This window comes from Paenibacillus sp. FSL H8-0317 (assembly GCF_045040685.1).
In the GTDB taxonomy this organism is placed as follows: domain Bacteria; phylum Bacillota; class Bacilli; order Paenibacillales; family Paenibacillaceae; genus Paenibacillus.
In genome coordinates this window covers 2,479,874-3,402,619 of the sequence record NZ_CP150294.1, presented here as the reverse complement: position 1 = coordinate 3,402,619, position 922,746 = coordinate 2,479,874, and the positions used below count along the sequence as shown (strand labels likewise).

Genomic DNA, 922,746 nt, shown 5'->3' with positions numbered 1-922,746 from the left:
TGAATGAATTGGGGGGTATAAAACTCACCTCTAAATTCCTGAACTGCCCTCTCAGGACTGTTCGCTATAGGAATATGTATAGGTTCACTTAATCCCCAAACCTTGGATATCCGTTGATCGGCTAGGCCGCCAGCACGTTCATTCATATACATATATGCCAAGATTGACAGGGGCGATAGTAAAATTACCATTGCAGTGATTAGCAGTATTCTCCTGTTACGCTTGAACATCTCCATGTACACTCCTTATGATAACGATGAAATATTAAATACAATCACTCTGATATTACCATAATTAGCATGTGGATACTTGTTTCAGTACCACTCCCACATGCAAAAAGGCCGCCAAAGGCGACCTCCTAATGATTCCAATGAAGTTACTCTCCCAGAAAGATTACTTCGGTTTCCAATTCAACTTGGAACGTATCATATACTTTCTTCTGAATAAATTGGATCAGATCCATATAATCCTGGGCAGTAGCGTGATCCACATTTACGATAAAACCTGCATGTTTCATGGAGATTTCAGCACCTCCAATGCGAGTGCCCTGCAAGTTGCAATCCTGAATCAGTTTCCCTGCAAAATGTCCCTCGGGTCGTTTAAATACACTTCCACAAGAGGGGAATTCAAGCGGCTGCTTGGATTCTCTCAGGAACGTTAATTCCTTCATTTTGCTCGCAATATCTTCCTTGTTTCCTTTTTTGAGCCCGAATTCGGCCTCCAGTATGATATAGTGATCCATTTTGAAGAGACTATTTCGATAACCAAACTTCATCTCCTCTCGCGGGATCTCCAACACTGTACCGTCTTTGGTGATCACAGTCGCACGTTCAACAACATCGGCGATCTGACCGCCATAAGCACCGGCATTCATGTAAAGTGCGCCCCCCGTGCTGCCGGGAATACCGCAAGCAAACTCCAAACCGGTCAAGCTATGCTCCAAAGCAAGCCTGGAGACATCAATGATATCAACGCCGCTCTGCGCAATCATGCTGTCCTCACTTACTTTAATTTGATCGAAGTGGCTAAGAGAAATCGTTACTCCCCGGATGCCCCCGTCTTTAATAATGACGTTTGAGCCTTTCCCAATAACCGTCAGAGGTAACTGATGTAAGTTGGCAATTTCCACGATTTTAGTGATTTCGTCTATCGTTGTTGGATGGATGAGAATATCTGCGTTGCCACCTATTTTAATAAACGTATGATTTTTTAGCGGTTCATTGAATTTCACTTTTTCCAAAGGTATCTGATGCTCAAAAATATTCATGATTTTCTCTCCCTGAATTCATAAAGAAATGATTGCACCATCGCGAAAATGAGATGCTCCTTCTTTATTATATGCTAAATAGGAGATTTTGTTTGAAATTATGTTGTTTTCATTATAATTAATCGTATTCTCTTTAGATTTTGAACTTTTCCGTGAGCTCCTGCATGGAAGCAAGCCGTTGCTTTGTTGCCGCAACTACATGATTATGAGAGTTCTATGTCTGTTTGAGTCAGCTTGGCCGATAGCTCCCATAAACGAATAGCTTGCTCAGGGTCGATAGCATACTTCTTGACCCCGTAGAAACCTCCATCCTCTGGAGCCATTTCACTGATGTCACAATCCTCGCAGTAGACACCGCCTTTTCCCTCAAGCTGAGGTGAAGTTGCTGCCCAGACTTGCGTTGCTGCCCCCTGCTCAGGTGTTTTGAACGCAGGGTTGGCCACTTGTCCAGATTCATCAATCCAGCCCAGAGCAATCATTTCCTCTTTTGGCATATGACGCTGTAGTGGTGTCATAATTCCGCCTGGATGAACGGAGAAAGCCCGTACTCCGTGCTCCGCACCTCGACGATCAAGCTCAACGCTGAATAAAATCGTTGCTGTTTTGGACTGTCCATAGGCAGGGAATTTCTCATAGCCATGTTCATATTGGATGTCATCCCAACGAATCGGTGAGAAATGATGTCCCGCTGATGCCAAGGAAACAACACGTGCTCCCCCCTGACTTGCAAGTGCTGGCCATAACAGATTAGTCAGGGCAAAGTGGCCCAGATGATTGGTTGCAAATTGAGCTTCCCAGCCAGGACCAACCCGCGTCTCCGGGCAAGCCATGATGCCCGCATTAAGAATCAGCATGTCAATGTTCCGATCACTCGCCAGAAACCGCTCGGCAAAAGCACGAACGCTGGATAAATCAGCGAGGTCCAATGCATCTATTTCAACACCTTCCAGACCAGAAAGTGCTTCCTTCGCAACCGCTGGACGACGCGCAGTCACCACTACACGGGCTCCCGCGTTAACAAGCGCACGTGTCGTCTCCAACCCGAGGCCGGAATATCCACCCGTTACAATAGCAAGCTGTCCTGACAAGTCCAGATCCCTCAATACATCCTCCGCTGTACTATTATGGTTGAAGCCAGAGCCCATTTTATGTTGTAAAGTTCTAGTATTATTTTCCTGTGTCATTCTGTTCATCTCCTTTGGGATCGTTGCTGATGTTAGTCTACACCTTAGAGTGTGCTCTAAGTCAAATGGAAGTGAATATTTCATCTCGCAACTTCTCCATGCAATCTGCAAAAGTAAAAAAGCCGCCAGTTGGCGACCTTCGTTGAAAATATTATGGTCATCTAGTTACGAATCACCCTGAACGGTGGATAACGAAACAAGGACCGGGCTGGCGAAATCAGAGGCCTCTTCTCCTTTTGGATTATGAAGACGGAATAAAAACGCGTTCCCTTCTTCTGATTTCCAGACCATATAATCACTAATTCCTTCTTCACCTGAGGCCTGAAGATAGAGCTCGGCATAACCAAGCGGGTGTTCTACCAGTTCTCCACTATAATCGGATACCTTACCGGTTTTTTCTAATTCTTCTTTACCCGCTGTCTCCAATTCTGCCAGATTATAATCCGAAGGCAGTGGTTCAATATCCACATAATAGTCACCGTTACTAGTCAGTGACAGACGGCCTTGAGCAGCATCAAATGTGAATTTCTCGAATACGTACAAGGAAAATTCTCCTCCTTGTTGTAAGGTCGCCTCTAGTGATTGATTGCCATCTGCGGTCAACATTTCAAAACTTTCGGTCTGTGGACGCTTCGTTTCATTCGCTTCTTCTGTTCCACCTACTGGCATTGATGGTTCCGGGATAGCCGAAGGTTCATTACTACCAGAGCAAGCTGCAAGTGTTAGAACTATAACGATTAACGAGATGCTCATCATAATAGAACGTGGTTGAATCATCAGGTTCATTCCTCCCTGTCTATATTCTGCGCTTACATGTTATTACCCATGGCAAAGACTCGGAACCCATAGGTCCAACCTATGAGTTTATCCATAATCAGTATTTCCCTTGATCCCTTCCAGTTTGTAAAATATGGAGAAAACCTCAAGGAGTGATGAGCACATGGAATTCTCAGTAAAGCAGCTGTTTGATAAAGTAGCCCAAGATTATGATGTGCAGCGAAAGCAGCTTATCCCTTGTTTTGATGATTTTTATGGAATGGCTCTGGATCTAATGGAAAGCCCGCTCGATTCTCCACGTATTCTTGATCTGGGTGCAGGAACGGGACTGCTCTCCGGATTGGTCCTGCAAAAGTATCCCAACGCGCGATTAACCCTGATCGATATTAGTGATCAAATGCTCGAAGGAGCACGTCGAAGGTTTGCTGATGCAAACCAAGTACAGTATGTGATCGGGGATTACTCCAAGTACGATTTCACCAGTTCCTACGATATGATTATTTCCTCCCTGTCCATTCACCATCTGACCCACGCTGACAAGAAAAAGGTGTTTGATTCTGTACATAAGCTGTTAGAACCAGGCGGATGCTTCATCAACGCAGATCAGGTTCAGGGAAGAACCCCCGATACGGAGACCTATTACCGCAAGCGCTGGTTAGAAGCGATTCAACAAAGTGGTTTGTCTGAGGAAGCCATCTCGGCTTCGATCGAAAGACGCAAGGTGGATATCAATGCCACGCTGGAGGATCAATTGATGTGGTTGGAGGAAGCGGGGTTTCGCGTGGCAGACTGCATGTACAAGTACTTGGACTTTGCAGTGTTTTATGCGCAAAAATAAAAAAAAGACCGGATTATGGGCAGCTATACCATGATCCGGTCTTCTCACATGATTTTCGTTCAGCGGCATATGCGGGTAAATCACTTATTTCAGCGACGCTGGCAGCTTAACGCCGAGAAGTTTGCCTTCGGCTTGGATGATGATCATTCCGTTTGTCTTCAACGTCGTGTTGTGCAGATCTCCACCGGTGGAGACGCGGAAGACCGACTGACCCGACATCATGTTGAGGACAAGCAGTGTGCCGTTACGTTGTGCTCGATACATCCCTTTACCGTAAACATCAATCTGAGAAACGGGGGCATCACCATGCCACTGAACCTCCTGACCATTAGCCAGCTTAATGCCTGTGAGTTCTCCCGTGTTGTCGTTTTTGAAGATCAACCTTTCCTGTGTAATGCCAAGCCACACCATATTTTCTCCGTAAGGGCGCTGAAAAGTTCGAAGTGGCGCGGGACCCGGCTTGGTTGAGGTCAACGGATACTCCGCTATTTTATCCCCTTGTAAAATGTATAGTTTGTCTTTATTGGAAAATATCCCTCCATACCCATTCACATACGGTGGATCCCCCGGCATGGTCCACTTATACTCCTGACTTCCTTTTAACACACCGGTCTCCAGATTGTACGCATTCACTTTCCATTTGCGTTCTGGTGAAGACTCGTCATTTTCCAACATCGAAGAATAATAGTCCGCTGAGTATACAAGATCGTCTTTGATCTGAAGAGCTTCCCCCTGACCAAAATGACCCCATAACTTCTTGCCCGTTTTCTTGTCATATGCATTAAGCTGTAAGGATGTAAGTGCCCCTTGGACGAAAAAGGTTCTCAGCACCACACCATTAGATTCTCTCAGATACTCAGTACCATTACCTTCACCTAATGGTTCATCTGCTTCCCAGCGCAGTTTGCCTGACTGGATATCCAGTGCAAACGTTGTACTCCCCTTAATCACGTAGAGGGTATCCACCGTTGGAATCAGAGCTTCCGTACGGTTATACGTATCAATCCAGGTGGATGTGCCTGACTGCCATTTTGCTTTGCCTGTCTTCGCATTCAAGGCATATGGCTTGTGATCAATGGTCAGTCCGTAGAGAATCCCGCTTTGATAGGTAATATAAGGAGTCAGGTCTTTGCCGTAAGTCCACAGCCGTTTACCTGTTGTCGCATCAAGTGCAATCAGCTTCGATCCAGCAAACGTGAATACTTTTCCTTCTTCTGCGATGGCATTAGCTCCGATGTGCGTCTCGTTCATATTCAAATAGTTATCTACTTTTGCTGTCCAAGAAGGTTTCAGTTCAGGTACAGTGATTCGCTGATACGAATACCAGTTTCGAATGGATACATCCGATGCTTCCGCATGTGCCTGAGATGGCAACACGCCGATGACGCCGTGAACCATCAGCATTCCGGCAGTAATACCTGCAATGATGGGTCTTCCTGCTCTTCTTTTCCATTCCTTATTCATTTGACGTTTATGTATATTGACCATGGTAAATGAATTCCTCCTGTTATTAAAATCCTGAGATATAACTACATAAACATAACGCGTGATAGGTCCAAATAGTTACCGGATTGTTAAATTATTCAAAGAAAATATCAAAAAAGCCGCCACCAGGCGACTCCTTGATAACTGTATTTTTTCGGTGATAAGTTGCAAATGTGACTCATTAATGAAGTTTCTGCTTTACTTTAGTTGGATCTGGAATACATCACCGGCGTCCCCACCAAAAACGATAAAACCACTTTTCGGGAGCTTCGTCGATTCCTGATTGGTTGCTACAGAGAAGTCAACCATTTCCCCTTTATCATTATACACTGCATAACCTCCGGTCTTGGGAGAATCCACCGTGATGGATTTGTTACCCGAGCGGGCGTCGATCGCATACCACCGGGCTTGACCGTTTGCCGGAATAGTCGTAATTCCTTTTTTTCCACCAAAGATTGGAGTAATCGCATCCTCGGCAATGTATTCCTGCCCATCCTGGAGCAAAATCTCGGCGCCATTCTTTGTGTAAAATTGCAGATCAAACGCGTCTCTTCCGTTCATTACAGGAATCTCGGCGATATTCTCTGCGTTGTTTGCATCCATGATTTGCGTGCCATTAGCATAGCCATTTTTGGCATCAACAGACAGGTTCTTGATCAGCATTGATGGAAGCAGATAAAAGATCGACGTTATTTTTTCATCCAACGCGTAATATTTCGAGCTGTCACGAGCTATCCATTTCTCTTTCGTTGCTGCGTCAAGCGCATTATGATCCAGTTTTTGATAATCATACGTGTTCATTACCGTTTGGCCTATGCCGGGTAACGTTATCATGCCTTGAACTTTAACATACACCTTGTCATTACGTTCCTTCACAAAACTAGCTTTCACACTGCCATCCGCACTTGTAAAATGTTCGTCGCCTGTGTACACATATTTCTGCTCTGGAATCATTCCACCCAACAAGGCAGGCAGTTGCATCTCACCATCCTTAATCGTTATATCCAATGTCTCTCCTACCGTACCATAGAGACCGGAGTAAGCATTCAACTTCGTCGGCATCTTCACTTTGACAGGTGGTGAGAATTTCTGATCAGGCTGAACATCGTCGATGATGCCCTGATCCTCCAGAACGTCCAGCAGCACTTTGCTGGCAAACATCTGATTGTAGACGGAAGATCCGCCAGAGGATAGAACCGCCATTGAAATATCATGTTCCGGTATGGTGATTAACACGGCATGATATAGCATGGTGTCTCCGCCCTTGGCAAGCGCGGTAATCCCATAATCGCTGAACGGTGCAAGGTCAACCGCGTCCCAGCCCAAGCCATAATTGATCGTATTTTGTTCATCTGATACCCATATGCCATTACGATATTCATGAGATTGCATGGCCTTCACAGCAGATTCGGACAGAATATCCGGTCTGTTCCCCATTAAAACCTCTCCGAATTGACTCAATTCTTCTGCGGTAGAGTACACTCCGCCGGTGCCGATAATGTTAGCATTTTCGGTAGGCATCTTCATCTCAAGTGTAGGCCAATAGGTTTCGGATAACTGTGCTCTGTCAAAGGAATCTAGTGGTGTCTTCGTTGATTCCAACTTCAACGGCTCGCTGATATACTTGGCGATATATTCGCTGTAGCTCAAACCACTCACCCGTTCAACCAGGATTTCAAGCAATTGAAAACCGTCATTGGCGTAGACGGAGTATGCGCCAGGTTTGGATTTCAGTTTTTCGGACTGAAGCTTGAGCAATAACTCATCATGATTGCGGGTGTCGTTATCGTCAAACAACATGCTGTTTCCATAATGTGTACCGTAAAGACCGGATGAATGATTCATCAACATGCGCGGTGTGATTTGAGTATAGCGCGCATCTGCCATTTTAAAGTCCTTGATATACGAAGTAAGCGGCTCATCCAGATCTATTTTACCGGAATCAACCAGCTTCATGGCGGCTGCCGTAACAACCATTTTGCTAACCGAGCCTATGCCATACATGCTATCCTTGTCTATTGGCTTCTGTGATGCCTTATCGTGCAGTCCTACACTATCTGATAAAATGTATTCTCCTTCATCCATGATCGCATATTGCACACTGGTGACACCGTAGGTTTGCACCATCTCCTTGGCGATCTGCTCCGCCCGTGCCTCAATCGTTGCACTGTTATTCACCTCTGCGCTGACAGATGTCAGCGGCGTAATTACAAGCACCGCTGTACATAAAAGACTAATTAATTTCTTCATCCTATGTCCTCCCTCAAATGTTCTTATGAATGAATTCATCATATCCGGGAAGAGACTGTTCGAACGCAAACGGACCCTGAATGGAAAAAAACAACCCCTGAATGGTAGATTCAGGGGTTGTCGGTGTGGAACGGAAGTACGACCATGTTGTTAAATTTCCGATGCTGATGCTCAATACTCATATGTCCACCATATTTCTCGCACATTCTCGATATATTGGTTAGACCGATCCCATGGTACTCCGGATTGGGCTTGTCACTTTTCAAGTCAACTATCGGTTGCTCCACATGATTCATAATCTGGATGACAAGTGCAGATGATGTGGAGTGAATGGCAATCAGGATATATCGATCCTCGGCTTGTCTGACCTTCTTGGAAGCCTCGATCGCATTATCGAGCATGTTACCGAGCACCACGCACAGATCATATCGATCAATCTGCACATGTTGCGAGTGAAGCTGGATTTTGGTGTCGATTTTGATCCCGTTTGCCTGCCCCATAGCCAAGGTATTTGTAACGAGTGCATCAATGACTAGATTGCCGGAGTTCACCCGCTGGTAAGCACCTTCAATCGTATTCAGTGTAGATTTGATATGGTCACCTGCCGCCGCCAGTTCGTTACGTTGGATACATTCATCAATATACAGAAACTGCTGGTTAATATCATGGATGATGCTTTTAATGTTTTTGAAACTGTGAACGGTCTTCTCATAGTTGGCATCCTGATGATCCATCTGACGCTGTAACTGGGCATTTGCATGCGCAAGCTGTACCTTTTCCACCATATTATCGAACACATAGACTATGAACACATTGAGAAAAAGAGAGCCCAGTACAGAAAAGACGTAAAATATGTTCTTTTCACTGTATATGGAGGCCACATTGATCTGATAGATCGTAATGATCGGTACGATGAGAAACAGCAAATAATACCGATAGTGAACGGCAAAACTTCTACGTTTGGCGACGAGACGGACAACTTGAATGACAACGAACATGATGCTGCAACCAAGCAGCATAACCTTGGAGAGAACCCAGTGGTCTTCTCCGTTGAACTGATCCATTGAACTGTAATCCGCGGATTCCAAAACACCGAGAATATATACAGCGATGGCATTTGCCATAGTAATTAGAACCCCATACAGGATGGTGAAAACAAGTTTGATTTTGAACTCTACTTCATAGGATTGTGCCAGACTGAAGATTAATAGCAGAGCAACCGCAGTGGAACCAATATCAGAGAAGGAAGAAACCCAATAAAAATAACCCAACATGACAAATACCAAGAAATAGATCGCTCTACGCGGTTTACGGTTGGACTTGCCCAACACAGAATCAAAATAAAAATTCGCCTGAAATGCCATAAGTAAAGTCACGAAGAAGATAGAAAATATCATATACGTATCCATGTCATTGAATCCTCATAATCATGTATTTGGTATAGGCATCCTTGACTTCCTTGACCTTGGAGCGACCTATGGGCAGTTCCGTTCCATTCAACATGACGACTTGGGTGCCGGAAAACTTCTGAACATGCATCAGGTTAATGATAATTGAGCGATGAATCTGCAAGAAACCATGGTCTTTCAAACCGGTAGCGTAGCTGGATAAAATGCCTTTGGTCTCATATACATTTTCCTGAGTCACAAAATTCAACTTGTTCTTGATCGTTAAACTTTTGACGACCTCAATCCAGAGAATATCATCATATTTCAAAAGCAGTTCATCATAGTCTGATTTGATTAGTACATACTTTTTGTCCAATGCCTGAAAATATTGACACAGCTTAATCATCTTTTCCTCGAAAACTTGCGGCTGAATTGGCTTGATCAGATATTGAAAGGTCATGACATCAAAGCTCTCCACCATATATTCCGGGTAACTGGTCAGAAACATAATCTGTACATCCAGAAACTTCATGTTCCTGATCTCTTTAGCGGTCTGAATCCCGTTCATTCCGCCCATCTCGACATCCAAGATGAGAATATTGAATGTATCCCCAACCTCCCTGTAGTGCGAGAGCAGTTGTTCACCAGATGTGAATAGGCTAATTTGAAAATCAAAATTGGTTTTTAGAGATAAGGAGACCAGCATCGATTTAACACGTTCTCGCTGCTGCTCCTCATCATCACAGATTGCAATATTGAACATGGGGGAACATCCGCCTTTCATCGACATCGACTCTGAATTTCACTCTCGAATATACTATTTTAGCATAGGTTTGGGAGTCGAATTGGGATGAAATGCATTATTCCGACCCTCAAACGCAGATCAACAAAAAAAGTCGCCACATTGGCGACTCTTGAACTTGAAACCTTCTCCAGCCATTTCTATGAAAAGTGCGGTCTGTTATTTTGTTTTTTTGGGCACAGCATGGCGGTAATATCGTATTACCTTGCGATACATCGTCTTGTCCTTTAATTGATTGAATATATATGGGTCAGGTTTGACATTCACTTCAATAATCCAGGGTTTCAGACTGTGGTCAAGGCCGATATCTACACCAATTTGCTTAAGATGCGGGTACTTTTTTTTCATATGACGAGCTATGCGCAGGCTAAGCTCATTCATCTCCTGAACCAGTTCATTCCTGCGTTTGGTGGATGCATGTGATTGTAGCAGCTTGTTAATATCCATCGGTGTTCCACCACTATGATAATTGGTTACGATTTTCTTTGGATGGCCCAGTCGACCGATGATTCCGGTAGCTTCCCAATGTTTGGTCGGGCTTAGCTGTATCATGACACGGATGTCAAAACGTCTGTTATTGTGCTTAAGCAGATGGATTCCTCTCTGAATCAGATAACTTCTTTTATTCACCAGACGAGTCAGACTGTTATAAAACGATTCAAAGCTGTCAAACGTCAGGCGTTTTTGCTCTATCTGATAGACAAAATGTTGCTGACTTTCCATCTCTGCCTTAATAACACCCATCCCGAAAGTACCTCTCTCGGGTTTGACATAGACCATTCCATATTTGCTGATCATGGATTTCAGATTCGTCTTGTTATATTTCTGTGTGTCGGGGATAAACGGTTTAATTAATTCATTATTAATGATCAATTTTGTTTTTAACCACTTGCTTCTTAACGGCTGCAACTTATCAACTCCCATGTCGTAAACTCTCCCTTCAGCAACCGAATCAAAGCCTGCTGTTTGATCAAGATCCTGCAAGCATTATATGTAATACCGATAAAGGAACCCTCAACAAAAGCCCCTATTCGTAAAAATGTATATTTGCACATGCCCTGACCAAAACACTTTTGCACACATACCATATAATGAGTCATCACGATTTGTGCAAGGAGTTGAGAAGATGTCCGTCCTGCCTGGAATCCGGTTGAATAATGCGCCTAAGATTGATGTTCTTATACCAGCGATCGAGAAAGATTTGGCTACCCTTCCCCTCGTCATCGATAACATTCGCCGTTATGTAAAACATCCCATTGGAAGCATATATATTGTTTCTCCGGTCAGCACCAAAATCAGAAAACTCTGTTCCCTTAAAAACTGCATTTTTGTTAATGAGCGATCCGTCCTGCCTATAACCAAAAACGACATACACTACCAGTCCTCCCGATGGAATCGGTCAGGCTGGTTATATCAGCAGCTGCTCAAAATGAACGGAGATTCCATTGTGAAGGCAAAGTACTTTCTAGTCATGGATGCAGATACCGTACTGATTAAACCTCATTCATTTCTTGTAGAAGGCAAAACAGTCTTTTACTGCCGTGACTGGAGCCAGCCGGAATATTTCAATACCTACCGCAAGTTGTTAGGCATGAAAGCTCCGCGTCCCCGCTCTTTTGTCACTCATTATATGCTGTTCGACAAATCGAAACTCGCTGCCTTAAAACAGAAAATTGAAGCGGCTCATAAGCTGCCATGGTACAAAGCGATCATCTCCAATATCAATAAGAAGAAACAGTTTGGTTTCTCCGAGTATGAAACGTATGCCAATTTTATGTATACGAAAAACCCAGGCAGCATGGTCCTTAGAAGTTCCAAGAATAAAAGTCTGAATGTGAACGCTTCTTCGTTAAAAGAGCAACAAATCCGCAATCTGGCTCTTAAATACCGTTCTCTTTCCTTTCATAAACGGAAAATCTATAGTAAAGCTCCCTGAGCTTAAGGAGGAAGCCCATGCATATCGTACTGCTGGGCGGCGGCTCTGGCAAAAGGCTCTGGCCGTTATCCAATGAGCTTCGCTCCAAGCTGTTCATAGATATACTTCCATCACCCGCTGGAGGTAGGGAATCCATGATCAGCAGAGTATGCCGCCAGCTTGAAAGTTCATGCCTAACGGATTCAACACTCATTATTTCACATCAGGACCAGGCTAATATTACGGCTCGACATACTCAGGGCAAAATACCAGTCATCGGGGAACCTTATAAACGAGGCACTTTTACCGCGGCGGCCTTAGCGACGTTATATCTGCAATCCTTCCGAATGGCCAAAGATGACGATGTGATCTGTATCGCGCCAGCTGATGTGTTCGCAGGTGAAGATTTTTTCAGCAACTTCCAATTACTGCCGGATATATTGAAACATTCTCAAGCCGATATCGCTTTAATTGGGACAAGGCCTACACATGCTTCAGAGCAGTATGGATACATCCTGCCGGGTGGGGAAGAACGTAATGCTTATGCGCCCATAACACAATTTATAGAAAAACCCGAAGCCACCATTGCTGAAACTCTGCTACAACGTGGGGCACTATGGAACTGCGGTGTGTACGCATTCACCGTAGAGTTTATGATATCCCATATTAAAAAAATGGGGCTTCCGGTTAATTATGATCAATTGTCGTCCCTGTATGAAGCGTTGCCTGAACGCAGTTTCGACAAGCATGTTGCAGAAAAGGCACAGCGGGCCGTAGTCCGGCCTTATAAGGGAGTATGGCAGGATATCGGAAGCTGGGATACGCTGTGCGCACAGTTAGATACCCATGTAATCGGACACGGTGGAATCTCGGGTTCTTCCTCCAATTCCTACATTATTAACGAGCTTCCCTACCCCATCCAAGTCATTGGCGTGCCAGGTATTATCGCTGCCGCAAGTCCGGATGGCATTCTCATTGCCAACAAAAATAATTCAAATGAAATTAAAGCGCAATTGGGTAACTTGCCATTAAAACCGATGTATGGTGAAGCAACCTGGGGCAGTTATCGTGTCATTGAGAGTTCGTTAGACAATGAGAATACAACTGTAACCACATTAAACATAACGGTTCTACCGGGCAAACATATCGGGTTGAACTGGCATAGAACTGGGTGTAGAGCATGGACCGTGCTTGCAGGCAGTGGGCAAGTGCTTGTCAACGGAAAGGTCATGCAAGTGAATATGGGCAATCAGTTCGCGATTACCAAGGAGAGTCTCTTTTCTATTCTGGCTGAAGCCAGGATGGTGATCCTTGAGGTCCGGATCGGAGTAACAGAGGATAAAGACAACATACTTTTTGAAGAAGAAGATTGGAATGTAATCCTAAAAAGTGCAGGTTCATCTAACGCTTAATGGGAAAATGAACCGATTCATTCTGCATGTCTTATAGCCCCTTCCATTCGCGGAAGGGGCTCATTGGCATAATTAAGGGAAACCTGACACTTCTTCTCCCTATATCTTAGTTAAACAACTTGCGAAGTTCCTCTACTTCCAGACGTGCAACTGGCTGGTAAGCGGAACTTTGTACATAACGCTGGAAGCTGTATAACAACTGTCTGCCCTCCAATGTAGTCATCAGACGCTCCAGATTCAGCGCTCCCATCAGCACTCTCCCCTTCCGGACCCGACACTCCATCAACAAGCCGAGCTTGTGGTTTCGCTCAAAATTGTCAATGGTCTGCACGATCGGCGTAATTTCTGGCCCAAGTTCATCCAAAATCATCGAGGACGAGTTGGATACGATATTCCACCACGGATAGGTCGAGTAATCTTCCGTGACAAAATGTTCGAATGCTGGATGATCCCTCTGAATCAACAATCCCATTGTGCCCACGGGAACCTCTCTTTTCATATTCTCTGATATGGAACGAAACATAGGATAAGACCAGAAATCGGTGCTATAGAAACCTTGAATCGCATGTTGAATCTGGTCGGGATTTGGGAAAAGCATGATATCCTCTCCCTGCTCTAGCAACACCAGCGCTGCTTCGGAAAGTTCGGTAAAGAGATTTAATCCGGTCAATTCCACGTCCAGTTGGCTCGGATAGATCCACAGGTCGTAAGACTTACGGATATCCGTACCCGGAATGGACAGTCTAAGCTCCACTTTGGTCATATTGGAGGCCTCAGGAATGCGAATGCTGAGAACCGCGACATTCACATAATGTTCTCCATGGGTCGCTGGCAGGTCTGCTTTCCCTTCCAATAGGACGCTTCCTTCGATCTGCTCGCTTTGAATTTCCCACTTCAATTGAAGTCCATCCAATGCTTGTCTCCGGAAGTAACTTAGTTCAATGCGTGCTTCGAACAATTCACCCGCTTGATAATTATATTTGGGGAATCTCGCCAACAACACAGCGTCGGAACAGAACGTTCTCCACTCCTCAGGTGTAATCATGCCTTTGGAATCCATGAATGCGTCCAGTACACCCACCAGCGCTGTTCCCTGACCACTGAAATCCTGAAGATCCAGCAGCTGGAACCCGGCTAGTTGCTGCGAACGAAAAGCAGCTTCCAGTTCTTCCTTGTAACATGCGACCGCGAGTTTACCAGAGGCTCTGAAGTATGCTTCCGCCAGATGTCCCAGTCCTTTGGCATTCAGACGCTCTCGAAATACTTCGAAATTCTTGGCTTTGAGAGAACCCGTATACTTGTTGATCTCCTCGAAATTGGGAAACGTGGCGTACTGTCCAATTTCATGCGAGATGATTGGTACGTGTGAGACAAGTTGGTCACTTCCAGCTTCGGCCTGCACTGTTTTGGAACCTGTCCCATACTGAATCTGAATCTCTTTGTCCCCAGTCTGACCAGAAGGGTCAGCATCGCTGCCTTGCTCAGGTACAATGTTTGAATCGTAATCTTTTAATGTATTTGGCAGGTCGGTCTGCACGTGACCAAGCGGAGCATCACACATCGCATATGAACCTCTGAACAGGCGCTCTTTGGAGAAACGAACCCCGCAGAAGAATTCACTTTCCTCCAGAATGTCCGGCACAAACTGAAAGTTATTCGAACCTTCGGTGTATAGATGACGATGATCATATGCTTTGTATGCCTTCAGGATCGAATTCAATCTGTCCTTGCTTCCCCATAGTTCATTCCCCATGGACATCATGACAAACGAAGGATGATTACCAAAAGCACGCAGCATCGCAAATCCTTCGCTAATCAAGTAATCCTGCTCGGCTTGATTATGCCCATCCGAAGATTCATCCGTAATAGTTCCCCAGAACGGAAGTTCAGGCTCCATGTAGATGCCGAGCAGATCCGCTGCAATAAAAGCAGCCTCCGGAGGACAACAGGTATGGAAACGGTAGTGATTGATACCGTAGGACTTGGAGATAGCGAGGATACGAACCCACTCATCCACATCTGTTGGCGCGTATCCCGTGAGCGGAAAGATCAGCCCGTCATGTTTGCCTCGAAGAAACGTTTTGCGACCATTAATGGTGAATTTGTCTCCAGCAGCCCGGAATTCCCTTAATCCCGTCCATACTTCGGTGGAATCCAGCACTTCGCCGTTCTGATCTTGCAGATGAATATGAAGTTGGTACAGGTTAGGTTCATCATCACTCCATAACATCGCATCTTCGCCAATCTTGTACGTCAGCTGGATTTCCTGCGAATCCGGGGCGAAAATCTGTTCCTCGGTCGTATGAACTGGATCTGCACTGACAGCAACAGCTGATACCACGATTCGTACTTCTTGCAGGTCACCAACAAGTGCTGCCTTGATCTCGAAAGATCGAGTCGCAAGATCGGGATAGACCTGAACATTATCCAGGAAAACACGCTCGAAAAATTGAAGTTCCAATTTCCCGGTGATGCCGTTCCAATTCGTCTGCGTGTCTTCGGATGTAAGATGACCACCTTTGGTTGGATAATTGGTATTGTCCACTCGTATGGTAATTGTATGAGTCCCAGCGGTTAGCCCTGCCTCAATCTCGTAACGGTGAGGTGTGTTCAGACTGTTTTGTGTTCCGCATTCCACCCCATCAATCCAGACTGTGGTAACTCTTGTTCGTTCCAGATGCAAGAAGCAACATTTGCCAGCCAACTGTTCGGGAATTTCAATCTCTCGTGAAAACCAGGCATAACCCTCAAATAAGTACTCATCCGTCAGCGCACCGATTAACACATTCTCGTTTTTCTTGCCCTTGGCCGCATGAGATGTAGTATTTGGCAATGTAATAACGTCTGAGAAATTCAGACCACGTTCCACCTTATGTTCATCGAGTTGGAGTTTCCATATGCCTTCCAGATTTATTGCAGCTATCATGATAGTGTCCCCTTTTAGATTCATATAATCGATAAAAGTAATCGCTTCCAATGAACAGAAATCGTTTTCGAAAAACATACCTGTATTATAAACTTGATTGACGCCCTCGCATAGATCATTTACAAATAAAAAAGCCGCCAATGCTGGCGACATCTTATGGATACTATCCTGTATCCTGAACAATTTTAAAATATGGTGGGAACCATGCCCCCGTCCATCCGGATGGGAGAGCCTCTGAAGGCTGAAGCATATGGGCTGCATACAAATGCAGCGAGTCTGCCTATTTCACTTGGCTTGATGAATCGCTGTAATTCGGACTGTGGCAGATTACTCTTCATAAAATCTTTCTCTTTTTCCTCGAAAGTCAACGTCACATCAGGGTATATGCCCTCAATGATTTCTTGTACATTTTCGGAAAGTGTCGGCCCTGGCAGGATCGTATTGATCGTAACCTCGGTCCCTGCTGTCAGTTTGGACAAACTTTTGGATAATGACAGCAGCATTGACTTGGTCATGCAATACTGGGGCATCTGGCCTGAAGGCATAAGGGCTTCTTCACTTGCGATGAAAATAATACGCCCGTCATTGTTCTTCACCATTTTAGGTAAATAAAATTGAGACAAGCCATTGGCAGCAAGTACATTAGTACGGAAATATTTCTCCCACACTTCATCATTTATGTCTTCATAACTCATGATTTCATATATCCCCATGTTATTGATTAATATATCAACTTCAGGAAATTTCTCGAATAAAGCTTGGCGTTGCGCCAGATCCACAAGATCAGCGGTAGCCTTTTGCGGAGAGGTCTTTGGAAAAGTGGACTTGATTTCAAGAACTGTTCGTTCCACCTCTTCATCATTACGTCCATTAATGAGAACATTTACTCCTTCTCGGGCGAGTTCTATAGCAATCGCTTTACCGATCCCTTTTGTTGATCCTGTAACTAAAGCTGTTTTCTCTTTTAGTCCCATATCCATCCTGCATTTCTCCTTCATGATTACAACTATCCGGCAGCTGTTTCTTGACCATTGCCGACAGCTTCATACACCGGATAGATATAATATTAAGCAGTCTGAAGAGTCTAGTAACTAGCACTTTGCGCCAGAATTATTGCCTTACACGCCAATTGGAAGGTGTATCCCCTTCCCAGGTCTTGAAAGCACGATAGAACGAATTCTGATCTTCATATCCAACCAGAAATGCCACTTCTTTGATATCGAGCGAAGGATCTGCAAGGTACGCTCGGGCCTGCTCACGTCTGGCCTCCGTTAATAATTGCTTGAAGTTTGTGTTCTCCTCCGTCAGTCGCCGCTGCAAGCTGCGCTCACTCATGCGAAGCTCTTTGGCGACCGTCTGGATGTCAGGGCGCTTTCCTGTGAGGCTGCGTTTCATAATCCATTTGACCACTTCAGTAACGGAACGATTGCTCTCTTGTTCGTCCAGCGACCGATCCAGAGCCGGGGTCAGAATCTCCAGTAACTCCTCGTTATACGATAGAAATGGAAGACTCAGATCTTTCCGTTCCAGCGTCAGCCGATTATAGTTGGAATTTGTATCGACTCGGCAGCCGAAGTAAGCCTCAAGGGTTGCTACGTCACCCATCGGTTGGGAGAACTCAACCCGTTTTGCAGTCAAAGGTTGTCCTGTACCCCTCCGTCCAAGTTCGATCAGAAATGCCAGCGTAATACCCACCAGTAATGGCGGACCTTGTTGCTCCTTACGTAACCATTCGAGTTCAATGAACAATTCCTCACCTGCTTCGGTAATCTGCAAACTCTCGGGAGGACACATTTGCTTGTAACGCACCATGCGATTCAACGCATCACGATAATCACGAGCATGGTACATCGCCAGTACAGGCGGAGGATACTTCGATATTTCATATCCGGTTGCAAGTTTGATGATTCCTTCAGCGGTGTCCCCATTGAGATCAGAGTAGGCCTGCCAGATTGCGAAGTATTGAGATTGGGTCACTACAGGTTTATTTATTGTCTCAAGAGATAGTTGTGCTGTGCGAGCGATGTCGTCGGCACCAATCCCTAATTGATGTAATCCAGCCCAAAAGCCTGGATGAACTTTAATTCGATCATTCGGTTGAAGTTGCATGTATACATACTCCTTTAACTTGTTCTATTTTTATTCTGATTTCTAATTATAGAATGGATGTACCTATTTTTGAATCTTATCTCAGCGAGCCATTTCCGGATAATACGCAAACACGACTGCCCATGAATGGTCAGTCGTGTTCAAGTCAATCATTCACTATATTATGAAAGAATGCACATTTTGTATGTTCAGCTACTCATTCAATGCAGTTTTGATCAGGGCATTCACCCGTGAGTTAAACAGCAGACCGATATGGGATACGAGGGAAACCGAAACGTTGTTCGCCCCGTTCAACCGGGAAAGTACCGGGGACACAATCGTGTCACTGGTGGAATAGATCGAAGTCACCTTTATTCCACTCGGAGCTGTCGTTGTGGTCAATCGATTAGCCCCGCCAAGGGTAATCAACTTATCCACTTTGGAAGCGCCTCCACGGTTAAGTATGTAATAGAGACTATTAGCTCCACCCATGCTATGAGCTATAATATTGACTTTTGTATGACCCGTTTCGCGCAGAACATCATCTACGAATCGACTAATTGCTGCGGAGTTCAACAGCTGGTTTCCTTGTTTGCTAGGAAGGTCAATCGCAAATAATTCGTCTCTTGTCCACCCTTGGCTACGTAAATAACTCTCAATTGCTGTAAAATTGCTATCTGAACCAGTCAATCCATGTACCAATACAATGGGTGTACGTGCCGTAGCCGCAGAAGCCTTTGAACTCGATCCTATTCCAGTTATTGATAAGGCAAGGATCATACTCATGAATACAACAAGTATTAATTTGGTCTTTTTCACTTCATTACCCTCCTGTAAAATGTTTTATATTCCATATATTACAATCTAACATATGGAATATAAATGAACCTTTAGTCTCATTTTTACAGGAGTGTCTAAAGCAGACTACAACCAACATGGTTACGCTATTATCAAACTCTAGTTCTGTACTTCTTATCCTTCAACGATATCTGCACGTAGATCCGTTGCAATCTCAATCATTTTGGGAACAATAGCTTCGTTAGAAATAGCTACATACAGATCCCCCATGTACAAACGAAAAGCAATCTGTGCACCCTCAAGGTCCCACATAAAAAAGTCCCCCTCGATGGTCATGGTGCTCTCAGCTCCTACAATGTTAAGAACCGGTGAATAGGTAAAATCGGGTTGGGATTCGAAGTAGAGTTTGCACTCTTCCAGCGAGATGAATTGTTCCGCATTACTTTCTTGCATGGTTCGGGTAATTCGAAAACGCTGATTCATTGATTTGCCTCCAAAACTTTATTAATATATACATGTTCCACAGCATTATATTTTCTCATTTCCGTCTTCCACTGTCAAAACCAACCATGCTCTATTCTTTCAATTCATATATACTGAATACAGTGCACAACGAATTTCTACAATCAGGAGGAGTCAAATCAATATGTTGAAAACAGAATTCATTGATGTACTATCCATTGTCTCACATAAATTATATGATTCGGCTGCTAACGTCATGGACACGGCAAGCAGGTTAATTCCTGCAAATACGTTTTGTATTGCCCAGTTGGATCATCTATCTACCAAAGTTCTGAACGTATATAATCGTGACAAACTAATTCTGGGTGAGGGGCTGGTCGTTGATAACGCCGAGTCATACTGTGCACTTGTGACTGAACATTCCCAAGGCCCGTTAGTAATCAATAATAATCTAACCCATCCACTAACCAGACATATGGACGCAACCGAATTCGTAGGTGGATGCTCATTTGTCGGTGTGCCCATACATAATGAGAACGGAGAAATTTACGGCTCCCTCTGCTCATTTGATCAGGATTTCTATTCCTATCAACAAAAGGACGTGGATCTGCTTCTGGCCTTGTCTTCATTTTTCACGAGTCTTCTTGAGATGGAAACAACTCTGCAACAGTTAAAACAGGCGGAAGAGACCGCTGCAAAAGTGCTTGAAGAAAAGAAAAATTTGCTGGCCGTTCTCAGTCATGAAATCCGGACGCCAATGAATGGTGTTCTTGCAATGGCCAATCTGTTGCAATCGACCAGGCTGAGTGAGGATCAATCGTTATATGTTAATGTCATTGAGTCAAGTGGCGCCAGCCTTCTGTCGATGATGGATCAAATTCTGGACTACTCCAAAGCAGAAGCTGGTGCGATCTCTCTCGAGATCAAATCTTATAGTGTCACTGAAACAGTTGAACATGTATTACAATTATTCTCTTCTGAAGCACAGAAAAAAGGAATTAGGTTGTACGCAGAATACAATATTACTGATCATCTGATGCTTATGGGTGATCAGCACAAAGTTCGTCAGATTCTAATCAATCTCGTTGGGAATGCGCTTAAATTCACTGAAAAAGGGGAAGTATGCATCTCTACTGAGGTATCTGCTGATACAAAAGGTACTCTCCATGCATCCTACGAGATAAGAGATACGGGCATCGGTATCCCGCAGGATCTTCAGGATCTGTTGTTCAAATCCTATTCCCAGATTCATGGTAATTCAGGAAAGTATGGCGGAGCGGGGCTGGGCTTGTCCATCTGTAAACAACTCGCTGAATTAATGGGTGGCGTTGTATGGCTTAAAGAGTCCAGTCCTACGGGCAGTCGGTTTGTCTTTAATATCTCCAGCGCTGCACCCTCCGTCCATGCGAAAATCTGAATGATGAATATATTATTCTATCTGAACGGATAGGAGGTATATATGTTGACACAATTTCTGGATGCAAGATCATCGCAAAATGCTGCGTTGTTTAATTCTATTTCCATACCGATTCCAGTGATTAACACGCCTCAGTTATTCGGCCAGATTGGTCTGCAGACTGCCGGAGCGGGACCCAACCTAAGAGTCTCCCTAAAAGGAACCATAACGGTACAATTACCACTTGCCCTATTTCAAGTGAGGATTATTATTGTAAGAGGTACAGTTGCAACCGATCCGATTGTTTACTCCGGAAACTACACGTACGGTCTGAACGGTCTGCTTAACCCTGAAGTGATCGTTTTCTCTGCCAATGACTTTAACACACCGATCGTGCCACAATTAACCTACAGCGCATTTATCAGTACCAACCTGCTCGGAACGGTTCGAGTTGGCCCAGAGAGTTTCGACGGATTTGTCGTTTCGGATTAAAATGAACACCTCCACCCCCATACTCTTAATCTGTTTGTTCATAAAGATTAAGGTGTGGGGGTGTTCCAGTTTACATTGAATCAGTTACCAAAATAAACATCCAGCTTACCCGTGGGCGGCGTTGTGGCCATCCACACTGCTGCGAGATTATCCGGACTAACTGTAGCCGCAGTAATATAATCTCCAATGAGTACTGTGGGCATCGGAGAGTTGCCGTTTGGATTAAAAGATGTAGTTGTGATACGTCGATTGGAGAAGCTGGTCCCGCCATCAAATGATTCCGCAACAAAAACGTCCAGCAGGAATCCGTCAATTCGATTGGAGTAATAAATAACCCTGATCGTCCCTGCAAAAGGTGATACGGTTATCGACGGGAAAAAATTCTGTGTACCCGGTGGCGCGCCTGTGATACTGATGGGGTCTGACCATAAAAGGCCATCCGGAGATTCACAGAGTAAAACATCGGTATATCCGGCACGTGCATCATTCCAAACGGCATACACAGTTCCACTGTTAGGTCCAACGGAAATATCTGCTCCCAGACTTAGGTTGGTCTGCACTCGAAAAGCATAATTTGGCACAGGTAAAGGCGAAGGTGCCGGTACTACGGATGAAATAAACGTTGCCTGTCTTTCCAGAAGAGGTTGATAGGTAATGCCCCCATCGTACGAAATACGTAATAAAGCGGACGGACTGGCAGGACCCGTAATGATATATCCTGCATAGACTTGACCCGAGAATCCAACAGCCAACGCTGCCCGGTCATGAATTCCTCGCGGATTCGACTGTCGGTCAGGTGGCTCCCAGGTTATCCCCTGAGTGAGCGATCTTTGCGTAAATATAGCGGAAGATGCGGTAGCAAGCGGAGTATATCCGACATATGCATGGCCTCGATAAGGGCTACCTGGAGAACGATCAACAGCTATTAAAGGCTCATCATTATGAACAATAGTACCAAACCCCGCTTGGACGATAACCGGTGGCTGCCACGTAAGTCCATCATCAAAAGAAGTATAACTCGCAATCGTCCCATCATTGATCCCGTTAAACAAATGTACGGTAACGATAAAGGTATTCGGAAACGTATAGTCTATCGTAGGCGCCTCTGCTCCTGCATACCCTGCCGGTTGAGGAAGCACAGTGGTGGTCCAGGTACTGCCTCCATTAATGGAACGATAGAAACCAGTCAATGTTGGCCCGGTACTGGTATCCACAGCTACCACGCACATAATATTCGGGTTCAGCGTATTAACTGCAATTGAGGGTTCGAATTGACTGCCTGCCAAAGCCCCGGTAATATTCACAACTACCATCTGCTCACCTCGATTCCTTTAAGGGATATTTGTGAACCGGTCAATTAATGTCATCTCCGATTGAAGTACACGTTGGATGATCTGACCTGTAGAATTAACACCGTATACATGAATGATCGTACTTGTAGCACTAAAATAATCGCTTTGCACCTCGTAAAAAGCAGCATTGATCAATGGATAGATTAAGCTTCGGGTCGCTTGAGGTAGTAATTCAAACAGATCATGACCTATAGGTATGCGCGCAGTTTGAGTGGTGTCCCATCTGAAAATTTCCAACTCAATACTGACTGGAGCATTAAGGGAATCATTAATGCACGTTACAATGAGTTGAGTGGATTGGGTTTCACCCGATGTTGGATTGTAAATAAAACCCGTAGAGTTTGGCAAAAAGCACACTCCTTCCGCAATATATAGTAAAGTATATTCGTTTTTCTGCTACCGTTATGACTAGGATCTCAATTGAATATTGGATCTACTTGCAAATTTTGTTATGCTAGATTACTAGATTACTGTTCATAACAAAATTCTACTATCATGTTCGGAGTTGGAGGACACAAATCATGCTTATTAAACGTGTAGGAAAAATCGCCGCGGTTACTGTAATTGCTCTCTCTATCCTTGGAAGTACACCCAATATCGGTGGAGCCTATGCTGCCCCAGCCATTTCAGTACACTTGGATGATGTTCCCCTGAAGTTTGATGCAGCTCCACGAGTTGATAAAGGTGTCACTTACGTCCCGTTTCGGACGGTCGGGGAAGCCCTAGGTATCGATATTACCTGGAACAGCAGATCACAGACTGTAAAAGCAACGAACACTGTGAAAGGACAAACTACTGAGGTACTATTACAAGTTGGCAGCACCACAGCGACCGTAAATGGAAAAAAAGTTACACTTGCTGCAGCACCCGTTCAGCGCGAAGGACGCGTGCTTATTCCACTCAGTTCTTTTAGTAATCAATTCGGTGTAAGTGCAAGCTGGAATCAGGCAACCAAGACGGTCTCCCTTATCTCCCCACAACGCGAGATGCACCTGAGAGCCTTCTATGCATTGCAATCCTTTCAAGAAAAGGACCTTATTACTTCCATGAATTCCGTGGCCTTTGGCTGGAGCCGCATTGATCGTGAAGGTCAGTTCACGCTCCAAGGGGATGAGTACCGTCTCCCTGCTGCTGCGGGTGATGTTACACCGCAGTCTATCGTTGCTGACGCAGCAGATCAACAGATCCAACCACAGCTCATGGTGTATGCATTGGATGGAAACGGCGAACTGACCAAAGTTCTGAGCGACAGCAGTCTGCGGCAGAAATCGATTGAAGGTATAACTGCTGCTGTAGCAGAGCATGGTTTTGGCGGAGTTGTTCTGGATTTTGAAGGACTGGGCTTCAAACTGGATGCGGTAGAACAACAGAGGCTGCTCAATGCTTACGTGAAGCAATTAAGAAGCTCCTTGCCCCTCGACACAGCTTTATCTCTGGCGGTACCGCCGCTAAATAGTGCTTATAAAGGGTATGATTACAAAACACTTGCCTCCATCGCAGATGATCTGATCATTATGGCCTATCAGTATAATCCGGTTGGCACCAAATCTCAGGTACCTGAGCCAAATAGTCTTGTGGATCAGGCGATCCAATTAGCCATACAGGCCGGTGTCCCAAAGAACAAGCTTTTGCTCGGAATCAGTCTAAGCAGTGAAACGCCGTCCTCTGTTGATGATAAGCTCGGTCTCGCCAAACGTTATAACCTCAAAGGAGCCGCGTTCTGGCGTCTGGGTCTGTTCCGTTCCTACAATACGAAAATGGAAGATGCCGTGAATGCTTCTGTGATCAAAGAGTAAACATTCTGACTGGATACAGCTCACTTAAATAAAAGAATGACCACGCCTCTGGTACTCAGAGACTTGGTCATTCTTTCTCCATCATTTCACTTCATAAATTTATCCACACTTCCAAATAAAAACTTCACAATCTGGGTAGGACCAGGCAAACGGGGCTGAAAGAGAAGAATGATCCCAATTACTGCCGCCACTGCAGTAATTCCCGCGCTTACTATTCTGGCTCGCTTCTCTTTGCTGCTCTTCCACTCTCCATACACTATCGCAGTCGCCAGCATCAAAATCCCAAGGATTGAGCCTAGTTTCATGCAATCACCTCTATTCTCAGGCTTGTAACAGGAGCCATTTGTGTTCAACTTTCGTCCTCATCAGGTATCCCCTGTGGTCCTGTTGATTTTCCGGTACGTTCTACGTGTGCATCTACGTTGACTTCCACGTCCAATTCAGGATAAATGGTTTCCCAGTTCTTCTCCTGCGCCTTCCATTGGTGCGGATAATATCTGCGGAATTCAACTGCGAATTTAAAGAAATCGGAGCGCAGCTCTTTCTGAGACATGGCTAAAGCATCATGAGCCAAAGATGTGAGCTTAGCCGACCATTCCTTTTCCAGTTTAGTTAGTACAGCGGGATCAGTCAGATTGGCATCCGTCGTATTTAACACCACTTCTCCCCTGGTTTGGATGTCGACCTTCATACTCCACTGTTGGTTTACAATTCGCGGCTTCAAGGAGGTTTTATTTTCAAGGAGTCTTATCGAGAAAGAACCCTCTAACGGCTCAAACTCAACGGGCATGATAATGTTGTTCAGTTCTTTTGCAAGTAGTAATACACCTACGCTTAGTGGTTCTTTGATCGTCTTGACATAGCGATCCTTCTTATACATACTCAGGCCTTTCACATATGGCGTTGTCGTCAGTTTATCCTGATCGGGCTCCGGAGGTAAGATTAACATGCGAGACAAAATAGCGGAACAGCTCGGACCTTCAATAGATTTAGCCAGTTCAAGGGCAGTGACACGTGTACCTAACTTCAGATTGGCCATCTCACGTAGCGATTCAGCAGAACTTCGCTCCAGTGGATCAAGTAACGCAAGGATATCTTTCGCTGCCTTTTCGCTGGAAAAGACATATGCATGCTCCCTGAACTGAGGGTAACGCAGGAAAAAATCGATATACTCGCGGATACCGCGTTTGCCAGCTTGCTCACTAATGATGATGACTTCGCAGTGGCCCCAGAACATATTTCGTGGAACTTTACGTTGTAACCGATTCAATGCCTCGGCAATTGTACGTCCTTCCGCTGTTCGAATCATTGTTACCCCGCTTGGACTGCCTCCACTCCCACTGCTATCTCCTGCACTCGCCTTTCGCGGAATGAAAATCTGTGAAGTCAACTGTACTTTGCCATCTTCATAATCTATACCAGTAGCCAGCACGATAGCCAAATCGTTAATCTCGATACGATCCCAACATCCACTTAAAAGCACACAACACAATATTGGCATTAGTAGTACTCTAAATATTCGCAAGTGCTCCTCCCCCCATCAATCAGGTGTTCGCTCGATTCTTCCGAAAATGTGCCCACCCTTTCTTCAGCCATGCAACACCATAGATCATAGCCGGAAGGATTAATAAAATACTGATCGTATACAAATTGGCTGAAGCACTAACCAAACTGGAAACACCAGATCCACCGGACACAACCCAGTAAGCAAATACCATGCACAGAAACGAAAGTGGACCAACCACAGGTTTGTAGTCCCGCAAACCAAACCATTCCGCGGTTGATGTAGCAAAGATATATAGAAAAACGGAAATTTTAACGAAAATACCGAAAATCCAGATGGCAATAATAAGGGATTCGATATGCTGCAGAAAGTCTGCAATGGTTATGTATCTTGCTGCGATCATGACTGGAAATACAAATGTATCCGTCAAATCACCAATTAAAAACAGGCAAAACAGATTGGTAACTGTCATTGCAGTTGTTGTAAATACAAGGGAACCCAGCATGACCCGGGTTATTCGTTTTTTTTCATTCACATAAGGTAGCAGAAAAGCCAACACAATATACTCACTAAACCATGCAGCAGGTGCAGCAGCCCCGGTAATAATGGGAATTGGACCTTTCTCCATAAAAGGAAACAGCTCGGCAGGATTCAATTCACCAATCAACAATATAAAGATCAAAGCCAGCAGCACGATCAGCAGGGTAACAAACACCTGAGAGGTTCGTCCGACAACTTCAATTCCGAGTCTAACATTAATCGCACATACAACAACCATCGTACCCATCACAACAAACAAAGGTGTACGCGGAAGTGCATTATTGACAATGAATTCACCGTATTCCCGAATAATCAAGCCCGTCAGGTGGGGCAAGAAAGCGATATAGATCAGACCGAATAACTTGCCCGGAATCCGACCGACGATCAATACACTGGATTGAATGAGCGTTTTTCCTGGGTACAGACGATCAAGTCCAACGGAAATACCAATAGTAGCCAAACCAACGATAGAACCTATGATTGGAGTCATCCACATGTCATGTCCCGCATAGTGCATTGTAATTCCAGGCACAGATAAGATAGCCGTCGCGATAATGGCGGGAAAGACCATAAATGCCAATTGAGTCACCGATATTTTCCCTTTGTCCGTCAACATATGTAATCCCGCTCCCTGTTTGCTCGAATGTAGATTGTTCTAGTGTGGTTTGTTCCTTGGGGATGGACGCCACCATACATCCTTAAGTTCCTTAGCCATCGTAGGTGCTACCGGTGAGAGATAAGGTGTTCCAAATGAACGAAGACTGCTTAGATGAATGACAACCAAGATGACTCCCAGCATGACACCCGTGAGGCCCAGCGTTCCTGCCAGAAACATCATGGGAAAACGTAGCAGACGGGTCGCGATGCTGGCAGCATAGCGAGGGATCATGAAAGAAGCGATACCAGTAATCGCGACAATGATAATCATGGGGGCTGAGACAATTCCGGCACTCGTCGCCGCTTGCCCAATAATTAAGGCTCCCACGATACTGACCGCTGATCCGACCTGCTTTGGCAATCGGACGCCAGCCTCACGCAATGCTTCAAAGGCGATTTCCATAATGAGCGCTTCCACCAGTGCGGGAAAAGGGATCTCTTCTCTCGCCCGAGCAATACTGAGAAGCAATACGGTAGGAATCATCTCCTGATGAAACGTCGTAATCGCTACATAAGCCGATGGAAGCAGCATGGATAAAACAAAAAAAATGTATCGCAGCCAGCGTACAAAAACACTCATGAACACATTTTGATAATAATCTTCAGGGGATTGTAACATGGAAAAAATGGTTACTGGCGCGATAAGGGTAAACGGCGTTCCGTCAACGAGAATAGCAAACCGACCTTCCAGCAAGTTGGAAACAACGACATCCGGACGCTCCGTCGCAATCATCTGTGGAAATGGTGAATATCGCTCATCGACAATCCCTTCTTCAATGTATTGACTCTCCAGTACGTCTTGGAGCTTTAAATCGGCAAGTCGTGTCTGCACTTCCTTAACAAGTTTGGGGTCAATAATCCCCTCCATGTATACAAGTGAAATACTGGTGTTTGTACGTTCTCCCATGTTACGTGTATGAATCTTCAATGCAGGTGTCTTGAGGCGTTTGCGCAGTAAAGACATATTCATGGTCAACGACTCTGTGAACCCATCCCGTGCACCACGCACGGTCGATTCAGCTAACGGTTCCTCCGTTGAACGATTTGCAGCTTGGTATAGTGGGTATGTTGTTCCGCCTATCGAACCGTCCAGCAGTAACAGAGCTTCTCCTTCTAATATGGCCTGTACTGCCTGAGTAGTCGTTTCAACATGCTTAACTGAAGCTAGAGGAACTTGCGCAGCTTCGATCCCTGTTTCCTGAAGGGGCGTTAGTACCTGGCGTTCCAGCCGCTCCGTATCGCATACACCAACACAATATACGCATAATGCTGATGTAAGACACGCGGTTTGGAATGTATGAAATACAACGTCCGAGCAACCCGCAAAAACGGAGCGTAACATTTCTTGATCAATAGCAAGATTTCCGGTTAATGGCAGGTCCTGTTGTGTTATCTCTGATGTGTCCATGACGCCTCCCCTTTCCGTAAACACTCCGTCCAGATATTCTCAGTTAAAGGTATCCTTTACTTATCAGATGGGATATATACGCAAAATATAGAATGCCAAAAAAGCCGCCCTCATGAGCGACTCTGATGATATAAAACGTTAATCATTTCTGCGAATTCGTTGATCTTGCTCTTTGCAATTCCCTATTTTCTATTGATCACTATCCTTTCACAGCACCCAAAGCAACACTCCCAATAATCTGTTTGGAAAATATAGAGAATACAATAATAATAGGCAGGATTGAGATCGCTACCCCCAAATACAAGAGTCCATAATCCATCCCATAGTACCCCTGCACTAGCGCAACCAATACTGGGAGCGGATATTTATCCAGGGAGAAAAACAGCACAAGCGGTGTCAGGAAATTATTCCATGATCCGATAAACGTGAATATGCCAAGGGCGGCGATAGCCGGCCCCAGAATAGGCAGTACAATCTGATTGAACGTCCGGAACTCACCGGCACTGTCCACCCGCGCAGATTCAATAATCTCATCCGGGATGCTGCTCTCCATGAACTGCTTGATAAAAAATACATTAAACGCATTAGCCGCAGCAGGCAAAATAATTGCGGCATAACTATCCAGAAGTCCCATCATGCTGAATAGTCGATATACGCCAATCAGAGCCAGTTGACCCGGTACCATCATGGTTGCTAACAGAAACAGGAACAACCCGTTTCGTCCTTTGAATTTAAATTTGGCAAATCCATACGCAGTTAAGGCCCCAATATACAGAGACAATACGGTCGATGTTCCGGCAATAAATATGCTGTTGGCAAACCCACGCCAAATGTTGATTTTGGATACCATGTTCATATAGTTATCAATCAAGAATGATCCGGGAAGAAATGTAAACGTCGAAGCAATCGTTGCATTATTATGTGTGGAATAGATGAGCATCAGATAAAATGGAATAATGCAGAGCACGGCAAGACCTGTCAGCAACAGATAGATGATGATTTTACCTGCCGTCAGGCCCCTTGTATTGGCATATTGCTGAATCGCCGCATTTGGTTGTTCAACTGATTTTGCAGTTTGCATAAGAACTCCCCTCCCTATGAACGGCTCTTCCGCTGGGTCATGATGAAGGATGCAACGGACAACAATATGATGATAATAAACAGGCAAAATGCGATGGCAGCACCGTAACCAAATCGTGTGCTCTGAAATGCTACATTATAGAGATACATAATGCTCGTCATGGCTGCCCGGTCAGGACCGCCATTGCCGTTGGTTAGTGTAAATGGCTGATCGAAAATCTGGATGCCCCCAATAATGGATGTAATCATCTGAAACAGAATAATTGGACGGAGCATCGGCACGATTATATGAATGAAAATATGTTTCTTTTTCGCGCCATCCATCTGGGCAGCCTCCAGCAGAGAAGGGTCAATGCCCTGAAGACCAGCTAGGTAGATGACCATGGAATAGCCGAAGTATTGAAAAAACAAAATGGATGATACAATCAGACGCATAAACCAGGGGTCATTTTTCCAGTTAATTGGATCTTGTATTATGCCGGTCTGCACCAAAAAATGATTCAGTCCGCCAGACTGCCAGTCAAAAATCAGGCTGACAAGCAATCCAAGTGATGCCGCCGTAACGATGTTGGGAAAAAAGTATACGGCTCTGAAAAAGTCCCGTCCTTTGAGCAGCTTATCATTCAAGATAAAAGCCAACACAAGTGAGATTGTGAGCTGTGGAACTACAGATACGCCCCAGATGAATAACGTATTAAACAAGGTTTTGTAGAACAACGGGTCTTGTAATACGGCAACGTAGTTACCGATCCCTACAAAATCGGGTGTCGTGATCCCATCAAAGTTGGTGAAACTGATGTAGAGGGAATATAAAATAGGATACAGCCCAAAAGTGGTGAAAATAATAAAAAACGGAGCAATGAAGTAGTAGCCGTAATGGTCCTTGCGAATCGTTTTGGCAAACATGTTCTATCCCCCCCAGTTATCATCGGATGTGTATATTCATTCGCTTACTTCTAGGGCGTGTCTGAAAACTCCGAAGGAAGCAGATTTTGCCGAATTTTCGTTCCAAGCAAGGAAGTTTTCCGCAGGCGTGCCGGGGCACGTCAAGGGAAAGTGACACAGCATGGGGCGAAAAGGCGGTAAAAGATGCACTTCAGCGAGTTTTGAGACACGTCCTAAGCTAATGCACTTCCAGTTCCGGAAATCTCAAGGTAACATCACGTTTGATTCGCTTTACGACTTCATCTTTGGTCTGAATGTCCTTATTGAGATATAACTGGAGTACAATCTTGTAGATATCATTGTTAATCGTGGCATCATATTTGGTGCGTTCGTATACAGGTACCCGTTTTGCAGCCTCCGAGAAAAACTCGAAATGCTTTTGTCCTCCCAAATAAGACGATGAGAGAGACGGGGCAAGTTCATCATTCACAACCATGTTGCTGGTGAAATAATCCTGTTCTTTCGCTAACTCGGACAGAAAGTCGTGGTCAAAATTATAGAACTCAATAAACTTCCAGGCCAGATCCTTTTTTTCACTTTTACTGTACATCGCGATATAGGTTCCACCTGAACTAAAGGCTGACGGTCCCTGGGCTAAGCCCCACATGCCTTCGGTATCCGGAGCGTTCGCCTTGAACGTATATTGCAAACCCCAGGTTGCCCCGGGATAAAACATGACCTCTCCTTTTTGCATGGATGCAGCGTAACCGGCACTTCCATCTTCATACTCGGCAAGTACATTCCGCTCACGTGCTTCACGTACAAGATCGAGCACTTCCAAGTACGTTGGATCGATGACAAGTTTGCCGTCCTTCACCCAAGGTATACCATCATATGAATTTGATATAGCATTCCAATTCGCCAATGCATGTACTTTATTCCCGCTAAGTTGCTGCACCTTCTCTCCAATCTCGAAGATCTTCTCCCATGTATCGATCTGTGAACCCACCTGCTCAGGATCATCGGTGCCCAGATATTTCTTCGCCAAATCCCGACGATAGTAGATGCCCCCTGGTGTTCCCTGATAACCTATCGCTCTGACATTTCCCTCACTGTCCTGTTCATTGGCCTGAACAAAAGCATATTGTTCCTGGATAAGTTCATTGGCGTTATACGGCGAAGCTGATAAATTCTCCAGATATGGAACGTCAATCAGCTCTCGAATATTCGCATTTTCAATCATAAATACATCTGGAGCCTTCGAGGTTGTCTGTAGCGCAGATTTCAGCTTGGTGATATAGAAATTACCGGGGATGTTGACAAAGTTCACTTTGATGTCAGGATATTTCTGTTCGAATTTTTCGATGGCGTACCCTGCTTCATCCGTAAAACTCCACACAGTAATCTCCTGTTGCTTGGTTTGGCTCGATGGACTGAACTGACAACCAGCTAACAACATCGCTGCACATACCAATACAATAGTTGGCTTAAACCACTTCTTCATAGGCCCCCTCCTTCAAAAAGGAAACGCTTACAATTTATTAGAGTATATTGATTTTGGAGAGGGCTTTCTCCACAAATATTGTGCATTACCCTCCATATTTTGTGATATTCGTACGATGTTTCTTACGAAATTCGGAGGGTGTACAGTCATTATATTTTTTGAAAAGACGATTATAGGAGTTAACATTGTTAAATCCATGTCCAATCGCAATCTCCAGAATCGTATCCTGACGGAACAATAAGGCCCACTCGGACTTGATAATTCGAAAATGATTCAAGTATTCCATCAGTGTTACTCCCTTGATCTCTTTGAACAGCTTGCAGACATGGAACTTGCTAAATTTAATATGTTCCGCCACCTGTTCCAGCTTAATGGACTCAGCATAGTGCTCCTCCAGGTATTCACAGACCGATTCAAGGAATTCAAATTTTTTGGATGAAGTACATGCCCATCCTGAAGATGAAGATTCATCGGTGGTAACCGGTACTTTTGTACGCAATAAAAGTATGATGAGATCATACAACCTGGATACCATTAACCATCGGTATCCGGGCTTCTGATTTTTCTTCTCGGTAATGATATCATCTATATATTGAGTCAGATTGTTCTGACTTCCCGTATTCGAAGGAATAACTGTTGTTTTGTTGAAAAGTTGTCCGAGATCCTGAATTTCGGCTTCGGTCGTGAAACTCCCGGTTAACAATTCGAGTCGGAACAAGATAATGGTCAAATGTTCGGTCCCCGGCAAAAAGCAGTGCACATCCCCTGGTTTGATCAGCAGCACATCCCCTTTTTCCAACTCACACACGTGGTCGTTCACACCAATTCTGGCGCTTTTACCATTGACGAGAACCAGCTCAACCTCATCATGCCAGTGTGCAGCATAATTGAACTGATTTCCTGTATGAATTACCCGAATGGGAAAACCTTCTTGCATATGGCCTGTCTCCAAAAAAGTGGGTACGCCCATCGTATCACCCTCCATTTATTTCCAATGCAAATAACTCCTCGTCTTTATATTATGCATTAATGGCTACTCTCCTTTCTTTTTAAGTATTTAAAATTTCTATAGAATGAAAAAACTCCTCAACTCAGGTTGAGGAGCCGAACAGAATCACGTTCCACGCATTGGATGTCCAGTGTATATAACGTCTCTACGATCTCTCCATTCAGCAGTTGGAAGAGAACATGACCTGCAAGCTGGCCTGCATCCCTCTTCGGCTGACGAAATGTGGTTAGAGGTGGATTCATGTACTGAGATGCAGGTATATTGTCAAAACCAATTACGGATAACTGTTCAGGTATTGAGATATCATGCTCCCTGAAGGCTTCCAAGCCGCCGATCGCCATTTCATCATTTGCAAAAAATACAGCGGATGGCAACTCTCCTTCAAGCAGTTTCTTGGCTGCATTGTACCCATCTTGCTTCATGTATTGTCCGCCAATTTTCCATTCGGGGTTCTCTTCGATGCCTGCCTCCTTTAAGGCTTTCAAATAACCTTGATAACGATGGAGATTACATTCCGATTGTGACGGGCCACTAATATAAGCTATTGTCCGATGCCCTTTATCGATCAGATAACGGGTAGCCAAGTAACCGCCTTGCGTATCACTCATCAAAACCTTTACAATATGTTGAGCATCCAGATCCCGATCCATGACAACAATCGGAAACCCTGCTTCAGATGCTTCAACAAGCAACTGATCTTGAATATTCTGAGCGATAACAATAGCTCCGTCAATTCTTCGTTCACGAATGTAACGATGGGCTGTCGACTTCTCTCCACCCAACGAACTACATACGATCATATCGTATCCATGACTCATGACGACGGTTTCTATTCCGTTCACCAAATCCGAGAAATACGGACTGGACATGTCATGGACAATAACACCAATGGTTTGTGTACTATTTCGTTTTAATTCCGATGCAGGACCATGCCTAACGTAATTGAGTTGGCTCGCTGCCTCAATTACTCGGAGTCTTGTCGGCTCACTTACATTCCCTTTATCGTTGAGTACGCAAGATACGGTCGAACTGGCTACACCAGCCATCTTGGCTACATCTTTAATCGTTGTCATCATATATACTCCTCAAAGACAGTTTCATCTGTTTAGTCCATTATGGCGTAACACAGCAATACACATGGATAGTTCACTAGCATTTTAACACGTCAGTTCGGTCATGTCTCTTAGCAAAACATCAACTACGAAAAAACATATTAAAGAAACCGAGGTGCTTCATGAGATTTAGTGAATATGTAATAGGTCAGCGCTACGAAACCACATCCTTGGCATTATCCAAGCGTGATATTATTGAGTTTGCCACAATCTATGATCCACAGTACATGCATTTGGATGAGGAAAAGGCCAAGCAAGGCCGCTTCGGCAGTTTAATTGCTTCTGGCATGCAAACGATGAATATCTCCTTTAAATTATGGATTGAGGTCGGGGTCTATGGAGAGCATGTCGTGGCGGGCACCGGAATGAATAACATTCAATTCCTGAAACCGGTCTTTCCGGATGATGAACTTCATGTCATTGCAGAAGTTATTGGACTGTCTCCCAGACGCAAAGGAAATGGGATTGTTACGGTGCTGCTGAGTACTTTCAATCAGAAGAATCAAAAGGTATTTCAGGCAGAATTAAGTGCATTAATCGATAATTAAGGACGAGAAAAAGCCCAAAAAAGCCGCCAATTGGCGGCTTTTCGTAGATATATCACATTGAAGCATTTTTAAGCGTTATACCCTTTCAATACCTGCCCCAAAATCTCTACACCCTTGACAATCTGTTCGTCTGACGGGGTTGAGAAATTAAGTCTGATGGCATTACAAGGGTCTTGCTCGTTCACCAGGAATGCATTTCCCGGTACAACCGCAACCCCTTGAGCTGCCGCTGTCTTGGCATAATCAAGCATTGGCACATGTGCTGGCAGATCACACCAGAGGAACAGTCCACCATCCGGTTGGGTATAGGTAATGGACTCACCCATATGTTCTTGCAGCTTGTCCATCATCAATGTTGCTTTTCTCCGATATACCTCACGAATGCTGTTAATATGCCCCGCGTAGTCATACTCTGTCATGAACTTGTATGCCAGGATCTGTGGAAGCATGGCCGTATGTACGTCTTCTCCCTGTTTGGCAACAACCATCTTCTCCACGACTTCATGTGGCGCTTGTACAAAACCAACGCGCAGTCCAGCCGACAAAATTTTGGAGAATGATCCAACATAGATAACCAGACCCTCATCATCCATAGATTTAATGGTTGGCACATCGTCTCCATTGAATCGAAGTTCTCCGTACGGGTTATCTTCCAAAATCATAACGCCATACTTCTTAGCCAGCTCGTATATGGCCTTACGTTTTGTAAGACTTGTTGTTACACCGGTCGGATTCTGGAAACTTGGGATCACGTAGATCAGTTTCACATTAGGCTCCGTTTGCAGCGCCTGTTCCAGCTTCTCGATATCCATACCGTCCATCTCCATCGGAACACCGGCAAGCTTTGCACCGGATGCCCGGAAGGAGTTCAGGGAACCGATAAAGCTCGGGCTCTCACAGATGATCGTGTCCCCTTCATTACAGAACACTTTACAGGCCAGTTCAATCCCCTGCTGCGCTCCAGATACAATGAACAATTGATCGGATGGTTTACCGGTATCAAAACCTGTCTTCAAATGTTGAGTCAATGCTTCCCTGAGGGGAACATATCCTTCCGTTATCCCATATTGCAGAGCTGTGACCGGGTCATGCTCCAGAATGGATTGAGTGAATGTGCGAATCGCCTCGATAGGAAAGGTTTCCGGAGCAGGATTTCCCGCGGAGAATGGAATCACATTTTGTCCCGAAGAAGCCTTCAGAATCTCACGAATAATGGATGGTTGCAGTGCTGCGATACGATTGGAAAATGAATAGTTCATCTTAAATAGTGCCTCCCGACATTTCATCTGAATTAACTCTCTATCATTACATTAGATTCTATTATACGAGCATTTCCCGAATTTCCAAACTGTCTCCACAAAATTAATGTTTGTACGCCAAAAAAGAGGCCGCCGTCAGCAACCTCATTCGCATATATATTGAGCAAACTTTCAGCCTATTATCGCGCTGCGTTCATCTCGGATAACCGTGTGGCCTTCACAACATAAGCGGCTAGACCGGGGATCATCCGAGCCAGACCAGGATAGAACTTATTGGTCTTGGCAAAAGCCAGCTTTTGAATTCTTCTTGCACGTCTGAGCAATTGGGTGAATTCCCGGCTTGCTTCCAGCGTGTAATTACTTTGCCAATCGGCATGTTCAATATCGCCTTGCAGGTACTTGTCAGTCCACCTTGCACACAAGAGTGAGGAGCGAAGGGCAATGGACATTCCGTCTCCACATAAGGGTGGTATCATCAGCATGGCATCCCCAATATGCGGATATTGAGACCACGGCTCAGGAACGTTGGACAGATGCAACGGCGCAATTGACACTTGCGTTCCATCTACAGGCTTTCCTTCAGCTAAACGGGCCGCCAAACTCACGTTTGTCAGGGATGCCGCCTGTAAAATATCGTTTACAGACTTGCCACTTCCCTGGACGGTATCCAGTGTTAACAATGCGGCAACATTCACAATGCCATCCTCAATCGGAGAAATGCCCACGTAACCACCCCCGCAAAAATATAACTCTACCCGTGCGGGAATCTCTATCCCGCTGAAGTGAGACTTGACGCCAACGTATATGGTTTGGTCCCGCAGATCAGGTGCAGAAGCCATCCCGCGCGGCTTTTTGGTCCCATGTGCTCCGATAACGGCTTTGGCTCTGTAGCTGATCCGCTCATCTCCCTGTTTCACTTGAACCTCATAAGTGGCATCCTCAAGCTGCTCGATGCTCGTTATGGTCGCTTTGGTCACAATCTGGGCTCCGGCCTTCAGAGCCTTCTGATGCAAAATCTGGTCCAGCTCATATCGGCTAATGCCATATGCAAATCCCGGCAGCGGTGCTTCGATCACTCCGCCTTGTGGCATAACGATTTTGGCATGATCCATGGTGCTGGGTTTCTTCGACTGGTCCAGAAGGTGAATATCCAGAACTTCTAACATCTCCTTGGTTTCGGGTGACATGAACTCACCGCAGGTTTTGTGCCGCGGGAACTCCTGGCGATCCAGCAAAAGCGTCCGATGTCCTTTCCCTGCCAGTTGCATTGCACATGTACTGCCGGCAATTCCGGCTCCGATGACAATCACATCTATCGATTTCGACACGTAAGATCACCTGCCTTTCGTGGGAATAACAACAGAGTAACGGAATAAGGGCTTCCATTCATAGGTCATCGTATCATGATTTAGCCGTTGTTTAAGTTCCTTCCAATCCCTCCCTGTAAAACCTTTGGCTACGGAAAGAGGTCCATCATGACGAATGTACCGATTGCGCGAAATCATTCGTGTTGTAATCCAGACCGCCTTATAGGATACGGGATGGCGGTGAATATCATTAATAACGACACCGTATCTGGATGCTCGCAGCATATGAGAAACCATATCAACCAGTTGATCTCCGTCAAAATGATGTACAAACTGGGAACCTGTCACGATATCTGCTGAAGCATCCGGCAGTTGTGTAAGATCGGCACGTTGTACCCGGACTCGGGGTTCGTGACGGAATAGTTGTCTCGCTTCCTCACACGCCTCTTCCGTCAGATCAACCAGTGTAATCTCCAGCTGAACACCCTGACGATCCGCCCATTGTAGTAGTTTCTGGTTCACATCTCCTGAACCTGCGCCCACATCCAGCAGGGTAAGCTTATTCGGCTTACCGATGGAGTTCCATAACTTCTCTACACCAGCCAGAGTTGGGCCAGGTGCTGCAAATATTTTGTTAAGACGTCTCAGATGTCTAAGCGCTTCACGCAGCTCCTCCCCTCCCAGAGAGAAGTCATCCATCAGTTCATCTTCCTTGGCCCGAATGGACAATGTTCTAAAAAAGGACATGATCGTGCTCCTCCATCACTGAAGATAATGAGGGTACATAAGTGAATTGCATCAACTCTGCGGTGAGTCCCGGTCCAAATGCCATGGCTACACCATCTGTGGAGGATTGACCCTGTACCTTCATGTCCTCACGCATCGCGTTCAGTACAAACAGAATGGTATTGGAGGATAAGTTACCAAACATTCTGAGGACATCCCTGCTATACTTTGTTTGCTCGTCTCGAAGCTTCATTACATTCTGCACAGAGTCCACAATCCCACGTCCTCCCGGATGAATGGCCCACAGTTCAGGCAGCTGTTCACTTTGCAATAAGAGACGCAGTTCCTCTTCCAGGTGAACACCTAACAGTTTCGGAATACGTGGGGATAGATACAGGTCATACCCCAGATTCCCCACCTCCCAGGTCATATCTTCAGTCGAATCCGGAAGAAGCACAGAATAACCCGTTCCCAGACTCAGATAATGCTTGTGCCGAGATTCTGGTGTACCCACTACACAAGAAGAAGCAGCGTCTCCGAAGAATGAAGCTGCAAACAGCGCTTCCCGATCTTGAACGGGCTGAAAATGAATGGTGCACAACTCTACACAGACAACAAGGACCTGTGATCCCGGAGCACCCTGCACGACATCTCGTGCCATCTGAATGGCTTTCAACCCTGCGGCACACCCCTGAAAGATCAGCGGCAGTCGATTAACTCGGGCAGACAAACCCAAATGACGGATGAGCATAACATCAAGACCCGGAAGATATTGACCGGTGCAGCTGACCGTGATGATATGCGTGATGCTCTTAGGAGATACGCCTGAATCCTCCAGGGCTTTCTCTGCAGCCTCAATCCCGAGCGGAAGCGCCTCTCGCTTGTATGTATTCATTCGTTCTTCGGTTGTCGGGATGTCTGATCGCTCACCAGAGGGCAGATAACGGCATTCTTCCAGTGAACCCAGATAGCTCGGTTCCACAGTATATCGTGTTTCAACACCACAGGACTTGAATATTCGTCTGGCAAAACGGGCCAAATCTGGCCGATCCTGAAGAGAAGAAGCGATTAATTCTGCAATATCTGACTGTGCTACAGGGTGAGCAGGTAGAGCCGTTCCCATGCCAAGAATCGCAATATCGGATGGACTGTTATATTGGTTCATAATAAACCTCCTGTATTGGTCATTATTTCCTCTAATTTAACAACTCTTACCCTTAACGATAGCGTTATAATCTCAATCAGGCTCCTAATCTAGTTTATTAACACATCCGCAAGCTCAGAAGCTTGGTTTCACCAAGCCATTGAAGCAATCACACCAATGAACGAAAAAAGCCGCCATTAGGCGACTTCAAGGAAACCATATTCCTTCTAAGCATCACTTTTGATACACGTTATTTGGAAAATGCTTCTCTGATCTTGTCACTCATCAGGTACCAGGCATCCTCAGCCATCTGGAGATCCCCAGAATGCGTAAATCCATGAGCGGCTCCCTCGTACTCCTTAAGTGTCACCTTCACACCGCTTGCTTCCAGCCTTGCTGCATATGTTCTTGCTTCTTGGGCCAGTGAATCTTTCTCTGCAGTAATGATCAATGCTTCCGGAAGTCCCTTTAATGATGTTGCGAGCACAGGTGAAGCCAGCGGGTCTTGCGCATCTTCTGACGTTCCAAGGTACATGGCATTGAACGTTCTGGCGATATCGGCTGGAATGGCTTCTTCAAAACTCGGTTTCTCGGCCGGATCTGTAGCCACATCCAACACGGCATAATCGATAACTTGAAGTACAATAGGCAGCTCGCTTCCACGTTGCTGGTTCAATAAACATACTGCTGCAGCAAGATTACCACCAGCACTATGCCCCCCGATAGCGAATATAGACGAGTTAATCGATAAGGATTGCGGATTGGCGTGAACCCACTGTACAACGTCGTAACATTCATGAACTGCGGTTGGGAACTTATGCTCTGGTGCAAGACTGTAATCGATATTAACGACCACACAATCAGCACGGTCAGCGATCAGACGACACCATGGGTCATCCATCTCTGCTTGTCCCAAGATGAAACCACCCCCATGCATATTAAAGAAGACCGGCAGAGGCGCGGAATGATCCCTATCCGGTGTATACACAAGTACACGTGTATCACCTTTAGTCGTAGGAATCGTGACTTCTTTTACTGTGACCGCATACGTGGAACTGGGTTGAAGAGCTGCACCTGTACCGACGACATTTTGACGCATACGTTGTACCATTGCCAGTTGTTGTTGTTGATCCATAGATATCACTCCTTTAATGGATTGCCAATAATGCTTCAATGTTAACATTCAGTGCCAGGAGATTGATTTGGATCCGTGCTTGTTTCCCTTTTTTTGTGGAACATCATCCAGATACCCATCAAACAAAATAAAACGCTGCACCCCATGCCAAACAAGCTACTGGTTTTTAATGCAAGAGGTGAGCCTTGCATGGTAAGTAATGTCGCTTGGGTCACCACGATGGATACCATCGCATCGGTGAAGTTAATCATTTTCAATGTAGATATGATCGGGTTATGGAGATGACGGTTAGCCCAGGTACCATACACGGCAAAAACCAGCTTCGTCAAAGCGACTGTAGAAACGATATACACGATAATACCCTCATATATGAAAGCATCGCCGATTAGATACATTCGCAGGCAGACCATCGAATAGGACGCACCCAGTAAACACAGGAACAGACCCCCGCGCTTATATACCGAAAGCTCCAATCTGTATCTTTCTTCGGGAGAGTCCATTCTCTTGGTAACTGTATATTTATGGAGCACTTGGCCTTTCGCCACACACAGAATCAGATAATATACAGCATTTGTAATGAACCATCCCGAAAACAGATATATGCCCAGGATTAACTTGCCTATCCCTGTTACAGCATTGATAACAAGGGAAGCCACATTATACAAGGCCGTTCGATCTTGTTTATTTCCAAGGTAATGGAACCAAATGGACTTCAAATATGTCTTCATTTTCATAGGATATTCATTCTGTTGGAGAAGCAGACCATTAGCCTTTTACCTACCTCATTTATTTCTTCTTATCTCTTACCGTTCAGAGAATCCCGAATCCTTTTCGGAAGGGATTGGACAACCCTATCATAGGAGTGATCAATCATGACGTAGACATCTTCATCGGACAATGAACCATCCAGCGTAATGGTATTCCAGTGTTTTTTGTTCATATGATATCCTGGTCGAACCGCTTCATGCTGCTCTCTCAGGTTCTCTGCAATTATAGGATCACATTTTAAGTTTAATAGACCATTTTCTTCTTTGTCTTCGAAAAGTAATGCAAATATTTTCCCTCCGACCTTAATGGTTACAGGATCAGGACCAAATGGATAATCCTTGGTCGCACCTTTTTTCTTCAAACCGTATTCAATTATCGTATCCTTCAAGTCAGTACCTCCCTTTCACCAGTGAACGATATAATGATACCGAATGTAAGTTCGTATGTAAATAAGGTTGTTACACATAAAAGCACATAATAAAACCTCCTCCATATGAATGGAGAAGGTTTGGTCTGGATTTATTTAGATCTTAATTAGCTCTATCATTTCTAGTTTTGCTGCTGCGGCTGAATGAGCCATGGTTAGATTTACTGCTACTGCTGTTTGATCTACTGCTATTGGGTCTACCGTCGTTTGAACGACTACTGTTTGATTTACCACTCTTGGCAAACCATTCGGATTTTGGCTTGCGTGCCGGGTTAGCTTTGGACTTCGCCGGTTTGCCTGCAGCCGATTTGTTGAACGAAGGTTTACTGCCTGATGCTTTGCTGGTTTTATCAAACACAGGTACACCTGTCATTGGATACGGATGACCTTTCACTTCAGGAATCGTCTTTTTGATTACTTTCTCGATATCCTTCAGGAATGGAAGTTCGTCCTTCTCGCAGAACGAGATGGCCATCCCGCTTTTGCCTGCCCGCCCTGTACGGCCAATACGGTGAACATACGTTTCCGGAATGTTAGGCAGGTTAAAGTTAATGACATGTGACAGTTCCTCCACGTCAATTCCTCTTGCCGCGATATCTGTCGCAACTAATACACGTGTTGCACCACTCTTAAAGTTGTTCAGTGCCCGTTGTCTCTCGTTCTGAGACTTGTTGCCATGAATAGCCTGTGCCGTAACATTAACTTTGGCCAAATCACGTGTAACCCGGTCAGCGCCGCGCTTCGTGCGTGTGAACACCAATGCCGTGACGATGGATTTATCCTCCAAAATTTGGTTCAACATCTGTTGCTTCTTGCCGTTCTCCAGCAAATATATAGACTGCTCAATGCGGTCTACTGTGGAAGATACCGGTGTGATTTCTACTTTGACTGGATCAACCAGCAGGGTTTTAACCATTTTGGTGATTTCAGGAGGCATCGTAGCTGAGAAGAACAGCGTCTGCTTTTTGTTCGGCATTTTGGCAATGATTCTTTTCACATCATGAATGAAGCCCATGTCCAACATCCGGTCTGCTTCATCCAGAACCAGAATTTCAACCATCTTCAGATCAATACGTTTCTGGTTAATCAGATCGTTTAATCTACCAGGCGTTGCGATAATAATATCTGCACCTTGATTCAGCGCACGCTCTTGCACTTTTTGCGAAACGCCGCCAACGATTGCCGTACAACGAATGTCCGTATACCGGCTATATACCTTGATGTTATCCGCGATCTGAATAGCTAGCTCTCGTGTTGGTGTCAAAATTAATGAGCGAATATGTCGTACGGACTTTGATCCTTGTCCTTTGGATCTTTCGCTTAATAATTGAATGATCGGCACTGAAAATGCTGCCGTCTTGCCTGTTCCTGTCTGTGCACATCCCAGCAGATCTCTGCCAGCTAATACAGCTGGTATGGCCTGTTCCTGTATAGGGGTAGGATTAGTATAGTTTGCTTTGCTTAACCCTTCCATAATAGAGGGGATAATATTCAATTCCTTAAATGTCATGTTGTCTCCTTCATTTACGCACATCTATCAATAAGACGCATCTTTTATTTCACACGTAACGTATAAGGATACCATTAAAAACGTAATCTGTACATTATCTTTTTAATATCACTTTGTTTAACTGACCAATTTAAGGCCGACTGCTGATCCCAGCACCATAGCGATAAACAGAATTCTTAGGGCATTTCGAGGTTCTCCATAAAACACCATGCCCAGAATGGCACCACCGGAAGCCCCGATTCCCGTCCATACGGCATATGCTGTTCCCATCGGAAGAGTTTCCATTGCAATGGATAGGAACAGGAAGCTTAAACCAAACCCGGCTACCAATAGAACCAGTGAAATGAGATTACGGTCTTTGTGCAACTTGTTTATCATCAGCACTCCGATCATCTCAAATACCCCTGCCAAGATAAGAAATACCCAGTTCATTATAGCTGCACCTCCTTATTCTTCTCTTTGCTCAGCATTTTAAGACCGATTACGCCGAGTAAAAGTACACCAATGAGTACCATTTTTCCGGTTTGGACAGGTGCATTAAACAGAACAATCTCTGAAAGTACTGTACCTGCGGTACCCAGGCCAACAAATACTGCATACACGGTTCCCACAGGCAATGTCCGCGAAGCTGCAATCATCAAGGAGAAACTAATGATAATTGCAACCAACGTAACCCCCCATTCCAGCAGACCACTGGCATGTTTCAACCCAATGACCCAACCCACTTCAAACAACGCAGCAATCACAACCGACATCCACGTTTTATTCATTCATGTAACACTCCTTCTCTACTACATTTTTTTGTACAACCTGTAAAGGTTCATTAGCGAAAAAACAAAAAAGCCCGGGAAACAAACTGCATGTAGCAGTTCATCTCCCAGGCTTTTATCCCTCCGTGGCACAACCAACAGGTTGCGGGTTTTCTCTCGGACCAGACCGACACATCCATCGCGGAACCCTAGAAAACCTGTTTTTATTCTAATGTGTCTCCAATTATACACACTTCCACTACCTTGGCAACCCCTTATATGTGATCATGCCATTTATTTGATAATCAAACCCATTAATCCTACAAATGTGGCGGCTTGATGTGGTGAAATCACACAACCGTTGAGATCTTCCATGGTCAGCACCAAGGAGTCAAATTCGCAATCGCTAAGGTCCAAATCCTTCATTTTGGTCCCCGTTAAGGAAGCTTGGTCGATGTTACATTGACTGAACTCCATTTTTTGCAGCGCCAGATAGGCAAAGTCCGCACCAATCAAGGTACTTTCCGAGAAGGAGACCTGTTTCAGATGGGCAAAACGGAAATTGCTGTAGTCACCTAGACCATGAAGGAAACTGACATTTTGCAATCGGCTATTGGAAAAATCAGTTCCGACAAACTTGCAGTTAAGCCATTCGATCCGATGCATGAAGGCACCAGAGAGATTGACATTGGAGAAGTCACAGTGTTCGAACCGGACATCGGTGAATTCAAATTGTTCCAAGGTTGACTCCGAGATTGTCACATGTCTAAATACAACATTTTCAAAAGAAACCTTACTCGCTTCCTGTTGATCCAATGTAATGTTCTCGATCAGTTTGTAATTGGATTCCAGGAATGCCATCGTTTCCGGTTCGAGCAACTGCTCCTGAATCTTGGGTTTGTCCATTTTCATCCCGTATTCCCCTATTCTTTAATAGCTACAACTCGCAGTCGGCTTCTGTCCAGATACCACTGTCCATCCCGCATCAGTTGTGGCTGTATCCTTTTCTCAACAGCATCCATAATAACATCCTGTTCCGCAGGTGTGATACCACTGAATAAATACTCCGCGAAACTGGTCAACCACTTTCTGGCACCTGGCTTGAACGGAGTAAATTGGTCCACGTGCTGGACCAGACTAACTCGAAATCCGTGTTGCTCCAGAAGGTTAGCATATTCACCAAGGGTTGGATGATACCACGGATTCCGACCTTCCCATTTGTATCCACGGGCATCCAGTTCTTCCTGTACCGCTGTAATTAATATAGCGGTATTGCCATTTGCAGCAAACTCAGCCACGAATCGCCCGCCCGTCTTGAGCGCTAACTGTATTGATTGTACTACAGCTGGAGCATCCTTTATCCAATGCAGAACGGCATGAGAGAAGACAGCATCAAACGGTTCTTCTGTCCGATAATGACAAGCATTTGCTACATTAATATTCATATCAGGGTATTTCTGTTTAGCTTGCCTAATCGTCTCTTCTGAAAAATCTATGCCTGTTGGTAGCGCTCCTGCGGCTGCAATTTTGGCTGTCAGATCCCCATTGCCACAACCTACATCAAGGATTCGTTCACCTTGGGATGGCTGGAGCAAGGATAAGATATGTGTTTCCTGTAACGTAGCAAAAGGAGCGGAATGACCACTCCACGATTCGTTCGTTTGGCCGGATGAATGTCCGTTATTCATGGATTATAATCTCCTTTTCAATTAAGGATCTAATATATCTATAATAACTTCAATATAAAGGAACTGTCAATTCACTCATCAAATCACCATAAAAAAAGCCGCCAAATGGCGACTTTAACATTAAGAATTCGGATCAACTGAGATTTCGTGTTAGCCCACATATTCCATATTTCACACTCTCCTTGAATTTGTTCTGTAAACTGAAGTTCACTCGAAATCTTCGGTAACTAGCTCTAACCAGCATGTGAAGTATATCTCTCGATGTACGGAATTTTCTTCATACTTAATTTGTGATTCGAGCCTGTCAATCAAAATTTGCCTCACATGGTTTGATAACCACTTCTTCACCTTGTTCACCCAACTTTTCAAATAAACTTTAATCGCTTGGCTCTGTTAACATACTCTTAGTATGCCGAGTCATGGGCTGCAAGCGGTATATCAATCGTCTTAATTGATTGCCTGATCCTCTCAGGCCTCCTTTTGATTCTGTACGGTAAGCTTTATAATGTATGTAGGTTAAATCTGTGAGGAGGATACGTATGACCGAAGAATTATTTCAACCAAAACAGGAATTAAGTGACCTGATCGAACGCCATTCCCACCATAACGGTGCAATGGAAACAGCGATTCCTTCCTTGTTTGTCTATCACCATTCCAAGATTAGTGAGCCGGCATACAGAGTATATAAACCTTCATTTTGTGTAATTGTTCAAGGGTTGAAAGAAGTATTGCTCGCACAGGAACGTTATGAATATGGACCATCCAACTACCTGATTGCTTCCATGAATCTCCCGGTCATCGGGCAGATTATCAAGGCATCCGCTGATGCACCCTACTTAAGTCTCAAGCTTGAATTCACACCGAACCAAATTCTCGAAGTACTTAACGAATGCAATATCAAGGTAACATTCAACGAAAACGCCAGACGAGCCATGTTTGTAGGTCAGATGGAATCGTCCATTCAGGACGCTGTACTCCGACTTGTCCGATTGCTGGATACGCCGGGAGAGATACCGTTTCTGGCTCCGTTATACGTTAAAGAAATCCTGTTCCGCCTCCTTCAAGGGCCTTACGGAGGAGAACTGGCGCAGATTGCGGTTGAAGGTAGCAGCACTTATCGGATCAGAGAAGCGATTGAGTACATCGTTCATCATTGGGAACAGCCATTTCGTATTGAAGATCTGGCTCAGACCGCCAGCATGAGCGTCTCTTCATTCCATCGTCACTTCAAAGAGATCACAGCTATGAGCCCATTACAATTCCAGAAACAATTAAGGTTACAGGAAGCCCGCCGACTTCTGATGGCTGAATCTGCAGATGCGGCAGATGTAGCATTCCGGGTTGGATACGAGAGTGCTTCCCAATTTAGCCGCGAATATGCACGCATGTTCGGTGCGCCGCCAAGAGCCGATATCCGACGGTTGAAAGAGAAATATGACATGGCCTTTAGTGAGTAACCGAGTATGCACTCCATATCTCACAACTATCACACAGAAGGCAAACCAAAAAAGGACAACCACAATAGGTTGTCCTTCTAGATTAGACCAATGCTTCGACCCGTTCAGGAACCTTGATCTCTTCGTGCAATAATTGAGTGATATCACGAGTCAGTGCATCCACATTCTCCTGCTGCGTTGCCCAGCTGGTACAAAATCGCACCGCACTATGTGTATCGTCAACCTTTTCCCAGAAGGTGAACGTATAACCGCTGCGTAATTTCTCAAGCAAACGATCAGGCAGAATCGGAAACTGCTGGTTGGTTGGTGAATCGTACAGGAAGCGTACCCCCTGCTGTTCGAGTGAGTCATGAATTCTCAAGGCCATATCTACGGCATGGCGAGAAATATCGAGGTACAGACCATCTTCGAACAACGTTTCGAATTGGATTCCCAGCAATCTGCCTTTGGCAAGCAGGCCACCTTTTTGTTTGATCATATAACGAAAATCCGGTTTCAGCGCTTCATTCAGGATAACAACCGCCTCTCCCATCAATGCGCCAATCTTGGTTCCCCCGATGTAAAACACATCACACAAGCGCGCAAGGTCAGCAAGTGTCATATCACTATCGCGTGAAGCGAGTGCATATCCAAGACGTGCTCCATCCACGAAAAACGGAAGACCACATGCCCTGCTCACTGTATGCAATGCTTGCAGTTCTGCCTTGCTATACATCGTTCCATTCTCCGTTGGCTGGGATATGTAGACCATTCCTGGTTGAACACAGTGTTCCGGTGACGATTCATTCATGTGCGCATCGTAGACGGCTCTAACCTGCTCAGCCGTGATCTTTCCGTCCTCGCTTGGAACCGTGAGTACTTTATGTCCCGTTGCTTCAATAGCTCCGGTTTCATGAACCGCAATGTGTCCAGAGGTGGCAGCAATCACACCTTGATATGGACGCAAAATAGATGCAATCACCGTTGTATTTGTCTGTGTACCGCCAACCAAGAAATGAACATCAGCGTGCTCATTGTCACAGGCCTGACGAATAAGCATTCTCGCCCGTTCGCAATGCTCATCCGTACCATACCCGCTCGTCTGTTCCATATTGGTTTCCATCAGTCTTTGTAAAATTCGTTCATGTGCACCTTCGTTATAGTCACATTCAAATCGTATCATCGTGTGGTCTCTCCTGCCTTCTTGTTCAACTTCTCTTGTATGTTCATCATGGAGGTGTACACCTCTTGAATCTCTTCTTCATTCAATTCTTGCATCAGCTTCAGGATCTGTTGATCGGATCGATCATTCAATTGGGCATACAGTTCCTCACCCTTGGCTGTCAGACGAATCAGACTGACCCGGCTGTCGGCAGCAGAATTCACTTTCACCAGCAGTCCTTCCTTGGACAGCTTATTCACGATTCGGCTCATGTAACTGCGATCAATGGTCAGTGTATCTACCAGATTGTTCGCGATGCTCTCTCCCCGAATTCCAATCTCAATAATGACCCGTACTTCTGCAAACGAATACCCTGTTCCGAGAATATGCTTGTCGAGTACACCAAGAATGTTGGTATAAAAACGGTTAAAACGTCGCATGTCAGCCAGTATATCTGGATTTATGTACTGAGAGTTGATGTCAAACCCTCCTTTTTAGTGGACATTGTCAACATTATAATAGTCACGTTAGTGGACGTTGTCAACATTATATTTTGCATAGCATTTAAAACTTCATCTTTAATATCTAATCAATAAAAAAAGCCGCGCATATGCGCGGCAAGGTTGTTCTGTCATCGGAGTGACGAGTGTAATTATTTTTTGTTCAATTTATATGGATTAAGAGTGACTATATTGCACCTGATGAAGACGGCTGTATATCCCTCCAGCGGCGACCAACTCCTCGTGGTTACCCTGCTCAGCGATACCATCTGTGTTTACTACGATGATTCGATCTGCATTCTTGATAGTTGTCAGTCTGTGCGCAATCACAAGTGTTGTTCTGCCCACCGACAATTCAGCGAGTGATTGCTGGATCAGTGCTTCCGTTTCCGTATCCAGCGCAGAGGTTGCCTCATCCAGAATAAGAATGGGCGGGTTTTTCAAAAACATACGTGCGATGGACAAACGCTGTTTTTGTCCTCCGGACAGCTTGACTCCACGCTCCCCAATGACTGTATCCATACCGTCTGGCAACGTAAGAATTAATTCCTCCAACGAGGCACGACGGGCGGCATCCCAGATTTGTTCATCCGTTGCACTCAGATCACCATAAGCAATATTCTCCTTAATGGTCCCCGAGAACAAAAATACATCTTGTTGAACGATTCCGATATGCTTGCGCAAAGATTGAAGCTTAACGTTACGAATGTCCACACCATCTACAGTAATACGTCCCTCTTCTACCTCATAGAATCGGGGCAACAGGCTACAGATTGTCGTTTTACCTGCACCGGAAGGACCCACAAAAGCAACGGTTTCCCCTGGTCGAACAGATAGACTGATATCACTCAGAATACGCCGACTGGATTCATATCCGAACGAGACGTTCTCGAAGCGAATATCACCCTTCACACTTTCGAATTCAACGGCGTTTTTGCTATCAGCAATCTCTGGTTCCGTATCAATGATCTCCAGATAACGCTTGAAACCAGCGATGCCCTTTGGATAACTTTCTATGACAGCGTTAATTTTCTCGATCGGGCGGAAGAAGATATTGGACAGAAGCAGGAAGGCCATAAAGTCACCCATATTGATTCTGCCATCGATATAAAACCAGGCCCCGCTGATCATGACAAATACGGTAACCAGTCGCATCATCATATAACTCACCGAGATACTTTTCGCCATCGTTTTGTAGGCAAGCAGTTTGGTTTTACGGAAATTCTGATTGTCCACTGCAAAAAGTTCTTTCTCATGTTCTTCGTTGGCGAACGATTGCACAACACGCATACCGCCGACGTTGTCTTCAATACGCGCATTGAAATTGCCAACATCTCCGAAAAGTCGCCGATACGTCTTTGTCATCCGGCCACCAAATACGATAATGACCCAAGCCATAATTGGGATAATGATAAAGGTAAGCAGCGCAAGCTCCAGATTAATGTTAGCCATCAGCCAGAACGATCCAATTAATGTCATTACTGCGATGAATACATCTTCAGGTCCATGGTGAGCAACCTCGCCGATGTCGTTCAGATCATTCGTAAGATGACCAATTAAGTGGCCTGTTTTACGATTATCGAAGAAACGGAAGGACAGCTTCTGCAAGTGAGCGAACATCTTCTCACGCATGTTGGTCTCAATGTTAATGCCCAGCATATGTCCCCAGTATGTAACGACATAGTTCAATACAGTATTAAGTGCATAGATGGATAACAGCACAACACAGGCAAGCATAATGAGAGGCCAATCCTGACCTGGCAACAATTCATTAATGAATTTGCTGACGGCAAGGGGGAAAGCCAACTCCAGAAGACCTGCGAGTACAGCGCATCCAAAATCAATTAAAAACAGTTTTTTATAGGGACGATAATACGAAAAAAACCGACGAATCATACTTATTCACTCTCACTCTCCAGATTCTTATTGGGGTTTACATCTTCATTTTGCAGCTCGAATAGATGGATATACTCGTCGATGACCTGATCAATAGCTTTTAACTCCCCACTGATCACCGGGCGAATATGTTCATACTCCTCCTGTCCAAGTTGTCGGACAAGCGTTGTTCTCCGATTCTGCATTTGTTCCAGAAATACAAGAATTCGGCCGCGACGGAATGTTTGCGCTCCACGCCCCCGTTTTCCCTCATGTTCGCCATGCCCTTTACCACGTCTCGGACGCTCACCTTGACGTACACTTCCATCCATCTCTTCGATAGGACGATCTCTCATATTTGCCACCCCCATTACGTGTATACATATGTATACAATCGTATTCATGTATACGATTGTATACGCGATAAAAAGAAGTGTCAACCTAAATTTTCCAATAAAGTAACTACGCTTGTATGTTCATCATTTTGCCAACAGAAAAAAGCCGCGATTTCGCGACTTCTTTTGTTGGCGACACTATTTTATCTCACTCATAAACTTTCTATATTCTTGAACCATTTCTTTGGATCGGGTGTGATGCAAATAATGTTCTCCATCAAATGTCATCACTTTTCCATGCACAGAATCTTTGACTTGCTCTTCATGCAAGGGTATCCAGCCTTCCGTTTCCGTATCATTCGCTTGTAAGAAGAAAGTCACAGGAAGATCTTTGGGGAAGGACAGGTTCTCAGCTGCTTTGAAATTAGGACCAAAGTTTTCACCTTCATTCAGGTTGTTCGAATTAAACGTATTTTTGAGTGAAAGTATTCTAATTTGTTCTCTGGTCTCATCATCAACATCGGGTGCAATCAGTTGATCAGGGGCCAGTTTCATTAACAATCGGTAGAATCCTGATTTTTTAAGCAGTTTGTACGTTTCAGTTGGGAATGGATCATCGTTACCTCCCTGCGTTGGGACACTGCTCTCGATGCCGACAAAGGAAGTTACTTCGTTTGGATATTTGTTCACATAATCCAGTCCGTATATCCCTGAAATGGAGTGAGCCATGAGCGTGTAACGTTGAATACCAAGTTGCTGTAACGCTTCATGAATTTCACTAACCATATTTTCCGTGGTACGCTCTTTTTCAGTAATGTCACTTAATCCATAACCGAAAGGCTCAATGACAACAACTTTGTAAAATGGAGATAACTCATCGATCAGCGGTTTGAAATCAAGGGCTGGGGCAGGTGTTCCGTATCCAGGAAGCAATACGACCGTTTCTTTGCCTTCTCCTTGAATCAACACATTCATGTTTTTCCCGTCAACTGCTACAAACTGACCATAGGGTTTTATTTTCCCTTCTTCCGATTTGTTGCTAAATACATTAACAATAAAAACAGTGGCAATAAATAATGCAAAAGCGATAACGATGGCTCCGAATATTTTGAGCAAAATGATTAATATTTTTTTCATCATGATGGTTCTCTCCTGTTGAGTTCGTTTGGTGTTCAGCCGTTTGGAAATCCATTCATTTTATTTTTTTAATGAAATTTCGAATTTGGAGCCAACATCACTTGCAAATACAATACGGCCGTTTTCTGGTAAAACAACATCATTCTTACCGCTGACCACGCTGTGATTAATACAAATTCCAGTCTGATCATAGACAGCAAAGGCTCCATTTGCAGGCAACTTCACTGTCATGACTTTTCCTTTCGCAGTCGCTGGTACCGAAAACCATTTGGCATATCCATCTGCTTGAATGGTTGTTGCGGATTGTTTACCCGAATAGATTGGTTTTACCAGTTCCTCACTGGCGTATACATAACCTAAGGCTGTAAGATACTCTCCACCGTTCTTTTTAGAGAATTGAATGTCCATCGTATCACGTCCGGCAGTACCCGGAATTTGCAAAAGATTGGCTGCTTCGTTTGCTCCCATAATCTTATGATTGGACATATACCCTGGATTCTCTTTATTCATATGAATAGGCAGGATCGATGAAGCATTGAGATAAACCATTGATGTGTATTTCTCATTCACCAGATAATATTTTTTACCATCGCGCTTTGCCCATGCGGCATTAATCTCCTTGGATAATTTATTGGCTTCAAGCTTCTCCCCGTTATATTCTGAGAAAGCCAGCTGTCCGAGTCCTGGAACGGATATATAAGATCGTGACCACAAGTAGGTTTTCCCATTTTTCTCCACAACGAATTTCAACTTGTCTGTACCTTCGTTATTAACAAAAGTACCATCCGCTGTATAGGTGTATTCTTGAGCCGGATTACTCGGAGCAGTAAGTGAAGATACAGTCATTTGTCCAGCCGTATTTATTTTGATCTTCATAACCGAATTATTGCCGCCATATATACCTGCATACTTGGAGACTTCCTTAGGCATATTGGCCTTCACAGGTACGCCAAATGATTTTTCTGGCTTCCGTTCTGTAATGATGTCCTTTTCCTCAAGTGCGCCGAGTAATAATTCATTCGCAATGAAATTATTGGTTAAGCTTGACCCGCCTGAAGAGATAACGGCTGCAGCCATATTGTATTCCGGAAGTACCACTAATGAAGACTGATAAGATAACGTATCTCCACCTTTCATAACGGCCTTAATGCCGTATTCGTTGAATGGGAACAAGTTCACACTATCCCACCCCAATCCGTAAGACATCAGCGTATCGCTATCCTCTGGCCACATGCCTCTTTTATACTCTTCTTGCGCCATAACTTCTACAGACTTACTGGAAAGAATACCATCAACTTCTCCCGTGAAGATTCTTGAAAATTTGACCAGATCTTCAGCGGTGGAATACAGACCTCCAGTACCGATAATATTATAATTCTCTTTTGGAAGTGGTCCCTCATAAAAAGGGGAATAGATTGCCGCCATGTCTGACGGATTAACCACATCCTGTGGTGATTTGGTATGTTTCATATCCAAAGGCTCCGTGAAATACTTGTGTATAAATGCGGTATAACCGATGCCGCTCACTCTTTCGACCAGAATCTCGGCTAACGTAAAGCCATCGTTGCTGTAGACGGAGTATGCGCCGGGATCTGCTTTCAGGTTTTGATTCGCCAATTGCTCCAGAAACGTATCATGTGAATACGTGTCATTATCTCCGTACAATGTGGCATTGCTGGTTGAGGTGCCCAGAAGACCGGAGGAATGATTCAGCAACATACGGGGTGTGATCTGTTTGTATCGGGTATCTTTCATTGTAAAGTCAGGCATATAGTTCACAACAGGCGCATCCAAATCAATCTTGCCTTCGTCAACCAGCTTCATTACAGCGGCTGTAAGCATCATTTTACTGGTTGAACCAATGCCATAGACGGTGTTCGAAGTAAGAGGTACCTTGTCGTTTATATCGTTCTTGCCCGTCTGACCGGAGACCACAATCCCTCCACCATCGATGAGCGCATATTGCAGACTCGTCGTACCGTACGTCTCGGTCAGTAATTTGGCTTTTTCGATCACGGCTTTCTTTGTTGTCTCATACGTAAGGTTGCTGTTGTTCAGGGGAGCCGGTGCGGCCATTGCAGATAGCGGGGCTAACATCGTTAACACTAGGGTTAAAGCTGCAATTGAAGTTCGTTTTTTTATTGCTCTCTTGACCGCGTTCATTTTCTCTTGTTGTATCATCTGCATCTTCTCCTGTCAGTATCTCTTTATTAGAGTATCTTGCTTTGGCGCTAAAATAAGCTTAACCCATGTAAATGGACTGCTCGTGACGTCTATATGAACCGAATATGAACAGGCAAAATAATTTTAGTACATGATGATTTACAATTTAGTGCGTACCGGAAAACTTGTTTAAATGGAGATAATGCTTAGATTAGCGGCGGCGTTTTCACTCCAATAAATATGATTGACACAAAAAAGAGGCGGAATTATAATGGTCACAACAACTATAATCATGACGGTTATTTAGGAGGAAAACTTTGGAATTAGAAAAATATATCGGTGTTAATGTACAGCGCGCGGCACTTAAACTGAATAATTACTATCAAAAGGTAGTCACTCCGTTTGACATCACAGTGGATCAGTGGGAAATCCTGGTCGTACTATGGGAACAAGAAGGGATTACTCAAAAGGACCTTGCCGAGAGACTGCACAAGGACCAGACCAATGTTGCACGAATGCTGTTTAAGCTAGAAAAGAAGGAATTTATTTATCGTGTGATTCATGAGACGGATAGAAGATCTTTACGTGTTTATTTAACTCCTAAAGGACGAGATATGAAAGATGAAATTCTTGCTCCTTCCAAGGACGCATATAATAAAACGATCCAGGGATTATCCAAGGAGGAGGTTGAGATGTTTAGAAGGATTCTTACTGTAATGTATAACAACGTAAAAGATCTATAGTCCACAGAGGAGTCCTCTCCACTTTAAAGGGGGGGATAACTTTTTGGACATATAGTTGCTGCAGCAACTATGGTTGGGACTATTAAAATTTATTCTAAAAGGAGATTTTTAAAATGGATATAACACCAAAAGAAGCAGGTGTTTTCGACGCCAAGTACAGAGCATTGACCATTGGGATTATTCTTGCTGTCACTACCGTCGCATTTGAAGGTTTAGCAGTTGTTACGATTGCCCCAAGCCTGGCTCAAAAATTGAATGGGCTCCACTTGTACGGTTGGATATTCAGCTCTTTTCTTTTGGCACAAATCCTTGGAACCATGATCATTGGGGCGCGGATCAACAAAAACGGCGTATTCGCATCGTTTGGCATATCGATACTTTTTTTTGTGATCGGCATTGTGATTGCGGCTACTTCCGTGAATATGATTACCCTAATTATAGGAAGAGTGTTTCAAGGTTTTGGTGGAGGCGGGATCATTACGTGTGTGTATTACAGCGTTACTTTAGGTTATCCCGATAAGCTGAGAACAAAAATACTTGCTTTGTTTTCCGGCGCATATATTATACCTGCACTAATTGGCCCTTATATTGCTGGCCTTATAGCGGAGCATATATCTTGGAGAGTTGTTTTTTGGCTTGTGCTTCCCTTCATTGGTTTGGCTGTCATGCTGACTCTTCCTGCTTTCCGAAAATTTACAGTTAGAAGGAATACCCCTTCCAAGAATAACCGAAAAGAAGGTTATGCAGTGCTACTGACCATTGGAACGGGAATGTTGCTTGCTGGGCTAGGATTTATATCGGATTGGAGAGGAATTGTACTTTCGGTAGCAGGATTGCTTATCATGATTCAGCCTTTGCGAAAGCTGCTGCCTGAGGGAACTTTAAGTGCCAGAAGAGGTTTACCGGCCACGATTGCTTCAAGAGGATTCTTTGTTGCTAGTTATAATGCGACCGAGAGCTATGTTGTCCTGGCTTTGACAGATGTGAAAAAGCTCCCAGCAGATATGGCGGGATTAATTGTAGCTGCGGGTGCATTAAGCTGGTCAGCGGCAGCCTGGCTTCAGTCAAAGTTCGATGCTAAAGACCATGGGATGGGCCGAAAGAAACGGGTAACCATTGGTATAGGATTTATGATCATTGGAGTTGCTACGGTCATTCTTGCTGTTGGCCTCCCTGAAGGCGGGATCATATTTGCAGTAATTTCACAGCTTTTCACTGGATTTGGCATCGGTTTGGCACATCCCACGACCGGGGCGATTGCATTACAGCACACCAAAACGGGTGAAGAAGGAGAGATATCTGCCAGCCTTCAGTTTACAGATGCATTTAGTCCGGGGGTAAGCATTGGAATCGGCGGAGCGCTCATTGCCGTTAGTCATTCACTAAATTGGGGATTGTTGACCGGGATTATATTAGCTTTGTCTCTTCAATTGCTTTTCGTTCTCTTGAGCTTTACAATTTCCTTTCGGATCAAGCAGGCAAAAGCCTCGGAGGGGAATTAATTCCATCCTGAATTCCAAAATTTGAATACGCTCTGCAACAACAACATAAAACCTCCTCTACGTCATGGAAAAGGTTTTATGTCTTTATATTTTCATTGGATCAACGAACCAATCCATTTACTTTTTTAATGAAATTTCAAATGCGGAATCCACGTCACCTGCAAATACAATGCGGCCGTTCTCTGGTAAAACAACCTCATTCTCACCACTGACTACGGTATGATTAATACAAATACCCTTCTGATCATATACGGCAAAGGCGCCAGTTGCAGGCATTTTAACCGTCATGACTTTTCCTTTCACCGTTGCTGGTATCGAAAACCATCTGGCATATCCGTCTGCTTGAATCGTTGCTAGAGATTGTTTACCCGAATAGAGTGGTTGTACCATCTCCTCACTGGCGTATATGCTACCGACGGCTGTAATGTACTCTACTCCGTTCTTTTTAGCAAAATAAATCTCCTTTGTATCACGTCCAGCCAGGCCAGGGATTTGCAGCTCCGTGACTGCTTCGTTTGCTCCAATAATCTTAGTATTGGATACATACCCAGGGGTCTCTTTGTCCAAATGAATAGGGAGAATTGGTGCCGAATTGAGATAAACCGTTGATGTATATTTCTCATTCAGCAGGTAATATTTTTTACCTTCACGCTGCTCCCATGAGGCCGTTATATCCTGAGATAATTCATTAGCTTCCAGCTTCTCCATTTTATATTCGGAGAAAGCCAATTGTCCAAGTCCTGGCAAGGATATATAAGATCGATACCACAGATAAGTCCTTCCATTCTTCTCCTTAACAAATTTCAACTTTTCCGTGCCTTCATCGTTAACAAAAGTACCATCCGCTATATAGGTGTATTTTTGAACCGGATCACTTGGAGCTGCGGGTGTGGATACAGTCATTTGTCCAGCCGTATTCATTTCGATCTTCTTAACTGAATTATTGCCGCCATATATACCTGCATTCGTGGCTATTTCTTTAGGTATATCTGCCTTCACAGGCACACCAAATGATTTTTCCGGCTTCCGTTCTGTAATGATGCCCTTTTCCTCAAGTGCGCTGAGTAATAATTCACTCGCAATGAACTGATCTTTGGCACTTGTCCCACCTGATGAGGTAACGGCTGCAGCCAGATTATATTCCGGCAGTACGACTAATGATGAGTGATACGATATGGTATCTCCACCTTTTGTTACTGCCTTGATACCGTATTCACTGAATGGGTACAGATTTACACTATCCCACCCTAAACCGTAAGATATAGACGTATCGCCACCCTCTGGCCACATGCCTTTTTTGTATTCTTCTTGCGCCATGGCTTCTACAGACTTATCGGTAAGAATGCCTTGGACCTCTCCCGTGAAGATTTGTGAAAACTTTGCTAGATCTTCAGCCGTGGAATAAATGCCTCCAGTAGCGATAACATTATAATTCTCTTGTGGAAGCTGACCCTCATACATAGGAGAATAGATTCCCGCCATTGCTGCCGTGTCAACCACATCCTGTGGTGTTTTGGTATGTTTCATGTCCAAAGGTTCCGTAAAATATTGGTGTATAAATGCTGTAAAACTCATGCCGCTAACACGTTCAACCATAATCTCGGATAACGTAAAACCATCATTACTATACACCGAGAACGCGCCGGGATCTGCCTTCAGGTTTTGACTAGCCAATTGGTCCAGAAACGTATCATGTGAGTACGTATCATTATCCCCGTACAATGTGGCATTGCTGCCCGTGCTGCCCAGCAGACCGGAAGAATGATTCAACAGCATGCGTGGTGTGATTTGTTTGTAGCGATGGTCTTTCATCTGAAAATCAGGTATATAGTTCACAACAGGCAGATCCAAATCCACCTTGCCTTCTTCAACTAACTTCATAACAGAAGCTGTGAGGAACATTTTACTCGTTGATCCTATGCCATAGATTGTATCGGGCGTAAGAGGCACCTTGTTGTTTTTATCGTTTTTGCCCATCTGACCGGACACCACAATCTCGCCACCATCGATAAGGGCATATTGCAGACTTGTGATTCCATGTTTCTCGGTGAGTAACTTGGCTTTCTCCATCACCGTTTTCTTGGTTGGTTCATACGTATGATCACTGCTACTTGTAGCAGGCGCGCCCATTGCAGACATTGGAGCTAACATCGTTAATGCCAGCGTTAACACGGCGATTGAAGTGCGTTTTCCCTTTTGTCGTCCCATTCACATCATCTCCTGAATTTTAAGTGTTTTGGTTAGTTGATTTCTTCTGGGTCTACAAATTTCACCTCCGGATACAAGTCGTTTGGTCCCTGAATCAGATCTCCACCCGTTCCTTTCAGTTGCTTGTTAAAGAAATCGAGTACATATTGATTTACGATGTTTGCTCCTCTTTTACCATTGATATCTCCTGTAATGCCCGACAGTTTAATCAACTCCGAGTAGAATTGAAGATCCGTGAAATTGAAGTGCTGGGTTCCTTCTACATAGATCACTTTTCCCCCATGATTCATAACATTTTTCATAATGTGCAGCTCATCTGAAAGAAATTTAGTTACTTCATCATCCGAATTTCTATCCATTTCAAAGTTGGCGAACCAGTCTTCAAAACTTCCCGATCGGATGAACATAAACGGCTTGTTTATATCATCTCTATTTTCCACTTCATATAGTGACCCATCCATATTAACCCCGGCCTTGATTCTCTGATCTAAATACGTTGCATTAAACGCGGTTGCACCCCCAAAAGAATGCCCCATCGCGCCGATGTGATCTAGATCGATTTTTCCTTTAAACTGACTTTCGATTGCACCTGAATTCAGCTTTTCGATTTGATCGATTACAAACTCCACATCTTTCGTCCATATATCCCCTGTTTTTGTACGTTCATCTAGTGTAGTTGTACTTTTTTTATAATCCGTTACACGGCCATCTGGAAAAAGGGTAGCAAAGGTGCTATACGTATGATCGATGGTGAACACGATATACCCATGACTGGCCAGATTCTCGGCCTGTGATACATGTAGAACTCTACTGGTTCCCATACCATGAGATAGTAGTACCACGGGATAAGGACTTGAAGAAGGTAATATTTCTACATTTTCATAAGAGTTGGTTTGGCTATACTTCCAGTAGTCGAGCACAAATTCAGGTAGTTTTAAAGAAGCAGAGAAGCTCTGAATATACTTTTTGAACCTCTTTTTATCTTTTGGAAACAGCGTGTCACGCTTGTTATTATTGCTGTTTTCAGTTGGGTACCAAACTTGAACCATTAGTTCTCTCTTATCGCTTTGATCTTCAGTGAAGATTTCGTTTCTGTTCTGGTCTGTTAAATGAAATGTTTGAGTACCCACCTTCTCTGGACCATCAAGCTTTGGCAGATTAAAAACAGGTAAGTATACGGACAAGACGGTAGAACCAACAAGCAGAATAACGATTAAGGAAGATAAACTATATTTCAAGAACTTCCCTATTTTAAGATTCGCCATCTTATCGGAATGTCTGAATAAAACGATGATTATAAATAGAGCCGTCATGATATATACCACAAACAACTGCCATCTGTATTCCTCAACCAGCAATTGAACTACGAGTATAACGCTACTTCCTATTCCCAAACCCCAGCCTGTTTTCTTTGCACTTCTTTTAATAAATAGTAGGTCTACGAGTAAAGCAAAACAGGATAGAACTAACAGTATCTCAAATAATCTCAATTGAATTCCTCTCTCTCATCACGGATCATAAATGCTCTGACACCTTCAGCAATTTCTTTGGCATGGGAACGATACAAATAATGATTTGCTTCCAGCAGCACCACTTCACCACGCACAGAGTTCTCTAGTAACTTCTCGTGTTCCGGAACCCAATTGTCTGCTGCCGGATGATTCTTTTGAACAAAGAAAAGAACTGGAAGATTAACAGGGAACGTTAGTTGTTCAGCTGCTTTAAAGTTGGAATACATACTTTCTGCCTCATTTAATTGCGTGGTATTATACATATTTTTGCGTATCAGAATGTTCAATTGTTCTTTCGTTTGCTCATCATAAGGCAGTCCATCATAAGGGTCAGCACTCAGTTTCAGTTGCACTCGGGCGAAACCCAAGTTGCGGAACCATTTAATCGGTTGTGTGTCTGATGAATCAATCTTCTGTTCACTTATCGCTGGAACACTGCTATCCAACCCGACATATGCACTTACTTCATCTGCATATTTGTTCACGTAATCCAGGCTATAGATCCCCGAAATGGAATGACCCATGAGGATATAACGATCAATATGTAGACGCTGTAACGCTTCATGAATTTCACTGACGATATTTGCTGTGCTGCGTTCCTTTTCAGTCTGATCACTCAATCCGTAACCAAAGGGCTCAACAACGACAACTTTATAATATGGAGATAACTCGGAGATGAGAGGCTTAAAATCAAGCGCTGGTGCCGCTGTTCCAAAACCAGTCAGAAGCACAATTGTTTCCTCGCCTTCCCCTTGAATGAACACATTCATATTTTTCCCGTCTACGGATACATGTTGACCATACGGCTCCATTCTTTTTTGCTCCGAATAACTGCTAATTTTATTGACGGTATATACGATAGCTACAAAAAGTAGGATTGCTATAATGATTGCGCATAGTACTTTAAACAAAGTGCTTAACACTTTCTTGATTTTGCTTTTACTCTCTACTTCTTTGTCTGCTTGTTGTTTCACATTCATCTGCTCCTATCCTCATCTGTATATTGGCCTAACAGTCTTCTTAAGAAATCCTAATCAACAAAGATGTACTCCCCATGACCGGAATATGAACGGAGTATGAACAAGCAAAAAAAATGTCATGTGTAACATACAAGGAAGCTTGCATGTTACACATGACATGAACATTCGGTCTAGATACTCTGATTGATATTCAATTCATTTACCTATCCTGGGAGCCTAACTATCCGTTGGTGGATGGATTGGCAACGTGATCATAAAGGTTGTGCCTTGACCAGGTTCGCTTTCCACACGGATATCCCCCTGATGAAGGGACACGATCTGTTTAACGATAGCAAGTCCCATACCACTCCCGTCATATTTACGACTGTGGGAACGATCTGCCTTGAAAAAGCGCTCGAATATACGCTTCTGGTCTTCAAGGGGAATACCAATACCCGTGTCGGATATTCGAACAGTCACAGTTTTAATATCCACTTTGATACTGACTTTAATCATGCCGCCATCCTTGGAAAACTTGATGCTATTTCCGACGATGTTCGTCCATACCTGATTTAACTGGTCGTGATCAGCTGTTACCTTAACGTTCTCTAAATCAAGTTCGAAATGAATGTTGCGCTCAGACCATTGCGGTTGAAGCGCGACAATAACCCGCCTGATCTGTTCATCAAGGCTTAAGGAGCTCAGCCGTAGTTGCTGTGACTGCGATTCAAGCAAACTCAATTTGAGCAGGCTATCGCTCATTTTGGACATTCGTTTTGCTTCGGAGATGATAATATCCAGGTAACGGTTTCGCTCGTGTTCTGAGAGATTTACTTGCTTCAGTGCCGAAGCGTAACCGGATATCGAGGTGAGCGGAGACTGAACCTCATGCGACACATTTGTAACGAATTCCCTCCGCATCTGCTCCAACTGCTTCAGATCGCGCATCATTTCTTCAAAGCTCCGGGCCAACGTACCAATCTCAGTCGTTTGCTTAATGTTCAGCTTGACGTTGAAATCTCCAGCTGCAATCCGTTTGGTCGCTTGTGTCAATTTCTTGATCGGTCTCACCAGATATATAGAAGCAACCAGAATCAACAAACTTCCTGCAATCAACGAACAGCTTGCGAAGATTAAACCCCACTTAATCACAAAAGAGGTTGAAGGCGGTGAGAGTGTCTCCAAAAACATCGCTTTTGTTTCCATCTCCGTTTTCAACGGTAATCCTATGAACCCTGTAGCAATCCCATTCGTTGAGTCTTGAACAACGCCCCCAGCTAACACTTTCTTTAGTTGCTCGCTCGTCACTGTAGCAGATTTATGTCCGTTAAGTTTTCCATAAGTCTTGAACTCACCTGAAGCTTCGAAAATTCGAATATGATAGGAGCTGAGCTGCTTCATTCCACTTACGTACAAGTCCGCCTCACTCTCTGGCAGGGCCTTATAGATCTGCAAAACGTCTTGGCCGAAGTTGCGTAAGTTAATTTGCGCGTTTTCGTTCAATTTTTCTTCGAATATCCAAGTAGACACAAAAAATGAAATGACCGTACCAGCGATGACAGACCCCAAAAAGGTCAGGACCACACGAATATATATGGATCGGATCATTCATAGACCTCAAGTCTGTACCCTAGCCCACGCACCGTTTCAATCCGAAAATCAGGTGTTGTCGCGAATCGTTCGCGCAGGCGCTTAATATGTACGTCTATTGTTCGATCATCTCCCGCGTAATCAACACCCCATATCTGATCGATCAATTGCTCACGTGTATAGACTTGTCCTGGTGTTCCAGCAAGCTTATACAGCAATTCGAACTCCTTAAGTGGTAACGTAAGCGACTCTGTGCCTCTCATCACCTTATACGTCTGGCGGTCCAGAATGACGTTGCCAAACTGGATTATGTGAGTGGAGCCAATTTTGTATCGTTTCAGTAATGCTCGGACACGAGCGGTCAGCTCCAATGGATCAAACGGTTTGGTCAAATAATCATCCGTACCCAGTTCGAATCCTTTCACCTTCTCCCACGTCTCTCCTCTCGCCGTCAGCATGAGTAACGGAAGGTCGGGATTGGCTCTTCGGAGTTCTTTACACAGTGCCCAGCCGTCCATGACAGGCATCATAATATCTAGCACAACCAGATCCACTGGAGTTTCGCCATATATAGTGAGAGCTTCTTTACCGTCCGCAGCTTCCACTGTGGTGAATCCATCGTTTTTGAGAAATAGACAGACGAGTTCACGAATGTTCGCATCGTCGTCTGCAACGAGTATAGTAGCCATAGTTTTTTCTGTCCTCTCCGTTACGTTTAAATATATAGTTCAACTGATATAGTAAATGGTAAAACATCTTGCTTATAGTATATCCACAGCAAACATCGTATGTTCTTTCAACGTTCCCTGGATTGGCACAGGCTGCGACCCATTCTCCTTGAATCCTGCTTTTTGAAGGACACGGATGGAACCTGTATTATCGGGCACAGCGCCAGCTTCGATTCGAGTAATTTCAGTTTCGTGTTTGGCAAATTCCAGTACACATTGCAGGGCTTCGCTCATATATCCTTTTCCTTGATGAAGAGTATCCGTCACATAACCAACGATCCATTTTGGGGTAGAATCCAGTATGATCTCGAACACGGAAATCTCACCGACAAGTTCATCCGTTGTATGTAGAAAAATACCAAAGGAATAGCGATCTCCTTCTTCTCTCTTCTTGTTCCAGCTCTCAATGAGTGACCTTTGCCCCTCCAAGCTATAGAAAGACTCATCCCGATTACTCGCTGAGATTCTTTCAATTTCCGCACGGTTGCGAACCTGTAGATCCAGAAGCAATGAGGCATCTTCCACATTCCAAAATCTCACATAGATACGTTCTGCACTATATTTCATTACATTATTCCTCCTCTATTAACCTTAGGTGCAATTGTAGCATGATTATATCAGGTCATTATAAGAGTACGAGCGAATCAACGAGAATTGTTTAGCCAGGAAATGCGGTGAATAAGGCATATCATTGCGCAGCCAGGAAACAATGGTCCCAATCAGGGCCGAAGAACCGTACCAGATTGCGATTTCTTTGTGAATGCCGGACTCTTCCAGTTCATCCTCGATCTCCACCCGATCAATCTTGGCTTTGACCAGCGTACTTAACAATTTGAGCAGCCGTTCGGTAAAGATTGGTGTGCGCTTCGTGGCAAGTACCACCTGATAGAACGATGCGTTGTCTGCAAAATGCTCCAGCAACTTGACCAGAACAGGCCAAGCCTCTTCCGTTCTCTGTTTCTCAAAATGAGGGGCATATTCATCCACGATCCGTTCAATATGCTCGATCATCTCGTCAGCCATCTTCTCCATCATATCTGTAATATCCCGATAATGCAGATAGAAGGTTACCCGATTGATCGTCGCTCGTTCAGCAATTTTGTTGACTGACAACTTCTCAATATCCATTTCCTGCAGCAATTCAACAAATGCACCCCGGATTAACTGACGAGTTCGCAAAATCCTTGGGTCCACGGCCGATTTCTTCTCGTCTTTCACATGTATTCCTCCTTTAAATTTTAAACATTACAATTTTAAACGATAAGTCGTTTATTTTTGATTTACACAACAAATTTATTTTTTTTGTAAAATAAACAACGATAACACGCCATAACGTAAATTGTAATCTGTCCGAATATGTATATAATTTAATAAATACAATGTAAACTATACAACACGTTGTAAATTTAGTCACGTGTGGATTGAAAGGATGAAAAGGATTGAGTCAGGCTAGAGCACAAGAAGAATTATCCGTAAAGAAAGGCCCCATCCTGTTTATCATGATTTTGGGAGCCTTCCTTGCAACGTTGAATCAAACGATCATGAGTGTCGCTACACCGGAACTGATGGGTGATTTTAACATCTCCGCCGCAACAGCACAATGGTTAACGACAGGTTACATGCTGGTGAACGGGGTGCTTATCCCCATCACGGCCTACTTCATGCAACGCTTTTCAACCAAGCAATTATTCCAAGCTTCCATGTTTATTTTCCTGATTGGTACCATCGTATCCGCTCTTGCAGATAACTTTGGCACATTGCTGACAGGACGCATGATTCAGGCAGCGGGTGCCGGCATTATCATGCCGCTCTTAATGCACGTTATTTTGACCTTGTTTGCCCCTGAAAAACGAGGATCTGCAATGGGTATGGTTGGCTTTGCCATCATTTTTGCCCCTGCAATCGGGCCTACCCTTGCCGGTTATATCCTCGAGAACTACTCTTGGCAAACGATGTTCTACGGCATGATTCCATTAACTCTTATTGTCATTGCTTTTGCGTTTGTATACCTGAAGAATGTATCCGAACGGGTCAACACAAAGTTCGACACAATCAGTGTGGTGCTCTCCACGATCGGATTTGGCGCATTGCTCTATGGTTTCAGCAGAGCAGGAAGTCTGGGATGGTCAAGTGCAGAAGTTCTTATCTGCATTGGGGCTGGAATTGTTTCTCTTGCCCTGTTTACATGGAGACAGCTCGTTTCTGAAACTCCGCTGCTTGATCTGCGGGCATTCAAATACAACATGTTCTCCTTGACCACGGTCATTAGTATCGCGATTACAATGATCATGTATGCTGACATGATGTTGCTTCCCTTGTATCTCCAGAACGCACGTGGTTACACTGCACTGGAGTCCGGATTATTACTCCTTCCGGGTGCGCTTGTCATGGGCTTCCTGATGCCAGTAGCCGGAAAATTGTTTGACCGATTTGGAGCGAAATGGCTCGCTGTTATCGGGATGGTGATCACCATCGTGACGACCATTGGTTTCATCGACTTAACGGATTCAACCAGTTATGGTTACCTGGTATTAATGTCTACCGGCCGCCGAATTGGTATGGCTCTGCTCATGATGCCGATTCAGACTGCGGGACTTAACCAACTGCCACCAAGACTTGGTGCACACGGTACAGCTATCTCCAACACCGTCAGACAAGTGGCTGGCGCTGTAGGTACTTCATTGCTCGTAAGTGTCATGACCTCCCGTACAACGGCACACGTACAGGATATGATAGCGACTGGTGCAGCCAATGGTCTCAGTCAAAAACAGCTTGCTACAGAATCCATGATCCAGGGTATTAATGATGCATATGTTGTTATCATCGGTATCGCTGTTGTGGGATTGGTTCTTTCCTTCTTTATCAAACGTACCAAACAAGCGAAAGAGGAAGAAATTAAACAGGTTGTAAGACAAAAAGTTTCCATGAATTCAAATTAAGGTGTCCAGCCTCATACTTGCTTGCATAACAAAGCGGCAGATCAAGACGTTTACGTCTGATCTGCCGCTTTTTAGGTTGTATCCCGTATGAACCTTTCGCTCTAGCCAACTATCTTCACTGGCAGATGGATCAACGACTGCCCCGGAGCTGAAGTGGCCAGATTATTCTCCAGATCAAATGAATCCACTGGTTCAATCCGCGCAATTTTCTCCACAAATGCCGTCAAGGCAATGCTGAGTTCCATTCTTGCCAACGGGGCACCCAGACAAAAGTGTGGGCCATTCCCAAAGGTAAGATGTTTTTTGTTATTACGACGATGAATGTTTAACTCAAACGGGTCTTCAAACATCTGCTCATCCATATTGGCTGCACTCATCCAGGAGATCACAACATCACCTTTTTTCAAATCCACTCCGAGCAATTGATTATCCTGCTTCACTGTCCGATGTCGCTTGGCATTGTGGAACCGATAACGGAGCATTTCTTCGACTGCGAGCGGAACCAACTCGGGATTCTGTCTTAGTTGATCATACAAGCTGGGGTCATCATACAGGAATGAATAGAATGTATTTGAAACCATATGACTGGTTGTCTCAATTCCAGCTCCGAGCAACAGCATGGTTGTGCGAACAACCTCATCCTCCGTGAACTTCTCACCTTCAACATCAACGTTCAACAGGTCGGTAATGATATCCTCACCAGGGTGGGTCCGTTTATGAACTACAATGGGGTATAGGAATTGATAATACTCTTGCGCTGCAGTTTGTTTTTTCAGTTCACTCTCCTCAGCCGTCTTTGGATTGGAGGGCTGAAACAGAATATCTACCCAGTTCTTGAATCGATGGCTGTCTGTAAGGGGGATACCGAGCAGATCGGCCATAACCATCGAAGGCAGTGGAGCGGCCAACGCTTGAACAATATCAATGGTCTTATTTGGCTCAATATCTGCTACCAGCTGCTCTGCGATGTTGCGAATTCGTGGCTCCCAGTTTTTCAGACTACGCGGTGTAAAAGCAGCAGATAACAACGAACGACTCTTTTGATGACGGGGAGGATCAATACTTGACATATTGAATTTGTCTGGAGGTGTGCCTTCATTGTTCTTTGCTCCAACGGCAATGGTCGTCCGGTTTCCTTCGGCTGAAAAATATTCATGATTACTGAGGACCTGCTTCACATCATCGTATCTGAACACATTCCAGGTGTCTGTATCTTCGTGATAGTACACAGGATGCTCGGACAGCATTTTTCGAAACCAGTGAAGTGGGAAAAACTCTTCAGATCTGGACTGAAACCCCGTGATGTCCTCAACGCGTATCACTTCTTTATACATTTGGAATCCACCTCTCAGCATCGTTTTGTGATTGGTTACATGGGTACCTGAATTGACAGTTCAGCACCTGATTCCATTTTATACCATACGTTCATTTATTGATATAAACCATTTGAACTAAATCATAAAAACCCCTTAACATAAGGGGTTTTTGTTTTATACGTATCGTATATTATTTCTGTCGGTGTTTCAGAAAGATAAGCCATACGAACCGATCAATCGCCTAGTTTCGCCAATGCTTCCTGTAGCTGTTCCAGCTGTGCAGACAGGGTTTCAATCAAATTCTGCATTAGGCTTGCCTTCTCCATTATGATTTGCTCTTCAGAACTGTCTTCCGATGCATTCCAGATTGGTGATGACTTCAATGCCGACAATTCGCGTTTGTATGTTTCTTGTTTCTCCAAAGCTATGCGCAGCTTTTCTTTTGTCGTAACGATCTGATGCTCCAGATATATGATGTCGGACGAGTTCGCTCCATCGGATATACGTTGTGAATATGTCATGGTTCACCTCTTTCAATTTCATCCATTGCTTTGCCAACAGTATAGGGCTCAATATCGATATCCAGCTCCATGCCGAGAGCTAGTTTCGCCAGTTGACTCCCAATAAAAGGACCCATGGTCAATCCAGAGGCTCCAAGTCCATTTGCGGTAATCAGACCTTGCCATCCTGGAACACCCCCCATTACTGGTAGAAAGCCAGGTGTGAACGGACGGAACCCAACCCTTACTTCATGGAATGTGCTATTGGCTAGCCCCGGTGCCAATTCCAGACCTTTATTCAAAACTTCCTGCATGCCCCCTGCGGTTACTCTTGTATCATAACCTTCCACATCATTTTCATGAGTGGCACCAATCACAATCTTCTGTTGATCAAAGGCCAGCAGATATTGATCAGAAGGTGGCATGATTACAGGCCAGCGGCCTGTATCCTCCCCATCCGTGACATGCAGATGCATAATTTGTGCCTTTTGATAATGCACTTTAAAGTGTATGCCGAGTGGCTTCAGCAGTTCGTTGGCCCATGCACCTGCACAGACAACGACTTCATCTGCCAGGAAACTCTGATCATTAACACTCACACCAATGACCCGATCCGCTTCGAATTGAAGCGTGGCGTCTCCCTGGATCACTTCCGCTCCATTTCGCTGTGCAGACCGGATCAAGGCATCGCGCAGCGCTCTTCCATCTATACGTGCAGCACCACTGATATGTACCGATTGATAACGTTCATCCAGCAATGGAAAACGATCACGGGTTTCTTTGGCATCAACAGGTGTAATGTCACCAATCTCCGGTGCATCTGCTTTGCGTAGATGGGCCCGCTCTTCCATCTTGTTAATTTTGTCCACATCCGTATGAATACTAAGCGCGCCCACTTGAGCATAACCAGTTTCCGTTTCTCCTTCGCCTTCAAGCTCCGCTATGATGCCAGGATAGAACCGCGCACCAGCCTTGGCAAGCTGATACCAGTCCTGATTACGTCGCTGTGACAGCCATGGACAGATGATACCGGCAGCTGCATCCGTCGCCTGTCCTATATCTTTTCGGTCTATGATGACGACCTCTGCGCCATGTTTGGCTAATTGATAGGCTGTTGATGCCCCCAGAATACCCGATCCCACTACGATGACTTTCTTCATGTTTGCATCCCTTTCCTTAATCACTCATTCCTTATAGCGTATACCGTTTCGCATTCTGTTGGCAAGGCAGGCGTACTTTTAGATCCATAAATTGAGGCTGATCAGACCACAGTTCATACTCATTCATCCAATAAAGAATTGTTGAAGCATTCATATGAAAACGTTTTATATATTGCCCGTCATTCAATTAAAATTATTCCATTTATGTAATATAATTCTTTCTAGGTTTCTTTTAACGCTGTAACCACGCCACTTACGCACATGATCCTTTAACGAAAAGAGGAATAACACGACGATGCCGAAACCTAGTATGGGGAATCCGATGGATACCGATATGCCGCTCATGATTACAGGGCAAAACCAGTTGACCGTTGATGAATTGATGAATTGGAGCGACCATTCACGGGATTACAGCATTGTACAGTGCATCGGAGGAACAGGGCGAATCGCAGCAAAGAATCATGAATTTTCGATCAAAAAAGGGACCGCTCTCATTTTGTTCCCGGAGGTAACCTACCGTTACCACAATCTGAGTGATTCATTACGATTTGATTGTCTGTCTTTCAATGGCTATTTATTGCCACGGTTCTTGCATTCCTTGCAGATCGGGGAGCTGCGCGCCTTCAAGCCGGATGGAATGCTTCATATCCTGTTGCGTGAAATTACGTTGGCGCTGCAGTCCCGGCACAAGGATCAGATCTGGCACGTATCCGCATTACTGTACATGCTTTTGGTCAGATTAACCATTGAAGGTGAACGCTATAGTGCTTACGAACGTTCTGATGCCCGATTAAGATTGGATGAACTCATTACTTTTATCAAACAAAATTATCATCAGGATATCTCTCTCCCCATGTTGGCTGAGCAGATGGACGTTACCGAACAGCACCTGAATCGGATATTCAAAAAAGAATTTCAAATGACTCCATTGGAGTATCTGATGCGATATCGGCTGTTGAAAGCCAAGGAAATGCTCATCGAAAATAACGCTACGACCGCTCATGAAATAGCCAAAGCCGTTGGTTTCAACAGTGCCAGTTACTTTGGGTCAGTGTTCAAAAAATACGAAGGGATCTCCCCTATCGAGCTACGCAAGCAGTATCTGGATTAAAGCGCCTCCATATCGATCTCGGCCAGCGAGGATAACCGCAGTTCATGCATGGCGAATTCCAGACCACGCGTTACCTCGTTAGGCACGATGATACAACGAATACCTGCTGCATTGGCTGCCTTCAAGCCATTAGGTGAGTCTTCGAACACAATCGCTTCGGAAGCCTCGATCCCAAGACTCTGGAGAGCAAGAAGGTACAGTTCAGGGTCCGGTTTCACTCGCTTCACATCCTCGGATGTATGAACGACTGTGAAATAATCAAAAATGCCTAATTTCTGCAAGTAACCATGCACCCAATCTCGTGTGGAGCTGGAAGCAACCGCAAGCTGAATCCCCTTTTCCCTCGCAGACTGAAGCAATTCATGCACCCCTGGAAGAATAGCAGCTTGTCCCAGATAGACTTCGTATTTCTGTTCAGAGAGCAGTTTAATGTGATCATGATCTATCTTTTTTTGGAGCGCCTGCTCCAGATACAGAAATGGATGAAACTCCTCAAAGGATGTCCCCACATTTTTCGACCATAACTCCAGACCAAGTTCAACTCCGTGCTCTTCATAAATATCCCGAAACGCATAATACCAAGGTGTCTCTGTATCGACAATGAGTCCATCAAAATCAAATATAAATGCTTTTACCATGAACCTGTTCTCCCTCCAGTGATCGGCCAGGGGAGCGGATTAGAAACGTGCGGTCAAGTCCGGATGAGTAACGTTCACGGATAAAAAGTGACACGTACAGCCCGTTCCAGTAGGCGACTGAACAACTAATCCAGCTCGAAGTTCCCCTTGTATCGGCATGCCGAAATAACGAATTAGTTTCCACTCATCCCCATCGGGTGAATAAAAGAATGATATGCAGCCCTCTACTTTGCGTATACGCAGATAGGGATTAGGTACGGAGACTTCCACCGAATTACAATCATCGGATGAACCATCACGTGTCACCACCGACACGATGGTAGGCACTTTACCATCATACTCAAAACAAATTTTGCACCAGTTAAGATCATCCGCCATCACCATCAGACATCCGGAATCATATTGATTTTTCATATCTACGGTTAATTGGGTTGTGATTTCGAAATCGCCAGGCACAGGCATGGACAAGAAAGGAGCCGTTGCACGAATGTGCTTCCCCGCTGGATCTTGGAAAAAGTCGGTGTCTGCCTTCGCTTCCACCAGCACACCTCCCTGATCCGTATAAGACCAGATTTCGGGCTCGTTCATCCAACTCCATTGCTTCCGTGCTTCTGTTGTCATTACGTTAGTCATTTGTTAGCAGCCTCCCAAGTTAAAATATGTTCTAGAGGTAGTTCTAGTTTTTTTCTGTACTACATATTCGCTCCAGATACAGTAAACCCCTTTTTCTACATATTTTTGTAAGGTTCCAGCACTTGGGAGTGCTTTTGTGGATCTGGCAGGAAGAACATAATGACCATAAGAACGACGTATAGACCAAGAATGACACTGAACAATAGTGTTGGATTGTGATGATAGAGCAGGCCCGTCAGGTAACCGGATGGAATGGCTGTAAGCGTCATGACGGTCTGCACGGCCGAGAACATATCGGCTTTCTCATGCGTACCCAATCGGTTCATCAGCAGGGAATCCCGGTATGTCTGCAAAATGAAGTTACCCGCAGCGAGCACGATTAGCGTGAGAAACAACATGCCTATATTCCCCACAGGGATCAATAGAAACAGAATGGCTCCGGCCGTGCTAAGCACGATGGAAAAACCAACATACTTTTCTTCGGAACGCCGTTTCAGTCTCGGAATGATGACCAGATAGAGCAGCATGACGGTTACCGCAGTCACTACTGGGATAAACGAAATGACACGGTCATCAAATTTCAACTGTTCCTTGAAGAAAATGACCTGAAAGAAATTCAGCTGCAGAATCAGATTGGACAACACCGTGATCAGGATAATCGGAAAAAGTCTCCGTTTGTAGAACGATTTGCCGAACAGGCGCAGACTGGAACCCAAACTCTGAAGCACGCGGGTTTTACTATGCAATCCCATAAGTTCCTTGCCAACTTCAGTCTCATCCGTGTATCGGTTACGAATGAAGAACATCGCAGTCATCAGGATGCCCCCGACAAAGTAAATGCTGGCGAGTGTAGGCACAATACCATAATCAGCAATGACCACCCCGGCAATAGGTGTTAATACCCCGGCTCCTGTAATAATCATGTTGAGAATGGCAAACACCTTGGATCGTTTGTGTTCCTCTACATCCTCTATGATCAGACAGTTAAAGGCGACCGTTACAAACTTGGATGTTGCATTCAGTAAATAAGCGATCAGGAACAGCCAGAAGTTCTGGGAGAAGGCCCAGATGAACATGGGAACACTCCAGGCAAGCAGATCAAAGATCAGTGTTGTTCGTTTGCGCCCCAGCTTATTCGTAATGGAACCCGCAAACAATTGAAAGATAAAGGCAAAATAAAGATTCACCGAATTGATTAAACCGATTTCTATGTCCGAAAGTCCGGCTTCCTTCATATATAAAGGAGCGTAAAAGAGAACGATCGTGCCCGGAATGGCCCATACCGGTTCGAGTAAAATGGAGTAGCGTGGATTCTTCGGCAAATCTTGAAGCAATTTCAATCGATATCCCTTCCTTCTGCGGTTTTCACCGCTGCGAATTCCAACTTCTCGCAGCGGCAAACCCGCTAATGTCTACATGCTTATAGTACCTCTTATAGGATAAGAGCTGTTTTGACCGAATTCATCGGCAACTTCTCTCCAGTATGCATGTCGTAACCAATCGTTCCATTAAAGGCCTGTTCATAATCACTCAGCAGTTCCTTGGCTGTCACCATTTGCTCCAGTTCCGGGATGCTTTGGGCAAATTTCAGTGCCGTACTGATCATTGAGTGATTAGCAACTGCACCGATGATACTAATGCCATCATTAATCACGGCTGTTGATTTGAACGTCACCTCATAGCTGTCGTCATATCCCATAGGAATAATTTTGCCGCCTTTGGCAATCAGCTCAAACCCTACATGAAGCTGGTTACCAACCGCGTCCACTACAATATCAAACTTTTTGTTATTATTGATCTCGTATACTTTATCCAGTGTCAGATCCTGAGGATAGAACACATGATCCGCGATCCCTGAAGCGAACTCTTTGCGGTATGGATCAACTTCCGTGCCTACAGTAAGCCTTGCTAATCGTTTGCTTACAAGCTGACACAGGGAACCGATTGCACCAGAACCGAGGACCAGTACAGAGTCACTTGGCTTAGTCCCTGCTTTCATGAACGTCTGAAGTACACATCCCAGTGGTTCGATCATCATGGCTGTTTCCCAACTCATGGAATCCGGGATGGCATAGATATACTTTTCGTCCCCAACAAAATATTCAGCAAAGGTTCCGTGTGTCGTCATCCCTACTTGATAGTCATCAAAATTCTCGCAGTAGATAAACAGACCCTCACGGCAGTATGAGCAGGTACCGCAAGATTGCGTGGGATCAACCAATACCCGATCACCGATCTTGAAACCACGAACTTCGTCGCCCACTTCAACCACTGTGCCTACACCTTCATGACCAATGATCGTTCCTTTATTCGCTGGCACTTTGCCTTTGACAATATTCAGATCTGTACCGCAGATGCCGGAACCATAGATTTTAATTTTTACCTGGTTTGGCTTTTGAATGGTTGGCTCCTCAATCTCCTGGTAAGTCACCTGTTTGAGATCCTGATATACGAGTGCTTTCATTGAATAATTCCTCCTAGTCGATTATCGATTATGATCTATGGATTAAGCTTCAAACGTTTTCGAAAGTTGCATCGCATGAAGATGTTCCTGCTTCTGAATCTCTTTCCAGTCTGACAGGATCTGCAACAGCGCTTCCTCGACCCACAGCAATTCTTCCCGTGTATGGGCATCGGAGAAAATAAAGTAACCTTTGGTGAAAATGCCGAAGTGAGCCATTCTCTTCACCATGAACTCGCGGAAAGGGTCTGTCTGGAAGTTATCTTCAGCCAAGGATTGAATGCAGAAGCTTGCATACGTCCCCTTCACTTCCAATTGATCCGTCAATCCGAGCAACACAAGTTCAGATGCCAGACGATCCATGATCCGGGTTGCCGGATCTCGCCAAGTCGGCCATACTTTCGCATTCTTCATTAATCGTTCACAGGCGATGGCTGCCGCGAGCGCTGTCGTTTCGCTGGAATGGGCATTACTGAATCTGACCTGTCCTGACAAAGACATCAAGTGCTCCGGACCCATAACCGCTGCGAGTGGTAAACCGTTTGCCATACCCTTAGAGATACAGAGCAGATCAGGCCAGATGTCATATTCTCCTGCTGTAGCCTGCTTGCCCATTCGAATACCGGACGTTACCTCATCGAATATGATAATGATGTCCAGAGACCGACATAGGTTTACGGCTTGCTCCAGCGCGTCCTTTTTCCACTCGTTGGGGCATAGAACAATACATGCGATATCCTCGGGAGACGCGGTAATCTGAGCCTCAATTCGCTCCGCAGTAGGTTTGTTCACCCAGATCGTTGAACGCTCGATATCCACCGGGATGCCACGTTCTTTCGTCTGGCCACCATAATAGCCGTAGGCAGACCAGTCGTGCCACCCATGATACGCTGTTGCAATAACCTTGCTTTTGCCACTAGCGGCACGGGCCAGACGCACGGCCCCACTCACTGCATCAGCACCACTCTTGGTGAAGCGCAGCGATGGATAACGACCCTCGAACCGGTCCAGAATCAACTCGGCACATTCAAGCTCGATGTCGGCAGGTAAAGAAAAGCTTGTCCCTTTTTTCAACTGGTGAATGACGGTTAATTGGACTTCATGTCTGGCATGGCCCCATGACGCCGTACCCATGGCCATTTCACAATCCAGCCATTCATTCCCGTCGATATCTGTAAATCGGGAATTATAAGCCTCTGCACAACATACGGGTGTATGGCCCGGAAATAAACGTTCAGGTGCTTTGGCTAAAGTGCTGCATCCGCTCGGAATTACCTTTTCGACTTGTTCCAACCACTCCAGATTACGGGTAAATCGTACGGCACGATCAAGCGTGCTCTCTTTTTCTTTCACCTTAAGTACCTCCCTGTTTATTTTCGTTGTGAGTGAATTACCGAACTTTGGTTCCAGGCCAGCATCCATCGTAGATGCGATCCATCGTGATCACATTGCCATACAGGTCAATGATCAGATCCTTGGCTCGATGAGCATGTCTCATCTCAATCCAGTAGCGGTTCTCCAGCAAACGGGCGAAATTGTCCACCAAAAACAGTAACCGGTTCTCACTATGAATCAGTTCCTTGCCCAGTACCTGTGGCAGCCAGATGGCCCCATTGGAATTAAAGCGGTTTGAATAGTCCCGTACTTCGGCTACATTGGCAAATTCGGCTTCCTCCAGCTTGGTCCAGAATGTATCGGCATCACTTCGAACCTCGGCAAGGTCAATCCCGACAATCGGCAGATGCTGGTATTCCTCTTGGCTTTCCAGCTGTGCTTTCAGATGACTGAAAACGAAGGGCCACACATCAGCCTCGATTTGACCGCCCCACTTTTTCCAGAAGCGTGCGAGATTGTTCTTACGGTTGAAGTTGCGGTGAATGCCGCTGCTGCGTTCCCAGTGATACGCTTGAATATTTGGGTTGATGACCGTATCGTATCCGGCAGCTCGTGCCCGCATCTGATAATCAAAGTCCTCGTACCCGTTAAAGAACTTCTCATCGAGGTTGCCGATGGTCTCATACACCTCCCGCTTCATGCCAAACATGGCGAACACCACCAGTTGAACAGAGAAGGTTTCTTTTGGGATATCATCAGGAGATGCGTTCAGGAACAGGTGTCGGCCGATGGTGTCCGCAAAAGCAATGCCGCAATGCTGCACGCCTCCTGTTTGCGGATACAACAGAACCCCTCCAATCATGCCAATCGTAATATCGCTATCCAGTGTCTCTTTCATCATCGGTTGCCAGTTCGGTTGAAGAATGGTGTCAGAATCCAGGAAGAAAATGTACTCTCCCTTGGCAAGACTCAGTGCGCTATTAATCGACACGGCGCAACCGAGTGGAAAATCATGCTGAAGAATCTCGATGGTCACACCTTCTCTTACTTCTTGCTTCAGTTTATCCAGATGTTGAAAGACTGCTGAGCCGGAACCATCGTTGATGAAAATAATCTGAGTGGATGGGCTTACCGTCCGGAGCAGCGAATCTGTGAACAGGTTCAAAATGTTATAGTCCTGGTTGACTGGCACAATAATGGTGTAAAGCATGGAATCCCTCCTGATTTGGGTTGATGGAATGAGTACATAAGCTGATTCGAACTGCACAATTGCTGGTGTTTCTGTCCGGCCCCCCTTGCTTGAATATTTTGTCTTTATTTGGTAATGATTTGAATCTACTAGAAATTTATATCATTTTTTGTAAACTGGAAATCTTAAATTCTGAACGCTGTTAATATTTGAATATGTGAGAAAATCAAGTCTTTGCAGCTTGTGCACTGAGAAACGCTGTTGTGAACGCAAAAAAACACCCTCAAAGAGTCTGTGTATCTACCGATACAGTTGACTTTTTTGGGGTGTCATTCGTATTAAAATCTATTGTTTTTCATTGGATAGAGCCTGACCTAACGCTGCTTAAATCCATGATAAAACGTATCCACCACAAGTGCAGGGGCTGCTTTTCTCGCGATATGACCACTTACAACCTGCTGCCACGTCAGGAACATGATGGAATACAGCACATCGACAATCCAGGTTTTATCGAGATCGGAGCGGAAATAACCTTTCTGTTGTAACAGACCGACCGCATGCAATACAGGTTCTCTCAGTTTCAGATCTGCTCCCTCAATCTCGGGATTATAGTTAATGGTGGTGTCATGAGCCAGAAAATAAATTTTGTCGCCTAATGGAATCAGCGCCTCAATCAGCTCAGGTATGTACTTTTCACAGTGCTCCTCATCCAGTTGGATTTCTTTCATGGTCTCACTGACCACCTCGATTGCGCGTAATCCGAGATGAACCATGAGCTGTTCGCGGCTTTCCACGTATCGATGTAACGTCGCGATCCCGATTTTTGCAGATTCTGCAATTTCATTCATGGAAGCATTCGGTTTTTCAATCAGCAACTTGGTGGCCTCGTCCAAAATGGAATGCAGCCTGGTTTGTTTGATTGTTGTCATTTCCTTTTTCATTGGTATTACACCTCTTGGCGAATTAGTCTACAATTGATCTGATCATCCATCATATGATTGGATGAGATTATAAAATTATAGCATACTTCCTCACGAGTAATACTAAAAGCCGCCATTTGGCGGCTCTTAGCATGGTTATCTTTCACGTTACTTACAGTTCGATGATTCTCGTTGCGATATTTGTACAAAATTCACGATCATGCTCTACAAAAAGCAGGGTTGGCGAGTATTCCAAGAGTAAGTCTTCGATCTGCATACGTGAAATAACATCTACAAAGTTTAGTGGTTCATCCCAAATGTGCAGATGAGCTTTCTCACTAAGACTTTTGGCAATGAGCACTTTCTTTTTTTGCCCTGCGCTGAACGTTGAGATATCTTTCTCCAATTGCAGTCTGGAAAAATCCAACTTTCGAAGTATCGATTTAAACAGGCTTTCATCAATCCCCTGTGTGGCCGCATACTCAGATAAATGCCCTCCGAGATCGGACGTGTCCTGCGACACATACGAGATTTTAAGCTGATGATCCTTACGGAAAAGACCTGTATAAGGGATATCTTCACCACAGATCAGTTTAAGAATGCTTGATTTTCCAGATCCATTTTTACCGTATAGGGAAATACGATCCTCTTTTTCAACCGAGATACCGACATCCTTACACACCGTATTGGAGCCGTATGATATCGACACATGTTCCAATTCAACAAGTTCCTGCTTGTGAAACTCCAGCTGATGAATCTGTAAACGTTCTGCACTCTCGATATTTTTGAGAAGTTTGGATTTCTCTTGAATCGCAGATTGCTGCCTTTGTTCGATATTTTTGGAACGTTTCATCATTTTGGCAGCCTTGTGCCCAATATATCCTTTATCCACCTTGGAGCCGGAATTTCTCGTACCGTTTTTGGTTTTTTCAACTTCATGCGACCATCCACCGGTCCGTTTGGCTGAATCGGATAAACGCTTGATATCCTTTATTAATTTCTCATTACTCGCAAGTTCAAACTGATCTTGCCTTCTTTTATTTTCCCACCAAGCGGAGAAATTGCCTTTCTGAATCTCGATGTTACTTTTATTGATGGAAAGGATATGGTCCACGCTGTGATCCAGAAAGGATCGATCATGAGACACCAAAATAAATCCACTCTTGCTGCGGAGATAATCACCTACAATTTGTCTTGCATGAAGATCAAGATGATTGGTAGGTTCATCAATGAGCAGAAACCGATTATCCTTCAGGAACAAAGCAGCCAGCATCACCTTTGTTTGTTCTCCGTTGGATAACGTATCAAAAGGTCGATACAACACATCTTCTGACACTTTTAACAGGTTAAACTCCCGCACAACTTGCCAGTGCAGATATTCAGGATGAATCTCGCCGATGACATCAACGGTCATGGCTCCCTTATCTTCTACCTGGTAAGGAAAGTATTCAAAGCTAACATTCGCAGAGATATGTCCGCTGTATTCATATTTGCCGAGCAACAGATTAAGGAATGTCGTTTTGCCTCTGCCGTTCCTTCCGGTAAAACCCAATTTCCAATCGGAGTCCAACTGAAAACTAACATTTTCAAATATATTATCGTAACTGCCTTCATAGGCAAAAGTCAGGTTGGTAACGTTGATTAAAGACATGCATATCATCCTTTTTATGTGAAATATAAAAGTAAACTGACGGGATTTCACCATGGAACATGGCATGGATTCCCTCACTTTAATATTTAAACATAATCAGAATTTAGATTCGCTTATACAATAAAAGAAACCTGGCGATAAACCACTCAGCGCCAAGTAGATCTATGCATAGGAGGATAAAGTGTCAGATTCTGATTAGTCATATTGTGAACCATGCCACTGTTCATGTTCGTTGACAGGTCCACATAAACATCCACAACCTCTAATTCTGTCATCACTCCATACCCCCTTTGAAAACTCACAATTTATTACAGAAAACTTAACATGGAATACGACATGGGTCAAGGCAGTGCAGCCTCGATCTCATCTTCCATCCCCGTACCGTTAAACCATTGTGTTTTCTGGCTTACACACCTCTACGTAGATTTTGATGATGTACTCATCGGGATTACTTTCTGCGAAATAAGTGAGCAGGTCCAGTGCATACACATGTCCACAGACTCGCAGTCCCTCTTTTTCTATCTCCTCTTTCATGAGGGAATACGTCTCTGGCATGCTTTCGTATGAACCTCGATGATTCATGACGGCATACATCCCTTTTGGCTTAATCCATATCGTTTCCCCTGAAATGGGAGCTTTTATTTTGTTGCCAAAGTAATCCGGATAGTAATCTCCTGCCTCATAGTGCTCCTGAGTTAAGATCGTCCATACCGGAAACTCATAGTCGATCATCTGTTCATCACAATGGGTCCTGTATTCAATGAACTTACGGAAGAATTCCTTATCCCCATCCCCTTGTTCCAGTGGAACAGTAATAAAATACTCCAGCTCACATTGTTCGATATGCAGCCCTTCAGGAGAAGCATCCGTGGCTTGTTTCGTCATTTCAATGGCACCACTTAGCAGCTTTTGCATACGTTTGATTCGTTGTTGCTCCAACTCAAGTGCCTTTAATTTCTGTTCAAACAGCTCAATTAACAATGGTGTATTCTGATTTTGAATGAACGACTTAATCTCTTGGAGTGAGCTTCCTGCCTTCTTCAGCACATGTATGACATCCAGCACATACGTTTGTTGCATACCATAATAGCGGTAGCCCTTGGCATTGGTATATTCAGGTTTTAACAGCCCAATCTCGTCATAATGAAACAAGGTATGTTTGGTCACTCCGCAGATCTTGGCAAATTCACTGGTGGTAAAATGTTGTGCGTGATGTCCAGCCATCTATGGGCCCTCCATGTACATATGTAGTCTAAGTTTTATCAATATACATGCATTATAGTCTGTAAAGAAAAATTTGACTATAGGGTTACCCGATAGTTTAGTCTAAAATTGTAAGTTATTCATATCGCCGGAGGGAAACATGTCAAAATTCAAACGTTGGATGATTCTAGTTATTGTCTCAAGTGCACTATTACTCATTGTGATGGATATGACCATCCTGTACACCGCTTTACCCAGCTTGACCCATGATCTCGGTGCATCAGCTTCGGAGAAATTATGGATTCTGAACGGTTACTCCCTTGTCATGGCGGGTCTTCTTCCTGCAATGGGAACACTCGGAGACCGTCTTGGTCATAAAAAAATATTTACCCTGGGCTTGCTCGTCTTTTCTGCTGCTTCTCTTGCCGCTGCCTTTTCTCCAGTACCGGCTGTGCTAGTCATGAGCAGAATTCTTCTTGCCGTAGGTGCATCCATGATGATGCCAGCGACATTGTCGATTATCAGAGTTACGTTTACGAATGAGCGAGAACTCGCACTGGCAATCGGCATCTGGGGTTCCATTGCATCAGGCGGTGCTGGACTGGGACCGATTGTTGGTGGACTGCTTCTTCAACATTTCTGGTGGGGTTCTGTGTTTCTGATTAACCTGCCCATAGCCATTATCGCGTTTGTATTCGCCTTGAAAATGATCCCTAAACATCAAGGGGATACCTCGAAAAAGTGGGACTTCACCAGTTCTATTCAGATCATGATTGCCATGGTCGGAATTATCTATTCCATTAAGGAATTCACAAGACGCGAAGGATCTCTCACACTCGCTATCATTGCTGCTGTGATCGGTGTTCTGGCCCTGATCATCTTTATTCGCCGTCAGAATAACAGTCCCAATCCGCTGCTGGATCTATCCTTATTCAAAATCCCAAGATTCAGCACCGGCTTTATTACCGCACTGGTTGGCTTGTTTGCACAAATGGGTGTGCAATATATGGTCACTCAGCGGCTTCAACTGGTGGAAGGCATGTCACCTCTTCAGGCTGGACTATTCACCGTATCCATACCTGTTGCAGCACTCATCGCTGGACCTGTTACGGGGGCCATTATGCACCGTGTGGATGTTGTATATATCAAAAGCTTCACTCTTTTCATCGCTGCCCTTGGCATGGGGACGTATCTGATGTATTTCAATGCCGGGTTCACCGGGCAAATTCTCGGTTTGGCACTACTTGGTGCAGGTCTTGGATCAGGGATGACCGCTGCATCACATTCCATTATGAGTTATGCCCCACCACACAAAGCGGGTATGGCCGCTTCCATTGAGGAAGTAGGTTATGAGCTGGGCGGGGCATCCGGTATTGCAATCATCGGCAGTATGTCGACCCTTTTCTACACACTCGCTATGAAGATCCCTGTGGGAATTAGTGTGTCAGCCAATGCGAAAGACAGTCTGGATGAAGCACTTATCGCTGCCGAAAGCTTGCCTGCTGCGTCTGCTGAATCGCTCAAAAATGCCGCCTTTGCTGCATTTGACCAATCCTTCTTTGTTGTCATTGCAGGTGTGACCGTATTTCTGTTCATTGCTGCTCTGATCATGAGCTGGGTTGCTGTGCGGTTGAAACGAGCCCACAAGCACAGCGTTAAAACGTAATGAAATTCACTTCATGAAGAAAAGCGAGGTATATACGAAATATGTCAAAAGAAGAGGATTAACTCAATTAAATTAACGTTAAAAACCACTACCTGATTTGTTTCAGGTAATGGTTTTTGATATGCCTGATAACCGAAGCTTACCACCCTGCGGCACCTCACGGAAGGTAGGCATCCTGTACCTCAACTTTTCGTTCATTCCCCATCGCAATGTATCTTACGTTAATGACATTGCCTTTCTGAAAGTGGGGAATATGTGTGATTGGAATATAAGTCTCTACAATTGTTGGGAAGGTGCGGCCGTCAACTTGGGTTACAGTCAAATCCAATCGCACGCCAGGCCTTCCATCCATACTGGATGAAGTCTGTACAATATCATGAATTATTGCTTCTGCTGGAATTCCGTCCATCAGAATGCTCTTGCGAAGGTGATGTTGCTCTTTATTGTTACGTAGCAGTTTAAATACCATAATTGTAGTAATCGTGCCGGTTATAAGCCCAAAGACAATAATAGCAACAATAATAATTAATGTGACTGTCATGATAACCTCCTTTTAGTTGAAACTTATGTTAACTACTTCTTGTTTAGATCTCTTATTCCTGCCAATTTGTTTGAATTGGGAAAGCTTTAACGTCAAAAAAGCCGCCTCAAGGGCGGCTTGCTACTGTATATGTTCAACTTAATCTACTTTCGCACCATACGAGCGTACAAACAGAACAGCTTGTTCGCGATCCAAACGTACGCCTTTGATATCCAGCGATTTCAGATCGATTCCTTCCAGATTAGCCCCTCTAAGATCGGCCCCTTGCAGCTTGGCTCTGCTTAATATAACTCTGGTAAGATCACAGTCTCTCAAATCCGCTTTGGTGAAATCCGTGTCCGTAAAGTCAGCCTCGAAGAAACGAATTCCTCGCAGATCCTGTTTCCCCAAACGTGTATGTCTCAGATTGGTATAGGACCAATCGCCGTGACTTAGGGTGATGCCATCCATTTGCGCACCTGAAAAGTCTGAGCCTGTCATCTTGCAGGAGCTGAATTTGGAAGCAAAGAGATTCGCACCACCGAAGGTGCAGTTTTCAAAAGCCGATTCCGTATGAATCGAACCATTCATGGAAGCCCCTTTGAAGTCACACTCGATAAAACGACAGTTACTCGTTTCGATTTCTTCCATAGAAGCGTTCATAAATGTACACTGCTTGAAAACACAGCTTATGAGTTCTCCATAGCGCAGATCACGTCCCTCAAAATGTACTGCTTCATATTCCTGATCCTTATATTGATACACTGGTTACACCCCACATTGTATATTTCTCCGTCTTCTTCATTAAAAGAACTTTTTATACTATACCACACCCCTGTCAAGTACCTGCTTAATCACACACAAAAGTCAAGTTACTTTTTTTATGAGAAAAATCTGAAAACTAAAAAAAGGGACACATAAAGCGCCCCTCCAGCTCACACTTTTAACCGTTCCAATGTGGGCTTATATATGTGAAACTCTTCAGTTAGCTGCTTTTTCTATTCGTATCTGAAAACATTACACCAGTTTTTTGGACATTCTGTACAGGGATAACGAAGGTTTATTGATTTCCCCTACTCTCTGGTATCCCAAACGCTCGTAGAGTTTAATAGCTAGTATATTTTCCTTTTTAACCGTAAGTGAAGATTTGGACAGACCTTGTGTTATAGCTTGCTCCTCAGCAAATTGAATGAGTCGTGTCCCTACACCAAGTCCTCTGCTTTCAGGCAAGGTAGCTAATGTTCCGATGTGGTACTCGTCGTTCTCCGCTTCTTTTAATGTCACCATGGAGTAGAACTCTTTCCAGTGTTGGAGATTATACTTGATCAGGCTCCATTTCCGAAGTTCAAACAGCTTGGAGAACGTTGGTAAAGCAAGTTTGTTCATGATAGTGGTCGGATAACATACGATCATGCCCAGCGTTTGGTTACCCATTTTAGCTTCATAAGCATATTGGTGACTGAATCGGTTCTGATTCGAACGCCATAACTTGTTAAATGTTTTCTCTATAATGCCTTTATCCTTGGTACCTGCAAGCGAATAGGCCATATATTCAAGTGCCATCTGATTTAGCTGCCCGCCGACTAATGATTGTGGACTGGCTTTTGTTATGGAAATCTTATTCATCGCTGTCACTCCTCTAGGTAGCTGAAATTGAATTAAAGCTGGGCAGCAGGTTGGTTGAATGATAACCCCTCAACGATCACATTCACCGTATCAATGGTTAATCCGGTCAGCTGTTCCACATGCAATCTCACATTGTTTTGCAATTCCCTGCAGACTTCATGCACTTTCGTTCCATAACACACGACAACCTTTACGTTTATCTCCAGTCTTGATTCTACCTTGCGGATAGCTATGCCATTTTGCAGACTTTTCCCGCTCCACTTTTTGGTGATGCCTTCTACAAGTCCTGTCGACATGGAGGAAATCTCACTGGTAGTATTTGCAATCTTGCCGACAATTTTGGAGATCACATCATCCGATATTTGAATTTTTCCCAAAACATTTTGAATGGACATCCTAGGTCCCCCTCTTTGCGCCCGTATTTTTGATAGATAATATTATCATTTAATACAAATATAAATCATACGAAGTTCGATTTCAACTTTTGAATTCAGTCATCCACATTTCTACCTGTACATAGCAAAAAAACCGCGATCATCGCGGCTTCTTCTGGTCCATATTAAGGGAATTTTAATTGAATACGGACAGGAATGCAGGAAGATAACTCCCTATCTGTTCTGCCCTCTTCTGCTTGCTCTGTTTCTGCTTGCACGAGCCATTGTCTGCCAATTAACGATTGTAGCAATTCAATCTCTTCTGCGGTCAGTTGAATATGCTTCAGTGACAGTTCATCTTGTACGTAATCCCGATCCACCTTACGGTCAAACCGGAAATCGAGCAATCGTTTCAACCCGTTAATATGCAAAAACTTGAACTCATAACCTTGACGTATCGCCTTTTCCCAATCGTCTCCGATATCAGCTGCTGTCTGTAGTCTTTCATCAAAATCCATCGTGGATTCCTTAACCAGAGGCAACAACCGGGAATAGTCTCGACGTTGCAAACATTCAATAATCACTTCTTTTGATTCCCCGCTTGTCAGAACATTTTCTACAAGGAGGCCTACAGGAATGGACAGCTGAGTCTGACTCATTGCTCGCCCTCCTCATTCCCGAGGTACTGATTGAACCAGGCATTCACCTGTTCGAAGCTATCAATCCGAAGTGAAGGTTTACCGCTTTTCAGCAAACTGTGGTTGGAACCTGGATAACGAATCAGTTTGGTCTTTTTGCCATATCGTTTTAGCGTAGTATATAATTCCTCCGCTTGCGCAATCGGTGTCCGATAGTCCTGCTCTCCGTGCATGATCAGAAGTGGCGTCTCAATGTGATGTGCATGAGCTAGTGGTGAACGGGACCACAGGAATTCAGCGTTTTCCGCCGGATTACCACCAATGACTCCCTCGACATAGGAAATTCCAATATCGCTCGTTCCATACATGGACAACCAGTTGGAGATGCAACGCTGGGTTACAGCCGCCTTGAAACGGTGGGTATGCGCTACAATCCAGTTGGTCATCACTCCGCCATAACTGCCACCCGCTACACCCAGACGTGATGCATCAAGGAAATCGTATGTAGCCAGGGCATAATCAACAGCTTCCATCAGATCCCGGTAATCCCCTCCGGCAAAGTCACCACGGCAAGCTCTGGCAAACTCCTGACCGTATCCCATACTTCCGCGAGGATTGATCCACAGCACAGCGTACCCTTGCGCAACGAGTGTCTGCATTTCATGACTGTATGTACCCGTATACATCGCGTGCGGTCCACCATGAATCTGCAAAATCAATGGCAATTTCCCATTGGAGTCACGTATTGCCGGTGTGGCTAACCAACCTTGAAGCGGCCATCCATCAGAGGACTTAAACTCTACACGGATTGGCACATTTACAGCCAATTCAGCCATGAATTCATCATTTCGCCGGGTGAGTCTGAACATTTCACCACTGTCGATATCCACGCGATATAACTCTCCAGGGTGTTCAGCAGTCAACGCAGCGATTACCAGCGATGAACCATCTGGTGTTAAGGTATACTGATACACATCCTTCTCACCATCGCCCGTAACGGATTTACACTCTCCATTATCTTGAATATGATACACATCCACATTCCCGTTCTGTGTCCCAAGTACAAATACACCAACTTCCGAATGCTTATTATCCGTGAGCGGAGAAGGAGACGCACCTGCTGACTTCATATCACCAAGTGCCGCGTTACCAATCTGCATATCTACTTGGGGTGCGATTGGCCTGGGTATACCTCGATGAACGGGGACAGCGTATAAGCTGTTGTGGCTCCCACTTCCATACTCACGATCACTGGCGATCAGGATCAGCTGCTGCCCGTCGGGCGAATAGGAGAACTGGCTTATCGCCAGACTGGAATCCGTCACTTTGAAGAGATCACGCTCTCCCAATCGAACGCTGTATATATCCGTAAAGTACAGTAGATCTGCATCAAGTTCCTCATCCTCTACTTGCTTCGAAATGAAAGAAAGCTGCTTGCTATCTGGCGACCATGCTGGAGCACTGATATTCCATAGCCCGGAAGTCACCTGCGTGATCTCCCCGCTTTTACTCTCATATACAAACAACTGGCTGTATAGACCATCCCACCAGCCAGCACCTTCCGCCTTCGGCGTTGTACGCTCAAAGACTTTACCTCGCAGTGCAGGTGCAGGCTCCTGTTGGACGTCAGCTTTCTTCTGTTGGTCCTCCGGTTGTACTTTGCTGGTAAACGCAATGTACTGCCCGTTCGGAGACCAGATATAACTCAATATTTTACGTGCGGGAGATATCAGCATGACTGGCTCTTTTTGATCTGAATGGAGCGTCCATAGTCCTTTGCCACCATCCACTGAGCGAATGAATGTGAGTTGTGTGCCATCCGGCGACCAAGCAGGTGAGGAATCCTTTGTTCCATCCGAAAGTGCAATATCTTTATCACCATCGAGCGAAATTCCTCGAATTTGTGTGTTATATTCGTTTTTATCCTGATCTATGGTCTGTTCCACATAAGCTACTTGTCCGTTAGGACTGATCACCGGCTGACTGATCCAACGGTAGTGACTCAGATCCTCCGGCATAATGGGTCTTTGATTCATATTGATAGCTCCCTTCTCCGTTTATTTATGGGTTGTCTCCGTACGTGGATCAAGCACATCACGCAGCCAATCTCCAAGGAAAATAACACCGAGTACGGTAAATGTAATGGCTAGCCCCGGGAATGTAGCAACCCACCAGCTTGTAGCAACATATTGTCTGCCATCACTGAGCATCCCTCCCCAGGACACATCGGGTGGTTTGATACCCAGACCCAGGAAACTGAGTGAAGCTTCCATAATAATCGTTGTGCCGACATTCATACCGCAGATGACGATAAAGGATGACAGGATATTCGGCAGAATGTGTTTCAGAATCAATCTTCCATTTTTCGCGCCAATCGATCTGGCCGCATGAACAAAATCACGCTCCTTGATACTGAGAACCTCACTTCTTACCACACGGGTGAATGGAACCCAGTTCGTTACACCGATGACAAAGATCAGCGTTGTAATACCCGGACCAACAATCGCCATCACAACAAGCATGAACAGAATGGTTGGAATGGCCATGAATGCATCACCTACACGCATGATGACAGCATCCAGCCATTTCCCGTAGAATCCGGATACCAGCCCCAGAATCGCGCCAATGATTCCTGATACAATCACGGCACCCATCCCCACGATTAAGGAAACTCGAGCACCATATACAATTCGACTCCACATGTCTCTGCCGAGATTATCGGTACCCAGCCAGTATTCGGCCGTTCCGCCCTCAAGCCATGCTGGTGGTTTAAGTCGGTTGAGCGGATTAACTGCCGATGGATCATGACTCGTCAATAGAGGTGCACCTATGGCAATTAACACAACCAACAATACAAGCACAGCACCAAACATTCCGGTCTTGCTGATGATCAGTTGTTGCCAGATATAACGAAATCCCGTTGGTGCACGCCCATTGTCTTGTTCCTGTTCTGTACCCGGAATTGGCATTTCATTGCTGCCTGTCATATGATTGCACCTCCTTCTAGTCGTATTTGATGCGCGGATCAAGTAGCCTGTAAGCTACATCCGTCAAGATGTTGATTACCACAACGATAAAGGCAATGACAAACACCGCTGCCTGTACAATCGCCATATCATGGGTGTTGACTGCAACGACCAGCAATTGCCCCAGTCCAGGCCAGGAGAATACCGTTTCCGTAATCAAGGTTCCCCCGATCAGACTTGTAAACTGCAAACTCATAATCGTTACAACCGGAATCAATCCGTTCCGAAACGCATGTTTCACAATGACAACCATCCGGCCAAGCCCCTTGCTGCGGGCTGTTCGAATATAGTCCTGGTTGAGAATCTCCAGCATGCTGGAGCGAATCAGTCGGGTCATCTGCGCAGCCAGTCCAACGCCAAGTGTAAATGCCGGCAAGATCAGATGTGACAATCCTCCGCGACCGGATACCGGCAATACACCCAGCATGACGGAGAACAAGAGGATAAGCATAATCCCCATCCAGAAGTTTGGCATCGCCTTACCAATAACGGATATTCCTGAAATAATGAGATCGGTAAACGTATTGCGTTTGACAGCTGAAATGACTCCAAGTGGCACAGCCATAAGTACGGCAAAAAACATGGCGGCTACCGCCAGTTCAAAGCTGGCAGGCAATCTCTCCAACACAAGCTCTAATGCAGGCTGATTGTAGCGAAAAGACTGACCAAAGTCTCCCTGTATCGCACTGCCCAGAAACTTCACGTATTGCGTATATAAAGGCTGGTCCAAACCAAGTGCCTGCGTCAAGACAGCACGATCTTCAGCGGTAGCCGTTTCAGGCAACATTAGCGCAACCGGATCACCGGTGACTCGAACCAAAATGAACACAATTAATGAAACAATGAACAGTACCGGAATGATCTGCAGTAATGACTTAAGTACGTATTTGCCCATTCCTTGTTCACCTCCCTTATTAAAAAGAACGGCAGGAACATGGTTATCCAGTCCCTGCCGTTCACGGCCTATCTTTTCAATGACCGGTGTTATACCCGATGTTACTGTGCAACAGGTGCAATCTCGTCAGCATAGAACATCTCGTCACTGCGCGGCGCGAAGTTCACTTTATCATTTGTTCCGTATACACCTTCCATTTGGTACAGATATACGGCTGGACGCTCTTCAGAGAAAATCTGTTGTACTTGCTGATACTCTTTCTCACGAGACGCAGGGTCCATGTTCACCAATGCAGATTGAAGCAGTTTCTCTACTTCAGGATTGTTGTAATCCGACTCACCTTTCGCTTCTTCCAACATATAACGATTGTAGTTATTCGAAGCATCGAACAAGGAGTTACCAATACCAATCATGAAGATTTCTTTGAATGATTTGGAGCTGTAACGTTCACTGAATGCACTTGCTTCCAGGACATCCAGGTTGATTTTGAATCCGGCTTGTTCCAGCATCGCTGCGACAACTTCAGCCTGTTCTTTGTACTGTGCGGAAACGGAGATGGTCATCTCAGCTTCACCTTCCGCATAGCCAGCTTCTTGCAGGAGTTGTTTGGCTTTTTCCTGGTCATAGAGTGACGTTTTGTACAATGAAGGATCAGCACCGAAGTTGCCTGGTGTTACGGATGTGCGGGTTACGATACCTGCTCCGCCGGCAATGCTGTCCACAATGCCTTGTTTGTCGATAGCCAGGTCAATGGCTTCACGTACTTTTGGATCAGCTGTGATACTGCCTTCTGTCTGACGGAAGATCAACTGAAGAACACGCTGGATTGGCGCTTTGACAATCTTCTTATCTGCTTCGCCTTCGATCCGTGCAATGTCAGTGGACGGAATGGAAGAAGCCACATCTACACCACCAGCAAGCAATTCGGATACACGTGTGGAGGCTTCAGGAATAACGCGGAATACCACTTCATTCCATTTTGGTTCACCGTCGAAGTAGTTCTCGTTTTTCACAAGTTCCACACGATCATCTTTGGTCCATTTACTGAACTTGTAAGGGCCTGTGCCTACCGGTTGTTTCAGGAAAGCATCGAATCCTTTATCTGCAATATATTTTGCTGGCAGAATGCCTGCTCCCATTTTGGACAAACGATTCAGGAGCAACGGATCTGGACCATCCGTGATGATGTCTACGGTATAGTCATCCACCACTTTAACTTCTACGATATTTTTGAAATAACTGTTTTGTTTCAGTGTCTCGTCCTTGGCTACGCGCTCCAGCGTGTATTTTACATCTGCTGAAGTGAATGGATCGCCATTGTGGAAGGTAACACCTTCACGCAGCTTAAATCTCCACGTTGTATCATCAACCTGATCCCATGATGTCGCAAGTCCCGCAACTTTTTTCTGTTCACTGTCATTTTTGATCAGATAATCAAAAACGTTGACCAGAACCGCCTCACTGGAAGTGTTGTTGTTATTGTGCGGATCGAAACTCTCAATATCGGTTGCCGCAGCAACGGTCAGTGTTGTACTTGCGCTTCCACTGCCCGTTCCTTCTGTTGCGGAACCATCATTTGTGCTTGTCGATTTTCCTCCGCAAGCGCTGAGTACCATTACGACTGCCAGTAACGTGATCCACAAGCCTGTCCATTGTCTTTTTTTCATTGTGATTGCTCCCCCTCAGAAGATGTATTCCGTGCCAAAAATTCAAGTGCTACTGCAGACAACATGCCAACACCATAAGGCATCGCTGTCTCATCAAGATCAAACATGGGATGGTGGAGTGGATAACGAGTACGTTCCTCATCATTCCCAGATCCTAGTCTGAAAAACACACCCGGAACCTGTTCACAATAAAAAGCGAAATCCTCGCCCCCTGTGGAGGGTTTGATATAAGTCCATCCCTTCTCCGCATTAACCTGATCACAAGTCTCTGTTAGGAGGTCAACCATGCCGAGATCATTCACGACAACAGGGTATCCATCGCCGTAAACGACTTCGCATCCAGCTCCAAAAGAATCGCAGACCCCTTTTACAACCTGCTCGATCAGAGCTGGCATCCGCTCACGAATGGCAGGTGAGAGTGTACGAACCGTACCGATCATCTCCACTTCCGGGGCGATGGCTGTTCCCATATAACCTCCGGTGATCTTGCCAATCGTGACTACAGCCGGTTCAAGTGGATCAACCATCCGACTGACGATATTTTGCAATGCGGTGATGACCTGAGCGGATACCGCGATCGCATCAATACCCTCATGCGGACGAGCTGCGTGCCCACCTTTGCCAAACACCTTGATAATCAAGGGATCAGCTGATGCAAACGCAACGCCCTGACTTACACCCAAGGTTCCCGTGTTCTGTCCAGGTGTCATGTGTAATCCTGCGATGGCATCAACCTTCGGATTCTCCAGAACACCGTCCTGGATCATGGCTCTTGCACCTGCAAGTCCCTCTTCTGCTGGCTGGAAAATAAATTTGATATTGCCTGATTTCGGTCTTCCAAGACCAGTAAGCAGTTGGGCGGCTCCCATCAGGATGGAGGTGTGAGCGTCATGTCCACACAGATGCGCTTTGCCTTCCACTTGCGAGCGATATTCCACCGCTTTCTGATCCTGGATGGGCAGAGCATCCATGTCTGCGCGCAAGGCAAAGGTTGGTCCATCGGTCTCTCCGCGAAGCAGGCCTGTAACCCCGGTTTTTCCGACATTGCGTGTAACTTCGAGTCCCAGGCTTTCCAGATGCTCGGCTACGATAGCGGATGTGCGATGTTCCTCATAGCCGATTTCAGGATACTGATGTAAATCTCTGCGCCAAGCGCTTAACTGGGCTTGCAGTGGCTGAGCCAGCTGTATTAGTTCTGAACGATTCATTCGCTGTCATTCCCTTCATTTTCATCCGATTCAGAAACCAAACGGGCATAGATCGCGTCAGCCGAGAATTCGATATGTCTTTTCATCGTCTCCCGGGACTTGATGCTGTCATGTGCTTTCAGTGCTTGAAGAATCTCCATATGTACACCGTGATTGACGGAACGTATCCGGTCATCATAAGGCATCAAGTCCAGCGCCGGATTAATTTTGGTCCGAATCTGTCTGACGGCTCTCTCGCAATACGGATTGCCAGACGCTTTGGCAATAGTCAGGTGGAATTTTACATCCAGTGCCCTGAACCATTCCCTTGTACAGTCCGGTTCTATGCTTTGTGCCATATAGCCCTCAAGCAGCTCCAGTTCGCCTGCGGTGATCCGCTCAGCAGCGAGAAAAGCTCCCTCTGGCTCGATGATGGTTCGAAATTCAAACACCTTCAGCATCTGTGACCAATCCCGTTTAATTTCTTCTCTCGTGCGCTTATGCGAATTGGCTGTCAGAGGCAGTACAAATGTTCCACCTTTGGCACCCACCCTTTTCTCAATCAAGCCTTTCTCTTCCAGTGAAGAGAGTGCCTCACGAACGGTAATGCGGCTTACGTTAAAAATCGCTGCCAGATCTCGTTCGGCTGGAAGCTGTTCTTCACTCATTAATTCTTTCAGAATAATGGCTTCTTCCAATTGTTCCCTAATGAATTCACTAACCTTTTTGGTAGATACTTTCTCAAAACGAAATGAAAACGTACTGGACATCTAAACACTCCGATCTGTATATGGTCTAGACCTTATACCATTAATATAATTCCGACTAAACTTATATGCAATACTTTTTTTCAAGTAAATTCATATTTTTTTTCTCACCACCTCCAAATTGAACCATTTTGGCACAAAAAAGACGCATCTACATGCAGCAGATGCATCTTCGCTTTCGTTATTTGACGACACACATGAGCACTACGATTACAGACTATAACTTTTTATTAGAATAGGGTCTGAAATCCTCTGTAACCGCAAGTTTTTTGCTTCCCTCCAGGTAAAAGCTGTCATCCGCTCTCCAGGTATGACTTTTTTTGTTCTGTCTGCGGTGATAGACATAATTGTAAGGAGAGGTCGCGTACGCTTTGAATCCTCTTTTCCTGCATTGTCTCAGGAAGGTCACATCTTCCCCTATTGAACGGTCCGTGAAGCGGACTTTTTTCAAGATCTCTCTTTTGAATAAAATAGTGCCCCCTTGTACAAATTCAACCGGTTTATTTTTTTCAGCAGGAGATCTGACCAGCAGTGTCTTGGATGCGCCCAAATAGACGAGACACGAATGTTTGCCCACAATATCACTTTTGGTCCGTCTAAGTTCTCTCACCTGCTCTGTTAAATAATACGGCGAATAGTAGTCATCATCATCAAATTTGGCAATCAACGAAAAACGAGCCCTCGTCATGCCGGCGTTCAGGCTTTGTCCTAGGGAAATGCTCTCAGGAACTTGATATACATGAACATTCGCATATTTTCGAACCCGGTTTTGGTATAATGCCAGATTCATACTGTCATGATTCAGGACAATGATCAGCTCTTTGCTTTGATAACGCTGCCGACTGTAATTTTGCAGGATGTTATCAAAAAATTGCGGACGATTGGTACACACAACAATGGAAACACCGTGACCCGTTTTTTGTTTAGTCAAGACATACCCTCTTTTCAGCTCATTTTTCTCTCATCATATGTGCCGAAATAGAGTCTGGTATGGACCAATAGCTAGTAACCAAAACACCAAAAACCCTCTGTCCCCAAATAACAGGACAAAGGGTTCTGTAATCTAATTGTTTTATGTCTGTTTTATGCTTCGCTACCGTTATTCAAGTACACAGCCTTGCCTGTACGAGCAGATTCATAGAGAGCTTCCAGGATCTGAGATACAACCAGCGCTTGTTTCGGTGTAACGACTGGCTCCTGGTCGTTTTCAATCGCTTCAATCCACTTTCTCATCTCAACATCCGGTGCGCTCTCACTCTTACCATCGTAGAAAGCTACTCCGCCAGCACTCAGTTCAACCTCGTTGGTATATAGACGGCTGAATTTCTCACCATTGATGCGCAGTCCGTTCTTCATATCCGCACCCGCTTCGCTGCCGCTCAAGCTACATTTCGCCTCATCCACATCCAGTGAGTTCAGTGCCCAACTGGATTCCAACATGATCGTAGCTCCATTCTCCATCACAATCATGCCAAAGGCCGAGTCCTCTACAGAGAATTGTTTCGGGTCCCACGGGCCCCAGGCATTGGCCGCATTTTCACGTTGTGAAAGCTCATGATAGGTCGTACCCAGCACAACTTTTGGTTGATAGTTATCCATCATCCAGAGCGTCAGATCAAGTGCGTGCGTACCAATGTCAATCAGCGGACCGCCACCTTGTTTCTCCTCATCCAGGAAAACACCCCATGTTGGTACTGCTCTACGTCTAATTGCATGTGCTTTGGCAAAATAAATATTACCCAGGTCACCCGCTTCGCACACCTTCTTCAGATACTGACTGTCTTCTCTGAAACGGTTGTTGTATCCGATGGTCAGTTTTTTACCGGTACGTTCTGCCGCTTCCAGCATGAGCTGTGCTTCAGCAGATGTCTTCGCCATTGGCTTTTCACACATCACGTGTTTGCCTGCCTCCAGAGCAGCAATAGAAATCTCGGCATGAGAAATATTCGGCGTAAGCACATGCACAATATCCAAAGACTCATCCTTAAGCAATTCCTGATAATCCGTGTAGACTTCAGCATCAGTAGAGCCATATTTCTGTTTGGCTTCATCTGCACGTTCCTGAACGATATCGCAGAAAGCCACCAGTTCAACATTATCCAGTTTACTCAGACTCGGCAGATGTTTGCCATTCGCGATTCCACCACAGCCAATAATTCCGATACGATATACTTTACTCATATATATTCACCCTCACTTAAGTATTGGTTGTTTCATTTTGCGAAAAGCCGACGGGGTCATCCCCAGACGTTTGCGAAATACAGCATGCAAATAGTTGGCATTATTGAAGCCTGAAGCAAGAGCAATCTGTTCAATGGATACGTTACTTTCCTCCAGATTGCGGCACACGGCGCGCAGACGAATATCCTCCAGTACACGGCTGAACGGCATCTCCGGCTGTACTTGGTAGAAGATTCGCTGCAATTGTCTGCTGCTAATATGAAGTTTCTCAGCTACATGCTCCAGCGTGACCACTGTAGGGTGATTCGCCTCCATATACTGCACTGCATACTCATAGCGATACACCGACATATCCCGCACAGGGGCTTCCGGTCGATTCCCCCCGGTGTCGTATGCTCGCACGGTTTTGAGTAATATGCTGATAACCAGTTGCTTGATCGACGTATAATAACCTAACAATTTCTGATCACATGCCTCGTAGGCTTCCAAAAAACAATGCATCGCCCGATGATAGTCATTCACCGGAGTAAGCGGAAGCGTTCTCAGCTTTTCCATCGTTTCCTCGGATTCTGCTGCTTCCCAGGGATCAACATGTTCTCTTGGCTTGTGAACGATATCCACATGAAGACATAATTCATCCATGTCCTCTTTGGCATCAGCCTCCTGATAATGAACGACACCCGGTCCAGTCAAATAAAGCATACCTTCCGAGAGTGCATGTGTCTGATCATCGAGAATAACTTTGCCTTTACCTCTTGGGATAAAATGAAACTCAAACTCCGCATGATTATGGAAATCCACAACTCGGCCCGCTGGAAAAGAAGTCAGATGAAATCGCATCACGCGAATCTCATAATGTCCCCAAACCATTAGAATATCCAGTCTCTCCAGGAGATCCTGCCGTTCAAGCATTTTCTCATAAGGATACAGGCTCAAGATTGCACACCTCCTTAATAAAACCTAACCCTTCAACTCATTCAGAGTGATTCTGCGCCCTTCTTTGGCAGAGAGATTCGCTGCTTCCATCAAACGGGTCAGCTCCATAGCGATCTGCACGTTTTCAGTTGCATCCGTATCATTCTGTATATGTGCAACCCATTGATTGAATGCGCTTTCTCTTTGGTCTGCCAAAGGAAGTTCAGTCCACTCTTGATACTGTCCCTCTGCTGCTTTCGTGCGAATCAATAACTTTTCTTCGGGTGTTCCGTACAGAAGTGTACCTTCCGTACCATGAACCTCAATCGTAAATGGAGAATGGCTGTTCACAAAACCAGCTTCAACAACGCCGACTGCTCCAGAATCCGTAAACAAGGTTGCGACTGCATTATCTTCCACTTCTTTGCCTGTAATATATCCGAAGTTCGCGTTAACCGCTGTTACTTCCTGACCCAGAAACAATTTGGCGAGATACATGGGATGGCAGCCCAGATCAATCAGCGCACCGCCCTGACAATCCTTCAGATCATAGAAGTGTTCAGGCAACCAGTTCGAAATTGCTCCATCATGCGATAAACGCGCTCTAACATAAGTCACTTTCCCAAGTAATCCTTGGTTAAGTACATCCTGAATCGTTAACGTATACCCTGCATTCAGACGTGGTAAGGAAACTGTCATCTTGACGTTGTTTGCCTTTACCTCATTAAGGATTCTGTTAGATTCCGCCTGTGTTGATGCAATAACCTTCTCCGTGAAGATGTGTTTACCTGCTTTTGCAGCAGCGGTGATCACCTCTTCATGGATGCGGGTTGGCGCATCTACAATAACGGCATCGATGTCATCCTTGGCGAGCATATCTTCGAGTGAAGCATAGAATGGTACGTTTAAACGTTCAGCCGCTTCCTGCCCCCGCTTGGCATCGTCATCCCAAACAGCTGCGATAACTGTATCCTCATGTTCCTGTGCCTGCTTGATGTAATCCCATGCGTGAACATGCCACAAGCTAATTTTCCCAATTCGAATGGTCAATGTGTCTTACCTCCATACTATATAATATTCTGACATTTATCTATAAGTTATCACAGACTTAATCTATTTTTAATAGAAACTCACGACAATAAATGTATAAAATCGCGACATGTTTAACTTCTTCTATTCATTCATATAAAACCTCAAAGGATTTTTGATGATGATCACTTTCTCTTCTATCCATCTTTTTCTCGAAACGCAAAAAAAAGCGAAACTCCGTAAAGGAATTTCACTTTAGCTATCAGTTAAGAAAAAAATCTTATAAAATTAAGGGCTACGGCGCACAGTTTCACCATTTAATAAATTAACTTTTTGATCATTAATTGAAATTGTATGGTTATCAACCCATTCCAAGTCTACCTGATCCGTCTTTCCCTCATAATAAAATACTCTTTTAAACCAAAGTGGGCCTTTTAATTCCCCCATAACGCCAAACGATCCCATGGCTCCAGCGTCAGTTTTATAGAAACTTATTGTATAATGCTTATCTGGTGAATGTGTAGTCGTAAGTAATTGTTTGTACCCAGAAAATATCGATGTAAATGACAAAGCACCCAAAAGGATGAAGATCAATGCTAAGGATAGAACCGTTGAAATCCAACTTCTTACCTTCGTAGACTTGTTCAAATTATCTTTGAAACCAAGTATGGCTATAGCTAATACTAAAATAGAAAGAATTAGAATTACATAGTTGGGAGGACTAACTAGCCATTTATTATTCATATGAGAATATAGTGAGTACATCGAAACAAAGTACAAAATCAGGACTAAAATCAAAGCAATCCAGCTCATTTTTTTCACTAAAATTGAACCCCCTCTATTTTAAATTATCAATCGTATAGTAACAGGGTTATTTAAAATGATGACTTATTTATGTGTTAATTTATGAGAAAATCAAGTAATCCCTAAAGGAGATGCTTAATTGCAGACTCCTGTTTGTCTATGTAAAAGTCTTGTTTTATAGTGCTACCAAAGTTGTCTATTGAATTCGCTATCATTTCCACTTATAGTTTAATTATTCCCTAATTTGGTATAAATGAACTAAGGAGGTGCTGGTGTTAAATCTATAAATACTTTTTTAGGGCTAAATCAATATTACATAGGAAGGTGCCTAAACTGATGAGAATTTCTAAAACGTTTAAAAAAATAGTTCTTTTAGGGTTTTTCGTTGTTCCTTTGAGTCTAGGTTTACTACAAACGGATGCTGACGCGGTTCGATATTCTGGAGGCAGATCCACCGCCATAAATGATGTATGGTACTCAGATTCAGTTTCTTCTTATGGATATGTTTCAGCATTTGATGAAGCTCGATTTAGGTGGAATGAAACATCAAGCAAAGTTAATTTAAAAAGAGTGCTCTCATCAAGTGGGACTCCTGATAAATACTATGTTGGTGTAACCAGCATACCTTACCGTTTTGGTTACTACACTCCTTATAAATTATCTAGTTCAGGTGGCTATGTTGAAGCAAATCACAGTGATACTTGGGCTTTTAGTAACGTATCAATATATTATAATAACATGGAGCGCGCCGACTTTAAAACAGACGAGGTAATCTCGAATGCAGGTCATGAGATTGGGCATTCTATTGGTCTTGATCACACTCCATCAGATGGTGCAAATTCGATTATGAGATCTGGTATTCAAAATATTGGCCCTACAACCTATGACATAACTGAAATCAGATTAAAGCGTGGCAATTAATTTTTAGGGAGGTATATTATGTTTAAATCTCGATCTCTCATAATAGGTTTATCAATTTTAAGTTTATTTATTATATCGACAGGTTTGTACTATTTTCTTCAAGAAAAAGAACAAATGCAAATTAATGAAGTAATTGATATTTCAACTAATTCACTTACTTTTGAAGATGTAGATAGGCTGGACCAGTTCTCAGATCTAATCATTGTGGGATACGCTAAAGATGACTTTGAGAACAGAGAACATATAATCAGCAGTTATGAAGACGGTGCTCTTCAAGATTTCTACACTAAGACAGATATAATTATTGATCAGATCATAAAAAAACCTGACGATTTCCCAGAAAACTCGAAGGAAATAACTATTCTAGAACCTTTAAGTTTAAGAGAAGATAAAAAATTTACGGCTGATGGCTACACCGAGCTAGAGAAAGGTGATAATAATATTATTTTCCTGGCTCAAAACACTTTTGGGGATTACGGTTTAATAAACGGAAGCATGGGAAAATTCAGCCTGGAAAGCAACAGTGACGCAATGAGAACATTCACTACTCAAGAAAAAACACTCTACCAAAAACTTTTTGACTCAATACTCGATAAATATGATTTAAATTAATCAACAAAAAAAGGCTTCCTTTCTAATTAAAAGGAGTCTTTTTTGTATGAAAGACTGGGGGTCTGTCAATAATTTTGTGTAAACTCTTTTAGTCATAGATTCCCCCGGGGGGATAGCGAATTTACCGCAAGCGTAGACCGACCCTATCTGGGAAAAGACGGAAAGTTGGAGCAGCATTTGCCCCCAGTTTTGGACACGCCCTGTCCATTTCCGAGTGACGTCAATCGTTGCCAGGTAGAGCATCTTTAGCAAGGCTTCGTCTGTCGGAAATCGTCTCTGCGAATAGGTTTTTTAAGACATTTTGTGCATCTTGTGCAGAGACCAGATTGTTCTCAAAAATAAATTCCCGCAATTGTTGTTTTGTCCAAATTCCCAAGTGTTCTCCCAACCTTTCTCTTACTTCCATTTTAATGGGTTTGAGAGTTTACACAATATATTTTACAGACTCTCTCTCCACTTAAGTTATGTATGAACAGTCAACGGAATAAATCATTTTTCTATTAAATAATATGTATGTTCACTTACTCATCACTTTTTTCACATACTTTTCTGCCTTGTAATCTTTTCGAACCTCATGTAGCGTATTGCTATTCGCTTCCGACCAGGATTCAAGGATCATCCTAGGCTCCCCTTCAATGATGTCACGTGCTCCAATCATATCGCCGTCTCTAAAAGCCTCAATCACATGAATCAAGTCAGTTCGATCAATCAACTTTACAAAGTTTATACCAGCTAATGTCTCACACGACTCTGTGAAGTGGGATGAAGTAATTACGATTGCTTTCTTAGCCTTATAATATCTCATGCAAGAAAACACCTCTTGTACAGCGCTGATGCCAACTGGATACTCTGTTGAGTATCGTTTTGCTTGAATGACATTTCTAACACCTTCCCGATCAGTGAAAACTACGTCAGCACCAAAATCGCGACTTCCTAACGTTTTATAGACCCCTGAATAGCCCAACTCAATTAACAATCTGTACAAGTACATCTCGAAGCCAGAGCCATCCTCCATCCTGTCTATATCTGCGATAGTAATGGCTTTTAAGTCGTAATTCTCCTCAAAAAGCACCGCTGATCTCTTGTGTTTACGTTTTAAACTCAGAATCCAAAGACTAAGTGTAGCAACCAGTACAACGATGAATACAAATAAAATATAGATCATTAGGTCTACCTCCATTACAACAAACTAGCACAATAATACCACATTTTTATATCTTGGAAATTAATTATTTTATTGGATAAAAAGAACTTATAGCAAGCGATAAAGCCGTTATAGCCTTCAATAAGACAATATTTTGACTAACAAAAACCTCCTGTCCACACTACCGTGAACAGGAGGTTTCTATAATTATGATATGCAATAATTAACTCAACGTAAGCAATACCCTTGTGTAACGATTTTGTACCCGGATACCTTCTGGCTGTGCCCCTCCAACGTATCCTTAACCCGTTCCAGCACATCGCTCTCATAAACGGAGGCGCATTCAACTCCGGGCCGAACGTTCAATTCAACGGGTTCGGAGTTTAGATTATACCAGCGAGCAATCAAATCTCCTGTTTCCTCTGCGATCTTCAGTGTGGAGAATGCCAGTGTCGAACCTTGCGAATTCCACGCTAGCCATTGCTTCGATAGAGGTAATTCAACCTTCTGCCCATTAGCTCCGGCATGACCTTCTTGCTCAAATGTATACGCAAGTGTCCCTAGCTGCACAGTCGTCCACGGAATCGGATACGTATAGGCAGTTGCACATGCACCTGACTGCGCAGCATCACCGGCAAATGGTATAATCGCATATTCCACACTCTGATGTCCCAGACATTGGGCTTCCGGTGTTTCAAACACACCCCAATCTCCCAGCTCCGAAGAGGCACGCAGCAGCGTAATCGCAATCGTACTGCCCTCTTCATGCTGTAAAATCTCGTATTCATTCAACCCTTTGTTTGCAATCATCAAGCCATGGTCACCATCAGTCACATGTACAAATACTTGCTGATGCTGCGCATTACTTGGATTCACCCATTCTTTGGCCGGTGTATTGGAACGTTTGGCAATTTCAAAGATGGAATCTGCATAATGATTGTCTGTCACCAGTCCGGATGGAAAGAGTGCCCGCAGTCGATGATCCTTGGCCTGATTGTTAAATTCAGTCTTTACCTTGACCATATTACTGCCTGCTTCCAACGTATACGTTGTCGTAATCACAAGCGGAACGGTGTTCGGGGCTCGCTGCGCCTTTCGTTCTGTAAAAGGAACCATTTGGCGCTTCTCCAGCTCGAACAGTTCATCTGCTCCAGCCGGAATATCCCAGCGTAATACACTTTCCATAACTGCCCGGTACGGAGACTGCTCCACAATCCGCAGGTCTGCCTTCAGATGCTCCGTGGTCAGCGTTGTTTCTCCCTCAGGTTGACGATAGACGTATTCATTGCCGATATCACCGGTATTCTCATATGAATTCAATCCCCTGTATACAGCACCGGAGACCTTATCTTCAATCGTTACCGTACCATTCTCTTCAACCGTCACCCGCAATTGACCGTTCTCCATCATCATGCCCTGCACCTCGATGACGTCGCTCGTATCGGGCATCTCAGCAATCTCAGCAATCTCTGCTTGCTTCTCTACCCGAATAAGAGCATACGTCTTATAACCCAGAGAAGGTACATCCACCGCCTGGAAAGTCACTCTTACTTTACGAGCCATATAAGGCTGTCGGAAGCGATCCTTCGGAAGTTCATAGCCGAAATGTGCACCCAGATCCTTGATTTCTGCCGAATACGTACGTCCATCCGAATCGACCAGCTGATACACTGGCAGTGCGTCTTTTTCCACCTTCTGCGCAAGCGCCTGGGGATTAGGACCTTCTGGGAAAAATGCTTTGTCCACAATCAGGTCCATCTCGATGATTCCATTTCGATTCCACCCACTCGTGTTGAACACAGTGAACGGCACAGCTTCCTCTCCCCAAGCCTCAGCAGTTTGCACATGAATGGACTCAGCAATCGCCTGCGCACTCTGGGAAACCAATTTTTCTGCAAGTTGTCTGCTCTTGGCGAATCGGGTCACCATCTCACGGTGAACCTCATCGACACTGCACCCGCAGATGCTATCATGTGGGTGGTTCTGCATCAGCATCTTCCATGCATGCGTCAACAGATGGTGCGGATAATCTTTTACCCCGGCTATATGGGCCATGGCAGCGAGTGGTTCGGCTACTTTTTCAAGCAACGTCTGCCCCTGCTGATTCAACTGTTTCAGATACACCCGTGCGGATGCCGTATTCACCAGTGTTCCCCAACCATCCGTGTGCTGACTGCGAAGCTCGCCCTCAATAGTCGCCAGATGCTCAGGGACATTCTTCGTAACCGCGTCAATGTATTCGTCAAAATTGGAGTGGATAAATTCCACATCAGGATACAAGGCAGCTGCCGTGCGTAATGCCTCGGGAAGATCCGTCTGGATCGGCTGGTGATCACAACCATTCATGAACAACAGATGTGGAGTCGAGGCAAACTTCTCGGCATCCTCCAGATTTTTATCCCAATATACTCGGGCTTTCTCCGAATCAACGGGAACCTCCATCCCATTGCAGTACCAATTCGCGAACAAAATGCCGAGCACTTCCGAACCATCCGGCGAACGCCAGATCATCTCGGAATAGGGAGATTCGTAACTGTCTGCATCAACCACCGCATTATTGAATCCCGTAGGCTTTACCCCACGCCCAAAGATCGCGTTATGAATATCCGCCTGTTGCAGAATCTGCGGTGCCTGTCCCATATTTCCGAACGAGTCCGGGAAGTATCCCGTCTTGGATATCACACCCAAAGGTCGAGCATCACGATGCCCGATGAGCAGATTACGCAAGTTGGCCTCACTGCTGGTCAGAAACTCATCCTGCAACACATACCATGGACCAAAATGGATGCGTCCTTCACGAATATAACGGTCGAGCCTCTCCTGTTGTTCGGGCCGAACTTGCAAATAATCTTCACGAATAATCGTCTGCCCATCCAGATGGAAATAACGATATTCCAGGTCCTGATCAAGCGTGTCCAGCAGTTTATCCATCAGCTCAATGAGCAGTACATGATGGTGTTCATAAGGCATATACCATTCGCGATCCCAATGGGTATGCGAGATAAGATGTGCCGTCTTTTTGGTTGTCATGTTGCGTACCTCCTGTCGTTAACCTTTGGTTGCCCCGCCCATGCTGAAGCCCTTTGACATGTACCGCTGGGAGAAGATATATAACACAACCGAAGGCATTGTATAAAGTAGTGAGAATGCAGCCAATCTGCCGTATTCAACCATACCGTGACTGCCAAAGAATTGATAAATCGTGACTGATGCCGGAAGTTTCTCCGGTGTCTGGAGCAGGATGTATGGCACGAAGAAGTTGCCCCAACTTCCCGAAAAGGTAAATATCGCTATCGTTGCAATACCAGGCAACATCAATGGTGCCACAATTCGTCTCAATCCGTTCCACACGGATGCACCGTCGATCCATGCCGATTCTTCCAGATCAATCGGCACCGAATCCATGAAGTTTTTCATCATCCAGATACCGTAAGGAAGTGAGGATGCGGTCAGGAACAGCATCGTGGCAATGATGCTATTTTGCATTTTGAAGAACAGAAACATTTGAAATACCGGAACCATCACGGCAGTAATCGGAAGAGCTGTCATGAACAGAATCGATAACAGAAAGCTTTTTTTGAATCTCATTTCATAACGGGATAAAGGATAAGCAGCAAGAACTGATACCAGAACAACCAATATCGCTTGCCCTCCCGACAGAATAAGGCCTACACCGAATGAACGAAGATTGCTCGAATCCCCGAGCACATCCTTGAAATTTTGAATGGTCCAGGTACTGGGCATTTTGATGCCCTGTTGCGCGTTTGGGTCGAATGAAGCCAGAATGATCCAGAGCAGCGGCAATAAAAAACAGAGCCCTAGAAAGACTAGAATCCCGTACTGGATTTTACGTTGAAGCCCATGTTTGACCATTGGGATCGAACCTCCTTCATGGTTACACTTTCACTTTCATGGATCGCATGTAGAACAGGCTGGCGATAATACCGATGAACAACAGAACCAGAGATATGGCTGTGCCGTATCCAAATTGATAGTTCACAAAAGCCTGGTTGTACATGAAGATCGGCAAGGTTTGTGTCGAAGTACCCGGGCCACCACCCGTCATCGTATAGATCAGCGTAAATACACCCAGTGTCTGTAGGGTAACCAACATCATGTTGGTCACGATGGACCCTTTTACCATTGGAATCGTAATGTGTCTGACAATCTGGAACCCGGTGGCACTGTCAATAATCGCAGCTTCTTCAACTTCCTTCGGGATATCATCCAGTGCCGACTGATAGACCATCATTGAAAAGGCTGTGCCGTGCCAGATATTCGCGATAATGACACTCACCATAGGGAAACTGAACAACCAGGAGACTGGATTCGCTCCAAACCAGCCGAGGATCTGATTCAATGAACCATTGTCACTGAAAAAGGCCACCATACAGAAGGCCACGACAATCTCGGGTGTCACCCAACCGGCAATGACGATGATCCCGATGACCCGGCGGAACGTCACATTTTTCTCCTTCATTAGAAGGGCCAGTATGAACCCAAGCAACACCTGACCAATCACTGCGGAGAAGATGAGAAAAACCAGCGTGCGCCAGACACTAATCCGGAAGTCCGGATCATGGAACATATTAATGAAATTCTGGAATCCAACAAACTCCAAACTCTTGGCTGCCGCCCCGGTAAGAGCCATATTCGTAAAGGCAAAACAGATCGTCAGAATGATGGGAACAATGAAAAACACAAGTAATAACAGTACGGAAGGCATGAGAAACAGAAATGAACCTGGTGCTTTCCTTTTCATAAGTCACTCTCCATTCGAACCGGAAAAAGGGGAGATTTGTGCCTCCCCCTCCGAATATATCGATATCCTTATTTCTCTTCGATGCTTTCAGCGCCCAGGGAACGGGATACGTTGTCCTTCAATTGTGTAATTCCCTCTTCCGGCGTCAGCTTGCCAGAGGCAATACTCTCAACAATGCTTTGCAATTGTGCGGATACCGCTGCATATTGATCGTTCGCTGGACGGAAGTGGGCCACATTCAAGAGTTCCTGTGCTTCTTTGGTATATGGACGATCCGTATAACCTTCAACTTCCGTAGAATCATTACGTGGGCTGAGGCTACCTTCCGCTACTACGCGTGCAGTCGCATTTTCCTTATTCATCAGGAACTCGATAAATTTCCATGCTTCTTCCTTGTTCTTCGCCTGTGCAGGAACAGACCAAGCCCATCCTCCAGACATCGTAGTTGCTCCAGGTTCTTCCCCATTTTGTGTTGGGAATGGTGCAAAGCCTATCTTCTCTTCAACGTTGGCGATTGGAGCAGCACCGTTCTCGGCCCATGTCGAACCTGCCCAGCTACCATCTACAGCCATCGCCAGTTTGTCTTGCGGGAACTGTTGCTGGAATGCAATACTGCCAGCTTGTCCATTCAGGGCAACCTGCATGGTCGGACCAGTTTTATCCGTGTTAAACACTTGATCTATGAATTTGAAGGAATCCAGCAGCCCCGGGCTGTTCACGACCCATTTCTTGCTCGTGTCGTTATACAGCGTGTCCGCCGTACCATAGAGCAGCATTTCCAGTGTTTGCATGGTGACACCTTCCCCGTTTGCTTTGCCCACGATCATATTAAGTGGCGTCACACCCGGCAGCTTTTGCTTGATGGTACGTGCTGCTTCGAGTACTTCTGCCCAGCTTGCAGGTTTGAACGGAACTTCAAGTCCCGCCTGTTGAAACAGTTCCTTGTTGTACCAGATTCCGCGTGTATCCGAAGTAGCCGGAACGCCGTACACTTTGCCGTCTTCTCCGGTAACCCCTGCCTTCAGGTTGTCGATGATGTGATCTTCCCAATCAGACCATCCCTGAACCTGTGTATCCAGCGGCTCCAGATATCCCGCAGCAGCATCGGATTTGATGATGGATGTATCTTCGGCAATGACATCAGGCGCCGTATCCGGGGATTTCATCTGCAGAACCATTTTGGACGTATAATCACCCTCACTTGCCAGTACAGGCGCGATATTGATTTTGATATCCGGATTTTCTTTCTCGAATTGATCCACCAAGCCTGATTGGAAGAATTTCGTAAGTGTATCTTCAGATCCTGAAGAACGGAATGATACGGTTACTTCCTTCTTGCCATCACTGGTTGTGCCTGTACTTGAACTTCCACCCGAACAGGCTGTAGTAAGAATGAGCAAGGATGTCATAACTGCTGCTACCGGCATTTTCAATGATATTTTTCTCATGATTCGCTCTCCTCTTGTCGGAATTCAATGAACTCCGAACGTTATGATGTACTCGCAGGTTATCTCTTGCTTTCCTATCCTATTTCTGTACGCGGAATCCGCAATAATCCATCATCAGTTCACTAAAGAGCATGTTGGACCATGAAAACCATGGACGTGTATATTCATGTGGATTGTTGGCCGAAAAACCTTCATGGGTCAGTCCGGTATCCGCATCCGTCTTATGGATGAGCTGAAGCAATCGTAGTTTTTCATTGCGATCCTCCGTAGTCAGCCCCTGCATCGATAAAGCGATATGCCAGATGTACCCTTCCGGTGTATGCGGACTACCAATTCCCGCTGCTGCTGTTCCCTCATAAAAATACGGGTTGTGCGAGGATAGAATGAAACGGCGTGTATTCTGATACACCTCGTCGTTCTCCTCCACATATCCGAGATAAGGTAAAGACAGCAGGCTCGGCACATTGGCATCATCCATCAGATTGTAATTGCCTTTCCCATCCGTTTCGTATGCATATATGGTTCCATATTCCGGATGTTCAACGGTGCCATAATCCTGAATACCTATGTTGATCTGTTCCTCCAACTGCTGAGCAGTCGCTGCCAGCGTTTCATCCTCGAACACCGCTTCAGCAATTTCCTGTAGATATCGAAGCGCCACCACGGCGAACATATTGGATGGAATCAGATATCCATATTCACAGCGATCGTCGCTGGGACGGAATCCCGACCAAGTCATGCCTGTGTATACCGTTTCAGTACCTCGTCCCTCTCGGGTGAGCGTATCGGTTTCAGGAGCATCCAGACGTTGGAACGTGTAGGGTGATTTCGTCTCATGATGCTGTTCCACTTGCCATAACTGCATGATGACCTTGGCTGCTTTGCGGAACGTATCGTTGAATTGAGTTGTTCTGCCCGTGTTCTTCCACAAGAGGTAACTGAGTTGGATCGGGTAAGCCAGAGAGTCAATCTCATACTTCCGTTCCCAGATCCAATCATTCATCTGCGTCAGGTCTTGCTGATGTCCTTTTCCACTCTCCGTCTCATTAAAAGCGTTTGCATAAGGGTCCAGGAGAATATAATTCAGTTGACGTTCAACCAGTCCAGCGATCATGTCGGCAATATCTTCATCCTCTGAAGCGAGAACCAAATATGGTCTGACCTGAGCAGCAGAATCACGTAACCACATGGCAGGAATATCTCCCGTAATCACAAAAGTTGTTCCATCTTCTTTGCGCTGAATCGTGGTTGCCATCGTATTGGTAAAACAATTTTTGAACATTTGGTTAAGTTCCGGATATTCCGGCATACGTTTGTTAACCCGATCAATCATGTCGTATATCGAGGGGGAAATTTCTTGATCATCTCTGGGTGTCAGCATGTTGTCCTCCTTATGTAATCCAGTTTGTTAACCGCTTTCATCATCCTAAAACGAATATAATGTTATGTCAATATATTTATTTGTATATTAGCATGTTATTTTAATTTAACGGCATCAAATAACATACCATTCAAAGCAGTTCTCCCCATTTTATCCACACCAAAAAGAGGCCTCGTTTACACGAAGCCCCTGATTGAACACAATGAATATTAAGTTGCTATAATTAACCCTTTTGTTTCACCATACTCGTTGACTTACCCTTCACCAATTGGGCAGGCAAAACAACTCTGTTCACTGTCATTTCGTTATTTTGCATACTTTGAAGCACCATCTCAAATGCCTGTTTTCCCATATCAAACTGGCTTTGTCTCATATGGGTTACTCGGCTTCCTTCGGCAGCGTTTGGACTGTCAAAGCAAATGATGGACATATCTTCCGGGATTCTCAGACCAAGCCGATCCGCTGCCTGTTCTGCAAGTAAAGCAATATGATACTCCGCAGCAAAGAGTGCAGTAATCTGAGGGTATTTCTGTAAATGTTCCACCAGTGTCTCCACATCACGGACCTCGACTTGAGGATCAAACACACTTGGCAGTGTCGAAAGAAAAGATTCTAACCACAGTTCCCTGTTCACCAGAACTCCTTGATCATTGTGAGCCTCAATAATGCCTTCAATTCGTTCTTCGATCGGTGTAGTGTTCGCCGGAGGCTGCGTCAGAAAAGCGATGTGTCGGTGACCGAGATCGAACAGATAATTCGTCCCTTCTCGCGCCGCGCCTACATTATCCGTACTGACAGATGAAGCCGGGATGCCTTTCAAGTACCGGTCAATCAGGACAAACGGGAATTTATTAACGACCAGTTTAAGAATCTCATCGCTGAAATATTCACCCTGTGCCGGGAAAATAATCAATCCATCCACACCCAGTTCCAGCAGTTCCTGAATGCTCTGTTCCTCCTGTTCGGGAATCCCGAAGGAACGTCTAAGTACGAGAAAACAATCATGCTCTCGCGAAGCTTCTTCCATCCCATATAACAGTTCTGTACCATACATATCGCTGAAATTAGTAATGACCAGACCAATGAGCAGCTTCTTCTCTGGATCTTTGATCGCAGAACGCGGAGCAGGTCTGTTAGATCTTTCCTGTAACACATCTGCTGTGTCGGCTACAAAAGAACCCCGTCCCGGCTGACGAACAATTAATTGTTCACTCGCCAGCATCTCAAGCGCTTTTTTAGTTGTAATCCGGCTCACTCCGAATTCATCACATAATTCCTTCTCCGAAGGAACACGCTCACCCACTTGATATTGATGAAGCTGTATCCGTTCGCGCAAGGATTCAAAGATCTGTTCATACATCGGCTTGGATGCCGAATCTTTCCCCAATACAAGCACCTCCATAAATACCCATACTTCTCATGTTCTACATCCTAATATATCATGTTATATCATTAATGTGAAGAAAGGAGACAACTCACCTGCTTTCATGTGAGAACAAAAGAAAAAGCACCCCATGGATGCTTCATTTCCAAAAGTTTATTAATAAATTTATTTGGCGTAGATAAATTAGGCGTCAGATGTGAATCGAGATACAACAAAAAGCCGACAAGCCCTGATACCTCGGCTTATCGGCTTCTTGCTTACACGGTCAAAATGCAGTTATCGTCCAAGTCATACTTTGCATAATTAAGGTTGCAGACCCTCAGCGGACGGTGGACTCACTTCCGTTCCATTCTCTTCAGGGCTCGAATCTGGTTCTGGAACGGATTGTTCTTGTGCTGCGCTGACGAACAATCGTCCAGCTGCTTCCGCTTCTACTTTGTTGCCTGCTGCATCCTGAGCACGAATCACAATGACTCCACCATCCAGAACAAGGGATGAAGGTGTTGTGTACGTACCCGTGTAACGACCAGGTTCAGTCTCCAGCAATGGAATCTCTCCTGCGCCTTGGTCATTCAGATTCAAAGGTAACTGAATACGGAAAGATGCTTGCAGACCAGGTTTACTGTCAAATGAAACGGTAACACTCTCCCCTGATGTGATTCGAACATCCTCAGCCGGAGTAATATTCGTAAGTTCTGGCAACGCCGTTTCCACATAGACGGTGCGGGTTACAGTTGTTTTGTTACCAGCGATATCGGTTGCTGTAATGGTAATTGTGTTCTCGCCTTCATTGACCAATACACGGTGACTGAAGCTTCTGTCTTTACCCACTTGTACGGTTTGTCCGTTAACGGTTACCTTATCGAGGAATTGTTCCACGACATTACCCGTTACGTGAACCACTTCTGCATTGATGCGATCCCCTTGAGCTGGCGTGAGAATCGTTAACTCTGGTTTGGTCTGATCCAGAATAATGACTATGGGGAGTGAACGGTCCGTTGTTTTACCGTCTACCACTGCCTCCGCAGTAATCGCATTAATGCCAGAACGGAGCTTCACACCGTATGAGAACTTCCCATTTGCCACTGTTGTGGTGCCAGCCAGATCCTTGCCGTTGTAGATCTTGATCTGAGCTCCAGATGCCGGAGACGTTCCCGACACAGTAAAGGTCGATTGATTCGTATACGTGTTTGCAGGTACTGTGAGCACAGGTGCATTTACCGGATATCTCACGACTGCACGAATCATGTAATTGCCTTCTTCTACCGGTGAAGTACTCCATGCTCCGCTTACACGCTGCCAGCTTCGACCAGCATTCGTACCATTCTCATCGGTAGCGAGTCCCGGAGCACTTGTTCCGGCTACGCTTTGTACATACACGATATAGAAGTCACCCGTTACAATGACCGGTTCTGGGAATTCAACGGTTGTCCATTGATCGTTACGAAGTGCAGTACCGTCGAATGGTCCAGCCAGCTGTGGTCCTGGAGCTCCACCCGCACCCGATGCATCATATACGGCATATTGGAACGTTGTACCTCCAGGCACAGGCCACTCTGTGTTCCAGAATCGGAACGATGCACCTGTCAGTTGAGCGGTCTCCAGCTCTGGTGTCATTCGAACTGCCCAAGCGTTATCCGCAGCGTTAAAAGCTCGTGCGTTCTCTGCTGATCCATCATCATAAGCAATTTCCCCTGGGAAACCGATGAATGGTTTCAAGGCAACATTTGCCTCTGCTGTCCCATTACCAGGTACAGTTACAGTTACGGTTTTACTGTAATAATCCGCAGCCCGGATGGACAGGGTATAACTTCCTTCCAATACCTGAATATTGAAGCTGCCATCTGAACCTGTGCGAACTTCACCTATATTGGCATCTTCCACCACGAGGACGGAAGCATCAGCCAATGGTTGGCCTGTCCGCTCATCGGTTACTACACCTTCAATCTGCCCATGCGGGATTTCCTCCAGATTAAAGTTGGCTTTGGCACCATTGCCATCCGTGATCGTTACCTGCTGAGTTTGAGGATAATATCCATATGCTTCAGCTTTTAACGTGTAATCACCTGCTACGTGTGTGAAATTATACTTGCCTGTAGCTGGATCTGTCTTCACCGAACGTCCGGTTTCCAGTACGGTAACCGTTGCACTTGCAGGCAGGCTTTGTGGATTAACCGAACCTGTTTCTGGTTTTTCAACTTCCGGTTGTTGCTGTTTCGTTTTGTTAAATTCCGCTTTGTCTGTCCGCGAAATTTTGTACCATGGATTATCATAGGACGGTTTTGGTTTGTCATTGTTAAGCACAACCGCACTGTCCTCCGTTACCGTCTCCGCAGCAACTCCCAGTACACGGAAATCATCAATGAACCAGCCTGTCTTCACAACACTGTTGTCTGAGGTCAGGCGGAACCGGAATTGAACTTCATTACCGGTAAGTGCATCCAGATCATAAAATACGGGTGTCCATTGTTTACCGTTTGTAGTATGAGAGAATTTGCCCAATTCTGACCATGTGGTCCCACCATCCTTGGTGACTTCCACATATCCGTAGTCGTATCCACTCTCAATCTCGTACCAATGATTAAACGTAAGTGTTCCTTCGGATACATCCGTCAAATCAATGACCGGAGATACGAGTGAATAGTTGGAACCACTCTCGTACGTATTGTCGAGATCGGTCGCCCAGACATTCGGTGGAGAAACCGCGCTGGCAGGACCCGTTACCGGAATACCGCGTTCCCACTCATCTTTGGTTCCTGAATGAGTCCAGCCATTATCATCACTGCCATCGAAATGATCGATGTAGATATCCTGAGGCACCTCTACTGTAATGGAGACCTCATTCGATTTGTCGCTTTCATTGCCACTATAATCAAGTGCGGAAACGGTATAATAATACGTCGAATCTGTCACCGTAGCCGTATCTGTAAACGTTGTTCCTGTTGCAGTTCCAATGGATTCATAACCTGAACCTGCGGTTGTGGAGCGATATACGATATAGGATTCGAGATCCTCATCACTCGGACCCGTCCAGCTCAAGGCTACATTACCAAGAATATCGGCCGTCGCAGACAATCCGGCAGGTGCGCCTGGAGCAATCTCATCCAGCTCTTCTACAGCGAAATCATCAATGTACCAGCCAGCTTTTTGCAATGAATTATCGCTCGTCAGATTGAACTTGATGAACACCTGCTGTCCCGCGTATTCGCGAAGATCCACATATTGTGTCTTCCAATTGCCACCTGTACCCGTGAAGGTTAACAGCTCTTCGAACACATAATCGCTATCCTCGGAAGCGATGTATACCTTGCCGAAGTCGATGTTATTCTCCAAGTCATACCAGTGCTTGAAGGATAACAATGCCCCTTCCGGACTCTCGGTGAGATCAATTGGCGGCGCAAGCAGATATGCATTGCTATTCGCCACATAAGTTCCTTGCAGATTGGTTGCAATCACCTTGTCACCGGAGTATGCACTTCCAGGACCACTGGTTGGTGCTCCCCATACCCAAGTACTTCCGGTTCCGCCAGTCGTGAAGCCCAGCTGATCTTCTTCAAAATCCTGAAGGTACCCTGGCTGAACACCATTGGACACAGCCACTTTATATACCTGACTTTCGAATCCGTTGTTGCCGTAATCATTTACGCGGATATAATACTCTACACCTTGTGGCTCAATGAGAAAAGCAGGGATTGTCGCTGTATATGTCCCATCTTTGTTATCCCCAGCAATCCGGTTCATCGGTAGATAAACGTACTGGTTGGTACCTGTCGTTTTGGCAAAAGCCTCGACGGAGACTACTGCGACGTTATCTGTCACATGAGCGGTTAATGGTATATCAATGCCTGTAAAGGCTGAATTAACAGGGGTATGTGCCAGTACTGGCTCTTCCAGATCATCTCCGGCTGTAACCACTCTGCCGGATACTGTGCCGATCCCTTCGAGTACAGAACCCACAGCATCAAGGGCATTAATAATGCCGTGACCGTAGCCGTTATTAGGAGAGGTCGGATACTGACTATCCGTTCTCGGCGTGGCTGTATCTGTAATGATCTGCTCCAGCTGATCCACCGTAAGGGAATGATTGGCCTGAAGCAGCAGTGCAGCAAGTGCAGTTGTATGCGGGCCTGCCATGGATGTTCCGTTCCAGCCTCCCTCATATACTCCGCCCGGAACTGATGAACGGATATTCACCCCAGGGGCAGATACTTCCGGTTTGATCTCATCATACGGGGATGGGCCCAGCAGGGAGAAGGAACCCAGATTACCATTGATATCTGTGGCTCCCGTTGCGAAGCTTTCGGGATAATTGGCCGGGTTCGCAACGGAGCCGGGACCACCCGGATTCGTCAGTGTTACATTTCCCGCAGAGAATTCGGGAAAAATCTGCGCATCACGCCAGGCTTGAACCATAGGTCGGAACCATTCATCAAGTCCCGGGCCGCCGCCCCATGAGTTGTTGACGACATCCGGTGCAAGTTCAGGATGCAGATTGCCTTCCGCATCAACCGGAGCGATCAACCACTGTCCGCCATCCAGAATGATGGCATCTGTTGTCTCCGGATTGAATATCCGCACACCAATCCACTTCGCACCGGGAGCAACCCCGATCTGGTTGGTGCCATCTGCTTCAGAGCCAACCATCGTACCCATCGTGTGCGTACCATGCCCGTCTCCGTCCGCAGGGAGGGAAGCATTACTGTGCGGATCATACCAGCTCAGTTCGGGATCAACGATATTGCCTGAAGCATCCAGTCCCCGCCATTTGCTGCGAAGCGCCGGATGGGTATAATCTACACCACTGTCCAGATTGGCAACAACAATCCCTGTTCCATCGATGCCCCGATCCCACACGGCTGGCGCATTGATGTAATCCAGGTTCCATTCCACGTTTTCTGTCGCAAGCTTGTCTTTTGCAGCAGGCTCTTTGTCTTTGACTCCGACTGAAGAGTCTTTAGCTGGCGTTTGGACAGCATCTTTGCCTGATACCGCATTCGCCGGTTCTTTACTCACTTCGGCTTTCTGTAAGTATCGTGTCTCATTCGGTAGAATCTTCTCCACCTCAGGCAGCAGCGCAATCTGTTCCATGACTTCTTTGGTACTCGTTACTGCCAGTGAATTGACAATAAAATAGCTTTTATATTCTTTGACCTTGCCCAGGTCAACTTCCTTTTCCAGATAAGTTTCCAATGGATATTGTGTACGTGAGGCCGTTTCCCGCAGAGAGCTGACGACCGAATTCCGGACGGACAGCTTCGTTGCTGAAGCCGTTTGTTTGGCGATAGTCGCCTTTTCCAGGGCCTGTTTGGAGACTGCTGCTGTATCCACCTGTTCCTTCATTTTCACCAGATAGGTAACATATTCACTACCATCAAATTCTTTGGTCAACTTGGCGTTTACTTTGGACTCCGTAACTTTAGCAAGTCCAGATTTCATATCCAATTTGGATGATGTGGAGTTTTCAGCTGAAACCGGATGAATGATCGAAAATGCAAGGAGAAGCGAGAGCCCCATGGAGATGGGCTTGCGTAACCGATTAATCTTTATCAAACTTTTCCACTCCTTTTACCCGGTTTTTTGATTTAGTCTGGTACATATGCCCTTCTCTGCAGAATAAAACGGTAAAATAACCTTTATTGCGGACGAAATAGATACCCTGGATTTCACATAAAGCCTCACCTCCTTTACAGGTCTGGTTAGGAATCAATATGAGTCAGAAGAGATAACAGATCAGTCTATGTTTATTACTTGGAAGTTTAGGAGATTGAAAGAATCGGATTAAACCATGTGAGTGAATGTCTATAAGCATTCATGTGGAAGGGTAATCTGGAGCGTTAGCAGAACGCTTGCTAAGGAGTGGTGGATATGACTTTCGATCGTGATTCGAGTGAGTAGTCAAATATTTTAATTACATATAATAGTCGATTAGGAATTTAATTGGATTTTATTGGTATAGTATAAAATCATTATTCGATATATACAAGCACTTTATTGAAAAATATAGAAAATAAGTCTATTTAATGCTTTTATGTGTCTAATGTCGCTTACGTATTTCAGCTTATTTTTCGTATTTCTGCATGTTTTTGATGAATAATAGCTTTTCAAAGTTCTATATAACCAAGACTTTATGCTCAAAATTTCAAATCAAGAAAAAGAACGACATGAGAACTCCCATGTCGTTCATATCAAAATTTATATCTCATCATGTAATGTTCACGCCGCCACTTGCATAACCAACAACGGTATTCACAAGAGAAAGTCCAGTTGCCGTGGCGGAGAATACAAGCAGAAGACGTGTCTGTGCAGTCACCGGTATAGCCAATCCGGTTGTTATACCATTGGAGATACTACCCAATGCAATAATACCGGTGAGTGGAGGTGCCAGTGTAACGACCGCCCCCGGAACCGCAGTAAATGCATTATCAGGAGTAGGTGAACTGAATAATTGCGCAGTGATGGTCACCGTGGAACCAACCAGGGCCAAGGCTGCTGTGGTACTGAAATAGGCAGCAATGGAAGTTATAACGCCATCCCGTGGAACAGAGAACGCAAAGTTAATGAGTGGTCCAACAATCGTTCCCGTTAAATCAATGGTGCCACCCAGAATGCTGACTCCGGTTGCCGAGCTGCCGAAACCGATAAGGCTTGTCGTTCCGACCAGTCCACCAAGAACCGTTGTTAATATGGCAGGTCCGCCAGAAGCAAACGGTATAATGGCGCCCGAACCCGTAGCTCCTGTAACACCAGTGCTTCCAGTAACTCCCGCAATCCCTGTTGCGCCGGTAGCCCCGGTTACCCCTGCAATTCCGGCTGCACCCGTTGCCCCGGTGACTCCCGCTAGTCCAGCTGCACCCGTATTCCCTGTGACTCCGGTGACTCCTGCTACGCCAGGATCACCTGTTGCTCCTGTAACGCCCGCTGCCCCAACAGCTCCTGTACTCCCCGTTGCACCTGTGGCTCCTGTTGCGCCACCTGCTGGGCCTGCCGCACCCGTTGCGCCAGTAGCACCTGCTGGACCTACACCACCCTGAGAACCTGCAGGGCCAGCCGGGCCTTGTGGACCAGGTACGCCCTGAGGACCCGCTGGCCCTGCAGGTCCTACCGGACCTTGACTCCCTATGTTTCTAAGCCCTGTTGTGATAGCCAATTCGGTCGCCCGGATTAAAATGACCAGTTTATCTTTCTCGCACGAATCGATATTCCCCTGTAAAATGACAGATAGGAGCACATCCAGCAATTGCTGCAAATTGGTTCCCACACTGATCGGAGAAAATGGAACGGCCTCTACAGATACAATGGTAAGCTCCAAGACCGCTTCGAGGTCTGCCTTGGTTCCCTTTTTCAAATCCGAATGATGAACCAGAGCCAGTAATTTACGCAGTACCTCAATCAGAAGTGAAACATTGTGCGGAGTGGGATTGGCAAAAACCTGTACAATTGCGCCCTTCAACTCACCAATTAATTTGAGAAGCAATTCGGCTTCTTTGTCAAAACACTTATGATGATGGTTATTCTGGTGATTATGATGGTGCTCGTGATGGTGTTCTTGTTGCTGCTCTTGGGGATGGTCACAGTCCTCAGCTTTTTTTTTCTTAAATCCGCTCCAACCATATCTGATGCGTTTCTTTGGTTTCATCTTTTTTGCAGATCCTCCTTAGTGAGTCTCAATCATTCCATTACGGGCGAACATCATTGGTGTGATGGTATCAGTATATTAGCAAGTAAGAATTTCGTGATTATTATATGAGTAGTAGCCCAACCAAAAGAGCGCTATCCGATGAGTACAATACTCCTGGATGCGCCCTTTTTATATTTACAGTATTCAATTTATCTTTGTTGATTAGTCCAATTTAATTTTGAAAACAATAGGCGCATTACTTTTCACAGTTGTCGTTGTGATCGTCAGTGCGTCCGCTGTTCTCTCCCATTGCGGCTGTTCTTCATAGCCAAGTACCTGAATATCTTGAATGACCCCTTGATAATGGTGAGAATTTTCCTTCAGGGATTTAATCTGCACCACTCCGTTATCTGGATAAGCAAGAACCGTGGCATACAGACTGCTTTCTTTTAACGTAAACCGTATATCTTCACTCGTAAATATCTTCGTATCCCCATCCGTGAATTGCCCCTCCTTCACCTCTGTCGGACCCTCGCCAAACGTACGCCAGAATGACGTGTCATAGATCGCTTCCCCATTCACTTCCAGCCACTTGCCAATGCTCAGCAAAATGTCGCGATCTTCTTCCGGTATGCTGCCATCTGCTTTGGGACCAATGTTCAGCAGTAAATTTCCGTTTTTGCTTACAATATCGACGAGATCCCGAATGATCTCCTCAGCCGTTTTATAGTTATTATCTTCCGTATAACACCATGAGTTTTTAGCGACAGCTGTATCCGTTTGCCAAAAATAGGGCTTAAGCTCAGCGAACTGTCCCCGCTCCACATCCGGAACGGCAGTACCAAACATATAGGCCTCATGTTTATAATTGATAGCTACAGGCACACCCCATTCTTCACCTTTGTTATAATAATAGGCAGCAAATTTTTTAAGATAGGGTTTGAACGCAACCGTTTGAATCCACCAATCGAAATAGAAGACCTTTGGCTGATATTGATCGACCAGTTCACAGCAGCGAATCAACCAGTCCTCCAGATACTCCTCGGTTGGAGGTGAGTCATACAAGTCGAAGTGATCCTTGGGTTCAGGCATGGCAGGCCAATAGAAATCCCCACGCTCCAGGGGTTCCTTAATATCTGAATCAAACGCCTTCCCGTGAGACATGAAGAACCAGTGCTCGGCGCGGTGAGACGACACACATAAGGTCAGCCCCTGCTTCTCGTATGCAACCTTCATCTCACCCAGAAGATCCCGTTTGGGGCCCATTTCATATGTGTTATAGTGAGAGATAGAGCTTTTGTACATCTGAAAACCATCATGGTGCTCAGCCACAGGCATAACATATCTGGCTCCAGCCTGTTTGAATAACGTTGCCCATTCGTCTGCATCGAACTTCTCTGCACGAAACATCGGAATGAAGTCTTTATATCCAAAGTCCTTATGAGGCCCATACACCTCAAGGTGATGTTCATAAGCTTTGGTGCCTTGTATGTACATATTTCGCGAATACCATTCGCTATCATAGGCCGGTACAGAGTATAGCCCCCAGTGAATGAATATACCGAATTTCGCTTTTGGGTACCATTCGGGAACTTGAAAGGCGCTAAGCGAACTCCAATTGTCCTTGAATTTACCGCTCTTAATCGTTGCTTCAATCTGTTGCAAATATTCGTTTTTGTCCATGAGATGTTCTCATCCCTTCTGTTATTGTCTGTAGCTGTATTGTAGTGCTACAGCCGAAGGATAGACATGCAGAACACTAACTTTTAGATGGACAATAATAACCTTGTATGGAGATGAAAAGTATGAATCACCAAACTTTGCTTACGAACTACCTGTCCAATCTCCAAGTCGAATTATTTATGGTCAACTACAATCGGTGCGATACGGATTGGCGGGACCTGGATTACACGCCTGATTACAGCAAGTTTTATTTCATATGCGAAGGTGAAGGTTGGCTCAAAATTGGGGATGAGGAGTACTATCCTGCGCCTAATCAGCTTATTTTAATGCCAGAGGGGATCAAACAGTCTTATTCTGCCATTAACGACCGTCCTTTTCTCAAATATTGGTGTCACTTTAGCGCGAAGGTTGGGGGAATCAATTTGTTCCAAATTCTGAAATTCCCACACATCTGTACGATAGATCAACCTGAGTTGATTCAAGCAATCTTCAGCAGTATCCTTACATATGCAAAATCCGATGAAGTCTATGCCCATATGATGGCCAAGAGCAAACTGACCGAGTTACTATCCCACTATCTAATGAATCTGGATCTGGATCAGATCTCTTTTATTAACGTTCCTGTCATGGAGAAACTGTCTACCATCCTGGCTTATATTGATTCCAACATCGAAGAGAATATTTCGGTTCAGGATCTGGCTCAGATCGCCTACATGCATCCAAATTATTTCATTCGATTCTTCAAGCAGCAGATCGGAGTTCCTCCGATCCTCTATATTACTGGCAAAAAAATCGATAAGGCCAAGGAGTTGCTGGCCTGCACCCCGAACACAATAACTGCCATTGCCGAACATCTCGGTTTCAGTGATTTGTACTATTTCTCCAGACAGTTCAAAAAACATACAGGGTTAACTCCAACGGAGTACCGCAAACAAAAAACGTTACTTACAACGAAACATGGTCTGTAAACAACCTCAAAACAGAGAGAGTTCCCTCATTCGGAACTCCCTCCTACAGACTTGTTTCTGTTCGATTCATGCTGAGTTGCTTTCTTGAGTTCTCTCAAATAAGCATAACCATAGTTTTGATCCGGCTCAAGATATGCCCCTTCCGCCCACTCATTCCAGGCGTTAACAAAAAGGTATTCACTTTTGTACAGCGTCCTCGCTCGTTCCATCTGTCTGGATAGATACAGCCCAAACTTCTCTGGGGTGGACCCAAGCGTACTCTGTCCGTCAACGCCTCTCCGCGGTGTATTATCCCAATTGACAAAAGCTCCTGGATAGACAATTTCTCCGTTACGGTGTGGTGTTCGTTCGAGAATGGAGGACCATACCTTGTCGTAATTCACAGCAATATGCTGCTGTCCCTTGATGTTCATTTCGATCCAGATTCCATTCATATGTCCATGTGCAAACGTATAATGTGGTTCAAATTCCATACTCGCATCAAAAATCTGACGATTAAATGTAGGGAATCCACCAATGGTCTGCACAAAATGGATCCCTTTCAGGCCATGCTTCAGCGCCAATTCACGCCAAAACTGAATCATTTCCTCACATTGAGGAATACTGGCTGGTCGATAGATCAGAAATCAAGTTAATGGTAATCAAACCGTTGGTGTCGATCTAAACGTCAATGGCAGTCAGACCATAACAGGCAGCCTTCAAATCAACGCCAGCTCCTCGATTGTCAACCATTTGGGTGTAGGCGGAGTGATTGAATCTGGAGATAGCGTTAAGGCCGCTACACAATTAATGGCACTCAATCAACCTACTCTTCCAGTCTCCCTCCCCGTTTTGCAACAATTCAGATATTACAATCCTGGTGTTGCAGGTCAACCCGGTCTGGTCTTAACAGGGACAGCTGGCAACCAATATATACTGTTCGTTGATGAGAGTAGCGGGACACCCCATCTCGCTATTCAGCCCGTATAATATAACTCTGAATAGATGAATTTCACCAAAAAGAAGCGATATCCGTGTACACTCCGGATATCGCTTCTTTTTGTTTCTTTTCTGATGAAGCCTGGTTATAACTCATCAAATTTATCAATCTGTGATTAATACGGACAAGACACTTTTGCTTTCCAGCTGGAACTTCATCAATACATCGTCTCGCAGCTTAACCTGTATGTTGCCCGTCTCCTCCCCATCATTGAAGAGGACTAAACCTACGGAACCGTCGGCATTTTTAAAAGCCACAGAGCAAATTCCATCATCACTGGATGTTGTTTCGATCCGAACAGCCTTCGGACGGATCACAGCACTGAAATGAGCCAGAGCATAATAATCAAGTGTATACGTAAGTTCCTTTGTTTGCTGATTCACTTGCACGATACCACGACACGTACTGCGACCAAAACCAGGAACCGTAGGCCCATTATTCTCATCTAGTGCCATATTCCAAAGTACAAAGGACTTGCTGTAATTGCGAAGAATCTGAATTCCCGTTCGCATCACATTTGAGAAGGCTTGCTCAAATGGCGGAATCCACTCTCCACCCGAACCTTCAGTGAAATGCACTTCTTTACCTGCAAAAGCTTCATAAACCTTCGTTTGAGCAGAAGCATCGCCCCCGTACCAATGCCAGGCTACACCATCTACTTCCTCTCCCGCTTGTTCAATTACTGTCAGGGGATAGTCCGGTTGATCCCAGTTGTGATCGTAACAGAGAATCTTGGTTTGAATATCGTTTTGCACAAAGGCTGGTTTAAGATGGTTTTTGATAAAATCTGCTTGGGCCTCGGCTGGCATCAACATACCAGGATAGTGCCCTGGTTCATAAAGCGCCTCATTCTGTGGTGTAATGGCATGAATCGGTAATCCATGCTTGCCATACGCTTGAATGTATTTCACGAAATATTCAGCATAAACGGGATACCATTCCGTCTTTAATTGTCCGGTAATCATCGATCCGCTCGTTTTCATCCATCCCGGTGCACTCCATGGTGAAGCAAACAGCTTCAGTTCAGGATTCAATGCCAACGCCTTTTGCGTTAAAGGAATAACGTCCCCTTCATCATGTGCAATGCTGAATTGGGTTAATTCCGGGTCTGTCTGCTGTTCTGGCATATTGTTATAACTGTATACCGTTCTCGCATAGTCCGAAGCGCCCATCGGATTACGGATGACTGACAGCCCGATCCCTTTCTCCGGATGGAACAGTCGGGTCATGACCTCATCCCGTTGCTCCTCACTCAAGATTTGGTTGATCAAATAGGCAGATGAATCGGTAAAAGAAGCACCAAATCCGTCCATCTCCTGATACGTTAGCTGATCATCCAGATGGATGGTCGTTGTCTCCTTATCAGCATCCAGAGGCTTTAATTGTTCTCGGGAGAGAGATACAAATAAATTTTCTTCACCCGTGGATCTGTACATTTTGAATGTAGTCATAGGATTCTCCTTTGTATTTCTATTATTGAATGCCTAGTTTCTCTTTGTTCAATTTCATCTTTTCACTGCGTACCTTCACAATCTCTTCCCAACGGTTCTCACCTAAAAATGACTTGTAAGAAGCCAGTGCATTGTCATACGAGGCATCATCCTTGGAACGTACCATACTGACCAGTGTTGTATTCCACTTCGTATTGATTGCTGACAACGCACGAGCTTCAGGTGTACCTTGATCCGGGCTAATATTCTCCAGAATAAAGTGAGGTTTCAGCTTGCCTTTGCCCCACTCCTGCATCTGTTTAATGGCTTCCGGAAAAGCATCTGCACTGAGTGCTTTGTGGCGGTCATGACCGAAGAACATAAACTCACCCATCCGATAATCCTTCTTGAATTGATCTGCGTTATTGAGTTGCAAGTCTTTCACCGCTGGCAGCAATTCCACGCTACCGTCAGCTTTAGTTTGGAAGGTCTCCCCTTCGATCCCGTAATTCATAAGCGTCTGTCCTTCTTCACTCAACAAGTATGTGAATATCTGAATGGCCTTGGCCGGATCTTTACAGTCCTTGGAAACGAAATTGATCATCCACCCGGTTATTCCGGATTGATTCAATGTTGGTGCATTGCCTTTAGTGCTCTGCGGTCCATCAATGGCGATATATTCTTTGCCCGGATTGGCGCTCATGTAGATCTGCAGGTTCCCTCCTTGTTGAGGTGTACCGTCGAGCAGCATGGTTGCATATTTACCGGACTTCACTTTTTCTTCAAAAGCCGTGCCATCATCCGCGAAACTGTCATCACTGATATTGCCATCTCTGTACACGGTGTTCAATGTTTTCAACCACGTGAGGTAATCTTCATCCAGATTGCGATCATAGAATTCTCCTGATTCCGTCTCCAGCGGAACACCGATGAAATCTTGCAACGTATCCCCGAGTGAACCTGTTCCTTCACCAATGGAGTTGAACCCAAACGGAATCAGCGCAGGGAATTCTTGCTTAATTCGTTTCATCACACTCTGGAATTCTTCTGGTGTTCCAATGACAGGACTACCCAGTGCTTCATACACATCCTTACGAATGATAAATGCCGTTTTGGCAGGAATGTTACCGCTATCATAATCCTCTTGCGTATTGGAATAGTTCGGGTAACCATACGTTTTACCATCTGCCAACTGGAACCAGTTCAATGTATCGGCAGCCGCAACTTTATTGAAGTAAGGATCATATTTTTCCGCCAGATCGTTCAGCGGCATAGCCCAGGTTGCAGCTTTTTGCACCACTGGAGAATTGGAGTCAAATACGGTCAGCAAGTCAGGCATATCTCCACCTGCGAAAAAGGTGTTTAACTTGGTATCATCACCCGTGATGAATTTAATATTGATGTTCAGATCCTCTTTGATTTTCTTGGTGACAATATCCTTGCCAAAATCAGTGTTCCACCAGTCTGCATTGACGTACCAGGTCAGGTCGGTAGCCTCTTCTTTTTTATCCAACTGCCAAGCCGGCTTTTCCGGGTCAACCGTATAACGATCTTCAATGGATACCCAATTCCCTTCACTGGAGCCCCCCGATCCACCGCTGCAACCTGTAATCATAAGTACGGCTGTGAGCAGTGTTGCCAGCAATTTAATCCCTTTTTTGCCTGATGCCTTGTTCAACTTCAACATATTTTTGTTCCTCCTCAAAATGGGGTATTTGTTGCTCCTATTCCTTGACCGCTCCGAGCATCATTCCCGAGATAAAGTATCTCTGAACGATGGGATAGATCAGCACGATAGGGAGTGTTGTAATGACAATGGTGGCCAACTGCACGCCTTTGGTCGTTGTTTCAATGACAGCGGAACCCCCGACATTTTGCATGGATTGTGTCTGGGACTGAACGATAATCTCATACAGCATCATCTGGAGTGGATACAGTGACTGATCGGTAATATATAACTTGGTTGTCATGAAGTCGTTCCATTGCCCCACCCCATTAAATAGCGCAATTGTCGCCATGGCTGGCATGGAGAGCGGAATGAATATTTTCAGGAAAATATGCCAATCCCCTGCGCCGTCAATCTTGGCCGATTCTTCCAGCGAATCCGGGACATTCCGGAAGAAATTCATCAGAATCACGACATCATAGAAGCTGAATAGCGCCGGGATAATGTACACCCAGAAGCTGTTAAGCAAGCCAAGTGATTTGATTAACAGATACGTCGGGATCATACCGCCCGAGAAGAACATGGTAATAACACCCATGGCAACGTATAATTTACGGCCTCTTATGTACTTTTTGCTCAGACCGTAACCAACCATGGCACAGAAGAACACATGTGTAACAACGCCAATCGTTGTTTTGGACACTGATATGAAGAAAGCCTGCCAGATGCCCTGATCGTTGAATACAGCTCTGTAATTCTCCAGCGAGAATTCCGGTGACCAGAAGATGAATCCACCTTCCGCCAGCGCTTTGCCTGAACTAAAGGAAGAAATGATGACATTCCAGAGAGGAACGAGAATAACGACCGTACAGATGATTAGCAAAATCATATTTAAGGTATCAAAGATCCGACTATCGAGATCTTCTTTTGCCACCTTTCCATTCACGCGGGCTGCCTCCTTCTACAACACAGATTGATTATCGTTTAATTTGCTTGTGATTTTGTTTGCCGTGACGAGTAGAATGACAGAGATGATTGAGACACCCAAGCCAACGGCCGTTGCATATGAAAAGTCACCCTGAGACATCCCCATACGATAGACGTACGAATTGATGACTTCCGCTTTGTCGCGGTTCTGAGAGTTCATGAGAACCAGGGTCTGATCCAGATTCGACCCCAATAAACCGCTTACAGTTAGAATCAGATTTAGGCTGATGATTGATCTCATATTAGGCAATGTGATATTCCAGATCTGTCTGAGACGGCTTGCACCATCAATTTTGGCAGCTTCATAGTATGTTGGGTCAATCTTTGCCATGATCGCCAGATACAGAATCGTTCCCCAACCTGCTTCTTTCCAAATATCCGATAACGTAGCAATCCACCAATACTTACCTGCATCCAGCAAGATGTTCTGCGGTTGCGAGATCACTCCCAGGCTAAGTAACAACTGATTAAATAAGCCCGTGGTTGAAAACCACGTGATCAGCATTCCCCCAAGTACGATCCAGGACAAAAAGTGAGGTAAATATGAAACCGTTTGCACAAACTTCTTGAAGCGTCCGCTGTTTAACTCGTAGATCATGATCGCGAGAATGATCGGAATGACAAACCCGATACCTAATTTCAAAAAACTGATCCCCAGCGTATTCACGACCGCATCCCAGAAGTATTTGTCTGACAAAATGATTCTGAAATTATCCAGCCCTACCCAAGGAGCGGTAGCCAGCGTATCAATGACCGTGTAATTTTTGAAGGCAATTGTCAAACCGTAAATCGGGATATAACAGAAAATAATCATAAAAATAATGCCCGGGATAATCATCGATTGAATCTCCCATTGTCTCCGATAATCGACTATGAATTCTTTGATCCGTTGTCCGATGGGTTTCTTCCCATTGGGACTGATCGCATTTTTACCGGTTGATGTCTCTACGGCTAATTTATCCACGTTTTTTTACTCCCCTCCATCATGCATGCATGTTCATAAAAACGTTTTTATTTTTCGACATAAAAAACCCCTTTGTTTATATTTAAGTAAAAAAAGACCGGAGAAGAAGCTGAATCAACTTATGTACGGTAGTCTTTCCGGTCGATCTTCACATGGCTTGAACCTCTCACCACCAGCTCACCCGCCAATTTTTGTGCAGCACCTTGTTCTTTCTCCTTGATCATACCCACCAGTTGATTGATGGCCAGGATACCCTGTCTTGCAATTTGATTTCTTACCGTTGTAAGCGGTGGAGAAAAATACTGTGCGATATCAATATCGTCAAAACCCACGACACTAACATCTTGTGGCACTTCAAAACCCTCAGACTTCAACGCATGCATACAGCCAATTGCACTCAAGTCATTCCCTGCAAGAAATGCATCAGGCCGCTTGCCCGGGTGTAAGTGAAGAAAAGATTTTATCGCACTATACGTACTCTCCTCCTCAAAATACCCTTGTATAATGTAATCTTCATCGATTGGAAGCTGGTATTCACGCAAGGCAGCCAGATAGCCGTCTCTACGCTGCACACTGTCAAACATTGTGTCCACGCCCGAAATATAAGCAATTTTCTTGTGACCCAGCCCAATTAAATACTTGGTTGCTTCATAGGCCGCCACATACGAGTCAAAAATGACACTTCCCATCGTATCGCTCTGATAGACCCGATCCAGAAAAACAGCCTTGATCTTGTCTTTCTCCATGGCGATAATATCTTGCTCATCGATCCGAAGCTCTTCGTATATAATGACACCATCCACCCGCCGACCCAGAATATTACTCATAATTACGTGTTTATCCTTGGTCACAAATACATTCAGCCCGTACCCCAGACGATCACATTCGCGAGACATTGATTCAACCAGCTTATAGAAATACGGACCCGATACACTTGTAGTGAAAAAACCGAGCATTTTGGTTTGACCGGACTTCAACAGCTTGCCATTCAGATTGGGCACATAATTTAAACGCTCTGCCACCTTAAGAACATGTGATTTGGTCTCCGGGTTCAAGACATCCACACCATTTAAGGCGTTGGAGACAGTAGATATGGATACGCCCGCTTCCCTTGCTACATCTTTAATCGTTATCTTTGCCATAAGTTTTGTTCCTTTACTATAAAAACGTTTTTATAATGTTTAAATTATCATAAAACCGTTTTCATCGCAACACTTTAATTTGCGAGTTCAGGCATCATGTAACTTTGTTCATAGCTATACGCCACTGCGGGCGCAAAAAAACGGCTCATGTATGAGCCGCCGTTCATGAAGCTTTAGCTTCTATTCCTCATCCTGGATATACATGGATTGAATCTGTTGCAGCTGCTCTTCCAGACGTTCCAAGCGAACAAAACGATCCGCTCGAATATATTCCTTCTGCTCCACAAGCATGATCATTGTTGGAACGGTGAAAACAAGAAACTTGGATGCAACCTCTTCCACTTCATTAGCATTAATGTGACCCAGATATACCGATGGATAAGGTTCAAGCAATGCCCTGATCTTGGGGAGTAAAGCGTGACATACACTGCACTCTGGACGAGATACATACAAAAAAACCAATTCATGTTGTTGAATAGCTTCTTCAACCATTTCTATGGATGTTAACTCATGAATATCTTTCATAGAAGCTCAATCCTTTCAGTCATCAATAGCTTGCTCATTTTAAACTTTTTCTTTTCAAGTATAACCTATGTGCGTTAGAATCAAATGGAATATATCCCCATATGAAAGAGGTTATGGTATGAAAAAATCATTCGTATTTCTGTTCACTGCCCTGGTAGTTGTTACTTCCTTCTCGGCGTATGCACCTGTGTCAAATGCCTCTGGCGATATTGGCGTAAGCCTGCTGTCTGATCGTCAGCAAGGTACAGTAAAGTAGTACTTGTATAGAAAGTAACAGGCGACAATTCGGATAACATCTGAATTAGTCGCCTGTTTTCATTTTTTCTTATTGATCTTTATTTCCAATTTCTCTTCCGAAGATAAGATTCAAATACAAAAGTTCCAAACGGCAATAGACCGGCGAGTCCACCCATCAGGCAGCGCGTTATCTTCCACTTTTTGACCAGAGCCAAGTGAACTAGCGCAATAAGGTACAAGGGAAATAAAATACCATGAATCATGCCCATTACGGCTACAGCGGAAGAGATATCTGCAAAATATTTCAGAGGCATAGCAATAAAAATCAATAGAAGTAAGGATACACCCTCCCATATGCCCGCAATTCTGAATCGGCCTGTCACTGTCTTCATAAAGTCCATTCTCACCTTTCCCGCTAATCGTTTGTGAAATATGTAACTTGTAACATGATACAAAAAACCTCAGCGACATCTCTGTACAGATATGTCGTTCTAAAGCACATCTTCAGTATAACGTATGAGTTTGACTCGAAGATGCTTCAAATTTGAATAATTATTGAATCCATAAAACCAGATTCCAGCATCAGATCTTACGGATTCAAGTCGTCTCACGCTCAATCAGCTGGTATGTCAGCTGTTCGATCTGCAACTCCACTTTACCCAATACGGCCCACAATTGATGGAAAGCCTGGGTAGCTTGCTCCGCAATCGGATTATGTATGGTCGTGATTCCAAGAACACGGGAAAGCTCGATATCATCAAACCCCACAATGGCAAGTTGTTCCGGTACCTGAATATTTCGTCTGCGTGCTTCACTCAGAATGCCGATGGCTGCATAATCATTTGAACATAATACGGCCTGTGGAAGTTCTGGCCCCTCAGCCATTCTTCGCATCGCTTCTTCGCCATCGGAGGAGCTAAATACGGAATATTGATACGCTTCAGTCCACACATGCAACCCTCTGCTCTTCATGAAAGATTCATAGGCTTCACGGCGGCTCTGGGTATTCAAACTTTCAGCCCTGCCAAATGCATTCGCAATTCGGGTGTATCCTCTTGATACCAGATGCTCCAGAGCTAACTTGTATCCTTCTGCCTGATCCATCGCAACAGACGGAATCTCGTCATTCCCCATTCGCTGCCAGGAGACAATCGGACCGTATTCCATATACGCCTTTAATTTCCGAGGATCATTGACACAAGCAATAATAACTAGCCCATCGACTCGTTTACTGCGCAGATCTTCGAATGCCTGCAATTCAATCTCCGGATCTCCACGGGATGTATAGATAATCGTCTGAAACCCAAAATCCATGGCTGTATCAATGAATTGATTCATGAATGTAAGAATGATCTCACCTGTGGTAGAGGTCACAATTCCAATCTGCTTTGTCTGTCCTGTAGATAACGATACCGCATTCCGGTTGGGAATATAATTCAACTGTTTCATAATATCCGTTATGATCTGTCTTGCTTCATCACTAACATGCGGAGAATGATTAATCACGCGTGACACAGTCGCTTTTGAGTAACCGGACCGCTTCATTATTTCATCAAACTTGGACATCGGAGACTCCCTTCTTGCTAACGAACTATATAAGTTCAACTAAGATTATTTACACTGGCACTTCGATGACAGAACAACCTTCCGATCGCTGTTATCCCCAGATTTTTTGATTCCCTTATCTAAACGGGAAAATCCGGGGATAGCGTATGCTTCCGATGTAGCTTTCTTTCAGAAAGCTTTCAGGCGACCGCTTCGCTTCTTCTGGTTATTTCTGTCCTCTCCGTTTTCGTGTAAATTTAGTTGAACTTATTTAGAATAATAGTATGCATCAAATCTGGGTCAAAAGTAAAACTTGACGTGTAACCCGTTACAACGTTTAAGCTTTTTTTATGTCATACATGAACAACCTCTTAAAATCAATTTGATGAATGGAGCGATACACATGAGCAACTCTCAAAATCATACTTATCAATTCCCGGAAAATTTCCTGTGGGGTGGCGCAATTGCAGCCAATCAGGCTGAAGGTGCATACAATCAAGGTGGCAAAGGATTATCTACACAGGATGTAGCTCCCAAAGGCATCATGGGGCCAATCACGGAAGAACCAACCGAAGATAACATGAAACTGATCGGTATCGATCTATATCATCGCTACAAGGAAGATGTGAAACTGTTTGCCGAGATGGGCTTCAAGGTATTCCGTACTTCCATCGCCTGGTCCCGGATTTTCCCAAAAGGGGACGAGCTGGAACCAAATGAAGAAGGTCTGCAATTCTACGACGATCTGTTTGACGAATGTCACAAATACGGGATTGAACCACTGGTTACACTATCCCACTATGAGACACCTCTTCACTTGTCCAAAGAATACGACGGCTGGGTTAACCGGAAAATGGTTGGATTCTATGAGCGTTATGTAACTGCCGTATTTAAACGGTATAAAAACAAAGTAAAATACTGGCTTACTTTTAACGAAATCAACTCCATTCTTGAAGCACCCTTCATGAGTGGAGGCATCTACACGCCTAAGGAGAAGCTTAGCAAGCAAGATCTCTATCAGGCGATCCATCATGAGTTTGTAGCCAGTGCTTCCGCTGTGAAACTCTGTCATGAGATCATTCCTACGGCACAGATTGGTTGTATGATGCTCAGTATGCCTACCTATCCGCTGACACCAAATCCAGACGATATGATTAAAGTCATGGAATTCGAACATAGCAACTATTTCTTCGGCGATGTACACGTAAGAGGTCGCTACCCTGGTTATATGAAACGTTACTTCCGTGAAAATGGAATCGAGATTCAGATGGAAGCTGGCGACGAGGAAATGTTACTGAATACAGTAGACTTTATCTCTTTCAGTTATTACATGAGTATCTGTCAGACAGCAGACCCGGAGAAACAAATCGCAGGTGAAGGTAACCTTCTTGGGGGTGTACCAAACCCTTATCTGCCAGCAAGTGAATGGGGATGGCAGATTGACCCGCAAGGATTGCGTTATGTGCTTAACATGTTCTATGACCGTTATCAAAAACCACTGTTTATTGTAGAGAATGGCCTGGGAGCTGTGGACGAATTGATCACAGGTGCGGACGGTGAGAAAACAGTAGAAGATGACTACCGAATCCAGTATCTGAATGATCATCTGGTTCAGGTTGGCGAAGCCATTGAAGACGGCGTTGAAATTATGGGTTATACATCATGGGGTTGCATTGATGTTGTCAGTGCGTCTTCTGCCCAGTTGAAAAAACGTTATGGTTATATCTATGTGGATCGTCATGACGATGGATCAGGAACACTCGAACGTTATCGCAAGAAATCCTTCCATTGGTACAAAGAAGTGATCAGTAGTAACGGAAAAAGTTTGCAACGTTAAGGTTCTTTAAGCAAATGTAACAGATCCATTCTTCTATCCCCCAGACATTATCACATGAAAAAGTGTCGGTTATACGATACCTTGGCATGTTTTCTGTCTGGGGGATTTATTAAAAATACCCGATGATAAACATCGGGTATTCTCAATGGCTAATATAATATTCTTCACTATATGTTTTTTTTAAGTAAATGATTTTGTTTTGACATTTATCTAATCGATAAAGAGAACAAGTTCTGTTCCCTCTTGACTTACATTTAGGTAAGCTAACCTGCTATTAGCTTAATGAAACAGATTAAATATCCCACTCGACAGTTTGAAGTTCCCACTCTATTCAGAAGTGGAACGGAGATTTTGCCTTCAGAGAATGATTTGAGCCTTATCCCACCACATAATTTATCTCAAGATAATATTTAGATAACAATTTAATCCGCGATGACACAATGTTCTTGCCTTGGACAATTGAAATTGACTTTAAATATCCTTCGATTTCCAACTGTGTCGTGATGGGTACTTAACTATTCTGAACAAAAGCAGCTGATCACATTAATCAGCTGCTTTCTTTGTATTATAGAGCTATCGTTTCCCGTTAGCGTAATGATTTACTGTTGACACATTCATCGTGCTATCTTTAACGTCTAGTTTTTGGACTATGATTAATTCGAACGGTAGCTGCTGGACAATTTCACCTCCATCTCGTTTATTGCTTAAATCATTCTTCATTTTGATTCTTGACTTCCATTCCTCTTGTAAAAACACACGATACCAAACGCAGCAAAAGTTACATAATTACTTATTCTTGCTATGACCTCTTCAGCATCCTTAAAAAACCTTTTTCTGTGCAAACTCTCTCCTCACATATCTGTGTTTACCATGATTATACAACAACAAGTTTTTGGTTACCTTTGTTTTATGAATATCTCTGACCATTGATCGCTTAGGCATCTCGCTTACGGTATAATACAACAGAAAATATAATAAAGATCAGTGTCCATAACATTGAAATGCCTGTCCCTTGCATTGGTGTAAGGACATTCATTTCATCAGAGGAAAGCGACCTATACATATAATATCCTGCCGTATCCGGAAAAACATGTTTAATACCAGGCAGATAATTTCTTGCCAATGGACTGACAACAAAATAATACCCAAGCAGAATGACTAGTACAGGAGTCGTTCGTCTAATTAAAGCACCTATAGCTGCACTGAGAAGACTAGTCATTGTTAAATAGCCTGTTGCACCTACTAATGTTTTAATTAATGTGTTCATCTCAATCACTTTTGTGTCTCTCATCATAACAAAAGCATATAGCACACCTGATGCAACCATAATAAACGCCGCGGGAATAGCTATAATAGCCAATGCCAGATGCTTCGCGGATAATTGAAACCCACGCCAAGGTGTCACAGTTAAAGTGGTTCGAATCTGTCCGCCGGTATACTCCGAACAAGTTGTTAAGATTCCAAGAATAATGAACCCTGCTTGAAGATATCCCATAGACGCAAGTCCTGTATCCACCATCCTTTGAGTTCCTGCAGCCCCTTGTTGGCCAATAGAAGTAAACGCTACAGCTAGAACTAAATTGACAATGAACGCTCCCGTAAGAGTGAACCATATCCATGGTAATGTAACGAGTTTGCCCAGTTCAGCACTGAGAATTGGTGTTATCTTTTTACTAGAAGAGACACTCATGCTGCAACGTCCCTCCTATAGAATACAATAGCTGCAATAATGAAGAGAACAAATACCCAAGCAAACATGACTAAACCGCCTATGAACGGAGTGTGGAATCTGTCACTCATAGACATAAACATATCAATGCCAGCCCGATCGGGTAAGTACATCGCCAACGTCGTAATCTTAGAAAGCAGAACACTAAATGATACGATGGATGAGTTGATCATGAGCACAGCAAGAGGTATAACGCCATTTTTAGTTAGAACAGTGAACCCAACTGCTAAAAGAGCGGTAAATATCCAGTAACAAAGGGCACCGAACAGTCTGGACCATTCAAATGCAGGAGCATATTCATCAAGAATAAGATGCGTTGTTGGCACCATTATTATAATAGCAACCATACAAAGCAATGCGCTAATTACTGTTACGGCGCCTCCTTTTGCCAACAAAACATAAAGTCGGGATGAAACAACAGATAAACTGGTTGTCATCTGTTGTCCTCCACCAGATTCACTGTTCTCTGTCAAATACTCACTGCTTACAGCAAGCACACCAAGGATGATGACGCCTTGTACCCCAAAACCTAATCCAATATAGCCGACTTCCGCTAGGCGTGTGCTGATTCCAGCTATAATATCCGCTTTTTGTGTTAGACTATCCAATGCAGCAAAGACCGCTGGAGCAAATGCTCCAATAAAAAGAGCAAGCCAAATGCCCGGCAGGGAAAGTAATTTAGACAGTTCAGCGTTGATTGCTCTCATAGAGCATTCCCTGCACGTTCAGATGTCAGGGCAAAAAAGGATTCCTCTAGCGTGGAATGGGTACCTATGACTTCTTCCAATGTTCCATCTGCAACGATTTTCCCATGCTTAATAATCACCACATCATCAACCGTCTCTGCAAGCTCTCCCATTAGATGACTGGATAGTAACACGGTGTTTCCAGACGCGGCACGTTCACGTAAAAATGTCCGAATCCAGCGAATCCCTTCCGGGTCGAGCCCGTTTACGGGTTCGTCCAAAATCAATATTTTTGGATCGCCAAGTAGTGCAGCTGCCATCCCAAGTCTTTTCCCCATACCAAGTGAATAACTCCCGACTCTTTTGCCCGCCGCAGTAGTAAGACCTACTATTTCCAAAACTTCCTCGACACGTGAGCGAGGCAAGCCTGCGGCACGAGCAATCCAACGTAAGTGCGCCCGTCCTGTTCGCATGCGATGAGCTCCCGATCCATCCATTGCAGCGCCTACAGTTACTAAAGGATTGTGTAATTCTGCAAATGGCTTTTCATTAATTAGTGCACTCCCTGAGGAGGCACGATCTAATCCAAGCAGGATACGAAGTGTAGAACTTTTCCCTGCCCCATTTGGACCTAAAAAACCGGTGACTCTACCTGGTCTGGCTTTGAAACTGATACCTGATAAGATTTTTTGGGTTCCTCGGTGTTTGACTAAGTTATTAATGGTAATCAACCATAACACATCCCTTCTGTTATGGTTGTAATTATAAAGAAGCAAAGTTGCATCTCGGATATCATGTTGTTTACTTCTGGGTTAACTTTAGGTTAAGCCCTGCCAATAGCTATTCTTGTGCCATTTTTATTGGATGTAAAGACAGCTTTCAACTTCATTTTTTTCAACATATATTTTGAAGCCGATAAGCCAATCCCCACCCCGCGCTCATCGGATGAGTTATTCATACCCGGACCTCTGTCTTCAATAATAATCTGTTCATTTTCTATATCAACTACAATGTTTGCATATTCCCCCTTTGCTGCATGCCGAAGAACATTCTGAAATAAGTTATCCAGAACTCGTGTCATCCATTTAGGATCTACTTCCCAATAAAAAGTCTTCTCTGCCGGTAAATCAACATCGATCCGAATTGCTTGTTCTTCAAATGCAGGATACCACGCAGCAACTGATGCTCTTACTAAGCGTCCAATATCTGTTGAAGTCGGATGAAAAGGATGTTTCCCTGATGTAATCAAGGTATAAGAAAGTAAATCATCCATTAGCTCTCCGACTCTTGTAATTGTATGGTTCATTTCCGTTAATGAGTTTTGTCCTTCCAAACTAATTGATTCCTCATTTAACCTGGTGACATGTCCTCTCAAAATAGTAAGTGGCGTTCGTAAGTCGTGAGATAAATTCGCGATGAGCCGATGTCTTAATGATTCCTCTTCATTTTCCCGCTTGCGGCTGTCCTCAAGCTGCTGAATCATCCAATTAAAGGAACTCCCTAACTGGTCTATTTCATCCATGCGATCACTCTGAACCGATATTGGTTTAGGAAATGAGTGATTTGTAGCTGAAAACGACATGAATTCTTGTAAGTAGGTGAGACGTTTGCGAAGTTTCAAGAAGAACAACCAAGACAAAACAACAAATGCAACCATGATAAAACTAAATAATAGAACAGTGATATAAAATAAATTCAACGTATTCAGATCTTCTTCATGGATACTACCCGCAAACCCAACAAACGCACTGAAGAAAATAAGCACTATGGGAGGAAAAAAGATAAATAGAAAATGTACTTTTAGAAAACGGCGAAATAATGACCTATTCTGTCTCATAATTTCACCCGATATCCTATTCCCTTCAACGTTTCTATAATCTCCGGGGAATTTGGATTACGTTCCAACTTCTGACGCAGCCGACGGATATGTACCATTAATGTTTTATCACCAGTAATATAAGTTTCTTCCCAAATAGCCTCATAGATTTGTTCTTTTGGCAGAACTTGATTAGGGTGGCGTAAGAAGTACATTAATATTCGATGTTGTTTCCCTGTCAATATAATTTCTTCACCTGTGCGTTTATCAAATATCATTTTGACCCCTAGATCTACTTCAATATGATTTCCTAATGAAATGCGTTCGGAATGTATTCCGCCACTTCGCCGGATTAGTACTTCTAATCTTGCAACTAATTCATCTGTATGGAATGGTTTCGTTACATAGTCATCGGCAAATTGTAAACCATCTACCTTATCATCGATCGATGTTCGAGCAGATAACAGCAATATCGGAACATCAGGAGCTGCCTTTTTTAATCGTTTTCCCACAGTAAATCCATCTAAGCCAGGTAACATGATATCCAAAATAACGACTTCATACTGATGTACATCTTTTTCAGCTCCCTCACCACTAAGTAGCCATTGAACCGAAAAACCTCGCTGTTCTAATTCCTCCTTTACCAATTTGCCTATCTTCTCATTATCTTCGATGTATAATAAGTTTCTTCTCAAGTAACATCCCTCTCTCTGAATGGTGTCCACTATTAGACAGATTAACATAACGCATACCATCGTTTCCATTTAAGAAAATAAGTGCTCCTTCTATGTACCCGATCTTTTCACGAGAAATGGCCGTTAGTTGAAAAAAGCAACCGATCTCGTAAATCGACTGCTTTTTTGTTTCATAACGCTATCGATTCCGTTAGTTGAATGAATTAAGGGGAAAATAAAGATTAGTTATATGTCTAATCGGAAATAGGAACATGTTCTTGTACCGATAACATAAAAAAAGCCGCTAAAATAGCGACTTCAATGGGAATATGTTCTTGTCCCTCGACACTTCACTACATCCCTGCTGTACTTTGTTTTGTCTTCTTCCGTTATCTTGCGAATGACCCTGCAAGGATTACCCGCAGCAATCACACCAGACGGTATACTCTTGGTCACTACGCTCCCTGCGCCGATGATCGTATTATCTCCAATCGTCACACCAGCAAGAACTGTCACACCGCCACCGATCCATACATTATTGCCCACCGTGATGGGACCAACGATCTCCAGACCTTCATTGCGCTGCTCAACATCATAAGGGTGGCCTGCCGTATAAAATCCACAATTGGGAGTAACAAAAACGTTATCTCCAAAACTGATTTTTCCTCCATCCAGCATGACAATATTATGATTGCTGTAGAAGTTCTCACCAATTTCAATATTATAGCCGTAATCACATAAAAATGGCTGTTCAATCAGGAAACGATCCGTCGTTTTCCCCAGCAGTTTCTTGATTAACGCTTCTCTTTCATTGATCTTGGCTGGATGAAGCTGGTTATAATCGTAACAAAGTCCCTTGGCATGTAAACGCTCTTCAATTAACTCTTGATCATAATTGGCGTTATATAAGAGCCCTAATTGGGATTTTTCTTTTTCAGTCATCATTTCGTAAGCACTTCCCATCTTCTATCTAAAAATAAATTAAAGCTCAATCTCTCTAATGATTCTAGCAGGATTGCCGCCAACAATCATATTATCGGGAACATCCTTTGTAACCACAGACCCAGAAGCAATGACCACGTTGTCTCCAATGGTAACCCCCGGATTAATAACGGCTCTGCCACCAATCCATACATTATTGCCAATCGTGACTGGCTTGCCATATTCTGCACCCGTATTGCGTTCATGCGGATGGAGTGGATGAGTAGCCGTATAGATATGTACATCTGGCCCCATCAAGCAATGGTCTCCAATACGAACTTCACACACATCTAATATTGTACAGTTAAAATTGCTATAAAAATGATTGCCTACATGAATGTTATATCCATAATCCACATGAATATTAGGTTCCATACCCAGGTGTTCACCTGTAGATCCCAACAGTTCCTTCAATAACTTGGTGCGAAGCTCACCGTCCGTTTCCGTCGTTTGATTGAACGTCCGCGTCATTTTTCTTGCATACTCTCTATCCTCAGACAATTGAAGATCCGAAGCCATGTACAGCTCGCCATCCAGCATTTTTTGTTTTTCCGTCTTCGTAGTCATGATCACCGCTCCCTCTTTACACATCATGTAATTCAACATTAAATAACACTTTTTAAAACTCTTTTAATTATATAGATTACCATGAATAAAGCAAGTTTTTCTCGATATGAAAATGGTTTAATCTACTGACGCGTACTCTAGTGTATCAACAATAAAAAAACCTCTACACCCATTAGACTATGGGAATGCAGAGGTTCAAACCTTTTGTCCAATCTCCAATTTCTTTATTCTAAGCAACCGCCTGAACGGTTTTTTCCTTAACGCTAATGGCATAGATGGCAGACACCAAACCAAGCAAAACCAGCACAGAACCAACCCATCCAGTGTTCAGAATCGATGAATGATCAATTACCATGCCACCGATATAAGTACCCAGTGCAATACCTGCATGTGCAATTCCTGAATTGGTACTGATTAGCGTTTCAGCTGTTTCCGGCGAAGTTTTGATAATGAGACTATTCTGTACAGGCGTAACGGTCCAACTCAGTGCACTCCAGATGCTTAACAGCAGTAAGAAGGCGATCAAAGGCAATCCCACACTGAACGGAATGACAGCCATAGTCACAATAAAGGGAATCAGCACAATAACAATGGCTTTGGCAGGATGGAGACGATCAGATAACATGCCACCTATGCCTCCACCTGCAACAGCGGCGATCCCAAACATCATATAGATAAAGGTAACCATCGTGGCGCTGGCACCCAGCGTTTCTTGCAAAAATGGCGTGAAATACGCATATAAAGTCAAGTGCCCCGCCAGTACAAGCAAAGTTGTAGCATGGATTGCCAACATTTTTGGATTCCACAGAGCCGTAAGCTGTTTCTTCAGAGATACGGCAGGAATAGGCTGAACACGGTCCATTGCAATCCAGATGGCCATCATAACCACTGTGGTTAGAACAGCGATCAACATAAACACCTCACGCCAGCCTGCCAAGTTACCTACAAAGATACCAAGTGGTACACCCAGGATAAGCGATGCGCTGCCTCCCATGGTAATGATCCCCACGGCACGTCCTTTGTATTGTGGTTCCACAATACGTGCTGCAAGGGTCAGGGAGAGCACAAAAATAAGTGAACCCGTTGCGGCTCCGAGTGCTCTGCCCGCCATCAGCATATAAAAGCTGGTACTGAATGCAGAGATCAGGTTACTGATCAGAAAAACAAATAGTGTACACATATATACCTTTTTACGCTCGAATCTGGCCGTCATATTTAATAAAATCGGCGCAGACAACGCATAGACAAGTGAGAAAATAGAGATTAAATACCCGGCTTTCGCTAGGGAAAGATGAAGATCCGTAGCAATCAGGTCCAGAATCCCGCCCAAGATCAGTTCAACGGTTCCGACCACAAATGCTGCGATAGCAAGCACATATACTTTCTTATTCATTTTTGAATCCTCCTCAAAAAGTTACAACTACGATAGTAACCCATAAAAATGAAAGTTTCAATAGTTATTTTCATGTTTTTTTCAAACAAAGATATAACAAAAAAAACTATCCTGCGAGAGAATAGTTTTAATAGATCAACCTGGTGAGCAGTTTCTCGATTTCAGCATCCTGTAATAGTTGGTCACCGTATTTTTTGGTAATCTGAGTAAGTGCAACATCATGGTAGAAATAATCCGTCATCGCTTTAACAATCGGTTTGGACATCGTCTTGATCGCTCGCCATGAATCATGCTCCACACCGGCAAACAGCAGATATGCATGATCCACAATAAGCAGCTGTGAAGGTTCCGGTGCATCTAGCAATGGGATTAACGAGTATATCCGGTTTAAGGATGTCTCCATGCCCCCAACGGCAAGTACTTCAACGTATACGCCCTGCTTTTCCTTCTGCTCCAGCAGTTCACGATATTTCTCCATTCGCTCATTCCAGGCCAGAAAAAGAATTGATGAATCTGCTTCCTCGATAAGCTGTTCGATATTCGATGCGATGGACGACTCATCTTTTAACGTCCAGATATGTTCATCGGTGAATGTACGTTTGATTTTGTAACTTTTCAATTCCTCAATATCTTTCTCAAAATCAGCCTTGATCTTATGGATAATGGACTGAAGATCCACCGCCATATATAGTTTCTTCTTCCCATCCATCGTTGTCAGCACCGTTCCCTTGTCGATCAGGCGATTAAGCACTTCATAGATCTTGGCTTTGGGAACGTTGGAGTAATTTACAATCGATGTGGCATCAAGTGGTTCATCCTGCGCGAATATAGCCTCGTATACCTGACTTTCATATTGTGTAAACCCGAATTTCTGCAACATGGTATGGATCTGCGCATCCCTTCTTAGTGTGTCTGGTCTATCTAGTTTAGATGCATGAACCTCCCATGTCCAGTATGTCCCAACTGACCTAGGAATGTGGAATCAGAATTAAATTTAGCGATGTCACCAAAATAATATCACTTGCCAGTGGTTATATTAACAATCGGAATACACATTTTGCTTATGGAAGGAGCTGTAATTTACAATGGAAAGTACTCAAGATTTTGTGAAGAAAGTTAACGAAAATGCCGAAAAAGCGCGTCACAATAAAAACAACGGCAAGGGAACGCCAGGGGACAAGTTGCCATCCAAACAGCACTCAACGAATAAGTAGAGTCTATTTATTAAACATCATGTCTTCCGTCTAACACCCTTTCCTCTACTTTTCATCTACTATTAAGAACCTTTAATAGAAAAGAGATGATTAGTATGGCTCGTGTCAATGCTGTTCCACAACCGGATCTGGTATTAATCTACTGGTCTAGAAATCCGCTCATTCCCGGTTCTGCGCGCAGAATCCAAAGTGTGCGTGTAATTGGTAATACATCTCCATGTACATTCACACTGGTTCCTGGTGCACGGCTGATCAATGCACTGAACTGCTTGCTGGACAATGATATTGGATTCAAAGTGGTATACCGCTACAAAACGTCTGAAATCAGTGGGGTTCTGTTATTGAAACGCAGATAATCCCAATTAAAAAAACGGTGCCTCTCCTTAGGGGAGCGCACCATTTCTATTTTTTCTTTGATCTTATGAAGTTCAACCCTTTTATTGGTTAGCTGCGATGGTGTCGTTCACTTCTTGTGTGATCTGATCCCCGCCAAGTTTCTTCCAATTGGCTACAAAGTTATCGAACTCGTCAATCGACAAATTACCATAGATGATTTTCAGAAACGTCTCGGCTCTCAGTTTATCGAGTGTTGCCTGTTTGGTATTCATCGTTCTCGTTGGTGCATAGATGAATTCATTCATAACAATCAGGTCATTATCCCGATAGTATTTAATCACACCTTGTGAACTCTCTGGGCCAAAGATACGCTCCATATGCCACTTATCGAGATTCCCATTCCGATAATCCATAATATCGTCATAGAACAGCTTCGCTTCGAGTTCCAATCCAGAGGTATCTCCTGTTTTGAGCGCCTGCTCTACTTCATCCTGTGCTTTCACATTTTTGTTGGCTGGCAGGTTGGAGACTGTCGCATTATGAAAACCAAGACCTGTCAGTCCATTCAAATAAGCAGCCCGTTCTTCCTTGGCAGACTCACCGAACATTTTTTCAGCCTGAAAATTAAGAAGTTTAATCAACGCTTCTGGATGCTCGTAGCCTTTGCGAACGGCAAATATACCGCCCAGACTAAGATGATTCTGTGTTTTGGCTGGCTGATCATCAATCGATTGAACCGGGTAAGCCATCCAGTCTATGTTTTTGTCTTTCTTAATCATGCTGCTAACCTGAAATGGTGCCCATTGTGGCAGGAAGAACATGCCTGACTTGCCTGCATTCACATCCTCCATCATTTTAGCAAAATCCTTCACGCCAAATTCGGGATCAAGCACACCCTTCTGATACAGAGTCTGAAGTTCACGCAATCCTTCTTTCACTTCCGGTTGGATCGTTCCATTCACGACTTGACCTGAAGCATCCTTAATCCAGGTTTCGAGGTAACCATGATAACCGAGCAAGAACGCATTTATAGGTAAATCTTTGTTCAAGGCAATTCCGTACGTATCATCTTTGCCATTTCCGTCTGGATCTTCGAAGGTAAAGGCTTCTGCAATCTGGATGACATCCTGCATGGATTTAGGTGCCTCAAGACCGACCTTTTTTAGCCAATCCTGGCGTATCCAGATCATCTCAGAAGAATCCAGCGAGCCCGGGAAGCTTACCATGGCATATATTTTCCCATCCTTCGTTACCGGCTTCAGACCTGCTCCATCCTCAGCAGACATGAACTCCTTCACCAGTGCGGATGCATACTTGTCATATACTTCGGTCAGATCCTCCAGCATTCCCGCTTCATGAAGTTGTTCGAATTGAACAGCACTCACTTTCAGTACATCCGGCAGATCACCACTCGCCAGCGTGACATTCATCTTATCGTTATAATTGGCATCCGGAACGATCCATTCGTACGTTACATCAATACCGAGTTCATCCTTGTACCCTCTGGTCCAGATGTTGTTGGCGTGTGTATCTCCTTGGGCGAGCGATTCTTTCCCTGTTTCATTCATGGTGGAAGTCAATTTAATGGGTGGGTCATATTTCGTAAGTGGTCCTCCCGCATCCTGCTGTGTATTCGGCGCTGCTTCATTCTCGGCACTTCCCGCACCAGACGAACAGGCAGCAAGCGTGGTGGCCAGCACCATGGTTAATGTTAATAATGAGAACTTCTTGAATGATATTTTCATGCGAATCCCCCTTTTTTCTCCTCCCGTGAGGTATAATTTTATTTTATAAAGAAAGCGCTATCACTTCGAGTGTACCCCGTTGACATCTGGTATCTTTGATTTACCATTTGAAATATCATTTAACTTTTCTGATCCCGATACTCTTGAGGGGTGCAGCCTGTTGCTTTTTTGAAGAAACGATAAAAATAATGTTGATCACTAAATCCAACCTTCGCAGATATTTCATGCATCTTGCAAGAAGAACCCAGAAGCAACTCTTTGCTTCGCTCCACTCTACGGTCATGGATGTAGTCGGATATGCCTTTACCTGTAATTCGTTTATACCAACGCGACAGATAAGAAGGGTTAAGAGAGACTTCCTGTGCGATCCGTGTGAGTGAGAGGTCATCCTCCAGATGGTGCTTGATGTATTGATGGATCGTAATCAGAATCTGTGATTGGTCGTTCACGCGGGCATCGCTTCGTTTGGAGATCATCCATTCGTATGCCGATTGATAAAAGATGACCAGATCGGACCATGCCGTATGGATGTCAAAATGCAGCATTTGGGACAGCGATATTTCGTCCATTGCCGACTCGTACAACCCTAGTTCATGCAGGACTTCAATAAGTATACTTGCTGCACCCGTATACGTTTTCATACGAAAGAACGGATCTTGAAGTCCCTCCTTCGCCGCCTCGGTCCATTTATGGAATGACTCTATCCATTCCCGATCCCCGGCGGTTATTCGCTGTTTGATCTGATCCAGATGCAGCGCTACAACACCCTGTTGATTCATAATGCTAGGGGTGTATGGCAATTCATCCTGGATATTTACACGCAAGAGCTTCTCCATCCCAAACCCGGGGCTCTCATGAATCGACAGGCGTAACTGCGCGATCGCCTGATTAACCCTGCTCCATTCTACCGCTTGCTCGCTGACCATAATGGATACAGACAGGTTCAGGCAGTCCGCACAGGATTGCTGCACAGACTCCAGTGTGCCATAGACAAAACGAAGGGTCTGGTTCCAGCTGTCCAGCTGACTCCCTCGTTCCCCTTGCGTATTAGATACGTGTGACGAATGCGCCTCTTGCGATTGAATAAAACACGCGATGACCTGAGTGTCCAGATCAATCGCCTTCACCCTGGCCTTGTCTTGCAGCAGCTCCTCCGCAACATTGGCAACGGCATAGCGGATTAGACTGCGATCCGCCTGGGATTGATAGTTGTTCCATTCTTCTACCCGGATGATCACTGGAATAACGAGTTGATCGGATTCGAAAGGTAGCTGCACAGCATCCAGTTCTTCTTGAAGTGAAACGGTATCATGTCTATCCGTTCGCTTAAGTACATCCAGCAGCAATTGACGCTGTAACTGGGGCAGCGCTCGCGGTAATTTACTGCGAAACCAGGCAGCTTGGTAGCGAAAATCATTCTCTTCCGAGATCTGTGCTAATGCCCGTTCTACTGCAGCCCGAATGTGGTTCATGCCCTCTGTCTTTAACAGGTAATCAACAACGCAAGGATTTCGAATGGCTTGGTGTGCATAATCGAATTCGTTATGTCCCGTCAGTAATAGAACTTTGCATCGTGGCCACCGGTCCATAATCTGCTCAATCAACTGCATGCCATCCATGCCAGGCATACAGATATCGCTGAGTACAATATCAATCTTTACCGAGTTCAACCAATCAATAGCTTCATAGGCAGAGTATGCCTTGATTATCTCCATGTCCTGTAGATTTGCTTTTTGAAAGAACGCATACAGTCCGTCCAGAATAACAGGTTCATCATCGACAATAAGCATCCGCTGCATAATCCTACTCCCCTTTCCATGGAATCTTCACTATAATGCACAACCCACCGAGCTCACTTCGCTGCGCTGTAAGACCATAGGCAGCCCCGAATTTGATTCTTAATCGCTGATTCACATTCATGAGCCCGGTTATCTCTTCGTTTCCATGTTTCCGATCTGTCTCTTCGAAGGAGGATTGCAAGTAATTCAATGTTGCGTCGGTTAACTGATCCCCGTCATCCTCGATGCGAATAGACAGGTTATCCTGATCCTTTTGGTACGAAACCTGTAGAATACCTCCCTGGCTACGTTTGGCTAGTGCATGCTCAAACACATTCTCTACGATCGGCTGAATCATGACTCTGGGAACAGAAATAACTCTGTACCTTGCATCCAGATCCTCCAATTCCAATTGAATCCTCGAACCAAACCGGATTTTTTGAATGGACGCATAGACCAGCGCATGGTCAATCTCAGCCCCCAACGATACTTCCGTATGAGAATCACGGGACATATACCTGAAATATTGACCCAGGTAGTCGGTGAATTCCTGAATGAGCTCCACATTCTCCACTTCAGCCATTTGCTTGATGCTGAATAGACTGTTGTATAGAAAGTGAGGTTGAATCTGGGATTGCAGGTGCTTGAGTTCCGCTTCACTTGTTCGAATCCGTGCAACATAATTCTCATCGATCAAAATATGTAAGCGCTCTATCATATGGTTGAATCGAGAGTACAAATAGCCGAATTCATCCCGTCTGGATGAAGGAATATGTACGCTTGTCTGGCCCTGCTCTGCCATCCTGAATCCTCGAATGAGCACCGCTAAGGGTTGGTGAATCGATCTGTAGATCGAAAACGAGAAGACAACAATGATCACAACCGACATGAAGGTCACCATCCATAACCATACGTTGTATTGTTCCAGCGGTGCGCTCAGCACATCTTGCGGAATAGTGGCTGTCAGCGTGAACGAGTGATCCTTATCATGTAACGAATAATATAGATATGGATCAGATTGGAACTTCGTAACTTGCATGGACTCGGATGGTTCAGGTGAAACTGTTCGAATCGGGTTCACAGGTGCTGGCTGCTCTGAAGAAGAGATCACTACATGTTGCTGTTCACCAAAACTCAGTGTAATCTCACTTTCACCCGTTTCTGACAGCTGCTGCAAACGGTGTTTCAGTTCTTCAGCAGACAAGCGTATCCCTAATATGAAATTGGGTGGCTCCTCATGGTTCATGTTATACGGATTACTTTTCAGGAAATAGAGGTCGTTATTGGAATGCGATAATTCGCCATTCAGATTCCCCATCGTCGCGAGCAGATTCTTCCACTCGGTATCCTCCACATCCCGTATCCCATCCGCGGCACTGACTCGTTTATGCAGAGCGGGAACATAATACACCACATCACTAATGTAGGGACTCGTCACCATAATCTGACCCAGCTTATTGTGAATGTTGTTCAGACTGGACGTGACTTCATATCTGCTCATAATCGCGGCTCGTGTACTTAGCGTGGACATGGGTTCATCAAATGAAAATTCGGTAACCAGCGCACTCATTCGCTCCAATTCGAATTGCAGATGATTATGGTAGAAGTACAATTTGGACTCATGTGCTTTCTCCACCTCCGTCTGCATTTGTTTGGAGCTGAGTTGCGTAATCATAATGCTTATCCCGTACAAGGGCAGAATGACCAGTACAAAAGCAATCATCAGTTTGACGACAATGGATGACTCTCTCCATCTCCCCTGGATGACTCTCAATATTCCATCTCCCCTCTCCTCAATAGCAAAAAAGGAGCCAGTAATCGGCTCCTTCCATCGATCGGTTTTCCTCCTATCGATCTTATCCCTTTACACTTCCGACGACAAGCCCATGAACGAAATACCGCTGCAGGAACGGATACACGAGCAGAATCGGAATAACGGACAAAAAGATCTGGGAAGCTTGGGTTGTTCTATCCGATACCTGACTTAAGAGCGTTGCATCCTCTAGCGTCATCATCTCGCTCTGAATCATCGTCACCTGCTGTAACATGGACTGAAGATATGTAGCCAGCGGATAGCCTTCCGGGCTCTTCATGTAGATCATGCCATCGAACCAGGCATTCCAGTGTCCCACCATGGCAAACAGCGTAATGGTCGCGATACTGGGAAGAGAAATAGGAAGATAGATGCTGCATAGGGTGCGGAAATGTCCTGCCCCATCCATCCAGGAAGCTTCTTCAAGCTCCTTCGGCAATCCCCGGAAAAAATTAAGCATTAGAAGTACATTGAAGATCGGAACGGCGCCCGGTAGAATCAAAGCCCAGATGGAATCCAACAGCCCCGCTTCCTTAACCACCAGGTAACCCGGGATCAATCCTCCACTGAATAACATGGTGAATACGAAGATCCAGGCATAGAACGTTCTTGAACGGAATTTGGCAGCCTCTTTGGAGAGCGGATAAGCTACGAGAACCGTGAAGATCAGATTGGTTGTAACCCCCAGAACGACACGAAGAAGGCTTGTGCCGAATGAGTTCAGGAATTGCTGATTTTCCAGAATGTATTGATAGGAGGACAACGTGAAATCGACAGGCCAGAATGTGACGCTACCCGCTTTTACCGCATCACTTGAACTAAATGAAATCGCTAATATATTCACAATCGGGAACAGGCATAACAAGGCAAGAATCGTCAGGATGACGTAGTTAAACCCTAGAAACCACCGATAGGCTCTTGAAGCATGGTGCATGATTCTGCCTCCTTTCTAGAATATCCGATAATTCGCGAACCGATAGGCCAAGAAATAACCAAGTCCGATAAAAATGAAAGACACGACAGATTTGATCAGACCCAACGCTGTCGATACAGAATACTGAGCATCCTGCAATCCGATCCGGTAGATCATCGTATCCAGAATATCTCCTGATTCATATACCAATGGATTATAGAGGTTGAACACTTGGTCAAAGCCACCGTTAAGTACGTTACCCAGACTAAGCGTTACCATCAAAATGACGATCGGGCGAATGCCTGGCAGCGTGATATGCCATGTCTGCTTCCATCTTCCCGCACCATCCATAACAGAGGCCTCATACAGAGATTTATCAATATTAGTGAGGGCGGCCAGATAGATAATGGTCCCAAATCCGAATTCTTTCCATTGGTCTGTGATGACAAGTATGTAAGGGAACCACTCGTTACTGGCCAGGAATTGAATTGGGTCAATGCCCACGGCTTTCAGCAACATATTAACGATCCCGGTGCTTGGAGATAACACATCCACGATGATTCCCGCCAGAATAACCCATGAGAAAAAGTGAGGCATATAGATCACCGTCTGAATCGTTCGTTTAAATCCTGTCTTGCGAACCTCGTTGAGCAATAAGGCTACAAGTACCGGAATTACCAAGCCGGACACAATTTTCATCGTTGATATAAATACCGTATTCCATACAACCTGCGAGAACCCCGGCAGATCGAACAGATACCTGAAATTGTCCAAACCCACCCAATTTAGATTTTTGAATCCGGCAATGGGAGAGAAATTCTGAAAGGCAATAGAGAGACCTGCCATCGGAATGTAACCGAATACAATAATAATGAGCAGTCCAGGCAGAATCATAAGATGAAGCGGAACGTTTCGGATAAATTGTTTGTAGTTGGAACGCATAGCTGACTCCTCCTTCAACGTTTATTATAGGAGCAGCCAGATCACCGCAATAGTGTGGGCTATTTACTTTGGGTATCTTTTGTTGACTGCTTTCCACAGTTCAACAGCATATCCCATAAAAGAAACGAATCAGTTGCAATTCTATTCTTGAGGCATTAGAATGTACTCTTTTGAGATATCCTTAGACATAGACATGTTGGACAGGGTTTGGTAACTACAATATGAAACCTTACAATCCTGTGTACGTAATGTAATATTTACCTATTAGGATATAGAGGAAACCGTTATTTATTTTGATTACAATGAGGGATATTATGAAAAAACAGTTTATGGTACTTGGTCTTGGACGATTCGGTTCAAGCTTGACACACACACTCATTAAAAATGGGCATGAAGTGCTCGCAGTAGACAAAAGCGAAACTCTTGTTCAGGAGATTTCAACGGTAGCAACCCATGCCGTACAAGCAGATTGTACTGACAAATCAGTCCTTATGGAGCTTGGGGCAAGCAATTTTTCACACGCCATTGTTGCGATCGGCGAAGATCTGCAAGCAAGTATACTGACCACTCTGTTATTGAAAGAACTTAATGTGCCCAAAGTAACAGCCAAGGCCAAAAATGATAACCACGGTAGTGTGCTTAGCAAGATCGGTGCGGATCAGATTGTTTACCCTGAACGTGACATGGCCACGAGACTCGGTAATCAGCTTAGTTCAGACAACATCATAGATTCCATTGAATTGTCTTCAGATTATAATCTGGTCGAGATCAAAGCTCCCTTAAGTATGAATCAAAAAACATTGCTGGAACTCAATATTCGAGCTGAATATGGATGTACCGTTATCGCCATCAAAACGGGGAATAACCTGAATATCTCACCCATGGCGGAAGACATAGTCCGTGCGGGAGATATGCTCTTGTTAATAGGTAGTAACGATGACATTCGAAATCTGGAGAGTGATTATGAACCAAAGAGATAAACGTGTGACGGGAACTTCGGCTTTGACGAATATTGAATCGATTGTGAACAAGTTGAAAAATAATATGAGTCCTCCCCAACTCATCATGATGATCTTCTTCACTCTCATCTGGATCGGAGCCATATTGCTTGCACTGCCCATATCTTCAAGTACCGGGACTTCCATCGGTTTACTTGATGCCTTGTTCACAGCAACCTCTGCTATATGTGTAAATGGGCTGATTGTCTTGGATACAGGGAGTGTCTTTTCAACATTCGGACAGGTCATCATCATGATTTTGATTCAGGTTGGTGGACTGGGGTTCATGACACTAGGTGTAATGGTTGCCATTATTCTGGGGAAACGGATTGGCTTGAAACAGAGACTTCTTATTCAACAAGCCACCAATACCTCCTCTGCTCAAGGTCTGGTTAAGCTATCCATGTATATTGTACTTATAGCCTTTGCTTTTGAAGCTCTGGCTACAGTGGTTCTTACATTGCGCTGGCAGAGCGATTTGGGATGGGGACAAGCTTTCTATTACGCCATATTCCATTCCATCTCTGCCTTCAATAATGCGGGTTTCTCTCTTTGGAGTGATAGCCTTACTCCATTTGTTGGTGACCCGATTGTTAATCTTACGGTCATTACGCTCTTTATCATTGGCGGCCTGGGTTATATTGTGGTTGTGGATGTATTCCGCAAACGTTCATGGAGAAAGCTCTCCCTTCATTCAAAAATTGTGTTAATCGGTAGTTTTTCTCTGTACTTGTTTGGATTCCTCACCATTTTTTTACTCGAGAGTTGGAATCCTTCTACGTTCGCTGATTTATCTTACAGTGAACGTATATGGGCTTCTCTATTTCAGGGCACTGCCCCTCGAAGCTCTGGATTCAATACCATTGACATTGGAAGTATGTTGGCCACATCCCAATTTTTCATTATTATCCTAATGTTCATTGGGGCTTCTTCCGGCGGAACAGGGGGAGGAATTAAAATCAATACTTTTGTGGTCCTTGTTCTTGCCACCATACAAACATTTCGGGGCGGCGGACAGATTCATGCTTTTGAGCGTAAAATTGCAGAAGAAACAGTAATGCGTGCACTCGCTGTTGTCTTAAGTTCTCTCGCCTTTGTGCTTGGGATCTCCATTCTGCTATCCATATCCGAAGGCATTCTTGAAAATCATTTTCTGGATGTTCTGTTTGAAGCCACTTCAGCATTTAGCACCACAGGACTCTCGATGGGTCTGACAAGTGAGTTGAGTATTGCCGGTAAAATTATAGTCTCTATTACGATGTTTGCAGGACGATTGGGACCATTAACTCTGGCTTTTGCACTGGCTCAGAAGAAACGTACATCCAAAATCGGTTATGCAGAGGACCATGTCCTTATTGGTTAACATACCGTACTAAGGACATATTAACCCTTTTGTGGAAGAGTAATTGCTTTTTAGTTCAAAAGAAGTTCAATAGCAAAACGCCCCCTTATCGCAAACGACAGATGTCTTCTTAAGGGGGCCTTTATTTATATATTTTGCTTACAGAAGATCCATAATAAGAACATTTACCGAATGAGCTGACAAACCAACGATCACTGACTCACCATTCAACTTGATCTCCTGTTCTTGGGGAACCACTTTCTCATCATTCTTCTGATTCACATTCGGCACATGCACCAAATGATCTTCTCCAGTAAGTGTGATCAGTCTGGCTGAAGCATCCACCTTTAGATCCTGGAGGCAAATCCGGGTTGATTTATCCACGCCATCTGCATTCACCAGTTTCACATACACATGCCGTGCGTCCTTTGTAACAGAGTGGAATACTTCCCGGTTGTAAGCTTCCAGCTTGTAATCCAGAACCTTGCTGGTATTACGCCCATCTGTATAGGAGCAGACTAGATTCTTTCCTGTATCCCCACCATAGTTAACCGTGATCGTATAATCGGTCCCATTCTCGAGTGGTTCATAGTTGGCCGCTCTCAGGTTACCCGCTGCCGAACTGGATGAATAGTCTCCTAAGGTATAACCCTCAATCCCTTGTTTGTACACCTTCACCGCTGTGGCACTTCCCCCGTAACTGATTGCGTACTCAATGACATCCTTGTTCTCGGACGAGATATCTGTCAGTCCCACGCCGATGTAAAAACCATCCTCACCTGAAATTCTTTCAGCCTCAACCTGCACCTTGTAGTTAGTCCGTTCGTCATTCAACAGGTACAATCCATTCAATCCACTTGATTGTGCCTTCAAAATGAGTCCTTTTCCTTCGGCCAACGTGTATCCTTCCGATCCGGGAATCTGGTTCCATGCCTCACTAGGCTCTGTACGTACCCTGAAATCTTCATCTAGCAATATGGCGCCATCCACATTGGACGTGACCGTGACTCGTTTCACCACGATGTCTGCATGACCTGTTGCAATCTCGATGCCGCCACGCGGAATGAGATTCAGCGGTTTGCCTTTGCTATAGGTGGAGAATGAAGTCTCGAGCACCTGATCTCCTACATATTTTGCAAAAAGCTGCTGTACATAATAATTCGGTGTATACCATACCGTTTCATCATCAAACCAGATGCAGTCCGGCGTCCAGCGGTAGGTACCGTCCGTTAGTACTTTGTTGAACAATGGCGCATAGGCAGCCAAACGAACAACGTCTGCATTATTTTCAAATCCGGTCATGATCGCAGCTTCTGCGACCGCTCCTGCCAGCGTGTTTTTGTCCGTGGAAGCATATTCTCCCACAAATACTTTGGATGTTTCTTTCCAATCGATACTTCCGTCTTCAAGATAGGCCCGGTCATAGTAGTTGTAACGATCTACGTTATTCAGCAAATATTCATTAGATCGGTAGTAGTGCTCATCTGCGATGGTGTCCATGTAATTGTCCTGGTTCTCATACCAGGTTACGGTCTCCTCAATCACCTCAGTACCATCGGCAAAAGCCACTCGAGCTGATCCGGTCAGATTTCCGCTGAGGAACTTCCATCCTTCCTGATACGCATCATCATCTGCCTGAGCACCAACCGTCGAGATAATGTGCAGCTCATGATCAGGATAGTTCTGTTTCATGTACTCATCTATCGAACGTTTGAATACTTCGAAGTTGGCAAAAAATTCAGTGCCCCAGTTCTCATTGCCTACGCCCAGATAACGAAGATCAAACGGTTCAGGATGTCCCATCTGGCTTCGTACCGCTGCCCATTCGTTGTGTTCCAAGTCTGTACTGAGCGCAAAGTCAATCAGATCTGTAAAGTTGCGGATATAATAATCCCTTAAAGCGCCACCCGCAGGGTGGGCATAATCCGAGCGTGCCTGACACAACACACCGCAAGCCATGACTGGAACCGGAGCGGCATTGAGATCTTCCGCCAGTTGGAAGTACTCCATATAACCAAGGCCCATCGTCATCATGTAACCCCAGACATTATAATTCTCTTTGCGGAGCTCAACCGGACCCACAGAATCCTTCCAGTCGTATACGTTATCCCAGATAAAAGATCCCTCCGAGATACATCCTCCCGGAAACCGCAAGAACTTCGGATGCAGATCTGCGAGTGCCTGGATTAGATCTTTTCTCAATCGATAGTTCGGATTACCTGTGTAGTTGGCATGTGCTGTAGCCGATATGCCTTCTTCTTCCGGATCAGCTCCCCATACATTCTGAGGGACCAAGGACACCATATCGATGGAGATGTCACCTGCAAACGTAAGTACCAGTTGACCAAGTACAGTCTCCGTTCCGGTCAGAGACAAACCGTATTTCTTCCATGTGTTCCCGCCTTCAACATGCAGTGTTACCGAATCACTGATGGATATGTCCCTTCCATCCTGCAATTGAACGGTGATTGTTCCTGCCGATTCTGCTTTTGCCCATACGGTAAAGTCATAGGATTCACCCTGCTTGATGGACATGGCACAATGCTGGTTGGAGTCTGAGAATCCACGATTTCGAATCGTTGCCCCATCCTGAACCGTTACATAATAAGCATTTACTTCAGGGTCTTCCACGTTAAAATGAAAGTTTAGTCCATCCGTATGTTGTACGAGCATTTTCTCCGTATCGCCTGACCAGGCAAACAAAGGTTCACGATTTCGACCTGTCGAACAACCACATTCTCCAGAGTCATGCGAGTACGTATCAAATGCAAAAGATTCAAATGATCGATTCTGAACAAGCTCTGCATAGATTCCGCCATCTGCCGCGTTGTTAATATCCTCGTAGAACAGCCCATACATGACTTCACTGATATCAGCTACCTTCTGATCTCCATGGATGGTGACCGTATAAGGCGGGAGATGCGCGGGCACAACAGACACGTCAAAGCGTTGACTCTGCTCACTATCACCTCTGTTCAGAAGCGCACGGAGCGTAACCTCTTGTGCCGATGTGATTGCCTGGACCTCTCCGTTCTCGGTCAGGACTTCCGGCTTACTGGAACTCCATTCAACAGACACTTTACCACCCAACAAGTGTGCCGGCAGTGACACATCCTTGGTGATGATTCGGTTGGGGAAGGACAAGTACTTGTCCGCCGCAAGCTTCACAATCGCTTCATCTGTCAGTGATTCACACATGACTTCAATGACTTCATCCATGGTAAGCGCTGCTTGGTAGATCCGAAAGTCGGATAACGAACCTGCAAAGTCCACATCCGCTGCATACTGGGAACGTGCAATATAATTCTGGCTATAATTCTCAGAATCGGTGAAAGAGTCAAACCATTCGCGTAATTTGGCATAATTGCCACTGGACGTCTGACTGATCGATCCATCTGCCGCCTTCTCCCCGTTTACATATACAATTGGCCCTGCACTGCTCAACGTCCCCCCATGGCTACCTGTTACGGAGAGTGCAATATGTATCCATTCTCCACTTGCAACTCCCCGGCTTGGGTGGACAACCAGACTATCACCAGCGTATAACGTACCCAGAAGCTGACGTGTCAGAAATAAATACGGTCCCTTCTCCCCTTTACCAAAGTCAAAAATGCGTTCCCACACATTAGACCCCTTACCCAGAAACACCCAAGTGGCAATCGTAATTCCTGTGTTATCGCTTACATCCCGAAGCAGATCTGAAGGTAATTGCAGATAAGAAGTTCCATTCGCTCCCCCGTTGAAAGTTACCGCTGATCTACCTCTCACCTCGGATACCACAGGTAGGATTTCACCTTTGGCTATAGCATCATGTCCCTTACCGGAACTGTCCTTTCCGATCTGAACGGTATCCTCGAACGTGTATTGTGCGATTAATTGATTTTGATATGTGCTCATGTTCTTACCTCCTATGTAGTTGGGGATTGTCGGTTTACCCTTTTGATTCGCATTAATATAAAATGATTGATATATAGTTAAACACATTACTTAAACGTAATAATATCGCATCATCGATCCCAATTTCAATCCTAATTTGAGAAAGACAACTGATTTATTTGAGTGTAATGAGCCGTATCGGCTCTTCCCGTCTCTCTTTAATTATTCATTTTTAGTCTTATAAACTTTATATTTATGGTTTACAAACATATAAACCAATTGATAATATAACAAATGAAAGCGCTTGATTTAGGAGTTGCTCCAAAGGAGGGCTGCCAAACCTTATATCGTATGTTGCCAAGTATTGGTTAATTTTTCATTCCGGAAATAGGAAAGGGGAAACGTATGAAACGTTATTGGGTACGCGTACTTAACATTTCTGTACTAAGCACCGCATTAATTACTGCAACAACTTTGGCGCCGGTCTCGGTGTTTGCAAATGGTTTGGGGGCAACCTTGGGTAACTCGCAATCCTCCACCACAACTATCGCAACTCCTGCTCCTTCATTCAAAAATGTTTCCGTTCATGACCCTTCTGTCATTAAGGTGGATGATACGTTTTATATTTTTGGATCTCATCTGCAAGTAGCCAAGTCCAAAGACTTTTTGAACTGGGATTTGGTCGCATCCGGCGTTACAGATAACAATCCTGTTGTCCCCAATGTAACCAAGGAATTCGCTGAAGCGTTGGAATGGGCGCAGACGGATACGTTATGGGCGGCAGATGTCATTCAACTCGCGGACGGCAAATTTTATATGTACTACAATGCTTGTAAAGGGGACTCCCCGCGATCAGCGCTCGGCATTGCTGTCGCAGACAACATCGAAGGGCCTTATAAGGATCAAGGCATTCTGTTGAAATCCGGCATGTGGGATCAGATCAGTGAGGATGGGACCATTTACGATGCTACGATTCATCCCAATGTGGTTGATCCGGATGTCTTTTATGATAAAAACGGCAAGTTATGGATGGTGTATGGCTCATACTCCGGGGGGATTTTCATTCTGGAGATGGATGCAACGACAGGCAAACCACTCCCGAATCAAGGTTATGGCAAAAAGCTGACCGGAGGCAATCATAGTCGTATTGAAGCACCTTACATGCTCTACAGTCCCGAAACCGATTATTATTATCTGTACCTGTCTTACGGTGGACTAGGTGCTGATGGAGGATACAACATTCGTGTTGCTCGCTCCCAAACACCGGATGGGCCTTTCCTCGATGCGGAAGGAAACGATATGATCAACGTTAAAGCTGACAAGGATAAACCATTGTTTGATGATCGTTCTATTGAGCCTTTTGGAGTCAAATTAATGGGGAACTTCCTGTTCGAGAGACAGATCGGTGATCCGGGCACAGGCCTAGGTAGCGGCTATGTATCGCCAGGACATAACTCTGCTTATGTTGATCCGGAGACTGGCAAACAGTTTCTTATCTTCCATACCCGCTTTCCAGGGCGTGGCGAAGAACATGAAGTTCGCGTACATGAGATGCATATGAATCCAGATGGTTGGCCCGTTGTTTCTCCATATCGCTATGCGGCTTTGGGAGAGGATACAACGCAACTGACAACTCAGGATATCGCTGGTCAGTACCAATGGGTGAATCATGGTAAGGACATCACGGCGGACATTAAGTCATCCCAGACCGCTCAGTTCACGGCAGATGGGCAGATTCATGGTGCCGTGACAGGAACTTGGAGTCTTGACGCAGACAACAAGGTTCAGATCACTTCGAATAACGTTGTGTACAAAGGCGTTTTCACACATGAATGGAACTCGGAATCTCAAAGTACGGTTCTGACCTTTAGCGCCCTCTCCTCCTCCGGAATTGCCATCTGGGGAAGTCAAGGTGTTGAACGGAGTGATCAGGACATTGTAGATGCGGTGAAAAAGGACCTGAGCATTAGCAATACGGATCACGTGTTCTTCAATCTGTCTCTGCCTACCAAGGGAACAAGTGATGCAGACATTACGTGGAAAAGCTCCAATGCTTCGGCTCTATCCGCTACAGGTGTAGTGCAGCGACCACGCGCTGGTAAGGGTGATGCCAAAGTCAAATTAACCGCCACGATTCGTAAAGGAACTGCGGTAAGCTCCAAAACGTTTAACGTTATCATTCCACAGCAAGCGGTAAGCCCATTGCTCGGGGAGTATACTTTTGAACACAAGAAACTTGCCAAAGTCGCACAGGATTCCAGTAAAAACAAATATCACGGACAAGCCTTTAATGTGGTCAGTTCTACTGCTGGTGGCAAAAATCAGGCTGCCACATTTAACGGAACCGACAGTTACATTCAGTTACCTGGACTCATTACAGATACAACGGATTTCACGTTTAGCGCCTGGATCAATTGGGACGGTGGCGGGTCTTGGCAGCGTATTTTCGACTTTGGAAATGGCTTGACGAGGCATATGTTCCTTACTCCCTCCCAACATAATGGGGCATTACAATTCACCATCCATAATGAGGGACGGGATCAGAGCCTGATTGCAGCAAATCCACTGCCTGTTAAAGAGTGGGTTCATGTGGCTGTAACCCTTCAGGGCGATGTAGGAACTCTGTATGTAAATGGTACATCGGTTGCAAGCAGCTCTGAGATTACTTTTAACCCGAAAGATCTGCAGGTAACGGAAGCTTATGTAGGCAAGAGTCGTTATACGGCTGATCCGTTCTACAACGGAAGCTTGGATAATGTAAGAGTATATGATAAAGCATTAACAGCCAAGGAAATCCAGCGTCAGGCCAAAGAAAAGCCTTAACTCAGAGTCCCCTATCGCGAGCGGTTGGGCTCCATCATAGTGCACACATCAATAAAGCAGCCAATGTATTGAACCGAACCCTTTGTGAGACACAACTAACAAAGGAGTTTCAGTTCATTACATCAGGCTGCTTTATTGTCACTTTGAATAATGAATAACCATGTTCAATCTGTTCGACTTAGCACCGGAGTTAATATAGGTATGGGGCTTGTCTGCACGGAAACGGATCGACTCCCCTTGGTTCACCATATATTCTTCCGTCCCTACCCGAATCGTAACTTCTCCTTCAAAAACCATAATAAATTCTTCCGTACCTTCAATATGCGGTTCAGCATTCAACGCAGACTTGGGGTCCATATCCATCATGTACATTTCAAAGCGACGTCCTTCTTCAAAAGGAAAATGCGGATATATTCGAACCCTGCCCTCGTCTTCCATCAATACTTGAATATCATCGCCCGTTACAACGGTAGTATCTGACTTCGGCTCGTGAATCAAAGCAGTAAAGGAGGTTTTCAGGCCATTAGCAATCTTCCACACGGTTGCAATGGATGGATTGGATTCACCACGTTCAATCTGACCAAGCATGGTCTTGCTAATACCAGACATTTCGGCGACCTTGTCCAGACTGAGTTTTCGTTGTTCCCTAAGCTGTTTCAGGTTCTGAGCAAGAATACTATTAATGTTTTTCAAAATCCATCCTCCTCATTTTATATTTATGTGTTGTGCTTTATAACGTACATATTGTACAATAATAAAGACCGTACGTTATAACGTACATTTCAGTTCATTATATCACACAACTAAGAAAACGTGGAGGAACCATGAATATCATACCTTTAGTGACCTATGCAATCATTGCTTCATTTACACCCGGACCCAACAATATCATTTCCATGACACATGCCAGAAATCAGGGGTTCCTCAAGACCCTTCCTTTTATTAGTGGAGTTGCAACTGGCTGCCTGCTTATTATGTTTCTGTCCAGTTATTTCAACCTTATTCTTCATCAATACATTCCTAGAATCACACCTGTCTTGAACGTCTTAGGATGTGTGTATATGCTCTATCTGGCACTCAAAATCATGCGAAGTAAACCTGCAGATTCGCAAGACAACAAGGTCAATCATTATTCATTTCTATTTGGGTTCACCCTACAATTCATCAATCCCAAAGTCATTCTGTATGGGCTTACTGCCATATCCGTTTTTGTTCTGCCTCTTGGGCAGTCCCATGTTCATTTAATCGTATTTGCCTTGCTGCTCACCTTCATCGGTATTAGTGCCAATATGACCTGGGCGTTTGGTGGTATGTTATTCCAGAGCTTTTTATTAAGATACGAGCGTCCTGTTAATATCGTCATGGGTATGTTGTTAATTTACAGTGCACTATCGATCCTGATGTAAATGCAATAGAAAAAGCGTCCACTCATTCGATGAGCTGAACGCTTTTATTTTTATCCTAATTCCGGTCTCCACCATGGACGTGTAGGGTAATCCTCCTTATGAAGAACAACCTTCTCGCCGATTTTGGGAGTTGCAATCTTAACGTTCAAAGCATGTGCAGCCTTCGTAATCCGTTCAACCGGTTCATTCCAGGCATGATAGGCGAGCGTGAATGCGGCCCAATGAATCGGAATGAGCAACTTACCCCCTACATCCAAATGCGCTTGCACCGTTTCTTCCGGCATCATGTGAATGTTGGACCAACGCTCGTCATATTGCCCACACTCCATCAAGGTCAGGTCAAATGGACCATATTTACTGCCAATTTCCTTGAAATGAGGACCGTATCCGCTGTCACCACTAAAGAATACCTTTGTATGTTGTCCAGCGATGACCCACGAACACCATAAGGTAGAATTACGGTCGAATAATCCTCTGCCCGAGAAATGGCGAGCTGGCGTGCAAGCGAATGTTAAACCTTTGAACGATAACTCATCCCACCAGTTGAGCTCGGTAATCTGTTCTGAAGGCACACCCAGTTGAATCACTCGACGACGGACGCCAAGTGGCACGATAAATCGCTTTGTTTTATCCTTCAATCTGCGGATGGAGTCATAATCCAGATGATCATAATGGTCATGCGATATAATGATTGCATCAAGCGCCGGGAAATCCTCCGGTTGAATCGGTAGATTCGTGCTATAACGTTTGGTACCTACCCAGGATACGGGGGATGGACGATTGCCCAGCATCGGATCAAAGAGCAATCTGTGACCTTCAATCTCAAGCAAAAAGGCCGAATGACCGAACCATGTAACCTGTGGATTATCGGATGCATTCAAGGTTTCAGCAGGTTCACATATCTCCATAGGCATCGTGCCAGATGGCCTCCGCTCTACATTGCCACGCATGGAATCTCTCAATATACTGATTAGGGATTTGAAGTTCATGCCGGCTGATGTCGGAAGCTGATTTTCGTATTTTGTCATTATACATACCTTCTGTTCTATATAATCAATCTGTGATTCAACTTTTGTTTAAGATATATTCATATCGTAGCTATATATTAATTCATTGGCCGTTGATATACAATTTTCGGTTAATTAAGATAGAATTAAGACTCTGTTTTCTCTCGTATAAGATTAGGCATATATGATAGAGAAAATACATGGAGAGTATGTGAGAGAACATGAAGAAATGGCGCAAAAGATTAGTTAAGTTTTTGATATTTGACCTGGCAATAGTTCTGTTGCTTCTGGGTACTGGCGTGATCTACCAACAAGTGGGTTTAAGGCAGGATGCCAAAATACTCGTCCCCCCTGGAAAGCTCTACGAAGTCCATGGAGACAATATGCATCTATATACTGGAGGAGAAGGCGATGTAACAGTCGTCCTCGCCTCCGGCTGGGGTACTGCTAATCCCTATGTAGATTATTATCCATTATATGAAAAGCTTGCTCCCAACACTAAATTCGCTGTATATGATCGATTTGGCTATGGATATAGCGATCGGACCGATAAGAAACGTGATGTCGATACCGTAGCTGAAGAATTACACGAGTTATTGCAGGTATCTGGACAGAAGCCGCCTTATGTATTAGTTGGACATTCGCTCGGCTCGCTGGAGACCATCCGTTTTGCACAAAAATACCCGGATCTCGTGAAAGGCATCGTCATGATTGATGGCGGGAGTCCCGAATATTATTCGAATGACGATGACTCTTTGGCAGACACAATTGGTGGTTTTGCGAATAAATTACGTATCCAAACCGGACTATTCCGCCTCTCGATGCAATCTGACTTGGTTGTCGAAACTTCCAATGCCAATCGTAATGAATTGAAACTTGTACCCGACGATCTAAAAAAATTGGATACAACTGCGCTGTTGTACAACTATGGTAATGCTAACACGTTGGATGAATTACGTGAAATAGCTGCCAATGCCAAAGTGGTCGTAGATCACAAGCAAAAATTACCGTTTCCCCTCACCATACTGACCGCTGATTACCTCGGTGCCAGTGAACCCGAATGGGACAAAACTCAAGTTGAATTTAAATCCTGGTCGGATGATTCAAAACAGGTGACCATTAAAGATACCGATCACTACATCCATCAATATCGCCCGGACTTCGTTGCGGATGAGATATTGGCCCTGGTGAAGAAGTAACGTACACCCTGCTAAAGTAAGGCTATGTTATCTCATACTTAAAACCCCAAAGATTCTCTAATATCTTTGGGGTTTTAAGTATGAGATTTATTGTGCTATCGCCAGTCTTGGCCGTTGGGACCTGAAATCGCTGAAAGCTTGTTCGATCTCTAATGAAGTCAACTGGTGACGATAAAAGTACTTTTCCATCGCCTCCATTTCGGTTTGATCGCCCTTGTAGATGTTATCAATTCTTCGAATGATCTGGTTATATAAGCTCTCACGTCTGGAGTTCACAGGCTCACACAACCAAAAGTTCGTTCTCTTCACTTCACCTGTCTTGGTCCAGAGCAAATTCTCATATCGGATCACATCCCAGTCCCAATATCCAGCATGAATCTGCTGAAGTTCCGTCGTAAACATATCGTATATCAAGTTGGGAGGAATGTGTCCATATGTCACACGGTACTCTTTCAGTTTGAATGCTTCAATCCACTCTGTCAGGGTGTACTCACCTGGTGAATACGCATACAATTTAGGTGCATAAGGATTACTCTGCAATGCCCTAAGTGCCTCACTTTCCATCTCCCCATCCAATCTTGCACGTGAAGCATATACCTTGAGACAATAGTCTTGCAATCTATATACAACCGAGCGATTACTGATAAGCGAAGCCTGTAGAGTGAGATGGCCGTTTTTTTCGTAGTGCAACAGCATCTTTTCAATGTTATCGCCAATGGGATTAATGATGATCATAATGATGTCTCCTTGATTAAAAATAAAATATAAACCGTTTTCGAATTGGTTAAAAATTGTACTAATACATTCTATATTACCCTTTTATATTAGTATGAACATATACAATTTTGCCGGAACATGAAGTATTTGCTCTGAAATTCATTCTTTAAACCGCCGTATTCCGTCTACATTATTACTCTAATGGCTGTAACCCGTTTCACGTCAAGACCAAAAAAGGGCAATATGTAAAAACAAAAAAAACGATGGGCTCCTATACTAGGAACCCATCGCTCTTATATTATATCAATTATTCATGTTAGTTAATGGATTAATGCATAGGACCTTGTTGTCCTGGCGTTGATCCTACTTTGACCCGTTTCACAAAGAGTGAAGTAATCAGACCGATAATCGACAGAACTAATGCAAATACAAACGCATTCTGTACACCTGACGTGAAACCTGCCAGTTGATTTTCTGGACTTTCCGGGTTCGCCACTCCGCTCAAAAAGCGGGATTGTCCTGCGCTCAGTATACTTACCGCAACAGCCGTACCAATCGCTCCGGAAACCTGTTGCAACGTATTCATGATGGCAGTACCGTGAGGATAATACTCACGTGGCAATTGGTTCAGACCATTCGTCTGTGCAGGCATCATAATCATCGAGATTCCGACCATCATGAACACATGCAGCGTAATGATTTTCGCCAGTGTTGTTGTAGGTGTAATTCCAGTGTACATGAAGAGTACAACCGTTACGATAGCCAGACCAATAATCACAAGCCACTTCGGACCGAACTTGTCAAACAGTCGACCCATAACCGGAGACAGTAAACCATTCAGCAAACTGCCCGGCAATAGAACCAGTCCGGCAGTTAACGCTGTAACGGCCATACCTTGTTGCAGATACATTGGCAGGATCAGCATGGATGACAGCATCATCATCATACAGATGAATATCAGGATCAAGCCAATCGTAAACATCGGATATTTGAACGCTCGCAGATCCATCATTGGCTGTTTCATTCTCAGCTGACGGATGCTGAATAACAACAAGGACAGTGCGCCGATTACGATAGTGGAGATAACAACCGGACTTGTCCAGCCACCGCCAGTTTCTCCATGTCCTCCTGCACTACTGAAGCCGTATACGATACCACCAAAACCAAGGGTAGAAAGGATAATGGACAGTATGTCAATTTTGGGCTTGGTCAATTTTGAAATATTTGGCAAGAACAACAAGCCGCATACCAGTGAGATCAGGAAGAACGGCAAGGAGATCCAGAAGATCCAATGCCAGCTCAGATTAGCCAGGATCAGACCGGAGATACTCGGACCACTTGCTGGCGCAAACATGATAACCAAACCGATCAATCCCATGGCCGCTCCACGTTTTTCAATCGGGAAAATAACCAATATGGTGTTAAACATCAGTGGCAACAATAGTGCTGTACCTATCGCCTGTAGTACCCGTGCCACCAATAGAATTTCGAAACTAGGTGCAAGTGCAGCAACAAATGTTCCTGCAATCGAGAAAATCAAAGATGTTGTAAACAGCTGTCTTGTGGTAAACCACTGCAGCAGCATACCGGATACCGGTACCAGGATTCCCAACACAAGCAAGTAACCTGTAGTTAACCATTGAATCGTTGTAGGACCTACTTCCAGTAGAGCCATAAGTGGCGTCAATGCCACGTTTAATGCCGTTTCTCCAAACAGACCAATAAAGCCGCTCAGCAGCATCGCGAACAAAATCGGAAATACCTTGTATTGCTGTGTTTCTTGTTGATTCTGTGCAGAATCAGCCTTCATGGAAACCTCCACGATCCCATCCTCCTCAAACGTATCGAACTTTCTTTTTCTCTGTCTCTTGCTATAAATTATTGAACCTGTTTGGCGTTCTTCGTCACAACCGACAAATAATCAGCAGCCGTCAGCAGAGGCTGTTTATCCTGATTCGTCAGGCTGATAATCAGTGCTCCCTCCATCAAAGAAATGATCAGAAGTGCCGTCTCCCGCGCCTTCTCTTCACCAACGCCATCCAGAATCAGATGTTTCTTAATGACATCCTGCCAATCTGCAAATACACCCTGACATGCAATACGCAACTGCTGACTAATACACGATGTCTCCACAGCTGCCCAGAAGCTGAATGGCAGAAATCCGGTAAACCCGGCTGCTTCTGTTTCATGAGCCAAATCATGAATAAATCTCTGAATGGCGTCCCCCGTATTGTCATGGGCTGCAAATGTTTTCTCAAATGTCAGCAGGATATGTTCATTGGCTTTTTGAATACACTCGTGCGCGAGCTCTTCCTTGCCTTGCGGGAAATAATGATACAACGACCCTTTCGGCGTACTACTCTCTTTGATGATCTGATTCAGACCGGTCGCATGATATCCTTGTGAAAAAAACAGTCTCGCTGCTGTGCTGACAATAGACTCTCTAGCATTAGACTTTTCACTCAACGAAAGCCACTTCCTTCAAATAATTATAACAATCGGTCTATATAATTAAACCCGCTCAGATCGGCACTGTCAATCATTTTTATTTCAAATTTATTTGAAAGCATTTTCATATCAGAGTCATCATATTATCCTCTTTTTTAATTATTACCTTTTATACATTTGATTCTGAGAAAGTAGGGAACTTTTCCCTGTCTTCGAATAAACATACATCAGTGTGAGTCACACTTAATTTCGATTTTTGAGAAAAGGAGTGAGAAACTTGGCAGTCCTGCTAACTGGCCCTATTGATAATAGCCCCGTAAATGGGGTAAGGCCAACTCAGATCGTTTCCATTAAAATTGAAAATCAGAGTGCCGTGAACGCCGCAACTATACTTGTCCAGGGATATTCATTAATTACAAGCAGAGCTTTATACGTAAGTGAGCAATTCACAACCTTACCCGGTGCGGTTGCTACACGAGCTTATTTTGCCGATCTTAACAGTTTCGAATACGTTATTACAGTTACAGGAGCAGCCCCTGAGGACATTTTGGTTTCTTTTTGGGGGAAAAACAGTGCCGGCTCTTTGGTTGCTGCTCACCGACTCGTTTATTCCGAATTATTTGGCAGCGAGAATTTTAATGGAGCTACGGGGACGACAGGTAGCACTGGCTCCACAGGTGCCACAGGATTCACTGGAGTCATAGGGACGACCGGTGATACTGGCGCAACAGGTCCTACTGGACCTACAGGCATTACAGGCCCTACCGGAGTTACCGGAGATACCGGGATCACGGGTTTAACAGGAGTTACAGGTCCGACAGGCGCCACTGGAGATACGGGAACGATTGGTGTAACTGGAGCGACTGGCATCACTGGAGCCACAGGCGTGACTGGTTCAACAGGCCCTACCGGAGTTACAGGTAGTTCTGGTTCTACAGGAGTTACAGGTGCAACGGGAGATACGGGTCCATCCGGCGGTCCAGAAGGCCCTACCGGTGCAACAGGAGATACCGGAACTACTGGAACTACTGGAACTACCGGAGCTACTGGAGTTACCGGAGCCACTGGAGCTACTGGAGCTACTGGTGTTACGGGCGCTACGGGCACAGTGCAGCCCAATCCCTTTGATGTATATGTTTTGCAAGGTGCAGTTGGCGGGGACGGAACACAGGCCAGTCCTTTCGGAACGATTCAACAAGGTGTAACCGCGGTATCTCCAACAGGAACCGTTCATATTCTTGGTGGCACATACCCAATCACTGCGAACATTACCATTAATAAAGCAGGAATAACTCTAAAAGGCTATCCTAGTACAATCATCCTGTTACAAGCTGCTGTTATCCCTTTCACCATCATTGGAAGCGGAGTAACTGTAGACGGATTAACGATCACGAGTGATAATCCTTATGCTGTTGAATTTATTCAATTAGGCGGAACCAATCATACCGTAATAAATAATACGATATTCGGTCCTCCTCAAGCTGGCCCTTCTTCAGGTTGGGTTGTCAATCGAGGTCTCGTGACCCAAATCGGTAATATGACCGGCTTGCTTGTACAAAACAATATTTTTTATTCCCTACGTCAGCCAGCCTACTTTAACCCTAATACAACTGGGGAAGTTATTAGCAATGTTGTTTATAATACGAGAGGATTTGTTAATGACCAGGCCGTTATGGTCTTCTCTGGAAATTCATGGGGCAGTCCGGTCAATGCGGTGGATATTGCACTGCTCGTAGGTACAATAACAGGGCCGCCTTTCGATCCGATTTCCGCCCTGAGCGCCAACAACAGTACAGCAACGATTCAGGATTCCAGATAAGAATCATTACTCGTTCTTACAAAACACCTAATCAAAACAGCCGCTGATTTGGATGTGAAACTCCAGATCGAACGGCTGTTTTTGGATGATTAGTATTATTTCATTATTAATTAATAGGTTACATAACCTCCGTAGATCACGGTCCATGTATAACCTGTTTGACCATCAACTGATTGAAGTTGAAACTACTCTTTCATTTTAAGTTTTAATAGATAAGTTGAGAGGATTCAACCGTTCGTTTACCTGCCCACACGTCTTGCACGTAGCGTCCTTCGGCCTGAAGCTGAATGAGCCAGTCTTTCGCTTGCTGCATCGTTGCTCCCTGCACCTCCTGATATGCTTGCTGCAAAGTCTCTTCTACCGCAGGAGCCATCTGGCTTCCATCCCCGCATACGTAGAGCTTTCCTTTGTTCATTAGCATGTGAATTAACTGTTCGGAATTCTCTTTCATTAGATGCTGTACATACGTTTTGGGCTTGCCATCCGCACGAGAAAAAGCAGTGTGTAGCTTAATGATCCCTTCCCTTTCGTATTGCTCAAGCTCCTGACGATATATGAAATCTGAATAATTCCTGCACCCAAAGAACAGATGCGCCTCACTCAGTGGCAAACCTCTCTGTTTCATGACAGCTCTTGCCTGGAGGAAACCTCTGAACGGTGCAACCCCCGTCCCTGGTCCCACCATGATCATCGGAACATCAACCTCTTCCGACAGATGAAATTCGGATTCAGGTGTACGCACAAACATCAGAATATCTTCTCCGGATGGACAACCGGCGAGGTACGATGAAGCAACTCCCTGGTATTCGCCTTTGCCACTCCATGCAGGTTCTCTTACTACCGACACAGTTATGCTCGCTTGCTCGGAATTCAGGCTTGGCGAGCTGGATATTGAATAATATCTGGGCTTGAGCGGCGGCAATAGTTCAAGGAACCTTTCGAATGGCAGTTCACACGCCTCATACTTTTCTAGCAGGTCCAACATGGTGATTCGATTGGCAAGAATATCATCCCTGTAGCTGTTTTCGTCCAACATGCCTTCCAGTTCACGCTTATGAGGTGGACATACCGTATGATTAGCTAACTCCTGCAACTGTGTTCTGGAAACTGGTGTCTGCAATTCCACACAGTGAGTGAGTAACTCATGAATCTTGACGGGTCTGTTCAGTGGAAGGTGTGTAAGATGGCTGACGTCCGAAGTTAGTTGGATCGGAATATCCCCACGTAGTCCGAACCGACTGAGTACCCGATCCACATTCTGCTTCTGATTGCCAGGCAACACGCCGAGATGGTCGCCTTCTCTATAACTCATGCCTTCAGGCAGTAACACTTCGATGTGACGCGTGCTTCTTCCACTTCCCAGCGCCTGAAGCTCTTTATTGACTACAACCGTGGCATAGCTGGCATCATAAGTTCGTGCAAGTGGCATATCCGTTTTCTCGCGGACAAACTCCATGTGAAGTCTGCTTGTGCTTGGTATGGATACCTTTACCATTTCCTCGTTGATCCCTAAAGCTTTCAACACCTGAGGCCACAACATATGTTGCCACGCCTCGACTTGTTTCTCCATGTCACCTCCGGCATCGGCTTCACCGCGGGATAACAGTCTTTTACCTCCCCATTCTTCAAGCTTCTCATCTATCCATCGAGGAATGCTCTGGTACGTCCCGGACCAACTCCGATCTCCACAACCCAGAACGGCATAGTTTACATCCCGTGCTTCCTCTGACTCTGTTCCCTTTAACCAGTCTACAAATGCCGTAGCATTTTGCGGAGGTTTACCGTTATACGAAGCAGTGACGATGAGAACGACACCTTTGTGGGGAATGCGACCAACCCACTCATTCAGAGTGGCTGCTTCACTTGGGATTCCATAAGAACGGCCTTTCTCCGCAAGCTCTCGGGCAATGCCTTCAGCCGTTCCCAGATTGGAACCATATAACACCAGGAGCGAAGGTTTACCATCTGCTTCAACGGCCAGGATTTCTCCCCTCTGGCTGTCACTTGTTATATTTTTATGAACAACAGGAGCAGGTTTCTCTTCCACAGATCTGGTAGACTTATTCGTCTTTTGTGACACTTCGCGCGCTTTCACCTGGATCCGGAAGTCTCCCGGCTTCAATGTCAGTGTCTGTTTAACATCCAACTCATAGTTGCTATAATCGATCAGCTCAAAATGTTTAAGGACCATGCCAAGCACAAGTGTTGCTTCATATAAAGCAAACTGCATGCCGATACACGCTCTCTCCCCATTACCAAAAGGTTTATACGCATGATGAGGCACTTTCGCCGTATCTTCAAATCGCTCCGGACGGAAAAGCTCCGCATCCTCTCCCCATGCCTCTCTATCACGGTGTAGCTGGGGCAGAAGAATACTGCAACTTTCCCCTTTCTTCAAGGGATATTTGCCACCTATGACGGTGTCTTCTTTGGCATATACATCAAATCCCGGGGCTGTTGGCCAGAGACGAAGCGATTCACTAAGAATCATGCGTATATAGGAAAGCTGAAGAACTTCCTCGTACTGTGGTGAGTCACTGACCAATATCTGATCCACCTCGTCATACGCCTTTTGAAGCGATTCCGGATTTTTCAGTAGAAAGTAAAGAGCAAAAGATAATAAACCACTCGTCGTTTCATGTCCGGCAATGAGAAACGTAATAATCTGATAACGGATGTTCTCATCATCCAGCATTTCTCCAGTCTCCGGATCTTTACCATTCAACATACGTGCGAGCAAGTCGACCTCTTCGGGTGCTGAACTCGCTTTACGTTCTTCTATAATCTGATCTACCAGAGAGAACATCGTCTGAATATCCTCTTGGAACTGTCGTTTGGTTTTGACCATAAGCAGATTCTGAATTTTCAAACGTGAGCTCTTTTGCATTGCTTCATTTAATGCCCGAACCATGCTTTCAATAAAAGGACTGTGGTCCTGTCTGTAAAAACTGTTAAATCGATAATTGAATCCACATAGTCCAATGGTATCCAACGTCAGCCGTGTCATATCGTCCGCAACATCAATCGTATCGTTGGAATTGAGGCGTGCCCATTTGTTGATCAATTGTTCGGCAATATCAACCATCATGGGATGATAACCTTTCATGGCCTGTTTGCTGAAGGTGGGAAGCAGAATGTTATGGGCCTTTTTCCAATTGGGCTCCGATGTTCTGCTTGTAAATAAACCATCGCCGCCAAAGGCACGTACATTATCGAGTTCATTGTATACAAACTTGTCAAACCGGGACACATCGCATAACTCCGCGACAAGATCTGGTCCAGATACAATTAAACCGGAATAACCGGGAACCATAAGTCGATATATTGGTCCATGCTGTTCAGCTAGGACACCTAGCGACAGCGTTGGTTTCTCTTTATCTATCAAAGGCAGATTGCCAAGTGGTCCATACATTTTGGGCTGTGGAATGTAAGCTGCATCACTCATGATGATCACCTCTTATCTGTACGCCGTGAAGCAAGGTATTCGTTAGCCATATGATGGCTGTTCTGCTTTCATTCATAAGTGATCTCTCCTTTGATGATTTTATAAATGATAGTAATATATATCATTTGATAATACAATAAACCATAATAAATTTAATATCAAATTTTCTTCCGGCTGGGAACTTTCACTTGAACCATTCATCGTTTAAGTTGAATAACAACAAATAGAGGATTGCATATGCAATCCCCTACTGTATGAACCAATGACGCTTTGATTCTATGAAGCTTTTTAATTTATTCTAATGTTGACTTGGCTCATCCCAGTTCTCGAAATTCAATTCATTATTAATGCTTACCGCAGACAATGCCCCCAGAGACGCAGCCGTGATTGCCTGATATATCTCGGATGCTGCATCACCAGCACTGTATACACCCGCTACAGATGTTTTGCCGGAAGCATCAACGATAACCGTTCCCAACTCTGAAATTTCACAACCGATGGCCTTTGGCAGTTCTGATCCGGTAAACAGTTTCGGTTGGAAGAAAACCCCTGTGCATGGAATCGCAGTACCGTCCTGTAGTACAACTTGCTGTACCATCCCTTCTTCAGAGTCAATGGATTGAATCGGTGCATCGAATACAGTAACATGATGCTGCTTCAGCTCTTCACGGTGCTCATCGGTTAAGGAATCTGATCCATTCGTACAGATCGTATAACGTTCTGTCCAGCCGGATATGACTTTTGCCATATGTAATGCGTTAACTCCACTAACGATGATGACCAGCGATTGCTCTCTTAACTCCCATCCATCACAATATGGACACACAAACGCACTTTTACCGTAAACCTCTGTTAATCCGTTAATATCCAAGGGAAGGTCTTTCTTGCCTACCGCAAACAAAATCTTTTTCGTGTGATAGCTTACCCCCTGAGTAGTCTTAACTACAAAATCACCATCGCTACCTGTTATCGCCGTTGCCGTATCGGATGCAAATTGAACTGAAGGATACGCTGCAATCTGTTCTTTGGCTGCTTTCCGGAATTCACGTGGACTTGCCCCATCTCTTGTCACAAACCCATGAGTCTCCCTTGTAACCCAGTTACGCGGTGTCTCATCATCAATGACCACAACGTTCTTGCGGGCCCTGCCAAGTACTAGGGCTGCATTAAGCCCCGCTGGTCCTCCACCAATAATAAGTACATCCAAGAGTTGATTCATATTACTCATACTACACACCCTTTCCAGACATTTAATATCTCTAATTGAGTTTTAAAAATAACCTCCACTTTCGCTTAAGAAAGTAATATTGGAGATTTACAAGAACACATCCAAACAAGACTATTAAAGATATCTTATATCTACAATAAACAAAACCTACCCAATTTGCAACATATATCTTTAACTACTTTCTTCAATCCAGCCTGTGTGAGTTGAATAAAAGATTATTTACACTTACACTACAATGACAGAGCAAGCTTCACATCGCTCGTTTACCCGGATTTTTCGATTTTCTCCTGTAACACAGAAATAATTATTTAACAATTAAAAAAAACCTTGTTTTTAAATTGTTCACAATCAAATGACATTATTTTAAATACTAAAACGTTAATTAAATCACATAGTGTATTGAATGGTATAATAGCGACATAATATATAAGTATAGATATAGGAAGTGAGTTCTTGAAAACATTGAACAATGGTTCACAGACCAATATCAGCCTGGAGTATAGCTCGATTCCGAAAGTATTCTTTGATACGATCAAAATCGGGATCATCAAGTCCAACCTGATCGCCATGTTTGCGGGTTTAAGTTTGGCTTTATATGTATTTGATGCTTCAATCTTAGCTAATATTTTACCAATCATCCTTTCCTTTATTGGGTCTTCTCTCATTATTGGAGCTGCAGGGGTGTTTAACAATCTGTATGATCGTGATATCGATGCGATCATGGAACGTACGAAGAAACGTCCTACCGTTACGGGACGCGTAGATACCAAGTCGGGTCTGATCCTCGGTATTGCAATCACCATCATCGGGGGCATCATGTTGTACATCGCTTCCCCATCCGCTGCTGTATTTGGTATTTTGGGTCTGTTGTTATACGTGTTCCCTTACACGATGTGGACCAAACGTACAACGATCTACAACACGGAAGTGGGAAGTCTTTCGGGTGCTGTGCCTCCACTCATCGGTTGGGCAGCCATTTCACCTGAACTGGGTCATTTCGAGATCTGGGCATTGGTTGTTACGATGCTCTTATGGCAAATGCCTCACTTCTATGGGATTGCGATTCGCCGTTTTGACGAATACAAGGCTGCTGGTGTTCCCATGCTGCCCGTTGTTAAAGGCATCAGACGGACATACATTCAGACAAATGTGTATCTGGTACTGTTACTGATCTCCAGCTTTTTATTCTGGCCGATGAGTCCATTTGTCGCTATTGTGGCATTTCTGGTTAGCTTGGCCTGGCTCATTCTTAGTGTGGCTACCTTTGATAAGAAAGAAACAGAGAAATGGTCCAAACGGATGTTTATCTTCTCCATTAACCATATCACTATTATCTTCCTGGTCATCATTGCGTATTCCTTGATTGCTCAAATGATGAGATAAAAATATTACATCGTTACACTCGTTATAACAATAAAAAGCCTTACAGACCGTACTCTTCAATGAGTTGTCTGTAAGGCTTTTTTTGCTTTCTTATTATCTTTTCTAAATTTTCAAAGCTACCCGACTTTCGCGGGGGTTTGCTCCCCTTGCCACAGCAGTTGCATCTCTTCATTGGTGGCAAGCAATTCGGCCAAACTTCCCTCAGCTTCAATGCGTCCATCTTTCATCACGATAATGTGATCTGCTTTGGAAAGTGCTGCCCTGCGGTGAGAAACTGCGATGCAGGTGACGTCCGGCTCTTGGAACAGCCCTTCCCATACTTGTTGTTCTGTCTCCACATCCAGTGCACTGGACAGGTCATCAAAGATAAAGAGGTCCGCCTCCGTCATTAACATGCGTCCTGTGGCCGCGCGCTGAATCTGCCCGCCTGACAGCATCACCCCTCTTGGACCAACCGGGGTCTCAAGCCCCTGATCCAGATGTTTGATATCCTTCTCCATCACAGCCAGACGAATGGCTTTTTCAAGGGCTTGCTCGGTGTTCCCCTGTTTGCCCTGGACGATATTTTCTTTCAACGTATCACTAAACAGTCTTGGAACTTGCGGGGTATACGCAGCTCTAGGCGGCATCAGGAACGTGGCTGGATCAACAGCTGCTCCATTCCAGTGAATGTCCCCTTTTTGCTTGGGTAACAGTCCAAGAAGTGTGCGTACAAGTGTTGATTTACCTGACCCGATCCTTCCCGTAATAACAAGAAATTGTCCACGTTTCAGACGGAAACTGATCTCTTCTATGCCATTTGCAGAATTCGGATATTGATAAGTCAGCTTATTCACCTCAAGAGATTGCAACTTCTCCTTAGGGTCCCTCTGTTCACTTACAAGCTCCGGCGGATCTTCATACAGATAGATTTCCCTCGAATCCATGATCTGGTCTTCTTCCCCCGGGCGGAATAGCTTACGCATACGATCATAGGATACCTTGAGCCTTTTGTGCTGAAACACCATATAACCAAACAGTGAGATGCTAAATCCGATATTGGCCAGATAACTGGTGAATAAGGCAAAATCACCTACGCTAAAGTTCCCTGCTTTCATCTCAGCTGCACACATCAGTAGAATCAATCCGGTACAGATACTTAGAACATGCTGATTCATCGATCTCATCCACTGCTTGAACAGATTGTCTCGAAGTGCAGCCTGGCGACGATCTTCATTCAACTGGTTGAAACGTGAAGAGACATGCTCTTCGGCCTGACCCAGTTTCAGGGCTTGCACTGCTCCAAACGTTTCCGCAATAAAACTGGTAATTCGCCCAGTCGCTTCACGATTAACCTGTGCATACTTCCGAGCCCGATTCCCGGACAGGTTGTTGAGTAAGGTCACGACCACCAATGGCAGCACAGCAACCAATGTGATCTGCCAATTAATGTTCGCCATAATGACGATGGACACAACAGCAAATACAAGTCGTCCCCAGAAGTCCACCCATGATTCTACATACTCGACGACTTCATCGACATCATCCCGAAAGCGACTCATCGCCTCTCCTGGTGAAGCCGGAAGATTACGCCCAGGCCAGCGCATGATCGCTGCGAGCATGTTGGTTCGCAAAATCGCCTGAACATGATACAGATACGTAACCCATGCATAGAAGGCTACAAAAAATGTGCCCACCCGTGCCATTCGGACCAAAGCAATAAAGATAAGCGGCACAGCAAGCCACATGTAGTCATTGGACCCCACTGTTGTGCGATCAAAAAACCATTGCATTCCAATACCAATGGCTAGCGGTAAGGAGTGAAATATACACCATAACAATCCATTGATTACAAATAACAAAGGCCTGAATCGAAACAAACGGCCTATAAATCCTGCTACAGTCATGCCAATTCCTCCTCTCGGCCTGTAATCAGCAGTCTGGCATAGTGAGATGCCGGGTTACTGGCAAGTTCTTCTCTCGCTCCAAATTCCAGTACCTTCCCATCACCTAGCACCATAATCCGGTCCACTTTCTCCAGCGTAGCCAGTCTGTGAGCAATGATGACTCCTGTGGATTGTTTCATTAACTGGTCAATTGCAGATTGCAGCATACTTTCGGTCGCAGCATCCAGACGTGACGAAGGCTCATCCAGAATAACCAGACTCGGTTCGGTCAGGAATACGCGGGTTAAGGCAAATAACTGTGCTTCCCCTGCGGACAATGAAGCCCCACCTGCTGCCAGATACGTATCAAGCCCTTCTGGTTGTGAATTAATCCATTGGCTAAGTCCAAGGCGATCCGTCGTCTCCTTGATCATCTGATCCGATACATCCTCATTGAACAGGGTCAGATTGTCACGCAGCGTGCCATCAAACAATTGCACGTCCTGTGTCACCATGCCAACGCGGCGATAAAGCGCTTGTAATGAAAGCTTTGTGATATCCGTTCCACCTACACGAATCGTCCCCCGATCCAGATTATACAGCCGGAGAAGAACACGACTAAGACTCGATTTGCCGCTCCCTGTGCGACCGATGATTCCCAGACGTTCACCAGGCTTAATAGCAAAAGTAATATCATGCAATACCGGTTTATCCTGGTTATAACTGAAGTGCACCTGACTGAATTCCAATCCAAGCGGTCCTTCCGGCAATTGCTCCTCTGTCCCCTCTTGAATCACACTTTGCATGGACAACAGCTCTCTGGAGCGCAGCATGCCTGATTTTGCTTTTTGAAACTCCTGTACCTGATCTCCAAGCATCTCAATCGGATCATTCAGCATCTGTGTATATTGGTAGATCAGAAATAATGTTCCGATACTAATTAGACCTTCCATATAATAATGCACACCCAGCAAAAGCACCGCAGTGACCGCCAGAGCAAACAAAACTACAGTGGTATTCCACGGAATAACCCGCAGCAGCCAGGCTTTTCTTCCCTTACGGAATACCGTGCGCATTGTGCGGTAAAAACGGTTCATCACATACGGCACATGACCATTTGCTTGCACATCTTCAATCCCGGCAATGCGTTCTTCAATTAATCCGAACAGGGAAGCACTGGCCGCCCGCTCATTTTTGGAAGAGTCAACTCCCAGATTCCGTATGAACACCATGAACAGGATCGATAACAATGTAAACACGGTCATAACCAAAGCAATGGGCACATTGACACTGAACATGAAACCGAGAATTCCGGCCAGCAGTACAAAACTCCCGATCACTTGCACAATGAACATCGCGAAAAAATTGGAGATACTCGTTACATCACCATCCACACGTTCAATCATCTCTCCAGGTGTTTTCACATTATGAAAACGCATATCAAGACGCAGGCAGTGCTTCAGCAGATCTCCGCGCAGTTGATTCGTGGCCCGCCAGGCCACGTCGTTCCCCAAATAACTGACCGCTACCGTGATGAGTTGATTAAACACGGCAACAACCAGAAATATTCCTGCGAGCTGAACAAGATTGGTGAGGACTCCCCCACTTGCTGCTGTATCGATAAAACGTTTGATAATCTGTGGATTCAAGAGCTGAAGCCCCGTTGATGTGAGCAACATGATTAAAAGTAAGGCCAGCCGTCCTTTAACTGGTTTTAGATAACGCAGCAGCCATGACATGGAGATTTTCTCTGTTTTGGGCACAGGTCCCACCTCTTTATCGGTTTATTTATATCAAATGAAATAAAGAACATTACACTGTAACTATGATGACAGAATAACCTTTCGATCGCAGTTACCCCCACTAGGATGAGTCATACATAATGACATTAAAATCGGGATTTCCCGCCCATAATTGATATGTAGAACATATATTGACCATTGTACATTCTCCTTTTTAACAAGTTAGTTTTTTATAAAATAACGCTCCAAACGCTCCTTTCCATGTGAACGAATTGGGTGGAATGCATGCAAAAAAGCCATAGATGAACTAATGTTCATCTACAGCTTGTAGCCAAAAGAGATCGAATGAAATGCAAAGCATTTCCCGTATCTCCTCTGCATCGCAATAATGATGAGCGTCCACGACAGAGGTGCACAAACATGACTGTCCCAACGCGATCATGCAAAAAAATTGGATTAATGTCACTATGCTCATGCGTATTCAGTTATCGATTCGAAATCTGTATAGGCATAAACATAATCATCATCCCACCCGTTTCACATATTTGTTGTTTATTGTATTCGCTGGACTAACATCCGTCAAGATAATTTTAACTGAATTGTTATTTAATTCATGTCATTAATCTTTTCTATTCTCGCTACATACTTACTGATGTGGACTCGGTTTGCTTCTCTCTAACAACAAGACGTCTATGTGCGATCAGAAGAAAAGGTACTCCCAGGGCAGTCGTCAGTGCAATCGGTAGAAAGACAGCGAGCCCATTCTCCGCTCCAAATTGACTTAATAACACCCCTCCCATGACAGGAGCAATGACACTACCGATATTATTGAATCCGATGGTACCGAAATACGTCCCTTTCCATTCCGGCTTCGCAATCCGGTCAATGAGCATATCCATCATGGTGAACAACAACACTTCCCCAATGGTAAATAGTATGACACTCATCATCATCATGAGTACACCTTCAGCGATTCCAACCATCATCAGACTGGTTGCCACCAGCAGGTTACCCACAATCAGAGGGACAAGCGGTGGGAAGTTTCGGAAGGTTCGCACAAGAGGATACTGAATAATCAGTACCGTCACGGCATTCAGGGAAAGCATGTACGAGAACATCTGACTTCCATTCTCAAAGATCGGACTCCTTGCCAAGTACTGTGCCAACGTGGAACTGAAATGCCCGTAACCCAGCACACAAAATGTGGTACCGATTAATACCGGCAGAAATACCCGGTCGCGACCAGTGGTCATGAGTGCTTCACGCAAACGTGGGGCGGTAGCCTGGTGACGCTCCGGCAGATTGGCATGCTGTAGCTTGAATTGCAGAAATAATACAAGTCCATAGGCTATGTATACCAAGCCGGAGATCACAAACGGAAACGTCGATTCAGATGATCCCAGCTGAAATCCGATAATTGGCCCAAAGACCACGCCGAGATTAATTGCAGCATATCTGAGGTTGAACACCAGCAATTTGTTCTCCGGAGAAGTAATATCCGATAACAGTGCTCTGGAGGTGGGCTCAAATACTGCACGGCATAATCCGTTTAACGTATTGGCAACAAAGAACACCCATAGATGCTCTGCTGCTGAAAAAATGAAAAACACACCTGCCCAGCTAAATACCGAGATTAACATCACAATTTTGCGACCGATCCGGTCCGAAATATAACCTCCATAAAAGCTGACCATGACACCTGCCAGCGAGCTAACGGCCACAGTAATACCGGTCTGGGTCGGTGTAGCATCTAGCACACGTGTCAGATAGATGGATAGAAACGGGATACTCATTGACGTTACAAGACGTCCAAACATGGTTCCGATAATAATTGTCCATGCCAAGGGGTGAATTTGTCTTAAATATTGCTTCATGCGAACTTCTCCTATTCTTTCTAGATGCTTCAATGCGGGGTGATTTAACAGCCTCTTCTAATGAGTGTTCAAAAAGTCCGGTTTTCAGTACCGAGAAGATGGGATGAAGCTAGAAATGGAGTAGCGGAGCGTAGGGAAAACTACGTGAGCAACGGACATTTCGGCTGAATTCCATATTCGATGCTGATGATGCCTTTAGGCATCTTTCGTAATCAAAAGCGGACTTTTTGAACTACATCTTCTAATGTATAATTGTAAGGATAAAAGGGGGAAAGAAAAGTGTAAACATATGATCACACTTTTCACCTTTAATAGAGGAGTCATGGCCATGGATACCCTACATACACACTTTATAAGGCTCGCAGGTGCCGAACAACTTTCATTCAAACTTCATGAACCTGTAGCGGTAACGATTGATAGCCTGTCCGCTGCCTTGTGCTGCACCCCTCGTAATGTGAAATTCATTCTTAGAAAATTGGAGGAACAAGGCTTTATCCATTGGCAGCCCGGGCGTGGTCGTGGACATCATTCGGCGTTAACGATGCTGCGTAGCATGAATGAAGCGCTGGAAGCGAGTTTTACCGAACTTTTAGGTAAAGGCAAAATGAAAGATGCCATTGAACTCATTGGAACTGTTCAGGTGGATGATACATTGCGAGAACAGCTCATGCTTTCCCTCCATCAACAGATGGGATTTCATAGCCACGATGAAACTGCCTCTGGTCAGGATATTCTGCGCATCATGAGGTCACGCCAGTTAGGTGATTTGGACCCAGCCTTTGTGTATACTGCATTTGAAACCTACCTATTAAGCCAGGTCTGTAATACGTTGATCACTTATGATGCCAAGACGGAATCATTCCTGCCAGCACTGGCTCACATGTGGGAGTGCAGCGAGGACCATCGCTTATGGACCTTCTATCTCCGAAAAGGTGTGCGTTTCCACAACGGCCGTGTCATGACGTCCCGGGATGTGCAAGCGACGTTGCAACGATTGATTGATGTACATAGTCCGTCCATCTGGTTATATCGGGATATCGAACGTGCAGAAGTAGCTGGTGATTACTGCATCAAGTTTGTTCTCCATCGTCCTAATCGATTCTTCTTGCATCTGTTCAGTTGTATTCGGATGACAATCCTGCCCTATGATTACAATGTAACCAATACATTAATTGGTACCGGTCCTTTTCTGATCTCTGAGCTGAATGAGGATGTGCTGGAGCTTACTGCTTTTGATGCTTACTACGGCATCCGGCCACATCTGGATCAAGTCCATTTCTGGTTTGTGCCTGACCTGAGTCCGAATGATCGCTATTATGAGCTACCGGGGACAGATCGATTGAGTCTCGCAACAGGCTGTGATCAGACGAACAGTATCAATTATCCGGCGCTGGGTTGTCAGTATATGCTGTTCAATTTTCACAAGGAAGGCATCCATCATCATCCCTCATTTCGACAAGCCCTGCGTATCGTCTATGATGCGGTCGCGCTTGTCCGAGATCTCGGCGGGAATCGGATCACACCGGCCAGCAGCTTTCTGCCGTGGAAAAGTGCAGCCCAAGACTGGACCGTTGCCTCTCTTGAGCATGCTCGTGAATTGCTGCATAACTGTGGGTACCAGGGTGAGACGGTAACATTATCGTATAAACATAATAAGGATGCAGACGTTGCGGAGTGGTTCCAGTGTCGGGCAGAGTCCATCGGTCTGAACATCAGCATGCAGGCCGTTGTGGATTATTTCAACTCAGAGGAAACCACAAACGCGCAATTGATCCTCGCTGAAGAGATCCTGGAGGAAGATTGGCAGTACGGCATGATTCACTTTTTCAAAAACCTGTCCAACCATTTTCATATGTGTATGTCTCCTGTATTCCAGTCTCAATTGGATGACAAACTGGATCATTTCGCAACGCTTCATCGGGCAGACCGTACTGCGCTGCTGGATGAAGCTGAAACCTTGCTACGTGATCACTGCTGGATCTTGCATGGCTGTCACATGAACAAGCAGGCCGAACTGGATCAGAGCATCTTCGGCATGCAGGTAGCAGAATTCGGTTATCTGGACATCTCCAAATTGTGGATCAAAAATCCTTAGAGATTTGTGCATAAAAAAGCTGCTAGCCTATTTATATAAGCTAGCAGCTTTTTGCTCATGAATCCATTTTAGCGCGCTCAGAGGTTATTTTTGATGTAATAGGTCTCCAATGCTTGCATAATGGACTCAATTTTTATCGGTTTGCTGACATACGCATCCATGCCTGCCTTCAAGCAGTTTTCCATGTCTCCTCTTACGGCATTTGCAGTCACCGCAATAATATATGGACAATCCTCAGAGGACCTTAATTCTTTAATCATTTTTGTCGCTTCGAATCCATCCAGTCTTGGCATATGCACATCCATGAAGACAATATCGTATGCATTGTGTTTGACCGCCTCAACCGCCTCAACACCGTCCACGACATGATCCACAACATGTCCTTTTTTCTCGATTATTCTGCTAAGGACGAGTTGGTTCACTTCATTGTCTTCTGCAATTAAAATCCGCAAAGCGGATGTTCTGTTCTTTTTCTGTTGTTGATCTAACCTGTTGCCCTCTTCACCGTTCGTTAATTTAAAGCGTGCAGTAAATACAAATATTGTACCCGGTTCATCCGATTCCTCGATCCAGATATCTCCCTGCATAAGCTCCACCAATTTTTTGCTAATGGCAAGGCCAAGACCCGTGCCCTGAGGTTTGCGAGTCATGAAATTCTCCAGTTGGTAGAATGGCTCAAATAATTGTTGTTTTCTCTCAACCGGAATCCCAATACCCGAATCCTTCACTTTAAAATAAAGCTGTACGGTATTGCCACACTTCTCCTTAATGCCAACGTCAATTTCAACGCCGCCCTCTGAAGTGAACTTAACCGCGTTGCCAATGATATTGGTAAGTACCTGTTTAAGACGGTAAGCATCACCATACACAGGAGTCGGAATGGCGTCATCTACGCACATACGAACATCCAACTTCTTTTCGCGAGCCAGTGGTTTTACGATTTGCACGGTCTCTGTGACGATTTCTGCGAGATCAAAAGGATCATCTACCAGATCGGTTTTGCCTGACTCAATTTTGGAAAAATCAAGAATATCATTAATGATGGCGAGTAAGGAATCTCCGCTCTTCTGGATGATTTCGATATATTCCTTCTGTTCCCCGCTAAGACCAGGGGTATCCAGAAGCAAATCCGTCATCCCAATTACACCGTTCATTGGTGTACGAATTTCATGACTCATCATCGCAAGAAACTCACTTTTGGCCTTATTCATTCTCTCGGCTGTCTCTTTGGCAACTAGCAGCTTCTTCTGCTCCGTAATATCCTTTGCAATCAAGTAGTACCCGACATTAGAGTTATTAATAATGATCGGAGCAAGCGTAGCCAAGACTTCTGTATCGGTTCCATCCGTATGACGAACAGCATTGATTTCCTTTTCGGCCAACTCATTATTACTGCGCAGGATCAGACCGAGATTACTCGCCCCAATAAATCTGCTTATGCTTGTATCGATCATTTCAGCCACGGGACAACCCGTCAGTTTCACCGCTACTGGATTCGCATTCATAATATTACCATCCATGTTAAACGAGATAATGGCGTCATGATTATATTTCTTAAGTGAAGTGTATCGCTCCACAGATTCCTGCAATTTAAATTCAATACGTTTACGTTCAGTGATATCCTGTAGTGTTCCGTTCAGCTGAACTGGTTGCTGATATTCATCGAGCGTGATCAGCCCGCGTAAGTGAAGATACTTCTCACTTCCATCAGAGCTACTGTGCTTGTATTCAAAATCAAGCGGTTTTCCTTGTTTTACCCATTCCATTTGTTCTTGTAAAGAAGCTATGTCTGCAGCATTCATAACTTTAAAAACATCATTTGCACAGTATGATTTACGGGTGCGCTCAAGCTCAAAAATCTCAAAAATCTGATCGGAAAGCGCGATCTGGTCTTTGACCATATCCCACTCCCAACTGCCAATTAAAGCGATGCGTTCAGCCTCTGCACTGATGTCTTTATGTTTTTTTCGTTCGGATACATCTCGTCCAATCGAAAGAATCTGCTGTCCATGCTCAGCATCACCAAAGACCTTGTATGTGGTCTCGAACCACAGATAATGTCCCTCTTTATGACGGACCCTGATATTCAACAGATTTCCTTTAGTCAAGTCCATCTGTGAGATCCGTTCCACATCTTGTGGGTGAAAATATGCATCATTATTTTGACCAATTACTTCTTCTGGCGAATAACCCAACAAACGTTGGACTGAGGGAGAGCAGAATCGACAAACGCCCTCCTGATCTGCAATATAGATGATCTCCTGAGCATGATCTGTAATAAGTTTGAACATCTCTTCACTATGCAGAAGTTTTTGTTCAGACATTTTGCGGTCAGTTATGTCAACAATATGGCAAATGAAGTAAAGAGGTTCATCCGTAATTTCGCTACGAACTAATGAAACATGCAACGAAATCCATAAGATGTTACCATTTTTATGGATATAACGCTTTTCATATTGATACTCTTTCGATTTACCTTCGAATAGCTCGCAATTATAGATCACAGCTTGTGGTGAATCATCCGGATGCGTAATATCCTGGTAGGTGAGCTTCGTTAATTCCTCATACGTATAACCCAGCATACAGCAAAATGCGGGATTCACTTTTCTCCATTCTCCTGTCGGAGCAACGAGTGCAATTCCAATAGGTGCTTGGTTGTATATCTGCTCGAACAATTCGTGATGGTCGACCTTTTGAACCTGCATTGTAAACTCTCCTTTTGGCATATAAACTCATGTTATAAATAGTCGAAAGTTAATTTTAATTGGAAGGAAGTTGTTCCACAAAGGATCGGTTTGTTTTAAAACCACAATACCAGCTTAGTACCCAAAAATTGAGTTATTGAAACATATATTTTCAAAAGTTTGGTGTCTACAAAGTCAAACAAGGCCTGGAATCCATCCAATGGAATCCCGACCTTTGTCATTATATATCATAATAAGTCATATGCAACATGGAATCGTTAGTAAAACAGGTTAGCGCTCGCGACCAATAAGATAATCCAATAAATGTCTCAGGAAGGGAATAGGTTTCGGCATCTCGCTCAACGCGTCTGTGGCTTGGCAATAATGCTCCCACATCGCTTTCTTTGCACCTTCATCACCAAGAATGGACACAAAGGTTGAATTATTGTTCCGCTCATCCTGACCTGCCGGTTTACCAAGGATAAGGTGATCACCTTCATAATCCAGCAAATCGTCCTTGATCTGAAAGGCGATCCCCGCATGATACGCGAATTTCTTCAGGATTGCAATCTCCGGATCCTTTACTTGAGCCAGAATGGCTGGCATCACAAGTGCAGCCTCAAAGGCAATGCCTGTTTTGTAAAAACAGATCATGTTTAACTGCTCCAGCGTCAAAGCCTTGCCTTTGGAGTTCAGATCCATCGCCTGCCCCATGCACATATCCTCTGCTTTTTCAGCTGAGTATTGAATCAGTGTGAGCACAGTCGCCGCATCGAAGTGATCCAATGATGACTGCTCACCAATCGCCTTCTGAATGAGAAACAGACCCGTGAGCTCTGCTGTGGCGCTATTGTGTACCTGATGCAGCGTGGAGCGACCACGCCTTGTCGAAGCATTATCTTGGGTGGGCAGATCATCAAAGATCAGGGAAGCTGTATGCATGTACTCCAGCGACCTAAGCAGTGGAACGATGGAGGATTCAGGTAAACCATACTCGCGCACACCCATAACCCACGTTAATATGGGGCGTAGCCTTTTTCCATCTCCCTGCAAGCTGTAATTGGCTGCATCGATCAGCGTTTCTTTCATCTCGGGAAGTCCACCGGGCTTGGTTATCTGTAACTCCACATTAATCTGTTCGCGAACTGTTCGAATGGTCTGACGGAACTCCTCTTTCTCCTGCTTGTCATTCTTCAATTGAAGTACGACCTGATCCCGTAACAATTTATCGAGGAAATCAACGTCATCTGCTTTGCGTACCATCTGTTGAACCAATCGATTGAATTCGGGCTGTCCGGAAGCAAAAATCATCATCACTTCATCATATTTCTGCTGACCCAGGCGCTCTTTACAACGCTTCAGACCGTTAATGGCACGATCCAGTATAACCTCACGGGTCTTGGCGTCCGAGTTATATACATCATGGATCAGATGCGAGATGACTGCCCAGTACAATTCATAAGGATTAATCAAGTCGGGGCGCAGGTCGCGATACTTCAAATAGTACGTATACGGAGTTACTGCGCCTTCTTCCATATCGTCAAACATATCGGCAAAATCATCTGCAAGCTGATTGTATATTCCGTAATAGAACGTCCGCAGATCGAATCCTTCATCCTCCTGAGCACTGAGAACAGATCGAACGATTAAGCGGGAGGAAGATGACTTGATAATAATCGGAATGTACAATTCTTCATTCGTATAATTCGCATTGGATAATTTCTTGTTGCGATCGATCTCCTGAGACTGAAAGAACACATAGGATTGTTCGAGGAATGTGCGCTGAGTCTCCGGACGTTGATAGTTCTTAATATACTCAAATGCTTCCCGAAGCTCGGAATGAACATATCTAATCACTTCCAGATTGCTGCCTTTCCACTCTCCCAGATCGGGTACGACTCCGGTAAGAAGTGCATCACGTATCATCAGGGAATATTGTTCTTTTTCCTGAACAGTCAAGGCCTGAGAATCCAACAGGTCATCTACAAATGGGTACGTCAAACCGTACGAATAACCGAGTCTGATTGCCGCATCAAATCTCCGCGTCCGTTCTTCAGGGGGTGTCTGCTCGTTCATCTCATCGTCCACATGAAGGACCACACCGAGAATGATCTTGATGAGCTTCCGCTGCGCCTGCTCTGCATCCAGCTCTTTCGGGATGTTGGATGCTACGTTCTTTAATTTGTTCATCACCCAGATGACAGCCGATTCAATGTGTTCCTTCTGTCCCCATCGGTACAATGCAGCCAGACTGATATAATCAGGCTGTCCTTTGCGTTCGGTAGCAGAGCGCATAAAATATTTTTTAGTATTCTGGACAACGTGCTGAACTCGGACCTGCGTATCTGCAGAATCAAGGGCTTGCCCCAGATCCCGCATATAAATATAGGAGATACTCCGATCCAGGTAATCATCCAGTTTTCCTGTCGCATTCAGCCAATGAATATATCTATGAATATCCCGGGAATCCGGTTTTCTTTTGCTTGGTGATAAAAGAGAAAGCCAGGCAAAACGATGAATATGTTTTTTTTGCCATTCATGAATATCTTGGGTGAGTGCAGTTGTATACGAATTATTCATAAGTTGCTGCCTAAGAGAAGTAAAATACTGCGATGCTTTCTGCTCAGCTAGCCGATATCCTGCATCAGCCTGATCTATAAGTACGTTATTCATAGGGTGGATACCTCAACTTCTATTAATGTTAAACATGTATCCATGAAAGGAGTGTGAGGTGCTCCATGGACGAAAACTGAACTCATTCGGGTGGTATATCCATCACGTCAGCTCATGTTCATAACCTTTATACGGCGATCGAACCGTTTGGTTACGAAATAGTCATTGTTCATGCCAACGTACTTGATTTTACAGAATGGAAGACCAGACTTTGACCGCTGTGATGGCGATAAGTACGATTAATGCATATCGAAGTACCCTCACATTGATCATCGAACTAACCCGTGAACCAAGGGATGCCCCGAGCAAACTGCCGATCACCGTATAGATGATGGGTTCCATCGGAATGTCTCCACCCGTAATTTTCCCTATAACGCCGCCGATTGCGGAGATAAATACAATCGCCAGTGAAGAAGCAATCGTCGTTCGTACAGGGATGTTGAGAATCGTCAGCATGATGGGAATAAGGATAAAGGCACCACCCGCACCAACAATTCCTGATACAATTCCTACTGCAAAAGCAGTGCCTGCTGCAATCCATCTATTAAACACCAGTGGAGCTGAGGTATCAAGCGTTCCCTTTCCGGGAATCAGCATTAGCACAATCGCCATGATCGCCAGAATGCCATAGATCAGATTAATAACCCTTCCGTCCAGATGACCGGATATGAACCCGCCGATCAGACTGCCAGCAAGAATGCTGGAGCCCATGTACAGCACCAAACCGCGGTGGACGATCGCTCCACCACTTCTACCCGTCTTTACTTTTCTGCGGAATGCAATCACACCGGCAAGTGAAGCGAAAAACACTTGAAACATACTAATCGAAGATACCTGATGTGCTGAGAATGGCTCCAGTCCCATCCAGGATGGAACATATAACAGCAGCGGATAATTGATAATGGCCCCACCAATACCCAACAAACCGGAGAAGAATGAACCGACCAGACCCAGTATAAACATGATGACAAAAAGCAGAAGATCCATCGGTTATGCGCTTCCTTTCGTGCAATATAAATCTCATTTCGATATCACTCAAAAGTGCTATACACAGCGAATATTATCCGTTATAATGAAAACCAAGTAAATTAATCCGAAATGAGTGATTAAGCATGTTTAACGTGTTGAAGACTCTTTTTGAAAATAAATGTCCACAGTGCAACGAAAAATTACAAGTTCATAACGATGCGTTATGTTCGACGAAAACTTGTTCTCAATGTCATTACAAAGAAGAGAGTTATGGCTCTCTTGGCGTTCGAATTGTATATGACACCACAAAATGATAAAAAGCTATAGCCTTGTTAATTGTATCACGATCTCTGAAATTTCGGGATGATTCGACAAACTTATTTCCATCTCATATGCCACGATTACTTTATAATGAAAATACAAAAACGGTGCAAAACGAATAAATCGTTCTGCACCGTTTTTCTGTTTTTTTGAGATGAGTTGCCTTAATTATAAAAGGGGACTTATTTGGTTTTGAAGCTGAGGAATCCATCATCTACGGCTACGGTTGTACCGTTCACTGCGCTTGCTGCATCACTGAACAGGAAGGTAACCACACTGGCTACTTTCTCTGGTTGAATGAGCTCTCCACGCATATGTTGAGTAGCAAGCGCATCCTTCATGGCTTGGTCATCACCCAGAATTGGTGTTTCGATAAAACCAGGTGCTACACCAACTACACGAATTCCATGCTCAGCAAGTTCAAGTGCACCGGATTTGGACATCATAACAACAGCAGCCTTGGCTGCGTTGTAGTTGAAGCTGCCTACTGCAGCAACACTTCCATAGATCGAAGCTGTATTTACAATGGTACCTTGTACATTTAATTCAACCATTTTTTTCGCGCCATAATACATACCGTAGTATACACTGTGCTGATCTACATCAATGACTCTGTGATAGGATTCCGGGTCCATCTCCAGAAATGGCTTCACAAGTCCAATGCCTGCGTTATTGAAAATACCGCTTAACGTACCATATTGCTCTACGGTCCAGTCGATCAGGGCTTTGATCTCGTCCCCTTTGGATACATCCACTTTGTACGCGCCCGCTGTTCCGCCTGCTGCTTCAATCTCTGCCGCAAGTTTCTTCGCTCCGTCTTCATTATAGTCAGCGACAACAATAGTCGCACCTTGATCCGAAAGTTGAAGTGCTGTTTCTTTACCAATACCACTGGCTCCACCTGTAATAATAATTACTTTTCCATTGTGTTGAGTCATGACTCAGCTCTCCTTTGGCAAAATATATTTAAGGGTAGTTCAAAACTTATAGTAAGTAACTATATTTTATTAACTTATATACTTATCATACGCCTCTGTCCCAACCTTGTCAAACCATAGATCATCTTCACATAAATATGAGATAAATGTCATATACATCTCCTATTTACATGATATAGTCTAGCTCCTGTGATATTAAATATGCATGAGTTTTGGGAAAATAAAAAAGCGAGCATAACGGTAATTCAATCATTCCGATATCTCGCCCTTCTCAAGTATTCGATTCCAAACTGGATTGTCTTAATGTGGTAAGATCAATTCAATTTATTCACCCTGAAGTCCGCTAAGCGGATCTTTCAAATTATTGATGTTGGTGATCAGTTCAGGAATGCCTGTCTTTTCCCAATTCTCTGCCGTAAAACCTTGCTCTGCAATTGTATTCTCGAAATTGTCCACAACTTCTGTTAATTGAGTATTGTAACTAACCAGATTCTCATGAATGCTCTCTCCTATTGCAGGAGCAGTCAACTGAGAAAATTCACTTGCTTCTGCTTGGATCAGATCGATTTTCTCCTGAATCTGCGTTGTAATCTCCGGATTATTCACCGCACCCGATGCGAGCTCTTGCAGATCAGCCCCGGCGTTTGATACCTGTTCTATATAATCAGTAGCCCCACTCACATAATTTAAACTTTGATTAGCTTGTTCCACGACTGAACAGGCTGAAATCAAAAGAATACTTGATGCAATAAGACCTGTCATCATTAATGTGTGCTTTCTTTTTCTTATAAACATGATCATCTCCCTTTCTCCTAATCGGAATCCTTGTTCCAAGTCCATGATACCTGTTCAGACTGCTTCATTGCAAATGGGTCTGCAGCCAGCGTTATTAACATGTATAATAGTAAAATCACACGGTAAAGGGATGTCATGATTATGCTTCAAGCCTTGAACCAACGCTTGAACCGCATCATGCCACTGATTACCCCAATCAGTATTATTATTGGCGTGTTATGCGGGAGTTTTCTTTCTTCTTATACCTTTTTATCTCCTTGGCTTTTTGCGTTCATGACGTTCGCTGGAAGTATCAGTCTGGGGATACGGGATTTTGTGAACGTGCTGAAGAAGCCGTTCCCCCTGTTTGTATGTCTGTTTATTTTGCATTTGGCGATGCCTCTAATTGCTCTTGGTATGGGTCATTTGGTTTTCCCTACAGATGCGTATACCATAACGGGCCTGGTTCTGGCAGCCGTGATTCCGACAGGAATCAGCAGCTTCATCTGGGTCAGCATCTATCGGGGCAATATCGCACTTACGCTTTCCATCATCCTGATTGATACCATGCTTGCTCCTTTCGTAGTGCCCGGGGTGTTATCCCTGTTAATCGGCACCAGTGTTACACTGGACACGGCAGCCATGATGAGCAGTCTGTTTTGGATGATTGTTGTACCATCACTGCTCGGTATGCTGTTGAATGAGTGGACCAAAGGCGCCATTGTCCCGGTCTGGGGACCAAGGTTGAATCCGTTGTCCAAATTGTTCATGGCATCAGTCGTTGCGATTAACGGATCTGTCGTTGCACCTTACTTGGCTGATTTCAACTGGAAGTTGGCTGGACTTGCGGTCATCATCATTTTCCTGGCATCATTCGGTTATGCGCTAAGTTACTTCATCGCCCGATTGCTGGGCTGGAATGAGGCTGATCAGGTCGCTCTGGTGTTCAATGGAGGTATGCGTAATATTAGCGCAGGTGCAGTACTCGCTGTTTCGTATTTTCCACCACCAGTTGCTGTCCCGGTCGTGCTTGGAATGGTATTCCAGCAGATGCTCGCTTCACTGACAGGTTATCTGCTCGGTCGTCGCTCTCAGCTTCTGCAAAAGTCGGATAAGACATCCGCGGCCTAACAAAATACTGGAATGTTAAAAAAACGCCGACATGTGGTATTATCCCCTTTAAGTAGACACTTGAAAAAGCCTTCATGTTATCATGAGGGTTCAAGTGACACTTGGAGGGGATATTTTTATGGCAAAAAAAGGACAAACATTTCAGACGTATACCGAAGAATTTAAATTGAATGCGGTTAGATCCTATGTCGAAGGGTCTTCAAGTTATAAAGTGGTAGCTGAACGCGAAGGAATTCGAAACTGTTCACAACTGAAGGTGTGGGTGAAAAAGTGGAAAAACGGGGAAGCGTTCGATGAGCGAAAAAACAATGTTCCGAATCCAATGAAAGGACGTCCCCGTACTGCCTTTAGCAGTGTAGAAGAAGAACGTGACTACCTTCAAGCACAGGTGGATTATTTAAAAAAGCGGTATCCAAATCTAGTAAAGGAGAAGCGCTGAGCCAACGGGAGAACTACGATATCATAGACGAATTGCGCTGCTCGCATAGCATTACACGCCTATTATCGATTACAGGAATACCCCGTTCCAGTTATTACAAATGGCGAGCAACACAGCCGCAGCGAGACGCAAGACAAGACCGTGATCGTGAGATCAAAGAACACATGATGGCTATTCATTTTGCAAACCGAGAGTTTGGTTATCCTCGCATGACAACGGCGCTCTGGGAGGCTGGTCTGAACGTTAATCACAAGAAAGTATGGCGAATCATGCGGGAACTATCGATCCAATCGGTCATTCGTAAGAAGCGGAAGAAGTCCAGCTATACGCCATCTGTGATTTATCCGAATCGCCTGAAGCGCAAATTTCATGCCACAGCCCCCCAGCAAAAAATGGTGACGGATATTACTTATATTTCGGATGGAAACACATTCGTTTATCTGTCTGTCATTCAAGACTTGTTCAACAACGAAATTGTAGCTTGGCAATTATCTAAACGGAACGATGTTCAGCTCGTATTGGATACGGTGGAACAATGGACACAAAAAAGAGACGTTTCGGAAGCCGTGCTCCATTCGGATCAAGGCTTCCAATACACGTCTCAGGCGTACAACACACGATTAGAAGCATTCGGCGTGAAGGGCAGCCACTCTCGCAAAGCAACCTGCCTGGATAACGCATGCATCGAATCCTTCTTTTCGCATCTCAAGACAGAGAAGCTGTACCTTAACCAGTGTAATTCAGAAGCAGAGATTCGACAAGCCGTGGAAGATTACATGTACCATTACAACTACCGACGATTTCAAGCCAAACTCAAACAGCGCGCACCGATTGAATATCGATGCGCGCTGGCAGCATAGCTTTTTTCATCTGTCTACTTGACAGGGGTATGACCAAAGGAGTGATGGTTTTGATCTAATCATTCTTTTCAGAAATCTGTTGCTGCTCATGATGCCTTTATGCTTATTTCGGTTGAATATATCCTTCAGCTTTAAGCAGTTCAGCGATCAGAACCGCACCACCTGCCGCTCCACGGAGCGTGTTGTGGGACAATCCCACGAATTTGTAATCATAGAGTGAGTCTTCGCGCAGTCGGCCTGTGGAGACACCCATTCCGCGTTCGATGTCACGATCCAGTTTCGTCTGTGGTCTGTTTTCTTCTTCAAAATACGTAATGAATTGTTTCGGTGCGCTTGGCAGAGCCAGCTCTTGTGGACGGCCTTTGAACTGCAACCAACGCTCCAGAATTTCGTCTTTGCTTGGTTTTTTCTCGAAGTTTACAAACACCGTAGCCAGATGTCCATCCGTTACCGGTACACGAATACATTGTGTTGTAATTAATGGAGCCGATGCTTTGACGATCTCATTATTTTCGATGCTGCCCCAGATCCGGAGTGGTTCCTGCTCACTCTTCTCTTCTTCGCCACCGATGTATGGAATGACATTATCGAGCATATCTGGCCAGTCCGTAAAGTTTTTACCTGCTCCCGAGATTGCTTGATACGTGGAAGCAACAACCTGAGTCGGATTGAACTCACGCAAAGCGTGCAGTGCTGGCACATAGCTCTGAATTGAGCAGTTTGGTTTTACAGCAATGAATCCGGTTTTTGTGCCCAGACGTTTGCGTTGAGCTTCAATCACGTCCAGATGTCCCGGGTTAATCTCAGGGATTACCATGGGTACATCTGCTGTCCAGCGATGAGCGGAGTTGTTGGACACGACAGGGGTTCCTGTTCTAGCGTAAGCTTCTTCGAGCGCTTGAATCTCATTCTTTTTCATATCAACCGCGCAGAAAATAAAATCAACCTGGCTGGCAAAAGCCTCAACTTGGGAAGCATCCTGAACAACGATTTTCTTCACAGCTTCCGGAATAGGAGCTGCGAGTTTCCATCTGCCTTGTACGGATTCTTCATATGTTTTACCTGCCGAATTGGCGCTTGCAGAAATAGCTGTTACTTCAAACCATGGATGTTGATCAAGCAGGTCCACAAAACGCTGACCCACCATTCCTGTTCCTCCGACGATACCAACTTTCAATTTTGCTGACATTCAATCATCATTTCCTTTCGGTTTAAGTGATTCTTCTCTTCAAATCAATTTCATAACTCACTAAAAACAACGTATTATGAAATTAACTTCCTAATTAACACTATTCAGGCAATTCCAAAGCGTGTAGTCACAGCCCGGAAAAACCAAAAAAATCCCATCCCCAAGACAATAGTCTCAGGGACGAGATTGAACTCTCGTGGTACCACCCAGATTCGCCAATATGTCACCATATCCGCCTCTTCAAGTAAAGGTTTACAACCATGTTGCGAGCTGTAGACCGTTCATACTCTAGCTCTGTAACAGGAGCTCCTGTCACACCATCCCTTAAATGCTAAGTTCCGATGTGCTGCTCTGAGTCTTTATTCAATAAAAAGTTCTTTACTCCTTTTCAGCTGCCGGAGCTCTCTTTGAAAGAATGATTTTTATCTACTCGTCTCTTCGTCGCATTTGATATTGCGATTATAATATCAAAATTACCGTGATGAAGTAAACACATTTTTTTTAGATCATGGAATTTATATGTTTCCAGCAGAGCTGAACCATTGTATTATCGCAAGAAAACTTCAGCTAAATGCGGTCTGTCTTCTGTGAAAAGTACGTCGATAGACATTTTTATTATAACATACTACAAATAGCTATTTCTTTACTGCTTTTTGGCAACCATCGCATACGTTCCCAGTGGGCTCCCAGGCCCCGTGGCATGATGTGTCCTAAGTAATTTTAGTTCAGAAAGAAGAAGTGTTTTTACTTTGTCCGGGATCTGAAGCAGTTTCAGTTCCACAGGCGCTTCTGCCAGTGTCATTTCGGTTTCCCAGCGACCGTCCTGCAGCTCAGGAGAATGGATCGAATTCTCTTCCTTAATCGTCCAGCCTGCGGCAGAGACAAGCTCTTGGATATCCCCCGGTGTAAAAAGCGTGCGCACATTGGAGAAGCTGTTCTCCTTGTAACATTCGATCTGAGACTGAATCAGAACGGATAACCAATGTGAGAGCTGGCTCACATCTGTAACTCGCGCATCCCATTCGGCGAAGCATAACTGATATCCCCATGTCCTAACCTTGCTAAGAATCTGGGCGAGTTCGGCAAACGATTTCAAGTACCAAGAACAATGGGAAAGTACGATAACATCAAACTCATTCTCGGTGAATTGAACCTGATCACTTAAAATGTCAAAATCATAATCCATTCGAATTCGATCACCCAACGGAGACCTCCGCAGCTTGGCTGCCGCTTCGCCTACGGTCAGTGGTGCACCATAATCCTCTGGTGCAATATCTACACCATGAACGTACCCGTGCTCCCCCACCAGATGTGCAAGCACGGTCGTTGTATCTCCCTGACCACATCCGATTTCCAGAACGCGGCTGCCTTCCTGTATCCCCCAAAAGAGTCCCAGTTTCATCCGATGCTCGGTCTGAATGTATTGAATGGCGGCGTTGTCCTCCACGTCCATATACTTAATAAGGTCCCTGATGATAGATTCATTCATGATTCCTCACCCCTCAAACAGCAACTTAGATTTCTTGCTTATTGTAGCGTTACAGGCTGCATTGCACAATGCTAGAGTCTTGACAGAACCATGGCACAAACGAGATCCTGCCCTACAGTACATCTAAACCTCTACTATATATCAATTTCTATGCCCACTGGGTTGCAAGGCTCTGAAGATATGGTGTCAGCATGGGCTGTAATTCCTTGCGCATCAGTCCGATCTCCAAGATCGCCTGAATATATCCGAATTGATCGCCTATATCGTAGCGACGCCCCTCCAGTTCAAGGGCCAACAGTTCCTCCACCTGACTCACTTCTTTCAAGGCATCCGTTAACTGATATTCCCCTCCAGCCCCTCTCTCGATCTGATCCAGAATGGGAAAGATAGAAGGTTTCAATATGTATCGTCCCATTACTGCTGTAAGGGATGGCGCTTCCGCAAGAGAAGGTTTTTCGACCAGATTGGTGACCCGGTGAACCCGGTCCTCTGCACCCTTCGAATCAATGATGCCATATTTGCTCACATTTGCCGCGTCTACCTGACGGACACCAATGATCTGGTTGCCTGTCTTTTCATAGAGATGGACCATCTGTGCAAGTGCAGGCGGATCAGACACCATAATGTCATCTCCCAGCAATACAGCGAAGGCATCATCTCCTACAAATTGCCGTGCACACCCAATGGCATGCCCCAGACCCAGCGGTTCTTTTTGCCGAATAAAATGAATATTTGCCATCTCGCTGATAGCCTGCACCTCTTCCAGTAAAGACTGTTTGCCCTTGGCATATAAAGAGTGTTCAAGTTCAACCGATTTATCAAAATGGTCCTCTATGGATTTTTTGTTGCGTCCGGTCACAATGAGGATATTCTCAATGCCTGATTGCACTGCTTCTTCAACAATGTATTGGATGGCCGGTTTGTCTACAATCGGTAACATCTCTTTGGGCTGTGCTTTCGTCGCTGGCAGGAAACGGGTTCCGAGACCCGCTGCCGGAATAACTGCTTTTTTAATTCGCATATCATCATAGACTCCTTTCATATGTTCGTTGTACGAAACACCCAATATCTGCTGGCCATATAGTTCAGAATCATCCCCATCAAGGTCGCCAGGATCTTGCTCATCACGAGACTCCAACCCAACACATCGTGCAAAGTCATCAGAATGAGGGCGGATAACGCGAGAACGATAAGATTGGTGATTAGAAAACGAATAAGTTTCGCTCTATCGCCACCCCTTCGTGCCGCATCTCGAAAAGTCCACCTGCCGTTCAGCCAATAACTGTTCGCAACACCGCAGCTGTATGAGATTACTTGAGCCATCAGAACCGGTACACCAACCACTGCAAGCAAAGCAAACACCGCCGCATCCACTGACGTATTTGCAACACCCACAATACCGAACTTGAAGAGTGTCACCAGACGCTTAGTCATGATGAGCAACTCGGGCTGTCAATCGGGATTGTGCTTGCTGGCCCTCGGCATGAACCACATCTCTCACAATGTATAGTGGACGCGCCTTGGTCTCATCATAGATGCGGCCCACGTACTCGCCCAGAATGCCCAGCATGATCAGGATGAAACCGTTAAACATCAGCATGATACTCACAATGGATGGCCATCCCTTAATCGTTGAATCCGTAAAGATGGCCGAACCAATAACCGTTAACATATAGATAAATCCGCCAACCGACAGGATCGCCCCTACATAACCTGCGAGCTTGAGCGGTTTATACGAAAATGAAGTAATACCATCCAGGCTCAGCTTCAGCATGCGTTTCAGCGGATATTTTGTTTCGCCTGCCAGACGTTCATCGCGTTCATATTCAATCGCAGTCTGACGAAATCCGACCCAACTGACCAACCCGCGCACAAACCGGTTTTTCTCCGGAAGACGTTTCATCTCATCACATACTTTGCGGTCAATCAGGCGAAAATCTCCGGTGTCCACTGGAATATCCGTATCCGTCGACGCACGCAGTACACGGTAGAACAGACTTGCCGACCATTTCTTGAAGCGAGTTTCACCGCTTCGTCTGGTGCGACGGGCATATACGACTTCATAGCCCTCTTTCCATTTGGCGATCATATCCAGTATCAGTTCGGGAGGGTCCTGCAGATCCGCATCAATAATAACGACCGCATCCCCCACTGCATAATCCATGCCCGCTGTTATCGCAATCTGATGTCCGAAGTTACGGGCAAAATCAATCAGTTTCACACTCTCGTCCCAACGGGCGTAGTCACGGATCATTAGAGCACTTCGATCCATGCTGCCATCATTGACAAACAACAGTTCATAACTCTCTCCTGTGCTGCCCATGACCTTCTTCAGACGCCGATATGTCTCCTCGATCACCGCTTCTTCGTTATACATGGGAATAATAATGCTATATCGGTACGCGTGAGCCATATTTGTCCCCTCCCTTTTCCAATGGACTTCGTTCGAGATTTTCATTTCGGCTTATAATTTCACTTCGTACAAGGTGGTCTGTCCGCCAAATCCGAATCCGAATCCAAATCCAAATCCAGCTCTGTTTCCGGTGTCTCCGTTATCCGCAGATCCGCTGTCGGTGCCTGTCTGCCATTCTGACGTTGGAATCTCGGTTCCGTGCTCTTTGATCCAATCGCTAATATCTGAGTTCCCTCCGCGGCCACCCATGCCACCAACCATGAAGTATTTCACTTGCCTGCTCTTGACGAGTTGCTCAAGTTCCTCTGTTGTGTACACCGGGTCTGACCCGGAGAAACCTCCAAGTGTAATTACCGATGCTTTCTCGTCGATAATATAAGGTGCTGCCTGATTATAATCTGTTGTGGCGAAGAGATACGTTTCGCCTGTATTGTGCTCTTTCAGATAATTCAGTGTAGCTGTATCCACTTCTTCGTTACGGTTGCCCATTCCGCCACGGCCACCCATTGTAGGCATTTCTGTGTCTCCTGCACCGTTACCCATCGGCATACCCATTCCTGCTCCACCAAACATACCATTGGAACCAGTAGGTCCTGCTGCAGGAATCATGCTGTTGCCACCATAAGTAATTGGGGTGAATGCCCAGTAGATTGGACCGATCAGCATCACCATGAATCCGGCGATAATGAAGCTCTGTTTCCATCGATGTGTGCAATGAAGCATAACGATTAGGATGATCGTGACCAGAATGCCTGCGATCAATTCACTAATAGACCAGCCTGCACCAATCGTATCGTTATACACCTGCATGATATACCAGCCGAACAGAGTCGTCAGCAACACGGACACCGGAAGCAACCATGCCTGCCAGCCATTGCGATCACGATATGACTTCCACATCGCTACAAATCCTGCGCCAGTCAGTGCCGCAATTGGAGGTGCAAGCATAATCAGATAATACTGATGGAAGAAACCTGCCACACTGAAAAAGGCAGCAACGGGAATCAACCATGCCAGCCAGAACAAGGCTTCCTTGTGTTTGTTCGTAATATTTCTCCGTCTTAACCCTGCAAACATGGCAATGCATCCAAGCAATACAACGGGCAGAAGCCAGCTGGCTTGACCTGACAGTTCAGTCTGGAACAGACGCAGAGGACCTTTCTCCCCTGTACCAAACATTCCTCCCATGCCTCCGCCACCATTACCGCCGAAATTTCTTCCGTTTGGCATTTCCATATCATTCGGCATCTGCCCGTTCGGGAAATTGCCATTCGGCCCACTCATACCGCCCATGGTGTTCAAGCCATTCGAACCATTCATATTATCGTTATCCGGTGCATTGACATCTTGCCCAGCGCCAGGAACACCACTGCCTGTCTGATTAGGGCCTGAAGACAAGTCTTCTCGATTTCCCCGATTATTTCCCTGTCCCATACCATTTGGCATACCTGCGTTACCTGCAGTATTCTGCTGACCCGTTAGGCGAGCCAGACCATTGTATCCAAAGGCGAGTTCCATGACCGAGTTTGTTTCACTGCTTCCGATATAAGGCCGCTCGTCTTCGGGTATAGAATCCACAGTGACCGCCCAGGATAAGGAAACGACCGCCAGAACCGCTGTGCTGCCGATCAGCAGGATGATCTTCCTTCTCCATTTCGCCTGAAATGCAAGCAGATAAAGCAAGTAAAAAGCCGGGAGAATCATGTAGGCTTGAAGCATTTTCATATTAAAGGCTACGCCTATTAACCCAAAAGCAACCAGAATGCGCCAAGTACTGCCTTGTTTGCTGCCTTTGAACAAAAACCATGAACCTAACAACAGCGTGAATACCAGCATGCTATCAATATTGTTGGTCCGGCTGACTGCTGCCACAACAGGCACAGTTGCCATCGCAATTGCCGAGATTCGTGCTGCAGCAAGACCATATGTAGGTTTCACCATGAAATAGATCAGGAGCACCGAACCGATTCCCGCTAATACTTGCGGCAAAATAACGCTCCATCCGTGCAATCCAAAGACATAGGCAAAGGCGGTCTGAATCCAGAAGACAACTGGTGGTTTATCTACAGTGACCGAGCCTGCTGAGTCTAGTGAAGCATAGAAAAAGTTATGGAAGTTGCTCAGCATACTCCCAACGGCAGTCGTATAATAGGAATTGGCATATGGATCGTTCCAGATGCCGTACCCGTTCAGAAATGCCGCCAGTAATACAATCGGCAGAAGGACAAGATCCATCCTTCTTTTGGTGTTATTCAAAGTTAATCACTCCTTCAAAGTTCTTCATGTCTAGTATTGTGACATGCCAAAATAAAACTGGGATGAGTGCCCGCTGAATGTTGTCTGAGGATAATTCACAATCCTTTCAGCTAAATTTCAGTTTGGCAAGCGATAATACTACATACAGTCCCTCCGAAGTGAGGGAGAAATCTAGATGGATCAGGCAAGGAGAGAAGCACATTATGAAGCTTAGCAGCGGAATTAAAATACTATTGGCTGATGATGAACCGCATATTTTACAATTTCTAGAGCTTGGATTAAGCAATGAGGGCTTTGATGTGCGCACCGCACCCGATGGAGCGGCTGCGCTTGAGTTGGCGCTTGAATTCAAGCCACATATGGCTATTCTGGATGTCATGATGCCAGAGATGGATGGATTCGAAGTGGTCGAGCGTCTGCGCAAGACCGGTGCCGAGGTTGGCGTAATTATGCTGACAGCGAAGGACGAAGTCGAGAATCGGGTTAAGGGCCTTTGGTTAGGTGCTGACGATTACATGATCAAACCCTTTGCCTTTGATGAGCTGCTCGCCCGGATTCAGGCCAGACTGCGTAATCAATTTCCTTTATTAATAGGAGCCGTCACCCACGGTCCCTTCCGAATTGATGATCAGCGCAAAGAAATCACCTATCAGAATCAGGTCCTGGAGCTATCTCCTACCGAATACGAACTGTTAAAATTCATTGTGCTTAATCATGGGATTGTACTGAGTAAAGCAACCATTCTAAGCCGGGTGTGGGGGTATGATTTTGGCGGGGAAGAAAATATTGTGGAGGTATACGTTCGCTCCTTGCGCGACAAACTCGGGGATAAACAGCATAAACTCATTCGCACACTTCGAGGTGTCGGGTACAGGTTGGATCTCTGATGAACTCGCTACCTAAGAAAAATAAACTTCGTTTAAGACGTCTGCACCAATGGATATGGCCTCGTTCATTACGATCTCAATTGCTCTCTCGTTCCCTGTTCGTGCTTGCCGGGCTGTTATTGTTAATCGGTATCCTGCAATTCTGGATCATGGAAAGCTTTCTCTACCGGAATCAGGCAAAAACCATGGAAGAACAGCTCATGTCCATGCCCCCGGTTTGGCTCGGAATCCAGTCACGTAGCGGCTCTTCCAACAATCCTTTTGGTGGACAGGCAGGAAACGGGTCTGGTAATCGGGTGTTGTTTATTCCTGACCGTTCACTGGCCCTGTTTGATAACCAAGGTACGTTCGAGGATGTTTTTGGAGAAGACGGTCTGAAAGCCCCTCAACTATCAACCCCTGAATATCAGGACATTACAGATGAGTTGAAAGAACAAAAACACATTCCCTACCGGATCGTCACGGATAGCCAAGGGAATGAGCAATTGATTGTATTTGCTTCACCCGGTCCACGCAATCGTGGTTTACCAATGGTGCAGATGGGCACGGCTACAAAGCCACTGAGAGACTTGATTATTAAACAGCTTCTAATCTTCCTCATGTTATCGCTGTTGGCCATGGTAGCCGGTCTTATTCTATACACTAAGGTATTACGCCGGACGCTGGTTCCCCTGTCCAACATGGTGAATAAAGTACAGCAGATCGATGCAGGAAGTCTCGCAGATCGCCTTCCCGTCGTTCAGGGACAAGAAGAAGTGGATCAGCTTGCAGTTTCATTCAATGGCATGCTTGAAAGGCTGGAGAACTCGTTTGAAGCGGAGCGGGAATCGAAAGAGCAGATGCAGCGTTTCTTGTCTGATGCTTCTCATGAGCTTCGTACCCCACTCACCTCCATTCACGGCTTCATTGAAGTTCTACAACGGGGTGCAGCGACCAATCAAGATCAATTGTATAAGGCACTGGACAGCATGCACGGTGAATCCGTACGAATTAACAAGCTGGTTGAAGATTTGCTGTTATTAACCAAGCTGGATCAGGCTCCTAACCAGGAGCGGGAGGTCATTCAGCTGAACAGTTTGCTGCTCGAAATGCAACCACAACTTGCCATGATGGCTCAGCGGAGGTCCATTCATCTCGATCTGACGGCTGAGGTATATGTACTGGCTGACCCGTACAAGCTGAAGCAGGTTGTGCTGAATCTGTTCCATAACGCGGTGCAGCATACCGATACTGAGCATGGAGCCATCTCCATAACGTTGTATGCCACGCACCATAAAGCTGAATTATCAGTGAAGGATAATGGCACAGGCATTGAACCTGAACATCTGCCCCATATCTTTGAACGATTTTACCGCACAAGCAGTTCTCGTTCGCGCAAACAAGGTGGCGCAGGTCTCGGTCTCGCCATTACCCGCTCGATTGTGGAGTCGCATGGTGGGAAAGTTACTGTACGAAGTCAGGTAGGATTGCGAACGGAATTTATGATATTGCTGCCGCTGTATAAGGCTGATGTCTAAGCTGAGCGTCGATTCTAGTTAAAGCTATCCAGACATTTTTCTATCATCTTGTTCCCGCTCTTGATTGCATGACAAATCCCCCACTCATTTCGGTATTGAAACGAATGGGGGATTCTTTTTTTGTATCCGATTAGTATAGTGGAAGCCCAATGGGTTTCAGCTGGCTAACGAATCTGAGGCATCATATACAAAGATTTTGAAACTTATAAATGCTTTTCATAAAATACCATTGTCATTTTGTCGTTAATTGCTTTTGTTGCACCCGTTTTTTTGTAGCCTATCTTCTCATACAAATAACAGTTCCCTTTCTCTTGTAAGATGGTACCCAATTTCCATGACTTTGCATCATCATATATCTGCTCAACCATTGTAAAGACTTTTTGTGCAATTCCTTTTCCTTGATGTTCTGGCAGTATAAAAATTGGGCTAACACTATAGATTTGATCATCTTTTTCCACGACTCTAATTCCACCAACAGTAACCTCAAAATGATGAATTATAAAATAATCTGAAAAAGATTGATTGAGTTGAGTAATAATTCTTTCTACGGTTTCATTGGCGGGGCTTGTTGCAAAATCCTGATATTTTTCCAACAAGGGCATAAATGCTTTGACTTTCATTTCATGAATAGTCACTGCATCCGGGGGACAAGATCATCCGGTATGAACGGGATTACCAAGGGTATACGCCATTCTCATCTAGGAACTCCCCATTATGGCGTTTACCATCCGTCGCATAGCGCACAATAATCGCAGCGCCGGCTTCTTTTGATTTACCGCCTTCGGCATTGCCATTAAGATCTGTTGATGTGAATCCGGGCGTTACCGCGAAGACTTGCGCCCTGCTGTTTTTGACTTCATAAGCCATCGAAAGTGTCATGGCACTGTTGGCCGTTTTGGATGAATTATAGTCGAAGGCGTTTAAAGTAAATTCCGAATTTTGCATATGGTCCAGAGAAGCCATGTCGGTTGATACATTAATGATTGTGCCTTCATTATCTTTGATTAACGGGAACAATCGCTGATTCAAACGGAAGGTGCCGAAAAAGTTCACTTCAAAGGCGTTCCGCAGATCTTCCTCTTTTGTATCCGTGAAGGAATGAGAGAAAGCACCCGGCATACCCGCGTTATTGATCAGAAGGTTTATTGCGGGATAAGTCTTCTGAATCGTATCGGCTGCCTGCTCAATGCTCTTCAAGTCGCACATGTCGATCTGTACAAATTCTACATCTAACCCCCTGGAAGTTAACTCGGAAACAGCTCTTTCACCCCGTTCAACACTGCGTGCGCCGAGGATAACTTTCCAACCTGCTTCACCCAACTGCTTGACGATTTCATATCCAATTCCTTTATTTGCCCCGGTTACAAAAACAAACTTTTTCATGCGAATCCTTCTTTCCGTAATTTGATTTATATTTAACAATGTATAAGTTACTATGCTACACTTAGTGTAGGTCAAATAATTTTTATAAAAAGAGGGATTAACATGTTAACGATTGGAGAAGTAGCGAAAAAAGTTGAAATCTCCATTGGAGCGATCCGCTTTTATGAAAGAAAGGGACTGCTGAAACCTGCTGCACGAAATGAGCAGAATAACCGTCTTTATTTGGAGGAGGATCTGAACTGGCTGGTTTTTATCAAATGCCTTCGTGAAACCGGGATGAGTGTGGAAGACATCAAAAAGTATTATGATCAGGTCAACGAAGGAACCTCCACGCTGAAGGAAAGAACCAAGTTGATTGAGGATCAAAAGCAAAAGTTGCTGAATGATATCGAGGAGAAAAAAGCGCAGCTTGTTCATTTGGATAACAAACTGGAGCGCTATTATCGTGGAGAAAATTATTAACATAAGCCTTGTATAATAAAATAAACACAAAAAAGATCAGACAGCCAGAGCAATAACTGTCCAACCTGATCCGAAACTTTCATTTTATAGCCCTTCACTATGGGACTACGTTCTATTAAAATTGGCCTTGTTGCTTACGCAGGTGGTAATGGTTATACTTTTCATCCTCGATCTCGATCAAATTTAACCGTTCAAACTTACATTTCTGTATCACCTTATTAGATGCTTGATTGGTAGTCAAAGCGATGGCATTTAACACTCCCACGTTTGTATGTTCAAATAAATAATCTGTCATTCCTTTGAGCGCCTGCGTGGTGTAACCACGATTTCTGAAATGCTTGGAAATACCGTACATGATCTCCCGATTGGGTGCTGGCAGTTCGTCCTTGATCCCTGAGCAGCACCATCCTATGAACTCATCATTTTCTTTGAGTACGATAGCCATTCGTAAATATAACTCTCCAATATTCCCTCCCGCCATCACAGCTTGTTTAAAACGCTGATTCTCAGGGATTTCATATTCGGTGAGCCACAGGCTCCTGTCTTCAATCGTAGCATTCCATCCCGGTAGGAATTCATACACCTCAGGTTGCCACGTAATTTCTTGCAGTTTCTCTAAATCTTCAATTCGATACTCACGCAAATAAATATCCTTGCAGTCGATGATTAATTCATCGTTTTGTACATGTTGATTCATACTGCCTCCTAAAAATACACTTAATTTCAGCTTATTAGCTTTACTTCAAACTAGCCCCTCTTTAACCATAAACTCATCTTTGGTTAATCCAAAGAGGATCAGATCCTGGTATTTTCCATCCGTATAGATCACTTGGCGACGCACACCTTCCTGAACACATCCAAGTTTTCTCATCATCGCTGCGGAAGGTTCATTTCCCTCGAGTACATAATCATTAAATTTATTGAGCCTGCGCTCGAAGAAGGCATACTTCAGCAAGATTCGTACGGCTCTGGTTCCGTATCCTTTTCCTCGATGATCCCTGTCAATTTGAATGCCAATGCTAAAGGTACCGTTTCTCTCATCAATGCTGTTCAGATTCACACCTCCGACATTTTCACCATCCATATTTACAATTGTAAACATGATCCGTCCTTTGGCTAAAGAAAAATCAGAGAAGTTTTCCGTGAAACTCTTCGCTTCAACATGGGTTGGCGGCAACTCTACTGCACACTCCAATAACCGACGGGCAGGTGTATCAAAGCGGTTATAATAATGATCCTCCCAATCTTCTTCACGCAAAGCACGTAATCTGATCTTATCATCCTGCCAGAAATATTGACTATAATCGATCTCTCTCATTCCAAGTCCCCCCGCATATACCACCAAATTTACTTCGAGCTACAAACATGATAACCCATAATGTGGAATTGGAGGAGATTTGTTTTCATTAAACACAACGAAAATAACCCCCGAACAGGACAAAACCTGTCGGAGGCTACGCTCTATTTCATATCAAAATCTCACTACGATTCTTCCGTATATTGAGGCTTGGACACGTTATCCGGAACCGTTTCGTCAAAAACATCCTGACCTGGATAATCCCGTACTTCTCCCTCATGAAGCTCATGATTTTCATAATCAAAACGATGTGCAGACCTCTGATCCACCCGCCACGGAGAACTTTTCCCGAGAGACTCGGATAACAGAGATGAACCGTAAGGACCCTCCGGGAATTCTTCGAGTGTGATATCGTTTCGCTGCGACTCCACCGTAGACACATCGGTATATTCTTGCCGTTCTTCACGCAAAAACTTATCTTTCATCGTTTATCCCTCCTGATCCACTTCAGATGACCAACGTCCACTTATTGTGAGCGAGGACAAACGCATTTATGCATGATCTTTGGAAAACACTGCGTTTAGGTTTTGATCCATTACCGGATCCATCACGATCATTATCGCCATCACAATTGGCGAATCCATATTAATAGTACAAAAACAATGAGGCCAGCCATGCTAATCCAGGTATCACGTTTGGACCATACCAATAACAATGAACGTCCTCCGAGCGTAGAATGCTCTCTAACTTTACGCATTTCCATCGCAATGGTCATATCCTCCGCACGTTGGAACAGTGCCATTAACAAGGGAATCACCATCGGGCCCAGGTCACGAATTCGAACGGTATTGGGTCTCAAAGCTGCCTTCCCACGTGCCCGTACGATCAGTGAGAATCGCTGCCACTCACTCCAGATCATCGGGATAAACCGAAAAATTAACGATACAGCAAGAGCAAACGAAGCTACGGGCAACCTGATCTTTTTACCAATGCCAAGTACCCAGTTAAGCCCTTCTACCATTCGACCATAAGGTGTCGTCAACGAAAACCAAAGGCTTGCCAATGTGACGATAAACAAACGATACACATTCAGCAAAGTTCCCTCCGCCTGCATCAGAGAAAAGCCAAAGTGCAAACCTCCTCCTTCTGTTGAGAGAGTTGTCCCAGATAACGCCGTTGATATGATGAAAAAGAATAATAATGGCTTCATTAACTTCATACATCCAGCCAAAGTCTGACGCGGGAGCACGGCAAGTGCTGCTACTACCGGCACCAGTGTTAATGTCAATCCCAGCCATCGCTGTTGAAGCATAGCTGCGGTGACCAGCAAAATATACAAAATCCATTTCAGACGCGGGTCCATGACGCCATATAATCCGCCTGAATGAGTCAAGGTGTTCGGAAAAAGCTTCGGATCATCCTCCGTTTTAATGGACGACGCTATCTGTGCTTCTTTTTCATACTTCATTGCATCACTCTTGACTTCCATCGTTACCGTCCCTGATGCTTCTTTCGATCCGTCCTGAATCCCCACCTCAACTAACGTAGACTGAACAATGCATTCAGCCATCTCTTCTGGCGTCATTGCGGTCAATGGCAGCTCAAGACCCGCTGCTCTTAACTGCTGTGCCAGTCTCATCGATGGTGGCAGTCCAATCCCTGTCTGCTCCAGCAGTTCAGGCCTTTTGTGAAGTTCTCTCGGCGTAAGATCGGCGATTAGACGGCCTTCCTGCAACAACAATACTCGATCCGCACAAGGCAAAAATGTATCCAGATCATGGGTAGCTACCACGCCACCACCACCTGCCAGACGATGTTGCTCCAATACATCCAGCAAAAGCCCAACACTTTGGGCTTCCAACCCTGCGCTTGGCTCATCCAGCAGAAGCCAGTGCGGATTGGTCACACTTCCGAGAGCAAGACCTAACCTGCGCTTCTCTCCCCCACTTAGAGCAAATGGCGACCTGTCCAGATGAAAACGTCGATCCAACTCCGAGGACACTGGCGGGTCCCATTGGTTCAGTGCTTTTGTGATCTGCTCTTGTTGCTGTTTCTCTGAAAGTCGATAAGGACGCAGAGAATATGTGAATTCACGCTGAATACTTCGGGCAAACAGTTGTTGTTCCGGAAATTGAAACAATAGTCCCATTTGCAATAAAATCGACTGCGGCACTTTTCCTTCTTTCCAGAAAGGTGTGCCATCTAATGTGATACTTCCTGCATCGGGCGGTCTCAGACCAGCCAACGTCTGTAGTAAAGTCGTTTTTCCTGAACCCGTGCAGCCCAGCAGCAAGGTGATTTCCCCACTGTTCAACTGTACACTCACATCTTCAAGCAGTGCACGTTTGCCCGATTCCGATGCTTCTATGCGTATATTGGTTAGCTTGATCTCCAACGTGCGACCTCCTTGGCCAGTTGCTCAGGTCGCAGTGGCATGGCTTCTGGCATCATACCTTTTTGCTTGAGCAATAACGCAGTTTTTACAGTAAAAGGAGGGTCCAACCCTAACCGTTCACAGGGAGATAGCTGTACATTTTCCCGAGTAGCCTTCTCATTCAACTCTGTTTCATAGAAAAAGGACTCCGGCGTCCCGTTGTACACACAACGTCCCCTCTCCATAGCAATGATTCGATCACACAGGGTTGCTTCCTCCAGATGGTGTGTAATCCAGATCACCGTTGTCCCCCGCTGGGTAATCTTCTGAACGATGGCCTCGATACGGTCTCTTGCTCCTGGATCAAGCATGGCTGTTGGCTCATCCAGAATCAATATATCCGGTTTGGCTGCGAGCGCTACAGCAATATTAAGCAGTTGCTTCTGTCCCCCGGATAATTGTGAGACCGCCTTCTCCGGGGGATATTGAAGTCCTACGGTATGTAATGCATCCTGCCTGCGCTCCAATTGCTCTTCTACAGATTCCATTAATGGTGACAGCGCAAAATGAAACTCCTCTTCAATCGTATCGCCTAGTACCTGTGCATCCGGTTGCTGCAGTACACCCCGAACGGTAAGTTCATCCGAGATATCCCGTACCCCTCCAGATAGTGGAATGAATCCAATCAGTAGTCCAGCGAGTGTGCTTTTTCCACTGCCATTCGCCCCTACAATACTAATCCATTCTCCTTGGTGCAGCGTAAGTGAGACCCCATCCAGTGCTTTTCTCACCTGACTACCTTCGGAAGAATAATGCACTCGAACATCTTCTAATGTAATTATAGGCAGGTTGCCTTGCATCGTAAATTAGTCCTTTCCCTTTCTATTGTTATGTGGTACGATCCTAATCGTCAACCACATTTATATAATTGGTTAACAATCATATTACCAAAATGGAGAGGATTGTTCAAACATGAAATTATCTTTGCGAGGCATTGTATTCAGCGCACTTATGGCCGCAATTTTAGTACTTTTTGGTTACATAAGCATTCCCATTGGCTTCTCCCCAGTACCAATAACATTACAAACTTTGGCTGTCATGCTGGCCGGAGGATTACTTGGCCCACTATATGGTTTTCTGAGCGTTACCATGGTTGTTCTGCTCACCGCTCTTGGTTTCCCCTTGCTACACGGGACCGGAGGACTTGCGGTACTTCTTGGACCTACCGGAGGATATGTGATGATGTGGCCGATCTCCGCATTATTAATTGGACTGTTGCTTGCACGAATCAACATCAAAGGTGTCACAGGATTCATTCTCGCTTTTGTTGTATTTGAACTATTCGGCTCACTGCTTGTGTATGTATCTGGTGTCCCTTGGCTTGCTTATGCTTACAAAATGGACCTATCTGAGGCCATGATTCAAGGGTTTTATCCTTACATAATTGGGGATCTGATCAAAGCTGTATTTGCTGCCATCATCATTGCGCCAGTGCGCATGGTTTTCCCACCTCAACGCCTCACAGGTAACCTGCATTCCACGGTTATAAAAGCGGATTCTTAATAGAAGCTACATAAGGTAACTAATCTGCCTATCTTTGAAAACGACGAAACCGCCAAAATCACTTTGGCGGTTTTCGTTACTTCTCTTCCTCTAAGGTTGTTCTGTCATCAGAGTGATCCGTGTAAATCTTCTTTAGTTCAGCTTATATATTCACCTGAATTAATTGACGCTCTGTAATCTGAAATTGTTGATCGGCTGTATTTTCAATAAACCTCTGATCATGAGATACATACAGAATTGTCCCTTCGTAGGTCTTGATAAAACGCTCCAACGCTTCCAATGCATGCATATCAAGAAAATTCGTCGGCTCATCCAACAATAGAATGTTATATTGTCCAAGAAACAAGTGACATAATTGAAGACGAATCGCTTCTCCTCCACTTAATGTCCCCACATTCTTCAGCAAGTCATTACCTGTAAACTGCATCGCATGCAACGCACTTCTGAGCTCTGATTCCTCATATTCCGAACGATTCTTCAGGAATTGTAATACGGTCTCTTTTGTTGTAAAACGATAGCTCATTTGCTGAAAATAACCGATCTTCGCTTTTGGAGACATCGTGATATGATCTCCAGCATGGAAAACATGGTTAAGCAATGTGCTTTTCCCGCTGCCATTGGCTCCGGTTATCGCTATTTTTTGTTTTAATGGAACCTGAAAACTTACATCCTCCAGCAATACGTTACCTTCCACTTCAAGTGTAAGGCGATCTGCCATAATTGGATATCGGTTGTGCAGCTCCAGTGTCTTTGGCTGACGGAAGATCATAGGCCGATCCTCTTGCACCGCTTTTACCTCGTGAAGTTGTTGCATTCGCTGTTCAATCGCTTTAGCTGCGCGGTGCACCGCTTTTTGACTGGTGCCTTTGGATTTGGTTTCAACCATACGGTTTGTTTTTGCCTTGGATTCTTTTTTGGACATGCTTCCGGCCTGCGTTATTTTCTCGGCTTTCTTCATCTTTTCCCGAGCGGCCAGCTCCAATCGTCTTTTCTCCTTGGAAAACTGTTCATGGGCCTGGTTTTGTTGCTCACGCTCCAGCCTTTTCTGTGCCTGATAATCACTATAGTTGCCGGAATATACGCGAACCTCACCTTGATGGATTTCCCAGATCGTGGTTACCAGCTCATCCAGTACCGCACGATCATGACTGATCAGCACAAGCGCCCCATAGTAATAACGCAATTCATCCAGCAAAAATGTAATGCCCTCTTGATCCATGTGTGTTGTTGGTTCATCCAGTAACAGTACTTCATGATAATGGGCGAACATTTGAGCCAGTTTTAAACGGGTCTGTTCTCCGCCACTCCATGCTTGGTCGTGTTGAGGTATGGCTAATTTACTGAGTAAAGCCCCATCAACTTCCAGGTGCCCATTAGGCTGTGGTGGTTCAACTTGTTCCAAATAACCAAACTCTGCAAAACGTTTTACCTTTCCGGCTGTTGGTTGGATCTGTCCTGCAATGAGTTTCAATAACGTACTTTTACCCTGACCATTACCACCTACTACACCGATGCGATCCAGTTGATGCACAGCCAGTCGCTCAATGTTCAGTACTGCTTTATCCATATAGGTCATCTCAACCTGTTCTAATTCAAAACATATCTTTTCCATATTCGCTACCTCCGAAATAAGATTTATTTCGTATCGATAGCGAAGCACGCTTCTATCGATACGAGCTGATCGTGCCAGCTCGTATCAATAGAACAGTAACGTCATCATAGCGGTTACCTCCAGTAGTCTGTATTGAGCGCCTTTACCTAATTATTTACTTGATTAAGATAATCAGAAGAAAAAAACAAAGAATCACAGGCCGTGGCCTGTGATTCAACGTAAACGGGAAAGCGAGTATAACACTTATTTTAAGGTCAGGATGATTGAAAATGACAGACTGATCCCGTTTACTCTGAACCAACGGTCAGAGCCTTTGAACGTATTCAATTACCGATTCAAAGGAAGGAAGCGCAGTCTCATCGCATTTGTCATGTTCAATAATCCACCTTTCATTAACATGTATAGATGTAGATGTACAACTCCAATTATAATTTTCCAATTCCACCATGTCAACGGAACCATGAAAACACTGTACCATCAGATTAGTACATCAGCATCTATCTACTTTTGTTCCTGACCATTACCGCTACTTAATTTTAATAGAAGCTCTTGGCTACTAACCTGTCCGGTAGCCTGTGGAATTACTTCCTCGTAGTTGGCAGAATTCGTTACTATAATCGGCGTTACCGTGTGATAACCAGCAGCCTTAATCTGTGCAATATCGAATTCAAGCAACAGATCTCCCGCTTGGACCCGATCGCCTTCTTTGATATGGGAAACAAAATGCTGCCCGTCCAGCTTGACCGTATCTACGCCAACGTGAACCAATATTTCAGCACCGGTGTCTGACACTACAGCCAAGGCATGTTTTTTCTTGAATGCAACGGTAACTGTACCATCAAAAGGCGCTACGACTCTGCCCACAGCTGGCTCAATCGCAATCCCTTTACCCATGGCTCCCGATGCAAAGGCCGGATCTGGAACTTCCGACAATTCAACAATCGTTCCCTCGATTGGGCTAAATACAATCTCGTCTGAAGCATTCGTTGTACGGGCAGGTTGCTCAGCAGATACAGTAGATTCAGTTTTTGTTTCTTCTTCTACCGGATCTTTGAAGCCCATGATGTACGTCAGTGCAGCCGAAACAACAAACGATACTACGATACCCAGAATCAATCCAGGGAAACCTTGTCCACCTGGTCCGTAGAAGATTGGCAAGGTCAGTAATCCCGGTGCGCCGGATGCAAATGCCAATGTGCCCGCTTGACCAATGATAGCTCCACCAACTGCACCACCGATTACCCCTGCAATGAATGGACGTTTCAGTGGTAATGTTACCCCATAGATGGCCGGTTCCGTAATACCGAATAAAGCCGTCAACGTTGATGATCCAGCCAGCGTTTTCAGTTTTTTGTTCTTGGTTTTCAGCATAACCCCAAAAGCAGCACCCGTTTGGGCAAAGATTGAAGCTGTCGCAGCGGGTTTAACACCATCCTGTCCATACACTGCAACGTTGTTGATAAATACTGGAATCAGACCCCAGTGTATTCCGAAGATAACGAGCAGCTGCCAGCTTGCACCCATAACTGCTCCTGCGAGCAATGGACTGAATCCAAATGCGGCAACCAGTCCAGCTGCAATTCCATTACCAACGTATACGCCAAATGGTCCAAATACAAGCAATGTCAGAGGTACCATAATCACTAGCAAAAATAATGGCGTAACAAAGTTTTTCACACTATCATGAAGTGTCTTATTGAAGAACTTCTCCAACTTGCTCATCACAATGACAGCTAAAATGATAGGAATAACTGTAGATGAATAGTTCATCAGAATGACTGGAATACCGAAGAAATCCGTTGGTGTTCCCTCTGATTTCAACGTGACGATGGACGGATAGATCAGTGCTCCTGCAATCGTCATCGCGACAAACATATTCCCCTGGAATTTACGTGCCGTTGTAACCGCTAACAACAGAGGCAGGAAGTAGAAGAGACTATCTGCTGCTGCATACAGGATCGTATATGTTGTTTCTGTCGTTTCCAGCCATCCGATATTGCTTGCAATCAACAATAACCCTTTTAGAATACCCGCTCCCGCCATAACACCCAGAAGTGGGGCAAAGATGCTGGATATGATATCGATAATACCCCCGAGCCCTTTGGCTGCTTTGCGAGGTTTTTCTTTATCGGTCGAATCGTCCAGAATGTTACTGATCTGTCCAATGGCACTATAGACTTCAGGCACCTTGTTACCAACAACCACCTGGAACTGTCCTCCATTTTCTTTGACTGCGATGATACCTTCTGTTTTCTCCAGTTTGGCTTTGTCTGCCTTGGCATCGTCCTTCAATACAAACCGTAATCGTGTTGCACAATGAACCAGTGATTCCACATTTTTCTCACCGCCAACCAATTCTACAATCTCTTTGGCCAGTTTCTCTTGACTCATAATCTGCACCCCCACTTTTTCTCAAACAGGCCTCTTACCGATTTTTTTGCACGCAAAAAACCTAAGCCTTGAGCAAGGGGACACAATGGTCCTGTCCTTCTCATGACTTAGGTTTTGCCTGCATAACCAGTAACAATCCCAGTTAAATCGTATTCAATTCCTGTTAATCACATATTATTATAATAAAACCATTTTTGTCAACATTTAAATATTATCGATTAACCACTCGTTCGATATGAACCGTCAGATACAACTTTTCTTCATTGGTCAGCTCATGGTTGTATTCCTTTTTGACAAACAACTCAATTTTCTCCGTACACGCTGCGGCATCTGGATGTTTCTCCTTAATCATGTCATAGAAATGATCATAGTTGTTGTCGTAATGCGTACCACTGAGCACACGCTGGGAGAAGAACTTCAGATGTGTGATAAAGCGAAAATAACTGAGAGAGTCCTCATCAAATTCCATTTTGAAATGATATTTCGCTATATTAATAATTTGCTGGATAAACTTCGTAATATTCATCGTTGTAATAACTTCTTCGTTCATCTCTGCGTTGACAATATGAAGGGCAATAAAAGCGGCTTCATCAGGTGGAAGCTCAATATTCATACGAGTGTTGATCTGTTCCAGCGTCCTCAGGCCCAGTTCGAATTCGGACTTGTACAACTGTTTGATCTCCCACATCAATGCGTTCTTGATCTCCACGCCTTCCCGATAACGTTCGATGGCGAAGTTAATATGGTCTGTAAGAGATACATAGATGTTCTCATTCAGCTTTCGACCCAGATTCTCACGCGCATACGTGATAATCTCTTCCACAATTTCAATCAGTTCCATCGGAACTTCCCGCAGCAGCATTTTGAAATTATCGGATGTTTGTTTGTTTTTCAATGCAAATACTTTCTGGATGCGGGTCTCGTCTACTTTATCCCCCGGCTTTTTCTTAAAGGCAATCCCACGTCCCATCACCACAAGCTCTGCTCCATCCGCCTGATAGATGCTAATGACGTTATTGTTGATAACCTTTGCTATTTTCAATTCAATCCCCCCGTCACGTTCCACTCTCTTGGCAGTTATACATCGTCTTTTGGGCATACAAAAAAAACCTGAAGCATCACAAAATAAACAAGACATGGTAGTCTGTTTTTTTGGTGCTTAGGTTTTGCCTACGTCGTGTAGTAACAATCCCAGAAACGATATAATTGCGTCAAGTATAGCGCGAACCTGACTATATGTCAACGCTTTCAATGTGTGGACAATCGGAAGTCCCATGGTTATATAAATTGAACTAGATAATATTTACACTAGCTACTCCGATGACAGAACAACCTTCCGATAGCTGTTATCCCCAGCTTTTTTCTGTCCTCTCCGTTTTGTGTAGAAGTTTAGTTCAATTTATATAGATGAAACTTCCGATGTTATATTGCCGTACAAGACCATTTTAATTCAGAAAAATATAAACTACGCGTCACCCAAGTTTGTTCCGTTGGATTCGATCACATTTTTGTACCACTCAAAACTCTTCTTCTTCAGCCGTGTCAGCTCACCTTGACCTTCATTATTACGGTCCACGTAAATGTAGCCATAACGTTTTCTCATCTCACCTGAGGATGCACTTACAATATCAATAGGTCCCCAGCTGGTGTAACCAATGATGTTAACTCCATCCTGAATAGCCTCACCCATTTCAGCTACATGTCGTTTCAAGTAGTCAATCCGGTATGCATCATCCACTTCACCTTCCGGTGTAACCACGTCATTGGCACCAAATCCATTTTCAACAACAAACAGCGGCTTCTGATAACGATCATGTAGTTGATTGGCGGTAATACGGAATCCTTTTGGATCAATCGTCCAGCCCCACTCGGACTTCGCCAGATATGGATTGGCTACCGAGCCAAATACATTACCACTGGTCATATTCTTGATGACTTCCGGATCGGTACTGGTTGTACGACTTGAATAATAACTGAACCCGATATAATCTACGGTATGATTCTTCAAGATTTCCGCATCACCCGGCTGCATAACGATGTTCAACTCGTGATCTTTGAAGAAACGTTTGGCGTAACCCGGATATTCCCCACGTGACTGCACATCGATGAAGAAATAGGACTCTCTATCTTTTTCCATGCCCTGGAACACATCTTCCGGATTACAAGTATACGGATAGAAGCTTCCTGCGGCGAGCATACACCCAATCATGGCACCAGGAATAATCTCATGACATGCCTTGACTGCCAGTGCACTTGCAACCAGTTGGTGGTGAGCAGCCTGATATTGAATTTCCTTGATATTATCCCCTTCATTAAACGCCAGCCCCGCCCCAAGGAATGGAAGATGAAGCAACATGTTGATCTCATTAAATGTCATCCAGTATTTCACCTTGTCTTTGTAGCGAGTGAATACCGTTGTAGCGTAAGTCTCGAAAAGAGTTACCAGTTCACGACTTCTCCAGCTGCCATACTTCTCGATCAGATGCACAGGCACATCGAAGTGAGCCAATGTAACCACAGGTTCAATGCCGTTTTTCAACAATTCATCAAACAGGTTATCGTAAAATTGTAATCCCGATTCATTGGGCTGTGCGTCTTCTCCTGTCGGGAAAATCCGTGCCCAAGCAATCGAGACACGCAGTGCTTTGAATCCCATTTCTGCAAATAGAGCAATGTCTTCAGGGTAACGGTGATAAAAATCGATCGCTTCATGCGAAGGATAGAACTCGGTAGCAAGCGGCGTAAAAGCCGGAACATGACCTTTCATAATACTTCTGCGATTCTCTCCGGTAGGCAGCAAGTCAACGATACTCAGCCCTTTGCCATCTTTCAGATATGCGCCCTCCGCCTGATTGGCAGCAATGGCTCCACCCCACAGAAAGTCTTTAGGAAATGTAAAATTCGTCATCATCATTCTCCTTCCAAATATGTAATTCAGCTATCCGCTCAAATCGTTAGAATATTAAAAAGACAAAATATTTAAGTTAACTACACAATTACACATAAACGGAGAGGACAGAAAAAATCTGGAGAAGCGAAGCTAAAAGCTTTCAATGGAAAGCTACTTCGTAAGCATAAACTCGCCTTTATCACCGGATTTCCCCTTTAAAAAGGAGATCAAAAAATCTGGGGATAACAGCGATTGGAAGATTGTTCTGGCCGCGCAGTCGTCTCGTGTAAAATCGTTTGTTCAACTTAAATACAAAAAACCCGAACCAGCCTGGGTACACGATTACGTGTAAACAAGCCAGCTCAGGTTATGCCCATATCGGTAACATTCCCAGATCATGATTATGCGGATTGGATAAAACTTTAGCAAGAATCAGAACAGTTGTCAACTTCTTGAAACCGGTTTAGCTTCGGAATGCCCACTACGATATTTGATAGAACGCAGCACATGTGCCGCCAAGAATCATCTGTTGATCTAGTATAGGTAGGGCATTAATGTGAGAATTAATGAGACCGAATACTTCAGAATATGGAGCTGAAACGTTGCAAACGGGCCAGTCGGACCCGAACATTAACCTTTCCGCACCAAAGGCTTCTATGACGATATTCAGGTAGGCTGTAAAATCGCTCGGAGTCCAATTTGTCCAGTCTGCTTCCGTCACCATCCCTGAAAGTTTACAGTACGCATTAGGTTGTGCGGCCAATGACTCAAGTGCTTCTTTCCAGGGTGAGAGTATACCTGATTTTATGTCGGGTTTGGCTAGATGATCAAGGACAAATCGCTGTTCAGGAAACGTCTTAACCAATTCAACAGCATAAGGCAGTTGCTCCTTGGATACCAACAGATCATAGGTCAAATCATACTCCTTAAGCAATGAAATTCCATGCTGAAAGTCTTCTCTCAATACATAATCCAGATCAGGTTCATCCTGTATAACATGACGTACACCCTTCAGATATGGATTGGACGCGAAAAGTTCAAGCTGATTCCGAACTTCATCCGAACAAAGGTCCACCCATCCAACAACACCTTTGATACATTCATGCCGATCCGCCAGCTGCAGAAGCCACTCGGTTTCTGTCAGTGATTGTCTGGCTTGTACCGCAATACATCCATCCAGTCCTGATTGGAGCAATAAAGGTTCAAGATCTTCCGGAAGAAAAGATTGACGAATGGCTTTCATCTCTTCGCCAATCCATCCGTACTCGGCGACATTGTATTCCCAGAAATGTTGATGTGCATCCAGCTTCATATTAGATCCCTCCCAGGGTATTTAAATCTAATTATCATTCAAAAGCAACCTTATGATTTTCATTTCCAATGAAATAAACGCCCCACTACACAATCTATTAATATGGCAAAATCACTGATTTTTACATGATTTTTATTCAAATTGTGCAGGTATTGTCCGATATTAAATCATGATATAGTAAATTACGAAAACGCTTTCAGTACATAAATCGGTGGTGATTCCAGTATTACACAAGTGAACTTTTGTTCGCGTTGAGCTCTATTTCCACCCTGCTTAACCGCTATTCATGTTCAACCATTCTCTATTCGAAGGAGACTATATTAATGAAAAAAAACCGCAAATCAGTCTTATCTCTTACGCTCTTGACTGCCATGATTCTATCTCTATTCTCCTCTGCTATGGCTTCAGCTGCAACTGACAACAGCGAACAGGCCAATACCTCAGCCGCGCCAAGCAAAATGCAGACCTACGTGAACGCCATGGAGCCTGGCTGGAATCTGGGTAACTCTCTGGACGCCGTTGGTGAAGATGAGACAGCCTGGGGCAACCCGCGCATTACGAAGGAACTAATTCAGTCGATCGCTGATGAGGGCTACAACAGTATCCGTATTCCTGTGACCTGGGAAGCCCACATCGGTGACGCACCCAACTACACAATTGATTCCGCTTACATGAATCGGGTTCAAGAAGTAGTAAACTGGGCCCTTGATGCGGATCTCTACGTTATGATTAATCTTCACCATGATTCCTGGCGCTGGATCAGTTACATGGAGAAAGACCATGACAACGTGCTTGCACGTTACAACGCTGCTTGGACTCAGATTGCGGACAAATTCAAAGATGCATCCGATAAACTCATGTTCGAAAGTGTTAACGAACCACGTTTCTCTGAAGGCGGCACAACAGATGCAGCGATTGGATATCGCATGCTGGACGAGTTGAACACTTCTTTTCACAAGATCGTAAGAACTTCGGGTGGAAACAACGAGACACGTCCACTTGTGCTTCCAACGATGCATACCTCTTCCGCTCAGCCTGATCTGGATGAACTGAATAAGACCATTCAAAAATTGAATGACAGCAATATTATTGCAACCGTTCACTACTACGGGTTCTGGCCATTCAGTGTGAACATCGCAGGTTACACCAAGTATAACGAGGAAGTACAGAAGGATGTTACCGACACATTTGATCGGGTATACAATGCTTTCACAGCGAAAGGCGTTCCGGTTATCGTCGGTGAGTATGGCTTGCTTGGTTTCGACCAGCACACAGGTGTGATTGAGCAAGGCGAAAAGCTGAAATTCTTCGAATTTGTTGGACAATATCTGCGTCAAAAACAGATGACCACGATGTTGTGGGATAACGGACAACACTTCGGTCGCACAAGCTTTACTTGGTCTGATCAGGAATTATTTGATACCATGAAAGCCAGCTGGACAGGTCGTTCATCCACAGCCGAAACGGATCTCGTATATCTTAAACAAAATGAAGCCATTCAAGATCAGAAGGTAAAACTCAATCTGCATGGGAACAAATTCAATTCGTTGAAAAATGGTACTACTCCTCTTGTCAGAGGTAAAGACTATACGATCAAAAAAGATGTACTTACGTTAAAATCCAATCTGTTAACCAAATTGACAGCCTCTGGTGATTTGGGCGTAAATGCCACACTTACAGCTGGATTCAATGAAGGTGCTGACTGGAACTTTAATATCATTAAATATGACACACCTAAGTTGAACGATGCAACAGGCACAACCAGTGCATTTGCCATTCCGACTACGTTTAACGGCAATCAGCTCGCTACGATGGAAGCAACATATGCAAACGGAGAGAACGCCGGTCCACAGAACTGGACTTCGTTCAAAGAATTCTCCTACACATTTAGCCCAGACTACGAACGTAGTGTGATTGAACTGAAACCTAACTTCTTCAATGAAACCAATGATGGCGAAGTCACACTTAAGTTCCATTTCTGGAACGGAGATGTGCTGACGTACAAAATCACGAAAAATGGAACAAGCGTTGTTGGCGTAGCTTCCAAATAAGAACTCATCTAACGTTCTGTTCAGAGCTTTAAGCTCTGGCAGAACGTTTTTTTGTTTCACCAACGACCGAATAACGTACAAGTAACCCTTCATACTTTTACAGTAACTAGGATTGAGGGGGAAATGTCATGTTTAAACGTGTAGACCGTCTTGCCATCGAATTACCCATATCCAATAATCCGGACCCTAATGGAGCTAGTGCAGTTCAGGAGTTGCTTGGTGGAAAGTTCGGGGAAATGTCAACATTAAATAACTATATGTTTCAGTCATTTAATTTCAGAGGCAGATCCAAGTTGCGTCCATTTTATGACATTGTTGCAAGTATTACCGCGGAGGAATTCGGCCATGTCGAACTTGTCGCCAATACGATTAACCTCATGCTTGAAGGTTCCACTTCACCAGGCGCCCCGGACTCTACCCCGCTACGTGTAGGCAAAGACGCACGGATGACTTCACATTTTATCGAATCGGCTCAGACAGCGCTCCCGTATGACTCCATGGGAAGACCCTGGAATGGTTCATATGTCGTGAGCAGTGGCAATCTGATCTTTGATCTGTTGCATAACTTCTTTCTTGAATGCGGAGCAAGAACTCACAAAATGAGAGTCTACGAAATGACCGACAACAAAACAGCCCGAGAAATGACAGGATACCTGCTTGTACGCGGAGGTGTGCATGTTCTTGCGTATGCAAAGGCACTGGAAATTGCAACAGGTGTGGATGTAACGAAGATGTTCCCTATTCCACGACTGGATAACAAAGCTTTTGAAACGACACGTAAGTGGGAAGCGAAGGGTGAGCACCGCAGGTTGTACACGTTCAGCGACAAGGATTATCAGGGCATTGCCCAGATCTGGAAAGGGACACACCCAACTGATGGTGGTAAACTGGAGGCTTTTGCAGGCTTGCCGGGGTATGGAGGGCCAGTACCTGAGCTGCCTGATCTGCCGGAAGAATTTGCGCCAGGGATATCCGCGGAAGATCTAATGCAGATTGCAGAGCGACTGAAACGTCACGCTGGTCTGTAGGATCACGATTAACGTTTGTTTTTCATAGCGCGTCGATTGGATAATCGTAAAATGGTGCTCTCTTGCGTGCTAACTCACTTGGATCACTTAGATCACCGATGATCTGTTTCTTTGATTTCATACGATTGTACACAAAAAAAGGGGAACGGGAGAGATACATCTCTACCCGCTTCCCACTTTACACGCCTCTATTGTGGCTCAGTAAATTTCACTACAAGTACCACTTCCCCATTGGCTTGCACACGACCGGTTGAGGTTGCTGTAACCGTTGCTATCGTTTCATTCCCGCTTGGAATCAGCACAGGTGTAATCACTGGCAGACCCGCAGTCTGAATGACATCCATGTCAAATTCAATCAACAATTGACCTGCAGTTACACGATCTCCGCTATTCACATGCGCGGTAAAACCATTCCCTTTCAGTCCTACCGTATTAATTCCGATATGAACCAGCATCTGTACACCCGTCTCATGCTCCAGAATCACCGCATGTTTACTCTTGTTCATGACATGTACGATGACACCATCAAACGGTGCGTACACTTTTCCTTCTGATGGCTCGATGGCAATGCCCTCACCCATGTGTTTTTCCGAGAACGCCGGGTCAGGAACCTGCTCCAGAGCAACGACGGTACCGTTCATTGGCGAAGCTATTTCGAGAAAATCTACCTTAGGACGATTGCTTGTAACGGCATCGGTAACTGAATTAATATGCGGATTAGATTGCTCTGCTTTAACTTCAGTTGATGTTACTCCACTGTTCTCATGGCTCACCGCTTCTTCTGCAACCGGTTGATCCTTATATCCGAAGAACCAGGTAAGTGCAAATGCAATCGCCATGGCAACCACGTTGGACAAGATATACAACGGCAGTTGGCTGTTCAGATAAAGCAATGTTCCTGGAATAACCGTTACAGCCATACCTGTACCTTGCAGATGGAACAAGGAAGCGATGAAACCACCTACACCACCACCAACCAGTCCCATAATAAATGGTTTCATATAACGCAAGTTAACTCCGAAGATGGCTGGCTCGGTAATGCCCAGAAATGCGGACAAGGATGAAGGTAATGCGAGTGCTTTGAGTTTCATATTTTTGGTCTTCAGACCGACTGCAAGACAAGCCGCTCCTTGTGCTGCCATGGCACAGGTAATGATGGCGTTGAACGGATTGAATCCCGTTTTCTCCAGTAGCTGAATCTCCAGGAAATTAAAGATGTGATGTACACCGGTAACGACAATAATCTGATGGAAGAATCCAATGATAATACCTGCGATGCCAAACGGAAGATCCAATACAGCTGTTGTTCCATGCAGCACCCACTCTTCTAGGGAATGGAATACGGGACCAATAGCGAAAAGTCCAAGTGTAATCATGACTGTCAACGTAATAAAAGGAGTCAGAATTAAGTCCAGTGCCTCAGGTACCCGTCTTCTTAATACCTTTTCAAACTTGGCTCCAATCAAACCTACAAAGAACGCAGGCAGAACCGATCCTTGATAACCCACGACAGGTATAAAACCGAACATATGCAGCGGCTGTGCTGATCCATCTGCCACCGCGTAAGCATTGGGTAATGCGGGATTGACCAGCATAAGCCCCAGTACAATACCTAGTACCGGACTTCCGCCGAATACACGGAACGCAGACCACGCTACAAGCGCAGGCAGGAATGCAAAAGCCGTATCCGTCAGGATTTGAGTGAACAACAGGAAATTGGCCGAAATATCATCAGGTGTTGCACCGAACAACGCCAGAATTTCATTTTGGGTAAGTAATCCGCGCAATCCCATGAACAGTCCTGTAGCTACCAGAACGGGAATGATGGGTACAAATACGTCACCAAATGTGCGAATAGCCCGCTGAAAAGCGTTTCCTTCCTTTTTCCCCTGACTCTTCACATCATCCTTGGACGTTCCTTCAATGCCCAGCTTCTCAACCTCTTCAAAGATTCGATTCACTGTTCCCGTACCAAAGATAATCTGATATTGACCCGAGTTGAAAAAAGCCCCTTTCACCTTCTCGATGTTCTCGACCGTTTTCTGATCAATCTTTTCTTTATCTTTCACCATGATGCGAAGACGTGTTGCACAATGTGCAAATGATGCGATATTCTCTTTGCCCCCGATGGCATGAATGACTTCCTGGGCAATGCGTTGATTCTCCGACATGTAATCTCATTCCTCTCACGTAATACTTAATAATTCCATTTTGCTGCTTCAAAATCAGCTTTGCCTCCGTGTGCAAAAAAACGAATGTCCACGCTGTCCCGGCTTGGGAAAATGCGGCTGGTAAAGACCTCCTCACCATCGTTTACAAAGACCTCGACTGAAGATGCATCTACGAACAGATGGAACTTAATCACATCCGCAGTAAGTGTGCACTGTCGTACAACGCCATTCTGCTCTGCCAGCTCGGTACCAGACATCGTCCGATCCAAGACAACTTTCTGCTGAATCCGATCATACAGAAGAACCGTTTTTTCAGTTCCATTTGCCCGGAGTTCGATGCCTACAATCTCTGCATCTACAGGGCTTATCTCACATTTCAGCTCATAGGCAATCCCATTAAAACCAGTGAAAGATCGGCTTTCATTGTCAATCGTTGCGCGAATATGAGTCCCTTCCTCTTGCAGACGCAATTGCACCATCTCTGTAACAGGTAACTGGATTAACTTGCCGTCTCGGAGTGACAATTGCCGAGGAATGGTCAGGCAATGAGCCCAGCCACTATCGTCTGTCGGATATTCCAGATCGGGAAGTCCCATCCATCCAACCAGAATACGTCTTCCGTCCGGGCCCTGCATCGTCTGCGGCGCATAGAAGTCGAATCCACGATCCAGTTCCTGAAATTCACCATGATTGAACTCTCTCGTCTGTAGATTCAGCGGCTCACCGATCAGATAACCGGATTGAAAAATATTCTGATAATGATCTCCCGCAGCGTCTATGCCTTGTGGGGAAAAGACAAGCACACCTTTCCCGTCCATCTCCATATAATCCGGGCACTCCCACATGTAACCAAAGGAGGTTAATTGCGTACGAATTTCACCAAGAAACTCCCAGTTGTTCAGATCAATGGAGCGATACAGCACTGTACATCCTGTCTCGTCTGTTCTCTGCGCACCAATTACACAATAATACGTGTCTCCTTGTTGCCACACCTTGGGATCTCTGAAGTGTTCCGTGTATCCGGCTGGCACAGACGAGATCACGGGATCATTCAGTTTGGTTACTGAACCGCCTTCATCCATAACTGCCAGGCATTGATACGGATGTCTGACCCAAGCCTCATCCCTCGTATTGCCCGTGTACAGCAAGTGCAGCTTGCCGTCTTTTTCAATCGCACTGCCGGAATAAGCCCCGTGTGAGTCATATCTGCCATCCGGTTCAATTCCAATCCCGACATTTTCCCAGTTCACCAGATTCTTCGAGCGGGTATGATACCAGTATTTCATGCCATGTTCTGTCCCAAGTGGAAACCACTGATAGAACAGATGATAATAGCCTTGATAATATGCAAAGCCGTTAGGATCATTAAGCAGACCTGTTATCGGCTGAATGTGATAACTTTGTCGCCAAGGACATACGGAGATCTGTGCTTCAAGCTTCGCAACCTCTCCAGGCTCTGCTTGCTCAATTCGTCTGTAGCGTTGCTCTCTAGTCATTTTCATAGCTGTTCTCCATTCTTGCTTATATAAGTTAGACCAAGAAATTTCACACTTGGGCTACGATGGCAGAACAATCCTCCGATCGCTGTTATCCCCAGATTTCCTGATCCCTTTTCTAAAGGATGAAATCCGGTGATAAAGGCGAACACTACGTTTCTTCGAATTTTTTCTGCCCTCTTCGTAAATGTTTTTTTTCTTATATAACTTATACGAAAATCAAAATATAGGAACCGGTTCCACTAGACGTAAAAAAATAATTCCATATGGCATTGATGCCTGCCCGTGTTCGCATATCCGCATTGGATATTCACAGTGGAACCGGTTCGATGGAATTATCATAAAGGATATTTTTATAATTTGTCAACGCTTTCTCGAGGAATTAGTTCTACGTTCAGTGTTGTTCGTTCCTCCACCGACTCGCCTTTGACCAGACGAATAATGTGATTCGCCGCTACTTTGCCCGCCTGCAAATAATGATATTTCACAGTCGTCAGCGTGGGATGAATCATCTCCGTAATGTCGTATCCGCCAAATCCGGTAACAGACAAATCTTGCGGTATGCGGATTTTATTGGAGAACGCAATCTTCATCACACCCAGTGCAATATTATCCGTAGCCCCGACAATGATCGTTGGTGTGATTTCTTTCAAAATGGCTTCAGCGGTAACGATGGCTTCCGACATCTTAAAGCTGGTCTCATAATACTTAACTTCACATTCTCCACATTCGGCAATTGCACGCTGGAACCCTTGTTTACGATAGATCCCTACCGCCCGATCCTTCTCGCTAACCCCCATATACACGATCTTGCGATGACCCTGTTCGACGACATATTTACCCATCTCATAACCTGCCTGGTCATCATTGTGAACCAGACTATGTAGTTGCTCATGCTGCTGCCCCACCAACAACACGGGGATACGTATGTCCTCCACTGCTTTCAGATGTGCTTCAGTCACTTCAGCAGCCAGCAGAATAATGCCCGATACCTTCTGTCGTGCAAAATCATAGATGGCATCAATCTCGCGCTGCATGTCCTGGCTCGTATTTGCGATAAGCATCTGATACTGATTACTCCGCAGTTCTTCATCAATTCCGATCAATGTCTGGGATGTTGCAAAAGAATCAAGACGTGGCACAACCGTACCAATAATACTGGTCTTCTTTGCCTTTAGACTCTGTGCAAATGTGTTGGGAACATAATTGTATTGTTTGATAATGCGCTCAATCTTCTGGCGTGTATCTTCACTAACCGATCCGCCGTTCAGGAAGCGAGAGACCGTGCTTTTTGCCACACCTGCCATCTGAGCGATATCAGAAATGGTTTTATTCATAAAGACTCCTCTTATTTCTATTAGCTGGTTTACCTTTTATTATACTTCGAATCGCAAACCCATGGCGAATTTGATTCAACTCCATTTATCGTACATCTATTGTACATTCCCGATGTAATAGCAAAAGCCCGATGGCAATGTGACTTCATACCGAAGTATGATCCACATTCATCAGGCTGTTAAGCTTCCATATACACGTTTGCACAGACCATTAAGGCAAGGCTAATCCCTATCCCTGCTGACTCAGACCTCAATAATAATTGGCAAGATCATAGGTCTTCTCTTTGTTTGAGCGTAAATATAGTGACCGATCTCGTCTTTCAGCTTTCTTTTGATCACATTCCACTGATTCACCCCAGCCCCGGTCAACTCATCCATCCGGTTTAGAACAAGCTCATGGATCTCATGCATGAATTCTTCCGAATCCTTAACAAATACAAACCCTCTGGAGATAATTTCGGGTGATGTGACCATCTGTTTTTCCGTTTTGCTCAGTGTAGTCACAATCACCAGCATGCCATCGGAGGACAGTTGCCTGCGGTCGCGAAGTACAATATTGCCGACATCACCCATGATCAGACCGTCTACGAGACTATTTCCTGATGCAATTTTGGGACCCAGCGAAGCAATGCCATCTTTGTACTGGACCATATCCCCATTATTCACGATAAACACATGATCACGCTCTATACCTACGGATTCAGCAAGCAGTCTGTGTTGATACAACATGCGAAACTCACCGTGGATCGGAATCAGATAATCCGGTTTCATCAGGGTAAGCATCAATTTGAGTTCTTCCTGACTGCCGTGTCCCGATACATGCATCCCAGCTGCACCACTTGAACCATATATCACACGTGCTCCAAGAACATACAGGTTATCAATTACATGTGCAAGATTCCGTTCATTACCCGGAATGGCACCGGCAGCAATAATGACCGTGTCCCCGGCGTCAATTCTTACGTGAGGATGTTTACCGGATGCCAAACGTGACAAGGCTGCCATCGCTTCTCCCTGGCTACCAGTGCATAATACAACAACTTGTTCTGGTGGAAACTGATCCGAATCGATAGCTTCAATTATCAATCCGTCAGGAACTTGCAAATACCCCAATTCACTGGCTACCGATACCACATTCACCATACTTCTGCCCAACAGTGCCAGTTTGCGACCCGTCTCGAATGCTGCATTCACAATCTGCTGTACCCTGCTGACATTCGACGCAAAGGTGGAGATGAATACTTTTTGTTTTGCACGGATAAAGGCATCCAGAATGTGGTCTCCCACAACACGCTCGGAAGGTGTAAATCCGGGTCTTTCTGCATTGGTACTCTCGGAAAGCAAAATATGGACACCCTGTTTGCCAATCTCGGCCATGCGGTGCAGATCTGGGAAAGGTCCATGTACAGGCGACATATCAAATTTGAAATCTCCGGTATGCACAACATTGCCTGCTGGAGTCTGAAAAAAGATACCAAGACAATCCGGTATACTATGACTGGTTGCAAAAAAGGAAACCTCGATTCCTCCCAGCGTAATGCTGGAATGAGCATCGATCGTATGCAGGTCCGCCTTGCGCAGCAGCCCATGCTCTTTCAGTTTAAGCTCGATCAGCCCACGAGTGAGCCTGGATGCATACACCGGAATGTTCATTTGTTTTAACAAATAGGGAATGCCACCAATGTGATCTTCATGTCCATGGGTAACCACAAGACCCCTTACTTTATCCAGATTCTCCAGCAGATACGCTACATCCGGAATGATTAGATCAATACCAGGCAATGTCTCATCGGGAAACTTCGAACCACAGTCAATCACGATGATGTCCTGATTGTACTGGATGAAATACATATTCTTCCCTATTTCATTCACGCCGCCAAGTGCAGCGATATACAGTTTGTTGTGGGATAGATTCAACTCCATTATTCCTCCTCTGCGTGGCAATCGTATACGATACAGATCCATATTCCTAGTATGGAAGCAATCGCCTAAGTTATGCATTTCAGCGTGATTATGCCAAAAAACCACCATGGGATATTCATTCCATAGTGGTTTATACAAAACTTAAATACAGTTACACCAATGATTTATCACGCTGTAGTAATACGTCTTGTTCATAGGTTTTGATATCGGTGATCCACTTTTCACGAACTGGAACGCCTTGCTGAGCACAATAGTAGTCCCAGATCGCGCCAAACGGATAGGATTTGAACTCTTCCGTTAAGGCAAGGCGCAACGTGTAATCCCCTTCCAACTCGGCTTGTTTCAAAGCTTCCACCGGTTCGAGCATCGCTCGGAGAAGGGCTTTGATCGTGTTTCGAGTACCCACAACCCATGCAGCTACACGGTTAATACTTGCATCAAAGAAATCCAGTCCAATATGTGTGGTCGCAAGCAGATCATGTCGAACCAGTTCACGGGCAATTTCCAGTAGCTCATCGTCCATAATTACCACATGGTCACTATCCCAACGCATCGGTCGGCTTACGTGAAGCAGAATGCCACTTGTAAACAAAGACAAGGACGACAATTTATTGGAAATAACCTCTGTTGGATGGAAATGACCCGCATCCAGGCAGATTAACGTATCATTTTGCAAACCGTAACCCATATAGAATTCATGAGAACCCACCACATATGCTTCCGAACCCAGACCAAACAGCTTACTCTCTACCGCATCCAGGTTGTGCTCTGGATTAAGCGGTTCGGCGAATACTTCATCCAGCGATTCTTTGAGACGTTTACGTGGTGTCAACCGGTCAACCGGATTATCCTTGAATCCGTCCGGTACCCATACATTGGTTACACAAGTCTGACCAAGCTGTTCCCCGAAATAAGCACCAATCCGGCGGGATGCCTTGCAGTGATCAATCCAGAACTTGCGAATCTCAGGGTCTGGATGACTGAGCGTGAACCCGTCACTTGATTTTTCATGGGAAAAACATGTTGGGTTGAAGTCCAGACCGAGTCCTTGTTCTTTGGCCCACTTCACCCAGTTCTCATAATGCTTCGGCTCAATCTGATCCAGTTCAACCTGCTCGTCTGTATCCGTGTAGATCGCGTGCAGATTGACCTTATGTTTGCCGGGAATCAGAGCAAAAGCTTGCTCCAGATCGTTACGAAGTTCTGCTGGTGTGGTCGCAGCCCCCGGATATTGACCTGTAACGGAAATACCCCCTGTTAACTCCCCATCTTTATTCAGAAAGCCTTTGACATCGTCGCCTTGCCAGCAGTGTACGGATACTTTGATCTCCGCGAGTTTGTTCAGTACCTCGTCCGTATCAATTCCGTGCTGGGCATACAATGCCTTGGCTGCTTCATACGCTTGCTTGACTTGGTTATCCATCCGCAAGAACCCTCCTATTTTAACGTGTAAATGCTGCCGGTACACCGCCATCAATGGTCATCATGCAACCGGTTGTTTTTTCGGATTTCGAAGAAGCAAAGAAGGCAATTCCTTCCGCAATATCTCTTGGATAGATATTCACGAGCAATGTCGTCCGTTTGCGATAATACTCTTCCAATTGATCCGGTTCAATTCCATATGCAACTGCTCGTTCATTTCTCCAGGAACCGTTCCAGATCGCTGAACCCTGTAGAATGGCATCTGGAAGAATCGTGTTGACACGAATGCCATACTCTCCACCTTCTGCTGCAATACAACGTGCCAGATGTGCTTCCAGCGCTTTCGCTGAGCTGTAAGCCGAGGCACTTTTACCTGCATATACCGAGTTCTTGGATCCGATAAATACCATGCTTCCTCCAATACCCTGTTGTTTCATCAGCTTGAACGCTTCGCGAGCCACGAGGAAATACCCTGTGCCCAGTACATTCATATTCAGGTTCCATTCTTTCAGGGACGTTTCGTCAAATGGGCTGGATGTGGCCAATCCGGCATTGTTCACGATGATATCCACTCCGCCGTATTGCACCGCAACATCAGCATACGCAGATTGAACGGCTTCCTCATCGGTTACGTCCATTTTCAGCGCATAAGCACGATTTGCACCGTACTGATCATTAATTTCCTGTGCTACCTTCTGTGCGCCTTCCAGGTTGAGATCAGCAAGCACCACATGTGCCCCTTCAGATACCAATTTACGTGCTGTTTCACTTCCGATTCCGCCTGCTCCACCTGTGATAAACGCCACTTTACGGGAGAATTCGGTTTCTGCCGGAGCCAAAGACAATTTGTACAATTCCAGCGGCCAGTACTCCACATTGTAAGATTCATTTGCACTGAGTGATACGAATTGACCCAGGCTAGTAGCTCCACGCATAACGGCAATGGCTCTGTGATACAACGCTCCGCTTACTTGGGAAAGCGCCCAGCTCTTGCCTGTGTTGATCATGCCTACACCTGGAATGAGGATAACGCGTGGTGCCGCTTCGAACATGACATCACCTTCGTTTTTGTTGCTCTCAAAATACTGCTGATATTGCTCTTTGTAGGCTGCCACGCCTTCTACCAGCTTGGCTTTTAACCCTTCAATATCTTCCGCATCCGGTGTCCAATCAATGAACAGAGGTACCACTTTGGTATGTACCAGATGATCCGGGCAAGCTGCACCCACCTGTGACAATTCCGGTGAATCTGCTCCGCCCACAAAAGCAAGTACGTCCTCTTGATCATCAAAGGACAAAATCATTTTTTTGCTATCCGATACCGCTCCACGGATTGTTGGCATTACACGTGATACGATCTGACGACGAACATCAGCGGCCAGTGCCGGGTGTTTCACACCACCGAACAAACTTCCTTCGTCCACCCGTGCTTCGATGAATGCTTCTGCTTCATTGATGATCTTGATCGTTTGAGCGTAACATTCCTCGGATGTTTCTCCCCAAGTGACAAGTCCGTGTTTTTCCATTAGTACGAGTTCGGCATTGGGATTCGAGAATACGCTTTCAGCAATCATTTTAGATAACGTAAATCCTGGACGTACGTAAGGCACCCATACAAATCGATCACCGTAGATCTCTTTTGCCAATTCCTTGCCGTTATGCGCACAACACAGGCTGATAATCGCATCCGGGTGCGTATGATCCACATGTTTATATGGAAGGAACGCATGCAGAAGAGTCTCAATAGAGGCGCGCGGGTGCTTGGCATCAATCATGCAATGTCCCAGATACTCAACCATCTCTTCATCCGACATGGATTCACGTTCAATTAATGGTCGAATGTCTTCAAGTCCAAGTCCCGTAAAGTGCTTCGCTTCCATCGAACCGAGGTCAGAGCCGCTTCCCTTCACATACATTACTTCTACATCACGACCACGAAAATCCTTCACTGTCGTTTTGGTAGACGTATTGCCACCGTAGATGTTACATACACTGCGATCAGTTCCAATCAGATTGGATCGGTAAACCAACTGCTCAAGTCCTGTTGTTTTCTCAGATGCCTGCGATGCATTCCATAAACTCTGTACCATTTGTTTCCCTCCGATAATGTTTGTTTTATTCCTAATCCGAGTTTAACATCTTTGTTTTATTTTGAAAACAAAATATTTTAAAACCAAACGGAAATATTCAAAAGTCATTATAGATTGAACTATTTTATTAAAGAAACACCCTGACGTAACCGTCAGAGTGTTCCTGTTTCAACGGCGGATTAGAAAATCCCCGCTTTTTGGGAAGTATTTTTAATACCATAGGTATCATTAACTACAGTGTTGCCAAAGCTCGTTAAGCTTCCGTTTGGACCTGTGGCCATGTCCAGATAGTTCAAACCGGAGCTGTTTCCGTACCAAGACCAGGCAAGCCAGCCTACCCCTTTTTCCTGACCATATCCCATGATGGCATACTCGTCCACATCACCGTTTGTGTGATATCCCCCGAATTCACCAATGATCAGAGCCAATCCTTTGTTCAGCACATTCTCCATATTGGCTTTGACCGTTGCAGCATCTTTGCCAGCATACTCATACATATGAATGGAGAAGACCGTATTTTTCTGTGAATCGGCTGCAAATACACTTTGTCCATAATCCACGATGGATTGTGGGAACTGTCCCCATCCGGCTGCATCCACAATTAGCGTATTTTTAATTCCCGCATTTCGGAGTTTCGGAATGGCTTTTTTGTAACCATCAGCCCACGCACTTCCATTCCACGTTCCATACCATTCATTGGCGATGTTAACGATGACCCGATCTTCTTTGCCAATCAAAGCTTCCTTAATGCTAATCCAGTAGTTCACCGCCGCATCCAACGAATTATAGTCATCTTTCCCTGTGGCGTCATGTACCTCGAGTACAGCTATCATTTTATTTTGGTTAACCACATTAATAATATTTTTAACAGCGTTCAGATCATCTTTGGTGTACAGGCTACCATTCGAAAGAACAATGCGTACCGTATTGGCACCTGTTTTGGCGATGGCAGGGATAGCGGTATTCAAATCATTTTTGAACCAGGAATGTCCGTGATTAACACCTCTCATGACAAAAGCCTTACCTGTGGAATCATACAATTTGTTACCGCTTACATAAAAACCTGTAGCAGCAGAAGCTTTGGGGGCTGCACTCCCTAATACCATGAACATAAGAGCAGCAATAACCGTGAAGATTGTACACTTTTTCAGATTAACCATTCGTTTGGAACCTCCTGTATTTGTTTTTTTTATTTCAATTAACCCTGCTCCAGGCAATAAGTTAACTAAAATCGTTGGTAATAGAAGTTCTTTTGTTAGCAAATAAACAACTAATAACTTTATTATAGTTACGTTATTTAGTTTAAATAAACTTTATCGTTAAGGTTATGAGGTTATGATAAATTGAAAACGCTTACCAGTCAAGATCTTTTTACTATGATTAGGAATCATTTGTTTTTACATAACACAGCAAAAAGGGCTCTCTCCCCTCACAATCGTTCGGAGAAAGAACCCTCTGTATTATTAACGAAAGTTAACTGTTGTTTAAGTCTTGTTTATCTGTTGTTTAACTCCTGATTTAGACTAAGTGTCTTCTCTAACTCCCGACAATACTAACCCAACTCGGTACTGTGATCTCACCCGAATCTCATTAAACTTTCCAATCTCCACGCCCTCAAACCGCTCCACATAAGCCTGATTCACATAACTCTCAGTCGTCCCTTTTCGAATTGGAGTTATAGACAGACGAAGCGCGTGATCAGCCAGCAAATGACGGGATTGTTTCAAACCAAGCATCCAGCTGTGTCCATAGTGAATATGATCCGTTAACATCTGATGATGAATATGTGCTGTTGCAACGTCTCCTTCATAATCAATCTCAACCCACACGTCATCTACTTGTTCCGGCCACGCTGTGTCCAATCTCAGTGTTGCTGCATACTCTTTGGGAGAATCAACCTCTACAGCAGGCTCGTAAGACGAAACTTGGAATGTATACGTAACGAATATTCCCGGCTTCGACTGTGATGACACAGCATATTTCGAAGCTGAAACATGCTCTGGAGCCGGATAGAAGGATACCTCCATCTCTGGTTGCTCCACGGATGTACATAGGAGCATCTCATTCTGTACATACAGATGACTGCTGCTAATTACAAGCCTTTCTTCTCCGCCCACACGGAAACGGTAGGCATTCAAGGCCTCTTCACGGGTCAATGTAATGATACGTATGGCCATACCGTCCGATGTTGTGATCCTCAGATGATGGTCTTTGCCGGCAATCGGATGTATCACAACTTCATTCCCCTGCTCTGATACTGTACCTTCGGGCATATCCACATTTGTAACAGATGCTGTATCAATAACATACTCAGGCGCCATACCTTCATGGGCATAAAAGACAGCTGTGAGTTCCTGATTTACCATAAATCGGGTCAGTGGCTGAACGGTAGCACTAATGATCTTCATTCCATTCAGATTCATATGGAAAGGCAGAATGGCCGCCATGCCGGATTTCAGCCGCATCGTTCCTTCTCTGGGATAAGAAGCAGTCCCTTTGCTGGTATGCAGCTCCAATTGGATATCACGATCAGGCATCGCCACATGATCCTGATAATTATTCATGAACAGGAATCCCGAGCCATCTTGTTGCCGAACAGACCAACGCAGATCCAACGTGTTCTCCGGGGTTATAGATTGTTGACCATCCGGTATAACACAGCCCATTGGTGCAAGCAACTCACCGTATGCTTCCAGGAACATGGACAAGCTACGAATGCGGTCATACGATTCACCAATACGTCCGAATTCCCCGAGTGGGGCCTGATAGTCATACGTCATTTTCGGCAATGCCTGTTCGTTCATATATGAACTTTTGCCTATCGGATTGGTCCCCCCGTGATACATATAATACCCAACCAGATTGCTGCCGTTCGCAAGCTTCACAATGGTCATCGCCTCGACACTGTCCGCATCAACAACCGGACGAGCGTGATAACTGACTTGCATGCCCCCAGCAAGCTCGCAATACGCAGCAGGGTACTCCAGACTGTCATAATCCACTTCTTCCACAGGATTCATATGCAGATCCCGGAACAAATACTCCCGGCTTGGAGGCTGATTGGGAATCCATGGTGTGTACGCATACCCCGCGAGCATCGGCAACGTTCCTTCTTCAGGCACGGCAGCATTGCCCCAGGCCGTGGCAGTATAGAACATCGGCTTCATACCGACTTCTTCGGCAATATGGCGAAGCATCTTCAGATGTTCTCGTCCATCCCGGCCGGAGGTAATGTATTTTTCGCGGGTATACCCCCATGCATCCATGGGTGCGCCAGCGTGCATGTACTCATTTTCCAACTGTACCCCGATAACAGGGCCACCCTCCTGATAAAAACAGCCGTTGAGCTGACGGGCAATCTCCCGATATAATCGCTTGGCGTAATACAGATACCCTTCATCGTTCGACCTGACTTCGAATGGATAACTGAATAGCCAATCCGGCATCCCCCCATTACGCACTTCCCCATGACAGAATGGACCAATTCGCACGATCAGCGGCAGCTCATGTTTGCTACACAGATCCACAAAGTGCCGTAAATTCAGATTTCCTGACCAATTAAATTCGCCTTCCTGCTCCTCGTGAAAATTCCAGAAAACATAGGAAGCGACAATGTTCACCCCGCCTGCCTTCATCTTCAGTAATTCTTCTTCCCACTGCAAGTAAGCGAATCTGGAGAAATGAAACTCACCTACCACGGGAATATGGGGTTTAGCATTACGAGTCATATAATAGTTGGTAAAATCATACGATTCCCCTTGTGGACTTTTGCCGCCACTGCCAGTCATGCAACCCGCACGAATCTCTTTATCTTCCGCATCCAATATAAAGCGAATCTGGCTACCTGCTATATTATCATTCATGGATTATATAACTCCTTCGCTATAAATGGGATGTGTTGAACGATTATCAATTATCGATGGATGATTGCCCCTTGATGATTGGGATTCTTCTCCAATACCCGCTCCAACTCAAGTTTGGCTTCACTCGTCCGACCCAGCCCCAGAAGACCCAATGCCCGCATATATCGGCAATGTTCTTCATTTCGCTGATTGAGATCGTCGTCAAACACTAGGAAATCGGGCAGAGATACCGCAAAATAATCCATTCGGATGTGATCATGCATATGTCTTTCCGCATAGTCAATGAGTTTGTTAAAGCGTCGATTTGCTTCCTTCACATTGCCAAGTTTCTGCCAGGCCAGACCCTGATAATAGATGGATTCCGGCGGTTGATCATTATAAAACATCGCGCTTGCCGGTTCATTCAAACCGATGGATGCTCTGTGGAAATTCTCCTCTGCCGCCTGATCATTCTTCAGTTGCTTGTAGGCACAGCCAAGATAAAAGTAAACGGGATTATCTCCTGCTCCCTCCAATTTACCTTCACCTAAGTTCTCCGGGTAAACCAAAGCCTTCTGCAGCAGCTCCAATGCTAGTTCAGGTTGTTGTTTCTCCAGTTTTTGCTTTGCAAGTTCCGTCAGTGCCGTAACATATTGTCCTGTTACCTTGCCTTCTCCACCCTCCCATGGATGAAACCGCCGAGTCTGAAGGGCATTCCATGCTTCTTGATGGCTACCCTGCATATTCAATAAAGTTACCCACTCAATGTACAGATCGTCACGATGATGAACCAGCTCCATGTGATCTTCCAGCTGTTTGATTCGATGCTCGCAGGAATACCCCATCTTCTTGCGCAGCTGATCCAACTCGTAGAAGATCCGTGCATCTTGCGAATCCAACCGGAAAGCTTCCTCCAATGATGCCAGTGCAAGATCGGGCCGATTCGACTTGTTATAATAAGCCAGGCCCAGATTCCGATGTACAGTCGAATATGAAGCATCCACCTCGCGTGAAGTTTCCCAATGGGTGATTGCTTCCTCGTAGCGTTTATGATCATATAACCAATTTCCCAGGTAATAGTGAGCACGCGCATCATTTGAATCCACTGCCAATGCATCCTGAAGCACCATGAATTCAAATATCGTATTAGGAAAACAATAATCCGTTGGAGCAGCTTTCCCCTGCTTGTGACATTCCCGGGCCTGCTTCACATCCCCCAGCTGACGATACAAATAAGCCTGAGCATAACCAACCATAGGATACGGCTGTGCAATTTCGGATTCAACATAAGAGAGTACCGTCAGTGCGTCTTCCCACAATCCACAATCCACGTAGTCTGCGGCTAGATTCAGATAATTATAAACGTCTCCTCGCATCAGACGATGGAAATGTTCAAGTGCTTGCTCCGCTTGTTCTCTCTCTGAAGGTGCAGTCGCTCCGCTATAGATCAGGACTAATTCATGTGCAGCTCCAAATTCAACCGGGTCCAGTTCCAGTGTCTCACGCGCATATTGAATGGCCTGTTTATCTTGACCCAATCTACGTAACAGAGCCACCTTCAGATGCCGAGCCTTATAATTTCTGGTATTACGAATCAGCGAACGTTCGATGTGATCCAACGCTTCGATGTCTCGATGTAACGCCGTATCGATCTGAGCAAGCATGTAATAACCCGTATCCTGATACTGTGCAGACCATACGGCTTTATACAGTGCTGCGTAGGCTTCTGCCTGATTCCCCTGTAGTTTCAAACTCAGACCGAGTTGGTAAAAAGCTTCACTATCATATGGATTCGTATTTTTCCACGTCAGCGATTGTACGGCCTGTCTGAAATGCTTCTCTGCATCTTGAAACAACCCTCTTCGCAGCAGCAATGTGCCATACGCAATGTTTAGACGAATATCCGTTGCATCACGCTTCAAACCTTCCAGATAATAAGGTTCCGGTTCATACGTGGCATGCCGATATTGCTCCAGATGAAGACCAGCCAGATATAGTTGTTCATTCGTACGAATCTCGGATGGTATCTGGAGTGGGGTGGCCGGGTCTGGAACTTCCTGAATCTCAGAACGTTCAGGCTGATAGGCCACAAGCTGTCTTCCTTCCGCAGTTCGAACACTCAACTTCAACTGATGCCATTCATCTTGTCCACTCCACGGGAATGAAGATTTATATAGTTCCGTAGGTGAGATATTACATCTCTCATGAAGATAAACCGTGGTTGGTCCTATCACTTCAACGGTCACTTGTTCAAAAACCGACGTCGCATATACCATCACGTTTACCATTCCGGTCGTTTCGTCCATTTCCAGATTAACCGCTGCATCAATCGTTGCATTTTTGACCATACCAATTCCTTTATACGGCATAAAATACTGCGAGAATGATTTCGCTTCATAGGGCTGTAACCACGTAAAATCAGGCTGATTATCGGTATAGATCCCTGTCATTAATTCAATATAAGGTCCATCCTCGTCCGTTAACTGACGATCCCAGGCTTGCCCGAATGCCCCGTTCCCCCAGGTCCATTGTTTCTTGCCCGGAGAAATATGATGATTGGCTACATGCAACAAACCTGCCTGAACCCCGTGGTCATAACCCCCTACAAAATTATAATCCGACTTATAAGCCATATAGGATGTTGGAACCGGTATGTTTTTGTATCGGGAGATATCCACACCTTCGGAATAGTCCATCTTGTAATAGGTGCCGGTTGCGATTGGAAAGCGGGATACGTCCCGTTTTCCGTGGTCCAGCACAGCCGTTACATCAGGTGGAAAAACGGATTGTGTATGATCGTTGACGGCTACAGCCGGGTTGGCCCACCATAGAAAAGTTTGAGGTGCGCTGGTGCGATTGTATACCTCAGCATGGATTTCAAGATAGGCTTTGCCGGGATGTAATGTGAAGCCAGCGGTCATTTTGGTACCATACATGCGATCAATCTCACCCACCCACACGGTAGCGCTTCCATCTTCATTACTGCCAAATGTATAGTCGACTGGACCAAACGTGTTGGGCCGATGATGCTGTGGCCAGTTGAATTCAATTCCTCCGGAAATCCATGGCCCTGCCAGACCCACAAGTGCAGGTTTAATCACCCGGTTATAATATACAAAATCGTAGTTGTTGGTCCGATCCAGCGCACGATAGATCCGTCCCCCCAATTCGGGCATCAGCTCGATACGTACATATTCATTTTCAAGAATAATTAATCGATACGACTTCATTTGGGCTTCATCTTCAATGCTGTCGATCACGGGATGCGGGTACACCTTACCCGAACTTCCCTGGTAGATTCGCTTTTCAAGAAACATCGGATTTTTGTCCGGTTTACCTGTACCATAGGTTGGAATATCCCTGGTTTCTTCCCATATGCGAACATTGGATGTCGCTGTCACGTGATTCAATTCCCTCACTCCTCGGCCTCGTATATATTGTGATCATACGCTCCGACATGCAGGAAGAACATTGACATTAAGCGGTTCTTGATGGACGATCTTCGGATTCCCCCATAACCAAAGAGAGCACCAATCCACTGAATAATTCAGTGAAAGGTACTCTCTGATCGATCTTGATTAACTTATCTACGACGTGCAAAATCCACAAACCTGAACTTGTCCGGTCGATGTCTTGATTCCGTATACTGAAATTGACTGGCATCCTCCAGGTACACCTGGCTCCTCACCACAACTACATTGTGGAAACCTTCAAGGTCAAGCAGTTCCCTGTCCTCGGCGGTAGGTTCCTCCACCAAAATCTCTTTTTTGGCAAACGAAATCGAAAGCCCCAGCTCTTGCTCAATGTACTCATAGATGGAATCATTACAGATCTCTTTGCTGAGCCCAGGAACAAGCCGCTGGCTAATGTAATCTTTGTCCAGTATGACATGCTCTCCATCCACTTTGCGCACACGTCTGATCTCCCAGACCTGTTCATTCAGACCAAAGTTAATTTTCTTGTGCAACGCCTGATCCACCTGTTGCTCCTCAAATACCTTCACATACGTTTTAGCGCGATGTCCCATTTTTTTGGCTAATTCCTTGAAGCTAACCAGACCTGAGATGGGAAAATCGATCTTGCGTATGTCCAGTACAATCGAGCCCTTGCCTTGAATCTTCTGAATATAACCTTCTTCGTACAACATTTTCAATGCTTTGCGAATAGTCTCTCGAGACGTTTGATAACTTTCCGATAGATCCAGTTCCGATTGAAGCAGCGTCCCTGCCTCAATCTCTCCGGTCCGAATACGATCTGCAATATCTTCATATATCCGGATAAATTTATTATTCATTATTCATCACCATTGTTCATTACCCTTTTTTATCATATTGGCAACCTATTATAACATTAAAAACCAATCAAGCGGTAATGTCGTTACTGCCGATGAATGTAGTATCACATGTAAGAATCAATTCAATCTAGATATGACGATCGAACGCTGAAGCTTTTTCCACTTGATCTATACCGTTCTCATCCATGACTTGAATCAGCTTATTTAAGCGGAAGATCAGCGCTGCAGCTTCGGATCTGCTTAAGTGCTGCATGGGACGGAAGCTGCCGTCTTCATATCCGGTAATCATGTACAAACCTGCAAGTTCCTGCACTTCTTCTTTGGCCCAATCAGATACATCAGTCTGGTCGGTAAACGCTCTTGGGGAAGTCAGCGGTTCCGGTCTGATTTTACGAACAACATTTGCTATAATCTTGGATGCCTGTTCACGGGTTACCAGTGCATGTGGAGCGAATTTCCTATTCCCCATACCTTGAACCATCTCATGGTGAACGGCTGCCTTAATCTCTGGAGCGAACCAATCATCGTCGTTTACATCCTGAAATCCATGCTGTTCATCTACCGTTGTGTCCACACCCATCAGACGCACGATTAATGCGGTAAATTCTGCACGCGTGATCGGACGGCGTGGTTCGAAGCGGGTTTCACTTACACCTTGAATAATATTTTGTTCTGCCAGCCAGGTAATCTGATCTTTATTGAATGTTTGGCTGATATCAATAAATTTGATATTTTTTTTCGCAGTTACATCAGGTTGCTCAGACGGTTCTGGTTGTGAACTAACCTCATCGGCTTGTTCCGATGTACCGTTTGGACTCGGGGTTGCACCGCCACCGCTCCAGGCGGATGGTGGATACGGAAAAGTCATGGCTGCGGCCCGTTTGCTTTCACTTTTTTCACCTGCTGAATTCTCCGTCCATACTTCCACCTCATAATGTTGCTCGGCATTCAGTCCTGTCCATACATGACTGCGCTGCGTGCCACGGTAGATCTCACGATCTTTATGGGTGATCACAATCACCTCATTTATTGAATCCAGTTCCCAAGTTAGCTTAATCGCACTTGTGCCTTGCGCTACGGCTGCAACTGTCAGATCCTCGGAAGGCAACGTCTCGAATTCCGGAACCTGGAGCGCCTCACCCTCACCTGCCTCATTAAATGGAATGATTGCAAAGTCAGTATAACGCTCGGCACTGTTTAATTCAGACACATGTATGGATGTCTCCATGGTCGTTCCTACAAGCTCTTCATTTCGATAAACTCGATAACCCGCAGCACCAGGAATCAGTTCCCATACAATGTCTGCACCATACATTGAACGCCCCTCTACTACAGGAGGAGAAGAAGCACTACCGGGCAAAGTCATTGCTTGAAGGTAATAACCACCATCACTACTGCCGGAGGCATTCATGGTCTTCACTGTATAGATATAGTTCACGCCCGGTTCGAGTTCCTTGTCGTCATAGAACAGTTCGTCTGCAGGAACACGAGCAATCTCTACACCGTCACGCTCAATGATAAACTGCTCGGCACCTTCGACCCGGCTCTGTTCCAATAGAAGACGAATGTGATCCTTCGCTGAATTAAACTCTACTTTGACAGGAGCTACTGGTTTGGTCAGAACGGAATACGCCAGCTTCTCCGATGCATCTCCCTGATCATTCTCTGTGTAGATTTCAATCGAGTACTGTTTGCCTGCATCCAGTTGATCAACAATAAACTCTTTTGTTTTGCCTCGGTATACTTCTGTACCATCCAGTAATATAACAAAAGTTTCGTTCCCATAAGGGAAGTCCCATTCCAGTTTGACGTGATCTGTCTCCGGATATATCTTCATTTCCAGTGAATCAACATGAGGTAAGGTGTAAAAAGGAGTCACGATCATTGGACTTCCTGAACCAGCCGTATTATAAGGAATAATCTGTACCTGATCATATCGGGTTGCACTCTCCAGATGAGTTAATCTCACCTCTGTGATATCCCCTTCTTCAATCGTGGTGAACATCTGATCTCCGATTCGTATGGTATATCCCTCCGCACCTTGTACCTTTGGCCAAGAGATTAATCCCTCCTTTTCCCTAATCTTCCTTGCATGTAAAGGTTCATGAATGGTCGCAGGCAACGTTCGCAAGTGAACTTCGAAACCGGAATCACTCTCTCCCGTTGCATTGGATGTTTTGATGGTATACGTGTAATGCTCTCCTGGTGTCAGTCCAAGATCTTCAAATGAAGCTTGATCTGCTGGAACCTTAGCGACTTCAACGCCATCCCGCATAATAATGAATTGCTCTGCTCCCCGTGTGGAGCTTCCAGTCAGGTCCAGTACCGCAGTCTGATCTGTGATATGTGTTATGCCTGCCGTCTGAGGTGAGATGGGTTTCGTTAAAACCTGAATCTGAATAGACTCTGACCGATGCCCATCTTCATTAATCGCAACAAGTTCGAATTCATATGCTGTGCCATCCAGCATACTATTGAGATGTACAGACGGTTCAGACACGCTCTGTACATCTCCCGTTACCCGATTTCGAATCTCATATGCAGCCGCTCCCTGAACAACATACCAAGCCAGATCCACCTCATGTGTTCCGGCTTCAACTGTGATACCTTCTGCAACCAATGGTAACGTTTGAGTCATCACACTGAAAGTAAGCGGCGCACTCGTTCCACTCACATTGACTGCCCGAATTGCATAAGTGTATTTCGTTCCTGGCGACAGATCCTTGTCTACGAATTGGGTTTCACTTGAATCCATCTGAGTGATCTCTCTTCCATCCCGTTCAATGACATAATGATCTGCCCCTTGGACACCAGTGTTACTGAAATCCAGACTTAGGCTGTTTTTTGCCACATCATATACCGCAATCTTAACGGGTTTCTCAGGCAAAGTCAGCAGAGATACATCCGTCGCTTCAGAACGAGTTCCCTGTCTGTTGACCGCCCATAGTTGATAGCGATGCCACGTTCCATCCTGGAGTCCTGTAATCGTTGCTTCATTCTCCATTCCTCTATAGATCTCCTTACCATTCTGCTCAATCACGTATTCAGCGGCACCTTCCACGACAGACCAGGAAACTTTTGCATGATGTACTCCTGAATCAACAAGTACTTCGGCAGGCGACACAGGTTTGGACAATCGGATGAGCTGAGCTGTTTCACCTGATCCAGAAGCATTCACAGCCTGAACTTCCAAAACGTACTCTGTACCTGGCAACAGTCCCTCAAGCATGTAGGCCAGTTCTGATGTTCTGCCCATTTCTGTTCCATTGATTTTCACAATATAGAGATTCGCCGTATCTACAGCTTGCCATGCAAGTCCCATACTTGTCTCACCAGTCGATGTGACATTAAGTCCTTCCGGCCTGCTAGGTAGCGTAAGAATTGTACTACTGGTAGATACACCGTACCCGGCAGCATTGCCCGCCTGTACTTCATAGGTATACTCATGACTGCTTGACAGGTGGTGAACTGCGAGTTGTGTATCTGATATCTCATGGCTATGTCCATCGAGGACCACCCGATATTTCGTTGCCCCAGCTACAGGCTCCCAGCTCAAGATTGCTCCCTGTTCAGTTACTTGAACAACGTAAAGTCCCGACGGGCTATCTGGTAGCGTTGTTCCTGATACCGAACTGCGCATCCCCTGTCCACTTCCGTTCACTGCTTGTACATCCAGTTGATAAGATGTTCCTGAACTCAGTCCCGCAAAGACCCATTCTTGGGTTCCAGCAGGAACCGTTCCCGACTTCTCTCCATTCAACCATAACTCATAACGATCGGCTCCTCGTACTTCTTCCCAATTCAGACGAAGGCTCCCTGTGGAAGCATCTGATACCTGTAAGCCGGACACCTGCCCAGGTAAAGTCTTGAGCAAAGGTAATCCTGCCAACGGTCCTGTTCCTGTCTCATTTCCGGCTATTAACGTATAGCTGTACTCCGTTCCGCTATCCAGACCCGAGTCCAGATACTCCGTCTGCTCACCTTCATATATGGCTGTTCCATCGCGTGAAAGCCCATAATACGTTGCAGAAGTCAGTGTTTCCCATTTTAATGAAATATCATGCTCCTGAATTTGAACCGCCATAAACTCACCGGGCATTGCCGGCAGTGTGAGAAATCCGGTCCTACTGCTACCACCTGCGCCACTTTCATTCATTGCGGTTACCGAGATGTTATGAATGGTTCCTGGAACGAGGTTGCTGACATAGGGAAGGCTGCCAGGATCAGATACCGTCTGATCAAATACGGTGGCACCGTCCGAAGTAGTCACGATGATGCGGTAAGCATCTGCTCCTCGTACTGGATCAAATTGAATCTCGGCCAAATTGGGCTGGGAATCTACTTTTCGAACGTGCAACGTTCCGGGAGCTGCCGGGGTAGTTAATACTTGAGCGCTTACTGCATCACTTACTCCGGTATGGTTTCTCACTCTAACTTCATATTCATAGACTTGACCACCACTTAGGGAGTGATCGATTATACTGTGGTTAGGATAATCCAGTGTCCATGACTGTCCTGTTGTTTTATTCGTTATCTCATACTGATATCCATCGGTATACCTTTCCCCCGTTGGCAGATCCACTGTAAGTTCAGCTGACGTCTCACCAATCTGTGTTATTTTCACATGACTTGGTTGCTCAGGCTTGCGTTGAATCTGATAAGGCAAAGATGTTGTCTCATATGTATTCCCTGCTCTGTCCATGGTTTTCGCATGGATGTACCATATGCCTTCCGATTCGATGGATATTTGATGCTCATCAGAGCGAGCTTCAAGCCAATGATCCGGTGATTCTGCACTGTTCGTAACTTGATAGAATCGTTCCAGTTCCTGAATGCCTGAGTGGGCGTCGGCATACTGAATGGTAGTGGATATGTCCGTGTCCGTCCAGCCATGTCCGTTCGGTGCAAAAGTAATCGTGGGAGCCATCTGATCCACATAGGCGATTCGACTCACTTCCTTGCTTACATTGCCAACGGTATCCCTTGCTCGCGCCCGAATGGTGGTAGCCCCATTTTTACTTACTGTACCCCTATTTCCTGCCATATACGGGTCATCATTCATGCTGTATTCATAGGAGATCGCTCGTTCATCCACGCTTCCGGCGATAGTAAATTGTACATGTTCTTTACTCCATCCAGAAGAACTCAAACTAATTACCGGCTCGGTTGGAGCTGTCGTGTCAATTCGAACTGTAGCCTGAGCGGACGTGCTTATATTGCCTACACGGTCAAGTGAGCGTGCATATACAATCGTTTCTCCCTCATCGGTGACCGTCACTTCGCCCGTGTAATCGATCCAGGGACCTTCTTTGTTAAGTCGATATTGGCTCTTGGCAAGCCCACTGCCTGCATCTTCACCACTGTTTATTGCAAAAGTTACATCCTGATTCGTCCAATCCTCTTCATTTAACGTAATCGTTGGTTGCTCAGGCCCAGTTTTGTCGATTCTGGCTGTTGCCGAAGTGGAAGCACTGACATTCGCGGCCCGATCAACACTTCGTGCGTAAATCTCGGTTATCCCTTCTTCACTTAGTGTAAGAGGAGCCTTATAGTCGATCCATTCTCCCTCACTTCCCAGCTTATATTGTGTCAGACCAATGCCACTTGCTTCGTCCGTACCCTCCGTTAATGTCACGATTACCGCCGCTTTTGTCCATTCCGGCGGATTGAGCGAGATGACAGGTGGCGTTGGTGCCGTCCGATCTACTCTGGCTGTCACAGCCGTTTCCTGTCCTGTATTACCAAACGCATCAATACTGCGTGCCATAACAGTTGTGTTGCCTTCACTGTTTACGGTAAACGGAGCGCTGTATTCACGCCATTCTCCTGCCAGACCAACTTTCACTTCAGTCTTCTGAGTTCCGCTTAAGGCATCTTTCCCCTCTTCAACCGTGACCAGAACATCTTCCTTGGTCCATGTGGATGGAGTGACTGTAATGGAAGGAGCAGTTGGACCCGTCGTATCTTTAATCATCTCTCCAGCGGATATAAACGGGGTCTGTATCCCTTCACCATTCAGTGCCGCCACAAGAACTTCATATTTTCCATCCGCGAGTCCGGTCAGGGCAAATTCTGTACGTGTGGAAGTTGTTGTTCCCGTTGCGAGGACTTGCCCACCTGGACTGCGTATTTCCGTTTTGTAATGAGTGCCCGCAGGGTTACTATTATTATTCCAACTCGCTGTAACAGAGTTGCCTGATTGTGTCACAGCCGCAGCAGCGGGTGGATTCGCCAATGTATATTTGGTGGATGGACTGGAGTACCCCGTGAAGGAACCACTTGAATTTTTGGCACGTACAGCAAAAGAATAACTGGTATTCGGAGTGAGCCCTGTCACCTGCCGACTGTTTGACGCACCTGTATCCACGATCTGATTCGTGGTCATATTCTTCAGCTCATATGTAACAGAGGCGTCATTGGCCTTCTTATCCCAGTTGACCGTCAAGTTATTAGGGTTAACCAGTGTATAAGTCGGCGTTCCAGGCACAACAAAACTTCTAACCGTAAAGTTAACGGTTCCTGCTGAGGACACCCCACCTTTGTCATCCATGACCCATACTTGCAATGTGTGCGTACCATCTGGCAGGGTGTCAGGCAATGTGTAGTTAGTGTTGAAAGACTGATTTGAACCCGTCGCGGTCATCTGGGTCAAAATGTTCTCAGACCCACCATCAATGGACCATTTCACGGTCAATAGGTCTCCTACATCCGTATCTCGCGTTGTACCAGAGATCTGAAGTTGCTCGCCTTTGTAATACGTTTGCCCCGAAGAAGGAGCCGTTAGTGTAAATGAAGGCGGAACGTTCTGAGGGCCGATTCCCACGATCGTTGAAAATTTGCGTGAAGCCTGATTCGCTGTTGCTTTGGCATTCCACCAGAATTGCGCAGCTGTATCACTCGCCGTAACGGTCTGCCCTGTAGTGAATGACGAAGGTGAAGAACCCCCTGTTAGCTGCGCATTGTCCGGACCGCTGTACTGTCCCATGTATATGCGATCTGCATTCACAACATTGTACGTATTCGCATAAAAAGCCGTGACCTGAACGCCGCCGCTGTAATTGCGCCATCCATTCTCGATGACTTCAAACGGAGATGCATCATTGCCATTCACCATCGTATCCCAATAAAATGTTCCACCCAAATTCAGTGCCGATCCACTGCGGTTGATGGCTTCCAGTTCAACCTTCATGTATCCACCTTGTGAGGTAGCATTAACGATAGATACACGCAAAATATATTCGACATTGTCCTTTTGCCTGGACATTTCAATCACATTATTGTTAATTCGGTAATAATTAAGCGGCAATGTTTTGAAGTTCACGGGTGATCCATTATGGTCGATAATGGTGGATACATTCCCTGTATCACCACCGTAAAATACATTTATGTTTGGTAGTAATACAATTCTGTATTTACCATCACTGTTCATCTCCACTTTCACCTTGGAGGACTGTACAGCCTTCATGCTGGACGTATCGGATACAATCCCGATGGTTTCAACCGTTTCAGCCATTACCGTCGTTGCGCCCCATTCAAGCAACAGGGCTTGAGGTGATAATAACGCAAATGCCAGTACCACTTTGGTTAATTGTTCCGCTTGTTTCTTCACACGTTTTCCTGATTTCTTCAACGTCTACTCTCCTTTTTGGCACACAAAAAAAAGGAGGCACCCCAACAAAGGAACGATGTCCTAAGTTGGGGTGCCTCCCCTAACAAGTGTCATTTTTTCTTGATTATAACGATTAAGCGCATGAATGTAAACACTTGATCATGAACGCCTTACTTCTCATTTCTCATCTCTGATCTTTAATAACGCTTCGTCTAGTGCGCCAACGACCTTGTCACACCATACATCAAATTCCGGATCTTCGGTCTGTAATTCAGGATGCGCCAGAATGTGCTCAATCGTACGTCGAATGCCCTGATCAGCTCTTGTCGTTGCTACAAATTCCGGAACAAGCCGCTTCAGCTTGCTGTTATCAAAGACAACGGTATTGGCTTTGTCACCCAGCAATCCGCCGCGAAGATCCTGATCACTGCATGCGGCCAAGAACTCAGAGGGTACATGCACCGCATGAAGCTTAACGCCCAACACACCAGCTATAATCTCATGAATCTGATTCCAGGTGACGGATTCATCCGAGGTGATATGTACCGATTCACCAATGGCATGGATATTTCCCATAAGCCCGATAAACCCTTTGGCAAAATCAGTATTGTGCGTAATGGTCCACAGTGAGGTGCCATCTCCGTGGATGATAACGGGTTTTCCTTCACGGATACGCTTGAGAACCTGCCAGCTGCCTTGAGCACCATGAACACCGAGAGGTACCGATTTGTCGCCATACGTATGGCTCGGACGCACGATGGTAACAGGAAACCCATGCTCGCGGTATTGTTTCATCAGATAGTCTTCACAGGCAATCTTGTTGCGAGAATACTCCCAGTATGGATTCGATAAGGGCGTACCTTCCGTGATCCGGTAATCAGCCAGAGGAGTCTGATACGCTGATGCTGAACTTATAAATATAAACTGCTTGGTTTTATCCTTGAACAAACGGTAATCTCGCTCCAATTGAGACGGTACAAAAGCGATAAAGTCTGCCACAACATCAAATTCCAGATCAGCTATCAGTTCCGCTACACGTGTCTCGTCATTAATGTCCGCTTGAAGTACGTTGACCTCACTAGGTAAGTCATCGTTATGATTGCCGCGATTAATTAAATACAGTTCACAGCCTTGCTGTGCAAGCATCTCCGTAATGGCCGTACTGATGGTGCCTGTCCCTCCAATAAATAGCGCTTTCATTTCGCCACCTCCTGATCGATTTTACCCACTTTTCCATGATATCACGCACCAAAAAAAGGAGCAAAGCTCGGTGACCCGAAACCTTGCTCCTTCTGTTTATACGACCTTAATCGTTGCATATATCATGTACATGCCGCAATGGATCTCATATTCTCCCTTGGGCAGATCTTTGTCGACCGTATAATAATTGGGTCCCTTTTGCATGTATAGATCCATGCCTAGCTTTTGTGATCCCACTGATTTCACATGTGTCACCGACCGGGTCAGAATAAAGTTGATTTTGGTCGGTACGCCAGCTTTCACCTCGATGACGTCTGGTCCAAAACCATCGTTGCTCACGTCCACATCAATGACTTCATATCCCTTCAAATCCTCCGCAGTCTCGGCTTGTGCTGTTACTGCACTTCCCGATCCCGGGGATACGTCTTTGCCCATAAAATAAACCAAAAATGATCCAAGCAGTACAACAACGGTCAGACCCAGCGTTAACCAAGGCCATGTTTTTCCAAACCAGCTTTTCATATAAACACTCCTCATTCGATGTCCCATCAATATTCAATCAACAGACGGATGTATTCTTTAAGCATACCTGATTCGCATGACAATGAAAATGACCCCTCTGGGCTATTGCGGTTGAGCTATATAAGTGGAACTAAAGAATATTTACACTGGACACTCCGATGACAGAACAACCTTTCGATCGCTGTTATCCCCAGATTTTTTGATTTCCTTTTTCAAAGGGTAAAATCCGGGAATAGCGTATGCTTCCGATGTAGCTTTCTTGCAGAAAGCTTGTAGGCGCACGCTTCGCTTCTTCAGATTATTTCTGTCCTCTCCGTTTCGTGTAAATGTTTAGTTCAATTTATATAGAATATTTCAATAGAAAAAGCCTGATTTCTCAGGCTTATCTACGGGTATTCCCGTTCATGCTTTGCAATATCCCTTTTTGTATAACTCAGGAATATATCGGTGTATTCCGACTTCGTCTCATGCGTAATTTATACAACTCTGGCAGGGCTACACCAATGAGCACTATAATAACTCCGAACCATTGCAATCCGCTGACATGCTCATGGAGCACGATTGAGGATAACAAAACTGCAATTGGAAGCTCCACTGCACCCAGGATTCCGGCCATGTCACCACCAATATGCGGAACGCCGATAGCGAACAGTACTGGTGGAATGAATGCCCCGAAGAATCCGAGTAGCAATCCAAATACAAGCAATTGGCTCCAGATCAATCCGTTAAAGAGGAATGTCGGCGGGAACAAAATGCACAGCAGGATCAATCCGCCTGTAACCATCCACGCACTGCGGAAGGCTGGATGCGCTGAAGGAACCGCTTTGCCGCTGAACAAGACAAACAGGGAATAACTTACGGCTGCCATTAGCCCAAGAGCAATACCCAGACCGTTGAACTCACCCAATCCTTGTTCCAGGAAACCCGCTGCCAGCAAGGTTCCACCGAACAGAATGATCAACGTCAGGAACGTGACTTTGTCTGGACGTTGTCGTTTGCTTATCGCCTGAATCAATACACTAATCCAAGTGAACTGGAACAACAGGATAATGGCAAGTGAAGCCGGAATGTAACGCAAAGACTGATAATACACGAGACCTGTAATTACGGTTGGTGTTCCAGCAGCCATCAATATCAGACGTTGTTTCCACGTCAACCGCTTGAATACCTGTGCCACGGCTCCTGATGCTTTGCCATTTGCCTGTGACTTACGTTTTGTTCTAAATCTTGTGTATAGCGCCAGCATCCAGGATAGAAGAAAACCCGTGATCAGCTGTGCTCCCACAACCTCTCCAAGTTTATATCCTTCGCCGTACGCCAGAACCACAATCGTGGATAATATGCCATAGCTCATCGCTCCCGCGAGAACGGACAGATAATATTTCATTGTGAATAAACCTCCTGATGATAAGAAAAATACGCCCGCATGTTGGTTCATGCCAATGTCACAGACACCATCTAAATGCAAAAAATCCTAACTACGAGCAAGGAATACATTGATTCCTTGGCATCGTAGTTAGGAAGTATAGGCTTCCCGTAGAGACCCTCGCCCTGTGTACACTTTCGGCCTGCGAGGTTATACGAAATGATATATGCAATTTGATGTAATTCGTGTGTGACGACTTTTCATATATTACATGGGAGGTGAGATGGTGTCAACCCTATTCCGTCTAAAAAGTTGAACTACATTATTACACCGAGTCGCTTCGATCGCTGTACTATACTTCGAGTACTCTGATTACGTAAAAACGTCATGTCCGATTGGAGCCTGAGGAGTCCCACTCCAATGTTTGTTGTAAACCTGCCTTCAATCCATCCAGATCCAGCCCATCTACGGCAAAAGCCTCACGGATCAAAGGCGGCGCGACAAATTCATCATACTTGCCCAGATAAGGCGCTTCATCTTCAGCCAGTAACGTAGATGCGTCTTCAGCCGTTCGACACTCACTCATAATCTCAGCTAACAATGTTCGTTCATCGACCTTGCCGGACACTACAAAATAATATGGCTCCATGGGCACAACCGAACGCAAGGCAAGTTTCTTGGACAGATTATGCTTCATCAAGCGCTCCAATGTACGGAAAGATTTACTTCCCACCCAAGGAAGAACATACAACGAATCTCCCCCTGCCGGAATCACGACCTGCTTCAACAGTCCGCTTTCACGAGCTAGGCGGCGCGCCCGTTCAAGTCGATTGACGGCTTGTGGTGACAGGTAGGGATAGATGGTCGATTCGGATAACACTTCACGCATTTTCTGTACCACCGACGTATGAATATCTCCTCCCGCTCCAAGCCATAACGTATCTACTTTACCTTTTGCTGACTTCACATACACAGCCTTGTGCTTGTGATCGACCTCTTCCACTTTCCACAGTTTTCCTGCAAGCGAGAAGCAATAGCCAGGTGGGGGTACGGTTGTAATCGAACCAATCTCTTCCGAGCCGTTTAATACTTTATGTTCCTCATCATCCTTAAACACCGCGTAGAAGCGATAATTATTCACGATTTTTTCACCTGTCAGACCGATAATCAATGTTCGATCCTCTGTCCATTGCAGGTGATCCGTCTCGATGAGGTAATTCAGGAAAACCTGATATTGATCAGTTCTAATCAACGCAAATGGAGCCAGCGAAAGGATGGCTTCTGCAAGATCTCTCGGCTCCGCCTCCCCCATACTTTTCAACATGCTCATCGTCTGATGGTAGAGCACACCTATGGGCATTTTGCGAGCTTCAAGCGGCTCGACCCACTTCGTTTTTACATAGAGTTCGATAACAGCAATCGCACGCATCAACGTCCACGGCATACGCGCTGGCAATTGCGCTTCCTCGTCCTCTTCCTCCGGACATACAAAAAGCATCTCTGATGCCATATCCTCTCGTCTTCCTGAACGTCCCAGACGCTGTACAAAGCTCGAAGCACTATACGGTGCACCAAGCTGAACCACACGTTCCAGCTCGCCCAGATCGATGCCCAGTTCAAGCGTGACCGTTGCCGCAGCAACCGCGGGACCCGATCCAGTGCGTAGGGCAGCTTCCGTCTCTTCCCTCAGCATGGCGGAGATACTTCCATGATGCACATGGAACACATCACGCTCTTGCCTGCGAGCCGCGACTCGCCGCATCTCAAGAATGGTGACTTCAGCATCCGTTCGGCTGTTGGTGAAGATCAGCGCTTTTTTACGATGTGTGCTCTCATAGATGAAGTCATAGTATGCTTTACGTGCGTTATGAAGCTGCTCCGCCTGCTCCTCGTCCTGTGCATCTGGAAAAGAGAAATGTTCCACCCGCAGTCGCAACTTGCGACCGCCCGGGGAAGAGACCACATCCACCCCCTGCTGCGTTCCCGCAGCAAGCCAAGATGTGGCCGCATCATAGTCACTAAGTGTAGCCGACAAGCCCACTCTTCGCGGTGCACAGCCAGCCATACGCTCGATTCTGGCAAGCTCGCTGAGTACTTGAATCCCCCGATCCGCTCCCATGAAAGCATGCACCTCATCGATAATGACATACCGCAGGTCATGAAACAGTGCCGGGATTGCATTTGGTCGATTCATGAGCAGACCTTCCAGCGATTCAGGCGTTATCTGGAGCACACCGGACGGATTTTTCATCAGTTTTGTTTTCTCCGCCTGAGGTACGTCCCCGTGCCAATGCCACACCGGAATATTTCCTTCGGATAACAGATCCTTAAGACGTTCAAATTGGTCATTAATCAGGGCTTTCAAAGGTCCAATATACAAAATGCCAACCGATTTGGAAGGCCGTTCATACAGCTCGGTCAATGCAGGAAAAAAAGCCGCCTCCGTCTTGCCAGAGGCCGTTCCCGCCGCAATCAGCATATGATGCGGGGTATGAAAACAGATATTGCAGGCCTCAATCTGGGCAGGACGCAGCGATTCCCATCTTTTTTTATAAATAAATTCCTGAACAAACGGCGCCAGCCGATAGAACGGATTATCACTCATAATTCAAACTCCGCCAGGAAATCGTCCAGATCATCCGTATTCGCTGAAGCATCTGCCTCTTTATCTGTTTCCTGAGGTTTGGCAACCCGCTCGCCAAGTAATTGAGTATAAGTCACTTCAGGATTCTGGTGTAACGTATGCAGTACATCCATAAAATCTCGTACCACTTCACGCGTGGTCAGCAATTCATCCGCACCCAGTCGGTTCACCGCCGTTTGCATAAAATCAACCAATTGTTCATCCGTCAGACTTGCGCTGTATCCAAAATGCAGAGCATGAATCTGCCGCAGCTTCTGGAGCAGAATCAGAATCTCTTCATGCGATAACATCGTCAACTTCAGGATCGGACCTGTGTAATTCGCATACGCTTTGGCTGCATAACGACCATCAATAAGCCTGGAGCGAAGCGCTTCATAACTGTATAATCCGCGCCGTTCATCCTCTACAAATTGCGGCGTACCACCTGCAAATATGCCTAGGTGCTCCGCCTTGCCCTGCATCGTATCATTGAACATGGTCAGCAATTTCTCATAGTTGCTTTGACGGGAGACACTGTTTGTAATTTTGTACAGATTCACTGCTTCATCAATGAACAACAGCAATCCTTTGTAACCAATGCGCGCTGTGAATTCAGACCACAATTTGAAGTAGTCGTACCAGTTATCATCGTCAATGATAACCCCAACAGCCAGTTCTTTTTTCGCTTCCGTTTTGGTTGCAAATTCTCCTCGAAGCCAGCGAAGTGCTGCCTGTTTGCGATCATCATCAGCAAGCTTGTACCCGTTCCAGTACGACGCCAGTACTTTGGCAAAATCAAAACCGTGAACCAGATTCTGCATCTCACCCGTCACTGCATAGATCTGCTTCTCTACCTCAAGCGGCAGAGCGGGATCATCCGGGCGCAGGTTCTGACTCTGCATCGTGGATTGTTGCAACCCTGCGATCCATTTTTGCAAAATCGGCTCCAACGCTCCCCCATCCGGGCGTGTGCGTGTAGACAGACGAGTCATCAGTTCGCGATATGTGGCAAGTCCCTGGCCTTTGGTTCCCACCAATCGGCGCTCTGGTGACAGATCCGCATCTGCCACAACGAAATCCCGATCCATCGCATAGTTACGAATCATTTGCAAAAGAAAGCTTTTACCGCTGCCGTAACGACCCGTAATGAGTTTAAACGCTGCGCCGCCCTCCGCAATATTGTCCATATCCCGCAAAATGGCTTCCACTTCCGGTTTCCGACCAACAGCAATCTGCTCCAGTCCTATGCGCGGGACAACACCAGCTGTCAATGAATTTACAAGCGCGGTGGTCAGCCGCTTTGGTATTTTAAGTTCTGTCACTGCGTATCACCTCTTCACATGTTCGAACACATCTATATAATCAGGAACAATCCGATCACCATCAATCAGAAGATCACCGATCGTTTCCATAGCCACATCATTAATTTCATCCAGCAGAAGCGTAGGCATCGTTCCATATTGCTCAGCCAGACGCATCAGCTCCGTATCTGGACTTGCGCCAAGAAGGACATGAATCGTTTGCACCTGCTGAGGGGAGAGTTCATTGGCAAAGAGCAGCCATTCTTCATCCAGATCAGCCTCAGTAGACTCGTCCCACTGCAACCTAATCGATTCTACTTGCGCTCCTGTTGCAATCTCTACTGCAGATGGCTCCGACTCCATAGAACCTTCAGTTGGAGTGATCTCATTCCTTGCTTCCAGTACATCGAATGGATTACTTGTAACATTTGCGCTATTAACCTCTTCATCCTTCACTTCAGAAGGGTGATCATCCTCAATTGTAAGCGCCAATCGCACGTACTCACTTTCCTGCTGTAAAGACGCCAATTTCTCTGAATCAATACGAATCATCGGTTGTTCCACGGACTTCGCCTGTTCGATCGCGTATGTTTTGTCCAGGTATCGCTCAATCAGATTCGCAAGTTCGGGTTCAAGAGTCTGTCCTCGCAATCGGCCTCTGAATCCGAGCAGTTCACGAAGTTTATTTTCAGTACATCGATAGATCCGCGTAACCATCTGCACAAATTCAGCCTGTTCACCTATGGGCATATATCTGAACGATACCGATCTTCCATAGATCGAATCATCATAGACTGCTTTGCGAAACAGAATGCGCTCCATCGTGCGTTCATCGTTAGGATCACACTCAGGCAACAGTCCAACTTGTCGCGCACGTTCCAGGTACGAATCAACCAAAGCCATGACCCGCGGGATGTACTGCTCCATCACTTCTTTGCCGCCATCTCTATAGAATTTACTGAGTGTAATATCGTAATCATAGTATCTTTGCAGCATATTCAGCGAGATATCCGATACCTTATCCTGTAAAATACGTTGCAGCTCCCTATCCAGCATCTCTGCTGGCAGGTATCCGCCCGAAAGGACCATGACCTCGGATAAGGACATCTCCATCTGATGGACCAGCACATAATCGACTATCCACTCTTGCATATATATATTTAATTGGGGCAGCCGTTCACGGTAGTTCACCCATAGCTGCTTCAATTGATCATAACCATCCTGAGGATTCTGCCAGCCAATGCCGTTAATTAACTCGTAGATATGAACAAATAGATAGGACAGATCGGTATCCGGGTATCTCCCCTGACGTACTTCCTTCCTCCAAAACATATACCACTTGCGCTGGGCATCATTCATCACGCCATACGTTGGCCAGTAACTCATAAAGGGAACCCACGGGGATACATCCCCCTCCATCTCTGCCCACCGCTTTGCTTCCTCTACAAAACGTTTCTCTGAGGACAATATGCCTCCACGATGCTGCATCGTATCATGTGCAGACTGCACAATGGTTGAACGATCAGGAACCGGCACTGCTGCTGTTTCAGGTTCTTCACTCAGATCTATCTCCATAAATTCCAATTGTCTTGAGTTATCTTTCATAGAACGTTATCTCACCCTCCTCCAAGACAGAATACGAACAAGTGTATCCATAGGGATCATTATATCACTTGTCCTGTGTCTGCGGTGACGAAATTTAGACATTCCTGAACACAAAAAAGAAGGCATTTCTGCCCTCTTTTTATCAAGTATTTTTAACTTTTTCACAAATTGATGATATCTTAGTCAAATCGAACGTTGCACAGACGTAATCACACGAAAATTGCGCGATTTTCCCCTCACTTTTTGTTCTTTCTTGGACTTCGGTTCGGCCATGGCCAGGAAAATCTCCTCTCATGATGTTATATAAGGGATGTTACTTGTCCGTATTAATCCACTGGTCCAGCAGTCGGAATGTCTCTGATGCACTGTGTACCATGTTGTCATGATCTTCTGGAGTACTGATGGACTGTTGCAGCAAACCTGTAAACTCGCTCCATCTTGTTCTTGTCTCTGAGCCGTAGGCGTTGAAATATTCCAATCCACGATCCGCCTCAATCGGCAGGAACTGCGACAAACGTTTGGTCATAATCTGTCCACCGTTCGTGGACCCCTCAATTACATACAGATATCCGAACAAACGGGCAGGTGTTGAAATATCCGGCAGTTCTTCACAGAGCGGAAGTTGGCTGATTTCCTCTTCACTGGCACCCAGATTTCGTAAATCTTTTTCCAAGAGTCCAGCCTTGCCTCTAATCTCAATATCCAGTCCCGTACTTCCCCAGAAAGGCTGCTGTACAACCTGATCCTCCAGCGGTTTCAGGAATCCATAAAATTTCTCTAAATATGTTCTATATTCTTCTATATTCACGGTTTGATTCATAATGGCTTTTGCATAAGGGTTCTGTTCTACTTGTCTGTGATAATGAGCTGTCTCGCTCTTCAGACGTTCCATAATAGTTGTTGCTGTCATCGTATTTATCCCCTTTCACAATCTGTTCTATTGTTGCAAATGAATGCGGACCTCAACTGATTCTCAGTATATTGAAATGGAAACTGCTTTCCTTGAAGTCAGCTCCATTTAATACAAACAAAGGCTCTATGTAAGTATACTTATTCTTATTTGAGAAAACTATATGAATCCAACATCCGTGTACAGCCCAATTCATTGCTCCGTTGTTATCTTAACCGACTGTAATCTGTATGTTTAAGTATTAACCGAAAACAATAAAAACGACCCTATAATCTGGAAGGCAGTAGATTTCAAATGCCAACATGGTACACTAACTTTATATCCTGTCATTGGAGGAATGCATTCTATGGATCTTACTGTTCAAGACGTTGTACTTCATCTCACAGATAACATTGAATTGCCGGAAAACACGGTAGATCAGCTCATTACGGGCTCACTTGATCGTAAGGTCACAGGCATTATCATTGCTTTTATGCCCACACATTATGTTATTGAACAAGCCATACAGGAAGGTGCGAACTTGATCATTGCGCATGAATCTCCGTTTTACAACCATCACAGTCATACGGATTGGCTTGCAAATGATTCGGTTTATGTGGACAAAAGAAAGTTGATCAACGAAGCAGGCATTTCCATCTATCGATGTCATGATATCATCCACCGCTTCCAACCGGATGGCATTACCGAAGGACTGATTCGGGCATTGGGGTGGTCCTCTTATGTAGAGCAACGACTACCGGAAGCAGACGTCCTTTCTTTTCCGGAAGGAAGCACCGCCCAAGCTATTGCTCACCATGTGAAAAGTTCCCTGGGCATCGATTATGTACGCGTTGCAGGCAATGCGGAAATAGTCTGTAGACGCGCAGCGGTACTGGTAGGATTTCGTGGTAATGGACATGTGACGATTCCCTTGATTCAGAATGAGCAATTGGATCTCATCATCGCTGGAGAAGGATTCGAATGGGAGACACCGGAATATATCCGTGATGCCGTGCAACAAGGCAAGTCCCAGGCACTGATCATGATGGGACATGCCGAGAGCGAAGCTCCGGGAATGAAGCTATTGGCAGACAGGTTGGCAGAACGTTTTCCTGAACTGTCCGTTCGTTTTGTAGGCGAGAAGCCTGTATACACTGTGATCTGATAATATTATTGGATTTGTACGGAGAGAATCTCTAGCTGATTGCTTCTAATATCATTGCCTATCCTCCCCCGGAGCTTTGGATACTTTCTATGCTCCGGGGTACACTGGGTAGACTCTCGTTACATTTCTTGGATAGCTAACGAACCTGACACACTCTATTGAGCGAATATTTGCCGATTTTCAAAAGTAACGAATCGTAGACACCCTATTCCTCCATTCCCCCCTGTTTACCGTCCATATCTACCCAACATAGCCCAATTAGCGTCGCTGAGATTCGTTAGATTTCTCAGTTCAACCAAATCAGTACAATAAGGTGTCACTGGTTCGTTAGACTATGATGAAAAATGAGTACTGAGCACATATACCACGCATCTCTTCATGCCCCATCTGGATTTACCGAGTTCTTTATAGTACTCTAGATGCTGTGACTTCAAAGCTCAGGACATTTGTCCTTGGCGTTCAGAGTCAATTTATCATTTAATAATAGAAGTCGAAGTGATTGAATAAGGAGCGTACATATGAGAGGAATTATTTTTGCATTACTGGGCGGCGCGTGTATCACGCTTCAAGGGGTTGCCAATACTCGGATTAGCACCGACATGGGCACATGGCAGGCCGCTACGATTACACAACTGACGGGATTCATCTTAGCGGCGCTGATCCTAATGTTTGTTAGAGACACCAACCTTCAAGGACTCAAACAAGTAAAACCTATGTATCTGGCGGGAGGTGCTTTTGGCGCCGTCATTATTTTCAGCGAAGTGACGGCCATTCAGCAAATCGGGGTTACATTCACGATCTCTGCTCTGTTGATTGCTCAGCTATTCCTAACCTTCCTGGTCGATAGTAACGGATGGTTTGGCGTTGTGAAACAGAAGATGAAACTGCCACAATTTCTGGGCATTGCCTTAATGGTGACTGGTGTCATTATTATGAAACTATAATTTATGGAGAAGGATTGAAACATATCGTCGGGGGTGAATCACAGCGTGCAAGAGTTCCATAACGAGCAACAATTAATGCAATATTTGAAGCAATATCAACTCGAAACTGTATTTCACGAGCCCCTGCGTGCACATATGACGTTATGCCACTTTGAGAAGTGTGAACTGATCTGTCGTGAAGGGGAAGCTTCCGAATATTTGTACGTACTGGTTGAGGGTAAAATCAAGATTTTCACAACCTCCGCACAGGACAAAACGCTGGTGCTTTGCTTCAAAACACCGCTTGAAGTGGTCGGTGACATAGAGTATGTCCGTGAAAGCGATATTGTTAATACGGTTCAGGCCGTGTCACCTGTGGTGATGCTTCGCATTCATTATCAATGGCTCGCTGAGCTTGCCAGCGATTATGCACCTTTGCTTAAATTTTTGCTCAAAATCATCTCACACAAGTTCTATATCGACTCGAACTTTTCCAATTTCAACCTGATGTATCCCGTTGAGGTTCGTCTAGCCAGCTACCTGCTCTCCATCTCGACAGAAGAAGCTGGCAACGTGGTTCATGAAGAACTGGACGCGTTCAATCTGACCGACATCGCGAATCTGATCGGCACCAGTTACCGACACCTGAACCGGGTCATCCAGAAGCTCTGTGCAGACGGGTTAATTGAACGACATCAAGGATTGATTATGATCAAGGATAGAGCCGGTCTAAGGGAAATAACAGGTCACAATATTTATGAATAAGGAGTTCGACAACCATGTTAATCACAGGTATTTCGCTTGCATTACTGGCAGGTGCACTTGTCAGTCTGCAAACGATTTTTAATAGCAAAGTCAATGAGCGCACTGGTTCATGGTCCACAACAACGATGGTGCTTTTCACCGGATTCCTTGCTTCTTTCCTCATCTCTCTGCTGGTAGAGGGCAAAAATACATTCAGCTTCCAGCATATGCAACCCTGGTACTGGCTCAGTGGAGCCATCGGCGTTGGCGTGGTCTTCTGTCTTGTGCAAGGCATGAAGCTGCTTGGCCCCACGTATGCCATCTCGATCGTGCTGACATCCCAACTGAGCTTTGCTCTATTGTTTGATTCCATGGGGTGGCTTGGTCTGGAGCAAATTCCTTTTTCGTGGAATCAGCTGCTCGGTGTACTTGTCATTGTTGGCGGAATTGTATTGTTCAAGTTCGGTGGGGGTAAATCGGAAAAATCAGATAAGTCCCCTGGAACACTACAGTCCAACTCATAAACAAACAAAAAAAGAGTGTCTGTCCAATCCAGGAGATTGGTCAGACACTCTTTTTTTGCAATCATACTACTACATATCGTATCGCTATCTTATACGAACTCTACGTTATGGTAAACCTGCTGAACATCCTCAAGGTCCTCAAGCGCATCGATCAGTTTCTCGAACTGAGCTTGTGCATCCTCTGGAAGTTCAATATGGTTTTGCGCAAGCATGGTCAGCTCGGCTACTGTGAACTCAGTAATACCAGCAGCTTTGAATGCTTCTTGTACAGCGTGGAATTGATCGGGTTCTGCATATACAATGACAGCATCGTCTTCGTCCACGATATCACGTACATCCACATCTGCTTCAAGCAAAAGTTCCAGTACTTCCTCGGAGTTTTTGCCTTCTATACCGATAACCGCTGTTGGATCAAACATGTAAGCAACAGAACCACTGACACCCATGTTGCCCGCGTTTTTGTTAAACGCAGAGCGCACTTCCGGCGCTGTACGATTTACATTGTTAGTGAGTGCATCAACGATGACCATCGCACCATTCGGTCCGAAGCCTTCATAACGCAGCTCTTCATAGTTCTCATCCCCGCTGCCTTTTGCTTTTTCCATCGCACGATCAATGATGGCTTTGGGTACATTATACGTTTTGGCACGTTCCAGCACGACTTTCAGTGCACGGTTCGCTTCCGGGTCCGGTTCGCCCTTCTTGGCAGCTACATAGATCTCAACGCCGAATTTAGCGTAGACCCGGCTCGTGTTTGCATCTTTTGAAGCTTTCTTTTCCTTGATATTATTCCACTTACGACCCATATCGTTTCCGCTCACTTTCAACATTTAATCTGCTTTCTACTATGCCATTATATCTTGTTGAGCGTACTTCAACAAGTTAATACACACGAAATAATGGGAATAACTGCGGTGATTATCCATCTCCATTTGAAGATTAGCCTCAGTTTATCCTCTCATAAATCTCTCAGCAGCAACTAACGTTACCTCTCTTCACTCCATATATAGCAGACAAGAAGCACCCCATAAAGGAATGCTTCCGCCCTAAATCAGTCCTAATTTCAGTTATCTTACCCGGTCAATTAAGCGTGAAATTGTCGACCATCCAACACCTCAGGAACATAACCGGCACGAATGACAAAGTCTCCGAAATGTTCCCCTTCATTGCGCTCTTTGGCATACTGGTTCACCATTGGAGTTAACGTGTCCAAAATCTCGGTTTCACCAATGTTTTCTTTGTACAGCTTATTCAAGCGATGTCCGGTGAAGCTGCCACCGAGATACATATTGTATTTCCCAGGTGCTTTACCTATAAATGAAATCTCTGCCAGCATCGGTCTTGCGCATCCGTTCGGGCAGCCGGTCATCCGAATGACAATCTCTTCGTCTCTCAGCCCAGCTTCGTCGAGTACAGGCTCCAGTTTATCGATCAGGGACGGCAAGTAACGTTCGGACTCAGCCATCGCGAGACCGCAAGTCGGAAGCGCAACACAAGCCATGGAACTTCTGCGTAGCGCAGAGTAATGTGCACCATCGGTCAGATTGTACTGCTGAATCAGCGCTTCAATCTTTTTCTTTTTCTGGCTGCTAATATTACCGATGATCAGATTTTGGTTCGCAGTCAGTCGGAAATCACCCGTATGCACTTTGGCAATTTCACGCAGACCCGTCATGAGCGGATAGCCGTCTACATCTTTTACACGACCATTCTGAATGAACAGCGTGTAGTGCCATTTGCCATTATTGCCTTTTACCCAACCATATCGATCTCCGTTAGTCTCAAAATGATACGGACGTGCTGCATCCAGTTTCCAACCCAAACGGGTAGTCAACTCTTCTATGAACCACTCCACACCACGGTCATCCAGCGTATATTTGAAACGAGCATGTTTACGAACGGCACGATCTCCATGATCACGCTGAATCATGACTGTTTTCTCCGCAACATCAATCATTTGCTCTGGCGTACAGAACCCAATGACTTTGGACACCTGAGGATAGGTCTTCGAGTCACCATGAGACATGCCCATGCCACCACCAACGGAAACGTTGAAGCCTTGCAGCTTGCCGTTCTCCACAATAGCAATAAAGCCAAGATCCTGTGAATAGACATCCACATCATTGGATGGTGGTACAGCAATGCCGATCTTGAACTTCCGTGGCAAATACACTTTGCCATAGATTGGTTCAACTTCTTCGTCGGAGTCCTGGGAATCAATCACTTTCTCTCCGTCCAGCCACAGCTCATGATAAGCCCGGGTGCGAGGGTCCAGATGATTGCTCACCTGACATGCCCACTCATACACTTCAGCATGCACATCGGATTGATTCGGATTCGGGTTACACATCACGTTACGGTTTACGTCACCACATGCAGCCAGTGTGCTTAACAACGAATCATTCACTTCGCGAATGGTGTTCTTAAGATCCCACTTCAGTACACCATGCAGTTGGAAAGACTGACGTGTGGTCAGACGAATCGTCTCATTCGCATATTTATGTGCTACCCGATCCATCATCAACCACTGCTCCGGGGTTACAACCCCACCGGAAGCACGTACACGCAACATGAATTGGTATGCCGGCTCCAGCTTGGATTTGTGACGCTCGTTACGCAGGTCACGGTCATCCTGCATATAACTGCCGTGGTGTTTCATCAGACGGTTGTCGTCCTCTGGAATTGCACCCGTGATGCGATCGGCCAACGTCTCGGTCAGACTTCCGCGCAAGTAATCACTTTTGATCTTTATATCTTCCACATCGCTATTCGTGCGCTGTGGGTTAAGTAAGTTATTATAAACCATGCTGCTTTCTCCTCTCGTCTCTGCGGGATGGTGCAGTCCGGCTGGGCCGGTAATTAATAGACGTCCCGCTGATAACGTTTCTCCTGCTGTAACCGTGTCAGATATTCCGATGCCTGCTCAGACGATAAACCGCCTTCTTGTTCAAGAATCGTGGTGAGCGCAGCATGCACATCATGTGCCATTTTTTTCTCGTCACCACAGATATACACGCTTGCCCCTTCCTGAAGCCACTGGTACAGTTCTTTGCTGTGTTCCAGCATGCGATGTTGTACATACACTTTCTGTTCCGTATCACGTGAGAAGGCTACATCCATCTTCGTGAGCACACCATCTTTGAGCCAACGCTGCCACTCCGTTTGGTACAAGAAGTCAGTGGCGAAATGCTGATCTCCGTAGAACAGCCATGTCTTGCCCTCTGCTCCTGTTTCTTCACGCTCACCAAGGAAAGATCTGAACGGTGCTACACCTGTACCTGGGCCAATCATGATGATCGGTGTATCCGGGTTCTCAGGCAGCTTGAAATTCGGATTATGCTGTATATATACAGGCAAGGTATCGCCAGCTTCGATTCGTTCAGCAAGATGTACCGAGCATACACCGTAACGTTCTCTGCCACGCGCTTCATAACGTACGGAGCGAACGGTAAGATGAACTTCATCCGGGAAAGACTTCGAACTACTCGCTATGGAGTAAAGACGTGCCGGAATTTTGCGAAGAGAAGCTACGAATTCTGTAGCAGGAATCCCTTTCAGATTATAATCCTGAACCAGATCCAGCAGATCACAGCTATTCATGACTGTACGGAATTCGGAATCATCTGCGAGTAACGCCGTCAGGCCACTCCCAGGATTCAGTTTCGCAAGTTGTTCCACGACCGGTTTCGTCACAGCTGTAATTTCAAAATAACGCAGCAACGCTTCGTGCACAGATGCCTGATTGCCGTTTTTATTCACGGTCACGCGTTCATCGGCATTCCATCCCATGGCTGCAATCAATTCATCGACAAGGCGCGGATGATTCTCAGGGAATACCCCAAGGCTGTCACCTGGCTCGTAGTCCAGGCTGGAGCCTTCCAATGACAACTCAATGTGGCGTGTTTCACGGTCCGATCCTCTGCCATTCAGATTGAGATTCTCCAACACTTCAGCCTTGAATGGATTCGTGCGATCATATTCGGATTCCCCGCCGCTCACCGCAGCTGTAACACCCTCAGTGGTTACCATACTCGCAGCAGCAGATGTACTGCTTAAAGATGCCAGTACTTCATTCATCCACTCCGCAGCTGCTTCATCAAAATCAACATCACAGTCCACGCGCGGTACAAGAGCTGTACCCCCCAATTCCTGCAATCGTTTATCGAAATCCTTACCTGTCTGACAAAAGAACTCATAGGAGGTATCTCCCAGAGCCAACACCGAGTAACGAAGTCCTTCAAGCTTTGGAGCCCGTTTGCTGTTCAGGAATTCATGCAGCGGAATCGCATTATCCGGTGGTTCGCCTTCGCCATGCGTACTGACGATGATGAGAAGATTTTCAATTTTCTTAAGTCCGTTCGGTTTGAAATCTCCCATCGATGACAACGTTACCTGAAGACCTTGCTCTTCAAGTTTCTTGGCCAGCTTTTTCGATAGGCCACTGGAATTCCCGGTTTGTGAACCAAAAAGCACGGTAACTTCCCGGGATACTGGCGGAGCACTGACAGGTGCAATACCTGTAGCTGGTGCAGCCTGTACCAGGTTAGCTGGAGCTGCTATTGTCGCGCTTGCCTGAATTGCTGCAATATATCCGCTCAACCAAGTACGTTGTCCATCGGTCAATGTAGGAATAAGACGATTAAGCAGTTCAACTTGTTCTTGATTAAAAGGGCTGTTTGTCACTTGAAGTTCCACTGTTTGCCACCTCGCGCATTGCTTCGATTTTAATTCCGACTAAAATCATCACATTAATTTAATTTCTTCTCTCTAAAACCTAACACACCGGGTGTTGAGGGTCAATTTCAATGATTTTATAGCATTTATCAGTTTCGCTGATAAAGGACAAAAAACAACAAAAACCCTCCTTTCAAATCAAGGACGGTTTTGTTTTATTTTTTAATTTGGCGGCCAGCTCAAGTTGAAGTGGAAAGTGGAATATAGTCACTAAAATCATTTCCCAGCACTCTGCTTTTATCTCCGTATACTCTGTCCAAGTGATTTTCTCCCCACAGACATATGCGGTCAATGATGTCCTGTAGTGTCAAGCCGTACTCTGTCAGCTCATACTCTACCTTGGGCGGAATCTGGGGATGAATGATCCGATGAATGATTTCATTCTTTTCCAGTTCACGCAGCTGCTGGGTTAAAACCTTCTGGGTAATGCCAGGAATGGCTCTACGAAGTTCGCTTGTTCGTTTTTTACCTGATATCAGCTGATGCAGAATAAGAATCCTCCATTTTCCACCGACCAGTTCCAGCATTGCCTGCACACCACTCTCATATTTTTTCATTTCTTGTTCCACTTGTACTCCCCCACAATTCACATATATGTATACCCGTTATTAAAAGTAACCGAAGAACCCCAAGGTATCTACAGCACTCTCAGGTGCGTACTTCTCAATAAGATGTCATGAAACTTATAATAACATTGGTCAGAATGTTTAACCAAAAAAATCAAAAGAAAAAAGGATGGTTACTCCTACATGAAAGTTAAACTGGTCGTTACTCACCCAAGACAGGACTCCCTAACATTTGCTGTGATGAATCGTTTTATAGAAGGTATGCAGGAGAATTCCCATGAAATCGATATCCTCGATCTATATCATGACGGATTCGATCCCCTATATCGTGTTGAAGATGAGCGAGACTGGCAAAATCCCGATAAACAGCATGCCCCTGTGATTCGCAAAGAGCTGGATCGTGTGCTTGCGGCTGATGCTATTGTATTTATTTTCCCGGTCTGGTGGTACAACGTTCCCTCCATGCTCAAAGCTTATCTGGACAAGGTATGGAACATGGGACTGCTGAACAAGGCAAACTCCAAAAAGGCACTGTGGATTGCACTAGCTGGAGGAACGGAGGCTTCATTCCATAAATACGACTATTACAACATGATTTCCAATTATCTTAATAACGGGATCGCAGGTTATGCAAGAATGCAGGAATCCCGAGTCGAATTCCTCTATGAAACCATATCAGAATCCAAAGAACATATTGAAGGTTTGCTTGAGCAAGCATATCAAATCGGCAAACATTACAATTAACAATTCGCAGACATTACACATAACAACTGCAAAAAGATAGGAAGTTACTCGTTCGTTGAGTATTCGACTTTTCGCCCATGAAGGGCGCACAATTAAGAAGGCTTATCCAACCTGAGTTCCAGGTCAAAGTAAGCCTTCTTTTTCACACGTTACGATTCTGGTGTATTATCATTTATTCCATACCAGTTTGCTCATCATCGCATATAACAATGTAGCCGATTCGGCTCGGGTTGCTTCGGCAAGTGGTTTCACCTCACCGTTGTACCCGTGGGCGATGCCCAGATCCACAAGTAATGCGACACTATCCCGGGCATAGGAGCGAATCTCGGAAGCGTCGTGGAAACGAGTAAGGTTATCTGTTGCAGCCGTCTCGGAGTCAACCAGCCCAGCCGCCGCAAGTGCCCTCACAGTCAACGTCATCATCTCCTGACGAGTGATTGTGGACTCTGGCAGGAAGCGCCCGTCACCGGTGCCACTGGTGATACCTAGCGAACGCGCAGCTGTAACTGCTTCGTAGTACGGAGCCTTTTCGTTTACATCAGAGAACGCATTCCCCGAAGAAGCATTCAAACCCAGCGCAGTCATCAACCATTGCATGTATTGGCCGCGGGTCATCTCCTGTTTTGGATGTAACTGCGTGGAATCACCGCTTGCCTCTGCATCAATTACACCTCGGACAGCCAAAGCCTCCATTGCTTTCTTGGCCCACAGCACTTCTGCAAGATCTGTGAATGTCTGCTCCACAGACACAACAGCATAACTTCCTGTGAATGATGTTACGGAAAGTACAAGCTGCCCGCTTTTTTGATCGTAGTAACTTTGCGGCAACGGGGTTGCCACACCGTTCGCACCAATGGCAAATGCTACAATCCGATCCTGCTGAGCATTTTGTGAGGATTGGAAAGGCAAACGAAGGTTCAACCCGCTTTCCGATGGCCATGGTTGACCATCCAGTTGAAGTTCAAGCTGGACTCCATATTGCGTGCCGAGCTGATCTGCGACTGTTTTTGGCAGCTCTGTTCTGACCAATCGGATTGATGCAATCCCATCACCAACTATATCCTTCATTAACAGTGTCGCAGGAAGCTCCAACATTCCCAGCTCTGTAACAATGTTGAACACATGTGACTCACCCTGATCTATCAACACAGAGGCAGGCAGAGACAATTCATATGCCGTTGCTCCCGAAACCGGCTTCAGCCGAAGTTCGACCAAGCGCTGACCCGCATCTGTTGAGGGGGCAACTTTAAAAGCATCTTTAATCGTTGAAACATCCACGTTGGACTGCACTACACCCTTCTGATCAGACTGTCCCTGCAACTCCAGAACAGAACGGTCCTTCTCCGGTTTAGGTTGTGGTACCCCATTCTCTGCACTTGGGTTACCACTTCCTGTTTGTCCGTCATTGTTGGCTGAACCAGAACCATTTCCTGGATTTCCACCGGAATTGCCGCCTGAATTACCACCCGAACCAGGGTCCGTGCCTCCAGGGGAAGGAACAGATGCGAGCACCTTCACCATCAACGGTACAGTCAGGGCTCTACTGTCGTCAGAAGTTCGAGTAATTTCCAACTCCAGGGTTACTGTTGTTTCCTTAGATGGTGGGACAATCGTTCCATCAGTTTGAATGACCGACGGTACCGAACTGGAAGAGATCTTCACCGTGAAACCTTGCGGCACGGATGGGAACTTCAGTTTTTTTGCACCTGCGGAAGGTTGTTCCAATGCTGTAATGCTTGTAGCTACATCGGCAGCGTTCTGCTGAGCCGTTTGCACCTGATAAGCGGAAGATACACCTCTCACGGATTGCCCCGTCGCATCCAAAGCTTCCACTTTGTAATAATAATCCGTGCCGGGGTTCAGTTCACTGTCCGTGTACTCCCGTCCATTGCCGCTATAGACCACCTTATACTCTCCATGCTCACGATCTGAGCGGTAGAGCTTGTAGCTTGCTGCACCAAGATGAGCATCCCAGTGAAGCGTTGCGCTCGTAGAATCTAACGCATCAGCGTTAAGGCCTGCACTATCATTTGCAGGTGGTGCAGCGTCAGGTTTAACGATCATAATCCAGCTAATCATCGGGTCCTGTGATGCCGTATTGCGCACAGTCAACTCCAGCTTGTTGTCCGACACGTTGATGCCTTTGTGGGCTCTAACGCTGGCAGGCGTAAAAGTAACTGCACCCGTGTTGGCGCCATTGATGATTAAATTCGCTTTGCGCGAAGTATTGGTCCACGGATCGTTGAATCCGGCGTATACATCATATGTCCCGTTTGGCACATCAAATGTATAGGTCAAATCCGTGCCTTTAGGAGAATTGCTGACATTGCCACCGTTGAGATAACGTACGGTCGAGAATATATCCCCGCCATTCGAACCGGATGGCAGTGCATCTGCGCTGACATACCCCCAACTATATCCCTCAGACGGAGCGTACATCTGATCCGCCGTTTCCGGGTTCGCAAGCGTTCCCTTCATATAAGCACCCATGAGACTGTAATCAGCCGTTTCGTAACCACCACTATTCACGAAAAAAACTGTATTCTCCGGAATGACATTTACACGAACCGCCTGCTTTTTGTTGTTATATTCCGGTGTGGTTACCTGTAATGTGAGCGGTCCTGGCTTGGCAAAATCTTCTGCCGTCATGGCCCGGTTATCAACCGTCCAGACTGCTGGCGTTGATACCAGTGCTCCACCCTCGCGCACATTCAACGTTGTTGGCAGGGATGGTACTTTGCCTAGCGCCACGGCTTCTGGCAAGGGATCAGCAATATCTACCTTGCCCATCGAATTCAGCAGATCAGGTGTCCAGCTGTTATACCACTTGATCGCGATGTCGGAGCCTATTCCAAACTCAATTGGCAAGAACACGTATTTTGCAGCATCATTCGAGAAATTGCCACCATTCCACGTATCCCCTACGTAAATGAATTTGCCTTTTTCCGGATCGACCGGAATGACGGATGTGGTCTGTGTGCCAAATGCCTTGCCTGGATCGGGATCAGTTGGCAACGTACGCACGAACGGATTGGTCTGCGTTGACCACGGGCCAAAAATGTTATCCGCCACCGTCACTTTGTTTTCGTTAGGGGCCCAACCGGAAGCTCCGGAAGTCAAAATATAATATTTCCCCTGATACTTGAACATCGCCGGTGCTTCACGTTGCCCTCCCGGGAACACTCGCACGTAATCGACGCCGTATTCCGCCTGATAGGTGGAATCTCGTACCGGATTGCCTTTGTCATCCGTTCGTCCTTCCTTATGCCACCCTGTTACGTCACTATAGTCTTCATTCAGTTTGGAGATATATAACGTCAGGTTTTCTTCGCTCGAGTAGATCAGGTAACCGGTACCGTCATCATCCTTGAACAACGTCATGTCACGTGCCATACCCCGGTCGCTTGGGAAGAAATCTTTCTCCCCTTCGGGAGCTCTGTCCATCCGGTAACTCTTCTGATACACAAAAGGCCCTGTTGGAGAGTCGCTGATCGCATAACCGGCTCGCGCCTTACCGTAATTCGCATTATCGTTATAGGGGTCCTTGTCGCCGTCCATGTGAGCCCACATCACGTATTTCTTCGTTTTGTCGTTGTAGATGACCTTTGGTCGTTCAATAATCCGTCCTTTGCGGATATCTGCCCAGATATCCACGCGGTCTTCACGCCCCGCATACAATTCGGAGATCAACGGGTCATTGTCAAAATCATCCATGGATTGAAGTGTCGTTAGAGCCATGCCTCGGTCCGTCCAGTTCATCAGATCCTTGGATGAATACACACGCACACCAACCGCTGGCCATCCGCCCGTGTGGTATTCACCATACCAGTAATACATCTCCGTCTGTTCATCATAGAAAAAGCCTGCCCCATGCGCATCAATCTGCTTACCGTCCAGATCCGGCCACAGTTGCCCCGGTGTAATGCTTGTACGAATCGTCGTAACACCCAACGGTGCGGATGCTGGAGAAGTTACGCCGTCCACGGTCGCCTGGATGATGTAAAAATATCCTGTGCCCATCGTCAGACCGCCATCGTTAAACGTGTTTTCATTGCCGCTATAGACCTGCTGATACGTACCCGTAGCACTGGTTGCACGGGACACGATATACGTTACATCAGATCCAGGCAAGACAATCCACCCCAGAGAGATTGATGTGTCCGTCACAGCTGTGGCAGCGAACTCTGCTGGAGAGTCAATGGAGTATGTCGTGGCTTCTGCAACAGTGAATGCTGACTCCCCAGCTGCGTTATAGGCTGTTACGCGATAGTTGTAGCTGTTGCCCGGCTCAAGTGCATTATCCGTGAATGTGAGCCCTTTACCTTCATAGATTTGCTCGTATTGCTCACTGCCAGCTTTGGCCCGAATCACGCGATAACCAGTTGACTTGTCCACGGCGGACCAAGATAGCTTCACGCTTGTTGCGTTGAGTGCTTCGGCCTTTAATTCGCCAGGAGCCTGTGGTGCCGATGCTGTCGTCCGAACTTCCAGCGGAGCAGTCCATAATGATTCGGTTAGACCTCCGTATTCATAAGCCAGCTTGTAATAATACACCGTATCCCCGCTCAATCCTTCATCCGTGTGTTCCAAAGTTCCGGTACTGGTTACCAGGGAATAGCCGCCTTCAGGCGTAGAGGAACGGTACAAGCGATAGGCTGATGCTCCCGCGATTTCAGACCATTGCAGTGAAACCGAAGACGCCGTCTGCTCAGCAATGGAGAGCTGAATATCGTTCCCAGGCGGCTGCTCGGCAATGATTACGTCATCTGCATGTAACGACTGCCACTTATTCCGAATGCCCACGGTACCTGACCCGTATGTAGTATCGACCAGATCAAATACCAACTGATCGGAGCCGTTTTCCGCGATATACCCGCGAATGGTGGTACCTGATAACACCACTTTGAGTGTGTACCATGTATCTTTGGCAAACGCATAGTCCACCGTGTTCAAAGTTGTGTCTGATCCGTTTACCCGTTTGGAGAAAACGAGTTTATTATTGGGAACATGCATTTGAAAATAGTAAAAGTTGCTCTTATCCTGAAACCGCGGCAAAATGCCCGGAAATCCTTTACCTTCTCCTGTATAAAAGCGCATGGACACGGTCATGTCCGACATGGAGTCTCCAGTAGAGATGATGCCTTCATTGGTATCGCTCTGGAAAAGCGTAAAGTTGGACGCATCTGTCGGGTCAGCGAACACTTCCCAGTTGCCTGAGCTTACGTTCCACGCGGGTGATTCCGTGTAATTCCCATCCGAAAAATCGTCCTGCAACAACGTGGCGGGTATACTGCTCAGATCGGCATACGCCTTACTCGGTAGCATCAACGGTCCCGAAGACAGCGCAAGTGTTGCTGATAACATAAATATCATGGGTTTCCTGAGTTTAGCCAATGTTCATTCTCTCCTTTGGCGTGAAAGATGAAAGCATGGTTCTTGAACGCGTGGTGTTGTTGTTCAGCCTATCCTCAGCAACCAGTGGTCAGTAACGAGTTTTGTCCACCTCCTTATTTTAATGAAACCGGTTTCATTTGAATGCAAAAAAAGACCCGTCTTCCCTTCTAAGTGCAATGATACCCATACGGAATACCGTGTTTTCTTTGCCCCTATGCAGTGAAACAGGTTTCTAATATATAAATGTAATTGCTTTCCTGAATTATATTATTGCCTTATTCAAGCTGTCAACTGTGCATTGGGCTCAAACATTTTTCGTTAAAACCACACAAAAAAGGCGCGAGTTCTGCTTGTTTTGCAAGCAAAATTCGCGCCTTTTCTCACGCTTCGAGCTTGTTCGCAAGCTCGCACATGATTCGTAATCAAAAGCGGACTTCTTGAACAACCTCTATTTAGAATACTTTTGTTGTCCAAGACTCACAGTTCCACGTCTCCGTAACGACATCACGGTAGAATTCCGGTTCGTGGGAGATTAGAAGAATACTGCCTTTGTAAGCCTTGAGCGCACGTTTCAACTCTTCCTTGGCATCAACGTCCAGATGGTTCGTCGGCTCATCGAGCACAAGTAGGTTGGTTTCATTATTGATCAGCTTACAGAGACGCACTTTAGCTTTCTCGCCACCACTTAGTACAGCTACCTTGCTCTCAATGTGTTTTGTAGTCAAACCACACTTTGCAAGTGCAGCACGCACCTCGAATTGGGTATATGAAGGGAACTCCTGCCAGATCTCTTCAATACATGTATTGTAGTTGGCATCCTTCATCTCTTGCTGGAAGTAACCAATCTCCAGATGTTCACCACGTTGAACGGTTCCTTCCAGAGCTTGAATTTCACCCAGAATACTGCGCATCAGGGTTGTTTTACCGATTCCGTTCGCACCAACAAGGGCAATCTTCTGTCCGCGCTCCATACGCAGATCCAGTGGTCTGGACAACGGTTCGTTGTATCCAATTACAAGACCTTTAGTTTCGAAAATGAGCTTGCCAGATGTTCTTGCATCACGGAAGTTGAACTGCGGTTTCGGTTTCTCCTTGGCGATCTCGATAACATCCATCTTGTCGAGTTTCTTCTGTCTGGACATCGCCATATTGCGTGTTGCTACACTTGCTTTGTTACGCGCCACAAAATCCTTAAGGTCAGCAATCTCTTGTTGTTGGCGTTTGTACGCCGACTCCAGCTGCTGTTTTCTCATCTCATGCACTTCCTGGAAATGATCATAATCGCCTACATAACGAGTTAGATTCTGGTTCTCCATGTGATAGATCAAGTTGATAACACTGTTCAGGAACGGAATATCGTGGGAGATCAGAATAAAAGCATTCTCATATTCCTGCAAATAACGTTTCAACCATTCGATATGCAATTCATCCAAATAGTTCGTAGGCTCATCGAGGAGCAAAATATCGGGTTTTTCCAGCAGCAGCTTGGCAAGCAGTACTTTGGTACGCTGTCCACCACTCAGGTCATTGACGTCTTTATCCAGACCGATATCCGTCAGACCCAGACCACGTGCGGTTTCATCCACTTTGGCATCGATCATGTAGAAATCCTGGTTTGTCAGCGTATCCTGAATCGTACCCACGTCTTCAAGTAGTTGTTCAAGTTCCTCCGGGGTAACATCGCCCATTTTGCCATACATATCATTCATTTCCTGTTCCATGTCGAACAAATACTGGAACGCGCCACGAAGTACGTCACGGATCGATTGGCCTTTGTTTAATACAGCATGCTGGTCCAGATAACCAACACGCATCCGTTTGGACCACTCTACCTTGCCTTCATCCGGCTGAAGTTTTCCTGTAATAATGTTCATGAAGGTGGATTTACCTTCACCATTGGCCCCGATCAGACCAATATGTTCGCCCTTCAACAGGCGGAATGAAACGTCGTTAAAGATAGCACGGTCACCAAAACCGTGACTTAATTTTTCTACATTTAATATGCTCATTCATGACACCTTTTCTATATAGACTTAATTCTTTGTATATTATAAGCGTTATATCCTGCACAACTCAACGCCATATTAAAAATATTGCACCTTTTTGTCTGAAATTTGCCTTATATGAAAGTATGGGTTAAAATTTTGCCTTAACGAATTACTATTATATAGAACGGAGCTCTTCGAAGAGCATCAGGTGAACAATATGATTGAAGTGAAACAATCCAAGTTGGGTGATGGTGGTGAGTTTAACCGCGGGGTATTTGCTACCGTTGATATTGCCAAAGGAACGCTTATTCATCAGGCACCCGTTGTGCCTTACCCAAATGAAGATCATGAGCATGTGGAAAAAACGATTCTGGAAGATTACGTGTTCGAATATGGGGCGAATCATACCGCTATTTTGCTCGGTTACGGCAGTCTGATCAACCACTCCTATGAACCCAACGCTACTTATGATATCAATTTTGATAACCACACCTTTGACTTCTACGCGTATACAGACATCAAGGCTGGTGAAGAAATCGTAATCAATTACAACGGTGAGGAAGATAGTATGGACCCGTTATGGTTCCTTGATGATTACGAGGAGCGTATGCTTGAGTTCAATAAGTCCAATGATGATGAGGGTGAAAAAGAGACCGAACCCCAGTCCCTGGATACGGACACGAGTAAATAAACGTTAAACTCAAGTAAAGTTCGCAAGTACTCTATTGTATGTGGGAAAAGAACTCACTGACCCCGGTGAATGATGAAACGAGTAACTGGAGACTTTTAACAGTCCAAAGTTTAAACACACAAATAAGCAAGTCCTCCGTTAATGGAAGACTTGCTTATTTGTGTTGTCTTGCTTTCTAAGCCAGATACACCTGTTCATGTTTCATTGTTTATCGTGCATCTGAACTTGTTTTAATCCGTAATCGGCGGATCTGTATGCAAGTCTTGATCGGGTGTCGTGGATCTCCACTTGGTAAAGGCTACCTCGAACCCTGCACGCTTTGGTGAACACAGAAATGGACCTGCATGTTTGTTCGTTGGATAGGCAAACCGTGCAACCCGAATCGTACGCCAAGGATGCTCATCTGTGCGAGCACGAATGACAACAGCCTCATTACTGTAGGAGGCTCTGATTGTTACGATTCGTCCACCCCACTCTGGCACAGGAGAGAGTGACCAATCTGAATACGTATCCGTCACGACAGCTCCAACATGTGCCACGCCATCATTAACCTCAACTCCGGCCTTGATCCATTGGTCTTCTCCGTACCATAACATTAGTCCAGCCTGATCATACAATTGGGTGAATGAGCTTAGATCAAACGATACCTCAATCGCTTCCGTTCCGTCCCATGGAGCAAGCATGGCATGTCCATCCCGATGACAGAACCCGTAGAATGTGTTCTCCCAGAAGTCACTGCCTTCCCGAGCTTCCACAACGAAACGATCCCCATCCATCCGTGCAGCAACGGGTTCCTTTGTCCACTTGCCTTCATGAAGCCCAATAAAATCCGATGACATCGTTGTTTTCATCCTTCCTTCCGTCCCAAAGGGGAGTTCATTCATCATCACTTCTAAATTAAAGAACCCACGTCCGATGCAGCAGTAGGATATGCAAAATTCATGGTGTTTAACTGATCGATAGTCAGATTGAACTGAATCGCCATTGCAAAAAGGTTGATCAATTCTTCTGTTTTGCTCCCGAGCACATGCGCACCCAGAATACGTCCGGTTGATTTGTCGATCACCACTTTGGCCATGGCAAATTTTTCATGAGTTCGCTTGTAAGTATACCATTTCGACATATCATTAACCTGCACCTCGTAGCCCTCTTTTTTGGCTTGTTCCGTGCTCATACCTACAGCTCCAAGGGCAGGGACAGTAAACACAATGGAAGGCATCACTTTATAATTTGGTTTGTGTTGATTTCCCTCCAACAAATTGAACGATACAGCCCGGGATTCCTGACCTGCTAACGGGGTTAAAGGCAACCCTTTTGTATCCGTTACATCGCCAGCAGCATACACTCTCGGATTACTTTCACTTTGCAAGTACTCGTTCACCGTAATCCCCTTTTTGCTGTAGCTGACGTTGGCTTTCTCCAATTCCAGCCCATCCACATTAGGAACACGCCCGGCTCCATGAACGACAAGTCCGCACTGCCACTGGTGATCTGCACCATTACGTGTGCCATGAACAACATAGGCGTTCCCCTCTTGCCGTATGGACTTCACCTCCGCGTTCAAGTGAACATGAATGCCGATCTCTTTTGATTTTTGCAACAAAGATTCTACAAGCTCCGCATCAAACGATTTCAGAGGCTGCTCACTCCGATGCAGGATATGAACTTCCGTCCCGGCTCTGGCCGCAATATGCGCAAACTCAAATGCAATGTATCCACCGCCTACCAGAACTAATCGATCCGGCAGCTGTTCCAGATCCAGAAAGTCATCACTATATATAAGATGCTCTGAGCCCTCAATCTCAAGTGGCGCAGGTGTTGCACCGGTAGCAATCAGGATGTGTTTGCCATGGAGCACTTCTTCTCCAATTTGAATATGGTCTTCATCGACAAATGAAGCTTTACCATGGAACGTATCCATTCCGGCCTGTTTGAATTGATCTTCACTTGCTCTAGGTATGCTCTCGGTAAAGGTGCGTTTAAAGGCCATAAGTTCAGACCAGTTGATGGTCGCCTGTCCCTGAATTCCTTTCCCTTGCATCCGTTCATTCCAGTCAATCAGCTCAGCCGCTCCAGCCAGCACTTTCTTGGGATCACAGCCACGCAGTGCACACGTTCCGCCGAACTCACGTTCATCAATTACAGCAACTCTCCAGCCAGCTTCAGCGCAACGGGTGATTACAGAGCTTGCCGCGCTTCCTGTGCCAATCGCAATCAAGTCATACGTTTCTTGTGTCATCATGGTTCCTCCTCATCCTTTTGGTACATCTATTGCAGGGATGCCTGAAGTTACAACAATCCGGCCTGTTTAAGGTATTCTGCTGCAACCTGTTCAGGATTCTCGCCCTCTACGTTCACGTCATAGTTCATCTGACGCATCTCATCATCCGTAATTTTTCCAGCAAGCTGATTCAGCACCTCAACCAATTGTGGATATTGATCTGCCGTTTCTTGACGAAGCATCGGCGCACCTTGATACGGTGGGAATAACTCCTGATCATCCTCCAGCACAACGAGTTCATACTGTCTCAACTCACTGTCTGTGGAGTAAGCATCAACGAGATTGATATCTCCGCGCTGAAGAGCACCATAACGAAGCTTGGGTTCCATTGTTGCAACGTTCGGGAATTCAATCCCATACTTTTTCTGTATGCCAAGGTATCCGTCTTCCCGATCCGAGAATTCAAGTGTGAATCCTGCTTTGATCTGCTGCTCAACCGGTTTGAGATCCGAAATGGTCTTGAGATTGTATTGATCTGCGATGCTCTTTGGAACAGCCAACGTATACGTATTGTTGTAATCCATAGGGTTCAGAAGCACCATGTTGAACTGGCTCAGCATTCCATCTCTTGCCTGTTCGTACACCTCTGTCCGATCGGTGCTGACTGCTGTTTCCTTCATGAATTCGGAGATCGCTGTCCCGGTGAATTCGGGATAGATGTCAACATCACCTGACTTGAGTGCATTGAAAAGGAATGGCGTTTTGCCTAATCCGGGTTTTAGTTCAACGGTCAGGTCTGTATCTTTTTCAATTAGCAATTTGTACATATTAATGAGAATTTCGGGTTCCGCCCCCAATTTTCCGGAAATGACGAGATCCTTCTGTCCACCACGTGCCACGAAGGGAATGGTAATCACAAGTATCGCGATTATTGCCAGCGAACCAAGGGTAACCAGTGTTTTCTTAAAGGATAATCGTTGGAACTGACGCAATAGTACATCAAACAAAATCGCCAGCAAGGCGGCCGGAATGGCTCCAAGGATGATCAGTGCCGTATCGTTCCGATCAATGCCCAGCAAAATTAATGCACCCAAACCTCCTGCGCCGATCAAGGCAGCAAGCGTCGCCGTTCCTACAATAAGCACCATAGCGGTCCGAATTCCGGCCATAATGACAGGCATCGCCAGTGGCAGTTCCACTTTGATTAGACGTTGCCAACTATTCATGCCCATCGCATTCGCTGCTTCCACCATGGAAGGATCAACTTCGGATATGCCTGTGTACGTGTTGCGAAGTACAGGAAGCAGCGCATACACCACCAATGCAATAATTGCAGGAAGTGTTCCTATGCCGAATAACGGGATGAGCAATCCGAGAAGCGCCAAGGAAGGTATCGTCTGCAACACAGCCGTAACCCCAATAATCGGTTCAGCGACTTTTGGCTTGCGTGTCAAGTAAATACCAAGCGGAATAGCGATGAGGACAGCAAAGAACAAGGCGATAAATGAGATCTGAATATGTTCCAGCAGAGCAGACAACAACTGACCTTTGCGCTCACTGAACACCTCCGAGAATCTATTCATGTCCTTCACCTCGTTCCTGTAACTGACCAGACCAGTATTTCATCAGATCAACTCGACTGATCTCACCAATAACCTGGCGGTTACGTTCAACCAGCAGATGGTCATGGGAAGCCATGATATCAACTAACTCCATCAACGTAATGGATACAGGAACGGCAGTTTTGGCTGATTTAGGCACATGACCCGGTGAGAGTGGTGACATGATGGATTCGAGATCAAAATCAGATTGTGAACTTGTATCGGTGTTAGCACTTCCAACAAATTCACGTACGAAATCATTAGCTGGCTGTCGGATCAGTTCTTCCGGGGTGCCTACCTGCAAAACCTGTCCATCCTTCATAATGCAGATGCGATCCCCCAGCTTCATCGCTTCCTGAATATCATGGGTGACAAACACAATTGTTTTTTTCATCTGACGCTGGATATCCAGAATATCGTCCTGCAATTTCTCGCGGCTCATTGGGTCGAGTGCACTGAACGGTTCATCCATCAAAACTATCTCGGGATCGGCAGCGAGTGCACGCAATACACCAATTCTCTGCTGTTGTCCTCCGGATAACTCGGACGGTTTACGCTCACTGTACGTATCTCCGTGCAAACCCACCATGTCCAGTAACGTATGTACACGCTCCTTGATTTGATCTGACTTCCATTTTCGCAGTTCAGGAACAACTGCAATATTTTCGGCAATGGTCATATGCGGGAATAGTGCAATCTGTTGCAGCACATATCCGATATTCCAGCGCAATTCGTGAATGTTGTATTCATCGATTGGGCGTTCATTAATGCGCACGGTTCCATCTGTTCGCTCAATCAGGCGATTGATCATTTTGAGCATGGTGGTTTTGCCACATCCACTCGGACCAATCATGACAAACAGTTCTCCCTTGTTAATGTTGAGGTTAACCTGACGCAAAGCCGTTGTTCCATCAGGATATTGTTTCGATACATTTTCGAACTGAATCATTCGCTCTCTTCGCCCCTTTATCTAGGGCGTGTCTCAGACACGCCCTAACATTCATTCTCATCTATTTCCCCAAAAGTGAGTTCGTATAATCACTGCTTTCCGTAGTGACCCAGGTTAGAGAGAGATCCATATTCGAATCAACGATGTCAACATGCTGGCAGACATGCAAAAAGACGGGCACTAGGCACCGTCTTCTCATTGAATATGAAAATATTTCTTCCATTATTCCCATACTTCCATATGATTTAGAATAAATTGCTCGAATGAAATCGGGTTATTCCCCGTTAATTTTTTCACCGTATCCGTCCTTTGATCTTCTCTCCCCTCCTCCCGGATAGGCACATCCAGTCCTGCGAGGGCAGCAGCGTATTCTTCTGACATTCCTGCGCGAATCATGCTGTTCCTCAATTCATTATCGGACAAAGATTCATGCTGAATGGACTGACCCAGTACACGGCTCAAGACGTCTGCAACCTGTCCATAGGACAACGTCTCTGGCCCTGTAATGATATGCTCCGTATTATGAGGGACAACATCTGTCAGAGCATGGAAGGCCACCGCTGCGATATCATCTGCACTAACAAATCCAATTTTCCCGTCACCCGTAGCACTGTATATTTTCCCAAGTTGTTTCGTCGTCTCCCGATGTGGCCCCTCCGTAAAGTTCTCCATAAAATAGGAAGGCTGCAATACAGCCCACTCAGGAGCATGGGCTTTTAAATATTGATGTACTTTGCCAAAAATAGGACCATCCTCATCAATTGAAGCACTGCCAAGCAAGACAAATCGCTTAACGCCGTTCCACAATGCTTCCTTGATGAACGGAATCATGACGTCTTCTGGGGTCATGTCCATGACTGGCACAACAAGATACACCTGGTTCACATTTTTCAGCGCCGGCGCATATGTCTCGGAATCATACCAATCAAAATAGACATAATTATCGGCAGAACCAGAAAGAGATGTTTTCGTTCTTCCTGCCAAACGCACCGGATATTGATGCTTTTGAAGTATGGCCGCAACACGGCTTCCTGTTTTTCCATTAGCTCCCGTAATAAGTGTCAACGGTTTATCATTGATCATGCTTGTTTCCTCCTAAGTCCGATTCGAGTACGACCATCGGATTCCAATAGTCTTTATAATGTGTAATTTTTCCATTAGAGTGGCTCACTACAGAGATGTACGTTTGGTTGTATGGCTTGCCTGTAACTAATGAACGCCCTTTACAAGTAAATTCAGCCACAAACTGTTGTTTCGTGGAATCAGCCAAGATCACCGGTTCAGAAAACTGCTGAATTTCAATCATCCCCAGCAGATTATGAAGATGATTCTTAATTGCGGCTTTGCCTTCCAGTATCTGAGGGTATCCTGCTGGTGCGTATGGGAATTCGAAGATAGCTTCAGATGTATATAGCTCCAACCATTGTTCTAGTTTTCCCTCCAGTAGCAATTGAGTAAATCCTTGCATGATCCGATACGGTGTACTATTGCCCGCTTCCAACTGCTGAGATTGTGTCATCCTTATTTCCTCCTTCTGTTTGTTCGGCGCTTTTTCCAGACCAATCGGTCTATAATATTCAAAAAATAAACGCCCTAAGCGTTCATTTTCAAAAAAACGTAAAGAATTCTTACTCATATCATGTAAAACGTTAATCCATAGCCCTTAGGGTCATCTGTACAAAATCCCGCAGCGCTTCTGCACTTGCACCACTCTTCGCCGTAAAGGTCAATGAGAGTCGGGAATAATTTAGAAAACGGGCAAGTCCGGGCAAGTCTTCCTCTGTGTGCTTCAATTCGCCACTCCTTTGGCCTCGTAACAGTGCACTATGAAAAACATCTTCCATTTGTTGGTTAGTGGTTTGAATAAAGGCTGCGATTTCGTGATTTTGTGGTGCCTGTTCAACCGCGCTATTAATGATGAAACATTCATTACGACGTTCGTTGTCTGTCAACACGTTAACCGCTTCGTTGAACAACTCCGTCACGCCTTGCCTCACACTTGTGCATTCGTTTAATATTCTGATCCCCGCCTCTGTCTTCTGCTGAATATAGAATTTAAGAGCAGAGACAAATAAATCATGTTTAGTTCCGTAGGTGTCATACAGGCTTTGCCTCGCAATACCAAGTTCACTCAGCAGTAAGCTCAAAGATGTACCTTCATAACCGTACGCTCCAAATACAGACGTTGCTTTTCTTAGAACGGTCTCCGTGTCAAACTCCTTGGCTCTTCCCAATTTCAGACCTCACCTCCCTATTCATTAACTAAAGAATACCTTTTCCAGACTGATCAGTCAAGAAAATAAATGCTTTGATTTTTGCCAAAGTGGTATAATGGGAATAGAAGCTGAATGAATTCTTTTACCACTTACAACCATGACCACATATAAAGGAGTGTACCTATATGTATATTCAAATTACAGATTTGGCTGCAAAACGATTGACGGAAAGCCTGAATGACCAACTTGGATATTTCAAAGTGATCTATGACCTGGAAGGTTGCGGATGTAACGGAGTTATCGCTATTATCATTGTTGATGAACTTGCGGCTCTCGACGCGCAGATTGAAACCAATCTGGTTCCGTTCTATGTTGACCCGAAGCAGCAGCTAAACCTAGAACAACACATGAAGCTGGATACAGAAGAGAATTATCCTTCTTTCAAATTAAGCAGTGATTCTGGTGTGCTCAGCGCCAACGTTCGCGTTCGTGATACCCGTGCAGTAACTGCGGGAAACTCCGGTGGATCCGATGCTTGCATGTTGTAACACAGTTTCCAGCATACTTGAAGTAATCTAGTATTATCTCTCTTCACATCAAAAGCCGTTGCATCTAATGCAACGGCTTTTTTAACGTTCTTTTCCTTATATGCCTCTATCAGAGTTGCAAAAAAGACTCTATAAAAGATAAACTAAACATTTACACGAAACGGAGAGGACAGAAAGAACCTGAAGAAGCGAAGCGTTCGCCTAAAAGCTTTCTGTAAGAAAGCTGCATCGGAAGCATACGCTATCACAAGATTTTCACCATTATAAAATTGAATCAAAAAAATCAGGGGATAACAGCGATCGGAAGGTTGTTCTGTCATCGAAGTGGCAAGGTAAATATCCTCTAGTTAGATTTTATAGCAAACTTTGTTTACAACTCGGAAACAATTGGAGAACCTATGGATATAATCCTCTAGTATACTCGGTATATAGATTCATATATTCCGAGGAGGAACACACATCATGAAATCTTTCACTCGTAAATCCATCATATCTACAATTCTCGTAGGCTCTGTTGTAGCAGGTTCTGCTTTTACTACGTTTCCCATCACTTCAAGCCTGAATCCCATCGCGTCTGCGGCAAGCTCTAGCTTCACTCAATTTCTGCATGACAATGCACCTGGTCGTACGATCAAAACGATTAAAAATGTGGCAACTGTGACCAATGTGTCCAGTACAGTTGTACTTGTCAATAAAAAGAGAAATCTGCCTTCAACTTATACACCTCAAGATTTGGTTGTGCCTAATATTCCTTTTAGCTTCTCAGGCTCCAGTCCGAAGAAACAAATGCGTAAAGTGGCTGCAACAGCGCTAGAGAAACTATTTGCCGCTGCCAAAAAAGAAGGCATTGATATCAAAGCGGTGTCTGGCTATCGTTCTTATGCGACCCAGAAATCGATCTTTGACCGTAATGCCAGTATCAAAGGTGAAGCTGTTGCCAATAAAACAAGTGCTCGGCCAGGACAAAGCGAACATCAGACTGGTCTAGCTATGGATATCTCCAGCGCTTCGGCTGGTTATGATCTTCAGCAAAGCTTTGGCAACACCAAAGAAGGCAAATGGCTGAAAGCCAATGCCCACAAGTACGGTTTCATCATCCGTTATGGCAAAGATCAGGAGAAATTGACTGGTTACTCCTATGAGCCATGGCATGTACGTTATGTAGGGGTGTATATTGCTGGTGAGATTACCAACCAGAAACTTACGCTGGAGCAGTATTTGGAACGTGCCAAATAAGGCAGGTTTGAGCCCAAAGCCTAAACAGTTATTGGATTAGATAAAAGAAGCGTGACTATAGATAACATGACTGAAGGAGAAGATGGGGCCGCAACTGGCCCTCTTCTGCTTCAATTTTTCATTTACACACTTCATCATGTCCCAACGATTTTTCTGAAGACCAGTGGCAGTCTCTTCAGACCTTCTGTTCCAGCCCAAGAGCCTACTCCAGCCAGTATTGCATTTTGGCACAAATAAAGTGCGACATTGTACACGATGGGGCCTAGAATAATCTCCACTACTACAAAACGTTTTAACGTCGAAGATTGGATTACATATACCCGAAATTCATGAGGGTCATGTCCTCCCATATACCTTGCGATCAATGCTTTCATGAATCACCTCTAGTGTTTTATTTTAGCGTATGGCAGACAATCCTTGTCTTATTCTAAAATAATACTTACATAAAGTAACTAAGTGTGTTATAGTCAGTTTATAAATCATACATAAGCGAGGGAAACTACCATGAGTGAGTTGGAGAATCTGGTCAAAAACCGTAGATCGGCCGTTATTTTTGAAGAAGGAATTGAAATTTCGGATTCGGAACTGCAAGAAATGTTTGCCCTGAACAAATTTGCACCATCTGCCTTTAATCTGCAACACACGCACTATCTTGTGATTAAAGACGAGGAACAGAAAGAGAAAGTCTATGAAGCTTCCCAGCAATATAAGGTAAAAACAGCTTCTGCGGTCATCGTGGTACTGGGCGACGTCAACGCTCATCACCATATCCGCACGATTAACGAAGGCCTGCTGAACCTAGGCGCTCTTACTCCGTTCCAATACGAGCAGGAATCCCAAAGTGTCACCGAATTTTACGAATCTCGCGGCAGATTCTTCCAACGTGAGGATGCGATTCGCAATGCCAGCCTGTCTGCCATGCAATTGATGCTGATCGCTCAGGATCGCGGATGGGACACTTGTCCAATGATTGGCTTTGACTCGGAAGAACTGCAACGGAGTCTGGAAATCCCTAACCATTACGTACCGGTTATGCTGATCACCATCGGCAAAAAGTCGGAAGCCAAACAGCGCCCACGCGGTTACCGTAAACCGATTAACGAATATGTTAGCTTCAACAAAATGCACGCTGAATAACATATAATATAACAAATTATATAAGTTGAACTAACATTTACACTATAACGGAGAGGACAGAAAAAACCTGAAAAAGCGAAGCGTGCGCCTTTATCCCCGGATTTTCCCCTTTAGAAAAGGAATGGAATTAAAATCTGGGGATAACAGCGATTGGAAGGTTGTTCTGTCATCGTAGTGTCAGTGTAAATAATCTTTAGTTCAACACAGCAAAAAAGCCACGATCTCGTGGCTTTAATACGTTTCATAGATCAACGTATCCAACATGTGAAATTCATCGTCAAACTCCGCATATATGTACAGTCGACCAGCAGGTGTATCCCCCGCATCATAACCCAATCGGAAATATTGATCTCCCTGAAATTCTGCATCAGCCAAAATCAATGCATTGATATCTTCGTCCGGATGAGCCTCGGCAATGGTTTTAAGTGCCTGCTCACCTAGCATGTCCCACCGTTTCCACGTCTCTTCCATATATAGGGACAATATTTCCATCTCTGTCTTGGTTGAAACCTGTGCAGTGACTACCAGTTCTTTATCCTGAGTAAGTAAGCGCATCTGATAGTTGGACATCGAGACGTCATACTGAAACAACCCCATACCCGGAACTTCATGATTGGATTCAAACATTAGATTATCTGCATACTGCAGTCTTTCCAGCTTGGGATTAGCGCTATAATCCAACTCAGTTAATTTGTTCTCGGAACAGTACAACTCTTTTAGTTGCATGTTATGGCGAATATTCAGCTTGCTAATATGGTTGTTAAAACAACGGACACTCTCTAAAACCATATTTGAACGAAAATCCAACTGTTTGATATGGTTGTGGTTACAACGAAGTTCAATCAAGTTTGGACAACTTGTTACATCAAGTTCCAACATGTAATTGTTGGCGCAATCAAGTCGCCGCAGTTGCTTATTGTGTTCAAGTTCAAGTGAGAAAAGAGCGTTATAACTGCAACTAAGTTCCTCCAACTGCTCAAGGGGCTCCGAAGCCAGCTTCGACAACATATTCCAATGACACTCCACCGTTATAAGTTTGGAATTATGAGAAAGGTCTAATTTTCGAAGTCGATTAAAGCTGCAGTCCAGCACCTGCAATTCCGAATGGAGACTGAGGTCCAGTGTAAGAAGTTGATTCTCTCTGCAACGTAATATTCTCAGCTTGTGATTCTGAGCTAAATCCACACTTGTCAATTGATTATAGGCACAATCCAACTCTTGAAGATCCCTGAAATATTCAATTCCATCAAGATTGCTAATATTGTGATTGGAAAGTTGCAATATCTCAACCTCACAAACGTCACTCTCCTGAATGAAATCCCGCTGATCACAAAAACGTTCCAACACAACTTGCCTGAAACGTTCATCCGTGAAGGCATAAGTAATATCCATGTCTAACGCCTCCCCTCTCGTTTTGCTCTATTGGAACAGTCTTCCAACATATTATCACTATTCTATGAGTTTCGTCGCCGGGATTCAACAATTTCCTAAGCAAATTCTTTTATACCATGTTAGCATCCAACATGTAAGAGAAAACCATACAGAGAGGAAGATTTTCATGGAAATGGTTATCGAAAACCTCCCGTCATATCGTATCGCCTATGTTCGACAAGTTGGTCCTTACGGTCCAACCAATGCTCAAGCGATGAATACGCTGAAACAATGGGCGGACAAAAATCAATTGCTTCATGAATCAGCAACATTACTGGGTATACCCCAAGATGACCCAACTACCACACCGCCCGAGAAATGTAGATATGATGCCTGTATTGTCATCACTGAATCTGAACGTCTGGAAGATGAGTTTGTTGAGATTGGCGAGTTATCAGGCGGAGATTATCTCATCTGTAAGGTGAAGCACACCGCAGAAGATATTCAGCATGCATGGAATGTGATCATCCCTCATTTACAAACAAGTGGTTATCGGATGGACAACAAGCCGGTTATAGAACGATATCGTTGGGAACTGCTCAATCAGCATTATTGCGAGATATGTGTGCCTGTGAAACCTGTGTAACCCATGTTACGAGGAAACGAAAAAAGTGACTTCAAGTTGAAGTCACTTTTTTCGTTCAGTAATATTACTGCTACTATTTAAGTTGAACTAATCATTTACACGATAACGGAGAGGACAGAAAAAACCTGAAAAAGCGAAGCGTTCGCCTAAAAGCTTTCTGAAAGAAAGCTGCATCGGAAGCATACGCTATCCCCGGATTTTCCCCTTCGGAAAAGGGAATCAAAAAAATTCTGGGGATAACAGCGATTGGAAGGTTATTCTGTCATCGTAGTGTCAGTGTAAATAATCTTTAGTTCAACTTATATAACTAGATTAGAAATTAAAATGCCCAGTTGCCTTTACGGAATACCGGCTCGATTGTACCATCCTGTAACTCACCATCGATATCCAGTTCAGCGGAACCGATCATGAAATCAACGTGAGTCAAGCTCACATTGCACTCATGCTTCAGCAACTCTTCGTTCGACATGGTTGTGCCATCTTTCATGTTGAATGGATACGCACTTCCCACAGCCAAGTGGCAAGATGCATTCTCATCAATACCCGTATTGTAGAAAATGCGATTCAGATTGGAGATCGGAGAGTCATGTGGTACGAGTGCGACCTCACCCAGATAACGTGCACCTTCATCAGTAGCAAACAGGTTCTTCAGATGCTCTTCACCAGATGCTGCCGTAAACGCTACAACCTGTCCATCCTTGAATGTGATTCTCATCTGGTCTACCAGTTGCCCGTTCAGGTTCAAAGGCATGGTGCTGCTAACATACCCATTCACTCCGCTGCGCTTAGGCATGGTGAATACTTCTTCAGTCGGCATATTGGCGACCGTGTATACACCTTGTTTATTTTCGCTACCACCGCCACCCCAGATGTGGTTGTGGACCAATTCAATGTTCAAGTCTGTACCTGGCGCACGGTAGTGCAGGCTCTTATAGTTCTTTTTGTTCAACAAGTCTCCCATTGCAGTCAAGGTATTCAGGTGCTCTCTCCAATTTTGTACAGCGTCTCCGCCATCTACACGGTTCATTTTAAAGATGGTTTCCCACATCACGTTGATTCGGTCTTCTTCCGGGATGTCGGCAAATACTTTGTTCGCCCAAGCCTTGGTCGGGGCCTTGATCAGACACCAGCTAATTTCATGGTTGCGTGTGTATTTGGCATATCCGCGACGTGCGTGTGCAGCTGCCTTGGTAGCACGGGAAACGCTATCGGAGTCAATTCCGTTATACAGTTCAGGATCTGGAACTTTGATCGTCAGGGTAGCGCCGCCTGCTGCTGCAAAATTCTCCATCATATCCGCTTTCCAGGCTGGATAATAGTCGAAGCTGTCATTGGAACCATGTTCAAAACGACTGCGGGTAATGTTGTCGTCATCAAAGTCCACCTGTACATAGTTTGCACCAGCCGCATAGGCTTTTTGCACAATCAGACGTGTAAATTCAAGCGTTTCGATCGGTGCAGTAACGAGCAGATCCTGTCCTTTTTGAATATTCACGCCAACTTTAACAACAAGTTCTGCGTATTGTTCCAATGACTTTTCAAAGGTTTGTTCAAATTGACTCATAGTTGTATTCACTCCATTTTAATATATTAATGGCATCGGTTTGGAAATTGACTTCGGATCTGTTGAGTGGCCGTTACAGCGAAGGATCGTTCTTTAGATCGTCGTTGTCTCCAAATTTTCTTCATCGTATTTTCAAAGGTTAAAATTTGGAGACAAATACGACCGCTATCGCTTCTGCAGAATCGATTCCTTCTCTTTCATTACGCAGGCTTAATATCTAAAATTTCATTTATACAAAACGATTTAACCATTACGTTTTTCTTGTTCACGTAACTCGATCCGGCGGATTTTCCCGGAGTTGGTCTTCGGCAGATCCGTAACAAACTCGATCTTACGTGGATATTTATAAGGTGCTGTAATTTCTTTGACGTGGTGTTGCAATTCACGCATCAGTTCTGGTGAAGCCAGTGAATCATCTCGCAGTACAACAAATGCTTTAACAATATTGCCGCGGATCTCATCCGGACTTGCAACCACCGCGCATTCCTTCACGCTGGCGTGTTTCATGAGTGCTTCTTCCACTTCGAATGGTCCAATCGTGTAACCCGAACTGATGATAATATCGTCACTGCGCCCTTCAAACCAGAAGTAACCTTCTTCGTCTTTGCGTGCACGGTCCCCTGTTACAAAATAATCGCCACGCTGACTCGCTTCCTTCCGTCCCTCATCCTGATAATAGGACCGGAACAAAGCTGGCATCTGTTTGTGTACCGCGATATCTCCAACTTCACCCGCAGGCACAGGTTGTCCCTCTTCATCGATGATTTCAATCAACCCAGGTGTAATCGACTGACCCATCGAGCCAATACGTACAGGCGCATCTTTGAGACTGCCGATTAACAACGTGCTCTCAGTCTGTCCATATCCATCCCGAATGGTCAGGTCGAAGTGACGCTGGAAGATTTCAATAACTTCCTGGTTGAGCGGTTCACCTGCTGAAACTGCACTGCGCAGATGAGACAGGTCATAATGTCCAAGATCATCGGCTTTGGCCATCAACCGATATTCCGTTGGGGTACAGCAAAGGACATTAATCTGATGTTCCTGCATCAGTTCCAGGTAACGCTTGGGCTGGAATGATCCATTGTAGACCAAGCCAGTCGCGCCTCTTCCGAGTACCGACAGGAACGGGCTCCAGATCCATTTTTGCCAGCCAGGTGCAGCCGTTGCCCATACGGTATCTGAAGGTTGAATATCCAGCCATAATGAAGAAGCAATCCGCAGGTGGGCATATCCCCAACCGTGGCTATGTACAACTCCTTTGGGATTACCTGTTGTACCCGAAGTATAAGCAAGGATAGCCGTATCATCACGGTGTGTTTCCACCGCAGCCATCTCATCGGGTTGATTCTGCATTAACTGATGCACATTGACCCAACCTTCAGCAGGTACGCTAACTTCTCCATTCGGTGATGCCACGATGCGATGTGCCAGTGACGGCAGATCCGCGTCCATTTTTTCTACTTCTGAGGTCGTCTCGGACCATACAATAACAGCCCGCGCCTCAGAGTGACGCAGACGATATTCCAGATCTTTTGCCCGTAACATCTCGGAGGAAGGAATAACGGCAATCCCCAGTTTCAGACAAGCGATATAAATGACATAGGCAATAATACGGCGTGGTACCATGACCAACACCCGATCACCCTTCTCTAGTCCAAGTTCACGCAATCCTCCAGCAAGACGATTCGCCTGCTTGAATAAATCACCATACGTGATCTCTTCCAATTCTCGTTGATCGCTGAGCCATCTAAGTGCAATCCGGTCTGATGGATGATTCTCCATCTCGGATGTCAGGTTATAGCTTTCAGGCGAAATCCACTGTTCAAAGTTCAAATGGAGCCTCTCCTTCGTAGTTCAATTGTATAGCTTCTATATATTATACCCTAAATCCTAGGACCAGGTGCTATGAACTAGGTTCATTCTGAAAAAATAAACATAGGTCAATTAATGAACTATTATAATAGATCTTATCCTATAAAGAAAATGACATATACAAAATGGCGCCTTCCTGATTGATCAGGTAGGCGCCATTTCATTTCTTCATTTATATTACATTAATTTTACCTAACTACAATTTTCACAACAGCTATACTGTGTATGTTACCACGGATAATTACCCATTCCGTCCAAAATGCTTTCGATCTCATTCAACTCTTCCGTTGTCAGGTCAGGTGCGCTGAGCGCAGCTACATTTTCTTCAATCTGGGACACACGGCTTGCACCAATCAATGCAGAAGTTACACGGTTACCACGCAAAATCCAGTTCAGAGCCAGTTGGGAGATCGTCTGCCCTCTTCGCTCGGCAACTGCCTGAAGCGCATCGAACTTGGCAATCCGTTCGTCTGTGTATGCTTCTTTTTTCAAATTGCCTGTTGGATTGGCTCGTTCTGCCTTGATCTTGTCAACATATTTATTCGTCAGCTGACCGCGGCCGAGCGGACAGAATGCAATTGAACCTACGCCCTGCTCATCCAGTACGTCCTGCAAACTGTCTTCAATCCAACGATTGAGCATCGAGTAGTTTGGCTGATGAACCAGACATGGCGTACCCAGACGACGGAGAATGGTTACCGCTTCTTGCGTCTGTTCTGCATTATAATTGGACAAGCCCACATACAGTGCTTTACCCTGCCGCACGATGTGATCCAGCGCCGTCATCGTTTCTTCCAATGGCGTGTCCGGATCTGGACGGTGATGATAGAAAATGTCCACATAATCCAGTCCCATCCGACCAAGACTTTGATCCAGACTGGCAATCAGGTTTTTGCGGGAGCCCCACTCGCCGTAAGGTCCACTCCACATGTGATAGCCTGCCTTCGACGAGATAAGCAGTTCATCCCGATAAGGACGCAGATGTTTTTTGTAAATCACACCAAAGTTCTCTTCGGCTGATCCTGGAGGTGGACCATAGTTATTCGCCAGATCGAAATGGTTAATTCCGAGATCGAAGGCACGCAAAATCATCTCTTCCTGAATATCCAATGTACGGTTGCCACCAAAGTTCTGCCATAAACCCAGCGCAATTTGCGGCAGTCTGATTCCGGATTTGCCTGAACGCACATATTTCATCTCATCATATCGTTGTTCGCTCGCAGTATAGGGCATCGTTATTCTCACTTTCCTGTAAGGTTTGTTGAATTCCTTTTCATCTTAGACATTTTCCTGGATAAACGATATGGCATTTCGCTATAATCATATGGAAAAATGATTGTTATCTATATATACTATTGTTATATTCTTAATATTTTCAGATATGTAGTATGTTAAAATGCAAGATGAGACGAAATCGTACAGGAGTGAATACCCTTGATTACGTATATGTTCAAAAACAATCATTTTCAGGAGCTTCAGCTCCTTCATTATGGCACGGAAGCCTGTACACCAGGTCACCACTTTGGCCCTGCCATGCGAGACTATTATAAAATTCATTATATTTTGAATGGCAAAGGCACCTTCGAAGTTGGTGGCAAAACGTATACCCTGCACAAAGGACAAGGATTTCTGATCGTTCCGCATTCCGTCGTGCATTACGAAGCAGATCAGGATGATCCATGGGAATACAGCTGGGTTGCTTTTCAAGGCAGCAATAGTTCTTCCTTTTTACAGCAAGCATGTCTGTCCGAGCATCACCCGATTTTTGAGTTGGGTAATGAGGATGACGAGATGCGATCCTGCCTGCACCGAATGATCAATTCCCGCAATACCCACAAAGGCTGGGAGATTAGCATGACTGGTTTGCTGTATCAATTCTTCTCTATTTTGATTGATCAGGCTAATTCAGAGCATCTTCAACCCATGCAGGATTATTCGAAGGAAACGTATGTAACGCAGGTAATGGACTTCATTGAAATGAACTATGCCAATGCCATTACCGTTCAGTCCATCGCGGCCCATGTCGGTTTGCAGCGCAGTTATCTGTGCTCTCTGTTCAAGGACCAGATGGGAAGCAGTATTCAGTCTTATCTGGTCCATTATCGGATGCGCAGGGCAGCCGAACTAACGCTTGATCCCGGTCTGACCATTGGTGATATTGCCCGTTCTGTGGGCTATACGGATCAATTGCTTTTCTCCAAAATGTTCAAAAAAGTGATGGGCGAAGCGCCCACCTATTATCGCAAACATAAAACAACACCCTCCCAGTTAAGTTGTTAATTGGGAAGGTGCTGTTTGTGCCAATCGTTTATCCTTACAGTCGTGATTCCTTACATTCTTTTCATTTGTTTATACCATCTCCGGCATGGATATGCCAACAACTTGTACTTTGATTTCATTGACCATGACGCCGGCTAATTGTTCTACAGCCTGTTGAACATTATGTTGAAGTTCACGGCAAACCTCGTGCATCTTGTTGCCATATTGAATATTAATTCGCAGCTGGATGGTTGCCTGATCGTCTTTGACGTGTACGTCAATCCCTTTTTGCAGACTCTTGCCGCTGATACTCTTGGCAATCCCTTCAGTCAGTCCAACGGACATGGAGGATACGCCAGCCGTTGATTGAGCGGCCATCCCCACGATCTTGGATAACACATCGTTCGAGATGTGAATGGTACCCATTTGAACAGATTGAGGTGCGATATATTCAGGTTCGTTGTATTGTTTTTCGATAATTTCAGACATGTGCTCCACTCCTTCGAATAATTAAATTCTATGCATTCTGCCATTTGTCCTTGAAGAACATGTTATAGATTCGAACCAAAAGAATTTTAACGATCATATAAACCGGGATAATAATCAGGATGGCAATAATTCCACCCAAGTCCCCTGCACCTAATACCAAAATGATGGTCGTGAGCGGGTGAATATCGAGCTTTTTGCCGAATACGTACGGTGCAACCAGGTTGTCCTGAATCTGCTGAGCGACAAGAATAATAATCAGGGACCAGATGGCAACCGATGGTGAGACCACTAGACCCATGATCACAATAGGCACGGACGACACAATCGCTCCGATAAACGGAACAAAGTTCATAATAACCGCGATCACCGTGAGCAGTAATGCGTACGGCAGTCCAATGATGAGGAAACCGATATACATCAGTACACCCAGTGCCAGATTGACCAAAACTCTTCCCACAATAAAACCACTCAGCGCCTGATCAATCTCAATTACGACTTCACGGCTGTCATTTTGGAAACGTTTTGGAGCGATATGTGCCAATTTACGTCCAAATTTCTCGCCTTGTAACAGCATATAGAACAAAAGGATCGGTAGTGTAAACAAGATGATCGCAAAACTGGAAACGAGTGAGAAAAATCCACTTACGTAGTTGGTCACAAAGTTAAATCCTTTGTTGATATACTCCGTGATCTGGGAGAAAGGTGTCGAGCCCTCAGGGAACAAGGCCTGAATGGCACCATTCTGCTCCAGCTCTCTCAGCTGTTCACTTAATGAATTGATCAGATTCGGCGCGTTATCAACCAGGTTGATCAGTTGCTCACGTAACGATGGCCATAACCCAATGATGAAGAACACTCCCAGAATAGCAATAACCAGATAGATTAGCAAAATACTTAGCGTGCGATTTATTTTCTTTTTCTCCATATAATTCACAAGCGGTCGAAGCAGATAATAAAAGAACACCGACAACATCATCGGCACGGTAATGACCGTGATCATGGTGACGAGTGGCTGAAAGATGAAGCTCACACGTGATAATAAATAGATATTAACCAATATCAGCGCCAGTGCAATACTGAACCGGACAAACGTATTTACTTTGAACAAAATATTTCCCTCCACATGGACATTTCTTCTCTTATTTAATTTGGAATCTCAATGGTAAACACAGTGGTCTCTCGCCCACGCCGGGAAAGGATCAGCCGTCCGCCCATTTTCTCCGTATTACGTCGTGCGATGGACAATCCAAGTCCGGTGCCTCCGGTCGCTGTCCGCGCCTCATCCCCTCGTACAAACGGGTCAAAGATCGTTGACCACAGTTCTTGTGGTATGCCCACTCCGTTATCTGCCACCTCTATCACCACATGGGTATGAAGCGGAATGAGTTCGACGCGCAGTTCGGTCCCGATTGGATTATAAGACAGAGCATTGGTAATCAGATTCTGGATGACTCTGGATAACAGCTCCGGATCATACCTCGCGTAGATCACCTCATCAGGAACAAGTACATGAAGGACAAACTGTTTCTGTTCAATCTCCCCATAGGTATCTGCCATAATCTCGCGCAGGAATTCTCCAATCTCTCTTCTCTGAATATGCATGCGAAAATCGGGCGAATCAACCTTGAGCAGCTCCAGCATATTCTGTATCATGCGTGCAACTTGAACAGACTTGTTATAGATGTATCCCAGATATCTTTGCTGCCTGTCCTTGTCCTCCCCACGTCCTTCCACCAATGCCTGCGCATATCCCTGTATGGATGTTATCGGTGTCTTCAGATCATGTGATAAATCTACAATCAGTCGCTGCTTGCTCTCTTCGGCGTAACGCTTCTCCGCAGAGGTGTTCTCAATGACATCCGCCATGTAGTTGAAGGTCTCACCTATCTGGACAAATTCCCTCTCGGCTGAGATCGACATTCGTGTACTATAATTTCCTTGTATCATCTGCGTAAGACCCGAGGAGAGGATGCTGAGTGGTTTTTTGATTCTCCGTGCGACCCAATAGCTATAGACAAAGATCAATAATAAAACCAAACCGATGCCAATCATAATGTAAAAGGATAATGGATGTTTCAGATTGGTAATCAACTGATTATCATTAATTCGCACGCTGACCAGATCACGCGGAATTTTGAGCAATACATACGCTGCCGCTCCTTCTGTCGAGAGAGGAGTGATCGAATAATAGTATTCCTGGTCACTCCGATTTTCCAGTCCATCATACAGATCGGCTTCACTGTATTGCGTGAACGCATCTTGCTTGTCTCCCACATGATGAATGACATTGCGATTCGCATCCAGAATTTCAATCCAGCCACCGCTGTCCTTGAGACGTTGAATCTCTGTGTCTTTGCCTTTCGACACCGAACCTCCACCGGAGTAAAATTCGTTCTCCAGCTCTGCCACATACACGTGGGCTTCAACATTCAGATCCGGATCAACCACCTGATCCGAAATGCGAAAATCCACGACATCCAGTGAAACCATAAGGTACACAATCAATACCAGTAACAGCAAAAAGAAGTTGAACAGCAAGAAGTCCAGTGTCAGGGATGTCTGCAACAGTCGCTTTTCTCTAGCTTTCCATGGGCGCTTCAATTTTGTATCCCAGTCCCCTTATCGTTTTGAGATATTCCGGTTGTCTGGAGTCACGTTCGATCTTCTCCCGTATGTTGCTGATATGTACCATAATCGTGCTGTCCTCGTGCGCATAATAATCGCCCCAGACCGCTTCGTATATTTTTTTACGGGTGAACACTCGGCCAGGTTGATCGAGCAACAATTCCATAATTTTATACTCTGTAGAGGTTAATGTTACAGGATTTCCTGAACGAAAAAGGATACATTGGGATCGATCCAGCGTCAGATCACCTAATACCAGATTCTGTTCTTTCGCTGCGGGGATCTCCGCTGCATCAAATTGATTAACTCTTCTGAGCAACGCCTCTACTCTGGCGACAATCTCAAGCGGGTTGAACGGCTTCGCTATATAATCGTCTGCCCCAAGTCCGAGTCCAAGGATTTTATCGTGATCCTGACTTTTAGCGGACAGGAACAGTACAGGCATGTGATATGTGGCTCTGATCTGTTTGATCAACTGCAATCCACCCATTACAGGCATCATGATGTCCAGTATGACCAGATCGATCTGTGTTGAACGTATGGTTTGTAACGCCTCGGCTCCATTCACCGCAGTTTTAATGGTATAGTCCTTCTCCAGATATAGTTGAAGCAGTTCAACAATCTCTGGTTCGTCATCTGCAATTAATACGGTGTATCTCATGTTATTCCTCTCATTTCCTATACTCTATGCCTATCTCTACATTATTACTATATACTACGTCTCTTAATTCAACCTAAATCATTTCTAAAGATAATCTAAATAAATAGAAATAGAGCCCTGGCTCAGGCCAAGGCATTAACTAAAATAGGGCTGTTTTCAGCCTACATTCAAGCTTTTCCGTTCTTCATTCAAGCTTTCCATTCTTCATTCGGACCATTTTATTAGACCATCAGATCAGTCCTTAAGCGAACGTAGCCACGGCTCCACTTTTCCGAATAAACGTTCCTTGTCATACTGCACATATTGGTTCGCCCGATTGCGCACAGGATCACCCGCGTAGAAACGTTCATATAGATCATGCCTTGCTCCGAGTGGACTTCCGGTCAGCTCCCATGCGAGTTGAAAGAGTCGAATCTTCTCCGGGGCTTGTAACGTTACTCCACCAAGATATTTGCCTATCATGGAACCCATCATTTCATTCATCTCAAACGTACCTGACGGAATCTGAATCAGACCACCCGCAGCAATGGTCTTCAAAATCTCCACCGCGCGGGGATAATAGCGATTGCCCAGATTACGTGCGGTTTCAATATATTTGAATTCCGGCAACCAGTTGCCAAATGCGTCCGGCTTGGACTGTGCTTCAGCAGCAATAATCAGTCCCTCGATAGTCTGCATCTGACTGATCAGCTCTCCAAGTTGTTCCTGCACATTTAGGAAAGAGTCCACCCCAATCTCCTTGGCAATGGATGAGGTCACGGCTGTAATAAACTCCAGTTTCGAGTGTAATCGAATGACACTCTGATGGTAGGCCAGACTGGCCGAAGCTGTATTGCAGCGAATCTGCCATACGGCTTCAGGGTTATTGTGCAGTAATACACGTTCCCAGGGTACAAATACATCATCAAAAAATAATACAGCATCCATCTCATCATACTGCGCACTGAGTGGATGTGATTTATCTGTATCTTTTGTGGCAAAAGATTCACGACACATCATGTGCAAGCCCGGACTGTCCGCGGCTACAATTACCATATGGGCCAGCTCTGGCAGGTGGCCTGGAATTCGTTGAACGGGATAAGCAATGATATCATCGGCATAAGGCGCAGCTGTTGCCACCATTTTGGCCCCGCGGATCACAACGCCCTCTGTATTCCTTTTGACAATTCGCAGCATGGCATCCTCATCTCCTCCAACAGGCAAGGAACGATTAATCTGTGGGTCCCGCTGGACAATGGTCAGGAATACATCTTTTCGTTTGGCTTGTGCAAAATAATCCGATATTTTGTCTGCAAATGCCGGGTCATGTGATGTCATTTCATGTCGTGTTGCATACCAACCGGTCAGCCTGGATCGGGCATAATCAGACAATCGGCTCATCACCCCATACGTCCGATCGGCCCACAGCCGAAAAGCATCCGCCCTGCTGTTTACGTCAGGAAGTGAACGAGGCACAAGAAAAGAGCAATGCACGTAACTTCCCGTCTGTTCGTCCCAATAGGCCACGGTTTCCCTTGTCACCGGGTCATCCACCAGATTGAACAATCCTTCTATGGTTTGAAGTGTTCCCTGAAAGGCCTGATGCCCAGTTACCTGGATACGCTCTCCGTCCAGCCATACATTCCGCTCATCATTCAGCCGTTGAATGTAAGCTTGTCCACGAGACATCGTGATACTCATGATATGTCCTCCCTCTCAGGCACCGGCCTGACATTTCTGTAACTCCATCCTCTAACTGCTTGAGAAACTATGTAATGATACATTCTGTATCTAATGAAATAGTACTGTGCCTTAGCTAGAAAAGTCAACAGACACCGAGCGATCAGTCCGGTGTCTGTTGGGCCATGCTATTTTAGACTAATTTGGAATACATGTGACGCAGATACCGCCAGCGCACGAGTGCAAAATACAAAATCTGCATGGAAGCAAATACCAAGAAGATGCGCAGGCTGTATCCAAAGACCGAGAAATCAACCAGTTGCTGCAACGCCACAAAGGCAACCGAACTGTGGATGACCGCCACCAGAATCGGCAGGAAGAACATAAGCAATAGCTGCCTTGTTACGATCTTACGGAGTTCGGGACGACTCAGTCCCATTTTGCCAATCATGCGATACTGCGCTTCATCCCGTTCTAGATCTGCGTAAAGTCTGAAATACGTGAAACTTGCTGCAAAGGTGAAGAAAACAATGCCGATCAGGCCGCTCAAAATTAGAATGATGCCATTGGTCTGCTTGGAATTAAGCCAATCCACCACAAGCGCGCTGACCTCGTAATAACCTTTTTCGGAATGATCATCTTGAATGGATTTGATCAATTCAGGAGCAAAGCTGCGTGTACCCATCCAATCTTTCACGATAAATTGTATCGTTCGACTCGAATAGAAACCTTCAGGCATGCCAACTTCCTCGTTGTACGCAGGTCTCATCTTATTAAATAATTCGTCGGTTACGACGTAGAGATAAATTTCATATTGAAAAGGAATTACAATATCGGTACCAGGTGTCGATAGCTGGACAGGTACGTGCTGATTATCAACCTCCAGATTGACCTTTCCTCCCGAGACTCCTTTTTCAACCTGTTCACGGTACTCCTTGCGCATCGCCAAATTGCTTGGTGTCATAAATGACTCATCGATTTGTTTCAACGTACGTTCTTCATACCCCAGTGCCTTCGCAAGACGGTTATAATCACTCAGTTTGATAATCTTCCCATTATTATTTTCACCTATAGGAGCATAACTGCCCTTCACGTAGGGAACTTGATTATCAATCAACGTTTCTTCAATCTGCCGAATATGTCGCTCGGAGTTGGGAGTATCCCAGTTATTCATATAACTGAATGCGTACGGATTCGACATGGACGACAACCCCGGGTCAGCAATAGCAAGCATGGTGCCAATTCCCGTAAATGAAGAAGCCGAGATGATACTTACCATGAAAAACATGATGGCGTTATCTTTCATTCGATAGGTAAGTTCAGATAGGAAGAGCAGATTGGTTTTACGGAAAAACAACCTTGGATTTCTTTTCAGTGCCCGAATGATGTATACACTGAGCTGTGTGAACAGGAAGTACGTACCTGCAATAACAACCACGACACTTGCGAGTAATAACGGAAAGGAGAAGCTTATCCATACAAAAGTGAATACTCCTGCATAACCCCCGCCAATTAACAATACCGATAACAAGGCGAGCAGACGTGATGCTTTGGGTTCCGGTTTCGGTTTCTCCTCTGATTTCACAAGGTCAATGAGCGTTCCTTTGCGGATGAGCAAGGATGATGACATCGCGATCACAACAAACAGCAGCAGAAATGCACCTGCCGTCAGGGCAATGCTTTTTAGCGGAAAATAGAATCGAAGGCTGTTCTCAACAGCCAGCATGGAGCCACAGATCAGCAGAATCAATTTGCCGAAAATAATTCCGAGTCCGATCCCGGTAATGATGGAAGCTAATCCGATACACATGTTCTCCATAAACAGAAGTCTGTTCATCTGTTTACGTGTCATGCCTATGATCAGGAAAATACCAAATTCCTTCTTGCGCGTCTTCAGAAATGAACCAACAGAATAGAGCAGGAACAGGAATGAAAAGATGAATATAATGATCTCTGCAATCATAAACCCCTGATTCGCAAGCAACGTAACCGTACCACTTGAACCTTTTAACCCCGCTTTCAGATCAGGATGGAACAAGAGCAATGCATAAGTAAAAAAGATCATGACGGAAAATGTACTGCTCAGAAAATGAGCCAGATAAATTCGTTTGTTGCGAACAACGTTATTAATGGCGAACTGGCGAAAATTCATGTCCTGAACCTCCCATTAGGGATAATACATTAATAATCTTCTGGTAAAAGGCTGCGCGATTATCGCCGTAGTGAATTTCATTATACAGTTTGCCATCCTTGATAAAGACAACCCGACTGCAATAACTTGCAGCTACTGCATCATGAGTGACCAGCAGCATCGTAGCCTGATCCTCTTGATTGCGAGTTTCGAGAATCTCCATGACATCTCTTGCCGCCTTCGAATCCAGGTTGCCTGTTGGCTCATCGGCCAGAATCAGCTTCGGGGAATGGATAAGCGCTCTGGCAATGGCCGTACGCTGTGCCTGTCCTCCTGATATCTCATATGTCCGTTTGTTCAGAATACCCTCGATCCCCAGCTTGCTTGCCAGCTGTTCGACACGTGTGTTCATCTCTGCTAGCGAAACACCGTCAAGAGTCAGTGGCAGCACAATGTTTTCCTTGACTGTCAGGGTATTTAACAGATTGAACGATTGAAAAACGAATCCAAGCTCTTTGCGCCGGAACAGCGCGAGTTCGTCCTGATTCAATTCAAACGGATTCTTCCCTGCAATCCGCAGTTCGCCTGAAGTTGGATGATCAATGGTTGAGATCATGTTCAGCAGCGTTGTTTTGCCACTACCCGATGGTCCCATGATGCCAACAAACTCACCTTCCTGAATACTGAGGTCAATACCTGATAAAGCTTCATAAGATACGATGCCTTTGTAGATTTTACTGATCTGTTTCACAGAACAAATCTCCATGGTTACAACTCCTTAGTGATGTATGAATTCAAAATCAAGTTACATTCATGCTGTGTGCATGTGTATTGTGCGTGGCCTTTCCTGTACTCTTCTGACTACAGTCTATCGAAGTTTTGGCCATTCTCCTATGGTTTAACCTTTCACCAACATGACAATGTTGTAAGGTTGCATCATGAAAATCAAAAAGACGCCTTCGCCCCGATCAGGCAATAGACGTCTATACTTACAACTTACACTGTAATATATACTCCACTCACACTTCTTCAACAAAAATACAGACCTCACGTCCCAATCTTATCTTCAACCTGTCACTTCAAGAGTTGAATGTAATTCGGACAGTCGTTCCTTCGCCGTACACAGATTCAAGATCAATCCGATGATTCATCCGTGTTAACACTTCTTTGGCAATATACAGCCCCATGCCTGTGGACTCTTTGAAATGCCGCCCGTTCTCCCCGGTGAAGAAAGGTTGGAATACCCGGTTTAGATCAGACTTCGGAATCCCGATGCCCTGATCCTGCACTTCCAACATGATAGAGCGTTCCGCTTCATATGCACGCACATAGATCTTCTGCCCGTTGCCCGCGGAGTACTTGATTGCGTTCGACAGTAACTGTACCAGGACAAACCGAATCCACTTGGCATCGGATTGTACAACCAGCGAAGGTTCTATATGCATCTCTGGATAGACGTGATTTCGAATAAAGAATCGCTTGAGCTCATGGATCGCTTCTTCCCCAGCGGTCTTCAGTATCACAGGTTCCACACTGAAATCCTGTTCGAAGGTATCCAACCGCGCTACATACAGCACAGTCTCCAATCCCCGTCTCATCTGGTCCGCTTCCTCTCGAATGCTTACAAGCCGAGGATCATCATCTTCCTGACCTTCCACGGTCAACTCGATGACGGATAAAGGTGTCTTCATCTGATGGACCCACTGGTTCAAGAATGTCAGATATTCTTGCTGCCGTTGTTCCAGCCGATGGAGATGAGCATGATACTGTCCGTATTGAGAATCCAGCAGCTTCTCCAGCGCCAGTGATAATGGACTTGTTTCGTTCAATGGTACAAATTCCTTCAGCGAATCCATCGATCGTGACATCCGGGTATAAAAGGAGCGATGTGAATAATATCGATACACCAAATATCCAACGTACAAAAATAATCCCAACGCTACGGCATAAGCAGCCGTGATCCAATCGTTATAACCGTCAAACCAGAACACCGCAACAACGGTGAACAAGATGGCAACAACCCAGCACGTTAAAGCAAGATGTTCTCGTATAAACAATCTCATGATGGTGAAAAGGCCTTCCAGGTATTGTTCAATCGGTAACCCGAACCTCTGACCGTTTCCAGTGCATCCGTAATACCAAGCTCAGCTAATCGTTTACGCACCCGAGTAACGTTAACACTGAGTGTGTTGTCATCCACAAAAGAGTCATCCCACAGCTTCTCCAAGATAGTCTCTCTGCTCACCAGCTTGGGACTGCGGCGCAGCAACGTTTCCAGCAGAATCGTTTCCTTCTTTGTCAGCTGTACTTTGCGATCACCAAGCTGAATCTCCAGCCTTTCCAAGTACACGACCAAGCCGTCCAGTTCCACCTTGCGTTCTTCGTCACGTGCAGCATAGTCCCCATATACCCGGCGCAGCTGACTGCGAATTTTCGCTATAACAATCTCATGCTCAAATGGCTTCGTGATATAATCATCCGCCCCGTTCTCCAGTGCCATGACCTGATCCATCTTCCCACTCCGCGCGGAGATAAACAAAATGGGGCATGTGGACAGTGTACGAATCTGGCGACACCAATAGAAACCATCGTAACTGGGCAAGTTGATATCCAGAAGTACCACATGTGGCTGTACCTGCTCAAACTGTTGCACAATCATCTCAAAATCCTCGACCAGAACGGCCCGGTCTCCATAACGCTCAATATGAGATTTCAATAATCCCGCAATCTTGGGATCGTCTTCTATTATCATAATGGTATACATTATTGGATCTCACCTCTGGCAAAATCATAACACAGGATTTATTATCTAGCATCGATTTGCTTACGCCAATCCACAATATCTGCATTCAATTGCTTCAGGTCTCCGGAAGCTTTCTGATTATCCGATAACTTGTATTGTTGCTTCAAAGCCAGGATACGATATACACTTTCATCAATTCGGGACTCGGTGATCTTGCCTGACTTCACTGCACTCATTAGCGTATCAAAAATCGTCTTGGCACTCTCATAACTGTGAGCGACCAACAGAATGTCACTTCCTGCTTTAACAGTTGCTAGGGCTGCCTGGTCCAACTTGAAGTTCTTCGCGATTGCACCCATACTCAGGTCATCTGTGATGACCACACCGTCATAGTTGAATTTCCTGCGCAGATGTTCACCAATAATGACATCCGATAAGGAGGCTGGATGATCCGGGTCCAGCTTCGGGAACAAAATGTGTGCAACCATCACCGCCTCTACCTGCTCCTTCACTGCGGCCTGGAATGGAATCCATTCAAGTTTGGCCAGTTGTTTTTCCGTTTTATTCACGACAGGAAGATCGAGATGGGAGTCCACGGACGTATCACCATGACCCGGAAAATGTTTCACTACCGGAATAATGCCTTCACTACGTAGTCCCTTCATCTCTGCAATCCCCATACGTGACACCAGTTCTGCCGAGCTGCCAAATGAACGATCTCCAATCACCGGGTTCTTCGGGTTACTATTCACATCCAGCACAGGAGCAAAGTCCACATTAAAACCCGCAAGCTGAACTTGTCTCGCCAACAATTCGCCCATCGTTTCAGCAAGCGCACTATCTTTTGTCTCGCCTACTTTTCTACTGGAAGGAATGGATTCCACCGTGTCCGGCATACGACTCACTTTGCCGCCCTCCTGATCCACACTCATGAAGATCGGTACCGGGTTGGACTGATTCGCTTCCTTGACGGACTTCACAAACTTGGCTGTTCCCTCGAGTGTTGATACATTGTTGGCATAGAAAATAATGCCCCCTACCTTTTGATTCGTAATCATCTGTTTGGCTTGATCATCCAACGTTGTCCCTTGAACACCGGCCAGTATCATCTGTCCAATCTTCTCTTCTAACGTTAATGAACTAAGCTGCTCCTGCACCGGATCGACTTCTTCTTGCGGTTCCTCTGGTACTTCTTCCTGCGGTGGAGCGGTATTCTGCTCCGGCGATGAAGAAGATTGCCCTGAGTTGGAGCCAGCGTTCGATCCGGTATTCGAGTCCGTTGCGGAGGAAGGTTTCTGTGCTTGGCCACATGCCGATAAAAGCAGAACGATCCCCAGCAGAAGACACATCATCTGCAGTGGTATTCTTCGTTTATTGTTCGAGTTGTACCTATAGTTGTGCAAGGATATTCATCCTCCTTATGTAATGTCATCTTGGTAATCTAAAGGTTCAGGCCTAACCTTATCACAAGGTGAATGATTTTCAAAATGAGCGCTTCTGAGGATTGAATCGTTGTGCTGACATATATGCAGCAAAAAAATGGTTGCTATAGAACCTGAGATGTGGAACTTAATGCTGTTGTGACTAGGCGCGTGTGCGATGTATGTGGAGTATAAAAAGGAGTAACGGTGCAGAAAACGATTTTCTATTGTGAATTTTTCATATGTTGAAATTATTAGTATAAGCAAATCAAAAAGCCGCCCAAAGGCGGCCTATTTGTTCGTTTTTGTTTTACTTTTCGTTGTAAATCGTTGCCGTTTAGCGTTGATTCACCTTGCACCAAACGTTCTTAGGCTTCTATTAATGGAGTGTTTGCAACACTTCCGTTGTAAATGGAATAATTTCGGATATGCGACCTTCACGAACTTTGGCAGGCCATTCGGGATCACTAAGCAGAACACGACCCAAGGCGATTAGGTCAAATTCATTGTTCCCCAGCTTCTCATTTAATAGATCCAGATGGGCATCCCCTGTTCCCTGGTTCTCGGTTGCTCTGTCTACAAATTCAGCTTCAAGTCCTACCGATCCAACGGAAATAGCTGGTTTACCCGTTATTTTTTGCGTCCAACCCGCAAGATTCAGCTCAGATCCTTCGAATTCGGGTAACCAGAACCGGCGTGTAGAACAATGGAATATATCCACGCCAGCAGCACTGAGTGGGGCCAAGAATTGCTCCAATTGTTCTGGCGTCTCCACCAGACGTGCCTCATAATTCCCCATCTTCCATTGGGAAAACCGGAGCACAATTGGGAAATCAGGGCCAACCGCCGCACGACAAGCTTTAATCACTTCAACTGCAAATTGGGTTCGTCGTACCAAATCACCACCATAATTGTCGGTCCGTCGATTCGTCTGCTCCCAGAAGAATTGGTCGATCAGGTATCCATGGGCTCCGTGAAGTTCAATGCCGTCAAACCCGATTCGCTGTGCATCCGCTGCCGCTTGGGCATATGCCTGTACAAGACCTTGAATCTCCTCTTCCGTTAATGGTTCACTTGATGGTTCACCTGCCATGCTAACCCCTGACGGACTTACAGGCTCAGCTTCTGCGTTAGGCAAGTCACCGGAACGACGTGCTGTACCCACATGCCACAATTGTGGCATGATTTTGCCACCCGCTTCATGTACTGCTTTCACAACATTAGCCCATCCTTGCAACGAATCTTCTCCATGGAATAATGGAATACTCGCTCCACTAACCGAAGATGGATGATTAATGCCTGTACCTTCTGTTATGATGAGTCCCACTCCACCTGCTGCTCTGCGACGATAGTATTCAGCAACTTCTGGTCCAGGTACGCCCTCTGGTGAGAATCCGCGAGTCATGGGTGCCATAACGATTCGATTAGACAATGTTAGCTTGTCCGAGGTGAAAGGTTTGAATAAAGCTGAAGGTACGTTCATAAGTACATTGCTCCTTTGCAATTGGAAGTATGGAACTCCGCATCCACATGAAATGCGACATGCTTTTGTATATTGTAACACGTGTAATCCAGTTGACTGGTTTAGGATTATTTCTCTATCCATTTTATAGTTTCTTAATTTTATTTACAAATTTTCGAAGTTGGGCGTTCAAAGTAATCTTATAGAAAAAAAGAAAGCTACCTTACGGCAGCCTCTGTTTGATCACACTACGGAAGCAGTCTGACATACACTCTACTACATCTTAAAGTATTTTCCCGGTCACCAATAATGTGGATGTAGCATAGTATATAATCCATAATCTTCCTTCCGATTTAATTAGCATTCATGGGGATATCACTCCGGTTCACTCGAAGCAATTTCCCTGATGAAGTCGATAACACATCCGGATCAGTACCCAGACCAAAGTAGAAGTCACCCTCGTTCTCTTCGAAAGACTTGGCATAGGTGTCCTGGTTAAAACGTAAAATCTCATTCCATGTGGTCAGATCCGTGGATTGGTAGACCCGATTGATATACAGATTGGCACTTTGGCGAGTGTACGTAAGCACATACACCTTGCCATCACGCAACAGCACATCGGTTGGGAGTGCCTTGGCATCTGGGAGATTAACTCGCCTTGCCTGATTAATGTCGGTCATGACATTCAAAGATTTGGGCAGCAGCTGCCCATCATTGAACACGCCTCCCGCTATATAGAGCAACTTGTTATTGAAGTTAACATTTTTGCCTATTTTATTATAAGGAATCGTGCCCATTTGATAGGTTAGTCCAGGCAGCATTTTGCTGCCATAAATGACAACATCCCGTTTCTCAAGCTTTTCGTTAATCTCCAGAATATTAGTTTTGTCATTCCATATTTTATTGGCAGGATACATCATGCCAGATGCATATAACTTGCCATTAAGATGGAACATGGTATAGGCCCGGAAACCAAACGTATTAATGGTCGCATATTTCTGCCAAGTTTCACCTTCATTATGAGAGATTAATATTGTTGGTTTGGAATCTGTCCCCAGCGCGGCAAACATCTTGCCCTGATAAGATGCCAAATCGTATACGTGTACACCCAACGGCAGATTGCGATATTTGGTCCACACATCTCCATCTAGACGATAGAAGTTACCCAGTTCCCACTGTTCACTATCGGAATCATTGCCAGGAATATATAACTTGTCGTTTAATACTCTGTAGATATCAATCTGTTCCTCATCCACATACATCTTCGTTGATGGCAAGATGCCCGGGTTGCTGTTAGTCACCGACTGGGTCTTAAATTTTGCATTCGCTGTATCATAATAAATGACTGGGATAGGGCCTGAATTTGGAGCTACGCCCAGATTGCTGCTATTTCCGTGGCCCAAATATATTTTGCCGTTGTACAGTTGCATGTCCCAGACGTTATTAGCATATGGTGTTTTGGTAAAAGGTCTGCCTAGCAGTTCGATCTTCGATGTTACATCCGCTGAACTGATCGGTGCATTCGACACCTTGGCAAGCCTACGTTCCGTCGCAGGGGGTTGACTTGTTGAGGTGGTGTTTTTCGGCTTGGAGTTTCCCATAAGCATCCAGCTCATTCCTGCGACAATGGTCAAAATTACGGCTGTCCATTTTGTATGTCTCTGCATGTCCGCTTCCTCCTTCATTTTTTCATCATCATTACCTTCACACCAAGATGATACATTTTGTATCTTTTCATACTATGTAAAACTACCTGTACATGCAACAAATTCCGCCCTATTTATACAAAAAAAGTAGACAATCACATCTGTTGATGTGCTGTCTACTTTTTCTTACTGTCTGTGATTTCTATTCAGCTTTTACCAATATCTTAACCTGATTTTTCTCTTTCAACAGTGCTTCAAATCCATGCTCTACCACTTCATCCAACGAAATTCGTTTGGTCACCAGCTTGTCAGCCGGGAAGAAACCTTTATCCATCAGACTGATAACCGCCGGGAAAACATCGCGATAACCAATAATGCCATTAACTGTACGTTCTTTCATGACAATTGAGTTCGGGTGAATCGGCGCTTCCTGTTCAAAAATACTGACGATCATCAACTCTCCACCAATACGTGTTGAATCGATGGCTTGTTGTAGAACACGTGGAACACCGGTTACTTCATAGGCTACGTTAACGCCACCTTGTGTACGCTGATGGATCTCTTCCACGACATTAAACTGCATTGGGTCAATCACAATGGCACCGAGCTCTTCGGCTTTTGCTTTCCGTTCATCCGATAACTCCACCACATAAATATCCGACGCTCCCGAAGCTTTAAGCGCTTCAATGACCAGTAGTCCGATTGGGCCTGCACCATACACGGCTGCCGTATCTCCCACTTTCAGCTTGCTTTGACGCACAGCGTGAAGTGCTACAGCTGAAGGTTCAACCAACGCACCTTGCTCATACGAAATTGAATCCGGAATGGCATGTACCATGTTTTCTGCAGCAGTTACATACTCGGAGAATCCTCCTCCGCCTCCAGCGAGTCCAAGGAAACCCATCTGATCGCACAGATTATATCTGCCCTGTTTACAAGCTTCGCAGTGTCCACATGCATAGATGGGTTCTACCACAACACGATCACCTGCCTTGAAACGTGTAACGCCTTCCCCTACTTCAACCACCTGTCCTGAGAATTCATGCCCCATAACTATAGGCGCTTGTTCCCCTGTTAGCGGATGCGGTGCTTGAGCGGGAATGAAGATTGGACCTGCTGTGTACTCGTGCAAATCACTGCCGCAGATACCGCACCATTCCACTTTTATTTTGACCTTCCCTTCTTCAGGGTGAGGTTCATTAATATTTTCGAGACGTAAATCTTTGACTCCATGCCAACGTAATGCTTTCATTCATTTCATCTCCCAGATCATAAGTTTTGATATAATCGGAAACGTTTCCGTAAGTTAAATATGTCACATTTTAGATACGCTGTCAAACATATTTCTCCACTAATATGTCTATTTCGTGATCATCTCGAGTTCACATAAAGAATGCTTATACTATAATTCAAGTCATCTTAGCGGTATTACAAACGATGTAATCCTTGTTATTAACATATATTATGGCAAATAATATTGTAGTCCCATTGAAATTTAATCAGGCCTCGCCATAAATCTGGCCCTTTCATGGGATACTTCATTGTTCAAATGTTATAATCAAGTTATATAACTATCGTGAAGTTCATACATATTTCTAATAATTCGGAATCGTTTCCGATAAAGTGAGGTAACTGTACATTGAGGAAAGAACAGAAACTTACGATCAAGGATGTTGCAGAGCGTGCCGGCGTGGGCATCGCTACCGTATCCCGGGCCATCAACAATTCAGAAGGCATCAGCAGTAAAACACGGGATAAGGTGATGCAGGCCATTGAAGAACTGGGGTTTGTACCCAACACCTCGGCACAGAGTCTGAAAATCCGGCAAACGCACCAGATCGCTCTTGTTGTACCCGACATACGAAACGCCATCATTCCGGAAATCTCCTGGTCTGTAGAACAAACGGCGAAGCAGCATGGGTACCATGTCGTGCAGATCAATACGGCAGGCAATGCCAGAACGGAGCTTGAAACCATTCGTAATGTCAAAAAATTGCATGTGGACGGACTGATTTTCATGCCTCTGGCGTACCCCAAAACGTTACCCGGACTGATTGATAAGGCGCCGCTCCCTATCTCGATGATTAATTACGGCAAAAAACTGGAACCTGGCATGAAGGCAGATATCGTCTCTCTTTCTCAACCCGAAGGCAAATTGGTGATGGAACATCTGTTCAAAATCGGCCGGACTCGAATCGCTTATGCAGGAGCACCGAAGGACATTATTGAAGAACGCTTTCGTGCGTATGAGCAAGCCGTAGGTCACGTGGACATTTCTCTCGTCTACTTTGGTGAGGACTTTTCATTAAATACAGGTGCCAATGCTGCAGATTATTTCTACGGACTTACGCATATGCCAGATGCGGTCTATGCCATTAATGATATGGTTGCCATCGGATTGGTTAATCGGTTCAAGGAGTTAGGGGTTCGTGTACCTGAAGATGTGGCTGTTGTGGGTGTGGATAACAATCAATGGACGACCGTCACGTCTCCTCAGATTAGTTCCGTCTCCATAATGGGCGAAGAAGTCGCCAGACTTGCTACCGAGCTGTTGTTAAAACGAATTCGGGAGATGAATACGACCGATTACGAACACATCCAATTTGAACCACGCTTAATCGTTCGTGAATCAAGCGTTGCTATGATTCATTCTTCCCAGCGAGGACCACACAGTTAAATTTGGTGAGTGGATGGCTCAGCAGGATAGGATGTGTTTTACATCCGTCCCTTCATTTGTTTTCTACACAGATATACTAAAAAGGTGTTGCTCAGGTCTAACTCTTTCCTGGCAGCACCTTATTTGTCGTTGATTCTATATAACTATAGCAGAGTCATACTCCGCATACGTTCATTTTAAGAAAGCAGTTGCCTGATCGGCGTTCCCTTCAGGAACATCGCTATATTCTCTACGGTATGATTATAATAGATCTCATAATTGCCACGAGTCACATAACCCAGATGCGGTGTTGCCAGGACGTTGGGTAATGTTCGCATCACATGGTTAACTGGTAGCGGTTCCTGTTCATATACATCCAGACCTGCACCAGCAATCACACCACTCTGCAATGCCTCCACCATGGCTTCCTGATCAACAATGCCCGCTCGCGACGTATTGATGAGTAGCGCACTCGATTTCATTAGTTGAAATTCGGCTTGTCCGATCAGATTCCGCGTACGATCACTTAATACCAGATGTATAGATACAATGTCGCTCTGTGCAAGCAATTGCTCCTTGGTCTCGGACCAAGTTACACCATGTTTTTCGGCTTTCTCTTGTGTTAGATTCTCGCTCCAGGCCATCACATTCATGCCGAATGCTTGTGCGATCTCAGCCATGCGAGTACCTATTTTGCCCAAACCGATCAATCCAAGTGTTCTCCCATGCAAATCCAACCCTACAGTGCTCTGCCAGTTTCGATTGGAGCGAAGTGCATTATTTTCCGTAACCAGTTGTCTGGACAGCCCCAGAATCAGTGCCCATGTAAGCTCCGTGGGCGGATTAGAGCTTCCCTCGGTTCCACACACAATAATCCCGTTCTTCTCTGCAGCCTTGAGATCTATCGACGCATTGCGCATACCACTTGTAATCAGAAGTTTTAGCTTAGGAAGCTGTGAAATGACCTTCTCCGGAAACGGTGTACGCTCCCGCATCAGCACCACAATATCGAAATCCTGCAATTCTTGAATGACTTTATCTTCAGAGCCCATATAGTTGTTGAATGTCTGAATCTCCACCTGATCCATCAACGAACTCCAGTCCGCCGACGTCAGCGCAACGTTCTGATAGTCATCCAAAACGGCACAGCGCAACTTCGTATTCATTTCTGATCTCCTCCTATATTTGCTCCATTCTTAAATATATTGTAGCAACTCCGCATCACTTTAAACAGAATAATTCCCTATTACTGTAACAAAGACAGCGTAACCTGGATGCTCTGCTCCACAAACAAGCGGTCCGGTCCTGATTTCATCAGTACAGTCAGTCCAATCATGGATACAACCAAAGACTGTGCAACCGCACTCGCGTTCATGTCAGTGGACAGCTCCCCGCTCTGTTGCCCTCGTTCTATCGTTTCTTTAAAAAGAACACCCAGGTACATCTGATGCTCCCGTGTAAGGACAGCGAATTTGGGATCATGTGGAGCCAGCTCAACCATCGTATTAATGCAAAAACAGCCGTGACTAGGCTCGGTCACACTCCCCTCTGCTCCAATATGTTCAAACAATCCACGAAAGGCTTCCCGTACGGAGGAACCCTGTTGAAGTCTGGCTCTGACTTGAGCCGCGTGCTGAGTGGTATACCTGCGAAGTGCTGTTTCAAATAATTCCTTTTTATCTCCAAAAGCCGCATACAGACTGGGACGTTGTATGCCCATTGCGGTCGTCAAATCATTTAAAGATGCCGCTTCGAACCCTTTGTCCCAAAACGTATGCATCGCTGCATCGAGTGCTTTATCCGTATCAAATTCCCGTTGTCTAACCATACAATTCACCTCTTTATGTATCGATCAGTATGTTTATATATTTTAACCTCACTCTTATTACAAAGTCAAAACCTAATAACCGGAAAGGAGTTTTTAGCTATAAATGAATCGAAAATTCTGGAATAGAAGCGATCATATGGTTATTTTATCGTCGTATTCTCTGGGTAAATAACCTTCAGTTTAACCCTCAACTAAATCTCTGTTGACAGAATTCACGCAAATAAAGTATGGTTATCCCGAAACATAACATACCGATCAGTATATAATAGAAAGGTGACAACTACTCATGCAAACTTCTTCTCCAGATGCACAATTATCCAATAAGGATCGTCCAGCCATGTCACGGTTAGTTGCTCTACTCTTTGCCGTGTGCAGCGGACTTGCGGTCGCCAATATCTATTATGCTCAGCCTTTGCTGGACTCCATCGCTCAAGAATTCAGCCTCTCTCCGTCATCCATAGGGATTGTCATCACAGTGACTCAAATATGTTATGCCTTGGGGCTGTTCCTTCTTGTTCCGCTTGGTGACCTCTTAAATCGCCGCAAGTTGATCATCCTTCAAATGCTCTTATCCGTGCTTGCACTGGTTCTCGTAGGAACCGCACAATCCAGTTCCCTGTTGTTCACGGGCATGGCTGTCGTTGGTTTATTAGCCGTCATTACGCAAACGCTCGTTGCCTTTGCTGCACACTTGGCAGCCCCTTCCGAACGTGGTCGCATTGTCGGGTTGGTAACCAGCGGAATCGTCATTGGCATTTTACTTGCACGAACGGTTGCAGGTACGCTGAACGATTGGCTCGGGTGGAGATCGGTATATCTGTTCTCTGCCAGCCTTACATTACTCGGAATTGTCGCCTTATTTTTTGTTCTCCCAAGGCAACAATCACCACAAGTAAAACAAAGCTATACCCAATTACTCGGTTCCGTCTTGCAACTGTACCGTGAGTTGCGTGTGTTACGAGTACGAGGTGTGCTGGCCATGCTGATTTTTACAGCCTTCAGCATTTTGTGGACTTCTATGGTACTGCCACTAAGTAGCCCCCCACTGTCCCTGTCTCATACAGTCATAGGTGCATTCGGTCTCGCAGGAGCGGCGGGAGCTTTGGCTGCTGCCCGTGCAGGTAAACTTGCCGACCGGGGCCTTGGGCAGAAAACAACCGGTGTCGCCCTTGTCATTCTGCTCTTGTCCTGGCTGCCCATCGGTTATGTCCATCATTCTCTCTGGTTTCTGATCCTGGGTGTTATCCTGCTGGATCTCGCCGTGCAGGCCGTACATGTTACCAACCAGAGCCTGATCTACGAAGTTCGCCCCGAAGCGCAGAGCCGCCTGACGGCAGCTTATATGATCTTTTATTCCATCGGCAGTGCAACCGGCTCCATCGTTTCTACCCAAGTGTATGCATGGGCGGGCTGGACAGCCGTTTGCTGGTTAGGTGCTGGCGTTAGTGCAGCAGCCCTTGTGTTCTGGATGATCGATCGTTATATGCATCGGAATCTCGATCGTTGAATTAGTCCAGTTTATCCCACACCACAATAAAAAGAGTTGCCAACGGACCAAATAACAGGGAAATCAGAAACCAGTTCCGACCACTTCTGTTTTTTCCCTGGGCCAGTCCGGCATTAATCAAGGCAAGTGTGCCCCAACCTACAAAATATTCATTATCCATCAAATGTCTTCTCTCCTTTATCCCTCAATTCTGGCTACTGCTCAAGTATCACTTTGAGTTTACGATTGCGACTCTCCAGAAATGCCTGCATGTATCTCTTCAGCACAAGTCGTTCGGTTGCCCATCCCAGCAATCCAAGTGGAGCTTCGAATCGAAGTGTGTCTCTCATACAAGTCATCTGATCCCCAATTTCGCTGAAATGATGCTCATGTCGCATGCTCTTGAAAGCCCCTTTCTCCATCTGATCCACAAAGAGGAAAGGTTGTTCAAACTGCACGATCCGGGACTTCAACTTCTGTCTGACCCCAAAATGAGTAGCCTGAAATGTAACGGTATCCCCTGCTCCAATTCTTCCTGTGGTTACTCCTGCGACTGCTCGCTCTCGCGTATGTTGCCAGACGGTCTGAGTATGTATTTCAATATCCCGGGCATAGTCAAAGCACCGTTCAATCGAGGCATGTATCGTAATCTCGGTTGTCACTTCAATCATGGCGATCGCTCCTTGGCAGGAAAAATAAGGTCTTTGCAAAGTATACGCTTGCTTCCTTGGTCGAACAACACATATAGGATGATATAACAAAAAACGGGTCCCCTGTCTTCGTACAGGAGGCCCGTTCTCAATATAAATAAGGAATACAGATCATATTTAGATTAAATAAGCAATTCATCAATGGCAAGCGTACGCTCTTTGGAGAGATCGCGATATTCTTCAGACTCCACTTTGATGAGTGGTTTGAAGATATCAGATGTATTGTTCATAACAATCACACCTTTTTCTCCATTGCTGAGCAGAACCTGTTTCCCGATGAAATTAGGAAGCAAATGCTGCATCAATGCCTGAACGGGTTTTTCATTCAATTTACCAAATCCCATTCCATAGATATCTCTAAGGTTGTTGATCAGATTTGGATTGCTTCCTCCATGATTCCCTGATCTCATACCTATATAGATATCCGCTACAGATACAATCTGGGTATAGGGATGAATTTCACTTTTCTCCAGTTGCATCGGATAACCCGATCCATCTTCCCGCTCGTGATGCTGCAGAGCAACCAGTGCTGTCACTTCATCCGTCATCGAATTTTTGATAATTTCATGGCCATATATGGTGTGACGCTGCATTTCAAGCTGCTCATCCGCCGTCAACGGTTCTGTTTTGTTCCGAATCCGGTGGGATACTTTGCACTTACCAATGTCATGCAGATAACCACCGCGACTAATCTGATAACTCTCCTTCTGAGAATATCCAAGCCAGTTCGCAAGGTAGAAGGACAACAATCCTACCTGAATTGAATGTGTATAGTTATTGACGTCATCCCGCTCCAGCATCATCAGGAGATGAACGACATCTTTCTGCTCATCCAGTCCCTCAACCATCGGTTGCAGTGCATCATCCACCATGGTGGCGTTGAACTTGCCAACGGTCAGAGCTTCGAGAAAAGCATTTTGATAATTATGTACAGTCTGAATAAATTGGGACTTCAGCTCTTCTTCAGGTGGTTCTTCCTTCGTAGTTATCCCGGAAGCATGTTTTGCCGCTGCAGCAAAAAATTCTGCTTCAGTGATTTCTTCTTCGCGTGATTCAATATCTACATAATCTACACGGTGCTGCATAAGCAAGGTGATATCCTCACCTTTGATCACAGTTCCCTTCCCGAGAACGTGTAATCCTGCATCGCTGAATGTATCTGCAGTTAGACGGTCTCCGTCTTGCAGGTTCATAATATGGATTCTCAAATCGGTATTCCCCCTGAACAATTCATTATAGTAACAGCACCCAACGGAACGGGGCCACAAAAATACCTATACTTCTTTATATCGTTATAATTCTTCATTTCATACATAGTTCAAACGACCTTAATCACAATGGTAAATACGAACAACTAAGACTTTATCCTCACTCCAATATCCAAATTAGTCCCGGTTTTAAACTTTTACACACTTTTGTACCTCATTGCCGTATCAGAGTAAGCCGAAGAAGTTCAAACGCTCCGTTTGAACTTCTTCAAGACATCTCAAATTAGATTTTGATCGAACCCAGACTAGCACCTTTAACAAAAAATCGTTCAATGCTCTTCTCGACCGAAGCATCGGGAATCAGCGGCGGCGCCTGATGGGGTTTGGTACGTGCATCAATAATCACCTGATCACAGCCCCAATGCTTGTGGTCATATCCGCTGTTAACCCCATACATATCATGTGAAGGGTTGCTGCGAGTAAAGGTTGCCCATAAGAAGTTGCTGAGGTTAGCACTCAGGAACGAACTATCGTCACATAGAATGATCATTGGACACGAGTCCAGACCTCCTTGTTCTTTCAATAGAGACGTGAATGCTTGCATCTCCTGTGCTGTATCTGCATAACTCGTGAAGGCCGATGTCTGGATCGAAACGATACCCGGCATGATGAGCTGTGGATTCTCATAACCACGAATGTTTTTCAAAGACTCCGGAACTTCCGTGCACAACTCTCGAACCTTGTCGCCATATGCTGCAAAAACGACCTTGCTGCCGCTGTTCAGTCCTGTACCCGAATAATCGAGTGTATCAATCGTTGTATGGGTATGGAAATGAATATCCCGCTGCATATCCATACGCTCCAAGATATAGGTCAGGAATTCAACTTCCTTATGGGTATCCAAAGGTTGCTGATCCTCAGCGGTAATAAACAGGTACTTCGCCAGACTGAGCTGACCCGTACCCAAAATACGATTGGCAATCGTAAGCAACTCTGTCGGCTGCTTCACCGCCTGATACGGCGTGTAACGTTCACTGCCGATTGCAAACAGTAATGGATGGACCCCTGCCGCATCGACCGCATGCACTTCTTTGACACCAGGAATCTCCTGTTTAATCGCGTCTCCCGTAATCTCATGAATCAAATCGCCAAACGCCGTATCCTCTTGCGGCGGACGACCAACAACCGTAAACGGCCAGATCGCATTAGGTTTGGCATAGACTTTATGCACTCGCATTAGCGGGAATTCATGCGTCAGGCTGTAATAACCCAGATGATCCCCGAACGGACCTTCAGGCTTTGTCTCGCCTGGGTAAATATCACCTGTGATGACAAAATCAGCATCATTACTGATGCAATATCCGTCCTTGTAACTGTACCGGAAGCGACGTCCAGCGAGCAGACCGGCAAATGTCATTTCACTAAGTCCTTCAGGCAGAGGCATCACCGCTGAAAGTGTATGTGCAGGTGGACCCCCAATGAAAATACTCACTTTCAGTGGTTCTCCCTTTTTGACCGCTTTGGCTTGATGTATACCGATTCCGCGATGAATCTGATAGTGTAATCCAATTTCCTTGTTCATTTCAAAATCATTGCCATCCAGTTGAACCCGGTACATCCCCAAGTTTGAATTCATGATGCCTGGTTTGTCCGGATCTTCCGAATAAACCTGTGGTAGCGTCACAAATGCCCCACCGTCCATAGGCCAGTGTTTGATGAGTGGCAAGTCCGAGATTTGAATCTCTTGCGCCGACACGGGTAGGCTGATAGATTTCTGTTTTGGCAGCGCTTGCCACGCAGCTAGACCTGTTTGGACATGCTGAAATGGCGTCTTAAGCGCCTTCATGGGATCGTCACGAACAGCCATGACCCGTTGTACGCCTTCCAGCGTACCCCGGAACATGAACTTGCTTCGTTCCACCGTGCCGAACAGATTCGATACGGCCTGGAACTTTGAGCCTTTTACATTTTCGAATAACAATGCCGGGCCTTTAGCCTCGTGCACTTTCATATGGATCGCTGCCATCTCCAGATGAGGATCAACCTCTTCTTTGACCCGAATCAAATGACCGTGCTGCTCCAGATCGTTAATACAATCTTCCATGTTGCGATATTTCATTGGATGGCTCCATTCTGTGTATGATAAATTGATTAAGTTCATAGATTCACATAACGTCTCTTCTATTTTAACAAATGATCCTCTGCTAAACAAAACTATATGTGAAATTTTGTCGCGAATACAGATATCAAAAAAGCAATATGGCAGCAATCTGAATCCTGAACGCACAGGGACCGATTGTTTCCATATTGCTCTCTCTCTGTTCTGGCTTGCCTTAAGATGTAGGTGTAATGGTCGATCTGGGGATCGTGACAATAAACTGCGTTCCTTTTCCTACTTCGCTCTCTACATCAATTGTACATTGATGTAATTTCAATATTTTAATCACAATGGACAACCCTAATCCATTCCCTCGAAGCGAGCTGCTCCGTGCTTTGTCCACCATGTAGAATCGATCAAAGATATACGGAAGGGCGTCCTCAGGTATACCTTGTCCTGAATCTCTAATCAATATCTTCACATGTGAAGATGACGTCTCAATTTCGACATGAATGGTACCTTGTGGACCTGTGTATTTGATCGCATTGTTTATTAAATTCTGCCAGACCTGATCAAACAAATCTTTGTCCACTGTGATCTCGCAGGGCAACAAGTCCAGTTCGATCTGTATGTCCTTCTGAGCCCACTGCGGCTCTGCCAGTAAGATCGCCCTTCTTAATTGTTCATCTACCTGGAACGTGGTGAAATGAACCGGATGATGCTCCGAATCCAGCGAGGCTAGCCGAAGCAGATTATCACTGAGCCTCGATAAGCGCAGCGTTTCCTCATAGATAATATCCAGATGCTCTTTCTGCTCTTCTAATGGAATAACACCATCTTGTAGTGCTCTGGTGAATCCTCTAATTGATGTGAGCGGAGACTGCATTTCATGAGAGACGTTGCTGACAAAGTCATCACGAACCGAATCGATTTTTTGCAACTCACTGGCCATATGATTAAAACTCTCCATCAGTTCCCCAAACTCATCCTTATTATTGTGTTTCAGGCGGACCGACAGGTCACCTGATGACATCTCCTTCGCCGCAACCGTTAATCTCTTAATCGGTTTCACAATATACCCGGACATGAACAGGATTAATAAGCTGCCAATGACCAGAACCGTTAACAGTGAGGTTAAGAGCGTGTTTCTCAGTGTATGAAAAAGAGAGGAAAAATCACTTTGAATCAGAAATGTGCCAATCCCCTCTTTTGTTCCAGGAACACCTATGGTCGCGACTCCATCTTTACTGGACAGAAAAATGGCATCCGTTGTACCCGAATCAAATAACGAATGAACTTTGTCTTCTGGCAAGGAAGATAACACTTCACTTTGTTCATTCACGGGAGTGATATTTAAGCCGTAGCGAGCAAAAATATCCAAGCTTGATTTCACTTTTTCAGGATCATCGATCAGGTTAATCAGTGTAGCGAGGTCTTCAGCAAAAGTAACCATAAAACGATTCGGTGTCTTTTCCTGGGACCCGTTATTTATCATAAAGGAAAGAATTAAACTCACCAGAACAATCCCGATAAACGTAGCTACGATGCGAAGTCGCAGGCTCTTCCTAAACATTTTCATGCCCGCTCCAGGCGATAACCGAGTCCTCTGATAGTTGAGATCACTAACTCAGGTACAGGTTCAAGTCGCTCCCTTAACCGCTTGATATGTACATCAACCGTACGCTCATCTCCTTCGTAATCGATGCCCCATATGTCATCTATAAGCTGTGTACGTGTGAATATTTTCCCTGGCGAACTCGCCAGAGAAAATAACAATTCACATTCCTTCTTTTTCAATTCGATAGTTTGTCCATCCGCAACAACCATCAGATTGCCCAAATCAATCGTTACACCGCTGATCTGAATCATGTTTGATGAACTTTTGTTATATCGTTTCAGTAACGATTTTACACGCAGGATTAATTCCACAGGATCAAACGGTTTAACCAGGTAATCGTCTGACCCGGCATTAAATCCTCTGACTTTGTCCTTGGATTCTCCCTTGGCTGTCACCATCAGGATGGGAATATCCAGATAAGACCGAATATCTTCCGTCAGTTCAATACCGTCTATTCGTGGCATCATCACATCCACAATCGCCAGATCCACTTTCGTATGCGAGAGGATATCTAACGCCTCTTGACCGTCTGGTGCTTCCAGCACGGAGAATTGATTCTTTTCAAGATAGATTCGGATTAATTTGCGGATATGGGAATCATCGTCCACCACCAGAATTGTGTTCATGTAGCCATTATCCTTTCCGCAATTGGTTTTATTCGTATCGTAGGGATTCCATCGGGTCCAGCTTCGCCGCTTTTGATGATGGCATCAAACCGGCAACAATACTAATCGCTGTACTTACCACGATACCAAACAAAATATAATATCCCGAGAGATTAATGAGTTTGGCTCCAAACGCATTGTCCAAAAGAATGTTTAATACATAACTGATGATCACTGCAAAGATTACCGCAATAATACCACTAAATACGCCTAATAAGGCAGATTCGGAGAAGAATATTCGCTTGATATCTTTCTTTCTTGCTCCAATCGCCCGAAGAATGCCGATCTCCTTTGTCCGTTCCACGACACTGATATAGAGTACTACCAGTATCATAATACCGGATACGATCAATGAAATACCTGCAATACCCGCGAGTACAATGGAAGCCATACTTACATATGTCGTGATATTCTCCATGACCTTGGCCATTTGAGAGCCTGCGAAGCCAGCGTCTACAGCAGCTTCATTGATATCATTTACATATTTCATATCGGTTGCATAGGCGTTTACCTGAATCGGCCCGATCGTTATTCCTTTGTCTGTATACATTTGCTCCAGCGTTTCTGATGAAATGTATCCTGGGGATTGTTGCATTGGAGATCGCGGATCTGCCGCTTCGTAGATCCCTGAGATCGTTACTTCTTTCTCCAAAGTCACTGGTTTATTATTGCCATCCATCTCATTGATATATAGAAACACGGACTTGCCGATCATGGATTCAGCTTGGTCATTTCCGCTTAATTGTTTCGCCGTATCGAGAGGTAACAACATCTCATTTTCTACAGGAAGGACCCCTGTTGTCATCAATGCTGGATCAAAAGAATCCGTTAACGTTGTTAACTGTGTAAGTCCTACACTTTGTTTTTCATTCACCATCGTGGATTTGCCTGTAATAGTTGTAATTGTTTCTACATGATCCACATTAGGAAAATTGCGAATCGTCTCAACATCAGCTTCGGTGAACGGTTCACCTGGTGCCATCAAGGCCTCAGGACCTTGCATATCCTTGGCTTCTTCACTCGGCTTTGTTATATCCACGAGCAAAGGGTCCATACTTGAATTGATTTCGTCATTCATATACGTTGTTATCCCGTTCCCCAAGGAGAGCATCAGGAGTACACTTAATATACCTATAGATCCACCCAAAGCGACCAGTACATTACGCTTGCCGTTGAGTTTCATATTTTTAAGTGCCATCTTGAATGAAGCAAGCAAGCTCAGGCTCCGGGAAGAATCCTTACCACTCTCGTAAACAGTCGTAGAAGGATCTTTCAGGTGAATATCGTCACTAATGCGCCCCTCTTCAACCTTCACAATACGTGTACCGGAGTCAGCGACTTTCTGCGAGTGAGTTACGGCAATCACCAGCATTCCCTTCTTGGCTATACTGTCCAGCAGAGCGAGGATTTGATCTCCGTTCTCCCTATCCAGAGCACCCGTCGGTTCATCTGCAAGAATAATATCGGGATTGTTGGATAACGCCCGTGCGATGGAAACCCGTTGCTTCTGACCGCCAGATAACTGGTTGGGACGTTTGTTCAGATGATCCTTCAGTCCCACCTCTGTCAATATATCTACGGCACGTTTATTGCGATCCTTCTCATTCGTATCTGTCATTTGCATCGCAATCGTTACATTTTCGAGGACAGACAGATGTGGGATCAGATTGAAATTTTGAAAGACAAAGCCGATATTGTTCTTCCGATAATCATCCATTTCCTTCTCTGTCATGGCACTTAAGTTCTTGCCACGAACAACGACGTCCCCTTCATAGTCGGAGTCCATGCCACCAATGATATTCATTAGTGTCGACTTACCGCAGCCAGATTCGCCAAGGATGGAGACAAATTCCCCTGTCTCAAAACTCAGATTCAAACCGTGAAGTACGGGAACTTTTTCTTTTCCATATAAGGTGTATGATTTCTTCACATTTTTAACTTCTAGTATTTTCATATGGATCTCTTCCTCTCCTGATCATGCACGATATCTATCTATTTGATGTTTATATCGTAACAAATCAGTATGAACTGATAATGAACTGGACCATTGCACCTATAAGAGGTTGTTCCAAAGAACTATATACAAAAAAACACCTACAGCTTGCTTGAAACAAATCATTTCAAGTAAGTGTAGGTGTCCAGAAATTTGATTAGATTAGTCCAGCTTTTGCAAGTAACCTTTTCACAATCGCGGCTGACTGCGCACGACTAATGTCTGCATCTGACATCAGTTTGCCATCAGCACCTTGTACCAGCTCTTGTTTAATTGCCGATGCAACTGGCTCTGCAGCCCATGCCTGTACTTTAGCGCTATCGCTGTATGTGCTCAGCAGACTTGTTGTCTCTGACGCGTCGGCCTGTGCCAGACCGACCAGTTTCATCGCACGTGACACAATGGTCAGCGCTTCAGCACGAGAAATTTCGCTGTTCGGACGGAAGCTGTCGTCAGCATAACCTGAGATTAGGCCGTAGGACACAGCCGTCTGAACCTCATCCTCATACCAGCTGCCCGTCTTCACATCCGTGAACGCTGCCGCTTCTGCACTGCGCGGTGCGTGCAGACCCAAACCTCTTAACAAAACAGCCGTAAACTCTGCCCGCGTAATACTCCGGTCTGGCGCAAACACGTTCTCACCAGTACCTTGTACGATCAGACGGGATGCCAGATCCTGTACGTCATCACGACTCCAGTGACTTGATACATCGCTGAATGTTGCCGGATGATAGATCAGCGCATAAGTACTGTTCGTCAAGCTGTTAATAATAGCAGAATCTTGCACGTTACCTTTGATAACCTTGGTCGGTACATGCAGAAGGCTGCCATCTGGCTGAAGCACAACCCCTGTCGTGATCTTTGAACCATCGACACCCTCTGGCAAAGTAATGGAGCGCTCTACATAAGAGTTAAAACGATCCACATTAACTTGCTGTCCATTCCAGATCGCTTTTACTTCAAAATCAATCGGAGCTGCGATCACCGTTGTGTTCTCCAGCTTATCCGCTGCAGCCTGAATTGCTGTTTGTTTAGATGTGGCACTAGGCACAATAGCGATTTGGATTGTGATATCTTCCAATGGAACCGTGCTTCCGAATTGGTTCAGAATCTGATCCACTTGAATCTGGTTAGCTGGAAGTGTGTACGTACCGCTATCAGTCTGAATGACAACTTCGGCATTACTTCCTTCCATTGTTTTGACCAACTTGCCGTTCAGTTCACCAACAACTGCACCTTTAGCAGTACCTGTAATCGGCAGCAGTAACGTTCTTAGTCCACTTCCAATCTGATTGATGACTTTGTCATTATCCACATGAACCGTGGTGGTAACCTGATTGTTTACCGTTGAAGTGGTAGCGGTCGCTGATTGTGCCTGTTTCTGACCATTCACATAGATGTCTACACCTTTGGTTACCGCCGGAGTCGATGGAACAGGGGTAACCACGGGTGTAGTTGGAGATACACTTCCCCCTCCACCCGAAGAGTTACCAGGATTCGGTGTAGGTGTCGAACCAGAATTGTCGCCACCTGAGTTTGCTGCTGTAATTGTGATTGTTCCACCGGACAACTGAGCACCACTATTGTGTTCTACATTTGTAAAAAGCCAATGTTCTGAATCGCTTTGCACCACTGTGAGCTGTTTTGTTCCAGGAGTCGCATTACTTTTGGCTTTGACCTCCATATCAAATAATTGCTGTTCGTCTGAAATCAAACGTTCACCTGCATTGAAATTAACCCAGATGATCCGTACCCAGCCTTCTTCGTTATTAATTACGTACTGGAAGTCTCCTGTACCGGTTTCTTCTGGGGATGTGCTAATCGTGCTTACAGATTTAGGCGTGATCCGGACAACTTCCAGGGCAGATGTATCATAATCAATCTGCATATTATAAGCGCTAACCTGAGAATAGGACTGCTTTAATGTAACAGGGACATGAACCGTCTGCCCCGGCTGTACACTTACATTTGCAAATTGAACCTGTGATGGTTCTGCCGGCTCTGCCCCAGCCATACTCGGGAATACGAGAGACGAGAGTAGCGTCAGTGCGATGAGACCTGACATTGTTCTTCTGATTCTTGGACGTTTCTTTTTCGGTTGAAACATGTATTAGCCTCCATGTCTGTATCAATTGATAGATCGTTTGGTAACGATAGAAAAAATATTGTTATTCGTTATCTAAATTAAGAAATATGAATTAATCAGGGCGTTGTATTTTTTCTTTTCCAACAATGTATACTCGTCTTGGCTCCGTATTCGCGTCCGAAGTGGAATGAGCAGTCACTTCGAGCACAAGATAATGATCCTCGTCCTCAGATGTAACGGTATGCTGTTCTAGTGTCTCCCCTTCTATTGGAACCATATCTTCTCCTGAAGGGTCTGTTGCGCGATACCACTGATAAGAAGGAGTAGCAATAACATCACCATCAACATCCATTAAATCATAATCTGTGGCAATTGCGTTCTCCATGTAATTCTTCAATTGACCATTCAGCACATACGGCGCATCGTCCACTTGTTGAAAGGTCAACACATAATCATTGTTTTTTGCGCCAAGTGTTTTATTGGCATATCCGTTTAACAACGCATTCATATCCCCCAAAGTGGGTTCCGCATTACGATCCACGTCCATTCGGTTCATCTCTTCATAAGAATAACCGCGGCGACTGACCATATTACGAAGATAAGTCAAAAGTTCTGCTGCATCCGCAGAATTCACTTTTCCGTCTGCATTTACATCCCCTTTTTTACTAATGTTAAGTTCAAAGTTATCCGTAACCGTTTCCGGTACATCAGATACAGTATATTGAGCTTTCAATTCGATGTTGATTTTGCCGCTCTTGTAAGGAATAACAACCAATATATTTTCATTTTCTATCGTTTCTACATACACCCTAGCTATACTGTTATCACTTGAGTTGGCTGTGAGCATACTAAACTCATCAGATCGTAAATGGGTACTCAAATCAATTCTAACTCTATTGTTCGTTACCTCGATGGGTACACCGGACACAAAAGAAGGATCGTTTTGTTCCGATGAATAATTTAACCAATGGATGCCGTCGTTGAGCACAGGCCGTGAAATGTTAATCTCTGGGCCAATTTCTCCTGCGTTAGCTTGAGGAAGCGCTCCACCTATAGGCAACGCAATGCCCAACCCGAGTGCAGTCAACATGCTTTTTTTCAATATCGGCTTAAGCCGTTTTTTGTTTTGTTTCCCCTTCAATTCATGTTCCTCCTCGTGTACATTTCAAATTTGAACAACTACATGCTCAGTATAACGAGCCATTCTGAACCGATTCTGAACAGGACCGTGGAACTATTCCCAGTTGTAATTCGACAAAAAACGCCATGGAGTATGCCTCCATAGCGTTTTGAACACAAATCATTTTCCAGTTTGGATCAAATTCAGCTAAAATTAAATTCCCTCTACAATTCGTTTGGCTCTAACCTTCACCTCACGGTAAAGTTCATCCTCATCGATCGTGAGCAGCTTTCTGCCTCTCATGAGGATCTGACCATTCACGATCGTGCTGTCCACATCCGCCCCATTTACACTGTAGGCCAATAAGGATTCCACCTCATGTACCGGTTGAAGATGTGGTTTCGCCAGATCGATCAGGATCAGATCAGCTTTGCGCCCCACCTCAAGCATCCCTACTTCATCCTGTAGACCAAGCAGACTGGCACTTCCGCGTGTAGCCATGCTTAGTACGTCCTTGGCTGGCAAGCGAGTGGGATCGCCATAATCCAGCTTTTGCAGCCAGGTCGCGGCTTTGATCTCCTCGAACATATCGACGGTTGTGGCACTTCCCGCTCCATCCGTTCCGATTCCCACATTAATTCCCTGAGCCAACATCTCGGTAATTGGAGCAATTCCACACCCCAGCTTCAGATTACTGACCGGATTGTGTGCTACACCACCGCGCATGCCCTTCAATCTGCTGATGTCCCTTCGATTAAGGTGCACACCATGTGCAAGCAACACATGTGCCTGTTCGAACATCCCCGCCTCTTCCAAATACTCCGTCGGTGTCATGCCATAGCGCTCACGAATCTTCACAACTTCTTCCTTTGTCTCAGCCAGATGTATATGGAGAGGAATATCCTCAGTGACAGCCAGAGCAATGACTTCACGCAGCGGCTCTACAGGACATGTATAGGGTGAGTGGGGTCCATACATGGTTGTAATCCGCCCATCGGCCGCTCCAGACCAGCGTTGCACAAGATCGATCGCCTCCTGCAACCTGCGTCCCCCATCATCCTCCATGAATACCATCCCACGTGTAAGCGATGCCCGCATACCTGTTTGCTTAACCGCATCTGCAATCTCATTCATATGGATATACATATCCGCAAAAGCAGTGGTACCCGAACGGATCATCTCGGCGATGGATAACTTGGCACCCCAATAGATGTCTTCCGGGTTCATCCGTGCTTCGGCAGGCAACATTTTACGTTCGAGCCAGTCCATCAGCTTCAGATCATCCGAGAATCCCCGGAGCAGGCTCATTGGTGTATGTTGGTGTGCATTGATGAGGCCCGGCATGGCAACCTTATTGCGGCCATCGATAATCTCATCTTCAGGTTGAGGAGAAATGTGGTTCGCAATCTGTACAATGCGATCTCCCTCAACACGAATATCCCCCATAAAGGGGGCATCGGCATCTTTCATCGTTAGAATCGTAGCTTGCTGAATCAATATACTCATGACGTTCACGGCTCCTCTGGATTGGTTGTCGTTCATTCCCTATCCGAGGGTAAGCCTTTACGTAACGGCAAGGTCAAGTCATTTTAATTTTTGGATCGTCATCTTTCTGAAACTTTGTATAAAGGGTTTAGGATCGATTTCGACCATATAGGGATATACTCCTGTGCTTGTGTGCAGATAGAAAAATCCACCTTCATCACCCATACGGCGAAATGACATATCAAACACTTCCGTGATGTTGAACTCGCGGTATTTGGTCACGATTTTATCGGAATACAGCATCATGGAGCGGGCATTCATCTCAATCTCTTGGGCGAGACCCGTCACTTTTCTCTGCACTTTGTAATAAGGTAATACAGCAACGCAGTTCATGATCTCCCTCCATTCATGCCATGATTATTGTTCCATCATAGCAGATCGGAGGGTCCTAACAAAAGAACATGAACTCAGGTAATCGTGGTCATCACGCTTAGCGGCGTAGGAAGTGCATCCTGAATGTCCTGCAAAGAGAGACACTGTTCAATATGAAATACACCATGAGGTAACTCTGACTCTGTTCTATATACACGTTCCGCCACCGCTGCTGCCACGGCCGCTGTTGCATCTGCTTCCTTTGCGCCAACCAGTAGTTGTTCGACGCGGATTTGCTCACCATTTTCCCATCCTACAGCATCGACCTTGACCGCATACATTGGCTCTCCTCCGGGAATAAGGCCAAATGCCATGACTGTTCCATTCCGAATAGACGGGATACGGAGCAAGGAAAACAATCCTATACTTTTGGAAAGCGCCATGGAACTTGTAATCCAGCGGGAGTCCAGACAGAGTCTGGTAGATACGGTTGGAATACGTAACGTCCGAGCAACTACATGCTGATCCGAAAAGTTAAATCGATAGGCCTTCCGGTTTCCCAATTCCGCTCCAAAATCAATCCTTTTGCCATCTCCAAAACTTTGTACCTCAGCAGGTTTGCCCTTTTGCATCACTTGGTAGGTGGCATTCATCTGATCAACGGTCCACTCCACGGCAGCTTTTCCGTGCTTCTCTCCAAGTCCCAGCATTACGGTAATATCTGCTTCCTCCACCTGATCCATATGCATGGTCGCTTCGCGTACAAGCAAATTAGTCACTCCAGGTGATAATCCAACGCTGAGGATCGCGGTCGATTGGGAACGTTGCATTTTGGTATGCAGCTGTTCAACCTGAGCGAGAAAATCATATTTTGCAGAAATATCAATATAATCGGTTCCGGCTTGTGCACAGGCTTCAACAAACCGGGTATCACTCTGATCCACACACATAATGACCAACTTCACAGGCCGTAACATTGAAGGCTCCACAGGTTTTGTTATATCCAGTTGAAGTGGTCGCACAACACCACCTGTAGACCTGCTGAATTCTTCCGCACGATTCATGCGTGTACCCGCAGCCCATACTTTACCCGGGAACAATTTCCCCAGTTGAGTACATATCATCTGCCCCACTTGACCATAACCGCCAACCACCCAGATCTGATCTTTCATAGGTTTCACGTTAGTTTCGAATTGCATAATACCCCTCCACCCAGAACGCCCCGAAGTAACGTGTAATATGTGAGAAACCGCATTCGGTCAGTAGCTGAGTCATCTCTTCAGAGCATATGGGATCAGATTCACGACCAAGGGAAGCAGCAAAGCGCTCCCACTCTTCAGGAAGGACGCCCACACTCAACATGTGATCCTTCCAAGCTTGCATCATGATTGGATGTGCAGGTGAACGCAGATCAGCATTTACAGCCGCAATGATCAGTGGTGCACCCGGTTTAAGTCTCGCTGCGAGACTGGTCAGAAACGTTCTCTTGGCCTCCATCCCCTGAAGGAAATGTAACATGAGCATGCTTGTCGCCCCATCATATACAATATCCTCCGGCAATTCTTCAACCGTGACAGGTTGCAGCTTCACTCTGGAGCCGATGCCTGCTTCCGCGACTCGTTTCTCAGCAAGTTGCAGCATGGGCTGTGAAGGATCTACTCCAGTTAATGTCCAACCGGCATGACGTGATCCGAGCAGAGCAATCTCTTTTCCCCCTCCCGCTCCGGCAACAAGGATATGAATATCGTTGTTATCGGCAAAAGATGCTGAAAGCAGCCGTTCCATTAGATCATGCATATGAGAATAACCCGGAATTTTCAGGGCTATCGATTGTTCGTAACGATGAACATCTGCTGTTTCCCAGCTCATCGGTGATGGATTGTGATTCATGGACACCGCACTCCTCTTGAATTGAAGTTAGACTTGACTCATTGTTCGTCTAATTTCATTATAGAAGGATACGGCGAGCCTACAATCCCAGAACATTGGGATATGCGCACAGAGAGAGGAGTACTCTTGTTGACATCACGTATTGATCGGAACCACAGACTTATCACTTCTCTTGAAAAAGGAACCTGGACCTCGCATACCTATCGGGAAGCTGTTCTCAAGCAGATCCATACGGTTATACCTTACGACGCATACTGTTTCACTACCGTTGATCCTCTGACTCTTCTCTCCACAGGAGCTGTGACAGAAGATGGCATTGAAGTCATTCATGATCGGTTATTCATCAACGAATACATGGAAGAAGATATACATAAATACGCTGAATTAGTTCGCAGCGGTGAACATACAGCTACATTCCACACATCCGTAAACGCACAGCCTGAACAAAGCCCACGTTATATCAACATTCTTCAGCCAGCGGGGTTCGGTGATGAATTGCGCGCTGTATTGGTCAATGGAGACGCTTGCTGGGGATATCTGACCCTGTATCGTAAGACAGAAAGTGCTGTCTTTACAGAGGAAGAGCGGTTGATGATTCAGTCCTGGACCGCTTCTATTGCATCCGTGTTGCGATCCACGAGCCTGACACTGATCGATGAGATTACGAGTGAAAGTCCCGAGGAACCCGGAATTTTGATCACCTCAGACACGTTCCAGCTCTTATCCCTGAACGACTCCGCTCAATATTGGCTGTCCCAATTGCGCATGCTGGAACATGTAGGGCCGGATGTTCTGCCCCGTCCGGTACGTGCAGTGAGTTCCCACTTGCAGCGCAAGTATCAGGCAGAACGTGCTCACGACACTCAGATCGCTCACGACTCACCATCCAAAGTTTGCATCCAACTACCGGATGGGCGTTACCTCATACTTCATGCCAGTCTCATGCAACAGCTTACGGGACCGGATCAAATTGCTATCCGTTTGGAGCAGGCGATGCCTCAGGATTTGCTGCCCTTGCTCGCTGAAAGCCATGGATTATCCAGTCGAGAGCGGGAACTGCTCGGATATGTGCTTCGCAGCTATTCATCCAAAGAAATTGCTGCTGCGATGCATATTTCTGTCTACACCGTTCAGGATCATTTAAAATCCATTTTCGCCAAAACCAAGGTATCCTCACGTCGCGAGCTCATCTGGTATTTCGTTTCCCGGTTCCAGCTGTCGGATGAGCCTGCCATATAAATCCTGAGTAATTTCCCAGTATCAACTTGACTATCAATTGAGAAAAATCAAAAGATGCCAATACGAATCCTCGTAATGGCATCTTTTTTTATGCTTTGATTAAGAAGTATAGCGGTAATGTAGGGTAGCTTCGATCGTTGAACTTCATATCGTGCATTCTGCTTTAAAACGCAGCGCACAGTCCTGCCAACCCGTTTCCCACAAAATATCCAGACTATATCATTGATTGTGTTATTTGGATTTTGCTAGTAAATAAAGAAAATATGGAACACTAATAACTGTAATAACGATTCCTGTCGGCACATCTCCTACGAGGCTAACCGTGCGCGTAATCGTGTCAGCCAACACCACGACTAGTCCACCCGCCAAGCTGGCAGCCGGAATGAGTAATTTGTGATCAGGGCCGACCAGTTTTCTCGCCATATGCGGAGCGATCAAGCCAACGAAAAAGAAGCTGCCTCCCACGGCCACACTGCCAGAGGATAAAGCAACAGCAGCGATTGACAACGCCAAGAACTGCCGTTTCACGGATACACCAAGCCCCTGTGCTGTCTGATTGCCCAGATGGAGGGCATTCAGTATGCGAGCTTTGTAAAAAATATAGCCGAGTAAGATCAAGACCCATGGTGTCAGTATGGAAATATAGCCCCAATCATCGCCCCATAGGCTCCCCGCCAGCCAATACAGCATGAAGTTCATCTGTGAATCATCCAGCTTGAGTGTCAAGAAGGTCGTCAGCGCCCCATATCCGCTTCCTAGCGCGACCCCGGTCAAAATCAAACCGATTGGTGAGATGTCTCGTCCGCGGCGATACGATAATAAGAAGATCAAACCCGCCGCCAATAGTCCGCCAACAAAAGCCAACAGAGGCAGAGCAATAAAGGAACTCTTGCCTGTGGATGCAAAGAATACAACGAAGAACAGGACAAACAAACCCGATCCCGAACTAATTCCCAGTGTCCCCGGACTAGCCATGTCATTACGCAGCAAACTCTGCATCACGACCCCCGCCGCTCCCATTCCTAGACCTACCAAAATCGAAAGTACAATTCGTGGCAAACGAAAATCAAACACAATCAGATTTTGCTTATCGGTACCGTTTCCTATGAGAACGTTCAGCACTTCTAGCGGTGAAAGATTCATTTTGCCAGAATTCATGCTAATGATCGCAAACACAAGGATGAGCACCATAAGCACTACATTGATGATAATGCCTCGTTTCATCGTATAACGCCGCTTGATCATTCGTATTCCCTCCTTTGTCTTCGAGCCAAGAAGAGAAAATACGGCACACCAATGATAGAAAATATAATGGCAATCGGCGTTTCAAACGGTTTATTGATCAAACGTCCAGCCAAATCGGCCGATACGGTCAGCAACGCACCATATAACGCCGCTGCCGGAATAATGTATCGATAGTCGACACCTACCATATATCGCACAATATGCGGGGTGATCAGACCCACAAAACCAACCGGGCCAACCACAACAACAGCCAATCCAGTCAGCACAAGTACAATAATTGTCGACAAAATCTTGACCAGTCCGCTACGAATGCCGAGTCCACTTGCCACATCATCTCCCAAACTGAGCAATGTAACGGAAGGGGACAGCGCTAGTGCCAGCAGTATCCCACCAACAAAGAGCGGTGAGATAATCAGCAATTCTCCCCATTTGACCCCCGCTGTGCTACCCGCCGTCCAGAATGTCAATGCTCGCCCCAAATCATAATTGATCGCCAAGTACTGACTGAGTGCGCCAAACAACATTGAAATAGACAGACCTGCCAGTACAAGCCGCTGAGGTGTCATTCCGCGATTGCCCAGTGATGCGGTAAAGTAAGTCATACCGGTGGCGATCGCTGCTCCCAGACAAGCGAACAACATCATCTGCCAATACGAATAACCCGGCAGAAAGGCCAGGCATAGTGCAATTGCAAATGCTGCGCCAGAGCTAATCCCCATCAGCCCGGAGTCGGCCAGCGGATTACGCGTTGTCCCCTGCATGATAGCGCCACATACCGCAAGGCTGCACCCAACGATCAGATCAGCTACGGTACGCGGGAGACGCATGGTTTGAATAATTTGATGTTCAGTGAGCATTGGATCAAATCGGAAAATAGCCTCCCATACCGTTGCTAACCTCATATCAGCAGCACCAAACATAATGGATGCCGCAGACATGAGAACCGTTAATCCAAGCCCCACTACCATGTACATGGTGAAGTTCATCGCCCCACGGCGTTTTTGTTCAGGCTTGCTTTTCATCTCGTTTCCCTTTCATCACCTATTGACAATCCAAACGAATATGGATACTAACGTCCATAAACTCGACTGGTCATGTTTGAAAATTTGGAGTGCTCAATTAAAATTTCGTTCCAACTCTTATTTAGCTAATGCCAGCAATTGACTAACAATATAATCAATCAATGCACTGGAAGTCATTACGTCCGTAGACCAAGATAGCGAAGAATCCACCTTCACGATCCGATCATGTTGCACAGCAGGTATGGAGTTCCACACTGCATTATCAGAAGCAACGTTCCCATCTCCTAAGAAGATCATATAATCCCCAGAGTAAGCGGGTAATACTTCCATGGAGACATCGCCCCAATATTTATCTGCATCGATAATATCCGTTTGGACTTTTGCAGGTGCCTGCAATTGAAGTTCATCGTAAACAAGCTCACCAACGGCATGTTTGGCTCCAGCTATGTAGTTACTTTTATCACTGAATTCTCCAACCGTAATCGTCACATCGGATAGGCCCGCATTCTGAAAGGCTAACTTTGCTTCTTCGATTTTTCCGTTATAAGCATTCAAAACATCCTTAGCCTCTTCCTGTTTGTTCAAAACATCGCTAATAAATTGTATCCGCTCTTCTGTAGTCATATCACCATAGGGAACATAAATGGTCGGGGCAATTTTGGATAAATCATCATACGACTCATCGCTCCATGCCAAAATGATAAGATCAGGCTCAAGCGTCATGATATCTTCCGGCTCCATGGCTACTTTTATGGAGTCTGTAATCTGGTTAGCATAAACAGGCTCTGTCTCTCCCCGTGCAGCTCTAGCCACACCTAAAGGAGTTACACCTAGGGCTACCACATCACCAACCAAATAATCAACTACAACTCGCTGAGGGTTGCTAGGTACCTCAACATCACCCTTAACTGTGGATATCGTTCTGGTCTGCGAGACTGCTTCTGAAGCTTTTGTCTCCGACCCTTCTTGTTGTGTCGCCTGCTGTGTCTGCGCAGGTGTTGTATTTGCCGTTCCCCCATTATTCGCTGGCGTCCCCGACGTACATGCCGTCAATAAAAGCATCATGCTTATCGCCGCCGCCAAAATCATTTCTTTACTTCTTAATGTTCCAAACATCGTTGATTCCCCATCTCTATAAGACTTGACTAGACACGCTAGTTCCCTCTCATCGTAAGGGAGATGAGAATCATTATCAATACCATCAACCTGCATGGATAGTGCGTTTATTTTCCGATAATCACTTGGCGTCATCTTGTAATGTTTCTTAAACATGCGGAACAGGTTTTTCTCATCTGCGAAACCAGCTCCAGTTGCGATTTCTTTAACCGTCGCTTCTGTATGTTTCAAGTCATGACAGGCTGCTTCAATCCTTCTCTGAATGAGATACTCCTGTAAGTTCATCCCTTCCCTTTTTTTGAACAACCGCGTCAATTGTCCACCACTGATCCCAAACATATCGGCAATTTGTTGAAACATAATGGGCTCCCTGTAATGTTTATCGAGATATATCTTGGCAGAACAGGCTGGATCTGGCTGGAGATACCGAATCTCACCACCCTCCAAATCCCTGTACACCTCATGAATCAATTGATATAGAAAACTTTTGGCCTGTAGCTGATCCATCGCTTTGCCACGTTTCCAGCCATTCATCATCCGTTGGAACCAATCGCGTAGCAAGATGGGATTACTTGGCGTATAACCAAACTGTTGAACAAATGGATTGACTTGCTCCAGTAATTGCTGCAGATGTTTCTTGAAAAAGAGAGGTGATTCTGCTCTATAAAACACCATAAAGGTTTTCACCATCTCCTCTTTAGGCGTAATACTGAGCAGGCTCCCCTTCCCGCCGTGAACTAAACCGAAGCGTTCCATTGCAAATGTGGTTTCATTCAGTTGGATTTGCGCTTCTCCCCCATATGCATAGATAAACATGCTACTAGGCATTTTGTATTGCTCCAACGGGTATTGTGACGCTATATTCTGAAAACGTACATCTATTATTGTAATGATCGAACGTGTCCAGATACTGGCCATTGTATCAATCATCTCCGGTGTAAATCCTTGTGTCGCTTCTTTCTCTTGCATCTATACGCGCCCCTCGTTTCACTTTTTCCAATGTATACATCACTCATTAATTGAGATTGATAATTGATATTGATAATCAATATCATATTCCATCAGGTAAGTATATCATCATTAAGTGATAGTGGGGAACAGGCAGTGGACGTTATGCTTTTCAACCCAGCTTCCCCTATCGTAAAACGAGAACAAAAAAGGCCAACCCGTAACTAAACTGTACCCTATAGAGTAGATACTTTAAAAAAGTCTCTCTATGGGGTATTTTTGTTATATACCATGTACGAGACAAGGACGGAGAACGATTAATGAGTAAGAAAACATTTACAACAAGCGAACTAGAGCAACTTGCTACAAATCCCTATGTGAAGTCTGTTTCGACCAAGGGAATCACTTATACGGACGAGTTCAAACAACTCTTTATTACATTAAATCAGCAAGAAAGGCTGCCTAGAGAGATCTTTGAGACTTGTGGATTTGACGTTCAGATCATTGGAATGACTCGGGTCAAAGCCGCAGCCGACCGATGGAGAGCCAGTTACAACGAGCAAGGGGCTATAGGCTTACAAGATACACGAGGCAAACATTCAGGAGAGTCTCTAAAACGAGAGTTAACCTTGGCAGAAAAGAACGTGAAACTCGAAGCGCAGATTCACCTGCTCCAAGCAGAGAATGAACTCTTAAAAAAGATTCGCCTGGCCGAACGGGGGTGGAACCACGAGTAAAACTAACGCCTAGCCTTCGATACAGGTTAATCCGAACCGTGATTGAGAAATACCATCTTCAGCGAATGGTAAGTGTTCTGTGTGAGACTGCTGGGGTCTCCAAAAGCGGATATTACCGATACTGGAGCACTTCAGCCATTCACAGACGCACGAAGAAGGAACAGGTTGATGAGGAAATAGGTGTGTACATCCGTCAAGCCTTCCAGTTTAAGAAACGTAACAAGGGCGCTCGTTCCATTAAGATGACGCTGCAAGGACAATTTCAGATCATTTTGAATCTCAAGCGCATCCGAAGAATCATGAAAAAATACGACATTGTATGTCCTCATCGACGAGCTAATCCCTACAAACGAATGATGAAGGCAACCCATGAACATCGAACCATGCCTAACCTGTTACAACGCAACTTCAAACAAGGCATCCCGGGCAAAGTACTTCTAACAGATATTACATACTTAAGTTACGGCCAAGGTAAACGCGCCTATCTGTCCACCATCAAGGATAGTTCCACCAATGAAATTTTGGCTTATCATGTGTCGGAGCGAATGACGATGGATCTGGCGACAAACACGTTACTCCACTTACAGAAAAACCGCAAATTCAAGAAGAGTCATGATGCTTTCATTCATTCCGATCAAGGTACGCACTACACTCATCCGGATTTTCAGAAGAAAGTGAAACGGATGAGGCTTGGGCAATCCATGTCCAGACGAGGAAATTGTTGGGATAACGCACCGCAGGAGTCGTTTTTTTGGTCATTTTAAGGACGAAACTTCTTTAAAGAGCTATGCCACGTTAGACGAAGTCAAACGAGAAGTTAAAGCCTATATGACCTACTATAATCACTATAGATACCAGTGGAACCTAAAAAGGATGACCCCTGTACAATACAGAGATCATCTTCTTGAAGCCGTATAGTTTTTTTTAGAAATGTCCTTTACATAGGGTACAGTTTAAACTACGGGTTAACCTGATCATTGAAAAAAAAGCCCTGATCCATACTGATCAGGGCTTCTCCATTATGTTTTTCGCAGTCATATGCGACCGAATTGATTAGGATTTTGCATGTTTCGGAGAAGGTTTGGATGAGTTTGAAGACAAGATCTAATGAATATCTATTTTCTTAAAATAACCAATGGCCAGTCCAAGACAGATGATGAACGTCGCAGCGATCGAAATATATGAATACTCTGGAGGATATTTGGCCTCCAGTGTTCCATTCGCAATATCCAGTGCTGCGGTCCATGGAAATAGTCCGCGATGTTCACTTGTAGCCAGCATCACATTCACCAGTGTAATAATAATGGTTACGATAATCGCTGGCACAAAACTTTTTAATACGAGCGTAATCAGAATGATCGGGGTCGACAACAGAAACAACAGCAGTCCTGCCACTACATAATTGCTGAGCGAGTTAAGCACAAACTGTGGAGTAAGACCTGCAAATTGACCCAGTGAACCAAAAATGATCGCCAGCGCCCACGCTGATAATGTAAGCAACATAATCCATCCCAGCAACATAATCCATTTGGACATTAGCAGAGCGACTCTGGAAACTGGAATGGTCAGCAGATTCTTCATTGTATCCTCCGCATATTCCCTGTTATACAGATAAGCGGTAATGACACCATACAACGGAACTCCAATGACCAGTACAGCATATATGCTTGTGTTGGACATAAGCACACTGAATTGTGCGACAAGATAAGGCTCCTTTGTTTTCATTTGCACAAACATGGCAGCAGCTACCATCAAAGGGGCAACGGCCGCTCCGATGATACTAAGCAGAAACATTTTGGAGCGTTTCAGCTTGAGAAGTTCAGTGTAAAGCAAATTAACCAATGGTTCCACCTCCAACCAGCTTGGTGAAATAATCTTCCAAACGATCCTCACTCACCATAATTTTGGTTACATTGATGTCATTCTCCATAAAGATTCTGTTTAACTTACCTTGTTGTCCCAAATGGGAATACACCCGGATATTGCGTTCATCATGAATTTCATATTCAGCCTGATCCAAACCGTCGAGAATGACCGCAGCCTTATTATCATCTGAAACTTGAAATTCGGTGTATTTACGGTTCCTTTTCCGAAGCTGCTCAAATGAAATTTCCTCCAGCAGGTTCCCTTCATGAATAATGCCCATGTAATCAACCAGTTGTTCAATTTCCGATAAAATATGGCTTGAGATCAAGATGGTAATATTTCTCTCGGTGGCCAAATTTTTAATCAGCCTGCGAATTTCTTTGATCCCAATCGGATCAAGTCCATTGGTAGGTTCATCAAGAATCAGCAATTCTGGATAGTGCAACAGGGCTCGGGCAATGCCTAACCTTTGTTTCATTCCCAAAGAATATTTGCCAACCAATTTTTTGGTTTCATTTTGCAGACCTACGATTTCGAGCGAGTCCTCAATGGCATTCTTTTTGTATATCCCCATAATTCGAGCGTTGATGGATAAATTTTCGCGGGCAGTCAGATTCTCATAAAACCCGGGTACCTCTACAATCGAACCGGTCCTTCTTAATATTTCTTTTTGATTGGTAAATAGGTTCTCTCCAAATATCTCAATCTCACCATGCGTTGGTTTGATTAGACCGAGCAGCATACGGATTGTCGTCGTTTTCCCTGCCCCGTTGCGTCCAAGAAAGCCGTATATCCCACCTTGTTGAACGGTCATGTTCAGTGAATTAACTGATTTTTGAGTCCCGTATTGTTTGGTAAGATTTGTTGTTTTGATAATTACACTCACGTCTAGCGCACCTTCCTTCCAAGAACTGATAATTTCATTCTAGGTTTCAGATTTTAAATAGCGCTTATCCAAATCTTAACTATCTCTTAATTGTGCTGTGACTTTGACAGCCGCTTATACTTGGGGATTGTGAATATAAAGGATGTTTTCACGCCAGGTTTGCTCTCTGCCTTCAAATACCCCTCATTTTTCTCAGCCAATGTCCGGGCAATTGAAAGCCCAAGCCCGCTTGCCCCAAAGACAGGGCTACGTGAGTGGTCACTGCGATACATACGTTCAAACACTAGATTTAGCTCTTTCTCTGATATCCCTGGTCCCTGATCCCATACGGTTAATTGGAAATTAAGATGATAACATGTTATCTCAATTCCCAGAACGCCCCCTTCATGTCCATACTGGATAGAATTTTGAATCAGATTACTGATGAGGCGATTGATACTCAACCTGTCTGCCATAACGAAACAAGGATAATCCGGGATCTGAATCTTTAGATCCATTTCTGCTTTTTTGAGACTGGGTATAAATTCAATCAAAATCTCCCTGGTCAATTCGGCCAGATCCAACGGCTCAGCCTGCATGGGCATCTCGTCTGCATCCAGTTTGGCCATGGTGAACATCTCATCTATCATTTTTTTCAAGTCCTTCGATTTTCGCGACAAAATATCCATATAGTCTCTTCTCTCTTCTTCTGTAGAAGCAATGTCATCCTTGAGCGCATCCACATAACCAATCATCGAAGTCAGAGGTGTGCGAATATCATGAGAAATGCTGGAAAGCAGACTCTTTCTTACTGCCTGAGAGCGCTGGGCCTCGATCTTTACGCCTTCAAGCTGCTCCATCAGGTCATTTGCTGCAAAAACGATCTCATCCAGCAGTACATTCCCTTTGCTTAATATTCTTCTTTTTCCTTCTCCATTGACCGCCCGATGCAGTTCAGAAGCAATCGATTGCTGCTTGCTTCGAATCTGATATTGATTAACGAGTACCCAGATGCTGGTGAAAACAAACGCTGCAAACAACCACATTCGTGAACCATGCGTCAAGCTCGTGTAGTATTCCAGAGCAAGAGCCCCAGCTCCGATGATCAACTGTAGACCGGATAAAATCAAGATGGCATCTCTATTCATCCCGTTCACCTACAAATTTATAACCGATACCCCAAACGGTTTTTATAAACTGTGGATTCGAAGGATCGGATTCAATCTTCATTCGTAGCTTTCGGATATGTACCATGACGGTATTGTCATCATCCAAATACCCATTATCCCATACATTCCTGAATAATTGGGCTTTGGTGAACACCTGGCCAGGATTGGACATCATAAATTTGAGCAATTCCGTTTCTTTGCCAGTCAGATCGGTCTCTTTTCCCTGGACATCAACTGTGTATGTTTTCAAATTCATCATCAATCCTTTGAAGCGAATGACCTCACTATGGTCAGGAACCTCCGTCCCAAGAACCATAAATCTACGCATGAGTGCCTTAATTCTAGCAACCAGTTCATGAATGCTAAATGGTTTGGTAATGTAATCATCTGCACCGATGCCAAGACCTATAATTTTATCTGTTTCGTGGTCTTTGGCTGTCACCATCATGATGGGTACATTACTGATACTGCGAATTCTTCGACAAGCCTCCGTACCGTCCATCTGAGGCATCATCAGGTCAAGAATGACCATATTATATTTGTGCTGTTGAAACAGCTGCAGCGCTTGTTCACCATCTGCGGCAGTATCTACGGTATACATCTCCCGCTCCAGGTATTTTCGGATCAGGTCTCGAATCTCCTTATCGTCATCCGCAATGAGTACACGAATATTTTGCATGATTTCAACCTTCTTTCTAAAAAAAAGGTTGGCGTTTCTGACTCACGAAACGCCAACCTTGAAATATTATTTAGTGCTTGTCAGCAAGAGTTCGTTGATGAGCGTTGCATTCTGTTTCACAATCTCCGGATAATTTTTGTCAATCATCTCCATATGTTTGCCGTAACCTTTCACTTGTCTGAATTGTCCTGTGGTGGATTGGGCCCACAATGCAATCGAAGCATTGGCATCCAAAAGTCCTGAAGTCACATAACTGATGTTACCATCAATCGTACCAAAGGTTATGGCTTCATGAACATACAGGTAAGACTTCGTAATCAGCTCCAGCAAATAGTCATTCGCCAATTTCTCAAGGTCCTGATATTGACTCATGTTGAACTTTTGCTGAATCTCCTGCCTAATCTCTTCTTCAGTCAGACGATGCTCTTCCACTTCTGTTCGGTATTTTGAGTCCAGTATAATCAGGTCACGCACTTCATATCCTCTGCGGTTAAGCTCTTTGGCTACATCGAAGGCCAGCACTCCACCCGAGGAGTAACCCATCAGCGTGAATGGGCCCTCCTTTTGAATATCAATCATCATTTGAGCGTAACGAGCAATCCGATCTTCTGAAGTGATGAAATTAAAGCTGTAAACTCCGAACGAGTCCAGATGCTGAGCAAGTGTCATGTAGGCAATCCCCATGGAAGCAGCGGGAGGAAAACAGAAAACGATCCGATTTTCCTCACTTGTCCGGGTTAGCTGCATGCAATCTTCGGTGTAGTCCTCCAGCAGATCTTTGGCTTTCTCAACAAAGGCCGCCAGATCAGCAATGGTCGGTTTTTCAAAAATATCCTTAAACGGGATTCTAAAATTCAACAGACTGTACAATCGGGATACAAAAGACATCACATTTAACGAATTCGCACCCAGCTCAAACAGATTTGCATGTATGCTAATCGGCTTCACTGGAAGAACGTCCTCCCAAATATCTGTCATGTGTCGTTCCAGTTCCGTTTCCGGTGGTGTGTAGGATTGCAGAGCTGTCACACTGCCCTCGGGCTCAGGCAATGCCTTCAAGTCCACTTTTCCGTTCACCGTCAATGGAAGCTGATCCATCACAACAAAGAATGCAGGTATCATATATGCAGGAAGCTCGTCAAGCAATCCCTGTTTCAGTTGAACGATGTCCATCTTTTTACTCAGGTCCACAGGTACGATGTACGCACAGAGATAGCTTTGCTGAGCATCATCTTGCCGCGAGGTCACAATTGCATCCTTAACTTCCGGTTGTTGCAGCAAACGATACTCAATTTCTCCCGGCTCAATACGGTAGCCTCTAATTTTCACCTGATGATCAATTCGACCGAGGAACTCCATGTCTCCATTTGGCAACCATTGCACCAGATCACCTGTCCGGTATAGGGTAGTCCCTTCTTTGAACGGATTGGGTACAAACTTCTGCATCGTTAGTTCCGGACGTCCGAAGTATCCTCGGGATACTCCGTCACCTCCAATGTATAGTTCCCCTGACGAACCAGCCGGAAGCAGTTGCTGATGTTTATTCAGCACATATAACTGCACATTTGCAGCAGGTTTCCCAATAGGTACTGAGATTCTCGTGTCCGTCTCGGGATTGTACGGATGGATCATGCAGCCTACAACCGTTTCCGTTGGCCCGTATTCATTAAAGATCTGAACCTTGCCTCCAAAACTCTCATATACTTCCCGAGCCAATTCCGATTTCAGGTCCTCACCGCCTACAATCAGGCACTTGATACTAGATCGAGTGTTGTCCATATCCTTAATCAGATTCAGATGTGATGGTGTCAATTTAACCACGCCTGCTTGCCGATCCCTGAATACATTCAGGATCACCGGTTCATCTCCGCTGGTTGGATATACCACTATTTTATTTCCAGTAACCAACGGTGTAAAGATCGAAGTGATCGTCAAATCAAACGCAAACGAGGAGTACAGGGCAAAATCAAGCTCCCGATTCTGCAAATAAACGTCCTTCGCCCAGAAAATATAGTTGATCAGACCGCTGTGCGGAATCATTGTGCCTTTTGGTTTCCCGGTCGATCCTGAGGTATAGATCATATACGCTACATCCTCTGGTCCAGCATGCTGCTCCAATGGTTCTGCTGAATAATGGCTATAATCCGCATCAATCGCTACGGATGTTCTGCCCGACCCGGTATGGCCTTCTCCCATTTCCAATATGATCGGTGAACCGCTATCCTCCAGAATAAATGTAATTCGTTCTGCGGGATATTCCGGGTCAATGGGCACATAGGCTCCGCCCGCCTTCATAATAGCCAGAATGCCAACAATCATCTCGGGTGAGCGTTCAACCATAATACCAACCATGGAACCTGGACCAACATGGATAGCCTTTAAATGTCTTGCCAACTGATTCGATTTTATTTCAAGCTGTCTGTAGGTCAGCACATCTGAGCCCAACGCTACGGCGACATGTTCAGGGGTTTTGAGGACTTGTTCACTGACCAACTGATGCATCGTTTTGCCCTTCGGATAGGCTGATCCCGTATCGTTGTACTGATCCAACAGGATGATCTGCTCTTGTTTCGTCATGATTTGAATGTCATCGACCCGCATGTTTTCATCTGTCACTATTTGTTTCAACAGAGTCAGCATATGGGTTTCCATGACTTTCATCAAGGATTCATCATACTTGCCGGAATCATAGGCAAACTTGATTACAAGCTCTTCACCAGGTATTGCAATGAGATTGAATCCATAATTCGTCTGTTCCTGACTATGGACGTCCTCAATGACAAACCCAATATCATTCGAGCCTTGTTCAACGAGACTTGAATCCACCGAGTAATTTTCAAAAACCATAATATGATCGATCAAATCTCTTTTTAGACTGCTCAAAGACGCAATTTCAGCCAGACCCAGATGGTGATGCTGACTCCCTTCAATCGATAAGGCCTGCATATCTCCAACCAGTTGTTTGAAGGTATGTCCCTCATCCCATTGAATCCGTGCAGGAATGGTGTTGATAAATAAACCAACCATGTTTTCGATCCCTCTTACCTGCGCTTCTCTCCCGGATACCACCGTTCCAAATACGACATCCGAAGTATCGTTGTACTTGGCAAGCATGATTCCCCAGACACACTGCATAACCGTATAAAATGTGACATGGTTCCGGTTGGCAAGGTCATTCATTTGCTTCGTGAGCTGTCTGGAAATGCGGAATTGATGCTCCTGTGGAGTGACCCCATCGTTCAATGAACGAGAAATTCCTGCTGGCAACTGAACCTTGTTCTCATATCCACCCAGATAATTCTTCCAGTACGAGATGGCTTCATCCTTGTTCAACGCCTGCAACCATTCCACATATTCACTGTAAGGTACAGGCTCGTGGAGCTGAATGTTTTTCCCAGTACGTTTGCATTCATAGAGATGGACCAGCTCTGCAAGAATGATGCCTCTTGCCCAGCCATCAAGCAAGATATGATGGTTACTCCAGATTAACGAGTATTGCTCCTCATTGGTCTGCAACAATTCAAATCGAACCAGTGTATCTTTTCCAAGATCAAAACCTTTTCTTTTGTCCTCCATAGCAATTGACAATACACGAGTGTCTCTGTCCTGTTCTGGTAATCCTCGAAGATCCCGGTATACAAAAGCAGCCCCTCGGTTTTGACAAATAATATTCCGTGGCTCTTCCGTAACTTGGTATTCAATGGACACACGAAGCATTTCGTGACGTTGCATCAACAGGTTCAGACTCTCCTGAAGCCGGCCAATGTCAAGATTTCCTCTGATGTTCATGATCAACTGCTCAAAATAAACCCTGTCTCCGCGATTCTCAAGTGCATGGTACAGCATACCTCGCTGCATGTTGGCCAAAGGATATATTTTCTCAATTCGCTCTGGGCCGAACTTTTGCGTAATCACTTTCAAATTTTGCAGTGTTACATATGGATCTCCATAATCGGATGGCGTTTTTTCGGCCTGCTGTTGCTGCACACAATGTTCAATGATCAGCTGGAGCATTTTTTGGTAGGATGTCGCAAAGTTCTCTACGATGGAGTTATCAAACAACTTGTGGTTATAGGTGATGTTAATCATCAATTGACCTTCAGCCACATAGGCAATAACTTCCATTGGATTGGCACGAATGACATCATCACCAACCGAATTGCCCGATGGCAACCAGGACGAACGAAACAGACCACTGTTGATATCCTGATCCATTTGTCCCAAATAATTAAACAACAGCAGTGGTGTCTGCTCTTTCAACTTTGGCAATTCAGTAGTCATATATTTCAATATTCCGTAACCAATTCCTTTCGCTGGAACCCTTCTTAGCTGCTCTTTTACCTCCTTGATCGTTGTACCAATCCCTTCCTCATTCCCGAGATCGATACATACTGGATATTTGCTTGTAAACCAGCCAACCGTACGACTGATATCCAATTCGTCTCCCATAAGCTCGCGACCGTGACCTTCCATCGTTACCTTAACTTTGCTCGCTCCTGCACATTCCTTGATGGAGAGAGCTAGAGCAGCCAGCAGAATGTCATTAATTTCAGTATAGTAGGCCTGGTTTGTCTCTCTCAAAAGCTGAGTTGTCATCTCTCGGTCCAGCGATACGCTGCTCATTCGATTGTCTCCGTATCGATATTCGCTCAGATGAACTTCATTCCGAGGAAGAAAGCCGGCTTCTTTTTGATCCGTCTTGATCCAATACGCACGCTCCTTGGCGAGGCGACCTCCCTTCGCATAGTCGCTCAGGAAAGCTGCATAGTACGGGTACGAATCCGTAACCGGATAAAAAGAAAGATCTTGTCCTTCCAGAAGCTGCTGGTATCCTATGGCCAAGTCTTCCAAAAGAATTTTCCAAGATACCCCATCAATCAGCATATGATGGATTACAATGAGCAGATGATCTCCCTGATCGGTTCTGAAAATGACGGCTCGCACTAGAGGTCCCTCAAAAATTTCGATGGATTCCTGTATGCTGGAGGTTGCCTGCTGCACCCTGGTGTACAGTTCCTGCTCATCAAGACCGTTCATGTCCTGTACATCCAACTGGAAAAGACCTGCTTCATAATCGAGATGGGTCTGCACCACCTTACCTTGTTCCTCACGATAGGACATCCGCAAGACATCGTGATGCATCATTAACTCTTCCATGATCTGCCGGACTATCTCTGGATTGAATCCCTCCTCGCGGTACAACATCAAGGACTGATTAAAGTGGTTCATTCCTGTACGTTGATGCTGCAAGAAATAAGACTTCTGGATGGGTGTAAGATCAACCGGACCCGTCACACGCTGCTTCATCCGGTCTACATGGGAATCTTCTCTAACATAACGCCCCAGCAACTTGATCTGTGGATTAGCAAATAGCTCTTTCATGGTCAGCTTTTTGCCAGCTCTGGACAGTCTGGATATAATTTGCAATGCTTTGATGGAATCACCACCGGAAGCAAAGAAGTGATGGTTGATGCCGATTGGCTTGAAGCCAAGCACCTCTTCCCAGATGGAAACGAGCAGGCTCTCTGCCTCGTTTCTCGGGGGCTCATAGACCATCTCTCCACCCATGCTTGCATCCGGTTCGGGAAGTGCACGTACATCCAATTTCCCATTGCCGGTCAGCGGCAGGGTATCCAATTGCATAAAATGCGTAGGAATCATATATTCAGGCAATTCGACACCTAGATGAACGCGAATTTCGTCCAATGGTATCGATCTGTTTGCGGTGAAATAGGCACAGAGCACGGTAGTCTGTTCCTGGTTTGCTCCAGGTACGATAACGGCCTCCCGTACACCTTCCAGAAGCAGCATTTGTTTTTTGATTTCATCCAGCTCAATCCGATAACCACGCACTTTCACCTGATTATCCTTCCGACCTGCCAGTTCCAGCTCATCATCATGTGTCCAACGGGCAAGATCTCCTGTTTTGTACATGATCTGCCCCGGCTGGAATGGATCTTCAACAAACTTCTCCCGGGTCATTTCAACCTGATTGAAATACCCGCTGGACACTGCTTCACCCGAAACACAAATTTCACCGAATACACCCCGGGGCACCAGATGGTTATGCTTATCAAGCACGTATACCACAGTGTTATCAATCGGTCTGCCAATAACCGGATGATCTATAAAGGAACGAACATTCACAGACGATATGTTATGAAAAACTACACCAATCGTCGTTTCAGTTGGACCATAATGATTCATGATCCGGCTGTTTGGAAACTCTTGAAGGTACTTTTCCACATCCGTTGTATTTGTCTTCTCCCCACCAAGCACAACCAGCCTCAGCACAGGCTGCCATTCTGCAAATGCAGCATCATGGAGCAGCAGATTGAATAATGAAGGGGTCAGTTTGATGAATGTGATACGCTGTTGAGCCATTATTTGTAATATTCTAGCCGGATTGGTGTAGTCTTCCTTGCTTGGAACGTGAAGCTCACCGCCTTGCAACAAGGATGAAAATACACCTGTGTATCCCAGATCAAAAGCACTGGAAGACATCAGCATCGTTCGATCTGCCGCAGAAACTCCCGCTTCGCGGATGAACCATTGTGTGTAATTAACAATATTTCGGTTGCGAACCATTACCCCTTTCGGAGTACCTGTCGAGCCTGAAGTATAGATCATATAGACCTGCTGTTCAGGCGAAATCGGCAGAGATAGATCCGTGTAGTCAAAGCTTTCGATACTGCTGTCGTTAACCTGACACACATCCCCACTGAAAGATAACTCCTTGGACAACGGATGATCCGTCAACACAAGGATAGCCTGGCTATCATTCAAAATAACATTGGTCCTGTTCACAGTCTGCTCAGGATCAATCGGTAAATAGATGGCTCCCGTTTTAAGAACGGCCAGCATGCTTATAATCAAGTCCACAGATGGATTCATGCTTACTGCGATAACCGAATTCGGTGCAGCCCCTCTTGATCTCAGCGAGCGAGCCAGTTGATTAGCTCTGCGATTCAACTCTTCGTAAGATAATTCGTTTTCCCCTGACACCACTGCCCGTTGCCCGGATGACTTCCTTACTTGCTCCTCGAATAGTTCGATCAGGGCTGCATCTGTTCTGTATTGCACAGGCTGACCACAGGATAGCTGCATAATGGACTTTGTCTCTTCTGATGGGATGAATTGAATATCCTGCAACCGTAACGTGGCATCATTACTGATATTATCCAGCAATTCAGTCAAGTGGCCTGCCATACGCTCTATTGTTTCAGGCTTAAACAACTCCGTAGAGTACGTAAACACACATTTGATCCGGCCCTCAGCTTCCATTGCGGTTAAGGTGAGATCAAATTTGGATCGGATGTTACTTGGAGGAAGTGAACTGAATTGCACACCCTCGATTGCAAGCTCCTCACTGTCATAATTCTGGAATACCAGCATCGTATCAAACAAGGCACTTCTGCTCATATCTCTTGTCAAGGCAAGCTGTTCAACCAGTTCATCAAATGCATAATCCTGGTTTTCATAGGCTTGAAGTGTATTCTCCTTGATCTTGTTCAGATACTCCTTGAACGTAAACGTGCCTACCGGACGATTCCGAAGTGCCAGTGTATTAATGAACAAACCGATTACATCTTGCAGCTCCGGCTGTGAATTACCTGCTACCGGTGTCCCCACGATGATATCTTCTTGCCCGGTGTATCGATGTAACAGTGCTGTATAGCCAGCAAGGAGAAGCATAAATAAGGTTACGCTCTCTCGATGAGCCAATTGAGACAACCGTTGCGACACACCCTCAGATAACTCGAATGGGAACAGTTCACCTTCATAATTACGGTGTTGTGGTCTTGCATAATCGATTGGCATATCCAGTAGCGGGACTTCTTCTTGATAGACCCTTATCCAGTAGTCCTTCTGTGCCTGAATCACTTCCGTTGTCCTGGATAGTGCCTGCCACTCGGCATAATCTTTGTATTGCAATTGGAGTGGTTCAAGCGTTTGTCCTTCATACAGGGCGCTTAGCTCCCTGGTCAAGACGCCCATGGATACACCGTCCGCAATAATATGATGCATATCCATAATCAGACTGTATTCCGCAGGTCCCATCTGCACAAGTTCCACCCGCAGCAACGGAGCCTGAGTCAGATTGAATGGACGAACAAATCTCGCTTGCCACGCTTCTAAAGTCTGTTCACCCAGCTCGAGGGATGTGATCCTGAATTCCACCTGTTGATCAATTCGTTGAACAGGCTGTCCCTCAACCATATGGAAGGAAGTCCTGAATGATTCATGACGCTTGATCAGATCCTGAAAGGCTCCTTCCAATTGGCATACATCCAGATTGCCAGTTATTTTCATAGCATAAGGCATATTGTAGGCCAGGCCCGAATCTTCCAGTTGATGCATAATAAAAAGTCTTTTTTGTGCTGACGAGAGCGGGTAGTACTCCTTGGTTTCCGCTTTGGTTATGGTCACATATTTGCTGGAACGAGCAGAATCAATCCACTTGGACAAGGCTCTGACCGTAGGCGTTGCAAATACTTGTCTCAATGGTATGGCCACACCGAATGCCTTGTGGACGCGAGATACGAGAGCCGAAGCCTTCAGCGAGTGTCCTCCAACTTCAAAGAAATTGTGGTTTACGCCAATACGGTCATTATTTAGAAGCTGATGCCAGAGTGCAAGTAATTCCGCTTCCACCCTGCTTCCCGGAGCTTCATAACCCCCAAGTGCAGACATGCCCGCTTCCGGGGCTGGCAGCGCTCTACGATCCACTTTCCCGTTGGAGGTCAGTGGCAATTGATCCATCTTTACAATGTAGGCTGGCATCATATAATCCGGCAATTGAAGAGACAACTGTTGTCTGATCTGTTGCGTAACCGCATCATCTGCCACCTCGTTCAGGGTGATATATGCACATATAAATTGTGTATGCTCTTCATCCGCCCTGGCTACAACGAATGCATCCTTTACGATATAAAGCTGAAGCAATTGATGTTCGATTTCACCCAATTCAATTCGATATCCCCGAATTTTGACCTGATGATCCATCCGGCCCAAGTACTCCATGTTGCCATCTGCACGCCATCTGGCCAAGTCGCCTGAACGATACATTTTCTCACCAGGATAAAACGGATCTTCGACAAATCGTTCTTCCGTAAGACTGGATCGATTGAGGTATCCTCTGGCAAGCCCTTCTCCTGCAACATATAGCTCACCTGCACATCCTACAGGCTGCAATTGACGATACTGGTTCAGTACATATGCCCTGAGTGTAGGGATGGGCTGACCTATATTACTTCTGCCCATTTCTATATCAGACAACGTAATCTCCTTGTAGGTAACATGAACCGTAGTCTCTGTAATGCCGTACATATTAATTAACTTTGTAGACGGATAACGCTTGTACCATTTTGCCAATAAAGACGGACTTAACGCTTCTCCACCAAAAATGACTTTTCGCAAACTCAATTCCTTCCTTGGACGTTTTGCCTCCTCATGCATCAATCGGTAGAAGTAAGATGGCGTCTGATTCAGAATAGTTACCTTTTCACGGATTAACCATTGCAGGAATTCTCCAGGCTGTTGGGCGACCAGATGTGGAACGATAAGTAATGTCCCCCCGTACAACAGCGCTCCATACATCTCCCACACCGAGAAATCAAAACAGAAGGAATGGAACATCGTCCATACATCGTTCTCGCTGAAATCAAAACGATTACGGTCATTGATCAACAAACGCACGACATTTTTATGTTCAATCAATGTTCCCTTCGGATTCCCGGTTGTACCTGAGGTATAAATGACATAGGCGAGGTCATGGGATTGAACGGATGTCTGCAGATTTCCTGCATCCAGGTGATACGAGTTCTCTTCCTCCAATACAACGCATAAACCCCGGTGAAGTCCGCGATCCATTCCTTTTTCAGAGACCATCAGCAGGTGGATGCCCGAATCCTCCAGCATATAGCTAATACGGTCATCGGGATAGGTGGGATCAACAGGTATATATGCAGCTCCCGCTTTTAACACTGCCATGATACCAACGATCATATCGACTGACCGATCCGCCATAATTCCAATAAATTGCTCTGTTCCTCCTGTAAGAGATAACAACGTACGGGCCAGTTGATTAGAACGCTTATTCAGCTCCATGTACGTCATGTGACGATGCTCATCCCGGACAGCAATTCGATCAGGCGTACGTCTAACTTGCTGCTGGAACAGCTCATGAATGGTCATATTTCGCGGGTAATCCGCATCAGAGTTATTGAAAGAATTCAGGAGCACCTCACGCTCTGCACCACCTACAAGTTGAATGTCAGCAAGCTGCTGATGATCAGCTGAAGTAACTTGTTCTGCCACACTCCTAAAATGTTGATCCATATGCTCGATAATGGATGAATCATATTTATTACCATCATACGTAATCACAAGGGTCAGGCTGTCACCAGGTGTTGCCGAAATCAGGAATCCGTAGTTGCTCTGTTCCTCCGCATGCAGTCCGGTGATTTCAAAACCAACCCCCGTGCTGGATTGATGAACAGCTCCATGATCCAGGGCATAGTTCTCAAATACAAAGACGTGATCCATTAATTCCTTGTTGAGATCACTCAATGCCTGAACCTCAGCCAGATTCAAATAATTGAATCGCTGACTTTCAACGGCTTGTTTCTGAACGGCCTGAAGTACATCGCCAAAATGCTTTTGATGCGGATAACCAATCCGAACAGGAATCGTATTGATGAACAACCCTATCATCTCTTCTATGCCTTCAACTGGCGCTTCTCTGCCAGAGACTACGGTTCCAAATATGACGTCCTCCGTATCATTGTATCTGGCCAGCACCAGACCCCAGATACATTGAATGACGGTATTCAACGTCACACCATAACGAACACCTATTTCATTTAATTGGCGGGTTACCTCCTGACCCAAAGATATCGTCTGTTCTTTTCGCAAATATGGAACATCATGCTCTGTAAGAAGCAAACCTGGAACACTCGACTGTGTGTCATAATTTTCTAAATAATGTCTCCAATACGCTTGGGCCTCATCCTTGTCCTGACGAATGAGCCATTCAATGTAATGATGATATCGTTTCGGGTCCTTCAGGTTATGCGCCTTATTCTCAAGTTTGGCCTTATAGATCTGGAACAGCTCCGATAATATAATTCCCAGACACCATCCATCCAGCAAAATATGATGATGGCTCCATACAAGGGTGAAGGATTGATCTGTGGTGCGAAAAAGAGCTGCACGCATAAGTGGCTGTGTATCCAAACGGAAACTGCGAGCCTTATCCTGCTGAGTAAAAGTTTCCAACTGAGCTGCTGAATGATGTGCTTCCAAAGCTGTCCAGTCTTGAAATTCAAATTCAATGGTGAGGTTTTGCATAATGACCTGTCTCGGTTCTTCCAAATCATGATGCATAAATGAAGCTCTCAATGCTTCATGTCTGTTCATGAGCTCATTGAAACTGGATTGCAAGTAATCCGGGTTCACTTCCCCGCGAATCTCCATGACCGTTTGCTGAAAATACGCAGTTGATGTCTCATCTTCCATTGCGTGAAAGAGCATGCCTTGCTGCATATTGGTTAACGGATAAATCCTTTCAATGATCACGCCCGGACAGGCAGATTTGATAAGATCCAGCTCCTCCAGTGCCAGACTTGGATCACCATAGTCGGAAGGCGTATATGTCGTTTCACGCTGACACAAGCAATGGTCCACAATTTCCGTTAATTGCTCCAAAAACGTCTCTGCAAATCGACTTACAAGCGGCATGTCCACTGCAGTTTGGTTTGCTGTTACGTTGAGATGTAACTTCCCACCAGATACGAAGGTGTTCAGTTCAATCGGGTTATTTCGGGCGATATGGCCACCAATCGTTTGTCCCGTGGAGAAACGGGACTCCCGGAACATGGCTTCCCCAATCATGCCTCCATCCATCTCACCGAGATAGTTAAACGAAATGGATGCTGGACGCTCCGCCTGCAACTCTGGCATCCGGGCCACATATTTCAGCGCTCCATAGCTAAAGCCTTTATGCGGTACCTTCCTTAATCCCTCTTTCACCCGTTTGATGGTGGTCGAAAGTTCTTCCTCCGCTTCTCCCTCCAACAGAACAGGGTACAGGGTCGTAAACCAGCCCACGGTGCGGCTGAGATCAATACCTTCCAGTACATCCTCCCGGCCATGGCCTTCCAAGTTCACTTTTAGCTTCAGCTCACCCGTTAGCTTCCGCACCGCAAGGTACAACGCACTGAGTAACAGATCATTGATCTCCGTCTGGTAAGCCCGGTTGCTCCCACGCAGCAACTGCTGGGTGACTTCCGCACTCAGAGTGCTTTGCAGGGTTTGGCTGTCCGCAAATCGATCCGGCCCTGCCGCTTCCTCCCGTTCTCCCAGGTTCAGTCCAGCTCCCTCCGCGGCAAGCCTGCTCCAGTAGGCTCGCTCCTTCGCAGCCTGTGGGCTGTTCGCGTACTCCTGCACGGCTTCTGCGAAGCGTTGGTAAGAGCCCGTCTTCTCGCCCGCATCCAGCGCTTCTCCCCGCTCCGCCTGCTGATACAGCACTTCCATATCCTCCAACAGGATTCGCCAGGATACCCCGTCCACGACCAGGTGATGAATCGCCAGCAGCAGATGGTCACCGTCCTCGGCTTCAAACCACCCGACCTGCACCAGCTTGCCCTCTTCCAGGTTGCATGCCTGCTGCACCTGGGTAGCCGCCTCATAGACCTGACGCTCCGGTTCATCCCAGCCCCGGATATCAAACCGATGCAGGGTATACATCCGCTCTCCCGTGTGCACTGGACGGTTGATTTGACGGATGCTGCCATCCGCTTGCACCTCATACCTCATCCGCAGCGCATCATGATGCTCCAGCAATCGGTCCAGCACCTGTTCCAGCACGCCCAGCTTGAATCCGGCCGCCCGGTGCAGCATAAAGGACTGGGTGAAGTGGTTTCGTTCGGCTGTATTGTTCGCAAAAAACCACTGCTGAATCGGGGTCAGCTGCACTTCCCCTTCCACCGGCTCCTGGTCAATGCGCTCCCGCTGATCCCATTTCACATATGGGGAGAGATCCCGAATCTTCGGATAGGCAAACAAATCCCGAACCTCCATCCGCAGCCCTGCCCGAGCCAGACGTGATCCGATCTGGAGTGCCTTGATGGAGTCTCCCCCGGAGATAAAGAACTGGTGATTGATGCCCAGCTCCGCCATGTTCAGCACGTCACGCCAAACGTCCACCAGTATGCGCTCCACCTCGCTGCGCGGTGCTTCCGTCTCCGGTCCGGCAGGCAGATGGTGATCCGGCTCCGGCAGCGCCTTGCGGTCCAACTTGCCATGGGACGTCAGCGGCAGCTGCTCCAGCTGAACCACATATGCCGGGATCATATAATCCGGCAGCTCCGCTTCCAGCCAGTCCCGAACGGTAGCGGCTGTCCACACTGCCTCGCCTTCGGCTACAACATAGGCGCAAAGCGCCCCATTTCCCTGCGGGTCCTGATGAGCCAGAACCGCTGCTTCCCGGATGGCCGGATGTTTCAGCAGCTGCTGCTCGATCTCGCCAAGCTCAATCCGGTATCCACGGATTTTCACCTGTTGATCGGTACGCCCCATAAATTGCAGACTGCCATCAGGCAGCCAGCGCACCAGATCCCCTGTCCGGTACATTTTGCCGCCAGGTTCATGTGGGTTGTCCACAAATTTCTCGGCTGTCAGTTCTGGATTATTTAAATAACCCCGTGCCAGACTTTGACCGGTAATGTACATCTCCCCAGTCACACCTGTCGGACAGAATTGAAGATGATCATTCAGAATAAAAATTCTTGTATTCGTGAAAGGTTTCCCTATAGGAATGACACCGTCTATGGAATCAACTTCATGCAGAGTGGTAACCACCGTATTTTCCGTTGGCCCGTATGCATTGATCAGCCTGTAATTCGGAAGGGCATGAAGTTTAAGCTGCTCTCCCCCCGAAACTAGCAAACGCAAAGAGGAATTTGGCAGTTCAACAAATGATTCACATACTTTGGAAGAGAACGTTGCAGCCGTTATTCCATACTCCGATAAGTATTCATTTAGCCTCGATATATCCAATCTCAGCTCGGTCGGAATGATATGAAGTGTAGCCCCTGACATTAGTGCAGGGAAAATTTCACTAATCGAAGCGTCAAAGGTCATTTGGAGATAGTTTGCCACCCGGTCTCTCTCTGTTAACTGTAAAGCATCTATATATCCACAACAGAAGTTGGTTAAGGCGTTATGCTCAACCTGTACCCCCTTTGGCAGACCTGTGGAGCCTGATGTGTAGATGATATATGCCAAATCGTCAGGACTTGCTGTCATCGCTGCCGAATCAGCCGCAGGCGGAATCTGAAGCGATGCCGCAGCATTCCAATCCTTCAATGCTGCCTCATCCAGAATGAATGGTACACATTCGGAATCAGCAGCCCGGAGCCGCTCCATCCAATCGCTCTGAGTCACAACCAGTCCTGCTCCGCTATCCTGAAGCATGTACCGGATTCGCTCAACCGGAGTTGACGGGTCCAGTGGTAAATATGCCCCTCCCGATTTCATAATTCCGAGAATGCCCGCAATCATTTCTACAGACCGATCCATCATAATACCAACGACCGTTTCTCTGGTTACACCACGCTGACACAGGCGATCTGCAAGTAAGTCTGCCGCTTCATTCAGCTCATGATAGGTCATGCTTCTGCCGTCATGCACAACTGCAACCTGATCAGGTGTCCGTACAGCATATTGCGCAATCCAATCATATACCCGCTGGTGCAGCGGATAAGTGCGGGCGTTATCATTATAGACATGCTGTAGTATCTGCTTCTCTTCCTCAGATACAACTTCAAACTCACCCAGCTTGCCGTGGGGATGGCTTAATATCCCTTTTAATAATTGAATAAAGTGATGGCTCATGTTTTCAACCGTTTGAAGGGAGAACAGGTCACTGCAATATTCCAGTTCAAACTCAATGCGGCCATTCTGTTCGACCGCAGCAAGGGTCAGATCAAATTTGGCAATAGGCAGCTCCGTCTCATAAGGCTCAACGTGTAAATCACCCCATTGTTGTCCGGATGTACGCTCAAGCTCCAGATTTTGCAGCACAAACATCGTATCCACCAATGCGTTTCTGCTTCTGTCTCTTGAGACACGAAGCTTGTTGATGAGCTCATCAAGCGGGTAATCCTGATTGTCGTAAGCCTGTAATGCATTTTCCTTCACTTCTCCAAGGAACTCACTAAAGGACCGTTCTGCTACAGGATAATTCCGCATGGCAAGTGTATTAACAAACATACCGATCACCTGCTGGAGATCTGCGTGTTTGCGCCCCGCAATCGGAGATCCCACAACAATGTCATCTTGTCCTGAATATCTGGAAAGTAAAGTAGTATACGCCGCCAGCAGTACCATATATAATGTCGCTTCATGATCTCTGGCCAATTGATGCAGTTCGCGTGTAAGCTGTTCGTCACATGAAAATTGCACCCGATTTCCTTTAAAAGAATATACTTGCGGCCTTGGCCAGTCTGTCGGCAATTGAAGGACCGGAATTTCTCCCTCGAATCGATTAAGCCAGTAGGTTTCCTGTGTCTTGAGTCCTTCACTGTTAAACCAATCCTTTTGCCACTCCGAATAATCCTTGTACTGTAACTTCAGCTCAGCCAGAGATTTCCCCTCATACAATTCATGGAACTCCTGAACAAGCACCCCCGTTGACACACCATCTGCGATAATGTGATGCATGTCCATCACGACTACATGTTCCTGTTCACTGATTTTCACAAGTTCGATCCGCATTAATGGGGCCTTGTCCAGCTCAAATGGACGAATTCGATCCGAAAGCGTTTCTTCCAATGATCGGCTTCCTGTTTCAATATGTTCAACAGCAAACGGAACATGTGAATGAATCCGTTGGACGGGTTCGCCATCCACAATGACAAAGGACGTCCTGAATGACTCATGTCTCTGTACCAATTGCCGGAATGCCTCTTCAAATCGCGCCACGTCCAGTTTTCCAGATACTCTCATCACTGCAGGCATATTGTATGAAGTTCCGGTATCCGAAATCTGATGCAGCATATGAAGTCTGCGTTGAGCAGACGAAAGTGCATAATAGGGCTTTGATTCGGCCGGTTGGATGGAAAGATAGTCCTCTTTGGCAGCAGATTCAATGTAATTGGCAATACCTCGGATGGTTGGAGCAAGGAAAAGCTGTCGGATCGGCACCATCACCTGAATCTCTTTGTGAATTCGTGATGCCAGTGCTGTCGCTTTGAGTGAATGACCGCCGGACTCAAAGAAGTGATCATGAACCCCCGCAATCTGCACTCCCAAAATTTCTTTCCATATGGTGCAAATGCGATTCTCCAGCACCGTACTTGGTGCTTCATATTGGTCATGCTTCAAATGTTCTATGCATTCTGCCGGTTCAGGCAGCGCCCTGCGATCAACCTTCCCATTTCCTGTTAAGGGAAGCTCATTGAGCAGGATAAAATAGGAAGGAACCATGTAGTCCGGCAGGCGCTCCGATACATACGTACGAATTCCAGTGATTGTCAGCGCTGGATCAGCCTTTAGATATGCAATCAATATGTCCTGATCGGCTGCATCTTTTCTCGTCACTACGACCCCTTCACGAATCCCTTCATGCTCCAGCAGAACATGCTCAATCTCTCCCAGCTCAATGCGGTAACCGCGCAATTTAACCTGGTGGTCCAAGCGTTCGAGAAACTCAATATCTCCGTTTGGGAGCCGGCGTACCCGATCACCTGTTCGATACATCCGTGTTCCCTCAAGTAAGGGATGTGGAACGAATCGGGAATCGGTTAGTTCCTTGTTATTCAAATACCCCAAGCTCAAACCATCTCCGGAGATACATAACTCTCCTGGAATACCAGCTGGAACGGGATTCTGGTACCGGTCCATAACCCAGACCGAAGTATTGGCAATTGGTTTTCCGATGGGAAGATTGGTAACCGCTGCTTCGATGGACCTGATGGGATAAGCTGTAGCAAAAACCGTGCTTTCTGTGGGTCCGTATACGTGAATCAGGCGATCCGCTCCGAGAATATCCAGTCCTTTCCTGGCCTGGACCACGGATGCCCGCTCGCCCCCAAACAATATTTTGCGGAAGCCACGGAGACATTCCGGCTCACGATCAACAAGCAGATTAAACAGTGCGGTCGTCATGAAAGAAACCGTGACTTTCTCACGAACGATAACTTCGGCGAGCGCTTGGGTGTCCAGAACCGTATCCTGCTTGAGCAGAACCAGACTGGCTCCGTTCAATAGTGCGCCAAAAATATCAAAGACAGATCCGTCAAACGCATAATTCGAAAGCTGCAAAATCCGGTCTTCCGGGCAAATATCGATGTAATCCGTCTCACATACAACCCGAATGACGTTTGCATGAGAGATCATCACTCCTTTGGGCAATCCGGTAGAGCCAGACGTGTAGATCATGTAGGCCAGATCATCCATGCGGCTCTCCTTGTCAGGTTTCACTTCCATTACCTGTGTGGCAGCCGCCATCTCCATGACCGCAGGCATATGATCCATGTAGTCCACATACAGCGGTAATATTGGAAAATTCAGCGGTGCCTGGCTGATCCATTCGGGCTGTGTCAAGAGCACCGTAGCCCTGCTGTCCTGAAGCATATGACTTATTCTTTCTTCCGGCCAACCCGGGTCCATGGGAAGATAAGCCGCCCCTGCTTTCAGAATCCCGAGTATGCTTGCAATCATCTCTATCGAGCGGTCTGCCAGCAGTCCTACCACTGCCTGCTTGGATAGCCCAAATTCGTATAACCGGGATGCCATTTGATCCGCTTTTTCCTGCAATTCACGGTAGGTGATATGCACGTCATCCATAATAAGGGCGGTGGCATGAGGTGTCTTCTGGACTTGTTCATCAAAAAGCTGAGGAATGGTTTTCCATTTGGGATAATCCGTCACAGCCCCATTTGAAACCATTTCAAGCATCGGAAATTCAGCGTCTCCAACCAGCGTAATGTCCTGGATCTGGATACTCTCATCTGATGTAATTTGATGGACAATCGCTTTCATATGCTTCTCAATCTGATCCATCAGAGCCGACTCATAGACATGCTCATCATAAATGAGCAGCAGCGTCAATTTCTCCCCAAGTCCAGCAGCCATCGTAAACGGATAGTTGGTTCGTTCTTCTCCAGTGATCTCGTTGATTTCAAAACCCAGATTGGATCTCTCCGCCATCTTCCTCGTATCCAGAGCATAATTCTCAAACACAACGACATGATCAAGCAGATCATGTTTGAGTTCAGTGCGGGCCTGCACCTCAGCCAGACTTAAATATTGATACGCCTGACTGTTCAATGCGTCCGACTGAATCTTTTTCATAAGCTCCACAAATGGCTGCTCTCCACAAAAGGTAACACGTGTAGGAATGGTATTGATAAACAAACCAACCATATTTTCAATGCCATCAACGGCTGCATCCCTCCCGGATACAACGGTCCCAAAGACAGCATCTTCGTTATCATTATATTTGGCGAGCAGAAACCCCCATATCGCTTGAATGACGGTGTGGAGTGTCACGGCATGTTTCTGCGCCATCTCTTTCATTTTTGTAGTGAGAGCTTGAGAAAACTCTATTTTCTTCTCTCTTCTGGAGAACGAAATCTCACTTGTTGATCGGTTTATCGAAGGCAAGCCGGTCTTCTCACTGTATCCTGACAGATAATGCTCCCAGTACCCAAGGCCCGATTCCTGTTCCTGCTGCTGGAGCCACTTCATGTAATTGCTATAAGGACGGGTATCTGCCATTTTAGACGGTAGGCCATTGGATCTATCAGCATATATATCCAGCAATTCATTGAAGAGAATGCCCATGCTCCAGCCATCCAGTATCATATGGTGAAACGTCCAGATCATCTGGAAATGCTGTTCACCATTACAAACAAGAGCGATTCGAAGCAGGTTATCCTTGGACAAATTAAACCCTTTTGCACGATCTTTCTCCATAAAATCTTGCATTAAGGCAGCGACTTCATCGTCTGACCTGCCCCTCAGATCATGAAAGGTAAACCCGATCGTCCGCCTCGCAAGAACAACATGAACGGGTTCCTCCAATTTGGTATGAACCGAGGCTCTCAATATTTCATGTCGTTCAAGCAGCTGATTGAAGCTTTGCTCCAGAATTTCGGGATCAATCTCCCCGCGTATATCCAGTACCGTTTGTTCAAAATAAGCATCTTCAGACGGATTTTCGAGCGCATGAAACAGCATTCCTTTTTGCATCGGGGATAATGGGTATATTTTCTCGACTTTTGCCTTCATGGACCGATATCATCTCCTTATTGGATCGTACCTAAGCTGTCCTAAACATGGGATGAAAATAGACAAATATTAATCCTCAATCAGCTCATATTCGCTTAATAAATCTTCAAGATCCTCTAATGACAAGTCACTAAATCCATAGTCGGTAGATGTCTTCTCCGTATGTTCTTTGCTGATACAGTGATCAATCACTTGTTCAATTGCTTCGATATAATAATGGTTTAAATTAAGAATCATTTCTTCTGAAAACGCAGACTTGGTATAGGTTGTGCTAAGGGCCAGGCTTCCGTTATAGATGGCTACATTCAGCTCAATCGGGTTCATGCGTGCAATGTGCTCGCCCATGCTTTCTCCCGGTTTAAAATGTGAAGCATGAACCCACCCGGAATTTGCGGATGCTCCGATCTCTCCCAAATAGTTAAATAGAATTGGAGCCTTCTTCTCCGCCTGTAACTCCGGCATCTGGGCCACATATTTCAGCGCTCCATAGCTAAAGCCTTTATGCGGTACCTTCCTTAATCCCTCTTTCACCCGTTTGATGGTGGTCGAAAGTTCGTCCTCCGCTTCACCCTCCAACAGAACCGGGTACAGGGTCGTAAACCAGCCCACGGTGCGGCTGAGATCGATACCCTCCAGCACATCCTCCCGGCCATGGCCTTCCAGGTTCACCTTCAGCTTCAGCTCACCCGTCAGCTTACGCACCGCAAGGTACAGCGCACTGAGTAACAGATCATTGATCTCCGTCTGATAGGCCCGGTTGCTCTCCCGCAGCAGCTGCCGGGTGACCTCCGCACTCAGGGTGCTTTGCAGGGTTTGGCTGTCCGCAAATCGATCCGGGCCTGCTGCTTCCTCCCGTTCTCCCAGGTTCAGTCCAGCTCCCTCCGCAGCAAGCCTGCTCCAGTAGGCTCGCTCCTTCGCAGCCTGTGGGCTGTTCGCGTACTCCTGCACAGCTTCTGCGAAGCGTTGGTAAGAATCCGTCTTCTCGCCCGCATCCAGCGCTTCTCCCCGCTCCGCCTGCTGATACAGCACTTCCATATCCTCCAACAGAATTCGCCAGGACACCCCGTCTACGACCAGGTGATGAATCGCCAGCAGCAGATGGTCTCCGTCCTCGGCTTCAAACCAACCAACCTGCACCAGCTTGCCCTCTTCCAGGTTACATGCCTGCTGCACCCGGGTAGCCGCCTCATAGACCTGACGCTCCGGTTCATTCCAGTCCCGTATATCAAATCGGTGCAAGGTATACATCCGCTCTCCAGTTTGAACCGGACGGTTGAATTGGCGGATACTCCCATCTGGTTGTATCTCATATCTCATGCGCAGCGCATCATGATGCTCCAGCAACCGATCCAGCACTGGTTCCAGCACGTCCGGCTTGAACCCGGTCGCCCGATGCAGCATGAAGGACTGCGTGAAGTGATTTCGTTCCGTCGTGTTGTTCGCAAAAAACCACTGCTGAATCGGGGTCAGCTGCACTTCTCCTTCCACAGGCTCCTGGCTCTGGCGCTCACGTTGATCCCATTTCACATACGGGGAGAGATCCCGAATCTTTGGGTAGGCGAACAAATCCCGGACCTCCATCCGCAGTCCCGCTCGGGCCAGACGTGATCCGATCTGGAGTGCCTTGATGGAGTCTCCCCCGGAAACAAAGAACTGGTGATTGATGCCTAGCTCCTCCATGTTCAGCACATCACGCCAAACTTCCACCAGTATGCGCTCCACCTCGCTACGCGGTGCTTCCGTCTCCGGCCCGGCAGGCAGATGGTGGTCCGGCTCTGGCAACGCCTTGCGGTCCAGCTTGCCATGGGACGTCAGCGGCAGCTGATCCAGCTGCACCACATAGGCCGGGATCATATAATCCGGCAGTTCCGCTTCCAGCCAGTCCCGAACGGTAGCAGCTGTCCACACTTCTTCACCTTTGGATACAACATAGGCGCACAGCGCCCCATTTCCCTGCGGGTCCTGATGAGCCAGAACCGCTGTTTCCCGGATGGCCGGATGTTTCAGCAGTTGTTGCTCGATCTCGCCAAGCTCAATCCGGTATCCACGGATTTTCACCTGTTGATCGGTACGCCCCAAAAATTGCAGTTGGCCACCAGGCAGCCAGCGCACCAGATCACCTGTCCGGTACATTTTGCCGCCGGGTTCATGCGGGTTGTCCACAAATTTCTCCGAAGTCATGTCCGGATTATTAAGGTAACCCCGGGCTACACTGTTGCCGGCAATGTATAACTCTCCTGCTACACCAACTGGACACAGTTGATGATCACTATTCATCACGTACGTCCAGATGTTGGGGAGCGGCTTGCCAATCGGAATATTGCCGTGAACCTGATCTACCCGTTGGTAGGTGGTAGCGACTGTGTTCTCAGTAGGCCCATATGCATTGATCAGCGGGTAGTCAGGAAGAAACGAAAGTTTCAGCTGTTCTCCTCCAGCAATTAGCAAACGCAATGAGGTATTAGGTTGATGGATAAAAACTTCACACACCTTGGGCGGCAACGTGATCAATGTAATGGAGTGTGCATTCAAATATGCATTTAGTCGTGACATATCCAGGCGCAGCTGAGATGGGATGATGTGCAGCTCGGCCCCCACCACCAATGTCGGAAAAATATCGATAATAGACCCATCAAAAGTAATTTGCAAATAATTAGCTGCACGATCTCGCTCCGTGATCTGCTGAGATTCACTGAAGCCATAACATAAATTGGCGAATGATCCATGCTCAATTAATACACCTTTTGGCAATCCGGTTGAGCCTGAGGTATAAATGATGTAGGCCAAATCATGGTCATCATGCTTTATTCGGGACACAACATTCCGCTCCTGGCGGCCGCCCTTCTCCTCAATGCTCTGTAATGGTGAGCAAGAACTGTCAAGCACCAGAGTTTTAATGGAATGACTGTATTTTTTCACTTGGGACAACAAATGCTCTTGAGTTACAACCACGCTGGCACCGCTATCTTCGAGCATGTAGCGAATGCGGTCCTCGGGAAAGGCAGGGTCCAAAGGCATATATGCCCCACCCGATTTGAGAATACCGAGTAAACCAACCATCATTTCCAATGAACGATTCATCATAATGCCTACAGGCATTTCTTTATGCAATCCAAGATCCAGCAGAGCTTCCGCAACATCGGTAGCCCGTTCATTCAGTTCGCTATAGGTTAGTTGTTGCCCATCATATACAACAGCTACTTTATTGGGAAAATGAATTGCATGGTCTGCAATCTGTTCCGGAACGGACTTTCGTTGGGCGTAGTCCCGAACATTGTTGTTGAACTGGTACAGCAGCAGCTCCCTTTCCTTTTCCGTCACCATGTTGATCTCACCAATGGTGCGTTGAGTATCTTTTACAATTTCTTTCAAAATTTCGTTATAATGCCCAGCCAGTTTCTCAATGGTCTCTTCTTTGAACAGCCTAGAGGCATACCCGTAAAACATCTCTATACCCTCCGCTGTTTCCAACGCGGTTACGCTCAGATCAAACTTGGCTGTGGGGTGACTGAACGGATAGTATTCAGCCAGCAAATCATTAGCGTCCATTCCCGTTGTCTGTTCAGCCTGAAGAGTAAACAGTGTATCGAATAGCGCACTCCTGCTTGCATCCCTTTTCACTTCAAGTTTGCTTACCAGTTCATCAAACGGATAGTCCTGATGGGCAAAGCCCTCAAGCGTAGTATCCTTAATATGATGAAGCAACTGCTGCAAGGACATATCGGGTTCAGGATAGAAGCGTAATGCCAGCGTATTAACAAACATGCCCACCATATCTTCCAATTCCGGATGCTCTCGTCCTGCCACCGTAGTCCCTATAATGATGTCATCCTGGGAAGTGTACCTGGCAAGAAGTATCGTATATGCGGTTAACAGCAAAACAAACAGCGTTACACCGTTTTCGGCAGCCAGCAAACGCAGTTTTTGTGTCAGTTCGGAATCCACTGCAAATTGAAGCCGGTTTCCTTCATGACTCTGAATCGCAGGTCGGGAGAAATCAAGCGGCAAATTTAACACGGGCAATTCACCTTTAAGCTTGTCTGTCCAGTATTGCTGGTGCTCTTGCCTTTGTTCCTGTTGTTCCGGGGCCAGAGACCATTCAGCATAATCTTTATATTGAAGGGTTAATGGTGCCAATTGTTTATGTTCATAGATTTGCCCTATTTCCTGGATAAGGATATCCATGGACACCGCGTCTGAAATCAAATGATGAATATCAAGACATAAATATTGGCTGGTCTCTGTTCGCCATAATGCAGCTCTGAACAAAGGGGCCTTCTCCAGATCAAAGGGTTGGATAAATGAATGTATGAACGGATCGAAATCCTTTTGCAACCCGCTGCCTACAAGAAGATAGAAGTTCACTTGGGCATGAATATGCTGCACGGGCTCACCATCGATTTCTGTAAAAGAAGTTCTCAGCCCTTCATGTCTATGAATCATTTCAAGCAATGTCTGCTCCATTCGTACCTGTTCAGCTTCTTTGGACAAACGGATAATAAGTGGCATGTTATACATCAAACCCGTTTGCTGCACCCGATCCAGAATGTAAAGTCTTCGCTGTGCTGCGGACAATGGATAATACGGTTTTTCGTTTGCCTTTTGGATTGGGCAAGTGCGCTGTGTCTCCACTGTTAGAAGCCATGCAGCCAGCTGCCTGATTGTAGGCATGTTAAAGATATCCTTGAGTGTAATCCGAAGCTCTAACTTTCTCTGAATGGCTGACATCATGGCAAATGCTCTCAAAGACTGACCACCCAGTTCAAAAAAGCTATGATCTACACCAATCGGCCGAAGTTCCAATATTTCTTCCCAAATGGATGCCAATATACATTCCAGCTCATTGCTTGGGGCCACATACGTCGTATTGGCCATGCTGTCCACATCGGGATGGGGCAAAACGTTAAGGTCCGCTTTACCATTGAGGGTACGCGGAATTTGCTCCAAGCTCATAAACCATGAAGGAATCATGTAAGCTGGCAATCGTTCTCTCGCATGTGTTTTCAGTTCATCAAAGCCATGTCCATGTTCTGGCGAATTCCAGACAATATAAGCGCATAGGCAGAGCTGACCCTGTTGGTCTTTTTGAGTTATAACTACAGCGTCGCTTACATCGGGATGATCTGCCAGATGATGCTCCACTTCCCGAATTTCAACGCGATATCCTCTGATTTTAATCTGTTCATCATTTCTTCCAAGAAACTCGATATTTCCATCCGGAAGCCATCTCCCCATATCCCCGGTGCGGTACATTTTGTTCCCCGATGCAAGCAGATGATCTACAAAACGGGATTGTGTGAGCTTGGCAAGGTTGAGATATCCCTTAGCGACCCCTGCTCCGCCGATATATAATTCCCCTGCTACACCAATCGGAACGGGTTGTTGATGTTCATCAAGTATAAACACCTCATAGTTACCAAGAGGACTGCCTATGGGAATTGACACTCTTCCTTCGTCCTGTGGCATCACACGATAATATGTAGCACATACCGTTGCTTCGGTAGGTCCATATGAATTGTACACCTGAGCCGAACCGACCATATTCCGGACATATTCGTATTTCAGGACATCCCCGCCACTGATAAATTTCATGTTGGCATGTGGACGCAGATGCCTGTTTTTGTCCAACTCGTTTAGAAGGAGCGGGGAACAGCTTAAGACAGTGATGTTCTCTTTTTCAATCTGCATAACCAGGTCATCCACATGCGTTTCGTTTAAATTGTCACTCAGGACAATACGCCCGGATACAGCCAGCAACGGAAATACTTCCTCAGTGAACGCATCGAAAGAAAAGGACACTACCTGAAGAACCGCATCCTCCTCTGTTAGCGGTACTCTGTCCAAAAATGTAGAAATATAGTTCAATACATTTCCATGAGTGGTCATGACCCCTTTAGGTGCACCCGTTGAACCGGAAGTGTAAATCACGTAGGCCAAATCTTCTTGCTCATTAACACCTTCCAGATTGTGTGGTTCCATACGTTCAATTTCCGGGTCGTCCATCTCCAGCTCGGATGTGATGTGGAGCTTGTCTCTCAAAGGACGCCCGTTCAAAAGCAACACGGCCTCGCTATCCCTGAGCATGTATAATACTCGGTCATCAGGCAGTTCAGGATCAATCGGCATATATGCAGCCCCCGCTTTAAGAACTGCAAGTATCCCAACAATCATATCCAAGGAACGCTCCACCATAACACCAACGATCGAATCGGGCTTTACCCCTCTCATTCGAAGCAGGCGTGCCAGCTTGTTTACTCGTTCATTAAGATGCTTATACGACATGGATTTTTCCCCGTGGACTACTGCGATCCGTTCAGGTGTAGATGCAGCGCGTTCTTCAAACCAATCATTTAAGGTACCCTGGTACGAATCCACTCGCTTGCTGTTAAACTCATACAACACCTGATCCTCTTCATGACTTGACAACATGCGAAGCTGACTTACCTTTTGCGTGACGTTCAACGCAATCTCATTCAACACATTCATCAAGTGACTTAAAAAACGTTCCATGCTATTTTTGGCAAACAATCCGGAAGCATATTGCAGATCCAGTTTCATGTGACTTCCGTAATGAATTACGGTGAGACTGAGATCAAATTTGGAGACCGGTAGATCGAATTCACACATTTCCGCTTGAAGCTGACCAAGTGGGAACACATAACCCTCGGCGTGCTGCAAATCAAACATTGTATCAAACAGTGTGTGTCTGCTCCGATCCATAGGTAAGTTCAGTTTTTCAATCAGTTCATCAAAAGGATAATCCTGATTCTCATATGCAGATAAGGTATGCCTTCTCACCTGATTCAAAAACGCGACAAATGTCTGTTCCGGGTCGATGTTATGTCTTGTTGCTATTGTATTGGTGAACAAACCCATTACTGATTTGAGATGTTCATTCGACCTGCCTGCGATCGGGGTACCCACGATAATGTCTTTCTGTCCAGTATATTTAGATAAAAGGACTGCGTAGGCTGATAAAAGCAGCATGTACATCGTTACGTCATGCTCATCGGCAAGACGCTGCAAATTTCTCGTTAATTCCTGATCCAATTGGGTAACCATTCGCTGACCGGCATAATTTTGCTCTGGCGGGCGGGCATAATCCAGAGGCATTTGAAGTTGTGGCAGTTCCCCGCTCAGCGTATCCAGCCAATATGTCTCCTGCTTCTTCAGATCACCTGAACGTTCTTTGGCTTTCTCCCATGCTACATAGTCCTTGTACTGGATGGAAACAGGTGTCAACGGTTTTCCACTGTATAGTTCAGCCAGTTCATTCAAAAACAACGCAAATGACATCCCATCGGATACAATATGATGCATATCCATGAGCAGTACATGCTGATCTTGATCCAAGCGAACCAGTTCCGCCCGCAGCAGCGGAGCCTGCGTTAGATCAAAAGGTCGAATAAATTGTTTGATCTTGACCAAGATATCTAAATCATTCCGTTCACTGAAATCAAGCTTAAACCGAATTTTAGGGTGAATCTTCTGAGCAGGCTCACCCCGATCATCCACAAATGACGTTCGAAGTGCTTCATGTCTTTCCATCACGCGCCCAATCGCTTCTTCAAGTAAATCCAGTTCGAGATGACCCGTCAGCTTCACCGCCATTGGAACGTTATAAGCAATTCCCTGATCGTCCATTTGATGCAGAATATACATTCTTTTCTGAGCTCTGGACAGGGGGTACATCTCGTTGGTCGATTCTTGAGCCTTTGGAATAGGCGCATTCCACACTTCTTCCTGATGGACCAGAAACTGAATTAGAGCCTGTTTGTGTTCTTTAATCTGTGATTTAAGATCAGCATTGATTTCCTCACGCGGTCCAATCATTTTGATTTTTCCGTCTTGATGGTACAATTTCACGTTCTTCTTCTGTAAATGATTCATAAACTCCGCTATGTTCATAGGAATTCACCATTCCTTTCAGTATGACGCCTAAGACGTGGAATTCCGGGAGAAACTGCACCTCTACACCGCATCTAATGAAGGGGCTATCTGTGATGCAGTCTCTCACGGATCATTGACTCATTTATTGTACATAAAGAACGAACTGCTAAATCTCTTCTTCCACATATTCATTCACATCAGGGCCAGCTGTGCTACCGCCCAATATATGAGAGGCCTGTTGTTTAATCGTTGGATACTCAAAAAATTGACTGATTTTTAATTCCATTTGCAACTTTCGGTTAGTCAACTGAACTGCATGCATCACTTTCAGGGAGTTCCCGCCGCATTCAAAGAAATGGTGGGCGGTGCCTATCGGCTTCACATTCAGCACTTCTTCCCATATGTTTATTAGCTGTTCCTCCACATAATTGGAAGGTGCCTCATACGTTGTCTCTGATTTGACTGCGATCTCAGGGCGAGGCAACGCATGGCGGTCTATTTTCCCGTTTGGCGTAAGTGGGAGCTGCTCCAATACCTTGAAATAGGAAGGAACCATATAGCCTGGCAAACGGGCTTCCATATAGGATTGCATATCCACCCGATTGATTTCTTTCAGGACGGTAAGGTAAGCACACAATGTATCCTGCCCACCCGAATCTTTGACAGCTACAACCGTGGCTTCACGGACATGCTCATGCGAAATCAGTACCTGTTCAATCTCCCCAAGCTCGATCCGATAACCTCTCAGCTTCACCTGATGATCCATTCGCTCCAAAAATTCAATCATTCCGTCAGACTGTCGGCGTACCCGATCACCAGTACGGTACATTCGTCCATGAAGCTGATATGGATTGTTGACAAATTTGGCTTCAGTCAGCTCTTCATTGTTCAGATAACCGAGACTTAATCCATCACCTGAGAGATAAAGCTCTCCAGGTACTCCATTTGGAACAAACTGTTGATTGTCGTCCAGAATCCATGCAGATGTGTTCGCAATGGGCTTGCCAATCGGAAGACTTCCATCATTGTCACCTATGGCTTGTACAGGGTAACTTGTTGCAAACACTGTACTTTCCGTAGGACCATATACGTGAATCAGTTTATCTGCTCCCATATGAGAAAGAGCTCTTCGGGCATGGGAGACCGAAGCCCGCTCCCCTCCAAACAGGAGTTTTCGAAGTCCAAGCAAACAATGAGGCGCACGATCAACCAGCAGGTTGAACAAAGCAGTCGTCATAAAACAGACCGTAATTCTCTCCTCTGTCAGCACTTTGGACAATTGGTTAATATCCAGCAGTGTCTCCTGTTCAATCATGACCAGCCTCGCGCCGTTTAATAGTGCTCCAAAGATGTCAAATATCGAGCCATCAAAGGCATAATTTGAAAGCTGCAATATCGAATCGGATGCAGAGATCTGAATATAATTTGTATCTTTCACTACCCGAATGGCATTGGCATGGGAGATCATTACACCTTTTGGTTTCCCCGTAGAGCCCGAAGTGTAGATAATATAAGCCAGATCGTCTCCGGCCTTATCCTCGGATGCCAAGGTTGGTGCTGATTCCTTCATGCCTATGCTCTCTAATCGGATGGTGTCTTCAACATTGGCATGTACATTCATGACTTCAGTGACGCCTGTGAAATCCTCCATCCATTGTTTCTCCGTAAGCAGCAAGGCGGCACCGCTGTCATGCAGCATGTGCATAATGCGCGCTTTTGGCCATTCGGGATCGATCGGTAAATAGGCTGCCCCGGCTTTGAGAATTCCAAGTATACTTATTATCATCTCGAAAGAGCGTTGTACCATTAACCCTACGATGGACGATTGCTGAATGCCTTGCATGCGCAAACGTTCCGACATCTGATTCGATTTCTCCTGCAGCTCCAGGTAGGTGAACTGTTTTTCATGCATGACCAATGCAACTGCATCCGGAGTTCGCTCTGCCTGTTCGTCGAATAGCTGAGATAATGTCTTTTCTTTGGGAAATGGTGTCATCGGACCATGGGATAACAGCTCCATCTTAGGTCTATCCCGCTCACCAATAAGAGTAATCTCTTTTACTCGAATATCCTGGTTTGCACTAATTTGCTCCGCCACACAGAGAACATGATCACCCAGACTATTCATCAGATCTGAATCCAGAACGTTACAGTTATAAGACCATTTAAGTCTGAATGTATCGTCCAGGACAGCAGTTACACTCAAATCATAGTGCGTGTGCTCGTTGCCATAAACGCGCTCCAGCGTTACTCCTGTCACATGCTCCGCCGCAAGGCTCGCAGCCTGTTCATTACCAAAATTTTGGAATACCAGTACATGGTCAAGCAAATCAGCTTTTAATTCACTTTGATCCTGTATATCTGCCAGGTGAACATAGCCATACTTTTGACCTTCCATCCCTTCCTGTTGAACCCTGCGGAGAACATTGGCAAAAAGCTCATCCGATTCAAGCTTCACCCTCGTAGGAATCGTGTTAATAAACAACCCGACCATATTCCCTATTCCTTCAACATCTGCGTCTCGCCCGGAAATGACTGTGCCGTATACGACATCTTCTGTACCACTGTATCTGCACAAGACCATGCCCCATATTGCCTGAATCAACGCATTAAATGTAACCTGATGGTTCACAGCGAACTGTTTTAGCCGACTTGTGAGTTCACGCGGGAATTGAATTTCCTGCTCCCGCAACGTTGGCGCTGCTGTATCCAGGTTAGTCCCTGTTTTGGGCAAAGAGACTCGTTCATAGTAGCCTTGGAGATACTGTTTCCAATACGCCAGTGCTTCCTCCTTGTTCTGTTGATCAAGCCAGTCGAGGTAGTCCCCCAGCGGCCTGGTTTCTTCCAACATTTCAGGCTGCCCAGCCTGCTGACTGGCATAAATCTCAAACATTTCACGAATCAGGATGTCCAGACACCAACCGTCCAGCAAAATATGATGATGACTGATGACCAGCGTGAACGCATCCGCCCCTCTGGAGATCAGACAAAATCTGATTAATAACTCCCGGCTGAGATCAAACCCTCTTTCCTGATCAGCAGTCATGAACTGCTCCATCCGTTGAAGCTGTTCATCCTGGCTCTTTCCGGTCCAATCCAGCATCAACCATTCAGCCTGCTGCTGGTCAATAATAAGCTGGCGAGGTTGCTGCACAAGATGATATTCAAATATGGAACGAAGCCCTTCGTGACGCTGTATCACCCGCCCTAAGCTGTATTTCAATATCTCCACATCAACGTTACCCTTTAATTCCACAAATACCTGCTCAAAATAGGCGTGTGATGTTTCTTGCTCCAGTGAATGGTACAACATGCCGGATTGCATAAGGGTCAACGGATAAATTTTGCTGATCACAAGTGGATCAACTCTATTTTGTATGGCTTCCAACTCCGCTATGGACACAGGATGCTTCCCATAATCGGACGGGGTTCTCTCTGAGCCCTGCTTGTTCCGGCAGTGTTGAACGATTTGATACAAGTTATACATGAACAACCGATTAAGCTTTTCAGCAATCCCAGCTTCGTATACTCCATCACTGTAAGTCGTATGAATGGTGAACTTCCCATCTATTACAACTGCATTTATTTCAAAATCATGAGCTCTGATGAGTTGCCCACCCATCGTTTGTCCTACCGGGATATATGACGAACTGAACAAGCTCCGTTCCAGACTGCTGTCCAGTTCACCCATATAATTGAACAAAATAGGTGCTTCCTTTTCATCTGCAAAACCATGCTGATCAGCAGCCATATACTTGAGAATTCCGTATCCGATGCCTTTATTGGGAACGGCTCTCAGTGTTTCCTTGACTGTTTTAATTGCCTCGGGCAATTCCGGCTCCTGAAACAGGTCAAATACCACCGGATATACGGATGTAAACCACCCCACCGTTCTGCTGACATCCATCTCGGTTGCGAGCGCTTGTCGGCCATGTCCCTCCAGCATAATTTTAAACCGGGCTTGAGCAGTCATCTCGGTTACACTTAGCATAAGTGCAGTCAACAGAATGTCATTAATCTCGGTTTGGTAGGCTCTGTTTGTCTGTTGAAGAAGCCAGCCGGTTTGTTCACGATCAAGCTCAGATACAAGGGTAGCGCTATGACCATGGTCATTGACCGTGTACGTTGTTTGGCGCTGAGAATCCAGGAATGGCGTATACACACTAGACACTTTGTTCCAGAAGGCCTGCTCCTTTTGCAAAAGGTGATGTTTGGAATAAGACCTTAATGCAGCAGCAAATTGCTGGTACGAGACGGTTTGGGGTCCCACATCAAACGGCTTTTGTTCAACCCCTTGCATGTATAACCATTCAAAATCTTCGAGCAAAATTCTCCAGGACACACCATCCATGACCAAATGATGAATAGTAATTAACAGGTGATCGCCTTCATCAAGCCGGAAGAGCCGGAGTTTAACGAGCTGTCCCTCATGAATCCGCATTTTCTTATGCAATAACGATGCCTGCTCTTCAATGAATGCCTCTGCCTCTGGTTGTGCTGCGCCTCTGACATCCACAATATCGAACTCAAACATACCGCTTCTATAGCTCGGGATAGTCTGGATCATTTCTCCAGAAGAGTTATATTCATAAACCATCCTTAACACGTCATGATGCTCCATCAGTTTATCGAAACTAAGCCGAATGGCGTTCTGATCGAACCCATCCTGCCTGAATAACATAAAAGCCTGATTGTAATGGTTGTGATCCGTATCGTTTCTTGCAAAAAAGCGCTGCTGAATGGGCGTTAGGAAAACCTCACCTGTCACCTCAGCATTCCCAGTAGTTGGGGTCTGGGACTGCTTAACATATGGACTAAGCTGCCGGATCGTCGGGTTGGCAAAGAGATCCTTCATCTCTACTTTCAAACCCAGCTTGGACAATCCGGAAATCGTCTGAAGTGCCTTGATGGAATCCCCACCCATAACAAAAAAGTTGTGATGAATCCCAATGGAATCCAGATTCAAGATGTTCTCCCATATCTGAACAAGCTTCTGCTCTTTGTCATTCCTCGCTGGTTCATACTTCGCGTCATCCAGTATGCGGTTGCCCGGTTCAGGAAGTCGAGAGCGATCGACTTTTCCGCTTACCGTTCTTGGCAAGTGATCCATTTTGACAAAATGGGCTGGTATCATATATGAAGGAACCTGTAACTCAAGTCTCTCACGAACGTCCATAATGGAGATCTCCGGATCAGCAATTACAATATACGCACTGAGATAATCATTACCGCGGTCATCCTGACCTGCATTAACAAACGCCTCTTGAATTACCTCCAGGCGGGTTAACTGGTACTCCACTTCCCCCAGTTCAATTCGATAACCACGGATTTTAACCTGATCATCCTGTCTACCAACAAATTCAATGGTTCCATCCGGTAGCCATTTGGCGGTATCGCCTGTACGATACATTTTCCGATCGTTGTCTACAGGTGAGTCCACAAACTTCTCTGCCGTAAGATCCGGTTGATTCAAGTAACCGCGTGCTACACCTTCACCAGAAATACACAGCTCACCGGGTACACCAACCGGCTGAGGACGATTGTAACGATCCATAATCAGAATACTTGTATTCCGGATCGGTCTACCAATCGGAATCGTTCCTGATCGCTCGCCTATCCCATACATGATTCTGTTCCAAGCCGCGTCCACCGTGCATTCCGTCGGTCCATATACGTTTGTAACGTTTGCTCTCATTCCAGGGAGCGTGGTATATACTTCATCGAGAAGGTCGAAGGTCAGCACGTCCCCACCAATGATCAGCTCTTGCAGTTCATACTGCTGTTTGCATCCGTTCGAGGCCAGAGTGAGCAATTTCAGATGAGCAGGCGTACCATCGGACACATGAATATGATGATGAGCATAATAATTCAGCAAAAGATCTGCTTCCCAGACTGTGCTCTTAGGCACGATATGCAGTGCATGTCCCAGCAGCAAAGCAGCAAAAATCTGCTTCACCGAGGCATCAAAGATATATGGCGCAATCAATGCAATATTCAAAGGGGTCTCATAGTGCTGATATATCGCTTCCACCAATCCGTCCACCAGATTGTGAACATTGTAATGTTCAACAACGACGCCTTTGGGTTTGCCAGTAGAACCCGAAGTATAAATGACATAAGCCGCATCGCTGGAATGGTTGATCAAGTCCGGTTCACGTACTGGTTCACGTAGCCCTGAACGATCCAATGCATCCAATAAAATAACTGTACCTTCAAACACAAGGTCATCCACCATGGAATGATCTGCTGTACATAATAAACGCGCACCACTGTCAGTCAGCATATAACGCTTACGCTCAGTAGGAAGTTCAGGATCGATCGGCATGTAAGCCGCGCCTGATTTGAGCACACCTACAATCGCAACGATCATATTTATGGAGCGCTCAACCATCACAGCTACAATGTGATTTGGTCCTGCTCCTTCCTGACGTAACTCGCAAGCCAGGACATTCGCCCTCTCATTCAAAATGCGGTAGGTCAGCTGTTCATTCTCGAAAACTAAAGCGATGTTGTCCGGATTGTGTTCAACCTGCTCCATAAACATCTGGACCAATGTTTTGTCCCGTTCATAGGCCTGTCTCGGCGGGTTGAACCCTGTCAGAACGGTTTTCTCAGGTTGCGTCAGAATATCCAATTGATCCAGTCGTACTTCTGGAGCAGCAGCGACCTGTCTCAATATCTCGACAAAATGTTCAGCAAAGCGCTGAATACGCTCCGCCCGGAACACATCCGTGTTATATTCCAGTTCGAGATTCCAGCTCAGGTTGGTTTTGTTCATTCTGGCCGTCATATCAAATTTGGAACGTTGAATGCCATCTTCAAGCAAACCGGCCTCTACATCGTTCATCTGGAGATCAAGATGATCTGTATTTTGAACAAGCATGACGTCAAACAGTGGATTGCGTGAAGGATCACGCTTCACATCAACCTGTTCCACCAAACGTTCAAATGGATATTCCTGATGCTCATAGGCCTGAAGTGTGTTCTCCTTCACCTGTTCCAGATATTGCTGGAAGGTATAATGGCCCAGCGGCGCATTTCTGAGAACTATTGTGTTTACAAACATGCCGACAACACGGTTGAGATCATCATGATTCCGACCTGATACCGGCGTACCAATCAGGATATCTTCCTGTCCGGTATATCTGGAGAGCAGCGTTGTAAATGCCGAGACAAACAGCATATACATGGTGGCTCCCTGATCATTGGCCAGCTGCTCAAGCGCAACCGTCAGTGTTTCATCCAGATGCAAACGAATCTGATCACCATTAAACGTCTTAGTCTTCGGCCGTGCAAAATCCAAAGGCAGGTCAAGAACCGGAACCTCTTCCTTCAATACATCAGCCCAATATTTCTCATGCCGCATCGAGTCACTGTTAGATTGTCGCTCGTGTACCCAGAGTGAATAATCCTTGTACTGTGTAGCGACAGGTGGCAATTTTTTGCCATTGTAGAACTCGGCCAGTTCATGCAATAGAATCCCTATCGAAATTCCATCTGAAATCATATGATGCATGTCAAACAAAAGGACATGTTCATCTGCTTTGGTTTGCACAAGTTCAGCCCGCATCAGCGGAGCTTTTTCTAATGAAAAAGGTTGTACCCACTCGGATAGAACAGGTGGTTCCCCTGCGGTATGGAGGGAACTATACTGAACTTCAAAGTCGACGCTTGGCATAATTCGTTGAGCAGGCTTACCCTGATTCATGACAAATGAAGTTCGAAGCGATTCATGTCTTGCAATCAGGCGGGAGAACGCCTCATTCAATTGTTTTTTATTTATGCTTCCCTTTAATTTCATAGCAAGAGGCATATTATAGGCTGTATCCGTAGGATCCAGATTGCTCAAAATATAAATTCTTTGCTGCGCTGCTGATAAATCATACAAGGACTGCAATGGCGCATGGGGAATAGATGTATATTTGCTTTTTTTATGATCCAGAATGAATTGGGCCATGCCACGGATTGTAGGCGTACGGAAAATCTGTACCAGTGGCATTTCTACCTGCATCTCCTTGTGTAATCTGGAGATTAGTATGGTCGCCAGCAGGGAATGTCCGCCAATATCAAAGAACCGGTCATGGACACCCACATTTCCAATCTTTAGAATGTCCTGCCAAAGAGTGACCAGTGCAATTTCAACCGGATTCCTTGGTGGTTCATACGCGATAGCTGTTCGGTTGTCCGATAGTGTCGGAATCGGCAATGCCTTACGGTTCACTTTACCATTAGCTGTTAAAGGCAAACGATCCATTATGACGAGATGGGCAGGCACCATATACGAAGGCAAACACCGAGTCAATTCTTCTTTAATCTCATCGATGAATCCCACAGGATACCCCTCATGACAAACCACATAGCCGCAAAGAAATGTCGAACCTGCCGGGTCTGTATGCGCGACAACTGTCGCCTCTAACACCCCTGGGTTCTGCAAAAGCAGATGTTCAATCTCTCCAAGCTCAATACGGAATCCCCGTATTTTCACCTGATCGTCCATACGACCCAAATATTCAATATTGCCATTCGAAAGCCAACGAACCCAATCTCCGGTCCGATACATCCGTTGTTCTGGATTAAACGGATGTTGAACAAACTTCTCTGCCGTTAACTGCGGCCTGTTCAAATACCCTTTTGCAAGTCCGGCTCCGCTTATGCACAATTCACCCGGAACCCCTATAGGCGAAAGCTGGTCACTGCCACTCAGAATAAACACGTTGGTATTCGGCAGTGGTCGACCTATAGGAATATTGGAATACATCTGATCTATGGTAAAACTTGTGGTGACGACTGTATTTTCAGTTGGTCCATAATTATTTACAACCTCATAGTTTCGGGATTCAAAATAATTCAGCTTGTCTCCCCCCGTCAGCAATGTTCGAAGGGAACGATTCTCCTGCCGGATAAACTGCTCGCAAATCGCTGTAGGCAGGAACGCAATACTAATCTGATGCTGATGGAAGTAATCATTGATGCGCACCACATCCAGCCTGATTTCATCCTGAATCAGATGTACGGAAGCTCCTGACAACAGGTATGGGAACAATTCCCACACAAAAGCATCAAAGCTCAAGCTTGCATAGCTGGCACTGCGATCAGCATCGGTAATCTGATACCGTTTATGATGCCATGTACACAAATGAACAAGCGATTGGTGTGAAACCATCACTCCCTTGGGCTGACCTGTGGAACCTGATGTGTAAATGACATAAGCCAGATCCCGACTTTGCCCCCGTATTGGTTGCAAGGAAGAGGAGACCAGAAATTCGTCCGTTTGCAAAAGTTCAGTCTGCAAATCAATGAGATGGACAGAGCTTTCTTTTCCCTGAACGACATGTTCAAACCGTTCCTTCGGTGTTAATACCCATTGGGTCTGACTGTCTTCAAGCATGTAATGGATACGATCATTTGGATAGGCTGGGTCAATGGGCAAATATGCTCCGCCTGCTTTTAGAACCGCCAGCATTCCGATCACCGCATCGATTGAACGCTCTGCGAGGACCCCGACGATGTTGTTATCACGCACTCCTTTTTTCCGTAGTAGATCAGCAAGCTGTTCACTTCGTTGGTTCAACTCGCGATAGGTTACATGATTTTCGCCCATCACCAGAGCAACATGATCCGGTGTACGTCTCACTTGCTGTTCAAAGAGCTCATCCACAGTTTGATGCAACGGATACTCCATAGATGGTGAATTAAAGGTATGAATCAACTGATCTCTTTCTCTCGGAGACACACTTTCAATCTCGCTAAGCGGCTGTTCCAGACCGGATATCATGTTGCCTACTAAGGCAATATAGTTTTCACTCATGCGCTGAATGGTTTCCTGACCAAACAAATCGGTGGAGTACTCCACGTTAAGCACGATTTCATTTTCAAACTCAAGGATGTTGAATGTCAGATCAAATTTTGCATTATCCAGATTAAACATGACAGGCGACACCTGCATACCCTCTTTTTCACGAGTAAACAGCGAAGCGTTCTCTAGCGAAAACATCGTGTCAAACAACGGATTACGATTGAACTCACGCTGCGCACCTGTTTTTCGCACCAGTTCATCAAATGCATACTCTGAATGTTCAAAGGCTGCTACGGTTGATTGTTTGATTTGCTCAATAAACTGTCTGACCGTATCCGATTCGTTCATCTGGTTTCGCAATGCAATGGTGTTCACAAATACTCCAAACATATGTTGTAACGGCTCATGCAGACGGCCAGAGGCAGCCGTACCCACAACCAGGTCTTTCTCATGTGTATACCGGTGCAGTAATAGGAAATAGGCACTAAGCATCACCATATACAACGTTGATCCGGTATCCTTGGCAAGCTGCCTGATGTCGCAGGTCAGGCTCTCGCCCAAGTGATTGTAGATGTTGTTTCCTTCATACCTGTTAACTTCAGGTCGTTTGAAGTCGTACGGAAGCTCAGGTGTTGGCGGGGTACTACTATATATATCCAGCCAGTACGCCTCCTGTTTCGCCATCTCATCCGAATGACTGTACTGTTCCTGCCATGCCGTATAATCCTGATAATGCACATCAACGTCTGGCAGAATTGAGCCACTGTAGAGCTCCAGCAATTCGTTCATCAATATGCCTTGAGATGTACCGTCAGCCACAATATGGTGGAAATTTATAATAAACAAATGACGTCCATGGCCAATTCTCACCAGTTTTGCCCTCATTAAAGGAGGCTGGCGGAGATCAAAAGCTTGAGTGGACTGTTTGCACAGGTTGCTTGTCAAACGAATGAGTTCATGGTCATTTGTATCGAGTTCTCCAAGATCATCATATTCAAGTTCAAAGGCTACGTTTGTATGAACCGTCTGAATAAGCTCATCCTCTATCACTTCAAATCCAGTTCTCAGTATTTCATGCCTCTCAATAAACGTTTGAAGCGCTCTCTCAAGCCGTACGAAGTGTACTTCTCCTTCCATAAGCAACGCCATGGGAATGTGATAAGCTCCCCTATTATTTTCAAGCAGCGAGAGGGTGTACATGCTTCTCTGGGCTGCAGAAGCCTTATACCGGTCACGGCGACTTAACTTCTCAATGATCACAGCAGGTTTGACATGTGCTTTGGTAACCAAGTATTGTTCCAAGCTGTATATCGTATCATTTCGGAACATTTCGCCAATGGGAACTTCAACATGAAGACGCTTCTTCACTTCAGCCACCATTGCCATAATTTTCAGCGAATCTCCGCCGAGATCAAAACAGCTTACGTTCAGGCCAATCTGCTTCAAGCCAAACACATCACTCCAGATCTGAAGCAGCTGTTCCTGAATGGAATTGACAGGCTCTGTATCCACTACAGCATGTTCACGAACAGTGAGTTGATGCTGCCTTGCCACTTGTTCAAGTGTCGCTTTGTTGACCTTGCCATTGGCAGTAAGCGGAACTTCATCTACATTCAGGAACATGGACGGAACCATGTAATTTGGTAATTTACTTTGCAAAAGGGCTTTCAGTGGCAGTGTGTCCACATCCTGATCTGTAACAACAAAGGCAAAAAGGCTCTTGACTCCGTTCTCGTCAGCAAGATCAATAACGGCTGACTTTTGCACATCTTCAGCTTGCAAAAGTACGTTCTCAATTTCACCAAGTTCTACCCGATAACCTTTGATTTTGACCTGGCTATCTTTTCTGCCCAGGAACTCCACATAACCTTCGGATCGAAGGACACCAAAATCGCCTGTCTTGTAGATGTACCCGAACTGTGGATGAACAATGAATGACTGTCTTGTTTTTTCCTCGTCATGAAGATAACCGCTTGCTACACCGCTTCCTCCAATGTACAATTCCCCCTCAACATCTACAGGGCATGGTTGAAGTTGTCTGTTCAGCACATGAATTTGTTGATTGGCTAGTGGTCTACCATAAGGGATACTCTTCCATTGCTCAGACACTGCCGTGATTGGGTAATAGATGGACCATATCGATGCTTCAGTGGCTCCTCCCAAACTAACCACCTCAGATTCAGGAAATACGTCTACTATTTTCTGAGGAAGCCGCAGAGATATCCAGTCACCACTAAGCAATACCAGACGAAGGTCGTTGTTCTGCTCTCCCGGTGAATACAGATCAACACACATGTCCATAAGAGCAGGAACCGAATTCCAAATGGTGATTTTTTCTTGTTCCATCACGTTCTTGAGCTGAAACATGTCACGCTGATCATCAATAAGAACCAGGCAAGCCCCGCTGCTGACTGCGCCGAAAATATCATAGACGGATAAGTCAAAACATAATGAAGATATGCCCATCATTCGATCACTGGATGTTACGTTGAATCTTTCATTCATATCCAGGATCGTATTGGCTGCTGCGCCGTGCTTGATCTGCACACCTTTGGGCTTGCCCGTGCTGCCAGAAGTAAAAATAACATAGGCCATATCATCATTCGTCACTCTGCTGTTTATGGATTCCGCAGAGTAGGTTTCTAACGATTCCGTCTCATATAGCTCTGGCATGATGAAAAATTTACAGTTGGCCTTTTCGCGAATATATTGCTTACGCTCCTCCGGATAGTCCGGATCAAGCGGAATATAAGCTGCTCCCGCTTTGAGCACACCGAATATATTCACAATGGTGTCAATGCATCTCTTGCCATACACACCAATATAATCGCCCCGCTGTACTCCGTGATCGATCAAATACCTAGCTATCTGATTCGATCTGCGTTCCAACTCTATGTAACAAATGGAACGTTCATGATGCTGAATCGCCACCCGATCTCCTAATCTGGTCGCTGTTGCAGTTAACAGGTCATGCAGAGGCTTCAGAGTAAACGGTTTGCTCGTATCGTTATACTGTTTGATGAGTTGCCTGCTCGCTTGACTTAACTCAAGCTTGGTAACTTGTGTTGCAGAGATCACTTGGTTCAGAATGTTCAGATACTGCTGGAACATAGATTCAATCACTTCTTGTTCAAACAATTGATCCACAAAGTCCCATGTGATATACAAACCGCCATTGATTTCATAGACCTGATTATCAATATAAACCTGTGAGGTTCTTGTACTGAAATACTTGATCTGGTCAAAGTTAAACAAAGCGTCAAATGAATCTTCCACATTTTCATTTAAGACACTTGTAAATACAATTGGCATGACTGCTCTTTTGTGCATATCATGTTTTTTGCCCAATTGTCTTATAAAATCAACGCCATCATAATGTCTGTGATCCAATGCATCCAGCAATGAATGTTGCACTGACTCTGTAAATGTCCAGAACGAATTCAGAGATTTTTGGGCATCAATATCCAGCAGCATCAGCGTTGTAAAGTCTCCCGCCATCCTCTTCACATCTTCATGAAACGGAATCCGGTTAAATACGGTCAGGTTGACCCCAAATCTCTCCTGGTTTGACCAATGCGCAAGTACATAGGCATAGGCTGCGCATAAAATGGAAGTTGGGGTAACGTTATGCTGCCTTGCCTGCTGTTTAAGCTTGTTCCAATGTTCACCCGTTATAAAGTTCGAGAATTTGCTGAATTGGGGCACGTTTATGTCTGCCGGATTACATTTGAGCGGCAAAGTCGGAGAACCCGGAAAGTCTTCCAGCTTGTCCATCCAGTAGCGCTGATCCTTGAAATAACGTGCAGACTGTTTGAAACGTGCCATTGCCTGAACGTAGTCCCTGAAATTATATTGAAGCTCCGGCAGCTCCTGATCCCCGTTCGCATAGAGCCATTTGAATTCCTTGATGAGCAGTTTCAAGCTGCTGTCATCACAGATAAGCGGGTCCAGATTCAGATAAAAATAATATTGATTCTCTGACATCCGGTAAGCTTTCATTTCAAATAATGGCCAATCGCTTGGAACAATCACTTTTGTCATCATTCGTTGTCTCTCTGCTTCCATTTGCGAGCTACGATATGCCGTATCCCATTCTGACACGTCTATCACTTCTACCGTGTATAACGGTGGACTTTTCAATATTTGCTGTGTCCCGTTCTCGTACACAACTGTTCGTAATATAGGATGCCTATTGATCAATTTCTGCAAAGTTGCATTAACCAAATCCATATCCGCCTCGGCCTCGAATTCGACCGTAAAATTGGTTGCAGCTCCACCCAGCTCAAATGCAGGGTCACGTCCAATCAAATAAGCCAGCTGAATACCCGTAAGACCAAATGGCTCAAGCATATTGGCAGGATCACCTTGATCCGTAAAGTAAGCCTCCGTGTTATCCTCATCATTATTTTCTTCCAAAAATGTTGCTATATTTTGGATCGTTCCAAGACGGAAAAGCTGGTTTAATGGCAGACTTGCACTTAAATCCTCATTAATCCGTGCAATCACTTCAATGGCATTAAGGGAATGACCGCCCAGATGTGCAAAACTGTCATTTACACTCAATTGCTCGATCTGTAGTACATCCTTCCAAATCATGGACAGGTGTTGTTCCAACTCTGTTGTCGGAGCAACGTATTCCCTGCCTGAATGGATGCTGCTATCCGGCTCAGGTAATTCACTTTTGTTAATCTTGCCATTAGCAGTCAACGGAAGCAGCTCCAGTTTGACATAATAGCTTGGCACCATATACTCCGGTATTCTCTGTTCCAGGAAAAGACGCAGCTCCTCAATCGAGGTTTCTTGGGTCAACACCATATATGCACACAGATAGGCATGGCCTGCATCGTTTGTTCGCATCATGACAAATGCCTCTGCTACCGCATCATGCCGGGACAAATGGGTTTCAATTTCACCCAGCTCGATCCGAAAACCACGAAGCTTCACCTGTTGATCCATTCGATCCAAAAATTCAAGGGTATGCTCAGGCGTCCAGCGAACCAAATCACCCGTGCGGTACATCCGTTCTGATGTAAATAAGGGATGCGGAATGAATTTTTGTTCTGTGAGTTCATCGTTATTCAAATAACCGAGCGCAAGTCCATCACCGGATATGCATAATTCACCGGTTGCTCCAACAGGGACGGGATGATCATGCTCATCCAATACCAGAACGGAGGTATTAGCGACTGGAATGCCAATCGGCACTGTAAGCGCTTCCTTTTCGATTTCATTTACAGGATAATATGTGGCAAAAACCGTGCTTTCCGTAGGTCCATAAACATGAATAAGCTTATCGCTCCCCATATAATCAAGCGCTTTTTTTACATGTGTTAACGAAACTCTTTCCCCGCCAAAGAGCACTTTGCGAACCGATTGGAAGCAGGATATTTCACGTTCCACGATAGCATTAAAAAAAGCAGTTGTGATGAACATAACGGTAATCCCATTTTTTTCAATGGACCGGGCCAGGCTGGGCATGTGAAGTGCCTCTTCCTTCTGAATAATGACCAATCTTGCTCCGTTCAGTAGGGCTCCAAATATTTCAAACACCGATGCATCAAATGAATAGTTGGACATCTGAAGCATGCGGTCCTGCTCCGTAATGGTGATGTAATTGGTATTACATACAACACGAATGGCTGATCGATGAGAGATCACCACTCCTTTGGGGAGACCCGTTGATCCCGATGTATAAATGATGTAAGCCGGATCTTCTGCCTGATTAATATCCGTCAATGCATCGGATGGAAAGTCACAATAATCCTCAATGGTGGGATGAATAACCTCCAAACCGATACATTCTATGTAATTCTCTTCAGGATGAGATGTCAGCAGCATACATGCCCCACTATCCTTGAGCATATAATTCACTCGTTCCCTAGGTGTTTCGGAATCAATCGGTAAATAAGAAGCCCCTGATTTGAGAACGGCTATTAAAGCAATTATCATTTCAGGGGATCTCTCTAACATAATACCGATTATTTTGTCGCGGTCTGCTCCCTTCTGACGAAGAAGTGCGGCAATCTGGTTTGAATACTGATCTACTTCCTTGTACATATATTGAATGGTGTCTGAGGCTACCGCAATGGCATCGGGATGCAAGCGGGCCTGTTCTTGAAATAACTGATGGATGGTATGATTGCGGGGATAGTCTGTTCTATTCTCGTTCACTGTCGGATTCTCTCTGATATTGGAATGTCCAGTAATCATAACGATATCCTTCCTTTGCAAGCAGAATACTTTTATTATATTATCCTAAAATTTCCATGTCAATCTATTTACTTATTTGCTTTATTAAGTAAAATGAAAGTAAAATTTGGCGAATATTCTGAGCATAACTCGACAGATTCTAGTATACATGCTACTCTATTTTTGTATAATTTCCTTTATTTTTCAAAAAAAGCCGTGATAAAAGGAGGAAACCACTTGTCAATACCTGTCATTGATGTAAATGATCCAACCACATTCTATAATGAGAACTTCTTCGGTAATCCGTATGACGTGTATCGACAGCTGATTCAGCAAGGCGAAATTCACAAAGTGAATCTGTATGGAGGACTTTGGTACATCGGTGGATATGAAACCGTAAACAATTACATTGCAGACCCACGCATTTCCCATAACACGGCACAACAATATTGGGCAGTCCAGTTTTCGGAGCAACAGCTCTATGGAATTCTGGAGTTTATTCGTCTGTTTTCAATGTGGATGTCCCTTCAGGATGGCACTTCTCACATCAGATATCGCAAAATGTTAACCCAGGCCTTCTCCGTGTCGGTCAAAAATCTGGCTCCCTACATTATGGATCTGATCGACGACTCTCTTGATGAAATGGAAGGAAAAGAAGAGGTGGATTTGATTCGGGATTATGCTTACCCGCTTCCCACCAAAGTCATTATGAAACTGCTGGGTCTGCCTGAGGAACAGTATGAACGTGTGGCCGAATGTGCAGATAGTCTCGTTCACTTGTTCGGTTCCATGACGGTTACATATGAGGATGTCACGCGTGCACAAAATCTTTTGGTTCTGTTGACTGCCTATTTGACAGATGTGATTGAAGAACGAAAAATACATCCTCAGGAAGATTTTATTACTTATCTTATAGAAGCAACTGATGATGATGGTGTGCACCTGACAATTGAAGAAATTCATGCGCAATGTGCCATGCTGCTCTTCGCCGGACATGAGACCACACGTAATCTGATTGGGAATGGCATGTTTACACTAATGAAACATCCGGAACAACTTCAGAAATTGAAAGACTCTCCAGGTCTGATTAAAAGCACCATTCAGGAAGTCCTTCGCTATGAAAGCCCTGCACAGATTACCGTAAGAACCGCCCTTGAAGACATGGAAATTCTGGATCAGCAGATTAAAAAGGGAGAATTGATCATGTTCTGCTTCGGTTCAGCCAATCATGATCCGCGAAAATTTACCGATCCTCATCTATTTGATATTGAACGCAATGAAGCGCGAAATCTGGCCTTTGGTGTAGGAATTCATTCTTGCATCGGTGCCCAGTTGGCGATGATGGAAACAGAGATTGCCATGAGCCGCCTAATCGCAAGGTATCCCCATATGGAATGGATTCAGGATGAGCCCGAATGGCTTCCCAATGTAGGCTTTCGTGGTCTTCAACGACTGCTTGTCCGCTTGAACAATAGATGACCATTATGTAAGATCGTAAGATCATCAAAAAAAAGCGTCGCTCATTCATGAGCAACGCTTTTTTTGATGATCTTATTTAATCTGGTTTTTGGAACTCTTGCGTGGGACTCTTACCTTGGTACTTTTTTTGAAGGATTGAATGTCTTTTTCCGTAACCCCTTCACTTGAATACAACTGCTTGCAGAAAGCACCTATTCGATCAGAGCTTGCGGGATTGGACAACAGTAACATATGGTTGGATACATCGATGTCAAACAAATTAAAATTCGGAATGTTCTCCGCCCATATACTCCAATAGGTTGAGTTGTTCAGTTCGATGCAATCTTCCTCCGTGACAAAGTAAGGCTCAAGTTCACCAAAGAAGTGTCCGCTTTGATTGCGGAAATAATAACATGCCACAGCATCTCGATCTGCAAGCGATTGAACTTGGTACTGATCTGCCTGATATGCCTGCTGAACCTTGACACATTGCTCAATGAGCTGCTGTAGATGCTTCTCATTTTTGAAAAGCCCTCTGGATTTCGCAATTTCTGTTAAGTGTTTAAGAAAATCCTCATTACTTAGTTCCATATTGATTTCATCGCGGTGAATTAACGTGTCTGCAATTTTCTCCGGTTGATGAAGAATCGAAGACATTAGCGACATATTCACGGATTGTAAAATATAACCTTTGTCCGACGAAGTCATTTCGTCTTCATCAGAGAGATGGATGGAATCGAGCATCACCACGCTGTTTACCTGGTCACCCTGATTCTGAAGTAACCTGCACACCTCATATGCAATCAGGCCGCCAAGAGAATAACCGCCAAGATCATATGGCCCTTCCGGCTGAACGGTTTTTATGACATGCACATAATACATTGCCATGCCTTCGATCCCATATAACGGAGAGCGGTCAGTCATCCAGCCTCTTGCCTGGATCCCGTAGAAGGGCCGTGTACACCGGGATGCAATAACCTGATAACCTTCCACCCCACCCATTGCGGCGTGAAACCAGAAGATGGGTCGACCTTCAGAAGCATGATTCAGCCGAACAAGTTCGGGGAATTGTGACCATGACTTAACAATCGAATTCAAAGTACCATTTGTCTTCTCCTCCGGTCCGGTGACGATAAAACTTGTTGGCTTGCCCTGAAGCGTAGGGGTCTGATTTATTCTGTCTGTCAGACTTGCTATGATGTCTGCCAAAGTCAAACAATGTTGCAAATCTGCTGCATTGATTTCAGGATTCAGCTCGGTTTGCAATCGTTGAATCAACTGAATAAACACGATGGAGTCCATTCCATATTGCACAAGAGGTGTTGATTCCTGAATCTCACCGCTTTCCAAGCCAAGCAGATTCAGGATGATGGCTGTGATCCTGTGTTCCAGTGATGTATTCCCGGCTACATCTATACTGGAATCAGGAGCTCCTTCCTCCAGGCTGGAAACGACTACAGATTTAGCATGAGCAAGAGTATGAGTAAGGTCAACCCAGCATCTTCTCTTTTCAAATGGATACCCAGGCAATGAAATGATTTGAGCAGGCTTTCCTTCATACAGACCTTCCCATGAAACGTTGCCTCCTTTGGACCAATACAGTGCAATTTTATCAAGGCTGCCATCAGCCATGAAAGCTCTCAATATTTTTTCGCCAGCTCTTCCTGACAACAGCTCCTTCACTGCCGAATCTTCTTCTGCCCTTCCAGTAAACATCGGACAAGAATCAACCCAGTTTTTATTTGGCTTTTCCGCTTTCAAAAACTTCTTCAGCCCTGTAATGAGCTCTTTTTTATGACTCACAATTAGAGCCAAGCGATCCGGCATCGCTTCTCTGCCCACTTGTAGCGTGTACGCCACATCCCTCAGGCTCATCTCGTTATTTAATATGACTGTATTCAGGAGTTGCTGCGCAGCGGCCTGCAAGCGTTCCTTGTTCAACGCCGATAGAATGACAACTTGGGCCACCGAATCTTCGCTCACTGCATCATTTTGCTCTGTTTCAGCGGCTACGTACTCTTCGATAACCACATGTGCATTTGTCCCGCTGATGCCTGTGGTGCTAATCGCTCCCATTCTTGATACATTCAACGACGTTCTCCACGGTCTGTTTTCTTTATTGATATTGAGGTTGCTGCCCATGCTCATGTTGATATGCCGATTAGGCTCTTCATAGGAATGCAAAGCCGGAATTGTTCTATGCCTCATGGCCATCAACATCGTTATGAGGCTAACCAAACCGGATGCCGCAAAGGTATGTCCGATTAAAGGTTTTACGGAACCAATCGCCACGGATATGTCCTGATCGTTGTAAGAACCATATACGTTGGATAATGCCTGCATCTCAATTGCATCTCCTATCGGTGATCCCACACTTTGCGACATGATGAACTGCACGCTACGTGGATCAATCCGATACCGTTTGTGCACCATTTTCATCAACTCTGCCTGTGACTCAGGATCAGGCGAAGTCAATCCATTGGTTCGTCCGCTGTAATTAACACCACTGCCTCTAATTGTGCCATAAATATGGTCTCCGTCCCGAATGGCCTGTTTCAAAGGTTTGAGCACCAACGCGGTCACAGCCTCACCAGGCACCATTCCGTTAGCATGTTCGTCAAATACGCGGCACTGGCCATCGGGGGATAACATGCCTGCCCGATGGAGAGCTGTGTGCAGCATGGGAGACAGTATCAGACTCACAGCCCCGGCCAAGGCTGTGTCGCACTCTCCGCTCCTTAACGCCTGACACGCCTGATGAAGAGCTACCAGCCCTGAAGAACATGCGGCGGTGATCGCCATATTGGGCCCTTTCAGATCCAGAACATATGCAATACGGGCCGCAAGTGTGGCATTTTGATTACCGTTAATCGATCCTTTCTCTGCTGTCAAATAACCATACTCGCCTTCTTCAACCCCAACGTATACCCCACAATTCTGGCCACGAATACGATCCCCCATATAACCGGCATCCTCCAGAGCATGCCACGCCTCTTCCAGAAACAGACGTTGTCTGGGGTCCATCATCGCTGCTTCGTTCGGTGAAATCTGGAAAAACATCGGATCAAAACGATCGATATCCGCCAAATAACCTCCCCATGCAGGAATATCAGCATCCTTATTGGTTACATCCTTCCCGCCTTCTGAGGTCCAACGACTGCGGGGCAATCTCGATATACATGAAGAACCTGATTCAACATTTGTCCACAAATCCTCGATGTTGCCTGCCTGCGGAAACCTTCCGCTCATGCCGATGATGGCTATAGGTTCTTCCCTGTGAAGTTCAGTAGGTTCAGGGACAGGATGATCCATTGATCCGTCAAGCTGCTCCATTACAGATGGATTGGTGTTTCTGTCTGTATGGGAGTGATCCTGTATTTGTGTTGGATATGCGGTTGACATCATGCTGTACCTTGCTTCCATTTCTTCGGAAAAGGATGTGATCAGATGCTGCGAAAGTCTGTTCAGGGTGCCATGTGCAAAAAAGACGGTCGGTGACAATTCAAGCCGGAATTGCTGGCTCATAAGCTCAGCGAATTCTGCCAGACTGATCGAATCAAAACCATAATCCGCCAGATTCCGGTCTGGGTCCAACTTGGTTGCTTCCATTTTTAACAGTTGGGCAGCCCAGTCTCTCAGTTCTTGCACTACACATTCCTGTAAAGTCTTCCTTAATGGTGAATGTGAATTCCTTATTTGGGCCTGATCCTGCTTTGTCGCTTTTATGCGCAATCCAGGGGAAGACTGCTTGGAAACCGGCATGTCCAAGCCCAAAAAACGATGTATCCGGCTTGCCCTTCCCGCCAGAGCAAGCTGATGTGTACCGGATTGTCTGATCACCTGATCAAAAAAAGCGATCCCCTCATCCTTTTCCAGAAAACGCAATCCACTTGTTCTCAGATACATGTCCGTACCTTCTGACGTTCTGGAGCCCATTCCACCTTCTCTCCAAAGTGGCCATAAAATGGCGATTGTACGAATATTCTGATCCTGCATCTGGGCGTACGCCATCTGAAAACGATTGGCCACAGCGTAGTCACAGGAACCAAAGTCCCCCAGCAGCGCCGACGAGGATGAAAAATAACAACGAAAAGCCAGAGGTTCGTTTTGCAATGCTTCCTCCATCACAAGTAATCCTTTAACCTTGGGACGTAACACTTGATCGAACTCTTTTATGCTTTTGGACAGCAAGGTTCCCTGACTTTCCATTCCGGCGGCATGGACCCATCCGTGGATATCGCCACATTGCATTTTTGCGGATTCCAGAGCCGTTGTTACTTCCGCCGCTTCACTCACATCTGCCTGAACATATATGAACTTATTGCCATTTTTTCCAAGGTCCTTGAGCAATTGCCTGTTCATCTCATCCAGCGGAGATCGCCCCATCAAAACAAGATTGATTCCCTTTGAAGCCCAGACTTTTGCGAAAATAACACCCAATCCGCCAAGTCCACCAGTAATCAATACAGTCTGTCCAGGCTTCGGATAAAGGGTATACTCATCAGCATGTTCCGTTAAATCAACTTGCTTCATTCGACTTACCAAACGACGTCCATGCTCAAAACGAACACTTTGTGGCGATTCCGATAAAAGTTCATCCCACAGCAGGTTCGACAGGTCCGCAAATGCCAACATATCCGAGTTCTGTCGTGCCTGCGAGCTGCATACGGTTAATTTCGTCTTCTTCATACTCAGACTTATTGAACGTTCAAAGCCAATCCATGAGTCGAGGTAACACTGATCCAGCGCAGTGGCATGTTCTCCAGCCAGTAAAATACGTTTGGGTTGTATATTCTCCATAACCATCGCTTGGATCATGTGTACAATCGGACTTGTATCACGTAAATATTGGGCATCATCAAACGGCCACAGATACAGAACCGCATCAATATGATCTCCTTGCTTGGCGATCACGCGAAATTGTTGACAGTATACTTCCCGATCCATTTCCCCTGCCTCCAGGCCTGTTTCTTCAACAAAATAGACCTCGGTATCTGGACTGCGGCGAGCCAACATTTCGCGAATGATGGACTGTTTGATTTTATCGGATAACAGACATATCAGTCCCCTGACATTTTCTCTGTCCAGCTTGGCCGAATCTGAGTCAAGGTGAGCGGATTCTTCCCAAATTTCCTGGAAAGAAAAAAGTTCCGTTGCTTCTTCCGATGGTACGTGCTGACTCTCAGAAACAAATTGTTGTCTTTCGGCCGGGGAACCCGATTCGAATTTTTGGGCGAACTGATACGGCACCCAATACTTTTCCTTAGCAAATGGATACGTGGGCAAGCTTAACCTGGAAGGTTTATCTTGATCATCTTTATATAAATGCTCCCAACGAACCGGATATCCCTTGGTCCACAGATCCAGCACCTTTCCATAGGAACCGTTTTGCATCCATTGGTTTACGATTTCCTCTGTGCCTTCGTCCATGTTAAATAATAATGCTTCTTTGCCACCTTGCAGACCCGCTTGGTACATTAAACCTTCTGGTAGTTGTTCCATGCCTCCATCCAGTGCAGCGCTCAACTTTTCCTTCAGATCGGCGATGCCGGAAGTCAGCACACCCAACCGCTCCTCCATCGCATTACGTCCTACTTGTAACGTATAGGCCAGATCGCGGAGATCAGTATCCATATATGAATCGTACTGCAATCTCTTCAGCAACAAACGAACCTGCTCCTGAAGCTCACCTTTATTCCGTGCAGACAGAACAATCATTGTCGGATATTCAGGTGCCGCTGAGTGATTCGCCTCTTTTTTATCCAATTTTCCCGTATACTCTTCAAGAATGACGTGAGCATTGGAACCGCCAAAACCAAACGAACTGACCCCCGCTCGTCTTGGCATCGCCTTTCCGTCCGCGTTTGTAATCGGCTTCCATTCTTGCAGATCACGAACAAGGTAGAACGGACTATCCTCCAGTTCCACGTAAGGATTCACTTCATCCAGATGAAGATTTGGAGCCAGTTTTTGATGTTTTAATTGCAGTAGCACTTTGATTACACCTGCAATACCAGCAGCCATCTCCAAATGTCCTATATTGCTTTTTACCGAGCCTAGTCCGCAATGCGCCTCACCCATTTGTCTATCCCCTGTGTGTTCATACAGATTCCTAAACGTCGCTTTAAGCGCATTAACCTCGATCGGATCGCCCAAAGGAGTGCCTGTGCCGTGTGTTTCAATATAACCTACCGTTCTCGGATCAATTCCCGCTTTTTTGTACGCTTCAAATAACAATTCTGTCTGAGCTTTGGGGTTGGGTGCCGTTAATGAATTGGCGCGACCTCCATGGTTTTCGTTTGTTCCACGGATAACGGCATAGATATGATCTCCTGCTTCCTCGGCATCCTTGAGAGGTTTGATCATCAACATGCCGACCCCTTCACTTCGAACATATCCATCAGCCTGAGCGGAGAACGTTTTACACCGACCATCACTGCTCAACATACCTGCCTTAGTTAAGCTTATATATCCTTCGGGTGTCAAAATGGTATTAATACCGCCTACAACGGCTGCATTGCAATCCCCGTTCCTCATCGCCGTGACTGCGCGATGGATCGCAACCAGCGAACTGGAGCATGCGGTTTCAATCGGCTCGCTCGGGCCATGGACGTTAAGAAAATAACTCATCCGGTTCGGTCCAACCGAAGGTACAATTCCCGTGGACGTATAGCTATCCATAGCCATGCCTGAAGACGCGATGAGATTGCTGTATCCCGTACCAGCCGTTCCCACAAATATGCCCAGCTTGCTGCCAGATAGGCTTTGCGGAGCATATCCGGCGTCTTCAATTGCTTTCCACACATACAGCATTAGCAGCCGCTGCTGCGGGTCCATAAGTTCCGCCTCACGGGGAGAAATACCAAAGAATCCGGGATCAAATTGATCCACACCCTCAATAAACCCTCCCCAGATCATGTCGAGCTCCCCAGTCTCGTTAAAAGAATCCTTTTGATAAGCATACTTTTCCCGCCGAGACCGAGGAATTTCCGTAATGCAATCCCGCTGGGCTGCCAGATTGTCCCACAGCTCATCTGGGTCAGCAGCCATCGGGAAAATACCACTCATGCCTACGATTGCAATGCCTTGATCCTCCATGACGTTTGTTGGCTTCACCCTTCCCACGCCCGAGGCATGTTTACTTGTAAATTGTCGGAAAACAAGAGGTTCAGCTCGTTCAGTCCCACTCTTTGCTTGTGTGGGAACCATCTTGGATGAGAATCTCGTCAAAAATTGTTGTTGATAGGTACGTGTTACATATTGCGAGAAGGCTTGCAGCGTCGAATATTCAAAAAACAGTGCCGGGGTAAGACTCATGTTGAAATTCTCGTTAAGTGTGTTGGTCAGTTCCGTCAGCATGATGGAATCAAGTCCATACTCCCCAAGTTCAACCTCGGGATCAATGTGTGTAACCTGCACCTTAAGAAGTGACGAAATCATGGAAGCCATCGTTTCCCTGACCTTATCTTCAAGCCAGGCTGTATCCGTCTGTTCCTCTGGGATTGCTTGCTGTCCCGCATTCCGTGAGTCAAGAGCATCGGGGGAAGACAAAAACTTCTGTCTCAATCGAGTCACTTCACCTGCCGCAACCAGTACCTGACTTCTTCCACTTGCCAACGCCTGATACAGGGCTGCCGTTCCTTCTTCTTCACGCAGAGGATGCATGCCCGTCTGTTTTTTCAAATTGCGTAATTGCTGTTCATTGATCTGCATACCTCCCGATTCCCAAAGAGGCCAGTTCACCGATAACGTTTGTCCGGTCCGCTCTCCTCGGTGGACAAGCGTATTGCGATAAGCAGCAAAACGATCCATGAAAGCATTGGCAGCCGCATAGTCTGCCTGTCCAATGTTTCCTGTCACACCTGTACCGGAAGAAAATAAAATCATGACATCCAGGTCATCCCTCCGTGTTGCTTCATCCAGATAAACCGTCCCTGCAACTTTGGATGCCAGCACCTCTCTGCACTCTGCACCTGTTTTATTTTCAAGCAGACGGTCCCGGGTAATGCCTGCGCCATGCAGAATGCCGTTTACTTTCCCATACGTATGACGGACCATCGCCAGCACTGTCTGAACTTTTTCTTCATCCGCTACATCCATGGTCAAGTATTGAATGTGGGCAGGCAGTTCCTGTATCCTCTGCCTGACGGCAGTTGGCAACGCTGGAGACCTGCCCGTCAAGATGATCGTTGTCCCGGTCGCCTTGAATGCGATCTCCTGTGCAAAAATGGGTCCAAGACCACCGCCTCCTCCAGTAATAACGTATACGCCCCCATCTTGCCACGGATGGGGGGGCAGATGCTCATGGCCTTCTCGATTAGAACGCTCCCTGATGGAACTCACTGCCTCGGTGGATACATCCTGAACCAGTTCCTTCCATGATGCACGGTACAGTTGATTCTCCATATATCGCAAGTGATCCTCATTCGGCAAATTTGCACAGGACTTAAGCCGCTCCACCCATTGTTCCAGTGACGTATCACGCTGCATTTCAATAAGCTGGCAGCGTACCTGCGGATGTTCAAGCTGAACGGTACGGAGCAGGCCAGACAGCCCTGTCCACAGTCTGGATTGTTCTGCATCGTCAGGTATGACAACCTGAATGAATTTGCTTCCTTCATGACGAAGGCTCTCACCATCTTTGAACTGCTCCAGCAGGGCAAGCACATATGCTTCGTAACGTTGTACAAGGGTTCCTGCTGAACCGAGTTGTATCAGGGAAACCCCTGGCATTTCCTGTTTCAACATTTCGGTCATCGTGAAATTTGTCAACTCACCACACAGGATAATCCGGTGTTCGCTGTATGAAACCGGTACGGAAGAAGACATGCGGTTTGGGGCCGTTTCCCAGTGTGGCTCCAGAAGGATTACGCCTTCTACCTCGGGCATACTCACGGTGACTTGTTCCATCCAGATCAGAACCTGACCAGCGTCATTGGCTATGGCTACGTCCAGTCTAAGATCGGATCTAACCGCTCCAGTCGAATCATGATGTGGCGGCGTGCCCAGGCGAATCCATACCCAAACAGGTTGCCCATCCTGCAAAACCTCCAAGGAATGGACTGATTTTATGGTAATGGCTCCCCCGAGGTTCACTTGACCCTGTTGCCCACAGAGTTCACATAATCCAACTTGAATGACGTCTTTCAGCATTTCTGGATCAATGAACATGTTGGTAGATCTTGTAGTTTCTTCGGAACTGGAGATGTGTAGCAGTACTTCTCCATTCCCCTTATAACTTTGTTTCACACGGCCCGTCGTCTGTCCGCCAGACCATACATTGTCTGCGTTCAATGTAGCTGAGTTGAAATCCAACTCACACCGCTTGCGTATAACTTTCAGGTCAAACCTTGTTAGGTCGTAGGCAGAGCTTTCCGGTCTGGAGACTCTTCCCGTCGTTAATAACTGCCGTTCCTTTTTGTCGCCAGCACTGCTGATTTCGAAAAAAAGTTCTTTATGATCTTCTTCAGGGTAAATTTCAATTTGAATCTGTAATGGAAACGCCGTGTTCGGGATGTTTGTGTCATGCTGCACCCACTTCACATCGGATAATCTGAGCTTCATAACCGATTGCCCATCCCCGTCTGACGACTCCATGGCATGCTGCGCCGCCACACGAGCCATTTCCATACAGGCTACATCGGGAAAAGTCCGTTTGCCCGATGTAGCAGAAGTTTGCAAAAATGACTCGGTTCCAGTAAAAATGGAGCTATAGCGCTGTGAGTATAAATTAGAAATGTTACTGTGTAGAAGGGGATGCAGAACCCCTGCCGAGTTCGAATATTCATCTTCGAATGGCCGCGGCATTCGGGAATCAGGGATCGGAACCCAATACTTTTCTTGGGCAAACGGATACGTTGGCAGACTGATTCTGGCTGGTTTCTTCCCATCATACAGAGCTGACCATTGGACAATGAACCCTCTTGTCCAGATCTCTGCGACTTTGCCCAGCTTGCCACGCAGGTACCACTTATGGACCAGATCCTGCATTTCCTCATCTTCTGTTAGTGACAGGAGTGTGTCCTTGCGTTTGGCTTGCCCTCTGTACGTTTCAATCCCGTCATGACCTGTGACTGCTCCTTCATGCATGTAATGAGTCAGGCCAGTCGCCAATTCAGCCATAGTCCTCACAATCAGTGCCAATCGCTCCTCCATAGGCTCGCGTCCGATCTGTAACGTATAGGCCATATTAGCCAAATCGTTCTCTGCATACTTTCCTTCACGCAAGGCCTGAAGCAGTAAATTCACTTGTTCACGCAATCGTGCTTCGTTTCTGGCAGACAACACTACGATCGCAGGGTGTTGTCCGGGGATTTCTGTTGTATTTTTTTCATGATTCTCCCGATTCGGAATATACTCTTCCAAAATGATATGTGCGTTCACGCCGCCAAAACCAAAGGAGCTCACTCCCGCACGTCTAGGCATTTCCCTGCCATCGCTATCTCTCGGGGCAGCCCACTCTCTTGTTTCCCGCACAATATAAAACGGGCTGTTGTCCAATTGGACATAAGGGTTAATATGATCCAGATGCAAGCCTGGCACGAGTTTACGATGCTTCATCTGAAGCAGTACCTTCATGACACCCGCCACACCAGCAGCCATCTCAAGGTGTCCAATATGAGACTTTACAGAACCCAAACCGCAATGCGGTGTTCCAAGCGGTTCATCTCCTGATTGACGAGCCAGCTCTTTAAAAGCAGCCTTCAGCCCATTCACTTCAATTGGGTCACCCAGAGGTGTCCCCGTTCCATGGGTTTCGATATAACCAACGGTTCTTGGATCAATATCGGCTTTGCGATAGGCCTGGATCAATAGGTCAGCCTGTGCTTTCGGATTAGGTGCCGTTAAGGAGTTGGCCCGTCCACCATGGTTCTGGCTTGTACCCCGAATCAGCCCATAGATGTGATCTCCCGCTTGTTCTGCATCTTTCACCCTCTTTAGCATCAGCATGCCGACACCTTCACCGCGAACATACCCATTAGCCTGTTCGGAAAAGGTTTTGCAGCGCCCGTCTTCACTCAGCATCCCTGCACGGTTAAAGCTGATGTGCCCTTCCGGGGTCAGGATGGTATTAATACCGCCAACGATGGCTGCATCACAATCCCCATTTCTCATCGCTGTTACTGCCCGATGGATAGCAACTAGCGAGCTTGAACAAGCCGTCTCTATCGGTTCACTTGGACCATGTACATTCAGAAAATAGCTCATTCGATTGGGTCCTACGGATGGAACAATTCCGGTTGAGCTATACCCCTCAATAGCCATTCCGGAACGGGAAATCAGACTGCTGTATCCCGTTCCGGAGGTGCCCACGAATATACCCAGGTTACTTCCAGACAAGCTTTGGGCAGCATAGCCCGCATCCTCAATGGTCTTCCATACATAGAGCATCAGTAGACGCTGCTGTGGGTCCATAAGTTCCGCTTCCCGCGGGGAGATGCCAAAAAATGAAGGATCAAATTCATCTACACCATCTATAAATCCGCCCCATTTAATGTTGGTTTTATTCGATTCCTTTAGGGGATCACCATAAATGGACTTCCAATCCCAGCGTGACAATGGAATTTCGGTGATACAGTCTCTTCCTTCGATTAAATTTTCCCACAGCGCATCCGTATCCTGTGCCATCGGAAACCTTCCTGTCATGCCTACGATCGCAACAGGTTCAAACGTTGTTATCGCCTTGTCTGCTCGCTGAAAGGTTGGAGAGTTTCTTTTCTGAGCTTGATGAAAGCTTTCATCATTTACGGAAGTTCCAGCATTCTCAGCGTTCTCATACTGGTGAGCCATTTCAAAATTTTCGGATGACTTAAATCTGTTCTTCATTGTGGACTCAGACGAAATATGTGTTTTCTGGACATCTCCTGCCGAGGCAGGAGATGTCCACAGTTCTGCAAATTGATCAACATAAGTTTCCAAAGCATAGTCTGTAAATTGCGCTAACGTTGAATGTTCAAAAAAAACGGCCGGGGTCAGATTCAGTCTGTAGTTCTTGTTCAGGGAGTTACTCAGTTCGGTTAACATAATGGAATCAAATCCATACTCACTGAGCTCCACATCGGCTTCAATTTCCTCCGGTCGTACCTTCAATTGATCAGCCACAGCCTTAGTCAACATTCTGCGTGTCTTTTCATGTAACTCGGTATCAGCCTGAAGCGTGTTCCCGGACTCCTGAGACTCGCCGGAAGTCTGGGTGTGTTGATTTTGCGCCATTAAAGAGGTTAGTTGATTGGCAGCATCTTGCGGATTTAGTTTACGTGTTCTGATATCATTGTATATTTGATACAAGTCGTCTTTCATCCGATCACTCCTATTCCTTCATGAACGCTTCAACAAATTGTGACTCCGTTAGTTCCCCGTCCAGAACACGATTAACCAGTTCCGAATAGCGGTCGTCCCTGGGCTTATCCCCTTTGGGAGAAGCTGTATACATTGGGGAGGAAATACCTAGTGTTTGTGATTTTACAGTTCTGATCTTGCCCCGAATTCGTTCAGGGTTCCCTGCCATGACCATCACTCTGGAAGAAGTGGATGATAGTGCAAGGGTTAATGCCTCAATTCCCTGATTCGAATGCAGGGGTCTCATTCCCATTTGCCGCCACATCATTTGTTTGACAGATGAGTCCACCTTCATGCCGCCATTTTCCCATAGTGGCCAGTTTAAGGACAGTGTCCTGCCGCTTCGTTTGCCCTGACTCACCATCGTTTCCCGGTATGTTGCGAATAGGTCCATGAATGCATTGGCTGTAGCGTAATCACTCTGCCCCATATTGCCGAGCACGGCAGTTCCAGAGGAGAACAGAATGAAGAAATCCAATGCTTCCTTATGTGTAGAACGATCCAGGTGTATAGTGCCCGCCACTTTGGGTTTCATAACCTGACGCCATTCTTCCTCTGTCTTGGCAAGAAACAAACTGTCTCTGATTAATCCTGCTCCATGAATAACGCCGTGGATAGCGCCATAGACTTGTTTGATGCTACCAACAAGGTTCTCCACGGCTTCACCATCCGTTACATCAACCTGCAAATAGTCCACCCGTGCTCCCTGCTCTCGCAATACTTCAAGGGATTGTTCCATCAGACCGTCCATCGGTGATCTGCCCACGAGAACAAGTGTTGGATGCTTGGCTTGTGTGGCGATCTCTTGCGCAAATACAAGTCCAAGCCCTCCCATACCACCTGTAATGAGGTAAACACCATGATCACGCCAAAACCGTTTTTCAAGAACAGTGGACGGTTCAATCTCTTGCCAGTCTGCCAATTCCCGTCGACGACCCGTATAACGAATCCAGTTATCTTTAGGCTCGCAAACGTCCAACTTCAATAGCTGTAAAATATCTGCGTTATCCAACTGTTCGTCCATTTCAATCAACTGTCCCGCAACAGCCGGATATTCGAGTTTAATACTTTGCAACATACCCGACAGCGCAGCATACAAACGCTGCTCTCCATCATTAGGCACAACGGCCTGTATAATTCGCGGTTTATTCGATTCACTGGACAGTATCGTTTGAAGTTTACCAAACACCTGCAAGGCACCATCCTCAAACCACTTTTCGGCTGTGGCCATTCCCTGATCCAACCCAATCGGTATAAACGATGCTGACGGAAATTCAAGCTGCATCTCACTCAACCTGCAAGCGAGTGCACCACATAAAATAACGATATGCTCAGCGTCTGGAGTCTTCCGGCTCCGACCGGCTCCTTCCACCTCCATCTCCCGCCAATACGGCTTTAACAGCAGCATTTCAGACCGAGCGGTTGTGTCAGCACCTGGCGCTGTGGATTCTGGATCGGGAAGCTGTCTAGAGGAAAAGCCAATTAAACGAACACAGACACTTCCTTCTTGATCAAACAAATCAATATCAAACGTCATTCCTTTCCCATCCGAACTGGAATCGGAGCTGTAGCGCACCCATGTCCACATGTCTTGAGCACAAGCTTTATAGATCCGAACTTTCTTTAACGCAAAAGGAACCGAAGGCTGTGGTCCACCTGAACCATGTCCCGCCTTTTTCCCATCCACTTCAGGATGCTCCAGCATCATGCCAATAGAGGCCTGCAACGCGGAGTCCAATATACAGGGATGAAGGACATATGAGTTCATTTCCGGCAACAAATGCTCAGGCAGCTTCAGTTGGGCCAAAACTTCCCTTTCACCGATGAACAATTGCTGTATTCCCTCAAATGCAGGTCCGTACTGGATACCGGCTTGCCTAAATGCGTTGTAACAATCTGCACCCGTCCAGGTCGATCGGCTGCATGCAGCCATGAGTTCGTTCAGGTCATGAATTGGAGGGGATTCAGCTTCTTCATTCCATCCCAGCTGTCCTTGACTGTATACATGACGTTTCCCCTCAACCTGCTGGTCTTGCCGGTATATCTCATAACTTATACGTTGAGGATTTTCTGTGACAGGATGTAATCCGATTTCTACCTGAATGCTGTTAGGGATTGCTGCATCTCCATCCATGACTACGGGACTGATCCACACCACATTTTGCAGAAAAACAGGTCTTGTGCCGGCAACGGTAAGCTGCAATGCAGCCCGAGCCATTTCCAATTGGGCCACCCCGGGAAGTACGGAGATTCCATGAATAATATGATCCTTAAGGAAAAATTCTCTTCCATTGAAGACCGAGCTGAACCTTTGTTCAGTGAAATCAGACGTATTTTGTTGCACCAGGGGGTGAAGAGAAGCCCATGAGCGCTCCCGCGATGGCTGCTCTTCCTCTTGCTCTCTTTCCTTTGACGCCATCCAATATTCCTCTCGGGCAAAAGGATACGTTGGCAGGCTGATGCGTGATGGTGGTACATCGCCATACATCTGTCCCCAGTTCAGATCATAGCCCTGGGCATACAGATCAGCCAGCACATGGAGTATATCCCTCTGTTTCTCCGAGGACAAACTTCTTTCGGTGCTTTTGATAATCCATTCATCCCCATGTTCCTGTAACAGCTTTTGTCCAGTAAACCTTCTTGGCACCACGCCCTCAAACAAAACCCCTGACTTGGATTGCCCCCGCTGTTTCAACATGTATACGGCATCTTCCCTGGACTGCACAACCACCGCACAACGGTGTCGGAAATGCTGTCGTCCCTCCAGCAGAGTGTAGCTCATTGCCGTCAGATCCGGCATCTCTTCCCGTTCCAGTACAGCGATCATGTCCTCTACCTTGCGTTGTAGTGCTGCTTCCGTTTTGGCCGACAGTGCCAGCAAATAATAAGGTGACGCATAACCAGCCGTTCGTTTTTGTCCGCTGCCTTCATAACTTTCCACCACGACATGCACGTTGGTTCCGCTCATGCCAAAGGCACTTACCGCTCCCAGTCTCGCCTGCTCTGTTCGTGGCCAAGGCCGATTGCTTTTGTTCACATAAAACGGCCCCTCCGACCACCGGATATATTCACTTTCCTCTTCACAGTGCAGACTTGCCGGGATCGTCTCATGACGCATCGCCTGTACCAGGCTAATCAGGCTCACCACTCCCGAAGCGGCGAGGGTATGACCCAAATTCGTTTTTACCGACGTCAGCGCACAGGAGCCTGGCTCCATATTTCTTGATTTGTAGGCTTCCTGCAAAGCATTGATTTCGACTGGGTCTCCCAGACGTGTTCCCGTCCCGTGGGTCACAATGTACTGCATGTTCTCCGCCCGAATGCCGTACCGTGTATACACCTCATTCATTAGTGCTGTCTGTGCCACACCACTCGGCGCGGTGATTCCATTCGTTTTGCCATCATAGTTCATGCCACTGCCCCGAATGACCCCGTAGATCGAGTCTCCATCCGCCTCAGCCTGAGATAAGGTCTTTAATACAACAACCGCTATCGCTTCTCCCGGCACCATGCCATTAGCACGCTGGTCGAACGCATAACAGCGACCGTCCTCAGACAACATGCCTGCTTGGGACATCGCTTCGAGTCCCTGCTCGGTAAGCAGCAGGCTCACCCCTGCCGCAAGAGCCGTGTCGCACTCTCCGGCTCGCAGGCTGGCACAAGCTTGATGAACAGCCGCCAACCCCGAAGAACAAGCCGTATTAATCGCCATGTTGGGACCATTCAGGTCCAGCAGATAGGCTAATCTGGCAGCCAGAATGGCATTGTGGTTGGATGTAAGCGGCCCGTCCAGACCGACAACTTGCAAATACTCGTTATTCTCCACCCCGACAAACATACCTACCCGGCCGGAGGAAAGCTGTCTTTTCCCATAAGCGGCATCTTCAAGCGCTCTCCAGGATTCCTGCAATAGCAATCGCTGACGCGGGTCCATGCTCTCGGCTTCACGCGGAGAAATTTCGAAGAAGCGTGGATCAAACTCCCGTACTCCTGGTACAAGACCGCATTTCCAAGGTTCACGCCCATTGTGGGTGGAAAACCGGTCCTCCGGTGCCATTCTTATCGCTTCCTGACCCTGACTGATCATGGACCACATCTCGTCCACATCTCGTGCTTCGGGGAACCGTCCGCTAATACCAATAATGGAAACAGGTTCCATGAATTGATCCATTTTATCCAGATTACGTGCAGTTGGACGAAGATCGGATGCAGGGAAGGATTTGCCGCCAGCCCATCTTCCGGAACGTCCGGATCGGTAACCTCGGTCCGCGACATTGGATTTCATGTCGGTCACGGCCTTCCTTTCCTCGTACATGCCAACTAGAACATCCCGATGTTCATTTTCCAGATATTCAGCCAATCCTTTCAATGTGGAATGTCCAAAGAAAATGGATGGTGTCAATTCTGCTCCGTAATGACGGCTCAACCGTCCTGCATACTCAGTCAAGCTGATGGAATCAAATCCAAACTCTGCGAGATTGGCTTGAGGGTCCAATTCTTCATGAGGTATCTTTAACAGCTCGCTTGCTATTTCTCCAAGCTCCCACTGCGCGCATTCAGCCACCGTTTTGCCACGCAACTCTACACGCAGCCCTAACGCAGGCGCCGCCTCATTCAAGACTGGATTCCCGACCTCATACGAAGTATGAGATGTGCTGGCCGGCTCCTCAGGTGTGAATTCAACACCCAGAAAACGATGTATGCGTTCCGGTTTCCCCGCCATAACGAGTTGGTGAGCGTAAGGTTCATTTAGAATTTTTGGAAATAATGCCACCCCTTCGTCTTTTTCCAGAAAACGTTGACCGCTGGTTTTGAGATACATAGCCGAAGCATTCTTTTCGCCTGTGCCCATTCCGCCCTCTCTCCAAAGCGGCCAGTTGATAGATACCGTGTGTATAGGACCCGTGCGATGCTGTTCTTGAGCATAGGCCATCTGGAATCGATTCGCCACAGCATAATCACAGGAGCCGAAGTCACCCAAAATAGCCGATGAAGAAGAGAAATAACTGCGGAACTCCAGCGATTCGTTACCCAGTGCTTTGTCCAATGCCAATGTTCCACGAATTTTGGGAGCAAGCACACGTTCAAAATCAGCTGCTGATTTATCCAGCACACTTACCCGACTTTCAATCCCGGCGGCGTGGATCAGTCCGTGAATAGTGCCAAATTTGCTTTTGACAGCCCGCACCGCTTCTTCGACTTGTTCCAGTACGGCAACATCAGCCTGAACATACATAGCCTGACTTCCCGCCTCGATCAATTCATCGAGCCTATGCTGCTTCACGGAATCCAGAGAAGATCGGCCCATCAACACCAGATTTACTCCCAGCGGAGCCCATGCTCTGGCAAAAGCGAGGCCAATTCCTCCCAATCCGCCTGTTATCAAATATGTCTTTCCTGGCAACACGTATTCTGTCCCCTGTTTGTAATGCTCGGCAGGCGGGATTGGTCTGATACGGCTTACTTTGCGCAGATCATTCTCATACCGCACGCTACACCGCTGGTTCGACCTTAATTCTTGCCACAGCCGTTCACTCCACCTTTTCCAGTTCACTTCGTTACTGGATGGTTTATCGCTGCTGATCACTTGTAATTTCGTATGGGGCATAACAAGCCCAAGTGAACGCTCAAAACCAATCCATGCATCCAGGTAACAACGTTCGATTCCTGTTCTATATTCCCCGGCGAGCAGAATTCGGCCAGGCTTGATCTTCTCTGCTGCCAATGCCTGAAGCAAAAGTAATATTGGCTTCGTGTCTTGCAGCAGTAGTGGCTCCTCTAGTGCCGACAAATGTAGTAGCGTATCCACATTCCCATATTGCTGGCTGATCTCCTGAAGCGCTTCCCTGTACTTCGCATGATGATCAAGATCCGTCTCTTTTTCCCACATTCCCGGATCGATGAAGACCAGCTGGATCTCAGGATTGTGATGTTTCATCAGTGAAATGAACCTCTCCTGATTCTCCTGACGGGAAAGTACACATAATATGGTCTGTGGGTTCTCTTCATGATAAAGTTCTGGCTCCGATTCTTCCCAGATTTCCTCAAAAGCCATTAGAAGGCTACCATCAGCGACCTCACGTTCTATCTCCTTTATTTCCATGTCCTCCGGCATATCTTTTGTCATCAAATTCTTTTGGACCTGTAATCCCGCCATGTGTGCAACTACCTGTTCTTTCTCATCACAGAAAGTAACATCCAGCCCGGAATCCAACTCCCTGATCCACATCCACAGCGGATGCTGCAAGTGATCTGCCGTAAACTCCATGGATTCCATAGAGAGCCAAGTATGTTTTTGTTCTTCACTCAGCACTTCATGTACACTCGACTCGCCGGCCTCTTTTGCTGGCATGGCCTTGTTAAGATAATCTGCTGCCTTTACTGATCTTGTCTCAAAGATGTTTGCTGCCAGTGATACAGCTTCAGTCAGTAACTTTGGAGTATATAACAAAGTCCGATCCTGAGCATTAATTTCAGCTGAAAGCTTTATTAACACTTCATTTTCGCCGGTATAACAACAAACAATGGATGATCCTTTAAGTTCTGAAGAAAGTTTTGCAGTCTCCAAATGTGTGCATCTTTCAGTGATGGACTGCATGTCCATAGGCGGACTCACGAATTCCTGTGATTCATATTCAATACGGCCCCTGCTCCACAACTCTTCATCACCGTCAGCTCGTTCACTGAATATTTCATAGATTAAAGATTGATCTGATTCTGGAATAATGGCCAAATGAACTTCCAGCGCCTGCTCTGTCACCACAACCGGATTGACCCATTGATGCTCGGTCAGCTTCATCCGGACCGGGGCCTGGTTCATCTCGCCCGCTCCCTTTAACGCATATTGCGCAGCAGCCCGGGCCATCTCCAAGTGGGCTGAATCTGGCAAACATTGGTAACCCGATTCCATAGGGTCATGTAACAACGGATCTTCCCGTGCAAAAACAGAGCTATAACGCTGTTCGCGCAGCGTTGACGTATTCCGGTGTACAAGCGGGTGGAGCTTTGCTGTCAGAAGCTGCTCGTTCAACCGGCTTGCTTCAGGTGATGACTGGGTCACCCAGTATTCTTCCTGGGCAAACGGATATGAAGGCAAATGAATGCGTTCAGGAACAGACTCACCGTACATATTCATCCAATCCAATGCGTAACCCTGACAGTATAAATCCGCCAGCACATGAAGAATGTCACGGTATGCCCCGGTTGCGATCGCTTGAGTTCCATGCTGAAGTTGATGCAAAAGCTCATGACCGTGTTCCCGAACAATGCGCTGTTCAGTGAACTCCCGGCCCACTGTCCCGCGAAACATCTTCCCGTTATTTTCTTTCGTACCGAACTGTTTCCAGACATGCACAGCATCCGTCCGGGACTGTACAACCACCGCACAACGGTGACGGAAATGCTGTCGTCCCTCCAGGAGCGTGTAACTGATTGCCGCCAGATCCGGCTCCTCTTCCCGTTCCAGCACGGCGATCATGTCCTCCACCTTGCGATGTAGTGCCTCTTCCGTTTTGGCGGACAGTGCCAGCAAATAATAAGGCGCTGTATTTCCAGCCATTTGTTTTTGCCCGTTGCCTTCATAACTTTCCACCACGACATGCACGTTGGTTCCACTCATGCCAAAAGCACTTACCGCGCCCAACCTGCCCTGCTCCGTTCGTGGCCAAGGCCGTTTGCTTTTGTTTACATAAAACGGCCCCTCCGACCACTGGATATATTCACTCTCTTCCTCACAGTGCAGACTTGCCGGGATCGTCTCATAACGCATCGCCTGTACCAGACTAATCAGGCTCACCACACCGGATGCAGCGAGGGTATGACCCAAATTCGTTTTTACCGACGTTAACGCACAGGAACCTGGCGCCATATTCCGTCCTTTATAGGCTTCCTGCAAAGCCTTGATTTCGACCGGGTCTCCGAGGCGTGTTCCCGTCCCGTGGGTCACAATGTACTGCATGTCCTCCGCCGGAATGCCATACCGGGCATATACCTCATTCATTAACGCCGTCTGTGCCACACCACTCGGCGCGGTGATTCCATTCGTTTTGCCATCATAGTTCATGCCACTGCCCCGAATGACCCCGTAGATCGAGTCTCCATCCGCCTCAGCCTGAGATAAGGTCTTTAATACAACAACCGCGATCGCTTCTCCCGGCACCATGCCATTAGCACGCTGGTCGAACGCATAACAGCGACCGTCCTCAGACAACATGCCTGCTTGGGACATCGCTTCGAACCCCTGCTCAGTGAGCAGCAGGCTTACTCCTGCCGCAAGAGCTGTGTCGCACTCTCCCGCCCGCAGGCTGGCACAAGCTTGATGAACAGCCGCCAGACCCGAAGAACAAGCCGTATTGATCGCCATATTCGGGCCATTCAGGTCCAACAGATACGCCAACCGGGCGGCCAGAATGGCATTGTGATTGGACGTAAGCGGTCCATCCAGGCCGACAAACTGCAAATATTCATTATTCTCCACTCCTACAAACATGCCGACCCGACCGGAGGAAAGTTGTTTTTTGCCATAAGCGGCATCCTCAAGCGCTCTCCAGGATTCTTGCAATAGCAATCGCTGACGTGGGTCCATGCTCTCGGCCTCGCGTGGAGAGATTTCGAAGAAGCGGGGATCAAACTCTCGTATCCCTGGCACAAGACCGCATTTCCAAGTAGCATCCTTTTTACTGCTGGTGAATCGATCCGAGGGAACGGTCTTAACAGCCGTTTGTCCATTTACGAGAATCGACCACATCTCATCTACATTGCGCGCTTCGGGAAATCGTCCGCTGATACCAATAATGGCAACAGGTTCATCGGCCGCTTGCATTCGTCGTGTATCTCCCAAACGCCAGTACTTGCCAGATGCTTGTCTCTGGGCGTTAGGCTTTCGGGCTTTGGAACGATGCTGTGCCACTTTGCTTTTTAACGGTGCGGCTTGCTCTGTATGTTTTTCTCCCGTTTGAATGTCGTGATCTGCATATTGATCCGTGATGGTCTGCTCGAATTCTCGCTCCAGATAATGAGCCAATTCATGAAGTGTGGTGTGATCGAAAAATATGGATGGTGCCAGGTCCATTCCAAAATGCTGATTAAGAACCGTTGCATATTCAGTCAGGCTAATGGAATCAAATCCATATTCGGCAAGATTTTCATTGCCATCAATCAGTTCCCTTGGAATTTTCAACGTTTGGCCTGCCAGTTCCTTTAACTCCCACCTTACACACTCAGACGTTGTTAGGCCCAAGAGCTCCGGTCTCCGGCGAGAAGCCATGGAAGCAGATGAAGCTTCTTTGGAGAGGATCACAGTTTCTTTCTCGGATTCACCGAATGAAGATTCAAGTACAAATGCACCTGCACTTGTAGTTGCAGCATTCGAATGTACCGCTATTCCGTCGTTTTCTGTCCCCTGCGACATGGCTGTAAAGCCTGCTTCTAATCCCTGAATCTTCAACACTGCGCGTCCTTCTGATGAATACAAACGAATGTCCAACACTTCAAGTCCTGACGCCCCATTCATCCGTTCTCTTCTGTCTACTCTCGCCCAAGAAATATTTGATGCGCCTACTGCATCAAGTCTTTGAAGGGATTGAATGTAAACAGGACGTGAAGCAGACATATCCAACTGCTGCTTTGCTTCATTTTCAATTTCTGTCCAGCCTAGCCCCCCATAAACGGCAAGGTGAATTGCATCTACTGGCAGTTTGTACACTGGTGGTATAGATAACACATCCGTTGCATCTTCAAACTTGATCAGAATATGGTCTTCCCCCACATATATACGTTCTACCGCATAAGGAGATGAGGACAAGGCTGACTTTGAAGCATGGTTCGCAAAAGCAGTGATTGACGAATCCAGCTCAGCGGTGTAGAGCATATCGATAGAATCAATCTCCAGAGCATCTGATCCTGTGAACTCTGAAGCCACCTTTTTGGCCATTCCGCTACTATATACGGGTTGAAATCCCCCTACATTTTCACCATATATGACGTATCCCACTGTTAAATGTGATTCGGATTGCAATGAGATGTGTAACGGAAGTGGCTGATCAGACACATAAATAGGGTTGTCCCATATCACATCCTGCAATTGGATCGATAATGCTGATTCTGCTGAATCATGATCATCAGGTATGGCCAAATCCAGAGCTGCATAGGCGATTTCCAGATGAAGCAAGTCGGGCAATAATTTTGTTGTTTGCTCTTTATTGATATCCATAAGCATAGGCGAGTCCATTGTAAAGAGTGAAGTGTACCGCTGCTCTTGAAGATCCGAAGTATTGCTATGCAAAAGTGGATGGAGCATGGCTGATCCGTTCGTACCAACCGCGCTGGACGATACCAACTCGGTTTTCTTTGGAGCCCAGTAGCGATTTCGTGTAAACGGATACGCCGGCAGACTGACTGGGCGCGGGTGCTGCTGTCTGTTGTCCCCGTATAGCTCCATCCACTGAATCACTGCCCCTCGTGTCCACGCGTCCAGTACATGCTCATAACGACCTTGGGACAGCCAGCGTTTCACATTCTCTTTCATGTCTTCCTCATCGGTTAACCAACCCGGATGCTCCTGCCCTTGCTTCACATGCCCCTGATAGTACAAGCTTCCATTGCCTGCTGGTTCCGTCTGACCCACCTGTTCCACATAGCTGTCCAGCTTGGCAAGCAGCTCCTCCATCGTTTGCGCCAGCACACCCAGCCGTGCCTCCATTGCTTCACGTCCGGTTTGCAGTGTATAGGCGATCTCCCTCACTTTCCAGCTGCTCTGCCCGGTACGGAGTGCATCTCGCAACTGACGGGCCTGCACGACCAGCCGTTCCTCGTTCTTCGCTGACAGCACGATCATCCCTGGCACTTCATTTTGCTCGTTTTGCTCGTTTTGCTCATTCATCTTTTCACGCGTCAGGTCGGGTTCCCGGTATTCCTCCAAAATGAGATGAGCATTCGCTCCACCTGCACCAAACGAGGAAATCCCCGCCCGTCGCGGTACAATCTGACCGCCCACTCTCGGACGTTCCCAAACGTCTAACTCCCGCTGGACCGTGAATGGAGTTTGGCTAAAGTCAATATGCGGGTTGGTCTGCTGCACATGCAGGGACGGCGCCAGCTCTCCATGCTGTAATTGCAGCAGCACCTTGGTGACTCCCGCGATGCCTGCTGCGCTCTCTGCATGTCCGATATTGGATTTCGCTGAACCAATCGCACAGTAGGCCTCTTCCGACGGATCTTGCTGAAAAGCTTTACTCAGCCCCGCAATCTCGATGGGATCACCGAGCGACGTACCCGTGCCATGGGCTTCCACATAACTGATCGTCCGCGGGTCAACGCCCGCCTCACGCAAGGCCCGGCCGATGACGTCCGCCTGGGCGTTGGGATTCGGCACGGTATATCCGTTTGTTTTTCCACCGTGATTCAAGGCCGACCCTTTGATCACGCCGTAAATCCGGTCCCCGTCTGCAACGGCTCGTGCAAGCGGTTTTAACAGGACCGCGCCCACGCCTTCCCCCGGCACATACCCGTCGCCCCCTTCACCAAAGCTCTCACAGCGACCTTTGCTGGACAGGAATCGTCCTTGAGACAACATGATATATTTGTTCGGGTGGACCGACACATTCACCCCGCCCGCGACTGCAACCTGACACTCATTCTGTCTTAAACTCTGGCACGCCAGATGAATGGAAGTCAGCGAAGATGAACACATCGTATCCACCGCCAGACTCGGTCCGCGGAAATTACAGAAATACGACACCCGGTTTGCGATGGACGCCGGATTACCGGAGAGCGCAATTGAGGACTCGGCCCCGTACAGTTGGTATTCCTCGTACATCACACCCACGTACACACCCACGATGTCGGTAGCCAAACGCTCCCGCGTATACCCCGCATCCTCAATCGTCTCGTACACACACTGCATGAATAATCGTTCCTGCGGATCCATCATCTCAGCTTCCCGAGGAGAAATCTGGAAGAACAACGGATCGAATTCGTCCACACCGTCCAGAAATCCTCCCCAGCGTCCATAGGTCTTGCCCGGTGTGCCCGGCTCTGAATCATATACCTGCTCCTGATCCCAGCGTTCAGATGGAATCTCGGTAATGCTGTCCGTTCCACTGCGCAGATTCTCCCAAAACTCATGGATGTTCCGCGCTCCCGGGTACCTTCCCGCCACACCAATAATGGCAATATCCTGCTTCTCCTCATCCTCTTGAACCCGATTAGATGATTCAATTGGATTCAAAGATTTCAATGAACCAACGTTCTTCGACTCTGGATTAGTAGCTTGTTGATTCTTTAACGTCCTCTTTTGGCGTAAAATGCCCTTGGATTTAACGTCCTCTATCCCCGGATTCTGTACAGCAACCGAAGCACGAGATATACCATCGGATTCCTCAGGAAGTTCTTCCCCTAAAATGAGTCGCAATGGTTCATGATGGTGCTCAAGAAAATATTCGCTCAGAGCCCGAAGGGTCTGATACTCGAAAAAAAGTGTTTTGGGCAAGAGGCCAAACTGTTCTTCCAAATTAGTGGTCATTTGCATAATAAGTAACGAATCTATCCCGTATCGATCCATTGCAGTATCTACGTCAATCCTTGATTTCGGAAGACCGATGACACGGGCTAAACGCTCTTGCAGAAATTGAACTGTTTTTACTCGCAAATCAGCATCATTCTTATGAACAAGGCCAAGGTTCTCTTCTTTTTTATGCAGGTCCATTCGCTCCTTCCCCATCGGGTGGATCTGACCGGTAACTTGCTGGACAGTTTGACTCATGTTCAAGTGTTCCAAGAGTGTCTCTGCAGAAATATCCCATCCATGCCGAGTTAGCAGTCTGCGGGAAAGTTCACTCCATTGCACCGGGTCCAAACCATATTCACTCCAGTCCATGTCCGGGTCCACGTCCTGCTCCCCTACGTTCAACAAAGCGGCCACTTCCAACGTGAGCACAGATACAGCTTCCTGTTGGGTCATGCCTCCCGCCAGAGGGACTCCAAGCTTGATGGATGACGATTCCGGCGAAGGCCCTTGCCCATCTGCGTCTGGTTCTGCGTCTGCCTTTACCGGCTCGATCGGTTGGCCCGACCCCGAATATCCCGGCTCCAGCAGGCTTCTTCGCAGCACCGACAGCTTGCCTTCCGCCACCAATACCTGGCTGCCTCCACTCGCCCAAGCCTGATACAACGCCTTTACTCCCGACGCAGTTCCCAGCGGTCTCAGTCCATGCTGTTTCCACAGACGCTGCTTCCCCTCTTCCTCCAGCTGCATTCCGCCTTCTTCCCACAACGGCCAGTTGATGGATAAGGTTCTCCCTTGACACTCCCCGCGTTTCATCCGCGCATTTCGGCTCACCGCATACGCATCCATATACCCATTGGCGGCGGCATAATCACCCTGCCCTGCATTCCCCGTCACCGCTGCACCCGAGGAGAACAGCAACAGCACATCCAGCGCTTCGGTCCCGATCGCTTCTTCCAGATTCCGTATGCCGACTACTTTCGGAGCCAGCACGGCCTGCCAGTCGGATTCCGTTTTGTATCGCATCAGACTGTCCCGGATTTCTCCGGCACAATGCAGCACCCCGTTCACCTGGCCATACTGCTGACGGATACGCCCGAACAGTCCGTGGACCGCCTCCCGATCGGTGACGTCCACTGCTTCATAAAGCACCTGGGCAGGGAGCTGCGCCATCTCTCGCTGTACCGCCTCTGGCATCGCCGGGGATCGGCCAGTCAATATAAGCGTACTGCCTTCCGTTTGGGCTGAAATCTCCCGGGCCCAGATCCGTCCCAGGCCACCGGCTCCGCCTGTAATGACGTACACGCCTCCGTCTCTCCAAGGGGACAACAGTGGGAAGCCGCTCTTCCGCTTTGTCTTCACCTCTGTCTCTGCATTCCCATTCGTCATCTCATCCATATCCACATTTGTATCCTTGTCCACGTCGACCACCTGCCAGCCCGCTCGCTTCAGCTCACCCGCTTCCCAACGCAGATGGCTCTCCTCCGCATGGAGCGCACACTGGTGCAACTGCTCGGTCAATATGGCGGCCGATGTCTCTGGCTGGACTTCGACAAGCTGTGCCAGACAGCCCGGATGCTCCAGTCGCACCGTCCGCAGCAGCCCGCTCAGGCCGGCGAACCGTCTTCCTTGTTCATCTCCCGCCACGACGACCTGCACAGCCATCCGGTGGCTTCGCTGCATCGCAAGCTGCTGCTGCACATGGTGCAGAATGGCCTGAACAGCCTGTCCGTATCGCGCCTCCAACGACCCCGTTAACACCATCTGCTTCCAGGACACATCCGCAGCCGCGAAGTCTTGCGGGGCCCAATCACACAGCAGCACCGCGGGTTCAACCCCCACAGCTTCAGCCGGTAGGGAGCGCTTCGGCAGCTCCTGCCACTCGGGCTGCACCAGCAGCACACCTTCCCGGCTTTCGGGCACACGCGAGGTCACGCCCCGCAGTCGAATGCAAACCTGTCCCTCCGAATCGCACAGCTCCAGATCCAGTTTACGGACGCTAGCCTCCGCAGCGGAAGATGCCGCTGGCTCGGGGCGAACACGCACCACCGCCCACATGTGCGCCTGGCAAGGAGATATCACTTCCGCCTCCTCCAGCGCAAAAGGCAACGGAGCGGAAGCGGGCGGGTTCCCATGTCGTTCTGTTGTGCTCGCAAGGTCCGTGCTCTCCAAGCTTACTGCCCCCTCCTGAGTAGTGGATCTCAGCACTTCCGCGATCTGATCTCCGGCCAGCAGGGCGATGGATGCTTGCAAGGCCCCATCCACCATACCGGGATGCAGCACAGTGTCCGCTTGCCCTTCGAAGAGCGCTTGTGGCAGACGCAACTGCGCCAAGGCCTCGTTTGCCCCCCATTGCAATTCGGCAATGGTCTGATGGGACGGACCGTACTCCAGACCCAGTTTTCGGAATGCTTCATAACAAACTGCTCCACTGGCCTGTCCCTCTGTACACCGGCTGCGTACAGCGTGCAAATCCAAGGTTTGCACGGCTTCTACGAGAGGTCTTCCCACACTTACACGCCCTTGACTATACACCCCTTCGCTGGACTCAATTGATGAAGCGGCCGATATTTTATAGGACAAGCTCTCATCTGCCTCGGCCTCAAGCACGAGATGGACCTCCAGAGGCTCCTCTCCAACAACGAGCGGCCTGCTCCACATTACATGCCGCAGCAGCAGACTGTGTGTGAGCGGAGGCCAATTTGCTGCATGCGCCGCTGCTGCCCGGGCCATCTCCAGCTGAACAACAGCTGGAAGCATCTTGTGCCCCTGTACAACATGATCGCTTAGGAAAGGCTCATTGCCATTGAACTGACTACTGTACCACTGGCCCCGCAGCAGATCCGAACGGTTGTGGTGCAGCATGGAGTGCAGTAATATGCTCTCATTTGATGGTTTAACTATTGTTGGTTTTTCTATTAATGGTGAGCAATTCATTTCTTCGTGCTCCACCCAATACCGCTCTCTGGCAAATGGATAGGTGGGTAAGGATATGGTCCAATAGTGACCCTGCTCAAACAACAGATCATAATCAAGTTCATATCCCTGGATATACAGATCCGCTGCAGTACCCAGATGTTCTAAATATTCGCTTGCATGTGTCGTCTTCTGACAACTCCGCAAACATTCATTCCCATATCGTTGTAATGAGGAGTGCTCATGTGAAGTGTCCGGTGTTCCTTGTGAAACCCGAACCTGTGGTGCACTTCCCTTATCCAACCAGCGTTGAAGTATAGTCATCGCTTCATTCAGACTTCGGGTCACACAGGCGAGGCGGAAATCCATATGTTTGCGTCCCAATAACAGCGTGTAGCTCAAGTTACCGCAATCCTGTTCCGGCAATTGTCTTCCGTAGGCGGTGAGTTGTTCAACCTGCTGACGCAATTGTTCGGCGGTACGGGCTGAAAGTGCAATCAAATATCCCGGCATCGGCTCTGACGCTCTGGATTGCAGAGGTCCCTCCTCAATGACCATATGTGCATTCGTACCACTGAAACCAAATGAACTGATTGCAGCACATCTTCTGCCACTTGACCCGGCTTTCCATTCCATCGTGGCTGTAGGGATATAGAACGGGCTGTCATTTAAGGCAATCTGGCTGTTGGCTTGATGAAAATGAATGGAGGGGGCTATTTTTTGATGACGCATCCCCAGCATAATTTTAAACAAACCCGCTACTCCAGCTGCCGTGGCCGTATGACCGATATTGCTTTTTACCGAGCCGATCGCACAGAACTGCTTTTCGTCCGTATGTTTTCTAAACGCCTTCGCCAATGCATTGAACTCAATCGGGTCTCCCAGCCTGGTCCCTGTCCCATGAGCCTCGACCAGCTGGATGTGTTCAGGATTAATATTAAAAGTCTCATATACGTTCTGCTCAAGCCGTTCCTGGGATTTCGCACTGGGAGCCGTAATTCCATTGGTGGACCCATCCTGGTTTATTCCGCTCCCTCGAATGACTCCGTAAATCTGGTCACCGTCATCCAGCGCCTCGCTAAGCCTTTTCAGGATAACAACCCCTGCGCCTTCTCCTGGAACAAAACCATCTGCTGCTTCATCAAAGGTATGACACCGTCCTGTTGGAGACAGCATTCCCGCTCGATTGGAGGCAATGTAGAATCCAGGGGTGGACTGGATGAATACGCCTCCGGCAAGAGCCATATTCGTCTCGCCTGACCATAATCCTTGACATGCCAGATGAATGGCCACCAATGAACTGGAACAGGCTGTATCCACTGTAATGGCCGGACCGTGCAGATTCAGGTAATAGGCTATGCGAGCAGGCACAATAGAATTGGCGTTCCCCCAGAAAGCCTGCGGAGGGCCCTCATGTCCAAATATGCTTTGATAATCCATGCCGCTGCAGCCTACATAGACACCACATTGAAGGCCCTCGGCCTTTTTGCCAGCATAACCGCTATCTTCAAGCGCCTTCCAGGACTCCTCCAAAAAAATGCGCTGCTGCGGGTCCATATAGGTGGCTTCCACGCCGGATATATTAAAAAACAGAGGATCGAAACGATCAAAATCCTCTATAAAGCTGCCATGTCGACAATAAGACTGCTGATCCGCGTAATAAGCGTCCAGATCCCAACGTTTTACCTCTCCAATCAGATCATTCCCGGCTTGCAAATGTTGCCATAACTCCTCAGGATTGCGACTTTGTGCAAATCGGCCACTGATTCCAATAATCGCTATTTCCTCCCTGACTGACGGTGTTTCTTGATTCATTATGGCCTCTTCTACCACAACGTTTTGCTCCCATGGCTTAGCAGAATATGGCTTAAAACGTTGTTCTTCAGGGATATGTACCACAATTTTGCCGATATTACTGCGGTTTCCCATAGCCTTATATGCTTCTTTCACTTGCTGAAAAGGATAAGTGGCATATATCGTTGGACGAACGATGTTCTGGTCAATTAGGATCGCCATTTCCTTCATATAGGTTCGAATTATAGAAGGATCACGGAAGGCCATGCGTCGCAAATCTACCGAATAAAATGCCTGATTGTTTGATAACAAGGATAAATCAATATTTTTGGCTGATTTGAGGGCAGTCATAGCAATTTCAATATATCTGCCACCGGGAGCAAGACAAGCCATCCCCTTTTGAATCGCATCACCCGATAAAGTATTGATAACAATATCTACACCTTGCCCGTTCGTAAGACGGTGGATCTCCTCGGCAAAATCTTGCTCCACATACTGAATGGTATGGTGCACACCCTGTTGTTGCAGATAGTTCAGTTTTACATCTGAACCCGCTGTGGCATAGATTTCCAGACCATAATGCTGCGCCAGCTGTACGGCAATAAGACCTGTCCCTCCGGCCGCCGTCTGAATCAATATTTTTTCACCTGGCTGTGGTTTGGCTTTGTGGAACACATCAAGCATGGTCATAGTGACGGCCGGCAGTGAGCAGGCTTCTTCAAATGTTAACTTTTTCGGTTTGGTTACTACATGAGCTGCCGGACAGATCACCATATTGGCATGACCACCCATCTGCTCACCCATCATGGCCACCACTTCTTCACCACTTCGAAGGTCTGTAACCTCGGAACCTGTTTGAACAACGACCCCGCTGACTTCGAAGCCAGGGGTAAACGGATATGCGGGCATGGTTGGATACAGTCCTCTTACACATAACAGGTCTCCAAAATTAAGTGAAAAAGCATGTACAGCAATTTGCACTTCGTTTGACTGGAGTGAACGCGATTGATCCTGAATCAGTTTAAGTTCATCGGATTCTCCAGGTTTCTCCAACAGCAATCGATAATATGAACCTTCCGAAATGGATCCCAGCTTTTCGTTATTAACCATTGTGCTTGTCCAAGTCGCATTAGGATTACTCCTCTCATCCCGAACTGGCAACCGATCCTCATTCCTATGCACAGCAGGCTTATCCGCCTTACGATTATCGTTGCTCATGTCCAAAATGATGGCTTGTTCGTCTTTCCTCTGTGGAGATGTAGCCGGGTCAGGCAGCATGTACGCCACAATTTCTTGTCGATATTGCTCCAGCATGTGCTTGCTTAAGGCATGGACCGTGTTATGATCGAACAGCACTGTAGTCTGCATCACTATTCCACATTGCTCGTTAATAAGATTGACCAGATTGACGGCAACAATCGAATCGACGCCATATTCAGAGAAACTTTGATGATTATCGATCCGGTTCTGACTCATCTTAAGTGAAGTTTCTATGCTGTCCCGGATGACCGTAATAATATGATCCCGGATCAGGTGGTCAGGAATATCTGCTGTAGGTTGAATGTTTCCAGTCTCCATAACCGGGGATGAATTGGGTCTCCATTCCACGTCAGGAATCGCTCTGGTTTGTGTCAGTACAGGATGAGATACAGGACTCTGTTTTATTTCATGTATAATGATGCCGTCACTTTGAGATACAACGATTTGTTGTCCCCACTCTTCAGCATTTAATGCCGGAAAACGAACATTTCTGAACCCCTCTTTGGCGAGCACCTTTTTCCATGTATTAGGTGTAAGTCCTGGGCAGCCCGGAATACGCAGTGCCTCATCTTCGTATAACCACCAGCCCTCCAACAAACCAAACGTAATATGGGCAAAAAGTGTATTATCGGTTATCTCGTTCAGGAGCAAATACCCCTGTTTTTTGATCGCTGCCTTGATATGTCCGAGGGTTTGACGGATATTGGGTGTAGCATGCAGCACATTGGCCGCGATTGCTATATCATAGACAGCTTCATTAATGGATTGATTCTGCAGTTGTTTGGTCACATCTATTTTTCTATAAGTTAAATATGGGTGTTCATTTCCATAGCGCTGCTCTGCCTGCAATAGAAAAGAGGAAGAGATATCCGTATAACAATATTCCTCAATGTACTGCTCATACGGTCTGAGCTTATCAAGCACAGGGGTACTGGTTCCGCCAGTACCCGCGCCAAATTCAATGATTCTCAACCGAATGGTTGCATTCTTTTTTATTTTTTCTTCAATAATTGTTATAAGTTGCGATCCCATAACCTCATTGAAATAGTCGGCGATGGGATTGTTTTGGTATATGCCTTCGACAAGTGTCATGCTTGAATTGGGGAAAAGAACATCCGTTGCCTGCTTGTATCCCCGAAGAATATCAGGCAGGTGTTTTAATGCCGTTTCTGCCAAAAGGACCTGGGATCGAAGGTGGCCCTTTTGCAGCCATTGCTGTTTAACTTCATCCCATTTCTGCCACACATTCTCGAAGGTAGTAGCGGTTTGCCCGCCCTCAGCGCCATTCCCCTCTTCTTTGGCTAACACAGCAAGTGTCTCTTCCATCCAGCGATGAAACAAAACGGGTATCCCGTTTTTCTCTAACCATTCCCTGGTGTTGGAATAGCTTTTTTCAAATAACCCCATTGCCTTTAATTCCGCTGACAATAATGCGACAAGCCACCCGTGTAACTGATCTGTCTCACTGCGAAGTCCCTCGGGAATATGTTTTGTAATCGGAATATACACCTGATCATCCATTGTTTTAACCTCCCTGTGGTGGCAGATGCCCATTCATTGGAAACATTTATGTTCTGCTGCTCTCCCGTACCGTGCAAAACGGTTCATGCACCCTGTCAACACATCGTTCTGTTAACCATTCAGGGATGCAACTTTGTTCAAGTTCAGCTCTTGCATAAAAATAGGTCTGGTCGTTCTGACAAGCCCCAGTTGATCCAGTGATCCTGTCAAAAGGATTTCCAGTGCTTTCATCGCTTCAGCTACTTCAATAGAACCGATACCAGCATTGCTCATAAGGGTGTTGTATTCTTCCGAGGCTACACTTCCCACACTTCCCCAATAACCCCAATTGATGACTTTGACATCATAGGAACGCTCCATTGCAAGCTGATGAGCAAACGCATCCTTGAAGGTGCAGCCAGCCGCATAATTGCTTTGCCCAGGAGACCTGGTAAACGAATTAAAGGATGAGAAAAACAGCATGAAGTCGAGGTCATCCTGTCCAAATACCTGAGCCATGCGTGCACTTACAGCGACTTTTGCAGATAAGACAGCTTGAAAACGATCCTCCTCCATATTGGCGATACTCTGATCCTGCAATACAATCGCAGAATGAATTACACCATGAATAAGGGGATGTCTTCGCTTGATCTGTTCATAGGCCTTCTGGAGGGAATCTCCATTTGTCGCATCTGCCACAATGTACTCGGGAGCACTGCCCAGGGACTCCAAACGTTCTATACAACGTTGAATGCTTGAATCAGGTTCCCTGCGCCCGATCCAGATAATACGTGCATTGTACTGCCGGATCATGTATTCGCTCCACACCTGTCCAATGCCACCTGCCCCACCAATGACCACATATACTCCCTCTTGGCGATAAGCATCCTTAATTGCATGTTCATTGTGCACATTTACCGGGATCAACTCCTGGCGTAACCACTCGTTATCCCTATACAGATAGGCGTTTCCTTGCCCATTCCAAGGAAGTTCTTGCATTTGGGTCTCCGCCCATTCAACCTCATGCTCCAGATCGAGCAGTTTTATGCTCCACCGGGAGTATTCTTTGGCCAAAGAGCCCGCAAAACCATGAATGCTTGCATGGGTAGGATTAATTTCATCCATTGGAGAGGATGGGATCGCATTTGTCGTAATGAGGGTCAGTCTCAAGCTTCGATTACCGTATCCAAGCTCTAGTAGACTCTTGATCATTCTGAACAGTTGAAGAACCCCCTGCTCCTGTCCCTCAACAATCGAATCATCTGCCATGCAAACATTACCGGGGGAAGGAGCGTGCCATATGATATGATCCAGAATGGTAAACTCCGACAGGTTGTCCTTCCAACCAAGTACGCTGTTATGGGGCAACATGTGCATTGCGCCCGGATATAGTTTCAGAGCTTGCTTATGACTTATATCGTTGTCACTAATGATGAGCACCTTGTTACCAACGGATAGCGGAAGCGCTATCTCCTCCGGCGTAAATACACTCCATATGGGTGTCATCAGAACATGTCCAACAGGAGGTATCCCCCCGGTCGTCAACGGATTTTGAAATAAAGGAAGCTTATCCGCTGTGGGAGCTTTACATGCCAATTCTGTCATCCGAATGCATAACTTTCCGTCCGGACTATACATCTCAATCTGAAACTTGATCAGCCCCTGTGCCCCAGAAGAGTGATCCATCCGTTGGACACGCACCCACATCTCTTCTGTGCAAGGATACAGGAGTTCCAACTGATCTAGTGTAAACGGCAGTGGCACTGAATCAGGACTTCGGCCCCCCTCCACATGTTGCTTCAGCAAAAGACCCATGGAGGCCTGGAACGCCGCATCAAGCAAATATGGATTCATTACATATTGCTCTGTATGTCCGACTGCCGGAGACAACCGCAACTGTGCCCAAACCTGATGATCCTGGATGAACAGCTGTGTAAGTCCCTGAAAGGCGGACCCGTAGGATAGACCCAATCCGTCAAACAAGGAATAACACTCCTTACCTGCTAGGACACGTTCTGCCTTCTCAACCAGCCAAGGTTTGTTTCCGTTTGGTTGAACGGATGCCTGTATTCCCCCCAGCAGAACGGAACCCTTGCAATGTGTTCGTTTGAGTTGCTCAGATCCATGAGTGAAGCTATAGATCTCAAAACCTACGATTCCATCATTCTGCTGTTTAAGTTCGATGAGAACATCAACCGGCTGATCCACCTGTAGAGGTGTCATCCATGTGACTTTCTGAATACACCGTACCTGCAACGAATCATCGAAAAGTCCAACAGCTTGCTGAACCGCCGCTCTGGCCATTTCCAGATAGGCTGTACCCGGAAGCCATTTCTCTCCATGGACCTGATGATGGGCCAAAATCGTTTCCTCGCCCGTAAACGTACTGGCATATCGTTGCAAACCAAAGCTGGATGTATTGCAATGTACGAGCGGATGTAAAATAGGTACGCTTGTATGTTGTATTACTTTGCTCCTCTGTTCTCTTGAGACAAGGGGTTCAGGTACCCAGTAACGTTCAGCTGCAAACGGATACGCGGGCAGACTGACTGGGCGCGGGTGCTGCTGTCTGTTGTCCCCGTATAGCTCCATCCACTGAATCACTGCCCCTCGTGTCCACGCGTCCAGTACATGCTCATAACGACCCTGGGACAGCCAGCGTTTCACATTCTCTTTCATGTCTTCCTCATCGGTTAACCAACCCGGATGCTCCTGCCCTTGCTTCACATGCCCCTGATAGTACAAGTTTCCTTTGCCTGCTGGTTCCGCCTGTCCCACCTGTTCCACATAGCTGTCCAGCTTGGCAAGCAGCTCCTCCATCGTTTGCGCCAGCACACCCAGCCGTACCTCCATTGCTTCACGTCCGGTTTGCAGTGTATAGGCGATCTCCCTCACTTTCCAGCTGCTCTGCCCGGTACGGAGTGCATCTCGCAGCTGACGGGCCTGCACGACCAGCCGTTCCTCGTTCTTCGCTGACAGCACGATCATCCCTGGCACTTCATTTTGCTCGTTTTGCTCATTCATCTTTTCACGCGTCAGGTCGGGTTCCCGGTATTCCTCCAAAATGAGATGAGCATTCGCTCCACCTGCACCAAACGAGGAAATCCCCGCCCGTCGCGGTACGATCTGACCGTCCACTCTCGGACGTTCCCAAACGTCTAACTCCCGCTGGACCGTGAATGGGGTTTGACTAAAGTCAATATGCGGGTTGGTCTGCTGCACATGCAGGGATGGCGCCAGCTCTCCATGCTGTAATTGCAGCAGCACCTTGGTGACTCCCGCGATGCCTGCTGCGCTCTCTGCATGTCCGATATTGGATTTCGCTGAACCAATCGCACAGTAGGCCTCTTCCGACGGATCTTGCTGAAAAGCTTTACTCAGCCCCGCAATCTCGATGGGATCACCGAGCGACGTACCCGTGCCATGGGCTTCCACATAACTGATCGTCCGCGGGTCAACGCCCGCCTCACGCAAGGCCCGGCCGATGACGTCCGCCTGGGCGTTGGGATTCGGCACGGTATATCCGTTTGTTTTTCCACCGTGATTCAAGGCCGACCCTTTGATCACGCCGTAAATCCGGTCCCCGTCTGCAACGGCTCGTGCAAGCGGTTTTAACAGGACCGCGCCCACGCCTTCCCCCGGCACATACCCGTCGCCCCCTTCACCAAAGCTCTCACAGCGACCTTTGCTGGACAGGAATCGTCCTTGAGACAACATGATATATTTGTTCGGGTGGACCGACACATTCACCCCGCCCGCGACTGCAACCTGACACTCATTCTGTCTTAAACTCTGGCACGCCAGATGAATGGAAGTCAGCGAAGATGAACACATCGTATCCACCGCCAGACTCGGTCCGCGGAAATTACAGAAATACGACACCCGGTTTGCGATGGACGCCGGATTACCGGAGAGCGCAATTGAGGACTCGGCCCCGTACAGTTGGTATTCCTCGTACATCACACCCACGTACACACCCACGATGTCGGTAGCCAAACGCTCCCGCGTATACCCCGCATCCTCAATCGTCTCGTACACACACTGCATGAATAATCGTTCCTGCGGATCCATCATCTCAGCTTCCCGAGGAGAAATCTGGAAGAACAACGGATCGAATTCGTCCACACCGTCCAGAAATCCTCCCCAGCGTCCATAGGTCTTGCCCGGTGTGCCCGGCTCTGAATCATATACCTGCTCCTGATCCCAGCGTTCAGATGGAATCTCGGTAATGCTGTCCGTTCCACTGCGCAGATTCTCCCAAAACTCATGGATGTTCCGTGCTCCCGGGTACCTTCCCGCCACACCAATAATGGCGATATCCTGCTGCGTATCGACAGGTGTGTCCTGTCTGGAGACATTAGTCTGTGATTCATTCATCCGTGGTGCAGTCGTTTGAGTCTGTCCAAAAGTTAGATAGGGCGATCTGGTCTCTCCAGGGATGGATAAGACAGATTGCACTAAGGTCTGCTGTACTTTGACATGCTTGGCTTCCAAAGGTATGGATGCTGCATCTGAAGTTGTGTCGGGATCTCCCTCCCTTAGCAACCTGTCCAGTTTTTCGCCTTGCTCCTGTAGAAAGTAACTGCTCAAATCCCCGATCGTCTGGTATTCAAAAAATAATGTTTTGGGCAGTGGTCCAAATAAATTTTCCAGTTTGTTTGTCATCTGCATGATCAGGATTGAATCGATTCCATACTGCTCCAGAGGTGCATTCGCTCGAACGCGAGACTCGGGCAGTCCAATAACTTCGGCAAGAGTTTGGATCAAAAATTGAACCGTTCGTTTGGGTTTGTCAGCTGCCTGTGATCGGTTTGATTCCCCCACAGGAGAATTTATTTCTTTCATCGTTTCCAGTCTTTCGCTCTCACCATTGAAAGCCAGGAATCCCTGTTGGTTTTTGGAATGTAGAAGCCTCCTGATCCGGGTCATATCACCCGACAAAACAGCAATCTGTCCAGCTTCTGTTGCCAAAGCCCGATAGAAGGCCTGTATGCCGCTTGACGTTTCCATTCCCGCCAAACCGTAACGATGGAACATCCTTTGCTGAACGGTTTCAGGTATCGTCATACCCCCTTCAGTCCACAGCGGCCAGTTTATGGACAAGGTCCGCCCGTACCGCTCACCCTTCTGCACTCGCTGGTGCCGTTCAGATGCAAAAGAATCCATAAAAGCGTTGGCTGCCGCATAGTCGGCTTGTCCAGGGTTGCCAAACATCGCGGCAACAGCCGAACAAACGATGAACAGATCCAGTTTCTCCTCCCGAGTGGCTTCGTCCAAATGAACAATACCGGACACCTTCGGTGCAAAAACGTTGCGAAAATCGTCCTCTCTTTTAGCAAAAATGGGGTCATCCTGTATAATTCCTGCACAATGAATGATCCCGTTCAACTTACCAAACTCCATCTTGAATGAACTCACTAATTCTTGCACGGTCTGTCGATCCGAAATATCCCCTTGTCTGTAAAGAAGGTTTATTCCTTTCTCACGTAAAGCATCCAATGGCTTCCGAATGGTTGACAAGGATGCTCTCCCTACAGCAACAATGGTGCAGGAGGGTGCATGAAGCGCTATTTCTTCAGCCATGATAATCCCGAGAGCACCTGCTCCCCCGGTAATAACGTAGACCCCTTCGGGTTTCCATGGGATGTCGAATGCACTTTCAAATGGATCATGTTCAATCATTTTCCAGTCCTGAACATGACGAAGCCCAATACCTGATTGCCCTGGTGTACTCTTATAACGGATTAAACCATGCTCTGGGTAGTCCCGATTATCTACGAGCATGTTTGCCAGCATCTCCGATTCCGTTTCATTCAAAATCTCAATAACCTGACCATGAAAGAATGGATTCTCCAGTTCGGCCGTTCTTAACATAGCGGCAATTCCGCGATACAACGACAACTCGCCAGGAATGACAATTTGCAGCCATTTTTCATCGTTAACATGGGGCACTGCCTGCATCAGAAGAAGCCGGATCTCTTCAAGCACCCGCAATGCGCCGTTGGTAAATAATTTGTCCCAAGACTGGTTGAAATCCGTTGACGGAATACGTACACTTTGAATGGAAAATCGCTGTAAATATTTCTCGATTCCTGGATAACTGTGATTGCTATCTTCGAATAAAAGCACCACATGATTGTCCACGGTTAAGGTCTCATTCCCGGAAACACCTCCGGCAAATGTGTCAGCAGGTGCCACTCTCCAATAGGGTTCAGCCAGCAAAGTCCCTTCATCCCCATGCTGCTCTACCTGTCTAGGAAGCTCGCGGAACGTCAGCCCCTTGATTCGAAGGACAAGCTGTTCCTTATCGTCATATCCATCAATATCAACCTTTTTCGTTTCAACTAGAGCGTCATTCGGAGTACAGACGCGAACATGCGACCACATTAATGATGCACTGTTTCCCCATATCTCCACTTGCTCCATGGCAAACGGAACCGGTGTTGTAACAGGTGGACCTCCTGCTACCACCAACAGAAGTCCAATGGATGCCTGTAGGGCACTGTCTGTAAGACCAGGGTGAAGCTGACCTCCGCCATATTCATGGGAAAACTCTCCTGCAAGGCTCAGTTTGGCAAGCGCCTGATTGGTCCCGATGTACAACTCTTCAATTCCCTGATAATAATCCCCGTATTGCAGATCCATTTGTTTAAACTGGTTGTAACAACCTTCTCTTGTATAAAACCCTTCGGTGCATTGGGCTCTGATCTGTGTCAGATCTGTCTGTCCAACTTCCTGCGGCTCCATCATTGCCGCTTGCCCAAGACAGTGAACAACAGTCTCTTCCGCACCTTGGCTCTGTATCCGAAACTCGATTGCTCCCCGTTCAAGCGGATGAAGCAAGACGTCAACCTGAACAGGCTCTTTGTTCACCTGTAGTGGTCCATACCAGCCGATATGGCTCAGACTTATCCATGTCTGTTCTAGATCATCATGCGTATGAGCCATTTCCACTGCAGCACGAGCCATCTCCAGATAGGCTGCACCCGGAAATACACTTTCCCCTTGCACAATATGATCCTTCAGGAAAAGCTCTTCGCCATCAAAGGTGGAACTGAATTGGAGGGCAGCCCAATTCGAAGTATTACGATGCAGCAAAGGATGAAGCAACTGGTTTGAGTCCTCTATGCTCTGGTTAGCATGTTGTTGGATCGTATGATCATTTGTTGGTGGGTGACCAGCATCAATCCAGTACTTATCCTTGGCAAACGGATACACGGGCAGTGAGATTCGTCCTGCTGGCGCATGCTTAAACAACAATTCAAAATCAAGATGATATCCCTGCATATATAAGCTTGCTGCTGCTGCTAATTTTTCCGTAAATTCAGCCGAATTCGGTGATTCCGAACAATGCTGCAAACATTCATTTCCATAACGCATTAATGAAGACTGCGGGCGAAGTGTATGTGACAGTTCCACCACCTGAACTTCTGCTGCGGCTCCCTTTTCAAGCCACTTCTCCAATATTCTGATCAACTCTTGCTCATTACGGACAACACAGCTCAATCGGGAGTTCAGATGTTTTCGTCCCATGAGCAATGTATAACTCATATCCCAGCAGCTCACATCGGATTGTTCTTTGCAGAAGCTAACCAGTTGCTTGACTTGAACTTCCAATTGTTCCTGTGACTGAGCCGATAAAACAATCAGGTTCCCGGGACGATTGACCTTCTGACTTCCCATGACAGGTGCTTGTTCAATGACCATATGCGCATTCGTTCCACTGAAGCCAAAAGCGCTGATTGCGGCCATCCTTTTAACACCTGGCGGTGTGATCCAATCGATTGTCTCTGTATTGATGTAAAAAGGACTGCTTGCAAACGGAATGTGTTCGTTGCCTTCCTGAAAATGAAGGGAAGCTGGAATTTTTGCATGTTTTAAGGAAAGTAAAATTTTGATCAGTCCAGCCACACCGGCAGCGGCCGCAGCATGTCCAATATTCGTTTTGATTGAACCAAGGGCACAGTAATTTTCCTCTTCGGTGTACGACCGGAACGCTTTCACAAGCGCACTGTATTCAATGGGATCTCCCAATTTAGTTCCCGTTCCATGGGCTTCAACCAGTTGGATATTTCCAGGATGGATGTCAAAACGATTGTAGACCTCACTCATGAGCTGCTCCTGAGACTTCGCACTCGGCGCGGTGAGCCCGTTCGAGGCTCCATCCTGGTTAATGGCTGTACCGCGAATAACCCCATGGATGTTGTCCCTGTCACGCAAAGCGTCACTTAAACGCTTCAGCACTACAACTCCAGCACCTTCTCCAGGCACAAATCCGTCTGCCCGCTGGTCGAAAGTATGACATTTTCCTGTCGTTGAGAGCATGCCGGCCCGGTTGGATGCAATGAAAAAACCTGGGGTGGACTGTATAAAGACTCCTCCGGCAAGCGCCATTTCCGTCTCTCCAGACCATAATCCCTGACAAGCCAAATGAACCGATACGAGTGAGCTTGAACATGCCGTATCCACTGCAATAGCAGGGCCCTGCAAATTCAGATAATATGCAATTCGAGCAGGAATGACTGAACCCGAGTTGCCCCAGAATGCCTGCGGAACAGGATTCGTTCCAAGCAGTGTCCGGTAATCAAGCTCATTAAATCCCGCGTATACACCACACTTCAGCCCGGCAACTGCCTGCCCTGCATATCCAGCATCCTCCAGCGCCTTCCAACATTCCTCAAGAAAAATTCGCTGATGCGGGTCCATATGAGCAGCTTCCGTACCTGAAATGTTAAAAAATTGAGGATCAAATTCATCTATGTTTTCCAAAAATCCACCATGGCTGCAATAGGAAGTATCCTTTTCAAAATAAGATGATAGATCCCAACGCGTAACTCTCTCGACCAGATCCTTTCCTATGACTAAATTCCCCCATAATGAATGAATATCATCTGACTGCGGAAATCGCCCGCTCATCCCAACAATAGCGATATCTCCCCGTTCCACCTTTAAAGGACTATAAGACTCGGGGAACACAAAATGCTGGTCATGATTGTGTTCGGATGAACCTTCTGTTTTGTATGCATGCGGGGCAGCAGCTTCAGAGCTCAACTCCACCGGATCTACAGATTTGGAAATCTTTTCGATGGTTTGCACAAGGCCGTCCCTATACTTTTCAACGATATGGTTGGATAACAACTCAATGGAGCTATAATCAAACAGGCTGGAGACCTGCAAAGATATGGATAACGCCTCGTTGATCGACTGAATAAGCCGTACGCCTGTAATGGAGTCCACACCATATTCGGAGAAGGGTTCCTCTGAATCAATCATGGTGGTGTTCACTTTAAGCGAAGCAGACAGCATATCTGTAACGATCTCTCTTACATGTGCTTTCAATGTGGTTGCTGAAGTGCTCTCCAAACCAAGAGATGACTTGCTCGGCTTCTTTTCTTGCAGTTCAGGACGGCTTCCTGGAGAGAACGAATCATTGGACTGTAATTCAGACCGTGCCTGATTGGATGATCCAACTGGAGTAACTTCCGCGTCGATCTGCCTTACTATGCCGTCACTGTATGCCACAATGACCTGCTGCCCTTCCTCGTGCCAATCTTGTGCAGGAAATTCGATAGAATGAAAACCCGCTTCCAGTAACAGCTGTTCCCATACATGAGGTGCTACTCCGGGAGAATCGGTTAGACGAAGCTCGGGGTCCTCATACAGCCACCATCCATCCAATAAACCAAAGGTAAGGTGAGTAAAAAGGGAATTGCTGCTAATCTCGTTAATTAACAGCATTCCGCCTTGTTTTAGCAGAGCCTTCACATTACGCAGTGTTGTCCGCAAATCGGGAGTTGCGTGCAGCACATTGGCTGCGATGACCACATCATAGGCACCGGTGTCTATCTGTTGGGCAGACGGAGCATAACGAACATCAAACATACGATAATTCAGGAATGACCTGCCTGCTCCATACTTCTGTTCACCATGCAAAAGGAATGCTTGGGATACATCCGTATATGCATACTCTTGAATATGTTGTTCCACCGGTTTCAGTCTGTGCAAAACGGCTGCGCTTGTTCCTCCGGTTCCCGCCCCAATCTCCATCATGCGGAGAGCAGAGCTGTCCAACTGGATTTTATGCTGCACATAATGTAGTGCTGTTTCAGCAAGCACTTCGTTATAACGGTTTATTTTCACGTGTATATCCCCCCGACCAATTCCATAGAGGAATCAGGAAACATAATCTCGGTTGCTAGGCATTTTCCGCCGATAATATCTGGCAGCGCCTTCAGCATCGTTTCAACCAATCTGATTTGTGATTCCGCGCCGTGGTGTTTGATCCATCCGGGTTTGTTATGCTCCCATTCCTGCCAAGCCGTTTCGGCTTTCGGCTCGTCGTAATTGCATACCCTGTAACCAAAATCGGTTTTCATCAGATAGCCGTAACGGACTAGCGCGGTCAAACTTCCTCTGATCCAATGAGCATAGGTGTCCGACAAATTCTGTGTTAATTCAGCCAGAGTACCGGAGCTAACATCGGATTCAAACCAACCGGAGGCTTGCAGCTGCACCCACATCAGTTTTGCAAGCAAAGGCTCCATCTCTTGGAGCAAATGGCTTGTATTCTTGTCTGGATGAGAGGTATGCACGAGGTCACGAGTCACTGGCCTGCTTGCCTTTAGAGACTGATCCGACATATAGACTTGTACAGATTTTTGCATATTGATTCCAGGAATCAAATTTGTTTTTGTTTTTAACAAGGCAGCCTGTGTAAGATCTATGCTCATGAGCATCTCCAAGGCTTCCATCGCTTCTGGCGCCTCAATTGAACTCACACCCATCCGGTTCATGCGTTCCCTGTATTCCAATGAAGCCACACGGCCTACACTCCCCCAGAAACCCCAGTTCATAATTTTGACCGGACATGTCCAGGATTGTCGCAACCAATGCGCAAACGAATCTTTAAACATACAGCCCGCCGAGTAATTGCTCTGGCCTGGTTGTCTGGTAAAAGAGTTCATAGATGAGAAAAAAAGGACAAAGTCCAGATTTTCTTTCGCAAATATGTTTGCCATCACAACACTTACATCCAGTTTGGCGACAAATACATGTTGAAACTGTTCCTCTGTCATCTGCTCCAGACTGCCATCTTGCAAAACAATTGCTGAATGCACAATACCATTTATGGTCTTGAACCGGCTTTTGATCGTTTCATACGCACTCATTAATTCCTCTTCACTGGCTGCATTGGCCGAAATATATTCGGGAGCAGCCCCCAGAGCTGACAAACGATTCTGTTTATTCCGTATCTCGTCGTTGTATTCACTTCTCCCGATCCATATCACTCTCGCCTGATAGGTCCGAATCATATATTCACTCCATACTTCTCCGATCCCGCCGGCCCCGCCAATGACAACATATATTCCACCATAACGATAATTGTTGTTGTCCTGAGGGGCATTGCTCTCCAGGCGAACAAGTTCCTGACTGTACCAGCGGTTGTTTCGATGGACCTGGAGATCCCCTTTACTTTTCGGTTCCAGTGAGAGCGCTCCACGAATAGAACGTTCATTGATGTTACCAGCTTGCAAATCCACAAGACGCACATACCATTGTGGAAACTCCTGCGCCATTGAGCTGGCAAGACCATGAACTCCGGCATCCGCAGGATTAACCCGGTCGCTAGACCATACGGATTGTGTCTGACAGGTTAAGAATGACCATTCCAACGGACGATGACCATATCCCAATTGAATCATGGCTTTAATGATTCGAAACACATTTTTCACGCCCATATTCTGTGCCAATATCATATGATTCAGTGACGTTGGAGGGAGAGACATATGATTGGATAACCAAATGATATGATCAATCGTATCGACCTTTTTCAAGGCATTCATCAGACTGACGGGATCTACAGCAGTTTCCGCATCCATACGGATTGATTTTGCATGGATCTGATGAACCATCTCCCATTGCTCCGTTGTACCTCCAATGACCAGCCATCGTTTATATCCAGGATTGAATTCGGACTTTTCAGTCTTTTCGACTACTTCCCATATTGGGGTCAGCATAAGATTATGGTCCGATGGCTCCGATGGGGTTGCAAGAGGAGGTTCCTCCTGCTTAACTTTTGATTCACTTATCGTGTTGCCCTGAGATTGCTGCGGGATCCAGTATCTTTCTCTTGCAAATGGATAGGTCGGTAGGGCGATCCGTTGGGGTTTACCCTCAGCAACATATAATGTATTCCAGTCCAGGTTCAGACCCTGCACCCATAAATCCAGTAATTTCTCATGCTGGCCCTTCTGAATCCACCGGTTCACCATTTCTTCCATATCCTCATCCCGACTAAGGATGGAAAGCATCTCTTTACCCTTTTTCACATGACCGGTATAAAAAACCATTTGCGAAGCTTGTGTTTCCAGATTGTTTGCCTGTTCAACATACTCTTTTAGTTTCGCAATGAGTTCCTCTATGGACACCGCCAGCAAGCCCAGACGCTCTTCCATCGATTCACGTCCAACTTGCAAAGTATAGGACAGGTTCCTCATATCCGAATCCACATATATTCCGGTGTATAACGCTTCAAGTAAGTCTTTGGCCTTTGCCAAGAGTCGTTCCTGATTTCTTGCGGACAACACAACGATAACAGGAGATTTAGGGTGATCTTTGCCAACTGTTATCTGTTCCGAGTACATACCTGTCTGGGTATACTCTTCAATGATGATATGTGCATTGGCACCCCCAGCTCCAAATGAAGATACGCCTGCACGTCTTGGGATCTGCACTCCATCTATTTCCGGACGCTTCCATGGTCCGAGCAACTTCTGAACCACAAATGGACTCTGGGTAAAATCAATGTTTGGATTGGTCTCTTCCGCGTGCAAGGATGGCGCGAGTTCCCCATGCTGCAGCTGCAGCAACACTTTGGTTACCGCAGCAATGCCTGCTGCGCTCTCGCAGTGACCAATGTTGGATTTGGCTGAACCGATGGCACACTTGAAGTTGGATTGGACCGTCCGCTGAAATGCTTTTGTTAAACCGGCCACTTCAATAGGGTCCCCGAGCGAGGTTCCTGTTCCATGCGCTTCCACGTAACTGATCGTTCGCGGATCAATACCTGCTTCAAGCAGGGCGTCACCGATAACCTCAGCCTGTGCATTGGGATTTGGCACGGTGTATCCATTGGTTTTCCCCCCGTGATTCAGCGCCGATCCTTTGATCACACCGTAAATCCGGTCCCCATCCGCTATGGCTCTCGCCAACGGTTTCAACAGAACCGCGCCGACACCTTCACCCGGAACATAGCCGTCCCCACCTTGGCCAAAGCTCTCACACCGTCCTTTGCTGGACAGAAACTTCCCTTGAGACAAAAGAATATATTTGTTGGGATGAACCGACACATTCACACCGCCAGCTACAGCTACCTGGCACTCGTTCTGTCGCAGGCTTTGACAGGCCAAATGAATGGATGTTAATGACGACGAACACATTGTATCCACGGCCATGCTTGGTCCGCGAAAATTACAGAAATACGAAACCCGATTGGCAATGGAAGAAGGATTACCGTTGAATGCCATGGAATTCTGGGACCCATAGAGCTGATACTCCTCATACATCACACCTACATAGACGCCCACTTTCTCCGTGCTCAAGCTTTGTCTTGTGTATCCCGAATCTTCCAGTGTTTCATATACACACTGCAAAAAAAGTCGTTCTTGAGGGTCCATTGTTTCAGCTTCACGAGGAGATACCTTGAAAAACAACGGATCAAACTCATCCACACCATCCAAAAAACCACCCCAACGGCCATAAGTTTTGCCTAGAATTCCTGGCTCTGGGTTATACACCTGCCCGTGATCCCAACGTTCAGATGGAATCTCGGTAATACTGTCCATACCACTACGCAGGTTATGCCAGAATTCACCGATATTACGGGCACCAGGATATCTGCCCGCCATTCCGATAATGGCAATATCCTGATGCTGATTATTCTTGCCCTTTTGACCACCAGAAGGTGAGTCCATATGAATGGCAAGGTCCGGGTCCGTTTCTTTCAAAATAGGTTCGGCTTCGGGTTCGAATGGGGTTCCTGTCAGCAGCGTTCGTTTCGACATCACGGCGTGTGTTGGTGCGTGTGTTTGGGAGTCCGACACATTCTGTAAAATCGCTAGCACATTCTTCTGTGTCATTCCGGCTGGTTTCATCCCTCGTTGCTGAAGCAGCGTATCCAAACGAACCTGATGAATGTTCATAAAGTAATGACTTAGTTCCCTCAGGGTCTGATATTCAAAGAACAGCGTTTTGGACAGAGACCCCAATTCATTCTCCAATACGTCCGTCATCTTCATAATGAGCAGCGAATCGATACCATACTGCTCCAGCGGGACATCTGGCTCAATCCTTGATTCTAGCAAGCCAATCACGGGAGCCAATGTTTTAATTAACCAAAGGATGGTTTGATCCTCAAGATTGCCTTCAAGTCCAGTAACCTCTTCCGTATCCTCGATACTCACAGATATATCTGCTGTTGAACTCTTGGAAAGGTTTAATTGACCCACGAACTGCTCAGCGGTTGCGTGGAGGCTCATTTGTTCCAACAGTGTCTCTGCAGAAATATCCCATCCATGCCGAGTTAGCAGTCTGCGGGAAAGTTCACTCCATTGCACCGGGTCCAAACCATATTCGCTCCAGTCCATGTCCGGGTCCACGTCCTGCTCCCCTACGTTCAACAAAGCGGCCACTTCCAACGTGAGCACAGATACAGCTTCCTGTTGGGTCATGCCTCCCGCCAGAGGGGCTCCAAGCTTGATGGATAACGATTCCGGCGAAGGCGCTTGCCTATCTGCGTCTGCGTTTGCTGGCTCGATCGATTCAGTTAACCCCGAATCTACCGGCTCCAGCAGGCTTCTTCGCAGCACCGACAGCTTGCCTTCCGCCACCAATACCTGGCTGCCTCCACTCGCCCAGGCCTGATACAACGCCTTTACTCCCGACGCGGTTCCCAGCGGTCTCAGTCCATGCTGTTTCCACAGACGCTGCTTCCCCTCTTCCTCCAGCTGCATTCCGCCTTCTTCCCACAACGGCCAGTTGATGGATAAGGTTCGCCCTTGACACTCCCCGCGTTTCATCCGCGCATTTCGGCTCACCGCATACGCATCCATATACCCATTGGCGGCGGCATAATCACCCTGCCCTGCATTCCCCGTCACCGCTGCACCCGAGGAGAACAGAAGCAGCACATCCAGCGCTTCGGTCCCGATCGCTTCTTCCAGATTCCGTATGCCGACTACTTTCGGAGCCAGCACGGCCTGCCAATCGCTTTCCGTTTTGTACCGTATCAGACTGTCCCGGATCTCTCCGGCACAGTGCAGCACCCCGTTCACCTGGCCATACTGCTGACGGATACGCCCGAACAGTCCGTGGACCGCCTCTCGATCGGTGACGTCCACTGCTTCATAAAGCACCTGGGCAGGGAGCTGCGCCATCTCTCGCTGTACCGCCTCTGGCATCGCCGGGGATCGGCCAGTCAATATAAGCGTACTGCCTTCCGTTTGGGCTGAAATCTCCCGGGCCCAGATCCGTCCCAGGCCACCGGCTCCGCCTGTAATGACGTACACGCCTCCGTCTCTCCAAGGGGACAACCGTGGGACACTGGTCTTCCGCTTTGTCTTCATCTCTGTCTCTGCATTCCCATTCGTCATCTCATTCGTGTCCACGTTCTCATCTCTGTCCACGTCAACCGCCTGCCAGCCCGCTCGCTTCAGCTCACCCGCTTCCCAACGCAGATGGCTCTCCTCCGCATGGAGCGCACACTGGTGCAACTGCTCGGTCAATATGGCGGCCGATGTCTCTGGCCGGACTTCGACAAGCTGTGCCAGACAGCCCGGATGCTCCAGTCGCACCGTCCGCAGCAGCCCGCTCAGGCCGGCGAAGCGTCTTCCTTGTTCATCTCCCGCCACGACGACCTGCACAGCCATCCGGTGGCTTCGCTGCATCGCAAGCTGCTGCTGCACATGGTGTAGAATGGCCTGAACAGCCTGTCCGTATCGCGCCTCCAACGCCCCCGTTAACACCATCTGCTTCCAGGACACATCCGCAGCCGCGAAGTCTTGCGGGGCCCAATCACACAGCAGCACCGCGGGTTCAACCCCCACAGCTTCAGCCGGTAGGGAGCGCTTCGGCAGCTCCTGCCACTTGGGCTGCACCAGCAGCACACCTTCCCGGCTTTCGGGCACACGCGAGGTCACGCCCCGCAGTCGAATGCAAACCTGTCCCTCCGAATCGCACAGCTCCAGATCCAGTTTACGGACGCTAGCCTCCGCAGCGGAAGATGCCGCTGGCTCGGGGCGAACACGCACCACCGCCCACATGTGCGCCTGGCAAGGAGATATCACTTCCGCCTCCTCCAGCGCAAAAGGCAACGGAGCGGAAGCGGGCGGGTTCCCATGTCGTTCTGTTGTGCTCGCAAGGGCCGTGCTCTCCAAGCTTACTGCCCCCTCCTGAGTAGTGGATCTCAGCACTTCCGCGATCTGATCTCCGGCCAGCAGGGCGATGGATGCTTGCAAGGCCCCATCCACCATACCGGGATGCAGCACAGTGTCCGCTTGCCCTTCGAAGAGCGCTTGTGGCAGACGCAACTGCGCCAAGGCCTCGTTTGCCCCCCATTGCAATTCGGCAATGGTCTGATGGGACGGACCGTACTCCAGACCCAGTTTTCGGAATGCTTCATAACAAACTGCTCCACTGGCCTGTCCCTCTGTACACCGGCTGCGCACAGCCTGCAAATCCAAGGTTTGCACGGCTTCTACGAGAGGTCTTCCCACACTTACACGCCCTTGACTATACACCGCTTCTCCAGATTCAATTGCAGACTCATTTGCTGGCGCTGCCGAAACTCCATAGGACAGGCTTCCATCTGCCTCGGCCTCAAGCACGAGATGAACCTCCAGAGGCTCCTCTCCAACAACGAGCGGCCTGCTCCACATTACATGCCGCAGCAGCAGACTGTGTGTGAGCGGAGGCCAATTCGCTGCATGCGCCGCTGCTGCCCGGGCCATCTCCAGCTGAACAACAGCTGGAAGCAGCTTGTGCCCCTGTACAACATGATCGCTTAGGAAAGGCTCATTTCCATTGAACTGACTACTGTACCACTGGCCCCGCAGCAGATCCGAACGGTTGTGGTGCAGCATGGAGTGCAGAACTGTAACCTTTTTGCCGAAACCTGCAGTCCCGCTCTCCCTTTTTGCATGGACCATGGGGACCCAATAGCGTTCTCTTTGAAATGAATAGGTAGGGAGACTGATTCGAGTAGGCCTGCTGTCCTTCTGGTACATGCTGTTCCAATCAATGGTTATTCCTTTGGCCCATACTTCAGCGATTGAAGCCATCTTTCTTTTGTTCATCCATATTTCGATTGCTGTCCGAATGTCTTCATCTGATTGAAACAGTTCTGTGATCGCATCTTCATGAAGCCTGACTTCTCCCTCATAACCAGCCCGACTGTTCAAAGATCCAATCCGCTGGCCTTGGTCTTTGCTTTGCACATACTCTGTACATTTCCTTCTCAGCTCTTCAAGAGAACTGACAACAAAGGCAACCCTGTATCGCATATGCTCTCTGCCCACCTGCAGCGTGTATGCCAGATTGGATAGCTTGATTCCCCGTGTGGCGGCGGAATTTTGATATTCCTTACTGGTGGAGAGATAATTCATCATGTCGCGCACATGATCAAGCAGACTTGTTTGACTTTTGGCAGATAACGGAACAATGACTGGAAGCTCGGACTCCAAATCTGAACTGGAATTTACTGCTGTTGGTGCATATTCTTCAACAATCAAATGGGCGTTACTGCCGTTTGCTCCGAAGGAGCTAATACCCGCTCGCAAAGGATGGGTTTCTGGAGTGTTACGATCTGCCTTCATAGTTCTCCAGTCCTTTCCTTCCCTCTCCACATAAAAAGGAGTGTTCTGAAAAGGAATGTACGGATTCAGACGTTCCGCATGTAAGGAAGGAAAAATCCGATTGTGTTTCATCTGTAACAGTACCTTGGTTAACGCAGCCACACCCGCAGCCGCTTCCAAATGCCCGATATTGGACTTCAGTGAACCAATTGCACAACTCTGTTCCGGCAGTGACCAGTCCGCCAATGCTTTATTCAGTCCCTGTACCTCGATCGGATCTCCGAGGGACGTTCCTGTGCCGTGTGTCTCAAAATAACTGACCGTTCGAGGATCAACCCCTGAACGTTTGAATGCATGTTTAATAACTTCCGACTGTGCTGTTGAGTCTGGTACCGTTGGGCCTGATGTTTTTCCTCCATGATTGATTGCAGACCCTTTAATAACACCATAGATGGAATAACCTTGCTCTTCGGCATGACTCAGACTGGTCAGCAACACCGTTCCTGCTCCCTCACCCGGCACATATCCGTCTCCGCCCTCTCCGAAACTGCGGCATCGTCCATCGGATGATAATAGCTGTGCCTCTTTCAAAAACATGTATCGATGTGGATGCGTAATGACGTTGACTCCGCCAGCAAGAGCATACTCACATTCCTCATTTCGAATGCTTTCGCAGGCCAGATGAATGGCCGTTAGTGCGGAGGAACACATGGTATCTACCGCAAGAGAAGGACCATGGAAATTCATGCAATACGATACCATGTTTGCAACGGACGCTGCACTGACCCCCAAGGATGTAGGTACACCGCGATCTGTCAATTCCGATGCAAACAGCTCATAATGATTCCAGAATACGCCGGCAAATACACCTACACTCCGGGTACCTGTTGAAGCATCCTGGTGCTGACTGCGTTCAACGCGAAATCCCGCATCTTCACAGGCTTCCCATGCCGTCTCCAGAAAAAGTCTTGCCTGGGGGTCCATCATCTCCGCCTGACGGGGAGATAAATTAAAAAATAGTGGATCGAACTCATCAATCTTATCGATGAATCCCCCAAACTGATAATATGATTCCGGCGTATACGAAAACCGCCCCTGTTCCCAACGATCTCTGGGAAAACCTGTAATGCAATCCTTACCTGATAACAGATTGGCAGCAAATTCATCCACATTCCGAGCCATCGGATAGCGGCCAGCCACACCAATAATGGCTATATCTTCTGTATGCATTTCCGATGGTCTCTTTTCTTTTCGAGGAACCTCATGATTTAAAACTTTTGCTGCAGAAGGGCCCTCCACATGGATAGTAGTTTGTGCAAAACTTCGGATAAACGAAGGTTTACCATACATCACAACAGTCTGCGTTGATGCATTCATCATAAGCGAATCGAACAGTTGCATTCCTTCGTCTTGAGGCAGCGGGGCCAATCCCGTTTTGACTTCCAACTGCTGCTGGTAAACTGGATCGATCGACATGCCTCCATTCGCCCATAGAGGCCAATTAATTGAAAGGGTTCTGCCTGATCGCTGTCCTGCCACAACCTGTTGCTGACGCCGCTCTGCAAACCGATCCATAAAAGCGTTACCACAAGCATAATCTGCTTGTCCCATATTCCCGAGCACAGCCGATAGTGAAGAGAATAAAATAAAAAAGTCCAGTGGTTGATCACGAGTATATTCATCCAGGTACCAAGGTCCGCTCACTTTAGGGCCTAGCACTTCCGAAATATTCTCTTTTGTTTTCTGTAAAATGAATTGGTCCCGGGTAACTCCTGCACAATGTATGATTCCCCGAATAACTCCCAGACTGGTCCGAATCTGCTGGATGACATGACTCGTCTGCTCGCTATGCGTTAGATCTGCCTGAAAATAATGAACATCCGCTCCCAGACTCTTCAACTCCGATATCTTATCGGACTCTTTTTTGCCAAGAGAAGAACGCCCCACCAGCGCCAATGTAACCCTCCCTTGCTCAGACAAATGGCGACCTACCATCAAGCCTAATCCACCCAATCCACCAGTAATCAGATAAACACCATCTTTTGCAACATACTGGCTTTTCTGCAGCATCGGTATCGGCTTCTCACGGTATTTTTTCACCATCCGCACACGAGATTTTCCGGTGTAACACACTTCACTGACTCCCGAGGAATGTGTTACTCGCTCTTTATCCAACCAGTCCGCCCATTGGGTTCTTGTAACGTTATGAATATCATTCACCGTGATGATCTGTCCATGCAGATGAGGGTTCTCTGCATGAGCTGTTCTTAAAAGGGCTCCCATCGCGCCTGAAAAATCAGTGCCCGTTCCTGACGGACCAATTATTTGAATATGGGTCTCCGCTTTGGGAAACTGCTGCATGTAATTCTGAAGCCAGACTATACATTGCTCGCACATTTGTTCAAATGACTGTGGCATGGTACGTTCACTGGTTAGTGTGACAACCTCTGATTGCGGAAAACATTCCTTGATCATTTGATCATGTCCAATTGCTTGCTCGCAAAGAATAACAACGTGGCTCCGCACTGTGTTTGAGGTGTTACGCATATGCAGCGAGACCTCTTCCCAGAAGGGTTCGAGCATGACAGATGAGTAATCATCACTCTTTCCCCGATCATGATTGAGTTCTGAAGTTTTGATGCTTGCCTTGCTGGCCGAAGCTTTGCTCTCCGTGTACTGATTTTCAGTAAATGCCTCAGGCCAATGTTGGTGCAGGTATGCAGCAAGAGACTTAATATTGGAATATTCAAATAACAGCGTGGGGTAAAGCTGCTCCTTCACTTTGTTCTCCAGCGTCCTTGAAAGGTTGATAAGCTGCAAGGAATCCAGTCCCATCTGATAAAATCCCAGTTCTGTGTCCAAATTCGCTTCAGATGTTCCAAGCACTTTGCCTATCTCTACCTTTAAATAGTCCGCAACCTGCTTCGTGTTCCCTTCTGGAACACCTCTTCGCTGATTCGATAGTTCGGATGTATCATCTATGATGACAGGTGAATCTTGTATATTGACCTTTGTGGCCAGCTCTGGTACAGATGAATCCTCTGAACCTGAGCCTTCTACCCCATTTGGATTCTGATGTACTTCGGCCCATTTCTGTATCAAATGAGGATTACGAATACGTTTAGCGGTTAAACGCTCAAATTCAACCAAGGACTTGCCAGCAGAATCAACCACTCTAATATCTGTAGAAATCAGATCTGGTGATGAGACAGAATTATCGTTTATCAATGGTCGAGCGAGCGAGTACACACCAATGGTGTCAGGTAACGGACCATAAATACAGAAGCGTTCAATCATAAAAGGAATATAGGGAGTCTGATCATCAAACATCCCCTGTGCTTTTTCCTTTAAACGAAATGAGGAGCCCGCAAAAGTTGCCCCATCCAAAAAAGCTGCATGTGCATAAAATTCATTGGAGTAAACGGAAGCCTGCTCACTGAGATTCAGACACATAAGCTCCTGATTCTCATATTGGTAGACGACCCCTGAAGTTTGCATAAATGGCCCATGCTCGATGTTGACCTGCCTCGCCAATTGATAAACCTCATCCATGCTCCACTGATCTCGGGATTGAGTTTTCAGATCCTGAATATGGATCACGGGTGGATTAAACTCAGGATCAACAAGAAACATCGTACATTGCATATGTTGTTCTTCACTGCCCTGATCGATGGTACCATTCATCACTTTGTTGCTTGTAATGGTTACCCTCCATTGCAACTCTGAAGGTACAGGTGAGAACGTCACAGCAATCTCGCGATCAAATTGCTCTGATGTCACAATGGGCGTTGTAAACAAAATCTGCCGCAATTCGACAGAGTGTGTCTCCAAATATAAAGCCGACAAACGATAGATCATATCCAGTAGGGTGACCCCGGGTAACGTACAAATTCCGTGTACACGATGATCCTGAACGATGGCGTTGCTGTGGCTTAAACGTTGCACGTATGTTTCTTGATTGCGACCTATCAACGACAGTTCCCCCTTACTGCATTTTTTTCGGTGTGAAGAAAGACAGCATATGCTCAGGCTTACGATGGGTTTGTCCTGATGACGATCCGAACACCAAGTTTTTCTCCTCAACCTCATCCGGCCAAAACCGGGCTCTATTCCAGATAATGCGATTGAAACGAGGTTCCAGTGTTGCTTTATTTGGGTCTGGTACACCTTCATTGCTGACAAGGATATGAGCGTTATTTCCTCCGAGTCCAAACGCGCTGACACCCGCACGCAACACTTTATTGGTCCAAGGTGTAAGTTCTTGAACAAGGAATAACGGACTTTCTTCAAACCGAAATCTCGGATTCGGATGCGGACAATTTAAACTGGGCGGGATCTGACCATGTACCATACTCAGCAAAACCTTGATCATGCTAACTGCCCCTGCTGCACTCAACAGATGTCCCACATTGCTTTTGACACTTCCCACACCGCAAAGATCCCCCTTTTTCATACTGGTTCCCAGCACTTGGGTTAACGCTTTAAGCTCAATGGGATCTCCAATGACCGTGCCTGTTCCATGTGTTTCTACATAATTGATTGAAGCCGGATCAATATTTGCATCCTTGATGGCACGTTCGATTAACGACTGCTGAGCCTGGGGATTCGGTGTGGTGACGCCCATTGTATGACCATCATTGTTAATCGCAGAGCCATCAATCACTCCGTAGATTTTGTCACCGTCCGTTATGGCCTGTTCCAATCGTTTCATGACGATTACTCCACAGCCCTCCCCAACCCCAATTCCATTAGCGGAGGCATCAAAGGTTTTACATTGTCCATCTGGTGACAGCACCTTTGATGCAGTCAGGGAAAGATAAGGGGTCTCATCCAATAAAACTTCAACCCCACCGGCGATCACCAGATCTGCTTCCCCATTCTGCAAACTCCGGGCACCCAGATGGATGGCTGTTAGGGAACTGGAACAAGCAGTGTCCACGACCATGTTAGGACCTCTGAGGTTATATAAATGAGCTAAATGTGCCGTAATAAAATTTTGACCTGTGCCAATAATGGTTTGTTTGTTGTCCCGACGTATTTTGCTCATGAAATGACCTGTTCTTGCCCCTGCAAACACACCAACCTCAAGCGACTCAAGCTGACTCTTTCCATATCCTGCATCTGCAAGTGCTTCAGCGCTAACCTCAAGCCACTGCCTTTGCAAAGGGTCCAGATGAGTTGCCAGGGAATGATCCATTCCGAAAAAATCGGGATCAAACCATTCCAGCTCATCGAGAAAAGCCCCCCACTTGCTCATGCTTTTCCCGGCTTTGCCATCAGGATGGTAGTACGTTCTCCAATCCCACCGGGATGACGGAATTTCACGTATACTGTTTTTGCCTGTTTTTAGATTGTTCCAAAATTGTTCCGGGTTCACCGCATCCGGGAAATGACAGGCCATTCCAATGATGGCCACTCGGGATCGAGAACGATCTTTGGGCTGCTGGAGAATCTGTCGAGCCTCATGTCTGTTGATCTGTTCGGGAGATGTACGTGGACTTGTTGCGTATTTTTGCAGCAAAGCCCCTGTCAGTCCTGCAATCGTTGGATAGTCCAAAAAAAGACCAGGTTCCACCACAGGAATTTGAAGTTCGCGTTCCATCCGGCGTGCCAGCTGAGCAATCAAGATTGAATCCATCCCGAAATGTTCGAAGGATCGGTCCGGGTTCATTTTCTCGGGTTCAATACACAATTCCTCGGCGAATATGGAACTTAATTTCATCTGTAATATCTCGGATGTATCAGAAAAAGGAACACCACTTGTCATAGGTATTTCGGACATCGTTTCTGCTTTCACCACTCTGGAAATTCCCAATTTCCCCTCAGTGTCAATGAATTCGCTGCTCACGATTGCCGGAAGCATGACTGCACCTGGTTGGTTGATTAGTGCCCAGTCCAGCAGCTTCAATCCTTCTTCATCCGTGATGCTAAGCAGACCGGTTTCGTTATAAGCTTGACTTGGAAACTCACCCATCCCGGATTCCTTCCAGTTCGACCATTGGATACTGATAAGTGGGCTGGTATGGGCATTCGCTGCGGCATAATAATCCATGTAGGTGTTAGCCATAGCGTAATCGCTTTGTCCGACACCAAGTTTCGAAATGGCTCCAGCCACAGAAGAGAACAGGACAAAAAATTGCAAAGGATCGTGACGGAAGCATTCATAGAGTGCTACAGTGCCTAATATTTTGGGGGACAATACGTTCCGAATCGACTCCAGTGGTTTACGAATAAAGGCGGGATTTTCCATGTCGGCTATGCCAGCTGCGTGAATTACTCCTCCGGCTACGCCCATCGTTGAACGTATGTGTTTTGCAGCCTCCAGAAGTTTCTCTTTATCACCTATATCAAAAGACAGTACTTCAATCTGTACGCCCTGCTTCTCCAATTCCAGGACACTTCTAACTTTACTGCCGATCTCATCTTTGTCCTCGCATCGTGCCCTCCATTCATGTCGAGATGGAAATGGGGTCTGACCCATCAGAACAAGTTTACGGACCCCGTAGTGTCGGACGGCATGCTGCGCACAAAGCATGCCTAGACCCCGTGTCCCTCCAGTGACCCAAAGAACATGATTGGATGGAAAAGCGAGTCGGTTTTGATTCAACTGCTGTATATTGATGTTTTCGAGTGTATCAAGATAAGCACTGTACCGCTGTCCTTCACGATAACAGACTTCCTGTTCCTTACCCGTATGAGTTAACTCCTGAACGATTTGTGCTGCGACATCAAACTCACTGTCTGCCGGGTCCACATCGATATGCCGCGAAATAATATGTCTGTACTCACTTTGTAGTATCCTGTAGAGCCCAGCCCGTTCTGCTCCACCTAGATAAATCGATTTATTTTGGAAAGACTCCAGCCCCATAGTGACTCCAAGCAGCTTTAATTCTTTGTGACCACGGGTATCAATCATTTGTTGAAGCCTTGCTAACCAGTAGGTCAGTTTGTCCAGCATCATTTCTTCTGCTTCCATCTTTCGCCCACAGCCTGACAGATCTATAAAAGCATCACAATTCATCAAAACATCGAGCAAACGTCCAGAGTCCTGCTCCTCCTCACTCACAAGCACAACCTGGCTGCCCTGTATCATTTGTGAAAGTTTATTGGCAAGCCCAACGGTTTCCAGTGTAGATCCAACCACAACTTTTCCATGCCCAGGATCAGGATTTGTAACTGCCGAATGCTTCCATTGCTTCAAAAGAAGCTTTGCTATTCTCTCCTCTTTGTTGTCAGAAGCAACATTCAAAATCTCACTTTTTACATCTGTTTCAACGGACCTCGTCGCTATCCCAGACCTCACCCAATATTTTTCCCGTGCAAAAGGATACGTTGGCAGAGGTATTCTTTTATACTTTTCTGTCAAATAAAGCCGGTTATAATCCAATTCATACCCTTGTACATACAGTTCTGCAATAGTATGCAGGTTTTCAACATATCGCGAATCATCTAATGATTCCGCAGCGATTTTTTGGATACATTCATTGCCATAACGTCGAAGAACGGATTGCTCTTTGGAAGGCTGGCCTGATAAATCCGCCGCATAGATCTGTGATGAGCCACCGGTTTCAAGCCATTGTTCCAAAATGGAGGCCATTTCGTCAGAATGCTGAATTACACACGCCAACCGATGCTCCAGATGTCTTCTCCCCGTCATCAAAGTAAAGCTTGTGCTTGCGTAATCAAGCTGGGCTCCCACTTTCCTGTAATGCTGAGCAATTCGTCTCACTTGTTCCCTCAACTGTTCTGTCGATTGTGCAGACAACACCATTAGATAACCCGGTTTATGTATTGAAGGAGAAAACTCTCCGGGAGACTCCTCGATGGCAAGGTGAGCGTTAGTCCCACTAAAGCCAAATGAGCTTACAAGAGCAGCCCTTTTTCGTCCGGGAGGTGTATGCCATGGATTCAATTGAGTATTGACATAGAATGGACTTTTCGAAAAATCAATATTGGGATTTGCTTTGGAATAATGGATGGATGGCGGAATCTGTTGATGTTTCAAGGCCAATAACAATTTGATCACACCGGCTATGCCCGCTGCTGCAATCGAATGTCCCATATTCGACTTGATCGAACCTAGTGCAGCATATTGTGAACGGCTCGTATACTTCCGAAAACTTCGGTTCAGTGCTTCGAATTCAATGGGATCACCCAGTTTCGTTCCAGTACCATGCGCTTCAACCAATTGGATCTGATCCGGATTAACACCGAACTGGTCGTATAACTGGCGTTCCAGTCTTTCCTGCGAAGCTCTACTAGGGGCTGTGATACCATTGGTACTCCCATCCTGATTGATACAGCTGCCTTTGATGATCCCGTGTACATGATCGCCATCTTGGATGGCATCCTCCAGCCGTTTGAGCAACACGGCCCCAACACCCTCACCCGGTACAAAACCGTCTGCACGTTCATCAAAGCTATGACACCTTCCAGCAGGGGACAACATGCCCGCCCGACTAGCAGAATTATAAAAATCAGGCGTGGATTGCACAAACACTCCACCTGCCAGAGCAAGCTCCACTTCCCCTGACCATAGAGCTTGACAAGCCAGATGAATGGCAACCAACGAACTAGAACATGCGGTATCCACTGCGATTGCTGGCCCCTGTAAATTCAGAAAATAGGATACCCGGGCAGGTACGATGGATGCAGCATTACCCCAAAAAGCTTGTGCAGGTGCCTGTTCACCGATCAACTTCTCATAGTCTCCTCCGCAATATCCGGTGTAGACTCCGCATTTGCGGCCATGAATCAGTTCCCCTGCATATCCAGCGTGTTCAAGGGTTTTCCACGATTCCTCCAGAAACAATCGCTGCTGCGGGTCCATATGCATTGCTTCAACATTGGAAATTTTGAAAAACAAGGGGTCAAAACAGTCGCTATCTTCCAAAAAAGCTCCATGATTATTTTCCGTTTTCTCTACGGATGATCCTGTCTGTTCCGAAGTCCACCGCGCCCCACGCTGAATCAAGTCATGACCTGCGGCCAAATGCTCCCATAATTCATCCACATTATCCGATTGCGGGAATCTACCGCTGTAGCCAATGATCGCAATATCCTTGTGTCTGTTGTTGGAACCGGGGGATGTTATATCGCCATCGGAATGACTCTCCATGGCATCATCCAACGTGAACTCTCGCTCTTCACTAATCCGTTCAGTTCGTTGAACGTCGGGCTTCTCGGCACTGCAACCTCCATGAAACTCCATTTGTTGTTCTGGCTCCAGCGGTTTCTCCTGATACATAGGGGCAATATACTGTGCAAGCTGGTTGACACAAGGAAAATCAAAAATATCAGTGGTGAACAGCTCCGTTCCCAATCGTTCATTAATCGAATGAATTAATCGAACACCCGTTATGGAGTCAACCCCATAATCGGAAAAAGCCTCCTCATGGTCGATAAGCTGTGCCTCCACTTTCAAAGATTCGCATAGTGTCCGAACAAGCACTTCCTTTATGTACTTCAGTTTTTCTTCGGATGAACGTGAACTCTCCAATTCAGGTAACCGGATTTCTGACGGTTTTCCCTGCATATTCTGCGAATTACGGCTCGTTTGACTTTGGACCTGATGTTTTACCGTTTGCTCATGTTTCAAGGTTTGCTGACGTACCACGCCATTGCTTGTCCCCATTATCACTTGCTGGCCCTTGAATTCGTCAGTGTGAGCCAGTAACTGAACTTCCCCGAACCCCTCGGATAACAATACGTTTTTCCAAGTTTCCTGTTCAAGCAAAGGTCCTCCGGAAATACGCAGAGCAGGGTCCACATAGCTCCACCACCCATCCAATAACCCAAACGTAAGGTGATTCATAAGCGTATTTTCGGTAATTTCATTAATCAAAAAGACACCCTTACAACGGAGCAATGCCTTAACATTCCTTAAGGCAAGGCGAATATTAGGAGCAGCATGCATGACATTTGTTGCTATCGCTATATCATAGGTCCCCGCTTGCAAAGATTGGGTGGACACCGGTTTGGACAAATCAAACGTTCCGTATGTAAGGTACGGATAACGCGGGCCATATACCTTTTGGGCATGACTTAAAAAAGCCTGGGAAGTATCCGTATAACAGTATTCCAGAATATGGGGATAAAAATCATTCAGACGGTTAAAAACCGCCTGGCTCGTGCCTCCTGTTCCAGCTCCGATCTCCACAATGCGAATATGTGCACTCGGCTCCCGCACAAGTAGCTGTTTTATAATAGCTGCAACCCGATCTGCCAAAACGGCATTGAAATAATCGGCAGCAGGATTGTTCATGTAAATGTTCTCCACCAGATGCATGGAACTATTCGGAAAAATAATGTCGGTTGCGGACTTCTGACCAGTCAAAATGTCCGGCAGTGCTCGGAGCGTGGCATCCAGCAGTGGAATGTAGGAAGACACATTTGGATCGGATAGCCACAGCAATTTTTTCCTATCCCATTCCTTCCATGCATGAGCCAGGTCCGTATCGTTGGTCTGAATCAAGGGATTTACAGCGTCAGTAGAGGTGCAATAACCGTATTTTCGCAAATAAAGAAAACTCTCCCGCCACCATCTTTCGTAACGCTCGATCAATGAATCAGGTATTTCTGCTACAGCTGCATCTTCACCCCGGAAATTGCTCAAAAGTCCTGCAGCATGCAGTCTGCCCCATAATAATTGACCCAACAACTCTTTCAGTTCTGTCATTACACGTTCCCCCCACCGTCTGATAATCCCCGCTCTTCAGACCCCTGTTATATAACCTGAGACGGTACAGCTCCCTGATAGACCATAATGGATTCTTCTTCATCTAAGATCTGTATATCTACCAAAGACTGTTTCTTTATCAATGCAATCTGATCCAGCACACCATTCATCAGTACATCTAGAGCCTCCATCGCTTCAGGAGCTTCGATTGAACCTTGTCCTGCTTTCGCCATGCGTGTCTTATAATATTCAGAACGTACCGAACCCACACTTCCCCAATATCCCCAGTTCATCACTTTGATAGGAAAATCACAGCACTGTCTCAAAAATTGGGCAAATACATCTTTGAACGTACAGCCGGCTACGTAATTCGCCTGTCCGGCCGAATTCAAAAAGGAATTCATGGACGAAAAAAAGAGTACAAAGTCAGGCGACTCTCCGATACACGCTTTGGCTATATTGATGCTGATGTCTACCTTGGTGGAATAAGCTTTCCGAAAAGAAGCTTCGTCCATATATTCCAGACTGCGATCCTCCAACACGATGGCAGAATGAATAAAACCATTAATGGCTTGATGATTCCGCCTAATATCTGAACATGCCTGACGCATTGCTTCCGAATCCGTTGCATTAACAGCCATGTAACAGGGCGCGGGACCAAGCTCGCCCAGCCTTTGCAATTTCGCTTGAATATCAGCATCCAGCTCCCTTCTTCCCAGCCAGATGATCTGGGCTTTGTAATGCCGGATCATATATTCACTCCATGCCTCTCCGATTCCGCCTGCTCCTCCAATAACAACGTATACACCCCCATGGCGATAGGAATGAGACTGCCCGGAACTCACAGGAGAATATGTAACGGGCACAAGTTGTTGACGAAACCATTCGCCTTGTCGGTTTACATATGGGAATCCATAGGAATCAGCAGACAGCGAAAACAATTCGTACATATTCTTATCATTCAACTGATCCAAATCCACCTGTCTAACCTTCCATCCGGGTCGTTCTTTGCACAGTACTCCTATAAGACCATGTATCCCGGCATGAGTGGGATCAACCGAATTTAGTGTATGAATGGCGTTTGCCCGCATCGTGATTACAGTCCATTCCATGCTCCGATTCCCATATCCATTCTGAAGAAGTGCCTTAATCAGTCTGTATAGAAGAAACACGCCATCTTCCTGAGCCTCGACCATTCCCTTGACATCAGGCGAGCTTCCAGCCGTTATCGGAGATATCCACACCATATGACGAAGGTTCATGATTAGGTTTAGTTGTTCAGAGATCCGCATGATCGAATCCTGTGGATTCAAAACGATCATCTCGGCATGTGGCAGGTGTTTGAGCAGCTGGGTCAAGTACGAGCTCTTCGTACCTACCAAGCATATTTCTCCCGGGAGATCGTTGAGTACACGTTCATGTTCATACAAGCCGATTGTCTGCTCTTTCCATACAGGGGCCAACATTTGTAACTCGTAAGTCTCCACACCTTTAGTTTCTTCAAGATCTGGAACTTTCGACTCAGGTCTTCTAAAACGCATTGCCCTAACGGATACCCGTACATCACCCTTCACACTAAACAAATCTATGTCATATTCGGTATCCGCGTGCACAGCAGCGCTGCCACTCTCCTGATGGACTCGGACATGAGCCCACATCTCAGCTTCACAGGAGCCAATGATTTGAATTTGTTGTATAGAGAAGGGCAACAAAGGCCTATCTTGCTGCTCGTCCTGAATACTTCCCGAAGTACTTAGCCAGATCCCGATTGCAGCCTGAAAAGCGTTATCCAGAAGTCCAGGATGAATGGTGCCGTCCTGATATCCATCCATAATACCCGGAGGCAAGGCAATTCTGGCCAGAGCTTGATCATGACCCACTGCTACAGATTTCAGACCCTGGAAGTCTGGACCATACTGCATACCCCTGGCGGAAAAAAAGGAATAACATTGCTCTGATGTAAAATTTCCCAGACTACAGCTGCTTAGGATATTCTCCATTTCGTATGTTTTGCGTACTTCACGCTTGGTTATCACAGCAGTCCCTTGGCTAAAAACCACGGTGTTTGTCTCATCCCCCTGAGAACTAGTTGGAGAATGAACGGTGACCTCAATAAATCCATTCGAAGATGGTTTAAGAAGTATTTGAAGCCTTCCCATGCCTTTTTTGGCGACAACAGGTTTGAGCCATACGAGCTTTTTAAGGCTGATTTGTTCGCCCTCTCCAGGTTGAGCAGCCATCATGACAGCGGCTCTGATCAATTCAATATGAGCTGAGGCAGGCAATACGTTATATCCGTTTATTTCGTGATCCCGAAAAAAGGATTCTTGTCCAGTAAATGCAAATTCGTAGCTGTATGCGCGAAAATCCGATCTATTTTCCAGCTTCATCATGAATCTGTTGTCCACTCCCGACCGATGAATCTCTTGGCTTTCTATCCGTTTGACTGGATTAGGAAGCCAGTGCCGTGTCTCTGCAAACGGATAAGTCGGGATGGAAATTTTCCGTTTTCGTTCTCTTTTATCCATTGAAGACCAATCAATCCGGTTGCCAGTTACCCAGAGCTGAGCAAGTTTATGGAGCTCTGCTTCAACCATGAAATCCTGATCTGTGGAAGGCTGATGGTAAGCTATAGCCTGTTCATCTTGTGAGGGCTTGCGCTTGGTTACGCTCCCTTGCCAACATGGAGATAGATTTTCTGTCTCATCTGCAATAAACCGATTAAGCATTTCCACGGTGTCATCGATGCTTGAACTCACCAATGCTAGTCTTTCCTCCATCTCTTCCCTGCCCGTTTGCATTGTAAATGCAACATCAGCCAGGGTAATCCCATCCGTTTGACTCAGAAATTCAACGATTCGCCTCGCATATGCTTTCAATCGATCTCTGTTCTTTGCAGAAACGATGAGTAACTGGGGGCGATTGAATATAATCAGGGAACTGTCATGCTTAGTCACGTATTCGCTGATGACAATATGAGCATTGACACCTCCAAAGCCAAATGAACTTACGCCTGCACTTCTTGGGGCAGCATCATGTTTACGATTCCAGGTCTGCCCTTCCTTTACGATATAAAACGGACTGTTCTCCAACTGGATGTAAGGGTTAACTTCATTTAGCTCCAAATTCGGCAACAATCGGTTATGCTTCATACTGAGTACCACGTTGAGGACTCCCGCCACTCCTGCTGCTGCCTCCAAGTGTCCAATATAGGTTTTTATCGTTCCGACTGCACAGTGCGGAACGGAGGACTCAGAGGCAGAACCGCTCGGCTTACCATGCAACTCATCCCAGTCTTGAACCAGCTGAGAGAAAGCTTTTTTAAGCGCATTTATCTCGATCGGATCACCCAATGGGGTCCCCGTACCATGTGCTTCAATATAATCTACTGTCCTCGGATCAATTCCGGATCTGGACCATGCTTCAACAATAAGTTCTGCCTGTGCATTAGGATTTGGAGATGTCAAAGTGTTGGCATGTCCCCCATGATTTATAGCCGTTGCCTGAATTACTCCATAGATATGGTCTCCATCCGCTTCCGCTTTGGACAACGGTTTGAGCAGCAATGCCCCACTACCTTCGCCACGAACGTACCCATCAGCACCTTGATCAAAGGTTTTACAGCGACCATCCACACTGAGCATGCCTGCCTGATTAAAGGCAATCATCAGCTGTGGACTTGCGATAACACTGATGCCTCCAGCAACTGCCAGTTCACATTCTCCGTTGTGTATCGATTCCACTGCCCGATGAATGGCGACCAGTGAACCGGAACAGGCTGTATCCACGGGTTCACTAGGTCCATGCAGATTTAGAAGATATGAAATTCGGTTAGCCAGAATGGAATGAAATATGCCCAAAGCTGTATGTGCTTCAGTTGGAACGCCTGATTGGTGAATCAGGTCATAATAATCTGAACTAACCACCCCGACAAACATACCTGTTTTACTCCCGGACAACTCCGATGGCCTGTAACCGGCATCTTCAATGGCTTCCCATACAGTTTGCAAATAAATGCGCTGTCTCGGGTCCATCAACCCAGCTTCATGAGGCGAAATTCCAAAAAACGAAGCATCAAATTGATCAATGGCTTTCATAAATCCGCCCCATTTGATGTTGGTTTTGTTGACTTCTTTTATTGGGTCCCCATAATATTGATGCCAATCCCAGCGTTCAGGAGGGATTTCGGAAATGAATGTTTTCCCGGAAACCAAGTTCTCCCATAGTTCATCCATACTCTCGGATTGAGGCATGTGAGCGCCTATTCCAATAATGGCAATGGGTTCTTTATTCCTCCTATGGAGTTCGATAGGCTCACTTGCAATCTCATGTGTTTCATCATCACCGACCATATGCGGAGTCTGCAATTCGAGTTCAACGTGCCCGCCACTCATTCCATGATATCGGGCGATGTCTTCGCCATAAGCTCCGATTAGGTAGGTTGCAAAGGCCCCTAAAGTCGCATATTCAAACACAATAGGGGGCGTTAGATCAATGTTGTACGTTGCGTTGAGTCGATTGACAAAGTCAGTCGTCGAAATGGAATCAAACCCATAGTCGCTTTTATCCGCATCCAGATCCATTTCATGTACATCAACACTGAGAATCTGTGAGGATATGGTCAACATAATTTCTGAAGCCCTTTCTAGTAAAACCTCCTCATTTATGCTGTTCTCTAACAACATTTCTTTTGGAACCGAGTCCACATCCGCAAACGACGTTTTCTCGTGTACCTTCTGAAATTTGGTTGCATCCCCGCCAACAATCACTAGCTGACTTTCCTTACAATGAAAAGCATCCTCAAAAGCCTGTATAGCATGTTCGCTGGATATCGATGAAACCCCGAGCGTATTTTCCAAAAAAAGACGATGGGTTGAATCTACTCCCATCCCTCCTTCCAACCACAGAGGCCAATTCAGAGAGAGCGTTTGACCCGAACGCATCCCCTCTTTGTTCAACCGATTCCGCTGACGGCAAAAACTGTCCATAAAGCCATTGGCAAAAGCATAATCACATTGTCCAGCGTTGCCCAGAATGGACATGACGGAAGAGCAAACGATGAAAAAGTCCAACTGTTCATGACAAGAAGCTTCGTCTAGCCAAACCGTTCCGTATACTTTAGGAGCGATAACAGCATCCATGTCCACTTTATTTTTGGATTGAAGCATTGAGTCTCTCAATACGCCAGCGCAATGAATCAGACCATGAATGCCCCCAAATCTGGTTTTGCACTCACGGATGAGATTAAAAGCGGACTCACGTTGCGATACATCCGCCGCAATATACACTATTTCAGCTCCAAACTTCCCTAGATCACACAATTGTTGTTCCTGATCCCTACTCAGAATGGAACGTCCAGACAAAACAATGACTCGAGCGGATTGGGCAAGCAAGGAGGCAAACTGGAGGCCGATACCACCCATCCCACCTGTAATCAAATAAACGCCTTGTTTATTCCACTCTACTTGTGAATATTCTGTTTTCGGCAGCGATAGCAATCTCTTCACATAACGTCGATTGCCCCGATAACGTACCTCTACCGCCTGGTCCCGAGCTTCCATCTCCTGTTGGATGAGGTGAAACATATCGACTGGTTCATTTCCCATGTCCAATGTACGACATGTCCATTGCGGGTGTTCCCATTTCACACTGCGCATGAAACTGCTTACAGCTTCATTTGCCGGTTCTTCTTTACGATCGCTGGAATAAGCATATAAAAGATGTACTTTCTTTTTGTCAGCACATTTCGCCAGCCATCGGCATGTATAAAATAAGGTGTACACACCCTGGGCGAGCCACTTGTTCAATAGGGTCCCTTCATTTTCTGGAAGTACCGTACCACTCCATCCATGAACGACAGTATCAGGAATCCACTGTAATTCGGACAGCCTGTTGAACAAACGGTCAACATCCTCTTCCTGTCCCGGGCGGACTATAAATGTATTAACATCCTGCTCAATGAATTGATTTCCCTGTAACACACGAATTACGGAAGTGCTCTGGTTCCATTGCTGCATGTGTTCTTCACCAGAAACAAATAACAGAAGCCTTTCACTTTTGAAAACGGTACGTTGAAGGTCTTGAATTTCCCAGGATGGATACAGGTACGTATTCTGATGCAGGTTTTTCTTATTGGAAGCCAAAGTATCATGCCGCTCTATTTCCTGTATAAGCTGGTAGGCTGTCTCTGATGAGAGACGTCGTCCCTTCACCATTTCAAGAATCTGATCCAGTGATAACATCTGATCTTTTCTCATCGTTCCTCCATATAAGTTAAGACATCAATAGGTTCAACCTCTCCGGCTTCCAATTTTCGCAAAAGTGTTTTCAATGGGTCCTTCGCATGACTCTTTTTGTCCTGAACCTGTCTTACTGTAAAGTCGCTCATTTCCATGCATATTAGTTCCTGCTCATCAAGCAGTACAATATCAAACTTGAATGCTTTTTCCCCTTGCGTACCCTGCTGCCTGACATATACACTTCCCTTGTCTGGAAGCCGCTTCCACCATTTGACCGCACCTATGGAATAGGGCATACAAGGAGCAGAGCTCACCTTTTGGGCAAGTAACATCGCTGTCTGCAGTGCGCTGTCCATCACTACAGGATGAAGCGTATACGCGTGTAACTGTTCATAACAAGAGATTGGAAGGACAAACCTGGCAATAGCTTCGTTCTCACCCATACAGCAGTCCATAATGGATTGGAAGGAAGGACCGTAGACCAGATGACTCTTTTCAAGTTTGCGATATACTCCTGAAATAGGGTCAACACATCTTCCTCTAATCGCATCGATATCCCGTTTAACCCTATAAGGATTGCCTTGTCGTGTGTCCTGTTTGTTGCCATCTGTCTTTATTCCATACAACGTCCCTTGCCCATAAACTTTTCTAGGGTTCACATAGTCGCCGGTCCATACGTGGAACTGAATTTTTTCCTGGGTTTTAGACAACGAAATGTTTACTTCAACAGGTTGCTCCATGACTATTAGGGGTCTTGACCACACCACATCACCAAAACCGATGACCTCCTGGATGCCTGCATTCTGCACAGCGGCTAATGCCATCTCCAAATAAGCAACACCTGGTAATGTTCGTTTACCATCTACGCGGTGATCATTCAGAAAAAATTCTTTGCCTGTAAACAACGTTTGATACTTGAATTCATCCAAGGTTGAGGTATTCCGGCCGATCATCGGGTGCAACGCCCTATCCAAGCTGTTCTCATATACACTTGTAAGCATATATACATCGCTAACCGATTGATTAGCTTCATGAGCTACCGTATCATTATGGTCATGTAATCGATGTATTACAGACTCGAAACGCTGAGTAGGCAGGGCAAGCTTGTTAAATGTTCCTGAAGGGAACCATAGGTCCCACCTCACATTCACGCCATGGAGCCATAACTGACCGAGGATATTCCAGAAGTCATATCCCGCTTCATCCTCTTTTAAAGCAAGTTTCAGCGTATCAGGTGCGGCCGATTGAACTACTCCGATGTCAATGATCTTGATGTCTGACGAAATCTTCTCCAGATCAACTTGGCTTTCTTGTGTTTGATGCAGCCATTGCTCAACATTTACAATTTCGGGCACGTTATCAATTCGAGCACATAATCGGTTGTCATTGGGCTCCATATCCCTTTCTCGCTGTTTCAGGTTCATGGATTCGGCAACAACCTTATAGTCCACATTGGAATCCAAAACAAGCCGGGCGACCATTTCAGGAAGTAAGATGTGATCGTTCATCAGATCCAACATTTCTTCGAATCGTGGATCGGGCTCAGTCATTATCGTCAAATTCCATTTGCGGTTCAACTTCCTTAGGGAATAAGCCACAACGGTAACTATAATGAACAACTGCTGAGTGGAAAGCTCCGTAAACATCAAGACATCAACAGGCTTTCCAAGCAACTCCTCCAAATTCCAATCGTCCCCACTTACTTTACCTAGAAGATTCGACCATTCATCTACATACTTTCTGAAGGTGAACTGATGAGCGATGAGTGATTGACCCTTAGTCAGATAATATTTAACCCGTTCGTGATCACTTACCATTGGATATTCGAATCGATCATGCTCGCTATTCCCAGAGTCCACACTTTCAATTTGCGAGCTACCCAACAAACGCCGGAGATAAGACTCGCCAAAGGACATCGGATACAAAATATCTTGCACTGTTGGGTCATAGTAAGGCAGACACGGACGATGTAGTTTAATGAAATCAGCTTCATTTTTTCCTGAAAGCCTCAAAAGGATTTCTTCGGGAGCGATCATTTGGTTTACGGCAAGAACAGCCCACATCCCTGTATGCTCCCCTGTCATCCATTCCACTTTTAAGCCCGCATCAAGTAAACATCGAAGTACGGCATATCCAGCAATGAACTGACAGCACGGAAGTGTCTCTTGCTCCCATGGTCCATTGTAGAACATCTGCCGATAGTGATCGGCAAGTGGACGATCACTATCGGCAATTTGATTCAGTAAGGATTGGATGATGTCCTCCACATGCGGTAAACCACGGGTTAAATTGCTAAATTGCTCATAGTTTATATAGGAAAAGTGCCCCATTCTTATTGCCCACTTTTGCTGCTTGGGCATGAAAGGACGACTTGATTCCGAATGCAACTCTTCCTTCAACTGCTGTAAATTGTCTACCATCACAGCATAACGATAAGGAAAAGCCACTCTTCCCGTGGACAATGTTCCACTAATATCACGCAGCGTACACTCATCAAACTCGGATGTTAGCGAGAATGCTCTCCACGATTCAAGCTGTTTTTCCAAATGCCATTTCGATTTGCCTGATAGCGTGAACAGTTGAGAACGGGCGGCGACGGCATCCTTCTGTTTGTTCGAGGGTGCAGTGCACCACTGTTCAATCACCAGATGTGCGTTGACTCCACCAAAACCAAAAGAGCTTATGCCCGCTCTTAAAGGTAAACCTTCGCCAGCACTGTTCCAATCAGTTAGAGACCCCGCCACTTCAAAAGGAGTATTCTTAAAATCTATGATCGGATTAGGATCGTTAAAATGAAGGTTGGCAGGTATTTTACCATGTTTCATCATCATGATCACTTTCACAATACCAGCCATGCCCGCAGCACTCTCCAAGTGGCCAATATTGGTTTTTACCGAGCCAATCCGACAGAATTGGGTTCGGGAAGTATAGGCAGCAAATGCATTTTTAAGCGCTTCAATTTCAATCGGATCTCCCAATGACGTTCCCGTTCCATGTGCCTCAATATACGTGACCATTTCCGGGGAAATATCTGCATCCTGATAAGCAGCCAAGATGACGTCTTGTTGTGCCCTCATGCTCGGAGCAGTTATGGATGCGCTTCTTCCACCATGATTGCAGGCAGATCCTTTGATAACCCCGTAGATATGATTACCTTCTGCTAACGCATCTTCAAGCCTTTGAAGCAACAACACGCCTGCTCCATCCCCTGGTACATAACCATTGGCTTCCTTATCAAAGGTTTTACAACGTCCATCCGGACTTAACATTCTTGACTTGGAAAATGAGATAAACTTCCAGGGATGCAAATTTAGATTTACACATGCAGCTAAGGCGTAATTGCACTCTTTTCGTTGCAGGGCTTGTTTGGCTTCATGGACGGCTACTAATGAAGATGCACAAGCTGCATTTACTGATATACTCGCGCCCTTGAAGTCCATAATGTAAGAAATTCGATTGGCAAGAATACTTTCATAATTTCCAAGACAAGCGTAGCTATCTATCTCCAATTCGGGAAGGCACGCCATTTGGCGGTGATCTACCGTCATTACTCCGGCATAAACGGAAGTGATCTGATTCTGTAACCTTTGAAGTGAAATCCCGGAATCTTCAATGCATTGCCAGGAAACTTCAAGCATCATTCGTTGCTGTGGGTCCATATTTTTGGCCTCTCGGGGAGAGATACTGAAAAAGCGGTGATCAAAAGAATACACATCATCAAGCAGACCGCACCATTTACCAATGCTCTTATTCGGGGCGTCAATATCTTGAGAATAGAACTTCGATACATCCCATCGATCTGGAGGAATCTCCTTGACAGAATCCACTCCATTCGCAAGATTATCCCAAAACGTCGTATAATGATCAGCCTGCGGAAACCTGCATGCCATACCAACAATTGCAATATCTGTAAGGCGAAATCCTGGATCAATATCGGATGTTGGCTCCATGTTCTTCTTTTGTCGCATCATCACACCCCCCCTGTCCCCACAATGCTAAAAGTTAGTTCATCTCAACGGCCATAGCCAATTGTTTCAGGCGCTCTTGCATAACCAAAACCGTATCTTCCATTAACTTTATGCCCACTTCAGCTACGCGGCGGTTTCTCCAGTCCTCCAGCGGTGTGCCTTTCACCCATTGATTAAAAGCTCCCAAGGCAGGACCACAGTGGATTTGATAATCGACCTGATGACCTGCTGTTCCTTCCATTGCAAGCATCGTACTGTGGGCAAAATACCACTTGAATACCAATGCCATTTTGTATTTGGGATTCTGTTCGGCTTTTTGTATTTCCTCCGGAGATCTATACTGAACGACCTGGCGATATACTTCTTCAAAGGTTTTTTTGAAATATTTGTTTTCCAGCTGCTGTTTGTTTTTTTCACTAATGTCATTTAAAGAATCATGCTGCCGGTACAAATCATAGAGCTTGTTCGCTCTGGCGGGGAAAAATACACCTTTGCGGAGAACCTGTACCTTGGCTCCAATCTCAAACATGTCTCCAGCAGGAGCATATTCCGTGTCGTGAATGTTCATATCCTGTAGTAAATCTTTGACAGCGTCACTAGTAGCTGCTTCAACCGTGCATTGATTGATTGAACCTGTTACGATAAAATCCGCTCCGAGCAAAAAAGCAGCTGCTGCTGCTTCAGGTGTACCAATACCACCGGCAGCACCAATGCGGACTTCTTTCGAATAACCGTACTTTTCCATCATTGTATTGCGAAGACGAACCATGGCAGGCAGCAGGACATACGCCACACCCGCATCTGTATGTCCACCCGAATCAGCCTCAAGGCACAGATCCTCTGCAATGGGTACTTTTTTCAGGAGTTCTGCCTGAACAGATGTAATCTTGTTTTCCTTCAACATCTTCTCAACCATGAATTCCGGAGCGGGGCTTAAAAATGCTTCAGCCACTTCAGGTCTGGATACTTTTGCAATAATGCGATTGGTTGCGGATACCCGCCCGTCTGATGAACGCTTCAGTCCATGGGCACGGTACTTGATTAATGCCGGAGTAACACCCATGAAGGCAGAAGCCTCTACTGTATTTACACCTTTACGTAGTAATAAGTTAACCTGTTCTTCTTCACGTTCAGGATGTGTCATTTGATGAAGAAGATTTAACCCATATGCCTGTCCATCCTGCAAATGGTGTTGTATATAATCGATTCCTTCTTCGATCTGCTTCAGGCTTAACCCCCCTGTGCCCAAAAAGCCCATCATTCCCGATTGCCCCACTTTAACAACCATCTCCGCCGAAGCAATGCCTCTGTACATTGCACCTGTCAAATAGGCCATTTTCAGATTATAGTCCTTTTTGAAGGGTTTCGAGCCAAGAGACTCGGCCAGTCGAGTTTCTTGGTTGCCAGGCTGTACAACGGATGATATTGGAGTATCGGGGTGGACTGCTGACGATAATGGTTTGACAGACATGTCTTCAGGACGATATACGATGGGTTCGCACTCTGTCTGAATCTTGGTAACCAGCTTAGTCAGCACATTGCCTGGACCGATCTCTTCTATTGTGTTTACGCCCATGCCCATCAGAACCCGTACCGTTTCAGACCAGCGAACCGGATGTGTAATTTGGCGGACCAAATTGGCATGAATTTCATTTGTACGATAGGGTCGGGCTGTATAATTTGAGATGACGGTCATCGTAGGAGCGGAAAATGTATAACGCTGGAGATGCTGATCGAATTGTTTGGCTGATTTTTCCATATAACGCGAATGAAATGCGCCGCTGACCCTGAGAGGGATATACATCTGTGCACCGTTTTGTTCAAAAATTGGTTTGGCCTGATCAATGATTTCTTGAGGCCCTGCCAAAACAATTTGGGTCGGGGAGTTCAGATTGGCGATATCCAGTTGATACAGTCCAAATCGTTGAAGAATTGTCTTCAATGCACTCTCGGTTAAACCGATAACCGCGGCCATCCCCCCTTTAGGGGCCATGCTCATGATTTCTCCTCTTTTATGTACAAGCTTCAATCCTGTAGCAAAATCAAATACGTCTGCGGCAAAAAGCGCATTGTATTCTCCCAAACTGTGGCCCGAAACCAAACTTGGCTTTCTGCCTGTTTCCTTGATTTTATGTAGATACATCATGGCATTAACAACAAACAAAGCCGGCTGCGTATATTCTGTCAGGCTCAATTGCTGAGACCGATCGTACAAGCACAGTTCCTGAATGGAAAATCCAAGAATATCATCCGCTTGCCGGGTCAACTCTGGAAACTGCTCAAATAATCCTTCACCCATGCCCAACTTCTGTGATCCCTGCCCTGGAAATACATATGCCCACAAAGGTTCATCCCCTCCAGTTTCATTCGAATTGGCGTAACGACTAATGATCTCTTCCACATGTTTTGCATCCTGATGGAAGGGAGTCATGGTTATATATGTTCGTTCCTTCCTGTGGCTAATCTGATTTATGAGGCTGGAAAGTGTACCCGAAGGCCCCAAATCCAGAAATATACTATCCGGTTTCTCTTCTCGTATATGAGATATCGCCTGAGAGAAAAGAATCGGTTCCTTGACAACTCGCCAAAAATGATCGGTTGATACCTTGGTGACAGCTTGTCCGGTCAAGCTAGAGACAAGCGGAATCTGGGGTGCATCGTAAGACAGCTTGTCCAGATAGGCTAAATACTCTTTGGCCGCAGGATTGATACATGCTGAATGGAAGCCATGAGTAACAGACAGTCTGACATGAGAAATCCCTTCGCCTTTTAGCCAATTCTCCGCTATTGTAAGCCCTTTCAACTCCCCCGAGATGACTAGATGATTTGACGAGTTCACAGCAACAAGCTCACACTCCGCATGTAGCTCCGGATTAGTGTCATAGATGTCACGACTATGCAATACAGCCAGCATGCCTCCCGGAATACAAGTCCTGTGTATAATTTCAGCTTGTCTATACACTGCTTCCAGTCCCGCCTTGGGAGTTATTACGTTGGATACAGCCGCTGCAGCGAACTCCCCCAAACTGGTACCAACAACGGTTGTGGGTATAACCCCGTTCTCCATTAATGTCCTTGAAAGCGCATATTCCAGCATATAAATGGCGGGATGTGTAATTAGAGTTTCTTCGAAACTATCAGAATAAGGCCGATTTGAATCATATAATTCCTGTATAATGGATCTGCCGCCGATGTCTTGAACCCAACGATCCATCTGCTGCATCCATCGGCGAAATACCGAATAACTCCGGTATAATTCTTTTCCCGCTTGAAGATATTGTGAACCCTGACCGGAGAACATAAAAACAATGTTTTCTTTCATATGCCACTCCTCTTGTTCCTTCACACAAAGCTTTTGGCATCCGGCTGATTCCTTCTCATCCGGAAAGCAATAAACTGTTCTTCATCGAAAATATTAAAATATATGTTTCTCTCAAGCAGCATCTGAAGTGTCTGACCCGGTTCAATGCCAAATGAATGTGCAGGGTATACCCTGACGGAAGGGTGTATTTGCTGCCGTATTTTTTGCAAACTCTGATACATCGCACCTGGATCCCCTCCGCGTTCGGAGCATATGCCACATCCCTCTGCAAACAGAGTATCTCCTGTAAAAATATGATTTGTTAATGAATAGCATATAGAGCCCGGCGTATGTCCTGGGGTGTTTATACAGGATATTAGTGTATTGCCCATTAAAACGGCATCTCGATCCTTTACAGGCTTCAAATTCTTACAGTGGTACCTAAAAAAATCAATTTCGGCACCCCCCATATAAACCTGAGGATTAAAACGGTCGAGCAATGCCCCCACAAGATGTACATGATCCGTATGGGAATGTGTCAACAGGATGTGTGTGAGTTTGGCCTGCTCAGCTTCCAGGGAATCCAGAATGGCTTCGAGGTCCCAGGAAGGATCAATAACCGCTGCCTCCCGGGTCGTTTCATCAACGACAATATAGCTATAATTAATGAATGCTTCATAACTGGATTTAATAGAAATCACCTTGTATTCACTGGTTGTCATATGAAGTTCTCCTTGTTAAACAAATGAAATGATCATGTACAAACACGCAAAACCAACGATAAGTATAAACGGTGTATCTACAGTATGGGGTGAGAATGCCTCAGCTAGAGTTACAGCTATAGGAAGAACCAGCAGTGCAACAACTAATTGTGGAACTGTAAAACTGCTTGCAAACACCAAAAGGATCAATACTGCGGATAAGAACACACATAAACTGCCTTCGATACTTCTCGTAAACTTTTTCTTCGAAAATAAGGCATGAACACGATATTTATGTTTTCCAAAGCGAATACCGATCGGTTCGGCTAGCCCGTCTCCTAGTCCATTGATGATAACGGGAATAAAGGCCAGCGTACCATAACCTATGCTTTGAAAATACAGAAAGCAGGGTGCCAGAACGACGTAGCCGGCAATTAATTGCGTATTCATCCACAGCAAAGTATGAGGACGATCTTCCGGACGATCAAAAGAAGCAAACATGCGTTGAACCAATACACTTTTCTCGCGAATTGGCTTAATATAAATGAGCATAATAACGCAGTTCATCAGCATTCCGACGATAAAAATGGGCCCGGTATATCCTGTACTGGAACTCACGATCAATTCAATAGCCATTGGTGTAATAAAAGACATGAAATGAACAATTTTACGAGCGTAATTCACACGCAACTGATATTTGAGTACAATCGTACCGATCAAAAATTGGATTCCATACAGTATGACAAACATGATGCTTTGCTTTATGATGAATGGTGTCATATTTTGCACTCCCACCCCAGTAGATGAATCTCCCTTGATAACTACCTATTTCCAAAAAAAAAGCAAAAGGGAATCTTTCCTTTTCAATGTGAGTTGATAAAAACACTGATCATGGATAAGACTCCCGGCGACGGTTAATTTATTCACATGTAATAGATAATAAGAATGCTCTAGTTTAGCAAAAAGATCCAAAAAGCGGCTGCCAATACAAAACGATAGATTGCAAAAGGAATCAGTTTAATCCGGTTAATCAACTTCAGGAAAAATTTAACTGCAATCATGGCTACAATAAAAGCAGTCACAAACCCCGTAATAAATAAGGGAAGATCATCAACCGACAGATAATCCCAGCTCTCGTATAAATCCTTTAGTGAAGCTCCGAACATAATAGGAAGTGCCATTATAAACGTAAATTCCGAGGCTGTTTTGTGACTCATACCTGCTAGCAAACCTCCCGATAGCGTAGCACCCATTCTCGAAAAACCGGGAACAAGTGCAAAGCACTGGAACAGACCTACGATTAAAGCCTGCCGGTAAGTGACTTGATCCAATGTTTCTGCAGCCGGCTTTTTTGGTTTGAATATTTCGGCTGCAATCATCAGAATCCCGCCAAGGATTAACGTTACAACAACCGTTTGAGCACTGAACAAAACCTCTTTTATGTAATCGTAAAAAAATACGCCCCCAACACCAAAAGGGATAACACCAATAATGATATGAATAAGTGTTAATTTTTCCGTAGACTTTGTCGCTTTCCGATCTTCTCCAACATGGATACCGAGGATGCTGAGAATTCGTTTCCAGAACAGAAAAGCCACAGCCAGGATTGAACCGAGTTGGATTACAATCTCAAATGTCGAAGCACGCACAGTACCCTCGAAACCTAGCAAATGTCCCACCAAAATCAAATGACCTGTAGATGACACTGGGGCGAACTCCGTAAGTCCTTCCACTATACCTAGTATAAGCCCGATAATAATATCCACTAATTTTCCTCCAGATCCAATGAATTAAATTTATCGTGGTATGAATTCACAAAAATCGTTATATTTTGATAAACATTTACACTAGATTCGCTCCTCCCCAAAACTCTTAAACAAAATGGTAATGGATGCATCAAATTTTGTCAATAAATCCAATGAATAAATTTTATTTGTTTTTATTCCATAAATCTACCTCATCATGTTCAAACTGGACTTGACCTGAAAACCCCTTATAGAATAAATATGTCAACCCCTTACCTTATATACTAAAACCTGTTGAGTGATGAGAATTGTTCTTTGATCACTCGTTTCCACTCTCACGAAAACACCCTATAAAGTAGACGACGTGTCTGCTCCATAGGGTGAAATAGCGTAGTTGTGATGTCGCCTCAAGTCACTGTGACTTGGCGTGTTTTCTGGACTTGTTATGTTGCACAGACTTGATCTTTTTCACCTCAATCGTAGCAGGCTCCTGCGGATGTTCCACCGGGTACATTTTGCGGAACAATAATGTCTGTAGTACAAGGAATGCCCCCCCAACTGTCCAGTAGAGCGGCATCGCTGCCGGAGCTGTAAGAGAAAAGAATGCCATCATCAATGGGGAGAGATAACCCATAATAGCGAACTGTTTTCGCTGCTCAGGCGCCATATTGGCTTGTGATACCTTGGCTTGAATCAGATATATGACCGCGACCACCACTGCGAGTACGTAGTCCGGCGCTCCCAGTTTGAACCACAGGAACGAGTGGGAGGATAACTCCGGTGTAAGTCGGATGGCTGTGTAAATACCTGAAAGTATAGGCAACTGAATGAGCATCGGCAAGCAACCAATGTTCAGTGGATTGAACTTATGTTTCTTGTACAGCTCCATCGTTTCCTGAGACAGCTTTTGCTTATCAACAGGGTCATTTTTGCCTTCATATTTTTTCTTAAGCGCATCCATCTCGGGTTTCATGGCGTTCATAATGACTCGTGTTCCCTGCTGGGACTTGGCTTGACGCATCATCAAGGGTAACAGCGCTAAACGAATGACCAGCGTAATCACGATAATCGCGACCCCGTAGCTTCCGTTAAATATGGTGGCAATGTGCTGAATCAGGTACGACAGTGGAAATACGATATAGTGATTAAAAAATCCCGGTGTCGATGAAGTAATCTCCGACACGTTGTTGCTGCATCCGGCAAGCAGCATGACTGCAAACAAAATGGCAATCAGGCCATAGATCCGTCCCTTGCCCGAAGTAAAAGTGAATCCCTTGTTGGTCTTATGTTCCATATATATCCTCCTCGTTGATTTGTTGACCAATCGTTCAACGAGGAATGACAATCTGAATCATCTTCATCGGGCGCTTCTCTTCGTCTGATCATGCGGCTCCAGACTTCCTGTCTGTGTTGTCTGTCCAAACTCAAAGCGGGAAGTACTGGTTCAAGTCCACCACCGGCGCTACCTTCCATCCAATACTCTGTCATGCCACAGTGAAGATGGGCGATATAGGCATAACTGACGGTGAAGATGAGTCCAATCGAGAATAAATACGGTAATAGTTCCTGAAGTTCAAACAAGGGATTCACCCCCTTTATAGGTTAGTTTTTATATTATAACACTTACATATTGTTTTTGCATAAATCCGTACGTGAAAACAACTACTATTCAGCTATTCCGTTCTCAATTTGGACAACTCTAGCTCAGCTCGGTGTCTTGCCACGTTATAAGAAGGCCAGGAACAATCTGATGTATCCATATCCAGATATGCTTGACGTTCCAGCATTTCCCTCTTGAGATCCGGAAACTCCTCCAGAGCAAACTCACGAAGTAACGGAACTGCATCTGCTGACAGACTCGCCAGATAGGTTGCATCAATATTGCCAGTCTGATGATAACGTTCAATATTCAGCTCGGCAATCCGTTTATCCATGCCCACATAGTTGACTGCAACATAAGCTGTGAGCGCCAGCACAATATACCAGCGAATCAGCGGTATTGATGTGTACCGTATACGAAGGCCGGCAATCAGCAACAGGAGTGCGAGGAAGATCATGAATGCGTGTACCAAGAAGCGGATGTACGTATATCCATATGCCTGCTCATACAGATTCAGGCGCATAAACGCGGAATACAACATAATTGCTGAACAACTGACCAGAATCAGGAGAAGTACCTGATGCACGATGGAACCCGCTTTGCCACTCGAACGGGTATACTGCAAAGCAACAATAAGAATAAAGAAGTTAATACCTGTGACGAGAATTAACTCCGCGAATCCACTTCTCGCATAGTCTGCGTAAGACAGATCTACCGGAAGATGCCCCTCTCCTGCACCAAACAGATACGAAAACTGTACAAGTACAAACAAAACGTACACACAGTTAATGACAATCAGCATCGTCCCCACAATGATAGGGTCCAATCTGAATGGTTCCCGCTGAACCGGAGTGCGTTCGGGCTCGGGTGTAATCTTATTGGTAACCTGACCTTCAGTGGCCGGGTCCACAGGAGAGAATATATAGGTGTGATCACGCTTATCAACCGTGGATGCTGCTCCATTTTTCCAATGTGCGTTCGCTCTCTTCTCTGCCTCATATTGCATTGGCTGTACAAATCCCCATACATAACCGAACAGCAATACACCTGCGATGACAATCCAGATGATTCTCGGTATCCCTGGAGTAAAAGCCAATTGATTCAGCCACTCCGGAAAACCGGCTAAATACTGATCAAAGATCCCGTCAGCAGAGGACAGTAATGCAACGACTACAATGAGGATAGGCAAGGACGCCACAAGACCAATGAGTACTTTGAAAACAACTGTTTTCTGGGATTTGCCCATGCCACGCCCGCCTGCTCTCACAGCAATAGCAGCAACAGTCCCCCAATGACGTATGGCTTGAGGCAGCAAGTGGTCAATAGCCGTACCAATCAAGCCAATCTCCCACCACTGCTTCCGTTTTCTGCCCATCAGATACGTCATATGTAAGATAACTACGCCAGGTATGACCAGAAAATTAAGAACATACAGCAGTTCATTGTCGTATAACAGGAACGTTAGTGACAACAATAGCACTACAGCCGCTACAAAAGCATCAATGAACTTGAAAGACCTCATGCGATCCCGTGCAAACAGATACATGAACACATAAAAGAGAATTACAAAGATAGGATACGATACGCCAATCTCATTACCATAGAATAAATACTGGTGAATGATTGCCAGCATCCAAGCAGACAGTAGCGTGATTAGAGCGCGTTGCGGTGAAGCCATTATTTTATCAATCATGGGAAAAACCTCCATTAACCTTTCTATGCTATATTCTAGATGATAAAATAGGAATATAAATAGAAATTAAATTCGACAAAACTTCTTATTTTAGAGGAATACGTCAGAGTTCACCTCCAGGAGGGAATCAACACTTGAAATTACATCAGCAATATCTGCTGTTGCATCGCCATTACGGCCACCACACAGAACATGAACTTACACTCGCCGATCTCGCTGAGTTGCTAAATTGTACACATCGCAATACGTTAACGATTGTCAAAAAGATGGTTGCCCATGACTGGGTTCATTGGGTTTCCCAGCGTGGCAGGGGTCGGCGTTCTTCACTTACCTTGCTTGTTCCGGCTGATCAAATCGCCGCAGAATATATGATGCAGGCCATGAATCGCCGGGAATTGCAGGAAGCTGCCGAGCAGGTGAGCGCATTCTCCAGTTCAACAATCATGCAGGATCATCTAAACCAGTGGTTGCTTGGGTATTCAGGACATCATACGGAAGCCGGCACCAATAATGAGCAGATTGATACGCTTCGGTTGCCCCTGCGCCAACAGCTTCATGCGCTTGATCCGCTGTACATTAATCTATTAGCTGAATCCTTTGTTACCAGCCATGTCTTTGACGGGTTGGTTCAGCGGGGCGAACAGGGAGAGATTCTCCCATGTCTCGCTCATACCTGGGATGTCAGTGCAGACCGAAAGACCTGGATCTTTTATTTGCGAAAAGGTATTACATTTCACGATGGTCGGTTGTTGACGGCCCATGATATTGTTCATACGTTTGAACGGCTGCAATCTACAGATCGCCGGACACTGTACCGTGATGTAAGTAAACAGATTCTATCTATTGAAGCGGTCGATTCCTTAACCGTGTGTTTCCAGCTTAAAAATCCTCATGAATTGTTTTTGTCCTTCCTGACAACAAGTCGTGCGGCGATTGTACCCTCATCAGGAACAAACGAACATAAGATGAAGCATTCGAGTGATGTGCATGGGATGCAAAAACCTGTTGGGACGGGACCGTTCAAGGTCACCGCCTGGGATGATCACTTGTGCAGACTTGAAGCCTTTTCATCGTATTTTCAGGGTAGAGCACAAATGGACCGGGTAGATATCCTGCAAATTCCGTGGAGTGCCTCGGCAAAAATGGATGATAGCCAAGATATCGAAACTCCGTTCTTTCATCTTGTTCATAATCCGTCTTCGTCTGCGGGTGCAGACTGGACACAGATTAGTGCAGGGGTGATGGTTCATAAATTACTCACGTGTAATACGCAAAAAACCGGACCGTTAAACGATCCGGAAGTAAGAGCACACCTTCAGTCATGCCTTGCTGGAATGTATAGAGATGACGGACGTGGAGATAACTCTGAGGTCGTGGAGACTGATTTTAGTGCCGTGAATACCAAGAAAGTCCAAGTCCACTCGGAGGGATTTAGCGATATATCGATGAGTTCCGTATCCTCCAGTCCCGTCTCCCTGCACATTGCAACCATCCCACAATATCGCAGGGATGCCCAACATCTGGCGTCCATACTGGAGCAGTGCGGTTTCTCCTGTACTGTCCGTACTGCTACGATGGAGCAGTTCAAAGGAAATCTGCGGCTGGAGTCTGATCTGATTCTCTTCTCTCTCATTCGGGACAGGGACGAAGAACTGCGAAGGTATGATCTCTACTCTACGTTATCTGAGCATCTGGAAGATTCTACTCGTATAACGATCCATGAGATCTTGCAAACCATCGTAGCCTCTCCCATCGCTGCGGATCGAACTCGTGAATTAGACCGCATTGAGCAATTTTTGGTTGGTCAGAATTTACTGTTCCATTTATCCGAAAAACCGGTAGAAACCGCTTATCTGCCTTCGGTACGTGGTATATCTTTCAACAGCCAGGGCTGGGCGAACCTGCGTCATATCTGGTTTCCTTCGCAGGTGATGAAGTGAGATTGTTATGGATTGTGCTAAAATAAGCAAATGATATTAGCTCACATCTTACACGCACTTGCACCATACTAAGGAGGCATTACATTCATGAGCAAATTGATTTTCTTTCTCGGCGGGGCCGGAAGTGGCAAGACTACACTTGCCAAAGCCCTTTCCCGTAAACATAAAGCGGCTTTCTTCGATATGGATATTCTGCTTCGTCCCGCGGCTGAGGCGATCATGACCCTTCAGGGACTTGATCCATCCGACCGAGATTCGCCTGAATACAAAAGGTTATGCCGTGATCTTGGGTACCGCATTACGATGGATGCTGCTCTGGATAACGTTCAGTTGGGAATCGATACGATCGTTGTGGGGCCATTTACCAAGGAAATCGGTACCCCGGATTGGATCGAGCAGGAACTTGCACGAATTGGACATACCCTGGATGATACGGATGTGCGTGTTGCCTATATTTATCTAGAGAATGAAGCGTTGTATCACAAGCGGATCACAGCAAGACAATCCCCACTAGATGAATGGAAGTTAGCCAACTGGGATGCCTTCACAGCTTCTCTCGTCCGTAAAGAAATAGCCTGGCCCCTCCCTTCTGCATCCGTCGCTTATATTGATAATTCCAGTGATGATCCTGCGATTGCCTATTCTGAACTTGAACGACGGATGTACGAGTAGTTTTATAAAATCTACTTCCCAATTACTTTGCACTATGTCGCTTTGCATAGAAAATAAAAGACGAAACAAAAAGAGGTATTTGTCGAGGTCCCTGTTGGGTCCATCATGACAAATACCTCTTTTCATATATTCAAGATCATTCAAAACTCACTCTTCATCCTCCACAATTGCGGGATCACGCAAAAAGGTTTGCGGAAGTCCTGCCGTAATAAGCGCGTACTACGGAATCGCCATCACATTTGAACTGATAGATTATAGATGTACTTAGATGTAAGAGAACGAACATATCTCAACTCAAAGGAGAATTTCATGAAATCTCACGTAGCAACATGTCCAACTCGACAACAACAAGAACAGAGCTACAAATCAAATCACAGGTGGAAACGTGCCATAGCCAACATCCTCCTGGGTGCATCTCTGAGTTTTACCACAATAACCAGTGTATCGGCAGAGAGCAGTCCCCCTCTTCCTCAGGTAAGCCCTCAGGAAACTGAATCGTTCATCAATCAATTCTTCGCCCAGCCTGAAGTGAAGTCTGCTCTGAAAGGTGCGGTAGTCACCGTTGTTCACGATCAACAGATCGTGTTGAATAAAGGATATGGCTATGCCAATGTGGCAAAACAAATCCCCGTCGACGCCGACTCCACTCTATTCCGTGTAGCCTCCATCTCCAAAACGCTGACAGCAACCGCCATTATGCAATTGGCCGAGCAAGGTAACGTAAAGCTTGATCAGGATATCAGCGCATACACAGACGCTTTGCATCTGACCAACCATACCGGAACATCGTTAACATTGGAACATCTGATGACCCACACCAGCGGGTTTGATTTCACAGATGCAGCAGCTACAGACAGAGAACTTGAAAGTTCTTATCCGCTTGAGCAATTCATCCAAGACAACAAACCGTCCGTTGTTCGCAATCCAGGAGAAGTTTTCCGTTACGACAATTACGGCTATGCACTCTTGGGTTACATCGTTCAGAAACAGTCCAAACTTCCGTTTGAGACTTATGTACAACAACATATATTTAACCCTCTTCATATGTCGGATAGCCATTTCACCCTAAGCAAAGACACGCTAGGAAAACTCGCAACTCCTTATGGCGCTGAAGGACAGGAGCTTCCGCAATACCCCAATATACCGGACAGCTCCCCTGAGGGCGGATTAATTACAACTGGACGGGATATAGCTCACTTTATGCTTGCGCAGCTCAATCAAGGTTCGTACCAGGGTGCACGTATACTCGAACCGTCATCCATTCAAGCGATGCAAACGTTGGATGTCTCCATACACCCGGATATACCTGGTACAGGTTATGGATTCGAATCCACCTATTCACAGTATAATCATGGACGGAAAGTCGTGAGTAAAGCAGGCGATCTTGACGGATTCCACTCCAATCTGTGGCTGTTGCCTAACGAGAAGACTGGACTATTTATCGTCTCCAACAGTGATGGACCAGATGTGCGAGAAGCGCTTTTCCAAGCATTTATGGATCATTTTTATCCAAACAACGAGACGCATTATAGTGATTATAGCGTACCCAAGTCTTTACTTCTTACCTACGAGGGACTATATCGAGATATCCGTCTGCCCGCATGGTTGTATGATATTTCAGCAACAGAGAAAGGTCTTCAGGTTATAGATGCTTATGGCACTCACACTTTAACACCCGTTAAGGACACGCTGTTCAAGGATGAGGACGGCAAGCTCGCTGGTTTCAAAAAAAATCAGTCAGGTGAAATCACGTATTTCTATTACAACAAGTCAGATAGCTGGTCCGAGAAATTGCCAGAAGCCAGACCTTATGAAGATGTGCCAGAAGACCATCCCTATGCTCCATACATCTATCGCTTAACACAGATTGGCCTGTATCCACAGGATCATTCCCTATTTGAACCAGAGAAGCCTGTTAGTCGGGGGGAGTTTGTAGCACAGGTTGTGGGCATAAGCGGGATGTCCATTTCAGCTCAATCACCAACATTTAAAGATACCCAATCAAGTCCCTATGCCGCCTACATTCAAACAGCGCTTGAACTGGGTATTGTGCAAGGTAATAGCCATGGATTGTTCCATCCCGAGCAAGCCATAACAAGGCAAGAGGCAGCGGTGATCATATCGAGAACGGCACAACAACTCCTTGGCGCACCTGCCGTAACTGCCAATCTCATCGGTTCACAGGATCGTTGGGCTGAAGAAGGTGTCCAGTTTGTGGTTGCTCTAGGTCTCTACGGTCCGGAAGTATCCGTATCCAGCAGCGGTGCTGTGGATTATAGATCGAAGCAACCTATGCTCAGGCAGGAATCATCAGTTTTGATGTACAAAATGTTAGGCACTCTGCTACATTAACATAGAGTGATGCTCGGCAAGCCATGTCATTGCTACATGGCTTGTTTTTCCACTTCATTTTACCAATGATGCATTTTATTAAGAACGGATGATTTTACCATGCGACTAAAACTTTCATTACATAGATTCATGAAAACTAAATTTAATTTCGTGTGGTTTGTAACGATGTTGTGTTTTATACTGACAGCCACGTATATCCATATCTCTTCATTTATGAATCCTTATATCGGACTTTCGTTGACACCAAATGCCTCCAATTCTTGGGCAGTACATGATGTAGATCCGCAAGGTTTAGCTTATACATCCGGGATTAGATCAGGTGACACCGTTATCTCCTTAGAACCCAAAGGAGGAGTCCGGTTACTCCATCAAAAAGGTGTATTCTTAGTGACTGAAGCCTACACCATCGGCGTTGAGAATTCTCACGGTCAGGCATCCGAACATACAATGAAGCCTGGACCACGTGAATGGTTCAACATCGGCTTCTCATCCATTGTAGAATTATTGCTGTTGCTGACCGGAACCTATGCCTTGTTTAGCCAACCCAGTTCACGAGTGATGCGCCTGTTCTACCTCCTTAACCTGTCCATGGCCATATGTATACTGACGATATACACATCCCAGTTGCCTTTATCCAATTATATTCTGGCCTTTTGTGCGGCATGGTTACCTTACTGTCTAACTGCTTTTTATGTGTCTTTTGTGTTCCGTACCCACCTGCATCGTTTCCAGTGGTTACTATTCATCAGCAGAGGTGTTGCCGTTGCCTACTCTACTGGCCTTGCCTTTCTGTACATCAAGCAGTGGATGATGACCGATGTTCAGATCAATCAAGGCATTACTTTAATTAGCACACCTGCTGCACCGTCTGGTCCAACCAATCTGCTCAACTTTATTCTTTGTGCAACCCTTCTGATCTTAATCTGGATGACATGGGTTAATCGTAAAAGCTACAATCGCAAGGAGCAGAACCAGCTATTGCTCATGTTAACAGGAATACTTGTTAGCCTGATTCCCTTCATCATCTGTTTTGCTATTCCAACCCTGCTTCAAGGTGAACCATTATTGCCTGTAGAGTACACATTAATTGGATTTCTACCTTTATCATGGATGTTCACTTATGTACTTGTACAACGGAGTATGCTTGACCTCAAACTGGTTATGCCAAGATTGATGATTCATGGACTATATGTTTTAATCGTATTTTTACTGTTTCTGGCTGCATCTCACCTGCATTTGTTAATTCATATCAGCTTACTGTTTGTCTCGTTTTTGCTAATCACTTGGGCGTATCAGTACACGCTCACCCGCTCACGCAAGAAAAACAAACTTAACAAAGACTGGTTGGAACACCAGCAACTGCGGTTGACTGTGCGAATGGCTGAGCAGCAAAACATGCGGGACATGATTCACGTGTTTGCCGAGATGTTCCACAAGATGCTGGATATTGAAGGTGTAATTGTCATATGGATTGATGATAAGCACAGATATTCTCAGGAAGGTACAGGGATTTTTACTTCCATTCAGAATATAGATAACCAGGCGTTGGATATTGAAGTTTTACGACAAAAATATGATTTGGCACAGGTTTGGGAGCTGTCAGGTGAACCAACGACGGAGATGGCGGGATTTCTGGGCATTGGTCACAAAGAAAATCGCACCTTTTTTTCAGCAGAAGAGCAGGATATCATTGATCAAGGCAGGCTGGAAGCGATTCGAATGCTCGTCAATGGCAGACTCTTATCCGATCTTCAGAAGCGATATGAACACCGTGTAGATCAGACAACGCTTCATGAACACCAGATACGCCGTCATCGGGAGTTCAATGATATTTTGATGGAAGCCCAACAGGCAGAGCGTATGAAAACCTCATATTTCCTTCATGACCAACTGCTTCAAAACCTGATTTTCCTGTCTCGTGATTTGGAGGAATTACACGATACCGGAGAGACGCGTAAGGATCAAACGGCTGTTTGGCTGGAGTGCCTGTATGCTTCCCAGAGAGATATACGTCAATTATGTGATGATCTCTACCCTCATATTATGGATCGAAGCGATCTTGAGGAAGCGTTGCAATGGCTTATCCGTACACTTCAAATGCAAAGTGGGATCAGAATGGAACTTAACTACAACGCCCTCTTTGAAGAGTTAAAGTACGAACCTCTAAAGTCCACTGTTTTTCGGACGATCCGTGAACTCATTATGAATGTAATGAAACACGCCGAAGCTGCGTTTTGCTCCATTCAGGTACATACAAGGGATAATGACTTGATTCTCCAAGTAGAGGATGACGGCTTGGGATTTAATGTTCATACCACATTTGATACTGCAACAGGGCACTTCGGTTTGATATCCATACAAAGCAGCATTCAACATCTGGGTGGAGAATTCACCATACATTCCAGCCTTGGCAAAGGAACCTCCATCAACATTCGTTTGCCTTTAACCAAAGGAGCTATTGAATAATGAACGAACCAATCACAGTCGTACTGCTTGATGATCATCCTCTGGTCATGGAAGGCCTCAACAACCGTTTGAATCGTGAACCAGACATACAGGTAGTGAAGACATTCAGCGACCCATTGCTTTTTTTATCCGAAGTAGAGGCGCTGCGGCCAGATGTTGTTGTGATGGATATCCGCATGCCCCAGCTTGACGGGTTCGAGGTTGTGAGAAGATTGAAAGATCAATACGGGTTATCCGTTAAAATCATACTGTTATCCGGATATAACTATCACGAATTCCAGTTAAAAGCTTATGATCTCGGCGTCCATGCCTACTTGTCGAAACAAGCAACGTATGGACAGATTATCAACGCCATTCACCAAAGTATGTTGGGTCATGTTCTTATTCCAGAGACCATGTTATCCCCTAATCTGGAGGAATCACTCACGGCAACAGAACGGGAAATACTTAACCGAATTGCACTGGAGATGACCAACAAGGAGATTGCGCAGGATCTGGCGATCAGTCAACGTACAGTGGAGTATCATATAACCTCCATTACACAGAAATTTGGTGTGAAATCTCGAATTGGTGCTGTAGTCAAAGGCTACCAGGCAGGGATTCTCGGTGACGTAACACTCCCAGAGAAACGGTAAAAACATATATCACTTTAAAAAGAACAACAAAAGAGCGGTAGAACACCCTGAAATGCAACCTGAGGTTTGTTCTGAACCGCTCTATCTGTTGGTTTACTTTCCCTAATAAAGTGCATTCATGCTTGATGCGTGTGCTCCCTATCCGCGCTGACGCGCCGCATGACGTTCAGCAATACGAGCCGTGATTATTCCATGACTCTCATCGATTTCTTCCGGTGTACACGCGGCTTTCAGCTCATATACTTTCACTGGCGAACGATCAATAATATCCAAAAATGAATCAAAAAAGGTCATGTCTTTACTATGAATGTATGGACACCAATGATCTGATAACCCTACGGTTTCATGAATATGCACGCCAACCACGTGATCAATCAACGCGTTAGCCTCACGTACATTATCGTACAGCCCCATTCGATCCATCATCATACCGTGACCAATATCGTACCAAAGACCAAGCGGCGCGCCCTTCATTTGTCCAATAATCGTTCCGGCTTCGTGCAAAGTCGGCATCTGATAACAGCGTGAACGGGTTTCAATACCAAAATTCACCCCGTATCCCCGCTGCTCAGACAAGTCACATACCTCTTCCAGACTCTCCTGAATCCGGCTCAGGTAATGTGCGCTGCCATCTTCCCGCTTCTCCAGCATCTCTTGCCATAAAGATTGATATGCCGGTGAGTCCGGCCCCTGATCGTGGTATATCTTTTTCAATGCTTCATCTATGTTGTATTCAAACGGAACCTCACCGGGATGTACAACAACAGCCTTGGCACCATAACGATGTGCGTACTCGGCTGAGCGAAGTAACAGTTCAATCGCCCGTTTGCGGCGCGGTTCATCATCGAATCCAAGCAGGATGGAATCCGTTCCGTAATCCGGATCAGCCACATGCGGGAATGTATTATGCACACTGGATACACCGATCTCACCCCGTTCAATCATTGGTTCTATCGTCTGCAGCATCTCTTCCGTAACGTTATAATTCAGTTCAACTTGTTTGAATCCAAGAGACTTGATCTCTTCGATCATGCCTTGTCCGTTCGTATGACGTTTGATATTCCAACATGTTGAGAACGAATATTCCTGTTTGTCCGTATACATCATTGGTTCCTCCTGTCTCTCATTCTATCGCCCATTCATATTCCATTTATCTCTATCTATATAAGTTGAACCAATAAACTTTACACTAGATCACTCCAATTGCAGCACCATCTTCCGATCGCTGTTATCCCCTGATTTTTTTGATCCCCTTCTCCAAAGGGAAAAATCGGGTGATAGCTTATGCTTCCGATGCAGCTTTCTTGCAGAAAGCTTTCAGGCGAACGCTCCGCTTCTTCAGATCGGTTCTGCACTCTTCGTTCTCGTGTAAATGTTCAGTTCATCTTATATACCTATTCATCCCTCTAACCGTTGTCTTCACGGAGAGTCAATTCAAATCTCATCTTGTTTGCCGTCTTCCCAGGCACATAACGATAGATGATCTCCGCATGATTCACGTACATTAACACGGATGGTTCAGGTGCTTCAGCCTTCACGGTACACGTAAGTCCAGGGAACTGCCATAACACTGGTGTAATATCCTGCTGACGAAGGGATGGCCCACTGATTTCAAAATAAACATCGATCTCTTCCGCCGTATCCAGCTCCACATCAATGGTTAACGAATCAGGTGTGAGATCCGCATCGAACGTTACTCCGCGCAGATGACTGTTCCACCCCTCGCCCACCTCACGGCGGATCAAGCGAAGATAATAACGCTCCCCCGTCTGTGTCTGCCAGTGGATCGTGGCTGGATGCATCTGTCCATTCGTATTCACACTTCCCGACATGGCCCCGATCATCCGATCCTCACCGATCCAAGCTTTGGCTGTACACAAATTCCGATTGGACGTTGGATCATTGCGCTCACACAGTTCCATGAACCGTTTCTGCACAAGCCGATCTTCTTGATGAGCCTTGAAATACGGCACGGCTTCAGCGGGCACATCCACCCCAAGGAGCGCAATCAGTGGATCATGGCCTGACTCACAGTTGATTCCTGCCAGATATTCATACCCTTCTCCAAGCAAGAGATAGATAAACACGCCGATTGAACTATGCTCTCGCATCTCCATGTCGTACGCCCGAGAGAACGGGCCGGAGAGATTTTCGAGGTTGGCATTGTAATATAGCGCAATGTTATTCCACAGCCCATGTTCAATCCAGTGTCCAATTTCGATCAAACGTTCGGTGAGTCCATACTTTCGATACATGCCAAGCACGGACAGATCCACCCCATAATACGTTGTCGTATTGAACTCCGCGAATGTACCATCGTATTGTTCAAACTCCTTCATCAACCCCTCCGCCTGTTCATCCGAATGCTGAATCCAATCTGTTCGGTTCAAACGATGGCCGTAGTAGTGGGTGATGAAAATATGCATTAACTCAATATTGGTGTTCATCGGGATTACGTCGGATAACCTGCGTTCTATTGATCCTTGAACAGCCAGTTCCATCGCATAATCCATCCGTTTCACGAGTGTCTCCGGCAGTAGATCGGCGAATTCAGCAGTTACAACCACACAGACACAAGCGATAAACTCACGCCAGTTGGGATCATAGCTGATCCAGACTGGTGGCAGAACCTGATTCACTGCCGAATAAAAAAGGTTTTTCAGTTGTTTGGGGTCTGCTGCCTCTGTTAGCAGAGAACCCTCTTCCTGTAGTTTATGGATAAACTGCGCAGACACCTTCTCAAAGGTGCGTTCCAGGAAATAGGCCGTGCCTGGCGCAAAAGATTTCCAAGCGTAGTGACCCGCTGGTGGATGCACATCATTGGGTCGGGTCGCGAAGGTCCCGTGATAGATCTCATCCGGAGCGTCATATTGAACATCGAGCACCTTGTGGAACACTCCTATCGCGCGTTCCACATCACCAGGCTCATTTCGAATCAACAACCCGAGTGCATAATGTGCACTCGCTCGTGTGCTGTGCTGCGATGAATCCTCCTCTTCAAAACTCCGAAGCAGATCCAATTCCTCGTCATAAAAGCTATCCATCATCAACATGGACTGATTTATAAGATACTGCTGCTCTTTCGACATCTTCTCTACCATTCGTTGTGTCATGTCATGGACCTCCCGAGACTGTTAACCTTTTACAGCACCTACCATTACGCCACTGATAAAGTACCGCTGCAACCACGGGTACACAAGCAGGATCGGTAACGTTGAGAATATAACGCTGGCTGCTTTCAGACTCTCAGGCAGTACTTGAACAGCACCAATGCCTTCGTTCTGCATCAATTCTGTAATCTGGTTTTGCTGAATCATCTGATACAACTTCAATTGCAAAGGATATAGCTCAGGCTTCGTAATATACATGAGTGCATCCTGGAAACCATTCCACCGTCCTACCGCGTAGAATAAGCTCAGTGTCGCCATAACCGGTAGGGACAGCGGCAAGATAATGCGCATAAGTGTTCCGAAGTGGCTGCTTCCATCAATGCCTGCTGCTTCTTCCAGACTTTCAGGAATACCTCGGAAGAAGGTAATGAGGATAATCATGTAGAACGGACTAATCAATCCAGGCAGAATAAGTCCCCATGTGCTATCGAGTAAATGTAGATTTTTGATCAGAATGTACTCGGGGATAATGCCGCCACTGAAGAACATCGTCACCACAATGACAAGCATGAACCACTTGCGCCCTTTCAGATTACTCTTCGCCAGTGGATAAGCTGCTGCGATAGTCATCACCATGCTTAGCACCGTACTCAGGACGGTCAGCCAAATGGTATAGATCAGGGAACGAATCATTGATCCATCTGCAAATACTTTGGTGTACGCCTCAAAGGACAACTCTTTGGGGAAAAAGGAAACTTCTCCTGAACCGATCGCCCGGTTTGAACTGAGCGAGATCGCAATAATATGAATGAATGGTGCAAGGCACAGCACCATCGTAATGATAATAAGAATGACGTTTACCGTGTTGAATATTCGATTCGCCGTGTTTTCAGACATCTCACTCACTCCTTACAGATCATATGTGAATCTAATCCACTACATAATGCTCTCATCGGTTAATTTCTTGGACGTGTAATTCGCTCCCAGTATGAAGACAAGTCCAACTAATGCCTGGAACAAACCTACAGCTGTTGCAAGCGTGACCTGACCAGATTGTAAACCGACACGATAGACAAACGTGCTGAGTACATCCGAGTATTCACGTACAGCCACGTTACCGATAATAAATGGTCGGTCGAAACCGATGGAGATCATGTTGCCGACATTGATGATCAATAAGGTAACAATCGTTGTTTTGATGCCTGGCAAGGAGATATGCCAGATTCTGCGTAACCGACTTGCTCCATCCACTTCAGCCGCTTCGTAGAGTTCCCGGTTAATGCCCGTCAGGGATGCCAGATACAGAATCGTACCCCAGCCTGCACTCTGCCACACACCTACCGCAAGATACGTAAAGAGCCAATAGTTTTTGTCTGAAAGGAAAGGCAATGGATCAAATCCCATGCTCATCAAGATATTGTTAATAAAACCGGATTGTGTACCGAATACCTGAAGTACGATCCCTCCAATAATGACCCACGAAATAAAGTGAGGAATGTACAGTAAAGTCTGTGCCAACTTTTTGAACCAGGCCTTCTTCAGCTCGAACAATAAGATGGCTAATATAAGTGGTGCCGGGAAGGAGACCAGTAGATCCAGCAAGTTAAGCACTAACGTGTTGCGTAATGCAGTGTAGAACCCCTGATTTTGAAAAACTTCTCTGAATGCATCCAAACCAATCCACTCACTACCAGAGATCCCTTGAAAGAAGTTAAAATCCTTGAACGCAATCTGCACGCCATACATTGGCCCATACTTGAAAATAATGAAGTAGATCATGGGCAGTAGGAGCAACGCATATAGTTGCCAGTTTCTGCGGAAATAGATGCTTGTTTTCATAAACCTTCCCCCCATGTCATTCAGGATTCTTCATCAAGGCGATGTTGCCATCGCCCTAATGAAATCCCTGTTCTTTGTTGTCATACACATTTAGATGTGATCTCTACTCTACTTATTTCATCGCTTTGTAAGCTTCTGTACGTTCATCCAGGATTGCTTGACCACCGCTCGCCATGTAGTCCTTCATCATGCTGTCATACGTAGCTTCAAAATCAGCGGGTTTGGAAATGGTTGTTTTCACGAAAAACTCCATAAACTTGTCTTTCAAGCCGTTACCGTAACGTGCTTCTGCGTCAATCGGTTTGGAGAAACGTACCGGTTGAATGGTGTCCGTGTTAGAGATCGCTACCGACTTGCGCATATCATCCCGATACTTCGACTCTACCTGAACGACATAGGCCTCTTCATTTTTCTTGTCATCCCCAACGTATTTACCGTTCACGATAATGGCAATGTCACCGGAATTATAGATACGGCCTGCGATTTCAGGAGAAGCATCATCTTTGATCAGTGGTACCCCATCCACAAGTTCATAGTTCTCATTTTCAACACCGAATTGCAGGTCGAACAGGTTGTTGCCCGAAGCCATCCAATCCAGATACTTCATCGCGGCTTCCGCATTTTTGCTCGATTTCGGAATCATGACATACATTGCATTGGGTGCATACGCCGGTTTGGCGAATTTGCCTTCGGAGTTTTTGAATGCATCAATGGGTGTAATCACTGCACCCGGTTGATTGGTTTGCAGGTTTTTGTACGTACCAGAGATGTAAATCTCCCCCGCATCCTCAGTGTAGAATCCAACTTTCCCGTTAGATACATCCTCCCACAGCTTTTTCTTGTCTTTGTCGAGTCCAAAGTCCTTGCTCATTAATCCTTCATTATAAAGTGTGTTCATATATTTCAGGGCGTCCTTGAAACCAGGCAACAACGTTGGATAGTCATTGGAACCCAGTTGCTGCGTTAATGTATATTTCTGTTCTTCCGTCAGCGGTTCAATGAATGACCAGATGAGTGGTTCATATTGAGCCGAGGCAATGGACATCCCCATCGGAATAAGTCCTGTGCCAACCTTACCCGGATCTTTTTCCTTAAAGGCCTTCAGTGTTGTATGCAGCTCCTCAGCTGTCTCGGGTGAAGGCAATCCGAGCGCGTCCAGCCAGTCCTGACGAACATAGGATGCGTACTTGCCAAGTACTAGACGTTTACCTGGAACCGCGAACTGTTGTCCATCATATTGACCGTAGGCCAGCGTTTCATCTCCCAGGAACTTCTTCAGGTTAGGACCACTTTGATTGATCAGATCCGTAAGTTCGGTCAGACCTCCTTGCTCTGCATACCGGTTGAATGTTCCCGAATCGTAGGTAAAGACGATATCAGGTACTTCAGAGCCACTCGCCATCAGAACATTAAGCTTCTGTACTTCCTCCGAACGTGGTACTGGAACAAATTGAACGTCGATGTTGTTTGGATCGCCAAACTTCTCTTGAATGAAGCGAGTCAGATAACTGTCCGAAATGGTGTAGCCCGCCGGAGTATTTCCCCGATCGAAGATTTCTACTTTCAAAGTTGTTTTTTCCCCCGAACCCGACTCTCCAGATGAAGATGTTGATTCGCTTCCCGACGAACATGCAGATAATAATAGAGTGAATGCTGTTACCACTGCGAGGATTGAACTTGCCTTGCCTGCCTTACGTCTTTGAAATAATCTCATTTGACCTTCCCCTTTCGCACACTCTCTGAATGGATTCACATGATTGCCACTCCACTTTGTTCATCCAATTTCGTTGCACCTGTGAATGTCACTAATCATTACACATGATCTGATATTTAGACAATAAACTATTTTCAAAATGTAAAATTCACGATTTTTAAGTTAAATACCGCGGTATATAAACATATTTCCTGACAATATACAATTTTCACACCTTTAATGTTAACTATAATAACATAAAATGTTGTATTCTATTTGATTTCTCATACCCAATCTGGCATCCCCCAACTTGCAATAATCTTTTTTCCATTAAATATCTGTTCAAAAAATGAAAAAGAGACCACATCTTATGTGATCTCCTTGTTTAGCAACACGAGTAGAACGATTCGACGTATTAATTCCTTGGCGGAAGATTAAACTTCATTTGACCAAACAAAATATCGATGGCATTTCCCGCAAATTGATCGATAACATGTTCGCTGCTCGTGTCCGTATGTTCCAAAATCAATACATTATACTTCTCATCATAATGCATTCCGCCCAAAATAAATCGTACAGGAATGTTCTGAGCCGCTCCTGCCTTCGAAATGGCCTGGATAAGTTCGGATTCATGCCTTTGTTGACTTGTCGTGTAGGTACCAACAGGTATAGTTATCGTATATGACGAGTCATCTACATGAAATGTAAATGTGTTGTTGCTTGCTGTAATGGTAACCCGTTTACTGATATCTACCGATCCCCATACTTGCTGTCCGTGTTTGTACATCATCTTCACTCCTGCCCTATTAATCTATAAATTGTCATAATGCTAGTATAGGACATTTGTAAAATTCCTTAACGCACCAGCTAGACTGGCCTAAGATCATGGTTGAACAGCCAAAAAATCTCCTGCAAAGAACGACAAGGTTAAGGACCTTATTGCCTCATACAGGAGATTTCATGGATATCTCAATGATAATTGAATTTCACCCGATACTCGGATGTTCTAACACGTGCAATTCCGTTATTAATCTCCTTGTTTCCCACTCTGCTTGCGGTAGTCCCCTGGTGTCACGCCCATAATCCGTTTAAATACTCTGCCGAAAGAGATGGCATTGGCATAACCCACTTGCAGAGCAATATCCTGAACAGCCATATCGGATGCAGACAACAGACGGCAGGCCTTTTCGACCCTCAGTTTTACCAGAAAATCAACAAACTTCATCTCAAACTCTTCCTTGAACAGATAACTCGCATATTTGCCCGAGATCTGGAATCGATCACTCAAATGTTTCAGCGACAGATCCGGATCATCAAAATGCTCTTCAATATAGATCCGCAGCTCGTTGATCATCGCGCGATGACTTTTCGTTTCATTTACAGACACATAATTGCGATAAACCTCTTTAAGCCACTCCTGCAAAATCTCTTGAATCCCCTCCAGTGTCTCCACCTGCTGGATATCACTGCGAAGACGAGTCAGGATTTCCTCGGCAAATTGGCTTTGCAACCGCTCAGACAGCTCCCCGAATTCACGGGACAACATCTGGATTAACGCCTGCAGCAACATGCGAATATCGTTATCTGTAATCTGATCTTCGCTGAATGCAACAAACATCTGGTCCAGCTGCGTTCGCCAACCATCACCGGTTAGTCTGAATTCACGGACAAAGTCTGCGAGTATCTGCAAATACTTGTACGATTGCAGCTCAATACGATCCGGCAGTTGCTCACTGAGAACGATCGCATCTTTACCAAGCGTAAGTCTATGCTGCAAACCCGCATCTGCACTCGCATAGGAACGAGTAATCTCCTCCCAACCCGGTACGGTTCGTCCAATCCCGAACGTAAACCGTAGGCGAAAGTTTTCCGCAATCCACATATGCATCTGCTTAGCCAGATCCATAAGCAATTCACGGTCCAATCCTTCCTGCTCATCCGATGCAATCACCACAATAAGCCTGCGGTTCCCAAACCATTCAGCCCAACCGCCAAACTGGGTCTCATTCTGCACAAGTTCTTCCACTACGTTCATGAGCGCAATCTTCAGAATATTCTGATTGGTCGAGAGATCGTCACCATTCATCTCCGCAATGAGGACTGCAACACTCTTCGGTTCCATGAATCGTTCCTCTAGCGGTTGCAGATGGCGAAGTCGCTGACGGAACGAATCCATTCGCTCTCCTTCCATCAGATCAACAAGCAACTGTCTGCGATGAATCAGCAAGTTTTCATGATGTTGTTTCTCATAGTCAACCGTCTGAGCAATCAGATGTTCCAGCGCACGGTCGATGAGGGCCAGTTCATCTTTGACGGATGGAGTTGCTTCATCCTCCTCGGCACGTGGCTGTAACGCCTGAATCCGATTCATGATCAGCTGAATGGGGCGTGTATTTCTGCGAGTAATGTAGATTAGTCCAGCCACCGCACCAACAATCGTTAATAAACCAATACCGATCCACACATAAGAAACAAGGGATACCCATGAATACAGCTGTCCGGATTGAATACCACTCTCAAAGATCAGACCAAGCTTGTCCGCAGTCACACGATTAAGGATTTCACCTGCTGAAGGGTCCATTTGATGGGCGGTATAGATCAGATTGTCGCTTTTATCCCGAACCTGAAGAACAGATAACTTTTCATTGGTCATGTTATCAATCTGCCGTTCCACTGCATACATGCGGATGGTAATGACGAGTAGTCCTTCCCCGCCCCACGGTAAAGGAAGCCATTTATTCATGCTAATCACCTGTGAAGGTACGTCGAAGGAACGTTCCTTATAATCACGTGGCAAGTTCCAACCGAGGTTCTCGCGATCTTTCAAGGCTTGCTCAATATAGGCACGATCTTCGAAATCTTCCAAACGCATCATGCCTCTGGGCGTAAGAATCTGGGAATCGGACATACGATAGAGATAAATGGATTGAATCATATCCTGCTGATCCAGCATACGTCCCAGTCCACTTGCCGCATCATAGATGAACTGACTCGATAATTGTCCCTGTCCAGCTTCCAGAAAGCGACTATATGTCTTGTTTGCACCAATGTCTTCAAGCAACCGAAGTTCAATGTCACTTAGCGAGCGCTCCAGTGTATCCACGATATAGCGGGTGGAGATCATGTCGGCTTTTTGTGTTTCGTTACGTGAGAGTTCGTTGACAATCAGGAAGGAGAGAAAGATCAGAATGGAAATCGTAAGCAGAAAAATAGGAAAATACGAATACATCAACTTGGTGTGCCAATTCCGCCTCAGATTTACTTTCATAGGCTCCAACTCCTTCCATCTCTATTCTAATGAGTATGCTCTTCTCTGTTCTTTGGCCTGCCTGCTGACGATATACAGAATCACTGATCCTAGTGCCGCACTGATCGTGCAAGCCAGATACATCAGTGATGGACCGCCGAAATCGAGTAAATATCCGTTAAGCATATTACCAACAATTCCGCCCAGGCCAGCAAACACCATGTTAAATAAACTTTGTCCTGTGGCCTGCATTTCCCGTCCCGTAACCGATGCCACATATTCCACTGCTGCGATATAGAAAAATCCGAAGGATAACCCATGCAGCACCTGAACGCCAATCATGACCTCAGGCGATGGCCATAGCCATTGTATTCCCCAACGTAACATATACGCCCCCGCTGCAAGCAGCATCGTCCGTTCATGTCCCCATTTTCGGAGTATGAATGCCGCTGCCAACATGGATGGAACATTAGTAATTGACGCCAGCAACAGTGCTGTACCTGTCATGGTCACAGAACCGCCAGCCATCTGAAATGAAATAACAAAAAAGGAGTTAAACGCAGTGAGCGTTTGGTTAACCAGGAAACAACCTGTTAGAAATAGAAGGAATGTCCGGTTTCGGAGCAATCTTGCCAAACCTACGGAGAAGGTTACCGAGGACGAGGATATGCTCGTCTGCCGGGGAAGTGTACTTGCCAGTATAGCGCTCAGAATGTTAAACAGGAGAAATGGTAGCCATAACATGTGAATGGAAAACTGGGAGAGATACATCCCTGCGGCAAATCCCCCAACTCCCGTTCCTATGCTACCGAAGAGTCGGATCATGCCATATGAGGTGTTCGCGGCTCTCGCAGCTGTAACCGCATAGGAGTCAGCAACGGGTATTTGAGTCACTTGGAATATAGTGCATAAAGTATAAATCAATATTAATATAAAGTACACTTGAATATTGTAGAAATACGCTAACGATGCAGGAACAAGCAGGCTTATCACCAGTACGAACCGTGTCTTTTTAAACTTGTCTACCAGAATTCCCCATATAGGTTGAAGAATAATGGATACAAGTGTGCCAAACGCCATAATAAATCCGGTTTCTTTACTGGAAAACCCTTGTGCTACCAATATGGGATTAATGTACGGATTAAACATCCCCCCGGCAAGCCCCATAAACAGATATAGCCCCTGCAATTGGAGTAAAACACGTTTTGCATCATTGGAATCGGCTTTTGTTTTCTCTGTGTAAGCCTTCATATGTCTACTTCTCATCCGGATCTCCATCCTTTATGTCTGTAGTTGCTTATGTGCGTGTCAGACTCGACTTGATTGCAGCCAATGCCCCGATTGCTCCTGCTTTGTTCCCCAGTTCAGCTACAGCTAAAAGTGTAGGCAGAACAGTATAACGTTGGAGGCGTGTATGCACTTCATTTAGATAATAGGATGGGTTGGATGCAGCCACGCCACCACCGATCACTATAATGGAAGGATTGAGTAAAGCCGTAATATTCGCCAGACCTCTAGCCATATAACGCATGGGCAGTTCCAGAATTTCCAGGGCAGCAAGATCACCCGACTCGGCTGCTTTGAATACATGCCTGGCTTCAATCTGTTCCGCTTCCCCTCCTGCCAGACTCATGATCAGGGATAAGGAACTTCCCTTTCCAGCAGCAAAATAACGCCTCGCCTGTTCGGTAATTCCCGTACCTGAAGTCACTTGTTCAAATACGCCAAAGGAATCCGCATCCGCAACATAACCGGTATGAAGCCCTTCGTCTCCTGCAATGAAATGCCCAATCTCACCTGCTGCTCCATTCTGGCCGCTATAGAGCTGTCCATTCAGGATAAGAGCAGATCCAATGCCTGTTCCAACCGTGACCATTACACAGTGTTGATGTCCCTGTGCTGCCCCTTGATCATATTCTCCCATTGCGGCCATATTCACATCGTTATCCAACATGATGTTCCCGGTGTAATACTTAGCAATAATAGGACGAATATCTTGCTCAGGCCACTGAAAAGCTGGAGCATTTCGCAGTATTCCTTCCTCCTGCAGAATCACACCAGGGAATCCCAAACCTGCACCTGAAAGTTGATTCAGACTGCACCCCACCTCACGGCAGAACGTTTCCAGTTCAGCGAATAACCATCGGAAAAACACATCCGGCTGATCACTGGCAAGAGTAGGCAAGATTCGTTCATGAACTTCATTTCCAGCCTGTTGTGATGACAAGAGCATTAATGTTTTGGTGCCTCCAATGTCAATACCTGCAATCCAGCCGGATGGATCCCCTCCAACCGTACCATTCAGATTGGACTGATAATCATTACTTACGTTTTTTACGGATTCTGTCATGCCTTTCCCTCCTCACATGTTGTCTATCCAATCTCTTATTCCATGGCTTCCTGCTGAAGGTTCAGCATCGTTTGTTGTATGGCTACTTGTACCGCACCAGTGACAACAGCCTGCTCACCAAGCTTGGAACAGATTAACTGTGGTTGCACCGGGAATTGCTCAGAGATGATCTGCCTCAGTAAAGGCAATAACACATCACCGTTTCCTCCTACACCTCCGCCAAGCACAATGAGATCCGGAGCAAGCACAACGCTAATCTGACGCAGAGCGGAAGCAATCTTCTGGCTGTATTGTTGTAGAATCTCTACAGCCTCTACTTCTCCACTGCGTGCAGCTTCGAATAACTTCTCAGGTGTCAGGTGTCTGTGAAGAACATCCGCACCCGAATGAGCAGCCTCCAATAATAGTTCATCATGCTGATCTAGATCATCTTTTGCCAGTTGCATCAGACCATCAGCGGACAGCACTTCCTCCAGACGTCGGCCATCGTCCACCAACATCTCCGCGATCTCTCCAGTTAAGCCACCTAAACCTCGAAGCAGTTGGCCATGTACCATGATGCCAGCGCCCGTCCCTGTACCGATGGAGAAAAAAACAAACAAGGGATACCCTGCTGCTGCACCACTCCGATACTCCCCAAGCGCCGCAAGATTCACATCATTTTCCAGTATTACTTCACAGGGAAAAGCTCCTGACAACGACTCTAGAGAGAAAGCTTCTTCCAGACCCGCTAACGGGTCCACAATACGATTGATACGCCCTGAATCAGGCAGCACTACGCCTGGTATACCGAACCCGATGCACTGAATCTGATCCCAGTTCAGATGATTCTCATCAAGCAGTTCGTTCATATGGCTTCGAAGAAGCTCCAGCATTGTCGCTTCTGCTCGCTCATAAGCTCCTTGAACAACCATGGGATATGTTCGATAGGCAATGATCTCTCCATTCAGATCGGATAACGCAATCCGAATACGTGTTGCACCGATATCTATACCACAGACATAATAAGCCGTTTCATTGAAACGAATGAGGGTTGCTTTTCGACCCTGAGCGTTGTCAGCTCGCCCCATTTCCTTCACCAGATTACGGTCAATCAGATGTTCGACTGCCAAAGATACTGTTGGTTTACTAAGTCCGGTCTGACGGCTGATTTCCGCTCTCGACATGGTTCCCTGAGTTATAAGGGCATCCATAATGAGATTTTCATTCAGATTGCGGATATACTGCGGTGTGCCGGCCATATTATCGCCTCCTTTTATAGTTAGTTAGGCTTATTAACAAATTGATTAAATTCAATATATCATCGTGTTTGGTAGGTGTACAGCTTTTTGTCATTGCACTCTTTTACTAGAATGAATCACACCTCCACTTGTAACACAAAAGCCTAATAAAGGAATTATTATACAATAATAGACGTTTATACATTTCCGAAACAGTGCCACGCTCATAGAATACCTTATCACGATCAGGGAGGTTTTAATATGTACAGAAAGCATCATAAATGTCATCATCCAAGACCAAAATGTTTTTACAAAAAAATTACGAAAACTTGTGTTACCAAAGTTAAATATGTCCCTACAAAGTGTAAAAAACACTGTCATGTCACTGTTGAATATTGTGGAATCAAAAAAAGAAGACATTATTAATACTCTTTTGCCCTTCTCTATGGAGAAGGGTTCTTTCTTATTGAACTAGATTAATACCGGGTACCATTAACCTATCAAAAAAAGTTGCGGTGATATTCACCGCAACTTTTTTCTTCCTTATATACATATATTCATCAAGTTTTGGAGAGCTCAATAAATCCTTCACCGAAAACATCACGCACGTCATGAATGGTGATAAAAGCAATCTCATCTTCTGCTCGGACAATCTTCTTCAGCATAGAAACTTCCTGCTTGCTAATCACAATGTATAGAATTTCTTTCTTATTTTTTGTGTAATAGCCATGACCGGACAGGACGGTTACTCCGCGATCCATCTTCTCAATGACTTGCTTTGCGATTTCATCCTGTTTGGAAGAGATAATCATAACGGCTTTTTTCGGATTGAGCCCTTCAATAATGAACTCCATCGTTTTGGTTCCGACGAACAGCAAGACAATTGTACACATTAATCCTTGTGGTCCAATGATGAAGTATGAGGAGAAAGCCACAATCAGATCGAAGAACAGAAGTCCGTAACTGATATTCCAATCCAGATATTTGTTGGCAAGTCGGGCCAGGATCACTGTTCCCGCCGTTGTGCCTCCCACTCTAACAATCAAGCCAATACCAAGACCGGCAAATAATCCAGCAAAAATGGTATTGATCCAGAGTTCATCCGATGCAATCGTCCAACTCTCCGTCAGATGCAGGAACAACGAGTTAAATACCACTGCAATAATTGTATATACCGTAGTCGTTTTATCTAGAAACCGATATCCCACAATTAACAAAATACCGTTCAGGATCAAGTTCATCAGTCCAGGGGACCATTCAAACAGGTAATACAAAATAATCGTGATACCCGTGACGCCGCCTTCAGCCAAATCGTTCGGGATGACAAACAGGTTCACCGCCAGTGCAAACAGAAATGCACCTGCCATAATAAATAGGATATCCGTAATTCGTTTCTTCATTATGCATTCCATCCAATCCATCAGAAATCAACCTAATCGACCCGTCTCATAAGTTGTCATAACCACTCAAGGATAGATTTTACCATGCTCCCAACAAAATTTGTATACATAATACAAATTGTTGCGTAATTTGTGCAAAGGAATTAGTAAAACCTGCTCTTCTGTCTTCTGTAGAGCTATTGAGTATCATACACCCATGACAAATGTCATGGTCCATCATTGATATTCATCATTACAGAAGGCTGACGTTTATGACTTACTGTCATGTTCGGATTGTTTTACAATGATAAAAACGCTTCCCACAGGAAAGTCTAGCGGGAAACGCCAAGTTGTAGCTGATTACAGTTATAACGATTGAAGGAGGACACAATTTTATGAACAGATCAAAAGAAATGGCCTTAAAAAAAGAAGTTACCCCCTACGAAAAAAATGATCTCAGATTAAGTATCCGCCAGTTAATCAATACATTGCTCCCGCTCTTCTTGTTATGGGCTGCAGCTTACTTTAGCTTATCGGTTTCCTACTGGCTGACCTTCCCGATTGCCTTGGTGGCATCCGGATTTGTACTGCGGACCTTTATTATTTTCCATGACTGCTGTCATGGTTCATTCTTCAAGAGCAAACGCGCCAATGATATTCTCGGTACCATTACTGGTGTATTAACAGTTACACCCTATCAGCAGTGGAAAAACGAGCATTCTATCCATCACGCAACAAGCAGTAATCTTGACAAACGTGGTGTAGGTGATATCTGGGTTATGACGGTTGACGAATATAAAGCAGCTTCTCCTTGGGGTCGTCTCTTCTATCGGATTTATCGTAACCCGTTTGTATTGTTTTGTATCGGACCCATTTACGTGTTTCTGTTGGCTTACCGTTTTAACCGTAAAGGTGCTAGACGTAAAGAACGTATCAATACACATCTGACTACCGTATTGATCGTAGTGCTCTATGCATTCATGTCCTGGTTAGTCGGATGGCAGGCTTTTGTAATGGTGCAGGCACCTATCTTCTTCTTCTCCGGTTTCTTTGGGATCTGGCTGTTCTACGTTCAACATCAGTTCGAAGAGACGTATTTTGAACATGAAGATGAATGGAGTTATGTAAAAGCAGCTGTTGAAGGCAGTTCTTATTACAAATTGCCAAAATTATTGCAATGGATCAGTGGTAATATCGGGTTCCACCATGTGCATCACTTGAGCCCGCGTGTACCTAACTATTTCTTGGAAGAAGCACATAACGCAACACCACCTTTGCAAAAAGCAACAACTATTACACTACGTTCCAGTCTGGTTGCCCTGCGCTTCCGTCTGTGGGATGAAGATTCCAAACAGTTTATTAGCTTCAGACAGCTCAAAAACTTATCCCGCAAGCCGTATGTTCAACCGCCTATCCGAGTAACCAATCCAGCGGGTCTGACAGAGAAGCCTTAACTCTGTCGGATTCGTTTTCTTGTGTTCAAGCCATAGTCATGCTACAGTCATGCTAAAGTTGAGTACAAGTGCAAGGAGGAGAATTACATTCAAAAGTGGATGCAAAATTTTTATAAAAAAACAGGGTTGAACCTTTATGTATGGCTCGCCTTTTTCATCCTGCCATTCTATTTTATATCGCAATATTCTAAATTATGGACGATGGTAACCGGCATCATCATTATCCTCGTTTTCTTCGTTTGTTACCTGCTCGCTTTCATCACCAAGGGCTGGCAGGTGTACATGTGGATTGGAATGCTTATTGCCATATCCATTACGATGACGATCGCCTATGATTATGCGTATTTCTCATTGTTTCTTGCTTTTTTTATTGGGAATATTAAAAATAAAGCCGGATTCTTCACCCTCTACTCGGTGAACCTGGGAGCCAGTTTCGTAACCATTAATTACGGTTTCATTAATCAGAGTTCTCTGTTGGTGAGCCAACTCCCGTTTGTATTCATCAGCTTAATGGCCTCAATCCTGCTCCCAATCAGTACGTATAACAAAAACAAAACTGAACATTTGGAAGGCCAATTGGAGAATGCGAACAAGCGACTTGATGATCTCGTAAAAATGGAAGAACGCCAGCGTATCGCTCGTGATCTGCACGATACACTTGGACAGAAGCTCTCTCTGATCGGTCTGAAAACCGATCTGGCGAGACGGTTGCTCCGCAGTAATCCCGATCAGGCCGAGATTGAATTGAACGACCTCAGGCAAACGGCAAGTACAGCTCTGAAGGAAGTCCGGGAAATGGTCACCACCATGCGTGGTACACAATTGGTTGATGAACTGTTCCGGGCGGAGCAGATTCTGAAGGCCGCTTCGATTGAATTTGTGCTGGAAGGTAATCCGAAGTTACAGGATACGTCACAATTGAATGAAAATGTGCTCGGTATGTGCTTGAAAGAAGCTGTTACCAATGTCGTCAAACACAGTCAGGCAACAACCTGTACTATCATCATTAAAGAAACACTAGCGGATAATGTATTAACCGTTCAAGATAACGGTGTTGGAATAGAACGAACTCGCAAACAGGATCGGCGCGGAACAGGAATTTTGGGCATGAAGGAACGACTTGAATTTGTGAATGGTTGTCTGGATATTCGCTCTGCAACAGACATCCAGGGCACAGCGATCATTATTCATGTTCCGAAACTCGTTCGCAAACCGATAAAGGAGGCAGAATCATGATTAGAATTGTAATCGCGGAAGATCAGCGCATGATGCTCGGCGCCTTGTCTTCTCTCCTCAATCTGGAGGAAGATATGGAAGTCGTCGGACGTGCCAGCAACGGCCAGGAAGCCCTTGCCCTTGTCCAGGAGCTTGCACCAGACATCTGTCTGATGGATATAGAAATGCCCGTGAAAAGCGGCCTTGAAGCCGCAGAAGAACTCAAAGGAATGAGCTGTAAGGTCATTATCCTGACCACTTTTGCCCGGACCGGATATTTCGAACGTGCCCTAAAGGGTGGTGTCCGTGGTTACCTGCTCAAAGACAGTCCAATTGAAGAACTTGCCGAGTCGATCCGCCAAGTTATGAATGGCAGACGCATCTTCGCTCCGGACTTGGTAGATGAAGCTTATGTAGAAGAAAACCCTCTTACAGAAAGGGAGAATGCCGTACTAGGCCTCATGGCAGATGGGAAGAACACCAAGGAAATCGCCGGGCATCTGTTCATCACAACGGGCACGGTACGTAACTACATCTCCATTATTCTCAACAAGTTAAATGCCAGTAACCGAATTGAGGCCATCACTCGCTCCAAGGAAAAAGGGTGGTTCAAATGAAAGAACCGCTTTAACCCATTGAAACAAAAATAAGCATGTACCCCGACTGCATAAGCTGCGATAACATGCTCAAAATAAAAAGCTTGGCCCAGTAATTTCTTCCTGGTCCAAGCTTTTTTATGTGTATCGTAACAATCCAACACTCATCTCTTCTACATTGCAGAATATCCGTAAACACTCAAGATTTCACAGATACAGCCATGCCAAGAGCCTCTAGTGGCACTTGATCGGTCTTAAGCTGATGAGTTTGGTTACCGTCCTGCCATGAGATCGTTACATGAACAGACTTTCCACCACTTGGATATTCAACCTTGATATACCCTTTATCTTTAGGTACAGGCAAGGTATGTGACTCCAGGTACTCCACCATTTTCTTCGCTATGCCCGGATTATTCATTTCATCTTCGGAAACCGAACGAATTTCCAGCGTCCATCTACCTTCCTGCCAAGTCAGATATTGACTGCCTGCGGCACCTTCACTCATACCTTTGATGCCATGTCCCAGATCCACAGCCATATCTGCTGGAATATCTTTCAGGTCCTTCTCAGGGAAAATTTCTGGCTGATTCGGGTCCTTATAGGTCTTCACTTCATAGGAAGCCAGTACAGGTATCTTACTGTCGGATGCAGTTAAGGAGTGATCATTAATGGCAACAGACTGAGTGGTAGCGTAGAAGTTTACTTTAAATGCATCAGCAGTATTGGACAGTATTGCCGCACCCAAAGACGTACCCTTGTCCAATGTGAATGAAGTGGGTAACGCTGCATCCTTCATTTTCAACTGGTTGCGAACTTGCTTGATCACATCATTTACACCTGATTGACCAGTGGCAACCTGGTTGTCATTTGCCTTGGATCCTGATGTGTTTTCATTATCTGTTGTGCCCGTATTCTCTTTGGTTCCCGTTTCATTTTCATTAGAGAAATCAGCACCACCACTGCCGGTCTCGGTCTGCTCACCCACGGTTGTCGTTGGTGAAGAACTATTCTCTGATGATGCTGCATTTGAATCCGGTCCGCCACATCCTGCCAGAGCAAGTAAAACGGCTGTCGTTACTGGAATCGTGATCCATAATCGTTGTTTCTTCATGATGTGTACCTCCTTCGTTGTAACCAATCGAAAAATTAATAAGATTAACGCTTGTCATTCCAGAAGTTAACCGGCTGTACTTTTTTGCTTAATACTTCAAAATGATACCCTTCTGCCTTCAATGTTTTTAATACTTGCGGTAATACTTTCAGCGTCGCTTCCTGGTCGTGCATAAGCACAACTGGCGTTGTTCCGCTCTTTTGTACATTGTGGATCTGTTTCATTACACTGTTATAGACTTTCTGATGATCTTTCTGGTATTTCCAGTCTTCCGAATCCACATTCCAATCCCATAGATGGAATCCACCCTGACCCAGCAGTACATTACGGAATGCCGGTTTGAGATAAGGTTTACTACCATATGGCGTCCGCACGAGACTTGTTTTAACTCCAGCAACCTTGTTCAGACTTACATTGGCCTGTTGCATCTCTTTTAATCCGCTATATGCAGATTTATAGAATTTGCTTGGAACGTGAGTCACACCATGCAGACCCAATCCATGCCCGTCAGCTACGATTCGTTTGGTAGCCTTCTGAAATTTCTCCATCTGAGGACCCAGCATGAAAAACGTTGCCTTCGCATGATACTGATCCAGAATATCCAGTAACTGACCCGTATGAGCGGTTGGCCCATCATCAAACGTCAGGTATATGATTTTGGAATTTGCTTTGCTTGCTCCATCTTTGGATACAGCTGATTTGGCAGATACCGACTGCGGCAATAATAGTGGAATGATCAATAGAATTGCAAGTGTGACCATGATAGATTTACGAATATGTAGCATAATTTAAAGTCTCCCTTATGTGTTATATTTCCCCGGGTGTCCATGTTTTCTTACCTTCATCCCTTGGCGATTAATCCTAATACTATCAAAGATAGTGGCTCCTGTTCTCGCTCCAAAGGCTACGGTAGAGTTACACTTTTGTCAGATAAACCTAAAATTTAATACGAATTTGATAGATTTGCGCAAAATAAGATCCCGTCAGGATAGATCAATTGTGACATATCCTCTATTACCCACATTCAGAATTTTGATAGACCTTTACTCCAATTCAAGCAAATCAATATAATCATTACATATCGTTGCATGCAAAAAAGCCTGCACAAGTGCAGGCTTCTTTGTCTTCAATCAGCATATGGCATCAAACCATCATCCCTTGCAAGGAGATTGCCCCCATTGCTTTCAGGATCATTACCTCATGCTGTATGTAAATGGTGTTTTGACGCTGGAATCTTATCGACTCCCTACGTGCATTTATTCAGCAGGAGCAGTGAACGAACGTTTGCCAAACTCGGCATCCAGCATGTAGAAGGCATTGCTGTCTTTTTCAATGCGGCGCAGCTTCTGAATAATGTTGTCAAACAAAGCTTCCTCTTCAACCTGCTCATCAATGAACCATTTCAGGAAATACATCGTTGCATGTTCACGTTCATTCAGAGCGATGTCAGCCAGATTGTAGAATTTTTTCGTGTTTTGCTGTTCATGAGCATAACCATGCTCAAATACATCCAGCATCGAAGCATATTCATTCTTCGGTTCTGGCAAAGCCTCAAGTGTGGCACGTTGTCCACGATCATTCAGGAATTTGTATATTTTCATGCCATGGAATCGCTCTTCTTCCGCTTGCACGATGAAGAAGTTCGCAAATCCATCCAGACTTTTGCTGGAACAATAGGCTGCCATAGCCAGATATACATGAGCGGAATAAAACTCAAAATTCATCTGTTCATTTAAAGATTCTGTTAACGCTTGGCTCATAATCAAAACACCTCTTTCTTTCTCTAGGGATGGTTATATTCTAACATAACGTAAGCAGGACTTACACCGATTTTCTACAAAATTCGCCAATGACTGAACGAACAAAAAAGCTCTGCCGCGATGGCAGAGCTTCTTTCATTCTTAAGAGATATGCAATTATACCAAGAACGCTTTGGAGATGATAACCAACAGGATGAACAGAACCAGAATGGCACCTACAGAAGTGAAACCTCCGTATCCGTAGCCTCTTGTTTCTCCACCTAATACTTCGCTCATTGACCGTACCTCCTCTGCAACAGGTATGGGATATCTTATGCAGGAAGAACGACTTTGACAGGGCGGATGCCCTAATTATTCAATTTGCTGTTTTTTTCGTTCAGTACCGGGGAGATTGCACACGCATGATATCCAGAAAAGGCACCTTCGCCGTGAACTCTTCTTCGGTATACTCTACATGCACGAGTCGTGTACGGGAGTCCATTTTGACGATGACTCCTTGCACCTGATCTTCTTTGCCCCATACCGTCAACAGTACTTCCGAACGTTCCCGAAAGGCTTCAACCAGCTGGTTTCCCAACTCTTCAAGTTCAAACTCATCCCGTGTAGGTCTTTTTGCTACTTTTGCTTTTGCCAATGTGGCTGCCTCCTCTACTCCGACGTCCCGATTCCACGGGTTGATTGCCGAGTTCATATTCAATTAGTATACCATTCATTTACGTTCGTGTAATCTCATGGCATCCAGAATGAGCAAATTCCTCAGGCAAGTTACCGTTAACCGTGATACCTCCTATTCTTCTCCATACTCCACAATGATGCTGTACTCATTCGAACGGGTTTCGCCAGCCCGTTTTTGTCCATTCCATTCATACGTGTACCTGGCAATCAAGGCTCCTTGGAGCGTACCCGTCTTCTCAGAAGCTAACTTCGCTACATAGGAGATGTTCTTTTCCGTTCCAGGCTCAATCACACCCACATGCAGAACCCGTGGTGTGGAATACTCTGGTAAGCTCAATTGGATCTCACCCGTAGCTTGCCCAAGCCATCTGGCACCCTCAGGTAGAATACTCCCAAGTTGTACACGTGCCGGCAAATTGCCCGTATTCCCCACACGTACCTGAAAAGTGACCGTACCTCCCTGCTCGACCAAAGTGGGTGTCACTTGAACATAAGCCTGAATTATCGGCGCTTTTAATTCAACCACAGCTTCATTGGATGTAATCATCCGCTGCACTGACCGTGAATCCGGCAACCGAAATGTATACATCAGGCTAGCATGATTCACATACCTGTAGTCATCAGGCATCGATTCATCTCGATCTGGAAGTTTCGCTTCGAACTGAATATTCAGAACCGACCGTGCTGTCAACGCCCCCAGATTAAGCCCTTTAGCCAAATTGGATCCGGGACGTTTAACCCCATTCCAGCCCAGACTGCCTTCGATAAATGTCACACCTGTTGGCAGTACATCGAGGAGAGTTCCATCCACCGCATAACTGCTTGCATTGGAGACGGTAATATTATATTGGACGGCATCACCCAATGTGGCCGTTAGCGGGAGTACACTTTTCAGCACAGAGACCTGGGGCTGTATCACTTCCAGGGTAACCTGATTGGAGTAGACCGTTTCCTGCTGCCCTGCCGAGATATACGTCAGTGCAGCTACACTTGATATTCCGTTCGCATCGCTTCCCGCCATAACCTGAACCCGATATTGGATCCTAATTGAGCTTCCAGGCAAAATCTCTCCAAGTTGTATGCCCGTATCAGGCGTTACTTGTGGCGCAAACATTTCATCTACGATGACACTGGCAGGTATAAAAACAATACCTCGTGGCAAAGAAATCGTTACTTGGGCATTCGTAGCTGCAATAAAACCCGGATTGCTCACGATGACGGTGTACATGACAATATCCCCTGAGAAGGTATAAATGCGATCCGCCTGCAAGGATATCTCCAGCCGGGATGAGACCAGATTGACCTCCACGATATTGGATTGTTCCATACCCGTAACCGTTCTGCCTTCCGGTGTCAAAAACTCATAGTTAACCTGTGCCTGATTCAGCAGCTTCAGTGCCTCAGGTAAACGCAAGATTACAACTTGGAAGTGGTATCGCAACGTGGCTCCCGGCGCGATTTCAGCTGGAGGCAATCCTCTCTCCGGTGATGCTCCCGGTAATGGAATACCATCACGCAATACACTGTTGGGAAGCAGTGCCGTCTCTGCAGATAGCTGATCCAATAGGTGCACTAGGGCCGTAAGATTTCCGGTGTTAACAATTTCAACAAGGTAGATAAGAGACTGCCCCAAGGCAGCCTCTGTGACATTGCAGACTTTTCTGACTTCAAGCCTGGGGCCGATCCACGGTGTTACAACTGTATTCGAATAGGATACCTGTTCCAGTTCAGTCGCACCCGAGCTGAATCGAACCAGGGACTGATTCTTTAGCCAATGGGACAACGGACCGGAAGATTGGCTCATATCACCACAACCTCTACTCTGAATGTAACCGTAACGGAAGCACCCGCAGCAATCGAACCAAGCGTGATGCCTGTATTCGGATTGCCTGTTGGTCTTGGCACACCATCCACCGTAACACTTCCTGGCACAAATACTGTACCGACAGGTACCGGGTCAACCATGACCACATTATTCACCACTTCAATGCCGCTATTGGTTACTACAACCGTATAGGTGATTACATCACCAACAACTGCATCAATGGCACTTGTGCTTTTGGCAACAACAACATTTGGTGCAGATACAGGGATAACCAGAACATTCGAAGATACGGTCCCCGTCAACAGACGGCCATCTGGTGGGCTAAATGTATAGTTGGCCACCGCCTGGTTAACCAGTTGCTGATCCTGCGGTAACGAATCTACAGTCACTTCGAGGGTAACCGTTACAGTAACCGTACCTCCGGACGGTATAGTACCCACAACGATGCCCGTCTCCGGATTGGCACCTGGCTGTGGAACACCATCAATCAGAACACTGTTGGGAAGCAGCACCGCTCCGTTCGGTATACTGTCGATTAATGTCAAATTAGCAGCAAGATTCCCACTATTAATAATGGCAAAAGAATACGTGATGGTGTCACCAATCGTTGCATTGGAAGTGCTCCCTGTTTTGGTTAAGTCAATAATCGGCTGATAGATTGGTGTTACAACCGTATTGGAATACGCTGCTCCCGAGAAAACACCCGATGTGAAACTTACGGAAGACTGACTGCTTACTTCCGGTGGTGTTGGCAGTGTATTGACCCGCACTGCATACGATACCGCTATCGATGCTCCAGGGGCTAAACTACCAAGGGCTATGCCCAGCGCAGGGTTGGCCAAGGCACGTGGGACGCCGTCCACCAGAACACTGCCTGTAACAAATGTGGTGGCTGGGTTAATCGGATCGGTGATCACAATGTTGTTTACCGGGTCAATTCCTTCATTGGTCACAACCATTTCATATACAATCGTGTCGCCTACCACGGCATCAACTACCGAAGCCGTCTTGACTACACTCACATTCGGAGCAGATACTTGAATGTTGAGTGCGTTGGACGTAATCGTGCCTCCAAGTGTTCTTCCATCAGGTAAGGTATACGAAAATGTCGCAGAAGCCTGATTGGTAATGGACTGGCTCAAAGGTAACGTCACAATCACCACGGAGAAGGTAACTAGAGTTGTTGTGGAAACGACACCAAGCGGAATACCCGAAGCTGGATCTGCACCTGGCGCAGAAGCCCCGTTAATAATAACGCTATTTGGAACAAGCTCTGTTCCTGCCGGAATGGTATCCGTTAAAGTGACAGATGCCCCATAGTTCCCGGTATTGGAAATGGCGATGCTGTACACAACGGTATCCCCCACTGTGGCTACTGTCTGATCTCCCGTTTTGACTGCAGCCAGAATAGGTTGATAGACCGGAGTTGTAACTGTGTTGGAAAATGTGGTCGCTGAGAAAGCCCCTGATGTAAAGCTGACCGTGGACTGATTGTTTAACACTGCACTCGCCGGGAGCGCCGTAACCTGCACACTAAATACAACGGTTACCGTAACGCCAGGTGCGATGGAACCCAGTGTTATTCCCGTAGAAGGATTGGCTCCAGGGCGCAGAACACCATCGACAAACACGCCGGTTGGCGCAAGAACGGTACTTGTCGGCACTGCATCCGTGAAAACCACATTGTTCACCGTTGCGATTCCGTTATTGGTTACCGCGATGCTATACGTTACGACATCACCAACAGATACCGCCGTCGAAGTTGTTGATTTGACGACATCGACATCTGGTGCCGATACAGTAATAGTCAGCACATTGGATAGAACAGACTCCGTGATGTTCCGCCCATCCGGCAATGTATATGATAGAGCTACCGTAGCCTGATTCACCAGTTGTTGCGGACTTGGCAGCGTATCAACAACCACTGAAAAGGTAATGGTGGTCGTAGCTCCGGGAGCCACATTGCCTGCGGGGATGCCCGTTGCCGGATTTCCTGCTGGCAGTGGTTGACCGTTCACAATAACGCTATTTGGAACAAGGATGGTTCCGGCTGGAAGGTTATCTGTCAGGTTAATCTGGGCTCCATAGTTTCCCTGATTGCTCACGGTTATCGTGTAGCTGACCGTATCCCCAACGGTAGCATTTTGTGTACTGGCTGTTTTTTGTGCTAAAAGAATAGGCTGGTACACCGGAGTGACCACGGTATTAGAGAATGTTGTGCTTGAGAACGTACCTGAGGTAAAACTGACCGTAGAGCGATTGCTCAACTGATCACTTGGCGGGATCACGTCGACACGGATACTGAACGTGACCGTCGCGGACGTTCCGGGCCCCAATGTCCCAAGGGATACTCCACCTGCCGGATTGGCTCCAGGTTGCGCAACCCCATTCACTGTGACACTCCCTGTAACAAAGGAGGCTCCGGCTGGAATCGGGTCCGAAAACTGAATATTGTTCACCGGTGCAATTCCGCTGTTGGTCACCAGAATGGAATAGGTCACCGTATCGCCTACAGTTGCCGCAGTGGAAGCTGTGCTTTTGACAACAGCGACGTTTGGTGACGAGACCGGGAACGTGAGTGTATTCGATGTGGCTGAGCCAGTTAACGTCCGCCCATCTGGGGGTGTAAATGTAAAGGATGATGTAGCAAAATTGCTAAGTTGCTGCGGAGATGGAAGTGAATCCACAACAACGGCAAACGTGACAACAGCCGTCGCCCCCGCTGCTACAATGCCTACTGGAATACCTGTTCCTGGTGTTACTCCCGGCTCTGGCACACCGGATACAACCACACTGTTGGGTACAAAAGTAGTCGCAGAAGGAATGTTGTCTGTGAGAGTAACATTTGCTTCCAGATTGCCAGCATTGCTGACCGTTACCGTGTATACAACTGTATCACCTACAGTTGCATTTACGGTATTTGCTGTTTTGACAAGTGAAATCTGCGGTTGTATGACCGGAGTCTGAGTGGTATTGGACGATGATGACCCTGAAAATGAACCGGATGTGAAGCTGACCGTCGACTGATTGTTAATCTGCGAAGGAATCGGCATGGTAATCGTCACCTCAAAAGTTACGGTAACCTCGGCTCCTGGAGCCAACGTACCGATTGGAATGCCGGCGGTCGGATTGGAGAGCGGGAACGAAGTCCCGTTCACAATGACACTTCCGGGTACAAATGGGGTATTCGAAGGAAGAGGATTGACATATACCACATTATTAACAGCTACTGTGCCGTTATTACGAATAACAGATGTGTATCGAATGACATCCCCGACTACGCCGTACTCTACATTGTCACTGTTAACAATCGTAACATTGGGCAGAGACACTGGAATAGTGATGGTGTTTGATGACGAGAGACCGGCAACCGTTCTCCCACTTGGAAGCGTGTAGGCAAATGAAGCAACCGCCTGATTAATTAACTGCCTTGCATCTGGCAAACTGGTAACCGTCGCAACAAAGGTGACCGTTGCACCTGAACCCGCAGCAATCTCCTCTAGACTGATTCCCGACTCCGGGCCGACCCCAGGTGTAGGTACGCCATTAATAATGACACTATTTGTGCTGAATACTGCTCCAGCTGGAATGGGATCTGTCAAGGTAACCGTTGCAGCTATATTACCTGTATTGTTAATTTGGATGGTGTAATTAAACGTATCGCCGACCGTCAAACTTGTTGTACTTGCTAACTTCACCACTTGGATCACTGGCAGAAATATGGGGGTATTTACTGATATGGAAGAAGAAACACCATTAAAACTGCCTGATGTAAATGCTGCATTGGCCCGGTTACTAACCAAACCCGTGGATGGAACAGAACTCACTCGGGTCTGATAGGTCACAGTTACACTGCTTGAGCTATTTAATGTACCCACTGCGATTCCCGCAACGGGACTTGCGGTGGTAACAGCAGATCCATTAATCGTGACACTACCCGGGACAAATTCAGAGCCGGATGGTGCATCCGAAATCACCAGATTTTGTACTGCACTAATTCCTGCGTTTGTTGCAACAACGGTATACGTAAGCACATCTCCTACTGTCGCATCCGGTGTGTTTACTGTTTTACTAATAGAAACATTGGGAGCCGATGCAGGTATACGAACGATATTGGATAAGCTGCTGCCGGAGAGATTCCGTCCACTTGGAAGCTGGTACGTATAACTTGCAGTCCCTTGATTCTCCAGTGTTGGGGGAGTCGGAAGTGTGGTGAGTGTAACGCGAAACACCACCGTAGCTGTAACTCCCGGCAGGAGGCTGCCCAGTGTTATTCCGGTTAACGGGCTGGCTCCAGGACGTGCAGTACCATTCACGGTTACCGAATCCGGGACAAACGTCAGCCCCGCTGGAATGGTATCGGTCACATTCACTTGAGTCGTTATGTTTCCACTGTTCGTGACCGCAAGTGTGTATGCAATCTGATCCCCCAGTGTCGCATTGGTTTGGCTTGCCGACTTGTTGATACCGACAACGGCTTGGTAGACAGGGGTTGTAATGGTATTGGAGTTGGAAATGCCCGTGAACGAACCAGAGCTATAGGACACTACCGCTCGATTGACTAATGAACCTGAAGCAGGCAGAGACTGCACATTCACTTGAAATGTCACCGTTGCAGAACTTCCTGCATCCAATGTCCCAATAGAGATGCCACTGCTCGGATTCGCAGACGGTACGACAGTTCCCCTTACGGTTGCACTGCCGGAAACAAATGTTGCTCCGGTAGGGAGCGCATCTGTAAGTACCACATTGTTAATCACCTGAATACCGCTGTTGGTAGTAACTACGGTGTACGTGAAGGTCTCCCCGACAGCAACATCGGTAACGGATGCTGATTTTACCGTGGTCACATTGGGCAATGTTACCGGGATTGTTAAGGTATTCGAGGCGATGTTTCCCGTGACCGTCCGACCATCAGGTGAATTGAAGGAATAAGAAGCCGTCGCCTGATCCACAAGAGTCGGCGGTGTCGGCAAGCTTGTTACAAGTACCTGAAACGTCACCGTATTGGTACTTCCTGCCGCCAGGCTACCCAGATTAACCCCGGTAACCGGATTGGCGCCAGCAATCACATTTCCATTCAGACGAAAGCTACCTGCTACATATGAGCTGCCACTTGGAATGTTATCCCTCAATGTAACGTTGGCCGCAACATTCCCTCCGTTGTTCACCTGGAGTGTATAGGTTACCTGGTCACCCACCGTGGCATTGGTGGTACTCGCCGATTTCACAATGGACAGGTTTGGCGAATAAACAGTAAGGGTGGAGTTATTGGACGGAATAACTCCGGTTATGACCGGCCCCCCTGCTACACTTTGAAATGTAAAGGCTGCATTGGCCGAATTCACCAGTTGCAGGATACTTGCATCCTGACCGATGCGTGCTCGATAGGTTACAACGACACTGCTGGATAAAGTTAACGAACCCAGTGGAATGCCTGCCGTCACATCAAGTGTTGGACGGGATATACCTGCAACCGTGACACTGCCTGGAATAAAGGTAAGACCTGCAGGAAGTGAATCGGATAAAACAACACTGGCCGCACTCGCAGTGCCTGCATTGGTAACGGTAACCGAATATAGAATACTATCCCCGGCAACTGCACCGGCGGCGACCGTTGCCTTAGCCAATGTGATCTTGGGCGCATTAATATCAACTTGAATCGCATTGGCGTTGACAATGTAGGCATCCCCCGAGGTCGTTAATGTCAACACCGCAGATGACTGGTTATTGATCAGTCTTGCTGAAACATCCACATTGGTAATATCCCAGCCTTGGCGTCCGCCGATAATATTGGTACCTGGAGCTCCGTTAATCTGATTTCGTGTCCCAAACGTTCCTGTTGTATTAAGCGCTCCGGTATCTCCGTTAATCTGAGAAGCAAAAAAGTTCGCAGCTAGATTATTGGGCCCGGACAAGGCAACCGAAGTTGCCGAGGTTGGTCCGAATAATGCTTGATCGCCTGTTCGATTCGCATCACCTTCCTGCGCACTGAACAGAATTCTTCCTCCCAATGCACCAGAAAGGGGCGTGGCAAATCCAGTCAGTGTGGTAACGACAGGTGGAGAGCTAGCTTGAACCAGTACCCCACCTGCACGAAGGGACATGTTTCGGAAGGGCAGGTTCGGATTCTGATAGATAACCCCAAGTGTCCAACCTGCATGATTGGCCGTGGAATCATTATTAATAACAATAGTCCCTACCACGGCTCCCGTAATGTATGTACCTGCCCCACCATTCTGAACCAATGTCGTTACATTGGCGGAACGTACATAGCCAGCAGCACCGCCCCCAAGATCGAATTGATTGTAGGTAAGTGGATCGGGGGTAACACTGGAAGTCCCTGCGGGTGTGATAAACGTAACCGGATTGTTGATGGCAGCACTCAGATTGACTGTACCATTGATGTAACTGCCGCCCCAGATCAATTCTGCATACAGAACGGTACTTCCAGCAGGCAGTGTAAGAATGGCTGCTGAACTGTTGCTCTGATACAGGCTTGTCGTTCCCAATGGATAGGTGCCGTACTGGAGGCTGGTGTTGGTTGTGGTAAAACCTCCAATACTGTCCTGTGTTCCGGGTACCCCTGCTGTTTCCGAACGACTCAGTCCAAGCGTATTTCCTGTAAATGTAATTGCTCCCGTAGCATTAACGGTTGAACGAACGACAAGAGGAATGAAGACCACCTCCCCTTCATCAATGATTTCCTACATATGGATCGGAGCCATGTTATATAGTCTATGAGTGTATCATTGAGTTTTGTTTGTCCTCCATAAAAAGTTTGTGACAACGCGAAACTTCTGTGAGTCTTGTTTTCATAGAACAGTTAAATACATTTGCGTTTTGTTCATTGTGATTTATAATCATCTTATACGAGAGTAATTCTGTCGTACCATTATGATGCAGTCAGCGGTGATATATGAAAGGTTTCGATACTCACAATAGTCATATTCCAACAGAATACGAGTTCAAACATTCCAAATGGATTCAAAAAATGCTCCATGCCTACTGGGTTGTTATTATTGCACATTTCGCCATTCAGATTGGCTGTTTCCTGTTTCTGGAGTATGATCGTACACCTACAGATTTCTTGATAAATGTCCTGTTCTGGCCTACGGCCGTCAGCAGTTCATGCATTTTGTTCGCAAGTTGGATTGATCGGCGCTCCAGCTCATATTCCTTTTACACCATGTCTATAGCCAGCACGGTTATCGCCTGGACGATTATTTATGTCAATTATGACATTCGGATTATATTAGCAATCTGTCTGTTGCCCATCTTCGCTTCAGTTCTGTTCTTCAGCAAAAAGAAAGTCTGGATTGTTTTCCTGATGCAGATGATTGGTTACCTTCTCGTTCTGTTCGACCCTGCCTACCGATCCTACCTGTCTTCATTTGATATGGTATCCATTCCTGCTTTTCTAATCTTAGGCACATATGTAGCACAGGTTATCGTAACCAGCGGCGTTGAGGTGCTCGGTGATCTTCAGGCCAGCATGCTTGCCAAGCTGGACCTTATTGTGCGAAATGCCATTACGACCAAACAGTCCAAAACAGACGGTTTAACCAACCTTTATAATCAAAGCTCTTTCAAGGATTATTATGAAAAAGCATTTGAGTATGCCAACAATGGCATGAATCTGCACCTGGCCCTGATCGATATTGATGACTTCAAATCCATTAATGATACCTTTGGTCATCGGGTTGGAGACATCATTTTGGAGAAAGTGTCCCTGATCATTCAGGAAACCATTACCTCAAGTGATATTGCAGCACGGTACGGGGGCGAAGAGTTCGCCTTATTGTTGTTTGAGCAATCTTTCAAGCAGGCCTATGCCTTGGTGGAACAGATTCGTCAGAAGATTGCCCTGATGGGCCATCTTGAACTTGAAGGTGCTTCCGTAACGGTGAGTATCGGTCTCAAAAGCTACAGTCCTAATCTAACCAAAGACAAACTGTTCGAGGAAGTGGATGCCTGTCTGTATGCCGCCAAACGAACAGGTAAAAATAAAACCGTAACATCACTTGATCTGACTTCATCCTTGTCAGAGAAACTATAAATAAAAAAGTTGTGCTGTACACCGAAGTTCCGATTTGTACAACACAACTTTTTTTGGGTCTGAATACGATCAGCAGGCCGATCTTCTTCATACATCTATGTTTTCATTCCGCCCATTCCCAGCGATGACGATTTTGCTCCAGTCCAGGATGCAGGTATTCGGAAGATCCGTCAATGATGAGACGCAGCTCTTTGATCCAATCCTTGAAGGAATCAAATGAAGCAAACATATTTGCCATCTCTATCGTCAAATAAAGAAAGTGAGGGGCTGGATATTCCGCAGTGATATGGCGCAGCGCGCTATCCACAGGTGTATATTTCTTTCTCTTGCCCTCAAGCCCCTCCACACGTATACGTGAAGTTGGATGTTCCCGCCGCCAATCATGCAGGCGGTCTTCTCTTTTGTAATATGCCCGTATCGGTTCCTTGCTCATGCGCTTAAACGTGCTCTCGTGTAAAGGATACAGCACAAGTTGTAAGAATGAACGGGTATCCACCGTTGAAGCGGCGCGCTCGAGTTGCTCATCAGTTACATGTTCAAACGAGTCATAAAAAGTCAGTGTGCCTTTGCGGCTGGCCGCAGGTGGCTCATAACCATAAGGTACAGTTGTATATTTTCCAGACATTTCACCCCTCCTTGTTTATACGCACATTCGCACAAAGATGATTGGGATAACCCAGCTATGTTATTATACGCTAATGGTCCTGCTTCAACTCGGAATAAAATGTCATTCTGTTCTTGCCTGCACGTTTGGACTCATACAAAGCTTCGTCAGCCATCCGTATAATCTCACTTGGATTGTCGCTGTTGGTTGGATATTCAGCACCTCCAATGCTACATCCAATTCGAATGCGCTCGTATTCGATAATAAACGGCTTGTTCAGACTTTGAATGATGGCTTCTGCATAAGCCATGGCCTCTTCCCTCGGATGACTTCCAACAGACTGAAGTACAATCAGGAATTCATCTCCGCCCAATCGGACGGTTATCCCCTTCACCTGACCAAGAGCAGACAGTCGCTGGGCCACTTTCTGTAGCAGCACATCTCCAGTCTGATGTCCAAGTGTATCGTTGACCCGTTTGAATCCATCGAGATCCAGATAGAGAAAAGTCAGCGTGTGATTTTCACTTTCGGTCTCCAGAGACTCCTCCAGATACACTTCAAGGGCAGTCCGATTCGGCAGTCTAGTCAGCTGATCAAAATGCGCCAGATTCTGCATCACGACCAGCTCTGAGTCTTTATTCATAAGAGAGGTCAGCATATCCCGAAGCGAACGGGACAACACTTCAATCTCCTTAATTCCCTTAATCGCAGGAATCTCAAGCTCTTCCCCTGCACGCAGTCGATTGGCTACTCTGGTAAGACGCACAAGTGGGGCAGAGATCAGACGTGAGACAAACCAGCCAATCAGTGCAAACAGCACAGTAACGGCGAGTCCAGTCCACACATTAAACCACATCAGATCAAACACAGAAGCAAAAGCAGACGACTTGACTTGACGAATGACTACGGTCCAGCCTAATCCGGGATAATCCAGATGGCCCTGGCTGTAGGCAAACCCTGTCACATATTCATTACCGTCAGGCCACTTTTCAATGGACCAACTGCTTTTGTTGTGCCGGGCCTCTTCGATACCAGGCAATACCAACGGTTTACCGACCCATTCCTTCGGCCCCAGCAGCACGGTATGTTCCTTTTTGCTCACGATAAAAAACTCAATGTCTTTTTCTTCCCTTTTCAATGGGGCAAGTACGGATTCCTCGACTTCCTTCGCCCATTCCCAGCTTAAATGTGCAGCGAGCACACCTTGAATCATTCCTTTGCTATCCTTCAGCGGAAAACTGATATCGACAAATTGCAACGGCTCTCCCGTTGGATTCGGAAGCAGCTTGGCAAGAAGTACTGCATTATGCACATCTCCAATGAATTTACCCTTGATTCCCTCCTGATACACAGGTCGCTCTGATAAATTTTCCCCAAGCAAGATACCATCCGTGGCAGCTAACACTTTTCCCTTCGGGTCCATGAATCCAACCCATGAGAATGAGGGAAAGCTATCTTGTAACTGATCCAGCAGCATCTGAATCTCATCAGGTTGGAATCCATCTTCCAACGAAGCCATTTGGCCCAGCAGGTCCAGTTCACCCGCGCGAGCGGACATGAATCGATCCAGCTTGTCCGAAGCCTGTGAGGCCGTGCCTGTAAGCGAGTGACCAATCTCAGTCTCTACAGCAACAAATGACTTTTGGCTAAAAATAGACCCAATCGTCAGGGTAACAAGCAAGGATAACACAGCAAAGATGACTGTAAGCACAGTTCTAATTTTGAATGACATTACTTCCTCCATTACACGGTGAAACCATCTTGCCTTTCAACATAACTATGCTGCAAAGAGTACACGGAATGTCACCTAATCGTTTTCATATTTATCGGAACTTGTATGTTTTTTTATTATACATGCCCATATAATATTATACTGAAATCTTCACCGTGTTTCTTCCATTCAAAGAATAGACACGATTCTGTATATACATACTTGGGTTATGAATATAGAGAGCAAGCATATCCTTCAAAGGATCATGCGCCTGTATGTCACAGAGAGAGTAATCGAAATACTAAACATTGGGGGTGTAATGTTGAGCCTGCTTCATGTTGCTGTTATTTTGCCTTTTGCCGCTGGCATTTTTCTTGCCATGCTGCATCGTTTCTTCCGTAAAAAACATTTGGGATGGCCGGTTCTCCTTGTCCCGGCACTATTATTTGTATACTTTGCGAGTCTCATACCCGCTGTGTCACAGCGCAATACCGTATCTGGAAATATCCCGTGGATTCCTTCACTGGACATTGGATTTAATCTGTATCTGGACGGTCTGAGCCTCATGTTGACACTGCTAATCACCGGAATCGGTGTCCTCGTTGTTCTCTACTCCATCTTCTACATGGATATGAAAGAAGCGCTGAACCGTTTCTACCTGTATCTGTTGATGTTCATGGGAGCCATGTTGGGCGTGGTGCTGTCTGATAATATGATCGTGCTCTACGGATTCTGGGAATTGACCAGTATTACGTCATTCCTGTTGATTGCATTCCATTACAAACGTAAAGCCTCGACTTCAGGAGCACAAAAATCATTCCTGATTACGGTATTTGGTGGTTTCGCCATGCTTACCGGATTCATGATGATGTATCTCATTACCGGAACATTCAGTATTCGTGCAACCATTACAGGATTGGGTCAGTTTCAGGAGAGCGCATTATTTCTACCCGCACTTGTCTTGATCCTGATTGGAGCTTTCACCAAGTCAGCTCAGTTCCCATTTCATATCTGGCTGCCGGATGCCATGGAAGCTCCGACACCTGTTAGTGCCTATCTTCACTCAGCCACCATGGTTAAGGCCGGACTGTACGTTGTAGCCCGGTTTACACCAATCTTCGGTGGACAGGGACTCTGGTTCTGGCTCGTTACCGGCGTTGGTCTTCTGACTTTGTGTTATGGATCATTCCTGGCGGTGAAAAAAAACGATCTCAAAGCGATTCTCGCCTATTCAACCATCTCTCAACTTGGTCTGATCATGTCCCTCTTAGGGGTTGGATCTGCTGCTCTCTACTTCGGATATGGCGAATCCTCTGCGATGTATACCGTGGCAATAACCGCTGCGCTGCTTCACCTGTTTAACCATGCGACCTTCAAGGCCGCTCTGTTTATGGTCGTAGGCATTGTCGATCATGAAACGGGTACACGTGACATTCGAAAGCTCGGTGGACTTGCTTCATTCATGCCAATTACATTCACCGTGGCATTGATCGGTTCACTTGCCATGGCGGGTATTCCGCCGTTCAACGGATTCCTAAGCAAGGAGTTATTCTTCCAGGCAATGGTCGAAGTCACGCATCTACGAATCTTTGGACTTGGGTCATGGAGTATTCTATTGCCGGTATTCGCTTGGCTTGCAAGTGTGTTTACCCTGATCTATGCGCTTATTATCGTGTTCAAAACATTCCTCGGTCGTAGCCAAAGCGAGATCCCTGCCGAGAAGCTGCACGAAGCGCCCGCTGGCATGCTCATTCCGCCTGTTGTTCTAGGTGTTCTTGTCATTGTATTCGGACTCTTCCCGAATCTGCTGGCCGGTTCACTGATTGAACCGGCAATGGCCGCTGTGCTCCCATCCCTCTTGAATGGGAATGAGCGCTTCGATGTACATTTCTCCCTGTGGCATGGATGGACTCCGGAACTGATTATGACGATCGGAGTTGTGATTCTCGGAATCACTCTCTACAAGCTGTTGCCACGATGGAGGAATATTTATGAGCACTATCCACAAGGATTAACGATTAACAATATGTACCATGTCGTACTGGATAATCTCCAGCATTATGCACGCAAATGGACGGAAGCCTATATGAATGGCTCGGTTCGTAATTATCTCGTTTACATTTTCTCATTCACGGTCGCGTTGCTGGTCTATGCCTTCTTCCGTTCAGGTGAAAATATTACCTGGAATCTGCAGGGCAATGCACCTTACTCATTCTATGAGGTGGTACTGCTAGTCACGCTCATCGGTGCTGCAGTTTCGATTCCTTTTGCCAAGAACAGACTGTCGGCAGTCATTATGACCGGAGCAGTTGGTTACCTCGTAACCCTGCTGTTTGTACTTTTCCGGGCACCGGATCTGGCGTTGACACAGATGATTGTTGAGACCGTGTCCGTTGCATTGTTCCTGCTCTGCTTCTACCATCTGCCTGAGCTTCAACGTGGCAAATCAAGCCGCAGTTATCTCACGGTAAATATGATCGTAGCGATTGCAGTCGGAATCGTGATGACTTTTGTTGCACTGGCCGCAAGCGGAACAGCATCACTGGACAGCATTTCTACCTTTTTCCTTCAGGAAGCTTATGACTCGGCTGGTGGTAAAAATGTCGTGAACGTGTTGCTGGTAGATTTCCGTGGCTTCGATACGTTATTGGAGATTATGGTGCTTGGCGTTGCTTCATTATCCATCTACTCCATGATTAATCTGAACCTCGAAGCGAAAGACCTCGGAGCCCGCTTGAAGTTCCGTAAGAAGGACGAGAGTCAGGATACCGAACCTGCTCTGGATGATGAAGCGGACAATACGAAAAAGTATGGTAACCGGGAACGCAGCTCATCCTCGTGGGATACCGTCCCCTTGCAGAGTAATGATGTATTGCTGCAAACGACCACCAAAGTCGTTGTGTTCATCATACTGACGTTTGCCATGCACCTGTTCTTTGCAGGTCACCACAATCCTGGCGGAGGTTTCATCGGCGGCTTGGTAACAGCGGCAGCGCTCGTATTGATTGCCCTGGCATTCAGTACAGATACGATACGCAAAGCGTTACCGGTTGACTTCCGAATTCTAACAGGAATCGGATTGGGCATAGCCTTACTGACGGGTGCGGGTTCATTTATATTCGGAGTCCCGTTCCTAAGTCAAACCTTCGGTTATTTCGAACTTCCTTTGCTGGGAGAGACAGAACTCGCCACGGCCATGCTGTTTGATCTTGGCGTGTATCTCGCTGTCCTGGGTGTCACCATGACCATCATTCTACAGATCGGGGAGGATCGCTGATATGGAAATATTGATGTGTGTAGCCGTTGGCATTCTGTTTGCGGTTGCCGTCTTTTTAATCTTGTCGCGGAGCCTGCTCCGTATCGTACTTGGCATGTCCATACTAACCCATGGGGTGCATCTGCTCTTGATCACCATGTCACGTCTCAAAACCGGGGCACCACCACTGCTTGGGGAGATGGCTGAACGTTATGTCGATCCTCTTCCTCAGGCTTTGATACTCACTTCGATTGTTATTAATTTTGGACTCACTGCGTTCTTCTTTGTTCTCTCCTATCGTTCTTATCTGAAGCTGAGAACAGACGATATGGAAGAAGTAAGGGGGCGCCCATATGAATAATCTCGTCGTTCTGCCGATTCTGTTGCCTTTGATTACAGGTATTATGGCTCTGCTGTTTTTCCGAAAAACAAATATCCAGCGGATCATTAGTGTCATTGGACTGTTGTTTACAGCAGCGGTCTCAACGATACTCATTACGCGGGTAGCTCAGACTGGAGTTCTAACACTTAATATGGGTGGATGGGCACCTCCCTATGGTATTGTGCTTGTTGCGGACATGGTATCGGCGCTACTTGTCGTGGCTGCTTCCATCATCGCACTGGCATGTCTATTGTATGCGTTCCGCAGTGTAAACAAGGAGAGAGAAGAACATCACTTCTATCCGTTCTTTCATTTTCTGATCGCCGGCGTTAACGGTTCATTCTTAACCGGAGATTTGTTCAACTTATTTGTTTGCTTTGAACTGATGCTGATCTCTTCCTACGCACTGATCGTATTGGGAGGTACGGAAAGACAGCTTCGTGAAACGATCAAATATGTCTTGATTAACATCGTTTCTTCAGCACTATTTGTCGCTTCCATCGGCTTCCTCTACTCTATTACTGGCACACTGAACATGGCAGACTTGTCTGTAAAAATTGCTGAAGTGGGACAGAGCGGGGTCATTACCTTAATTGCCGTTCTCTTTCTGATCGTATTTAGCATCAAGGCCGGACTGTTCCTGTTCTTCTGGCTGTCGGGCTCTTATGCGGCACCACCTGCTGTCGTCACTGCATTGTTCGCAGGATTGCTGACCAAGGTTGGCTTGTACGCGATTGTGCGAACATTCACACTGATCTTCTATCATGATCCGGATTTCTTCCATGCACTGATCGGATGGATGGCTGGTGCAACGATGGTCCTTGGTGTCATCGGTGCGATCTCATACCGCGATGTAAACAAGATTCTCATCTACAACGTGGTCGCAGGTGTAGGGTTTGTCGCTTTTGGTATGGCCTCGGCCAGTCGCCCTGCACTGGAAGGTCTGCTCTTCTATATGCTGCATGATATGTTGATCAAAACATTGCTCTTCCTGCTCGGCGGTGCCTTGATCGCTGTTGCCGGAACATCCAAACTCGATAACATGGGCGGGCTGATCCATCGCTATCCGCTGCTCGGCTGGATGTTCTTCATTAGTGCACTTGCCTTGGCAGGTTTGCCGCCATTTAGTGGATTTCCAGGGAAGTTGCTTCTCTTTGAAGGAGGCTTGCAGGCAGGCCTGTATGGTCTTACCGGCATTGCGGTGCTTTCGAGCTTGTTGATGTTATATTCGGTACTCCGTATCTTCATACAAGCGTTCTGGGGCGAACCACCTGCTGGGGTTACAAGACGCCCTTACGCGGTGAACGGCCTTCTGATTCCTGCCGGAATTCTGTTTGTATTCATCATCGTAATGGGTGTGGGGGCTGAAGGCATGTTCCAATTGACCTCCCGCGCAGGCGATATTCTACTGCATCCCAATATTTATATTGATGCCGTATTGAAGGAGTAGATGTCTATGGCCTTTCAGATTGTACTGAATCTTATCATTGCTTTTGTATGGATGTTTCTGAACAATACCTGGAATGGTGTTGGTTTTCTCATAGGTTACCTGCTCGGGCTGCTTCTCATCGGGGGGATGCGCAGATTTTTCCCCCAGCGCTTCTATATTGTGCGAGTCTGGGCTATCTTCAAACTGATTACACTGCTGTTCAAGGAACTGGTGCGAGCCAGCATTGAGGTTATACGCCAGATTATCAAGCCCAAGTTAGATATAAGGCCCGGCATTTTTACGTATAAAACTCAATTGTCCTCGGATTGGGAAGTTACTCTGCTCTGCTTACTCATCTCATTGACACCAGGTTCTCTGCCGCTTGAGATCTCGGGTAACCAACGCAAACTGTTTATTCACGCACTGGATATCAAGGATGAACAGAAAATGAGAGATAATATCCAAAATACATTCGAAAAAGCAATTATGGAGGTGACGCGTTAATGTTATCCTCACTGTTGTTCATCTCATTGCTCATTCTCTCCTTAGCCATTCTGGGTTGCTTGTACAGAGTGCTTCGGGGACCATCCATGGCTGACCGGATCACGGCACTGGATACCATCGGTATAAATGTGATTGCCATCGTTGCCGTTCTGTCAATGATGCTGCAAACCCAAGCCTATCTGGATATTATCTTGCTGATTGGCATTTTGGCTTTTTTAAGTACAGTGGCATTTGCACGTTATATTGAACGGGGGGCGGTATTCAAAAATGATGGAGATCGTTAAAGTAGCCGCTGAAACCGCTATAGGTCTACTCGTACTGCTCGGTGCACTACTCAGTGCACTCAGTGCATTCGGACTTATTCGTCTGCCTGATGTATATCTACGTGCCCATGCCGCAACCAAAAGTATGACACTCGGAGTGTTCTGTGTATTAAGCGCTACATTTTTCTACTTCTGGTATTTCGATAACTATATCAGCGCCCGCTTGTTGTTAGGTATCCTGTTTGTATTCATCACGGCTCCGGTCGCCGGACATCTGAACGGACGGGCCGCCTATCGCACTGATGTACCACTGTGGGAGCAGAGCGTACAAGATGAATTGGAACCCTTGTTAAAAGGGAAAAAAGTGAACCATGAAGCCAAGGATATGATGGAGTAATCCCCAGCCTAGGCATAACAAATACCCCCGAGGATCAGCTGCCCGTTTCACGGCATGTTCTCGGGGGTATTTTTTTATTTTGCATACACGGATCCTATCAGCCGTGATTATGCAGACTGATTAAGTAGTAAAGTCAGAATCCATTCAGTCCCTGTCTTCTCAGATCCGCAGCCACAATACGTGCAAGCTCCGCAGCCCCTTGACGATTCGGATGCAGACTATCCCCTGTCATATACAGAGCAAGTGTTGCGGCAGGACCAATAGACGTGAAATAGGCAGAACTCAGCTTGTTCAGTTCAACAAGGGTAACCCCCTCTTCCTGAGCGAGTGCACGTGTGGATTGATTGTACCAGCGGTTCTCCGCTTGATGTACATTGGCTGTATTAAAGTCTGTTGCCCGGCCCTGAGGTGTGGAGAGGATCACCGTTGCTCCTTTGTTCTTCGCCTGACGTACCATATCCCGCATAATCTCTTTGAACTGCGCCTCCGTTGTATTGTTCTTGGCATTGGTATCGTTAATTCCGAATTGCAAAATAAAATAATCTCCCGGCTTGATATACTTCAGAATCGCTTCCATCTGACCATCATCGCGGAAACCTCTCGCAAATTGACCACTTGAAGCCATATTTCGAACCTGGAAGGTGGCATTGTTCACATAGGACGGAAACAACTGTCCCCAACCTCCTTGTACACTGCTACCTAGCGGATAGTAATTACAAACTGTTGAGTCACCACCAATGTAGATCGTGCGGTTGGTAACGGTTTGATTGGATAACTTCCGGATTTCAAGTGCACTAAGTGTGAAGGCGGTGCCTGTCTTTCCTTCCGTAACCAGGAGGTTTAATTGCCCGTCAGTCACCGGAACTTGAAATTGGTCCGTTGCCCCGTTGCCCGTCATATTAATAATCTGGTACACACCTTCTGCAGCTACACTCGCTCTGGAGGTGTTACCCAGGACCACTTTAACTTCATATAGGCCATTGGACAGATTCACATTGAAGGTATTGGTGCTCTTGGTGCCGTAAGTCAGAAACTGCACAGCGTCACTCTTAACCCCGCTTCCTGAGGCAGACACATTCCTCATCTGTGCAGGTGTGTTGAAGCCATAACCTTTCGTAGGCGTATAGGCATCTCCTGCGGACACGCCTGTGTAACCGCTCTCAACAGCACCCGAACCAAAATCAAATCTGTAATTGTCCGTTGCCGCTTCGGCGACTTGCCCTTCACTGCTTGCCAAACCGATGCCCATTGTACTCCCAAACAGAACAAAACAGAGCAGAAGCTTTACTGATATTGACCATTTCATCACTGAATTCTCCTCTCGAATATACTACGAAGACAGAATAACCTTCCAATCGCTGTTATCCCCAGATTTTTCGATTTCCTTTTCTCAAGGGAAAATCCGGTGATAAAGGCGAACGCTTCGCTTTTTCAGGTTTTTTCTATCTTCTCCGTTATCGTGTAAATGATTAGTTCAACTTATATAGATGGTAATAAGCCTCAGCTTCACAGCACTTGATCAAGCCAGTCATAAGCCTTCGCACCGCTAATCTCATGTCCACCTGTAAAGAAATCCGCATCCAGTGATTCTGATGCTCCCGCCTGCTCATATATGTGTGTCAAACGGGCATACGCCTCTCTCGCTGCATGGATTGGGAACACCTGATCATCACTTCCGGCTTCAACAAAAAGTGGCCTAGGCACAATCAGGCCGATGAGATCCGGCAACTCCGCTTCACGCAGGATACCTGGCACATAGTTGTCCAGACAATGGTTCCGATCCAGTATGCTGCCCTGGAATGTACTTGCATAACCACTTACTACAGTCGCCCGGAACCGTTCATCCAACGCGGCTGTAAATGCGGTCACCAACCCACCACCCGAGATACCCATGCTTCCAATTCGCTCCGAATCCACTTCTGGCCGGGTCAATACATAATCCAATACACGTGTTGTTTCATACACCCTATGACCGGCGAGGGTCTTCCCCACCATGAGCAGATGCGCAGCAATCTTCGTACAGGAACTTGCCCCTGGTGGCGCATCGCGGTCCTCTTCCAATCTTCGATCACCAAATCCGAGCAGCTCTGGAGCCGCAACCACATAACCACGCTTCACAAGAGCTACAGCAAAGTCCTTGTGTAATCCGGGCTCTCCTGTCCGTGGCAACCCATCCGGTTCCATACCCGATATCTCTCGGCTACCGTAGCCATGCCCATGACAAGCAACGATAGCAGGTCTCTTTGTATCAGTAACGCTTCCATCATCAGGAATTAATAAATATACAGGCATGCGAAGTCCTGCATAGGTCGTAATTTCAATCCGCTCCCGAATATATCCGTCACATGTAATGCGCTCCAGTAAGACAGGATTCAGTGCGGCCGCCATCGTGGGGAAACCGCCCAGCCGTTCTTTCACACGTGTACTTAACTGACTGCGCCATAACTCCAGGGGTTGATCTGCATGATACGCAGAACGACCACGAAGATTCGTTTGTTGTTGCAGATAGGCTTCAATATCAGACATGGGCCTGTGTCCCTCCTGTTTTTCGTAGGATAACGTAGATATAAGACTATTATATGGAATTAATCCCATCCATTATAGAACATCAAGGTCACCCATGAATTGAACATGTTTGCCTGTTTTGAATGGAATCACACGATTTCTAGCCAAAAAAAGGATATCTCCAACCTGAAGACAGGTTACGGAAATACCCTTCATTTCATCTGACCTGGCAACCACCAGTTCCACCTGCCCATTAATTTCATCAATGCAGGTACCAGTATTAGACGGATTAATGTAACGTCAATCAACACCGCTGCCGTGATTCCGATCCCTAACTGCCTCACACCTGCGACTTCAGCAAAAGCAAACGGCACAGTCACCGCAAGCAGAATTGCCGCTGCTGAGGTAACCAGACGGCCTGTGGAAGCCAATCCCTGCTGGACAGCCACATCACTGTCTCCGGTTCGTCTATACACTTCCTGAATACGACTCAGCATAAACACACCATAATCCATGGATATGCCAAACACCAATCCTGCAATGAATACAGGAATCATAATGGCAATGGCTGACGGCTCCATACCTAGATGTCCTTCATTGAACACCCACACCAATATGCCAAATGAAGCGGCTAAGCTGAGCAGATTCATCAGAATTGCCTTGATTGGAATGAGCATTGATCGGAATGCCGCCAGTAACACAAGATAATTGGTGACCACTACAAATACCAGCACTTTGGGCAGTTGACTTGTGACTTCCTGCATTATTTCATACTGCTTGGCAGCTTCCCCACCATAACGTAGTTTTACGTTATTGAAACCTGGTGCATGATCGCTATTCCTCATTCGTTCCAGCAAGTCTGCAACCTGTTCCGAACCAGGCTCCCCGTGCACCGTGGCTATCAATCGAATCGAGTGATCAGAGACCGTTGAACGCAGCCATGCCGTCCTGGTTGACTCCTTGCCTTCTATGGAAGGAGTTAGCGCCGACGATGGAATTTGAAAAAGGCTTTGCGAACCGTTTTGATTCGGCTGTAATAGGCCCCATGGTGAAACAATGCTCAATACGCTTGAGTCCTGCAGTAGTTGACGGGCTTTGTGGTGGGCCAAATGCCAGTGAGAGGCAGTCAACAGTTCCCGCTGTCCGCCAATCACGATCTCGATGGTGGAGGTATTCTTTTGCCCCAAATCATGTTGCAACTGCTCTGCTGCCTGGCGGGAGTCCATTCTCTCTGGCAGTGAAGAGGCATCCGGGACGGACAGTTCCAGCTGGGTTACTGGATAAACACACAGGAGAAGCACAACCGTACCTCCAATGGCCATACTGACGGGTCGTTTCATGACCATTGCTGACCATCTATGCCATACCGAGCGTCTGGGTAACCAATGGACTAACTTTCGCCTGAATACCCGATCCGCAGACAGTGATAGGAGAGCTGGCAGCAGCGTAACATTTAACAGTAGCGACAGGAGCAGAACAATAATGGCCCCCAATGATACACTTAGAAACATTGGCAGTCTGATCCAGAGCAGACCCAATAGCCCAAGGAGCACGCAAGCTGCCGAGAACAACACTGCTCTGCCTGCTGTACGCAATGTTCGCTGAAGAATCTCGCTCCGCAAAACCTCGCTCTGCATATCCAGGCTGCTGCCCGTAACGTTAGCTTTGCCTTCATCTTCGTAGACGTGCTGAAGTTCTTCCCTGTACCTGCTCAGGATGATCAGGGCAAAGTCTATACTCAGTGCCATGCCCACCATGGGAATCACATTAATGATAAAGTTGGACAATTCCAGATGATAACCAAGAAGTGACGTGACTCCCATCGCAGTAATCACAGCACTGATCCCCATCATGACAGCAATCAACGCGGCATATAGCCCCCTGAATGCAAAACACAAAACGATCAGGGCAATCGGTAGGCCCACCATCTCTGCCCGTTCCAGATCACGAAAGCTCAGATGATTGACATCCTGCTGCACGACTGCCTTCCCCGTCAATTGCACCGTACCTGGACCGTCTGTTGCCAGCACGGCGCGTAGCTGCTCCAGTGGGGGACCCATCTGATGCGCGGGCACATCCATTTTCACAAGGGCATATGCCCTATGGTCTTGAAGCGTCACTCTTTCACTAACATCCAGAGGGGATGTGATAGAGGTTACCGCAGGCAACACTTGAACCTGTGTCAAACGATCCTTGATCCACTGCCGGAACTGTAACGGCGAGGTATTTTCCTTTTTCTCAAACACCAGAATAACCGGATCAGCAGGAGATCCGAATTCGTCCTCCAGAACAGCTTCAACTGCTTGCGCATCCCCGTGAACCCGTTTTAATCCGTGATCCTGAACAATGTCAGGTAACTTCCACGCCCAGACCGCTGACATCCCGATGATAAATACCCAGCAGAGAATAATGAACCGCGGATATCGGCTGATGAAGGCAGCAAGTCTGCGATAACCCATACCTAAGCTCCTCTGCGATCAGATTAGTCATTCGATTACATTCATCGGTAAGGGTAAGATCATAAGTACATTCATACACTTGCGGTGTATATCTCCTTCACTCGGGTTCGTGAACTATTGGATGCCATGATTCACAGGTGTTCTGTTCGCTATGGGGGCAGGGATGTATGTAAAAGGAAGTAACTCTGCTGTCAGTCCCGGGCCAAAGGCCAGCGCTATCCCACTGGAATGCTCTTCCTTCTGTCTGTAATCCTCGCGGATGGCTTGAAGAACAAAAAGAATCGTCACGGACGACAGGTTGCCATAATCCCGCAGGATGTTTCGGCTGTATGAGACCTGCTCATCTGTCAACTGATACAACTTCTGAACGGCATCCACGATACCTCTGCCTCCCGGATGGATTGCCCATATTTGCGGGAAACCGCTCCCCTCCAGCAACCGTTCTACCTCTGGGCCGAGATGCAAACCAAGCAGCTTCGGAATCTGTGGTGACAGGTAGAGATCAAAGCCTGTATTGCCCACTTCCCAGATCATTTCTTCTGCACAATCCGGGAGCAGCGTTGAGTGCCCACGACCTAATCGAAAACATTCATGGCGGTCTGTTCCGGATGCACCAATAACACAGGCAGAGGCTCCGTCTCCGAAAAACGATGCGGCATACAGGTCGTCCCGTTTGGCAGATGGCTGAAAGTGAAGTGTGCATAGTTCCACACACACGATGAGAACCGTAGCTTTCTGATCTGTCGTTACGATTGAATTCGCCAGTTGGATCGCCTTCAGACCGGCTGCACATCCTTGAAACACCAGTGGAATCCGGTTGATCTGCGGTGACAGTTCAAGCTGCTGGATCAGCCGAACATCAAGTCCGGGCAGGAATTGCCCCGTGCAACTCACCGTAATGAGATGTGTAATTTCCGAGGAGATTACGTCTGCATCCTGAAGGGCCTGTCCGGCCGCCGCGAGACCAAGTGGAACAGCAGCGGCTTTGTATTTGCCCATACGCTCGGATGTAGTCGGAACCTCACCCGCATTGGTAAAGGGTAAATATCGACAAGAATCAACAGGCTCAAGCAGATTCGGTTCACACGTATAACGAGTCTCCACACCGCACTGATTAAAGATCCGTTTGGCCCACCTTCTCGCATCCGGCTCATGTTCCAGCGCTTGCGCGAGACGGGCAGACACATCCTTTTGCTCAATACGGTGGGCAGGCCATGCCGTTCCTATTCCCATAATACTTGCCCCAGTATTTGCCTCAAGCTGGTTCATCGGCTTAACCCCCTTATAGTACGTGTTCAAAAGCAGGCTTTTTAAACAACCTATATATAAAATAGGTTCATATGACATGCAGGATATAGTACAAGTCTATTCACTCCCTGTCCTGTTTATGTTCATATTAACAAGCAAAGGCGGACAACATATGCGAGTTTCGCACGTGCTGTCCGCCTTTGCTTCCGGATTGAACCCATTCATATATTACAAATTCGGTCTGTAAGAACTATTCAGGTCGAATTATCGTGAATCTCTCCCCAAGCTTGGCATAATCATTACCCGCCAGTCGGCTGACTGGTTTCAAATGATCCATCAGGATATAGCCCTTATCAGGATTATAGACTTGTTCGCTGAAATGATACTGTACAATACGTACCAGCAGCAAGTCGCTCGCGGGTTTGCCCTCATCATTCGTGATGGGAATGTGTTGATACAGCTCACACTCCATCCGAATGAGTGCTTCCTGAATTCCTGGCACAGCAACCTTGGTACTTGGCACTGTAGTAAGTTTTGTCCGCTCAAGCTCACTTTCGTGGGGTTCCAGTATGGCTGCTGTTTCATTGACTTCTGTTATGATTGCTTCATCACAGATATGCACGACCAGTTCTTGATGAGCAAGCACATTACGTGCAGTATCTTTCATGATACCGTCTTTACGTGCAATGGATATGGATAACAGCGGCGGGTCCGAACTAACCACATTAAAGAAACTAAACGGCGCCGCATTAATTACACCATTCTCATCTGAACGAGTCGTCACAAAAGCAATTGGACGTGGTACCACCGAACCACTCATCAGTTTATAGTTGTCTCTTCCCGTTATTTCACGTGGATCCAATGTATACATATGTAAATATCCCCTTCCATGCTCGTGAAGCAAATGTCAATTTCACTTCAGGACACGATAACACACTCATATTTATTATATAACGTAAAATGCTGAATTAACAAAAAAACTCCCTGGTGCGATTGCACCAGGAAGTAGGAACATGTTTTTTCATACCGACTATTTCTTATTTAACAATGCTGTTCTGAATGTCTTCCATAATTTGAAGGTTCGCTTGAACTCCGCTGTACAACCAGCTACTGGACCGGGTGAATTCAAAGACATTACCTGTCTTTACAGCAGGAATGCTCTGCCATACGGCATCTTTCAGCGCTTCTGAGCCTGCTCCCTTGTCACTGTTCACCAGGAATAGATAGTCTGCGTCCATTTCCGCGATCTTCTCCAATGAAATCTCAGACCAGTTACCCGTTGCCTTCGCAGATGCTTCCTTCACAACATTAGGCTCTGCAAGTCCAAGTTCGTTGTACATCACTTCACCACTGGAAACATTGTTGCTTACAACATAAAACTTGTTATTGAACAACCACAACGCTGCGGCCGACTTTGTTCCTCCAGTAACAGCAGTTACTTTTTCTTTGATTTCCTTTGCCTTGGCATCATAATCGTCAAGCGCCTTCTGCGCTACATCCGATTTGTTCAGAAGCTCGCCGATCTTGAGCAGAGCCTGACGCGAGTCCTTGTTGACCTCATCTCCGAGTACATAAGTAGGGGCAATTTTGTTGTACTGTTCGTATTTCTCCCCTTCAACTGTACTTTCAGAACCCATAATAATCAGGTCTGGTGAGAAACTGGCCATGGCTTCAAAAGGTAGATCACTTGCAATACCAGGTATGCCATTCAGATCGGTTTGCAGATAATCCTGCAAACCACTGCCGTTGTTGATGGCCCATTGTGCTGCTGGCTTAACACCGAGTGTAACAAGATGGTCTTCCAGATAAGAGGCGATGATGCGCTCCGGATTAGCCGGGATGGTAACCTCGTGTCCCATTGCATCTGTTAATGTGCGCTCTGTAGCGGATTCTGTTTGTGTCTCTGTCTCCGTTGTTGTATCGCTCTCTCCTGCTGCTCCGTTCTCAGCCGTTTTTGTACCACACGCGGCCAACCAGATGGACATAACCATCACCGTAATCAGAAGTATGATCATCTTTCTATTTTTCTTAAGCAATTTGTTAACCCCTCTCATTTCATTATAAAAACCTTATTCGGCGTTATTGTGACAGATTTTAATGTTCAAAAATATTGATACATATAATATCCGTATGTACATTTGTCCGATTTCATTGACAATGATAATTGTTATCAGTTCAATTGTCAATCCGATTATGCGACGAGTTGATCATATAAAATCTTCTGACGGCACTCACATATAGGCAGATGCCGCCATATGCTGAATGCAGAATACGACGACAGGAAGGATGTTCTGTACATGTATTACGAATATAACCCTTATCTAAGTTATGGAGAAGACCGTTCCTTTCAATTGCCTCCACTGTTCCCAGGAGGTGGCGGTGGCGGCACCCCGGGTGGTACGACGTTTCCGGGTATTCCTGGCGGTCAAGGCTCCTATCCTCCATACATTCCAGGCGGAGTACCCGGTCCGTATATCCCCGGAGGCATTCCAGGTACAATCCCGGGTACAGCACCGGGTGTACCTGCGCAACTGACTCAAGGCAACCTGCCCACCCTGCTTAGTGCCTATCCTCGTCCGGTAGGTCAGCCTCCGGCAGAGATGCTTTTTCTGTATAACCTGATCAAAAGCAGCCCGGGTCTGCTCCCGCTCTTCCTCCAGCAACAGCCGCAAAGTCTCACTCAAGCTGTGCAATTTGCACAGACTGGTGCAGCGGCACCTCGAGAGAACGAAGAACGTGCGCTGCCCAACTTTTGCTATAACCGGTGGTCCCTTGTCTTCACATACAATGATGTCTACCTGATGTGGCCTGCAATTAATCTGTTTGGTTTTGTGGTGGGGTACTTCTATCCATTCCTCACGCCAGGTATACTGTCCAATACACAGATTTTGTTTGCGCTCTGCTAAACCTGTTCTTACCTACAGCAAGAGCCTCATTTGGAAGCATGATTCCTTCCAAATAAGGCTCTTTTTCGTTCTTTTAACCCAAAGTCACTTTACACTATTAAGACTCCATAAACACAAGGTTGTGCAGAATCAGTGCATTTAACTCAATACTTAATTGTACTGGCGCTTCCTGCCTCTACTGACCATTAGGAAGTAAATCACCAAGGCACCGAGATCAGCACACGCAATAACGATTCCCATTGGCACAGCTGTTCCTTCTCCTCCGAGACCTACGAGGGGAGCGACAATACCTCCGAATAGGAACGTCATCACACCAATAAGTGCAGACGCACTGCCTGCCGATTTCTCCTGATTGGCCATCGCCAAGGCGAAGGACGCGGTATTGACCAACCCAACACTGGATACCACCAGAAATAACGGAATCAGCACAGAGATCAGATTACCTCCGGCCAGAATGGCGATGAGCAGTGAAGTTCCTCCGAGCGCCGCGGTTAGCAGCCCCGCGATTAACAGCCGGGTTTCAGATACCTTACCTGCAAGTCTGCCAGCAACCTGACTGGCCAGAATAATGCCTAACCCGTTAATGGCGAAGCATACACTGAACATTTGCGGGGATACCCCGTATATCTTCTGAAGCACAAACGGTGAACCGGATATGTAGGCAAACATGCCAGCCGCTACGAAACCCTGGGTCAACGCATAACCCATAAACTGACGATCCCCTGCGATTTGGCGAAACGTTATTAATGTCTGCTTCAGTCCCCCGCTTGATCTGCGGTTGGAAGGCAGTGTCTCCCCGAGACCGAAAATGACAGCCAACAGCGTCAGTACTCCGATGAGGCTGAGTAAAATAAATACGCCGCGCCACGACGTATACGTCAACAATTGTCCACCAATGATTGGTGCAGCAATCGGGGCTACGCCATTTATCAGCATTAACAGAGAGAAGAACCGTGTCAGTTCCGGGCCCGAATATACGTCTCTGACGATTGCGCGCGAGATGACAATCCCTGCCGCTCCAGCTACACCCTGAATGAACCGCAGCACAACAAAAGAGCCCATCGTGGGGCTGACCAGGCATAGTATGGAGGCTATCGTATAGAGCACAAGCCCTGCAATGAGCGGTGTTCGCCGACCACGTACATCACTTAGAGGTCCGGCAAGCAACTGTCCAACTGCAAGTCCAATCATACACGCCGTCAGACTGAGTTGAGCATACGAAGTAGATGAACCAAACTCATCAGCCAGCGTGGGCAATGCGGGTAAATACATATCCAGGGACAACGGCCCGAAGGCCGACAATGTCCCCAGAATTAAAGCCATCCGTACACGAGATGTGGAGTTTGTGTTCAATGAAGCTGTTGTACTTCTCATCAAATACTACTCCCCGCTACCCAACAGCTTGAGCAAGTTAGACGGCAGTGTGAACTGCTGATTGTTAATAATAATACGGCGCAGTTCTTCTTCATCCCGCTCGTTATCCGCGTCCTTAATCTCCTGTATTTCCCGGTGAAGTCGCTCCATCTGTTGATCCAGCGCATTTGCCGAATCTGCCGCACTCTTTAACTCTCTCGTCAAATGCTCGGGAACATCCTTATTGTATTTATAAAAAATCTTATGCTCCAGACTCGCCCAGAAATCCATCGCGATTGTACGGATCTGGATCTCCACACATGCTCGTTCCTCACCATTGGACATGTACACAGGCACTTCCACCAGAAGGTGAAGGCTTTGGTAGCCGTTTGGCTTTGGATTCTCGATGTAGTCTTTGACCTCCAGTACACGCAGATCACTCTGGTTGCACAGCATATCCTTAATACGATAGATATCCGAGATAAAGGAACATGTAATCCGTACCCCGGCGATATCCTTGATATTTTGCTTGATGCTCTCAAACGTTAACTCATGATTTTTGCGAAACATCTTGTTCATAATGCTCTCAGGTGATTTCAGTCTGGACTTTGTATGCTCAATTGGACTGTAATCATGCAGAGACTGGAATTCTTCCTTCAGGACTTCAATCTTGGTCTCCATTTGATCCAGAGCAAATTTATAGATCATCATAAATCTGGTAATTTCATATTTGAATTTCTTGAATTGATCGATTGGATGTGGAGCGTTCATCATGGCTTTCTCCCTTTCTTTCTGCACACTAAAATTAGTTTTATGAATATGAGAACAAGCGGTCAATCCACATGTCTCCTGAACCATTATAAATCATATGGAGCCAATAAACGAATTTCTCACATTTGGGCTGGCGATTCAGCCTGGAAGGTATGGGAACTTATTTTACGCGCATCCTATAGAAACATCCCTGTCATTTGGCCCGCAATTATTAATAAAAGAGGTGGATTTTCCTGCTCTATCAAGTGACGTATTCATCCGATACACTTCGGGTTAAAGCTTATTTATACCTGCCACAAGGTTGTTCATTACCTGATATCACGACATATGAAACTTCTCATTCCGGCTCTGTCTCCTCTGCCTTTCCGGAATTCGCTTCCATACATAAGTCTCTACATTTGCAACCGCTCGCCAGCCATTACCCTGCTGCAACAATGCATGATACGAATAACATAACGGAACAGTGGCCTGTGCTGATCTATTGTCGCGGCGGACTTGGCAGCTATGGTGGGGTAAATACCGTTTGGCTTGAGCAATTTGTACATAAAGGTTATATCGTGTTCGCTCCATCCTATCGTGGCAACGAAGGCGGTGAGGGGCGTGACGAGTATGGCGGAAGAGATGCCGAAGATGTGCATGCCGCTTACCGGTTGATGCAGCGTTTACCCTTTGTCGACCCCACTCGGATATCGTTAATGGGGTTCTCCCGTGGAGCCATTAATGCTGTACATACCGCAACTGCCTATAATGAGGGACCGGACAGAGTACATAAGTTAGTTCTTTGGAGCGGTGTCGCCGATGTGGAACGCACTTACCATGAGCGAACCGACCTGAGGCGCACATTGAAACGGGTGCTGGGTGGCTCCCCACGCGCAGTTCCGGAAGCTTATCTCGCCCGTTCTCCCTTGTCAAAAGCGAACAAACTATCTTGTCCCGTGCTAATCATGCATGGTACATCAGATACACAAGTGAATTATAGTCACGGAACCCGAATGTATCACTGGCTTAAGCGACGAGGTGCAGACGTCACATTTCACGCTTATGGCGGGCAGGATCATCATTTTCACGAGCAAATACATCAGTCAGCAGTGAACAATATGTTTGATTGGCTCGCTGCACCTTAAGTCTTGCGCGATGAATTTCATTTTGAAGATGCATGGGTTATGGCTGTATACTGGAGGGGCTACGTTTTTTGAAAGGACGGATAGGATGAATCAAAGCACCCTCCAAAAATACGCCATGTTGCTTCTCTGTATGTCTGCCGGAATGGTGGACCTGATCGGATATCTGGGACTGGGGCATGTGCTCACAGCCAATATGACGGGAAATATTGTACTGCTCGGTATTGCCATTGCCCGTGCTCAGGAATTTGTCGTGCTGCGGTCATTGCTTGCTCTCATCGGTTTTATTGCCGGCAATGCCATTGCAGCACATATGGTTGGACCTGTGCAGACCAAAAATGGCTGGTCTTCTAAGGTCACAGCTGTATTTACTGTTGAAAGCATATTGCTCCTGCTGTTCGCGATCGCCATGATTAGTCCATTTTCAGAACAACTGTCCTATCTGTTAATTGTCATCCTAGCCGTTGCAATGGGGATGCAAACAACTGCGGCACGCCGCATTGGCATTGCTGGCATCTCAACAACCGTGCTCACCAATAATTTGGCCGCTGTGGTCGAGGATACCGTGAACATTCTCAAAAAGCTGCGACATGCCAATATCCGATCGTTAACCAAAGCCTTGTCTACAGACTCCTACCTTCGTGCAGGTGCTGTTGTCATCTATTTGATCGGCGTCATTGCAGCCGCATTGTTATTCCACCGTGTGCCCATGATTGCAGTCTGGATTCCTGTCCTGATCATTGGCGGCGTAACCCTATACGCCCGATTACATGCATGGGGAACTTCACAACAAAGCGAAAGTTAATAAAAGTTAATAGTAGAAGAAGCAATCTGTCCATTCAAGAGGCTGTGCAAAAATCCACTTTAGGATACTGAAAACTGGTCTTTTTGAACATGGACTTTAAGTTATTTTAAGTACAATCACGCTATTTATTTCATCAAAGCAGCTTCTTGGCGGATAAGCTTGACCAGATGCTGTGCAGCAGGTGATAGTACCTCCCCGGCTCGTCTACATACGGCAACCGTATTTCTCAGCTGTACACCTCGAACGTACACACGTGCCAGCCTGCCTTGCTGCACATCCTCGTTCACAACCAAAGAAGATATAAAGTTGGCCCCATAACCTGCCTTCACCGCACTAATCGTTTCGTTCAGCCCGTTGAACTGAAGCGCAATGCGGGGAGCGGCCAGGTTATTTGTTGTGCAAAGGGAAACGAGTCGCTCACGTGTAGCACTGCCTTCTTCGCGCATGATAAACGGTTCTGCCATCATCTCATGCAGCTCGATTTCTTTTCCCGCATACAGATGGTCAGGGTGCACAACAAACCACATCTCATCGTCAAACAATTCATCCCATTGGACACCTGCATGTGTAATGCCACTTCCACCATACACTGCAATCTCTGCCTCATAACGAAGTAATTGGTCAAAAGCCATCCGGGTGTTGGTTGTGCTCACAACAATCTCCACATCCTCGTGCATTTGCTTAAACCGCGCAATCCAGCCCGGCAGCAGAAAATTCGAAGGCAAGTAGGTTGCCGTAAGACGGATCAGTCCTTTCTTGCCCTCCCGAAAATCCTGCACAAAATTCTCGACATCCTGCTCCAGCATGAACAGACGTTCCGCATAACCTGTTAACTGTATCCCCGCATCCGTAAGCACCAGTCTTCTTCCCTCCGAAACAAAAAGCTGGATTCCCAATTCACGTTCAAACTTCTTCACCTGAGAAGATACTGCTGGCTGACTAATATTTAGTTCCTCTGCGGCACGAGTGACCCCGCCATATCTCACGATGGCATGAAATAATCGTAATCCATGCAGATTCATGTTTACACCTCTTCCACGTCAATTACATAATCTAAAGTTATATTAACATACATAATATATATTTTATTTATACATCTACTCCATTTATAGTTGAAATATGAAATCCAATACAAGGAACAAGGAAAGGAACATGTAAACATGAAAAATATAAATACGACCAACCTACAGCATACCTGGACTCAAGTCGACGACTACATGAACGATCTGCTGATTCCATCAGATTCCCTGCTGGAACATACACTGCAAAGCAATGCCGAAGCTGGACTCCCTGCTCATGACGTAACACCAAATCAAGGAAAGTTACTTCAGCTCCTGCTGCAAATCCAAGGTGCATCCCGTGTACTTGAAATCGGCACATTGGGTGGATACAGTACCATCTGGATGGCAAGAGCGCTGCCTGAACACGGACGCATCGTCTCACTGGAATCGGAATCACACCATGCAGACTTGGCCCGAGCCAATCTCACACGAGCAGGACTGATGCACAAGGTTGACCTGAGAGTTGGTCCTGCCCTAACCACCCTTCCCGATGTTCAGGAAGAATACAGAGAACCGTTTGATATGATCTTCATCGATGCTGACAAACCGAGTAATCCCGATTATCTGAGATGGGCCCTGCGACTGACTCGGCCGGGGAGTCTTATTATTGGTGATAATATCGTCAGGGACGGTGAAGTGATCCGCACAGACAGCACAGACCCCAGAGTTCAAGGCGTTCGATCATTCCTGCAGTTGATCGCGGATCACCCTCGGCTTGAAGCTACAGCACTGCAAACGGTCGGTAGTAAAGGTTACGATGGATTCGTCATTGCTCGTGTGATTGATGCCCCTGAACCAAAATAAACAGTGGTCAATTCTTCCGCAAATTCCCCTTTCCTGTTAAACTGGAATCACTGCACAGGCAGACTGGGGGGAACCACTTGAGAGTTTTACAACATATTAATGATGAAATTCGCGGCTGGTCCCGCAATATTCAACTGTTTTTCCTGGCTAGCATTCTGTATCAGATCGGAAATGGCATGTTCTCTGTCTTGTACAATCTGTACATTCAGGGTCTGGGCTATAATGATACAATGAACGGCCAGATTGTAAGTATTCAATCACTCGCAACAGCCATTATGTTTGTTCCTATCGGTCTATGCGGTGATCTGTTCAGCCGCAAGCGATTACTCATTACCGGGGCGTTATTCAGCGGAATCTTTCTGATCGGACGCTCCTTCGATTATTCGGCTACAGGGCTGATCTGGTTCGCGGTATTCTCTGGCCTTTTCGCTGGGGTGTTCCAAGTACTGGCCATTCCTTATCTGGCGGAAAACGTCAAGAAAAGCCAGCGGCTGAAGATGTTCAGTTATTATTCATCTCTTGTGCTCGCTTCCCAGGTTCTTGGTAGCCTGGGTGGCGGCGTATTCGCAGATTTGTTACATACGGCAGGACTCGCCAAGGTGACCGGATTGCAGACGGTTTTATTTGTCGGTGGTGCAGCAACACTAGCTGCATTTATTCCACTGTTATTTGTAACCGAAGGCAAGGCTGCTCCGCAGACCACGATTCCGGCGGAACCCGTTCTTCAACCCAATGCGGATCTAAAAGAAAGTTCAACGAATACCCCAAGCACGGACGATTCGATCACGAAGAAAAAAGATTCCCGACTGATTGGTCAGTTTATAGTGACTCAGTTGTTAATTGGATTAGGTTCCGGACTGGTTGTACCGTATCTGAATCTGTATTTCACCAATCGCTTCTCGGTTTCTCTGAGCGGCATGAGCTTACTAATTGCACTTGGTCAGATTATGACGATTGTATCCATGCTGATTGGTCCTACCTTGGCGGCAAAGGTCGGAAGCGTAAGAGCCGTTGTCATTTTCCAGGTCATGTCGCTACCCTTCCTTCTATTAACAGGCTTCACCAATCTGTTGTTCATCGCTTCGCTCAGTTTCTTATTCAGACAAGCATTAATGAACGCAGCCAATCCCATTCATTCAGCGATACTGGTGGATCGGATCTCGGACAAACGCCGCGGCATTGCCAATTCACTGATGCAGACCTCGTTCATGATTGGATGGGCGACCATGGGACCCGTTCAATCCTATCTGGTCACCACGTACGGAACGTATTGGGGTTATGCGATCACTTTCAGCATCACAGGCTGTCTATACGTTATTTCATCACTGATGTACTATGTAATGTTCAGAGAACCCAAACCTTCCGCTACGGCTCTTGCAGGATCTTAATGAGTTGAACAGAAGCAGTCTGGTTGTTCCGCAGATAACGCAACGTATCTCATCATCAGGAGTGATCACACATGAACATGAATCCTTCATTAAACCTGAATGCATACCTGAATCTCATACCACCTCATTCAACCCGTAGGCTAAACGGGTGGAACTGATGCGCAAGCTTGGTTCCAACGTTGTCTTTCGGTTTTTTCTTAGTCTGGGTGTCTCTGTTCTTGGCGGATTGCTGTTCACAGTTATTCATACACCGATCCCGTGGTTGCTCGGGCCAATGGTATTTATGCTGCTTGGCTCCCAAGTCGCCAAATGGCCGCTCATGTGGCCTGCCTCCATTCGGGACTATGGCATACTGATTGTTGGTTATTCGATTGGACTCACCTTAACAAAAGAGGCCCTGCATGGCATTTTGCAACAACTTCCCATGATGCTTCTGATGACCTTGCTGTTAATCGGATTGTGTGTAATTACGGCCTACATCGCTTCAAAGATAACCGACTTTGACTTCCCCTCCCTGCTGGTTGGCAGCATTCCAGGAGGACTGTCCCAGATGGTGTCCCTTGCAGAAGAGATGAAATCCATCAATCTGACGCTGGTTACCTTTTTGCAGGTGACTCGGCTGATCATGATTGTCTTCTGTGTTCCGTTCCTGCTGTTCAGTCCGTGGATTGGAGGTATCGCAGGTGGCGGTTTGGATCATCCGTTCATTGACGTTGCGACGTGGGGTTCCCTTTTCCCCGAGATTCTTGTCTATGCTCCGCTCTGTGTAGCGGGTGCATGGGTTGCACGCAAACTCCGATTTCCGACGGCCTTTATGCTGGGTCCCATGATTGTCATGAGTGTCGTTCAATTAAGTACAACGATGCACACGCCAAGTCTGCCAACCTCTCTCTTAAACGTATCGCAATTGATGATTGGCAGTCACGTTGGACTGATGCTCAAGCCGGAACAGTTGCAACGCAAGACACAGACAGTCACGCTAGCGGTGATGAGTAGTGTACTGCTCATTGTTGGTGCGCTTGGATTGAGTTATCTATTAATGAATGTGTTCTCCCTCTCCGCGGCAACCTCACTACTCAGTATGGCCCCTGGCGGGATGGATCAGATGAGTATCATGGCACATGAAGTCAATGCCGATCTTTCGGTTGTATCCGGATATCAATTGTTCCGCATCCTGTTTATCTTTTTTATCGTCTCTTCCGTACTGAAGATGATTCTTGTACATATGTTAAAAGAAAAGAAAGCAGAGCCCTCACTTCAATGATCATATCTTGTCTGATCCCATGACAAAGAGAGTATCCATTTGATGTCCATCCTGCGGATACTCTCTTTTATTTGTACACACTCTACTTCAGCATTTGGCCTCATTCAATTTTAAGCATAATGACTAATTATGAATAAATTCGGTTGTACATCCAGCCCACAATGCCTACCGTAACAACTGTTGCCCCAATAATAAATGCATAATAGCCAATCTTACTTTTGGACTCCGAAGTCTGATGGTCATAATAATCCGAGTTACGTCGGTAAAACCCCATCCATAACTCTCCGATCATATTCACTACAACCAATACAAAACGTTTAATAAGCCCCATTGTATTCGCGTCTCCTTTCTCTAATCAACCTTCTTCCCTATTAAGTATAATTATCCCAATTCATCAAAACAACCTACTCATATTACCTTTGGTGCAGTTTCTTGCTCCAACCAGGTTAGAATATCAAATGCTTCCTGATCGGTGCTACCACACATCTCTTCCTCAGCTTGCAATCCACTGCATACCGCAGGACGATCTTTTTGGCCAAAAATTCCGCAGCGATTATCATCGGTAAGCTGCACACAACGTACACCTGCCGGCTTGCCATGAGCCATGCCCGGTATCGGTGATGATATGGAAATCGCGATACAACATGCGGCACAGCCTGTCCTGCATTCCATACATATTCCCTCCTAATTTTAATACTTATAGTACGTGTTCAAAAAGACTGGTTTTCAGTACCAAGAAGATGGAATGAATTCCATCTTCGATGCTGATGATGCCATTAGGCATCCTTCGTAATTAAAAGCGGACTTTTTGAACTACCTCTGATATTATGAGCGATTTATCCAGGTCCAGGTTCGAGCCAGCCCCTGAGCCATTCTCCGATTCATACTTCGATTGGAAAAATACCCCCCATGACTTAGCGGATTCCAACTCATAGCCACGCCGCCAGAGTTCACTTCAATGTCTTCTTTGACCGCTTTCTCATAAGCAGGATCAATGGGGCGTAACGGATAACCCAGAATATCGTCCCGATCGTAGAAGTTCACCCACTCCCCTTCCAGCCCGGCATAATACTGATTCACATGGGAAGAGGGCACCTGAATTGGGCAACTAAAGTCATGGTAACGCAAACTCCATAAGGGCAGGGTTGTACCAAACGAGTAAAAATGGGTCAGCGTGTCCCCCCGCTCCAGAGCCGAGTTCACATCCACAACCTCAGGCACACGACTGGAGGGATATTGCAGATCGTAGAAGAAGTTACTGGCGATTACGGCACCCAAACTATGGGCAACCACACAGAGCGGAGCTTCCGGTCCATTACGCTGTGCAAGGGTATGCATCGCCTGATTCAACGTTCGATGTACGGCATCGTAGTTATGGCCTTGATTTTCCACCGGTTGATAAGCAACCGCATCAGCCAGGTAGTGGATGACAAATCGGCGCAACGCCTGAAAGTTCAATCCCTGAGAGCTGACGAGCTGTTGAAAGAGCGCCTCTTCCCGCTCCTCAAATACATCCGCCCAATATACAGGTTCGATATCGAGCATCTGTTTGGAGGCGCCAGGCAAGACCATCACCATGTCCAATTCCTTATGCAAACAAGCAATCAGCTTGTCCGCGTACCCATCCTTCCGCATACCCAGCCCATGAATGACCATCACCGCAATACGTGTCATGGCTCTCCTCCTCATCGATTGACTAGGATCTCTTTCTCCACCATATGAATTCCACGACTCGAACATGCCTGAAGCTTGCTTTGTCAGAAGAACCTTTCCAACCACCATTATTTTAAAAATGTGATTCTTCCATTTTATATACAGTTTACCATGATCGTCATGAAAATAACGATCTCACAACAAAAAAGGAACTGCACATCACGCAGCCCCTTTTTGTTGTTGTATTCAATTAACCTTTCAGATGAACCTTCAACACACCATTTTGATTAGATATAACATCACCTGTCGTGACTTCCACCCGTTCAACCATATCCTGACCATCTGGAATGATAATCGGTGTAATCAGCGGGTATCCCGCATCTTCAATTACCTTACGATCAAACTCCAGCAGCTTTTGTCCAGCTTTTACATGCTCGCCAGCTTCGACATGCATATTGAAACCTTCACCCTTGAGTGATACCGTATTGATCCCCACATGGATCAGCACCTGTAAACCACTCGCATGTTCAAGAATCACCGCATGTTTACTCTTAATCACATGAGCTACCTGAGCATCAAACGGAGCAACAACAACGTTGCCGGAGGGCTCAATTGCTACACCCTCACCCATTTGTTTCTCCGCAAAAGCTGGATCAGGTACTTGCTCCAGTGACACGGCCTGGCCTGTTAATGGCGCCATGATTTCCAGTGTATTCACCGCTTCATTCCCTACTTGATCCGCACGACGTGTACGCTGGTTCGAGTCTGTATCTGTAGTCGAAGAACTTACTCCTGAAGCAGACTGTGATGTAGCCGCTTTAGGCTCATTAACGGTTTCATTGCTTGCACTCCGATCTTCTTTTCTCAGTTTGGCTCTGCCAAAAAGGACAGTCAGTACAAACGGTACAATCAGGACAATCGCCATGCCGATGAAGAAGACACCCCATTTGTTAGGGAAAATCGACAGGAATCCCGGTACGCCACCTACACCGATGGAGGTTGCCTGAACATTATTCATCGTCAGCAGCACACCACCAATTGCGGAACCAACCATACCAAAGATAAACGGATAACGGTAACGGATATTCACGCCGAAGATCGCCGGCTCAGTTACCCCGAGGAAGGCCGATACCGAGGACGTTGCCGCAAGTCCTCTCATTTTCTTCTCACGCAGGACAAGCATCATCGCAAGTGCCGCCGAACCCTGTGCGATATTGGACAATGCCAGCATCGGCCACAGGAACGTACCGCCCTGACTACCAATAAGCTGAACATCCACCGCGAGGAACGTGTGATGCATACCGGTGATAACGAGCAAAGCGTACAGACCACCGTAGATCAGACCACCCAGCGCCGCGTATGAATCGTATACATAGATCAAGCCGGATGTAATTGCATTTGCAATAGCAAATGTAACCGGTCCAATAATCGTAAATGCCAGGAATCCGGTAATCAGCAACGTAACTGGTGCAACGACCAGCAGTTTGATCGAATCATGCACCCTTTTGTTCAGGAAAATCTCCATCTTTGCAAGCAGATAGGCCGATACCAGTACTGGCAGAACCTGCCCTTGATAACCGATCTTCTCAATCTCCCAACCGAACAGATTCCATGTTGGCACCGTGCCATTATTCACAGCATCAGCGTAACCATATGCACTTAGCAGATCGGGATGTACCAGAATGAGACCCAGCACGATCCCGAGCAGCGGACTGCCGCCGAACCTTTTTACAGCTGCCCAACCAATAAGAGCCGGCAGGAACGTGAAGGCTGTACTTGCGATCGTATTAATAATGGACGCAAGATCCTTCCAGGCTGGATAAACATCCACCAGTGATTTTCCATCAAAGAAAATGCCTGGACCTGTCAGAATATTGTTAATCCCGAGCAAAAGACCTGCCGTAATGATTGCAGGCAAGATCGGAATGAAAATATCCGAGAGTGTTTTAATCGCTCGCTGGATTGGATTTTGCTTTTTACCAGCAGCCGCCTTCACATCATCCTTGGAAGAACGATCTCCCCCGGTAATCTGAATCATCTCATCATAGACTTTATCCACTAGGCCAGGACCAATAACGACCTGGAATTGTCCTTGGGAAGAGAACTGTCCTTTAACCAGATCATTCTGATCCAGACTTTCAGTATCTACTTTACTCTCATCGTACAAGGCAAACCGGAGTCGTGTAACACAGTGTGTAGCAGCTTCAATATTCTCTTTGCCACCGACTGCCCGGACGATCTCCTCAACCTGTTTTTTATCGATTGCCATAGTGTCACTTCCTATTTATAAAATGTGATTAGTCCTGTTGTGGCACAAGCCACATATAGGATGCATACGGACTGAGAGAGATTTCCTGCGTCAGCGCAGGGGCTGCCTCCGTATTCCCTATGAGTAACTCTGCTGATTTGCCTGCAATATGATCATTCCAGACCACTTCTGGAAGCGAAAACGTGACGTCTCGTTTACTGAAGTTGGATACAACAATCAGGGTTTCACTTCCATTGGTCCGTGCGTACGCGAATACATCCGGGTGTGCATCATCCAGGCGTTCATACAGACCGTCGATCAGCACGTTAACCTGTTTACGCAGGGCAATCAATTTGCGGTAGTGGTAGTAGATCGAATCTGGATCAGCCAGCTGCTGTTCCACGTGAATCGAAGGATACCGCTCATCCACCTTCAGCCAAGGTGTTCCGGTAGTAAATCCGGCGTTCTTACTTCCATTCCACTGCATCGGTGTGCGGGAGTTGTCCCGGGAACGCTCTTTTACAATGTTGAAAGCTTCTTCAGCGGATTTACCTCGTTCTTCCTGAAGCAGGCGGTACATGTTCGTTGATTCGATATCGCGGAACTCACTAACGTCATTCCAGACTGGATTCGGCATTCCGATCTCTTCACCCTGGTAGACATAAGGTGTACCTTGCATTCCGTGTATCGTTGTTGCAAGCATCTTCGCACTCTCGGCACGATAATCACCATCATCGGCGAATCGGGATAGCGCCCGCGGCTGATCATGGTTATTAAGGAACAGCGCGTTCCAACCTCCACCGGCCTGCATGCCTGTCTGCCACTCACTGAAGAGCTGTTTCATCGCTTCAAAATCATACGGCATCAGTTCCCACTTCTGACCATTCGGATAATCCACTTTCAGGTGATGGAAGTTAAACGTCATCGAAAACTCCCGGGAAGTCGGGTTCGAATATTGGATACAATGTTCCAGTGTTGTGGAGGACATCTCCCCTACAGTCACCATGTTGTAAGGCCCAAATACTTCATCGTACATCTCGGTGATGTACTCATGCACACGCGGTCCATCCGTGTAATATTTGCGTCCATCACCCGGTGACACGCTGCCATCATCATCAGGGAAACGCTGGTCTTTGGAGATCAGGTTAATCACGTCCATACGGAAACCATCCACACCTTTTTCCGCCCAGAACTTAATCATATCGCGTACAGCTTTGCGTACTTCTTCATTCTCCCAATTCAGATCTGCCTGCGTTTTATCAAATAAAGTCAGGAAATATTGTCCCGTCTGTTCATCGAACTGCCAAGCAGGTCCACCGAACTTGGATTGCCAGTTGTTTGGCACACCGCCATCCGGGGCAGGATCTTTCCAAATATAATAATCCCGATACGGATTATTCTTGGAAGAACGGGATTGCTGGAACCACTCATGATCGGTCGAGGAGTGATTCACCACGATATCAATCATCAGTTTCATATCACGAGCCTTCAGACCTTCCAGCAGTTCGTCAAAATCCTCCATCGTCCCATAATCCGGATTAATCCGGTAATAGTCCGCTACGTCATATCCATTATCATGCTGCGGGGATACATATACCGGCTGCAACCACACAATATCGATACCCAGATGCTGCAAATAATCAAGCTTCTCGGTTAATCCACGAATATCTCCAGTACCCGATCCAGTTGTATCATTAAAACTCTTCGGATATACCTGATACACCGTTGATGTCTTCCACCAAGATGACGGAGTTGTGTTATTAGAACTCATGTTAACGCCTCCAATAAATTGTAATGCTCTTATGTGATGTTCTTGGTTAACTTCATATCTATATTACATAAGTAAACATGTATATACAAGTTGAAACTATAATATGTATATTCTTCGCCTCTTCTACACATTCCCCATAAATCTTTCCTCTGTAACATTTATTTTGGAACCTGCGTTCGTGAACCCAATGATATCTGTATTGGGACAACAAAAAACCGTCTGTTCTTCCCACCATTGGTGCGGGCAACAGACGGTCTCTTTGGTTGAACTTGGTTGAACTTTTTAAATGTATTTTACTGTTTTTTTACTGTTGTAATGGATTGTTATTATAAAGTTGCTGTCACTTGACTTCATCACCACAACGGAGACACGCCTCTTACGACATCTCCGGTGAAACTACGGCTTTCCCTTGTTTATCCTGCATATTCAACTTCAATAAAGATAGTGCAGCTTGCTCTTCCCTTTCCAGTTCAGCAGGACTGATCTCACCAGAGAGTACGGCACGCATTCGCTTTTGATCCAGCAGACCTTCCCATTTTGCCACCACAAATGCTGCGACACAGTTGCCCATCAGGTTGGTGAAGACACGCATTGTATCCATGAAACGATCTGCACCAAGCAGCAGAGCAACCGCTGCTACCGGAAAAGCATTGACAGCCACTGCCGTTGCAGACAGGGCCAAGAATGCGGAGCCAGGTACTCCTGCCATGCCTTTGGAACTTAACATCAACACCAGCAAAATCGTAATCTGCTGCATCAATGTCAGTTCAATCCCTACGGCCTGAGCAACAAAAACCGTTGCCAAGGATAAATAGATTGAAGCACCATCCAGATTAAACGAGTACCCCGTCGGCACCACAAGACCCACAACCGCACGATCACAACCCGCCTTGGTTAGTTTGTCCATCATGCGTGGCATCACCACTTCTGATGATCCGGTTCCAATCGCCAGCATCACTTCAGAACGGGTATATTTCACAAATTGCAGGAAATTCAGCCCGGTGATCCACCAGGCAGCCAATGCCAGCATGACCAGAAAAAGCAGCGCTGCCCCGTAGCAGGCCAGAATCAGCAGACCAAAGGACGATAATGTGGAAGCTCCATAGGCACCTACCGTGTAAGCCATGGCTCCAAATGCACCAATTGGCGCGAGTTTCATGATATAACCGATGATGCGGAACACAATGCCGAGCAAGTTCTCAATCAGCGTCAGTACATTCTCTTTTGCCTTACTCTCTGTTGCTGCCAGGGCAACCCCGAACAGGCAGGCCACGAGCAATACTTGCAGAAGTGCATTTTGTGCAAAGGCATCTACAACACTTGTCGGAATAATATTCATGATAAAGTCTACCGTATGCGGTAACTCGGAACCATTGGTTTTTGCTTCAATGCCGCTTGCATCTATGGTTGAAGGGTCCACGTTCATTCCGGCACCGGGGCGAAGCAGATTGGCTGTTCCCAATCCAAGTACCAGCGCCACTGTAGTTGCAATCTCGAACCACACGATGGCTTTCAGTCCGATGCGCCCTACCGACTTCAGATCACCGATCTTGGCAATACCTGTCACAATCACCATGAAAATCAGTGGTGCGATGATCATCTTGATCAATTTGATGAAACCTGTTCCGAGCGGTTGCAGCAAGCTACCCAGATCCGGCCACAGGATGCCTACGCCAATCCCGATGATTACCGCTACAATAATTTGAAAAAATAATGATTTCATAAATGACATGAACGCTCCCCCTGTTTGCGGTCAATTCGGATTTTCGTTTGGTTTCCGTGTAACTTTTTATATCATTCTAAAAGGGAGTTCAACAATGGAATTTCAATGTTTTTGTCATTTGTACCAACTCTATCGGTGAAAATTGAACCTGAAACCGAAAAAAGACGAATATCACGTCAGTTATCTTGACGTGATATTCGTCTTTATCCATAAATCCATTTATTAATGAACAGCGGTTAAATGTGCATCACAGGGTAATAGATTCTCCGGGGGCGAGCACACGGCCTTCCAACCCTTTTGCAGCCAGTTGTTGCACGAAGTGTTCCGCATCCTGACGAATTACCGGGAACGTATCATAATGAACCGGAATCGTCAGTTTGGCATTAAACCATTCGGCCGCTTGCAGCGCATCCTCAGGTCCCATGGTGAAATGTCCACCAATCGGCAAGAAGGCTACATCAATATCATGACGATCACCGATCATTTTCATATCCCCGAAGAGACTTGTGTCTCCGGCATGCAAAATCGTTTTACCACCAATATTAATGATATATCCAGCAGGCAACCCTGCATACATGATCCGTTGTTCTTCTTCCAGCACAATCCCGGAAGTATGGAACGCCTGAATCATTTTGGCTTGAGCAAAGCCAAGATCTACCGTTCCGCCCATGTTCATGCCGAGTGTATCCAGACCTTTCCAGGACATATATGTAGCCAATTCCACAATAGCCACAACTTTGGCGTTATTTGCTTTGGCAATAGGCTCAGCATCGAGGATGTGATCCATATGTGCATGTGTCAGCAACACAACATCGGTCTTAATATCTTCAGGCTTCGTGACGGCAAGCTCGTTGCCACGCAGGAAGGGATCAATGATCAGAGACTTTTCTTCTGTGCCCAGCTGTACACTGGAGTGACCGTGGAACGTAATATTCAACAACTTGGATTCCTCCCGACATATGTTTTGATTATTTTGAAAACCACTATTTATTATAAATCATAGCTCTTCACCAACGCAAAATTACGCTAGCCTCCGTCTCACCGCTGCTTACGATATACCCTTGCTTCATACGGCTGAAGCTGAATCGCGCCTTCATCGGTAGAATAACGTCTGCTTACATTGCTGATGATCAGCTTGGCATGCTCGGAATCCCAGCCTTCCGGCCAGTGCATCTCCGGTTCATGCCCACGAAAATTCAGAATGACCAACATCTGCTCATCATCCAGCGTTCGTGTATAGGCATAGATATCCGGATCATCCGGCAGTAACAGTTCATACGCCCCATAGATAAGCACTTTATGCTGTTTGCGAAGCACAATTAACTTACGGTAATAATGCAAAATGGATTGCGGATCACTTTCGGCATCAGCCACATTAATCTCTGGATAATTATCATTCACCTGAATCCACGGCTGCCCCTGGGTAAACCCTGCGTGTTCCGTCTCATCCCATTGCATCGGCGTGCGGGCATTATCGCGACTCTTCAGCCAGATCGCCTGCATGACTTCATGCTTCGACTTACCTTGACCAATGTAATGATTGTAATAATTTTTGGTCTCGATGTCCCGGTATTGTTCGATATCAGGGAAAGTGACATTGGTCATGCCAATATCTTCTCCTTGATAGATATAGGGGGTCCCTTCGAGTGTAAGCATCCATGTCGCCAGCATCTGAGCAGAACGTACCCGATATTTACCATCATCACCAAAACGGGAAACCGGACGTGGCTGATCATGGTTGCCCATATAATTGGCGTTCCAGCCTCTACCATGCAAAACCGTTTGCCACCGGCTCATGATTTCTTTGAGATCTGTCAATTTCCATTCCTTATAGTTCCATTTACCAATTCCGGAGGATTTAGCATCGATAAACATATGCTCAAACTGGAATACCATATTAAGCTCATCACGATCCGTCCCGACATAAGCCAAGGCCTGCTCAGGCCCAAGTCCCGAAGTCTCGCCAACTGTCATGGGTCCGTAGGGTTTTAGGATCATGTTATTCAGTTTTTTCAGGATGGAGTGTACCTGTTCCAGGTTGGAAAAGAGCTGATACGCTGGAACCACCGGCAGATTATCCGGATTGTGGGCACTTGGCAGACCCTCTGCCTTGGCGATATGCGCTACTGCATCGAAACGGAATCCGTCTACCCCTTTTTCCAGCCACCAATGCACCATCTCATACATCTCTTCTGCCATCTGTGCATTGTTCCAGTTGAGATCCGGTTGCTGTTCGGAATACAGATGCAGATAATATTCATTTGTCTCGGGATCATGCTTCCACACCGAACCCCCAAAATAGGACTCCCAATTATTCGGCACCTGCCCATTTTTGCCTGAACGCCAAATATAATAATCCCGCTTCGGATTTACCTTTGATGAACGCGATTCAGCAAACCACGCATGTTCATCTGACGTATGATTCAGCACCAGGTCCATCATGATCTTGAGACCACGCTTGTGTGCCTCTGCCAATAATCGATCAAAATCCTCCATCGTGCCATACTTGCGTAAAATGCCGTAGTAATCCCGGATATCATATCCGTTATCATGTCCTGGTGAATCATAAATGGGACAGAGCCAGATCACATCTACGCCTAAATTCTCCAAATAATCGAGCTTCTCATAGATTCCCTGCAAGTCGCCATATCCATCCCCGTCCGAATCTTTAAAGCTGCTCGGGTAAATCTGGTATACCACACTCTCTTTCCACCAAACGATATCGCCCACCTCGCTCTCATCATTGTTCAATATATAAATTGAACGAAAGAATATTTACACTGGACACTCCGATGACAGAATAACCTTCCGATCGCTGTTATCCCCAGATTTTATGAATTCCCCTTATAAGGGGAAAATCCGGGGATAGCGTATGCTTCCGATGCAGCTTTCTTTCAGAAAGCTTTTAGGCGAACTCTTTCGCTTCCTCAGGTTATTTCTGTCCTCTCCGTTTCGTGTAAAAGTTTAGTTCAATTTATATATATAATCTCTGCTCACGATATAAATAAGCCGTTAATATGTTTTATCCGAAATGATTCCCTTGTAAACATTTGAAAGGTATCTTATGCAAAAAGACCCGGTCATGGACCGCGATCTGCGGTTCAATTCCGAGTCCTTTTTTGTGAACATAAGACTAACTTAAATCCGGCGTATCCGATCCAGGCACCGATCGTGTTCAGAATAATGTCATCCACATCAAACGAACCTACACGTGTAATCAATTGTGTGACCTCAACACCCAGCAGAAGTAAAACAACTGTAGATGTAAAGGTCATTAACGTACGGCACCTTCGAAACAACCATGGAATCCAGATGCCCAGTGGAATGAACAATACGATATTGCCAAACAGGTTTTTGACCCAGGTATCTGTATTGTACCTCTCCCTCTCCATAAGAAGTGGACGAATCGTCTCGAAGGGTACGAGATTATATTGATAATACATGCTAGGTGTTCGTCCACTGACAAACAGTAAAATACCCATAATCAGTATGTAGAGCGCTGCCATGCAAGCAACAATTAATAACATCCACTTGGAGTGAAGCCATGACTTTTCGCTCATTCATCCGTCCTCCGACCTTGAATTCCGCGAAGCGGTAAGGTCTATTTTAACGGGATATAGATCTTCATGTCCAGTTGTTCAGGGGTCGATTTCCAGACATCTGTCACTTCAAAGTCCGGCCCTTCCCTCCGTTCATAGTTCGACTGCGGCAGCCAGCTACCATAGATCATTTTACGAATATCCTGCCCGGAGCCTTCCACGGTGAACTCTGCATACAAGCCGCCGGGAATTTCAATCGAGGTAAAACCGGGTTCAAGTATCTGCGATGCTCCACCGCTTTCTTCACCCACAATAAAAGAAAATGCTCCATTCTCTTCAAAATGACAAGCCACACCGTATGCCATATCAGGGCGTGTCCTCTCCGGGATAACCATGAATCTCTGTTCCACACCAAAATCGTGATAAAATCCGGGTATCTCGGCATAATGCTGATTGTCATTCAGGTTGGTCTTATAATCATAGCCGACAATCCAGTTCGGTTCCCGTGTGACCAGACGGGGTGTGTTCATGTGGAATGTTCCACCAAGCGAAGTTCGATAATCGTTAAAATCAATGCTCCGCTGCATATTCAAAAGTGACCACTGATCCGCTTCCAGCTTACGTAGCTTCGCTGGTGTCATTCCGAAGTAGGCTGAAAATGCACGGGTAAAAGCCTCTTGGGATTGATAGCCAAAGCTCATTGCAATGTCCAATATGCCTTCCGATGTGCCTCGCAGCATCGCAGCAGCCTCCGTTAATCTGCGTCTGCGCACATATTCCAGTACCGTAAATCCCGTGATCGCCTGGAATAAACGTTGAAAATGAAACGCCGAAAAGCTCGCAGCCGCGGACGTCTCTCTGATATTAAAATCATCTTGCAAATGCTGCTCCAAATACTCAATAGCAAGCTGAATTCGTGTGTAATGATCCATAGTGACGGCTCCCCTATCTAATTCAAAATATCAAACGATTTCTTATGTAGTATGACTGAGATCCAGATTTTTTTTTTGATTTTGTGTGCGAACTTGTATGATGAAAGATACGCGAGTTGCGGTTCTTTTCATGCTGAATGACACTGTGATACACACTGTATGCCAAAATCCCCTTGTTCTACAAGGGGATGCTCTCTACGCTGGTTGATTTACCAGCAGAGATCTCTCTTGCGAACAAGGGGACTTGGTTGTCTAACAATCTATTCTTAACCTTTCCAGTTCCCGGACACGGGATGAATACCCCAGATATCTGACGCATACTCACCAATGGTACGATCACTGGAGAATATGCCGGAATGTGCCGTGTTTAATATTGCTTTCCGAGTCCAGCCCGGAATAGCGCGATACGCCTGGTCAATGGCAGCATGCGCGTCTGCATAAGCAGCAAAATCACGCAATACAAAGTATTCATCACCATGGGCCAGCAAGGAGTCATAAATATCCCAGAACTCCCCGTCACGATAACAGAATGCACCTGGATGCACCAGTTGCTCCACGACCTCGCGAATGCGCTCATCGTGCTGCACGATCTCATTCGGACGATAGCTGCCAGAACGATAATACTCAAGCACTTCGTCTGCACGCAGACCATAAATGAACATATTTTCTTCTCCAACCTGCTCCGCCATCTCCACGTTGGCTCCATCCATCGTGCCAATCGTTAAAGCACCGTTCATCATAAATTTCATGTTGCCCGTACCGGAAGCTTCCTTACCTGCGGTTGAGATCTGTTCACTAACATCCGCAGCGGGAATGATTTTCTCTGCGAGAGAGACGGAATAATTCTCGAGGAAAAATACCTTCAAGCGGTCATTCACGGCCGCATCCCGATTCACTGTGTCAGCCACGGTGTTGATCAGCTTAATAATTTTCTTGGCAAAATAATAACTCGGCGCTGCCTTGGCACCAAAGATGAACGTTCGTGGTACCATATCAAACGAAGCATCATTCTTAAGCCGGTTATACAGATGCATGACATGCAGAATGTTCAACAGCTGACGTTTATACCCGTGCAGCCTCTTCACCTGTACATCAAAGATGGAATCCGGATTCACTGCTGTCCCGGTATGGTCCAGAATATACGCAGCAAGCCGCTCTTTGTTATCCCGCTTAATCAAACGGAACTGCTCCTGAAATGATGTATTATCCGCAAAGCCAGCCAACTGCTCCAGCTTGCCCGGCTCTGTTATCCAATCGTTACCGATTGTATCCGTAATCAGATCCGACAGTTTCGGATTGGCATGCATCAACCAGCGGCGATGGGTGATACCATTCGTTTTGTTATTGAAACGCTCTGGATACAGTTCATAGAAGGGAGCCATCTCACGCTCTTTCAAAATCTCGGTATGCAAAGCAGCAACACCATTCACGCTATGACTGCCTACAATCGCCAGATGTGCCATCCGTACCTGATCGTTTGCAACAATCGCCAGATGCCCTATGCGATCCTGATCTCCTGGATACCGGTCCAGCAGCATGCCACAGAAGCGTTTGTTGATCTCTTCAATGATCATGTAGATTCGTGGCAGCAGCCTGCTGATCATGGATACAGGCCACTTCTCAAGCGCCTCACTAAGCGTTGTATGATTGGTATACGATACAGTACGGGTTGTGATATCCCATGCTTCATCCCAGCCATACCCCTTCACATCAATCAGGATGCGCATCAGTTCTGGAATAACCAAGGTTGGATGCGTGTCATTAATGTGGAAGGCCACTTTATCAGGCAACCGATCATACGGTAGCTCCAGCTTGTTGAACGTACGCAAGGCACTCTGTACACCTGCCGAGCACATGAAGTATTGCTGCTTCAATCGCAGCAGCTTTCCTTCATACTGGGAATCATCTGGATATAGAAACTCCGAGATTGATTCAACCGAACGGCTATAATCCAGATAACCGTAATAGTTCGAAGGGGTGTCGAGTGAAGTCTCGCGCTTTGGCTCGGCACTCCAGAGTCGCAATGTATTTACATGGGTCTGACCATAACCGATGACAGGCACGTCATAGGGAATGGCGATAACCGATTCGGCATCTTTTGTAACAAACTGATATTCTCCATCCTGCTCATGAGCTTCTACCCGGCCCCAGAACTGTACTTCCACCTTTTTGTCTGGACGGCGGACTTCCCATTCATTGCCCTTATCCAGCCAATTGTCGGGTAACTCGACCTGATTACCATTGATGATTTTTTGCTCAAACAAACCGTATTTATATCGAATCCCGCAACCATGTCCTGCATATCGGAGTGAAGCGAGTGAATCCAGGAAACAGGCAGCGAGTCGTCCCAGACCTCCGTTACCGAGTCCTGCATCCGCCTCCTGCTCTTCCACCTCTTCCAAGGAGAAACCCAGATCAGCTAAACTATCACGGACCAATTCCAATTCATTTACATTCAGCAGATTGTTGCCGAGCAGACGTCCAATCAGGAATTCCAGCGAGAAGTAATAGACCTGTTTATCCTGGCGCTGCTTGAACCCCTGATTCGACGCTGCCCAATCCTGGCCTGCATATTCACGAATCATGCTTCCCAGTACATGGTACACGTCTTCCTGTGTTGCTTCTTCAATCGGTTTGCCCAATTTGCTGACCAGATTCCGTGTAAATATGCTCTTGAACGTTTCCTTGTTGTCAAACAAAAGTAGGTTCCTCCCGGGGAAATCCTGCAGGATGGTGGCGATTCATACAAATCGAACTAAATTATATTTACACTGGCCACTTCGATGACAGAATAACCTTCCGATCGCTGTTATCCCCAGATTTTTTTGATTCCCTTTTTGAAATGGGAAAATCCGGGGATAAAGGCGAGCGCTACGCTTCTTCAGGTCATTTCTGTCCTCTCCGTTTTGTGTAATTATTCAAGTTGAATTTATATAATACAGGATAAAATTTGAAACCAGCATATGCTTTCGAAGCAGCTTTCTTGCAGAAAGCTTTTAGGCGACCGCTACGCTTCAGAATCGATTTCGTTCCCTTCACTACGTTTGCATGCTGGTGAGAACTTTCGAAGATGCAATTCATTCGTCGAAAGTGTATGAACCTTAAATCCATCCTACAGGATTTTTATTTTATATATATTTATAGAAGATATCGGTTACGTGTGGGCATTAGATAATAGTACTTTTCGCTAAAATGTATGGATTCGACGGGTCACCGATCAGCGTCTGTCCTCCGGTGAGCTTCACGTCTTTATCGAGAATGACGTTCTCAAGTACGGTTCCTTCACCAATGTAGCATTTTTGCATGATGATTGAACCCTTAATTTTGGCACCTTTAGCCACCTGTACGCCCCGGAATAAAATGCTGTCTTCCACCTCTCCAGCTACAATGCAGCCATTCGCGAGAAGTGAATGTTTAACATCGGCGGTATCCAGATATTTGGCAGGTGCTTCGTATTTAATTTTGGTCTGGATCGGATCTTCCTTGAACAGCTGTTCATATTGCCCTGTGTTCAGCAGATCCATACTGTTGCGGTAATAACTGTCAATGGAATTGATGACTGCGTGATAGCCATCATATGCATACGCAGCGATATTCAATCCATCCGGATTTTTTTGAATCACATCCCGAAAGAAATGGCTCTCGCCATGATCAATGCAGCGCTGCACCTGGCGCAGGAACAATTCCTTTTCCATAATGAAAATTTCTGTATATATATTCGCGTGATTAGCGCTTTGGTGAATGTCCACCACGTTACCGTCCCCGTCATGATCAACTTTGACACAGGCGTCATGCTCAGGCAGCAGCTGATCCACTTTTTTGCAGACCAGTGTAACGTCCGCTCCTTTACTGATGTGATACCTGTAGACATCCTGGAGGTCTGCTTTGGTCACATGGCGACTGCCCGCATGCACTACATATTGCCCTGCACCTCTGCGGAAGAAGTCCAGATTGTTATGGAAATGCTGCAAGTCCCCCTGTGATGTATCTGTTGGGTCGTTCCAGTCCGGCGGTAAAATAAACATGCCCCCATGCTTACGATCCAAATCCCAAGGCTTGCCGTCACCGAGATGGTCCATCAGCGAGCGATACTTACGACGGACAAATACCCCTATGCTCTCAATTCCGGCATTCATCATATTAGATAGAACAAAATCGATCAGACGGTAACGCCCGGCATAAGGCACCGCGGCTCCGCAGCGAAAGTACGTCAATTCCTTCAATTCCTCAAGTTCATGGTCAAGGTTAATAACTCCGATCAATGATTTCATCGCATGCACCGTCCTTTTGGCTTCAATTAGGCCTTGCTGGTTATTCCTTGGCGAAGCTGACGCTCCAGTTCTTCCTGATCGACGAGTAATATATCACTCTCATCTCCCGGTGCGGGCGAAATCTGTGTTCCATCCGGAATAACCAATCCTTCTGCAATGATTGCTCGGTGAATACGCACATTTTGCCCGATCTTCACCCTTGGCATGATGACAGAATCTATAACGGCGCTGTTCTCCCCAACCTCAATTCCGTAGAACAGAACGGAATGATTGACCTCTCCATGCACCACACTGCCTTCACTAATAATACAATTCCGCACTTTGGCCGAAGGCGAGATGTATTGTGCAGGTTGGTTCGGATTACGTGTGAAAATACGCCAGTCCGGGTCATTCAAATTAAACGGGGTATCTTCGTCCAACAAATCCATATTCGACTCCCACAGACTGCGAATGGTACCTACATCTTTCCAATACCCTTCGAACGGATATGCGTATAAGGATTTTTCATTTTCAAGCAATAACGGAATGATATCTTTACCAAAATCATAGGAGGTGGATGCCTGTTGTTCATCCTGGATCAGGAAACGTTTCAGTACATCCCACTTGAAGAGATAGATACCCATGGAAGCAAGTGTGCTCTTGGGCTCAGGAGGTTTTTCTTCGAATTCATAGATGCTATAGTCATCGTTGGTATTCAGCACACCGAACCGGCTGGCTTCTTCCAAGGAGACATCAATGACCGATATGGTGCAATCCGCATCTTTTTCTTTGTGATATTGGAGCATTTTTTCGTAGTCCATCTTATAGATATGATCCCCTGACAGAATGAGCACATGCTCAGGATCGAATTGTTCAATAAAGTTCAGGTTGCGGAAGATCGCATCCGCTGTACCCCGGTACCAGTTGCTACCGTCTTCACGTTCATGCGGAGGAAGTACGTATACCCCGCCGTTTTTCCGATCCAGATCCCAGTCACTGCCAATGCCAATATAGGAATGTAAGACAAGTGGTTCATATTGAGTTAATACACCCACTGTATCAATACCAGAATTAGAGCAGTTACTCAACGGAAAATCAATGATTCGGTACGTGCCCCCAAAATATACAGCCGGCTTAGCCAGTGATTTGGTCAATCCTTTTAACCTCTTACCTTGCCCTCCGGCAAGTAGCATCGCTACAACTTCTTTTTTCGCCATCATTACAGCCTCCTCCACGTGCATTCGTTCTGATTCATTTCAGAGCCCATAATCGATATTCTGTTGTGTGGACACTGTTGTCATGATTAGGAGCATGCTGTACAGATGTGTAACTGGATGAATCTTATTGCAGTTGAACTTCTTGGATTGTAAAGCCTGAAATAGAGATGATGCTGGTGTAGAATTGCCTTGACTGTCTTACAGAGGTGAATGTTAGATGCAGAACTTCAGGTGTAGCTCGTGAACAATGAAATAGACTACTCCTATTTACATTAAACACGAAACGGACTGGGGAATCTTACTGGAAAACATCGACATCAAGTTGCGGGTAAGATCACCCTTTCTCGTGCCGCTGTTATTCATATTATATTCGATAATAGAGAAGCAAAATCCTTTAGTTTTTGTACAATCATTAAATGGGAAAATAAGTAAAAAGTATGAGTTCACATGACAAAAAAGCCGACTTTCCATCCCGGCTCATTTTGTCTGTTATTTTTTGGACCCTGCTTGGTTCATGATCCTCTAGCTTCAACAAGATTGTACTTTGATGTATCCGTTTCTGAAACAGTCTATATAATTTTGCGGAACAACTCCATCACTTCATCCTTGGACGGTTGATAGGGATTGCCTGGTGCACAGGCATCTTTCATCGCGTTATCCGCAAGAAGTTCCACATCGGGATCTTTTACACCCAATTCAGACAGTTTCTCAGGAATGCCTACTTCCTTCGATAGCTGACGTATGGCCTCAATGACGTAATTGGAACACTCCTCATCACTTCTACCCTTCACATTCATACCAATTGCCTTAGCGATATGACGGAATTTGCCGGGTACATGCTTGGCGTTTAACTCTTCCACATAGGGGAGTAACATTGCGTTACAGACACCGTGCGGCAGATCATATACGCCACCCAGTTGATGCGCCATCGCATGGACATAACCCAGGCCCGCATTATTAAAAGCAATCCCGCCAAGGAAACACGCATACGTCATATGTTCCCGCGCTTCCAGATCACTGCCGTCTCTCACGGCTCTAGGCAAATATTCAAAGATCAATTCAACAGCTGCTGCAGCTGTGGCACTTGTCACTGTAAATCCACCCGGTGTAACCATCGCTTCTACGGCATGGGTCAAGGCATCCATTCCTGTAGCCGCTGTGAGACTTGCAGGTTTGCTGAGCATCAGCTCCGGATCATTAACCGACAGCGAGACCAGACTGTTGCGGTCTACCATAACCATCTTCACTTTACGTTCCTCATCTGTAATCACGTAGTTAATTGTCACCTCGCTCGATGTGCCCGCTGTTGTGTTAAAAGCCACAAGTGGTACGGACTTATGTTTCGATTGATGCAGTCCTTCATATTCACGGATATGCCCACCGTTCGTAGCTACAATACCAATCCCTTTGGCAGCATCCTGCGGTGAACCTCCGCCTATCGATATAATGGCGTCACAGCCATGATCCTGGAATACTTGAAGTCCATCATGTACATTCTGACATGTTGGATTAGGCTGAACCTCATCATATACAACATATTCTAACCCTGATTTTCTTAGTATAGACAGTACCTGTTCAGCAACGCCTGAAGTAATCAATTGACGATCACTTACAACCAGCGCCTTGCGGATACCCATCTGTTCAATCATCTGACCTGCTTCCTGTAAACAGCCTCTACCCATCAAGTTCACGGGCGGAACATAATATGCATGTGTTGCCATTTGAACCAGCCTCCTGTAACCCCTGATTTACTATCTCCATTGTAACTGAATCCGTTTTCAGATATAGTGAAATAAATCACAATGAGTCCGATAAATGTTACACTGAAGGTTGATTTTTACCTATAATGAAAAAGACGACCCAGACACCCGAAGGTCTCCAAGCCGTCTTACTTATCTATCTTAAAGCTTTATCCACTACTTATACCTTACTGAAGGTACTATTACTAAAAGCATCCTGACGAAGGCTTACAGCGCCTTATCGTTCACGCCGTCAAGCCATGCCTCAATATCGCCAATTACGGAGGATACACAGCCATCCTCGAATGGTGAGTTCAATCCAGCCAGTTCAACCAATCCGGTGAAGGACAGGCTTCCTCCCGCTTTGCACAATGTCAGATAGTCGGCCCATGCGGACTTCATGTCCTCATTGCTGCGTTTCCAGAACTGGAATGCACAGATTTGTGCCAACGTGTAGTCAATGTAATAAAATGGCGATGAGAAAATGTGACCCTGCTTATGCCAGAAACCACCCTGCTCCAGATACGCATTGTCTTTGTAATTGATGTGTGGCAGATAGGTCTTCTCAATGTTGCGCCATGCCTGCTTACGCTCCGCTGGTGTTGCATCCGGATTCGCATATACAAAATGCTGGAATTCATCCACGGCTACGCCATAGGGGATAAACAACAAACCGGAAGACAGGTGATCAAACTTGTACTTGTCCGTATCTTCCTTGAAGAACAACTGCATCCACGGCCATGTGAAGAACTCCATACTCATGGAATGAATCTCAGCCGATTCATATGTCGGCCAGTTGTATTCAGGCACTGCAAAATCACGGCTCTCATACACCTGGAAAGCATGACCTGCTTCATGTGTCAATACATCAATATCACCGGATGTACCGTTGAAGTTGGAGAAGATAAACGGCACTTTGTAATCGTTCAGGAACGTACAATATCCGCCGCCCTGTTTACCTTTTTTGCTTACCAGATCCATAAGCTCGTTTTCGGTCATCATCTGGAAAAAAGCATCCGTCTCTGGCGATAATTCAGCGTACATTTTTTTACCATGTTCGATAATCCAGTCCGCGTCACCCTTAGGTGTCGGGTTACCCGTCTTGAAGCTGAAGCCCTGATCGTAATAATACAGTGTATCCACATCGATCCGATTACGCTGACGCTCTCTGAGCTTGGTCGCTACAGGCACGATATAATCGCGAACTTGTGCACGGAAGTTGGCAACCATCTCGGCGTTGTAATCTGTACGGTTCATACGATCATAACCGAGTTCTACATAGCTTGGATAACCCAGTTTCTTCGCGATCTGTGTACGTACTTTAACCAGTTCATCGTAAATGCGATCGAATTCAGCCTCATGTTCAGCCATGAAAGTGTATCTGGCTTCCGAAGCGCGCTCACGCATGGAGCGATCCGTGGACAGTTCAAATGGATGAAGCTGTGGCAACGTGCGTTCTTCACCTTCGAACGGAATTTTGGCGGATGCGATCAATTGATTGTATTCTGTGGAAAGTTTGTTCTCCTTCTGGAGTTCTTCAATAATTTCCGGGCTGAATGTTTTCAGTGAAAGATCTGCCAGCTGGAACAGCTGTGAACCCCATTTCTGTTCCAACTCATTGCGGAATTTGGAGTTAACCAGTGCGCGGTAAAAATCCGTAATATATTCCTGCACAATTGGTGCATTCTCATCCAGAAATTCGTTCTCTGCCTTGTAAAACTCATCATTGGTATCAATGGAATGACGGATGTAGACCAATTGGGCTTGTGTCTCAAAATCACTGCGCAGCGCGTTAATCTGATCCATGAATCCACTCTGTTCTTCAACCGTTGCCGCAGCTTCAAAACCGCTCAACAGCTCACGGAAAGATGTCTTGATGTGTTCCAGATTCGGACGTGTATACGTATACTCACTAAATTTCATTATGTACACCCTTTCCTGTTTGGCAGAATTTCGGGAGCATCCCGAGTTAAACTACCCCCTATTATACAAAAGAGCAGCTAAAAAATCCCATCTTTACGAAAAATATTTGTCCATCGGTCAAATTGTGCAACACGACTGGTTACATATATTACGTACTTATGTAAGGTCAGTGCCTCAACATTTTCCCCACACAAATAAGCCCGCCTCGCGTTAGCGAAGCCAGCTTATAGGTTGTCTCTCTTCTTTTCACATTTAAACAATACTAGCTTTGGTCTTTATCCATAATCTGATAGAACCAGCCCATTCCGACCATGCCCACGACCATAATAACAGCCATAATAATGATATATGTCATGAATGTAACCTCCCTGCTTCCGTATATTCATCACACTACTACTAGTGTACACGGTGAAGCGCCATTTGAATTGACCGAACATTGACAAAAATACGAAATCTTTAATTTTAATAAATGGATTATTTCCCCGATCACACTAAATCATACGTACCTCGCTGCACGGTGCAAAGTTTCATCCGCCATGCTTACGGTGTATACTATACTTCTATGAAATGGAATTTGGATTTTTAAGCAGAAAGGTTGAAAGACATGTCAACTCGCATCCCCTTACGTCAGTTATTTCTTACTGTTTTATTAGCCCTTATGTTATCTGTTTTATCCGCTTGTGCTGATGGAGAAGCCCATCTAACGGTAAATATGGATGGATCAACGGATCTGGATCTCAATCTCAACGTAAAGAACTCCGCTCTTGGAAAAATTGGACAAGACAATCTCATGCCTCTGATTGCAGATGCATTGAATCGAAATAACTTCCAGGCAGAGGTTTCGGAACAAGGAGATCAGAAGCAACTCACAGCGACCACCCATTATGAAAAAAGCAATAAAACCAGCTTTAATACGTCCAAGTTACCACAAGGGATCAAGGTTGAACAATCAACTTCACCTGGCTTCTTCACTTCCAAAATGCATATTACAGCAGAAGCCGATCTCATGGAGTCCATGCCCGATGGTGAGATCAAAAATCAGATTAACAAGGTACCCAGCTTTCTTAAAAATCTCTTGTTAAAGGATGTTAACTTTGACTTTAAGTTGTCTTTGCCCATCAAGGCAGCTGATTCCAATGCAGATCAGGTAGAGGATGGCGGAAAAACGCTGATTTGGCACGTTTCACCCCTCCAGATGAATAAACTGGATCTGACTGTACAGGTTCCCAATATTCGGAACATCATTATCATGGCAGTCATTGGCCTACTATTAATCGCTGCTCTGCTCATTTGGTTTTTTGTTCGTCGCAGACGGGCCAGACAGCACCAAAGTGCAAGGTCACATCGCGGAAAAAATTAATTCTTCACACCAATTTTATTTGTGACTTGCCAAACGGTGTTATGGATAGTAGAATACATCCGTACTGTGTGAACGGTTAATTTTTTATTAAGCAAAGCTAAAGAGGTGACAAGTTTCATGAATATCCGCGAATGCCCACTACCTGGTATCGGAGTTAAGTACCAGTTTGATACAAAGGGCGGCCATCAGTTAGTCATTATTGTGCATGAGGACGGACGCCGTGAATTATTCTCCGTTGATCCACAAGACAACGAAGAACTCACTCTGATTGCAGATTTGGAAGATGACGAATGTGTGACTCTCTCCGGTTTAATCGGAGGCTGGTCGTAAATGACAGAATAACCTGTACCTTGAATTTCAAGGCGCAGGTTATTTTTCCGTTACGTTACCCTTTGAGAGCGAATATATGGAACCCATGTATTCAGTACGCGGCTAATCTCCGTGGAATGAAACGGTTTGCTGATAAAGTCCTGCATCCCGCATTTCAGACACTCCTCACGGTCACCGGCGCCTGCAAAAGCTGTAATCGCTGCAATAACCGGTATGTCTGGGTGGCTCTTTCTGATGTGGCAGGTCGCTTCAATCCCATCCATAACTGGCATTTGAATATCCATAAACACCAGGTCATATTGAACCTTGTTCAAAGAATCGACGGCCTGTGCACCATTCTCAACGATATCACATACTCCGCCAAACTTGCGCAGCATCTCCTCCAACAGATGACTGTTGACCGTTTGATCCTCAGCAATCAAAATTTTGATGTCATGGGCAAGACTAGCTCGATCCAATTGCAGTTCATCATTCGTGGTGATGTCAATCGGATCATTACTTTCCTCTAACCACCGCTCCACTACGAGGGTGAACTGGAATTCTGCCCCCTCACCGATCTCACTCTGTACGCCAATCGCTCCGCCCATTAACTCAACCAGTTTTTTGCTGATCGCAAGGCCTAGACCTGTCCCGCCAAACTTACGATTGATGGCCGGATCAAGCTGTGAGAAGGATTGGAACAATTGATGCTGCTTTTCTATTGGAATTCCGATCCCTGTATCTCTCACCTTAAAGGTCAACATCAGTTTATCCTGACCATGCTCATCTGAGAAATCAGCACCTACGCTCACCTCAATGCGGCCTTGCTCTGTGAATTTAACGGCATTACCCACCAGATTAATCAAAATCTGCCGGATTCGTGTCTCATCCCCTCGAATGCGTTCAGGAATGTGATCCGACACTTCACAATAGAGTTCAATATTTTTCTCTGATGCCTTCAGTGCAAACAGCTCGATCACCCCGCCCAGCATCGCCTTAATATCTACAGGTGCGCGCTCAAGATCCATTTTGCCGGCTTCGATTTTGCTGAAATCCAAAATTTCGTTCAAAATGTACAAAAGGGATTCGCCGCTATCAATCATAATTTCCGTAAAACCTTTCTGTTCATCATCCAGCTCGGTTTCCATTAACAGATGGGCCATGCCCATGATGCCGTTTAATGGCGTACGAAGCTCATGACTCATGATGGCGAGAAACTCGGACTTGGCTCGGTCTGCATGCTCTGCTGCTTCCTTGGCACGTATGATGTCCTTAACAGATGTCATATCACGGAAGACCAGAACTGCTCCGCGGGTTCTACCCTGATCCATAATCGGCTTCAATTGGAACTCCGCCAAAAAACTGGACCCATCCTGTCTCCAGAATACGGATTCGGTACGCGGCAGACCTCGTCCCTCACGAACAGCCTGTAGAATAGGTGTATCCCTGGATGGGTATGGGATGCCATCGCTCTGCATTTGGATCATCATCTGTTCTAATGGTTTGCCATTCATTTCACTTGGACAGAAGTTCATGATCTCCGCAGCGGCCGGATTGGCAAAGTTCAGATTCCCATCCAGGTCCAGTCCAATAACCCCCTCAGACATGCCATTCAAAATCAATGCCCGTTCATAACTAAGATTCTCGATCTCCTCGACGTAACGTTTGGACTCAGTAATGTCACTGGTAATCCCATAGACCCCGACAACTTTCTCCTCAAGTATAATAGGAACATTAATCACATTTGTTTCAATTCGCTGCCCATTTTTGTGAATTAGGCCTATCTCGTAACTCTGTGCATTGCCCTTCACCGTTTCCTCAAAATGGTATCGAGTCTTCTCCAGATCTACAGGATCAATGAGGTGATCAAAAGGTCGATTCAGCAGCTCCTCCTTGGCGTGTCCTGTCAACTGTTCCTGACCCATATTGGCTTTCAGCAGATTGCCTTCCAGATCAAGAGAAGCCACACCTAGGGGATTGCAGTCAAATAACGATCTGTACTCCTGCATGCTTAACTGTTGTTGCTGGCTGGCTGTGATATCCCGGGTTACGGCGACCATCTCCATCAATTCACCTGCATCGTCATATACATAGTGCGTAATCGTATCTGCCCATACCGTAGATCCATCCTTATGTAGCAGGCGATAATTGAGCCGTTTGGGAGCCAGACCCTTTCTCTGCTCTTCTACGTACGCTTCAACCAAAGGCACATCCTCCGGATAGATAACAAATGTTCCCGGCTTACCTATAACTTCTTCCAACTCATAGCCCAACATGCTTTTACATGCATTTGATACATATTTAAATGTACGACTAGAATCGGCATCATGTATTGCAATCAGGTCTAGTGAAGACTCCGCCAACAGCCGAGAGATGCGACTGCTCTCTTCCAATTGTTTACGTTGCACAATGAGGATCTGCTCTGCATCTTTTTGTTTCGTAATATCAGCAGCTTGTACCAGCAAATACAAGGGCTCACCATTCGTTTCATCCCTAACAATACAAGCTCTAATGGTTGCCCATAATAACAAACCGTCCTTTCGTTTCAGACGAACCTCCATCTCGTACATCGGACTTGTTTCATGGGTCATTTCCCAAAACTTGCTGCGGAATTCCTCCATGTGCAGATCTTCTTCGTAGATCATATGTATGACCGAAGTATCGATCAGTTCATCTTCACTGTATGCAAGCATCTCGCAAAATGCAGGATTAAGCTGCAACCACCGTCCATTTACATGCGATGCGACAGCAATGCCGATTGGTGCGTGCGTATACAATTGTTCAAACAGAGATCGGCTCTCTGTAATGGATTTCGACATTACATGTCCTCCTTTATGAGAATCTGAATGTATTCCGTATGAATAGATCGACCTGAACATAACTTCATCTATAGAGTACTACCCCAAATGCCATGATTGATAAACGAGATCGGACAAAATTGCTGCATGAATCGACATATACTACACAATACCCGTGCTCTCCCGATTATACAATGTTGAATATTCGAATAGGAACGGAGGTTATGGATCATGATCATTGTTGCTAATCAACCCGCCCAGCTGAACCGCTCGGAATGGTCTGATTTTGAATGGTATTGGTTACAGCAACTACAGGATCGTCCTACAAGGTATGTGTACCAATCCATGGATCATCTTCGTTTTGAGTGGGACTTGAGGGGCTCTCTCGTGGATGCAGCGGAAGGATTGGATCGAAGTGGTGTGAGTTTTGCATCCTTTGAAAAATCCAGATGTAATCCTGCCTACTGGAATCGTAATGCGGAAGGTGGGTTCGAACTAAGATCAAACGTGTCCCCCGCCGACGGTATCCGGGATATCTGGAGGAATGGACACTTATATGCCTTTGAATGTGCAACAGCTACCGTTATTGTGCTGTATGGTGGCGTGCTGGGAAGCATTCGTGAAGACGCTTTTAATTCCCTGTTTCGAAATCTGTTACTCTTTGACTGGCATTATGACAGTGACCTGCGATTAACCGAAAAAAACGGTAGCGAAACCGCCCTGCCAGGAGATGTGCTGTATTTCAAGAATCCGGATGTTTCTCCGGAAACTCCCGAGTGGCAGGGAGAGAATACGTTCATGCTGCGCGAGAACTGGTATTACGGACACGGCATTGGTATTGCACGCGGCGAAGATATTATACGTACCCTGAATCAGTTCCGCGTTCCAGGTAGTCGGGTCTCCGCCTACTTGATGGATATGGTGATCTATCCGGACTTCTTTTATTTATCCCGATTCGCCAAAAACAACCAGAATAATATGGCCGCTGGTTCTACGCCTGTATTACCCGGACAGTTATATGTACGACTTGGTGGCAGCCGTTATTTACGTAGCTGAACTACTGGAACAGAAACGGCTTTTACATTAAATTGCACGATACTTCAATCCAAGTGATGACAAACAAGCCCAATACAGCAGCAGTTAACCTGCCACCTCATTGGGCTTTCTTTACATTTAAAAGATCATTACGGTATCGACATTCGCCTTACCTTTGTGCTACATCGAGGATCGCTCCTGGCAGTTTAAGCAATCGGGTCCAGTTGCACAACAACCTGTTTACCACTTACCTGAACACCTGTCGTTTTGCTACCGAATTCAGCCAGCGATTTACTCAGTTGCTCAGCCCACTCCTTGCCTGCAACTCCTTCTTTGGCTCCATGCACCTGGATGACGAGTTTTACCGAATCACCCTTCTTCAGAATGCGCTCCGCTTGAGATTGCTTCGTATCCCGGTCATGATCCTCCATTGCAAGGTTCAAGCGAATTTCCTTTACTTTACGTTTATCGGGGGATTTACTCGCTTTTTTCTTCGCCTGCTGCGCTTCCGCTTTGGCCGCTCCAGCTCCAATCAGCTTGCACGGTGGCGGACTCGTCATCAAGGACAGGCACACCAGATCTACCTTATGCTGCTTTGCAAGTAGAAGTGCTTCCTGCGTGGACATCACACCCAGATCTTCACCATTCAGGCCGGTCAACTGCACTTCGGCTGCTTTGATCTTTTCATTTTTGATCATGATTTCTTCCTCCTCTACATCAAAAGCCTGTCCTGACCATTTACGGATCAGAGCAGGCTAGGATGGTGTTGCTACTATTTGTAATACATATCAGCGTACAAATACGCCAATCGGTTTGAGTTACAGCGTGTTGAATGCTTCCGTCAGAACCGGTACAATTTGTGATTTGCGTGATACTACGCCTTTCAAGATAGCTCTGCTATCAGACAGCGTCACATTGTAGGCTTTCTCCACTGCTTTAGTGGATGTACCATATGCCAGAGCTACGGAATCGTTGTTCAGAATGTCTGTTACGACAAATACAAACAGATCGAGACCTTTGCTGGAAATGATCGCTTCAATAGCTGCTTCAAGCTCAGGTTGCTTCACGAGAACATCATTCACGTCAACGGCATTAACCTGTGCAATTTCCACTTTGGATTGACCCATTACGAATTCTTTGGCATCCAGGGAAATCAGTTCAGCAATTGTTTTTTGGCTCAGATCCGCGCCGGCTTTCAGCATGTCCAGACCATATGTGTCTGCATCTACACCAGCAATGGCAGCCAGTTCACGTGCAGCGGCTACGTCCTGCTCTGTGCAAGTCGGGGATTTGAACAATAGGGAGTCGGAGATAATTGCAGACAGCATCAGGCCAGCAATCGGTGCACTCACTTCGATGCCATTTTCTTTGTACATTTTATTCAAAATGGTTGCGGTACAACCTACAGGCTCTGCACGGAAATACAGAGGTCCGCTTGTCTCAAAGTTAGCGATACGGTGATGGTCGATAACTTCAACAACAGTCACTTCCTCAATATCGCTTACACTTTGCTGACGCTCGTTGTGGTCAACCAGAATAACCTTGTTTACTTCATTTGCAGCTGTTTTAATCAGACGTGGTGCTGCAATTTTGAATTGATCCAGTGCAAACTGGGTTTCACCATTGACTTCGCCGAGGCGAACAGCTTCAACGTCCTGACCCAATTTTGTTTTGAGATCCGCATAGGCAATTGCCGAACAGATCGTATCCGTGTCGGGATTTTTGTGACCGAAGATTAACGCTTTTTCCATATTCATAGCCCTCCGTCAATTCTGATTTATATAAGTTTAACCAAAGAATGTTTACACTTGCCACTCCGATGACAGAATAACCTTCCGATCGCTGTTATCCCCAGATTTTTTGATTCCCTTTTTAAAGGGAAAATCAGGTGATAAAGGCGAACGCTCCGCTTCTCCAGCTTTTTTCTGTCCTCTCCGTTCTCGTGTAAAAAGTTTAGTTGAACTTATATAGAAAATAAATGTCATATTTTAATCATACCCTTACTGATTATAGCGCTAATAAGGCTTAATTCCAATCCCTTTACAGCGAATTAATTGCAAATCATTCTCAGGCAAGTCATTTTGAAAATAGCCAAACTTGGTCATACCCCTCAAGTCGATATGATATGTATCCTGTTTATTCCATCGTACAACCTTAAAAATTAGCATATGAAACTCTGATAAGCAACGAAAACATTAGATCTCAGGCTCTTCCGCGCTCTGCCCTTGCCGTACAAAAAGGGTCTGTAGACTCCCGTCTTCTCTAATCTCCAGCAGGTTCAATTGTGCTCCGTAGGCACAACCACCATCAATGCCAATTTTGTCTCCGCTCGGGTCAAACCAAATGCCTGTCTCATCATGCAAATGCTTCACGGGGGTGTGTCCAAATACGACCGTCTCTCTAATCGTCGTTGGTCTGGAATAGAATGATTCACGAATCCAGATGAAGTCCCGCTCGGACTGGCTTCTCCAATCCTCGATATCCGGGTTGATCCCGGCATGCACAAAAATATAACCCGGAATTTCGTACACCAGCGGAAGCTGTTCCAGAAAGCGTAGATGGTGTTCATAGTGTGTACGTATCCACTTTTTAGCTTCAGCATAAGCTTCCCAATCTATCTGTTGCTCATCAAAAGTAAGCTCCAGGTCCAGATAACTTGCCATCGTTTGTAATCCGCCATACGAATCCAGTGTTGATCATATTGCTCAACATCCTGGGTAAGCGCCTTGACCATCATGGCATCGTGATTACCTTTGATCACCATAATATGGTGCTGTTGTTGAAGCTGCATAATCTGTTCAATGACCTGTTTGCTGCTTGGACCACGATCCACATAATCACCGAGTAAAATTAATTCATCCTGCTGCGGATTATAATCTGCAAGCTTAAGCAGTGCATTAAATTCATCGTAACAGCCATGAATATCACTAATGACACATCTGCGCATGTGAATCTCTCCTCTCCCTGATCACGCAAGAGTATAACCGGAACCTTGCAAGAGCAAGATTCCAGTCTGTTTAGAGTAGTTATTCCCGCTTGCTCAGCATTAGTCCTGCTTGAGTCCAAAGGCTTCTGCAATCAAGCCGAATGAGCGCAGACGTGCTTCAAACGAATGGACTGCTGATGCAATAATGACTTCATCTGCTTCATGGCGTTCTGCCATTGCGGTAATTTTGTCTTTCACCTGATCCGGTGTACCCACGATGGAAAAAGAACGGCGCTGGCGGATCTGTTCCATCTCCATCGCTGTGAATGGATAGTTGTTCACCGTCTCCAGAGATGGGAATGAACTTTGTTCAAGACCTCGTCCAAGGCGTAAGAAGAAAAGTTCATTACTGCGCGCAAGTTCAGCAGCTTCTTCCTCTGTCTCCGCGCAGAATGCCGAGACAGCAATCATTGAATGTGGTTTGTCATTCAGGATGGACGGCTTGAAATGTCTGCGGTAATGTTTCATCGCTTCTTCGCCGCCTGGTGTTCCGAAGAATTGGGCAAACGCATACGACGTCCCTTGCGCTGCAGCAATTCTTGCACCTTCAGAGCTGGAACCCAGCAACCACACTTCTGGTACCGTGGGAACTGATGGTCCGGCTACCAGAGATGCAAACCGATGATCTTCGGGCAACTGCTCGTGGAAATATCCGCCCAGATCCGCGATCTGTTGGGGGAAGAAGTGTACATTCGAAGATTTCCCCTCATTCAGCGCTCTGCTGGCAATCGGCATGCCTCCTGGCGCTCTGCCAATCCCAAGGTCAATCCGTCCCGGATGAAGAGCTTCCAGCAGACGGAAATTCTCTGCAACCTTGTAGGCACTATAATGAGGTAGCATAACGCCACCGGAACCTACGCGAATTCGATCCGTATGGGCAGCCACATGTGCAATCATAACTTCAGGACTGGAGAATGACAGCGCACCACTACCGTGATGCTCCGACATCCAGAAACGGGAGTACCCCAATTGATCCGCATGTTGTGCGAGTTTGACGGTTTCCTGCAACGTATCCTGTACATTTCGTCCTTCGTTGATATGTCCATGTTCAAGTACACTCAGTTTCATTTATATTCAATCCTCTCGTCTGTTAGGTTCATAAGTACTTTGAATATGAGATCTGCGAATATTACGCGCTTTTGCTCACTTCATTCTTGCTCATTCCATTGTAACATTAATTATTACAGTTTCAAACTTTAGTTATTCTCTTTATTACCACACTTGTGCAAGAAACATGCAAAAAAACGTCACCAGCTTTTGAACTGGTGACGTTTTTGATCTGACCTGTTGCAGAAATTTTGATTTATGGTGCACGTTTTGGTAACAACTTCACATACTCGTCAGACAGTTTCATCAAGCTGAGCACATGTTCATAATCGGAACGATACGGTTCCAAATCCGTTACCGTCTCGTAAGTCTTCAGCGAATAGGCTGTTCCATCGTCAAAGCCCGCACCCGGGATAAACATAATGTCATCGTTGACAAATGAACCCGTCGGCAAGTAATACCGGATACCGAAGGCATTGTGGTCCATGTTGAGCAGATCATGTCCGAAGGCAGTAAACTTCTCATCTTGAAGGGAGACACCCATCAGGTTCATGATCGTTGGCAACATATCCAACTGACCGCCTGGCTGCTCAATCACTTGTCCTTTGGTCTGTTTCGGCGTATGAATCATTAACGGAATGTTGAATCGACTTACTTTACCGTCATAAGGGACGCCAAGATTCGCCTGGATTTGCTGTGTAATCTCTTCGTCAGCAGGCAGACCAAAGTGGTCCCCGTAGAGCACTAACGTTGTGTTATCCCATAATCCGTTCGCTTTCAACTCATCAATGAGCTGACCGACCGCGTAGTCCGTATAGTTGATCGCTTGCAGATAATCGTGAAGCAGTTTATTCGTGATGGTCGCAGGAATCGTGATCCGTGCACGATCAGCTGGAACCGTAAACGGCGAGTGACTTGAAGCCGTAATGAACTGAGCATAGAACGGCTGATTCGCAGCCTGATGCGCAGTCATTTTTTCCACACCTACACGATATAACTCTTCATCCGATGGTCCAAAGTCATTGAATCTGTCGTTCTCGAAGCTGGGCTTGTCGAAGTAACGAGTGAATCCGAGTGCCGGATACATTTTGTTCCGGTTCCAGAAGGTAACGTCATTCCCATGGAACGTCTCTGACTCATATCCCTTTTCCGCCAGTACCTTGGGTAGACTTGGAAGATCACGATCGCTATACCCGGCTGACATGGGAACAACGCCAGTTGGATAGATAGACGTGTTCGACATGAACTCCGCGTCTGATGTGTTTCCCTGTCCGATCTGTTGGAAGAAATGAGAGAAATAATAGCTTTCTTTGGCCAGATCATTCAGTACCGGTGTTAACTCCTGACCGTCTAATGAAGCATTAATCGGGAAATTCTGAAAGGACTCCAGTTGCAGTACAATCAGGTTACTACCTTTGGCCTGACCAAAATATTTGGCTTTCACGGCTGTACCATCACTTGGCTTATCCTGATACGGATACTGGCTAACCAGCTCATTGATCTTGGCAATCGTTTCGTTAATGTTACCATTCGCAATGGCCTCATTCTCTTTGCTCGTTAGAATGGCAGACGATACCTGATAGTTCAGGAAACCGAGATTCTCGGCTCGCACCAACTCATTATCAATTGTTTCACCTTTGACAATAAAACTGCCAGACAGCACGATGCAGAATGCGGCGGTAAGCGCGACGCCGAGCTTGCCCCAGTAACGTCTCCGGATTCTGCCAAACGTCAACCCGCTATCGTGATAACTGTTGCGGTTACGCCCGGCTGAACGTCTTCGCATAATTAGCCATATTGGCAACGCCAGGATAATGTCTACGAAAAACAAAAAGTGCGTTGGTCGTACAAGAGGCCCTATACTTCCCCGCACTTGAGCAACTTGCCCCAGTTCACTAAGCACAGTATAGGTGGGTACCGAACTGAAATGAACGTTATACAGCGTAGCCGCGAACAGCACCAGAGAAAACAGAACATTGAATCCTCCGTATACTGCTCGCTTCCAGCCTTTGGGCACGATCAGATCCAGCAGGCATACCACAGTTAGTGCGCCTAATGCGTCAGTTAACAGACCGATGCCGGACAGACCCTGGAAAAAGAAATACCGCAGCAGTGACAGCTTCAACAGCATAAGAATGAATAACACGGCGAATAAGGTCCGTGATGGAGTTCGTTCATTTTTGGAATTATACATGGTCGCCTTCAACCCTTACCCTGAAATTTTACGTTCATTTTACAAAACGCATATTTCAGTATAACAGTTTTCTGGTTGCTATTCCATGGAAGTTCCGTGTAAGACAGGGTGAGCGTTACGCAATTGTAGATATATCCGTGTTCTGCGTGTCCGCTCCCTCTCTCTGTCCCTTAATGGCTGCTTGTGCAGCAGCAATTCGTGCATAAGGGATCTGTTCAGGCAAACAGCTTACGTAATCCAGACCAATGCGGTGGCAGAACGTAATCGACTCCAGATCTACAATATTTTTTCCACAGATCCCTGTCTTCAGATGAGGTTTTCGAATTCGACCTTGGACTACAGCCATCTCCACCAGTTGTCCAACTCCCTCGATGTCCAGCACATGGAATGGATTATTCGTTACCGTACGAGAGTCCGTATCACGTTGAAGGAATCGCTTCTCGGCTTCTTGGCGACTATATCCAAATGTCATCTCTGTCAGCTCATCCGCGCCAAACGTGAAAAAGTCTGCCTGGCGAGCAATGTGAGTCGCCGTTAGCGCTGCTCTCGGAGCTTCGATCATCGCTCCCACTCTATAGAGACAATGCCGCTTCTCCTCACCAAGTACTTGGTCAGCCACATGATCCACCAGATCTCTCATAACCTGAAGTTCATGCACATGACCGATCTGCGGGATCATAATCTCGGGACGTACCCACCAGCCTTGCCGGATGCCTTTCACCGCTGCGCGGAATATCGCTTCCAGCTGCATATCAACGATTTCCGGGAACACTGTACTCAGCCGACAAGCCTGTTGCCCCAATGTCGGATTATGTTCATGCAATTCACAGACTCTGCGAATTACGCGCTCCAGCTCCTCCAGTTCAATCTGATGGTCTTTTTGCTCCTGCCACTCCTCTGCTTGTAACCACTCACGTCGTTTCTCCAACACTCCCAGATCCGGTAGTAGTTCATGTAACGGCAAATCGAGCAAACTTATCGTTACCGGGCATCCATCCATCGCTTCGAATATCTGTTCAAAATCAGACTGCTGCATCGGCAACAGACGCTCCAAACCACGCCTGCGTTCGGATTCACTGTCTGCCAGGATCATTTTTTGTACAAATGGGAACCGCGCAGGTGATAACAGCATGTTCTCTGTCCTGCACAGACCTAGCCCCTCTGCCCCCAGTAGCCGTGCTTTCAGGGCATCCTGTGGTCGATCAGCATTGGCCAGTACCTTCAGCTCTTTCACTTCATCAGCCCAATCGAGCAGTAGTTGCAGATCTGCTGATAAAGGTGGACCTGAGTTGTTATAAGCTGGACATTCATCATTAGCTAATGGCTGGATCTGTATGGGCAGATGTCCATTGCTCGCTTCGCTGTTAGAATCTGTGTAGTATTGCTCCAACACTTCCGTGATATGCCCAGGCTCTATGCGTAACAGTGCATCCTCTTTGGTGATAAGTCCTTCATGCACAAAATATACAGTACTCCTTAGTGTGGCTGTGGAGGATAATCGTGCGGGCTGGGTCTGCACAACATACAACGCGCCGGATTCAATCACAAAGGTGATTTCCTGCACTTCTCCATTACGCGTCTCCAACTGGTCTCCAATCTCCAGCAAACTTGTGTACAGCTCAGGTTCGTCATCTCTTAACCGCTCTAGACCTTGATCCGTTTGATGGTAGGTCCCGGTTATGACGTATTGTCCAGTAATTCCCCTCTCTCCTGTCAGTGGGTTACGTGTATATATTGTTCCGGTCCCGCTTGATTCTCCGCATGTTCCATGCATCATCGTCTGTATAAGAACAGGAGCGCTTTGCTCCGAAGAGATGTAATATGGTTTACGCACGATCTCGTCCTGAGATCTGGATGCTATAATACGCTGTGAATGATATACCGCACGTACTGCTTCTTTGAATTGAATTTGAACATCTTGAGGAAAAGGGTTACGCCCCTCCCCTTCAATTAAATATTTAAATTTGGTAATGCTTAATTCAAGTTCCGTTTCATCCCGACCCTTGACGTGACTCGATATTTCTGTGAAAGATTCAGACGGAATTGCATATACCAGCTGTCCATATTCCTTTAAGTAATCTAGATAACATTGGAGTGCATACAACCGATCACCGGTTTGACGTGCGAGTCCTTCCACAGTAACATCATTCAGACCAACATTGAGCAGTGTCGCAGTTGCTGAGGCTCGATCCTGGTCCTTACGTACCGCGAGTAGTAGCGGGTTCTCCGAGTGTCCGAAGAACTTCCCGGTTTGCTGTTCCAGATGCCGGATCGCGTTAATAATCTCTTTCTCTCCTTCATTGGAAAGATGTCCAAGACGGGTACAGAACTCGCGACAGCATTCCGTAGTGACTACAAATCCGGCCGGCACAGAATACCCTGCATGGATTAGCTCTGCAAGATCAGCCCCTTTACTGCCCATTAGCCCTTTCATCTCTGCCGTACCTTCTTCCAACAGAATTACCCGTTTTGTCATTACAGTTCTCCCATCCGCCGTTCATGGCTATGCTTGAAGACTTCAAACCCTGCGTTACAGATCAGCCTTCATTCTAATGGTATGTCGCAATCGTTCAGTCAAGGACATTCGCTTTTGCATTTTGTGCTCGTTATCCAGTTTTTTTGTAAACGCTACACTAAAATAAGATCAAACTAGCCTTTTTGGTAATTGTATTGGCTCATTTATCAAAATAAACAACAAAGAAGCCCCTTCAGCTAAGCTGGAGGAACTTCACATTTTTAGTATTCACTTACCTCAAACGTGAGCACCCGATCAAACAGGATATAATCCTTCCGACTCTTAAAAGGCCCTTTGTTGTTGTCGTGTTTATCTATCGCATACGATGCCTTGCCACTTCCAGCTTGCTTGGCTTCATACCAGTTGATGAAATCATTTACTTCTTTCATGCTTAGGTCGAATTCCTTCTCCAAGCCCGTTGTCATGGTAACGACAAAAATGGCACGGTTAGTGGATGGTTCCTCTGGTTGTTCCGGAGTTGCAGGTTCTTCTGGTTCTGGTGTGGTTGGTTGCTCTGGTTCAGGATCAACCTGACCGTTGCTCTCAATAATTGCCGAGGCTTCATTTGAGTCAATACTTTCTCCAACAGGATTAACACCCGTCACTACGTAATAATAGGTGGTACCTGGAGTTACATCTAAATCTGTATAATTGGCCTTAGTTACTCCAGTTGCCAATGTTGTATATGGCCCATTTGCCGTAGTGGATCTTTTAATCGTGTAACTGGTTGCTGTCGTTACTTCATTCCAGGTCAATCCAATGGATGATTCATCTGCAGATGCTGCGAGATCTAATGGATTAGCTGGAGGTGTCATATTATACAGCTGAAACTCGGATACACTGACTGTCCGTGTATTGGAATAATTAAACAAGTTAACTTTTGCTATTCCTTTGTACGTTGTAGGAAGATAAATTAATCTTCCATCAGCCTGATTTGCTTTTACTGTGTACCAATACGTCGGTAAAATTGCCTTTCCAGTGGAATCGAATAATCCAATTGAAACATCAAAATCTGCTTTTACACGGATAGCATTCGCTGTAACTGTTCCATTAAAGATTCCAACTGCATGATCAACCGCTGTAGATGGAGTGTTCCATTTTTCTATAATCGCGCTTGTAGCTTCATTATTATCTGTTAATGCATATGTAGATTTACTTCCCTTGCTTTCAGTATCGCTGAGTGTCATTAACATCTTATCCATGAGCCCTCCGCTATAATCTACCGCAGCATGTACCCCTGAATTAGGTGCGAAACTGATAGCAAAAATTAATGCTCCAATCAATAATCCGACTTTCTTAAACAATGTTGTTTTCACATGAATCCTCCTAAAGTGTTTATGTACAAACTCACTTTAGTGTACATAGGTTCATGTGTCTAAACATAAACTTGCTCATCTATAAAATTCAGCTAAATTCTCGAAATTTTATTTTATTATTGGATATAAATCTTCCTAGCGCTCCTAAATTGTAAATTTATGAATTTCCTATTCCCATTCGCCTTTTTTAACGTAAGTTGCATCATAAGCAACAATTACATTCGTTTTATCTGTTACCTTTTGTAAATCATCGAACACAACTTCTTCTTCGCCGTAATCTACTAAACTCGAATCAACTTTCTCGAAGACCCCACAATCCTTCACATAAATTATATCTGGATGGTTAGAATCATATCGTAAGCTTTCAGGAAGATCTTCACCCAAAATTTCATGCGATTCGGCGACCGCAGTCGTTGATATTGCTGTAACAGGGGCCATTCCAATAACAGCTACTACTATAAGTGAGGCCCAGATTTTTTTCTTCATAGGATGTCTATTCTCCAGTTCATTTTTCCTATATTATACAGTAAATCAGATTAGTAGAATATTTTTTAATTTCTTCGAGTTTAATTTAATATTGAAACCAGCTAGTTTGTAGTTTTAACTCCCACCCCACACGCCATAAATCTCAGTACATCCTCAATCTTCTTCCCATAAGAAATCACATCATGGTTCATCCACGACATGTTCTATCTATATTCTCATGCATTTTCCTTGAATCGTTTAGGCTGATTTTCACTGTTATTTAGCGGGTTCATCATACTTTAAAGTCGTATGAATTCACCAGCATTCGCAGAGATTGTTATTTTTTCGTAATTTTTGTAGTTGTGTTACTCTAGCCTTAAAGGCTAGAGTACTTTTTTAGTTCCCGGCTGTAATAATTTCCTCTAATTTAATCCAACTGTAATCTTCTTCGCCGCGTTCAATTTTGACTCTCTTGCTTGGTTTGTCAATTGATGTGATGACTCCCTTTATCTCTTCATCGTCGAACGAATTGAATACAGTCAACGTGATAGATCTACGAAAACACGTTACATGCAATTTTAGTCAGCTATTTAAAAGCTCGACTTATTTTAAATTTCAAGATAATTTTGTAATTCTCTTGATCTTCAGATGAAGAGAATTGTCCTAGCATCCGATGCATAACTTTTTCTATGATTTTTTCACCCAATTTATAACTTTCTACAGATTCATTATTTATTTTTAATTTGTTTTCTACACAAATCACAAAATGATTATCTTCTATATAAGTAAATAAATTAATATCCTGCTCTCGATCTGCATATTTCAGTATGTTTGACAGAAAATTATCAAATACACGTCCAATATTTTCCATATCTACAGTAATCATGACATCCGTAGGGGAACCATTTACAAGCACCTGAAATCCTTCCGCTCTGAGTACAGTTGTAATATCTGACAATACATCATGAATTGATTCCCGAACGGAAAGGGTTACTAAATCTGCCTCCCTCTCTTTATCTAATAAAAAATATGAAAACAAATCGTCTGTACGATTCTTAAGTTGGAGAGCCTTTTGATACGCACTCTCGATTTGATACCTTGTTTCTACACATAAATCTTCTGGTGTATTACGGGCAAACTCTAAATACATGATGAGAGATGTCAGTGGCGTACGCATATCATGAGACATTTCGGTTGCAAGATTTCTACTCTCATTTTGCAAATTGTCTATCCTTTCTAACCTGCCTAAAAATGCTTTACGTAGTTCCTCTATACTTTCCGCAATCATCGCCAATTCATCATACCCTCGTACCGTTATAGAATAGTCTAATGAGCCGCCTTCAAGGATATGAATTTCATTATTAATTGTGCGTAAATATTTGATTCCTCTACGTATTCCAAATAAAACAATGGTTATAAATAACATTGCGGACAGCAATATTTCAAGCATGTAGGCCATATTATAGTAGTGGGAAAAATAAAATCCATAGATTGAAACGTTACCTGTCCCATCCTTAAATTGTACTGTGTAAGAGTTCCGTCGATCATAATCAGTTTCAGGCTGACTTCCATATGCTCCTTCGTCATCAGCATGGTACAAGGAATCATATTGAAGCACCTGGTTCTGAAATACGTATAAAAATAAATTACTCTTCTGACTTTTAATCCAGTCTGAAAACGCAATACGATCTGTCGTTGACAGATCGTTTGCTGAAACATATTCTGAAAATTTTTGGACGTAAACTTGAGATTCGGACTTTAAACGCTCATCAGAAGTAAAATAATGATCCATAACCCGATTGCTTATGGACTGCAAAAGTAAAAAACAAAGAACACTTATGGTGAGAGCAATAATTATTAAAATTGTCAACTTTTTAGATATAGTAAGTTTATGAGTGGCCAAAACGGTAACCTCTTCCCCATTCTGTTAAGATATACGCTGGTTTTGCTGGATCTTCTTCGATTTTCAATCGTAATTTTCGGATGTGTACTACTACCGTATTATTTGAACTGTAGAAATAAGGTTCCTTCCAAATACTCTCATAAATATTTTGGGCAGAGAAAATTTTATTTCTTCTGGTCATCAACAGTTTTAGTAGACCGTACTCCAGATCGGAAAGCTCAATCTTCTGACTGCCTTTCCATACATCGTTAAATTGTTCACTTACTTTTAAACGTCCTCCGATAAGAAATGTTTCGCCATAATCCTTTTTATCTTGATAAATCGTATACCTACGCAACAAAGCAATAACTCTTGCCAGAAGCTCCTGTTCAGAAAAAGGTTTAGTTAAGTAATCATCTCCACCAGCAAGCAAACCTTCCGTTTTGTCCAAAGTTCCGGATTTAGCAGTTAGAAAAAGAATAGGAACATTGTATCGTTCTCTGATTCGTATACAAGCCTCCAGTCCGTTTATTCCAGGCATCATAATATCCAGAATCACCAAATCCAATGACTCATTTACTAATTCAATTCCCTGTTCTCCATCTTTAGCCGTTGTTACTTCATAACCTTCACGGACAAGAGACATACGTAATAGATCACGAATCTCCTGATCATCTTCAACTACTAAAATCCGGCTTGTCATAGTTCACCTCATACTTGATTTAACTTTTAACTATCCGTGCGAAGCAATGGCTGTGTACTGCAACGGAAAGCTCCGCCGAAAGAACGAGAAATTTCGTAATCAACATATTCTACTTTGATTCCTCTTTTCTCTAGCTCTTTTCCAATTGTATTTTTGAATGCAATGTCCGTAACATATACTTTGCTACTGATTGGCAATCCATTTACCGCCAAATCTTGAGCATCCTTGTAACTCACTTCGATTTTGTCCCAATTTTTAAGTTCTTCTGGGAGCCCATTGGCTAACGAATCCATGCTAACAATCATTAATCCATCTCTTACAAAACTGATAGCACAATCCAGGTGCAATGTGCCAGGCTCTAGCTTCACCTCAACCACCTTATACCCTGATGGTGTCAAATAGTTTCTGAGCCAATCAATACCGGCTTTGTTTGAAGCTAGACCAGAATTACCGACGAATACAGTCTTTCCATACACGAGGATATCTCCACCTTCAAGGTAAGGACCGGCAGCAGAGTTGATTCCTTTAGAAACGTCTGGTTGTGGGACAGCTACATGCGGAACGTTATTTTGGGCTGCTTCCTTATCCAGAATACTTCTAACAGGTAAAACCTCAAGTCTCCGGTAAGCCGATTTAAATGAACCTTCAATTAGATGATTTCCGATTGTGAAGAATGGATCTCTCACAAAGAAATTAGTTACTCCTTCTCCACCTGTAATGCCATCTTTCACAGCCCCTAGTTGTTTTTCTTTTTCATTTAAAAGGCGTGGACGTTGAACCTCAACACCGTATTTTTCAAGAACCTTTTTAAGGTCTTCACGCTCTTTCTCCCACTTTTTCTGTGCCTCTGCCGGATCCGTATTCATTATAGACATGCCTCCTTCAGGCATAGGCATGTCTCCTTCTGGAAAATCATCAAAATTGAAGTGCATAAAAGCTTCAGATTGTGTCAATACAACTCTTTTTAGCGTAGCGAATTCACTCTCTACATATACATTGTTTTTCTCACTTTTTGTAGTCACAGTTCCATTCACTTCCGTAACTCTATTAACTTTAGACACACCAGTCGCCCCTGCCACTGGTAATATGCTAGTTACCAGTACAAGTGATAATGCTGTTGATCCAACCCACTTCAATCTCTTTTTTTTCATATTAATGCCCTCCTAATAATTTGTTTTAATGCTTACAGTTTGAATTATAGAGAGCAATTCTTAACAGTTTATGAAGGCATACTATTTTAATTTAAGCAGATGAGATTCGGATATATTGTTTCTAATGGAACTTATAACTTTCTTACTAATATTAACAAACAAAAAAGATACTGTGGGTGTTATGCCAATAGCGTCCTCTTTTACCGATGCTTTCGGATTCTAATCTTTAGTGCATCTTTAGTGCCACAATTATCCCTCTCCTTCAATCTTCTTCAGTCGTGGCATGAACATAGATGAACTTGCACAGCTCTTATTTTATAAGCCCGAGCGCATTACATAATTTATAGATAAGAAGCGAATCATGCCTCTTAAAATCGCAATATCTATCGCCGACACAATTGGATGTAATGTGAACGCTCTGTATGAATTAATTTCAATTGAGCTAAGTTGAAGCTTAAATATATATGTCTGTTTCAACAATCAAAAAGGATATAGACTCTTTTCTTAACTAAGAAAAGTTCTATATCCTTTAATATTTGTTCCGTGTATATTTAAAATTACATGTTCGTGGAACCATCATCGTAACTAAACTGCCAAGTAATCCCGAATTTATCTGTTAAGCCACCGTATAATTTGGACCAAAAGGTTTCTTGAAGCTCCATGACTACAGTGCAGCCTACTTTAAGTTTATCGAATGCAGCTTTAATTCCATCCATGTCAGCATTAACTAAGGAAAGGCTTATATTATTTCCAGCAATAAATGGCGAACCTTGATAAACATCAGAGAACATTACATTGCTTCCATCAATATTAAGTCTTAAGAGCATAACTAAATTTTTGGCTTCTTCAGGAAGCGGATAGTCAGGATAAGGAGCATAGCCAGAAACTCTATCAGGAGTTCCCCTTTGCTCGACTGCCTCCCGGTTGGCCCATCAGCTGTTTTGCTTTTGCTGAGAATTGGAAAAGACGAGATGAGGAACACACCAGTCATATGCCGCTATTGCAGCCTCCACGGTACTGGCTGCCACACCCTTCTCATAAAGAGAATGGTTTCCTTTCGGGTATACCCTTTAATAAACCGAATATCGATTGCTTCCTTCTCTTCTGGATCAAGAATTTAACTATGAGCCCTACGGATAAGAGCGGTTAAATGGTTTAGGTATAACCAGACTAGATTTAACTAAGTCACAAGAGAGCGATATAAGAACTTTCCAATATACTTTCAATGATGACTTAAGTATGGTTGATGTATTAAACTCCAATGAGGAAATACAGGAAGTTATGCTTATAGGAACTGGTGGTTTCAGTGAACATACTGACGGAACGCTAATGACAGCCATCGCTACTACAAATTAACACATCTCTCAGATATTGCATCATTTAACCCATATACCGCAGTATATCGTCGATTTTCTTCCCATGAGAGATCACACCGTAGTTCATCCAGCTCATAAAATCCACCTCATACACATTGCCACTCTTCACCGCAGGCAGACATTTCCATTCATCCCTTTCGAGCAGTTCGCGCTCATCTCCAGGTTTGGCCGAGTTTCCAGTGTCAAATGTAATCAACAAGTGATCCGCATGAAGCTGACTTAACTGATCCAATCCAATGAAAATCCTCCGCTCGTGTCTTGTCCATTGCTGCACACGGGAGTGTGGAGTCAGTCCAAGATCCTGATAAATTACAGGTCCGACGTAGCCCTGCTGATCCCCATAGAGAGTAATATCCGAAGCGGATATGCGTAAAAAAGCTACAGTCTGGCCACGCATATAACGTGATAACCGACTCTTACCTTCCATTGCCTTGTCCTCATACGCACCAATTACATCTTGAACCCGATTCACCTTCCCCAACACATCAGCTGTCGATCTCAGAATGGAGCGCCAATCTTCTCCCAGATGTTCTACGTAAAATGTAGGTGCTACCTGCTCAAAGCGGTCCAGATTCCATCGATCAAATCCCTTGTCCAGCATGATAAAGTCAGGTATGTTGCCCACATTAAATTGAGCATCCTGCTGGCTTACATCAAATTCGGGTACATCATCCAACCCCAAATATTGCTGTCTCCCCCAAGAATGATGGGAGCATTGCAGTACAGGTTTTACGCCAAGAGCCAACACAAAGTCCTCCAGATACGGAGCAAAGACACGAACCTCTTGACGGTGATGACGGCGGTATAACCCAGGTGAAATACCAGCATATTGCTTGAACCGACGACCAAAATAATACTCGCTGCTAAATCCCACATTCTGTGCAATTTCATGGATGCGATCATCCGTGAGCTGCAATAGTTGCTTCGAGCGCTCCAGCCGAACCGCATTTACATATTCAAGCGGGAGCTTACCCGTAATTTTTTTGAATTGCCGAGTGTAGCTGGCTCTTGTTAGACCAATATCTGCTGCGAGCTCATCCACAGTTATCGTCTGATCATAGTGGTCGCCAATATAACGAATTGAACTTTGAAGACGGGCACGGTCATCGGGTACTTCTGTTTCGGGGGCACTCTGGCGAAGCAAGGCACGGAACCACTCCTGGAAACGAAGCTGTACCTCCCATTGATCCAGCCAATCGCCAGTGACCTGTTGACGCAGTATTTGTTCCAAGGCTTCCAGACAGGTACTCCACGGGATGTAACTGAGTTGCATAAGAGGTAATAATGTTGGAGAAACTGGACTTTGTGAAAGTTCCTGCCGCTCCTCCGTGTTTCTTCTAGACAAAGCGTTCGAAGTCTCTTCGCTTAACTCACCCACCATCAGATCAAGCTTATAATACTGCAATTCACTTTCTGTCCAAGGCGAACCTTCTATTTTAACGGATGTTCCAGCCGGAACAAACATAATCATTCCTTTTTCCAAATGAGATTCCCGATCTGAGCAAACTATTGACCCCTTCCCAGACGTTACAACAAATATGGCGTGTGAAGACGACATTCTGTATAACAAACGTTTATCAATATGAGACTTATGGTGATCTACGTATTCCATATGCTGAAGTGAGCATAGCCAGGGCTTGGGGATAAGTTGTATTATGGTGTGGCACATGTTCATCGTCCTTAACTGAGAATTATTATCATTTAAAATAGTGTATACGAAAAAAGAAAGCTCTTCAACCCTGGCTGAAGAACTTTCTTTATGAGATTATACTTATGGAGTCATTTTTTCCAAGAGATCATCAATTTTCATGGAATTCGCTGTAATCGCACCTGATTGCCAATGTGATCTTTCCATTATATATACCTGATTGTTCTTAACGGCCGGAAGAGATTTCCACAATTTGCTGTCAAGTACCTTCAAGGCTTCCTTGTTCTCAGGAGAAGACCATTCACCATTGGAAGGGAAAACAATAAGATGATCTGCATCAAGTTGCGGCACGGCCTCCTCAGACAGAATTTCCTGGTATTCTTCCATCTTGCTAACCAGAGGATGAGGTGTTAGACCAAGCTCGGAATAAATAAATCCGGTAAATCGATTCTTCACACCGAACAAAGCCAGTGTGTCATCGTTAACATTCAGCCGGACAACTGCGACCGTCTCGTCTCCAACCGCTTCCTGCAGCTTCGCCTTAGCATCTGCAATCTTAGCCTCAAATGCCGCAGCAACTTCTTCACCCTTGTCCGGTTTACCTACAACATCGGCAATGGTTTTCAAAATTTGGTTCGAATCCTGCAGTACGCTCTCAGGCAGACGATACGTCGGTGCCACCTTGGAGTACATCTCATATTTCTCCATATCTACCCCACCATCTACAATGATGAGATCCGGATCATATTCCAACAAAGCTTCAATGCTCCCTGTGGTATCAAATTGAGGAACATCCAGTCCTAAATAATCCTGTACACCCCACATCGGATTATACCACTGCACTACAGGGTTAATATCGAGCGCCTTCAGATAATCTTCCACATATATTCCAGCAATCCGCTGTGGCTGAACCGGAATTGTCACATCTCCAAATTCATCCTGTACAACCCGTGTAGTAGGCTCTGTTTCGGTTTCAGTAGTATTTTCTCCAGAGGCTGCACTTTCAGTTGCAGGAGTCTGTTCCGCATCCGTAGCGGTATTTGTACTACATCCTGAAATAACCAGACCCATGAGCAGTAATGTAATCATCCACCCTTTGAAACCTTTAACTAAACCTACCATGTTACCCTTCACCCCTATGTGATCTGTTGATGTAACCGTGAGAATATTTCACATATAATGATTATCATTCTCATCGATTGCTTAGGTGAATTGTACCTTATGCCTCAGTCGACCCACAATGTACATTTGATGCTGTTTTTTTATACAAACGAAACAACCCTGTGGTCCTCCCCCGCTTATCGCAGGGGCAACCTGCCTTGACGATAACTTTCCAACAGCTTCTCCACAAAGGAATCGTTCGCCGTACTCTGTAACAATGCAGCACCAATTAAACCCATATCATCACTTACATACCCCGCTAACTCAGGTTCGCCGGTGAGAGCCAAGGTCTGTTTGAACGCCTGTTCCCTGCATGCGCGAAGCACCTCTTCTTCAGCCACCGCGGTATCTTGAGCCCATCGTTCAAAAGCTTGCATCCACTCGTCAGCAAATGCAGAGGCATCCCTTTTATCCAGGTAAATTTCCACATCCAATCCTTCGAATGTCTGCTGGGTCAGAATCCGCCCCTCGTTAAGATCCCCCAGTAGCTTCTCCACGTCTGCTTTGCTCATTGATCTCCCCTCCAGTTCATCATCATGTCAGATACATCTCAGGTATAACAAACCGCTTCATCATTCGATTAGAATCAGCTGTAAAATGATCCAATTGAAGTTCCTCGTATTCGCTAAGGATACTTTCAAAGATACGAGCAATCACACCACAATCTGCCAAAGCATTGTGCCTGTGTATTCCATCCGTATTCAGATCGTAATACCGAATCAAAAAATCCGTAGAGACGACCTCATTAATCTCAGGATGAATGTAGGTGAACATCGCTTTTGTATCGAGTACCGGGTTAGTCAACATCGGAAGCCCATACTCATCACAATGCCGCTTCAAGATGGGTAGGTCATACTCATATCCTGCTTGTGTTACAAGCACATTATCCCCAATAAATTTCAGAAATTCCTGAAATGTTTCTACGAACGATGGAGCCTCTATCATATCCTCATTCGAAATGCCTGTTAATTTTGCCACAGCTTCTGGTATAGGTTTGTTTGCACGTGCAAGTGAAGAAAATGTTGTGTTACACCGTTGACCTCTTTGGTAGTGCATCCCACCAAATTGAGTCACACTCTCCACCACGGGATTAATGCCCGTCCCTTCGAGATCAAATATGCAGTACATTCTATCCTGTAATGAAGATACGATTAGATTTTCAATAAAGTATGTATCAGGCAACAGCGTAATTTTCATCCGTCCAAGTCACTCCTCCCCACTATCATTCTGGCTAATGCATTCCTCATATATAACTCTGTCACTCCCACAATCGGGTGACCTGGACCAACTTGCGCGTTCCATCAAACTGCAACTTATAGATATCCGGCATCGTAGTCTTCTCCCAGAAATCATACCCGTAGGAAGAATCATAATGTTGTAAAATAAGCGTCATGACATCTCCATGGGTTCCAATGACTACCTTGTGACCCACATGTGTATCCAAAATTTTCTCGATCACCGCTACTGCCCTTGAGCGAGCCTGTTCACCAGACTCCCCACCTGGATACGCATACGTAGGATTACGGTACAACCGCTGCTTGGCTTCACGAAAATTATCATGCTTCACATCTGAACTCGACAACTGGCGTTCACGCAGATCTTCCTCTGTCACCACAATTCCACCTGACCGATCTGCCAGAATCTGAATCGTATCCACCGCTCGCCTGTAAGGGCTAGAATAGAACAGTTGAATCTGCTCCCCATGGAGCAGACTGGCAACCGTTCCTGCATCTAGATGACCTTGCTCTGTGAGTCCACGCTCGCGTTCCTGTCCTTCAACATATCGAGACTCCGCATGTCTGACAAAATACAAAAACGTACTGGCCTCACTCATCATCCATCCGCCAACCCTTTTTTCTTCTCAATGACAATCAGGCAGGTACTGTCTGGCAAAGGCGCAGGTTCACCATTTTCCTTCATGAAGATCATTCGTTCTCCGAGTGCTTCCGTGTACCCCTCTTGAAGGAAATGTCGGAGAGTAATAATTTCGGCTTGTTCACCCAGCGCTTCTCGAATACAGCTCTCATAGGCTGTCGGCGTGAATATACCGAACTGCTCCTGAATTTCATGCACGTATGCCTCTTCACCCCACGTATACGTGTAAAGAAATTCCATCGCATCGTTAATCGGCAATACGACCTCATCGTCTGAGATCCGCTCATATTCAATTGCACGTCCCTGAAAATCCTCTGCATACCGCTCCAGCCAGCGCATCCCATCCTCTTCCAGGAAACGAATCCGGCGCTTCTGTGCCTCCGGTTCACTCATGATCCCATCCCGAATCAGAATTCTTCCTCCAGGTGACAGCACACGGAATGAACTTCTCAGCGCTGCTACAACCGTATCGGAATTAAATCTTCGACCGTCCAGTTCAATATATGAATATAATTCATGCAGAATGGATGAAAAAATAACCGTATCCACTGTGCCTGGCTGCACATATTGCTCCAGTTGCAGGGCATCGCCTTTCATCACTTGCCAGCGATGTCCCTCACGCTGTTTTTTGCGCTCCAGCGCTTCAATGACATTGGCTGAGATATCGATACCAATCGGCTCCACTTCCGGTTTTTCCTGCTCAATCAGATCCAGCAGAATTCCTCCACCTGGACCGATATCCAGTACCCGTTTACCAACGATATAGTCGAGCAGTACTTTTTTATAATCACCGGAGCTGTTCATATCGGACAAATACGTTTCTTCGTTGTGGAAGCGGTCATAGGCATCCCGGCGCAATCCGAACAGGTCAAATAACAGCAGTACAGCCTTCTCGTATAACGGTGACTTTTCTGCTTCAATACAGAATGCAATCAGCTTCTCCGCCGCTGGAGAAAATTCAAAGGTCACAAACAGTGTATCCGGCAGATCCGCATGACGCTCAATGCGATGTGTTAGATGGGGATAGACGATCTGCTCCCCTGCCGTAATCTGTTCCCACGCATACTGTTCCAAATATTTTTCAATCATTCGTTTCTTGTAAATATTGAGCTTCTTGACGCCTTTGTAATCGTAATACATCGTATTCATCAATGGTTCGAAGCTGATATGGCGAACGATTTCAGATCGACTCTCCATGCATGCGGGATGCATGCTATCGCTGCGAAGCGTCAACAGGAACACTTTCACCATCTCTTGCAACGAAAAATCCTGCATGGCCGACTCCACATACCACAGAGTACGATGAGCCAGCGGAGCCAACGCCTGTTCTACATCCAGTTCGGTTTGGAGTTTGGCGTACGCCGTATCCATTGCCTCTCCCTGCCGAATGGATGAACTTCTTAAGCGGGATAACCGTTCCTTCACGTTCCAGTCCTCATGATCCGGTCCAGCGATAATCCAGCCTACAATTCGCTGTACCTCAGCCTGAACCTGATTCCATAACGCTCGATCAACACCTGCGATAATGCACTCATTTAGTGCCATCAGTATGGTGTGCAACTCATCTGTAGTAAGCCATCCTTTGACGATCAAGGCGTGGAGCGAAGCATTCTCGGCAAATGGAATCTCGCCGCGTATGTATTGACCAATAAGTCCATGCGTAGCAATTAGAGTACGAATAACCTCATGCCTTGGTGTGTGTGAATTCAGCGCATCATGCTCGTTTATATCCGCATTTTTACTTAAGGCATCGCCCGGAGATCCAAGTTGATTTAAACTCGTCTCCCTGCTCTTACCGATGTCATTATCCAGGTGGTCTGCCCCTGCGTATAGATCATATAACTGAGCGGACCCCACATTATGTACAAACAAGTTAACGCCCTGCTTTTGCCATACCCGCCGCTGCTCCAATGATCCGGCCTTCGCCGTCTCTGACCAGATTAATACGTCCTCCATAATTTCTCGCACCCAAAAAGAAACCTGAAGCTCCTCCAGCACGTGAAGTGTACGCTCTGTGTAGTCCAGCACCGGATTTGTTCCCTCAAGTTCGGCAATGGAATGAATGCGTTCGAGGTTAATATGGGGCTTCTCTGCTGCTGCCAGCAGTTGCAGCCATAATGGCTGGGCTTCCGGCGTGTTTCCTGACTTGTATGATTGTATGGCCTTTAATGAATGCAGCATTAATATGTCCCCTCTCTTTCTCTACCCTTATATATAAAATCATTAGATTCGTCTATAGATGTTGAACTAATCATTAACACGATAACGGAGAGGACAGAAAAAACCTGAAAAAGCGAAGCTAAAAGCTTTCTGCAAGAAAGCTGCTTCGGAAGCATATGCTTCGCCTTTATCCCCGGATTTTCCCCTTCGGAAAAGGGAATCAAAAAAATCTGGGGATAACAGCGATTGAAAGGTTATTCTGTCATCGTAGTGTCAGTGTAAATAATATGTAATTCAACTTTTATAACAGACGAATTCGTTCCTGAACAAACTTGAGCAGCTGTTCCACCTCTTGAGCAGGCAGATCCTCGTCAAGACGCGCGGCGGCAACTGGCAGCATCCAGGACTCTATTGCTACACGTGTAATCCCGGAAAGTTGCATATAATGATGGATGTAATATTTGACCAGCGATTCACGAGCCGTTTCAAACCCCATTCGTATAGCAGGATCTGTATCTTCCGGCAATGTGGCACTCATTAATATTACCCAGCTTCGAGCCACATCACCCGCAGGATCACCGGACATTCCAGTCATCCAATCAATGACCCGGTATTGATCGCCAGCCTCACTGAGCATAACATTATCAGGGTGAAAATCGCCATGACAGATCTGCTGTCTATCAGGCAATGTTGTTAAGTAAGAAAGGACTCGCGCTTGATCGTCCTCCGACAATAATCGAACATTGCGGATCGCTCCCGATAAAATCTGCTTCTGTAAGGGGAGTGTCCCTTCATCATCTCGCTCACAATGAAGTCTGTAATGGCAGTCAGCCATTTTAAACGCCAGCTGCTCTAGGAACTCCGGTTGCTGAATGATAAGTGATAACAGGGTAATCCCTTGGATTCGCTCAAAAACAATGCCAGCACGCGACGTAGTATGTTCTATCAAGGATACTGCCTGCGGGACGGGTAGTCCTTTTTTGTATGCCAGCTCACTTATTCTAAATTCATTTTGAACCGCTTCGTGAGGAAAATCCATTCGATATAACTTCATAATGTGCTCGTTCGAATAGGCATAGATTTCCGCAGTTCTTCCCTGACCAATTCGCTCCATATCTACCCTCCCTTTACTCGAACTCACTGCCTCTGACTTTGGAGAAAACCATACAATCAACCAGCGTACCTGTGCTGTCACGCCGCATCTTGCGCAGTATACCTTCCAGCGTATAACCCGCTCGTTCGGCTACTTTGGCACTTCGCACATTGCGGGCATCACAGCGGATCTCCAGCCGGTTCGCCTCCAGATGAGTAATGGCAAAATTCTCTATCCCTTTCACCGCTTCTGTCATCAAACCCTCACCAGCTCGCGATGTTCGAATCCAGTAACCGATCTCAAAACAGCGTGCATTCCAGTCGATGCGATGTAACCCGCTGCTGCCTACGAATTCATCCGTATGTCTATCACGCAAATGTAACATCATGTCGGTACGTTCCAGATATTGCAGTCTTGCTTTGCGAACAGTGACTTCTGACTCTTCCAATGAAGGAATTTTCTTGGCAAAAGGTAACCACAACCGCAGCTGCTCCGCACTCTCACGGACGGCTTCATTAACAGCCGCACCGTCCCCCCACTTCGGTGCTCGAATTGTGAGGCGTTCCGTATGGAAGCTCTCGGGTATCGTTAACATAATTGGATTAAATGAAGACGATTCGGTCATCGTTATACTTACTCCTCTACCTGAAATATGGAATCAATGATCAGCGGAAAATTATCCCTTACGGACACTGCACCGAATACGGAACGAGCGTGTACCCCCTGATCCCCAAATACCTCCATCATCAGATCCGAGAATCCATTCAGCACTTTATGATGCTCCTGATACGAAGCGGACGCATTGATAAACCCCTGCACTTTAACCACTCTCTTCACCCGATCCAGTGAACCCAGCACGTCTCGAACGACAGCGAGTACCTCCAGTCCAGCGTTCCGGGCAAATTCATATCCCTGTTCTGTTGTGAAGTCTGCTCCAACTTTACCGCGTTCGGAGGTATCAGGCCCTTTCCCGGATACATACATGATTCCATTCACAATAACGGCATTGGCATATTTCGCTGCGGGGGCGCTGGCCTGTGGTAAAATAATCCCCAGTTCATTTAATCTCGCTTCAATCATCGTACATTCTCTCCCTCTTTTAAGGTCCTCACGGAACCCGATTCATTGTATTCCTGCCTATAGACTCTTGGTGATACCTGAACGGTACGCTTGAACATCTTGCCAAAATGAGAGAAGTTACTGAATCCCGCAAGCCAGGCGATGTCCGTAATGGATTCTTCACTTTCTCGCAGCAAACGCTGTGCTTCCTTCACCCGTAACAGATTCAGATAATCACTGAAGGTAAAGCCCGTCGTTTGTTTGAACAATCGACTCAGATAATGCGGACTAATGCGAAACATGCTCGCCACCTCCGGTAATGTCAGTGGTTTCTGATAGTTCTCATTCAGGTGACGTACAACTGCCTGTGTCTTGGGGTGAAGAACCGGCTCACGATCATCGGAGCTTAACCTGCCCAGGTGTTGATTACGATAGGCATGCAGCAACAATTCAATAGCCCGGTGACGAAGCAACAGGTTGCTTCCAGGTTGAGGACGAAGCATTTCATCCACCATTTCGCTAACCATCCGTTCCAGAACCTCAGTGACTTGAGATGGAAACCTTACAATAGGAATCTCCCAGCAAAAGGGTTCCTTCAATCCTTCAACTAACTCTGCGGAAATAGCTATGGCTTCAAAAAGCTCAGGCTTCATATACAGCACCATCCGCTCATGGTCAGGCATGCCGCTCTCCAATGTCTTGTGAACCGTATTTCGGTCAACAAACACTAGGTCGCCAGCCTTTACCCGATAGGTTCGGTCCTTAATGAAATAAATACGCTCGCCAGACAACAGGTAATACAACTCATAATGATCATGCAGATGGTCATCCGTCATCGAGAAATATCCAATGCGACGATCATATTCGATGTGCAGCAAATCCGTAGGATCATGAAAATCCGCACGAAAAGGTTCTGTCATGTCTCCCTCTCTCCTTTCCATAAATTATAGCAAAATATGCGGCATTTGAAAGCGGTTACGCATAAAATGCGGCGAAAGAAGTACTCCCTTGTTATAGTCTAGAGCTATATTCAAGGAGGCGATAGACATGAGTAACAAGAAACGTTATGTATTAGTTGGAACCGGCGGCCGCGCCGAATTTTTTTATGGTGCTTTAACCCGGGATTACAGGGATACTTCCGAGCTTGTCGGCTTTTGTGATATAAATCAAGTCCGTATGAATTACGCGAATCAACTGTTGAAGGAAAAATACAATTATCCCGAGGTACCTACTTATCCTGCAGATCAGTTTGATCAGATGATTGAGAACGAGAAGCCTGACTATGTCATCGTAACGAGCGTTGACCGTACCCATCACAAGTACATCATTCGCGCGATGGAACTGGGTTGTGACGTTGTCACCGAGAAACCAATGACGATCGATGAGGAGAAATGTCAGGATATTCTGGATGCTGTCAAGCGAACTGGCCAGAATGTAAGGGTCACCTTTAACTACCGTTATGCACCGCACCATACTAAGATTCGGGAACTTATTCAAAATGATACCATTGGAAAAGTCACTTCCGTTCACTTCGAGTGGCTGCTGAATACCCGCCACGGGGCAGACTATTTCCGCCGTTGGCATCGGGACAAGCGTAATAGCGGCGGACTGCTCGTGCATAAATCTACCCATCACTTCGACTTGGTGAATTTCTGGATCGGCTCACAGCCGGACACCGTGTTTGCATTTGGTGATCTCATGTATTACGGCAGAGAAAACGCAGAAGAACGCGGTGTAACGCAGTTCTACAATCGGGCAACTGGCAATCCGATCGCAAAAGAAGATCCTTTTGCACTTCATCTGGATTCGGATGCTCATATGAAGTCCATGTATCTGGATGCTGAATCAGAAGATGGTTATCAGCGGGATCAAAGCGTATTTGGGGATGGCATCAACATTGAGGATACGATGGGTGTTCTGGTGAAGTATCGGAACAAAGCCATTCTGACCTACTCCCTCGTTGCCTACCAGCCATGGGAAGGTTACCGCATTGCCATTAATGGCACCAAAGGCCGGATTGAAATGAACATTGTGGAGCAATCCTATGTCAATTCATTGGGTGACAAAAGTAAAGAAGGTGCTTTGATCGGTAAAACGTTACGGGTTCTTCCAATGTTTGATGCGCCATATAAGGTTGAAGTGGAAGAGAAAGCAGGTGGACATGGCGGAGGTGACCCGGTTCTGCTGAACGATCTGTTTGGAGAGCCTGTAGAAGATCCGTTCCATCGTGCAGCTAACCACGTGGACGGTGCCAGATCCATTCTGACGGGTATTGCGGCCAATCGCGCTATCGCCACGGGCTTGCCTGTCAACGTCAATAATCTGGTTCGTTTCTAAGTCTCCCAGGCCTGCACTACATTATTAATTTCATTTAAAGGCTGCGCATGTTACGCAGTCTTTTTTATATTTTTATAATTAATTTGCACGAAAGTCGACTCGTTAGAAGGAGGAAATCTATGTTCTTCTCTTTAAAAAACCGCCTGATTGCCTTTATCGTTGTCCTGTTTGTCCTCGCTTTTGGCACACTCTCCTACCTGCTCTTCAAGGAATCACGCACGGTCATCCGCTCTTACATCGAATCCTCTGCTCTTGAGAAAATGGAGGAATACGGTTCATACGTAGACATGGTGCAGATGCAGATCTATGATGTCGCCTCTCTTGTTTTCAATAGTGATATGGGCAAAAACTGGGATAATGCGATCGGTGATCCGAACCTTCCCGAAGGAGAAAAGATGCTGGCCAACCTTGCGATGAGCCGTTTTCTCACTCAGGCAACCAACAGTTACACCAGCATCTCGGATGTATCCATCTATCGACGGAATGGACTGCGAATTGGCATCGAGAATCAGGTAGTCTATGACCCTGCCTTTGTACAAGAATCCTGGTATACGAATTTCTACACGTTGGGAGAACGCTGGTTACCTGCACACACTGATCAACAGGAACGTGTCAGAGATCATGGTAATCCGGTGGTCAGTCTGCTGATGCCCATTGGCACCTTTCATCATGCTACAGCGCAGAATGTCATGAAGGTGAATGTCAGTGAATCTTATTTTCTGGAACCGCTCCGGCGCATACATCTTGCGGAGAATAGCACTATTTTTCTACTGGGCGAGCAAGGAAATCCCATTCTTTCACAGCAGGTAGACGCGTTAGGTGCTATAGCTACCGCAGAGATCGATCGTATTCGAAACAGCCCGCTCAAATCCGGTGTAACATACCTCACGAACCAGGAAGGACAGAGAGACATCCTTGTATTCAAGAAACTGGGACGTACCGGCTGGATGTTGGCGGGTCTGGCCCCCGAAAAGGAAATGTACCTCTCTCTCCATAAGCTCCAAAGCACGATTGTGGTCGTGACGATTGCCCTGATACTGGTCTCCCTCTTGGCTGCTGCATGGCTATCTCATGGCGTAACCAAACCTTTGACCAGACTGGTACTGGCGATGAGACAGGTTCAACGAGGTGCTTTTGACCAAGCGGATTCACTTCTCCCTCCAGATAAAAATGTAAAAAGTGAGATCAGTTATGTGATCTTCACTTTCCGTTATATGATCAGCCAGCTGCGCCAGCATATCCAGAATGAATTTGAACTGAAACTTCTTCGCCAGCAAGCAGAGTACAAAGCACTTCTCATACAGATTAATCCACATTTTATGTTTAATACCCTGGAGTTGGTGAGCAGCCTTGCCATTCAGCGTAGAACGGATGATACGGTTCAGGTCATTGAGGATTTGGGTAAAATGATGCGCTTTTCTATCAACACCAATGACGACCGTGTTCGCCTAACCGAAGAGCTAGATTATGTACAGCGTTATATCTCCATTTTGCAGACCCGTTTCGGACATAAGCTCAACATTTCGATAACGACGGAAGGCACACTGAACACCTTGGTCATCATCAAGTTTATTCTTCAACCACTTATTGAAAATGCAGTGAAATACAGCTTCCAGCATCAGACAACAGCTCAGGTACGGATACGGATCAACCGGATGTATGATCGTCTGCATATCAGTGTTTCAGACAACGGACCGGGTATTCCAGCAGAAATCATCCAAAAGTTGCAACATCCGGTTGCTCCCTCCTCATTGGAATCCATATTGCATAATGAAGGCTGGCATATTGGACTGGGCAATGTCATTGCTCGTTGCCGTCTGCATTATGGTGGCTTGTTCACGGTCCATATGGAGAATGATGAGCGCGGAGGCGCATGTATTGAACTGATTCTACCCGTACAGGAGGAATATGATGTACAACGTATTAATCGCAGATGACGAGATCGAAGTTCGCGAAGGCTTGAAATTGAAAATCGATTGGCATGGCATGGGTTTTGTCATAACAGGAGAAGCCTCTAATGGGATCGAAGCGGATGAACTTATGAAATCTGAACATTTTGACTTGCTGATTACCGATATGAACATGCCTGTCATGGATGGCGTGCGATTACTTGATGCCTGCCGCAGTTATAACCCTTCCATTCAGATTATCATTATCACGGGTTATGAGGATTTTCAATATGCCAGAGCGGGTGTTCGCAGCCAGGTGATGGATTATTTACTGAAACCTGTAACCCGGGATGAACTGAAAGCCACCTTAGGCAAAATCAAAGCGGATCTGGATGAACAACGTAAAGTTCGAGGTGATTCCGAATTTCTGCAATGGCGACTCTCTCAGTATTACCGCGAAATGAAGGAACGTTTCCTTCTTGATCTCGTCAAAGGCAATCGCCTACCGCCTTCCTCCATGCCAGAACGGCTCAGATTATTCCATCTCGAATCATGGCAGGATCAGAAGGTCTGTTTTATCACCGCCAGTATAAGTCACTCGAACAAGCAGGATATTCGAAAAGATCGATTACACGAGCAGATGCATCTTCCTTTCGAAATGGTATGTTACGAAATCGCCCAGTCTAATTCAGAACATGTCCAGGTTTTTCATGATTCGGCACACGGAGGGATCATGCATTTCATGGTACAAGACGGTATGCAGCACGAATTTATCCCACAGCTCACGGGACACATGACATCCGTTTTTTGCTTGGAACTCAAGATTGGGGTGGGACTTTCTGTATCTGGGCTTGAGCACTGGAAAGAAGGTTATATCCATTCCCTTCTGGCATGGAATTCAGCTGAACGGGCTGGCAGCGGTCCAAATCCTCAAGCAGGAACAGACCATAGTCCATTACTACCTGAAGAAACGACACGCAAGCTGCATCGTTGCCTCATTCGAGGGGAATTGGACTCTTTCCGCAGCATCATCCGCAAGGAACTTCACGAGGCATTCCAGCTTTCTCCCTCCCGAATGACACGAAGTATTTTTCAAATTTCATTGTTGATGGATTTTCCTATGGCCCCGGAATGGATACTGTGGCTAAAGACGCCAGATCAAGCAGAACGCTTATTAATGCAATGGGCTCAAGACTTCCTGGGTCAACAACTCCCCTCGGAAGATGGGGATGGGACGGTTATAGAGTTAGCCAAGCGATATATTGAGGAGAACTACATGCAGGAGCTAACGTTGACGTTACTCGCTGGACGATTTAACTATTATCCTACCTATTTCTCCGAATTGTTTAAGGAAGGCGCAGGTACCTCTTTTATTCAATATGTGACGGACGTTCGGATGAAACACGCCTTGCAACTGCTGAAGGAAACCCAATTAACCGTGTGGGATATTACAGAACTGACCGGTTTCAGTTCACCAAGTTATTTCAGCTCGAAATTCAAAAGAATGTTCAACATGAGTCCTTCAGACTATCGTTTGCAGCATTCCGAAAAAATCGATAGTCATGATCCGAAGAAATGAGATTCAAGCGGCTCCCCTTCCCCGGTATGATGTGGTTACCAAGAGAACGCTATATGTTGTAAGCGGATTCATATCTGGTAACCATTATTCTTAACCATTCAGAAGGGAGGCACATGATGAGAAAACAGACCAAACCCTTATACGGTCAGCAGAATACTACAGCCTACTTGTTTCTTCTGCCCTGGCTGATCGGACTCTTCTGTCTGACACTTGGACCGATGGTTGCGTCCCTGTACTTATCCATGACCAAATTCAATCTGCTGTCATCACCGACTTGGACTGGACTTAGCAATTATGTTCACATCTTTACCGAGGACGATACTTTTCGCAGGTCACTCGGGCTGACGTTTTATTATGTTTTTCTATCTGTCCCACTAAGGCTTGCTTTTGCTTTACTGGTGGCGATGGCACTGAACAAAGGTATTCGAGCCCTTGGCATCTACCGGACCGTATATTACATCCCTTCTCTATTGGGCGGCAGTGTCGCGATTGCAATCGTCTGGCGTCAACTTTTTGAGGGGAACGGTCTGGTCAACCAGTTTTTAAGCTGGTTTGGTATCTCAGGTCCATCCTGGATTGCGCATCCGGATTATGTAGTCTATACCATCATCACACTATCCGTGTGGCAATTCGGGTCTGCCATGGTCATCTTTCTTGCGGGCCTGAAGCAGATCCCCGCAGACTTATATGAAGCGTCCGATGTCGATGGAGCGGGAAAGATACGTCAATTTTTCGGAATTACCCTGCCCATGCTCTCCCCCGTTATTTTTTTTAACCTGATCATGAGCATGATTAATTCATTCCAGGCGTTTACACCAGCTTACGTGATCGGAGATGGCCGCGGGGGTCCACTCGACGCAACAATGTTCTATACCTTGTATCTGTATCTGAAAGGTTTCTCGTTCTTTGATATGGGTTATGCTTCGGCTCTGGCTTGGATCATGTTAATCATTATCGGGGTATTCACCGCAATCGTCTTTGTTACATCCCGATTTTGGGTGTTCTACGGGGATAATCAGGAAGGAAGGTAATGCATATGCCAATCAAACGACAACTGGTTCAGGCAGGGAGGCATGCCGCCATTATACTCTTCGGTCTGCTGATGTTATATCCAGTACTATGGTTGATTCTCAGTTCGTTTAAACCGAACCATCTCATTTTCACCAGTAGCAATCTTTTCCCTACCAGTTTCACGCTGGAGCACTATATTAATGGCTGGAAAGGTCTGCAAGGTATCTCCTTCGGCCGTTTCTTCGGCAACTCCGTGCTGATCTCGGTCATGAGTGTGTTAGGTAATGTGATCTCCTGTTCCCTTGCAGCATTTGCTTTCTCCAGACTAAAGTTCAGATTCAAAGGCCTGTGGTTCAGCATGATGTTGGTCACGATTATGTTGCCTTACCATGTTACTCTGGTACCTCAGTACATTCTCTATAATGAGCTTCAATGGATTAATACGTATTTCCCGCTGATTCTGCCTAAGTGGCTTGCGCAGGATTCTTTCTTCATCTTGCTTATGGTTCAATTCATACGCGGTATACCGCGGGAGCTGGACGAGAGTGCAAATATTGACGGTTGCGGGCAATCACAGATCTTTTTCCGAATCGTAGTGCCTCTGCTCGTTCCGGCCCTGATTACAACAGCGATCTTCACCTTCCTGTGGAGCTGGGATGATTTTTTCAGCCAGATGATCTATCTGAGCAAAATTGATCTGTTCACCGTGCAGCTGGGCATCCGATCTCTCTTCGATCCGTCAGGACAATCCGATTGGGGTGCATTACTCGCCATGTCCACCCTGTCACTGCTTCCCGTGACCCTCATCTTTTTATTGTTTCAGCGATATTTCCTTGAGGGCATTGCAACAACAGGTCTGAAGTAACAACATGCTTCTCATATCAATAGACAGGGGGATTATCCATGATCAAACGTTTCATGATTGGTATGATCACTTCACTTTTGTTTTTCGTAACAGCTTGCTCTGGAACCGACCATACAGGGGCTAATGATAATGCAGGCAATGGTAATGATAATGGAACAACCGAGGGCGGACAGGTCGAACTTCGCATCATGTGGTGGGGTGACCAGAAACGGGCAGATATTACGAATGAAGCGCTGAAGATCTTTCAGGCAAAACATCCGGATATTAAAATTTCAGGTGAATTTGCACCTTCCTCCGGGTATTTCGACAAGCTGAATACCCAGTTGGCATCAGGCACAGCACCGGATCTCTTTTTCCTTGGTGGAAATGTCGTGGATTATGCCAAAAAAGATGTCCTGCTTAACCTGGACCCATATGTTGGCAACGAACTGAATCTGGACGGTATGGATGAAACCATGATCGAATACGGACGTCTCGACGGGAAGTTACAACATATTTCTGCTGGTGCAAACGCACGGGGAATTGTTATTAACAAGGCACTCTTTGAAAAAGCCGGCGTGCCTTTGCCAGCTTCGGATTGGGACTGGGCAGAGTATGCCTCCATCAGCAAGGAGTTGTCCGACAAGCTCGGAGACGGCTTCTATGGAACGTACAATTTTACCGTCGACGGGATGGATATTTATCTAAAACAAAGGGGTAAACAACTGTATGACATGAAAAACGGTACACTTGGATTCGCCAAGGAAGATATTCTGGAATGGTTCCAATATTGGGAAAAGACTTCGGCATCCGGCGGTGTAGTCACACCGGAATTGCAGGTATCCAACCCGCATGATGACACCAGTAAGTCCCTGTTGATCACAGGCAAAGCAGCCATGACTCTACTGCCATCCAACCAACTCGCTGCATTCCAGAGCTTGACGGAAGATCCTTTGGTGCTGCTCCCTGTACCACGAGGCCCTAAAGGAACGGGTGTTGTATTTGAATCCAGTCAGGGATTATCAGGTTACGCAAATACCAAACATCCGAAGGAAGTGGCCATATTAATGGACTTCTGGATTCATGATCCTGAAGCAGCCAAAATCCTCGGTAATGACCGTGGTGTGCCCGTTACGGAAGCCAACCGAAATCTTCTTCAGGAAGGTGCAGGCCCTGTGGAGGAGATTGTCTATAACTATACAAACCTTGTCTCTGAAGCAACGAAGACAGAACCTTTTGACGTGAGTTACAACCCACCTGGATTTGCAGAGTTCTCCAAGTTAGCTCAGACGACGAATCAAGAGATCGGATTTGGACGAAAAAGTGTGGAGCAAGCTGTCTCCGACTTCTATAACGGAACCGTTCGTATCTTTGAATCGAATCAATAAGCAGACGCTGTGAGGAGGACCATATGACAGAAGAGATAGTGAATCGGCTACGCAACATTTCGATTATGGATCAAGTTCAGCCAGTAAAACCGGAAGATCAGCATTTGTTACAGGAATGGCATGCGTCGGGTATCCGGTTTGCGGCATCGGGCGGACAACTGGAAGCTACGTATTATGCAGCAGTAGAGAAATTGCTTGCTTGCATCCTGCCCATGGGAGACAGTAATCCTATTTTACAAGAAGGTGGCATCTATCTGGGATGTTGGTTAGAGAGTACAGGTACCATCAATGCGGAGCTGCTGTCTCGCCTGCTGCCTTCCGTGTCCGAAACAACTTACCTTGCATTTGCAGAGCAGCAAAGAGAAGATGGATTGTTCCCGTATAAACTCACGGCAAACGGGCCCTCTTTCCGGCAAATCCAGTTGGTCACTCCACTGGCACGGAGTGTATGGAACCACTATCAGCTTCATGGCAATCACGGGAAGCAGTCGCCTTTCCTGAACACGATGTATAAGGCTATGGTTCGTTACGATGAGTGGATTGCACGCAACCGTAATACCCGAGGAACTGGCTGTGTAGAGGCCTTCAGTACGTTTGACACCGGACATGACTTATCCCCCCGTTTCTGGCATGTTCCGGATACACCTTACATGAATGATGCCTCTGCCTATCACCCGGATTCTCCGATTCTGCCTTTTCTGGCACCAGATCTGACTGCCAATATCTATTGTCAGCGCATGTATCTGTCCCGTATGGCGGAGGAGCTTGGAGAATCGGGAACGGATTGGAAAGCAAAAGCCCAGTCCAGCCTGGAAAGTCTCTTCCGTTATTGTTACGACGAACAGGATATGTTCTTCTATGATCGGGACCGCAATGACGACATGGTCCGAGTCCAATCCGATGTGCTGCTTCGCGTGATGGCCTGCGAGGTGGGCGACCGTGAATTGTTCGATAACCTACTGCGTCGGTACCTGTTGAATACAAGCAAGTTTTTCGCTAAATACCCGTTTACATCGATTTCAATGGATGATCCCAGATTTGATCCCTTTTCCTCCTATAACAGCTGGGGAGGGGCATCCAATTTCCTGAGTCTGATCCGGGCACCACACGCATTTGAGTATCATCACCGATATGTGGAGCTAACCTGGGTAATGCAGCCAATCTTGTCCGCGCTATCCAAAGATAAGCGATTTGGTCAGGTACTAAGCCCATGGACCGGAGAACAAGGTTTTACCGAGACTTACTCACCCTCCATCCTCTGTCTCCTTGATTATGTGGAGCGACTATGCGGAATTATGCCTGTTGGATCGAATCAGCTCTGGTTTACCGGACTGCTCCCCATCGACATGGATCATGGTGAGATCATATCTGGCAACACGGCTTATAGCCGAAAAGTCAACGGAGTAGGTTATGAATTGGTCAACACGCCAGATCGCATGACGGTATATCTGGAAGGCAAGGTTCATCTGGACGGCCCCTCAGGGATTCGGCTTGTAACGGATCATAGTGGGCATCTGGAGGCAGTCATCGGAATGACCGTTCGTACCGTCGAGGGGGAGCTTTACTATCAAGGGGAGTGTATCCCGATTCGGATCAAAGGAAATGAAATGCAGCGTTACGCTGATGGAAATTTGAAAACTGAACGCGATATTGGCATCATCCATCCTACGTATCGTTAATTGTTTGTATGTAAAAACGCAAGTTGCGGAGGGTTACTGCCCCTGCACTTGCGCTTTTCCCTTTTGCGCGTTTACATCTCTTTATTTCTTATTCATAAGGACACAAGATAGAAATTGACTACCACTTCGGAAATCATTCTCTCTCTGGTTACAGTAGAGATGAGTTTCGCCTTACACCTTCCGGTTCCACGCCGGGTGACGATAAAATTCAATCGTATCAATATAATTTACCGTGAACTGCTGTTCCACATCCGACAGGTTCAACAGCTTGCGGTCGATTTGCTTCATCCCCATGACCACATCGTGCCTGAGCAGGTCCATCGCAATTTTGCCTACAAACCCACCTTCCATCTCTTTATGTTTGGTACGAAACTCTTCATTGTAGATCAGTTCAGGTGTGAATGCCGCTTCAACGAATGCATTAACAAGCGTAAGCTCATTACCATCCATCTGTACTGCCAGATAATAATTGCCACGCTCATCCTGAATGAGATCTTTATACATCTCTACGATCATGTGAATCACTCCTCTATTATAAAATGAAACCCCGTTAGCCGTAACGAACATGGGCTATCAAACGTACACCTTCCTACCCCGTTCCTTCATATACTAGGTACAAATGGCGAACGGAGGAATACTTATGAGCTGGCAGCATCTCCATACTGGAAAAACACTTCAGCAGCGTCTGGCAGAACTCCAGGGGCACCTTGCAGAACTGAATACTCCACTCTCCGGCTTGGAACCGGGACGTATTCGTCGTGTCTATCCAAGGCAGTTTATCAAAGTAAACCGGCAGTTATTCATTCCACTCAGTCTGAATTCCATTCGGGTATTCGATATTCCTCGAACACGGCGAGGCGTCAGAGTGGGAATCCGCACGACTTTCCCTTCCAGGAATGCATTTAACAATATCAGACTTGTGGGCGTGGGACTGAATTATCTTGAACTCCAGGGAAAAGGCAGAGTCCCTTCCCGTATTTTATTTCCTCTCTCCAGCGTTGAGTCGATCTATCGACCAACCGTCGGAAGAAAAAAACTGAAACGACCTTGTAGGCGGAAGTAAAGCTGGTTCTTTTTGCAAGCCATACAAAGGTTCCCAAATGTCTGCATACGGGTGCTCCCTTCCAATATATAATTATAACCCATGCAACCACTCATCTGCTGAAGAATCATTTTATGTCAAAAAGCGGTGAGAACAGAACTGCTTCTGTATCTCACCGCTCAGCCAGTTACGGATCAAGCTGAACCTTCACATGTGTACATCAGATGCCTGTCCACACATCCTTGGCATAACGACCTTCCTGCTGAAGCTGATTAAGCCAGTCTTCTGCTTCTTTCGCGGACTTGCCATGAATATCAGCGTACGCATGCTGGAGTGTAGCTTCCACATCAGGTGCCATCTTGCTGCCATCACCGCAGATATACAGATGCGCACCCTCTTCAAGCAAAGGAATCAGATGATGGGCATCGTCTCTCATCAGATGCTGTACATAACATTTCTCCTCCCCGTCTACACGGGAGAAGGCCGTATGAAGTTTCACAAGCCCTTCTTGCTGGGCTGCTTCCAGTTCATTTTTGTACAGATAATCATGCTCAGGGTTCCGGCATCCAAAGTACAGATGGGCTTCGCCAACCTCTTGGCCTTGTTCCTTCAATACATGCCTTGCCTGCAAGAAACCTCGGAATGGAGCAACACCTGTACCCGGACCTACCATGATGACGGGAACCTGTGCATCCTCCGGCAGTTGAAACCCGGATTCCGGTGTCCGCGTAAACATCACGATCTCATCACCCGACTTCAGGTTAGCCAGATAGTTGGACGCAATACCTCTGTATTCTCCCTGCCCACTCCATGCCGGGGCACGCACAACACTGACCGTAATACTCGCTTGATCGGGCTGAACACGCGGTGAACTGGAGATCGAATAATATCTGGCTTTTAATGAAGGCAGTAATTCAAGGAAACGCTCAAACGGCAGTTCACATGCCTCATATTTCACCAGATAATCCAGCATGGAGATCCGTTTGTTCCGCACTTCATCCATATACACAGATTCATCAAGCAGCGCTTCAAGCTCCTTCTTATGCGGTGGACATACGGTGTATGCTGCCATTTCTCTCAGTTGCGCACGAGTTGCCGCCTCCTGAAGCTCAACGCTATGACTAAGCAGATCATACAGGTTAACCGGTTGATGCAGCGGCAGATGCGCGGCACTTCGACCAGATGCATCCAGAACGAGATGCTCCGTTCCGGTGAATCCATAACGACGCAATACACGTTCCACCAGCTCCGGTGGATTCTGCGGCAGAATACCCAGATGATCCCCTTCCTTGTAGGTTATGCCTTCAGGCAATTTGATCTCCAGGTGACGTGTACTGCGTTCACTGCCTGCGTCGTGAAGCTCTCTGTTCTCCAGTACTTCCGCTACATGGGCATCATACGTATCCGCAAGCGGTGTTACGGCGAGCCCACTGACAAACTGTACAGATAGTGAACTGCGTTCGCTATTGGAGGTTGTATTTAGCTTCAGTCCCATCGTTCGTGCGAGATCCGGCCATAGTTGCTCCGTCCAATCCCCCACCTGTTTCTCAAAATCACCGCTGGCATCTGACTCACCCAGCGGTGATAACCGCTCTGCTCCTCTGGAAGATAACTGTTCATCTATTAAACGCGGAATACGCTGATAGGTGCTGGCCCAGTTGTGGTCACCGCATCCAAGAACGGCGAAACGCACCCCTTTGAATTCATTGGCATCCGCATGTTCAATCCACTCGACAAACATCTTGGCATTACTTGGCGGCTGACCGTTATAGGATGCACTGACAATAATGACGGCACCCTCCTTTGGCAGTTTGCCAACACGATCATCCAGCGTAGCGACCTCACTCCGGAAACCCTGATATCTGGCGGTATCCGCAATTTCACGTGCAATGCCTTCAGCGGTACCCAGATTGGAACCGTACAGAACAAGCATCGGTGTGTGGTGGGCATTCGCTGCATCCGGCTCCGTTCTTTTGGCAACCGGCTTTGGTTCTTCGACCGCTACACCCGGAACGGCCATGACTGGCTGCCCCCCACGCGCACGTACCCGAATTGTGAAGTTATCCGGTTTAAGTGTCAGCGTTTCTTTCACCTTTAACTGATAATCAGAATGATCTATGAAGTCAAAATGCTTCAACACCATGCCCAGTACCAGCGTTGCTTCCTGAAGTGCAAACTGCTGACCAATACAGGCCCTTTGACCATTACCAAAAGGTTTATAGGCATCATGCGGCACTTTGCTCGGATCTTCGAACCGTTCCGGGCGGAATTCCTCTACGTCGTCTCCCCATGCTTCGCGGTCACGATGCAGCTTGGGAATAAGTACACTGACGCTGTCTCCTTTTTGCAAAGGATATTGACCCGCAAGTACCGTGTCCTCTTTTGCATACAGAGAAAATGCCGGGGCCGTAGGCCATAACCGCAATGCTTCATTCAAAACCATGCGAACGTACTTCAGATTGCGAACCTGGTTGTACGTGGGAACCGGATTTTTCAGAATCTGATCCACCTCAGCTTGGGCTTTAGCCAGCGTATCCGGATTCTTCATCAGATAATAAACGGCGAAGGATAACAGCCCACTTGTGGTCTCATGTCCAGCAATCAGGAATGTAATAATCTGATAACGGATGTTCTCATCATCCAGTGTTTCTCCTGTATCCGGGTCCTTGCCGCTGAGCATGTGGGACAACAGATCATCTGCCCCTTCCTGCGGTTTCTCTTTACGCTCAGCAATAATGTGATCCACCAAGGAGAACATGGAACGGATATCCTGTTCAAACTGTTTCTTTTTGGTGATCATTAGCTTGTCTTGCAGACGTAGTCGCTGCAATGAACTCATGGATTCATCCAACGCACGAACCATGCTCGTAATGAATGGATGTGGTTCTTCCCGATAGAAGCTGTTAAACCGATAGTTGAACCCACACAGGCCAATCGTGTCGAGCGTAAGACGTGTCATATCATCCGGAACGTTAACCGTCTCATCCGGGTTCAATCGTGACCATTTCTGAACCAGCTGCACAGCCAGATCAATCATTTTGTTGTGATATCCCTGCATGGCACGTTGACTGAAACTTGGCAGCAGTACGTTATGGGCTTTTTTCCAATTCGGCTCATCGGTCCAACTCGTAAATAGTCCATCTCCTGCAAATGCACGAACCTTCGCAAGGGGGGCCCACACACGTTTGTCGAATTTGGATTCATCTGTTACCTCGGCGACCAGTTCGTGACCTGAAATATACAATTCACTTCGCCCGGGGTACTCCATACGAAAGATCGGTCCATATTCTTCAGCAAGTTTTACCAAGGATTGCACCGGCTCTTCAAAATTCAATTGCGGCAAATTGCCCAATGGGCCAAATGTTTTTGGTTGAGGCACTGAAATTGGTGGCATGACACTCACTCCTTCTTTCCAAGTTAAGAGTTCTACAACTAAAAAATTATGACTTGGTTTACAGACGCGATTACACTTACTCTTCAGATCAACAGATTCAAGTTATTTTTTGCACATTTTCATATTTCATCCAGATAACGATAAAACCATTTAAAGAACTAACTGACTGAAATGGTATATTGGTCATTTTTGATTAAAAAAAATGGATGACTTCGTTATCTTCTTTTACCCTAACATTTCCAGTTCCAATCTTCAACAGTCCCAAAGTCATAGGACCTCAGGACAGGGATTAAGGTATACTTATGTATTCTTTAATAGATTCTGAATAGCCAACTCCATCTCTAATGGAGCAACTGTCGTTTCATAACGGCCATGGACGTTCCCACTGCGATCAATCAGGAATTTGGTAAAATTCCATTTGATCCCGTCCCCTTGATACAATTCTGGATGCTTCTCCTTCACAAAAGTGTCCATCCACTGTCCTTCCTTTGTGTCCAGATCATAACCTTGAAACGGCGATTCTTCAATCAGGTAACGGAACAACGGATGCATCGATTGCCCAACGACCTCAACCTTCTCCAAAATCGGAAAGGATATCTGAAACTGACTTCTGCAATACTCGGCTACCTCAGCACTACTACCAGGTTCTTTGTCGTTAAACTGATTACAAGGGAACGCCAGAATCTCCAGCCCCTGATCACCATATTTCTCATACATCTGCTGAAGTTCACTGAATTGACGCGAGTAGCTGCACCGACTTGCTGTATTCACAATAAGCAGAACCTTCCCTTTAAAAGCAGAAAAATCACCGTTATGTCCATCCATAAACGGAACTTGGTAAGAAAATATACTCATCTGTATTCATCCTCCTCTTTCTCTTTTGTATCTCATATGAATTCTCTCTTGAGATGGATTATACACCTCCACCATTAATAGGTAAAATATATAATTGATATAATTATAATAGTTTTTAACTATAGCAGGCCAAATAAAAAACTGCCCTCAGCAGTCAAATACTGCATCTCGGACAGTTATCAAAATCATGATGCGCCATCACACTCAGCACACCGTTAACCCATAATTAAACCATATACAATGCCTGGTCCGTGTACCCCAATGGTTAAATCATTTTCAATATCGGAAGATCGGCTTGGCCCGGAAATAAAGTGAATGCCTGCCGGAAGATTCTCTCTTCCCGCTTCGTCAAATCGATCCAGCGTCTCACCCAGTCTGGTGTACAGTCGGTCCACTGGAATAATGATGATGAGTACCGTAGGCAGTAGACTGACTGAACGACCTTTTTCCGGTGAAGAAAGTACAGTGACCGAGCCTGTGTATGCTGTTGCATAATCCGCCATGACCACACCGATATCTGCCTCAGCTGCCCGAGCCTTCCAGTTCTCATCAGCCTGACTATTCCACACTGAGATCTGTACATCCGGAAGCTGCTCTTCCAATCCGAGATCCTGTAACGCCTGTTCATTCTGCCGAATGATATATTTGGCACTCAGTTCATGAGATTTGTTGGCTATAAATTGAGACACTTCTTCCATGTTCTGAACCCGGGCAATGTGTGCGCCTACACTCACAAAGTTATCCGTAAATGCTTGAATACGCTTCTCTTCATCCCATTCCAGTTCAGTCCAAAAGTCGGGTGCTCCCCGAAAGGGTTGGGTCGGCGCATGGCGTTGCCTTGGTCTCTTCAATTTCGAAGCAATGTCATTCATGAACTGCTCCTGTTTCTCCATGGACTTCTTCTCCAATTGTGCCAGCCATTGCTGATGTTCAGTGACCATGCTTAGTACCCTCCCCTTCCTCTCGTTCACGAATAATTTGCTCCATGCGACTGCGAACAGAAGAATCCATGGCCGGTTGCTCTTGGTTCAGTTCCTGATCCAGCTTGTTCCATTGTTGCCGGAAGGATTTCTTGGCGAGGCTTGGCGCAACCCGATAATTGTTCCAGCCTTTAAGTGGTCCCAATTTGAGAGAAATGCCGTTGTTGCGTACAACTGCCTTCTGCCCGATCTGTCCCAGACGTATGGCCGCACTGAAACGTTTGGAATTGGATACAACAGCGGCAAATCCCTTCATGCCCATGCTTTCCATTTTGTTTCCATGGCCGTCTTCCACTTTACGCCTACGTAAATAAACGAGCATATCATGCAGCGGAATTTTAACTGGACATGCTTCATAACAGGCTCCGCACAGACTCGAAGCACCCGCAATATCGTTCCATTCATCAATGTTGCCATTGAGTGCAGGTGTCAGTACCGCGCCAATCGGACCACTATAGGTGCCACCATAGGCATGACCTCCAATATGACGATATACTGGACAAGCATTCAGACAAGCACCACAGCGAATACAATTCAACAACTCCTGGAATTCAGGATCACCAAGCTGTAGGGATCGACCGTTGTCCACGATAATAATGTGCATTTCATCTGGTCCATCTCCATCCGCTGTACGACGCGGACCTGTGATGCCTGACATGTACATCGTTAGTTTCTGACCTGTTGCGGAGCGTGGTAACAAGGTTGCCATGACCTCCAGATCCGTCCACGACGGGATGATTCGCTCCATGCCCATCAGTGTAATCTGCGTTTTGGGAACAGTGGATACCATACGGGCATTACCTTCATTTTCGAACAAAACCATGGAACCTGTCTCTGCAATCGCAAAATTGCAGCCGGTCATGCCGATATCTGCTTCGAGGAACTTCTCGCGCAGCTTTTTGCGAACAAATCCGGCAAGTACCGTTGTATCCGGCTCCAGAATTTCACCCGCTTCCTTGGATAACAACTCGGCAATCTGGTAGCGGTTCTTATGGATGGCTGGAATGACAATATGAGATGGAGCTTCGCCTGCCAACTGAATGATATATTCACCCAGGTCCGTCTCGATGGCTTCAATGCCCGCCGACTCCAGCACATGATTCAGATGCACTTCCTCCGACACCATCGATTTGGATTTCACCACCGTAGAAGCCTGTTTATGCGCCGCAATATCCAGCGCAATTGCCGCTGCTTCCACCGATGTATCTGCAAAATGAATATGAACCCCGTTCGCACGGGCGTTATTCACAAATTCATTTAGGTAATAATCCAGATATGCAATTGTGTGCAGACGAATCTGACGGCCACGCTCCCGCCATTCATCCCAATTTCCATGTTCTTCTGAGGCAGACTTCTTCCCGTTACGCAATCGTTCTGTCGTGAATTTGACCGCTTTACGCAGAAAATCATCATTCAAGGCCAGTCCGGCACGTTCTTTGACCGTCGTATCCATAACTCCCGGTTGGCTCATCCTGTTCGCACCCCCTCATACAGTAGTTCCGCCAGATGCATCACACGCACCGGTTCATTCCGATAACGCAGATTACCTGCGATATTCATCAGACAGGCCATATCCAGCCCAACCAGTACTTCGGCTTGTGTCTCTTTGACATGATCGACTTTCTCCGTCACCATCGCTCCTGAAATATCGGACATTTTGATGGCAAACGTACCTCCAAACCCACAACAATCCTCAGCAAATGGGAGTGGAACCAATTCCAGTCCTTTCACCTGAGAGAGCAGCGCCATCGGTTCATCCTTTACACCCAGCAAACGGCTACCATGACAGGATGGATGATAGGTTACTTTGTGCGGAAAATGTGCGCCCAGATCGGTTATCCCGAGTACTTGAACGAGGAATTGAGTAAACTCATAAGCTTTGGCTTCCAATCGTTTTGCCTTCTCCAACCATACTGGTTCATCCGCGAACAGTTCGGGATAATGATGAATCATGTACGTACACGATCCCGAAGGACATACCACAAAATCACTGTCGTCAAACGCTTCAAGAATGGTCTTGGCCGCTACCCGAGTCTCATCCCAGTACCCGCTATTGTAGGAAGGCTGACCGCAGCAGGTCTGATTCGGCGGAAAATCCAGCCGAACACCATGAGCCGCGAGCAATCTGACCATAGCCTCCCCCACTCGGGGATAGATGGCATCGCTGAGGCAGGTAATGAATAAGGAGACCTTCATAATTACACGCTCCTATTAACTGATTAGTAGATGAATTGACTAAGAATATTTACACTGGACACTCCGATGACAGAATAACCTTCCGATCGCTGTTATCCCCAGATTTTTTAATTTACTTTTGTAAGGGTAAAATCCGGGGATAAAGGCGCAGTATATGCTTCCGATGCAGCTTTCTTTCAGAAAGCTTTTAGCTTCGCTTCTTCAAGTTATTTCTGTCCTCTCCGTTTCGTGTAAATGTTTAGTTCAATTAATATAAGTAAATTCTAAAATCTTAAACTGTAATGATCCCTATGTCGTATCCGCTCAACCGGTCTGTCTGTTCAGCCTCCAATGGCTGATCGGTAACGATCATATGGACTGCATTTAACCCGGATACCCGGGCGAAAGCACGGACACCAAATTTACTGGCATCTGCAAGTAAGATGACCTGATCGGAAATGCCAACCATCTTCTGCTTCAGCCTTGCCTGGAGTTCATTGGATTCACTGATTCCGCCACCTTCGAGATGTACACCTTTGCACGACATAAACATTTTATCCACGTGATACGTTTCCAGAGAACGCTCCGCCAGCGGCCCAACAAAAGATAACGAGCGCGATGCCAGCTGCCCCCCTGTTGAGATGACCTCAACCTTGTCACGGCTGCTGAGTTCAGTGGCGATTTGAATCGAATTGGTTAAGACCGTCAGCGGGAAATCCGGCATATTCGCTGCCATATAACCTGCCGTTGTGCTGGCATCCAACAGAATGCGATCACCCGGATTAATCATCGCCAGAGCCGCTTGTGCAATCCGCTTTTTCTCTTCCGCATGTGTTGTCTCCCTGATCCGGTAAGGGATCTCCGGTTGATCTTCCTTCACACTCACTGCACCACCGTGAGATCGGCGCAGTCGCCCTGCCTGTTCCAGCCGATCCAGGTCCCGCCGGATGGTTTCCTCCGTCACCCGGCAGCGCTCACTAAGCTCGGATACACGCATACTGCCCTTTACGTTCACCATCTCCACAATTCGGTCATACCGCTCGGCTGCCAGCATGTTACACCTCACTCCCCGCTTGTGAATTGGATGAAGCCGTCACACGCAGAAATCTGCCGTAAGCATCTTCCCAGATTGACTTGTCCTGCGGCTCATACGTAGTTACCGGAAATGAATCTCGAATGGCCTTACGAGCCTCCCAGATCTCTTTAAAAGCTCCGCTCGCCATCCATTGCACAGCCATATTCCCGATGGCACTTCCCTCTGCCGGACCTGCCCATACCGGCTTGCCAATGGAATTTGCAGTCCACTGACATAACAGGCGGTTCTGGATGCCTCCACCGACCATATGCAATCCGTTGAACATCTGACCCGACAATTGCTCCGTCCATTCCAGAACTCTCCTATACTTCAATGCCAGACTCTCCAGAATTGCCCGGGCAATAGCCCCCTGATCCTCTGGTACCACTTGCCCTGTATCACGGCAATACTGACGTATACGCTTCGTCATATCTCCTGCGGGCATGAACAGTTCATCATCCGGGTCAAACAAACTAGCAAATGGAGGTGCCTGTTCGGCCTTTGCCAATAACACATCATAGCTAATTCCCTGCCCCTGGCGGTCCCACTCCCGCATGCTTTCCTGCAAAATCCATAAGCCCATAATGTTCTTCAGCAGACGGAATGTTCCGCCCGCCCCGCCTTCATTCGTGAAGTTCAAGGCCAGACTCTGGCTACTTATCGCAGGATGATCTATCTCCGTACCCATCAGGGACCAGGTTCCACAGCTCAGATAAGCAAATGAACGTTCCGTTGCAGGAACAGCCACAACGGCTGAACCCGTATCATGCTCCGCAACAGCGATCACGGGAATCGGGGACAATCCCAGATCGTTACAGATACTGCTTCGCAATTGTCCAACACGGGTACCTGGCAGCACGGCTTCACCAAACAGTTTCTCCGAAATGCGAATATGCGCCAGCAACTCACTATCCCACTGCCCCGCTGATGGATTGTATAATTGGGTTGTGGTTGCATTGGTAAACTCATTCACCGCTTCCCCGGTCAGGAAATAACGTAGTAAATCCGGAATCATGAGAAAACGCTCTGCTTCATGAAGTAACGGGGAACCGCTGCGTTGAAGTGTCGCCAATTGATACAAGGTATTAAAGCTAAGAAACTGAATCCCTGTACGTTCGAAGATTCGCTGGGAGCTCAGCTCTTGGCGCACCTGATCCATCATGCCGTTAAACTGTGTATCACGGTAATGATATGGGTTACCCAGCAACTCACCATTACTGCCAAGCAGACCAAAATCAACGCCCCACGAATCGATCCCCAGGCTCTCTGGTTTTTCTCCCTGCTGTTTCACAAGTGTAAGCCCTTGCAACAATTCATGATGCAATCGCAGAATATCCCAGTGCATCCGCTCGCCAACCTTCACTGGTTCATTCTTGAACCGATGAATTTCGCTCGTTTCGATCCCTCGATCATTCAGATGTCCCAGTAACGCTCTCCCGCTCCCAGCGCCCAAATCATAAGCCAGCACACTCACCGCGCTTCACCAACCTTTCGAACCCATCCTATTTTCCAAACGGTATCTCTTGATTCAGTCCGTAACCCTGTACTTTATTCTGTATTTATTGTTTGTTTGTTTTTGTTTAATACTGTTTTACTTTATTTTACGAGTATATCACCATTGTAAGCGTTTGAATACCCTTCGGTATTTCTTTCTTTTGGGTATACCAAAAACGACTCTCTCCCACTTGGGAGGAGCCGCATTTCTTTTTTTACGTATAAAATTGACCTTTGCTTACCCCGGACTGGGGCTGTACATCTCTCTCAAAATGCTTGAATCGTGTCCCCTGATACGTCAGCATCCCTCGATCATTTTCCACCATCATGCCATAATGGTTTCCGCCAACAATTAGTTCAGTGCGCTCCCCATTGTCGAATTCAAATGTAACATAATACCGGGTAGTCGCACGGCTATCCCCGCTGCCACCTGAAACTTCCGTTCGTTTGGTCACCACCGTTGAGTGCAGGGTTAACAAGGCTGCCGCGTTATTTGACATCCCTGAGCGTATGCCTGAAATAATAACAAAAACAATAACTCCCGCAATGATGAGAAATATGGCGCCAATGAAAATCGAAGCAAATGCATTCATTGCAGCAAACTCACTAAATCCCGAAAAAAAACCACCCTGATTGCCTTCAAAACCTGGTACTCCATTCATGTCGTCAAACACACCAAAGCCGTCTACGCTTAATCGGCCCATCGATGAGGACTCGCTTGTTAACGCCATTCATCATCGTTCCTTTCCCCTTGCAAAAATAAGATGCACCGCCCCCCACGCAAGGAAGGCGGTGCATGCAGACAACCCGTTCTGCCTTGTCCGTATACTATATGAACCAGATCAGGAATACAGACGTTCAAGTTCGTCGACCAGACTGCCGACATAAGCAACCGCAGAGCGAATCGGCTCAGGTCCGGACATATCCACACCCGCAAGCTTCATTAACTCCTGTGGCGTGAGACTTCCACCAGCTTTGAGTGCATCAAGCCAGCGATCTACCGCAGGCTGTCCTTCTTCACGAATCTGCTGTGCAGCCGCTGTGGAAGCCGTCAAGCCTGCCGCATAGGTATATGGATATAGTCCCATATAATAATGAGGTTGTCTCATCCACGTGAGCTTGGCCCCTTCATCAATTACCAGATCAGGTCCCCAGAATTCGGAAAGGATGTCTCCCTTGAGCTGACTCAACGTCTTTGCCGTAATGGGCTCATCATTGGTTGCGCGTGCGTACACCCTGCGCTGTAACTCACCTTCCAGCAGATGTGTAACGAAGTTATGGTAATATGTGTTCAACAATTGCAAAATGACCCAGCGACGCATTCTCGGATTATCGGAACGCTTCAATAGATGGTCTGCCAGCAGCATTTCATTCATGGTCGACGGTGCCTCAATAAAATAAAGAGATGGCCGTGTATTCGTGAGCCGTTGGTAACGTCCCGCAAGCATGAAGTGGCCTGCATGCCCCACTTCATGGGCAAGCGTAAATGCTCCGCGCATATTGTTTGCCCATGAAATTAAGATATAGGAGTGTGAACCATATATGGAGGAGCAAAATGCCCCTGTGGATTTGCCTGCATTATCTGCGTAATCCACCCAGCGATCACGGAATGCTCGCTCTACGATCTCGCCGTACTCCGGCCCAAGCACATCAAGTGCTTCTCGAATGAGTGTGCACGCCTCATCATATGTAATGGCAGGGCTAAATTCAGGATCAAGCGGCGCCTTCAGATCACAAAACATCAGTTTGTCCAGACCCAGCTCACGTTTCTTAAGAGCCGCCAGTCTGCGCATATGAGGTGCGAGTTCCTGCTGGATAATATCGAGCACATTATTGTACATCTCTTTGCTCACTTGCTGTGGGCTGAGAAGCATATCTGTAACATCGTCGTAACCACGTAGCCTGGATAAAACAACCTGTTTCTTCACTTCGGTTGCATAACCTTCTGCGAACGTATTTTTGTAATCATTTAATGTCGAGCTGAATGCAGCATAAGCAGAACGGCGTAGCTTTGTATCAGATGACATCTCATAATTATTTTCGTAGAATGACCAGGACAGTGGACGAGTATTATCCTCTCCATCAAGAGCATCGTCAAACGTCATGTCTGCCAGTTTACCGCGCAGATAGATACGGTATGGAGAATCCAGTACCTCTCCAAGTGAGGCAAGTACCTTCTCGGTCTCTGGCGTAAGCCGATGTGCTTTTTCTCGAATCAAACGCTCCAAACTGCGTGCATACGGCTCCAATCCCGGAAGTTCTTCAAGGTAACGTTCAACGGTTCCCTCCGGCAAATCAATGATCTCCGAATTGACAAAAGACAAGGACGACGACAGATTTGATAGGATATCTCCTGCTTTAGCTGAATTCTCAATATTCACCGGATTGGTGCTGTCCTCGGACTGCTTCAAGCGGGCATAAGAAGCCGTCTTGCCGATCCGCTCCTGCAAAGCTTCACGCGCATCCAGACAAGCCAGCAATTGTTCAGCGCCTTCGCCCAGACGTCCTTTGAACGTTTCGATCTGGGCAGCAGCCAGTGGAAGTGATCGAAGCTCCTGCTCCCATTCTGCATCGGTTACAAACAAGTCTCTCAAATCCCAAGTCGTTTCCTGATTTACCTCAGCGCGTGTACGTATTTTTTCCATCTTTAGTTGTCATCCTCCTTGCATTTTCCAATATCTCTCATCGTATCATATTCCGCTCATCTATACATGACATGACCTAAAATGAGACTTTTGGTATGGATTTATGGTAGAGCAGACAAATGGATTACTCCTTATTACTCCGCTGGCAGAATAGCCCTTCGATCGCTGTTATCCCCGGATTTTTTGATTCACTTTTTTAAAGGTAAAAATCCCTTGATAAAGGCGAACGCTTCGCTTCTTAAGTCTATTTCTGCCCGCTGCGTTTGGAGTAAACTATTGATCCACTGACCAAAATTTAAAAGTAACTAAAAAAAACGCCAGGTGATGGAAGTATCCATTTACCCGGCGGTTCATTATAGAACATACTTATTTAGCTTTCTTAGAAACTTGTTTAGCTTTCTTTCCAGATTACATTTTCACCGTAATTTTTACCCCAGTTATACATCGCGTGCAGGACGGGCATCAGGCTCTGACCGTGATCGGTCAACGTATATTCCACCCGAGGAGGTACCTCTGCATACACCTTGCGCTCAATAAGTTTGTCTTCCTCAAGCTCACGAAGCTGGTTGGTCAGCATCTTCTGGGTAATATGAGGGATTAGGCGTTTCAGCTCACTGAAACGTTTGGTGCCTTCCAGACCCAAATGCCACAAAATAATCAGTTTCCATTTGCCACCGATCACCGCAAGGGTCAATTCCTTCTCACAGTTGATTTCTTTCAGATTAATCCGTTCCTTGACTTCGGCTGCCATGGCTCCGAGCCCCCTCATCTTCAATCTTATATCGCGTATATTACACATATCACGGGGACACTTCACACGAGGTAAGCTTTCCGCTCCATGCATGATGTAAAAAGTACATTCATTCGATACAGCTATCTATTAATTCTACTACAGCCTGGTCGGGATGCAAAGTTTAACTGAAAATCACGGATAAAACCTATACAGATGAATGACTATGTATCGCAGAAAAGACCAGAACCCTTCATAAACAAAGGATCCCGGTCTTTCATCTATTCACTATTCCAGGTTCGCGTGGCGGCCAAACATATCCGCTCCGGTCATCCCCTTCATTTCCATCATCGTAAGGATGAGAGCATCCATGCCGATTAATAGTCCTTGTTCGAACAACGAGCCCATCGGCTGAATGGTTACTGCCGCTCCGGAAGTTGCTGTGTCCTCTTTGGCTGAAGCCGGAAGGCGCACTATCGTAGTCGCCAATTTCCCAATCGTGGACTCTGGCTTAATTGTAATGAGTCCTACAGGTGCACCTGCTTGACTGGCCTTCTGAGCCATGGCTGCCAGACTGCCTGTCTCTCCTGAGCCAGAGCACAGCAAGAGGAAATCCTTCGAGCTGATCCCAGGTGTTACGGTCTCGCCCACCACATATACACGAAGCCCCATCTGCATCAGTCTCATGGCAAAAGCCTTTCCCATAAGTCCCGACCGTCCTGCTCCTGCTACAAAAATCTGTTCTGCAGCCAGAATATGTTCAGCCATCGCTTGCATCTCTGCATCATCGATCTGACTTAACGTGCGTTCCAGCTCCTTCAAGATGTCAGCTGCGTATTGTGTTTTGGTCATTCGCTTACCCTTGTTTAACGAGACGTTGCATTTCAGCTGCAACTGCCGCTTTGTCTGCTTGTCCTGTGATACCGCCACCTACAATAACCAGATCCGGTTGTGCTTTGATGACTTCTGGCAATGTTTCCAGCTTGATTCCACCAGCGACTGCCGTTTTAGCATTTTTCACAGCTGCTTTGATCGTTTGCAGATCTTCGAACGGGCTTTGTCCTTCAGCTTGCAGGTCATAACCTGTGTGTACACAGATGTAATCTACGCCAAGCGCATCAATTTCACGAGCACGTTGTTCAAGGTTAGGCACGTTGATCATGTCCACAAGAACTTGTTTGTTTTGTTTCTTCGCTTCTGCTACTGCACCTTTGATCGTACTGTCATTGGTTGCCCCAAGCACAGTGATCAGATCCGCACCAGCCTCAGCTGCTTTCATGATTTCATAACCACCAGCATCCATGATTTTAAGGTCTGCAAGAACTTGCAGATTAGGGAATGCTTCTTTCATCGCTTTAACCGCGTGCAAACCTTCATTAATAACGATTGGTGTACCAATCTCAACGATATCAATATATTGTTCAACCTCTTTAACCAGTGCGATACCTTCAGGGATATTTACCAAGTCAAGCGCCAATTGCAATTTCATCATTTATTTCTCCTTTGTTGTTCAAGTATGAGTCGTTCCTGTACAAATAATAATCAGATATTTAGCCTGCACCAATTTGTCTGTTCAGATGCATGCAGTGTTTGTTTTGGCTACTCACTTATTGTAGACTCTGACTATCCATTCAGGAAGTACGCACTTTGAAGTGGGGTAGTTACTTGGGCGATACTATTGACAACTTTTCGTTGTTAGATGAATCCAACATAGAATTAATCCTCTATTCCAATACGTCTGCTTACAGCAGAACAGCAACCTAATCATCCCATTAGATATTCAATATAAAAGACCCCGCCACATGGCAGGGTCTTTATCTTTATCATTTTCAATCCAGCCAGGGCTGGTTTAGAAATTTATCATTTTACAGATATACAGGTTTCACGCATACCGGCTTGGATACACCTGTGCTGTGACCTGTGTATTTCAGACGTCCGCTGTCCTGATCTACCGTGAATGTCACGAGGTTGTTCGTATCACGGTTAGCTGCGATCAGCAATTTGCCGTTAGGTGTCAGAGCAAAATGACGCGGGTGCTCACCTTCAGCAGATACATGTTCAACCAGTGTCAGATGACCTTTGTCTGCATCTACTGCAAATACAACGATGCTGTCATGTCCACGGTTGGAACCATATACATAACGTCCATCATTGGAAACCGTGATTTCTGCTGTTGTATTTTCTTTGCCATCATATCCATCAGGCAGTGTAGATACTGTAGACAATTCAGTCAACGTGCCCGCTGCTGCATCATATTGGAACGAAGTAATGGAAGAATCCACTTCATTGATGACATAAGCGAATTGACCATTCGGGTGGAACGCCAAGTGACGTGGGCCTGCTCCCGGATGTGTTTTGGTTTCACTGTGCAGCACAAGCTCATTTTTGTCTGCATCAATGGAATAGATCGCGATGTTATCTGCGCCCAGATCCTGTACCATCATGTATTTTCCATCCGGGCTGAAGAATGCGGAGTGAACATGTGGCTTGTCCTGACGTTCAGGATGCGCACCTTGTCCTTCATGTTTCTTCTCGTCCAGAAGCGCTCCAACTTCACCGTTATCCGTCAAGGCTTGCAGACCTACCAGGCCGCCGTGGTAGCTGGAGAGAATCAAGTATTTGCCAGAAGGATCACGCTGGATATGACATGGTGGTGCTGAAATGGAGTCATTCCGGTTCAGCAACGTTAATTTTCCTGTAGAAGGATCAATGCTCAGAGCTACCGCTTCAGACATTTTGTTGCCTTCAGCTGACGCTGTTTCACCAATCGCATACAGTTTGTTTCCTTCAGCATCCACGTTGACAAACGTTGGATTTTTCACGCCCGCGATGCCGTCAAGCTTGGACAAGCTGCCTGTATCCTCATTCAATTCATATGCATAAATGCCCTCATTTTCCGCTTCGGCGTAAGAGCCAGCAAGTACGAGCAAGCGTTTTGATTCACTCATTACAGTTTCCTCCTCTATGTGTATGTAATCTTGTTGCACCTCTTCTATAATAAATCTGCCATATCAAAATAGCAATCCGCTGTCGCTGCCCCTCAGGGGAATCCTTAGTTAAACAAGGCGATTACTACACATCATCATACTGAAATCCATTCATATGAGATGCATCTTCTGCTATGATAAGATTGGTTTTTCATCCAGAAGGGACTGAATTGCATTGCTTCACTCATTTTTACTCACGTTATACCATGTCTTCCTGCCGATCTCACTTCCCGTGATTGGAGGTATTCTGTTAAAACGCTTCAAAAATTGGGATACCCGGTCGCTCTCGACCTTTTCCCTTTATATTTTGAGCCCTGCGCTCATCTTCAATACATTGCTGCATGCAGAGATTACCTGGACGGACGTCACCAGCACGTTCTGGTTCTCTATTATTAATCTGATTGCCCTGTGGGCCCTCGCCGAGCTGTTAAGCCGGATTTTCCGTCTGGGTGCAAGCGAAAAAGCGGGTCTCACCCTCGTCTCCACGTTTACAAACTGCGTGAATTACGGGCTCCCGCTTGTGCTGCTTGCCTTTGGTCAGCTTGGGCTCGACAAGGCTTCCGTCTACGTCATTGGACAGATGATTATTGTTAATACGGTAGGTATCTTTTTTGCTGCGAGATCCGAATTCACGGTAAAAGATGCGATCCTGTCCGTTTTCCGCATGCCATCCATCTATGCTGCCGGCATCGCCATTGCGCTGCGTGCATCCAATCTGAGCCTGCCTGAAGCACTGGATGGAGGGATCTCTATGCTGGCTGCGGGCTACTCTCCTGTCGTACTCGCCATTCTGGGAGCCCAGATGCTCAGACCAAAAGGTGCAACGGTGCCTTGGCTACCCAATGTACGCCGAGCTTTCTGGACCGGGCTTGTGGTCCGTCTCGCAGCTGCGCCGATCCTGTCCTGCCTGATACTGACCGCTCTTCAGGTCGAAGGTACGTTGTTCAGTGTGCTGCTGATCCTCGCTTCGATGCCAACCGCAGTGAACGCCGTTATTTTGGCTGAACAGTTCAATGCTTCTCCGCAGTTTGTATCCCGCTGTATTCTGTGGACCACCGCTGCATCCATGTTGATGCTGCCCATTATGATTGTGATGGCTTCCTGATTAATACCGGAGGTGATACCGAAGCGATGTCCGCTTGTCGGCGTTTCTCCAGCCGGCGTTCATAACGCCGGTTGAGCGCTCTGACGTAGAAGAATTTCACGACAAAGTACGAAATCACACCCAGAATGACACCAAACACGGACATACCTGCCAGAATATCCAGTCCACCAAGCAACAATTCACTCACGGCCGACCAGTTCCCTCGAAACAGCTCCATGAATGCACTCTCATGTACCGGTCCCTGTCCCATGCTGTGAGCAGGCAATATCCATGAGCCAATTTGTTTGGCGAGTGGCATAAGAATAATAGGTAAAAACGTAAGTTTCCCGATCACATTACCAACAATCGCTGCTGGCACCGAACCCCCAGACAGTCGCACAATCGGATAAAATACGAGATAGATCAGGGAAGCGGTCGAGATCACGATCAGTTCCAATCCGAACCCTATGGCAAATCCGGTAGATACTTTATGGGCACCTCCGGGAGCACGTAACAATTTGAGAAAATTCAGCTTCATAACACGTGTTAAACGTACCCAGCGGTTAGTCTTGCGCTTCTGTGTGTTCATACCAAATTACTCCTTATTTTACACAAATGACAACTTGAATTGTCTATTCTTCAGTATATCACACCGCGTTAGCTCCTGTAGTAACAATGACCGGCTGTGTCTCCATCTGGACATTACCTGCCACCGCTCGGGAGATCATACAGGAGGATTCAGCCTTATGCGCCAAGCGCTCAGCCTTGATCAGATCCGCCTCTGAAGCATCCTGGCTGAGTACAATCCGGGGTCTATGTACGATCCGTTCGTACGTAAATACGTTATTCGTAACATCTACCGTTGCTTCCGATTCAAGCGTTAATTCATCTGGCGTAATATTCGAACGCTCCAGCATCGCTGCCAGCGTGATCAGGTAACAGGTGGAGGCTGCACCCAGCAGCATCTCGTCTGGGTTAGTTCCCGTACCGGGTCCGCCCATCTCCTGCGGAATCGATATGACCGTTTTTAATCCACCTGCATCGATTGTTCCCTCACTGTTACGCCCACCATTCCATACCGCTTTCAGATGAAAAGGATGTTTCATGACATTCATTCCTTTCTTGTTTACACACGTATACACGTAATATTCTGTTCGATCAAAGCGCTAACGTGCTCTTCATCAACACCCTGATCTGTAATCACTTTGCCCACACTGCTCATCTCAGCAACTCTGGTAAACGCCTGTATGTTAAATTTGCTGGAATCTGCAAGTAAAATGACCTCATCCGCAATATGGATCATTTTTTGCTTCACCAAAGCCTGTAATTCATTGGATTCACTGATGCCTTTGGTCAGATGCACTCCTTTGCAAGACAGGAATACTTTATCCACATGATAAGCATCCAGCGAACGTTCTGCCAGCGGTCCTACAAAAGACAGTGACTTCGAAGCCAGCTGCCCACCTGTGGCAATCACACGAATCTGTTCCTTGTTACTCAGCTCAGCGGCGACCTTAATCGAGTTGGTTAATACCGTCAGTGGTATGTTCGGCAATCCTGCCGCCATATACCACGCCGTTGTACTTGCATCCAGGGCGATCCGGTCGCCGGATTCCACCATTTTCACTGCTTCGCTTGCAATTCTGCGTTTCTCTTCTGCATGGGCTATAGCCCGTTCCGGATACGGAATCTCAGACTGTAACTCATCTTTGTATTTTACACTGACCGCCCCGCCATGGGACCGTCTGAGCCTGCCCGCCTGTTCGAGCTTGTCCAGATCACGACGAATCGTCTCTTCTGTCACTCCGCAGCGCTCACTAAGTTCGGTCACACGCATGCTGCCTTGCGTATCCACCCATTCCACTATTTTCTCATACCGTTCAGCTACGAGCATATTCCTTCACTCCAAACCGTTGATTATCCAGTTAATCCTGTTCATCCATCATACCACAGAGCGATGACAAGGAGAATTTGGACCATGTGCAAAAAGAGGGAGCTTTCGCCCCCTCCATTCCAGTTCTGAAGTGTGTCTTATTTATCTTCTGCCATAGGGAACCAGCCCGGTGTGTGGATGATTGCATTCCACAACCCGTCAGGGATAACCAGACGTTCCTGATCGGATTGGGTCAGAATTGTCTCGATATCTTCTTCCCGTCCGCTCTCGATTTTCTCAACCCAATCCGGTTCAATAATCAACTCACGTCCAATGGCAAGTAGTGGTACTCCCGTTTGGAGTGCCTCAGCGGCCTGATCTGCGGTATGAATCGAACCTACACCAATCACAGGCAATTTACCGTTCACACGATCCAAGATGAATTCCATTCTTGAACGCGTATCTGCTTCGCCACGTCTTGGTTTGGACCAGAATTCGTTCAGGGAAACGTGCAGGTAATCCAGGTTTTTATCTTTCAGCGCATCCACCAGTGCATACGTATCTTCCATTGTGAGTCCCGGTGTTTCCGGTTCTTCCGGAGAGAAACGGTAACCAATGATGAACGGCAGTTTGGTATGTTCGGCAACCACTTTCTGAATCTCATCCACTACAGCAAGTGGGAATGTCAGACGTTTCTCTACACTTCCGCCCCAACGATCTTCACGCCGGTTGGAATGCGGGGAGAAGAATTGCTGGATCAGATAACCATTAGCACCATGAATCTCAACACCATCAAAGCCAGCTTCAATGGCACGACGTGTCGCTTCACCAAAGTCTTTGATAATCGAAGTTATCTCGGCATCCGTCAATTCTCTTGGTTCAGGAGATCCTGGACGCTCACTTGCAACCGCACTGGGAGCAACCACTTGACCCGCAGGTACAGCTTGTTCAGGAGTCAAACGGCCCGCATGGAAAATTTGCAATACAGCTACGGAGCCCTGTTGTTTCATGGTATCAGCCAGTTTCTTCAGTCCAGGAATGAAGCGGTCATCATATACCCCAAATTGAGCTGGGAAACCAATGCCATGCTCTGTTACATGCCCTACAGCCGTAATTGACATGCCAGCACCACCGGTGCGACGTGCATAATAAGCAAGTTCAGCGTCGGATATCGTACCATCAGCATTCGAGGACATATGAGTCATGGGAGCGAGCACGATACGGTTTTTCAGTGTAATACCAGTCGGCAGTGAAACTTGTTCAAACATCTGGTTAAACTTTGGATTCATTCGTGGTTCCCTCCTGATTATAAATATCTCTTTTAATAGATATATGAATATATGCGTTCACTTACTGTAATGATTATAGTTACGTTTCATTGCAATTGCAACTTTTCATTTTCTGAAAGGAAAAAAAAGGGCAGAGTGTCTCCAGACTCTCAGCCCTCTTCATCTTCTTCACATCATGCAAAGGATATTCAGAAACTCCGAACGTAAGCCAGCTTCTGATCCATCTCTTCCACGCATTCGTAACAGTCGTGTTCATCGTTGGCGACCATTGGGGTGACTGGATACAGATTCATCTCTGTACTGTTATACGATTTCAATAGCGGTAACAACTGAGTCACGCGTGTATTAGCCGGGTCAAGCCAGGTGTTGATTTCTTCTTCGGAGAGAATGGCTGGCATTTTACTGCCAAACTCGCGTGTAACCATGTTTGCGCCTGTCATAAGCATCGTGCAGGTCCGAAGCGGCTCTTTCCGTGTATCTCTCCACACCTCATATAACCCAGCAATACCGAACAGACCGCGATCCGGCATGACAACACGAACTGCATAACTTTTTTTGCCCTCTTGCCGCCAGTAATATAATCCATTGCAGGGAATGACGCAGCGCTTGGTCTCTACCAGTTTGTAATAGGAAGGATTCTCATGCACCGTCATGAGATTTGCGTTAACGGCATCACGACCCCAGAATGGAATGAACCCCCACCGGAACTCATCCAGTACACGCTCACCATCCTGATGCAAAATAATCGGCGTATGCTGGGTTGGGCTGATATTGTATCGGTTTTTGTAATAATACATCACTCGCTGAATCTTGAAATGATCTCTGACTTCGTCCAAATCGGCTGCCAATGAAAAACGGTTACACATGCTCAAGCACTACCTTTCCCTGTGAGAAGTTGAACGTATTGTTTGTTATTTTAGGGAAATTATGCATGAACATTGAACAGAAAATGACTTATTTTGACACCATTAGGGTCTGATCAAGATATATTTCATGTTTTTCACAACAAAAACAACGACCTCGGACTCATTTCAACTCCAATATTACTTGTTACTATAATAGAGAATAAAATACATTTATTGGAGGTTTTAAGTATGAAAAGGAAGTTTTTGATGAGCATCATGTTGTTCTCAGCGATTGCGATGTTTGGCAGTACCATCTATGCGGCAACCTTTCTGACCTACGGTTATCCCAGCACCACCATTCCCATTCGTACGTATAATTACGCCTCCGCATGGCAGACTCCCATGGACGCTTCCCTTACCAACTGGAACAATGCAGGTGCCAAAGTTAAATTCACCAAAACAAGTAACTCCCCAAACACCATCACCGCAGGAAACTTCAATAATACAGCATATGGTGTCAACTACGCCTCTGTATCCGGCAGTCAAGTCGTAAGCTTCCGCATCGAACTCAATGCATCCACGATCACCCCTGACGCAACCAACTTATCCAACTTCATTCAAAGCGTATTTGTCCACGAACTCGGGCACTCCATATGGCTCGGTGACAACCCAACAACAAGCAGTCCTTCCATTATGTCTTACTCCCGCAACCGCAATTCCATGACCCAACCCCAAACTTTTGATATCAATAACGTAAGATCCAAGTACTAATCTGCTACGAACTTATCCCAAAATCCAAGGAGGATTCCTATCCATGAACAAAAATCGAGTATTAACGCTGCTTCTTTCTTCCATTTTCATTTTATCTGCTGTTGGATGTTCTTCTGTTACACCTACCGCGTCCCCATCCGATGCACCCATGACCATTATTGCTTCTGAAGATTACCCGAGTTATGCCAGCATTGGCGACCTGTCCGAGAGAGCAAATACCATTGTGAAAGGTAGTGTTGTTGAGACTCGTGTGGAAGCTTTAAACGATATTGTACAAGTTACTGATGCTGCCAATGAGAACGAGTTAAATCCCGCGTCCGATCCGGGCGGAGAGCCATCTTCCTTTGACAAAATCTATACGATCCATACGATTCAGGTCGCTGAATCCTATAAGGGCAGTTACACTGCCGGGGAAAAACTTGAAGTGAAGCAACTTGGCGGACAACTAGGCAACACCGAGATTATTAATGATGACAACCTCAAGCTGATTCCTACCAAAGACTATGTACTCTTCCTGGAAACGTATGAAGACACCCCAGCCAGCCTGCTCAACTCCGTTCAAAGTCTCTACGTGATCAAATCTGCCGCCAAGTCGAACCAGCCAGGTCAGCAACAATCACAGTCAGAAGTCATTGTGAGTGCAAACCCCGAGAATGACCTTACACTCCAGCTGGAGGATCTGCAAGAAATTCAGAACGAACCAAAGAGCGAATAAACTCTTAGGTAATCACACTGTTATTTCATCTCCGTACAGGCAGCTAATCCCCTCTACTGTTCAGTCCTACATAAGAATATGAAAACCGTGCTGCTCAGCAAACTGGGCGGCACGGTTTTTTGAAGTTCCTTATTTAGACGGTGTATTAAGTCCAATAATCCATTCAGCCAGATCCTGTGTCTGTTTCAACAAGGCGATCGGATCACGGAACCAGGATTGCTCTTCCGTCCATATGTACACATTTCCATTTTTGATAGCAGGCAATGAACCCCAGATCGGATCTGCCTGAAGGTCTTTCAGTTGAGAGTTGCTGGTCAGCACAATGTAATCTCCAGCGTATTTGTAGAGCAGTTCTATGGAGAATTCATGATAAGCGCCCTGCATCAACTCGGATGGAATGTTCTTTGGTGCTTGCAATCCAAGCAATTCATAGATGTTACGTCCTCCTCGGCCCGACTGATTGCCAAAAATGAACACTTGGCGATCATATTCCTGCATAACGGAGAATGTGGCATCAGCTGGAACAACACTCTGCACCTCCTGCTTGATTTTGGCAATCTCCTCATCAAAATCAGCCAGCCACTTCTCTGCTTCCGCTTCTTTGCCAAGGACTTTACCGAAATAGTTTACTTCGTCCTTGAGTGTCGGGAAAGTGATGGATGCGATCGAAACGGTTGGAGCAATCTTGCTGTATTTCTCATAAGCGGCCTTGTCCGGATTCAATGTAATAATGAGATCAGGTTCCAGCTCCATCAATTGTTCAACGGAATCCCCTATCGTTTCAAGACCATCTAAGTGACCTTCCAGATAAGGACTGTTCATCAGAAATTGGCCTCCACCAATCGGTTTGACACCAAGAGCAAGCACCGTTCCCAGATAATCTATGGCAGCAACTCGCTCCGGATGTGCAGGAATCTCTACCTCACCAAAGGTCGTATTTACCATTTGGGTCTCCACGACTGCCGGTTGTTCGGGTTCAGCCGCAACTTCGGATGTTTCTGCCCCCTGCTGGGCTGTTCCACAAGCACTCAATGTGAGTACAAGCGCAAGCGACATGATCGCTGATTTAAAATGGTTAAACATGTTGATTTCCTCACCTCCCGTATATTGATAATGATTATCATCATCAATTAAAGGATAACGTTCATCCCCTCCTGTTACAATGGATTCATTTGTTGCATTTAATGTACTTTTTGAAACTGATTTCGAGTTTTCCTGCTGCTTCAACCGATATTGCCCCGGTGTGATACCGGTCTCTTTTTTGAATATACGATTGAAATAAAACGGGTCCATATAACCGACATACGCAGCAATCTCCTGTAATGAAGCTTCTGTGGACGCAAGCAGACTCCTTGCCTCACTCATTCGTAACCGAATCACATATTCTGTCGGTGTACATCCCGTCTGTTCCTTGAATTTGCGTGATACATATTGCGGACTGTAACTCAAGGACTGGGCAAGCGAATCAAGTGAGATGGATTCCCGGTAATGAGCTTTGATATATCGCAAAACCTGATCGGTAAGCGAAGGCTGTTCAAGTTCGTTAGACATGCGACTCCGCTGTAACAAGACAAGCTGTACCAGTTGAAAAAAATACACTTTGACCTTAATTTTGCCCACTCGCTCCTGCCCTGACCAGCATTCATGTATATTCCGCACAAGCTCACGCAGCTCAAGTGTATGATCCGGCACTGTCGCCCAAGACTCTTCAAACGGATTACGCTGGTTCAACATCATTCGGTACTCCACAAGCACATTGGAGGGCAAGGTTGATTTGTACAAAATCAGATGTACCTCCATAACCCCTGTCGCTTCAAGTGTCAGACGTCTTCCTTTTCCACCATGCAGCAGCAAGAACTGGCTTGTAGTCCATACCTCTTCATCCAGCCAGACCTGACCCCTGCCTTGAACATACACAAATGCACTGGTTGGTAACACATAATTGCGTATGAACTCGTGTGTTGCGAGTGATATAAGACGCACATCAAGCACGCGAACCTGTACCTGATCCCACAGCTTGATGTCATTCTGAATTCCCATATAAACTCCCTCTCCTGAGCGATCAAACACACACAATACCTTGGCATTGTGACTAAAAACCCACCTATAATTGATAATGATTATCAATTATAACAATGATGGAACCATCTTAGAAGCCTACCTCCGTTTTTGTTAGATGCCGCAGAACAAAAAACGGTCGAAATCCCTCATAGAGAGATCTCAACCGTTCTAAAATTATGGCCTTATTATCTTTTGATAAAGTCAGCTGCCCTTCTCTACTCGACAAAAGACAATAAATACCCGTATCGTTCTTCCTCCATCTTGTCTAACGGAATAAACCGGATCGATGAACTGTTAATGCAGTAACGTTTGCCGCCGCGATCTTCGGGACCATCATCGAACACATGACCGAGGTGGATGTCACCTTCCCGGCTTCGTACCTCCGTGCGCTCCATCCCAAAGCTCGTATCCGTTGTATAGGTAACAACCTCAGGTACAATCGGTTTTGTAAAACTTGGCCACCCGCAACCGGAATCGTACTTATCCAGGCTGGTGAATAACGGCTCTCCCGTTGCAATATCCACATACAGACCGGGCTCCTCATTATCCCAGTATTCGTTACTGAACGCATGCTCCGTATCATTGTTTACCGTAACCGCATACTGTTCGTCTGTTAATTGTTCCTTTAATTGTTCATCTGTTGGACGTGGATATTGAGCCGGATCAATTCCAATCTCCAGGTCATCCAGGACAGTCATATCAATGTGACAATATCCGTTCGGATTTTTTTCCAAATAATCCTGATGGTACTCCTCCGCCAAATAATAATTCTGCAGAGGCATCACTTCCGTTACAATGGGTTGGTCATATTTTTCTTGCTCTACCGCTACAGCCTGCTCAATGATTTTGGCATCTTCAGGCAACGTATAATATATGCCAGTCCGATACTGAACGCCACGATCATTGCCCTGCTTATTCAAGCTGGTAGGATCAATAACTCGAAAATAAGATTCAAGCAATTTCTGCAAAGAAACTTGCTGCGGATCATATTTTACATGAACCGTCTCCGCAAACCCCCGGTCCCCGCGAATAACCTCCTCATAGGTTGGATTCTCTCCTTCACCGTTGGCATAACCGGAAGTCACATCCTGAACCCCCGGAATACGAGCCATATATGCCTCCACACCCCAGAAGCAGCCTCCTGCCAAGTACAAGTTACTCAGGTTTTCCTCGGAGACACTCGATGCCTTGACAGGTTGAGTGGATATCGAAGATGAAGATGAAGCTGAATGGCTCTCAGCCCTGTTTCCACAAGCAGACACAACTATCGCTATAACAAGGAGGCACAAGCCGAGCAGCGTCCTTTTCATGACACTTCCTCCCTTCTCACAAAATCTCTTGTAATGATTCCATGATCTGTTCATTGGATGCATGCCCTGGCTGCGATTTCGTTAAAATACCATCAGAGCCAATATAAAAGGAACTAGGATACGCTCTTACGCCAAATTCCTTGGCCCATACACCTTTCTCATCCAAAAGAACAGTTATGTTATCATACGGCTGTTGGTCAAACCATTCGGTAAACGCTTGGGAGGATTTCTCCCCTTTGTAGTCTGGCGTCACAATCGTAATGACTTGAAAATCATTGTCTTGAACAGCTAGATTGTTCAGGTCTTCCAAACCCGCAAGGCAGATGGAACACCAGGAAGCCCAGTATTTCACATACACTTTCTTGCCTTGAACATCAGAAAGTCCAACCGTGTTTCCTTTCAGATCAAGCAATGAAAATTCAGGAGCCGTCTCTCCCTTGTTCATCATCGTTGACGAACTCATATCGGATGTTGATGCTGGGGTTGATGATGACCCCGTTTGTTTTGATTCAGTTTGCTGTGATCCACATCCGCTCAAGATCAACAGGACTCCAGCAAATACGATTACAGATACCATCCATTTCCGTGCCATCTTCATACCAAATTCCTCCAATGATTATTGAAACCAGGTCACCAAACTGTTTAGTCGGTCTGTCATTAACAATAGTCCCATGATAATAAGAATACAGCCGGAAGTTATTTTGATGACACCCATGTACCTGTATAAACGACGTATCCGCTTCATAACATATTCCGAAAAAACGGACAGAATCAGAAAGGGAATCGCTAACCCAAGGGTATACAGGAACATGAGAAACCCGCCATACAGTGGAGAGCCTTCTCCTGCGGCGATACCAAGAATGGCCGCCAGCACAGGCCCGATACAAGGCGTCCAGCCAAAACTAAACGTCAGACCCAACAGGAACGCTCCGACATACCCTCCCCGTTTGGCTTGATTGTTTGACAGCTTTCTCTCCCGTTCCAGCCAGGATAGCCGGATCAACCCGGTTTGATAAATCCCAAAAAGCACCACGATGGCTCCGCAGATGGCAATAAACACAGGACTTGTGATCAAATTACCAACGATGCCCGAACCAAAACCGAGTAAAACAAATACCAGGGACAGCCCAAGAACAAATAAAAATGTCCGCAAAACAAGTGTAGACCGCAACCGAACCGAATTGGTGTCAGGCTGTTGCTGATTCGTAGCGTTGACCATACTTCCCGACAGATAAGATACGTATACCGGGATCAGTGGCAGAATACATGGCGCAAAAAACGATAACAATCCTGCACCAAAAACGCCGAAAAGGAATACTAAATCACTGGTCAAGTCATTCACCACCTGAATAAATACTGCGTTTGATTAACCAAGGTTAACGACTGACGTAGATCGGAAGTGTGAACCAGAAGCAGCTTCCTTCTCCTTTTGTACTCTGAACCCCGATCTCGCCACCATGGAGTTCCACAATCGATTGAGCGATGGCAAGGCCAAGCCCGGCCCCACCATTGCTCTTGCTACGTGATTTGTCAATTCGATAAAAACGTTCAAATATACGCGAAGTTTCCTCCGCTTCAATGCCTTCCCCTTCATCCGTAACTGAAATTCGTATAAACGGCCCCTTCTCTTCGGCAGCCAGAATGATTTTTCCTTCAATAGGAGAGTATTGAATGGCATTTTGCAGCAAATTGGAAAGGACCCGCTTCATTTGTGCAGGCATCATGACCGCGGCTGGCAATTTATCGGGCAAATCGATTTCAACATTCAGCGTTTTCTCGGCGAGATGAAACGAAAAACTCTCCAACGTACTGAGCAGCAACTCATCGACGTGACAAGGTTGAGGCACAAATACCTCCCCTTGCGCTTCCAGGCTGGATAATTCGAACAAGTCTTGAATAAGCCCTCCCAAACGCATTGTTTCAAGTCGTATTGTGTTCAGGTAACGTTGAAAGGTTTCTTTATCCTTAATGACATCATCCTCCAACGCTTCAACGAAGGACTGAATGGATGCCAAGGGAGTCCGTAAATCATGGGAAACATTGGCGATCAACTCTCGTCTCGCGGTTTCTGAGTGATGCAGATGATCAAAGCTTTCCTTCAGCTTGGAACTCATTTCATTAAATTGCTGTGCCAGGAGCCTAAATTCCTGCGTACCGATGAGAGGGACTTCCGTATGGAAATCCCCTTCGGCAATTCGTATCGTCTGCTGTGTAATTCGCGCAATTGATTTCTCTAATGGCTTAGTCAGCAAATATTGAAGAATAAACGAAAGTAAGCCTACCCCTGCCGTTATAGCCGATAACCAATACAATTGTTCGATCGTAAGCAGCATTTTGGAATAACTGATGAACAAACAAATTAATAATACGCCAATGCCTGTGAGACTGGACAATACCAAGTATGTGCGAAGTTTCATGAACTACCACCCGCAAACTTGTAGCCTATGCCCCAAACTGTTTTAATATATTTTGGATCAGAAGGATTCTGTTCGATCTTCTCTCGTAATCTCCGAACATGTACAGTCACCGTTGTTGTATCTCCCTCGTAGCTAAAATCCCAAATCTTGCTTAACATCTGGTTACGGGAGAACACCTGACCCGGGTGACTTGCCAGCAAATACAACATCTCAAACTCTGTAACGGTCAATTCAATGGCCTGCCCGCTGATGTGCACTTCACGCTTGGTAAAATCAATGGTAAGCCCTTCATAATTGATCGTATATTCAGATGTTGTTACAGGTGATGCCTGTGCAATTCGCATTCTCCGCAGGATTGCCTTCACACGCAAAACAAGTTCTCTCGGACTGAATGGTTTGGTCAGATAATCATCCGCCCCCATCGTCAGTCCCATCAGACGGTCCTGTTCCTCACCACGGGCCGTCAGCATTACAATGGGCACATCCTCAGTTTGCCGAATCTCGTTGCAAACTTCCCAGCCATTCTTATGTGGCATCATCAGGTCGAGCACAATCAAGCTTGGTGTTTGACTGTGCCACAGCTCAATAGCCTCCAAACCGTCCTTGGCCGTCACGACAAGATAACCTTCCCGTTCCAGATACCTGCGACAAACGTCCGTAATATTGGTATCATCATCAGCAACCAGTACACATTCATTCAAACGAACCCACCCCATATTCCAGAAAATACATTTGAGCCAATCATATCATATGGTGATGGCGATGCTTAGCCCTTAAATTACTTCATTCCCATGGCTGGCATCATGTATTGTTTAATTACAGACTCAGCCGCATACGAATTCCCTTCATGGATGACAGGCATCGATTTCAAGTTAACTTGCATACCGTCTACCATGATTTTTTTCGATCCAATCCACAATTTAATCGTTTTCCCCGCAGGCATCATCGTTTCTTCCATCATGTCATCTTTCATCATGTTGTCATCTTTCATCATCATGTCGTCTTTCATCATCTTGTCGTCTTTCATCTTCATGTCATCTTCCATCATGTTGTCGTCTTTCATCTTCATGTCATCCATTTGGCCCATATACATCAAAGTTACAGATCTATCCTTGCTGTCCCACATAATGCTGTAATCATACATTTTCGCCGCCTGTCTCAATTGAACAAGCTCCATGCCATCCTTTTTAATCGTTTTCATATCTGCAGCACTTGCCAATCCAGAAAAGGCCATAGACATCATCAATACCGCTGCTACCATCACTTTTTTGCTCTTATTTGTTTTCATCATTCTTATCACTCTCCATTCGTTTATTTCTTACATGGATTACAATAAGCAAGACAGCTTACGATTCTCTAAGCGAAGTATTACGAAACCATTACGATATATAAATGGGGTCAGGATAAAAAAACGGTTGAAATCTCTCTTACGAGAGACTCCAACCGTGTCTTCTAGGTCAAACGAATAAAATCAATCATGGATCGAACCTCGATCGGTCCCGGATTTGATATCACATCATTAGACTGCATTCCCTCTCTGGACGTAAAGTGCACCTTCACCGGAATGCCAGGAATCAAGTCGAAGAAGTTATCTGAGAAGACACCCTCCACATCCGAAGATAGCCATACCTGTTTAGCAAGCACATCACTTTCCAGTACCAGATGAACGCCGTTCTCATCCGCTCCCCCGCTTACATTGATGTTTGCAGGCTGCAGAGCAAGGTCTTTGGACGGTACAAAATAGTGTTCCTGTACAATATTCGCCGCACCTTCCTGTTTCAGATCCAGGCGCAGCAGCGTGTTAGCTGTATCATGACCTTCAAGCCACTCCGCGTTACGTAATGACAGCACTTGATCTCCTGTATTAGATGCCAAGGTCACGTCATGTGTTTCATTACGATGCACCGTTCCATCGAACCCGAGCAAACGAATCTGTAACTGCCCTATTACAGGTTGTAATTGATCCGAAATGATATATATATCTGTTGTATCTTCTTTTGTTCCATCTACCGATACCAACACATCGCTGAAGCTGCGTTTCGCATAATATTGCAATGCTTTCCAGCGACCAAGGTAGTCCATACCTGCCCATGAAGCCACCGGCCAGCAATCATTCATTTGCCAGTAAAGTGTGCCCATGCAGAATGGTTTGCGGCGACGGTGTGCCTCGATCGCTGTCTTCATCGCTTCGGCCTGAAGCACCTGGCTCATATACAGGAACGATGGGAAGTCCTTCGATTCATGCATGTACATATCCATGTACTGTTTGATCAGACGATTACCAGCGCCATTCTTCTGATGTGCAAGCATGACTTCCGATTCCAGAGCAAGATCCTCTTCTTCCGCGTAAGTGCGTACTGACTTGTACTCCGGGAAAGACTGGAATCCGTATTCACTCATGAAACGACCCACATGCACGTTATAGTTCTCGAATGGTTCTACATTGTGCCACACACCCCAGTAGTGGATATCCCCTTCGGCTGTGGACGGGTGCGCATGCTGCGTCTCATCCCCTGTCAGGGATACAAGTGGTGAAGAAGGCCAGTAATCCACACCTGGAGCATACGCTTCAACCACTTCTGGCAGCAGATCATGGAAGATGGCTTCGTAATCGGCCCAGATGCTTTCACGCTGCTCGGCAGTAAATTCCTTTTTCCAACCCCAGCCACCATTCTCAACATAGTGAGCCCATGCCGAATCAATCTCGTTGTTCCCACACCAGAGTGCAATACTTGGATGATTGCGCAGACGTTTCACATTATCAATGGCTTCATGTCTCACACTGTTCAGGAACGCTTCATCTCCTGGATACATGCTGCATGCAAACATGAAGTCTTGCCATACCAGGATTCCGTATTCATCACACAGTTCGTAGAACACATCCTGCTCATAGATTCCGCCACCCCACACACGCAACATATTCATATTGGATTCGGCTGCGGATACGATCTCATGACGATAACGTTCATGAGTAATTTCAGTGATGAAGCTATCATTCGGAATGTGATTGGCCCCTTTGGCAAAGACCGCAACCCCGTTTAATTCAAAATAAAAGGATGCTCCCGCTTCATCTTTGTCACGTACCAGCCGAATGGAACGAAGCCCAGTCTTCACTGTAGATTCAGCCACAGCTCGCTCACCTTGAAGCACTTCGGTAAGGAAAGTGTACATATGCGGATCACCAAGCCCACGGCTCCACCACAGTTTCGGTTCATCCATGGAGATTGGAATCTCCACAGTCTGAGTTCCAGGTTGTAGCGATACGGATCTTTCCCATCTCTGTCCATCTGCGCCGATACGAATAATCGTATCTACCGCTTGTGATGTCTCGACTTCCACAACAGCAGTTAATGAAGCTGAGGTAGCGCTTACTTCATTTTGCTGGATATATACATCATTGATTCGTACCTGTGTCCAACCTTCAAGACGTGCTTCACGCCAGATCCCACTGGTTACAAATCGCGGACCCCAGTCCCAACCATAGTGATACGGGGCTTTACGTGCAAAAATACTTACTCTCTTGTCGCCAAGTCCGCCAACATCGGACTGATCATTGGATGCAGGTAATGCATATCCGAGCTTCTCCAGCTTCGGCAGATCTTCCTGAATTGGAGACCGAAAACGTATTCGGAGAATGTTCCCGTTTCCCTTCAATACCGCCTTCACATCCGCCTTCCATACTCGGAACATATTATCTGCTGATAACACATGCACATCATTCACATACACATCCGCATATGTATCCAGACCATCAAACACCAGTTCCAGATGTTCCTGCGAGAACAACCCTTCGGCAACGTCAAATTCCGTCTGATATTCCCAATCTATCTTATCAATCCATTGTACTTCCTTCTCGTTCGTTCCATAAAAAGGATCTGGAATCTTGCCCAGCTTCAGCAAATCTGTATGCACACAGCCGGGCACCTGAGCCGGCATCCACTCTTGATCTTCGCAAGCCTTGAACGTCCAATTCTGAAAAACATGTGATTGTATTGTGCTCATGACAGCCTCCATTGTTGTTAGAGTTGGTAAACATTATTTTGTTAGGTTTTGTTATTATAAAAACGAATAACTTACAAAACAAAATTAACACGATTTACTTCTTATAGTCAATCTGTTTTGTAATTTAATTTGTTAAATGGTTTCTGCATAACAAAAAGACATGAAGCTCTAACCTCTCCATGTCTTTCACCTGATTTCATTTACCCATATGATCATTGTTAAAATAAGCCCGTAAGTTCATATCCCATTACTGTATACTGGCGTTATATTCATTACGAATAATTAATTCCGAATATATCAGCTTGCGTTCATATGGTTCATCCAGGTGTTTGATCCGCCACAATAGCTGATCTACTGCTCTCGTTCCCAGATTCTCTTTGTTAATATGTACCGAAGCAAGAATGGGTTCTTCCGTCTGCGTATTGTCAAATCCGGTTACGGCACAGCGTTCAGGCACCTGAATGCCTCGACTTTGGAGTGCCTGAATGACAATGACAGCTGTATGGTCATTTGCACACACGAATACTTCAGGGATATCCTCCAGCTCCATTCCAGCAATGGATCTCCGGATCTCATCATACTCTGGTCCCAGAAACCCTTCTTGCTGTTCCCCCTCCAACTGCTTCTCTTCCAGCACCGTACGATATCCAAGCCAGCGTTCTCTAAAACTTGCCGCATCGGGCAGTTTCCCGGCAAACTGGAACTTTCTATACCCTTTTCCAACGAGCATCAGAACCAGTTCTTTCATACACTTCATATTGTCCGTAAAAACCGAGTCAGCGTATATGGCAGGGTCTTCATGATCCACCATGACAAGCGGAATACGCAGCCTGTAAATCTCAAGCAATACCGATGTCGAGATGGTGCCCACGGTAATGACTCCGCTGATTGCGTCGGGATTAAGGACCGAGAACATCCGATCTGAAGAGGGTTCTGTCAGCGTTAGAATATCCATTCCCTTCTCATTCAGCCTCTCAGAAATGCCATCAAACACTGGACCCCAGTATAAGGAAGATCGATTCTGAGAACGAATGTTGGGAAACAAAATCAATATCGTGCCTTGTCGCTCCGCTTCTGGCTTCATCTCCGTTGATATCTGTGTCTCGCCCGGATAACGCTTAGGCTCAGTTCTGAAATACCCGAGCTGCCCCGCTGTTCTGACAATCATCTCGCGTGTATGCTCACTCACACCAGGCTTGCCCGTCAGCGCACGGGAGACTGCGAATTTGGACACCCCCGCAGCATCCGCAATTTGCTGCATCGTTACTCTTTTGGCCATCCTACTCACCCGTTTTTCCTAATTTTCCATTCAGTGTAGCATAAAAAATAAAAATCAACAAAACAAGGTTATGTTATTTTGTTTTTGTTAGGTAGATGTTTATCTGTTTCACAAGGTGTACGACATAACCAAAAAAGGCCCTCTCCCCACCTTCATAGAAGATGACGAAAGGACCCTTTGTCTCCAATTATACACTTGGTGCTCCCTGATCGCCGAGTTCCGACTGTAAAACCGGGCGTTTTCTGCGCCAGAAGATAGGCTGTGGAAGTTTGATCTCTGTGATCAGAACACCGACCAACATCAAAGCTGCTCCTGCATACCCTTGCAACGTTAGCGACTCTCCTTGAAAGGTAAATGCAAAGGCTGCTGCAAATAGTGGTTCGAGTGAAAAAATCAGACTTGTTCTTGTAGGAGAGGCATGACGCTGCGCGAGTGTCTGCAGAATATACCCCAAGCCACTACACAAAACACCTAACCCGAGAATGGCTGCCCAGGATTCAGCCGTATCGGGCATACGTGGCGTCTCCAGCATAAATGTAGCTGCAATTCCCCACACCGCCGCAACACCCAATTGAACTGTCCCTAATGTTAATGGATCATGCTTCGGTGTGAACTTGCCAGCAATCATGATATAGATGGCATACACAAGTGCTGCTAGTATGCAGAGAATATCTCCCGTGTGCAGACTAAGCTCATGTTGAAGCGTCAACAAGCCAAGCCCGGTAACTGCAACCAGGATACTGAGCGTCAATCGTTTGTCTGGCATACGACGATGCTGGATGGTCGTTAGGATCGGTACAAAAATAACGGCCAAACTTATCAGGAATCCCGCCTGCGATGTCGTTGTTCGTTGCACACCATAGGTGATGAATACAAATGCAGCGAATAAAGCTGTCCCCATAATCGCTCCTGCCACAAGTGTTCTGCGATCCATCTTAAACAACCGCCGATGAAAAAGAAGTCCTGCGGCAATAAAGGCAATTCCAAAACGAAATGCGACCAGATTCAATTCTTGCATGGACTCCAGGCCCGATTTCATAAACAGATAGGATGATCCCCATATGACCGTTGCGAGCAGCATCTGTATGTCCGCTCTTCTTGTTGCCTGACCTTGATTAACCTGTACACCATTCATCTTGCTTCAACCTTCATTCTATGTATTCTGATCTGTGTGATCGTGCGTCAAAGTAACTCGCCTTGGCAAGTATAAACGATCTCTTTGCATTATAAAAATGAATATTTATAATGGATTATATGAAATAAACTCATGTATCGAAAATGGGAAGGAACGGAACCATTCATGTCACTGATCAAATACGAAATTTTGAATACCGTTGTGGAGTATGGCAGTCTCACCAAAGCAGCTGAAGCTCTGAATATCACCCAATCCGCAGTCAGCCATGCCATCGCAAGTCTTGAGACAGAATGTGGTTTTTCACTGCTCCATCGCGGCCGCTCCGGTGTGCGTGTTACCGCTGAAGGCGAACGTATTCTGGGATACACCCGTGAAATTCTGCGCTGGACGGAACTCATGAATCAGGAAATCTCCCTCATTCGCGGCGCGGAGATTGGTACCGTGCGTATTGGTACTTTCGCCAGTGTGTCCACACAGTGGTTGCCGGGCATCCTGAAACAATTTCGTCTGCGTCATCCCGGAATTGAGATCAAGCTGTGGGAAGGTGATTATGCTGAGATTGAGGGCTGGTTGGCTGGAGGTGCTATCGATCTTGGATTTCTGTCCCTCGGCGATTCATCACCTTTTGAGACGATCCCATTGCAAAAAGACAGGATGATGTGTATCCTGCCTCTGGATCATCCTCTCGCCTCAGAGGAGTCTGTTTCGTTTGATATTCTGCTGGAGCAACCCTTTATTCTGCCCAAGTGGGGCGGAGATAACGAGATTGAACGACTGATCCGGCAGCATGCAGCCAAGCTTAATGTCGTCTATGAAGTTGCAGAGGATCAAGCCATCATGGCGATGGTCCGGAATGGTCTCGGAATCAGTTTGCTGCCGGAAATGGTACTTCAAAATCATACTGATTCACTCGCGCTCGTGCCACTCACTGGAGATCCTTATCGTACGATTGGCATGGCCTGCCCATCTTTGGGTAATCTATCGCCCGCTACGCGACGTTTTATAGAAGAGGTGCAACAGTGGCTTGGCCCTGCTATGTAAATTTGGAGAACTCACTAGCTCTGTAGTTAAGATCGATTTCTCCTATCCGATACTCACAAATTGGATAACACCAAGAGTCAGCAGCAGTACAGATATAATCGCAATCGTGATGCCAAAACCAATCAGGAAGCGCACGCCAGGTGAGCGTTTGTTCCGCTGGCTGCCTCCCAGGTTATCCAGCTTTTGCTCAATCTGATCCAATCTTTCATTTACCTGTTTCAGTTCTTGATTGGAGTTCATTCATACATCCCCTTTTCTGTGTATTCGATCTATTCCCACACCCGATCGAGCTGATCTGCGTAGTAACGGATTGCTCTGTTATAGTCATTGATTCTCTTGTCACTTGATGTGTCCGCAAGTTGCACGAGCAGTCTTTGCATCGCTTCTGCATGTTCACCCAGATTGTAGAGCACCATGGCATAGAAAACTTCAAATTCCCGGTACGCCGGGAATTCTTTCATGCCCGTTTCAAACCAAACCTTCGCCTGCTTATACTGTCCAAGCGTTCGATATGTACTGCCTAGTCCAAGTATTGCACCTGCTCTGTCCTCGCCAGAAAGTCCAAGACTTAGTGCCTTCTCATAATGCGGGACAGCCTCCCGCTCTAACCCAAGCGAATCATGTGCCCAAGCGAGCTGATACCAGACATTGGCATTCTCGGGTTCCTGGACTGTAATCTCTTGCAGTAGTTCAATCGCTTCCTGCACCTTGCCTTCTTGTCTCCATCGTACGGCCTGTTCCAAATTACTCATGCTGTCACTTCCCATCTTGCAATATAATTTCCACATATATGATTCAATTGTTTTATTATACCAAAAAAGCACCCCAGAGAATATGTTGTAACAACTTAAGGTTGTCCAAACGCTATTCCATCGTGTGCTTTTTCATTCGATGCAGCTTGTTATAAAAAATGGACTAAAGCATATTTCCACTGGACACTTCGATGACAGAACGGTGAAATCTCTCTGAAAATGATCTGTTCATCGTCTGATTAAGACCATACCGTATTTGCTACCATGACAATAAATACGAGCATGAGATAATTAACCGAGATCAGAAAGTTTACTTTTGCCCACTTCTCATCATCCTGTGTCTTCAGTCCGCTAAGTGTATGCACGAACCAGATCAGTCCACCGACCAGAGATACAATCAGAAATACCAGACCTACGTAGTTGTAATAATACAACAGAAATACAGCAGGAAGCAGCAGAAAAACATAAGGAATCATCTGAAACTTTGTGCGTTTCACCCCTTTAACCACTGGCAACAACGGGAAGCCCGCAGCGCGATACTCCTCTACCCGGCGAATACCCAATGACCAGAAGTGTGGTGGCTGCCACAAGAATAATAGTGCAAACAGCAACCAGGCACCTGCATCAATCTCATTGGTTACAGCCGTATAACCGATGACAGGCGGCATCGCTCCCGCAATTCCACCCAGCGACGTGCTCCACGTCGAACTGCGTTTCAACCACATCGTGTAAATCACGATGTAAGCGAACCACCCAAGCAGTGCCATCCAGCCTGATAACGGATTCACCAGGAGATACAGTACTGCTAGTCCCACAACACCCAGGATAATGCCATAGCCAAGTACAAACCCTGGCTTCAGATGGTTGATGTAATCCATCCTTTTTTTGGTGCGCTCCATCTTTTGGTCCAATTCACGATCCCAATAATTGTTGATTACACAAGCTGAAGCAATAACCAAAGTTGATCCAATCACGACCATGAGCAGAGATAACCAGTTGATATCCCATTTTGAAGCTACCCAGAATCCTACCGCCACCGCAAACACATTTAACCTTAGTAGTCCGGGCTTAGTTAATGCAATCATGTCTTTAAGCATGAGGCTCCTCCTGAACTATGTAAAAACGCCATTCCAATAATGATACATGTACCTACCATTAATTACAATCGCTTTCATGAATTTGTCATAACCAAAAAGCATCCCTCACCGTTCCAATGAACAGGAGGAATGCTTGAATGATGAATTTCATCTTATTTTATGGGATGTATTGTTGCACAATTTTAGTCACTTTTCCATCCTGCACCGTCAGATGATACGGGAATACGGACAGATCAAGAATACGGGTATTCTCATACAACGATTCGAACTTGGATAATGTCACGGGTTCGTTCCACTGAATGTCTACGCCCTGCATCGTACCATCCCGATCATACAACTGCATCAACACTTCAGCATTGGCACTAACCTCAACTTGTTCCTGCTCTTTGCTGTCATTGACAATATAGTAACCATCTGGAGCACCGTCTATACCTGCTTCTGGATTACGCTGTGCAAAAATTGCATCGGCTTCTTCACCCTGATACCAGCCAATCTTGTCCACTGTCATAAACAATTTGCCGTCTTCTATATGCATACCTTCAACATAGGCTGTAAACATCTCGGAGTTTGCAACTTGAGCTTCTTTCGCAGAAGGTTGTTGAGCATCCGTACTACCTTGAGCATTCGCAGGGGTAAGTAAATATGTAGTCAGCACAATCATACCAAGTAAAGCAACAACTGCACCGATCATTCGTAGTTTCCATTGTTTTGTCGCGTTCTTCATAGGTAACATCTCTCCTTAATATGAACGTTATTATTCCTTAACCGGAAGTCTTGCTTCTCAAACGCTCATGTGAACTATCGATTCCAACGTTCTTTCTTTTCCTATCATACTTAGAACAGGGATTATAAAAGTATCAGCCAGATTAAAAATAGTTACAATGCGCGTCATTACTTCTGTCTATAGTCTCCGTAAACAGCAAAGAACCAATGAAGGCATCGCCATTCAGAGGTTCTTTACTAGGGTGTGTCTTTTAAACTCAGGCAAGTGATACGTTGAAGGATGTCTGTGTCCAAAACATCTTGAAGTCCAAGCTGCCTCGTCCTGACGAATGGTCCAGACAACTAAGGAGCCGAGGACGTCTTTTTTGCTCTTCTGGCGCTCCTTTTATTTTGAAAGGAACATGAGACACGTTATTTGCCAAAATTCCCTGAAACACGAAATTAACGGCCGTTTATACCAATATAGCGCGTCTCAGATTCCTTAGTTTGCTGCGGGACTTTCAAACCCTTGAATAAGACGTCACAGGTTCCCGCATAGATGTTAATCTTAATGATTGGGTGTGGAGCTTTGTGCCAAACGAACGAGCATATGAGCGAGCATGTGACGTTCATCTTCCTTGCCGACATTCCACAGCTCCTGAAGCAGTTTTTCTTCACGATTCCGGGGTTCCTCCCGAGCTGCCAGATAATCCGCTACTTTCTCGGCAATTTTGGCCATCTGCTCCTCACTTAGTCCAATCGATTCTCCCATGGCAATTCGCTTACCCAGATATTCTTTAAATGCATCAAAGTTCTGTAGAATCTGTTCTCTTTCTTCCGGCGCAATCTTCTCGATTGCATTGTCCACCTTGTCCGTTGAAACCTGGCCATCTTTATGGATTACATGATTTTCTTCATTCATTTGAATAACCTCCTGCATAATAGTTGTTTATTGGTTTGGTGCTTTAAACTTAATACTCACTGGTTATCTATAATATAAACGTATTGCAGAAGTTTAATCAGTACGTTCAATTCTGTATAGATCTTCTATATATGAGCAAGTACACGTTTCAAAAGTACTACAGCGGTTAATCGTTTACATATACGTAACGGTGTTTGGATATGTTAATGAACACCTTATACAATATCGAACCAGGAGGAATTTCCCATGCGTGATAAAACAAAACATGAGAAGACAAACGATGAACTTGAACCAGGAGTAAATACCGTTATCCATCCAGACAAAAATAATCCCGGACCAACCGATATGATCGAAGGCGTGGTTGGTGATATCGTGGACAACATTCGCAAAGATTTCTCACATGACTCGAAGGACAAGAGTTCTTCTTCCAAGTCAACGGCTTCATCAGACAAACAAGCGTAATGCTTTTCTGCCTAGCAAAAGATAACTCAAAAAATCCTCCTGCCATACGCATGGCTTGGGAGGACTTTTTGGTAATAATTGAATAATCAGCCTCTTATCCAGAGGTACATTTCAACGTGAATCCTTTGTCATTTGCTGTAACGCCTTATGAATCCAGATCGCGGCAATGGAACCTTCACCCATCGCAACAGTTGCTTGCTCTGCGTGCAGGCCCAGATCCCCGGCAATCCATACATTAGTCGCTGCCTGCAAGCTGCGTGGATCAGCTTCTACATGTTTGTTATCTGCGATTACAGCTCCAAGCTGCTCCGCCAGTTCATAGTGTACACGATTGCCTCCAAATGCGATAAATCCACGCTCCGACTCAAAGATCTGTCCATCTTCGGTCAGAACACCGGTGATATGACCATCCTCAATCTGTTGCACTTCCTGGACAGCCGCTTCCAGATAACGCACTCCCGCCTCTTTCATGCTGCGATGCAGCTCTGCAGATATGGGGGCCTGCTCATGATTAATATATAACAGATCATTCGTACGCTGAATTAAAATCATTGCCATATTGGCACCTGCTTCACCAGATCCCAACAGTACCGTACGTTGATCCTGAATCTCATAACCATCGCAATCAGGGCAGACATACACGGTTCGGCCCAGCGTAGGGGTTAGTCCCGGAATGTCCGGAACTCTATCCGTGAGCCCCGTTGCCAATAACACGGTTTTGCTCCTATATTCAGTTCCTGAAGTACCGAACAATTGGATCTTCTCTCCATGACGTCCTGCTTTAACAATACGATCTTTCTCAAAAGATACACCGGTCCGCTCTGCCTGCATCCTGCCTCGTTCTCTAAGCTCTTCACCGGATACCCCATCGGGGAAACCGAGGATATTATGATAAGTCCGGCACAACGTCGATCTGCCTTCTCCCGCGTCGATTACCAACACCTGATGAGCTGAATAACGTCCAAGCTGAATGGCTGCCTGAAGCCCTGCGAGCCCTCCACCTACTATTATGCAATCAACCTCTCGCATGCTCCTTCTCCTCCTGAACTATATACATTGAACTAAAGAATATTTACACTGGTCACTCCGATGACAGAACAACCTTCCGATCGCTGTTATCCCCAGATTTTTTTAATACCTTCTACAAAGGGTAAATCCGGGGATAAGCGTATGCTTTCGATGCAGCTTTCTTTCAGAAAGCTTTTAGGCGCACGCTTCGCTTCTTCAGATTCGTTCTGTCCTCTCCGTTTTGTGTAAATGTTTAGCTCAATATATATATATTTTGTCCTTCTATACATTAAACCGTTCAGCAAAGCTTAAACGATTCCTCTTATTCCTTATCTTATACCAAAATAAACAGGCCCAAACCATCCGTAGGAATCACGGTGAGTTTGGGCCTATAAGATTTATGATTACTTAGAAGTTATAAGATTCAAATCGCGATGCATTCGAGATGGCGTTCCATACATCCGCTGTTTCGCCGCCCATATACCAGTAAGCCAGTCCAGCAATTTGCCGTTGCTCACTCATTAACACTTTGGCTGATAACGAACGACTATCCTCTGCCCATATATATCTTGGCTTACCATTACTGTTGTACCCGATAATATATTGAACCAGACTTGCATCCCATCGTCTTACAGATCCCGTAGCATGCGCACGCATTCCCTGGTCTGCCAGTGTAATGTCCCAAGAACTGGTTGCTGGATTCACGGAAGACCAGTCTCGTGTATACAATGGAAGGGCCAAAATTGTTTTGGCACGTACCACCTCGGAGAGCATGGTGTCCAAAGCTTTTTCCACCCATGGAAGAGAGGCCACAGACCCTGCTTTTGGATCACCATTCCAGTGTTCCTCATATCCCATCAGCACCATATAATCCGATACAGCGCCCAGCTTGGCATAATCAAATGCATCCGTCCAATCAGTACCCAGGTCTGGCGATACATCCACAGACACAACTGCACCCAGTGCGTGCAACGTTGCCGTCAACGAGGTGACAAATGCTGTTAATCCTTCACGATCCATAGGATCGACATTCTCGAAGTCCACGTTAATGCCGTCCAGTTTATAGGTTTTGACATAAGCGGCTACCTGTGAGATCACTGCCGCTCGGTTGGCCGAACTGGATAACATCTGATGCGTAAGTGCCGAATCGGAACGATTCCCAAGTAATGGCCATAGCTGCCTGTCGGTGGCGGATGCCCAGGAGATCAATGCTGGGTCTGCGTGATCAGTTACTTTCATACTGCTGTTCAGGAAAAACCAGCGCGGGACAAGCGTATTCACTTCAGACTGTTCCACTTGCTTCTTGAACTCAGCTGTAGTGGAGTTATATTGCCAGCCCAGCTGAACGCCAAGTTCGTCCCCACGTTGTAACTGCTCAGACCATGTTTTCTTTTGTAAAATGGCATCAAGCATGACGGCTGCTTCTTCCCGCGTTACCTGGTCATGTGGTCGGAACACGCCTCCGCTTCCCCGCATTAGTCCAAGTTGATATACTGTCTGCACATAAGGACGTGCCCAGTCCGAGATATCCGCTGCGTCAAAATACGTTGAAGATAAGAGTGATGTCTCTACCGGCTGTTGTTTTAACATCCGCACAAGAAGGGCAGCCGCTTCTTCACGCGTAATGGAAGCATTAGGCTGGAAAGTTCCCTGACCCTTACCCTCCAAAATAAAAAGATTCGTCATGGCAGCAACGTTGCCGTAATACCAAGCATTCATGCTTATATCCTGATAGGGATTTATATTATTTTTTACGGACTTCAAACCTAGCAATCTAACCGCAAACGTCGCAAACTCTGCACGAGTAACGGCTTTCTTCGGTTCAAACGTAGTCTCTGACGTACCGGCAGCAATACCTTTGGCCACCAGATGTGTAATGGCATCCTTAGCGTAACTGGTGTGCGTATCCTGAAACTGTTGCTGCACGCTTGCAGCCTGAACGGTAGAGCCGTATCCAGCCACCGATCCAAGTGTTAATAACCCGCATAAAGCTATTTTCCATATCCGTTGGTTTGTTATGTCTTTTAATCTATTATTCACATCAAAAAGCCTCGCTTCATTGGATTACGATCAACTATCATCGTATCAAATTAAAGCGAGGCCGTATGTGGTTAAATGTTGGGAAATGCGAAGCTTACTTGTGTACTTTTACGCGATCTTCAATGGGTTGGAATTCTTTCTCACCCGGTGCTGCCGTTGGTTTACCAAATGGCATCTGAGCGATCAATCTCCAGTTCTCAGGAATGCTCCATTCTTGCTTCACTTTCTCATCAATCAACGGGTTGTAGTGCTGCAAAGATGCACCCAGACCTTCTTGTTCCAGAGCAGTCCAGATTACCAGTTGCAACATGCCGTTGGATTGGTTAGCCCAGATTGGGAAGTTATCTGCATAAGCTGCAAAATTTTGTTGAAGCTGTGCGATCGCATTGTTATCTTCGAAGAAGAGAACCGTACCATATCCGCTGCGGAATCCAGTCATTTTCTCTGCTGTGGATTTGAAGGCTTCTTCATTGCCTACCACTTCACGCAAAATTTCTTCTGTGTGATTCCACAATTTATCATGTTGTTCACCGAGCAATACAACGGCACGGGATGTTTGTGAATTGAAGGAAGTTGGTGTATATTTCACCGCTTCTTCTACGATTTCCTGGATTTTAGCATCCGAAATTGTAGATTCCTTGCTGATCCCATAATAAGATCTTCTGTTTTTCAACGCATCAAAAAAAGTTGTCATTCTTAATCGCCTCCCAATTTTTTTTCAATTGCCAACACAGTAACTATAATATAGTAACATACATTAGTCAACAAACTAATTTATTTTCACTAAATATACATTCACCGAAAACAATTCAACAAGTTTGCCCAATACAGCAATTGAAATTATCCTTCGCCCGTCTTTTTACGATAATCCGCCCGGTATTTCTCTTCAGTAGACGAGTTGCTTTTTGTCTGGTCTTTATTCTTCTCTTCCTGAGCCTCCATATTCAGATCTTCCATCGGAATTGGATCTACAGTCTGTTCTTCTTCATATCTGTCAAGCAGACTTTCGTGCTCTGTCTTATATTGTTCAGGATTGTCACGGGATTGCTCCTGATGGGTATCGCTGTTATTCTGATCCGGTGTGCGCTGTTTCATTCATATTCGCCTCCTCTAGGTTCATTACCTTTCTTTACCTGTTCTGCGTGTCCTCTAAACACAGTGGTATGCATTCCTCAAACGAAAATCAACAAAAAAAGCCAACCAGACAAGCTGGTCAGCTCAAACAAGACTTCTATGATTGGCGATGCAATTGGGTACGGTACAGATCAGGCGAACATCCCACACTTTGTTTGAACATCCGACTAAAATGCGAAAGGCGTTTGAAACCGGACAATCGACTTGCTTCTGTCACGGTGATCTCAGGCTGAAACTGAAACAAAAGCTTCGCCTGATTGATACGGCGGTCATACAGATATTTGAATATCGTCAAACCTGTCATTTCCTTAAACATGCCTGCCAGATATGGCTTGGACAGATGTAATTCCAGTGCCAAATCATCCAGACCAATGTCCTTCATATAATGGGTATCCACATAACGAATAATGTGTTGGACATGCCGCTCTCTCTCCGATGAGGGAAGTTGTTCCTGGACATCACCCTGGCAGATCTCTGCTACAAAATACAACAGATCACACAGTCTGACATTCATTCGCTCTTGCCTGAAATTGCTCTGACTTTGAGACAGACGATGAAGATCATGCAATAGAGCTTCGAATTCAAAGCGGCTATCTCCCTTCAGATTGACCCGGCAATTTCTGAGTTCTTCAAATGGCCTCAAGACCTCAGCCATACGGTCTGGATGCAGGCTGCTGCGGATTGCAGACGGATCAAAATGCAGTGTGCTTCGCTCATAAGCACTGCCTGGTTTCGGATGTGGTCGATGAAGAGTCAAGCCATGCATCAGCACCAGATCACCCGGCTCCAGGTTATATACCCGGTCCCCTATGATGTAAGTACATTCTCCATCATGAAAATAATAAATCTCATAATGTGGATGTGAATGGAATCCATCTGACTTGCCTGGGTTAAACGTGCTAGTGGATCGGTAACTATACTCCAGTGAAGCACTAAATTGCATCATGCTCGGCACATTCATGCACCTCCTGTTCGGAAGAGGGAAACGATTTGTGTCATGCCCCTGTAGGATATATGAAAGTGAAATTATAGAAGCTGTTTAATACTCTCTTGAATCTCGTCGATGGAGTCGATAGGTTCGAAGCGTCTGACCACACGACCCTCTGCATCAATCAGGAATTTCGTGAAATTCCATTTGATTGCATCGCCGTGTAACCATTCTGGTGCCTTCTCAGCCACCATTAATTTCAATAATTTGGCCTGTATATCTGTTTCATCAAAGCCGGCAAAAGGCCCTGATCTTTTCAAAAAGTCGTAGAGCGGGTGCGCCGCTTCTCCATTCACATCCAGTTTGGAGAACATCGGAAATTTCACACCATAGTTAATCTGACAAAAGGATTCCGCTTCCGAACTGCTTCCAGGCTCTTGCTCTGCAAACTGGTTACACGGGAAACCAATAATCTGAAGCCCTTGATCCTTGTACTGGTCATACAGCTTCTGCATGTCATCAAACTGGTGCGTATATTTACATTTACTTGCCGTGTTTACGATGAGCACAGGTTTTCCTTCATATTGATAGAGCGGGAAACGCTCTCCACTGGTTCTGGTTACGGTAAAGTCGTAGATGGTTGGCATAAGTCTAGTGCACCTCGCGATAGTTATGTAGTCATACAGCATCATATGTCATTGTTAATTATATACGAAGTTTGAACTATTGTATCGCGCAAGATAAGTTACTCTCCCTCACCACAGAAAACCCTTCTGCCACGAAAATCTCTTCGTTCAGCAAAAGGGTTATTATATGGGATCACAGTGACAGCAGATTCAGCCTTTCACGGCACTTCCGGCTACGCCCTGAATGATATAATGCTGACCCACGAGGAAAACGATGATCATCGGGATAATGCCTGCCGTTGCAGCGGCCATCATGCCGTTGTAATCCACATTATTCTCCAGAATAAAATTCTGCAGTCCGAGCGGCACGGTGTATAGGTCTTTGTCGATGAGGAACACAAGCGCATTTTCATAGTCATTCCAGTGCCAGGAGAAGTCAATGATCGCCAGCGTAGCCAACGCTGGCTTTGCCAAGGGCAGAATCAGCCTGAAGAATATACGCAAGTGTCCAGCACCGTCGATGAACGCCGCTTCCGAGATTTCCGAAGGCACCGAGAGGAAGAATTGCCGCAGCATAAACACCCCAAAGATTGTGAACATCCCAGGCAGGATTAATGCCCAATGCGTATTATATATGCCAACCCATTCAAACATCAGGAACTTCGGTACAAAGAGTACCTGCGGAGGCACCATCATCATTGAGAGATAGATCAGGAACAATGTCTCCCGACCTTTGAATTGAATCCGTGCGAAGCCATAAGCTGCAAAAGCCGAGAGAAATACAGCTCCGATCGTGCTAATTAGCGATATTTTCAACGAGTTCAGATAATATGTCGCAAAGGTATCCACTCCGCTCCAGACCTTAATATGATGCTCCCAGTTCAGGCTGGAGGGTATCCACTGGATGGGATAGGTGAATACGTCCGCAGGAGATTTGAACGACGTGCTGATCATCCAGATGAACGGCATAATCATCAGCAGGGCAAACCCGGACATCAGAAGTGTCAGTATGATTTTTCGAATCTGGCTCAAGGACTCCATGCGGACTTTAACTTTAGGTGAATGTGGAGCTGTGGGCTTTGCATTCGCGGCAATTTGTTTCTCCATAACGATCCCTCCTCTCCTAGTAGTGAACCCAACGTTTCTGACCAAGCCACTGCAATACAGTGAAGATCATAATGATGGCAAAGAGTGCCCAGCTAATGGCAGCAGCGTAGCCCATCTCGTAGTAGCGGAAGGCATTCTGGTAGATAAACAGCGACAGGACGGTTGTGCTGTTCCCCGGCCCACCCTGGGTAATCGCCTGAATGATACCAAAGTTTTTGATCGTCATAATCAGCCCGGTAATCAGCAGCAAAAAGGTAGTTGGACTCACAAGCGGCCAGATCACTTGGCGTATCGTCTGCCAGGGACGGGCTCCATCAATCCGTGCAGCCTCAACTAGTTCCTCCGGAATTTCCTGCAAAGCGGCCAGATAAATAATCATGTTGTAACCCAACATGAACCAGATCCAGATGATATCAATCGCATACATGGACCATTCGGTTGTTGATAACCAGCCGGGAGGGTTCGTAATACCGATTCCGCGCAAGAAACCATTAATTGGCCCCGATGTTGGCTGGAACAGCAGCATCCAGACAAAAGCGATGGCAACACCGCTGGTGATATAGGGCATGAAATAGAGGGCACGCAGCGTTTTTTGCCAGTACACCGACTTGTTCAGCGCCACAGCTACGATAAATGCCAACCCCATCGATACCGGAACCGCTAACAGAAATACAAATGTATTTCGCAGCGCCACGCCAAACAGATCATCATTCAACATCCGGCGGATATTGTCCAGCCCGACGAAATTCGTCTCCGGGCTCATGAATTTGTAATCAGTGAACATGAGATAGAACGAATAGACAGCCGGTATAATAAAAAACAACAGCACACCAATCATATTGGGCCCAATAAACAGATACCCGAGTCTGCTCTGCCGTTTCATCCAGGATTTATGCATATGCTCCCCCACTCCTTAACATCTGTTCTGGAATTAAGCATAACAAGATGTCCTCTAACATTTAAGGAACATAACCCTGTACCTGATATCACAGATATATGTATTTCGGCAGTGCCTTTCGGGAGGGAAACAACATGGAATTGTTCTATTACTTATATAGAAAAAACCGCCCCATTGGGGACGGCCTTTGGACTTAATGCTTTTGCAATCTATTGATTCTGCTTCAGCCAATCATTATGGCGTTTGACCATGTTCTGTACCGTAACTTCGGCAGTCTGGTTACCAAGGAAGAATTTTTCATACTCCTGTGCACGCAGATCAACCACCTCTTGCGCAATGCTGCGGACAAACGTAGGTGTCTCGTCACCGTACAACACAAATTCCAGAGACTCTTTATCATAAGAATCAGCATAATCGCCAAGCAAATGATCAATGGCAGTCTGCTGATCAACGGCATTCGATGAAGGCAGACGTCCACCCGCAGCCATCGGCATCATTCCCCCATCGGCGTACCATTTCAGGAACTCCCATGCGGCTTCTTTATTTTTCGACTTGGAATTGATCGCAATAAAGTCACCCAGTCCTCCACTCTTCACCATATCCGCTTCCTCTGCAGCCAGTCTCGGTACAGGGGCAAAGGCGATTTTCCAATCCCGAGGGAACTCAGTCATATTGTTGGATGTACGGATCAGCCATTCGCCGATATTAATCATGGCAGACTCACCGCCAAGGAACATGTTTTCCACCGGCATTTTGGAAGTCAGCTGCTCCCCGAGTGGAGGCGTGGTTGCATCCTCCTTCATCATCCCGTTCAACGTCTCCAGCCATTTGGTAACGAGTGGATCATCGAGGTTGGAAGAACCGTCTGCCTTAACATAACCGTTCTTCACCAGAACGGAATCGAGCGGGTCTACATAGGAAGCGGTATGCTGCACCAATCCGTACTTGAAGCCAGCTGTCTTCAGTTTGAGTGCATATTCACGGGCTTCATCCCATGTCCAAGCTTTCGGTACACTCAGTCCGGCCTGATCAAGCGCTTTCATATTTAAAGCGAAGAAGGCAGCGTTTTTCTTGGTTGGCATCCCGTAATATTTACCGTCCACTTTCCAGGAAGCCGCATCTTCACCCATTTTCTCATCAATGTTGTAGTCGGTGAACTCGCCCAGATCCAGCGCTGTCCCGCCCTTGATGCGTTTATCCAGATTTGTAAGGGTATAGTTGACATACAGGTCAACGTTCTGCCCGGTGGACAGCGCCGTATCCAGCTTCAGGTTGCCATCATCGTCATTCACAAACCGCACATATTCCACCTGAATATCAGGATGCTCCGCATTCCAGGTATCCACCACTTCCTGTGGACCATTCTCAGGCGGCACCGCGCCCCACATGGTGAGCTTCACTTTTCCCTCTGCCGCTCCACCTCCGTTATCTCCACCGTTCGTCTCATTTTTACCTACACAGCCGGCAAGTAATCCCAGCATCAGCGCGCCTACGATTAACCCCGTTAATCCTTTTTTGATTTTCATCTGGTCACATGACCTCCCTGAATTGAAGTGTACCTTCCGTTACATCGTAGCAGGGACCTTGCTGGGTTCATAAGATACATATCCATGATTCGGATTGAACAAAAATGCGGATTTACTTGTGCTTGCCTGAGCACTCGGTACACATATTCCTTCTACTCATCCTGTGAGTCACGAACGATGGCGATACTGGCTGGGCGTGCAACCGGTCCAACGCTTGAATATTTTGATGAAATAATTATCACTTCCGAACCCTACCCGGTAACCAATCTCCTGTACAGGAAGGTCCGTCTCACGCAAGTATTCAGCCGCTTTCTCCATCCGTACCCCATGCAGGTAATGAATCAGGGTATGACCGGTTTTCTTTTTGAACAGAGCACTCACATAATTCTCGCCCATCATCACATATCGTGACATGGATTTGACGGTAATGTCCTGGTCGTAATGCTGTCCGATATACTGAATTATTTTGCTAATCTCCGGATGCTTCACAATCGGCTCACGAACAGGTGTAAATGGAAGATCCGTATCAGACGGGGGCGCAGAAGAGACCGTAAGAGAATTAGGCAAATCAGGCGTTGATGGGAGAACCGGTGTGGAAGGTGGCACTTCATGATGATCTGTCTCTGTCCGGGCTTCAGTTGAAGCTCCCAGTTCTGCACTTACTTTACGGAGTGTATCACGCAGTGAATTCACACTCATGGACAGTTTCAAAATATAATTGGATGCCCCGTATTCCATTGCCCGGCGTACATATTCGAACTCCCCCATACAGGTGAGCATGACAAATTTGGTTTTTAACCCGGCCTGACGGGTCTGTTTAAGTAATTCCAGACCATCCATACCTGGCATGACAATATCGGTCAGTACCAGATCCGGTGTATCCTGTATGATCATCGCCAGCGCTTCGGTCCCATTACCGGATTCTCCGATGACCGTGAAGCCCAGCTCTTCCCAGGAAATAATCTCTCGCACCGACTCACGTACAAATACCTCATCTTCTACAAGTAATACTTTCCACATGCCAGATTCCCCTCTCCAGTCGGCTAGTCAGATCGCTTCTGTACGTACGGCGTCGACAATAAAAAAGGAATGCTGAACCTCACTAATGTCCCCGGCTTGGTATCAATCACTTCGAGTTCACTTTGGCCTTTGAACAATAATCGCAATCGTTCCTTAAGGTTAGACAGGCCGATCCCCAGACGTGTGCGAGTCATCTGCTGACGCCGGGATTCCTCCATTCCAATTCCGTTGTCTGCCACCTCCAGCATCAGCTTTCCTGTGTCTTGCCTGTAAATTCCGATGCGGATCTGACCAAGTTGTTCCAGTGGCCCGACACCGTGATGAATGGCATTCTCCACCAGTGGCTGCAAGCTCAGCTTGGGCACGAGCGCATATTCCAGTTTATCGTCAAATTCACAAGTCACCTCAAAGCTATCGCGGTAACGAATCCGCTGAATATGAAGGTAGGCTTGAACCAACTCAATCTCGTCCTTCAGGTATACCAATTCGACCTGTGAATTCAGGCTGACTTCCAGTAATTTGCCCAAGGAAACACACATCTCGGAGATCTCTTCATTCCCGCTGCGGATCGCGCTCCATTTCATTGTATTCAATGTATTCAGGAGAAAGTGCGGATTCATCTGGGCCAGAAGCATATGAAAATGTACCGCTTCCTTTTGACGTTCCTCCGCCTTGAGTCTGTTGATCATCTGATTAGCATCATCCAGCATCGTATTAAACGTGCGTGTCAATTCCAATACTTCCCCACGGCTGCGGCCTTCGGGAATACGAATCTTGAGGTTTTTGCGGACAACCTCCTTCATCTTGTTCTGTAAGTGCGACAAGGGGCGCGTAAACGTTGCCGAGATCATAAAAGCCATCACTACAAATGCTCCTGTGAAACCAAAAAAGGTCAGAAAGTAACGTTGTTTAAGCTCGGATATCTCTGTAAACAGGATGGAAAGTGGAATGCGATTCACCATATACCAGTCCAGTGATTCGATGTACACGTAGTTAATCAGCGTATCCGAGGCTGGATCGGTCAGGTAAGCCTGTGCCGGATGAAGAGCTATTTCACGCGTAACCTCCGGGGAGAGCACCGCTGTTTTGGATGAACTGGTGATGGTCTCTCCACTACCTGTAATAAGGTAATACTCCTGGTTACTCTGTGAATCCTTCAACATGGTCTGGAACCAGTAGGAATAATCAATGCTAATTCGTGCCAGCCCGTATCGCTTGCCGCCGCTATCTTTCATGTAAGCATACAGCGACAACAGATATGGGCTGGAAGATAACTCTCTAAGCACAGGGTTGGAATCCCGTGCATCCCAGCGATAGAAGAGTTCTTCCGGTTGAAGCGAGTGTGAATCCGCACCGCCTTTTGGAATGGTTATTTCCCCCAGACGCTCACGGAATTGTTCCAGATAGGGGCCATACGTCAGTGCTTTTTTGGGCAAATACGAAGTGTAAACGCTATCATGAAAATCCAGCAAGGTAAAGTACACCGAAGGATTATATAGGAAAAAACTGTTGTTGATCATCTTGAACTTTTCTTCTACCAGCGACTTGTTCTCAAGCGGCGTACGACTGTCCGGGGAGGTTAGCACATTTCTTACCGCGGAATCCTGTTCCAGAAAAATGAGCGTTTTGAAGGCAATGCTCATCTGGTCCTCCAGAGAGCGATACATCTGGACTAGCTGCTCATGACTCTGCTCACTGATTTTCTGCTCGACCAGGGATTCAATTTGCTGATAATTGTAGACATTCAATGCACTGAACGGCAAAAGAATCAACACCACAAATGCACCGAACAGGCGGTATCTGAGCCGCTGTGGCAACCAACTCTTCCAATTTGGCTTCTTCATTCCTTAGTGCTCGCTCCCCTACAATTAATGACCCCATTATAGCACCTGCCTGCCATTTACAGCCGGAGTCGAATGATTTGCATGGATTTGTGATATTCGCTGCCTGCATCCATGTGAACTACACAGATATGTTCTATTGGTGTAAGCAAGAAATGAATGAGTGAATGGATGGAAGGCTGGATGGACGAGACCCTTACCTCATACTTGATGTCGTTTCCGATACTCTGAGGGACTGATTCCTATGGTGGACGAAAATACACGGCTCAGATAAAATCCGTTCTCATATCCACATCTCTCAGCGATCTGCGTGAGAGTCAGACGGCTATCTGCCAGCAAAGCTTTTGCTTTTTTGAGACGAATCGCTTTCAGATAATCGGATGGTGTCTCTTGAAAGGCCTCCCGGAACCTTCGGGTGAGCTGGACTGGACTCAAAGCCAACTGTTCGGCCAACGTTCGAAGACTGACCGCCTCTCCCGCCCATTCCTCCAACAATACTGCCGCTTCAGCCATGAGGGCATCCTCCGTGAACTTCGTTTCCATTAGCCTGCTCTGTCTGCGCTCCCATTGATATAGCCGCCACAAATCCAACATCAAGTGGGTTTTCCATCCTGTTGTAGCATCATCGTTGTCCTCACTCGCCTGACGCAGGTAGGCATATGTTGAAGCCAGACGCTTTGTATCATTAATGAGGGATTTTCCGATTGGCGGCAGGAGACGCTCATCCTCTGCGGAGTTACAACGGAACAGCATATAGTGAAACGTCAGCGGGGTTACCGTCTCTCTGCGAAAAGGAACGTGGGGCGGACATAACACCAGATCAGCAAAACCCGCCTCTCCGCTCTGTCCATCAATCTCGTAACGAAATACACCCTCTTCAACGGCAAAGACCACCCAAGCGTCGTAGATATCTTCTGTCAGAGCAAATTCAGCTTTCTTCTTCCAGTAGATGTGATTAAGGAGGTCCATGACACACCTGCCTTTGTTATGAAATAAAGTATATGCTCGATGATAATATAGTGTATTTGAAAAGTAAATATATAGAACTAATATGAAATTATAGATATGAAATATGAAATCTGAGCTTAGGCTCATCCATATTCAATGAGAGAGGTGTTCACATGAAGCACGAACTCGTTAAACCGGATATCACCGTCATCGGGGGCGGGCTTGCTGGCGTATGTGCTGCCATATCTGCTGCCCGGCTGGGCCAACATGTCGCTCTGGTACAGAATCGTCCTGTACTCGGTGGCAATTCCAGCAGTGAAGTACGCGTGTGGGTCTGCGGCGCTACCGCCCACGGAATTAACCGCTATGCCCGCGAGACGGGCATCATGGGGGAACTATTTGTAGAGAATCAGTATCGTAATCCTGAGGGCAATCCTTATCTCTGGGACTTGATCATTCTGGAAGCCGTTCGAGCTGAATCCAACATTAACCTGTATCTGAACACGGATGTACATGAAGTCGAGGCCACTGGGGATGAAGAGGAACGCATGATTACCTCTGTTACCGGGTGGATGATGGGTTCTGAACGCAAAATCCGATTCGAGAGTCAGATCTATATAGACTGTACGGGCGATGGGTTGGTTGGCTTTCTGGCAGGTGCCAAGTTTGCACTTGGTCGGGAAGCCCGCAGCGAATATGGCGAAGAGTGGGCACCAGAGGTAGCTGATCAGATCACGCTGGGCAGTACACTTCTCTTCTATACCAAGGATGCTGGTGCGCCTGTCCGTTATATCCCGCCTTCTTTTGCCAAAGATATTACACAGACCAGCATTCCGATTCGCCGGGTCATTCGCAGCGGGGATTCCGGTTGTCATTACTGGTGGATTGAATGGGGCGGTGAACATGACACCGTTCATGACAATGAGCTGATTCGTGATGAACTGTGGTCCGTGATCTACGGGATCTGGGACTATATCAAGAATTCCGGCAAGTTTGATGCCGACAATATGACGCTAGAGTGGATTGGTTCTCTGCCTGGCAAAAGGGAGTACCGCCGCTTCACGGGTGACTATGTGCTCACCCAGAACGATATTATCAGCCAACGGGAATTCCCGGATGCCGTTGCCTTTGGCGGCTGGTCCATTGACCTGCATCCTCCGCAGGGCATGTACGCCGAAGCGAGTGGCTCGAAGCATATGCATGCCGATGGCGTATATCACGTGCCGTTCCGCTCGTTGTATTCCGCGAATGTGCGGAATATGCTCATGGCCGGACGCGACATCAGTGCATCACATGTCGCCTTCGGCACGACCCGCGTCATGGCAACATGCGCGGTCATCGGCGAAGCCGCGGGTACAGGCGCGGCGCTCTGCGCGGCCATGGGGGTGTCGCCGCGCGAGCTGCACGCGAGGCATCTGGCGGTGCTGCAGCAGACGTTGCTGCGGCAGGACGCTTCCATCATCGGGGTGCGCAGCCACGATGAGCTGGATCTGGCCCGGCGTGCCAAGGCTACAGCCTCCAGCACGCTGACGGGCATCGCCCTTGAGCAGCCTGGCGAGACGTACCCGCTGGGTACGGATGTTGCCCTGCTGCTGCCTGTGCATCCAGTGCTCAGCGGCCTGGAGCTGCTGCTGGATGCATCCAGCGATACCGCGCTGACGGTAGAGCTGTGGGATACGGGGCGTAAGGAGAACTACGTCCCGCATTTGTTACAAGTTACGGCGACTGTTAACGTTACAACGGGAAATTCGCAGTGGGTGAAGCTTCCGCTCGAATGGCGACCGGAAGAACCGCAGAATGCTTTTATAATCATCCGCTCCAATAAAGCCGTCTCACTCTATCATTCGACAGAAGCACACAGCGGGGTGCTGATCTTCTTCAAAACAGAAGAAAACCACGTGTCCAAAAATCTGGAGGACCACGCCACTGATCAGCCTGTCGTATTATGGTCCATGCAAGGGTTGGCGCGTCAGCCCTTCTGCTGTCGTACCCTCTCTGAGACCACGGCCTATTCAGCGGACAACACGATCAACGGTTACCATCGCCCTTATGGTGGGCCGCAACAGTGGATGTCACAGCCGATGCAGTCTGGCAAGCCAGAATGGGTACAACTGACATGGGAAGAGCCACAAACCTTGACTGAATTGCACTTGACGTTTAATGATGATGTGAACGAGGATTTGGTTAATTTACATCACCATCAGACCGCATTCCGTGTGATGCCTGAGCTGGTGTGTGATTATCGAGTGGAAGTATTGAATCCGTCTGATGAGTGGATCAAGATTATAAACGTATTGGAAAACCGCAGAAGAAAAGTCATCCATTCCTTGGATACACCTGTGTATGTGCAAGCGCTTAGAGTAATCATTGATGCTACTAATGGCAGCAGGTATGCGGAATTGATCGAGATTCGGACTTACGGGCAAGCTACACGGTAGAGGACTCTGAGCGTATTCATTTTGTTAACTGATTATGGTCCTGCTCAACATATACGTTGGATATTTACGGTACGAATTAAACATGTCATATGTATAAGATTCTCCACTCCTGAACGAGAACTGCTGGCAATAAACAGGTTGTCTTGATCTTCAAGACAGCCTGTTTATGCGTTATAACGTTTATGTGATAGATAGAAGCGTTTTATGTTCTCCAGTAATTCAGTACTTGTTGAGCGTGCAGATTTATTGATTCGGATAAGTTTCTTTTAAGAACTCAACAGACTGCACGATTAGCGCTTTCAACACATCCAGATGAATGTCCGCGACCTTGTTGATGTACACACATGCTTTCCCTGTTGTATGTTTTCCAAAGTCCTTTAATAGATTTTCTCGCTCGCTATCCCCTGTGGCAAAATACAAACTGATCTTCGCCTTTCGTGGCGAGAAGCCCACTAGTGGTGCATCTCCTTCGTGACCCGATTCATATCTGTAATGATATGCACCGAATCCAATTATACTCGGTCCCCACATTTTCGCATCATAACCTGTCCTCTCCGTGAAGATATCCAATAATTGATAAGCGTCTTCACGTTTCTTTGCATGCTCGATCTGTTCAATAAATTCAATGACACTTTGGTCTGTTATTATTGTTTTAAGTTTGTACATTGAAGTGATCACTCCTTAATTAAGTCCAATCCTCAAAATGCTTTTCCAGAAAGACAAGCTCTTTCTCATAGTGTGCGAGATGACCTTCCTCTACCATTTTCATAAAAGCATGTTCCCCAGCAGCTGCGCGATCTGATAGTGTTTTACACATAAAACGAATGCGTGATATAACCCATTCCTTCAGGTCTGTGGGCACACTCAGTCCATACTTGCTCATAAATAATGTAATGCGTTCTTTTCGCACAGATCCATGCGCCTGGCTAGAGTAAGGCATAACACCCTTTCCATCCATCATTGGTGAGAAATCTGCGAGTGGAACGGACGTGTACAAGGCATAGGCGATATCCCACAGACGAGGACCCGGACCTGCCATATCAAAATCAATCACTCCTTGAGGACGGCCGTCCCTGAACACCATATTATACGGCGCAAAATCATTATGACATACAACTTCATCTTCAGTTACGCCTGGATATCTGTTCGTTGATACTGATGTTGTTGTAAATCCAACGGTCGCATCATGGTAACTTCTCAACAGTTTCGCGACTTCAATCAAAGATTCGTCTGACCACATATACTCTTCTAGATCAGGATAATCATTGCCTGGAACGATGCCTTCGAGGTAAGAAAGTACTTCTCGCCCTTGTTCATCTATTCCCAGAAATCGAGGGACATGATCATAACCAACCTTTTCGAGATGTAAAAGCAGTTCATGCACGTATGGATTTGGTTTGGCATACCGGCGAACCGTCTCACCTATTCTGACAACCTGATTCACATTACCTCCCGATAACGCTTCCTCCTGTTCGGACACTTTCATCCCTCCTCAAGCTAAACTTCCTTGCTATGCCCATGATTACGATTTTTCTTATAACTCCCCGGGAATCCCGCAACCAATAGTATGAATCCAACAAAGAACATGAAGTATACGAGTAAACCTGTTGGATGCTCGTTCGTCTGAGCAAACTGGGGTACGTTAGTCCCTCCTGAAGCATATCCTGCTTCTACTATAGCGACAGATACTCGTATTGAAATTCTCTCCATTGTCGAAATGAACACACTGCCAAGCATGAGGACTACACCCAAAATCTTGTTAATATTATTCATTTAATGCCTCCTTCTTGAGCCGTCCACTATTTTATGAGGTTATCTACTTAATGTCTTTCGATTCTCTAGTCCATATTCCTGCATTTTATATTAACGGTCCGTTCCTATATCATATCAAATAGCGGCGTCATCACTGACGCCGCTGTTAACGCTCTCTGAATAAGTTACGTAGCTAACACTTGGTGCAGATCCATACTATTTTGGAAAAAGGCTGACCGTTCAACATAATACAGATCGTACATCTGTTCATTCATATTGATCCGTTGATATACATCTGGATACACATCATTGGCTAATTTCACATAAGGCAGTTTTTGTACGGCTTTTCTGGATCTTATATTCTGCTTGCGTATCTTCATAAATACCGTTTCAATCCCATGTTCCAGAAACAATTCAACAAAAAAGGCTGATTTGGCTCTTTGGCTATACCCATTTCCAAAAAAAGGTGATCCAATCCAAGTGGCTAAAAAACCGGTTTGATGCTCAATATGATATAGATCAATGGTTCCAATAGGCTGCCCTGTTTCATTCAAAATCGTTCGGGATATCACTGTCTTTTGTTCTTCTTCAGCCATCAATTGTTTCGTCAGGAATAGATATTCCTCATACGATTGGCATGCATAACGAACGTAAGGAGAAACTGCGGGGTCCATCATTAAACTGTACAGTGGAAGGCATTCCTGCAAATCACGCTTTTTTAACATTCTGTCTACCACCTAGTCCTTTTAGTTCGCTATATCAAGCAAATTAAGTATATAAAAGGTAGTGTGGGATTTAATGAATTCTGTATGTGGCTTATGTAAAATGCATTGGTAAATGTTGTTCAACTTTATCTCCGGGTAGCACAAAAAACGGCATGTCCCTTTTGGAGGAACACGCCGTTTGCACGGATGCAGATAGACAGTAAATTATTGCATACCTTGCATGATCGCATTAATGATATTTTGCTGAGTCACGGTATTATTTGAACGGTTAAATAATGCGAATCCATGTTGACCATTGTGCCCGTTATCCCAATACACAGGAACCATTTTGTATTTCTTGGCTTTTGCTGTAACTGCTTTGGCATATGCAGCACGATAAACATTGTTGCTGGAATCGTAAGACGTTTTATCAATGGAACCGAACTCACCAATCACTACAGGATAGCCCTGAGTCACAAATTTGTCGTACATGGACTTGAATTGCGATTCAAGATAATCCTCTTGTCCCCAAGTAGACTTTTTGGCAGGATTCGTAGAAGTTGCACCCCACTGTGTGATATTGCCGTTTTCCTCACCTGCAAAATCCCACGGAGAGTAATAGTGTGCCGAGATCATGATTCTCTTCTGCGAACTAGGAATAGCCGAGGATCTGTAATTATCTGTCGGAAGAGTAAAGCCATAATTACCAACAGTGTAGTCAATGTTGGTGTTCCAGCCTGGAACTAGCAACCATCTGGCATTGTTGTTACCTCCAGTCTGACGAACCGTATCCACGAAGATTTGGTTGTATGCGTTCAGATTGGTGTAATAGGCCGAGTTTGGATTGCCATAGTTACCATCAAAAACTTCGTTCATGGATTCGAAAATAAGGCGATCATTGTAGTTGCTAAACTTGGTGGCAATCTGCTGCCAAACCTTCTTATATTTTTCCTTAATGGCAGTCTGATTGCCACCATTCACGAGCAGCCATCCACCCTGTACGGAATTATACCCATCACCATGAATATTGATGATCACATACAGACCTTCATTGTACGCATAGTCCACGACTTGCTGAATTCGATTCAGCCATGCCGCATTAATTGTATAATTGGGAGCGCTTCCAATGTTGTTCAAATAGGAAACGGGAATACGAATGGATTTGAAGCCTGCCGCTTTTACCTTTTTGATTAACTCTGGAGTTACCGTAGGATTGCCCCAAGTTGTCTCATTCGGTGTACCGTTCACCGCTGCTTCCAGCTGATTGCCGAGATTCCATCCTGCACCCATCTCAGACACTATTTGCGAAGCGTCCGCTGCTGATGCTTTAGCGCTCCATCCGGTAAAAGCTACCGCAGCCACTAATACCAGTGCCAAGCTGCTGATGCCAAATTTCTTCCATTTTTCGAACATAACCATACCTCCGCTTATTCTATTATTTTTAACAAGCAGTGCAGTTAATCTATGCATACAGATTGAATGATTCGAGAATACGTGCCTCCTCTCTCTATCGATCAAACAAATGAATTCTTCGTCCGACACCAACATAATAACACATTTATGGAAAATAAAGCGATATCTTTATTGTTTTTTTTGACTATTTACTACAAAATAATCCATCTATCCATTTAAGTGGATTGCTTGAATTTGTTCTCTATCAAAATCAATAATCATGATGTGATCGCGCAAAATATGATCTCCGCAAGATATTGTTGCGCCGTAGTCGGTTATACTGTTAAATGTGATATCCACACGATAGACTTCAATCTCATTCAACCAATTTTGATGTACTTTTTCCTGAAGTTCATTCTCATAATAATCTCGAAAGACAGTCTCACAAGTTGAAAACCACTTAATGTAGTCTTCTATTTTATGAATAATTGAATCTAACGGTGTATTTGTGGACACATATATTCGGACGTCATTTAAATCCTCATCCTGTATGCAATGTTTGAATATTTGCACTGTATTTTGCAGAGTGTAACACCGGTAACTCTCATCACTCTCTTCTTCAAGCTCAATGAATTCACTTAACAATATGATCTTACTCCTCTCAATGCATATTATAATAGCCCATTTAACCACTTTACGAATTTTTCTTTCTCTTCAAACTGTGGGTAATGCGCTGACTCGTTGAATATAATGAAGTCTTTGATCGGTGCATCCAATACGTCAAAATAATCACGTGCTGCATTCGCAGTGGTCATATAATCATATTTACCCATTACAAAATAGGTAGGAATCTCCAGATGATCAACAATATCAGGTAAATTTTGATCAAATGCTTCCTTCAGTAAGATGTCTTGTGAACTAAACATCCCTGAATAAAAGCGAATCATATCCAGTCCATTGTATTCAGGATTTAAAAGGAATCCTGAAATATAATCTCTATTCTCATGGATGAGCCTGGCTGCACCACCGTACTTTTGCAACAACATTCTAGGTGTAAGTTCCTTTCCTTGCTCGATCGAGCTGCGAATTAGCTCCAGTTTTTTAACATCCTCTGCATTACCGGCTTGTTTCGCTTGCCCGTACGTGTACTCCAAACTTTCCAGTTCGCTCTGAATTGTATTAGCCATCTGTCCAATGCCTATATAAGCGTGAAACTGAGTGGGTGCTTTAGCCGCAGCTTTCATCCCGATGTATGTACCAAATGAATGACCAATTAATATAACCTTCTCTTGACCTAACTCCTTAGATACATAATTCCTTAACGCTAACAAATCATCTACTAATACATCTGTTGTGAGATTCGAGTAATCCTCAAAAAAGTGATAGGACTTCCCACTCCCACGTTGATCGTAATGCACCACCGTGAAGTGTTGCTCAAGCTCTTTCTGATACTTCCTTACGTATGGAATCTCCGAGCATCCCGGCCCGCCATGCACAAAAATCAGGATAGGGTTAGTCCGATCAACACCCCTGATCATGACTTCATGTCCTGTACCGTTAATTTCGACCTGCTCTAACATGCTGATGCTGTTTTCACCTTTAATTTTGGGTGTCCATGTGGGAAATATCAGAGCTACTATAACCATTAAAATAATACTAAGTATGCTGTATTTGAGTGTTTTACGTATTTTTTTGCGCATGTAATGCTCCTTAAATAATAAGTTTCATTTGTAATTCTACCAGCGATTCCTTTATCGTAACGGATACAACAATTCAACGGGTTCTATCATAAGCTCTTGTTGGAAGATGTAATTGTGATCGGCTCCAACGATACAGAGGATTCGTTTTTCTGGATGAGCTTCAATTGTATTTTTGACTCTTTGAACCATAATCTGATTGCGGACCACCCATCGAAAGTTCTGTGCCTTCGCGTTTACCTGATGCAACCATTCATATTTTTGTCTGGTTACACGATCGAACTCCTTTGAATTAAAAGGAATCTCGCCAAACTGATACGTCTCCATTTGCTCTGCAAACCAGTGATCATCCCGTTGTTCAAGTTCTTTGCGTTCCACGTCCGAATAACCGTTGAATGGATCAAAAGCATTCCACACATCCAATTCAAACCAGTCAATAGGGACAAATGGGATGTTATGCTCCTCGCATAAAGGGAAGACCAATTCCCAATACTCACTGGCTGGTTCTCCCCAGTATCCTCTATCATGTTTGTCCTTCAGATACCTCATCCAACTCTGCGGATGAACTTCACCACAAATGAGATCTGGTTTAAACTCAGTAATCACATCCTTGTAAAGAGAAAGGGAACAATGATATCGCTCCCTGAGTTCAGGATTATGAATGGTGCCAAGTATCCCAACCGTTGTCATGTGCCCAGCTCCTTTATCATATGTATATCGTTCGGCTCTTTGTCATAAAGTTCTTGATCGATGTCGCTTGCAATCTGGCTGCCCTGACTTTTATAAAAGGATACCGCTGATTTCGTCTCTGTGGAGGAGATATACAGATACTGTGCACCACGTTTCTTAGCCTCTTCACCTAACTCGTTTAGAATACGTTTACCAATACCTTGTCTTCTGTACCCGCGTGAGACATACATCAAGTCAACTTGTAATTGATTTCGTTCTTTTCCTCTATATTGATGTGCCAGCACACCAAATCCGATTAATTGATCGTCAGCAAACGCACCATATGCCATGCCACCTTGTTCTAATTCGTACACATATCGATTTTGAATCTCTTTCAAAAGCATCTCATCCCAGTTTGAGCATTCATGATTTTGTTCAAGCTCAACCAATCGGTTCTCTCTCATTTCATAGATGAGATCAATATGTTCCGAACGATCTATTTCCTGCAGCTGATTCATATCATCAAGGGTCAACGTTCTATACGTTATCATGGTCATTGCCATCTCTCCTTCCCCATGTTATTTCTAAGATCCTATGGCTTTATAGATCGAAGTCTGTATTTATCAAAGACCCTTTTATCGTACAAAATAGTGTATTCCTTGTTCTCTTCAATTAGTTTTGACATATCCATTGGAACGGCTATTGTTCGTTCGTGATACTTAAATCAGTTTATTTTAATTTCAGGTAACTCATTCAAATGATTTATTTCGATAGTGTATTTCTTAAGCTTATGGTTCTCAAGTCCATCCCATCTGTCTGAGAAACGATATAACATATCTCCGAAGTTCATCCCTTCAGGTAATACATCCACAAGCTTTATTTCATCGATTTCAGACTCCGGTAAGCTCTCCAGCGATTTAACCTCAGCATAAGAAACCATACCAAAGCTCCCATTCCATTCATATACACCATAAGGAGTTAATTCGAAGCGTACTGCCCCTGTCTCTTCATAGAGTTCTCGACTCGCCGTGTGTAAAATGGTTTCCCCTATTTCTTTGTTGCCTCCTGGGATCTCCCAACCTCCTCTTTTCCTATTTTTTATAATGATGAATTTATTGTTGTATTTAGCGATCATAACTGCAAATTTGATTAACTCTGGATCGAGTTCATAGATCAAACCAGTGGCTCATGTTATCTCTCCTATAAACAACTATTCTTCAATATAAAATTGTTAAACCAATGAAGTGATAACAAGCTATCATTGGATATAATTGTAGTGAATACCGCAACCAATGGTAGCTCTTGGTTAACAAATATGTATTGCCCTCTGACATGTTGAGTCTGTCATTTTATTTCCAACCTGTAGATCACTTCATCATCTGAATTGGTTCTATTCTCACTAATGAAAGACATGCTCTTGTACAAGTTCTGTGCTATTTCGTTATCCCGTTCAACCGTTAATGAAATAACCTTGCATACCGGATGCTGTTTTGTAATGTAATCTAAAATGGCTCTTATAGCGCGCTTTCCCATTCCTTTGCCTTGATAGAATTGATCGATTTGAAAACCACCAATCCAGTAATTATCTGTACTATTGGGAGTATAACTTAGATAAAAGAAACCAAAAACCTTCCCATCGATCTCAAGTACGTAAGGATCAAATGCTTCATCCCACGGTTTTATATAGGCGTAAGCTATCCCCTCAATAACAGATGGAACTAATGACGCTTGGTGTTCATACAAAGAGATCTTCAGCGCCTCTTCCCAATTCTCTCGTGTGACTGGTTGTATTTTTATATTCACCACTGTATCTCCTCTTTCGACATTCCTTAATTCATTCTAACGTTCTTTTCACTCTCACTTACATCCGCTTCCAAATGATGTTCAATCAACTGTATCACTTGTTTTTTATTCTTCGTGATTGTTGCAGTCTTATGGTTTTCATTAATTGAACATATAACTTCTTCTATATTATATTGATGGTTCCATTTCACAATCATCTTGCATAAGTTCTTGAATGACTGCTTGTAATTCCAAGGTTGCAAGCCCATTCTGGACAATACAAACCTCTTTATAATCCGATAATCTCTAATGAAAACATTTGGAGCTAATACAAAAATCAAATCCGCTTCCTGGATGGACTTTACTGTCCAATCTTTGCACTGTACTCCTTCTATGATCCAAGCCTCTGAACTGACAATAGATTGGACAGATTCATCCCTAACACTTTCAGGATATCTCAGATTTTCTGCGCTTCTGTCCCATATGAGATTGTCTAATTCATAGGAAGGAATACCATATTTATCCGATAATTCTTTGGCTAATGTTGATTTCCCACTGCCGCAAGATCCAATAATTCGTATTCTCATACATATTCTTTCTTCAGAAATGCATAGATAACATTATCAACAAATCGATTTTTCCAATAATAATGTTCTTTCAATATGCCTTCTTCACTGAACCCCATTTTCTCAAGCAACTTCCTTGATCCCGCGTTCTCTGGCTCCACAAAGGCTTCAATTCTGTTTAATTCAAGGTTCTTAAATCCATATTCAACGATTTTCCGAGTTACCTCGGTCATGTAACCCTGCCGCCAGAACTCCGGTGTTAACTCATATCCCATCACAGCTTTATGATGTTGTTTCATCCAACCATGAAATCCGCATGTTCCAATAATTCTGTTGTCCGATTTCAAAGCAATTCCCCAGCGGATCACCTGACCATTTTCGAATCGTTCTTTCCTCCTTTGTATAAGTTCTTCTGCTTGTTTTATAGTTGTGAAACTTTCTACATCGTAGAATCTTGTAACTTCATCTGAAGAAAAAATATGAAATATGTCTTGGGAATCACTCTGTTTAATCTCTCTTAACAGCAATCTTTTGGTTTCTAGCTCAGGAAATCGAGTCATATTCACTTCACCTCAATCGAGTATACTGCTACATTTTTCCCAATTATATCTACGTCCTTCTCGTGTTTCATGCCATTCTTTTGCGCGACTTTCATAGAACCCACATTGCCATGTTGAATCAACGATATTAATCTTTTCTGCTTCAAGTGATCCATTCCATATTCTTTCCACGCTTTTGCTTGTTCATATCCGTAACCCATTCCCCAGTATTGCTCTACAACCCAGTAACCAACTTCTAGCTCATCAGCGCCTTCAATGATTTGAGGAATCAGTCCAGAGGTTCCAATTAACTTGTTATCCTCTTTATTGAATGCGAGGAACAGCCCTTTATCGTCTTTATTCCAGTTGATGAACTTTTCCAGACTTTGCATGGTTTCTTCCTTCGTCCAAGGTCCTCCATGTCTTATAAATTTCATCATATTCGGCTCACTTGTCATATCAAAAAGTAAATCGAAATCATTTTTGGTATATTTCCGAAATATGAGTCTTTCTGTCTCCATCATTCTCTCAGCTCCTTTTGTATTCATAAAGATGTAATCGTATTCATAAACATTCAAATATCATGGGGAAACGGACTAGAGTGTGTTTTCAAACTTCAGGCAAGTTAAACGATGATGGGTGCCAGCTTACCGTCCGAAAATTGCTGAAGTTCAGAGTGACTGATGCTGGCGAATGGCCGGGCGATTTTCTAAGGAAACACAGGACATCTTATTCGGCCTTTACGTCCTCTTTTAAAATTGTAAGGAACATGAGACATCTTATTTCCCAAGATCATCTGGCAAAAACGCTAAAAAGTCTATTTTTTCTGGTATAGCGTGTCTCAGATTCCTTAGATTTCGGAGGGCGTTTCAAATTCCCGAATAAGATGTGTCAGGTTCATTAGCGTTTAACCCCTAACACTAAACTCAACGCTATGTTAACGCATATCAACGAAAGCATGGGATCTCTATCTAACCTTAGCAGTTAATCCCAAGCTTCTTTATCACCAGACCGATAGTTTTGTCCTCGCATCATTCTCATCTGTTAAATATGCGAGAGATTCAAATCCCTGTCTATTTATATGTTTATATAATTCCTCGACTTTTTCTAGCTCTTTACAATAAACCGTGACGTAGGTACTATCGATCACAAGAAGAACCATCTGACACTCACTCTCCACATAATCTTCATAGGTGATTACATCTGTTACTTGTGTGCCTTTTGGAAATGCTTTTAAATTCGCAAATATTAAATAATACTCGTTGTTATCAATAATCTTCTGTAATTCTTCTCCATTCATACCCATAATCATATCCGGAAAAAGACTATCCCCTAACGTATCATCAACAACGAAATAGGACTCCTCCTCACCAATAAACCAATCGAAATTAGATACCTCCATTGGTTTCAAAATCTCGCCAAGAAAGCGACCATAGGCATTTGGTATTTCAAAACGTATTCCTCTCTTCATCTGTTCACCCTCTTATCATTTTCAATTCGAAGCACAATAACAGTACAGTTATTTCATTCGATATTTCTTATTATTTATAATTTCACTTACTATTTCAGGTAGTTGTTCTTCTGTAAAATGATTAGTATACAGCTTGTTGTCTACTCTCAGATCCGGATGATTTTCAAACTCATCCAGCAGAATTATACTTCTTTCTTTCATTTGATATTCTTCCGCTCTTAGACGGTCTCTACGAATAATCGTTTGACGATCAACCATTAATACAACATAGATTATGCGAACATCATAGTCTGCCAATTCCGTCAATAATCCATCAATGTCTTCCGGAAAGGCCACATAGTCCAGAACTACATCGTATTTATAATCCAATAGGTTTTTCACTAGACTAGATATATTTTTCCAAGTTAAGTCATTTGTATCCTTATCAAGCCAGGGTTTACCTCGCCCTTTGACCGGAAAGTGACTAACCGCATCTCCAGAAATGTAGGCACTTTTATCTAAAGTCTGAACCAGCAGTTTGGAAGTTGTAGATTTCCCTACTCCAGGGGGGCCAGATATAATATATAGGTTTCTACTCATTTCGTATTCTCCTTACAATATCTTTTGGAAACTTCCAATATCCAGTTTTCTATCGAATTTATATCCGATCTCTTTAAACAGAGCACATTGTTCATAACCATTTCTCTCAAATAATGATTTACTTCTTGTATTCTCCATACAAATCGTCGCAATTAAGGTATGGAACCCTTGTTCTTTTGCAATCTTCTCAATAAAACGTAATGCTTGTTTCCCCAAGCCTTTTCCCAAAATATCGGGCTTTAAATATATGGTGACTTCACCGCAAATGTCATATGCCTGTTTACTCTTATACTGGGTGATCAGAACATAGCCCATCATTTGATTGTTTTCAAGAATTATATAAGTTTTATACCGTGTATCCTTGTTCATTACAGAGGATTTAATCTGATCAAGATCTAATTCCTCCGTATGAAACGAAATCGTTGTATTCATTACATAATAGTTATAAATCTCTCTAATTTCAGGGAGGTGTTGTTCGGTTACCTCTTCAAAAGTCACAGTCGTCAATTAGGTTCCATCCTCTTCTGTTCATTTCTTCATCATATGTATGAAATACCGCGTCTAGATTTAATTCACCGGAAATATGAGGATATTCCCTGCCTTCATTATACAGATCTTCCCATATAACTTCTGACTTTATTTTAGAATCCCATTGATCAACGCGGCTTCCCATTCTTTTCTCGAGAGCACATGTACAATCATCATCATCATAAAACCCTCCTATTAAAAAAATGATAATTATTTGGATAGGACCTTTTTCAATATGAGTTCTATGATTTCACTAGTCACCAGATGATCGGTAATAATGCGAGTTTGAAATTGTTCATCCTTAAAAGCTTCAACACACTTTGGTGCTTGCTGATATTGCCAGCCTCCATATTCATCTCCGCGTTTAGCCAAACGATGATAAATTGTCTCTTCTTTAGCCGTAAGGCAAAAATGATGAATGTCCTGATCGATCTCTTTCAACCCGTTATAGATGTAATTAAAATTTTCCTCTTTATAAATGGTCATGGGGATAATTAAGTGTTTGTTGTATTTCTGCTTTACTTCTTTAGCCGTCTTTACGGTTAGAATTTTCCATAGATCGATATCTTGAAAATCATCCGTACGTTCCCTTTCCTCTCTACAATTCTCCGGAAGAAGTTTTCTGAGCATATAACCTATTTCTTCAGGATCGTAGATCATGCTGTTTGCAATTAAGGGCTGAAGTGCTTCTGCTGCAGAAGTTTTTCCCGAACCAAACGCTCCATTAATCATAATAATCATTTAATTCTTTCACTCCTATTCAATAAAATTTTTCAATAGAAACCAGATTCTTTACATACAATTTCATCCATTATAAATGTTTTCCTTCCACTTTTGTGTTACAAAATGGCCAAAACATGATGAAATCCCATTGGGTCAACCCAACGGGATTTCATCATAGTGCATTATTTTCCAATCAACCTTGAGCTTGTTAATGTATTTCCAAGTAATCGATGTATATATCCCATGTCCCGTCATCGGCTGTTACAACCAACTCAATGACCTGATTTCCCGTCCCATGACTGATATTATTCAGCGTATAAACCGCTGGAGCGCTTCCGCCAAAGTAAAAGGTTCCCTTCGTCTGTCCGCCAATCTTCAAATCAACTCTAGCCATGTTGGCATTGTTTGAAGCTCCACGAAGCGAGAAATTATGAGTGCTCGTTGCAAAATTCTGAGTGTATTTAACCAAATCATTGTTGGCATAAAGGACCACACCATTGAAAGGAGAATTGATATTGCCGGTGTATTGTCCACCTTTGGTCATGTTCTCAGCTTCCACTTTTGTTCCGTTACTCGGGGGATTAGTAGTGCCATTATCGGGTGCGACTGCCCGACCGGTAGTTGATGAGATCATGCCGGAGCAAAGGCCACGATTCTTCAGATTTTGTGCAATCTGCGGAATGGCCTGAAGTGTCGTCTGGTACTGATCATGCATTAGTATGATGTCACCACTTTTCATCGTGTTCACAGCTGCCACGATCTGGGCTGCGCTGGCACCATTCCAGTCTTTAGAATCTACGTTCCACAGTACTTCCTTCAGGCCGTTTTGGCTCACAACGGATTTCAAGGTCGCATTTGTCGCACCGTAAGGAGGTCTGAACAGTTTAGGTGAACTTCCGGTAATGGACTGGATCGTCTGTTGTGTCCGTGTAATCTCTGACGACATCTGAGAACTGTTTAATGTAGTCATGTTTGGATGTGTATAGGAATGATTGCCAATCCACATACCAGCTGCTACTTGTGCAGAAACCAGAGATTTATTATTTTGCGCATTTTGTCCAACATTGAACATCGTTGCCCGTAAGCCCGCCTGCTTCAACGCGTTAAGCATGTTTGTTGTATTTCCAGATGGGCCATCATCAAACGTCAGACCTACATAACCATTCGGACAACTTGCATCTGCAGCATGAGCATCAGGCACCCCCGGAATAGAAAACAAGGTACCGAAAAGTGCGAGAGATATTACCGCCTTTGCCAGCTTAACTTTGAACATAAAATTACCTCCTCATAATATATTCACAGCATACTACCTTCTACACTCCCTCTCTTTATCGAACTCTCACCCCTCAAAAAAGCGCTTTCAAAAGTATGTAATCCGCTACGTCCTTTCTCATAGAAAAGAACTTTAGTTCAAGGTGAGTTCAGTATAAACGATACGTTTATTTAAAGTAAATTGAATTTTATCCAAAATGTTCTATTTATTCACGTATTCTAGAATCGCCTGTTGTACATCTCCCGTCTAGCACTCTCCTGTGTAAAAATGTCCTCCGGGGGCACCATGCGCTTCGGGAGTGTACGCCCTGCAATAATTTCTTTTGTAGCCTGCATAAGCTGGGGACCAATCAGCGGGTTACATTCCACCACAGCGTTGATTTTCCCACTCGCCAGAATTTCAAGTGCTTTGCGGGAGCCGTCCACCGAGACAATGATAATGTCTTCTCCCGGCTTCAGCCCAACTTCTTCTATCGCTTGTATGGCGCCAAAAGCCATTTCATCATTATGGGCAAAAAGAACCTGCGGCCGTTTGTCTTCCGGGACCTGAAGGAATTCTTTCATCACTTGTTTCCCATTGTCCTCCGTAAAATCGGCAGGAGCACTTTGTGAGAAGATGATATCTGCTCTGGTTTCGAAAATGCTTCTAAAGCCCTCGCCACGCTGGATAGAGGGTGTAGAACCACTCGTGCCTTGCAGTTCGGCAATCCGTATCAAACCCGGATGATTTCGCATCCGATCCTGAATGTACTTTCCGGCCTTCACACCTTCCTCATAAAAGTCCGATCCAATCGTTGTCACAAAAAGTGAAGTGTCTTTGACATCAACGGACCGGTCTACGATAATCACGGGTATACCTGCATCCCTAGCCTCCTGAAGAATACCATCCCAGCCCGATTCCACGACCGGTGCAATGGCAATGACATCCACCTTTTGCCTGATGAACGACCGAACAGCCTCGAACTGTTTCGTCTGAGACTGTTCTGCATTTTTTATGACAAGGGAGATTCCCGATTCAGCCGCAGCATTGCGAATAGACGTGGAGTTTGCCAGACGCCAGGCACTCTCTCTGCCCAGTTGTGAAAAACCCAAGACAATCGGTTTCGTAGAGGTATCCCTTGCTACCGCTGATTCCATCCATTCCTCAACGGAGGGAAGAGTTTCTAAGTTGTTAGACGAGATTGGAGGAGGAACAGATTCAGACTCAGGGGTTGTGCAGCCGACAAGCAGCAGTAGAATGAACAAACACAACCCGTTCACATGTCTTCTCACTCACGCATCCCCCATCTCCATATTTCATTAAATCGATCAACTTAATGCAGTGATTTCGAGGATACTCGCCGCCCGCTAAGAAGTCGTTGGAACAAAATAAAAACAAACAGCATCAGGCCAATCACAATCTTGGTCCACCATGAGCTGAGCGTACCTTCGAAGCTAATTATAGTTTGGATAGCCCCTTGGATCAATACACCAATAAAGGTTCCCGCCACATACCCTACACCACCTGTTAACAAGGTGCCTCCTATTACAACAGCGGCGATGGTATCGAGTTCAAGACCCATGGCGTGTAATCCATAACCGGATAACATATAAAAGGTGAAGACAACACCGGCAAGCGCGGAACACAAACCGCTGAACGTGTACACCAGGATTTTGGTACGTGCAACCGGCAGTCCCATAAGCAGCGCGGATTGCTCGCTTCCGCCGATGGCGTAAACGTTGCGCCCAAACCGGGTGTAATGTGCCAGGTAGATCGCGAGCAGTACAATAACCAGTGCAATTATAACATTAATGGAGACAAAGCTGCCCCCTGGCAAGGAAATTTTCGCCTGTGCAACCTGTGTGTAAAATGGATTCGTAATGGTAATGGTGTCGAGACTGATGACATAACACAGCCCCCGCGCCAAAAACATACCTGCCAATGTCACGATGAAGGGTTGGATTTTAAAATAGTGGATGATAGCCCCCATGACTGTGCCAAAGAGCGCACCCATGACAAGCACCATAGGTATAACAATCGCAGGCGACCACCCTTGCTTCTCGACCAGACTTGCGCTAATGATGGTCGTCAGCGCAATGACAGAGCCTACCGACAGGTCGATTCCTCCCGATACAATCACAAAAGTCATACCAATCGCCGTGATAATCAGAAATGCGTTATCAATGAGAAGATTAAGTAGCACTTGGGTGGAGAAGAACCCCGTATATCGGAAAGAGCCTATGGCAAACATCACGGCCAGCAAACCGAAGGTGACAAAGACCGGGAGATACTTACGATTAAGAAACATGGCGGTTAACCCCCTGTTCGGCTGGAAACTTCCGTTTTTTCCAACGGATCACCATAGAATTGCGGAATGAATCGGATTGAATTAAACAAACGGCCAGTACAACAAAGGCTTTGACAACCAACGTAACTTCTGGCGGGACTCCAATCATATAAATCGTCGTTGTTAAGGTTTGGATAATGAGTGCTCCAACGACGGTACCCATTAGATAGAAACGACCACCATTGAGCGAAGTGCCCCCGATGACTACAGCAAGAATGGCATCAAGTTCATACCACAGACCTGCGTTATTGCCATCCGCACTGGATACATTCGAGCTGAGAATAAGCCCGGCAATGCCGGCACACAGACCACAGAAGACGTATACCGTGAGAATAACCGTTTTTGAACGAATACCTGCCAGTTGGCTCGCGTTTGCGTTACTTCCGACCGATTCAATAAACAGTCCAAGTGCCGTTTTTCTCGTCAGCAATGAGGCAACAAGCAGCACAGTTAATACGATGAAGATGGAAAAAGGTAATGCTGCAAGCGAACCTGCACCGATATAGGCGTAGTTCGCGTTGGATACAGTAATAATCTGTCCACTCGTAATCAATTGCGCAATCCCACGTCCGGCTACCATCAGTATAAGCGTTGCAATAATGGGTTGGATTCGGGCGACCGAAACCAGCGCCCCATTCCATATGCCCAAGATCAGTGAGAGACCTATAGATAATCCAAGTGCACCCAACACAAGCCAGAGCGAACTCTGATCCACTCCTCTGCTGATGCTCATACAAGCCACGGCACCGGAGATCGCTACAATAGAGCCCACGGACAAATCGATACCTCCGGTTGCAATCACCAGTGTCATGCCGATCGATACCAGAATTAAGGGTGCTCCAAAATTGAGAATATCAATCAAGCTGCCATACAGATTCCCTTCACGCATGACGAGGGAGAAGAAATCCGGAGAGTACAGCAAATTAAAGATTAAAAGTAAACCAAGCATACATAACGGCCAAAACAAATGATGTTTACGCATCTTGCCCGCCATCTCTTTAACCTCCTGCCATTGCTTTCATGATTTGCTGTTGATGGATCTGATCCCCGCTAAGTTCTTGCACTTTTTTGCGGTCCCGGATTACGGCAATCCTGTGGCTGACACGAATCACTTCTTCCAGCTCGGACGAAATGAACAGCACGGCCATGCCCTGCTTCGACAGAGAGAGCACCAGCTTCTGTATCTCAGTCTTTGCACCGATATCAATTCCACGCGTAGGTTCATCGAGAATCAACAGATCGGGGTTCATCAGCAGCCACCGTGCAAGCAACACCTTTTGCTGATTACCGCCGCTCAGATTTTTAATTAAATGCTCCGGGTTTTTCGGATGGATATTTAACAGGTTGATGTACTTTTCGGCGATCTCATCCTGTTTCTTGCGTGAGATTGGTTTGGACCAGCCTCGTGTCGCTTGTAAAGCCAGAATAATGTTCTCCCGAATGGTCAAATCATCGATTATGCCTTCGGTTTTACGGTTCTCGGAGCAAAAAGCAATATTCTGATCAATTGCATGACGCGGCGACTTGACCGTACTTCCTGTATCTACAACGAGCAGCTTGCCTACATCTGAACGATCTGCACCAAAGAAAAGGCGAGCGATCTCGGTACGACCAGACCCCAATAACCCAGCCAAGCCCACGACTTCTCCCTTGCGAATGTCCAGATCGAACGGCTCAATTGCTCCTTTGCGTCCAAGTGCCTTAGCGGTAATTAACAGTTCTCCCGACTCCCCCTGGGCAGCATCCGCTTCCTTCGGAAGCTCCTCAAGGACCTCGAGCTCCTTGCCGATCATCTTGAGCACCAGTTCCATGCGTGGAAGTTCTGCGGCTATGTACTCTCCTTCCAATTCCCCGTTACGGAGCACCGTTAGACGATCCGACATTTCGTATACCTGATCAAGAAAATGAGTGACAAAAAGAATTGCGAGACCTTCACTCTTTAATTTGTGCATAATACGAAACAGTTGCTGAACCTCGTTTTTGTCCAGACTGGATGTGGGTTCATCCAATATGAGCACTTTTGCCGAGATGCTGAGTGCTCTTGCAATTGCAATCAGTTGTTGCATCGCGACCGAATAGGTCTGTAAAGGAGCCTTAACGTCGATGGACAGATGTAATCTGTCTCGCAGAAGGTTCTCCGCATCTTTGTTCATTTGCTTCCAATTGATTTTGCCAAATCGCATCGGTTCCCGCCCGATGAAAATATTCTCAGCAACCGTTAAGTTTGGACAGAGATTGACCTCTTGGTAAACGGTACTGATTCCCGCCTTTTGCGCTTCAAGCGGACCGGAGATCGAGAGATCACGGTTATCCATGGTTACCGTTCCTTCGTCAATGGAATAAACGCCGGTCAGAACTTTAATAAGCGTCGACTTCCCCGCTCCGTTCTCACCCATCAAGGCATGAATCTCGCCCGGAAACAAGCGAAAGCTGACGCTGGATAGCGCTTTAACCCCGGGAAATTGTTTGGTGATGCCTGACATTTGCAAAATGGGTGCTTGCTCAGCCATATAACCCTCTCCTTTGTTATGGAAAAAAGTCATTTAGCGACAGCCTGGTCGAAAAATGACTTTTCGGTGTTATACGAATCTGCTTTTAATATTCGCGTGATGGCAATGCTTCTTTGGCTTGCTCTGATGTGAAGGTCGTCTCATCCGTAACGATTCGGGGTTCGATGTCTTTCCCGTCCACTACCGATTGAACCGCTTCCATTAATTGAGGTCCCAACAACGGATTACATTCAACGATAAAGTTGATTTTGCCATCAGCAGCAGCCTGCATCCCATCCTTCACGGCATCCACAGAGATAATGGTAATATCTACGCCTGGTTTCAATCCTGCCGCTTCAATGGCCTGAATTGCACCAAGTGCCATATCGTCATTATGTGCATAGAGAACATCTATTTTTTTATGTGCTTTGAGGAAAGCTTGCATGACTTCTTTGCCTTTGGCACGTGTAAAGTCACCCGATTGTGAAGCAATCACTTTAAGCTTCGAATTGGAAGCAATCAATTCCATAAAGCCCTCTTGACGGTCATTCGCTGGTGCAGAGCCTGTTGTACCCTGCAGCTCAACGATATTGATCTCGTCTTGTGTGTCCTTGTATTGGTCACTAAGCCACTGACCTGCTTTGCGTCCTTCTTCTACAAAGTCGGAGCCAATAAAGGTTTTGTAGAGGGTTTTATCCGGCGAATCCACAGCACGGTCCGTCAAAATCACGGGAATGCCTGCATCCTTCGCTTCCTTCAATACGGTGTCCCAACCCGATTCCACAACAGGGGAAAAAGCAATCACCGTCACCTTCTGTTGTATGAAGGATCGCAAAGCTTTAATTTGATTTTCCTGCTTCTGCTGCGCATCGGAGAATTTCAAATCATAACCCGCTTCTTTGGCTGAATCCTGAATCGACTTGGTATTCGCCGAACGCCAACCACTCTCCGCACCAACCTGCGAAAAACCAAGCGTAATTGTTTTGGCGCTGGCAGGTGTACTGCCATTCCCACTCGTTGAAGTTTCTTTATCGGAGCCTGCTCCTCCATTGGTACTGCTACATGCCGTGCTGACCAGCATCACCATAGCCAATGTTATGGCAAGTCCCCACTTTTTTTTGGTTCGCATGTTGTGATCCTCCCTTTTTTCGTTTCACCTTGTGGTGTGACCACATTATAGAACGCTTTCATTCCGAGCTTATATGGAGTCTCATACTTTATTTATGTAATAATTTAGTAATTTCAAAAAATGGAGTTTAGAACGTGTAATTTCTTTGTTTAATTGTGTAGTATTTAGCGATTCTCTTACATATTAGAAAATCATGTTATACTAATGATACATTTTTGATCCCTTCAGATGGAGTGGAATACGTTGAAACTCATTCAATGGATTGCTTCAAGCCTCAGGCTTAAACTACTCAGCATGTTTATCATCCTCAGTTCAGTACCACTGATCGTGGTTGGATTGATTTCTTACCACAAATCCTATACGGTCGTATCCAATCATAACAAGGCCTCGACACAGCTGGTTGCCGACCAGCTTGCCAGGAACATTGACATCTTGTTTGAGGATACGGAACGGCTGCTTGAACTGGGCAAGAACCCGCAAGTGCTTCAATACCTGTATTCTCAATCGGAGTCCTACCCGGAAGCCAAAGCCATCCTTCAGACATACAATCTTTATCGCGAAACCTACAAGTATGACAAGGTACTTAATATCTCGTTCGTGAATTTCTATGGAAAAGGCATAAGTGAACGAAAAGGCGTGTTCAAGCTGGAACGAAATCCGCTACGTAACCCGTACTTCAAGTATCTGATACAGTATCCGGATGCGATTCTGCGCATCCCTCATTCTGCAGCCTATGCCGAATATAACAGGCTGGATGGGTTTGCTTACCCTAAACAGAATGCGCTTTCAATTATAACTACGGTCAAAGAGCGAATTACACATGAGGTCATCGGGTTCATAGTGATTGATTTGAATGATTCGTTCATTGATGATTTTTTGACGAATACCCCTATTAAGGATTCCGGTTTTTTCTATATTAGTGATCAATACGGAAATACACTCTTCAGGCCGGATGCCACCCCGGCATCCATAACCATGATGGATCAGATCCGATCGGTCCCTTTACATCTACAGCACGATAGCTTTATCCTGTCTGCAGGATCCAAGCCCCAATTTGTTGTATACAGCACCTCAAAACAGACCGGATGGAAAATGATCGGGGTAGCTCCTTATCAGGAAATCATTGCAGAGGCCAATAGCATTCGCCAATTGATCATCATTACGGTTTTGTTAAGTGCTTTCTTTGCGATATCGTTATATTTTTTCCTGAATAATCGACTGATTCTTCCCATCCAAATTCTGATGAACAAGATGCGTAAAGCTGCAAACGGTTACTTGGAAGCCAAAGTCACACCACACGGCTCGGACGAAATTGCTGATCTGGGCAAAAGTTTCAATGTGATGCTGGATAAACTCAAAATGTCAATCGAAAAGAGCATTCGAGAGAATGAACAGGTGAAAATAGCTGAACTACGTACGCTACAAGCTCAGATCAACCCTCATTTCCTGTATAACACGTTGGAATCCATCCTATGGATGGCTGAAGCAGAGAAAAAAGAAAATGTAATCAAACTTGTGCAGGCCCTCTCGAAGTTCTTTCGTTTGAGTCTGAACAAAGGATTCGACTGGGTATCCATTCAAACCGAGCTTGAACATGCGCGGAGTTACTTGGTTATTCAACAGATGAGGTACCACGATATTCTCACCTACGAGATCAGCGTTGATCGTGAGCTTCAGGATTATCCCATTTTGAAAATGACGCTGCAGCCCCTGATTGAAAACGCGCTCTACCATGGGATCAAGAACAAACGCGGTCAAGGACTGATATCCATACACGGATATGTAGAGGACAATAGCATCATTCTCACCGTACAAGACAACGGAATTGGCATGTCTGCGGATCGATTGGCACAATTACGTGAAGAGCTGGAGAAGCCGGCCGGTTCACATTCACCCCAAGATAACGAGCAGGAAGGCGGATTCGGTCTACTCAATGTACATCACCGGATTCGGCTCTATTTCGGACCATCTTATGGTGTTGAAATGGAAAGTACGTATATGGAAGGCAGCACATTTATGATTCGTATCCCCAAAAGCAAGGAGGTTAACCGTTGAAAAAGGTGATGATTGTGGATGACGAAATTGGAATTCGGGAGAATATACGCAGCTGCATTGATTGGGAAAAGGAAGGTTTTCACTATTGCGGGGATGCACCCGACGGCGAACTTGCGTTACCACTAATTCATGAATGGGCTCCGGATATTCTGATTACAGATATCAAAATGCCATTTATGAACGGATTGGAACTGACCTCCATTGTTCGCACTCAACAACCTGATATCAAAATCATTATTATGAGTGGTCATGATGAATTCAGCTATGCCCAGGAGGCAATCCGACTTGGTGTGATCGAGTACTGTCTAAAGCCCATTAGCGCAGCAGAGCTAATCCAAATGCTTCATAAGGTCAGCAAACAAATGGATGAAGAACATCAACGTATGACAAACCGGACGATCACCAAAGAAAAACTGCTAGCCGATCTGTGCGGAGGACTCATCGGTACAACCGATGCGATTGAATCAGCCAAACAACTCTCACTTCCTCTCTCGGCCAGGTATTATACAATTGTCATTATCGATGTTCGATTAACAGATGATTCCCGGGACCCGGAATCCCTGATGAAGAAGCTGCTTCCCATACTGGAGGAAACTCGCGATCCCCACATCGAACTTCTTCCTTATATTCGAAGCCGGACCGAGTTGGTGCTCCTGCTCAAGTATCACTCCGATGACAGCATATCCGTCTATCTCGAGCAGCTTCGCGGGCGGGTTCGTATGGAACTTGAGCATACGTTCAAATGTAATATTATTCTGGGCATTGGCAGTCAGCAGGAACGTCTGCAAGGAATTCACGTCTCTTATCTGGAAGCGGAGGAGGATAAATATATTAATCGACTCACTCTTCAGAACAGAGCTTCTCTACATGAAATTAACCTGGATGAGCAAACGACTCTTTTTCTTGACAGGAATTCGTTTCTTGAATTTCTCAAAATCGGCACCCCCAACCTGCGTGACCATTTTGTGCAGGAGTTTGCCGCTCCTTTACAGTCCTTCGACTGGAAGTCCTCCTCGTATGGCTTCTATCTGTTGAATGATCTTACGCTGGAGTCTTTTCGGCTCGCGAATCAGTTGTTCCGCATGAGTGACCATTCGGATGAGAACATTACTTCCCTGCAACAGACGATTCGGAAGATTACGTGCTGGGAGGATTGCACCCAATACCTCTGTTCCCTCCTTAACCTGTTATGGCAGAGAAGAGCAGCGTGCTCCGGAAAATACAGTGATGTCATTGATCAGGTGAAAGCTTATGTATCCCGTGAATACAATAACGAACAGGTCTCGTTGAAGATGATTTCTGCACACGTCAGAATCAGTCCAAGTCATCTAAGCAAGATTTTCAGTCAGGAAACCGGTCAAACGATAACGGAGCATCTAACCCAGATTCGAATCGGTAAAGCCAAGGAGCTGTTGAAAACAACCAGTAACAAAACCTTTGAAATTGCTTACAAAGTCGGTTACAACGATTCTCACTATTTTTCTAATATATTCAAGAAAACAACAGGTTTTACGCCAAGAGAATATCGAACTCAAGGAACCGAGGAATCGCAGGCCAGACCATCAGATATGAGAAAAGAGTCCATGTATGAATAAAGCCAGATTTGCACTTTTACTTACACTAATACTTCTGTTCCCGATGATCATTTCATCCGGTTCGGCACACATTCGCCCACAGCAGATGGCTGCAACACTTCCTGCGACTTCACCTGTAGAGAAATCTGCAGCGAGCAAAACTTTCGGTATTATCTATCCAATGACGTATCCAACCTATGAGATGATCACGAAGGATGCAACGGAGTATGCAGGGAAACACAATATTACATTAATTGTAAACGCCCCTGATGAAGCCAATACCGAACAACAGATCCGTATCATGGAGAATATGATCAAACAACATGTGGACGGGATAGCTATATCTCCTGTGGATGCTGCTGCACTTACACCCGTTATTGATGCAGCCCAAGCTGCAGGTATTCCTGTCATTACATTTGAGTCAGATGTCCCATCCAGTCATCGAATCGCTTATGTGGGCGCCGATAACTATCGCACTGGCCAGCAGTTCGCGATGACGACTACAAGACTTCTGCATAATCAAGGCATGATTCTTGTCGAGAATGGTTTGGAGGAGATGCAAGGTTTGCAGCAGCGGCTTAATGGATTCATTGATTATATCCGCAGTGAAACAGACATCGAAATCTTGGAAGTTCGTTATCATCAAGGGAATGAAGATCAAGCCATGTCCGATATGGAGAACATGATTCAAGCTCACCCTCACTTCAATGCGATTATCGGGCTCGATTTTGTTTCTGTCTCTGCCTCTACCCTGATCTGGAAAGCAAAAGGCCTTAACCGGCATTTAATTGCGTTCGGTGATAGCCCGACCAGTGAAAACGGGTTGCTCAACGGTCAATTGTCTGCCGTTATTTCGCAGAATGAAGGAGTCTGGGGTGCCAAAATGATGGAGACCCTGTTACTCACTAGCGACGGTGTGCCTGTGGAGGAATTTATTGATACGGGGATCATTGAAATAAACAAGGAAGGTAGTAATTAAGGGAGGTCCTACTGTCATTCTGATGACAGTAGGACCTCCCCTTTTAAATTTTCGTACACGTAGTTATTACATCCGTTCATGGAAGTGTTTCTCAAGAAAGATGACTCTCAAGTATGATGATCCTTTTTGAGAAGTCATTTTTTCCATTCGTTTTCTAATATGCTCATCTCGATAAGATTCCAGAAGGTATCTTCGTATCTTCTCGCATCACGAATAAGTCCTTCTTGTACAAAGCCCGCTTTTTCATAACATCCGATGGCTGAGACATTAAAATCAAATACGCCCAGACTGATCCGGTGTAACTTCTCCTCTTCAAATCCAATGCGAAGTGCCTCATCGATCATTTGCTTCCCATAACCTTTACCTTGGTATGGCTTGCCAACAAGCACCTTACCGATACGTCCTGAACGATTATATCGATCGATACCGCCAAGAGCAATATGGCCTACAATCTCCTGAGTTGATTCATCCATCACTTTATAAATGAACTTATTTGAAGTGTTCTTATCATTGGCACCCTGCAAATAATCCGACAGCTGCTCTCTGGAAAGTGGATAATGGAACTGAGGGCCGGCCCACTGGAGCAAAAATGCTTCATCCCCACTCCATTCGATCAGTTGTTCAAAATCTTCCGGTTCAAAGTATTGGAATGTAATCATGTATACCGCCCCTTCTTTTTTTATGTCATATCATATCCTATTTCAGTTCTCTTGTATCGTCATAGTTACGAGTTTCATCAAACGCTTTGTTTCTTATATTCATTTCACGAATGTAGTTTCGGACAACATTCATTGTACTAATCAAACAGATAACTCCACCCAAAATGCATATCGCGCCTATCCAATAATTCAGCTCAAAATTTACTTGATAATCAGTCGGAGTATAACTGCCAGCTGCTGCTGACTGGAATGCTGCATACCCCAGCTTGGGAATCACCTCTTCAATCATTTTCGAGATCGTAATAATCACAATTCCTAACATGATAAAGAGTAATGAGAAAATAATGTGTACACGCTTCAAAGACAAGCTACCTCCTTTACAATCCACATCGCGTGTGTTTTGGCACTACTTGCATCTTAGAAGCCGAACGACTTCGCCATCAATCAATCCCTCACTTACGCTGTGAAAACCAAGTGATTCATACAGATTTCCGGCGATACCATTTTCCGGCCTGTGTCCAATCATGATGCGTTTGCAATTCAGCGATTCTTTCATTAGATCAATCAACTTCCTAAGCGCTTCTCTTCCATAACCTCTGCCCTGATATTTTGTATCTACCATTAAAGCAAGAAGCCAGTAGTTATCCTCATGATCCGGCTTATCTGAGTATACAGCAAATCCAACCAGATCCGAATCAAAATAGATGGCCATGGGTTGAAAGTCTTCCACTACTTTGGATTCAGCAATCCAATATACAACTGGCGCGGGAAAACTTTTTTTCTGTTCTTCCGTTACATTCAGTTGAGTACATGCATACCAATTATCCACCAATACACGTTTTAAATGAATCATATATTGAAATTCCTCCTCGTGAAAATTACACAGAGGAATCCCTCCGAACCCTTCCTTGGGGGTCCTCTGCGCTAGACAAAAACACCTCTTGAACTTCATTTCTTCTACTCGGATTTGTAATGTTTCTCATATCACATCACTCCTCTCACGTTGTTGTGCAGGCCTCTTGCGACTTAAATCACCTCATGCTAAACCTTTGATTTCTGATAATTTAGGAGTATGTTTCACAAGGTCCGCTATTTCATAAGATGCATTATCTGCTAATGCATCTTTAACTGTCTCAGCCCCTCTTGTCTTCCAGATCGAATATATCCATTTGGAAAAGCCATGTGCCTTCATGTGGTGACCACGTTCCTCTATCTGCATAAACAATTTCACACTTTCCTCATACTTTTCGATATCCGTTAAAATACATGCCAAATTGTTTAACGCAATGTTGATATCTCTCTGCGAATTTCTGGAGACATTAAAATCCTCCCAGCTGCCGACCACTTTATCTTTTCTTGAAATCCGTAGTGCTCCATCATTCATTTCATCAATCCAGTCCATCGTTTCGTTTACAAGAGCTTCGACGCCCGCCAAATCCCCGGCATGATACAGATAGACCAGACGCTGTTTGTTGTATGTAATTCGGGCAAAAAGAATATTGGACCATGTCTCATCTTCTTGTATAAGCTGGTTCATATTTTCAAGCACACTGTCCATTTCACTGTATCTCTCCAAAACCCAAAGCGAACCACCCAAAGCCCGATGGCTCTCGAATCGAACACCTCGGTTGGTATCCAACTTCGGAGCATGATCGCAAGCATATTGGTACCAGTCCATCCAATGATCAAAGTAGTTCCCCAGAGATAATGACAACGCTTGTGTCGAATCCGAAACGATCCAGTGTAACTGCTCCGGGGCGAGATTTTTCTTTTCCCCATTTGAAGAATTCCTGGTGATTGGCATAAAGCGGTTCCGGCTCTCTTAACAAGGCATAACCATCTGAAATATTCCAGTAGACCCAGCCCTGTTCATGGACAGACAATTTTCTGGATTGTTCGTAGTTTTTCAGTAACTCAATCATACCCTGATGATCCCCTCGAACTACTAATTCCTGAAAAGAATGAACGATATTCATTTCCATCCTCCGTCCCTAATTAGTTTCAACCCAGCTATGTCAATGGCTTCGTGCCGCAAGCTGTAATGAAATTCATCATGGCATAGGCTTCCGGCGAATGATTTATCGCTTCAGAAGCGTGTTGCAGCTGAGCAAATTCCTCCGAACTGATCACACCTTTTTCAGCAAAATGTACAAAACGATTAAGATTAAACTGCTGCTTAAAGCCTTCTATGCCTAACAGATCACTATGTTGAAGGACGGAATCAATGTCAACATTGATGTATCCGCTCTCAGAAAGGAGACGCGGCAGACTTCTACCAATTAAACGGTTACCGCCGTGTTGTGCCACATAGTCCGAAATTTTCATTAATACCGTATGCAAAGCAGGAACATCAGGATTCACTGCTCCAAAAACGCCGTCATCCACATCAATAATGGCAAGACGGCCGCCAGGCTTCAGTACACGATATATCTCTTTTGCAGCTTCGTTTGGATTGTTCAAGTGAAGAAAGATCAGTCTTGCCACGACAAAATCAAAAGAATCATCAGGCAGATCCATCTGGTAGATGGAAGACTCTACAAATTGTAATCGCGTGGAAGGAATATCTTTCAGCCGTTCTTTGGCTTGTGCTTGCAGTGAATGATCAATCTCAAGTGAGGTAAGCTCGCTGTCCGGCAGACTGTTCAATAATTGCTCTGTAATGTAACCTGGTCCGCTTCCAACCTCCAATACACGGATTCCATTTTTCAAACCATACCATTCTAGATTTCGGAACTCTTTGGACCACCCCATTATCGCCTGCATCTTTAACCTCTCTAATTCCTCTTGTAAACTTAAAACTGCCGTTTGGATACTGTATGTTGAACATCCTTATGATTCAATTGTTCCCCTGTGGCTTGTCCCACAACCAATCTCAAGAATGGAATCCTCTTTATTAAGATTCAGGTATGTAAAAATATCATCAAACATTTCACTCGGATAGACGGGTCTATATCGTTCATATTCATCTGCTACGAGATTAAACGTTTCCTTATTTTCCAAGTTCGCATCCTCCGATTTCAATTGTGGTTTTCCTATAATACATTGACTAAACTTACCATATCTTATTATTCTTGATAGTAAGAGGATAAACCTTTCAATAAGAGAATGATGATAGTTTAAGTTCAAATTTTATATCCTAGAGGACTGAGGTGTTCTTGTGAAAAGCATATTTGATACGATCAATGCTGCTGAAATTACAGAGCGCATGGCTCAACTTAGTGAAAACTCCATCCCTGAATGGGGCACGATGCAGGTCTCTCAAATGCTGGCTCACTGTTCAGCATTTCATGATATTCCCTTAGGAAATGCTTTTCCACCTAGAGGATTACTTGGGAGACTTATAGGACGGTTCGCAAAACCAATGTTTTATAATGACAAGCCCTTGCCCCATAATATGTCTACGATCCCGACAATCATTATTGATGACCAACGACAGTTTATGGCAGAAAAAGAAAAGCTTGAGCAGCAGATTAATATCTTTCAACAAGGTGCTTCAGAAAAATTCTCCCGCCACCCCCATCCCTTCTTCGGAAAATTAACAGCCGAGCAATGGGGTAAAGGCATATACAAGCATTTAGATCATCATCTAAAACAATTTGGAGTTTAGCAGGTAATATTCGGAACTGATTGGTTTCTGGATTACATTCTAAATTAGCAATGACTCAACTTCATTAACCCAATCTCCTTCTTCGTCAGCCAGTAAAGTCCTCCAACCAAGTAGCTTAGCAGAATGTAAATTTTTCTCTTGATCATCTATAAATAGAACCTCTTCTCCAGCTGCCAGGAGGGTTTTGACCCGTTGGTATATCTCAATCTCAGGTTTGCATAAACCCACTTGATTAGAGATGGTTACACTTTTGGTAAATGAGCTTAAACAGCTCAGATTCGGCTCAATCCATTCCTTACAATGATTGCTGAGTAGATGGATATCGGCGGACTCACTCCATCGCTCAAGGTATTGAGCGGCTGGTAAGGGACCGATTGAATTGTATAAGATGTCCTTCGCTCGGCTTATTGATAATTCGGGATACATCTCCTTCAACGATTGCCAGAACTCTTCTTCCCTCATCATTCCTGTCCAGAGCTTTCGTTTGATTCCTGCAAAATGTACTTTCAAAGATTCTGCCGATAGGTTGGTTTCCTCACTCATATCTTTCCAGCACGTCAACGACATATTACTTAACAAAACCCCTGCGATATCTAAAACGATCTGTGGTCTGCCTTTCATTTTATCGACCCCCAAGTTCTAATACAACGTATAACAGGCCTTAAGTTACTTAAAAGCATCATGCGGAAGGACAGCATGCACACCCTTCACGCCATTCACAATTTGGGTGATACGCAGGTCAATTACCGCGCTTCCAAGTGCAATCGCTTCCACTCGATCTAGTCCGTACAACTCACCCATCTGCTTAATCCTTTACGCTTCAAGGTTGGCAAGATATTTCTTCAACGGTTCCATATGATGCTGGTCATGCCATATAAAATCTTTAAGGTATTGGGGAATATAAAATACGTTATCCTCTGCGTCCAAATACGTCTGATGAAGCTGTTCTTCCGATAACCCTCGAATGTCATTCATAATTTTATGGCGGTACGTGATAGCCTTATTTACGATTTCAGACGTCTCAGTGCGGTTACCGTACTCAATAGCTTTGCGATTAAACTCTTCAAAATTCATATGTTTCAACGTAACTGCCTGCTTCAGAGCAATCTTCTCAATCGCTTCTTTGTAAAAATATCGATCCCATAACATCATGTGGTTGACGATGGATTTAATCGTCCACTTCCCTTCTTCCATGCTGGAATTCCAGGTCTTCTCCTTGAGATGATTCATCGTCTTGACAAACAACGCCCATTCTTCAAAAGTTTGAAGCAAATGTTCAATTTCTTTGGTCATGATTACATTTCCCCCTTCTTTCTTTTTGAGATGATTCACTGCTCTCTTCGGTTCCGATTCATCCATCCCAAAGCATAATCAACCATCTCTCTTTGGGGTATCAGATAACTCACAGCTTCCCCTACCATTCCTTCGGTAACAGCGTTAGTTTGGATCTTAAACTCATTAAAAATCAATTCAAAATCATCTGATTCATTGTTAATATCATGGTATGTAGTCCATTGCTCAAGTCCATCCACCAGCATTTTTACTCCCCAGATTTTTTGCTTAACAAATGAATTCTGCTGTTTATATTCAGCCAGGTGCAAGGAGGTGTTACTATTTGTAGGCGCACCAAGTAACAGAATGTATCCACTCAAATCATAGATTTTTCCTAACGGAGATTTCTCATTTAATGCATAATGCAAGTTGTGATCTTCCATTATCCGTTTTGCCTCTTTCCCCCAGGCAGCAAAAGACATGTGCGGATGTGAGCTTCGAAACACACCATCTTGCTTCCGAAACACCTCAGGAATGATACCCATATACGAGGTTGGGGTTAAATCAGGATAATAAATAGGCATATTGTCTTTGATGAACTCAATTTCCGCTGAGGACAGGTTCGCGTCATGCTCTGAAGGTTCACAAAGATGTTCTGTTTGAGTGGGCATGACAATGGTTCCATTGGTTCCAACGGCTTCTTCCAGAGCTAAAATAACACTTACCGGGCCGCCTATAACCTTACCTATTGCTTTGAAGGAGGCATGAACGATTATCGTCATGCCCTTCCTTATCCCCATTGCCTTTAAATCATTAACTACACTTTTTCTTGTTTGTAACTCCATTGAAATCCTCATTTAATCCTCCAGACCAAAGCAGACAAAGTTGTCACTAGATATCGATTCCGCTACAGCTTCGTAATATAATTTTTACATATTTTTCAATGGTTCATGATGGGGCTTGAACAGCGCTGCAATAATCTTCTCTGCACATTCTTCCGGTGTGTTCATACTTGTATCAATCGAATAGCTATAGTTGATGTTTTGGGCCATAATTTGATGTTGCTCATCCGATTGCTCTTCTCTGCGATCACCACGCTCAATGTTACGCTGACGACAGATATCGAGAGGACAGTGCAGTTCAACGATATCCAGTGGATACCCTTCAAAAATCTGTTTGACTTGTTCATAATGCGGCGCGAGCTCCGGTCTTTCCACAAGAATGCCATCAATCAGAACATGCTTTCCATGGTATGAAAATACTTTTGCCGTATGATACATCATTACAATCGCTTCACTCAGATACTTCCAGTAATCCGTCTGAAGATGTTTATCACCAATCGTATTTTCAAATAAATCATTAGCCACAACATAGAAAAACGGATCATCGTATGATTGCATCGCCTCTACAATTGAAGTTTTACCAGAACTGGTTACACCGTTCAAAAATATAATTTTGCCTTTTTCCATGATAGTCATCTTCCTTGCTTAAGTATAATTTTATAAACGTAATACAGCATGTACTACGTGTGTTTCATTGATTTTTTGAGCAGCATGATCTGGCCAATATGATAGGCATTATGAATACATAGATTTGATACAACTCCCCACCATGGCGCGTTGAAATAGGCAGGGATTTCACGGGTCAATTTATGTTCTTCACTATCTTCGAGTGCCCTGTTCCAATCACTAAACACGGTTTTCAGTCTATGTAATGTCTTGCGCCACTCCACATCATTCAGGTTAGACGTATCTATGTCGAATGTATCCTCATTATTCACTGAATTCTGCCCGTTGACCTGTTCGGCAATATATCTCTCAAGCCACTTCTCATTCCAGAAAATAAGATGATTGACGATCGCCCAAATGGAATGCTCTCCCTCATTCTTTACATAAGAGGCTTCCGCCGCATTGAGGTCTGTCAAAATATCATGAAGCGGTATAAACCAGCTCTTGTCATGATAACAAGCGTTTAATTGGTCTATGAGAATAGTTTTGTAACTCATCGTTGCACCTCACTCAGATTAATATCATCATTTATCCGTTCATTGACTTCGCAATCTTCATCACAAGATCTTCTGACATATTTCTGCCAATGATCTCGTATTGCAACGCCTTCCCATGCACATCCTCTTCGATCCATATCAATTGGGAAGTTTCGTTATTGAAAATATAAAATGCTTGGACGCCACGTATGGCTACCTGTTTAACCTTAGTACCATCATGATCAGACAATGCGATCCGGCTCTTTGTTGTCCCGAAAATATTAAGTTTATAACCACCGTATTCTTTATACGTGATGCTGATGCCCACAACCTTCTTATTGGGCTTCAATTCTCGTATCACTACATTTCTGCCTGACCTGTTACTTTCTTCAATCATTTCATCGATTTCTTGCGAAGTTAAATTATCAAATCCATAAAATACATGAATGGCATCTATATCAGAATCAATCGGAAATTTCGGCTGCCATGGAGAGTAATGCCGTTGCAATAGCTCCAGACCATCTTCCCATGGAATGGCTGCATAATTGGTCTGTTGCGTGAATTGATTCTCTATAACATCTGCGGTGTAAATCGCCTTCCCGTCACCAGGCTTTAAGTCAATGACGATTCGGTCAATCGCATGATCATTGCGTAAGGATTCAATTTGAATCTTTCCAAGCACATCTCCGCTTTTGTTTTTGATATCCATTGTTCTTTCACTCCTTTGTTTTCAAAAATACCTTTCTGATCTTCATGCTATAGAAAGCTGAGACCTACAGAAGATAAAACGATCATGAGGACTCCAAATATGCAAATCGTCGGCAAGATATCCTCGTAACCATAACTTGTCGTTTATTCGTCTGAGATAAAAACCTTTTGGAAATTCATTATCCTCCGTAAGGGTTGCAGATGCTATCGTAATGGAGCCGGACGGAGCTTTGTTACCCTCTGAAATATTGGTAGAACATATCTCAGGCTGATCTAAATATTGCATTCTTAGATAAGGACCTAACTCAACCGGACAACATTCCAACCCAAGATCATTTGCTCTTCGAAAGAGCTGAAAAGTCGTAGCACCATCCGAAAATCCAAGTTGTCTGACGGTCAACTCAACCGTTTGCAAGCTTCGCTTTGTACTGGAAACTATAAATCTCTCATCATTTAACAACTGTTCTCCATATTTATCCAATAAAATAGAGTGTTGGTCCAGTTTCTGTATAAGCTGTGGTTTTGTTAATCCGCCAACGTCTACTATTCTTATTTCAACTGCGCAATCAGGGTATACTTTTTCATCTTCAATCAACATCCGTATCCCCCTAATCAAGATTACTTCTATTTGACTTTATATTTAAAACGCAGTCACTCATCTAGTTCTGAATCCGTTTACATACTAATCCTAGGTAATTGATAGCAGCAGCCCAAGGCTCCTCAGAAATTCAATTCACAATTTCCCATTATGTTACCTCCACACTTGAGATGTATAAAACCCTACCACCTCTGCGATGTTATACAAGATTTAATTTGAGCAATATGATGCTGCCCGTGCCATACAAATCTTTGAAGGGCGATATCCAATGAAATTGTACCTAACACTTCTGTTCGGAGTTTTCGTCTAAACTGATCGAGATGTAAACTATACAACAGCGTGAGAAATCGCTTGTGCAGTATCTCCATCAGCAAAATTGAATCTTCGATGGGCGTATTCCTGTAATGATGTAATGATGCCCATAAATCCTCTCGATATGAGCTTGCCATCGGTTCATCCTCAGTTAACGCTCTCTTAAATCTGATATAAGCGTTCATGTCATTGTCCGCAAGGTGGTGCACAATCTGTGTAATCGTCCAACCGCCATCACGATAAGGAGTACAAAGTTGATCATCATTGAGATGTTCTGTAACCTCTCTTATGGTCTTCGTAATTCCGGGAATTTGATCAATGATGTGGATTCTTTCCTCATTAGAGAGTTTAAGATTTGGCTCAAAGTGTCCTATCGGAAAGCGTATATTTTCATCCAAGGTTGACCACCTCTCTCCATTTCTCTACTATAGAACCAAATCATATCCAATATAACCCACAATGTTCCATTTGCGAAGTATAAAAGCAAAAAAGAAGCAACCTTTATTCTCGGGCTGCTCCTTATATTACACTACTCTCATATCTGTATTTGGATTAGAAAACTAGCACAATTAAACCTGAGTTACGAAGGTACAATTATATAAGAAGCGCCCCTATCTTGGGTAGAATGGTGCTTGTCCAGAACATCACCAAGCAAGAGAGGAGCGACTTTAAGGTGGAGTCTACCATAATGAGTGATCTTATTCTGAAAATTCAATCAAAAAAGGATGGCTTTTCTCATCAAGTGCATTATGAATTCTGTCATAGAAATTTCCCCATGTTATCATTTGCCCAACTTCTTCTAAAGTAAAGTAGCCCACCTCTTCACTTTCATCACTGGTAGTTAAAGCTCCACCAATCGGTTTTCCAGTAAATATATTGTTGCATACGCCACGCGTTATGTTCTGATACAAACCACAAAATTTAATTAATTCGATATCAATTCCTGTTTCCTCTTTCACTTCTCGAACTGCTGCCTCCCTTATAGTCTCTCCTTCTTCAACACAACCTTGAGGCATTTCCCAACCTCTTCGACCTTTCATGAGTAAAATCTCATTATGTTCATTGAGAACGATTACACTTGCAGAAACGATAAATTTCATTCTAATTCCTCCTATGTTGGTTTAAATAACCACTCGTCCTCTAATAGCTATAGCTAAATTCCTAGAACTGAAAAGTGGTGTTATTTGATTCTACCAACTTCTTTGATAACATCACAAAATGCTATACCATCTCTGAAATAAACATGGCTTTAGTTCCTTCTTCTGGCTTAAATCCAAATAATCCATAGAATTTTTCTGCACTATCATAGGATATAAGCACTTTTGTTTTGATATTAGAATATCGACTAAGCATTTGTTCCATCATTCTCTTTCCAATTCCTAATGATTGATATTCTTTGTGTACTAACATGTAATGAAAATATACTGTCATCACGCCGTCAGACAATGCATTTATTAAACCAACTAATTTGGTATCATCCCATGCAGTAATAACCGTATGCGAGTTTTTTATTGCTTGTCTAAGATCTTCTGGGAAATCTCCTGATTTCCAAGCCACCGAATGAAACAGTTCTTGAATTGCCTGTGTATCAATGTCTTTTATTTCTTTGAAAATAATTGTCATAATATTGCTCCTATGTTGTTGTTTTGATCTGATACATCTGGCTAAATACATTCTTCTGCTTATAGCTTCTATCCGACCAAGGAGCAGTAGCGACGATGCTTGAACATCTGGTTAGGCGATGTCGTTGCCCTCCATGATTACCCTTACATACTCATCCCAATCCTTACCATCTGTATTGATTTCTATTGTTGGTACTCTTGAGATTTGAGCTTGATGTCTTAATACATTTTGGATTTTTAATAATTCACTTACCGACGATCTTACTTCTTCTTCTGTTTTATAGATCCATTCTTCTGGTTGTCTACTTTTAATTCTTTCTTCTACAACTTCGGGCGAGATTGTAAGCAAAATACACCTGGCACCTAAAGACTCAAGCTGTTCTTCTATTTTATTTATGTCATCCAAATCCGAATCTACAAATGCGGCTCTATGATTTAAGTGAAACCTCTCCAGAACATAAAATAGTCCCCTAGATCCTCTAGATGCAGGACCAAGTTGAATTGCCCATTCGTTAAGTTTCTTTAGCATGTCAACCCGCTCTTTAAGTAACTCAATGTGTCCTTCCCGGGTTAGACTTACATATTCTCCATGTTTATTATTCAAAATTTGAGAATAATGTTCTCCAAGAATAACTACGCTCCGTTCTGAGGATTCTTCTTGTGATTGATAACGTTTAATTGCTTTTAATACTGAAGTCTTCCCGGCATTTGAGTATCCTTCAAGAATTATTCCTCTAATATGCATTTAAATCTCCTTCCACTAGCAATTATTTCGCCTAACGTTTCTGTATTCATACGTTCAACGTAGTTTAATATTTTTTATGAAGCGCTTTCATCCGGTAGACCAAGACTCCACAGGAGCCGCAGCGTAAATATTATGTTATCTGATGCTGATACATCTTTTAAATCCCCCAATACTTTCTTTAGTTTTTAGCTTTCAAAAGATCTTCCCATTCTTCGATTGATAATTTATTGGATATAATCTTTAAGTTTTCAGGGACACTTACAAAACACATTAATTCTAAACTATTTCCATCTGGATCATTGAAGTAGACCGAAGCATTTCCCTGATTAGGCCTAACAAATGGATCTATTGAATCTCTTTTTCCAAATGGGACAGGCTCTATTTCAATAGTTTGAAGCCATTTCACACTGTCTCTAAGATCTTCATAACTAACTCGAAATGCTATATGCCTTAATGATGGATGATAAGAAGTGAGATACTCTTCGCCTTGCCATAGACCGACCCAACTCTTATCTTTTTCAATCCAGAAGAAAGCTGTATCTTCATCTCTCCAAGCCAGCTCTAATCCTAATTTAGAATAAAATTCGATTGATTGATGTAAGTTACTTACTGGTAAATGTGCTTCATACAACCCAAGTATCATATTTTCTCCTTTCAATCTTGCCAGTTTCAGATAACGTTTTGTATTGGCGGTGTCTCGACGGGCTTAGGGACTGGATGTGGTCACTCGCTTCTCAAGGTGATTACGATCGTTAATATATTATTAGCCAAATGAATTTCTGGAAGCAGCCATTGTATTTAAAGCGTTCTCAAAATAGCGATATACTTCATCTGCAATTCTCAGAAACTCTTCAACAAGTACATTGCTACTATCCAAGTAACAAGCATATAGATACTCAACTAAAGCGGAGTCAATCTCACAATAGTTTAATATGGCATTCTTCATCTTAATGATTTCATCTTCCCATACCCCTGTATCTTCTAAAACCAAAGAGTATAATGCACGAATTAATCTCTTAGAGTAACCTTTAATATATCTAGTTTTCATTGCGTGATCACTAACATTAGAAAGTGAACGATGTACACGATCTACTTCCTCCTTGGTATCTGTATTTAAGTCTAAAATGAATTCTGGAGAAATGTTGATCGGGGGTACTTTTTCACCAATGTCCTCCCCATGTATGCAAACACAAATAATCTTAATCCAAAAACCCCAATCATTCGGTCTACTTAATACATCATCAATCGAGCAAATGATCGTATCCACCTTAGTGACGAATGGATATTCTTCCAAAAGCCTGTCTTTAATCATTGACAATCTTTCGTAATCAATATCTTCGGGATTTGCACATACAATAGTAAAGTCTGCATCTGATTTAAAAGGTTGAGCTGTTCCTTTTGGAATCGAGCCACACATATAAATGCTATGAATCTTACCTTTAAATTCGTTAAGTATATGATCTATATACTTATCAACCAAATCCTTATATTCACTTTGTATTGCAATTCTATTTATAACTTTTTCTAATATCATATAGACTCCTCCTAAAATATGAGCTTCTTTGAGCTACTTTCAATGAATTTACGACTTTCAATGTGCTTGGTTCATTAAGATTGAGATATATTCTTCCTCTTTAAGCCTTGTCACCTTACATTTCTCATTGCATTCAAATTCTACTATTCTCTCTTCAATTGTTTTATTAGTACTATCTTTAAATATGTCCTCTCTATCATAGTGAGGAAAAATAAGCTTGTCTGTTACACCTAATGCCTTAAAATCCGTTAAATTCATTGTGTTCATCTGTGGAGTAAAGAAATCGACAATGTTAATGTTCGGCCCCAGTAATAACGTTCCTGCACTTACTCCAACTATAATTACATTCTGTGCGGCCAGTGTTTTGATAATTTCATCAGCACCACTTTTCTTAGCGTAATACAATAGTGTAAATGGATTTCCACCATTAATATATATAACATCTCTATGTAAGAGAATTTGCGGGTCATCAAATTCAATATCTACAAAATTGATATGCTGAAATCCCATATCCTTAAACTCTTGCATTGCTCTTTGTGCATATCTATTAGTTTCTTTTCTAGGGGATCCTGTTGTAATAATTGAGACTTTTAATTGAGAGATATCTCCATCAATAAATTCCAGAAATTGATTTTTAATATCTTCAGTATAAAAACCACAAGAGGTTAGTAACAAGCTACTCATTTTAATCCCCGTCCTTAAACTAATAGTTATCAATCTTTATAATTTAATTAAGCATTCCCCTGATTTCTGCTAACGTTCCTTTATTCATGAACCCCAAAGAGGTTGTCTGCCGAAATTGCCTCATCGGAACCCTTCCAGCAGACCAAGGCTCCAACGGAGCCACAGCTTGAATATTTTGTTATGTGAATTTCCCTCTTCTCGAAAAACTATCAATTTCTTTACAATCGATTTTCTAAGTCATTTATTGTATTTAACCAGATTGGGTATTCTTCTGATTCTTCCCATAGCTCTTTTAGTTCTGAATCTTTCTTAATTTTCTTAACTGCTCGTTTAGCTTTTGAAATGAGGTTTTTTCCTTTACCTTTATGTCTATTGATCCAGTCATATAGATCCTCTGTATTACTTTGATTATTCAAAATTTCTTTCCCAGGATTACCTTGTAATGCTACAAGGATCTCAATTGCGCCTAAAGCATTGGAAGCTAAATCTGACTCAATATAATCTTCTTCTAATACTTCTTCAATCGTCTCTTCAATTAATTCGATGTCATCAGAATCAAGTAAATCTGCCTTCCAATCTAATACATCATCGTTCTCGAAAATTCCAGTTCCCCATGCTCCCATCAATTAACCTCCAAAAAGTGTCATTATGTTTAAAAGCTCTTAGGGACATAACGTTCCTGTATTCATGAACCGCGAAGGGGGTGCTTGCCGAAATTCCTCTCCGAAATCCATCCTGCAGACCTAGCCTCCGAAGGAGCCGCTGCTTGAATATGATGATGTTATAGGATGTCAGCGTCTTCTTCGAAAATACTTACACAAATATTCCACTTCCCATGATGTTAAATATATTTTTTCAATTCAAGTAAATCATCAATAATATAATCTGCTTGTTTAAGCTCCCATTCTTGGGCAAAGTCAAATCGACAACCAAAAGCCTTCAATCCATTGTTTTTTGCTGCATTGATATCAGAGATCCTGTCGCCAACTACAGCAGCATTGTTGATGTGATATTTCATAAGGATAGATCTGACTAAGTCATCCTTATTCTGAGTCTCTATTTGTTGGATGCTAAAGGTTTCTGTCACCCAATTATTTAACTTGTAACAGTTAACGATAGCATTGAGGTACTCGATTAGTCCATTACTTGCAATAAAAATTAAGCAACCTTCCTGTTTTAAAAAATCAAAAACTTCTTTGACATACGGATAAAGCGCACCTTTGCCATAATTAATATTTGCAATTAACTTCTCCAAGAAGATTTCGTCTACAATTCGTCTGATTTCATTTGAATGGTTCGGCAATAACGTTTCCCAAACTACTGGTAGAGGAACTCCCATAATTTCACGATATTTTTGAGTTGGAGTTTCACTCGACCATTCATTACGAGACCTCAAGACAGAAAACGTTTCTTCTAACGATAACTCTAAGATTTTGTTTGTTTGAAATAGTGTACCATCCATATCGAAAATAACCGCTTCCAGCATGATTTCACTCCTATTCAGAGTTTGAATAATTTATTTTGTATTTTTATACGCTGATTTACTATAACGTTACTGTATCCACGACACCCCACCGACTTAAGTCACGTTAGGGGCGAACGCGATGCGGTTAGTCGATGCGGATGTGTCCGCCCGCCTGATTCCACTTTCCTGCCAATTCCCTCTGGGCTGACCTTGGGAGCGTCAGGCCCCAAAGCTTGGATATGATGTTATCTGACGTAAACCTCTACTGTGAATTAGCTATAATCTTCTTCGTTAAGTTAAACTCATGGCGGCATTCATAGTAATAACTTTTGTATTTATATCCCCCTGCTTTAAATACAGGCTTATGTTGATACCACACTACAATTAGCGTTCCTTCAAAAAGGATTCTACGAAGGATATAAACTATTCTGTTAAAGAAAACGTTTCTATTTTGAGCAAATTTATGAAGTGTTTCAGATTGAAACTGAACATGTTTCTCCTCATCACTTAAAATCTGATTACATAAATCGATTAATACTTCTGACTTTGTAGATTTTTGCAAAGCTTTATAGTACAACTTAGCAATGATCTCAGCGGTTAATAGAACAATGACTGATTGTTCTAAACTCGCATATCGACGTAATCTTCTAAATACATTGTCCACCCAATGTCTACGAAGGAGTGGGATTCCCTGTACCTTCATAAATCTGCCCAGATCTCTAGCGTGCCTTTGTTCTTCTTTAATGAACTCTATAAGCGCTTCATAGTAATCCTGATCTTGTGTCTGATGTACATATTCTTGTGCACGTTTAATTAGATATTTACCTTCAGAGTTTTCTCCTAATTGAAACTGTTGAAGTGACTTAATGATTATTTCTCTTTCATTAGTTGTTAATTTATAGTTGTCATCCCAATGAATATATTTGAGATTTTGATTATTTCTTCGATAATATTGAACCCATTTAGAGAAAGTGATATTCATTATTTACTCCTAAAATGTAATAGTTTTATGTCAAATAACGTTGCGCATTTCTGACGTCCAAACGGCTTAAGGATCGGAGGTCCGGGTGGCTCTGCCACTTAGCCGGCTGGATGTGTCGCCTGATTCCAATTTCCTGTCATTCCTCTTTGGGCAGACCGAGGAGCGTCAGCGACGAAGCAAAATGCATTGTTATACGCTACCTCTTCTTCTTCGATTCCACATCCTCATAGACACTTGTGTGTTTCATGTATTTAATATGTCTTTACGTGTTCTATCTTTTGGTTCTATCTTTTGGTTCTATCTTTTGGTTCTATCTTTTGGTTCTATCTTTTGCTCCTATCAAATCCGTTTCCGCATAGGAAAGATCCCCTCATTTACTCTCGTACGCCTTCAGCAGTATCAACTTTGGTTTGTGTAGTAACTTCATCCAATGAACGCTAGCCTTATAAGAGGCTCGTGTTCCTCGGACCGGAGATTTGCCGATGGCTTCATTCAGATTCCTGCTCACGTTGGACACCCCTGCCTTAAGCTGTGGCTTACTTCTAACCTCACCATTCGGGACTTAATCCTTGATATAGAATACATGCTGAACGCACAATCAAAATTTAAGAGGATTGTTGTCCTCCCTTTAATTCGCAATAGACAAATATGTATTAATGACATACACAATACCAAAAAGTACTGTTGGTATAATAGCCAGATAATTTTGAAGCCAAATCTCAGCTAATATAAAATATACTACCGGGAGAACGGCCATCCCCAAAAAAATAATCGAGTTTGCGTTGCCTGTAAAATACAATATCCATAGCCCATAATAAAAAATCAACATTATTGCCATACCAATTATATACGGACATCGCATTTCAGATGCTTGTTTTCTTACAACAAATATCAGAAGAAAGAAAAATATCGCCTGACTTCCGTGCTCCAAAACATCTAAAATCAAATGGCTATTTGCATTTTTTCCTGATATATCTGACGCAGGAGTTAAAAAATAAAATATATTTGGTATCATTGGCAATAAAAAGATGATCAAACCCTTCCATGAAAAACCAAAATGATAATTCATTTGATCCTCTCTTTCGCAAATAGAAATATTCTTTAGTTTGCACTTTATTATGAATCCGCTTCTCTGGTATTCCTCTTGATGACCAAGGAGCATAACTATCGATGTGGAAATTTATTGTTATATGGTACACCTTCTAATATTCCGTTCATCCTGGTTTTCAACTGCTACGTTGTAAATGTATTCTTTCACCTATATTTATTATTTGTTATTAATTGGTTGCATGGTTTAACATTCTTAAGGGGTTGCGTATAACGTTCCTGTATTCACGACCCGACGTATGTCGGGTGTTCGGCGAATGCCAGGCCAAGGACGAATGTCCGCAGTGTGAATATAATGTTATAGGATGTCATCTGCTTCTTCGAATCACTTATTTCTCTTATACCATTCCCTTTATATCAACTATATTTTTCTTTTAATATTTCTATATATTTGAGTGGGATTTCTGTGATTTTCAAAATGTCTGATACTTCAAATCCCAGTTTTAAAGCGCTTCTTGCAGTCTTCAAATTATGCTTTACTTTAATCATCCGATCTTTAAGTAATACGTCTCCAAAATCCAGGTAATCATCAGCTATCTCACCGTTCAAAAAGAACTCTATATCATAAGTGCCTATTTGCTCTTCTATGTAAAAGATATTAATCGAGCAAAATACCACGGCTTCTGTTGTATTAAAACTATATTTTAGGTATATGGCACGCTCTTCAAGACTTATAAATTCATCATATAACTTTCCTATAAAAGTATCATGATAATCGCTTTTGTTCTCGTCACGCCACTTCCTATAGGTTTTCCAGTAATTTTCTTTCGTGCGTTTCATCGCACTATGCTTACTGTCCCATTCAAGTAGAATGTCTTTATTCACTCAATCACTTCTCCTCAAAAAATATGTTAAATAAAACAAGTTCTCTTTGTGTGTTTGCTGATTTCCTATAACGTTCACTGTATTCACGACCCGACGTATGTCGGGTATCCGGTGAATGCCGGATCAAGGGCGTATGCCCGCAGCGTGAATATGATGTTAGATGATGGATAAGTCTTCGTTGAGTTGCTCTCCAAATGTTCAATAGGCTCTTTTATGATTGACACAAAAGTATTTAATCCCAGTCCAAATATGCTTGTATATCTAATTCTTCGTCCTTACAGTCAGGACACTTTAGAAAATTCTCTTCTATTTCATCTAGCAAAGGCTTTTTAGGCATTTGCATATGACAACATGGACACTCAAAGTTATTTGTATAAGAATAATCTTTTGATGTTATATGCAGAAATGTACGATTTAATAAGTATCCACATTGTTGACAAACATAAAGCCCGTCATAACATTCAAAACTTGTATCTTCTTCATTCATATATTTTAAGATTTGTTGCCGCCCTTCTTCTTGTTGATACCATTCCAAAATACTTTTCAAATCTAAGTAGTTAAAACCAATTCCTAAAGAAACATTTTGATTGTAAGAGCACTGTTTGCAATTTATTGTATAAGCCACTCCCATATAAATAACCTCTCTCTTAAGAATGGATTTTACTTATCTTTCAACTAACGTTCCTGTATTCACGACCTCGGCGAATCCCGAGGTGTCTGGCTGCCTTTACTCCCTTGAAATCCTTCATGTCAGACCAAGAGCGAATGCTCACAGCGTGAATATTACGTTAGGTGATGTCTGGCTCTTCAGTGGCACACCTAAGGGTTCTTAATGTCATTCTTGTTTCATACTTACAAATAGATCCCTAAGTGCATTTGGCACTAATTTCACGCTTAAATTGTTTAGTAATTTATATTTGATAATTAAAGCATGAAATTTTGAACCTTCATCTGTAAGTGAGTTATAAAACAACAAAAGTAATTCATCAGTTGAAAGTTGTGCTCGGATGATTCTTATATATTTTTTTCTTTCCTCAAATTCACTGTTATTGTCGTTTTCAAGTTCAGCACTTTCATCTATCAACTTAATAATGTGATATAGATTTCTGAAATAATGACCTAACTCACCTTGATTCTCTTGATAAATATTATTATATTTTTGTTTCAACGACCTCAGATCCAACGTATCTGACCATTCATATGAAACTAACGGCCGTGCAATATTAGATATGTATGCTCTACCCCGTATTATTTTGGATGTATACTGAGTTTCTGTATAGCTTTTACTATATGATTCTATCTCAGTATGTTCAATACTATTAACAATACTGTGATGTAATGAGACCATTTGAAAGAAAGTATTTTCAAACCGCTGTCTCGTTAACGTTTTGTTTTGTTCTTTAAACTCTTTCCTTGTTAAATTCATTTCTTCACGTGTTGCTTGAAGTTCTTCCTTTTGAGCAAGAAAGGCTGCTAATAAAATGATAAAACTAGCAAGAGTAATAATTGGCGTCGATGTTCCACCAATCCAATCACCAACAGGACCAAATTCCTTATATGTTTCATATCCATCTTTGTCTTTAAAGACCCAGCCAATTAAAATAGGATTAATGAATCCCCAAACACCAATAATAGAAGCTACGATTATGAGAAGCTGATAAAGTTTATATTTTCTCTTTTCTTCCATGCTTAAGTCTCCTTAATTTTTTTAATCTTTGTCAGATTTCACCTAACATCATATCTACGAACTTAGTAAATATCTCTCTTATCAAACAATATCCGAACTACATATAATATAACCCATATTAATCCATCTGCGAAGTCACGAACGTACTCAAAAAAGCAGCCCCAGTGCGAACTGCTCCATTTGTTAAACATAACTAACATGTTGGATGCAGTTTAACATTTGGGCTGCTCTTTCTTCGCTAAACAATAGAAGAATTAGGGATAATCTTTAATGCTCAACCTTTGCTCCCCTTCACCTAAAACATTTACTTCGCTCCGCTACTCCACACCACGCGTTCGCTCATCGCTTTATGTTGTGCAATCAGGCAGAGTTCTGCCGCTTTGAATGCATGTTCTTGTGTCATGGCTGTCTCGGTGCGATCCAGACAATCGCGAATCAGTTGACCAAAGAACGGATAACCGACCTTGCCCTTCACGCTGTAGCGAAACTCGCCTTCATGGTTTACCAGATAGACCTGATCTCCTTCCGGTTCTCTCGCTACATCGATATACTTCCGCAGCTCGATATAACCGTCCGTTCCCAGAATAACTGTACGCCCATCACCCCATGTGCCCAGACCATCCGGTGTGAACCAGTCCACTCGGAAGTAACCGGAAGCTCCGTTATCACCAATCAGAGAAGCTTCGCCGAAGTCCTCCAGTTCCGGGAACTGTGGGTGATTGAAGTTATGCACACGACTGAACCCTACCTCAGCGTCCGTACATGATGCAAACGTCAGAAATTGTTCGATCTGGTGACTCCCGATATCACAGAGAATACCGCCATACTGCTCATGCTTGAAGAACCAGTCGGGTCTTCCTCCAGCATTCAGGCGATGCGGGCCTGTACCCATAACTTGCACTACTTTGCCGATTGCCCCTTGTTCGATGAGCTGCCCCGCATAGATCGCACTTTCTACATGCAGTCGTTCACTGTAATACACCATATACTTTTTGCCCGTTCGCTTCACTTCTTCTCGTGCAAGCTTTAATTGCTCCAGCGTGGTAAATGGGGCTTTGTCTGTAAAATAATCCTTGCCTGCGGCCAATACTCTCATGCCAAGCGGCGCACGATCTGAAGGGATCGCTGCACTTGCCACCAATAACACCTCATCGTCTGCAAGCACCTCCGCTTCAGATCCAGCGACTTGAGCCTGTGGGAACTGCTTCCGAAATGCCTCCACCTTCGCCGGGTCCGGATCATACACCCACTTGAGAGTAGCTCCAGCCTCCAACAATGCCCCAACCATGCCGTAGATGTGTCCATGATCCAGCGCAACAGCAGCAATCGTGAACTCACCCGGACCACATACGACCTCTTTTGTAACGCTTTTTGGTGCATAAAACATCCCATCTTTAGCCATGTCATCCCATCCTTATTATAAAATGTTGATTACAATGAACTCGTCTTATATATCATCTTCATTTAAACGTCTGACTCAAATCAGCAGGTTGACTGCCACTGAATGCCTTGTCTTTCTTCGTCGTTGAACCAGCAATGCGTTCCTGCAGATGCTCGTAGAACAGATCCTCATCGATCGGCAGATCGACCCAGTTATCCGTCCAGGTAGACAGCAGCATAGCGTTGGATAACGTCAATCCGTGTATACCATCCTCACCGGGAGCAATAAGTGGTGCGCCTGTAAGAATCGCATCAACCCAGTTACGAATCAGACCCGGGTGACCCGTTTCCACACCTGTAATCGGGATTTCACATTTCCAGCATTCTGGCTGTCCAAAACCTCCGGTAAACCGCTGATTGAATTCAGGCTCAGATTCCCGAAGTCGCCAGAACGTAAGTTTTCCATCTTCGATCACGATTTTACCCCGGTCTCCGTTGACCTCGAATCGATTGGTACCTGGTGCTTCACCTGTTGTGGTTACAAAGACACCTGTTGCTCCATTTTCGTACTCCACATAAGCTGTTACATCATCTTCCACTTCAATGTTCCGATACTTGCCAAACGAACAGAACGCACGCATTCGTACCGGCATCATGCCGATGGTCCACTGCCACAGATCCAGTTGATGCGGGTCCTGGTTAATCAGTACACCGCCACCTTCCCCTGCCCAAGTTGCCCGCCAGCCGCCGGAATCATAGTAACTTTGGGATCGGTACCAGTTCGTAATAATCCAATTGGTACGCCGTACCTCTCCTAGTTCTCCCGAAGCGATTAAGTCTCTAAGCTTAATGTAGAGTGGGTTGGTCCGCTGGTTGTACATCATGGAAAAGACTTTTCCACTGGCTGCGGCCGCTTCATTCATCTCGCGTACCTGTTTCGTATATACACCGGCCGGCTTCTCGATCATGACATGCAAGCCATGCTGGAAAGCCTGAATGGCCTGTTCCGGATGATCATAATGCGGCGTTGCAATAATGACTGCATCAATCGTACCCGAAGCCATCATCTGCTCTGCATCCTGCCAATAGGTGACCGTTGCCGGAAGATGACTGGATACCCAGCTCTCCATCTCTCTTCTTACATCACATACGGCGACCAGCTCTGCACCGGGAACTTCTCCAGCCACCAACGTTCTGGCATGTGCTGCTCCCATGTTTCCTATACCAATAACCGCTACTCGTACGATACTCATGACTGCTCCTCCTCGTCCACACGACGCTCAATTTCGGCGAAAACGTCTGCAAAATGCTGTAACATCGCCTTGGATTCCAAGGCACCACTAAAGTCCTCAATTCCGTAGTAACCGTCATACCCAACGGCACGAAGATCTCGCACCATCTGTACCCAATCGACCATGCCTTTAGTCAGCGGTGTCCACTGACATTTCCAGGCTGTATTCAGAGCCACTCCGCTGCTCTTCTCAGTCACATTAGCCTTTTGCGAATCTTTCCCTTCTGCTTCAAACCACCCGGCATTTTTTACATGTACATGAGCCAGATAAGGGCCCAGCAACTCAAGTCCCATTCGATGATTCTCATATCCTTCATGTACCATATTGCCTGGATCGTACAATACACCCACATGCTGCGGGTCGAGCGATTGCACAAGCCGATAGGCCAGCGATGCCGTCGGTGCTATCGTCTGGTGATGCGTCTCTACAATCGCCTTGATGTTGTACTGTTTGGCCAAATCCTGTACTTCACTCAGGTAATCAACGGCTTTACGATACAACTCAGGATAACTGGTCTTGCGATCATATCCAGGAACACCCACACGCATCATTGAAGCTCCTAACCCAGCCGCAGCCTGAAACGCCTGTTCGGTGGCAGAAAGATCTCCACAGTTCAGATAAGGTACAAGTGCGATGGATTTTCTACCTTGCCCTAACGCTGCTTCACGAAAAACAGGAACCTGTTCTTCCCAGCGGCTCGGATCTAAGGAGCATCGATTATTTCTCCAGTAAGAAGGCTCTTCAGACACAGCATCTTCAGGAATTCCACGGAATCTCCACTCAATTCCATCAATCCCCGCTGCTGCGGCAGCCGATGCCAATTCTTCTGCATTCAGATCAGGGGTAGCCACCGTGAATACAGACAGTTTCATCATGATCCATCTCCTTATGTAAACGTATTCATTTCATGTCGTAAAGGCATTGTATCACTCCACTGAACGTCACCATAGGGGAAAACGCCAACAGATGAATGACAGATAACGAACAGAGCACATTCCCCATTCAGAGATAACTTCCAAGAGAATGATGTGATCAAAAATCAAAAAAGACATCCCTGGAACAGATTTGAATTCTGCTCAAAGATGCCTTGTATGATAATTTTATATACAGGATGAAGTTTGAGGAAAAGGTTCCCTATCAGTTATCAAGTCGCCACTTCAGTAGCTGGTTCTGGTTCTTGTACTCTTCCAACTTGCAACCAGAGCATATCTCTCTAGTCTCGATCAAAGAACACATGTTCAGCCTGTATTTTCCCCTGATCTATTGTCATGATGCCAAATGAGTATTGCTTCTGAAAACGCCGATCCGTAGGCGACCCCGGATTAAATACCAGTGTGTTGTCCACGGTATGCATCACCGGGATGTGTGAGTGTCCGTAGATCACAGCATCCACATGCTGGCCTGCAAAGGTATGAATCGCATTCTGCTCCGTACCCTTTGATCCCAGATGACCGTGCACAAGACCCAGACGAAGCCCTTCCACTTCAACAATACGGGAATATCCCAGTTTTTCAGCGATTTCGGACGGGTCCGTATTACCCGCTACACCTTCAACTGGTGCATACTCACTAAGCAATGGGTATACACTCCAATCCGACCAGTCACCGGCATGAAGAATGAGATCTGCACTCGGCAATACATCCAGGAGCCTAGTCGGTAACTTCCGTGATTTACGTGAACAATGCGTGTCAGAGATGACTACAATTTTCATATAACAACCCACCTTTCCTTCGTCTTGTTGCAATCTACTCTGTCTGTGATGGAACAGCTTGCATCTGAGTACAGGAACGTTCCATATCTTCGAGTGTAATGGATGCAAAGAACTGCTCCACCTTCGCCTCGGCAACCTGATACAGATTGGTCAGCAAGCTGTCTATATGCAAGCCCACTTCACAATCCGGGTTACAATTGCCGTGAATCGGGAACAATGGACCTTCGTCCTTGGCAGCCTGATAGATCATGGCTAATGTGATTTCACTTGATGGCTTCGCTAAGTAGAAACCTCTTGTTCCAGGAGAGGAGTTCACTAATCCTGCCTTTTTCAGCCCGCCCAGAATACGTCTGACGACGACAGGGTTGGTATTCACGCTACCTGCAATATGTGCAGACGTGATTCGTTCAGGCGCGCTGAGTGACAATAACAACAAACAATGCACACTGACCGAAAAATGAGTACTCATGATTAACCACCTTTATTTAATATAATCCAGGACATGCCGACCTTATTCAGAGAACAGATCCTTTTCGGGACGTGCTCTGATCTTGAGCTGTCGCACACTGTATTCCAGTTGTTTCACAATATCATCCAGCTGTTTGCGATCAATCTTGGTTGGATCTTCCACCGGTTTCGCGGACGACTTGAGATCGCGGATCGTTAACTGCTGTTCTTGCCATTTGTCCATTAGATCTGCAATATTGGCATAGAAACGTTCGTAATCTTTGATGACCAGATCAAGATAAGCATCTACCTCATCCGGATCATAACCACGAAGTTTATAATTAAATTGTTTTTCATGTATCGATAACGCATCTAGCTGCACACCCAATTGTTTGAACAATTGTCTTTGTTTATCCAATCTTCGTTTCATATGTTCATCCATATTGACAACCTCCATTATAAGCCAAGCCGTAGTTCTATTTCCTGGGAAGAACACACGGCAATTTCTCTCTCTATTTTTTATAACACATAATCCGTCAGATATAAAACGATACAGCCCTATTCCTCACGAAAATGATTGCTTTTCTTCCAATTCGGGTAAAGACACACTACACCCCACAACGGGAAAGGAGCATGTCCTTATGAGTACATTAACTAAAGATCAACATCAAATACTGAAAAACGCCCTTTTGGAGCAACGTGAAAACTTGCAGCGTCATTTTGAATCCAGCATGGAAGACGGTGCTCCAGTCGAGTCGCTGAAAGATTCAACCGGTGAGCTGTCCTCCTACGATAATCATCCGGCAGATGCCGGTACAGAAACATTTGAACGCAGCCGTGATCTGGCGATTGACGATACATTAACAGACGAATTCAATCAAGTGAACGACGCATTGGAACGTATGGAACAAGGTACATACGGAACCTGTGTAACGTGCGGAGAAGATATTCCTTTCGAACGACTTGAGGCTATCCCTTATACCGCTTACTGTATTGACGACACACCTAATCGGGAGATCAGCAACGATCGGCCCGTTGAAGAAGAAGTGATGACCATGCCTCCAAGTGGTGCTGGAGAAGGAAGACAGCAGCGAGCGGGCAAGTTCGACAACGCAGATGCCTGGGAAGCAGTTGAAGAATATGGCACATCCAACTCCCCCGCAACCGCAGCCAAACGTGATGTGAAGGGCTACGATGAGAACATGTAACTTCGTTATGAACTGAAACGGTAGGCATCAAAATTAATTGATTCCATAGGCTGCTCCACCATTAGCCTTCCTTATCACGCATTAAAAAGCCGCCATTGGGCGGCTTTTTCTAGTTTTCTCCAAAGCAGCCTCTCACGTTTGCGGTTACTTGCTTCCAGCGATAAGGCTGAACCCATGTATTCCATCCGTTTATTCTTCCGACTCACTACCAGATGATGCAGATTCCTGTCGCTTAGACACAGATCGAGACTTTTTCGTAGTTGCTTTGTCCTTATCAGACGTAGCATTCTTTTTCTCTTTTGCATTTGTCTTAGAAGCAGGTATTTTCACTATAGGTTTGGAGAGAGCAGAGAATAACTGAAAAACCTCCTGTTCCCCTTGTCGATTCTCTTTTGTAGTATAGGGTTCACAGAGTTTTATGATGTTTTTATACAACTGCTCTACTTCCTCACGGGTTGCATACAGCGTGATGTCCGAGAGAAACATCCGATCTTCGTTTTCCGCCTGATGCATGAATCGCTGACGACTTTGTTCGAACATCTCATTTAATAATTTGAGCGTCTCGGATCGAAACACCTGTTTCAATGGAGAGTTTTCCTTATCTTCATCTTCGTGACGGAGATGGATCTCTCCGGTGAATGGTTCGTAGTATTTTGCGATAATCCCATTAATCTCACGTGTGGAAACGATGGTCAGCAGACCGATTTTCTCCAGCTTTTTTACATGATAGTGAACTTTGGCTGGCACCTCACCCATCTGGTCGGCGATCTCTTTGACAGTGGATGGTCTGCCCTGCTTGTTAAACATATTCATAATCTGAATCCGATACGGATCGGAGTAGATTTTAATTTCTTCAATTGTTGAAAGAACCTTGTGCTCCATCCCTGTATCCTCATTTCCGGGGTACCTGTTGTCCATCGATGTCTCTATTATACCGCTGCGTCAGGACTTCGGTCAAAACGAGCCAGAAATGACTTGATACAGAAAATCGGCTAAGGATCACTTCTGAATATCTTCACAGAGCACTTCGAAAACTTTTGCTAAATAACAGCATACCTGCGGACATGGCAAGCATAATACCAGAAACGATAAACAGAACAGGCATGGTCATCCAATCTGCAAGTGCTCCCGAAGCCAGACTCCCAAGGGGTGAAACACTCAAGACGAGCATACCCTGAAGGGCATACACTCTGCCCAGCATCTCCGAAGGGGTAACTTCCATAAGATAGGTGGCCAGCGGTGTTGTAGCCAGCGGAATCCCCATACCCATCAGTAGACAAAAGGCCGCTGCAACCGGCAGTTGGAAGGAAGTCATATAAGCGGGTAGTGCCGTCATCGCATAACTGAGACCCAACATGACAATACCGCTGATGACCAGCACACTTTTACGATAATTCGCTCCCCTTTGTGTCAACCATACACCACTGAGCAGCATGCCTCCCACCATCAGCCCACTAAGCAGACTTAATCCCCCAGCGCCAGCATGCAGCGTTTCAATGACATAGGGTATACGGAGAACATTAAACGGCATCAGGCAGAAATTAACGAAGGCAAACAGGATGGAGACAATTAACAATAAGGCATGTTTACGGAGAAAATGAAAAGCTTCCGCCATTTCGGAGAATATACTACTTTTGTCGGATGGAAGAGAATTTATTTCAATTGATGTTTTATCTTCATTGTTAACAGATGTTAAGGCTTCAGGGTAGCCTACTCGGCTCATAATCAAAGCACTTAGCGCAAACAACCCCGCATCAATCAAGATCGTCCAGGCAATGCCTATTGTAGCAATAAGGGCACCCGCCACTGCAAGTCCTGCGAGTTCGGCCACTCTGGTTGCGGAAGAGGACATGGCATTACCCGAAAGCAGCATCGATTGGGGAAGCAATCGGGGGACACTGGACACTTCCGCAGGACTAGTGAAGCATTCCAGCAAAGAATTCAGAATTGTAATAACAAACAGATGCCAGACTTCAAGTTGGCCCAATCCAAACAGCAGAGCTGTAATCCCCACCAACAACCCGCGACCGGTATTCGTAATCACAATCACTTTTTTGGGAGACATGCGATCAACCAAAGCCCCGGCGAACAGACCCAGAAGGATATTGGGCAAAAAATTCACCGCCAGCAACGTACCCATCAGCACTTTCGAACCGGTTAGAATGTACACCATCCAACTGTAAGCAATCGAGTCAATCGAATCACCAAATCTGGATACAACTTTACTAAGCATAAATTGCATGTACGGTCTGATTCGTATTAACTCACCCATACCTTGCTTGCCAACTGCTGTGTTATCGCTCATCCCTTTTCACTCCTCAACGTTAAAATATTTTTCATGTTAATTTTATTTTAACGTAAGTTATGCAGAAATCAATACCTCCGTGAAAATAATTTTAACGATAAGAAAAAAAAGTAAAATCTGCTCTGCTTTTAGAAGATTCGTAATCAACACAAAGAATTTTTTAACAACCTTTTTGAACAACCTCCTATAACACAAAAAAACAGACCACATGTGGTCTGCTCGGCTTGACGGATTATATTTGAACTGCCTTCATTTGCTGCCTACTTCTCAAGACGCAATTGAAATCCAGCTTGCTCAGCCTGTACCTCCAACATCAAATCACGTACCCGGTCTGCTTCATTCCCCAGGCGTTCTTCGCTGATTTGATAGTTGGTCCATTTCAGCTCAAGTGGAAGTTCAATCGTACCCGTCAGACAATCCCACAATGCATCAAGATTACCGCCATAAAAATCCGGCAGCTTCAGCTTATCCTTTAATTGTTGATGAAGTTCAGTGCTACTCGTAAAGTCTTCTCCATCCAGAATCACGGTATTCATGGCTGCTCCTTCCTCTATTTCAAACGTGTAAATGATGCATAGTGATCTGTCGTTTTGTAGATGAGCCCATCATTGGAGTACACAATTCGATCCGAATTACGGAAGCCGGAAGTATAGTTAATATCCGCTTCGCGCCATGTACGTCCGCTGGCCGAAGGCAGCAGCCCCTCCCGATTGCCAAATGTATCCCCACCGATGCTTTTGCCAGGAGCAACTACAGCCAAGTTTCCTTTTGACGCTACCCAGCCAAGTCCTGTTGCCTGTGATTTGGTAATAAAGTTACATGGCAACGTTCCGTTTGCACTTAAATAGTTTGCTACACCTGTAAACGTATTGATGATGGTACATGTTGCAGCAGATGCCTTCTGCTGTCCGACTGGAGTGAACTGTGAACCTGTGAGGAAAACAAACGTTAACAACAATGCCAGTAATGCGGTGGATATCAACTTTTTCATCAATCCGGCCTCCCGATCCCTCAAAGTAGATGAACGTTGTCACGATATGCGTTCTGCAAGCTGTAACGGTCTAGTTGTATGTTCTGCTAGATTATAGTAAACAAGTCATCTCATGACTATTTATATCACATCATTTTGGTAGAAATATCAAATGAAGACGTTTAATTTGTAAAATATTATAATTGTAACATTTTAAGACAGAAAAAAAAGACTCTCATCCCTGAAGATGGAGTCTACTTTTCTAGTATGTTTAAACTGAGCTGACCTAATCTAATCGATCAATTGCACACGTTGACGAGTTCGAGCCGATTCCAGGCATGCATCAATAACGCGCATGTTTTGAATGGTATTTTCCGGACTAAATGGTAGGGCTTCACCTTCAAGCACAGCCGTTGCAAACGTCTCCACCTGAAGCACATAGGAATTCGACACCGATACACGCTCCTCACGGCTGACCGAATCCGTGTGCACAATAATCTGAGGTGGAATATCACTGTTCTCCCAGCCAAACACTTTTGGCAGTTCAATCCGCCCTTCCGTCCCAAGAATCTCCATCTCCGCTCGTCCTGAAGCCCACATGCCACAGTCAAAAGTTAAAGCTACTGAATTCGGAAATTCTACCAGTCCCGACGCCATCATATCCACGCCATCATGCTCGTCCGAGAATAGAGCGTGTACTGTCACCGCTTCCGGTTCCTGTCCCAGATACATCCGGGCTGCCGAGATCGGATACACGCCAAGATCGAATAATGATCCGCCGCCCATCTCTCTTTTGAACCTTACATTCTCCTTGTCATCAGCGGTATTACAGGTAAAGTTACCATGGATGGCTCTGACGATGCCTATTTCTCCACTAGCTATAATCTCTAGCACACGTCTGTGCTTGGGATGATATCGATACATAATCGCTTCTGCAAAAAGAACACCATGCTGCTCACACGCCTCGATCATTTCTGCCGATTCATCTGCATTCAAGGCAGCAGGTTTCTCACACAACACGTGTTTGCCAGCCTGTGCCGCTTTGATGGTCCATTCTTTGTGCATATGGTTAGGCAAAGGAATATAGACGGCTTCGATGTCCGGATCAGCGATGAGCTCTTCATAACTGCCATACGATCTGGCAATGCCGAGTTCTTCGGCAAGGATTTCCGCCTTTTCTTTGCTGCGGCTGGCAATCGCCAACACCTCACCACGTTCAGACTGCTGGATCGCCGGAATGACTGCATTTTTGGCAATGGTTGACGTACCGAGTACTCCCCACTGTAACTGTCTGTTCATGCTCATCTTCCTTTCGTACCGTAATTGTCCTCTTCTGCCTTGTGTAACATGCCGAGACAACGATCCAGATCCGTTTTGACCTGTTTTTTGTATAACTCAGCTTTTTCCGCACCATCATCTGTAAAATGATATAAAACGATTTCCTGAAAATCGACCTTTGGATCATTGCCTTTAAGTTTCTTTGTCCGATAAAAAACACCTTGCTGTACCAATTCATGCAGTGCCCGATATACCTCGCTCTGGGGTGGTACATAACCGTAGTCTTTGAATTCCTGCTTCATCGCCTCCAGCATCTCGTAACCATACCCCCTGTGCTGTTCAACCATCGTAATCAGATACAGCTTGATAAATGCCCGCTGTGCAATCATAAAAGCCACGTTCATTCCCCTCCTGTCAGAACCTATATATCTAGTATTATAAAACTTATGTTCGTGTTCTGCCATCTTTCTCCGCTTTGCCTCCCTTTTATCTATCTTCAAGGAGGACGAGCAAGAAATCGTGTGAATTCGCGTTAATCTGAGGGAAGCACGGAAAAAGGTTTTCTGTTGTGAATTTTTCAGGTAATGAAATTTTAATTTTTATTCAAAAGAATTAATTTCATAATACCTTTAGCTGCTTCAATCAAGGCTGGATATAGATCGAAACCGTTCAATTTGTCTATATCCAGTTACAGAAATTCATTTTAGTGAGTTATGAAATTAGTTCAAAAATTGTTTATTTCAGGGCTCAGGGAGTCGTGAGATCGAATTTTAATGACAAGAAAGTCTGTGCAAAAGCTGTAAAAGCTGTACTACCTGTGCTTCTGTATCTTGTGATCGTATACTCTCGTACACCTGAACAATCCTGTACAGGTGTGATTTTGTTGTGAATTTTTCATATGTTGATATATTCATCTATTGCGGGCAGGCTTGGGTACAGACCCCACAATCCATTTGCCCCAGCTTACACGCGAGATAAGCCATGTCAGTACACAGGATAATGTAAGAGCCAACAACCAGGTGATGATCATTCGGACGACAGGGTTCCAGCCCATAGCAACGTAAAACAACTCATCTGGAATGTAGCTATACCGCAGCATCAACATATGCATCAGATAACCGCCATACGATACACCACCAATCCATCCCAGCAATCGTGTAGCCCTGAGGTTATGCAGTTTCCCGGCCAGCTGGTACATGACCATAATGGAAGCGATCAGAAAGAGTGCCATATCAGGGCGGATCAAGCTGACTGTGTAAAATGTAATTTTGATTCCTTCCGGCTTCTGAAACTCCAGCATTAATAAATAAGTAAACCGCAGACCCAGAACAATAAACACTGTCCAGTATATCCAGCGCAATCGATGAATCCATTCATTCCAGTGCTGGACGGATAACCCCGCGGCTGCACCTAGCACAAAATAAATAAAAAAATAGAGGAAATTGCGGTCTGCATACGTTGTAAAAGCATCTGTCAGCACCGGTATATTTAGTCGTTCCATGAATTTGGCGATGTTTCTTAATTGATCCGCAAGTACCAGATACACCACACCAGAAATCAATAATGCGATCAAGCGTCCCTTGGCCTCATATCGGTTATATACATAACGAATGGCCCGCAAGAAGAGCGGAAATAACAGATAAAACTGGATCAGCATAATGATGTACCAAAAGTGTGATGTCGTTTTGCCCGTAAGCAACTTCAAGCTTAGATCTGGGATGTCATTCAATCCAAATCCGGTCCAACCACGCGGTGCTAGTGTAAAATAAATGAGTGACCAGATCAGATAAGGCACGATCACGTCGTTTACTCTTTTTCTCATGAACTGGCCATAATTCAGCTTGTCTCCCGTGTTATAAAAAAGCACCATCCCTGTTATGAATATGAATAAAGGAACTGCAAATTTGGAGAGCATCAGCAGTATGGCCAGTAACACCCCATCCTCCAGTCTCGTTTCCGGGACCAGAGAGTAATGTGCGATGGAATGCTGGAGAACCACTGCTCCAAAGGCAATTCCCCTTAAGCTCTCTATTTCTGTAATTCGTTCTTTGCGAGGCATACATTCAGCCATCCTTTCTTGGTTTTGCGATACAAACAAAGTACAATGAAGCCGTATATTTAATGAACGGAGTTGATTCACATTTCTTTCACAGACAAAGATGTAACCACTACCGATTCCAAGTATGTCCAGCAACATCTGGCTAACGAGCGAACTTTTCTGGCCTGGGTACGCACAGGTATTGCCATGGCGGGCATTGGCTTTCTTGCTGCCGGATTTGGTTTCAATTCATCGGCGTATGATCGGCTTGCACATATTGCGGCGATTATTACCGGTATCACTTCTCTGATTGGCGGCATATCCATCATTGTATATTCGGCAGCAGCCTATCATCGGAAGCGTACACAAATCAATGAACAGACGTTTCAGGCATCGACCGGATTAATCCGGTTCCTTACCATGATGCTACTGGTGATTGGACTCGCTTTGGCTGTACTGTTATATGTATTGTTATTCCCTGCTTGACTGGGTAAAAACACCATCCGACATTATTGACACCCACCCATATGCAACACAGGGACAAAAGCCGGCTTCCCTTAAGGAAACCGGCTAATGACCATCTGGTGGATCATATATGTCACTCCATTTTACAGATATTAAGTCATTGGGTTTTATTTCATATCAACCGAATTCGCGGCAAAATTACAGGAATGTATTGTTACCCAATCGCGTTGCCTTGGTTTGGGCTTCCAATCTGCGTTCTTCCATATCCAGATCCGGACGTTCGGCTGGCACATCTCCGCGATGAGCTGCTTCGGCTCTGTCCCGGTTAAGCTGGCTGTTGCCACTGAACACATCGTACACATCGGAGTCCCGATCCGTAGAATCTACGAGCAGCAGGATTTTACCATTCTGTACATACTCCTCATACTGTTTAGCGTCCTCTTCCGGAATACCAAGACCTACCAGTCCACCCACCAGTCCGCCAGCTCCCGCACCTACGGCTGCACCGGTAAATGCTGCTGCAATAGGGCCTGCGGCCAGAATGGGACCTATGCCAGGTATGGCTAGTGCACCGATACCTGCGAGCAGACCGGCTACGCCACCAAGGACACCACCTGTTGCTGCACCAGCAGCCACACCTTCAGGGGCTTTGGTACCTGTCTCTTCCCGAATAGCCTTCAGTTCATCCCGATCCTGTGTAACAACGGAGATTTCGTCTGAAGTGAATCCTTGTGCTTTCAGACCCTCGATAGCCTGCGATGCTTCACGTTCTGTATTAAACACACCTACGATTTTCTTCTGCATAGTGAATTCCTCCTCATATTATTGAGTGGTTCGCTATGTTATTACCCGCCTAAGTTTCTTTTAAACGCTCGCAAGTCAATATACTATGTGTTGATAGCAAATAATTGCTGAGGTTCATTCCTTTTATTCCTCATCATGGTGTGCCTTCAAACTCAGGCATATGATACGTTGTCAGGCATGCTCTACGTTGAAGGACGTGGGCGTCCAAATCATCTTGAAGTCCAGACTGGCTGATCCTGGTGAATTGTCCAGACGATATTCTAAGGAACCGGGGACGGCTTATTAGCCTTTGGGTCTTCATTTTAGTTTATATGGAATCGTTGATGTCTTAAAGAATGAAGTAATTCATCTACTTGCCCCGTGGTTTGGCTCGATTCGTGGCGACCGCTTCAAGTGGATTATCCGGCCAGTAGTGCTTCGGATAACGACCTTTCAGGTCTTTTTTGACGTCAAAGTACGTCTCTCGCCAGAAATTCGCCAAGTCTCGTGTGACCTGTACAGGTCGCTGAGCCGGTGATAATAGGTGGATGGTCAACGGGACTCGCCCACCCGCTATACGCGGTGTCTCCTGTTGTCCAAACATCTCCTGTAATCTTACCGCCAGCGCCGGGTCCTCTGGACGACTGTAGTCCACGGGAATACGAGAACCACTGGGCACCTGTATATGCGTCGGCGCTTCATCGTCCAGTTGTTGTCGTTGCGTCCAGCTCAATCCACCCAGTAATACATCCTGCATCGACAATCTCTTCAGGTCGGCTGCCGATCGCATGCCTATCAGATAAGGGGTAAGATGTTCTGCCAACTCTTCTGTTAGATTATCTTCGATCAGGTCGGGCCACTCAGGTAGATGGAGATGCAGGAACCGCAGCCTGTCCGCAAGTTGTCTGGATGTTTTTGTCCAGGGCAAACAATCAAGCCCTTCCATCCGTATTCCGGTTAACAGTGCTTCCAGCACCTGATCTTCAGGTGGCTGTGCAATACTGCTCTCTTTAATCACAAGGGCTCCAATACGAAGTCTCTTATGTGCGCGAACGCTGCGGGTATTGGAATCCCAGGCCACTTGTACTTCATTGTGCAGCAAGTGCTGCCCTGCCTGCACCAATGTCTGCTCCTGCAGCGGCGCAGCCAGCAGGATGCGAGCATCTGCGCCCTGGTCGTCTGCCTCGGCTGCGACCAGATACGCTGAACGGCTCAGCGATTCTGTCGCTGCGAGCCGTACGCCGCGGCCGCTGCTCAGCAGATAGCGGCCGTCCTCCCGGCGTTGCCCGATCCGGTCCGGATAGGCGAAGGACAGCAGCAATCCGCAGCTGTCCTCATCCGGCCGCACCGGATCGGCCGCCGGGCCGAGCGCCGAGCGCAGCTGGCGGCTCTCCTGGAGCATGCGCCGCACGGCCGCGCCGTCTGCGACAGCCGCGGCCGCTTGAGACATGCCGCTGCTGTCCGCGGTCAGCAGCGCCTCTACGCGCGGGCGGAGGTCCGTGCCCGCGCCTGCACTGCCACTGCTGCGAAGGCCCGCAGGCTCCTGCAGCAGTGCCGCCAGCATGCTGGCGTAGCTGGCCAGCCCAAGCTCCGCTGCGCGGAGCAACATGCTGGCCAGTCGCGGATGCACGCCAAGCGTGTTCATCCGCCGCCCGAAGGGCGTGATGCGGCCTGCGTCGTCCAGGCCGCCCAGCTGGCGCAGCAGCGCCTGTGCCTGGCCGTAGGCGCCGTCAGGCGGGGTGTCCAGCCATTGCAGCTCTGCTGGGGACTGGACACCCCAGACGGCAAGCTCCAGCGCCAGCGGCGCAAGATCCGCGGAGGTGATCTCCGGGCGTGCTGCCTCAGGCAGTCCCCCGTGAACCTCTTCGCTCCATAGCCGATAACACACCCCCGGGGCAATTCGCCCTGCACGCCCCCGCCGTTGATCGGCTGACGCCTTGGACACCGGCAGGGTGACGAGTCGGCTCATGCCGGTGCGCGGCGAGAATGCCGATGCACGACTCAGCCCTGCGTCCACCACAATCTTAACTCCAGCGAGTGTGAGGCTGGATTCCGCAATGGAGGTGGACAACACCACTTTGCGCGCGCCCTCAGGGGCCGGCCGTATGGCCTCATCCTGTTGTTCCACCGGCATACTGCCATACAGGGAATGAACATTCACATGTCCAGGAAGAGATCCATTTGATAACTCCCGTTCTGTACGGTGTATCTCTCTTGCGCCAGGAAGGAAAACAAGCACGTCCCCCTCCTGTTCGGCTAATGCCCTGTTCACCGTCTGAGCCGTGAATTGTTCCAGTGGCATGGCTGTTGGTTTCGGTACATATCGTGTTTCCACCGGAAACGTACGGCCCGGACAATGAATTGATCTTGTGCCTTCACCAAGCAATGCACAGACCGGAACAGGATCAAGGGTTGCCGACATGATCAACAGTTTCAGATCCGGACGTAACATCGCTCGCGATTCCAAGGCCAGAGCCAGACCCAAATCCCCATGTAAATGCCGCTCATGGAATTCATCAAATATAATCATCGCCGTATCCTCAAGACCCTGGTCCTGCTGCAACATCCGGGTCAATACCCCTTCCGTCACAACTTCAATCCGTGTCACCTGACTCACCCGGGTATCCATGCGTACACGATATCCTACCGTCTGCCCCGCCTTTTCCCCTAGCGTAGCCGCCAGTCTCGATGCAGCCGAACGCGCAGCCAACCTTCGGGGTTCCAGCATAATGATTTTCCGTCCCGCGACCCACGGCTCCTCCAGCAAAGCCAGCGGTACAACCGTCGTTTTTCCCGCTCCTGGCTCTGCAATTAACACACCTGTATCTTGATTCCGAAATAACTGTCTTAATTCAGGAATAACCTCTTGTATCGGTAACTCTATATGCATATAATCGCTCCTAATGAATGTACCCTACTGCTCTTCAGTATCTCTATTCGAATGTTAGCATTATAACAAAAAAAGCCGTTCCAGAGGAACGACTATCGCAGACATATCCTAAGACACGACTTAAGTAAAATGGAATTTATCCAGAATGCTCACTTAGCTGAGCAATGATTCGGCACCATCAATGACGATCTCTGCTCCGGTAATATGTCTGGATTCAGACGAAGCGAGGAAGCTTACCAGATCCGCAACATGTTCCGGCTGACCAGGTCCATCTGCAAGTGGCTGCTGGCCTTCCGGGAACTCCATTGGAATAATGATCTGTTGCAGATCATCCGTTTTGACCGTACTTTGATCGATATTGGTCGCAATTGCTCCCGGACAGATCACGTTAACACGTATCTTGAACTTCGCGAGCTCAAGCGCCGCCATCTTCGCAAAAGCAACCTGCCCTGCCTTGGATGTGCTGTACGCCGACATACCAAAGCTTGAGAAGCGTTGATTGCCGTTAATCGAACTTGTAATGATAATGCTGCCGCCACCCCGTTTTTTCAAGTGAGGCAATGCATATTTAACGGTGAAAAATGTGCCATCCAGGTTGGTTGTAATAATCTGCTGCCAATCTTCAACCTGAATCTCTTCAATGGGTGCCGATACCCCATTAATGCCCGCATTGGCAAAAACAATATCCAAACCGCCGAATAACTCAACGGTTTCCAGTACAGCCTTTTCCACACGTGCCGGGTCGGCAATGTCTACATCAAATGCTCTTGCCGCACCAGGGTGCAGCGCATTAATCTCTGCTTCCGTTTCCGAGATCCGATCATTCACCAGATCAAACAATGCAACATGTGCACCCTCTTTAGCCAGCTTGACTGCAGTGGCCTTCCCAATCCCGGAGCCTGCTCCGGTAATAATTGCAACCTTCCCTTGAAACCGTGACTTGCCGTTATGTTGTGTCATTATCCATTCCACTCCTTTGATTTAGCAATTATGTAAGAATGTACGTTCAAGCTCAAAATCAATTCTTCACAAGATTACCCAAAAAGAGTGTCTTTTAAATCAACACCAGCAAGTTTTTTCACCGTTGATCTACACCAACGTCACAGCAACTTCAGGATCAGTCCACAACTTTATAACCGGCACTCACCATTCCAGCTCAATGAAAGCGGCATCATCTTCAAGTCCGCCCGTATGTGTAGCATCCAGCAGTACCTGAATGTGTTCATCCGGGACATAGGCTTGAATGGCATCCAGGTCGTTCAGTCCATCCGTATATAACTGGAGCCGCAGCGAATCGCCTGCTGAACCTTTTGTCTCATAGATGTGCGGCTTGCCACCCACGGGACCATCAAGTGTAGACCAACGCTCATTCGTTTTGCAATGTGCCTGGAACATGTCAGACTGTTCCTGATTATTGCGCCAAAGGCGAATACGTGAATCTCCTTGCCACGCTAACCACACACGGCTTTTGCGTCCTCCTCCCGTGAGCTCAATCCGCCCACAGACATACATGGCCTGGCTCCCACGGCTTCGTTTTTCCATTAATACTTCACGCAGTAACAGAGGGGAACTTTCCAGTGGTTGTAATTTCTCCAGTTGCTCGGATGCAGGAAGGGTCAGATCATGAAGAAGACGTTCCACGGCCTCAACCGTCGGATGCTGCGTCGTTTCCAGCCAATCCAGCAAAGCATTTCCCAGAAACCGTGCTGCAAAGTCGCCCAGATAACTCATGCCTACTCCATCACATAATACAAAATTGCAGACATTCCCATTCATGCGGACCGCAGCAAAATCCTGTCCGGAATCACCCTGATTAACCGTCTCTGCGGCTCTGCCGTAACCATATCTGCACTTGAATGCACCTTGATAACGAGTTAATGGCTGTTCTCCGGTCTGCACACTCACATACCGAAAGTTGCCATGCCGTTGCTCGACATGGCCCCCCTTATCACCAGCAGACAATGTTGCCAATCGTATCGCTCTCATGATTCCCCTCCTATCTAACAGGCGTAGCAGCGGACATCTGGAACCCGATCGATACCAATTCTGCACAGGTACCTGGCAGCATCATGAGTGCACCGGGAGCAAGCAAATAATCAGCTTCAACAAGCATTTCCCGATAACTTTCGGGCAGGACGGATGACATATTCCGCAGCTTCTCTCCATGCTCATCCTGTAGATTCGTTTCCGAAGAGATTCCCTTCCATCTTCGAGGTTCAGCAATTGGCCCATCCAGCAGATGATCCGATATAAAAATATTCTCGACCAACACATTGCCGTCCGGCACACTCATGCCCATGATTCTCTTGGCAATCGGTTCGGGATCTTCACCTGTAGCCACCCCATCGGTCATGTGGCATACAAGTGGCGCAGGACAGTCCTGCATATTCGGAATCTCGGCCTGTAGAATCTTTTCCGCCTGCAGGAAAGCCTTCGCAGAATCTGAAAACCGTCTCGGTGTCAGGTCAGGCAAAGAACCAACTGCAGCAATTTCGTCAATCCCTTTGATTCCGTTCAACAAGTCATATACATCATCACTGTAAGCCAATATGGCTATACGATAGCGCGGTGTCAGACGATTTCCCTTAGTAGACCGAAATACCATTTGCCGGATCGCGAGAGATAAGGCATCATAGACGACGTCAATCCGTCGACGATTTTCCAGAACCATGTTCATGGAGGCGCTAATATCAATTAAATATATAATAAGTGCAGGTGTACGCTGTGATGCTTGAATCGTGTAGTTCATCTAGGATGAGTCACCTCCATCATTCACGTGTTATTTTATAAGAAGTTGTTCAAAAAGTCCTCTTTTGATTACGATGGATGCCTGTAGGCATCATCAGCATCGAATATGAAATTCAGCGAATAAGCTTATGCTTACGAAGTATGTTTCTTTCGGAAACATTTTAGTTGCTCACGTAGTTCTTCCTACGCTCCGCTACTCCATTTCTAGCTTCATCCCATCTTCTCGGTACTGAAAACCGCCCTTTTTGAACACGTATTATAAGTTAGGCAACGTGTAGCTGTTGTTGCTCAGGAATTTGTTAATGGCACTCATTCGAGCAGCCACTTTGCCGACACCTTTGAAATAGGAAGCATCGGTATTGTAGAGATTTTTGAAATCACGGGCATATGCTTCCGCATTTTCAATTTTTCTGCCTTTTTGCGCGTTATACGTCTTATTGTAATGAGCAATCAGCGTGACCACATTCTGGGCACGTTTTTTCTTCAGAGCTGCTTTTTGAGCAATTTCCTGTTGACGTTTAACTTCAGCTGCCGCTTTACGCTCCGCTTCCTGTTTTGCAAGCTTCGCATCATTCTCTTTTTTCCAGACCAGATAAGCTTCGTATTTCGCCTGTTTATCGTACTTCTCCTGCTGCGCTCTCTTAGCGGCTTCTTTCTTCTGCTGTTCCTGCTTCACCAGAAAGGCCTCATATTTCGCCTGTTTGTCGTACTTGGCCTGTAACGCCTTACGTTCTTCTTCCTTTTTCTTTGCTTCAGCTTCCTTCTGCTTGGCTTCAGCGAGCTTTTTCTTTTCCTCTGCGTCCAGTTTTGCAGCATCTGCGGCCTTTTGCTTCTCTTGTTCTTCCTGTTGTTTGAGCGCAGCTGCCTTTGCTGCTTCAGCCTCTTCCGCAGCTTTGATATCTGCCAGTCGTGTGGCTTCCTGCTGTTCTTTCTGCTTCACCTCTGCCTGATCGGCGAGTATTTTGACCGTTGGCACGCCACCTGCCAGCAATACAATAAGCACAGCAGAGGATATCATGAACTTTTTGGATCTGTAGAATGGCACAGGTACAGGTTTGTCTGTGTCTTCTTTTGGATTAAGCTTGGCATCCAGTTCCTTGATTGCAGCCTCCACTTCCATCTGCATCGCGCTGTTATGAGGAATAAAATGATAAAGCGAGCGGTACACTTCCAGTGCTGCAGCCGGTTTATCTTCATCCTCCAGGGCTCTTGCTTGCAGGAACAGACGGTTCACAACCGCTTCCTGATCGGGAGAGTGCGGCGTTTGAGGACGGTTCCCGTCTTGCGTATTCACCGGTTCAATTACTGGTTCTGAGCTCTTTTTCAGATTCACATCAGCTTCGGACGGATTGGCAGCTTCTTCTTCCGATGTCGCAGCAGCAGCCGCATTGGCCTGATTCACGTCTACCGCAGCCAATGCAACATACCACTCACCAAACGTCGGGCAGCTGCTCAGATCGTGACTTTCCCAAGCTCGAATGAACAGATCGGACAGTTTGGAACCCCAACGCTTCTCAAGGGACTCCCGCATCGCATAATAGCGTTCACTCACCGTTTGCATTTCATGCTGGTCAAAATAACTTTCGCCCCACGCTTTCTCTACAATCACAGGGTCCGACCAGCTTAACATTTCAGCAATGATAACAGCTCCGGCAAATCGGTCAGCATATGAACTCCACAAACCGCTGTGCACTGTTCGATGGGCTGCATAACCGGGTGACCCGGCAAGCAGGGCATCCGGACGATCCATCTTGGAACCGTACATCTGCTCGACATCCACAAGTTCTACCGCAGACGCCTTCCCCAGGTTCTCCACTTCGGAAAAAAACGGAATCATTACATTGGGAGCGGACATATCACAATGAGCCAGTCCACGTTGTTCCATAGCCGAACCCGTTCCAGCAAGCGCTCTAGCCAGCTTCAGGCTCTCCTCAGCCGTCAACTGTCTCTGATCACTGATCACATCGAACCAGGTCTGACCTTGCACCCATGGCATCAACACCGCATATAACAGATCGGGATGTTTTCCAATGAGCGCTCCGTTTCTTTCCGGAGTGAGCACATCACGCTTGCATACCTGCAAACCTGGCAGTTCACTATAAGACTCCATATGTTCAGACTGATATACCATAGCCGGAATACGGAATTTAGGAAAAAAGACTTTTAGTGCTTTGGACCCATGAATGGAACCATTACGGGGTATCAACTGATAAACAATCCCCTGCCTTCCGGCTTGGGCATAAGCCAGACCCGGCGCAGCCGGATGTTGCCCAATCGTATAGGCAATGTCGTTAATCACCACTTCATCCCCGGGATTTGGTTGAAAAGACATGCTTATCCCTCTCTCTGTCCTAGTGTCATAGTTGCAACAAAAACCGGGTGTTGTGAAAACGCCCGGTTTTTGCTGTAGTTGTACATCTTCAGCTTGCTATCCACCTATAATTCAGGACGAATTCAGACTTCACATCGGCCTGATCTATGTAAAGCAGATTAACGAGCTTGGTCAGCTGTACGGAATTTGTTAGCAATAGCTGTAAGTTCAGCGCTGATACTGTTCAGCGTTTGAACGAATGATTGCATTTGTTTGCTAGCTTCCTGGAACTCCTGGAAGAAGCGTTGCTTTGTCATACCTTCCCATTGTCCTTCCATGCTTGTGATGGATTGAGTCAATGTAGATACGATTTGCTGACTTTGCTCACCGCTTTGTTTAAATTGGTTGGAAACCTGATCAAGCTGCTCTGGGGTAACTAAAATACGTCCTGCCATTTGTAAATTCCTCCTTGGTTTGTGCAATTAAATTTTTAGCTTGTTCAAATTGTACTATACCAGGATCGATCGGACAAAAGCCGAAGGACCTAATCCTATTTACCCCATTTTCAGCATTTGAAACTTCTCCTAACAGCCTATTTACAAAAAAAAAAATTCACTTTCTGCTGTTACTTTCATTTACTTTGCTCAGGAAACCACAGGCTCGGTCCCTCTTCTCCCCCGAAAGGAAGGATCTGTGAATCTCCATGCTACAGGCTCAGGCTGCATAGCCTGCACCAGTGTAGCCGGGGAGCCATCAGGCGGAGCGGCATCCTGTACACGATATACGGCCGCCATTGCGGAAAGGGGATCGGATACTACAGCTACAGTTGCAGAATGTGCAGGCATGATTTCTCCTGTACGATTGTTCTGAAGAACATTCAGCATATTGACCGCATTACCATAGGCTGTGTTCACATGACTCAGCACGGAACGATACTCCATGTCTGCCTGCTGGAATAACAACGCTTTGCGTCCCAGCTGTACGCTTAAGTCCATTAATCGACGCAGCGCATCCTCGCCCAGTCGTTTACTGTGATTCCATTCATTCATCACCGCTGCGCGGGATTCAACCTCCCACTCCAGCGAATGAATCGCCTGATCCAACACTGTCATCTTTTGCTGTATTTGCTCCGCTGCATACTGAATCTGCTTGCTCAGTGCCCGAAGCACATCCGGTTCCACACGAATGCGCATTTACCATCACCTTTCCTCTTCCCCTGCAGGCTGTTTAAGCCAGTCCAGCAGCATCTCGTGAAACTGTTCTCTAGTCGTCAGTGCTGCAACAAGCCAATCATCTGAAGCCGCAGTGCTCATCCGGAACAACCAGTTGGAGACCGCACTTGCAGCAAATGCTGCCGACTGTGATTTCCACCCATCTTCATTCCATACAAGCAACCTAAGCTCCCCGTCTGACTCCTTACCCACCAGACAGCGTGCCAGTGCAAGTGAGCCCTCAGGATCACTTGTCTCCTGCTCGAGCTCCTTTGCTACGGTCTGTATCCCGCTGTTTTCGAGCTCATTCATGACATCATAAAATTTTTTCTTGGAGCACATTAGGGCCGGTTTCTCCGCAGGAGAATGGCCGCTCCATTTCATCCGCTCTATCAGAACATCAATGGCTTCACGAACACTTCCCAGATCGCTGAGCCGGAACGAGTCCGGTACGTCGTCAACACGGGAAACTTCAACGACCCGCTCATCCGTGCAATGGATATAACTCTCATACGACTTTCCGTTGATCGTGTAGCGAATCCAACAAGCTCTGTCGGACAATCCGGCAATGGCTACCCTGGAGAAAACGGTCGGTGTCATGATCAGCTCATCGGTATCCTGATCCCGAATCAGATATCCTTTGTCCAGCAGGGAGGTTTTGACACGCTCCCACTCCATCGCGATATCCTCCGCCATATAGCCGCGAAACGGATCTTCCACACCAAGCAGTCGGTCTGAACCGAGAATACCAGCCAGGAAAAAAAGTTCCTTTGTTTGCAACGTGACTACCTTTTGCTTAGAATCATGAACCGTCAACATTATGAGCCACCTCCCCTCAAACTACAACATGCCATCGGTCACGAATTTCAGAAATCCAATCGGTCATTTTCCAGCTGTCATCACATGGAACTGCACCTTTAACCCTGGAATATTTACGTTTTACATAATAACCTTGACCCGGAGGCAGTACCTTCAGCCCACCTGTACTACCTCCAGATTCGGAATAAGGTATACGGAAGAACGAGAGATCGTTAGGGTCTAAAGTCCCGAACAGCATTCCGCTCTGGGAAGCCTTCACATCCGTTACCCAGTCAGAACCAAAGGTTGGGAAGTCTGCCGGAACCCCGGACAGAATCACGTGTACACCGCGATCCCTTCCTTGACGAACAATCGCTCCCAATTGATCTTTTACATTAAAATCGTTTAGCTGCTTGGACAAGGTGTCCGCATCGTCGATAACGAGCACAAGTTCCGGTCCACCGGAAATCTCGCCTCTTTTCAGAACTTCATCGTACAACTGTTGAATCACAGGTGCAAGCTGTTCTTCTCGCGATACATGTCCACGGACATGGGGCAAACTGCTGATTTCCCCCAGCCCACCTGAGCCATAACGCATATCTACTGTGTATATTTGCACATCTTCCGGAGAAGCATGATAAGCCAGTGATAACATCCATGTCAATAAAAATGTCGTTTTGCCGCCTTCCATCGGACTCGTTACCATGAAATGCGGACCTTCACGCAGATTAAGCTCGAATGGTTCCAGATCATCCGTAAGCAGTCCCACAGGAACAGTTACAGACGATGTATCCCAAGCCTGACCATAAGATCCTGTCTGAATGAGCAGATCTTTCAGTTTGATCTCTTCCGGAAGTGGAGCAATCTGCGGCGCTTCTTCGCCTGTCCAGCCTTGGCGAATCTCAGCAATCGTACGGCGCAGTGCAGATGAACGCTTGCCCTCATCTGCCCCGGAAGAAGGTAATGCCGCCTGGAACATTAACGGAGGCACTTGCCCTTTGACCAGACCTCTTCCTGGCGGAAGTTGACTTGGCGCCTTGGAAGGTCTTCCCACGGCATAATAATAATCGCTTGGATCGGATAACTCAAATGAAACCGCATTGGGAATATTGCTTCTGAATTTTTCAAATACATCTGTTACCCGATTCGCAGTAAGCACAAAGGTGATACCCAGACTTCCGCCTTCACGCAGGATCGTCTCCAGAAGTTCATTTTCTTCCGGATAGGCATTGCGGAATGAAAGATAACCATCAATAACGACCACAACCTGCGGGACTGCGGCGTGAGCTGAACGGCGGTACGCCGAAATCGTTTTAACACCCGCCTCCGAGATGATATCTTTACGTTGTGCTGACAGCTTGAGAATATAGCGGAATAATCGCTTGATCCGGTCTTCCTCTTCAGCCATCATCACGCCACCGATCTGAGGTAGTGCTGCAAAATCCTTCATCATACGGCCCATGTCGATAATGTAACCATGCCAAGGCTCCGTTCTATGGGAACGTGCCAGGGACATAAGCAAGGTCTGAACAAATGTTGTTTTGCCCAGTCCTGGCATGCCGTACACGACCAGATGTCCTTGATCCACAGGCAATGCGAGCGGCTGCTGGCGTTGATTCGGGAGATCATCCAGCAAACCCACCAGTGGTTTCAAACCACTCGCTCCGCCATCAAGCAGCAAATCCCGATTCTCTTCTTCCTGCCAGTCCTGAAGACCTTCCCATTCCAGTGTCTCTGGTAAAGGTGGCAACCATGGTCCTGGCAAACGACGGATACCCGCATCCGCTGCAGACTGTGCAACATAATCAATAAATACCTGAAGCTGTTTCGGAACATCTTCCCCTTTGAGAACGGCTCTGCGCTCACCAGTTAACAGAGGCTCCCGCTTACCGTTCAGGCGCACTTCCATAACAGGCAATACCGTCGTTGAATCCTCCTGCTGGTTATATGGTGCACCACTCCAGGCAAATTGCATTTCTTCAAACACTTCATCACTACCAACCTGGAAATATCCACGACCAGGCTTTGTAATCCAGGCAGCATTTGGAATCTTGATCATGTCCCTGCTATCTCCCTCACTCTGTACGCGAAGGCAGATCCGGAAGCGCGAATTACTCCATATTTTATCGTCCACAACACCAGCAGGCTTTTGGGTTGCCAGAATTAGATGAACCCCTAGTGTCCGGCCAATGGCCGCGATACTGATCAATTCATCCATGAACTCCGGCTGATCCCGTTTCAATTGAGCAAACTCGTCAATGATAATAACCAGATGTGGCAGTGGCTGTTCATGTCTGGAACGCAGAATTTTATAATATTCATCAATATGCTGGAGATTTCCCGCATCATTTAATATCTTTTGCCTTCTGACCAGTTCGGCACGAAGTGAGATATTCGCCCGCTCGATCAGATTCCCATCCAGATTGGTGATCGTCCCTACCACATGAGGCAGATCGACAAATGTGTTGGACATACCGCCACCTTTATAGTCAATCAACATAAACGCCAGATCATGTGGATGGAATTCAGCAGCCAGTGAAGCTACGATGGACTGGATGACTTCACTTTTACCTGAACCAGTTGTACCTGCAATCAGACCATGGGGACCATGACCCTGACGTTCGATTTTATCATGCAGGTTAAGAGCAATTTTTTTGCCACCAGCTCTTACGCCCATAGGAACGGGAAGTGTGTCAGGATATCTTGTCTGTCCCCACCTGGACACCACATCCAGTTCCTCCACACGTGATGTGCTCAGCATATCGAATAACGGGAGCAGTTGCGGGATATCCGACGCAGATGAACGCTTCAAACGAATCGGTGACATATATCGGGAAAGTGCCTCTGCCATCTCCTTCGAGATTACATCAGGCTTGTACGTTTGCTGAATAACATCCGCATCTTCCGTTTTTTTGATATACACCCCTTTGCCTTTGGAGGCATCCATAATCAACTGACAATGCATCGGTAGAGACTCCTTGCGATTAGCCAGTATGATGGTGCATACATCAATGTCTTGAGCCGACTCCAGCAGCAGCGGAAGTAACGGTTCTTCTTCAATCAATTGTGTATCGGAGAGAATCACAACGTAACATGGCGTTTGTATGCTTTTCTTGTAGCGGTCTTCCTTATTGTTACGGCGCCGGTTCAACACGGAAAACAAGCTGTCCGCTAATTGATGCGCACCGCTGTGCCTGTCGGCCATATAGCGTTGTCCTTGGTCTTCATCCCAGATATGGGGCATCCAGCGAAGCCAGTCCCATTCCTTGCTGTCCTTCTCTTCATAAAAAGCAGCAAGCTTCAGTTCATCCGGGGAATGGCGTACCGTCAGTTGTGAGATGATGACTCGCAGGGAAGCAAGCACTTCCTCCCGATCACCGACAAGTCCCATAACCTTCGATTGGAACAAAGGCAATGTAATGGAAGCATCCGGTACCGTCTGGAATTCAGCCGCAAGTTCATGGGCCGCTTCAATCAGCTCATCCTTCTCATAACCATCAATCCGCGGAACCTGAAGTTTGATGCGGAATGGAATCTCTCCCGTACCAATGCGCACCTGAAGGAAATCATCATCCTCTGGTGAACGCTCCCACAAGGAACTGTTCCGGTTCTTCACCACTTGAAGACACACACCCGGATCACCATGAATTTCGTACAGGCTCTTCACTTGCTCCGCCTGAGCTTCTTTCAGTTCTTCCCGGTGTTTGTCCAGTTGGGCAAGATACATTATTTTTCGTTCTTCCAATTTTTTGCGATATGATTTCTTGTTGCTCAGATACACGAAGAATGGAATGGTGTAAGAAGTAAGCATCATCATGACCGTCATCATCTGAAACATCATATAATTACTGTTATTCATTTTGCCGGTCATATTGATATATACGTAGAAACCAATGCTGACCATGGTCATCATGATCGGCACAATAATGGATATCATGGAAAACGTGGGTTTGCTCGGTTCTGTTGGAGGCCTGAGTATTTCGAGTCTCTCTTCCTTGAGAACCGGTGTCATTCTTGGAGAACGCTGATATAACACATTCACGAAGAGAAGACCTCCTTTAGTTAGTTCAATAATGAATGTATACGTTCAAAAGCCCTATTTGTTGCTGTCCTGCTGAAACAATGAACGTCTTCCATATACAGGCGCTTCTTCTGAAGTCGTTGAAAATGCCCGCTGGACACGTACGCAACTGCCTTGCCGCAACCCGGTTTCCATTAACTGCTGCGCGTTCTGTGGAGAGAACCACAGACCTTCCGGAAACTTGGCTTCAAGGATGTACTGAATGCCGTCGCCCGGTGCCTGTCCAAAAATGCGAACGCCGAGTAATGTCTTCAAATGTTCGATGGTACATTCGTCCGGAACATCGATGTCGAACCATTCTCCTTCCTCGCGGCCGGAATACACGGTTAGAATCATCCGAATCCCTCCCATGGTCTCATATGTAAATTGTCCTAATGTCAGATTAAATCAAAAAAAAGAGAATGAATCGTTATATCAACCCTATTTTCTTACATAAACACCCTGTTTGCAATGTACCACCTGTAATTTTGTTACATATGACCCACGTATATATTAAAATATCGTACATTCGACTCAGAACTTTCGTGGCAGTTATGCAATTAAATATTGCGAGGTTACGAAAATTTTAGTTTTCAGTTCCATTTAAATGGTAATTAAGTTACGTTTTTCAGGACTTTTATTCCTTCGCTCACAATTGAATTGTGAACACTTTTCAAACATTACCCACCTTTATGTTTTCATAAGCTGATTTTAAGGTAATTTTAAGCATTGGTATTTAGTATTACCTGTATGAAATAACAACCGTGAGGTGATTTCAAGTGAGAACCCTAATAACCTTTCAAAACAAATCAATCCCTGTATATTTTAATCAAGAAAACAAACAACCTATGCAGAAGACATTAAGATTGCTTAGCAGTGCTCTTGAGCATAAAATTAGCAACGGTAAACGCGCCATTCAAAAATGTCTGCATTCTTTAATTAGTATTGAGATTGTTAATGGAGAAGCCATTCTCCACAGTCGAAGTGAAAACGACTCCCTTGCTTTATCCTTATATTAAAAGGAGTCAGTCAAGCCACATTCATTACAAGACATGAAAAAGGAAGCTGTCGTTATTAAACTGTACCCTATAGAGTAGATACTTTAAAAAAGTCTCTCTATGGGGTATTTTTGTTATATACCATGTACGAGACAAGGACGGAGAACGATTAATGAGTAAGAAAACATTTACAACAAGCGAACTAGAGCAACTTGCTACAAATCCCTATGTGAAGTCTGTTTCGACCAAGGGAATCACTTATACGGACGAGTTCAAACAACTCTTTATTACATTAAATCAGCAAGAAAGGCTGCCTAGAGAGATCTTTGAGACTTGTGGATTTGACGTTCAGATCATTGGAATGACTCGGGTCAAAGCCGCAGCCGACCGATGGAGAGCCAGTTACAACGAGCAAGGGGCTATAGGCTTACAAGATACACGAGGCAAACATTCAGGAGAGTCTCTAAAACGAGAGTTAACCTTGGCAGAAAAGAACGCGAAACTCGAAGCGCAGATTCACCTGCTCCAAGCAGAGAATGAACTCTTAAAAAAGATTCGCCTGGCCGAACGGGGGTGGAACCACGAGTAAAACTAACGCCTAGCCTTCGATACAGGTTAATCCGAACCGTGATTGAGAAATACCATCTTCAGCGAATGGTAAGTGTTCTGTGTGAGACTGCTGGGGTCTCCAAAAGCGGATATTACCGATACTGGAGCACTTCAGCCATTCACAGACGCACGAAGAAGGAACAGGTTGATGAGGAAATAGGTGTGTACATTCGTCAAGCCTTCCAGTTTAAGAAACGTAACAAGGGCGCTCGTTCCATTAAGATGACGCTGCAAGGACAATTTCAGATCATTTGGAATCTCAAGCGCATCCGAAGAATCATGAAAAAATACGATATTGTATGCCCTCATCGACGAGCTAATCCCTACAAACGAATGATGAAGGCAACCCATGAACATCGAACCATGCCTAACCTGTTACAACGCAACTTCAAACAAGGCATCCCGGGCAAAGTACTTCTAACAGATATTACATACTTAAGTTACGGCCAAGGGAAACGCGCCTATCTGTCCACCATTAAGGATAGTTCCACCAATGAAATTTTGGCTTATCATGTGTCGGAGCGAATGACGATGGATCTGGCGACAAACACGTTGCTTCACTTACAGAAAAATCGCAAATTCAAGAAGAGTCGTAATGCCTTCATTCATTCCGATCAAGGTACGCATTACACTCATCCGGATTTTCAGAAGAAAGTGAAACGGATGGGGCTTGGACAATCCATGTCAAGACGAGGAAATTGTTGGGATAACGCACCGCAGGAGTCGTTTTTTGGTCATTTTAAGGATGAAACTTCCTTAAAGAGCTATGCCACGTTAGACGAAGTCAAACGTGAAGTTAAAGCCTATATGACCTACTATAATCACTATAGATACCAGTGGAACCTAAAAAGGATGACCCCTGTACAATACAGAGATCATCTTCTTGAAGCCATATAGTTTTTTTTAGAAATGTCCTTTACATAGGGTACAGTTTATATAGACAAGCTTCCTTTTTTTGAGTTGTATACACGTTAACAGCGGATCGCAATTGTTATCAGCCATCGCTCAGTGCAGTTTGCTCAGGACATAGGCGGCATCATGTTCTTCTTCCGCAATCTCGGCTTTACGAATACGAATGACAAACAGCCGAACCAAATTGGCACGTGTATGTTCTTCCTGACAGGTATTCAGTTTCCTCAGAATAAAGCGGTCAATGGACATGAATTTAAGCCCCTTTGCCATTGGATTTACGGATCGATTCTTCCGTGTATCCATAAATAACCAGATAGTGTCAGCCCCAAACAGCTTTTCCGCTCTTATATTATGCCGTGTTTTGCTGAGGTGTAAAATTGTGCAAAAAGCCCGTCTCACCAAGCTGGAGATGGACTTTCGCATGATTTGTCGATCTTTTTGCAACCCACTCTAATCATTTATAAATGAACCTGCTAGTTCACCCTTTTTCGACTTATTTCACTCCCGGATATTCCCGATATTGGTGCTGAATGCTGATCCAACGCGTACGTGTAAACTTCTCAATGGCCCAATCCCCACCGAAACGTCCAATCCCCGAAGCTTTTTCACCGCCAAACATCACATGCGCTTCATCGTTCACAGACTGATCATTTACATGCACCATACCCGATTCAATGCGCTGAGCAACCTGATATCCTCGATTCAGATCTCTTGTGAATACGGAACCACTAAGTCCATAAGGCGTATCATTCGCCAAACGTACAGCTTCCTGCTCATCATGAGCCTTCATGATCACTGCTACTGGGCCAAACAATTCCTGCTGCACGATATCCTGTTCAGGTTTAACATCGGCAAGTACAGTAGGATACAGCACACTGCCTTTACTGGTCCCACCGAGCATTAACCGTGCGCCTTCGGCCTTGGTTTTGTTTACAAGCTCCAGCAATCGTTCTACCTCTTTTTCCCGAATGAGAGGACCCACGAGTGTGTTAGCATCCGCTGGATCACCTGCCTGGACATTCTTCGTTTTGGCAACAAATGATTCGACGAATTGGTCGTAAATATCGGCATGCACAATGATACGATTCAGAGCCATACAGATCTGTCCCTGATGCAGAAACTTGCCAAAGACAGCCGCTTCGGCAGCATGTTCAATATCCGCATCTTCCAGCACAACCATGGCGTTGTTGCCGCCTAGTTCCAGTGCCGTTTCTTTTAAATGTTCACCCGCCAGTTTACCGATCCCTTGTCCAACTTCTGTGGAACCCGTAAATGAAATTACTTTGGGAACCGGATGAGCGACAAAGTAATCCCCGATCTCGCCGCCACTTCCGGCAACGACATTCAGCACGCCCTCAGGCAGACCAGCCTGTTCAAACAAATCGGCAATGAGCCAACCTGCCGTAATCGGAGTGTCTGATGCCGGTTTAATCACCACACCATTACCAAGAGCAATCGCTGGAGCGACAGATCGCAGGCATAGATGCAAAGGGAAGTTCCATGGCCCGATAACACCAATCACTCCCTTCGGCTCACGAACCACACGGTTCTCTTTGCCAGGGGTATTGGACGGAATAATCTCACCCTTCATACGATAAGGAAAAGATGCTGCTTCGTCCACAATGCGTTTAGCCGCTGCAAACTCCGCCTCCGATTTGATTCGGGTACTGCCGGATTCCGTGATCAACAGTTGAATGATCTCCTCTTTCCGCTCTGTCATCAGGGATGAAACTTTACGCAGTACCTCTTCTTTCGCAGCAGGTAATGACTTCGCCCATTCAATCGAATTTTTCTGAGCTGACTCATAAGCCTTATCTATGTCTTTCTTATCGGAAGAGCGCCATGTGGCAATAACTTCTCCCGTATAAGGATTGATATTCTCCATTGTTTTCTCACCGGAGCCATCTACCCATTGGCCATTAATATATTGTTTCGTCCATGTTGTATGTTCAGTGTCCATTAAAGTCATGTGAATACGCCTCCTGATCAAGATAAAATGTCGCACCTGCACAACGGTGTAATACATCATTAACCTTGTTCAGAATTACGCAAACGAGAAGACCTGAATTAACCTTCCATTCCTTAAGCTTAAGGAAACAACACAATCCACACTATTCTCTCAGCATCTGGACGTCTCTCAACAGTCGGGTAGGCTCTTCTCTCCAAAGAGGCTCAAGTCTTCCCATCCGTAGCCAACTTCGATCAGATCTTGACCACCAATACGGAGGGACTGTGTCCGGACTGGAGTGCCTCCCATCTTTTCATAGAAGCGACAAGCTGGATTACGCTCCAAAGCCCATATGATCAAACGTTTCATATTGTGGGTCTGCAGATGATGAACGACATGTGTCGCCAGTTGCTGACCTATCCCCGTTTGTTGTACTTCCTTCAGCAAATATATGGCGTACAACTCTCCATCATAAGCTAATTTGCCTTCACGCTCCCTACCCCCACAGGCAAATCCGACAATGTTCCCATCATGCTGTTCAGCTACTACCAAGATCTGATCCTTTTCGCCAGAACGAATGGTCTTCTCCCACTGGGACAATCTTGATTCTATAGTCAAATGATCCAAAAAATCATCGGGCACAATTCCCCGATACGTTGTTTTCCAACTCTCCGTATGTACATGGGCTATCCCCTGCGCATCCCCTTCACGCGCCGGCCTGATCAACATAGCTATCACTCGCTTTCTCACGTAACTGCCGCAGCTTTACCATATTATATGTTCATCTTTCTATAATTCCAAACTCATCCACTGAACTAACTCTTATAAAGTAAAATCCGGCCCTACGGCCGGATCGTTACTCTCGTGCCTACAGATACCTTGGAAGACAGATCCAATACATCCGAGTTGTACATGCGTATACAACCATGGGAGACGGATTTGCCAATAGACCAAGGCTCATTGGTTCCGTGTATGCCATAATGGGGAGCAGACAGTCCCATCCAGAACACGCCAAATGGCCCACCTGGATTCGATTGTTTGTTAATAATAGTGAACTCCCCGTTTGGAGTCTGCGTAAGCATCTTGCCGGTGGCTACGGGATAACCTTTAATCACCTGATTGCCATCCAGAAGATATAACATGTGGTCAGACAGATCTACAATAATCCTGTAATCTGGCATAATGACATCCCTCCTGACCTATCTTATGCAAGATACTGGATGATGCCCGCCTGATTTCATGCTTCCTCCCACTCTTTCACACTACGGGAGTGCTTGGGTTTGCGACTATTGGCCGGTTTGCTGGAGGCGGTACGCCTTCTGGATGCCACTTCTTCCTTGCGCTGCTGATATTGCAATTCCTTCTGCATTTTCAGATAATTATTCAGCCTTTTTTCATCCAATGAACCGTCCTGTATGGCCTCTTTCACTGCACATCCAGCTTCCCGTGTATGACTGCAATCCAGAAATCTGCACGTGGCGGCAAGTTCTTCAATTTCTCCAAACGCATGCGACAGTCCATCATTGCCCTCATCCCAGAGATTAAGCTCGCGCATTCCTGGAGTATCGATTAATACGGCGCCCTGTGGAAGTACAAACATCTCCCGGTGTGTTGTCGTATGTCTCCCACGGCTGTCTCCCTCGCGGACGGATTGCGTAAGCTGCAGATCCTCACCCATCATCCAGTTCACCAGCGTAGACTTGCCACTGCCAGAAGATCCTGTGAGCGCAACAGTCAACCCTGGGTGCAAATATCTTTCCAGTAAGGATTTCCCTTGACCCTCCACTGCAGATATCGCAAGCACTTCAACGCCTGGAGCAATTCCTTCTACACTTCGGATCTGTTCTTCCACATTGTTGCACAGATCACTTTTGCTCAAGACAATGACTGGCCTCACGCCACCATTCCAAGCCATCATCACGTATCTTTCGAGTCGTCTAAGGTTGAAATCATGATTAAGTGCAGCCACGATTAACAGTGTATCTACGTTTGCGGCGATTAATTGTTCCTTGGTCACTGGACCTGCCGCCTGTCTCGATACCCTGCTCCGACGTGGCACCAGATTGTGAATAATAGCTTCTTCACCTGCCTGACCTGTAATCGCCACCCAATCGCCAACCGCTGGAACCAAGCTGGTCTCCAGACTATCATGACGCAGTCGACCCGAAATCCTTCCCCAGCATTCGCCCTCTTCTGTAATCAAACGTTGCAGATGTCCATGGTCTGCGATAATTCTGGCTGGTTTTCTCTCCTGCTCCTCCATCCCTGTCTCTTGCCACAGTTCCTGCCACTTTGCAGACCAGCCGTACTTCTCAATATGGTTATCTAAAATAAAAATTCCTCCCAAAATAAGTTGTTTACTTCGTTCAAGCCGAGTGAACAAACATCTCCGGTTCAGATCAAAACAAAAAAACCACGAGTAGAAATACACCCGCGGCAATAAGTAGTTAGCCGAATCAAGATCATCCCTTCTTGCAGATCTAACGGACAGAATACTTAAGCATCCGATATAAACCATTCAGGAACACCCTTTTATCGGCAAACAAAAAAAGCCACGGGTGCGTCACCCGTGGCTTCATCTGAGCATGTGATACTTCACGTTACAATGGATATTGCTATCCAGCTAACGCAAAATTACATGCTTTGATCCGTTCCGGAGACGCTGTTCATATTCAAATTAACGTATACTGCATTTAAGTTTGTCATAAACAATCGCCTCCCTTGTAGAATTATCCATTATGTTACACACTGAGCTTTACAGTTGTCAAGCCCAAATTATTTTTACCACCAGCCCACTTTATTTGACCTGATCCCAGCGTGTCCACATTTCCTTCGGATTCAATTCATAGATATCCTCTTCCCGATACATGAACTGATGCATGATAAATTCCCGCCGAATCGTGGCAAAGTCTTCATGGTATTGCTTTATAAATGTATTGATTTCTTTTTCCGTATACTTCCGACCAAATTCAAGCTGCTCGACCAGATGACCAAGTACAATCAGTTTTTTCTTGTATTGAGCCGGAATCTGACGCAGTCGTCCATCTTTGGAGAAAAAATTTCTCATGACCGACGCTTTCAATGTTTCGTTCACATCACTCATATCCGCAACCTCCTCTCGGTTAAAGATAAAATCAACCGAAGCCTGTGCATTCTCGCGGATAAAGGAAGGATTGAGTGTGAAATACACTGTATTTTTCTCCCGTCGTTCCTTAATCAGCGCCGCCTCTCTCAGCTTGGATGCATGATGTGTCACGGTTGGCTGTGACAGATTCAGCCGCTCGGCAAGTGCCTGTCCGTGCAGTTCACCCTGTGCCAACAACAGCAGCATGCGAAGCCGGGTCGGGTCAGCCAACGCTTTATGATAAGCCACAATTTTCTCCAGCTGCATCATCGTTCATCTCACTTTCATTTAGATATACATCTAATTTGATATTAGTCTTTTCTTCTCTGCACGTCAACTCCTTTGGTTTCAAGTAAGCTTGTCTAATTAAACTACACGCTTGAACTGGCATTGGCTCGTTATTTACGGTAGGATTATATTGCTTGAAATAAGGAGGATTAAGAACATGGAAGATGTCATTATTATCGGCGGAGGCCCATGCGGTCTGTCTGCTGCCATTGAATGTGAGCGGCTGGGACTGTCCGCTGTGATCGTTGAGAAATACAATATCGTTCAATCTATTTATCTGTATCCAACCCATATGCAGTTTTTCAGCACAGCCCCTCTGCTTGAGATCGGAAACGTTCCGTTCAGCACACCTAATGATAAACCGTTTCGTTATGAAGCACTTGCCTATTATCGCAGGGTAGCCGAACATTTTGGTCTGCGTGTTCATAACTATGAGGAAGCCCGTGAAATTAAACGCAAGGATGATGGTACGTTTGAGGTACATACGCTCAATCGCCGCGGGGAGGCCATCGTACATGTTGGACGCAATGTCGTTGTAGCTACCGGTTATTTTGACCATCCTAACTATCTGGGCATCCCTGGAGAAGATAAAGATAAAGTAACCCACTACTTCCGGGAAGCCCACCCTTATACCCGTACACGTGTCGCCATTATTGGCGGAAGCAACTCAGCCGTGGACGCGGCCATGGAACTGGTTCGGGTCGGAGCACATATTGATATGGTTTATCGCGGCAGTGGTCTGTCCCAGCATATTAAACCATGGGTACGTCCGCTATTCGAGAGCATGGTGACAAAAGGTCATATCACACTCCACCTGGAATCACGCGTGAATGAAATACTCGATGATTCGATTCGTCTGATACACACGGATGGTTCCACTCGGGAACTGGATAATGACTTCGTACTGGCAATGACCGGTTTCCGTCCAGATCGTCAACTACTCACTTCGGTAGGTGTGGAGATGTCTGATGATATGGATAAACCTCTATATGATGCACAAACGATGGAAAGCAGCGTACCTGGTGTATATGTAGGCGGAGTCATCGCTTCGGGTCGTAATGCCAATGAAGTCTTTATTGAATCCGGGCGCTGGCATGGACGTTACATTGCGGAACATATCGTTAGCAAACAACGTGGACAGACTGAAGGGAAATGAAAACAATGGATATGACTTCCCTGCTGTTGCTCGTATTTGCAGCTCTCGGGATTATCAGCAGTAACACACCTGTGACCGTAGCGATGGTATTTCTGTTGTTGCTACGAGTCCTGAACCTGAATCAGGCATTTCCATGGCTTGAAAAATACGGACTTACACTGGGCATTATCATTCTGACCATTGGCGTGATGGCACCTCTTGCCAGTGGCAAGATGAGTCTGCAGACGATCGGTGAGTCTTTCCTGCACTGGAAATCACTGCTCGCCATTGGCGTAGGATTACTGGTGGCATATCTTGGAGGACGTGGCGCTACGCTGATGGGTACACAACCAACTGTCGTTGCAGGGCTGTTAATCGGAACGGTACTTGGGGTTGCCCTGTTCAAGGGTGTACCTGTGGGTCCATTGATTGCGGCGGGAATTTTATCATTGCTCTTGGGCAAATCCTGATTCAAGTTGTAAAGGTTGTGACCTGACATGCTATGCAGATTGGCTGTATTTCCCACCGTTGTGTGATATACTTCTATTCATGCAAATTATGTACACGAGTCTACAGCAGAATAATGCATATTGTGGTTATGCTGTTGCATGAAATATAGATTCACTTTGCAACTATTAATGGCGCAGGAGGATTCAGGAACCATGTCACGTCAGTTTATTACAGAAGCCGTGATGGTGGCCATTTACGGTCAATTGTTAGCGCCGCCCGCGCCTGTTGAATATATTGTTCCTTATACCACCATCCTTGAGTTATATGAATTCCAGACCAGTCCTGATCCCATGATGGATAACCCGGCAGATGATCAGCATGTGAAATCCAAAATCAATGAAATGATTTCTTATTTCGAGGAACCGCTGAATAAGAAAAAAATAGAGCGTGCGTTACTTGTTCCATGGGCCAAAAGCCCCTCCATTTTATTTGGTGACCAAGTATCCATTGCCATTATCAATGCAATAGATACGGCACAGTACGGGGAGTATTTCGATCCCATTGAGACCGAACTGCTGCTGACATCTCAGCGCCTGAGTATCCCGATTCTCACCGATCAGGTTGAACTGATTGCACGCATAATTGAGTCTGAATCGCCTGTACAGGTATTCGATATTGATGATTTTGATTTTGCGATGGATGATGAACCACTGGATCAGGTGTAATTCATGCTCTAAGCACCTGAATGGGATTTTTTAAAAAATGACCTTGGCATCCACTTTATCGTGCATGCCAAGGTCATTTTTTTTGCGGTCAACACTTATTTTATTCTGCAATATCCCGCGCTAACAGGATTCGGCTAATCTGATTAAGAGGTGGTAACGACTCCAGCGCAAAAAACTTCAGACCTGCATCACTATTTACACGCGACTCTACAAGGTCATCCTGAATGATCACTGTCCGGAACAGGGCAATGACATAATACTCTTCATCTCCGCTTGAATGCAGATACCGAAGGTCAGGCCCCGAATAGAGACCTTCCAGTGTCATGGTATCAGCAGTCCAACCTGTCTCTTCCCATAACTCCCGATGTGCAGCATCTTCAATGGCCTCACCCGGGCGCATCTCACCTGCTGGCAACCGCCAGTGACCGTGTTCAGCATGCTGAATCAGCAGTAATTCACCTTGTTCGTTCTCAGCCCGCACAGCCGCCTTTACAACAATATGAGAGCGTTTTGCGATATACTGGGCCAAATCTCGTGCTGGCAGATTCACTGCTTATCCCCTCCTCCTACTCGGAAGCCGGTGGCGACCTGTAATCCATCTATTACTTAGCAGAATACTTCAAGGATTAGGGTATGTCTCAAAATCGCCCTAGACTTCCGTATAACGGTATTCGATATCCTGACCTTCATCAACGATATCCACATGCAGTTGGTGCCCTTTCAGATACCAATAATCGTGATCTTCCATAAAGAACTGAATTCCCGACACTTCGGTTTGATCCGCAGGATGTCTTGGTTTATCCACAGCAATACCTAACGAAAATCCAGGATGAAGACCTCCGCCAGAGCTATAACGGGCAAAAAAACGGATGCTGTCCCCCTCGTTCAAATTCAGTTCTTCCTTGTACCAGCGAGCAGCTTGATCGGATACATGTATGGTACTCATTTGGTGTCAGCTCCTTCTGTATATATATGTTCCATCATATCTCGACAGGGACTTGAATACAAACCTGAGTGAGCACATAAAGACAAAATAAGTTGTGAAAAATGTTTGACAGATTGTAAAAGCTGGTGTTAAGATGCAAACATACGAGGTCTACATTGTATTTATTTCCAAAAAAAGAAAGGGTGATTACGGTGTTTAATAAACATATGATTGGTCAATTCAGCACACAACTAAATACCGGAGCACACCCGAAATCATTATTCCGTTCATAAGTCGGCATGACAAGGCGTTCTTTCATTAGAACCTCTGTGATGTATACTCACAATCGAACTTATATATGGTGACGGCTCTGTTCTCTGAGCCATGCTGCCGTATGATTATATGAAGACATACCGCCTGCGTGCGGTATGTCTTTTTTTGTGGGTACATTTCGGCATACATGAACGGAATTTGCATTTCTCGGACATCGAAAGGAAGGGATAACACTTGTTCTCTGTACTTAAAAACCTGGCCTGGTTCTTCCGGCTGGAACGCAAACGATACCTAACCGGTGTCATTTTGCTTATTCTGGTGGGCATTGCCGAACTGCTGCCTCCCCGTCTTCTTGGCAATGCCATCGACGAGATTGTGCGCGGTTCCATTACCGGCACCTCACTTACCCGTTATATTTTGCTTATTCTGGGAACGGTCATCATTATCTATCTGGTTACATACGTTTGGATGCACAAACTGTTTGGTGGTGCCAACCTGGTTGAGCGGCTGCTTCGTTCACGCTTTATGGACCACTTGTTACGGATGACTCCTCCCTTTTTTGAGAAAAACCGAACAGGAGATCTGATGGCTCGGGCCACCAATGATCTTCGTTCCATTGCCACTACAGCAGGCTTCGGCATGCTGACCTTAACAGACTCTACAGCCTTTCTGGCCACCGTATTGTTCGCCATGGGGTTCCTGGTTAGTTGGAAACTGACCCTGGCGGCAATTCTGCCATTACCTTTTATCGCCATTGCCATGATGATCTATGGTAAAGCTGTACATCAACGTTACACCCTGGCACAGGATGCATTCGGAGATATGAACGACCAGGTACTGGAATCCATCGCCGGTATTCGCGTCGTGCGTGCCTATGTGCAGGAACGTCTGGACGAGAAACGGTTCGCCGATGTGACCGAAGATGTGTATCGCAAAAATTTGGCTGTTGCCAGAATGGATGCCCTATTTGAACCTACCATCCGCCTCTTCGTTGGACTCAGTTATGTGATTGCACTTGCCTACGGCATATATCTTGTATTTCATAATGAAATTACCCTGGGAGATCTCGTATCGTTCAATATGTACCTGGGGATGATGATCTGGCCCATGTTTGCCATCGGCGAATTAATTAACCTGATGCAACGTGGTAGCGCTTCGCTTGATCGGGTCAACGAGACTTTATCGGTAGAACCTGCCGTACAAGATGTTGATCAACCTGCTCACGTTACGAATCCAGCAGAAATTGCGATGCAGGATGTTACATTCCGTTACCCAAGTTCCACTGTGGACAATCTCAGTCACATCAGCTTTTCGTTGCGACGGGGTCAAACATTAGGTGTTGTGGGTCGTACGGGTAGCGGTAAGTCTACTTTGCTCAAACAACTGCTTCATGAATACCCTGCCGGTTCGGGCACATTAAGCATCTCGGGTCATCCAATTCAGGATATCGCCAAAGATGACTTGCACAGCTGGATTGGGTACGTACCACAGGAACAAGTTTTGTTCTCCAAATCAGTTCGTCAGAACATTCAATTTGGTAAACCTGGGGCCAGTGATGAAGTTATCATGGAAGCCATTCGTACCGCCGCTTTTGACGGTGATCTGGGAACCTTGTCCGATGGACTGGATACACTTGTTGGTGAAAAAGGAATCTCTCTGTCCGGTGGACAGAAACAGCGGGTATCGCTGGCGCGTGCCTTTATTGCCAATCCTGATATTCTGATCCTGGATGACGCCTTATCTGCTGTCGATGCACGTACTGAAGCCAAAATCATTGAAAATATACGCAACAAACGCTCGGGCAAAACCACGCTGATCTCGACTCATCGCCTGTCTGCTATTGAACATGCTGACCGAATCATCGTACTGGAGCACGGGAAAATTACGGAAGAAGGCACTCACCAGGAATTGTTAGCCATGAACGGCTGGTACCGTGAACAGTATGAACGGCAACAGGTCGAGTCCAATCTGTCCACGTAGGAGGTCAATTCATTGAAGTCTAATACAGGCAAAAGGCTGCTTGATTACGCCTTGAAAGCCAAAGGAACATTTATCGCTGCATTAATTATGCTTACTATTGGTGTTGCGGCCGAGCTTGCCGGGCCGTTCATCGCCAAATCCATGATCGACAATCACTTGCTCGCGATTGAGCAGCCTTTCTATGAGACGACAGCTTCAGATGAAGCCGCAGTCTACAACGGCAAGAACTACAAACGCGAAGGTTTGTTCGAACCGGATGAAAACAAAGGTTCGGAAGTGCGGGTTTTACAAGCCGGCAGAAGTTTTTATTTTGTAAACGAACCGGTAAGCGCACCTGACGGGGACCGCACATATACGGATGGAACCCTCACGGTTACACGCGCAGGTGAAGTGACAGGCCAATATGCGGCAACACCGCTGTCCGCTGGTGAACTGTTTGCTTTTTACAAACCGGAGATGCCCAGCATCTATCAATTAATTGTGTATTACATGATCTTCCTCGTGATCTCGGTCATTATGGAGTTTGGTAAAACATTCTGGCTGCAGTCCTCGGCCAACAAGGTCATTCAAAGACTGCGTAACGATGTGTATGCCCATATTCAGCGACTGCCGGTGCACTTTTTTGATAACCTGCCCGCAGGTAAAGTTGTATCTCGGGTCACGAACGACACAGAAGCCGTCAAGGATCTGTTCGTTGCCGTTCTTTCGAACTTTTTCTCAGGAATCATCACGATTACAGGTGTGTATGTCGCACTCTTCCTGCTTGATGTTCGCCTGGGTCTAATCTCATTATTCGTTGTGCCGATGCTCATTACATGGATTGTGCTCTATCGCAAATTCGCCACTCGTTACAACACGATCATTCGATCACGACTGAGTGAGATCAATGCAATCATTAACGAGTCCATTCAGGGGATGTCCATTATCCGCGTATTCCGCCATCAGAAACAAACCAAACAGGAATTCGAAGATCTGAATGATGACTATATGAAACACCAGAACAAAATGCTGAACCTGAATGCCTTCACCTCACACAACCTGGTTAACGTATTACGGAATATCGCCTTTGCGGTGGTCCTGTGGTACTTCGGTTCCAGTGTGCTGGATGGCACAAGTATTATCTCCCTGGGTGTTCTGTATGCCTTCGTTGATGTCCTGGGCCGCTTGTTCCAGCCGATTACCGGCATGGTGAATCAGCTCGCCAACCTGGACTCCTCCCTCGTATCCGCTGGTCGCGTCTTTGAGCTGATGGATGAAAAAGGAGAAGCCGTAACCGATGGCTCTATGCCAAGATACAAAGGGAATGTTGTCTTCGATGATGTATCCTTTGCCTATAAAAAAGATTACGTGCTTAACAATATCTCATTCAAAGCATCCCAAGGTCAGACGGTCGCTCTGGTCGGTCATACCGGTTCGGGTAAAAGCTCAATCATCAACCTGCTATTCCGGTTCTATGATCCGCAAAAAGGTAAGATCACGATTGATGGTCAGAACGTCAAAGATCTACCTAAACAGTGGATTCGCGAACATATGGGGATTGTATTGCAGGACCCGTATCTGTTCACAGGCACCATTGCTTCCAACGTCAGTCTCGGCGATGAGAAGATCTCCCGTGAGCGAATTGAACAGGCGCTGCGTGATGTAGGCGCTGAACGCATACTGGCTCATTTGCCTCAAGGCTTTGACGAACCTGTCATCGAAAAAGGAAGCACATTGTCTGCTGGACAGCGTCAATTGATCTCCTTCGCTCGGGCACTGGCATTTGATCCGGCCATCCTCATTTTGGATGAAGCGACTGCCAATATTGATACGGAAACGGAAGCATTGATTCAGAACGCACTCGAAGTCCTCAAAAAAGGACGTACCACCTTCATCATTGCTCACCGTCTGTCCACCATTCGTTCGGCAGATCAAATTCTGGTTCTGCATCGCGGGCGTATCGTTGAGCAAGGTGCACATGATGAGCTGATGGAGCTTAAAGGCCGCTATTATAAAATGTATCAGCTCCAGCAAGGTGCGCAAGCAGCAGCGAGTGCAACCAGCGAGAATCCGTCGGGTGAGATCATTCCAACCTCAACCTCCTTTGCCGGAGGCAATGCATAACAGAGTAAAACAGAAAGCTTTTTAAGTAACCAATCAAAATGATGTACTCGACGGCAAAACAAAAACCGATCTATACAGCTACCTCAGGGTTTGCGGTGTAGATCGTTTTTTTGTATTTTCATCGGGATTCAGGTTCCGATACTGTTTATTTCGTCCAGACAAAAAAACAATCCGCGTGCAACCTCATGGCTGCTGCGGATTGTCAATCCATCCTTTGATCGTATATCCCATGTACATCACGGTCTCTCTTGCGAGAAAAGGAAACTTGCTGCGCCAGGTTCGATACGCCGTAGTTCGTGTCGGAGATGGTACGGCATCCATACCCAGTCCGGTAGCCAGCTTCATGGCCCGTTTCATATGTAACGGATCACTCACAATCGTATAGGTTTGATATCCGGCCTGTTCTCCTATTGGAATTGAATTGATCAGATTCTCCTCGGTGATTCTGGATTTGATCTCTACACGAATGTCCGCTGGATCTACTCCATGTTCAATGGCATACTTCTGACCAACTTCAGCCTCCGTATGTTCTCCATCACCACTTGATCCACCTGTGAAAAGCAGATTACGAACGGTACCCTGACGGTATAATTTAATCCCGTGTTCAATACGTTCGCGAAATACAGGTGAAGGGTTATCCCCCGCCACAGCTGCGCCCAGAATGATTGCTGTATCCGATATCCTGGATGAATCCTCATCTGTATATGCAGATATACGTACTGCCGTAACTACAGTCCACAGAATTCCAACTAATACTACAGCGAGAGCCGTTATTAATATCCAGCGTTTCGTTATCCGTTTGCTTGTCATTCATCCTCTTCCAAAGCCCTTGCTTGCATACTCTCGGTATGCATACGCTCCAGCGTTTGCAGAGCTGCTGCGGATTCGGCATCCAGACCAAGCTCTGCAATCCAGGCACCCGTATATTGCTGGAGACGGATCTCCAACTCCTGTGCACGGTCTTTGAAATCCTCCAATTCCTTAATCATGCGTGATCGTCCTTCCGGACTGAATGTCTCATGGATTCGTTCCTTGAAGTAATGATGTACGATACGGTTACGTTGCTGCCACAGTTCATTCAGTTGAAGAGTTTCTTCCTCGGAGAATGTAAAATGATGGCGCACTTCGTGAATGAGCTGCCCCAGTGAACTGCTCATCTTTCGTTCGTACAGATCTTCCAGATCCTCTTCAGACACGGCTTTGCCCTGAGACATTTTCATTAATAAAATCAGATTGACCAGCTGCTGTTCAAGCGCCTGCCCGTAGTACACTGCCAATCCGTAATAGGCAAACAATTCCCTGGAGTGTTCGCTGTCCAGCATGTCACCATTCTGGATATCTGTATTTTGCATATGCGAGCGCCCCCTTCAACCGTACAATGTTAACCATTCCATGTCCCTCTATCCTAACCAAACCAAGAGCAACATTCAAGTTATCGGGAAGCGCGTCTCCTAACTCCGCAGATCTCTTCTTCCGGACAGCCACACATGGATGATTAGTAACCCTAATGCATAGAGCACAGTCCACAGCATAACCGAGACAAAAGAGTCCATCTTTGATTCATCAAATAACATCATCTCACGAACCAGATAAAAGGCTGGTGGAAGAATGCGGCCAAGCCATTCTAACGATTCAGGCAAACGTTCACTTAAGGAACCTTGGATAAACGATAGTAATAATACAATAATGAGAGCAGGCATACTGCGACTAAGCAAGGGAATGTACGATTTTTGAAAAAATACACTGATGCCTAATCCCAGCAGTGATAATCCCAGATGTCCTAACCAAGTCATCATCCACTCCTCACCTGTAGGTTGTCTCTCGAACATTCCCGCGAACACGGGATACAGCACAGTGATTACGGTGAGCATGAATTGCATTATCCAGGCACATATGAGTTGACTTATTACAACCTTACGCCTGCTTCCTGTATGAAGGACGAGTAATTGATACTGCTTAGCAGGTTCGGTATTCATCACCATTACTCCGAGCCAAGCAGCTGCCAGAAATAACAGCATAGCCGTGACACTGTAACTGTCCGCAATAGGGTTGGGTTTGTAGGAATAGATCAGCAGCATGGCGATGATATAAAAGATAACCGGTGCAAAATATTTCTGTGAGCGAATGTGATGCCTTAACAAATATCGGGTCAGATAGATCATTCGGCTTCTCCCCCCGCATCATCCATGGAAGAGCTAAAGTCCACAGATCCTGTGACACTTCCACGACTCGCATGTACAGCTGGATGTTGTCCTTCCAGCAGACTTTCCATATGTAATTGACTTTCTTCCTGTTGTACAGACACAACCGAACCTCCGGATGCCAGAATCATTCTGAGGACATCATCTGTTGATTGTTGAACTACTTTCCAATCCCACAACCAAGCATTGGATTTCTCCAAGCTCGTATTACGGACTAAAGACAGGACTCCCCGTTGTTGTAAAATGGATGGATCGTCAGCCAGATCCTCTCCAGCTTCCATCAGACTTTGAATACGTACAACGGGTTCGCCAGCTTGAAGTATATCTTCACGACTCCAGTAGCGGAGCACGCTGCCTTTTTTCAACACAATTACCTGGTCTGCCAAACGTTCAATAAGCAACGGTTCATGACAAGCTGTAACGATGGATGTCCCTTCATCCTTCCATTGCCCCAATAGGGATACAATGCCCTCTTGAGCTGGAATATCCAAGCCTGATAAAGGTTCATCCAGCAGCAAAAGTCCACCCGGTCCAGGTAACAGGGCCTGAATCAAATTCACTTTTTGCAATGTGCCCTTGGATAATAGGGGTAACTTCTGATCGATCGCGGTATCCAGATATAAAAGTTCACTAAGTTCTCTAATCCGCTCACGCAGTATTTCGGGGCGAATGCCCCGAATCCGTCCCATGTCCCACAAGTACTCTCCAGAAGTAAAGGGTAAACGTGGCAAGCCATCTACTGCATACCCATCAGAACCCTTCATTGTGCGCTGTATCGATCCTGTATCGGGTAACAAAATACCTGCCAACATACGTAGCAACGTACTTTTGCCAGAACCGTTTCTGCCAACAAGTACAGCACATTCTCCCTGCTTCACTTCCAGGTTAATTTCATCAAGTACTTGAGCATTACCTAATCGCTTGCTCACTCGTTGAAGCAACATACCTCGACCTAATGAGTCTGGTACATCTTGATTGGCTTTCTTGAAAAGTCCACGTGTACTCCATATCACCTGGGATCACATCCGTTCTGGAGCTTGCACACCTAGCAAATGTAAACTGTACGCGAGGCGTTCGGCAGTCCGTTTGGCCAATGCCACCCTGAAGGATCTTACATCAGATGACGCATCCGCAATGCGTTCGGCGTGATAGAAGCTGTTGAACGCTTGAGCGACATCTATTGTATATTTGGCAATGACCGAAGGCTCATTCCGATGAATTGCTTTTTCAAGATACTCGGGATAATCACCAAGCAGTTTCAGTAATGCCCATGAGGCATCTCCGATACAGGATGGAGTGGTCACTGTGTCAATCTCACCATCCGCAAGACTGGGGTTAGACAGAGGGTTTTCATTTTCCACGCGGATCGCCTCTTCTGCCTTGGCAAGCACACTTTGAATCCGGGCATGGGTATACTGCACATAAGGTCCGGTCTCTCCTTCAAAACTCACCGCATCCTCCAAGGAGAAGTCCACATCGTTTAACCGACTATTACGCAGATCACCGAAGACAATGGCACCTACACCAACCGCCTCAGCCACCTTCTGAGGGTTCTCCAGATTCGGGTTTTTCTCCTGGATAATCTGCAAAGCACGAGCGACTGCCTCATCCAATACTTCCTGCAAAAATACGACTTTACCGCGGCGGGTAGACATTTTCCGTCCCTCAAAACGCATTAATCCAAACGGGATATGTTCACACTTCGCAGACCATTCATGACCCATCCGGGATAGGACCGCAAATACCTGACGGAAATGTAACTTCTGCTCGCCTCCGACCACGTATAACAACCGATCTGCCTTCATCACCTCATGACGATAAACCGCCGTAGCTAAATCCCGTGTAGGATAGATTGTTGTTCCATCTTTTTTGATAATCAGGCACGGGGGCATGTTCTCATCCTCCAGACGTACCACGAGTGCTCCATCACTCTCTTCAAGTAAACCTTTTGCCTTCAGTTCTTCAACCACTGCACCCATCTTGTCATTGTAAAAGCTTTCTCCCAGCGTATGGTCGAACTGTACATTCAGACGTTCATACATCCGGTTGAATTCCTTCATGCTAACTTCCACAAAGAACGCCCATAACCGCTGTGCTTCATCATCTCCCTGCTCCAGCTTGCGGAACCAATCCCGTGCCTCAATCTCCAGAGAAGGATCATTCTCCGCCTCATCGTGGAAACGCACATACAGCTCAAGAGACGTACGGATCGGGTCTGCCTGCAATGCTTCATCATTGCCCCACCGTTTATACGCTGCGATCTGCTTGCCAAACTGGGTTCCCCAGTCTCCCAAGTGATTCACACTTACAGAGGTATAACCCGCTTCGTTATACAACCGATACAGTGCTGCACCGATTACAGTAGAACGCAAATGTCCGATTCCGAAGGGTTTTGCGATGTTAGGGGAAGACATATCAATCACAACACGTGAACCTTGACCAAGCTGAAGCTTACCGAATGCGGCATCCCCCAGTTCTTTCAGCAGATTCGGCGCAAGCTCCTCCCGATTGAATCGGATATTTACATACGGCCCAGCGGAAGTCGCTTCAATTCCAGATGCCTGCAGACTTGTTGCGAGCTCGGTCGCAATGACTGCCGGTGCTTTTTTTAATGACTTCGCCAATGCAAAACAAGGGAATGCTGCATCCCCCATCTCCGCCTGTGGTGGGACTTCCAGTAATCTCAGAACCTCTTGTTCATTCAATCCCGTTAAAGGGGCAATATCGGCCGCAGCCTTCTTCATCAACATGTCAAACACTCCTTATCCATTCATTATTGGCTGAAAATAAACACAAAAAAAGCTCTCGTCTCTAAATAAGAGACGAGAGCTGACTTAACAGTTCCCGCGGTACCACTCTAGGTGAACAGCTACTCCTAATATGCATCAAACATGCATACCTGTAGAACCTGTTCCGCTCGATGCGTATAACGGTCGCAAGCCGAATTACCCTCAGACAGATATGACCTATCCCCAATCGGGATAAATTCATCTTTTCGGATAACCATCTCACGGGTGCGGTTCACTCAGGTCATGTCATACCGGCTTCCACCTCTCCCGGCTCGCTGTCATGTATGGATCTGGCTACTCTCCCGATCATTGATATTCTTCGTTTCAATTCATTGCCATCATTATACATACCACGATCAGACTTGGCAACCTGCATTAAAAATCCCCTATTGAAAGGCAACACAGAGGCACATCGTCTCAGATGCCTGTGTTCACTGCCTTCCCTTAGGGGACAAAGGTCATTATCGGTTTTAATTATATATTCCAGTGAAATAATATTTACGCCACTGCTGCCATTAACCGGCAAGCTTCTGCACATCTGCGGCAAGCCTCTGCACATGCCTGGCAGTGATCATGGTGGTGTTTGCCACACTCTGCGGCGCAAGCTTCACAAGCTTTCACACACAATTCGCATATTTCAGCAATGAAATCACTTCCACGTGTCATCGCTTGTGCAGCAAAACTGCAGATCTCCGCACATTCCCGATTCAAACGAATGCAATCACGCAGCATCGCCAGATCATATTCTTTCAGACTCGATATGTAACATACGTTGCAAGCATTCATGCACTCCAGGCAAGCATCGATACATTGTTGATATTGTTGTTGTGTCATTTAAAGTTACCTCCCAGGCAAAGTTTGCTATGCATCTTAATACCCAGTTCGGAGGAATATTGAATCATCTAACCTACTTTATCGCTTCCAATTCCAGTAATTGGTCACGAATGACAGTTTGGTCAAAATGTTCACCTATAAACACAGCAACATTAGGAACATCTCCTTGAGGTGTGATCTTCATATAATCCGATTCACGGTAAGCATACTGGAACCAGAAACGGCTCGCCGTGTCACTAAACGATAAAATGCCTTTTGCTCGATACACGTCTCGTGGCAAAGCAGATACAAATTGTTCAAACGCTTCGCTGTTCACCGGATGACTGAAATAATGCGTATACACCATAACATGTTCGTGTGAGGCATGGGGAGCAGAATGCTCATGACCGTGGTCATGACTATGGTTATGAGATGCGTCAGTATTCGTAGCATCGCCTTGGACTGTATGATCTGTATGTTCATGACCATGACTGCATCCATGTGTACCACAGGCTTCTGTATGCACATGATGCTCTTGGTGAGCCGGCTTGTCTGCTTCAGAAGCTGAATCACGTACATGCACGTCTGCCCCGCTGCGAAGCAACAGATCCATCTCTACCTCACATTTCACCGTAGGAATTACAGGGGCGAAGCCATTCCATTTTGCCAAAAGCTGCTCCAGATCCTGCAGTTCCTGTGCACTCACCCGATCCGTTTTGTTCAAGAGAAGCACAGACGCACAACGAATCTGCTCCTGCATCAGCTTGAACGTCTGCCCCTTCTGCTCCTGATACAGGCCAGACAGATGTGCTGCATCCACAACAGTAATGAGACTTTTCAGTTCCAGTCGCATGTAGAGTGAGGTCTCCGTTACCGCATCCAAAATCTCCATTGGGTTCGCGGCACCGGTGGCTTCTATAATGATCACATCCGGTGATTCCTCTTGAACGAGATCAGCAAGTTGCAACCCCAAGTCACCACGTACGGTACAACAGATGCATCCACCTAACATCTCTGTCATCGGAACGGTGGAATCCACAATCTGACCATCCAGATTGACTTCGCCTAACTCATTCATAACCACTGCGGGACGCAAACCCTGCTGTTGCCAATGTTCGATCAACTGAACAAGCAGTGTTGTTTTGCCACTCCCCAAAAAACCTGACAGTATATATACAGGTATGGATTGTTCTTTTAAAATCGTTTCATTCATGCGTATACACCTCTCTGATTGTCCTTCTTGTAACCTGATCTATCTATATCTAGCGAGTGTACACCATCCCGCATTCGTTGTGCAATAACGTTCAACTCTTCTCCAGTACATTGCCTGATTCTAACGGATGGTCTATGCTATGAGGACATGTTGATTGAAGGAGGAAGTTTCATGACTAATTCAGTGGAACAACATCGCCAGGAAGCCCCTGACACGGTATCGTGCATGATTGTTACGGTGTCGGACACACGCACTAAAGACACTGACACCAGTGGCCAGCTCATGCACCAGCTTCTGAATGAAGCCGGTTATCAGATTGTTGAATACATCATTACACCAGATGAAACGGAGAGCATTCGAACCATCCTGCAAGATGCAGCCGTTCGTGATGATATTGAAGCCGTGCTGCTTAGCGGCGGAACAGGGATTGCACCCCGAGATACAACCTACGAAGCGGTGTCCTCACTACTGGACAAGGAACTCCCGGGCTTTGGTGAGATCTTCCGTTTTCTCAGTTACACCGAAGATATCGGTTCCGCTGCCATCCTGAGCAGAGCCGTCGCTGGAACGATTGGACGCACAGCTGTATTCTCCATGCCAGGTTCCAAAGGAGCTGTCAAATTGGCCATGGAAAAACTCATTTTGCCCGAGCTACGGCATGTGATGCGTGAAATATATAAACCCGTCTGAAAGATCAGACGGGTTTTAGGGTTTATTTTCAGCTGTACGGTAAGGATTGAAAGTTTTCTGTGCTCCCATCTTCTCCTACCTTAATTGCTCCAACACATGTTGGAATACCTGCATAACATCCTGTTCATACTTGTCCTTTTCTCCACCAGAAGCTGTATAAACGAGTGATACATATCCTTTGCTGCGAATCGTTGTCCGTCCAAGCGCATTCTCCAAGACAGCCTCATCCCGATCCTCACTATACATTTGTTTCATGCTGGCAGCTCGTGCAGCCTTATCACTGAAAATATGAACTTTCACGATGTGTCTGCCACTTCCATTCAATAAATACATATAAGAGATCCCACCATGGCCGTCATCGGCAGACATATTATTCATCAGCTGAATGCCTTTTGATTCAAAACTCTTACTGATCTCACTCACCAATTCACCGTTTAATCCGTGTCCTTGATTCTGTGCCCGCATATTTCCTTCATCTGTCGCTTCGCGGGTATAGACCTTCCGCTCCTGTTCAATGGATGATGCCGAACAAGCCACCAGGGACCAGATACTTGTGATCAACACGCCACTTACAAGTACCGACTTTATTGTTTTTCCAACCAGCCTTCGCCCTTTTCTACCAAACCACATGCCAATCCTTCCTTTCCAGCCACGTGTACTGTGACCCAATCAGGTAGAATTAGCATGTCTAAGGACTTAGAATCTTATGCGGATGGCAGATCTGATATTGTATTGACCACCGTACGACCTACTGCACCACCTTGGAGTATCGTCTCCAGTGTATGAGGTAATTGGTCTAGAGAAATCTCCCGGATTCCCAGTTCAAGTGCGCGCTCCGGTTTCCATTCTCCACCGAGCAGTTTCCACAATCGTTCCCGACGTTCCATTGGACAATATACAGAGTCTATACCTATAAGCTGGATGCCACGCAAAATAAACGGAAGTACCGTGGATTCAAAAGCTGTGCCTCCGGTTAACCCGGATACCGCTACCGCACCTCCGTATTGAATCTGTTTCAATCGCTCCGCAAGAGCTGGTCCTCCTGTTGGATCAACAACTCCCGCCCATAGCTGTTTCCCCATGGCTCCTTTAGCTGGAGCATCAGCTTCTTCACGAGTAATAACCTCTGAGGCACCCAAGTTTCGGAGCAATGACTCCTCCTGAACCTTCTTACCTGTACTGGCTGTTACTTCGAAGCCCAGTTTCGCCAGAATGGCAACTGCCATACTGCCGACACCACCCGTTGCACCCGTAACCAGAACCTTGCCCATCTCCGCAGTCACTCCAGCCTGTAACAGCGCATCAACCGAAAGTGCAGCCGTAAATCCTGCGGTTCCAATTGCCATGGCTTCTTTCTCACTGAGACCCGGTGGCAGAGGCACCAGCCATTCACTGCGCAGACGAGCATACTCGCTGTACCCTCCGTAATGGGATACGCCAGGTTCAAATCCTGTACTGATCACCCGATCTCCTGGTGCAAAACGTCCACTGACCGACTCCTCTACCGTTCCGGCCAGATCGATTCCAGGTACCATCGGGTACTCACGGACGACACCGCCTTTCTCTAGGGTAGCGAGTCCGTCTTTATAATTGACACTGGAATACTGCACCTGTACCGTTACATCTCCATTAGGCAGATCTTCCTTCTTCAGTTGCTCTATAGCAGCTTTCACTCCGCCCTGTTCTTCTTTACGGACAACATATGCGTTAAAATGATTTTTCATTGATAGCCACTCCTTCTTTGGATTTTATATATTTTTCCATTAAGCACATGAATTGTTCGCATTCAGGCTTAACGGCTACCTTTTACTTCTGCATTCTTCAGATGTTGATGATCAAGCTCTGTCTCTTCTGAGTGTCAACAGATAGATTAGTGGACCCACAATAGGGATGATGCCTGCCGCGGTCCAAGCTGCTGAATGTCGACTCACTTCAGTATCCCTGTATATCCCAATCATCGAAAGTAAGGTCAGTAGTACAAAATCAATCGTCATGATATGTACAAAGGCAGATTGCTTGAATGCTTCCATGTATACATCCGGATGACCTTGCGTCACAGCATAAAATGCTGTGACCAGCGTCAACAGCAGAAGGACTACATGCGTCAGCTTGTTGCCGGCTACTCGTCCAATTCCCGACTCACGCTGACGCCCAAAATGTAAGCTTCCGTAACCCGAAGCTCTATTTGCGGATGATGACCATGCATAATAAGGAAGCAGGGCAAAAGCCCCCAGTCCGAAAGAAAGGATAACAAAAGGCCAAGCCGGCACACGGCCACCTCGTTCTTTCACAGATGTTCTTAACAGCAAACAAGCATACACTGCCGGAAAAATACCTAACCACGAAAATACCGTGAGTAACCAAGGTTCTTTGCTTTGCAGGGTGATCAGTTCTTTGAATATCGGGTCACTTCCAGGTGACTGCCCTGGTGCCAACAACACTGCATAGGCAATAAAAGCGATCCAGACCAGTCCTAATATCCATCTCATGTCTGCACCTCCTCTTACTTTCATCCCCTACAGCTACGGGATTGAAACAATGCGATGCAGAATTTGGCGTCTCCTGCGCTTTCCCGAGAAATAATTACTGCTTTCCCCTACAACCTTTTTGAATTGCGCATGACTATTTCCAGTATAGCCTGTTACCTTGGCAGTCTGTCCATGAGATTTCTTACATCAATGGTCCATCTCATCGGGATCATATAAGAAAAAAGTCTATCGACGTACTTTCATAGAAGACAGACCGCATTTAGCTGAAGTTTTTCTTGTGATCATCGAATCGTTCAGCTCCGCTGAAAACGTATAATTCTATGATCTTCAAAAAGGCATAACCAGTATTCCTCACTGGTTATGCCTCTCTGTAATTCTTATGTGTGAATTATTCCTCTGTGGATTTCACATGTTCCGCAATGAGCTTCTGCTTCATATTCCATGCCGCAGGGCTGATGTTCACACGGTAGATCTCCGGGTTGAGCTTCCGCTGGTATTCAGGCCAGAAAAGGTCCATCTGCTCTCGATGATACGCACGAATCTCATCCAAATTAGGCAGTTCATACACTTTGCGTCCGTTCACAAAGATCGGCTCCAGCATATTTACCGCTTCGTAGCGGGTAACCGTCTTTTTCAGGTAAGGGTGTAGCGGGTTGAACAGCTTGAGCGGTCCGCCCTGTAGCGGCTGCTCTTCATCTGGATAGCAGATATAATCTGCAATCGCTTTGCCATGTTTCGGATCAATGATCCGGAACACTTCCTTTTTACCTGGAGTGGACACTTTTTCAGGATTGGCAGATATTTTGATCGTAGGCAGCATGGCACCGTCTACTTCACGCTCCACCAATTTGTACACTCCACCCAAAGATGGCTGGTCAGAAGCGGTAATCAACTGTGTACCAACACCCCATGTATCAATCCGTGCTCCTTGAGCCTTCAGGTTGAAAATCGTATTTTCATCCAAATCATTGGATGCAACAATTTTCACATAATCCAGGCCAGCCTCATCCAGCATCTGACGTGCCTGAATCGACAAGTACGCTAGGTCACCACTGTCGAGACGAATGGCATTCATCTTTTTGCCCTGGCTCTCCAGCTTCTTGGCTGTCTTGATGGCGTGAGGTACTCCACTGTTCAACGTGTCAAAGGTATCAACCAGCAGTGTAACCTGATCAGGCAACACTTTGGCATACACGTCAAACGCCTCCTGTTCGCTCATAAAGCTCTGTACCCAGGAATGGGCATGTGTACCTGCTGTTGGGATCCCGAAGCGCTCTCCGGCCAGCATGTTGGACGTTGCATGGAAACCTGCTACATACGAGGCACGTGCGCCCCAGATCGCAGCATCCGCTTCCTGCGCACGCCGTGTGCCGAATTCGAGCAAAATATCCTGCTGCGCTACCTGTTTGATCCGCGAAGCCTTGGTTGCAATTAACGTCTGATAATTCATGAAGTTAAGTATCGCCGTCTCCACCAATTGAGTCTCCATAATGGAGCCTTCTACCCGAATGAGCGGTTCGTCAGGGAAAACAATTGCACCCTCCTTCATGGAATGAATCGTCCCCTGAAATGAAAACTGGAGCAATTCTTCCAGAAAGACCGGATCGTAATTTTCCTCTTGTTTGGATAAAAATTTGATGTCGTCCATCGTGAACCGAAGCTGGCTGATATAGTTCACAATACGTTCCAATCCGGCAAATACCGCATATCCGTTGCCAAAAGGAAGTTTGCGGAAATAGGCTTCAAATACCGCCTTCCGCTTGTGAGTACCATTCACCCAATGGGCGTACATCATATTGATCTGATATTTATCCGTATGTAAAGCCAGGCTAGTTGTCTGCATTTGTCTCATCCTCTCTGACTTCCGCTCGTGCCCCCAGAATTCATCTGTGGACACGGGTTAACATATGGAGACTTATTCTTCATGATTCTGTTCATCCGTATTAAACAAACAAGTCTCCCGTAAAAAAACTCTATACACCATTCACCACATTCATCCGGTTCCTAACGTGAGGTCAACCAAACATGACTATGGAGTAGATTAAGCCAAGACTGTCTCGCTCGCCTTAACCACCGAAGCACCAAGGCTGGAACAAAAATGTCCAAGTGCCCACTCATGCCCTGCCGGATTGAAGCTGGCAACAGCATCTTCATATACCGTAATATGAAAACCTTTATTGTAAGCGTCCACTGCGGTATGCAATATGCAAATATCCGTACATACCCCAATCAGTGCAATATCCTTAATACCACGTGCACGCAGTCTGAGTTCCAGATCGGTCCCACAGAATGCACTATATCTCGTCTTATCCATCCACTGTATATCCGTTTTCCGTTCTTCCATCACTTGGGCAAGACGACCATATAACTGTCTTCCCTCCGTATTGCGGATGTTATGAGGTGGGAAAAGTACCGTCTCCGGGTGATACGGATCATTCTCTTCGTGCAGATCCACAGCCATAATCACTTCATGTTTATTCTTACAATAGGCCTCAGTTACAGCTGCAATCGTCTCTTCGATCTCTATTGCCGGCTGACCTACAGGCAAAGAACCTGTCACAAAATCCTTCGTAAAATCAATGACAATCAGTGCTTTCATCGTCAACACTCCCTTAGCCCAGAAATGGTTGATCCTGATTCAATCAGACTGACACATCTACACCTTATTACGTATAGATGGAAAGGCGTGGTACCAGTTCTGTAAAACGATATAGCTGCGCCGGACGCTGCGAGTACTGGTTGGAACTCACCAGGTTCCCCTCTTCATCCCGTACTTCTTCCACAATGCCTTTACGACTGCGGGTAGACGTGATCTTGCGAATGAAGTTTGGTTCTTCAAAATCCGGTACAACACTTTGAATAACCTGATATAATTCACTTAATGTAAAATCACGTGTCAGGAACTGACGAGCAATCGTCGTTTCCAGCATCTGCTGTTGAATACGTCGATAAGCATCTTCAATGATAGTTCTGTGATCAAAGGCCAGTTCCAGTTCTTGCAGCGCCTCCTGGATGGTGAACAATCCAACATCCTCAGCATCATCTGCTGCTTGGCGTTGATCCAGCATCCATTCTTCCACAAGCGCGAAAAATGCGTGAGAGATAATCCATCCCCTCGGGTCACGACCCGGCTGACTGTATACATTCAAGTACTCCAGATGTCCACCGTCTACACCTGTCTCTTCCATCAGCTCACGCTTAGCTGCACCGTAGATGGATTCATTCTCCTGACAAAATCCACCGGGTAATGCCCATCTGCCTGCAAAAGGCCAGCCTTTGCGCTTGATCAGCATCACTTTCAGTTCCCGAATGGGAAGTGTCTTCGTCACCGTCTTGCGCTCCCGCTTGGTTAAGGTGAACATAACGATATCCGCAGGAACACCATCGGGGGTACGATATTTTTTGGAACTATAAGCACGTGCTGCTTGTTCGTCGCTCTCTGCATTGAAGTGTTCGTAGTTTTCGCTCATGGGCACCACCGACTATTTTCATTTTGATAATTTCATTATGACATAATAATATCTTTTGTCAACCGCAGGATTCGTGCGTTACGTTCTAGGGCGTGCTATGCGGAATGTCGCCGTAGCCATGCATCCCAACGTACCCGATGCATCACGAACCTCCGAATGAGTCGTAACACTGCGTCCAGCTTGATGCAGTACCGTAGCTGTCACCATTAATTCCCCTTGTTTCATTGGTGCGAGAAAATGTACGTTCAGATTCGTTGTCACACAGCCGTCCACTTCCATTGCTGCTGTTGCAACCATACCCATCGCCTGGTCCATCAGTGAAGTTAATACACCCCCATGGATAATCCCCATGGAGTTGGTATGATGTTCACCTGCTGTCAACGCGATCTGTACTTCTTTGCCGTCTCCTTTAATATAACGACAGCCGAGAAATCCCCAGAATCGTCCGTCTCCGTCTTCCACCATTTTGTCCAAAATACTCATTATTCATTTCTCCTTTATTCACTGTACGTATCAAGCTCTCTTGATGTCATGTGCCTTTATCATTAAAAATCAGCTGCGCCACACAAAATAACCCCACAGCGTGGAGCTTTGCTTGGAATTATATTCCGAGTACTTGGCGATAGCCACTCCACGTTAACGGTTATGTAATGTCAAAAAAGGCGCGGACAGCGTCCGCACCCTTCCGTCATTTAACCGCAACTGGTCGGAGGTGAATCCGTTCCAGCCTCCACGTTTACTTTTTCAGAAACCGTATCCCGGATTACGGAGATCACTAGTTGAAGCAAGTAGTTGATGTCGCTCTGGCTCTGTTGGAATTCCGTCACCAATGGAATACTGTCCAGTTCGCTTTGCAGATCATCAATTTCCTGTTCAATTTTGCTGACCATCTCCACATTTTTGAAGCTCTCAAAAGCAACAATCTCTTTTTGTTTTTTCTTGATCGTTGCAATCAACTGCTGGATGCGCTCATGATCCCGAATTTTGGTTTCAGCCTGTTGAAACTGTCTAACTTCCTCACTCGTTCCGAGCATATCAGCCAATTCTTTGGCTTTTCCCATAATGTCGTCGCGTATGACCAGATTGCGCGTATCGTAGGTTGGCATTCCATAATGGTTGTACTGCACTTCTTCCTGCGCCACTGAAATCGCTCCATTCTATGAGATGATATAAGATGAATACTCACTGTTGCACTAAGTTCAGCTGACTGCTGAGTGACCGCTGCGGTGTCGGATCGTTCTTTTGATCGCTGTTGTCTCCGAATTTTTTCGATTGAAATGTTCAAGGTTAAAATTTGGAGACAAAGGCGAACGCTTCGCTTCTACAAAATCGATTCCGTCACCTTCGCTACGCTCGGCCGTAACCCCGCTAAGTGCAAAAAATACTCATCTTATTGGTGTGTGTATTACTGATTGGCAGCTACCGGCTCAGAGAGCAGGTTGCCCCGAATATAAAAAGTCATCGGATCGGTGATTTCCACTTGTACAAAAGTACCGATCAATTCTTTAGGTCCTTCAAAATGCACCAGCTTGTTGCTGCGCGTACGTCCTGCCAGAACTTCGGAATTCCGCTTGCTCTCGCCTTCAACGAGCACTTCAACGATTTTGCCGCGTTGCTGTTCATTGCTTCGGTGGCTGTATTCGTTGATCGTTTCGTTCAAGCGCTTCAAACGTTCCTTCTTCACTTCCATCGGTACGTTGTCTTCCATCACCGCAGCCGGTGTACCTTCCCGTGGGGAATAAATAAAGGTATAGGCAAAATCATACCCTACTTCACGGACAAGGGAAAGTGTATCTTCAAACTGTTCTTCCGTTTCCCCCGGAAAACCAACAATAATATCCGTTGTCAACACAACATCCGGGATGGCCTTTTTAATTTTGTCAGCCAGTTTCAGATAGTGTTCCCGGCTATACTTGCGGCTCATTCGTTTGAGTACTTCCGAACTGCCAGATTGCACCGGAAGATGAATGTGCTCCACCAGGTTTCCACCCTTCGCCAGCACTTCAATCAAGCGATCATCGAAGTCACGTGGGTGACTGGTTGTAAACCGTACTCTTGGAATATCAATCTGGCGAATGGCATCCATCAAGTCACCAAAGCTGTAGTTCAGGTCGGTGAAGTCCTTGCCGTACGCATTCACATTTTGACCAAGCAACGTGATCTCCTTAAAGCCTTGTCGTGCCAAATCCCTAACCTCGGCAATGACATCTTCAGGACGACGGCTGCGTTCTTTGCCCCGTGTGAACGGAACGATGCAATATGTACAGAACTTGTCGCAGCCATACATAATGTTCACCCAGCCGCGCATACCCTCACGTTTCTTCGGCAGGTTCTCGATAATGTCGCCTTCCTTGGACCATACCTCAACAACCATTTCTTTGCTGAACAGCGCTTCCTGGATTAGATGTGGCAGTCGATGCACATTATGTGTACCAAAGATCATATCCACAAATCCATGCTTCTGCATAATTCGGTTGACGACGCCCTCTTCTTGGGACATACAACCGCATACGCCAAGTAACAATCCCGGACGTTCGAGTTTTAGCGTTTTCAAGTGACCAAGCTCACCAAATACTTTATCTTCCGCATTTTCCCGTATGGCACACGTATTGAGCAGAATAACATCAGCTTCTTTGCGATTCTCTGTAGCCTGATATCCCATAGACTCAAGCAGTCCTTTGATGGTCTCCGAGTCATGCTCGTTCATCTGACATCCATACGTATATACAATATAATGTTTGCCTTTCCCTATGTTTTTCAGTTCATCGGGAACGGCATTTTCGTAAAGCACCTGGACGTCTTCCTTGCCCCGCTGTTTCTCCTGACGATGATTGGGTTCCGATTTGATGTTAATCTCACGGCCCCGGATTCTTATCTTTTTGCTGAATTCATCTTGCGAAATTACTTTGGCATCCGAGAAATCAAAATATTGGGAGTAATCCTTTTTTGAGTCTTTAGCCATTTCCTTCGGTCACTCCTTACAGCCTCTATTAATAAAAAATCGTACATTCATCCCTGTTCCACATGAATTTCTTGCGTGGAACATTAAAAGAGCATTACAGCAAATTATAGCATGAATTGGGCTGTAGTTCCACATCCAAACCGTATGTCCCTTCGTCTAATCCGAAACATGCCATGCGCAGAAGAACACTCAGAAAACACAAAAACCTGAGCCTTGCCATCAAGGCTGGAATTAACCGGCCCCTGATGGCTGTGCTCAGGTTTATATGTTATTCAGACCGACCTAATTGGCGGCTGAAGCTATTACATGTAATTAATCGATGATTTCAGCAGTGTCGCCATTACGAGCGCCAGCAGCGTTAGCTTCATCTGTATCAATATGCATGTCCAGTGCAAAAGAATCGGATACACGAGCAAGTACATTTTCCAGTACAAGACCGCGATCTCCGCCAAGGCGAACTTTCAACATTTGTTTGTCCTCGATACCCCATTTAGCAGCATCAGAAGTATGGAAGTGAATGTGACGAGCAGCAACGATAACACCTTTATCAATTGTTACTTCGCCAGCAGGACCTTTAATTGTGATTCCTGGTGTACCTTCAATGCTTCCAGATTCACGTACAGGTGCTTTAACACCAATCGCAAATGAATCTGTCATGGAGATCTCCAGTTGCGTTTCAGGGCGAACAGGTCCAAGGATACGCACTTTATCAAACTGTCCTTTCGAACCAATTACCGCTACAGTTTCGTTAGCAGCGTATTGGCCAGGCTGGGACAGAGGTTTAAATTCAGTCAGTTCATAACCTTTGCCAAACAAAATTTCAACGTGCTCTTGGGATACATGAATGTGACGGGCAGATACGCCCACAGGTACTGTTTTACTCATTGTAAATTCACTCCTTGTTTATCTATGGCCTGTACTCAGGCTCTTAACAATCCAATGGTATTATACCCCTTTTTGGAGTGAAATGAAAACGAAGTGGTGAAAATTCATGAAATACACTTATTTCGCCATCATTCCCCTCCTTTATTTGGAAAACCAGTTTCAATTCAACACATTTAACACACACCAGTTCACTATTTCATGGAATTGCCCTTCATCTGCATCTTCGGATTGCTCTCTGGCAAGTGTTCCCTCAGATAACTCATCGCATTCCCCCACAACCAGCCACGAACCAGATGTTCATCATAATGTTTGAGCAGGATTTCCATCAGTCTCGGATAATGTCCTGAATGTTCAAGTTTCTGAATATACGTTGAAATTCCATCAAAATCAGACCCCATCATCAGATGATGCTGCCCGCCGAGAGAACAGAATTGCTCAATATGAGGCAGCAGATCTTCTATACGTACTTCCCCCTCCTGCTTTACAAACCAGGGTACAAACGTCAGTCCGATCCGCCCTTCCCGGGCAATGATAGCCTGAATCTGATCATCTTTCAGATTACGCACATGGGGACACACGCTATAACTGTTGGAATGGGAGGCGATAAAAGGACGTTTGCTCAAATCAGCCAGTTCCCAGAAACCTTTCTCTGTCAGATGTGACACGTCGAGCAGCATTCCGATTTCATTACACTGGTGCACCAGCTGCTTCCCTTTCTCGGTCAGACCTGCTCCACGTTTCTCCATTACTCCGTCAGCCGCCCAATTGGCATAATTCCACGTTAGTCCAATAATTCGAACGCCCATCTGATAACATAACTCCAGATAGAACAGGTTGCCCTCCAGGCCATCCACACCCTCCAGTGTGATTAATCCCCACGGACCCTCTGTTTGCCCCACCTGAGCCACCTGTTCACGCCATAACAACGTCTGTGTGCCGTCAGGCCGCTCCTGACTTCCCTCTACACGTCTACGATAAATCTCCAACTGTCCCATCACATGTTCAAACTTGCCTCTGCCCAGCACTTCGGGTAAATAGATGGCGAACGCCTGCAACCCTACATTCCCCTCTTTCAAACGTTGCAAGTTCACATCCAGTTGTGGAGCATCTTGGAATGAAAGAGCAGGCTGCATCAAAATTTTGCTCAGTGCATCACAGTGAAAATCAGCTACACGCCAATCAGACATGGACATCTTAAACCCTCCTCCATATGTTATTGCAAAAAAACGCAAAAAAACCTGTCTACATCGTAAACAGGTTCAATGCATACTGCATGTATTATCTGGGCTCCACAATCAGCTTAATGGCCGTTCGGTCCTCGCCGTCAATCACAATGTCTGTAAAAGCTGGAATACAAATCAGGTCAACTCCGCTTGGTGCTACAAATCCCCGGGCTATCGCTACCGCTTTAATGGCTTGGTTCAGTGCTCCTGCTCCAATTGCCTGCAGTTCAGCATTTCCACGTTCACGAAGAACCCCTGCAAGAGCGCCGGCTACAGAATTAGGATTGGACTTTGCTGAAACTTTTAATACATCCATGGTAAGTACCTCCCTGGGAATGTTGAAAGTTTGTTTCCACTTACTAGATGTTATTCGCGGGAGGCAAAAAAATTCCTTCTTTTTAGACGGGTTTCCCTGCAAATTGGGACAATACCCCTATTCCATGCGCCACTCGTCCTCCGTCAGACGAATTTTTTCGATGCGTGTTGCCGCACCTGTGGCTTCATCAATTTCAACAAAAACACCATGGAAGTGCCATTTGCCATCATCTACAACGAAACGTACAGGAAGCTGGGTGTAGAACTTACGCAGCACGGCCTCACGCTCCATACCCAATATACCGTCACGAGGCCCTACCATGCCTGCATCCGTCAAGTAAGCCGTTCCTCCAGGCAAAATCCGATCATCATTACTCTGTACATGCGTATGTGTACCTACAACGAGAGACGCACGTCCATCCAGATGCCATCCCATGGCAATCTTTTCTGACGTCGCTTCAGCATGCATATCGACCAAAATACATTTATGGTCTTGGCGCAGCTCATCTACAATTTCATCAGCTACACGGAATGGACAATCCAGAGCAGGCAGGAACGTTCTTCCTTGAAGATTGACAATCGCTAGCTCTTTCCCTTCGCCTTTGACAACCGTGTACCCTCGTCCTGGTGTTCCTGGTGGAAAGTTCGCTGGACGAATCATGCGGGGCTCATCATCTATAAAATCAAAAATATCCTTATTGTCCCAAGTATGATTACCAAGTGTAATACCATGTACTCCCCAGTTGAAAAACTCATTTGCAATTGCACCGGTAATGCCACGACCTGCTGCCGCATTTTCACCATTCACAATCACCACATGTGGCTTATACTTCGATTTCAGGTAAGGTAAATTTTCCTTTAATGCCTTACGTCCCACGTTACCTACAATGTCACCAATAAACAAAACTTTCATTGATTACTGCCTCCTCAATTCCTGCAAAGTCCTCTTACTTCAAATGTGGAACCTTTGCAGGACTCTATCTCATGCTCCATGATGTATAGTTGCCTTTTAACAGGCTATCAACAGGAAAAGTGGCCCACTACTGCGGCCACTTTTCCGTAATGCTCTATTTTGCGTATTCAACCGCACGGGTTTCCCGGATGACGGTGACTTTGATGTGACCCGGATAGTCGAGTTCATTCTCAATCATCTTCGTGATGTCACGGGCTAAGCGGAAGGCTTCAGCATCATCGATCTTCTCAGGCTGTACCATAACGCGAACTTCGCGTCCGGCCTGAATGGCGTACGATTTCTCGACACCTTCGAAGGATTCTGAGATTTCTTCCAGCTTCTCCAGTCGTTTGATATACGTTTCCAGCGTTTCGCGGCGTGCGCCTGGTCTTGCTGCGGAGAGCGCATCTGCTGCGCCAACCAACATGGCAATGACCGAAGTCGCTTCGCAATCTCCGTGATGGGACGCGATACTGTTGATTACAACCGGATGTTCTTTGTATTTCTTCGCCAGTTCCACGCCAATTTCGACGTGTGATCCTTCCACTTCGTGATCCAGCGCTTTACCGATGTCATGCAATAGACCTGCACGTCTTGCCAGAGTTACGTCTTCTCCGAGTTCGCCAGCCATCAATCCAGCCAGATAAGCGACTTCCATGGAATGTTTCAAGACGTTCTGACCGTAACTTGTACGGAACTTCAACCGGCCCAAAATTTTGATCAGATCCGGATGCAGACCATGCACGCCCACTTCAAAGGTAGCTTGCTCACCGTATTCACGGATGCGCTCATCCACTTCTTTGCGGGATTTCTCAACCATCTCTTCAATCCGTGCCGGGTGAATACGTCCATCAGCCACCAGTTTCTCCAGGGCAGTACGGGCGATCTCACGGCGAATCGGGTCAAAGCCCGACAGAATAACAGCTTCTGGCGTATCATCGATAATGAGGTCAATCCCTGTAAGGGTTTCAAGCGCACGGATGTTACGTCCTTCACGACCGATAATCCGGCCTTTCATTTCTTCATTTGGCAGGGTAACAACAGAAACCGTTGTTTCCGCTACGTGGTCAGCCGCACAACGTTGGATGGCGAGTGTAATAATCTCGCGGGACTTTTTGTCCGCTTCTTCCTTCGCTTGTTGTTCAATGTCCTTGATCATTTGAGCCGTCTCATGACGAACTTCCTGTTCTACGTTGGACAGTATGATACTGCGTGCGTCTTCCATGGTGAGGTTGGATATACGTTCCAACTCGGTCACCTGGTTTTTGTAAATCATTTCGATCTGCTGCTGAGTTTCATCAATTCGTTTCTCTTTGTTAGCCACTTGCTCTTCTTTACGTTCGAGTGATTCCAATTTTTTATCCAGCGACTCTTCTTTTTGCAACAATCGTCTTTCTTGTCGTTGAATTTCATTCCGACGTTCACGAGTGTCTTTTTCAGCTTCAGCGCGAATGCGATGGATTTCATCCTTCGCCTCCAGCACCGTTTCTTTCTTCAGTGCTTCTGCCTCTTTCTTCGCGTTCTCCACGATTTGTACGGCAGCTTGTTCCGCACTAGAGATTTTAGCCTCTGCAAGAGATTTGCGAATAAAATATCCTACTCCGAACCCAATGAATAGCGCGGCTGCAACGAGAGCGATCGTGATTGCAATTTCCATACTGTTCACCTCCTCGTTGGTTCCTCCAAGGCATTCCTTGGGTCAATTTGCAGTTTTCAAACCTTACATATGTTTGGGAATAACGAATACTCACGGCGATCCCCCGCCGATTTTCATTTCACATGTACATGTTTCCACGTACTATTCACTGTTTCCAGCGAACCCATAATTAAGAATGGTATAAATCTTAAGAAACCGAAACCGCTTTTTTGGAAGGAAAAAGGGTTGTCCATTTCTTACAGACTCATGTCCATTTTAGTATTTGACGAAAGAAATTGTCAAGAGAATGCAGTATAGAGACTCTAGTCTGCTAATCCCATAACAACGCTTCGTCATCTTCAGGGTCCCCAGCCTCATCTTCTTCAATTAAACAATTCACGACCCGGCGCACCATATCCATTGAAAAACCACGTCTCATTAGGAAGGGAAGCGTTTTATTTTTCTTCTCTTTGACGTCCCCTTTGACCTGATTCCATTTTTTGCGTCCTGCACTCAAAGCAGTCTCAAATTCCGCATCTGTACTGATCCCTTCTAGTGCCTCAACAATGAGATCATTGGCAATGCCCTTTTGACGCAGCTCTTGCCTTATCCACAGTTTTCCCTTCCGCTTGCCCTCCATACGCTGTCTTGTCCATTCCTTCGCAAATAGATCGTCATCCACCAGGTTCTCCCGCTCTAGCCGATCCAGCGCCTCTTCAATCAAAGGTGCAGCAAACTCCTTCTGACGAAGTTTCTGACTTAATTCATGGCGCGTACGTGGCTTATGTTCCAAAAAACGCAGAGACTGTGCATACGTCCGCTGTCGCTCATCAGCTACAATGATTTCCTCTAGATCCTTCTTCATAAACGTATTACCTTGAGTCATCCTGTATTTAATCATCACATCTTCAAGAACCGTAATGGAGTGGTTGCCAAAAGTGATTCGATAACGAGCTTGCCTGCTCTTCGTTCGTTCTACACGTGTAATAATCAGTTCTTCGTTGTCCGGAAATTGGGATAGGCCGTCCTGTTCTGCTTCTTCATATAAATCCTCGTCATGTTGATCCATTCTGGTCTCCCCTTTCATAACATTTTCATTCTGACTACGCCAAGCATATCTTCACATAAGACATAGAACACTAATAATACAAAAGACCGGGAACTCTGCCCGGCCTTTACTCCACAGTTAGCGTGCCAATAGCCCCTGTCCATTGGGACAGGGGCTGTTGGACAGCACGAGTACCCCACTACAATCCATTATCCAGATTGATCCAAGCTCAATCAGATAAGTTTACGGAGTCCAGTGGGGAACACCCTCAGGATCCTCCCTACAAGGGAGGTTTTGAGAGATTACTCGTTGATTTCAAACAATTCTTGTTCTTCTGCTGCTTCTTTTTGTTGCTCTTCACTCGTTGGCGCAGGAACTGCAGTAACCAAGTTACTGGCTACACGAATTTTTTGTTCAATGATGTCAGCAATATCTTTATGCTCTTTCATGAACTGCTTGGCGTTCTCACGACCTTGTCCTAAACGCTCGCCTTCGTAGGAGTACCATGCACCACTTTTATTAACGATGTCCAGCTCTGTACCAATGTCAATGATACTGCCTTCTCTCGAAATACCCTCGCCATACATGATATCCACTTCCGCTTGTTTAAACGGAGGTGCCACTTTGTTTTTCACAACTTTAATACGAGTACGGTTACCAATCATGTCATTGCCTGATTTGATACTCTCAATACGACGCACATCCAGACGTACTGTGGAATAAAACTTCAGAGCACGACCACCAGGTGTTGTTTCCGGGTTACCAAACATAACGCCGACTTTCTCACGAAGCTGGTTAATGAAGATTGCGATTGTTTTGGATTTGCTGATTGCACCAGACAGTTTACGCAGCGCCTGAGACATCAAACGCGCTTGCAAACCAACGTGTGAATCACCCATTTCGCCTTCAATCTCTGCTTTTGGAACCAATGCGGCTACAGAGTCAATAACGACGATATCTACTGCACCACTGCGTACAAGAGCTTCTGCAATTTCCAGCCCTTGCTCACCCGTATCTGGCTGAGACAGAAGCAATTCATCAATATTAACCCCAAGTTTGCTTGCGTATTGTGGGTCAAGAGCATGCTCGGCATCGATAAATGCAGCTTGTCCACCCGCTCTTTGTACTTCAGCGATAGCATGCAATGCTACGGTTGTTTTACCAGAGGATTCAGGTCCATATATTTCAACAATACGGCCTTTAGGCAAGCCGCCTGTTCCTAATGCAATATCCAAAGCCAAGGAACCGCTGGGAATAATTTCCACATTCATATGAGTGGACTCACCCAGTTTCATGATGGATCCTTTACCAAATTGCTTCTCTATTTGACGGAGCGCCATATCAAGCGCGGCACGACGGTCTGACAATAAGCTCACACCCTTTACTGTTTATAAGATAATGATACCTTGTTTTAACACGTTTGCCAAGCTTTTTTTCGAACATACATTCGTTTTTTTGTAAAGGCCGAGGCGCCTCTTCCTCAAGGAAACTTTCCATTAAACAGAAAAAAGAACCGTAAACAAGGCTGTAAAGCCTAATTCTACGGTTCTTCCGTCTTCCTTAATTATACTTGCTTGAAACTGTAAATGCAATCGAAGCTATTAACTAATCAATCCATCGCCACAAGTTTTTGCCATAAGCGATAGAGAATCGCTTTGGCTGAACGAATGCGAACCGTCTCGCGATTACCATTAATACGCAGCTCATGAATTTCCGTCTCTTTTCCACGTTCAGCAAGAGCGATGAAGACAAGTCCGGGTGGTTTGCGTTCCGAATATCCCGGTCCAGCTACACCGGTAACAGCCAGGCCAAAATCAGCATCGCCAATCATGCGGATCTGCTCAGCAAGCACTTTTGCAACCTCAGGGCTTACCGCCCCAGGTGCATCTTCACCTTCCAGATAATCATGAGGCACATTCAGCAGCTTTTCTTTAATTTCATTGGAGTAACAAACAATTCCACCTTTGAGCATTGATGCGCTTCCGGGTACAGAGGTCAGACTTTGCATGACAAGCCCTCCTGTACAGCTCTCAGCAGCGCTGAGCGTCAGCCCCATGTCAGACATCATGGTTACAATCGTGTACTCTATAGGCACATCCTCGTTCGCGTAGAGATGTTCTGTCAAACGCTCCCGAATCTGAACCTCCATCGCATCCAGCTTCAGCTTCGCCTCTCCCTCACTCGCAGCCTTTGTGGAGACACGTACCGTAACTTCGCCTTCGCTCGCGTAAGGAGCAATCGTAGGGTCTGTCTGCGCGTCAATCAGATCCAGAAGTCGATCTTCCAGAGCAGATTCACCAATACCTGCGAATTTCAGCATTCGGGAATAGATCGGCATCTCTTCAGTGAGTACATGCTGGAACAGCCAAGGTTTGACTTCCTGTTCAAACATTGGAATCAACTCTTTAGGTGGTCCAGGCATCACAACATAATATTTGTCATTGTCAGAAATCGCATTTCCTGCCGCAAGGCCTGTTTCGTTGGCCAGAGGTGTTCCGCCATCAATAACGATCGCCTGACGTCGGTTATTCTCTGTCATGTCCACATTACGATCTCCGAAAAAGCTCTCAATTTTGTCCATAGCCATTCGATCTGTATGCAGTTTCCGGTTAAGAACAGCTGCGAGCGCATCCTTGGTCAGATCATCTTGGGTAGGTCCGATGCCACCGGAAAATAAAATAACGTCTGCACGGCCCTGCGCAATGCGAATAGCTTCACTAAGCCGGTTCAGGTTATCCCCAACCACCGTTTGGAAATATACATCGATCCCCATCGCAGCCAATTCACGGGATAGGTATCTGGCATTGGTATTGACGATTTGTCCAAGCAGTAGCTCTGTGCCAACTGCAATGATTTCTGCCTTCATTGAGCATCCTCCTGTACACGTGGTGAGTGATCAAAGGGCAATAGGATAATTTCCTATTGCCCCTGACCCAATGCTTCCTTCATGATTACCCATTTAAGAACAAACCATTATGCTTTTGTAAAATGAAGCAGGTTTTTGTTTTTGATAAAGTAATCGATACCCGACCAGATGGTAATAAGCGCTGCTGCCCATACCGCGATAATATCGACGTGAATACCCGTGTATGAAAACGGGAAATTGTTCAACAGCAACAGCACAATCGCCACAATCTGCACTACAGTCTTCAGCTTGCCCCAAGCACTGGCGGCAACAACCGAACCATCCAGCAATGCAATTTGACGCAAGCCGGTAACTGCAAATTCACGACTAATAATCACAACTGCAATCCAGGAATCCAGCTTGCCCATCTCCACAAGCGAGATCAAAACTGCAGTAACCAGCAGCTTGTCTGCGAGTGGATCGAGCAGTTTCCCCAGATTGGTAACCATGTTATTTTTCCGCGCAAGGTATCCGTCAATTCCATCTGTGCTTGCGGCGATGATAAAAATAACAGCAGCAATCAGTTGATTATACGGAAGCGACAAGCTTCCAAGCTGCAACGGCTCTGGATAAAATGGAAAATCCACGAGCAGGAACACCATCAAAAAAGGGATTAAGCAAATTCGTGCAAGCGTAATCCGGTTGGGTAAATTCACAAGACGCCCTCCCTCATATCCTCCATTACTCCAAACAATCATCATAATCCCGTTATCATCATCCGGAACATGAAATGTACAGTTTCAATGTCAATCCATATTAACATGATCCCACTATGTAGAAACGCAAAAAATAAAGTCAACCGCTCAAAAGCAAAACGCTTTAAACGTTCCGGTGACTTCCAGAAGATGTACTGCTTTTCACAAAGTCAGCAAACGATGAGGACTGGACTTGATGCTTGACTGCCAGCAATGCACACTTAGTATAATATACGCCCAACACCGTGTCAAAAAACACGTTGGCTACAGAAAGGCCATATTATTTGAAATTCGTATATTGCAAATCCAGAGGCAGGTTAGCACCATTTAACAGCTGCATGACAGCTTGCAAATCATTTTTACTCTTACCAGTTACCCGGAGTTGGTCTCCCTGAATCTGACTCTTTACCTTCATCTTGGAATCCCGAATCAGGATATTGATTTTCTTGGCGATGTCCTGATCAATCCCCTGTTTAAAATTCAGACGCTGGCGGACTGTACCAGAAGACGCTGGCTCTACCTTTGCGTAATCGATGTTTTTCAATGGTAGACCACGCTTCGCCATTTTGGATTGCAGCACGTCAATGACAGCCTTGAGTTTGGTCTCATCATCAGATACGATCGTTAACGCATCCTTATCCAGTTTCAGGCTGCTCTTGCTGCCCTTGAAGTCATAACGAGTGCCAATTTCCTTCTCGGTTTGTGTAACGGCATTTGTCAGTTCTTGCAAGTCCATTTTGGACACGATATCAAATGAATTTTCTGAGCTCAAACCAGTCACCCTTTCAGTTAATCGTATGTTCTGTAACATTATAGAGGATACCTTAAGCAAAAGTCTAATTTCAAGCTGTTTACACAAAGAAAAAAAGCATTTTTGGCTTCCACTTGAAGTGGCTGTCAAAAATGCTTTGCTGGTCCAGCTTCCAACTAATAGCGGCTGCGGTTGGGCTGTCTGAACATATCGAGCACACCCAAAAGTACATGTGCAAGTCCAAAACCCAATATTCCGTAACCCCAAGCACTTGGAGTCAGGTAATAACCCAGGAGGCTGACAATGATCCCTAAACCTGTTACGATCCAGCTGACTGTCACAGCCATCCACCTCACTTCACCAAAAGTTAACTGCAAGTTAAGACACGATTATTGTCTCCTGCAGTTGACCAGGTTATTCGCTACCCGTGGTACCCCCTGTAGCATCCGTTGATCCATTTTCAACACCTGTGGAAGAAGTAGTGCTACTACTGTCTTCACCAAGCTTCAAACGGATCCGATTGGTCGCCTTGCCATCCGTAACAACTTGCCCGCCAACTTCAATCGTGGTCGCTGCAGCGTAACCAGACTTAATATACATGCCTACACTATCCAACTCAAAGGTATAGCTGTCACCTTCGGCTGTGTTACCATACTCCAACTTCTCTCCACTGGAGTTTTCGCCTTTATACACTTCCAGCCAGCTATTACCTGTTGCTTTGATCGTAACCGTTACAGGTTGCCCTGCACTACCGTTAACTTTAAAGTTCGTAATATTCCCTGATTTCCCATCTTCTGCAACAGTCACATTAGACGGTGAATTGTCAGTTGGTTTTTCCTCAGTTTCATCCGTCTGTCCGTCCGTTTGACCATCAGTTTGACCATCAGTTTGACCGTCCGTCTGTCCTTCTGTGTCAGTACCGCCACCGTTACCGCCAGCGTCGCCTTCACCAGTACCGTCAGTACCTGAATCTGTCGCAGGCGGATTAGATGCCTGTCCGTTGTCGGCAGGTTGATCCGGTTTATCTTCAGGCTGTTGTTGACTGTCTGTAATTTTGACTGAATCAAGCCCCTGATTATCTGATTCATCACCATTGTTATACACCACGTATACATACAACAGCACTACGATCAAAACAGGGAATGTCCACATCAGCGCAACAGACATCCACCGATTACTTCGCTCAACCGGACGGCTGGAACGCTTCTGAATAACCGGTTCCATCGTTGCTTCCGTCTCTTCTGCGGGTACGTCTTTTTTGTGTCCCTCCAGCAGCTCATCAGGGTTCAGTCCCACGGTCTCCGCATAGGTTTTGATGAAAGCACGCACATAGAAGCTGCCCGGCAGCACTTTATAGTCTCCTGCTTCTATGGCCTCCAGATACCTCTTGCGAATTTTTGTCATTTCCTGTACATCGTCAAGACTCATCCCTTTTTGCAGCCGGGCCTCCCTTAACTGCTGACCCAGTTCAGACATGCCATCTCCTCCTTATGTTTATCTCTTGAGTTGTTGCTAATCTATTCCATGATTCCGTACGGTTCCTTACAATTCATCGGTGTAGCTAGCCGTAAACGTATCATAAATAATTTCTTCATTCGGATTGTTGCGAAGTTCAATTATAATATCAAAATCATTAAAATCATATTCGGATTCCTGAACAAAAATATCCGGATGTTCAATAACTTTGGTGCTAGGCATGGACATAATATCCTGCAACAAATTGTAATGCCGCTCACTTGAACGAATCGTACTTACAATTCCGTCGATAATGAACACATTGTTCGGGTTCAATTCGTCTTCGGACATTTGACTCCTTATCGTCTGACGAAGAAGTGTGGAGGAAACAAACGTCCATCGCTTCATTGCACATACGCTGCCCGCAATAATAGACTCCGTTTTGCCAACACGAGGCATTCCGCGCAAACCGATGACCTGATTGCCTTCCCTCTTAAATACTTCACCCAAAAAGTCCACAAGTAACCCAAGTTCATCTCGTGTGAAACGAAATGTCTTGCGATCATCCGAGTCACGGTCAATGTATCTGCCATGACGCACGGCCAGAATATCCACCAATTTAGGTTGACGCAAAGCCGAGACGGTGATGCTGTTTACTTTGCCAAGCATTTCACCAAGCAAACGGATCTTTTCATCATCATCCGATTCAAGCAGCATGCCTCGAGTTTTGCCTTCAACACCGTTAATGGTCAATATATTCACTTCAAGCATCCCCAGCATAGAGGCAATATCGCCTAACAAACCAGGTCTGTTCTTATGTATTTTATATTCCATGTACCATTGTTTAGATTCCATTTCAACACCCCGTAATGCATTATTCCACATTATTCGACAGCAACAGAACGTGTCCACTGGACAACAATCTGAGACATCTTCTAAAAATGGGTCACGTTAATGATATATAAAATGAAAATGAATTACAAGAACAGCTCTGTAATCCGTTTGTAATCATTAGAGAAAAGCCCCCTTGCGGGAGCTCTTCATCTGTAATCTTATGCGTTTTGTTTGGCCAATTTGACCATCAGGGTCGCAATCGTACGACGCTCATCTGCATCGCCGACATCCCATAACTCTTTCAATGCCCGGTTGGAATGGTTCGCCGGATCGACTTTCTCATCAAGGAAGTCGCCGATTTCATACGCAAGTTTGTTGATGGTTTCTTCACTCATCCCCATCTTCTCTGCTTGCAGTACGCGGTCACCCAAGAACTTCTTCCATGTGTCAAAACTGGAGAGCACTGTTTTTTCTGTTGACATGATAAATCCTCCTTAGATGACGCTTGAGATTTAAAATCAACAGTTGTAATATGTGCTTTCGAGGCATTTTATATACGGACATTTTGAAAATAATCCGGAAGACGGCTGCTTCTCAGCAACCTTCACCTGTTTCGTTCACAGCCAGTCAAGTTTTCTTGCTTTTCTTACGTTAACCAACCGCCATTTGGACTGATGATCTGCCCATTGATATAACCCGATTCAGGGAGGGCCAGAAAATAAACCAGTGATGAGATTTCATCAGGTTGAGCAAGTCTTCCTGCCGGAATTTCCTCTTCCAGCATCTTCAGTTCACTATGATCCAGATGATTCAGCATGGATGTCTGAACGGCACCAGGAGCAACGGCATTTACGGTTACTCCGGAAGGTGCGAGTTCTTTCGCAAGCGCTTTGGTGAATGCATTCACCCCACCCTTGGTTGTGGAATACAGCACCTCACAAGAAGCACCAGACAGTCCCCAGATCGACGATACATTAATGATTCGGCCATACCTTTGAGAGATCATGTGAGGCATCATTTCCTGTGTACACATAAACGTGCCTTTGAGATTAATCGCCATCACTTCATCCCAGATCTCCTCTGTAACATCAGACAACATCCCATAATGCGAGATTCCTGCATTGTTCACAAGGATATCTGGCATGAGATTATGCGACTCGAGCTTCTCACGCATGCGTTCAATCTGTTCCCGGCTGCGAAGATCCGCAGACACGGTCATGATTTTTCCATTCCCCTGTTCCATACACCGTCTGGCGGCTTCATTGGCTGCTTCATGCGATTTCATATAGTGTATAACAACATTCATTCCCACTCTGGCGAAGCGTTCTGCGATCGCCGCTCCAATGCCACCGCTTGCGCCAGTTACCAGTACAGTCATTTCCCCGATTGCCTTCAATTGTCCTGTTCCCCTCTCCATATCAAGGACTCACGACTAGCGATACAGCCAGTTGATCCCAGCGAATATGCTCTCTCAGTCTGAGATTTACATCTTCCAGTGTAATCGATTCATAGAGCGGGAGCATATTGAAAAAATCACCGCCACGGAATTGCTGACGTGTAAATTCATGCGCAATGTTCTCCGGAGAATTGAGCATACGCAAATATCCGCCTATTTTCTTTTTACGTGCACGTTCAAAATCCTTAGATTCGAACCCTTTTTCTACAATGGCATTCACTTCTTCACGTATACGCGCGAGCAGTTGATCCGGGTCTTTGGTATCCCCACCAATGGCTGAAAATGCATATTGCGGTGAACTGTTATACTCATGTCCAAAGCTGTCCGAGATCAGATCTTCATCGTAAAGCTTCTGAAATAACCGTGTGCTTGAGCCAAACAAAAGATCCATCATCAGCTGCGTTGTCATATCTCGCCGTAACAATTGTTCTCCGGTAAGACCAACGTCCGTCTCCTTGAATCCAAACAGACATTTGGGCAGTGAAACAGCCAGTTTTGCTTCCCGTCTGGCTTCTCCTACCTGCTCAGGCTCCGGTTCGAAGAAACGTTGAATACTCCCCTGTGGCTTATAATCCTTCTGCTTCTGGTTCGATCGAACCATATCAATGACTTCCTGTGGATCTACACCACCCACCACAAACAAGAGCATGTTACTCGGGTGATAGAAGGTGTTATAACACTCATATAACATCTCTTTGGTGATTGTACGGATGGATTCCACCGTTCCTGCAATATCGATATGCACCGGATGTTTCTGATACATGGCCTCAATCAATCCAAAATAAACACGCCAATCCGGATTATCAGCATACATGTCAATTTCCTGTCCAATAATGCCTTTTTCCTTTTCCACGTTCTGATCCGTGAAGTAAGGATTTTGCACAAAGTCGACTAATGTTTGTATATTTTCATTCACATATTCGGTCGCTGAAAACAAATAAACCGTCTGATCAAAGCTCGTAAACGCGTTAGCTGAAGCACCATGAGACGCAAACGTGGCAAAAATATCTCCTGTTGGTTCTTCGAACATTTTATGCTCCAGGAAATGAGCAATCCCATCCGGAACCTTCACTTCTTCCTTTCCTTCAACCTGAAAATGATTATCCACCGATCCATACTTGGTTGCAAACGTAGCATACGTTTTCTGGAATCCCGGTTTAGGCAAAATATAGACATGCAGTCCGTTATCCATTACTTCGTAATATAGTGTCTCCTGCAAATGCTCATACCGAATGCTCTCCACCGATTATTCCTCCTTCTCATCCCGCAAGAAATAAATCGTATCCAGGCGGAATTGTTCTGCCGCCTCACGCACATCTTCCTTGCTAATATGTTCTACCTGAGCCAACAATTCTTCAGCCGTTCTCTCTTTGCCGGACAACTGTCGATTGAAGTCATAAGCGATCATCTCAAAAGCAGAATCCTGCATTTCCTTAAGCAGGTTACGGATCATTGCTTTGGTCTGGGACATTTCCAGATCACTGATTGTACCGCTTTTCATTTCTTCCAGCTGCTGCTTGATGATCGTGACAGCCTTCTCATAATTAGGGATTTCAATCCCGGATTGAATCGTTGCAATGCCCTTATGTCCGTCATATCTCGAAGACGCGTAATACGCCAGACTTTCCTTTTCACGAACATTTACAAACAGTTTGGAATGAGGATAACCACCGAGAATCCCGTTGTACATTAGTGCTGCGGCATACTGAGGATCTCCATAAGTGATAGATGTACGGAGTCCCATATTGAGTTTTCCTTGACTCACATTCAGTCGCTCCACAACGGTCTCCACTTCCTTATCTCCTCGAACCGCTGCCTGTGTCTGATAATCAGAGGAGGACGTTCGATCTACATTGAAATGACGCTGAACAAGGTTCTCGACCTCCTCCAGTGTCGTATCCCCTACCACATACAGATCCATACTCGCTTGTTGCAGCCACTCCTGATAAGACGCAGTCAGTGTGTCAGGCTCAATTCCGGGCAGATCTTTTCGCTCACCCAGTGGATGAAGACGGTACGGCTCGTTCTTACACATTTCCTCAATACTGCGTTCAGCGGCATAGCGCATTTTATCGTTCACGATAGACTCCAGCTTTTTACGAACAGTCTCTCGCTCTGCTTGTACATAAGACGTCCTGAAATGCCCATTCTCCTGTGCAGGTCGTGTAAGAACCTCTCCAAGGAAGGCAAATGAACGATCCAGTAGCTGCTCATCCCCTCCAACAAAGGAATCATTAATGGTATCCATTCGGAACTGTACAATCTGATAATCCCCGCGTTTATAGACATCAAAACCAAAACCCGCTCCATACAGATGCTCCAGTTGCTCACGAAATTGTGTTGTTTCCGGATAGGACTCCGTGCCGCGTCGCAGAACAAAAGGTGTCAGCGCTACTTTGGTTACTGTATCTTCCCGTAAGGGAACTCCTGCATATAACGATATAGCAAACGTTTTAAAACGTTTAGTCGGAAGCACATGTATACGAAACTCTCTCTTGTTACCTCGTTCGAATCCTGATGTATTCAAATGTTAAAACCCCTTTACGGCGTCATTTATCATGCAATCATATTAAGCTAAACGTAACAACCATTTTAACCCATTCAAAAGGCAAGAAGCAACCGAAGTCACGCCTTCTGGTTGCTTCCAACATCATCACATACAAAAGATATGCTGTCCGATTGTTTTCACTTGTGGACGGGTCCAGATCCATTTGGATGTTGCTGTCTTCGGGTTAAAATAATAGAGACATCCACCGGACGGATCCCATCCATTCAGGGCTTGCTCAACTGCCTTTTTGGCTTGTGCGTTCGGTTCCAGATAGATCTGTCCGTCCGCTACAGCCGTAAATGCACCTGGTTGAAAAATTACACCAGAAGGTGTACTTGGAAAACTTGGTGAATTTACGCGATTCAAAATTACTGCTGCTACTGCGACTTGACCTTCAAACGGTTCACCCCGGGCTTCACCATATACAGCGTTAGCCATAATCTTGAGTTCATTCTCTGAGAGACCAAGGGCATTGGCAGATCCCATATTATCTTGCTCTTTATCTGCCGTATTGTTGCTGCCTCCACCCCCACCTGAGGATTCCTTGTGTAGCGGCGGCTCTGTTGGCGACCATTTGGTTGACGCATTGTACAGCTTGAGCTTGGTCTCAGCTCCAACCACACCATCTGCCTTCATGCCAAACTCGGATTGAAACCATTTAACGGATTTCAGTGTGCTGCTGCCAAAATTACTGTCGATTTTACCATTGTAAAATCCCAGGTACTTCAAACGCCCCTGAAGCTCATATACATCCTGACCGTAACTTCCATATTTCACTGTATTGCTGCTAAACGTAGGCAAGGCCTTTTCTTCTACCTGCGGTGTACGCTCGGCTGAACTTTCAGTTGCTGTATTCCCAGGAAGCAAATAACGAATTCCCAATGCGGATATCAGCAAAATAGCAGTGAAAAGCCATAGGTTCATTTTTCGCATCGACTGTGCTCTACCTTTCTCTTGTGGGATTAACAGAATCGCTAAGGTTATTATGACAAGCCTGCTTGTTTCCTATGCACCAAATCATCCGATCTTTGGAGTAGATGGCAAAACTTCAGTCTACTGAGCAAGCAAAAAGCCCTCAACCAATACGGTTGAGGGCTTAAACGATTCGTTGTAACCATGTTACATGTTACACTACGAGCTTATTTTATTCTGCTGATACTGTTCAAGTGAAACCAGTACTTCCCTTGGTTTGCTACCCTCGTAAGGACCAATAACGCCCCGGGTTTCCATGGAGTCAATCAAACGTGCGGCACGGGTGTATCCTACTCGCATTCGACGTTGTAGCAGAGAAACAGACGCTTGCTTGGCCTCCAGAATAATCTGTACTGCCTTTTCGTATAACTCGTCCTGTACTTCATCTTCAGCCTGGATAGAGTCGTCCACCTCAGGTACAAGGGACTCATCATACTGTGCTTCACCTTGACCACGTACGTAGTTTACAATATTCTCGACTTCTTCATCGCTCATAAATGCACCTTGTACACGAACCGGTTTTGATGCGCCCATTGGCATGAACAACATGTCTCCACGGCCCAACAGTTTCTCAGCCCCACCCATATCCAGAATCGTTCGGGAATCGACTTGGGAGGATACGCCGAAGGCAATCCGCGATGGAATGTTAGCCTTGATTACCCCGGTAATAACGTCAACAGAAGGACGTTGTGTGGCAATAATTAGATGGATTCCGGCTGCACGAGCCATCTGAGCAAGTCGTGCAATGGCATCCTCTACATCTCCGGCTGCAACCATCATCAGATCTGCAAGCTCATCCACAATGACAACGATATAAGGCAGAACAGCCGCAGGATTATCTTTCATCAGATTATTGTAACCCTCGACGTTACGTGTGCCTGATTTGGAGAACAGTTCATATCGTTTCTCCATTTCAACCACAATCTTTTTGAGAGCAAGTGACGCTCGTTTAGGATCAGTTACTACTGGTGCCATCAGATGTGGAATTCCGTTATATACGTTCAACTCAACCATCTTGGGATCGACCATCAGGAACTTCACTTCATCCGGCTTGGCTTTGTACAATATGCTGGTAATAATTCCGTTAATACACACCGACTTACCGGAACCTGTAGCACCCGCGACCAGCAAATGGGGCATACGAGCCAAGTTACCAATAATCGTCTGTCCCGAGATATCTCGGCCAAAGGCAATGGTCACTTTGGATTCTGCATCCTGGAACGTTGCTGTCTCCATTACTTCACGCATCGTTACAACCGATACTTCACCATTAGGTACTTCGATACCAATCGCAGACTTTCCGGGAATCGGTGCTTCCATCCGAATATCTTTTGCCGCCAGAGCCAACGCGATATCATCAGTTAGGCTGACAATTCTGCTGACTTTAACACCAATATCAGGTTGAATTTCATACCTTGTAACAGCAGGGCCCCGGACCACTTCAAGCACTTTGGCACGAACACCAAAACTCTCCAGTGTAGCTTCCAGCTTGCGTGCTGTCTGCATATAATCCTTCTGGTCACCCGCCTTGCCCCCATTGTTTGGCTTGGCAAGGAGACGGAATGATGGCAGCTTGTACGGCTTAGGAGGTGGCGGTGTTGGTTTCACCGGTGGTGTGTCCTGCCCTTCAGGAGTTGGAGTATCTGTTCCCTGCATTGCATCATTAGGTACTTCTTCTCCACTCTGAATCTCATCCACAGCATTCATCCCGTTTGTACCCGCATCGGATGCAGACCACTCCGTCTCTACCAGTTCATCCGTTATTTTAATGGCATGCTCGCCCTGTTGTACTACGTTTGGATCGGCCAGATTATCCGGGAAAGGATAAGCATCGTCCAGATCATCTTCAATGCTTGCCTCTTCTGTTCTGACGTGCTCGAAAAAGTCTCGAATGATCGGCGCTGAGTTAGGTTTAGCCTGAACAGGAACACGTGATGAAGCTGATTTGTTCACTACGTCTTCAGTTGCATCCTGCCACGCCTCTAGATTGTGATCTTGTTCGGCGCGGTATACAATCTGTTCTGTTTCTGCCGATTCGACCTCATCCATTTCACGTCCTGATGTCGCCTGTTCCCGTTTAACTCCCCATTTTCCGAAAAGTTGGAAGAATATTGGCGCTTTTCGTTTTGGCAGATGCTGTTCCTCTAATTCATCCTCATACTCGTCTTCGTCATCTTCAACAGGAACAGGTACCACTTTACGAGCGTTACCTTTTTTCCTTCCATCAGATGCTGAAGCAGAACGTGCAGAGGGCCTCGACTCCAGCTTCTTGTACATCGAACTCCCGGCATCCCAGATCTTGGTTCGGAATATTCGAATCAGATCCACATAAGATAGACTTGTAATCAGCATAAAACTGATGATAAACATGACAATCATGATGAGTCTCGCCCCAAGGCTGCCGAACAACCACAGGAAAAGAGCAAATTGCCCAGCCCCGAGATAACCACCGCTGATATCCTTGTTCAGCATGGAGTCCCTCTCCCCTGGCGCAGCAGGGGTTAGCAACTCGGTTTGCATATCATTATGTACCTGCGTAATCACAGCACCAGGCTCAAGCGCACCAACCGGAATGAGCTTCTGGTGCATTGCAGAGACAGTACTCATCAAGGTCAAGGCAAAGACCAGCAATACCAGTCCTGTTTTGCGTGTCGTCCAGCCACTCGGCCATTTCCGGTGAATCATCACCATGAGACCATAATAAATACCAACAAGTGGAATCGCAAAATAAAACTTACCAAGCATCAGTCCGAACATCTTGGAAAGCGAACGTCCAACGGTGGCTTCACCCGATAATGCTATGACAGCAAGGGTAATAAGCACAATTCCGTAAATTTCATATTTTAAAACGCCGCTAAAACCAGCGCCCTTTTTTTTCCTCTTTTTTCTTCTGGCCAAAATCAGGTCACCCCCAGAAGAATATTATACCATACAAATATAATCCGTACATATGTTCTTTTTCTGCTCAATTTGTCTGAATTCGTCGCGTTATGCTGGTCCCAAGTTACCCGAAAGCGGAATGGTCGAACCGGGCATATTAGCAGGATTCAGATAGGCTTCAAGTGGACAATCCAGCAAACGTACAATAACGGCTTCATTGTCATTAACAGGTCTTACCTGCATCAATAAACCATTCATCTTGATCTCCTTTGTATCTTCGCCCTCTTTCCACATTCCCGACCAGAGTTGTTCCGGGGGCATCACGGTATATAATGTCATTGGGTATAACCTCCCGCTTGCAGAGTCTGTCTCTTGTCTCCTATGAGCTGATTTAACTGAGCAATAGCCTGTCCAATCCCGCCCACTGCATCCATTAATCCATGTTTCACTGCATCTGCGCTTCCTACAGCTGTACCAATATCCCGATTCAACTCACCAGTCTTAAACATTAGTTCTTTGAACATCTCTTCAGAGATATTCGAATGCGAAGTCACGAACCGAACAACCCTTTCCTGCATTTTCTCCATATACTCAAACGTTTGAGGTACACCAATGACAAGGCCGTTCATCCGAATCGGATGGATCGTCATCGTTGCACTTCCGGCAATCAGGGAATATGTTGAAGCTACAGCAATCGGTACTCCAATGCTATGCCCACCTCCAATGACCACAGTCACCGTAGGTTTGCTCAGAGAAGCAATCATCTCTGCAATGGCCAGACCCGCCTCTACATCTCCACCTACCGTGTTCAAAATGATCAGTATACCTTCAATGCGCTGATTCTGTTCTGCGGCCACCAGCTGTGGAATGATATGCTCATACTTTGTTGTTTTATTTTGTGGCGGCAAAATCAAATGCCCTTCGACCTGTCCAATAATGGTCATACAGAAAATATTCGACTCACCTGCAGGCGACTGTGTCTGCCCAAATTGCTGAATAGTCTCTGTCACGGGAGAGATAGCCTTGTCCTCCTGCATCGGAATCTCCGGCGCTTCAACTTCCGGTTGATTGGATCTTGACGCCTGTTTGCCATTCATACGTTCATTCATTTCAATAATCCCCTTCTCCAGAAACATTAATGTATTTCCTTAGTATGGGGATTTTTCCAACCGCCTTATACCCGTTACATCAAATTGCTTCACATATTGACCCTATTGCAGTTCTTCCTGAAAACGCAAAAAAAGCCCCTTCTCTACGAGGAACCGTCCAATATTACTCGTAGAGAAGGGGCGACTGTGTGCCTGAATATATGTTTTTGTTTAGCTTATTTTAAACTTCCATGATGATTGGCAAAATCATCGGTCTACGACGAGTTTGCTCATACAGGAAGCGTCCCAGTGCATCTTTAACATTTGTTTTGAGTGAAGCCCACTCGTTAACGTTCTCACTCATCAACTTCTGCAATGTGCTGCTAACGATCCGGTTGGCCTCATCCAGTAGTCCTTCCGATTCACGTACATACACAAATCCGCGAGAGATGATGTCAGGACCGGAAACAATTTTTCCATCCTGTTTGCTCAGGGTTACCACAACAACAAGGATACCATCTTGTGACAACAATTTGCGGTCACGAAGTACAATGTTACCCACATCGCCTACACCCAAGCCGTCGATCAACACATTACCTGCAGTAACTTTACCTGCTCTACGTGCTGCTCCACCTTGAATTTCAATCACTTCACCGATATCCGTGATGAAAATGTTCTCAGGTTCTACCCCTACAGATTCAGCAAGAACCGCGTGGCGACGCTGCATACGGAATTCACCGTGAATTGGCAAGAAGAATTTCGGTTTCATCAGGTTGAGCATCAGTTTCAGCTCTTCCTGGCTACCGTGACCAGATACGTGGACACCACTGTTAGCACCGCTGTAATGCACGTTAGCACCCAGACGGAACAGTTCATCAATTGTACGGCCTACATATTTTTCATTACCTGGAACCGGTGTTGCTGCGATAATGACGGTGTCACCTGGCAGGATGTCCACTTTACGGTGTGTGGAACGAGCCATACGTGTCAGTGCTGACATTGGCTCTCCTTGACTTCCTGTGCAGAGAATCACGACACGATCAGCTGCCATCTTGCCTACTTCTTCAGGTTCAATGATCATGCCATCCGGAATCTCAAGATAACCCAGTTCTGAAGCAATACCAACCACATTCACCATGCTGCGTCCGATAACTGCAACTTTACGTCCAGTCACTTCTGCTGCATTGATCACTTGTTGGATACGGTGTACGTTGGAAGCAAATGTCGCCACAACAACACGTTGACTCGCTTTACGGAAGATATCTTCCAGAACGATACCCACATTTTTCTCCGATGGTGTGAATCCAGGTTTCTCAGCGTTCGTACTGTCGGACAACAGCGCTAACACGCCATTTGTTCCGATCTGTGCCATACGCTGAAGATCTGCATATTGACCATTGACTGGAGTATGGTCGAATTTGAAGTCACCTGTGTGAACAACTGCACCTTCCGGTGTTTCGACACATACACCAACAGAATCCGGAATACTATGATTAGTAGCGAAGAACGATGCTTTCAGAACAGATCCAAGTTGGATCTCGGAATCAGCATCAATCAGAATACGTTTTGTTTCACCCAGCAGATTCGCTTCTTTCAACTTGTTTTCTACAAGTCCAAGCGTAAGTCTTGTTCCGTATACAGGAACATTCAGATGTTTGAGAACATATGGCAGACCACCAATGTGATCCTCATGTCCGTGAGTAAGGATAATTCCTCTTACTTTGTCACGGTTCTCAGTCAGGTAAGAAATGTCAGGGATGACAATATCAATACCAAGCATATCTTCTTCCGGGAATTTAAGACCAGCATCTACGACTACAATGTCGTTGGCGTATTGGATGACGTACATATTTTTACCAATCTCGCCTACGCCGCCCAAAGCAAAAATCATCAGTTTATCGTTATTATTTTTCTTAGACAAATGAATCTAAACCTCCTATGGTAGTTGGACGTCGTACCTTATTATTTATTGTAAGTTAAGAAAAGTAGTCCATACATCACATACCCATCTATGGGGATGAATGCAAAAGAACACCTTTATTCACGATATTTGGAAGAAGTTCTTCGAAGTTATTCCCTTTGACCAACAAGTTGGATTTGAAATTCCCTCTTAGCCGTTCCTTCCTTTTTCACCGCAAAGCTACACCACGAAACGATGTCGCTTTCAATTTCAAAAAAATACCGCACCCAGTCACTTGACATCATTATACATGATTAAAAACAAAAAAAACAAGTCACTCTCTCGTTAACCTGTAGGTTTCCCCTTAGCATTCGAAAAGAAACCTCACATTACTCGTAAAAAAAAGAACCGCAGCCTCGACGAAGAGGAGCGGTTCTTTTGCTAATCTGAAGAATATTGCCATGATTAATAAAATAGTCCTTATGCAGCCAAAATGATTACAAATTAAGCAAACCTTTGATATAAACCTGCTCCTCTTCCGTTGGTGGAATAAGGGGCAATCGTACAGAACCAACGTCTAGACCACGCAATGTCAGCGCATATTTCACCGCTACCGGGTTTGGTAGAGGCTGTGGACACTCAAACAGGCCTTTGAACACTGGGAACAACTGCTGATGAATCTGAGCAGCCTCAAGAGGTGCTCCGCCATAGAAGGCGTCAATCATTTTCTTCATTTCTGCCCCTACGACATGACTGGCCACACTGACAATTCCATGTGCTCCAACCGCAATCGCTGGTAAGCCTGAAGCATCATCACCGGAATAGACTCTGAAATTCTCTGGAGCACTTGCTGCAATCAGCGTAACCTGCTCCATAGACGCACATTCCTTCGTAGCGACGATATTAGGTATCTGCGCAAGACGAAGTGTTGTCGCTGCTGACAGGCTGGTTACAGTACGCCCAGGCACGTTGTAGAGCATAATTGGCAGCTTGGTGGAGCCTGCAATCGCTTCAAAATGTTTGAACAAACCTTCTTGGCTAGGTTTGTTGTAATACGGAACAACCAACAATATGCCATCCACTCCGGCACGTTCAGCTTCCTGTGTCAAATGGATGGAATGTGCCGTGTTATTGCTTCCCGTTCCGGCTATAATTTTGCACCGACCGGCCGCATGTTTCACTGCAAATTCGAATAATTGAACTTTCTCAGTATCACTAAGTGTTGGAGACTCCCCTGTTGTTCCAGAAACCACAAGCGTCTCCGACTTTTGATCTGCAATCAGATAGTCGATTAGACGTGCCGTTTCCTCCCAATGAATCTCTCCTTGTTCATTGAACGGAGTGACCATTGCTGTAATCAATCTTCCAAAGTCCAATTCGATTCCTCCTTCAAAACAGGTTTGGCTCCTCTAACTTCAGTTATTTACAAATGAAGTTCGAATGAGGCGTGAAGTGCCCTCAGGGCCTGAACCATATCTTCTTTTTTTACGAGTACCCAGATCGTTGTATTCGAATCTGCCGATTGCAGGATCTGAATGTCTGCCAGTGTCAAGGACTCCACTATTCGAGCCATAATTCCAGGTACACCATTAATGCCTCCGCCAATGACGGACACTTTGGCACAACCGGACAGGCTTTGTGGCTTGAGACCTATCTCCTGCAATACCTGTATGGCTTTCTCGGAATCACTGTCAAAAACCGTATAGACAACTCCCGAGGGGGTAACATTAATAAAATCAACACTGATTGAATTCTCTGCCATGGTTTTGAACACTTTTAGTTGCAATCGATCTGCACCACCACCAGGCACATCCACCGTAATTTGCGTTACATTGCTCACGTAGGCGATGCCTGTTACATAACGGTCAACAATGCCTGTCTGCACATCCTGAAACCCTTCCGGATGCGTAACCAGCGTTCCTTCCGTGTCTGCAAAAGTAGATCTTACCCGCACTGGAATCTGGGATTGCATCGCAATCTCAACCGCACGTGGATGGATTACCTTGGCCCCGTGGTGGGCCATGTTACATATCTCTGCATAACTCACAACAGTCAGTGGACGTGCATCCTCAACAATTCGCGGATCAGCGGTAAGTATCCCGTTCACATCTGTGTAGATATCCACCATTTCAGCACGTAATGCTGCACCGAGAGCTGTAGCAGACGTATCACTTCCCCCACGACCCAGTGTCGTGAAGTCTCCGTTCTCTGTCTGCCCCTGGAATCCGGTTACAACAACGACACGGCCGAGCTGAAGCTGCTCCAACACACGAACAGGACGGACATCCAATATCCGGGCATTCCCGAAATTGTCGTCCGTCACAAAACCTGCTTGTGCGCCGGTCAGCACTGTAGTTGGAATGCCTTCATGTTCGAGTAAACTGCTCAACGTTGTCGCAGATATGATTTCACCACAGCACAGCAGTAAATCCTTTTCGCGTGCGGATAGTGCGTTTCCGTTCTGTGCAGCCCAGTCCAGCAATGTATCAGTCGCATATGGCTCGCCGCGGCGGCCCATCGCAGACACAACGATGACCAGACTCAATCCTGCTTCAAGTTCACGTTTAACGTGACGGAGCACATGCTCTCTCGCCTGAACAGTGGAGAGAGACGTGCCTCCGAATTTCTGTACCATGATACGCATCTTTATTCCTCCATTTGTGTACGCAAGAAGACTGGACACGGGTCAAATCAACAAATGGATCACTCTAGGGAGCGTTCTGATGCGATAATTCCAGCATTTTATACGAGGTCATGACGCATACATTCACAATAGACCTCTCCCGCTTGCTTAACCTGTACTACCCGCAAGCAGGAATGCCTTATATACAGGAACGTGGACATAGTAGCTGTTCAATCCAGCATATCGTCCCCCATGATTTTCTTTGTCTCTCGAACCCCTTCATTTCTCCAAGCGCATAAACGTTGTCTCCGAATCATTGTTCCATCAAGCCTGTGAAGAACGCTCCACAATCATCGGCTGCAACTGTTTGCCCTCAAGAGCACTCCAGCAAGCCTCTGGAATCAATTCCATTTTGGCGACTAACGAGTTTGGTTTTTTCATTGGATCGTCCTGCCCAAATGGCACAAAATACAAATATTTGGCCACGAGCAATTTGGCGATATTCGCAGCATTCAAGCCCAGACCGTCATTCGTGGAAATCGCGAGCACAAGCGGACGCTGATTGCGCATCTGCGCTTTGGCGGCCATTAGCACTGGACTGTCGGTCATCGCATTAGCCAGCTTGCTTGTTGTATTCCCTGTGCATGGAGCAATCACCAGCACATCAAGCAACTTGGAAGGCCCTAATGGCTCCGCTTCAACAATTGTAGAAATGATATCATTACCTGTTATATCTTTCAACTGTTTTTGCCAATTTTGCGCCGTACCAAAGCGTGTATCCGTCGTCAGAACCGAATTCGAAATAATCGGAATGACGTTGGCACCTTCAGCTACGAAGCGGCTAATTACCGGCATAACCTCTTCAAACGTACAATGAGAACCCGTAATTGCATAACCTACCGTTTTTCCCTGCCAGTTCATGATTTAACCTCCCGTGCGTTCTGTTCTTCCAAAAGCAAACGGATCAACGCGTCGGCAATAATGCCGCCAGCCGTTTTGGGAGCAACAATGCCGGGGAGGCCAGGCGCAAGTAGCGCTTTGATACCGCGTTTGTCAGCATACCTGAAATCACAGCCGCCAGGAGCGGATGCGAGGTCGATAATGACAGCCTTTTGCGGCATTCTGGACAGGATTTGTGCTGTGATTATCATAGTCGGTATCGTATTAAAAAGCAAGTCAACTTCCCCGGTTTGAGCGGCCAAATCCGTTGTCATGAAAGGCTTCCAGCCCATTATTGTAGCGCGGGCAGCATCCTCTTCGCGCCTGATTCCTACCCGCACATTTGCTCCAAGTCCCTGCAGTGTTTTGGCCATTGTGAATCCTGTTCGACCAATGCCCAGCACAATGCATTCCGAACCATGGATTGTGAAGTCCGTCTCCCGAATAGCTATGGCGATGGCTCCCTCAGCTGTTGGAATAGAGTTGTAAAGTGCAATATCATCACGATCAAGTACTTCAACAAGTCGCAGCCCATTTTCAAGACAAAGTTCGCGCAGGAACGGCTTTGCCATACCTGTGAACACAATACAATGCTCGGGTAATGCTGCAATATGTTCCTTTTTCAAATAGATCGGTGTGTCACTGAATGAAGTACTTACTTTTCCCTGGTCATCGCAACCGACGACAGGCAGTACCAGTACATCTGCAGAAGCAAACACTTCATCCTCCAGTTCCTGGTGCTCGATCCCTGGAATGGAACGCTCTATTTTATCGAAACCCACCACACTTACCGTTGCATCCAGCTCAGCGCACTTTTGAATGACTTCAAGCTGCCGCGCATCTCCGCCCAGGACTACAATCCGGACTCCGGTCAGCATCGGGACGTCACTCCTTTCACCACATGTATGCCTTATCGTATGCAAGGGCCCACAGGGGGGTGAAAACAATAATTGCATTCCACCGTCTGTTTCTCGAATGTAAAAAAGAGCCGCCCCTGTCAGGGACGACTCTAAAGAATAGGTATATTTACGCTGCTTATTTCCCGGTATGACCGAATCCGCCTTCGCCACGTACCGTTTCGGAAAGTTCATTCACTTCCGTCAATTCAACCGCAGGCACGGTCTGGAAGACGATCTGTGCGATGCGCTCTCCTCGTACAATCGTGAACGGTTCCTGACCCAGATTAATCAACAGCACTTTAACTTCTCCACGATAATCCGCATCAATGGTCCCCGGTGTGTTGAGGCAGGTAATTCCATGTTTGAAAGCCAGTCCGCTCCGAGGACGGATCTGTGCTTCCAATCCAGCTGGCATTGCCATCGCAAGTCCGGTAGGAATCAGCGTACGCTGACCCGGCTGCAATACAACATCTTCCTGAAGTGCAGCTACTACATCAAAGCCGGATGCCAGCTCCGACATTTTTTGAGGCAGTTTAATATCTTCATTGCCCGGCAGTTTCTGTATTTGAACGTAATGCAACAAAATCATCCCTTCTCAATCCAGCGATCGTCTTATCTGAAGCGCCAACCATAGCAAGTGCAAAAGGCTCAGCAAACATCAGATCAAGTACCGCGTTAATATCGTCCATGGTAACTTGCTCAATTTTGGTGATCATCTCATCCAGCGTATGGTGTCTGCCCAGCATGAGTTCGTTTTTACCCAGACGATTCATGCGACTACCTGTGCTTTCCAAGCTCAGAATCAAGCTGCCTTTCAGCTGTTCTTTTCCTTTACGAAGTTCATCTTCGGACAAGCCGTTTACAGCCAGGTCGCGCAGAACCTCTTTAGTCAGATCGAGCACTTCTTTGGTCTGTTTTGGTGCTGTACCCGCGTATATCGTGAAAAGTCCGCTGTCCGCATGAGAGCTATGATAGGAATACACGGAGTACGCAAGACCCCGTTTCTCACGAATTTCCTGGAACAGTCTGGAGCTCATGCCTCCACCAATGGCGTTATTCAGAACAACCATAGCGAATTGCAGCGGATCTCCGATTTTACAGCCCGGGAACGAAATACAGATATGATTCTGTTCCGTTTTCTTTTTGTGAAAGAGCTGTTCGCTTTGGAAGGCTGGCATCGTGACTGCTTCCGTTACTCCATTTACATCAAAAGCACCAAAATGCTTCTCCATCAGATCGATTACACTGTCATCAATATTACCCGCGATACTAATGACCGTGTTCTCAATCGTGTAGTGCTCCTTCATATATGCACGCAGATGACTGGAATCCATCGCTTTGAGACGTTCTTCCGTACCCAGGATTGGGTATGCGAGTGGATGCTCACCATAGGCGGCCAAGGCCATCAGATCATGAACCATATCATCCGGCGTATCTTCATACATCGAGATTTCTTCCAGAATGACGTTTTTCTCCTTGATCAATTCACCATCATCCATTTTGGAGCGGAAAAACATATCAGACAATACATCAACCGCAATCGGCAAATGTTCATCCAACACTTTAGCATAATAACACGTGTATTCTTTGGAAGTGAACGCATTCACGTTACCGCCAATCGCATCGAACTGCTCCGCAATCGCCTTGGCATCATAACGATCTGTTCCTTTGAACAACATGTGTTCAATAAAATGTGATACTCCGTTACTTGCAGGTTGCTCATTGCGCGAACCTGTCTTGACCCATATTCCGAAAGACACAGAACGGCAGGTCGGTATCTGTTCCATGACAACTCTGAGGCCATTGCCCAGCTGAATTTTTTTCATGGTTGGCCCTCCTACATCTCTATAATTGCCTTGATCTCAACCTTGAAATTGAAATCGACATTTGGTTCCAACTTTTTGATATTAACAAAAAAACAACGTTCACTCAACCGCAGAGGTATTTACACGTTCCGAAGACAGCGTCTCACTTACTGTTCCGAGCACCAGACCTTTGGCCCGTATGGATTGAATCATGCCCTTTAAAGCTCCCGAAGAAGCAGCTGTAGGGTGCATTAGAATTAACGTGCCTGCCTCGGTATTTTTTGCAATTTTAGCAACAACGGCATCCGGGCTTGGCTTACGCCAATCCACAGTATCTACTGTCCATAACACGGTTTGCAGCCCCATGGATGAAGCAATGTCAACGGTCTTCTGATTAAAGTCACCGGAAGGCGGAGCAAACCAACGATTCTCTACGCCCAGTGTTTTATGGAGCAGATCCTGGGTTTTGCTAATTTCCAGCTTGGCCCGTTCTGCGCTCAATCGACTCATATTCGGGTGAGAATACGCATGATTGGACATCTCATGCCCACGCTTCTGAATTTCTTTGGCCAGTTCAACGTTTTTGCTTAACCAACTTCCATCCAGAAAAAAAGTAGCCTTCACTTTCTCGGCATCGAGCGTATCCAGCATCGGTTTAATGTATTCGTTCCCCCAGGCCACATTAATCATAAATGAAACCATCGGTTTGTTTGCATTCCCCCGATAGATCGGATGTGCACCCAAATCCTTAAGCTGGATCTCCGGCTCAATCTGACGGTAGACATACGCTATTTTGGTATTCAACGTTCCACTCAGCGCCTTACGGTATGTCGCTTCCACATCAATCTCCATGCCATTATAACCAGGAATTGCTTTCCATACCCGATCCACTCTGGCATTCACCGGAGCAATTTTCGTTTCAGCCGCTTTATCCCGAATCGCAGACAACAGCGCATCTTCTCCAGTCGCCTCCTTAAACATGTCAAAAGCATTTTGCGTACCTGGCCCATCACGGATCTCCGTAATGTATGTACGTACACTGCCAACTTGTCCGATCAATATGACCGCAGTCACACCCGCCAGAACAGCCGCCAGCTTTTTGGATTGGTTTCCCACAGCTCCATCCTCCCGCCGTCTTTGTCCCCATCATATGAGGACAAGGGCAAGAATATGAATGCTAAGCCATGTTTTCATCTTTGCTTTACATATTTAAACGTTAAAAAAAGAGCCAGAAATTCACATTCTGTCTCTTCATTCAATCTATCCTTTTGTAACCTGTCGCTTCGGTATCCTAGGATTGAGCCGGAACTTCAGCAGTCAAAACTGCTTTACGGGACAAGTTGATTCGACCTTGTGGGTCAATTTCCGTTACTTTTACCGTAATGGAATCACCGATAGCTACAACATCTTCCACTTTGGCAACACGTTCAGTTGACAGTTGCGAGATGTGTACCAGACCTTCTTTGTTCGGAAGTACTTCAACAAATGCACCGAATTTTTCTACGCGTTTTACTTTGCCGACATAAATCTCGCCGACCAATACTTCGCGCACAATACCTTCGATGATCGCTTTGGCTTTATCATTCATCTCCTGGTTGGAAGAAGCGATAAAGACACGTCCATCCTGTTCAATATCAATTTTAACACCGGTTTCTTCGATGATTTTATTGATAATTTTACCACCTGCACCGATAACATCACGGATTTTGTCCGGGTTGATATGCATCGTTGTAATTTTAGGTGCATATTGTGATAACTGCTCACGTGGAGTTTTCAAAATTTCGTTCATTTTGCCCAAAATGTGCATACGACCTTCTTTGGCTTGCGCCAATGCATCAGACAAAATTTGACGATTAATACCAGCAATTTTGATGTCCATTTGGATTGCAGTTACACCTTCAGGTGTTCCAGCTACTTTAAAGTCCATGTCACCGAGGTGATCTTCCATACCTTGAATATCACTCAGAATGGATACATGATCTCCATCTTTGATCAGACCCATAGCTACACCCGCAACTGGAGCTTTGATTGGTACACCTGCATCCATCATAGCTAAAGTGCTGGCACAGATACTTGCCTGAGATGATGAACCGTTGGATTCCAGAACTTCAGATACCAAACGTATCGTGTATGGGAAATCCGTTTCGGAAGGAATCACTTTGGAAAGCGCGCGCTCACCCAGAGCACCATGTCCGATTTCGCGACGGCCTGGAGCACGTAATGGACGAGCTTCACCTACGCTGAATGGTGGGAAGTTATAGTGATGCATGAATCGTTTCGTTTCTTCAAGACTGATTCCGTCCAAAATCTGAACATCACCCAGTGCACCCAGTGTACAAACGCTAAGTGCTTGCGTTTGACCGCGCGTAAACAGTCCTGTACCATGTGCACGTGGCAACAGAGATGTATCACATTCAATTGGGCGAATTTCAGCAAGTCCACGTCCATCCGGACGAACTTTATCATGCGTAATCAGACGACGCACTTCTTCTTTGACGATATCGTGCAGAACTTCCTTCACGTCTTTGAACAATTCCGGACTTTCAATATATTTCTCTTCAAAGTGAGCAACGGTTTCGTCATTCACTACATCGATTGCATCTTGACGAGCATGTTTCTCGGCGATTTTAACCGCTTCGACCAGACGAGCGCTGGCGAATTCACGCACGCTGCTGTTAACTTCAGTATTAACGGTACGCAACTTAACAGCCATTTTTTCTTTTCCAGCAACTTGCACAAGTTGTTCGATTACAGCAATAATATTTTGGATCTCATCATGTCCAAACATGATTGCTTCGAGCATCACTTCTTCCGGCACTTCGTTTGCTTCCGCCTCAACCATCATGATGGCATCTTTGGTTCCTGCAACGACCAGTTCAATATCACTGACTTCAAGCTGTGCAATCGTTGGGTTAATGATGAACTCGCCATCAATACGTCCAACTTTCACGCCACCAATCGGTCCGCTGAATGGAACATCCGAAATACTCAATGCTGCCGATGTACCAATCATTGCAGCAATTTGCGGTTCGCAATCCTGATCCACACTCATAACGATATTCAGAACTTGTACATCATTCCGGAAGCCTTCCGGGAACAAAGGACGAATTGGACGGTCTGTCAGACGGCTTGAAAGAATGGCTTTCTCACTCGGTCTGCCTTCACGTTTAATAAATCCTCCCGGGATTTTACCTACGGCGTACAATCTTTCTTCATAGTTCACCGTTAATGGGAAAAAGTCCAGATCTTTCGGCTCACTTGATGCTGTCACGGTACACAATACCACGGTATCCCCGTATGTTACCTTAACGGCAGCATTAGCCTGCTTGGCCAAACGCCCGGTCTCAAGCGTAAGCTTTCTTCCACCAAGCTGCATTTCAACACGCTGTTCCATGAAACCCCTCCTTATATTCGTTCCTAATTCAATGGATTCTGCATATTTACAGTATTTCCTGCTTGTCCTGCATTCATTAGCTATGTATGGAACTTTCAACATGCTAACCTGCACAACAAAAGCTCCTCACGGAGCCCCATCTACAAATATATGGCAACATGTTCATCTACAAAACAACCCGGCTGTAGGTTCCGCTTGTCCTTTTAGACAAAAGAATGACGGATAACAGCCAGGTTGGTTTTGAAAACATGTACGATAATTAACGACGCAATCCGAGTTTTTCGATCAGTGCGCTGTAACGTTTAACATCTTTGTTTTTCACGTAAGCCAAAAGCTTACGACGTTGACCTACCATTTTCAAAAGTCCACGACGTGAGTGGTGGTCTTTCTTATGCGTACGCAAGTGGTCTGTCAAACTTCTGATGTTTTCCGTAAGGATAGCAACTTGCACCTCTGGAGATCCTGTATCGGACTCGTGAGTTTTGTGCTCGTCGATCAGTTGTTGTTTACGTTCTTGAGTCAATGCCATCCTGTTCACCTCCTTCAATATAATCGCCATTAGCCTCGTCACCGCCGGTGAGCGCAAGCAACCAAGCCAAGGTTAATGTTGTCTCAATCGACAACGTAGTACAGTATATCATAATTGCCTAGTTAAAGTAAATGTAAACATGCATTTAATCCTGAACCTTTAAGATAACAGGCGGCCGGCAGTTAATGCATCTTCACGAATTTGGCTAATCAATGCATCAATGGAGTCAAACTTTCGTTCTGCACGAATATAGTGAACGAGCTCAACCTTTAGTTCCTGGTCATACAAGTGTCCATCAAAATCAAGCAGGTGCACTTCAAACGTAGGTTTCATCCCGCTTTCGTGAAACGTAGGTTTCACACCAAGATTCATTACGCCATGCAGTTCCTGTTTGCCATACTGCACACGAACAGCGTAAACACCCTTCGACGGGGTAACGTAATGATCCGTGAGTTCAAGGTTGGCTGTAGGAAATCCAATCGTTCGTCCACGCTTCTCCCCGTGAATGACGGTTCCTCTGATGCTGTAAGGTCGACCAAGCCACTGACTGGCCTCATCCATCTCCCCACGCTTCAACAGGCCACGAATAAGAGAACTGCTCACTTTTTCACCATTTAACAAGAACGGAGGAACGGTTTCCACCGTCATCTCTTCTTCTCCCAAAGTACGAAGAAGTTGTTCATCCCCTGCACCCTTGTGACCAAAACGGAAGTCAAAACCCACCACCGCTGTTCGTGTCTGAAGAGGAATCAACAGGTCGTGTACGAATTGTTGCGGCGTCAACCGTGAGAAATCTTCATTGAACTCCACCACATAGAGTACATCAACGCCCATTCCTGCCAAGATATCTTCTTTATCTCTCAAGGGAGTTAAATAACCCTCGTAATCCCCTTTGCGCATAACTTCCTTCGGATGTGGATGAAAGGTCATGACCGCTGCCTGCATGCCCGTTTCCCGCGCAATGCGGACAGCTGATAAAATGACACTTGCATGTCCGAGATGCAGTCCGTCGAATTGACCAATCGCAAGCACTTGGGGCAGTGTGCTCAGCTCAGTCGAATGTAACGTCTGCGGATAGGTTAGCATTACGGTTTTCACAATCATTCACCTGCATTTCACTAGATAGGCCAAGCTTGAGCATCACCACAACTCCAAGCCCGAAACCTCTTTATTCCGGCAAAAAGACTTTAACTGCCCTCACCGTTGGTTTTAGTTCATCCCGCTCAAATATCCCCAGAAACGTACCATCCTGAGCATACAACCGCATTAACCCAGGTTGCTCTACAGGTGGTTCCAGAAGACGTGCAGACAGTTTCTGACCTTGAAGTGCTCCTTTGACCTGTTCTTCTCCAACCTTGTGGGCCGGAATTGAAGAAATAGCCTCGTCAACAGGAATCAGCACCTCCGCCAAAGTCCCGTCAGCCATAAGTTGTTCCACTTCTTCAATACGAAGACAACGATCTGCAGAGATACCTGCCGATATTGTACGCTCCAGTTGAACCATAGTCGATGGATATCCGAGTTGCCGGCCAATGTCTACACACAATGTCCGAATATAGGTACCTTTTGAACATAAAGCCCGGAAAGATATATCGGTGGTCTCACCCTGAGTCTCAATCCCTGTAAGTTCGAGCTCATAGATTGTGACCTCACGACTCTTACGCTCTACCGTCTTACCTTCACGAGCAAGCTCATAAAGACGTTTGCCGTCTACCTTTACCGCAGAATACATGGGTGGTACTTGAGAGATCGTGCCCAGAAACTGCTTTAGCACCTGTTGAACCTGTTCCTGTGTTACTTCCACAGTCGTTTCAGCCCGCTCAATGACTTCCCCTGTCATATCCTCTGTGTCAGTAGAGAGTCCCAATCTGAGCGTAGCCAGATATTCCTTCGGAAGCTCCTGCATGTACTCCACCACACGTGTCGCCCGTCCAAGACAGAGCGGCAGAACGCCTGTAACTTGTGGGTCAAGTGTGCCCGTATGCCCAATGCGCTTCATTTTGAGAATGCGACGCATTTTGGCTACAACATCATGAGAAGTAAATCCCGCCGGTTTATATATCGGAAGTACACCTTCAAATGGCTTTACCATTGTGAGTTCACCTGCTTCAGTACTTTTGCGACAATATCATCAAGTCTGCCTTCCAGACGACATCCGGCTGCAAGCACATGCCCGCCTCCGCCAAAGGTCTGGGCTAGTGCAGCAACATCAATCTTGCCAGCTGAACGCAAAGAAACCTTGACCGCATTCTCGTTGATGACTTTGAAAAAGATACCAACTTCCACGCCCTGAATGTTACGCGGATAATTCACTACCCCTTCAAGATCTTCATTAGCTGCTCCACAAGCCACCATATCATCTGGTGTAATAACAACCCAGGCTATCTTTCCATCATCCGTCATCTGCAGGCTTGATAGTGCCTGATTCAAAATCCGAACTTGCGGAAGAGTCACCTGCTCCAACAAGGTCTGGGCAAGATAGGGTCCATCCACGCCATGTTCAAGCAGTCTGGAGGCCGTTGTCATTACATTTGGGCTGGTGTTGGCATAGCGGAAGCCACCTGTATCCGTAAGCAATCCTGTATAAACTGCCGTCGCAACATCTTTATCCCATGTTACTTGGAACAGGTTAAGAAAATCGAACAAAATTTCAGCGGTTGCAGCAGCATCTGACTTAATGATGTTGACTGTACCATAACCGTCATTTGTAGGGTGATGATCAATATTCAAAATAACAGCATCGTCTTCGAAATAATGACGTGTCAAACCTACTCTGGCAAAGTCTGCACAATCCACACAAATAACAGCTTTATATTTTCGCTGCGGTGGTTGTTCGGTCATGTTCACAATGTTGCCTGCTTCCCACAAAAAATGCATACGCCCGGGAATTTCGCCTTCATTAATCATCGTGAATGTCTTACCCAGACATGACAGCAGCCAGCCCACCGTTACCGTCGAGCTGACTGCGTCACCGTCCGGCTGTACATGCGACACGACCAGGTAATCATCATGCTCCAGCAGAAATTGCTTTCCGGCCTGGAGCGCCTGTTCATAAGTGTGCATTGCCGTCTCCTCTATTCTGTTACTGGGATTCGTTCTTGTCGGAACCAATATCGCCAAGCAGCTTCTCAATTCGGCTGCCATAAGCGATGGATTCGTCAATCTTAAATATCAACTCGGGAACATGCCGGAACCGGATACGTTTGCCCAGCTCGGAACGCAAAAATCCATTTGCTTTTGCCAGAGCTTTGAGCGTGTTATCTTTTTGTTCCTGCTCACCGAAGACACTCAGATAAACTTTGGCTTGCGACAAGTCTCCTGTCACTTCGACTCCCGTTACCGTAATAAAGCCGATACGTGGATCTTTCAGTTCAGACTGGATGAGCAGACTGATTTCTTTCTTGATCTGCTCGCCCACTCTACCTGTACGAATCTTAGCCATCGTTGTTCACCTCATGCTTCCTTGCTTATCGTTGTACTGTCTCCATAATGAAGGCTTCGATAACGTCGCCCTCTTTGAGATCATTATATTTATCCAGTGTAATACCGCACTCGTAACCTTGGGCTACTTCTTTGGCATCATCTTTATAACGTTTCAGGGAATCCAGCTTACCTTCGTAAAGGACAATGCCATCACGAATCAGGCGTGCTTCCGCAGAACGCGTAATTTTACCCGAGGTAACCATACAACCAGCGATGGTACCCACTTTACTGATGGAGAACGTGCTCCGAACTTCAGCATGACCGATAACTTTTTCTTTGTAGATCGGATCAAGCATACCTTTCATCGCTTGTTCAATTTCTTCGATAACACTGTAGATTACGCGATGCAGACGAATGTCTACTTGCTCTTGATCTGCAGTTGCTTTCGCCTGGTTATCAGGACGAACGTTGAAACCAATCACGATGGCATTGGATGCTGCCGCCAAAATGATGTCGGACTCCGTGATTGCACCAGCGCCGCTATGAATGATTTTCACGCGTACACCTTCAACTTCGATCTTCGCAAGGGAACCTTTCAATGCTTCAACCGAACCTTGTACGTCACCTTTGATGATTACGTTCAGATCTTTGATCTCGCCATCTTTGATGTGTTGGAACAGATCATCCAACGTTACGCGAGTATGTGTACCCAGATCGGATTCACGTTGCGTAATCGCACGTTTGTCAGCGATGGAACGCGCTTTGCGCTCATCTTCAAACACCATGAATGGATCTCCCGCACCTGGAACTTCAGTCAAACCTGTGATTTCAACAGGTGTTGAAGGTCCAGCCTCTTTCAGACGACGACCTTTGTCATTGACCATCGCACGGACACGACCGAAGCAGTTACCTGCTACGAATGCATCGCCGACTTTCAATGTACCGTGCTGTACGAGGATACGTGCAACTGGGCCACGTCCTTTATCCAGCTCGGCTTCAATCACTGTACCACGGGCACGTTTGTCCGGGTTCGCTTTGTATTCGTTCACTTCTGCAACCAGCAGAATCATTTCAAGCAGACCTTCCAGACCCATTCTTTGTTTCGCTGACACGTTAACAAAGATGGTATCTCCGCCCCACTCTTCAGGAACGAGTTCATAGCTAGTTAGTTCTTGTTTCACTTTGTCTGGATCAGCACCCGGCTTGTCAATTTTATTGACAGCCACGATGATTGGTAGCCCAGCAGCTTTGGCATGGTTAATCGCCTCAATTGTCTGTGGCATAACACCGTCATCCGCAGCTACGACAATAATCGTCATATCCGTAACTTGTGCGCCCCGTGCACGCATCGCTGTAAACGCTTCGTGACCCGGAGTATCCAGGAACGTGATCTTTTTGTTGTTGATTTCAACTTGATATGCACCGATATGTTGCGTGATTCCGCCTGCTTCGCCATCGGATACATTCGTTGAACGAATAGCATCCAGCAAAGTAGTTTTACCATGGTCAACGTGACCCATGATCGTAACTACTGGTGGACGAGCCTGCAAGTCAGCAGCATCATCATTCTCTTCCAGTGTTTCGAAACGGTCATCTTCAAGCACAATCTTCACTTCAACCTCAACACCGAATTCACCTGAAAGCAGAAGGATCGTTTCGATATCAAGCTCTTGGTTGATTGTTGCCATAACGCCCATAGCGATGAGCTTTTTGATAACTTCGGAAGCATCCTTATGGAGCAACTTCGCTGTTTCACCAACAGTCATATCACCACGAACGATGATTTTCTTAGGTGTGTTATCAATTTTTTCACGTTGTTGGTACTGTTGTTGATTTCTGTTGCGGTTGTTCTTGCCACCACGGTTACCACGGAAGTTGCCGCCACGGTTGTCATCATAACGACGTCCACCGCCACCGCTGTTCGAACGGTTACCACTATTGTTGTTGCTGCCAGTAGTGCCACCTGGGCCGCTTCTACGTTGGCCTTGTCCTTGGCTCTGACCTTGGCCACCGCTACGGTTGCCAGCAGTACCTGTATTACCACCGCTGTTAGGTCCTGAAGTTCTTACCTGACCGCCACCGCTGTTATTCGGACGTTGACCCGATCCTTGCGGACGGGATGCAGTACTGCTTTGTCCACCTTGAGCTGGTCTTGGACGGTTAGTTGATTGTCCTCCTTGGCTTGAGCCTTGGGAAGAGTTCGTTCTGTTGCGGCTGTCTTGGCCGCTGGGTCTTTGGGTGCCATTGTTATTGTTGGAATTTGGTCTATTGTTCATACCTACCTGCTTTTCCTGTTGTATTTTTGTTTGTACGGGACTACCGGATGGGTTACTGCTCTTCGGCGTGTTCACTCCGCCGGCCGGCTTGTTGCTGTCCACTGGTTTGTCACTGCGCACTGCCGAAGTAGCAACTGGTTTTGCATCGTTACTTTGTTTCGAAGCAGCAGTGGATTTTATATCTTTAAAAAATTGTTCCACCTTACCGACTGAACCATTCTCCATGACACTCATATGATTGTTTACGGGAATTTCCAGCTTTTTAAGAATGGTTATAATTTCTTTACTACTCATATTAAGGGACTTCGCATATTCATAAACTCGCAATTTATCCTTGTTTTCCTGTTTACTCAATATACTCCACCTCCGACATTATACCGACTTGCTTGGAGATCATTTTTGCAAACCCTCGATCCGTTACTGCAAGAACAACACGCGTGTCTTTACCGATACTTGAACCCAAACTATCCCGGTCAAATCCGATCAACAGAGGAACCTTATAAGTTCCGCATTTATCGCGAAATTTCTTTTGTGTATTGGCTGAGGCGTCACCCGCAACAATAACCATTTTAGCTTCGGAAGAACGGATCGCTTTAAGTACAATTTCTTCACCTGTTACAAGTTTACCTGCACGCATAGAGAGTCCCAAATAAGACAGCGTTTTAATATTAGTCATGTTCACGCTCCTGTGCTGCTTTGAATTCATCCTCAACCGCGATGAAGTCAGCTGCTAATTGCTCGTAAATTTCAGGTGAGACTTTGCCTTTCAACGCCCGATCCAAAGCCCGGTTTTTGAGTGCGAGCTTAAAACAGGACTCTTTGCCGCATAAATAGGCACCACGTCCGGATTTTTTGCCAGTCAAATCGATCAGCACTTCATCCTCTGGCGTTTTAACAATGCGAATCAGCTGCTTTTTGGGCATCATTTCTTGGCATGCCACACATTTGCGCAGCGGCACTTTTTTTGGTTTCATACGTCAGCGCCCCCCGTACTTTACTTTAGTCGACGGAGACGGAATCCTGATGCATTTCAGAAGAAGAATCTTTTTCTCTGCCGAATTCCTGTTCCGCCTGGCTCTCGCTCTTAATGTCGATTTTCCAGCCGGTTAATTTGGCTGCCAATCTGGCATTTTGGCCTTTGATACCAATTGCGAGCGACAGTTGATAGTCCGGAACGATAACCCGAGCCATCTTTTCTTCCTCAAATACATGAACTTCCAATACTTTGGAAGGACTCAGTGCATTAGCAACATATTCGTCTACCTGATCGGAGAAACGAACAATGTCGATTTTTTCACCGCGCAGCTCACCCACAATGGTCTGCACGCGCATTCCCTTAGGACCTACACAAGATCCAACTGGATCAACTTCCACGTTGCGGGAATGTACGGCAATCTTGGAGCGGAACCCTGCTTCGCGAGCGACGGAGCGAATTTCAACTACACCGTCAAAGATCTCAGGCACTTCCAGTTCAAAGAGACGTTTCAAGAGGCCCGGATGGGTACGGGACAAAATGATTTGCGGCCCTTTCGTCGTATTCTCGACCTTGGTGATATACGCCTTAATACGGTCACCATGAACAAACTTCTCGTTCGGCATCAATTCGGTCAGCGGTAAAGCCGCTTCGATTTTGCCCAGATCGATGTAGATATTGCGCAAATCCTGACGCTGCACCACTCCCGTAACGATATCTTCTTCCTTATCTACGAAAGCGTTGTAGATCAGGCCGCGTTCGGCTTCACGAATCCGCTGGGTCACTACCTGTTTGGCAGTTTGTGCCGCGATACGTCCGAAATCACGCGGCGTAACTTCAATCTCCGCAATATCTTCCAGCTGGAAGTGTGGGTTGATTTCTCGTGCAGCAGGCAATGAAATTTCGGTACGTGAATCCAGGACTTCTTCCACGATCAATTTACGGGCATACACTCGAATAACTCCCGTATTACGGTTCATGTCAACACGCACATTCTGGGCCGTGTTGAAATTCCGCTTGTAGCTGGAAATTAGTGCAGCCTCGATCGCTTCAAACAGCACATCCTTGCTGATCCCTTTTTCCCGTTCCAATTCATTCATTGCTTCAATAAAATCCATACTCATGAATGTTGATCCCCCTTTCAAACATGGCATCTCATACGTAAAACGGCGAAAGGCTCTGAACTCATGAGCACCTTGCCGTTATCGTGAGATGTGTCTTTTTCATTAATAAAGTGAACAAGGCACTTAAAACAAAATAGCTAGGCGCGCACTGGCAACCTTATCATAAGAAATGGCATGCTGTTTTTTGCCTGCTTCGATCACGAGTTCCTCGTCATCAAAGGAAAGCAGCTTGCCTTCAAATTCCTTCAATCCGTTCACCGGCTCGTAGGTTGTAACAAAAACATTTTTGCCTACAGCTTTGGTAACGTCCTCAGGTTTTTTCAGTGGACGCTCCGCACCGGGAGAAGACACTTCAAGGAAATAGATGGTTGGAATCGGATCGTTCTCATCCAGCTTGGCGCTCAGCTTTTCGCTGATCAAGACGCAATCGTCGATGTCGATGCCACCCTCTTTGTCGACATACACCCGTAAAAACCAGTTGCTGCCTTCTTTGACGTATTCGATGTCAACCAGCTCGAAGCCTTGTTCGTTCAAGTAGGGTTGGATCATTTCTTCCACGGTAGATTTAATGTTCGTTGTGCTCAAAACCAATAACCTCCAACTTAGGTTACACCAGCATAAAAGCACTGGCAGATTATTCAATACCCAAGATTCTTGTATACCAAAGACTAAAGAGTGGGTTTCCCCACTCTTTAGAAATTCGTACTATCTCGTTCACTTCAAAAATTATAACATAGTCTGGTAATAGTGACAAGTAAGCGATGGTTCTGGCAGTTTACTTACTAATGAAGGAAAAATTACGTTCCCCCAGCAATCGCTATGTTTAGATCCAAATTCAATCCTAGAAAAGAGAAAGCTGATTGCTCTCTGGCAAGCCACGGAAACATCCCATATTGGACAGGAGTTCAACAATGGTCTTACTTGCTTTCGACTTCTGCTGGAAGTCCTCAACCGATAGAAACTCACCATGATCTCTTGCTGCAGCAATGTTGCGAGCAGCATTATCCCCGATTCCTGCCAACGCCGAAAATGGAGGGATTAGTGATTTTCCGTCAACGATGAACTTTGTCGCTTCCGAACGGTATAAGTCAATGGATTTCAGCGAGAATCCGCGTGCTGCCATTTCCAGACCCATTTCCAGAACAGGTAACATGTTTTTCTCTTTTGGAGGTGCCTGGAAACCTAATTGCTCAATTTCCGTAATTTTGCGATAGATCGCGTCATATCCCTGACACATCAGTTCGATATCAATCTCATCTGCCCGAACGGTAAAGTAGGTTGCGTAATATTCAATCGGATGATACAGCTTGAAGAACGCCGTACGTACTGCCGAAATAACATAAGCGGCCGCGTGTGCCTTCGGGAACATGTACTGGATTTTGAGACACGAATCAATGTACCATTGAGGCACTTTACAATTCTTCATCTCGTCAATCCATTCCTGCGGCAGGCCCCGTCCCTTACGAACACTCTCGGTAATCTTAAATGCCAGACTTGCGTCCATTCCCGTTTTATAGATCAGGAATAACATGATATCATCCCGACAACCGATCACCGTCTTAATGTTACACGTTCCGTTCTTAATCAGATCCTGAGCGTTTCCAAGCCATACGCCTGTACCATGGGACAATCCGGAAATCTGCAATAAATCGGCAAAAGACGTCGGCTGGGATTCGACAAGCATCTGACGTACAAACTTCGTTCCCATCTCTGGCACACCAAACGTCGCGACTGGCGACCTAATCTGTTCCGGTGTAACACCCAGAGCGTCGGTTGAGTTAAACATGCTCATGACTTTGGGATCATTCATCGGAATGCTCGTTGGATCGACACCTGTCAAGTCCTGCAACATCCGCATCATAGTTGGATCATCGTGCCCCAGAATATCAAGTTTCAGCAAGTTTTCTTCAAAAGCATGATAATCAAAGTGTGTGGTTTTCCACTCCGCATTAACGTCGTCAGCTGGAAACTGAACAGGTGTAACGTCTTCGACTTCGATATAATCAGGTACCACGACAATACCGCCGGGATGCTGTCCAGTACTCCGTTTCACCCCAGTACAGCCAGAGGCCAAACGATTCAATTCAGCTCCGCGCCATTTCTTGTGATGTTCTTCCTCATACTTCTTGGCAAAACCAAATGCTGTTTTCTCAGCCACGGTACCAATGGTACCCGCACGGAAAACACTCTTCTCACTAAATAGTACTTTCGTATAGTTATGAGCATGAGGCTGATAATCACCAGAGAAGTTCAAGTCAATATCGGGAACTTTATCTCCTTTAAATCCAAGGAAGGTCTCAAACGGAATATCTTGGCCTTCTCCTTTAAGTGTGCCACCACAATCCGGACATTCTTTCTCTGGAAGGTCAAATCCACTTCGAACACTGCCGTCCAGGAACCACTCGCTGTGTTTGCATTCTGAATTCACACAAATATAATGTGCAGGTAGTGGATTAACCTCGGATATACCCAGGAATGTAGCAACAACAGAGGAGCCTACCGATCCCCGTGAACCTACGAGATAACCATCCTGATTCGATTTTTTAACCAAGCGTTCCGAGATCAGATAGTTGGCAGAAAAACCGTATTTAATAATTGGAATGAGCTCTTTCTCTAGTCGTGCCACGATTACTTCTGGTAATTCCTCGCCATAGATGGACTTGGCAGTATTATAACAGGTATTACGGATTTCTTCGTCCGCACCTTCCAGAATCGGAGTAAACAGTTTGTCCGGGAACAGCTTAATTTCCTCAAATCGGTCAGACAACTCCACCGTATTTGTAACAACGACCTCGTATGCTTTCTCTTGACCCAGGAACTGGAACTCTTCCAGCATTTCCTCTGTCGTTCTAAAATGTGCATCCGGTTTACGCTGATCTTTCAGTGGACTAAATCCTGTAATTCCGTGAATGGTGATATCCCGATATAACTTGTCACGTGGTTCCAAATAGTGCACGTTACCTGTGGCTATGACCGGTTTATTCAGTTTTGCACCTATATCGATAACTTTACGGATCGCTGTTTTGATTTCTTCGGGCGTAGCCACCAACCCTTTATCCACCAAATGCATATACATGGTAAGCGGTTGGATCTCCAGTATGTCATAGAACTCAGCGATCTCTTCTGCTTCTTCGAGCGATTTGTTAAGCACCGCTTCGAAAAATTCCCCTTTTTCACAGCCCGAAATAATAACAAGACCTTCACGCAAATTAATCAGTTTCGATTTGGGAATGCACGGTACCCGCTTGAAATGTTCCGTATGAGAGAGAGATACCAGCTTATATAGATTTTTCTTGCCGACATCATTCAATGCATAGATTCCACAATGGAAAGGTCTTGTATTCGACAAGTCGACACCTACATAATCATTCAAGCGATCAAGCCTTGTTAAACCTTTCATCTGAGCAGCATCATTTAATAATCCGATCAGTATACCCGCGAGTGCAACCGTATCATCTATGGCACGGTGATGACTTTCGAGTCCAACCTTATATTTATCCGCCATCGTATTCAGACGGTGGTTCTTATTTTTGGGAAATAACAATCGCGCCAGTTCCAATGTATCAAGGACCGGGTTAGGAAGCTCTGGCAATCCAATTTGCTTCAGGGAAGCCTGGATAAAGCCCATGTCAAAACGTGCATTATGCGCAACAAGCACACCATCACCAGCAAACTGCACAAAGTCACGGATAACAGGCTCCAGCTCAGGTGCGTCTTTTACCATGTCATCATTAATATTGGTCAACTGCTGAATGTTGTAGGGAATGCGTTCATGCGGATTCACAAATGTTGCAAACCGATCGATTTCCTTACCATCTTGCATCTTCACTGCTGCAATCTCAATGATTTTGTTCTGTGTTACCGACAAACCTGTGGTCTCGATATCAAATACGATGTATGTTGCTGTTTGGAGATCCAATGGCTGAGGAGCCATTACAACGGCAACAGAGTCATTCACGACATTGGCCTCAAGGCCGTAGATCATTTTAATCCCATTTTTCTTGGCAGCCTTGGAAGCCTCAGGATATACCTGCACCCCACCATGATCACTGACAGCAATCGCCTTGTGTCCCCACTCCGCTGCCATTTTCACGTATTTGTCGATCGAAGTTACAGCATCCATCGTGCTCATTGTAGAATGCAAATGGAACTCTACCCGTTTCTCTGGTGCATTATCCTTGCGAGACGGCGGTGCTTTGACTTCTATCAGATCTGAAGGGATCATGGCGAGTTCAGGAATCTGCATAAACCGGTCATACTCTACACGGCCACGCACTTTCACCCATTTACCGTTAGCCAGCAAACTGAGAATTTTAACATCCTCTTTTGTTTTGGCAAACATCTTCATTTGCATGGAGTCCGTGAAGTCGGTCAGGTAGAAGGTAAACAACGTATTTCCGTTTCGCAATTCTTTGCGATCCAGACCAAATACAGAACCTTGAAGCGTGACCTTTTTCTCTTCATCCTGGATTTCCTGCATGGGTACTGGTGGCTCCTTAATATCGTAACCCATTTGCAAACGCAGATCACCCTGCTCCTCATCCACCGGGATTTCTGTGTCCACTTCACTCATCATCTTCTCGATGACCTCAAGTTCCTCTACACGTTTTTGGGCCTGGAACTGTTCCATGGCCTCTTTATTACTTCCCACTTCACCCACTTGCATCTTGATGCGAAGAGGTAAATGAAAGTACTTATCATAGAATTTTGTAATAGCCTGATCAATCTGTTTCTTACGAGCCAACTCCATTGACGTTGCATCACTCATTGTCAGTTGTAGAAGATCCTCTTCACATTCAAAGGTTGTCCGGTTCATCCAACCATTTACAGATGGAATCTCACGGGTAACCCACTCCAGAAACAGATTCCAATATTCACTGACGATATCACCATTTTGTACTTGATCCGTGTATTTGAAGCCAAATGAAATTTTGGCAATATGATTCATCTTCTCTTGAATATGCAGGCAAAATGTGCGATAGATTGGAGCGGGTACCAACGTATCCTTTGCAATCAGAATATTCCATTCCCGATTACTTCGATTGGTCTCTACTTGTTCAATCCATCCATCCAAAAAATAGGGCTCTAACAGGCCAGCCGGAAGCTCTGCCTGTTTCATCAACAACTCAAACCGTTTTCTCTTCTCCTCGAATCCGCTCATCGTGTTCCTCCTTGTACCCCCTTAAAGCATGAAAAGCCCCTGCATTCAAAAATGTCACCGATCCGAACTCGCACCGACTCATTTTATCCGACAGAAGCTCTCCATTCATTACTTAAACGGTGAATAAGTGCTTTTCGTCAAGTGATCCTGACTTAGTATGCTCTTGCAAACACAACCGTGTGTTCTGCCTGTTCACCACAAGCCAGGCACGTATGCTTTTCTTCCGCAGGCTTGAACGGAATGTTCCGGCTTGTTGCACCTGTGACTTCTCTTACTTTATCTTCGCAAGCTTCTGAACCGCACCATCCAGCCAGTGTAAACCCGCGTTTATTTTCCATCAGTTCTTTCATCTCATCGAGTGTATCCACGGAGTAGAAGTTATCCGACATAAATGTGCGAGCACGCTCTAACATATCTGCCTGAATCTGTGTCAGCATAGCCTGGATCTCTTCTACCAGGTTCGCTTGTTCTACCACTTTCTTCTCACCTGTGATCCGTGATACGAGTACACAAACGCCATTTTCCATATCACGTGGACCAATCTCCAGACGAATCGGAACACCGCGCATCTCGTATTCATTGAACTTCCAACCTGGGCGAACATCGCTGCGGTCATCCATTTTCACACGAACTCCAGCTTTTTTCAACTCAGTGAACAACTCATCTGCACGCCCAACAACAGCATCACGCGTTTTCGGAGGCCCAATTGGAATCATGACCACTTGTGTTGGTGCCACTTTAGGAGGAAGTACGAGACCACGGTCATCTCCGTGAACCATAATTAATGCACCGATCAAACGTGTGCTTACTCCCCATGAAGTAGTGTAAGCCAGCTCCAGCACATTATTGCGGCTAAGATACTGGATTTCAAATGCTTTTGCAAAGTTCGTCCCCATATAGTGAGATGTACCTGCTTGTACAGCACGTCCATCCTTCATCATGGCTTCGATTGAGTACGTATCCACCGCACCCGCAAACTTCTCGGATTTGGTTTTCTGACCCACAATTACAGGAATAGCCAAGTATTCCTCAACCACTTCACGATAAATCTCAAGCATTTTCATCGTTTCTTCACGTGCTTCTTCTTCCGTCTCATGCGCTGTATGACCTTCCTGCCACAGGAACTCACTTGTGCGAAGGAACGGCAACGTTCTTTTTTCCCAACGAACTACGTTAGCCCACTGGTTGATCAGTACCGGAAGATCCCGATAAGACTGAATCCACTTGGAATACATGTGACCGATAATCGTTTCGGATGTAGGACGGATTGCCAGACGTTCTTCCAGCTTCTCTCCGCCAGCTTCAGTAACCCATGGTAATTCAGGGTTAAAACCTTCCACGTGCTCTTTTTCCTTTTGAAAGAAGCTCTCAGGAATGAACATCGGGAAGTACGCATTGCGATGGCCCGTTTCCCGGAAACGACGATCCAACTCATCCTTAATATGTTCCCAGATTTCAAAGCCGTCTGGTTTGAACACAATACAACCGCGTACGGGTGCATAGTCCATGAGATCAGCTTTTTTGATAACATCAATGTACCAGCGTGAGAAATCCTCACCCTGTGGTGTGATTTCAGTCACGAACTGTTTATCATTTTCCTTTGACATAAGACTCCAGCGTCCTCCCATAACGACTATCTCTGAATCTCCAGAGCGTAGTCCAACCGTAATTATCCGTTAATTAAACGTAATATATCATTGTAAGTTACTGCCAGCATCAACACAAACAACATCGCAAATCCGATAAAATGCACCATGCCTTCGCGATTGGGATCAACAGGTCTGCCGCGCAGCGCTTCAATTCCCAAAAATACAAGACGGCTACCGTCAAGTGCAGGTATTGGCAACAGGTTGAAAATCCCAAGATTGATGCTAATCATTGCACTCCAGTATATTAATCTATCCAACCCTGATTTAGCGATCTCTCCTGTTAGTTCAATGGTTCTGACAGGTCCACCTATATCATCCAGGGTGAAGTTCTGCACAAGCTGTTGAAGACCTTTGAAAATCAACTTTGAAGTTTCAATCGTGTATTTACCAGAAAGCGTAAAGGTTTCAAAAAAACCAGCTTGTCTAGTAGGAAATCCGAGTGAAATCCCTACTTTCCCACCATCTTGTCCCGGTAATGCTGTAGGAGTAACAAAAACATTAAGCTCTTTCCCCTCACGAATAACTGTCCAACTCATGGCTTTATCTTTTGACTCAGAGATTGAAGAGATAACCTTTTGCTGGTCTACTCCAACCGGAGCACCATTAATACTCTTAATGATATCTCCCTCTTTAAATCCAGCCTTCTCCGCAGGAGTGTTTGCTGTAACATCTGCTATTTTTATGTAGGAAGGATTCACAACAGGAACGCCACTCACTTGAACAAATATTGCGAACAATACAAATGCTAGAATAAAGTTCATCATAGGTCCTGCAAAAATAGCTAAGGAACGTTGCCCTACAGTCTTACTGCTAAACCAACGATCTTTAGGCGCAATTTGCATGCTAGAGTGTTTATTCACAATTACAGCCTGAGGATGAACAGAATACATCATAGACTCTCCGTCAACATCAAGTTCAATCTTAAGGGCTGTTTCAAGGTCTATATGCAAAACTTCACCTTTTATAACATTCTTGTATTTTTCAAGATTGCTCGTAAAGATTTTCTCAACCTTATCGTCCTTGATTCGAACACATATGGTTTGTCCTACATCAATTTCTGAGATATCAGGATCTTCCCCTGCCATTCTAGCATACCCACCAAAAGGTAACAAACGGAACGTGAACTGAGTTTCACCCTTTTTATATGAGAACATTTTAGGGCCAAATCCAATTGCAAATTCACGAACCAAAATGCCAGCGCGCTTAGCAAAATAATAATGGCCCCACTCATGAATTGCTACAATAACAAAGAACATCATGAATATATAGAACGCAATTTTAAGAGTCTCCAACAAACACTACACCTCCTTAACTTATTATGCATGCTCTAGAATAACATTATTCTTAATTAAATACCAAGAAGTTTTTTAAGACCCCGCAAATGCACCAATTGCTGGTATCTCCAGTGACAAAATAGAAGGAATTTCAGGATTGTTCAATCGAAGTAAACCATAACCGAAGCCTGTAATTCCCGTCATCAGCCCTAATTGAAAATCCTTAGCCGAGATTCTATTATACTTCAAGCAAATTTCAACGCCAACTTCCTGTAAGGTTTTGTGATTTCTTGTTGTACCCATCACTTTCTCAATAGATAGTAAGATATCTAAATTCCCGAGGCTTCCGTGGCACATAAAAGGAGGTAACTGTAGACCATCTTCTATGATTTTGGTTTTTGCTGCCTCAATCTCATCGGCCAGACTAGAGTCATCTATCTTTTGTAACATGTGGAGTCTTGAGAGACCAATACCGGGTGCCCCATGACACCAATAGACGGATTGAAATTCATTCTGCTCTTTAAATCGTTTATCACGCCAATTATTGTGATATTGACTGTAATCTTCTCGTTCCATATTCATTAACAACTTAGCAAAACTTTTATACTCTTGTATACCAGTAATGGACCAAAGTTCAACGAATGCCCAAGCATATCCGCTTAACCCATGCGATAGTCCATTGAGCAAGACTTCCTCGCTTTCCACAGGATCTTTTAGCTTACTTATAAGATGCTCTCCACATTCACTCGCCAATATTTTGAATTTGGGATCTGAGGTTTGTGAGTACAATTGAGTAAGCAATATAATTGCCCCCGCACTTCCGCCAATCACATCAAGCTGCTTGTCATCTTTTATTAGTGACTTCACTTTATCTATATACGTTAAGGCCACATCGTAATATTCCTTTTCTTTCCAAATAAACGATACATGCAACAATGTATAAGCATATCCCAACAAACCACTGAATAGAGAAAGATTGTTTTCTTGGGCCACGGTTATAGTATCTAAACAGGTTTGCAGCGCTTCTTTAGCAAAGACACTGTATCTTGAGTCACCCGATTCAATTCCAAGATAAGCCATAAATAGCACAATTCCAAGTGAACCATCATATAAAGTAGGCTCTAATATCCCAATGTAATGCCCTTTATCAGTAATGGGTTTACGATCAATCCATATAATCGTTTGTTTTTCCTGATCCCAGGCTGCATGATCTATTAACTCATCACCAATTTTTATAGCCATTTTCAAGAAATCTACATTGTTTACAATCGGATCAACAGAGTAAGATTCGTTGCCTTTTAAAGATTTTACGGACGAAGTAAGTGACATCGTTAAATATCTAAACTGCTTCTCAAAATCATGTTTACCTAGTCTATTTAATTGCTCTTGAATTCTTATGGAGCCTGTCATTTGAAAACTAAGTTCCACCTTCTCCATGTTGGATTGAATCGTTATATGTTCCGATTCCATGTAAAAATTAAATACGGGAATCTCTTGTTGCAATAAACACTCCATCTCATACGGAACAAGCTTGCTATAGTACGGCGTATAGGCCGAACTCTTTTGAAAGTGTTCAAACAGTTGAATTCTTTTGGATAATTTTTGAAGATAGTCTGGATGTAAACTTGATTTAAGAAATTCTCCGTAATCATTTGTTGATCTGAATATCATTCTAACTGACGCATTTTTAAAATTATTCATCGGACCATGCGTAGCTACAATCTCATCCTTAAAATCCATAATAAAATGATACATATCTGTGAAACCTTCTTGGATTTTGGTTATATATGCGTCAAACTCTATATGTTCTCCTTGCAATTGTGGTCTGTTACAACCTTGCTCTTTCGTTACTTTTTTACTTATCAATTTCATTTCATCTGTAAATGGAAATTCGATAACTTCACCAATCACTTGATTCTTCTGATCTCCCCAATTTCCTAGTCCACTCGTATCCGTATCTTCTTCGGGGGTTCGTTTAAAAGGAATCAGCATGCTACTAAATACCGAACGATCCATTTCATTAAGAAACAACTCTCGCCAGTTTTCATTAGCTTCAGATGCAACACGATTGGAAAACAAAGTCTCCAGATCAATGAGAATAGGATACTCCCCATCAGCTATAATATTTTCAAAATGAAAGTCTCTTGAACCCAGAATGTACAATAAGGCCACATAACCTCCATAACGATAGTAATATCTATTGATTTCGTCTTTGGTGGTACACTCTGTATATTCTACGTATGACTGCCAGCCGTATGAACCACAATCTACAGATCTAGTTGTTTTGTACTCCATTTTATTATTGAATACATTGATCCAGTTCATCAACTTTTCGAATGCAATATCAATTTTGAGCGAACGTGGCTTATAGATCAACTTATTTCCATCACTAAAATAAAGTACGCTTACAGAACGCCCCTTAGAATGAGTATCACCTGCTCCTGTTGAAATTCTCTCTAGGAAAAGATAATCTTTATCAAATTCATTTTTTAACGTGTCCAGATCCATGCTAAGATGTGTCATTATTTCTGTATGATATTCAATGACTCTTGTTGTTTCATCTGTCATCAATTTAGCTAACACCGGATACATCATAAAAAGCGATTCGATATAATCTTTATCATGTAATAATACATTATTATAATAGTTATAGCGGTTTTCAGACGTATCGCCCAGTAAAAGTCCTGATAACCTTGCGATATGCATCTCCTGAATTAACGTTCGAATACTCAAGTTTAACAGTTTTGAATAAAGTTCCTCATACCAATTATGCCTCAGCGATTCAATACTTCCCTGAAGTGACTCGTGTTTTAGCAATAGGACATCAAAATGCTTCTGCGCAAACATAAGAAAGGGTTCAAAAAATGAACTAAAGAGCTTTTTATCCTGATTTGAGGATTTTTGGACTGTGGATTGATTCAATATCATTCCAATTGTTTTCACCCAATCAAGGCTTCCTTCCATTCCGACCTCTGCATTAGGATCGTATGTCTCTATAAGCTTTTTTCTAAATTCTAAGTTTGGACTACTGTTCAACATTACCCCTCCTGTATCACCTAAACTTATTTTTATCTTCTAAGAAGCAAAGCATCACCATTATAATCACGATTGGTATAGGGTGCTCTGACATAAAGTAAAAAGGTCACCTTTTAGATCAACAATCGATCTTGAAAAGTGACCCTTTTTCTTGCTATATCTCATTAGCTATAATCTCGCAATCTGTTATGCCATGCATCCTACCGTTTTGCAAGAAAGAACAGACTCACAAAAAAGAGACGGGCATCTATAAATCGTAATAGAAATAAATTCAGGATCATTTTCTTGGTCCGACATCATATTTACCAGATTCGCTTCGTTAACTGAGCCAGAGGGGTGTTCAAAATCAGCAAGACTAGCTCTAAAATCAGGATTACGCATAGCCATAATTTGTTCTTGTACGCTCATTATTATAAAACCTCCTAAAAAAAGATATAATACATATATATTATACTACACTAAAGAAATAATGACCAGTTTTAGAAAGTATCCCCATATAAGAATTTAAAATAACCGGAAAGAATTGGCTAAATCACGAGAAATTTCTTCTGACTGCATTATTTCTTCTAAACTAGGGTTTAGGACGTTGATATGCTTTTCGAGAATTTTTTCTATAATATATTCAATTTGCAAAAAAGAAATATCACCTTTTAGAAATCTTGCCACAGCAACCTCATTCGCTGCATTATATGCCGTTGTTGCTGTTCCACCCATTCTACCACACTCATATGCCATTCTTAAACATGGGAACCGTTCCATATCCATCTCACGGAATTGCAACTTGCCCGCTTGCACTAAGGAAAGTCGCTGTGCAGGTGACGGTAATCGGTCTGGATAGGTCAGCGCATACTGAAAGGGAACTCGCATGTCCGGATTACCAAGCTGCGCAATAATACTCGTGTCATCAAATTCCACATAGGAATGAATAATTGTTTTCACCCAATCAAGGCTTCCTTCCATTCCGATCTCTGCATTAGGATCGTATGTCTCTATAAGCTTTTTTCTAAATTCTAAGTTTGGACTACTGTTCAACATTAACCTTCCTGTATCACCTAAACTTAGTTTTATCTTCTAAGAAGCAAAGCATCACCATTATAATCACGATTGGTATAGGGTGCTCTGACATAAAGTAAAAAGGTCACCTTTTAGATCAACAATCGATCTTGAAAAGTGACTCTTTTTCTTGCTATATCTCATTAGCTATAATCTCCCAATCTGTTATGCCATGCATCCTAGCGAATTGCAAGTAAGAACAGTCAGACAAAAATTACTAATAGCAATAAATTCAGGATCATTTTCTTGGTCCGACATCATATTTACCAGATTCGCTTCACTAACTGAACCAGAGGGGTGTTCAAAATCAACAAGAGTAGCTCTAAAATCAGGATTACGCATAGCCATAATTTGTTCTTGTACGCTCATTATTATAAAACCTCCTAAAAAAAGATAAAATACATACATATTATACCACACTAAAAAATAATGACCAGTTTTAGAAAGTATCCCCATATAAGAATTTAAAATAAACGTAAAGAATTGGCTAAATCACGAGAAATTTCGTCTGACTGCATTATTTCTTCTAAACTAGGATTTAGGACGTTGATATGCTTTTCGAGAATTTTTTCTATAATATATTCAATTTGCAAAAAAGAAATATCACCTTTTAGAAATCTTGCCACAGCAACCTCGTTGGCTGCATTAAACGCCGTTGTTGCGGTTCCTCCCATTTTACCACACTCATACGCCATTCTTAAACACGGGAACCGTTCCATATCCATATCACGGAAATGTAATTTCCCAGCTTGAGCAAGAGACAGACGCTGTGCCGGTGATGGCAAGCGGTCAGGGTAAGTCAGTGCATATTGAATTGGAACTCGCATATCCGGATTCCCCAGTTGTGCGATGATGCTTGTGTCATCAAATTCCACATATGAATGAATAACACTCTCTGGGTGAAGCAATACATTAATCTGATCATATCGAAGACCAAATAACCAATGTGCTTCAATGACCTCAAGACCCTTGTTAACCATCGTTGCCGAATCTATCGTGATTTTGGAGCCCATTGACCAATTCGGATGTTTAAGCGCATCCTCTATAGTCACGTTCTTCAACTGTTCACGGGTAAGATCACGGAATGATCCACCTGAAGCGGTGAGCGTGATGCCTGTCAGGCGTTCTCTGTTTTCACCATTTAAACATTGGAATATCGCAGAGTGCTCACTATCAACGGGCAGTAAAGAGACTCCTTTGGCAGCTGCTCTTGTCGTAACGATATGCCCCGCTGTAACCAATGTCTCCTTATTGGCCAGTCCGATCTGTTTGCCTGCATCTATGGCAGCAAGCGTTGACTCCAATCCAACACTGCCCACCACCGCTGTAACAACCGTATGCGCATCGGTTCCTGCCGCAACTTCTACGAGTCCTTCGTTGCCATAAAATAGTTGCGTTCCTGCTGGCAAATGTGGAGCTATCTTCTCCGCCAGTTCTTTGGACCCCACTGATACTTTCTTCGGCCGGTAACGTTTGGTTTGTTCGATCAGCAGGTCTGTATTGCCTCCGGCAGCCAGTCCCTCCACTTGAAAGAGTTCTGGATGCATGTCAACTACATCCAGTGTCTGGGTTCCAATGGAACCGGTTGACCCAAGAATCGCAATTTTTTTCATGCTGCACCTCATCTTTAATTATCCAATGCCTACGGCGAATAATGCTGTTATCTCAGACTCATGTTCTTCTTTAGTAGGGCAGTAGCATTAGTATATGTACGAATGGAAAAACAACAATCCAGCTGTCGCACCGATCAAGAATGCCTCCATGCCCTGGGAGAAGACTGCCTGAATCCTTGATATTATATACACGTTTGTATGCAGACTGGATCAAGTCACCCATCTGACCTACAACTGCACAGGCAATTCCGATCACAATCGCTCTCTGCCAGGAAAGCAAACCATCTGATACTAATGCAAAAATAACAGAAGTAACAATTGCAATTACGATGCCACCCAGTGCACCCTCTATAGTCTTGTTTGGACTGATGGAAGGCCACAGTTTGTTTTTACCAATGAGTTTCCCTACAAAATAAGCTCCTGCATCACTGGCCCATATGGAGCCCAGCAACAGGAACGTCCAGAACAACCCATGATGCAGATGTCTGGATTCTGCAATGTAATAGAAACCGATCCCTATATACAACACGCCGAGGAAAAGCATGGCCACTGTATTCACGGGAACCTTATTTTTGGTGACAACCGAAGCTGTCATCAGTACAAGCATTACTATCCAGATGACCTGAAATAAGGATAGCGGTCTTGCCTCCCAAAGCATTTCCCAAGGAAACACAATGGCAAAAACACCAGCATATCCAATCAGGGCCACACCTGAAAAAGGCATCACCCCGGTCATTTTAACAAATTCATAATAACCGATGAGAGCCATAAGCAATACCAAACCATGGTACCAGGGTCCGCCCAGCATGCAAAAACCTAAAAACAACACACCTGCTATGATTCCTGTCGTTAGTCGCTGTTTCAACGGCTTCATCCTCCATCTATTTCAAACCGCCGTAACGCCTTGTTCTGCGCTGATATTCGGCTATTGCTTCAAGCAAATGCTTTTTGCCAAATTCGGGCCAGTATATATCCGTAAACCATAATTCACTATATGCAAGCTGCCAAAGCATAAAGTTGCTTAATCTCAACTCTCCGCTCGTCCGGATCAGCAGATCCGGATCAGGCATGTCAACCGTCAGCATATGTCTATCAATGAGTTCAGGTGTTATGTCCTCTGCCGATAGTTCCCCCGATTTCACCTGCAGAGCGATCTGTTTAACACAGTCCGTCATTTCACGACGACTTCCATAGTTCATTGCAAAGTTCAAAACGAGACCTGTATTATGTTCCGTAAGACGAATGGCTTCCCGCAAGGCATTAATGGTATGAGAAGGTAAATGTTCCTCTTGACCCATCATGCGAATGCGCACATTTTTTTCTATAAGTTCATCCAGCTCTATGGCTAGAAATTCTTGCGGAAGTCGCATCAGAAAATCCACTTCTTCTTTTGGACGCGTCCAGTTTTCTGTCGAAAAAGCGTACATCGTCAGATATTTGATGCCCAGTTCATCCGCCGCGATGGTCGCACGTTTGACCGCCTTCATGCCATTTTGGTGCCCGGCTATACGCGGGAGTCCCAAACGTTTGGCCCATCGTCCATTGCCGTCCATGATGATGGCGACGTGCTGCGGGATATTGTCCTCGGATATAGTCAGCGTTTCCTGCTTGTCAGCCCCATTCCACCACGACCGAACCCGTTTGATCATTCCTGTTCCTCCAAAATCCCTGAAGTTTCTTTATCTGAAGCTTGGAAAAAGAGACAAAACCCCACCGTATTGGAGGGGCTGCGCTTGTCTTACACTTCCATGATTTCTTTTTCTTTGGCAGCGAGTACCTTATCGACTTCAGCAATAAACTTGTCGGTCGATTTTTGGATATCGTCCTGATGTCTCCGGGATTCATCCTCGGAAATATCTGACTTTTCCATTTTCTTGATGTCATCATTCGCGTCACGGCGAATGTTACGAATCGCTACTTTACCTTCTTCACCGAACTTTTTCGTCAGCTTAACAAGTTCCGCTCTACGTTCTTCCGTCAATGCCGGAATAGACAAACGGATCATGCTACCATCATTGGCTGGAGTAAGACCCAGATCCGATTTCATGATGGCACGCTCGATGTCACCCATGGAGGATTTGTCCCAAGGCTGAATCATCAGTGTACGGGAATCCGGAGTACTGATATTAGCGAGTTGATTCAATGGCGTCATTGCTCCATAATACTCTACCTGGATTCGGTCCAGAAGAGCTGGAGTTGCACGGCCTGCACGCAAAGTAGCCAGGTCACGACGCAATGCTTGAATTGCTTTTTCCATACGCTCTTCGGCATGTTGTTTAACCGCTTGTGGCATTAATCTACACTCCCTTTAACGATTGTTCCGATACGTTCGCCCAGAACAACACGTTTGATGTTACCTTGTTCTGTAATGGCAAATACGATCAACGGGATGTTGTTGTCCTTACAAAGCGAGGATGCCGTTGAATCCATTACACCAAGGTCTTTGTTAAGAATATCCATGTAAGTCAACTGATCAAATTTCACAGCTGTACTGTCCTTAAACGGATCTGCTGAGTATACACCATCAACTTTATTTTTGGCCATCAAGATAACTTCTGCTTCAATCTCCGCTGCGCGCAGTGCTGCTGTTGTATCCGTGGAAAAGAACGGGTTACCTGTACCTGCTGCAAAAATAACGACCCGGCCTTTCTCCAGATGACGAATAGCTCTACGACGAATATAAGGCTCTGCAATCTGTTGCATTGCAATAGATGTCTGTACACGCGTAGGCACTTCAATCTGTTCCAAAGCATCCTGCAGTGCCAGCGAGTTCATCACTGTCGCCAGCATACCCATATAATCGGCAGTTGCACGATCGATGCCTTTTTCGCTACCGGCAATTCCACGCCAGATGTTTCCGCCGCCACAAACAATAGCAACCTGTACACCAAGTGCAACAACCTCTTTTACCTGTTGGGCAATCGACGAGATCGTATCTGCATCAATACCGTAGCCGTTTTGACCGGAAAGAGACTCTCCGCTGACCTTTAAGACAACACGTTTAAATACTGGCTGTTCCAATTATTCACCCTCCACTTTGAATTGAACACGCTTGGTGTTCAACCAACAAAACTTCTCGCGCATGGCCTCCTGCTTAAAAAGAAAGGAACACAGTTGTGTTCCGCTCTTTTAGGAAAAACGTTTAACCGGTAAGGCACTGTTTTCCTGAGATATAAGGGAGTTTACGCTTCGAAGTTTCATCATTCTTATATCTTCGAAAATCAATTTTGCTCGCCGGTTTATGGAAACCGTCTTATTTGTTTACTTGGGACATTACTTCTTCTACGAAGTTGTCTACTTTTTTCTCAAGACCTTCACCCAGTTCATAACGAACGAAACGACGGATGGAGATGTTTTCACCAATTTGGCTGATTTTTTCGTTCAGCAATTGAGAGATCGTTTTGTCTGGATCTTTTACGAAAGTTTGTTCCAGCAGGCAGTACTCTTCGTAGTATTTACCGATACGGCCTTCAACCATTTTTTCAATGATTTTCTCTGGTTTGCCTTCGTTAAGAGCTTGAGCTTTCAGGATTTCTTTTTCTTTTTCCAGCTCATCTGCAGGAACTTCTTCGCGTGTAACGAATTTAGGATTAGCTGCAGCGATTTGCATAGCTACATCTTTAACGAAATCCTTAAATTGATCCGTTTTACCAACGAAGTCAGTTTCACAGTTAACTTCAACCAAGACACCAATACGTCCACCAGCGTGGATGTAAGATTCTACAACGCCTTCAGTGGCTGCACGGCCTGCTTTGCTTGCTGCTGCTGAGAGACCTTTCTCACGCAACAATTCAGCTGCTTTTGTTACATCACCATTTGCTTCTTCCAGTGCTTTTTTACAATCGAGCATACCAGCGCCCGTTCTTTCGCGAAGTTCTTTTACCGCACTCGCATTAACTGCCATTATAAATTCCCTCCAACATTAAGTATTGTACGTACACTCTAAAAAAAGGGTAGTGAGAGGTTATCCACCTGCCAACCACCCTTTTCATTTAGTTTATAACATATGTTCGAATCTATTAAGCGGAAGTTTCTTCGCCTTGGTTAGCTTCGATTACTGCGTCAGCCATTTTACCTGTCAGCAATTTAACAGCGCGGATCGCGTCGTCATTACCTGGGATAACATAATCGATCTCGTCCGGATCGCAGTTAGTATCAACGATACCTACAATTGGGATACCCAATTTGCGAGCTTCCGCAACAGCGATACGCTCTTTGCGTGGATCGATGATGAACAGGGCGCTTGGCAGGCCTTTCATATTTTTAATACCGCCCAAGAATTTCTCCAGACGATCTTTTTCTTTGCGAAGCAAGATAACTTCTTTTTTAGGCAATACAGCGAATGTACCGTCTTCTTCCCAAGCTTCCAACTGTTTCAAACGATCAATACGTTTTTGAATTGTTTGGAAGTTAGTCAGGGTACCGCCAAGCCAGCGTTGGTTAATGTAGAATTGACCAGCACGTTCAGCTTCTTCTTTAACGGAATCTTGAGCTTGTTTCTTAGTACCCACGAAAAGAATTTTACCATTCTCTCCTGCGATTCCTTTAACGAAGTTGTAAGCCTCTTCGACTTTTTTCACCGTCTTTTGCAAGTCGATGATATAAATTCCGTTTCTTTCAGTGAAGATATAACGATCCATTTTTGGGTTCCAACGACGAGTCTGGTGACCGAAGTGTACCCCAGCTTCGAGAAGCTGCTTCATGGAGATTACTGCCATCTTCACACACCTCCTAATATGGTTTTTATTGTGTCCTCCGCCGGCATCATTTTTCGCCAAGACTCTCCATAAGGAAAGCACCCTCAACAAAATTAGCACATGCGTGTGTTTTAACACCGTTATCTAATATAGCATAACTGACTGTCCGATGCAACATCTTTAAAGCTAAAATCTACTTTTCGTTTTTTGCTAGTATCGAATCATTTAAACTTGATATGTAACTCAGGCGCTAATTATTACCAAGCTTTGAAAATGCACCGTTTAATACGCAAAAACCGTCCTGTCCGAGCATGCTCAGTTTGACGGTTCTTTCGTAATTTTTGCGATAATGGATTTGAAACTTTCGCCTTTTTCAAGCGCATAGGTACCCACTTGGATTTTCGTATTGATTCGCTCAGCCTTGCCAGCCTTGATGAACGCTTGAGCATCATCTACGATTCCCGCAGTTTTCAGGTTTGCTGCAACGATCGCCAGACTATTGCCTGAACGTACCTTGAACGATACTGTTGCGCCTTTCGGATTGCTCGGCGTTACAGGTTCTGTTGTCTTCGGCTCAGTTATCTCTTTTTGCCCTTCACCTTCACTTGCAGCAGGCTCTTGTGGCTTCTCAGGCTCTGCGGGTGTTTCCGTAGAGGTTACTGTCTCAGGCGGTGTTGCTGTTTCCCCTTGCAACTCACTGCTTTCTTGCTTTTTCTTCTCTACCCACTCAGCTTCTGTGTACAATTCCTCTTCAGAACCGACCACCTTCATATCCAGGCTTTTTGCGGCTGTTTCGAGCTGTTCTTTGGTCATATTGGCGGTCTGCTCGGGGTCCAGATTACTATCCGATAATGCATTTTGTCCAACTGTGGCCAGTTGTAGCAAAACCGCACCAATAATCAAGCCGCTCCCCAGACCAATCCACAAGGATCGCTTGTCCATGACTTAGCTTTCCTCCCGTTCTGCCAGTTGCAGTATTAACTGTACCTCACCACGCTGAATGCCTGTCTGCTTGGATATGGCATCCATCGACTTACCCTCAGCATGTAGATTAAAGAGTTCTGCATATCGATCTTTAATCGACTCACGCCCAGGCAAAGATTCGGCTTCACTGGTCTGTTGGTCTGCTTCTAACGCCTGCTGGGCCGCCTCTGCTTGTACACTTTTCACGAGCGCTTGTGCTTGCAAACCTTCGGAAGATGGTACGGATACATTACCGGAGTGTGCAACAGGTGTTGCGACAGGTTCGTACTTTTTGCTCTGTTCCAGCTGATCCAACCGTTGCTGTAATTCCTGAAGTTGCAATTGCATACGTTGATCGGCTGCTGTCGCTTCTCCCTTCATTTCAGCCACACGTTGAATAAGAGCATCATTATCATTTTCGATCTCGGTCATGTAGTGTTCAAGCGTAGATTCCATCTCCTGCACCAGTTGATGCCCAGGCTCTTGCGCCTTGTTTTTCCGAGGCATAATACAAGCATAGGCGATGGCGCAGGCCCCTAATATGACAATAATGATCCATGGTGACAAATTGGGTTCTCTCCTTCTGATTCAACCATCGGTGCGCAAGACTCCATGTCCATAACAACCATTTATTATAAAGACAGATCTATGTGTTTTCCCTTGTACGGGTGCTCTGCAGGTTTGACAGTTTCTTGAGCCTGAGCAGACTCCTGTCCATCGGAACCACTCTGCTGATCCCCATCATGGTTATGACCATCACGCACCGAAGTCTGTGAAGTTTCGTCCATTGCTTCACTTCGTTGCCTTGCTTCATTTGCTTCTTTCGACGTTTGCTCTGCCAAAAGATTCTGATCCGTAATCGGTCGCTGCTGGGCTTCACTTTGATAACGTCCCGCTTCACTTGTTCGTGGTACCGCAATCTGCAACTCCACTGCTTTGAAACTCATACGCTCACCTCACGGTTTCGAATGGATTTCTTCCTGTGCCTGAATGCTGTACTTAAACGTATGGAACCATCGTAATATCACCATCGTGATAATAAAATGAAATTCGACTCACTGGATCTTTAATAAATTTCGTGTATCTGCCGATAACTATTTTAGAGCCTCCATAAATCATCTTCAGAATATCAACACGAGCCTTACTTGTATCTTCAAGTGCCTTTTCAATTTCAAAGATACGCATTTTCGTTTCTTCACTTATACGAAGAGCAGATTTCTGCGTAGCATTCAGCTTGATTCGCATCGACATCTTATCTGGAGTGAGTTGTCCAGCGGCAGCTAATTGATCCAGCAATGTCAAAGCTTTCTTCGTTTTATCCAAGGAATCCATCTGCTCTCTGACTTCCTTGCGCAAATCATTGAGTTCGTTACGCAGCTTTGGTAGCACACCAACTTCAATGGAAGTGACCGTGGACATGCTGTTGCCCACAACACGCGCTGAGACGTTCTGACCAGCCTGGATCGAGCCACCAACGATAAGACCTTTGGTGCCCGCACAGATGACACCATGGCCAGCACGAATATTGGAATGCATAATACTTTGGGAAACCAGAACATCTTCACCGGCATCTACGTTACCTTCTTGAATGAAAGTACATTTAACATTATGGCCTGCTTGTACCAGTCCTTTGTTATAACCAATAATACCACCGGTAATTTCGATTGAGCCGCCTGCTTCCAGTTCAGCTCCTTCGACACCTCCGACGACACGAATGTCACCTGCTGCTTTTACTTTAAATCCGGTAAGTACATTGCCTCGTATGACAACTGTGCCTACAAAGTCGATATTACCGTTATTGTAGTCAACGTCACCATTGACTTCATAGACCGGAAACACATTCAGTTTGTTACCGTCCGTTTTGGTAACCAGCCCATCCAGTGCAGCATACATCGCAGAACCATCCGGGTTAATCACAACGTTTTTCCCAACTTTAAACCGAGCTTCTTTTCCCGGACGATAAGGAATTTCCTCACCTGTTACTGCCCTGCCTGGTATACCATCGCTAGGAGCGATCCGCTCTGCAATGATCTGACCACTACGGACATTGTTTAACCGGGTCACTTCTTTGTAATCGACGGTTCCATCTTCCGATTCCAATGGTCGTCGTTCATTCGTATCGTCCATCCCAACCAGGGCCTTGATGAAGCCATCTGTTCCTTGAATGGGAGCGACACCTTCTGCAATCTTGTATTTATCTTTCAAATAGGTTTCAGGGTTGCTCACAAAAAGTAATAATGCCTCTCGCGATACACCTTGTTTGATGCCCTTGTCCGCCACAAATTGTTCAAGTTCATCGATCGTGCAGGCAAAGCCTTCTTCCTCTTTGGAAAATTCAAGGTAGGCTGTGCATTTGTCGTCCGATAAAACAATGTTTAAACATTGCTCCAAAGCAGTCCGCTGTGTCACTGCAATTCTTCCCCCTTTTAGACTTTCCACTCCCCAAACTCCAATGATATTACTTCTCTCTATTAATCTTTACGCATCAACAAATCTTTCTGTTTGTCCAACGTGCCGCGTAATCGTAATATTGCCTTGGAATGTAACTGGGATATACGAGACGGAGAAAGAGACATAACCTCAGCAATTTCACTAAGAGAAAGATCTTCGTAATACAAGAGTGAAACAACCGTTCTCTCTTTTACCGTCAACTTGTCAAGCCCTTGCACCAAAGCTTCCTTCAAATAAAACTCATTCACTTTATAATCCGGGTTTTTGGCTTTCTCATCCACCATCAAAGACAGACGAGTCTCAGACTCTTCCTCACGAATTGGGTCCTCCAGCGAGCAAAGTGACATGACTGCCACTTCCTGAAGCATATGTTGAAAATCTTTAGTGGACACGTCCAGGTACTCGCTCATTTCCTCATCACTAACAGACCTCAGATAACTTTGTTCCAGCTGTTGGTAGGCGTCTTCAATTCGCTTGGCCTTCTCACGCACAGAACGCGGAACCCAATCTCCTTGACGCAGACCGTCAAGAATGGCTCCGCGGACCCTCCATGATGCATAAGTTTCAAATTGCAGACCACGTTCATAGTCGAACTTCTCCAATGCATCAATTAACCCCATAACGCCATTGCTCTCCAAGTCATCCTTGGGAACATTTTTGGGTAAACCAACAGCCAGTCGACCGGATACATAATTTACAATATGAAGATACTTTTCAATCAACGTTTTCTTGGCATCAAGATCTCCATGTTCTTTCCACTTTTCCCACAGATCAGAATGGTTCAAATGTGAAGCTTTACGCTCGTTCAATTGCTTTCACCCTCCTTATTTGTCTGTCAGGTGACGAACGGCCTGCGCCAATTCCTCCGGATCCTTGGTCCGGACAAGTTTAGGCGGATCCAAAGGGGCGAATCCCGTTGGAGCTTTCGTCTCAGATGGCGGAAGATCGTCCCCAGATGAAGCGTTCTGTCCACTCTTGAGCAAATCATTCAGCTCTTGTCCATCGTCTTCGATTTTAATGTCCACCTGTGAACCTCTTTGATCTTGAGCATTTGGTGAATCATAACCATACCCATTTCCCTCGATCTGAGGGTTCAGCAGCAATCCCAATCCCCAGCGTAAACCATATGCAAGGACAAACCAGGCTACGAATCCGATCAATCCGCGAATTAAACTGGTCATCAGCACATTGCTGCTGTACGCTACAAAAAAAGTAAGAATAAACCCAACGATGCCTGCTCCAAGATTAATGCGGTAGTTTCCTATCATAGTCTTATAATTCCTTTACACCCATTTGTACACTTCGAATAGTCAAAAGTCCAGTTTCACAGTCCATCTCAATCGTTCGTCCATAATTCCCACCCGTATCTTCTGCTAGAAGAGGGATATTGAGTTTTTGAAGCCACTCTCGACAAGAATCTGCATTCCTTGGTCCAATGCGCATTGTATCTCCAGCGCCAGCAAAGGCAAACATCTGAGAGCCCCCGGCCATTTTAGACACAATACGTGAGTGAGAAGCGCCTAGTTTTATCATCTTTTCCAAAAGCTCAGGCAACGCCGTATCCGCATATTTCGCAGTGTTCAGTTTCCCTTCACGGGCGATCTCTGAAGTAGGAAGCATGACATGCGCCATTCCAGCCAGCTTCAAATGTGGGTCATACATTGTTAATCCCACACACGAGCCCAAGCCCGTCGTACGGATTACACCAGGAAGATGAGCGATGTTTAAATCCGCCATACCGACTTTAACGACGCTTTTGTCCTCAATCATGGCTCAGTGGCACCCCTAGCGATTCAAATATCTTTGCAAAGGATGGTGGATCCGGAATGAGGAAAAACTGACCCTCAACTTGATCTTCACCTTCAAAGAAAGATGTGTCAATCAACAATGCAGCGTCACCCATCTCGCCAAATTGCAGCAAGCCATAACTTAGAATGGCTCCCGCCATGTCGATGGCAAGTCCAGGAACAGTTGGATACATAGACAACTTCGTGAAATCTGCCAAAGAAGAAAGATAGGATCCAGCCAAAATATTTCCAATTTCGGAAAGCGCTGATTGTTCCATATCTGTAAAAGCCAGTCCTTCTTTCAGATCAAACCCGGCAAGTCTATTCAACAACATTTTAGCAGCCTCTGGTGTCATCATAAAGAAAAGATTTCCCGGTGCTTCGCCCTCTACACGAAGAAACACGGTAACCACGATGCGTTCATCTCCGCCCACTTTTTCGGCAACTTCTTCAAAAGGGAGCATTTGTACTGTAGGTACACCCATGTCAATCGGTCTGTTGAGGAGTTGAGACAACGCCGTTGCGGCGTTGCCTGCTCCAATGTTACCGACCTCTTTGAGCACATCCATCTGGAATACCTCAAATCGGTTGAACATCTCCACGGTACTAGCCCTCAACACTTTCCAGCTGTACAATCTCGCTTTTATTTAATACTTCGTTTAGGTTGAGCATAATCAACAAGCGTGAATCCTCCAATTTAGCAACACCTCGCAGGTATCTTGCTTTGACGCCGCCAACCACTTCTGGTGGGCTATCGATTGCACTGCTCTTGATATCAATAACATCATTGGCAGAATCTACGATAAAGCCAACTTGCATGTCGTCTACACCTACGATAACAATACGAGTCTGATCCGTGTATTCCGTTTCCGGAAGGGAGAAACGACCGCGTAGATCAATGACCGGAATTACAACACCGCGTAGATTAATAACTCCTTTTACAAAGGAAAGTGTCTTGGGAACACGGGTAATTGGCATCATGCGCTCAATCGTCTGAACCTTATCTACCTCAATACCATACTCTTCGGAACCCAATTTAAAGACGATGACTTTCAACTCTTCTTCCATGTAAAAAACCTCCCTATTAAATGTAAGACTTAGCTCTATGCTTATTTAATAAATGCATTAGGATCAAGAATCAGGGCTACTTGTCCATCTCCGAGAATGGTTGCTCCAGAGATTCCTTCAATAGCAGGAAGATAGGTTCCCATTGATTTGAGAACAATCTCACTCTGTCCAATAAATTCTTCAACAGCTACGGCTGCAAGACGGTCGCCTTTGCGAATCACGACAATTTCTGTTTCCGGCTCATCAGCGTCATTGAAATCCGGTACGGAGAAAACTTCGCTCAAGGACAAGTACGGAATCAGTGACTCACGGAACGTGATCATTTTATTGCCGTGAATATTACGAACTTGCTCACGTTGTACAATGGCCGTCTCTACAATGGAGGACAACGGAACAGCGTATTTCTCTGAACCAAGTCGTACAAGCATTGCAGCAATAATGGATAGAGTCAATGGAAGCTGAACAGAGAAGTTCGTGCCTTTGCCTGGAGTTGAATGAATGGTTACATTACCGCCAAGCGAAGTGATCTTCGATTTTACTACATCCAAGCCAACGCCACGGCCAGAGATATCCGAGATAATATCAGCAGTACTAAAACCAGGTGCGAACAACAGTTGATTTACTTCATCGTCACTCATCTTGGCACCTTGTTCTTCGGTTACAACACCACGTTTGATCGCGGTTTTCAAAAGCTTGTCGCGATAGATACCTTTACCATCATCTTCAATCTCGATAAATACGTGATTCCCACTGTGGAAGGCACGCAGGTTTACTGTTCCCATCTCTGGTTTACCTGCAGCTACACGCTCTGCAATGGATTCCACACCATGGTCAACCGCGTTACGCAGTAAATGCACAAGCGGATCACCAATCTCATCAATTACCGTACGATCCAGTTCCGTCTCAGCACCTGTAATCACCAGATCGATTTTTTTATCAAGTGTCTTAGCCAGATCACGGATCATGCGCGGGAATCGATTAAATACAGTATCTACCGGAACCATCCGCAATTTCAGTACAATATTTTGCAAATCTGTGCTAACTCGACTTAAATGAGCTACTGTATCGGATAAATCATTGTTGCCTGTTTCACTGGCCAGTTGCTCCAGACGTGAACGGTCAATCAACAATTCGCTGAACAGGTTCATCAATACGTCGAGACGTTCAATATCCACACGAATGGTACGTGAAGGTGCAGCAGCTTGCTTCGGTGCAGCTGTTTTAGCTGGTACCGTTGTGGCTTCTTCTTTCGGTACAGAATTCTTATCCGGCGAAGCAACCTCAGCTACAGCTGTTGGTGCGGGTGGCGCTTCAACTGTAGCTGCTACCTGATTGGCCATCTGCTGAAGAGTCTCCTGATCCAGTTGAATGAGCTTCGCACTTTCAATTTCAGAGATACTCATGATGCCTTCTTCCAGTTCGTGCGCCTCTTTAGTTGTTATGTAATACAACGAGAAACTGCGCTCAAACTTCTCCTGCTCAATATCCTGAACGGATGGGTAAGCCTTAACGACTTCACCTGAACGTTCCAGCATATCAAAGACCATATAAGCCCGTACACCTTTTAACTGGCTATGCTCGCTAACAAGCACATCCACGTAGAACACACGATGACCTTCGGCGATCGACTGATCCAGCACTGAATATTGGAATTCATCCAGCTCCACAGCCGAAGAAATTGAAGCGTTAGCTGGCTTGTTTGTTTCTGTAGCAGGTCCGTCTCCATTTGTCATTTCACCATTTTCAATGGCCTGAAGTGAAGCTACGATTGCCGACACATCTGCTTTACCTTGTCCACCTTCGGTAATATCCTGAACCATGGTTTCCAAAGCATCCAGACTCTTGAACATGGTATCAAAAATGTAATCCTGCATTTTCAACTTCTCATTACGAACCAGATCCAACACATTTTCCATTTTATGTGTCAGTGATGCCAAATCTTCAAAGCCCATAGTTGCTGCCATACCCTTCAAGGTATGAGCAGAGCGGAATATAACCTGAACTATGCCCAGGTCTTCCGGATTGCCTTCAAGTTGAAGCATGTTTTCGTTAAGCGATTGCAGATGATCATTAGACTCATCAATAAACATGGATAAATATTGGTTCATGTCCATTGTGAGGCACCTCCTCCGTGAGTTACACTCCGTTATTTCACTGCTTGAACAAGTTTAGACGCAATCTCCTGCAATGGCAGAAGATGACGAACGCATTGCAGCTCTACAGCAGAACGCGGCATACCATATACAACACATGTTTCTTCATTCTCGGCAAAGGTTGATGTAACTCCAGCTTCGTATAATCTCTTCATCATACGTGCTCCATCACTTCCCATTCCCGTGAGCAAAACAAGATGCCTTTGTAAAGATGTAAACGGCAGAAGTGACTCAAACATCGTATCCACTGAAGGTCTATGGCCATTCACTGGTTGATCTTCAGTCAGCTTCACGATAAACTTCCCGTCTGCTGTTTTGTTAACTTTCACATGGAATCCGCCGGGTGCTATATAGGCAGTTCCTTTTTTCAGAACCATGCCCTCTTCAGCTTCAACCACATGCAGTGGACTGAATGTATTTAATCGTTGAGCCAGAGAACGTGTGAAGTTGGGCGGCATATGCTGCACAATAATAACCGGTGCAGGCAAATCAGCAGGCAACTGCTCAAGCAATGTTTTGAGAGCCCTCGGTCCACCCGTAGAACAACCTATTGCCACAAGTTTGTTGAATGGTCCTTCCAGCCCCCCTCCACCTTTGGGGACAGGATTAGGCTTGATTACATCCTTGGCTTTTGCAGAGGCAGAAGTTGCCGCTATTTGATCGGCTGCCACTCTAGCTGCATTAGGTAGTCGAACTTCCTTTGGAGTCTGTACCGTATTAGCTGACCTCACTGCTTTTTCTGCCTTCGTCCCCAGATTACGCTCAGCCTTCGGCAAAGGCTCTGATTTGTTCTCTACGCGACTTGGTTTTGAAGGTGACAATGGTTCAATTGTTTTCTTTGACTTGGCCTGAAAAGCTTCAGTCCGCTCTCGAAGAGAGTGTTGACTCGTCTGGACAGGTTCGACCGTTTTTTTTACAGGTTCCGCTCGATCCCTAGCCGGCAGTTCTTTCTGCACTGGCTGAGTTGGGGGAGCAACTGCTCCTCGCAACATGTCTCTATTTTTCATGGATAACTCACGATCAGCTTTTCTTTTGATCTCATTCATCGCAGCACGCATGCGCTCAACCAAGGCTTTACCGACTTGAGCAATATCCTGGTCATGTGAAATAGATGGTTTGCGAATGAAGTCAAATGCCCCGGCTTCAAGCGCCATAATGGTTTCTTTCATACCTTGTTCATTGATACCAGAGAGCATAATCACAGGAACGAAAGATTCCTTCATAATTGATTTTAAAGCATCCAACCCATTCATTTCGGGCATCTCAACGTCCATTGTAATAATATCTGGTTTCAATTCCAGTGATTTTTGAATCGCTTCTCTACCGTTTGATGCCGTTGCCGTAACCTTGAATTCCGGATCCGCTTGGATCAAATCCGTAACAATCTTACGCATAAAAGCGGAATCATCGACAACCAATACTTGATACACCGCCATGTTGTGTCACCCCTGTTTCCTTTATTCAGAAATCATGTTGTTCGTTTAAGCCACTTATTCATAAATCCCCTGATTCCTGTCAAGGTTCCGGATCCCGGAGTTGCAGGTACAGCCAGATAACGAAGAGCAAGTTTCTCTATATCTTTGGAGGCTTTGGCATTGGGATAAGCCAGACTATAGGGCATTTGCCTTTTAACCGCCTTGACTACCTGGGCGTCTTCTGAAATATACCCAAGTAGCGGAATATCCGTCTGCAAAAACCGCCTCGCCACTCCAGCTATTTTATCTGCCACCCGTTCCGCTTCTCGTTCGTCTTCCACCCGGTTAACGATCATCCGAAAGGGCGTAGCATTTTCCTGGCCGTGCATAACTTTGACTAAAGCATAAGCATCGGTTATTGAAGTCGGTTCAGGTGTAGTTATAATCAGGCATTCATCAGCAGCACCGATGAACTTCATATTCTCTCTGGAGAGTCCTGCCCCAGTGTCAAAGATGACATAATCCATTTCCTGGGCAATATCCTCGACTTGACTGGCGAAAAACTCCAGATCACGATCAGACAATGAGAACAACTCTTTCATGCCTGATCCCCCAGCAATGTAAGGCAAGCCACTGGCACCCAGTTGTATGATTTCCCTTATGGATTTATGTCGGTACAACAGGTGGTAAAGATTATAGGAAGAAGACGTACCCATAAGAACATCAATATTAGCCATTCCAATATCAGCATCAAATACAAGTACCTTTTGCCCCAAAGCCTGCAATGCCAAGGCAAAGTTCAGTGTGAAATTGGATTTACCAACACCTCCCTTACCACTGGCCACAGTAATGATTTTCGAGGATCGAATATCTCGCTCAATGCCTTCCAATTCCAATGGCGCGGAGACCATACTTCGAAGTGCAGCTGCCTGATCCTTCATTGTGACCATTCTCCCAGCAACTGTTTAGACAACGAATCTGCATCCGGCTTCAACAAATCGTCCGGAACATTTTGTCCATTTGCCACATATGCGAGCTTGAGTGGAAAACGGTGTAACAAGTTAAATAACGGACCGCAACTCCCAGTCTCATCCATTTTGGTGAAAATCACCTTATCTAGACCATATTTACTGAAATGTTCCGTGATCTGAACCATATCAGCACTTTTGGAAGTCATACTCATGACCAGAAAGGTTTCGCTATTCTCTACAGGAGCAAGCAAACTTTGCAATTCCGAAACAAGTAATTCATTTCTGTAGTTTCTACCCGCTGTATCCATAAAAATCAAATCACAATTCTCTAATCGAGAGATGGCACGTTGTGTATCACCGGGTGATTGTACCACCTCAAGTGGAACATTCAGTATAGATGCATATGTTCTAAGCTGTTCTACCGCCGAGATCCGATACGTATCTGATGTAATGAATCCAACTTTACGCTGTTTTTTGAACATTTGTTCAGCAGCCAATTTTGCAATTGTCGTTGTTTTCCCTACACCGGTTGGTCCAGCTACATAGACGATTCGCGTGGTAGGAAGAATGCCTTCTTCAATACGTTGCTCCAAAAAGTGCATAACCTCAAGCTTCACTATTTGCTCTACATCCTGTTCTTTCAATCCATCCTCAGACCATTTTGCTTGAATTGAATCAAACCAGGATTCCCATACTTCAGGCCACACATCTTGTTCTGTCAAACGTTCTCGGATCGTATGCAGTTCCTCTGGCACAGGGTCCGCAGAAGTACCTTGCTTTGAAAGCCTGGTCACCATCTGTTTAAGATCCTGCAATTCAGTCATCAACTTATCCTGCTGCAGGTCTGAACCTGTTGGCTTTGGACCAGTTGCTGAACCCGAAAAATCCGCCCCTTGCGGTCGCGGTTTATGATCCGTGCTCGAAGAACCAGAGCCGCTGTCTATGTCTGAACCGATATTACGCGATTCAAACACAGACGGCGCAGCCGCAGATTGGTCCTGTGCACTTTGATCACCTGTACTCATTGTCGCCGACTCATCAGAAGCCGCAACAAACGAACGAGCTGTTTGCCGATAAGCCTCAGGTACAAATGCACGAGGTACAGTTGTGAATTGATTTTGTACTGGCTTTGTTGTTTGCTTGTTTTCTTCCTTATCCACTGCAGCTACAACTTCGATCCGTTTTTTGCGAAACATTCCCATTACACCGCCCACCTTAATCTCTTTGGTAGACAGAATAACGGCATCACTTCCCAGGTCTTTGCGAATTTGAAGCATAGCTTCGGGCATGGTCTCAACAACGTATTGTTTTACTCTCATAAGTTCACCACCCCGATACTTTGAATTTCAACATTCGGCTCCAACTCGCTGTAGGAAAGCACAGGAATGTCCTGCATAGTACGTTCAATAACCTGACGCAGATACATCCGAATGGTTGGAGAAGTTAATACAACAGGTTGCTGACCTGATTGAATCAAACGGTTCACTTGTTCACTGAGCTTCTGATATACACTTTGTGTAGATACAGGGTCCAGCGCCAGATAACTGCCTTGATCCGATTGTTGCACACTTTCAGCAATTTTCTTCTCAAGACCAGGTCCAACCGTGATCACTCGAAGTGTCTCACCTTTTTGAGAGAACTGCTGAGTAATCTGACGTGAGAGGGATTGTCTGACGTATTCAGTCAGCACATCAGGATCCTTCGTATACGTACCATAGTCAGCCAGTGTCTCGAAGATGGTAACCATATCCCGAATAGATATTTTCTCACGCAATAACTTGGCAAGCACTTTCTGTACATCACCAATGGAAAGTAGAGAAGGGATCAGTTCATCCACAAGGGCAGAATAGTTCTCTCTGAGATTATCCACAAGTGCTTTTGTCTCTTGTCTTCCAAGTAACTCATGCGCATGTTTCTTAATCAGTTCCGTCAGATGTGTAGCCACAACGGAAGGCGGATCAACGACCGTATATCCTGCAAGTTCCGCTCTGTCTTTGGTTACTTCATCAATCCATAGTGCCGGAAGTCCAAAAGCAGGCTCCGTCGTTTCAATACCTGTCACAGACTCCTCATCATAGCCAGGACTCATGGCAAGGTAATGATTCAGCAACAGTTCTCCTCCGCCTACCACATTACCCTTGATTTTGATAACATACTCATTGGGTCTTAGCTGGATATTGTCTCGAATCCGTATGACCGGAACGACCAACCCAAGTTCAAGAGCACACTGCCTCCGAATCATAATGATCCGATCCAATAAGTCCCCACCCTGCTGATTATCAGCAAGCGGGATTAAACCATAACCAAATTCAAACTCAATAGGGTCCACCTGAAGCAGGTTAATTACACTTTCAGGACTTCTAACCTCTTCAATCTGCTGTTCTTCTTCCAACTGTTCTTCCGCTACTTGTTTCAAATTCAGATTATTCTGCATACGCCACGCGGCATATGCCAACACACCTGCCAACGGAAGCGTAGTAATAACATGAATGGGTGTGAAGAAACCGAGCATGGCGATAACGAAAGCTACGATATAAATAAGTATTGGATATGTAAACAGTTGCCCTGTAATATCATCTGCCAGGTTTCCTTCGGATGACGCTCTGGTGACGATAAGTCCTGCTGCTGTGGAAATAAGCAGAGCAGGGATTTGGCTTACCAATCCATCTCCGATCGTCAGTACAGAGTACGTTGACATTGCATCTGCAAAAGCCATCCCATGCACAGTCATACCGATTATAAATCCACCAATGAGATTGATCAGGAGGATGATAATACTTGCAATTGCGTCACCTTTTACGAATTTACTTGCTCCATCCATCGCTCCATAGAAATCGGCTTCACGTTCAATTTTGGAACGACGCTCACGAGCTTGTTGCTCGTTGATCAGACCCGCATTCAGATCCGCATCAATACTCATTTGTTTACCAGGCATCGCATCGAGGGTGAATCGGGCAGCAACTTCAGCTACGCGCTCAGACCCCTTTGTAATAACGATAAACTGAACGACAACGAGGATCAAAAACACAATAAATCCAATCGCAATTTGCCCACCAGCAATCCAGCTACCAAAGGTAGCAACTACAGCTCCGGCATCCCCATCACCAAGGATTAGCTTGGTTGTCGAAATGTTCAGTGCCAGTCGGAATAGTGTAGTGATCAACAGCAAAGCTGGAAAAATAGAAAACTGCAACGCTTCTTTGCTGTTCATGGCAACAAGGAGTATCATCAGAGCAATTGAAATATTCACGACCAGCAACAAGTCCAACAGCCAGGGCGGGATCGGGAGAATCATCATCAACACAATGCCAATGATACCCGCAAGGACAGCTATATCTTTAATCTTCAATGAATGTACGGCCTCCGATCCCCTTTTATTTCGTTCTGCCCTTTAGTTTATATACATAAGCCAGCACTTCGGCTACCGCTTGAAACAAATCGGCCGGTATAGCGTCACCAATCTCGGCTCTCTGGAACAATGCTCGTGCTAACGGCTTGTTTTCCATCGTAATAACACCGTTTTCTTTGGCAATTTCCTTAATACGCAAGGCGACATAATCCTGACCTTTGGCAATAATCTGCGGTGCCTCCATCTCGGAACCTTCATACTTTAGCGCAACCGCGAAGTGGGTCGGGTTCGTGATGATTACATCCGCATTCGGCACTTCCTGCATCATACGCTGCATAGCCATACGACGCTGACGTTCCCGAATTTTACCTTTGATCAGCGGATCGCCTTCCATTTTCTTGTACTCATCCTTAATGTCCTGCTTGGACATGCGAATCTTCTTCTCATGGTCATACTTCTGATACATGTAATCAAATATCGCAAGTATCATTAATGCCACTGCAATCTTGATACCAAGACTTAAAGTGATCGACGCAGCGAAATGTAAAATAGCATCCAATGAAAAATGAGAAAGTGATGCAATATCTGACTGGTAGCCTTTAATTGTACTGTAAACGAGATAACCGATAATCGACATTTTCAAAATGGATTTAGCAAATTCCACTAATGAGCGGAGAGAGAATATATTTTTGAAACCTTTAATCGGGTCCAGTTTCTCAAGTTTTGGCTTCAATCCTTCCCCTACAAGAAGAAAACCAACTTGCATGTAGTTAACGATCAAAGCAACCAGTAACGCACCCAGCAAAACGGGAGCGATCAATAACAAAACTTCAATGCCATAGCGCATCATAAGCGCCATCACATTCTCTCCGGTGATATCCATACTCAATCGATTGATGAAGATATCTGTAAACAGACGAACTATACGTTCTTTATAGAAATTGCTGAATACCATCATGATCAAAAACACGATTAGGAGAATGGAGGCGCCAGATAGTTCAGCGCTTTTTACAACCTGTCCTTTTTTTCGTGTATCCTGTCTCTTTTTCGGGGTAGCTTTCTCCGTCTTCTCCCCTGAAAACAACTGGAGGTCGAGTTGAAGTTTCATCCGTGTCTTTTCCTCCGTTTCACTCAGCCGGGCCTTTGTCCAATGGTTCCAAGCAATTTTTCCATCGATCTGAATATCGCTTCGAACAATTGACTAAATACAAAGGAGAAACTGGGAACCAGCAAAAGCAAAATAGCAAGACCAACGAGTAACTTAAGCGGCAACCCAACTGCAAATACATTAAATTGAGGAGCAGTTTTGGCCAAAAAACCCAATCCAACATCCGTCAAAAACAACGCAACTACAATTGGAGCCGACATCTGAAAAGCCAGCATAAATGATTGACCTAAGGTCTGAAACAAAAATTCAGCAATACTTCCATCTGCCAACCGTAGGAAAAATACATTAGATAATGGTACCCACCGGTAACTGTAGACTATCGCATCCAGCAAATAATGGTGACCATTCATCGTCAGAAACAGAAGCATAGCAAATGCATACTTCAAGTTACCCGTAAGTGGAGCTGAAGCACCTGTCATTGGATCGTATACATTGGCCATACCAAAACCGATCTGTAGATCGATAAAGGTCCCCGCAGTCTGAACAGCCGTCATCAACAGAAAAGCCACAAAACCTAAAAGCAAGCCAATTAAAATCTCTCTGATGATCAATAAGACATAACTCAGGTCTGTGGGTACGGTCTGGTCTATTCCGTAAATCAGATAGACAGATAATGTGACAAATGCAGAGATACCTATTTTAACTGAAGCCGGCACATTTCGAGCCGAAAAAACTGGCGCAGTTACAAAAAATGATGTGATTCGACAAAACATAAGCAGAGCGACAGGGAAACTTTGCAACAATGTCTCCATCTGCTAAAGCCTACCCTATGTATCTGTATAGATTATCGAGAATGTTAAACGTAAAATCGACCAAGATATTTAAGATCCAAGGTCCAAACAAAAGTACTGACAGAAGTACGGCAACAATCTTGGGCACAAAAGCTAATGTTTGTTCCTGAATTTGAGTTGTCGCTTGAAAAATACTGATTGCAAGTCCTACAACCAGAGCTAGTATAAGCATGGGTGCGCTGGCCAGCAATGACGTGTATACCGCTTTCCCGGCCAGACCGATAATAAATTCCGAAGTCATGACCGTCCTCCTTTAACTTTCCGGATCAAGTATTAAAACTCAGTAACAGTGACTTGACAACCAGATACCACCCGTCTACAAGGACAAAGAGCAGTATTTTGAAAGGTAATGAGATCATGACCGGCGGAAGCATCATCATCCCCATTGCCATGAGTGTACTCGCGACAACAATGTCTATAACCAGAAACGGAATAAAAATCATAAACCCCATCTGGAATGCTGTCTTCAACTCACTGATTACATATGCCGGCACCATAACAGTAATTGGGATATCCTGATAGGTCTTTGGTTGTTCAGTCTGATTGTACTTCATAAACAGTAACAGATCTTTTTCTCTGGTATGACTAAACATAAATTTCTTTATGGGATCAGCTGCTTTTTCAAGTGCCTCGGTTTGCGTAAGCTCTCCCTGGAGATAGGGCTGAAGCGCTACCTGATTTATGGAAGACAACGTCGGCGACATAATGAAAAGTGTCAGAAATAGCGCCAAACCGACTAGCACCTGATTCGGTGGCATTTGTTGTGTACCTAAAGATGTACGTATAAAACCGAGCACAATCACAATCCGAGTAAAACTGGTCATCAGTACAAGCATTGCTGGAGCAATACTAAGCACCGTAATTAACAGAATGATGGACAGTGAACTCGTGCTTGGTGTCCCTCCATCACCGTTTCCAATCTGAATATCAATATTCGGAATGGGTTCGGCAAAGGCAACCGTTACAGATGCCAGACTGATAAGTCCTAATAAACAACACGCTAACCAAATCTTTTTCTTCATGAATCCCTCGACCGATCTGTAGTATTGTCTTTATCCAGGAGCTTTTCCATCTTCTCTTTACGGTTAGGCATCTGCCGAAGTTTGGATTCAAACATTTCGTGAAAAGAAGTTGTGTCCTCTAGTTCCATTTCCCGCGGCGGTTCTTCTCTACGGAAACGTTTTGTGAGCTTGGCAATGAGAGGTGAGAGATTCCCTTGTTGTGCAGCAGCATCTCGTTCGAAGGAATCAATGATTCTTTGCGCCTCTTCCAGATCTGAAACCTTATCTACCAACTGAATGTCTTCACCTACACCAAGCAGATATACACTTCCACCAATTTCAATAATTTGCAGCGACTTGTTTTGCCCCAGTCCAACCCCGCCCAGGGTACGAATTGTGCCGTGCCGGAACATTTGCTGATTCCGTTTGTTTAAAAAACGGATCAGATAAACAATAAGGGCCAGGATGACGGCCAGGACAACAATCACCCATACAAGCTGTAAATAATAATTGGTTCCCACGCCAGCTCCTCCTGGAATATCACCCTGAGCCATCATCATGTCTCTTAAACGCCCAGTGTCTTGCTGATCGCTTCGATAACCCGGTCAGATTGGAAAGGTTTAACGATAAAGTCTTTGGCACCTGCTTGAATAGCGTCGATTACCATCGCTTGTTGCCCCATCGCGGAGCACATAATTACTTTAGCGTTAGCATCAATCTTCTTGATTTCTTTCAAAGCTGCAATGCCATCCATCTCAGGCATCGTAATATCCATTGTGATCAGATCCGGACGAAGCTCTTTAAATTTCTCAATTGCTTGTGAGCCATCCTGTGCCTCACCAACAACCTCATATCCATTTTTGGACAAAATGTCCCGGATCATCATTCTCATAAATGCAGCGTCGTCTACGACTAAAATTCGGTTTGCCATCTTGATTCAAGTCCTCCCTAAATTGTGCTTATTGTAATTTCTGAATTCGGTCCCATTGGCTAACGATATCTATAACACGAACACCAAAGTTTTCGTCAATAACGACAACTTCTCCCTTGGCGATCAGTTTGTTATTCACCAAAATATCGACAGGTTCCCCGGCTAACTTATCCAGTTCGACAATCGAACCCTGTGACAGTTCCAAAATATCTTTAATTTGCTTCTGGGTCCTTCCTAATTCTACGGTGACCTTAAGGGGAATGTCCATCAATAAATTCAAATTGTTTTCGTCTACCTGACCATACGCCCCGTTTTGCAAATTGGCGAATTGAACTGGTTGTACGTTAACATTCCTATTTGGCATTCCACCGTAATGTTGAGGTGCACCATAAGGTTGCTGCGGGGGCATGCCATACGGCTGCTGTGGCGGCATTCCTTGAGGCATACCCATCGGGGCCTGTCCATATCCGTTATAGTCCTGAGCAGGCTGTTGTGGAGCCTGTGGAGCCTGTTGGTGTTGAACGGGCGGCTGCTCTGCAACCGGTGGCGGCGTTGCTGGTACAGCTGCTGGCGCAGGTTCAGGTGTTGATGCCACTGGTGCGCTGGCAGTTGACTCCTGAGCGCCTCCAATCAGCATGTCTACCATGTTTTTGGCAAAATGCACTGGTAGCAACTGCATCAGATTGGAATCGATCAGATCCCCGATTAATAAGCGAAATGAAACCTGGATGAGCGTCTCATCTGCTGGAAGATTACTTACACCCTCTCCACTCTCCAGATTGAGAATATCGATACCCGGAGGGGAAATATTCACAAAACGATTAAAAATCGTGGACATTGAGGTTGCAGAGGAACCCATCATCTGGTTCATCGCTTCCTGTACCGCACTAATATGGATTTCATTCAGTTCTTCATCGACCGGATTTCCTTCACCACCCAGCATCAAATCAGCGATGACTTGAGCATCTCTCTTCTTGATAACAAGTGAGTTAATGCCTTCGAATCCATCCACGTAATTCACATGAACGGCAACATGCGGCTTAGGAAAAGCTTCTTCAAACTGCGTTCGACTAATGATAGAAACTTTAGGTGTTGTAATATCTACTTTGAGGCCTAATAGCGTGGACAAGGCTGTTGCCGCGCTACCAAATGTAATGTTACCAATCTCCCCCAAGGCATCCTGCTCCAGCTCGGTCAAAAAATCATCAACCGTCTTTTCGGCGGGTTCCGAGCTGTTTATCGATTCCGATTGCCTGAGCAAAGCATCGATTTCTTCCTGGGATAAATAATCCTTACTCGTCAAATTCTTCAACTCCTTCGGTGACAATCTCGTCTATTTGCACAGCCACACGGTCCTTGATTGTCCCCGGACTGCCCATGTATTTCAGTTTGTCACCCACTTTAATGGAAAGTCCCTCATCAACTGGTTTGTTCAACGTAATGACATCACCAACGGACAGACCCAGAAATTCTGCAATTGAAATTCTCGATTCTCCCAATTCCGCAACGATGGGTAACTTGGCTTTGTTCACACGCTCTTTTAGAGCATCATACTCCTCCGGAGCTCTCGTTTTCTTCTCCGAAACAAACCACTGATGAGTTGACAACCGTGACATAATAGGTTCAAGAACGACATGCGGTATACATAGATTGATCATGCCTGTCGTGTCACCAATTTTGGTACTGAGCGAGATCAGAGCAATGGTCTCATTGGGAGATACAATCTGCATAAATTGCGGATTGGTCTCGAGCGCTTCCATCCTCGGGGTAATATCCAACACGGTCTTCCATGCTTCTTGCAAACTTTCAAATGCACGGCTGAATATTCGTTCCATGATGGTCGTTTCAATCTCCGTCATCGATGCAATCTTTGTTGGAGCACTCCCGGTTCCACCAAGAAGGCGATCCAACATCGCATATCCCACGTTTGGATGGACTTCCATCACCATTCGTCCCTGTAGTGGCTCCGCTTCAAAAATGTTCAATATCGTCATCTTAGGAATAGAACGGATAAACTCATCATAAGGCAACTGTTCGACCTGAACGACATTGATTTGAACGAACGTCCGCAGTTGGGCTGAAAAATAAGTGGTGAGAAAGCGTGCAAAGTTTTCGTGAATACGAGTCAAGCTTCTGATATGGTCTTTGGAAAAACGCACTGCCCGCTTAAAATCGTACGATCTAATTTTCTTCTGAGTTTCTTCCTTCTTCAATTCTTCTGCGTCCATTTCACCAGAAGAAAGGGCTGCTAATAGGGCGTCAATCTCATTTTGTGATAATACATCCACCATGTTCTCACCCCCTTACAGGTCTACAGCATGTTCTGTTCATTTACATCGTTGCTATCACAATGTCTGAAAAACTAGTGCTTTTCAATTTCGGCTCAGGCAATGCCTCATTAATTAGACCTGTCAGTTTCTCATTGAATTGTTTCATACCCTTGGCCGAATTCAGTTCCTCAGCCTTGGTGTCTGCAAGTGCCTGAATAATAATGGGCTTCACCGTAATGCTTTTGATTTTTTCAAAATCTTCTTTGGCTGTTTTGTCAGATAACTTGAAAGAAAAACTAACCATAATAATACGATCCGGATCGGCCAGATTCGTTTTAATCTGTGCAAGCTCTGACGATACTTCTACAATTTCATCCGCAGTCATTTTTTTTTCTTCAGTAGCTGCCGCCGTATGTGTGTCGTCCTTATTTCCGTTCTGTCCTTGCATAAATACAAACACAACCACCACAATGAGTGTTATCGCCAGCAACATTGTTGCAAGCCAGGGCATCATTTTTTTCATCAGGATTCCTCCGTTTGCTGCACTTTAATAGTGGCTGCCTGAACCCCGATTTCACGGTTGTAATCTTTAATCTTGGAAATAACGTCATCGGCTTTTTCAAGCACAATCAGTCTCTTTCCAGTTACCAGAGTAATATACGTATCCGGCGTCTCTTCCACAATTTCAACCATCAGCGCATTTAACCACATGGGAGAACCATTTAACCGCGTAACCGAAATCATGCTAAGCCCCCTTGATCAGAGTGGGAGGAGCAAGCTCCCCCACGTTTTAAAAATTCATTAATCAGCTATTAACGTTTCAGGTTAACAACTTCCTGAAGTATTTCATCCGACGTTGTAATGATCCGGGAGTTTGCCTGGAATCCACGTTGAGCTACAATCATCTCAGTAAACTCTCCTGTCAGATCCACGTTAGACATCTCGAGCTGTCCAGCAATGATTGCTCCTGTTCCGTCCTCAGCACTGTTCGCTGTTAATGGTTCCAGCGCCCCATCCGGATTCGCGTTTGCTGTCATACGGTACAAGTTGCCCCCAATTTTCTCAAGGCCTTCTGGATTGACAACTTTACCTATTCCAAGCTGTGGACCTGCTTCGATGGTTCCGTCTGCCATGGTTTGGTTAATTGTTCCATCCTGACCTATCGTGAAGGAAACCACATCATCCGGTATCGTAATATTTCCACCACCATTATCCAGAACAAACAATCCATCCGAAGTCAAAAGGTTACGTGCAGCATCCACATGGAAATCCCCTGCACGAGTCAGGTAAGGTATTTCCTGATCTTCACTCAAACGTACCAAGAAGAATCCATCTCCATTAATCCGAAGATCTGTTGGATTATTCGTTGTCATTGGGCTACCTGCCAGATGCAGCGTATCAATTGAACCTACCGTTACACCAAGACCGATTTGTTTCGCATTGACACCACCACTTGCATCGCCAGGGGCAGTTACCCCTGCCGTTGTTTGGCTCATAATATCTTTGAACATAACCCGACTGCCTTTGAAGCCAACCGTGTTTACGTTCGCAATATTGTTACCAATTACGTCGAGTTTTGTTTGGAAACCCCGCATCCCGGAAACGCCTGAGTACATTGATTTTATCATTTTAAAAAATCCTCCCAGTCTTCATTTGGTTACCGCATCAGTCGGTCAGCGGCATTCCGGCTCCCGAGAAGGGCCAGCCGGTTAAGAAATGATTACGGCACTATCAATCTGAGTGAACACATTATCCTTCATGCTCTCACTATCCATAGCTGTAACCACAGTACGATTTTTGACATTGACGATAAAAGCCATATCCTGCATTAAAATCAATGACTCTTTGGCTCCTTTAGCAGCAGCTTTGTCCAAAGCAGAACCAATCTGTTCCATTTGCTCGGTCTTGAGTTCAATACCACGCTGTTCCAATCGTTTGGCAGCATGATTGCTCAATTTCAGAAGATTATCTTCCAGCACCTTTGCAAAAGGTTTTTCGGGTATGACCGAAGCTTCTCCCGTTTTGGGTCTTTGAAGCATATTCGGTGTAATCGGGCCTGCGTATAATTGTCCAACCGTTATGCGATCACTCATATCGTTTTCCCGCTATCTTCCGTGTCACCCGTTTCAGTGGATGATTCAACTGGCTGGCTCTCGTTCGTTTCAGGGGTTACGTCCTGAACGTTCTGTACCGGAGTTTGACTCTCTTCTGCCTGTTTTGGATAATTCACCTGAATGATCTCATCCAGCTTAATCTCGTCTTTGCCCACTTTTGCGTATTGAACGCTATCTCTTACAATGATGGAATCTACAATACCCTGGCGAAGAGTTCCGTTATCATCTTTATTAGAAGAAAGCCAACTTACCTCCATGCCAATCATGCCGGATACAGCACCAAGTGACTGGTTCAATGTTTTGAGCTGGGTAGAAATATTGACCAGTTGTTCCACTGAGCTGAACTGTGCCATTTGAGCGATAAATTCCTTATCCTCCATCGGCTGCATCGGGTCTTGATTTTGCAGCTGGGTAATCAGAATTTTTAGAAACTGATCTTTACCCAATTCTTTTGTTGCAGCACTTGTAGTTGCTTTATTGGCTGCCGAATAGTTCGGCCAGGTATTATTCGTTGAAACAATTTCATTAGCCATTTGCTCACCTCATTTCTGTTTAAGCCTTAGCACTAAATGTATCTCTCTGTAATTCATTTCCTTCGACTTGCTCGCTACGCCAGTTACGCAATTCTTCTTGAATTCCTGCTGTAGCTATAGCATCATCCGATTGTTCCTCACGCTCACGCGAACGGCGTTGTTGCTGAGAATTACTTCCCGGCTGACGGCCTCCGTCCTGATACATCTGTGATCCGATTGAACTGTTCTGAGTAACCTCAAGTCGTTCCACTTGAATTCCCTGGGCTTGAAGTGAAGAACGTAGCTGCGTCATTTGTTGTTCAAGCATGTCTTTAGCCATCGTATGTTCAGTCATAAACCGTGCAACCAACTGCCCGTTCTGCATGGTAATTTGAACGTCCAACTTACCTAAATGCTCAGGCCGAAGTGAGATGGTCGCCTCGGAAAATCCTTTTTGCTGGACAATATCCAGCTTGTTAACAACAAACTGTGTCATTTCCTTGGCAAACTGTGATGTTTGCATTACAGGTTCAGCCGGCTTTCCTGCTGTTGTACCTGATGAACGCAAAGACAGCTCTCCTGCAGTAATGATGGTTGAGTGTTCCGCTTCTCCACCTGCATTTGAAGCAGATGTTGTCTCAGCCTCAGCTTTCACCTGGGTTCCAGAATTCGCCACTGCCGCAACAATAACTTGTGGCACAACAGAATCCTGTTTGGATGTTTGAAGCGAAGTACTTGTAGCGACTTGTGCAGTCTGATCCTTAACTGCAGTCAATGTATCCAGTATGGATTTCAGTTCAGTCCATCCTTTGTTACTAGTGGTATCCACTCCAGCCTCTTGAAGCTGACTCTGCAGAGATTGTAACAGATGTTTGAATTCAGGAGCGTTCTTCGCAACGTTACTCTCAGGATCATTCATTCCAGCCACTAATTGTGTAAGCATATCTTGCAGAACAAAACGTACTGCTGCCGGATGCTGCGACAATTCAATTGCGGGTACTGTTTTTGCGCTTTCCGCTCCGTTCGAAGACTCGTCAGAACCTTCTGCATTAGTACCTGAAGGATTACTTAATTGTGTATACAGCTGTTGTATCAGAGTTTGCAAACCTGCAAGTAGAGCTGGGTCATTTTCCAAAGCTTCGTCAAGTGAATCCAAGTCCGTGAACAACGAATTCAGTATAGCTGTGATTGATGCCGCTTCTCCTTCTTCACTTGTAGCAAAGGAAAACACCAACGGATTGGCAGTTAAGCTTCCAGTAGCGCTTGAACTATCACCTTCTGTATTTCCTCCAGATAACGATTGTGCAAGAGTTTGGAGAAATTCACCGCTAGCACCTACAGCTGAACCTTTCGATTGTGCTCCGGTTGTCTGAACTGTCCCTGTTGCTTTTGCAGATGCTGTGGATGCCATTTGATATACAATCGACATTTATTTTCACCTCCTCTCGGTTATACAGTGTAATCAGTTCTACTTGTTGCCCATTAATTTGTTCAAAATTTTTGCAGTTTCAACCGAGTCCTCTGAAGACATGTTCTCAAGCAATTGAGAGCGTGTTGCATCATCTACTGAATTCAGGATGGTCAATGTTTTGTCAGGACTTAGCTTGTATGTTTCCAATAATAGCTTGGCACCACTTGAAGCAGACATCGAAGCAAATGTTTGACTAAGCTGGTTTTTATCCAGGTTTTTGCTTGTGGTTGTGGATGCAGTTGAAGTTGCTGCGGTTTCTTTCTTCAATCTGGATTGCAGCGCATCCAGCGCCAGATCCCCGGACGGTTTGGCATCCTTCATCATCATGGTGACATCGGCTGCTGTTTTCGGGTCCATCTTTTCAAGCACCTTGGTCCGAGCAGATGACTGCATGGCATTCAACAACAATACCATTTCCTCATTCGTCATATTTTGCAAAATCGGTGCAGCTTTGCTTGGACTCATGTCCGCATACATTTTAGCTAAATCTTTGATTTGCTTTTGATAATCGGATTCTGTTTCTGGCGTTGCTGCCGTAGCTGTTTCAGCCGCTTTTTCCGCATCATCCAACTTCTTCTGAAGGTCCGTGGCCTTCTTCGCTTCAGTTGTTGTCGCTTCCTGTGCTGCCTTAAGTTCTGTTTCTTTTGCCGTAACTTGGGACTTCAGCTTTTCGATTGTGGCTTCAGCACTTTCAACCTGCTGCTCACTTTTCTCCAGCTTATCTTTCTCAGGGTCCAGCACAGGATCAGGTACCCATTCCTTAACTACCGGGATCTTGTTGGCGAATTCGAACAAATTATTACGAATATCTACATTAAAAAGCGTAAGCAATACGCCCAGCAATACTACGGTGAATACAATCGGGATGGAAATCATGAGAAATTTTTCCCAGCCGCCTCCCGATTCTTTTTCCATGTCGCTATCGTCTTTAACAGCCATCGTTCATTCCTCCTTCACGAGACAACTTCGCGTCCGGCTCACATCAATTCGCGCGTCCGGCTTTGGCAGCGAAGCGTACAGTAGCCATCTCGTCCAGATCGTTCTGTTCCCGGAGGAGCATATCCTGCTGAAATTTGATCTTGGCCTTGTCTCTCGCTCCAAGCCATACTTTTTCATCAACCATCTTACCGTTCAGAAACGTCTGATTCCGCTGCACATTGACCTGAGCATGTTTAACATCATTGTTTTTACGTGAAATGCACTCGTCAAGATGATGTACATATCGCTGCATCTCCTGCAGACTGTTTACAGACGCTGTATTTTCCGTAGCAGATTGGATAATCCCGACCAGATTATTTCTATCGTTCAGAAGTTGTATCAGATGCTCTTCCTCCGTCTGAAGTTTACCGATCGCTGTGGATAACATCCACTCTGCCTGTGTTTTTTCATTACTCTTCAGGTCAACAACTTTCTGGAAATGATATCGAAATTTCATCGCTTAACCATTCATCTCCTTGCAAATTCAAGAATCAAACGTTCCTGCACTTCACTTAAGGTGACTTTCTCGTCAACTTTCTGCTTGGTAAAGTTCCATATACTATCAATCTGGTCTATGGATTCATCAATCGCTGCATTTGATCCCCGCTGGTAAGCTCCAATATTGATCAAATCCTCCGACTCTTTGTACACAGCCATCAAACGTTTCATATTATTAACGGCTTCAAGCTGCTCTTCCGGAGCAATATCCTTCATGACACGACTTATACTGGCTAGTACATCGATCGCTGGAAAATGACCTTTATTTGCAATGGATCGGTTTAACACAATGTGGCCATCCAATATACCCCTCACCGCATCGGCGATCGGTTCGTTCATGTCATCCCCATCAACCAGAACGGTATAAAAGGCTGTAATCGAACCCGTAGGCCCTGTGCCTGCCCGTTCAAGCAGTTTGGGTAAACTCGCAAATACCGATGGAGTATATCCTCTCATTGCCGGAGGTTCACCTACAGCCAAACCGACTTCCCTTTGAGCCATCGCATATCGAGTAACCGAATCCATCATAAGCATCACGTTCATTCCACGATCTCGGAAATACTCTGCAATGGTGGTTGCAATAACTGCTCCCTTAATCCGAATCAGGGCAGGCTGATCTGATGTTGCAACAATGACTACGGATCGTTCCAATCCTTCCGGACCCAGATCCCGTTCAATAAAGTCGCGAACCTCACGTCCACGCTCACCTACAAGGGCGATGACATTGACATCCGCCGCTGTATTACGAGCGATCATGCCCATCAAAGTACTCTTACCAACACCAGAACCGGCAAAAATACCCACACGCTGTCCCTTACCTACGGTCAGCAATCCATCGATAGCCCTTACACCAACACCCATCGTTTCAAGTACACGTGGACGATCCATTGGATTGACCGGAGTATTGGAGGTAGAATACATCGGCATTCTGGATGGAAGGAGGGAACCGTCCAGCGGTTGTCCAAGTCCGTCCAATACTTTACCAAGCAATTCGGAGCCTACCTGAACACCAAGTGGCTTACCCGTACCTACTACATCACAACCAGGACCGATGGATTGAAGTTCACCCAGTGGCATAAGCAGCACTTTGTTATCTCGAAACCCAACAACTTCGGCTTGAAGAGGCTTGGCCGATTTACCAGGATAGATATAACATACGTCACCGATACTTGCATCTGGCCCTTCTGACTCCACCATAAGACCAATGACCTGAGTAACTTTGCCGTTAATACGAACAGGATCGAATTGGCGCAAATGTTCCATATATCGCTGTGAACTAAGAACCTTCATGTTGATTTCTTCGCTCCTCATCCTCAAGTGCTATGCGGACCAGTTCTTTTTTAATCTCAGCAAGCTGTGTATCAATTCTCGCATCTACACTTCCAAACGAAGAACGAATGACACATCCCTTATCTTTGACCGTTGAATCAGGCAAAATCTGCAATTCTGCCTGAGAGTCAATAGACAGAGACAATTCTTCACGAGCTGCCTGTACAAATGTAAACTGATCAGGTGCCACACAGAGTGTGATCAAACCCTGCTCCCGTTTACGTGACAAACTCTGACGAATCAGTTCCAATGTATGATCGGGTTCAATGGTAAGTTGCTTATCAATGACTTTCTCAGCGATCCCGCAAGCGAGCTCCACGAGGAACGGTTCGGCTTCCTGAATGATCTGATCTTTAGCTACATAAGCTTCCTTGAGCACTTCCTGGGCTTCAATCATCATCTTTTCGATCTGCACCTGGAGATCCAGTTCAGCTTGTACTTTGCCTTCATCAAAACCCTGTTGAAAACCTTGTGAACGTAGCGCTTCGGTCAGATGTTCATCCTGTTGTCGTTGTTCCTGCCACCAGCTGTCGATCTGTTCACGGGCCTCTTGAAGCATGCGTTCTGCCTCTTCTGAAGCTTCACGTACTTGCTTTTCTGCAAACTCCTTGGCATCTTCCAGCATTTCTGCGGTAAGACGTTGCGTTTCTTCGTCCACGCGTGCTTGAAGCGTTTCTGCCTCAGAACCTTCAGCACTATCACCGTATAATTCCGTTTCAGACTCCTCAGCACCACCATAATGATGGTGATTTTCAAGTTTTTTGCGGTCATCAACCGGTACATACTGGAAAGATTTAATCAAATTAGACAATGATATCATCTCCTCCACCGCGTGCGATAATGATCTCACCGGCTTCTTCCAATCTCCGTATCGTTCCTACAATGCGTGTCTGAGCTTCCTCAACATCACGCAATCGCACAGGCCCCATGAACTCCATCTCTTCTTTGAATGTTTCGGACATCCGCTTCGACATGTTCCGGAACACAGCATCCCGAACCTCTTCGCTTGCCACCTTGAGTGCGAGTTGCAGATCTGCGTTGTCGATATCCCGGATAATACGCTGGATCGAACGATCATCCACATTGACGATATCTTCGAATACAAACATACGTTTTTTGATTTCCTCTGCAAGCTCTGGATCCTGAATTTCAAGCGAGTCCAAAATGGTACGCTCTGTACCCCGATCGACTCCGTTCAGAATCTGAACGATCGATTCGATACCACCCGCATTGGTGTAATCCTGTGTTACGGTAGAAGATAACTTCTGTTCCAGAACCCGCTCCACTTGAGAGATAACTTCTGGCGAAGTACTATCCATAACAGCCACCCGGCGAGCGACATCTGCCTGTTTCTCTTGTGGCAAGGATGATAGAATCGCTGCTGCCTGTTCGAATTGCAGGTAAGACAGAACCAGGGCAATCGTTTGCGGGCTTTCATTCTGAATAAAGTTCAAAATTTGATTCGGATCTGCTTTGCGCGCAAAGTCAAATGGTCTAACTTGCAGCGTAGCTGTCAAACGATTAATGACTTCAAGTGCTTTTGATGAACCCAGAGCTTTCTCCAGGATTTCTCTCGCATAGTTGATACCGCCCTGAGAGATATATTCCTGCGCCAGACAGATCTGGTGAAACTCGGCCATGATCATGTCCTTTTCGGAAGAATCAACCTTGCGAACGTTGGCAATCTCCAACGTAAGTTGCTCAATCTCCTCATCACGCAGATGTTTGAAGATCTGAGCCGATACTTCCGGACCTAATGTAATCAACAAAATTGCTGCTTTTTGTCTTCCAGTCAAACCTTGACTGCTTGCCTTCGCCAATGCGTTCACCTCTATTCGTCAGCCAGCCATGTACGCAGCAGATTGACGAATTCGTCTGGCTTTTTCTTGGCCAAACTCTCCAATTGTTTGCGCACCTGACTTTCGTTCGTTACACTGTCCAGCGTAATGGACGGGAACTCTGTTGCTATTGGAAGAGGAATCTCTTCTTCTTCGACTTCGTTTTGTTTGCGGCGACGGCGTACTAATAAAATAACTACCGCTGCGATCAATGCCGCTATGAGTGCGCCTCCACCCCACATCATCGTTGAGGAAAGCTGGAAACCTGTATTGTCTGCAGAGGCAGACTGGAATCCTTGTGACATGACTGAAACTTTCTTTGTCAGATCGGCGTCACTTATTACAGTGCCTGAGTCTGCCAGTGAAGCACGAACAATGTTAACCAAAATGTTTTCAATTGCGTCCTGAACCGGTCCCTGTAATTCTGTTTCTCCATTTGGTGGTTCAACTGCAACGTTAATGGTTAAGTCTTTTACAGTATATGGACTGGAAATGATATCCTTGGCGATTCGATTAACATCGTAGTTTATAGTGCTTGATGATTCTTCAGAGGTAGAATTACCGGTTGCATCAGATGATGGGTAACCCGGAACTTCCTCTTGTCCTGTGCCAGCAACACCACCTGTTGGGTTGCTTGCGCCAGTGTAGCTCTTTTGAATCTCCTGCACACTGATCTCGATGCCTTTCATATTATCTACATCAACAGGTGTGACCAGATTTTCCTTACGTGTTTCTTTGTCAAAATTAAGCTTGGAGGCTACCAAAACATTAACTTTGTCTTCCCCTACAATCTGGGAAAGGAATTGCTTTACGTTATTACGGACATCGTTTTCAAACTTTTTCTGTAAAGCCATGTTTTCTTGAACTTCGGAAGACAACCCGCCACTGCCACCTCGGGCAGTTGGAATCAATTCTGCTTCATCTGTGTTCGTAATCGTGATGTTCTCAACAGGCAGATTAGGAATTGCAGTCTTAACCAAGTTAAAGTAGCCATCTACCGCTGCCTGATTTGGGTGATAACCCGGTTTGAATTGGAGAGCTACCGATGCTGATGCTTTGTCTTGTTCTTCTAAACCAGCAAAAATGTTATCTTTCGGCATATTAACGAGTACTTTAGCATCCTGTATCCCTTGCATCCGCTGAAGTAACTGTTCAACTTCTCCGTTTATAGCGTTGTTGTACTTTACATCAAACTCTTTATCCGTCATCCCGATAGGTGATGATGACTCCTCAAATGACTTATACCCTAATGAACCATTTTGAATAATCCCTTGAGATCCAACGTTGACCTTTGCGATTGCAACACTTGTACTCGGTACGGATATGGTCTTGCCATCTGAACTTAATTTGTATGGAATGCTAGATGAATCTAGATAACTGATCACGCCCGCTGAATCACTTGCATTCAAATCTGTAAAAGCAACTTCATATTCCGTCTTGGACAACTGCATCGTGAGCACAACTGCAGCCAAAATCAGAAACAGGAAGGTGGATATAAATAATACTTTTTGCTTTTTGCTAAAACTATTCCAATACTGGGATGCCTTATCCCTGTACTGGGCGATTCTCTCATTCACTCTGTCACCCCATCCGAAACTTTGCTTAGTCTGTCCTTACTCAACCCCAGCCGTTTCATAGGTTGACGATCAGGAGCAGCATCGCGGCTGCTTTGTTGTAATGATCAGCGCTATTATCGAAGCGCAAGTAGGTTGTTTTATAACTGCGTTCGCATAACTTCCTGGTATGCTTCGACCACTTTGTTTCGGACTTGAGTTGTGAGTTGTAGGCTTAACAAGGCCTGTTCTGAAGCAATCATCACTTGATCCACATTCGCTTTGCCGACCAAAAATTGATTCGACATTTCATGCGATTGAGCCTCCTGTGCTGCAACGGACCCTAATGCATTTTGTAAGTATGTACCGAAGCTCTGAATGGTTTCGGCTGGTGTAGAAGGCTTACTTTCGGTTGCACTCTTCATCTGTAGCGGTTGTATCCCCTGTGTGCTAAACATGTTGTTCTGAATCATTAATGTCCCTCCCCTTCATCCCTGGTTTGTATTTTTCTTATTTTCATTTCAAAGCAACTTATCTTCCAATCTCCAAAGCTTTGGAGATCATCGCTTTGGTTGAATTCAGTGCTGTTACATTTGCTTCATAGGAACGCGAAGCAGAGATCATGTCGACCATTTCTTTCGCAATATCGACATTAGGCATAAATACATACCCTTCTGCATTGGCATCCGGATGAGAAGGGTCATACACAGGCTTCAAAGGTGACTGATCCTCGCGAATCTCCGTTACTCTCACGCCATCTCCTGAACCGCTACCTCTCATCTGATTTTGCAGCATCGTACCAAATGACGTTTTATTCGGCTCAAGCACAACCATTTTACGTTTGTAAGGGACCGCTTCACCATTGGACACGCTCGCGCGCGTCGTCTCTGCGTTGGCAATGTTGGAAGATATAACGTCCATCCGCAACCGTTGGGCTGTCAGAGCTGAGCTACTGATACTAAAACTATTACTAATGTTCAATTTAGGTTATCTCCCTTCCACGCCAACACGCATGATTTTAATTTGTTCGTTCACTTGTTGAATATAAGCGTTATAACGCAACTGATTCTCCGCCAGAAGACTCATTTCTCTGTCTATATCGACATTGTTTTCGTTGTTATTCATGGAGGTTGACTGGTCCATATTAACTACTGGCGTTGGTACGGAAGAGGAAGGACCTATGACAAAATGCCTTGCATCAGTTACTTTACCCTTAAGAACAGGCATATCTCCATTCATTTGCCCTTGTAACATTTCTTCAAAAGAAACGTTCGAGCGCTTGAAATACGGGGTATCGGCGTTCGCGATGTTGTCAGCAATCGTTCGTTGTCTGATATTGGACGCATCGAGTGCACCTTGCAATCTTTTAAAACTGATATCATTTAAAAGATTCACAATCCCCCTCCTCTCTTTAGAAGTAATGGAAAAAGATTGAATCTTTTCCCTTGAAAATTCCTATGTTTTTTTCGACAAAAACATTCGTCTTTACACGGTTTTCTAGGACTTAAGTAGAATTAACTCTGATGTTGTCGTATAACATAAGTTTCTTCGAGTTTGGGATTTATTACAATAAGAAAAAAGCCCTATCTTTTCTGAAAGACAGGGCTTTTTGTGTATTTTCTGCAAATTATGATTTTTTTCGTAAATGTTCGGGCCCAAAACAAAAGTATGTTAATACTCTCCCTTATTGTTCTTAAACATTCTTAAAATAAAAAAAACTTTCGAGGCTCAACATGAGCTTATAACGCCCGTAATTATGTATATTTCCGAATATTTCATAGTTGATAATGTTAGAATTTTTTGCCGTCATACTAAGGGTTTACGGACAGTATGATAGGTATACATACAAAGCTGTATATTAATCAATTGACAATTTATCTTTCAAGAATGAAGAAAACTCGTCCTTCCTACACAACACTTTCTTAACAATTAAGTGGAGTCTATATATTTTAATTTTAAGAAAACAATTAGTGGCTTCACACTTTTCTACAATTCATCATTTTGCGCATTTACGCAACATTTACCAATCTATCGACTAAACCGATGACCAGACTTGGAATAAGGAAAATTCTTTTAATGGAAATCATTGGGTATGAAAACGAAGAATAACTACCACTCCGATAGGTTTTAACTCTGTATAGATGCGGCACAAGTCCTAGGTTTTGTCGATCCATATAACAACCCCACATCTTTTATCGGTTGTAACATCGAAATCCTTTAGATAGAAACAAAAATAAACGATATGCTTCAAGTAAGAGAACCTTTGTAATTCGCTAAAGGATTGCTACCCTTTGTCGATCTCGCAAATGTTCTCTACTATCGTGCATACCGTTCATTTATAACATCATTTTAACAACTACATTGCTAGCTCCATGTTACAGGATATACTGACTCAGATCACGATCAAGCGCAATATCATTTAACTTCTCCCGGACATACTCTGGAGTGATCACCATACGTTCCAGTGTAAGCTCAGGTGCTTCAAAGGATAAATCCTCCAAAAGCTTTTCAAGAATTGTATGCAATCGACGAGCACCTATATTTTCTGTATTTTGATTGACGGATTCAGCCAATTTGGCAATCTCGCGAATGGCCTCATCCGAGAACTCAATCTCAATATTCTCGGTGCGCAACAGATCCACATACTGCTTGGTCAGTGCATTTTGGGGTTCAGTCAGAATGGATACAAACTCCTCCAGTGTTAGACTGCTTAGTTCCACACGAATTGGGAAGCGTCCCTGAAGCTCGGGAATCAGATCAGAGGGTTTAGCGACATGGAATGCGCCAGCTGCCATAAACAGAATATAATCCGTTTTGACAGGGCCATATTTCGTCATTACTGTAGAGCCCTCTACGATAGGCAGAATGTCACGTTGCACACCCTCACGGGATACATCGGGTCCACTACCGCGTCCTTGACTGGCAACCTTGTCGATTTCATCGATGAAAATGATACCTGTCTGCTCCGCCCGGCGAATGGACTCCTGGGTAACATCATCCATGTCGATCAATTTCCCTGCTTCTTCCTGGATCAACACTTTACGCGCTTCTTTAATAGCGAGTTTACGTTTTTTCGTACGACGAGGCAACAAGCTACCAAACATCTCCTGCATGTTCATGCCCATCTGATCATTACCTTGACCAGCAAACATGTCCATCATGTTAGGCGCAGTGTCTTCGACATCAATTTCAATGATGTCATCCTCCAACTTGCCAGATAACAGATCAAACTTGATCTTACGGCGGCGTTCGGCAACCCCGGTATCCGGTTCTGGCTCATCCTGTTCCTGAACGTTGTTGCCATTATTCCCAAAGATCATCTCAAAGGGATTACGCTGATTCTTGGACTTAGACTGTGAAGGAGCCAAAATATGTACAATTCGCTCATTGGCCGCTTCTTCAGCTTTGTCCTTCACTTTTTCAGTCCGCTCCAGCTTCACCATCCGCAGTGATGTCTCAATCAGATCACGCACCATCGATTCAACGTCACGGCCAACGTAACCCACTTCAGTGAACTTGGTAGCTTCCACTTTCACAAATGGCGCACCTACCAGTTTAGCGAGGCGACGGGCGATTTCCGTTTTACCCACACCGGTAGGTCCAATCATCAAGATATTTTTAGGCACAATGTCGTCCTGCGTATGCTCAGGCAAAAGGCTACGCCGATAACGATTACGAAGGGCTACCGCTACCGATTTTTTAGCTTTCTTTTGACCTACAATATACTTGTCAAGCTCTGCAACAATCTGTCTCGGTGTTAACGCTTGAGTATTCATATTGCTTCCCTCCTACCAGTATGTTGAATTTATTTTACCTAACAAGGACAAAGAATCCCCTAGACGTCCTGGAGCAGATTACAGAATCATGCTCCACTACGGGAGATTTCTTTGGCTTATAACTCTTCTACAATAATATTACTGTTCGTATATACACATAGCTCCGAGGCAATCTGAAGCGATTCACGCGCAATATCTTTTGCTTCCAGGTTTACTGCATGACGTTTCAACGCACGCGCAGCAGATAAGGCAAAGTTTCCACCTGATCCGATAGCGATAACGTCATCATCAGGCTCAATAATTTCGCCGCCACCTGAGATGAGCAACATGCCTGTTTTGTCCATTACAATCAACAACGCCTCAAGCTTGCGCAAGATCCGATCCTGACGCCAATCCTTGGCAAGCTCTACAGCAGCACGCTGCAAGTTACCATGGTGCTCCTCCAGCTTACCTTCGAATTTCTCAAACAGGGTGATCGCATCCGCCACAGAACCAGCAAAGCCAGCAACAACCTGTCCGCGGTACAAACGTCTTACCTTCTTGGCTGTATTCTTCATCACAACACTTTGGCCCATGGTCACCTGACCATCTCCTGCGATTGCAGCCTTACCATTATGACGAACAGCACAGATCGTTGTAGCATGAAATGACATATCCATGATATCAGCATCCTCCCACGAATAATTTATACGCGTTCCGGAACAGTTAGACCTTCTGCCTCAGCAAAACTCGTGATGCCATCCAGTGCACGCTGTGCAAGAGCTTCATTTTTTTCCTTTTTGTTACGAATCTTCGTTTCAAGCTTCGGCAACAAACCAAAGTTTGCGTTCATTGGTTGGAAGTGCTTGAAGTCAGCAGTTGTAATATACTGAGCCATACTCCCAAGTGTTGTTTCTACGGGCAATACCACCAGTTCCTGCCCAAGTGCTGCTTTGGCTGCGTTCATGCCGGCAATCAGCCCTGATGCAGCAGATTCCACATAACCTTCTACACCCGTCATCTGACCTGCAAAGAACAAGTTAGGACGCTCTTTAAACTGATACGTCGGAAGAAGCAGTTTAGGAGAATTAATAAATGTATTACGGTGCATTACGCCATAACGAACGAACTCTGCATTTTCAAGTCCAGGAATAAGGGAAAAGACTCGTTTCTGTTCTCCCCATTTCAGATGCGTCTGGAAGCCAACCAAGTTATACAGGGTTCCAGCTGCATTGTCCTGTCTAAGCTGAACAACCGCATGTGGCAACTCTCCTGTATGAGGGTTAACCAGACCTACCGGTTTCATCGGGCCAAACAGAGCTGTCTGTTTTCCGCGTTTCATCATCACTTCGATTGGCATACAGCCTTCAAAGTAGATTTCTTTCTCAAACTCTTTTAATTGAGCAACCTCAGCAGTAATGAGAGCTTCATAGAAGACATCAAACTCTTCTTCTGTCATCGGACAGTTCAGATATGCCGCTTCGCCTTTATCATAACGGGAAGCCAGATACACCTTGTTCATATCAATTGAATCTTTTTCGATGATCGGTGCAGCTGCGTCATAGAAGTAGAAATACTCTTCCCCCATTAGTGCCTTGATTTGCTCAGACAATGCGGGTGAAGTCAGCGGCCCCGTTGCAACAACAACGATGCCATCTTCCGGTAGAGAAGTTAGTTCCTCATTCACCACTTCGATGAGCGGATGCTGGTGCAACGTGGATGTAATCTCACCTGAAAATCCGTCCCGGTCCACAGCAAGTGCCCCACCTGCAGGAACTGCATGTTTGTCTGCTGCTGACAATACAAGAGAATTGAGCATTCTCATTTCTTCTTTTAACACACCCACTGCATTCGTCAATCCATTCGCACGCAACGAGTTGCTACATACCAGTTCTGCAAATTTATCCGTATGATGAGCTGGCGTTTTCACAACAGGTCTCATCTCGTATAATTTTACGCGTACGCCGCGACTTGCAATCTGCCAGGCCGCTTCTGTTCCTGCCAGCCCGGCACCAATAACGGTTACTTGTTGTTCATTTGTCAAAATCATTTACCCCCATAAAGCAATTTCATATTTCACTATAATTGAATTGATTCACATATATACTAATCCGCTGATTCGTCATCCGGTTCATCCACCGGCTCCTGATGATCACATGAAGTACACTGCAATCGTGCTCCCTTTTTGTTCCGCTTCTCAATCATTAGCGATCCGCAACTTGGACATGGTTTGGCTGAAGGTCTGTCCCATGAGACAAAATCACATTCAGGATATTTGTCACAACCGTAGAAAATACGTCCTTTTTTGCTACGACGCTCAACAACATGACCTTCCTTACACTTCGGACAAGTCACGCCGATATCCTTGATAATCGGTTTGGTATTCCGGCAATCAGGGAAGCCAGAGCACGCAAGAAACTTGCCAAAACGCCCGAGTTTATAAACCAGCGGTTTGCCGCACTTCTCACAGATCTCATCCGATACTTCGTCTTCAATCTCGATTTCTTTCATTTCTTCTTCCGCAAACTCAAGGCGTTTCTCAAAAGATTCATAGAATTCTGCGAGTACTTTGACCCAATCCTCGGAACCTTCCTCCACATGGTCAAGATCACCTTCCATGTTTGCGGTAAACTCTACATTCAGGATTTCCGGGAAAAACTCTTCCATCTGTTCGATGACCAGTTCACCAAGCTCGGTTGGCATGAATTTCTTTTCCTCTATCGCAACATATCCGCGCTTCTGAATGGTCTCCAGTGTTGGCGCATATGTACTCGGACGCCCTATACCCAATTCCTCAAGCGTCTTAACCAACCTTGCCTCCGTATATCGTGGTGGCGGTTGTGTAAAATGCTGTTTTGGCTCAATCTCCTGCTTATCAAGCACATCTCCACTTTTCAACGGAGGCAGCAGACGATCTTCATCGGTTGTACCATCGTCGTTTCCTTCAACATATACCTTCATGAAACCTTGGAACCGCACCTTCGAACCTGCTGCACGGAAAATGGTGTCCCCCGCAGCAATATCTACAGAGAGTGTATCTAGGATAGCCGAAGACATCTGGCTCGCTACAAAACGTTCCCATACCAGTTTATACAAGCGGAACTGATCGCGACTCATGAATGACTTGATTGAGTCAGGATCACGCAGAATTGAAGTTGGACGAATTGCTTCATGCGCATCCTGAGCATTAGCTGCTTTTTTGGAATAGTTTCGTGGAGTCTCAGGTGCAAATGACTCACCATACTTACCAACGATATATTCTTTGGCTTCTTCTTGTGCAGATGCCGCAATTCGTGTGGAGTCCGTACGCATATACGTGATGAGACCTACTGTGCCTTCTTTTCCAAGGTCTACACCTTCATATAGTTGTTGGGCGACCGACATCGTCTTGGAAGCTCTGAAATTCAATTTACGCGCCGCTTCCTGTTGCAAAGAACTCGTCGTAAACGGGGCGGAAGGGTTACGGCTCCGTTCTTTCTCTTTAACTTCCTTGATCGTAAAGTCGGCTCCTTCGATCTGTTTCAGGATCGCTTGCACTTCCGCTTCACTGCCCAGCTCTGTTTTGGCCCCGTTCAGTTTATGAAACTTGGCTTCAAACGGATTTCCGGCTGCTGTCAGTTTGGCGGTAATGCTCCAGTATTCTTCCGGCTCAAAATCATCAATTTCATTTTCACGATCTAAAATGATTTTAACAGCCACGGACTGAACCCGGCCTGCAGACAAACCTTTTTTCACTTTCTTCCATAATAACGGACTAATTTTATATCCAACGAGTCGATCCAGAATACGTCTTGCCTGCTGCGCGTTAACCAAATCCATATTGATTTTCCGCGGCGTTTTGAACGCATCTTTGACCGCCTGTTTTGTAATTTCATTAAATACAACCCGGCAATCTGCCGTATCGTCCAGTTCAAGGGCATGGGCCAAATGCCATGCGATAGCCTCACCTTCGCGATCCGGGTCAGCTGCGAGATACACTTTTTTCACTTTCTTCCGTGCATCCTTCAGTTCTTTCAAAATTGAACCTTTGCCGCGGATCGTAATATATTTCGGATTAAAATCATTCTCTACCTCAACGCCGATCTGACTCTTTGGCAAATCGCGAACATGCCCCATCGAAGCTTTTACGATGAACTTGCTGCCTAAATATTTGCCTATCGTCTTCGCCTTTGAGGGCGACTCCACGATTACGAGTGCATCCGCCATAGGTTCATCCTCCTCTCAGTCATGAAACTGTCATGAAACTGTTTCTGTAAGCTTATGCATAGTTAATAACTTCTGCTAATTATATATTTCCACACACTGCGTAGGTTGTAGCTTCGTCATACCCTCGCGTATTTAGTGCCTGGTAATTGGCTAATCTGCTTTTTTATGATTAAAGATAACAGAACTGAATGCAAATGTCCAAAATCCCAACCAAGCAGCTCAACCAGTTGATCCAATGATTGTTCTCCCTGTTCCAACAGATAAATCACACGTTGTTCATCTGGAGAGAGCTTAACCTCAGCGAATATCCCTCGCCCGGAAGGCACGGTTGTTTCGGTCGAACGTCCTCTATTGTAAGGAAGTTGTTCTGCATTTGGCAAGCCCAATCGATACTCTTCCAATACATCTGCTACACAAGTGACCAATTTGGCCCCTTGACGGATAAGATTGTGTGCTCCCCGACTTTTCGGTGATGTGATAGGTCCAGGGACTGCAAATACATCCCTGCCTGCTTCAAGCGCAGCATCTGCTGTAATGAGTGAGCCACTTCGAATGTCAGCCTCAACAACCAATGTTCCCAGTGTCAGACCGGCAATGATTCGATTCCGTTCCGGAAATAATCCCTGGCGTGCTCTTGTACCTGGTGGATATTCCGACAAAAGCAGACCTGTCTCCGCGATTCGCTCGGCGAGGCTTGTATTTTCGGGTGGGTATATATGATCAATCCCTGTTCCGAATACGGCAATCGTTTTTCCTTTAGCACGTAGTACTGCCTCATGACATACGCTATCAATACCGCGGGCAAGCCCGCTTACAATCGTCAGTCCTGCATTGCATAATTGTTCTGCCAGTTTCTCTCCAACTTTGCGCCCATACACGGTTGGCATACGAGTTCCCACCATGGCAATAGACGAATTGTGTAGCAAACTAACATCCCCTCGAGCATACATTACCCAGGGAGGCTGAACGGTTTCCTTCATTAATACGGGATAATTCTGATCCAGATAAGTAATAACCTCTATCCCCTGATTGTAAACGTGTTCTCTTTTACTCTCAATCCAATCGATAGTAAATTGGCTAGCCAAACGTGCAGCCTGATCTTTGCGCAAGCCTGCTGCGACCCAGTCGCTTTCCCCATAATTCAATAGATCGGGTAATTCATGTTGTCCCAGAATCAGTTTCGAGATTGTTTTCTTGCCAATACCCTCCATCTCATGTAAGCCAAACAAGATCCATCGTTCTTCCATACCTTAAACCTCCCAAAGCGGGAAGAGATCTTCCCTCATATTGTGTGTTAAGTGACCACGGAATGCAAGCGTTTACGCAGATGAGGGACAATTCCTCCCCCTTTTCCCGTAAAAAAACGCAAAAAAGCAACCCTTCGCCCTGTTCAAGGACAAAAGGTTGCTTACCTTTTCCGTAACCATAATAGTCGGTCTACCAGAAATAAATCATTTCCGAGCCGTTTCTTCTATTATAACGAAAAAGAATTAATGTGTCGTGCACAAATTCAAAATACCGCGTTCCTCAAGTACACTCACCAAAGTCGAACCCATCTCAGCAGGAGTTGGTGCTACTTTGATTCCACATGATTCCAGCTTCGCAATTTTCTCTTTGGCTGTACCTTTACCGCCAGAGATAATAGCGCCAGCATGGCCCATCCGTTTGCCTGGAGGCGCTGTTACCCCACCGATAAAGCCAACAACCGGTTTGGTCATGTTTTCACGTACCCAATCTGCAGCATCCTCTTCAGCTGTACCACCAATCTCACCAATCATGATGACCGCATGAGTCTGTGGATCTTCATTGAACCGTTTGAGGATATCAATGAACTCGGAGCCTTTTACAGGGTCTCCCCCGATTCCTACAGCAGAGGATTGTCCAATGCCACGTGTCGTCAGTTGATGAACGGCTTCATAGGTAAGTGTTCCACTACGGGAAACAACGCCTACGTGCCCTGCCATATGGATATAACCAGGCATGATACCGATTTTACATTCTCCTGGTGTAATGACACCTGGACAGTTTGGTCCGATCAGGACGGTATTTTTGCCTTCCATGAAGCGGTCAACCTTGATCATGTCAAGAACCGGAATACCCTCTGTAATACAGATTACGAGGTCCAGCTCAGCATCAACAGCTTCCATAATGGAATCTGCTGCAAATGCAGGAGGAACGTAAATGACGCTCGCTGTTGCGCCTGTAGCTTCCTTCGCTTCCTGCACAGTGTTGAACACCGGCAGACTAGCTACTGTACCGTCTTCCAACGTGATATCCACATTAGTTCCGCCTTTACCCGGTGTAACTCCGCCTACCATCTGGGTTCCGTAGTCCAATGCGCCCTTCGTGTGGAACATTCCCGTTGAACCCGTAATGCCTTGCGTAATGACTTTTGTATTTTTATCGATCAAAATACTCACGTTGCTTCACATCCTTACGGTTATTTTTCAATTCCCGGACAGCTCCGGTACTAAGGAATGAACTTATTTTACGAGGGCAACAATTTTCTGTGCGCCATCGGCCATGGAATCAGCAGGAACGATATTCAGGCCAGATTCACCCAGAATACGTTTGCCAAGCTCCACGTTAGTTCCTTCAAGACGAACAACCAGCGGTTTGGTCAGGCCAAGCTGCTTCGCGGCTTCAACAACACCATTGGCGATAACATCACAGCGCATGATGCCACCGAAGATGTTAACAAAAATCCCAGCTACTTTGGCATCGGACAAAATGATCTTAAATGCTTCAGTCACCTTCTCCGTTGTCGCACCGCCCCCAACGTCAAGGAAGTTGGCCGGGTCTCCACCGTAGTATTTGATAATGTCCATCGTTGCCATCGCAAGTCCCGCACCATTGACCATACAGCCGATGTTGCCATCAAGTGCTATGTAGCTGAGGTCGTATTTGGAAGCTTCGATTTCTTTTTCATCCTCTTCATCCAGGTCACGCAGTTCCAAAATGTCTTTGTGACGGAACAGGGCGTTGGAGTCAAAGTTCAATTTTGCATCTAGCGCGATAACGTTTCCATCTCCGGTAACAACGAGAGGATTGATCTCGGCAATAGAGCAATCTTTTTCGACAAATGCAGTGTACAGCGCGAGCATGAACTTAACAGCTTTGTTCACCAGTTCATTCGGAATCTTAATGCTGTAAGCCAGTTTACGGGCCTGGAACACTTGCAATCCAATAGCAGGGTCAATAATTTCTTTGAAAATTTTCTCAGGTGTAGCTTCAGCTACTTCTTCAATCTCGGTACCGCCTTCTTCGGAAGCCATCATAACTACACGGCCTGTGGCACGGTCCACAACAACACCCACATAATACTCTTTGCGGATATCGCATCCTTCTTCAATCAGAAGACGTTTCACTTCTTTGCCTTCTGGTCCAGTCTGGTGTGTTACCAATACTTTGCCCAGAATTTCGGAAGCATAGGCACGAACTTCATCCGTACTCTTCGCCACTTTTACGCCGCCGGCTTTACCCCGGCCACCTGCGTGTATTTGCGCTTTAACAACAGTCACCGGACTGCCCAGTGCCTCTGCGGCCGCAACCGCTTCATCGACTGTATAAGCAACCTTTCCGTTTGGAACGGTAACTCCATACTGTTTCAGTACTTCTTTTCCTTGATATTCATGGATATTCATTCTCGAATCCTCCTATCAACATGACTGCAACAAGGCGGGTTGGTAGACTAACAAAAGACAAATGTTGACTATTTTCACTTAAACCCAATTCATTGTAACACGTTTTTAAAACGCTTTCCTTAAAAAATTAATGGTTAATAGACAGTATTTTGATATGAGTATGATCCCATATTGTGAATGCTTGGGTATATATGGAAAAAACCTCAGCTAAAAGCTAAGGTTTCCTTGATCTAAAACTACATTTTATTTTTTGGCTGCGTTCGTGTTGGTTTGGTGAACTTTCTCCAGCAACCCTTTGAACTGACCCAGCAAAGCTTCAAACTCTGTACTGTTCAAACACGCATCACCCTGAATGGATTCAGGTATGGACAATGCCTTGTTCCGCAGCTCACGGCCGGAGTCGGTTAATGTAATTAATACTTTTCGTTCATCCTGAGCAGAGCGTTCGCGATTAATAAGTCCTGCTGACTGCAACCGTTTGAGAAGTGGTGTCAACGTTCCCGAATCGAGATAGAGTGCCTCCCCGATCTCCTTAACCGTACATTCTTCACGTTCCCACAATACCATCAGAACCAGATACTGCGAATACGTTACGCCGAGCACCTCGAGATAAGGCTGGTACATCTTCGTAATCTCCCGTGAACAAGCATATATGGCAAAGCATAATTGGTTATCCAGCTTCAAACTGTCAGTCTGCATATATCTTTCTCACCTGCCTATTGTGCATTCTATTCCTTATAAAAAAGGAACTATAAATCTATCTTATCACAAATTAGAAAAAAAACAGAATAATTGAGCACAAATGATTTTACTATTCAATTTAATTATGATAAATTAGATTGTGTAAAATATAAAAAACAAATAGATGACCCGTAAGTACATGTCATAATTCGATAAAAATATTACATAAGGTCCACGGAACATTCGCGTTTTCTCGGGCCAAATTTGATAATCATAATGAAAGTTTAATACGTAACCATTTTCGCCAAAGCTATTTAATGATTTCCTTCCAAAAATAAAATTCAGGGATCAGGAAAGATGACTACAGCAATGAAAATGACAGGTTGACTCCATGATTCCTTTTATATAAAATGCTTAATAGAAGCTGAGGAAGCACCTTAATTCGTAGACTGGCCCGTATTATGCGGAGTCAAGAATCGAGTGAGGTGTTTCTTTGTCATGTACGGAAAATTGCACAGTGCGTGTTTGTACGGAATCGATGGTGTACTGATCGAGGTGGAGACCGATTTATCCAATGGTCTGCCGCAGACATCCATCATCGGTTTACCGGATTCAGCCATTCGTGAGGCCGTTGAACGTGTTCGTGCAGCGATTAAAAACTGCGGATATCAGTATCCTTTACAGCGGATCACAATCAATCTGGCCCCCGCTGATCTACGCAAGGAAGGATCTTCCTTTGATCTGGCCATTGCTATTGGTTTACTTATGACAAGCGGCCAGCTTGTACTCCCTCCCCAGGAACGAACTTTAGTCGTTGGCGAACTGGCGTTGGACGGTTCGATCAGGTCCGTGCCGGGCATTTTATCCATGGTGGATCTGGCCAAACGACAAGGCTTTACTTCCGTGCTCCTGCCTTTGGATAACGTAGAGGAAGCGTCACTGATTCGAGGTATCCAGGTGTTTGGCATTCGACATTTACAGGATATTGCTCCGGAAAATTTAGATCAATCTGCGAGTTCGGTTGGAATACCCAATAATTCGAATGCAGGACCAGTCGTGTTGAAAAATTATGCACACCTCGCTGCGCCTATAACGGATAAGACTCATAAGATGGCGGATAGGAAACCGAGACAAACACCATTATTTGCAGATGACTATAGCGATGTTCTGGGGCAGCACCATGTAAAACGCGCGCTTATGATTGCTGCAGCAGGCATGCATAACATACTGCTCGTTGGACCGCCAGGCACGGGCAAAACGATGTTAATCAAACGTTTGCCCTCCATCCTTCCTCCTTTGTCAGAAGATGAAGCGTTGGAAGTCACCAAAGTATTAAGTGCCGCAGGCAAATTAAAAGAAGCGCCTCAAGGCCTGATTGCAGACAGACCTTTTCGCTCCCCTCACCACACAATATCCACCTCTGGTCTGATTGGAGGCGGTGGTATCCCAAAACCTGGTGAAGTGAGCCTTGCCCACCGTGGCATATTGTTTCTGGATGAATTACCTGAATTCCAGCGTCAAGTGCTGGAGGTATTAAGGCAGCCGTTAGAGGATCGCACAGTGACAATTAGTCGGGCACGGGCTGCATTCACCTTTCCGGCCCAGTTCATGCTTGCATGTTCCATGAATCCCTGTCCCTGCGGATATTTGTCCGCTCATTCGGAGGAGCAACGCTGCATATGTAGTCCAGCCCGTGTTGCCGCATACCGAGCTAAGATTTCAGGACCACTGCTGGACCGCATTGATCTTCAGGTTGAGGTTCCTCCACCAGGCGAGTGGCGCAAGTCTGCTGCTTCCCCTTCCTCTGAAGAAATGCAGGCAAAAGTGATCCACGCTCATCAAATTCAGGCTACACGTTATGCCCAAAGTTCGGTTCGTTGGAATAGCCAGCTTTCCGGCACGCTTTTGCGACGAACGATCCATCTCCCCCAAGAGGCAGAGCAACTGTTAGAGCAAACCCTGCAAACGTTAAACCTGAGCATGCGTGCACATGATCGGATTATCAAGATGGCACAGACAATTGCCGATCTGGACCATGAAGGTGAAATTGTGACAGCTCATGTGGCTGAAGCCATCCAGTATCGTCAATTGGATCTTAATTTATTTTGAGAAACTTATGGAGGAAGAACGGGGTGGCCTACCAAAAGGCAGTGAAATGGATACCAACCTGTAGACATCAGGAAGATCGAGAAGGATTTCTTATACAGATTCTACAATGCGGATACACCAACATGACAAAAAACGTACAAGCCCTTCTCTTCTGTGAAGAAAGGTACTTGTACGTGGATTTCCCTGAAACATAAGGGATCGTAAATAGCTAAGGTTTTTAATAATTTATTATTCGAAAAGAGTGAGTTTCTCCATAGCTGGTGTGCGTTCTTTGGCAGAAGGAATAACATCAGGGTATCCCATATAAATCATACCTACAATCTTCTCTCCCGCCTCTATTCCAAGCGATTTGCGGAATTTGGGAGCGTACAAAAATGGCTTGGTCACCCAGAACGTTCCAATGTCTTCACTCCAGGCTGCAAGCATAAAGTTCTGAACCAATGCACTGACCGCAGCAAAGTCTTCGTCCCAGATATTCTGTCTTGGATCTTCTTCCAGCACGACAAGCATAATGGATGGAACTTGCATAATATTGGGTGAAAATTTGTTATCTTCCCCCATTTCTGCATCAATAGCCTCCGCCAGTTTCTTCCGTCCATTTCCGGTAAACAACAAAAATCTCCAAGGTTCACGCAGTTTATGGTTAGGAGCCCAGACTGCGGTGTCCAGCAATTCTATAATCTGCTGTGTAGGAACAGCTTCTTTTTTGAATTTTTTCACCGTGCGTCGGTTTTGAATCGCATTTCTGACTTCATTTGTTGTTTTCGTAGCTTTACTCATCGGCCGTACCTCCTGTTTATAATTATGATCTGTACCCGTAAAGATGGCTTACGGTCTGGAACAATTCGTTTATGACAAATCAAAAGATTAAAACGCCAGATTACATTCTTGATTATACACCCTTCTGTTCACGAGATTCAAAGGAAAGACGTCGACTACTAGTGCTACAGGCATTAAAAACGGTAAAGACGGCTCCGAACCCTGATCTACCGAGGGCGATCATCATGTCGGAGCCGTCTAATTAGATTAACATATTATACCAATTAAACTATCATATCAATGATGAATCAATATGAACCTGCGCCTTCAAATGTGCCATTAACAAAATCCATTTTGTTGTACTTCTCCTGGTTACCTGCAACATCTGTACTGTAGTACTCTACCACCTTGACATCGGGAGCATAAAACTTGACGGGTCCTTCATACGTATTCCATGCTCCCCCATTGATTCGATATTGCGTTGTTTTTACGCCCGAACCTTTGACTTCGTCCGTTGCCTGAAGTCTAAATGTAAATCCTTTGATGTATATTTTCCCGTTCACAGTATCTGTAATAGGAACTAATCTGTACTTGGTTACTGGAGGTGTAATATCTGCATCTTTCTTAAGTACGATATTAAACGTATTATGATCTCCTTGTACGAGGGTAACGTTCTGAGTCGATTTTAAGTATCCTGCTGCTTCCCCCGTTATTGTTCTGGTGCCTGTTGGCACGCGCTTTATGAAATAATTTCCTTGAGCATCCGTTGCTATTGTTGCCGAGCCTCCGACATTAACTTTAGCTCCATTTACTGGATTGCCCGCCTCATCTACTACTTTCCCCCGCACATGTGCAGCTTCTGTCAAAACAACATCTACGATTAAGGTTTTTCCAGCCTGAACATTCAAACGATCCTGTTCATAAAGCATATAATCCGCAGAATCTACCCAGATCGCAATGTTTGGATTGTAGTCAAAATCAAGCCCAGTAACGGCATACCGGCCTTGCTGATCTGTTTTAACCGGGCGATCCAAGGCTCCTGTTACTTTGACCAGGGCATCTGGAATCGGTTTGCCTGTTTGATCGGTTACAGACCCTACAATCGTAGAAGGTTCATATAGCTCGAAATTAACCAGAATCTGTTCCCCTTCTGACAAATAGTAGGTATTACGGTGCCTGTCTGTCACATAGCCCTCTGCTTCAATTATAAAACTAATTTCCGTATAATCTTGGACAGACTCAAGTATAGAATAACTTCCAGTGCCATCTGTCTTTACGCTTTTTTCAGTTTCTTCCCCTTGATATCTAAGGGAATACTTGATGGTTGCATCCTGGATAGGAAAGCCTTCAAGATCAGTAACTTTACCTGATATTTTTGCCTGTGTAGACGGATCGGCTGCATAAGAAACTCCGGAATACATGATTCCAAACAAAATGAAACATAAAGATAGTGTACTTAGTCGAATCATCCATGTGATACTCGTCTGCATCTTCTCACTACACCTCACCATTTATTTTATTGATCAAATATTCCTCTTTAACCTCTTTAATTAACTGACCATAAGTTCAAGCTTCCAGAACTCTCCGTCCCAAACATATTGCCAAATCCCCTGTCCACCGTTCATGGTCTCGCTGATATCCAGCACTTCCATCCGAGGGCACTCCCATACTTCTTTTACTGTGTTGTTCGAAGTATTCTGAAGCTCTTTCATACATCCCACCAACCTCTCTTTAAATTTTTCAACGTTCTTATTTTATTACAAATGATACGATTTGTATCTATAAATTGTGAAATACAATGATTTTATTATCAATGCTCTATCCTCTGTTTTGTGATTTCATAGTTAAATCAAAAAAAGCCGCAGTCCCTGTATGAAGAGGAACTACGGCTTTAGTATATTAACTAATTTTAAAACTAAAACGAATGCAAAGATAAGACATAATTAAACTTGTACTTCGAAATAACTGACCGACTCACATTAAAAAGATACAATTCGTATCAATTAATACAGCAATAACTTCGAGTGTAATTCTTAAAAAGCATTAACAATATGATTCACAGAGACTGTTTTTCCTGATTGATCAAGCATTACGGCAATTACATCAAAACGGATCTGAAGTTCCGTCTCTCCTGTCATTTGCAAATACACGGATGCGGTTGAACGTACCTGCTGCATTTTACGCATATCAACCGATTCCTGAGGTGTACCGTACTGAGCGGCTCCACTTCTGCTTCTTACTTCCACAAACACAATCAGGCCCTCGCAGGAAGCAATGATATCAATCTCACCGCTACGGCAACGCCAGTTCTGTCTAATGATCCGATAATCGTGCTCTCGCAACCATTGACAGGCAGCCTCTTCACCTAATCGGCCTTTCTGCTGTCGTGTGAGCTTTAATCCTGGCTCCTGACCCAATCTACGTTCTACCATGACTCATTTTCCTCACGCCCTGAGGCCATGCGATCTGCACGGTAGACGTACGTTAGCACCTCTGCGACCAGTTGATACAGTTCAGCTGGAATCTGTTCATCCAGATCCAACTTGGAGAGTACCTCCACAAGTGCTGCATCCTCCTGAACAGCCACGCCGTTTTCTCTGGCTTTATCCAGAATGGCTTCTGCCACTTTGCCGCGCCCCTTGGCTACAACAACAGGCGCTTCGCTCTCTCCAGGGACATATTTTAGGGCAACAGCCTTTTTGGAGAGCAGATCGGGTTGTGACGACTCGTCTTTCATACCTTCAAGTCCACCCCTTTGTATCGTTCAGGACTATAGTCCGAGGCCGTCATTTTCCGCTCCGCGCCCGGCTCCTGCCCCACAGGCCACGGTTCCGCCTTGAAGGTCAGCAGTTGATAGCCCAGCTTGTCCAATGCTTGATGGATTACCTCTCGTCCGCTCTCCAGGAGCGGTCCCATTCCTTCACGATCATTCAATACACGCAGACTGACAATGTTATTAACCACATGCACATCTACCAGAGTAGGCCCAAGGCTTTTCATGTCCAGATCAAACCATAGACGACAGTTGGACGCATCCAGCTCTCCACGAGGTCCACGACGTGATTGAATCTGAACCGACGCTGTTTCTTCCCCGTCCGGTCCAGTGATCGGAATAAACCAGTGCATCTGTGCAAAAGTAGCACTGCGATCTGTCGTCAGCAATAACTGCTGACCTGTCAGATACTGCACGGCCTGTCCGGCGGCATCCTTAAGCGCCGCTGGTGCCCCTTCGCTGCTGGCAAGCTGCAGCAGCAAGCCCTTCAGCGTGTCCGCATTTGCCGGACTCGCCGCATCCCCCACGCGCGGCTGCGCTGCCGCGCCGTGAACGGCCTGCTGCTCGTGCTCCGCACCGAGCAGCTTCAGCACGCGTCCCACCCACGGGTCCCCCTCGTGGGTGACAGGCGCGGGCACTGCCGCAGCTCCCGCAGGTGCTGCGGCACTACCGCCAGCCGGCGGCGCATCAGCACCGGCTGGCAACGGCTGCGGCACGCCTCCGGCAGCCGCAGCCGCCTGGCCGCCCTGCGATGCAGGAGCGGCCTGTACTGCCGCACCAGGCTGTGCCGGTGCGGCAGTGGACGCGCTGCGCAGGGCGTCCAACAGCGCCAGCAGCTTGGGCGCCAGCTGCGCTGCCGTAGCCGCTGCTGGCGCCGCCTGGCCTGCTGCGGACGGAGTCCCCGCAGCAGCAGGCGTTTCAGCGCGGCCGTCAGTCCGCCCGGCCGCGCCTGCTTCAGGCTGGCCTGCACTTGCACGGCCAGCCACAGATTCTGCGGCCGCCCCCGGTGTACCCGGGCGGCTCCCAGCTTGCCCCGCGTCAGCCCCGCGCTGGCCCTCGCCAGGTATTCCGGTTCCAGACGGAATACCTGCACCCCCTTTGCCAGCCGTTTCAACGTTGCTGGCAACTGCCTTGGCCCCGGCTTCAGCATTTCCTGTGCCTCCGCCAGTCTGCATGTTTCCTTTCACCGCAGTACCTGCATCCTCTGCCCCGCCATCCGTCATGGATATAGATCCTGCCAATGCCGCTTGTCCTTGTTGCGTTGACAAAGCAGGTGTTCCGGTTCCGGTCACCTGACGACCATTGCCTGGTGCAGCCAAACCTTCTTCCGTCTGTAATGCATTTGGTAATACAGGTACACCAGCCACAACAGCTGGTTTCATCGCAGCAGATTGTTCTCCAGGCAATAGCGGTTTACCTGTTGTTTGTGTCAGCATCGTTTCCAACTGGTCAGCCAACCCGCTTAACAACTGATGCAGAGGGGGGCCAAACACCGTCTGGTGTAATCCTTTTACTGTTTCCGCCGTAACCGGAAGGCCACGCTGAAAAGCAATCCCTGTCGCCTGCACCCATTCTTCCACAGGGACCTGTGCAGGTTTGGCAGTCATCATATTCTGGACCATAGCCACATTATCTTTCGTGAGCGGCACTCCGCTACGCTGCATGGCAAGTAACAGTTCCCGGTTCCCTTTTGTATCCGGTAGTCCTACATCCTTAAGCAGGTTGTTCAGCGAAGCTTGTGGCAGCTCAGCAAGTGTTCCGGACATAGGTTTCATTACCGTTATGCCATTTTCACCTGAAGGCTGCACTTGAAGTAACGTGGTCTCACCCGGACGGAGTGGAGTCTCCAACTTGGCGCGCACCTGCACACCTTGAATCTGCAGAACTGCTTCTCCCCCATCATCGGATACACTAACGACGGAGCCACGAACCACCTGACCTTCCTTTAATTCAAGCGGTTTGGCATTGCCGGGTTTACTATCTCCCATTAACCCCTTTATCATGGAACCGATATTCAAATCTCTCCCCCTCCTTTCTTTAAACCTGTGTTAAAACAACGATTGCTGCTCTCCAAGCAGGTTGCCCAGAAAACTGCGCCGATGCATCGGGGTTGCCCCCAATGCCATAATTTGCTCCCGATGAACTTTTGTTGCATATCCTTTATGTATCGACAAACCATATTCCGGATATAACGTATCCCATTCTTCCTTGCACAGCCGATCTCGCGTTACCTTGGCAATAATAGATGCCGCTGCGATCGATTGACTATTGGCGTCACCTTTAATAATGGACAGTTGAGGTACATTCACATCCACCTTCTCGGCATCCACCAGCATATAATCAGGAGTTTCTCCCAATGCTTCAACAGCTCGTTTCATCGCAAGTCTCGCAGCCTGCTTGATATTAAGCCGATCAATTGTCTCTGCATCCGCGTACCCGATACCTACCGCCAGCGCTTTTTCCATAATGACGTCATATAATGCATCACGTTTTTTCTCCGTTAATTTCTTGGAGTCATTCACACCTTCTAGGATGAGATCCTTCGGTAAAATAACTGCAGCTGCGACAACATCCCCAAACAAACATCCCCGTCCTACCTCATCAATACCAGCAATACGTTCAAATCCACTGTCCCAATACTCCCGCTCATAGAGCAACAGATCTCGAGGTTCACTGGCTTCTTTTTTCTTCTTTGGTCCAATTGGGTTCTCCAGTAGATTCAACCCGATCTCTTCTTTATTTTCAACCATAACGTTCATCTCCTCTACCCACGCTTTTTCAGCATGTGTATCACTTACAATTTTTTATAATATAGACGTATATCCTCTGTCTTTTGTTCTGTACAACCTGTCTCTCACAGCAAAACTTTTCCTTGAGGGTTTTCAATATAAAGATAGTGATGTCTTCATTTATCGGTATTTGATGGTTTAAATTGAATATATCAGACCTCGTGTATTCTAATTTGCACCACCATTCATCATAGCACGATTCTGACGCACCTGATATATAGGTCTGCCAATTCCATAAAGCGCACTGTTCTTCAATCCTCTTCCATTTTATCGTTTTCGACGTATGTTCCAGCTCTACTCCCACGTTGGTATACACAAAAAAACGACCGCTCCCGGTAATCCGGTAACGGCCGCTTCTTTCGGCACTTGTATATATGAAATGAACAGATAAAGATAATGATCTTCATCGTGTAGAGTCCATTTTTTTAATAGGGAGCTTCCATAGAAAAACGTCCCATTTTACCCGCCCGCAGTTCACGCAGAAATGCTCGTGATGCCTTTTCCAGATCAATGCGTCCACCGCTTACAATGCAACCACGGATACGGCCGACTTGTTCCATAATCGCAATAACACTGTCCGAATCATCTGCATCCCTGGAGAACTCCTGAAGTCCGTATCTCTCTTCCAAAGCGTCCCAGTAATAACGCATCAGATAACTGATTCCAAAAAAGGCGATATCCTCTGCATTCAGAATTTCTTCTTTGATCGCACCAGTTACGGCAAGACGATAACCTACATTTTGATCTTCGAACTTAGGCCAAAGAATACCTGGAGTATCCAATAACTCCATTTCTTTGCCTACCTTAATCCACTGTTGCCCCTTCGTCACACCAGGACGATCTCCTGTTAACGCAATACTCCGTCCAGCCAGTCGGTTAATCAGTGTTGATTTACCTACATTGGGAATCCCTACGATCAACCCGCGAACCGCACGAGGATTAATCCCTTTAGCAATTTGACGGTCAATTTTTTCTTTAAGAAGAAGCTTCGCCTGTACCGGAATGTCTTTAACATTAGTGCCTGTCGAAGCATCTACAGGAAAAGCAGTAATTCCTTCTTTTTTGAAATATTCAATCCACTCTTGCGTCACTTTGGCATCTGCCAAATCCGATTTGTTCAACAAAATCATCCGGGGTTTATCCAGCAATATTTCGTCAATCATCGGATTACGGCTGGAGACAGGCAGACGGGCATCCAATAGTTCGATGACCACGTCGATGAGCTTTAACTTATCCTGAATCTGGCGTCTGGCTCGAGTCATATGACCTGGAAACCATTGTATCGTCACCTTGTCTTCACCTCATTATTTACTTCAATTTCAGTGGTTGATCCACTTGATCTCACCGATCGGCCAGAAAATCACATCTGCACGACCAATAATATCTTTTAACGAAACATAACCGATCATACGGCTGTCTGTACTATTTGGACGATTGTCTCCCATGACAAACACATGACCTGCAGGCACTTTCCCATCAGGGAACTGCTCATTCGGGAAATCCTTCACGTTATAGGTTCCACCATTTGCTTCAGCTGCATCAATGGCTCCTTGGATATACGTTTCATCAACCTTTTTACCGTTAACCATCACGGTATCGTCCTGAACCTCAACGGTATCACCTTCTACAGCAATAACACGTTTAATGAAATCCCGACCTTCGGATGGTACGTGGAAGACGATAACTTCACCGCGCTTTGGTTCTCTGATATCATATAAGATCTCGTTGACGATCACACGTTCACCCGTTTCAAAATTCGGCTGCATGGACGGACCGTCCACAACAAACGGTTTGAAGAGCAACCACCGAATCAGAATGACAAGAACTAATGCGATAACAATGGCTTTAAGCCATTCAACAATTTCATTTTTGGCTTTTTTGGATCGACTGTTTTTCTCTTCGGCAGGATTGCCCCGGTCATGTTGAACTTCTTGTTCCATTCAAGATCTTCCTCTCTTCACAGTACATGTTTATAGCAGTACACACATCCAGCATTCTGTATCGTTCCAATAACTCAATGGATGGATACAAAACATTCACATCAGTTATGTAATCTTTCACCAAGCATTACAGTACATTTAATCCACAATTCAAATGTTTTCCAATAACTGATTTTACAAGCCTCCCGGACTATTCCCGCATGCGTTGCCATACCATTTTACTCGGAAGTGTACCTCCGGTTCAACTTTTCCCGGACAAAAACGAAAAGGGCTTGTCTCCAAGCCCTTCCCGGTATCCGTTATATTAACGAATTTCTTTAATTCTCGCTGCTTTACCGCGTAGTTCACGAAGATAATAAAGCTTCGCACGACGAACTTTACCACGGCGAGCCACTTCGATTCTATCGATTTTTGGGGAATGAAGCGGGAAAGCTCTTTCCACACCTACACCGTAAGAAATTTTACGAACTGTAAAAGTCTCACTGATTCCACCACCACGGCGTTTAATCACAACACCTTCGAACAATTGGATACGCTCACGAGTTCCCTCGATTACCTTAACGTGCACTTTCAAAGTGTCACCAGGACGAAAACTCGGAATATCCTTACGAAGTTGTTCTTGTGTAATCGCTTGAACGATATTCATCTATGACTCCCTCCTTCCGTACAGGCGTTCATACTTCTTCCAGAGATCACCTTGTCTCCTTCATTATCCATAGAGGACCGCCGTATTCCACATAACAGACTTATTGTATCACGCAGCATATCAAAACACAAGAGAAATTAGACAGAATGCCTATTGTTCAATCAGCAACGCTGATACTCATCTCCATCTCATGTTGACCTCATTCTAAAATACATTCTCTCATATGGATCATGAATCAACGTTCTCATCTGCAAGTCAACCTGATGCAGGAAAAAATACTGTAACTTCCCGTGTAGCAATATCGTCTATGATATAACTTATTGACCACTTTAAAAGGAGAATCCAAAGACTCATGAAATATTGGAATAAGATCACACTGGCCCTACTTGCCATGCTCACATGCTCCATTACACTATATGCATATGCCGTAACTCATCCCACGAATGCACTGTCACACAAAGCCTGCACATCCTGGGACATAGTCAAACGCAAAGCATTCGAGCTGTCACACACTGACTTCTCTAACCAATCTGCGCTGGATCGTTCTACCTTCAAGATTGAACAAGGTACGGCTACAGAAGTCCCTGTACTGATGTATCATTACATAGAGCCCAAATTGAATAATCACGAGACAGATAATAAATCCATCATTAATCTGGAGGATTTTGAGCAAAATATGAAATACCTGCATGATGAAGGCTACCAAACGATTACACTGAATCAGCTTGAACAATATGTTAACGGGAGAATTTCCCTACCACAGAAGTCCATTGTCATTACCTTTGATGACGGATACCAGAACAATTATACATTAGCTTACCCTGTGCTTCAGAAATATAATTTTCACGCCTCGCTGTTTGTCATAGGCAGTAAAATTCAAGATCAACCTTCGGAATTTGAGCCCGCCATTAACAGTTTCATCTCCAAGCCAGAGATGCAGGCGGCAACTGACGTATTTGAATTTAACAGCCACACCTATAACCTGCATCACAAGGGATTTATGCGCTGTGGTAACAGTGTGCCTGTCGGTCTGGACACCAGCCTTCTGGATGATGATATCCAGCATATGAAGCAAACCGGAATCGACACACCTTATCTGGCCTATCCTTTTGGTTATACCAGCACACAGATGATCTACAAGTTACAACAACATGGATATCGCATGGCATTTACCGTAAAGTCTGGATTTGTGCATCCAGGAGATCATCCCATGAAGCTGCCTCGCTTGACCGTCACTACAGGTACTGATCTGGCGTCCTTGCTTCAACCCGAATCCGGTCCGCAGAACGAGTTACCTGCATCGAAGAATGACCAGTGAAACCTAGAGTTTAACTTCACCGCCTGGATACAGAGTCGAGCTATACAGCCTTTTGAGCTGTGGCTTGGCTCTTTTTGCATCGGTAAGTGATAATGTCATCGGAGAACTGGAATAAATCACTGCTTCCTCTGCGTCATAGCTGATGATCTGTTCCTGACCGGTCTGAACCAGATCTGCATGTACTACATATCCATCTTTCGGGAATTCAGTAACCGTTTTCATATTTCCATCTACCAAAGAAGGCAACACATCTCCACCTCGGCGATACGCCAAAATATAATCGAGTCCACCTTCATCCCAGTTACATACAGGCTCTATAATGGTTAACCAACCACGAGTCGTGCGATTTTCTTTCCAAATTTCTCTCCCTGCGCTATCCAGCATGAACATTCCATCCTTACCATTCTCATCCCCACGGACAATCCGGTCCAGACCTGCAATCTGTAAACCTTCCATTCCAGTACAAAAATGACCTAACGCAATATGCTGTGATTCAATCGAATCTTCATAACGCCACTTCTCATTACCATAGCGGTCCATCATGACCGTAACACTGCCACCGATAACAACCTCAACTTCCCCATCACCGTCAACGTCTCCAAACCATATACAGTCAGCATGATCATCGAGATTAAGACAAGACCATAATAACGTCCCATCATGATCCAACATGTCATATCCGGCCATCACTTCATCTTTCCCATCTCCATCGATATCATATACCCATGGAAAATGTCCTGGATTCCCTTCATGCTTCCATAACAAATTAAAATCATGGTCAAGTGCCCATAACGTCTTATAGCGGTCTTTCAGTATAATGTCCATTCTCTGCTGGTTACCCGTCAGATTGGCGAGAATAATACAGTCATGTGCTTCATCACCTGGCAGATCACGTGTTTCTTTGATCTCTCCGGTCCGGCCATCCAATACGAGAAATTGTTTGTCCATCACACACAATACTTCATTATTTCCATCTCCATCCCAATCTGCGACCTGAGCGGGATAGTCTGAACCCGGACCACCTGCATCGGGATCGGGAGTTCCGACCTGCCATAGTAATGTTCCTTCCAGATCAAACACAGTCAAACAACATACCTGATGCGGAACATACCGATCGTCTATACCCCCATCTGCCTGTACCAGCAACATTTCAAGTCTACCGTCCCCATTCAGATCTCCCAAAAGCATTTTGCAGCGTTCTCCGGCTTGGCTAATATCTACTCTGGCGATTTCATAAGGCTGATGATTCATAACCTTCCTCCTCAGCTATCTTTATTATTGAATTCCAGCTGAGTTCACCATAAAGAAAATCCCTTTCTTTTACAACCCCATTTAGAATCATGCAAAAAAGTTCAAAGCTGCAAAAAAGTGCCTACGTAATTAAACGATGTAAACGAATGATTTTAAACCCACTCTAAAAACTCAAGGCGATTGCCAAAAGGATCATTTATATAAAAACGTCTTACACCTTCATCTGCCCTTGCTTCGTCATCGACAATATGAATTTGGTTATGAATGAGATGTTCACGCAACTGATCCAAATGTTGTACATGAAATGCCGGATGAGCTTTTGTGGCGGGAATAAAGTCTCTTTGTACTCCAATATGCACTTGGTGTCTGCCACACTCGAACCATACACCACCACGTTTTCTCAGAATTTCAGGTTTAGGAATCTCCGTCCAGCCCAGTACTTTATTGAAAAAATGACGCGCCTGCACTTCACAATCTTCTGGTGCTGCGAGCTGAATATGATCAAGACCAATAATATTGTACATTCATACACCGCCTTTCGTTTCACTTAATGAAACCTAGTTTCATTAATTATATTTTTATTTTATAGAATATACCAATAAAAATCCAGTATTCTTTTCAATGTACACAAAAAAAGCCAACCTGTGGGTATCAAGGTTGGCCTTTTGCAACTCTGGATATTTAATATTTACGTGTTTAACGATTATACTTACTCTGTGCCATTTTCACGGTTTGAGCTTATCTTTTTCAGCCAAACTCGCTCTTTGTCCGTCAAATCCGCTGTTTCCAACATCTCCGGTCTGCGCTCCAGCGTACGAAGCAAAGATTGCTCTCTGCGCCATGCCTCAATGTTCAGGTGATGTCCTGACAACAGCATGTCCGGTACTTTCATGCCTCTAAACTCGGGTGGACGTGTGTAATGTGGGTATTCCAAAAGTCCAGTGCTGAAGGAATCCGTCACGGCACTTGTCTCATTGCCAAGCACACCGGGTATAAGACGTACGATGCTGTCGATCGCAACCATAGCAGGTAACTCCCCACCCGTGAGTACGTAATCACCAATGGATAGTTCATCCGTCACGAGAAATTCGCGGATGCGCTCATCGTAACCTTCATAATGTCCACATATAAAAATCAGATGATCTTCCTGCACAAGTTCTTCTGCTTTCTTCTGTGTAAACGTCTCACCTTGCGGACACATTAGAATGATACGTGGAGGTTTCATCGATGCCGCAGCTTCTCCGCGTTGCTCCAGAACATCTTCTACAGCAGCAAAGATCGGATCTGGTTTTAGCACCATGCCTCCACCTCCACCATAAGGGGCATCATCTACTGTATTATGTTTATTGGTCGCATAATTACGGAAGTTGGTTGCACCGAGGGACACCAGCCCCTTCGTTTGGGCTTTACCCAAAATGCTTGCTCCAAATACACCGTCAAACATCTCCGGGAATAGCGTTAATACATCCACTTTCATGTTACAGCAGCCCTTCCATCAGGTGAATCTTCACTTGCTTCTGTTCGATGTCCACATCAAGCACTACATCATCAATAACGGGAATCAGCACTTCTTTACCTGCTGGCGTTTTGACAACCCATACATCATTGGCACCCGGAGTCAAAATTTCAGAGATGGTTCCAAGCGTTTCACCCTCTTCGGTGATGACCGAACACCCAACGATTTGATGGAAGTAGTATTCACCTTCGTCCAGCTCAGCCAGGTTCTCTTTTAACACTTTGGCCATGCCGCCTTTAAACTTTTCTACTTCATTAATATTGCCGTACTCTTTCAGACGAAGAATATACATATTTTTATGCAAACGTGAAGACTCCACGTTAACCATGACTGGATGATTATCTGGTGTAAAGAAAAACAACTCTGCATTTTTCGCGAAACGCACTTCCGGGAAATCGGTTAAAGGCATGATTCTCACCTCACCGCGAATTCCATGCGTATTAACGATTTTACCTACATTCATAAACTCTGCCATACGTTCCTCCTACGAAATTAAATCAAACTAAACAGCTACTTCGACTCTCGTACGGTCGTTCCGGCGACGGTTCGTTCTTTCGATCGCTGTTACCCCCTCATTTTTTGAACTTACTTTAAAAGGTGAAAATGAGGTGATAAAGGCGAACGCTAACGCTTCTCCAGAATCGATCCCGTCCCCTGCACTGCTCCGAAGTCACTCATACCCAAAAATATTTTAATTCAATATCTAATCCAACGTATTAAGTTCAGCATGCACGAAAAGGGGCTAGGACATGCATCCTAACCCCCTTTCGTATATCTTTAAGATATGATATCAACGGTAACCCGTTTATCCATCTTAACTGCTGCTGATGTGACGACCGTACGAAGTGATTTCGCGATTCGTCCCTGTTTACCAATTACCTTCCCGACATCGTCAGGATGAACGGTTAATTCATAAACGACAAGCCGGTCTTTCTCAACCGTCCGAACCGTCACATCTTCCGGATGATCGACTAAAGCCTTAGCAATTATGCTTACTAATTCTTCCATAGATGACCCTCCGAATCAGCACTTTATTTAGATAATTTAGACTCGTGGAACTTCTTCATCACGCCCGCTTTGCTAAGCAAGTTGCGGACAGTGTCAGATGCTTGTGCACCGTTTTGAAGCCATGCCAATGCTTTATCTTCATCGATCTTAACAACAGCCGGTTGTTCAACCGGGTTGTAGTAACCGATCTCCTCGATAAAACGACCGTCACGTGGGGAACGGGAATCCGATACCACTACGCGGTAGAAAGGAGCTTTGTGAGCACCCATACGTTTCAGACGAATACGAACTGCCATTTGAAAATTCACCTCCTTCAATGAAATCTGTATATGATCCAGCTTCGCTTAAATCAACGGAAAGGAAACTTCATTCCTTTACCCATACCTTTAAGCTGCTTCATCGCTTTATTTTTACCGCCTTTAGGTCCCATCATATCCGAGAACTGTTTCATCATGCGGCGCATCTCATCAAATTGCTTGATCAGACGATTTACTTCGGCCAGAGATGTTCCGCTTCCGGTAGCAATACGCTTCCGGCGGCTATGGTTGATCATGTCCGGGTTGCGTTTCTCCTCGGTCGTCATTGAGTAAACGATCGCTTCAATCCGGCCCATCTGTTTATCATCAACCTTCAGATCCTTGGCTTGTTTCATCTTGCCCATGCCAGGAATCATATCCATGATCTGATCGATTGGTCCCAGCTTTTTCACTTGATCCATCTGCTCTAGGAAATCTTCAAACGTGAATTCTGCATTACGCATCTTCCGTTCCATTTCCTTGGCTTTATCAGTATCAATGTTTAATTGTGCTTTCTCAATCAGAGATAACATATCACCCATACCGAGGATCCGTGAAGCCATACGTTCCGGGTGGAACGGCTCCAAAGCGTCAAGTTTCTCTCCAAGGGAAGCAAACTTGATTGGACAACCCGTAACTGCTTTGACAGAAAGTGCAGCACCACCACGAGTATCGCCATCCAGCTTCGTCAGGACAACCCCGGTCAGATTAAGCTGCTGGTTAAAGTGTTCTGCTACGTTAACCGCATCCTGACCTGTCATGCTGTCTACGACAAGCAGTACTTCATCCGGATTGACTACGCTGTGAATCTGGCGAAGTTCTTCCATCAGTTCTTCATCAACATGCAGACGTCCAGCTGTATCGATAATGACATAGTCATTACCGTTATCTTTGGCATGTTGGAGACCTTGACGTGCGATCTCAACAGGGCTTGTCTGATCTCCCAGTGTGAATACCGGCGCTTTGATCTGCTCGCCAAGTACTTGCAACTGTTTGATCGCTGCCGGACGATAAATATCTCCTGCAACAAGCAATGGTCTGCTGTTTTGCTTTTGCAGCATTTTAGCTAGTTTACCGGATGTGGTTGTTTTACCAGCACCCTGCAAACCAACCATCATCAGCACCGTAGGCGGTTTGTTCGCTTTAGCCAGTTTCGCTTGGCTTCCACCCATCAAATCCGTTAGTTCCTTGTTAACGATGTCGATGATGACCATTCCTGGCGTGAAGCTCTCCATCACTTCTTTGCCAACAGCCTTCTCTTTCACCTTGGCGATGAATTCCTTGACCACTTTGAAGTTTACATCCGCTTCGAGCAATGCCAGACGTACCTCGCGCATAGCCTCGGCTACGTCTTCATCAGACACCTTGCCTTTGCCGCGCAGCTTGCTGAACACATTCTGTAATCGGGTCGTTAATCCTTCAAATGCCATGATCCCACCTCCTTAAGCTTTAATACTGTTTTCAAGACCGATACGTTCCGCTCAGCCAACTTTTCATTCACTAAGCTGAGCAACGATATCGTGTATTTGTTTGTTGTTATCAATGGAGACGCCTGCGCGTTCCAATGCATTTTGCAAATCTTCAAGATTGCGATTACGCCGTTCATGCTTTTCCAGCAAGCCCAGCTTGCTTTCGTAATTTTCCAGCACTTGTTCGGCACGCTTGATATGCTCGTATACCGCCTGGCGGCTGATCTCAAACTCGGCTGCAATTTCACCAAGTGAGAAATCGTCATGAAAGTAATACTTTAGAAAAGTCTGCTGTTTCTCGGTAAGTAACAATTCATAAAAAGCAAACAGCAAGTTAATCCGGTTTGTCTTCTCAAGCCGATTTTCTTGACTCACATCGGGGCACTCCCTTCGTCAAGGAAAAACACTTTACACTCTTGCAACGTTCCTAATAATACCTAAAACAAATCAGGTTGTCAAGCAAAAATACTTGTCACAATAAAAACAGCTCTGATGATATGTTATTTCGATGTTTAACGGGTGGTTTTATCCCCTTTTTACAACAAGCAAATCCTGTCTGTATCTCTGCAATCCACCTCTATGTAGAAGAAAAAACGAATGCATCTCAGTCCGTGGAGATGCATCCGTTTATGGTGTTTTAACGAAGTGGTGTCAGGTACAGCAGTACCATAAAGAAATGAAGAATACTGCCTGCTAGCACAAAGAGATGCCAAATCGCATGGTGGTACGGAAATCCACGCCATACATAAAAGAGCGTACCCAGTGTATACATCAGGCCTCCAGCAACCAGCAGCACGATTCCGCCTGTAGGAATGGCAGCCATAAGCGGTTGCCAGGCAATAACGATGAGCCAGCCCATCGCAATATAGAAAATCGTGGACATGAATAGAAACCTTTTCGTAAAAAACGCCTTAAAGATCACGCCGAATAATGCGATACCCCAGATTATACCAAACAGGGTCCATCCAAGTGTACCGCGAACAGCAATAAATAAAAGCGGAGTATATGATCCGGCAATAAACAAATATATGGAAGAATGGTCGAAAATCTCAAATAAATCTTTCACTTTTCCATCTTTCCATGCATGCACGAGTGTAGAGCTTGTATAGAGCAGCAGCATGGTGATCCCGTAGATCGTGAAACTGACCACGTGCCAGGCCGTGCCTTTCATACTTGAAAATACAATCAATATCACCAGTGCAGCTACACTGAGTGCAGCGCCGATTCCATGTGTCACCGCATTGGCGACTTCTTCACGGCGAGAATAGGTATACGTATTGGCCATTTTCAACCGTCCTTTCTAACCCTTTAACATTGCCTTCTTTATACCTCCATTATACACGTATTGCCAGTGACATTACACGTGACACTTATCACGTATATCACTGGCAATACGGTTAACATTATTAATTCATCCTACTTATTAATGGTTCTAGGAATTTGCTTCCTCTTCTTCAACACTTTCAGCTGGCTGTTCCTGGATCAATCCGGCGAACAAAGCATGCACAAATTGCTCCGAATCAAACGGCTGCAGATCATCAATCTTCTCACCCAGTCCTACGAGCTTCACAGGCAAGTCCAGCTCCTGACGGATCGCAACAACGATCCCGCCTTTAGCTGTTCCATCCAGTTTCGTCAATACGAGGCCAGTTACACCGCTTTTCTCACCGAAAAGTTTAGCCTGGTTTAAAGCATTTTGACCTGTTGTTGCATCCAGCACCATCAGTACTTCATGCGGAGCATCCGGAATCTCACGCTGAATGACACGATAGATCTTGTTAAGCTCGTCCATCAGATTCGATTTATTTTGCAGACGACCTGCTGTATCACAGAGGAGTACATCAGCACCCCGTTGTTTCGCTGCCTGCACCGCATCATACATAACCGCTGCTGGATCAGAACCAGATTGCTGTTTGATCACATCGACACCGGCACGTTGTCCCCATACTTCCAGCTGTTCGATGGCTCCGGCACGGAACGTATCTCCAGCTGCCATGATGACTTTTTTACCTTGCTGTTTAAATCGATGTGCCAGCTTGCCAATCGTTGTTGTTTTACCAACACCGTTAACACCAACGAACAAAATGACAGTAATGCCATCCGGGTTCATTTTCAGTTCGTTATTCTGTTCACCGCGAAGAAGATCCGTCAGTTTCTCGGACAATACAGGCTGCAACTCAGCCGCGTCCTCAATTTTGCGTTTTTTCACCTCAACGCGCAGGTCTTCGATCAGATTCATGACTGTATTCACACCAACGTCTGCTCCGATCAAAATCTCTTCCAGTTCTTCATAGAACTCTTCATCGATTTTTTTGCGGCGGATTACGAGATCCGACACTTTTTCCACTAACCCTTTACGTGTCTTTTCCAATCCATCCTTGAACTGTTTGGTGACCGACTCTGTTTTGCTTGCAATGCTGTCTCTAAGCTTTTTAAAAAAACTCATAAAGCCCCTCCATCGTGTACATAATCTAAGCGCTTTTGCAAAAATGCTCAATCTGAATGATTTTCAATGATTACAATGAGTTCGTTTGTCTCGCAGGTTTGGATCAGATCAGGCAATTACTGCTTCCTCATCTTCCAGTTTAACCGAAACGAGCTTGGATACTCCGCCCTCTTCCATTGTAACACCGTACAGCACATCTGCCTCTTCCATCGTACCTTTACGATGGGTAACAACGATAAACTGTGTCTGTTCGGAGAATTCACGCAAGTACTGGGCAAAACGTACCACGTTAGCTTCGTCCAGTGCTGCTTCTACTTCATCCAGCACGCAGAATGGTACAGGTTTGACATGCAGAATGGCAAATAATAAAGCCATCGCCGTCAAAGCTCGCTCCCCACCGGATAACAGTTGCAGGTTTTGCAGTTTCTTGCCTGGTGGCTGAGCCACAATATCTATTCCCGTTTCAAGCAAGCGCTCCGGGTCCATCAGAACAAGGTCAGCACGTCCCCCGCCAAACAGCTTGCTAAACACGGTACCAAACTCACGGCGGATGGCATCAAACGTGATCTTGAATCGCTTCGCCATCTCGTCTTCCATTTCCCGAATAACCTGATACAACGTTGTTTTGGCTTCCACCAGGTCATTCTTCTGTTCACTCAGGAACTCGTATCGCTCATTGACTCGCTGGAACTCCTCAATCGCTCCCAGGTTCACATCACCCAGGGCCGATATACTGCGCTTCAGCTTCTGTACCTCTGCCTGTGTATGCTCCACGTCTTCCGGCACAGGATAACGCTCTTTGGCCAGTTCATAGCCCAGTTCGTATTCATCCGTCAGTTTTCGCAGTATATTTTCCAGCTCAACATCCAGCCGGTTCACGGAAATTTCCGTCTGTCGCATCTGCTCTTCCACAGCTTTTAACTGCGTGCGCTGTTCCTTCGTTTCGCTCTCGGCAAGCTCAAGCTTCTTCGACAACTCACTTCGGGCAGCACGTTTGAAGTCCAGCTCCTGGGAAGCTTCCGCTTTTTTCAGCTTGTACTGGTTCAGATCTTCAATCTGCTTAACACTCTCGGTCTGTGTTTTCTTGAGATCTGCTTCCATTGAAGCCAGCAACGTGCGATTCTGACGAAGATCTTTCACCAGCGACTCCACTTCCCGCTCCAAACGTCGCAATTGTTCTCCATTGGAGAATCGCTCCTGATCAAGCTTGCCTTCGCGCACTTTCAATTCGGTGAGTTGGCTCTGCAATTCTTCCTTCGCGGATTCATTGGCTTTCCGAGCAAACTCAGCTGCATGAATGGCACGATGGGTCGCTTTTTCTTCCTCTTCAAGCTGCTCCAGCTTCTTCACAGCGACGATACGAGCCGTATCCAGCTCTTTGATCTCTTCGGTGAAGCCGCTCTTCTCCTGCCCGGCAACGGCAACCTGTTCAAGCACATGGCGAAGCTCATGCTCTACCTGCTTCATTTCCATCGAAGCCTGCTGTTCTGCATTCCGGGTATCGTCACCGGACTGACGAAGTTCATCCAGTTTGTCCTGACACTGCTCCAGTTGAACTTTTACATCATCCACACTGCGATGCAGTTTCACGATCTGATTTTCGGTATCCAAAATATCCTGGTCGAGCTGGTCCAGCTGCCGTTTCCGACTGAGCAGACTCACATTTTTCTTGTGCTGGCTACCACCCGTCATGGAACCACCGGCATTGACCACGTCACCTTCAAGGGTCACGACACGGAAACGATACTGGCAACGAGCCGCAATTTTATTGGCAACCTCCAGCGTTTCGGCAATAATAACATTACCGAGCAAGCTGCCAATGATCGAAGCGTACTTGGATTCGAATTGTACAAGATCAGCACCGATCCCCACAAAACCCTCCATACCTTCGATCATGGAACGTTCAGCCGCGCCAATGGCACGAGGACGAATGACATCCAGAGGCAGGAACGTTGCACGCCCCAACTGGCGTTGCTTCAGGAAAGCGATTGCCTGTCTGGAAACTGATTCATTTTCCATGACCACATGCTGCAAGGATGCTCCCATTGCAGTCTCTACGGCAAGTTCGATCTTCTCGGGAACTTTAACAAGTTCAGCCACAGCTCCATGAACACCATTGAGCGTACCTTTACGTGAAGCCTTCAGGACCTCCTTGACACCCAGCATGAATCCGTCAAAATCATCCTGCATCTCTTTCATCGTATCGCGGCGGGAGACTTGAGCTTCACGCTTCTGTTCCCATTTACGGACCGTGCCTCGACTTTCTTCGAGCAGCTTCTGCAACGACTGAAGTCGTTCACTTTCCGTAATGTAACCACCACGCAGATCACTGATTTCTTTGCCCAAACGAACAACTTTTTTCTCAATGTCCGCTTTGCGACTTTCCAGTGTCTCTTTCTGATCTTCCCATTTGCCTGATTCTTCAGCCGCGCGATTCATCCTGCGCTCCAGCGTTTCTTTCTGCTGATCCACATAACGAATTTCATTTCGTGTCTGAGCCATCTGATTCATCAGTTCCAGCAAATTGCCTTTGAGGCTTTCCTCTTGCTGTTGACTAATGCCACCTGTAACACCGATGAGTTTGGCTTCTTCCTGGGACAACTGATTTCTCACATCATTCAGTTCATGCTCAAGTTTGCCAAACTTCTCACGCAGTGCAAGCAACTCGGTTTCCCGTTCGCGATGTCTCTCTTCACTGGCGGCAAGCGTTACTTTAAGCTGCTCCTGATTTGTTTGCAGATGGTGGGAGCGCTCCTTGAGCAATTCTCCAAGCCCTTCACTTTTCTCTGTCGCTTCACTGAATTGCAATAAGGCGGCTTGCAGTTGCTCTGTCTCTGTTTCTAGGATACGCAGCGCATTCCGATCATTTTCCAGCTTGGCATCATGCGTAGAGACAATCGCTGCGAGTCCAACCTCTTCCTGCTTCAGGGATTGCAGTCGCTCATTCGCCTTACTCCAGGACGCATGGATCTGTTCGATCTGGTACACATACATGGAAATTTCCTGTGATTTGAGCTGTGAACGAAGTTCCTTATAATGGATCGCTTTCTCCGATTGTTCCTTTAGCGGTCCAATCTGATCTTCCAGTTCAGTCACCAGATCATGAATCCGCAGCAAATTCTGCTCTGTCTCATCCAGTTTGCGCGTCGCATCCCGCTTGCGGGATTTATATTTAACGATACCTGAAGCTTCTTCAAAGATGCCTCTGCGATCCTCTGAACGGGTACTCAGAATCTCTTCGATTCGCCCCTGTCCAATAATCGAGTAGGCTTCCTTACCGATGCCGGTATCCATAAACAACTCCGTAATATCCTTCAAACGACAAGATTGCTTGTTAATAAAATATTCACTATCTCCGCTGCGATGTACACGACGAGTCACCGTCACTTCACCAAAATCCAATGCAAGTGCGTGATCCTCGTTATCAAGTGTTAGCGACACCTCACCGAAATTAACGGCCTTCCGTGCGTCACTGCCTGCAAAGATGATATCTTCCATCTTGCCACCACGCAGCGACTTGGCACTCTGTTCCCCCAGAACCCAACGGATTCCGTCCGATATATTACTCTTGCCACTTCCGTTCGGACCTACAACAGCCGTAATGCCACGAACGAATTCCATCTCCGTTTTGTCGGCGAATGACTTGAATCCACCCAATTCAATCCGTTTTAAAAACATAGGGTTTCTCGTCACCTCCTCTTGCAAATTTCAAGTATTGCATTCAAGCGCTAAATAAATTGAACAATTGTCATTACACATGATCACTCCAATTGCAGTACCATCCTCCGATCGCTCTTATCCCCAGATTTTCTTGATTCCCTTATCCAAGGGAAAAATCCGTAGATAAATGCGGAGCATATGCTTCCGATGTAGCTTTCTTTCAGAAAGCTTTTAGCTTCGCTTCTTCAGATTGGTTCTGCACTCTTCGTTTTGTGTAAAATAAGGTTCAACTTATGAGTTAACGATCAGGCAAACTCCCCCTGAACCTCTTTACAAAAAAAAGAGCAAAAAGCAGTCCGGCCGATTACTTCCGCCGGGGCGGACCCGCGGGCTGCTCTTTGCTCTTCGTTTGTCTATGCGCTATCGGTTAAGCTCCGGCTTCCGGAAGCTTTAGTCGATCAAGTGCTGCAGATGCAGCCTGTTGTTCCGCTTCCTTTTTGGAACGTCCTGTACCTCTGCCAAGCCGTTCTTGACCCATATGGACCTCCGAGACAAACTCACGTTCATGGGCAGGTCCCCGTTCCTCAACGATACGGTATTCCAAAGCTCCCATATTGTGATGCTGAGTAAGTTCCTGCAGTTCCGTTTTGTAATCACTCATTTGCAGCTTGCTGCCCAATACGATTAATGGGAAGACATGCTGGTCGAGAAATGTCCGGACAGGCGCAAGCCCCTGATCCAGATACAATGCACCAATGAAAGATTCAAACACATCTGCCAGCAGAGCCGGTCGTGTCCGTCCTCCAGTTAGTTCCTCACCTTTACCAAGAAGTACATACTGCCCAAAACCCAACGCTTCAGCAAATTTGACGAGGGAAGGCTCACAGACAATGGATGCCCGCAGCTTAGTTAATTCACCTTCCGGACGGTTAGGATACAAATGATACAAGTACTCCGATACAGTCAGTTCCAGCACGGCATCGCCCAGAAACTCCAGACGCTCGTTGTCCTGATGCTGACTGAACCGGTGTTCGTTTACATAAGAAGCATGGGTAAACGCTTGTTTTAAAAGCTGCCTGTTGTCAAATTTGATTTGAAGTTTATGTTGTAACTGCTTCAGATCTTCACTCAAACGAACTAGCCCCTTATGCTTCAAATTTTTTGAGAATAATGGTGGCATTGTGACCGCCGAATCCAAATGAATTGGACATGGCAATATTAACTTTGGTTTGACGTGGAACATTTGGTACATAATCCAGATCACATTCTGGGTCCTGATTTTCCAGGTTAATCGTTGGAGCCAGTGTCTGATGTGTCAGTGACAATCCGCAGATGACCGCTTCTACACCACCAGCAGCGCCAAGCATGTGGCCCGTCATGGATTTAGTGGAACTCACGGCGAGCTTGTACGCATGATCACCAAACGCCTTTTTGATTGCAAGCGTTTCGGATCTGTCGCCTACAGGCGTCGAAGTTCCGTGTGCATTAATGTAGTCTACTTCTTCAGGCTCAATACCCGCATTACGAAGTGCCATCTTCATGCAACGTGCTGCTCCGTCCGGATCTGGTTCTGTCATGTGATGTGCATCACCTGTCAGACCGTAACCGATCACTTCACCATAAATGCGTGCACCACGTTTTTGAGCATGCTCCAGGGATTCCAGAATCAGAACACCAGCACCTTCGCCCATAACAAAACCATCACGTTCTGTATCAAAAGGACGGCTTGACTTCGCAGGATCATCATTACGTGTAGACATTGCGCGCATCGCACAGAACCCTGCAAGACCCGTTGGTCTGATTGTTGCTTCCGCACCACCACAGATCATGGCATCTGCATCACCATTCGCAATCAGCTTGAAGGAATCTCCGATGGAGTGTGTACCTGTTGCACAAGCCGTAACAACATTAATGTTAGGACCTTTGGCACCAAGAGAAATGGACATTTGGCCTGAAGCCATGTTGGAGATCATCATGGGAATAAAGAATGGGCTTACCCGTTTTGGACCTTTTTGCAACAATGCATTATGTTGGTCCTCCCACGTACCCAATCCACCAATACCTGATCCGATGGATACACCGAAACGCTCTGCATCAATATTCTCGTTAATTTTCAGACCACTGTCTTCAACGGCTTTGAAGCCGGCTGCCACAGCGAACTGTACAAAACGGTCCATTTTGCGCGCATCCTTGCGATCCATATATTCTTCCGGGTTGAAATCCTTGATCTCGGCTGCAATCTGTGTCGTGTATTCACTAACATCAAACGCCTCAATCTGAGAAATTCCGGACTTTCCTGCCATTAAACTGCCCCAGAACGTTTCCAAATCTTTTCCGAGCGATGTCATTACGCCCATTCCGGTAATTACTACTCTTTGTTTCAAACCGAGTCACCTCTATATCGACTGCATTACGCAAGTATTTTGTGGGAATATCCGCAAACAGGCATCTATTCAACCAAGATAGGCCTGTTTGAGTAGAGCTGCTTGCGGAATGAGAAAAACCAATGAATGATGAGAAGTCCCGCCTGTTCGAAAACATGTGCGGGACTAAAAATGACTTTAGGTATGAGATTGTATGTAGTTTACAACTTCACCTACGGTCGTGATTTTTTCTGCATCTTCATCAGAGATTTCCAAATCAAATTCATCTTCCAATTCCATGACCAATTCCACTACATCCAAAGAATCAGCACCCAAATCTTCTTTGAAAGATGCTTCAAGTGTAACTTCAGCTTCGTCTGCGCCCAAGCGGTCGACGACGATGCGTTTTACACGCTCCAATACATCGGACATCCGGTTCACCTCCTTCTTTGGTATTATACGAGAATCGCAGGCAAAATGCCATAGAAGACATATGCGGCTCCCGGCCGGGGAACCCGGCCTTTTTCCGGCATTTCGGATCGTCCAGCGCCTGTTCCCCGACTATTGTTCAAGTCCGGGAAGAATTACATGTACATGCCACCATCGACATGCAGCGTCTGCCCTGTCATATAAGATGAAGCCTGTGAAGCCAGGAAAGTGACTACACCGGCGATTTCATCCGGCTGACCCAAACGGGACAACGGAATACCACTTAGCATACCGTCCACCAGCTCCTGGGACAACTCTTTTGTCATATCTGTCTCAATGAAACCTGGTGCAACACAGTTAACTGTGATTCCACGAGAAGCCAGTTCACGAGCAGATGCCTTTGTCAGCCCAATGACTCCTGCTTTGGCAGCAACATAGTTTGCTTGTCCAGCATTACCGAGCACACCTACAACCGAGGATATATTGATAATTCTTCCCGACCGTTGTTTCATCATTGGACGTGTAACCGCCTTAAGGCAGTTAAACACACCTTTGAGATTAGTTTCAATAACCTGATCGAATTCTTCCTCTTTCATACGCATGATCAGATTATCACGGGTAATACCGGCATTGTTCACCAGAATATCAACGTTGCCCCATGCTTCGAGTGTAGCTTTGACCATTTGTTCAGCTTCATCCATCAGGCCAACATTGGCTTGAAGTGTAATCGCCTTGACTCCTTTGGCACGAATCGCTTCCGCCACTTCCTCCGCTGCCGCTTGACTACCCGCATAATTCACGGCTACGTTCGCTCCAGCTTCAGCAAGTGCCAGTGCAATACTGCGCCCAATGCCCCGGGATGCCCCGGTAACGAGTGCATTTTTACCTTCTAATGGTTTAGACATAATCATTCCTCCTTTCCCCAAATCTATATCAGTTCAACCAAAGAATGTTTACACTTACCACTCCGATGACAGAATAACCTTCCGATCGCTGTTATCCCCAGATTTTTTCTGTCCTCTCCGTTCTCATATAAAAAGTTTAGTTTAACTCATATAACTCCTTCTAATTCACTTGCCGTTGCTTCGAGCGTTTCAATACTGTTCACATTGTACAATTTTACGGTTTTATCTGTTTTTTTAATCAAACCGGTCAATACACTGCCAGATCCAATCTCGATGAACGTATCCACGCCTTGCTCAATAAGCCATGTCACACTGTCTTCCCATAATACAGGAGAATAGACCTGAGCTGTCAACAAATCCTGAACCTGTCCATCCTCTGCAGGTCTTGCAGTCACATTAGCGACTACAGGGACCGCTGCCGGTGAGAACGTAACGGTTTTCAGTTTCTCTGCCAGCTTCTCAGCTGCACCCTTCATCAATGAAGAGTGGAACGGACCGCTTACTTCCAATGCAATGGCGCGTTTACCGCCTGCTTCTTTCACTCGTCCCGCGACAGCAGCTACGCCCTCCTTCACACCAGAAATGACGATTTGTCCCGGACAATTAATGTTGGCAAGTTCAACCGCATGACCACTTTCAGATACGTCACGGCAAAGCACCCCCAGCGCTTCCCGATCCGCACCCAACACAGCAGCCATCGCTCCTTGTCCACCTGGTACTGCCTGTTCCATATACTGACCACGTGCCCGTACAGTGCTCACTGCGTCAGCAAACGAAAGAACGCCCGCTGCCACCAGTGCACTGTATTCTCCCAGACTGTGTCCAGCCGTATAGTCAGGCTGAATTCCTTTTTCTTTGAAAGCTTCAAGCAAGGCAATACTTGCTGTCAACAGAGCCGGTTGTGTATTTGATGTCTGTTTCAACTCGGTCTCCGGTCCTTCAAATACAAGGTTGCTCAGCGAGAAACCCAATGTTTCATCTGCTGTGCGAAAAATTTCAGTTGCCGCAGGCACGGACTCATACGCGTCCTTGGCCATGCCTACAGCCTGTGATCCCTGTCCGGGAAATACAAATGCTATTTTACCCATCTCATTCATCTCCCAGATGTCTATTTTACCAAACGAGTACCGATGCACCCCATGTCAAACCGCCACCGAATCCAACCATCAGAACGGTATCTCCGGCTTTCATGCGACCTTCCTCTGCTGCTTCTACCAGAGCCAGCGGGATGGAAGCAGCAGATGTGTTTGCATACTTATCCACGTTAACTACAACCTTTTCTTCAGGAAGTTCAAGTCGTTGCATCGCAGATTGGATAATCCGAATATTCGCTTGGTGAGGAACAAACAGATCCACATCCGTACGCTCCATGCCAGCCTTGCGTAATACCTCAATGGTAGCCGTCCCCATGACACGTACCGCAAACTTGAACACTTCACGACCGTTCATGTAGATGTAATGTTTTTTATTTTCAACGGTCTCTGCGGAAGCAGGCAGACGGGAACCGCCGCCTTCCATCTGAAGAAGACTACCGCCAGCACCTTCGGCACCGAGATCGAATGCTTTGAAGCCGCGACCTTCCGGAACTTCACCAACGACTACCGCGCCTGCTCCATCACCAAAAAGGACACATGTGTTGCGGTCTGTATAATCCGTAATGCGAGACAAGCAGTCTGCACCAATAACAAGTGCATTGTTGTACATACCGCTTTGGATGAAGCTCGTAGCACTAGCCAAACCGTATACAAATCCGGAACAAGCAGCCGACAGATCAAATGCCGCGGCACCTTTTGCACCCAATTTGTCCTGCAAGATGCAAGCTGTCGATGGGAACGAAGAATCCGGGGTAATGGTTGCAACAATAATCAGATCAAGATCACTGCCTGTCATGCCTGCAGATTCAAGGGCTTTAATAGCCGCTTCGTATGCCAGATCAGAAGTTGCCTGATCGGGTGCAGCGATGTGACGCTCTTTGATTCCAGTACGACTGACGATCCACTCGTCATTGGTATCGACCATTTTCTCCAGATCGCTATTTGTCAAAATTTTCTCAGGCACATATTTCCCTGTACCAATAACCCCTACTGGGCGCAAATTATTCATATCGTCACTCACTTCCCGCTAATTTCCTTAGATATGCTCTCTACCAGCTGATTCTGCACTGCAATCCGAGCTTGACGCACAGCATTTTTGATGGCATTGCCATCAGCAGATCCATGACTTTTCACAACCAGTCTACTCAAACCAAGGAGTGGCGCTCCGCCATGCTCCGTATAATCCAGCTTACGTTTCAACCCACGCAGCTCAGGCATTAGTACAGCTGCAGCCAGTTTACTTTTGAGAGAAGATGAGAATTGTTCCTTAAGCAAGGCGAAAATGGCACCTGCTGTGCCCTCTAGCGATTTCAGCAGGATATTCCCTGCAAAACCGTCACATACAAGCACATCACAAGCACCAGTCAGCACATCACGTGCCTCAACATTACCGACAAACCGAATTGGGAGTTGTTCCAGTAAAGGGTATGCATGTTTGGTTAACTCATTTCCCTTGCCTGGCTCTGTTCCTACATTGAGCAAGCCCACTCGTGGGGACTCAATGCCCTGTACTTTTTGCCGATACAAACTGCCCATCAGGCCATATTGTGCAAGGTGCTCCGGTTTGGCATCCATATTCGCTCCTAGATCCAGCGCAAGCACACCTACATCATCAATCGTTGGAATCATAGGCGCAAGCGCCGGACGTTCAATGCCTGCCATGCGACCTACAACAAGCAAACCCGCTGTCATGAGCGCTCCAGTATTGCCCGCCGAGATCATCGCGTCCGCTTCGCCCTCTTTCAGCATACGGCCTGCGACCACCATGGAGGCATCCTTTTTGCGACGCACTGCTTTGACGGGTTCATCATCCGAACCAATAACTTCGGAAGCATGCCGGACCGTAAGATTGGCAGGTCTAACACCTGACTGACTCAAAAGAGGTTCCAGCTTGGCTTCATCGCCGATCAGGACGATCTGTGTATCCGCCCATTCCGTGGCTGCGGCAATCGCACCTTCTACCGTTGATGCAGGTGCATTGTCGCCTCCCATGGCATCAATGACGATTTTCATTCCAAATGACCTCCTTCTCCGCTGTCTTCTCCACCTGAATGGTAGATTACAAAGTTGCCTTGAAACACCATTTCTTCACCTACATAAGTGAATACTTCCACTTTGGCTTTGCCCTTTTGACCCGGAATCGATCTCACATAAGCCTTTGCAATACATTTCTCTCCCAAATGAACCGAACGGACAAAGCGAATGTCTGCTGATGCAGTCAACGCGATCTCGTCATTAATAATCGCTACAGCCAAGGAGTTAGCCTGTGCAAAGACATAGTGTCCACGTGCAATGCCTGTTCTGGAAAACACGTGTTCTTCCTTAATCTCAAACAGGGAAATCCCGCTTTTATCCAGCTGTAGATCCACAATATCACCGATAATCTCATGCAAGGGCAACGAGCGTACCTGATCATACGAGAGCTCTGCCATCAGTTTCATGCGTTCCCGAAGTTCAGGTATTCCAAGTTCCAGCCTGTCAAGACGAATCGTCTGAATACTCACCTTCAATTGGCGTGTAAGTTCCTGATCCGTCACAAACGGGTTCTCTTCTATCATTTTGGTTAACTGCTGTTGCCTCTGTCTCTTCGGTACACGTTCGATGCCTGACACCCCCCGCTGTATCGTTTACGGAACCGTCCCGTCCGGCCAGTTCAACCATTCTTTCGTGTTGCTTCTATAGTTGCATCCCTGGTCACCAGGGTCGTTCTCAAACGGATTATGGTTCATCTATATGTAACGTCAAATCTTAGAACCTGGTACTAAACTATAGTATATCTCATCCCGTATCAAAAAGAAAGACTGGCCTAACAAAAACAATACACCCCTGTGAAGCACGGATTTCATGCCTGCCAACTCCCTCTATAGCCACCCTCTAATCCAAAAAAAGTAGCACCTCATCGAAATGAAGTGCTACTTAATGTCCAACTATTATTGAGAGATGATCTCTCTTGCTTTGTACGTTCCGCACACTTTGCACACGTGGTGACTAAGTTTAAGTTCGCCACATTGTTCACATTTCACCATGCCCGGTACAGCCAATTTAAAGTGAGTGCGACGTTTGTCGCGACGCGTCTTGGACGTTCTCCGTTGAGGTACTGCCATTATTCCCACCTCCTTATCAAAATCAACCTTTGCAGGTAGTTAGTATTTTGCATAATTCGATCTATACGCTTACGGGAACAAAATATGGACGAACTGAACCATTTCGATCCAATATTTTGCTGATTGAAAGTCGCTCTTTTGATTTATGCAAAATACCGCGTTGTTACAATGTTCGATTTTCAATCATGCTCATTTAAAAAAATCCTTGAGCCCTGCAAGCCGCGGATCGATAACCTGGTTATCACAACCGCAGTCACCTTCGTTCAGCTCATGGCCACACTTGGGGCATAACCCTTTGCATGTATCGCTGCATAGCGGTATAAACGGAAGATCCAGCAGAAAAGCTTCCTCAGCATAACCCTTCAGATCAACGCTATCTCCATCCACATAGAGCGTATCATCGTCTTCGTGTAATCCCTCTGGCTGTTTTCCCTGCTTGAATTGCTCATGAAAATCAATATGAAAATGTTCATTGATCGGCTTGAGACAACGGGAGCACAACATGTCCACTCCTATGGTCAGCTTGCCATGAACATCCACAACGTCACCTTCTCTGAATTCTGCAGATAAATCCGCAGTCAGCGGGGTAACGGCTGTGATATCTTGTCGGTTAGAAACCAGTTCCTTGATATCCCACTGTTCGTTAAACTTCAGCGGGCCATCACTGGTAGCCACTTTGCGAAATGGCATTAACATTTCCATCACTCCAAACGAAACCAATTTCATAATTCGTATCAAACGTATCACGACAGTTATACAGGTCAAGCCTTCTTTTGTAAAGCAGTAAATCCTGACTGTATGTATTCTGACGCTTCATCGTTAAAAGTATTATGAAATTGACTTAACAAACAAAAATCATTATACCGATTTTTCAAGACGTTTGTCAACACTTTTAACTTTACACCCTTTTTAAAACCAATGGCTCAGAACCGTTTACTCCATCTGGTCTATTATAGACTCACTTCAAGATAAACTACAAGTCGTCATTTTAGTTGTAGTTCCTTGCAAACATCGGTCACATTTCGTTAACGTTTAGTGTGATCTATATCACACAGACCTACTTGCTCCCTATCTATACTTGCTATAAACCGAGGCACGATCAGCTCCATGACCGATTTATTATCCAACTATTTCATATCATATCGGGAGGGAAAATATATGTTAAATGAGCACACAATTAGAATCATTAAATCTACAGTCCCCGTACTTGAAGTCCACGGCGAAGCGATCACACGCCACTTCTACGAAACGATGTTCACAGCTCATCCGGAACTGCTGAATATTTTCAATCATACAAATCAGAAACAGGGGCGGCAGCAAGCCGCCCTCGCCAATATGGTGTACACCGCCGCCCTTCATATCGATAATCTGTCCTCCATCTTGCCTGCCGTCCGGCAAGTTGCACATAAACATCGCAGCCTGGGTATCGTTCCCGAGCAATATGCGATTGTCGGCACCTATCTGCTTCAAGCCATCAAAGATGTGCTTGGAGATGCGGCAACGGATGAAATTATCACGGCGTGGGGCGAAGCCTATAATGTCATTGCAGGCGCCTTTATCGGGATCGAACAGGATATGTATACAGAAGCGAAAAACCAGACAGGTGGCTGGGAAGGATTCCGGACATTCAAAGTTGCCAAGAAAGTTCAGGAAAGCGAAGTCATCACGTCCTTTTATCTCGTTCCAGCCGATGGTCAGTCCATTGCCAGTTATGAACCGGGACAATACATCAGCATCAAAATCCAGCCAGAGGCACAGTCATTTACCCAGATTCGTCAGTATAGCCTTTCAGATGCCCCGGGTAAACCCCACTATCGCATTTCCGTTAAGCGTGAACGAGGTGTGTTAGAGCGCCCTGACGGAGTTATCTCGACGTATCTACACGATCACATTGAAGAAGGCAGTCAGGTGGAGATATCCGCTCCTGCTGGCGACTTCACGCTAAATGCAGACGATCAACGACCTGTTGTTCTCCTGAGTGGTGGTGTCGGTCTAACGCCCATGATCAGCATGTTAAATACGCTGGTTAACTTGAACGATAACCGTGCAATTACATTTTTACATGCAAGTCCGAATGGTCAATCTCACGCCTTCCGTGATCATGTGAACAGTCTGGCCGAACGTAATCAGGGCGTTAAAGCTTATTATTGTTATACTCAACCTGAGGGTTCTGATCGTACGAACAATCACTTTCATAAGGAAGGTTATATGGATGCGGCCTGGCTTCGTCAAGTGATCGATGAACTGGATTCCACTTATTATCTGTGCGGACCCGTTTCGTTCATGCGGGCAGTGTATACGGAGCTTCAGGCGCTTGGTGTTGCAGCGGACAACATTCATTATGAATTTTTCGGGCCCAAAGCAAGTCTTTCTCCCGCACCGGAAAGTGTCTAAACGTTGTGAAATGTGATTAGCTCCTAATGTATAAGTGTATAGGTACGTGTCCTATCCTGCTGATTTATCAAGGTGAAGAGGACGTTCGTCGATTATCAAAAATGTGTACTATACAATAGATTTGCAGGCACACAGTCTGACATCCGTTGATGTTGGATTTGTGCCTTTTTCTTGTCTGAATTGGTGCATGATTTGATCTAATACATGACATCCCCTATGATGGAATGGATGTTATACATACTCGGTTATCCAATCGAAAGGAGGACGTCTAATCATGAAAGCCGTAGGCGTCATTGTTGAATATAACCCCTTGCACAATGGGCATGTTTATCATTTGCAGGAAGCTCGGCGGCTAAGCGGCGCAGACGCCGTTGTTGCGGTCATGAGCGGCCCTTTTCTCCAGCGTGGCGAACCCGCCATCGTAGGTAAAAGGGCACGCACCGAGATGGCGCTGCACGCAGGCGCCGATCTCGTGCTTGAACTGCCGGTTGCCTACGCGGTCCAACCGGCCGAGTGGTTTGCCTTCGGTGCGGTCTCGCTGCTGCACCGCACCGGCATTGTGGACTCGCTCTGCTTTGGCAGCGAGTCCGGCGACCTGGACAGCCTGCAGCGCATTGCGCGCGTGCTGGCTGTGGAGCCCGCAGGGATGCGCGAGGACATCGCGCGCCGCCTGCGGGAAGGCGCCAGCTACCCCGCCGCGTACGCAGGCGCGGCGGCGGCGCTGGCGCCCGGCGGCGTCGATGCTCACGACGCCGCTGCACTGCTGGAGCAGCCCAACAATTCGCTTGGGCTGCACTACCTGATCGCGCTGCAACGACTTGGCAGCGCGATCCAGCCCTTTACGGCGGCGCGTACCGGTGCCGCGTATCATGAGGCGACGCCCGGGCCGGGGGCGATCGCCAGTGCTACAGCCGTCCGCCGCCTGCTGATGGCGGACGGACCCGATGCCGCCGCACCATACGTGCCGGCGACAACCCTTGCCATTCTGCATCGCGAATGGCAAGAAGGGCGCGCCCCCATACACTGGGAGCGCTTTGCACAGCCGCTGTTGCACCTTGCGGCCACCCGCCGTGCCTCTGAGCTGGAACGCATCACCGAAGTCACAGAAGGCCTGGAACACCGGCTGAGCCGTGCACTCGCTCAGCTCCCGGAGCCTTCAGTCGAAACACTCCTGAATGCACTGAAGACCAAACGTTACACACGCACCAAACTCCAGCGTATGCTCGCACACCTGCTCCTGAATCACACCAAAGCCGAGTGTTCACCAGAGCAATTGGCTGCCGGACCCGGATATCTCCGAGTCCTCGGATTTAATACTCAAGGACAGAGCCTGCTTAAACGAATGAAGAAGACTGCATCGCTTCCTGTTGTGCTGAAACCGTCGACGTTCACACACAATCAACTTGAACTGGATATACAAGCTCAGGTTGCGTACGGGCTCGCTTGCGAGCATAGGGACACACGGAGGATGTTCAGTGACTACTATGAGTCGCCTGTGAGACTGTAAACCGCTTTTGACCATAAGGCTTCATCTCTATGGAGCTTTTTATTCCATCATCAAACAGATCAGTGATATCCACTATTCGACACTCAACTATACAATTTCAAAAAATCCCCTTGCTGCACGCCACTCAGGCACCTCGCAACAAGGGGATTTCCTTATTAACTTCTATTGATCTTCTCAATCCCTTGATTACACTTCATTCCACTGTAATCAATTATTCGAATTCATCCGTACTTTATCCATCCGGTTCAACGTTGGCTCGATCTCTTCCCGCCCGATTATAACCTATGATTTCACGGACAAGGTTTTCAGGTAAGCCAGCGCATCTTCCACCGTGCTCACAGGCACAAGTTTCATTTTGGTGCCAATCTGTTCAGCCTTGGCTGCTGCTTCCTTATAGTTATCCTTCGGCACAAAGAAAATCTCGGCTTCTTTTCGGTCAGCGGCTACAATCTTGTGCACTACACCACCAATGGCACCCACCACACCGTCCTTGGTAATGGTGCCTGTACCCGCAATTCGATGACCCTTGGTCAGATCTCCAGGCGTTAACTGGTTATAGATCTCCAGCGTAAACATCAAGCCGGCTGACGGACCACCAACCTGAGTATCTGTGAAAGAGATCTGTTTGTTCGGGTCTTCAGCTTTCACCTTCTGAACCGCACCGATCATTACTCCGAGTCCCGAGCGGGCTTCACCCGTTTTACTGTCTTTTACCTGAATCAGTTTCACGTCCCGGCTAATGGTCTCCCCACCACGTTCCAGTTGCATTTCGACCGTATCTCCGACTTTTTTATCTTTTAACTGGGCAGAAAGCACCGTATTATCCGGCGTAGCTGTTCCATTCACTCCCAGAATAATATCGCCCGGAGCAATATCTCCTTCCGGTTTTGGGTCTTCGGACAATCCAAATACAAAGATATGTTCAGGTACAATAGAGTACGTCACACCAGCCTGCTCATATGCAGCCTCCATTGCGGAGGATTGTGAGTCACTCATGAACCACACCTGTTCGGCAGAGTATTCCGCTTCGCTTTTGCCGCGCAGTCGGTCTTCCTTTTTATCCACTTGAGCATTTTTATTGAACAGAGAGGTTCCTAGCAAAAACACATTGGCATATGTTGCCGACACGGTTGTCATCATGAACACACCGCGTTCTTCCTGGTCTCCACCCTTAACGGTTACCATTGGTTTTACTTCATCTGCACTGCCAGGCATATATATGATATACGGCGTTGGCATGTACACGGCAACATAGACGACCAGAGCCACCACGATCACAAAGATCGAAGCTCTGAATCCGCCAGATTTCCGAATCCGATTCATCGCATGAGCCTCCGTTCTTTGTATCTCTATAATAAGCGATCGTAATTCCATCCTGTTTAATCATTTTTTTCAAGTCTAACACTCTGGTCCTTGTGCATACAATGGTACAGGCCGGATAGGCCGCTGTATACAAAATCCTGTCCGGTCAAGGCCGAACCGCCCTTCGGGCGTTATTCGGCCGTCCATAATGATTCAGATGCCGAATCGGCGTTATTTGATATGAGGTGAAACGATGACAATACAGAGCGAGGTTAGAGACTCTGGCCCGTTACGAACGATACTTCTAAGTACTGGCGCTTTAGCACTGGTCATTGCAGTAGTCGCTTCCCCCAAAGAAGCGTTTGATGCCTCAATTCAAGGTCTGGATGTATGGTGGAAAATCATCTTTCCTGCCATGCTCCCATTCCTCATGTTATCCCAAATGCTCACTGCGTTTGGCTTCACTCACGCGATTGGCGCCTTACTCGGACCGTTGATGCAACGATGGTTCAGACTTCCAGGCAACGCAGGGCTGGCTATTGCTGTTGGCATGTGCGGCGGATTTCCCGCAGGAGCGGATGCGGTATCCCGTTTATTTCAGGATAGACAAATTACCGCCAAGCAGGCGGTTGTCCTTGCAGCAGCAGCTCATTTTGCCAATCCAATGATGATCATCCTGGTCGTGGGTGCTGCTTTTCTTCACCAGCCTGCTGCCGGATATTTCCTCTTAGTGGTTCACTGGATCAGTGGCTGGATCGCTGCCATCCTTGCAGTGCGTCTCCAGCCTGCACCGGGTAAGCGTAAAAGTCCAGATGGCTCAGCCGTCCAGGCAGAGAGCAGCTCTATTGATTCTCAGCCTGTAATTCCTGCAAGTTCCACAAGTCACTCCTCCATCCCTCACCACACTACGTTGAAACGACGCAATATATGGTCTGAGATGACACTTGCAGCCAGGGAGGCTCACCGTCGTGATGGAAGAGGATTTGGCAAACTTCTGGGTGACACCGTATCCCAGGCTGTGCAGACTCTGATGATGACCGGAGGGTACATGATCGGTTTCGCCGTATTTATCCGACTACTCTCCCTTTATCTGACTCCCGGGTCTTCTGCTGCGCTGTGGCCGGCCTTTTTCGAGCTACATTTGGGTACCTACCATTTGAGCCAAACTCCACTTACACCTGCCCTGCTGATGTCCCTGCTTGCAGCTGTTCTGGGATGGGGCGGTCTATGCTCCCATCTGCAAGTCTCTGCTGTCCTGAAAACAACTGGACCCGACAGCAAATCCATGTTTTACTTTGCCGGAGTTCGTCTGACTCATGGGATCATCGCCTTTTTGATCAGTCTGTTCCTCTGGATGCCGTTCAGCCAATACAGCACACAAGCCTGGACCACATTACAGACGAATGCAGACCAGGACCTGTCAACACCATTCAGTTGGCTACTCATACATCATCCAGACAACACATATACAATGAACACCATATGGAGCGCTTTTCCTGCTGCATGCATGGGTCTAGTGTTACTTCTAGCAGTCATGATTAGTCTATCGGGTCTTACCTTCTGGTTTAACCGCCGGTTTTCTCGCTGATTTTCTGACGTAGTGCAGCTTCCACTTCAGGTGATACAAGATCTGTTACATCTCCATGATAATGAGCGATTTCTTTCACGATGCTGGAACTTAGATACGAATATTTCGGGTTCGTCATCATAAATATCGTTTCCGCATCCGGGTTCAACTTGCTGTTGGTCGATGCCAACTGCAACTCATATTCAAAATCAGTTACCGAGCGTATACCGCGGACGATGACCTGAGCTTCCTTTTGCCGGACGTAATTGGCCGTCAGATCGCGGAAACTGTCCACCTCGACATTCGGTAGATGACGGGTTACTTCTGTGATCAATTCCTTGCGTTCCTCCACCGTAAACAGCGGATTTTTGCTCATATTGTTTAACACAGCCACAATGACGCGATCAAATTGCTTCGACGCCCTGGCGATAATATCCAGATGCCCCATCGTTACGGGATCAAAACTTCCAGGGTATACAGCGATCCGTTCCTGTCGATGTATCATTTCAGTCATGAGGAGCCTCCTCTTCCGGTGTAATGGATTCTCCATCTTCATCTGCTTCAGGCGCATAATAGTAGATGGATACCGCCGTCTCCCCATACAAAGCCTTGCGCGTTTGTTCAAACGGGCCGAATTGCTCAGGGTAATCATGTTTGGATTCATATTCAAGCACAATGGTTGCTTCAGGTTCCAGAAGTTCCAGTTCGTGCATGGTCAGCATCAACTCGTGCCCATTCTTCATGCGATATGGCGGGTCGAGAAATACCAGATCGAACGTTGTGCCTCGCTTTGCGAGTGCCTTCAATGCACGACCTGCATCATTACGGTATACAGCCGCTTGGTCTTCCAGCTTGGTCGCCTTCAGATTCATGCGGATGACTTCAATACTTTTCGATTCCAAATCAACAAAAACAGCCTTGTCCATGCCGCGGCTCAGCGCCTCAATACCGAGACCCCCACTGCCTGCAAACAGATCCAATGCTGTGCCGCCCTCAAAATAAGGACCAACCATGCTAAATAACGCTTCCTTCACCTTGTCGGTGGTCGGCCGCGTACCTGTGCCAGGGACAGCCTTCAGCGGTCTGCCTTTCGCACTCCCAGATACCACTCTCACTGACGAGTCACCTTTTCTCTATGTAAGTTTATTGATACGGCTATCGTACCACACTCGGGTTCAGTTTGAAAAATACTCGGTCTTCATTTGCCATGGAAAATTGTTGACGAATTGTTGGCGCATATGTATAAAAAGGAAACAATCGGGCGATTCTATAATTATCGACATCACAAGTGTCGTAGACAACCGCGGAGAAGACTTACGTTTCCCCATAAGCTCTTCGTCCGGTTTCTCCTCTCCCATGAAAAAGAAGCTCTCGAAAGAGGGCTTCTTTTTGTTGTCTATGTTTTCATTTATTTGGTTAGTTATACTTTTCTTCAAACTCACTTATTTCGGCTTGCTCTTCGGTCTGCAACCATCCAATCTCCCTAAGCCACATGCCCATATCTGCGATAAATTCATTTGTGTTTAGATGTTCAATCTTGTATTTCTGGATCTTTTCACCCAAAAAAGCATAAAACTCATGGCTTAACGCATACCGTTGTTTGCTTTTGCTTAATGTCTTATACCGATCCTCACTTACCACTAGATCAAAATAGATGACATTTTCCTTCTTCACATGCCTGACCGTCGATTTCCTCTCGTATCCTTCAGGAAGACACTGGAAAACAAAGAAGAGTTCAATATCAACTATTTGATATTTGCTTTCTACCTTATGAAATACGGGCTGCAGCTCATCCGCAAGATTGGCAACCTGCGTTAATCCTGAAGTATCTGTCTATTTGCCCAGGATCATTATTAAACTCCTCCTTGTTCAATATCAACATTTGTAATCAAACTAAAAAAGGTTGACTAGTGATGTAAACTTCGTCAACCTTTCCTACATTCATCTTTCTTGTGCATTACCTTAACTTAGCAAGACCATACTAATTCAGCTCTCGATGTTTCCGATTGGAAAGTCGCAAATTGATCAATGGAATGAGAAGTAAAACAACCGGCAAGAGAAAATTCATCGAACGTGTCTTAATCATCATGAAGGTAATGAACAGCACAGCGAGCCAGGTTATAATCTCAGTCACTTCATATTTGGTTAACGTAAGCTTGAATGCTTTTCTCGAAATGAAACGAATCAAAAAATAGGCGATCAAGCTATAGAATAGAATCATTCCCAAGATTGCAACAGTAATTATGAGGTACATATCCAACATAAAAATCTCACCCGACCCTTATAACATTTCCTTAATTTTACCATATAAGCAATAGGGTGTCATTCCAAATTCCAAACTCAGGCTCATTCAGAACTGGCATTTATGCTTTACTTCTCCTCGACAACAATCGTTGCATTATAGATCACAACACGTTTCCCATTGAGATCGAATAACACTTTATTCCCGTATTCCGTATCTTCGACGTCAATTTTGCCATCGTAGGTCTGAATCAATTCACCAGAATCACTATACACTTTAACGACCCGCTCCAGACCGCCCGAGTTATTGGACCTCATCGTTTTGAGTGCACGTTCACCTGAAGCGGTATTGAAATACCATATGAAACATCCAACTATGATGCCCAAGAAGACCAACACCGTCACCCATATACCTGTCTTTGCTTTTTTACTCATCTTGAACCCCCCCTTATGTTTCCTGTCTCGTACATTACGAGGTTGGAGAGAGAACGGTTTCATACAAAGCCTCCCAAGCTGTTCGTTGACATAACAAAACAGAGGCCTCCGATGAGCGAAGACCTCTGTTCTTTATAGAATACATTCTTTATTCTGTACGATTCTTTTACTTACAGTGCACGAATGACAAATTCAAATGTCAGTTCGCCGTCTGAAGGGATCAGGTATTCCGGATGAACCGGAGCACCCCAACTATCATCACCGCCAACACCCATTTGTTTACCTGCTACAGTCACGACCGTATAGTGCACAGGAGGCAATTCGTACGCATGTTGTGCGTTCTCCAGCTCAAATGCCGTATATGGTGAAACATTCAGCTCAACCGGAGTTCCGGATGCTTCAATTTTGAAGCCACGTCCCACGTTGTCTGTCAATTTGGCCCAACGTACGCCCGTACGGTTGCCTGATTCCTGTGGTACCAGATATGGAGCCATGGTATCAGCTACCTTGCTGCCGTGGATACCGAGACGTGCGCCAAATGCGCGGTCTGCATAGTTTTCTTCGGGTCCCATCGCAAGCCATTCCACGTTTTCGAAGTCAGGTGATGTTCTGAAGGACAATGCATGAATTGGCAGATTTGGCAATCCGGCTGTACCTTTGTACGTATTATGAACACGTACACTTCCATCTGCATGAACGGTATATACCACTTTTACTTGTACATCCTCCGAGATGTTGAGCTTGTACGTGAACTCGATCCGGTATTGATCCGGTTTCTGTTCCGCTTTCCACTCTACAGAACGTGGCATCAGGCTCGCTGCATACCAGGCGCCCAGTTCAAAGCCCATCGCCATACCTTTGTCATTATCCGTCATTGCACGCCAGAAGAGTGGTGCAGGTGGTACAGCAATCGTCTCGCGACCAGACAATTTCAGGGAAACCAGTGTCCCAAACTGTTTGGAGAACAGCACATGTGTCTTGCCGGCACGAACACCGATGTTAACGTCACCTTCGATAACTTGTACATCACTTACAAGGTTCAAGTCGACTTCAACTGCATCATTTACCTGATCCTGGGTGAAAATAAACTGTCCAAATGCCACTTCTTCGCCTTTGTCAGCCCACAGTGTAGCTTCTTTTAACACAAATGCAGTGTTCACAGCGTACTCGCCGCCTACCAGAGCTTCTGCACCAAGCGGAAGTTTCACTACCGTCTCGCTTTGGGCATCCACGTTGACTTCCAATGTTCCACGCAGCACTTCATGTCCCTCCCGCTCCAGGCTGTATACCAGTTCCAGCGCAGATGTATCTGCGAACAGATTACCGTTCACGATTTTAACACCTTCACGATCCGGGAACAGCTTGATGTTCTGGTACAGGAATTTAACCTCCTGCATTTTCGCAGTTACTTTACGGTCAGCATGGACGATACCGTTGCCACAGAACGAATAGTCTGATGGACGATCACCAAAATCTCCGCCATAAGCGAGGAATTCTTTGCCGTAACGATCTTTTTTGTAAATCGATTGATCGATGTAATCCCAGATGAATCCACCTTGATACATTGGATATTTGTCTTCCAACTCCGTATATTTGTGCATACCACCAATGGAGTTACCCATGGCATGCATGTACTCACAGCTGATATACGGCTTGGTCGGGTTTGCATTCAGGAATTCCTCAATGTCTGCCGGTTTGGCATACATGCGAGACTCCATATCACTGGTCTCATCGAAACGGCGATCATGGAATACACCTTCGTAATGTACCAGACGTGTTGGATCAGCTGATTTGAAATATTGGGATACTTTGTAGATGACTTCACCACCATGTGATTCATTACCACATGACCAGATCAGAATGGACGGATGGTTTTTGTCACGCTCCACCATGGATACAGCGCGATCCATAACGATATCATGCCATTCCGGTTTGTCCCCTGGAATAACCCATGAAGGCTCAACGGCGCCAAGCTTCTGCCAAGATCCGTGTGTCTCCAGGTTCATCTCGTCAATAACATAGAGTCCGTATTCATCACACAGCTCATACCAGAGACTTTGGTTTGGATAGTGTGACGTACGTACGGCATTCATATTGTTTTGTTTAATCGTACGAACATCCCACAGCATATCTTCCTTCGTAACCGCACGTCCACGACGCGGGTTGAACTCATGGCGATTCACACCTTTGAATACGATACGTTTACCGTTGATGTGCATTACTTTGTCGATCATTTCAAATGTACGGAAACCAACGGCTTGAGGAACAACCTCAACCAGTGTACCCGCAGCATCATATACACGAATATAGAGACGGTACAAGTATGGAATCTCTGCGCTCCACAGGTTCACTATGCCGATATCTTCACGAAGACTTACTTGTCCATCGTTAACTTTGGATTCAAACGTTTTAACGGTATTGCCTTCACGATCACGAAGTTCAGCCTCTACGCGCGCTCCTGCAACCGCATTTCCTTCCAGCTTCAGATCCACTTGCAACGTACCGTTAGTGTAAGACTTGTCCAGATCTGTGCGAACATGAACATCACGAACGTGTGCAGTTGGGACGGTATACAGATACACATCTCTGAAAATACCGGAGAAACGCCAGAAATCCTGATCTTCCAGCCAGCTGCCTATGCTGCGTTGATACACCTCAACCGCGAGTTTGTTCTCTCCATCCTGGAGGAATGGCGTCAGGTCAAAATCAGATGGCGTGAAGCTGTCTTCCCCGTATCCTACGAATTGTCCGTTAAGCCATACATAAAATGCAGACTCTACACCTTGGAAAGAAATATATACCGGATTCGACTCCCAACCTGTCGGCAGGTGGAATGTGCGAATGTAACTTCCAACCGGGTTTTTATCCTGTGGTAATGCCGGTGGACGAATGTCGTTCAAACCATCCCAAGGATATTGTGTATTTACATATTGAATCTGACCGTATCCTTGAAGTTGGATATGCCCCGGAACTTCAATATCATCCCAGCCTTCACTGGAAAAATCGGATGTATAGAAAAACTCAGAACGGCTGTCTGGACGAATCGCATAGTTGAATTTCCACGTACCATTCAGATCATAACGCATGGACATCGCGCCTGAACCTACAGCCTCATCCATCGTTTGGTAATAACGGTGATCGGAATAGGCATGAAGACGGTTCACCTCAAATACACTTACGTCCCCCAACCAGTTGATATCTGCCTTTGTTGCTTTCATCGGCTCTCTCTCCCTTTAAAACGTTATAGTTTGACTTATTCAAGGTTTACTCTGAATTTCCTTTTTGCTTTACATAAACAAAAAAGACAGAGGTACGCCATAACAGCGCCCTCTCTTCTTTCCTGCACCCGTCATTTGCACGGATTATGCTGTTTTCATTACTTCACTGAACCTACCATACCTGCAACAAAATGTTTCTGCATGATGAAGAAAACGATTGCTGTAGGTAGTGTTGCAATAACGATTGCTGTCATGATTACTCCGTAATCCGGAGAATAACCAGCACCGAGGTTCGAGATCAACAGTGGAATCGTTTGTTGGTCAGGTGTTTGCAATACAATGAGTGGCCACAGATAGTTGTTCCAGCTACTCATGAAGGTAATAATTGCTGCCGCTGCATATGTTGTTTTCATGGTTGGCATATAGATTTTCAGGAAGATCCCAAGTTCACTCAAACCATCAATACGTCCAGCTTCCAGCAAGTCTTTCGGGAACATTTTAGTGTTCTGACGGAAGAAAAAGATCAGGAACGCTGTTGCAATGGTTGGCAAGATCACTGCTGCCATGGTGTTAATACCGATAACCGGTGCAACTCCCGAGATTGTTGCAAACATACGATACAGGGGTACCATAATCGCTGCAAACGGGATCATCATGGATAACAACAGGATATTAAACACAATGTCACGAGACTTCGTGCGATATACCTCGAAGCCATAACCTGCCATGGAACCAATAAACAGTGCCAAGAGAGTGGAGACCACAGAGATAATCGCCGAGTTTCCGAGAGCCTGTACCAGATTCGTCGAATCAATCAGTTTGTTGAAGTTATCAATGAAAGCTGAACCCGGTAACAATCTGCCTTTCGTTACATCGACAGATGCATTTGTTGAACTGACCAGCATCCAGAAGAAAGGGAAAATGGATACAAAGGCGACGATGGATAGGAACACATACGTGAAAATCCGTTTTGCTTTAGCTTTAGCCATTTTTATTATCACCTGCCACTTTAAACTGGATGATGGACAATACAATAATCAAGATTACGATGGAATACGACACTGTTGCTGCATAACCGAAGTCCGGTGAATATTTGAACGAAAGGTTGTAGATGTATTGTGAAATCGACATGGTCGCATTACCTGGACCACCTTTGGTAATATTCATGATCTCATCAAAGATTTGCAATGTACCAATCGTTGATGTGATGGACGTGAAGAGGATAATCGGTTTAAGCAAAGGTACTGTGATTTTGAAGAATTGTGTAAAAGCATTCGCTCCGTCAATTCTTGCAGCTTCATAGATCGATTGATCGATGTTTTGCAGGGATGACAGATAGAAAATCATGTTATATCCGGTCCAACGCCAAGTAACGGCGATTATGATCGTAATTTTAGCCCAGAACGGGTCTGTGATCCATTGAATTGGATCGCCAATAATGTGCAAGCCCATCAGGAATTGATTTACCATTCCATCTGGTGCGAACAGATATTTGAATACAACAGAGTACGCTACCAATGAAGTTACACAAGGCAAGAAAATCGCTGTACGGAAGAAGCTCCGAAAACGTAGTGTGCTGTCATTCAGCAATACGGAAATAAACAAACCAAGAATAATCATTACAGGCACTTGAATAATCAAGTAGATAAATGTATTCGATAATGCTGTACGGAATGTTGTATCAACTAACAATCTTTTGTAGTTAGAAAGGCCCGAAAATTCAAGATTGGCTCCTACACCAGACTTGAACGATAAGAGCAGCGCTTGAATCATCGGGTAGAAGTAAAATGCAACAATCCCGACAACAGCCAGCAAAACAAAAGCCCATCCAGTCAAATTATTTTTCTTTTGGAGACTGTCTCCTGTATTCATGGCTTTCACAGTATGGCTCCTCTCTCTCCATGGAACATGGGTAGAACCCACGGAGCCTCTCGCCATATCCGGTTCGACTTGCGCCGGACGTGGGAGACGGCTCCGATGTTTCCTAGGGTTCTATAAGTTACCTTGGGTATCTTAGTTTAATTGTGCTTCAGCTTGTTTTTGTGCATCAGCCAGAACGTCATCGATTGATTTACCGTTCAGGAATGCTTGCATTTCTACAACCAGAATATCTTCAATGGCATAAGTGTTGATACCATAGTTTACGCTTGGAATTTCTTTCGTCCAATTCGCAAAGTCTGTGAAGATTTTTTGTCCGCCGAAGTACTCGTCTGCTTTGGCATACGCGTCACCATCAACTGCTGGTTTGTACGTACCAATTGCGCCGATGTTGTTCAACAGATCTTGATACAATTGTTTGTCAGAACCAAATGTTTTAGCTACAAAATCAGCTGCTTGATCTGCACCAGGAACGTTGTTCATAACATACCAAGAGCTACCACCCAAGTTGGATGCGTGAACAGAGTTTGCTTGACCAGCCATTTTCGGTATTGGAGCTACAGCCCATTTACCGGATTGGGAAGCTTCTTGACGTACAGATGGTGAGAACCAGTTACCTGTAGGAATTGTTGCTACGCTACCGTTATTGGCGTTGGCAACGAATTGACTCCAGTCAGAGTGCAATTTAACAATGTTGGCATCCATCATTGCTTTGTAAGTAATAAACGCTTCTTTCAGAGCAGCATTAGTTGCAATGTCAGGTGTTTTACCATCTTCTGCGGAATACCATTTACCTGCAGTTTGGATCATCATACGAATCAAACCAAGGTCATTCGGGTCAAGAGAAAGAAGCTCTTTACCTGTTTTAGCTTTTACGTCTTTACCAATTTGGATGTAGTCATCCCAAGTGATGTCTTGCAGGTCAGCTGCTTTGTAGCCAGCTTGCTCCAGCAGATCTGTTCTGTAGTACAAACCAGCAACGCCGGAGTCAAATGGTACTCCATATTGTTTGCCATCAAAAGCTGTTGGTCCGAGTTTGTAATCTGCAAAGTCGGAAGCCGTGATGTTGGAAGACAGATCTTTGAACGCATCAGGATATGCATTCAGGAAGCTTTGTGAACGATAGTCTTCAATCAGAACTACGTTTGGAAGACCGCTGGCAGTTCCGGAGTTAAGCCCCGTGTTCAGTTTCTGGATGATATCAGCTTGAGCGTATTCAATGATGTTGATTTTCACATCAGGATTTGCTTTTTGATATGCTTCTTTTGCTGTTTCCATTGCAGCTACGTTAAAAGCTTTGTCCCAAGCCCAGACTGTAATTTCGTTTGTTTTTTCGTCACCACCACTAGCAGAATTACCTCCGCCACCGGATGAACATGCGGACAACAGCAGTACTGTAACGAGCATCAATACCCACATTTTTTTCAAAACATTCAACTCCCCTTCGACCTCTTTGTGTGTAATTTGTTTACGTTTTCTGAAAGCGGTTGCTTTCGATGTATTCATCTTATCATTCCCATATCTTCATTCGTTAGTAATAATTTTGTACGGATTTGTCATCTTATTGCCACAATGAAAACCTTTACAGAAACCGTTTGCATTAAATTTGGCTTTTTGTAATTTCTTTTGATTTTGTAATTTCTTGATCTTGAAATAGTACAAATATGTATTTTACTTTACCTCTGACACGCGAAAATCCCCCGCCTCTGTAAAAAACAGAAGCGAGGGATCTCGATTTTAGTGTATTCAATCGAATCAGGTTTCGATTCAACTCGTGATTAAAGGCAGTGTAACGGTGACTCTCGTTCCTTCCCCAACCGTACTCATAATGGTGACACCATAAGGTGAACCATATAATAACTCAATACGGTCATGTACGTTGCGAATACCAATACCACTGAATAGTTGACGATTGTTCTTTGGATTGGGCAACGTTTCTCCCATGACAAGCCCTTCAATTCCATCACCATTGTCCATAATCTCACAGATGAGTGATTCTCCCGCTCTGGAAACCATGACATGAATTGTACCCATTTCTTTCTTGATGAATCCATGGAAAAATGCATTCTCAATAAACGGCTGTATGACCAGCTTCGGTACATGGTAATGTGTACAATCCGGAGCGACGTAGAAAGCTGCTTTAATCCGGCCTCCATATCTGACGTGATTAATGAAGACATAATTTTTCAAATTCTCGACTTCTTGTTCCACTGTAACGGTCTGACTCACATCACTAATTGTATTCTGTAGTAATCCGATCAGCGCATTAATGGTCTCCGCTGCCCTGTCCTTGTTACCTTGTTGCACCAGAACTTTGACAGAAGCAAGTGTGTTGTACAAGAAGTGCGGATTAATCTGACTCTGTAAAGCTGCAAGTTCTGCGTTACGTTGTTCATGCTGGGTCTGCACTAATTGATCCACATAATCATGCAACTCATCAAGCATGTAATTGTAAGCATGACCGAGCTGCCTGCTCTCGTAGCTTCCACTCACTGGAATATAGTTGTCCAGATCACTTTTCGTAATATTGGACATCTGCTTCACAAGTCTGCGCAGGGACTTGGTAATCTGGCTGGTGATGAGAAATACGAGAATAAGAGCCCCTACAACAATTGCTGCACAGATTAGGGCAACCGTCTTCATGTCGATGAGTTGACCCATCGCCAGATCCTTATCCACGACATTGACAATGTAAAACCGATAGAACGGTAAATACTCCGATAGAACAACGCTATCCTGATCCATCACACGAGCATTGATACTTCTCGGAGACGTTTTGTTCATTTCTCGGGCATAGGACAGCAAATCCAGCTGAGTTGTCCCAATCCAGTCTTCACGATTCGAAGATACAATCTCACCTTTTTCGTTCATAATAACCACGTCATTGCCTCGACTAGTAAAGCTGGCATAGAACTGACGGAACGCCTCTTCTCTCATCGTGACATAAAGTGTACCGTATATTCGGCTGCGGGTCCGATCCGTCAGTGCTTTCGTGGCAGAGATCATCTGCTGACTTCCGACCGTTGCATCGTTTTGGTAATCATCAAAGATAAGACGACTCGGCGTCTCAGCGGCTTCCACCGTGATCGGTTCATCTTTCAATTCATCCACTGACATCTCAAGGTGAGCACGATTGGTGGAATAACTCCGCCCATTGATCCCGATAATCGTTATCCCTACTTCATACGATTCCGTTATCGATTGAACGCGGTCCATCGTTTCCCGCATATTATAGAAGGATTTGGCCATCGTGAGGGAATCGGCATCACCTTCGGACAGGAATCCTCGGATCGATCCACTCTGCGTCACATTATTCGATACGGCAGCAATGGCCTCATTAAAGGATTCAAAATTTGTTTTGATCTGATTAAGCACCTTGGAATTTGTGATACTGAACGTCTCAGTAAACAGATTGGTTGACATGTGAATGGTCGTCCATAAGATGAGTACAGAAACGAGGACAATACTGACCACCATAACCAGAAACAACTTGGGAAACAATCCGAGACGAGATAATCTGTTCATCCATTTCTTCATGATCTTATCCTTCTGACTTTATGCCCAGAATTTGCGCCGGTATCGGCTTGGTGATAATCCGGTGAATTTTTTGAACACTTTGCAAAAGTAACTATGATCGGAATAACCTACCATACTGCTAATCTCAGAGATCGTTACATCATCGGATCGTAGCAGTTCCTCGGCTTTTTCAATCCGAATTTTATTTAAGTATTCATTAAATCCTTCTTTTTTGTGAGATGAGAAATAACTGGATAAATACGATGGATTAAAATGAAAATGCTTGGCTACTTCAGCCAGCCCGAGCGGCTGATCAAAGTGCTCATGCATGTAATCCAGCAGCATCTTCATGTTGGGATCACTTCGTTTTGCACCCGCACCAACGGTGCACTCCTGAACTTCCGTCATGAATTGGTCAAGCACAGTCATCACTTCGTCCAGACTCGAAGCACCATCCACATTTTTAAAATACGTATATTTGCTCTCTTCCAGCCCCGCAGACTGGACATCCATATCCGCGAGGGTAATGGTCACGTTAAAGATCAAGTTACCGAGAAATGATTTGATCTCAAACACATCGGCAATATAATCCCGTCCAAGTGTTTTTGCATGATTCTGTAAATACTCCCTTGCCGCTTCGACCCGGTTACGCTTCACATGCTGCAAAAACATATTTACATTAAACTGGTAACCTGCGGGATGCATTGGAGGCAGTTCACCATACACCAGGATTGGTCGATCCTTATAATAAAAGCGATATTCAATCAGCTTAATCAGGCGTTCCCGGTAAACAACACCCATCTGTTCAAATGAAGTAAAGCTTTCACTAAGCACCCAACCAGGACTGCCTTCTCCTGCTGCATTTTCACTGGCCAACTGTCTGATCCGTTCAAGCATCCATTCATCTCTCGCAGGATCGACATTAAGAAGCATCACAGGTAATGTACCCTCTGCGGGAACCATTGCACATTCTACTTCAGGCAGATCACTGCGGAGCTTGGATTCAATCTGTTCCTGATCCATCTTCAGTGGATTCCCTCCAGCACCCACGGGTTTATACACCAGCAAGCGAAAGGATTCATACGGAAAGGTATCTCGAATGATCGGCATTTCGCTATCTTCATCCAGTGTGAATCCGGACAGCATCTTCTCCATCAGTTGCCCAAGTCTCCAACCATCATGCGACGGCTCGAACTGTAACTCCGGAATTTTACCCGCTGTGCGTTGAAGGACCTCCAATAATTCATTTGTATCCAGCTTTGGTTTCAGTATATAATCGGCTGCCCCATGCTGAAGCGTAGAACGTACATACTCGAATTCACTGAAGCTGCTAAGTACAATAACTTCAATCTGCGGATTACTGGCTTTTAGTGTACGGACAAACGTTTCTCCATCCATGACAGGCATGACAATATCGGTGATCACAATATCCGGTTTTAACAGGTTCACCTGCTGTAATCCTTCTTCACCGTTGGAAGCTTCACCCACAATGATAAATCCTTCCGCTTCCCAGTTCATATGGTGCTTTATGCCCTGTCTTACCAGAAACTCATCGTCAACAATCAGCACCTTGCACAACCGGTTCATGATCGCGACCCCCTTGTCTAATCTTTCCTCTATATCTGTACAGGCTATACCAACTATTATATATCGGTTATAAACACTTTCCAGTGTTAGCGGTTACATTAATTCTAAATTAATTGTACATCTTTTTATATCCTAAAACGATCCTTTAAGCAATGGTAACTATCTATAGTTTACACTATATTTCGACAAAATAAGAAGCCCCGACTCGCCATTTGATCATTTGGCGAATCAGGACCCCTTTTTCAATCCTTTATTTCGTTAAATCACTCACTTATGGTTCAATTCCCCATTGGAGACTTCCCGCGATATAACCGGTGACTTTGGACCAATCCGTATAGGAAGTCTGACTACCTGCAAAAGAGTAATCATCCGTTTGCGTATAGTTGGTCCAATTGTTCTTGGAGATGCGCGTATGGATTTCCGTGCTTTGTCCCGCATTCAGTGTTCCAGCCGAAGCTGTGAATCCGATCTCAAGCACGTGATCAGCACCCGTCCGTACTGGATTGAGTGCACTGAACGTGCCTGTTACATTCGAACTGCCAGCAGTCGCCCAGTCAGCGAAGAAGTTCTGAGGCTGTTCACCGTTTATCGTGTAATAGTATCTGATTTTCACATCAGACAGATTCAAGGCTGTAGTACTCGTATTTGTCAGTTTGAATTTGGGACTAATCGAGCTGCCCGTTGCTGAAGTGTTGCTGTTAAACATCTCAATGCGTATGGTTCCAACAGGTGCAGCTGTCGTGTCTTGAATGAGCAGATTCAAGGTCGCAGGAGCGCCTGCGCTGAATTGAAAGGTTAGCGTCGCTGCGCCATTTGGCAGTGAAGCCAGGTAGTTTTTACTTAATACGACCTCATTGCCTGTCAACGTGTAATCTGTACCTGAAACCAGCGTTGCATTCCCGTTGCGAATGGATGCAAGTGTATTGCCGTTAAGTGTTAACGTGACTGGAATATTAACCTGATTGTCTGCTTTGCGATCAAATTCGGCTGTAACCGGTGTAATCACAGAGTTGGTCACTGGTGTACCCCCGCCGTCTCCTCCGCCATTGTTACCTCCAACACGGTCAGCATACAAAATTCCGCGGCCATTTGTTCCAAGATATACTCTTCCATACAAACCCGGATCACCCGTAATTGTAGTTACACGAGCATACTGGTGCTGATCATCATTGATACGAACCCAATTGGCACCACCGTCATCGGAGCGGAAGAATCCACGTGTTCCATCGATCTGTGCAACCGTGTATAACGCAACAACGTTCTGCCCAGGGGCGGCTTTACCAAATCCGATACTGTCTGCTTCCTCTACATTGGCAAGCTTTGTGAATGTTGCTCCTGAATCCGTGGAATGCCATAATCCGTAAGGACCTTCTTCCTCACTGCCACCTGCAAACCAGAGTTCGCCCTCAACACCTGGAACGGCATCCAGATCGGCATTTCCTTCCATCGGGAGTCCGGTCGCAGATGATGCCGTGAAGGTAGCACCACCATTCACACTTACATAGATTTTACCCGCTGCAAATCCATAGAATTTGTTTGGATTGACACGATCCGAAATCACTTTCGCCTGTGCAGGTATCCCCGTACTTGCCGTCCATGAATTGCCGCCAGTCGAATAATGTACGCCTTTATCTGACGTGCTCCATACGAGTCGGTTACCATTCGCAGAGATCGCTACGGTTCCCCCTCCGGTTGTGCCAGCAGGTTCTGCATTGGCCTTATACCACGTAGTACCTCCGTCACTGGACAAACCAATGGATTTTGCATTTGGATCAGCAGCATAATCTGCTTTACCTACGCGAACCATCGTATTGGGACTTAACTCTGCAAAATCCAGACTTTCTGTGGAAGAATAGTTTGGGCTCGTAAATATGGTGTCTGGTGCCTGATCCAGATTGTTATGACGGAATCCGGAGACATCCCCCACTCCGCTTATCAAATGTGCACCACTTGGCGGGCTGATCAGATCCAGTACGGCAATCTCCTCAACCCCCTTCGCCATCACTGAAATATTGATTTTTTTGTCATCATCCCAGTCTGTCAGGTTCTTCGTTCCATAGATCGTAGCACCTGTTCCATACATCATGCGATCCGAATCAAACGGATCAATCTCCAGATCACCGATCATCCAGCCCAATTTTGGGCTTGTTTCGGGTGGGGCAGGATTGGTGCCAAATGTGAGCCATGGCGCTGCCGAAATATCCTGTGTATAACGTAACTTCCGGTTCGGATATCCTTCAAATTCCCATATGCGTGTCCACGTCGCTCCGCCATCTGTACTGCGGAACAAAGTGGCATCCGGCCACCAGGAATTCAATGTCGCAACCATCAATGTACCGGGATTCTGTGCATCAACAGCCAATCCGCCATATCCAAAATAATTATCCGTGTTGCTGCTTGGAACAGGGCTGATGTTGCTCCAGACACCTGTCGATGTGTTCAGTTTCCACACGTCACCTTTTTCCCCATCATACGGTCCAACACCATCGCTGTACGTAATATAGAGGCTTCCGTCTGAATCAAACACGCCATGATGCGGAATATAACCTGTAGGTTGACCAGCAACAGCTGACCAGGTCAGGCCGCCATTTGTGCTGCGATATACGCTTTGATCTTTATCCGCAACGCCTACATAGATCGTCTGGGTTGCCTGCCCTGCCGAACCGCTTGTTTTGTCAAATGTAATCCATGCCAGACCTACGATGTCACTTGTGTATTCATTCGAAGGGTCTTGTACATAATTTCCCGGATTCGGGAAGCTTGTGACTTCGTTCCAGGTCACACCGTAATCGGTACTTTTCCATAACCCATGACCACTTCGTGCACCGAAATACAGGATACTGTTATCATTCGGGTCCACGGTCAGGCGTTCTCCCATTGAACGTCCCGGCATGTTGCCGCCCACTTTGAACGGAAGTGTTGTGGTCTGCCATGTATCTCCCCGGTCCGTAGAGCGCAAGATGGAGCCATTATTTTGATCCCACGAATTCGTATACGTCCCAACTGCCATATACACCCGATCGGGATCAAGCGGGTCCGTAGCCAGTGCGTCCACACCATTCTTGTTCCAGTCATCCCAGCCGACAAAATCCGTTAAGGGTATCCACCTCTCGTCAGCCGCATTCCAGCGATAGGCTCCCCCGATATCCGTACGGGCATAGATCAGATCCTTTTCCGACTCGTTGAAAATAATGCCCGGTACAAACCCGCCTCCTGCACCCGTCACCACATTTTTCCACTCATAGGCTTCACTTGGTGCCGCCGCTGTTGTTCCAGCAAGTCCTCCCAGCGAGGCGGTTACTACAGCAACCGTCAGGCTCATCATTCGCAATTTCCCCATAAACGTTCTCATATCAACTTATCCTCCTCTTCTACTTCGTTACTGCATTTCGGTCTATCCCCGCTGTCTCATCGTGCTGATGATGGCGTGCCAGACGAATCAATGCATCCCTTGATACAAGAAGCCTCACCCCCTTCCAGTCATATTGTTAAGCGCTTACATAATTGTTCTTGATTCGCGGTTATCTGGATAATACTTTCAATAAATAACATTCGCTGGCAATCTCCAAATCCCTCTGTCGAAATTCCGATTTTTGTAAAATATTTTCAGTGTTTAAAATCGTTTATACATCAAAAAAAGATGCTGTTAGAACAGCACCTTTTGACATTTTATATAAGAGTGAAAAAATGGAATCGTTTCTTTCCTGGCAAACCAGGCAGAGGTTCACTAAGGTTCACTACATAATTGGCACCTGTTTATTGCTGGCTACCATAAGCGTGAGTCTCCTGCCCTTTAACGCCCGGTCTGATGACAAAAAGTGAGCCCGCATCCGGTGTCTCTTTCAAACGTTCTTCCTTAATCCCTATACGTGCTGTTGTAATGTATAACTCTTCGAGATCCGGTCCACCAAAACAGCAGGATGTTACCTGATCTGCCGGCACCTCGATCTGTTGCAACAATTCTGATGTATGCGGGTTCCAACGAGTGACTCTTCCTCCGCCCCAGTGCGCAACCCACAGCATACCCTCACCATCAACCGTCATCCCATCCGGAAAACCGAATTCCTCCGGTATTTGAATGATACTTGTCCGATTTTGTATCGTACCTGCCGTCAGATCAAAACCAAACCGGTCAATAGAACGTGTCGGGGTATCAATGTAATACATGGTCTGCCGATCCGGACTCCAGCCCAAACCGTTGGATGTAGACACACCTTGTACCATTGTGCGAACGGGTTGCCCTTGCTCCAAACAATACAATGATCCGGCTTTGCTCTCATTATTCATGCTCATTGTGCCTGCCCAGAAGCGGCCCTTCGCATCACATTTTCCATCATTAAAACGATTCGTATCCTTATCTTGTTCAGGGTCCTCAATGGCATGCAGCTCACCCGTAAGCAAGTGATACGTATGGAATCCACTGCGTAAAGCAACCACAACTTCGTCACCACGATAGGGAACAACAGCCCCGACATGTTCACCGACATCATAAGACTGATCCTGCCCTGTAACCGGATCATACACATGCACCTTGAAGCTTTCAATATCTACCCATAACAATCGATTGTTCTCCGCATCCCAGCTTGGACCTTCCCCCAGTAATGCCTGGGTTTGTACTGCTACAGTTACGTCGCTCATGCCCTCACGTCCTTATTCAGATTTGACGCCGCCTGACCATTCGAATCCGATGGCATCCAAGAATGCTTTGGACAGAACCATATGGCCCGTTGCATCCGGATGTACCCGGTCATAAGTCAGCACAGACGTATAGAAATGATCCCAAAATGGAGCAAATGCAGCCTGTGTATCCACATACACTGCATCATACTCACTCGCTACCCTGCGAACTGCTTCTCCGTAGATATCCATCGTTGCCCGCATCGGATCTTCCGGGTTGGCTTCAAGATAATAAGGCGTCATTAGTACCAGACCTTTCAGGTTGGGACGAACCGAAGCCACCAGTTCACGCAATGTGGATTCGTATTCTTCAAGAAACACATGTGAGTCTGTTGATAATGGGTTGTCGAACTGACGCCATACATCATTAATGCCGATCATGATCGTCAGCCAGTCCGGTTTAAGGTCCAGCACATCACGATCCCAGCGCTGTTTCAGATCACGAATCGTATTTCCACCATTACCCACATTCTGGACACGCAACATCAATTCCGGATAGATGGACCGCAAGAGGGCATAGACTTGCGCTACGTAACCATGGCCCAGACCTGAACTGCCTTCGCCTACAGGATGTTCCCGACCACAATCTGTAATCGAATCCCCGATAAACAGAAGCTTGTCATTTTTCTGCAATTTCATCGTTATTTTCTCCTTCGCTCTAAGGCGTTAATATACGGATTACTCGATTGGTTAGGACCGTTCACTTGCTATCAGCCAATAAAATTACCAGCCCTGATTCTTGAGCCATGTGAGACACAGATCCGACCATACCCGAATCGCGTGGTTATCCTCAGCCAATCCCAGACCATGTGAACCTTTCTCAAAAACGTGCAAGTCATAGGGAATGCCATGCTCGCCCAATGCAAGTGCATAACGCAAGCTATTCTCCACAGGTACTGCCTGGTCATCGCTGGTATGCCAGATGAATGCTTCTGGAGCATCCGCTCTCACCTGTTGTTCCGCACTGAAAGCCTTGATCTGCTCGGCTGACGCATCAGGCCCAAGCAAATTCTCACGGGACCCAGCATGTCCATAGGACTCCATCGTAATGACCGGATAACAGAGAATAACTCGATCCGGGCGTGAACTTTGGCGTTCAATAAGGTCCTCATGATCCGGTTGTCCCTCGTCATACAGCGTTCCCAGTGTTGCTGTGAGATGTCCGCCTGCGGAGAAACCAAGCACTGCAATCTTGGCAGGGTTGATGCCATACTGCTCAGCATGAGCACGAACATAACGTATGGCACGCTGACCATCTGTTATAGGTGCAGGATGCTGGTGAGGCGCCACCCGATATTTCAGGACAAATGCACTTATACCTGCACGGTTCAACAATTCGGCTATTGGAGCACCCTCATGATCAGCCAAAAATCCATAGCCGCCACCTGGACATACAATGACAGCGCTCTCGGAACCGGGCTGAATAAATGGAATCAAATGTGGCATTTCGTCTTCATGGCCCTGGGCTGCATAAGGTGCAGCATGATCCCATAAGGGTATAGTTGTTGTCATCTTCAATCATCCTCTCCAAGTAGAACGGATACATGGGTCCGTTTAAACGTTTTCGAATCTCAGGAATCGATACCATCATAACGGTAATGACCCTAACGCATCAATACCTTCCTGGCATCACTTTTTGTTTATTTGGGTACATGTTAGTACAAATTACGGAACTGTTCAGGAGTCACCCCCTCAATCCTGCGAAAGGTTGCTACAAAATGGCTTGCATCGCGAAACCCTACCCTAACTGCAGTTTCCCTAATCGTGGGTCTATAGTCTGCGGTCATGATTTCCTTGGCTTTGCGAATGCGCAGCAAAATAAAATAACTGTAGGCTGTCATGCCAAAGGACTGCTTGAACAAGGTGTTCAGATGTCTGGATGAGATCCCTGTGAGGTCAGCCATATGTTCGAGCCCAATCTCGGGATTCGCATAATGCTGTTCCATGAATGCAATGAGCGGAGCAAGTCTCTCCACAGAATGTGAGATGGAAGAACGATTGCCCGTCATGCCATGTTTTTTGAGCAAAATCAGAAATCGGTATATATCCGCTGACGCCTCGAGTCCCGACAAATCCTGATCACTTCTGATCGAATCCAGCACTTCCTGGCCGTAATCATTGAACGGACTGCTCTGCTCCCACTGATAGAACGCCGCTTCACCCAGACTAAGTGACTCCAAGATTGCCGGACACTGGGAACCACCAAATGTTATGTAAAGTGTCTCCCACTCTCCTTGGGCGCGCACATACTCATGCGGTTCATTCGGCGGCAGCAAAATACCGGATGCTTCCCCCAGTACGACCGTGGACCCGGCAAACTTGAATTCTCCGGCTCCCTTTACTGTCTGAAGCCAATGGTAACAGGGATACCCCACAGGTCTGGACACCTTCTCCTGATTGCCGTTATAACCCAGGCTCTCAATATAAAGGGGCAAGGGCTGATCACGTGATGTCATGAAATATCGTTGATGTCGGGGGGAAATAAACATAGGATGCCTCCTTGGTTATAAGCTGAAATACACTTCCGTATTCTTATATCAGCCATTACTTTTATTATATTTTAAAAGTCATATATATCATATAATATAGGATTATTCTTATACAAGAGGTGAACACATTGATTAGTAACAAACTGCCCAAAATGTTCTACGGGGGCGATTACAACCCGGAACAGTGGGATCACGAAACCCACCTTGAAGACCTGCGCATGTTCCAATTGGCAGGTATTGATATTGCCACAATCAACGTATTTTCATGGGCACTAATTCAGCCTGATGAAGTTACTTACCGTTTTGAAGAACTCGACCAACTGATTAATCGTTTATATGAAAATGGTGTCTATATATGCCTTGCAACAAGCACGGCTGCACATCCGGCTTGGATGGCAAAGAAATATCCAGACGTGCTTCGTGTAGATGCCGATGGACGCAAACGCAAATTTGGGGGGCGCCATAATTCCTGTCCCAACAGCCCGACCTATCGCAAATACGCTGAGAAGATTGCGGATAAACTGGCCGAACGATACAAGGATCACCCCGCGGTTCTCGTATGGCACATCTCCAACGAGTATGGCGGTGAGTGCTACTGTGACAACTGTGAGAAAGCGTTCCGCGTGTATCTGAAAGAACGCTATCAGACTCTGGAACAGGTCAACAAAGCATGGAACACGAATTTCTGGGGGCATACCTTCTACGATTGGGACGAGATTGTATTACCAAGCAACCTGAGCGAACATTGGGGTAACAATAATTCAACATTCCAGGGAATCTCGCTGGACTACTCCCGATTCAACTCCGACAGCATGCTGGATTGTTACCGCCTGGAATACGATGCGATCAAAAAACATATTCCGGACTCTGTCGTTACAACCAATCTGATGGGATTCTTCAAGCAACTGGACTATTTCAAATGGGCAAAATACATGGATATCGTCTCCTGGGACAGTTATCCTGGTCTCGCCACTCCTGTCAGCTTCACGGCAATGGCTCATGACCTCATGCGCGGACTGAAGGATGGCCAACCGTTCATGCTGATGGAACAAACACCAAGTCAGCAGAACTGGCAGCCATATAACTCACTGAAACGTCCAGGTGTCATGCGTCTGTGGAGTTATCAATCTGTTGCGCACGGGGCCGATACCATCATGTTCTTCCAGCTTCGCCGCTCCATCGGTGCCTGTGAGAAGTATCATGGTGCAGTTATTGAGCATGCTGGACATGAGAATACACGTGTATTCCGCGAAGTCGCTGAGCTGGGCAAGGAATTGCAGCTCCTTGGAGATACCACGCTGGATGCATCTGTTGAATCCAAAGTAGCGATTGTGTTCGACTGGGATAACTGGTGGGCCATCGAAAAATCAAGCGGACCTACGGTTGCCCTGAACTATGTGGATCAGATCCATAAATACTACGCAGCCTTCTTCCGCCGCAACATACAGGTAGATATCGTCAGTGTGGATACGGATATGAGCAAATACGACATTGTCCTCGCCCCTGTTCTTTACATGGTTAAACCAGGATTTGCCGCCAAACTGGAGAAGTATGTTGCAGCAGGTGGAACATTCCTGACGACCTTCTTCAGTGGCATTGTCAACGAGAACGATCTCGTGACCACAGGTGGATATCCGGGAGAACTCCGTAAACTGCTCGGAATCTGGGTGGAAGAGATTGATGCCCTGCTGCCGGAGCAAAAGAACCGCATTGTCCTCAGAGAAACCTACGGCGATCTTCAAGGAGAGTATGGCTGCGGCATGCTGTGTGACCTGCTGCACAGTGAAGGAGCCGAAGTCATCGCAGAATATGGAGACGACTTTTATAAAGGCATGCCTGTTGTGACACGTAACACCTTTGGTCAAGGTGAAGCCTGGTACGTTGCATCCGACCCGGATGAACGTTTCCTGGATGGTTTGCTGGGACAGCTTGCAGCAGCCAAGAACGTAGAGTCCTTGCTTGAGACTCCAGAAGGTGTTGAAGTAAGTGCACGAACCAAAGACGGCAAACCCTACCTGTTCGTCATGAACCATAACGCAACCACGCAATCCTATGATCTGGGAACAGCTAAGGCACATGATCTGCTCACCAATCGTGAGCTTTCGGGAAGTGTTGAGATTGAAGCCCGTGGGGTGCAATTACTCGAAATGAAATAAGCGATTTCGCTTAATTCGAATCATTTGGAATAATATAATGTGATAAAACACCCGTGATACAAAGTGTCACATATTCGTTCCTTTTATACTTGTTATTGTCTTCAGCGAGGATATTGGTATAGATTTCAGACCTTTATCGTCTTCTGTAAGCCAAAAGCTGCTACTTCCCGTATCCGTCTACACCGGATACGGGTTTTTGGCATGATCTGTGGTCTTTTTGATAGAAGGAAATATCAGTATGCAAAGCGAATTGGACGAGAAACACATTTTAACAAAGCCTGCCGGAACATACTTGTGAATCCTGATGCTGATCCATTATAAAATAATGAACAGTTGAGATATATTGGTGACACTCATGATGTCACTTATTCGTTGTTACAATAGAAATATAACTACGACATCACTTTCCGGCGGCGCAGATCGAAACGGAGTGGCTGACATGAACAGAACAAATCGGCTTGCTGCCATTGTAATGGCATTACAGCATGGTCACGAAACGGCACACTCATTAGGCGAGAAATTTGAGGTTTCCCGTCGCACAATTCTCCGGGATATTCAGTCCCTCTCCGAGATGAATGTGCCCATTATTGCCATTTCCGGTCCGGGAGGCGGTTTCAGACTTATGGAGGGTTACGTATTACCCCCACTACAGCTGGACCCGGTAGAAGCAGCGACGCTCCTATTCGCTCTTGAAGGTCTAAGTCGCTACGCCGACACACCCTTTCATGAGAAACGCTGGACCCTGATGAACAAAGTTAAGGCCATCATTCCGGATGATATTATGTCGCGAATTGATCCTATGCTCCAACAGCTGTATCATCATATTCCAGACCGCAATTACATTCTTCCTCATCTGGACGCACTGCTGGCATGCATACCCGAACACGAGTGGCTCAGTGTGCTGTATCGCTCCGTATCGCGTCAGCGATGGTTGCATATCTGTCCCTCACGGGTATATGCTTCCTCCGGCTTTTGGTACTGTGAAGCATATTCCCTCGAACATGGTGAACAGCGTCTGTTCCGGGTTGACCGAATTACCGATGTCAAAGCGATCGAACCACAGGATGCACAGGTGCTTCACGAACAGGCCGAGCAACAGCAGAGCAAGCCGATCCTCCAGAACAGCAGCCAACCCTGGTTAAGGCACAACTGAGTTATCGGGGAATGATTGAAGCTGAACAGGACGAGCATATTGGTGAAAAGATGATTGAAATTGCCCCGGATCTCTGGGAATTATCATTCCTTTGTCCACCAGGGGAATGGGACTGGGCCGTACGATTCTTTTACCGATTGGGACGTGAAGCCGAAGTGATTGAACCCCTCCAACTTCGCAGTGAGATTCGTCAGCATGCCGAGGAAGTGAGCCGGAGATACCTTGCTTCAACCAAGTCGTAGCTTGACTACACACAAAAAGGAGCCTACTGATATCATGACATATGAAACCGTTATAACGTACGAAGAAGCAGTACAGCGTATCCAGTCTATAGGGCTGCTGCCTCTGGCACCACTATTTGCCGAATATCCTTCTCTGTCATCGCTAACCCCCAAAGAACATTGGCACAAGGATGATGAATTCGATCCCTGGTTATGGCGTTCACGCCTGGCTGAGGAGGGCATTGCTGCCTATGGAAAATTTGTCAAAAAGAAAGCGCTTCTTGTCTCATCGGAATACTTCCCTTGGGTACACCGACTGCTTGCCGACTCCAGAACCATCAAGGAACAGTATGAAGCGGGTCTACTCTCCCGTGAAGCGTTCAAACTCCATGCGTTAGTTGCAGAACAAGAAGGCATCGATGGACGTGCCTTGCGATCACAAGCCGGTTTTGGGGCAAAAGAGGACAAAAAAACATTTGACCGTGGACTTCTGGACCTTCAGGGCTGTGCAGCCATTGTGATCAGTGGCACCAAAGAAAAAGAAGGGCTCGCAGAAGGCAAAGTCGCCTGGAACAGCTCCGCATACGAGACTGCTGGTCACTGGATGGAACGTCACGGCATTAAGCCATTTGAAGGCAGCATAGAAGAGGCACGTGAACTATTGATTGTGCAACTACAACAACATGCTTCACCTGCCGCATTATCAAGCATCTCCAAAGCGCTTGGCATCCGTGGAATATAAATAAAGCCAATCCCGGTTGTAGTGCAAATTTCAACCGGAATTGGCTGTGGTTCATCATATAATGCAACCCAGACGATCAACAGCCCCCATCGACAATGGATTTAGAGAATTACGCCATCCTTGAATATGGCAATCTCCCGGAATCCATGCTGCTCACTGAGTGTGTGTGACCGTCCTGAAGCAATGTCAATCAGCTGGCTGAACAGCTGCACTTTCACCTCATCCATCGTGCGCCCCTCCAACAGCTGGCCTGCGTTGAAATCAATCCAGTGTTTTTTGCGATTCGCCAGATCAGATTGGGTCGCAATCTTGACGGTAGGTACCGGACCTCCGAAGGGAGTCCCCCGCCCTGTTGTGAAGAGCACAATATGTGCACCCGCCGCAGACAGTGCCGTTACAGATACCAGGTCATTACCCGGTGCTTCTACAATGTTCAGACCGGTTTGAGTTACACGTTTGCCATAGCGCAGCACATCGACTACGGAAGAACGTCCTCCCTTTTGCGTACATCCAAGTGACTTTTCCTCTAGCGTTGTGATGCCACCAGCCTTATTCCCAGGTGAAGGATTCTCATAGATGTTCTGGCCATGGTTTACAAAATATTGCTTGAATCCGTTCACAAGGTCTACCAAATCGTGAAATACCTGTTCATTGGCAGCCCGGTTCATTAAGATCGTCTCCGCACCAAACATCTCCGGAACTTCCGTCAGAATAGCCGTACCCCCGGCAGCAACCAGCATATCAGCAACCGCACCGACCAGCGGATTGGCTGTAATGCCAGATAAACCATCGGAACCACCACACTTCAAACCAATTTTGAGTTTGCTGAGCGGAAGCGGCTGCCGTTGTTCATGTTCAGCGATCTCCACAAGTTCTTCCATCAGTCGAAGCCCTTCCTCAAGCTCGTCATCCGTTTCCTGTGCTTTGAGAAACCGTACTTTGCCTCGGTATTCCGGAGCAATACACTCACGGAATTCATCGACCTGATTGTTCTCACAGCCCAGACCGATGACGAGCACGCCTCCTGCATTCGGATGCTCCACCAAGGAGGCCAGCAACTGTTGTGTATACTTCAGATCATCACCAAGCTGTGAACACCCGAATGGATGCGGAAAGTGAAATACACCATCTACCCGGCTTCCAAACTGGGACTGACCCATACGTGCCAAAGCTTCACACACTTTATTGATACATCCAACCGTATTCACAATCCAGATCTCATTACGAATACCTGCGTCACCATTGGGGCGCAAATATCCATCAAATGAGCGCAGATGTTCCGGAGGCATGTCCGTCTGAACCTGCGCGCCCGGCTGATACTCATATTCAAGCAATCCGTGCAGACCCGTCTTCAGGTTATGACTATGAATCCAGCTTCCCTGCTCAATCTGCTCTTGGGCAATCCCGATGGAGAAACCATACTTCATCACATCATCACCCGGTGCCAGGGTATGCACAGCAATCTTATGCCCCTTCGGCACGTCATCGAGCAATGTAAAGGAAACACCGTCTGGCAATGTAATACATTCTCCTTTGGCATAATCCCGAAGCGCTATAATGACATCATCCTGTGGTTGAATGGCAATCCAGTCATTGATTGTACTTGTTGTGTTCATTTCCCTTCACCTTCCAACAATCCGATTTCACGAACAAGTGCTGCACGCAGCCCTTCTCTTGCATCCAGATTTTCGCCCCAGATCAGGGTATCTGACAACACAGCCGCTACCCGGTTATCCAGTTGCTCCTGATCCCTGTTAAGCGTGTCATAACCGTCCCAGTGTGAAGCCAAAGCAATCAGGACATCCGGGTCATCCCGCAGCAGAATATCCTCCCCATTCAGTCGTTGTACCTTGTAACCTTCTGGCGTATTTACCGGACGATAGAGACACAATAATCCAGCAAACCCTTGAATTAAACGTTCTGGCCAACTTCCCTGATTTTGCTCGTAAGACAAAAGTGTTGGCAGCACACGCACCTTGAATTTTCCGATCGTATTCAAAGCAATATCTTGCAATTTGTGATTAATATACGGGTTAAGGAACCGTTCGAACACTTCTTCTGCATACTGGTCCAGCTGATGATCGGGCATATCCAGAGCAGGCACGATCTCCTGATGCACAGCTTCCCTGATCCATGTGCCAAAATGTGGATCTTCCATCGTTTCTCTCACATGCTGCTTGCCTTGCAGAATGCCGAGGGATGACATTAAGGTATGTGCCCCATTCAAAATACGAACCTTTCGTACCTGGAAAGGCTTCAGATCTTTCACCCAATGTACATTAAGACCTGCCTGCTTGAGAGGAAGTTTTTTGTCCAAGGATTCATCACCCTGAATGGCCCAGAAATGATATGGCTCTGCCGTATTAATCAACTGGTCCTCATACCCCCAACGATTTGTCAGGGAATCGGCTTCCTCCTGGGTCGGCGCACCTGTGACAATTCGGTCTACCAGATTGTTCAAGAAGTGATTATGGTTCTCGATCCATGAACGGAAGCCATCCGAATACCCATAATCCTCACTATGACGGAGGACACAACTGCGCAGCACATCACCATTGCCTTCAAGCAGCTCGCATGGCAGATGAATCAAACCTCTGGATGGATCACCATCAAATTTCAAATATCGCTGATGCAGGAAAACCGTTAATTTCCCCGGAAATGATTGGACCGGTTCACCCTCGATATAGTCCGCATACGTATATTTCAATCCTGATTCGGTTGTATTGGAAATAACGAACTCAAGTGAAGGCAGTTCCGCCAAGTTCAGAAAGGCATCCCATTCCTCATACGGATTGATACACTGTGAGAAAATAGAGATCAACTCTGTCCGCTCAACCGGCTTTCCTTGGGACAGACCACGCGTAATCATTGTATATAACCCATCCTGATCGCGAATCTGCTCCAGCTTGGCCTTGCCTCCCGGTCGTGGTTGGGTAACAGCTACACTTCCATGGAATTTTCCTTGTCTGGCACTCTCATGAAGCATCCAGTCTGCAAATCCCCGCAAGAAATTACCTTCTCCGATCTGCAAAACCTTCACGGGACGCTCCATAATCTCCTTGCACTTGCGCTGACCATCGCTCCCCAGTAAATTCAGCTTCAACCTTGGTCGTTTCGTGCTCGCCGACATGGACACTCACCTCATCGATTATTTGTACTGTCGGAATGCAGCTCGAAGGCTCTGCACCCTTTTATTGTAAACGCTTTAAATTCATTGTATCATCAATAAAAGGAAATTAAATTGCTTATATTGCGGTAAATATACTCTCTCATGACCAGGTATAACATCTCGTTGAAGACGATCGTCTGGAAAGGAGTCTTTATGGAACGTTCACCTGTTCGTACGACTATTCAAGCAGAATCCGGTATTCCGTTCCGCCTGGTGTACAGCGACACCAAATCCCCTCAGAACGAATTGCCAGATCACCTTCACGACTGGCATGAAATTATCTATGTATATCGGGGGCAGGGAAGCATCTTTATTGATACTGGACTTGAGAATATGCAAGAAGGAGATCTGTTCATTATACCGGGCAGCACGGTTCATCGAGCCTTGCCGGATGCAGGCAATCCTGTCACATCTTCCGCATTGTTCTTCAGCCCGGGATTGCTGGCATCCACCGCCGGAGGTGCTGCTTCTTCTTTGCTAAGCCTGTTTGAACGTTGTCGTAAACAACGCGTGTATAAGAGACATCTGAACACAGAGGAGCAATCACTGGTCGCCGCCCTCATTGATGATATTCAGACCGAATTCCAGCTCGGTCATCATCTAAGCGCACATGCGGCTCTGTTAAGGCTACAACTATTGCTCATTTTTCTGGAACGTCTGGAAGCTGCGGGACCTGCGAATCCGGGTAAATCCGCTCCGGGTCCCTCATGGCTCTCTTCTACGATCTCTCATATTGACGATAACCTTCGGAATGGCCTTTCCCTCCCTGAACTGGCGCAGTACGCCTCTGTATCCCCTGCCCATTTCAGTCGTGCCTTCAAACGATACACGGGAATGACTCTAACGGATTACGCGTTAGCGCGAAGGGTCATTATGGCGAAAGAGCATCTGGTGCAAGGTGATGAGACGATGGCAGCCGTTGCCGATGCTTGCGGGTTCGACAGCCTGCCCCACTTTTACCGTCAATTCAAAAAATTAACCGGTACAACGCCCGCAGCTTACCGCAGAACCATGAACAGTTCTCGTTAAAATAGAACCAGACTGGACGTAGTTTCCTGGGTCTAATCATATATATCCACATATTCTTCCATATGGAAGATGTGGTATGATAATCTGGATTATTACTTGTCGGAAACATTGCATTCCGTTGTCAGAGGAGCTTAGCATTCCATGTTAAACGAATTGAATCGCAGGAATATTGGCATCTTCGCCCATGTGGATGCGGGGAAAACAACCACCACCGAGCATATGTTATTTGAGAGTGGTGTCGTCCGCAGTCCGGGACGTGTAGATGACGGAACAACAGCCACAGACTCCCTGGACATTGAGAAAGAACGTGGCATATCCGTTCAGGCAGCCATGACCTCTCTGATCTGGAAGAACACCATCATTGACCTCATTGATACGCCTGGTCACATTGATTTCAGCTCCGAAGTAGAGCGAACGCTACGGGTAATGGATGGCGCTATTCTCATTCTGTCGGCAGTAGAAGGCATTCAGTCCCAGAGTGAAGCCATCTGGCATGCCCTTCGTTCACTTCGCATCCCAACCATCATTTATATTAATAAAATGGATCGGATTGGCGCATCTGCCCCAGCGGTAATGGAGCAGATTCGTTCCAGCCTGTCCCCTTTCGCATGCGAAATCCAAACGTATCAGCTCCAGGAAGATTCATTTCATGGCATCGACTCCCTATGGAACCCGAATCAAGATTCTCTGTCAGATGGCACACCTTCCATTCCAGGTCTGGTCGAGATCCTTGCCGAGCTGGACGAAGAGGTCATGGAAGCCTACATCCAGGAGACTCCGTTATCGCAAAGGGATCTGAATGAAGCATTCCTGCGGTATGTGCATCAGGGTGAGATGTTCCCTGTGTGTTATGGCGCTTCCGGCAAAGGAATTGGTGTCACGGCATTGCTGGACATGGTCCTTGCATTCCTGCCCCCACCTGCACAACCAGTGGATTCTCCCGTATCGGGTGTTGTATTCAAGATTGAACGTAACCGTACGATGGGTCGCACGGCTTACGTCCGTATGTATGCTGGCAGCTTACACAATCGGGATACCATCCATAATTCGACGCGGGAGCTTGAAGAGAAAGTGACGCAGATTCGCCGCATGGATGGACGGAAATGGGCGGATACCGGTGCCGTTCACGCGGGGCAGATTGCTGCGCTGTACGGACTGAGTGACACACATGTGGGTGACATTATCGGCAATCCTGAGGGTGTACCTCCTCTGCCACAGATGGCTGTACCTTTGCTGACCGTACAAGTACATGGCAAGGACCCGGCACGTTACCCCGATCTTGTTGCAGCATTGCAAGAGTTGACGGATGAAGACCCCTTACTCGACCTGCAATGGTTGCCGGAGGAACGTGAACTGCATCTCAAGGTCATGGGAACCATTCAGCTTGAGATTTTATCCAGCCTGTTGCTAAGTCGTTTCGGATTGGATGTCGTGTTTGATCCACCATCCGTCATCTATAAGGAGACACCACGTATAGCCGGAGAAGGTTACATCGCCTATACGATGCCTAAGCCCTGCTGGGCCATCCTCCGCTTCAAGATTGAACCTTTGCCTCGCGGAAGCGGTCTGATCTATGCCTCAACCGTAAGGACAGATGATCTGCTGTTACGTTATCAGAATGAAGTTGAACGACGAATTCCGGAAGCCTTGTCTCAAGGTATGCTCGGTTGGGAAGTAACCGATCTGCGCATCACGCTGGTGGAAGGGGAACATCATGTCTGGCATACACATCCGCTGGATTTTGTTGTAGCCACGCCTATGGGAATCATGGATGGATTGTCGAGAACAGGTACCACGTTGCTGGAACCCCTTCTTCAGTTCCGGCTGACGGTCCCGGAGGAATACGGCGGTAAGGCCCTTAGCGATCTGGTACATATGCGGGCAACCTTCGAAGCCCCCGTCATTGGTAGTGGACGTTGTATTATTGAAGGAGTTATGCCTCTTGCCACCTCAATGGATTATCCGGTGAAACTGCGTTCCGAGACAAGCGGACGCGGGGTGCTTACGACTTCGTTTGCCGGATACCAGGATTGTCCTGCGGATGTGAATCATGCTCGCAAACGCAGAGGAGTTAACCCGCTGGATCAGTCGAAGTATATTTTAAGTGTACGAAACGCGATTACATCATAAATGGAGTTGAACCTGTGCTTATTAAATTTCTTATCTTTGGACTTCTATGGCGGATTGTAGGTAATCCGTTCATTGCCATCCTCATTTTGCTCGTTATACTGTATTTCCTGGATCGTCGTTACGTCGGGGTGTTCCCAAGCTTCACGAAACCTCTCAAACGTATGCGCAACATCTCCCGGCTTCGGCAACAGCTTGCCATGAGTCCCAATGAAGTTTCTTCCAAGCTGGAACTGGCTCGCCTGTTGATTGAGCGCAAACGTTACAGTGAGGCACATGCGTTATTGCTTGAACTGGAGCGCCCATACGAACAATCAGCTGAGTACTGGGAGGCATTAGGGACAACTGAGCTTCATTTGGGTAACATCGAAAAAGGCGAAAATCATATATTACAAGCCCTTGAGATCAATCCCAGAGTCAAGTATGGACGCCCGTACCTAACCCTTGCTGGAGCCTTCAAAGATACGCATGAGGACAAAGCGCTGGAGTATGTGCATCAGTTTCAGGAGATTCATTCCTCTTCCAGTGAAGCTTATTATCTGCTCGGCTCGGTTCACCGTTCCCTCGGACGCAATGCAGACGCGAAGCAGGCATACGAGCAATCGTTGAACGTTTATCGTTCCTTGCCCAAATACAAAAAACGTCAGGAGCGCCGCTGGGCTGTCCGCAGTTGGTTCCGCAAACGTGGATTGTAATGTCATCGGCTATACGCTGTAATCTTCATATATCACTTTTCTAGCCAATAAAAGTGCACTGATCTCTGCCCTCGTATGAGCAGAAACAGTGCACTTTATTCTTAACAACGATATTTAATACACCAATATCTCATGCAGTCGTTCTTCATGAAGACGCATCCAGTCAATCCGCTGTTTGAGTTTCACAATCTGCTCCACAGCCACTTCCGGCTCATCTGTACCCTCAAACATCCGACTGATGAAATGCATGACCACATCCAGACTACGCAGCAAAATTAATCGAGGTATGGCCAGCAACTCTTCCGGTTCCAGGCTGACCTGTTCCCGAAATCCCCTGATCAGTTCCTCCTGTGCCTGCCACATCCAATCTTCACTCTTGTCCATGGTAAGGAGGTCAGACATCGGAACAGCCAGCTCCATTACCCGCAAATCCCATGTCGCAAATTCAAAATCTAGAATGGCACAGATTTCACCATCCAGCTGCTGATCTACCAATACATTCGAGGCATTCACGTCCCCATGAACCAATTGATGCGGCAGATGTTCCATACCACGCAGAGCTTCAAAAAGATCTGGCAGCGCATCTCTCAGTTGCTTCAGCTCATTTGTACATGCGACTAATTGCTCCGGCGGCGATGTGCATAGCTGTAATAATCGTTCAGGTGAACAGAGCGGATACGCATCCTGAATTCGATAGTATGGTGGATACACAGGTTCAAGTCGCATATCCAGCGTAGCCAGAACAGAAGACAAGGCCCCCGCCGCTTTACCGAGCCCTAGCAATTGATCTGGTGTATGCCAGATGGGATTGATGCCTTCCCTATAATGAAACAGAGTCACGATTTTGGTATGACCAGTGAGGGTATCTTTTACAGGAAGGAATGTACCGCCCTCACCAGATAACCGCCTTACAGGTGAAGGTGTATCAAGCTTAAAGTTCGAACGTTGGAGGGCTGCCAGCACCTCGTGTTCAAAGGTGATTTTCATCGGATCATTATGTGTTTCATATTGTCTCATGACGTAATTAGTCCCGTCTACATGGAGCATGTAAGTAGAATTATTCATCCCACCCTTTCCACGCTCGCCTTTCCAGTCCGATGTGAAACCATATAAGGCCAACACTTCGGATATTCGCTGCTGCTCTGAAGGATGGAGGGAACCGGAATCGATGTTTTGCACCAAAAATTAACCCCTTTATCTCACAAAATGGAACGGTCTTCTATTTATCTTAAAGGAAGTCCATCGCTTGGTCTAGTTCTGTTCCAAAGTGATCAAGAGAACGGATAATATCCCGTCCGA

The 922,746-nt window shown here is 45.7% G+C and carries 714 protein-coding genes, 7 pseudogenes, 2 riboswitches and 1 other annotated feature (1 of these 724 running past the window's edge); of the genes and pseudogenes, 118 read left to right on the top strand and 603 right to left on the bottom strand.

All coding sequences use genetic code 11. The annotated features are described in order from the left end of the window. Nucleotides 1-376 precede the first annotated feature (376 nt). The 3 genes from murB to MHB43_RS15245 form a co-directional block, all read right to left on the bottom strand. Nucleotides 377-1,285 carry a UDP-N-acetylmuramate dehydrogenase gene (gene murB, locus MHB43_RS15255; RefSeq protein ID WP_373888062.1) on the bottom strand — a complete coding sequence of 303 codons (909 nt, stop codon included), beginning with the start codon at nt 1,283-1,285 and terminating at the stop codon, nt 377-379. A 185-nt stretch (nt 1,286-1,470) separates the two neighbouring features. Then, nucleotides 1,471-2,451 carry an SDR family NAD(P)-dependent oxidoreductase gene (locus tag MHB43_RS15250; protein ID WP_339184950.1) on the bottom strand — a complete coding sequence of 327 codons (981 nt, stop codon included), beginning with the start codon at nt 2,449-2,451 and terminating at the stop codon, nt 1,471-1,473. Between the two features lie 165 nt (nt 2,452-2,616). After that, entirely contained in the window at nt 2,617-3,228 is a 612-nt protein-coding gene (locus tag MHB43_RS15245; protein ID WP_339308384.1) for a hypothetical protein, read from the bottom strand. 163 nt (nt 3,229-3,391) lie between these two features. Between MHB43_RS15245 and MHB43_RS15240 the strand changes: the two genes are divergently transcribed. Beyond that, nucleotides 3,392-4,066: a class I SAM-dependent methyltransferase gene (locus MHB43_RS15240; RefSeq protein WP_405132263.1), complete on the top strand. Its 675-nt coding sequence runs from the start codon at nt 3,392-3,394 to the stop codon at nt 4,064-4,066. An 84-nt stretch (nt 4,067-4,150) separates the two neighbouring features. Here MHB43_RS15240 and MHB43_RS15235 read toward each other — a convergent pair whose 3' ends face one another. The 5 genes from MHB43_RS15235 to MHB43_RS15215 form a co-directional block, all read right to left on the bottom strand. Beyond that, nucleotides 4,151-5,554, bottom strand: coding sequence for a PQQ-binding-like beta-propeller repeat protein (locus MHB43_RS15235; protein ID WP_405132262.1), 1,404 nt, complete (start codon nt 5,552-5,554; stop codon nt 4,151-4,153). Between the two features lie 195 nt (nt 5,555-5,749). Next, complete coding sequence (locus MHB43_RS15230; RefSeq protein WP_405132261.1) at nt 5,750-7,801, bottom strand: serine hydrolase domain-containing protein; 2,052 nt, start codon at nt 7,799-7,801, stop codon at nt 5,750-5,752. A gap of 110 nt (nt 7,802-7,911) precedes the next feature. Beyond that, entirely contained in the window at nt 7,912-9,210 is a 1,299-nt protein-coding gene (locus MHB43_RS15225) for a GHKL domain-containing protein (protein ID WP_405132260.1), read from the bottom strand. A gap of 1 nt (nt 9,211) precedes the next feature. Continuing rightward, nucleotides 9,212-9,952: a LytR/AlgR family response regulator transcription factor gene (locus tag MHB43_RS15220; RefSeq protein ID WP_405132259.1), complete on the bottom strand. Its 741-nt coding sequence runs from the start codon at nt 9,950-9,952 to the stop codon at nt 9,212-9,214. Between the two features lie 198 nt (nt 9,953-10,150). Continuing rightward, complete coding sequence (locus MHB43_RS15215) at nt 10,151-10,915, bottom strand: YheC/YheD family protein (protein ID WP_405132258.1); 765 nt, start codon at nt 10,913-10,915, stop codon at nt 10,151-10,153. A 202-nt stretch (nt 10,916-11,117) separates the two neighbouring features. Between MHB43_RS15215 and MHB43_RS15210 the strand changes: the two genes are divergently transcribed. Next, nucleotides 11,118-11,927, top strand: coding sequence for a DUF6492 family protein (locus MHB43_RS15210; RefSeq protein ID WP_405132257.1), 810 nt, complete (start codon nt 11,118-11,120; stop codon nt 11,925-11,927). A gap of 17 nt (nt 11,928-11,944) precedes the next feature. Next, the gene (locus tag MHB43_RS15205) at nt 11,945-13,318 is read left to right on the top strand and encodes a sugar phosphate nucleotidyltransferase (RefSeq protein WP_405132256.1); all 1,374 of its coding nucleotides are present in this window, start codon (nt 11,945-11,947) and stop codon (nt 13,316-13,318) included. Nucleotides 13,319-13,424: 106 nt separating this feature from the next. Here the strand turns inward: MHB43_RS15205 and MHB43_RS15200 are convergent, their stop codons facing one another. From MHB43_RS15200 to MHB43_RS15180, 5 genes are all read right to left on the bottom strand, one after another. Then, nucleotides 13,425-16,244, bottom strand: coding sequence for a glycoside hydrolase family 2 TIM barrel-domain containing protein (locus MHB43_RS15200; RefSeq protein WP_405132255.1), 2,820 nt, complete (start codon nt 16,242-16,244; stop codon nt 13,425-13,427). Nucleotides 16,245-16,429: 185 nt separating this feature from the next. Further along, entirely contained in the window at nt 16,430-17,224 is a 795-nt protein-coding gene (locus tag MHB43_RS15195; RefSeq protein WP_405132254.1) for an SDR family NAD(P)-dependent oxidoreductase, read from the bottom strand. A gap of 130 nt (nt 17,225-17,354) precedes the next feature. Beyond that, nucleotides 17,355-18,353 (bottom strand): helix-turn-helix domain-containing protein, encoded by a 999-nt coding sequence (locus tag MHB43_RS15190; protein ID WP_405132253.1) that lies wholly within the window; start codon nt 18,351-18,353, stop codon nt 17,355-17,357. Nucleotides 18,354-18,545: 192 nt separating this feature from the next. After that, entirely contained in the window at nt 18,546-19,118 is a 573-nt protein-coding gene (locus MHB43_RS15185) for a triacylglycerol lipase (protein WP_223869139.1), read from the bottom strand. A 186-nt stretch (nt 19,119-19,304) separates the two neighbouring features. Continuing rightward, on the bottom strand, nt 19,305-19,613 hold the full coding sequence (locus MHB43_RS15180; RefSeq protein WP_405132252.1) for a hypothetical protein: 309 nt from the start codon (nt 19,611-19,613) through the stop codon (nt 19,305-19,307). Nucleotides 19,614-19,776: 163 nt separating this feature from the next. On the opposite strand from MHB43_RS15180, the gene MHB43_RS15175 reads away from it, so the two are divergent. Continuing rightward, the gene (locus MHB43_RS15175; protein ID WP_405132251.1) at nt 19,777-21,009 is read left to right on the top strand and encodes a GAF domain-containing sensor histidine kinase; all 1,233 of its coding nucleotides are present in this window, start codon (nt 19,777-19,779) and stop codon (nt 21,007-21,009) included. A gap of 42 nt (nt 21,010-21,051) precedes the next feature. Continuing rightward, nucleotides 21,052-21,480, top strand: coding sequence for a hypothetical protein (locus MHB43_RS15170; protein WP_397376242.1), 429 nt, complete (start codon nt 21,052-21,054; stop codon nt 21,478-21,480). 80 nt (nt 21,481-21,560) lie between these two features. On the opposite strand, the gene MHB43_RS15165 is transcribed toward MHB43_RS15170, so the two are convergent. Together MHB43_RS15165 and MHB43_RS15160 are read right to left on the bottom strand one after the other, a co-directional pair. Beyond that, a complete protein-coding gene (locus tag MHB43_RS15165; protein ID WP_221819425.1) occupies nt 21,561-22,793 on the bottom strand; it encodes a sialidase family protein in 1,233 nt (410 codons plus the stop codon). 18 nt (nt 22,794-22,811) lie between these two features. Continuing rightward, complete coding sequence (locus tag MHB43_RS15160; protein WP_221819426.1) at nt 22,812-23,180, bottom strand: hypothetical protein; 369 nt, start codon at nt 23,178-23,180, stop codon at nt 22,812-22,814. Between the two features lie 173 nt (nt 23,181-23,353). On the opposite strand from MHB43_RS15160, the gene MHB43_RS15155 reads away from it, so the two are divergent. Further along, the gene (locus tag MHB43_RS15155; protein WP_339184919.1) at nt 23,354-24,628 is read left to right on the top strand and encodes a stalk domain-containing protein; all 1,275 of its coding nucleotides are present in this window, start codon (nt 23,354-23,356) and stop codon (nt 24,626-24,628) included. A gap of 86 nt (nt 24,629-24,714) precedes the next feature. Here MHB43_RS15155 and MHB43_RS15150 read toward each other — a convergent pair whose 3' ends face one another. The 9 genes from MHB43_RS15150 to MHB43_RS15110 all read right to left on the bottom strand — a co-directional run bounded on the left by MHB43_RS15150 (nt 24,715) and on the right by MHB43_RS15110 (nt 34,291). Continuing rightward, the gene (locus MHB43_RS15150) at nt 24,715-24,933 is read right to left on the bottom strand and encodes a hypothetical protein (protein ID WP_339184917.1); all 219 of its coding nucleotides are present in this window, start codon (nt 24,931-24,933) and stop codon (nt 24,715-24,717) included. Nucleotides 24,934-24,977: 44 nt separating this feature from the next. After that, nucleotides 24,978-26,153, bottom strand: coding sequence for a Ger(x)C family spore germination protein (locus MHB43_RS15145; protein ID WP_405132250.1), 1,176 nt, complete (start codon nt 26,151-26,153; stop codon nt 24,978-24,980). Nucleotides 26,154-26,172: 19 nt separating this feature from the next. Then, entirely contained in the window at nt 26,173-27,288 is a 1,116-nt protein-coding gene (locus MHB43_RS15140; RefSeq protein WP_405132249.1) for an endospore germination permease, read from the bottom strand. A gap of 39 nt (nt 27,289-27,327) precedes the next feature. Next, a complete protein-coding gene (locus tag MHB43_RS15135) occupies nt 27,328-28,737 on the bottom strand; it encodes a spore germination protein (protein ID WP_237175487.1) in 1,410 nt (469 codons plus the stop codon). Between the two features lie 199 nt (nt 28,738-28,936). After that, on the bottom strand, nt 28,937-29,818 hold the full coding sequence (locus MHB43_RS15130; protein ID WP_083684212.1) for a carbohydrate ABC transporter permease: 882 nt from the start codon (nt 29,816-29,818) through the stop codon (nt 28,937-28,939). Nucleotides 29,819-29,832: 14 nt separating this feature from the next. Further along, the gene (locus MHB43_RS15125; protein ID WP_405132248.1) at nt 29,833-30,723 is read right to left on the bottom strand and encodes a carbohydrate ABC transporter permease; all 891 of its coding nucleotides are present in this window, start codon (nt 30,721-30,723) and stop codon (nt 29,833-29,835) included. A 217-nt stretch (nt 30,724-30,940) separates the two neighbouring features. Further along, nucleotides 30,941-32,206 carry an ABC transporter substrate-binding protein gene (locus MHB43_RS15120; protein WP_405132247.1) on the bottom strand — a complete coding sequence of 422 codons (1,266 nt, stop codon included), beginning with the start codon at nt 32,204-32,206 and terminating at the stop codon, nt 30,941-30,943. 85 nt (nt 32,207-32,291) lie between these two features. Next, entirely contained in the window at nt 32,292-33,176 is an 885-nt protein-coding gene (locus MHB43_RS15115) for an AraC family transcriptional regulator (protein WP_339184903.1), read from the bottom strand. A gap of 116 nt (nt 33,177-33,292) precedes the next feature. Continuing rightward, nucleotides 33,293-34,291, bottom strand: a complete 999-nt coding sequence (locus tag MHB43_RS15110) for a LacI family DNA-binding transcriptional regulator (protein ID WP_405132246.1) — start codon at nt 34,289-34,291, stop codon at nt 33,293-33,295. Nucleotides 34,292-34,449: 158 nt separating this feature from the next. Between MHB43_RS15110 and MHB43_RS15105 the strand changes: the two genes are divergently transcribed. Then, nucleotides 34,450-34,875: a MaoC family dehydratase gene (locus MHB43_RS15105; RefSeq protein ID WP_339184899.1), complete on the top strand. Its 426-nt coding sequence runs from the start codon at nt 34,450-34,452 to the stop codon at nt 34,873-34,875. Nucleotides 34,876-34,943: 68 nt separating this feature from the next. Here the strand turns inward: MHB43_RS15105 and MHB43_RS15100 are convergent, their stop codons facing one another. From MHB43_RS15100 to MHB43_RS15045, 12 genes are all read right to left on the bottom strand, one after another. Beyond that, nucleotides 34,944-36,134, bottom strand: a complete 1,191-nt coding sequence (locus MHB43_RS15100) for a PLP-dependent aminotransferase family protein (protein ID WP_405132245.1) — start codon at nt 36,132-36,134, stop codon at nt 34,944-34,946. Between the two features lie 179 nt (nt 36,135-36,313). Further along, entirely contained in the window at nt 36,314-37,462 is a 1,149-nt protein-coding gene (locus MHB43_RS15095; RefSeq protein ID WP_405132244.1) for an NAD(P)/FAD-dependent oxidoreductase, read from the bottom strand. A gap of 6 nt (nt 37,463-37,468) precedes the next feature. Then, entirely contained in the window at nt 37,469-38,188 is a 720-nt protein-coding gene (locus MHB43_RS15090; protein WP_405132243.1) for a methyltransferase domain-containing protein, read from the bottom strand. Then, entirely contained in the window at nt 38,175-39,332 is a 1,158-nt protein-coding gene (locus MHB43_RS15085) for a type III polyketide synthase (RefSeq protein ID WP_405132242.1), read from the bottom strand. The genes MHB43_RS15090 and MHB43_RS15085 overlap by 14 nt, the downstream gene beginning before the upstream one ends. Nucleotides 39,333-39,561: 229 nt before the next feature. Further along, nucleotides 39,562-40,446 carry an alpha/beta hydrolase fold domain-containing protein gene (locus MHB43_RS15080; RefSeq protein ID WP_405132241.1) on the bottom strand — a complete coding sequence of 295 codons (885 nt, stop codon included), beginning with the start codon at nt 40,444-40,446 and terminating at the stop codon, nt 39,562-39,564. A 41-nt stretch (nt 40,447-40,487) separates the two neighbouring features. After that, nucleotides 40,488-41,180 (bottom strand): hypothetical protein, encoded by a 693-nt coding sequence (locus MHB43_RS15075; protein ID WP_405132240.1) that lies wholly within the window; start codon nt 41,178-41,180, stop codon nt 40,488-40,490. A gap of 62 nt (nt 41,181-41,242) precedes the next feature. After that, complete coding sequence (locus MHB43_RS15070; protein WP_339308355.1) at nt 41,243-41,602, bottom strand: MmcQ/YjbR family DNA-binding protein; 360 nt, start codon at nt 41,600-41,602, stop codon at nt 41,243-41,245. 142 nt (nt 41,603-41,744) lie between these two features. Next, complete coding sequence (locus MHB43_RS15065) at nt 41,745-43,151, bottom strand: DEAD/DEAH box helicase (RefSeq protein ID WP_405132239.1); 1,407 nt, start codon at nt 43,149-43,151, stop codon at nt 41,745-41,747. 117 nt (nt 43,152-43,268) lie between these two features. Next, nucleotides 43,269-43,583, bottom strand: coding sequence for a multidrug efflux SMR transporter (locus MHB43_RS15060; RefSeq protein ID WP_221819443.1), 315 nt, complete (start codon nt 43,581-43,583; stop codon nt 43,269-43,271). Beyond that, on the bottom strand, nt 43,583-43,921 hold the full coding sequence (locus tag MHB43_RS15055) for a multidrug efflux SMR transporter (RefSeq protein WP_221819444.1): 339 nt from the start codon (nt 43,919-43,921) through the stop codon (nt 43,583-43,585). The genes MHB43_RS15060 and MHB43_RS15055 overlap by 1 nt, the downstream gene beginning before the upstream one ends. Before the next feature lie 102 nt (nt 43,922-44,023). Beyond that, nucleotides 44,024-44,124, bottom strand: a riboswitch (guanidine-I (ykkC/yxkD leader). A 70-nt stretch (nt 44,125-44,194) separates the two neighbouring features. After that, entirely contained in the window at nt 44,195-44,812 is a 618-nt protein-coding gene (locus MHB43_RS15050) for a pentapeptide repeat-containing protein (protein WP_405132238.1), read from the bottom strand. 11 nt (nt 44,813-44,823) lie between these two features. Then, nucleotides 44,824-45,588 (bottom strand): methyltransferase domain-containing protein, encoded by a 765-nt coding sequence (locus tag MHB43_RS15045; RefSeq protein WP_339308349.1) that lies wholly within the window; start codon nt 45,586-45,588, stop codon nt 44,824-44,826. A gap of 539 nt (nt 45,589-46,127) precedes the next feature. Between MHB43_RS15045 and MHB43_RS15040 the strand changes: the two genes are divergently transcribed. Further along, entirely contained in the window at nt 46,128-47,045 is a 918-nt protein-coding gene (locus MHB43_RS15040; RefSeq protein WP_405132237.1) for an AraC family transcriptional regulator N-terminal domain-containing protein, read from the top strand. A gap of 82 nt (nt 47,046-47,127) precedes the next feature. Here MHB43_RS15040 and MHB43_RS15035 read toward each other — a convergent pair whose 3' ends face one another. From MHB43_RS15035 to MHB43_RS15010, 6 genes are all read right to left on the bottom strand, one after another. After that, entirely contained in the window at nt 47,128-48,207 is a 1,080-nt protein-coding gene (locus MHB43_RS15035; RefSeq protein ID WP_405132236.1) for a threonine aldolase family protein, read from the bottom strand. Beyond that, a complete protein-coding gene (locus MHB43_RS15030) occupies nt 48,204-48,626 on the bottom strand; it encodes a MarR family winged helix-turn-helix transcriptional regulator (RefSeq protein ID WP_124114576.1) in 423 nt (140 codons plus the stop codon). The genes MHB43_RS15035 and MHB43_RS15030 overlap by 4 nt, the downstream gene beginning before the upstream one ends. A gap of 237 nt (nt 48,627-48,863) precedes the next feature. Continuing rightward, complete coding sequence (locus MHB43_RS15025) at nt 48,864-50,582, bottom strand: ABC transporter ATP-binding protein (RefSeq protein ID WP_036670808.1); 1,719 nt, start codon at nt 50,580-50,582, stop codon at nt 48,864-48,866. Nucleotides 50,583-50,584: 2 nt separating this feature from the next. Then, nucleotides 50,585-50,917 carry a hypothetical protein gene (locus MHB43_RS15020; RefSeq protein ID WP_221819451.1) on the bottom strand — a complete coding sequence of 111 codons (333 nt, stop codon included), beginning with the start codon at nt 50,915-50,917 and terminating at the stop codon, nt 50,585-50,587. 177 nt (nt 50,918-51,094) lie between these two features. Next, complete coding sequence (locus MHB43_RS15015; protein ID WP_405132235.1) at nt 51,095-52,036, bottom strand: alpha/beta fold hydrolase; 942 nt, start codon at nt 52,034-52,036, stop codon at nt 51,095-51,097. Nucleotides 52,037-52,093: 57 nt separating this feature from the next. Further along, nucleotides 52,094-54,214 carry a serine hydrolase domain-containing protein gene (locus MHB43_RS15010; protein WP_405132234.1) on the bottom strand — a complete coding sequence of 707 codons (2,121 nt, stop codon included), beginning with the start codon at nt 54,212-54,214 and terminating at the stop codon, nt 52,094-52,096. A gap of 299 nt (nt 54,215-54,513) precedes the next feature. Here MHB43_RS15010 and MHB43_RS15005 point away from each other — a divergent pair, with 299 nt between their 5' ends. Together MHB43_RS15005 and MHB43_RS15000 are read left to right on the top strand one after the other, a co-directional pair. Beyond that, nucleotides 54,514-54,939 carry a MarR family transcriptional regulator gene (locus MHB43_RS15005; protein WP_339308340.1) on the top strand — a complete coding sequence of 142 codons (426 nt, stop codon included), beginning with the start codon at nt 54,514-54,516 and terminating at the stop codon, nt 54,937-54,939. A 113-nt stretch (nt 54,940-55,052) separates the two neighbouring features. Next, a complete protein-coding gene (locus MHB43_RS15000; RefSeq protein ID WP_405132233.1) occupies nt 55,053-56,441 on the top strand; it encodes an MFS transporter in 1,389 nt (462 codons plus the stop codon). Between the two features lie 117 nt (nt 56,442-56,558). Here the strand turns inward: MHB43_RS15000 and MHB43_RS14995 are convergent, their stop codons facing one another. The 7 genes from MHB43_RS14995 to MHB43_RS14965 all read right to left on the bottom strand — a co-directional run bounded on the left by MHB43_RS14995 (nt 56,559) and on the right by MHB43_RS14965 (nt 64,655). Then, a complete protein-coding gene (locus MHB43_RS14995) occupies nt 56,559-58,649 on the bottom strand; it encodes a serine hydrolase domain-containing protein (RefSeq protein ID WP_405132232.1) in 2,091 nt (696 codons plus the stop codon). 32 nt (nt 58,650-58,681) lie between these two features. Further along, on the bottom strand, nt 58,682-60,139 hold the full coding sequence (locus MHB43_RS14990; RefSeq protein WP_221819456.1) for an alpha/beta fold hydrolase: 1,458 nt from the start codon (nt 60,137-60,139) through the stop codon (nt 58,682-58,684). Continuing rightward, complete coding sequence (locus MHB43_RS14985) at nt 60,136-61,140, bottom strand: alpha/beta fold hydrolase (protein WP_221819457.1); 1,005 nt, start codon at nt 61,138-61,140, stop codon at nt 60,136-60,138. Before MHB43_RS14985 ends, MHB43_RS14990 begins: the two co-directional genes overlap by 4 nt. 216 nt (nt 61,141-61,356) lie before the next feature. Next, nucleotides 61,357-62,727, bottom strand: coding sequence for a cell wall metabolism sensor histidine kinase WalK (locus MHB43_RS14980; protein WP_221819458.1), 1,371 nt, complete (start codon nt 62,725-62,727; stop codon nt 61,357-61,359). Further along, the gene (locus MHB43_RS14975; protein ID WP_221819459.1) at nt 62,724-63,398 is read right to left on the bottom strand and encodes a response regulator transcription factor; all 675 of its coding nucleotides are present in this window, start codon (nt 63,396-63,398) and stop codon (nt 62,724-62,726) included. Before MHB43_RS14975 ends, MHB43_RS14980 begins: the two co-directional genes overlap by 4 nt. 72 nt (nt 63,399-63,470) lie before the next feature. Then, nucleotides 63,471-64,004, bottom strand: a complete 534-nt coding sequence (locus MHB43_RS14970; protein WP_221819460.1) for a GNAT family N-acetyltransferase — start codon at nt 64,002-64,004, stop codon at nt 63,471-63,473. A 45-nt stretch (nt 64,005-64,049) separates the two neighbouring features. Next, nucleotides 64,050-64,655: a TetR/AcrR family transcriptional regulator gene (locus tag MHB43_RS14965; protein ID WP_221819461.1), complete on the bottom strand. Its 606-nt coding sequence runs from the start codon at nt 64,653-64,655 to the stop codon at nt 64,050-64,052. A 281-nt stretch (nt 64,656-64,936) separates the two neighbouring features. Here MHB43_RS14965 and MHB43_RS14960 point away from each other — a divergent pair, with 281 nt between their 5' ends. Further along, nucleotides 64,937-66,376, top strand: a complete 1,440-nt coding sequence (locus tag MHB43_RS14960) for a DHA2 family efflux MFS transporter permease subunit (protein ID WP_221819629.1) — start codon at nt 64,937-64,939, stop codon at nt 66,374-66,376. Between the two features lie 101 nt (nt 66,377-66,477). Here the strand turns inward: MHB43_RS14960 and MHB43_RS14955 are convergent, their stop codons facing one another. From MHB43_RS14955 to MHB43_RS14945, 3 genes are all read right to left on the bottom strand, one after another. Continuing rightward, on the bottom strand, nt 66,478-67,710 hold the full coding sequence (locus tag MHB43_RS14955) for a cytochrome P450 (protein ID WP_221819462.1): 1,233 nt from the start codon (nt 67,708-67,710) through the stop codon (nt 66,478-66,480). 215 nt (nt 67,711-67,925) lie between these two features. Then, nucleotides 67,926-68,213 (bottom strand): hypothetical protein, encoded by a 288-nt coding sequence (locus MHB43_RS14950; protein ID WP_405132231.1) that lies wholly within the window; start codon nt 68,211-68,213, stop codon nt 67,926-67,928. Then, the gene (locus tag MHB43_RS14945) at nt 68,210-69,352 is read right to left on the bottom strand and encodes an NAD(P)/FAD-dependent oxidoreductase (RefSeq protein ID WP_405132230.1); all 1,143 of its coding nucleotides are present in this window, start codon (nt 69,350-69,352) and stop codon (nt 68,210-68,212) included. Before MHB43_RS14945 ends, MHB43_RS14950 begins: the two co-directional genes overlap by 4 nt. Before the next feature lie 295 nt (nt 69,353-69,647). Between MHB43_RS14945 and MHB43_RS14940 the strand changes: the two genes are divergently transcribed. Beyond that, nucleotides 69,648-70,463: an AraC family transcriptional regulator gene (locus tag MHB43_RS14940; RefSeq protein WP_405132229.1), complete on the top strand. Its 816-nt coding sequence runs from the start codon at nt 69,648-69,650 to the stop codon at nt 70,461-70,463. Here MHB43_RS14940 and MHB43_RS14935 read toward each other — a convergent pair. From MHB43_RS14935 to MHB43_RS14895, 9 genes are all read right to left on the bottom strand, one after another. Beyond that, a complete protein-coding gene (locus MHB43_RS14935) occupies nt 70,460-71,101 on the bottom strand; it encodes an HAD family phosphatase (RefSeq protein WP_017688642.1) in 642 nt (213 codons plus the stop codon). The two genes, MHB43_RS14940 and MHB43_RS14935, sit on opposite strands and share 4 nt — an antisense overlap. A gap of 39 nt (nt 71,102-71,140) precedes the next feature. Next, nucleotides 71,141-71,734: a DUF1349 domain-containing protein gene (locus tag MHB43_RS14930; protein ID WP_405132228.1), complete on the bottom strand. Its 594-nt coding sequence runs from the start codon at nt 71,732-71,734 to the stop codon at nt 71,141-71,143. A 95-nt stretch (nt 71,735-71,829) separates the two neighbouring features. Continuing rightward, on the bottom strand, nt 71,830-73,074 hold the full coding sequence (locus MHB43_RS14925) for an MFS transporter (protein WP_051449724.1): 1,245 nt from the start codon (nt 73,072-73,074) through the stop codon (nt 71,830-71,832). A gap of 92 nt (nt 73,075-73,166) precedes the next feature. Then, nucleotides 73,167-74,198, bottom strand: coding sequence for a zinc-binding dehydrogenase (locus tag MHB43_RS14920; RefSeq protein ID WP_017688645.1), 1,032 nt, complete (start codon nt 74,196-74,198; stop codon nt 73,167-73,169). 42 nt (nt 74,199-74,240) lie between these two features. Then, nucleotides 74,241-75,548 carry an aminotransferase class III-fold pyridoxal phosphate-dependent enzyme gene (locus MHB43_RS14915; RefSeq protein WP_405132227.1) on the bottom strand — a complete coding sequence of 436 codons (1,308 nt, stop codon included), beginning with the start codon at nt 75,546-75,548 and terminating at the stop codon, nt 74,241-74,243. A 37-nt stretch (nt 75,549-75,585) separates the two neighbouring features. Then, nucleotides 75,586-76,740 (bottom strand): glycosyltransferase family 2 protein, encoded by a 1,155-nt coding sequence (locus MHB43_RS14910; protein ID WP_017688647.1) that lies wholly within the window; start codon nt 76,738-76,740, stop codon nt 75,586-75,588. 353 nt (nt 76,741-77,093) lie between these two features. Beyond that, nucleotides 77,094-77,660: a TetR/AcrR family transcriptional regulator gene (locus MHB43_RS14905; protein ID WP_405132226.1), complete on the bottom strand. Its 567-nt coding sequence runs from the start codon at nt 77,658-77,660 to the stop codon at nt 77,094-77,096. Between the two features lie 151 nt (nt 77,661-77,811). Further along, the gene (abc-f, locus tag MHB43_RS14900; RefSeq protein WP_405132225.1) at nt 77,812-79,290 is read right to left on the bottom strand and encodes a ribosomal protection-like ABC-F family protein; all 1,479 of its coding nucleotides are present in this window, start codon (nt 79,288-79,290) and stop codon (nt 77,812-77,814) included. 384 nt (nt 79,291-79,674) lie between these two features. Then, nucleotides 79,675-80,514, bottom strand: coding sequence for a MerR family transcriptional regulator (locus tag MHB43_RS14895; protein WP_405132224.1), 840 nt, complete (start codon nt 80,512-80,514; stop codon nt 79,675-79,677). A 139-nt stretch (nt 80,515-80,653) separates the two neighbouring features. On the opposite strand from MHB43_RS14895, the gene MHB43_RS14890 reads away from it, so the two are divergent. Continuing rightward, on the top strand, nt 80,654-82,159 hold the full coding sequence (locus tag MHB43_RS14890; protein ID WP_405132223.1) for an MFS transporter: 1,506 nt from the start codon (nt 80,654-80,656) through the stop codon (nt 82,157-82,159). Between the two features lie 157 nt (nt 82,160-82,316). Here the strand turns inward: MHB43_RS14890 and MHB43_RS14885 are convergent, their stop codons facing one another. The 16 genes from MHB43_RS14885 to MHB43_RS14810 form a co-directional block, all read right to left on the bottom strand. Next, nucleotides 82,317-82,700, bottom strand: coding sequence for a hypothetical protein (locus tag MHB43_RS14885; protein WP_405132222.1), 384 nt, complete (start codon nt 82,698-82,700; stop codon nt 82,317-82,319). 138 nt (nt 82,701-82,838) lie between these two features. Then, nucleotides 82,839-83,444 carry a pentapeptide repeat-containing protein gene (locus MHB43_RS14880; RefSeq protein ID WP_076211853.1) on the bottom strand — a complete coding sequence of 202 codons (606 nt, stop codon included), beginning with the start codon at nt 83,442-83,444 and terminating at the stop codon, nt 82,839-82,841. A gap of 252 nt (nt 83,445-83,696) precedes the next feature. Further along, nucleotides 83,697-84,305 carry an N-acetyltransferase gene (locus tag MHB43_RS14875; protein ID WP_076211851.1) on the bottom strand — a complete coding sequence of 203 codons (609 nt, stop codon included), beginning with the start codon at nt 84,303-84,305 and terminating at the stop codon, nt 83,697-83,699. 32 nt (nt 84,306-84,337) lie between these two features. Further along, a complete protein-coding gene (locus tag MHB43_RS14870) occupies nt 84,338-84,700 on the bottom strand; it encodes an Asp23/Gls24 family envelope stress response protein (protein WP_076211848.1) in 363 nt (120 codons plus the stop codon). Between the two features lie 164 nt (nt 84,701-84,864). Continuing rightward, nucleotides 84,865-85,338, bottom strand: a complete 474-nt coding sequence (locus MHB43_RS14865; protein ID WP_405132221.1) for a hypothetical protein — start codon at nt 85,336-85,338, stop codon at nt 84,865-84,867. Continuing rightward, nucleotides 85,335-87,353: a prolyl oligopeptidase family serine peptidase gene (locus MHB43_RS14860; RefSeq protein WP_405132220.1), complete on the bottom strand. Its 2,019-nt coding sequence runs from the start codon at nt 87,351-87,353 to the stop codon at nt 85,335-85,337. The genes MHB43_RS14865 and MHB43_RS14860 overlap by 4 nt, the downstream gene beginning before the upstream one ends. Nucleotides 87,354-87,374: 21 nt before the next feature. Further along, the gene (locus MHB43_RS14855) at nt 87,375-88,304 is read right to left on the bottom strand and encodes an ABC transporter permease (RefSeq protein ID WP_221819477.1); all 930 of its coding nucleotides are present in this window, start codon (nt 88,302-88,304) and stop codon (nt 87,375-87,377) included. Nucleotides 88,305-88,320: 16 nt separating this feature from the next. Continuing rightward, the gene (locus tag MHB43_RS14850) at nt 88,321-89,238 is read right to left on the bottom strand and encodes an ABC transporter permease (protein ID WP_017688654.1); all 918 of its coding nucleotides are present in this window, start codon (nt 89,236-89,238) and stop codon (nt 88,321-88,323) included. 101 nt (nt 89,239-89,339) lie between these two features. Then, nucleotides 89,340-90,905, bottom strand: coding sequence for an ABC transporter substrate-binding protein (locus MHB43_RS14845; protein ID WP_076211842.1), 1,566 nt, complete (start codon nt 90,903-90,905; stop codon nt 89,340-89,342). Next, complete coding sequence (locus tag MHB43_RS14840) at nt 90,902-92,113, bottom strand: M20 family metallopeptidase (RefSeq protein WP_405132219.1); 1,212 nt, start codon at nt 92,111-92,113, stop codon at nt 90,902-90,904. Before MHB43_RS14840 ends, MHB43_RS14845 begins: the two co-directional genes overlap by 4 nt. After that, nucleotides 92,110-92,862: a FadR/GntR family transcriptional regulator gene (locus MHB43_RS14835; protein WP_405132218.1), complete on the bottom strand. Its 753-nt coding sequence runs from the start codon at nt 92,860-92,862 to the stop codon at nt 92,110-92,112. Before MHB43_RS14835 ends, MHB43_RS14840 begins: the two co-directional genes overlap by 4 nt. A 214-nt stretch (nt 92,863-93,076) precedes the next feature. Then, nucleotides 93,077-93,790 (bottom strand): glycosyltransferase, encoded by a 714-nt coding sequence (locus MHB43_RS14830; protein WP_405132217.1) that lies wholly within the window; start codon nt 93,788-93,790, stop codon nt 93,077-93,079. A 152-nt stretch (nt 93,791-93,942) separates the two neighbouring features. Further along, nucleotides 93,943-95,040, bottom strand: a complete 1,098-nt coding sequence (locus tag MHB43_RS14825) for a Gfo/Idh/MocA family protein (protein WP_405132216.1) — start codon at nt 95,038-95,040, stop codon at nt 93,943-93,945. A 12-nt stretch (nt 95,041-95,052) separates the two neighbouring features. After that, nucleotides 95,053-95,976 carry a helix-turn-helix domain-containing protein gene (locus MHB43_RS14820; RefSeq protein ID WP_245838080.1) on the bottom strand — a complete coding sequence of 308 codons (924 nt, stop codon included), beginning with the start codon at nt 95,974-95,976 and terminating at the stop codon, nt 95,053-95,055. A 24-nt stretch (nt 95,977-96,000) separates the two neighbouring features. Next, a complete protein-coding gene (locus MHB43_RS14815) occupies nt 96,001-97,005 on the bottom strand; it encodes a Gfo/Idh/MocA family protein (RefSeq protein ID WP_221819483.1) in 1,005 nt (334 codons plus the stop codon). A gap of 267 nt (nt 97,006-97,272) precedes the next feature. Continuing rightward, the gene (locus MHB43_RS14810; RefSeq protein ID WP_405132432.1) at nt 97,273-97,797 is read right to left on the bottom strand and encodes a DUF5412 family protein; all 525 of its coding nucleotides are present in this window, start codon (nt 97,795-97,797) and stop codon (nt 97,273-97,275) included. A gap of 327 nt (nt 97,798-98,124) precedes the next feature. Between MHB43_RS14810 and MHB43_RS14805 the strand changes: the two genes are divergently transcribed. Together MHB43_RS14805 and MHB43_RS14800 are read left to right on the top strand one after the other, a co-directional pair. After that, nucleotides 98,125-98,709 (top strand): hypothetical protein, encoded by a 585-nt coding sequence (locus MHB43_RS14805; RefSeq protein WP_405132215.1) that lies wholly within the window; start codon nt 98,125-98,127, stop codon nt 98,707-98,709. Between the two features lie 18 nt (nt 98,710-98,727). Further along, on the top strand, nt 98,728-99,321 hold the full coding sequence (locus MHB43_RS14800; RefSeq protein ID WP_340982628.1) for a hypothetical protein: 594 nt from the start codon (nt 98,728-98,730) through the stop codon (nt 99,319-99,321). Between the two features lie 121 nt (nt 99,322-99,442). Here MHB43_RS14800 and MHB43_RS14795 read toward each other — a convergent pair. From MHB43_RS14795 to MHB43_RS14745, 11 genes and pseudogenes are all read right to left on the bottom strand, one after another. Continuing rightward, a pseudogene (locus tag MHB43_RS14795) lies at nt 99,443-99,591 on the bottom strand (IS256 family transposase); the annotation flags it as partial. Nucleotides 99,592-99,838: 247 nt separating this feature from the next. After that, nucleotides 99,839-100,486 carry a restriction endonuclease gene (locus tag MHB43_RS14790; RefSeq protein WP_405132214.1) on the bottom strand — a complete coding sequence of 216 codons (648 nt, stop codon included), beginning with the start codon at nt 100,484-100,486 and terminating at the stop codon, nt 99,839-99,841. A gap of 207 nt (nt 100,487-100,693) precedes the next feature. Then, the gene (locus MHB43_RS14785) at nt 100,694-103,495 is read right to left on the bottom strand and encodes an alpha-mannosidase (protein ID WP_405132213.1); all 2,802 of its coding nucleotides are present in this window, start codon (nt 103,493-103,495) and stop codon (nt 100,694-100,696) included. 18 nt (nt 103,496-103,513) lie between these two features. After that, on the bottom strand, nt 103,514-104,338 hold the full coding sequence (locus MHB43_RS14780) for a carbohydrate ABC transporter permease (RefSeq protein ID WP_076211825.1): 825 nt from the start codon (nt 104,336-104,338) through the stop codon (nt 103,514-103,516). Between the two features lie 22 nt (nt 104,339-104,360). Beyond that, nucleotides 104,361-105,227, bottom strand: coding sequence for a carbohydrate ABC transporter permease (locus MHB43_RS14775; protein WP_036608294.1), 867 nt, complete (start codon nt 105,225-105,227; stop codon nt 104,361-104,363). Nucleotides 105,228-105,295: 68 nt separating this feature from the next. Continuing rightward, nucleotides 105,296-106,675, bottom strand: coding sequence for an extracellular solute-binding protein (locus MHB43_RS14770; RefSeq protein WP_339184822.1), 1,380 nt, complete (start codon nt 106,673-106,675; stop codon nt 105,296-105,298). A 79-nt stretch (nt 106,676-106,754) separates the two neighbouring features. Next, complete coding sequence (locus MHB43_RS14765; protein ID WP_339184820.1) at nt 106,755-108,056, bottom strand: glycoside hydrolase family 125 protein; 1,302 nt, start codon at nt 108,054-108,056, stop codon at nt 106,755-106,757. A gap of 223 nt (nt 108,057-108,279) precedes the next feature. Next, the gene (locus tag MHB43_RS14760; protein ID WP_339185395.1) at nt 108,280-109,452 is read right to left on the bottom strand and encodes a GntR family transcriptional regulator; all 1,173 of its coding nucleotides are present in this window, start codon (nt 109,450-109,452) and stop codon (nt 108,280-108,282) included. A gap of 291 nt (nt 109,453-109,743) precedes the next feature. Then, the gene (locus MHB43_RS14755; RefSeq protein ID WP_405132212.1) at nt 109,744-114,990 is read right to left on the bottom strand and encodes a S8 family serine peptidase; all 5,247 of its coding nucleotides are present in this window, start codon (nt 114,988-114,990) and stop codon (nt 109,744-109,746) included. 652 nt (nt 114,991-115,642) lie between these two features. Next, nucleotides 115,643-117,076, bottom strand: coding sequence for an exosporium glycoprotein BclB-related protein (locus MHB43_RS14750; RefSeq protein WP_339184816.1), 1,434 nt, complete (start codon nt 117,074-117,076; stop codon nt 115,643-115,645). 204 nt (nt 117,077-117,280) lie between these two features. After that, nucleotides 117,281-118,741: an alpha-L-fucosidase gene (locus tag MHB43_RS14745; protein WP_339184814.1), complete on the bottom strand. Its 1,461-nt coding sequence runs from the start codon at nt 118,739-118,741 to the stop codon at nt 117,281-117,283. Between the two features lie 122 nt (nt 118,742-118,863). On the opposite strand from MHB43_RS14745, the gene MHB43_RS14740 reads away from it, so the two are divergent. After that, the gene (locus tag MHB43_RS14740) at nt 118,864-119,709 is read left to right on the top strand and encodes an AraC family transcriptional regulator (protein ID WP_339184812.1); all 846 of its coding nucleotides are present in this window, start codon (nt 118,864-118,866) and stop codon (nt 119,707-119,709) included. A gap of 26 nt (nt 119,710-119,735) precedes the next feature. On the opposite strand, the gene MHB43_RS14735 is transcribed toward MHB43_RS14740, so the two are convergent. Next, nucleotides 119,736-120,329 carry a glycoside hydrolase family 99-like domain-containing protein gene (locus tag MHB43_RS14735; RefSeq protein WP_405132431.1) on the bottom strand — a complete coding sequence of 198 codons (594 nt, stop codon included), beginning with the start codon at nt 120,327-120,329 and terminating at the stop codon, nt 119,736-119,738. Nucleotides 120,330-120,456: 127 nt separating this feature from the next. Here MHB43_RS14735 and MHB43_RS14730 point away from each other — a divergent pair, with 127 nt between their 5' ends. Then, the gene (locus MHB43_RS14730) at nt 120,457-120,678 is read left to right on the top strand and encodes a hypothetical protein (protein WP_339184808.1); all 222 of its coding nucleotides are present in this window, start codon (nt 120,457-120,459) and stop codon (nt 120,676-120,678) included. A gap of 114 nt (nt 120,679-120,792) precedes the next feature. Here MHB43_RS14730 and MHB43_RS14725 read toward each other — a convergent pair whose 3' ends face one another. From MHB43_RS14725 to MHB43_RS14700, 6 genes are all read right to left on the bottom strand, one after another. Continuing rightward, nucleotides 120,793-122,139 carry a glycoside hydrolase family 30 protein gene (locus tag MHB43_RS14725; protein WP_405132211.1) on the bottom strand — a complete coding sequence of 449 codons (1,347 nt, stop codon included), beginning with the start codon at nt 122,137-122,139 and terminating at the stop codon, nt 120,793-120,795. Between the two features lie 22 nt (nt 122,140-122,161). Beyond that, nucleotides 122,162-123,805 carry a sugar ABC transporter substrate-binding protein gene (locus tag MHB43_RS14720; RefSeq protein WP_339184804.1) on the bottom strand — a complete coding sequence of 548 codons (1,644 nt, stop codon included), beginning with the start codon at nt 123,803-123,805 and terminating at the stop codon, nt 122,162-122,164. Between the two features lie 37 nt (nt 123,806-123,842). Further along, nucleotides 123,843-124,730, bottom strand: a complete 888-nt coding sequence (locus tag MHB43_RS14715) for a carbohydrate ABC transporter permease (RefSeq protein WP_076211802.1) — start codon at nt 124,728-124,730, stop codon at nt 123,843-123,845. Nucleotides 124,731-124,745: 15 nt separating this feature from the next. Continuing rightward, the gene (locus MHB43_RS14710; protein ID WP_206099103.1) at nt 124,746-125,735 is read right to left on the bottom strand and encodes a sugar ABC transporter permease; all 990 of its coding nucleotides are present in this window, start codon (nt 125,733-125,735) and stop codon (nt 124,746-124,748) included. A 119-nt stretch (nt 125,736-125,854) separates the two neighbouring features. Beyond that, complete coding sequence (locus MHB43_RS14705) at nt 125,855-126,877, bottom strand: LacI family DNA-binding transcriptional regulator (RefSeq protein ID WP_076330992.1); 1,023 nt, start codon at nt 126,875-126,877, stop codon at nt 125,855-125,857. 180 nt (nt 126,878-127,057) lie between these two features. Then, nucleotides 127,058-127,402, bottom strand: coding sequence for a thioredoxin family protein (locus tag MHB43_RS14700; RefSeq protein ID WP_339184800.1), 345 nt, complete (start codon nt 127,400-127,402; stop codon nt 127,058-127,060). A gap of 118 nt (nt 127,403-127,520) precedes the next feature. Between MHB43_RS14700 and MHB43_RS14695 the strand changes: the two genes are divergently transcribed. After that, the gene (locus MHB43_RS14695; RefSeq protein ID WP_221819496.1) at nt 127,521-127,658 is read left to right on the top strand and encodes a hypothetical protein; all 138 of its coding nucleotides are present in this window, start codon (nt 127,521-127,523) and stop codon (nt 127,656-127,658) included. Nucleotides 127,659-127,737: 79 nt separating this feature from the next. Here MHB43_RS14695 and MHB43_RS14690 read toward each other — a convergent pair whose 3' ends face one another. Both MHB43_RS14690 and MHB43_RS14685 read right to left on the bottom strand, forming a co-directional pair. Further along, on the bottom strand, nt 127,738-128,031 hold the full coding sequence (locus MHB43_RS14690) for a DUF3817 domain-containing protein (protein WP_339184797.1): 294 nt from the start codon (nt 128,029-128,031) through the stop codon (nt 127,738-127,740). Between the two features lie 205 nt (nt 128,032-128,236). Further along, nucleotides 128,237-129,205 (bottom strand): LacI family DNA-binding transcriptional regulator, encoded by a 969-nt coding sequence (locus MHB43_RS14685; RefSeq protein WP_339184795.1) that lies wholly within the window; start codon nt 129,203-129,205, stop codon nt 128,237-128,239. Between the two features lie 382 nt (nt 129,206-129,587). On the opposite strand from MHB43_RS14685, the gene MHB43_RS14680 reads away from it, so the two are divergent. After that, nucleotides 129,588-131,021, top strand: a complete 1,434-nt coding sequence (locus MHB43_RS14680) for a glycoside hydrolase family 1 protein (protein ID WP_076211795.1) — start codon at nt 129,588-129,590, stop codon at nt 131,019-131,021. A 934-nt stretch (nt 131,022-131,955) separates the two neighbouring features. On the opposite strand, the gene MHB43_RS14675 is transcribed toward MHB43_RS14680, so the two are convergent. The 9 genes from MHB43_RS14675 to MHB43_RS14635 all read right to left on the bottom strand — a co-directional run bounded on the left by MHB43_RS14675 (nt 131,956) and on the right by MHB43_RS14635 (nt 139,747). Next, entirely contained in the window at nt 131,956-132,711 is a 756-nt protein-coding gene (locus MHB43_RS14675; RefSeq protein WP_339184790.1) for an ABC transporter permease, read from the bottom strand. Next, a complete protein-coding gene (locus MHB43_RS14670) occupies nt 132,708-133,457 on the bottom strand; it encodes an ABC transporter permease (RefSeq protein WP_339184788.1) in 750 nt (249 codons plus the stop codon). Before MHB43_RS14670 ends, MHB43_RS14675 begins: the two co-directional genes overlap by 4 nt. Continuing rightward, nucleotides 133,454-134,167: an ABC transporter ATP-binding protein gene (locus MHB43_RS14665; protein WP_405132210.1), complete on the bottom strand. Its 714-nt coding sequence runs from the start codon at nt 134,165-134,167 to the stop codon at nt 133,454-133,456. Before MHB43_RS14665 ends, MHB43_RS14670 begins: the two co-directional genes overlap by 4 nt. A gap of 92 nt (nt 134,168-134,259) precedes the next feature. Next, on the bottom strand, nt 134,260-135,273 hold the full coding sequence (locus tag MHB43_RS14660) for a HAMP domain-containing sensor histidine kinase (RefSeq protein ID WP_282321567.1): 1,014 nt from the start codon (nt 135,271-135,273) through the stop codon (nt 134,260-134,262). Then, complete coding sequence (locus MHB43_RS14655; RefSeq protein WP_339184786.1) at nt 135,270-135,947, bottom strand: response regulator transcription factor; 678 nt, start codon at nt 135,945-135,947, stop codon at nt 135,270-135,272. Before MHB43_RS14655 ends, MHB43_RS14660 begins: the two co-directional genes overlap by 4 nt. 297 nt (nt 135,948-136,244) lie before the next feature. Further along, nucleotides 136,245-136,868: a sugar O-acetyltransferase gene (locus tag MHB43_RS14650; protein WP_405132430.1), complete on the bottom strand. Its 624-nt coding sequence runs from the start codon at nt 136,866-136,868 to the stop codon at nt 136,245-136,247. A gap of 39 nt (nt 136,869-136,907) precedes the next feature. Next, nucleotides 136,908-137,474 (bottom strand): sugar O-acetyltransferase, encoded by a 567-nt coding sequence (locus tag MHB43_RS14645; protein ID WP_036670756.1) that lies wholly within the window; start codon nt 137,472-137,474, stop codon nt 136,908-136,910. 229 nt (nt 137,475-137,703) lie between these two features. Further along, nucleotides 137,704-138,867: an MFS transporter gene (locus tag MHB43_RS14640; protein WP_339184784.1), complete on the bottom strand. Its 1,164-nt coding sequence runs from the start codon at nt 138,865-138,867 to the stop codon at nt 137,704-137,706. A 127-nt stretch (nt 138,868-138,994) separates the two neighbouring features. Further along, a complete protein-coding gene (locus MHB43_RS14635) occupies nt 138,995-139,747 on the bottom strand; it encodes a TrmB family transcriptional regulator (RefSeq protein ID WP_036670754.1) in 753 nt (250 codons plus the stop codon). A gap of 205 nt (nt 139,748-139,952) precedes the next feature. On the opposite strand from MHB43_RS14635, the gene MHB43_RS14630 reads away from it, so the two are divergent. After that, nucleotides 139,953-140,081, top strand: coding sequence for a DUF4023 family protein (locus MHB43_RS14630; RefSeq protein ID WP_047842809.1), 129 nt, complete (start codon nt 139,953-139,955; stop codon nt 140,079-140,081). A 95-nt stretch (nt 140,082-140,176) separates the two neighbouring features. Further along, nucleotides 140,177-140,437, top strand: a complete 261-nt coding sequence (locus MHB43_RS14625; RefSeq protein WP_145317749.1) for a hypothetical protein — start codon at nt 140,177-140,179, stop codon at nt 140,435-140,437. An 81-nt stretch (nt 140,438-140,518) separates the two neighbouring features. Here the strand turns inward: MHB43_RS14625 and MHB43_RS14620 are convergent, their stop codons facing one another. The 5 genes from MHB43_RS14620 to MHB43_RS14600 form a co-directional block, all read right to left on the bottom strand. After that, entirely contained in the window at nt 140,519-142,162 is a 1,644-nt protein-coding gene (locus tag MHB43_RS14620; protein WP_405132209.1) for an extracellular solute-binding protein, read from the bottom strand. 119 nt (nt 142,163-142,281) lie between these two features. Next, the gene (locus MHB43_RS14615) at nt 142,282-143,961 is read right to left on the bottom strand and encodes a response regulator (protein ID WP_405132208.1); all 1,680 of its coding nucleotides are present in this window, start codon (nt 143,959-143,961) and stop codon (nt 142,282-142,284) included. Between the two features lie 4 nt (nt 143,962-143,965). After that, entirely contained in the window at nt 143,966-145,714 is a 1,749-nt protein-coding gene (locus MHB43_RS14610; protein WP_405132207.1) for a sensor histidine kinase, read from the bottom strand. Nucleotides 145,715-145,796: 82 nt separating this feature from the next. Next, entirely contained in the window at nt 145,797-146,687 is an 891-nt protein-coding gene (locus MHB43_RS14605; protein ID WP_339184774.1) for a carbohydrate ABC transporter permease, read from the bottom strand. Nucleotides 146,688-146,702: 15 nt separating this feature from the next. Further along, on the bottom strand, nt 146,703-147,608 hold the full coding sequence (locus tag MHB43_RS14600) for a sugar ABC transporter permease (RefSeq protein ID WP_221819504.1): 906 nt from the start codon (nt 147,606-147,608) through the stop codon (nt 146,703-146,705). A gap of 314 nt (nt 147,609-147,922) precedes the next feature. Here MHB43_RS14600 and MHB43_RS14595 point away from each other — a divergent pair, with 314 nt between their 5' ends. Next, complete coding sequence (locus MHB43_RS14595; protein WP_339308229.1) at nt 147,923-148,588, top strand: TrkA family potassium uptake protein; 666 nt, start codon at nt 147,923-147,925, stop codon at nt 148,586-148,588. Further along, complete coding sequence (locus tag MHB43_RS14590; protein WP_405132206.1) at nt 148,572-149,969, top strand: TrkH family potassium uptake protein; 1,398 nt, start codon at nt 148,572-148,574, stop codon at nt 149,967-149,969. Before MHB43_RS14595 ends, MHB43_RS14590 begins: the two co-directional genes overlap by 17 nt. A gap of 138 nt (nt 149,970-150,107) precedes the next feature. Here MHB43_RS14590 and MHB43_RS14585 read toward each other — a convergent pair whose 3' ends face one another. Continuing rightward, on the bottom strand, nt 150,108-153,845 hold the full coding sequence (locus tag MHB43_RS14585; protein ID WP_405132205.1) for an alpha-L-arabinofuranosidase C-terminal domain-containing protein: 3,738 nt from the start codon (nt 153,843-153,845) through the stop codon (nt 150,108-150,110). 384 nt (nt 153,846-154,229) lie between these two features. On the opposite strand from MHB43_RS14585, the gene MHB43_RS14580 reads away from it, so the two are divergent. After that, nucleotides 154,230-156,647, top strand: a complete 2,418-nt coding sequence (locus tag MHB43_RS14580) for a family 43 glycosylhydrolase (RefSeq protein ID WP_405132204.1) — start codon at nt 154,230-154,232, stop codon at nt 156,645-156,647. Nucleotides 156,648-156,785: 138 nt separating this feature from the next. Here MHB43_RS14580 and MHB43_RS14575 read toward each other — a convergent pair whose 3' ends face one another. Next, complete coding sequence (locus tag MHB43_RS14575) at nt 156,786-157,340, bottom strand: XRE family transcriptional regulator (protein ID WP_339184765.1); 555 nt, start codon at nt 157,338-157,340, stop codon at nt 156,786-156,788. Nucleotides 157,341-157,471: 131 nt separating this feature from the next. Here MHB43_RS14575 and MHB43_RS14570 point away from each other — a divergent pair, with 131 nt between their 5' ends. Then, nucleotides 157,472-158,053 carry a LysE family transporter gene (locus MHB43_RS14570; protein ID WP_339184763.1) on the top strand — a complete coding sequence of 194 codons (582 nt, stop codon included), beginning with the start codon at nt 157,472-157,474 and terminating at the stop codon, nt 158,051-158,053. 50 nt (nt 158,054-158,103) lie between these two features. Here MHB43_RS14570 and MHB43_RS14565 read toward each other — a convergent pair whose 3' ends face one another. Continuing rightward, entirely contained in the window at nt 158,104-159,081 is a 978-nt protein-coding gene (locus MHB43_RS14565) for an MBL fold metallo-hydrolase (RefSeq protein ID WP_339184761.1), read from the bottom strand. 200 nt (nt 159,082-159,281) lie between these two features. Here MHB43_RS14565 and MHB43_RS14560 point away from each other — a divergent pair, with 200 nt between their 5' ends. Beyond that, nucleotides 159,282-160,259, top strand: coding sequence for an alpha/beta fold hydrolase (locus MHB43_RS14560; protein WP_221819512.1), 978 nt, complete (start codon nt 159,282-159,284; stop codon nt 160,257-160,259). A gap of 87 nt (nt 160,260-160,346) precedes the next feature. Here MHB43_RS14560 and MHB43_RS14555 read toward each other — a convergent pair whose 3' ends face one another. The 3 genes from MHB43_RS14555 to MHB43_RS14545 form a co-directional block, all read right to left on the bottom strand. Further along, entirely contained in the window at nt 160,347-160,994 is a 648-nt protein-coding gene (locus tag MHB43_RS14555) for a hypothetical protein (protein ID WP_339184758.1), read from the bottom strand. 310 nt (nt 160,995-161,304) lie between these two features. Next, entirely contained in the window at nt 161,305-162,786 is a 1,482-nt protein-coding gene (locus tag MHB43_RS14550) for a DHA2 family efflux MFS transporter permease subunit (RefSeq protein WP_221819641.1), read from the bottom strand. Nucleotides 162,787-162,854: 68 nt separating this feature from the next. Then, nucleotides 162,855-163,442, bottom strand: a complete 588-nt coding sequence (locus tag MHB43_RS14545; RefSeq protein WP_221819514.1) for a TetR/AcrR family transcriptional regulator — start codon at nt 163,440-163,442, stop codon at nt 162,855-162,857. A 259-nt stretch (nt 163,443-163,701) separates the two neighbouring features. Between MHB43_RS14545 and MHB43_RS14540 the strand changes: the two genes are divergently transcribed. Beyond that, nucleotides 163,702-165,243 (top strand): collagen-like triple helix repeat-containing protein, encoded by a 1,542-nt coding sequence (locus MHB43_RS14540; RefSeq protein ID WP_405132203.1) that lies wholly within the window; start codon nt 163,702-163,704, stop codon nt 165,241-165,243. A gap of 205 nt (nt 165,244-165,448) precedes the next feature. On the opposite strand, the gene MHB43_RS14535 is transcribed toward MHB43_RS14540, so the two are convergent. Then, on the bottom strand, nt 165,449-168,688 hold the full coding sequence (locus MHB43_RS14535) for a bifunctional cytochrome P450/NADPH--P450 reductase (protein WP_405132202.1): 3,240 nt from the start codon (nt 168,686-168,688) through the stop codon (nt 165,449-165,451). 298 nt (nt 168,689-168,986) lie between these two features. After that, nucleotides 168,987-169,907: an NAD(P)/FAD-dependent oxidoreductase gene (locus MHB43_RS14530; RefSeq protein WP_405132429.1), complete on the bottom strand. Its 921-nt coding sequence runs from the start codon at nt 169,905-169,907 to the stop codon at nt 168,987-168,989. A gap of 462 nt (nt 169,908-170,369) precedes the next feature. Here MHB43_RS14530 and cyoE (MHB43_RS14525) point away from each other — a divergent pair, with 462 nt between their 5' ends. Then, nucleotides 170,370-171,299 (top strand): heme o synthase, encoded by a 930-nt coding sequence (cyoE, locus tag MHB43_RS14525; RefSeq protein WP_405132201.1) that lies wholly within the window; start codon nt 170,370-170,372, stop codon nt 171,297-171,299. A gap of 116 nt (nt 171,300-171,415) precedes the next feature. Here cyoE (MHB43_RS14525) and MHB43_RS14520 read toward each other — a convergent pair whose 3' ends face one another. The 3 genes from MHB43_RS14520 to MHB43_RS14510 all read right to left on the bottom strand — a co-directional run bounded on the left by MHB43_RS14520 (nt 171,416) and on the right by MHB43_RS14510 (nt 176,780). Further along, the gene (locus MHB43_RS14520; RefSeq protein WP_339184750.1) at nt 171,416-173,185 is read right to left on the bottom strand and encodes an ABC transporter ATP-binding protein; all 1,770 of its coding nucleotides are present in this window, start codon (nt 173,183-173,185) and stop codon (nt 171,416-171,418) included. Further along, a complete protein-coding gene (locus MHB43_RS14515; protein ID WP_405132200.1) occupies nt 173,182-174,927 on the bottom strand; it encodes an ABC transporter ATP-binding protein in 1,746 nt (581 codons plus the stop codon). The genes MHB43_RS14520 and MHB43_RS14515 overlap by 4 nt, the downstream gene beginning before the upstream one ends. A gap of 617 nt (nt 174,928-175,544) precedes the next feature. Continuing rightward, nucleotides 175,545-176,780, bottom strand: a complete 1,236-nt coding sequence (locus MHB43_RS14510; RefSeq protein ID WP_339184745.1) for an MFS transporter — start codon at nt 176,778-176,780, stop codon at nt 175,545-175,547. Between the two features lie 328 nt (nt 176,781-177,108). Between MHB43_RS14510 and MHB43_RS14505 the strand changes: the two genes are divergently transcribed. Next, complete coding sequence (locus MHB43_RS14505; protein WP_339184743.1) at nt 177,109-178,875, top strand: ABC transporter substrate-binding protein; 1,767 nt, start codon at nt 177,109-177,111, stop codon at nt 178,873-178,875. A 77-nt stretch (nt 178,876-178,952) separates the two neighbouring features. Here the strand turns inward: MHB43_RS14505 and MHB43_RS14500 are convergent, their stop codons facing one another. The 5 genes from MHB43_RS14500 to MHB43_RS14480 all read right to left on the bottom strand — a co-directional run bounded on the left by MHB43_RS14500 (nt 178,953) and on the right by MHB43_RS14480 (nt 187,261). Then, complete coding sequence (locus MHB43_RS14500) at nt 178,953-181,580, bottom strand: PAS domain S-box protein (RefSeq protein WP_405132199.1); 2,628 nt, start codon at nt 181,578-181,580, stop codon at nt 178,953-178,955. A 270-nt stretch (nt 181,581-181,850) separates the two neighbouring features. Continuing rightward, nucleotides 181,851-184,232, bottom strand: a complete 2,382-nt coding sequence (locus MHB43_RS14495) for a polyprenyl synthetase family protein (protein ID WP_405132198.1) — start codon at nt 184,230-184,232, stop codon at nt 181,851-181,853. Between the two features lie 189 nt (nt 184,233-184,421). Further along, nucleotides 184,422-185,219, bottom strand: coding sequence for a sulfite exporter TauE/SafE family protein (locus tag MHB43_RS14490; protein WP_076318014.1), 798 nt, complete (start codon nt 185,217-185,219; stop codon nt 184,422-184,424). Nucleotides 185,220-185,704: 485 nt separating this feature from the next. Continuing rightward, on the bottom strand, nt 185,705-186,460 hold the full coding sequence (locus tag MHB43_RS14485; protein ID WP_047842788.1) for an SDR family NAD(P)-dependent oxidoreductase: 756 nt from the start codon (nt 186,458-186,460) through the stop codon (nt 185,705-185,707). Nucleotides 186,461-186,784: 324 nt separating this feature from the next. Beyond that, a complete protein-coding gene (locus MHB43_RS14480) occupies nt 186,785-187,261 on the bottom strand; it encodes a DUF6376 family protein (RefSeq protein WP_047842787.1) in 477 nt (158 codons plus the stop codon). 135 nt (nt 187,262-187,396) lie between these two features. On the opposite strand from MHB43_RS14480, the gene MHB43_RS14475 reads away from it, so the two are divergent. The 3 genes from MHB43_RS14475 to MHB43_RS14465 all read left to right on the top strand — a co-directional run bounded on the left by MHB43_RS14475 (nt 187,397) and on the right by MHB43_RS14465 (nt 189,664). Further along, nucleotides 187,397-188,365 carry a bile acid:sodium symporter family protein gene (locus MHB43_RS14475; protein ID WP_074094894.1) on the top strand — a complete coding sequence of 323 codons (969 nt, stop codon included), beginning with the start codon at nt 187,397-187,399 and terminating at the stop codon, nt 188,363-188,365. A gap of 118 nt (nt 188,366-188,483) precedes the next feature. After that, nucleotides 188,484-188,804 (top strand): transposase, encoded by a 321-nt coding sequence (locus MHB43_RS14470; RefSeq protein WP_373865008.1) that lies wholly within the window; start codon nt 188,484-188,486, stop codon nt 188,802-188,804. After that, nucleotides 188,801-189,664, top strand: a complete 864-nt coding sequence (locus MHB43_RS14465; RefSeq protein WP_405132428.1) for an IS3 family transposase — start codon at nt 188,801-188,803, stop codon at nt 189,662-189,664. Before MHB43_RS14470 ends, MHB43_RS14465 begins: the two co-directional genes overlap by 4 nt. A gap of 103 nt (nt 189,665-189,767) precedes the next feature. Here the strand turns inward: MHB43_RS14465 and asd are convergent, their stop codons facing one another. The 6 genes from asd to MHB43_RS14435 form a co-directional block, all read right to left on the bottom strand. Then, the gene (asd, locus tag MHB43_RS14460) at nt 189,768-190,853 is read right to left on the bottom strand and encodes an aspartate-semialdehyde dehydrogenase (RefSeq protein ID WP_307413134.1); all 1,086 of its coding nucleotides are present in this window, start codon (nt 190,851-190,853) and stop codon (nt 189,768-189,770) included. A gap of 173 nt (nt 190,854-191,026) precedes the next feature. Beyond that, nucleotides 191,027-191,304, bottom strand: a binding site (T-box leader). Nucleotides 191,305-191,496: 192 nt separating this feature from the next. After that, nucleotides 191,497-192,342: a class I SAM-dependent methyltransferase gene (locus MHB43_RS14455; protein ID WP_405132197.1), complete on the bottom strand. Its 846-nt coding sequence runs from the start codon at nt 192,340-192,342 to the stop codon at nt 191,497-191,499. Between the two features lie 148 nt (nt 192,343-192,490). Next, entirely contained in the window at nt 192,491-193,363 is an 873-nt protein-coding gene (gene galU / locus MHB43_RS14450) for a UTP--glucose-1-phosphate uridylyltransferase GalU (RefSeq protein ID WP_405132196.1), read from the bottom strand. A gap of 17 nt (nt 193,364-193,380) precedes the next feature. Next, nucleotides 193,381-193,776, bottom strand: coding sequence for a GtrA family protein (locus MHB43_RS14445; protein WP_339184727.1), 396 nt, complete (start codon nt 193,774-193,776; stop codon nt 193,381-193,383). After that, complete coding sequence (locus MHB43_RS14440) at nt 193,769-194,755, bottom strand: glycosyltransferase family 2 protein (RefSeq protein ID WP_339184724.1); 987 nt, start codon at nt 194,753-194,755, stop codon at nt 193,769-193,771. Before MHB43_RS14440 ends, MHB43_RS14445 begins: the two co-directional genes overlap by 8 nt. Nucleotides 194,756-194,806: 51 nt before the next feature. Continuing rightward, nucleotides 194,807-196,990: an ArnT family glycosyltransferase gene (locus tag MHB43_RS14435; protein WP_405132427.1), complete on the bottom strand. Its 2,184-nt coding sequence runs from the start codon at nt 196,988-196,990 to the stop codon at nt 194,807-194,809. A 224-nt stretch (nt 196,991-197,214) separates the two neighbouring features. Here MHB43_RS14435 and MHB43_RS14430 point away from each other — a divergent pair, with 224 nt between their 5' ends. Together MHB43_RS14430 and MHB43_RS14425 are read left to right on the top strand one after the other, a co-directional pair. After that, nucleotides 197,215-197,898, top strand: a complete 684-nt coding sequence (locus MHB43_RS14430) for a response regulator transcription factor (RefSeq protein ID WP_405132195.1) — start codon at nt 197,215-197,217, stop codon at nt 197,896-197,898. Beyond that, nucleotides 197,898-199,415, top strand: a complete 1,518-nt coding sequence (locus tag MHB43_RS14425) for a sensor histidine kinase (protein ID WP_405132194.1) — start codon at nt 197,898-197,900, stop codon at nt 199,413-199,415. The genes MHB43_RS14430 and MHB43_RS14425 overlap by 1 nt, the downstream gene beginning before the upstream one ends. 203 nt (nt 199,416-199,618) lie before the next feature. Here MHB43_RS14425 and MHB43_RS14420 read toward each other — a convergent pair whose 3' ends face one another. Together MHB43_RS14420 and MHB43_RS14415 are read right to left on the bottom strand one after the other, a co-directional pair. Further along, entirely contained in the window at nt 199,619-200,035 is a 417-nt protein-coding gene (locus tag MHB43_RS14420) for a GNAT family N-acetyltransferase (RefSeq protein ID WP_339184718.1), read from the bottom strand. Between the two features lie 52 nt (nt 200,036-200,087). Next, nucleotides 200,088-200,798 (bottom strand): SDR family NAD(P)-dependent oxidoreductase, encoded by a 711-nt coding sequence (locus tag MHB43_RS14415; protein WP_221819532.1) that lies wholly within the window; start codon nt 200,796-200,798, stop codon nt 200,088-200,090. Nucleotides 200,799-200,900: 102 nt separating this feature from the next. Here MHB43_RS14415 and MHB43_RS14410 point away from each other — a divergent pair, with 102 nt between their 5' ends. Then, nucleotides 200,901-201,260, top strand: a complete 360-nt coding sequence (locus MHB43_RS14410) for a MerR family transcriptional regulator (RefSeq protein ID WP_091031062.1) — start codon at nt 200,901-200,903, stop codon at nt 201,258-201,260. 115 nt (nt 201,261-201,375) lie between these two features. On the opposite strand, the gene MHB43_RS14405 is transcribed toward MHB43_RS14410, so the two are convergent. The 5 genes from MHB43_RS14405 to MHB43_RS14385 all read right to left on the bottom strand — a co-directional run bounded on the left by MHB43_RS14405 (nt 201,376) and on the right by MHB43_RS14385 (nt 205,791). Continuing rightward, entirely contained in the window at nt 201,376-201,957 is a 582-nt protein-coding gene (locus MHB43_RS14405) for a GNAT family N-acetyltransferase (protein ID WP_221819533.1), read from the bottom strand. Nucleotides 201,958-202,002: 45 nt separating this feature from the next. After that, complete coding sequence (locus tag MHB43_RS14400) at nt 202,003-202,578, bottom strand: GNAT family N-acetyltransferase (RefSeq protein ID WP_221819534.1); 576 nt, start codon at nt 202,576-202,578, stop codon at nt 202,003-202,005. 164 nt (nt 202,579-202,742) lie between these two features. Next, on the bottom strand, nt 202,743-203,042 hold the full coding sequence (locus tag MHB43_RS14395; protein WP_017688728.1) for a hypothetical protein: 300 nt from the start codon (nt 203,040-203,042) through the stop codon (nt 202,743-202,745). A gap of 140 nt (nt 203,043-203,182) precedes the next feature. Then, on the bottom strand, nt 203,183-204,952 hold the full coding sequence (locus MHB43_RS14390; RefSeq protein WP_221819535.1) for an ATP-binding cassette domain-containing protein: 1,770 nt from the start codon (nt 204,950-204,952) through the stop codon (nt 203,183-203,185). After that, nucleotides 204,937-205,791 (bottom strand): ATP-binding cassette domain-containing protein, encoded by an 855-nt coding sequence (locus MHB43_RS14385; RefSeq protein WP_405132193.1) that lies wholly within the window; start codon nt 205,789-205,791, stop codon nt 204,937-204,939. The genes MHB43_RS14390 and MHB43_RS14385 overlap by 16 nt, the downstream gene beginning before the upstream one ends. Before the next feature lie 112 nt (nt 205,792-205,903). Between MHB43_RS14385 and MHB43_RS14380 the strand changes: the two genes are divergently transcribed. Next, nucleotides 205,904-206,494, top strand: coding sequence for a biotin transporter BioY (locus MHB43_RS14380; protein WP_405132192.1), 591 nt, complete (start codon nt 205,904-205,906; stop codon nt 206,492-206,494). A gap of 142 nt (nt 206,495-206,636) precedes the next feature. Here the strand turns inward: MHB43_RS14380 and MHB43_RS14375 are convergent, their stop codons facing one another. The 5 genes from MHB43_RS14375 to MHB43_RS14355 all read right to left on the bottom strand — a co-directional run bounded on the left by MHB43_RS14375 (nt 206,637) and on the right by MHB43_RS14355 (nt 214,699). Beyond that, a complete protein-coding gene (locus MHB43_RS14375; protein WP_405132191.1) occupies nt 206,637-208,106 on the bottom strand; it encodes an Msr family ABC-F type ribosomal protection protein in 1,470 nt (489 codons plus the stop codon). A 501-nt stretch (nt 208,107-208,607) separates the two neighbouring features. Then, complete coding sequence (locus MHB43_RS14370; RefSeq protein ID WP_405132190.1) at nt 208,608-210,497, bottom strand: beta-glucoside-specific PTS transporter subunit IIABC; 1,890 nt, start codon at nt 210,495-210,497, stop codon at nt 208,608-208,610. A gap of 211 nt (nt 210,498-210,708) precedes the next feature. Then, nucleotides 210,709-211,539: a BglG family transcription antiterminator LicT gene (gene licT / locus MHB43_RS14365; RefSeq protein ID WP_047842771.1), complete on the bottom strand. Its 831-nt coding sequence runs from the start codon at nt 211,537-211,539 to the stop codon at nt 210,709-210,711. A 423-nt stretch (nt 211,540-211,962) separates the two neighbouring features. Next, complete coding sequence (locus tag MHB43_RS14360) at nt 211,963-213,405, bottom strand: 6-phospho-beta-glucosidase (RefSeq protein WP_405132426.1); 1,443 nt, start codon at nt 213,403-213,405, stop codon at nt 211,963-211,965. A gap of 463 nt (nt 213,406-213,868) precedes the next feature. Further along, nucleotides 213,869-214,699, bottom strand: coding sequence for an amidohydrolase family protein (locus MHB43_RS14355; protein WP_405132189.1), 831 nt, complete (start codon nt 214,697-214,699; stop codon nt 213,869-213,871). 323 nt (nt 214,700-215,022) lie between these two features. On the opposite strand from MHB43_RS14355, the gene MHB43_RS14350 reads away from it, so the two are divergent. Beyond that, nucleotides 215,023-216,750: a cellulase family glycosylhydrolase gene (locus MHB43_RS14350; RefSeq protein WP_405132188.1), complete on the top strand. Its 1,728-nt coding sequence runs from the start codon at nt 215,023-215,025 to the stop codon at nt 216,748-216,750. A gap of 128 nt (nt 216,751-216,878) precedes the next feature. Then, a complete protein-coding gene (locus MHB43_RS14345; RefSeq protein ID WP_101313990.1) occupies nt 216,879-217,778 on the top strand; it encodes a manganese catalase family protein in 900 nt (299 codons plus the stop codon). Between the two features lie 188 nt (nt 217,779-217,966). Here the strand turns inward: MHB43_RS14345 and MHB43_RS14340 are convergent, their stop codons facing one another. The 18 genes from MHB43_RS14340 to MHB43_RS14255 form a co-directional block, all read right to left on the bottom strand. Continuing rightward, entirely contained in the window at nt 217,967-219,949 is a 1,983-nt protein-coding gene (locus tag MHB43_RS14340) for a sucrose-specific PTS transporter subunit IIBC (RefSeq protein WP_405132187.1), read from the bottom strand. Between the two features lie 26 nt (nt 219,950-219,975). Then, nucleotides 219,976-221,451, bottom strand: coding sequence for a glycoside hydrolase family 32 protein (locus MHB43_RS14335; protein ID WP_405132186.1), 1,476 nt, complete (start codon nt 221,449-221,451; stop codon nt 219,976-219,978). A 347-nt stretch (nt 221,452-221,798) separates the two neighbouring features. Continuing rightward, complete coding sequence (locus MHB43_RS14330; RefSeq protein WP_405132185.1) at nt 221,799-222,782, bottom strand: LacI family DNA-binding transcriptional regulator; 984 nt, start codon at nt 222,780-222,782, stop codon at nt 221,799-221,801. 243 nt (nt 222,783-223,025) lie between these two features. Next, complete coding sequence (locus MHB43_RS14325; protein ID WP_405132184.1) at nt 223,026-224,705, bottom strand: ribonuclease J; 1,680 nt, start codon at nt 224,703-224,705, stop codon at nt 223,026-223,028. Between the two features lie 151 nt (nt 224,706-224,856). Then, on the bottom strand, nt 224,857-226,128 hold the full coding sequence (rhaA, locus tag MHB43_RS14320) for an L-rhamnose isomerase (RefSeq protein WP_339308170.1): 1,272 nt from the start codon (nt 226,126-226,128) through the stop codon (nt 224,857-224,859). 19 nt (nt 226,129-226,147) lie between these two features. Then, nucleotides 226,148-228,217, bottom strand: coding sequence for a bifunctional aldolase/short-chain dehydrogenase (locus MHB43_RS14315; RefSeq protein WP_405132183.1), 2,070 nt, complete (start codon nt 228,215-228,217; stop codon nt 226,148-226,150). Between the two features lie 179 nt (nt 228,218-228,396). After that, nucleotides 228,397-229,329 (bottom strand): glycoside hydrolase family 5 protein, encoded by a 933-nt coding sequence (locus MHB43_RS14310; protein WP_405132425.1) that lies wholly within the window; start codon nt 229,327-229,329, stop codon nt 228,397-228,399. A 411-nt stretch (nt 229,330-229,740) separates the two neighbouring features. Beyond that, on the bottom strand, nt 229,741-232,080 hold the full coding sequence (locus MHB43_RS14305; protein WP_339184674.1) for a beta-galactosidase: 2,340 nt from the start codon (nt 232,078-232,080) through the stop codon (nt 229,741-229,743). Between the two features lie 50 nt (nt 232,081-232,130). Continuing rightward, on the bottom strand, nt 232,131-235,469 hold the full coding sequence (locus MHB43_RS14300) for a DUF5107 domain-containing protein (protein ID WP_405132182.1): 3,339 nt from the start codon (nt 235,467-235,469) through the stop codon (nt 232,131-232,133). A gap of 173 nt (nt 235,470-235,642) precedes the next feature. Then, complete coding sequence (gene treR, locus MHB43_RS14295; protein ID WP_237175597.1) at nt 235,643-236,353, bottom strand: trehalose operon repressor; 711 nt, start codon at nt 236,351-236,353, stop codon at nt 235,643-235,645. A 127-nt stretch (nt 236,354-236,480) separates the two neighbouring features. Continuing rightward, nucleotides 236,481-243,983 (bottom strand): fibronectin type III domain-containing protein, encoded by a 7,503-nt coding sequence (locus MHB43_RS14290; RefSeq protein ID WP_405132181.1) that lies wholly within the window; start codon nt 243,981-243,983, stop codon nt 236,481-236,483. 156 nt (nt 243,984-244,139) lie between these two features. Next, the gene (locus tag MHB43_RS14285; RefSeq protein WP_221819554.1) at nt 244,140-245,162 is read right to left on the bottom strand and encodes an SDR family oxidoreductase; all 1,023 of its coding nucleotides are present in this window, start codon (nt 245,160-245,162) and stop codon (nt 244,140-244,142) included. 96 nt (nt 245,163-245,258) lie between these two features. Then, the gene (locus MHB43_RS14280) at nt 245,259-245,684 is read right to left on the bottom strand and encodes a cupredoxin domain-containing protein (RefSeq protein ID WP_074094860.1); all 426 of its coding nucleotides are present in this window, start codon (nt 245,682-245,684) and stop codon (nt 245,259-245,261) included. A gap of 433 nt (nt 245,685-246,117) precedes the next feature. Then, nucleotides 246,118-247,071, bottom strand: a complete 954-nt coding sequence (locus MHB43_RS14275) for a DMT family transporter (RefSeq protein ID WP_221819555.1) — start codon at nt 247,069-247,071, stop codon at nt 246,118-246,120. A 106-nt stretch (nt 247,072-247,177) separates the two neighbouring features. After that, nucleotides 247,178-247,288: riboswitch (purine riboswitch) on the bottom strand. A gap of 147 nt (nt 247,289-247,435) precedes the next feature. Beyond that, nucleotides 247,436-249,655, bottom strand: a complete 2,220-nt coding sequence (locus MHB43_RS14270) for a DEAD/DEAH box helicase (RefSeq protein ID WP_405132180.1) — start codon at nt 249,653-249,655, stop codon at nt 247,436-247,438. Continuing rightward, a complete protein-coding gene (locus MHB43_RS14265) occupies nt 249,652-250,995 on the bottom strand; it encodes an ATP-binding protein (protein ID WP_405132179.1) in 1,344 nt (447 codons plus the stop codon). The genes MHB43_RS14270 and MHB43_RS14265 overlap by 4 nt, the downstream gene beginning before the upstream one ends. A gap of 6 nt (nt 250,996-251,001) precedes the next feature. Beyond that, nucleotides 251,002-252,579 carry a TerB N-terminal domain-containing protein gene (locus tag MHB43_RS14260; RefSeq protein ID WP_405132178.1) on the bottom strand — a complete coding sequence of 526 codons (1,578 nt, stop codon included), beginning with the start codon at nt 252,577-252,579 and terminating at the stop codon, nt 251,002-251,004. A gap of 313 nt (nt 252,580-252,892) precedes the next feature. Then, the gene (locus tag MHB43_RS14255; protein ID WP_405132177.1) at nt 252,893-253,489 is read right to left on the bottom strand and encodes a biliverdin-producing heme oxygenase; all 597 of its coding nucleotides are present in this window, start codon (nt 253,487-253,489) and stop codon (nt 252,893-252,895) included. A gap of 346 nt (nt 253,490-253,835) precedes the next feature. Here MHB43_RS14255 and MHB43_RS14250 point away from each other — a divergent pair, with 346 nt between their 5' ends. The 4 genes from MHB43_RS14250 to MHB43_RS14235 all read left to right on the top strand — a co-directional run bounded on the left by MHB43_RS14250 (nt 253,836) and on the right by MHB43_RS14235 (nt 256,824). After that, nucleotides 253,836-254,633, top strand: a complete 798-nt coding sequence (locus MHB43_RS14250; RefSeq protein ID WP_405132176.1) for a Nif3-like dinuclear metal center hexameric protein — start codon at nt 253,836-253,838, stop codon at nt 254,631-254,633. Nucleotides 254,634-255,151: 518 nt separating this feature from the next. Further along, nucleotides 255,152-255,577, top strand: a complete 426-nt coding sequence (locus MHB43_RS14245; protein WP_036608521.1) for a DMT family transporter — start codon at nt 255,152-255,154, stop codon at nt 255,575-255,577. 45 nt (nt 255,578-255,622) lie between these two features. Then, nucleotides 255,623-256,321 (top strand): helix-turn-helix domain-containing protein, encoded by a 699-nt coding sequence (locus tag MHB43_RS14240; RefSeq protein ID WP_221819645.1) that lies wholly within the window; start codon nt 255,623-255,625, stop codon nt 256,319-256,321. Between the two features lie 14 nt (nt 256,322-256,335). Next, nucleotides 256,336-256,824: a DMT family transporter gene (locus tag MHB43_RS14235; protein ID WP_221819561.1), complete on the top strand. Its 489-nt coding sequence runs from the start codon at nt 256,336-256,338 to the stop codon at nt 256,822-256,824. 89 nt (nt 256,825-256,913) lie between these two features. Here the strand turns inward: MHB43_RS14235 and MHB43_RS14230 are convergent, their stop codons facing one another. The 4 genes from MHB43_RS14230 to MHB43_RS14215 form a co-directional block, all read right to left on the bottom strand. After that, nucleotides 256,914-257,630: a YebC/PmpR family DNA-binding transcriptional regulator gene (locus MHB43_RS14230; RefSeq protein ID WP_036608916.1), complete on the bottom strand. Its 717-nt coding sequence runs from the start codon at nt 257,628-257,630 to the stop codon at nt 256,914-256,916. Nucleotides 257,631-257,908: 278 nt separating this feature from the next. Next, a complete protein-coding gene (gene cysI / locus MHB43_RS14225) occupies nt 257,909-259,630 on the bottom strand; it encodes an assimilatory sulfite reductase (NADPH) hemoprotein subunit (protein WP_221819562.1) in 1,722 nt (573 codons plus the stop codon). Between the two features lie 53 nt (nt 259,631-259,683). Further along, entirely contained in the window at nt 259,684-261,519 is a 1,836-nt protein-coding gene (locus tag MHB43_RS14220) for an assimilatory sulfite reductase (NADPH) flavoprotein subunit (protein ID WP_221819563.1), read from the bottom strand. A gap of 218 nt (nt 261,520-261,737) precedes the next feature. Continuing rightward, nucleotides 261,738-262,115: a helix-turn-helix domain-containing protein gene (locus MHB43_RS14215; protein WP_253509488.1), complete on the bottom strand. Its 378-nt coding sequence runs from the start codon at nt 262,113-262,115 to the stop codon at nt 261,738-261,740. A 192-nt stretch (nt 262,116-262,307) separates the two neighbouring features. Here MHB43_RS14215 and MHB43_RS14210 point away from each other — a divergent pair, with 192 nt between their 5' ends. Beyond that, a complete protein-coding gene (locus tag MHB43_RS14210) occupies nt 262,308-262,868 on the top strand; it encodes an NAD(P)H oxidoreductase (RefSeq protein WP_405132175.1) in 561 nt (186 codons plus the stop codon). A 168-nt stretch (nt 262,869-263,036) separates the two neighbouring features. Here the strand turns inward: MHB43_RS14210 and MHB43_RS14205 are convergent, their stop codons facing one another. Both MHB43_RS14205 and MHB43_RS14200 read right to left on the bottom strand, forming a co-directional pair. Next, nucleotides 263,037-268,262: an S-layer homology domain-containing protein gene (locus MHB43_RS14205; RefSeq protein WP_405132174.1), complete on the bottom strand. Its 5,226-nt coding sequence runs from the start codon at nt 268,260-268,262 to the stop codon at nt 263,037-263,039. A 452-nt stretch (nt 268,263-268,714) separates the two neighbouring features. Beyond that, nucleotides 268,715-270,271 (bottom strand): ABC-F family ATP-binding cassette domain-containing protein, encoded by a 1,557-nt coding sequence (locus MHB43_RS14200; protein WP_017688769.1) that lies wholly within the window; start codon nt 270,269-270,271, stop codon nt 268,715-268,717. 196 nt (nt 270,272-270,467) lie between these two features. Here MHB43_RS14200 and MHB43_RS14195 point away from each other — a divergent pair, with 196 nt between their 5' ends. Next, nucleotides 270,468-270,941: an SET domain-containing protein gene (locus MHB43_RS14195; RefSeq protein WP_091031152.1), complete on the top strand. Its 474-nt coding sequence runs from the start codon at nt 270,468-270,470 to the stop codon at nt 270,939-270,941. 230 nt (nt 270,942-271,171) lie between these two features. Here MHB43_RS14195 and MHB43_RS14190 read toward each other — a convergent pair whose 3' ends face one another. From MHB43_RS14190 to MHB43_RS14160, 7 genes are all read right to left on the bottom strand, one after another. Continuing rightward, complete coding sequence (locus tag MHB43_RS14190) at nt 271,172-271,792, bottom strand: DUF1349 domain-containing protein (protein ID WP_339308136.1); 621 nt, start codon at nt 271,790-271,792, stop codon at nt 271,172-271,174. A 41-nt stretch (nt 271,793-271,833) separates the two neighbouring features. Beyond that, the gene (locus MHB43_RS14185; protein ID WP_339308684.1) at nt 271,834-273,180 is read right to left on the bottom strand and encodes an NAD(P)/FAD-dependent oxidoreductase; all 1,347 of its coding nucleotides are present in this window, start codon (nt 273,178-273,180) and stop codon (nt 271,834-271,836) included. 50 nt (nt 273,181-273,230) lie between these two features. Next, a complete protein-coding gene (opuFB, locus tag MHB43_RS14180; protein WP_339308134.1) occupies nt 273,231-274,745 on the bottom strand; it encodes an osmoprotectant update ABC transporter permease/substrate-binding subunit OpuFB in 1,515 nt (504 codons plus the stop codon). Then, nucleotides 274,738-275,712: an ABC transporter ATP-binding protein gene (locus tag MHB43_RS14175; RefSeq protein WP_339308132.1), complete on the bottom strand. Its 975-nt coding sequence runs from the start codon at nt 275,710-275,712 to the stop codon at nt 274,738-274,740. The genes opuFB and MHB43_RS14175 overlap by 8 nt, the downstream gene beginning before the upstream one ends. A 222-nt stretch (nt 275,713-275,934) precedes the next feature. Continuing rightward, nucleotides 275,935-276,795: an ergot alkaloid biosynthesis protein gene (locus MHB43_RS14170; protein WP_339308130.1), complete on the bottom strand. Its 861-nt coding sequence runs from the start codon at nt 276,793-276,795 to the stop codon at nt 275,935-275,937. After that, nucleotides 276,785-277,231 carry a nuclear transport factor 2 family protein gene (locus MHB43_RS14165; protein ID WP_405132173.1) on the bottom strand — a complete coding sequence of 149 codons (447 nt, stop codon included), beginning with the start codon at nt 277,229-277,231 and terminating at the stop codon, nt 276,785-276,787. The genes MHB43_RS14170 and MHB43_RS14165 overlap by 11 nt, the downstream gene beginning before the upstream one ends. 130 nt (nt 277,232-277,361) lie before the next feature. Further along, complete coding sequence (locus MHB43_RS14160) at nt 277,362-277,946, bottom strand: TetR/AcrR family transcriptional regulator (protein WP_339308126.1); 585 nt, start codon at nt 277,944-277,946, stop codon at nt 277,362-277,364. A 167-nt stretch (nt 277,947-278,113) separates the two neighbouring features. Here MHB43_RS14160 and MHB43_RS14155 point away from each other — a divergent pair, with 167 nt between their 5' ends. Then, on the top strand, nt 278,114-278,476 hold the full coding sequence (locus MHB43_RS14155; protein WP_221819572.1) for an iron-sulfur cluster biosynthesis family protein: 363 nt from the start codon (nt 278,114-278,116) through the stop codon (nt 278,474-278,476). 462 nt (nt 278,477-278,938) lie between these two features. After that, the gene (locus tag MHB43_RS14150; RefSeq protein WP_339308123.1) at nt 278,939-279,712 is read left to right on the top strand and encodes a M15 family metallopeptidase; all 774 of its coding nucleotides are present in this window, start codon (nt 278,939-278,941) and stop codon (nt 279,710-279,712) included. Nucleotides 279,713-279,846: 134 nt separating this feature from the next. On the opposite strand, the gene MHB43_RS14145 is transcribed toward MHB43_RS14150, so the two are convergent. Continuing rightward, a complete protein-coding gene (locus MHB43_RS14145; RefSeq protein WP_260632639.1) occupies nt 279,847-280,086 on the bottom strand; it encodes a hypothetical protein in 240 nt (79 codons plus the stop codon). 130 nt (nt 280,087-280,216) lie between these two features. Between MHB43_RS14145 and MHB43_RS14140 the strand changes: the two genes are divergently transcribed. Beyond that, on the top strand, nt 280,217-280,849 hold the full coding sequence (locus tag MHB43_RS14140) for a nitroreductase family protein (protein ID WP_076214767.1): 633 nt from the start codon (nt 280,217-280,219) through the stop codon (nt 280,847-280,849). Nucleotides 280,850-281,080: 231 nt separating this feature from the next. Here the strand turns inward: MHB43_RS14140 and MHB43_RS14135 are convergent, their stop codons facing one another. Then, complete coding sequence (locus tag MHB43_RS14135) at nt 281,081-282,241, bottom strand: leucine-rich repeat domain-containing protein (protein ID WP_221819574.1); 1,161 nt, start codon at nt 282,239-282,241, stop codon at nt 281,081-281,083. Nucleotides 282,242-282,407: 166 nt separating this feature from the next. On the opposite strand from MHB43_RS14135, the gene MHB43_RS14130 reads away from it, so the two are divergent. Further along, a complete protein-coding gene (locus tag MHB43_RS14130; protein ID WP_221819575.1) occupies nt 282,408-282,866 on the top strand; it encodes a GyrI-like domain-containing protein in 459 nt (152 codons plus the stop codon). Nucleotides 282,867-283,185: 319 nt separating this feature from the next. Here MHB43_RS14130 and MHB43_RS14125 read toward each other — a convergent pair whose 3' ends face one another. The 3 genes from MHB43_RS14125 to MHB43_RS14115 all read right to left on the bottom strand — a co-directional run bounded on the left by MHB43_RS14125 (nt 283,186) and on the right by MHB43_RS14115 (nt 287,538). Continuing rightward, nucleotides 283,186-284,430, bottom strand: coding sequence for an aminopeptidase (locus MHB43_RS14125; protein WP_221819576.1), 1,245 nt, complete (start codon nt 284,428-284,430; stop codon nt 283,186-283,188). 243 nt (nt 284,431-284,673) lie between these two features. After that, on the bottom strand, nt 284,674-286,266 hold the full coding sequence (gene mbcS, locus MHB43_RS14120; protein WP_405132172.1) for an acyl-CoA synthetase MbcS: 1,593 nt from the start codon (nt 286,264-286,266) through the stop codon (nt 284,674-284,676). A 267-nt stretch (nt 286,267-286,533) separates the two neighbouring features. After that, the gene (locus tag MHB43_RS14115) at nt 286,534-287,538 is read right to left on the bottom strand and encodes an aldo/keto reductase (protein WP_221819578.1); all 1,005 of its coding nucleotides are present in this window, start codon (nt 287,536-287,538) and stop codon (nt 286,534-286,536) included. A gap of 201 nt (nt 287,539-287,739) precedes the next feature. On the opposite strand from MHB43_RS14115, the gene MHB43_RS14110 reads away from it, so the two are divergent. Beyond that, a complete protein-coding gene (locus MHB43_RS14110) occupies nt 287,740-288,585 on the top strand; it encodes an AraC family transcriptional regulator (RefSeq protein ID WP_221819579.1) in 846 nt (281 codons plus the stop codon). A gap of 69 nt (nt 288,586-288,654) precedes the next feature. Here the strand turns inward: MHB43_RS14110 and MHB43_RS14105 are convergent, their stop codons facing one another. From MHB43_RS14105 to MHB43_RS14045, 13 genes are all read right to left on the bottom strand, one after another. Next, nucleotides 288,655-289,053, bottom strand: coding sequence for an Asp23/Gls24 family envelope stress response protein (locus MHB43_RS14105; RefSeq protein ID WP_221819580.1), 399 nt, complete (start codon nt 289,051-289,053; stop codon nt 288,655-288,657). A gap of 28 nt (nt 289,054-289,081) precedes the next feature. Next, nucleotides 289,082-290,161 carry an AI-2E family transporter gene (locus MHB43_RS14100; protein WP_221819581.1) on the bottom strand — a complete coding sequence of 360 codons (1,080 nt, stop codon included), beginning with the start codon at nt 290,159-290,161 and terminating at the stop codon, nt 289,082-289,084. Between the two features lie 35 nt (nt 290,162-290,196). Further along, nucleotides 290,197-291,654: an ATP-binding protein gene (locus MHB43_RS14095; protein WP_353883749.1), complete on the bottom strand. Its 1,458-nt coding sequence runs from the start codon at nt 291,652-291,654 to the stop codon at nt 290,197-290,199. After that, a complete protein-coding gene (locus tag MHB43_RS14090) occupies nt 291,632-292,339 on the bottom strand; it encodes a response regulator transcription factor (protein WP_405132171.1) in 708 nt (235 codons plus the stop codon). The genes MHB43_RS14095 and MHB43_RS14090 overlap by 23 nt, the downstream gene beginning before the upstream one ends. 234 nt (nt 292,340-292,573) lie before the next feature. After that, entirely contained in the window at nt 292,574-294,019 is a 1,446-nt protein-coding gene (locus tag MHB43_RS14085; protein WP_405132170.1) for a 4-hydroxyphenylacetate 3-hydroxylase family protein, read from the bottom strand. A gap of 172 nt (nt 294,020-294,191) precedes the next feature. After that, entirely contained in the window at nt 294,192-296,150 is a 1,959-nt protein-coding gene (locus tag MHB43_RS14080; protein WP_405132169.1) for an ABC transporter permease, read from the bottom strand. Then, nucleotides 296,125-296,895, bottom strand: a complete 771-nt coding sequence (locus tag MHB43_RS14075) for an ABC transporter ATP-binding protein (protein ID WP_036608600.1) — start codon at nt 296,893-296,895, stop codon at nt 296,125-296,127. The genes MHB43_RS14080 and MHB43_RS14075 overlap by 26 nt, the downstream gene beginning before the upstream one ends. A 313-nt stretch (nt 296,896-297,208) precedes the next feature. Further along, a complete protein-coding gene (locus MHB43_RS14070; RefSeq protein WP_405132168.1) occupies nt 297,209-298,192 on the bottom strand; it encodes a sensor histidine kinase in 984 nt (327 codons plus the stop codon). Then, a complete protein-coding gene (locus tag MHB43_RS14065; protein ID WP_405132167.1) occupies nt 298,189-298,893 on the bottom strand; it encodes a response regulator in 705 nt (234 codons plus the stop codon). Before MHB43_RS14065 ends, MHB43_RS14070 begins: the two co-directional genes overlap by 4 nt. A gap of 41 nt (nt 298,894-298,934) precedes the next feature. Beyond that, entirely contained in the window at nt 298,935-300,275 is a 1,341-nt protein-coding gene (gene nagZ / locus MHB43_RS14060) for a beta-N-acetylhexosaminidase (protein WP_405132166.1), read from the bottom strand. 397 nt (nt 300,276-300,672) lie between these two features. Further along, nucleotides 300,673-301,776 carry an NADH:flavin oxidoreductase gene (locus tag MHB43_RS14055; RefSeq protein ID WP_405132165.1) on the bottom strand — a complete coding sequence of 368 codons (1,104 nt, stop codon included), beginning with the start codon at nt 301,774-301,776 and terminating at the stop codon, nt 300,673-300,675. Nucleotides 301,777-302,108: 332 nt separating this feature from the next. Next, nucleotides 302,109-303,422, bottom strand: coding sequence for a hypothetical protein (locus tag MHB43_RS14050; RefSeq protein ID WP_405132164.1), 1,314 nt, complete (start codon nt 303,420-303,422; stop codon nt 302,109-302,111). A gap of 181 nt (nt 303,423-303,603) precedes the next feature. Then, complete coding sequence (locus MHB43_RS14045; protein WP_405132163.1) at nt 303,604-304,653, bottom strand: 2,3-butanediol dehydrogenase; 1,050 nt, start codon at nt 304,651-304,653, stop codon at nt 303,604-303,606. A gap of 387 nt (nt 304,654-305,040) precedes the next feature. Between MHB43_RS14045 and MHB43_RS14040 the strand changes: the two genes are divergently transcribed. After that, nucleotides 305,041-306,078, top strand: coding sequence for a LacI family DNA-binding transcriptional regulator (locus MHB43_RS14040; protein WP_017688801.1), 1,038 nt, complete (start codon nt 305,041-305,043; stop codon nt 306,076-306,078). Between the two features lie 176 nt (nt 306,079-306,254). Here MHB43_RS14040 and MHB43_RS14035 read toward each other — a convergent pair whose 3' ends face one another. Beyond that, nucleotides 306,255-307,223 carry a D-2-hydroxyacid dehydrogenase family protein gene (locus MHB43_RS14035; RefSeq protein WP_405132162.1) on the bottom strand — a complete coding sequence of 323 codons (969 nt, stop codon included), beginning with the start codon at nt 307,221-307,223 and terminating at the stop codon, nt 306,255-306,257. Between the two features lie 80 nt (nt 307,224-307,303). After that, nucleotides 307,304-307,885: a TetR/AcrR family transcriptional regulator gene (locus tag MHB43_RS14030; RefSeq protein WP_017688803.1), complete on the bottom strand. Its 582-nt coding sequence runs from the start codon at nt 307,883-307,885 to the stop codon at nt 307,304-307,306. Nucleotides 307,886-308,171: 286 nt separating this feature from the next. Between MHB43_RS14030 and MHB43_RS14025 the strand changes: the two genes are divergently transcribed. Beyond that, on the top strand, nt 308,172-309,392 hold the full coding sequence (locus MHB43_RS14025) for an MFS transporter (RefSeq protein ID WP_405132161.1): 1,221 nt from the start codon (nt 308,172-308,174) through the stop codon (nt 309,390-309,392). Nucleotide 309,393: 1 nt separating this feature from the next. On the opposite strand, the gene MHB43_RS14020 is transcribed toward MHB43_RS14025, so the two are convergent. The 13 genes from MHB43_RS14020 to MHB43_RS13960 all read right to left on the bottom strand — a co-directional run bounded on the left by MHB43_RS14020 (nt 309,394) and on the right by MHB43_RS13960 (nt 324,616). Further along, nucleotides 309,394-309,555 (bottom strand): hypothetical protein, encoded by a 162-nt coding sequence (locus MHB43_RS14020; protein ID WP_237175782.1) that lies wholly within the window; start codon nt 309,553-309,555, stop codon nt 309,394-309,396. A 31-nt stretch (nt 309,556-309,586) separates the two neighbouring features. Continuing rightward, the gene (locus MHB43_RS14015) at nt 309,587-310,042 is read right to left on the bottom strand and encodes an SRPBCC family protein (RefSeq protein ID WP_405132160.1); all 456 of its coding nucleotides are present in this window, start codon (nt 310,040-310,042) and stop codon (nt 309,587-309,589) included. 161 nt (nt 310,043-310,203) lie between these two features. After that, nucleotides 310,204-311,289, bottom strand: a complete 1,086-nt coding sequence (locus MHB43_RS14010; protein WP_221819595.1) for an HD-GYP domain-containing protein — start codon at nt 311,287-311,289, stop codon at nt 310,204-310,206. A gap of 283 nt (nt 311,290-311,572) precedes the next feature. Next, entirely contained in the window at nt 311,573-313,408 is a 1,836-nt protein-coding gene (locus MHB43_RS14005; RefSeq protein ID WP_047842712.1) for a UbiD family decarboxylase, read from the bottom strand. A gap of 214 nt (nt 313,409-313,622) precedes the next feature. Beyond that, nucleotides 313,623-314,960: an ATP-binding protein gene (locus tag MHB43_RS14000; protein ID WP_405132159.1), complete on the bottom strand. Its 1,338-nt coding sequence runs from the start codon at nt 314,958-314,960 to the stop codon at nt 313,623-313,625. Nucleotides 314,961-314,962: 2 nt separating this feature from the next. Continuing rightward, a complete protein-coding gene (locus MHB43_RS13995) occupies nt 314,963-315,631 on the bottom strand; it encodes a response regulator transcription factor (protein WP_127546972.1) in 669 nt (222 codons plus the stop codon). A gap of 28 nt (nt 315,632-315,659) precedes the next feature. After that, a complete protein-coding gene (locus tag MHB43_RS13990) occupies nt 315,660-317,624 on the bottom strand; it encodes an ATP-binding cassette domain-containing protein (protein ID WP_405132158.1) in 1,965 nt (654 codons plus the stop codon). A gap of 196 nt (nt 317,625-317,820) precedes the next feature. Then, nucleotides 317,821-319,770 (bottom strand): S-layer homology domain-containing protein, encoded by a 1,950-nt coding sequence (locus tag MHB43_RS13985; protein WP_405132157.1) that lies wholly within the window; start codon nt 319,768-319,770, stop codon nt 317,821-317,823. A 91-nt stretch (nt 319,771-319,861) separates the two neighbouring features. Further along, nucleotides 319,862-320,890 carry a dockerin type I domain-containing protein gene (locus MHB43_RS13980; protein WP_405132156.1) on the bottom strand — a complete coding sequence of 343 codons (1,029 nt, stop codon included), beginning with the start codon at nt 320,888-320,890 and terminating at the stop codon, nt 319,862-319,864. Nucleotides 320,891-321,082: 192 nt separating this feature from the next. Beyond that, complete coding sequence (locus MHB43_RS13975; protein WP_405132155.1) at nt 321,083-322,375, bottom strand: amidohydrolase; 1,293 nt, start codon at nt 322,373-322,375, stop codon at nt 321,083-321,085. Between the two features lie 78 nt (nt 322,376-322,453). Next, nucleotides 322,454-322,747: a hypothetical protein gene (locus MHB43_RS13970; RefSeq protein WP_221819603.1), complete on the bottom strand. Its 294-nt coding sequence runs from the start codon at nt 322,745-322,747 to the stop codon at nt 322,454-322,456. Nucleotides 322,748-322,821: 74 nt separating this feature from the next. Next, nucleotides 322,822-323,925, bottom strand: coding sequence for a saccharopine dehydrogenase family protein (locus tag MHB43_RS13965; protein ID WP_237175645.1), 1,104 nt, complete (start codon nt 323,923-323,925; stop codon nt 322,822-322,824). Beyond that, nucleotides 323,909-324,616 (bottom strand): class I SAM-dependent methyltransferase, encoded by a 708-nt coding sequence (locus MHB43_RS13960; protein ID WP_405132154.1) that lies wholly within the window; start codon nt 324,614-324,616, stop codon nt 323,909-323,911. Before MHB43_RS13960 ends, MHB43_RS13965 begins: the two co-directional genes overlap by 17 nt. A 129-nt stretch (nt 324,617-324,745) precedes the next feature. On the opposite strand from MHB43_RS13960, the gene MHB43_RS13955 reads away from it, so the two are divergent. Beyond that, nucleotides 324,746-325,855, top strand: a complete 1,110-nt coding sequence (locus MHB43_RS13955) for a helix-turn-helix transcriptional regulator (RefSeq protein ID WP_405132153.1) — start codon at nt 324,746-324,748, stop codon at nt 325,853-325,855. Between the two features lie 231 nt (nt 325,856-326,086). On the opposite strand, the gene MHB43_RS13950 is transcribed toward MHB43_RS13955, so the two are convergent. The 3 genes from MHB43_RS13950 to MHB43_RS13940 form a co-directional block, all read right to left on the bottom strand. Beyond that, nucleotides 326,087-327,100, bottom strand: coding sequence for a FecCD family ABC transporter permease (locus MHB43_RS13950; RefSeq protein ID WP_405132152.1), 1,014 nt, complete (start codon nt 327,098-327,100; stop codon nt 326,087-326,089). Then, nucleotides 327,097-328,122, bottom strand: coding sequence for an iron ABC transporter permease (locus tag MHB43_RS13945; RefSeq protein ID WP_047842702.1), 1,026 nt, complete (start codon nt 328,120-328,122; stop codon nt 327,097-327,099). Before MHB43_RS13945 ends, MHB43_RS13950 begins: the two co-directional genes overlap by 4 nt. Before the next feature lie 117 nt (nt 328,123-328,239). Then, nucleotides 328,240-330,207, bottom strand: coding sequence for an AraC family transcriptional regulator (locus tag MHB43_RS13940; protein WP_405132151.1), 1,968 nt, complete (start codon nt 330,205-330,207; stop codon nt 328,240-328,242). A 299-nt stretch (nt 330,208-330,506) separates the two neighbouring features. On the opposite strand from MHB43_RS13940, the pseudogene MHB43_RS13935 reads away from it, so the two are divergent. Further along, a pseudogene (locus MHB43_RS13935) lies at nt 330,507-331,841 on the top strand (IS3 family transposase). A 186-nt stretch (nt 331,842-332,027) separates the two neighbouring features. On the opposite strand, the gene MHB43_RS13930 reads toward MHB43_RS13935, so the two are convergent. The 7 genes from MHB43_RS13930 to MHB43_RS13900 form a co-directional block, all read right to left on the bottom strand. Next, nucleotides 332,028-332,765 (bottom strand): ABC transporter permease, encoded by a 738-nt coding sequence (locus MHB43_RS13930; RefSeq protein WP_076214667.1) that lies wholly within the window; start codon nt 332,763-332,765, stop codon nt 332,028-332,030. Then, on the bottom strand, nt 332,758-333,675 hold the full coding sequence (locus MHB43_RS13925; RefSeq protein ID WP_076214666.1) for an ABC transporter ATP-binding protein: 918 nt from the start codon (nt 333,673-333,675) through the stop codon (nt 332,758-332,760). Before MHB43_RS13925 ends, MHB43_RS13930 begins: the two co-directional genes overlap by 8 nt. Before the next feature lie 86 nt (nt 333,676-333,761). Then, complete coding sequence (locus tag MHB43_RS13920; protein WP_260632643.1) at nt 333,762-334,802, bottom strand: cell wall metabolism sensor histidine kinase WalK; 1,041 nt, start codon at nt 334,800-334,802, stop codon at nt 333,762-333,764. After that, nucleotides 334,795-335,502, bottom strand: coding sequence for a response regulator transcription factor (locus MHB43_RS13915; protein ID WP_221819610.1), 708 nt, complete (start codon nt 335,500-335,502; stop codon nt 334,795-334,797). Before MHB43_RS13915 ends, MHB43_RS13920 begins: the two co-directional genes overlap by 8 nt. A 66-nt stretch (nt 335,503-335,568) precedes the next feature. Further along, on the bottom strand, nt 335,569-354,801 hold the full coding sequence (locus tag MHB43_RS13910; RefSeq protein WP_405132150.1) for a non-ribosomal peptide synthase/polyketide synthase: 19,233 nt from the start codon (nt 354,799-354,801) through the stop codon (nt 335,569-335,571). A gap of 69 nt (nt 354,802-354,870) precedes the next feature. Next, nucleotides 354,871-362,709, bottom strand: coding sequence for an amino acid adenylation domain-containing protein (locus MHB43_RS13905; protein WP_405132149.1), 7,839 nt, complete (start codon nt 362,707-362,709; stop codon nt 354,871-354,873). Nucleotides 362,710-362,857: 148 nt separating this feature from the next. Further along, nucleotides 362,858-378,697 (bottom strand): amino acid adenylation domain-containing protein, encoded by a 15,840-nt coding sequence (locus MHB43_RS13900; protein ID WP_405132148.1) that lies wholly within the window; start codon nt 378,695-378,697, stop codon nt 362,858-362,860. 216 nt (nt 378,698-378,913) lie between these two features. Between MHB43_RS13900 and MHB43_RS13895 the strand changes: the two genes are divergently transcribed. After that, nucleotides 378,914-380,155, top strand: a complete 1,242-nt coding sequence (locus MHB43_RS13895) for a cytochrome P450 (protein ID WP_405132147.1) — start codon at nt 378,914-378,916, stop codon at nt 380,153-380,155. A 72-nt stretch (nt 380,156-380,227) separates the two neighbouring features. Here MHB43_RS13895 and MHB43_RS13890 read toward each other — a convergent pair whose 3' ends face one another. The 16 genes and pseudogenes from MHB43_RS13890 to MHB43_RS13815 form a co-directional block, all read right to left on the bottom strand. Further along, a complete protein-coding gene (locus tag MHB43_RS13890) occupies nt 380,228-392,434 on the bottom strand; it encodes an SDR family NAD(P)-dependent oxidoreductase (protein WP_405132146.1) in 12,207 nt (4,068 codons plus the stop codon). A gap of 10 nt (nt 392,435-392,444) precedes the next feature. Next, nucleotides 392,445-412,466, bottom strand: a complete 20,022-nt coding sequence (locus MHB43_RS13885; protein WP_405132145.1) for an SDR family NAD(P)-dependent oxidoreductase — start codon at nt 412,464-412,466, stop codon at nt 392,445-392,447. 111 nt (nt 412,467-412,577) lie between these two features. After that, entirely contained in the window at nt 412,578-422,585 is a 10,008-nt protein-coding gene (locus MHB43_RS13880; RefSeq protein WP_405132144.1) for an SDR family NAD(P)-dependent oxidoreductase, read from the bottom strand. Further along, nucleotides 422,582-423,802: pseudogene (locus MHB43_RS13875) on the bottom strand (SDR family NAD(P)-dependent oxidoreductase); the annotation flags it as partial. The gene MHB43_RS13880 and the pseudogene MHB43_RS13875, both read right to left, overlap by 4 nt. Nucleotides 423,803-424,477: 675 nt before the next feature. Continuing rightward, nucleotides 424,478-426,841: pseudogene (locus MHB43_RS13870) on the bottom strand (beta-ketoacyl synthase N-terminal-like domain-containing protein); the annotation flags it as partial. Between the two features lie 129 nt (nt 426,842-426,970). Then, a pseudogene (locus MHB43_RS13865) lies at nt 426,971-434,383 on the bottom strand (SDR family NAD(P)-dependent oxidoreductase); the annotation flags it as partial. Beyond that, on the bottom strand, nt 434,280-440,972 hold the full coding sequence (locus tag MHB43_RS13860; protein ID WP_405132143.1) for a beta-ketoacyl synthase N-terminal-like domain-containing protein: 6,693 nt from the start codon (nt 440,970-440,972) through the stop codon (nt 434,280-434,282). The gene MHB43_RS13860 and the pseudogene MHB43_RS13865, both read right to left, overlap by 104 nt. 47 nt (nt 440,973-441,019) lie before the next feature. Then, nucleotides 441,020-447,229, bottom strand: coding sequence for an SDR family NAD(P)-dependent oxidoreductase (locus MHB43_RS13855; RefSeq protein WP_339184535.1), 6,210 nt, complete (start codon nt 447,227-447,229; stop codon nt 441,020-441,022). Then, nucleotides 447,226-451,182 carry a beta-ketoacyl synthase N-terminal-like domain-containing protein gene (locus tag MHB43_RS13850; protein ID WP_405132142.1) on the bottom strand — a complete coding sequence of 1,319 codons (3,957 nt, stop codon included), beginning with the start codon at nt 451,180-451,182 and terminating at the stop codon, nt 447,226-447,228. The genes MHB43_RS13855 and MHB43_RS13850 overlap by 4 nt, the downstream gene beginning before the upstream one ends. Before the next feature lie 31 nt (nt 451,183-451,213). Beyond that, complete coding sequence (fabD, locus tag MHB43_RS13845; RefSeq protein ID WP_339184533.1) at nt 451,214-454,501, bottom strand: ACP S-malonyltransferase; 3,288 nt, start codon at nt 454,499-454,501, stop codon at nt 451,214-451,216. 20 nt (nt 454,502-454,521) lie between these two features. After that, the gene (locus MHB43_RS13840; protein ID WP_076217160.1) at nt 454,522-455,202 is read right to left on the bottom strand and encodes an MBL fold metallo-hydrolase; all 681 of its coding nucleotides are present in this window, start codon (nt 455,200-455,202) and stop codon (nt 454,522-454,524) included. A gap of 15 nt (nt 455,203-455,217) precedes the next feature. Beyond that, nucleotides 455,218-455,961: a hypothetical protein gene (locus tag MHB43_RS13835; protein ID WP_221824842.1), complete on the bottom strand. Its 744-nt coding sequence runs from the start codon at nt 455,959-455,961 to the stop codon at nt 455,218-455,220. A 170-nt stretch (nt 455,962-456,131) separates the two neighbouring features. Beyond that, entirely contained in the window at nt 456,132-456,968 is an 837-nt protein-coding gene (bacA, locus tag MHB43_RS13830) for an undecaprenyl-diphosphate phosphatase (protein WP_256704411.1), read from the bottom strand. 370 nt (nt 456,969-457,338) lie between these two features. After that, on the bottom strand, nt 457,339-458,220 hold the full coding sequence (yidC, locus tag MHB43_RS13825; RefSeq protein WP_339184531.1) for a membrane protein insertase YidC: 882 nt from the start codon (nt 458,218-458,220) through the stop codon (nt 457,339-457,341). Beyond that, the gene (locus MHB43_RS13820; RefSeq protein WP_339184529.1) at nt 458,157-458,507 is read right to left on the bottom strand and encodes a hypothetical protein; all 351 of its coding nucleotides are present in this window, start codon (nt 458,505-458,507) and stop codon (nt 458,157-458,159) included. Before MHB43_RS13820 ends, yidC begins: the two co-directional genes overlap by 64 nt. A 92-nt stretch (nt 458,508-458,599) precedes the next feature. After that, nucleotides 458,600-460,219: a DUF4173 domain-containing protein gene (locus tag MHB43_RS13815; RefSeq protein ID WP_339184527.1), complete on the bottom strand. Its 1,620-nt coding sequence runs from the start codon at nt 460,217-460,219 to the stop codon at nt 458,600-458,602. 134 nt (nt 460,220-460,353) lie between these two features. Here MHB43_RS13815 and MHB43_RS13810 point away from each other — a divergent pair, with 134 nt between their 5' ends. The 5 genes from MHB43_RS13810 (at nt 460,354) to MHB43_RS13790 (ending at nt 468,284) form a co-directional block, all read left to right on the top strand. Further along, nucleotides 460,354-462,159 (top strand): ABC transporter substrate-binding protein, encoded by a 1,806-nt coding sequence (locus MHB43_RS13810; RefSeq protein ID WP_339184525.1) that lies wholly within the window; start codon nt 460,354-460,356, stop codon nt 462,157-462,159. Between the two features lie 87 nt (nt 462,160-462,246). Further along, entirely contained in the window at nt 462,247-462,831 is a 585-nt protein-coding gene (locus tag MHB43_RS13805; protein ID WP_339184523.1) for an AAA family ATPase, read from the top strand. A 309-nt stretch (nt 462,832-463,140) separates the two neighbouring features. Continuing rightward, entirely contained in the window at nt 463,141-465,183 is a 2,043-nt protein-coding gene (locus MHB43_RS13800; protein WP_339184521.1) for a serine hydrolase, read from the top strand. A 387-nt stretch (nt 465,184-465,570) separates the two neighbouring features. Further along, nucleotides 465,571-467,649 (top strand): sensor histidine kinase, encoded by a 2,079-nt coding sequence (locus tag MHB43_RS13795; protein ID WP_405132141.1) that lies wholly within the window; start codon nt 465,571-465,573, stop codon nt 467,647-467,649. After that, nucleotides 467,649-468,284 carry a response regulator transcription factor gene (locus MHB43_RS13790; protein WP_221824855.1) on the top strand — a complete coding sequence of 212 codons (636 nt, stop codon included), beginning with the start codon at nt 467,649-467,651 and terminating at the stop codon, nt 468,282-468,284. The genes MHB43_RS13795 and MHB43_RS13790 overlap by 1 nt, the downstream gene beginning before the upstream one ends. A gap of 138 nt (nt 468,285-468,422) precedes the next feature. Here MHB43_RS13790 and MHB43_RS13785 read toward each other — a convergent pair whose 3' ends face one another. The 11 genes from MHB43_RS13785 to MHB43_RS13735 form a co-directional block, all read right to left on the bottom strand. Beyond that, nucleotides 468,423-469,388, bottom strand: coding sequence for a sugar phosphate isomerase/epimerase family protein (locus MHB43_RS13785; protein WP_405132424.1), 966 nt, complete (start codon nt 469,386-469,388; stop codon nt 468,423-468,425). A 302-nt stretch (nt 469,389-469,690) separates the two neighbouring features. Next, complete coding sequence (locus MHB43_RS13780; protein WP_405132140.1) at nt 469,691-471,397, bottom strand: hypothetical protein; 1,707 nt, start codon at nt 471,395-471,397, stop codon at nt 469,691-469,693. 21 nt (nt 471,398-471,418) lie between these two features. Further along, nucleotides 471,419-472,291, bottom strand: coding sequence for a carbohydrate ABC transporter permease (locus tag MHB43_RS13775; protein ID WP_076249554.1), 873 nt, complete (start codon nt 472,289-472,291; stop codon nt 471,419-471,421). 39 nt (nt 472,292-472,330) lie between these two features. Next, on the bottom strand, nt 472,331-473,233 hold the full coding sequence (locus MHB43_RS13770; protein WP_405132139.1) for an ABC transporter permease: 903 nt from the start codon (nt 473,231-473,233) through the stop codon (nt 472,331-472,333). A 112-nt stretch (nt 473,234-473,345) separates the two neighbouring features. Next, on the bottom strand, nt 473,346-474,947 hold the full coding sequence (locus MHB43_RS13765; protein WP_210107936.1) for an extracellular solute-binding protein: 1,602 nt from the start codon (nt 474,945-474,947) through the stop codon (nt 473,346-473,348). Between the two features lie 394 nt (nt 474,948-475,341). Continuing rightward, on the bottom strand, nt 475,342-475,716 hold the full coding sequence (locus tag MHB43_RS13760) for a hypothetical protein (RefSeq protein ID WP_405132138.1): 375 nt from the start codon (nt 475,714-475,716) through the stop codon (nt 475,342-475,344). A gap of 237 nt (nt 475,717-475,953) precedes the next feature. Then, a complete protein-coding gene (locus tag MHB43_RS13755; protein WP_405132137.1) occupies nt 475,954-478,194 on the bottom strand; it encodes a helix-turn-helix domain-containing protein in 2,241 nt (746 codons plus the stop codon). A 21-nt stretch (nt 478,195-478,215) separates the two neighbouring features. Then, a complete protein-coding gene (locus MHB43_RS13750; protein ID WP_405132136.1) occupies nt 478,216-479,439 on the bottom strand; it encodes an MFS transporter in 1,224 nt (407 codons plus the stop codon). A gap of 31 nt (nt 479,440-479,470) precedes the next feature. Continuing rightward, entirely contained in the window at nt 479,471-480,523 is a 1,053-nt protein-coding gene (locus tag MHB43_RS13745; protein ID WP_405132135.1) for an ROK family protein, read from the bottom strand. A gap of 35 nt (nt 480,524-480,558) precedes the next feature. Then, the gene (locus tag MHB43_RS13740) at nt 480,559-481,764 is read right to left on the bottom strand and encodes an ROK family transcriptional regulator (RefSeq protein ID WP_405132134.1); all 1,206 of its coding nucleotides are present in this window, start codon (nt 481,762-481,764) and stop codon (nt 480,559-480,561) included. A 539-nt stretch (nt 481,765-482,303) separates the two neighbouring features. Continuing rightward, a complete protein-coding gene (locus MHB43_RS13735; protein ID WP_017688839.1) occupies nt 482,304-483,143 on the bottom strand; it encodes a YitT family protein in 840 nt (279 codons plus the stop codon). A 374-nt stretch (nt 483,144-483,517) separates the two neighbouring features. Between MHB43_RS13735 and MHB43_RS13730 the strand changes: the two genes are divergently transcribed. The 3 genes from MHB43_RS13730 to MHB43_RS13720 all read left to right on the top strand — a co-directional run bounded on the left by MHB43_RS13730 (nt 483,518) and on the right by MHB43_RS13720 (nt 486,408). Continuing rightward, entirely contained in the window at nt 483,518-484,576 is a 1,059-nt protein-coding gene (locus MHB43_RS13730; protein WP_091016855.1) for a fatty acid desaturase, read from the top strand. Nucleotides 484,577-484,663: 87 nt separating this feature from the next. After that, entirely contained in the window at nt 484,664-485,812 is a 1,149-nt protein-coding gene (locus MHB43_RS13725; RefSeq protein ID WP_339308679.1) for a sensor histidine kinase, read from the top strand. Next, on the top strand, nt 485,809-486,408 hold the full coding sequence (locus MHB43_RS13720) for a response regulator transcription factor (protein ID WP_036608692.1): 600 nt from the start codon (nt 485,809-485,811) through the stop codon (nt 486,406-486,408). The genes MHB43_RS13725 and MHB43_RS13720 overlap by 4 nt, the downstream gene beginning before the upstream one ends. A 178-nt stretch (nt 486,409-486,586) precedes the next feature. Here the strand turns inward: MHB43_RS13720 and MHB43_RS13715 are convergent, their stop codons facing one another. The 7 genes from MHB43_RS13715 to MHB43_RS13685 all read right to left on the bottom strand — a co-directional run bounded on the left by MHB43_RS13715 (nt 486,587) and on the right by MHB43_RS13685 (nt 498,444). Continuing rightward, nucleotides 486,587-487,498 (bottom strand): hypothetical protein, encoded by a 912-nt coding sequence (locus tag MHB43_RS13715; protein WP_405132133.1) that lies wholly within the window; start codon nt 487,496-487,498, stop codon nt 486,587-486,589. A 44-nt stretch (nt 487,499-487,542) separates the two neighbouring features. Further along, a complete protein-coding gene (locus tag MHB43_RS13710) occupies nt 487,543-488,283 on the bottom strand; it encodes a polysaccharide deacetylase family protein (RefSeq protein WP_405132132.1) in 741 nt (246 codons plus the stop codon). A gap of 471 nt (nt 488,284-488,754) precedes the next feature. Continuing rightward, nucleotides 488,755-489,258 carry a ferritin gene (locus MHB43_RS13705; RefSeq protein WP_221824880.1) on the bottom strand — a complete coding sequence of 168 codons (504 nt, stop codon included), beginning with the start codon at nt 489,256-489,258 and terminating at the stop codon, nt 488,755-488,757. A gap of 156 nt (nt 489,259-489,414) precedes the next feature. Beyond that, nucleotides 489,415-489,534 (bottom strand): hypothetical protein, encoded by a 120-nt coding sequence (locus MHB43_RS13700; RefSeq protein WP_017688846.1) that lies wholly within the window; start codon nt 489,532-489,534, stop codon nt 489,415-489,417. 100 nt (nt 489,535-489,634) lie between these two features. Beyond that, nucleotides 489,635-489,892, bottom strand: coding sequence for a YolD-like family protein (locus MHB43_RS13695; protein WP_036608707.1), 258 nt, complete (start codon nt 489,890-489,892; stop codon nt 489,635-489,637). Between the two features lie 153 nt (nt 489,893-490,045). Continuing rightward, entirely contained in the window at nt 490,046-491,737 is a 1,692-nt protein-coding gene (locus tag MHB43_RS13690; RefSeq protein WP_405132131.1) for a hypothetical protein, read from the bottom strand. After that, the gene (locus tag MHB43_RS13685) at nt 491,734-498,444 is read right to left on the bottom strand and encodes a hypothetical protein (protein WP_405132130.1); all 6,711 of its coding nucleotides are present in this window, start codon (nt 498,442-498,444) and stop codon (nt 491,734-491,736) included. The genes MHB43_RS13690 and MHB43_RS13685 overlap by 4 nt, the downstream gene beginning before the upstream one ends. A 233-nt stretch (nt 498,445-498,677) precedes the next feature. Between MHB43_RS13685 and MHB43_RS13680 the strand changes: the two genes are divergently transcribed. Continuing rightward, complete coding sequence (locus tag MHB43_RS13680) at nt 498,678-499,817, top strand: GGDEF domain-containing protein (protein WP_405132129.1); 1,140 nt, start codon at nt 498,678-498,680, stop codon at nt 499,815-499,817. Nucleotides 499,818-499,920: 103 nt separating this feature from the next. Here MHB43_RS13680 and MHB43_RS13675 read toward each other — a convergent pair whose 3' ends face one another. Both MHB43_RS13675 and MHB43_RS13670 read right to left on the bottom strand, forming a co-directional pair. Next, nucleotides 499,921-500,442 (bottom strand): hypothetical protein, encoded by a 522-nt coding sequence (locus tag MHB43_RS13675; protein WP_339184491.1) that lies wholly within the window; start codon nt 500,440-500,442, stop codon nt 499,921-499,923. A gap of 70 nt (nt 500,443-500,512) precedes the next feature. Further along, the gene (locus MHB43_RS13670) at nt 500,513-502,153 is read right to left on the bottom strand and encodes a GGDEF domain-containing protein (RefSeq protein ID WP_405132128.1); all 1,641 of its coding nucleotides are present in this window, start codon (nt 502,151-502,153) and stop codon (nt 500,513-500,515) included. Nucleotides 502,154-502,454: 301 nt separating this feature from the next. Here MHB43_RS13670 and MHB43_RS13665 point away from each other — a divergent pair, with 301 nt between their 5' ends. The 6 genes from MHB43_RS13665 to mnhG are packed head-to-tail and all read left to right on the top strand — an operon-like array spanning nt 502,455 to nt 508,363. Next, on the top strand, nt 502,455-505,409 hold the full coding sequence (locus MHB43_RS13665; RefSeq protein WP_405132423.1) for a Na+/H+ antiporter subunit A: 2,955 nt from the start codon (nt 502,455-502,457) through the stop codon (nt 505,407-505,409). A 1-nt stretch (nt 505,410) separates the two neighbouring features. Beyond that, nucleotides 505,411-505,749 (top strand): Na(+)/H(+) antiporter subunit C, encoded by a 339-nt coding sequence (locus MHB43_RS13660; RefSeq protein WP_036608715.1) that lies wholly within the window; start codon nt 505,411-505,413, stop codon nt 505,747-505,749. After that, entirely contained in the window at nt 505,742-507,220 is a 1,479-nt protein-coding gene (locus MHB43_RS13655; RefSeq protein WP_405132127.1) for a Na+/H+ antiporter subunit D, read from the top strand. Before MHB43_RS13660 ends, MHB43_RS13655 begins: the two co-directional genes overlap by 8 nt. A 6-nt stretch (nt 507,221-507,226) precedes the next feature. Then, entirely contained in the window at nt 507,227-507,703 is a 477-nt protein-coding gene (locus tag MHB43_RS13650) for a Na+/H+ antiporter subunit E (protein ID WP_405132126.1), read from the top strand. Next, complete coding sequence (locus tag MHB43_RS13645) at nt 507,703-507,987, top strand: Na(+)/H(+) antiporter subunit F1 (protein ID WP_017688855.1); 285 nt, start codon at nt 507,703-507,705, stop codon at nt 507,985-507,987. Before MHB43_RS13650 ends, MHB43_RS13645 begins: the two co-directional genes overlap by 1 nt. After that, the gene (gene mnhG / locus MHB43_RS13640) at nt 507,971-508,363 is read left to right on the top strand and encodes a monovalent cation/H(+) antiporter subunit G (RefSeq protein ID WP_017688856.1); all 393 of its coding nucleotides are present in this window, start codon (nt 507,971-507,973) and stop codon (nt 508,361-508,363) included. The genes MHB43_RS13645 and mnhG overlap by 17 nt, the downstream gene beginning before the upstream one ends. Before the next feature lie 133 nt (nt 508,364-508,496). Here mnhG and MHB43_RS13635 read toward each other — a convergent pair whose 3' ends face one another. From MHB43_RS13635 to MHB43_RS13610, 6 genes are all read right to left on the bottom strand, one after another. Then, on the bottom strand, nt 508,497-509,612 hold the full coding sequence (locus tag MHB43_RS13635; RefSeq protein ID WP_405132422.1) for a rhamnogalacturonan acetylesterase: 1,116 nt from the start codon (nt 509,610-509,612) through the stop codon (nt 508,497-508,499). A 257-nt stretch (nt 509,613-509,869) separates the two neighbouring features. Next, nucleotides 509,870-510,889 (bottom strand): dienelactone hydrolase family protein, encoded by a 1,020-nt coding sequence (locus MHB43_RS13630; protein ID WP_405132125.1) that lies wholly within the window; start codon nt 510,887-510,889, stop codon nt 509,870-509,872. A 191-nt stretch (nt 510,890-511,080) separates the two neighbouring features. Beyond that, on the bottom strand, nt 511,081-513,327 hold the full coding sequence (locus MHB43_RS13625; RefSeq protein ID WP_405132124.1) for an MMPL family transporter: 2,247 nt from the start codon (nt 513,325-513,327) through the stop codon (nt 511,081-511,083). Nucleotides 513,328-513,441: 114 nt separating this feature from the next. Then, entirely contained in the window at nt 513,442-514,596 is a 1,155-nt protein-coding gene (locus tag MHB43_RS13620; RefSeq protein ID WP_221824904.1) for a type III polyketide synthase, read from the bottom strand. Between the two features lie 229 nt (nt 514,597-514,825). After that, nucleotides 514,826-515,446: a flavin reductase family protein gene (locus MHB43_RS13615; RefSeq protein ID WP_221824905.1), complete on the bottom strand. Its 621-nt coding sequence runs from the start codon at nt 515,444-515,446 to the stop codon at nt 514,826-514,828. 166 nt (nt 515,447-515,612) lie between these two features. Then, a complete protein-coding gene (locus tag MHB43_RS13610) occupies nt 515,613-516,611 on the bottom strand; it encodes an ABC transporter substrate-binding protein (RefSeq protein ID WP_405132123.1) in 999 nt (332 codons plus the stop codon). Nucleotides 516,612-516,872: 261 nt separating this feature from the next. Here MHB43_RS13610 and MHB43_RS13605 point away from each other — a divergent pair, with 261 nt between their 5' ends. Then, on the top strand, nt 516,873-517,481 hold the full coding sequence (locus MHB43_RS13605; protein ID WP_405132122.1) for a hypothetical protein: 609 nt from the start codon (nt 516,873-516,875) through the stop codon (nt 517,479-517,481). Nucleotides 517,482-517,631: 150 nt separating this feature from the next. Here MHB43_RS13605 and MHB43_RS13600 read toward each other — a convergent pair whose 3' ends face one another. Both MHB43_RS13600 and MHB43_RS13595 read right to left on the bottom strand, forming a co-directional pair. Continuing rightward, nucleotides 517,632-518,855 carry a multidrug effflux MFS transporter gene (locus MHB43_RS13600; RefSeq protein WP_405132121.1) on the bottom strand — a complete coding sequence of 408 codons (1,224 nt, stop codon included), beginning with the start codon at nt 518,853-518,855 and terminating at the stop codon, nt 517,632-517,634. A gap of 6 nt (nt 518,856-518,861) precedes the next feature. After that, nucleotides 518,862-519,605, bottom strand: coding sequence for a GTP pyrophosphokinase family protein (locus MHB43_RS13595; RefSeq protein ID WP_036608962.1), 744 nt, complete (start codon nt 519,603-519,605; stop codon nt 518,862-518,864). Nucleotides 519,606-520,003: 398 nt separating this feature from the next. Between MHB43_RS13595 and MHB43_RS13590 the strand changes: the two genes are divergently transcribed. Continuing rightward, on the top strand, nt 520,004-520,729 hold the full coding sequence (locus tag MHB43_RS13590) for an alpha/beta hydrolase family protein (protein WP_405132120.1): 726 nt from the start codon (nt 520,004-520,006) through the stop codon (nt 520,727-520,729). An 85-nt stretch (nt 520,730-520,814) separates the two neighbouring features. Further along, nucleotides 520,815-521,531, top strand: coding sequence for a YoaK family protein (locus tag MHB43_RS13585; protein ID WP_047842669.1), 717 nt, complete (start codon nt 520,815-520,817; stop codon nt 521,529-521,531). A 125-nt stretch (nt 521,532-521,656) separates the two neighbouring features. Here the strand turns inward: MHB43_RS13585 and MHB43_RS13580 are convergent, their stop codons facing one another. Then, nucleotides 521,657-522,553 (bottom strand): LysR family transcriptional regulator, encoded by an 897-nt coding sequence (locus MHB43_RS13580; RefSeq protein ID WP_405132119.1) that lies wholly within the window; start codon nt 522,551-522,553, stop codon nt 521,657-521,659. Between the two features lie 138 nt (nt 522,554-522,691). On the opposite strand from MHB43_RS13580, the gene MHB43_RS13575 reads away from it, so the two are divergent. The 3 genes from MHB43_RS13575 (at nt 522,692) to MHB43_RS13565 (ending at nt 526,048) form a co-directional block, all read left to right on the top strand. Continuing rightward, nucleotides 522,692-523,396: an O-methyltransferase gene (locus MHB43_RS13575; RefSeq protein WP_091034944.1), complete on the top strand. Its 705-nt coding sequence runs from the start codon at nt 522,692-522,694 to the stop codon at nt 523,394-523,396. A 77-nt stretch (nt 523,397-523,473) separates the two neighbouring features. Beyond that, nucleotides 523,474-524,784 (top strand): MFS transporter, encoded by a 1,311-nt coding sequence (locus tag MHB43_RS13570; protein WP_405132118.1) that lies wholly within the window; start codon nt 523,474-523,476, stop codon nt 524,782-524,784. A gap of 157 nt (nt 524,785-524,941) precedes the next feature. Next, on the top strand, nt 524,942-526,048 hold the full coding sequence (locus MHB43_RS13565; RefSeq protein ID WP_405132117.1) for an AbrB family transcriptional regulator: 1,107 nt from the start codon (nt 524,942-524,944) through the stop codon (nt 526,046-526,048). 127 nt (nt 526,049-526,175) lie between these two features. On the opposite strand, the gene MHB43_RS13560 is transcribed toward MHB43_RS13565, so the two are convergent. The 15 genes from MHB43_RS13560 to MHB43_RS13490 form a co-directional block, all read right to left on the bottom strand. Next, nucleotides 526,176-526,379 (bottom strand): hypothetical protein, encoded by a 204-nt coding sequence (locus tag MHB43_RS13560; protein ID WP_405132116.1) that lies wholly within the window; start codon nt 526,377-526,379, stop codon nt 526,176-526,178. A 77-nt stretch (nt 526,380-526,456) separates the two neighbouring features. Next, on the bottom strand, nt 526,457-526,720 hold the full coding sequence (locus MHB43_RS13555) for a YkgJ family cysteine cluster protein (RefSeq protein WP_017688873.1): 264 nt from the start codon (nt 526,718-526,720) through the stop codon (nt 526,457-526,459). A 153-nt stretch (nt 526,721-526,873) separates the two neighbouring features. Beyond that, the gene (locus MHB43_RS13550) at nt 526,874-527,722 is read right to left on the bottom strand and encodes a chemotaxis protein (protein WP_405132115.1); all 849 of its coding nucleotides are present in this window, start codon (nt 527,720-527,722) and stop codon (nt 526,874-526,876) included. A 229-nt stretch (nt 527,723-527,951) separates the two neighbouring features. Beyond that, on the bottom strand, nt 527,952-529,970 hold the full coding sequence (gene treP, locus MHB43_RS13545) for a PTS system trehalose-specific EIIBC component (RefSeq protein WP_405132114.1): 2,019 nt from the start codon (nt 529,968-529,970) through the stop codon (nt 527,952-527,954). A 28-nt stretch (nt 529,971-529,998) separates the two neighbouring features. Further along, nucleotides 529,999-531,720 carry an alpha,alpha-phosphotrehalase gene (gene treC / locus MHB43_RS13540; protein ID WP_405132113.1) on the bottom strand — a complete coding sequence of 574 codons (1,722 nt, stop codon included), beginning with the start codon at nt 531,718-531,720 and terminating at the stop codon, nt 529,999-530,001. Nucleotides 531,721-532,096: 376 nt separating this feature from the next. Further along, a complete protein-coding gene (gene dctA / locus MHB43_RS13535; RefSeq protein WP_405132112.1) occupies nt 532,097-533,452 on the bottom strand; it encodes a C4-dicarboxylate transporter DctA in 1,356 nt (451 codons plus the stop codon). A 238-nt stretch (nt 533,453-533,690) separates the two neighbouring features. Continuing rightward, on the bottom strand, nt 533,691-534,383 hold the full coding sequence (locus MHB43_RS13530; RefSeq protein ID WP_133384481.1) for a metal-dependent hydrolase: 693 nt from the start codon (nt 534,381-534,383) through the stop codon (nt 533,691-533,693). A 98-nt stretch (nt 534,384-534,481) separates the two neighbouring features. Next, entirely contained in the window at nt 534,482-536,173 is a 1,692-nt protein-coding gene (locus MHB43_RS13525; protein ID WP_405132111.1) for an alpha-glucosidase, read from the bottom strand. A 371-nt stretch (nt 536,174-536,544) separates the two neighbouring features. After that, complete coding sequence (locus tag MHB43_RS13520) at nt 536,545-537,003, bottom strand: VanZ family protein (RefSeq protein WP_405132110.1); 459 nt, start codon at nt 537,001-537,003, stop codon at nt 536,545-536,547. Between the two features lie 41 nt (nt 537,004-537,044). Next, on the bottom strand, nt 537,045-537,914 hold the full coding sequence (locus MHB43_RS13515) for an effector binding domain-containing protein (protein ID WP_405132109.1): 870 nt from the start codon (nt 537,912-537,914) through the stop codon (nt 537,045-537,047). A 266-nt stretch (nt 537,915-538,180) separates the two neighbouring features. Then, on the bottom strand, nt 538,181-540,613 hold the full coding sequence (locus tag MHB43_RS13510; protein WP_405132108.1) for a glycogen/starch/alpha-glucan phosphorylase: 2,433 nt from the start codon (nt 540,611-540,613) through the stop codon (nt 538,181-538,183). A gap of 468 nt (nt 540,614-541,081) precedes the next feature. After that, nucleotides 541,082-542,185 (bottom strand): glucose-1-phosphate adenylyltransferase subunit GlgD, encoded by a 1,104-nt coding sequence (glgD, locus tag MHB43_RS13505; RefSeq protein WP_221824932.1) that lies wholly within the window; start codon nt 542,183-542,185, stop codon nt 541,082-541,084. A gap of 26 nt (nt 542,186-542,211) precedes the next feature. Next, the gene (locus MHB43_RS13500) at nt 542,212-543,381 is read right to left on the bottom strand and encodes a glucose-1-phosphate adenylyltransferase (protein WP_076217121.1); all 1,170 of its coding nucleotides are present in this window, start codon (nt 543,379-543,381) and stop codon (nt 542,212-542,214) included. A 569-nt stretch (nt 543,382-543,950) separates the two neighbouring features. Then, nucleotides 543,951-545,102 carry an iron-containing alcohol dehydrogenase gene (locus MHB43_RS13495; RefSeq protein ID WP_221824933.1) on the bottom strand — a complete coding sequence of 384 codons (1,152 nt, stop codon included), beginning with the start codon at nt 545,100-545,102 and terminating at the stop codon, nt 543,951-543,953. Nucleotides 545,103-545,348: 246 nt separating this feature from the next. Further along, nucleotides 545,349-547,043 carry a M3 family oligoendopeptidase gene (locus MHB43_RS13490; protein ID WP_339184427.1) on the bottom strand — a complete coding sequence of 565 codons (1,695 nt, stop codon included), beginning with the start codon at nt 547,041-547,043 and terminating at the stop codon, nt 545,349-545,351. A gap of 604 nt (nt 547,044-547,647) precedes the next feature. Between MHB43_RS13490 and MHB43_RS13485 the strand changes: the two genes are divergently transcribed. Together MHB43_RS13485 and MHB43_RS13480 are read left to right on the top strand one after the other, a co-directional pair. Next, nucleotides 547,648-548,403, top strand: a complete 756-nt coding sequence (locus tag MHB43_RS13485) for a hypothetical protein (protein ID WP_339184425.1) — start codon at nt 547,648-547,650, stop codon at nt 548,401-548,403. Between the two features lie 117 nt (nt 548,404-548,520). Further along, complete coding sequence (locus MHB43_RS13480) at nt 548,521-548,733, top strand: hypothetical protein (RefSeq protein ID WP_017688899.1); 213 nt, start codon at nt 548,521-548,523, stop codon at nt 548,731-548,733. 50 nt (nt 548,734-548,783) lie between these two features. On the opposite strand, the gene MHB43_RS13475 is transcribed toward MHB43_RS13480, so the two are convergent. Then, nucleotides 548,784-551,531 carry a PAS domain S-box protein gene (locus tag MHB43_RS13475; RefSeq protein ID WP_405132107.1) on the bottom strand — a complete coding sequence of 916 codons (2,748 nt, stop codon included), beginning with the start codon at nt 551,529-551,531 and terminating at the stop codon, nt 548,784-548,786. A 210-nt stretch (nt 551,532-551,741) separates the two neighbouring features. On the opposite strand from MHB43_RS13475, the gene MHB43_RS13470 reads away from it, so the two are divergent. Next, nucleotides 551,742-552,566 (top strand): protein-glutamine gamma-glutamyltransferase, encoded by an 825-nt coding sequence (locus MHB43_RS13470; protein ID WP_405132106.1) that lies wholly within the window; start codon nt 551,742-551,744, stop codon nt 552,564-552,566. A 185-nt stretch (nt 552,567-552,751) separates the two neighbouring features. On the opposite strand, the gene infC is transcribed toward MHB43_RS13470, so the two are convergent. The 24 genes and pseudogenes from infC to MHB43_RS13350 form a co-directional block, all read right to left on the bottom strand. Beyond that, nucleotides 552,752-553,243 (bottom strand): translation initiation factor IF-3, encoded by a 492-nt coding sequence (gene infC / locus MHB43_RS13465; RefSeq protein WP_017688902.1) that lies wholly within the window; start codon nt 553,241-553,243, stop codon nt 552,752-552,754. A 120-nt stretch (nt 553,244-553,363) separates the two neighbouring features. Next, the gene (locus MHB43_RS13460; protein WP_076217128.1) at nt 553,364-554,296 is read right to left on the bottom strand and encodes a manganese-dependent inorganic pyrophosphatase; all 933 of its coding nucleotides are present in this window, start codon (nt 554,294-554,296) and stop codon (nt 553,364-553,366) included. Nucleotides 554,297-554,740: 444 nt separating this feature from the next. Continuing rightward, a complete protein-coding gene (locus tag MHB43_RS13455; protein ID WP_405132105.1) occupies nt 554,741-555,208 on the bottom strand; it encodes a serine/threonine protein phosphatase in 468 nt (155 codons plus the stop codon). After that, nucleotides 555,160-555,492, bottom strand: a complete 333-nt coding sequence (locus tag MHB43_RS13450; protein ID WP_405132104.1) for a metallophosphoesterase family protein — start codon at nt 555,490-555,492, stop codon at nt 555,160-555,162. The genes MHB43_RS13455 and MHB43_RS13450 overlap by 49 nt, the downstream gene beginning before the upstream one ends. A 99-nt stretch (nt 555,493-555,591) precedes the next feature. Next, the gene (locus MHB43_RS13445; RefSeq protein ID WP_405132103.1) at nt 555,592-556,599 is read right to left on the bottom strand and encodes an LLM class flavin-dependent oxidoreductase; all 1,008 of its coding nucleotides are present in this window, start codon (nt 556,597-556,599) and stop codon (nt 555,592-555,594) included. A gap of 235 nt (nt 556,600-556,834) precedes the next feature. After that, on the bottom strand, nt 556,835-558,772 hold the full coding sequence (locus MHB43_RS13440; RefSeq protein WP_405132102.1) for an LTA synthase family protein: 1,938 nt from the start codon (nt 558,770-558,772) through the stop codon (nt 556,835-556,837). Between the two features lie 115 nt (nt 558,773-558,887). Continuing rightward, a complete protein-coding gene (locus MHB43_RS13435) occupies nt 558,888-561,248 on the bottom strand; it encodes a putative PEP-binding protein (protein WP_405132101.1) in 2,361 nt (786 codons plus the stop codon). A 260-nt stretch (nt 561,249-561,508) separates the two neighbouring features. Then, entirely contained in the window at nt 561,509-562,603 is a 1,095-nt protein-coding gene (locus MHB43_RS13430; RefSeq protein ID WP_221824948.1) for a fibronectin type III domain-containing protein, read from the bottom strand. A gap of 168 nt (nt 562,604-562,771) precedes the next feature. Beyond that, nucleotides 562,772-563,089 (bottom strand): hypothetical protein, encoded by a 318-nt coding sequence (locus tag MHB43_RS13425; protein WP_221824950.1) that lies wholly within the window; start codon nt 563,087-563,089, stop codon nt 562,772-562,774. A 375-nt stretch (nt 563,090-563,464) separates the two neighbouring features. Then, nucleotides 563,465-563,644, bottom strand: coding sequence for a YolD-like family protein (locus MHB43_RS13420; RefSeq protein WP_221824952.1), 180 nt, complete (start codon nt 563,642-563,644; stop codon nt 563,465-563,467). Between the two features lie 10 nt (nt 563,645-563,654). Beyond that, nucleotides 563,655-564,971, bottom strand: a complete 1,317-nt coding sequence (locus tag MHB43_RS13415) for a sensor histidine kinase KdpD (RefSeq protein WP_221824954.1) — start codon at nt 564,969-564,971, stop codon at nt 563,655-563,657. Next, the gene (locus tag MHB43_RS13410) at nt 564,958-565,653 is read right to left on the bottom strand and encodes a response regulator transcription factor (protein ID WP_221824957.1); all 696 of its coding nucleotides are present in this window, start codon (nt 565,651-565,653) and stop codon (nt 564,958-564,960) included. The genes MHB43_RS13415 and MHB43_RS13410 overlap by 14 nt, the downstream gene beginning before the upstream one ends. Nucleotides 565,654-565,679: 26 nt before the next feature. Further along, complete coding sequence (locus tag MHB43_RS13405) at nt 565,680-566,804, bottom strand: dimethylarginine dimethylaminohydrolase family protein (RefSeq protein WP_221824958.1); 1,125 nt, start codon at nt 566,802-566,804, stop codon at nt 565,680-565,682. Nucleotides 566,805-567,361: 557 nt separating this feature from the next. Further along, nucleotides 567,362-567,676 (bottom strand): annotated as a pseudogene (locus MHB43_RS13400) (VOC family protein); the annotation flags it as partial. A gap of 508 nt (nt 567,677-568,184) precedes the next feature. Next, nucleotides 568,185-569,663 carry an AraC family transcriptional regulator gene (locus MHB43_RS13395; protein WP_221824962.1) on the bottom strand — a complete coding sequence of 493 codons (1,479 nt, stop codon included), beginning with the start codon at nt 569,661-569,663 and terminating at the stop codon, nt 568,185-568,187. 288 nt (nt 569,664-569,951) lie between these two features. Continuing rightward, entirely contained in the window at nt 569,952-570,950 is a 999-nt protein-coding gene (locus MHB43_RS13390; protein ID WP_221824964.1) for an ABC transporter substrate-binding protein, read from the bottom strand. A 176-nt stretch (nt 570,951-571,126) separates the two neighbouring features. Then, nucleotides 571,127-571,501 carry a hypothetical protein gene (locus tag MHB43_RS13385; protein ID WP_221824966.1) on the bottom strand — a complete coding sequence of 125 codons (375 nt, stop codon included), beginning with the start codon at nt 571,499-571,501 and terminating at the stop codon, nt 571,127-571,129. A 22-nt stretch (nt 571,502-571,523) separates the two neighbouring features. Further along, nucleotides 571,524-572,186 carry a PolC-type DNA polymerase III gene (locus tag MHB43_RS13380; RefSeq protein ID WP_221824968.1) on the bottom strand — a complete coding sequence of 221 codons (663 nt, stop codon included), beginning with the start codon at nt 572,184-572,186 and terminating at the stop codon, nt 571,524-571,526. Between the two features lie 61 nt (nt 572,187-572,247). After that, nucleotides 572,248-572,826, bottom strand: coding sequence for a histidine phosphatase family protein (locus MHB43_RS13375; protein WP_405132100.1), 579 nt, complete (start codon nt 572,824-572,826; stop codon nt 572,248-572,250). Continuing rightward, nucleotides 572,823-575,045, bottom strand: coding sequence for a class I SAM-dependent methyltransferase (locus tag MHB43_RS13370; RefSeq protein WP_221824970.1), 2,223 nt, complete (start codon nt 575,043-575,045; stop codon nt 572,823-572,825). The genes MHB43_RS13375 and MHB43_RS13370 overlap by 4 nt, the downstream gene beginning before the upstream one ends. Nucleotides 575,046-575,325: 280 nt before the next feature. Continuing rightward, nucleotides 575,326-576,138 (bottom strand): aminoglycoside phosphotransferase family protein, encoded by an 813-nt coding sequence (locus MHB43_RS13365; RefSeq protein WP_221824972.1) that lies wholly within the window; start codon nt 576,136-576,138, stop codon nt 575,326-575,328. Between the two features lie 13 nt (nt 576,139-576,151). After that, nucleotides 576,152-576,742 carry a GNAT family N-acetyltransferase gene (locus MHB43_RS13360; RefSeq protein ID WP_221824975.1) on the bottom strand — a complete coding sequence of 197 codons (591 nt, stop codon included), beginning with the start codon at nt 576,740-576,742 and terminating at the stop codon, nt 576,152-576,154. 8 nt (nt 576,743-576,750) lie between these two features. After that, the gene (locus MHB43_RS13355; protein ID WP_221824978.1) at nt 576,751-577,197 is read right to left on the bottom strand and encodes a RidA family protein; all 447 of its coding nucleotides are present in this window, start codon (nt 577,195-577,197) and stop codon (nt 576,751-576,753) included. After that, nucleotides 577,194-578,096: an AraC family transcriptional regulator gene (locus MHB43_RS13350; protein WP_221824981.1), complete on the bottom strand. Its 903-nt coding sequence runs from the start codon at nt 578,094-578,096 to the stop codon at nt 577,194-577,196. Before MHB43_RS13350 ends, MHB43_RS13355 begins: the two co-directional genes overlap by 4 nt. 127 nt (nt 578,097-578,223) lie before the next feature. Here MHB43_RS13350 and MHB43_RS13345 point away from each other — a divergent pair, with 127 nt between their 5' ends. The 7 genes from MHB43_RS13345 (at nt 578,224) to MHB43_RS13315 (ending at nt 587,903) form a co-directional block, all read left to right on the top strand. Beyond that, nucleotides 578,224-579,513, top strand: a complete 1,290-nt coding sequence (locus tag MHB43_RS13345; RefSeq protein ID WP_221824983.1) for a Gfo/Idh/MocA family oxidoreductase — start codon at nt 578,224-578,226, stop codon at nt 579,511-579,513. Between the two features lie 119 nt (nt 579,514-579,632). After that, the gene (locus tag MHB43_RS13340; protein ID WP_221824985.1) at nt 579,633-581,450 is read left to right on the top strand and encodes a sensor histidine kinase; all 1,818 of its coding nucleotides are present in this window, start codon (nt 579,633-579,635) and stop codon (nt 581,448-581,450) included. After that, nucleotides 581,422-582,981 carry a response regulator gene (locus MHB43_RS13335; protein ID WP_405132099.1) on the top strand — a complete coding sequence of 520 codons (1,560 nt, stop codon included), beginning with the start codon at nt 581,422-581,424 and terminating at the stop codon, nt 582,979-582,981. Before MHB43_RS13340 ends, MHB43_RS13335 begins: the two co-directional genes overlap by 29 nt. Before the next feature lie 116 nt (nt 582,982-583,097). Continuing rightward, nucleotides 583,098-584,012 (top strand): carbohydrate ABC transporter permease, encoded by a 915-nt coding sequence (locus tag MHB43_RS13330; protein WP_221825208.1) that lies wholly within the window; start codon nt 583,098-583,100, stop codon nt 584,010-584,012. 5 nt (nt 584,013-584,017) lie between these two features. Continuing rightward, nucleotides 584,018-584,857, top strand: a complete 840-nt coding sequence (locus MHB43_RS13325) for a carbohydrate ABC transporter permease (RefSeq protein WP_221824990.1) — start codon at nt 584,018-584,020, stop codon at nt 584,855-584,857. Nucleotides 584,858-584,895: 38 nt separating this feature from the next. Continuing rightward, complete coding sequence (locus tag MHB43_RS13320; RefSeq protein ID WP_221824993.1) at nt 584,896-586,224, top strand: ABC transporter substrate-binding protein; 1,329 nt, start codon at nt 584,896-584,898, stop codon at nt 586,222-586,224. Between the two features lie 23 nt (nt 586,225-586,247). Next, nucleotides 586,248-587,903, top strand: coding sequence for an MGH1-like glycoside hydrolase domain-containing protein (locus tag MHB43_RS13315; protein WP_221824995.1), 1,656 nt, complete (start codon nt 586,248-586,250; stop codon nt 587,901-587,903). A gap of 171 nt (nt 587,904-588,074) precedes the next feature. On the opposite strand, the gene MHB43_RS13310 is transcribed toward MHB43_RS13315, so the two are convergent. Continuing rightward, nucleotides 588,075-588,419, bottom strand: coding sequence for a hypothetical protein (locus MHB43_RS13310; RefSeq protein WP_215075235.1), 345 nt, complete (start codon nt 588,417-588,419; stop codon nt 588,075-588,077). 124 nt (nt 588,420-588,543) lie between these two features. Between MHB43_RS13310 and MHB43_RS13305 the strand changes: the two genes are divergently transcribed. Further along, the gene (locus MHB43_RS13305) at nt 588,544-588,966 is read left to right on the top strand and encodes a hypothetical protein (protein WP_405132098.1); all 423 of its coding nucleotides are present in this window, start codon (nt 588,544-588,546) and stop codon (nt 588,964-588,966) included. A 199-nt stretch (nt 588,967-589,165) separates the two neighbouring features. Here MHB43_RS13305 and MHB43_RS13300 read toward each other — a convergent pair whose 3' ends face one another. From MHB43_RS13300 to MHB43_RS13240, 13 genes are all read right to left on the bottom strand, one after another. Beyond that, nucleotides 589,166-592,339: a bifunctional cytochrome P450/NADPH--P450 reductase gene (locus MHB43_RS13300; protein ID WP_405132097.1), complete on the bottom strand. Its 3,174-nt coding sequence runs from the start codon at nt 592,337-592,339 to the stop codon at nt 589,166-589,168. A gap of 300 nt (nt 592,340-592,639) precedes the next feature. After that, a complete protein-coding gene (locus MHB43_RS13295; protein ID WP_221825003.1) occupies nt 592,640-593,194 on the bottom strand; it encodes a glutathione peroxidase in 555 nt (184 codons plus the stop codon). 215 nt (nt 593,195-593,409) lie between these two features. Continuing rightward, complete coding sequence (locus MHB43_RS13290; RefSeq protein ID WP_221825005.1) at nt 593,410-594,135, bottom strand: LUD domain-containing protein; 726 nt, start codon at nt 594,133-594,135, stop codon at nt 593,410-593,412. Then, nucleotides 594,125-595,645, bottom strand: a complete 1,521-nt coding sequence (locus tag MHB43_RS13285; protein WP_221825007.1) for a LutB/LldF family L-lactate oxidation iron-sulfur protein — start codon at nt 595,643-595,645, stop codon at nt 594,125-594,127. Before MHB43_RS13285 ends, MHB43_RS13290 begins: the two co-directional genes overlap by 11 nt. After that, nucleotides 595,642-596,370 carry a (Fe-S)-binding protein gene (locus MHB43_RS13280; protein ID WP_221825009.1) on the bottom strand — a complete coding sequence of 243 codons (729 nt, stop codon included), beginning with the start codon at nt 596,368-596,370 and terminating at the stop codon, nt 595,642-595,644. The genes MHB43_RS13285 and MHB43_RS13280 overlap by 4 nt, the downstream gene beginning before the upstream one ends. Before the next feature lie 271 nt (nt 596,371-596,641). Then, on the bottom strand, nt 596,642-597,403 hold the full coding sequence (locus tag MHB43_RS13275; RefSeq protein ID WP_221825011.1) for a DeoR/GlpR family DNA-binding transcription regulator: 762 nt from the start codon (nt 597,401-597,403) through the stop codon (nt 596,642-596,644). A gap of 1 nt (nt 597,404) precedes the next feature. Further along, nucleotides 597,405-598,898, bottom strand: coding sequence for a rhamnulokinase family protein (locus MHB43_RS13270; RefSeq protein WP_405132096.1), 1,494 nt, complete (start codon nt 598,896-598,898; stop codon nt 597,405-597,407). A 235-nt stretch (nt 598,899-599,133) separates the two neighbouring features. Then, entirely contained in the window at nt 599,134-599,649 is a 516-nt protein-coding gene (locus MHB43_RS13265; RefSeq protein WP_256704335.1) for a DUF2500 domain-containing protein, read from the bottom strand. Between the two features lie 111 nt (nt 599,650-599,760). Next, the gene (gene pepF, locus MHB43_RS13260) at nt 599,761-601,563 is read right to left on the bottom strand and encodes an oligoendopeptidase F (protein ID WP_221825014.1); all 1,803 of its coding nucleotides are present in this window, start codon (nt 601,561-601,563) and stop codon (nt 599,761-599,763) included. 391 nt (nt 601,564-601,954) lie between these two features. Next, on the bottom strand, nt 601,955-602,314 hold the full coding sequence (locus tag MHB43_RS13255) for a helix-turn-helix domain-containing protein (RefSeq protein ID WP_062833989.1): 360 nt from the start codon (nt 602,312-602,314) through the stop codon (nt 601,955-601,957). A gap of 267 nt (nt 602,315-602,581) precedes the next feature. After that, nucleotides 602,582-603,145, bottom strand: coding sequence for a 6-phospho-3-hexuloisomerase (gene hxlB / locus MHB43_RS13250; RefSeq protein ID WP_221825015.1), 564 nt, complete (start codon nt 603,143-603,145; stop codon nt 602,582-602,584). A gap of 4 nt (nt 603,146-603,149) precedes the next feature. After that, nucleotides 603,150-603,782 (bottom strand): 3-hexulose-6-phosphate synthase, encoded by a 633-nt coding sequence (hxlA, locus tag MHB43_RS13245; protein WP_036670570.1) that lies wholly within the window; start codon nt 603,780-603,782, stop codon nt 603,150-603,152. A 376-nt stretch (nt 603,783-604,158) separates the two neighbouring features. Beyond that, nucleotides 604,159-605,241: a lactonase family protein gene (locus MHB43_RS13240; protein ID WP_405132095.1), complete on the bottom strand. Its 1,083-nt coding sequence runs from the start codon at nt 605,239-605,241 to the stop codon at nt 604,159-604,161. Nucleotides 605,242-605,455: 214 nt separating this feature from the next. Here MHB43_RS13240 and MHB43_RS13235 point away from each other — a divergent pair, with 214 nt between their 5' ends. Then, nucleotides 605,456-606,385: an AEC family transporter gene (locus tag MHB43_RS13235; RefSeq protein WP_076216157.1), complete on the top strand. Its 930-nt coding sequence runs from the start codon at nt 605,456-605,458 to the stop codon at nt 606,383-606,385. Here MHB43_RS13235 and MHB43_RS13230 read toward each other — a convergent pair. The 5 genes from MHB43_RS13230 to MHB43_RS13210 all read right to left on the bottom strand — a co-directional run bounded on the left by MHB43_RS13230 (nt 606,363) and on the right by MHB43_RS13210 (nt 610,392). After that, entirely contained in the window at nt 606,363-606,953 is a 591-nt protein-coding gene (locus MHB43_RS13230) for a DUF2062 domain-containing protein (protein ID WP_074094725.1), read from the bottom strand. The genes MHB43_RS13235 and MHB43_RS13230 overlap by 23 nt on opposite strands. Nucleotides 606,954-607,011: 58 nt before the next feature. Beyond that, the gene (locus MHB43_RS13225) at nt 607,012-607,470 is read right to left on the bottom strand and encodes an OsmC family protein (RefSeq protein WP_405132094.1); all 459 of its coding nucleotides are present in this window, start codon (nt 607,468-607,470) and stop codon (nt 607,012-607,014) included. A gap of 20 nt (nt 607,471-607,490) precedes the next feature. Then, nucleotides 607,491-608,258: a DeoR/GlpR family DNA-binding transcription regulator gene (locus tag MHB43_RS13220; protein WP_237175822.1), complete on the bottom strand. Its 768-nt coding sequence runs from the start codon at nt 608,256-608,258 to the stop codon at nt 607,491-607,493. Nucleotides 608,259-608,395: 137 nt separating this feature from the next. Further along, nucleotides 608,396-609,526 (bottom strand): NADH-dependent flavin oxidoreductase, encoded by a 1,131-nt coding sequence (locus tag MHB43_RS13215; RefSeq protein WP_253507786.1) that lies wholly within the window; start codon nt 609,524-609,526, stop codon nt 608,396-608,398. 188 nt (nt 609,527-609,714) lie between these two features. Then, nucleotides 609,715-610,392 (bottom strand): SOS response-associated peptidase, encoded by a 678-nt coding sequence (locus MHB43_RS13210; RefSeq protein WP_091016984.1) that lies wholly within the window; start codon nt 610,390-610,392, stop codon nt 609,715-609,717. 228 nt (nt 610,393-610,620) lie between these two features. Here MHB43_RS13210 and MHB43_RS13205 point away from each other — a divergent pair, with 228 nt between their 5' ends. Both MHB43_RS13205 and MHB43_RS13200 read left to right on the top strand, forming a co-directional pair. Next, nucleotides 610,621-611,142 (top strand): hypothetical protein, encoded by a 522-nt coding sequence (locus MHB43_RS13205; RefSeq protein ID WP_124114211.1) that lies wholly within the window; start codon nt 610,621-610,623, stop codon nt 611,140-611,142. 43 nt (nt 611,143-611,185) lie between these two features. Continuing rightward, on the top strand, nt 611,186-611,857 hold the full coding sequence (locus MHB43_RS13200) for a hypothetical protein (RefSeq protein ID WP_221825024.1): 672 nt from the start codon (nt 611,186-611,188) through the stop codon (nt 611,855-611,857). A 129-nt stretch (nt 611,858-611,986) separates the two neighbouring features. Here MHB43_RS13200 and MHB43_RS13195 read toward each other — a convergent pair whose 3' ends face one another. From MHB43_RS13195 to MHB43_RS13150, 10 genes are all read right to left on the bottom strand, one after another. Beyond that, nucleotides 611,987-613,897, bottom strand: coding sequence for an AraC family transcriptional regulator (locus MHB43_RS13195; RefSeq protein ID WP_405132093.1), 1,911 nt, complete (start codon nt 613,895-613,897; stop codon nt 611,987-611,989). Between the two features lie 236 nt (nt 613,898-614,133). Continuing rightward, nucleotides 614,134-615,228 (bottom strand): peptide-methionine (R)-S-oxide reductase MsrB, encoded by a 1,095-nt coding sequence (gene msrB, locus MHB43_RS13190; protein WP_405132092.1) that lies wholly within the window; start codon nt 615,226-615,228, stop codon nt 614,134-614,136. Nucleotides 615,229-615,244: 16 nt separating this feature from the next. Continuing rightward, nucleotides 615,245-615,826: a redoxin family protein gene (locus MHB43_RS13185; protein WP_405132091.1), complete on the bottom strand. Its 582-nt coding sequence runs from the start codon at nt 615,824-615,826 to the stop codon at nt 615,245-615,247. Between the two features lie 18 nt (nt 615,827-615,844). Further along, nucleotides 615,845-616,570, bottom strand: coding sequence for a cytochrome c biogenesis protein CcdA (locus MHB43_RS13180; protein WP_339185385.1), 726 nt, complete (start codon nt 616,568-616,570; stop codon nt 615,845-615,847). 34 nt (nt 616,571-616,604) lie between these two features. Further along, nucleotides 616,605-617,645: a sensor histidine kinase gene (locus MHB43_RS13175; RefSeq protein WP_405132090.1), complete on the bottom strand. Its 1,041-nt coding sequence runs from the start codon at nt 617,643-617,645 to the stop codon at nt 616,605-616,607. Next, nucleotides 617,642-618,346: a response regulator transcription factor gene (locus MHB43_RS13170; protein WP_017688950.1), complete on the bottom strand. Its 705-nt coding sequence runs from the start codon at nt 618,344-618,346 to the stop codon at nt 617,642-617,644. Before MHB43_RS13170 ends, MHB43_RS13175 begins: the two co-directional genes overlap by 4 nt. Before the next feature lie 77 nt (nt 618,347-618,423). After that, a complete protein-coding gene (locus tag MHB43_RS13165) occupies nt 618,424-618,936 on the bottom strand; it encodes a hypothetical protein (protein ID WP_405132089.1) in 513 nt (170 codons plus the stop codon). 161 nt (nt 618,937-619,097) lie between these two features. Continuing rightward, nucleotides 619,098-621,647 carry a glycosyl hydrolase 2 galactose-binding domain-containing protein gene (locus tag MHB43_RS13160; RefSeq protein WP_221825042.1) on the bottom strand — a complete coding sequence of 850 codons (2,550 nt, stop codon included), beginning with the start codon at nt 621,645-621,647 and terminating at the stop codon, nt 619,098-619,100. Between the two features lie 247 nt (nt 621,648-621,894). Then, the gene (locus MHB43_RS13155; protein ID WP_405132088.1) at nt 621,895-622,926 is read right to left on the bottom strand and encodes a LacI family DNA-binding transcriptional regulator; all 1,032 of its coding nucleotides are present in this window, start codon (nt 622,924-622,926) and stop codon (nt 621,895-621,897) included. A gap of 187 nt (nt 622,927-623,113) precedes the next feature. Continuing rightward, nucleotides 623,114-624,061, bottom strand: a complete 948-nt coding sequence (locus tag MHB43_RS13150; protein WP_076216195.1) for a DMT family transporter — start codon at nt 624,059-624,061, stop codon at nt 623,114-623,116. Between the two features lie 165 nt (nt 624,062-624,226). On the opposite strand from MHB43_RS13150, the gene MHB43_RS13145 reads away from it, so the two are divergent. Then, on the top strand, nt 624,227-625,102 hold the full coding sequence (locus tag MHB43_RS13145; protein WP_339184367.1) for a LysR family transcriptional regulator: 876 nt from the start codon (nt 624,227-624,229) through the stop codon (nt 625,100-625,102). Nucleotides 625,103-625,144: 42 nt separating this feature from the next. On the opposite strand, the gene MHB43_RS13140 is transcribed toward MHB43_RS13145, so the two are convergent. The 5 genes from MHB43_RS13140 to MHB43_RS13120 form a co-directional block, all read right to left on the bottom strand. Further along, the gene (locus tag MHB43_RS13140) at nt 625,145-625,342 is read right to left on the bottom strand and encodes a DUF3040 domain-containing protein (protein WP_237175835.1); all 198 of its coding nucleotides are present in this window, start codon (nt 625,340-625,342) and stop codon (nt 625,145-625,147) included. 29 nt (nt 625,343-625,371) lie between these two features. Beyond that, the gene (locus MHB43_RS13135) at nt 625,372-625,854 is read right to left on the bottom strand and encodes a tetratricopeptide repeat protein (RefSeq protein ID WP_339184364.1); all 483 of its coding nucleotides are present in this window, start codon (nt 625,852-625,854) and stop codon (nt 625,372-625,374) included. 239 nt (nt 625,855-626,093) lie between these two features. Further along, a complete protein-coding gene (gene cyoE / locus MHB43_RS13130; RefSeq protein ID WP_339184361.1) occupies nt 626,094-626,951 on the bottom strand; it encodes a heme o synthase in 858 nt (285 codons plus the stop codon). 157 nt (nt 626,952-627,108) lie between these two features. Continuing rightward, nucleotides 627,109-627,675 (bottom strand): hypothetical protein, encoded by a 567-nt coding sequence (locus MHB43_RS13125; RefSeq protein ID WP_221825058.1) that lies wholly within the window; start codon nt 627,673-627,675, stop codon nt 627,109-627,111. 546 nt (nt 627,676-628,221) lie between these two features. Then, nucleotides 628,222-628,575, bottom strand: coding sequence for a DUF3243 domain-containing protein (locus MHB43_RS13120; RefSeq protein ID WP_036609024.1), 354 nt, complete (start codon nt 628,573-628,575; stop codon nt 628,222-628,224). 246 nt (nt 628,576-628,821) lie between these two features. On the opposite strand from MHB43_RS13120, the gene MHB43_RS13115 reads away from it, so the two are divergent. Beyond that, on the top strand, nt 628,822-629,037 hold the full coding sequence (locus MHB43_RS13115) for a hypothetical protein (protein WP_221825060.1): 216 nt from the start codon (nt 628,822-628,824) through the stop codon (nt 629,035-629,037). A 111-nt stretch (nt 629,038-629,148) separates the two neighbouring features. Here the strand turns inward: MHB43_RS13115 and MHB43_RS13110 are convergent, their stop codons facing one another. The 12 genes from MHB43_RS13110 to MHB43_RS13055 form a co-directional block, all read right to left on the bottom strand. Then, nucleotides 629,149-630,066 (bottom strand): NAD(P)/FAD-dependent oxidoreductase, encoded by a 918-nt coding sequence (locus tag MHB43_RS13110; protein WP_221825063.1) that lies wholly within the window; start codon nt 630,064-630,066, stop codon nt 629,149-629,151. Nucleotides 630,067-630,453: 387 nt separating this feature from the next. After that, a complete protein-coding gene (locus MHB43_RS13105; RefSeq protein ID WP_405132087.1) occupies nt 630,454-632,085 on the bottom strand; it encodes an S-layer homology domain-containing protein in 1,632 nt (543 codons plus the stop codon). 94 nt (nt 632,086-632,179) lie between these two features. After that, nucleotides 632,180-632,779 carry a nitroreductase family protein gene (locus MHB43_RS13100; RefSeq protein WP_405132086.1) on the bottom strand — a complete coding sequence of 200 codons (600 nt, stop codon included), beginning with the start codon at nt 632,777-632,779 and terminating at the stop codon, nt 632,180-632,182. A gap of 146 nt (nt 632,780-632,925) precedes the next feature. Continuing rightward, nucleotides 632,926-633,180, bottom strand: a complete 255-nt coding sequence (locus tag MHB43_RS13095; protein WP_221825065.1) for a hypothetical protein — start codon at nt 633,178-633,180, stop codon at nt 632,926-632,928. Between the two features lie 136 nt (nt 633,181-633,316). Next, a complete protein-coding gene (locus MHB43_RS13090; RefSeq protein ID WP_339184354.1) occupies nt 633,317-634,180 on the bottom strand; it encodes an AraC family transcriptional regulator in 864 nt (287 codons plus the stop codon). Between the two features lie 65 nt (nt 634,181-634,245). Next, nucleotides 634,246-634,794: a glutathione peroxidase gene (locus tag MHB43_RS13085; RefSeq protein ID WP_076216217.1), complete on the bottom strand. Its 549-nt coding sequence runs from the start codon at nt 634,792-634,794 to the stop codon at nt 634,246-634,248. Nucleotides 634,795-634,983: 189 nt separating this feature from the next. Then, nucleotides 634,984-635,880, bottom strand: a complete 897-nt coding sequence (locus tag MHB43_RS13080) for a carbohydrate ABC transporter permease (RefSeq protein ID WP_405132085.1) — start codon at nt 635,878-635,880, stop codon at nt 634,984-634,986. A gap of 16 nt (nt 635,881-635,896) precedes the next feature. Further along, entirely contained in the window at nt 635,897-636,778 is an 882-nt protein-coding gene (locus MHB43_RS13075) for a carbohydrate ABC transporter permease (protein ID WP_036670532.1), read from the bottom strand. 209 nt (nt 636,779-636,987) lie between these two features. Continuing rightward, the gene (locus tag MHB43_RS13070; protein ID WP_339184350.1) at nt 636,988-638,304 is read right to left on the bottom strand and encodes an ABC transporter substrate-binding protein; all 1,317 of its coding nucleotides are present in this window, start codon (nt 638,302-638,304) and stop codon (nt 636,988-636,990) included. Between the two features lie 168 nt (nt 638,305-638,472). Next, nucleotides 638,473-639,324: a helix-turn-helix domain-containing protein gene (locus tag MHB43_RS13065; RefSeq protein WP_221825073.1), complete on the bottom strand. Its 852-nt coding sequence runs from the start codon at nt 639,322-639,324 to the stop codon at nt 638,473-638,475. A 23-nt stretch (nt 639,325-639,347) separates the two neighbouring features. Further along, nucleotides 639,348-641,168, bottom strand: a complete 1,821-nt coding sequence (locus tag MHB43_RS13060) for a histidine kinase (protein WP_405132084.1) — start codon at nt 641,166-641,168, stop codon at nt 639,348-639,350. A gap of 198 nt (nt 641,169-641,366) precedes the next feature. Further along, nucleotides 641,367-642,134 carry a helix-turn-helix domain-containing protein gene (locus MHB43_RS13055; protein WP_405132083.1) on the bottom strand — a complete coding sequence of 256 codons (768 nt, stop codon included), beginning with the start codon at nt 642,132-642,134 and terminating at the stop codon, nt 641,367-641,369. 152 nt (nt 642,135-642,286) lie between these two features. Between MHB43_RS13055 and MHB43_RS13050 the strand changes: the two genes are divergently transcribed. Beyond that, nucleotides 642,287-644,551: an FAD-dependent oxidoreductase gene (locus tag MHB43_RS13050; protein ID WP_405132082.1), complete on the top strand. Its 2,265-nt coding sequence runs from the start codon at nt 642,287-642,289 to the stop codon at nt 644,549-644,551. 243 nt (nt 644,552-644,794) lie between these two features. On the opposite strand, the gene MHB43_RS13045 is transcribed toward MHB43_RS13050, so the two are convergent. The 24 genes from MHB43_RS13045 to MHB43_RS12930 all read right to left on the bottom strand — a co-directional run bounded on the left by MHB43_RS13045 (nt 644,795) and on the right by MHB43_RS12930 (nt 664,170). After that, entirely contained in the window at nt 644,795-645,217 is a 423-nt protein-coding gene (locus MHB43_RS13045; RefSeq protein WP_405132081.1) for a DUF1801 domain-containing protein, read from the bottom strand. Nucleotides 645,218-645,236: 19 nt separating this feature from the next. After that, on the bottom strand, nt 645,237-646,037 hold the full coding sequence (locus MHB43_RS13040) for an aminoglycoside phosphotransferase family protein (RefSeq protein WP_405132080.1): 801 nt from the start codon (nt 646,035-646,037) through the stop codon (nt 645,237-645,239). An 11-nt stretch (nt 646,038-646,048) separates the two neighbouring features. Beyond that, the gene (locus MHB43_RS13035; RefSeq protein ID WP_091031581.1) at nt 646,049-646,324 is read right to left on the bottom strand and encodes a hypothetical protein; all 276 of its coding nucleotides are present in this window, start codon (nt 646,322-646,324) and stop codon (nt 646,049-646,051) included. Between the two features lie 164 nt (nt 646,325-646,488). After that, entirely contained in the window at nt 646,489-647,028 is a 540-nt protein-coding gene (locus MHB43_RS13030) for a GNAT family N-acetyltransferase (protein WP_221825084.1), read from the bottom strand. A gap of 204 nt (nt 647,029-647,232) precedes the next feature. Continuing rightward, nucleotides 647,233-648,420 (bottom strand): glycoside hydrolase family 5 protein, encoded by a 1,188-nt coding sequence (locus MHB43_RS13025; RefSeq protein ID WP_405132079.1) that lies wholly within the window; start codon nt 648,418-648,420, stop codon nt 647,233-647,235. Between the two features lie 207 nt (nt 648,421-648,627). Continuing rightward, nucleotides 648,628-649,044 carry a hypothetical protein gene (locus MHB43_RS13020; RefSeq protein ID WP_405132078.1) on the bottom strand — a complete coding sequence of 139 codons (417 nt, stop codon included), beginning with the start codon at nt 649,042-649,044 and terminating at the stop codon, nt 648,628-648,630. A 26-nt stretch (nt 649,045-649,070) separates the two neighbouring features. Beyond that, nucleotides 649,071-650,099: an alpha/beta fold hydrolase gene (locus MHB43_RS13015; protein ID WP_405132077.1), complete on the bottom strand. Its 1,029-nt coding sequence runs from the start codon at nt 650,097-650,099 to the stop codon at nt 649,071-649,073. Nucleotides 650,100-650,150: 51 nt separating this feature from the next. After that, nucleotides 650,151-650,786 (bottom strand): hypothetical protein, encoded by a 636-nt coding sequence (locus MHB43_RS13010; protein WP_221825094.1) that lies wholly within the window; start codon nt 650,784-650,786, stop codon nt 650,151-650,153. Further along, nucleotides 650,783-651,322, bottom strand: a complete 540-nt coding sequence (locus MHB43_RS13005) for a GNAT family N-acetyltransferase (RefSeq protein ID WP_339184322.1) — start codon at nt 651,320-651,322, stop codon at nt 650,783-650,785. Before MHB43_RS13005 ends, MHB43_RS13010 begins: the two co-directional genes overlap by 4 nt. A 167-nt stretch (nt 651,323-651,489) precedes the next feature. Further along, entirely contained in the window at nt 651,490-651,942 is a 453-nt protein-coding gene (locus tag MHB43_RS13000; protein ID WP_405132076.1) for an NUDIX domain-containing protein, read from the bottom strand. 167 nt (nt 651,943-652,109) lie between these two features. After that, entirely contained in the window at nt 652,110-652,568 is a 459-nt protein-coding gene (locus tag MHB43_RS12995) for a GNAT family N-acetyltransferase (protein WP_339184316.1), read from the bottom strand. Between the two features lie 26 nt (nt 652,569-652,594). Next, entirely contained in the window at nt 652,595-653,134 is a 540-nt protein-coding gene (locus tag MHB43_RS12990) for a hypothetical protein (RefSeq protein ID WP_405132075.1), read from the bottom strand. Continuing rightward, nucleotides 653,131-653,673: a GNAT family protein gene (locus tag MHB43_RS12985; protein ID WP_339184312.1), complete on the bottom strand. Its 543-nt coding sequence runs from the start codon at nt 653,671-653,673 to the stop codon at nt 653,131-653,133. The genes MHB43_RS12990 and MHB43_RS12985 overlap by 4 nt, the downstream gene beginning before the upstream one ends. Before the next feature lie 2 nt (nt 653,674-653,675). Beyond that, on the bottom strand, nt 653,676-654,176 hold the full coding sequence (locus MHB43_RS12980) for a GNAT family N-acetyltransferase (RefSeq protein WP_260633026.1): 501 nt from the start codon (nt 654,174-654,176) through the stop codon (nt 653,676-653,678). 479 nt (nt 654,177-654,655) lie between these two features. Beyond that, nucleotides 654,656-655,123, bottom strand: a complete 468-nt coding sequence (locus MHB43_RS12975; RefSeq protein WP_405132074.1) for a DUF2691 family protein — start codon at nt 655,121-655,123, stop codon at nt 654,656-654,658. 48 nt (nt 655,124-655,171) lie between these two features. Continuing rightward, nucleotides 655,172-655,702: an AAA family ATPase gene (locus tag MHB43_RS12970; RefSeq protein WP_405132073.1), complete on the bottom strand. Its 531-nt coding sequence runs from the start codon at nt 655,700-655,702 to the stop codon at nt 655,172-655,174. 12 nt (nt 655,703-655,714) lie between these two features. Next, nucleotides 655,715-656,200: a GNAT family N-acetyltransferase gene (locus tag MHB43_RS12965; protein WP_405132421.1), complete on the bottom strand. Its 486-nt coding sequence runs from the start codon at nt 656,198-656,200 to the stop codon at nt 655,715-655,717. A 240-nt stretch (nt 656,201-656,440) separates the two neighbouring features. Continuing rightward, nucleotides 656,441-656,971, bottom strand: a complete 531-nt coding sequence (locus tag MHB43_RS12960) for an AAA family ATPase (protein ID WP_339184303.1) — start codon at nt 656,969-656,971, stop codon at nt 656,441-656,443. Between the two features lie 190 nt (nt 656,972-657,161). Next, on the bottom strand, nt 657,162-658,226 hold the full coding sequence (locus tag MHB43_RS12955) for a polysaccharide deacetylase family protein (RefSeq protein WP_339184301.1): 1,065 nt from the start codon (nt 658,224-658,226) through the stop codon (nt 657,162-657,164). A gap of 218 nt (nt 658,227-658,444) precedes the next feature. After that, a complete protein-coding gene (locus MHB43_RS12950; protein ID WP_405132072.1) occupies nt 658,445-659,497 on the bottom strand; it encodes an ABC transporter substrate-binding protein in 1,053 nt (350 codons plus the stop codon). A 41-nt stretch (nt 659,498-659,538) separates the two neighbouring features. Beyond that, on the bottom strand, nt 659,539-660,513 hold the full coding sequence (yjfF, locus tag MHB43_RS12945; protein ID WP_017689006.1) for a galactofuranose ABC transporter, permease protein YjfF: 975 nt from the start codon (nt 660,511-660,513) through the stop codon (nt 659,539-659,541). Next, nucleotides 660,503-661,546, bottom strand: a complete 1,044-nt coding sequence (locus MHB43_RS12940) for an ABC transporter permease (RefSeq protein WP_083657362.1) — start codon at nt 661,544-661,546, stop codon at nt 660,503-660,505. Before MHB43_RS12940 ends, yjfF begins: the two co-directional genes overlap by 11 nt. A gap of 4 nt (nt 661,547-661,550) precedes the next feature. Then, nucleotides 661,551-663,062, bottom strand: a complete 1,512-nt coding sequence (locus tag MHB43_RS12935; protein ID WP_405132071.1) for a sugar ABC transporter ATP-binding protein — start codon at nt 663,060-663,062, stop codon at nt 661,551-661,553. Between the two features lie 85 nt (nt 663,063-663,147). Continuing rightward, nucleotides 663,148-664,170 (bottom strand): ABC transporter substrate-binding protein, encoded by a 1,023-nt coding sequence (locus MHB43_RS12930; protein WP_221825125.1) that lies wholly within the window; start codon nt 664,168-664,170, stop codon nt 663,148-663,150. Nucleotides 664,171-664,413: 243 nt separating this feature from the next. Here MHB43_RS12930 and MHB43_RS12925 point away from each other — a divergent pair, with 243 nt between their 5' ends. From MHB43_RS12925 to MHB43_RS12915, 3 genes are read left to right on the top strand one after another with little or no spacing between them, the layout of a single operon-like run. Next, on the top strand, nt 664,414-666,225 hold the full coding sequence (locus MHB43_RS12925) for a sensor histidine kinase (RefSeq protein WP_221825126.1): 1,812 nt from the start codon (nt 664,414-664,416) through the stop codon (nt 666,223-666,225). A 5-nt stretch (nt 666,226-666,230) separates the two neighbouring features. Continuing rightward, nucleotides 666,231-667,820 carry a response regulator gene (locus tag MHB43_RS12920; protein ID WP_405132420.1) on the top strand — a complete coding sequence of 530 codons (1,590 nt, stop codon included), beginning with the start codon at nt 666,231-666,233 and terminating at the stop codon, nt 667,818-667,820. Beyond that, nucleotides 667,813-668,778 (top strand): substrate-binding domain-containing protein, encoded by a 966-nt coding sequence (locus MHB43_RS12915; protein ID WP_339307961.1) that lies wholly within the window; start codon nt 667,813-667,815, stop codon nt 668,776-668,778. The genes MHB43_RS12920 and MHB43_RS12915 overlap by 8 nt, the downstream gene beginning before the upstream one ends. Nucleotides 668,779-668,912: 134 nt before the next feature. Here MHB43_RS12915 and MHB43_RS12910 read toward each other — a convergent pair whose 3' ends face one another. The 7 genes from MHB43_RS12910 to MHB43_RS12880 all read right to left on the bottom strand — a co-directional run bounded on the left by MHB43_RS12910 (nt 668,913) and on the right by MHB43_RS12880 (nt 672,437). Next, a complete protein-coding gene (locus MHB43_RS12910; protein ID WP_339307959.1) occupies nt 668,913-669,437 on the bottom strand; it encodes a GNAT family protein in 525 nt (174 codons plus the stop codon). Nucleotides 669,438-669,474: 37 nt separating this feature from the next. Next, complete coding sequence (locus MHB43_RS12905) at nt 669,475-669,798, bottom strand: hypothetical protein (protein WP_339307957.1); 324 nt, start codon at nt 669,796-669,798, stop codon at nt 669,475-669,477. 45 nt (nt 669,799-669,843) lie between these two features. Next, complete coding sequence (locus MHB43_RS12900; protein ID WP_339307955.1) at nt 669,844-670,290, bottom strand: GNAT family N-acetyltransferase; 447 nt, start codon at nt 670,288-670,290, stop codon at nt 669,844-669,846. Between the two features lie 183 nt (nt 670,291-670,473). Continuing rightward, nucleotides 670,474-670,995, bottom strand: coding sequence for a hypothetical protein (locus MHB43_RS12895; RefSeq protein WP_339307953.1), 522 nt, complete (start codon nt 670,993-670,995; stop codon nt 670,474-670,476). 127 nt (nt 670,996-671,122) lie between these two features. After that, nucleotides 671,123-671,413, bottom strand: coding sequence for a hypothetical protein (locus tag MHB43_RS12890; RefSeq protein ID WP_339307951.1), 291 nt, complete (start codon nt 671,411-671,413; stop codon nt 671,123-671,125). A gap of 34 nt (nt 671,414-671,447) precedes the next feature. Continuing rightward, nucleotides 671,448-672,200, bottom strand: coding sequence for a methyltransferase domain-containing protein (locus MHB43_RS12885; protein WP_339307949.1), 753 nt, complete (start codon nt 672,198-672,200; stop codon nt 671,448-671,450). Between the two features lie 66 nt (nt 672,201-672,266). Next, nucleotides 672,267-672,437, bottom strand: a complete 171-nt coding sequence (locus tag MHB43_RS12880) for a hypothetical protein (RefSeq protein WP_339307947.1) — start codon at nt 672,435-672,437, stop codon at nt 672,267-672,269. Nucleotides 672,438-672,594: 157 nt separating this feature from the next. On the opposite strand from MHB43_RS12880, the gene MHB43_RS12875 reads away from it, so the two are divergent. Beyond that, nucleotides 672,595-673,044: a DUF1569 domain-containing protein gene (locus MHB43_RS12875; RefSeq protein WP_339307945.1), complete on the top strand. Its 450-nt coding sequence runs from the start codon at nt 672,595-672,597 to the stop codon at nt 673,042-673,044. Between the two features lie 39 nt (nt 673,045-673,083). On the opposite strand, the gene MHB43_RS12870 is transcribed toward MHB43_RS12875, so the two are convergent. From MHB43_RS12870 to MHB43_RS12735, 28 genes are all read right to left on the bottom strand, one after another. Next, nucleotides 673,084-673,665, bottom strand: a complete 582-nt coding sequence (locus MHB43_RS12870) for an HAD-IA family hydrolase (protein WP_339307943.1) — start codon at nt 673,663-673,665, stop codon at nt 673,084-673,086. A 45-nt stretch (nt 673,666-673,710) separates the two neighbouring features. Continuing rightward, nucleotides 673,711-673,845 (bottom strand): hypothetical protein, encoded by a 135-nt coding sequence (locus MHB43_RS12865; RefSeq protein ID WP_260633027.1) that lies wholly within the window; start codon nt 673,843-673,845, stop codon nt 673,711-673,713. A 12-nt stretch (nt 673,846-673,857) separates the two neighbouring features. Further along, on the bottom strand, nt 673,858-674,337 hold the full coding sequence (locus tag MHB43_RS12860; protein WP_339307941.1) for a DinB family protein: 480 nt from the start codon (nt 674,335-674,337) through the stop codon (nt 673,858-673,860). 35 nt (nt 674,338-674,372) lie between these two features. Further along, nucleotides 674,373-675,161, bottom strand: coding sequence for an AAC(3) family N-acetyltransferase (locus MHB43_RS12855; RefSeq protein WP_339307939.1), 789 nt, complete (start codon nt 675,159-675,161; stop codon nt 674,373-674,375). A gap of 84 nt (nt 675,162-675,245) precedes the next feature. Further along, nucleotides 675,246-675,785, bottom strand: a complete 540-nt coding sequence (locus MHB43_RS12850) for a phosphotransferase-like protein (protein WP_221825142.1) — start codon at nt 675,783-675,785, stop codon at nt 675,246-675,248. Nucleotides 675,786-675,838: 53 nt separating this feature from the next. Then, complete coding sequence (locus MHB43_RS12845; protein ID WP_221825143.1) at nt 675,839-676,321, bottom strand: DinB family protein; 483 nt, start codon at nt 676,319-676,321, stop codon at nt 675,839-675,841. Nucleotides 676,322-676,352: 31 nt separating this feature from the next. Continuing rightward, the gene (locus tag MHB43_RS12840; protein ID WP_221825144.1) at nt 676,353-677,009 is read right to left on the bottom strand and encodes a DUF4367 domain-containing protein; all 657 of its coding nucleotides are present in this window, start codon (nt 677,007-677,009) and stop codon (nt 676,353-676,355) included. A 42-nt stretch (nt 677,010-677,051) separates the two neighbouring features. Then, entirely contained in the window at nt 677,052-677,606 is a 555-nt protein-coding gene (locus tag MHB43_RS12835) for a helicase (protein ID WP_405132070.1), read from the bottom strand. A gap of 182 nt (nt 677,607-677,788) precedes the next feature. Further along, entirely contained in the window at nt 677,789-678,316 is a 528-nt protein-coding gene (locus MHB43_RS12830) for a YfiT family bacillithiol transferase (RefSeq protein ID WP_221825146.1), read from the bottom strand. A gap of 300 nt (nt 678,317-678,616) precedes the next feature. Beyond that, nucleotides 678,617-679,018: an NUDIX hydrolase gene (locus MHB43_RS12825; protein WP_405132069.1), complete on the bottom strand. Its 402-nt coding sequence runs from the start codon at nt 679,016-679,018 to the stop codon at nt 678,617-678,619. A 121-nt stretch (nt 679,019-679,139) separates the two neighbouring features. Continuing rightward, nucleotides 679,140-679,541 (bottom strand): GNAT family N-acetyltransferase, encoded by a 402-nt coding sequence (locus tag MHB43_RS12820; RefSeq protein WP_405132068.1) that lies wholly within the window; start codon nt 679,539-679,541, stop codon nt 679,140-679,142. Nucleotides 679,542-679,652: 111 nt separating this feature from the next. Continuing rightward, complete coding sequence (locus tag MHB43_RS12815; RefSeq protein WP_405132067.1) at nt 679,653-680,285, bottom strand: hypothetical protein; 633 nt, start codon at nt 680,283-680,285, stop codon at nt 679,653-679,655. A gap of 178 nt (nt 680,286-680,463) precedes the next feature. Then, nucleotides 680,464-680,928, bottom strand: a complete 465-nt coding sequence (locus tag MHB43_RS12810; protein ID WP_253507643.1) for a VOC family protein — start codon at nt 680,926-680,928, stop codon at nt 680,464-680,466. 120 nt (nt 680,929-681,048) lie between these two features. Beyond that, nucleotides 681,049-681,819 (bottom strand): nucleotidyltransferase domain-containing protein, encoded by a 771-nt coding sequence (locus tag MHB43_RS12805; protein ID WP_405132066.1) that lies wholly within the window; start codon nt 681,817-681,819, stop codon nt 681,049-681,051. A gap of 57 nt (nt 681,820-681,876) precedes the next feature. Further along, nucleotides 681,877-682,503 (bottom strand): Type 1 glutamine amidotransferase-like domain-containing protein, encoded by a 627-nt coding sequence (locus MHB43_RS12800; RefSeq protein ID WP_405132065.1) that lies wholly within the window; start codon nt 682,501-682,503, stop codon nt 681,877-681,879. Nucleotides 682,504-682,721: 218 nt separating this feature from the next. After that, nucleotides 682,722-683,126 carry a DUF4259 domain-containing protein gene (locus tag MHB43_RS12795; RefSeq protein ID WP_405132064.1) on the bottom strand — a complete coding sequence of 135 codons (405 nt, stop codon included), beginning with the start codon at nt 683,124-683,126 and terminating at the stop codon, nt 682,722-682,724. 218 nt (nt 683,127-683,344) lie between these two features. Further along, nucleotides 683,345-683,989: an HAD hydrolase-like protein gene (locus MHB43_RS12790; RefSeq protein WP_100528739.1), complete on the bottom strand. Its 645-nt coding sequence runs from the start codon at nt 683,987-683,989 to the stop codon at nt 683,345-683,347. Between the two features lie 241 nt (nt 683,990-684,230). Further along, nucleotides 684,231-684,950: a ferritin-like domain-containing protein gene (locus MHB43_RS12785; RefSeq protein ID WP_405132063.1), complete on the bottom strand. Its 720-nt coding sequence runs from the start codon at nt 684,948-684,950 to the stop codon at nt 684,231-684,233. 628 nt (nt 684,951-685,578) lie between these two features. Continuing rightward, nucleotides 685,579-686,019 (bottom strand): hypothetical protein, encoded by a 441-nt coding sequence (locus MHB43_RS12780; protein ID WP_405132062.1) that lies wholly within the window; start codon nt 686,017-686,019, stop codon nt 685,579-685,581. A gap of 395 nt (nt 686,020-686,414) precedes the next feature. Next, entirely contained in the window at nt 686,415-686,882 is a 468-nt protein-coding gene (locus MHB43_RS12775) for a hypothetical protein (protein ID WP_076318562.1), read from the bottom strand. Between the two features lie 232 nt (nt 686,883-687,114). Next, nucleotides 687,115-687,513 (bottom strand): hypothetical protein, encoded by a 399-nt coding sequence (locus MHB43_RS12770; protein ID WP_405132061.1) that lies wholly within the window; start codon nt 687,511-687,513, stop codon nt 687,115-687,117. A gap of 204 nt (nt 687,514-687,717) precedes the next feature. Beyond that, nucleotides 687,718-688,569 (bottom strand): putative phage abortive infection protein, encoded by an 852-nt coding sequence (locus MHB43_RS12765; RefSeq protein WP_100528736.1) that lies wholly within the window; start codon nt 688,567-688,569, stop codon nt 687,718-687,720. 304 nt (nt 688,570-688,873) lie between these two features. Next, nucleotides 688,874-689,971 carry a Gfo/Idh/MocA family protein gene (locus MHB43_RS12760; protein WP_221825162.1) on the bottom strand — a complete coding sequence of 366 codons (1,098 nt, stop codon included), beginning with the start codon at nt 689,969-689,971 and terminating at the stop codon, nt 688,874-688,876. A 58-nt stretch (nt 689,972-690,029) separates the two neighbouring features. Continuing rightward, entirely contained in the window at nt 690,030-691,202 is a 1,173-nt protein-coding gene (locus MHB43_RS12755) for a Gfo/Idh/MocA family protein (RefSeq protein ID WP_405132060.1), read from the bottom strand. Next, nucleotides 691,199-692,113, bottom strand: coding sequence for a sugar phosphate isomerase/epimerase family protein (locus MHB43_RS12750; protein ID WP_405132419.1), 915 nt, complete (start codon nt 692,111-692,113; stop codon nt 691,199-691,201). The genes MHB43_RS12755 and MHB43_RS12750 overlap by 4 nt, the downstream gene beginning before the upstream one ends. A 341-nt stretch (nt 692,114-692,454) precedes the next feature. Beyond that, complete coding sequence (locus MHB43_RS12745; RefSeq protein WP_221825166.1) at nt 692,455-692,952, bottom strand: metallophosphoesterase; 498 nt, start codon at nt 692,950-692,952, stop codon at nt 692,455-692,457. Between the two features lie 34 nt (nt 692,953-692,986). Continuing rightward, complete coding sequence (locus MHB43_RS12740; protein ID WP_017689053.1) at nt 692,987-693,421, bottom strand: Rrf2 family transcriptional regulator; 435 nt, start codon at nt 693,419-693,421, stop codon at nt 692,987-692,989. A gap of 42 nt (nt 693,422-693,463) precedes the next feature. Beyond that, complete coding sequence (locus tag MHB43_RS12735) at nt 693,464-693,841, bottom strand: DivIVA domain-containing protein (RefSeq protein ID WP_017689054.1); 378 nt, start codon at nt 693,839-693,841, stop codon at nt 693,464-693,466. A 199-nt stretch (nt 693,842-694,040) separates the two neighbouring features. Here MHB43_RS12735 and MHB43_RS12730 point away from each other — a divergent pair, with 199 nt between their 5' ends. Next, nucleotides 694,041-694,607 carry a TraR/DksA C4-type zinc finger protein gene (locus MHB43_RS12730; protein WP_036609176.1) on the top strand — a complete coding sequence of 189 codons (567 nt, stop codon included), beginning with the start codon at nt 694,041-694,043 and terminating at the stop codon, nt 694,605-694,607. 189 nt (nt 694,608-694,796) lie between these two features. On the opposite strand, the gene MHB43_RS12725 is transcribed toward MHB43_RS12730, so the two are convergent. The 7 genes from MHB43_RS12725 to MHB43_RS12695 form a co-directional block, all read right to left on the bottom strand. Further along, nucleotides 694,797-695,489, bottom strand: coding sequence for an ArsR/SmtB family transcription factor (locus tag MHB43_RS12725; RefSeq protein ID WP_405132059.1), 693 nt, complete (start codon nt 695,487-695,489; stop codon nt 694,797-694,799). Between the two features lie 133 nt (nt 695,490-695,622). After that, entirely contained in the window at nt 695,623-696,912 is a 1,290-nt protein-coding gene (locus MHB43_RS12720) for an MFS transporter (protein WP_221825168.1), read from the bottom strand. A 260-nt stretch (nt 696,913-697,172) separates the two neighbouring features. Next, entirely contained in the window at nt 697,173-697,448 is a 276-nt protein-coding gene (locus tag MHB43_RS12715; protein WP_405132058.1) for a barstar family protein, read from the bottom strand. Between the two features lie 14 nt (nt 697,449-697,462). Continuing rightward, nucleotides 697,463-697,903, bottom strand: a complete 441-nt coding sequence (locus tag MHB43_RS12710) for a ribonuclease (RefSeq protein ID WP_076318556.1) — start codon at nt 697,901-697,903, stop codon at nt 697,463-697,465. A gap of 270 nt (nt 697,904-698,173) precedes the next feature. Beyond that, nucleotides 698,174-699,181: a Gfo/Idh/MocA family protein gene (locus MHB43_RS12705; protein ID WP_221825171.1), complete on the bottom strand. Its 1,008-nt coding sequence runs from the start codon at nt 699,179-699,181 to the stop codon at nt 698,174-698,176. A gap of 2 nt (nt 699,182-699,183) precedes the next feature. Further along, a complete protein-coding gene (locus tag MHB43_RS12700) occupies nt 699,184-699,558 on the bottom strand; it encodes a helix-turn-helix transcriptional regulator (RefSeq protein WP_036609188.1) in 375 nt (124 codons plus the stop codon). 512 nt (nt 699,559-700,070) lie between these two features. After that, nucleotides 700,071-701,219: an acyltransferase gene (locus MHB43_RS12695; protein WP_221825173.1), complete on the bottom strand. Its 1,149-nt coding sequence runs from the start codon at nt 701,217-701,219 to the stop codon at nt 700,071-700,073. Between the two features lie 72 nt (nt 701,220-701,291). Between MHB43_RS12695 and MHB43_RS12690 the strand changes: the two genes are divergently transcribed. Further along, nucleotides 701,292-701,684, top strand: coding sequence for a DUF202 domain-containing protein (locus tag MHB43_RS12690; protein ID WP_339307929.1), 393 nt, complete (start codon nt 701,292-701,294; stop codon nt 701,682-701,684). A 177-nt stretch (nt 701,685-701,861) separates the two neighbouring features. Here the strand turns inward: MHB43_RS12690 and MHB43_RS12685 are convergent, their stop codons facing one another. The 11 genes from MHB43_RS12685 to MHB43_RS12635 form a co-directional block, all read right to left on the bottom strand. After that, entirely contained in the window at nt 701,862-702,467 is a 606-nt protein-coding gene (locus MHB43_RS12685) for a general stress protein (protein ID WP_221825175.1), read from the bottom strand. 349 nt (nt 702,468-702,816) lie between these two features. Continuing rightward, a complete protein-coding gene (hrpB, locus tag MHB43_RS12680; RefSeq protein WP_221825178.1) occupies nt 702,817-705,336 on the bottom strand; it encodes an ATP-dependent helicase HrpB in 2,520 nt (839 codons plus the stop codon). Between the two features lie 153 nt (nt 705,337-705,489). Beyond that, nucleotides 705,490-706,296 carry an SDR family NAD(P)-dependent oxidoreductase gene (locus MHB43_RS12675; RefSeq protein ID WP_221825180.1) on the bottom strand — a complete coding sequence of 269 codons (807 nt, stop codon included), beginning with the start codon at nt 706,294-706,296 and terminating at the stop codon, nt 705,490-705,492. Between the two features lie 183 nt (nt 706,297-706,479). After that, complete coding sequence (locus MHB43_RS12670; RefSeq protein WP_221825183.1) at nt 706,480-707,322, bottom strand: hypothetical protein; 843 nt, start codon at nt 707,320-707,322, stop codon at nt 706,480-706,482. A 10-nt stretch (nt 707,323-707,332) separates the two neighbouring features. Further along, complete coding sequence (locus MHB43_RS12665) at nt 707,333-708,085, bottom strand: vWA domain-containing protein (RefSeq protein WP_124114120.1); 753 nt, start codon at nt 708,083-708,085, stop codon at nt 707,333-707,335. Nucleotides 708,086-708,340: 255 nt separating this feature from the next. Then, the gene (locus tag MHB43_RS12660) at nt 708,341-710,416 is read right to left on the bottom strand and encodes a hypothetical protein (RefSeq protein ID WP_221825185.1); all 2,076 of its coding nucleotides are present in this window, start codon (nt 710,414-710,416) and stop codon (nt 708,341-708,343) included. A gap of 158 nt (nt 710,417-710,574) precedes the next feature. Next, nucleotides 710,575-710,850, bottom strand: coding sequence for a WXG100 family type VII secretion target (locus tag MHB43_RS12655; protein ID WP_017689071.1), 276 nt, complete (start codon nt 710,848-710,850; stop codon nt 710,575-710,577). 189 nt (nt 710,851-711,039) lie between these two features. Next, the gene (locus MHB43_RS12650) at nt 711,040-711,588 is read right to left on the bottom strand and encodes a WXG100 family type VII secretion target (protein WP_017689072.1); all 549 of its coding nucleotides are present in this window, start codon (nt 711,586-711,588) and stop codon (nt 711,040-711,042) included. A 6-nt stretch (nt 711,589-711,594) separates the two neighbouring features. Further along, nucleotides 711,595-712,425, bottom strand: a complete 831-nt coding sequence (locus tag MHB43_RS12645) for a hypothetical protein (protein ID WP_221825187.1) — start codon at nt 712,423-712,425, stop codon at nt 711,595-711,597. Between the two features lie 16 nt (nt 712,426-712,441). Then, the gene (essC, locus tag MHB43_RS12640; protein WP_221825189.1) at nt 712,442-716,446 is read right to left on the bottom strand and encodes a type VII secretion protein EssC; all 4,005 of its coding nucleotides are present in this window, start codon (nt 716,444-716,446) and stop codon (nt 712,442-712,444) included. 54 nt (nt 716,447-716,500) lie between these two features. Further along, nucleotides 716,501-716,821 carry a hypothetical protein gene (locus MHB43_RS12635; RefSeq protein ID WP_221825192.1) on the bottom strand — a complete coding sequence of 107 codons (321 nt, stop codon included), beginning with the start codon at nt 716,819-716,821 and terminating at the stop codon, nt 716,501-716,503. Between the two features lie 422 nt (nt 716,822-717,243). Here MHB43_RS12635 and MHB43_RS12630 point away from each other — a divergent pair, with 422 nt between their 5' ends. Continuing rightward, on the top strand, nt 717,244-717,483 hold the full coding sequence (locus MHB43_RS12630; RefSeq protein WP_074094612.1) for a hypothetical protein: 240 nt from the start codon (nt 717,244-717,246) through the stop codon (nt 717,481-717,483). Between the two features lie 151 nt (nt 717,484-717,634). Next, nucleotides 717,635-718,968, top strand: a protein-coding gene (locus tag MHB43_RS12625) for an IS3 family transposase (RefSeq protein WP_339183318.1) whose coding sequence is annotated in 2 segments (ribosomal slippage) — nt 717,635-718,037 and nt 718,037-718,968 — 1,335 coding nt in all. Because the reading frame shifts where the segments join, the coding sequence is not laid out codon by codon here. A 108-nt stretch (nt 718,969-719,076) separates the two neighbouring features. On the opposite strand, the gene MHB43_RS12620 is transcribed toward MHB43_RS12625, so the two are convergent. The 6 genes from MHB43_RS12620 to MHB43_RS12595 form a co-directional block, all read right to left on the bottom strand. Then, a complete protein-coding gene (locus tag MHB43_RS12620) occupies nt 719,077-719,232 on the bottom strand; it encodes a hypothetical protein (RefSeq protein WP_237175918.1) in 156 nt (51 codons plus the stop codon). Nucleotides 719,233-719,476: 244 nt separating this feature from the next. Beyond that, on the bottom strand, nt 719,477-720,952 hold the full coding sequence (locus tag MHB43_RS12615) for an aldehyde dehydrogenase family protein (RefSeq protein ID WP_405132057.1): 1,476 nt from the start codon (nt 720,950-720,952) through the stop codon (nt 719,477-719,479). Nucleotides 720,953-721,120: 168 nt separating this feature from the next. Continuing rightward, entirely contained in the window at nt 721,121-721,660 is a 540-nt protein-coding gene (locus MHB43_RS12610) for a GNAT family N-acetyltransferase (RefSeq protein ID WP_405132056.1), read from the bottom strand. A 113-nt stretch (nt 721,661-721,773) separates the two neighbouring features. Further along, a complete protein-coding gene (locus MHB43_RS12605; protein WP_076249779.1) occupies nt 721,774-722,112 on the bottom strand; it encodes a L,D-transpeptidase in 339 nt (112 codons plus the stop codon). 56 nt (nt 722,113-722,168) lie between these two features. Beyond that, nucleotides 722,169-723,194, bottom strand: a complete 1,026-nt coding sequence (rsgA, locus tag MHB43_RS12600) for a ribosome small subunit-dependent GTPase A (protein WP_397376293.1) — start codon at nt 723,192-723,194, stop codon at nt 722,169-722,171. Nucleotides 723,195-723,728: 534 nt separating this feature from the next. After that, the gene (locus MHB43_RS12595) at nt 723,729-724,322 is read right to left on the bottom strand and encodes a metalloregulator ArsR/SmtB family transcription factor (RefSeq protein ID WP_083669797.1); all 594 of its coding nucleotides are present in this window, start codon (nt 724,320-724,322) and stop codon (nt 723,729-723,731) included. 178 nt (nt 724,323-724,500) lie between these two features. Here MHB43_RS12595 and MHB43_RS12590 point away from each other — a divergent pair, with 178 nt between their 5' ends. From MHB43_RS12590 to MHB43_RS12580, 3 genes are all read left to right on the top strand, one after another. Next, on the top strand, nt 724,501-725,499 hold the full coding sequence (locus MHB43_RS12590; RefSeq protein WP_076249782.1) for a YpdA family putative bacillithiol disulfide reductase: 999 nt from the start codon (nt 724,501-724,503) through the stop codon (nt 725,497-725,499). A gap of 5 nt (nt 725,500-725,504) precedes the next feature. Beyond that, nucleotides 725,505-725,948: a DUF441 domain-containing protein gene (locus tag MHB43_RS12585; RefSeq protein WP_036609212.1), complete on the top strand. Its 444-nt coding sequence runs from the start codon at nt 725,505-725,507 to the stop codon at nt 725,946-725,948. A 192-nt stretch (nt 725,949-726,140) separates the two neighbouring features. Further along, on the top strand, nt 726,141-726,653 hold the full coding sequence (locus MHB43_RS12580; protein ID WP_036609214.1) for a hypothetical protein: 513 nt from the start codon (nt 726,141-726,143) through the stop codon (nt 726,651-726,653). A gap of 100 nt (nt 726,654-726,753) precedes the next feature. On the opposite strand, the gene MHB43_RS12575 is transcribed toward MHB43_RS12580, so the two are convergent. Beyond that, nucleotides 726,754-727,203, bottom strand: a complete 450-nt coding sequence (locus MHB43_RS12575; RefSeq protein WP_210107808.1) for an NUDIX domain-containing protein — start codon at nt 727,201-727,203, stop codon at nt 726,754-726,756. Between the two features lie 99 nt (nt 727,204-727,302). Beyond that, nucleotides 727,303-727,599: a HesB/YadR/YfhF family protein gene (locus MHB43_RS12570; RefSeq protein WP_405132055.1), complete on the bottom strand. Its 297-nt coding sequence runs from the start codon at nt 727,597-727,599 to the stop codon at nt 727,303-727,305. Between the two features lie 486 nt (nt 727,600-728,085). Here MHB43_RS12570 and MHB43_RS12565 point away from each other — a divergent pair, with 486 nt between their 5' ends. Both MHB43_RS12565 and MHB43_RS12560 read left to right on the top strand, forming a co-directional pair. Then, complete coding sequence (locus MHB43_RS12565; RefSeq protein WP_221824099.1) at nt 728,086-729,831, top strand: ABC transporter ATP-binding protein; 1,746 nt, start codon at nt 728,086-728,088, stop codon at nt 729,829-729,831. Between the two features lie 12 nt (nt 729,832-729,843). Beyond that, nucleotides 729,844-731,934 (top strand): ABC transporter ATP-binding protein, encoded by a 2,091-nt coding sequence (locus tag MHB43_RS12560; protein ID WP_341006943.1) that lies wholly within the window; start codon nt 729,844-729,846, stop codon nt 731,932-731,934. Between the two features lie 183 nt (nt 731,935-732,117). Here MHB43_RS12560 and MHB43_RS12555 read toward each other — a convergent pair whose 3' ends face one another. The 8 genes from MHB43_RS12555 to MHB43_RS12520 all read right to left on the bottom strand — a co-directional run bounded on the left by MHB43_RS12555 (nt 732,118) and on the right by MHB43_RS12520 (nt 738,950). Further along, complete coding sequence (locus MHB43_RS12555) at nt 732,118-732,744, bottom strand: YdcF family protein (RefSeq protein ID WP_405132054.1); 627 nt, start codon at nt 732,742-732,744, stop codon at nt 732,118-732,120. Further along, nucleotides 732,741-733,286: a hypothetical protein gene (locus MHB43_RS12550; RefSeq protein WP_051447120.1), complete on the bottom strand. Its 546-nt coding sequence runs from the start codon at nt 733,284-733,286 to the stop codon at nt 732,741-732,743. Before MHB43_RS12550 ends, MHB43_RS12555 begins: the two co-directional genes overlap by 4 nt. 99 nt (nt 733,287-733,385) lie before the next feature. Continuing rightward, nucleotides 733,386-734,096: a hypothetical protein gene (locus tag MHB43_RS12545; RefSeq protein ID WP_221824105.1), complete on the bottom strand. Its 711-nt coding sequence runs from the start codon at nt 734,094-734,096 to the stop codon at nt 733,386-733,388. Next, a complete protein-coding gene (locus MHB43_RS12540; protein ID WP_221824107.1) occupies nt 734,093-735,148 on the bottom strand; it encodes an ABC transporter ATP-binding protein in 1,056 nt (351 codons plus the stop codon). The genes MHB43_RS12545 and MHB43_RS12540 overlap by 4 nt, the downstream gene beginning before the upstream one ends. 6 nt (nt 735,149-735,154) lie before the next feature. Next, on the bottom strand, nt 735,155-736,885 hold the full coding sequence (gene argS / locus MHB43_RS12535) for an arginine--tRNA ligase (RefSeq protein ID WP_405132053.1): 1,731 nt from the start codon (nt 736,883-736,885) through the stop codon (nt 735,155-735,157). A 280-nt stretch (nt 736,886-737,165) separates the two neighbouring features. After that, the gene (locus MHB43_RS12530) at nt 737,166-737,300 is read right to left on the bottom strand and encodes a hypothetical protein (protein ID WP_256704105.1); all 135 of its coding nucleotides are present in this window, start codon (nt 737,298-737,300) and stop codon (nt 737,166-737,168) included. A gap of 122 nt (nt 737,301-737,422) precedes the next feature. Further along, nucleotides 737,423-737,758: a four-helix bundle copper-binding protein gene (locus MHB43_RS12525; RefSeq protein ID WP_036609230.1), complete on the bottom strand. Its 336-nt coding sequence runs from the start codon at nt 737,756-737,758 to the stop codon at nt 737,423-737,425. A 73-nt stretch (nt 737,759-737,831) separates the two neighbouring features. Beyond that, nucleotides 737,832-738,950, bottom strand: coding sequence for a CobW family GTP-binding protein (locus MHB43_RS12520; protein ID WP_405132052.1), 1,119 nt, complete (start codon nt 738,948-738,950; stop codon nt 737,832-737,834). A gap of 171 nt (nt 738,951-739,121) precedes the next feature. Between MHB43_RS12520 and MHB43_RS12515 the strand changes: the two genes are divergently transcribed. After that, entirely contained in the window at nt 739,122-739,640 is a 519-nt protein-coding gene (locus MHB43_RS12515) for a molybdenum cofactor biosynthesis protein B (RefSeq protein ID WP_221824113.1), read from the top strand. 75 nt (nt 739,641-739,715) lie between these two features. Here MHB43_RS12515 and MHB43_RS12510 read toward each other — a convergent pair whose 3' ends face one another. The 108 genes and pseudogenes from MHB43_RS12510 to MHB43_RS11975 all read right to left on the bottom strand — a co-directional run bounded on the left by MHB43_RS12510 (nt 739,716) and on the right by MHB43_RS11975 (nt 851,487). Then, on the bottom strand, nt 739,716-740,270 hold the full coding sequence (locus MHB43_RS12510) for a hypothetical protein (protein ID WP_339184142.1): 555 nt from the start codon (nt 740,268-740,270) through the stop codon (nt 739,716-739,718). Between the two features lie 74 nt (nt 740,271-740,344). Next, on the bottom strand, nt 740,345-741,364 hold the full coding sequence (locus MHB43_RS12505) for an acryloyl-CoA reductase (RefSeq protein ID WP_339184141.1): 1,020 nt from the start codon (nt 741,362-741,364) through the stop codon (nt 740,345-740,347). A gap of 111 nt (nt 741,365-741,475) precedes the next feature. Further along, on the bottom strand, nt 741,476-742,129 hold the full coding sequence (locus MHB43_RS12500) for a hypothetical protein (RefSeq protein WP_339184139.1): 654 nt from the start codon (nt 742,127-742,129) through the stop codon (nt 741,476-741,478). 388 nt (nt 742,130-742,517) lie between these two features. Next, on the bottom strand, nt 742,518-743,972 hold the full coding sequence (locus MHB43_RS12495; protein ID WP_221824121.1) for a nicotinate phosphoribosyltransferase: 1,455 nt from the start codon (nt 743,970-743,972) through the stop codon (nt 742,518-742,520). 198 nt (nt 743,973-744,170) lie between these two features. After that, entirely contained in the window at nt 744,171-744,728 is a 558-nt protein-coding gene (locus MHB43_RS12490; protein WP_405132051.1) for a cysteine hydrolase family protein, read from the bottom strand. Nucleotides 744,729-744,795: 67 nt separating this feature from the next. After that, entirely contained in the window at nt 744,796-745,599 is an 804-nt protein-coding gene (locus MHB43_RS12485) for an NUDIX hydrolase (protein ID WP_237175935.1), read from the bottom strand. Nucleotides 745,600-745,677: 78 nt separating this feature from the next. After that, a complete protein-coding gene (locus tag MHB43_RS12480) occupies nt 745,678-746,082 on the bottom strand; it encodes a PaaI family thioesterase (RefSeq protein ID WP_145318772.1) in 405 nt (134 codons plus the stop codon). A gap of 209 nt (nt 746,083-746,291) precedes the next feature. Beyond that, on the bottom strand, nt 746,292-746,705 hold the full coding sequence (locus MHB43_RS12475) for a RicAFT regulatory complex protein RicA family protein (protein WP_272907590.1): 414 nt from the start codon (nt 746,703-746,705) through the stop codon (nt 746,292-746,294). Nucleotides 746,706-747,004: 299 nt separating this feature from the next. Further along, complete coding sequence (gene miaB / locus MHB43_RS12470) at nt 747,005-748,561, bottom strand: tRNA (N6-isopentenyl adenosine(37)-C2)-methylthiotransferase MiaB (RefSeq protein ID WP_405132050.1); 1,557 nt, start codon at nt 748,559-748,561, stop codon at nt 747,005-747,007. 312 nt (nt 748,562-748,873) lie between these two features. Beyond that, a complete protein-coding gene (pduL, locus tag MHB43_RS12465) occupies nt 748,874-749,446 on the bottom strand; it encodes a phosphate propanoyltransferase (RefSeq protein WP_017689107.1) in 573 nt (190 codons plus the stop codon). A gap of 191 nt (nt 749,447-749,637) precedes the next feature. Then, nucleotides 749,638-750,639, bottom strand: coding sequence for a dipeptidase (locus MHB43_RS12460; RefSeq protein WP_405132049.1), 1,002 nt, complete (start codon nt 750,637-750,639; stop codon nt 749,638-749,640). 85 nt (nt 750,640-750,724) lie between these two features. Continuing rightward, nucleotides 750,725-750,985: a stage V sporulation protein S gene (locus MHB43_RS12455; RefSeq protein ID WP_007430104.1), complete on the bottom strand. Its 261-nt coding sequence runs from the start codon at nt 750,983-750,985 to the stop codon at nt 750,725-750,727. A gap of 117 nt (nt 750,986-751,102) precedes the next feature. Next, complete coding sequence (locus MHB43_RS12450) at nt 751,103-751,897, bottom strand: TIGR00282 family metallophosphoesterase (RefSeq protein WP_036609256.1); 795 nt, start codon at nt 751,895-751,897, stop codon at nt 751,103-751,105. A 154-nt stretch (nt 751,898-752,051) separates the two neighbouring features. Beyond that, nucleotides 752,052-753,593, bottom strand: coding sequence for a ribonuclease Y (gene rny, locus MHB43_RS12445; RefSeq protein WP_036670418.1), 1,542 nt, complete (start codon nt 753,591-753,593; stop codon nt 752,052-752,054). A gap of 310 nt (nt 753,594-753,903) precedes the next feature. Then, nucleotides 753,904-754,641, bottom strand: a complete 738-nt coding sequence (locus MHB43_RS12440; RefSeq protein ID WP_405132048.1) for a regulatory protein RecX — start codon at nt 754,639-754,641, stop codon at nt 753,904-753,906. 281 nt (nt 754,642-754,922) lie between these two features. Then, complete coding sequence (gene recA / locus MHB43_RS12435; RefSeq protein ID WP_036609261.1) at nt 754,923-755,987, bottom strand: recombinase RecA; 1,065 nt, start codon at nt 755,985-755,987, stop codon at nt 754,923-754,925. Nucleotides 755,988-756,229: 242 nt separating this feature from the next. Beyond that, nucleotides 756,230-757,486, bottom strand: coding sequence for a competence/damage-inducible protein A (locus MHB43_RS12430; RefSeq protein ID WP_405132047.1), 1,257 nt, complete (start codon nt 757,484-757,486; stop codon nt 756,230-756,232). Between the two features lie 107 nt (nt 757,487-757,593). Next, on the bottom strand, nt 757,594-758,181 hold the full coding sequence (pgsA, locus tag MHB43_RS12425) for a CDP-diacylglycerol--glycerol-3-phosphate 3-phosphatidyltransferase (RefSeq protein WP_221824136.1): 588 nt from the start codon (nt 758,179-758,181) through the stop codon (nt 757,594-757,596). A 319-nt stretch (nt 758,182-758,500) separates the two neighbouring features. After that, a complete protein-coding gene (locus MHB43_RS12420) occupies nt 758,501-758,992 on the bottom strand; it encodes a YajQ family cyclic di-GMP-binding protein (protein ID WP_017689115.1) in 492 nt (163 codons plus the stop codon). A 155-nt stretch (nt 758,993-759,147) separates the two neighbouring features. After that, nucleotides 759,148-759,312: a hypothetical protein gene (locus tag MHB43_RS12415; protein ID WP_167350848.1), complete on the bottom strand. Its 165-nt coding sequence runs from the start codon at nt 759,310-759,312 to the stop codon at nt 759,148-759,150. Between the two features lie 73 nt (nt 759,313-759,385). Continuing rightward, complete coding sequence (locus MHB43_RS12410; RefSeq protein WP_405132046.1) at nt 759,386-760,447, bottom strand: RodZ domain-containing protein; 1,062 nt, start codon at nt 760,445-760,447, stop codon at nt 759,386-759,388. 66 nt (nt 760,448-760,513) lie between these two features. Then, a complete protein-coding gene (locus MHB43_RS12405; protein WP_047842510.1) occupies nt 760,514-761,281 on the bottom strand; it encodes a DUF3388 domain-containing protein in 768 nt (255 codons plus the stop codon). A gap of 197 nt (nt 761,282-761,478) precedes the next feature. Beyond that, complete coding sequence (locus MHB43_RS12400) at nt 761,479-761,742, bottom strand: DUF3243 domain-containing protein (protein WP_076208865.1); 264 nt, start codon at nt 761,740-761,742, stop codon at nt 761,479-761,481. 164 nt (nt 761,743-761,906) lie between these two features. After that, nucleotides 761,907-762,677 carry an elongation factor P 5-aminopentanone reductase gene (gene ymfI, locus MHB43_RS12395; protein WP_339184120.1) on the bottom strand — a complete coding sequence of 257 codons (771 nt, stop codon included), beginning with the start codon at nt 762,675-762,677 and terminating at the stop codon, nt 761,907-761,909. 1 nt (nt 762,678) lies between these two features. Continuing rightward, nucleotides 762,679-763,959: an EF-P 5-aminopentanol modification-associated protein YfmH gene (yfmH, locus tag MHB43_RS12390; protein WP_405132045.1), complete on the bottom strand. Its 1,281-nt coding sequence runs from the start codon at nt 763,957-763,959 to the stop codon at nt 762,679-762,681. A 3-nt stretch (nt 763,960-763,962) separates the two neighbouring features. Further along, nucleotides 763,963-765,243, bottom strand: a complete 1,281-nt coding sequence (gene yfmF / locus MHB43_RS12385) for an EF-P 5-aminopentanol modification-associated protein YfmF (RefSeq protein ID WP_289392043.1) — start codon at nt 765,241-765,243, stop codon at nt 763,963-763,965. Nucleotides 765,244-765,369: 126 nt separating this feature from the next. After that, nucleotides 765,370-766,197, bottom strand: a complete 828-nt coding sequence (gene sleB, locus MHB43_RS12380; protein ID WP_047842506.1) for a spore cortex-lytic enzyme — start codon at nt 766,195-766,197, stop codon at nt 765,370-765,372. Nucleotides 766,198-766,395: 198 nt separating this feature from the next. Beyond that, nucleotides 766,396-769,134 (bottom strand): DNA translocase FtsK, encoded by a 2,739-nt coding sequence (locus MHB43_RS12375; protein WP_405132044.1) that lies wholly within the window; start codon nt 769,132-769,134, stop codon nt 766,396-766,398. Nucleotides 769,135-769,224: 90 nt separating this feature from the next. Beyond that, a complete protein-coding gene (locus tag MHB43_RS12370; protein WP_339300723.1) occupies nt 769,225-769,455 on the bottom strand; it encodes a YlzJ-like family protein in 231 nt (76 codons plus the stop codon). After that, a complete protein-coding gene (locus MHB43_RS12365) occupies nt 769,452-770,153 on the bottom strand; it encodes a ClpP family protease (RefSeq protein WP_405132418.1) in 702 nt (233 codons plus the stop codon). Before MHB43_RS12365 ends, MHB43_RS12370 begins: the two co-directional genes overlap by 4 nt. A 292-nt stretch (nt 770,154-770,445) precedes the next feature. Further along, complete coding sequence (locus MHB43_RS12360) at nt 770,446-772,125, bottom strand: ribonuclease J (protein ID WP_076208870.1); 1,680 nt, start codon at nt 772,123-772,125, stop codon at nt 770,446-770,448. 476 nt (nt 772,126-772,601) lie between these two features. After that, nucleotides 772,602-773,480, bottom strand: coding sequence for a 4-hydroxy-tetrahydrodipicolinate synthase (gene dapA, locus MHB43_RS12355; protein WP_221824148.1), 879 nt, complete (start codon nt 773,478-773,480; stop codon nt 772,602-772,604). Between the two features lie 47 nt (nt 773,481-773,527). Beyond that, complete coding sequence (dapG, locus tag MHB43_RS12350) at nt 773,528-774,748, bottom strand: aspartate kinase (protein ID WP_036670402.1); 1,221 nt, start codon at nt 774,746-774,748, stop codon at nt 773,528-773,530. 303 nt (nt 774,749-775,051) lie between these two features. Then, entirely contained in the window at nt 775,052-775,648 is a 597-nt protein-coding gene (locus MHB43_RS12345; RefSeq protein ID WP_076208872.1) for a dipicolinate synthase subunit B, read from the bottom strand. After that, nucleotides 775,645-776,544, bottom strand: a complete 900-nt coding sequence (dpsA, locus tag MHB43_RS12340) for a dipicolinate synthase subunit DpsA (RefSeq protein WP_076208873.1) — start codon at nt 776,542-776,544, stop codon at nt 775,645-775,647. The genes MHB43_RS12345 and dpsA overlap by 4 nt, the downstream gene beginning before the upstream one ends. Before the next feature lie 157 nt (nt 776,545-776,701). Continuing rightward, nucleotides 776,702-777,148 (bottom strand): dUTP diphosphatase, encoded by a 447-nt coding sequence (dut, locus tag MHB43_RS12335; protein ID WP_017689132.1) that lies wholly within the window; start codon nt 777,146-777,148, stop codon nt 776,702-776,704. Further along, nucleotides 777,108-778,391, bottom strand: coding sequence for a M16 family metallopeptidase (locus tag MHB43_RS12330; protein WP_405132043.1), 1,284 nt, complete (start codon nt 778,389-778,391; stop codon nt 777,108-777,110). Before MHB43_RS12330 ends, dut begins: the two co-directional genes overlap by 41 nt. Nucleotides 778,392-778,490: 99 nt before the next feature. Then, a complete protein-coding gene (locus tag MHB43_RS12325) occupies nt 778,491-779,486 on the bottom strand; it encodes a polysaccharide deacetylase family protein (RefSeq protein ID WP_047842504.1) in 996 nt (331 codons plus the stop codon). A 175-nt stretch (nt 779,487-779,661) separates the two neighbouring features. After that, nucleotides 779,662-781,764 (bottom strand): polyribonucleotide nucleotidyltransferase, encoded by a 2,103-nt coding sequence (pnp, locus tag MHB43_RS12320; RefSeq protein WP_405132042.1) that lies wholly within the window; start codon nt 781,762-781,764, stop codon nt 779,662-779,664. 259 nt (nt 781,765-782,023) lie between these two features. Continuing rightward, the gene (gene rpsO, locus MHB43_RS12315) at nt 782,024-782,293 is read right to left on the bottom strand and encodes a 30S ribosomal protein S15 (RefSeq protein ID WP_056700672.1); all 270 of its coding nucleotides are present in this window, start codon (nt 782,291-782,293) and stop codon (nt 782,024-782,026) included. Nucleotides 782,294-782,452: 159 nt separating this feature from the next. Continuing rightward, nucleotides 782,453-783,391, bottom strand: a complete 939-nt coding sequence (locus tag MHB43_RS12310; RefSeq protein ID WP_405132041.1) for a bifunctional riboflavin kinase/FAD synthetase — start codon at nt 783,389-783,391, stop codon at nt 782,453-782,455. A 70-nt stretch (nt 783,392-783,461) separates the two neighbouring features. Continuing rightward, nucleotides 783,462-784,385, bottom strand: coding sequence for a tRNA pseudouridine(55) synthase TruB (gene truB, locus MHB43_RS12305; RefSeq protein ID WP_405132040.1), 924 nt, complete (start codon nt 784,383-784,385; stop codon nt 783,462-783,464). Then, a complete protein-coding gene (locus MHB43_RS12300; protein WP_237175946.1) occupies nt 784,379-785,356 on the bottom strand; it encodes a bifunctional oligoribonuclease/PAP phosphatase NrnA in 978 nt (325 codons plus the stop codon). The genes truB and MHB43_RS12300 overlap by 7 nt, the downstream gene beginning before the upstream one ends. A 19-nt stretch (nt 785,357-785,375) precedes the next feature. Then, complete coding sequence (gene rbfA, locus MHB43_RS12295; RefSeq protein WP_017689140.1) at nt 785,376-785,735, bottom strand: 30S ribosome-binding factor RbfA; 360 nt, start codon at nt 785,733-785,735, stop codon at nt 785,376-785,378. Nucleotides 785,736-785,760: 25 nt separating this feature from the next. After that, a complete protein-coding gene (gene infB / locus MHB43_RS12290; RefSeq protein WP_221824155.1) occupies nt 785,761-788,346 on the bottom strand; it encodes a translation initiation factor IF-2 in 2,586 nt (861 codons plus the stop codon). Further along, complete coding sequence (locus tag MHB43_RS12285) at nt 788,339-788,668, bottom strand: ribosomal L7Ae/L30e/S12e/Gadd45 family protein (RefSeq protein ID WP_017689142.1); 330 nt, start codon at nt 788,666-788,668, stop codon at nt 788,339-788,341. The genes infB and MHB43_RS12285 overlap by 8 nt, the downstream gene beginning before the upstream one ends. After that, nucleotides 788,661-788,966 carry an RNase P modulator RnpM gene (gene rnpM, locus MHB43_RS12280; protein WP_017689143.1) on the bottom strand — a complete coding sequence of 102 codons (306 nt, stop codon included), beginning with the start codon at nt 788,964-788,966 and terminating at the stop codon, nt 788,661-788,663. The genes MHB43_RS12285 and rnpM overlap by 8 nt, the downstream gene beginning before the upstream one ends. A 25-nt stretch (nt 788,967-788,991) precedes the next feature. Beyond that, on the bottom strand, nt 788,992-790,089 hold the full coding sequence (gene nusA / locus MHB43_RS12275; protein ID WP_405132039.1) for a transcription termination factor NusA: 1,098 nt from the start codon (nt 790,087-790,089) through the stop codon (nt 788,992-788,994). 123 nt (nt 790,090-790,212) lie between these two features. Further along, the gene (gene rimP, locus MHB43_RS12270) at nt 790,213-790,674 is read right to left on the bottom strand and encodes a ribosome maturation factor RimP (RefSeq protein ID WP_047842499.1); all 462 of its coding nucleotides are present in this window, start codon (nt 790,672-790,674) and stop codon (nt 790,213-790,215) included. Nucleotides 790,675-790,930: 256 nt separating this feature from the next. After that, complete coding sequence (locus MHB43_RS12265; protein ID WP_405132038.1) at nt 790,931-795,250, bottom strand: PolC-type DNA polymerase III; 4,320 nt, start codon at nt 795,248-795,250, stop codon at nt 790,931-790,933. Between the two features lie 152 nt (nt 795,251-795,402). Further along, nucleotides 795,403-796,857, bottom strand: coding sequence for a proline--tRNA ligase (gene proS / locus MHB43_RS12260; protein ID WP_339184094.1), 1,455 nt, complete (start codon nt 796,855-796,857; stop codon nt 795,403-795,405). A gap of 62 nt (nt 796,858-796,919) precedes the next feature. Continuing rightward, entirely contained in the window at nt 796,920-798,191 is a 1,272-nt protein-coding gene (gene rseP / locus MHB43_RS12255; protein ID WP_339184092.1) for an RIP metalloprotease RseP, read from the bottom strand. 75 nt (nt 798,192-798,266) lie between these two features. Continuing rightward, nucleotides 798,267-801,212 carry a type 2 lanthipeptide synthetase LanM family protein gene (locus MHB43_RS12250; RefSeq protein ID WP_339184091.1) on the bottom strand — a complete coding sequence of 982 codons (2,946 nt, stop codon included), beginning with the start codon at nt 801,210-801,212 and terminating at the stop codon, nt 798,267-798,269. 183 nt (nt 801,213-801,395) lie between these two features. Next, nucleotides 801,396-801,617, bottom strand: coding sequence for a hypothetical protein (locus MHB43_RS12245; protein WP_339184089.1), 222 nt, complete (start codon nt 801,615-801,617; stop codon nt 801,396-801,398). A gap of 96 nt (nt 801,618-801,713) precedes the next feature. Beyond that, a pseudogene (locus tag MHB43_RS12240) lies at nt 801,714-802,145 on the bottom strand (1-deoxy-D-xylulose-5-phosphate reductoisomerase); the annotation flags it as partial. A gap of 282 nt (nt 802,146-802,427) precedes the next feature. Further along, entirely contained in the window at nt 802,428-802,631 is a 204-nt protein-coding gene (locus MHB43_RS12235) for a hypothetical protein (protein ID WP_339184087.1), read from the bottom strand. 95 nt (nt 802,632-802,726) lie between these two features. Further along, nucleotides 802,727-803,875 carry a 1-deoxy-D-xylulose-5-phosphate reductoisomerase gene (locus tag MHB43_RS12230; RefSeq protein WP_339184085.1) on the bottom strand — a complete coding sequence of 383 codons (1,149 nt, stop codon included), beginning with the start codon at nt 803,873-803,875 and terminating at the stop codon, nt 802,727-802,729. 70 nt (nt 803,876-803,945) lie between these two features. Continuing rightward, on the bottom strand, nt 803,946-804,740 hold the full coding sequence (locus MHB43_RS12225; protein ID WP_100529403.1) for a phosphatidate cytidylyltransferase: 795 nt from the start codon (nt 804,738-804,740) through the stop codon (nt 803,946-803,948). Nucleotides 804,741-804,756: 16 nt separating this feature from the next. Beyond that, nucleotides 804,757-805,524, bottom strand: coding sequence for an isoprenyl transferase (locus MHB43_RS12220; RefSeq protein WP_237175950.1), 768 nt, complete (start codon nt 805,522-805,524; stop codon nt 804,757-804,759). 89 nt (nt 805,525-805,613) lie between these two features. After that, nucleotides 805,614-806,168 carry a ribosome recycling factor gene (frr, locus tag MHB43_RS12215; RefSeq protein WP_017689152.1) on the bottom strand — a complete coding sequence of 185 codons (555 nt, stop codon included), beginning with the start codon at nt 806,166-806,168 and terminating at the stop codon, nt 805,614-805,616. After that, nucleotides 806,168-806,896: a UMP kinase gene (gene pyrH / locus MHB43_RS12210; protein ID WP_076208883.1), complete on the bottom strand. Its 729-nt coding sequence runs from the start codon at nt 806,894-806,896 to the stop codon at nt 806,168-806,170. The genes frr and pyrH overlap by 1 nt, the downstream gene beginning before the upstream one ends. A gap of 232 nt (nt 806,897-807,128) precedes the next feature. Beyond that, nucleotides 807,129-807,779: a translation elongation factor Ts gene (gene tsf, locus MHB43_RS12205; RefSeq protein ID WP_036609326.1), complete on the bottom strand. Its 651-nt coding sequence runs from the start codon at nt 807,777-807,779 to the stop codon at nt 807,129-807,131. 115 nt (nt 807,780-807,894) lie between these two features. Continuing rightward, entirely contained in the window at nt 807,895-808,593 is a 699-nt protein-coding gene (rpsB, locus tag MHB43_RS12200) for a 30S ribosomal protein S2 (protein ID WP_017689155.1), read from the bottom strand. 294 nt (nt 808,594-808,887) lie between these two features. Then, nucleotides 808,888-809,514 (bottom strand): hypothetical protein, encoded by a 627-nt coding sequence (locus MHB43_RS12195; RefSeq protein WP_339184081.1) that lies wholly within the window; start codon nt 809,512-809,514, stop codon nt 808,888-808,890. Between the two features lie 3 nt (nt 809,515-809,517). Next, nucleotides 809,518-810,102, bottom strand: coding sequence for a hypothetical protein (locus MHB43_RS12190; protein WP_237175952.1), 585 nt, complete (start codon nt 810,100-810,102; stop codon nt 809,518-809,520). 65 nt (nt 810,103-810,167) lie between these two features. Continuing rightward, nucleotides 810,168-810,482 (bottom strand): hypothetical protein, encoded by a 315-nt coding sequence (locus MHB43_RS12185; protein ID WP_076208886.1) that lies wholly within the window; start codon nt 810,480-810,482, stop codon nt 810,168-810,170. Between the two features lie 52 nt (nt 810,483-810,534). Next, entirely contained in the window at nt 810,535-811,944 is a 1,410-nt protein-coding gene (locus tag MHB43_RS12180; protein ID WP_405132037.1) for a DUF342 domain-containing protein, read from the bottom strand. Between the two features lie 62 nt (nt 811,945-812,006). Further along, a complete protein-coding gene (locus MHB43_RS12175; protein ID WP_339184077.1) occupies nt 812,007-812,795 on the bottom strand; it encodes a FliA/WhiG family RNA polymerase sigma factor in 789 nt (262 codons plus the stop codon). 15 nt (nt 812,796-812,810) lie between these two features. Continuing rightward, on the bottom strand, nt 812,811-813,254 hold the full coding sequence (locus tag MHB43_RS12170; RefSeq protein WP_076208888.1) for a hypothetical protein: 444 nt from the start codon (nt 813,252-813,254) through the stop codon (nt 812,811-812,813). A 4-nt stretch (nt 813,255-813,258) separates the two neighbouring features. Beyond that, on the bottom strand, nt 813,259-813,756 hold the full coding sequence (locus MHB43_RS12165) for a chemotaxis protein CheD (RefSeq protein ID WP_017689162.1): 498 nt from the start codon (nt 813,754-813,756) through the stop codon (nt 813,259-813,261). Then, nucleotides 813,749-814,369, bottom strand: a complete 621-nt coding sequence (locus MHB43_RS12160; protein WP_091034987.1) for a chemotaxis protein CheC — start codon at nt 814,367-814,369, stop codon at nt 813,749-813,751. Before MHB43_RS12160 ends, MHB43_RS12165 begins: the two co-directional genes overlap by 8 nt. A 10-nt stretch (nt 814,370-814,379) precedes the next feature. Then, complete coding sequence (locus MHB43_RS12155) at nt 814,380-814,841, bottom strand: chemotaxis protein CheW (protein WP_036609340.1); 462 nt, start codon at nt 814,839-814,841, stop codon at nt 814,380-814,382. A 41-nt stretch (nt 814,842-814,882) separates the two neighbouring features. Continuing rightward, a complete protein-coding gene (locus MHB43_RS12150) occupies nt 814,883-816,955 on the bottom strand; it encodes a chemotaxis protein CheA (RefSeq protein WP_221824171.1) in 2,073 nt (690 codons plus the stop codon). A 32-nt stretch (nt 816,956-816,987) separates the two neighbouring features. Next, entirely contained in the window at nt 816,988-818,430 is a 1,443-nt protein-coding gene (cheB, locus tag MHB43_RS12145) for a chemotaxis-specific protein-glutamate methyltransferase CheB (protein WP_339184074.1), read from the bottom strand. A 32-nt stretch (nt 818,431-818,462) separates the two neighbouring features. After that, entirely contained in the window at nt 818,463-819,350 is an 888-nt protein-coding gene (locus MHB43_RS12140) for a MinD/ParA family protein (protein WP_076208891.1), read from the bottom strand. Then, entirely contained in the window at nt 819,347-820,699 is a 1,353-nt protein-coding gene (flhF, locus tag MHB43_RS12135) for a flagellar biosynthesis protein FlhF (protein ID WP_339184072.1), read from the bottom strand. Before flhF ends, MHB43_RS12140 begins: the two co-directional genes overlap by 4 nt. Beyond that, on the bottom strand, nt 820,696-822,729 hold the full coding sequence (gene flhA, locus MHB43_RS12130) for a flagellar biosynthesis protein FlhA (protein WP_091017288.1): 2,034 nt from the start codon (nt 822,727-822,729) through the stop codon (nt 820,696-820,698). Before flhA ends, flhF begins: the two co-directional genes overlap by 4 nt. A gap of 25 nt (nt 822,730-822,754) precedes the next feature. After that, nucleotides 822,755-823,837 carry a flagellar biosynthesis protein FlhB gene (gene flhB, locus MHB43_RS12125; protein WP_176872693.1) on the bottom strand — a complete coding sequence of 361 codons (1,083 nt, stop codon included), beginning with the start codon at nt 823,835-823,837 and terminating at the stop codon, nt 822,755-822,757. A gap of 23 nt (nt 823,838-823,860) precedes the next feature. Next, a complete protein-coding gene (gene fliR, locus MHB43_RS12120) occupies nt 823,861-824,649 on the bottom strand; it encodes a flagellar biosynthetic protein FliR (protein WP_405132036.1) in 789 nt (262 codons plus the stop codon). Between the two features lie 10 nt (nt 824,650-824,659). Next, the gene (gene fliQ, locus MHB43_RS12115; RefSeq protein ID WP_017689172.1) at nt 824,660-824,929 is read right to left on the bottom strand and encodes a flagellar biosynthesis protein FliQ; all 270 of its coding nucleotides are present in this window, start codon (nt 824,927-824,929) and stop codon (nt 824,660-824,662) included. 25 nt (nt 824,930-824,954) lie between these two features. Further along, nucleotides 824,955-825,710 (bottom strand): flagellar type III secretion system pore protein FliP, encoded by a 756-nt coding sequence (gene fliP / locus MHB43_RS12110; protein ID WP_017689173.1) that lies wholly within the window; start codon nt 825,708-825,710, stop codon nt 824,955-824,957. After that, nucleotides 825,707-826,243: a flagellar biosynthetic protein FliO gene (locus MHB43_RS12105; protein WP_143760270.1), complete on the bottom strand. Its 537-nt coding sequence runs from the start codon at nt 826,241-826,243 to the stop codon at nt 825,707-825,709. The genes fliP and MHB43_RS12105 overlap by 4 nt, the downstream gene beginning before the upstream one ends. An 11-nt stretch (nt 826,244-826,254) precedes the next feature. After that, nucleotides 826,255-826,620, bottom strand: a complete 366-nt coding sequence (locus MHB43_RS12100) for a response regulator (RefSeq protein WP_017689175.1) — start codon at nt 826,618-826,620, stop codon at nt 826,255-826,257. A gap of 28 nt (nt 826,621-826,648) precedes the next feature. After that, nucleotides 826,649-827,923: a flagellar motor switch phosphatase FliY gene (fliY, locus tag MHB43_RS12095; protein WP_150367668.1), complete on the bottom strand. Its 1,275-nt coding sequence runs from the start codon at nt 827,921-827,923 to the stop codon at nt 826,649-826,651. Continuing rightward, entirely contained in the window at nt 827,913-828,911 is a 999-nt protein-coding gene (gene fliM / locus MHB43_RS12090) for a flagellar motor switch protein FliM (RefSeq protein WP_221824176.1), read from the bottom strand. The genes fliY and fliM overlap by 11 nt, the downstream gene beginning before the upstream one ends. 40 nt (nt 828,912-828,951) lie before the next feature. Continuing rightward, the gene (locus tag MHB43_RS12085; protein WP_339184059.1) at nt 828,952-829,413 is read right to left on the bottom strand and encodes a flagellar basal body-associated FliL family protein; all 462 of its coding nucleotides are present in this window, start codon (nt 829,411-829,413) and stop codon (nt 828,952-828,954) included. Continuing rightward, entirely contained in the window at nt 829,413-829,634 is a 222-nt protein-coding gene (locus MHB43_RS12080; protein WP_076208897.1) for a flagellar FlbD family protein, read from the bottom strand. Before MHB43_RS12080 ends, MHB43_RS12085 begins: the two co-directional genes overlap by 1 nt. Before the next feature lie 68 nt (nt 829,635-829,702). Beyond that, a complete protein-coding gene (flgG, locus tag MHB43_RS12075; RefSeq protein ID WP_047842482.1) occupies nt 829,703-830,518 on the bottom strand; it encodes a flagellar basal body rod protein FlgG in 816 nt (271 codons plus the stop codon). 81 nt (nt 830,519-830,599) lie between these two features. Continuing rightward, nucleotides 830,600-830,983 (bottom strand): TIGR02530 family flagellar biosynthesis protein, encoded by a 384-nt coding sequence (locus MHB43_RS12070; RefSeq protein ID WP_221824178.1) that lies wholly within the window; start codon nt 830,981-830,983, stop codon nt 830,600-830,602. After that, nucleotides 830,980-831,537: a flagellar hook capping FlgD N-terminal domain-containing protein gene (locus MHB43_RS12065; protein WP_221824179.1), complete on the bottom strand. Its 558-nt coding sequence runs from the start codon at nt 831,535-831,537 to the stop codon at nt 830,980-830,982. Before MHB43_RS12065 ends, MHB43_RS12070 begins: the two co-directional genes overlap by 4 nt. Before the next feature lie 19 nt (nt 831,538-831,556). After that, on the bottom strand, nt 831,557-832,945 hold the full coding sequence (locus MHB43_RS12060; protein WP_405132035.1) for a flagellar hook-length control protein FliK: 1,389 nt from the start codon (nt 832,943-832,945) through the stop codon (nt 831,557-831,559). A gap of 39 nt (nt 832,946-832,984) precedes the next feature. After that, a complete protein-coding gene (locus MHB43_RS12055; protein ID WP_221824181.1) occupies nt 832,985-833,926 on the bottom strand; it encodes a MotE family protein in 942 nt (313 codons plus the stop codon). 43 nt (nt 833,927-833,969) lie between these two features. Continuing rightward, nucleotides 833,970-834,422: a flagellar export protein FliJ gene (fliJ, locus tag MHB43_RS12050; protein ID WP_076208901.1), complete on the bottom strand. Its 453-nt coding sequence runs from the start codon at nt 834,420-834,422 to the stop codon at nt 833,970-833,972. An 11-nt stretch (nt 834,423-834,433) separates the two neighbouring features. Further along, nucleotides 834,434-835,753, bottom strand: a complete 1,320-nt coding sequence (gene fliI, locus MHB43_RS12045; RefSeq protein WP_036609365.1) for a flagellar protein export ATPase FliI — start codon at nt 835,751-835,753, stop codon at nt 834,434-834,436. Further along, nucleotides 835,740-836,603 (bottom strand): FliH/SctL family protein, encoded by an 864-nt coding sequence (locus MHB43_RS12040; RefSeq protein WP_221824183.1) that lies wholly within the window; start codon nt 836,601-836,603, stop codon nt 835,740-835,742. Before MHB43_RS12040 ends, fliI begins: the two co-directional genes overlap by 14 nt. Continuing rightward, nucleotides 836,596-837,612 (bottom strand): flagellar motor switch protein FliG, encoded by a 1,017-nt coding sequence (fliG, locus tag MHB43_RS12035; protein WP_047842476.1) that lies wholly within the window; start codon nt 837,610-837,612, stop codon nt 836,596-836,598. The genes MHB43_RS12040 and fliG overlap by 8 nt, the downstream gene beginning before the upstream one ends. An 11-nt stretch (nt 837,613-837,623) precedes the next feature. Then, nucleotides 837,624-839,207 (bottom strand): flagellar basal-body MS-ring/collar protein FliF, encoded by a 1,584-nt coding sequence (fliF, locus tag MHB43_RS12030; protein WP_076208903.1) that lies wholly within the window; start codon nt 839,205-839,207, stop codon nt 837,624-837,626. 137 nt (nt 839,208-839,344) lie between these two features. Then, entirely contained in the window at nt 839,345-839,656 is a 312-nt protein-coding gene (fliE, locus tag MHB43_RS12025) for a flagellar hook-basal body complex protein FliE (protein WP_017689190.1), read from the bottom strand. A gap of 58 nt (nt 839,657-839,714) precedes the next feature. Then, entirely contained in the window at nt 839,715-840,164 is a 450-nt protein-coding gene (gene flgC / locus MHB43_RS12020; protein ID WP_017689191.1) for a flagellar basal body rod protein FlgC, read from the bottom strand. A gap of 6 nt (nt 840,165-840,170) precedes the next feature. Beyond that, nucleotides 840,171-840,578, bottom strand: a complete 408-nt coding sequence (gene flgB, locus MHB43_RS12015; protein ID WP_076208905.1) for a flagellar basal body rod protein FlgB — start codon at nt 840,576-840,578, stop codon at nt 840,171-840,173. A gap of 980 nt (nt 840,579-841,558) precedes the next feature. Further along, the gene (gene hslU, locus MHB43_RS12010; RefSeq protein WP_076208906.1) at nt 841,559-842,959 is read right to left on the bottom strand and encodes an ATP-dependent protease ATPase subunit HslU; all 1,401 of its coding nucleotides are present in this window, start codon (nt 842,957-842,959) and stop codon (nt 841,559-841,561) included. Between the two features lie 116 nt (nt 842,960-843,075). After that, nucleotides 843,076-843,618, bottom strand: coding sequence for an ATP-dependent protease subunit HslV (gene hslV, locus MHB43_RS12005; RefSeq protein ID WP_062833786.1), 543 nt, complete (start codon nt 843,616-843,618; stop codon nt 843,076-843,078). A gap of 26 nt (nt 843,619-843,644) precedes the next feature. Further along, nucleotides 843,645-844,988, bottom strand: coding sequence for an FADH(2)-oxidizing methylenetetrahydrofolate--tRNA-(uracil(54)-C(5))-methyltransferase TrmFO (trmFO, locus tag MHB43_RS12000; RefSeq protein ID WP_372238347.1), 1,344 nt, complete (start codon nt 844,986-844,988; stop codon nt 843,645-843,647). A 56-nt stretch (nt 844,989-845,044) separates the two neighbouring features. Further along, nucleotides 845,045-847,144 (bottom strand): type I DNA topoisomerase, encoded by a 2,100-nt coding sequence (gene topA / locus MHB43_RS11995; protein WP_405132034.1) that lies wholly within the window; start codon nt 847,142-847,144, stop codon nt 845,045-845,047. Nucleotides 847,145-847,260: 116 nt separating this feature from the next. Beyond that, nucleotides 847,261-848,391 (bottom strand): DNA-processing protein DprA, encoded by a 1,131-nt coding sequence (dprA, locus tag MHB43_RS11990; RefSeq protein ID WP_405132033.1) that lies wholly within the window; start codon nt 848,389-848,391, stop codon nt 847,261-847,263. A 243-nt stretch (nt 848,392-848,634) separates the two neighbouring features. Next, entirely contained in the window at nt 848,635-849,564 is a 930-nt protein-coding gene (gene sucD, locus MHB43_RS11985; protein WP_036609382.1) for a succinate--CoA ligase subunit alpha, read from the bottom strand. A gap of 63 nt (nt 849,565-849,627) precedes the next feature. Beyond that, nucleotides 849,628-850,788 carry an ADP-forming succinate--CoA ligase subunit beta gene (gene sucC / locus MHB43_RS11980; RefSeq protein ID WP_036609384.1) on the bottom strand — a complete coding sequence of 387 codons (1,161 nt, stop codon included), beginning with the start codon at nt 850,786-850,788 and terminating at the stop codon, nt 849,628-849,630. 243 nt (nt 850,789-851,031) lie between these two features. Beyond that, nucleotides 851,032-851,487, bottom strand: a complete 456-nt coding sequence (locus tag MHB43_RS11975; RefSeq protein WP_076208912.1) for a MarR family winged helix-turn-helix transcriptional regulator — start codon at nt 851,485-851,487, stop codon at nt 851,032-851,034. Between the two features lie 480 nt (nt 851,488-851,967). On the opposite strand from MHB43_RS11975, the gene MHB43_RS11970 reads away from it, so the two are divergent. Further along, nucleotides 851,968-853,578: a YifB family Mg chelatase-like AAA ATPase gene (locus tag MHB43_RS11970; RefSeq protein ID WP_405132032.1), complete on the top strand. Its 1,611-nt coding sequence runs from the start codon at nt 851,968-851,970 to the stop codon at nt 853,576-853,578. 228 nt (nt 853,579-853,806) lie between these two features. Here the strand turns inward: MHB43_RS11970 and MHB43_RS11965 are convergent, their stop codons facing one another. The 10 genes from MHB43_RS11965 to rplS all read right to left on the bottom strand — a co-directional run bounded on the left by MHB43_RS11965 (nt 853,807) and on the right by rplS (nt 862,485). Next, nucleotides 853,807-854,358 (bottom strand): nitroreductase, encoded by a 552-nt coding sequence (locus tag MHB43_RS11965; protein ID WP_405132031.1) that lies wholly within the window; start codon nt 854,356-854,358, stop codon nt 853,807-853,809. 287 nt (nt 854,359-854,645) lie between these two features. Beyond that, nucleotides 854,646-855,827: a carboxypeptidase-like regulatory domain-containing protein gene (locus tag MHB43_RS11960; protein ID WP_237175970.1), complete on the bottom strand. Its 1,182-nt coding sequence runs from the start codon at nt 855,825-855,827 to the stop codon at nt 854,646-854,648. A 60-nt stretch (nt 855,828-855,887) separates the two neighbouring features. Beyond that, complete coding sequence (locus MHB43_RS11955) at nt 855,888-856,049, bottom strand: paeninodin family lasso peptide (RefSeq protein ID WP_221824190.1); 162 nt, start codon at nt 856,047-856,049, stop codon at nt 855,888-855,890. 321 nt (nt 856,050-856,370) lie between these two features. Then, a complete protein-coding gene (locus tag MHB43_RS11950) occupies nt 856,371-856,769 on the bottom strand; it encodes a YraN family protein (protein WP_405132030.1) in 399 nt (132 codons plus the stop codon). Beyond that, nucleotides 856,763-857,074 carry an EscU/YscU/HrcU family type III secretion system export apparatus switch protein gene (locus MHB43_RS11945; RefSeq protein ID WP_036609395.1) on the bottom strand — a complete coding sequence of 104 codons (312 nt, stop codon included), beginning with the start codon at nt 857,072-857,074 and terminating at the stop codon, nt 856,763-856,765. The genes MHB43_RS11950 and MHB43_RS11945 overlap by 7 nt, the downstream gene beginning before the upstream one ends. Next, nucleotides 857,071-859,128 carry a DNA ligase gene (locus tag MHB43_RS11940; RefSeq protein ID WP_405132029.1) on the bottom strand — a complete coding sequence of 686 codons (2,058 nt, stop codon included), beginning with the start codon at nt 859,126-859,128 and terminating at the stop codon, nt 857,071-857,073. The genes MHB43_RS11945 and MHB43_RS11940 overlap by 4 nt, the downstream gene beginning before the upstream one ends. Before the next feature lie 30 nt (nt 859,129-859,158). Continuing rightward, nucleotides 859,159-859,860, bottom strand: a complete 702-nt coding sequence (locus tag MHB43_RS11935; protein ID WP_260632959.1) for a ribonuclease HII — start codon at nt 859,858-859,860, stop codon at nt 859,159-859,161. 464 nt (nt 859,861-860,324) lie between these two features. Continuing rightward, entirely contained in the window at nt 860,325-861,188 is an 864-nt protein-coding gene (gene ylqF / locus MHB43_RS11930; protein ID WP_221824193.1) for a ribosome biogenesis GTPase YlqF, read from the bottom strand. 30 nt (nt 861,189-861,218) lie between these two features. After that, a complete protein-coding gene (lepB, locus tag MHB43_RS11925) occupies nt 861,219-861,839 on the bottom strand; it encodes a signal peptidase I (protein WP_017689211.1) in 621 nt (206 codons plus the stop codon). A 304-nt stretch (nt 861,840-862,143) separates the two neighbouring features. Then, nucleotides 862,144-862,485 carry a 50S ribosomal protein L19 gene (rplS, locus tag MHB43_RS11920; protein WP_024630190.1) on the bottom strand — a complete coding sequence of 114 codons (342 nt, stop codon included), beginning with the start codon at nt 862,483-862,485 and terminating at the stop codon, nt 862,144-862,146. Between the two features lie 352 nt (nt 862,486-862,837). Between rplS and MHB43_RS11915 the strand changes: the two genes are divergently transcribed. After that, nucleotides 862,838-863,803 carry a polysaccharide deacetylase family protein gene (locus MHB43_RS11915; protein ID WP_405132028.1) on the top strand — a complete coding sequence of 322 codons (966 nt, stop codon included), beginning with the start codon at nt 862,838-862,840 and terminating at the stop codon, nt 863,801-863,803. Nucleotides 863,804-863,806: 3 nt separating this feature from the next. Here MHB43_RS11915 and MHB43_RS11910 read toward each other — a convergent pair whose 3' ends face one another. The 21 genes from MHB43_RS11910 to MHB43_RS11810 form a co-directional block, all read right to left on the bottom strand. Beyond that, complete coding sequence (locus MHB43_RS11910) at nt 863,807-865,054, bottom strand: hypothetical protein (RefSeq protein WP_405132027.1); 1,248 nt, start codon at nt 865,052-865,054, stop codon at nt 863,807-863,809. 152 nt (nt 865,055-865,206) lie between these two features. Next, nucleotides 865,207-865,578, bottom strand: a complete 372-nt coding sequence (locus MHB43_RS11905; protein ID WP_221824196.1) for a VOC family protein — start codon at nt 865,576-865,578, stop codon at nt 865,207-865,209. A 185-nt stretch (nt 865,579-865,763) separates the two neighbouring features. After that, nucleotides 865,764-866,531, bottom strand: a complete 768-nt coding sequence (gene trmD, locus MHB43_RS11900; protein WP_339184024.1) for a tRNA (guanosine(37)-N1)-methyltransferase TrmD — start codon at nt 866,529-866,531, stop codon at nt 865,764-865,766. 1 nt (nt 866,532) lies between these two features. Beyond that, nucleotides 866,533-867,045, bottom strand: coding sequence for a ribosome maturation factor RimM (gene rimM, locus MHB43_RS11895; protein ID WP_091031941.1), 513 nt, complete (start codon nt 867,043-867,045; stop codon nt 866,533-866,535). 302 nt (nt 867,046-867,347) lie between these two features. Beyond that, nucleotides 867,348-867,578 carry a KH domain-containing protein gene (locus tag MHB43_RS11890; RefSeq protein ID WP_017689218.1) on the bottom strand — a complete coding sequence of 77 codons (231 nt, stop codon included), beginning with the start codon at nt 867,576-867,578 and terminating at the stop codon, nt 867,348-867,350. Nucleotides 867,579-867,601: 23 nt separating this feature from the next. Next, nucleotides 867,602-867,874, bottom strand: coding sequence for a 30S ribosomal protein S16 (rpsP, locus tag MHB43_RS11885; protein WP_017689219.1), 273 nt, complete (start codon nt 867,872-867,874; stop codon nt 867,602-867,604). Between the two features lie 53 nt (nt 867,875-867,927). Beyond that, nucleotides 867,928-869,304: a signal recognition particle protein gene (gene ffh, locus MHB43_RS11880; protein WP_062833767.1), complete on the bottom strand. Its 1,377-nt coding sequence runs from the start codon at nt 869,302-869,304 to the stop codon at nt 867,928-867,930. 63 nt (nt 869,305-869,367) lie between these two features. Then, nucleotides 869,368-869,718, bottom strand: a complete 351-nt coding sequence (ylxM, locus tag MHB43_RS11875; protein WP_017689221.1) for a YlxM family DNA-binding protein — start codon at nt 869,716-869,718, stop codon at nt 869,368-869,370. A 262-nt stretch (nt 869,719-869,980) separates the two neighbouring features. After that, on the bottom strand, nt 869,981-870,628 hold the full coding sequence (locus tag MHB43_RS11870) for a hemolysin III family protein (protein ID WP_221824199.1): 648 nt from the start codon (nt 870,626-870,628) through the stop codon (nt 869,981-869,983). Nucleotides 870,629-870,775: 147 nt separating this feature from the next. Then, nucleotides 870,776-871,789, bottom strand: a complete 1,014-nt coding sequence (gene ftsY / locus MHB43_RS11865) for a signal recognition particle-docking protein FtsY (RefSeq protein WP_221824200.1) — start codon at nt 871,787-871,789, stop codon at nt 870,776-870,778. Between the two features lie 108 nt (nt 871,790-871,897). Then, nucleotides 871,898-875,467 (bottom strand): chromosome segregation protein SMC, encoded by a 3,570-nt coding sequence (gene smc / locus MHB43_RS11860; RefSeq protein WP_221824201.1) that lies wholly within the window; start codon nt 875,465-875,467, stop codon nt 871,898-871,900. A 409-nt stretch (nt 875,468-875,876) separates the two neighbouring features. Then, nucleotides 875,877-876,581, bottom strand: a complete 705-nt coding sequence (gene rnc, locus MHB43_RS11855) for a ribonuclease III (RefSeq protein ID WP_036670338.1) — start codon at nt 876,579-876,581, stop codon at nt 875,877-875,879. A 13-nt stretch (nt 876,582-876,594) separates the two neighbouring features. Continuing rightward, nucleotides 876,595-877,833 (bottom strand): beta-ketoacyl-ACP synthase II, encoded by a 1,239-nt coding sequence (gene fabF, locus MHB43_RS11850; protein ID WP_062833763.1) that lies wholly within the window; start codon nt 877,831-877,833, stop codon nt 876,595-876,597. Between the two features lie 177 nt (nt 877,834-878,010). Then, nucleotides 878,011-878,244 carry an acyl carrier protein gene (acpP, locus tag MHB43_RS11845; protein WP_024630176.1) on the bottom strand — a complete coding sequence of 78 codons (234 nt, stop codon included), beginning with the start codon at nt 878,242-878,244 and terminating at the stop codon, nt 878,011-878,013. Nucleotides 878,245-878,396: 152 nt separating this feature from the next. Then, nucleotides 878,397-879,146 (bottom strand): 3-oxoacyl-[acyl-carrier-protein] reductase, encoded by a 750-nt coding sequence (gene fabG, locus MHB43_RS11840; protein ID WP_017689228.1) that lies wholly within the window; start codon nt 879,144-879,146, stop codon nt 878,397-878,399. A gap of 146 nt (nt 879,147-879,292) precedes the next feature. Continuing rightward, complete coding sequence (gene fabD, locus MHB43_RS11835; protein WP_221824202.1) at nt 879,293-880,234, bottom strand: ACP S-malonyltransferase; 942 nt, start codon at nt 880,232-880,234, stop codon at nt 879,293-879,295. A gap of 25 nt (nt 880,235-880,259) precedes the next feature. Further along, nucleotides 880,260-881,249 carry a beta-ketoacyl-ACP synthase III gene (locus MHB43_RS11830; RefSeq protein ID WP_091034990.1) on the bottom strand — a complete coding sequence of 330 codons (990 nt, stop codon included), beginning with the start codon at nt 881,247-881,249 and terminating at the stop codon, nt 880,260-880,262. An 8-nt stretch (nt 881,250-881,257) separates the two neighbouring features. Next, the gene (gene plsX / locus MHB43_RS11825; protein ID WP_047842458.1) at nt 881,258-882,253 is read right to left on the bottom strand and encodes a phosphate acyltransferase PlsX; all 996 of its coding nucleotides are present in this window, start codon (nt 882,251-882,253) and stop codon (nt 881,258-881,260) included. Next, nucleotides 882,250-882,798: a transcription factor FapR gene (gene fapR, locus MHB43_RS11820; RefSeq protein ID WP_047842457.1), complete on the bottom strand. Its 549-nt coding sequence runs from the start codon at nt 882,796-882,798 to the stop codon at nt 882,250-882,252. The genes plsX and fapR overlap by 4 nt, the downstream gene beginning before the upstream one ends. A 372-nt stretch (nt 882,799-883,170) precedes the next feature. Then, complete coding sequence (gene rpmF, locus MHB43_RS11815; protein WP_017689233.1) at nt 883,171-883,344, bottom strand: 50S ribosomal protein L32; 174 nt, start codon at nt 883,342-883,344, stop codon at nt 883,171-883,173. Between the two features lie 189 nt (nt 883,345-883,533). Next, a complete protein-coding gene (locus tag MHB43_RS11810) occupies nt 883,534-884,040 on the bottom strand; it encodes a DUF177 domain-containing protein (protein WP_221824203.1) in 507 nt (168 codons plus the stop codon). Between the two features lie 462 nt (nt 884,041-884,502). Here MHB43_RS11810 and hmpA point away from each other — a divergent pair, with 462 nt between their 5' ends. Both hmpA and MHB43_RS11800 read left to right on the top strand, forming a co-directional pair. Next, a complete protein-coding gene (hmpA, locus tag MHB43_RS11805; RefSeq protein ID WP_221824204.1) occupies nt 884,503-885,738 on the top strand; it encodes an NO-inducible flavohemoprotein in 1,236 nt (411 codons plus the stop codon). A 274-nt stretch (nt 885,739-886,012) separates the two neighbouring features. Next, nucleotides 886,013-887,245, top strand: a complete 1,233-nt coding sequence (locus MHB43_RS11800; RefSeq protein WP_339184014.1) for a nucleotidyltransferase — start codon at nt 886,013-886,015, stop codon at nt 887,243-887,245. 282 nt (nt 887,246-887,527) lie between these two features. On the opposite strand, the gene MHB43_RS11795 is transcribed toward MHB43_RS11800, so the two are convergent. Continuing rightward, nucleotides 887,528-888,568, bottom strand: a complete 1,041-nt coding sequence (locus MHB43_RS11795; RefSeq protein WP_221824206.1) for a SepM family pheromone-processing serine protease — start codon at nt 888,566-888,568, stop codon at nt 887,528-887,530. Nucleotides 888,569-888,800: 232 nt separating this feature from the next. On the opposite strand from MHB43_RS11795, the gene MHB43_RS11790 reads away from it, so the two are divergent. Further along, complete coding sequence (locus MHB43_RS11790) at nt 888,801-890,135, top strand: nucleoside recognition domain-containing protein (RefSeq protein ID WP_405132026.1); 1,335 nt, start codon at nt 888,801-888,803, stop codon at nt 890,133-890,135. Here the strand turns inward: MHB43_RS11790 and coaD are convergent. The 16 genes from coaD to MHB43_RS11710 all read right to left on the bottom strand — a co-directional run bounded on the left by coaD (nt 890,113) and on the right by MHB43_RS11710 (nt 910,155). Then, complete coding sequence (coaD, locus tag MHB43_RS11785; RefSeq protein WP_085981453.1) at nt 890,113-890,619, bottom strand: pantetheine-phosphate adenylyltransferase; 507 nt, start codon at nt 890,617-890,619, stop codon at nt 890,113-890,115. The genes MHB43_RS11790 and coaD overlap by 23 nt on opposite strands. A gap of 1 nt (nt 890,620) precedes the next feature. Continuing rightward, nucleotides 890,621-891,229 (bottom strand): 16S rRNA (guanine(966)-N(2))-methyltransferase RsmD, encoded by a 609-nt coding sequence (rsmD, locus tag MHB43_RS11780; protein ID WP_405132025.1) that lies wholly within the window; start codon nt 891,227-891,229, stop codon nt 890,621-890,623. A 301-nt stretch (nt 891,230-891,530) separates the two neighbouring features. Next, entirely contained in the window at nt 891,531-891,788 is a 258-nt protein-coding gene (locus MHB43_RS11775) for a hypothetical protein (protein WP_405132024.1), read from the bottom strand. Between the two features lie 307 nt (nt 891,789-892,095). Further along, the gene (locus tag MHB43_RS11770; protein ID WP_336761191.1) at nt 892,096-892,377 is read right to left on the bottom strand and encodes a hypothetical protein; all 282 of its coding nucleotides are present in this window, start codon (nt 892,375-892,377) and stop codon (nt 892,096-892,098) included. Between the two features lie 107 nt (nt 892,378-892,484). Continuing rightward, nucleotides 892,485-892,790 (bottom strand): hypothetical protein, encoded by a 306-nt coding sequence (locus MHB43_RS11765; RefSeq protein WP_145319032.1) that lies wholly within the window; start codon nt 892,788-892,790, stop codon nt 892,485-892,487. Between the two features lie 170 nt (nt 892,791-892,960). Then, on the bottom strand, nt 892,961-896,008 hold the full coding sequence (locus MHB43_RS11760) for a glycoside hydrolase family 2 TIM barrel-domain containing protein (protein ID WP_405132023.1): 3,048 nt from the start codon (nt 896,006-896,008) through the stop codon (nt 892,961-892,963). A gap of 158 nt (nt 896,009-896,166) precedes the next feature. After that, nucleotides 896,167-896,997 (bottom strand): carbohydrate ABC transporter permease, encoded by an 831-nt coding sequence (locus MHB43_RS11755; RefSeq protein WP_036609483.1) that lies wholly within the window; start codon nt 896,995-896,997, stop codon nt 896,167-896,169. Continuing rightward, complete coding sequence (locus MHB43_RS11750; protein ID WP_036610887.1) at nt 896,990-897,880, bottom strand: carbohydrate ABC transporter permease; 891 nt, start codon at nt 897,878-897,880, stop codon at nt 896,990-896,992. The genes MHB43_RS11755 and MHB43_RS11750 overlap by 8 nt, the downstream gene beginning before the upstream one ends. Nucleotides 897,881-898,021: 141 nt before the next feature. After that, nucleotides 898,022-899,305 carry an extracellular solute-binding protein gene (locus MHB43_RS11745; protein ID WP_397376294.1) on the bottom strand — a complete coding sequence of 428 codons (1,284 nt, stop codon included), beginning with the start codon at nt 899,303-899,305 and terminating at the stop codon, nt 898,022-898,024. Between the two features lie 348 nt (nt 899,306-899,653). Further along, a complete protein-coding gene (locus MHB43_RS11740) occupies nt 899,654-901,423 on the bottom strand; it encodes a sensor histidine kinase (protein WP_339184005.1) in 1,770 nt (589 codons plus the stop codon). Between the two features lie 18 nt (nt 901,424-901,441). Then, nucleotides 901,442-902,989, bottom strand: a complete 1,548-nt coding sequence (locus MHB43_RS11735; protein WP_405132022.1) for a response regulator — start codon at nt 902,987-902,989, stop codon at nt 901,442-901,444. A 271-nt stretch (nt 902,990-903,260) separates the two neighbouring features. Beyond that, entirely contained in the window at nt 903,261-906,341 is a 3,081-nt protein-coding gene (locus MHB43_RS11730; protein WP_405132021.1) for a X2-like carbohydrate binding domain-containing protein, read from the bottom strand. Nucleotides 906,342-906,745: 404 nt separating this feature from the next. Continuing rightward, nucleotides 906,746-907,627, bottom strand: coding sequence for an SMP-30/gluconolactonase/LRE family protein (locus tag MHB43_RS11725; protein ID WP_405132020.1), 882 nt, complete (start codon nt 907,625-907,627; stop codon nt 906,746-906,748). 12 nt (nt 907,628-907,639) lie between these two features. Then, complete coding sequence (locus MHB43_RS11720) at nt 907,640-908,305, bottom strand: SGNH/GDSL hydrolase family protein (RefSeq protein WP_047842445.1); 666 nt, start codon at nt 908,303-908,305, stop codon at nt 907,640-907,642. A gap of 84 nt (nt 908,306-908,389) precedes the next feature. Next, nucleotides 908,390-909,178, bottom strand: a complete 789-nt coding sequence (locus tag MHB43_RS11715) for an alpha/beta hydrolase (protein WP_405132019.1) — start codon at nt 909,176-909,178, stop codon at nt 908,390-908,392. A gap of 143 nt (nt 909,179-909,321) precedes the next feature. Then, complete coding sequence (locus tag MHB43_RS11710; RefSeq protein ID WP_339183994.1) at nt 909,322-910,155, bottom strand: AraC family transcriptional regulator; 834 nt, start codon at nt 910,153-910,155, stop codon at nt 909,322-909,324. Nucleotides 910,156-910,283: 128 nt separating this feature from the next. Here MHB43_RS11710 and MHB43_RS11705 point away from each other — a divergent pair, with 128 nt between their 5' ends. From MHB43_RS11705 to MHB43_RS11690, 4 genes are all read left to right on the top strand, one after another. Next, nucleotides 910,284-912,311 carry a beta-galactosidase gene (locus MHB43_RS11705; protein WP_339183992.1) on the top strand — a complete coding sequence of 676 codons (2,028 nt, stop codon included), beginning with the start codon at nt 910,284-910,286 and terminating at the stop codon, nt 912,309-912,311. A 439-nt stretch (nt 912,312-912,750) separates the two neighbouring features. After that, nucleotides 912,751-913,464: a helix-turn-helix transcriptional regulator gene (locus MHB43_RS11700; protein WP_405132018.1), complete on the top strand. Its 714-nt coding sequence runs from the start codon at nt 912,751-912,753 to the stop codon at nt 913,462-913,464. An 11-nt stretch (nt 913,465-913,475) separates the two neighbouring features. Beyond that, the gene (locus MHB43_RS11695) at nt 913,476-913,706 is read left to right on the top strand and encodes a WYL domain-containing protein (protein ID WP_405132017.1); all 231 of its coding nucleotides are present in this window, start codon (nt 913,476-913,478) and stop codon (nt 913,704-913,706) included. 34 nt (nt 913,707-913,740) lie between these two features. Beyond that, nucleotides 913,741-914,427 (top strand): hypothetical protein, encoded by a 687-nt coding sequence (locus tag MHB43_RS11690; RefSeq protein WP_405132016.1) that lies wholly within the window; start codon nt 913,741-913,743, stop codon nt 914,425-914,427. Between the two features lie 101 nt (nt 914,428-914,528). Here the strand turns inward: MHB43_RS11690 and MHB43_RS11685 are convergent, their stop codons facing one another. Both MHB43_RS11685 and MHB43_RS11680 read right to left on the bottom strand, forming a co-directional pair. Then, nucleotides 914,529-916,043, bottom strand: a complete 1,515-nt coding sequence (locus tag MHB43_RS11685; RefSeq protein ID WP_339183985.1) for an altronate dehydratase family protein — start codon at nt 916,041-916,043, stop codon at nt 914,529-914,531. Continuing rightward, entirely contained in the window at nt 916,040-917,557 is a 1,518-nt protein-coding gene (locus tag MHB43_RS11680; protein ID WP_339183983.1) for a tagaturonate reductase, read from the bottom strand. Before MHB43_RS11680 ends, MHB43_RS11685 begins: the two co-directional genes overlap by 4 nt. 192 nt (nt 917,558-917,749) lie before the next feature. Between MHB43_RS11680 and MHB43_RS11675 the strand changes: the two genes are divergently transcribed. The 3 genes from MHB43_RS11675 to MHB43_RS11665 all read left to right on the top strand — a co-directional run bounded on the left by MHB43_RS11675 (nt 917,750) and on the right by MHB43_RS11665 (nt 921,447). After that, on the top strand, nt 917,750-918,625 hold the full coding sequence (locus tag MHB43_RS11675) for a helix-turn-helix domain-containing protein (protein ID WP_405132015.1): 876 nt from the start codon (nt 917,750-917,752) through the stop codon (nt 918,623-918,625). A gap of 141 nt (nt 918,626-918,766) precedes the next feature. Beyond that, on the top strand, nt 918,767-920,755 hold the full coding sequence (locus MHB43_RS11670) for a GTP-binding protein (protein ID WP_405132014.1): 1,989 nt from the start codon (nt 918,767-918,769) through the stop codon (nt 920,753-920,755). 14 nt (nt 920,756-920,769) lie between these two features. Continuing rightward, a complete protein-coding gene (locus tag MHB43_RS11665) occupies nt 920,770-921,447 on the top strand; it encodes a tetratricopeptide repeat protein (protein ID WP_339183974.1) in 678 nt (225 codons plus the stop codon). Between the two features lie 114 nt (nt 921,448-921,561). Here MHB43_RS11665 and MHB43_RS11660 read toward each other — a convergent pair whose 3' ends face one another. Together MHB43_RS11660 and MHB43_RS11655 are read right to left on the bottom strand one after the other, a co-directional pair. After that, nucleotides 921,562-922,626 carry a phosphotransferase gene (locus MHB43_RS11660; protein ID WP_405132013.1) on the bottom strand — a complete coding sequence of 355 codons (1,065 nt, stop codon included), beginning with the start codon at nt 922,624-922,626 and terminating at the stop codon, nt 921,562-921,564. Between the two features lie 92 nt (nt 922,627-922,718). Next, nucleotides 922,719-922,746, bottom strand: the final stretch of a protein-coding gene (locus MHB43_RS11655; protein ID WP_405132012.1) for an SGNH/GDSL hydrolase family protein. The gene runs 599 nt beyond the window's last position; 28 of the gene's 627 nt are visible here — the last part of the coding sequence; its start codon lies off the right edge, out of view; it ends in the stop codon at nt 922,719-922,721.

Coding starts and splice junctions, on each gene's coding strand:
- MHB43_RS13165 (WP_405132089.1), bottom strand. CDS start 618,936: ATGATGAAAACAAATAAGAGCAAAAAAGTGATGGTAGCAGCGGTATTG.
- MHB43_RS13295 (WP_221825003.1), bottom strand. CDS start 593,194: ATGAGTATATTTTCTTACCAAGTTCCGTTTATGGATGGACATAACGGT.
- MHB43_RS13690 (WP_405132131.1), bottom strand. CDS start 491,737: ATGAGCCAATCTTCCGGTCCGTTGTCCCATTGGCTAAAGAATCAGTCC.
- MHB43_RS12520 (WP_405132052.1), bottom strand. CDS start 738,950: ATGAATGAAACGATTTTAAAAGAACAATCCATACCTGTATATATACTG.
- MHB43_RS14970 (WP_221819460.1), bottom strand. CDS start 64,004: ATGAAATATAGTGCAGAACGTATCTATGTGAGATTTTGGAATGTGGAA.
- MHB43_RS13085 (WP_076216217.1), bottom strand. CDS start 634,794: ATGCCAACCATCTACGACTTTACCGTAACCAGAACCAGTGGAGAGCGT.
- MHB43_RS14330 (WP_405132185.1), bottom strand. CDS start 222,782: ATGAATAAAACCATTTCTGATATCGCTCAGATGGCAGGTGTGGCAAAA.
- MHB43_RS14690 (WP_339184797.1), bottom strand. CDS start 128,031: ATGAAGACAGTGACAGGCCGATTCAGAATTGCGGGCATATGGGAGGGT.
- MHB43_RS14765 (WP_339184820.1), bottom strand. CDS start 108,056: ATGCTGACACCCAGAGATGATCAAGAAATTTCCCCCTCGATATACGAC.
- MHB43_RS12845 (WP_221825143.1), bottom strand. CDS start 676,321: ATGAGTTACAAAACTATTCTCATAGACCAATTAAACGCTTGTTATCAT.
- MHB43_RS13605 (WP_405132122.1), top strand. CDS start 516,873: ATGTATTACGAATATAACCCTTATCTAAGTTATGGAGAAGACCGTTCC.
- MHB43_RS13150 (WP_076216195.1), bottom strand. CDS start 624,061: ATGAATGGTGTACAGGTTAATCAAGGTCAGGCAACAAGAAGAGCGGAC.
- MHB43_RS15080 (WP_405132241.1), bottom strand. CDS start 40,446: ATGGATCAACAACAACAACTGGCAATGGTACAACGTATGCGTCAAAAT.
- MHB43_RS14840 (WP_405132219.1), bottom strand. CDS start 92,113: ATGAATCGTTCAGAACTAATACAGCTGGCTCAGCCACTGCAAGCCCAG.
- MHB43_RS13375 (WP_405132100.1), bottom strand. CDS start 572,826: ATGATGAGTGAGGCCAGTACGTTTTTGTATTTTGTCAGACATGCGGAG.
- MHB43_RS12400 (WP_076208865.1), bottom strand. CDS start 761,742: ATGTCAACAGAAAAAACAGTGCTCTCCAGTTTTGACACATGGAAGAAG.
- MHB43_RS13015 (WP_405132077.1), bottom strand. CDS start 650,099: ATGCGCAAAAAAATACGTAAAACACTCAAATACAGCATACTTAGTATT.
- MHB43_RS12265 (WP_405132038.1), bottom strand. CDS start 795,250: ATGAGCGGATTCGAGGAGAAGAGAAAACGGTTTGAGTTGTTGATGAAA.
- MHB43_RS13910 (WP_405132150.1), bottom strand. CDS start 354,801: ATGAAGGCAAAAGTCGAGAAAATATACCCATTATCCCCGATGCAAAAA.
- MHB43_RS12835 (WP_405132070.1), bottom strand. CDS start 677,606: ATGTTGATTGAAGATGAAAAAGTATACCCTGATTGCGCAGTTGAAATA.
- MHB43_RS14485 (WP_047842788.1), bottom strand. CDS start 186,460: ATGACTCAACACAATGGAAAAGTAATTATTATTACAGGTGGAGCCAGT.
- mnhG (WP_017688856.1), top strand. CDS start 507,971: ATGATGGAGATCGTTAAAGTAGCCGCTGAAACCGCTATAGGTCTACTC.
- MHB43_RS12615 (WP_405132057.1), bottom strand. CDS start 720,952: ATGACTTTAATGGACACTGAACATACAACATGGACGAAACAATATATT.
- MHB43_RS12515 (WP_221824113.1), top strand. CDS start 739,122: ATGACTAATTCAGTGGAACAACATCGCCAGGAAGCCCCTGACACGGTA.
- MHB43_RS12850 (WP_221825142.1), bottom strand. CDS start 675,785: ATGGAAAAAGGCAAAATTATATTTTTGAACGGTGTAACCAGTTCTGGT.
- fliI (WP_036609365.1), bottom strand. CDS start 835,753: ATGAAGGTTCTTAGTTCACAGCGATATATGGAACATTTGCGCCAATTC.
- MHB43_RS11830 (WP_091034990.1), bottom strand. CDS start 881,249: ATGAATAATTTGCGCCCAGTAGGGGTTATTGGTACAGGGAAATATGTG.
- MHB43_RS13615 (WP_221824905.1), bottom strand. CDS start 515,446: ATGTATACATTGGATCCACGTGAAATAACGGGAAGAGACAACTATAAA.
- MHB43_RS14675 (WP_339184790.1), bottom strand. CDS start 132,711: ATGAGTGTCTCTTCTAGTAAAAAGATAACACCAATTCTCAGTGCTGAA.
- MHB43_RS11965 (WP_405132031.1), bottom strand. CDS start 854,358: ATGAGTAAAGCTACGAAAACAACAAATGAAGTCAGAAATGCGATTCAA.
- MHB43_RS11910 (WP_405132027.1), bottom strand. CDS start 865,054: ATGAATCATCAGCCTTATGAAATCGCCAGAGTAGATATTAGCCAAGCC.
- MHB43_RS14335 (WP_405132186.1), bottom strand. CDS start 221,451: ATGAAAATGACTAGAGAGCAACGCTACAGACGAATTGAGCAAGCAGAG.
- MHB43_RS13680 (WP_405132129.1), top strand. CDS start 498,678: ATGAAAGGTTTCGATACTCACAATAGTCATATTCCAACAGAATACGAG.
- MHB43_RS14800 (WP_340982628.1), top strand. CDS start 98,728: ATGTTTAAATCTCGATCTCTCATAATAGGTTTATCAATTTTAAGTTTA.
- MHB43_RS12370 (WP_339300723.1), bottom strand. CDS start 769,455: ATGACATTATATACCGTGATGCCCCCGGAACAACTCTGGTCGGGAATG.
- MHB43_RS13365 (WP_221824972.1), bottom strand. CDS start 576,138: ATGGAGCGAATTGGTCAGGGAAGAACTGCGGAAATCTATGCCTATTCG.
- fabG (WP_017689228.1), bottom strand. CDS start 879,146: ATGTCTAAACCATTAGAAGGTAAAAATGCACTCGTTACCGGGGCATCC.
- MHB43_RS12745 (WP_221825166.1), bottom strand. CDS start 692,952: ATGAAAATTGTAGTCATCTCTGACACGCATTGTTCACGTAAATCACGG.
- MHB43_RS13805 (WP_339184523.1), top strand. CDS start 462,247: ATGAGCAAATTGATTTTCTTTCTCGGCGGGGCCGGAAGTGGCAAGACT.
- MHB43_RS11960 (WP_237175970.1), bottom strand. CDS start 855,827: ATGCAGACGAGTATCACATGGATGATTCGACTAAGTACACTATCTTTA.
- MHB43_RS13065 (WP_221825073.1), bottom strand. CDS start 639,324: ATGTGGAAAGTATTACTTGTAGAAGATGAGGTATTTGTACGTGAGTCG.
- MHB43_RS13780 (WP_405132140.1), bottom strand. CDS start 471,397: ATGACACAACGAATGGTAGAGAAGATGTCGAAAGAGCAGCAGTATCTT.
- MHB43_RS12760 (WP_221825162.1), bottom strand. CDS start 689,971: ATGGCTAAAGATGGGATGTTTTATGCACCAAAAAGCGTTACAAAAGAG.
- rsgA (WP_397376293.1), bottom strand. CDS start 723,194: ATGGAGGAGCAGGAGAGAAAACCAGCCAGAATTATCGCAGACCATGGA.
- MHB43_RS14470 (WP_373865008.1), top strand. CDS start 188,484: ATGGCAAAAAAAGGACAAACATTTCAGACGTATACCGAAGAATTTAAA.
- MHB43_RS12440 (WP_405132048.1), bottom strand. CDS start 754,641: ATGGATCAACATGACGAGGATTTATATGAAGAAGCAGAACAGGACGGC.
- fliE (WP_017689190.1), bottom strand. CDS start 839,656: ATGATTCAGAACAACATGTTTAGCACACAGGGGATACAACCGCTACAG.
- MHB43_RS13030 (WP_221825084.1), bottom strand. CDS start 647,028: ATGTTAAAAAAGCGTGATTTGCAGGAATGCCTTCCACTGTACAGTTTA.
- MHB43_RS15195 (WP_405132254.1), bottom strand. CDS start 17,224: ATGGATATGGGACTAAAAGAGAAAACAGCTTTAGTTACAGGATCAACA.
- MHB43_RS14310 (WP_405132425.1), bottom strand. CDS start 229,329: ATGTTCATGGTATTAGGGAGTGCAGCCCCCAAAGCTTCTGCTGCTACA.
- yjfF (WP_017689006.1), bottom strand. CDS start 660,513: ATGTTTCTTAATCGTAAGTATCTCCCGGTCTTTGTCACCTTCGGTTTG.
- MHB43_RS15040 (WP_405132237.1), top strand. CDS start 46,128: ATGACCGAAGAATTATTTCAACCAAAACAGGAATTAAGTGACCTGATC.
- MHB43_RS15130 (WP_083684212.1), bottom strand. CDS start 29,818: ATGCAAACTGCAAAATCAGTTGAACAACCAAATGCGGCGATTCAGCAA.
- MHB43_RS13735 (WP_017688839.1), bottom strand. CDS start 483,143: ATGAAGAAACGAATTACGGATATCCTATTTATTATGGCAGGTGCATTT.
- dpsA (WP_076208873.1), bottom strand. CDS start 776,544: ATGCTGACCGGAGTCCGGATTGTAGTCCTGGGCGGAGATGCGCGGCAG.
- MHB43_RS13025 (WP_405132079.1), bottom strand. CDS start 648,420: ATGTTCGAAAAATGGAAGAAATTTGGCATCAGCAGCTTGGCACTGGTA.
- MHB43_RS14270 (WP_405132180.1), bottom strand. CDS start 249,655: ATGAGTGATAATCCGTTCTATCGGCTGGCGCCGTTTGTTCAGGAATTT.
- MHB43_RS12155 (WP_036609340.1), bottom strand. CDS start 814,841: ATGGAAGAAGAGTTGAAAGTCATCGTCTTTAAATTGGGTTCCGAAGAG.
- MHB43_RS14495 (WP_405132198.1), bottom strand. CDS start 184,232: ATGAATAACGTACTTATAGATCAGGCTGATGCAGGATATCGGCTAGCT.
- proS (WP_339184094.1), bottom strand. CDS start 796,857: ATGTCAAAGGAAAATGATAAACAGTTCGTGACTGAAATCACACCACAG.
- MHB43_RS13890 (WP_405132146.1), bottom strand. CDS start 392,434: ATGAAAGACGACTTGTATCAAATATACAATGATATCAGAACACGTAAA.
- MHB43_RS14980 (WP_221819458.1), bottom strand. CDS start 62,727: ATGATCCGATCCATATATATTCGTGTGGTCCTGACCTTTTTGGGGTCT.
- MHB43_RS12985 (WP_339184312.1), bottom strand. CDS start 653,673: ATGACTCGATTTCCTGAGCTAGAAACCAAAAGATTGCTGTTAAGAGAG.
- MHB43_RS13005 (WP_339184322.1), bottom strand. CDS start 651,322: ATGACCATGATAACGTATAGAACGTTGACCCTTGATGATATGAATCAG.
- MHB43_RS14285 (WP_221819554.1), bottom strand. CDS start 245,162: ATGAAAGCGCTATTTATTGGAGGGACAGGCACCATCAGTACGGCCATT.
- MHB43_RS13200 (WP_221825024.1), top strand. CDS start 611,186: ATGAACAAAAATCGAGTATTAACGCTGCTTCTTTCTTCCATTTTCATT.
- rimM (WP_091031941.1), bottom strand. CDS start 867,045: ATGGCAGAGTTTATGAATGTAGGTAAAATCGTTAATACGCATGGAATT.
- MHB43_RS13350 (WP_221824981.1), bottom strand. CDS start 578,096: ATGACAGAACCTTTTCGTGCGGATTTTCATGATCCTACGGATTTGCTG.
- MHB43_RS14860 (WP_405132220.1), bottom strand. CDS start 87,353: ATGAATCAAAGACCCATTATGCCGGAGGATCTGAGTCACTACCGTTGG.
- MHB43_RS14280 (WP_074094860.1), bottom strand. CDS start 245,684: ATGAAAAGCTGGTTTGGAAAAACATGGCCTTGGTTAACGCTGGGTCTG.
- MHB43_RS14890 (WP_405132223.1), top strand. CDS start 80,654: ATGTCAAAATTCAAACGTTGGATGATTCTAGTTATTGTCTCAAGTGCA.
- pepF (WP_221825014.1), bottom strand. CDS start 601,563: ATGGAAAAAATACGTACACGCGCTGAGGTAAATCAGGAAACGACTTGG.
- MHB43_RS14165 (WP_405132173.1), bottom strand. CDS start 277,231: ATGACACAATCTCAGCAGTTGGAAGCGGGCAATAGTACACCGTATCGG.
- MHB43_RS13565 (WP_405132117.1), top strand. CDS start 524,942: ATGCGCAAGCTTGGTTCCAACGTTGTCTTTCGGTTTTTTCTTAGTCTG.
- MHB43_RS13240 (WP_405132095.1), bottom strand. CDS start 605,241: ATGAGTGAATCAAAACGCTTGCTCGTACTTGCTGGCTCTTACGCCGAA.
- MHB43_RS14960 (WP_221819629.1), top strand. CDS start 64,937: ATGATTTTGGGAGCCTTCCTTGCAACGTTGAATCAAACGATCATGAGT.
- MHB43_RS15150 (WP_339184917.1), bottom strand. CDS start 24,933: ATGAAACTAGGCTCAATCCTTGGGATTTTGATGCTGGCGACTGCGATA.
- trmD (WP_339184024.1), bottom strand. CDS start 866,531: ATGAAAGTGGATGTATTAACGCTATTCCCGGAGATGTTTGACGGTGTA.
- MHB43_RS12910 (WP_339307959.1), bottom strand. CDS start 669,437: ATGATTACATTCCAATACTTTGAACCGGAAGATTTTGAACAACTGATC.
- MHB43_RS13775 (WP_076249554.1), bottom strand. CDS start 472,291: ATGTCTGAAAACACGGCGAATCGAATATTCAACACGGTAAACGTCATT.
- MHB43_RS13730 (WP_091016855.1), top strand. CDS start 483,518: ATGAACAGATCAAAAGAAATGGCCTTAAAAAAAGAAGTTACCCCCTAC.
- MHB43_RS12490 (WP_405132051.1), bottom strand. CDS start 744,728: ATGAAAGCACTGATTGTCATTGATTTTACGAAGGATTTTGTGACAGGT.
- MHB43_RS13495 (WP_221824933.1), bottom strand. CDS start 545,102: ATGGCAACACATGCATATTATGTTCCGCCCGTGAACTTGATGGGTAGA.
- MHB43_RS13345 (WP_221824983.1), top strand. CDS start 578,224: ATGAGTAACAAGAAACGTTATGTATTAGTTGGAACCGGCGGCCGCGCC.
- MHB43_RS11715 (WP_405132019.1), bottom strand. CDS start 909,178: ATGACAACAACTATACCCTTATGGGATCATGCTGCACCTTATGCAGCC.
- MHB43_RS12510 (WP_339184142.1), bottom strand. CDS start 740,270: ATGTGGTTTGGTAGAAAAGGGCGAAGGCTGGTTGGAAAAACAATAAAG.
- MHB43_RS14070 (WP_405132168.1), bottom strand. CDS start 298,192: ATGAGATTGTTTATACGAGAACATCTTGCTTTAACGTGCTGGGTTGTT.
- MHB43_RS14105 (WP_221819580.1), bottom strand. CDS start 289,053: ATGTCTGAAATTATCGAAAAACAATACAACGAACCTGAATATATCGCA.
- MHB43_RS13960 (WP_405132154.1), bottom strand. CDS start 324,616: ATGAATCACAATCCATCACCGATGAGCTGGGAAACAGCAGATGTTCAT.
- MHB43_RS12220 (WP_237175950.1), bottom strand. CDS start 805,524: ATGATCAAACGGGTTCGGTCGTGGTGGAATGGGGCTGACAAGCAGGAA.
- MHB43_RS15110 (WP_405132246.1), bottom strand. CDS start 34,291: ATGATGACAACGATTAAAGATGTAGCCAAGATGGCTGGTGTAGCCAGT.
- MHB43_RS14530 (WP_405132429.1), bottom strand. CDS start 169,907: ATGAATCAACTCTTGGATGTACTTATTATTGGTGGAGGACCAGCGGGG.
- MHB43_RS14705 (WP_076330992.1), bottom strand. CDS start 126,877: ATGGCAAAGATAACGATTAAAGATGTAGCAAGGGAAGCGGGCGTATCC.
- MHB43_RS15170 (WP_397376242.1), top strand. CDS start 21,052: ATGTTGACACAATTTCTGGATGCAAGATCATCGCAAAATGCTGCGTTG.
- MHB43_RS12555 (WP_405132054.1), bottom strand. CDS start 732,744: ATGACAAGCAAACGGATAACGAAACGCTGGATATTAATAACGGCTCTC.
- MHB43_RS12800 (WP_405132065.1), bottom strand. CDS start 682,503: ATGAGTAGCTTGTTACTAACCTCTTGTGGTTTTTATACTGAAGATATT.
- MHB43_RS15235 (WP_405132262.1), bottom strand. CDS start 5,554: ATGGTCAATATACATAAACGTCAAATGAATAAGGAATGGAAAAGAAGA.
- MHB43_RS14130 (WP_221819575.1), top strand. CDS start 282,408: ATGGAAATGGTTATCGAAAACCTCCCGTCATATCGTATCGCCTATGTT.
- MHB43_RS14640 (WP_339184784.1), bottom strand. CDS start 138,867: ATGAATAAGAAAGTATATGTGCTTGCTATCGCAGCATTTGTGGTCGGA.
- MHB43_RS13975 (WP_405132155.1), bottom strand. CDS start 322,375: ATGAGTATATTGATTCAGCAAGCTACGATTCTAACGATGAAAGATGCC.
- MHB43_RS14440 (WP_339184724.1), bottom strand. CDS start 194,755: ATGGCTCACGCGTACCGATATAGCATTATTATTCCCATGTATAACGAA.
- rbfA (WP_017689140.1), bottom strand. CDS start 785,735: ATGGCTAAGATTCGTACAGGTAGAGTGGGCGAGCAGATCAAGAAAGAA.
- MHB43_RS13755 (WP_405132137.1), bottom strand. CDS start 478,194: ATGAAAGTAAATCTGAGGCGGAATTGGCACACCAAGTTGATGTATTCG.
- MHB43_RS13550 (WP_405132115.1), bottom strand. CDS start 527,722: ATGACACGTATTGCGGTGATGGTCATTCATGGGCTGGGTATGCGGAAG.
- MHB43_RS14885 (WP_405132222.1), bottom strand. CDS start 82,700: ATGACAGTCACATTAATTATTATTGTTGCTATTATTGTCTTTGGGCTT.
- MHB43_RS14560 (WP_221819512.1), top strand. CDS start 159,282: ATGAAGAAATGGCGCAAAAGATTAGTTAAGTTTTTGATATTTGACCTG.
- MHB43_RS11915 (WP_405132028.1), top strand. CDS start 862,838: ATGAAATATTGGAATAAGATCACACTGGCCCTACTTGCCATGCTCACA.
- lepB (WP_017689211.1), bottom strand. CDS start 861,839: ATGGAACAAGAAGTTCAACATGACCGGGGCAATCCTGCCGAAGAGAAA.
- MHB43_RS13205 (WP_124114211.1), top strand. CDS start 610,621: ATGAAAAGGAAGTTTTTGATGAGCATCATGTTGTTCTCAGCGATTGCG.
- MHB43_RS12530 (WP_256704105.1), bottom strand. CDS start 737,300: ATGCAGGTTGCCAAGTCTGATCGTGGTATGTATAATGATGGCAATGAA.
- MHB43_RS14785 (WP_405132213.1), bottom strand. CDS start 103,495: ATGACAACCAAAAAGACGGCACATCTTATCTCGCATACCCATTGGGAT.
- MHB43_RS12635 (WP_221825192.1), bottom strand. CDS start 716,821: ATGATTCTAACCGTGTATTCCGGCCGCGAGGAAGGAGAATGGTTCGAC.
- MHB43_RS13800 (WP_339184521.1), top strand. CDS start 463,141: ATGAAATCTCACGTAGCAACATGTCCAACTCGACAACAACAAGAACAG.
- MHB43_RS11800 (WP_339184014.1), top strand. CDS start 886,013: ATGAAAGCCGTAGGCGTCATTGTTGAATATAACCCCTTGCACAATGGG.
- MHB43_RS15045 (WP_339308349.1), bottom strand. CDS start 45,588: ATGAATAACGGACATTCATCCGGCCAAACGAACGAATCGTGGAGTGGT.
- topA (WP_405132034.1), bottom strand. CDS start 847,144: ATGGCGGATGCACTCGTAATCGTGGAGTCGCCCTCAAAGGCGAAGACG.
- MHB43_RS13515 (WP_405132109.1), bottom strand. CDS start 537,914: ATGGATCATTACACACGAATTCAGCTTGCTATTGAGTATTTGGAGCAG.
- MHB43_RS13195 (WP_405132093.1), bottom strand. CDS start 613,897: ATGGGAATTCAGAATGACATCAAGCTGTGGGATCAGGTACAGGTTCGC.
- MHB43_RS12825 (WP_405132069.1), bottom strand. CDS start 679,018: ATGAAATTTATCGTTTCTGCAAGTGTAATCGTTCTCAATGAACATAAT.
- MHB43_RS12195 (WP_339184081.1), bottom strand. CDS start 809,514: ATGGACAAGCGATCCTTGTGGATTGGTCTGGGGAGCGGCTTGATTATT.
- MHB43_RS14585 (WP_405132205.1), bottom strand. CDS start 153,845: ATGAGCACATATCAAAATCAATTAATCGCACAATACACGTTCGAGGAT.
- rpsB (WP_017689155.1), bottom strand. CDS start 808,593: ATGGCAGTAATCTCCATGAAGCAGCTTCTCGAAGCTGGGGTACACTTC.
- MHB43_RS13440 (WP_405132102.1), bottom strand. CDS start 558,772: ATGTATAATTCCAAAAATGAACGAACTCCATCACGGACCTTATTCGCC.
- MHB43_RS13855 (WP_339184535.1), bottom strand. CDS start 447,229: ATGAGAAAAGATCAGATGTTATCACTGGATCAGATTCTTGAAATGGTG.
- hxlA (WP_036670570.1), bottom strand. CDS start 603,782: ATGAAATTGCAATTGGCGCTTGACTTGGTAAATATCCCTGAAGGTATC.
- MHB43_RS14635 (WP_036670754.1), bottom strand. CDS start 139,747: ATGTTGCAGAAATTCGGGTTTACACAATATGAAAGTCAGGTATACGAG.
- MHB43_RS13330 (WP_221825208.1), top strand. CDS start 583,098: ATGAGAAAACAGACCAAACCCTTATACGGTCAGCAGAATACTACAGCC.
- MHB43_RS13055 (WP_405132083.1), bottom strand. CDS start 642,134: ATGGACCTCCTTAATCACATCTACTGGAAGAAGAAAGCTGAATTTGCT.
- MHB43_RS11765 (WP_145319032.1), bottom strand. CDS start 892,790: ATGAGTAAAAAAGCAAAGACAGGTATATGGGTGACGGTGTTGGTCTTC.
- MHB43_RS14340 (WP_405132187.1), bottom strand. CDS start 219,949: ATGTCGGAGAATCAACGCATTGCCCAGGAAGTCATTCATGCCATCGGG.
- MHB43_RS11890 (WP_017689218.1), bottom strand. CDS start 867,578: ATGGAAGAATTAGTAAGCATAATTGCTAAGGCTTTAGTCGATCATCCG.
- MHB43_RS14660 (WP_282321567.1), bottom strand. CDS start 135,273: ATGAGACAGAATAGGTCATTATTTCGCCGTTTTCTAAAAGTACATTTT.
- rpsP (WP_017689219.1), bottom strand. CDS start 867,874: ATGGCAGTTCGTATTCGTCTGAAACGTATGGGTGCTCACAAAGCTCCT.
- msrB (WP_405132092.1), bottom strand. CDS start 615,228: ATGAAAAGGACGCTGCTCGGCTTGTGCCTCCTTGTTATAGCGATAGTT.
- MHB43_RS11770 (WP_336761191.1), bottom strand. CDS start 892,377: ATGTTGGATATGTACCTCATAATTACTGTTGCAATCTTGGGAATGATT.
- miaB (WP_405132050.1), bottom strand. CDS start 748,561: ATGGCTAAAGACTCAAAAAAGGATTACTCCCAATATTTTGATTTCTCG.
- MHB43_RS12500 (WP_339184139.1), bottom strand. CDS start 742,129: ATGAGATGGATATTAGGACTGGTCTGGATCGCTTTTATTGCCTATGCA.
- MHB43_RS12650 (WP_017689072.1), bottom strand. CDS start 711,588: ATGCGCATTCGTGTGGAACCGGATGTGCTTCGGGCACTGAGCAAGCAG.
- MHB43_RS12720 (WP_221825168.1), bottom strand. CDS start 696,912: ATGAGCGATAACACAGCAGTTGGCAAGCAAGGTATGGGTGAGTTAATA.
- MHB43_RS11700 (WP_405132018.1), top strand. CDS start 912,751: ATGAACAGAACAAATCGGCTTGCTGCCATTGTAATGGCATTACAGCAT.
- MHB43_RS14085 (WP_405132170.1), bottom strand. CDS start 294,019: ATGAGTATCACGATGTCTCGTGGACAAGCTTACATTCAACGGCTGAAT.
- MHB43_RS14150 (WP_339308123.1), top strand. CDS start 278,939: ATGAAATCTTTCACTCGTAAATCCATCATATCTACAATTCTCGTAGGC.
- MHB43_RS12300 (WP_237175946.1), bottom strand. CDS start 785,356: ATGCACACTTATGAACAGGCGCTCCAGGCCGGAAAGCAATTTCTGCTG.
- MHB43_RS13305 (WP_405132098.1), top strand. CDS start 588,544: ATGAGCTGGCAGCATCTCCATACTGGAAAAACACTTCAGCAGCGTCTG.
- MHB43_RS12655 (WP_017689071.1), bottom strand. CDS start 710,850: ATGGCAGGACGTATTTTAGTTACCCCAGAGCAGCTTGATCAGGTTTCC.
- argS (WP_405132053.1), bottom strand. CDS start 736,885: ATGTTGATGAAGAAGGCTGCGGCCGATATTGCCCCTTTAACGGGATTG.
- MHB43_RS14935 (WP_017688642.1), bottom strand. CDS start 71,101: ATGGTAAAAGCATTTATATTTGATTTTGATGGACTCATTGTCGATACA.
- MHB43_RS14790 (WP_405132214.1), bottom strand. CDS start 100,486: ATGATCTATATTTTATTTGTATTCATCGTTGTACTGGTTGCTACACTT.
- plsX (WP_047842458.1), bottom strand. CDS start 882,253: ATGAAAATCGTCATTGATGCCATGGGAGGCGACAATGCACCTGCATCA.
- MHB43_RS14520 (WP_339184750.1), bottom strand. CDS start 173,185: ATGACTGTAGCAGGATTTATAGGCCGTTTGTTTCGATTCAGGCCTTTG.
- MHB43_RS14090 (WP_405132171.1), bottom strand. CDS start 292,339: ATGAGATACACCGTATTAATTGCAGATGACGAACCAGAGATTGTTGAA.
- tsf (WP_036609326.1), bottom strand. CDS start 807,779: ATGGCAGTTAATGCGAGTGCGGTAAAAGAACTTCGCGAAAGAACGGGC.
- fabD (WP_221824202.1), bottom strand. CDS start 880,234: ATGGGTAAAATAGCATTTGTATTTCCCGGACAGGGATCACAGGCTGTA.
- MHB43_RS13125 (WP_221825058.1), bottom strand. CDS start 627,675: ATGAAGAACGCGACAAAACAATGGAAACTACGAATGATCGGTGCAGTT.
- MHB43_RS14080 (WP_405132169.1), bottom strand. CDS start 296,150: ATGAATTTTCGCCAGTTCGCCATTAATAACGTTGTTCGCAACAAACGA.
- MHB43_RS13635 (WP_405132422.1), bottom strand. CDS start 509,612: ATGGGCATCGGTTTGGCAAGCAGTGAAGGGCAAGTCGCCGAAGCGGCA.
- MHB43_RS13660 (WP_036608715.1), top strand. CDS start 505,411: ATGGAAATATTGATGTGTGTAGCCGTTGGCATTCTGTTTGCGGTTGCC.
- galU (WP_405132196.1), bottom strand. CDS start 193,363: ATGCGAATTAAAAAAGCAGTTATTCCGGCAGCGGGTCTCGGAACCCGT.
- MHB43_RS15000 (WP_405132233.1), top strand. CDS start 55,053: ATGGATATAACACCAAAAGAAGCAGGTGTTTTCGACGCCAAGTACAGA.
- MHB43_RS13335 (WP_405132099.1), top strand. CDS start 581,422: ATGATGTACAACGTATTAATCGCAGATGACGAGATCGAAGTTCGCGAA.
- MHB43_RS13300 (WP_405132097.1), bottom strand. CDS start 592,339: ATGCCACCAATTTCAGTGCCTCAACCAAAAACATTTGGCCCATTGGGC.
- MHB43_RS15135 (WP_237175487.1), bottom strand. CDS start 28,737: ATGGACACATCAGAGATAACACAACAGGACCTGCCATTAACCGGAAAT.
- MHB43_RS12670 (WP_221825183.1), bottom strand. CDS start 707,322: ATGAGAGCGATACGATTGGCAACATTGTCTGCTGGTGATAAGGGGGGC.
- MHB43_RS14720 (WP_339184804.1), bottom strand. CDS start 123,805: ATGTTGAAGTTGAACAAGGCATCAGGCAAAAAAGGGATTAAATTGCTG.
- MHB43_RS13670 (WP_405132128.1), bottom strand. CDS start 502,153: ATGTCATTCAAAATTAGAACTGTGCTTACAGTCATCTTTGCTGTGTTA.
- MHB43_RS13580 (WP_405132119.1), bottom strand. CDS start 522,553: ATGAATCTGCATGGATTACGATTATTTCATGCCATCGTGAGATATGGC.
- MHB43_RS13135 (WP_339184364.1), bottom strand. CDS start 625,854: ATGAGTAATTTGGAACAGGCCGTACGATGGAGACAAGAAGGCAAGGTG.
- MHB43_RS14170 (WP_339308130.1), bottom strand. CDS start 276,795: ATGATCAATGATAAACCGTTGACACTTATTACGGGAGCTAATGGAAAA.
- MHB43_RS12795 (WP_405132064.1), bottom strand. CDS start 683,126: ATGGGAGCATGGGGAACTGGAATTTTCGAGAACGATGATGTATTAGAT.
- MHB43_RS12940 (WP_083657362.1), bottom strand. CDS start 661,546: ATGGCGGGCAAGATGCGTAAACATCATTTGTTTTGGCCGTTATGTATG.
- MHB43_RS14685 (WP_339184795.1), bottom strand. CDS start 129,205: ATGTCCAAGTTTGATGAAATAATGAAGCGGTCCGGTTACTCAAAAGCG.
- MHB43_RS15085 (WP_405132242.1), bottom strand. CDS start 39,332: ATGAACCAATATAACAGTCCATCCGATATTGCGATTCTTGGCATGGGA.
- MHB43_RS14500 (WP_405132199.1), bottom strand. CDS start 181,580: ATGCAGGTTCAAAAGGTCGACCATCACGAATTGTTCGAGCAGATATAC.
- MHB43_RS14995 (WP_405132232.1), bottom strand. CDS start 58,649: ATGGGACGACAAAAGGGAAAACGCACTTCAATCGCCGTGTTAACGCTG.
- MHB43_RS12990 (WP_405132075.1), bottom strand. CDS start 653,134: ATGAGAATACGAATTATTGGATCTTGCGGCAGTGGGAAATCAACATTA.
- MHB43_RS12810 (WP_253507643.1), bottom strand. CDS start 680,928: ATGATACTTGGGTTGTATGAAGCACATTTACCAGTAAGTAACTTACAT.
- MHB43_RS12105 (WP_143760270.1), bottom strand. CDS start 826,243: ATGGCTCAGGGTGATATTCCAGGAGGAGCTGGCGTGGGAACCAATTAT.
- rnpM (WP_017689143.1), bottom strand. CDS start 788,966: ATGAAACCAAAAAAAGTGCCGCTGCGCAAATGTGTGGCATGCCAAGAA.
- MHB43_RS13915 (WP_221819610.1), bottom strand. CDS start 335,502: ATGCAAAATATTCGTGTACTCATTGCGGATGACGATAAGGAGATTCGA.
- MHB43_RS13450 (WP_405132104.1), bottom strand. CDS start 555,492: ATGCGCAGATGTGTCATTAGTGATATTCATGGCTGTTACGATGAATTT.
- MHB43_RS14570 (WP_339184763.1), top strand. CDS start 157,472: ATGAATATCATACCTTTAGTGACCTATGCAATCATTGCTTCATTTACA.
- fapR (WP_047842457.1), bottom strand. CDS start 882,798: ATGATAGAAGAGAACCCGTTTGTGACGGATCAGGAACTTACACGCCAA.
- MHB43_RS11685 (WP_339183985.1), bottom strand. CDS start 916,043: ATGAACACAACAAGTACAATCAATGACTGGATTGCCATTCAACCACAG.
- MHB43_RS14475 (WP_074094894.1), top strand. CDS start 187,397: ATGCTTCAAGCCTTGAACCAACGCTTGAACCGCATCATGCCACTGATT.
- MHB43_RS14670 (WP_339184788.1), bottom strand. CDS start 133,457: ATGAGAGCAATCAACGCTGAACTGTCTAAATTACTTTCCCTGCCGGGC.
- MHB43_RS12785 (WP_405132063.1), bottom strand. CDS start 684,950: ATGAATATCACTTTCTCTAAATGGGTTCAATATTATCGAAGAAATAAT.
- MHB43_RS15010 (WP_405132234.1), bottom strand. CDS start 54,214: ATGATACAACAAGAGAAAATGAACGCGGTCAAGAGAGCAATAAAAAAA.
- MHB43_RS12930 (WP_221825125.1), bottom strand. CDS start 664,170: ATGCGAACCAAAAAAAAGTGGGGACTTGCCATAACATTGGCTATGGTG.
- MHB43_RS13500 (WP_076217121.1), bottom strand. CDS start 543,381: ATGGCGAAAAAAGAAGTTGTAGCGATGCTACTTGCCGGAGGGCAAGGT.
- MHB43_RS11755 (WP_036609483.1), bottom strand. CDS start 896,997: ATGGCTAAAGCTAAAGCAAAACGGATTTTCACGTATGTGTTCCTATCC.
- hslU (WP_076208906.1), bottom strand. CDS start 842,959: ATGAATACTCAAGCGTTAACACCGAGACAGATTGTTGCAGAGCTTGAC.
- MHB43_RS14650 (WP_405132430.1), bottom strand. CDS start 136,868: ATGACTGAAAAAGAAAAATCCCAATTAGGGCTCTTATATAACGCCAAT.
- MHB43_RS13100 (WP_405132086.1), bottom strand. CDS start 632,779: ATGACAACTTTTTTTGATGCGTTGAAAAACAGAAGATCTTATTATGGG.
- MHB43_RS15100 (WP_405132245.1), bottom strand. CDS start 36,134: ATGAACTATTCATTTTCCAATCGTATCGCAGCACTGCAACCATCCATT.
- MHB43_RS15245 (WP_339308384.1), bottom strand. CDS start 3,228: ATGATTCAACCACGTTCTATTATGATGAGCATCTCGTTAATCGTTATA.
- nusA (WP_405132039.1), bottom strand. CDS start 790,089: ATGAGTATGGATTTTATTGAAGCAATGAATGAATTGGAACGGGAAAAA.
- MHB43_RS14835 (WP_405132218.1), bottom strand. CDS start 92,862: ATGTCCAGTACGTTTTCATTTCGTTTTGAGAAAGTATCTACCAAAAAG.
- MHB43_RS14490 (WP_076318014.1), bottom strand. CDS start 185,219: ATGGATCTTCTGCTTTTTGTCATCATGTTTATACTGGGTCTGGTCGGT.
- abc-f (WP_405132225.1), bottom strand. CDS start 79,290: ATGTCTTTAATCAACGTTACCAACCTGACTTTTGCCTATGAAGGCAGT.
- MHB43_RS14030 (WP_017688803.1), bottom strand. CDS start 307,885: ATGGTTAGACAACGGGAATTTGATACGGATAAAGCACTCGATGCAGCG.
- MHB43_RS11735 (WP_405132022.1), bottom strand. CDS start 902,989: ATGAACCGGTTGTGCAAGGTGCTGATTGTTGACGATGAGTTTCTGGTA.
- frr (WP_017689152.1), bottom strand. CDS start 806,168: ATGCCACAAGCGGTTAAACAACATGCCGAAGAGCGTATGGAAAAAGCA.
- MHB43_RS12610 (WP_405132056.1), bottom strand. CDS start 721,660: ATGTTGATCAGGCCGGCGCGTGAAGGGGATGCGCAGGGGATAGCCCAT.
- MHB43_RS15215 (WP_405132258.1), bottom strand. CDS start 10,915: ATGGGAGTTGATAAGTTGCAGCCGTTAAGAAGCAAGTGGTTAAAAACA.
- ymfI (WP_339184120.1), bottom strand. CDS start 762,677: ATGGAGAGGGGAACAGGACAATTGAAGGCAATCGGGGAAATGACTGTA.
- MHB43_RS15105 (WP_339184899.1), top strand. CDS start 34,450: ATGAGATTTAGTGAATATGTAATAGGTCAGCGCTACGAAACCACATCC.
- MHB43_RS13710 (WP_405132132.1), bottom strand. CDS start 488,283: ATGCTACATATTCGTAAATCTATCATGGTCACACTTGCAATTCTATTG.
- MHB43_RS12570 (WP_405132055.1), bottom strand. CDS start 727,599: ATGAGTACCATACATGTATCCGATCAAGCTGCTCGCTGGTACAAGGAA.
- MHB43_RS11945 (WP_036609395.1), bottom strand. CDS start 857,074: ATGAAAGACGAGTCGTCACAACCCGATCTGCTCTCCAAAAAGGCTGTT.
- MHB43_RS14005 (WP_047842712.1), bottom strand. CDS start 313,408: ATGAAATATCGCAACATGGAAGATTGTATTAACGATCTGGAGCAGCAC.
- MHB43_RS14125 (WP_221819576.1), bottom strand. CDS start 284,430: ATGAGTCAATTTGAACAAACCTTTGAAAAGTCATTGGAACAATACGCA.
- fliR (WP_405132036.1), bottom strand. CDS start 824,649: ATGGAGACATTGTTGCAAAGTTTCCCTGTCGCTCTGCTTATGTTTTGT.
- MHB43_RS12085 (WP_339184059.1), bottom strand. CDS start 829,413: ATGAAAAAAATGATGCCCTGGCTTGCAACAATGTTGCTGGCGATAACA.
- MHB43_RS13815 (WP_339184527.1), bottom strand. CDS start 460,219: ATGATTGATAAAATAATGGCTTCACCGCAACGCGCTCTAATCACGCTA.
- MHB43_RS12250 (WP_339184091.1), bottom strand. CDS start 801,212: ATGTTGAACAGTAGTCCAAACTTAGAATTTAGAAAAAAGCTTATAGAG.
- trmFO (WP_372238347.1), bottom strand. CDS start 844,988: ATGATTTTGACAAATGAACAACAAGTAACCGTTATTGGTGCCGGGCTG.
- MHB43_RS15025 (WP_036670808.1), bottom strand. CDS start 50,582: ATGATTCGTCGGTTTTTTTCGTATTATCGTCCCTATAAAAAACTGTTT.
- MHB43_RS13075 (WP_036670532.1), bottom strand. CDS start 636,778: ATGCATAAATCCTGGATGAAACGGCAGAGCAGACTCGGGTATCTGTTT.
- MHB43_RS13155 (WP_405132088.1), bottom strand. CDS start 622,926: ATGGCCAAAAGAGTAACGATGCAGCAAATTGCGGATGCTGCGGGGGTG.
- MHB43_RS12780 (WP_405132062.1), bottom strand. CDS start 686,019: ATGAATTATCATTTTGGTTTTTCATGGAAGGGTTTGATCATCTTTTTA.
- MHB43_RS12975 (WP_405132074.1), bottom strand. CDS start 655,123: ATGAAGAGAGGAATACGTTTTGAAATACCAAATGCCTATGGTCGCTTT.
- MHB43_RS14615 (WP_405132208.1), bottom strand. CDS start 143,961: ATGCAGCGGATGCTTATTGTCGATGATGAACCTGTTATTCTGGACGGA.
- MHB43_RS14345 (WP_101313990.1), top strand. CDS start 216,879: ATGTTTAAACGTGTAGACCGTCTTGCCATCGAATTACCCATATCCAAT.
- MHB43_RS13390 (WP_221824964.1), bottom strand. CDS start 570,950: ATGGTAGGTTTAGTTAAAGGTTTCAAAGGGTGGATGATTACATTACTG.
- MHB43_RS13290 (WP_221825005.1), bottom strand. CDS start 594,135: ATGGTCACTGAACATCAGCAATGGCTGGCACAATTGGAGAAGAAGTCC.
- MHB43_RS13110 (WP_221825063.1), bottom strand. CDS start 630,066: ATGCGAGAGGTTGATTGCATAATAGTAGGTGGAGGGCTCGCAGGGCTT.
- MHB43_RS11795 (WP_221824206.1), bottom strand. CDS start 888,568: ATGAATCGGATTCGGAAATCTGGCGGATTCAGAGCTTCGATCTTTGTG.
- MHB43_RS14400 (WP_221819534.1), bottom strand. CDS start 202,578: ATGAGAGAGATCGATTATAGTCAATATTTCTGGCAGGATGATAAGATC.
- MHB43_RS13360 (WP_221824975.1), bottom strand. CDS start 576,742: ATGACCGAATCGTCTTCATTTAATCCAATTATGTTAACGATACCCGAG.
- MHB43_RS13715 (WP_405132133.1), bottom strand. CDS start 487,498: ATGAAGAAACAACGATTATGGATCACGATTCCAGTAACGACAGCCGTT.
- MHB43_RS13225 (WP_405132094.1), bottom strand. CDS start 607,470: ATGAAACATCCTTTTCATCTGAAAGCGGTATGGAATGGTGGGCGTAAC.
- MHB43_RS12485 (WP_237175935.1), bottom strand. CDS start 745,599: ATGAGCGAAAACTACGAACACTTCAATGCAGAGAGCGACGAACAAGCA.
- MHB43_RS14380 (WP_405132192.1), top strand. CDS start 205,904: ATGAAATTATCTTTGCGAGGCATTGTATTCAGCGCACTTATGGCCGCA.
- MHB43_RS14065 (WP_405132167.1), bottom strand. CDS start 298,893: ATGTATACCATTATGATAATAGAAGACGATCCCAAGATTGCGGGATTA.
- MHB43_RS11740 (WP_339184005.1), bottom strand. CDS start 901,423: ATGAAGAAATGGATGAACAGATTATCTCGTCTCGGATTGTTTCCCAAG.
- MHB43_RS13265 (WP_256704335.1), bottom strand. CDS start 599,649: ATGGCGTTAACAAGCGAGTCCTCATCGATGGGCCGATTAAGCGTAGAC.
- MHB43_RS13445 (WP_405132103.1), bottom strand. CDS start 556,599: ATGAAACTGAGTGTACTTGAACATGGACATATCAACGAAGGACGAAAT.
- MHB43_RS12960 (WP_339184303.1), bottom strand. CDS start 656,971: ATGATTATTATGATTAATGGAGCGTTTGGTTCGGGAAAAACTTCTGCA.
- MHB43_RS13860 (WP_405132143.1), bottom strand. CDS start 440,972: ATGACAGAACTGAAAGAGTTGTTGGGTCAATTATTATGGGGCAGACTG.
- MHB43_RS14775 (WP_036608294.1), bottom strand. CDS start 105,227: ATGAAAAGGAAAGCACCAGGTTCATTTCTGTTTCTCATGCCTTCCGTA.
- MHB43_RS14045 (WP_405132163.1), bottom strand. CDS start 304,653: ATGAAAGCATTACGTTGGCATGGAGTCAAAGATTTACGTCTCGAAAAT.
- MHB43_RS14580 (WP_405132204.1), top strand. CDS start 154,230: ATGAAACGTTATTGGGTACGCGTACTTAACATTTCTGTACTAAGCACC.
- MHB43_RS14235 (WP_221819561.1), top strand. CDS start 256,336: ATGTTAATCACAGGTATTTCGCTTGCATTACTGGCAGGTGCACTTGTC.
- MHB43_RS13435 (WP_405132101.1), bottom strand. CDS start 561,248: ATGACAAAACGGGTAATTCTGTTGGAAGAAGGTACGGCAGAGATGAAA.
- MHB43_RS12805 (WP_405132066.1), bottom strand. CDS start 681,819: ATGATATTAGAAAAAGTTATAAATAGAATTGCAATACAAAGTGAATAT.
- MHB43_RS15090 (WP_405132243.1), bottom strand. CDS start 38,188: ATGTCCTTTTTTAGAACATTGTCCATTCGGGCCAAGGAAGATGAACTG.
- MHB43_RS14535 (WP_405132202.1), bottom strand. CDS start 168,688: ATGAGTGATGCAGCTTACATTCCACAGCCCAAAATGTATGGACCACTT.
- MHB43_RS13370 (WP_221824970.1), bottom strand. CDS start 575,045: ATGCTGCATTCATTAAAGGCCATACAATCATACAAGTCAGGAAACACG.
- MHB43_RS13035 (WP_091031581.1), bottom strand. CDS start 646,324: ATGAATAATATTAACAAGATTTTGGGTGTAGTCCTCATGCTTGGCAGT.
- MHB43_RS12970 (WP_405132073.1), bottom strand. CDS start 655,702: ATGAGTAGAAACCTATATATTATATCTGGCCCCCCTGGAGTAGGGAAA.
- MHB43_RS13560 (WP_405132116.1), bottom strand. CDS start 526,379: ATGGGGCTTATTAAACGTTTTGTATTGGTTGTAGTGAATATGATCGGA.
- hslV (WP_062833786.1), bottom strand. CDS start 843,618: ATGGATATGTCATTTCATGCTACAACGATCTGTGCTGTTCGTCATAAT.
- MHB43_RS13340 (WP_221824985.1), top strand. CDS start 579,633: ATGTTCTTCTCTTTAAAAAACCGCCTGATTGCCTTTATCGTTGTCCTG.
- MHB43_RS13945 (WP_047842702.1), bottom strand. CDS start 328,122: ATGAAAAGCAAGCCTGAACAAAAACGCCGTGGGGCGATGAACTTCACC.
- MHB43_RS14210 (WP_405132175.1), top strand. CDS start 262,308: ATGAAAGTTAAACTGGTCGTTACTCACCCAAGACAGGACTCCCTAACA.
- MHB43_RS14550 (WP_221819641.1), bottom strand. CDS start 162,786: ATGAAGGCTGATTCTGCACAGAATCAACAAGAAACACAGCAATACAAG.
- MHB43_RS13645 (WP_017688855.1), top strand. CDS start 507,703: ATGTTATCCTCACTGTTGTTCATCTCATTGCTCATTCTCTCCTTAGCC.
- MHB43_RS12330 (WP_405132043.1), bottom strand. CDS start 778,391: ATGAAAAAAATTCAGCTGGGCAATGGCCTCAGAGTTGTCATGGAACAG.
- MHB43_RS12545 (WP_221824105.1), bottom strand. CDS start 734,096: ATGATCTATCTGACCCGATATTTGTTAAGGCATCACATTCGCTCACAG.
- MHB43_RS11955 (WP_221824190.1), bottom strand. CDS start 856,049: ATGAAAGAGCTTCAGAATACTTCGAACAACACAGTAAAAGAAGTATGG.
- MHB43_RS13995 (WP_127546972.1), bottom strand. CDS start 315,631: ATGAACACAATTCTGGTGGTGGACGATGATTCCCATATCCGCAAATTA.
- MHB43_RS13965 (WP_237175645.1), bottom strand. CDS start 323,925: ATGCAATTCGAAACTAACGTGAAACCTATGAAAGATCAGATCTGGGTG.
- MHB43_RS14605 (WP_339184774.1), bottom strand. CDS start 146,687: ATGCACCATGCTTCAAGAGCCTATCGGTGGTTTCTAGGGTTTAACTAC.
- MHB43_RS14910 (WP_017688647.1), bottom strand. CDS start 76,740: ATGCTTTACACCATTATTGTGCCAGTCAACCAGGACTATAACATTTTG.
- MHB43_RS12150 (WP_221824171.1), bottom strand. CDS start 816,955: ATGGACATGAACCAATATTTATCCATGTTTATTGATGAGTCTAATGAT.
- MHB43_RS14405 (WP_221819533.1), bottom strand. CDS start 201,957: ATGAATCAACATGTACAAAACGATGAATTAATCATCGACTGCAAGGAT.
- MHB43_RS15060 (WP_221819443.1), bottom strand. CDS start 43,583: ATGAACTGGGTATTTCTTATCTTGGCAGGGGTATTTGAGATGATCGGA.
- MHB43_RS15120 (WP_405132247.1), bottom strand. CDS start 32,206: ATGAAGAAGTGGTTTAAGCCAACTATTGTATTGGTATGTGCAGCGATG.
- MHB43_RS14355 (WP_405132189.1), bottom strand. CDS start 214,699: ATGAAGCTGGATGCACATCAACATTTCTGGGAATACAATGTCGCCGAG.
- MHB43_RS12885 (WP_339307949.1), bottom strand. CDS start 672,200: ATGCAGGCGATAATGGGGTGGTCCAAAGAGTTCCGAAATCTAGAATGG.
- MHB43_RS15190 (WP_405132253.1), bottom strand. CDS start 18,353: ATGCAACTTCAACCGAATGATCGAATTAAAGTTCATCCAGGCTTTTGG.
- MHB43_RS13070 (WP_339184350.1), bottom strand. CDS start 638,304: ATGAAAATCAAAAAAGGATTAACGGGGTTAATCGTAGGCGCGCTGATG.
- MHB43_RS12475 (WP_272907590.1), bottom strand. CDS start 746,705: ATGCCAACCTACGATACGCGCAATCTGGTCATACGCGACGACATTATG.
- MHB43_RS12160 (WP_091034987.1), bottom strand. CDS start 814,369: ATGTTCAACCGATTTGAGGTATTCCAGATGGATGTGCTCAAAGAGGTC.
- rhaA (WP_339308170.1), bottom strand. CDS start 226,128: ATGGATAACCAAGTCAAGCAAGCGTATGAAGCAGCCAAGGCATTGTAT.
- MHB43_RS13040 (WP_405132080.1), bottom strand. CDS start 646,037: ATGAAAGTGTCCGAACAGGAGGAAGCGTTATCGGGAGGTAATGTGAAT.
- fliJ (WP_076208901.1), bottom strand. CDS start 834,422: ATGAAATTTCGATATCATTTCCAGAAAGTTGTTGACCTGAAGAGTAAT.
- MHB43_RS14505 (WP_339184743.1), top strand. CDS start 177,109: ATGGATACCCTACATACACACTTTATAAGGCTCGCAGGTGCCGAACAA.
- MHB43_RS14895 (WP_405132224.1), bottom strand. CDS start 80,514: ATGGCTGGACATCACGCACAACATTTTACCACCAGTGAATTTGCCAAG.
- rpmF (WP_017689233.1), bottom strand. CDS start 883,344: ATGGCAGTACCTCAACGGAGAACGTCCAAGACGCGTCGCGACAAACGT.
- MHB43_RS15200 (WP_405132255.1), bottom strand. CDS start 16,244: ATGATAGCTGCAATAAATCTGGAAGGCATATGGAAACTCCAACTCGAT.
- cyoE (WP_339184361.1), bottom strand. CDS start 626,951: ATGCTTAAAGACATGATTGCATTAACTAAGCCCGGACTACTAAGGTTA.
- MHB43_RS12955 (WP_339184301.1), bottom strand. CDS start 658,226: ATGTTCAAAGTTAAGCTGGCAAAGGCGGTAATATCTCTCGCACTTTTC.
- MHB43_RS14780 (WP_076211825.1), bottom strand. CDS start 104,338: ATGGTCAAACATGGGCTTCAACGTAAAATCCAGTACGGGATTCTAGTC.
- MHB43_RS13210 (WP_091016984.1), bottom strand. CDS start 610,392: ATGTGTAACCGTTTTTCATTGGCAGCCGATTTGGACGAAGTCAGAGAT.
- MHB43_RS11975 (WP_076208912.1), bottom strand. CDS start 851,487: ATGCAGACTGACAGTTTGAAGCTGGATAACCAATTATGCTTTGCCATA.
- MHB43_RS12740 (WP_017689053.1), bottom strand. CDS start 693,421: ATGAGTACTCATTTTTCGGTCAGTGTGCATTGTTTGTTGTTATTGTCA.
- MHB43_RS14385 (WP_405132193.1), bottom strand. CDS start 205,791: ATGCAAGGCAACCTGCCTATAATTACATTAGAAGATGTTCGAGTGCAT.
- MHB43_RS15125 (WP_405132248.1), bottom strand. CDS start 30,723: ATGTTTGCCAAAACGATTCGCAAGGACCATTACGGCTACTACTTCATT.
- MHB43_RS13410 (WP_221824957.1), bottom strand. CDS start 565,653: ATGACAAGCCGGATTTTAGTAGTTGAAGATGATCAGGAGATTCGTGAT.
- MHB43_RS12915 (WP_339307961.1), top strand. CDS start 667,813: ATGAATAAAGCCAGATTTGCACTTTTACTTACACTAATACTTCTGTTC.
- MHB43_RS12235 (WP_339184087.1), bottom strand. CDS start 802,631: ATGAGCGTACAAGAACAAATTATGGCTATGCGTAATCCTGATTTTAGA.
- MHB43_RS15225 (WP_405132260.1), bottom strand. CDS start 9,210: ATGGATACGTATATGATATTTTCTATCTTCTTCGTGACTTTACTTATG.
- MHB43_RS11750 (WP_036610887.1), bottom strand. CDS start 897,880: ATGAATACAGGAGACAGTCTCCAAAAGAAAAATAATTTGACTGGATGG.
- MHB43_RS13080 (WP_405132085.1), bottom strand. CDS start 635,880: ATGGAGAAACAAATTGCCGCGAATGCAAAGCCCACAGCTCCACATTCA.
- MHB43_RS15155 (WP_339184919.1), top strand. CDS start 23,354: ATGCTTATTAAACGTGTAGGAAAAATCGCCGCGGTTACTGTAATTGCT.
- MHB43_RS14185 (WP_339308684.1), bottom strand. CDS start 273,180: ATGACACAAGAAACGTATGACTTGATTGCGATTGGCACAGGAAGCGCG.
- MHB43_RS12750 (WP_405132419.1), bottom strand. CDS start 692,113: ATGAAACTGTCTGTATTCACGGTGGCTACCCCTGATCTGAATGCAGAA.
- cysI (WP_221819562.1), bottom strand. CDS start 259,630: ATGGTTTATAATAACTTACTTAACCCACAGCGCACGAATAGCGATGTG.
- MHB43_RS14805 (WP_405132215.1), top strand. CDS start 98,125: ATGAGAATTTCTAAAACGTTTAAAAAAATAGTTCTTTTAGGGTTTTTC.
- MHB43_RS14260 (WP_405132178.1), bottom strand. CDS start 252,579: ATGAAAGATAACTCAAGACAATTGGAATTTATGGAGATAGATCTGAGT.
- MHB43_RS14075 (WP_036608600.1), bottom strand. CDS start 296,895: ATGGAGATTTGTTCTGTGAAACAGATCAGTAAAATCTACAAAGGCATC.
- smc (WP_221824201.1), bottom strand. CDS start 875,467: ATGTTTTTAAAACGGATTGAATTGGGTGGATTCAAGTCATTCGCCGAC.
- MHB43_RS12170 (WP_076208888.1), bottom strand. CDS start 813,254: ATGATAGGAAACTACCGCATTAATCTTGGAGCAGGCATCGTTGGGTTT.
- yidC (WP_339184531.1), bottom strand. CDS start 458,220: ATGGAACATAAGACCAACAAGGGATTCACTTTTACTTCGGGCAAGGGA.
- MHB43_RS12820 (WP_405132068.1), bottom strand. CDS start 679,541: ATGACAATTATTTTCAAAGAAATAAAAGACATTGATACACAGGCAATT.
- fliM (WP_221824176.1), bottom strand. CDS start 828,911: ATGGTGGATGTATTATCACAAAATGAGATTGACGCCCTATTAGCAGCC.
- MHB43_RS12890 (WP_339307951.1), bottom strand. CDS start 671,413: ATGAATATCGTTCATTCTTTTCAGGAATTAGTAGTTCGAGGGGATCAT.
- MHB43_RS13425 (WP_221824950.1), bottom strand. CDS start 563,089: ATGAAGAAAAAAATCTGGGCCTCACTTATAGTAGTAGCTGTTATTGGA.
- MHB43_RS14630 (WP_047842809.1), top strand. CDS start 139,953: ATGGAAAGTACTCAAGATTTTGTGAAGAAAGTTAACGAAAATGCCGAA.
- sleB (WP_047842506.1), bottom strand. CDS start 766,197: ATGCGAAAAATGAACCTATGGCTTTTCACTGCTATTTTGCTGATATCC.
- MHB43_RS14025 (WP_405132161.1), top strand. CDS start 308,172: ATGCAAACTTCTTCTCCAGATGCACAATTATCCAATAAGGATCGTCCA.
- dctA (WP_405132112.1), bottom strand. CDS start 533,452: ATGTCATTTATGAAATCATTATTTTTTCAAATTATTGTAGCGGTAATC.
- fabD (WP_339184533.1), bottom strand. CDS start 454,501: ATGAAAGAAAACATTGTTTTTATGTTCTCCGGTCAGGGTTCACAATAT.
- MHB43_RS14325 (WP_405132184.1), bottom strand. CDS start 224,705: ATGGAGTTGAATCTATCCCACAACAAACTGTATATCGCTGCACTTGGC.
- MHB43_RS14945 (WP_405132230.1), bottom strand. CDS start 69,352: ATGAAGAAAGTCATCGTAGTGGGATCGGGTATTCTGGGGGCATCAACA.
- MHB43_RS14360 (WP_405132426.1), bottom strand. CDS start 213,405: ATGACGAATTTTACATTTCCTAAAGACTTTCTGTGGGGTGGAGCCATT.
- MHB43_RS12585 (WP_036609212.1), top strand. CDS start 725,505: ATGGATATGACTTCCCTGCTGTTGCTCGTATTTGCAGCTCTCGGGATT.
- MHB43_RS13010 (WP_221825094.1), bottom strand. CDS start 650,786: ATGACAACGGTTGGGATACTTGGCACCATTCATAATCCTGAACTCAGG.
- MHB43_RS14215 (WP_253509488.1), bottom strand. CDS start 262,115: ATGAAAAAATATGAGAGTGGTGTGCAGGCAATGCTGGAACTGGTCGGT.
- MHB43_RS14255 (WP_405132177.1), bottom strand. CDS start 253,489: ATGACAGCAACAACTATTATGGAACGTCTGAAGAGCGAGACAGCTCAT.
- MHB43_RS12735 (WP_017689054.1), bottom strand. CDS start 693,841: ATGGATGAACATATGAAACGAAGATTGGATAAACAAAGACAATTGTTC.
- MHB43_RS13315 (WP_221824995.1), top strand. CDS start 586,248: ATGACAGAAGAGATAGTGAATCGGCTACGCAACATTTCGATTATGGAT.
- MHB43_RS13310 (WP_215075235.1), bottom strand. CDS start 588,419: ATGATCGTAGAGATGTATAAAGATCTCATTCAGGATGAGCGTGGCAAT.
- MHB43_RS12675 (WP_221825180.1), bottom strand. CDS start 706,296: ATGACACAACATAACGGCAAGTCACGGTTTCAAGGGAAGGTTGCAATT.
- MHB43_RS12770 (WP_405132061.1), bottom strand. CDS start 687,513: ATGGGAGTGGCTTATACAATAAATTGCAAACAGTGCTCTTACAATCAA.
- MHB43_RS13745 (WP_405132135.1), bottom strand. CDS start 480,523: ATGACAGAATCCGTAAAAAACGTAAGTAATGATTATCAGTCCAATCTG.
- MHB43_RS13220 (WP_237175822.1), bottom strand. CDS start 608,258: ATGCTCGTAGCTGAACGGTATGAGAAAATAGTGGAATGGGTGGATACG.
- MHB43_RS12695 (WP_221825173.1), bottom strand. CDS start 701,219: ATGCCTCGCAAAGAACGAATTACAGAAATAGAGAGCTTAAGGGGAATT.
- MHB43_RS14410 (WP_091031062.1), top strand. CDS start 200,901: ATGTTAACGATTGGAGAAGTAGCGAAAAAAGTTGAAATCTCCATTGGA.
- MHB43_RS14230 (WP_036608916.1), bottom strand. CDS start 257,630: ATGGGTCGTAAGTGGAATAATATCAAGGAAAAGAAAGCTTCAAAAGAT.
- MHB43_RS13595 (WP_036608962.1), bottom strand. CDS start 519,605: ATGAACGCTCCACATCCAATCGATCAATTCAAGAAATTCAAATATGAA.
- MHB43_RS14195 (WP_091031152.1), top strand. CDS start 270,468: ATGATTGAAGTGAAACAATCCAAGTTGGGTGATGGTGGTGAGTTTAAC.
- MHB43_RS12620 (WP_237175918.1), bottom strand. CDS start 719,232: ATGTCCATTGACCGCTTTATTCTGAGGAAACTGAATACCTGTCAGGAA.
- MHB43_RS13990 (WP_405132158.1), bottom strand. CDS start 317,624: ATGAAAATACTAGAAGTTAAAAATGTGAAGAAATCATACACCTTATAT.
- rplS (WP_024630190.1), bottom strand. CDS start 862,485: ATGAATATCGTTCAAGCGATTACACAAGAACAACTTCGTAAGGATATT.
- MHB43_RS12550 (WP_051447120.1), bottom strand. CDS start 733,286: ATGCAAAATACAGATATCCAGAATGGTGACATGCTGGACAGCGAACAC.
- MHB43_RS12480 (WP_145318772.1), bottom strand. CDS start 746,082: ATGAGTATTTTGGACAAAATGGTGGAAGACGGAGACGGACGATTCTGG.
- ftsY (WP_221824200.1), bottom strand. CDS start 871,789: ATGAGTTTTTTTAAAAAGCTTAGAGACAGCATTGCAAGCAAAACAGAG.
- MHB43_RS12455 (WP_007430104.1), bottom strand. CDS start 750,985: ATGGATGTATTAAAAGTTTCAGCAAAGTCCAATCCTAATTCTGTAGCC.
- MHB43_RS15140 (WP_405132249.1), bottom strand. CDS start 27,288: ATGTTGACGGACAAAGGGAAAATATCGGTGACTCAATTGGCATTTATG.
- MHB43_RS14350 (WP_405132188.1), top strand. CDS start 215,023: ATGAAAAAAAACCGCAAATCAGTCTTATCTCTTACGCTCTTGACTGCC.
- MHB43_RS12860 (WP_339307941.1), bottom strand. CDS start 674,337: ATGACCAAAGAAATTGAACATTTGCTTCAAACTTTTGAAGAATGGGCG.
- MHB43_RS14015 (WP_405132160.1), bottom strand. CDS start 310,042: ATGATTGAAGTGACAACCGAGATTACGATACATGCCTCGATTGAACGG.
- MHB43_RS12245 (WP_339184089.1), bottom strand. CDS start 801,617: ATGAGCGTACAAGAACAAATTATGGCTATGCGTAATCCTGATTTTAGA.
- MHB43_RS14395 (WP_017688728.1), bottom strand. CDS start 203,042: ATGAAAGATAAGTTTTTGCGTGAAGAACGGCAAGAATATACCGATGTG.
- MHB43_RS12870 (WP_339307943.1), bottom strand. CDS start 673,665: ATGAAAGGCAGACCACAGATCGTTTTAGATATCGCAGGGGTTTTGTTA.
- MHB43_RS12345 (WP_076208872.1), bottom strand. CDS start 775,648: ATGAACTGGCAGGGAAAAACGGTAGGTTATGCAATTACGGGTTCTCAT.
- MHB43_RS13175 (WP_405132090.1), bottom strand. CDS start 617,645: ATGAAACTTCGCACATACTTGGTATTGTCCAGTCTCACAGGCATTGGC.
- MHB43_RS12935 (WP_405132071.1), bottom strand. CDS start 663,062: ATGGCTGAGCAAGCACCCATTTTGCAAATGTCAGGCATCACCAAACAA.
- MHB43_RS13285 (WP_221825007.1), bottom strand. CDS start 595,645: ATGAGCCAACCGGGAGTTATGGATACGACGGTCAAAGAACGTGCCGGA.
- MHB43_RS14155 (WP_221819572.1), top strand. CDS start 278,114: ATGTATATTCAAATTACAGATTTGGCTGCAAAACGATTGACGGAAAGC.
- MHB43_RS12365 (WP_405132418.1), bottom strand. CDS start 770,153: ATGCAGGAGGACAAGGCTATCTCTCCCGTGACAGAGACTATTCAGCAA.
- MHB43_RS12055 (WP_221824181.1), bottom strand. CDS start 833,926: ATGGCTGTTAAAGACGATAGCGACATGGAAAAAGAATCGGGAGGCGGC.
- MHB43_RS15035 (WP_405132236.1), bottom strand. CDS start 48,207: ATGATACGATTTGAATGTGACTATAACGAAGGTGCACATGAACGAATT.
- MHB43_RS14140 (WP_076214767.1), top strand. CDS start 280,217: ATGAGTGAGTTGGAGAATCTGGTCAAAAACCGTAGATCGGCCGTTATT.
- MHB43_RS11870 (WP_221824199.1), bottom strand. CDS start 870,628: ATGGCCAATACGTATACCTATTCTCGCCGTGAAGAAGTCGCCAATGCG.
- MHB43_RS15030 (WP_124114576.1), bottom strand. CDS start 48,626: ATGCGACGTTTTAACCGTTTTTATACCAACATTCTTGGTGTACTCGAC.
- truB (WP_405132040.1), bottom strand. CDS start 784,385: ATGGTAAAGCCATTTGAAGGTGTACTTCCGATATATAAACCGGCGGGA.
- MHB43_RS12590 (WP_076249782.1), top strand. CDS start 724,501: ATGGAAGATGTCATTATTATCGGCGGAGGCCCATGCGGTCTGTCTGCT.
- MHB43_RS14845 (WP_076211842.1), bottom strand. CDS start 90,905: ATGAAAAAAAGACAATGGACAGGCTTGTGGATCACGTTACTGGCAGTC.
- MHB43_RS12855 (WP_339307939.1), bottom strand. CDS start 675,161: ATGGAGTTACAAACAAGAAAAAGTGTAGTTAATGATTTAAAGGCAATG.
- MHB43_RS13765 (WP_210107936.1), bottom strand. CDS start 474,947: ATGAGATTATTTCAAAGACGTAAGGCAGGCAAGGCAAGTTCAATCCTC.
- MHB43_RS14750 (WP_339184816.1), bottom strand. CDS start 117,076: ATGAAACCAAAGAAACGCATCAGATATGGTTGGAGCGGATTTAAGAAA.
- MHB43_RS14810 (WP_405132432.1), bottom strand. CDS start 97,797: ATGAGCTGGATTGCTTTGATTTTAGTCCTGATTTTGTACTTTGTTTCG.
- MHB43_RS12755 (WP_405132060.1), bottom strand. CDS start 691,202: ATGAGTATCGTACGAGTAGCGGTTATTGGTATAGGAAACATGGGAGCA.
- MHB43_RS12980 (WP_260633026.1), bottom strand. CDS start 654,176: ATGATGGAGACAGAAAGACTCATATTTCGGAAATATACCAAAAATGAT.
- MHB43_RS11970 (WP_405132032.1), top strand. CDS start 851,968: ATGTACGGAAAATTGCACAGTGCGTGTTTGTACGGAATCGATGGTGTA.
- MHB43_RS14745 (WP_339184814.1), bottom strand. CDS start 118,741: ATGGACAAAAACGAATATTTGCAACAGATTGAAGCAACGATTAAGAGC.
- MHB43_RS14420 (WP_339184718.1), bottom strand. CDS start 200,035: ATGAAAGTCAAAGCATTTATGCCCTTGTTGGAAAAATATCAGGATTTT.
- MHB43_RS14625 (WP_145317749.1), top strand. CDS start 140,177: ATGGCTCGTGTCAATGCTGTTCCACAACCGGATCTGGTATTAATCTAC.
- hxlB (WP_221825015.1), bottom strand. CDS start 603,145: ATGACCAAAACACAATACGCAGCTGACATCTTGAAGGAGCTGGAACGC.
- MHB43_RS11695 (WP_405132017.1), top strand. CDS start 913,476: ATGATTGAAGCTGAACAGGACGAGCATATTGGTGAAAAGATGATTGAA.
- MHB43_RS12430 (WP_405132047.1), bottom strand. CDS start 757,486: ATGAAGGCAGAAATCATTGCAGTTGGCACAGAGCTACTGCTTGGACAA.
- hrpB (WP_221825178.1), bottom strand. CDS start 705,336: ATGCATATAGAGTTACCGATACAAGAGGTTATTCCTGAATTAAGACAG.
- dprA (WP_405132033.1), bottom strand. CDS start 848,391: ATGGAAGAACGATGGATCTTGTTTGGCTTACATGAGATGGAGGGTATT.
- MHB43_RS13940 (WP_405132151.1), bottom strand. CDS start 330,207: ATGCAAGAGAAAGAAGCGACACAAGGATTTACACCGGAGATGATTGAT.
- MHB43_RS13720 (WP_036608692.1), top strand. CDS start 485,809: ATGATTAGAATTGTAATCGCGGAAGATCAGCGCATGATGCTCGGCGCC.
- MHB43_RS12900 (WP_339307955.1), bottom strand. CDS start 670,290: ATGATTCATTTAAAACGTGTATTGGTGGATAATTGGTATGCATGTACT.
- MHB43_RS13985 (WP_405132157.1), bottom strand. CDS start 319,770: ATGTTTCAACCGAAAAAGAAACGTCCAAGAATCAGAAGAACAATGTCA.
- fliQ (WP_017689172.1), bottom strand. CDS start 824,929: ATGACTTCGGAATTTATTATCGGTCTGGCCGGGAAAGCGGTATACACG.
- MHB43_RS15055 (WP_221819444.1), bottom strand. CDS start 43,921: ATGAATAAAACGTGGATGTCGGTTGTGATTGCTGCGTTGTTTGAAGTG.
- MHB43_RS12450 (WP_036609256.1), bottom strand. CDS start 751,897: ATGAAAGTTTTGTTTATTGGTGACATTGTAGGTAACGTGGGACGTAAG.
- MHB43_RS14695 (WP_221819496.1), top strand. CDS start 127,521: ATGAAAAAATCATTCGTATTTCTGTTCACTGCCCTGGTAGTTGTTACT.
- MHB43_RS13790 (WP_221824855.1), top strand. CDS start 467,649: ATGAACGAACCAATCACAGTCGTACTGCTTGATGATCATCCTCTGGTC.
- treP (WP_405132114.1), bottom strand. CDS start 529,970: ATGGCAATCGATAAAAAACAGGTTGAGGAGATCGTCCGGGCAGTCGGT.
- rpsO (WP_056700672.1), bottom strand. CDS start 782,293: ATGGCATTGACTCAAGAACGTAAACAACAACTGATCGACGAGCACAAA.
- MHB43_RS15210 (WP_405132257.1), top strand. CDS start 11,118: ATGTCCGTCCTGCCTGGAATCCGGTTGAATAATGCGCCTAAGATTGAT.
- MHB43_RS14905 (WP_405132226.1), bottom strand. CDS start 77,660: ATGAAAAAGGAAATGACAACAATCAAACAAACCAGGCTGCATTCCATT.
- MHB43_RS12410 (WP_405132046.1), bottom strand. CDS start 760,447: ATGTCTGAACTGGGTCAGCAGTTAAGGGAGGCCCGGCTGCAAAAAGGG.
- MHB43_RS14145 (WP_260632639.1), bottom strand. CDS start 280,086: ATGAAAGCATTGATCGCAAGGTATATGGGAGGACATGACCCTCATGAA.
- dapG (WP_036670402.1), bottom strand. CDS start 774,748: ATGCGTATCATGGTACAGAAATTCGGAGGCACGTCTCTCTCCACTGTT.
- MHB43_RS14740 (WP_339184812.1), top strand. CDS start 118,864: ATGAATCACCAAACTTTGCTTACGAACTACCTGTCCAATCTCCAAGTC.
- MHB43_RS14455 (WP_405132197.1), bottom strand. CDS start 192,342: ATGAATGAATCTATCATCAGGGACCTTATTAAGTATATGGACGTGGAG.
- MHB43_RS14865 (WP_405132221.1), bottom strand. CDS start 85,338: ATGAGTCAGACTCAGCTGTCCATTCCTGTAGGCCTCCTTGTAGAAAAT.
- MHB43_RS13520 (WP_405132110.1), bottom strand. CDS start 537,003: ATGAGCGAAAAGTCATGGCTTCACTCCAAGTGGATGTTATTAATTGTT.
- MHB43_RS13385 (WP_221824966.1), bottom strand. CDS start 571,501: ATGAGCAAAGCAGACGTGGAGAAGCTACTGGGGGATCTTAACGAGGGG.
- MHB43_RS14425 (WP_405132194.1), top strand. CDS start 197,898: ATGAACTCGCTACCTAAGAAAAATAAACTTCGTTTAAGACGTCTGCAC.
- MHB43_RS14480 (WP_047842787.1), bottom strand. CDS start 187,261: ATGATCATGTTTATAAGAAAAAGAAAGCACACATTAATGATGACAGGT.
- MHB43_RS12705 (WP_221825171.1), bottom strand. CDS start 699,181: ATGAACAGACAGTTACAGTGGGGAGTACTCGGTACGTCAACCATTGCC.
- MHB43_RS13095 (WP_221825065.1), bottom strand. CDS start 633,180: ATGAAACAGCGCACACCGGATCAGAATAACAGCGATACCCATCAGGAG.
- MHB43_RS14985 (WP_221819457.1), bottom strand. CDS start 61,140: ATGAATGTGAAACAACAAGCAGACAAAGAAGTAGAGAGTAAAAGCAAA.
- MHB43_RS12165 (WP_017689162.1), bottom strand. CDS start 813,756: ATGATTGAGGACAAAAGCGTCGTTAAAGTCGGTATGGCGGATTTAAAC.
- opuFB (WP_339308134.1), bottom strand. CDS start 274,745: ATGAATAGATTCTCGGAGGTGTTCAGTGAGCGCAAAGGTCAGTTGTTG.
- MHB43_RS13900 (WP_405132148.1), bottom strand. CDS start 378,697: ATGATTACTGGACATTCCAATATCAGAGAGAATCCGACAGTGAACGAG.
- MHB43_RS14430 (WP_405132195.1), top strand. CDS start 197,215: ATGAAGCTTAGCAGCGGAATTAAAATACTATTGGCTGATGATGAACCG.
- MHB43_RS13405 (WP_221824958.1), bottom strand. CDS start 566,804: ATGAAAAAAAAGAGATTGAAGTGGGTTGGATCAACAGCATTATCACTT.
- MHB43_RS13950 (WP_405132152.1), bottom strand. CDS start 327,100: ATGATCAAGCGGCGTTATACGATGAAACGAGGCATTATCATCAATGTA.
- MHB43_RS12580 (WP_036609214.1), top strand. CDS start 726,141: ATGTCACGTCAGTTTATTACAGAAGCCGTGATGGTGGCCATTTACGGT.
- MHB43_RS15230 (WP_405132261.1), bottom strand. CDS start 7,801: ATGAAGAAATTAATTAGTCTTTTATGTACAGCGGTGCTTGTAATTACG.
- MHB43_RS13675 (WP_339184491.1), bottom strand. CDS start 500,442: ATGTCTGGAAAATATACAACTGTACCTTATGGTTATGAGCCACCTGCG.
- MHB43_RS14200 (WP_017688769.1), bottom strand. CDS start 270,271: ATGAGCATATTAAATGTAGAAAAATTAAGTCACGGTTTTGGTGACCGT.
- asd (WP_307413134.1), bottom strand. CDS start 190,853: ATGTCAGCAAAATTGAAAGTTGGTATCGTCGGAGGAACAGGAATGGTG.
- MHB43_RS13320 (WP_221824993.1), top strand. CDS start 584,896: ATGATCAAACGTTTCATGATTGGTATGATCACTTCACTTTTGTTTTTC.
- MHB43_RS14850 (WP_017688654.1), bottom strand. CDS start 89,238: ATGGGCAAATACGTACTTAAGTCATTACTGCAGATCATTCCGGTACTG.
- MHB43_RS12660 (WP_221825185.1), bottom strand. CDS start 710,416: ATGTCTTTTCAACCAAATCCCGGGGATGAAGTGGTGATTAACGACATT.
- MHB43_RS12140 (WP_076208891.1), bottom strand. CDS start 819,350: ATGAAGGATCAGGCAGCTGCACTTCGAAGTATGGTCTCCGCGCCATTG.
- MHB43_RS13585 (WP_047842669.1), top strand. CDS start 520,815: ATGAATCAAAGCACCCTCCAAAAATACGCCATGTTGCTTCTCTGTATG.
- MHB43_RS12070 (WP_221824178.1), bottom strand. CDS start 830,983: ATGAGTGATCGCATAACGGTTGGACAATTATACGCAGGCCCGATTACA.
- MHB43_RS14315 (WP_405132183.1), bottom strand. CDS start 228,217: ATGGTACAGAGTTTATGGAATGCATCGCAGGCATCTGAGAAAACAACA.
- rny (WP_036670418.1), bottom strand. CDS start 753,593: ATGGAAATTGCAATCACGATCGCTCTCGTTGCAGCCGCGCTATTCATT.
- MHB43_RS14770 (WP_339184822.1), bottom strand. CDS start 106,675: ATGAGAAAAATATCATTGAAAATGCCGGTAGCAGCAGTTATGACATCC.
- MHB43_RS14620 (WP_405132209.1), bottom strand. CDS start 142,162: ATGAAAATATCATTCAAGAAGTTCTCATTATTAACATTAACCATGGTG.
- MHB43_RS14875 (WP_076211851.1), bottom strand. CDS start 84,305: ATGAATAAGATTTCCATAACAAAAGCCAGTCCACAATCATTAGTCGGC.
- MHB43_RS14595 (WP_339308229.1), top strand. CDS start 147,923: ATGAAAAAACAGTTTATGGTACTTGGTCTTGGACGATTCGGTTCAAGC.
- MHB43_RS12730 (WP_036609176.1), top strand. CDS start 694,041: ATGAGTACATTAACTAAAGATCAACATCAAATACTGAAAAACGCCCTT.
- MHB43_RS13555 (WP_017688873.1), bottom strand. CDS start 526,720: ATGGAATGCAGGACAGGCTGTGCCGCATGTTGTATCGCGATTTCCATA.
- MHB43_RS13045 (WP_405132081.1), bottom strand. CDS start 645,217: ATGTACAAACTTAAAACAATAATAACAGACCAAAGTGTCATTGAATTT.
- MHB43_RS14590 (WP_405132206.1), top strand. CDS start 148,572: ATGAACCAAAGAGATAAACGTGTGACGGGAACTTCGGCTTTGACGAAT.
- MHB43_RS13760 (WP_405132138.1), bottom strand. CDS start 475,716: ATGATGTACAAACACGGACAGCAAGTATGGGGATCGGTAGATATCAGT.
- MHB43_RS13050 (WP_405132082.1), top strand. CDS start 642,287: ATGAAGCACGAACTCGTTAAACCGGATATCACCGTCATCGGGGGCGGG.
- MHB43_RS14375 (WP_405132191.1), bottom strand. CDS start 208,106: ATGGAAAAGATATGTTTTGAATTAGAACAGGTTGAGATGACCTATATG.
- MHB43_RS11905 (WP_221824196.1), bottom strand. CDS start 865,578: ATGTACAATATTATTGGTCTTGATCATATTCAGCTCGCAGCACCAGAA.
- acpP (WP_024630176.1), bottom strand. CDS start 878,244: ATGTCCGATGTATTGGAGCGTGTAAAACGCATCGTCGTCGACCGCTTG.
- MHB43_RS13705 (WP_221824880.1), bottom strand. CDS start 489,258: ATGAGCCAAGCGTTAACAGAATCTTTAAATGAACAGATGAATTTTGAG.
- MHB43_RS12100 (WP_017689175.1), bottom strand. CDS start 826,620: ATGGCAAACCGAATTTTAGTCGTAGACGACGCTGCATTTATGAGAATG.
- MHB43_RS14825 (WP_405132216.1), bottom strand. CDS start 95,040: ATGAGTAAAGTATATCGTATCGGAATTATTGGCTGTGGTGGAATCGCG.
- MHB43_RS12715 (WP_405132058.1), bottom strand. CDS start 697,448: ATGAATACCGTGATTCTGGATGGAGAAGACTTTACGAGTAGCACTGAA.
- MHB43_RS12525 (WP_036609230.1), bottom strand. CDS start 737,758: ATGACACAACAACAATATCAACAATGTATCGATGCTTGCCTGGAGTGC.
- MHB43_RS13485 (WP_339184425.1), top strand. CDS start 547,648: ATGTCAACTCGCATCCCCTTACGTCAGTTATTTCTTACTGTTTTATTA.
- MHB43_RS15075 (WP_405132240.1), bottom strand. CDS start 41,180: ATGAAAATGAAGACATATTTGAAGTCCATTTGGTTCCATTACCTTGGA.
- MHB43_RS14975 (WP_221819459.1), bottom strand. CDS start 63,398: ATGGCTACTATACTCGTTGCAGACGACGATGCGAACATTCGTGAACTC.
- cheB (WP_339184074.1), bottom strand. CDS start 818,430: ATGGCGGTGTATCAAGTATTGGTTGTCGATGATTCCGCTTTTATGCGT.
- MHB43_RS15065 (WP_405132239.1), bottom strand. CDS start 43,151: ATGACATTTAAGGAATTGAATATTATCCCCTCTATTATGGAAGGGTTA.
- MHB43_RS15115 (WP_339184903.1), bottom strand. CDS start 33,176: ATGGGCGTACCCACTTTTTTGGAGACAGGCCATATGCAAGAAGGTTTT.
- MHB43_RS12840 (WP_221825144.1), bottom strand. CDS start 677,009: ATGGATATCAAAAACAAAAGCGGAGATGTGCTTGGAAAGATTCAAATT.
- MHB43_RS14870 (WP_076211848.1), bottom strand. CDS start 84,700: ATGTCCATTCAAAATGTTTTGGGAAAAATTCAAATATCGGATGATGTG.
- MHB43_RS14245 (WP_036608521.1), top strand. CDS start 255,152: ATGAGAGGAATTATTTTTGCATTACTGGGCGGCGCGTGTATCACGCTT.
- MHB43_RS14855 (WP_221819477.1), bottom strand. CDS start 88,304: ATGACAGGCAGCAATGAAATGCCAATTCCGGGTACAGAACAGGAACAA.
- MHB43_RS14680 (WP_076211795.1), top strand. CDS start 129,588: ATGAGCAACTCTCAAAATCATACTTATCAATTCCCGGAAAATTTCCTG.
- MHB43_RS11935 (WP_260632959.1), bottom strand. CDS start 859,860: ATGGTTGAAAATAAAGAAGAGATCGGGTTGAATCTACTGGAGAACCCA.
- flhF (WP_339184072.1), bottom strand. CDS start 820,699: ATGAGAGTAAAACAATACGTTGTTGAGACCATGCCCGAAGCTATGCTT.
- MHB43_RS11810 (WP_221824203.1), bottom strand. CDS start 884,040: ATGTTAATGCCATTTCGCAAAGTGGCTACCAGTGATGGCCCGCTGAAG.
- MHB43_RS14250 (WP_405132176.1), top strand. CDS start 253,836: ATGGATCTTACTGTTCAAGACGTTGTACTTCATCTCACAGATAACATT.
- MHB43_RS14725 (WP_405132211.1), bottom strand. CDS start 122,139: ATGACTACATTCAAAATGTACAGATCCACGGGTGAAGAAAATTTATTT.
- MHB43_RS12710 (WP_076318556.1), bottom strand. CDS start 697,903: ATGAAAAAGTTGATATCCACCGCATTACTGGCATTGTTGTTAACGTTT.
- MHB43_RS13140 (WP_237175835.1), bottom strand. CDS start 625,342: ATGAACTCCAATCAAGAACTGAAACAGGTAAATGAAAGATTGGATCAG.
- MHB43_RS13700 (WP_017688846.1), bottom strand. CDS start 489,534: ATGAGCGAAGTATTAGGTGGAGAAACAAGAGGCTACGGATACGGAGGT.
- MHB43_RS14175 (WP_339308132.1), bottom strand. CDS start 275,712: ATGATTCAGTTCGAAAATGTATCGAAACAATATCCTGATGGAACAACG.
- MHB43_RS12595 (WP_083669797.1), bottom strand. CDS start 724,322: ATGCAGCTGGAGAAAATTGTGGCTTATCATAAAGCGTTGGCTGACCCG.
- MHB43_RS14920 (WP_017688645.1), bottom strand. CDS start 74,198: ATGAAAGCACTCGTATATCAGGATCTCAAACAGGTGACTTACCAGGAG.
- MHB43_RS13090 (WP_339184354.1), bottom strand. CDS start 634,180: ATGAATGTGCCGAGCATGATGCAATTTAGTGCTTCACTGGAGTATAGT.
- MHB43_RS13275 (WP_221825011.1), bottom strand. CDS start 597,403: ATGCTGGCAGCCGAGCGGTATGACCGAATTGTGGAGATGGTGAACGTA.
- fliP (WP_017689173.1), bottom strand. CDS start 825,710: ATGAAGAAAAAGATTTGGTTAGCGTGTTGTTTATTAGGACTTATCAGT.
- treC (WP_405132113.1), bottom strand. CDS start 531,720: ATGAGTTCTAATAACACAACTCCGTCATCTTGGTGGAAGACATCAACG.
- MHB43_RS13840 (WP_076217160.1), bottom strand. CDS start 455,202: ATGACAACCAGTGAATACAAGGTGATTTCTATTAAATCCAGTTATGAA.
- MHB43_RS14135 (WP_221819574.1), bottom strand. CDS start 282,241: ATGGATATTACTTATGCCTTCACGGATGAACGTTTCAGGCAAGTTGTG.
- MHB43_RS15240 (WP_405132263.1), top strand. CDS start 3,392: ATGGAATTCTCAGTAAAGCAGCTGTTTGATAAAGTAGCCCAAGATTAT.
- MHB43_RS13625 (WP_405132124.1), bottom strand. CDS start 513,327: ATGGGTTATCGCAGACTTGCTGCCTTCATCAGCCGATATCCGCGGTTC.
- MHB43_RS13770 (WP_405132139.1), bottom strand. CDS start 473,233: ATGAAAACAAGCATCTATTTCCGCAGAAACTGGCAACTATATGCGTTG.
- MHB43_RS14445 (WP_339184727.1), bottom strand. CDS start 193,776: ATGACTAAGCGTCTGGTGACACTCTTCAAGTTCGGTATTGTGGGTGTT.
- MHB43_RS12185 (WP_076208886.1), bottom strand. CDS start 810,482: ATGAGTTTCAAAGCAGTGGAGTTGCAGATTGCGGTACCACGAACAAGT.
- MHB43_RS13655 (WP_405132127.1), top strand. CDS start 505,742: ATGAATAATCTCGTCGTTCTGCCGATTCTGTTGCCTTTGATTACAGGT.
- sucC (WP_036609384.1), bottom strand. CDS start 850,788: ATGAATATCCATGAATATCAAGGAAAAGAAGTACTGAAACAGTATGGA.
- MHB43_RS13460 (WP_076217128.1), bottom strand. CDS start 554,296: ATGGAAAAAGCGTTAATCTTCGGTCACAAAAATCCCGACACGGATACG.
- MHB43_RS14000 (WP_405132159.1), bottom strand. CDS start 314,960: ATGTTTAGGAAGAGCCTGCGACTTCGCATCGTAGCTACGTTTATCGGG.
- MHB43_RS13115 (WP_221825060.1), top strand. CDS start 628,822: ATGCGTGATAAAACAAAACATGAGAAGACAAACGATGAACTTGAACCA.
- MHB43_RS13455 (WP_405132105.1), bottom strand. CDS start 555,208: ATGGCAAGTTATCTGGACCTGGAGCTTACTTTTGATGAGCAACAGATA.
- MHB43_RS14055 (WP_405132165.1), bottom strand. CDS start 301,776: ATGAACGTACCTTCAGCTTTATTCAAACCTTTCACCTCGGACAAGCTA.
- MHB43_RS14115 (WP_221819578.1), bottom strand. CDS start 287,538: ATGCCCTATACTGCGAGCGAACAACGATATGATGAGATGAAATATGTG.
- MHB43_RS11710 (WP_339183994.1), bottom strand. CDS start 910,155: ATGTTTATTTCCCCCCGACATCAACGATATTTCATGACATCACGTGAT.
- MHB43_RS13470 (WP_405132106.1), top strand. CDS start 551,742: ATGATCATTGTTGCTAATCAACCCGCCCAGCTGAACCGCTCGGAATGG.
- MHB43_RS15180 (WP_405132252.1), bottom strand. CDS start 19,613: ATGAATCAGCGTTTTCGAATTACCCGAACCATGCAAGAAAGTAATGCG.
- hmpA (WP_221824204.1), top strand. CDS start 884,503: ATGTTAAATGAGCACACAATTAGAATCATTAAATCTACAGTCCCCGTA.
- MHB43_RS13120 (WP_036609024.1), bottom strand. CDS start 628,575: ATGAATGAAGAAAATCATGTAATCCATAAAGATGGCCAGGTTTCAACG.
- MHB43_RS15015 (WP_405132235.1), bottom strand. CDS start 52,036: ATGATGAAAAAAATATTAATCATTTTGCTCAAAATATTCGGAGCCATC.
- MHB43_RS15165 (WP_221819425.1), bottom strand. CDS start 22,793: ATGGTAGTTGTGAATATTACCGGGGCTTTGGCAGGCAGTCAATTCGAA.
- pnp (WP_405132042.1), bottom strand. CDS start 781,764: ATGGAACAGCGTGTTGAAATGCAGCTTGGTGGAAGAAAGCTTACGCTT.
- MHB43_RS11760 (WP_405132023.1), bottom strand. CDS start 896,008: ATGAAAGCAACAAAGGCAGATATCAACTGGTTGGGGGACGTAAGTGTA.
- MHB43_RS11725 (WP_405132020.1), bottom strand. CDS start 907,627: ATGAGCGACGTAACTGTAGCAGTACAAACCCAGGCATTACTGGGGGAA.
- MHB43_RS13905 (WP_405132149.1), bottom strand. CDS start 362,709: ATGAACATAGCGGAGTTTATGAATCATTTACAGAAGAAGAACGTGAAA.
- MHB43_RS13215 (WP_253507786.1), bottom strand. CDS start 609,526: ATGAATCCAAAGTTTAACCAGATGTTTGAACAAGTTTCACTGCCGACT.
- MHB43_RS14930 (WP_405132228.1), bottom strand. CDS start 71,734: ATGACTAACGTAATGACAACAGAAGCACGGAAGCAATGGAGTTGGATG.
- MHB43_RS11720 (WP_047842445.1), bottom strand. CDS start 908,305: ATGAAATTGCAGAAAAATGACAAGCTTCTGTTTATCGGGGATTCGATT.
- MHB43_RS14435 (WP_405132427.1), bottom strand. CDS start 196,990: ATGGATCTTGTCCTTCTGCCGATTGTATTACTGGCGGCATTTCTGAAC.
- MHB43_RS15050 (WP_405132238.1), bottom strand. CDS start 44,812: ATGAAAATGGACAAACCCAAGATTCAGGAGCAGTTGCTCGAACCGGAA.
- coaD (WP_085981453.1), bottom strand. CDS start 890,619: ATGATACATCGACAGGAACGGATCGCTGTATACCCTGGAAGTTTTGAT.
- MHB43_RS12815 (WP_405132067.1), bottom strand. CDS start 680,285: ATGCATATTAGAGGAATAATTCTTGAAGGATACTCAAATGCCGGGAAG.
- MHB43_RS13575 (WP_091034944.1), top strand. CDS start 522,692: ATGAAAAATATAAATACGACCAACCTACAGCATACCTGGACTCAAGTC.
- MHB43_RS12725 (WP_405132059.1), bottom strand. CDS start 695,489: ATGGAGCACAAGGTTCTTTCAACAATTGAAGAAATTAAAATCTACTCC.
- MHB43_RS15185 (WP_223869139.1), bottom strand. CDS start 19,118: ATGAGTATGATCCTTGCCTTATCAATAACTGGAATAGGATCGAGTTCA.
- MHB43_RS12405 (WP_047842510.1), bottom strand. CDS start 761,281: ATGGAATCTAAACAATGGTACATGGAATATAAAATACATAAGAACAGA.
- MHB43_RS11670 (WP_405132014.1), top strand. CDS start 918,767: ATGTTAAACGAATTGAATCGCAGGAATATTGGCATCTTCGCCCATGTG.
- MHB43_RS13835 (WP_221824842.1), bottom strand. CDS start 455,961: ATGACACCATTCATCATAAAGCAAAGCATCATGTTTGTCATACTGTAT.
- MHB43_RS12230 (WP_339184085.1), bottom strand. CDS start 803,875: ATGAAAAAAATTGCGATTCTTGGGTCAACCGGTTCCATTGGAACCCAG.
- MHB43_RS15250 (WP_339184950.1), bottom strand. CDS start 2,451: ATGACACAGGAAAATAATACTAGAACTTTACAACATAAAATGGGCTCT.
- MHB43_RS14645 (WP_036670756.1), bottom strand. CDS start 137,474: ATGACTACGAAGACGGAAAAACAAAAAATGCTGGATGGCGAGCTGTAC.
- MHB43_RS12505 (WP_339184141.1), bottom strand. CDS start 741,364: ATGAAAAATCATTTTAACGCATATGTTGTCCGTAAAGAAGAACAGGGC.
- MHB43_RS14050 (WP_405132164.1), bottom strand. CDS start 303,422: ATGCAGAGACATACAAAATGGACAGCCGTAATTTTGACCATTGTCGCA.
- MHB43_RS14565 (WP_339184761.1), bottom strand. CDS start 159,081: ATGACAAAATACGAAAATCAGCTTCCGACATCAGCCGGCATGAACTTC.
- pduL (WP_017689107.1), bottom strand. CDS start 749,446: ATGAGTAAAACAGTACCTGTGGGCGTATCTGCCCGTCACATTCATGTA.
- MHB43_RS13380 (WP_221824968.1), bottom strand. CDS start 572,186: ATGAAAATTACGCTGTTGCCTGATACATACTTTATTGAAAATCTAATC.
- MHB43_RS13185 (WP_405132091.1), bottom strand. CDS start 615,826: ATGAAGATGGCACGGAAATGGATGGTATCTGTAATCGTATTTGCTGGA.
- MHB43_RS14940 (WP_405132229.1), top strand. CDS start 69,648: ATGCCGAAACCTAGTATGGGGAATCCGATGGATACCGATATGCCGCTC.
- MHB43_RS13060 (WP_405132084.1), bottom strand. CDS start 641,168: ATGAAGAAGCCAAATTGGAAGAGTTGGTTGCCACAGCGGCTCAGATAC.
- MHB43_RS12685 (WP_221825175.1), bottom strand. CDS start 702,467: ATGCAGAAGAAAATCGTAGGTGTGTTTAATACAGAACGTGAAGCATCG.
- MHB43_RS11690 (WP_405132016.1), top strand. CDS start 913,741: ATGACATATGAAACCGTTATAACGTACGAAGAAGCAGTACAGCGTATC.
- MHB43_RS13650 (WP_405132126.1), top strand. CDS start 507,227: ATGGCCTTTCAGATTGTACTGAATCTTATCATTGCTTTTGTATGGATG.
- MHB43_RS12665 (WP_124114120.1), bottom strand. CDS start 708,085: ATGAACTACACGATTCAAGCATCACAGCGTACACCTGCACTTATTATA.
- MHB43_RS11680 (WP_339183983.1), bottom strand. CDS start 917,557: ATGTCGGCGAGCACGAAACGACCAAGGTTGAAGCTGAATTTACTGGGG.
- MHB43_RS11950 (WP_405132030.1), bottom strand. CDS start 856,769: ATGGTAGAACGTAGATTGGGTCAGGAGCCAGGATTAAAGCTCACACGA.
- MHB43_RS13750 (WP_405132136.1), bottom strand. CDS start 479,439: ATGAGAAGTAGACATATGAAGGCTTACACAGAGAAAACAAAAGCCGAT.
- MHB43_RS13160 (WP_221825042.1), bottom strand. CDS start 621,647: ATGAGCACAATACAATCACATGTTTTTCAGAATTGGACGTTCAAGGCT.
- MHB43_RS13280 (WP_221825009.1), bottom strand. CDS start 596,370: ATGAAGGTCTCCTTATTCATTACCTGCCTCAGCGATGCCATCTATCCC.
- flgG (WP_047842482.1), bottom strand. CDS start 830,518: ATGATAAAATCAATGTACTCAGGCGTTTCCGGGATGCGGGGTTTCCAA.
- MHB43_RS14415 (WP_221819532.1), bottom strand. CDS start 200,798: ATGAAAAAGTTTGTTTTTGTAACCGGGGCAAATAAAGGAATTGGATAT.
- MHB43_RS13740 (WP_405132134.1), bottom strand. CDS start 481,764: ATGGCCGGCACACCGCAGTATATCCGCAATCTGAATGAAAATCTCATT.
- MHB43_RS14600 (WP_221819504.1), bottom strand. CDS start 147,608: ATGCGTTCCAACTACAAACAATTTATCCGAAACGTTCCGCTTCATCTT.
- MHB43_RS12060 (WP_405132035.1), bottom strand. CDS start 832,945: ATGTCGATTGTATATCAAATGGCATCCACAGCATCTGCAAAAGCAACA.
- MHB43_RS13355 (WP_221824978.1), bottom strand. CDS start 577,197: ATGATTGAAGCGAGATTAAATGAACTGGGGATTATTTTACCACAGGCC.
- MHB43_RS13920 (WP_260632643.1), bottom strand. CDS start 334,802: ATGAATAGAGATGCCATCTTGATTTTATCCGGTCTACAGTTGATCATC.
- MHB43_RS12285 (WP_017689142.1), bottom strand. CDS start 788,668: ATGACTAATATTAAAACGCTGTCTTATTTGGGACTCTCTATGCGTGCA.
- MHB43_RS13480 (WP_017688899.1), top strand. CDS start 548,521: ATGAATATCCGCGAATGCCCACTACCTGGTATCGGAGTTAAGTACCAG.
- MHB43_RS14370 (WP_405132190.1), bottom strand. CDS start 210,497: ATGAGTCAAGAGAAACTGGCCAAAGAGATTGTAGAATTGGTTGGCGGT.
- MHB43_RS15175 (WP_405132251.1), top strand. CDS start 19,777: ATGTTGAAAACAGAATTCATTGATGTACTATCCATTGTCTCACATAAA.
- MHB43_RS12065 (WP_221824179.1), bottom strand. CDS start 831,537: ATGGCTAATGAAATTGTTTCAACGAATAATACCTGGCCGAACTATTCG.
- MHB43_RS13785 (WP_405132424.1), bottom strand. CDS start 469,388: ATGTATACGGACAAACAGGAATATTCGTTCTCAACATGTTGGAATATC.
- ffh (WP_062833767.1), bottom strand. CDS start 869,304: ATGGCATTTGAAGGATTAACGACCCGATTACAGAATGTGTTCAGCAAG.
- MHB43_RS13600 (WP_405132121.1), bottom strand. CDS start 518,855: ATGAGAAGTACAACAGCTTCATTGAACACAAACTCCACATCTCGTGTA.
- MHB43_RS14305 (WP_339184674.1), bottom strand. CDS start 232,080: ATGAATGATAATATAGCAGGTAGCCAGATTCGCTTTATATTGGATGCG.
- MHB43_RS12080 (WP_076208897.1), bottom strand. CDS start 829,634: ATGATTTCGGTTACGCGGTTAAATGGTTCTCCCATGTGGTTAAATGCG.
- MHB43_RS14035 (WP_405132162.1), bottom strand. CDS start 307,223: ATGAATACGAAGTTGCGCTGTGCCGTTTTGGATGACTATCAGAACGTT.
- glgD (WP_221824932.1), bottom strand. CDS start 542,185: ATGAAATCATTGATCGGAGTTATTAACCTTGACCATGAACTTGAGGAA.
- MHB43_RS12765 (WP_100528736.1), bottom strand. CDS start 688,569: ATGGAAGAAAAGAGAAAATATAAACTTTATCAGCTTCTCATAATCGTA.
- MHB43_RS13255 (WP_062833989.1), bottom strand. CDS start 602,314: ATGGCAGCCGAAGTCAAGGAACGGATTAATCTGAAAGAAATCAACTGT.
- MHB43_RS13475 (WP_405132107.1), bottom strand. CDS start 551,531: ATGTCGAAATCCATTACAGAGAGCCGATCTCTGTTTGAACAATTGTAT.
- MHB43_RS11675 (WP_405132015.1), top strand. CDS start 917,750: ATGGAACGTTCACCTGTTCGTACGACTATTCAAGCAGAATCCGGTATT.
- MHB43_RS14190 (WP_339308136.1), bottom strand. CDS start 271,792: ATGAAAACAACGATGTCATCGGATTTTATTGGGCTTCATGAAGGCAAG.
- MHB43_RS11745 (WP_397376294.1), bottom strand. CDS start 899,305: ATGTGGGTATTGATGCTCGTTACAGTACTGCTGTTGTCCGCATGTTCA.
- MHB43_RS15020 (WP_221819451.1), bottom strand. CDS start 50,917: ATGAGAGATCGTCCTATCGAAGAGATGGATGGAAGTGTACGTCAAGGT.
- MHB43_RS13630 (WP_405132125.1), bottom strand. CDS start 510,889: ATGTCTGATATTGAAGCCTATCTGCAACAACAAACGAATCTTCGTGGT.
- MHB43_RS13970 (WP_221819603.1), bottom strand. CDS start 322,747: ATGAACTGCGTTGCTGTATTACCTTATTACAAAGTGCAGAGAAAAGTG.
- MHB43_RS15220 (WP_405132259.1), bottom strand. CDS start 9,952: ATGTTCAATATTGCAATCTGTGATGATGAGGAGCAGCAGCGAGAACGT.
- MHB43_RS12645 (WP_221825187.1), bottom strand. CDS start 712,425: ATGTTGACGGTTCATGATTCTAAGCAAAAGGTAGTCACGTTGCAAACA.
- treR (WP_237175597.1), bottom strand. CDS start 236,353: ATGAATAATAAATTTATCCGGATATATGAAGATATTGCAGATCGTATT.
- MHB43_RS13620 (WP_221824904.1), bottom strand. CDS start 514,596: ATGAACCAGCTTGAGGCAAATACTGGGGCAAGTATTATGGGAATAGGA.
- flhB (WP_176872693.1), bottom strand. CDS start 823,837: ATGAAACTTCAACTCGACCTCCAGTTGTTTTCAGGGGAGAAGACGGAG.
- MHB43_RS13145 (WP_339184367.1), top strand. CDS start 624,227: ATGTCACTGATCAAATACGAAATTTTGAATACCGTTGTGGAGTATGGC.
- MHB43_RS14950 (WP_405132231.1), bottom strand. CDS start 68,213: ATGACATATTCACAACGTATATCCGATGGAGCGAACTCGTCCGACATC.
- infC (WP_017688902.1), bottom strand. CDS start 553,243: ATGATCAAAAATGAAAAGATCAAAGCAGCCGAAGTGCAGTTGACCGGC.
- MHB43_RS14955 (WP_221819462.1), bottom strand. CDS start 67,710: ATGTATAAAGAAGTGATACGCGTTGAGGACATCACGGGGTTTCAGTCC.
- MHB43_RS12790 (WP_100528739.1), bottom strand. CDS start 683,989: ATGCTGGAAGCGGTTATTTTCGATATGGATGGTACACTATTTCAAACA.
- MHB43_RS12605 (WP_076249779.1), bottom strand. CDS start 722,112: ATGCCAGATTACAGGATTATTGTAGATCTGTCTGACCACATGTTATAT.
- MHB43_RS11790 (WP_405132026.1), top strand. CDS start 888,801: ATGACAATACAGAGCGAGGTTAGAGACTCTGGCCCGTTACGAACGATA.
- MHB43_RS12495 (WP_221824121.1), bottom strand. CDS start 743,972: ATGCAGACAACTAGCCTGGCTTTACATACGGATAAATATCAGATCAAT.
- MHB43_RS11730 (WP_405132021.1), bottom strand. CDS start 906,341: ATGAGAACGTTTATGGGGAAATTGCGAATGATGAGCCTGACGGTTGCT.
- MHB43_RS14555 (WP_339184758.1), bottom strand. CDS start 160,994: ATGATCATCATTAATCCCATTGGCGATAACATTGAAAAGATGCTGTTG.
- MHB43_RS13490 (WP_339184427.1), bottom strand. CDS start 547,043: ATGAAATTTAGTGAGTATACGTATACACGTCCGAATCTGGAACACATC.
- MHB43_RS14700 (WP_339184800.1), bottom strand. CDS start 127,402: ATGAAAGATATTCATGAGTTAACATCCATAGAAATGGTTGAAGAAGCT.
- MHB43_RS13850 (WP_405132142.1), bottom strand. CDS start 451,182: ATGATGCGACAAAAGAAGAACATGGAGCCAACATCCGATATTGATCCA.
- MHB43_RS14510 (WP_339184745.1), bottom strand. CDS start 176,780: ATGAAGCAATATTTAAGACAAATTCACCCCTTGGCATGGACAATTATT.
- MHB43_RS13325 (WP_221824990.1), top strand. CDS start 584,018: ATGCCAATCAAACGACAACTGGTTCAGGCAGGGAGGCATGCCGCCATT.
- MHB43_RS12865 (WP_260633027.1), bottom strand. CDS start 673,845: ATGGGTGAGTTGTACGGACTAGATCGAGTGGAAGCGATTGCACTTGGA.
- MHB43_RS12460 (WP_405132049.1), bottom strand. CDS start 750,639: ATGTCCATGTCTGATTGGCGTGTAGCTGATTTTCACTGTGATGCACTG.
- MHB43_RS12895 (WP_339307953.1), bottom strand. CDS start 670,995: ATGGACAGTGTGCTTGAAAATATGAACCAGCTTATACAAGAAGATGAG.
- MHB43_RS15205 (WP_405132256.1), top strand. CDS start 11,945: ATGCATATCGTACTGCTGGGCGGCGGCTCTGGCAAAAGGCTCTGGCCG.
- MHB43_RS13230 (WP_074094725.1), bottom strand. CDS start 606,953: ATGAACACACAGAAGCGCAAGACTAACCGCTGGGTACGTTTAACACGT.
- MHB43_RS13885 (WP_405132145.1), bottom strand. CDS start 412,466: ATGGATGATCAGGTGTATATTCCGATTACAAAACATATTCCCGAGGGA.
- MHB43_RS14275 (WP_221819555.1), bottom strand. CDS start 247,071: ATGAAATATTATCTGTCCGTTCTCGCGGGAGCGATGAGCTATGGCATA.